The following is a 922,746-nucleotide window of genomic DNA, read 5'->3' as shown; positions in this document are numbered from 1 at the left end:
GATCCGATCGGCGAAGCGGCCCAGCCGATCCTCGATCACGGCCTCAACGCTCCGCTGAAGATCGGCGGTGCCCTGCGTCTGGTTGTCGGTGTTGACCTGGATGAGCATCGTGCATGGTCCTTCTGCTGGTGCGCCGGGCGCATGAGATGATGCAAGTCGCGAACGGCTTAGTCCTCCGTCCCCACCTCTCGCGGCACGCCTTCCAACTATGTATACAAATCCCCGCGCCTCACGATGCAGTCTCGACTGCTCAACCAGATCTCGCTCGCCCACCACCACTCAACTCTGCTGTCACCTCCACACTCCACGCGGCATCCAAGCACCGCCGCCACATCCGCCGTGCGGCACAAGGAGCCACGAATGAACGCCCAGTGCCGCCGCGCCATCCGCGCGAGCTTTGTCCTCGCGCTTCTCGCAACCACGCTCGCCCAGCCCAACGCCGCACACGCCGCACAACCAACCACCCCGACCCACCAACGCGCCGTTGACCAATACAACATCAACAAGGCGCGCCTCGCAATCGCGGGCTACGACCCCGTCTCCTACTTCCCCGAAGGCGGCTCCAAACCCGCCAAGGGCGATCCCAAACTCGAACACATCGATCGAGGCGTCACATACCGATTCGCCTCGCGCAAGAACCTCGATCTCTTCAGGTCAAACCCGGACAAGTTCATCCCCGCTCACGGCGGCTGGTGCTCATGGGCCATGGCCGAGAACGGCTCAAAGGTCGAGATCGACCCGAAGTCCTTCCTCATCGTCGATGGCCGCCTCCTTCTCTTCTACAAAGACATCCTCAACGACACGCGCGCCAAGTTCCAGAAGAACCTCGCGCCCAACATCGCCCGCGCCGACGCCGCGTGGATGCGACTCTCGGGCGAGGCGCCCTTCGATGCGAACGCCGCGCCCACGCTCCAAAGCCGCCTCGAAGACACAAAGCGCCGCTTCGACGCCCAGGCGCCCGAACAGATGAAGACCACCTTCGAAGACGGCATCTCAAGCGTCGCGACGAGCGGCATCACACAGTCCGCGCTCAACGCCGGAGCCCGCGCCCCAGACTTCACACTCAGCGACCACGCCGGCAATCCCGTCCGCCTCTCCGATCTGCTCAAACAAGGGCCCGTTGTCCTGACGTGGTACCGGGGCGGCTGGTGCCCCTACTGCAACATCCAACTCCGCGCATACCAGGATGCTCTCCCCGACATCACGTCGCTCGGAGCCCGCCTGGTCGCCATCTCGCCCGAACTCCCCGACAACTCGCTCACAACCCGCGAGAAGAACGCTCTGGAATTCACCGTCCTCAGCGACACCGGCAGCACCGTCGCCCGCGCCTACGGGCTTTCATACAAAGTCCCCGACGCCGTCGCGGACGCCTTCAAGGGCATGATCGATCTCCCATCGATCAACGGCGACGATTCGTGGGAACTCCCGCTCGCCGCGACATACGTCATCTCTCCCGATGGCACCATCGCCTACGCCTTCCTCAGCGCGGACTACCGCGAACGCGCCGAGCCGCAAGCGATCATCGACGCCCTGCGAAACACGAAGTAAGCGCGCCGCACGCCTCACGCCCTCTTCCCCTCCACCTCCGGCGCGGGCTTGATCCGTGCCCACTCCTGATACACCCCATAGAACGCGCACATCAGGAGAAACGTCCCCAGCACGCCGAAGATCGGCGCCGCCACCTCATTCGCCTTGGCTGTCGTGAACACCTCCCCCGCCCGCGCCGCCCCGCCATGCGCGCCCATCAACACCCCCAGCGCGCCGTGCAACACCGCGAACGTCCAGTTCGACCATGATGCGTACCGCCCTTGCACGAGCACCGCGCCGTACATCACCACCAACATCCCGAGCATGACGATCCCTGCGATGCGCTCGCCGCTCTGCGCAAACGACTCCGTCAGCACCACACCATCACTCACAACCCGCCCGAAGAACATCGTCTCCACGAACATCTGTGGAGCCGTGTACACAAAGAACGGAAAGACCGCCGTTGCCACCAGCGAAAGCAGCGCCAGCCCACGCGGCATCCAATCCTGCCCGCGCTTCGGTTTCCACACCATCGCCTTCGGCGAACGCCGCCTCCACCACCCGCGCACCGCAAACACAATCGCCAGCGCGCCCACCCACTTCAAGAACGCATCGCCGTTGTCCCGATCCGCGCTCGGGCTCAACGCCGACAGCAGCGAGAGCATCACCGCGCCCGACAGCGCCCAGATCAGAAAGTGGTGTGTGTCCGCCGAATCGATCAGTGCCCCGCGCTGGTGATACCGCGCCGCAACCTCCGGCGGGCTGCCGAACCCACGCAGCAACTCCATCACCATCGCTCGATCGGGCGCACGCCCCATCCCCTGCGCCTTCGCCGCCACCTCATCGCCCAGGAGCGCGCGCAGCTCGAACGCCACATCGTTCCGCTTCGCGCGAGGCAGGTACCTGGCCACATCGCGAACATACGACTCGACCAACTCATGCGTATTCATCACACCCTCCCATCCAGAAGACCACTCATCACGCGCACCTGATCCCGCCACGCCTCGGTCAACGCGGCGAGCATCCGCTCCCCCTCCGCGTTCAGCCGGTAGTAACGCCGCGGCGACTGTTCCGTGTTCCACTCGCTCGCGAGCAGACCCTGCGACTCCAGCCGCCGAAGCAGCGGGTACAGCGTCCCCTCCTCGATCGGCATGCCCCCCTCGGCGAGCGCCTGCCGCAGCGAGTACCCGTACTGCGGCGTCCGCAGACGCGAGAGCACCGCGAGCACCAACACCCCCCGCCTCAGCTCCGCCAACCCTGTGTTGTCCCGTTCACCCATATGCCACCTATTACTGTGTATGAAACAGTATATAGGCGAAGGTATTACTGTGTCAAGCACAGTATGTGGCAATAGTCGGTTCTCTCGCCCGAGCCCTGGTTTCGTATGCCGAATACGTCATATGATCGGCGATGCAAACCTCCCCAAAGAACACCATCTGCCTCTGGTTCAACAACGACGCCGAAGAAGCCGCACGCTTCTACGCCAGCACCTTCCCCGACTCTGCCATCACCGCCATCCACCGCGCACCCGCCGACTACCCCTCCGGCAAAGCGGGCGATGTCCTCACCGTCAACTTCACCGTCCTCGGCATCCCCTGCCTCGGCCTCAACGGCGGCCCCGCCTTCAAGCACTCCGAGGCCTTCTCCTTCCAGATCGCCACCGAAACCCAGGAAGAGACCGATCGCTACTGGAACGCCATCGTCAACAACGGCGGCTCCGAGTCCGCGTGCAGCTGGTGCAAAGACAAATGGGGCCTCTCCTGGCAGATCACCCCCATTGCCCTCACCAAAGCCATCGCCGACCCCGACCCCGCCGTCGCCAAGCGCGCCTTCGAAGCCATGATGACCATGGGCAAGATCGACATCGCCAAAATCGAAGCCGCACGCAAGGGATAGCTGCAAGCCGCCGCTCGCCGGCGCCCCCCTCACTCCCCGATCAACCGCTCAATCGAGCGCTCCGCGCTCTCGATCACGAACGCCGCGAACCGCTCGCATCGCCCCTCGTTCGCCTCTTCAAGAGCCACGAGATACTCCCCGCGCCGCTCGACCTCGATGATCACGAGCGGATACCCGTGCTGGAGCATGTGCATGTTCATCAACAGCCGTGCCGTCCGTCCGTTCCCATCAGCGAACGGGTGGACCGCGACCAGGTTGTAGTGCAACTCTGCCGCGATAATCGCCGGATGCACGCCGGGTCTTTCCACCAGCCCAAGCATGGCCGGCATCAACTCGCCGAACCTGTGGCTACCCGGCGGCACAAACCGCGTCCCCTTGATCAACACACGCTCGGAGCGATACCGCCCCGCCGAGGCCGGCTCGATGTCCGCGAGCACAAGCGCATGAACATCGAGGATGTCCCGCTCGGTCAACGCCACACCCGCTCCGCGCTCCTCGGCCCGAGACTCGATCATCCGCAGCGCGCGGTCATGGTTCCGCGCCTCATACACCTCGCGCAAAGACTTCCCCGTCGCGGGCACCCGCCCCTCTAAAACCAACTGCGTCTCACGCAGTGTCAACGTGCTCCCCTCGATCGCGTTCGAGTGGTACGTCATCTCCACCCGCAACGCCTCGAACGAGTTGGCGAGCACCCGCCCGGCATCGTTCAGCACGCGATATCGATCCCGCGCCGCATCAAGTCGATGAAGCAGCGAACCCACCACGCTCGCGCACTGGTCAAACGCCATCAACGGCTCTGGAACTTCAGGTGGCACGCCCATCATCGTTGCACCGCTCGATGGCCGACGCACTCACCCGGAGCAACAAGCCCCCCGCCCACTCACCCCACATGCACCGTCCGAGGAGCCGCCCGATGAGGCCGCTCGCGACGCTCATCCCCGCGCGCCCCGTCGTGCTGCACCACCTGCGCTGCGCCCGCCTCGCGACCGATGCACCGCGCCCCGGCCACGCCCACCAGCACCCGGCGAGGCACATCCGCGCCGTCCGCATCCGATGCCGCCGCCAACGTCCGCCGACGCGCCGCCTGACGCACCGCCGCCCGCCGATCCAGCGTCCAGAACCAGTACACAACCCCCGGCAACGACAGCAACCCGAAGATCGCCGCCAACGCCCCCGTCCCCACACCGCCGATCACGCCCGGACGCACAAACGTCCACGCCACCAGCAACCCAAGCAGAATCGACCCAACGCCGGCCACCACAAGCCCGATCCGGCGAACGCTCGTCACAATCTCAGCCACATCGCCTCCATGCGTCACAAACATACACAATCACCCGCACTCGCTCACCAAATCCGGGGGAACACAATGCCGGGGGTCGAAACGGTAGGTCCTTGAGGGTCAGCACGCAACCCCGCCAGATACACACACACCATCCACACAACGGCTCTCATCCGGATTCAGGCGCATCGAAACGCCCCCGCCGCCAGGCGGCCGAGCGCCACAACCCGAGACCGGGGCTTGCTTTGCATCGCTCATCAAGACTCTGGCCCGCCCGTTCCGTCTGTGCTGTGTTTGTGGGTTCGGGTCTGGATGGCTATTGTCCCCGCTCTGTGAAGATGCGCGCCGCCCGGATCTTCGGGCTCTCCATCCTGCCGATCGTCTCCGGGCTCCCCATCGCCCCGATCGCTCTGCGCGCCGATGCCCAGAACGTCGCCGCCGAACCGGGTGCCTACGACGGCCGCCCCATCCGCGAGATCCGCGTCACCCGCCCCACCATCAAAGACGGGGCCCGTGTCGAAGAAACCCTCGACGCCGACCTCGAGCGTCTCGTCCGCGCCAACATCCGCCTCCAAAGAGGCCGCCCCTACCGCCAGCAGACCGCCACCGAAGACATCTCCCGACTCAACCGCCTCGGACGTTTCCGGCGCATCGAGACCCGCGCCCAACTCATGGAAGATGGCAGCGTGATCGTCTCCTATGACGTCATCCCGCAGCCCATCGTCAAAGACGTCCAGGCCGTCGGCAACACCAAGTTCCCCGACTCCAAAATCGCCGAACAGGTCGAGGCCGTCGTCGGCACCCCGGTCGATTCGCTCGTCCTCGACCGCGCCGCACGCCGCATCGAGGACATGTACCGCAAGAAGGGCTACTACCTCGTCCAGGCCACGTGGGACGAGCGCGAACTCGAAGAACAGGGCATCGTCCTCTTCCGCATCCGAGAAGGCGAACGCGTCCGCGCCGCCGAGATCCGCTACGAAGGAAACATCTCCTTCACACCCAGCGAGCTCGGCTCCGCCGTCAAGACCCGACCCTCCTTCCCCATCTTCCGCACCGGAGCCATCGACGACGACCAGCTCGACGCCGACACCCGCGCACTCGTCGAGTTCTACCGCGACCGCGGCTATCTCGACGTCGAAGTCGCACCCAGCATCCGCATCGCCCCCAACGGCCGCGAGGCCATCGTCACCTTCGTCATCTCCGAAGGACGCCTCTACACACTCAGAAACGTCCGCGTCCTCTACGTCGAACGCTCGCGCGAATTCGATTCCGAACAGGAAGCCATCGCCGACCTCGGACCGCTCGAACGCGTCGTGCAGGATCCCTTCCGCCCCCGCGGCTGGCTCGTCACCTCCGACGGGCTCATGCCCCCCGACCAGATCATCGCCCACATGTCCGTCAAACCCGGCGACGCCTACTCCGTCCGGAAGATCAATGAGTCCGTCGACTCGATCCGCAGCGCGTACGGCCAGATGGGCTACACCGAGGCCCGCATCCGCCGCTACGACCCCCGCTCCACAGACAGCCCCGAGGTCGATCTGCTCCTCACCATCGCAGAAGGATCTCGCTACAAGACCGGCATCATCGAGATCCAGGGCAACGATCTCACCAAGGGCAACGTCGTCCTCCGCAACATGGAGATCAAGCCCGACAGGCCGCTCAACACGGTCGCCATCGATGAATCCCAGCGCCTCATCACCAACACGCGCGTGTTCGACGGACTCTCCAACCCGGTGAAGGTCACGCCCCAGCGACCCGACCGCGCCGACCCCGCCTACCGCGACGTGCTCGTCGAAGTCACCGAGACCAACACCGGAGCCCTCGGCTTCGGCGTCGTCACCAGCTCCGACTCCGGCGTCGCCGGCAGCATCTCCCTCACCCAGCGAAACTTCGATCTCTTCGACACCCCCGACACCGCCAGCGAGTTTTTCAGCGGACGCGCCTTCCGCGGCGCGGGACAGACCTTCCGCATCGAGGCCCTCCCCGGCACCGAGGTCCAGACCTACTCGATCTCGCTCTCCGACCCCGCCATCTTCGACTCCGACTACTCCGCCTCCATCTCCGCCTACTACCGCGACCGCGACTTCCGCGACTACGACGAGGAACGCTACGGAACACGCATCGGCTTCGGCCGACGCTTCGGCACGCGCTGGACCGGAAACCTCAGCATGCGCCTCGAATCCGTCGAACTCTCCGACATCGACGAAGACCAGCCCACCGAGGTCTTCGAGTTCGCCGACCAGGCATACATCAGCGGCATCGGCTTCAGTCTCACACGCTCCACCTACGACAACATCTTCAGGCCCTCCAAGGGCACGCGCATCGTCCTCTCCGCCGAACAGGTCGGCCTCCTCGGAGGCGACTACGACTTCACCAAAGTCGGAGCCGACTACACCACCTTCTTCAAGATCCACGAGGATGCACTCGGACGAAAGACCATCCTCTCGCTCAACCTCGCCGCGAACTACATCCCCCAGAGCCGCGAAGACGTCCCCGTCTACGAACGCTACTACCTCGGAGGCCGCTCCTTCCGCGGATTCGACTTCCGCACCGTCTCCCCCAAAGGCATCCGCAACGACAACGGACAACCCTCCGACGACCCCGTCGGCGGCCTCTGGTCCTTCTTCGCCGGAGCCGAGGTCAAACAGCCCATCTTCGGCGACATGATCTCCGTGGTCGGCTTCGTCGACAGCGGCACCGTCCTCATCGACCCCGGCTTCGACGACTACCGCGTCGCCGTCGGCCTCGGCGTCCGCCTCTACATCCCCCAGCTCTCACCCTTCGATCTCGCCTTCGACTTCGGCTTCCCCATCATCAAGGCCGATGGCGACGAAGAACGACTCTTCTCCTTCTCCATCGACCTGCCGTTCTGATGCGCGTTCAGACGCCGCGACTCACCCCCCATGCTCCGTCACGCACATCACCTCTAACTTCCCCTCGCGGGCACGCAGCCCCTTCACGCGCACCCGACGCCCATCCTCCAGCTTCATCACCGGCTCGACCCGCACCTCGCGCCCCCGCAGCAGGTCCTTCCACGTCTCCGCCCCGTCACCCTTCCCCAACCCCGTCCGCTCCATCACCTGCAGCAAGATCCCGCGCGAGATCGGCAGCCGCCCCACATACACCCGATCGAGCAACACCACCAGCGCGCCGCCCGGCTCGACCGACGCGCTCGCCGATGCCCAGAAGATGCGCCTCTCCCCACCACCCTGACCCCCACCCTCACCCGATCCCGCCGACGCGCCGCCGATCGAGATCCGTCCATCGCGGAACTCCACCTGAACCTCCGAGACCAGCCGAGACAACTCAAACCCCGCGTCCATCGTCTCCAGCCACTTCGGCAGCCGCGCGTTCAGCCACGCGTTCGCATCCGACGACGGAATCGACACGCCCCACGCCTCGCTCCGCCATACACCATCCGCCTCGCGTCGCCCCTCACGCGCCAGATGCAGATGCGTCCCGATCGCGTTCTCCACCTCCGTCGCGATCTCGTGCGTCCGCTGCTCCTGCAGGCGCACCTGCCTCCACCACGGCGGCGCGGCACGCAGCATCGACCCCACCACGATCCACCCCACCGTGATCGCCGCCGCCACCCCAAGACCCACACCCACCGCCCACCGCCTCAAGCGGCGCACACGCCGGGCCCTGGCGTGGAGCGACTGAGCATGGAGCGGGTCTGACATCACGGGGCGAATGGTAAGGGAGACCGGCAACACACCGACGCGACGCCCCCCGAAATGAAACGATGCCCGCGCGAGATCGCACGGGCATCGGGGTGTTCTGAAAGACACCGCTCTGGAGAGCGGTGCCACCAGGAAATCAACGCTTGGAGAACTGGAAGCGACGGCGGGCGCCGGCCAGGCCGTACTTCTTACGCTCGACCTCGCGTGCGTCGCGGGTCAGCATGCCGTGCTCGCGGAGCGCACCCTCAAGGGTGGGGTCGTAATCGCGCAGGGCGCGGGCGATCGCGAGCCGGGCCGCCTGGGCCTGGCCCATGAAGCCGCCGCCCGACATGCGAAGAACGATGTCGAACTTTCCGGTGGTCTTGGTCACCGTGAGCGGAGAGGTCGCGTCCGCGCGGTCGCGGAACTCGCAGAAGTACTCTTCGATCGCCTTGAAACGCTTGTCCGTCACCTGAACCTTGACGGTCCCCTGTCCCTCTTTCGCGGCCTTCATGCGGCAGCGGGCGATCGCCGTCTTGCGACGACCGGTCCCCCACCACCATCCGTGCTTGTCCGCGGGAACTGCGGTGCGGAGAGGACGCTCCACCGGAGCGGGCGCGGCGGGCGACGCGACAGTGCTCAGGCCCGCGATGTTCGGATTCGTGATCGTGCTCATGGACGCTTCCGTTCCTCTTCACGCCCGACAGGGCGTGCTGGTGATTCGTTCGTGTGTGACGCTCAGGCGTTCAACGCCTTCAGACCCTTGTCGGCATAGGGATGATCGGTGCCGCTGTACACCTTCAGGTTCTTCATCATGACCCGGCCAAGACGGTTCTTGGGGAGCATGCGCCGAACCGCGTCCTCGATCAGCGTCTCGGGGCGCCGCTGCATGACCGACTCGTAGGTCTCGGTCTTCAGGCCGCTGATGTAGCCGGTGTAGTGCTTGCGGACCTTCTGCTGCGCCTTCTTGCCGGTCAGGACAACCTTCGAGGCGTTGGTGACGACGACGGGATCGCCGCTGAAGACGTGGGGGGTGTACTCGGGGCGGTGCTTGCCCATGAGGACGGTGGCCACCTCAACGGCGAGCCGACCGAGCGACTGCCCCTCGGCATCGACAACACGCCAGGTGCGGGGCACCTCGCCGTTCTTTGCCATGTATGTCTGACGACGCATCATCGGATCTGCCTCCGCCGGACGCTTCCGGCGATAAACGGGTCTTGCCCACGGGCCGGGAAGGCCCTGACTCCGGGAGAGCGACGGCGGATGCCACTTCGCCCGCACGGATGGGGGTTCGGTTCGCCGCCTGCCGGGCGGGGCGGGCCGGCCTTCCATGAAGCCGGCAGACTTGTGTGCTCTTCGCCCGGGAGAAGGCCGCTGCCGGAATGCGGCCGCCTCAACCCGAACGCCCCAGAAGCCGGACTCCGTCCGACCCATGGGGAGAGAACAGTAGACCCTCGGGGAGGGGTGGTCCAATCCCGGGGTCAAACCTCGACGCCCCTCCGGTTTGCAGTACCCTGAACGCTATCCCGCGGCTGGAGCAGCACATGCGTCGGAAGTGCGGACAATCAAGGGACCTCAGGAGAGCGCGAATCATCGCCGCCACTCTGGTGTGCCTGCTCTGCGTCCTGACCGTCTGTGTGAACGTCGATTGGACCTCGCCCAATCAGCGTGTGACGGTGGTGGTCTATGCCGGACGGGTAGGTGTTTGCGTTCGCAACACTTCGATGATTTCGAGTCCGGCCTTTGAGTATGGGCCGGGTCCCGGTCTGCGCTTTGGCCTGGGGCCGTTCAGACCCAAGTTTCTTTCACCAGTCATCCATCCCGGGTTCCGTTCACCAAGCATCCATTACCCAGGTCAACTGGGAGATGGTGTCCAACTCGCGGCCTACGTCTTCGCCGCGAGCGCTGGCTATCTCATCTACTCCCTCGCGTTCACGCGCCGACGCGACCCGCACACCACCTGCGACCACTGCGGCTACTGCCTCACCGGCCTCCCCGCCGACCGCTGCCCCGAATGTGGAACGCCCTTACAACTGAGAACCGGCTCCACGTCATACCCCTGAGACCCGACGGATCTCCGTCTCGTCTTCCGCTGCGGAGCTGCGTGCTGCGGTTGCCAGAAGTCAGCGCGTCCCGCCCCCACGGTCAGGCACCGCGCAACCTCTGGAAAGCGACACCACCAGTCCTGTCTGCCCCTCCTCCTCCGGCCCAGCAGGCCGTGCTGCGGTCGCTGCCACGACTTCGTAGAGTTGACGCTCTCCCGCTGCGGAGCAGCGTGCTGCAGTTCCCAGCCGGGACTCCACGGAGTTGTCGCTCTCCCGCTGTGGAGCAGCGTGCTGCGGTTGCCCGCGGCTGTGCTGCGGTCGCTGCCACGACTTCGTAGAGTTGACGCTCTTCCGCTGCGGAGCAGCGTGCTGCGGTAGCCAGGGGTGCCGCGCAGTCCCGAAGGGACAAGCAAACCCCTGGAAAGCGACACCACCAACCACTCCTCCTCTTTTCCTCCCCGCCCCGGCAGGGGCACGCGGCCACCTCAAACGCCTCGCTCCAGTAACCACATCAGTACCGAGAACCGACTGCTTGGAAACGATCCGTAGAGATCCGAGCGCGGAGGCCTCACGTCTCCCGCTCCGGAGCAGCGTGCTGCGGTTGCCAGCGGCTGTGCTGCGGTCGCTGCCACGACTTCGTAGAGTTGGCGCTCTCCCGCTGCGGAGCAGCGTGCTGCGGTAGCCAGGGGTGCCGCGCAGTCCCGAAGGGACAAGCAAACCCCTGGAAAGCGACACCACCAACCACTCCTCCTCTTTTCCTCCTCGCCCCGGCAGGGGCACGCTGAACCCTCAAACCTCAGTCAACATACTGATCTTCAAACTCCACGCCATGCGCCTTCAGCAGCGCAACCAACTCCTCCCGGAATGACCACTTCGCATGGTGCTCCGCCTGACTCTTGATGTACGCCTTCACCACGCCCGCCTGCGACTGGCTCACCGAGAACACGCCGTACCCCACCTGCCACGCGAATGGCTTCACGCCGCGCGACTCATGCATCCATCGCGACGACCGCGTCTTCACATGGCGAACCAGAACAGAGATCGACTCCTCCGTCCCCCACCGCACCAACATGTGGATGTGATCCGGCATGCCGCCGATCGCGAGCAGCACGCCGCCCTCATCGCGCACAATCCCGCCGATAAAGCCATACAGATCATCCGCGCCCTCCGCCCCGATCCACGGCGTGCGGCTCTTGGTCGAAAAAACAATGTGCAGCAGAACCTGTGACCATGTGCTCGGCATGAGATCCTCCCGCGCCACAGCATACCCGATCCCAAGGCGCTCACCGCGTGCCCCTGCCGGGGCGATCAATGAAGAGCGAACAACTGTGAGTCGTCTCCGCTCTCCAGGGGTTGCGCTCGGGGCTTCGCCCCTCACTGACCCCTGGCTACCACAACTCGCCGCTCCGCGGCGGAACGCCTCGGCCCTGATCGCTCCACCCCTCACCCCTCCCCCACATTCCCAAAAATCTGCACCTCTCACTGACAAACGTCTGTCAGTGAGAGCCCGATTTCGCGCACGCGCCACCTTGCATCCGCTCGCGCACCGCGTATCTTCGACGCATGGTCGCTCACACCGCGACATCTCGCTCCGATCACGCCGGCCCTGCGGGCAGCCCTCCCGGTGGCGCCGTTCTCCAGAGCGGTGATGCCTGCTCTTCTCCATCGCCCATTTCCCATTCCCTCTCCGCGTCCTCTTCCTCCACTCCGTCACTCAGTCACTCCGTCACTGAGTCACTCCTCATCGCCCTCGCCGATCCCGAATGCTCCCTCAACTCCGTCGCGCGTCAGTTCAACATCTCCCTCGCCGCGCTCACCATCTGGCTCGCGCGTCCCGACATCCAGGCCCGCGTCCGCGAGATGGAGACCGGCGCAAGCACGCACACGCGCCTCGCCTCATCCCTCAACCTCTCCTCCGCCGTGCGAGTGCTCGTCCGCATCCTCGACGACTTCCACGCCCTCGCGCGCTCCAAGCCCGATCCCGCAACCCACCTCAGCGACCTCGACTACATCCGCGCTTCCGAGCGCGCCCGCAAGGCCGCGTACCACCTCTACCGCCTCTCACGCATCGTCCCCATCGACGCCGCACACCTCGCCCTCGCGCGCGTCCACTCCGTTCGGGTGCCACTGGTTCCCGGTCAGCACAGCGAACCGGAACCAGTGCTCGATGAATCGCGCTCACCTTCCCGAACCACGAACACACGTGAGCGGACCTCTTCTCCCGGTGGCACCGCTCTCCAGAGCGGTGATTCGACCTCCACCGCCGCCTCCGGAACCGCCAGCGCCAGCGATCGGACCTCCCCTTCTCCTTCTTCTTCCGCCTCTCCACTCCCAAGCCAGCCGGTTCACCCGGCGGGCGCTCTCCATGACCTCCCCACCGCATCGTCCCTCAAGGACGATGCGGACTACCGCGTAGAGACCTCCTCCTCTCCCTCTGCCCCTTCTCCCTCTTCTCCTCCGCCTTCCTCCGCGTCCTCTGCGGCCCTCCGCGTTGAGAACGCTTTCTCTTCTCCCTCTTCCCTCGACGACCTGAACGCCCACCTCGAACAACTCGCCGCCTCACGCGGCATCGACCTCTCCGACGTTGACGCAGACGCACCGCTCCCGCCGGAGTTCATGGCACTCTTCCCGCCCGAAGTCGCTGCGTTCCTTGAAGTTCCGCCGGAACCGACCGAATCACCACCCGCTCCATGCACGTCCTGAGCATGCTCGCTCGCAGGTTTTCAACGCCGCGCCCCTCGCTCATGCGAGTCTACTTTGCCTTTCCCATTGCCCATTGCCTCACTCTCTTCGCCCCTCTGATCCCTCCGCGCCCTCTGCGTTGAAGTTGACCTCGGTGGCCCACCGTGGCCCCCCGCCCATGCGGGTCTGCGATCCGTGGTGAATCCTCTTCTTCGCGATCTTCGTGCCCTCCGCGGCTCTCCGCGTTGAGACTTCTTCCTCTTCTCCCTCTGTCCCTTCGCCCCTCTGCCCCTTCTCCCTATTCCCATCTGCGTTCCCTTCGTATTCCCACGCCAGACCGGCCGATACCCTCTGCCCATGCCGAACACGTCTGACCCATTCGATCCGCGCGCGGGGAGCAAGATCGATCCGCGTGACCCTTGGTCCACACCGGGCGCGCCGCGCGTGCGCGATCCGTACGCCGCGGCGGGTTCGGGGGGGGACGCCTCCGGTGGCTCTGAGGATGCCGCGCCTCCCCCCCCGGGAGGGCGTGACACGCGCGACCCTGGCTCTGCGGGCGCGGGGCGGATCGCGTGGCTTGTCGCGATTGTGCTGTTCTGTCTCACGATCGCGATGAACCAGTGCAGCGGGCCGGCGACGCCGCCGGGAGAGGCGTCGGCCCCGAGCGCGGACAGCAACCCGCAGGTCATGGTCACCGCGATGATGATCAAGGCCGGGCGCGCGTTCAACAGCATGCAGGCCGGGAGTTCATCGGAGATGCTCCGCCATATCGATCAGGCGGCGAGCGCCGCGCCCGAGTCGATGGTCGAGCGTGTGCGGGCGGCGATCGCTTCGGCGGAGCTTGTCGGGGCAGAAGAGGCGATGAGGCGGCTCGACGCGGTTCGCGGAGAGATCGAGATCGATCGTGTATCCGGCGCGCCCGCGCTCGAACCCGAAGCGGCGGACGAGTTGGTGAGCGATATCGATCTGCTCCGCGCGATCTACGGAGGTGCGGGTGTGCCGAGCGCGGGGGCCGTGAGCGCGGACTCGCTCACGCAGGACGAGCGCGAGCGGCTCGTCACGCGCCACGGACGCCTCGGACGGATCGCGCTGACCTACGGCAAACCCGAGAGCGACCCCGAGCGGGCCCGCCTGGTCGGCGGGGGCGAGGTGCTGGTCGGCGCGCTGCTCGTCTTTGCGGGCGCGCTCGTGGTTGTGATCCCGCTCTCGTTTGTCTGCATGGTCATCGCGATCGTGCGCATGTCGAGGCCCGGCGCACGGCGCGCGTTCGCCGCGCCCATGCCCGGCGGGAGCGTCTACATCGAGATGCTCGCGGCATTCATGGTCGCGTTCCTGCTGCTCAAGGTCGGGCTGGGCATCGTCGCTTCGGCCATGGGGCCGAACGCGGACGAGGGGCTGATTCTTCAGATCGGGCTGATCGCGCAGTGGCCCGTCGCGCTCGCGGCGTTCTGGCCGCTCTTACGTGGTGTTTCGCTCAAGGAGCACGCGCAGCGTCTTGGTTGGACGCGGGGCAAGGGGATCATCCGCGAGGCGCTGGCGGGCGTGTTCTGCTATCTCGCGGGACTGCCGCTCGTGATGGCGGCGTTCGCGATCGTGTTCATCGGCGTGGTGGTGCAGTCGGCGATCAGGCAAGCGGCGGGCGAGCCCCCCGAGACGCCCCACAACCCGATCCTGGACATCGCAACATCCGGCGGGCTGGCGCCGATCCTGCTGTTCATGCTCGCGACGATCTGGGCGCCGTTCACGGAGGAGGCGATCTTCCGGGGCGGGCTCTATCGGCACCTGCGCTCGCGGGTGGGTGTGCTGGTCGCGGCGGTCTGCTCCGCGCTCTTTTTCGGGCTGATCCACGGCTATTCGCCGCTGCTGCTGCTCCCCGTGATCGCGCTGGGCTTCAACTTCGCGTTGATGCGTGAGTGGCGCGGATCGCTGATCGCGCCGATCGTCGCGCACGCGCTGCACAACGGAACGATCATGTCGGTGCTGCTCTTCTTCGTGGGCCAGGTTGCGTGAGAGCGTGGGAGACGCAGCTCGATCGTCACGGCCTGTTGCCGCACGCCAGTTCGAGCATCCGCGCGATGCGGAGCAGGCGGGGCTCGTCGAAGGCGCGGCCGATCAGTTGCATGCCGACGGGGAGCGAGACGCCCTCGACGGTCGTTGGTGTGCCGGGGAGGGTGATCGCGGGGAGCCCGGCGAGGTTGACGGTGACGGTGTAGACATCTTCGAGATACATCGCGAGCGGATCGGCCGTCTTCTCGCCGATCTTGAACGCGGGGCTCGGGCTGGAGGGCATGAGGATCGCATCGCACGCGGGTGTGCCCATGCGATCGTTCGGCGCGAACGCGGCGTCGTAGTCGCGCCGGATGAGGCGGCGGACCTTGAGGGCGGTGTTGTAGTAGGCGTCGGCGTAGCCGCTGGAGAGGGCGTGGGTGCCGAGCATGATGCGGCGCTGGACCTCGGGGCCGAACCCCTCGGAGCGCGATTTGCAGTAGAGGTCGAGCAGCCCGTCGCCCGGCTGGAGGGTGGCGCGATGGCCGTAGCGGACGCCGTCGAAGCGGGCGAGGTTGGAGCTGGCCTCGGCGGAGGCGACGAGGTAGTACGCCGCGATGCCGTGGGCGACGTGCGCGAGATCGACCTCGACGATGCGGGCACCCATCCGGACGAAGGTGTCGATGGCATCGCCTAGGGCGTTGACGACGCCGGGGTGGTTGTGGGGGTCGTGGGCCTGTTTGGGCACACCGATGACGGGTCGGTCGATGGGGTCGTTGAGCGTGGCCAGGAGCGCGGGGGCGGGCATGTCGGCGGTGGTGCCGTCGGCGGGATCGACGCCGCAGATCGTTTCAAGGAGAAGGGCACAGTCTTCGACGGTGCGCGCGAGGGGCCCGATCTGATCGAGGGAGGAGGCGTAGGCGACGAGGCCGTAGCGGCTGACGCGTCCGTAGGTTGGTTTCATGCCGACGATGCCGGAGAGGCCGGCGGGCTGGCGGATGGAGCCGCCCGTGTCGCTGCCGAGGGCGACGGGGACGATGCCCGCAGCGACGGCGGCGGCGGAGCCGGAGGAAGAGCCGCCGGGTACGCGGGCGTGGTCGTGCGGGTTCCTGGTCGGGCCGAAGAAGGAGGACTCGCCGCTGGAGCCCATAGCGAACTCGTCCATGTTCGTCTTGCCGACGATGATCGCGCCGGCATCGATGAGGCGCTGGCCGGCAGTAAGCGTGTAGGGAGAGCGGTAGTCGGCGAGCATCTTGCTGGCGCAGGTGGTGCGGCCCCACGCAAGGCACATGTTGTCCTTGAGCGCGATGGGGACGCCGGCGAGCGGGCCGAGTGGTGCTCCGTCGGCGCGGGCCTTGTCGATGGCGGCAGCGCGGGCGAGGGACTCCTCGGGGAACGTGTCGATGAAGCAGTTGAGCGCGGGCCCGAGGGCGTCGAGCTGCGCGAGCGTGTGCTGTGTGGCTGCGACGGCGGTGAGTTCGCCGGCGCGGATGCGGGCGGCGAGCGACGCGGCGGACGGGGGCGGCGGAGCGGGATCGCTCGGTGGGGGCGTCACGCGCCACCCCCATCGCCGATGACCTTGGGAACTTTGATGAACGGCCCGGTGGACTCGGGCGCGAGGGCCATGGCATCGGCGTTGGTGAGCATGGGGCCGACCTCGTCGTCGCGCATGCGGTTGAGCGTGTCACCGGCGTGCGTCAGCGGCTCGACGCCTTCGAGATCGAGCGTTCGGAGCCGCTCGATGTAGTTCAGAACGTCGGAGAGTTGGTGCTGGTAGAGCGCGACCTGATCGTCGGTGATGGCGAGGCGCGCGAGGGATGCAACCTTGCGGACGGCCGCAGCGGAGAGAGGGCCGGGGAGAGATGGGTCGGCGGGCATGTGACAGGGTATGGGCGGGCGGCGGAGGGGGCGTAAGGCGTGCGGCACCGGGCGGGATGCAGATTGGTGCCAGACCACACATCGGGATCATGTACACTTATCCCACATGCGGTGTCGCGGTTCTCGTCACCGCATCGGAGCCAAGAGATGTTCGACATCGCCATTGAAAGATTGCGCCGGATTCCGATCCGACGGAGCGATGAGGTCTGGGAAGTCGCGGCGATGCCTCTGCCGAGACTTGTGAGAGACGGGGACAAGCCCGGCGACATGTACCAGATTGCGGCGTGCGCGTGCGTGAGCAGTTGCGGCGGGGCGATGATCTCTGAGATGCAACGGGTCGACGCGTTCGAGATGGGCGCGCCGCTGGAGGCGATCGCGCGGTTTGCATCAGATCCTCACCGGGCAGATGTGCTTCCTTTGGGCTACCTGCCCGGTCGCGTGGTGATCGGACCGATGCCGGAGACAGCGCAGGAGTATGTTGCCAGCGCACTCGCTTCGCTGGGAATCGAGGTTGAGTGCACAGACGAGTATGGTCTGTCTCGCGACTTCATGGCGGGCCTGATCCAACAGATTACACAGGAGGAATTAGGCGAGGCACCACCGATACACGCGATGGCCGGCATCATGCGCCGCAAGGGGATGACGGTCGAACGGGTGCGCGCATTCGCCGAAGCGGCCAGGGCATTCTGGAGGGCGAAGCCGTGGACTTGTTGCGAGGGGGAGACAATATGGTCCATCGAGCCGCGGCCGAAAGCGAAGGAGATGCGGCATGTTTCCATCATGGGGGGCGGTGGTCAGGAGTTTGGTCTGGCGTTTCTCGACAGTCCGGACCGGGTGAGACGGATGATGGAATCAGAAGATCCACGCGCATACTTCGAGTCCATGAACATGACGCACTGGAGCGTCGGGTTTGAGTACCGTGATGACGCGCCGCTTTCGGACCTCTGGCTTTGGGAAGAGGAGCAGCTTCCCCTTGCCGGCGACGACGCGTTCCCGTTGCCGATGGGTATCACGAGAACCGGTCGCGTGTCACGCCCGACTCCCGACACCCTCGCGTTGATGGAGGGATTGCTGCGGGTGTTTGCTGGAGCGTCGAGACGAGATCTCTGTGGTGATCTGATCGCGCGAACGGTCAAGACCTTTGATGGCGATGTCTGCTTCTATCTCCAGGCGGCCCTGCGTACATGATGGCACGAGTTTATTTCCGCTCTTTTCGGTTGCTCTTCGGTCTTTGCGGCTTCTCTTTGCCCGACCGAATCCCCGTCGCGGCACCCCGGTACCATGTGCATCGCGGTCACAAGGGCATGAAGAGGACGCGTATCCCCACGGAGGGCTTGAGGCATGTCGGAGCAACCTGTCGGATCTGGAGCCCCGGCGATCGATGCCAACGCGGCGGTTGCCGAGCTTCGCTCGGTGTATGACCGTGTGCGAGCGGAGATCCACAAGGTCATTGTGGGACAGGACGAGGTTGTCGAGCAGACGCTGACGGCGATCTTCTGCCGCGGGCACGCCGTAGTGGTGGGTGTGCCGGGTCTGGCCAAAACGCTGTTGATCTCGACGATCGCCAAGACGCTGAGTCTGCAGTTCAGCCGCGTGCAGTTCACGCCGGACCTGATGCCGAGCGACATCACGGGTACGGAGGTGATCGAGGAGGACAAGGCGACGGGCTCGCGCGAGTTGCGGTTTGTGAAGGGTCCGATCTTTGCGAACGTGATACTTGCGGACGAGATCAACCGGACGCCGCCGAAGACGCAAGCGGCTTTGCTGGAGGCGATGCAGGAGCACCAGGTGACGGTGGGCGGCGTGCAGCACCCGCTGCCTCAGCCGTTCTTTGTTCTCGCGACGCAGAACCCGATCGAGCAGGAGGGCACCTATCCGTTGCCCGAGGCGCAGTTGGATCGGTTCATGTTCATGATCCAGATCGAGTATCCGCGCGAGGAGGAGGAACTGGAGATCGTGCGGCGGAGCGTGACGAAGGCCGATGTGAAGGTCAACGCCGTCGTCAGCAGCGCGGAGATCAAGCGTGCCCAGGACCTCGTCCGCCAGACACCGGTCGCGGACCACGTCATTCGCTACGCCCTTCGTCTGGTGCGCGCCACGCGCGTGAACGAGCCGATGGATGGCGGGATCGATCGGCCGGCGGTCGTCAAGGAGTATGTGGGGTGGGGCGCGGGTCCGCGGGCGAGCGAGTATTTGATCCTGGCGGCCAAGGCGCGGGCGATTCTTTCGGGCTCGCTGCACGTGACGCCGGAGCATGTTCGGGCCGCTGCGAAGCCGGTGCTTCGCCATCGCATCCTTCTCAACTTCAACGCGGAGGCCGATCAGGTCACTGCCGACAAGGTGATCGAGGGCTTGCTGGAGAAGATCCCCGTCGAGGGGGCGACAGCGGAGCAGAAGAAGCAGATGAACGCCGTGATGCGGTGAGGGCGTGACCGGTACCGCGCAGCGCATCAACACCTGCATCCCGATCCGCGTCGCCTTCAGGCGTCGCGCGGGCGAGGCGTGGGTTGTCGGCAGCGGGCGCGTGGTCAGGATTCTCGCGGACGACAGCGTCGGCAGCCGCCACCAGCGGTTCCTCATCCGGATCAAGGGCGGCATCTTCAGTCGCCCCTTTACCGTGCTTGTTGCGCACAACATCGACCTGGCGAGGCGCGTTCCGCTGAAGGTCGGGCGCAGGATTCGCTTCAAGGGCGAATATACGTGGACCGAACTCGGCGGCACGCTCCACTGGACCCACCACGACCCCGCCGGCTGGCACGATGGCGGGTGGATCAGGCGGAGGCTGAGGCGGTACCGCTGATCGCGATCGGAACGAAGACGGCACCGTCCTCGACACAACGCACCCGGATCCCAACATCTAGAGCGGTATCGCCGCGAATGAACTCGATCGAACTGCTACGACCAGGCTTCAAGCGATCGGATCGAGGAAATCTTGGAGTCCGATGTTCGGACCGTAAATCGCGAATCGAATCGGTATCGCGAATGAACGGCCTCCGGTCCGCGATGTGCCCTTGCCACCCGCCACATGCATGGCAAGCAGCGTGTCGCCGCGGCCGTTGATGACGGCACAGCCGCTGTCACCGCCAACTGTTTGGCCGCTATCGAGTCCCAGAAACTCCCAGACCACATCGTGTCTGGGCTGGAGATGGCCACGGGGAAAGTAATCGATACCGTTGAAGTCCTTGTGCGCGATCACAAATCTCGCACGAATCGGCGCTTCGTTCCTCGAGGCAACGATCAAGACCTCCTCAGGCGGTAGATCCGTTGCCGGGAGGACGTTCATCGGCCTATGCGGTCCGACTGCACGCCGGGCAACATCAAGCATATCGGGTCGGACCTCAACCAGAGCAACATCCAGCGATGCCGCGCCAGGCGGCACGATCCTTCCAATGTGTGCCGAAAGCTCACCAAAGGTGCCGGCACCAGGATCATCCACGAGACTGAAGGTCGCGGCCTGAACTGGTATTCCGAGGTAGCCATTGGACATCGCAGCAAAATGATGACAAGTGACCGCGTATGTTGGCCCACCACTTCTCGGCACAACAAGCGCCGCAAAGGACCCTCCGCAATCGGGACGCACTCCAGCGGGATCCTTGCAGGTCGATCGCCCTGCCCTGACCCCATTCTGGGGCGAGGCGGCGTGGTCCGTGCGCTCGATCACGTCAACCGGAACAGCACAGAGCCTGCGTGTCCGTGTGGTACCAGCCCCCGCGTCACAGAACGCGAGCAGATGATCGGGGATCTGCCGCGCGAGCGCAGCCCGAGACTTGGGTTTTTGCCGCCACTTCCTCGTGATCATGAAAACGACGCACGGCTCGTTTGTCACAACGCGCCGGTCCCCACCCTTCGTGGTCCACCTCCCCCGTGTGCGGTAGCCAAATCCAACACCGACGACTGCCGAGTAGGCGCGACGGATCTCGTCGGCACGGCTCTGAACTATCTCCGCCGTGAGGCGACGCTGTGATTCTCGATCGAGCGCAATCCACGTCTCCACCGCTTCCAGGAGAACGGTGTCTCGGCTTCGCTCGGCCCGTGTCTGGAGTTGCTGTGCCTTTGAGGACGCGGACTTGGTTGCCACGGTTCAGGATCCCGCTGAATTGAAATTCATCTCGATCGTCATCCCCTCTGGCACGATCGCGCTGACGTTCGACCGACCGTCGCTTGCAATGAGCGTTCGCATCTGCTTGACCAGCGCAGTCCTGACCGCATCAGTCTTCCCTGTATCGATCGGCTTGTCTGTCAGGACATCGACAACAAGCTTCGGCGGCGACGTGCCGGGGAACTCTGGCACGATCCTCTTGATAACCAACGGCGCGGTGGAGGACTCATTGGCGTCGTTCAGTGCCTTGGTCAAGGCGCCAAGGTTGAGTGGTATGTTCAGGAACTCCGAGACCTGCGCGGTTTTCGTCGGAGCCTCTGTCACGGGAAGAGGCCCGCTGTTCTGCTTCAACATCTCGCGGATCAGGTCGGCGAGGTCTGCCGCCTGCCGTTCACCGGGATCGCCCGCCGTACCAGTCTTGTCGTAGAGATCTCCATAGTCTGAACCGGCAGGTGTCAACGCTTCAATCGCGACATACCGGAATGTGTTGAAACTGATGTACTGGTACGGATACACCGGCACTGTGAAGCGCCTCTGCAACTGGTCATAGTGATCAATCGCCCGATCGACCGCCTCAGCATTGAACGAGAGCACGCGCCCAGCCGCGTCCCGATTGGCGTACAGGTCGACAAACAACTGGCTCTGAGGCGACGCTCGCAACTCGCGCGGCTTGATCACCGGATAAAGACCCTTTGCGGCGTAATGAACCACAACGATCTTGAGCGATACGGGCGTTCCCTTCGGCAACTCGACCACCTGTTGGCTTTGCGGCTTGATCCAGCCCGATGCGACCGCCGCAACCCCTGCGGGCGGGAAGAGTGCGGCAATTCCCGCGTCAGCCGCTGTCGATGCCAGTTCCGCGGCCTTGTCGATCAACGCAAAGATTCGCTTGTTCAGCTCGCTGTTGTCCGAGATCGAGTTGAACCCTTGCAGACTCCACCCCTGGCCCATATTCATCTGGAATGACGCGTTGCCCAGGTTTGCCTGGCTCGATACGACATACTGCTCGTCAAAGTCGGGCAGGTACACGATGTCCATATTGCCACGCAGCGGCGTGTAAGCGAACGCGCCGTTGCTGTTCGTGATCGTCCGCGAGCTTCTGCCAGTTTCTGCGCCATCTCTCGAGGCACCGCGCCCCCCGTCGCCGGGCTCATCCGCTTTTGCACCCTTACCCGCGCCCGCAGCGGCATCTCTCACTTCCGCAAGCGTCTTCTCCGCATTCTTCAGGGACGCATCCGCGCTTCTTGCGCGCGACTCGGACGCGGCGAGCAGCTCCTCGAGCTTCTTGATTCGGTCCTCAACCTGCGATGCGAGATCTTCCGTCGCACCGCCAGATGCTGACTGGGGTTGAACACCACCCGAAGGAGATGACGCGCCGCCTGTCGCCGTGCTGGGCCTGAAGATGTTCCCCCGCGGCACCGGCGGAAAGTTCACCGCCTCCGCCGCCGAGCCAGGGCGCGTCACATCGACCCGAGTCGACAGAGGCATCACACTTTGGATGTACACGTACTCTCCATCTGCCGACACCATCCCGTGCGCGATGTAGATGTCCGTCCCGATCGGGAAACTCTCGAAGACATTCACGAACGGACGCGGCAGATAAAACCTCAGCCCCTCCATCGCGTCTGCCTTCGCCTGCTTCGTGTCGTCCCACTTCTCATACTGCGTCGGCGTCGGCACCTTCCGCACCGTCACTCTCGCGCACGAGGCGGCGACGCACACTGCAGCGGTGCCTGCGCAAACCGCGACCAAGCGTGCTAAAAATCCCGCCACGTGAGCACACGTGCGACTCTTCATTTGTGCATCCTCACCAGAATATGTCAGCAATATCACTGAGAAACCTAACATCACTGTACTCGGGTGTCTTTCGCTCTGCAACTGCTCCAAAATGATGGTGGAGAAGCCGCCGGGCCCACTCGGACACAGCACTTAACACCATGTGGCGCAGAGTGTTGCGGTGGAGGTGGTATGCCGAGAGTGATGTGGGATGCGTTCAGGCCGAATTACGCACCGGCATTGTGCTACGCTGCATCTGACATGAGCGACGCCCCCGAGACATCACACGCCGCGCCCTCGCCTCCACCCGACGCGCCCGTCAAGGAAACCATCAGTTCGCTGTTCAAGCGTTCCGGAGCCGCGGGCCCGCTGGCGATCGTTGCCTCGGTGTTGCCGCCGCTGGGGGGCTTTGCGCTTCTGGGCACGCTCACGATTGTCGGTCCGTGGCTTCAGTCGCACGGCGTAGCCGGCGTGTTTTTGTACGCGGCGTGCTTCGCGGTGCTTGCGGGGCTTGCGTTGCTTCCCACGTATGCGCAGGCCGTGCTGGGCGGGTGGGCGTTCGGCTTCGCGGCGGGCTTTCCAGCCGCGCTCGCGGGCTTTTTCGGCGGGGCGTTGATCGGCTACGGGGTTGCGTGGGGCGCGACCGGCGACAAGGTAAAGGTGATCATCGATGAGCATCCCAAGTGGCGGGCGGTGCGTGAGGCGTTGATCGGTTCGGGCTTCTTCAAGACGCTCGGCATCGTGGCGTTGCTACGACTGCCGCCGAATTCACCATTTGCGCTGACCAACCTTGTGATGGCGGCGGCGAAGGTGCCGCGCTTTCCGTACCTGCTGGGGACGTTGATCGGCATGGCTCCGCGCACGGGGGTTGCTGTCTATATCGCTTCGCAGATCCAGGATGTGGCGACAGCCGCGGAGACGCGTCCGAAGTGGATGATCTTTGCGGGTATCGGTGTGACGCTTGTCGTCATCATCGTGATAGGCCACGTCGCGAAGAAGGCGCTGGAGCGGGTCACGGGGCAGACGCGGCCGACTGCCGAGTGAGGCCCCGGGAGTGTGTGCTCGCGCTTGGCCTGCTTCCAGTTATCCTGCGTCCATGTCTGACAACACGCCGCCACTAACCATCCTGCTCAACGACACGTTGTCGCCCGACGACCGCATCAACCAGTTGCTGCCACTGGTGTATGCGCAGTTGCGTGCTGCGGCGGCGGTCGCGTTGGCGGGAGAGTCGCCGGCGCACACGCTCCAGCCGACGGCGCTGGTGCATGAGGCGTATATGAGATTGGCGGGGCCGCGCGAGATCCCGTGGCAGAATCGGGCGCACTTCTATGCCGCGGCTGCGGAGGCGATGCGGCGGATTCTCATCGACCATGCCCGCGCGAAGCAGGCCCGCGGGGGGCGTCCTGTGGGATCGGGCGAACATCGAGCGAACGAGATTCCGGATGTGGCGTCGCTCGCGTCGTCGGATCCTGAACAGATCCTGGCAGTCGATCGCGCTCTCGCACGCTTGGAGGTTGAGGACCCGGAGTCTGCGGCGATCGTCAAGCTGCGGTTTTTCGCGGGCCTCAGCGTGGAGCATGCCGCGGAAACGATGGGGATTTCCCCGCGTTCTGCGGCCCGCCAGTGGACGTTCGCCCGGGCGCGGCTCCATCGTTTGTTGAGTGAGGGCGACGGAGGCGCATGACATGAACGAGCATGACAACAAGCCGAACCGGGATCGCGTTCGTTCGATCTTTGATGAGGTTGCGGACCTGGCGCCGACCGAGCGTGCTGCTGCGCTCGGTCGGCTGTGTGTGACGGGTGATCGGGCGGATGCGGCCCTTCGGGAGGAGGTCGAGGGGTTGCTGGCGTCGCACGACGCGGCACGGCAGGGACGGTTCATGACAAGCCCGACGGCGGCGACGACGGTGCGGAATGCCGCGATCGCGGAGACGCCGGGTATGCGTGTGGGCCCTTACAAGCTGCTGCAGGTGATCGGCGAGGGGGGATTCGGGACGGTGTTCCTGGCCGAGCAGACGGAGCCGGTGCGCCGGCGGGTTGCCCTCAAGATCATCAAGCTCGGCATGGACACCAAGCAGGTGATCGCGCGATTCGAGGCCGAGCGTCAGGCCCTTGCGCTCATGGACCACCCGCACATCGCGCGTGTGCTGGATGCCGGCGCAACACCCATCACCGAGCACGGCGGCGGCCGCCCCTACTTCGTCATGGAGTACGTCGTCGGCGATGCGATCACACAGTTCGCGGCAAACAACAACCTCGATCTACGCGCCCGGCTCGAGCTCTTCGCCCAGGTCTGCTCCGCCGTCCAGCACGCCCACACCAAGGGCATCATCCACCGCGACATCAAGCCGGGGAACGTGCTGGTGACGATGTCGGATGGGATGCCGTTCGCGCGGGTGATCGACTTCGGCATTGCGAAGGCGACGGGGGGCTCGGGCGGGCTGACTGATAAGACGCTCTTCACCGAGCACCGCCAGTTGATCGGCACGCCGGAGTACATGAGCCCCGAGCAGGCGCAGGGGTCGCCGGACATTGACACGCGGACGGATGTGTACGCGCTGGGCGTGCTGTTGTATGAGTTGCTGGCGGGCGTGACGCCGTTCGATGGGAAGCGTCTGCGTTCGGCGGCGTGGGACGAGATGCGCAGGATCATCAAGGAGGAGGAGCCGCCGACGCCGAGTGTGCGTGTGACGCAGCGGCTGAAATCTAGCGGCTCTGCATCCTCCCCCTCTGTTCCTCCGGCGCCTGTGGGGGGGTGTCCCTCCGTCCCTTCCGACTTGCGCGGCGAACTCGATTGGATCGTGATGAAGTCTCTCGACAAGGACCGGGCGCGGCGGTACGAGACGCCGAGCGCCCTCGCCGCCGACGTGCTGTGCCACTTGAAGGGCGAGGCCGTCACCGCCGCCCCTCCTTCCGCGGCGTACCGACTCAGGAAGTTTGTGCGCCGCAACAAGGGCCCCGTCATTGCGGGAACAGCCGTCGCTGCCGCACTGCTCGTCGGAATTGCGGGGACGACCATTGGAATGTGGCGGGCGTCTGTTGCGGAAGCTGAAGCCACACACCAAGCGTTTGTTGCGGGGAGACACGCCGCCGCGGCCAATATTGAGCGTCTCAAAGCCGAGACCCAGCGTGACTTTGCGGCCCGGTCCGGTAGGGCGTTGCTCGCATTGCTGAACGGCAATGAGAGCAACACCGATCTCGCCTTTGTGCGAGGGATCAACCACGCTATAGGTGAGCGCTCAGCGACCGAGGATGGACATGGCCCCTGGGATCCCGATGACGTCGCAAAGCACGTGGGACGAGATCTCAGCGGCCTGTCCGCGCTCACACTCGATACCGCCCGGAAAGTGATCGATGCGCAAGAACAGCTCCGCCGACAGACCGACGCCGCCGAATGGTCCGCCTACACCGCCAACATCTTCGCCGCCCTTTCTGACCCATACAGCAGGCGTCGTTATCTCGACGCGTGCGCGGAGAAGCTCCGGAACTGGGAATGGGATTTCCTCAACGCATCGTCAGACGTAAGTCTGCTGACGCTGCGCGTCCCGGGGCGAAGCGATGTTTCCTGGACGCGGGCCGGGTTCGTCTCGGGAGGCACGCGAGTCGTCGCCTGCGCCGGTGAATCCATCATCGCCACGTTCGACGCCAAGACCGGCGAACTCTTGTGCGCCGGCGATGGTGCGGACAAGGTGTACGACTTCACCGCATCGCAGATGAGCTCGGTCATCGCGGTCAATGGCTCGCGAAGGAGTTCGGGAACCGGTTCGTCCGAGGAGTTCAACGAGGTGTGGGATGCCGAGACGCTCCGCAAGCGGTTCGTGCTCCCGGGGCGTGGAACGGTGTCGCCGTGCGGAAGGTGGGTGCATGCGTCGGCGGTGATCTTCGACGCGAACAGTGGTGCTCGGGTTGCCGCGCTCGATCTGCACGGGCGATACGGGCCGCACAGCAGAGGGGCGGGGTTCAGCGAGGATGGAAAGCAGTTCATCACATGGGGCACGGATGCCGTCTCTGAGCGGGTCTCTCGTGTTGATGTCTGGGACGCGGAGAGCGGCCGGCTGTTGCATTCCATCGAGGAGCTGCCGAGGTTGGATCGCGCTCTCGCGGCGGGGGATGCGCTGGTAACCACGCACTCGTTCGGGTATCGCGTGTGGGACAGGCACACCATGACGCACATCCGCACATTCGAGGCGGACACCGGGACGAGCGGAGACACCCTCTCCTCCGACGGGCGATATATCTACGCCAGACCATACAACTGCGAGGGGCGGATCTACGAGGTGGCCACCGGGACGCTCGTTTCGCGTCTGACCGACGAGGCACACGGCGTGTACGAGGGGGAGTTCTCAGAGGATGCATCGCGGATCGCGGCCGCTTCGGGCCCGTTCGTCTGCGTGTGGGATGTCGCGACGGGGAAGCGGCTAGCGAAGCTTCCCGGCCACCAGGAGGGGTGGATGAGCGTTGCGCTCAGCCCGGATGGCACGTCGATCCTGAGCCGCGGCTCAGACGGCATGGCACGGCTCTGGAGCGCAACAGCATTTCACGTGACCAAGATCGCAACGCCCGAGTACCGTATCTATGACAACGAGTCGACCGCACGCCGCAAGCTCACGAACAGCACGCACGTGCTCGCGACCGACTGGGATGGCAACGCGAGTGTCATGTTGATCGATGTCGCGACCGGCACTGTTGATGTGACCATCGATGTTCCGGCCCCATCGAATACAGAGTCAACATATGCTCTCAATGATGCTTTCTTCTCAGGTGATGGGCGGCGCGTGATCACACGCCGCGGGCCCTCGGTGCGCGTGTGGAACGCTGCGGACGGCGCGCCCATTCGGGAAATCGTTCTTCCGGTGAATATCGACAATCCCGCGATCCGAACCCGGGCCGCTGGCACCCGCCACGGACACCTGCCCATTGGGGACCCCGTCTGGCTCGAGTGCGACTACCAAGGATCGAGATTGCTTGCTCTCTTCGGCAACGGACTTGCCCGAGTGTACGACGCGACGGATGGCAACATCCTTCTGGAGGCTCGCGGCGATGGATACCCCATCGGCGTCCTCAGCCCGGACGGCGTAGTTGCCGCCATTGCCTGGGAAGACCACACCATCCGACTGTTCGACATCGCGTCCGCCACGCAGATCGGCATCTTGAGCGGCCACACAGACGTAGTCTCCCAGATGGCTTTCGATCCGTCCGGCAAACGATTGGTGACAAAGTCCGAGGACCTCTCGATCCGCCTCTGGGATCTGGCGAGCGGCGCGCAGAAAGTCTTGTTCACGGGTACCGAGCGCCTTCGCGATCCCTCGTCCTGGCTGCACTCTCTCTGGTTCTTCTGCGGCATTGGATCATTTGACCATGATCGCCAGCGCCTTGCACTTCGCGTGGATGGTGGCTGCGCGATTCATGACACCATCACCGGCGAGCTTCTGATCGAGCTGAAGTGGCACGCGTGGCCCATCAACCATGCGATCTTCAGCCCGGACGGCTCGAGGATCTTCACATCCTCGCTCGACAACACCATCCGTGTGTGGGAGTCTGAAACCGGGCGTGAAGTCATGGTGCTGAGGCCGGACATGGGAAATGAGAGCGGGTTCGCCGTGTTGGATCTCAGCCCAGACGGCACACGCCTCATCGCCCGATACGCGTTTGACTCGACGTTCCACGTGTTCGACACTCTGCCCTATCAGAATCGCCACGGGGCTTCAAAGTGATTCCATCATTATGGCCGACCCTTCCGCTCTCGACGATTCCGGCCGCCCGTGGTCGGAGAACCCTGACGCACGGGCCCTGCTCAAGGAAGCCGAGGAACTCATCGGGCGCGAGGGGGAAGACGATCGCGAGTAGGTGTGTGCAGCCGAGTCCTGATGCACGCCGCACGCGAACGACAAAGGCACCGCCCGGGAGAGGTGCTTACTTCTAGAGAGTGACTGTGTCACAGAGGAGACACCGCTCTGGAGAGCGGTGCCACCGAAGAGAGAGCAAAGGCAGGGGTCATCTCGAACAAGAACGCGGGCACGTGCGACGTTGCACATGCCCGCGCATTGCGGAGGCGGATGGTTTTCGCGTTCGGACCGAGATTCCTACCGGAGTGGTTGGGAGGGGGTTTCGGTCGGTTGCCCGGGGTTGATACCCCGGTGCGGATCAGTTGCCGCGTTCGAGGCGATCGAGGAGTTTGCCGAGGCGGTCGTCGAGTTTGTCGAGGCGGGAGTTGAGTTCGTTGATCTGTGATTCGAGTTGGCCCATGCGATCGGCATCCGCGGGTGATGCGGCTCTGGGGTCGCGGAGGACCTGGAAACTGCGCTGAGAGGAGCGGCCCTGTGCCGCACCCGGCTCGGAGGGCGTGGCGGGGGGTGTGGGCGCCGAGGGGACGACGAAGAGACGGTCGAGTCCTCCTTGTCCCGCGGCTCCTTCACGGAGTGTGCTCTGTGAGCGGCGGAGTTCTTCGAGGGCCTGACGCATGCGCTCGGATGCTTCGCGCATGCTCTCTGCGCCTTGCTGGCCTCGGAGCTGGGACATGGCCTGCTCCATCGAGCGTTCGGCGAGTTCGAGGGCGCGCTGGGCCTCTTCTGAGTTGCCGGAGCGGCGGTAGAAATCGACCGTGGGGAACTCGCGGATGATGGTTGGGCTGAGACTGGCCGTGCCGGCGGCGGTGATCGGCCCGATGCCGAGTTTGGAGGCGTCGTAGCCCTCGAGCACCATGTCGAGGTTCTTCTCGCTTCCCTTGCGGAGGATGCGGACCTTGACCTTCTGTCCGGGCTCTTTGGTGTTGAGGACCTGACGGAGGGTGGTGTTGGTGACGTTCTGTCCGTCGATGGCGATGACGATGTCGCGTGCCTGGATGCCCGCGTTGGATGCGGGGAGATTCTCGATCACGCCATCGACGACGAAGCCGGCGTCTTCGCTGAGGCCGAAGTGCTCGCGGAGGGTGGCTCCGACATCTGACATGTTGATGCCGACCATGACCTTGGGGGGCTGGGCCTCGCCCTGGGCGATGGAGAACGTGGTGCTCGGTGTTGCGGTCCACTGGCCGCCACCCGCGATCGGCGGGATTGGAGGGACGGCTCGCACTGCGGGGATGACGGGCATGGCGGGGTTTGTGTCCATCGAGACGATGACGCCGCCCTGCTCGTCGAGCAGTTCGACGCGGGACTCGGAGAGGCGGATGCGATCGTCGGGGACGCGCTTGCCATTGAGCTTTGCGTCGAGGGTGTCGTTCTTGAGTTTGATCTCGTAGCGATCGCCCGAGGCGGTGGTGCCGCTCATGACGATGGTGCGGTCATCGTTCGTGCTGACGATGGTGCGCGTGGTTGACCCGCCGGAAGCGGTCTGCGCGGGGGGCGGCGTGGGGGGCGACGGGGGTTGGGTGGTCCAGGTGACCTGTGCGCCGGCGGATGATGCGGTCCCGACCGCGAGGAGGAGGGCGGAGAGTGCGGGGAGGATTGAAGTGTTTCTGCTGAGGTGTTTCATGGGTGTGCTCCGTTGCTCGCGGCGTGTGCGGGTCTGGTGCGCGGCCACGAGACTCTTCGTCTTTCGGATCGGTGCAATGGGCCGATCGGGACTCTCACACAGTGATGCGCGTGGGACGGGTTTCCGTCGCGTCGGGGCGGGTGAGTGTTGTGATTACATTCGACCCGGTGCGGTGGTGACGGGGATGAGGATGGGGCGGGCCTCGCCTCGCTCGTCGTAGCCGAGTCCGATGCCGTAGACCTGCGGGACGATGCGTCGCTCCATGATCTGTCGGACGTATCGGACCTCGTAGCCGCCCCCTTCCTGCGGGATAGTCTGGACAAGAAGGGGCTCGCCGACCTCGCCGAGGACGCGGCCATCCTGTTGGCCGGCGCGGAGATAGGCGTCGAAGTAGTCGTCGGGTTGTGAGGAGGCGGAGAGGCCGAAGGGGGAGAGCGCGGCGTGATTGACCGGAACGATCGAGTTCGGGCTTTCGGCGTGGTTCGGCGGGCGGACGATCCAGGCGAGGGCGAGCGCGGCGGCGGCGGCCCAGCCCCCCCACATACGGAGCGAGCGGGCGCGGTCGGAGATGCCGCCCGCGGCGTGGACGGGAGCGTCGACATCGTCGGCGAGGGCGACGACCTCTGTCATGGCTCCGGAGAGCTCGGCGTGGTCTTGCTGGAGGCCGGCGAGATCGCGCCAGATGGAGGGGTCTCGCTCGGCGAGGGCCTTGAGCGCGGACCAGTCCTCGGGCGAGGCCTCGCCGTCGATGACGCGTGAGATCAGGATGTCACGATCGGTGCCGGTCATGGTGTTGGCTCCGCGTTTTCGTGCGGCGTCCCTGCGTGTGGTTGTGGCGCGTGCGGGTCCTGCGTTGCGCCTTCGGGCTTGCGTTCGATGGTGTGGCTTGGCGGGTGTGTTTCTGAGGGGGCTTTCTCCGCGAGTTCGCGGAGCATGCGCCTGCCTCGGGCGATGCGGGTCTCGATGGTGGTCTCCGGAAGCCCCATGAGTTCGCCGATCATGCGGTAGCTCATGCCCTGGAGGCATCTGAGGAGGAGTGGCTCGCGGTATCCGTCGGGGAGTCGCTCTGAGAGTTCCATGAGGCGTCGGGCCTCTTCGCGTCGTCCGGTCATGAGGTCGGGCTTGGCATCGGCGGGTGCGCCGGCTCCGGTGGTGAGCCCGAGGGCTCCGGAGGCGGAGGCGGGGCGGTGCTCGGTCTCGTCGCGGCGACGGCGTTTGAGTGTGCGCCCGGACGCGTGGGCGGCGTTCACGGCGACCGTGCGGAGCCAGGGCTTGAGCGCGGCGGGGTCTCGGATCTCGTTGACACGGCGCACGAACTGCATGGCGACATCCTGCAGAAGGTCTTCGAGGTCGGCTTGTCTGGGCTTGTGGGCCATGAGAACGGCGGCGACCCAGCGGCGGTGGTCTTCCCAGACCTGGCGCTGGGCGTCGCGCTCGCCCCTGATCGCGGCGAGAACGAGCGCAGCACCCGCGCTGCTTCCGGTAGCCGCTCGGTCTTCGAGCCCGACAAGTCGCACGTGCTTGTACTCCCGCAATGACTCAGAACGAGGATGCGCACCCGTGGGGGTTCCCGTCAGAGGAATTCCGGTGTTCGGGGTTCCGGTTGCGTGTGATTGGTACAACGATCGGGAGCCAGATACCGTTCGGTCGGATTGTGCCGCGCCGGGTAGAAAGGGGTGCGGGCGAGGTTTCCCAAACAAACGCCATGCCCCAGCGAGTTTCCATGCTGAGCACGAACAAGCCGTCGGGTGATGCCATGTCGTTTGGCGATCATCTGGAGGAGTTGCGTTCGCGGCTGATCGTGGCGTTGCTGGGGTTGATCCCGATTCTGATTCTGGCGTTGTTGCTGGGTCGCAAGTTGATGGAGATTCTGATGCTGCCGGCGCGGAGTTCGCTCCGTGAGCAGGGTCTGCCGGAGACGTTTCTTTCGACATCGCCGGCGGAGTCGTTTGCGCAGTACATCAAGGTGTCGCTGCTGGCGACGGTGTTGATGGGCAGCCCGTGGCTTCTGTATCAGGCGTGGCTCTTTATCGCGCCGGGGCTGTACAGGCATGAGCGGCGGTTCATCCACATTCTGTTGCCGCTGAGCAGCGTGCTGACGGCGGCGAGCGCGTGCTTCATGTATTTCGTGCTGCTTCCGGTGATCCTGGCGTTCTTCATGCGCTTCGGGACGCACATCTCGGAACGTGGGAGCGAGGTTGTGGATGCGCAAGGGATCGTGCTTCCTTCTGCTCCGGTGCTGGGGGGTGACCCGGCGCATCCGGGCTCCGGGACGATGTGGATCAACGAGCCGCTGAGACAGCTGCGTGTGAACGTCGCGCCCGAGGGGAAGCCCCCGGAGATTTATGGGATGGCGCTGACGCGAGACACGGGGATTGTGATCCAGCCGCGGCTGACGGACTACTTCAAGTGGCTGACGGTGATGGGCATCGGGTTTGCGCTCGCGTTCCAGACGCCTGTGGTGGTGTTGCTGCTCGGGTGGGCGGGCGCGATCGATCCGAAGGTGATCGCGAAGTATCGGAAGCACGCGATTCTGGGTGCGTTCGTGATCGGGGCGGTGTTGACGCCTCCGGACCCGGTGTCGCAGCCGCTGCTGTCGATTCCGATCTACCTGTTGTATGAGCTCGGGCTTGTGCTGTTGAAGATTCTCCCTGCGAAGAAACTGTTCAAGTCAGAATCCGAGTTGATGGAGGAGCAGGGAGAGGATTGAGGTTTGCGCACGCGGCAGGGGAGAGTAACAGGAGCCGCGCATGGGACTGGGACGGGACATCCTGAGGGTCTTTGGGTTGGGTTACGGATCTCTCGCGGACGCGCCAATCGCTCGTCCGCAGACGATTCTCGATCCGGTCGATGCGCCCGGGGGAGATGGCGCGGGAGCGGATGCGGCGCGCGGTGGGGCGGGGCCGGATGCTTCGCTCGCAACCGAGACCGATGTTGCGATGATGCGTCGGGCGTTGGAGCTGGCGCGTGCGGCGGCCGACGTGGGCGAGGTACCGGTCGGCGCGGTGGTGTATGAGACGGCGACGGGGCGGGTGCTGGGTGAGGCGTTCAATCGGCGTGAGATCGACAAGGACCCGACAGCGCACGCGGAGTTGCTCGCGATGCGCGGGGCGTGTGCCGCGAAGCACGATTGGCGCCTGACGGATTGCACGGTGGTGGTGACGCTGGAGCCGTGCCCGATGTGCGCGGGGGTGATCGTGAACGCGCGTGTGGGGCGGCTGGTGTACGGCGCGGCGGATCCGAAGGCGGGTGCGTGCGGGTCGCTGATGGCGTTGACGAACGATGCGCGCCTGAACCATCGGGTGGTGCCGGTGGAAGGCGTGCTGGCGGAGGAGTGTGCCGCGCTGCTCAAGAGTTTCTTCGCGTCGCTGCGGAGACCGGATCGTCCGAAGAAGCCGGATAGTTCTGTGCCGAGGTTGTGAGCGCTTGAGCGAAACAGAAGAGAAAGGCATTCACCACAGAGAACAGGGAGGGCCACGGAGAAGAGATGTGGGCTTCATGCGAAGCACGAGAAGAAGAAGACATTGAACGCGAAGATCGCGAAGAAGACAGATCTGAATGCGGAGAGGAACTGGGCCATGAGGGCACTGTGATGCACGATTGTCGGATGCTCCGCCATGCCTGAGTTGCCGGAAGTGGAGACCGTGAAGCGGACGCTCGAGCCCTTGCTCGTGGGGCGGGATGTGGCGCGCGTCGAGTTGCGGCGAGCGGACATCGTCGAGGGTGATGGTTCGGCGGCCGCGCTGCTTGAGGGCACGACGATCGAGGCGATACGCAGGCACGGGAAGCAGATCGCGCTGATCGGCTCCGGAGCGGGTGTGCGTCGCGCGCTGGTTGTACACCTGGGGATGACGGGTCAACTGGTGCATCACGCGGCTCGCCCCGATCTTCAATCCACAACGCATGTGCACGCGCTGTGGACGATGGAGAGGGGCGCGGCCCTGAAGAGCAAGCCCGCGGGCGTTCTGGTGTTCCGTGATCCGAGGCGATTCGGCGGGTTGTGGCCGCTCTCGCTTGATGCGCTCGGGGCTCGGTGGAGCGAATTGGGTCCGGATGCGCTGGCGGCGACCGGGGAGGGGCTGGGCGAGCGTGGCGGCGCATCGGCGCGAGCGGTGAAGGGCGTGTTGCTGGATCAATCGGTGATCGCGGGGGTCGGGAACATCTACGCGGATGAGGCGCTCTTCCGGGCAGGGATCCGGCCGACGCGTGGTGCGCGGCGGGTGCGGCGTGAGGAGTGGGACGCGCTCGCAGCGGCGATCGGTGGGGTGATGCGTGCCGCGCTGGAGGCGGGAGGATCGACGCTGCGGGATTATGTCGGGGGAACCGGGGAACGAGGCCGTGCCCAGCTGGGGCACGCTGTGTATGGCCGGATGGGCGAGCCGTGTGTCGGGTGTGGGGCGACCCTCAAAGGTGGGGTTGTTGCGCAGCGGACGACGGTGTGGTGTGCGAAGTGCCAGAGGTGAATTGCGAGGCGATGGGGAGGACTATCCACAGCGATACCCACATTGTGGAGAAGCGGGCGGGTGGTTCGCGGGGGCGTGCCGAACGCCGGGGCCTCTTCTTCCTTCATCATTGAGATAGACATGATGATGGTGATAGCAGGGGCTGGCGCTTTGTGGAGTGTCGGCCGATCGGATGTCACAAGGTGTTGATCGGAAGTGGTTTACGGATCAACAAGGGGAGAGGACATCCTGTCATTTGTCGTGCAATCGCGGACGGGGCGTTGTATCTGCGGCGGGGCACCCGACCGGCGTGTGAGCGGATCGTTCAGACCCGGCGGGCATTCGTGTCGTGAAGCGCCCGGTTCTGCACCATCGTTCCACAGTCACAATCGCCAGGTAGGAGGAAGGAAACGAAGGTGAGGCACGCCTTGATCCGGGCGGGGACAAAGGCCGATCGTGTGAGCACAGGGTGGAGAGCCGGTTTAGTAGTGGCCGTTGGTGAGGCGTTCTTCCATGGAGCGGATGGCGGCGTCGAGTTTGTCGTCCTGTTCGCGCCGGGTCACGATGGCCTTGAGGGCGTGCATGACGGTGGTGTGGTCGCGTCCGCCGAAGAAGCCGCCGATCTCTTCGAGGGAGTGGCGGGTGAGTTTGCGTGCGAGGTACATGCAGATCTGGCGTGGGAGGACGACGGACTGCTGGCGTCGCTTGGATTGGAGATCGGCGAGACGGACGCCGTAGAAGGTGGTGACGGTGGTGACGATCGCCTGGATGGAGGGGATTGCGGCGGCGACGATGTCTCCGAGTGCCGCGGAGGCGAGGGAGAGGTCGATGGGTCGGCCCTCGACCTTTGCCTGGATCTGGAGCTTGATGACCGCGCCTTCGAGTTCGCGGATGTTGGCCTTGATGCGTTCGGCGATGTAGCCGGCGACTTCGTTTGGGATCTCGAAGCCGCGGATGCGGGCCTTTGCCTTGACGATCTCGACGCGTGTTTCGTAATCGGGTGGTTCGACCTTGGTGACGAGTCCCCACTTGAAGCGCGAGACGAGACGGTCTTCGAGGTCGGGGATCTCTTCGGGGGGCGCGTCGGAGGAGAGGATGATCTGCTTGTGCGCCTGGTAGAGGGCGTTGAAGGTGTGGAAGAATTCTTCCTGTGTGCGGTCGCGCTTGGCGAGGAAGTGGATGTCGTCGACGACGAGGACATCGACATCGCGGAAGCGGTGGCGGAAGTCGTTCATCTGTCCCTGCTGGACGGCCTCGATGAACTGGGTCATGAAGCCCTCGCAGGATGTGTAGTACATCGCGGCGGCGGGGCGTTCTTCGGCGATGCGGAGGCAGATGGCCTGGAGAAGGTGGCTCTTGCCCAGGCCGACGCCCCCGTGGATGAAGATCGGGTTGTACGCGCGCCCGGGCATGTCGGCGACGGCGACGGCGGCGGCGTGCGCGAGGCGGTTGCCGGGGCCGATGACGAAGTTATCGAAGGTGTAGTCGGGGTTGATGACGAGCGATTCGTGCTGGCGGGGCGAGGCCTCGCGCGAGCCGAAGGAGACGCCGCCTACTGCGCCGGATTGTCCGTTGCCGGCCAGGGTGCTCGGCGAGCCGTCGGAAGTTGATGAGACAGCGGGCTCGTGGTGGTGCTGCGGCTTGGGTTCGAGGATGGAGCCGGCGGCGCGCGGGTTGCGGGCCGGGGGGGCGACGGCCTCGTCCGGTCCGAGGAAGCGGACGGCGAGGAGTTGGCCGGAGACGCTGCGGATCGCGTCGTTGAAGTGGTCGAGGCACTGGCTTCTGAGGTAGTCGCGGTGAACGGCGGTGAGGGTTCGGACGGCCATGACGCCGCCGGAGACGCCCAGCGGCTCGAGTTCCTCGAACCACTGGCGGCAGATGGCGGGGTTGTGCGCTCGCAGATGCGAGAGCATTCCCTCCCAGATCTTGCGATCGGGGTCGGCCAACGGAGAATCCACCCTTCCTGCGCGCCCCGCACACGTCGGCAATCGCGCCAAGCAACCCGTCAGACAGACGGGGCGCACCGCGCGACCCCGCAACGCGAAACGTAATCGGAACGGGGCCTTGAGTCAACACCAATCGGTGCAGTCTCGCGGCGCGGATCGGCAACCCTCGCAGGATCAGACGCTTGCGGGGGCACGAAATCCGCGATCGTTCAGCGCCCGGCGTGTTCGGCGACCTTGGCCTGTTCCTCGTAGCGCTCTCTGTTGTTTTTGTGGTCCATCAGGAAGAGCACCTTGGAGGCGCGGTCGGCACCGACGGCCTCGACGAGGCGCTTGCGAGCGAACTGGAGGTTTGTGCGCCGGGAGATATGGATGAGGACGAGGGCCTGCGATTCGAGGACGCGGAGCCACTCGGCGACATCGGTGACGTGCATGTGCATGCCGACCTTGGCGCGTTCGCGATGGTCGGGCTCGAAGAAGGTGCACTCGCAGATGACGATCTGGGCCTTGCGGACGTCCTCGCGGACGAGGTGCGGGCCGGGCGCGGTGTCGCCGAGGTAGGCGACGAGGGGGATCTCGAGGGTTCGGGTGATCTCGACGCCTCGGTCCTTGAGCTCGCGGAGTTTCTCCTGCGGGAGGTCGATGAACTCGGTCTTGAGTTTGCTGCGTCGCTCGACGACGGCGTAGCCCATGGAGGGGCAGTTGTGCTCGGTGTGGAACCCGCGCAGGAAGATGTTGTTCTTGATCTCGATCTGCTTGTTGTGGTCGAGCGGGACGATCTTGTAGGAGGTCTCCTGCCGTTCGAGCTCGACGAAGCCGGCCATCATCTGGCGGATGGCCGTCTCGATGCGGGCATCGCAGACGATGGTGGCATCGCCCATGCCCTGGAAGCGGCGCTGGGAGCAGAAGTAGGCGAGCCCGCCGACGTGGTCCATGTGGCCGTGGGAGATCGCGGCGTATTTGGCGGGGAGCATCGCGCGGGGGCACTCGCCGAGATCGAAGACGATGTCGAGCTCGGGGATCGCGACGGACGTGGTCTCGCCGGCGACGGAGACGCCCTGGATGCGGAAGGGTGGAACGTACAGGAAACCGAGTGAGCCCTCACGAGGAGGCGGCTTGGGGAGCATCGATGAACCTCCATCGGCAGGGCGTTTGGCCCGGCCTGGACTGTTGTCGATCGATGGTAGGACGCGCCGGCACCCTTCAGACGCTTGAGACAGATTCTCATTCGACTGCGGGGTCGTGACGGCGCATCATCACGGTGCTTGAACAAGGGATCAGAGAGTTCGGCGTCTGGTGTGTTCTCGCCTCGGGGCGAGCTGCGCGGGGCGATTCTTGCGGGCGTGCTGCTGGCGATCGGGTGGGTCCTGGGCGCGGTGTCGGACGGGGTGTGGGCGTCGGCTCCTGTGTGGGCGTCGCTGGGGATCGGGCTGGTGTATGGCGGGCGTGCGGCGTTTGACGCGCTGCGTTCGGGCGCGTTCAACATCGATGTGCTGATGGTGCTCGGCGCGGTGTTCGCGGCGATCGTCGGGCATCCGGACGAGGGCGCGCTGCTGCTCTTTCTGTTTGTGCTTGCCGGCGCGCTCGAGGAGCTGGCGATGCAGCGCACCGAGCGCGAGGTGCGGGCCCTCTCGGCGTTGATGCCGACCCAGGCGATTGTGTGGCGCGGGGGCGAGTGGTTGGAGGCGGAGCCGGAGACGCTGGAGATCGGCGAGCGGGTGAAGGTGCGACCGGGTGAGCGGGTGCCCGCCGATGCGCGGGTCGTGCTCGGCTCGACGAGCATGGACCAGGCGACGCTGACGGGGGAGAGTGTGCCGCGTGAGGTCGGTGTCGGGGAGACGATCTACGCGGGGACGATCAACGTCGAGAACCCGATCGAGTGCGAGGTGGTGCGTCGTGCGTCGGAGTCGAGCGTGCAGAAGGTGCTCGACCTTGTGCTGACAGCGCGGGAGCAGCGCGAGCCGGTGCAGCGTGCGATCGACAGGATCAGCGAGCCGTACGCGGTGGGTGTGACGGTCGTGTCGGTTGTGGTGGCGGTGGTGTGGATGCTCGTGCTCGGGCGCGACTGGCGCGACGCGTCGTACACGGCGATCACGTTCCTGATCGTGTGCTCGCCGTGTGCGCTCGTGATCGCGACGCCGACGGCAACGCTCGCGGCGATTGCGCGGGGCGCGTCGAGCGGCGTGCTCTTCAAGGGGGGGCAGACGATCGAGAGGTTGGCGCGGGTGCGGGCGGTCTGCTTCGACAAGACGGGGACGCTGACGGTGGGTCGCCCCCGGCTTGAGGCGGTGATGCCGGTCGGCTGGTCGGATCCGGACGCGCTGCTCGCGGTGGCGAGCGCGCTGGAGCAGGAGAGCACGCACCCGATCGCGGCCGCGGTTCGCGACGGCGCGGCGGCGCGGGGCGTTGCGAGCGCGACGCTCGAATCGGTGACGCACGAGGCCGGGCGCGGCATGGCGGGCATGGTGGGCGGCGTGCGTGTGCGCCTCGGCAGTTATCCGCACACGGAGGAGATCATCCCCGTCTGTCTGCGGGCCAACACCCGCGAGACGCTGGAGCGGATCCGCAGCCACGGGCGCATCGGCATCGTTGTCGCGGGCGAGGGCGCGGAGGGTGTGGAGCGGACAGCGGCTCCGGAGCATGCCGGCGGCGCGGCGGTGCTCGTGCTGCGCGACGCGGTTCGGCCGGGTGCCAAGCGGCTGGTCGCGCATCTGCACGAGATGGGCGTGCGCCCCGTGAAGATGCTGACCGGCGACAATCGCACGACCGCCTCGTTCGTGGCGAAGGAGCTGGGGCTGGATGAGTTTGAGGCGGAGCTGATGCCCGCGGACAAGCTCCGGCTTGTGCACGAGATCAAGGAACGGCTGGCGCGTGAGGGGAATGAGCGAGCGGGCCGGCGAGCGGGCCGGCGCGGGGGTGTGGCGGTGATCGGGGATGGGGTGAATGACGCGCCCGCGCTCGCGGCGGCGGATGTCTCCGTGGCGATCGGATCGATCGGGTCGGACGCGGCGCTTGAGACGGCGGACATCGTGCTGTTGAACGACGATCTCTCGGCTGTGGGGTGGGCGATCGAGTTGGCGCGTCGGGCGCGCCGGACGGTTGCGGTGAATCTGGTGTTTGCGCTCTTGGTGATTGTGGCGATGGGTGTGGCGACGCTGGTGGGGTCGGCGATCGGTCGGCGTGTGCCGCTCGGGATCGGCGTCTTGGCGCACGAGGGGGGGACGCTGCTGGTTGTGGCGAACTCGCTGCGCCTGTTGATCGGTCCGGCTTTCAGGGCGGGCAGGGCTTCTGAGCCGCGGGCGGAGACGGAGTATTCGAGCACGACGGCCGCCGCCTGAATGGGGACAGAGAAGAGGAGTTTCGGGTCGCTTATGCTATCTGGCCTGAAGAGGTCGTCCATGTGGACGCGAGGGTGGGGGCGGAACGAGGGTCTTTGATGTTCTCACAGACAACCGAGTACGCGCTGCGTGCGATGGCGCTTCTGGCGTACTACCCGGACCAGTTGGTGCCGACACCGACGCTCGCGGAGGAGACCAAGGTTCCTCCCACGTATCTTGCGAAGGTGCTCCAGCAGTTGTCGGGCGCGGATCTGATCACCGGTCGGCGGGGCGTCGGGGGCGGGTACAAACTCAACAGGGCGCCCGAGCAGATCAATCTGTTGGATGTGATCAACGCGGTTGCGCCGATCAGGCGGATCACGACGTGCCCGCTCGGGCTCGCCGATCACGGATCGAATCTGTGCCCGCTGCATCGTCGGATGGACAACGCGGCGAAGGTGATCATCGAGTTGTTCGAGGGCGTGACGCTGGCGGATCTGGTGAACCAGCGTGAGGGGTCGCGTCCGCTGTGCGACAAGGCCAAGGCCGCGAAACTCACGGTTTCGATCTCGAAGAAGTGAGCGCGGATTCGACCTGAACGGCGCGGATCTTACTTGGTCGGGTCGGCCGCGCCGGGCTGTGTGGATTGGGCGTGGAGGCGTGCGGCCTCGTCGATGATGGCGTCGAGCACGACTTCGTCGCCGACGATCCAGCGCGGGACCTTGCGGCCGTTCAGGGTGATGGTGGGGAGCGACTGGACGCCGACGCGCTGCGCGCCGCGGATGTCCTGGTCGAGCGCGGCCTGGACGGAGCGGCCCCGGTATGTGTCCATGAACTTCTGGAGGTCGAAGCCGTGCTCGTCGGCGAGCGTCATGGCTTCGGCGACGATCTTCTGCTCGTTGAGATCGGACTGGTTCGCGAGGAGCCAGTCGTGCATGTGCCAGTAACCCGCTTCGCCCGCGAGTTCGCCGGCGGTTTCTGCGGCTCTGGAGGCGGCGCACGAGAAGGGGAAGGTGACCTGCTGCACGTACGGGTTGCACGTGCGATTCACGGGGTAGTGCCGGAAGGTGTACCGCAGGTCGGCGCGCGACGCGATGATCTGGCGGATCGCGGCATCGGCGCGGGCGGTGAACGGCTCTGAGTAGTCGCCCCACATCGAGAGGCGCAGGGGCGCGTCCTCGGGGCCGACCGACCAGGCGCGGTCGTCGACCGGATCGTTCATGGGGCGGACCGCGAGCCAGTCTTCAACGATCTTGCGGCGCATGCCCGGGGGCTGATCTGAGGCGGCGGTCGCGGGCGCGGGGTTGGAGGCGAGCAGGGCCTCGACGGCGCGCATCAGCGCGCCCTGGTTGATGACGCCCCGGAACTCGACACCGTTGATGAAGACCGTCGGCGTGTACTGCACGCCGAGCGCCATGCCCTCTTCCACGTCGCCGGAGACGAGCGCGGAGGTCGCGGGGTCGTTCATCGCGGCGGTGAAGCGGGCGGGATCGATGCCGAGGTTCAGCACCCTGGCCGAGAGTTCCTGGTCTGTGAAGACGCCGTTGACGGAGAAGACCCACTGGTGCATGAGCCAGAAGGCATCGTTGCCGCCCGCGATGCCGGCGGCTTCGGTGGCGCGTGCGGCGCGGCACGCGTTGGGGTGCTTGTTGTTTCCGGCGGGCATGTAGCGGTTGCAGTCGGTGCTGAAGGGGAAGTGCTTGGCCGAGAGCGAGACCTCGGGGTACTTGGCGAGGATGTCGAGCGCCTGCTTCTCCATGCCCTTGCACTCGGGGCACTGGTAATCGCTGAAGATGACGATGCGCACCGGCGCGACCTCGGGACCGAGCCGGTAGCGACCCGTGAACGCGCGGGGCGTGGGCTGAGGGGTCGGTTGCGAAGTAGGTTGGGCAGTCTCTGCGGCGGCGATCGGCTCGGGGTCGGTCTCTGGCGATGCGCCGGCGTTGGTCGCGGGATCTGTTGTCTGCTGCGGCTGTGCCTGTGAGCGGGCGATCGCTTCGCGTGTGGAGTCTCGCAGTTCCTGCTCGGCCTTGTCGCGGGCGCGCGATCTGGAATTGGCCTCGGCGAGGCCGAGCGCACCCATCAGCACGAGGAAGGTCGCGAGCGCGGAGACGAGGCCCGCGCCCTTTCGCGCGCCGGCGCGGGGCGTGGTTTCGAGGACGAGAAGGAACGCGAAGTTGGCGGCGTGCGACGCGATGCAATAGGGGCAGAGGATCTTCTCGGTGAAGGAGACCACGATGAATCCGAGCGAGGCGAGCACGCCTAGTCGGGCGATCCAGCGAGCGACGGGGCCGGGATTGGCGCGTGAGACGATGTAGCCGACGAGGACGGCGGTGAAGTAAGCGAGCCCGAGGGAAGAGGTCGGGAGGCCGAGCGGGGGGATCGATCCGAAGACGCTGCGTGCCGCGGCCCCGCATCCCCCGGCCGGACCGCATCCGGGGAGCCCGATCGAGCCGAAGTGCTCGAGCACGAGGGCGGCGGATGAGCCCGCGGCCACCAGCAGCAGCAGCGAGCCGATGATCAGTCGCGGGAGCAGAGCGCGAGCGCCGGCGTGTATCCGGGGCTCGGGCTTCTGTGCTGATTGGCTGGTGTTCAACGGTGTGCTCCGAGGCGCGGATCGTCGTGAGCCGCGTTGATTGTACGTTTGGGGCTTCCGAGGGTTGGGGGCGAAGGTCTCTGATCGGGCGTGATCGTCCGAGAACGCGCGAGAATCGTGCTTTTGTCGCGCGTCACCTTTCTGTAGGATGGGTGGGTGCGAGTCGAATCGCGGTGTGAGGACCGCATCGGCGCGCAGGATGCGGATACAGGAGCGTGAGACATGAGAATCGTGCGCACGTCTGCTTTGGCGCTGGTTTCCGGCGCGGTGGTTGGTTGCCTGGGATTTGGAGCGTACGGGCAGCAGCCGACCGAGGCGGACGCGAAGCGCCGGCCGGTGCCGGTGACGATCCACGCGCCGAAGGTCGAGTTCCGCCCGATGTCGGGGACGGGGGTTGAGGTTGAGGCGCCCGGTGATGGGATGTCCCGCAGTTGTGCCACGGTCTCGTCGCACACCGACGCGAACTTTGCCGGCGGCTCGTATGTCGTGCAGGCGGGGTTCGCGGAGATGGAGATCGCGGCTTCCGAGTATGTGATTCCCGCGAGCGCGTTCCCCATCAAGATCGATCTCTGCGAGTTCATCATCGCGCAGTCAGCGGCGATCGTGCCGACGACGACGAAATGGACGGTGATGGTGTGGCAGGGGCCGCCGAACACGGGCACGCTGGTGGCGTCGTACTCATCGGACGACATCGTGCTCCCGCATCTTCGCATGTCGGCCGGCACCAACGCGACGAACGTGCAGTTTCTGATCGATCCGGGTGATCCCGAGCAGATCATCATCAATGCGAACCCGTCGAACTCGTTCACGATCGGCTTTCGGATCGACGATCACAACAACCAGACCGCTGATCCGTGCTTCACCGCGCCACCCTCGAACCAGAACGCGTTTCCGACGACGGACGTTTCGGGGCTGGCCCAGCCGACGCGGAACTGGTTGTTCGGCGTGAACTGCGGGCCGTTCGGGTGTCCATCCAACGGCGGGTGGGCTCGGTTCAGTACGCTGGCGTCTTTCTGCCGCCCGAGCGGCGACTGGGTCATGCGCGCGACCTGGACATCGCTCTCGTGCACGCCCGGTGTCGGCGCGTGCTGTCTGCCCGATGGGTCGTGCGTGATCGCGACGACGACGGACTGCTCCAACGCCAACGGCATCTACAAGGGCGACGGCTCGACGTGCGCGACGGCGGGATGCACCGCGGCCTCGCAGGCCTGCTGCTTCCCGGCCACCGGCGGGTGCCTGAATCTCTCGCCGTCGGATTGCACCACGGCGGGCGGCGTGCCGGGGGGCGTCGGCACGGCGTGCGCCACGTTCACGTGCTTCCCCAAGGGCGCGTGCTGCCTGCCGGATGGATCGTGCATCGACAATATCTCGCCGACGGATTGCGGATCGCTCAGCGGTACGTATCAGGGGAACAACACCTCGTGCGGCTCCGTGAACTGTCCGCCGCCGACGGGCGCGTGCTGCTTCCCGAACGGCTCGTGTCTTGTGCTGACGCAGAGCGACTGCGGCACGGCGGGTGGTTCGTGGGCGGGCATCGCGACGACGTGTGCCGACGGGAACGGGAACGGAACCGCGGATGCGTGCGAGTCGGACTGCCGCGCCGACGTGAACGGGGACGGCGAGCTGGACATCCTCGACTTCCTGGATTTCTTTGATTCGTTCGGCGAGTGCAGCGGGCTGCCCGGTCCGTGCGCGGGCGGGAGCGGTGTGGATGCGGACTACAACGAGGATCAGTTTGTTGACATCCTCGACCTCTTGGACTTCATGGACGATTTCGGCAGGGGGTGCTGAGGAGTGTGATTCGGCCGCGAGGGTGGAGCATGGACGACCCCACTGCGGAGACGGATGGCGCGATGAATCGGAGTTGATCGCGCGGCGTTGCTCGTGAGCGATTGGCTTGTCAGGGGGTCGTGATGCGCGGATCGAAGTTGGCGGGTCTGCTTGCTTGTGTGCTTGGCCTGGTCTTGGGCACAGTGTTGGGCGTGCCGCCGGCGAGGGCGAGCGATGACTGCGAGCCGGGGTGGAGCGCGCTCGTGGGGCCGAGCATCGCGGGCATGGATGACACGGTGAATGTGATGACCGTCTTCGACGACGGCTCTGGTCCGGCCTTGTACGCAGCCGGCGTGTTCACGACAGCGGGGGGCGTGACGGTCAATCGCATCGCCAAGTGGAACGGCAGCGCGTGGTCCGCTCTCTCAGGCCCGAGCGACATCGGGTTCGACGGCATCGTGCGAGCGATGACCGTCTTCAATGACGGCTCCGGTCCGGCCCTGTACGTCGGCGGCTCGTTCATCACGGCGGGCGGCGTGACGGTGAACCGCATCGCCAAGTGGAACGGCAGCGTGTGGTCGGCCTTGAGTGGACCGAGCGGCGTGGGCGCCAGTTCGGACGTCTACTCCCTCACGACGTTCAATGACGGCTCCGGCTCGGCTCTGTATGCCTCGGGTTTGTTCGTGACGGCGGGGGGCGTGACGGTCAATCGAGTGGCCAAGTGGAATGGCAGCGCGTGGTCGGCCTTGAGCGGACCGGGCGGGATCGGCGCGGATCAGTTTGTCTCTGCGATCGGGGTCTTTGATGATGGATCCGGACCGGCGCTCTACGCAGGTGGCAATCTCACCTCTGCGGGCGGCGTGCCGGTCAATCGCATCGCCAAGTGGAACGGCAGCGCGTGGTCCGCCCTGCCATTTCCGGGCGATCTGGGTGTGAATGGGCAGATCCTGGCCATGACAGTGTTCAATGACGGCTCGGGTCCTGCTCTCTATGTGGGCGGCTCATTCACGACGGCGGGTGGCGTGACGGCCAATCAGATTGCGCGCTGGAACGGCAGCGCCTGGTCGGCCTTGAGTGGACCGAGCGGCGTCGGCGTCAACAACTTCGTTCGCGCGTTGGCCGTGCACGACGACGGTTCCGGTCCGGCCCTCTTCGTCGGCGGCTTCTTCAACACTGCGGGCGGCGTGACGGTGAACCGCATCGCGAAGTGGAACGGCAGCGCGTGGTCTGCGGTGTCTGCTCCGGGGGGCGTGGGCGTGAATGCCAACGTTCTGGGCATGACGGTATTCAACGATGGCTCTGGTCCGGCGTTGTTCGCCGGGGGCACGTTCGCGGCGGCGGGCGGTGTGACGGTGAACCGCGTCGCCAAGTGGGATGGCAGCGACTGGTCTGCGCTGGCGAACCAGAGCCCTGTGGGGATGAACGCCTTGGTCTTTGATATGGCCGCGTTCAACGTCGGTTCCGGTCCGGCCCTGTATGCCGGGGGCGCGTTTACCACGGCTGGCGGCGTGACGGTGAACCGCGTCGCGAGATGGAACGGCAGCGCGTGGTCGGCGTTGACAAGTCCGGGTGATGTCGGCGTGAGTGGCGCGGTCTTCAGCGTTGAAGCGTTCAACGACGGCAGCGGCCCCGGGCTGTACGCGGGCGGTTCGTTCATCACGGCCGGCGGCGTGACGGTCAATCGCATCGCCAAGTGGAACGGCAGCGCGTGGTCGGCGCTGACCGGGCCCGGCGATGTCGGCTTGAACAATTCCGTTCTCAAGATGAAAGTCTTAGACGACGGTTCGGGCCCCGCTCTCTACGTTGGCGGCTCGTTCATCACGGCGGGGGGCGTGACGGTCAATCGCATCGCCAGGTGGAACGGCAGCGCGTGGTCGGCGTTGGCCGGTCCGGGCGCAGTCGGCGTGAGCGGCCCCGTTCGAGCTATGGCGGTGTACAACGACGGATCAGGTCCGGCGTTGTATGTCGGGGGCGACTTTCTTTCTGCGGGAGGCGTGTTGGCCGACTTTATCGCGCGCTGGAACGGCAGTGCGTGGTCGCCGGTCGGAGGGGGGACCAACGCCAGAGTGAACGCGCTGGCGGTGTTCGACGACGGATCTGGCCCGGCGTTGTATGCCGCGGGAGAGTTCACCGAGGCGGGCTTCCGCTCGATCAACCGGGTTGCGCGCTGGGATGGCGTCGAGTGGACGGCTTTGGGAGGCCCGCCTTTCAATGGCGTGAACAACGCCGCAACAACTCTGCGGGTCTTTGACGATGGCACCGGACCCGCGCTGTACGTGGGCGGCGTGTTCACCACGGCGGGCGGCGTGACGGTGAACCGCATCGCCAAGTGGAACGGCAGCAGTTGGTCGCCGCTGTCCGGACCAGGTGCAGTCGGCATGAGTTTCGGGGTCTACTCGCTCTGTGAGTTTGATGATGGAGGTGGCTCGGACCTCTACGCCGGAGGCGATTTCGTTCAGTCGGGTGGCGTTGTGTCCAACGGGATCGCCAGGTGGGAGGTGTGCTCGCCTCCGCCGCCGGACTGTCCGGCCGATGTGAACGGCGATGGCGATCTGGACGTGCTGGACTTCCTCGACTTCCTCGACTCGTTCGGCACGTGCGGCGGGTTGCCCGGCCCGTGCGCGGGCGGGAGCGGCGTGGATGCGGATTACAACGGGGACACGATCGTGGATGTGCTGGACTTCCTCGACTTCCTCGATGCGTTCGGGACGGGGTGTTGAAGTCGGATAGCCCGAGATATGCAACCAGATCTTGCTGACCGGCCACGGGGACCTCCTGTGGCCGGTTGTCTCTGCGCCCTCGGTGGTGGTGGGAGGGCTGAAATTGTCAGAAAGCGATTGCCCGCGTCGCGAACCGTTCTCGCATGGAGATGTGTCGTCGGCGTCCGCGTGGGCGTCGGCGGCGGGGCCTGGCGTCCTGCACGCCCATGCCGGAGCGTCGAACCAAGCGAGGTGTGAGATGTGTGCGATGCGTGATCTTCGCGAGCGGGCATTATCGGGCGTCGGGTCGCTGAGCCGCGCGGGTGCGGTGGCGATGGCGGCGGGGCTGGCGTGGGCGGGCGGGGCGATGGCCCAGCCGGGCGGCGCGCCCATCACGTTCTGGACCACACCGACGAGCGGGAGTTGGTTCGACTTTGCGCGCTGGAGCACGGGCGTGCCGAGTTCGACGACGACCGCGCACATGAGCGGGGTCGGGGCGTATCTGGTCGAGGTTGTGAGCGCGGATGCGCACTGCCACCACCTGAGCATCGGCAACGCGGGCACGACGCTCGGGGTGCGCGCCGTGGGCGCGAACGGCTTCGTCACGGTGTATGGAACACAGATCGAGAACGCCGGAACGATCTCGATCGGCGGACCCTCCAACACGGCATCGGCGCTGCTGAGGATCGCAACCAACTGCACCGTGAACGGACCGGGCGAGATCGTGATGGATGGTGCGGCGGGCGTTGCCGAGATCAACGGGCTCTTCGGTGCGCCGTACCTGCTGGTGCAGAACGCGGGGCACATGATCCGTGGAAGCGGACGCATCACGAGCCCGTTCCAGAATGAGGGGCTGGTTCATGCTGACATGCCCGGACGGGAGCTGGCGCTCGCCTCGTGGGGAAAGACGAACAACGGACAGATGCGGGCGAGCGGCGGGGGCGCCCTTCGCATCGCGATCAACACGGGCAGCTTCACGCAGGGCCCGTCGGGCGAGATCGTCGTTGAGGACGGTTCGCGCCTCTCGCTCCAAGGCGCCGGCGATGGTCTCATCGGCGGCTCGATCCGCACCGAGGGAACCGGGTTCGTCCAGATCGAGTCCCAGGGCGTGCCGCTCAACGGCGTCGCGTTCGAGGGGGAGATGCGGTTCGTTTCCAACAACGGCGTCCACATCGGGAACGCCGGCATCACGAACAACGGACTCATCAACCTCGGTGCGCAGGGCTTCTTCGCCTCGACCGCGGGCGGCAGCGCGACGGTGCTCGGGAACGGCCGCCTGCAACTCGAGGGGGGACAGCTCGGCAGGTTCCTCGACGGATTCTCGTACACGATCGTGAACGGAGCGGACCACGCCATCGGCGGCATCGGCAACCTCCAGGCCGCCATCATCAACCACGGCACCATCAGCGCCGACCGCAACGGGCTGACGACCGGGCCGAGCGAGCTTGTCTTTCAGCAAGCCCCGAAGACCAACCACGGACTCATCGAGGCCACCGGCACCGGCGTGGCGCTGTTCAGCAGCGTCGCTCTCACACAGTCGGGCACCGGCGTTCTTCACGCGGGCGGCGGCTCGGCGGTCGCGCTCAACAACTCGACGATCACCGGCGGAACACTCACCACCGGCGGCACGGGAGTGATCGTCTCGGAGGGAACAGCCAACACCCTCGCCAACCTCGCCCTCGCGGCGGATGCGAGGGTCCTCGTTCCCTGCTCCGGCACCACCACGCTCGTCGGCTCCATCACCAACGACGGCACCATCACCATTGATAACTCGGGGTGCGGCCCCTCCTTCGCCACGCTCCGCACCACCACGGGCGCGACCGTCGGAGGCGAGGGAGAGATCTACCTCAAACGCAATCCAACGAACGCCTCGGCGACGCTCCAGGGCGGCGCGACAAGTGGTGCGGCGTTCGTGCTCAGCGGCAACCAGCGACTCACCGGCGCGGGGCGCGTCTCCGGCTTTGTCACGATCTCCGGGATCATCGATCCTGACTCGCCCCCCGGCGTCGGATCTCCCGCGGGCTCGGAGGCGGGCACACTCGAAGTCCTCGCCGGGTCGGTGCTCACCATGAGCGGCGCGACGCGGACGCGCATCGACATCCTCGGCGCATCGACATTCGATCGCATCAGCGGCGCGGGGTCGGTCGTCCTCGACGGGACTCTTCGGGTGGACCTCACGGCGTACACGCCCGCGAATCTTCAGACGTTCGATCTTGTGCTCGGGCCTTCGGTCTCCGGCGCGTTCGACGCGGTCGTCTTTGATTCGCCGTATCAGGTGGGCGGGCGCGTCGAGGTGTCGGCCAATCGGGCGCGGCTGATCATCTGCTCAGGCGATGTCACCGGAGATGGACTGGTTGACATTCTCGACTTCCTCGACTTCATGCAGGCGTTCGGCGAGTGCCAGGGGCGGCCCGCGCCGTGCGGGAGCACGCTCAACGCCGACTTCAATGGGGACACCATCGTGGACATCGTGGACTTCCTTGAGTTCATCGACGTCTTCAGTTACGGCTGCTGAACACCAACCACGAACGTTGATGCAGCGAGGGGACTTCGTACGCGTCGCCTCATGATCCTGAACATCGCGCTTGGTGGGAGCGGACCGATCCGGCTGGATCGGTCCGTTCTGCTTCCGGGTGTAGGGCCATGCACACCAAGATCAAGTCAGCGTCCGCGCGTGCCCTCGTCCTGTGTGACGGAGCGACGGTCGACATCGTGCCTGTCTCGGCAGCCGACCTCCGCGCAGACACCGCTCCGGACATTGTTGACTTCCTCATGTTCATCGATGCGCCTGGGCAAGGATGTTTGAGCGAGAGGCAACACAAGAGACACATCAGCAAGAGATCACACGCCGCAGACGGTGGCGGGAAGTGTGTGTCCGCCGCCCGTTCAGGATGCGAACAAGTGAATTGTACGGCGTTTCTGTTGCTGTGAACCACTCGTTCAGGTAGTGTGTGCGTACTCAGTGAAAGGGGAGCGACCATGAAGAACGACGGGTTTCTTGCGCTTGTCGGAGTGGCGATCGCGGCGGGGCTTGCGGGAGCGAGCGAACCCCAGACCACCTCCAACTTCCTCGACATTCCCGGGGCGTTCTTCCTCGACATCGACAACGAGAGTTCCAGTACTCCTTTCGGCCCGTTCATCGTTGTTCTGGGGTCAGAGACGGTTGTCGTCACGAGCAGCATCGGCAGCGGCGGATCTCCCGATATCTACGGCTTCTTCACCGCGCCGGTCTCGTGGGTGCTGGCGCGCGACGAGGAAGCGGACCCCGGCAACCGCAACGGTTACTACCGCACCATCACATCCAACCTCTACACCATTCTGGATTTCAGCACTCCACTCACCGGATTCGGCGCGACCTTCGCTATCCGCAGCCATGTTGGTTCGTCGCCCGCTCACCTGCCCGACACCATCTATGCCTACGACGGGCCGGGCGCCACCGGCAACATGATCGCATCGATCACGACTGCTGAAGCGTCCGAGATCCAGGCCAAGTACATCTTCGACTTCGTCGGCGTGTATGTGGATGGCCCCCCCGTGATTCGATCGGTGATCCTCGCGGGCGGTCCACTGGGAGAGGCATCCGAGATTCAGATCACAGGCATCGCGCTGGCGATCGCGACGGGCGAGCCACCGTGCGCGTCGGATGTGAACGGCGACACGGAGTCCGACATCCTCGACTTCCTCGACTACTTCGATTCCTTCGGCACGTGCGATGGCCTCCCCGCGCCGTGCTCGGGTTCGAGCGGCGTGGACGCGGATTTCAACGGGGACACGATCGTGGACATCCTTGATCTGCTGGAGTTCTTCGACGCGTTCGGGATCGGCTGCGACTGAGAGCGCTCGTGTGCTGGCGTGCTCGGCGCCATCAGTTCGCACCGAACGAGTACGAGCCCGACCCAATCTCCAGCACCGCGTGCTCGCGATCGGCGCGCATCACGCGGATGGACTCGGCTCCGTCGATGGCGAGGCCCCCCTCGCGAAGCCCGGCGATGCCGCCCGGGCCGAGGGCCACGCGGACCTCGGCGGTGGTGTTCGCGGGAATGGTCACGTCCATCGCCCATCCATCGCCGGTCTTTCGCCACGCGCACGCGATCACTCCTCGCATCGAACGATGGCTCGCGCGTGTCCACTCGATTCCTGCTGCTGCGCCCTCGCGCATCGCGGGCGCGATCACGAGCCGCGCGTGCCCGGGGAAAGCGCGATCTCGTCCGATGCCTGCCATGCGCTCGAACATCCATGACCCGCACGAGCCGAGCGCGTAGTGGTTGAACGAGTTCATTGAGATGTCCGGGTGTGGACCTGTTTCCGGCGTCCACCCGTTCCATCGCTCCCAGATGGTTGTGGCGCCGTGCTTCACGGAGAAGAGCCATGATGGAAAGGCGTCTTGCAGCAGGAGGCGATAGGCCACATCGTCGCGTCCGACGGTGGTGAGGACGTGCAGGAGGTGGCTCACGCCGACGAAGCCCGTCGAGATACGGTTGCCGCGCCGCTCGATATCCGCCACCAGCCGTTGTGCCGCGAGGGCTGTCGCGTCCTCATCCAGCAGACCGAACGCGATCGCCAGCGCGTACGCGCTCTGCGTCTGGCCGTGGATGGTGCCGTCGCTCGCGACATACTTCTCGTTGAACGCCGCGCGAATGCGGCGGAACAGGTCCTCGTGCCTCTTCGCCTCCGCGTTCCGTCCCAGCACGTGGAGCGAGCGGGCAGTGAGATCCGCGGCGTGCGCGAAGTACGCCGTGCCGATCAGGTCTTTCGGCGTGTCGGCGTCGATGGAGAGCCAGTCGCCGTAGTCGTTGCCGCGTGCTTTGTCGCGGATCAGCCCCGTGCTGTTCCGTTCGCACCATGCGACCCACGCCATCATCGAATCGATCGACCGTTCCAGCATCCGCTCGTCGCCGTAGGTCTCATACACAAGCCAGGGGACGATCGCGCCGGCATCGCCCCACGCGGGCGTTCCGTAGTTCAGCCCGAACATCACGGGCGCGACATCGGAGTGTGCCCCGTCGTCACGCTGCGCATCGATCACATCCACCATCCACTTGGTGAAGAACCCCGCCACATCGGCGTTCATCGCGGCGGTCGGCACGAAGACCTGGGTGTCGGCCATCCACCCCATGCGCTCGTCGCGTTGCGGACAATCCGTCGGGATGTCGATGTAGTTCCCCCGCATCCCCCACACGATGTTCTGCTGCAGCTTGTTCAGGCGGTCGTCCGAGCACTCGAAGGCGCCCGCGACGGGCATGTCGGAAGAGAGCACGATGCCGGTGACCATCGACGACTCGGGCGTGGTACCCGGGGCGAGGCCGGTGATCTCGACGTATCGGAAGCCGTGGAATGTGAAGGCGGGCTGGAACGTCTCGCCACCGGGAGCGCCGGAGCACGTGTAGACATCGATCGAGTCCGCGGCACGCAGGTTCGCGGTGTAGAGCGTGCCGTCGGGATTGATCATCTCGCCGTGACGGATCGTCAGACGCGTTCCGGCCGGCTGTGTGAGGCGAAGGCGCACGACGCCGACCATGTTCTGGCCGAGATCGAAGAGGAACGCGCCGGGCATGGGCTCGGCGACCGACAACGCGGGAAGCGTCTCGATGATGCGCACCGGCTCGGAGACCTGCGGCTCGAGGTTCCGAGATTCGCTACGCGTTGCAGCGTGCGTCCATGCGGAATCATCGAAACCGGCGTTCTTCCATCCGCTCACTTCGCGCCGCGCGTCGAACCATTCGCCCTTCAAGAGGTCCGCCATCAGGCGAGGGCCGGCGTGGCGCTTCCATGTCTCGTCGGTCACGATCCGCTCGACGCGCCCGTCGGCGTAGGTGATCTCCAGCTGTGCCAGAAGAGCGGGCGATGGTCCGTAGAACTGGTACGCGCCGAACAGGCCCGCGTGACCCGCGAACCACCCCGGCCCGACCTCAGCGCTGATCGCGTTCGCACCGGACTCCAGCATGTGGGTGACATCGAACACCTGGTAGCGGACGCGCTTGCGATAATCTGTCCAGCCCGGCGCGAGATGCATGTCTCCTACGCGCTCCCCGTTGATGAACGCCTCGTAGACGCCGAGGGCGGTGATATACAGTCGCGCATCCGTGATCTCACCCCGGACCTCAAACCCCTTCCGCAGCAGCGGCAGCGGCGCGCCCGGCAGGATCACGCGGGCGTTCTCGGCGATCGTCGCGACCCGCGCCTCCCCATCGCACGCGTACTCGACCCGGAGCGCCTTGCGGACGTTCCGCGCCGGATCGCCCCCGAGCACCTCGTTCGTCGCACGCATCGACGCGCCCTCGGATGCGTAGCGAGCGAGCACAACATCTGTCACGTCGCGCTCGACACGTTCGCCCGCGTGGCCGTCGATTGTGTGGTACACGGCGCGTGTAATCCGAACCCCCACCTCGTCGGGGCCCGCATCGATCCACGCCGCATGCCAGTCCGCGGGCGAGAGCAGCCCCATCGCCCATGTGCCGGGCGTGCTCCACGCGCCGGGATTGCCGTCCTTGTCCCATGAGAGCACCTTCCACCAGCATCGCTCGCGCGAGCGGAGGGGGCGTCCCCCGTACTCGATGTGTGAGGTCTGGCCTGACTCGATCTTGTCGCTGTCCCAGAGATCTCCCTCGTTGCGAGCGAGCACCTCCGGACTCGACGCGACGATCACCCGATACGCGGTCTGGCGTTCGCCCCGTCGGTCGGACTCGACGATCCACGACAGTCGGGGGGACTTCTCGCCCACGCCGAGCGGATCTGTCAGGTACTCGCAGCGCAGGTGCGCGGCGCGGAGCGTGCCGGGCTCGATGTGTGCCGCACTGACGGACTCGGCGTGCGCCGTGGTCAGCAGCAACACAGCGACGATGAGTGCCCGGCCGACGAGTGAGGCGCGGGCGTAGAACATGTTCAACATTCGATTGCTCCGCGATGGGTGGCGGCGCCGACAGAAGGACTTATGCGCGCCCGACGCTCCGCAGCGACTCGCGCATCATCACCTCGAAGGTGCCGAGCGTCGCGTCGGAATCCGGCGGATCGGATGGATCGGGTGTGCGTCTGAGGTATGAGCCATCTGCACGCAGGTCCCACGCGTTGCGTCGATCGGCGAACATGACATCCATGATGCGGATGATCCGACGACGCGCCTCGCGATCGTTGACCGGGGTCAAGGCCTCCATGCGTGCGCTGAGGTTCCGGTACATCCAGTCCGCGCTGCCGATGTACCAGTCTCCCGCGAGGGGGTCGGCGGCGGCGTTGGCGAAATGGAAGATGCGTGAGTGCTCAAGGAAGCGGCCGACGACGGAGATCACACGGATGTTCTCGCTCTTGCCGGGGACGCCCGGCTCGAGGCAGCAGAAGCCCCTGACCAGCAGCGTGATCTCGACGCCCGCCCGCGACGCCTCGTAGAGCCGCTTGGCGACGGATCTGTCCTCGAGCGCGTTCATCTTCGCCCAGATCCGCGCGGGCTTGCCGTCGCGGGCGTTCGCCGCCTCGCGGTCGATCATCTCGCAGAGGCGATCGCGCATCGTGAAGGGCGCGACGAGCAGCGCCTTGTAATCGGTGTGGAGGGAGCGCCCGGTGAGGCAATTGAACAGGTCCACGACGTCGCGCGTGATGACCGGATCGCACGTGAGCAGTGAGAGATCGGTGTAGAGGTGGGCGGTCTGCGGGTTGTAGTTGCCCGTGCCGAGGTGCGCGTAGCAGCGCAGGCCGTCCGGCTCCTTCCGCACGACCAGAGAGCACTTGCAGTGCGTCTTGAGGCCGACGACGCCGTACGCGACGTGCACGCCCGCCTTCTCGAGCTGGCGCGCGAAGCGGACGTTCTTCTGCTCGTCGAATCTGGCGCGAAGCTCGACCAGGCACGCGACCTGCTTGCCCTCTTCCGCCGCGCGCACGAGCGAGGAGACGAACGGCGAGTCGCGGCTCGTGCGATAGAGCGTCTGCTTGATCGCCAGGACGTCGGGGTCGCGTGCCGCGGCGGCGATGAAGCGTTCGACCGAGGCCTTGAACGACTCGTACGGATGGTGGAGCAGGATGTCACGCTCGCGGATCGCGGCGAAGATGTCGAGATCATCGCCCGCAAGACGCGGTGGCGTGACGGGGGACCAGGTCGGGTGCTTGAGATCCGGGCGATCCAGCTCGGCGATCGCCCAGAGCGCGGAGTAATCGATCGGCCCGGCACGCTCGTAGACATCCTCAACAGACAGTTCGAGCGCGTTGAGGACGAAGGACATCACCTCCGTCGAGGCCTGCGGCTGCACCTCGATGCGCACCGCGTCGGCGAAGCGGCGCTGGCGCAGCTCCTGCTCGACGCTCCGCAGGAGATCCTCGGTCTCTTCCTCGTCCTGACGCACGGAGACGTTCCGCGTGACGCGGAACGCGGTGACGTGGTTGATGGTCGCGCCGGGAAAGAGGTCCTGCAGGTTGCGGATCACCATCTCGCGGAGCGCGATGAACCGAACCGGGCCGGATGCCGAGCGCGCACCCTCGCCGGGCGCGTCGAAGACCCTCACGAAGAGCGGCAGATTCGAGGGGATCTTCACGCGGGCGAAGACCGGCTCGTCCGCGCCGGGCATCGTCAGGAACACGCCCAGGTTGTTCGAGAGATTCGAGATGAACGGGAATCGGTGTCCGGGGTCAACCGAGAGAGGCGTGAGCACGGGAAAGACGTTTGCGCGGTACCAGCGATCAGCGATAGCGCGATCCTCGGTCGAGAGATCTGCGTACGACAGAACGCGGATCTCTTTCTCGGCGAGAAGCGGGGTCAGATCGTCCTTGTAGCAGCGAGCCATCTGGTCCTGTTGCTCGAGCACGAGCGTGCGGACACGGGCCAGCAGCTCCTGCGGCGTCAAGCCCTCGGGCGTGCGAGCGGTCACGCCCGCTTCCACCTGACGCTTGAGCATCCCGACGCGCTTCATGAAGAACTCGTCGAGGTTCGAGTTGAAGATCGCGAGGAACTTCACACGCTCCAGAAGGGGGACGGACGCGTCGAGCGCCTGGTCGAGCACACGTCGGTTGAACTCAAGCCACGAGATGTCTCGGTTGAAAGGGGCCGACGCCCACCACTCCCCGTCGGCCCACGGGCCGGGGGTGTGTCCCGCTCCGTGCGATGGGACGGGCGTGCCGGGTCTGGAAGATCCGGTCCTGGTCATCGATCCATTCCTCTCTGCTCGTGCGGCACCGATTCGGCGACGTATGTCGCGATGCAGCCCGGCGCTTCGGTGATGCTCACCCGTGCGACAGTGCCACGTCCGTTCATGTGTCCGGCGATCAGTGTGCCGACGCCGAGCGCGATCTGACGAGCCACATGCTCGGCGGTGGGGTTCAGCCCGCGCCCGTCCGGCGCGAAGGGGGACGCATCATTCAGCGATCGATCACGCCACGGGGCGATCGTCTCGGCCAGGGCGCGCTCCACGTCGTGGAAGTCGCACAGGAGGCCATCCTCATCCAGACGATCTCCCGCGACCACAACCGAGACACGCCAGTTGTGGCCGTGGATGGGCTCGCGCACGCCCCTGATCCAGATCGCGTGTGCGGCACAGAACTCGGTCTGAACAGTCAGTTCGTACACGGCCCGGATCATAGGGGAACCGGTACGCAGCCGCCGGACGCGCGCTTCGTACTGGCCATCAGAAAGCCCGGCATCCGAAACGGGTGCCGGGCCTCAGCAGCTTGGGTTGTGACACCGTCGATAGAAAGAGGGTCGCTCAGCACGCACTCCCGAACGCATCGAAGAAGTCGAGGAAGTCGAGGATGTCAACGAAGGTGTCGCCGTTGTAGTCCGCGCTGGTGCCCGTCGAGCCCACGCACGGCGCGGGGAGGCCGTCGCAGGAACCAAAGGCGTCCAAGAAGTCGAGGAAGTCGACGATGTCCACGATGAAGTCGCCGTTGATATCCGAGGGGCAGGAGACGCCGGCGATCACGTCTTGGTTGGTGTACCCGATCTTCCAGACGAAGGGCTGAGGAAGCGCGGGGCCGACGATCCCATCGAACGCCCCCGTCACGAAGGCCGCGCCGGACCCGTCGATGATGGTGTGCTTCGCGAAGACCGCGGGCGTGTAGCCGTCGAGGAGCGAGATCTTGATGGTGCCGCCATTGATCGTGTGGCTGCCGCCGTTGATCCTGTCGAAGGAAGAGGCCGACGCGAGTTCGATATCGAGCACCGAGCCGGGCTCGTGTGTGATCATGGTTCCCGCGTCGGGGATGACGAGCGTGCCGACCGAGAAGCCCGGCGAGATCGTGCCGTGGTTGGTGATGGGGACGGCGATCTGTCCCTGGCCCCTGAGCCGGTTGTCCGGTCCCATGGTGAGTGAGCCGCCCCCGCCGTTGATGATCTGTGAGGCGGTGGTCGGGACGGTCAGGACGATGTCGCCGTCACCGGACATGCTGACCGGGCCGACGATCGAGAGCGTGGTTGTGAACGAGCCGTTGAACTGCGGGTTGACGGCGATGATGCCGTTGTTCTCGATCGCGCCGGAGAGCGTTGCTGCCGTGTTGACGTTGACATCGAAGGGGGCGTCGAGCATGAGGTTGCTGAGATTCTGGGTGCCGCTGACACCGATGAACCGACCCGTGCCCGACGCTTCGAGCGAGCCGCCGGTGAGGGTTGCGCTGGTCATGGTGACGTTGCCGCTATCGGCCAGGACGCTGCCCGAGGCGGACTGCGAGAGCGTGATGCTGTTGATCTGCAACGTGCTGGACGGCCCGGCTTCGATCCGCGCGTTGTTTGTCTTTGCCGAGGTGTTGAGCAGGAGCGACTGCGAGGCGACATTGGCGCGGATAAGGCCCTCGTTGATGAAGGGTGCGGTGATCTGGCCCCAGCCGCGCACCGTCTGGCCCGAGCCGAAGGTGATGATGCCGCCGCCGGAGCTCGTGATCTGTGCGGCACCGGCAGTCGCGTTCAGCACGATCTCGCCGACACCGTCGATCAGTGTGTTGCCGTCCGCCGCGAGCGTGGTGAAGAAGGAGGAGTTGGCCTGCGGGTTGATGGTGAGGATGCCGTTGTTGGTGAGCGATCCGGCGCCGATGATGGCCCCTGTGCTGACATTGATGTCAAACACGCCGTCCAACTCGACATCATTGAGTGTCTGGCTGCCGACGATGCCGACGAACTTGCCGGTGCCTGCTGTGACCAGGCGGCCGCCGGTGATGGTTGCGCTCGACAGGGTGAACGTGCCGTCGTCTGCCTCGCACTCGCCGAGCGCGGTCTGAGTCAGGGTGGTGGAGTTGATGTCGATGGTGCCGCCGTCCGTCGCGCGGATCAACGCGTTGTTGGTCTTGAGATGCGTGTTGAGCGTGATGCGCTGCGCGTTGACATCCGCCTGGATAAGGCCGTTGTTGACGATGGGGGCGGTGATCTGGCCATAGCCGCGGACCGTCTGGTTCGCGCCGAGCGTGAGGGGCTGGCCTCCGACGCCGGTGATCTGTGCCGCGCTGGCAATCGCGTTGAGAACGATCGTCCCCGTTCCGTCGATGTTCACAGCCCCGTCCGCTGCGAGCGTGGTCGTGAACGAGCTGTTCGCCTGCGGGTTGACGGTCACGGTTCCGTTGTTCGTGAAGGTGCCCGGTGACAGGGTCGTAGCGGTATTGACGTTGATGTGATAGTCGCCGTCCAGATCGACGTTGTTCAATGTCTGCGTGCCTGCGACGCCCACGAACAGCCCGCCGTTGGCGGTGACCAGATCGCCCCCGTTGATCGTCGCGCTGTTGAGGGTGACGGTGCCCGCATCGGCAAAGAGCGTGCCCCCGCCGCCCTGGTGGATCGGGATGCTGGAGATTGCCAGCGTCCCGCCGTCGGCGGCCTCCATCAGCGCGTTGTTGGTCTTGGCCTTATTGCCCAGCGTGAGCGTCGTACCGGGAACGTCCGCGCTCACAAGCCCGTTGTTGGTCATCTCGGCGGTGATCTGGCCGAAGCCACGGATGGTGTGGAGCGGCCCATGGGTGAGCGTCGTTCCATCCTGGTTCGTGATCTGCGCTGCGGCGTTGGGCGCGTTGAGCACGACCACGCCCGAGCCATCGATCAGCATGTTGCTGCGGGCCTGGAGGGTGGTAGCGAAGGAAGCGTTCCCCTGCGGATTGATCGTCGTGACGCCCTCGTTCGTGAACGTGGAGCCGCCGATATCGATGATCGAGCTCACGTTCGCGTGCAAATTGCCGAGATTGGTGACACCGTTGAGGATCACGCTGCTGCCGCTCACGTTCGCAACCGCCGCGGCGTCTGAATCGAGCGTGCCTCCGTTGATCGTGCAGTTCAAGAGCTGCACCGATCCACCCGTGTTCGCGTCGATGGCGCCGGTGCCGGTCTGGTTGATCGTGGTGTTGCTGATCGAGAGGACGCCGGAGCCGGTCGCCTGCATGAGGCCGCTGTTGGTCTTGGGTGCGAAGTTCAGCGCGAGCGACTGTCCGCTGACGTTCGCACTGACGGTCCCCTTGTTATCCAGCGTCGCGGAGATCTGCCCGAAGCCGCGGATCGTGTGCGTTGAACCGTTCTCGATCGTTCCGGTGATCTGTGCCGCGCTCGCGGCCGCATTGAGCACGATCGCCCCCGTGCCGGTGACGACGTAGGGACCGCCGACGATCAGCGACGTGCCGAAGCTGCCGTTCCCCTGTGGGTTGACGGTGAGAAGCCCGTTGTTCACCATCGAGCCGCTGAGTTGGAGCAGTGTAGCGACGTTGATGTTGATGTTGCCGCTGGCGTTGTTGTTGATGATGCCATTGATGACGGTGCTGATGGAGTTCACGACGGTGCCGCTGTTGGTCAGCCCGCCCGCACCTGTGAGGGTCGTCGGGCTTCCGACGAGATTGAGCGTCGCGGTCGGCGTCGTGACGTTGATTGCGCTGAGCGTCAGGCCGCCGCCCATGTTCTGCGTCACGGTGTACGTGCCGGGGACGTTCAAGCGAGCGATCTCGCCCGGCGCATCGGGGATGTTGCCGCCCGTCCATTTCGCGGCTTCATTCCAGTTCCCGTTCACCGGGTTCAGCCAGGGAATCGACTGCCCCATCGCGGGCATGGTAACAGCAAGACCGGCAAGAGCGGAGAGTGCGGCGGCGCGACGGATCAACATGACGACCTCCAGACGATCCATGGGGCTCACGCCGCACGAAACAGATGCGCGGGCGCGGGCGCGGATCCTGCGTCTCAATCTACCCCCTCACACGAAGCGGGACAATGTGAATTCCACGTCGCGGCATACGCCGATCGGCGTATGCCTACCCCCCCAGAAGCCAACCGCGCCCCCCTCTTTCTCAGCACCCGCTGCCGAACGCATCGAAGAAGTCGAGGAAATCGAGGATGTCAACGAAGGTGTCGCCGTTGTAGTCCGCGCTGATGCCCGTAGAGCCCTCGCACGGCGCGGGGAGTCCATCGCAGGAGCCGAAGGCGTCGAGGAAATCGAGGAAATCGACGATGTCCACGATGAAGTCGGAGTTGACATCCGATGGGCATGATGCGCCGACAACCACCTTGTTCCCATCAACACCGACGCGCCAGATCCACGGCTCGGGGAGCGCGGGACCATTGACGGAGGCGAATCCTCCGGCGATGCCCGAGGTCCCGTCGATGACGGCGTGCTTGGCGAAGAGCGCGGGCACATAGTCGCCCACGAGCGACACGTTCACCGTGCCGCCGTTGATGGTGTGGCTGCCTCCGTTGACCTTGTCGAACGACGAAGCAGAAGCCAGTTCGACGTCGAGAACCGAGGTCGGTTGCCAGGTCAGCGCGGTCGAAGCAACGAGCGTGCCGACAGAGAGGCCGGGGGCGATGGCGCCCTCGACAGTCACGGGCGCGACGAGTTGTCCGATGCCGCGAAGCGTCTGGCCGGGGCCGAGCGTGAGCGACCCGGATGAAGCGGACGTGATCTGTGCGCGGCTGCCGATCGCGCCGAGAATGATCTCTCCCGTGCCGCTGATTGTGTTGGCAAGTATGAGGGAGATCGTTGTTGCGGACCCTCCCGCGCTTGGGTTGACGTGGATCACGCCGTTGTTGACCATGCTGGCTTCGAGCGTGAGCAGGGTGCCGTTTCGGACCTCGATCCTTCCTTCCAGATCCACGTTATGGAGCAGGTTGCCGCCACCGACAGTCGCGAGGACACCGGTGCCCGACGTTCTGATCTTGCCCGCGATGACGCTGGCATTGCTGAGCTCGAAGTCTGAGTTGTCGGCCCTGAGCGTGCCATCGCCGAACTGCGGCATCGACATGCCGCTCGCGATGATTCTGCCCCCGTTGGCGCGGATGACGCCGTAGTTCCACTTGGCGTTGGTCTGCAGCTCGATGCTCTGCCCCGGCGTGTCGGCCACGATAGTTCCATAGTTGTTCATCGCGGCTGTGATGCGCCCGTAGCCGCGGACGGTCTGCCCGGAACCCAGCGTGAGCGCGCCCGCCGCGCTAGAGATCAGGGCGCGGGTGGACGGTGCATTGAGGACGATCTGGCCGGTGCCGCTGATCGTGAGATCCTCATCGATCCGCAGCGTCGTCGCCGATCCGCCGACCGTTGGATTGATCGTGACAACACCGTTGTTCACGAGCCCGGTTCCTGCGATGGCGAGGGTGGTGCCATTCACAACCGAGACCGACGCCTCGGACGCGACCGACTCCAGCGTAGAGGCCACGCTGGTCGACCTGACCAGCCCGCCGTTGGACGAGCGGATCGCGCCACCGATGATCCTGGAGGATGCCAGATCGACGTTGGATCCATCGGCGAGGATCTCGCCGCTCGCGCCCTGCGTGACGGTGATGCTGCTGACCAGCAACGTGCCCCCGGCCGCGGCCATCAGGTTGTTGTTTGTCTTGCCGTGCGAGTTGAGCACGAGCGTGCCGCCCGGCACGTCGGCGAGAATCTCGCCGTTGTTGATCGTGAAGAGCGAGATCTGTCCCTGCCCGCGCACGGTCTGGCCCGATCCGAGCGTGAGCGAACCGGCGACGCCGCCGACCGCGAGGATCTGTGACTGCGTTCCCGGTCGCCTCAGGATGATCTCGCCGGTTCCGTCGATCGTCATGGGTCCGTCTGTGCGGAGCGAGGTCGCGGAGCCGCCGAGGTTCCAGTTGACATCGATCACGCCGTTGTTGGTGTATGTACCCGAACCGAGCGTGAGCACCGAAGCGTTGGACATCTCGACAGATGCCTCGGACACGACTGCGTTGAAGATGCTCGCGCCGGAGCTCGCGCGGATTCTTCCGGATCCGGATGAAGTGATGAGCCCGCCGTTGATGGTCGCGGTGTTCAGGAGCACGTTCGTGCCGTCCGCCTCGATGAGCCCCGACGCGCCCTGTGTGACGGCGACGCCGATCTCCAGCGAGCCACCCGCCGATCGCATAGTCCCGTTGTTGATCTTGGCGTTCGAGCTCAGCACGAGCGAGGCGTTGTCCGCGAGAACAGTTCCGTTGTTGGTCAACGGCGTCGAGATCTGCCCCTGGCCTCTGATCGTGTGATCCGCATCATTGGTGAGCGAACCGCCGACGAGATTGAACACCTGCGCCCATGTTCCCGGCGCTCCCAGCACGATCTCCCCCGACCCGCTGACCGTGATGGGGTTGTCGATGCGAAGCGTGGTCGTCGTTCCGCCGGACATCGGGTTCAGATCGATCCTGCCATCATTGACGAAATCGGATCGAAGCCCGAGCGTCGTTCCGTTGGTGATCGTGAATCGCCCGCCCGCCAGGTTCGTGAACGGGCTGACGATCGTGTTCGTCCCGGAACTCGAGTTCACATGCCCCGCGTTGAAGAACATGCCGTCGAGCACGGTGATGGTCGTGCCCGGAAGGTTCAGGGTCGCGCTTGGATTGATGATGTCGATCGCGTCGAGCGTGAGATTCACGATGTTGAGCGTGACGGTGTACGGGCCGGAGAGCCCGAGCACCGCCGACTCGCCGAGCGCGTTGGGCACGTTCGATCCGGTCCACTTCGTCGCATCGTTCCAGTTGCCATTCACCGCGCTCAGCCACGGGATCGACTGCCCCAGGGCCGGAACCGCGATCGCCAGACCCGCAACGGAGGCAACAACGCTTGACAAACGAATACGCATCTGGACGCTCCCTGTGTGCTCGCGCCGAACAATCGTCCGGCGACCTCTCTCTACCTCTGCCGCCGGGCACGCCATGGCGCGCCCCGCAGACCGGCCACCCTCAAGCGGGCACCAGACTCGATCAACCAGAATAGAACCGACGCCCCACTCTTGAAACGCTCTATGCCGAAGATTCATCCAATACAGTGACCCCACCGGTACGCTCCCCTGGAAGCGTCCGATATTCACGCGGCAGAACGAGCCCTACCCGACACGCGCCCCTCAGCACCCGCTGCCGAACGCATCGAAGAAGTCGAGGAAGTCCAGGATGTCAACGAAGGTGTCGCCGTTGTAGTCGGCGCTCACGCCTGTAGATCCGGCGCATGGAGCGGGCGACCCGTCGCATGTGCCGAAGGCGTCGAGGAAATCGAGGAAGTCGACGATGTCCACGATGAAGTCCGCGTTCACATCTGACGGGCACGTTACGCCGACGACGACATCAGTCCCGGAGTAACCAGCCTTCCACACCCACGGCGGCGGCAAGGCCGGGCCTGTGACCGAATCAAACATGCCCGTAACGACCGAGCCCGCACCGCCGTCAATCACAGTGTGTGTGGCAAAGAGTGCGGGCGTGTAGCCGCCGACGAGCGAGACCTTGACAGTGCCGCCGTTGATGGTGTGGCTGCCTCCATTGATCTTGTCGAACGACGCCGCGGAGCCAAGCTCCACGTCGAGTGTGGAGGTCGGCTCCCACGTGATGACAATCGTATTGGGCGCAACTGTGAGCGATCCCACGGCGCTCACGCCTGGCGCCGCGACGCCCTCCAGCGTGAGCGGCATGCCCATCTGGCCGATGCCGCGGACGGTCTGACCGGGTCCGAGGACCAGCGAGCCGCCGACCCCCGCGATGATCTGGGCGCGAGAGGTCGTGCTGTTAAGCAGGATCTCTCCGGTGCCGTCGATCGTCAACGGCCCGTCGATGCGGAGCGAGGTCGTCGAGGCGCCGCCCTGGGGATTCACGGTGATCAATCCGTCGTTGGTGTACGAGCCCCCCGCGAGCGCGAGCGCCGTGCCCGAGTTGACCTCGACATCGGCCGTCGAGCTGACACCGGTGAAGACGTTGGTTCCCGCAACGGTGCGGACTCGCCCCGCGCCTGTGGAGGCGATGGAGCCGCCGATGATCGCCGAAGTATTGAGGTCCACGTTCGATTCATCGGCGACGATGTCGCCGGTGGAGCCCTGTGTCACCGTGATGCCGACGATCGCGAGGGTGCCGCCCGCGCCCTCCATCATGCCGTTGTTGGTCTTGTTCGTTCCGCTGAGGAACAAGGTCTGAGCGGCGACGTCAGCGCTCACGAGACCGTTGTTGGTCATCGGCACCGTGATCTGGCCGAGCCCGTGGACAAACTGGCCCGAGCCGATCGTGAGGTTTCCGTCCGTGCCCGCGATGATCTGGGCGCGAGAGGTCGTGCTGTTAAGCAGGATCTCTCCGGTGCCGTCGATCGTCAGCGGCCCGTCGATGCGGAGCGAGGTCGTCGAGGCGCCGCCCTGGGGATTGACGGTGAGCGAGCCGTCGTTGGTGTACGAGCCCCCCGCGAGCGCGAGCGCCGTGCCCGAGTTGACCTCGACATCGGCCGTTGAGTCCACCCCGGCGAAGACGTTGGTTCCCAGAACGGTGCGGACGCGCCCTGCGCCGATGGAGGCGATCTCGCCGCCCACGATCGTCGCGCCGTTCAGCTGGACCTCGGAGCCGTCGGCGAGCACCTCTCCGGATGCCCCCTGCGTCACCGTGATCCCGACAATCCCCAGGATGCCGCCCGCGGCCTCCATCAGCCCGTTGTTCTCCTTCGCCGCGATGTTCAGCAGCAGCTCGTTCGCCGCCACGTCCGCGCTGATGATGCCGTTGTTCGTCCCGCCGACGCTGATCTGCCCACGTCCGTGGACGAACTGGCCCGCGCCGAGCGTGAGGACGCCGTCCGTGCCCGCGATGATCTGTCCGCGGGTGGTCGTGTTGTTGAGGCGGATCGTTCCCGTCCCGTCGATCGTCACCGTCCCGTCGATCCGCAGCGAAGTTGTGGACGCGCCTCCGCTGAGATTCACCAGCAGGGTGCCGTCGTTCGTGTAGCCGCCCGAGAGCGCGAGCCCGGTTCCGGACGCGACCTCGACATCCGCGGTCGAGTCGACATTCGAAAGGACACTGGTGCCGGCCACGGTTCGGATCCTCCCGGCCCCGGTCGAGTCGATCGAGCCGCCCGAGATCGAGGACGAGCTCAGCGTCGCGAGCGTCTCCTCGCCTCGGATCACGCCGGAGGCGCCCTGCGTGATTGTGATGCTCACGATGTCGAGCGTTCCGCCCGCGCCCCTCATCAAGCCGTTGTTGGTCTTGTCCGTCAGGCTGAGGAACAAGGACTGGCCAGCGACCGTGGCGCTGACCGTACCGTTGTTGGTCATCGGGGCCGTGATCTGCCCAAAGCCGCGGATCGTGTGCGAGGCCCCGTTCGTCAGAGCGCCAGAGCCGGACGCGATGACCTGGGCTCGATTCGTGGCGTTGTTGAGCACCAGAGAGCCGGAACCGCCGATCGTGAGCGGCGCCTGAATCGTGAGCGTCGTCGTTGAGGAGCCCCCGGAGGTGTTGACGGTGAAGAGGCCGTCATTGACGAGGCTGGTGTCGATGTTGAGCGCGGTCCCGGAGTTCACGTTGATCCGACCCGTCGCGCCGTTGGAGATCAGGCCGGAGATCGTCCCCGTTCCCGTGTTGTTCACGATCGTCCCGGAGTTGGCGATCCCCGTGCCGAGCAGCGTCACGGCGCGGCCGCCCGGGTTCAGCACCGCGTCGGTGTTCGTGATGTCGATCGCGTCGAGCATCAGCCCCGCGACGTTCTGGGTCACGGTGTACGCGCCGGTCAGCCCGAGCACCGCGCTCTCGCCCGATGCGTCCGGCACGTTCCCGCCCGTCCACCTGGTCGTGTCGCTCCAGTTGCCGGCCACCGGGTTGAGCCACGGGATTGACTGCCCCAGGGCCGGGACCGCGATGGCCAGACCCGCGACGGACGTCACGACGCTCGACAAACGAATGTGCATCGGGATTCTCCCTCAGTTTTCCGCCGACCAGCCGTCCTGCGACTTCTCTCTACCTCTGCCGCCGGGATCGCCTCGGCGCGCCCTGCGGGCAGTCCACCCTTATGGGTGTACCGACTCGGTCAGGCAGAATAGAGCCGACGCCCCCCCTCTTGAAATGGGTGATGCCGCAGATTCATGCAAAAACATGTGGCCACAACGGCGCGCCGCCTGAAAAGCGTCCGATATTCATGCTACAGGACGAGCCCTCATCCCCCACGCGCCGCTCAGCACCCGCTGCCGAACGCATCGAAGAAGTCGAGGAAGTCCAGGATGTCAACAAACGTGTCGCCGTTGTAGTCGGCGCTCACGCCCGTGGATCCGGCGCATGGAGCGGGCGACCCGTCGCAAGTGCCGAACGCGTCGAGGAAATCGAGGAAATCGACGATGTCCACGATGAAGTCGGAGTTGACGTCCGAGGGGCAGGAGACGCCGACGACCACGTCGTTGCCGCTGGTGCCGACCTTCCAGACCCGCGGCGACGGCAGGGCTGGTCCCGTCGCTGAATCGAACTTTCCCGTGATGACCGAGCCCGTCACACCGTCGATGATCGTGTGCTTTGTGAAGAGCGCGGGCACATAGCCGCCCACGAGCGAGACCTTGACAGTGCCGCCGTTGATGATGTGGCTGCCACTGGTGATCTTGTCGAACGACGCCGCGGAGCCAAGCTCAACGTCGAGCGTGGAAGTCGGCTCCCACGTGATGGTTGTGGTTGGATCATCAACAGTGAGGGTGCCGACAGAGAGGCCGGGGGCGATGGTGCCGTGGTTGGTGGTGGGGACGGCGATCTGGCCGATGCCGCGGACGGTCTGACCGGGGCCGAGGATCAGTTCGCCCCCCGGACCTTCGGCGATCTGGGCCTGCGCGCCCGGCCTGCGCAGGATGATCTCGCCCGTGCCGTTGATCGTGAGGGGTCCGTCGATCCAGATCCGGCAGCTCGAGCCGGTCGCGGCGTAGTTCACGTCGACCGTCCCGAAGTTCGTGTACTCGGCGCCGAGACGGAGCGACGAGCCAGCCCGAATCTCGACGTATGCGAACGAATCGACGTTGAAGAACCGAGAGCTGGACATCAAGAGGCGATGGCGGCCGTCACCGGACGATGTGATCGTGCCGCCGACGAGCGCCGCGCCGTCGTACTGCACGAGCGAGTCCGCGGCGTCGATCACGCCCGAATCGCCCTGGGCGATGTCGGTCGTGATGTCGATTGAGCCGCCCGAGGCGCGGATGGTCCCGAAGTTGGTCTTCGGCTCGGTCCTGAGCTGGAGCACACCGCCAGGCACGTCCGCGAGCACAAGCCCGTGGTTGTTCAGCACGCCGAAGATCGATCCCTGGCCTCGGATGGTCTGCGCCTCGCCGGTCGTGAGGGATCCGCTGGCGGATGTGGTGATTCTCGCGAAGGAGCCAGGCGCGTTGAGGGTGATCTGGCCGCTGCCGCCGATGGTGATCGGGTTCCCGCAGCCGAGTATGGAAGAGCTTGGGCCGGCAGTCGGGTTGATGGCGATGGTGCCGTCGTTGGTGCCGCTCGCGAGCAGGGTGATGTTGTCGCCGCTGTCGATGTTGAAGGTGCCGAGCGTGGTGTTCGTGAAGGCGGCGTCGAGCGTGTTCGATCCGCCGGTGATGAGCACCGTGCCGCTGTTCGTCAGCCCCGCGCCGAGCAGGTTGACGGTGACGCCCTCGAGTTCGAGCGTCGCCTCGGGGTTGGTGATGGTGATCGCGTCGAGCGTGAAGGTGCCGAGCACTTGCGTCACGGTGTACGCCCCGGTCAGGCCGAGGACGGCCGATTCACCCGGTGCGTTCGGGATATTTCCCCCCGTCCACTTGGCGGCCTCGTTCCATGTGCCGCTCACGGGGCTGAACCACGAGATCGACTGGGCGTTTGCGGTCAGAGAAAGCGACGGGGCAGCGATGCACGCAACACACGAGAAACGCATCAACTTGTTCGTCATCCACGACCTCCCAGCGTTCTGAGAACCGAACGAACGCATAGACAAGATATCTCAATGTCTCGGGAAGAGCCAGCGCGAAAGTTCGAATCGATTACAGATTCACAATCTCCTGTTGAATCTGGACTTTGCACCGCAACCAGACCCCCTCAGCACCCCTGCCCGAACGCGTCGAAGAAGCCGAGCACATCCAGGATGTCCACCACAGTGTCGCCGTTGATGTCCGCGTCGAACTGCTCGCCGCACGGCGCGGGCAGATTGAGGCATCCGGCAAGGTCGTCGAAGAACTGCAGCACGTCGAGGATGTCCACCAGCGTGTCGCCGTTGTAATCCGCGAGGCAGACCCGTGGCGGGAGCGTGACCATCCACGCCTCGGTGTTCCCGCTCGGGTTGATGCCCACGCCCACCATCGTTCGACCATCGGGCGTGATCCCGCGTGCCGCGAGCAGCGTCCACGCGCCGACATCGATGCCGTGATCGTCGAGCAGCACACGCGACAACTCGCGCATCCCCGTCGGCTCTGTCCAGATGAACGCGCGCTGGGCGAGTCCCGTATTTCCCGCGGCTCCGACGACGATCGAACCATCGCCGTTCATCGCGAGCGCGGAACTTGTCTCCGGCAGTCCCGGGAGAGATCCCAACGACCGCATCCCATCCTGTACCGTCCAGCGGAAGGCCTGGAATCCGACCTCGCCCTCACCCGTCCCCACCACCACCGAACCATCGGCGCTCACCGCGCTCGGGCTCGAACTCACGGAGCCGTCGGGCAGATCGCCGATCGAGACCATTCCCGTCTCCGCCGTCCAGCGGAACGCCTCGGCCCCCGCGCTCGTGCGCCCGCGCCCGACGATCACACGACCGTCCGCGCTCACCGCCGTCGCCCCGCTTGAGAACGGCCCGCCCGGCAGATCGCCGAGCCCGACCATGCCGGTCTCCGCGGTCCACACGAAGGCCTCGTCTCCCGATGATGATCTGCCGCTCCCCACGATGACGCGCCCGTCCGCGCTCACGCCCGTCGCGCCGCTGAGCAGCGCGCTGCCCGGCAGATCGCCGAGGCCGATCACGGCGTACATCGCGTTCGTGCGGAAGGCCTCGGTGCCGCCGACCGACATCGATGATCCCACGATCACGGTTCCGTCGGCGTTGACGGCGGACGCCTTGCTGAACGGGCCGACATCGGTGGGCAGGCCACGCAGCCCCCACATCTCCCCGTCCACCCACACGAACGCCTCAAAGCCCAGGTTCGATCCGGAGATCCCGACCACGACGCGCCCGTCCGCGCTCACGGCGGTCGCGTCGCTCATCACCGTGCCCCCCGGCAGATCGCCGAGACCAATGAACGATTGGGCGCTGGCGGAGGCGGCAAGCGCCGAGGCGGACAACGCGCCGGCGATCGCGAATCGGATCGCGCCGAACGGACGGGCGGAATGTGCGGGCATGGGGCTCTCTCCTGCGCGGGTACTGGAGTCCTCCACGACACCGGGCCCGATGACACGAGTGTAGTGAAAGGACCCGGCGCAACCCAGGTGAATTGTCAGGCCCGCGCTCAGCCGCCGCGAAGAAAGGCCAGTAGCTTCTCCTTGTTGTGGCGGACGGCGCGGATATGCCCCAGCGATTGGGGGGTGATCGTGCCGCCCGGCGTCATGATCGACCACTCGGTGAGCAGCTCGATCGGGTGCTCCGCACGATCTCCCTGATTCATCCTCGCGATTCCGTGCGGCTGGTTGAGCAGCGTCGCGTCGACGGTCCGCTCGCCGACACCGTGTACCTCGAACCACATGTGCTCCCGATCGGTGTCCGAATCCGCGTCGTCCACCTTGTACCCCATCTTCATGAGCACGCCCAACCCCTGCAGGTCCGGACCGGGGTTGATAAGGTCGCGGAACTCCTCCATAAACCCGCGAAGCAGCGGCAAAGTCGCGACGGCGCGGGCCGCCATCAGTTCGGACGCCTTGGTCGAGAAGGCGAAGACCATCCCGTCGCTCTCCTTTCGCTGGAATGCGAGCGCGGGCCTCGGGCGAGAGCCGCCGAGCTTCGAGAGCATGGCGCGCACGCTCTTTCCTTCGGAGGCCGGCTCGCAGATCACAGAGCGATTCTCCGCGTGGTTCTCGCTGAGATCGCGCAGGGCGCGGTGCTCCTGCGCCGCATCGCGCATGAACTCTCCGACGGGGATGAAGCGCACCTCGCCGTCCGGATAGGCAAAGGTGTGTCGCGCAGTGTCGGGGCGCACCTCGCCCTCGATCACCGAGAACGCGAGCGCCCTTGTCGCGGTGCCCATGGCGCCCAGCATCTCTCGCGATGGAGCAAGGATGTCAAAGTCGAAGCCCCCCACCTTGTCCAACCCGTGTGTGTGCACCCAGTCGGATGTTCCCGGCTTCTTGCCCTCGACCGCGTGGATGATGAACAGGTGCTGGACATCCAGGTCCGCATCGTGGGCCATCTCGTCTCGGAGCGCGTCGAGCGACCAGAACTGCTCCGAGCCGTGGTCCGCGCCGATGGTGCCGGATACTCCGGGGGCGGCGGCGATCGTCTCCGCAATGGCATGCACGAATCGCAGCATGTTCTTGCGATCTCGCAGCACGCGCTGCGTGCTGGCAGGGCACCGGACGGTCAGCGAGCCAGTGCACGCCGCGAGCAACTCACGATCTTGCGATGTTGTGCCGGGGGTCAGGTCGATGATGTGCCTGGGCGGCAGCGCCGGCACCTGGAACATCCCCACGTCCGCGTCGCCCCACCGCGGGTGCGTCAGGTGGAGAGACCAACGAAGCTCGTGCGGCTCGCTCGCACCCGGCTTGATCCTTCCGGGCTGTATGCGCACGCCGCGCTTCTCGACGGCCCCGCAGTCGTCCATGGACAACTCGCGTCCGCGCCAGAGCACTCCCCCGACACTCGGAAACGCCTGATCGAATCCGCTCATGCAGCACCTCCCTCTCGCACCAGCCACTCGGTCTGGTTGTCCGGATACCTCTCACACCTCCGGAAGCGACACCACCCTCCGGAGCCCGTGCGATCGTCGATCGAGTGTAGCGAAACCCACCCCCGCCACTCAACACGATCGGAGAAAGCCGGGATCTCGCCCTCCCCCGGGCCGGCTCGCACATCTGGTTCAGGCGCGCCGCGTCCCGCGCCCGCATTGAGACGTGATCAACACCTTCGCCATCGCCTCCGCGGTCTTGGCCGCGCCGAGATCACCGACGCGATGGCGGGACGCGATCGCCCCGGTCACCAGCATCATGATCTGCTCGGTCAGCACGCCGGGCTCGGCCGCGCCCGCGAGCGTCGCGAGCTCCATCACCGCTGCTGCCAGATGCTCGCCGTGCTTCCGGGCGGCACGATTGATGGGATCGTTCTCGCTGGGGAACTCCGTGAGCGCGTTGAGAAAGAGGCAGCCGCGAAACTCCGGGTTCTTGAACCAGTCGTCGAGCAGCTCGAAGAGCGCTTCGAGTTGCCGACGCGCGTCGTCGCGACCCCTGATGCGGATGTACGCCATCCACTCCTCCATCTCGCGCTGATCGCGCTGGTCGAGAATGGCGACGATCAAATCGTCCTTGCTGGCAAAGTGCTTGTAGAACGCCGTCTTCGTGATGCCCACCGTCTCGAGGATCTGGTCGAGCCCCACCGCCTGGAACCCGTGCTTGTAGAAGAGGTCTCCGGCCGCGTCCAGCAGTCTCTCGCGAGTGGGAACCTGCGTCATGGGCACCTCCGCGGATGTGGCGTGGTGTACCAGGAGTCAACCCCCGGTGGACCGGAAGTGTACTTGGCTTTCCGACGCCGGAGTTTATGTTTCTCACGAGCGAGATGCATCGGCACCGTCCTCGCAGAGAACCGCCATGAGACCACAGCATACTTCGTCCGATCGACCTCTTGTTGTCCGAAACGCCGCGAAAGCGCTGCGCCTGGCCCGCTCGGGGACCGGCCCCGTCCTGGCGTTCCTCTCCGACTGGGACGCGGTGGACACGCTCCGTGCCATCGCGGCCAGATCCGGCCTGGAGACGCGTCTTGCGGTGCACCACCGCAGCGCCGCGATGCTCACCAAGCACAACACACGCGACCTGTCAACGAGCCACCACTGAGAAAGGAAGTGATATGACCACTCCATCGAACGCCCCATCAGTTTCCGGCACGCTCCATCGAGAGAGCGCGTGCCCCATGCACCGGCTCTTCTCGATCCGCGATCGCGACTCGCACAGCGCGATCGACAAGCCCTTCTCGGTCGCGGGCATCGCGCTCTTCGCGTACGGCACGCTCGCCTACGCCGCGTTCCTCGGCGCGATCCTGTACGCCATCGGGTTCGTGGGCAACTGGTTCGTCCCGAAGTCGATCGACTCCGGAGCCGGTGCCTCCTTCATGGAGGCGCTCCTGGTCAACGGCGGCATCCTCGTGCTCTTTGTCGTCCAGCACACCATCATGGCACGCAAGTGGTTCAAGGCGTGGTGGACCAGGATCATCCCGCCGTCGATCGAGCGGAGCACGTTCGTGCTCGCGGCGAGCGCGATCCTCGGCCTTCTCTTCTGGCAGTGGCGACCGCTGCCGCAGGTCATCTGGCAGGTCGAGCACGCGGCACTTGCGATCGGCCTTCAGGCCCTCTCGCTCGTCGGGTGGGCGACCGTGCTGATCGCCTCATTCATGGTGAGCCACTTCGATCTCTTCGGGCTGCGCCAGGTCTGGTTCCGTCTTGCAGGCCGACCCTATCGCCCCGTGGGCTTCCGGCTCGTCGGGCTCTACCGCATCGTCCGCCACCCGCTGATGGTCGGCTTCCTCATCGCCTTCTGGGCCACACCCGTAATGACCGCCGGGCACCTCATGTTCGCGCTGCTCACCACCGGGTACATCTTCTTCGGCGTGTGGATCGAGGAGCGCGGGCTGATGGCCGAGCATCCTGAGGAGTACGGCGCGTATCGCCGTCGCGTCCGGGGGTTCATCCCGCTCCCGGTTGCCCGGCGCGACACCACAACCTGAACAGCCACGCCCTGCCTTCCCCACTCCCCCACTCACGCCTTCGGCGGCTCAGACTTCGGCGCATCCCCGCTCTTCTCGCCGGGCCTGCTCTCGCCGGGCTTGCTCTCACCCTTGCCGACCAGCAGGCGCGTGATGATCTCCTGCACGTGCGCGCCCGACTCGTCGAACCCGTGTCGCTCAACGCCGAGCGCGGTCACCACGCCGTAGCCCATGCCGATGTGGATCAAGAGCCACGCCAGGATCTCCGCCGAGTATCGCCCCGTGACGCGATGCCCCTCCTGCGCCCGCATCACCTCTTTCACGAGGAACGCGTGCACCGACCGGATGTGGTTGCTCACCGCCGCACGGATCTGCTCGTCATCCGATTCCGTGATCGACTGAAGCAGCACGCGATACGCGATCCGCCCGCGCGCCGAGACCATCGGGTTGTCGCCGATGATCCGGCGCAGCCGCTCCCCCGGGTCGGGCGCGGTCTTCAGATCCTGGGCCCATTGCTCCAGCGTCTGCTCGCCCGTCCGCTCCACCAGCGCGATGAACAGATCCTTCTTCGAAGAGAAGTGGCGATAGATGATCGGCTCCGTCACGCCCGCGGCCTTCGCCAGCTCCGACGTCGTCGCCCGCGCGTACCCGTGCCGGGCGAACAGATCGAGTGCGGCATCCAGAAGCTGCTCACGTCGCTTTGCCGCGGGCAGTCGGCTCATCGGACCCTCCAGAATCCACCCTACCTCAGTGCTGCATGGAGTTTAGCGAGTGCTTACCAGCAGAACACACACACTTCCAAGACTTATGCCCCCAGCGACTCACCCCCAGCGACTCACCCCCGAGGCCCGCCCGCACCACGCCCCGATCCCTCCGAATGTGGCGGCACCGGGTCGTACCCACCCTTCGCAAACGGGTGACACCGCAACACCCGCCTCGCCGTCATCACCGACCCGCGCAGCGGACCGTGCTCCTGCAACGCCTCCAGCCCGTACCGGCTGCACGTCGGCTCGAACCGACACTGCCTCCCGATCAGCGGCGAGAGCGTGACCCGGTAGATCCAGATCACACCCTCCAGCGGCAGGATCGCCAGCCGCCTCATCCCGACCGTCCACGGCGGGCGATCACCCATCGCGCCCCTCCGATCGAGCGACCCGCCGGTCGATCTCAGAAACCAGCTTCGCACCCGCCTGCAACAGCAGACGCTCATACTCCACGCGATCGAGCGCGGCGTGCGGGCGCACCGCGATCACCAGGTCGAGCGCAAGCCCCGCGCGCGTCCGCGGCATCGTGTGCTGGACATGCCGGAACGCCTCTCGGAGCAGACGCTTCACCCGGTTGCGAACCACCGCGTTCCCCACCCGCCTCCCCACCGAGAGCCCGATCCGATGGCTCCCCGCCTCGCTCGCCCGCGCATACACCACCAGCGGCCCCGCCGGCTTCGAGAGCTTCCCTCGCAGAATCGCACGAAAGTCGTTCGCCTTGGACAGCCGCTGGCTCCGGCGCAACCTGAGCCCGCCGACTGGTCCGGCCGCCGAAGGGTCACGCGAAGATGGGCCGCCGGTCATGCGGCATTGTTCGACGGTCGCCGGCGCGAAGCCGCCCCGCCCCCGACAACGGGCTTGGTCTCAACCTGCGCCCGCGCCCGCCCCGAGCGGCTACCCGTGCCGGAGCCGCTCGCATCGATCTCACGCCGGGGACGCGCCGCCGGCAGCAACCCGCAGAAACACGCCAACGCCCCCCCCGCGATCAGCCACAGACGCTTCGCATCGTTCGTGGTCCATCTATAAAGGATGGAATCGGGCAGGGGCCGCTCCGCCCAGATGATCGGGGGTGGCTCCAGGGCGTTGAAGATCGTCGCGCTGTCCGCCATGCCGCGCGGCATGCCGGGCAGGGGGTCGCGATCGACGGGGATCATGTTCAGTTCCGAAGCCGCCAGCGAGAGCGCCAGGCGCGGATTCCCGCGTTCGAGCGCGTCGAGATACCTCTGGTAGTTCTCGAGCCGCTCCTGGCGTCGCCGCTCCTGCGTCAGGGCCCGCTCGCGCTGCCAGCGCGCCTCCGCCAGGTCGTCCGCAGCGGGGATCAGCATGGTCGCGCCGATGATCACCACGCCGGCAAGCAGGAAGAGCCAGCCGGGGTCGAGTATGGGCGCAACGGTGGTGGTGATGCGGAAGCGCACGTTGAGAGGATTATCGACGAAGCAGGGGGTTTCTGGCCAGAGAACCGGGCTTGACACGCCAGAGAACTCTTGATACGGTGGACGGCATCAACGGGGTCTGCTAACCCCATGGAGGACACCATGTGCAACATACGCCTGCCGCTCATCGTTCTTTTCGTCTTCGTATCGGCCTTTGCACGTTCGACCTATTCCCAGCCATCGGGAGGGGTAAGTGGGCCTGATCCTGTTCCCAGTGCAGCGCACGATTCACTGGCGTGGCTGGGAGAGTTTTACACTGAGCTGAGCGGCTCGCCCTTCCGTATGCGTCGCTCAAGCCTCGGTCTCGTTCCGCTCGGAAGCGATTCATATGATATGTTCGCATTCGATACGCGAGACTTCACCGGTACGGCGACGCCCATAGGTGCGTGCAACGTCGTGGAACGCCATGATGTGCCCGCGATCGATATCTCTGATTCAGAGGCTCAAACCTACGGACTGGTTTCCGTGCGCAACTGGTTCGGGATATTTGTGGCAACCACAAACACGAACTACTCGGGCGTTATCTTGGCTCTCGTCACCGACATAAACTACATGTCTAGCGAAGGCGCGCCGCTTTCTTGTTCTCGTTTCCTGCCATTGAGCGAGCACGACACGGTCGAGGCGGCGCAAGATTCACTGGGGTACTGGGGTGCTCCGTTTATCGAGGATTTGGGCGCTATTAGCGTTTGCAGCGGCGTTGATCCCAACACAGCATTCGGTAGGTACTGCAAGTGTACAAAGGACGCTAGGGACGATGCGTTTGAGGATGCTCTCAAGTCTGGTGGTGCTGGTCTTGGCGGACTCGCGGTCTGTCTTGGTGGGATTGCATGTGGCCCTGCAGCACCATTGTGTGTGGGTGGCTGCGGTGTCTTGGTTCTTGGTTCATTCGGATTCTACACTTACGCAAACATTCACGGCTTCAATGCGGACATGTATACATGTGCACTGAACCTGTGTATTGAAGATTCCAACTACCCGTGCCCGCCGTGACACATGAGCCACTCGCCACAACGCACAAAGCTTGATGCTTTCGCTCTACGATTGCTCAGGCGATGGTTACTTGTGTTCGTCGCGTCGTCGTATGTTGCTTGTGTGGCTGTCGGGATCTGTCTCTGGCTTGTGACTGGCGATCTGCGGACAGCGCTGTACTCCGGAGGAGGGACGCTGGCCGTCGCAGTCGCGGGATTCGGAGTAATGATCGCTCCGATATGTCGACGCGCGGCGCGGGGCGGACGTCGAGGGCGTTGCGAAACATGTGGCTACGTACTTGAGGGCTTGGGGGACAGGGCCTGCGCTTGTCCGGAGTGTGGTGAACGATTCGCGGCGGGCGATGTGGGACGAGTGGTGAACTGAGGGGCATTAGGTGATTCGTCTGCGACTCAGGCCAGTGACGCTGTCACGTGATTGCGGTCAGTTGGAGCGTTCACTTTGGCGGGGCATTGGCCAGCAGCCCGAACCCCTGTCCCGCCAGATCGATCAGCGTGTTCAGATCGACCTCCGCCTTCGGGTCGTTCCACCCCACCGACAGCACAAACCGCGCCCCATCCACCCGGTCCACCAGCCACGTCAGGTTCAGCACGCCCGGCTCCGACCCACCCTTGTACGCGATCGATCTCCAGATCGATCGGTCGAACGGGATGCCGGGATTGGCCCGCAACGCCTTCGACACCGGCTCATTCTCCGGCGACTTTGAGAGCGCATCCACCGCCACGATCGCGGCACCGCACTCCTCCGCCGTCGCGAACCATTCGAGCGTGTCGATCCACGCCGGGGCCTTCCACATCGCCGCCGCGATCAAGCTCGGCACCGCGCTCGCCACCTCTCCCCCCTCGGCGAGCATGGCCCGCCGGGTCGCGACATCCGCCGCGATATAGCGATCGGGCAGCGTGCGATCCGCGCCGAGTTTCATGGCGAACATGTCGCGCGTCGTGAGGATGGGCGTGTTCCGCGCAGGATCACCGTTCAGCCCGACCATGAACGCCTCAACGCGCTCGCGGCCGAGCAGCAGCACCAGGTGGTCGGTCGCCGTGTTGTCTGAGACCGAGATCATCTTCAGCGCATGCTCCGAGAGCGGGTGCTCCGTCCCCTCCGGGTCCAGTTGCATCACCCCGCTCGGCAGCGACTTCAAAGCATCCCGGATCGCCAGCGGCTCGTCCCATCGCCGCCGCCCGTCTCGCACCTCTTCCGCCAGCGCGCCAAGCACATACAACTTGAACGTCGAGCCGATCGCCAGACGCGCACCCGGGTTCACCGAAGCAAGCGGCGCGAACGATCCATCCGGCTCGACACGAGCCACATACAGATTCGCCGTCCCACGCAGCCCGCCCACGCGCTCAGACAGCACCTCCCACGATGCCGCGGCGTCCTTCCCGCTCCCCGGGATCACCCGGTTCGACATCAGCGTGATCAACCCCGTCTCGGGATCGACCGCCAAGCGGAATGCCAGCACCACCCCGTTCGCCTCCGACCGCAAGCGCCCGGAGATCGAGTGCGCATCCATCCCCGGACCGATCGACTCCAGCACCGTCGGCCCCCCCTCCAGGATCGACGTGGTCACCATCTGAAGCTGGCGGGCCAGAACCTCGGGCGCAATCGCCTCCTTGAACGAATCCGCAAGCCGCCCCCCCACCCCCCCCGCACTCTCCACCTCTGCGGGCGCGCCGGAGAAGACCGACAGAAGCCACCGCAACTGCTCCCCGACCGGCGTCTCCGGGATCGGCACCGCGGCTCCACCCGTATCGGCGGTCGATTCCTGCCCCCTGGCCTGTGCCGCGCCAAAGACAAACACACCGAAAGCGACCGCCCACACCACCACAGCGAATCGTAAACATCTGTGAAGCATTGATTTATGCATGCCTTGCCTCCCGGTGCGATCATCTCTTCCGTGTGACGCCCAAAGGAGATTGGGAATCCAAGCAGGCCAATGTACCGCGTGCTCGTTCGACTGGGACGAGTCCGCCGGGACTATGATCGACAGCGATCGTGATCCTCTGCGATTCACGGCGCTGGGTTCCCTTCGGTTCTACCCGTGCCCTTGCCACACAGGGCCCCTTGGACGCACCTCTTTCTGGACCACAGGCCGCGGCATGTCACGACGAGTCGTCATCACGGGAATCGGGCTGGTCACCGGTTACGGCATCGGCAAAGACGCCACATGGGCCGGCCTCTGTTCCGGCGCGACCGCCATCTCTCCGATCGACGCCTTCGACGCCGACGGGTTCTCCTGCCGCCTCGGCGCACAGGTGAAGAACTTCTCCGCCAAAGACTTCGTCCCCAAGCACTACCGCAAGGCCGTCAAGGTCATGGCCCGCGACATCGAGATCGCCGTCGGCGCCGCCCACATCGCCGTCGCCGATGCCGGGCTCATCACGCGGGCCGCACTCGGCGAGGATGCACAGAGCGGCATGACCTACCCCTCCGAGCGCATGGGGTGCCACATCGGCGCGGGGCTTATCTCCGCCGAGACCCCCGAACTCGCCGCCGCCCTCTCCACCTCCAAGAGCGCGGACGGCGAGGTGGATATCCGCCAGTGGGGCTCGACGGGAATGAACAACCTCCCCCCGCTCTGGATGCTCAAGTACCTCCCGAACATGCTCGCCTGCCACGTCACCATCCTGCACGGGTGCGAAGGGCCGAGCAACACGATCACCTGCCAGGATGCCAGCGGCCTGCTCTCGATCGGAGAATCGGCCCGCGTCATCGAGCGCGACGCCGCGGACCTCTGCTTCAGCGGCGGGGCCGAGTCCCGCATCTCCATGATGGGCATGTCGCGCATGATCGTCTCCGGACGACTCGCCGACGCGCCGCATGATGCGGACCCCCTCGCCTTCGCAAGGCCCTACGACGACGCCTCACCGGGCGGTCTCCCCGGCGAAGCGGGCGGCATCCTCATCCTCGAAGAAGAACACGCATCCGCGTCACGCGGCGTGAAGATGCACGCACGACTCCTCGGCTTCGGCGCGGCCCAGTCCGGCCCGCCCTCGGTGCCACCCCTCGCCAAAGACCAGACCATCCCGAGCGACGGGCTCCGATACGCGATCCAGGCCGCGCTCGACTCCGCACACTGCACGCCCGATGAGATCGACGCGATCTTCCCCCTCGCGGCGTGCGTCCCGTGGATGGATCGCGCCGAGGCCGAGGCGCTCCGCGAAGTCTTCGGCGATCGGCTCGCATCGATCGAACTCGCGACACTCTCCCCGCAACTCGGGCAGAATCTCGCGGGAGACGGCGCGGTCCGTGTCGGCATCGCGGCCATGTGCATCGAGCAGCAGATGCTCCCGGCACGCCTCCACACCGGAAGGGCCTCCGAAGGCCTCCACGCCGGCCCCGCGCCCACGCGGGCGGCACAACTCAGAAAGGTGCTCGTCTGCACCTCATCGAACGGCGGACAGAACGCGGCTCTCGTGTTGGGAGCCGTGTAAGGGTCACTACTCATCTCTTCGAACAGGGAGTTCACGGCATGTACGAGCAGAATCGCGGACACTCACACAGGGGCGGCGGCGGACGCCGCGACGGGGGCGGTTACGGCGGACACGGAGGCCATGGCGGGCATGGCGGCCACAGACGCGACGGTGGCGAGCGAGGCGGCGAACGCCGCGGCATGCCGCTCTCCGAGCTCGACCCCAACCTCACCGACATGAGCCGGCGCGTCATCGGCTGCGCGATCGAGGTCCACAAGGCGCTCGGCCCCGGCTTCGATGAGTCGTGCTACGTCAACGCCCTCAAGGCCGAGATGACCAAGGCCGGGCTCAAGTTCAAACTCAACCACGCCTTCGACGTCGTCTACGCCGGCGAGAAGGTCGGCTCCGCGACCGCGGACCTCTACGTCGAAGACCGCTTCGTCGTCGATCTCATGGCCCGCCCCGGCGAGATCGGCTCCTACGAGCGCAGCGCGGTCCGCGCACAGCTCCGCGCCGCCGACCTCGAACTCGGTCTCATCATCAACTTCTGCGAGCGACGGCTCAAGGACGGACTCGTCCGCGTCCTCAACCCCGACAAGCTCAACGCCATGCGAGGCGACGACGAGGAGTACGAAGACGACGACGAGGGCGACGCCCCCGACGGCAACACCGCCGACTTCGAGTGATCGAGACTCGCAACCGAGGAACAACGTCCGATGGGCCAACGCCGCATCGTCATCACCGGCATGGGATGGGTCACCCCGCTCGGCACCACGCTCGAGGGCGTCTGGTCGCGCCTCCTCAACGGAGACTCCGGCATCGGGCCCGTCACACACTTCGACGCCTCCACCTTCGTCACCAACTTCGCGGCACAAGCCCCGCCCATCAACCTCGCCGAGTATCTCGACGATGCCTCACCCTTCTCGGCGGCGGCGCGGAACTCGCGCTTCGCGCTCGCCGCCGCGTCGATGGCCCTTCGCCAGGCCTCGTTCAAGCCCCGCGACATGGCCAAGCCCTACCGCGCCGGCATGTACCTCGGTTCCGGTGAGGGCCCCCACGACTTCTCGCACTACGCCGCCATGCAGATGGCCGGCTGGAACGCCGAGACCCGCACGATCGACTCCGGCGTGTGGGCCTCGACCGCGCGACGGCGCATGGAGCCCCACCACGAGCACGAGCAGGAGCCCAACATGGCCCTCTCGCACCTCGCACACGCCTTCGGTTTCCGCGGGCCCGCGTACAACTGCATGACCGCGTGCGCCGCGAGCACGCAGGCCATCGGCGAGGCCTTCGAGATCCTCAAGCGCGGCGACGCCGACGTCATGCTCGCGGGCGGCACCCACTCCATGATCCATCCGCTCGGCATGACCGGCTTCATCCGCCTCACCGCGATGAGCAAGCGCAGCGACTCGCCCAAAACCGCCGCACGCCCCTTCGACAAGAACCGCGACGGCTTCGTCATGGGCGAGGGCGCGGGGATGCTGGTGCTTGAAGATCTCGAACACGCCAAGGCACGCGGCGCGACGCCCCTCGCCGAGATCGCCGGCTTCGGCTCATCGGCCGACGCCTTTCGCATCACCGACATCCAGCCCGACGGCAAGGGTGCCCAGGCCACCATGAGGCAGGCACTGAAGCAGGCGGGGATCGACCCGCGCGAGCCCGGCCCCGATGGTCGTCCCGGCGTTCATTACATCTCTGCGCACGGCACCGGAACGCAGGAGAACGACGCGATCGAGACCGCCGCGGTCAAGGGCGTCTTCGGCCCCATGGCCCCGAAGATCCCCTTCAGCTCCGTCAAGAGCATGCTCGGGCACCTGATCCAGGCCGCGGGCGCGGTCGAACTCATGACCTGCGTCATGGCCATCAAGACCGGCATCGTCCCCCCCACCATGAACCTCTCCGAGCCGGACCCGGAGTGCGATCTGGATTACGTGCCGAACGCGGCACGAGACCTGAACCCGCAGGGCGGCGTCGAGGTCTGCCTCTCCAACTCCTTCGGCTTCGGCGGACAGAACGACACGGCGGTGGTGAGAAGGTTCCGCGGGTAGGCGAAACGAACGTCAAGAGAAGAGAACGCAGAGGGCGCGGAGGGAAGACGCGGAGGACGCGGAGAAGGGCCTTTGGGGCGGCACCATATGCGATCGAGGTGAGATGTGGGCGCAAGCTACCGACTTGTCAATCTCACGCGGCGTGAGCGTGTCGAGGTCTCTGGTTTCGGCGTTGACAAGGCGCGCGAGATCGTTGGCTCACACGCTGTGTCGACGCTCGTGCTGTGGTACATGCTCTCCTGCCGCGGCGATCAGATCGCATTCGTCAGCGACTATGACTCGGAGGCGGGCCGCCCGGTCTTCGGACGCTCGCTGAGCGCCACGGAGATCGACGCGTTCACCGACGCGACAGAATCAGCCATTCGGCTGGCTGTCAGCGCCGGCGTGCTTGTCGATAAGGGATGGGAGGAACTCGTGGACGATCGCTCTATTCGCGTTCGTCACGTCGAGGTTGACCATCGTCCGGGCCGGCTTCCGTCCGAGGGCTTGTGAGGACGCGGGACAGATCTGCGCCTCCGGTGTGAATGGTGATCAGCGATGGCGCTGGATCACGTCGCGCGTGATGACGACGGGCCTTGGACCGCCTGCGCCGAACGTGATATCGGCATCGGTCCAGACGATGTGGCTACAGTTCTTAATGGCGGCCTCCGGCGTGGGCTCGGTCGCGAGCAGGCCGACGTTGTGGTGCATCGTTGGGGGACGGTCCATTGGCTCGCCGATGATGATGTCGGCGTGCTCGTCGACGGCGCCGGCCGCGTTTGGCTCCAGCCACACGATCGCGCCGTACCAGACGGGGTACTTTGTGCCCTCGCTCCATGATGACGCGATGATGCTCGCTTGCGCGGCGTGCGTGCCCGACATCCTGCCCACTTGAAACGACAGAAAGACCGTCGCGGCAAACGCGAGGAAGAGGCCCGACGAGAAGACGATGCGGGCCAGGCGCGACGCTGAATGCGGCCGAGGGCTGCAGTTGGACATCTGCTCACTCCGAAACATTGCGGCGGCTTAGGGGCTGAGTGAAGTGAACGCAGATCACAGACCCGCTTGGGCGGCGTGGCGTGCAACCGGACGAAATAGACGAGGTCGTAGCCGCTATTCGGGCCGATGCGCCGAGACGGCTTATTGCATCGCTTCATGGTGCTCGGCCTCGCGCTGAAACCTCCGATCCTTCCAAGCCCGACGGTTTACCCGGCGGGCGCTCTCCGGGCTCTACCACCCGCATCCGCCCTCAAGGCGGATGCGGACTACATAAGCGGCGTCTTCCCCGGCATCGGCACCTCGGGCGTTGGCAGCGGGCCCATCTCATAACTCGGCGGCGTCAGATCCAGCTTCGAGTTCAACGCCTGCTCCCACGTCACTGTCTTCCCCGTGTACGCTGCCATCCGCCCCATGATCGCCGTCAGCGTCGACTCGGCAACCTGCTTCGCCTCGTTCACCCGCTTGCCCGACTTGATCGCCTCCAGCAGATCGACGTGCTCCTGCACGTACGGATTGTTGTTCGGGCCCGCGAACTTCCATGGGTCCTCGCCACCACCGCCACCGCTCCCCGGAGCCATGCGCAGATCCGCCGCGCCTGGGCGCAGCGTGAACGATCCCCGCGTCCCACGGATCACCTCTTCCACGCGCGACGTCGTTCCGTCCTGCTGGCGGCACATCGACATGCACGTCGCGCCCGACGCGTACTCAAAGAGCACGCCGAAATGGTCATAGATATGCCCATACGCCGGGTCCGTTCGCACCTGCCGGCCCCCGACCGCCGTCGCCTTGTCCGGGTGCGTCTCGCCGCTCGATACGCTCATCGCCCAGTTCACAACATCCAGGTTGTGCACGTGCTGCTCGACGATGTGATCGCCCGACAACCACGTGAAGTAGAGCCAGTTGCGGATCTGCCACTCCATGTCGGACCACTCGGGCCTGCGCGGGTGCATCCACAGCCCGCCCTGATTCCAGTACGCCTCGCTGGTGACGATGCGCCCGATCGCCCCGTCCCTGATCCGCGCCATCGCCTCGCGATACGAGGTCTCGTGCCGGCGCTGCGTCCCCGCCACGATCGACAACCCCTTTGAGTCCGCCATCGACGACGACTCGAGCACAGAGCGGATCCCCACGGGATCGACGGCGACGGGCTTCTCGACAAAGACGTGGCACCCCTTCTCGACCGCCGCACGCAGGTGCATCGGCCTGAAGTGGGGCGTCGTCGCGAGGATCACCATGTCAAGATCGTTCTCGAGCAGCCGCTCGTAGGAATCAAACCCCGTGAGCACGCGATCGTCCGGAAGATCCACGCGATCGCGCCACGGGTTGTCGCTCGACGAGAGATACCCCCTCGCGCCGCCGATGCGATCGGTGAAGAGATCCGCCATCCCCACCAGTCGCACATCGGGCGAGGCCTCGAGCGCGTTCATCGCTGCGCCGGTGCCGCGCCCCCCGCACCCGATCACGCCCAGACGGATCGAATCCATCGAACGCCCCGAACTGGCGAACGCCATATTCGAGCCCGAGAGAGACATGAGACCCAGCGCAGAAGCGCCGGCAACAGAAGTCTTGACAAAGTCGCGGCGGGTCACGGGGTTGTCGGACATTGGATACTCCTACGGAAAGGCAAAGAGAACGCGGAGGACGCGGAGCAGAGACGCAGAGGAACGCAGAGAAGACCAAGAGTCTTTACCACCGAGATACGCGGGCACAGAGAGGGAACGGATGAGGGAGAAAGGAGACGAATACGGAGTTGATGAACAGTCTCATGTCCTCTCCATCGCTTCCCCTCTGCGCCGCTCTGATTCCTCTGCGTTCTCCGCGTTCTCTTCACGAACATCAGATGAGCTTGGTCTGGCCGGGGATCGCCACCTGCGGCATGGGCATGGGGCCCCAGGCGAGGTTCTCCGGCACCAGTGATTCCTTCGAGTTCATTGCCTGCTCCCACGACACCGTCTGCCCGGTGTACGCGCTCATCCGAGCCATGATCGCCATCAGCGTGCTGTTCGCGCCGCGCACCGCATCGTTCAGCGGCGCGCCCGCGCGGATCGACTTGAACAGCTCCTCGTGCTCGGTCTGGTACATGTCGCGATCGGCGCGACCCGTGTACTGCCACGTCCGCTTGTTGTCCAGGTCGCGCGTCTCAAACGTCGGAACCCACCCGTTCACCGTCGCCGACCCCTTCGTCCCGTAGATGTAGTCCGTGTTGTCCGCGGGGCACCCGTCGATCTGGCGGCACGTGTGGTGCGACCGCAGCCCACCCTCGTACTCATAGATCGCCGCGAAGTGATCGAACGCGTTCCCGCTCTCAGGGCCGAACCGCGCCGCACGCCCCCCCAGACAGTTCACACGCAGCGGGATCCGATCCCCCACCGCCCACGCGCCGCGATCGATCGAGTGGCACGCCTGCTCCACAATGTGATCGCCCGAGATCCACGTGAAGTGCCACCAGTTCCGCATCTGGAACTCCACGTCGCTCCACTCCGGCTTCCGCGGCCGCTTCGTCAGCGTCCCCGTGTGGTACGTCGTGTGTACCGACATGATCTGCCCGATCGCGCCCGAGTTGATCTTGTCGAACGTCGCCACCATCCCGTCGTGGAACCGCCAGCAATACCCCACAACCGTCGCCAGGTTTTTCGCCTTCGCCTGCTTCGCCGTCTCGATGAACGAACGCACGCCCGGCCCGTCCACCGCCACCGGCTTCTCCGCGAACACGTGCTTGTTCTGCTCGATCGCATACCGATAGTGCACCGGTCTGAACGCCGGATACCCCGTGATCAACACCGCATCAACACCCGCGTCGATCGCCGGCTTGTACGACTCAAACCCGACAAACCGCCGCTCGGGCGGCACCTGCACGCGCGCCGACGCCCCCTCCCCCATCGTCTCCGTGATCCCCTTGAGCGACGACTCGAGCCGCTCGCCGAACACGTCCGACATCGACCACAACACCACGCCCGGATCCGCAGAGAGCGCCTGGATCGCCGCGCCCGTGCCGCGCCCGCCGCACCCGACCAGCGCGATCCGGATCTGGTCCGACCCGCCGCGCAACCCCGAACCCAGCCCCCGTTCTTCAATCCGCGCCGCGCTCGCAGTCGAAAGACCCGGCACACCCAGCCCGAGCCCCGCAAGACCCAGCCCCCTCAGTCCCAGCCCCGCCAATCCCGCGGCAGAACCCTTGACAAACTCGCGACGGCCGCGATCAGACGACGACGTTGCAGGATCCATGCGTGCGCTCCGGTGACGTGCGAACAGAACGCCCAATGTAGCACATCGCAACCGCCCCGCGCCGGCAAACCACACGCAACCCCAGCACCACGTCCACACCCTCACCGCTGCCGAATCGTTTCCTCCACGCCCGCCGCGGCCGCGAACCGATCGTGCATCCCCCTGTATCTGGCGATCTCGGGGTGATCCTCCGGATACGCCGCCTCAGCAATCGCAATCGCTTCCTCTATATGTGCGATCGCATCGGCGTGCATGGCGCGCCGCGAGCGCAGATCGGCGAGATTCGCCAGCGCGACCGCCAGCACCGGGTGACCCGGAGGAAACGTCCGACGCACAACCCCGACACACTCAGTAAAGAGCGCGTCCGCCCCCTCAAGATCGTCCCGCTCCTTCTTCACAGAGGCGAGATTGTTAAGAGAACGGGCAAGATCCGGATGGTCGCCCTTATAGATCCGCCTCGTCATCGCCAGCACATCCGACAGCATCTCCTCCGCCGTCGCAAGATCGCCCTGGTCGCGACGCAGGAACGCGATGCTGTTCATGCACGAGGCGATCTCCGGATGATCACCCGGATAGAGCCGACGGTTCATCTCAAGGGCCTCATGGAAGATCGGCTCCGCGCGATCGAGCCGCCCGAGGTCCTTGTTCACGAACGCGATCCGGATCAGGCACTCCGCCGTCATCGCGTGATCGCCCGGGAACAGACGCCTGTTCATCGCGAGCGCGTCCTCAAGCAGCGGCTCCGCCTCCGACATCCGCCCCGCCGACATCCGAAGGTTCGCGATGTTCACCGTGTGCAGCACCACCGAAGGGTGGTCCCCCCCGTGGATGCGTGACGTCATCTCCAGCGCCTCGAGAAAGAGCGCCTCCGCCTCTGCCTGACGCCCGAGAGACTCGCGCACCGTCGCAAGGTTGTTGATGCACGCCGCAACCAGCGGGTGATCCCCCGAGAAGAGCCGCCTCGACATATCGAGCGACTGCACGAAGAGCGGCTCCGCCTCGCCCTCTCGCCCCGCCATCGACCGCTGCAGCGCGAGGTTGTTCATCGCCTCCGCCACCATCGGGTGGTCCCCCGGGTGCAGCCGCCGGATCATCTCCAGCGCCTCAACGAGCAGCGGCTCGGCGTCGTCGAACCTCCCCATGTCCCGGCGCGTGATCGCCAGATTCGTCAGCGATGTCGCCACCATCTCGTGGTCGCCGGGAAACAGACGCCTCGCCATCGCCAGCGCATCCGCGTGCATCCCCTCGGCCTCGGCCAGCCCCCCGAGCTTCGCACGCACAAACGCCAGGTTGTTCATCGAGCCCGCGACCGATGCGTCGTCCCCGGGGTGCAGCCGCCGGCGCATCTCCAGCGTGGCCGAATAGATCCCCTCCGCCTCGGCATACCTCCCCTGCGACTCCACCGCGCTCCCCAGACCGTTCATCGCCGACGCCACGCCATCCGAGTCCCCGTCAGAGATCGACCGCCGGATCGCAAGCGCCCGCGCAAACTGCGCCTCGGCCATCCCCGGTCTGGCGTTGTTCTGCAGGATCGCGCCGATCGTCTCGCGCAGCCGCGCCTCCGTCTCCGGATCGACCGACCGCGACGCGTCCAACTCCGCGATCGCGTTCTCCATCGCCTCAACAACCGTGACCGACTCCGCGCCCCCCTGGTAAGGATCCGCCTCACGCAGCGACCGCGTTACAAGATCGATCACCGCCTCCGCCCGCGCCAGCGCGAGCGACTCTCTCCCGAGCGCCTCCCGCGCCGCGTCACGCTCCTGCGATGCCACTCGCGCCTGCCACAGCGTCCCCGCAAGGCCCGCCAGCAGCACCGTCAGCAGCACACCACCCGCGGCCAGACGAACACGGTTCCGACGCACGAACTTCCGCACCCTGTACCGCGTGCTCTCCGGCGCGGCGACGATCGCCTCACCCCTCAGGTATCGCGACACATCCGCGCCGAACTCACCCGCCGAGGCGTACCGCTCCGCCGGGTCCTTCCGCATCGCCCGCATCGGGATCCACTCAAGCTCCGCCCTCAGGTCACGCTCCAGCGCATCGATCGCCGTCCGACGTCGCAGGGCCGCCTCCTTCGACGCCTCGGGCGAGAGCCCGAGCAGCCGCCGGCTCGGCGTCGGAGGGTCCACGTCGCGGATCATCCGCTGCACCTCGGCGTAACTCGCCGCACGCAACGCCCGCGAACTGAACGGCAACTCACCCACCAGCAACTCATACAGCAGCACGCCCAGCGAGTACACGTCGCTCCGCGTGTCGATGTCGCTCGCGCCCATCGACGCCTGCTCCGGACTCATGTACTCCGGCGTCCCCACCATCACGCCCGCCTCCGTGTGAGGCCCATCCGAAGCCGGCGAGTGGCCGATCGCCTTCGCAATCCCGAAATCGATCACCTTCACCAGCGGCGCGCCGTCGGCCCGCGCCACAAGAATGTTCGACGGCTTGATGTCACGATGGATCACACCCTTGAAGTGCGCGTGCTGCACCGCGTTGCACACCGAGACAAACAGACCCAGCCGCTCACGCACCGACAACGAGTGGCGATCGCAGTACGCCGTGATCGGCTCCCCCTCGACCCGCTCCATCACGAAGTACGGGCGACCGCGATCCGTCACCCCGCCGTCGAACACACGCGCGATCCCCGGGTGGTCCATCCGCGCCAACGCCTGACGCTCGTGCTCGAACCTCGCCACCACCGCCCGAGAGTCCATCCCCGGCTTGATGATCTTGAGCGCGACACGCTGCACCATCGGGTGCCGACGCTCCGCCAGCCACACCGTGCCGAATCCGCCAGAACCCAGCATCGAGATCAACTGATACGGACCGACAAGATCCCCCGGACGCTCGAACGCCGCCGGCTCCGATGGCGCCATCTCGCCCGAGATCGCTCCGGCGCTCGTCACCACCCCATCCTCTCCCGATCCGCCGGAGCGAGCCCCGTCCCGCGCCCCGCTTCCCGCGCCATCCCCGCCCGGCTCCGGACCCCGCGTGACCCCTGTGTCGTGCCCCGATGTCATGACGCGCCTCCCCTGTGGCACTCCCGCTCGTTCAGCGTATCACATCCGACTTCCCGCTTCCCGCTTGAATGCACCGAGACAAACCCCGAAGATACACCCATGCACCACGCCGCGCTGTGCGTCTCGATCATCCTTCTCGCGCCCGATCGACAGACCGCCGCCCCGACGCCCACCCTGCAATCCCTCCGCCAGGAGGCCGCGGCTCTGCTCGCGCCCTACACCGATGCCGCAGGCACCGATGCCGAGGCCACCGTCCGCGCGGTCCGCGACGCGATGCGCACGATCGAGACCGAACTCGAAGACGAAGAGAGCCAGACCAGCGTCCTCTACGAGGGCCTCATCTTCGGCTCCACCGTCTGGCAGGATGCCGAACCCGATGTCCGCCTCCGCTCCGAACAGGCCACCCGCACCGCCATCCGCTGGGCGCACGACTCCGGCATCCTCGAGCGCCTCGCATCGCTCTCAACACCCATCCAGCCACCGACACGCCCGCTCGGCAGCATCGGCGATCGCGGGGCCGCACGCGAAACCTCGCGAACCGCCGGCGCAACCCGGCGCGCCGCGCTCCTCCTCGCGGCACACAACGCAGAATCCCTCAGAGCCGGAGACCGCGCCGCTTTCGTCCGGGGCACGCGCACCCTCGCCACACTCGCGCGAGTCGTCTCCATCACCGCCGTTCAAATCGATCGGCTCGCCGCCGGCGCGATCGAGCAGCTCATGCTCGCGCAGGTCCGCTCCGCCGTCGCGTCACGCCTGCTCGACGACGCATCGCTCCGCGAACTCGACGCAATCCTCGCCGAGCCCGCGTGCATCTCGCCCGCCGTCGCCATGCGGGGTGAATCCCTCGCCACGCTCGTCCTCACGATCGAGATGGCCGAACTCGCAGCGCAGGAAGCGAACGAGGATCACGACACACCCGTCAACCTCACGCCCGGCCGGCGCATGCTCCCCACGGGCCTCTCGCTCGACGCACAGGTCTCGCTCACACGCCGCGCCTTCGCCGAATGGGCCGAACTCATCGACACCCCGCCCGGCGCAAGGGCCGCGCGACGCACCGAACAGGCCGAGATGTGGAACGCCGTCATCGCCAACGCCATGCTCGGCTCCATGTTCCGCGTCTGCGAGCGATTGACCGAAACCGCCGACATGATGGAAGCAACACGCCGCGGCACGCGCATCCTCCTCGCCCTCGAACGCCACCGCCTCGCCACCAACACCCACCCCGAAACCCTCAACGCCCTCGTCCCCGAATACCTCAGCCACCCGATCCCCGACCCCTACACCGACCGGCCCTTCGGCTACATCGGACCCGCAAAGGGCCCCCACCCGGGAGGCCGCCCCTTCGTCCTCTACGCAGCAGGATCAGACCTCACCGACAACGGCGGCGTCGCCGACTTCACCAATCGCTACAACCCCGATCGAAGCAAGTCCGGTGGCCAGGACATGCCCATCAACGTCGAAACGCCCGAGTGATGGCCCGCCGGCCCCGCGCCCTCACAACCCCTCCGCGCGCCCCTCAAAGCCGTGCCTCTCCTGGTGCGCGTTGAACGCGCCCCGCATCCCCGCCGGCAGACGCAGCGCATCCCCAGCGTTCCTGCGCTCAGGACGCACCTGCGCGATCGCGCTCTCAAGCCACACCCCGTCGCATGGCAAACCGAGGTGCGCGCACACACGCCCCACAACCTCGCGCGGGCTCGCCGTCAGTTCCGAGTACCGGATCTCGAGCATCCGATCACCCAGCCCCTCACGCCACCGCTCCGCCTCCCCCATGCTGCACAGCCACTCATACGCGCCCCGCTGCGCATCCGTCGAGAGCAACCCCACCTCATCCCCGAAATAACCCGCCCGCGCCCCGTCACGCGCCAGCGCGGCCCACTTGCACCCTTCGCGCCCCCACCACTGGTTGTAGTTCCGCTTCCCCGCGATCCGGTATGTCCCCACCGTCGCCAGACGAGCGATCGAACGCACCACGTCCAAGCCGTCACGCACGATGTGAACATACCGCGTGCGCGAAGCATCCGGCACCAACGCCTCAATGAACCCGATGCGGCACACATTGTGAGGCGTCTTCTCGATCAGCATCCGCCGCCCGGCCGCCGTCGCCTCCGACAGCATCGTGCGAACGAATCGGATGCGCGCCTCCGGCGTCGCGAACGAGGCGTCCATGAAAAACGCTGGCTCCGCCGTGGTGTGAAAGTTGGTTGCGTCACTCCTCGCGTCGATCGCCGCCCACGCGTGATACGGCTCGAACAGATAGAGCGCGTCCGGATGCCGCTCGAACAACCGCCCCAGCATCGTCGTCCCCGACCTGCCGCTCCCCACGAAGAACGCCGACGCCGGCTGGTCAGACGAGCCCTCCCCCTCGACGGGCGTCCGCGCCCGCCGAAGCGCACGCCGCCGCAGACCGTCATACTTCACCGCCCGCAGATACGGGAGCAACGCCTGCACCGGCGCGGACTGCTTGAGTGACATGATCGCACCGCTCCGTTCGTCTGGGCTCAACTCGGCGTCAGGCCGCGCTCCACACGCTTCAACTCACGAACCTTCAGACAGATCTGATACTCGTAGATCGCCTGCAGCACGCAGTACGTCAGCCCCGCACGCCCGTCCATGAACCCACGCCCCAGGATGTACATGTACAGAAACTTCAGCACCGGCCTCAGCGGCATCCGGAACGACAGATTCTTCAGCTCCAGACGGCGCGTGTTCCGGTCGCGAGAGAACAGCCGCCCCAGCGACACCGGGTTCTCCTTGAGCGCACGCATCGTCTCCCGCGCCTCATACGTCGAATACCGGTTGTGCCGCTCGAACCACTCCCCCAGCCCCTTGCTGAAGTTGTAGTGGATGAAATGATTCCGCAGATACCCGTGCTCCCCGTCGATCAAAGGAACCGGGTTCGCAAGCCGCTCGAAGCGGATCTTCGAAGGCCGAAAGAACCGCATGATGTTCCCGGGAGGCATCGCGTGACGCAGCCACCTCCCCATGAAATAGTTCCGCCTCCCGCAGTAGAACGCCACCCGCCGCTCGCTCTCGTCCGACGCGATCGCCTCGATCTCCGCACGCAACTCCGGCGTCATCTGCTCGTCCGCATCCAGATAGAACACCCACGTGTTCGGCCACGGAATGTTCTCCATCGCCCAGTTCTGGTGCGGCCCGCGTCCGTCGAACTTCCGCGCGTACCACCGACACCCGAACTCACGCGCGATCTGCTCCGTCCCGTCGGTCGAGAGCGAATCAAGCACCACGATGTCATCAAACCCGCGCACCGACTCCAGGCACGAGGGAAGATTCTTCTCCTCGTTCAGCGTCTGTATGAAAATCGTGATCGCCGGTCCGCTCATGCGTTCCCCCCGACACGCCGCACGCCCCACCCCATCACCGCAGACCACACCGCAGCCCGCGCCTCCTCCAACAACCCCAGGTCCGTCTCGCGCGACTCAACCTCCGCCCCTCGCGCCGCGCGCTCTGTCCGTGCCGTGGGCTCCGGCCGCGCACGCCCCGTGTGCGCCGCGATCTCCGCCACACCGATCACGTCGCGCCCCTCCACGCGCGCATCCACACACACCCGCGTCCCGAACGGATCCAGCGCGGGCTTCGTGTCGCGCTCGTCGATCGCGCCCGGATCGATCGCGCCCTGCTCCGGCGCGTGCGCCGAGAGCCGCCCCAGATCAACAACCAACTCTCGCGCGCCCCCGCCCCGCTCCACCCAAAGACCAAGAGCCGCAGAATCATCAGCAATCCGGCGGCACTGCATCGCGATCACCCGATCCCCGCCCTCATACACCGCCGCGTCGAACGACCCCTCCGGATGCAGAGGCGTCAACGAAAGCACACCCCCCGCCATCACTCCCGCCTCCTCGTCGTCGCGCACGATCTCGATCGCGCCCGCCCCGGTCTGAACCAGCAGCGTCGCGTCATCCATCCACGCGTGCCGCGTGATCCGCCCCTCGCACACAAGCCGCAACCCGCCCGCGCCCCTCGCGTCCGTCGTCAGAAGCCGCGTGTGAACGATCCCATCCGCGCGCTCGAAACTGTGCAGCACGGCGACGCGCCTCCCCCCAGGCGCATACGAGACATCATCCACAACGTGCACGCGCCCCTCACCCAACGCCGAGCGCCGGAACTCGGCGATCTCCGCCAGCGAGAGCAGCAGCTCGCTCGTCCCCCGCGCCAGATCGACCACATGCACGCCGCTGTGCCGCGGCGCGGGATTGGCCACGTGCGGATCGACCAGCGCGGGAATCGCGAGCGCGTGCCGAAGATCCCCCAATCGCTCGAACGGGATCGCCAGCGCGAAGGCCCCGTCCGGCGACACCGTGTGGACCGCGTGCCCGATCGCCTCTGTCCGCAGCAACCGACCCCCGCGCCCGAGCGACACGATCTGCGCATGCAACCGATCATCATCGTCGCGCGTGTTGAAGATCGCACGCTCCGCCCCGATCCACTGCAACCTCGCGCCGTCCGCGTGGCTCCACGCTGTCGTCGTCCCGAAGCAGGCGAACGCGCCGCTCTCGACATCCAGCAACCCCACCTCGCACGGCTCGATCTCGTCCGGCTCGTGCTCCAGCGTCGAGGCGCGATGCGCCAGCACGAGCGCGCCGTCCTCGCTCCACGAGCACCGCGCCCCGCGCGAACGGAACGTCCGCCAGTCACCCAGCGCGTCGGGGTTCTTCGCCGGCGAGATCACACGCAGCGGCACGCTCATGCGCCCTTATCCCCCGCTTCATCGCTCACGCCACCCGCTCCCCCACCCTCCTCGCGGATCACACGCGCACGAATCGGCTTCGCCGGACTCCCCACACACACCGTCCACTCGGGCAGATCGCCGAACACGCTCGATCGCGCCCCCACCACCGTCCCCTCGCCGATCGACACACCCGGGCCCACGAACACATCCGCCGCGATCCAGCACTGCCCGCCGATCCTGATCGGCAGCGGCACCAGCGGCCGCCTCGACCGCTCGAAATCATGCGTCGCCCCGCACAGGTAACTGTACTGGCTCACCGTCGTGTGCGCGCCGATCGTGATCCGCTCCACGCAGTAACAATCCACGCCGTCCGCCAGCGTCGCGTAGTCCGCCATCTCAAGATTCCAAGGAGCCCACACGCGGCACCCCGGATACGGCCGCGCCCGCCACGACACGCGACCCCCGAACATCCGCAGCAGCATCACCCGCCACCGATGGCACGGGCGAGGCGAGAACCGAAACAGCGTCCCCTGCACCAGGCCCCACAGCACACGCCCCGCCCGGTTCGAGAGCGAGTGAGGGCTCGGCGCGCGTGAGATATCCACGCCGCTCATGCGCCCGCTCCTGTTGCAACAGGCACGAACGCGCGCGGCTTGATCGCCCGCGCCGGCTGCCCCACCGCGATCGACCACCCCGGCACCTCTCCCTCAACCAACGCCCGCGCCCCGACCACCGTCCCCGCGCGCACCACAGCCCCGGGAAGCACCAGCGAATCCGCCGCGATCCAGCAGTCATCCTCGATCGTGATCGCCCCCTCGATCGTCCGCGACGGGTCACGCGGATCCAGCATCGTCGTCGTCACAATCGCCAACTGGCTGATCACGCACCGCTCACCGATCGACAGCCCGCGCGTCAGACGCAGCGTCGCATGATCACCGAAAATCGTCAGGTGCCCCGCGCTCAGGTTCCACGGACGATCGATCCGAACGCTCCGCCGGATCTTCACGTTCCCCCGCAGCCGCGCGCCGAACATCCGAAGAATCCGACGCCGCACGCCGTGCGCCACGTGGGGCGTCGCCCGGAAGAGATGCCGCCCGATCAGCCGCCACGCCAGCGCGCGACCGATCCGCTCGCCTCCCTCGCCCGGTTCATTCATCGCGCCCGCGTGCGCCATCGCTCACACCCCCGTCCCGGGCCGCGCCGACACGTCCTTCGCCGGATTCCCCTTCAACTCCGAACCCGCCGGGAACGAGCGATACACGCTCGCCCGAGGCCACACCACACACCCATCGCCCAGCACAACCTCAGGACCGATGTACGCATCCAGACCGATGAAGCACCCCGCCCCCACCGTGATGGGCGGCTTGATCAGCGGGAATCGCGAGTCCGTCATGTCGTGCGTCCCAGCGCACAAGTGCGCTCGGAAATCGATCACCGTCCCGCTCCCGATCTCGATCGGACCAAGCCCGTACAGAATCACACGCTCACCCACACGCACGTTGTCCCCCAGACGCACATTCCACGGAATCAGAATGTCCACCGAGCGCGCGATCACGCACCCTCTCCCCGCCCGCCCGCCGAATCGACGGATCAGCCACGGACGCGCCCCGGAACAGACAACCCACACCACACGACCCAGCGTCGCCCACACGATCCGAATCACCTTCTCACGCGTTGTCCACACCGACCGACGCGCAGGCGGCGGATGCACCCCCCCCACCTGCACCCCCACCGACCCTCCCACACTCCCACCCGCCCCATCCCCCGACGCACCCGCCGCGCCCTCGGTGCCAGCGCCCGTCGTGCTCGCCTCAGAAACTGGGGGTGAAGTCTTCATCATGCGTAAGACAGCCCGATAACAAAGGCAGGATTCTGAACGGTCCTATGGTAACGGCCCGATCCGGCCGACGTATACACGCACATTGGATCGGCGACCCTCTTGATCGGCTTTGAAGATGAGCACGACGACCACGCTCGAGAATCTTGCGCGGAAATACCTTCCCCCCTCCGGCGCGCGCCTGGCGAAGCGATTCGCCGTCTGGCCCAGATACCGCGCACAGGCAAAGGCATGCCGCGAGGGCTTCAGACTCCACGGACAGAAGTACACACAGCCCGTCCTCTTCGTCGCCGGGTTGCCCAAGAGCGGCACAACCTGGCTCGAAAAAATGATCTCCTCCTATCCCGGCTTCCATGAGCTCCTCATCCCCGAGGTCGCGGCACACGAGCTCGCCACCGGCGGCTCACACGACTACGAACTCCCCGACAACATGTTCGAGCGCTTCAAGGACATGCTCGTCCTCACCAAGATGCACGTCCACGGCTCGCCCCACAACGCCGATGTCCTCAGGCGCGCCGGCGTCCGCTACGCCATCCTCTTCCGCGATCTCCGCGACGTCGCCGTCTCCAACTACTTCTACGTGCGCAACACCCCATGGCACGGCGACCACCCCCACTACGCCGGAAAGAGCGTCGAGGACGGCCTCCTCGTCTTCGCCGAACGCACGCTCGCACCATACGCCCATTGGGTCCGCTCCTGGAACAAGAACCGCGACCCGAACGCCTCGGTCATCCTCCGATACGAGCAGATGCTCGCCGATCCGCGCAGCTCCGTCCGGCAGGTCGCCGACCTCTTCGACCTCCCGCGCGACGAACAGACCATCCAGTCACTCGTCGATCGCTTCAGTTTCAAGAACATGTCCGGCGGACGCGACAGAGGCGAGCAGAGCGCGACCCAGTTCGTCCGAAAGGGTGTCGCAGGAGACTGGGTCAACCACTTCACGCCCCGCGTCCGCGACGCCTTCAAGCAACGCGCCGGTGACTTCTTCATCGAGTTCGGCTACGAGAAGGATCTGAATTGGTGACACCCACCTCCCGGCAAGTCGAATCCGCAACCCGCCACGCGACACCCAGGCACGACGCGCACACCGAGCAGGAACGCGCCGCGGACCTCTCGCGACCCAACCTCGTCATCCTCAACCAGTACTACGTCCCAGACGTCGCCTCCACAGGACACCTCCTCCACGAACTCGCCGTCACCCTCGCACGCGAGGGCGTCGACGTCTCCGTCCTCACCGCTCGACCCTCCTACGGACCGCCGGAGACCTGGCAGCCCTGCCCCTACCGCGAAGAGATCGATCGCGTCCACATCAAACGCATGTGGACCACACGCTTCAGCAAAGACCGCATCCTCGGACGCGTCCTCAACTACGTCACCTTCACAGGCCAACTCGCCCTCCGAGTCCTCGTCGGATCGAGCCCGAAAAAGGTCTACCTCTACACCACCAACCCCCCCTTCCTCGGCACCATCGGCGGCTTCGTCTCCCTCTTCCGAAGACACACCTACGTCATGCTCCTCCACGACTCATACCCCCAGGTCGCCGTATGGGTCGGCACCATCAAGAAGGGCGGCTTGATCGAGAAGGTCTGGCACAGCGCCAACCGCCTCGCCTATCGACGCGCCGACCAGACCATCGTCCTCTGCCACGCCGCCAAAAAACTCGTCTGCGACACTTACAACATCGATCCAGAACGCGTCCACGTCATCCCCAACTGGGCCGATCGCAACAAAATACACCCAGTCCCCAAGCGCCAAACAAAGTTCGCCGCGGCCAACGGTCTCGTCGAGCCCTTCACCGCCCTCTACTCCGGAAACCTCGGACTCTACTACGAATTCGAAACCATGCTCGCCGCCGCAGAGAAACTCCTCCCCGAGCAGTTCCGCATGGTCTTCATCGGATCCGGCGGCAGAAAGCCCTGGATCGCCGACCAGATCAAGAGCCGCAGACTCACCAACTCGATCATGCTCCCCTACCAGCCCTTCGAGACACTCAACGACTCACTCAACGCCTGCGACGCGAACTTCGTCACCATCGCCAAAGGCATCGAGGGAATCAGCTTCCCATCCAAGCTCTACTCCTCACTCGCCGTCGGCAAGCCCATCCTCGCCCTCTCCGAGCCCGACTCCGAACTCCGCGATGTCGTCGAGAAGAACGGCGTCGGGCTCTGGTTCGAACTCGGCGACGCCGAAGGGCTGGCCAATGGCATCCGCTCGCTCATCGCCGATCCCGGTGCCGCGCTCGCCATGGGACGAAGAGCCCGCGAGCTCTTCGAACGCGACTACACGCGCCAGACCGCCGGCCAGAAGTACGCCGACGTCTTCCGCCTCGCCGATCCCGCCAAGCCCCGGCGCAACAAGCACCGCGCGGAAACCGCCACGAAGAACGCATGACCCGAGGCGAGTGCCGCGGCACCCCGGTCCTCCGCGATCTCTCCCGAGTACCATCCCCGCATGGCCAAGCGCCGCACAGTCAGGCCCTCGCGCGTCACCGAAGGACCGCTCACGCCCGACGACGTCGGAGACACCTCCGAGCCGCGCCGACGGCCTTCTCTCGATGAAGAACCAAGCGATGCCGACGTGATCCGCTTCAACGACGACTCCGTACGCTGCCGCCGCTGCAAGACGCTCCTCTACGACGACCTGGACTCATGCCCGCGCTGCGGCGAGGATATCGCGTCCGGCAAGAGCCGTTCCATGCCGTGGTGGGTGATCCTCGCCCTCGGGCTCGTCCTCGCCGCCATGGTCGCCCCAGCCGTCCTTCCCGTTCTGTTGCGCCTTTTCTGATCGTCGCGTGCCACGCGACTTCCACGCCGAAGGCCTCCCCGGGTTCTTCACCCTGAACGTCTACGCCCACGCCCACTCACCTTAGCCCCTCCTCGATCCGCACCGACACAAGGTGACGCGCCAAGGACGCGAATCCGCTCTCGATCGCACGCCACACCTCCACCACATCCTGATGACGCTTGAACTCGATCGTCAGAACCGGAATCCCCTGGTCCTGCCCGAAGTAACTCCCCAGCGAACCCGGCGTCGCGTACGACATCTCAGGAACGATCCGCCACCGCGGGTCGGTCGCCGCCGCACCATCCGCGAACGCCCGCGCAAACCCCAGCGCAGGACCATCAAAGTTCACGAACGGACCGTATGAGGTCGAATGAAAGATCACGATCAGATCCGGCTGATCGAACCGCACCACACTCGCGAGCAACTCCGCCTCCGGCTCCGAGAACGGCTTGTCCCCGTGACGGTCGCGCTTCTCGAAATTCCGTGCCGGAAAGTTCCGATTCAGATCCACGTTCCGAGAGTTCCCCCGACGCTCCAGCGCAGAACCATCCGGATTCAGATCGCGGATCACACGCCACGTCGCCGCGCCCGCCGCCGGCTCACGCGACAACTGCTCGGTCAGGCGCCCGATGCTCGGCAACGCCTCACGCTCATCCCCGTGGATCCCGCCCACCACCAGCACCCGCCGCGGCCCATCCCCCACCGTGATCGCCTCGATCGAACGCCCGCTCACCGAAAAACCGATCGTCCGCCACACGTCGCTGTCCGCCAGCTCCGCCGCCTTCAACTCGTCTGGCTCTCGCTTCTTCCCGGCGCAGCCGCCCACCCCCATCCCCAGCGCGATCGCGCACACCAAACCCACAACACACATCCGTCCCCGTCTACCAACACGCCCGCCCACACCCATCACACCCCTCCAACCCATCCCGCTCCCCGGCCGACACGCTGCCGACTCACCCGCTCTTGACTCACCCATTGCTCACTCCTCAATCCCCAGATCCGCCTTCGTGAACAGCGCATCGAACCGAATCCCCGCGGCTTCAACATTCTCTCTCGCGCCCTCCTGCCGGTCGATCGTCGCGATGATCCCCACAACCTCCGCGCCCGCCTCCCTCAACACGCCCACCGCCTCCAACGCCTGCCCCCCCGTCGTCGCCACATCCTCCAGCAGCACCACCCGATCCCCGCGCTCGACCCTCCCCTCCAGTTGCTTCGCCGTGCCGTACCCCTTCTTCGCGTTCCGCACGAACAGACACGGCAGCCCGCTCCGCAACGAAGCCGCCGTCACAAGAGGAATCCCTCCCAACTCCGCCCCCGCAAGCCGCACCACCGGCTCGCCGGGATACGAAGCCACCCGCTCAGAAAACAACACCCCCAGATGCACCAGAATCTCCGGACGCGTCGAGAACAAGTACTTGTCCAGGTAATACGACGACGTCCGACCCGAGCGAAGCGTGAATGTCCCCCGCAGAAGGGCGCACTCCGCGATCGCCCGTGCAAGCTGTTCCCTCGTCATGAATCGCTCCTGGGCCGCGTACGGCTCTGCCCCATACCGCTCCCGCACTCGATCGATGCGGCACATCACGACCAGCGTACCTCCCTCGCCCGATCCCGTCCCTCCTCTCCCGTCGCACCCGCGAAGATTGCGCCCACCACCGCATCCACCCCACCAAATCCCGCCACCCAGCCCCCTCCACACACTTGTGACACACCCGTGACCCTCACTTTGACCCCTTTCCAGAGGGTTCATGCATCCGTCCGCCAAAGGCGGACATAGATCCTTCCGATGGGGTGGGTTACCTATCGTTCCAGCGTTTCACCCGATGTTCGGGGGGGCCGAAGCAGTACCACCCCACCCCGCCCGAGCACCCCGTTTCACTCCGAGGTCTCACACATGAAACTCACGCGGCACACCCTCCTCATGGCGGCACTCACCACATCACCCCTCTTCGGATCCGCTCTCGCGCAGGTCGCGCCCCCGCCCCCGACAGCCCCAGAGAAGACCCCCGAGTACGTCCCCCCCGCTCCCAGCGTGCAGCCCGCTCCGCGCCCCGCCCAGCGCCAACCCGCGCGCCCCGCGGCTCAGCCCACCGGAGCACTCGGGCCCAACACCCCGCTCCCCGACATCCCCCACGAGAGTCTCGTCAAGATCGGTGACAACGGAAAGATCATCCGTCTCACCAAGCCCACCGAGTACGCCGCTGTCGCGGTCAACCCCGTCACCACAGGGCCCATCGCCACCGCCGAACTCGCGCACTTCATGCACGAGCGCCAGATGCAATTCGAGGAGATCGTCATCGAGAACCTCGACCTCGTTCTCGAGATCGAGGGCGGCTTCTTCCTCGAAATCGACTGGTCCGACCGAGCCAACTACGCCCAGGTCACCCAGCGCATCCGCCCCCTCGCCCCCGCCTCCCCCTTCGTCAAAGAGGCCCAGGCCCGCCAGATCATGACCCGCATCCAGGGACAGTTCAACGCCAAAATCGCACGCGAGTACGAGATGGCCGTCACGCGCGAGGCCCGCGCCGCCATGTCCCCCGATAATCCCGACTCAACCGGGCTCGTGATGGACACCATCATGCGCCTCAGCATCGGCGAGTCCCTCTACGCCTACGACAACCTCTGCGACGCCCTCGTCGCCAACCTCGCCGATGTCCGCGCCAAACTCAACCTGAACAGCGACGACCAGACCGCCTTCACCATCGCCGCCAAAGAGATCGACGCCGCCGCCGACCCCATCGCCAAGCGCGACCGCGCCAAGGCCCTCGTCGCCGACCTCTCGCTCGACAACGCACGCGCCGCCCTCACACTCGCACGCGAACTCCGTCCCCCCGCCGTTCTCCCCGAGATCCCCCCCTTCGAAGATCCCCGCGTCGTCATGACCAGCGATCCCGACGAGATCGCCGCCATGCGCGCCAAGCAGGCCGAGATCCAGGCAGAGATCGACGAAGAGATCGCCGCCGGCCGAGCCGCTATCGCAGGACCCGACAACAAGATGTACTTCAGAAACCCCGACGGCACCAACCGAGAGGCCACGCCCGAAGAACTCGCCCTCGCCAGAGAGCGTGCGGCAAACCGTGAAGAACGCAACCGCGGCGCAATCCGCAGAGCCGTCGAAGAAGTCCGCGCCCGCAAACTCGCCGAAAAGATCGAAGCCGAAGAAGCCAAGCAGAAAGCCGAACAGGCCGCCGGACCTAAGTAAACAGATCTTCTCCAGCTAGCACCATCGACACGGGCCGGCCCCCAAGGGCACGGCCCGTTTCTCTTTGCACACCCCCCACACACACCTGCACACCCCCCGACACACAAAACCATCACTCCCTCGACGCACCCGCATCCAAGGGCCGCATCAGCGGGAACAGCACCACATCACGGATCGTCCGCTGATTCGTCAGCAGCATCACCAGCCGATCAATCCCCAGCCCCATCCCGCCCGCGGGCGGCATCCCCACCTTCAGCGCATTGACAAAGTCCTCGTCGAACGTCCTGAACGTCGACTCCTCATCATCCAGCCCCGCCAACTGCTCCCTGAACTTCGCCGCCTGCACATCCGGATCGTTCAACTCCGTGTAGTGCGGCGCAATCTCCATCCCGCCAATAAACAGGTCCGCACGATCCGCCACCGTCGGATCCTCGCGATTCGGCCTCGTCAATGGCGAGATCGCGCTCGGATAATGCGTGATGAACGTCGGCCTCGCGTGATCCAGCGTCGGCTCCGCGAACTCCTCGAAGAGATTGTTCACGATCAGCCAGTGATCGAGCGCGACTCCCTTCTCGTCCTTCGCCTTCACACGCTTCTCCGCCGCGAGCCGCGCCACCGCGCCCCGATCACCCATCTCCACACCCAGAGCCCTCTTGAACAACTCTCCATACCTCACCCGCGCAAACGGCGATCCATAATCAATCACCATCTCACCAAACGGCAACGCAACACCCCCACCCGCACCCTCCTCCGCCGCCACCCCCTGCTCGCGCGCCGCGGCCTTCGCCGCTTCGCGCACCAACCACTCCGTCACCCCCATCACCGTCTCCATGTCCCCGAACGCGTGATACAGCTCCAGCATCGTGAACTCAGGATTGTGCCGCGCATCCAGCCCCTCGTTCCTGAAGTTCCGGTTGATCTCGTACACGCGAGGCAATCCCCCCACCAGCAACCTCTTCAGATACAGCTCCGGCGCGATCCGCATGAACAGCGAGATATCCAGCGCGTTCATGTGCGTCTTGAACGGCCGCGCTGCAGCGCCCCCCGCCAATGTCTGCAGCATCGGCGTCTCGACCTCCATGTACCCCATCCCGTCGAGCACACGCCGCACCAGCGACACGATCCGCGAGCGCAACTGGAAGACCTTCGTCGTCTCCGGGTTCGCCCACATATCCACATACCGCATCCGATACCGCAATTCCGGATCAGAGAGCCCCGCGTGCTTCTCCGGTGGCGGCAACAGACACTTCGCCCCCGGCATCACGCTCGACGCCCACACCGTCACCTCCCCCGTCCTCGTCTTCGTCAGCGGCCCCTCCGCCACCACGATGTCCCCCAGATCCATCGCCTTCGCCAGCGCAAACCCCCGCTCCCCGCAGTCCCTCTGGCTGATCGCAACCTGCAGGTCCCCCGACGCATCCCGCAGGTTGACCCACAGCAACTTCCCGTTGTCCCGCAGCAGCATCACCCGACCCGCAACCCTCACCACCGGACGCCGATCGACAAACCCCGGCTCCTTCCCCCCGGCCTTCTGCTCCGTATCCGCCTGCTCGTCATACCGCGCCGCCGCCTCCGCGAGCGACAGCAACCCATCCACCCGCTCCCCGTACGGATTCACACCCAGCCCCGACGCCACCTCGCGATTTGCGCGACGCTGCGCCTCCAGCGGATGCATCGTCTGGTCCGGATGGACAACCGCGGGATCGTTCGGATGGCCGGGCTGGTTCTCGCTCATATGCGTCTTCCTCTGGGGTGGCATTGCTCTCAGGAGCGGTGTGCCCGGCTCGTCGCCATCCATACGCCTCTTCTCGGCGCCACTATTCGTAGGTCCATTCGGGCCCCACTGTCTCGCCTGCTCCTCCTTCCTCTGTGTTCTCCGCGCCTCTGTGGTGAGTCCGTCTTCGCCCGAGGCCCCGCACCCCTTCTCAGTATCATGCGTACATGCTGACGGAGCGCCCCTCCGGGGAGGCCACGCCATGACCCCGCTCGCCATCCTCCAACACATCATCGTCTGGCTTCCCCTCGTCATCGGCGGCATCCTCCTCATCCGCGCCGGACTCCGAGGCCGACGCGTCAACGACCACCCCATCTGCCGCAGGTGCCGCTTCGATCTCGTCGGACTCGGCGCGGCATCTGTCGCCGACACGCCAGACACCGCTCTGGAGAGCGGTGCCACCAAATACCAGCCCACCAGCCACCCCGACCGCTGCCCCGAGTGCGGCACAGAACTGACCGGAAACACCCGCCGCGCACGCCGCGCCGTCATCAACGGCGAACGGCGCAAACGCTGGCGCCTCTTCGCCCTCGGTCTCGTGCTCCTCCTCTCCGGCCTGACCACCGGCTTCTGGCTTTCCTACAAACCCCTCGCCAAGTTCCCGTGGACCACCTGGATGCCCGACTGGGTGCTGGCCGCGATGATCGACTCGCCACACTCCACCCGCGGAGCCACAGTCGGACGAGAGATCATGCTCCGACTCCAGAACAACCGCTTCAGCGCATCCTCGACCGACCGCACAATCAGCTCGATCCTCGCCGCGCAGGCAGATCCGAACGTCCTTTGGTCCCCCGTGATGGGCGACATCGTCGAACGGGCCCGCGCGAACGGTGTGGTGAGCGACGATGCGATGAGCGCATACATCCAGCGTTCCTTTACCGCCACGGCCCGGGTTCGCCCGCGCGTCGGGAAAGACGAGCGTCTGGCATGGGAGACAGTGGTCATGTTCGGACGCACGGGCAACGGGCTCGGCCACGCCCGCGCCGGAAAGCCGGAGTTCGTGTTGAACCTGAAGTCCTCGAAGCACGCCCTCGTGATGCCGGGCGGCTCGTACCGCGAGCTGTCCGACGGGGGCAGCTGGTCCCGTTTCGTGTCAAACTCATCCACGTCGAACACAGGCGCATTCGAGCACGGTCTTCCGCCCGGCCGCCACGAGATCACGTTCCTCGTCCGCCTCTCCGGCCACGAGAACATGGACACGCACCTGACGAACAGCCCGCCCGCTGCGATCTACGTGCAGGATGTCGAGATCCCCATCGCCTTCGAGGTCGTCGATTCAACGCAGATCGCGGGCTCCGTCGACGAGTCCCAACGCGAAGCGGTCGAACGAGCGTTCGTCGTCTCGCTCCTCGAGATCAAGCCCGACCCGCCCGAAGCCGCTCGCGGCAACCAGGAAGGAATCGACGAACGCATCCGCCTCCACATCGATGCCCGATCCCCTCCGCTCCCCTACGCCTTCGAGGTCACGATGCGCCTCGGCGAACGAGCCATCCCTATGGGCCGCATGGTCGGCGATGCCATGAAGGGCCACATCATCCACGGCCTTTTCGACGCCGATCCGCTCATGAGCCCGATCCACGAGCCCCTTCCCCCGCTCGCGACCATCATCCTCACGCCCAATCCCGACCTGGCCAAGCATCGCGTCGACATCGCGGAAATATGGGGAGACTCGATCACGATCAAAGATGTCCCCATCACCATCATCAAACCTTCCGACACCCCCCGCGCCGACGAAGACGAGATTCCCGACGAGAACGAGTAGCTTGGTCCAACCGAGGCCTTGGCGGCACCGCTCCTGGTGGCACCCCTCTCCAGAGCGGTGTTCCCCTCACATCCCTTCTCAGTATCATGCGTACCTGCTGACGGAGCGCCGCTCCGGGGAGGCCACGCCATGACCCCGCTCGCCATCCTCCAACACATCATCGTCTGGATCCCCCTCGTCATCGGCGGCATCCTCCTCATCCGCGCCGGACTCCGAGGCCGACGCGTCAACGACCACCCCATCTGCCGCAGGTGCCGCTTCGATCTGGTTGGGCTGGCAGGATCAAACGCAGATGCCACCTCGCACCCCGACCGCTGCCCCGAGTGCGGCACAGAACTGACCGGAAACACCCGCCGCGCACGCCGCGCCGTCATCAACGGCGAACGGCGCAAACGCTGGCCCGTCCTCGCCCTCGGCCTCGCCCTCCTCCTCTCCGGCCTCACCACCGGCTTCTGGCTCTCCTACAAACCCCTCGCCAAGTTCCCGTGGACCACCTGGATGCCCGACTGGGTGCTGGCGGAGATGGTGGATTCGCCGAACGCGGCACGTAGCAAGCTAGTCGCTCAGGAGATCCTTCATCGCATTCGGTTGCGCAGGTTCGCGAGTGGGTCACACCATCGCGCAGTGCAGGCACTGCTCCATGTCAACGCTGATCCAGACGCCATGTGGACCGAGCACATGGGGGACATCATCGAAGGTGCCCGCGCCGCAGGTCAGGTCGGCGATGACGCATGGGCAACATACGCGTCAAACTCTGTCGCCCTGGTCCCGATGCCTCACGACCCCGTGGAACCCGGCGAACCGCTTCGCTGGATGGTCTCGGCCATCTTTCGTGCCGGAAGCGGGGTGCTGACACAGAAAGGCGAGCACGAGACCCGCGGCCTCACCGCCATTGTTGAGCCGCAGGTCCTCATTCTCGAGAACGGCGATCGCCTCGTTGCGCGAAGCACTCCGTTTCCTATCGCCCCGCACATGGGGCTGATGGTGCGCTTGCCGGTCGATGTTGCGATTCCGCATCTCCCGCCATCAGAGCAACGCGGCACGCTTGTCATTCGCGTGCGCTTCGGCGAGGGATTCGACAAGGCAACTTGGGACCTCGTAGAGCCCGTGTCTGTCGAACGGCTCGTGTCAGTTCCTGTCAAGTTCACCGTCGTGGCAACACGCTCGCCCCCTTCGCATGCCGCCGAATAGCCGCGGCCCCCCGTGCTCGCCACCCTATTCCCCCTCCGTGTTCCTCTCTGGCCTCCGTGGTGAATCCCCTTCTCCTGATCCCACCCCCCCCACGCAACACGCACGCCCCCCACCCGGTACCCTCAGGCGTGCCCCCCTTCCGCCTGAAGAACCCCCTCCTCTCCCGCATCGCCGCGCGATCACTTGCCGCGCCCGCGCTCGCCGCACTCATCCTCGCTTCCGCCCTCACCCCAGCATCCGCCCTCGCCCAGCCCCGAAGCTCACACATCGCCGAAATCTCACAAACGCCCTCCATCGCCGTCTGGTCCTGCTGGCTCTCGAACGGCACACGCCTCCACGCCAAGACACTCCCAGAGAACGCCGACGGAACCTTCGCCATCGCCCTCACCATCTCCGGCGGCGAATGTCTCGAACCACCCGGCAAACGCGGACTCGCCGCCGCCGCCGCCGCCGGATGGTCCCTCCCCAAGTCCCCAACCCCCGCACAGGCAGAAACCATCCGCCGCTACCTCGACTCGCAGATCCGCTTCAGCGCAGTCGCCCACACCGACGCCCTCCAGCTCTGGATCACAGGTCCCGAGACCGACCTACCCATCGGACTCGACATCGCCGCGCTCCTCATCGAACAACCAGACATCGACGCCGACGCGATGAACGCCCGCCTCCAGGCCTTCAAAGACCTCATCGCTTCCAGCGACCCCGACCGCGCCGCCGTCGACGCACTCCGCGCCGCAACCCTCCCCTCCACCATGTCCGCGGCACGCCCCCTCCTCGCCTCCGATCTCTCCGCCATCGATCCCGCCGCCGCCGCCGAATGGCTCGCCGCCGCAACCATGCAGGGCTCGATCGAAGCCGCCATCGCAAGCCGCCGCCCCGCGCCCGACACCCTCGCCCTGGCCGCCGATTCACTCGGCCCCCTCCCCGGCCGCTCGCGCATCAGCCCCACCACCCTCGGCGAACTCCGCGACGCGCCCCCGCCAGACCTCCGCACCATCACGGTCAGAGAACGCTGCAACCAGCCCCACGCCTCCCGCGCCATCGTCGCCGTTGTCGGCCCGCGCCGCGCCGAACTCTCCGAGCGCCGCGCCCTCGCGCTCGCCGCCTTCATCCTCGACGAACGCCTCGAAGCCGACCCGAACCTCTCCGGCGATGTCCGCGTCTTCCCCACCAACCCCGCCGGACGATCCCCGCGCTCCGTCATCGCCGCCATGATCGCCTCCGATGCACCCGATGCCGATCCCGCCGGCCAAGCCGACATCCTCGCGCAGCACCTCGCGCGGCTCGCCGCTCAAGAGCCCTCAGAATCCGAACTCAATGACGCACGCAACCGCATCGCCTCCATCCTCGCGCGCCAAGACCTCTCCGCCGAAGCGTGGGCCTCCAAACTCGCGACCCTCACCTACGACGGACTCTCACCCGCATCCCTCGCCCGAGCTTTCGAGGAATACCGCACCATCACCCCGGACCAGGTCACAACCGCCCTCCGCGCCAGCTGGTCACCCGCCAACACCGTGCGCATCACCATCGAACGCACACCCGCGCACAACTGACTCCCGCACCAACCTGCGCGCCCAGCGCGCTACCCCACCTGCACGTCCCGCGTCTCGTGGATCATGTTGTCACCCTTCTTCGAGCGAATCCCCAGCAGCGGACGCGACGGATCCTTCTCACCCACAACCCAACCCTCGAGCACCATCACCTCCAGCGCCTGGATCGCCTGCTGCAACTCAAAGTTCGCACGCGCAGGAGACATCCCGCGCTCACGCTGATACGACGCGATCACCATGCGGCACATCTCCGTAATGTCCGACGTCCGCTCCATCACCTTCAGCCACATCGCGTACGCACCCATCAGCGGCATCGTGAACTGCTTCCGCTTGTAGCACGGCACCCGCACGATCTTCCCCGCCCGATACACCGGATACTCCGCCCGCTCAGCCCCCTCAAGATTCGGCCGGAAGACGTTGAAGTCGTTCACCTGCCACCCCACCGCCTCCTGCGCATCCTCCGCACCGAGGAACCTCCCCGCGACCTCCTTCGCCCCCGCCACATCAAGCCCGCCGATCCCCGCCCGACCCGGGATGTCCTCCATGAACCCGCCGTTCGAGATCCACCGGAACGCCTCCTTCGGCGACAACTCGATCCCCGCGTCCTTCGCGATCCGCGTCGTCATGTCCTCCAGGTCCGTGAAGCACCCATTCCCCGCGTACCAGAAGTCCGCGAACCGGATGTGCTGGTTGATCCGCCGCCGCTGCAGCGACTCATAATGCTCGCACAACCACGCGCGATCGTGCTCCCCGCGCTCCATCGCCATGATCGCGTACGCCAGCTCCCGCGCCCCCGCGTGCGTCAGCATCATCCCCGCGGACAGAATCGGATCCGCAAACCCCGACGCCTCGCCCACCAGGTACCAGTTCTCGCCCACCATCCGCTGCGCGATGAACGACCAGTCCTTCGTCGATGTCACCTTCCCGCCCCGCCGCGCGTTCTTCGTGTGCTTCACGATCAACGGGTCCTGCTGCATCGCCCACGCGTACAGCTCCTCCGGCGACTTCCCGCACGACTTGTAATACTCCGCCGGACACACCAGCCCCACCGACACCCGCGTCGCTCGCACCGGGATGAACCACATCCACCCGATCCCGATCGACATGATGAAGATCCGCGTCGCACCCTTCCCGATCGTCACCGCCCACTCCGCATCGTCCCAGTAATCCCAGAACGCCACGTTCTTGATGTTCCCCGGATAATCACACTCAACACCCATCCCGCGCCGCAGAATCCCCGCATCTCCCGATGCATCCACATAATGCTTCGCCGTCACCACGCTCCCATCCGAGAGACGCAGCCCATCCACCCGATCGCCCGTCCGCAGGATCTCCCGCACCGAAGTCCCCTGCCGCACCTCCGCCCCCGTCTCCGCCGCATGATCCAGCAGGATCTTGTCATACGCCGACCGCTCGACCTGCAACGCCGTGAACATCCGCTGCCCCGCGTACGGCGCGGGCCGCGGATCGTCCCGGTACTGACCGAACGGAATGAACTCAAAGTCCCACAGGTCCTTCGTCGCCCCCCACCGATACGTCCCACCCAGCTTGATCGGAAACTGCTCCGCCTCCACCTTCTCCCAGCACCCCATCTCCTTCAGAATCGCACCGATCAACGGCAACTGGCTCTCACCGATGTGCTCGCGCGGAAAGACCTCCCGCTCGATCACCAGCACACGCAGCTCCGGCATGTACTTCTTCAGCAGCGTCGAACACGTCGAGCCGCCCGGCCCCCCCCCGATGATCGCCACGTCATAGTCCGCCCCACCACCACCACCAACCCCCCCACCAACACCGCTCCCCCCAACCCCATTCCCAATGGGCGCACCGTTCCCCGACGTTCCGTTCGAAACCATCGCAACACCCCTTTTCACGAAGCGATCCAACCAGCCAATCGCCTTCACGCGGCCACGAGTCGGCCGACCCCCCACCTTACCACATCACCCCCACACACCACAAGACCTTTCCCCCCCCCACCCTCAACCCACCCAAAAACAAAGCCGGCACGCCCCCGTGGACGTGCCGGCCCTACGTGCTTCTGGCTAGATCGGCTCTCCGAGCCGTGTCCCGAATTGAACAGCACCCCCTCATTCACACCCTGCGCCAAGCGCATCAAGGAACGCAAGCACATCCATGATGTCGAATACGCCGTTCTGATCGAAGTCAGCGCGGATGGCATCACATCCCGCCTCGCCCGAGTGGCAGTCCGCGTATGCCTGAAAGTAATCGAGCAGATCCACGATGTCCGCATCGCCGTCACAGTTCAAGTCCGCCTCGCACGGCAGATCAAAGGTCATGGGAAGGCCGAACACGCGCGCGGCCTCACCGATATCAACGGTTCCCAGCATCACGCATCGGCTACCCAATCGCGCGAACGAGTAATCTTCAACGCTATCATCTCGCTGCGAAAACAACCCCGTCACCTCCACCCACCTTCCTCCGTGGAGTACCGCGGCACGCTGATTCGATAGAAAGACCGCGATGCCGGTTTCGTCGCCCCCGCGAATTCGCAGATAGCCCGTGAAGGGCGGCTCCATCCGGGTCCAGTTCGATCCGTCCCAACGGGCGAGCGTCGCCCCCTCGCCGGTCTCGTTGATAGTGAAGTTGCCCGCCGCGATCAGTTGACCACGATAAGAAACCGCGCTCCCGACGCCACCCGAAAGCCCCGCGCCCAGCTCGCGCCACACCGATCCATCGAACGCGCTGATCAACGCCACCGGATCAGAATCACCCGTGGTGGAAGCCCCGGTGAGTATGAGTTCTCCGTCGTGCTCGCACAGCTCATACGATCCTGTAACGGATGTGATGCCCGTGACACGCGTCAGCACATCTTCATCAAGACGATGCAGCGACACTCCATTCTCATTCTGCCCGAGCACATAGAGCACGTTGTCCACCGTCCCGAGACGCAAACCCTTCAGCCACGCCGAATCGTACCGAGGCACGACCCACTCTCCCGACGCTTCGCGAATCGCGATCCCGTCTCTCGACTCATTCTGCATCATGAACGCGCCTGTGATCACCAGGCGATCGCCCAGCATGGTCATCCGCCGCACAGTCTCTCGGTTGTTGTCGGCGAACACAATCGGGCACGGGATCGCTTCGACGCCGCTCGCCGTGATCCTCGCGATCCCCGGAGAAGAGACGCCGCCGATAGACGTGAATGAACCGCACGCGATGATGCCGTCCCCGTCGGGCAAGAGCGACCGCACAGTTCCGTTCAACCCGTCGTCAGCCGACGTCCACATGCGCCCGGTCCATCTCGCCACACCGCCCACAGCGCGCGTCGTTGTTGCCATCATCTGCTCACCGGCCGCGATGAGATCCCCCCTATGAAACGAGAGCGAGTAGGTGGCATGTCTGAGAACGGGTGAAAGGTGCCCCTCCAGTGCCTTCCACACGCCGTCGGACAGGCGAAACACATCCATCGGCACGTTGATGTAAGGAGTGCCGAGCCCCGTGCCCACGACCACATCTCCATCGAGCGCCGCAAGCGACAACGCCGTCGCGCCGCCCAACCCCGAGCCCGCGCCCGACCACTCAGCCCCATTCCATCTGTACACGCTTGGGCCGCTTGACGATGTCGGAACAACACCCACATGCAACGCGCCCCCGGCGCTCACGATCGACTTGCCTTCAAAGGCGAGCCCCGAACCGAGCGCGTGCCATGAAACCCCGTCGTATCGGGCGACACGCGAGATCAGTCCGCCGCTCCCGCTCACGAATGACCCCGCCACATGCAACTCCCCGGCGTGGAACGCCATAGCCCATATGCCCCCTGTGGTCGGAGCGGGCAACTTGGCGGTGCGGTACATCTCGCCGTCCCATCTCACGATCGGCGACGAAGACGTCGTATCGTCGTCAGCCGAGAGCCTCTCGCTGGCGATGAAGAGCGACTCTCCGTCCGAGAGAAGCGCCTGGACATACCGAAACGGCCCCAACCCGGGACCGGGACGGTTCTCAAAGAGTCTCCAACCATCTGGTGTCAACTCGATCAGTCCACGCGCACCGATAATCTCGCTCTCGCCGACCGATCTCACAAAGTCAAAGTCGCCGCCCAGAATGAGTCTCCCCTGGTGCACAGCGAGCGCATGGACGTCCGAAGACAACACAAAGTCCACGCCGAATGATCGCCACCTCGTCCCGTCCCACGCCGCGACGTTCTCCGCGGGTACGCCATTGACCCTATCGAAGTTTCCCGCAATCACCAGCCACTCGGGTTCTGGCCCATCACCGTCAGGGTCCCAGCCCACGGACGCCCGCACGATCCCGCGCAATGTCGATCGACGCGCTCCCCGATTGAACTCCACCAGCGTCTCCGCAGGAACGAGACATTGCGCCGACACGCTCCCGATGCCAACACCCGCTCCCAGCGCGCCGCCCACACCGTGTCCCAACTCACTGAGCAACAGGCCAATACCCATCGCCGCCACCAATCGCAACACATCCACGCTCGCACGCCAATCACTCATCACGCACATCCTCTCGGTTACGCGGCTGATCCCCCGCTGCCGATCTCTACCAAAAACCACCCTCCACTCACCCTTACTACGCAGTGCCATCCCCGACTTAGCAGCAACGCAAAAATGTACTCGACCCCCACCCTCACCCCACCCCACCCTCAACCCGCCCCAAAAACAAAGCCGGCACGCCCCCGTGGACGTGCCGGCCCTTCGTGCCTGTATCCCAAATGCCCAATGCCTAATGCCTAATGCCTAATGCCCAATGCCTTCCCCATCACCCGAGCGCCGCGGCACCCGAAATAATCTCCGTCAACTCCGTCGTGATCTGCGCCTGACGCGCCCTGTTGTACGCGCGGCTCAAACGCTTCCCCATCTTCCCCGCGTTGTCCGTCGCCGCCTTCATCGCCACCATCCGCGCCACGTGCTCCGACACGATCGCATCGTTGAAGCACTGGAACAACGCCGCCTTCAACGCCGCCGGCAGCAGCGAATCCATCAACTCCTTCGGCGATGGGCTGAACTCAAACGCCATCCCCCCCGCACCCGCACCGGCCGCCGCATCCTTCTGCTCCCCCGCATCCGGCTCAAACGGCAGCAACTGCTTGATCTCCGCCGCCTGCTTCCCCGCCGAGATGAACCGCATATACACAACCCTCACCCCGGAGATCTCCCCGCGGATGAAGCGATCGATGTACGTCTGCGCCAACGCCTCGACGCTCGCATACGTCGGCGTGTCCCCGAAGTGCGTGTGGTGCGTCGCCACGTTGATCTTGTTGAACTTCAGCGTCGCCAGACCCTTCTTCCCCACCAGCTCGATCTCGCCCTCACGGGCGCCCGGCGTGTTCCGGAAGTGCTCCATCGTCCGACGCAGAATCGCGCCGTTGTAAGGCCCGCACAACCCGCGATCGCTCGTGATCACCAGCGTCAGCATCTTCGCGTCCGCACCCGGCTTCGCGTCGATCAGCGGATGGCTCACATCCCCCGCGGCACTCGCCATCTTCCCCACCAGATCGAACAACGCCGCCGTGTACGGCTTGCTCGCGACCGCGCGCTGCTGCGCCCGAGCAAACTTGCTCGTCGCGATCATCTGCATCGTCTTCGTGATCCGCCGGATGTTGCCGACGGCCTTCATACGCTTCTTGATCTCGCGTGACTTACCCATAGGGGCGGAAGCGTAGGCCTGCAGCCCATTCCACATCCCAACTCGCGACCCGACACCCCCCCACCCCCGACCCATCTGTCCCCTCACACAAGCCGAATCCGCTCGCTGACCACCCTTTCTCAAGACGGGCTCGCGAGTCCCGCCGATACCGACGCTTCCATGTCCTCCTTCGTTACCCACACGAACACACACTTTCCCTCGCTTCGCGCAGCCCAAAGCATCCCCATCTCCCGCTTCGCCTGCTCATCAGGAATCTGCTCGCCGCGCTTCCCCTTGTACTCAATTGCCGCGTACCTGCCATCATGCAGAACGGCGATGAAATCCGGATAGAACTTCTGCCGCAGCCCCGGCATCCAGAACGACTTCGGATGTCTCTCGATATTCCTGATCCAGTGCTTCGTATTGGGATGCGCATCGATCAACTGCGCACACAACCGCTCATCGTTGTTCATGTCACCGATAAACGGGAAGAAGTGCCGCGGAAATGACTTCCGGTCCGTCGTCGCTCGCAAGTCTCCCGGATAGTCCGATCGCGCGGAGTCGAGTGCAAAGATGAGCGACGGGTGAGGTGGAGTCACCGAAACAACCAGCCGCCCGAGTAGCGACTGAAACACGTGCCGCTCAATCTGCGATCGATGCTCCTCCACGCGCGCCGCGATCGCCCGCGCAAGCCTCCATCGCACGGGAGACAGCCGCTCAACCGACAGGTTCTGCGCCCGCGTCAACCACAACAGCACTCGATCGATGTACGCCCGCTTCGCATCCTGCGTAACTGTTCGATCCTCGATCGAGCGATCGAGCCACGCCGACAACTCCTCGAGTGTCCGTGGTCCGCCCTGATCCATCCATGACACCGCCGCCGCAACCTCGCCCTTGTATTGGTCCACCCACGCCCCGTCTTCATCCGGTGCGACCTCAAACTCACGCACCGTCCCCGGCGAAGCGTCGAAATGCCCCAACTCGTGCGAACATTCATCCAAGGTCCACGCCGTCTCCCGATGCTGGGCCTCAAACAGTGAGAGCCCGCCCTCCGCGTGCGGGTCTTGAATCGCCAACGCCGGAATCCTGAATAGCTCCCCAAGCTCAGACGCGCTCGTCCCCTCCCCCGCAAGCGCACGCTTGAACCGCTTCGCGGCAATCTTGTCCCGCCCCCCCTCCAGCACACTCTCCACCCGCGCCGCCGCCCGCTCATCCAGCATGTCGCCGCGATACAGGATCGTCGTTGTCCCCGCCAGCGGTGCGGGCTCGAATCTCACATCCCCAGGCACCGCCGACGCGATCGCCGTCTTCTGCTCCTCACTCAACACCGCATCAACGAACACCGGGATCTCACGGTTCCGGAACAGAGGCGCCGGCTCGTCATCCCGCCGCTCCGCGCCGCGATCCTCAATGACCGCCCCCTCCGCCTCATCGCGGCTGAATCCCGCGTCCACCAGCGCATCCTTCAGATTCGTCGCCGCATCCCCGAACGCCCCGCTCGAAGTGAAGCAGTACGCCCTGTTCAGCGACTCATCATGCTTCAGCGTGACATTCGGCATCCGCAGCACCCGCCCCAGGATCTGCTCCACCGCGATCGAGCTCGAAAGCGTCGCGATCGTGCACAGCACATACGCGAACGGACAGTCCCACCCCTCGCCCAACGCATCCACCGTGATCACATAGTTCACGGGACACTCCGGACTGAGGATGTTCGCGGGAAGGTCCTTCCGTCCACCCACATGAATCACGACCTCCTCCTCAGTCGCGTATCCCTCCTTGATCAAGTGCTCCCGCAGCACATCCACCGTCACGTTGTTGCTCCCCGTGACGTTGTCCTCCGCCTTGAACAGCACGATCGGCCGGATGTACTCCCCCGTCTTTCTCCCCTCCTCCTCCGCAGCCCGCGCCAGCTCCTTTCGTTTGGCCACCGCCAGCCGCACCGCATCCGTCCACTGCTTGGACTCCCGCAGCACAATCGGCGCCTTGATCATGTTCTCGATCTTCAGATCCCGCGCCGACTTCTCCACCACCACATTGCTCGGAACCCTGTCCTTTCCCTTCACATGGGGCGTTGCCGTGAACTCCACCACCGCACGCGGCGAGAACCGCTTCAGCGTCTCGAACGTCCGCTTCGTCCGGAACTTGTGCCCCTCATCGATGATCACGATCGGCTTGCGCAGCCGCAGCACGTTCCCCAGCGAGTACACCGGCTGGCCCGACGGTCCCCGCTCCACGACCGCAAGCGCCTTCTCGCTCGCACCGTCAAAGTGCCCCATCAGGTCACCGTTGGCCGGCTGGTACACGCGCCGCCCGTCCGTGCTGTCCACCCGCCACGACTGCACCGTTGACACGATCACCGAGCACGATCCGCTCAGCACCGCGGGCGTCACCGACAACGCCTCCTCCACATCCAAAATCGTCACCTGACCGCCAAACGCCCCCGCCAGCGCCTTCCTCGCGCGGCTGCCTCTGTCCCTCAACACCCCAAGCGTCTGTTGCACAATCGCATCCGACGGCGCAAGCCACAACACCACCTGCCGTTCCGCCAGCACATAGTCATGGCACACCCTCCCCACCGCGTGCGCCGCCAGCAACGTCTTCCCGCCCCCCGTCGGAATCCGCACGCACACATAGGGAAAGGCCTCGCTCTCTTTCCACTCGGGAATGGGTTGGTACTCGCCGCTCGGCCTCCGCTTGGCGTTGAACGCACGCGCCGCGTCCGTCGCCTGCGCTGCCCGCAGGAACTCCGAGAGCTCCTGAAGCGCCTCCTCCTGATAGATCTTCAGCCCGGTGGTCACGCTTCGCATCCTTGTGCGTCGTCACTCGGCGGCAGCGGCTTGGCCCCCTTTGTGATGGATCGCTTCTCACTCTCCACTCGGCGTTCGAGCTTCTTGATATCCTCCGCGGGCGGCAACGCCTCGGGCTGTATGCCACGCTCTCCGAGCAACTTGCGCACGTCCTTGTTGTTCTGGACGTGCTCACTCGTGATGGCCGCCTCTGTGCGCAGGTCCTTGTCCTTGATATTGAAGTTCGTGATCTCGCTCGCGAAGTCCTTGGCTTTGATCGTGATCGTGGGCAAGAAGTCCGCCAGCGCGCGCCCCTTTGGCACCCCCAGCTTCTTCTTCATGTCCTCCGTCGTCCGCCCCCCGAACAGCGCCGCGTCGCCCTTGCTACGGATCATCCCAAAGCTCTTCTCGTTCCCGACGCGCTCATAGATGATGCCGGACAACGCCTTCTCCGTGCCCGTCAGCTTCTCCCGCGCCGCGAGCCGTTCGACCTCTTCCAGCCGCTGTTCAACCAACTCCTGCTTTCGAGTCTGCAGGGCGAAGTACGTCTGTGCAAAGGCCACCTGTGTCTTGCGCGGATCTCCATTCTGGGCAATGAGATAGCACGCATAGCGCGTCAGCACGAAGTCTGGGACCTCCCGCTTCGCCCCCGAGCCGAGATCGACCATTGTGCCGACGTCGGCAAAATGGTCGTTCGGATCCTGTCCGCTGTTCGCGCAAGCGGTCTTGGCCCGCTCGACGACCTGGACAAAGTTGTCCCACTTCGTGTACCCGAGAACGTCCTGTAGTTCCCGTCCGTGCCAGTACTCCACCCCTTCTCGCTCCCGAGTGATCCCTTGAAAGACGCCGCAGTACTGCTGAACCAGTTCTCTTTTCATGGCTTACCCCACTTCAACTTGGTACGGAATCTGCCTGAACTCAATCCCCTCTCGCCGCAGCGTCGCATCACTCAGGCGGCACGCCTCGCCGAACACCACCCGTGGCCCCGGCGACCCATCTGCCAGCGTGTGCTTGGGCAACATCGCCAGCGTCTCGCGCGTCAGGACGTTCCCGCCGCTCACACTCCGGTCCCCCAGAATCCCGTTGTAGAGCAGGTAGTACGCCGTGCCTCGAAACGTTCCGATCAATGGCGACCGCTTCCCGTTCACCTGCTTCGGCAGCGGCTCCCCCGTCTGCGTGAAGAAGATGTGCGCTGCCAACTGCCCGAACGTGACCTTGTCCTCCCCCGACCGAAACCGGCCGTGCTCGTCAAACAGCGTCGGACCGAGTGTCACATAGCGGAAGCCGCCGCCAAGACCCTCCACCCGCTCCTTTTTCCTGTCGCCGCCGGGGTGATACCCCTCGATCACCCGCGTGATCCGCTCACGCGTGATCGTCTTGCAGATCGTTTCATCCATCTCGATACAGATGAACTTTCGGTTCCCGCCATCCGCCTTGTTCATCGCGAGCACGGCGTGACCAGTCGTGCCAGATCCAGCAAAGGAATCCATCACGATCGCGCCGGGGTCTGTCGCCATATCAATGAATCGCTGGAGAATGACCTCGTCCTTGGGATACTCAAACTCTCCGCTGTCAAGTATTCGTCCGAGACGTTCCGAGGCCGATCGTGTGGGCTGGTAGAAGACGCTTTGAGGGGTCACCTTGTCGGTCTCGTGGAGATATGTTCGAAGCATAATGCTCTTATCGTTGACAAACGAAATGCGGCCTTGCTTCACTCGTTCCTCAAACTCATTCTGATCAAACGCCCAGCCACGATTGGGACGCAAGGGAATCACCGTGCCCGTATGCGGATTGATCAACTGAAATCGCCGTCCGCCAGGTGCTGTGGGATCATCTTCCTTGTACGCACCCCTGGCGTCAATGAATCGAAACCGGCGTAGTCCGAAAGAAGGCGTGGCTTTCATGGCCCGAAACCAACCGGCCAGATCCGCCGAAGCCGAGTCGTAGTCTTCTCCGTGAATCGCTCTCAAGCGATCGACTTCACGCAAGACGGGCTCAACACCCTCTTTGGGAACTGCCCACTCACGAGGCAGCAAGGCCCTGTTCTTGGCGTAAACGAGAACATACTCGTGATTGACACCTATCTGTCTCGCATCATTCTTGAATGCGCCCTCCCAGATCATTTCGGCAACAAAATTACTACTGCCCAACACCTCGTCGAGCAACAGGCGAAGGAAAGCAACCTCGTTATCGTCAATCGACACAAATAACGCGCCATCCTCGCACAAGAAATCTCGTAGTAGCATTAGCCGCGGATACATCATGCACAGCCACTTGTCGTGACGGCTCAGGTCGTCTGCATCGACCTTGCGGCTTTCAAGCGTGCCTTCAAGCCACGCCCTGATCTGCGGGCTGTTCACGTTGTCGTTGTACACCCACTCCTCGTTCCCCGTGTTGTACGGCGGATCGATGTAGATGCACTTCACCTTGCCGCCGTAGTAGGGCAAGAGCGCCTTGAGCGCCTCCAGATTGTCCCCCTGCACAAGCAGATTCCCCGATGCCAGCCCGCCATCCTCACCCACCGAGAGCGACGGATCGGCCTTCAGCAGCCGATACGGCACCTTCCGATGGTGATTGACAACCGCCTCCTTGCCGATCCAGTTCAATGTCGCCATGTGTCCTCAGCACCCTCCGTGGCAAAGCCCTTCTGAGCGACCTTCGCGTTCCACGATATCCCTCTCCGCACCCCTCTGCCCCTTTCCCCTCTGCCCCTCTCCCCACTTCATCTGCCATCTGGCTATCTGCCATGTGCCATCTGGCCATCCCCCTCTGCCCCTCTCCCCACTTCATCTGCCATCTGGCTATCTGCCATGTGCCATCTGGCCATCCCCCTCTGCCCCTTTCCCCACTTCATCTGCCATCTGGCCATTTGCCATGTGCTATCTGGCCATCCCCCTCCGCCCCTCGCATCCTCCGCGTTCTCTCCGTCACTTCGTCACTCCGTCACTCCGTCACTGCGTCACTTCGTCACTCCGTCACTCCGCCCCCTCCCTCACTTCCCCCCAAACCCCACGCGCTGCATCAACCCATCGAAGTGATCGAGATCGAAGAACGCCATCTCGATCCGCCCGCGCTTCCCCGACTTATCCGTCTTGATCTTCACCCGCGTGCCCAGGTGCTCGCCCAATCGCTTCTCAAGATCCGCGATCGACGCCGAACGCTCCGCCCCAACCACTCCCCCCCCCACTCCCGCCGCGCCGCGCCCGGCCGCCACCGGCTTCCCCTTCGCGACCTTCTTCACCTCCTGCTCCAACTTGCGAACGCTCCACCCCTCGACGCTCACAAGCGTCGCCAGCGCCAGCCGCGCCCCGCTCTCACGCGGCACCGACAGCAGCGAACGCGCGTGCCCCATCGTCAGATCACCCGCACGCACCAGACGCTGGATCGACGGCTCCAACTCCGTCAACCTCACCATGTTCACGATCGTCGAGCGATCAACACCAAGACGCTCCGACAAACCCTGAGGCGACATCCCGAACCGCTCGATCATCACGCGGCACGCCTCACCCTTCTCGATCGGATCCAGATCCTCACGCTGAAGATTCTCAACCAGACCCCACGTCGCGCACGCCTCGTCATCCAACTCACGCACAATCACCGGCACACGCTCAAGACCCGCCATCGCCGCCGCTCGCCACCGACGCTCACCCGCCACCAACTCGTACCCGCTCCGGGTGTCCTCGCTCTTGGTGGCACCGCTCCTGGTGGCACCGCTCTCCAGAGCGGTGTCTTCGCTCTTCGTGTCCTCGCTCCTGGTGGCACCGCTCTCCAGAGCGGTGTCCTCGCTCTTGGTGTTCTCACTCTTCGTGTCCTCTCCCTCTGTCCCTTTGCCCCTTTGCCCCTCTGCCCCTTCCGTTCTTCTCACGATCACCGGCTGCATCAACCCGATCGAACGGATCGACTCCGCCAGCTCGCGCAGCTTCACCTCATCAAACACCTGCCGCGGCTGGAACCGGCTCGGCACAATCTCACCCACCGACACCATCAACACCCGCTCCGAATCCACACCCCCCACCACACCCCCCACACCCTCCCCGCCATTGCCCGATGCCCATTGCCTATTGCCCTCCGCCCCCCCATCGCCCATCGCCGTCGAGGGTTGCCCATGGCCCCCTTCGCCCTCCCGCGCATCGCCCCTCTTGCTCCCGTCACTGATATCTATATGAGAATATGTAATATCGCCATACTGACGTTCAGAATCTAATATCGGCGTCCCGGGCGGCACATCGACCCGCACCGGCGCAGGCCCGATCAAGCTCGACAGCCCCCGACCCAGCCGCCGCGCACCACCCTGCTTGCCCGCATCCGATCCCTTCTGGCTCATCCCTGGCCGCCTTTCCTGGCTTTGCGCCCTTCGACGATCTTCACCATCCTGCCACTTCCAACTGTGCTCCCCCATTGTGACCACATCCAACCCCTTTCGCCACTGTCACACCCCTGCCGCCCCACCACCCCCGACCCCTGTTTCACGTGAAACACCCCCCCACTCCCCACCCCCCACCTCCCTCTGCTATCCTGCGCCCATGCCCAAGACCTACCCCGAGGACGAGCCCGGCCACATCGAGTTCATCGCCCGCGGCGTCGCCATCGACCACCGCACCGGCTCCCCCCGCGTCCTCCTCTGCCGCAGCCGCAAACGCGGCTACTCCTACCTCCCGGGCGGCCATGTCGAGTTCGGCGAGACCGCCGCACAGGCCCTCGCCCGCGAGATCCTCGAAGAGACCGGGCTCTCCTGCCAGGTCGGCCCCCTGCTCCAGGTCCACGAGTGCGCCTTCCACGATGGCAAGGTCCAGCGCCACGAGGTCAACCTCCTGTTTCACGTGAAACACCTCGGCCCCGGCGCTGCCCCGTTCCCCGATCCAGTCCCATCCGCTGAGCCACACATCGCCTTCGATTGGATCCCGCTCGACCGCGTCGGCTCCATCGACCTCCGGCCCGCCCGTGCCGGCGCCTGGCTGACCGCCCACGCCGCGGCTCTCGCGGCGGGCCTGCTCCCCCCCTTCGAGTCGGTCGCCGACATCGACCAGTAGCCCCCCACCCACCCGCACACGCCCACGCGCCCCTGCCCGCCCCACGCCCCCAGCCGCCCTGATCGGGCCGCTTGCCGCGTGTTCCCGGACTCTGCCAAAGTCGCCTCTGGATCGTGCCGATCCCATCGCCGGATCGCCTGCACCCCCTTCCCGCCCCTTTCCAGGAGCGACATGGCATCGCATGGCCGCCACTCCGAGCCCACCGGCCCGCATTCGCGGGGTGATGGCCCCGCGCCGTCGCGCGGGCCTGCGGGGCGTTCCACGTGGAACAGCCGCGAGGGGGAGCGGCCTGCGGAACGGGCCGGGGAGCGGCTGATCGGTGAGATTGACCTGATTCAGGCCCGGCTCGGCGAGCTGGCCAGGGAGTCGGGTGTTGGTGGTGAGGGTGGGAGTGTTGGGGGGGGTGGGGGGAATGGGGGTGCGGTGCCTCGGGTGGAGCGGCTGGCGATGCTCGGGGAGATCTCCGGGTTCGTGGCCCACGAGTTCAACAACATCCTGACCCCCCTGCTGGCCCATGCTCAGGTCGCGCTGCGGCAGCCGCGTGATGCGGAGCGGATGGCGATTGCTCTGGAGCGGGTCGTGGCGGGCGTGAAGCGAGCGACGGGGATCGCCGGTTCGATCATGGAACTTGCGAAGCAGGACGGATCGGACGCCGCGGCGAGTGAGCGGGTCTCTGCGGAGCGGGGGGGTGTTTCACGTGAAACAGGGTCAGTGGTGCGTACGCCGTTGGCGGACATCGCTAAGTGTGCGAGACGAGCCGCGGATGATGCCTTCGGATGTGAGAGTGGGGAGGGTGCGGGTGGGTGGGAAGGGCGCGTGCGGCTGGAGATCGAGCCGGGGCTGAAGGGGGCGATGGATGAGAGTGAGTTGCTTCAGGTGTTGTTGAACCTGTTGTTGAATGCGAGGCGGGCGAACGCCGCGGCGGCGGGGAATGGCTCTAGTACGGCTTATGATAGTATATGTATACGCGGCGGGGCCCGGCGGGTTCCAGTGGAGATGTCGCAAGATTCGGATATTGATAGGTCGATGCCGGAACTCTTGCGTTGGCAGGATGTTACGGATCGGTCGGCGTGTTCGGGTGGCTTTGACGGAGGGCGCGGGGGCGATTGTAAGTCCGATAATCAGTGGTGTGTGGTTGAGGTCATGGATCGTGGTGGGGGGGTTGAGGAGGGTGTGTTGGGTGGGTTGCGTCGGCGCGGGTATCGCGTGGTGGGTGGTGGCGCGCGAGGTGTGTGTGGGGGAGTGGGGGGTGTGGGATTGGGGCTGGAAGTGAGCCGCCGGCTGGTGGAGCGGGCGGGGGGTTGGATGGAGATCGAGTCGCGGGCGGGTGTGGGAACGGCGGTGAGGGTGTGGTTGCGGCTGGGGGAGAGCAAATAGCACATAGCAAATAGCGACATGGCAGATGAAGTGGGGGAGGGCGGCATAGGGGCGGAGGGGGATGGCCAGATAGCAAATGGCAAATGGCCAGATGGCAGATGAAGTGGGGAGAGGGGCAGGGGGACAGAGGGACAGAGGGGCAGAGGGGCAGAGGGGCAGAGGGAGGATTTTGAGTCGGGGGCCTCCGCCCCGCTCCACCAAGGATGCGCTGCGCGGATGGCTTTACCGGTGGCTGGCTCGGTCGCAGGGGCGACCTCGCTGCGCCACCGGCAACGGTCGTAGCTGCTTCGCAGCGTCGGAAGTGAGCGTGTCGGTGGCCTGTTGAGCATCGTGTTGAAGAGTGGGGGCGAAGGGGGAAGGCGTGGAGGCAGATGGCCAGATAGCAAATGGCCAGATGGCAGATGAAGTGGGGAGAGGGGCAGAGGGGCGGAGGGGGTAGAAGGCGCGGGGGTGGATGAAGAGTGGGGCTGCCGCGGATCGGGAGGGCGGAAGAGAGTTCAGTCGCTCCTCGCCCTGCGGGCTCGTGCGCGACTCAGAGGCGTTCAAAGGATGCGCTGCGCGGGGGTTTGTACCAGACCCTGCGGCGACCGCCGCGTGGGGGGCGGCGTGCGCCTTGGGTGTGGCAACCGTCGCTCGCTGCTCCGCAGCGTCGGAGGTGAGGGTGTTGGTGCGGGACTATGTGATGAAGAGCGCTTCAGCGCTTGATCGAATGTGAGTGAGAGTGGGTGAGGCCGCGGTGATGCGGAGGCGCATGTATCGACCTCCGCCCCTCCGGGGCGGGTTCGCTTGGGTGTTGCTTTCCACGGGTTCCGGTCGCGAAGCGCGACCTTCACCCGCGGCTACACACCCGCGGCCCTCCGGGCCGCCCGGAGGAGTGAGTGCCTGGAGAAGAGAGCGTCCTGAGAAGGGAGTGCCTGGAGAAGAGAGTGTCCTGAGAAGGGAGTGCCTAGAGAAGAGAGTGCCTGGAGAAGAGAGTGTTCGGAGAAGAGGGGGTAGGAGTATGGATGTAGATGAGAGTCGGGGGCCTCCTTCCCGCTCCACTGAGGATGCGCTGCGCGGGGGATCTTGAACCCAGCCCTCACGGGCTGGGCTGGACTCTGTCGGCACTGCGTGCCTTTGGGGCGTCGCGTTCGGTGAGTGACACGTGGTTCGAAGGATGTGTCGTTCGGGCGGAGAAGTTGTTTGGTGAGGCAGAGATGTCGGCAGCGAGCCGCGACGAGTGGCGACTTTGGTGGCACGGGGCGTGCCGCGTTTGGCGGCAGGGCGGAGGCATGAGGTCGGCGACGAGCCCGGGGCAATGGCTCCCGGCCAGAGTGCTAACCGCAGTTATCTTTTTTTGATTCCGGGGTTACAGCAGGGCGACTCGTGTGCTGAATACGAGTGTGTCTGTCGTATATGGGATGAGGAGCGAGGAGATGGGGGTGTTGTCGCGGGTTGTGGTGTGAAAGGGCTCTGATGACGAGGGAGTGTGTTTGATGCGACGCGTTTCTGCCGCATTTGGTGTGTGTGTTGCGCTGGCCTGGTCAGTGTTCTCACAGTGTCCGGGCTGGCTCGATCTTGGTGAGCGTGCGGGGTTTGGCTCCGTGAGGGCGTTGACGACGTGGCAAACTGCCCTCGGCGAGTCGATCGTCGTGGTCGGTGAGTTTCGCGAGTACAACGGTCAGGTGTTCAACGGGGTTGGGGTGCGACGTGACGGGACTTGGCACTCGCTGGGGCAGGGTCTGAACGGGACCGTGAGCACGGCGGCGGTGTTCAACGGGGAGATAGTGGTGGGCGGGAGCTTCACGGCGTCGGGCGCGACGCCGCTTGCGCGTATTGCGCGTTGGAACGGATCGTCTTGGCAGCCGCTCGGCTCGGGCTTCAGCGGCGAAGTGCTGAGATTGGTCGTATTCAATGACCAACTGCATGCGATCGGAGTGATTGGCGGCTTTGTGTCGCGTTGGAGCGGTTCGGGGTGGGTCGCGATCGGCGGCGGGCTGAACAATGTGCCTCGAGTCGCGACGATTCACGATGGGCAGCTTGTTGTTGCGGGTGATTTCTCGCTGGTCGGATCGGTTCCCGCGCTTGGCGCTGCCTCGTGGGACGGCAGCGTGTGGTCTGCTGTCGGCAACGGGCTTCCGCTTGGCGTCACTGCGTTGGAATCGATCGGGGGGAGTCTGTACGCGTGCGGCGTGAACTCGGCGGTCGGGCGTTATGTGATGCGTCTTGAGGGATCCTCGTGGGTGCCGATGGTGGCGGGTCTGGAGATGATCCCGCGGGCGATCTTCGGCTGGAACGAGAGAGTCGCGATCGCCGGCAGTTCCTCGGGGCTTGAGTCTCGATCGATCCAGATCTGGAACGGAGATTCTTGGGAGGATGGCGCGATCGGCGAACCCATCTCGATTGCGGCCGCGCTCGTGACCGAGGAGGGTCTGTGGATCGGTGGGAGTTTTGCCGGAGGTGTCGCGACGCTGCGGGATGGGTCGTGGTTGCATGAGCGGCGTGCGTTCGATGGTGAGATCACTGCGGTCGGCGTGTATCGCGGCGACCTGATCGTGGGAGGGAGTTTCCGCCTGACTCCGGATGGGCCGACGGTTGGTATCGCGAGATTCGATGGGCACCGCTTCGAGCCCTTGGGGAACGGACTGCTGGGCACGATCGCGACGATCACAGAGGGCGGCGGGGTCTTGTACGTTGGTGGCAGCGTGCGGCATGAGACCGGGGCTGTGTTTGCTTCCAACATCGTGTCGTGGGATGGGGAGCGATGGACGACTGTATCGTCCGCGGACTCTTCGCTTGCCGGGATGACGGAGTTCCGCGGCGAGGTGTACGGTGCGGGGAGCTTCTCGTCAGGGAGCGGATTCTCCGCGGCCGCGAAGCGGACACCGACGGGCTGGGCTGTGATTCCCGGGCTTGGTTCGGTTACGTCGGGAACGGCTGTCACCGAGTGGAACGGTTTGCTGGTGGTTTCGGGCAGTTTCGTTCAGGCCGGAGGGCAGACCGTGCGCGGTGTCGCGGCTTGGGACGGGGATGGGTGGCTGACTCTTGAAGAGGGACTTGTCGGAAAGGTGCTTGATGTGGCAACGCACAACGGGGAGCTGTATGCAGCGGTGCAAACGGCGTATCTCGGTATACCTGTCGGCGTGATCATGCGTTGGGACGGTGACCAGTGGCGGCAAGACTACAGCAGTTTCGGGTGGTTGACAGAGAGCGGCGGACGCCTCATTGCGATGAGTTCGATTCGGAGCGGGCCGACGGTGTTCACATCACTTCTCGAGCGGTTCGCGGATGGTTGGCGTGAGGTCGCGCCCGGCATCGGCACACGTACGGACGTGCGGGGTGCCTTTCCGTACAGAGATGAGACCGTGATTGTGGGCGGTTTCCAGAGCTTTGGTCCGACGGGCAGCCGTCATCTCGCGCGGTGGTCGCCCAGCGGTGTGGCGGGGTTCGTGGTTCAGCCCGAGGATGTCGCGGGGTACTGCGCACGAGTTGATGCGACCTTCACGGCCCTTCCGTCTTCCGGATACGGAAGTATCGAGCTTGTGTGGCATAAGGACGGAGAGCCGCTCGAAGACGGCGCGGGTCCGGGTGGCTCGGTTGTGACCGGCTCTCGCACGCCGACGCTGACGATCGCGAACGCTGGGTTTGCGATGGCCGGCGAGTACGAGTGCAGGGTTGCGAACGAGTGCGGGGTTGTGTGGTCAGATCGAGTGTTGCTCGCGGTGTGCGCCTCGGATCACAACTGCGATGGCACAATCGACATTCTCGATGTTCTGGAGTTTATCGAGTCGTTCGGAGAGTGCGTGGGGCGGGATTCGCCGTGTGCGCCGTACGGTATCGAGATGGATCTCAATGGTGATGGCATCATCGACATACTGGATCTGCTGGACTTTATGAACGAGTATGGACTCGGATGCGGTTGAGTGAGTTGACCAGACGTCGGCGTGCATGGCAACAATTGGTCGCTGCTCCGCAGCGTCGGAGGTGAGGGTGTCGGTGGTCAGCGGCGCCTCGTGCGGAAGAGTGCTTCAGCGATTGATCGAATGTGATTGAGATGCGTGAAGTCGCGGCGGTGCGGAGACGCAGCACCCCGGGCTCGCGAGCTTTTTGCGTCATCGCTTCATTGCCTGTGTGTGTCGATCAAGGATGATGATGGCTTGGATCCATCGACGGACCCGCTCGATGCCGCGCACGTGCGGCGGGATAAGCCCCACATGGTGGGTCATTTCCAGGCGTGCAAACACACGCTCGATCACGCGCCGGAGTGACAGCAGGCCCCTGCCGAAGCCCGTCATGCTCTGCTCCAGCATGTCGATGGCTCGACGGCGGTCCGGATGCGTTCCGGACCGCCGCACGCCGCGACCCACGCGGCAGTCCTTCCGCGGAACCACCAGTTGTCCGCCCTTGCACGCGCAGAGTTCATAGAGCTTCACGCTGTCGTAGTTCGAGTCGGCCAGCACATACCCGTTCAACTCCATGTCTCGCATCATCCGCTTGGCCATCACTGCTTCATGGCAGTGCATGGGCGTGAGACGCCAGGAGACGATCGAGCCCGCGAGATCGCAGATCGCATGGAGCTTGTAGCCGCGCAGTCCCCATGCGCCGAAGGTCGCGGTCCGGTCTCCGGAGTGCGAGGCGACGCGCAGGGCCTTGCCGTCAAGAGCCAGCACCAACGCTCCCGATGCAGAGACCAGATTCTCCGCCTCCGCCGCGGCAAGTAACGCCTGGACGCTGGTGGTTCTCAGCCGCCGGCTCATCCTGCTTGGCGAGGGCAATCGACCACGCCGCCACAACGGCCATGCATCGCGTCGGCACGCCCAGGAGGTGGGTCGTCGGTGCAAGACGGCCCAGAGAAAGGTCAGCACGATGTCCGCATCGGTGAAGGTGAAGCGACCGCCACGCGGGCTCCGATCCAGCTTCCGCACGCTCGCCGCCAACACCCTCCAACTCGCGTTGTCCATGCTCGGTCTCCTGTCTGGCAGCTCCACCAGTGGGACCGAGCATGGCATGAGCCATCAGATCGCGCAAGTCTCCACAATGGAAACCCTTGGAACACATGGCGCAAAATGCTCTCGCGCCCGGGGCTCCCTTTGGGGTGTCGGTTGTTGGTTGGCGTTCTCGGGGCGGCATCGCGGCGCGTTGACCAGATGCCGGCGCGGGCGGCAACGATGGTGCGCCCTTCGGGCGGAGAAGTTGTTTGGTGGGGCAGGGATGTCAGCGTCGAAGTCGCGACGGGCGGCGACTTCGAGGGCGACGAGGGTGTGTAGAGAGTGGTGATGGGGTTGTGTTTTGACGAGCACCCCTGCGGGGTGCGGGTGTTGGGAACGCGGCGGAGCAGGATCGCGGTGCGCGTGAGGCGTTGCGAGCGTGTCGAACCGGAGCAACGAGCAGACGAGCGGAGCGAGTGCGGGCGACTCTTCAGGGTTCGTGAGTATCGCGTGACGGTTTCATGGGGGCTGGCGGGAGTGGTGACTCACTGGCTCCAACGAAAGGCCCGAAGCTGGCCGGCCGCGCTCGTAGCCTGACCGACTACCACCGAGCCGTTCGCAGAAACTGCGTGCGCGATGCACACGTTTCGGTTTGCCGCATGTCCGACTGTCGCTGAACCGTCTTTGGAACTTCCGGGCGCGGTGTTGGCGTTTGTCTCCCAGGTTCCGAGATCCTGTGCGCCCTTGGCTTCGGTCCAACGAAAGGTGCGGTTTCCAGGCGCATGCCCGATTATCACCGATCCATCAGCGGAGATCGGTATCGATGCCAAGTTGTGGCCGACGGGACCGATGTCTCGAGTTCCATCCTTCGTAGACCAGCGGAAGTAGCGATACTCGCCGGACGCATTCCGCCATGGGCCGGCCACGACGGAACCATCCGCAGAAACAGTAAGTGTTGCGGTATTCCCACTTAGGATCCCAAGTCCTGTCTGCAACTCTTCATTGCGAGTCCACCGAAACCATCCGCGTTGTTGGGCGAGCAGATCCCGAGCCACCTGATTGCCTACTACGACTGCTCCATCGGCGGAGACCGCGTATGCCGCGGAGTGCCCATCCATGTCGCCCAGCTTGCTCATTCCATCCGTTGGCGTCCAAATGAAGGCGTGCAATACTCCGTCCGCATCTATGGATTCACCGACAATGACCGATGCATCTGCGGACATCGCGCGCGCATGGGCAGCTACCCCTCCAAGCGTCCCAAGGTCCCGCATTCCGTTTCCCGTGGTCCAGAGGTAAGCGCGGATCGTCGGTATTGATTGATCGTCATAGGTGTGCACCAAGACGGCCGAACCATCGGCAGATACCGCAGTCGCAGCTGATCCACTGAACTCACTCGCAACCGTCAGTTCTGACATGCCGATGCTGGAAGTCCAGCGGAAGGCCCGTAACCGCCCTTCGCTCGTACGAGCTTCTCCAACAATTACAGTGCCATCGGCCGAGACGGCGGTCGCTTTTGAGAACCGGCCTCCAAGTGTTCCAAGGTCCGTCATGCCGCCGCTGGCCGTCCAGCGGAACGCGTGAGGATCGTTGAGGTGGGTCTGCGCCTCTCCTACTACGACGCTGCCGTCGGCGGATACTGCTCTCGCACAGGAATCGCGCCCTCCAAGTGTGCCGAGATCTTCCATGTGGCCGCCATTGTGGCTGCCGTCGCAAGATGGCTGCAAGAGGAGCGAAGAAAGCAAGCAGATCGGTATCCAGCATGCACGGCGATGGACGCTCTGACCGGACGTGATGGTACACAGATCTTTGTTGCTGGCACCCATCATGCACCTCTTCATCAAGTTTCAAATAACCTTGTCCAGGATAGTGCCAGGTATGGCGAGAGCGAATCCTCATGGAGCCGAGCGCCATCCGTAACCGGAGTGTGGCTTATGTGTTGCCAGACCAGGCGAGGGCGACGTTCATCGCGTTGAAGCAGATGTGCATGGCGATGGGGACGCCGAGTCGTTTGGTGCGTTCGTAGGCGATGCCCATGGAGAGTCCGAGGACGAAGATGGGGAGGAGTGCGTGCCAGGGGACGGGTGGTTGTCCGAGCCGGTGGACGAGGGTGAAGAGTGCGGCGGAGCCGATGATGGCGAGCCAGACTTGTCCGTTGAGGAAGCGGAGGAGCGCGGACTGGAGGAAGCCGCGGTAGAGGATCTCTTCGAGGAGTGGCGATCCGATGACGGCGGTGATGGCGAGGAGGATGGCCCACTGGCTGGACTTGTTTGCGAGGATGAGTTCGAGTGTGGGGTGTGCGATGGGTGAGGGTGATTCTTTGTAGAGCTCGCGGTAGAGGGCGACGGCGGCATCGCCTGCGAGGATGACGAAGGGGAGGGCGAGGAGGAACGCGCCGATGCCGAAGGGGATGTCTGAGAACTTGATCTTGAGTCCGGCCTTTGGCGCGGTGCGCGACATGACGAAGAGGAGAGCCATGCCGGCGATGATGCCTGCGGCGACGCCTCCGGCTTGTGTGAGCGCGCGTTCGCGGAGGTCGGAGCCGGAGTTGACCTGGGGGAGTTCTTTGAGGAACTGAGCGGCGAGGGGCGCGGCGATGAAGACGAGGATCGCGCCGAAGAGCCAGATGGGTGCGGGGAGGGGTTTGACATCGCGGCCGGCGAGCTTGGGTGTGGAGCCGGGTCCGACGATGTTGCCGATCCAGAGGAAGACGAAGACGGTCGCGGCGACGATGGCGACGACAACGACGCGGTTGTTCTCGGCGTATTCGACGGCGTCGGAGACGGTCCAGCCGGTGACATCGGGGAGTTTGAATGAATCGGAGTCGCCGGAGGGCGAGGACTGCTCTCGGGGTTGTTGCGTGGGTCGGGGTTGGGGTTGTTCGCGGGGTTGTTCGCGTGGGGGTGGCGGGGTTTCGGCGCGTGGGGCCTGCTCGGCGGGTGGAGGGGGAGCGGGGGGGAGATCCTGAGCGGAGGCGGGAGAGGGGGTGAGGGTGATGAAGAGGAGGGCAAGGAGGAGTGAGGATTGGCGGAGGGAGGGTTGGAATGTGCCGATGAGGTGTCGGAGGGGTGTGACGAGGTGACGGAGGGGGTCAAGAATCGAGCCCATGCTTTCGCAAACACTTCTGGACATCATGGAAGAGAAACGCCGCGAGATCGCGCTCGGGAAGGAGCGGGTTTCGTTTGGTGAGTTAGAGGCGATGGTGGCGCAGCAGGAGCCGCCGCGGAACTTCTTTGCATCGGTGACGCGGCACCCGAACGGTTTCCAGACTTCTGTGATTGCGGAGGTCAAGCGGAGGAGTCCTTCTGCCGGCCTGATCCGAGCGGAGTACGCGGGTGAGGGGTTTCGGCCTGAGGCGGTTGCGCTTGGATATTTCGAGAACGGCGCATCGGCGATTTCGTGTCTGACGGACGAGAAGTTCTTTGGCGGTCGTCTGGAGTTCATTCAGCGGATCAAGGATGCGGTGCCTTTGCCGGTGCTTCGGAAGGACTTCATTCTTGATCCGTGGCAGTTGTGGGAGAGCCGTGCGGCGGGCGCGGACGCGGTGTTGTTGATTGCGGAGTGTCTGACGACGAGCGAGATGCTTGATCTGATGATTCTTTCGCAGCAGTTGCAGATGACGGTGCTGCTTGAGGTTCACGATATGGAGAATCTTCTGCGTGTGAGGCCGCACGTGGGGTTCCCGCACTCGTCGTATGCGTTGCTGGGGATCAACAACCGGGACCTGAGGACGATGCGGGTTGATCTGGGTCACACGCTGCGGATGGTGGACATGGTGGAGGATCCTCGGACGCTGGTTTCGGAGAGCGGGATCCGGTCTGCGGAGGATCTGAAGCGGCTTCGGATGAGTGGTGTTCGGATTGTGCTTGTGGGTGAGCACCTGATGCGCCAGGAGGATCCTGGTGCGGCGTTGCGTGAGTTGCTTCGGGTGGAGGTGGAGTGAGTGGGGCGGGCGGGGGTGGAGCGGGGTGTGGGATGTGACGATGTCGTGACGTTGGTTGTGGGCATTTGGTGATTGGATGTGAAGCGTGTGGCGGGGACGCGGGTAGGTTGGATGTTGCTTGTGCGTGGGGTGAACTGTGGAGCGAGCGATGAAGAAGAATGAACTGGTTCGGGTTGCGAGCGTTGTGGCGGCGTGTGCGTTGGTGTGCGTGAGCGCGTCGGCGCAGGAGCGTGTGGAGCAGGTTGAGGCGCAGGTTGCGCCGGAGGGTGTGGAGCGCGGTGAGGGGCAGCGTGCGTCGTCGGGTCGTGCGGCGATTCTGGAGTGTGCCGCGGCGATCAATCGGGCGCGGAGCATCCGCTGGGACATTTCGCATCGGAAGGAGGGGAATCTTCCTGTGCCGCTGGGCGGGGCGTCTGCGCGTGTGACGATGCTGAAGCCGGAGAGCACGAAGTATCACTGGATCATGCGTGCGAAGGGTACGGGGAACATGCGTGGGGGCGATCCTCTTGTGCCGTTCGACGTGGCGTGGTTCATCGATCAGACGCAGTTTGTGGACAGCGCGGCGGGCGGCGTGGTGGTTCGGAAGGGCCGCGTGATGGACGCGGGCGTGCGTCTTGCGGAGACGGTTCGTGTGAAGGAGATGATCGGGACGAATCCGTGGCGTGACGAGATGGAGAAGGCGGACTCGGTGATCTCCGGTGAGGAGACGCTGGACGGGGTTGTGTGCACGGTGGTTGACATTACGTATCGCGCGAACCAGAGGCAGGCGCGGATGTGGATCGGTAAGGAGGACAAGTTGCCTCGGCGGTTTGCGCAGTATGTGGGTGGCGGGAACGAGGCGATGCAGTTCAGCGCGTCGTTCATCACGGACTTCCGGAATGTTGAGTTGAATCCTTCGTTGACGATGGAGGATGTTGAGATCGAGGGTCCCGAGGGTGGCGTGCGTGAACGATTTGTGATCACGACGGATCCGGTGGATCAGCCGGTGCGTGCGGCTACTTTGGCGCGGCTGGGCGGCGACGGCGGGGAGGAGGGCGCGGAGCGGGTCGAGCAGCGGCGTCAGCCGGCGCGTGAGATTCGTCCGATGGCGACGGGGTTCTCTCTGCGGAGCGCGGAGGGGGAGATAGTGTCGCTGGATTCATTGCGCGGGAGCGTGGTAGTGCTGGACTTCATGGGATCGTGGAGCATCCAGTGCCGCCAGTCTGCGCCGGAGGTGCAGGCGTTGCACGAGCGTTTCAAGGATCGGGGCGTGCGTGTGCTGGGGATGTCTGTGCGTGAACGCTCGGATGATCGCCCGATCGCGTTCTTCAAGGATCGTGGTCTCGGGTACACGCTGCTGCTGGGTGCGGATGGCGTGGCGTCGTCGTATGACGTTCGGACGTATCCGACCTTTGTGGTGATCGGTCGGGGCGGGGAGCTGCTCGGGAAGTTTGAGAAGTATGTTGCCGGCGAGACGATCGAGCAGGTTTCGGCGATGGTCGAGCGTGAGCTCGGGGGCGAGGTTGTGACGCCGCCGGGCGGCTGAGGTGGATGGGCGGTCGGGCGTGAATCTTGGTTCGGGTGTGGAATCGAAGGTCCGGCGTGTGTAAGTTTTGGTCCCAGCGCCGAAAGCTGCTTTGTGCGCGAGAGCCGAAAGTGTATCGGCCGGGGTCAAGATAAGTGAGGTTCACACATATGGCGAGGCGCGCTTCGACTGGAACACGCGGTCTTTCACGTTTGAGTGTTGACGACCTTCAGGCCGAGATTGCTCGGCGTGGGCGTACGCTGACGAAACTGAAGAAGCAGCACGCCAAGGCGATGCAGAAGGTTGAGGCGATCGAGCGCGAGATCATCGCGAACGGCGGCGGGATCGGCGGCTCTCGTCGTCTGCGTTTCGGCGGGCCGGGCGTGAACCTGGGCCGGAAGCGTCCGAAGAACGACATGAATCTGGTTGAGGCGCTTCAGAAGACGCTCAAGGGGAAGACCATGGGCGTGACCGAGGTGACGGCGGCGGTTCAGAAGAATGGGTACAAGACGTCGGCCGAGAACTTCCGGACGATTGTCAACCAGACGCTGATCAAGCACCCGAAGATCTTCAAGAAGATCGCTCGGGGGCAGTACTCGGCGTAAGTTCGCGTCCCGCCGAGCGCGGACCGCGAGGGGTAAAACGAGGAGGACGCCCAGCGGATGACCCGCCGGGCTCGGGAGAACGGGACTTCTGTTCTCCCACAAGACATTCTGAGACTGAAAGCGCGGGCGTGTCCGGATGGGCACGCCCGTTCCCTTTGTCGTGTGTGTGGCGGTGCGTCGAGACGCCGCGCCCGGGCGGATGTTGGCGCGTATGAACGACAACACGGGTGATGGCTCACCCGTGTTGCAAGAGACTTGATGATGTCTGCGCGAGTTGTGGTTGAGATCAGCGGGGCTGGGGTTCCGGGGTGAGCCGCGAGGGGCGGTCGGTGTAGAACGCGCGGCCGAGGTCCTGCCAGAACATGCGATCCATCTCGTTGAAGTAGACGGCGAGGGTGTTGTCGACATCGTCCTGGCGCTGGTAGAGCGTGGACATGCCGGGGGTCGGGTTGTTGCGGAGTTTGCCGACTCGCTTGTCCTTCGAGGACGAGCAGCCGGAAGTCGCCGCGAGGCCGGTGATGAGTGCGGCGGCAATGAGGAGGCGGGAAGCGTTACGGGCGTAGGGGGACATCGACAACTCCTTGACGAACCGTGTCGAGTGGATCGTATGCGACGACCGGGCGGGCCGTGACAAGGCCGGACCGGGACGAAGGTTGTAGCGAACACCGATGCTCCGGTCAATGCCGATGGCATCTGTGACGCGTGCGGCGGGTGCTATTCGGGAGAACCCGTGGGAAGGTTGCCGGCTGATGATGAAACGCGTCGCACACCTTGAAACCGGGGTCCATGCCCCGCGTGGGCGAGAGTTCCGCCTGCGGGAACAATGCATAAGTCTTTGTAAGGAAGATATTTGTGGACGATCACTCGACTGGAATCACGACGACATCGGCGGGGTCGGCGATGAGGGCGACGCTGGAGCCGAGTGGTTGTGCGAGTGCGGCGGGGGAGGGGTTGAGTTCGGCGATGGTGACGCGGGTCTTGTCTGGGAGTTCGATGGTGCGGTGGAGGATCTCGCCGAGGTAGGTGGTTTCGACGAGTGTGCCGCGGATGGGTGCGGGGGTGTTGGGCGGGGCGGGCCGGAGGGATTCGGGCCTGATGGAGAGGAGGACTTTGGTTCCTGCGGCGGGCTCGGGCATGGTGGTTTCGGGGGGCATCTCTGCGCGGATGGGGCCGGACGCGGCGGTGACGGAGAGATGGTCCCCCTCGCGCCCCGCGACGGTGGCGGGGATGATGTTGGTTTGTCCGAGGAACTCTGCGACGAAGCGTGTGCGCGGGCGGCGGTAGAGGTCGGTGGGTGTGCCCATCTGGACGATCTGGCCGGAGCGCATCACGGCGATGCGGTCGGCCATGGAGAGGGCTTCTTTCTGGTCGTGGGTGACGTAGATGGTGGTGATGCCGCCGGGCTGGCCTTCGGATGAACCGTAGGTCTTGCAGGTTCTGCGGATCTCGGTGCGGAGGTCGTTTCGGAGTTTGGCGTCGAGGTTTGAGAGGGGTTCGTCGAGGAGGAGGACATCGGGGCGGATGACGAGGGCGCGAGCGAGTGCGACGCGTTGCTGCTGGCCGCCGGAGAGCTGGTTGGGCTTGCGCTTGGCGTATTGGCCCATCTGGACGGCGTCGAGGGCCTCCTGGGCGCGTTGCCTGCGTTCGGGTCTCGGGACTTTGCGGACGCCGAGGCCGAAGCCCACGTTCTGTTCGACGGACATGTGCGGCCAGAGGGCGTAGGACTGGAAGACCATGCCGGTGTTGCGGGTGTTGGGCGGGGCGTGGGTGACGTTTTTGTCGTTGAAGAGGATGGTGCCGCCGGTGGGGTCGATGAAGCCGGCGATCATGCGGAGGAGTGTGGTTTTGCCGCAGCCGGAGGGTCCGAGGAGGAAGAAGAGTTCACCGGGTTGGATTTCGAGGTTGATGCCGTTGACGGCGGCGGTGGCGGCTTTGCCGCTGCCGAAGGTCTTGTGGAGGTTTCGGATGGAGATGGCGGTGGGCATGGGGGGGAAGGGGCTGAGGGAGAAGGCACGGAGGCACGAAGGCACGAGCGGGGAAGAGGGAAGAGCGGAGGCGGCAGGACGCGAAGAATAGACGATCGGACGCGGCGTGTGGGGTTGGCGGGGTGTGAAGTCCGCAAGGGGCGAGATGGTGGCGAAGAAGGTTACGAAGAAGAAGGCGGGCGAGAAGCCGGGGGAGGCCCCGGGTGGTTCGTCTTCGGGGGGCTCATCTCTGGGTCGGTCGGGGCAGAAGGGGAAGGGTGGCGGCTCGGTGGGGGCCGGGGCGACGGGGCGCGCGGCGCGAGCCGCGAAGAGGGAATCGGATCCGATGCCGGGTCCGCTTGCGTTGGATCCGACGGTGCGGGCGTTGGAGAACCTGAGGCGGTTGCGTGCGAGGCCGGAGCCGCGGCGTGAGGTGGGCGAGGCGATCGCGCCTGAGGTGGTGCGATTGAAGAGTGCGAAGGCGGCGTTGGGGGGTCTGGATGAGGAGTGGGAGCGGGTTGTGCCGCGGGAGTTACGGGAGCGTTGCTGGGCGCGTGGTGTGTCTCGCCGCGTGCTGACGGTGGCGACGGAGGACGCGTCGGCGATGTATCAGTTGTCGATGTGGCTGCGCGGTGGCGGTGAGCAGGAGTTGCGAGCGGCGACGAAGCAGCAGGTGTCGCGGGTGAAGATCGAGGTGGTGGGGGAGGCAGATCGCAGATAGCAAATGGCAAATAGCCAGATGGCAGATGAAGTGATGTGGTGGGTGGTGGGTGCGAGATGGTGATCACGCGGGTGGCGGAGCGGCGCGAGCGCGGGCATCCATGGGGTCTTCGTGACCCGGCGTGGGTGTCGGTGGTGTGGGGCTCATGGATGTGTCGTAGCCGAAGCGTCGGGCGCGATCGATGATCCATGCGATGTTGTGGAGTTTCGTTTCGGCTTCCTCTTTCTTGAGCACTTCGAGGACGGGTTTGACTCGTTCCCATTGGGCGATGGCGGGGCCATCTATGCGCGGATCGGCGGACCTGATCTGCTCGCCGATCCTGTCTCGGACTTGGTCGATGGTGGGCGTCGCGTTATCGAATGAAGCGATGGTCCGATGGATGATGCCGAAGAGGTCGGGCGCGCCGACGACGACGGCGAGGAAGAACATGGAGAGGTTGGTTTCGATATCGGAGGGCTTGTCGGTGTGCCCGCCGGGGACGACGGCTTTGAAGAGCCGGTAGCAGTTGATGAATCGTTTCACGGAGCGGGGCGAGGTGCCGACGATGGGGGCGAAGCGCTTCATCAGTTGGGCTTCGCCGCTCGTGATGGCAACGGAGCGAGCGGCGACGACGGGGGTGGTGTCTTTGTCGCGACCTTTCTCCGTGTTTGTCTGCGTATGGGCGTTGCCTGTCTGCGCGGGCGTTTCCTGGGGCTGAATCGGCGTGCCGCTGCCGGAGGAGGGATCTGTGGCGGGCGAAGGGCCTCCGGCTGCGGAACCCTTTGTCGCGGTGTGGGCAGGTTCGCCGGAGTTGGTGCCGGTCGCCGCGTCGTTCGCGTTTGATCCAGACTGGGTGTCGGGTTGCGAGGCGGGTTGCTTTGGAGAGGGGTCGGCAGCGGCGGCCACATCGGCCTTGAGGATGCCATCCATGAGGTTGTAGCAGTGGTTGATATGGAGGGGCGGGAGCCAGAAGGGGACCTGGAAGATCTTTTCGAGGTAGTTACGTGGGTCGATGTGGAACTCGTCCTGAGGTCCTTCTCCGTTCTCTTGTTTCTTGTTGCGGAGGAGCTCGCCGTAGCGATGCTTGATGCTGCGCTGGACCCAGCGCGCATCGACGCCGACGACAACGACGAAGAGGGGGAAGGCGAGGAGGAGGTGGATGGCCTGGAGGACCTCGACGACCTTGGCGGGCGCGCAGCGGTCGAGGTCGTCGATGTAGAGGACGATGCGGTTGACCTGGTACTTGTCGTCGGGTTGCGGAGCGCTCGGCGTCCCGTGCTTTGCTTCTGGCTCCTTCATCGCCTCGCGGCGCTGCTCACTCATCAGGTTTGAGAGGCGCTCGAAATCGCGGCGAATGAGGGCGAGGGTGCCGAGCCGCTTGCGGTAGTCGTCGGTGCCGGCACGGTCTTGGAGGAACTCGGTGAGGAGGCGAGTGGCGTTGACGGCGTCGATGCGTTTCTGGAGCTCTTGTTTCTGGAACTTGATATCTATCGAGTGGCGTTCTGCCTCGATCCGACGCTCGGTAAGGTCCTTGATCTTCCGTTCAGCGGCTTGAAGCTCAAGCCTTCGCGCCTCTTCCGCGACACGACGGGGCTTGTCGACGAGCTCCACGACTTCTGAGATCCTGCGGAGTATCGCGCGGCAGATCACAGCACCGCCCGACAAGGCCGAGAGTGATGCGACAACGATCTCCACGACAGCATGGGCCGGGTCTGAGAGCGCCTCGGTCAGTGTGATGATGAGGGCGGGAAGTACGACCGCCAAAGCGATGGCGATGTAAGCGTACGGGTTCTTCCACTGTGAGCGAACATACCTCAGCACATTTCCGGCCTTGGCGGCGAGTGAGCGTGCTTCCTCGGCAACTTTCTTGAGATCTTCTGCCGTCTCAATGCTCTCCGTGTCTATTCCGGCATCCTTGAGCAGATCAGTCACCTGGCCCTTGATGACTTCTCTGGTCCAGACAGATTCCCAGATATCGCGGACGGACGCAGCCGTATATTCACCCTGCGCGTCGGCAAGATGCTGCTTCGCGGCATTCAGTTCTTCACTTGCTTGCTTGACCGCGAGATCCATTGCTTGATCCCGCGCCTTTGCTGCAACGCCATCGTTGTTAAGCGACTGCATCTCGGTGAGCATGGTCTTGACGCGGCGGGCCACTTCGGAGTCGGCCTCGTTGTCGGAAAGGCGGAGGTTGGTGAAGATGTGATCGACGAGACAGGCCCAGAGGTCGCCCTCGGAGTAGTGCCAGGCGTTGAACTCGATCTGCACGACGTACTTGCAGTATTCGAGGTCTCGCTGGGGGCGAGTGTCGTCGCGGGCCTTCTTCGAGTTCTTCTCGATGTGGCTCTTCATGCGTTTCATGAAGAAGGTCTTGCCGGAGCCCCAGTCACCGAAGAGGCCGATGGCGAGGGGCGGGGTGAGGTCCCAGGATGCGGCGACGCGCGCGAAGGCGACGACGTCCGGGTCGACGCCGAGATGATCGTTCTCCGGATCCAAGTTGGATGCTGCCGAGGGATCATCGGCGCTGAGGCGTGCGGTGCCCTCGGCGGTGGACCAGGTGGTAGAGGATGGTGTGCCGCGTGCTCGGCTCGGCTGTGAGCGTGTGGGCGACTCTCCCTTCCAGAGCATCAGACTCTCAGGGTTGATATGTGTGCCCCAGTTCGGGAGTGCGGACGCGAACGCTTCTCGGATCGTCTTGGGATCAAGATCGTGATCGATGAGTGCGCTTTCGACTTCGCTTGTCCACGGCGCGTCGGCGTGGAGCACGGCGGCGAGCATGTGTGTGCCCCAGATCGATTCAGCATCTTGGTCTTCTTGTGAATACAACGCGGCCCAGGCGAGCAGGGACGCGGCGTCTGCCGATGCGAGGTGGTAGGGACTGTCTGCCGATGATCGATTCTTGTCTCTGGATCTGACTGCGGGAGATCTGTTCGTCGCTCGCGAGAGTTGACGCTGCCTTTTGGCGGATAGGTTGTTCCAGAACCATGTTGCGGAGTTTCGGGCATCGGGCGCGAGTGCGGCGATCTCCAGGAAAGCATTGATCAGCGAGGTTGGTGTGATGGCTGTGTTGAGTGGGTCGCGCGGATCGAATGCCGCGATGTCGAGGAGATTGTCGACGATCGCGGTGCGGGCAACATGGAAGCCAGATGTGTCGGTCGCCTCGGGTTTGGGACGAGAGGCGAGGAATGCCGCGATCCTGCCTGCGCTGACATCCATCTCGCGATAGCGAAAGGAAACGGCTTTGCGTGTTGCGCCCAGGAATACAACAGGCATCTCACCCGACCACTGGTCTTCACCGTCGAAGACAAGAAGGATCGTTTGGTGAACGTGGGGATTCTCGAGTACGCGTCGGGCCAGCATTGCGAGATCTCTGACAACACCGGTCAACTGGTCGGACTGGGCTCGGATTGAATAGGTGCCGGTGACGAACGAGATGAAGTAGTCACTCCGGTTGATCGCTTTGTCGTAACGATCCGACGTCGGGCCGCCTTCGTCGTCGATGAATCCCAGTGAGTCGCACTGGGCACGGATGCCGCTCTCGCGGAGCGTGTTCACGAACTGTTCGACGCGTGGCGCGTCGGCGTATGCGTAACTCACGTAGACGATCGGGCCTTCTGCCGGGATAGGAACGATGCGACGGCGGCTGACACCCTCGGGCGGGGCATCGGGCGTTGATCGGCTGGGCGCGGCGTCGGGGGTCTGTCTCAGCTCGGGCGGGGCGTCGGCGTCTGGTTCGCGCGACTGGCTGCTCTCGGTCTGCTTCGTGCGTCGAGACGCCTTGCGCGAATCGGGCGAATCAGGATTCATCGGATGTTCCTCCACGGTGCAGCATGGCGGGAGCCGCGTGTCGGCATCCCGCTGTGGAGTCTACCAGCGCGGGGCGTGCGAAGAAGGGGGTCTAGCGGGCGAGTGGATCGGCGGTGGATTCCCGCGTGTGTGCCGGTTGCTACCGTTGGCGTGATGAGTGAGCATCGGGATGAATCTGGTCCGGGGGCGCGTCCGACGCTGCGGCTGTGGCACAACCTGGCGAGGTCGGGATCGACGATGATCGGTCGGTGTCTCGGGTGCATGCGGGGTGTGTGTCTCTTGTCCGAGATCCATCCGCTGGGGGCGCGGTACATCAATCCGTTCGGGCAGGCGAACGAGTGGTTCGGGCTCTTCTCGCCGGAGGATGTGGCGCGGCTGGGCGAGTCGACGATGGGGTACGCGGAGCTGATGCTGCTGATCCGCGAGCGTGCGGAGCGGAAGGGGCTGACGCTCGTGATCCGGTCGTGGGAGCACATCGACTTCTACGGGCCGCCGTTTCTGGCGCGGGCGCCGATGCGCGCGATGAACGTCGAGCATCTTGCGCCGGTGGCGGAGCTGGTGCGGGTCGCGACGGTGCGGCATCCGATCGATCAGTGGATGAGTCTTTCGGCGCTTCCGATCATGAAGGGGTGTCTGAATCTTGAGCACTACCTGCGCGGGTATCGGGAGTTTGTCGAGAAGTGCCTCCCGGAGGTCGTGATCCGGTACGAGGATTTCACGAGGAACCCGGATGTGGAGATGGCGCGGATGTGCGCGGCATTGGGTGTGGAGTTTGATGCGACGTACAAGGAGCGGTGGGCTGATTACGCGACGATCACGGGGGATGTGGTTTCAAGCCGCGGGCTGGAGGGGAGGACGATCCGCCCGATGGGTCGTCGCGAGGTGGTTCCTTCGCTGATCGCGAAGTTTGCGAAGAACGCGGATTATCAGGTGGTGATCAAGCGGCTGGGGTATGGGCATCCGGTGTAGGGGAAGGGGCAAAGGCACGAAGGCACGAAGGCACGAAGGCACGAAGGCACAAGGCACAAGGCACGAAGTCAGGAAGGCAGCAAGGCAGCGAGGCAGGGAGTCAGGCATGGCGAGCGCGGCATCAGGCGGCATGGACAAGGCGGAAGTCATTTCTCGGCGCGAGCGGATCGCGAGGGCGCTCGATCTGAAGGATGAGATCCTGCTTGTGGGGGCGGGCGAGCCGCTGGGTATTCCGGGGGGCATGGATCAGACGTATCCGTTTCTGTCGCACGCGGAGTACTTCTATCTGGCGGATCGCGAGTGCATCGGGGGTGTGATCGCGTTTGATCCGAAGGATGGCCCGAAGGATGGGTGGCGCGACTTTGAGCCGGACGTGACGGAGAAGGAGCGTGTGTGGGAGGGGCCGCGGGAGATGGTGGGGGATTCGCTGTCGGGGCTTGCGGGTTGGCTGGCGGCGCGGCGGGGGAGGGCGGTTGTGAATCTGGGCGCGGCGATCGCGGGAGTGAGGCATGATGCGGCGCGGGCGGAGGGGGTGCGCGAGCAGTTCACGCACGCGCGCCGGCCGAAGTCGGCGGTGGAGATCGAGCGGATTCGCGCGGCGGTGAATGCGAGCGAGGCGGGATACAAGGTCCTTCAGCAGTTCCTGAAGCCGGGCGTGAGCGAGCGGCGGATGAAGATCGAGCTGGAGGCGGAGTTCTTTCGCAGCGGCGCGGACCGGACGTGTTACGGATCGATCGTGGGTGTCGGGTCGAATGCCGCGGTGTTCCACTTCACGCCGGGGGAGAAGGCGGCGAACGCGGGCGACCTGGTGCTTGTTGATGCCGGCGCGGAGCGGGCGCGGTACGGGTGCGACATCACGCGGACGTATTGTGTGGGGGCGTGGGAGGGTGTGAAGCGGGATTTGTATCTGGCGGTGTTGAACGCGGAGAAGCGGGCGTGCGATGCGTGCCGCGCGGGCGTGGAGTATCGCGATGTGCATCTGGGTGCCGCGCTCGACATGACGCGCTCGCTGGTGGAGATGGGGTTGATGAAGGGTGATGCGGATTCGCTGGTGGAGCAGGGGGCGCATCTGCTCTTCTTCCCGCACGGTGTCGGGCACTTTGTAGGGTTGGGCGTGCGCGATGCGAGCGGCAGATTGCCGGGGCGGCCGGTGCACACGGACAAACGTGTGTCGACGCTGCGGTGCGACCTGCCCTTGATGCCCGGGTATGTGCTGACGATCGAGCCGGGGCTCTACATCATTCCGGCGTTGTTGGATGATCCGGCGCGGCGCGAGAAGCACAGGGATCATGTGGCGTGGGAGAAGGTCGAGAAGTTGTATGGGATCGGCGGCGTGCGGATCGAGGACAACATTCTGGTGACGGAGGGTGAGCCGGTGAACCTGACGGCGGGGGTGCCGAAGGAGATTTGAGGGCGCGCGGGGTTTGGGTGCACGGGCGGATAAGAAAGAGTGCTGCGCGGCCCCCCACTTGCCACGCCGCATCTCCGCGAGGAGAGTTCAGTCGCCTCCGGCGACGGAAAGGCGTTTCGAGGCACACCGCTCTGGAGAGCGGTGCCACCGAAGAGGGAAGGCGTTATAAGGATGCGCTGCGCGGGGGACTGTACAAGACCCTGCGGCGACGCCGTGTGGGGGGCGCGGTGCGCCTTGGGTCTGGCAAGGAACGCTCGCTGCTCCGCAGCGTCGGAAGTGAGAGCGTCGGTGGTCAGCGGCACTTCGTGCCTTCGGCACTCACTTGCCCTGGGCTTCGGCTCTTGGCGGCCCCTTGAGCCTTGAAGGCGCGAGGCCGCGTCGCCTTCAGCGACGGAAAGGCGTTTCGAGGCACACCGCTCTGGAGAGCGGTGCCACCAAAGAGGGAAGGCGTTTTATGGATGCCGCTGCGCGGGGATGTCGCATCGCCTGTTGCTGCTCGCACTTGCTGATCACGCGCCGGGCTTTCGGTAGATGAGTGCCCACGTGCGTTCGAGCCAATCGGGAGTGTACTCGATGCGGCAGTTGGGGCAGGCGCCCGTGTCTGGTGCGGTACGGAGTGAGCGGAGGCAGCAGGGACAGCGACGGAAGCGCTGACGCGCGAGGGCTCGCCACTCGAAGACGTGGCCGCGGAGGATGTAGAGGAGGAGAGAGACGGCGGCGGCGAGAAAGGCGATCGCTAGGATCGTGCCCCCGCGCGGCAGGGTCGATGGGATCAGGAAGAATGAGCCTGGCACGGCGAGGATGGTTGCGAGTTGCCACCACTTGAGCGCACGCCACATGCGGCGTTCGCCGATGGGTGGCCAGGTCTTGGCGATGACTTGTTCGTAGGTGCCGCCCTCCCAGTGCTCCTTCAGTGATTGCGGGTTGTACTGCTTGCCGCATTCGGGGCAGAGCCCTTCGATCGACGAACCGGCGAGGTCGTAGCCGCAGGGGCAGATGCGGTACTGGTTAGTTCGTGCGTGGACCAGTCGCTGGGCGGCACAGCGTTTGGGGCGTTCCATCAGATGCCCCACGCCAAGCACCGCGGCAATGAGAAGGAGCGAGACCGCGACGCCAATCCAGCCGCCACGCACGATTGGAAGGATGATCCACGAGAGGACAAGCGGGAGTGCAAAGAACCATGCGCCCACCTTGGTGACGCGTGCGCTGAGTGATCGACGCTTCCAGAGCGTGTCGGTCCAATAGGCGTCGCGGATGGACTGCGAGTCGGTCATGGCGCATCGCCTTCTTGCCCGGGCTTTGCGTACACCTTGCGCCAGGTCTCTTCAAGCCACTTGGCGTCCCATGGAAGGCGGCAGTTGGCGCACGCACCCGAGGAGCTTCGCTTCGGGAGCGGCATGTGGCAACGGGGGCAGACGCGGAATCGCAGGCGAAGAAGGTATGCGAGGTCGTTCCGCACGAAAGACAAGAGAGCCGCGGGCGCGAGCGGGATGAGGGCGAACAGCAGGATCACAAGATCGCGATGCTCGACGAGACCGTTCCGGGAGCGGAGGATGAGCGAAGCGACACCGGCGATGAGAATGACAAGAGATGTCAGGGTCGCGGTGAAAGGGATGCGGCGGGCGCTGCGGAATCTTGAGAGTGGGCGGTAGACCTCGCCCTCGATGCGTGTGGGGACGTGTGCCGCGAGCTTCCAGGCGTGCTCGAGCGACGCGAGTTCGTATGCGGCGCCGCATTCCGGACAAATGCCTTCGTCGGCGAGGCCTGAGAGATCATGGAGGCAGCTTGTGCAGCGGCGGAAGCCCGTGGACGCTGCTTCGCGGTAGAGGCGCCGAGTTGCGCGGCGCTGGATCAAATGGAGCACGATGTATGCACCGATCAAGAGCGGGGCGAGGAGGGGAGTGATCCACGGGTGCACTGCGCGGATGTACCAGAATGCGCCGAGAGCGGCGCAGAGAGAGATGGCGCCCGCGACATTCTCGGGCGAGAGCAGGCGGCGCGCCAGCGATGGGGACGCGGTGGCATCGTGAGGTGTGGGTGGGAGGGGCTGCTGATCGGTCATTCGAGGAACATGCTACCACGCGGCGTGGGTGAGGCGTCGCGATGAGTGTCGAGGTGTATGAGGTGGGACGTGGATGCAGGATGTGTGGCACGGCCCCCCACTTGCCCCTCCGCACCCCCCCGGGGAGAGTTCAGTCGCCTCCGGCGACTCGAAGGCGTTCTAAGGATGCGCTGCGCGGGGGCTTTGTACCAGACGCAGCGGCGGGCCCTTCGGGCCGCGCCTCGCGTCTGGCAACCATCGCTCGCTGCTCCGCAGCGTCGGAAGCGAGAGCATCGGTCGTCAGCGGCACTTCGCGCGGAAGAGCGATTAGCGATCGGGTGAATGTGAGTGAGATTGGGTGAGGTAGCGGTGATGCGGAGACGCAACACCCCGGGCTCGCGAGCATTTTGCGCCATGTGTTCCAAGGGTTTCCATTGTGGAGACTTGCGCGATCTGATGGCTCATGCCATGCTCGGTCCCACTGGTGGAGCTGCCAGACAGGAGACCGAGCATGGACAACGCGAGTTGGAGGGTGTTGGCGGCGAGCGTGCGGAAGCTGGATCGGAGCCCGCGTGGCGGTCGCTTCACCTTCACCGATGCGGACATCGTGCTGACCTTTCTCTGGGCCGTCTTGCACCGACGACCCACCTCCTGGGCGTGCCGACGCGATGCATGGCCGTTGTGGCGGCGTGGTCGATTGCCCTCGCCAAGCAGGATGAGCCGGCGGCTGAGAACCACCAGCGTCCAGGCGTTACTTGCCGCGGCGGAGGCGGAGAATCTGGTCTCTGCATCGGGAGCGTTGGTGCTGGCTCTTGACGGCAAGGCCCTGCGCGTCGCCTCGCACTCCGGAGACCGGACCGCGACCTTCGGCGCATGGGGACTGCGCGGCTACAAGCTCCATGCGATCTGCGATCTCGCGGGCTCGATCGTCTCCTGGCGTCTCACGCCCATGCACTGCCATGAAGCAGTGATGGCCAAGCGGATGATGCGAGACATGGAGTTGAACGGGTATGTGCTGGCCGACTCGAACTACGACAGCGTGAAGCTCTATGAACTCTGCGCGTGCAAGGGCGGACAACTGGTGGTTCCGCGGAAGGACTGCCGCGTGGGTCGCGGCGTGCGGCGGTCCGGAACGCATCCGGACCGCCGTCGAGCCATCGACATGCTGGAGCAGAGCATGACGGGCTTCGGCAGGGGCCTGCTGTCACTCCGGCGCGTGATCGAGCGTGTGTTTGCACGCCTGGAAATGACCCACCATGTGGGGCTTATCCCGCCGCACGTGCGCGGCATCGAGCGGGTCCGTCGATGGATCCAAGCCATCATCATCCTTGATCGACACACACAGGCAATGAAGCGATGACGCAAAAAGCTCTCGCGCCCGGGGCTCCCTTTGGGGTGTCGGTGGCCAGCAGAACTTCGTGCTGAAGAGCGCGATCGGGCGAATGTGATTGAGATGCGTGAAGTCTCTGTGTAGGTGCGGTTGTACGGGGATCGCGTGTATCGTCCTCCGCCCCTCCGGGGCGGGTTGGCTTGGGTGTTGCTTTCCACGGGTTCCGGTCGCGAAGCGCGACCTTCACCCGCGGCTACACACCCGCGGCCCTCCGGGCCGCCCGGAGGAGTGAGTGCTTGGAGAAGAGAGCGTCCTGAGAAGAGGGTGCCTGGAGAAGAGAGCGTCCTGAGAAGGGGGTGCCTAGAGAAGAGGGTGTCTGGAGAAGAGAGTGCCTGGAGAAGACAGCGTCCTGAGAAGGGGGTGCCTAGAGAAGAGGGTGCCTGGAGAAGAGAGTGTCCGGAGAAGAGGGGGTGGGAGTATGGATGTAGATGAGAGTCGGGGGCGTTCGCCCCGCTCCACTGAGGATGCGCTGCGCGGGGGATCTTGAACCCAGCCCTCACGGGCTGGGCTGGATTCTGTCGGCGCTGTGTGCCTCGGGGGCATCGCGTTCGGTGAGTGACACGTGGTTCGAAGGATGTGTCGTTCGGGCGGAGAACTTGTTTGGTGAGGCAGGGATGTCAGCATCGAAGTCGCGACGAGTGGCGATTTCGATGGCACGGAGAGCGGGTTGTCGGGAGAGAGAGTTCGATATGCTGCTTGTGGGCGATGCGCGGACGGCGCGTGAGGTGTGGTGCATGGCGGAAAGGGATGTGAGCGAAGCCGAGGGCGCGGGGCCGAGGGATCGGCGCGGCGATCGCGTGCGCGAGCGGCGGGTGCTGCCGGTCTGCATGAGGTGGGGGCGTTTGCCGTGGACGGTGCTGGTGTGTGCGGGAGCCGCGGGCTTGGGTTTCACTGCCATGTTGGCGGCATTCGTCGTTGACGCCAGCCGTGTGGATTGGTTGCGGGATGATGGTCTTGCGATCGCCTTGGGTTCGCTCGTCGGTTCAGTGTTCTTGACTCTTCGAAAGATGCGGCGCGAGTACACGGAGATTGAACGAGCCGGATTCATGCGATGCCCCGCATGCCTCGCTCAGATTCCCGCGTCGGCCGCCGCATGGAATGACGAGATCGCCTGCCCCGACTGCGCGAAGCACTATGGCGCGGATGAACTTCGTCAGACGTGGCGACGTGTATACGGGAAAACCGCACAGAGGGGTGTGTGGAAGTTTGATCGGGCGTCACGACGAAGAATCGGCAGGAGGCGGGCGCTTCTTTGGGGGGCGGGATTTGTTATGGCCGCGGTGATGATCACGCTCGGAACGGTTCACCACGCCATGACTATGGTCAATCTTCACGCGGCCATGCCGCTCCTGCCGGTCTTTGGTGTCTGCATGCTTGGAGTTCCCTTGGTGTTTCTGGCGGATGCGGTCGCTTCGCTCACGCTCGATGCGGCCCGGGTGCGGCGGGTGCGGGGGCCGCTGCGTGAGGCGCGCGGGCGGCTGTGTCCGGATTGTCTGCATGACCTGCGCGGGATCGGGGATGAAGGTGCGTGCCCGGAATGCGGCGAGGCGTTTTCCAAGGAGTCTCTGGCGGACTGGTGGGGGAGGGTGGAATGACCCGAGCGAGCAACCTCTTGAGAACGCGCACACAAGAAAGGAGTCCGATGGAGATGCCGCGGGGCATGTGGCTGCGCGCGTGGGTTCCGCCGTGGGTGGTGATGCTCTCGATTGTGGTGTACGGCGCGGGGCTGGTGGTGGTGATGATTCCGGGCATGGGGTGGCGGATCGGGGGCGCGGTGAGTCTGGGCGCACTCGCGCTGGGCGCTCCGATCGCGTCGATGGTGGCGATGTATCGGATGAGGCGGGCGAGGGCTCGCGCGCACTGGTATCGGCTCTGCCCGAAGTGCCGCGGCGATCTGCGGCTGTGCGAACCCGAGGGCGGGTGTCCGGGGTGCGGCCAAGCGTACACGCCCGAGTCGCTGCTGAAGCACTGGGAGGGGACGGACGCCAAGTCTGCGGCGGCGAAGCGGTGGAGGCCGTTGAGCGCGCGGGCGGTGATCTCTCCGGCGCTCATCATGGGCGTTGCGCCGATGCTGGTTGGGTTGGTGGCGGCGTTTGTGCTGGTGAAGCTCGGGGTGCTGCCGCCGCAGTTCGCGATGCTGGTGTTCATCGCGGTGGGGCCGACGACTGGGTTGCTCGGCTCGTGGGTTGCGAAGCGCGACCGGCGCGACTTTGAGGCGATTGAGAGAGCGGGATTCATGACGTGCCCGGAGTGCGTGGCGACGCTGGCACCACCGAGCGATGCGGAGCGGGGCGAGGCGTGTTGCGGCGGGTGCGGCCAGCAGTACTCGATGCCGTGGCTGGTCCAGACGTGGACGGGGAGTTATGCGCACGTTCTCGGCTTCGGAGTGGGGAAGGATGGAAAGCCGGCGTGGAACGCGCGCCAGGGAATGGACCTTGGGTCGCGCCGACTGGCGATCGGGTTCGGTGTGGCGGCTCTGCTGTGCGTCGCCGTCATCGCGATGTTGAATCCATTTGTTGGGTTTACGTCCCTGCCGCCCGCGGCGATGATCGCGATGGCGGCGGCGATGGTCGTTGGCGTGCTGGTCTTCACGGGGATAATGGTGAAGCGGAGCGGGTACCACTACACGCGGATGATCCGGCTGCGTGCGCACGGGTACCGCTTCTGCCCGGAGTGCGGGTACGACCTGCGGGAGTCGGCGGCGGAGGGGACGTGCCCGGAGTGCGGGGTGGGGTACGACGGGGAGTCGCTGCGGACGAGGTGGGAGCGTGGGGCGAGGGTCGAGCCGCCGGCGTTATAGCGGGAGGTGTTGTGGGGTCAGGTGCCGACGGTGGTGAGCGTGTTGGGTGAGAGCGAAGCGAGCGCGTCGAGGATCGCGGGCACGAGTGGCCGGATGTCGTCGAGTGCGTTGCTCTTGGCCTTGATAATCAGGAGCGCAACCGGGAGATCTTTGATGTTCTGCTGATATGCGACGCCTGTGTCTTTGGTCAGGACGACATCGAAGCCGTTCTCAGCGGCCTTCGCGAGCAGGTGACCATTCTCAACGCCGCGCCACCCCATGAAGGCGACGGTGAAGCACTCGTGCCCTGCCATGAAGTGGCGGAGATCGTGTGGCAGGTTCTCATCGAGCAGGAGTTTCATCCCGCGACCCGTCGCGCATCGAGGGGGATGTGACGACGGGCATTGTCGAGGACGGCCTCTGCCTGGGCGCGGGTGACGGTGGGGAACTGAGCGATGAAGTAGTCGATGGTGTAGCCGCGGCGGAGGTGGTCGAAGAAGGCGTCAACGGGGACGCGTGTGCCCGCAAAGCACGGCGTGCCACCGAGTATGTTGGGGTTGGAGATGATCTCGTCCACGGCATCACTATACCGTGGGGCGAGGGTCGAGCCGCCGGCGTTGTAACGGGAGGCGTCGCGTGGTCCGGGTGCCGATGGTGGTTAGCGTCTCGGCGATGCGGGGTATATGTCGTCCGATAACCCGTTATATTGAGGCGATAGTTGTGCAAAGTGTGCAATATTGCGCACATTGTGCTAGAATGATGTCTGTTGTGTATTGAAGGGGGACATCACATGGTGCAGAACATTCCGAGCACTGAGGCCCGTCGGGCGTTTGGCGAGTTGCTCGATCACGTTCGGGAGGGGGAGAGTTTCGCGATCACTCAGAACGGGCGGGTGGTTGCGCGGCTTGTGCCGCCGGAGGATCGTCGGCCGCCGATGTCGCTGGAGGATGCGTTGCGGGGGCTTCGCGCGATCCGTCCGATCAGGCCGCTGGATCGTTCGGAGATCCGGGGACTGATCGAGGACGGGAGGCGGTTCTGATGCGGGCCCAGTTTGTGCTGGACGCGTCTGTCGCGGTGGGGTGGCTATTGGCCGAGGAGCAGGCGGCCGTGGCGCGGGCGATAGCGGATCGATTCCGGGATGAGGATGCGTTGGTGCCGCCGAACTGGTCGCTTGAGGTGTGCAACGCGGTGCGCAAGGCGGTGCGAACGGGGCGGATCACGCTGGACACGCAGACGCGTCTGCAGCAGATCATTCTTTCGTTTCCGATCCGCTTTGATCCACCCTCGATCGAGCGGGATTGGACGACGATTGTGCCGCTGGCGCATCGGTTGGAGTTGAGTACATATGACGCGGCGTATCTTGAATTGGCGATGCGGTGCGGCGTGCCGCTGGCGACACTGGATGATCAGTTGAAGCAGAGGGCGCGCGAACTGGGGATCCAAACGCTGTAGCCCGTGTCGTTGTTGGTATCAAATCCCGAACATCCGTGGGGTTTGCGCACACTTTCATGCATAGTGGTAGGTTGGGCCGCTGAGAGGCGGCTTGACTCGGGCGTTTCCTGGGGCTTCTCTCTCCACTGTGTCCAAAGCGACCCGTGCGGGATCGGAAGGTATGGCCGGGATGGCGGGTCTGTTGTTTGGTTGTGGTTTGGAACACTCGGTGTGATCGGCAGGGGTGATATGGCCAAGCGGGCCTCGAAAGCGGGCGGGACGAAGCGTGCGGCGAAGCCAAAGGGTGAGGGTGCGCCGGTTGCGGGCGCTGCGGCGGAGGGGGACGCCGCGGGAGCTGGGGCGAAGGGCGGGGGCGGTGGTGGGGGACGTGGTAGAGGTGGACGTGGGGGGGGGAGATTCGGTCCATCGCGCGGGTTGGGTCTGAAGCCGGGTGATGGGAAGAACCGGCATCTCGTGATTGTGGAGTCGCCATCGAAGGCGAAGACGATCAACAAGTATCTGGGGCCTCAGTATTTGGTGGTGGCGTCGATCGGGCATGTTCGTGATCTGCCGAGCAAGAACCCGAAGGGCGTGAAGAGCCCGGTGCCGGGTGTGGATCTTGAGCGCGGGTTCCGTCCGACGTATGAGGTGCTGTCGGGGAAGGACAAGGTGATCGCGGAGTTGAAGCGGGCGGCGAAGGAGTGCCTTGCTTCGGGGCGCGAGATCTGGTTCGCGACGGACTTGGATCGCGAGGGCGAGGCGATCGCGTGGCATCTGGCGCAGGAGCTGGGTGTTGATTCCAAGAGCGCGAAGCGGGTGGTGTTCGCGGCGATCACGAAGAGCGAGATCGAGAAGGCGTTCGGGAATCCGCATCCGATCGATGAGGATCGGGTGAATGCGCAGCAGGCGCGGCGGATCCTGGATCGCATCGTGGGGTATCAGGTGTCGCCGCTCTTGTGGAAGAAGGTGGCGCGGGGGTTGTCGGCGGGGCGTGTGCAGTCGGTGGCGGTGCGTCTGGTGGTGGAGCGTGAGCGTGAGATCCGGGCGTTCGTGCCGGACGAGTTGTGGTCGATCTCCGGCCAGTTCACGGCGGATGTTGCGGGGGCATCGGGGCTGGTGCGCGACTGGTCGGCGTTCATGGCGCGGCGTGACGACAAGGGGAACCCGCCGACGGTGAAGATGCAGAACGCGTGGCTGGGTGAGCACGGGGGGATCGGCGCGGAGCTGGTGGAGGTCGGGGGAGAGAAGGTCGGGCTGGAGGCGCGTGAGGGCGAGGATGGGGAGCGGCTGGCGGCGCGGGCGCGCGAGGTCGCGGAGCTGGCGGGGCTTCGCAATGTGCGGATCGACGTGAGGCGTGATCCGAAGGGGCGCGGGCCGGCGCAGCAGATCAGGACGATGACGGGGGAGATCGATCCCGCGACGCCCTACGAGATCTCGGGGATCGAGACCAAGCGGACATCGTCGCGCCCCGGCGCGCCGTACATCACGAGCACGCTGCAGCAGGCGGCGGCGAACCGCCTGGGCTTCGGGGCGCAGCGGACGATGAAGACGGCGCAGCAGTTGTACGAGGGCATCGATATTCCGGGTGAGGGGCCGGTCGGCCTGATCACGTACATGCGCACGGATTCGACGAACATCTCGCGGGATGCGCTGGAGATGGTGCGCTCGTACATCGAGCGGTCGTTCGGGGCGAAGTATCTGCCGGAGAAGCCGAACTTTTATTCATCGTCGAACAAGGGCGCGCAGGAGGCGCACGAGGCGATCCGTCCGACATCGCTGGAGTATCCGCCGTCGAAGGTGAAGCGGGCGTTGTCGGAGGATCAGTTCCGGCTGTACACGCTGATCTGGGAGCGGTTTGTTTCGTGCCAGATGACGCCGGCGCAATGGGATTCAACGGCCGTGACGATCCGCGGCGGGAAGGATCCGAAGCGTCCGGTGACGTTCCGGGCGACGGGGCGGACGCTGGTGTTCGACGGGTTCTACAGGGTTTCGGGCGTGCCGAAGGCGGCGGACGAGCAGATCCTGCCCTCGGTTTCGGAGAGGCAGCGGCTCGCGCCGTTCAGCGTTGAGCCGGTGCAGAAGTTCACGAGCCCGCCTCCCCGGTACACGGAGGCGTCGCTGATCAAGATGCTTGAGTCGGAGGGGATCGGGCGTCCTTCGACGTATGCGTCGATCATCAGCGTGATCCAGGATCGGAACTATGTCGAGCAGCAGGAGCGTCGTTTCTATGCGACGGACCTGGGCGAGGTGGTGACGGACAAGCTGGTGGAGGCGTTCCCGAAGATCATGGATGTCGGGTACACGCGCGAGATGGAGCAGGAACTGGACAAGGTGGAGGAGGAGCATCTGGACTGGGTCGAGATGCTCAACCGGTTCTATGGTCCGTTCACGGACGCGCTGGAGCACGCGCACGAGACGATGGGGCACGCAAAGGCGGAGTTGGTGCCTGCGCCGGACGAGTATCGGTGTCCGACGTGCGGCGCGCCGACGGTGTATCGGTTCGGGAAGAACGGGCGGTTCCTGTCGTGCTCGACGTATCCGGCGTGCAACTATGCGAGCCCGGTGGATCGGGAGGGCGTGCCGCGTCCGGCGGCGCAGACGGTGCCGATCGCGTGCATCAAGTGCGGCGCGGCGATGACGAAGCGTGTGGGGCGGTTCGGGCCGTTCCTGGGGTGTTCGCGGTATGGGGACAAGACGAATCCGTGCGATGGGATTCTGAACATCGATCGGAAGGGGAAGGTGGTTGCGCCCTCACCTCCGGCGTTGTTGACGGAGTTGCCGTGTCCGGCGTGTCAGTCGCCTTTGAATCTGCGTTCGGGCGTGCGTGGTCCGTGGCTGGGGTGCTCGCGGTTCCCGAAGTGCCGCGGGAGAGGGAAGTGGGCGGAGCTGGATGAGCCCACGCGCGCGGAGCTGTTGAAGAAGATGGAAGCGCACGAGGCGGCGAACCGTGCGCCGATCGTGAAGACGACGGATGGGAAGCCGCTGACGGACGCATCGGGCAAGCCCCTGGCGACAGCGCCGACGGTGGATGCGCTTGCGGGTGTTGCTTCGAGTGGGGGTGAGGGGTCGGGCGAGGGTGAGGAGTCGGTGGAGCCCCTGGCGGACGAGGTCGGGGTGTGAGGAGTAGACTGGTTTCATGCCTCCCTGGGTGATCGCGACGATTCTGATCACGTTGTTTGTGGTGATCGACACGATCGTGGTGTGTGCGATTCTGCGCTCGTGCGGGATGATGCTGAGGCAACTGGGGGAGGGTCATCCTGCGGTTGAGCCGGAGCCGGGGGCGGTGCGGAAGGAGTTTCAGTCTTTCAAGATCGGGATGATGAACATGGGGTATTCGATCCACGTGACGGTGGATGCGTCGTATCTGCATCTTGATCCGTCGCTGACGGCGCGGTGGATTGGGATGCCGCGGATGAGCATTCCGTGGTCGGAGGTGAGGTTGGTGCGGCGTGGGCGGTACGGGGGGACGCAGGTGAAGATCGGGCGGCAGACGGTGTACGGGCCTCGGTGGTGCCTTGAACTGGCGACGGCCTGATATGCGTCGTTTGTGCGCTGTTGTGAGGTGAATCGGGGTTGGGGCGCTTTCATTGGCTGGGTCGGCTTGGCATACTGTGGTTGGCTGCGGCGGCGGACCGTCCGGGTCGGGCGCGGCGTGAAGGGAGTTTGCATGTACCTGCGATTCCGGCGCTTGTTTGAGTATGACGACGAGTCGAACGCGAAGGCGATCTCGGCGATTCGCTCTGCGCAGCCCGGCCCCGAGCAGGAGCGGGCGATCGGGATCATGGCGCACGTGCTGGTGGCGCGGCGTGAGTGGCTGCGTCGGATCGGTGGTGCGGAGGCGGTGGGGAACTCGGCGCAGGCGAAGGACGTCTTCCCGACCGGGTTCGGGATCAACGACCTGGAGCGTCTGTTGTCGGAGGTTCGTGCGTGGTGGCAGGACTGGCTGGCGAATCTATCTGAGGCGAAGCTGCGTCAGGCGTATGACTACGCAAGCATCGACGGGAAGCGTTGGACGACGCATATCGAGGATTCGCTGACGCACGTGCTGCTGCACGGCGCGTACCACAGAGGGCAGATCGCGATGCTGGTGAAGTCCGGCGGCGGCGAGGTTGTGCCGACCGACTTCATCATCAATGCGCGGAAGCCCGTGGTGTGAGATCCGGGTGAGCGTTTCGTCGGCGCGATGTGGACGATTGGTGGAGAGTGCGCGACGCGTCGCGTCGCGGGGCGGGCGGAGGCGTGTGGGGTGAGTGGGGAGCATGAATTCCTGTCCGATCGTCGGATTTACTCTTGGCTTTGATCGTTCGATTCGTACAATCGCATCGCCATGGGGACAGGTGCAACGGGACTCGGGCGCAAGACGCGGCGCGCTGCTGGAAGCGATGAGTCGGAAGAAGCCGACACTCGCCCGGTTGTCTTTTCGACATATGCGGATGCGATCGGGCATCTCTCTCGGGCTCCGAGCGTGGAGCGGATTCGTCCGAAGGATGTCGGACCTGAGACATTCAATCTCGATCGCATGCGTGCGTTGATGGAGGGGCTGGGGAATCCCGAGCGTGAGGTTCGGTTCGTTCACGTGGCGGGGAGCAAGGGGAAGGGGAGCGTCTGCGAGATGCTGACGGCGTGCCTGGCCGAGGCCGGGTACACGACCGGGCTGTACACGAGCCCGCATCTTGTGGATGTTCGCGAGCGGATCCGGATCAACCAGGGCGTGATCGGGGAGCAGGAGTTCCGCAGCGGCCTCGGGCGGGTCGCGACTGTGGCGGCGTCGATCCGCGAGCGGTATGGAGAGACGACGTACTTCGAGTTGTTGACGGCTCTTGCGTTGAAGCACTTTCGCGACATGGCGGTGGACATCGCGGTGATCGAGGTTGGGCTGGGGGGGCGTCTGGACGCGACGAACGTGATCACGCCGGAGGTGTGCGGGCTGGTGTCGATCCAGTTGGAGCACACGCAGCTTCTGGGTGACACGCTGGAGAAGATCGCGGGGGAGAAGGCGGGGATCTTCAAGCCGGGTGTTCCTGCGATCACGGTGCCTCAGGCGCCCGGGGTGCTGGAGGTGTTCAGGGCGAAGGCGGTGGAGGCGGGTGTGCCGCTGAGCGTGCTGAAGGAGGACATCGACTTCAGTTATCGCGTGGAGGCGGGGCACGGGCTCGGCCCTCATGTGCGTGTGTCGCTGACGACGACGCAGTCGAGTTACGAGCATCTGCCCGCGCCGCTGAAGGGTGAGCACCAGGCGTTCAACTGCGGGCTTGTGCTGGCGATTCTGGATCGTCTGCGGACGCGCGGGTTCGACGCGAGCGAGGTGAAGGTCGCGGAGGGCCTGAGGAAGACGCGATCGGAAGGGCGGATGGAGATGATCTGCCGCTCGCCGCGGATCTTGATTGATGGGGCGCACAATCCTGAGAGCGTGCAGGCGCTGGTTCGTGCGGTGGGCGCGCACGTGCGGTACGACTCGATGGTGATGGTGTTCGGGTGCGCGTCGGACAAGGATGTTGGCGGGATGCTGGAGAAGGTCTCGCTGGGGGCGGACAAGGTGATCTTTACGCGGTCGGAGTCGAGCCCGCGTGCGGTGGCAGCGCGCGAGTTGCATCGGCGGTTTGTTGAGTCCAGCGGGAAGATGGCCGAGCACGCGGAGACGCTGCCTGAGGCGCTGCGGCTTGCGGCGCGGGCGGTGGGGCGTGACGATCTGATCGTCGTGACGGGTTCGTTCGTGCTCGCGGGCGAGGCGAAGCGATTCATCATGGATCTGGAGCGTCAGCGGCGCGGCGGGTCGCGGTGAGCGGCGGTCCATTCCGCGACGGCCTCGATGGGATGGCATGCTGGGGCGGCGTCGGCGGCGTAGCATCCGCGCGGATGCGGGCGGGATGAGGCCCGGGTCGTGCGCGAGAGGAGCCGCGATGGACGAGGGTGCGCCAACAAAGCCGGAGTGTGTGGCGGGTGGTGGCGGTGCGGGCGGCCCTGGGGTTGGCGCGTTTCGTCGTGTGATGGCGTGTGTGGGGGTTTCGCCGAGCGCGGGGCTGGTGGTGCGTGAGGCGGCGCGTCTGGCGCGGTCGTGCGGCGCGGAGTTGACGTTCCTGCACGCGGGTTCGGAGCGGGAGCGTGTGGTGGAGATCGTGCGTGAGGGTGCTCGGGACGAGGCGATGCTCGGCTCGGCGGAGGTGATCGGGCGCGAGGGGACGCCGGACCGGGTGATCCTGGAGGAGGCGCGCCGGATCGACGCGGACCTGGTGTTTGCGGGCGCGCTCAAGAGCGATCCGCTGTTCACGGGGATTGTGGGCTCGGTGGCGAGGCGGCTGGCGCGGAACGCGGATCGGTCGCTGTTTCTGTCGATTCACAGGTTCCCGCCGGAGGGCGTGGCGCGGACGATCGTGGCGTCGGTGATGTTCGATGATCGCTCGCGGGCGATGGTGGAAGCCGCGGCGAGATTGGCGATCGGGGCGGGGGCGCGCGAGCTGCATGTGGTGCGTGAGTATGACCCTTACTCGGCGCGGATGAGCGAGACGACGGGTGCGGCGGGGGCGGATTCGGAGCGGTGGGAGCACGTGCAGCAGACGGCGACGCGGTTCGAGTTGGCGAACTTTCTTGAGGAGTGTGCGCGGCGTCTGGGCGTGGCGGACGGTGCGGGGGCATTGGAGCGTTCTGGGGTTGCGCTGCGGACCGAGTGCATGGCGGGGCGCGGGGGTGAGGAGGCGGCGCGGTACGCGGAGCGCGTGGGTGCGGATCTTCTGGTGATGCCCGCGCCCGATCGGCGCCTGGGCGTGCTGGACAGGTTCTTCGGGCACCCGACCGAGACGCTGCTGGAGCAGTTCCCGTGCTCGGTGCTGCTGTTCAGGCGGCTGAAGAAGGGTGAGGCCGCGCCCGGAGTGGGGACATGAACGGGCTCTCTCACTCGGAGATCATCACGCTGCTGTTGGCGCTGGGTGTGCTGCTGGGGACGGCGCGGCTGCTGGGCGAGGTGGCGCGGAAGCTGAGGCAGCCAGCGGTGATCGGTGAGTTGTTCGCGGGGATTCTGCTGGGGCCGACGATCCTGGGTGCGGTGTGGCCGTCGGCGCAGGGGTCGCTCTTTCCGTCGGAGGGGCCGCTGCCTGTGTCGCTGCACGCGCTGACAACGGTGGCGATCATGCTGTTCCTGCTGGTCGCGGGGATGGAGGTTGATCTCTCGACGATCTGGCGTCGTCGGCGGGCGGCGATGTCGGTGGGTGTGGGCGGGATGGTGGTGCCGTTTGTGATGGCGTTCCCGCTGGCGTGGCTGCTGCCGGTGACGATGGACGCGGGGGTGCAGGCGAGCGAGCTGACGTTCCCGCTCTTCTTTGCGACGGCGATGGCGATCAGCGCGTTGCCGGTGGTCGCGAAGATCCTGATCGATCTGCAGATGTTCAAGTCGGACATCGGGATGACGATCATTGCGGCGGCGGTGTTCAACGACATCGTCGGGTGGCTGGTCTTTGCGTTGATCCTCGCGTTGATGGGGCGCGCGGGGGAGGGTGGGCCGGAGCTCTGGCAGACGGTGACGATGACGCTGGTCTTCGCGGGTGTGATGCTGACGCTGGGGCGGGCGGCGGTCGATCGCGCGCTGCCGTGGCTGCACGCCCACGCCAGCGTGCCGGGGAGCGTGCTGGGGTTTGCGGCGACGGGCGCGGCGTTGTGCGCTGCGTTCACGGAGTGGCTGGGGGTTCACGCGATTTTCGGGGCGTTCATCTTCGGGATCGCGCTGGGTGACTCGCGGCACCTCAGGCAGAGCACGCGGGAGACGATCGACCAGTTTGTCTCGTTCATCTTTGCGCCGCTCTTCTTCGCTTCGATCGGGCTGAGGGTGGACTTCCTGGAGAACTTCGACCTGGTGCTGGTGCTGATCGTGCTGGTGGTGGCGACGGTGGGGAAAGTGGGTGGGTGCATGCTCTTCTCGCGCTTCACGGGGTTCCAGAAGCGCGAGGCGTGGGCCGTGGCGTTCGGGCTCAACGCGCGGGGCGCGATGGAGATCATCCTGGGGCTGCTCGCGCTCGAGGCGGGATTGATCGGCGAGCGGATGTTTGTCGCGCTGGTGGTGATGGCGCTCGTGACCTCGATGACGAGCGGGTCGCTGATGCAGCGTGCGATCGGGCGGGTGAAGCCGGTGCGGTTCTGGGACTTTGCCGGTCCGCGTCAGTTTGTGCAGGCGATGAGCGCGACGGATCGCGACGGTGCGATCGCGGAGTTGGCGGCGGTGGCGTCTGGCGTGTCGAAGACGCCGCTGGACGCGGAGGTGATCGCTGCTGCGGCGCGTGCCCGCGAGCGGCTGGTGTCGAGCGGTGTCGGGCTGGGCGTTGCGGTTCCGCACGCGCGGATCGCGGGGCTGGCGCAGCCGATCGTGGTGATCGGGCGGGCGCGGCGCGGGATCGACTTTGACGCGCGGGACGGGCAGCCGGCGCGGCTGATCATCCTGCTTGTGACGCCGCTGGAGAACGCGGAATTGCAGCTGCGCCTTCTGGCGAGCGTGGCGCATGTGTGCGAGGATGAGGCGGCTGTGGAGCGGCTGCTGAGCGCGGCGAACTGGACGGAACTGCTTGCGGTGTTGAATGAGGTGGGGTAGGGGGGAAGGAAAGAGCCAAATAGCACATAGCAAAGGGCCAGACTGCGGGATGGGGCAAGGAAGGACGGTTGATGATGGAGTGAGGGGCAGAGGGGCAGAGGGCCAAAGGACCAAAGGACCAAAGGACCAAAGGACCAAAGGACCAAAGGACCAAAGGACCAAAGGACCAAAGGACCAAAGAGAGATTGTTGGTTAGGCGGGGATGAGCGCGGGTTGTGGGCTCGATGGTGTGGTTGGGACCATGGCGACAGGCGCGAGGGTGGGCGATGCGGCGTGTGCGTTCACGTGGCGATGGATGATCGCATCGACGTGGTCGAGGGTGAGGTGTCCGACATCCGCGGCGGCCTTGATCTCCGCGGTCATGACCTTGGCCTGTTCGTCGGTGAGCCGGAGCCCGAGCTGTTCGGCGCGGGCGCGGACGGCGTTCCAGCCGGTGAGCCGGTGGGCGACGTGGATGTAGCGGGAGAGCCCGAAGTCTTCGGGGCGGAGGGCCTCGTAGGCGGAGGGGTCGTTGAGCACGGCCTTGGCGTGGATGCCGGCCTTGTGTGTGAAGGCGGCGAAGCCGGTGATGCATGAGTTGAAGGGGACGTCGATGGAGCAGAGGCGGGCGACGGCGTGGTCGATATCGTGGAGGAGCGGGAGTCGGTAGCGCTGGCGGATGAGTTCTGGCTCTGAGGCGTAGAGGCGTGCGATGATGCCGCCGAGCGAGGTGATGCCGTTACGTTCGCCGATGCCGAGGACTGTGGTGTCGATGTGTGTGGCGCCGGCGTGGAGGGCGGCCCAGGCGTTTGCGACGGCGCATCCGGTGTCGTTGTGGCCGTGGAACTCGATGTCGAGCGCGGGGCCGATGGCTCCGCGGACGGCGCGGACGACCTCGGCGACGCGGAAGGGATCGGCGATGCCGACGGTGTCCGCGATGCCGACGCGATGGATGCCGAGGGGCGCGACGGCCTCGTAGACGCGGAGGATGTCGGCGATGTCGGAGCGGAAGGAGTCCTCGGTGCTGAAGCGGACCTCGACGCCGGCCTCGACGGCGATGGGGATGACATCGCGGGCGAGGGCGATGATCTCGTCGATGGACTTGCCGTGGCCAAAGCGGCGGAGCTGGGAGGAGGTGCCGATGACGATGTCGACGCCGTGGACGCCGGTCTCGATGGCGAGGCGGACATCGTCGGGGTGGCAGCGGGTGTGGGTGAGGATGCGGGCGCGGAGTCCGAGGGAGGCGATGGTTGCGCAGTCGTCGCGGGAGGCGGGGGAAGCCGCGGGACTCGAGAGTTCGAGGTAATCAACCCCGAAGGCGTCGAGCATGGTGGCGATGCGGATCTTCTGCTGCGTGGTGAAGAATGCGTTGGCGAACTGCTCGCCCTCGCGGAGGGTGGACTCGATGATGCGGAAGCGGGAGGCGGGGGAGGACATGGAAATCTCCAAATAGCAAATAGCAGATGGCCAAACATCGGGGGGTGACGCGGAGGGATGAACGCGAAGGTCGCGAAGAGCACGAAGGAAGGTGAGACAGCAGTTGAACGCGGAGGACGCGGAGAGGATGGGAGGCGGATGAGCAGAAGCGGAAGGCGAAGAGTGGAGGATTGGTCGTGACTTCGTGACTTCGTGACTCTGTTACTCACCCACCCGTTTGTCGTCGTTGGACCAGAGGTTTCGGAGGATGGCGTCGGTGAGGATTGTGGTTGAGCCCCGGCCGCGGAGGTCGGGGGTGAGGGTGGATGGGTCGGCATTGGCGAGTGTTGCACCGACCGCGCGCTCGATGCGATCGGCGACGTCGGGCTGGTTGATGTGGCGGGCGAGCATCGCGCCGGAGAGGATCGCGGCGATGGGGTTCGCGATGTTGCGTCCTGCGATGTCGGGCGCGGAGCCGTGGACCGGCTCGAAGAGGGCGTGGCGGTCGCCGATGGCGGCGGAGGGGGCGAGCCCGGGGCCGCCCGTGAGCCCAGCGGCGAGATCGGAGAAGATGTCACCGAAAAGGTTCTCGGCGACGACGACGGTGTAGCGCGTCGGATCCATGACGGCGTGCATGCACGCGGCGTCGATGTTGTCGATCTCCAGCGTGACATCGGGGAAGTCCGCGGCGACGGCGCGAGCGGCGTCGAGCATGACGGTGCCGGTGGCGCGGAGGATGTTCGGCTTCTCCAGAAGGGTCACACGGGCGGGCGTGCCGGTTTGATGCGCGCGGAGGCGTGCCTGCTGGAAGGCGATGCGGAGGATGCGGCGCGAGGCGTGCTCGGTGGTGACTCGCGCGGAGAGTGCGATGCGGCCCCGGGCGTGTTCGCGCATGGTTGCGAGACCGTGGTGGATGAGGGCGGCGTGGTCGGGCTCGAGGTTGTCGATCTCGATGCCGCAGTAGAGCCCTTCGGTGGATTCGCGGACGGTGAGGATGTCGGTGTCGGGGTGGGCGCAGGGGATTCCGCACCAGGCGCGGGCGGGGCGCAGCCCGGCGTAGAGATCGAGTTCCTTACGGAGTCGGACGATGGGTGAGCGGTAGCGGAGGCCCTGGTTGCGCAGATGCGGGGCGAGTTCGCGTGCGGCATCGGCTTCGGGTTTGCTGGTGATCGCGCCCATGAGGATGGCGTCGGCAGCGCGGGCGGCGTCGAGTGTTGCGCGCGGGAGCGGGTCCCCGTGCTCGCACCACTCACGCCAGCCGATGGGGTGTTCGTCGAAGGTGGCGTTGAGCCCGGCTTCGATGAGCACGCGGTGCGCAGCGCGGGTGACTTCGGGTCCGATGCCGTCGCCGGGGAGGAGCGTGATGTGTGGGATGGGATTCATAAGAAACCACAGAGAACACGGAGAGCGCGGAGTGACGCGGAGGGGAACGGGGTTACAACGAAGAGCGAACAGCGAACATGCTGGGAACAGGAAGGTTTGTGGGTGAGGTTTGGGCAGATGACGTGATTGGGCCGCTGCGAGCTGCGGTGGCGTGCGTGTTGTGGAGTGTGGCGCGGGCCCAGAGTTCCACGCCGCCCGAGGCGAGGAGGGATCGCATGAAGGGTGCGAGGGGTCGGAGCGCGAGCATGATGCGCGAGGCGGGTTCGTCGGCGGGTGCTGTGTGGAGCGTGAGTGTTGAGGCGTCGAGATCGAGCGTGGCGGATGGGCCGAGGCGCGGATGTGTTGGTGATGCGGGGTTCAAGAGGAGAGGAAAGATTGGTTCGAGTTCGGGAGATTCGAGTACGAGGAGGCCGTTGTTGATCGCGTTGCGGAGGTACGTGGCGTTGATGGAGACGGCGATGACGGCGGCGATGCCGGCGTGCTTGAGCGCGGTGGCGGCCTGCTCGCGCGAGCTGCCACGTCCGAAGTTGCGACCGGCGAGGATGATGTCGGCGCGTGAGATGTGCGGGGTGATTGGCGGAGTGTCGGTGGGGTCGAGGTTCTCGAAGATGACGGCGGCCATCTCGGCGGGTGTCATGTCGCTTCGGTAGGTGTGGCGCCCGGCGTAGATGGCATCGGTGGAGATGTCGGGCTCTGGGATGAGGATGGTGCGGGGGGGAGTGGAAGAAGGGGCAGAGGGGCGGAGGGGCGAAGGGACCGAGGGTTGAAAGGCGGGGGAGGGAAGAAGTTCACCACGGAGGGCCACGGAGGGCCACAGAGTGGGGGCGGGAGCAAGAGGCAATGGGGAATGAGGAGTGGACGCAGTGCTCTGAGACACCAGTTCCGCCTCACGGTGTTCAGCGGGAACTGGTGGCACCCGGCTCACATCCAGACTCGATCGTGTCATGTCTTCCGGCACTGCCCTCTCTCTCGGATCCGTCTGCTTCTCTCTACGCTCTGTGTCCTTCTCTGTGAACTCTGTGCCTCGGTGGTGAATGGTCTCTGCATCGTCGAGCAGCGCGGGCGTCGTGATGTATCCGGCGAGGGCGGAGGCGGCGACGACGGCGGGGCTTGCGAGGTAGACCTGGGCGGAGCGGTCGCCCATGCGTCCGGGGAAGTTGCGGTTGGTGGCGGAGATAGCGGTCTCACCGGGCTTGAGTGTGCCTTCGCCGAGGCCGATGCAGGGGCCGCAGCCGCTGGGGAGCGGGGTTGCGCCGGAGGCGAGCAATGTCTGCCAGATGCCATGGGCCTCGGCGTCGCGCTGGATCTCTGCGGACGCGGCGGCGATGTAGAAGCGGACACGCGGTTGGATGCGACGGTTGCGGACGACATCGGCGGCTTGCGCGAGATCGGGCAGGCGCGCGTTCACGCAGGAGAGGAGATACGCAACGTCGATCGGGATGCGGCGTGCGGCGAACGCTGAGGCGGGTGCCGCGAGATCGGTGCGGTTCGGCCCGGTGATGGTGGGCTCGATGGATGAGAGATCGAGGTCGATGGTGTGGGCGTAGCGAGCATCGCGATCGGCGCGGCGCGGGGCATCGGCCCATGTGTGCGGATGCAGCCCTCGGGCGGCGAGAGTGGAATCGACGGCGTCGTCGGGCTCCATGATGCAGGCGATCGCGCCCCACTCGGTGGTCATGTTGGCGATGGCGATGCGGTCGCTGATGGAGAGGGTGTGGAGCCCGTCGCCGGTGAACTCGACGGCGGCGTTCTCGGCATCGCGTGGGAAGCGGGCGCAGAGGGAGAGGATGATGTCCTTGCCCGTGACGCCCGGCGCGAGCGCGTTGATCAGTCGGACGTTGATGACCGGCGGGATGTGCCACCACGTGTGGCCGGTGGCCCAGATGACGGCGGCATCGGTGCGGACGACGGGCGCGCCGAGCGCGCCGAACGCGCCGTAGGCGTTGGCGTGGGAATCGGAGGCGACGACGAGCGAGCCGGGGATGACGTGGCCTCGTTCGAGCATCAACTGGTGGCCGATGCCGGAGCCGGCGCGATGGAACTCGAGGGCGTGGGCGCGGGCGAAGCGCTCGATCGTGGCGTAGCGTCCGAGGTTCTCCGGCGTGTGGTTCTGGATGTCATGGTCGAGCGCGAGCACGGGTTGCCCGGGGTCGTGGATCGCGGCGGCTTCGCGGGACTCGAAGAGCGCGTGGAACTTGGGGATGACCGCGCTGGTGTTGTCGTGCGTGAGGATGCGGCGCGGGCGGATGAGGACGAAGTCGCCCTGGCGCGCGGGGGCAGAGCCGCGGGAGAGGTGGAGGGAGACGATCTTCTCGGTGAGTGTGAGCCCGCTCATGCGCGTGGCTCCCGGGCGCGGGTGGTGAGCAGCTCCGATGCGAGCGACTCGATGGCGCGGGTGAGGATGCGGATGGCGCGGAGATACTCGGCGACGGGGAGGTGCTCGATCGGCGTGTGGTCGAGGGAGGAATCGCCGGGTCCGTAGGCGGCGATGGGGCAGTTCCAGATCGGCGCGACGACGTTGAGGTCGGCGGTGCCGGTCTTGAGTTTGGGGCGGGGCGTTGCGCCGAGCGAGCGGATCGCGGAGGAGAGGGCGCGCACGACGGGATCGTTGCGATCGACGGCGTGGGCATGCTCGTGGCCTTCGAAGCGGAGCGTGAGGCCATGGGTGTCGGCGAGGAGAGAGTCGATGCGGGATTGGAGATCGGCGGGCGCGATCCAGCGGGGCAGGCGGAAGCCGCCGACGAGCGTTGCGCGGTCGGTGAGGCCATCGGAGGAGGACGCGAGCGAGCGGAGCGAGGATTGGATGATGTCGAAGGCGCGCGGTAACGCATCACCGGCGGTGTTCGCGGCGTTGAGTGATGTGATGAGTTCGAGGATGCGTGCCCACGCGGCGTGCGCAACGTCGGGCGCGGAATCGCCGGGGCCTGCGCTGTGGTGGCAGGGTTGAGCGACATCGATGTGGACGAGGAGGCGGCCCTTGTAACCGAGGGTGACGCCGTCGGAGCCGCTCGGCTCGCCGATGATGCATGCATCGGGGCGGAAGGTGCGTGCGATGTGGCGTGCGCCGCGTGAGTGGGGCGTCTCTTCGCCGACGGCGGCGCAGACGCGGAGGGTGACGCCCGGCGGGAGGGTTGCGCGGGCGGCGGCGAAGAGCATGGCGACGAGCGGGCCCTTGGCATCGACGCTGCCTCGGCCGCGGAGGATGCGGGTGTCGGCGTGGTCGGTGCGTTCGCCCTCGATGCGGACGGGGATGTCGCCGGGGACGGTGTCGATGTGGCCGAGGAGGATGATTTCTGCGAGGGGATCGTCGCCGCGTCGGGTCGCGATGCCGGAGCCGGCCTCGTCGATCTCTGCTTCCATGCCGAGCGCGCGGGCGTGCGTGACGAAGCGTTCGACTGCGGCACGCTCGCTGTTGCTGACGCTGGGGATGGCGACGAGATCGTGGAGCGTGTCGAGCGCGTGGTCGTCGGACCATGCGGGAGAGGTGTGGGCGGGCTGCTGCGCCGCGGGCGTGTGTGTGGCGCTGCTCATGCGACACCTGCAGGCGAGGCGTGGAAGGTTGTTCCCGCGCCGGCCCGGGCCGATGCGATGGGGCTCTCGCCGTTTGCTGAGCCGATGACAACGCGCGGAACGGGGCGCCCTCCGATGCCTCGCATGGCTTCTTCCGCGGCGAGGACCTTGTTCTTCATGCGACCCGCTGCGGCGGCGCGGGCGGATTCGATGGTGGTGTCGTCAACGCGGGAGATGAGTGAGCCGGGGTCGCGCGGATCGCGGAGTACGCCGGGGACGTTGCTGAGCAGGAGGAGTTCGTCGGCGCCGAGTGCGGCGGCGGTGCGGGCGGCGGCGCGGTCGGCATCGACGTTGATGGCGATGCCGTCGTCGGTGATGGCGGGGGGCGTGAGGACGGGGAGGCGTCCGGCGTCGAGCAGGAGGTTGAGGAAGTCGGCGTCGACGCGATCGACGGTGCCGCTGAGATCGTCGCGGATGATGACGGTGCGTCCCTGTTCGATGGCGCGGATGGCGGCCTTGCGTGTGCCGCGCCAGATCGCGCTGTCGATGCCGGAGAGTCCGACGGCGTTGACGCCCTCGCGCTGGAGGTGTTCGACGATGCTCTTGTTCACGCGTCCGCAGTAGACCATGGTGAAGATGTCGAGGGTCTCTCTGTCTGTGCGTCGGCTGGTGTGGCCGCTGGGGCTGGTGATGGTGCGGGGCGGGTGGCCGAGTCTTTCAGAGAGGACGTTGGTCTCGTGCGAGCCGCCGTGGACGAGGACGACGCGAAGCGCGGGCTCGGCACGGATGAGTGAGGCGAGTTCGGTGAGGATCGGAGAGAGGGAGATGCCCTCGCCGCCGCCGATCTTGATGATGAGTGTCATGGGAGCTCCGGAGGGACGAGGGACGCAGCAAAGAGAAGACGGACTCACCACAGAGAAGATGGACTCACCACAGAGGCACAGAGGGCACAGAGTGGAGAACGTGTGAAGGGCACCAAGCTGGTGTGGGACGTTCGAGATCCCGATGCCCATTTCCACTTCCCATTGGCTTTGTCATGGTCTTTCTCTGTGTGCTCTGTGCCTCTGTGGTGAGTCTTGCTTTGTGGTGAGTCTTGCTTTGTGGTGAGTCTTGCTTTGTGGTGAGTCTTGCTTTGGCTTTGCTCAACACGGGTGCAATCCTGGGAATCCGAGCCCTGCGCGTTCGTCGAGGCCAAAGGCGATGTTCATGCACTGCACGGCGGAGCCCGCGGCACCTTTCATCAGGTTGTCGATGGCGCAGAGCGCGACGATGCGTCCGGAGCGCGGGTCGATGTCGAAGCCGACATCCGCGTAGTTGGAACCGGCGAGGATCTTGGGATCGGGGAGCCGATGCAGGCCGGACTTCTCGGCGACGAGGCGGACGAAGGGCTCCGGGTGCGTGGTGGACGCGTAGGCGGCGCGATAGGTCTTCCAGAGGTCCCTCATCTCGACGCGGCGCGTCGGGATCACGTGCGCGGTGCAGAGGACGCCACGGACCATCTCGATCGAGGTGATCGAGACGTCGAGCGGGAAGGGGCCGGAGAGGGGGCTGAGTTCTTGCGCGACTTCCGCAGCGTGGCGATGGCCGACGGGCGCGTAGGAGCGCACTGCGCCGGAGCGCTCGGGGTGGTGCGAGCCGGCGGAGGGTTCCGCGCCCGCTTCGGATGAGCCGACCTTGATGTCGCAGATGGCGCGTTCGATGAGTCCGGCGCGAGCGAGGGGGAGGAGGGCGAGGATCATCGCTGTGGCGTTGCAGCCGACGCCGCTGATGAGGCGGGCGGGTTGCGCGCCGGAGCGCATCTCGCGCCGGTGGAGTTCGGGGAGTCCGTAGACGGCGGAGGCCAGCCGCGCGGGCGCGGGGTGGTCTTCCTCGTACCACGCGCGGTAGGTTGCGGGGTCGCGGAGGCGGAAGTCGGCGGAGAGATCGATGACGGTCTGGGCCTTGTCGAGCCAGCGATCGATCTCGCGCGAGGCCTGGCCGTGGGGCATGCAGAGGAAAAGAACGTCGGAAGCGGGGACTTCTTCGGGAACGGTGAAGAGCAGATCGGAGCGGCCACGGAGGTTGGGGTGCACGCGATGGAGGGGCTGGCCCGCGAGCGAGCGCGAAGAGGCGGCGGCGAGTTCGACGCCGGGGTGGTCGAGAAGCAGGCGGAGGAGCTCGCCACCGGTGTAGCCGCTGGCGCCGACGATGGAGACACGGATGCTCATCGGGCGGCTCCGGCGAGTGCGGGCGTGCGCGAGGGGGCGCGTCCGTTTGCGATGGAGCGGGCGATTGAGAGGGCGTGGTCGGCGACGAGTCCGGGGATGTCGACGCCGCTGGTGTCGATGCTGTTGCGGAACTCCATGGAGTGGTTGAGTTCGCTGACGAGATAGCCGCGGCGCGGGCACTCGAGGATGTCGATGGCGACGACGTCGGCGTTGACGCAGCGTGAAGCGCGTCGGCAGATGTCGGCGAGGTCGGGGTCGACGGTGAGGCCCGCGGCCTTGGCGCCCCGGGCCGTGTTGGTGACCCAGTGGGCGCTCGTGCGGACGATCGCAGCGATCGGCTCGCCACCGACGACGAAGACGCGGATGTCGCGCCCGGGCTTGTCCACATGTTCCTGCACATAGAAGACGTGGTGGTTGACGGAGCCGAGCGTGGCGCGATGCTCGACGATCGCCTCGGCGGCATCGCGGTCGTTGACACGCGCGAGCAGGCGCCCCCATGAGCCGACGGTGGGCTTCAGCACGGCGGGGTAGCCGATCGCCTCAATCGCCGTCATCGCGGCGTCGGCATCGGTCGCGACGGTGACGCGGGGTGTGGGGATCCCGGCGGCGACGAGCGCCATCGACGTGCGCAACTTGTCCGAGCAGATCTCGATTGCGTCGGCGGGGTTGATGCAGCGGACGCCGAAGTGCTCCAGCACGCGATTGGTCGTGAGGGATGCGGTGAGACTGACGGTGCGGTCGAGCACCACGTCGTACTCGGGCCAGTGCTCGGGGCGTTCGATGTCGAACATGACCTGGCGGAGGTCGATGAGATCGGGCGTGACGCCCCGGGCGGTGAAGGCGTCGGCGAGGAGACGCTCTTCGGTGCGGAGACGGGTGTGGAGGATGGCGAGTCGCATGGGGGCTCCAAGAGAAGAGAACGCAGAGAGGACTGAACAGGGGAAAGAGGTTGAACGCGAAGGTCGCGAAGGGCACGAAGGAAGGCGGAAGAGAGGGGCAAAGAGAGAAGTGTTCAACGCAGAGAACGCGGAGGGCCGCGGAGAGAAGGGGTGAGCGCGAGAGGTGAAGAAGATGACGGGGCGACGGGAATGGGGCGTTGCCCTCCAAGCTCGCCGGTTCACCCGGCGAGCGATCTCCGCGCTCTACCACCCGCAATCGCCCTCAAGGCGGTTTCGGACTCTCTTACTCGCCCCAGTCTTCTTCGACTTCGGGGGCGAGGGCGAGAGTGAGGGGTGAGGTGCTGGTGACCTCGAGTTCCACGCCGCAGTCGGTGCAGCGGGCGACCTGTCCGGCGAGGGGCGGGCGATCGAAGCGGACGGGTCCTTCGCACTCGGGGCATGGTGATGCGACAGACTGATTGGTGCCGGTGTGTGTGTGGCTGGACATCTGAGTTCTCCGGACGGGTGTGGGTTGACAAGGTGGAAAAACAAGCACGGCTTCCGGAGCATCCGGAAGCCGCGTGGGTTGCGTGTTCTTGCTGGTCTCTGAGTCTGAACTCAGCCCTTGCTCACGCAGTGCGACCGCCGGACGCTCGTGGCGCCTTTGGCTTTGGTCGCTTTGCTGGTGAGGGAGCGGATCATGGGTTCGATTCGTGTGAACGAGCGGGGTGCGTGGCCTGTGGCTTTCAGTGTCGGGTGATTTGGCCCCATCGCTTGAACAAAGTCAAGGGACGTGAGTGCGAGTCAGCATGGGTCGCGGCGCGTGGCGTGAAAGAAAGAGGGCAGTGAGCGCCACTCGCGCTCACTGCCCGTGATGTGTGATGCGTGCTGAGGTGATGGATCAGCGACGACGACCCGCGGCGAGCAGCCCGAGCCCGAGCAGGGCGAGGGAGCCGGGGGTGGGAACGCCGGGGACCTTGTCGGAGCCGCCGTCAGCCAGGCCGCGGAAGCGGGCGAGGAGGCCCGGGTTGTGCGACGCGTTGACGAAGGAGTTGTCCGTGAGCATCGCGGCGTCAGAGGCGGTGATGGTCCAGACGAAGGTGCCGGAGGCGCCGACGGCGAGGCCGCCGGTGGGCATGCCGCCGCCGAGGTAGGTGCCGCCCACGCCCGCGCCACCCATGTAGGTCCCGAAGGGGGAGCCGCTGGTCTCGCCGGTGTTGGTCATGGAGGGGACGGTGCTGGAGGTGAGGAGCGTCGAGGCGGACATATCGACCGTGTCGAAGCGGAAGACGAAGGCGGTGAGAAGCCCACCAATATGGGCGGGTGTGTCGTTGGTGAGGGTGACGGTGAGTTCACCGACAGAGCCACCCAGGTGGATGTAGTTGAGCGTGCCGGAGAACGTGGCTCCGGTTCCTTCGGTGCTGGCGGCGACATCCCCGTGGATGACCGTCATGCCGAAGGTCGACGTGGTGAAAAGAGCAGCAGCCGCCCAAACGGGCACGGTGGACCGGGTACGCAACATAAGTGTCTCTCCTTATCTCTCTCTATGGAATGGGCTTAGAACACAGGCCCACCAGAGAATACGCAAGAAAAGTCGAAGACAGATGACCAAATTGGGGGAATGCCAGCAAAATGACGGTTTTTCTTGTTCTTCGGACCAAATCAGCCCGAACAGCGTTCGTAAACCGATGCTTATTCGGACTTTATGTGGCGGAAAGAAACTGGCCGGAGGTACGTCGCCGTGCGCCAGAGCCATTCGGCGGGGCCGATGGCGAAGCGTTTGAGATAGAGCGTGCTGAAGACGAGCTGGCATCCGTAGAGCCCGAGCACGAAGACGATGGGCCAGAGTCCGTTGACCTTGCCGAAGAGCCCGAAGCCGTAGAAGTAGAAGGTGGTGGTGGCGACGAGGGTCTGGGTGAGGTAGTTGGTCAGGCCGAGGCGTCCGGCGCAGGCGAAGGGGTGGAGGAGGCGGGCGAGGCCCGGTGAGGCGGGGGCACGGTTGGCGAGCAGGGCCGCGCCGCCGAGGATGGCAAAGGGGATGGCGATCGCGCCCAGCGCGTACAGGGCCTGCCACACAAAATTAAGGGGGTGGGTGACGTCGCCGGGGGTGATGAAGAGTTTGCCGGATGCGGCGAGAGCCGCGGCGGGGAGCCCGACGAGCAGCCCGACGCGGATCAGTGTGCGATGGATGCGGGTGCGGCTCTGGTTGAAGAAGTCGGAGCGGATGAGGGCGGCACCGATGAGGAAGAGTCCGAGGATGCGCGGCCCCATGAAGGGGATGACAAAGACGAACATGGCGAGCCAGGTGACGCTGCGGAAGATGGCGAGGTCGAGGTAGGGGCCTTTCTGATAGGCGATGGTCTCGGCTTCCATCCACACGGGCGATTGCGGGCCTTCGGGTGATTGCTGCATCGCGCGGAAGGGTGCCGGCATCTTGCTCTTGGCGGCGTCGGGGTCTGAGATTTGAGCGGGGGTTTGGCTGTCTGAGGATGTGGTGACCGGCTCGGACTGGGCGTCTGGATCGGTGGTTGGCTCGATCTTTGGATCGTTGTTTGGCTGATCGGGCGTGACGATCGCGCTCGGGGCTGGCTCGGCGGGCGAAGTTGGTGTGTTGGCGAAGAGCATGCCGAGCAGCAGACTGAGCATGACAAAGGTCTCGGCGACGAGGATGAGTGCCGCGCCGACGATCGCGAGGGTGCGGGCTTTCCACCTACGGACGAGGAGGAGTGCGAGCCCGCCGATGGCGTAGACGAAGAGGATGTCGCCGTACCAGAAGAGGTTGGCGTGGAGGAATCCGAGGAGTGCGAGGAAGCCGAAGCGTCGGAGGGCGATCGGGGTTGCGCTCTCGGGTCGCCGCGAGCGGGCGCGATCGGTGAGGATGATGAAGCCCATGCCGAAGAGGAGCGAGAAGAGGGTGTAGAACTTGGATTCACCGAAGGTGTAGACGATGAACCACCACGCGCTGTCGAGCGGCGGCGTGTCCGGCCCGGGGGGCAGGAACGATGCGCCAAGGGGCGAGGAGAAGAAGCGGAAGTTGACCGTGAGGATGCCGAGGAGGGCGAACCCGCGGGCGATATCCATCGCGCCGATCCGCTCGGAGAAGGGGACAGGTGAGGGTGAGGCGTTCGATGGCTGGATCGGAGTGTCCGGCGCGTTCATGCGTTGCTCCCACGGCGCGCTCCTGGATGTGGTAGGGGTGGGGGGCGCGGGCCGTCAGAGTATCTTGGGGACCTGATAGCCGCGCTTGCAGGGGATGCGCGAGCGCGCCCGACCGGGTTCACTGACAGACGTCTGTCAGTGAGCGGGCCGCGAGTGGGGGTCTCTGGGCGCGCATCCGGGTATACACCGAACAAAGTCCTTGCAATGGTGCTCCAGATGGGGAAGACTGTCGGGGGAAGGGCCTCGGGAGGCCCATCCGATGGAACCAGTATGGAGGATTCCCATGCGTGCGAGTGGAGTGAAGCGTCGGCGCCGGGTGGTGCGTCTGAGCGAGAACGCGTCGGTCGATCTGCGGCGCGTGATGGAGCGTGAGCGTGCGGCGGGGTTGCTGTCGCGCGTGATGCTGCTCGCGCCGGAGGACCAGTGGCTCTTGGATCAGCATCTTGGTCATGGGCGAGCGATCGCGGAGATCGCGCGTCAGATCGGGAGGTCGCCGAGTTCGCTGCGGGAGCGGGTGCGCCGGTTGATCGGGCGGATCGAGTCTCCGGCGTACGCGCTCGCGCTGGCCGAGGCCTCGTCGTGGGATGCGACAGCGCGGGCGTGTGTGCTTGCGTGCGTGGGGCGGGGGATCTCGATGCGTCGCGCGTCGAGAGAGCTCGGCATCGGCGAGCACGTGGTGCGAGCGCGGATGCGGGAGTTTGAGTGGACGCTCCGGTCGGTGGTCGAGAGACAGCGCGGCACGGCGGCACCGTGCGAGCGGCTCGCGAAGGGGGTGGCGGCATGAGCGCGCGTGGTGTGCAACGGCGTCCATCGACCCGCGTGCTGCACGCGCTCGCGGCGTTCGGTCTCGGGGTTCGGGATTGCGAGCGGATGCTCCGCGCTGAGCGGCGGGCGTGGCGCGAGGGCGCGGCTCGGATCGCGGCATCGGGGCGGAACGCGAGCGTGGCGGCGATTCTCGGCCCGAGCGGGAGCGGAAAGTCGTCGGTGCTGCGCGAGGTCGGGACGATGGTTGAGCGGGCCGGGTGTTACGCGCTGCGTTCGTCGGATGGGGCGTGGGCGACGGAGATGGAGGGGCGCGCGACGGTGGAGATTCCCCGGACGACGCTCGGGGAATCGATCTCGCTGCTGGCGCGGGTCGGGCTTGCGGAGCCGCGCTTGTTCGGGCTCGGGTTTGAGGCGTTGTCCGACGGGCAGCGTGCGCGTCTGCGGCTTGCGCTCCTGATGCGTGATGCGCTGGCGGCGCGAAGGGAGTCCGGTGCGCCGGTGTGGCTCCTGATCGACGAGTTCGGGAGCGGGCTGGACATCACGACCGCGCGGGGCGTCGCGAGCGCGCTGGCTCGGTTCGTGCGCCGAACAGAGGGCGTGGCGGCGGCGGTGTGCGTTCACGACGAGCGTGCCCTGGCGTGGCTCGAGCCGGAGATCACGCTGGAACTCTCGCTGGATGCGCAGGTTGGTGTGCGCGAACGCGGCGAGCGCGTGAAGGGGGTGGCGTGATGACGCGGGTTGTCGGTTGGGTGATCGAGGAGGGGACGCTCGCGGATCTCCGCGCGATGTCGCCGTTTCATTACGCGCGTTCGCTGCCCCACGCCCCGGTGCGCGTGCTGCGCGCGGTGGAGCGGAGAGCCGGGCTGGGTGGCGGGCCGGGCAGTGGATCGGGGTGTGGGCCGGGCAGTGGTCGGGGCGGGCTGGTCGGTGTGCTGGCGGTGTCGCGCCCGGTGCTGAACGCATCGTGGCGGGCGACGGCCTGGCCCGGTGTGTTCGACGGTTTTGGGAACAGCGAGCGTGCGCGCGCGATCAATGCGCATCTGAGGACGATCTCACGGGTGATCGTCGAGCCGCGGCATCGATCGATGGGTGTCGGTTCGATGCTCGTGCGGGCGTATCTTGCGTCGCGCGAGACGGTGCTGACGGAGACGATCGCGTCGATGGCGAGGTACACGTCGCTGTTTGCGCGCTGCGGGATGAGACGCGTGGAGTTTCCGAGGGCGGCGCGTGATGAGCGGCTGTTGCTGGCGCTCGGGGCGCGGGGGAGGGCTCCATATGAACTGGTTGATCCGGCGCGGGCGCGGCTGCTGATGCGGGACGCCTCGATACGCGTCGCGGTCGATCGCTGGCTGAACGCTTCGCGCGGCACGCGTGCGGCTCTGGCGATGGGGCGAGTGGACCGGGCGTCGACCGCCGGTCGCGGGCTGATCGCAAGACCCGTGGTGTATGTGCACGGGGATGAGGGCGAAGTGGCGCAGCGTGAGTCGATGGAGCGAGGGTTGCCGGGGATCACGCGGGGCATCTTGCGTCGATCGGCGTGAGTGTGTGGTGCGAGGGTGGGCTCCCGCTCGTGCGACGGATCCGATGGAGGAGCCGCGCATGGAGCACGAAGGTGTCGGAGAGTCGGGGTCGATCGAGGGCGGGGCGCGAGATGGGGGCGCTCACGGGTGCGGCGTGCGCAGGCCGCGCAATCCGATGGAACTGCGTCGATTTGTGCATGAGTGTGTGGGTGTTCAGGTGCCCTCGCGTTCGCGAGACGGGCGCGGGGGTCCGATGGAGTATCTGTGGCATGCGTTCGATGATCGGGGCGAGAGCGGGGCTGCGCGGGACGGGGTGGTGTGGGCGTGCCGCGGCGGGGGGAAGACGATGCTCGGCGCGATCGCGACGGTGGCGGACCTGGTGTTCAACGACGGGATCCAGGTGCGGATTCTGGCGGGGTCTCTGGAGCAGGGCTCGCGGATGCACGAGCATCTTCGGCGCGCGTTCACGAGGCCGGAGCTCGCGCCACTGGTGCGCGGGCGGATCACGGAGCGGAGGATCGAGCTGCGCAACGGATCGCGCGTGGAGCTGCTCGCGCAGTCGCAGGCGTCGGTGCGCGGCACGCGTGTGCATCGGCTGCGGTGCGATGAGGTGGAGCTGTTCGATGAGGAGGTGTGGGAGGCGGCCCAGTTGGTGACGCGGTCGGAGAGGTTGGAGACGGGCTTGGTGCGTGGCTCGATCGACGCGCTCTCGACGATGCACATGCCGTTCGGCCTGATGCGCCGGATCGTGGGCTCGTGCGCCGAGGGAAAGCGGACGCTGTTCAAGTGGGGGATCGCCGAGGTGCTCGCGCCGTGCGTGTGCGAGGCGGATCAGCGGGAGGGCTGCGCGGTGGGGGAGGAGTGCGCGATGCGCGGCGGGGGCGACGAGATCGCGGGGCATGTCTCGATCGAGGACGCCTCGCGTCAGAAGGGGCGCGTCTCGCGCGAGGTGTGGGAGTCGGAGATGCTCTGTCTCAGGCCGACGCGGCGCGAGACCGTCTTTCCGGAGTTTGACGAGAGCGTGCATGTTGTCGACGCGCTGCCCGACGGTGTCGAAGCGAGCGGCGTGTGGCTGGCGGGGATGGACTTCGGGTTCCGCACGAGCGTGCTGCTGTGGGCGGTGCATGACCAGCGTCAGGATCGGCTCTTCATCGTGGATGAGCGGGTGGCGCACAACGGGTTGCTGAGGGATCACGTGGAGGCGATGCGTTCGGGGGCGTGGCCGGTGCCGCGTTGGCTCGGGGTCGATCCGGCGGGGCGCGCGACGAGCGACCAGTCGGGGCGATCGAACGTTGAGTTGCTGCGTGCGAGCGGATTCCGCCCGGGGTGGAGGAGCGCGCCGACGCGGACGGGGCTGGAGATGGTGCGGGCGCGCCTGCGTCCGGCGATCGGTGAGCCCCGGCTGTTCATTCACAGGCGGTGCGCGGGGTTGATCGAGGCGCTGCGCTCGTACCACTTTGACCCGAAGGACCAGTGGAGGCAGATGCCGATCAAGGACGGGCACGACCACGCGGCGGACGCGCTGCGGTATCTGATCGTGTGCCTCGATCTCGGCTTTGAGACGAGCGTCGGGTCTTATGTGTGAGCGGGGCGAACACGGATGTTCATTCGTGGGCGTAGAGGTCGTCGTAGTAGACATCGCCCCGGACGGGAGGATCCTCGTCGCGCAGGGAGTCGAAGCGGACCTCGAACAGGACGCGGCAGAACTCGAAGTTGCTGAAGTCGACGCCCCAGTGGGCCTTGAAGTCTGTGCGCGGGTTGATCTCGAAGTGGACCCACTCGCCTTGCACGGGCTCGGGCGGGCCGCTGAGGATGAACTTGCGGTTGGAGATGGAGAGCGGGGCCTCTTCGACGCCGGCGAGGGTGTAGGCGATCTGCACGTTGCGTGCGTTGCCGATAGCGGGGACGCGTTCCTGGATGTTCCAGAGGATGACGACGACCTGGAGGTACTGCTTGGGTGTGCCGCGTTGCCAGTTCTCGACCTTGTACCACCCGCCGATGGTCTCCGGGGCGTGTGTGGTCTTGAACTCCTGGACCGCGCCGTGGATGCGTGTGCGTCCGCGGTACTTGGTGCTGTCCATTTCGAGGTGCGCGCTGCGGGTTCCTGTGCGGGCGACGGTGTCGGAGATGGCGAACTTGCCCCAGGAGGTCGTGTTCCGCTCGGCGAAACTGAACCACGGGTCCATGCCGCCTTCGAAGGATGGGTTGAGGAGGAGGTTCGGGCGCAGCGCGGCATCTTCTGCGGGTGGCTCCGGAGCCGAAGCAGGAGGCGTTGCGGCGGGTGGCGTGGGGGGGGGAGGAGGAGAGGCGGGCGGAGTCGCCGGGGGAGGGGTGAAGAGGAGGAGTGACCCGGCCACGATCAGGCATGAAGAAAGCATGAAGGGATTGTACCGAATGAGCGTGGTGAGATGATGAGAAATGATGGGCCTTGTGAGGTGGTGGATTGGTTGCGTGCCGGGTGTGGCGCGGGTAGTTTGGGCAGTGGTTCGTTCCAGGAGTGTGCGCATGATCGTCGTCAACACTGAGCTTGTGCCGGGGATGCGGGTTGTCGAGCTGAAGGGGCTGGTGCAGGGGAACACCGTGCGGGCCAAGCACTTCGGGCGTGACATCGCGGCGGGGCTGAAGAACATCGTCGGGGGTGAGCTCAAGGGGTACACCGAGTTGCTCACCGAGTCGCGCAGGCAGGCGGTCGAGCGGATGATGGCCCAGGCCCAGCAGCTCGGGGCCAACGCCATCCTGAACGTGCGCTTCAGCACCAGCAGCGTCACGACGGGTGCGGCGGAGATGTACGCCTACGGCACTGCGGCGGTCGTGCAGCCCGAGCACGCCTGAGGGGAGGGTCGCCGTGAACAACGTACCGCTTGACCTTCTCTTCGAGTTCGGCTGGGTGCTCGTCCTGCTCATCGTCGGGCTGAGCGCGGGACGCATCGCCGAGATCCGCCACCTGAAGCGTCTGCGCATCGCCGAGGCGGAGGTGCTCGCGCCGATGCTCGTCACGGACCTGCGCACGTTCCCGATGTGCGGGAGGGAGCACACGAGTGAGGCGAACGCGCCCGCGCTGGTCTCCGGAGAGTCGGTGATCTCCAGCGATTACTTCAAGACGTTCGTGTCGATGCTCAAGAAGATCATCGGCGGCGAACTGCGGACGCTCGAGACGCTGATGTCGCGTGCGCGGCGTGAGGCCGTGCTGCGCATGGCGAGGCAGGCGCGCGCTCTCGGGTACGACGCGATCTGCAACGTCCGCATCGAGAGCACCGACATCGGCGGGAGCGCAGCGACCTCGAAGCGCGTGATGACGATGGTGTGCGTGGTCGCGAGCGGCACGGCGTACAAGCGGGGCGCGTGATGCCTGGGGGGGATCAATCTCAGAGAGGTGAGCAAGGGGGAGAGTCCCTTTGGGGCGGTCGTCGCGAAAGGGCGTCGGCGCGCGACAGCGTGGCAAATGAGCCCCACATCAGATCGTCGGGGCGGGAGGTCGTCGGCGAGAAGGGGTCGGGGTGCTGGCGGTGCGGTTACAGCCGCGTGGGGATCGGGCAGGGGACGCCGTGTCCGGAGTGCGGGTCTCCGGCGATCCGGCCCGTGGATGCAGAGCCGGACGAGAGTGTGTGGGAGGAGCCGACCACGAGCGACGCGCTCTCCGGGCGCGTGCCGGACGATGCGGTGACGTACGCGCGCTGGCTCGACGCGAGGGTCGCCGAGCGGGATGTCGGGCGGTCGTGGAGCATGACGGGGCTGATCGCGCTTGGTGCGGGTCCGTTCGCGGTCGTGGGCGCGTTCGCGGGCGCGATCTGGGGCGGGGGGCAGGGGTTCTTCGGCGCGATCGTGCTGGTTGTCTTCGGCCCGATCGTTGAAGAGGTGTGCAAGGTCGCGCTGGCGACGTATGTGGTGGAGCGGAAGCCGTACCTGTTTCTGAGCCGCACGCAGATTCTGATCTGCGCCGGCGCGGCGGGGCTCGTGTTCTCGGTGATCGAGAACCTGCTGTACCTGCACGTGTACGTGCGTCTGCCCTCGGCGGAACTGGTGCTGTGGCGTTGGACGGTGTGTGTCGCGCTGCACGTGGGGTGCTCGGTGCTCGCGGGGATGGGGCTGGCGAGCGCGTGGCGCGACGGGATGCGCGACAAGCGTCGCCCGGATCTCGTGCCGGCGACGCGCTGGCTGGTCGGGGCGATCGTGCTGCACGGCGCGTACAACGCGCTGGCGATCATGCTGGAGCGAGGGGGCGTGCTCTTCTGAGAGGGGGGGGATGTGAGGACAAGCCAGGTCCGACGACTCAACGAGTAGGCGCACCCGAGCACCCGTTTACTCGAGCGTCGCAAGGAACTCTCGCGCCGTGACCACCCTGACGCCCAGCGAACCGTCTGCGGCGAACAGGTCCTTGTCACCGCTCACGATGACCGCGCAGCACGACAGTGCGCAAGAGAGGAACTTGTCGTCGTCGGGATCGCGGCACATGCCGTCGGCAATCGGGCTGTCGTCGATCAACACGGCGCGGAGCGTGATGAGATCGAGAATGTCGGCGATATCGATGCCTGAGAACCGCGCTCGGAGCTCGTGGCTTACACGCCGATACTCACCGAGGATGAGCGGAGTCGCAACCAGCTCAAACCGCCCATTCGACCACGCCGCGAGCACTCTGCCGGGCACGCCTCCGAAGAAGATGCCGGACATGAGCACGTTCGTGTCGATGACCGCTCTCAATCGCGGCTTCGCGCTCGCTTGATGGCCTTGCTTACGTCCGACTTCTTCACGCCCGCCTTGCGCGCCTGGCTCTTTGCACGCTTGAGAAGTGCATCCATGCCGCTGAGATCGGGGGCATCGATCGTCTTGAAGATCACGACACCTCGCTCGGCGACGACCACGAAGCGACTTCCCGCTTTCAACCCGAGCCGAGCTCGGATCTCCTGCGGAATGACAACCTGACCCTTGGAGGACAACTGCGTTGTGGAGACAGACACCATGTGGGGCTCCGCTTGATCTTACCAGTAAGATTATAGCACGGGTCGAGCTGTCTGCTCCTTCGTCCCGAACGCGCCCGCGAGGATGCGCGCCGGCACCACCCGCGTGATCGCGTGCGGGCCACGGCCGATGAAGCACGGGATCGTCGGCAGGGTGTTCAGGTCGGCGGCGAGCTCGGCGCGATTGGCCATGAGGTCCGCGGCGTAGATCACGCGGCCGCCGGTGACAGAGGGATCGATCAGGCGTCGGCGCTGCGGGACGTAGCGCTCGTCGGACATGAGCGCGGCGAAGGCACGATCGATGCGGTCCTTCGACTTCGGCTCGGCGACTGAGATGCGTATGACGAGGTCGAGCATGAAGTCGAAGTCGGGTTCGGGACCGTCGTCGTCGATGATGAGAACCAGTCCGGGGGCTTCGGGGATCTGGCCCTGCATGAAGAGATTGTTGAACATCAGCGGATAGGACATGCGGATACGCCCCGCGTTGATGCTCGAGGGGTTGAGGAGCGCGGCAAGCCGCCGCTTTGCGGCGTTCGAGACGAGGATGTGGCTGATGAGGAGGCCGATGCCGATGGGGGGCACGGGGATGAGGAAGAGAATGCCGAGCCAGAGACGCAGCGAGGAGGGACGTGGCGCGGCGAGGGTGGCATCGGAAGCGAGTTGACGCCGGGCAGTCTCGTCCTGAAGGAAGATCCTGCGTGCGACGGGCTCGGCCCGCTCGAACCAGTGCTGCGTGTTAGCCGGTTCAGTGTCCATTCGATGTCCTCCGGGCCCTGCAAGAGGCCGCACGGAGTGTAATCCGAAGAGGCGTTCCGTCACCTATGATCCGCCTCTTTTCCACGACATTCACACCGCACGTCCCATTCCGGAGCAGTTCGATGGCCATCAACGTTCGCGAAGTTCTCGGCGCTGAGTATGACGCCCTGATGAAGCACGAGTCCAAGACCATCGGTAAGGGTGCGCTGCACCTGCCCGGCCCGGACTTTGTCGATCGCGTCGCGAGCGCGACGGACCGGAACGTGAACGTCCTGCGGAACTTCCAGACGATCCTGAACACGGGGCGTCTGGCGGGCACGGGGTACATGAGCATCCTGCCGGTCGATCAGGGGATCGAGCACTCAGCGGGCGCGTCGTTCGCGCCGAACCCGGAGTACTTTGACCCTGAGAACATCGTGAAGCTCGCGATCGAGGGCGGCTGCAACGCGGTGGCGAGCACGGTCGGCGTGCTCGGCTCCGTGGCGCGCAAGTACGCCCACAAGATCCCGTTCCTCGTGAAGTTCAACCACAACGAGATGCTGACGTACCCCAACATCTTCAAGCAGTCGTACTTCGGGTCGATCAAGCAGTGCTTCGAGATGGGGGCGATGGCGGTCGGCGCGACTGTGTACTTCGGCTCGGAGACCTCGCGCGAGGAGATCCGCTACGTCTCCGAGATGTTCGAGGAGGCGCACGCCTATGGCATGGTCACGGTGCTCTGGTGCTACACGCGGAACAACGCCTTCAAGGTGAAGGGCGCGGACGGCAAGTCGACGGACTATCACGCATCGGCGGACCTGACGGGCCAGGCGAACCACCTCGGCGTGACGATCCAGGCGGACATCATCAAGCAGAAGCTCCCCACCAACAACGGCGGCTATGCCGCACTCAACACCGGGGGCTCCTCCTACGGCAAGTGGGACAAGCGCGTGTACACGAAGCTGGCGGGGTCGGATGAGACCGGCGCGGGCGGGCACCCCATCGACCTCTGCCGCTACCAGATCATCAACAACTACATGGGCCGCGCACCCCTCATCAACTCCGGCGGCGAGTCCAAGGGCGCGAGCGACATGCAGGAAGCCCTCTGGACCGCGGTCGTCAACAAGCGTGCAGGCGGCGCGGGGCTGATCTCAGGCCGCAAGGCCTTCCAGCGTCCCATGAAGGAAGGCGCGGGCCTGCTCCAAGCGATCCAGGACGTCTACCTCGACAAGTCCATCACGGTGGCGTGAGGTCTCTAGAGAACCGCGAGCGTGAGCGAGGGGATACCTATTCGTGATCGAACATGACAAAGGGAGCCCCGGGCGCGAGAGCATTTTGCGCCATGTGTTCCAAGGGTTTCCATTGTGGAGACTTGCGCGATCTGATGGCTCATGCCATGCTCGGTCCCACTGGTGGAGCTGCCAGACAGGAGACCGAGCATGGACAACGCGAGTTGGAGGGTGTTGGCGGCGAGCGTGCGGAAGCTGGATCGGAGCCCGCGTGGCGGTCGCTTCACCTTCACCGATGCGGACATCGTGCTGACCTTTCTCTGGGCCGTCTTGCACCGACGACCCACCTCCTGGGCGTGCCGACGCGATGCATGGCCGTTGTGGCGGCGTGGTCGATTGCCCTCGCCAAGCAGGATGAGCCGGCGGCTGAGAACCACCAGCGTCCAGGCGTTACTTGCCGCGGCGGAGGCGGAGAATCTGGTCTCTGCATCGGGAGCGTTGGTGCTGGCTCTTGACGGCAAGGCCCTGCGCGTCGCCTCGCACTCCGGAGACCGGACCGCGACCTTCGGCGCATGGGGACTGCGCGGCTACAAGCTCCATGCGATCTGCGATCTCGCGGGCTCGATCGTCTCCTGGCGTCTCACGCCCATGCACTGCCATGAAGCAGTGATGGCCAAGCGGATGATGCGAGACATGGAGTTGAACGGGTATGTGCTGGCCGACTCGAACTACGACAGCGTGAAGCTCTATGAACTCTGCGCGTGCAAGGGCGGACAACTGGTGGTTCCGCGGAAGGACTGCCGCGTGGGTCGCGGCGTGCGGCGGTCCGGAACGCATCCGGACCGCCGTCGAGCCATCGACATGCTGGAGCAGAGCATGACGGGCTTCGGCAGGGGCCTGCTGTCACTCCGGCGCGTGATCGAGCGTGTGTTTGCACGCCTGGAAATGACCCACCATGTGGGGCTTATCCCGCCGCACGTGCGCGGCATCGAGCGGGTCCGTCGATGGATCCAAGCCATCATCATCCTTGATCGACACACACAGGCAATGAAGCGATGACGCAAAAAGCTCGCAAGCCCGGGGTGCTGCGTCTCCGCACCGCCGCGGCCTCACGCATCTCACTCACATTCGATCAATCGCGCTCTTCATCACATAGTCCCGCACCAACACCCTCACCTCCGACGCTGCGGAGCAGCGAGCGATGGTTACCACACCCAAGACGCACCGCGCCCCCCACGCGGCGGTCGCCGCAGGGTCTGGTACAAACCCCCGCGCAGCGCATCCTTTGAACGCCTCTGAGTCGCGCACGAGCCCGCAGGGCGAGGAGCGACTGAAGTCTCTTCCCCTTCGGGGGTTGCAGGGGGCACCGCCCCCTGCGCCGCATCGCTCCTCCCCGCCTCCACACATCGCACACGCGGCACACACGTCAACACATCTCATCAACCCCGCGCACGCCGCCGCGTCATCATTCGCTTCTTCTCCCACCACCGCGTCACACGATCGCCGTACAGCAACGCCCCGAGCAAAGCCGCGGGCATCAAGAGACCACCCGCAAACGCCGTTGCCACGCGCACCCACGGAATCGCTCCCGTGCCCGCACCGGTCATCGCACCCGAACCCGCCGCAAACACGCCATTCAGCACACACAACACGATCAGCACCGCCACGAACATTGACCGCCGCGCCGAGCGCCCCTCCCTCGCATCAATCTCCTCCCGCACCCATCCGAGAATCCGCCGCCCCTTCACCCCAAGCCCGAGCAGCGTCACCCGCTCGCCCCCCGCAAACCACAACGTGCCGCCGAATCCCACGCGCACGCGCTCGCAGTCCGCCCAGGCATACACCCCCTCGCGCCCCTGTCCATCTGTGCACGACACACCCTCGCGCGTCATCCGAATCACCCGCGGCAACGACCCCGTCCACACTCCCCGCACATCCCACAGCAACGCCGCGAAGATCGCGAATGGCACCATCATCCCGCCCACCACTACCACCGAGATCGCGATCACCGCGGCATCCATCCATGTCGACACACCCGCCCGCACCATCTCCACCATCAGCGGCACAAACATCCATCCCGCCATCCCCACCACCAACAACACCATCATGCCCATGAACCGCATCGCCCACACATCCGACCCCGCCCCTCCGACAAACTCGCTCGTCCCCTCACGCCACCCCCGCGCGATCGCCCTCCTCCACGCCTTGCCCGCAACCCGCCGCTCGCTCGCGCTCGCCAACTCCACCACCGCCCGCTTTCCCTCAATCCGCGCGATCCGCCCCGATCCATCACGCAGCACGTACCCCCTCGCCGGGTCCCACGCCTCCCACGGGATCACATCCAACTCGCGCGCATCACGCCCCTTGCCGATGATCGGCACCAGCCCCCGAACTGTGACCCGCGCCCGCATTCAACAGCCCTCCCAGCTCTCAACTCCGCGGCCCTCCCGTGGCCCTCCGTGGTGAATGCCCCGCTCTTTCTCTAACTCCCCCCGCGCTCTCTTCACTCCGTCACTGTGTCACTCCGTCACTGCCCATCACTTCCTCCTCACCTCCACCTTCCCATCCTTCGCATCCTTGATCGCGTACCCCATCGCCGCGAGCTCATCCCGCAGCCGGTCGCTCTCCGCGAAATCCTTCCGCGCGCGCGCATCCCGCCGCTCGCGCAGTTTCGCCTCCACCTCCGGGCTTGGCTCCACACCGATGAACATCCCGATCTCGCTCACAACCGATGATGTACTGGGCGAGCTCGCATCGGTGGGCACGAAGATACATCCAAGCACGGCATCCATCAGATGGATCGCGCCCCACACTTCCTCGAACGTCTTCTTCTGCCGTCCGCTCTCCACGGCCTGCATCGCGCTCCGAGCGTCCAAGCAACTGGTTGGCAACGGATGCTTATGGAGAAACGCGCTGAGATCGTCAAAGTCCTTGATCCCAAGGCAAGCCATCGCGGCAGAACGTATGGCAGAGTGATTCGCCAACCCGTCCATCGCTGCGATCGCTCCCGCAACGTTTAGATCAAATGCGAGGCGCTCAGCAAACCGATTGACAAGCTCCGCCACGTCTGGGCGTATCCCCCAGACGGGAAGCCAGTCCCGATCTCGTGCCTCCATTACGAGCGCGGCAGTCTTCCTCCACTGCGCGATTCGTCCAGCCGATTCGGACAACCCCTGCTCCGTGAAGTTCGCGTTACTCCGATAGTGCGTCTTGATCAGCTCGAGCCGCACCGCCGCCGCCTCATGCCCCTTCGCAAACAAATCCCGCGCCGTGAAAAAGTTCCCCTTGCTCTTGCTCATCTTCTCACCCTCGACGAGCAAAAACCTCGGGTGGAACCACATCTTCGCGTACGTTGCTCCGTTCGGCTGCGCATTGAACGCGCAACAACTCTGCGCAATCTCACACTCATGATGCGGGAAGATGTTGTCCTCGCCCCCCGAGTGCAGATCAATGATCGGCTCCGCATGCGGCACCACCATCGTCGCAATGTCCTCGCCCCCCGCGTCTCCGCCCTCTGCCCCTCCGCCCCCCTTCCCCTCCGTGCCTTCGTGCCTCCGTGCCTTCGTGCCTTCCACCGACATCACACTGCACTCGATATGCCAACCCGGATACCCCTCGCCCCACGGGCTCGCCCACTTCATGATGTGCGATGGATCCTCCTTCCACAAGAGGAAGTCCGCCGGGTGACGCTTCCCCGACTGATTCTCCGCGCTCACGCGCCCGCCCGCGCCCTCGCGCAACTTATCAAGCGTGTTCCCGCTCAATCTCCCATACGCCGGGAAGTGCTGCACACTGAAGTACACAACCCGCTTCCCAACCTCACCCACCACATACGCCGCACCCCGCGCGATCAACCGCTCGATCACCTTGATCATCCCGCCCACATGCTCCGTCGCACGCGGCATCAACCCCGCATCCTTCTCCGCCTCCATCACCAGCTTCAGCCCCAACCTCCTCGCATCCTCCCTGAACCGCCCCTCGAAGTACCGCGCGATCTGCCGCGGGTCCTTCGGATCGACATCCACTCCCGCGTCCAGTTTCCCCGCTTTCTTCGCCTCCAGCAGCCGCCGCCCCGCGACCGCCATCCGATCCTCACCGTTCTCACCCCCATCCGCATCATCCGTCATGTGCCCGACATCGGTGATGTTCATCACGTGCACGACCTGTCTTGGTCCTTGGTGGCACCGCTCCTGGTGGCACCGCTCTCCAGAGCGGTGTCCGGGCTTCTCCGCCAGCACGCACATCGGGCTCTCAAGAAAACGCCGCAGCACATCCGCCGCCAGAAACGACCGGAAGTTCCCGATGTGCGCATCGTCGTACACCGTCGGCCCGCACGTGTAAAACGTCACCCGCTCCGGGTCACGCGGCTCAAACGCCTCGACCTGCCGCGTGAACGTGTTGAACAGACGCAGAACATTCGTCTCAGCCACTGGCGTTCTCCGGGATCTGGCCTTCTACCAAACGGCCCGCCCGATCCTAGCAGATGGCCCTCCTCCTCCCTCCCCCGAATGCCCAATGCCAAATGCCGAATGCCCAATGCCGCTCCCTCCACCCCTCGGCCCCCTTGCCCATTCCCCTTCTGCTCCGCCATTGCCCATTCCCCCACTTCTCTGTGCCCTCTGTGCCCCTGTGGTGAGTCCCTGCCTTGATTTGGCCCTTTGACCATTTGGCTCTTTGGCCATTTCTCCCTACCGTCTTCCCCCATGGCCATCCTCGTCAACAGCACCACACGCGTCATCTGTCAGGGCATCACCGGCGCCTTCGGCGCTGTCCACACCAAGGGATGCTTCCACTACGGCACAAAGATGGTCGGCGGCGTCACCCCCGGCAAGGGCGGCACAAAGGACCCCAACGGCCTCCCCATCTTCGACACCGTCGAACAAGCCGTAAAGGCCACCGGCGCCGACGCCACCATGATCTTCGTCCCGCCCGCATTCGCTGGCGACGCGATCCTCGAAGCCGCGGCGGCCGACCTCAAGCTCATCTGCGCCATCACCGAGGGCGTCCCCGTCCAGGACATGATCAAGGTCCGCGCCGTCCTCGACGAGATGAACAACTACGGTGGCACCGCTCCTGGTGGCACCGCTCTCCAGAGCGGTGGCCAGGAAATCGTCCTCGTCGGCCCCAACTGCCCCGGCGTCATCACGCCCGGCCCCAAAACCGGAACCGGCGACAGCGGCTCCAACCCCTACACCAACGCCGGCTGCAAGATCGGCATCATGCCCGGCTACATCCACACCCACATCAGCCAGTCCAAGCTCGGAAAGTCCGTCGGCATCGTCTCCCGCTCCGGCACCCTCACCTACGAAGCCGTCTGGCAGACCAGTAACCTCGGCTTCGCCCAGTCAACCTGCGTCGGCATCGGCGGCGATCCCGTCCGCGGCCTCAACCACATCGACTGCATCAAGCTCTTCGAGCAGGACCCCGACACCCACGGCATCCTCATGATCGGCGAGATCGGCGGCACCGACGAGATCAAGGCCGCCGAGTACATCAAGCAGCACGTCAAGAAGCCCGTCGCCGCCTTCATCGCCGGACGCACCGCACCCCCCGGCAAACGCATGGGCCACGCCGGCGCGATCATCGGCGGCAGCGACGACACCGCCGACGCCAAGATCAAGGCCCTCCAGGCCGCAGGCGTCTCCGTCGCCCTCTCCCCCGCCGACATGGGCAAGGCCATGGCCCTGGCGATGAAGATCGGGTGAGAGAGATAGGGCGAGGCAGATAGCGAAGGCGTGTCTTTCCGCTGCGGAGCAGCGAGCGATGGTTGCCAGGGGTCAGTGAGGGGCAAAGCCCCGAACGCAACCCCTGGAAAGCGATCCCACACCCCTTCCTTTCTTCCTCTTCTTCCCCCAAGCCCCGGAGGGGCGACAGATCCGCATCCATGCGGCCGCAACCCCAAGAAATCTCCCCGCGCACACTCCCCCCACCGCCCCCGCCCCCTTCCTTACTCCCCCGCCTGCAACTCTCGGGGACAGACACAACTCAAACGCTTCCTCATCCAGAACGCGCGACACAATCTGAGGCCCCCACTACCCCGGAATCTTCTCCCGCCACGCCTCCCCCTTCGCACCGTGCCCCTTGTCCGGCTCGGCCTTGTCCCACGCCTCGTACATCTCCGCAAGCGCCCGCGCACACGCGATCGTCTCCGCGTGCTCCTCACCCCGGACATTGACAAAGATCGCGTGCGCTTCCAGCAGGTTCGTCTCCGACGCCGCGAACTCGCCCAGACCCGCCCGCGCTGTGCCGAGATCCTTCAGCAGCATCGCCAGCGAACGCTGGTTCGCGCCGGTGGATGCGTTCCGCGACTCGGGCTCAGCAGCAGAGAGCACGTCCACCGCGCCCGCGTACCGCTTCTGCTCCACCATGATCGCGCCGAGCCGGCGATGCGCCGACAGCACCACCGGCTGACCCATCCCGAGCGCGGGAGCCCCCAGCGTGATGACCTCTTGATAACGCTCCTCCGCCTCGGCGAGTTTGCCCTGCTCATACGCCAGCCCCCCGAGATTGTGAACATACACGAGCGTCTCCGGGTGGGCCGGCCCCAGCACGCGCCGGCCGATCGCCGCCGCCTCGCGCCAATACGGCTCACACTCCTCGTACCGCTTCTGCCGAATCAGCACCAGCCCCATCACGTTGTTCGCGACCAGCGTCGAGGCGTGATCGGGGCCCATGACCCGCGTGCGTCGCTCCAGCGTCTCGCGGCACAGGGGCTCCGCCTCGGCGAACCGCCCCTGCCCCACAAGCAGCGCGCTCAGGTTCCCCATCGTCGTCATCGTGCTCGTGTGATCGCGCCCCAGGAGCGCCTGCTGCTTGGCCAGCGTGTCACGCATGAGGGCCTCGGCCTCGCCCGACTGCCCGTTCATATCCAGCACCGCGCCCAGACTCTGCACTGTGCTGAGCGTCGATGGATGCACCTCGCCCAGCACACGCCGCTTCTTCTCCACCGCCTCTCGAAGATAGACCAGCGCGTCCTCCAGCCGCCCCTGGTTCTGGAGCAGGATCGCCATGTCGTTGAGCGCGCTCAGCGTCGCAGGGTTCTCCTCGCCCAGCACGCGCCGACGCTTCTCGAGCATCTCGCGATAGAACGGCTCCGCCTCGGCGAACTTCCCCTGGTGCATCAGCAGGTCGCCCCAGTCGCGGATCGAGGTGATCGTGTCCGGGCTCTCATCCCCGAGCACGCGCCACCGCCGCTCCAGCGCCTCGCGCAGCACCGGTTCGGCCTCATCGAATCGGCCGGTCTGGACAAGGATGCTGCCCATATTCGCGAGATACACCAGGGTCTCAGGATCGTCCTCGCCTCGCACGCGCCGGCCTCTCTCGAGCGCCTCGCGATAATTCGCCTCCGCCTCCTTGTGCATCGCCAGCGAGGCCTGGTAGACCCCGAGGTTCCCGATCGACTTCACCGTCTCCGTGTTGTCCTCGCCCAGCAGCCGGCGCCTCGCCTCCACAACCCGCTCCTGCAACGCCACCGCCTCACCATCCAGACCAAGGTCGTGGTACCGCTCGGCGACCACGTGACGCAGCGTCGCCGCGATCTCCGGCTGGTCCTCGAACTGCGTGTCGAGTGCGGCGGCGGCCGGGCGCAGGATGGTCCGATCGATCAGCTCGAGCGCGGCATCGGTCGCGCTGATCTGGCTCCACATCCCGATGAACGCTTCCATCCGAGCCGCACGATCCTCATCGCTCAGGTTGGCCTTGGCCAGCGCGGCATCGAGCCGCCCGCTGACATCATCCGTCAGGCGCATCCCCGCGGCCATCGGATCAACCTGCGCCAGCATCTGCCCCTGGAGGTCCGCGACCCGTTGCAGGTCTTCGGCGCGCCGACGCGTCTCCGACTCCGCAGCCAGCGCGCGCGTCGCCTCCTGTCGGGCCTTGTCACGCTGATCCGCAGCGGCACGCGCCTGCCACACCGTCCCGACCAGCCCCAGCACGAGCGCAGCCCCAACCGCGCCTCCCGCGGCGACCTTCCCCTTGTTCCTTCGCGCGAACTTGCGCACCCTGTACGCCGTGCTCGGCGGAGCCGCGACAACGTTGTCCCCGCTGAGATACCGGCGGATGTCCGCGCCGAGGCCGCTGGCGGTCTCGTACCTGCGCTGACGATCCTTCTCCATCGCGCGCATCACGATCCAGTCGAGTTCGCCCCGCACCATCATGCCGAGCCGCTTGGGCTCGGTGCGCCGCGCCGCCGCGATGCCGGCGAGCGTCCCCGCGCTCTGGCTGAGGCGCGTGCTCGGCTTGGGGGGCTCGACCTCCCGGATCATGCGCTGGATCTCGGCGAACGCGGCCGAACGCAGGTCGCGCCCCGAGAAGGGCGTCGAGCCGGTGAGCAGCTCGTAGAGGACCGCGCCGAGCGAGTAGACATCCGTCCGCGTGTCGATGTCGAGCGACCCCTCGGCCTGCTCGGGGCTCATGTACTCCGGCGTGCCGATCAGCTGCTGGAACTCCGTGAAGAGCGTCTTCTCGGTGAGCTTGCTGGCCGTCGCCTTGGCGATGCCGAAGTCGATCACCTTCGCGTGCGCGCGCCCGTCCTGCGTGGAGACCAGGATGTTCGTCGGCTTGATGTCGCGGTGGATGATGCCCTTGGTGTGGGCGTGCTGCACCGCGTTGCACACCTGCGCGAACAGCTCGAGTCGCGCCTCGATGCTGAAGTTGTTCTTGTCGCAGTACTGGACGATCGGCTCGCCCTTGACCAGCTCCATCGCGAAGTAGGGGCGCCCGGCCTCGGTCGCGCCGGCGTCATAGACCCGCGCGATGTTGGGGTGGTCCATCATCGCCAGGGCCTGGCGCTCCTGCTCGAAGCGCGCGACCACCTGCCTCGTGTCCATGCCCAGCTTGATGATCTTGAGCGCGACCCTGCGCCGCACCGGCTTCTCCTGCTCGGCCATGAAGACCGAGCCGAACCCGCCCTCGCCGATCTGCTGCAGAATCTTGTACGGACCGATGATCGTCCCCGGACGCTCCGCCCCCGGCAGGATCACCGTCGCGGCATCGCCCGGATTGGCCTCGCCGGCGGATGGCGCGTCGAGCGTCGGCTCAAGATCACGCGAAGGGCTCTCGCCCGGCGGCCCCACCACGGTGCGGTCATCGTTCATGCCGCGAGTGTAATCAGGGGTTGGGAGAGCCGCTCACAGCGCGGCCGGCTCTTGATCCTCGATACCCATCGTTCCGGCGCGGCTCTGGGCCAGCCGCACCGCGTCGTCGTACAACATGCGGTCGTACGCGTTGAACTCGCAGATCGCTTTATCCGTGCCGTCGCGATCGGGGAAACTCGGTCCGTCCGACCGATTGATGTGCGGCGGGCTTTCCAGCGGGATGCGGATCATGCTCGCGAGCGTGCGATACAGCAGGCCCATCCTGTCCGTCGTACCGACGATCGCGATCGATTCCAGATGGGCTCGTGCTGCCACGTACATCCTCTCGTCCACCTGACCGAAAGGGACGTTCACATACTCCAGCGAGCTGAGCGATCTCGTCATGTAGTTGTCGAGCTCGACCGTGATCCGCTGCTCGATGCAGTCCCGCAGCGTGAGGTTGTCTCCGGTGATGCGCGAGTGGAGAAAGTGCCACTTCGAGCGGCAGACATAGTTGTAGTACGAACGAATCCGGGCTACCGGATCGCGCAGAATCGTGATGTAGACACACGGGCTCGGCACATGCTGGTGGATGCCGTAGTACATATGGCCCTCGATGAGTCGTATGGCGCGCCGACGCTCAAGAGGAAGCCGCGCGAATCGTGCCGCATCGTCGATCTGATGGATGATGCGAAACGCCGCGCCCGGCGCGCAGTGCCGCAACAGAGTCTGCCGCAGACTCAGGCCGCCGGTCTTCGGGATATGCAGAAACACGAGCGGGAAGGGCCACGGGCAGCGAGTCTCCGAATCATCCGGTTGCGGGGATCGTCGTTTCAACGATCGGGCGAGTTGAGACAGCATGAGAGCACGGTAGCATCAAGAACTCCCGCTCGCCCACGTGGGGTGAGGCGCAGGATCCGTTCAAGAACTGATCGGCCGACGCCGCCTGTGTGCCAGCACTCCGGCACCCATGAACACAAGGGTCGAGGGTGAAGGAATGGTGCCCATGGTGAGAGCATACGCGGCGGTCCCGCTCGTGCCGATCACGTCGCCGAACCCAACGATCATGCGATACTCCGAAGCCGAGACGACCTCGCCGAGACTCTCCCAACCCGCCGCACTCAGACCGCCTTCGACGAGCGAGCCGAGATCGGCGAAGCCCACGGAGACCGACCATATAAATCCGTTGCGCGACACGAGTGCGTCGCCGGCATAGAGGTCGTACTGGCCGAGCACCCAGCCGCTTGACGTGACGAACGATGGGTCTGTGTATGCATCGCCTCTCGGTGACTCGGAGAAAGTCAGTGCGTGAGTGATGTCCGTCGCATACTCGTAGAACCACCCGGATCTGCCGAGGGAGGTCGCGCCGTTGTAGCGTTCAGAGATTCCAATGACATCCCCTCCGACGTTCATCTTGTTGACGTCGCTGCTGGTTATGCCATCACCTCTCGTGTGTCGATCGTCATAGAGGCCGATCTGCACTGTGTCGCGTTCCATTGACCACGTCCACGCGGAAGTTCCATTGACCGCGTCCCCGTAGCGGAAAGACAGCCCCGCGAGATGTCCTGCCTCGTTCCGCGCATGGAGCAAGCTCACACGCCTTCCATCCGCCCCTGTGTGAAGCGCATCCGTCAAGCCCGCCCGATGAACACCCGACTCTCGGTCCCAGGCCCACACGCTTCTCCCGTTCCCGAACTGCCCCTGCTTGGAGTAGCCGACAACCTGACCACTCTCGCTGATCCCTGTGGGTGTGCTGAACTGGGTGCCTGATGCGCCCGTATGCTCGGCATCAATGAGCCCGATCCGAAGCGAGCCGCTCTCCTCTGTCCACACCCAGGCGCTTCGCCCTTTGCCCGGTGCACCAGGACGAGTGGACCATCCCGCCGTCATTCCTGCGCCATTCAAGAATTGAGCTCTGCTCTCCTGGCGTCCGTCGCGACCTGTGTGAACAGAATCTACCAGTCCGATACGAACCGGACCCGTCGCATCGCTCCAGATCCACGCTGAGTCACCCCCGCCCGGCGTCCTCCGCGAGGACCAACCGACGATCTGGCCGGCATCGTTCATCGACCTTGCGCGGCTGGTTCTCGATCCAGTCGGACTCGTGTGGTCAGCATCGGTGAAGCCCAACTCGATAGTCCCGGACTCTCGAGTCCATGTCCACGCAATCGGAGATCCGTTAGAGTCTCCCGCGAAGCGATCCGACGATCCCAAGACACGGCCATTGCCGTTGATGGTCTTTCCCCCGGTCGCAGCGCCCACTGAGCTGGATTGCAGTCCATCACTCCGTGTGTACTCAGGTCCGACAAAGCCGATTCTGATCGTGCCGAGGGATGGTTCCCACGCCCAAGCGCTCGCGCCGCTCTGGCCCGAAGCAGAATACCTCGATGATGTTCCGACCACCGTGTTTCCACGAATGGAACGTGCCTGGCTGAAGCGATGACCGTCTGTGCTCGTGTGCTCCGTGTCAACGAGCCCCAACTGAACCGCGTTCGTGGCACGGGTCCATGTCCAGGCCGATGATCCTCGCTCCGACGCCCCCGAATAACGCGTTGAGCTACCGATCACGCGCCCGTTCGGATTCACACCGACGACAAAGCTCTTGCGTTGCCCATCGCTTCGAACGTGCTCTGGACTGAACAAACCGAGTTGGGTGAGCCCTTCCGAAGGATTCCATGTCCACGCGCTCGTTCCGCCGCCCCCGCCGTAGCGCTCCGAAGTGCCTATCACAGTTGAACCCGACGTTTGCCTGACCGACGTCCTCTGCTCGCCGCCCGCGCTCGTGTGCTCCGCATCCGTGTACCCAAGCCGGTACAACTGCCAGTAGGGCGGTGTCCATTGGGCTTCCGCCGAGGCGAGGTGCGTGCAGCACCCGGCACAAGCAACAAGCAGCATGGGCACAATGGACGGGTCTTTCATTGAGGGCTCCTCCCGCGACAAGCACGTGATGCTGTCCCAAATATGCCGCGAATCCATGGCTCCGCAAGCAAACTCGCCACAAAGTGAGCGATAAGACCCGAGTTTCATCGTGTGCGGAGATCACGACGGAAGGCAGGCGGCACCGACATCGCCCCGCTCCTCACCGCTCCGTCCCCACCTCCCCGCCCTCACAACGGACCCCGCATCCACAAACCAACGCGCCGCGTCCGTCCGAACGAGCCACCCAACCCCCTCGCCTCCCGCGGCCCGGCGGGCCGCAGGTATGTAGCCACGCGGCGGAGCGACGGCGCCGACGTGAGAGGGCGGCCGAGCGGCGGTTTACGAGCCGTCCATGCCGCGCAACCGATCTGAGATCGCGACTGTCTGCTCGTGTATCCGGAAGAAGACGATCGAGCACTCGCACATGACTCGGAAGATGATCCACATGACCAAGGCGGCTCCGAGATTCAGCGCGAGATCGCGCATCTGCGGGCCGGACTTGCGCGCGTTCAGGAGCGCCTGGCGAGCGGACGCGAGGGCCTCGTCCTCGCTTTGGTTCCATCCGATGCTCGCCTCTCGCAGGGCCTGGTTCAACGCGGCCTCGCTCTTTGCTGCGCGGCTTCGCGCTTCCGCTGCGGCTTCTTTGTATCCCTGTTGCAACGAGAGTTGATCTGCCTCGGATCTGTCCTTTCGCCACTGCTCGCGGAGCGAGCGGATTCGCGGGAGGGCGGACTCGATCTGTCGGACGGCCGCGGCTTCCACGGCTCCTACCTTGCTGTACTGCTGGACGAAGACAATCGGGTACACGACGAAGAACGCGAGGAGGCAGACGCTGGCGATGATGAACGTGCAGCGAATGGTTGATGGCGTCAGCATCCAGCGGAACGACCAGAAACCCGACCAATCGGAGACGCCTTGCGTTCGGGCAGGGGCGGGTGCTCGCACGGGGTTCGGCACAACGGGTTGCGACTGAGGGAGATGGGGGGCGGCGTGCTCTGCATCGTGCACCTGAACACGGACTTCTTCGACTGCGAGGACGGATGCGCCGGTGCTCAGGATGTGTTCGACGGCTTCCTGCTCGGAATCGGCGTCGATGACCACAACGCTTCGCTGGCCTCCTCTTGAGAACATGATCCGGTATGCGGGCATGGGTTATCCTCCGGCGGGCAAGACCCTCAGAATAGCGGCGGAGGCACACCTGTGCCGAAGACTCAGCGACGAGACACGCGGATGCCAACGCCGGACCCGAGCGGACAGGGTCAGATACCGGAGGACCACGCACATTCCAGCCGAGCATTCACCTGCTGAAATGGACGCGTGCGATGGCGAGGGGTGACGAAGATGAGATGCGTGTCGCGGTGAAGCTACAACCACGGGCAACCATCTTCAGAATCTTAAATCATCGGGTCGTAGTTTCGAGTCCTTCGGAGGACACTGGAAAACGCCCTTGAGAGCATCTCAGACGCAGTTTGTTGGCAGTATCAGAGTCTCGAATCGAATGCCTGCGCTTCGGCTTCACCAATGCTACGGATCTCGGACTAGGAGCATGTCTCGTAAACTGTCTGCCATGAGAAGGGGATGGGAGTAGTCAAGCGATCGTGCGTTGAATGTCTTCCGCAGTCCAGCCCCGCGCCACGAGCCCGCGCCGGAAGTAGTCCTCTGGCGGGTGGAGGTCGGGGGAGCCGGGCATCCGCATGGTGGCCGGGATCATGTCGCGGAGGAGCTCGAGCCCATCATCTAGCCTCTGCCTGTGTAAACCCGCAAGTAGGCGTTCATTGATCGCGGTTCGTCCTCCGGGGAGCAGCCCGAGTAACCCGAAGTCATACGCACGGTGCAGGAGTGGATTGAGCGCTACCCCGTTCTTAGTCTCATCGGTGCTCGTGGGGTCTGAGACTGGAACGACGTGCGCCGCGTCCACGAGCCGGAGTGCCACCCCGGTGAGGCAGCATCGCCACCCGTAGGCCCGAAGGACTGCGGGGCGGAACCTCGCCTCACGGAACGCACGAACTACAGATGTGACTTTGTACCGACGCGATGCCGCATCCTCCGTGGTGCCGTCGTCGATGAACTCGCGTTCGTCCTCTGGCGTCGCGTCAACAAGCGCCGCGGCTTCCGTCACCTCCGGGCCGCAATCGTAAAGCCGTTCGTACTCACGAATGTACCAGAGGAGGTAGTCCGGTTGAACCGCGATAGCGATTTCCTGTCCTTCGCTCGCGTCCCGAACCTCCGTCGCCATGCCCACGGATGACGCTCGCTCCAAGGTGTCGAGAGAGATTTGGGAACTTGGCGACTTGCCCTCCGACGTGAGATGTCGGCGCACATCCCAGAAAGCGAACGTCCCCGTCTCTTCGTGCCATCCGCCCATGATTGTTCGCACGCCCGCTTTGAGCACGAACGGAGGCGCGGAGGTGCGTTGGATTCGATACTCGCGCGGACGCCCTCGCCCCTTGCCCCCTTGGGTGATTGTCCATAGGAAGACTTCAAGGCGGTACGTCGTCTCGCCCACCACCACACCCAGCACGAGCGGCCGCGCATCGGCTCCCGACACCACGAGAACCGTCGCTCCTGCTTTCTCTAACTCTGCGATGAACCTCTCAGCCAGAGAGGAGAATCGGATTCCAGGCATCCTTGCCTCACTCTCTGGTAGGTGCCCCCGTCACAGCCGCTCGCATACTCGGGTCGGTGAAGAGAGGTCCTTCAAGGAATCGCAGCATTGAGCCGCGCATGTATTTGTCCTCTTGCTCGAACGTCACCCACCGATGCCCTCGCTCCTCCGCAACGCTTCCGGTTACGTTGCTCCCGCCGAACGGATCGACGATGAGATGTGGCTTCCCATCTAAGAGGAAGTCTACGAAAAACTCAACCAACTTCGCGGGGAACCGGGCCGGGTGCGGTTTGATATCGAACTCGCGGCAGAGGCGGAGATATACGCTGTTCGATTCGGTATTGGCGATTGTGAGGAGGTTCGGTGGGATCGCGCCTCCGTTGTCGCGCCCGAACTTGTCGGAGATATCGTGTCCGCTCGGGCGCATCTTCGCTTTGTAGCCATTCTTGATGAGGGCTTTCATCGACTCGGAGTAGGGCGTGAGAACGCGCCGATTGTCCGCGGTCGGGTTCTCTGTCTTCCCAAACCACCACACGGTATTTACCGCGTCCTTCACTCGAAGCCGTCGAACCGTTACCCACTCCGCAGGTGTTGGGAGCCGGGATGGGTTGTACCAGTAGAAGTCCTGAGCGAGGCGGAACATCTTTGAGAGATGGACGGCTACCTCAAAGTGGTACATAGAACGAACGGGCGAGCCGGGAATCCACGCCCCGCCGATATCGAGAACGAATGAGCCTGTCGGCTTGAGAATGCGCTTGATCTCTTCGCAGAACGGCAGGAACCACGCGAGGTACCGCTCTATCGGTTCGTTGCCGTATTCCTTTTGGCGGGTGAGGGCGAAGGGCGGGGAGGTGAACACGAGGTCCACCGAATCCGCGGGCATCCGTTTCATGCCCGCGAGCGAGTCCCCAAGAAACGCCGCGCCCAACTTCGTGTGGTAGAAGGGCTTGGACCCGGATAGGCCCACGTCCTCCAGCCATGCGAGTTCGGTTTTCTTCGGCTTTCCAAGGGCAAGCATTGGACGTCCTCCAGATGAATGTAGAATCGTACACGATCCGGCATGTGGCACCAACTTCACTTTGCGCCTCGCAACCGTAGGTTGCCCGCTCCGTCCCCACCTCCCGCCCTCACAACCGGCTCCGCATCCACAAACCAACTCGCCGCGTCCCTCCGCTCGCGCAACGACAACTCCTTCGCGCTCCGCGGCGAGACACGCGGATTGTGACGGCGCGGCATCGTGCAGCGCCTGCGGCGGGTTGTGCGCGGTGTTCTTGGCTTGTTGACGGCGAGGGTGGGTCAATGAGCGGCGGCGAACTGGGACTCGGACCCTGACGCGCGCGGGGTTGAGAGGTGGTTTGCGGGGGGCGGGTGAGGATCGGGCGGGGCGTGTTGTGATGGGTTCGGGTGGGTCGGAAGGTCGGGAGGTTGGGGCTCATCGTGCGGGAGCGCGGCGAGATACGCCGCGACATCGGGCGGGAAGAGCGCGAGAGCTTCGGGAGGGAGCGGGCCATCGTCCGGGAGGTCGTCGAGCGTCAGCCCTTCGAGGTCGTCGGGTGTGAGGCCGAGTGAGTTCGCGAGGGCGGCGAGCGCGGTGATGACGTCTTCGTGTGAGGCGGGAGGTGAAGAAGAAGGGGCAGAGGGACTGGGCGGCTCGGGGGCGGGGGGGATGAGGTCGGAGGGTGGTACGGGGACACCGCTCTGGAGAGCGGTGCCACCAGGAGCGGCGCCATCAAGAGTGGTGCCAGCAGGGGCGGAATCGGCTCGGAGAGCTGATCCACCCAAAGGCAGAGAGGTGTGGGCGGCTTTGCGGGCGGAGGGTGTGCCGCTGCGCGAGAGTTGGTAGAGGAGCCATGCGGCTTTGCGTGCGTGGATCGACGCGCGGAGGTAGATGATGTCGTCGGGGTCTGGAGGGGTGTCGGAGTGGGAGCCGATTTCGCGGTTCGCTGAGCGAGCGGCGGCGAGGGCGCGGAAGTCGGCCATGATCTGGACGAGTGTGTGTACGGATGTGCTGAGGTTGAGGGAGGCGACGGTGCGGACGTGGGCGGAGCCGGCCTCATCCATGGCGGCGAGGCGTGCGCGGGTTTCGGGGAGGGCGAGCCAGAGGGTGAGGGCTTCGAGGGGGAGGTTGTGCTTTGCGGCGGCGGAGGTGAGTGAGTGGTTGGGGGAGAGGACGTCGTTGAGGAGGGCGTCGATGTCTGTGACGCGGTGGAGATGGGTGTGTGTGAGATCGGTCTTGGGCGTGTGCGCGTGGTTCGGAGTGGTTGAGGTGGGGGTTGGGGGGGCGTGCGCGACCATGCCTCGAAGATACGCGCGGGGCGGGGGGATGCAAGTGGGGAAGCGGGGAGAAAGTGGGCGTCACTGACAGACGTATGTCAGTGAGAGGGGCAGATTTTTCGGATTGTTGATGGGAGTGCGGGAGAGTCGGGGGCGCGAGGTGGCGCACACTGAAAACTGAAAGAAGTCTGCCCCCCCACTCCCCCACCCACCACTCCCCCCCCCACCCCGGCTCGATCTCACTCGATGCTGCGTCGTCCGGTGATGGCATCGGCGAGGACGGCCTTGTTGGCGAACTCGAGGGTGCTGCCCGCCGCGAGCCCGCGGGCGAGCCGGGTGATCCCGACGCCGGGCGCGGCTCTGCGGATCTCGTCCGCGAGGTACAACCCGGTTCCATCTCCTTCGATGGTCGGGTTCAGCCCGAGGACGACCTCGCGGACGGCGACGCCCCGGGCGTTGCGGGCCGGATCGCGCACGCGCTCGATCAGTTCCGACGCCGTGATCTCTGAGGGGCCGACGCCATCGAGCGGGGAGATGCGCCCGAGCAGGACGTGGTACACGCCCCGGTACGCGCCCGACTGCTCGAGCCAGATGAGGTCTCTGGGTTGCTCGACGACGAGCACGACGGAGCCGTCGCGCTCGGCCGAGGCGCAGATGCCGCACAGCCGGCCATCGGAGAGGTTGAAGCAGATCTGACAGTGGCTGATTGAAGTCTTTACATCTTCGATGGCGCGAGCGAGCCCGAGGGCTTCGGCGCGGTCTTCTTTCAGGATGTGGAGGGCGAGGCGTTCGGCGGCACGGCGCCCGATGCCCGGCAGCCGCGCCAGTTCGGCGATGAGGCGATCGACGGGCTCCGGGTAGACCTTTGAGGCGGGGATCCCGGCGTTCTTCGCGCGTCCTGAACTGCGTTCGCGGCCGGGGCCGCGTTCACGGGTCGGGGCGCGGGTGCCCGATTCGCGTGGCGCGTGACTGCTTCCTTCGGCTGGATCTGTTCCCTGCTCCATGAACCGGATCGTACCCGGTGCGGACATACCCTTACGCCATGGCGACCGATTCTCCGGACAGGAGCAAGCAGACAGACCGGACCAGACTGGCCCGGGCGGTCGCGCTGTGCGCGTGCATCGGTCTGGTGGTGCTCGGCGTGGTGGGCGCGTGGCCCCACATCTTCCCCAAGAACTTCGGCGTGGTCGTTCCTGACAAGATCTACCGCTCGGGGGAGCTCACTGTCTCGGCGCTCTCGCGCGTGGTGCGGACGCACAACATCCGCACGATCATCGACATGGGGGCGTATGAGGCGGGCACTCCTGAGGACCTGTTGCAGGCAAAGACCGCCGCGGCTCTCGGTGTCGATCGCTATGTGCTGCGGCTGGAGGGCGACGGGACCGGCGACCCGACGATGTACCTTGAGTCTCTGCGTCTGATGATCGACGACTCGAAGCTTCCGATGCTGATCCACTGCGGGGCGGGGTCGGAGCGAACGGGGTGTCTGGTGGTGCTCTACCGGCACCTGATCCAGGATGTCGAGATCGATCGGGCGTATGAAGAGGCGAGGCGTTACGGGCACAACCCGAGGCGAAACGCGATCCTCCGCCCGCTGATCGACTACATCGTCGAGCCGGTGCGGATCGCCTTCGAGCACGATCTGCCAATCGTCACGCTCCCGGATGAGAGCAAGGAGCGGGGCGAGACGACCTCCGGCGCACCTTCCGTCACCACTGTCTCCGGCCCAGAGTCCTGACACGCCAAGACACTACATCCCTGCTTGTCGGGCTGTTGCTGACCGTCGTGTTGGCATCGTTCGTGTATTTCTCGGGGCTGGGTCGGCACGGGCTCCGCTCGACGGAGGGGCATCGAGCGATTCCCGCGTGGACGATGGCCAAGAGCGCGGACCCGGACGACTGGCTTGTGCCGCGGCTGTTCGAGCGGCCGTATCTGCGGAAGCCCCCGGGGTTGCAGTGGGCGATCGCCTCGTGCTCTCTTGTGCTGGGTCAGACGGAGTTCGCGGCTCGTGCCGCGCTCGCCATCGCCTCGACGCTGTCGGCGGTGGTGTCGCTGGTGTTCGCGGGTCGGTGGTTCGGGTGGCGCTGGTGCATCCCCGTGGGTCCTGCGTATGTGCTTGCGCCGTTCACGTGGGCGACTGCGCGCACGGCGGAGATCGAGGCGTTGAACCATCTCGGGACGCAGCTGGCGGTGTTCGCGCTGATTGATCTTCTGCTTCGGGGGCGGCGCTCGGGGACGCGGACGCTGGTGTGTGTCGGCGCGATCGGGATTCTGATCGCGGGCATATCGAAGGGGCCCGCGTCTTTGCCGCTGCTTCCTGCGACCTTTCTTGCGTGTTGTCTCATCACGCGGTCTTGGGCGCCGCTGCGATCTGCGGGCGCGTGGGGCGCGACGGCCCTCGGCCTAGCCGGGATTGCGGGGGCGACCTGGCTGATTGCGCGGGCGGTTGCGGATCTCAATGTGCCCGCTGTGACGCAGGATGTCGGCGAGTTTCTGTGGTCATGGTCGCGGCTGTCCGAGGTCGCGGCGATGCCGCTGTTGGCGTTGCTCACGGCGATGCCGCTTCCGCTTGCGGCTCTCTTTCCGTTCGGGAAGGACGCGCACCTGGAGACGCTGCGGCACGACCCGCGTTCGACGGAGATCGGCGGGGCGCTCGCGTTGGCTTGTGTGTTTGCGCTGGTCGGGTATGCGGCGGTGGGCGTGCACAACCCGCGTTATGCGTTGCCCGCGACGTGCGTGCTCGCGCCGCTTGTGGCGTATGTGTGGCGTGGGATGGGGGTGTGTGTGCCGTGCCGCATGTCGCGGCTGCGTCGGTGCTGGGCGATGCTGTTCATGGTGGGGCACCCGGTGGTTCTGGGGTCGGGTCTGCTGATCGGGTTCGTGGTGTTCACGCGGACGGCGGAGCATGCGAAGGGGATGACGAGCGGGCGCGAGGCGGGGATCGCGATTGCGCCGCACCTTCCTGACGGGGCGACGCTGATCGTGAGGGATCTTGCGGAGGCGCGTCCGGAGACGATCTGGTATGCGCTGCGCGAGGCGGAGCGGTTGGGCGTCTCTGTCGAGGCGCGGTGGCTGCCGGAGCGGATCGCGGACCATCCGCCGGGGACGATGCTGCTTCTGAGGACCGATCGGCTGAGCCGCGAGGCGCAGGGCGTGATGGCACGGGGCTGGCCTCGGCTTGAGCCGGTGGCTTCGGTGCGGGTGCACGTGTACGAGGCGACGCTGTATCGCGTGGTTGCGAGGGAGTTTGCCGGGGGTTCAGACGGCGGAGCGACGGAAGAGCATGCGGAGGCGGGACTCGCCCTGTCGCTCGGGATCGGGAGCGAGCAGGGTCTCGCAAGCGGGGGAGAAGCCCTGGGTTCCGAAGAGGTCGGTGAGTTCGTGCTCGGTGAGCGGGTAGGGAGGGGGGCTCGCCGGATCGGGGATGGACTCTTCATCGCGGGCGAACGCGACGGCGAGGACCGCGCCGTGAGGCCTCGCGAGTGAGCAGATGCCGCCGGCGACCTGCATGCGCATGGAGAAGGGGACGGCCTGGATCGTGTAGGCCTCGACGACGAGATCGAATCGGCGCGCGAGCCGTGTGGGGAGTGTGCGGAGGTCGGCGGTCTCGAAGCGTCCGGCGTGATCGGGGAATCGGTGTCTGGCCCACTCGACGGCGGTGGGCGAGAGATCGAGGCCGAGGACGTCGTAGCCCCGATCCGCGAAGAGCGCGACATCATCGCCGAGCCCGGACCCGACGATCACGACGCGCGCGCCGGGACGGAGCGCAGCGCAGGCGTCTCGATTGAGCCACTCTTCCACGAAGGGGTTGGGGCGCATCTCGGCCCAGGGGACGCGGGCGGCGTCTCCCGATGCGTCGCGATAGATGGCCTCGAAGTCGAGCCCAGCCGGTCCGGAACTCAGGATCGACGCGCCCGTCAGCAACGAGGATTCGTTGAGCGTGGTCTGCGCCATGATGCTGCCCCTGTGTAGGCCTCGGCGAACCTCAGACACCCCTCCGGCTACGGGCGTTGGAGCGCCCGCATACATCCCCATTGTACGGGGTTGGAGGTCCTGGCCCAAGCCGAATCGTGCATGGAGCACGGAAGTTCTGAGAGGTGGCGGGCGAGGCGGGTCAGGGGGCGGTATTGGGAGTTGGTTCACGCCAGGGGATGCGGACGGACTGCTCGTGCTTGCCGCCCTGCCACTCGATGGCGGAGATCTGGAACTTGCGAGGGCCGTGCTCGTAGCCGATCGCGCCGGGGCTGGTCCAGGGGGTGGTGACGCCGAGGGCGGGGTGGTCGATGACGAAGCGTGCGTAGGAGCCGTCTTCGGTCTGGACGGTGATCTGGAGTGCCTGGCGGATGGGGGCGTCGATGAGGATCGAGCCGTCCTCGCCGGTGAGGGTGCGGGTGCGATCGAAGCGGCTGATGCTGGTGCCCTGCGTGGATCGGACGTTGACATCCGCGCCGGGTACCGCGGCCTGGGAAGCGGCATCGCGGACCATGACCATCATGGTGCGGTTGCCGGAGCACGCCCCGAGGACGAGGGCGGCGGCGACGATCACACCGGAACGCACCCAACGCTGGACGGTCGAGCCGAGTCCTGTCTTACATGCGAGCATGACGCCTCCTTCGGGAGCCGGCGGTGATGCGTGCCGGTCTTCACATTCTTAGCCGGTGGTGCCGCCGCTCGTCGGCGCTTCCCCGAGAGGTTCGGGATTCAACTGTATTCGCATCGGTTCGGGTGACGTGGAGGGGAGCGGGTGTATCTCCGGGACGCGCAAGAATTGACATGGCGCGGGGAATCGTGGATTGACATGAAGTGCGAGGGTGCCCCTCCGTTATACTGGCTCGCATCGCTGATCGCTGCTGATCCGCTGACATGCTGATGGCGTCTTTCCGGACGGATCGTGCGCGTCGTGACAGGAGGATTCACCCATGAAGATTGAGATGCTGGATGTCCTCATCGGCCTGGTGTTTGTGTATTTCGCGCTGAGCATCGTCTGTTCGGCGGTGCTTGAGGCGATCTCGGGCTGGTTCAACGTGCGAGGGAAGACGCTCTCTCGGGGCATCCACACGATGCTCGATGAAGAGGAGAAGCCGGGGGGCCTCGCTGACGAGGTCTTTGATGATCCGGTGATTCGGGGGCTTTCGGAGGGAGAGCGATACCCGTCTTACATCAAGCCGGAGGTCTTTGCCGGCGCACTGCTCCGCGCTGTTGAGGCGAAGGGAGCGCTGAGGCCGGGGCTCGCTGAGAGTGTCGCGTCCGGGCTGGAGGGTTCCGGACTTGGCGATGCGGGGAAGGTGCTGGCGCAGATCTACCGGAAGACCGGTGGAGATTCAGCGCGGGTGAGGGATGAGGTTGCGGCGTGGTATGCGATGTCGATGGAGCGCGTCAGCGGGTGGTACAAGCGGTGGACCATGAGCATGCTGCTTGCGGTCGGCGTGGTCGTCGCACTGGGGACGAACGCGGACACGATCCGGATCATCCAACTGCTCTCAACTGACAGCAAGGTGCGCGAGTCGCTTGTTGCGCTGGCGAGTGAGGCGAAACCGTACGATCCAGAGGTAGAGCCGAACTACAGCGCATGGGCTGTCGAGAACCGGGATGAGGCAAAGAAGGAACTCCTGAAGATCGGACCGGTGATCGGCTGGACAGATGGTCAGTGGAGCGACGCGTGGGGCTCGTGGAGCGCCGGGATTCAGAAAGCGCTCGGGTTGTGCATCACCGCGTTTGCGATCACGTTCGGCGCGCCGTTCTGGTTCGATGTCTTGAAGAAACTGGCGAACCTGCGGAGTTCGCTCTCGCCGGACGACAAGCGATCCGGCGGCAAGGGGGATGACGAGAAAGATGACGGCGGCGGGGATGGTGGATCACCGTCGCCAAGTGGCGGTGCACCTTCGGGAGGATCCGACCCGCGGGGGCCGGGCCTGCCCGCGTATGTGCGCGGCATGGTCGGTTTCACGCCTCGGGCTACGAAGCCGACGCCGTGGAATACGTACTGGCTCGCGCGCTGGAGCGACCTGTCGTATCGGGACGAGGCGGCGGCTGGTGCGGAGGCGATATCGCTGGGGATGAAGAGTCGCTTTCTTTCCAGCACGAAAGAGAGCAAGAAGGATGCGCAGGGATATGTCTTCTCTGACCATGAGACGGTCATCATCGCGTTCCGGGGGACGGAGCCGACCAAGCCCGCCGACTGGCTTGCAGATCTGAAGTACGAGCCCAAGAAGTGGCACGGGGTGGAGGGCCTTGTGCATCATGGGATCGCGGCGTATGTCGATTCGATATGGGAGCAGATGACGGAGCGCATCAAGGAGGTTCGCACGTCGGGACAGGCCTTGTGGCTGACGGGGCACAGTCTCGGCGGGGCGATGGCGGTGCTGGCGGCGGCGCGGCTTGCCGTGGAGCATCCCGAGATCTCGGTTCACGGGGTTGTGACGTTCGGGCAGCCGCGTGTCGGCGATGCGGGCTTTGCTGGCGCGTACAGCGGCGTGCTTGGAGAGCGCACGGTTCGGTGTGTGAACAACCGCGACATTGTGGTGAGGGTTCCGAAGCGGATCATGAAGTTCCGCGATGTCGGCTCGGTGTGGTACTTTGACGAGGGGGGGCGCTACTGCGGGGATCCGGGGTTCTTTTTCCGGTTTCTGGATACTGTCGTGGTGACTCCGGACGAGTTCAAGGGTGCCGCGAGAGAGGGGATCGCCGACCACGCGATGGCGACGTATGTTGCGCTGTGCAAGGCGCACGCGGAGGGTCAGGGATCGGCGTGATGTGGGGGGTGCGCTTGGATCATTCTCGACGCGATGATGCGGCCGCGTCGTCTTTCATTACACCCTCGGGCCGCTGGTGCCGAGTTTGGCGATGGCGTCGGCGTATTGCTCGCGGAGGGGTTCGACGACTTCCTTGATGAAGCGTTCGGTCTGCTCGACGGAGCGGCCGACGTACTTCATGGGGTCCATGACGCCCTCCCAGTCGAGCTCGGCGGCGAGAGGCCCGCCGCGGGAAGTGGACCAGAAGTTCTTGTCCGCTTGCAGGCGATCGAGGAGGTCGTTGTCGAGTCCCTCCTGCTTGACGCGCATGCCCGCGGCCTGCGCGTGCTGCCGAATCAGTTCGTGGTAGTGCTGGCGATCGCCACCGAGCTTCACGCACGCCATCAGGATGTTCTCGGTCGCCATGAAGGGCAACTCGGCCATCAGGTTCTTCCTGACCATCGCCTCGTGGACGATGAGGCCGGAGGCCACGTTGTGCATCAGGTCGAGCGCGCCATCGAGGGCGAGGAAGGCCTCGGGGAGTGAGAGGCGGCGATTGGAAGAGTCGTCGAGCGTGCGCTCCAGCCACTGCGTCGCGGCCGTGTCGTACGCGTTTCCGACCAGATTCATGACAAATCGAGTCAAGCCGCAGATCCGCTCACACCGCATCGGGTTCCGCTTGTACGGCATCGCCGATGAGCCGATCTGCTTCTCCTCAAATGGCTCGTCGATCTCCTTGCGGTTGCAGAGAAGACGGATGTCGGTGGCGATCTTGTGAAGGACCGACGCACTGGAAGCGAGCTGCGCCACAATTGCCGTATCGACCACACGCGGATACGTCTGCCCGGTGAGATCGTGGGAAAGTGCGACCGCAAGTCGAATCGCGTCACGGCGTAGTCCGTCCGTGCCGCTTCGCACGCCAAAGCGCTCAATGAACTCGCGAGGCGAGTCTCCGGCAATCTCCAAGAGTCTTGTTCGCGATTGCTCCAAGTGCTGATCATCAAACGGATGTGGCTCGCGGCCAGTCTCGATCGCGTGCAACTTGTTGATCACTCGAGCTTCGAACTCATCGACGCGTGCATGCGACCCATTGAAAAGGCTCAGAAACGATGCTTGTGTTCCTGTTGCGCCCTTCACCCCTCGAAGGCTTGGCACAGTATCCGCATAGAGCTTCTCTGCGACTCGGAACTCGTACGCCCAGCCAGCGAGCCGTCGCCCAACAGTCACTGGTTGCGCCGGCTGATAATGCGTAAACCCTAGCGTAGGAACGCGAGCATGTGCTTGAGCTTTTCCGCCAAGCGAGATGATGAGTCGCGTTTGCTTCAACGAGATCATCCCGATTGCTTGCCAGATGATCAGCAAATCCGCATTGCACACCACATCCTGGCTCGTCATGCCGAGGTGGATGATGCCCTTCGCCTTCGGACATGAGTCCCCGAGCGCATGCACGTGCGCCATCACATCGTGGCGCAGCTCGCGCTCGTACTTCTCTGCCGCCTGAATCTCGGCGTCGGTGATGCCGCCGGGGCGATTGACGACGGCGCGGAGTTCCTCGACCTGCTCCTTCGTGACCGGCAGGCCCATCTCGTGCTGGGCCTCGGCGACGGCGAGCCAGATGCGGCGCCAGGTGTTGAACTTGTGGCGGGCGGACCACAGCTTCAGCATCTCCGGGCTGGCGTTCCGCGAGGCGAGGGGGGAGGTGTATGTGTCGTAGGGGGAGGTCATGGAATCAAAATCTCCAGCCCGGCCTGGACAAAGTGATGATCGTGTGTCGCGACCTTCCGGACTCGGTGCGAACGGCAGAGGACAATCGATGTGCAGTCGATGAGCGACCACGACTTGTCCTTTCGCAAACGATACAAGTCGAACGCGGTGTCCCACGTCTTACGCGTCGCTGGGATGATGGACGTGAGCCGCGATGCATGGAGGTCGCCGATCGCGAGTATCGCAGCGGCGCGCATCGGCGGCTTCGCGGCAGCCGAGAGAAACTCGGCAAGCACCCAGTCGCTCACGATCACTCGGCAGCGGTTCTCTGCGAGTAGCCGGAGCAGGTCCGTCGCAGCCTCGTGGTGTCGATCATCGGCGTTGATCGCCGCGAGGAGCACGTGCGTGTCGAGAAAGACCCTCGACGGCCCGCTCATCGCGTGCCCCGGGGCTTGCGTTTGGGCCGCTTCGCTGCCTGCCCGTGCGCGCGGTCGTCGTGATCATCGGCCAAGGACGGGTCGCCGGTTCTCACTGCGCGCGACGCGATCTTGCCCAGAGCATCGGCGGGTACGCTCTTCGCGCGTCGAGACCCCTTGGTGGCGCGTTGAACGGCGATTTCCACGCGCGTGCCGTTCGGCAGCGATTCGCCATCGTCGAGCACCAGCCGCCCGTTCTGGATTGTGCCGCGAAGTAGCATGGGGAATCATACGGCCATTGCTCCCTTCATCTGTGCACAGACCCACACCCTCTCCGTACCATCCCCCGGTGCCAGCCCCTCGTGAACCAAGCCCGGGCGCGATGCGTGAACTCCCGAACGGGGGTGTGCCGGGGGCGGCGCGTGCGCATGGGGGCGAGGCATCGCGTGCGGATGCGGGGGGTGGTTCATCTTCTGCGGCGGGCGCACCCTCGGTCGCTGATGCGCGCGATCGCGCGCTCGTGGAGCGCGTGAAACGGGGTGAGCCGGGGGCGTGGAACGATCTGCTCCGCGTCTATCAGGACCGGATCTATGCGGTGTGCCTGCGGATGTGCTCGAACCGGGAGCTCGCGGCGGATCTGGCGCAGGAGACCATGGTCAAGCTGGTGCAGCACATTGAGAAGTATGACGGGCGCTGCCAGTTCTTCACGTGGGTGTATCGGATCACGGTCAATAGCTGCCTGTCGCGGATGAGGTCCGAGAAACTGCGGCGGATGCAATCGCTCGACAGCATGGGGCGAGGGTCGGGACGGGGGGGACAGGATGGGCAATCACCCATACAGGTTTCTGACAGACCGGGCTCGGGTGTGCGGGCGGTGGGAACCGGGCACCCTACCGGCAGATCGGGTGCGGCGGAGAGGGAACTGGATTCGTCGGCGGGGGTTGAACATGAAGAGATGCGGGGCGCGTTGCTCCGCGCGATGCAATCGCTTGCTGAGGAGCACCTGACGGTGCTGGTCTTGCGTGATGCGCAGGGTCTTGACTACCAGCAGATCGCCGATGCGCTGGAGATTTCGGTGGGGACGGTGAAGAGTCGGATCTTTCGGGCTCGTGCGGCGTTGCGTGACGCGCTTGAGCCGCCTTCTGAGTCGGACGGTTCCAGGTCTTGAGGGTTTGAAGCGTGCCTGAGCGTGTTGATCCAACTGGTGGTCCGGCGAATCCGAGCGGGGACGCGGCGCGCGTTGGCGCGGAGGGTGTGCGGGGCGCGGACCAGGTGGATGAGTTGGATCTTCTGGGGTGGGTTGAGGGGGATCTGCCCCGTGGGCGGCAGGGTGCGGTGGAGGCGTTGCTGGCGCGGGAGCCGCGGCTGAGGGAGTTGCTGGAGGCGATGTCGGCGGACCGCGAGGTGGTGCGTTCGCTCGGGCCGGTTTCGGCTCCGCCGGATCTGCTCTCGCGTGTCGAGCAGCAGCTGGAGCGTGATCTTCTGGTGGGGTTGTCGGGGCCTTCGAGCGATTCGTTGAGCATCCCGGTGTCGCGCGTGGTGGTGAAGGGTGATGGGATTCTGGCGCGTTTGTCGCGCGGTCCGGCGCTTCGGTACGGGGCGATGGCGGCGATGCTTGTGATCGCGGGGACGGTCGGGATTCTGCTGCGTCCGTCGTTGGTGTCGCGCGAGGTGTACACGTCGGGGGCGCAGGCGCCGATGCTGCATGTGCCGAATGAACTGGCGAGCGTGCTCGGGGCGGATGGGAGCGAGTCGTCGGATGCGGTGGCGGCGGGGCGGATGGCGTCGGAGCAGCCCCCATCGCTGACCGATCTTGCGATTGCGCGTGCGGATCTTGCGGAGTCGCTGGCGCCGGCGGATGAGCTTGTCACGCCGGAGCGTGCGGTTGAGTTGCTGCGTGAGGGTCGGCTGGCGATCCGGGTGCGGACGCTCGATCGGGAGCGGACGTTCGAGCGGCTGGCCTCGATTCATGCGGAGCCGCGTGCGACGTGGGCGTTGCTCGACCGTGCGGGCGAGGGGGTGGTGGCGGCGTTTGTGCCGCGTGCGGGGCCTGAGGGATCGAGGATCGATCCGCGTGTTCTTGCGAGCGAGGGTGTGAGGGCATCGGGGTCGCGCCCTGCGATCGTGATTCCTGCGGCCCCGGCTCAGGACGCGCCGGCGGTGTACATCGCGGAGGTGGACGAGACGGCCCGCGCGTTGGCGACGCTTCGGGGCGTGCTGGGAACGGGCTCGAACCAGGTGGCGGAGTTTGTGGCGCTCGAGGAGCGGGTGGCGACTCCGGCGCCGGCATCGATCGAGTCGCTGTTGTGGTGGACGCGTCCGCCGAGCGGCTGGGTGGAGCGTCGGACGCTGCCGGTTGTTGTTGAGGGTGTGCGTGGGCGCTGAGGAAGATGCCCTGCTGCGTGTGTCGCGACGCTCGCCGATCGTGCGAATCTTCATGTGAATGTAAGTTTTGCTGCGTGACCGCATGACTCGGGCTGAATCTCAGCACGCAAGGAGATTCAACGATGAGCAGCACAAGGGCGTCTTGTCCGAAGGTTATCGCATGCACGATGAGATACTCGGGAGCGATCGGGGCGCGACGATTCGAGCGGGGCGCGCGATTGCCGGCGATGCTCCTCGCGTGTGCCGGGGCGGCGCACGCGCACGCGCAGACTGTGATTGACGGCGTGGCGTTCATCGATCGCACGTTCGCGGGGGACATCGCGGCGCCGGTGCCGTCCGGGGCGGTGAGCGTGATCGACTTTGATAACGACGGGTGGCCCGATCTGATCGTCGGGGGTCGCGGCGGCGAGCCGAACAGGTTGCTGCGGAATGTTCCCGATCCGCAGGATCCGAGTGTCCGGACGCTGATCGACGTGACGATCGGCTCGGGGCTTGACGATGATCGGGGTGTGCGTGGAACCGCGACCGGGATCGTGGTCGCGGATTACAACAACGACGGGTATCAGGACGTGTTTGTGACGGGGCGCGAGATCGTGACGAACATCTCTTCGCTGCTGTACCGGAACAACGGGAACGGCACGTTCACGAACGTGTCCGTCGAGGCGGGGGTTCTGACGAGCGGCGAGAACACGTGGGCGGCGGGGTGGTCGGACTTTGATCTGGACGGCGACCTGGATCTGCTGATCGGTTCCAACGGCGGGCCTCGGGCTTTGCGTCTACTGCGGAACAGAGGCGACGGAACGTTCGAGGACGCAACGTCGATGCTGCCCCCTGTGAGCGGCGTGAACACGATCTACTCGCTCGTGTGGACGGACATTGACGACGATGGGGACCCGGATTGTCTGGTGCTGTCCGCGGGCTTCGGCGCGTTGCTGATCGAGAACGTGCTGAACGCGGACGGCTCGAGATCGCTGATCAACGCTTCTGCGGCACGCGGGTTCACGAAACTCGGCCCCGCGCCGATGGGCATCAACATCGGCGACATCGACAACGACGGAGACCGGGACATCGCGATCACGACCGGGGCTGTGGGCACGTACTACCGGAACGACGGGGGCGTGCTCACGCTGATCACCCCGTTTGAGACTTTCTGGGGTTGGGGGACGACGTATCTCGATGTCGATAATGACGGCGACCTGGACCACTACCAGTGCGGGTCTCTCGGGCAGGGTCCGAATCACGACGCGCTGATCCGCAACGACGGGGTGGGTCCGGACGGCTCGGTGGTGTGGACCGACATCTCGGAGGCGATGAACAGCACGTTCGCGACGAGCCAGCACGCTTCGCGCGTGGATCTGAACAATGACGGACGGATCGAGATCGTGAGCCAGAACCCGTCACACTACCTGGCGATCTACGAGAACATCTCGATGCCGGTCGAGGGGGCGGGGGGCGCGTCGATCACGATCAAGGCGCGGGGTGACGGCGTCTCCACCAATCGAGACGCCATCGGCGCGGTGGTGCGGGCGACGGCGACGATCCGTGGGGTGAGCGTGACGCAGACGCGTGAGATCACGAGCGGGAGCAGCACGACCTCAACGGAGGACATGCGTGCGCACTTCGGGCTGGGCGACGCGACGAGCGTTGATGCGATCACGATCACGTGGCCCCGTTTCGGGCATGTGCATGCTCGGACCGACACCTACACGGGTCCGTTTGCGCCCGAGCAGATTCTGGAGTTCGTGCCGCGCTGCGCGGCGGATGTCAACAAGGACGACTCGGTGGACATTCTGGACTTTCTGGATTATCTCGACGCGTTCGGCGGGTGCGTGGGTTCGCCAGGCCCGTGCGGTGGATCGGGTGGTGTTGAGGCCGACTTCGACGGGATCGGCACGGTGGATATCGTGGACCTGCTGAAGTTCCTTGACGGCTTCAGCACCGGGTGCTGAGGGGCGGATCGCTCTCCGTGGTCGTGCTGTACGATCTCGGCCATGAGCGGCGGTTCAGATGAGTGCGCGTTGCTCCCCGTCGTCGTCGGCCCGACGGCGGGGGGCAAGTCCGCGCTGGCGGTCGAGTTGGCGGCGCGTCTGGCGCGGGCGGGGAGACCGGCGGAGATTCTGTCGGCGGATGCGTACCAGGTGTATCGCGGGATGGACATCGGCACGGCGAAGCCGAGCGAGGCGGAGCGGGGGGGCGTTGTCCATCATCTGATCGATATCGTGGAGCCGACGGAGCGGTTCACGCTGCACGACTGGCTCGGGCGGGCGGAGGAGGCGATCGGGGCGTGCGCGGCGCGGGGGGTTGTGCCGATCGTCGTGGGCGGGACGCACCTGTATGTGAAGGCGCTGCTGGAGGGGCTCTTCGAGGGGCCGGGGGCGGACGAGGGCGTGCGGGAGTCCCTGCGCGCGATGGGTGCTGGGGCGCTGCGGGCGGAACTGGAGCGTGTTGACCCTGTTGCGGCGGCGCGGATCCATCCGAACGACGAGCGAAGGACGATCCGCGCGCTCGAGGTGTATCGCCTGACGGGGAGGCCGATCAGCGAGCACCAGCGCCAGTGGGACGAGGGCGCTCAGGTGCGTGCGGGGGCGCGGCTGATCGGGCTTGAGTGGCCGACGGAGTCGATCAATCGACGGATCAACGCGCGGGTGCGCGAGATGATGGAGCGCGGGCTGCTTGACGAGGTGCGCGGGTTGCACGAGCGTGAGGGGGGATCACGCCTGGGGCCGACGGCGCGGGAGGCGCTCGGGTACAAGCAGATCGTGGAGCATCTGGAGGGGCGCGGGACGCTGGAGGAGGCGGTGGAGCGGATCAAGATCGAGACGAGGCGGTTTGCCAAGAACCAGCGGACGTGGCTGAGGCGTCTGCGGACGACGCCGGGGTCGGTGTGGATCGACGCGGCGGGGGGTGCGGAGACAGGATCGTGGGCGGATCGCGTGATGGACGCGATTGCGGATTGAGGCGCGGGTGTGGGGGTGCGATGAGGGTCTATCTGACAGATCGGCCCAGGGATTGCTTTGAGCTTCGGTGTGGTGAGTTTCGACCGGGATTCCAACACCGCTCTGGAGAGCGGTGCCACCAAAGGCATCCGTCAGACAGAACCTAGAGCCCGAGCCGGGCGCGCCAGCGGGTCATGGTTTCGTGGCGGGTGAGGTCGTAGCGGAGGGGCGTGACGGTGATGCAGCCGCCCATGAGTTCGGCGACGTCGGTGCCGGCGTCGGTGGCGTGGAAGTCGAGCCCGTGGCCTGCGGCCCAGTAGTAGACGTTGCCGGCGGGTGAGACACGTCGCTCGTAGGCATCGACGAGTCCGTGGGTGTTCATGGGGCAGACGCGGATGGGCGGGCAGGGGCCGTCGCGTTCGGGCGTGGGGATGTTGATGCTGATGATCTCGTGCGGATCGGGGAGGCCGCCCGCGAGGAGTCTTTCGATGGTTTCGCGTCCCCAGCGTGCGGCGACATCGAAGAGGAGGGGGCCGGGACGGATGAGCATGGAGACGGCGATGGAGGGGACGCCGAGGAACGCGCCCTCGATGGCGGCGGCGACGGTGCCGGAGTAGATGACGTTGATGCCGCAGTTTGCGCCGGCGTTCATGCCGCTGATGAGGAGGTCCGGGCGTGCGTCTTTGCCGTGTCGTTCGGGCCAGAGTGAGGAGATGGCGAGTTTGACGCAGTCGGCGGGGCGGCCGTCGACGGCGATGCCTCCCATGCGGTCGTTGACCTTGACGTCCTGGACCATGAGGGGCTCGTCGAAGGTGACGCCGTGTCCGGTGGCGGATTGGACGGTGAGGGGCGCGATGGGTGTGACGAGGGAGAACTCGTGATGGGGTGATGTGCGGCGCTCGCGGGGGAGGAGGAGCGGCCCGCCGTGCTCGTTGCGGGTGTCGATGAGGGCGTCGTGGAGGGCCACGATGCCGGGGGCGCGGATGCCGTCGTCGTTGGTGAGAAGGATGCGCATGGGGCAGGAGGATAGAGAGGAGGGGGAGAGAGAGAGAAATAGCAGATGGCAAAGAGCCAAATGGCAAACAGAGTCCTATACGGCAATGGTCTTGTGGCGCGGTTTGCCATTTGGCAATGCGCCAGTTGCGATGTGGCTCGGCGGGGGAGGCGTGGTTGTGGATCGTCCGTGGTGTGGTTGAAAATCAGCCGTTTGGTGGTTGATTTTCAACCGCATGCTGACCATCGGTCATGAAATCGGCGTGTGATTGGATCAACCACCGTACTGGGTGGGGATCCGGTTTCAAAGCGACAACGCCCGGACCTTGCGGCCCGGGCGTTTGTGTGTCGAGTGGAGGCGAAGAGACTCGAACTCTCGACCTCTTCCATGCCATGGAAGCGCTCTACCAACTGAGCTACGCCCCCGACAACGGGATCTATCCCGAGTTGTGACCAGGATCGGCAGGAGCCGGTCCGGGCGTGAGGGGAATGGTACGGACCGGAGGGGGCCGGTCAAGGATGGGGGTTGCGATCGGTGCGGGGCGGGTTCTCGGGCGTGGGGACTCAGAACGCGAACGCGGATGCACGCTCGTGCATCCGCGTCGTGGGTTGGGTGGGTGAGTGGGAGGAGAGGGTGTGGGTCAGTTGCAGCCCTGGCCGAAGAAGTCGAGGAAGTCGAGGAAGTCGAGGACATCGACGGCCTCGTCGGCGTTGACGTCGGGGTTGCCGAACTCGCCGCAGGGGAGGGGGGAGTCGAAGCAGAGTCCGAAGTCGCTGAAGAAGTCGAGGAGGTCGAGGACATCGGCGGAGCCGCTGGTGTTGTAGTCGGCGGGGCAGTAGGTGCATCCGACATCGATGACGCGGAAGTCGTCGATGGCTGCCTCGACGGTTGTGAAGGCGAGGGGGTAGTCGGCGGCGACGAAGCGGACGCGCATCTGCGAGGTGAACCCGATGCGTCCTGCGAGGCGGTGCTCGGCGTAGAACCAGCCGCCGTCGTCCTGGCCTGAGGCGTTGTTGATGACTTCGAGATTTGTCCAGGTCCAGCCGCCGTCGTTGGAGATGTCGATGGTGAGGGATTCGTTGGCGGCTTCGCTGCCGATTCCGTTGACGAACCAGCGCCAGTAGGAGACTCGGGGATCGACGGCTCCGGCGAGGTTGAAGACGGGGGACATGAGTGTGGTTTTGCCTCCTCCGACGGAGTACTGCTGCGGGTTCTCACCGGCGCGTCCGTCGGTGACCCAGCAGATCTGGCCGGTGTATCCGGAGCCGGGCTGGGCGACGGTGGGGTTCGGGACCATCTTGATCCAGCGTCCGGAGGTCGCGGTGTCGGGGCTGGAGGGATCACCGAAGTTCCAGCCGTTGAAGCCGTGGGTTGAGAAGAGATCTTCGTAGACCACGGTCGCGGTGGCGGCGACGAGCACGCGGAGTTTCCCGTTCTCGGGGCGCTTGGGATGGGTGAACGTGCGATCTGTCTGGCTCTGTGCGGAGAAGTAGTAGTCGATGTGTGAGGGGCATGGCGCGGGGGGGAGCGAGGCGGTGAAGGTGCCATCGCCGTTGTCGATCGCGGGGACGATGATCTCCGGCCCGTCGTTGATGGAGGCGTGGAGCGTGACGGTGGAGGGGACGACGTCGGTGCCGTCGCCGGTGATGAGGACGGTGACGGTGTTCGATGTGTTGTCCGGGCCGACGACTTCGGGCGCGGCGAGGGGCTCGATCACGAGCTTGCGGGGATCGAACTCGACGACGATGAGGCCGCCCTCGATGTCGCTGATCAGAATGGCGTCGTCGCCGAAGAAGGGGTATGTGCTCCATGCGCCGTTGAACTTGGCTCGGTTGTCTTCGGGGTGTGTGTCGAAGGAACCGACGAGTGTCGGGGAGGTCTGGCTGGAGGAGAGATCGAAGACCTGCAGCCCCGCGCGATAGTTGGCCTGGTAGAGCTTGCCGTTGTGGACGTACTGGTTGTGGTCGATGGCCGTTGTGCCGCCGGAGAAAGAACCGACGTAGATCGGGTTTGAGAGGTTCTCGACGTTGAAGACGTGTGTGGTCGTGGTCCAGACCTTGACGCCCTCGTCGAGCTCATCGTCCATGTAAAGGTACTTGCGATCTTCGCTGAGCCAGCCCTGGTGGCAGTAGGAGCGGAAGGGGTAGTCGGTGTTCCCTCCGATGCGGACCATGCTGGACTTGTTGGTGACATCGACGATGTCGAGCCCGTAGCCGGCGGAGAAGCAGAAGGCGATCTCCTTTCCGGCGTATGGCCCGGAGGTGTACGAGACGATGAGCGCTTCGTGGACGTAGCGGGTGGTCCATGCGCCGACGATCGCGGGGCGGGCGGGGTCCGCGGTTGAAACCGCGACGAGTCCGCCGTTGCCGACGTTGGCGCCTGCGAGATAGAGAAATCCGCTGGCGGGGTTGGACATGATGGTGTGGGTCGTCGAGTGCCCCATGGTGGAGTGGTTGCGTGCGAGCGTGACGACGCCGTTGTCGATGTTTGCGAGGTTCATCACCTGGATGCCCGAGCCGCCCTCGGAGACGCCATAGGCGTAGTGGCCGAGGACCTTGACATCGTGCCAGAGCGAAGAGGGTCCGCCGATGAACCCGACGTACTGGGCGTTCCTGGGGTCGGTCACTTCAACGAACCCGAAGCCCTTCTGAAGCCCGATGATGGCGTATCTGCGGCCGGAGGGCGAGGTGTATCCCCAGCAACTGTTGCCGGAGTTGCTGCCGCCGGGGAAGGCCGAGACCGGGAACCAGGCCTGCAAGTACATGTTGTCGCCGAGGAAGCGAGGCGGCGTCGAGCGGGATGGGTCGCCCGCGGTCCAGACCTGTCCTTCTCTGGGTGGGCGTCTGTCGGCGAGTTTGCGCCAGTCTTCATCGGCGAATGACGGGAGCGTGAGCGCGGCGACGGCGGCGCCCGCGAGCAGATATCGGGCGAGAGTCAGACGGGAGGGGTCGATCGAGGTCATTCGTGGCTCCAACTGGTGATGTGCGGCTCGGCGTTGTGTTGCTGGGCACCATGGTGGCTCGCGTCGCTCCCATGCGCATCGCGAGTGCGAACGGACGTGTGCGGCGTTGCGATCGTGCGTGCCGCGGACTGAGACCGAGAGCCGGGGTGTCTGCGCCGACAACCCACCAACCCGGTCGGGATGGCCCACACGATCGGCCCAGTGTAATGAGTTTCCCCGGTGGATGGAACTCAATCTTGGACCCTCGGCCAGTCCACAGGGGGCGGGGGTGTCGGCGGATCGTGTGGATCGGGAACGAAAGCCGCCCCCTCATGCGGAGGGGGCGGCTGGTCGGTCACTTGGGTGCGGGGTGGGTGCGATCAGCAGCCGGTGCCGAAGGCGTCGAGGAAATCGAGGAAGTCGAGGACATCGACGATGGTGTCGCCGTTGAAGTCGGCATCGCTGACGGTGCCGCAGGGAGCGGGCTGGCCGGAGCAATCGCCGAAGTCATCGAAGAAGTCGAGGAGGTCGAGGACGTCGAGTTCGGTGTCGCCGTTGTAGTCGGCGAGGCAATCGATCGGATTCTGGCAGGTGATGCGTGAGGCGTAGAAGTCGTCGATGCCTGCCTCGATGTTTGAGTCGGCGGAGAGGTCGCTGGCGATGAAGCGCATGCGCATGTTGGACGTGAGGGCGATCTTGGTGGCGGGATCGAAGGATTGGGTGATCCAGCCGCCGGAGGTGCCGGGTCCAGCCGGTCCGACGACTTCGACGGTTGTCCAGGTGGAGCCGCCGTTGTTGGAGATGCCGATGTTGAAGGTGTCTGCGTTGGCGTTTGCGCCCTCGCTGTTGTTGTACCAGCGTGCGTAGGAGATGGTGTAATCGCCGGGGGTGCTGAGGTCGAAGGTAGGCGTGAGGAGGGTGGTGAGGCCGCCGTCAACGTCGGAGGAGAGGCCGGTGATGTAGGCGTAGACGCCGGGGTCGGGGGTGTTGTCCTGGGTCGGGGCTCCGAGTCCGCCGGCGGGGATCGCTCTCTCCCAGACGCCCGCGGTGGCGGCATCGCCGAAGGCGCCGACTGTCCAGCCCTGGTCGGTTTCCATGTCGTCGGCGAAGGCATGGACGAATGTTCCGACGGGGGCGACGAATGGATCTGCCGCGCCAGTGGCTGGGAGGGTGGTCGTGCCGGAGACGGTGCCTTGTGCGGAGAAGTAGAACTGGGGCGAGGTCTCGCATGGTGTGCCGGGGAGGGTGGCCTGCCAGACGCCCGCGCCGAGGTCAGTCATCGGGGCGGAGGTGAATGAGCCGGCATCGAAGCGGTAGGAGATGGTGGGTGTGCCGACGATGGTGTCGTTGTCGGGGGTGATAGTGACGTTGATTGTGGTCTCGATGCCCGGGGCGACGAGCGTGGGCGGTGTGGCTTCGAGCGTGAGCGAGCTGGGGGGCGCGGGAGGATCGATCGCGCCGGTTGCGACGACGGCGTATCCCTGCTTGCCGGAGTTGACTGCGGTGGCGCGGACGCGGACGGTCCAGGTGCCGACGGCGGGCGCGTTGATGTGGACCTGCTCGACGTTGTTGCGGACGTCGGCGGTTCCTCCGGTGGTGGAGCTTCCGCCGCTGAAGACGTTGCCCCGGTAGAGGGTGCCGCCGGGCGTGACGACTTCGAGATCGAGGTTGTTGATGGCGGCGTTTCCAGCCCCTGTGGACGCGCTGGCGGGGGGGTCGGTCCAGACGAGTGAGACCTTGAGTTTCTGTGAGCTGGAGTTGACGGTGATCTGGAACTCATCGAACTCGCCGGTGACGAAGCCGTCGGCGTTGCGCACGTCCTGAACGATCATGCGCCTGGTCTCGCCGGAGAAGTGGAGTGCTTCATCGGCGAGCGCGCGTCCCCAGCCCTCGAGGTTGCTGGGATAGCCGCTGACGCCGGTCATATCGACGGCGGAGTTGATCATGGTGGCCTTGACGAGCGCGGCGGTGGGCGTGAAGGCGTCGGTGGCGTTGGGTGCGCCGGAGGGGTAGTAGCCGCTGGTGTAGTACTGGCGCATCAGGAGGGCGAGTCCGCCGAGCGCGGGGGAGGCCATCGAGGTGCCGGTGAAGGAGACGGTTGAGCAGGAGGTGCCGGAGGAGGCGGAGGTCGAGTTGCAGCCGGGTGCGTAGACCTCTGGCTTGCGGCGTCCGTCGGCGGTGGGTCCGGTGCCGCCCGAGCAGTGGTTGCCCTGGTTGGGCGTGTCCTGCGATGCGCCGACGGCGACGAGGTTCTTGGCGTTCTCGGGATTCTTGAGGGAGCTGGTGTTGGTGACGGCGAAGAGGACGAGCGAGTCTTCGTAGTCATAGGAGAAGCGATCGACGCCTCTGGCGAGGGAGTTGTAGCTGGTGGTGCCGTCGTCGCCCCATGAGTTTGTGTGCGAGCGTGCGCCCTGGTTGTGGTGCGTTTCGAGGCGGCTGTACATCGCCGCGTCGGTGAAGGAGGGAGTGGCGTGGTAGGCGATTTTGGAGAGGTAGGCCACACCCCGGGTGTTTCCGGTGACGCCGGCATCGCCCGCTGCGGTGCCGGAGACGTGGGTGCCGTGTGAGCTGGCGCCGAAGGAGGTGTTGTACGCGATGATCTTGCGGTGGGTGGGGCCGATGGGGTTGGAGTCGGAGAAGGAGCAGTGGTTGCGATCCAGCGCGCTGTCCATGACACCGACGATCTGGTTCTCACCCCGGAGGCCGTTGGCCCAGAGCGTGGTCGAGCCGGAGACGTTGGTCTGGATGATCCAGGTCGTGGTGGCGTTGCGGTAGGTGATCTCCGGCGCCTCTTCGATCATCTGGACGGTGGGGATCTGAGCGAGCTGCGCGATCGAGCCCGAGGGCATGGTGACCATGATGTCGCGCTGCGTGCCGGTGCGCTCGACACCCGTGACGATCGCGCCGGGGATGGCGCCGATCTGGGCGAGCGCGCCTGCTTCGGTCTCGCCGTCGAAGAGCGTGACGATGAGGCGTGAGATGCCCGCGGCACGGAGCGACTGGCGCTCGGGCGTGCTGAACGGTCTGACGCCGAGTTCGGGGCTGAGTTTCCACGCGTTCTCGAAGGGCGTGGCGTAGCGGACGAAGCCGAGTCCGTTGAGCGCGGCGAGATCGACGCGGTCGAGGCGGACGATGTAGGCGTAGTTGGGCAGGTAGTCGCCGATCGAGAGGCCCGCGCTCTGGATCGCGGCACGTCTCGCGGGGGAGATGGGGCCGTCGAGCTGGATGAGGATGCGGGCGTCTTTGACGAGCGCGGTGCCGAGTGAGGTGATTGTGCGAGGAACGGATGTGTCGATGAGGCCGAGGGCGAAGGAGATCGAGTGCTGGGGGGGCTCAAGATGAGCCGCGGCGTGGGGCATGATCGTGACTGAGCGTGACTGTCCGTCGCCGGTGGTGATGTCGGCGGAGAACGCGGGCAGTCCGACGGAGAGTCCGGCGGCTGCGGCGAGAACGAGTGCTCTTCGAATCTGCATGACGAAACGCTCCCTCTGTGTCCTTCGGCGACGGATCGAGCACGAGCGTTCGATCGGCGGCGAGTGTTGGTGGTGTCACAAAACAGGCCGCGGAACCGAATCGGCCGGGTTGATGGTTCACTGAAAGACGGTGTCTGAACTCTGGGGTATGTGGGTTGGGTTATTGGGGGACGGGAAAGCACCCCAGTCGGGGACCTTCACCAATCCGCATGCAAGGGTGAGCCGGTTTCCAGAAGGTACGAGAGAAGATCATGTCGAGGTCTTGAATCAAGTCAAAGTGGTTATAGGACTTGAAAGAGGTGAGAGAAGTCCGTTTCCCTCATGCGGGGGGCTTTTCTGGCGCGATGCGATCCGTTACGCTGTTCTCCTCGTCTATCCGACTGCCCGCCGTGGGATCTGGTCGGAGCCGTTTGCTCGTGGGAGACTTTGGCCGCGGCCTCTGGCTTCGGCGTGATGCCCTGCACCCTTTTGGGAGTGTGGGGCCGTTCCGGGAGCGGCATCCCGGTGGAGCGCAGGGATGATGAAGATTGGATCGTTGATGGTGGCGGTCGCTGGCGTGTCGGTTCTGTTTGCCGATGTCGCGAGGGCGCAGACGGATCTTCTCCCGGACATCACGGTCCGTGAGGATGACCTCTATGACAACGTGATCGTGACGAACATCGTTCCCGGTCGGCGTCACATCCGGCTCTCGACGGGGACGCCGAACATCGGCGCGGGCAAGCTGTATGTGTACGGCGGCGCTGACCTTGGCAACGGCAAGCAGCAGGTGATCCAGCGGATCTACCGCTCGAACGGCACGTTCTGGGATCGGAACGCGGGGCAGTTTGTCTATCACCCGACGCACAGCCACATCCACGTCGAGGCGTGGTGCCAGTATCGGATCCGCGAGATCCTGCCTGGGGACGGGGTGGGCGACATCATCGCCGAGGGTGAGAAGACCTCTTTCTGCATCCTCGACCTCGCGGTGTACAACTCGTCGCTGCCGGGCTTCCCGCCGGGGGGTCAATTCCTCTCCTGCTCCTCGACCACACAGGGGCTCTCGGTGGGATGGATGGATATCTATTCCAAGAACCTTGACGGCCAGTGGATCGACATCACCGACATTCCCAACGGGCAGTACTGGCTGGAGGCCGAGGCGGACCCTGAGGGTCACTTCCTTGAGTCGAACGAGAACAACAACGCCTCTCGGATCAAGATCACGATCGGTTCGGGTGGCACGACGATTCTGCCGGACGCGTACGAGAGCAACAACTCGCGTGCGGAGACGCTGGCTCGCGCTGAGGGACAGCTCAACAGCCCGAACCTCGGCCCCTGCAACCCCGAGAAGGTGATCTCGAATCTGACGATCCACACCTCGACGGACCAGGACTATTTCCGCTTCTACATGCCCGCGACGGGCACGGCGTCCGACTTCGTGCGGATCGAGTTCTCGCACGGCGCGGGCGACCTTGACATGCGTCTGCAGAACTCGGGCGGGTCGATCCTCGCGAGTTCCGAGGGGACATCGAACTTCGAGCAGATCTCGCTGAGCGGGCGTGCCGCGGGGTATTACTACGTGCAGGTGTACGGCTGGTCGGGCGCGACGAGCCCGAACTACACGCTGAAGATCAATCCCTCGGCGAACGGCGCACCGAGCGTGACGGTGGTGAATCCGCCCGCGGGCAACATCGACCTGATGCACGGGCTGGACGCGTACCCGGTGACGTGGACGAGCAGCGACCCGGAGAACAACACGCGCTGGGTCTCTATCTATGTCAATGACACGCCGTCGCTCAACGGGAATGAGTTGCTCATCCCGACATCACTGAACACACCCGCGGTCGAGGGGACCACGGTGCTCAATTCCGCGTATGTCGAGCCCGGAACGTACTGGGTGTACGCGTCGATCACCGACGGCGGCACGACCACCGGCGCGTGGTCGAGCGGCACGATCACGTTCAAGTCGCCGTGCCCGGCGGATGTGAACGGCGACGGCGAGCTCGACGTGCTCGACTTCCTTGATTACCTCGACGCGTTCGGTCAGTGCGAGGGGCAGCCGGTCGGTTGCACCGCGGGCGGCGTTGATCCGAACTTCAACGGCGACGACGTGCTCGACGTGCTCGATCTGTTGGACTTCTTCGACGCGTTCGGGAGCGGCTGCACGTTCTGAGATTCGACATTCCCCAGCTGGAGGTCGTGGGTCCGGGCTTGTCCCGGGCCCATGCTCTTTTTATGAGGGGCAGGTGTGCTGTGTGTGAATCGGGGAGATGGCGATGAGCGAGCGTTCGGAGCGGATGAGTCGGGTGCGTCCTTTGCCTGAGGCGATCTGGGGCGGGGGCGCGCTGCTGGCGATCGGCCTGACGGCGGCGGTGCTGGCCTCTCCGGGCACGACGCTGGAGGACTTCCATCAGCCGGGCTCGCAGCCCTTCTCGCTGGTTGAGTATCCGCTGGTGAGCAACGCCTGCCAGTTCTGCCACGGGGGATACGACGAGCACGCGGAGCCGCACGCGCACTGGAAGGCGAGCATGATGGGGCAGGCCGCGCGGGACCCGATCTTTCATGCCGCACTGGCGATCGCGAACCAGGACGCGGCGTTCGCGGGCGAGATGTGCCTGCGTTGCCACACGCCGGGTGGGTGGATCAGCGGTCGGAGCGAGCCGCCGGACGGGACGGGGCTGATTCCGGAGGACTTCGATGGGGTGAACTGCTCGATGTGCCATCGGATGGTGGACCCTGTGTATGTTCCGGGTGTGAGCCCGATGGAGGACTGGGGGATCCTGGCGTCGCTGGCGGATGTTCCTCAGGACACGCACTCGGCGCAGTTTGTGATCGATCCGTTCGATCGTCGGCGCGGGCCGTTCCAGCTTGAGGAGATGTTCTATCACCAGTGGCTGGAGTCGCCGTTCCACACGGAGTCGCGGATGTGTGCGACGTGCCACGATGTTTCGAATCCGCTGTTCGAGCGTGCGAGCAACGGGACGTACGTGCTCGGCCCTGTGGATGCTCGCCATCCGACGGGGCTGAAGAACGACATGTTCCCTGTGGAGCGGACGTACAGCGAGTGGTCCGAGTCGGACTTTGCGCGCGGCGCGATCGACATGGGGGGTCGATTCGGCGGGAACAAGCTGGAGGTGAGCAGTTGCCAGGACTGCCACATGCCGGACGTGTCGGGGTTCGGTGCGCGCGAGGCGCTCGGGGCACGGTATCGCGACGACGTGCCGGCGCACCAGTTCGCGGGCGCGAACTCGTGGGTGCTGCGCGCGGTGCTGGCGCAGTACGGCGAGGCGAGCGGGCTGACGGAGGAGAGCGTGGACGCATCCGAGGCGCGGACGCGGAGCATGATGGAGCGTGCGGCGGATCTTGAGGTTGTGCGCCCGCTCGGCGCGTTCGACGAGGGGACGCTCCTGGTGCGGGTTGTGAATCAGTCCGGGCACAAGCTGCCGACGGGGTATCCCGAGGGGCCGCGGATGTGGGTGAACGTGAGGTTCTTCGATGGGGCGGGTGCGTTGATCGACGAGCGCGGGGCGTACGACGCGAGCGAGGCGACGCTCGACGGAGCGACGACGAAGGTGTACGAGGGGAAACTCGGGCTGGACGCCGCGATGAGCGCGCTGACGGGCAAGCCGTCGGGTCCCGGGTTCCACTTTGCGCTGAACAACGTGTGGTATTCGGACAATCGCATCCCGCCTCGCGGGTTCACGAACGCAGGGTTCGCGAGCGTGCAGGCGGCTCCGGTGGGGTACGCGTACCAGGACGGTCAGTACTGGGACGGGACGGTGTTCGCGGTGCCGCCCGGCGCGGCACGTGCGGAGGCGCGTCTGTATCACCAGACGACGACGCGCGAGTACATCGAGTTCCTGCGTGATGAGAACATCACGAACGGCGCGGGGGCGGTGGCGTACGCGTTGTGGGAGTCGCTGGGGAAGAGCGCGCCGGTGCTGATGGCGATGTCGCAGATTGATCTTGGGTCGTGCGGCGCGGACATCGACGGCTCGGGCGAGGTGGACATCCTCGACTTTCTGGAGTTCTTCGATGCGTTCGGGTCGGCGCGTCCGCGCGCGGACGTCAACGCCGACGGGTTGATAGACGTGCTCGACCGCTTGGACTTCATGGACGCGTTCGGCAGGTGCGTCGGTTGATGGGCGGGCGGCGGATTCAGTTCCTGGCCTCGGTCGGCTTGGATGCGGGTTTCTGTTCGCCCTCGGACCACATGCCGAGTTCATTGAAGAGGAACGAGTAGATGTCGGTCTGCTCTTCGATGCGGGCGTTCAGGGGAGTGCCCTGGCCGTGGCCGGTGTTGGCGCTGGTGCGGAGGAGGATGGGGTTGGCGTTGGGGACCGAGGCGATGGCGCGCTGCATGCTCGCGGTCATCTTGCGCGACTGCATGGGATCGACGCGCGGATCGTTCGCGCCGGTGAGGAAGATGACGGAGGGGTAGCGGACGCCCTCTTTCACGTGGTGGTAGGGTGAGTAGGCGAAGAGAGCGCGGAACTGCTCGGCGTTCTTGACGGTGCCGAACTCGGGGATGTTGAACGCGCCGTTGGCGGAGAGTTCAACTCTCAGCATGTCGTAGATGCCGACGCTGGAGACGACGGCACGGCAGATGTCGGGGTTCTGCGTGATGGTTGCGCCCATGAGAAGGCCGCCGTTGGAGCCCCCCATGATCGCGAGGCGATCGGTGCGGGTGTAGGCGCGGGCGACGAGGTGGCGTGCGGCGGCGGCGAAGTCGTCGAAGCAGTTCTGTTTCTTCGTGAGCATGCCCTGGCGGTGCCATTCTTCGCCGTACTCGCCGCCCCCTCGGATGTTGGTGACGGCGAAGACACCTCCGGACTCGATCCAGAGGCGCCGGACCGCGTTGAAGGCGGGTTGGATGTTGACGCCGTAGCCGCCGTAGCCCCAGAGGATGGTGGGGTTGGTTCCGTCGAGCTTGACGGACTTCTTCTTGATGATGTTGACGGGGATCTTGGTGCCGTCCTTGCTGATGGCGAACTCGCGGATGACCTCGGTGTCGGAGAAGTCGACGGGTGAGACGGCGGCGAGGGCGGTCTTGCGGGTTGTGCCGCTGGCGGAGGAGAAGTGATAGCAGGCGGGCGCGTCGATGAAGGAGCGGTTGTCGAAGATGATGTCGTCGGTGCCGGGGATGGCCTTGATGTAGTTGACGGCGGAGACGGGGAGGACGGTGGGGCTCTTCTGGGGGTTGCCGCTGTGGTCGAACGCGCGGATCTCTGAGGGGCCGCCGAGCTGGTAGGTGAGATAGAGGCGGTGGTTGGTGACGACGACGGGAGAGGGGGGCCAGAAGTCGGGAACGATGACGTCTGCGCCCTGGGCGATGATGGTCTTGGCGTTCTTGAGGTCGAGCGTCGAGGCGTTCATGCGGAGGACGCGGACGCGCGGCGAGTCTTTGGTGGTGAGGAGGATGAGGTCGCCGGCGGAGTCGCCCTTGCCGAAGACGGCCTGCACGACCTCGTCGGCGTGGTCGAGGAACTTGGTCCACTTGCCGTCGGGCTGCTTCATGTAATAAGAGAACTCGCCGCCGTCGCCGTATTGCACGCTTGCGAGCACGCGCCCGGTGGGTGCGTCGAGTTGGAGCTGGATCTCGCTGATGCGGGCGAGGTCTTTGCCCATCTCATAGGTGTCGGCGGATTCGGGCGTGCCGATGGTGTGGCGGTAGACCTGCATGTAGAAGTCGAGGTCTTCGGCGGGTCGCTCGCCGGCGCGGGGGTAGCGGGTGTAGTAGAAGCCGGAGTTGTCGGGGAGCCAGGCCATGCTGCCGCCGGCGGTGCCGCCGTTGACGCGGGCGATGGGATCTTCGACGCGCTTGCCGGTGTCGGTGTTGAAGATGTGGAGGTCGCCGGATTCGGAGCCGCCGGAGGAGAGGGAGACGGCGACGAGCGCGCCGTCGGGGGAGGGGATGAACCAGTCGATGGCGGCGTGGCCGTGCTCGTCGATGGTGTTGGGATCGACGACGACGCGTGCGGTGTCGGGGTGGTCGACGGAGTCCATGACGACGAGGAGTGGCTGCTGGAAGGCGGGGTCGCGCTTGAGCGCGAAGATGCGGAGGCCGGTGCTCTCATTGCCGGCGACGGCCCAGCCGAGATAGGCGACGCTGACGGATTTCTCGATCTCGGTGATGCGCGCGCGGATGCGTTCGACGCCGGGGAGGGTGTCGAGGTAGCCCCGGGCGTAGGCGTTCTGGGCATCGGACCAGGACTTGACCTTGGCATCGTCCCAGTTCTCCAGCCACTGGTACTCGTCGATGACCTCGACGCCGTGATGGACGCTCTTGGCGGGGACGCGGTCGGCGGCTGGCGTTGGGCCGGAGCGCGGGCCCTTGGTTTGCGGGCCGGCGGAGGGCTGTGCGTGAGAACCAAGAGCCGCACTGCATGAGAGGACGAGTGCGGCGGTTGTGCGCAGCGCGTGCGAACGATTCATGCGGAGACTCCTAGGGGCGGCGCGTGCGGCGGGGCGGAGGGAATGGCGCACGCGTGCGGCTGGAGGCGCTCCACGCCTCCCGAGCCGGGCAGGGGGATTGTACTGGTTCTGTCACATGGGGCCTTCGGTGCGTGGCTGGGGTTGACACGCCCCCCCCCCGCGTCTGGTAGGATGTGGCATCTGCGGGTCTGGGAGGATCCATGACTGACTGCGAACAACAGCACATTCGGCACGTTGGGCGGCACGTTGGGCGCCACGATGGGTGCCAGGATGGAACGGGGATTTCGAGACCCGGGGCGGTCGGGCGCGCGTTCACGCTGATCAGTCTGTGGTCATTCGGGGCGCGATGTGGCGCTCTTTCTCGGGTTCTCTCGGAACTCTTGCCACCGCTCGGGAGTGCGAGTTCTCCCTTCGCGGTGCGTCGGTGATGAGCAATTTACAGGAGGTGTTGCGATGCTGAGTCTTGCCAGACATGCGTTCGGTCTCACGCTGCTTGTAGCTACGCCTGCTGCGGCGTTGGCGGTGCCGCCCGAGGAGTTGGAAGTGCTCCGCCATCAACTCATCGGCCCTGGGGACGTGAGCGTTCGAGCGGTCTATCGAACGACCCGGACGGATGCAGCGGGCGAGTTGCACGTCGGCTACAACGGCATGACCGGTGCGTGGTACCACGTCACCCAGGGACACGCCGGCGGGCGTGGCGATGACGGGCGCCGCTTCTGGGCATCGGTCGATGATGATGGAGGGCTGTCTGACATCCGGTACTCTGACGATGCGCCGGGTTCGGACTTCGGTGTCGAGCGCTACTTCCCGACACTGATCCTGTTGGACCTTGTTCTCGCACGACCTGAGCTCATCCAATCACTGGAGAAAGGCGAGGGTGGAAACCTCGTGCTCATCGCGCCGCTCCCCGGCGGATCACGGCACACGAGTGACCCGATCTTTGGTGCAATGCCTGTGCATGATCTCTGTGTCGAGGTGGATGCGCAGGGTCGAGTCGTCAGAACATCGCTCGATCCTGAGAAGCCGGGGCTGCCGACGTTCGAGTACGAGTACTCACCCGATTCACCGCCGGGGTTTCCGGTCTCTATGCGATCTGCTCTCTCGAAGTTTGAACTGGCTTCACTTGAGGTGACGCCCGCCGCGAGAGACTTTGATGCGGAGTCCGCGATCGACTTGCACGAGCAGTCAAAGTCGAGCGTGCGGAACAGACTGGACGAGATCGCGGCGAACAGGAGGAAGTAGGCCGCAACAAAGCACAGCACACGCTGACTGCTGTCGTGGGCCTCGACATGCACACCGAGAAGATCACAAGCACCTGACTACCAGATGAACCGCACGCGTCCGGCGTCGAAGATGGGGATCTTGCCGGCGTGGGTGGCAGGCCAGTAGACGAAGAAGGCCTTGCCGATGAGCAGGCGTCGGTTGACGACGCCCTCGTCGGGGTCGAGCATGGCGATCCATGGATCGGGCGCTTCCCAGAGTCGGCCGTCGTCGGACTGGGGGGAGTTATCGCCGCAGACGAAGTATTGATCGGCCTTGAGTGAGGGGAGGCGTCTGGGGTCGGTGGCGCGTGCGGGGCGGGGGCCGGGGGAGGGGGAGGCCTGGTAGTGGATGTCGCGGTCGAGGCCGACTCTGTGGAGGGTGAACGGTGAGCCGTGGAACTGCCATGAGATGCGCGGGCGTCGGTAGATGGTGGGATCAGCCGCGGGCTCGCGTGCGCCCGTGGCGAAAAACGCGCCGGGGTCTCTGCCTGTTGCGTGCTTGAAGCGCGTGGCGGGCGACCAGTCGTACTCGGCGCGGAGGACGCGCTCTCCGTCGGCCCAGAGTTCGAGCGTCTGGTCGGTGTGCCAGAGTTCGAGATTCGTGACCTTTCCTTTCGGAAAGGTGAGCGGGGTTGAGGCCTCGGCGAGCGTGGTCCACTCGTCGCTGAGCGTGCCGGAGTCCGAGACGGGGGCCATGCGGAGCGCGGTGCGATCGGGCCCGATCTCGGCCTGGAAGCAGTGGGCGCTGGAGATCACGGTGATCCAGCAGGAGAGCCCCGGGCCGTGCGGCTGGACGCCTGCGCGGACGCGGACATCGCCGACGGGGAAGCGGGGGGAGGGGTAGTGCTCGCTGGTGTGGCCGTAGGGGTAGTAATCGGTGACGGGGCGCGAGGCCTCGTTCCACGTCAGGTCGGCGCGGCCCGCGCCGTCGAAGGTGTAGCTGGCGCGTTGATCGATGTGCCACTCGCCGGCTGGATTCGCGCTGCCATCCTGCGATGCGTCGGCGCTCTGCGTGGAACCGACCCAGGGAGAGCGGAAGGGGCGACGGCCGGAGCGATCGGCGTCGAGCGGGGTGTGCGCGCTGTCGAAGACGGTCTGCCAGAGGGTGCGCTGGATGCGCTCGGGCTTGCGCTGGATCTTCCACTCAGGGCCGGACCATGCGTCGGGGCCTTCGAGGATCGCATCGGGGGGGAGCGTGCGTGTGTCGCGCGTGAAGATGTCGCCGTCGACGATGGCGATCTGCTCGTGGGGGAGGCCGATCAGCCGCTTGATGAAGTTCTCGCGGGGATCGACGGGGTTCTTGAAGACGACCACGTCGAAGCGCGAGGGCTCGAAGATTGCATAGAGATACTTGAGGACGAAGATGCGGTCGCCCGCGCGGGTCGGGGGTTTGTCGAAGAGCAGCCGCTCGCCGGTGATCGGATCGGGCACGACGATCTCGCCCTGGATCGACGCGGGGACCTTGCGGCTTCCGTCGCTGTAGTGCCACGGGCCGATCGCCCATGTCGTGCCGGTCTCGGGCGACCTTGCCAGCACGTGGGCTCCGACGAGCGTCGGCGCCATCGAGCCGGTCGGGATGATGAAGGGCTCGACCACGAAGCCCCGGATCACGAACGCGAGGATGAACGCGATCGCGAGCGAGGTGAAGGTGTCCTTCGCGCTGAAGTGCTCGCGCGGCGGCGAGGCGCCCGCTGGATCGGCCGACGCGGGCTCCGGGTGCGTGATGGGCGAATCATCGGGCATCGTGCGGCGTGTTCATCGGTCGGCCCGACGAGTCGGGGTTGCGGGAATTGTGCGATCGGGAGCCCAAGCGATCATGCGCCTCCATCGCCGGCGGGATTGCCTCCACCGGCCCCCCCACCTGGTCCCCCAGCCGGACCTCCACCCGGCCCCCCAGCCGGACCTCCACCGGGGCGACGCTTGCGGCGGCGGCGTTTCTTGCGTGGGCCACCCTCGCCGCCTCCGGCTTGCGGCTCGCGCATGGGGCCGTCTTGCGGCCCTCGTTCCTGCGGCGGACGCTCGGGCCTTGATGCTGGACGCTGTGGGTGGCCGTCTGGTCCAGACGCGGAACTCCCTCCAGCACCGGCACCATCTCCCCCACTGCCCCCACCACCACCCCCCCCACCACCACTGCCCCCACCGCTGCCACCTCGACGACGGCGACGGCGTTTGCGACGTCCCTCACCGGATCCGCCTTCGCGGGATTCGGGGGTGTCCGGGCCTCCTGCGGGGTGTGGGCGGCTGCGACGATCGGGTCCATCACCGGCGTCGGTGGGGATGTCGTCGAAATCAACTATGCTCGGATCGGCATCGCGCGGGGCGCGGGGGCGATCGTCGCGGCGTGCTTCATGTCGGCTCGGGCGCGGAGCATCCGGTGTGCGGGCTGGGCTGCGGTCCGGATCTCGATCTGGGCCGCGTTCTGCGGCGCGTTCCGTCGGGCGGTCGGGTCGTGCGGGACGCTCCTGCGATCGCGCGGGGGGGCGATCGGCCGGGCGCGCCTCTCTCGGTGCACGAGGGGGCGGCATCGGCGGTGGTGGCGGCGCGACCGCGCTCTCCGGGGGTGTGATCTCTTCGACGGGGACGGCGACGCGCTTGTCGGAGTTGTCGAGCAGGACGAGCACGAGCTGGGTCAGGATCTGCGCATCGATGACGATGCCGTCACCCTCGGGGGTGCCGACGCGGGACTTCTTCCGGGGGAGGCGCTTGGCGAGTTCCTCGTAGGTCTGGTCCTCGTAGCGGAGGCAGCACATGAGGCGTCCGCAGCGGCCGGAGATCTTGAGCGGGTCGAGCGTGGCCTTCTGGACCTTGGCCGACTTCATGCTGACGGGCTTCAAGACCTTGAGGAAGTTCTTGCAGCAGCAGTACTGCCCGCACTTCTCGTAGTCGGCGATGAGGCGGGCCTCGTCGCGGGCGCCGACCATCTTCAGTTCGATGCGGGTGTTGGGGTGGGCCTTCTGGAGGTCCTCGTGAAGGAGGTGCACGTCGAGGCGCTCTTCTGAGTAGTAGTAGAAGGTGAGGCGCTCGCCGCCGAGGATCGGCTCGGCATCGACGATGCGGGCCTGGGACCGGAACTTCTCGGCGCGTCGGCGGGCGTCCATCTTGAGTTCGTGCTTGGACTGCTCGATGCGGGCCTGGGCGTCGAGATCTTCTTTGGTGGCGATGCGGAGGACCTTGCCGTTGTTGAAGAAGGGGTAGTCGCGCCCGCCGGAGTTCTCGATGTACTTGAGCATGTCCTGGCGGGAGACGCTCTTGGAGCATCCGGAGTTGGGGCAGGTGCTGGTGAGCATCTCGCCGAGTTCGGTGCCGCGATGGGTGCGGACGACGAGCTTGGAGCCGCAGCCGGGCTTGGCCTCGCCGTCGTAGGGGAACTCTCCGACGAGTTTCATCGCGCCGAAGCGGACGACGATGGAGGTCGGGGCCTTGAGGCGTTCGTAGGTCTTGCGGTCTTCCTCAAGAAGGTGCTCCTTGAGGTCGGTCTCGAACTGGGGGAGGGGGAAGATGGACATGGAGTTGGTTTCGATCGGGCGGCAGAGCCCCCTGACCCCCTGCGTCTCGCGCTGGCGCGACGCCGGTTCGGGCGTGCGGGGGTGCGAGAGAGGAGCGGCGCTCTGCCGGGTTGTCGTCGGGCTGAGTCTGTGAGGTCTCGCGCAAGGCCCGACGCCTGCGCGAGTTTCAAACGCGGACGGTGGCCCGTGAGGGGCCGGAGCGGAGGCGGCATGGCCCGATCAGCGATGCCGCGGGGGAGCGGGGCGGAACATGGGCATGGTATCAGGGGAGGGGGCGTGTGGCTCAGCCGGGTGAGGAGGCGCGGGCTCTTGCGAAGAGTTCGCGCAGACTCTCAGACGCGAAGAGTTCGAGCCCCTTCGCTGTCAGGCGGTAGACCATGATGCGCTCGGTGCGATTGTCGAGCACGAGGAGGGCGTCCTCCGAGCCGGAATCGGCGGTGAGCGCGACCATGTCGCCCTGGATGGTGGTGACCATCTCGGCGGAGGCGGGAGAGCCAGCAAGCCCGATGAGGCGCAGGCCGCAGCAGAAGGCCAGCGCGATCGCCGTGAGCACCAAGAGTGTCGAGGCGCGTTCCGTGGATCGGGAGGGGTGGGCATCAGAGGCGGGCGGGATGGTGTTCATGGCGTCGGTCCTTCGGGCGTGGCGTGGTGCGTGTTCACCGTCCGGGGAGGAGGGCCGAGTCGCGTGAGAAACTGCGGTAGCCGAGCCCTTCGAGCGCGCTCTTGCCGTCGTTCCAGCGGAGCGCAACGGCTTCCTGGTTGACGCTGTCGATGACGTAGATCGCGCTGCCGCTGCCTGTGCGGGGCTTGCCGGCGAGCATGGTGTATGTGCCGCGGGCGCGCGAGGCGGGAGCGCCCGAGAGCGAGGGTTGTGCGGCAACCGGCTCGGGAATCACGAACAACGCGGCGAGGACGAGCCCGAGCGCGGCATTGAGCGCGACGAGGCGGAGGAGACGACGTGAGGAGGGAGACATGGGAACTCCAAGGAAGGCGCGGAGAGACGGAGAGACGAAGTCACGGAGGCACTCAGTCGGTGAAGTGTGACGACGACAGGGGCGCGTGCTCCGGTATTCACATTCTCTGGCTGTGTCACTGAGAGACTTCGCGACTGCGTGACTTCTGCTCAGTCCTGATGGCCGCGCTTGCTGGGGATGCAGTTGGCACCGACGGCCGCAGCGACGAGCAAGGCCAGGAGGAGATACGTGCGGATGGTCGGCGGATCGTCCTGCTTGGCGGGGGAGGGGGGTCGGACGGTGGTCAGGTCGATCCCCGTGTCGCGTCGCGGCTGGGCCTCGGCGAGGGGTGCGCTAAGGGCGATGGTGCATGCCGCGAGGAGGATGGTGAGCACTCGGCGTGTCTGTCGCATAGTGGTTGGATTGTACGTCCGAAGCCGGACTTGCGTTCCATGAAAGGGGGTGGGATGAGTCTCAAGCCCCGATCGGCTCCATGGCGGCGAGGGGTGCGGGGTCGGACCGTCCGGACACCCCGGCGGCGTGCAGGAAGGGGTGGGAGATGGCCTCGAAGTCTCGTGCCGCGAGATCGACCGTGCCCCACTTGGGGCTGCGCGGACGCATGCGCGAGGCGTACTCGTCGGCCCCGACGCAGCGGAGGATGTTCTCAGTCGCTCAGGTTCGCTATCAAGCCCGTCTGCGACGATGCATCACAGCACTTGCCAAGATCACTACACATGTTGCGGGGGCAGGAATGGGTCGCATGCCGGTCACTTCGATAATCAGATCGGCGTGGTCGCCACCGTCACCGTGCCAGTCCTCCCATCCCATGATGAACGTTCCCGGCACCGGCGTTGGAAATGTCCAGACATAGTCCTGTCCCGGCCCACCGCCGTAGCTGGGCTCCGTAGGGCCATTCAGATACGGTTCGGTCACACGGATAAATGAGAAGATCGACGTATTCATGTAGAAGCCAAAGGTCGTGTTCGCGACGAGACCACTCAGATCGATTGAGGGACCTGGCGCGTATCCAAGCATTGGCCGAGCCGGAAAGAGCTGAACGCGATTACTCGCAACACCGGGATCGAGATAAAGCCCGAATCCGTTGCGTTCTGCTGTGAAAGAACCAATGAACGAGTATCGTGGCTCATCTCCGGCCTTCCAGAGGTAATCGTTTGAAATGCGAATCGCCAGAAGATCGCTGCCCGAAAGCGCCGTGCCATAGCGAGCGTTGTAGGAGCTTCTGAACTCCTCAGAGATCGGGGACAAAGCCGCAGCAGATTGCGCAGCAACACATCCAACAACTATGAACCTAAGCATCATGTCTCTCCCTAATTGAAGTGGATCCTATGAACCCTGAGATTAGGGTCGGCACTGTGTCGTGTCAAGCCCCGATCGGCTCCATGGCGGCGAGGGGTGCGGGGTCGGACCGTCCGGACACCCCGGCGGCATGCAGGAAGGGGTGGGAGATGGCCTCGAAGTCTCGTGCCGAGAGATCGACCGTGCCCCACTTGGGGCTGCGCGGACGCATGCGCGAGGCGTACTCGTCGGCCCCGACGCAGCGGAGGGCGTAGAAGCGTCCCTTGTGGCTGAAGGTCTCGTGGAAGAGGGCATCGGGGGGGTGCTCGTCGCACCAGTAGACAAAGAGGAGGGATGCCCGGAAGCCGCTCCCGAAGAGGGTCGTCCAGGTGCGGAGCGAATCGACATCGTCGCGGGTGGCCCAGCACTCCAGCCGCGGGCGAGCGCGCGCGGAGCCGGCACGCGCGATGCGTCGCCCCTTCACCTCGATCAAGAGGTTCTCCGACGCGCCGTAGACAACGAAATCAAACGCCTTGAGCGCGGGGCCTTCGGCGATGCGGAGGGGCGTGATCTGCGGGAGGATCGCGCGGCGGGCCTCATCCACTGAGATGTACGGGATGCGATGCTCCCGTAGGTAGTATTCGAGCGCGACCTCGTAGTGGTGGCGACGCTGGGCCATGTGGCGGACATCTTACATGGAATGAAGAAGGCCCGGCACAGGGCCGGGCCTTCGTGGAGACATGGAAGAGCGGTGCGATCAGCGGCGGCGACGGCCGGCGACCAGGCCGCCGAGGCCGACGAGGGCCAGCGTCGCGGGGGACGGGATGGCCAGGCCGACGGAGCCGGAGGAGTTGGCGACGGAGACGAGCATGTTGAACTGCCCGTTGTTCTTGTTGAAGTAGCCGAACTCCCACGCGCCGGAGACGACGTTCTCGATCGCGGCGTAGAGCGTGCCGGTGTTCGGGTCGATCGCGAGGTCGTTGTTGTCGAAGTCGAAGCTGTTGACGCCGACGAGCGTCGCCGAGCCGCCGATCGACCAGTTCCACAGCTTGTCCGCACCGGGGTCGGTGAGGTAGAACGAGTCGGAGGAGGCGTCGTAGGCGAGGCCGCCCGCGGCGACGGCGGCGATCGCGATGCCGGTGTCATAGGTGTTAGTCACGTTGAAGGAGGTGTCGAACTCGACGACCTCAAGGTTGGAGCCGGTGCCGCCGACGTTGCGGATGCCGTAGATCTTGCCGTTGCCGACGGTGAGGTCGGAGACGGGGCGGCTGTTGATGGTGGCGATCTGCACCAGGTTGGGAACGCCGGAGAACGCGTTGTCCACGCGGTAGACGGCCTGCGAGGTGCCGCCGGAGGTGAAGTCATCGACACCGATGACCGAGCCGAACCCGGCGTTGGCGTGGGCGAAGCCGCCGCTGGACCAGAGGGTTTCGAGGCCGCGGATCGAGTCCGACAGGCTGTGCGTCGCGCTCAGGGAGCTGGAATTGCCCTGATATCCGACGTCGAACGCGGTGCCAAAGAAGTCGACCGCGCAGGCGGAACCCGCGAGTGCGGCGACGGACAGAACGCTGATGAACTTCTTCATGCTCGACCTCCAAGAACGGAGCCGTGTACCGGCCAAGAGAGAGACGCGCCGGACCCTCCAGAGCGCGCCGATACTGTGATATACCCCACGAAGTCCCAAAAGGCCACGTCTTTCGGTGGGTTATCCGTCAATCCTCTCGGACCCGCAACAATCGCATCGCACGGATTCCTAACACAATACGGACATTGATGCCCCGTGGCCAGTCTTCGTCACGTGGGACTGTACGAGCGAGGCGGAGCGGACGATGCACTCGCGCCGGGCTTTGGTGAGGTGAATCTGAACAGCGCGCAAGGGACCGACGGAGCGCGCACGCTTTCCTACACTCTCGACCCATATGGCTCCAACCTCACCCAAGATCACCATCAACGGCGTCGTCCGCGAGTTCAAGCCGGGTCAGATGATCCTTCAGGTCGCCAACGAGGGCGGCGTGGACATCCCCCAGTATTGCTACCACGACGGGCTGTCGATCGTCGCCTCGTGCCGCATCTGTCTCGCCGAGGTGTGGGCTCCGAATCCTCGCAACAACAACGCCCTTGAGCCGCTGATGGGCGGGAAGCTGATGCCGACCTGCCAGACGCCCTGCTCCGACGGGATGGTCGTCTACACCGATTCGCCCAAGTCCGTCGCCAACCAGAAGGCGGTGATGGAGTACCTGCTGATCAACCACCCCTTGGACTGCCCGGTCTGCGACCAGGCGGGGGAGTGCACGCTGCAGGATTTCTCGTATGAGTATGGGCGGGGCGTGTCGCGCTTCGAGGAGCAGAAGGTCAAGCAGCCCAAGAAGGACCTCGGCCCGCACGTCTATCTCTACTCGGATCGCTGCATCATGTGCACGCGCTGCGTGCGCTTCACGCGCGAGGTCTCGGGGACGTCGGAGCTGCTGGTCACGGGGCGAGGCAACAAGGAAGAGATCGATGTCTTCCCCGGCATCGCGCTCGACAACGAGCTGTCGGCGAACGTGGTGGATCTCTGCCCGGTCGGCGCGCTGCTGGACAAGGACTTCCTGTTCGCGCAGCGTGTGTGGTTCCTGAAGAGCACGCCGAGCATCGACGGGATCACCGCGAGCGGCGACAACATCTTCATTGAGCACAACGAGGGGAAGGTCTATCGGATCAAGCCCCGCACCAACCCCGCCGTCAACAAGTGGTGGATCACGGACGAGGTCCGCTACGGCTGGAAGCACGTGCAGTCCGACGCCCGGCTCCGCTCACCCATGCGGCGCATGCACGGCGTGCTGACCGAGAGCGACTACAGCCGCGCGTACGACGACGCGATCGCAGGCATGGAGGGCGCCGTCCGCTCCGGCAAGCGCCTCCTCGTCATGGTCAGCCCCATGCTCTCTTGCGAGGAGGCGTACCTGCTGGGCACGCTGGCGCGGTCGATCGATCCGCAGGCCGCACTGGCCGTCGGCCCGGTGCCGATGAAGGGTGAGGACAAGACATTCCCGGCGGGCGACGCAAACGGCTTCAGGGTGTACGCCGAGAAGGCGCCCAACGCGCGGGGTGTGCGGCGTGTGCTGGAAGCGATCGCTGGCGGGGGAAGCAGCGGCGGCGTGCTGACATACGAGGAAGCCCTGCGGGCGCTCGGCCACGGCAGCGGAGCTTCCGATGTCGGCGCGGTGCTGCTCACAGGCAACTATCCGAGCGCGTGGGGGACGGATGACCTCATCAACTCGCTGGGCGGCAAGTTCGTCACGCTCATCGACACGCTCGGTTCGTCGCTCGTCGAGGCGTCGAACGTGGTTCTCCCCGGCGCGACGTGGATGGAGAAGTCCGGGTGCTTCGAGAACGCACGCCACATGCTCCAGCACTTCGACCAGGCGATCCCCGTGATCGAGATTGCCAAGAGCGAGGGGCAGATCGCGCTGGACCTGGCGGCTCATCTCCGGCACGATGGCAAGGGCGTATCGGGTCGGGGCGCGGCGCACGCGTCGGCGCGGCTGTTCAACGCCGCGGAGACTCGGCGCGCGATGGCCGACGCACACGGTGCGCTCTCGGTGTTCCTCACGGATGTCGCAGTGCCGGCGACGGGCTCGCTGGCGGAGGCGGACATGCAGGTGGTGGAGCTGTAAGGCGGGTTGAACGCGAAGCTCGCGAAGGCGCGAAGAGAAGAGAACGCAGAGGCCGCCGAGGATTCGCGGAGGACGCGGAGAAAAGGCGGCCGCACGGGATTGCGGCGGATAGTCGGCTCGCATCCTGTATGATGTCTTTGTGTCCCGCCCCGCGCACACACCCACGCTCCCATGCTCGCGATGCGGCTATGACCTCGTCGGCATCGATCAACACTTGCCCTGCCCCGAATGCTCGATCCCGAACGCAGGCATCCGCGCACAGCGCGTGCTTGCCGTCGCAGAACCCCGAAGACTCCGCGCGCTCGCGGTATCCATTCAGTCTCTCGGCTGGAGCTATATTGCCGTGGCGGTCCTCGGCTTCTGCTTGCTCCAGATCAACACGGCGATACTGGGAGTCACAGGACCGTGGCAGAACATGAAGTTCGGACTGGCATATGTCGGCACAGCGCTCGCATTGACCGCCTCGTTCCTGGCCTTTGTCGTGTCCGCTTTCCTCTTCGCCAGACGATTGCACCATCCCATCGACGGAAGGCCGCGGCTGGCATGGTGCATCATCATCGCCGTCGCGTTCGCGGCCATCGGCGTTCCTGTCCAGTTCTTGCTCGGCGGCTGGCGAGGAGGCGGACTATGGCCACAACTCAATGTCTACTCGTGGTCCATCTATGCCGGTCATGTGCTTCTCATTCTCTCGCTCCACACGGTCTTGTTGCTCGTCGCAACGGGCATCGCATCATGTGCGCGAGACGTACTGCGAGAACGATTGACGTGCGCGATCGCGTGTCTCTTCGCTTTCAAGTGCCTCGGCGTGGTGCTTTCTCTCGCTGCCGATGCTGTTGACACGACCTTCCATAACGGCACTGGCGGATCACTTGCGACGTGGGCGTATTCGATGGAAGTGCCAGCCGCGTGGGTTGCCTGGGCATGGCCGTGGTTTGATCAGCTTTGCATGCTGTTGCTCGGACTCGCCGCCCTGCTGCTCGCACGAACGCTCGCAGGGCGGTTCAGAAATGCCCTCGCAATCGCGGACACAACGCAGATGCCACACGTTCATCCTGAGACGTAGAACACACGAATGTCACGCCCCGCACACACACCCATGCTCCCCTGCTCGCGCTGCGGCTACGACCTCGCGGGTTTAGACACAGGCACACGCTGCCCCGAGTGCGATCTCGATGCCGCGAAAGCGCGCCAGCTGATGCCGCTGGCCGCGCTCTCGCCCCGCGCCCTCAAGCTCGTCGCATGGTGCGTGGCCTTGATCGGAGCCGCGTGGGTGTTCACGGGTCTCTGGTACATCAACTTCGCCGTCGAGGGTCACACGACTCGCCTCTCGTGGTGGACTGTGAACACGTTCGATTTCATTCGAACGTGGCTTCCGGGACTCGTCGCCGCGCTCGCGGCATCTGTCGCATGGCAGATCCGAAACGTGCCTTTCGTCTCTGGACACGTCATCACTCGCATCCTCTGGTGCGCGCTCGCCCTGTACGCCGCGAGCGTCATGATCGAGTGGTACATCAACGGGAGGCCGTGGCCCCGTCTCTTCGGCGCATACCGCCACAACGGCCTCTACATCCATCTCGCGCTGATCGCTCTTCCGCCTCTCTGCACGCTGGCGATCGCTCTCTATCTCCGCGCGATTGCCCTGGAAGGCCGACACCGCCGATGGGGCTGGCTCTCAATGATCGGGGCCGTACTCCTTGTATGCGGCGGGCTACGAGTTTGCGTTGGATACATCATCGAACTGAAGTATGCGCGAGCCGCTCTCTACACCCCGGCCATGCTCGATTGGGCAGACATGCTCCTCTCGTGGGCATCCGCCCCGGCGATGCTTCTGCTTGGCATTCCGGTTCTCGTATTCGCCAATCACATCTTCCGACGCATCCTGCCGGTCTCCACGCGGCTCCACCGAACGACCCCGCCCGCGCCGTAACTCTCCTCCTGACACCTGTCTGTCAGTCCCCCTCCTTGCGCGCCCAAACACCCCCACTCCTGAGTCGGGGCGTGTGCGCTTTCCGCACATTTTTCTGAGTCGTGATCGCAGGCACTTGCGCGAATCGCTCGCGGCGGGTCGGGGCGTGTGCGCGCCCGGTGCGCGACGCGGGCCGGGGTGGGTGAGGGCGAGCGGGCTCGTGAGCGGGGCCTGTGAGACTCGGGGCCTCCGCCCGCTCCCCTCTTTCGAGCCATCCACTCGTGTGTGACACACGACCAGATCGGAGCACCCCATGCCAGCATCGATCCAGAAGCGCACGAGAGCACGCGGCGTCGAGCCGCCGACCGGTTCGCCTTCGCGCGATGAGCACGCCTCGCATCACGGGCTTGATCCCGCGTTCATCGCGCATGTGATCGACGAGCACAGACGCACGACGGTGGTGCGGCTTGAGCGGCTCTGGGCCTATTACCGCAACGCGCTCGCGGCTCGCGCCGAGCCATCGCAGACCGTCGCGAACGCCGTCACGCGGGCCGGACGCTGGTACACACTCGCGCAGGAGGTCGGTCTGCCCCAGCGGATCGTCGGAACGCCGGGGCAGCTCAGCGACGATCGGGCCAGAGCCCGGCGCGAAGCAGTGATCGAGAACGACATCGCGTGGCGCATCCACCTGATGGTCGACTTCATGGCCGGGCGGCCCGTGACGATCGCGAGCACCGCGCCGGACGATGCGATGCGCACGCGTGTCGAGCGCGTGCTGAACGCGATCTGGGAGGCCTCCGGCGGCATCACGCTCATCCAGGACATGGCCCTCCTCGGCCACGTCTACGGCCATGTCGATCTCATGCTGCGGATCGACGAGGGCGCGATCCGCGAGGTCGGCAGCAGCGTGAGCAGGATCGACGAGAGTGTCTCCCTCGACCGCATCGCCCGCGCGATCCGCATCGAGCTCATCGAGCCCACGCGGGGCATCCCCATCACATCGCCCACGGACTATCGCGTGCTCGATGCGTATCTCATACATGTTGAGCATGAGGACAACGCCGTGGACTGCCGCGGGATGCTGTCGTCGTTGACTTCGCGTTCGCGTCCCGCCTCCCACGTGGCCTCACGCCGGCGCGTCACGACGCTGGAGACCATGACGCCCGGGCGGCGCATCGTCGAGCAGGACGGTCGCGTCGTGCTGGATGAGCGCTCGTTGCTTCTGCCCGATGTCGTGCCCGTGGTCCACGTGCAGAACACGTCGCAGCCGTTCCGTTACACCGGCGTGTCGGAGGTTGAGCCGCTGATCCCGCTGCAGGACGAGCTGAACACGCGCCTGTCGGATCGGGCGTGCCGCGTGACGATGCAGTCGTTCAACATGTACCTGGCCAAGGGGATCGAGGGGTTCGATCGCGTGCCGGTCGGTCCGGGGCAGGTCTGGTCCACCGACAACCCGGACGCGGAGGTCACGGCGTTCGGCGGCGACGCGTCGAGCCCGTCGGAGGATGCGCACATCGAGCAGATCCGCGAGGCGATGGACAAGACCTCCGCCGTGCCGCCACTGGCCGGGGGCGTGGTGCGGGCGCGGATCGGCAACTTGTCGAGCGCGAACGCGCTGCGCATCACGCTGATGTCGCTGCTGGCGAAGACCGCACGCAAGCGGCTCGCCTATGGGCGCGGCATCGCGGAGTTGAACACGCTGATCCTGCGTGCGCTCGACAGCGCGGGCGTGCTGCGCACGAGCGAGAGCGGCCGCGTGACAGAGGTCCGCTGGCAGGATCCGCTCGGGGAGATTGCGGGCGAGAGTGACCGAGAGACGGAGTCATGAAGTCACGAAGTCACGAAGTCACGAAGTCACGAAGTCACGAAGTCATGAAGTCACGAAGTCATGAAGTCATGAAGTCATGAAGTCACGAAGTCATGAAGTCATGAAGTCATGAAGTCACTGAGTTTCAGCACATAGCACCCTTGATTCTGGCTGTTCATCTGTTCATTCCGTCTGCCGTGTGGCCCTTTGCCATCTGGCCATTTGAAAGGACTCCCATGTCACCCGATCCGATTCCCGATCCCAACCCCATCGAGCCGCCCGCGCCGCGGCGTGCGCCTCATCTTGAAGAGATCAACTGGAAGAAGCGAGCCCTGGATGCCGAGGCCGCGCTCGAAGCGGCGAGGGCCGAGCTTGAGGCCGTGTCGGAGCGGTGCGCCACGCACGAGCGGAACATCGAGAGCATCGCCAAGGCCCAGGCGGAGTCCGAAGCGCAGGCGGCCCGGGAGCGCGGCATCGCCGATGCGCTCGCGCCGCACCACCCGATCGATGCCGCGCTGTGCGCCATCCTCGTCGAGCGCGAACTCGAACAAGAGCCACGCGAAGGAGAGCCGGCGCAGGGCGATCTCGGCGAACGGATCGCGGGCGCGGTCGAGCGGCTCACAACCGATCGCCCGTACCTCTTCCGCGCCAACGTTCGGTCGGCCTCTCACGCGGGCGCGACGATGGCCCGCCTCTCCGGCACGCCGACCCGAGACCCGATCGACGATGCGCTCGAAGAGGCACGCTCGAGCGGCAGCCGCTCGCAACTGCTCCGCTACCTGCGCCTGCGGCGCGGAGCGTGAAGAAGAGTGACGAAGGCGAGAAGTCACGAAGTCACGAAGGCACGAAGGCACGAAGGCACGAAGGCACGATGTTCTAATTCTCGCTGTGTAGTGCTCTTTCCTGTTTCCCATATGGCTCTTAGCCATCTGGCCATTTCTCAAAGGAGTCCCCATGCCATTTACCGGAAAGTCCACGTTCGCAGCCGGCGCGACGCTGCCGGAACTCGCGGAAGATGTCGCCGATATCGTTTCGATCGTCAGCCCGTTCGAGACGCCGCTGCTCGATCATCTCGGCGATGCCAAGCGATCGTCTGAGAGCACGATCCACGAGTGGATCGAGGACGCGCTCCTTCCCAACACGGACCAGATCAACCAGACGACGTTCACGCCGAGCGCAACCACGGCGACATCGATCACGGTGGACAACGGCGTTCGCTTCCAGCCGGGCGATCTCGTCCGCCCGGGCAACTCGACGGAGGTGATGCTGGTGACGGCGGTCGCGTCGAACACGCTCACGGTCGTGCGCGGCTACGGAGCCACCACGCCCCACGCGCTTGCGAACGACATGCTGCTCACGATTCTCGGCAACGCCGCGCTCGAAGGCGCGGACGCGAACGCCGCACGCTTCACGAGCCGCATCAGACGGCGCAACTACACGCAGATCTTCACCTCAACCGTCGAGGTCTCCGGCTCGATGCAGGCGGCCCGCGCCCACGGCGTGGCCGACGAGATGGACTTCCAGAAGCAGGAGCGGACGCGCGAGCTGCTGCGCGACCTTGAGAATTGCGTGATCAACGGCGTCGCGCCGGCAAGCGACCCGCAGGGCTCGACGACCGTGCGTCGGTCCATGAACGGTCTGCTCCGGATCATCCAGTCCAATCGCTTTGTGCCCGGTGTCGCCGGTTTCCCGGCGGGGGGCGGCGTCGGCGATGTGCTTAACGAGGAGGTGCTGAACGCCGCGCTCCGGCGCGTGTGGGAGCAATCCTCGGCACGGATCGACACCATCGTTGTCGGAGGGGCGCAGAAGAGGCGCATCAACGCCTTCGCGAGCGCGGCCCGCTCGTACCTGCCCGAGGAGACCCGCTTCCGCGACATGGTGAGCGTGTACGAGTCGGACTATGGCGTCTGCCGCGTGATCCTCTCGCGCTGGGTGCCCCAGGACTACGTGCTGATGCTGGATTCCTCGCGTGTGGAGGTTCTTCCGCTGAGCGGGCGTTCGTTCCACTTCAAGCCGCTCGCGGCGCGCGGAGATGCGCACGCCGGGCAGGTGATCGGCGAGTACACGCTGGAGTGCCGCAACGAGAACGCGCACGCCATCATCGCCGGACTCGCGGCCTGAGTCCCGGGGTGGCTCGGCTCTCCGAGCCGAGACGACACCGCTCAGGAGAGCGGTGCCACCAAGAGCCATCGCGGGGTGGGAGCCCCGTGCCACACGCCGCGGCCGGCAGACGGGCCGGTCGCGGCGCTTCACGCGAACCCGCGGATCGCCATCCGTGGGTTATCCAGCCAGCCGAGTCCAGAGACTCTCAGAGGAGCGCGCATGCTCACCACCGACGCCGACATCGCCCGCATCGAGACCCAAGCGTTCATCGAGGCGCAGCACGCCGGGCAGCGTCTCTCACGGGGCAGCGCGTCGATCAGCGGCTCGACGCTCACCGCGCTCGGGGTCGACGTTCCGTTCGATGCCGCGGGCATCGCGCCCGGGCACGTCTGCGTGGTTGACGGGCAGACCTACGAAGTCGTGGAGCGGACGGGCCCTTCGACGCTCGTGATCTCTCGCATCAGGCGCGGGGCACAGGACGCCCCGCAGCCGCCCTCGCCGGTGACGAACCGCCCGCTGCACATCGTCTCGTTCGTGCCACAGCGGGGGATCGCCCACGCCCAGGTGATGCGCTCGATCGGGATCGAGCCGGATCTGCCGCCCGACGCCCGCGCGGGGCTCCCGGGTGTCGAGAGCATCCTGAATCCCGGCTCGCTCGCGCGCCTGGAAGCGCTCGCTGCGCTGCGTCTGATCTGGCTGAGCGCGTCTCTGAACGCAGGGACAGATGCGGGCGTCTCGATGCGCGCCGATCGATACCGCGAGATGTACGAGCAGGAGCGCGTGGGCATCGGCGCGTTCCTTGATCTTGATGGTGATGGAATGCCCGATGCGATCCGGCGACCGGGCGTGATGCAGTTGGTACGCGGCTGAATGGGCAGTGGGCAATGGGAGTGAATCATGCTGTTGCTTTCACCACGGACAGTGAGTTTCGGCGACTCGACGTGGGCCAACGTCGCGCTCGTGACCATCGACCGCGAGGCCTCGCGTTCGGTGATCGCCTACACGGACACCGGGCCGCATCCGACCTTCGTCGATGCCCCGGAGCAGGTGACGCGGATCAAGATCGTTCAGGAACTCGCTTCTGAGGATCTCGGCGCACCCCGCCCCGGTGAGGTCGGCATGTTCGAGCTCTTCACCTCGCCCACATCGACCAATCGTCCGCGCACGCGCCTCGCGGCCGAAGCGTGCGTCGAGTCGGTCACGCACGAGGTCTCGCTGAAACGCGGCGCGGTCCGCACGATCACGCTCATCGCGCTCTCAACCGACGGCGCCACCGATCCCATCGCGACGGAGCCCTCCGACTGACTCCCTGCGCTTCGTCTCCATGCCTTTGTGCCTTTGTGCCTTCTTGGAGTACCCCCATGCCATCAACCTTCAAGTCGCTCGCGCTCTTTGCAGGCCCCCACCGCTTCGCGCTCGCCAGGCAGGGGCACCTGGTCGTCGCCGACTTTGCGCTCGGCGGCTTTGGGCCGAACTCATACCCGCTTGGCCTGGTCGAGTTGGAGGTCATCGTCACCGGGCGTCTCGTCGCGGCGAGCGAGTCGGCTCTCTGGACGCTCCGCGACGCGATGACTGCGCAACTCCTCGACCCGCCGACACCTGGCACGCTCGTGGATACCCACGGACGCACGTGGGAAGGGATGTCGTTCCACACGTACATCGAGGGTGACCGGACCGATCGCGGGCGGATGCGGTCGATCGCGTATGAGGCCCGCTTCAGACGCTTCAGCGTGCTCGCGTTCTCGCCGCCCGCTTCCTGATCTCGCGCCTTTGCGTGCTTGTGCCTGAGTGCCTTCTCCCTGTGTGCCTTCTGACTTCGCGACTCCTCCCATGGACCCCACCACGATCACATCACTCACGCCCTTCGGAGCCGCGGGGCTCATCGCGTTCCTGTGGCTGACCGAGCGGCGGGCATCGGCTGAGCGTGAGCGACAACTCACGCAGGCGCACGAGCGACTGGTAAGGCAGCGCTCCGAGCTCTCGCTGCTGGTCGGCGTTGTCCGGGAGAACACGCGTGCGCTCACCGCGCTCGAAGCCGCGCTGCGGATGCGATCCGCGGCGAGTTCGGCGCGATCGGTCGAGAACCGTCCGGAGCCGAAGCAGTCCAGGGAGGGACCGGCATCCGCCGCGTGAGAGCGCCGAGCCCGCGGGATCTCCTGTGATGACCTCGGGCAGATCGCTCCCCCGACCGATGACCGTGCCCGGACTCCGATAGACTTGACGCTCCATGACCGCCGCCCATCCATCCCTGTTCGATCTCTTACCCAGCCGGGCACGGTCAGGCGCGCGGTTCTGCGCTGCGCTGATCTCGGGGGCCGCGGCCATGGGCGTGCTCGGCTCTTGCCAGGTCGCCAACCCCATCCGCCCTGTGATCCGAGGCGATGTCGACCCCACGGGCCGGGCGTGGCCCTTCGCGCCGACCGAGCTGCGCGTCTACCCGCTGACGCGCCTCGACCGCGATGAGAGAGGCAGGCCCATCGTCGTTGTGTATCTGGAGACGGTGGACCGCTGGGGGGACTTCTCGAAGGCGATCGGGAACCTCGAACTCCGCCTGTACGCGGGCGATCGCGCCATCGGGTCGGCCGACGACACGCTCGAACTGACGTGGCCGAGCGTGCGCCTCTCGGATCTGGAAGAGAACGCCGCGTGGTACGACCCCGCATCGAAGATGTACCGCTTCACACTCGGCGGGCTCAATCGCTCGGGAACCGCGCTCGGCGCGGCGGAGGCCCTTCTCGCGCGTGGTAACCCCACGCCGCCGACCTCGCGCATCCGCATCATGGCCGTGCTGCGCACAGTCGGGCCGGATGGGCGAGATATCTTCCTGCAGGATTCCTACACCATCGAGCGGTGAGTATCAGGATCGCCGACGGCGCATCGCGATCACGCCCGCGACCCCGGCGAGCGCGAGCCCGCCCGGCGCGGGAACAAAGTCGTACGAGACCGTCACGATCCACTCCGTGCCCGTGATCGCGCCGATGTGTCCGGGCGTCGGCGGCGAGAGCAGGTTCGTGCCGCCGTCGAGCGACAGTGAGATCGAGACCGGGGCCGCGCCCGTGAAGCGATCGAACGCCGAGTCGCCCGGGAGGTAGAGCGTCGGCGGCGCCAGCACCGCGCCCGCGAGCGTCAACCCTGAGAACCACACGCTCTCCATCCCCAGATTGAATTCCTGGACCGTCGAAGTCCGGTCCACGATCGCGATGTCCGTCCCGTCGGAGAACTCAACAAGTGCGCCGAATGACTGGGTCATTGAGACGGGCACCGTGCCGCCGAATGGCGTCGCGGTGGTGAGCTGCGTCCGCGAGAAGCCCATGATGGAGATCGTGACGCTGTTCAGCGGCTGCGAGGCCGAGGGGGGCGCGAAGGGATCGACGGCGATGTCCATCACACGAAGCCCCGACGACCACGGGATCGCGAACTCCTGGGTGATGATGCCGGCGTGGCAGGTCACGGACAGCGCGCCCGCAAGCGCGAGCGATGCGACGGTGCGTTTCATTCCGAGGGCTCCCGAGGTGCGTGCGCAGCGGCGATGCGGGCCGCTGATGGGGGAATATGCAAAGCGAACCGGAGTTCGGCCACCCGTTTTCGGCGAGCGAGCCAAGATTCAGAGATTCGCTCGATGGCGGGCCATCGGCCGCGCAGGGCCTGCGCGACGGAACGACCGCACATACCACTCATATATCTAACGACAAGAACAATGACGCCGCATGCGCTATATGCGTACAAAAGCCAGACTTTCATAGTGTGACGTGCTAACAGCACCGACACCTTCTGCGAACACTCTTTGCCTCAACACCGCACGGGCGAGATTGTTGGTTCGAAGACCAGCCGACCGCCGAAGGCTCACTTGGCTCGCACTTCTCGGATGTCGTGCAGCGTCTTGCTGAGCATCACGTCGAGAGGCCGCCCTCTCCCATCGAGTTCGACTGTCACCGCGTCGACAAAGATCCACTCGCCTCGCTGAGCACGGACATAGAGCCGCAGTCGTTCTCCGTGACGGCACCAACTGTCTGGCGCATTAATCAGGATGCTCTCGGCGTTTGTCGACTCGAAGCCGTCTCGGTCGTTGTACACCCTCACTTGGCCGAACGAGAAGCCATCCAGCGTGCGGAAGTGCAGATTAAACGAGTTCGCTTGCGGAGCCACCATTGGACTCAATGCACCAGCCGCGTTGCTATCCGACGCGCTCGCGCTGCTCGCGCGGTTGCCCACACAGGTCGCGATGATGCCGACCGGCATCATCAGCGCGACGGAAAGCAGCGTGTAGCGCAGCCCCGGCCTGAGCGGGCAACGACGGCGCTTCTTGGTGATGGGCTGAGGAGGCGTGGAAGCGCTCAGAGCCAGTGGGCGTTCGCCGGGCGCGGGCGCACGGCTCGACGTGCGGATGTGCACCGGCGACACCCATGTGACTGTCAAGGACGGACTCAGCGAGCCGACGATCCTCGTCGATGTGGCCGGGGGGTTCGGGTTCGTAAGGCCAGTCGCAGAATGAGCAACGGCGGCTAGCAGCATGGTCGCGATCAGCGTGGAGACGACGATGGATTCGATTGCGGTGGTGCGGCGGCGAGGCATGATGACCTCCTGCATCCGTCGAGCACGCGATCGAGGCGGAGAACGCACACAGACCCGATCACCGCGGCGGGCCATCACGGCGATGGCGCCTCTAATTACTCCATTGAGTCCCGCATCGTGCTCGACTTCGGAACTGCCCTAGGTTGGGCTACTTTATCATAACTGTTTTGCGAGCTTACGGCAAGAATTTTTTCGAGGGCCGCATCACCCGTTCAGATACCGAATATGTGGAAAATTTGCCCATGATGCGGCCTTGGGAGATGCCCCCCCGAACAGTGAGATGCCCTACATTCTCACAAAATGTGAAAAATGCGACAATAATGGTAATGCCAGTGAACAATTTGTTGTGAATGGCGTAGAATGGCACCCTGCGTGATGAGCGTTGCATCGGACGGTTCGCACGCTGGGCGTCGTCGTGCTAACTTCAGTGGGATGGGACTGGGGCAGAGCTGTTGCGGCAGCAAGACATGTCCGGAGAACGAATCAATGGCTGAGACGAGTACGGACGCGAGCGTTTCCGGCGAGATCGTGTCACCACAAGACTTCGCCCGGGGAATCGAGACCTTGATCGCCAATGGCTGGAGCGAGCGAGAGGTAATCTCGCGACTCGGCGTCAGCGATCGCTACTTCCAATATCTCAAGAACCCCGACTACGCCCTCTGGAAGAGTTACGGTCGCAGGGGCGGCGTCAGCGACGGCGTGTCGCGCATTCCGAGAAAGGTCGCGACCCAGTTGGAGTCGCTGCTCAGAGACGGCGCGCGATTTTTCACTCGCATAGAGACCACGCCGCAGGCGGTCGAGCGGATCATCCGCGACATGCGCCAGTCCAAGCCGGGCGACAAGATCTCCGTCGTGACCGCACTCCCGCTCCACGACGCCCACAATTCCGATGTGCGCACTGAGGTTCTCGAGGCCTCGAATCGGGGCGTGAAGTTCGAGTTTCTCTATCCCGAAGTGTCATGGATCCACCGCCTGTTCACTGAGGCGAACCAGGAGGATTGCGAGCACTCATCCAATATCATTGATGTGTTGAACTGCCTTGTGCCCGAGAACCCGAGAACATCGTACCTCGAACTGATGTCTTGCCTCCTGCTCGAAGCCAGGATTCGAGATATCCAGAAGCCCTCGGGCCTGGGCCTGAGCTTTGTAGAGACGCTTCGAGAGAATGTGCGAGTCGACGAGATCACATGGTTCTTCATGCAGCCGCACGAGAAACTCTCGATCGTGAAACGCCACGGGCAGACCATCGCGTGCGTTCGAGAGGCGCTTATCCTGAGCAGCCAGGAGAATCTCGCTGCAGTGACAAGCAACAAATACTCCTGGCGCGTCACCGACGTTCTTTCCGAATCGCGGGCGCTTGAGATGTGCTTCTCCCAGCCGCGCAAGACCTGTATCCCGTGGGACGACGCGATGGAGATCGCGTTCACGCAGTACTCCAGGTCTGCGAGGGCAAAGAAGCAGGCCCCCGGAACCCGGGTCCCCCGAAAGCCAGCGTCGTCGCGGGTGTAGTCTCCCGAGCGGCCTGCACCTTCTGCCCGCACGATCTGTACTCTAGTGACCATGCCCACCCACCCCTTCCCGCCGCCTCGCGCGAGCCGCGCTGTCCGTCACCTCACACGAATCCTATCGATCGGAGTCGTATCGCTGAGTGCGACCACTGCATGCGGCGTCACGACCGCCCAGCCGACGGGCACATCGCCGCTCCTTCCCAAGCCGGAGTCGGTCCGTGATGCGCGTCCCACGCGGCACGCGATCACGAACGCGACGGTGCATGTCTCGCCGACGCAGACGCTCGAGCGCGCGACCGTTATCGTGAAAGACGGGCTGATTGATCGCGTGGTCACGGGAGATGCGGACGCGGAGGCCCTGGCGGGAAGCCGCGTGTGGGACGGGAGCGGTCTGCACGTCTATGCGGGGTTCATCGAGCCGTTCCTTGAGGTCGAGGTGCCCGCGCCCGACCGGAGCGCGCCGGGTGTGCATCAGAACCCCAACGTCGTTCCCCAGCGGAGCGCGCTCGACGGTGTGGGCATGGACGCGGAGACACGCAAGACCCTGCGCGGGCTCGGCTTCACGAGCGCGGCGATCGCGCCCCTGCGTGGGAACCTGCGCGGCGCGGCGGCGCTGGTCTCCGTCGGCGATGTCCCCACCGAGGCGAGCGCGGATCGTCCGCCCGTCTACAGGAAAGCCATCTATCAGGCGGCGTCGATCAAGTCGGGTGAGGCGGGGTTCCGCGTCTACCCGTCGAGCCAGATGGGTGCGATCGCGCTCGTGAGGCAGACGCTTCTGGACGCGGACCACCGCGCGGATCAGCTGAAGCGCGGCGTCTCGACAGACCCCTGGTCGTGTCTCGACGCGCTCGCGGACAAGAGTGTGCCGCTGGCGTTCGATGTGGAGCACGAGCTGGAGTCGCTCCGCGCAGCGAAGATCGGGCAGGAGTTCGGCAGACCGACGATCCTGATCGGATCCGGCAATGAGTACAAGCGTCTGGATGCGATCGCGGCCAACGGCAACCCGACGATCATCCCGCTTCGCTTCCCGAGAACGCCGCAGGTGGACTCGATCTCAAAGGCGGATGAGATCGACCTGCGCGACCTGATGTCGTGGGAGCAGCATCCGACGAACCCGAGGCGATTGGACGAGAAGGGGCTGCTGGTCGCGCTGACGTCGAGCGAGCTGGAGTCGCGTCGCGACTTTGCCGGCAACCTGCGCAAGGCGATCAACCACGGACTGAAAGAGGATCGCGCCTTGGCGATGCTGACGACCAACCCCGCAAAGATGCTGGGCGCCGACGCGATGCTCGGAACGGTCGAGAAGGGGAAGGTCGCGAACCTGATCGTGGCCGACGGGCCGATCTTCGCGAAGAAGTCGAAGATCCGCGACGTGTGGGTGGACGGCGTGCGTTACGAGATCACGCCGGAGACGCCCAAAGGCATCGCGGGGACGTGGGATTACACGTTCGGGATGGGGGAGTCGTTCGACGGCGCGATCATCGTCGAGGTCGGCGACGACGGGAAGGTGAGCGTCAAGAACGAGGAGAAGGCGGACGCGGAAGGAAAGAAATCGGGTGGCGAGCGTGCCCGGAACGTCGCGTACCGGAACGGTGTGCTGTCGTATGTCGTGGACATCACGGAGGGCACCGAGACATCCTCCATCGTCGTGACGGCGACGCTGATCGGCGATGGGATCGTTGGAAGAGTGATGATCCCAGGCGTCGGCACGATGCCCTTTACCGGCTCCAGACGCGCCGGCAATGCCGAGACCGCGAAGACCCCCGCTCAGAAGATCGCGGGCACATGGATGGTGACCGAAGCGGATGGAAGGCCCGTGCTCCCCGATGCGCCCGACCTGCCGCGCGCGGAGATCACCGACAAGGGCGAGATGACGATCCACATCGGCGAGGCCAGGAGCGTCGCGACCGACGTGGTCATCGAAGAGGGGAAGATCTCGTTCGCCTACGAGAACGGGCCCTTCGGCGAGCCCGGCATCGTGAGGGACACTGCGACGATCTCGAACGACGAGATGGTCGGCCGGTCGATCATGCCGGATGGGACGGTCCACACATGGAAGGCCCGCAAGAAAGCGTCGGACGATGAGGAGAAGCCCGCGGAGACGCCCGACCTTCCGGGATATCCCTTCGGGCCGTTCGCGATCAGAGAGATGCCCGCGCAGGGGAACGTCGCGATCACCAACGCGACGGTCTGGACGAGCGCGGATGCCGGGATCATCGAGAACGGCGCGGTGCTCTTCTCGGGCGGGAAGATCGTGTACGTCGGGCCGAGCGCGTCGATGCCGCGCTTCGACGACTCGTACACCGTCATCGACGCGACGGGCAAGCACGTGACGCCCGGGCTGATCGACTGCCACTCGCACACCGGGCTCTTCCGCTGGGGCGTCAACGAGTTCGCGACCAACATCACCTCGGAGTGCGCCATCGGCGACACGACCGATCCCGACACGATCAACTGGTACCGCCAGCTGGCGGGCGGGCTTGTCGCTGCGAACCAGTTGCACGGCTCGGCGAATCCGATCGGCGGCCAGAGCCAGACCCTCAAGCTCCGCTGGGGCGTGAGGCACCCGGACGACATGCACGTCGAGGATGCCAAGCCCGGCATCAAGTTCGCGCTGGGCGAGAACGTCAAGCAGTCAAACTCGGGACAGGGGAGCACCAGATACCCGCAGACGCGCATGGGCGTCGAGGCGATCCTGCGGGATCGCTTCCAACAGGCCAAGGAGTACGGCGAGGCGTGGACGAAGTGGAACGCGAGCGGCGGGTCGGACAAGCCCGGCACCGCGCCGCGCCGCGACCTCCAACTCGAGGCCCTCTGGGAGATCCTGCGCGGCGATCGCCTCGTTCACTGCCACAGCTACCGGCAGGATGAGATCCTGATGCTCTGTCGCGTCGCGAAGGACTTCGGCTTTCGTATCGGCACCTTCCAGCATGTGCTGGAAGGGTACAAGGTCGCGGAGGCGATCAAGGAGGTCGCGATCGGCGCTTCGGCATTCAGCGACTGGTGGAACTTCAAGGTCGAGGTGCAGGACGCGATCCCCTACAACGGCGCGCTCATGCACTTTGCCGGCGTGAACGTCTCGTTCAACAGCGACGACGACCAGCTCGCGACGCACATGAACATCGAGGCGGCCAAGGCCGTTCGCTACGGGAACGTGCCCCCCGCCGAGGCCCTCAAGTTCATCACCATCAACCCGGCGAAGCAACTCATGATCGACGGGCGGACCGGCTCGCTCGAGGTCGGCAAGGACGCGGATGTCGTCATCTGGTCGCGCGATCCGCTGACCGCCACGGCCCGCGCCGAGGCGACGTATGTCGACGGACGCGAGATGTTCTCGCTCGCGAGGGATGCGGAGCTGCAGCGGCACGCCGCGGCAGAGCGCACGCGGCTCATCAAGAAGATCCTCGCGCTCGACGCCAAGCCGAAGAAGCCCGACGGCGAGAGCGCGGACGCGCAGGCGGCGGGCGGGCCTCCGGGCGGCGGCAGACGGCGCGGACCCCGCCCCGAGACGATGAACGAGTACACGGCGGGCATGTGGGGCGTCGGCTCCACCGCAGGCGATTGCGGCATGATGCAGATGGACGCGCTGATCCGGTATGAGGACGGCGTTGCGGGAGGTGCGCGATGAGAACCAACACGATCATCAAGAGAACACTGGCGATCGTGGCGGGCGGGGCGATCGCCGCCGCGGCGTGCGCGCAGGACCTGGGCATCAAGGCCCCGCCCCAGAACCGCCCCATCGCGATCACCAAGGCGACGATCCATCCGGTGAGCGGCCCGTCGATCCCGAACGGCCACGTGCTGTTCGAGAAGGGCAGGATCACGTCGGTCGGACCCGGCGACGGCGTGCTGCCGCTCGGCACGCTCGTGATCGAGGCGAAGGGCAAGCACGTCTATCCCGGCCTCTTCGGCGCGTACTCGCAGATGGGTCTGTCGGAGATCGGCTCGATCCGCGCCACGGAGGACCATCGCGAGACGGGCGGCACAACGCCGGAGGTCTACGCCGCGGTCGCTGTCAATCCCGACTCGACGCTGATCCCTGTCACCCGTGCGAACGGCATCCTGCTGCAGGGCGTCTTCCCGACGGGCGGGTTGATCCCCGGGCGTGTGAGCGTGATGCAGATGGAGGGGTGGACCTACGAGGACATGACCGTCGACGCGGATGTCGGGCTGGTCGTGGGCTTCCCGCAGACGCGTCAGGGGCAGAACATCTTCGGGCGCGCGGACGAGGCCGCGCAGCGTCGCCTGGACGAGGCGTTCGACGCGCTCGAGGACCTGTTCAAGCGCAGCCGCACGTACCGTGAGCTGCGCGCGAGGGACGGAGCCGCGCCGGTGGATGCACGGCTGGAGGGTGTGCTGGGCGTGCTGCCCGAGGCGGGTGAGAGCGGCGGCACGCAGAATCCCGTCTATCTGATGGTGAACGAGGTGGAGCAGATCGAGGCCGCGGTGCGTTGGGCGGTCGAGCGGAAGCTGCGGCCCGTCATCGTCGGCGGGCGCGACGCGCACCTTGTGACCGATCTTCTCAAGAAGCATGATGTGCCGGTGATCATCGTCGCGACGCATAAGTTCCCCAAGCGCACCGACTCTCCTTATAACGAGGCGTATACGCAGCCCGCGCTGCTGGAGAAGGCGGGCGTCCGCTGGGCGATCGCCAGCGGCGAGGAGACCCCGCACGAGCGCAACCTCCCCTACCACGTCGCGCAGGCGCTGGCCCACGGCGAGCCGATGGGGCTGACGCACGACGCGGCGGTTCGCAGCGTGACGCTCACGCCGGCGCAGATCCTCGGTGTGTCGGGGCGCGTCGGCTCGTTGGAGATCGGCAAGGACGCGACGCTGATCGTGACCGATGGCGACCCGCTGGAGGTCCGCACGCACACGGAGATGGCGTTCATCCAGGGCAAGACGCTCGACATGAACACCAAGCACACCGCGCTCTACAAGAAGTACCTGGAGAAGTACCGGCAGTTGGGGTTGATCCGGAGGTAGGGAAGCGACGGAGGCACTGGGGCACCACGAGCGTGAGCGAGTGGTGTCTCGTCCTGAATGCTCCAGAGACATCGCCAATAAGAAACGCCCATTGATGGGCGTTCGTGGGAGGCCCGCAGACCTTGCCCCGCGCGGATTTCCTTACCGTGATAAGACGGAAGGGCCGCTCTGGTACACTACTGCTATATTAGTTGATGCGCTGTGTCGCAGTCAAGCGGGAGGAACGCATGAACGGGTACAAGGACAGCTTATGGGTCCTCGGCATCGACTTGGGGGTTGCGTCGATCGGTTGGTCTGTTGTCGGTCTCGACTCGACCGGCGTGCCGAAGCAGGTCGTGAGGACGGGCTCCCATCTCTTTGAGCCAGGAACCGACGGGACCGACCTCGATCGGCTTCGGGGAGCGGATCAGCCACGCAACACCGCGAGGCGTACCGCTCGACAGCAACGCAGGCAGGCCTGGCGACGGTGGCGACGCAAGCGAGCACTGATACAGGCACTGGTCAGGCACGGCTTGCTCCCGCAGCCCGACACCGAACTCCGTACGGCCGATGATGTATGCCGCTTTCTCGGCAATCTCGACCGACAGATCATGCCGCGATGGGTCGGTACTCATGATGATCAACAGCGGTGGACATACCGCATCCGCGCTGCCGCAGCGATCCGTGAGATAGATCGGCTCGACTTCGGACGCGCCATCTACCAACTCGGCCAGCGTCGTGGATTCAAGTCGAACCGGCGTGCCGATGCCCGAGCGAAAGCAGATGAGAAGAGCAAGGTGAAGGCCGCCATCGGGGACCTCGCCATCAAGATCGCGGCTCACGATCCCCCCACGCTCGGCGCCTACCTCGCATCTCTGACGCCAGACGAGGTGAGGATCCGGCATCGCTGGACCGGTCGCGAGATGTACGAGCAGGAGTTTGATGCGATCTGGCAGAAACAGCAGTCGCATCTCGGACTTTCGGAGGATGCACGCAAGGAGATCCGCCGGGCGTTGTTCTGGCAAAGGCCCCTCAAGAGCCAGAAGCACACGATCGGCAGGTGCAGTCTGATTCCGACGGAGCGTCGCGCCCCGATCGCGTCTCGTGATTTCCAATCATTTCGCATCCTTCAGGCCGTAAACAACGTCGAAGTATCAGAGAACGATGCTCCCGCGCGGTCGCTCACGCAAGATGAGCGTCGCGCTCTCATCACGATTCTTGAGCGGGCCGGTGACACGAAGGCCACACAGGCGAAGAAGGCCCTCGCTCTCGGCAAGCGAAGCAGGTTCAATATCGAAGACGATGGCGAGAAAGAGATCATCGGCAACCGCACTGATGCCAAGCTCCGCGACGTGATCGGCGAGGGCTTCGATTCCTTGCCTGAAGAGACTCGGGACGCGCTTGTCCACGACCTTCGATCACTCCGTACGCCGGAAGCATGCCAGAGGCGCATGGCCCGGCACTACGGATTCTCGCAGGAGCAGGCCGCGGCACTGAGTGCGATCGAGCTCGAAGAGGGTTACGCATCTCTCTCCCTCAAGGCCATCGCCCGTCTGATGCCACACATGCGCGAGGGTGTCACGTATGCCGAAGCGCGAAAGCGAGAGTTCCCAGAGTCATTCAGGGCTGTTGAATCTGCGGACTCACTGCCTCCGGTCACCGACGCGTTCGAGGACCTGCGCAATCCTGGCGTCATCCGCGCGCTCACGGAACTCCGCAAGCTCGTGAACGCACTGGTACGAGAGCACGGCAAGCCGGCTCGAATCAGGATCGAGCTCGCGCGAGAGCTCAAGCACGGCGCCCATCGTCGCGAACAGATCCACAGGACGAACACCGCACGCGCCAAGCATCGCGATGGCATCGCCAAACAGATCGAGAAAGAGGCCCATATCAGCCGCCCATCGCGCGAAGACATCGAGAAGGTGCTTCTCGCGGACGAATGCGGCTGGCGCTGCCCATACACAGGCAGGCAGATCGAGTGGCGCACGCTCTTCGGCGCAAGTGCCCAGTTCCACATCGAGCACATCTGGCCGCGATCCCGCTCGCTCGACGACAGCTTCCTCAACAAGACGCTCTGCTACCACGAGGAGAACATCGCGAGAAAGCACAACCGCACACCGTTTGAGGCCTATGGCGCCGACGATGGACGTTACGGCGAGATCATCGAGCGCGTCAGTGCATTCAAGGGCGACCTCCGGACCCGCAGAGCGAAACTCGAACGCTTCCTCGCACAGGAGATTCCCGAGGGGTTCACCAATCGCCACCTCAGCGACACGCGATACATCGCCAAACTCGCAGCGGACTACCTCGCCCTGCTCTACGGCGGCCGAAGCGACCTTGAGGGCAATCTACGCATACAGGCTACGAGCGGCGGACTGACCGCGTGGCTCCGCACCGGCTGGGGTCTCTCCGGACTGCTCGGCGACACACCGGATAAGAATCGTGACGACCACAGGCATCATGCGATCGACGCGATCGTCATCGGGCTTACCGATGGGCGAGCCGTTCAACTGCTCCAGCGTGCCGCGGCGAGCGCGGACGCCCGCTTCGCCCGACGTGCGTTCGACGCGGTGGATGAGCCGCTGCCCGGACTCCGCGATCAGGTTGAGCGGCTGATCTCATCCGTGATCGTCTCGAATCAGATCTCGAAGCGTGCCCGAGGCGCGTTGCACGAAGCGACGATCTACAGCAAGCCCATTGGTGCGAAGCACCGAGTCCGGAAAGAACTCCAGAAACTCACTCCAAAGGATATCGAAGAGGGGCGGCTGGTCGACAAGAGAGCGCTCGCCGCGATCCGGGCAAAGCTCACTGAACTCGGACGACCGGATCCGACACCGCAGCAACTCTCGCAGATCTTCGCCGTTCCGGAGAACGCACCGATGGTCCGAGGGTACGACGGGCGCATGGTCCCCCTTCGGCGTGTCCGCGTCGAAGTCGATGCCAAGCCGGATCGGATCGGGAAGGGATCGCAGGAGCGGTACGTCAAACTCGGCAGCAACCACCACACGGAAGTGTGGGAGGTGACAGACGAGAAGGGGCGCACACGCTGGGAGCACACGCCTGTCACGCTCATGGAAGCCCACCGCCGCAAGGCGGCGAAACAGCCGATCGTCTGCCGCGACGGCGGGGAAGGGCGAAGGTTCCTCTTCTCGCTCGCGAAGGGCGAGCACATCGAGATGGATGATCCGAGAGGCCCGGCGACGCGTCGCGTCTTTCGTGTCCTCTCCATCAGTGAGGGGGACATCGAGGTCCTGCCAACCCATGATGCAAGACCATCACCGCAGCGGCAACGCGAGCGGATTCGTATCAGGGGTTCGGGCGATTCTATGCGCAAGCTCGCTGCTAGCAAAGTACTCGTGACCTATCTCGGCGAGATCCGCCGAGCCAATGACTGAGCGGCATATGGGTTCAGGCGCCGAACGCATCCTCGACTTCTCCAACGATGGGGCGTACCTCAGCGTGCGGTACGGCCAACTCATCGTCAAGCGCGAAGGGATGCCGGACCTCTCCACGCCGCTGGCTGAGATCGCCGCGTTGATTCTCGCCAACGCGCGCGTGACATGCACGCAATCCGTGCTCTCCGGGCTGATGGCCGAGGGCGCTGCGGTGCTTGTCTGCGACGATTCGATGCTCCCCAACGGCTTGATGCTCCCGCTCTCAGCCAACACGCTCCAGACCGAGCGGATGATCGCGCAGGCCTCCGTGACGGAGCCACGAAAGAAGCGGATCTGGCAGTCCATCGTGCGGGCCAAGATCATGGCCCAGGCATCGCTGCTCCAGATTCGGATCGGCGATGACGGCGGCCTGCTCGCAATCGCGGCAGGGGTGCGATCGGGCGATGCCGGGAACGCCGAAGCGCACGCCGCACAACGCTACTGGCCGCGCCTCTTCGGAGATTCGAACTTTCGGCGCCGGCGTGATGCACCGGACCAGAACCGTCTCTTGAACTACGGCTACGCCGTGGTCCGGGCCGCGGTCGGTCGCGCGATCTGCGCCAATGGGCTTCACCCCTCGCTCGGGGTCTGCCACCACGGGCGGTCAAACCCGTACTGCCTCGCCGATGATCTCATGGAACCGTGGCGCGTGATGATCGACGATGCCGTCGCCGAGATCGTCGGTCAGCACGGACCGGGCGTGGAACTCGATGCACACACAAAGCAGCAGATCATCGGTGTGCTCCACGAACGACTCACGCACGAGGGAGAATCCAGAACGGTGATGGACTGGATCGGACGCTCCGCGGCCTCTCTCGGTCGCGCGTTCTGTAGCGATGACGATGTGTCCAAGCTCCGTGTGTTCTTTCCTGACGGGCTGGTGCGATCGTGAGAAGGAGGCGGAATCGCAGCGCGAAGCATGCTGAACCGCGCTTCACGCCAGACGATGAGTATCCGCTGTTCTCGGGGTATCGTGCGATGTGGCTCTTTGCGATGTTCGACCTTCCCGTCGTCACAAAGGCAGAGAAGAAGCGGGCGGCGCGATTCCGGCGCGACCTGCTCCTGCGCGGGTTCACGATGCTCCAGTTCTCCGTGTATGCTCGCCATTGCTCGAGCGAGGAGTTCGCCGATGGGATCAAGGCAGAAGTGCGAAGTGTGCTGCCCGATCACGGACAGGTCCGGCTCGTCGCGATCACCGATCGCCAGTTCGGAAAGATGGAGGTCTACCGCGGCAAAAGTGCGGGTCCGGCAGAGGAACCACCTCCCCAACTCATGCTTTTCTAGCCGTGACCCTGTCGTAAGTCTTGCTTGCAGAAGACATTCCGATCAGGGTAGTGTACCAGAGCGGCCCTTCGCGGCAGACCACGGCGCCGTACAGGACGGGCTCGGCACGCTCCACAGTGTACCAGAGCGGCCCTTCGCGGCAGACCACGGCGCCGCATGACCACGCTCGCCGCTCGCCCTGAGTGTACCAGAGCGGCCCTTCGCGGCAGACCACGGCCATGGCGGTCATCGCCTGCACATCGATCATAGTGTACCAGAGCGGCCCTTCGCGGCAGACCACGGCATGTTCAGCACGTCGCCGATCACGCGGGGGAGTGTACCAGAGCGGCCCTTCGCGGCAGACCACGGCAAGGTCGGACACCGGCAACGCAAGCGCACGAGTGTACCAGAGCGGCCCTTCGCGGCAGACCACGGCACGAGACGCTCGCGGCGTTGCTGCAATCGCAGTGTACCAGAGCGGCCCTTCGCGGCAGACCACGGCACAGGCGGGCTGCGGCTCCACCCACCCCGGAGTGTACCAGAGCGGCCCTTCGCGGCAGACCACGGCAACTCGGGGATGATGTCGATGCCGCAATGGAGTGTACCAGAGCGGCCCTTCGCGGCAGACCACGGCATGTTCAGCACGTCGCCGATCACGCGGGGGAGTGTACCAGAGCGGCCCTTCGCGGCAGACCACGGCGACTGGACGTACCTGCTTGCAAACCGGCAGAGTGTACCAGAGCGGCCCTTCGCGGCAGACCACGGCCCCGAGACCATCGCGGGGCTGAGTGATGCCAGTGTACCAGAGCGGCCCTTCGCGGCAGACCACGGCGTCAGCACCAAAGCACCGCGAACCGCTACCAGTGTACCAGAGCGGCCCTTCGCGGCAGACCACGGCTGGCCACCTTCATCCGCCTTCTCGACTACGAGTGTACCAGAGCGGCCCTTCGCGGCAGACCACGGCGGTGGCATCTCAATCTCGATCCTCGGGTTTAGTGTACCAGAGCGGCCCTTCGCGGCAGACCACGGCACCGACAACGGCGTGCATTCTGCATACTGCAGTGTACCAGAGCGGCCCTTCGCGGCAGACCACGGCGCTCGTAATCACCTTCCGTCCGACGCTGGCAGTGTACCAGAGCGGCCCTTCGCGGCAGACCACGGCCCAAAGCCGCTCAGGTGGCGATTCAGGCGGAGTGTACCAGAGCGGCCCTTCGCGGCAGACCACGGCGCAAACTCTGCCCCGCCCGTCCGTACATACAGTGTACCAGAGCGGCCCTTCGCGGCAGACCACGGCCTCCACGCGGTTCGTGCCGGGCGCGTTTCCAGTGTACCAGAGCGGCCCTTCGCGGCAGACCACGGCGTCATCGCTGGGGCTCAACCTTGCGGAACTAGTGTACCAGAGCGGCCCTTCGCGGCAGACCACGGCGAGTTTGCCGTCGGTATCGACCTTGACGGAAGTGTACCAGAGCGGCCCTTCGCGGCAGACCACGGCGACGGGAACGCGAGTGCATCGTGTCGGGTCAGTGTACCAGAGCGGCCCTTCGCGGCAGACCACGGCGTGATCGCCTCGCTTGTTCGACATCCATACAGTGTACCAGAGCGGCCCTTCGCGGCAGACCACGGCATTGCCCCGATGCCGTATGACTCCGTGACGAGTGTACCAGAGCGGCCCTTCGCGGCAGACCACGGCAACAGAGCCGAAACCATCATCGCGAACATGAGTGTACCAGAGCGGCCCTTCGCGGCAGACCACGGCGGGCGTTCACGCGCTTCCGCGATGATCCGGAGTGTACCAGAGCGGCCCTTCGCGGCAGACCACGGCCTCTCGACCACACCTACGCCGTAGCCGAAAAGTGTACCAGAGCGGCCCTTCGCGGCAGACCACGGCTCGTCGCCGGACACGCCGCCGAGCGAGCGGAGTGTACCAGAGCGGCCCTTCGCGGCAGACCACGGCCACTTCTTCCACCCGCCCGAACATCTCCGCAGTGTACCAGAGCGGCCCTTCGCGGCAGACCACGGCAAAAGCACTTGGCCGCGCAGGCGCAAACTCAGTGTACCAGAGCGGCCCTTCGCGGCAGACCACGGCGTTCTGGACTCAACGGTCCTGCCAGGACGCAGTGTACCAGAGCGGCCCTTCGCGGCAGACCACGGCGGAAGTACACGATCGTGGGTGCTGGCGACAAGTGTACCAGAGCGGCCCTTCGCGGCAGACCACGGCAGCGGGTCGCACGGGTATCTCTTGGACATCAGTGTACCAGAGCGGCCCTTCGCGGCAGACCACGGCCAAATTATTACGAACCGATCAACGGTGCAAAGTGTACCAGAGCGGCCCTTCGCGGCAGACCACGGCTTTCTGGGCGAACAAAAGGATTTGCTTCGAAGTGTACCAGAGCGGCCCTTCGCGGCAGACCACGGCCGCCAGATGGGGCGGCCGTGCGGCTTGTCGAGTGTACCAGAGCGGCCCTTCGCGGCAGACCACGGCCGCTGCTATCGGTTGGTGGACCTGGCGAGAAGTGTACCAGAGCGGCCCTTCGCGGCAGACCACGGCATCGCGGCCTGACATGCGAAGACTACTCGCAGTGTACCAGAGCGGCCCTTCGCGGCAGACCACGGCGATCCCCGGATCGTCGTAGGTGCCTGTAGGAGTGTACCAGAGCGGCCCTTCGCGGCAGACCACGGCCACGATCATCGATCGCCGATTCGGGCCTCTAGTGTACCAGAGCGGCCCTTCGCGGCAGACCACGGCAGCGGCGTGGCGACAAGCCGGCACCGACGAAGTGTACCAGAGCGGCCCTTCGCGGCAGACCACGGCGAACGCGCGTAGCCACTCACGCGGCACGTCAGTGTACCAGAGCGGCCCTTCGCGGCAGACCACGGCGGTACACTCTTCGCGCTTGTTGTAGATCGTAGTGTACCAGAGCGGCCCTTCGCGGCAGACCACGGCGAACGCGCGTAGCCACTCACGCGGCACGTCAGTGTACCAGAGCGGCCCTTCGCGGCAGACCACGGCACCGTTGTTGCGGCATCGCCGCGAGGCCGCAGTGTACCAGAGCGGCCCTTCGCGGCAGACCACGGCTTTCGTGAAGCAGGGCATCGAATCAGACGCAGTGTACCAGAGCGGCCCTTCGCGGCAGACCACGGCTGGGGCATGAAGTCAACACGAGGATTCGGCAGTGTACCAGAGCGGCCCTTCGCGGCAGACCACGGCGCGGAGTAGCGTCAGATGTGATCGCTGCTGAGTGTACCAGAGCGGCCCTTCGCGGCAGACCACGGCCACTCGACGCGCCCGTTGACGACCGGGCCGAGTGTACCAGAGCGGCCCTTCGCGGCAGACCACGGCGTCCGACTTTCCGAATCATGTCCGAGCGGAAGTGTACCAGAGCGGCCCTTCGCGGCAGACCACGGCCCTTCGGGGGTGGTGCGCTGCTGGCGATCGAGTGTACCAGAGCGGCCCTTCGCGGCAGACCACGGCCTCCTCGATCCGCTGCCGCACCCCCTGCATAGTGTACCAGAGCGGCCCTTCGCGGCAGACCACGGCCGGCTCGCGCGTGATCACGGACACGACGAAAGTGTACCAGAGCGGCCCTTCGCGGCAGACCACGGCATCGCCTCCAGCGACGCGCACCGTGATCCCAGTGTACCAGAGCGGCCCTTCGCGGCAGACCACGGCGGCATGATCGTTGGCGCGCCGCTGATCTCTAGTGTACCAGAGCGGCCCTTCGCGGCAGACCACGGCGGCCCGAGCGAAGGGACGTAGTCCCAAGCGAGGGCCGCCGCAAAAATCAAAAACGCTGACCGAGTCCCCTGCCCAGTCAAGTTCCGCGTCGTCCCACCCGCTCCCTAAACGACGAACGGCCGCGGGGGTGCCGCGGCCGTGTCGTGCGATAGATTGTGAAGATCGGATCAGCCGCCGTTGCGTCCCTGCGGGGGGCTGGACCCATGTTCTTCGCATCGCGCCGCGCATCCGTGGGCGGGCGAGCGGAGTCGTGTGCGGCTCAGGCGGCGCGACGACGAGCGCCGGTGTTGATCGAGCGGTTGAAGGAGAAGGTCTTGGGCGCGGTCTTGCGGGCCGTGGTCTTGCGAGCGGTCGTCTTGCGGGCCGTGCTCTTCTTCGCGCTCTTGCGAGCGGTGCTCTTCTTGGCCTTGGTCGTCTTCTTGAAAGAGTTCTTCCAGGAAGACGTGCGGGCCGTCGTCTTGCGGGCCGGGCTCTTGCGAGCGGTCGTCTTACGGGCGGTGGTCTTGCGCGATTTCGTCCGCTTGGCGGGGCTCTTGCGAGCGGTCGTCTTGCGGGCGGTACGGCGGGTACGGGTCGGCATTGGCTTGCTCCTGATCCCGGTCGGGATCAAACGTGAGGGCCGACTGGTGCGCCGGCCTCGGACTGCTGCCTTCGGGACGGGCCGGGCCACTCGGCCGACCTTCGAACGCCCCACGGCGTCGCCGCGATAACCCGCGGCAGACCTCGCCCATCGTCACCACAGCACCCCCGAGTTGAGCAGTGCACCGGAAAAGACGGAAAAATCAGAGGATTGATGCGAAACCGGGCCAAAGTTGCGCCCTTCGAGGTCACACGCGCAACCATTCTCTTGTGCGCGCTCTGACCGGCGGGCCGGGTGTCGGGCGTTGTTGCCTCACCCCGATGCGATGGAAGGTCGATTCGAGAGAACCATGACGACGCCAGTCCAACCGGGTTCGGAGAGCGCAGCCCCGGGCGCGGGCACACGCCCATGGAGCCCGGACTCGTGGCGGAGCCGCGTCGAGGCGCAGCGGATCGAGTACCCGGACGCCAACGCGGTCGAGCGCGAGGTCGCGAAGCTGGGCTCGCTCCCGCCCCTGGTCACGTCGTGGGAGATCGAGAAACTCAAGCAGGAGATCGCCGACGCCCAGGAGGGGAGGCGGTTCGTGCTGCAAGGGGGCGACTGCGCCGAGACGCTGGACGACTGCACGCCCGGCGCGATCACCAACAAGCTCAAGATCCTGATGCAGATGTCGCTCGCGCTGGTCTGGGGCGGTCGGAAGCCCGTGGTCCGGATCGGGCGATTCGCGGGCCAGTACGCCAAGCCGCGCTCCAGCGCGATCGAGACGCGCGAGATCAACGGCGCTCGGGTGTCGCTCCCGAGCTACTTCGGGGATCTCGTGAACGGCGCGCCCTTCACACCCGAGGCGCGGACGCCCAACCCGCACCTGCTCGTCCGCGCGTACCAGCACGCGGCGTTGACGCTGAACTTCATCCGCGCGCTGGTCGAGGGCGGCTTCGCCGACATCCACCACCCGGAGTACTGGGATCTCTCGTTCATGCGCCACGCCTCGCTGCCCGCGGACCTTCGGGCCCAGTACGAGCAGATGACGCGCTCGCTCGCCGACGGGCTGCGCTTCATGGAGGTGCTGGGCGAGGCCCGTGTCGAAGAGCTGACACGCGTCGAGTTCTTCACGAGCCACGAGGGGCTGAGTCTCCTGTACGAGTCGGCCCAGACGCGGCGCGTGCCGCGCCGCGAGGGACATTACAACCTCTCCACCCACCTGCCGTGGATCGGCGAGCGCACGCGTCAGATCGACGGCGCGCACGTCGAGTACTTCCGCGGCATCCAGAACCCCGTGGGGATCAAGATCGGGCCCGCGACCTCGCCCGCCGATGTGCGCGACCTCGTCCGGGTGCTGAATCCGACGGGCGAGCGCGGCAAGATCGTGCTGATCACGCGCCTCGGCGCGGGCCGTGCCGCCGAGCGCATCCCCGCGCTCGTCGAGGGTGTCCGCGGTGCCGGTTCGCCCGTGCTCTGGATCTGCGACCCGATGCACGGCAACACCGTCTCGACGGCTTCGGGGCTCAAGACTCGCTCGTTCGACGCGATCCGTGCCGAACTCGAGACGACCTACGACGCGCTCCGTGGCGCGGGGACCCACATGGGCGGCATCCACGTCGAACTGACGGGCGAGGACGTGACGGAGTGTGTCGGCGGCGCAACCGACATCACCGAGGACAACCTGCACACCAACTACGCCACGCTCTGCGACCCCCGTCTGAACTACCACCAGGCCCTCGAACTGGCCTTCGCGCTGGCGAGGCGGCTCTCACAAGACGCCGGGAAGTAAGGCGCGGAGGGCAGACGGGCCATAGAACAAATGACAAAGGGCCAGACTGCGGGATGAGCGATCAGGGCGGATTGGTGACGAAGCGAGGGGCAGAGGGCATGTACTTTCCAATGCCCAATGGCGAATGCCGAATGCCGAATGCCAGAATCCCCTTGGATCCGTCACCTGTTTCTGGTAGACTGCGCTGCAGAGAGTCTCGTGGCCGGAGGAGCGAGGGAGTTCCAGGAAGGAGCCCCAGGATGCCCACCGTTGCAGACGTGCTGACCAACAAGGCAGGCCGCGGCGTAGCCGCCATCGTGACCGTCGCGCCCGAGGACCGCGTGCTCGACGCGGTGAAGGTGATGAACGATCACCGCATCGGCAGCGTGATCGTTGTCGATCGCCAGTCGGGGAAGATGGCCGGCATCTTCACCGAGCGCGACCTCTTGACGCGCGTCGTCGCCGAGGGCAGAAACCCCGAGCAGACCACCGTCTCGGACGTGATGACCAAGCGGGTCGTCTGCTGCTCGCGCGAGACGAACGCCGACGAGCTGCGGGCCGTGATCCGCGAGAAGCACGTGCGCCATATCCCGGTTGTCGATGACGAGAAGCCCGTGGGCATGGTCTCGATCGGCGACCTCAACATGGTCCACACCCAGGAACTCGAACAGACCGTGCAGTACCTCGAGTTGTATCTGCGGAGCTGAGCGACTGGATCAAAGCAGTGCCCTCCTAGCGTTCCCGCACTCCCGCTTCGCCCGACAGGGCGCACGTTGCGAGTGGCTTCAGCCACTCGGCATGGATGCACAGCTTTCGTTCCTCAACTTCTGTCCGCGCCCCCTGGGCGCACGCTGTGTTGCGAGTGGCTTCAGCCACTCGGCGAAGAAGGCGGTCGGGTCCGTACTCACCCGAGTGCATCTTCGCGCGGGACCTGCAAGCCGTGCCGCTCAAGAATGGCCATGAACTCATCCTCGAAGCTCATGCGTGCGTGATGCTCCTTCTGTCGCCTGACATACTCGGACGCGGCGTCGAGGGATGATCGGCTCACCGTGAACCCGCCGTATCCCTCCTGCCACGCGAAATCGGCGAGCGCGGGGAATTCCTCATGGATCCATCGCGAGGAGCGGCCCTTCAGGTGCCTCACCATGTCGGCGTGTGACAGATGTGAAGGGTACCGAAGCACCATATGTACATGATCGGGCATCCCGTTGAGTGCGATCATCTGGCATCCAAGATCACGCGCGATGCCGATGAGGAACGGAAAGAGACGGCTCTCCAGATCGGGCGTGATCCATGGCTTGCGGTGCCGCGTCGAGAAAATCAGATGGTAATAGTTCTGGGTCCACGCGCGTGGCATCAGCAAACTCCCGGGCTAACGGCGAATGTCCGGCCGTGCACTAGCTGCCCGCCCGTCCGCCCACAGGGCGGAAGATACCAGGGAATGAAGCAAGCCAACAGAGACACCCGCAGCAAGTGGCTGAAGCCACTCGCAACGTAACGCTCGCCCTCACGGGCGTGAAACCTGATCCATGATGCCCGCTCTGCCATGAGCCCGCACCGCGTGGACGGACCGACCGAAAAGGCGTTCGAGCGTCAAGCCACCCGAGCGACTTCCGCTCTGCCCACTCACCCGCCCGTCGTCACAGGCGGCGGCGTGCCGCCACCATCGCCACCGTCCTGCTGGGGCGGGTTCATCTTCTCCAATTCGTCGATCGTGGGGATCGTCTCGTTCTTGGCGCCGGGATGGCTCGGCGTGTTGTCCCGTGCGGCACGCGCCTCGAACGCCTCGACATGCTCCACGCGTGCGATCTTCCCGCCCCGCACGAGCACCTGGATCACCCCGTTCCCCTTGCCCATGTCCCAGTAGTAGTTGAACTCGTCGTGCTTCGTCACTTCATGCCCGACGATCTTGTTCCCCTCTTCAAGCGTCACGCCGATCAGCGAGCCCGCGGCCACGATCTTCTCCGCCTTGGCACGGGGCCTCTCGCATCCGGGCAACGACCCGAGCGTGACCGCCGCGCAGGCGATCACACAACCAGCCACGGCAAGGCGGGAGATCATCGGACGGCGGTTCGAGGCGTTCATGCGTTCGGCTCCGGTGTCACAGGGCGTTTCGAGACTGGCTCCACACGCACGATGTCGGCATCAAACGCCTTTCGTGCGGCGACCACGAGCGGGTGCTCCTTCGCGGCTTCCATTGTAACCGATGAATCCGACCCGCCGCGTGAGTCCGGCCCCTCGGCCGGAGCGGACTCCGGCGTGAGCACCGCGCGGAGGCGACGGCCGAGCGCGCCCGAGAGCGCGCGTGAGACATCATCGATCCGGGCCCGGAAGACGGCGATCGCTCCCATCGGCCCGACCAGCTCGACCTCCGTGGCCTCGATGCGGGCCACGCGCAACTGGTCGAGCGCGGTCGATGCCATCGACGAAGGGAACGCCGCACGCAGCGCGCCGATCGGATCCGCCGCGCCGGGCGATCGGCTCGCATCGGCACGCGCCTGCTGCGATTCAACCTGTGCCGCGGGCTCGGGGGCCGAGGCGATCGGGGGCGTCTGGACCGGTGTTCGCGGCGGCGCGGAGCGAACGGGAGGCGACGCCTCACCCGCTCCGACCGCCGTCAGCGTTTTTTTGCGCCGGCCCCCGCTGGCTCCGCGGCACGCTGCGCGCCGGAGACCGACTTCGAGGCCGTGATCACCGCGGTCACATCCGCCAGCTTCTCCGTCAGCGCAAGACGCACAACCAGCGCCTCAAGCAGCGCGCGCGGAGCCGACGAACGCTTCGCGGCCTGCTGCACGTTCTCGCACAGCGCGATCATGTGGACGATCCCCGCGGCATCGAACCGCTTCGCGCGAGCCGCTTCCTCCGCGCGCGCTTCTTCGGAGAGGTCCACGAGCGTGGTCTCCGGGCCGCACGCCGCGAGAACCATCAGGTCGCGCAGGCGCTCGACAATCGCGTCGAGCATCTGGTCGATGGAGTTCCCGCGCGAGAGCAGCGCGTCCGCCGCCTTGAGGGCCTCGCCCGCGTCCCCCTCGGCGATGCGATCGATGAGTGTTCCCGTGAGCTCGCGATCGGGGAGGCCGAGCAGCTCTTCCAGCAACCTGACCGTGAGCTTCTTCTCGCCGGATGCCATCAGCCGGTCGAGCAGCGAGAGCGCGTCCCGCATGGAGCCGTTGCCGAGCTTCGCGACCGCGTGCAGCAGCTCGGGCTCGGCGGTGCGCTCCTCGCTCTTCACGACGCTGCGCAGGTGCTCGGCGATCTGCGACGCGGGGATGTTGCGGAAATCGAACCGCTGGCAGCGCGACGCGATCGTCGCCGGGACCTTGTGCGCATCGGTCGTGCACAGGATGAACTTCACGTGCTCGGGGGGCTCCTCCATGGTCTTGAGCAGCGCGTTGAACGCGTTGTTCGAGAGCATGTGGACCTCGTCGATGATGTAGATCTTCAGACGCCCGCGCAGCGGCCGGTACGCCGCGTTCGCGATCAACTCGCGGACGTTATCGACGCCGGTGTTGCTCGCGGCGTCGATCTCGATGACATCGGTGTCCTTGCCCTGCATGATGAGCGCGTCGATCTCCGGGCTGCCCCCGTTCAGGGCCTTGGCGAAGATGCGCGCCATGGAGGTCTTGCCGACGCCCCGCGTGCCGCAGAAGAGGTACGCGTGCGCAACGCGGTCGGTGTCGATGGCGTTCTTGAGCGTCCTGGCGATCGCCTCCTGCCCGACGACAGAGTCGAAATCCTGGGAGCGGTATCGGCGTGCGAGAACGGTGTAGGCCATGGTGGGCGATTGTAGGGAGAGCGGCGCCGCCCTCGGCCGGGACCACTCCCCCGCCGCTCGCTCATGGCTTCCGGGGCAGTTCCGCCCTCAGCACCGCCGACGAGTGCATCGGCGGGTACTTGATCGCCAGACGGATCGCACGGAAATCTCGCATGTCCCAACCGGCCCGCTCCATCGTGTACGCCACCATCTCGTCGTAGCGAGGGATAAGAGACGTCCCCACCACGGGTGGCACGCCCGACAGCTCCGCCGGTCTTTCGTGGACGGGGATCGTGTGCGTCTCGATGTCCCCGGGCTCGTTGCCGTGCAGGTGCCCGATGTAGTGAAGTCTCGGAGTCATCAGAAAGTCGAGATCGCGATGCGCAATCAGATCGAACTGCATCATCTCGGTCGGCATCGTCGCCTGTGAGCCGAGCTCGGCGAACGTGTCCTGTTCGGTCCGCCAGCGCGAAGCGGCGCCGCGTGCGAGCGTCCCGAAGAAGCACGTGAACGCACCAGTGTTCCCGATCGGCCCCCCCATGAGCTCGTAGACCCAGCCGCGACGCGTCTTCGAGGCGTGGACCTCCGGCATGTTGGGCGAGCAGAATGCCCCGAGCAGTTTCGGGCCGGGTGAGTCGGCGTACGCGGGGTCCAGTGCTCGCTCGCCCGGGGCGTTGGACGCGGGCGTGCCGTCATCGTTATAGAAGGATGGACGGAAGAGCGGCCACCGGATGTTGGCCCGCAATCTCCTGACATCCACAAGCCCACCCACCAGCCCGAGGTCGAGCAGGTCAGGGTTCTCGCGGTTCGGCGCGATGAACGATGTCGTGCATCGAACGCGCGCCTGCAACCCCCACACGCCGCTGTTCCCACGGAACGCCAGCTTCCGGCTGTGCTCCAGACGCTCGCCCGCTCCCGCGCTGCCCATGCTGTCCAGAATCAGGTCGAGTGTTGCGCGATCGCCGGTGTGGATCTCCACCACCTTGTCAAAGTCGCGCTGCGCCTCGCGCACGCTCTCGAGCAGCGTCTCGGCCACCCCCGCCTTCCGTGCCGCCTTCAGAAGGATCTCAATCCCCTCTGCACCCGGCAGGTGTTGGAGCGACTGATACAGATCATTCCCCCCGAGCACCTTCGACACCTTCCAGGTCAGATTGCGATTCACGCCCAGGCGCCGAGCCATCTCCTGCGGCTCCGCGGCGTCCAGCAACGCGGCATCCAGGACGCTTCCGATCGATCGACGCACACGCTGGAACGCCGTCGTCAGATGCTCCTCAAAGGCCGGAACACGCTGTGTGGATTGAAGATGCATCACGAGTCGAAATCAGACTTTCAGACACTAATATACGAACGTAATACGAACAAGTTGTCCGGCAATGGGTGTAACAATGGGCCACAGACTCAGCGTAGCAGAAAAGTCGCGAGCACGCCACGAATGTCTACGAAAATGTTTATATAAACACTTGCGAAGACGGGGCTGCTTCGGTACAGTGGTCCTCGACACCAACCGCCCGCGCGTGTTCGCCACAGGGAGGCGCCGCACCTCGGGCTTCACAACGGAGTATTGAAATGACCGTCCGCACGCTTCTCGCTCTCGCAGCAGTCACCGCTGTCTCGGGCTTCGCCCACGCCCAGTTCCACAACCTCGGTACCGGCTGGTGGCCTTCCGACGCCACCAACGGCGGGCTCGTCGTCGGTTCCGACCAGAACCCCGATGGACCCGTCTACACCTGGACCGCAGGAGCCGGTCGTGTCAACATCGGCGGGGGGATGCGCGGCGGCCAGGTCAACATCTCCCACGACGGCGCGTACATCTCCGGAACGCTCCTCAACGGCGCGTCGGGCTTCTACGAGATGGGCCGCTACAGCACCGCGTCCTCCACGTGGACCTCGCTCGGCTCGCTCGGCGCATCCTCTGATGGCTCCGCTTCCAGCGGCTGGGGGATCTCCGGCGATGGCAACACGGTTGTCGGCCTCGGTTGGATCAACGCCGGCTCGGCACACGCGATCAACTGGACCGCGGGATCGGGCGTCGCTGACATGGGCTCAACCGTTGCGGGTCGCTCGACTCGCGCCAATGCCGCGAACTATGACGGATCCGTCATCGTCGGCTGGCAGGACGCCACTGACGGCTTCCGCCAGGCGGCGGTGTGGCGCAACGGCGTCCAGACCGTCATCACAGATCAGGACGGCTTCTCTGTCAGCGAGGCGAGCGATGTGGACTCGGCCGGCACCTGGGTCGTCGGCGGCAATGGCCCCACCTCTCAGGCCTGGCGCTGGAGCGAGGCCACAGGCCTGCAGGAACTCGGCATGCTCGCTGGCGGGTTCTTTGTCAGAGGCAGCGCCACATCTATCAGCGGCGACGGCTCGACCATCGTCGGCTTCGAGCGCGGCTTCGGCTTCCCCACGGGCGGCGAGGGGTTCATCTGGCGCGAGGGCATGGGCATGGTCAACCTGACCACCTATGTCCAGTCGCTCGGCATCGACACGCAGGGGATCATCCTCTCGCTGCCGCTCGGCATCTCCGAGGATGGCAAGACCATCGTCGGCGCTGGTCGCCCCGAAGGCGGCTTCGGCATCATCGGATGGTCCGTGACGATCCCCACCCCCGGCTCGCTCGCGGTGCTCGGCCTCGGCGGCCTGCTCGCGGCTCGCCGGCGCCGCTGAACCCGCGTCTGCTCTGGCTGAACTCCTGAGCCGGCACGATCAACCTCGGCACATCGTGCCGACAACACGCGACCTCCAACGCAGCCGCCGATCCCGCAAGGGGTCGGCGGTTGTCCCTTGGGTGTGAGACGTAGTGCAGCCCCGTGTGAAGTGCCGAGTGCCGCTTGAGAGATGCCGCACCGAGCGAGTGCCCGAGTAGACTGGCAGCCGTGCAACTCTCACCCATGCTCATCTGGAACGCGGCCGCGATCGCGCTGGGCGTGATCGGGGGCGGGCTGTTCCTGTGGGCGATGTTCTGGGATCGGGCGCGTGGGCGGCTGCGGTGCCCGAAGTGCTGGTACGACATGAAGGGGGCGGTGGAGGCGAAGGCGGAGGGACCGTGGACGTGTTCGGAGTGTGGGAGGGTGAGCCGCACGGAGAGGCGGCTGAGACGCACCAAGAAGCGGAAGTTGATCGCGACGCTCGCGACCACGCTCATCATGTTGGTGCTGTATGGCTGGACAACACGCGACCGCGTGATTGCGCGAGGATGGATCGGTGCAGTACCCACAATGGTGCTCGTCTCGATACCGGCCGGGTATGACAAGTGGTCATCGCTCTATCTCAATCACCGCTTCGATGGAACGCCGCCTGTCCAATCTGGGAGCATCAAGCACGAGTGCATGAGGTGATACTTGGCCGGCGACATGCGAGTGCCGCACATGTGGGTGTGGCGACGAACGCTCCAAGCAGACTTGCGGCGTGCTGGCTGCGGCGACTTAGTCAAACAGGATCTGTCAGCTCACTCAGAGAATCGTGGAGACGACGACCCTCAATGCGGCGTGATCCAACGCTCACTCGTCCTTCGCCCCGTGCTGAGCCGAGGCGATCGCGCGAACTGGCCACAGGATCGCCTCCTCAACGAATGGCGCCTCGCGTGCGACGAGGTTGCCAAGCAGCCGCTGAGCATGAACAGTTGGGCTATCGGCTTTCCACGCGGCGATCCCTCGTCCATGTCGCTCCATATTGCCATGGCCAGCGAGTCTCTCTTTGTCGGGCCGCGTTGCGCGATGCTGCGACTCTCGCAGTTCGATGCCGCACTTCGAGTCGCTGCCACCGCACCCTCGCTCATCCCATCGCGATCAGCCCACGATCTGTCGGCCCTGCGCGAGCTTGAGGCCATTCCGTGCGACACGACCTCAGATGGGGATGTCTCGCTCGATGATGCCTCCACGAGGTTGGAGCGCCTCACCGGACGAAGCGTGCGATTCACACGCGCAAGGGATCGCCCAAGCAAAGCCGTGGACATGAGAGACGCACACCACGTGGCGGACTTCTGCGACCGCATCGCCCACGCATTGAGGCCATCTCCAGGATATGACAAGGTGCTCTGGACGATCACCGATCAGGAGATTGAGTTCTTCATGCCGCTCGAACGACCGTGTATGCTGGAACCACGTGTCTACTCCATCGAAGAGCTCCTTGACAAACGTCTCCCACTCGATAGCACGACGACGAACCGCACATCCGAGCGCGAAGCGCTTCTGCAGGCCCTTCGCACATTCTCCTTCAAACAAAGCGGTGTAGGCAGCTCAGATGATCGCGTTGTTGCCATTGGCTCATGGCTGGTTGTCAACGCCACTGCGACCACCCATGCCCGTGTCGCTCGATTCCTGATGGAGTATGCAGCGGAAGACCACGAACTAAACGCCAATGAGCAGCGCGGGCAGAACACCGGACGATAGAGCATCCAAGTTGAACGACAAGCGCCCGGCGGGCTGCCACACCGGGCAGGGTTTCATGCGCCACGCCCACTCGTCGAACGGTTCTTGCCTGCGGCGTAAGGCGAACACTCCATAAGTCTGCCCGCGGAGTCGTGGTATGCTCCGGTCATGTCCCTCAGCCCGGCCCTCATATGGAATGCAGCCGCGATCGCTCTCGGCGTGATCGGCGGCGTGCTTTTCCTATGGGCGATGTTCTGGGATCGGCCGCGTGGGCGGCTGCGGTGCCCGAAGTGCTGGTATGACATGAAGGGGGCTGTGGAAGCAGCGGCTGAGCCGCCGTGGACGTGTTCGGAGTGCGGGAGGGTGAGCCGCACGGAGAGGCGGCTGAGGAAGGCGAGGAGGCGGCCATGGACTGCGACGTTCGCGGCGGTGGCGATTCTGCTTGCGGTCTATGGCTGGAGCGCGCGTGATCGCGTGCTGGCGCGAGGGTGGATTGGGGCGGTGCCGACGACTGCGCTGGTGGTCGTTCCCGGGCTGCATGATGAGCACACACTGCCAGGGGTCTGGAGTGACTGGTCGGCGTGGCCGGCACCCATGGCACCCCCAACGTGGCGTGATAAAGTTCGAAGCGAGCGTACAGCGCGGCTCGACGCTCGCGCGATAGGTCCTATTCAGTCGCGTCTGTGGGCACGCACAATCGTCCGGGACCTCGGGCGCGTCGGAATTGTGCCGCTTGACATGTCACGCGGTGTCCCCACGAGACCAACGAGAGTCGGGGAGCGCGTAAACGCCGCGGTGCCGGTTGTTGCCTCGATCGACATCCGGACACTTGTGAAACGCACACGCAGCGTCAGCAGGGGCCGGAGTACGGAGGAGCGGCGGCTCACCATCGAAGAGCTTCTCAAGAGCGTTTCCAGCGGTGCCTCGCTTATTGCCGACTTTCGACTCGATCGCGACTCCGGGCATTTGCCTCAGCATTCGCCAAGCGCATTATGCGTCGATCTTCACAGCGTTCTGTTGTTCTTTGGTCCGCCGGACTCGGTCAGGCGTGCAAAGGTGTGTGCGGACTTGCTCTTGTCGGCGTCGAACACTCGCACCGCGGTGCCGAAGGATTCCTTGGCAGACCTGGCTGTTGCAGACTCATTCCGTAACCTGGCACTGCCGCACATGAACGCCAGTCCCACGCTTGACGAACTATGCCGCGTGATTGAGGAGGTCTCCGGGCGTCGCGTCTTCCTTGATCCGACTCTCGTAGACACTGGCGCAAGGGTGGATCTGCCGCCGCGGGCGACGGTGAGCGAGGCATGCGATGCTCTCGTCGCGGCACTGTCGGTTCCGAGCTCGCGCGACCGCATCCATTGGACGCATTCCAGTGCTGGCATCGAGGTAGGAGATCGTCGGGCACTCTTTCACTGTGTGGCACCGCGCGTGTACTCGCTGAAGCCGTTGCTCGTTGAAGACGGGAACGGCTTGACGAGAGACGATCTCGGCCGTGCGGGTGCCGTTCAGCCCACTCTTGATGAACTGATCCGGCGCGCGGCAGATGAAGGCTGGATCGACAACGGCGCAAACATCCGGGCGGTTGGTTCTCTCTTCGTGGTCAACTCGACGCCCGCGGTTCACGCCCGCGTCGCGCGGTTCCTGATGGATTACGCCGCGCCGGAGCGCGAGTCGGTCCCGCCGGCACGACCGCAGCCCGGTAGCGGGGGATGACCCGCACGCCATGGGTGACGCCTCGACGTGAGGCAGAAACGGGCGACAACATCACGCTCGATCCGCGCGTCGTGGTATGCTCCATCCGTGGCTCTCTCCCCCGCTCTCATCTGGAATGCGGTTGCGATTGCGCTCGGCGTGATGGGGGGCGTGCTGTTTCTGTGGGCGATGTTCTGGGATCGGGCGCGTGGGCGGCTGCGGTGCCCGAAGTGCTGGTATGACATGAAGGGGGCTGTGGAAGCAGCGGCTGAGCCGCCGTGGACGTGTTCGGAGTGTGGCAAGGTGAGCCGCACGGAGAGGCGGCTGAGGAAGGCGAGGAGGCGGCCATGGACGGCGACATTCGCGGCGGTGGCGATTCTGTTTGCGCTCTACGGCTGGAGTGCGCGTGATCGGGTGCTGGCGCGAGGGTGGATCGGGGCGGTGCCGACCATCGCTCTCGCGGCGTTCGCGCCGATGGATGATGTGACGTGGCAAGCAGCTTTGTTTCAGACAAGATCACCGGCCATGTTCACGTTCCCGGCCCCGCCGCCCCCGCCACCCCCGCCACCCCCGCCACCCGCATCCAATCTTGGCGAGCGCTTCATGATTGAGCTCGTTACTCGAATGAACTCGGGCGATATGTCGATGGTCGCATGGCGTATCGCAACCGAGCGCCTCGATGACAATGTCGCGGAGGAGATGCTTCACACGAGGGATGTGTGGCCGCGCGATGTCGCCGCGTGGGCATCTGCAACGATGCCCGACCGGCTTGGCGTCCTCTCGCGGACCTTCAGGGTTCGCGCACGACAGGTGGGCTCGCGAGAATGGTCGTACGCTGGCCCGACGCCCGGCTTATCAATTGGCACGCGCGGCGCACTTGGTTGGCTCGATCTCGGAAACGCGGAAGGCGATTGCGTCAACATCGAGGTCGAACTGCTGATCCAGCGGAAGGTCACAAAGAAGCGAGGCGGACAGCATATCAAGCGGGCCGTCAAGGACGGCGTCGTTTGGCGAGACAGGATCGTGATCGCGAGGGTCGTCGACACCCCGCTTGAGTCGATCATCCGCCCTTCGACGAATCAGGAGGACTGGCGGCGGCTTATGGCCACTGTGTCCGTCGCGCTTTCGTTCGATTCTGGTGGCGGCGTTGGACTGCACTTCCGTCAGATCGGCGGCCGGGCCGCGAGCGCGCAGGCGTGCGCCGTCGGCTTTCGCGTCGAGGTGCTACGGAACGGCCTGGTCGTAGCCACTGGCGCATACCTGCTCCCATACTCCAACAGCATGTGGAAATCGCCCAGCATCGCCCGTCTTCATTGGTTGGTGCTGCCTCCCACGCGCGACACGCTGTCGAGCGACCAGTGGGACGTTCGACTGACCGGAGACCCACGAGTCGCGATCTGCGACTATGAACGCGACACGTACTGGCATGGCTCATTCACGATGCCGATGAGCACCGTCGAGACCACTTCACCATTCCACATCGTGCGTCCGGCTGGCGGACCGTGACAGAAGTGCTGGTATGCTGAGGCGATGTCCCTCTCAGCCACTGTCGTCTGGATCGTTGCCGGAGAGGTCACGCGGCAGCTTCATGCCGCGATCACCTCGTCACGCACATAGTGGAGCCGGATCATCTTCGGACGCTCCGCATCGTCAAAGTGGCAGGCGACTGCGTCGCGTAGCGCCTGCTTCAGGGCATCGAGCGTCGCTGCCTGCGTTACGACCGAGTGTCCGAGCGCGGAGGCGACGAAGCCGCCCTCCGGGTCGTCCTCGACGATGAACACGATCTCGGTGCTGGTCGGCTTGCTCATGTTTCACCTCTGGGCCGCCGGAACGCGGCTTCGGACTTCACGCCCACTCCACCGTTGCCCGCCCGGCCCCCGAGCGCGAGAGCTTTTTGCGTCATCGCTTCATTGCCTGTGTGTGTCGATCAAGGATGATGATGGCTTGGATCCATCGACGGACCCGCTCGATGCCGCGCACGTGCGGCGGGATAAGCCCCACATGGTGGGTCATTTCCAGGCGTGCAAACACACGCTCGATCACGCGCCGGAGTGACAGCAGGCCCCTGCCGAAGCCCGTCATGCTCTGCTCCAGCATGTCGATGGCTCGACGGCGGTCCGGATGCGTTCCGGACCGCCGCACGCCGCGACCCACGCGGCAGTCCTTCCGCGGAACCACCAGTTGTCCGCCCTTGCACGCGCAGAGTTCATAGAGCTTCACGCTGTCGTAGTTCGAGTCGGCCAGCACATACCCGTTCAACTCCATGTCTCGCATCATCCGCTTGGCCATCACTGCTTCATGGCAGTGCATGGGCGTGAGACGCCAGGAGACGATCGAGCCCGCGAGATCGCAGATCGCATGGAGCTTGTAGCCGCGCAGTCCCCATGCGCCGAAGGTCGCGGTCCGGTCTCCGGAGTGCGAGGCGACGCGCAGGGCCTTGCCGTCAAGAGCCAGCACCAACGCTCCCGATGCAGAGACCAGATTCTCCGCCTCCGCCGCGGCAAGTAACGCCTGGACGCTGGTGGTTCTCAGCCGCCGGCTCATCCTGCTTGGCGAGGGCAATCGACCACGCCGCCACAACGGCCATGCATCGCGTCGGCACGCCCAGGAGGTGGGTCGTCGGTGCAAGACGGCCCAGAGAAAGGTCAGCACGATGTCCGCATCGGTGAAGGTGAAGCGACCGCCACGCGGGCTCCGATCCAGCTTCCGCACGCTCGCCGCCAACACCCTCCAACTCGCGTTGTCCATGCTCGGTCTCCTGTCTGGCAGCTCCACCAGTGGGACCGAGCATGGCATGAGCCATCAGATCGCGCAAGTCTCCACAATGGAAACACTTGGAACACATGGCGCAAAATGCTCTCGCGCCCGGGGCTCCCTTTGGGAGCGTCGCCTTCGGCGACTCGAAGGCGTTCAAAGGATGCGCTGCGCGGGGGACTTGTACCAGACCCTGCGGCGACGCCTTCGGCGTGCGCCTTGGGTCTGGCAACCGTCGCTCGCTGCTCCGCAGCGTCAGCATTGAGGGCAGGTGGTGGAATGCGGTCGGTGATGGCGCGAGTCAGCATCGAGTCGCGACGGGCGGCGACTTCGATGGCACGTGGGGAGTGTTGCGATTGGTGATGGGGCGGGGCGCTACTCGGTGATGAATGCGAGGAGATCAGCGTTCGTGATGTCGGCGTGGGTTGTGGCCATGCCGTGCGGGAGGCCGGGGTAGACCTTGAGGGTTGATCGTTTCAGGAGTTTGGCGGCGAGGCGTGCGGAGTTGTCGATGGGGACGATCTGGTCATCGTCGCCGTGCATGACGAGGGTCGGCACGTTGATGGATGTGAGATCGTCGGTGAAGTCGGTTTCTGAGAATGCCTTGATGCCGTCGTAGTGTGCCGCGGCGGAGCCCATCATGCCCTGTCGCCACCAGTTCTGGATGATGGCTTCTGAGGGCGTCGCGCCCGGGCGGTTGAAGCCGTAGAAGGGGCCGCTGGCGATGTCCCGGAAGAACTGTGAGCGGTTGGCGGCGAGTTGTCTGCGGAGTCCATCGAAGACTTCGATGGGGAGTCCGCCCGGGTACGCGGCGGTTCTGACCATGATCGGTGGAACGGCACCGATGAGGACGAGTTTGGCGACGCGGCCGTTGCCGTGTCTGGCGACGTATCGAGTGGCTTGGCCTCCTCCGGTTGAATGGCCGATGTGGACGGCGTTTCGGAGGTCGAGGTGTTCGACGAGTGCGGCGGTGTCGGCGGCGTAGTGGTCCATGTCGTGTCCGTCGGCGACCTGTGTGGAGCGGCCGTGGCCGCGCCGGTCGTGGGCGATGACTCGGTAGCCCTTGTGGAGGAAGTAGAGGAGTTGGGCGTCCCAGTCGTCGGCGGTGAGGGGCCAACCGTGATGGAAGACGAGAGGTTGTGCCGCCTTTGGACCCCAGTCTTTGAAGGAGATCTGGACGCCGTCTTTGGTGGTGACTGTCTGCATGAGGGGATCTCCTTCGATGGTTGTTGGATGATATCGGGCGCGATGGGTTACGCTGAGAGTGGGAATGGTGGGCGGCGCCCCCTGCAACCCACGGGGAGCGGAAGAGGAAGAAGTTTCAGTCGCTCCTCGCCCTGCTGGCTCGTGCGCGACTCAGAGGCGTTCATAAGGATGCGCTGCGCGGGGGTTTGTACCAGACCCTGCGGCGACCGCTGGCAACCATCGCTCGCTGCTCCGCAGCGTCGGAGGTGAGGGTGTCGGTGGTCGGCGGCACTTCGCGCGGATAAGTGGTTCAGCGAGTGAGCGAATGTGAGTGAGATGCGTGAAGTCGCGGCGGTGCGGAGGCGTAGCACCCCGGGCTCGCGCCCGGTGCTCCCTTTTGGGTGTCGGTGGTCAGCGGCACTTCGCGCGGAAGAGCGATTGATCGAATGTGATTGAGATGCGTGAAGTCGCGGTGAAGGTGCGGTTGTACGGGGATCGCGTGTATCGTCCTCCGCCCCTCCGGGGCGGGTTGGCTTGGGTGTTGCTTTCCACGGGTTCCGGTCGCGAAGCGCGACCTTCACCTGCGGCTACACACCCGCGGCCCTCCGGGCCGCCCGGGGCTCCCTTTTGGGTGTCGGTCGTCGCAGGGCGACCTCGCTGCGCGACCGGCAACGGTCGTGCGCCCTGCGGGCGAAGGATGGAAGGCATGAGGGCACATGTGAACACGAAGACACGCCCCGCTCTCTCCGAGGATGTCGCGATGCGGAGGCGCAACACCCCGGGCTTGCGAGCTTTTTGCGTCATCGCTTCATTGCCTGTGTGTGTCGATCAAGGATGATGATGGCTTGGATCCATCGACGGACCCGCTCGATGCCGCGCACGTGCGGCGGGATAAGCCCCACATGGTGGGTCATTTCCAGGCGTGCAAACACACGCTCGATCACGCGCCGGAGTGACAGCAGGCCCCTGCCGAAGCCCGTCATGCTCTGCTCCAGCATGTCGATGGCTCGACGGCGGTCCGGATGCGTTCCGGACCGCCGCACGCCGCGACCCACGCGGCAGTCCTTCCGCGGAACCACCAGTTGTCCGCCCTTGCACGCGCAGAGTTCATAGAGCTTCACGCTGTCGTAGTTCGAGTCGGCCAGCACATACCCGTTCAACTCCATGTCTCGCATCATCCGCTTGGCCATCACTGCTTCATGGCAGTGCATGGGCGTGAGACGCCAGGAGACGATCGAGCCCGCGAGATCGCAGATCGCATGGAGCTTGTAGCCGCGCAGTCCCCATGCGCCGAAGGTCGCGGTCCGGTCTCCGGAGTGCGAGGCGACGCGCAGGGCCTTGCCGTCAAGAGCCAGCACCAACGCTCCCGATGCAGAGACCAGATTCTCCGCCTCCGCCGCGGCAAGTAACGCCTGGACGCTGGTGGTTCTCAGCCGCCGGCTCATCCTGCTTGGCGAGGGCAATCGACCACGCCGCCACAACGGCCATGCATCGCGTCGGCACGCCCAGGAGGTGGGTCGTCGGTGCAAGACGGCCCAGAGAAAGGTCAGCACGATGTCCGCATCGGTGAAGGTGAAGCGACCGCCACGCGGGCTCCGATCCAGCTTCCGCACGCTCGCCGCCAACACCCTCCAACTCGCGTTGTCCATGCTCGGTCTCCTGTCTGGCAGCTCCACCAGTGGGACCGAGCATGGCATGAGCCATCAGATCGCGCAAGTCTCCACAATGGAAACCCTTGGAACACATGGCGCAAAATGCTCTCGCGCCCGGGGCTCCCTTTTGGGTGTCGGTCGTCGCTTGGCGTTCTCGGGGCGGCGGCTTAGATGGCTCGTGGGGAGTGGTGTGCTGCTATCCTCCGGGACTATGTCATTGATTGTCACCGGCACCATCGGCATCGACACGATCCACACACCTGGCGGGGAGGCGAGGGAGGGGGTGCTGGGCGGATCGGCGGCGTATTTCGCGGCGGCGGCATCGTTCTATCAGACTGTGCGGATGGTCGCGGTTGTGGGGGATGATCTGCCGCCCGAGCACATGCGGACGCTGGGGCTTTTTAAGGGGATCGACACGGGTGGTCTTGAGGTTCGGCGCGGGTCGCAGACGTTCCGTTGGGGGGGGAAGTACGCGGAGAACATGGATCATCGCGAGACGTTGTTCACGGAGCTCGGGGTGTTGCTGGAGGAGCCGCCGAGCGTGCCTCAGGAGTTCAAGGACTCTGCGTTCGTGTTTCTTGCGAACACGGCGCCCGCGGTGCAGATGCAGATGCTGGAGCAGTTTCCGCGTCGTGTGATGGCGGTGGCGGACACGATGGATCTGTGGATCGATACGGCGCGGAAGGATCTTGAGGAGTTGATCCGCCGGGTTGACGGGCTGGTGCTGAACTACGACGAGGCGGAGTTGTTCGCGGGGAAGAAGAACACGATCCGTGCGGCGAAGAAGATCCTGGAGCTCGGGCCGAAGTTTGTGGTGGTGAAGAAGGGTGAGCACGGTTGCCTGTTCATCCATCGCGACGGGATCGCGGCGTTGCCTGCGTATCCGGCGGAGGAGGTCGTGGACCCGACGGGCGCGGGGGACACCTTCGCGGGCGGGATGATGGGGCATATCGCGCGGGCGTCGTCGCGGGGGATCTCGCACGTGCCCTCGTCGTTTGACGTGGTGCGTCGGGCGTTGGCGCACGGGACGGTGATGGCGAGTTTCACGATCGAGAGTTTCAGTCTGGATCGGCTGGCGCGGCTGCGTCCGGAGGAGATCGATCGGCGGTTCGATGAGTTCGTGGAGATGACGAGCGTTTCGTGAGGGCGGGGTGTTGCGAGCCATGTCCGAGCGTCCCACCGATCCATCGCGCGAGGTTCCGCCGGATCTGACGGTTCCGTGGCTGGAGCCGTACAAGGAGGCGGCGGCGCGCGGGGGCGCATCGTTCGGGACGTTGCTGTGGCGGAGCGAGGAGTTTCAGCGGGCGCGGTTTCGCGTGCTGACGGAGATGCTGGATCTTTCGGGGCGGGTGGTGATCGACTGCGGGTGCGGGCGGGCGGATCTGCTGGGGTATCTGTGCGCGGCGGACGTGGCGTATCGGGCGTATGTGGGGATCGATGCGTTGCCGGTGATGGTGGAGCATTGCAGGACGCGCATCGCGAACCAGAACCTGCTGCGGGCGCGGGTGGAGCTGGGCGACTTTGCGTCGGGCGAGGGCGCGTTTCCGGGGTATATCCGTGCGTACGGCGCGGCAGCGCACGCGGTGGGCGGGGGCGGGGAGGTGTTTGTGTTCAGCGGGTCGTTGAACACGTGCGAGCAGCCGATGGCGATGGAGGTGCTGGATCGGGCGTGGCGCGCGATCTCGCCCGCGCCGGGGGCTGGGCGCCCGGGCGCGGCGGTAGCGTTCAACTTTTTGAGCGATCGGTGCGGGCGGGCGTGGGAGGGTGTCTCGACGGGACCGGCGAAGCGGTTTGATACGCGGGTGATGCTGGCGTTTGCGTTGGAGCGCACGCCGCGTGTGATGTTCAGGCAGGATTATCTGGATGGTCACGACGCGACGATCGTGATGATGGTGTAGGAAGAAGGCAGAGGGGAATTTTCTGAGCGTATGATGGGGACCTATGGCGATTCTCGTGTTTCAGCACAGTGAGCGTGGCGGGCCCGGCCGCCTGGGTGCGACTCTTCGCGATCACGGGTTCAAGCTGGACATTCGTCGGCTTGATGTTGATGGCGTGAAGGGGTTGCCGGCGGATCTTGACAATGTTCACGGGATCGTGTCGTTGGGGGGGCCGCAGAATGTGGGGGAGCCCCACGAGTGGATGGCTGGCGAGATGGAGTTGCTTCGTCAGGCGCACGCGCGGCAGTTGCCGGTGATCGGGATCTGTCTCGGCGCGCAGATGGTGGCGGCGGCTCTTGGCGGCGAGGTCGGTCCTATGGAGAGGCCGGAGTTGGGGATGCCGCTGGTGTCGCTGAATCCCGTCGGTCAGACGGAGACGATGCTGGCGGGTATTCCGTGGGATTGTCCGCAGTTCTCGACGCACGGGTTTGAGATCAAGAAGCTCCCGACGGGCGCGCAGGCGCTGGGCGGGTCGAAGCAGTGCAAGATCCAGGTGTTTCGCGCGGGGATTCGGACGTATGGGTTCCAGTATCACCCTGAGGCGGACATGGAGATGATCCGCGCGTATGCCGCGGCGGATGGGAAGTTCCAGGAGCGTGCTGGCGTGACGGCGGAGCAGGTGCTTGCGGAGGCGGAGAAGCACTACGAGATGTTTGCGCGTGCGGCGGATCGGCTGGCGGTGAACCTGGCGACGTATCTGTTTCCGTTGAGCCGCAAGCTGACGGCGTGAGGAGAAAGGCACTCAACGCGGAGGGCCGCAGAGGGCCGCGGAGATGAGGGTGACCATCCGTGTGCGCATCAAGTGCACAAAGCCGACTCGCGTCGCTCGCGCATGAGTGGGCCAACGAGATCTTGCCGCACCTTCGTTCCATCAGGCACGTGCCGACTGGCACGCTGCCCCAAAGATTTGCTGCCAACCTAGAACTGGGTGATCCCAAGAGCGACCTCGCCGCGTTCTTGTACGTTGTCGTCGACGAATCGAGGCAGTCAGACGTTGTGTTCCCGAATGCGCCGACAGAGCTCCCCGAGGGCCCGCGAGCGGATCTCGCGCGAAATCTGAAGATGCTTATCGCGAATGTGCAGACCGCCACGGCAACGCTGAGTGTGCAGAAGACGATTCATCCCGAAGACTTCATCTCTCTTGCTGACGAGATTGCGATCGGATTCAGCGAATCCCTGCAGTGGTTTCGAGTTGGGGGGTTCCTGCATGGGTTCCTCATGGAACGACAACTGAACGCGCTTTCTCGGCTGGATGAGCACTTTGATTCCTTCTCCGGTCAGAATCACGCCGAACTCTGGACGGAAGAAGCGATCGAGTCTTCTCCGACTTGGGCACGTGTTCGAGAACTCGCGCACAGCGCCTTGGTCACCCTTGGCGTACGCTAAGCCCCTCTCCTTTCTCATAGCCCTGTACGTCTGGGCGACTCTTTTCAACTCTCCGTGGCCTTCCGTGTTCTCCGTGGTGAATGTCTTGTCCTCTCCGCGGCCCTCTGCGGCCCTCCGCGTTGAGTCCTTTGAATGCCGACGCACTTCACCATTCCCGTGCCGCCCGACTACTCGCTCACGCGTGACGCGTGCTCGTACGGGTACTTCCTGCTGAGCCCGAACCATTGGGATCCGCGGACCGAGACGCTGACGCGCATCCTCGATCTGGAGGGTGGGCCGGCGCGGATCGTGATCGCCCAGCCGCGGCAGGACGGCAAGCCCATCCCCGCGCGGATCAGCAAGGCCTCCCACTTCACACGGGGCGCCGACCTCGCCTGCACCTCCGATCGCCGCCTCGCCAAGCGCGAGATCACAGAGGCATCTGGGCTTATCGCGCGCATGCTCCGCCTTGACGATGACGACGCGACCATCCGCGCGTATCACAAGGTGGATCCGCGCTTCAAGTCCCTTGGTCGCGGCCGCCTCTTCCGCTCCCCCACGCTCTTCGAGGATGTCATCAAGACCGTCACCAGTTGCAACGTGCAGTGGCCGAGCACCGTGGTTATGAACGAGCGCCTGTGCGCCGTCGTCGGCGAGGGCGGCGGCTTCCCATCGGCCCGCAAACTCGCCCGCGCCCGCGCAAGCACGCTCCGCGCCCGCTGCCGCGTCGGATATCGCGACAGACGCATCATCGAACTCTCAGAGATGTTCGCCTCGGGCGCGATCGACCCGCACTGGTGCGAGGATCCGGCAACCAGCGACGAGGACCTGCGGAAGTTTCTGATCGATCTGCCGGGGATCGGCCCCTACGCCGCGGCGAACATCATGCAGTTGCTGGGGCGGTATCACCTCTTGCCCCTCGATACCGAGAGCGTCCGGCACGGCAAGACCATCCTCGGCATGGAGGGCACGGACAAGGCGATCATGAAGATGATCGACGCCCACTTCGCGCCCTTCGGCCCGCACAAGTTCCGCTCGTACTGGTTTGAACTGTGGGAGTTCTACGAGCAGAAGCGCGGCCCGTCGTGGACGTGGGAACGGGAGACGACGGGTAAGACGTTTACTGCGTCGCAGTTCTGAGGAGAAGAGAACGCGGAGGTCACAGAGGTATCAGAGTGACGCAGAGGAAGACGGGAAGAAGAGCGTGAACGCGAAGGTCGCGAAGGGGATGAATCACGAAGGGAAGTGAACGGGTGGCATGCCTGCTCGCAGATCAGGCATGAAGGAAAGCCAAGTGCGAGCTCTTGTCGCTGCAATCGCGTTTCTTCGGACCCCTGCTTCTCCTGCCCTCTGGCCCCTCTTCTCCCACCCCCTCTACGCTCGTCATCCGGCCTTCCCTCCTTTCCTTCCCTCTGTGTTCTCGACGCTTTGAGTCCCATGCCCGACGCCCCATCCATCGCCTGGCTCTTTTCGATGATCCGTTCGGGGTCGTCGATCGCGGCGTATGCCGCGGCTTCGCCGTTCGGGGGCGTGGTTGCGGATGAGATCTTCGGTCCGTGGGTGCGGACGGGTCCGTACTACAGGTTTCCGCCGGAGCAGGGAGTGGTGACGGAGTTGTTCCGGACGAGTGCGGGTGTGATTACACCGGAGATTGCTCGCGCGGCGGGTGTGGTGTTCGAGAAGCTGGCGCGGGGGGAGGCGGGTCTGCCGGTGTGTGCGCCTGGGCGCGAGGGGTTGCTGGAGCGTGTGCCCCCGGGCGGGCGGAGGATTGTGGTGAAGATGCCTCACGATCATCCTGCGCCGGGTGAGGTGAGGAGGGTGTGGCCGGATCATCCGCACGTGTTCGTGCTGAGGAACCCGATTGATCGGTTGAGCAGCATCATTCTGCGGGGGATGCTGCCAGTGGGTTCGAGCGGGGGTACGGGGACGTGCATCACGGAGAACTGGGACCTGCCTCAGTTGCGGCAGTTCTGCGGGCGGTGGCTGGAGGCGCGGGGTGCGGGGCGGGGTCTGGTGTATGACGACATCCGGAGAGACCCTCGGGGCTTTTTCGAGGGGATGTACCGGGCGTGGGGGTGGGAGATCGAGGCAGGGGAGTTGGAGGGGGCGGCGGCGTACGCGGCTTCGAACTATCACGCGATGAGCATCCAGAGGGATTCGGGGGCGGATACCCAGAGGCCCGTGAGCAGCCAGAAGCGGGCGGCGCCTGAGGAGGCGATTCGCACGTATCTCTCGGATTCCGTGGTGGTTGCGGCGATGCGCGAGGCGGGGTGGGCGACGGAGATCGGGGCGTATCTCGGCGCGGACTCTGGTGCCGGGTGAATCTGTAGGTGCGGCAATAGCCGATCAAGTGGAGCGTTGCACGTTCATGCGGCGTGTGCTCGGATGTTGCGGTGCCGGGTGGCAGGCAGGAGGCATTATGTCAACTGATGGGGCCGTGTTGGGTGGGCGTGAGGGATGGGGAGTGCGCCGGGTGATGGGTGGGGGGGCGCGTGGGGGGGCGCGTGGGCGGGCGCGTGGGGGGGTGCGTGGGGGGTTTTCGCTGATCGAGCTGCTGGTGGTGATTTTCATTATTTCGATTCTGCTGGGGTTCATGTTGCCGGCGTTGCCTCGGGCGCGTGATGCGGCGCGGAAGGTGCGTTGCGGGGCGAACCTGCGGAGCATCGGGCAATCGGTTGAGATGTACAAGGATCGGTATCGCGAGGTGTTTCCGGTGGCGCGGTACATGCCGCCCCCGTGGATCTCGATGGATCTTGAGAAGCCGCCTTTCAATGTGGCGATGTCGGAGTTTCTGGAGGTTGAGGACCTTGCGTATCGGTGTCCTGGTGACAAGGTTGTGTGGGAGCAGCCGTGGACGCCGAACGAGGGGACGTTCTGGGTCTCTGAGGGTGACACGCGGGAACGGATCAGCGGGATGTCGTACACGTATGTGGTCGCGCTGGGCGGGAACAGGTATGAGAACACGTTCTACTACGAGTTTCTGAAGCAGGGTCCGTCGACGACGCCGGTGGCGTATGACTTTGACGGCGGGACGTTCGAGACGACGACGGGTGCGCGTCTGCCGGTGAACTTCTTCCACGACAAGCGGAACGTGCTGTTTGTCGATGGCCATGTCGGGCGTTACGGATCGTGAGATCGGATCTTTGTAGGGAGCATGAGCATGCCACAGCGGATCAATCTTGATGAAGCGGTGACGCCGGCGCGGAAGGCGATCGATGCGGACTGGTCTCCTCGGAAGAAGAAGATCGTCGGCGGTGTGTGCGTCGTGCTGGGCGTGCTGGCGGTGTCGGCGGGTGGTGTGTACGCGTGGGGGCATCGCCCCGTGTCGCTGCCGACGACGCGCGAGGAGGCGATCGCGGTGATGGGTTCCGAGCGGTATGCGCGGCTGGATGAGGATCGCAAGCGGCAGTACGCGGTGGTCGCGGCGGAACTGTTCAAGGATGTTTCGCGCGAGGAGATGCGGACGTACTTCGAGGATGAGAAGACGCGCGAGGTGCTGTTTGAGATGCGCCAGGAGCAGATGGACGAGATGATCCTGCGCGTGGCGCGGGGCGAGCCGGTGGAGGATTGGCGTACGGGGTGGAGGCCGGGGGGCATGGGCGGGCCGGGCGGACCCGGCGGGGGACGGCCGGAGGGTGATGGGCAGCGTCGCGAGTGGGCACCGGGGAGCGGGCAGGGCGGCGGGCCAGGCGGGGGACAGATGACGGATGAGCAGCGTCAGCAGCGGCGCGCGGAGATGGTCAACCGGATCAATGAGAGGATCGGGCGCGCGGTGAACGATGGGAACGCGCAGATGAACGGGCTGCGCTCGGAGTTCATGTCGCGGATGAGGGCCCAGGGAGGCGGACCGGGCGGGCAGCGTCCGGGCGGCGGTGGGGGCGGGCGCGGGCCGGGGTGAGCAGAGGGGGAAAGAGCCACATAGCAAATGGCAAATGGCCAGACTGCGGGATGGTGCGAGGATGGCCGGTTGGTGGCGGAGTAAGTGAAGAGGGGCAGGGGGGATTCTGCGCGCAGTTTGATTTTGACGACCGGCTTGGACGGTTGCGAGTGAGTGCCGTCCCTTCGGGACGTGGGGTTATGTTCAGTTGTTCTCTGCGAGCGCTTCGAGCGCGGCGAGGCGTTTCTTGTGGAGTTCGCGGTCGGGCTCGATGGCGATGAGTGCTTCGAGCTGGTGGCGTGCGGCGTTGTAGTCTTTGGCGACGATGGCGATGCGAGCGGCGGTTTCGCGGGAATCGGCGTCGAAGGGTGCGATGCGGACGACGCGGAGGGCTTTGTCGTGTGCGCGGGCGTGGTCGCCACGTTCGGCGTAGAGGCGTGCGAGTTCGGCGGCGTATGCGGGTGAGTGGACTTCGCGTGCGTCGAGCCATTCGAGGTGGGGGATGGCACGGGCTTCGATGTCTTCGGCGGGGTTGTTTGCTGTTGCGGTTGTGAGGTAGATGCGTGCGAGGGCGCGGTGGGGGGCGTCGTCCATGGGGCGAGCGGCGGCGGCGCGTTCGAGGAGATCGGTCATGGAGGGGTCGGGGATGCCGCGGCGTTCGCGGAGGGCGGCTTCGACGGCGATGGCGAGGAGTTCGGGGTGGTCGGGGTGGGCTTCGAGCGCGCGTTCGATGGCTTGTGCAGGTGAGTGTGCGGGCGAGGCGGCTTGTTCGATGAGGGATTGTGCGTCGGGCGTGCCGGGGGGGAGGCGTGCGCCCCAGGCGATGAGTTGGTCGCCGGCCCACTGCTTGAACGCGGTGAAGAAGTCTGCGCGTGAGAGGCCGAGGACGGTTCGGAAGGCGGCTTCTTCGGGCGTGCCCTTGGCGTAGTGGTCCATGAGATCGAGGGGGGCGCGGTCTCCGAAGCGTTCGACGATGTACTGGTACATCCAGTGTCCCTGGGCGTATGCCTGGGAGCGGTCGGTGGGCTTTCTGGGGCGGACGAAGGCGATGTTGATGGCGTCGAGATCGAAGAGTCGGTCGGCGGCGTAGGCGTTTGCGAGGAGCGCGACGGTGCGGGTGTCGCGGGGTGCGTCTTCGAGGTAGACGGCGGCGGCCTCTGTGAACCAGTGGGGGATGCGGTTGTTGGTCCTGGCGAGGGTGACGGTGTGGGTGTATTCGTGGCGGACGACGCGGAGCCAGTCGTAGGGGCCGACGAGGTGGCCGGGGCCGTCGGAGGGGGACTCCATGGCGATGATGGGTCCGGTGGCGGCGGCCATGGTGTGGAGCCCGGGCATGCCGGTGATGCGGACGCTGAACCACTCGTGGTTGGGCATGAGGTCGATGGTGGTTCTGACGGGGGGCTTGAAGTCGATGCCGCCGTTGTCGGGTGAGCAGACGCGGTCATGCATGGCTTCGAGGGCGGGGAGCATCTCTCGCGCGAGGATGGTGTCGCGTCCGGGCTTGCAGCGGACGATGAAGTGCTCGGACTCGAAGCGCTGGTAGGTGAGGAGTTCGGTGAGGAGTTTGATGGAGTTGTCGACGGCGACGTTGAAGGGGTCGAGGGCCTTTGCGGCGCGGAGGGTGTCGAGGGCTTCGACATCGCGTCCTGCCTGGGCGAGCATGAGGCCTCGCTCGATGAGCGGTTCTGCCCAGTGGGGCTCGCGCTCGACGGCGCGTCGGAGGAAGGCGTCGCTGAGTTCGTACTGGCGGTTGTCGCTGAGGGTTCTTCCGACCTCGTAGAGGGCGAGAGAGGAGAGGGGTGTGGCGCGGGAGAGGGCGTCGAAAGAGGCGAGGCGTGCGTCGGTGTCCGGGGCGTCGAATGAGGCGGCGCTGGCGGCGGCGCGGAGTGCGAGGAGCGAGCGCATCGTCGGGTGTGCGGCGAGGGCGGGCGTGAGGATCTCGATGGCGCCTGCGGCGTCGCGTTGGCGGAGCTGGGCACGGGCGCGGATCTCTGCGGCCCAGGGGGAGCGTGCGTTGTCTTCGGATGCGATCTTGCCGGCGAGTTCGTCGAGGCGAGCGGCGATGGACTCGGAGGTCTGGAAGTCGAACTGATCGACGGACATGTGTCCGAGGAGGCGCCACGCGGCGGCGCACGAGGGGTTGAGGCGGAGGGTTTCGATGGCGGCCTGGCGGGCTTCTCTGCGGTTGTCCTTGGTGTTCAGGAGCTCGGCCTCTGCGAGGCGCGGGGACCAGGCGAGGCGGTCGAGCTCGTCGCGGGCGCGGGCGAGGAGCGTGGTGATGGTGCGGTAGTCCTGCTGGGCGTCGCGCCAGGGGCCCTTCATGCGGGCGCGGAGGAGCAGAGCGCGGACGCCCTCGGCCATCTCGTCGGCGAGCGTGATCTGCTGATCGGCCATGAGGGAGGCGACGCGATCGAGCGAGCGGGAGGCATCGTCGGCGTTGCCGAGATCGAAGAGGGCGTGGGCGCGGAGGCGTGCGGCGCGGAGGGCGAGTGTGGAGTGTGAGGGGTGGGGGGTGTGGGGGGCGTCGAGGAGGGCGAGCGCGCCGGCGGGATCGCCGAGTTCGATGAGGGCTTCGGCGCGGTCGAGCGGATCGGCGTCGGGGGAGCGGAGGGAGTCGTCCCAGAAGCGGGCGGTGGTGAGCGCGGCGCGGGCGCGGAGGGCGGGAGAGGCGAGGTCTTCGTCGCGCCAGATGCCGTGGTGGAGGCGGAGGTCGCGGGCCTGCTCGGGCGTGAGGTAGGACTGCTCGAGGAGGCGCGTGATGGATGGGGCGAGTTCGGGGACTTCGATGGGCGCGGGCTTTCGGTCTTGGACGACCTGGGCGTGGGAGACGGGGGAGGGGATGAGGGGGGAGAGCGTGAGGAGGGCGGCGAGGAGGGTGTGAGCCGCGGGGCGAGCGTGGGGAGCGGATCGACGGCGTCTCGTTCGGGTGGGCTGCACGATGTCCTCCGGGTGGATTGGTGTGTTCCGTGTACCCGCAGGATGAGTGTACGGTTGGCGAGAAAGTCGCGAACCGTGGGCAGCGCGTCGAGAGGCCGCGTGGAGGTTGATTACGGGGGATCGATGCGGCCTCGGTAGGGCTCGATGCGGACGTTCCACCCGCGTGCGGGGGTTGCGGTGTCGAAGATGCGGTAGGGGAGGTCTTTGGGGTTTTTCTCGGGGTTGAGCATCTGGATGATGGACTCATCTCCGACGAGGTTGATGGTTTTGGCCATGCGCGGGAGGAGGTCTGACTTTCGGTACCAGACGCGGATCTCGGAGAGTTCGTCGGCATCCTGGGGGTCGGCGATGGGGACGAGCAGGAGTTGGTAGGAGCCGTCTCCGGCGTTGATGAAGGAGCGGAGCGAGTCGGCATCGACGCCCTCGTCGGGTGTGAGCATGGTGACGCGGTAGCGCTTGAGGACATCGTCTCTTCGCTGGCCGACGGGGACCGGGAAGGGTCCTTCGCCGATGCGGAGTGGATCGAATCGTTCGCCGGGGGGCACGACCTGGCGTTTGATGAACTGCTTGTCCTTTTCGAGCTTCTCGACGAGCCACTCGCCGTCGAAGATGTAGTCTTTGGGCTCTTTCTCGACGCGCTTGCCGACGCGGAGCTGGGTGAACTGGACGGCGAAGCGGCGCGACGCGGGGGTCTTGGCGTCGCCCCGGTCGATGGTCTCGTAGTAGAGGGTGCCATCGCGGATCTGCTCATCGCCGGCGAGCGCGAAGATGCGGGTGTAGCGGATGCCTGCCTTGAAGGTCTTGATCTCGAGGTCGGCGGTTTCGAGGGCGACGAGGAGATCGTCGGCGGTGAGGATCGGTTGTCCGGCCTTCCAGTCGTGGTCGGGGATGGCGGGGGCGGTTTGTGTGGGGACGGGGGATTCGGGTGTCTCCTGCGCGAGCGCGGGGAGAGAGAGGCAGGCCGCGCTGAGCAGGGCGAGCATTGAGTTTGTCAAGAGTCTTGTGCGGCGTGCCATGGGTTGCTCCCGGATCGTGTGCTGCGGTCGGCCGACACAATGTATGTGGGCAGAGAAACCGTGACGTTGCAGACGATCCGCTGTGCCCCTCGGAATCGTGACACGATCGTGACAGCACTCTGCGCGGGCTGGGAATCGCGGGCGCGGGATCAGGGGGGTCGCGATCAGGGGCGGGTCGCGAGTTGGTCGGCATCGCGGAGCCAGAGGTTGAGGCGTGCGGCCCAGTGTCGGAAGACGAGGCGGGCGTCGGAGAAGGGATCTTCTTCGATGGGCTGGGTTGCATCGCGGACGACATCGGACTCGATGGCGGCGGCGAGGCGCTCGCGTGTTGTGGAGTCGAGGATCTCGACCTCGACGGATGCGCCGCCGATCTGGGTCTGTCCGGTTGCGGGATCGACGCGTGCGCCAGCGAGGGCGGTGATGGCGGCGCGGATGACGGCGACGTTGGGGCCGGGCTCTGTGGCGATGGGGTAGAGGAGGGAGAGCGCGGAGATGGTCTCTTCGTGGAGTGCGGCGGCGAGTTCAGCGGATTCGGCGTCGGTGATGCGTGTGCCGCGGACGGTGCGTTGGGGGAGGAAGGTGATGGGTTCGACGATGAAGGTGTTGTATGAGGCGAGGCGAGCGGATTGCTCGTAGAGCGTTCCCTGGTGTCTTGGGCTCTGACGGAGGCGTGCGTAGTCGCCGAGGAAGCCGGAGTATCGGGTGGCGGGGAATGCCGCGGGCTGCTGGGCGTCTGCGGGCCTGACGGGGTCGGGCTCGGGTTGTGAAGATGTGGAGGTGGCGCATCCGGTGAGGGGGGGGGCTGCGAGGAGGGCGATGAGGAGGGCGTGGGGGAGTGTGCGCGAGAGCGTGCGGATGGCGAGTGTTGGGTTCATGATGGAGATGATCGGCATGAGGGCGGATGCGGGGCGAGGGGTTATTCCTCGTCGAATCCGCGGGCGACGAGTTCGTTGAGGGCGTCGAGGGCTTTGTCGGCGTCGTCGCCTTCGGCGGTGATATCGAGGGTTGTGCCCTGCGTGGCGGCGAGCATCATCATCTGCATGATGGACTTGCCATCGACTTCTGTGTCTTCTCGTCTGACGGTGATGGCCGACTTGAAGGTCGAGGCGAGGTCAACGAATGCCATGGCGGGCCGGGCGTGGAGCCCGAGCCGATTGACGATGGTCACCGCGATGGTCCGTCGTTCGGACACGGCGTGTGGGCTCCGGAGTGGGGGGCGTGGTGTTGGGGCGTGGTGTTGGGAGGGATCAGCCGGGGAAGCCCTGTGCGTCGGCCTCGTCGATGAGGGTGAGGACTTCGGGGACGGTGGAGGCCTGTCGGAGGAATCTTCGGAAGCGTTCCTGGGAGAGGTTCTTGAAGATGACTTCCATGGCGAGGAGGTGCTCTTCGGGTCTGTCCTCGGGTGAGAGGAGGAGGAAGACGGAGTAGACGGGCTGTCTGTCGAGTGCGTTGAAATCGACGCCTCTGGCGGAGAGTCCGATGGTGGCGCACATCTTGGAGATGGCTTTGTGCTTGACGTGCGGAACGGCGACGCCCTTTCCGAAGCCGGTGGAGCCCTTTTTCTCGCGTTCGAGGATGGCGCGGACGAGTTCGTCGCGCATGGCGGGCTTGGCGACGTTGGCGGCGATGATGGCGTCGACCATCTCTCCGATTACGTCGTCGCGTTCAACGGAGTTGAGGTTTGCGATCACCGCGTCACGGACGATGATGTCATTGAGCTTCATGCCTTCGTCGCTCCTGGCCGGTGCGGCACGGGTTCAGCGGTTGCCTTCGCGCAGCCGGTTCTTGTACTCGGTGACCTGACGCGCGGCCTTCTGCGCCACCTGGTCGATGGCGGCGTAGACGTCTTCGTGCTTCGCGTGGCAGACGAAGGGGTCGTGTTTGGGGACCTTTGAGACGATCTCGGCGTCGTACTCGCCCTTGTGGTGGTGGTCGGCCTTGGTGATGGTGACGATCGTTGAGGAGACGCCGTCGAAGAACTTTCCGATGTGCTCGACCTTTGATTCCGCGTAGGTGCGGATCGCGTCGGTGATATCCAGACCCCGCCCGATGACCTCGATGCGCATGGACGCTCCTTGCTGTTCAACATCCGTCCCGGGCGAATCCCGGAGAGGAAGAATCGTCTTCACGCGATGATAAGCAACGCACGCGGCCGGGTCAGGTGCGCGGGAGTCATTGATCGGTGCCCGTCAGGGCTGCGAAGGGGAGGGAGTTTGGGGCGTCTGGGAGGCGGGGTGGGTTCGGTCGAGCGCGGAGAGGGGCTTGTTCTGTCCTTCGGGGGTGAGGACGCCGGCGGTGATGATGAAGCGGAGTGCTTCGTCGATGGAGAGGGGGAGGTCTTTGACTTCTTCGGCGCGGACGTTGACGACGAAGCCGGTGAAGGGCGTCGGGGTCGTGGGGACGAAGACGGAGACCATGGCGCCGCCACCGGCCTCGCGAGCGGCCTGGATGGAGTTGCCTGTGACGAAGCCCATGGTCCATGCCTCGCGTCTTGGCCACTCGACGAGGACGACGCGGTTGAAGGCCATGGCCTTGTCGCCGATGATGAGATCGACGACTTGTTTGACGTGCGGGTAGACCTGTTTGAAGCCGGGGATTCGGGCGATGAGGGCTTCGATTCTTGTGTAGACCTGTCGTCCGAAGAAACCTCCGAGGAGGACGCCGGCGAGGTAGACGAGCCCCATGGCGACGAAGAGGCCGATGCCGCCGAGCCAGGGGTTTTCGTTCCAGCGTGCGCGGAAGTGTTCGAGTGATTGCTTTTTGTTTCCTTTGACGAACCAGCCGCGGTCCGGGATGGCTTTCTCGGTGTCGGTGGCGGGCTTCCCTCGGACGTATTCGGGGAGCGCGTCGGGGCCGGCGATGACGGGGGCGACTTCGACGTAGACCCACTGGACGCCTCGGTTGATGGGGCTTGCGACGGTTTTGAGGAGGAAGCTGAAGGCCTGCCAGAGGAGCCAGAGCGTGACGATGGAGGGCAGGAGGATGCCGAGCCCTCTGAAGAAGAAGCGTTTGAAATCGGTGTTGAAGGACTCTCGCTTGGCCATGTCACATCCGTTTGGCGCCGGCGCGTGTTTGGTGCGCGGCGTCTGTTTGCCTGCTTGTGGTGAGCGGGCGATTGTACGGATGGTCGGGGATCAGGCGGCTTTTCGTGCGGCGCGCTTGCTGTTTGATTTATAGACGCCGAGCGCGGGGTGGAGGTGTTCGGCGATGACGCCGGATGCGAAGATGCGTTGCCCTTGGGAGAGTTCGAGTGGGAGAACGGTGGTGTGCGCGGGCGCGGTGTCGGCGGCTCTGCCCAACGGGCCGGCGCGGGTGCCGGCTCTGGCGAGGTCTTCGGGTGTGGGATCGAGTCCGGCGAAGCGGGCGACGCGCTCGGCGACGGCCCAGGGATCGACATTGATCTCGGAGGCGTGGATGAGGAGGAAGTCGGCGTAGGACTCCTGGGCGCGGAGGATCGCGGACATGAAGTCGATGCAGGCGCGGAGCCCGAGGCGGCACTCGGGCGTGAGTGGGCCTGCGCCGGGGGGCCTGGCGCAGAGGAGGTCGTCGAGGGAGCAGCCCGTGGAGCGGCGTTCGATGCGGAGGCGGCGGTAGTTTGTGGTGATGGCGTCGCTGGGATCGGCGGCGAGGAGGGCGACGCGATGGTGGACGAGGGAGGCGGCGACTTCGGCGGGCGTGCTCATGCCGCGTTCGGGGGAGAGCCCTTCGAGCCAGCGCGGTGATTGCGGGGTGGGTGTGGTGATGGAGAGGTGGATGGAATCGACGAGTGCTCGGAGGCGGGGGAGGCCGCACCCGTTGAAGGCGACGATGCAGACGGGGTGTGCATCGTCGCGGTTGGCGGCGTGGGGCTTGGTGCTGGATGAGGGACGCGGTGTTGGCATGTCCGGCTCCGGGTCGCGAGCGCGGGGTGCGTGCGCGACGTGTGCGGTGGCGAACATGGCTATCGGAACTCGGCTCGGGGCGCGTGAGCGTCGGTGAGAGATTAGATGGGTGGGTCTCCTTTCGGGGTTTGGATGCGCTGAAACTGCGCGTTGTGGAGGCGGTGCTGGGCGTGCGCGGGATGGGGCGGATTCAGGCGGCGCGTGATCGGAGCGAGTCGCCCATGAGGATGCTGGCGGCGTGTCCTGCGTCGGCGGCGACGGGTATGCAGGCGTCAAGACGGGTGAGTTTCATGATGCGTTTGACCTCGTCGGGGAGGCCGAAGACGACGAGTGATCCGGCGTTGTGTCGGCAGCGTGTGTGGAGATCGACGAGCATGTTGAGGCATGCGGAGGAGAGGTGCTCGACGCGTTCGAAGGAGACGGCGAGGAGCCAGCCGGCGCGTCGTGCGGCATCGCTGAGTTCATCGGAGAGGAGGACGGCTTGTCGTTCGCGGACGGCGGGGCAGAGGACGCCGACGACCGCGATGGGGAAGACCGACTGCACCTCGATGAGCGGGCCTCGGTGCGAGTCGGATGCGAGAAGATCGAATTCCATACGTGGGCTCTCCCGGCTGCGGCGGCTGATGCGGGTGACGCCCCCGATGCAACCGACGCACGGGGAGAGATGCGATCAAAGGGTGGTGTTTGCCACTCGCGTCGCGGGTGGGGCGAGGTTTGCGCTTCACACCGAGCAGGATGCTCTGGTTGTGCGGGTTGGGGGCACGTACATGATGCGATCAGGGGCGGGGCTTGCGGACCTGCGCCGGGCGAGGGGTGCGGGGGGGGCGGGGGTGCGGGTTATCGGCGAGTGTGCGAGTCAGGCGTGTCATGGCCTTGATGGTGGCATCGCTGACGTGGTGCTCGATTCCCTCGGCATCGACCTCGGCCTGGGAGCGGGGGACACCGATCGCGATGAGGAAGGCGAGCACGGCGTCGTGGCGGGTGCGGGCGCGTTCGGCGAGGAGGAGGCCTTGGGGCGTGAGGGTGATGGGCTTGTATGGGGCGGTCTGGACGAGGCCTTTTTTGACGAGTCTGGTGACGATGCGGGAGACGGTGACATGGCTGACGCCCATCATGCGCGAGAGGTCGCTGACGCGGGCTTCGCCTCGTGAGCGCAGGATATCGGCGATGGCTTCGACGTAGTCCTCGGCGGTTTCGTCTTCGTGCGCGGCGCGTGTGTCCTTGAAGCGGTCGGGCGTTTGGCCTCGGCTGCGCGCGTCGGGCCTTTGTGTGTGCTTCATGCCGGGCTCCTTCATGCGATGCCGAGCGCTTGCCGGATCGTTGCGGGTGAAACGCCCTCGATGCGCAGGACTTTTTCCGGTGAGCGTGCTCCGGAGTGGAGCGTGACCTGTGATTCTCTGGCGTTGAGGGTGCGGGCGATGAGGGCGCAGATGGCGCGGTTGGCGCGCCCGTCTTCGGCGGCCTGTGCGACGCGGACTTTGAGCCGGTCTCCGAGCGGGCCTGCGATGGCGTCGCGCTTGGCGCCGGGGACGGCCTTGATGCGCAGCAGGACCGCGTCGCTCGGGTCGAGCGAGAGGACTGGGTTGGTCGGTGAGGGGGTGCTTTCTGAGGTGTTCATACGAACATGAACCAGATCTTGGGGGTGGTTTTCGGACATTTGTGATCCGGGCGGGGCGTGTGAGACGTAGATTACGTGAGAGGGGCGATGCGGGGAAATCCGGGCACAACCGACGGGCTCGGAGTGCCGAAACGAGTCGTAGGGCAAGCTTCGAGAGGGTTGCGCTTCCGGCGTTTGCGCGGCCGAGGAGAGAGATGATGCGGTCAGATGAGCGTACAGGATTGGTGGGGGGTGTTGTGCGGGCGATCGGTTTGATCGTGGGGGTGTCTGTTGTCGGTGGGATTGTCGCGAGGAGTGCGGAGGCGCAGCCCCAGTTGGTGGAGGGGCAGGTGCTGGTGGTGTATGACTCGCGGCTTCCGGACAGTCTGCTTGTGGCGGAGCATTACGCGGGATCGGCGAAGGTGGCGGGTGGTGTGGGTGGCGTGGCGGGTTCGCGTCCGGGCGTGCACGTGTTCGATCTTGCGACCGGTGGCGCGGCGGTGACGGCTCCGGGGACGACGACGTATCCGAACTTCATCACGAGGATTCGCACGCCCCTTCGGAATCATCTGGAGGCCTCGGGGCTGACGCACGAGATTCGCTGCATCGTGACGACGAAGGGCTTGCCCCATCGGGTGCGAGACACGGACAACGCCAACAGCGGCGACAGCCCGACGCAGACGGACAACGAGCACATGAATCGCGACGCGACGAACGCCTCGATGGAGGCGGAGTTGGCGTTGCTGTGGCAGGATCTGACGGCTGGAGAGATGGGCGGCGCGGCGGATTCGTTTGCGGACGGGATGATTGTGAATCCGTACTGGGGGCGGTCTGAGCCGATCTCGGCGTGGCCGACGACGCACATCACGAGCCCGAAGGCGTTTGTCGGTGCGTATGTGCCGGGCCGGTTCTGGTGGACGACGACGGCGGATCCTGCGGGGCGGCTGTCGCCGGGGGACATCTATCTTGTGTGCCGCCTGGATGGGAACACGGTGGATGACGTGCGTGCGTTGATCGATCGTTCGCGGCACATTGTTGTGGACATGCGTTCGGTTGTTGTGGTGCTTGATGAGTCGAACAGCGACGGTGTGCAGACGCCGACGCCCCCTCCGAGCAGCGAGTTCGACAACATGCACGGGATCCCGGAGGTGAACGCGGGGGATGACTACGAGTTGTGCCGCGACACGCTGCTGGCGGATGGTCGGATTCTGCCTGCGAACGTGCGTTACGACGCGCTCGCGGACGCGGCGAACTTCATGGTGGGCCCGCGGATCTCTTACGGCGGTCAGGGGATCGTGGTGACGGAGCCGGTGCTGCTGCTGGCGCATTACGGGGCGAACCATCACGGGACGAAGCCGGGTGGGAATGGTGCGAATCCGCTGGCGTCGTCGAGTTATGCCGAGTCGTTCCACTATTCGCCGGGCGCGATCATGAACACCATGGAGTCGTTCAATGCGCGTGCGTTCGGCGGGTTGACGACGTCGTTCAATCAGGAGCAGATCGCGGACTTCATCGCGGCGGGCGGGACGTTCGGGCTGGGGAACGTGTACGAGCCGTTTGCGTACACGGTGCCGGACACGATCTTCGTGGTTCGGAATTTCATTCTCGGGAACCTGACGTGGGCCGAGGCGGCGCACACGTCGATTCCGTTTTTGTCGTGGGCGCAGATCGTGATCGGGGATCCGCTGGCGCGGATCGTGCGTTCGACGGAGGATATCAACGGGGACGGGGTGGTTGATGCCGAGGATCTGTGGGCGTGGGAGCAGTCGCCGACGGACATCAACAACGACGGCGTTGCGGACGCGGCGGACAAGCGGTTGCTTGAGGGCACCGTGCGCGCGTTCGAGCGCGTGGACATGACGAACAGGCGTCGTTGAGCTGGCGGTCTGTGGGTGTGGTGTGGGTGTGGGGGGTGTGTCAGGTTGTGGGAGTGGGCGCGGGGCGTCGTTTGGGGAAGATGGCGGTGCTCATGCCGCGGACGCCGCCGGTGCGGACCATGCCCTCGCCGATGCGTGTGAACGCGCTCTTTGCGTTTGCGGGTGAGTATTCGAAGCCGATGAAGCGTCTTCCGAGGGCGTGGGCGACGACGCCGGTGGTTCCGGATCCGAGGAAGGGATCGAGGACGAGGTCGCCGGGGTTTGAGGTGCTGCGGATGACGCGTTCGAGGTAGACCTCGGGGAGTTGGTTGTCGTGGTTGGGGCGTCGTTCTTTGTTGTTGCCCTGGATGCGTCCCCAATACTGGCCGTACCAGACATCCATGGGGACGCGCATGCCGGGGGCGAGTCCGTCTTTCTTGTTCATGGTGCGTGCATCGCCGTAGATGGCGGCGCGGTCGGAGAGTTCGAGGATCTCGTCGGGGTTCCAGGTGTTGATACCGGCTTTGGTGAAGTAGAGGGCGTGGACCTTTGAGTTGATGAAGCGGCCGGTGGTGTTCTGGCCGAAGCGGTAGTGCCAGATGCACCAGTTGACCATGGAGAGGCGGCGGGATTTGAGGTGTACGACGATCTCGGCGGCCCAGTCGTCGGGGATGTTGACCCACATGCTGCCGCCGGGGCGGAGGGCGTCGATGCAGCCGTCGAGCCAGGCGTAGGTGAAGTCGAGGTATTCCTTGTCGGACATGGAGCGGTCGTCCCAAGTTTTGCCGGTTTTCTCGCGGTCGTAGTCGCGGCTCCAGTTGAAGGGCGGGTCGGCGAAGACGAGATCGACCTTGCCTGAGATGCACTCAGGGATGGAGCGGAGGAGCGTGCGCGAGTCGCCGACATAGACGCGGCACTCGGGGTCATTGCGCGTGTAGGTGGGGTTTGGGGGCGTGATGGGGTGGGCCATAGAGACAATGTAGGGCCCCAGCGGGAGGGAGCGCACATTGCTGGGCTGTGGTGCGATTCGTCTGCCCGAGGGCGCGGCGGGAGACAGGGTGGCTCCGCTTTGCAGCTTGGCGCTGTTGTGAGCTGGCTCAGGTTGATCGGAGGAGGGCGTCGGCGACGAGGAGGTCGGTGGGTGAGTCGATGTCGATGACCGCGCCCTCGGGGTTGGTGATGGCGCGTCGGTCGGCGCCGAAGAAGGCGTGGGGGCCGGGCGGGACGTCGGGGATGGCGAGCATGAGGGCGCGGAGGGTGAGGGCGATGACGCCTCCATCGGGGATGTAGGCGGGTGGGAGGTCTTGTCTTCGGAAGACGTTGTGGTTGAGGGTGTCGCCTTCCCAGGGGCGGAGGGTGCCTGAGGTTTCGTCGATGCGTGCGGTCCACCAGGGGTGGTGCTTGCCGACGGGGGCGTAGGACTGGACGGAGTCGCAGCGCGTGGAGAGGAGGCGAGTGAGGGCGCGGTCGGTGAGGTCGCCCGGCCGGACGGGGACGTTGGCGTAGAGGATGACGAGGGGTGTGGAGGGCGTGATGGTGTTGGTGCGGAGGAGGTGCTCGGCGGCGTGGCGTGCGGCGGCGTCGATGGTGGCGTGGTCGGTTGCGAGTTCGGCGGGGCGCGGGATGGGGGTCGCGCCGAGGGCGCCGGCGAGGTCGAGGAGCTCGGGGCTGTCGGAGGAGAGGGCGACGGTGGAGACTGAGCGAGAGCGAAGGGCGTGCTCGATGGTCCACTGGGCGCAGGGCTTGCCGGCGACGGGGGCGAGGTTTTTGCCGGGCACACCCTTGCTGCCGGCGCGCCCGAGGATGATGGCGGCGGCCCCTGTGCGAGCCGGTGCGGATGGGTCGGGGGCGTTGCTCATGCGGCGAGGAGGGTTCGCGTGGATGGCGCGTCGGCGGGGAGGTGTTCCTGGCGCAGACGCCAGAGCGAGCGGAAGAGATCGGTGAGCGGGGCGCAGGTGAGCCCGAGGGTGTCGGCGGCGCGCTTGGTCTGGACGATGCCGACGACGTGGCGTGCGCCGTGCTCGTGTCCGTCGAAGGGGACGCGCCCGTCGGAGAGGATCGTCATGTGCTTGCGTGCGAAGCGTCGCTGGACATGGATGGGGAGCGGGAGCGGTGCGATGCGCGAGCCCGCGACGGCTCTTGGGAGCGGATCGATGACGCACGCGCCCGCGACGGTGAGCCAGCGGTCGTAGAAGGGCTCGATCTCGGCGAGGGACTCGTCGCAGCGGGTGATGCGCGGGACGATCCAGCACGGGGGGAGCGCGCCGGGGGCGGGGAGCGCTCGGACGGACTCGATGAGCGAGGTGAGGTTGGACTCGGCACGCTCGTACTGATCGACGCCCATGATGGTGCGATAGGTCTGGCGCGTGGCGGCCATGAGGTCGACGCTGATCACGCCCGCGCCGGAATCGACGAGGTCGTGGGCTTCTTCGGTGGAGCAGAGGAGATCGGTCCTGACGTGCAGGGCGCGGCATCCGGCGGTGCGGGCGGCGCGGATGATCTCTCGCCAGGCGTGGTGGCGGAGCGGATCGCCGATTCCTGCGAGTGAGATGGCGATCGCGGGATTGGCGCGGAGGGCGGACTCGATGATCTCGGCGGCGCGTTCGGGTTCGATGGGCGGGCGTTCGGCGACGTCTTCGCGCCCTCGTGTCCAGAGCCCGCGGATGCCGGAGGTCATGCGTCCGGTGCAGAGTTCGAGCGTGAGGTGCTGGGGCGCGGCGGGTGAGGCGGTGAGGCGATCGGCGAGTGCATGGACGATCTCGGAGGTCGGGGCGTGGCGTGCGTTGTCGGCGTAGGAGGCGAGGACCGGGGCGAGGGCGGCGCGGCTGCCGGGAAGGTCCATGATGGCGCGGCCGTTGAGGTCCCGGTAGCCGGGATCGACTGGGACGCAGCAGATCTTGGCGATGGGATCGGATTGCGGACCGATCGGGATGTAGCCGAGGGAGGCGCCGATGGTTGCGAGCCATTGCGCGGAGTCCTGCGAGACGGCGAACTCGTCGAGCATGGAGCGGGCGATGAGGCAGGGGGCGAGCCCGGGGGCGGCCTGTGTGAATGTGACGCGTGTGCCGGAGGGGTGTTCGGCGTGGCGTTCGACGATCGCATCGCAGAGCGCGGGATCGACTGCGCACCAATCGGGGCCGAGGAGGAGTGCGGCGTCGGCGTCTTGTGCCGCACGGGCCATGGGCTTTGCGAGGAGGAGTTCGTCGTAGATGGTGAGCCCGGCGATGGAGCCGCGCCAACTGGAGGGGGCGAAGAGGCGGGCTTGTGCGACGGCGTCGCGTCTGGCGTCGAGGTGCTGGCGGTCGATGTGCTCGATGCGGATGCGGAGGGGTCGGAGGGCGTTCTCATCGCCGAGGAGTTCGCGGACGCGATCGGGCTCGGGCGTGAGGAGGACGGCATCGCGGATGTGGGCCGTCGAGGCGAGGCGTGCGAGGGTGAGTTGCAGGGCGTTCATGCGGCCGGCGACGGGATCGGCGAGGCGTCTTGCGATGCCGAGCGAGCCGCGGTCGGGATCGACGGGGAGGAGTGCGACGACGCGGTGGGTGCGGCGGCGGACGGCGGCGGCATCGAGAGTGAGCGAAGGATCTTCGGGTGCGACATCGCGTGTGAGTTTGCGGGCGCCCGAGAGTGCTTCGAGGGCGTGGTCGAGGAGGCGCAGCGCGGTTGAGGCGGACTCTCGTATGCGTGAGACGTTGTCGATGTCGCGCTCGATCTGGCGTTTCTGGCGTTCGATGGGGGAGAGCGTGGTGTCGAGGGCGATGGCGCGATCGGCCTTGAAGCGGTTGAGCGCGCCGACCTGGTTGACGTGCTGGACGATCGTGAAGCCGATGGGTTGGGCGTTGACCTTGGCGGTGATGGGTTCGATGCGTCGGATGAGATCGTTGACCTTGCGCTCGTCGGGGTAGGCGCGCTGCATGCGCTTGAGAAGGTCGAGCGCGTCGGCGGAGAGGCGGGCGACCTGTGAGACCTCCTGGCGCGCGACACGGAAGCGGGCTCGGGCCTCGGCGATGCGATCGCGCGCGGCGGGCGAGTGGCGCCCGGAGGTGGGCGTGGAGAGATCGAGCGGGGGGGTGAGTGGGGGGGTGAGTGGAGAGGTGGGTGGGGGGGTGGGGGGGGCGTGTCTGTCGAGCGCGTCGGCGAGGGTGATCGCGGTGGTGTTGCGTTTGGCGACGCCTCCTTCGGTGGCGTCGATGGTGCGCAGGCCTTGTTCGGCGTCGGCACCGAACATCTGCTCGAACTGCACGAGATATGCCGCCATCTGCTCGTCGGTGTAGATGGGGCGTCCGTGTGTGTCTTCGAGTCGCCGGAGGAGTCGTCGGGATCTGGCGATGCGTTCCCACTCGAACATCTCGAGCGTGCGGAAGGGATTGAGCTCGGGTCCCCAGGTGGAGTGGATGGCGGCGCCTGCGGCGTAGTACTGGCCGTCGGTGAAGCCGAGGTCTTGCCCGACCATGATGACGGGATCGCAGCCGAGGTGGCGAGCGAGCGAGTAGGCGAGGTGTGCGACGGTAGCGCCGGCGGGGAGTTTGCCCTTTTTGTCGGCGATGCCTCCGACGATCTCTTCGAGCCATTCGTCCTCGCAGCAGCGGATCGCGCCGGGGAAGGACTCGAGGATGGCGGGGTTGGCGCGGGGCTCGACGACGAGTGTGACGCCAGCGACCTGTTCGGCGGTGAGGCCCTCGTAGAAGCGGCGGCTGATCTCGTGGTGGTCGAGGGCGGTGACGAAGTGGGGGCGGATGCCTCGGGCGAGGAGCTGTTTGAGGACGGTCTGCACGGCGATGATGACGACGCGGTCGCGGACGCCGGGGCGTGCGAGGAGGTCGATGTTTCGTTCGAGGGAGGGGCCGGCGGAGACGACGACGGCGGCGCGTCCACGGGCGATGCCGGCGAGATCGGCGATTCCGGGGGTGGAGACGTACCAGTCGGTGTTCATGAGGAGGTTTCGGAGCGTCGCCTCGGACTGGACGAGGGTGGTGAGGACGGTTGTGCGGGCTGCGCGCATGACGCTGGTGAAGAGGGTGGAGAAGGCGTCGAGCGCGCCCGAGCAGCGGGCGCGGGAGGCGGGGTGCTCGAGCAGGGCGGTGCCGAGTACGAAGACGCCCTCGCTTCCTTTGACGGCCTCGCTGATGGAGGCCGAGTCGCCGTGGTCGGTGAGGAAGCCGACGTTGCAGGCGCGGATCCACTCGCTGTGGTCGATGCGTTCGAGCACGGCGCGGAGGAGGGGCACATCGGGCTCGAAGCAGAGGAGCACGCCGGAGCGGGCGATTCCGCGGGCGACGCGCTCGACGTGGTGGCCGAGGCCGAATCCGAGGGCGACGACGCCGGGCGTTGATGCGACATCGATCGATTCGGCGATGTGCCGGGCTTCTTCGAGGGGGCGGCGCGGGCTGGCGAGGGAGCGTGGGCCGCGCGGACCGGGGAGTGATGCGGTGAGTGCGCCGTCGGGTGCGAGGGTGAAGTCGATGTCCTGGCGCGCGGGGGTCTGGCGGACGCGATCGGCGACCTTCGGTGAGGCGATCGCGATCGCGCGGAGGTTGCGTTCGAGGGTCTCGGCGGAGGGACGCGCTGCGGCGTCTCTGGATGCGGTTGGTGTGTGAGCGCGGTGCGCGGTGTTCATCTCGCCTCTTCCATCCTGAGTGCCCGAGCGTGCATGCCGTTCGCGTGGGCGCGTTCGTGCGGGTTTCGATAGGTCTGAGCCGGTTCAGATCGGCCGGGCGGGGGCGGGGGCTGCAAAGATCGGGTGTCGAACCGGGTGGTGTCGGGCATCGAAGGGTGGGTGTGCGGGGCGAGGAGCGTGTGTGATGGATCATGTGATAGCGGCAGCGCACGCGGCGATGGTGGCGACGGGGTTGCCGGCTTCGATCGGGGGGCGGGTTGCGCCGTTGCCCGATGCGCCCGCGCTTGAGGTTGCGCTTTTTGAGTCGCCGCTGGCGGTGGTCTTTGCGCTGGTGGTGCTCTCGCTGGCGGCGTTCTTTGTGCTGCGATCGCGCGGGGGGGCGGCGTTTGTGGGGGCGGGGGTGGGGCTGGCGCTGGCGGCGGGTGTGTTCGTGGTGAGCGTCATTGTGACGACGCCTCGGGAGCGGATGAGCTCGGGGACGCGGGAGCTTGTGCGTGCGGCGGTGGAGGTTGATGCGGGGGCGCTGCGGGAGCTGCTTGCGCCGGATGCGCGGCTGGTCACGGGGAAGTTCAGGAGCGTGGCGGGGATGGAGTCGGTGGGCCGCGAGCAGATCATCGCGGGTGTGGAGGATGTGGTGGGACGGCGGTACGGCGTGGAGAAGTGGGCGGTGTTGAAGGTTCAGGCGACACGCGACGGGCCGAATGTGGGGCGGACGCAGGTGCAGGTGCGTGTGGAGGCGGGGGGGATGAGTTTCTCGTGGTGGAAGATCGACTGGCGGCTGGAGGATGATGGTGTGTGGCGTGTGGTGGGGATCGAGCCGCTGTTCATCAGTGGGGTGGGGGGGTGAGAATCGAGGCGCAGGGCGTCAAGGTCGGAGAACACGAACGAGATAGAGCACTGGCTGATCCCCCGAGGCAGTCGTTGGCATGGGCGAGACGGGGCGAAGAGAGAGCCGGGGCGACGCTCGTCGCTGCGCGGCCTCGCTTGCCCGGGGCTCCGGCTGGGTCGGCCCGTTGGGCCTCCGGATGAACTGGTGTGTGCGGGGGGTTACTTCATCGAATCCAGGAACCCGTCGATCGCCTTCCAGTACGCGGCCTCATCCACTGGGAAGTCGTTGTGGCCGCCGGGCATTTCGATGAGCGTGCGGGTCGCGGGGGCGTGTGTTGCGTTCGCGCCTCTTTGCGGCGCACGCTTCGCGAGACGGCGCGAGTGTTCAATCGGAATGATTGTGTCGTCGATGCCGTGGAGGAGCAGCACGGGGCCCGTGTACTCACGCAGCACGCGATCGGTGCGGAAGGGGTTCTTCACGAGGAAAGGGGGTACGCCGTAGCCCGCGGCCATGGACGCGATGCTGGTGAACGTTGATTCGAGGATCATCGCGCGGGGCGGCCTCTCCCGCGCGACCTGTGCCGCGACGGCTCCACCGAGCGACCGCCCGTGATAGACGATGCGCGAGGCATCGATCTCCGGGCGATTGAGAAGAAGGTCGATGAACTGCACGGCGTCGGCGACGATTGCTTTCTGTGAGGGCTTGCCGCTGCTTCGGCCATAGCCGCGGTATTCCGGCGTCAGGACCGCCCAGGCGCGTCCGGTGTATCGCTCGCGATACCAATCGAGACCATCGACGCACTCGGCGTTGCCGTGAAAGGCGACTACGAGCGGGAACGGGCCCTCGCCCTGCGGCAGACTGAGGAACGCCTCGACCTCGCCGCCGCGGCCCGGGCTACTCTCGATCGTGATGGCCAGACGCTCTGCGTTGGTGGGCGCACCGGTGGCCTCGGCGAACTCGCGCGGGAAGAGCATTCGATCCTGCATCGAGAAGAGCATGGTGCACCACACTCCGTAGCCGATCAGCCCGAGAGCGAGCAGGCGGGCGAGACAGCGTCTTGCCTGCGTGAAGCCGGCTGCTTTGGTGCGTGCGTCCATGCGGCACTCAGACGCCGAGCTTCTCCGCGAGGAAGTCGCCGACTTTGTCGATCGAGATGCGTGTCTGCGCGCCGGTGTCTCTGTCGCGGCAGGTGACGGTCTGGTCTTTCATGGTGTCGCCATCGATCGTGAAGCAGTACGGGCAGCCGGCTTCGTCCATGCGGGCGTAGCGCTTGCCGATGGACTGTTTCTCGTCCAACTCGATGCCGCCGAGCTTCCAGAAGCGGGCGTTGAGATCGGTCTGCAGCTTCTCCGCGACTTCGGGCATGCCGTCCTTGGCGACGAGGGGGAAGATGGCGGCCTTGATGGGGGCGATGCGGGGGTGGAACTTCATGAACTCCGGGCTTGGGCGGCTCTCGTCGCGGGTGTACGCCTCGCAGATGAGGGCGAGGACGCCCCGGTCGAGTCCGGCGGCGGGCTCGATGCAGTGGGGGATGTAGCGCTCGCCGCGCCGCCCGCCATTGGGCAGCACCTCGCCGCGTTCGGTGTCGTTGTACTCCATCTTGACGCCGGAGTGCTGCTGGTGCTGGGTGAGGTCGTAGCAGCCGCGGTGCGCGATGCCTTCGAGCTCGCCGTAGCCGGGTGCGGTGAAGGGGAAGCGGTACTCGACGTCGGATGTGCCGCTGGAGTAGTGCGAGAGCTCGTCTTTTTCGTGCTCGCGGAGGATGAGGTTCTCGCTGGTGAGGCCGATGGACTGCCACCACTGCATGCGGAAGTCGCGCCAGAACTTGTACCAGGCGACGGACTCGTCGGGGTGGCAGAAGAACTCGAGCTCGGCCTGCTCGAACTCGCGGGAGCGGAAGGTGAAGTTGCGGGGCGTGATCTCGTTGCGAAACGACGTTCCCGTGTTGCCGATGCCGAAGGGGATCTTGACGCGCGTGGTGTCCACCACGTTCTTGAACTGCACAAAGACGCCCTGCGCGGTCTCGGGACGGAGGTAGACCTTATCGTCTTCGGTCGCAGTAGCACCGGTGTAGGTGAAGAACATCAGGTTGAACTGACGCGGCTTGGTCAACGAGCCCTTTTTCTGGCTGTATGGCGATGGAATTTCTTCGTTCTGAAACGTCAACTCGTTCATGGATACAGCACGGACACCGACGGTCAACACCATATCACCCTCTTGAACAATCAAGAGCGCTGTGTTGAAGGACCCCATCTTGCCATCCAGCACGTTGAGTCCAAGGGATTTCTGTGTCTTTCGATCCGTCAAGATCGACTGGAGGGCCTCATCAGCGCTGTTCGCAATAATCGTCTTGTACGGCGGAAAGACTGTTGATGCCCCGTCGTACTGCCGCATGAGTTGTGCCGCGAGTTTCTTCGGCTCAGATTCAGGTCCAAATCTCCCGTCACGGAACACTCCCTGCAGATGATCCGCCCGGAATCTCTGCTTCGTCTCTTTGTCATCCACCATCGGGTCGTTGAAGCCGCCGACGTGGCCGCTGGCTTCCCAGACCTTGGGGTGCTGGATGATGCGTGTCTCGACGGGGACGCAGCGGACGGGTTTGCCGTTGGGGCCGTCCTTGCCCCAGCAGGGGCGCATGATCATGTCCTGCCACCAGGCGTCTCGGAGGTTCTTCTTCATCTGGGCGCCGAGGGGGCCGTAATCCCAGAAGCCGTTGATGCCGCCGTAGATCTCGGAGGCCTGGTAGATGAATCCCCTGCGCTTGCAGAGGGCCATGATGGCGTCCATGGACTTCACTGGGGATGTGGAGGGGGTGTCGGACATGGGTCGGGATCTCCGGGAGTAGGGAGCGGACGGGGAGCAATCATCGGACGGCGGCGTGGGCTGGTCACGCGCGGTATATGGAATGGACGGGGTCGGCGTGTTTGACGCGCGACTGTGGAGAAGCGTGTTTGGATGACAATAGGTACTCGTATGGGAGACGAGGGGAGCGTGTCGGGAAATGTGGATCGGCGCGAGGATTGGGGTTGCCTGAAGCGGGTTTGTCGTGCATTGTCTTGGTCTTGGATTGGGTCTCGGATTTGGTATGGCGGCGTTCGCGTTGGCGGAGCCGCGTGTGACGGGTGTTTCTTCGGATTGAAATGAGAGACGACGCGTGTGCCTTCGCTGGCGCGCGCGTTGTTTCATGTTGTGGGGTTGTGGAATCAGTCTGCGCGTGTGAACTCGCGCCAGACGTCGGTGGCGGAGAGGCGTGAGGCGCGTTCGGTGGCTTCGGCGCGGAGTTGCTCGTAGTTTTTGATCTGCGGCCTTGCGACGAGGCGGGGTTCGCTGCCGGGGTCGAGGCGAGAGAGGCCGAGGGAGCCATCGCCGGAGACGGAGACGACCCAGGTCCCCTCGGAGAGCGCTCTGTAGACGGCCTTGCCGACGGAGGCGCGTGCGCCCTCGTCGCCGGACTTGAGCGAGCCGTCGGCGTTCCACGCGATGGAGGCGATGGCGGGATCGATGACGAGCCCTTCGCCGGGGGCGGTCTTGGCGTCGAAGATGCGTCGGATCCAGAGGCGTCCGTCGATGACGACGAAGTCGACGTAGATCTCTCCCCGTGGGTCGTAGGAGGTCGGGATGAGGCGGGTCTGTCCTTCGACGGTGCGGACGCGGACGGAGAGTGTGTTGTCCTTGACGATGAGTTCGGTGACCGCGCTGCGGCGGACGGCCTCGTTGTAGACATCGACGAGTTGCTGGTAGTCGAGGGCGAGTTCTTCGAGCCGGCGCTCGTAGATTCGGGAGGCGACATCGGCGCGGACGTAGCGGTAGCCGAGCAGCGCGGCGACGGCGCAGACGCCGCCAAACGCTGCGAGCTTGAGCCCTGAGATGATCGCGGTGATCTTCATGGATGAGACTACGTCCGAGCCCGTGTGAGGATCGGGCGTGCGAGCGGATCCGGTGCAGAATCGGTGCGGGTCGGCGTCAGTCTGCTTCGCGGACGATTCGGAAGCCGACGAAGGGGCCGTCGGAGAGCCACCACTTGCTCTTGGGGATCTGCGGGTCGCTGGAGTTCCAGGCGGATGTCTGGGGGGCGCGGTGGGTTGGGGTGAGCAGTTCGGCGGGGTCGCGGTAGCTGCCGCCCTTGGTCACGGGCTTGCCGTCGGCGCCCAAGCACCATTCCTGGACGTTGCCGAGCATGTCATGAAGCCCGAACGCATTGGCTGCCTTGCTCGCGACGGGGTGGGGCTTGCCGTCGGCGTTGTCGGCGAACCACGCCGCTTCTGTCAGTGTTGCGGATGCGGGCTCTGAGCCGCACGCGAGCTCCCACTCCGCCTCCGTCGGCAGGCGATAGGTCTTTCCCGACTTTGCGCTGAGCCACTTGCAGTACATCTGTGCGCTGTGGAACGACATGCTGATGGCGGCGTATCCGTCGTGGCCGAAGCCGCGGTCGGGTGGGAGGTATGGCTTGCTCGGGCGTGTGGTGGCGTCGGAGCCGCTGGTGTCGTTGGGTTCGTCGAGTCGGTAGACGAAGGGATCGAACGCGGGCCAGGTGAGTTCGGTGGCGCTGATGTAGAAGGGCTTGATGCCTTTGGTTTCATCGCCGGGGATGGGGATGAGTGTGATGCTGAGCGCGGCGCCTGGGATCTCTTGCTCGATGGGGGCGAGTTTGGTCGAGGCGGGCGCGGCGGGCGCGGGCTGGGAGGCGTGAGTATGCTGGGCGAGTGAGAGTGGAAGCGCGAGCCCGAGGAGCGAGAGCAGGCGTGCGGATGTTCGAGAGGTCTGAGAGCGTCTGGTGGTGTCCATGGTGTCTGGTCCTGTGAGTTCGACGCGGCTCCTGGGGCTTTGGTTCCCTCGCCGGCTGGGCGTGTTGTTGGGCGTGTTGTTGGGCGTTGCGATGGGGCTGGGGCTGGGGTGTGGTGGCGCGCGGGGGCGCGATGTGGGGGCCGTGCGTGAGGAGCGGCTTGAGCGACACGAGTTTATGAGGGTGCAGATGGGGGTCCAGTCGCGGATCGTGCTGTACGCGGTGGATGCGGCGTCGGCGCGGCGTGGCGCGGCGTCGGCGTTTGATCGCATCGCGGCCCTTGAACAGGCGATGAGCGATTATCGACCCGATTCGGAGGCATCGGTTCTTGCGCGCGCGGGCGCGGGGGTGATGTCGTCGGTGAGTGATGAACTGTTCGATGTGCTGAGCGTGTCTGAGGAGGTGTCGCACGCGACCGATGGGGCGTTCGACGTGACGATCGGGCCGGTTGTGCGGCTGTGGCGTGAGGCGAGAAGAACGGGCGATGCGCCGAGTGTGGAGCGGGTGCGTGAGGCGTGGGGCAGGGTGGGGTTTGCGCGCGTCGAGCTCGATCGCGGATCGCTCGCGGGGGCGCGGCGGGTGAGGATGAGGGCGGATGGGATGGGATTGGATTTCGGGGGGATCGGCAAGGGGTTCGCAGCGCAGCGCGCGGTGGAGCACTTGAAGAAGAGCGGGTTCCCGAGGTGTTTGGTTGCGCTCGCGGGCGATGTTGTGGTCGGTGATGCGCCGCTGGATGCGGAGGGTCGACCGGCGGCGGGGTGGCGGATCGATGTCGAGACGGGGATTGAGGGGCGCGCGGCGCGTTCGCTGGTGCTGCGTGACGCGGCGGTGTCGACTTCCGGGGATTCGGTGCAGTTCTTCGAGATCGGGGGCGTGCGGTACGCGCACATCATCGATGGGCGGCTGTCACGGAGGGCCGAGGGTGTGAGTGTTGAGGACCAGCGGTTCGGTTATCGACGAGGCGTGACGGTTGTGAGCGAGAGGGGGGAGTGGGCCGATGCGCTCGGTACGGCGCTTGCGATTGTCGGCCCGGAGTGGCTGGAGCGGGGCGAGGGTGAGCGGGTTCGATCGCTGCTGGAGCGATTCGGGGGCTCGTGGGCTCTGATCGAGTGGGAGCGGGTCTCGGATGGGGGTGTGGAGTCGGTTGAGGTCGGGGCGAAGAGATAGATGCGATTTCAGAAAGGGCGCTTGGTCGGATTTGTGACGATGTTGTCGCGTCCGAGGATGAGGGTGTCGGCGGTCTCGACGGCTTCGCGGAAGGTCTCGCCGGCCTGATCGATGTTCTCTGCCCAGGGGAGGATCTTGCCCTGCTCGAGGTGCTCGATGGTGGGGATGGAATCGCCGCAGAGGATGGTGGTTGTGCTGGCGGAGGAGAGGAGGAGCCCGCAGAGTCCTGGGGAGACGCCGGGCATGGGGTAGAGATCGACACCGGGCGCGAGCCGGTCGGGCGCGACCTCGCAGCGTCGGAGCATCGCGACTTCGAGGCGGAGGTCTTCGATGCGTTCGGGGTCTTCACGTCCGTGCATCTCGGCGAGGGCCTTGGCGAGGGGGACGCCGACGGTCTCGCGCTCGATCTCACCTATCCACCACTTGGCGCTGGTGAATGCTGGGAGTGCGCGGCGGCACTCGGGGTGGAACGAGGTGAGGAAGACGTGGGTGATGTCGGAGGGCTTGAGCCCCGAGCGCTCGCGCAGGCGCGCGATGAGGGCCTGCTCGGGGAGGCCGGGATCGACGAGGATGGTGTGCCCCTGGGTGCGGATGAGTGTTGTGGTGGCGTGCCCGGTGCGGACGGGCTCGCGCTCGTTCCAGAGCGGGTGAGCGCTGAGCGCACCGATGCTGATGATGCGGACGTCCATGTGCCGGGTCTCCGGTGGATGAGGTTGGGATGTGAGAGAGGTCGGCGCGTGGAAGTTATCTGGGGATCTCGACGAGCGCGCTTGGGATCATGATCTTCTGTTTGCCGCTCGTGGTGTTGACGGTGCGTCGCTGGCCCATGCCGTTGAGCAGGTAGTGCGGGTGCTTGGCGCGTGCGGCTTTGAGCGCGGGGCTCTCGAGGCCGGGCATCTTGACGGGGTCGTGGTCGTTCGGGCCGAAGATGCCGATGGTGACCTGCGAGCCGTTGGGACCGTGGTAGAAGAAGGCCTGATCGCCGTCGCGCCGGAGCTTGGCGGCGGCTTCTTCGGCGAGCTTGCGGCACTCTGCGAGTTCTTCTTTGCTGGGTGTGCCGAGATCGGCCCTTGTGTAGAAGGCGATGGCGAGGGTGTACCGGGCCTGGTCTTCGGGGAGGGACTGGCGGACGGAGCGAAGATCGAAGGGTGAGGTGATGGGGAGTTCGTCGTTGTCCGGGGGCGCGAGCGTGGCGTTCTGGTAGGGGGTTTCGGCTCCGACTTTCATGGCGCGGATTCGTCGGAGGTCGGCTTGAGCCAGTGCGTCGGTGGCTCCGGCGTAGCGGCCGTAGCAGACACGCCAGGCGTTCTCCTCGATCTGCATGAGATAGGCATCGGGGAGCATGCCGACGTTCTGGACTTTCCAGAGGGCCATCTCGGCGGTCTGCTTCGCTTCGGGTCCGCTGACGGAGACGATGACGATGCGCCAGTATGAATCGCCGCTGCCGGTTCGGGTGGTCTTTGCGGCTTCAGGAAAGAGCGAGCGTCCTTCTTCGGCGAGCGAGCCGGGCTTGGGGGCCTGCTTGGGCGCAGGATTGGCTGGGGCCTTCTCCTGGGTCGGGGCGTTGCGCTTGCCGCGTTCCCTGGGTTCGGGTTGAGCCAAGACCTGCAAAGCCATACACATACATAACACGACGCCGACCATGAACCTACCAACCTGGAGGGGTGTGCGGCTTTCGGCAGCGATTGCGCGAGAGGAAATGTGTGTGTCCCGAGTGAGAAAAACATCGGTGGTCCGTCGGTGAGTTATCACTTGCAAACCTCGTTCTTTCATCGGGTTAGGCGACTTGAGCATAAGCCGCCAGAATCTCAAGGGTTTGTTGCCGGGGCGTCGATCTCTTGGGTGTAGGGAAAGCATGTCTCGGCGAGCGTCAAGCCGGGGCATGTGGGGCGTGCCGCGTGGTGGCGGTACGAGTCGTTTGGTCGTTCGGGTTCACCCCGAGTTGGCCATGGAGTGTATGGACATGATGAACATCTCATCAGTGAGTGGGTCTTCTGGCGTCGGCTCGGTCGGAAGGGCCGAGCCGCGTGAGATAGCCCCGGAGCGTCCTGCGGCTGCGCCCGTGCAGCGCGGCGAGGACCAGTTGGAACTCTCGGAGGCGTCGCGTCTTCTTGCGCGTCTTCGTGGGCTGCCGGAGATCCGGCAGGACCTGGTGGATCAGGTTCGTGCGCAGATCGAGGCGGGAACGTATGAGACGGACGAGAAGCTTGATGTTGCGATCGAGGCGATGCTCGACGACGTCGAGAGCGGTTTGTAAGCGGCGTGTGTCCTCCGGAGCGGCCTTGGAAGTGTGTGCCGCGTTCCGGATCAACGTCATGGATTGAGAGAGGGATAGAAACCGACGGCCGGCGAGCCGGAGAGCAAGGTACGGAGCGTTGGAGCATGTGAGCGATCACCCGGGCGTGTGCTGACCTGAGAGACCAGCCGCGATGAGGAGCCCCGCGAGGGGCAGGAGAGATCCCGGCGTTTCAGCGAGAGAGGTGCCGGAGCGAGAGGTTCGGAGAGAGAGTCGCCACTCGAGCAAGCCACGGCGAGCGGAAGCCCGCCACACAGTCCTCGGTTCTTCTTCCCAAGAACGCCCGCCGGGTTTGTCCCCGGCGGGGTTCGTTTTTGGGGTGCGTTGTTGTGTGTTGCGCGGCTGGAGGAGGGGGAGTGTGGGCCGAGTTCTCGGACGGGTCTCCTCCCAGTCCCACCTTTGGGAGTCGTGCGGGGGTGTTCGGGCTTGACGGGTGGGTTGGGTGTGCCGATCCGAGAACACGAGTTGAGTGGTCGGAGGCGGGTAGCCCCGACGCCGCACGGACGCAGAGCGTCAGATCGGGTGGCAGGTCCATGGATAAGTCCAGCGTCATCGGCAGTATTCTGGGCGTGCTCTGCTGTGGGCTGGTGGGCTACATGGCCTCGCACGGCAACTGGGGGATGTTCTACTCCGAGAAGGGCCTGATCATGGTCTTCGGGGGGACGATCTCGGTCATCTTTATGGCTTTGCCGATGGACCGGATCAAGCAGATCCCCGGGTATGTGAAGCGGTTTTTGTTTCACAAGTCGATGCCGATGTCGGAGCTTGTGATGCTGATCTCTCGTCTTTCGGAGCGTGCGCGTCGGGATGGGATTCTCGCGCTCGAGTCCGAGATGGCGAACGTGAAGGACCCCTTCATGGCGCAGGGGCTGAAGATGGCGATCGACGGGGTGGACCCGGGCAATATCGAGCAGCTGCTGCGGATGGAGATTGTGGCAATGCAGGATCGCCACAAGGCGGGCAAGAAGTTCTTTGATCTGATCAAGCTGTACGCGCCGGGATACGGGCTTGTGGCGACGCTGATCGGTCAGGTCGGCATGTTCGGCGGCCTTGCGAGCGCGGACATCGGGCAGCTTGGTTACATGCTGGCGGTGGCCGTCGTTGCGACGATGTACGGGACGATCCTTGCGAACGCGGTGGCGGGGCCGATGGGGGACAAGCTGTCGCTGCGTTCGAGCGAGGAGATCCTCAATCGCGAGATGATGCTGCAATCGATCCTGTCGATCCAGGCGGGGGACAATCCGCGCGTGACGCAGTCGAAGGTGCTGGCGTTCATCCCAGCGGCAGCACGGAGCAAGCTGAACATCGCGGCGTGATGACGCGCCGGGAGACGGGATCGCACGATGTCCGACCATGAGAAAGACAAGCACGGGCACGAGGGCGGGGGCTCCCACGGGGGTGGCTCGCACGGCGGGGGCGGGCACGGCCATGGTCCGGGCGGGGGCGGCCACGAAGAGGGGCACGAGGGTGCGCCGGAGTGGCTGATCTCGTTCGCGGACATGGTCATGCTGATCATGGGTTTCTTCGTGATTCTGCTGGCGATGAACATGGGTCCGAAGGCGACAGCGGTGCAGGGGGGCGAACCGAGCGAGAAGGACAATCACGAGGAGATGATGCAGGCGCGGCACGCGGACTTTGTGATCAGCGTGCGGGAGGGGTTCAACAACAAGATCGATCCGTTCGGGAGCGATCCGAGCGAGGCGTGGCTGCGGAAGCGGATCCGAGACAGGTTCGAGGGCTCGACGAATCAGCCGGGTCCGCATGGAGACCACCCGAATCTCCAGGCGATCCGGCCGACGGATTACAACCGCGTGACGGCGCGGGTCCCCTTTGATGACGGCTCGGCGACGATCTCGGTCGATGCGAGGGAGGTGATCGCATCTGCGGCGGTTGGCCTGCGTGACCATCGCTGGATCGTTGATGTGCGCGGGCATGTCTCGCCCTTCGAGGCGATGAGGAACACGCGTGCGGCGCGGCAGCTGGCGTTCGACCGGGCGTACGCGGTGGCGCAGGTGCTGGTTGAGAACGGCGTTTCGTGGGACAACATCCGCGTCTCGTCGCTGGGCGAGACGGACCGCGTCGTGCCGAAGACCTTTGATCGAGAGAAGGACAGGGCGAATCAGCGGGTCGAGATCGTGCAGACCGATGAGCCCCTGCCCGAGAGTCCTCACGCGCGTGCGAGCGACGACAGGTAAGAGCGCATCAGAGTCGGGCGCGGTCTGCTGCGGGCTTTGAGCGGTTCACTCCGACGTTGAGTGGCGGTGCGAGACGGGTCTTGCCCGATGCTCGAGCGCGCCGACGATGACGAAGAGGATTGCGGGGGACGTGAAGATCAGGAACCACGGACCGCCGGGGATGTTGCCTCGCGTGATGAGTGCGAGGGCGTAGAACGCGCCGAGCGCGGCGAGTGCGAAGAGGCCGCCGGACAGCGATCGGTGCCAGGCGAAGAGCATGCCGCCCATCACGCCGAAGGGGAAGAGGGCGAGCGCGGCCCATTCCAGGGGCTTTGGGTTTCCGAGCTCGCCGAGGATGAAGAGGGCGAGTGTTCCGATGCTGGCGAGTGAGGCGAGGCGTGCGGCCCATCGGAGGATGGGGAGGGCGATGGGGCGTCGGGCGAGAGTCTCGGGACGCACGGCGATGGCGTTCATGGGTTGCTCCGGTGGCAGAGAACGGGGTGGGGCGCAGGGCTCGCTCAGATCATGATACCGCTTCACTGGAGTGTTGTTAGGAATCGCTAACACACGGTTTCGTGACTGTTACCCGGGTGGATGGTGGTGCGATTGATCTTCCGGTTTGATGGAACGTGTGCTATGTTCAGGACGTGGATGGGGTGGTGTGTGGCGGGGAGGGCTCGGTGCGGCGTGTCCGTGAGCGAGTGACGCCCGGAGGGGCGCGGAGAGAGCGATGAAGCGTGCGATGGTGTTTGCGGCGATGGCCGCGTGCGTGGCGGTTCCGGCGTCCGGCCAGACTGACCTGTTCATCAGCGAGTACAAGTTCAACGACGCGCAGATGAGCGCGGTCGGGACGGATGGGACGAACGCGCGGACGCTGTTCTCGATTCCGGCTTCGTTCTGGCTGCCGATCGGGCTGGACTACGACGTGGGGACGGGGCGGTTGCTGTGGATGGACTCGGCGGGGTCGAGCAAGATCGTGGGTGCGAACGTGAACGGCACGGGGCTTTCGACGGTGGTTGGGGTGCCGGGGTTCGCGCGGACAATCTCGCGCGATGCGACGGGCCGGATCTATTTCGCGACGGACCAGACCGTCCGGCGCGTGAATGCGGATGGGAGCGGGATGGTGACGATCTTCACGGGGAACCAGCCGGGGTATCCGGCGGGGGATCCGTTTGTGGATGCGACCAACGGGCACGTGTATGTCGGGTACTACGGCGAGATCCTGCGGATGGATCTGAACGGCGGGAACTTCAAGTCGCTCTTCACGGGCGGGAGCACGGTGCGGTCGATCGGGCTGGACGTCGCCAATCGTCACCTGTATTGGCTGGACTCGAACACCAACAGCGACTTCCTGGCGCGGATCGATCTTGACGGGTCGGGCTTCACGATCATTGATGATGCGTCGCCGACGTTCGGGCAGTCGAGCGGGTTCATCGTGCTGCTTGTCGATGCGCCGAACAACTCGCTGTATTACGCGGACGATCTGGCGGACGTTGTCTTCCGCTCGGATCTTGACGGGTCGAACAGGTCGGTGATCTTCTCGTCGGTCGACGACCGCTCGCCCTCGGGGCTTGCGCTCAGCACGGGCGCGCCGGTGCAGGCGTTGAGCGACTGCAACGGGAACGGGATCGCGGACGACATCGACATCGCGAACGGTGAGCCGGATTGCGACAACAACGGTGTGCCGGATGCGTGTCAGGCGGTCGATCCGTGCGCGGCGCGGGTGGTGCTGCTGGATCAGGGGTCGAACGCGGCGAGTTCGACGGGGAGATCGCTCGGTGTGCCGGGGAGCGCGTGGGAGGTGTTCCAGCCGTTTGATGTGCCGCCGGGAGGGTGGAGGATCGGGCGGATCGAGATGGATGGCTTTACGTCTGTGAACGGGAGCGGGTTTGGGGCGCGAGTCCTGATCCACCCTGACAACGGAACGGGGACGCGTGCGGATGAGTCGATTGTGATGGGGCAAGTGGATGGCATGAACTTCCTCTTCAACACGAACCTGGAGAACTGGGTCGGTGCGCCGCTGCGAGCGAATCTGGAGCAGGGGCGGTACTGGGTGCGCGTGGTTGCGAACGAGCCGAGCGTGTACTGGGGGGCGATCAATCTCGGGTTCTCGGGGCTTCCGTCGATCTCACGCGGCGCATCCGGCACGTTCACGGCGCCCGGATCGCCGATCGCGCTGCGTCTGATTGAGGGTGTGGTGTGCGCCTCGGACTATGACGGGAATGGAGAGGTCGATATTCTCGATTTCCTCGATTTCATGGACGACTTCGGGGCGTGCAACGGACAGCCGTCGCCGTGCGGCTCGTTCGGCGAGCCCGATCTGAACGGGGACACGATCGTTGACATTGTGGACTTTCTGGATTTCATCGACGCGTTCGGCAGCGGGTGCTGAGCGCGGTACGCTGGTGGGATGAGACAACACTTCGTCCCGGTGGCGTGCGCGTCGGTCGTGTGTGCGTTGGTTTCGGTGGTCGGCGCGGCTCAGCAGAGAGAGCAGGCTGGTGTGACGCCCGAGACGGGCGGGTCGGTCCTGCGCATCGACGGCGCCATCACGCGCTGGGACGAGGGGCTGCCGATCGGGAACGGGCTGGTCGGCGCGCTGGTGTGGGGCGAGGGGCGGACGATCCGCATCTCGCTGGATCGCGCGGACCTGTGGGACACGAGATTGCCGGAGGTGTTCGCGTCGCCGGAGTGGACATACGCGAACATGATCGCGCTGAAGGAGGCGAAGAACCACACGCGGCACCAGGAGCTGTTCGATGTGCCGTATGACACGATCCCCTATCCGACGAAGCTGCCGGCGGGGCGGGTGGAGATCACGCTGCCGGAAGGTGTGAGCATCGGTGGCTTCTGGCTGACGCTTGACGACGGGGTCGCGACGGTTCGCATGATCGACTCTCGCGACCATTCGGAAACAACTCTGGACATCCTGCCCGCACGGGTCGGGTCTTGCCTGTTAGTCAACACGCTGCCAGCCGGGTCAACGTACGCGCTCCGAAGCCCCGAGGGCACGAAGTTGCTCGGGTATCCCGATGCGGTGCATGAGTCACAAGAGTTTCGTCGATGGTTCACTCAATCGACGCTTGGAGCGCTCCAATACACCGTGTTCGTAACGCCCTTGCTGGTGGGTCTGAACTCCAAGCCATCGGATGTGGATTATCCGCTCGCGATTGGCGTCGCCGCCCACGACAGCGTGATGAACGGCCACTTCGCAGGATCGTCGGAGGTCACTCAATCACAGCTGTCACAGCCGAACATGAGGGCGATGCTGGCTCTTCACCGCACGCGCAAGTTCCCGAAGCCGCGGGTCGCGATCCCGGACGCACGCCTTCAGTTGCACTACGACCTCTGCACGCACTTGTACATCGCCGGATCTCTCGGAGACCAGCCGCCGATGCCGCTGCAGGGCGTGTGGACGGCGGATGAGGGCGGGTTGCCTCCGTGGAAGGGGGATTACCACAATGACCTGAACACGCAGATGACGTACCTGGCGTACCACGCCGCGGGGCTGATCTATCAAGGATGGAGCTGGATCAACTTCAATATCGAGTTGCTTCCTGAGTATCAGAGTTTCGCGCGGTCGTTCTACGCCCTGCCGTCGCGGGACGATCGGTATGCCGATGTGCGCCACGAGCCGGCGCTGATTCCGGGTGTGATGACGATCAAGGGGCAGCCGATGGGCGGGTGGGGGCAGCACTCGCTCAGCCCGACGCACTCGGCGTGGATCGCGCAGTCGTTCTACTTGGACTGGAAGTACTCGGGAGACGAGACGCGGATGTTGAATCTGGCGTACCCATTCTGTGCGGCGATCGGGAACGGGCTTCTCGGGTTGATGTCGAAGGACGTACACGGGCACCTGAAGCTGCCTCTTTCGAGCAGCCCGGAGATCCACGACAACTCGTACCAGGCGTGGCTCGTCCCGAACTCGAACTACGACCTTTCGCTGATGCGCTGGCTCTTTGCGGCCCTGAAGGAGATGGCGGAGGTTGCGGGTGAGGCGGAGGTGGCGGCGAAGTGGGGTGATGCGCTCGGGGCGATGGAGCCCCTGCACATCGATGAGAAGACGGGATTGATGTTCGATGCGCGAGAGACGTACTCGCAGAGCCATCGGCACTTCAGCCACGCGATGGCGATCCACCCGCTCGGGACACTTTCGATCGAGGGGAGCGATGCCGATCGCGCGGCGATCAATGCCACGCTCGATCAGTTGAAGGCGATGGGGACGGACTGGTGGACGGGGTACTCGTTCTCGTGGGCGGCGTGCATGTTCGCGCGAGCGGGGCGCGCCGAGGAGGCGCTGGACTATCTGACGAAGTACCTGGCGTTCACGGGTCCCAACGGGTTTCACCTGAACGGCGATCAGACGAAGAGCGGGCTGTCGAATTTCACGTATCGGCCGTTCACACTGGAGGGGAACTTCCTCGCGATGGAGGCGATCCACCAGATGCTGCTGCAGTCGCACGGCGTGGTGGGTGTGCCCGGCTCGGAGATCGTCAGGATCTTCCCTGCGGTGAGTGAGACGTGGGGGGATGTGTCGTTCGATGGGCTGAGGGCCGAGGGAGGGTGGATTGTCTCGGCGAGGCGGAACGGGGGGAGTACGACGCGTGTTGAGGTTGTCGCGCCGAGCGGGTCCGCTGATCGCGCGACGCGTCCCGAGGAGATGGGACCTGGAGCGCGGGCGAGAACGCTGCGGCTGCGCGATCCGTTCGCGGGTCGTGAGGCGCACTGGTCGCGCGAGGTGGTGCGTGAGGGGGGGCGTGAAGGGGGCGAGATCGTGGTCGAGCTTCGTCCGGGCGAGTTTCTCGTCGGGGAGGCGCGTTGAGCGGGCGTGCCCGCGTGAGGTGCCGCGCGTTGGGGCGATGGGCGTTCTAGTATCGGCTCGCGATCATGTGAGTGAACCGGTATCGAGGAGCGACATGGGTCAGAAGGTGTTTCCAACGGTGTTCCACTTCACGCACTGGAAGGCGGGCTCGCAGTGGGTCCGGAGCGTGTTCGAGGACGCGTGCCCGGGGCGTCTGGTGGAGACGTTGCCGAAGAACGCGCACGTGCTGGAGCGTCCGTTGCAGCAGGGCGCGATCTATTCGCCGGTCTACATGAAGCGTCAGGTCTTCGAGACGTGCGAGGCGTCGAGGTCGGCGCCTCAGGTTCGTGTGGTTGTGATCCGGGATCTGCGCGATGCGCTGGTGTCGTGGTATTACAGCATGAAGGTCTCGCACCAGGACATTCCGGGGACGCGGATCGCGCAGATCCGCGAGGAGCTGCGGGCGAAGTCGATGGAGGATGGGCTGCTGTACCTGATCGCGGGCGACAGGGAGTTTGCGGGGTTGCAGGGGCACTCGTCGATCCAGCTCTCTTGGCTGGGCGCGTGCGATCTGATGGTTCGGTACGAGGAGTTGCTCGAGGACGAGATGGGTCAGTTCGATCGTCTGCTGCGGTGCTGCGGGATCGAGGTCGAGACCGAGCGATTGAAGCAGATCGTGAGCGACAGGAGCTTTCAGTCGGTGTCGGGGAGGCAGCGCGGCGAGGAGGACGTGAGCGCGCACCACCGCAAGGGCGTGCGCGGCGACTGGCGGAACCACTTCACGCCGCGGGTCGAGCGGGCGTTCAAGGAGAAGTTCGCCGACGTGCTTGTGAAGACGGGGTACGAGCGCGACGACCTTTGGTGAGCGTGTGTGCCGGGGTGAGGCGTTACTGGCGCGGGCCGGCGAGTCCTCTGGCGTGGACGAGTTCGGCCGTGAATCCGGTGATCGGGTAGTGGCGCATGAGGGCCTCGCCGAGGTGATCTGCCTGCGCGAGGACGAAGTGGCACGGTGCAGTGACGCGCCAGCCCACGAACCTCAGGGCGCGTGCGAGGTGTTCTTGTGTGGTGCAGATGCGGACCTCGCCCCGGTTGATGCCGAGGGGGAGGACCTTGAACTGCCACGCCTGCCTGCGCGAGATGAGATCAAGCGAGTTGCTCTCGACCTGTGTGCCGCGTGGATCGACGGATTCTGCGAGCATCGCGTACTGCATGGCCCAGGCCTGTTCAACGGCTTCCGGGGGCACGCCGAAGAGCGTTTCGGCGAGTTCGCCGAAGGGGCGTTTGTGCGTGGCCTGGAAGTTCAGGATCTCATCGCGTTGTGATTCGGTCAGCACGCCCTGACGCACGAGCAAGTCCCCGAGACGCATCGCCATGGTGAGGCCTCCGTGTCGCGATCGCGGGGTGTGGGACCCGCGAGGCGAGAGAAGCCATCGGCCTCGGCGTGTCGGTGCTTGGTTGCTTGATGCGTGATTGAGGGTTCGGCGGTGGGCGAGCGACGGCTGGCCGATCTCGGTCGGTCGCGTGCATCGCACGCGGCGGACGCTCTGTGCCGGTGCTCATCGAGACGGCGCGTGAGAATCCGCTTGACAATCGGCGGGGCGTATTGCAAGGGGGCGAGCGGATCGGGGTGAGAAGGGTCAGGCGGGGGCGGGCTCGATGGTGACCTTGAGTCGGCGCGAGCGGAACTGCTCTTCGAGCAGTTCGGCGCGTTCTTTATGGGTCACGCAGACGAGGGCGATGCCGCGTTTATGGGCGGTCATGGTGACCTGGACGGCCTGCTGGACGGTGAGGCGTGCGATCTCGGTGACCGAGAACACAACGTCCTCAACGGTGTTGACGTCGTCGTTATGGAGCAGCACGCGATAGGGCGGGAGGTGATCCAGGCGCGGGGGTGCGGTCTCCGGGCGGTCCTGGACCGCGGCCTGTCCCTGCGGAGCCGTGTCGGATGCGGGTGTTGACTCGATCTGATCGGGCATCCTCATCCCTCCTTCGCGAACGTGTGTGCTCACCATTCTACAAGTCGAGCCAAGGATACAAAGTCGAACAGGGCAGAATGATGGCACATACCCAAACATGCTCCGTTCACAAGCGCAAGTCACTGACAATTCATGCTCTGCGAGCACTGATTGGGGTGAACACCTCCCGGACATCTTGGGCAGATTGAGGTTTCTTGAAGAACTCTTGTTGTATCCGAGGCGTATGGAAGAGTGGCATACGGAACGACCGGAAAGGAAGCCAGGTTCAACGCAACTGAACGCGGGATTCCGATTCGGTGCAGCATCTCTCTCTCCTCCAGCGACCCGAGACGGCCCTTCCGAGGGCCGTCGGGTCGTTTTGGGACCTGTCGGTGGGTCACTTCCCGACGCAGAAGCGTGAGAAGATGAGACCGAGGACATCATCGGGGCTGAGGCGTCCGGTGATGGATCCGAGGGCGTCGAGTGCGAGGCGGAGCTGTGTGGCGATGGCCGCGTCGTCGCGGGCGGAGGTCATTGCGATCACGGATTCGAGGCGGTGGTGTGCTTCTGCGAGGGCGAGGGCGTGGCGTGCGAGCAGGATGCGTGTGCCGCCTGCGGAGGATGCGCGCGCGGAGGTGGCGATGGTCTCTGAGATGACTCGGGCGAGTTCGGCGAGGTTCCATCCATCGAGGGCGCAGACGTGGATGATGCTGTGGCCGGTGGCATCGGCACGGGGCGAGGGTCTGTCGGCCTTTGTGCGGACGCGAAGCAGGGGCGAGCTGGTTTCGGGGGATAGGCCGGGCGCAACATCGAACGCACCATCGGGATCGCACCAGAGGACGACATCGGCGGCGGCGATCGTTTCGCGGGCGCGGCGCTGCATGTCGGCGGCGATGGGGTCTGCGATGTCGGGGTCGTGGGTGTCGAGTCCGGCTGTGTCGGCGAGTTCGATCTCGGGAGAGCCGGGAGCGAGAGATGAGAGATCGGCGCGTTCGATGAGGATGTCGCGAGTCGTGCCCGCGTGCTCGGAGACGACGGAGCGCTTTCGCCCGAGCAGTGCGTTCATCAGTGTGCTCTTGCCGGCGTTGGGCCTGCCGGTGAGGACGACGAGTGGGATGTGGCGTGCGGCGGCGAGGGAGCGACGGCCGCCGGTGTTCTCTTCGATCTCGCGCGCGAGTTGCGCGGCGCGATCGCGCAGGTCCGGGGTCGAGATGGCGACGACATCCTCCTGATCGGTGAAGTCGATGCCCGCTTCGACCAGGGCGAGCAGCGTGGCTGTCTCGTTCGCCCATGATCTCCAGCGCGGGGCATCTTCGGCACGCAGGGCGCGGGCGGAGCATTCGAGCTCGGCCTCGCTCGATGCGGCGATGGAGGCGTTGACACCCTCGGCGGCTTCGATCGTCATCTTGCCGTTGAGGAACGCCCGGGCGGAGAACTCGCCGGGCTCGGCGTGGCGGACGACGGCATCGGGCGGGAGCGTGTCTGCGCGTGTGATGAGACTTGTCAGGACGCGATCGACGAGGGCGGGGTTGCCGGGGAGGAGGATCTCGAGCGTGTCTTCACCGGTGTAGGTGCGCGGGGCGGGGGCGTGGATGACGCGCACCGGGAGACGCAACGGGATCGGGTTGCGTGCAAAGGGGGCTTCGAGGTTCCAGAGCGAGAGCGTGGCGTGGCGTGCGGCGGCTCCCTCTTGTTGGAAGTGATCGATGCCCAGACGCTCGCTCGCGATCCGGCGGGTTGCCGGCCCGCTGAGGCGGATGAGCGCGAGGGGAGAGCGTCCCGGTGCGGAAGCGAGCGCGATGATGGTGTCGCCGAGGATCATTCGGCGTTCTCCGCGTGCTGCTCAGCGCCTGGGCGGACGCTGCGGGCCACGTGCGCCGGGGTTGAATCCCTGCGAGCCCTTTGCGCCCTTGGACTGTTGCTGGGCCTGCTTCTGCTCGGCGAGCATCTGGAGGCGTTGCATGAAGCCGGGCCCCTTCTTCTGCTTGCGGTACTTCTCGGGGTTGAGCAGGTCGTGCTTCTTGACGTGCTCGCGGATCCAGTGGTTCTCGACGATGGCGAGGACGGAGTTGGTCAGGAAGTAGACGAGAAGGCCCGACGGGGCGTTGTACATGAAGACGGGGAGCATGACGACGGACATGACCTTGATGATCTTCTGCTGCTGTTCCTGCTCGGGGGTCATGGTGCCGGTGGTGGGCGGGGTGAGGTACTTCTGGTGGACCCAGAAGACGGCTCCCCAGGCGAGCGGGAGGACATTCAGGCCGGTGATCGGTCCCATGAAGTCGGAGAGGAACCAGATGTGGATGCCCTTGCCGGCGAACCAGATCGCGTGGTCGGGCTCGGCGAGGTCGGCCATGAAAGCCCAGCCGCCGCCGGTGAGCGACTGGAAGATGCCGTAGAAGGCGGGTTGCTGGCGGAGTTCGAAGGCGTAGTAGAGCGTTGCGTAGAGTGCGATCCAGATCGGGGTCTGCATGAGCATGGGGAGGCAGCCGAGCATGCCGGCGGGGTTGATCCCCTCTTCGCGCCAGAGCTTGCCGGTCTCCTGCTGGAGTTTCTGCTTGTCGTTGGCGTATCGCTCCTGGAGCTTCTTCTGCTTGGGGGCGATGTCCTGCATCTGCTTGGCGAAGCGTTGCATGCGCACCTGTGACCAGCGGTTCACGGGGTGGAGCACGGTGCGGACGATGATGACGAGGATGATGATGGCGACCGCCCAGTCGGCGGTGGCGCGGTGGACGATCTCGAGCAGCCAGACCAGTGCGTCGGTCAGCACGGGGAATGTGCAGAAGGCGCACGGGCCGCCGGCGTTGTAGACGACGATCTCCTGGACTCCGGCGGCGGCGGCGCGGGGATCTGCGGTGATGGCGTCCTTTTCCATGGGTCCGGCGTAGATGCCCATGCTGAAGTCGGCGGTCGAACCGGGCGCGACGGCGACGGGCTTGCTGTCGAGTTTGACGCCGATGACAGGGGCGTAGACGGGTTGGCCCTTCTCTTCGATGTATCGGTGCAGGACGACGCGATCGATGCGATCGACCCATGAGAATGAGGCGGGGTTCGGGGCATCGCCGACGAGGCCGTGCGTGACGACGCTGAAGTAGCGGTTCGACATGCCCGCCCAGGCGAGGGTGAACTCGGCGTCGAGGGAGACGGGGTTCGGCCAGACGGTGGCGACATCGGGGAAGAGCCCGGTGGCCTTGTCGGCCTTTCCGAGGACCTTGGGGCGGAACCAGAGGAAGGCGTTGGCGAAGACGATGCGCTGCGACGGGTCGGACTGGGCCTTGAGGAGGTATCCGAAGCGCAGGCGGCGCATGTCGCGGGCCTTTGAGACCTTTGTGGAGCCGCCCGCGCTGTCGTTCTCCAGATCGACGGGGCCGTACTGGAACCAGCGGATGTTGAGCTCGCGATCGGTGAGGTTCTCGACTGTCTGGGCGAGTTCGATCTCGTAGGAGTCGGAGGTGAGTCGGAATGAGCGGACGATGCGGAGGACGGCCTCGCCGGAGGCGTTCTCGACGATCGCCTCGAATGTGCCGCTCGGCGCACCGGGGACAGGGCTCCAGACCGACGCGCTGAGGAGGTTGACGATCACGCCCTCGACCTGAACGCCGAGCGCGGAGAAGGGTGTGAGCGCGTAGGCACCCTCGCGATGGGTGCGCTGGACCTCGACGTTCGCTTCGTTCTTGATGGTCGTGAAGTAGCGTCCGAGTTTGAGGGAGCCGACGCCAACCCCGAGGGGATCGATCGTGAGGGCCTGGCGGATCGGGGCCTGGGCGTCGAGGAGGCCGAGCGTCTGCGGTTCCATCGCACCTGTGTTTCGGGCGCGGAGTCCTTCGAGTGCGGCGGGGCGTCCGGAGGGTGGGGCATCCGGCGCGGGGGCGGCGACCACTTGTTCCGGCGCGGGGCTCTGGCTCGGCTCTGGTGTCGGCGCGGGGCGTTCGGCGGGCGCGGCGGCACGCGGCTCGGGCTGTTGCGGCGTTGTGGGAGACGGCGTGGGCTTGTTCGAGGAGGAGAGAAAGAACGCCCACGAGACGCCGCCCACGACCAGAACGATCAGGAGTGTGAGCAGAAACCGAACTTTGGGATTCCCACGCTGCGCCATCGATGCTCCGCGATTGTGGGCGGCGCTGAGCCGCAGATTGCCTGGATCTTGTTGTGCGTCACGAGGCCCCGCTTGGGGTGCTCCGGCGCAGGGACAACGATAGACGGTTGTTTCGTGTGTCGCGGTCTTTCAGGAATCTTCGGGCTGAGGATGGCGTGCGTCGGCTGTTGGAGCATCACGCGCGTGCGGCCCGTGAATGGAGAGTGCCATGAGTGTGGGGAGTTTGAGACGCCTGAACACCCTCCTACCGGCGGGAACCGGCTCCGATCGTGCGTGTATCACCTTTACCTGCCCGTGTCGGGTTCAAGAACCCGCGCCGGCGTGCTTTCCGGAGTATCCTCTCGCATGATCCGTTCCATCACACCCGTTCTGGTTCTTGCTGTTGCGACCTCGGTCGTTCCTGTTGCGGCGACGGCCCAGCCCTCCGAGGGCATCGTCCGTGAAGGGGCGGGAGCGCGGCGTGCGTCTCTTGACGCCATGGAACTCAAGCCCTTCCCGGCCGACCTCTGGGGCGGTGTTGGTGCGTGGGCCAACGGCGCACCCCTGACAAGCGCGGACACGAGCGGCAAGCCCGTCATCATCGTGACGTGGTCGAACTGGTACGACGCCTCGCTGCGGGCCCTGACGGCGGCCCAGCGCGTGGCGGATCAGTACGCCTCGGATGGGCTGATCGTGGTGGGTCTGCACGACGACGAGGAGTGGGACGAGGCGGAGGGCGTGGCAAAGTCCAGGGGGATCACGTTCCGTATCGCCCACGACACCGGCAACAAGATGCGTGCGGGGCTCAGCGTCGATCAGGATCCGGATATCTATGTGATCGATCGGGCGGGACAGCTGCGGTTTGCGGACGTTGATTCATCTTCGCTGGAGCAAGCCGCGAAGATCGTCGCGAAGGAGACGATGGAGCAGGCGGGGAAGATCAATCAGACGCTTGCGGAGAAGGCGGAGGAGGAGCGGATCCGCGCGAACCGGACGGCGGCGATCAACCAGCAGGCGGATCTGGTCAACATTCCGGAGCTTCCATTCCCTGATCCGTCGCCCGAGGCGTACGTCAACGCACGGTGGCCGAAGCTGCCGACGGACTCCGGGCGTCAGGAGCAGCCGGGGTTCTTCGTGCTGCCGAGTTACGGTTGGTATCCGCCCAAGCCGCCCGCGACGAAGGGTCGCGCGGTGGTGGCGTATTTCTGGAATCCGGATGTTCCTTCGACCTCGCGCATGGTGAAGGAGATGGATCTTTTGCAGCGCGAGCGCGGGCGTGACATCGCGGTCGCGGGGATTGTTGTGCCGCGTGAGACGTTGTCGGGCGGTTCCAGTTCATTCTCTGACGAGACGAAGCGTGCGTTGGAGTTGGAGCTGCTCGGGAAGCGGACGAAGGAGTTCGCGGATTCCAGTCGCCTTGCGCATCCGGTCATGTTCGACCCGACGGGCGCGGTGATGTCCAGCGTGTCGGGTCGGTTCACGGCGACCCAGTCTCCGACGTACGCCGTGGTGGCTTCGTCGGACGGGATGGTCCGGTGGTACGGCGACTCGAAGAGCCCCTCTTTCAAGGCGGCTGTCGATGCGGTGATCGAGAACGATCCCGGCGTGAAGGCGCGTCGGGCCGCCGAGCAGGCGTGGCTGAAGGCGCGTGGCAAGTAAGCCGGGCTCAGGATTGAACCGAGAAGACGCCTCGGCGCAGAGCGCCGGGGCGTTTGTCGCTCCGCCGGCTCAACCTCTCCTGACAGCGCCGCACTTTCACGTGGTGCTGCGAGAGCCGGAGATCCCGAACAACACGGGGAACATCGGGCGGACGTGCGTGGCGACCGGGTGCAGGTTGCATCTGGTGAGGCCGCTCGGGTTTGAGTTGACGGAGAAGGCGTGTCGGCGAGCGGGGCTGGACTATTGGCCTCGGCTGGACTGGGTCGAGCACGCGGAGTGGGCGAGTTACGAGCGGTCGATGGATCCGGGGCGGACGTTCTTTCTGTCGACGAAAGCCGCACGATCGGTGTTTGATGTTGAGTTGCGTCGGGGCGACCACCTGGTGTTCGGGCGTGAGACGAGCGGGCTGCCTCGCGAGCTGCTGGAGGCATACCCGGAACGCGTGGTCTCGCTCCCGCTGGTTGAGGCGGAGCGTTCGCTGAACCTGGCGACGGCGGTGTGTGCCGTGGTGTATGAGGGGATCAGGCAGTTGCGGGCACGGGGTGAGTGCCGCGTGACGCCCGAGGGGCGGCTGAGGCCTGAATAAGCCCTCGTGCGGCTCACGGGGAGATCGAACCTAAAGTCATGCACATGGCAAAGCGGTCACGAAAGATGTCGCCGGGCGCGAAGCAGGGAAGCCGCAAGAGTGGTCCATCGGCGTCGCGCGGTCGGTCGGGCAAGAGCGGTCCTCATCGCGGGCCGGCGTCGAAGGATCGCGAGCGCCGAGAGGATGTATCGAAGGGCAAGCCCGGGGGCAGGATCCGGACGATCAGGGGTCTTGGTACAAAGCCGGAGGACCGCGCCGCGGCGCGTGATCTCAAGCCCGGCAAGGGCGTGATCAAGCTGTCGGAGAAGAACAAGCCCAAGAAGAGCGTGAAGGCCGGCGCGCCGAAGGCGCCCGCTTCTGAGGTGGTCACCGTCGGGTTTGTGTCGCTCGGGTGTCCGAAGAATCTCGTCGATTCGGAGAAGATGCTCGGCCTGCTCGCTCTGGATGGGATCATCCCGGTCGCGACGGGCGGACAGGCGGAACGGTGGGACGACTCGGCCCACACCGAGGGCGGGACCATCCACGAAGACCAGCACTCGCACCCTCACGATAACGAGCATGGAGATCTTGATGCCGCGCCGACCGGCACGCGGGCCGAGGGGTGCGCGTCATATGGCGGCGCGAGCACGCTTCCGGATGCGGATGCCATCGTGGTGAACACGTGCGGGTTCCTGGAGGCGAGCAAAGAGGAATCGCTCACTGTCATCCGCGATGCCGTGAAGGCCAAGCAGGAGGGGCGTGTGAAGCGGGTCGTCGTCGCCGGGTGTCTGGTGCAGCGGCACCGCGCGAAGATGCTGGAGTGGGAGCCGGGAATCGACGCGATGATCGGCGTCTTCGATCGCGACAAGATCGTCGAGGCCGTTCGTGGCAAGGCGCCAGAGCGCAAGGGCTTGAAAGAGTCGAGCGACGGACCGGCGTACTGGATCTCCGGCAACGCCCTCGTCGCGGCTCGCGAACGGGGCATGAAGACCGCGGGACTGACGGTCAACGGCAAGGACGGGACGGGTGTCGGGTACTTTGAGGATGATGCGACGCGACTTCGCCTTACGCCCCGGCACTACGCGTATCTCCGCATCAGCGAGGGGTGCAACCAGGCGTGCGCGTTCTGCACGATCCCGTCGATCCGGGGCAAGATGCGCTCCAAGCCGATCGATCGCATCGCGGCGGAGACCGCGGAACTGCTGAACGACGGCGCGTTCGAGTTGAACCTGATCGGACAGGACACGACGAGCTACGGCGACGACATCGGGCTGGGGTTGGATGCGGAGATCACGATCGAGGGGACTCCTGTCGGGGGTGGGCTGGCGGCGCTTCTGCGGGTGATCGATGACGTCGCCGAGGAGACGCTCGGGCCGGTGAAGAACGGCTCGCCCAACGCGTGGATCCGGCTGATGTACGCGTATCCCTCGAACTTCAGCGATCCGATCATCGAGGCGATCGCGGAGTTGGTCGCAAAGGGGCGGATGCTGCCGTACATCGACATGCCTCTGCAGCACGCGAGCGACAACATGCTCACCAGCATGCGCCGCAACGTGAGCGCGGCGCACCAGCGCGAACTCATCCATAAGCTGCGCGAGCGGATCCCGGGCATGGCGATCCGGACGACATTCATCAGCGGCTTCCCGGGCGAGACGGAGCGCGACCACGAGGAGTTGTTGGCATTCGTCCGCGACATGAGGTTCGATGCTGTCGGCGTCTTTGAGTACTCGCGCGAGCCGGGCACTCCTGCCGGGACGATGGATGAGGATCCGAAGCTCGCCGTCGATGCCGCGACGAAGACGCGCCGCAAGGGCGAGGTGATGGCGGCGCAGCAGGAGGTTGCGTTTGCGAAGGCCTCGGCGATCGCGGGTGAGTTCGATGAGTCGCGCCCGGGCCAGACCGGCCGGCGCGTGGATGTGCTGATTGATGGTGCGACGCAGAGCGCGGGGATCAAGACCAGCGGCGTCGGTGCCGGCGGGCGGCTGTATCAGGGGCGCACGTATTTCCAGGCCCCGCAGATTGACGCCATCACTTACGTCCAGTCGCGCGAGCGCCTGAGCCCCGGCGAACTGGTCCGCTGCGCAATCGTCGCCGCGGATGGCTACGACCTGATCGCGCGGCCTGTGGCTGAGCTTGAGAAGCGGACGTCGCTGAAGATTTTGTAAGCGGCGGTTGTCGGCAGTTGCGTGCTCGCGGATGTTCGGTGCGTGCTTCTGTCGGAGCGGCACGCCGAGGTCACACGCCGCGCACGTCGGTGCGGAGGGCTGTTGAATCTCTCTCGGCGACGAGCAGGGCGTCTTGTGCGATCGATGCGGGGATAAGGGCTGTCTGTCCGTGCGCGAGGGGGACACCGTGGAAGCGTCCTTCGCGGGAGCGGATCGAGCCGCGGCCGTTGAGGAGCATGAGGACCTGCGGGCGCGGTTGTGCGTCCTTGATGGCCAGGTCGAAGGGTGTGCCGGGTGCGATGCGCACCTCGTCGATATCGAAGTATCCGGTGGCGACGTGGCGGGCGATGCGATCTCCCTCGGCGATGCGGGTCGCATCTCGGGCCGGCTCGAACTGGATGCAGGCGAGTGATGCGTCCACGTGGAGCTCGCGCCCCTTGCGGCCGTATTCCTTGGCCCAGTCGTAGACGCGGAAGGTGGTGTCGCTGGGGGTCTGGACCTCGGCGACGAGGACACCCGCGCCGAGCGCGTGGACGGTGCCGCTCGGGAGGTTGTGGCACTCGCCGGGGATCGCCGGGACGCTTTCGAGGAGCGAGACGACGCTCTCGCCCTCGCCTTGCGAGAGGGCCTCGCGGAACTGGGCGGGGGTGACGCCCTGGCGCACGCCCTTGAAGATCACGCTGCCCGGCTCGGCGTCGAGGACGTACCAGCACTCGGTCTTGAGGTGTGCCTCGGGGTGGGTGCGGCAGTAGGCGGGGCTCGGATGGACCTGGACGGAGAGGTGCTCACGCGCGTCGAGGTATTTGACGAGCAAGGGGAAGGCGTTGTGCGGGGCGGGCTTGCACGCGCCGAAGAGGGCATCCTCCCACGCGGCGCAGGCGTGCGAGATGGTCTTGCCGGCGAGGGGGCCGTTGATGATGACGGATCGGGCGGCTCCGCCCCCGCCTCCTGAAGCCGAGGTGGCTCCGAGGTCGGCCAGTTCCCAGCTCTCGCCGGTGAGCGTGTCGGGCGGGATGTTTTTGCCGAGCCCTTCGAGCCGACGGCCGCCCCAGACCTTCTCCTTGAAGATCGGCTCAAAGACGAGCGGGTAGGGCGCGATCGGCTCGGTCGTGTCTTGGGTCATTCGATGGGTGTATCGGCATTCGGCGGCATGGGTTCGCGATTGTCAGGGCGTGTCGACGAGTTTCGCATCGCCGAGCGAGAGCCCGGAGAGTTTCGCCTCGAAGGCGATTCGATCTCCGACGATGCCCTGCACGTCGCTGATGAAGCGGCGCATGCTCCACTTCACGTCGCGGCAGAGGATGTGCAGCGTGTCGCCGGGCGAGACCGAGCTGCGGAAGACGCAATCGTCGATGCGCATGAAGGCCGAGAGGACGGGGGTCGGTCGGCGCACGTTGTAGGCGTAGCAGGCCAGTTGGGCCGCGGTCTCGACCATGAGCACGCCGGGGAACATGGCCTTCTCGGGGAAGTGGCCGGGAACCCAGAACTCGTCGTCGCGGACGTGCTTGACGCCGATGCAGCGCTTCTTGTCGTCGCTGACCCAGACGAGCGCATCCAGGAGCATCATGATGCCCCTGTGCGGGAGGTATCGGCCGAGGCCTGTGCGGTCGAGCGCGCAGGCGTTCAGGTCGATCCCTGAGAGATCGAAGAGGAGTTTGCTCGACACGTCGGCGGTGCCCGGTGAGGAGTCCACCGGGGGTGCCTCAGGACCCTGATCCCGCATCACGGATCTCCAGGATCTTCTGGCGGACATCCTGAGCGGCTTCCTTGATTTGCTGCATCGTCTGGCGGGCGCGGGTGCCGGCCGCCTTGTTGCCGCCTTCGGCCTTGGCGATGTCGTCCTCGGCCTCGATGATCAGCTTCTTCAGACGTTCAAATGCTTCCAACGTTCACCTCGCTTCATGCCCGAACCCGGGTGGGACGGAACTACCTATTCTCGCAGTGGATTCGGTCGGAGCAAGTGGGCACCGACCACAAATCGAACGCGCTTTGTTTGTGGGGATACGGCTCAGCAGCGGGCGAGTTGCGGGAGGACGCGGTCGAGCACCTCAAGCGCACCGTGGACATAGCGGGCGTTCCCCTCGCGGTCGAGGAGCAGGGGGACGCATGCCGCCGCGAGCACGCGTCGGATGTTGGCGATGGTGGCGTGGTCTTCGCCGTTGTCGATGCCGAGTTCTCGTCTGGCGCGGGCGAGCGTGGCGACGGGTTTGATGCCGCAGAGGGCCTGTTCGTGGCCCCAGAACTGTCTCTCGAGGTAGAGCGCGTCTTCAACCCAGTGTCCGGGGTGGACGAGTGCGAGGTCGATGAGGACGCATGTGGGGGGCTGGTCCGGGGTGGGCGCGGGCCTGAGCATGGCGTTGCCCAGGTGCAGGTCGCCGTGGCACCAGGCGTTGATGGGGCGGGCGTTCCACCTCTCCAGCAGGCGAGGGAGGAGTTTCTGGACTCGCTTCAGGGCCTCGTTCCATTTTTGTGATTCGGTGATGACGCCGTCACGCAGGTGCTCCCGTGCCTTTGCGATGTGGGTTGCCCAATCCGGGGGCGGGGGTGTGGGGCCGATGGGCCGCGCATTCGTGGCGTCGCGTTGGAATCTTGCCGCGGCGTGGAGCAGGCGTTCGAAGGCGTCGCTATCCGGGCGGGTGTTGAGGGGCTTGCCGGGGAGGCGCTCGATCACGAGCCAGGCCAGGTCGTAGCCCGCGATGGACTCGCCGCACGCGAGGACGCGGGGCGTGGGGAGTCGGCAGGTGTCGTTGTCGTCGAACCGCTCGGTTTCGACGCCCCCGAGGAGGACTGTCCAGCCGTGCTCGGCCGGCCCGACGGGGATCTTGACCATGGCATCGCGGGGTTCAGGCCCGAAGGCAGGGTCGCTCCACGTCGCGAAGCCGGTGGCGGCGCCCCCTCGTTGCCAGACGGAACGGAACCACTCGATGGGTCCGAGCTTGCCGCGGCACGCCTCGACGAGCGCGGGGGCGAGGGATTCTCCCAGCGTGTGCTGATCGCTCGTGTGCTGCGGGTGATGATCGGCGGGCACGCCCTACTCCGTCACGTGCGGAACACCTGGCACGGTCGTGTCATTCAACATACCGCGCCGAGGGCTCGCGTGTGCGGCTTGCTGGCCAGAAGCGGCCTGGAAGAGCGCAATGGCCTGTGCCACAGTGAGTTGCTCGGCACGCAGCGTCGGGCCGATCCCCTCGGGCCAGGGGATTTCCCTGCCGAGGATGGCTCCGAGCTGCTTGCGTCGCTGTGAGAAGATCCGCTGGGTGAACACGCTCAGCCCGGGGAGATCGCTCGTCAGCGGGGCGGGCAGGCGGGTCAGTGAGACCATCGCGCTCGTGACATCCGGGCGAGGCCAGAAGCACTCGCGGGGGAGTGTGGCGATGTTGCGAACGAGTGCCGCGGCTTGTGCGACGATGCTGATCTGTCCGTATTCCTTCGACCCGGGAGTCGCGAGGAGGCGATCGGCGACCTCGCGTTGGATGGTGACGAAGAGTCCTGCGCACTCGGGGTGGTGGACGAGGAGGGTGAGCATGAGGGGTGTGGCTGCGCCGTAGGGGAGATTCGCGACGAGGGTGAAGGGGCGTCCGGCGAGGGCCTCACGAACCGGCTTGGAGAGTTCTCGCTTGCTTTCGAGGCAGTCCCCTTCGATGAGCGTGAAGCGTGGGGCGTAGTCCGGGTTCGAGCCCAGGCGGTCGCGGTTGAGGGATGCGAGCCCGGTGTCGAGTTCGCAGGCGATGAGGGTGCATCCGCGCGTGAGGAGCTCTTCGGTGAGGGTGCCGGTGCCCGGCCCGATCTCGAGGACGAGCGAGCCGGGGCCGACGCCGCTGGCATCGACCAGCTTTCTGATGAGGTTGTGATCGATGAGGAAGTTCTGGCCGAGGGACTTCTTGGGGGCCAGGCCGCGGGAGTCGAGGAGATGGCGGATCTCGGTGAGTGACTGCATGGGGAGCGACGGAGAGACGGGTTGAGATTGTATTCTCGTGTCACTGTGTCACTGCTGTTTACCACTCCCCGCCCAGGACGCGCTCGATCGCGTGGGCGACGCCGTCCTCGTCGTGGCGCAGGGTGTGGCGCTTCGCGGCGGCCTTGACGCGCGGCACGGCGTTTCCCATGGCGATTCCAAGCCCGGCGCCGGTGATCATCGCCTCGTCGTTGACCTCATCGCCGATGGCGACGACTCTGCTGGTGGCGACGCCGTGCATCGACGCCAGCCACGAGAGCGAGGTCCATTTGTTGGCGTGCTTGCTGAAGACTTCGAGGATGTGGTAGCGCCGTCCCTCGCCGGTGAGGCGTGTGTGCTCGGGGGCGACAACAGCGGGGAAGTTGTGGAGGTGGATGTCGTCGCCGAGGTGTCCGACGAGGTCGGCGGTGATCGGATCGAGCGTGGAGTCGAGCCCGCAGATGCCGAAGCGGACGGTGTGCTCGGGGTGTTCGTCGTCGGTGAGGGAGGCCGCGAAGCGTGCCTTGACGTTCATCTCGCGGAACCACCAGTCGGTGACGGGGTCGATCGGGTGGTTCTGGTGGCCTCGCACGACGAGGTAGTCGTACCCGGCTTCGATCGGGTCTTTGAGCACGAGGACGGCGTGTCCGTGGCCGAGCAATCGGTCTACGGCGCGTGCGACGACGTTCTGGTCTATGGCGAAGCGGTGGATGGTGCGGCGTGTCTGCGGGCATGAGAGGATGGAGCCCCCCGCGACGATCACGGGATCGAGCTGGCCGATCTCACGCAGGAAGCGTTCGCACTCGACGAAGCCGCGCCCGGTGCAGATGGTCACACGCAAGCCCGCCTCGCGGGCGCGTTCGATGGCCCGCTTGTTGCGAGCGGAGATCGTTCCGTCGGGAGCGAGCAGCGTGCCGTCGAGGTCGAGCGCGAGCAGGTCGTATGCGAGGCCGGCGGCGGCTTCGCGTGCGGGCGCTTGGTTCGACGCTAGTGGCATGTCGGAGCGTATGCAGGGGCTGTGCGGGAGCGAGCGGGGCGTGTGGTACACTGAGGTGCATCGGCGGCTTCCCATTCATGGAGCAGGCCCGGAGGCGTGCATGTCCGATGATGCTCAAGATCCGCGGATCCGTTGCCGCTGCGGCGCGGTTGTGGCTGCTGGGCGTGTCGGTGAGAGCGGCGGCGACCCGCGGTGCGACGCGTGTGTGGAGGCGTCGCGCCGGGCCGGGACGCGGTGTTCACTTGACGAGCCCGCCGATCTGCTCGGCATCGATCCGGATGAGGCCAAGCGGCACGTTCCGGCGGCTCGGGAACACGGGCCGGTTCCGCTTGCGGATGAGTGGAAGGATGGCGGCCAGAGCGCTTCGAGCAGTACCGCGGATGTTCCGGGCCGACGCGGCAAGCGACCTCGAAGCTGCCCATCGTGCGGCAGGATCATGTCGAAGCACGCCGTGATCTGTCTGGTCTGCGGGCTTAACACGGAGACGCAGCGATTCGTCGGCACGGGGCTGCATGAGAGCAAGCCGAAGCACTGCATCAAGTGTCGGTACGACATGACCGGTGCGCCGAGCGTTGTCTGCCCGGAGTGCGGCACGGCGAACACGCGCCGGCTGAGGCGAGAGCGCGAGGCGCACAAGGGGAGCGGGCTCGGCTTCGAGCCCTATGTCCGCCCGCTTGTGTACATGGCGATCGGTGTTCCGATCACGTTCCTGATCGAGTGGCAGACCAACGGGTTCACGTCGGGGGTGGCGTATGTCGTGCTGTTCGCGCTGGCGATTCCCGTGCTGGGGGTGGCGTACTTTGTCACCAGCGTGTTCGCGACGGGGGTAGATGAGCGGGTGGTGCTCGCGACGGCGCGGCTCGCGGGGATTTATGCGCTGGCGGATGCCGCGGGGCACGCCTCGGGGTTTGTGCTCTTCGGCATGGTCTCGATGGCGGTGTGGTGTTTCATCGCGGTGGCGATGGTGATGGAGGAGCTGGTGCTCGACTTGTTCGACGCGGTGGTGATGGTGGTGGCGACGGGTGTGCCGCGATTGGGCGTTGTGATGGGCGTGTATATGCTGGGGCGACACCTGGGCTGGTTCTGATGTCGCGGGGTTTGGATGCGGGGTTTGTTGGAGGGATCAGGCGGGGAGTTTTTCGAGTTCTCGCGCGAGGCGTTCGACGAGGCGGCTGACGGTCTTGGGGCTGAAGTCGAAGGTGAGTCCTGCGGCGGCGAAGAGGTCGGGCAGCGGGCGTGAGCCGCCCAGCGACATGGCGCGGATGTACGCATCGACGGCGGCGCGTGGTCCCTTCTCGATGGAGTGGAGCCAGAGTTGCAGCGCGCCGAGCTGGGCGATGCCGTACTCGATGTAGTAGAACGGACTGCTGAAGGGGTGGGGCTGTCTGTGCCAGACGGTCGCGCGGGTCTCATCGAGCCCCTCCCACGAGATGTTGCGGCCGAATCGATCGTCGAGCGAGAGCCACGCCTCGCGTCGATCGTCATGAGAGTGTCCGGGGTTTGCGTAGACCCAGTGCTGGAACGCGTCGACGGTCGCGATCCACGGGAGGATCGAGATCACGCCCTGGAGATGCTGGCGGACGGCTCTTGCGCGGCTCTCATCGTCGGTGTAGAACGCGTCCCAGTGGGGCTGCGTGAGCAGTTCCATCGACATGCTCGCCACTTCGGCGAACTCGATCGGCGCTTCGCGGTAGCGCATCAGGGGCTCGTCGCGCGAGAGGAGCGAATGGAAGGCGTGCCCCGCTTCGTGGAGCATCGTCTCGGCGTCTCGCTGAAGGCCGGCGGCGTTCATGAAGATGAAGGGGATGCGGGAGCGGTCGCGGTTGTACTGGTATCCGCCGGGGGCCTTGCCCTTGCGGCTGTCGAGATCGAAGTTGTCGCCGCCCTCGGAGCCGCGGGCTTCGGATCCGTCGCCGAGCGACGAGAGCATGTCGGCAAGGCGTGGGTCGAGGGCGCGGAAGCACGCGACGGACTTGGCGACGAGTTCGCGGCCACCGTTGAAGGGGCGGAGCGGCTGGCGGCCTCTGGGATCGACGGCCAGATCCCACGGCCGGAGCGAGGGGAGGCCGAGCAGGGAGGCACGCTGCTCGTCGAGTTCGTCGACGAGCGGCACGACGACTTCTTCGCACGCGGCGTGGAAATCGAGGCAGTGGTCGGGCGTGTAATCGAATCGGCGCATCGCCTTGAAGGCGTATTCGGTGAACGATGCGCAGCCGGCGTTGCGGGCCATCTGGTGCCGCAGCGCAACCTGCCGGTCGAAGATCGAATCGATGGTGTCCGCATCGGTCAGTCGCCGCGCGGCGACGGCTCGCCACGCGCTCTCGCGCACGGAGCGATCCGTCGATTCCTGGTAGACGCCCATCTGGGGCAGGGTTCGCTCCTGCCCGTCGAAGACGACTGTCATGGCGCCGATGGTGGTCTGGTACTGCTGCGCGAGCTTCTCGAGTTCGGTCTGGATCGGCACGTTGGCTTCGCGGAAGATCTCGACCTCGGCGCGGGTGTCACGATCGAGCAACGCGTAGCGGGAGGCGCGGGCCGGATCGGTGCGCGGGAAGCGCCCGACGAGATCGACGTGACGCTGATCGAGGCGGAAGGCGAGGGGCTTGATCGCGGGGGGCACGGTCTCGATGTAGCGGGTGTACGCCTCGGCCTTGGCTGTGTCGGCGGTGTCGCAGGTCATGGAGATGTAGAGATTGGCGGCGGCCTCGCTGAGGGCCGCATCGAGTTCGGAGCGGTCGAGCAGCCAGCGATCGAACGCCTCTTCGGAGTCGATGGGTCGATTGAGGAGATCTTCGATGAGGGGCACGACCTGCGAGAGGTCCGCGCCGTTCAGTGACATGGGTACGAAATCGGTGGCTGCGTGTGTCTGCATCTCGTCGGTTGCCTCCGTGCGACTGGTTCCGTGATCGGGCGTGATGGTACACGATCGGGGACGCGGCTTCATGTCCTGAGCGCGGTGCAGAATGAAAGAGGGCGGAGCGCGTGTGCGTCCCGCCCTCTCTGAGTGCAAGTGAGGAGTCGATCAACGCATGAGATCGCGGAGCATCTGCTCCTGGTCGTCCACCCAGCGCTGGAACTCCTTCTCGTCGAGCGCGTTGAAGGTGAGGAGCGCGGTGTTGGGGTTGTTCTTGACGACGCGGACCATCCGACGAAGGGCGTCGCGGGCTCGTCCGACCATCGCGCCGCGCCGGGTGCGGTCCTGGTCGGAGCGTGCGGCGTTCACGGCGTTGTTGTAGGTGTCCATGTACTGGCGCAGCGCGGTCTCGTCGGTGTAGACCTGCGAGCGGTACTTCATGTTGATGTCCTCGGCCTTCGAGATCGGCCAGAGGTATCCGGTGCGGGGCGTGCCGACCCATTCGACCTCGGTGAGGCCCATGGCGCGGGCGAGTTCATCGACGTTCGCGGCGGTTCCCTTGCTGAACTTGAATCGCTCGGCATCGACGGCGTTGAACGTGAGGATGCGGTTCTCGGGGTTGACGACGTGATCGCCGTCGAGCGAGTTGTACCACTTCACGTCGCCGTTCGAGTCGATGGAGCATGTGAGGGGCTCCATGATCTGCATGGAGCGCATGATCTGGGGGTCGTAGCCGCCCCGGGCGGAGATCTTCTCCATCATGTAGAGGACCTCTTCGAGCTCGCGATCCTTGACGGCCTGCAGTGCGCCGAACCAGCCCGTGCACGCGCCGTAGTTGCCCTGGGGCATGAAGTAGATGTCCTCGATGCAGTGCGCTGTCATGGCGGCGGCGGAGATGGCGGATTCGATCCATGCGGCGACGCGGAAGCGCGGCTTGTACTCGTTGTGGATGATGTCGGAGAGGCGCTGGATCTCGAGAAGGAGCCCGCCGCCTGAGTTCACATGGAAGACGACGATGCCGATGTTCTCTTCCTCGAGCACGGGGATGAGTCGCTTGAGGATGTCGGCGGTCATGTAGACGCCGACCATGTTCTTATCGCCGCCCTCGCCGAGCGTGATGATCGCGGCCCGTTTGGAGCGATCGGTCGTGGAGATTCGTGGCTGTGTCTGAGAGGGCGTGGAGGTCGTGGGTCGGGCCACCGGGGTTCCGGCGTCGCGTTCGACGCGATCGACCTCGGCGGCGCGGAGGAACTGGCGCTGCTCGACGCCGCCGATCTTCACGAGAATCCAGACGTTGCCGTCGATCTCCTGCTCGACGGTGCCCTCGACGACGGTTCCGTTCTTGAGGTGGACCTTGTCGATGGCGGAGGCGACGTTCGTAAAGAGGGTTGCGATCGCGACGATGGCGAGAAGAAAGAGCGTTGCGAATCTGCTCATGGTGTGGTGCATGGTGGTGTTGCTCACGTGGTGTGCTGTCTCGTGCGGCGGATGTGGTCGATCACTTGCGGTCGCGGAGCTGTTCGAGCTTGATCCGCTCGCGGAGGATGCCGATGTCTCCGATGCCGGGCAGGCCGAGCTGGCCCGGGTTCAGGGCTTCCTCGTAGCGTCGGAGGACCTTCTCGAGATCGTCGAGGAGGCGGATCTGCTGGCCCCGGGCGCGCTTGCGCTCTTCGTAAGAGCCGCCCACCTGGATACGCTGGAAGTCCTCCCAGATTCTGCGGCTGTCGCGTGAGGCGCGTTGCAGTCCCTCGCTCCAGTTCTTGAAGATCTGGTCGCTCTTGCCCGGGATAACGGTGTATGTGCGGGCGATGCCGAGTTCGCGCATGAGGTCTTCGAGCGAGTCGACGGTGCCCTTGGAGACGCCGATCTTGTAGGCGATATCGGCCTTGAGCGTCAGGTTGTCGTTGCCCTCACCTCTGGCGAGTTGCTGGATGTTGTCCTCGTTCTCTCCCTCGCCGTCGTCGGTGAGGAGGATCTCGCCTCTGTCGGCGCGGGGCATGCCCTCGTGGTAGACGGGCCGGCCACCCTCAAAGCCGACGGAGAGGACATACTCGGTGCGGGCGAGGGCCCTGATGAGTCGGGGGTCGTAGCCGCCGGTGATGGCCATGCCCTCGGCGCGTCCGATGCGGAGCGAGAACTGTTTCTCGCGGACGACCTCGTCGCCGGTGGAGCCGAAGGACTTCTCCAGTCCGCCGATGCCTCCGAGTTTGGCGTCGCTGGAGAAGTAGATGTCCTTGCATACGAGGGGAAGGAACGCCGCGCCGCCCATGGCGCGCTTGACCCAGAAGACGACCTTGGGCTGCTTCTCCCACTCGCGGGGGATTTCGACGGTGAAGATCGGGTCCATGTCCTCGGCGCGCCGGAACTGATCGAAGAATCCGACCTCGTTGGGGATCTCGCCGAGGTTGCCGAACCGCTTCATGTCCCAATCGTTCTCCATGATGACGATCAGGTAATCGGCCTGATTCTGGCGAGCGTCGCGCACGGCTTCGCGCAGGGGTGTCTGCGAGATGTCTTCGCCGAACCAGCCCTTGAGATGGATGGTGTAGACCTTGGTGCCGTCTGCGACCGGGTTGACCGGTGAGGAGGAGCGGGCGGCGGGGCGAGTCTGTGTAGACGCGGGCGCGGCATCGACGCTCTCGGGCGTGATGGCGTCACGCTTGATCGAGAGGATCTCCGACTTGTCGTACTCGGTCTCGACGGACATGCCGCCGATCACGACGAGCATCTTGAGTTTCGAGTCGGTCTCGCTGAGGATCTTCCCTTCAACGATTCTTCCGGAGTTGAAGATGACCTGATCGGTCGCGGCGACTCGCTCGGGGGCTTTGGACTGGGCGAGCGCGGTCATGGGCGACACGGCGGTTCCGATGCCGATGAGCCCTGCTGCGAGGTGGCCCATCCAGGCGCGACGATTGCGTGTGTCCGGGTTCTTGCGCATCGATCTGGTTCCTTCTCTCAAGGCCCGGCCGGAGGCGGGGACTGTACAGGCAAGCGGGCATCTGCACGAACAAATTACGAATGAAGACGCGACGCGCGTCCTGCCATCACTTATAGACACCCAGACCCCGGGCAAGTTCCATGCCTTGGGCCTGCGAGACGATCACACCCTCAAGTTGGGCATCGTACACCGCATCGAGGACGCGTTTGAACGCCGGTCCGGGTGACCAGCCCGCTTCGACAAGGTCGTCGCCGGTGACGAGGGGGTTCGGGGCGAGCCCGCCGAATGTCAGGGCGAGCGCGTCGACATCGGATGCGATGGAGGATGCGCGAGGGGCATCGATCGCTCGGAGCAGCGTCATGCCCCCGGGGAACTGTGGTCCGGCTGCGAAACGCTTCCGACGCGCGATGGTGAGCCCGGTCCAGAACGCCGGGTCGCTGAGTTGCCTCAACCCGTGGAGCGCACTGTGCAGATCCTGGCGTTCTTCGTTGCTGAGGCAGAGCGCGGTGCGGCACCCTCTGATAAAGGCATCCACCGGGGCTTGCAACAGCGGGATGCCGAGATCGATCGCCCACGCGCCGAGTGCGAGCATGGGCGGGGCATGGGGCTCCAAGCGTGACAGGACCAGCCCCGGGCCGTAGCGATCCGGCGTGAGCCCGGTTGCGCCGGTGACTGCGGCATCGAGCACGGGGCGTTCGAGCCCGAGATCCCTCAGGAACACCGCTGCGCGGCTTCGTGTCGGGTGTGCGAGCATGCGGCGGATCTCATCGCCGATCCGTTCCCGGGAGACGCCCCGCAGGTGAGAGGCGTTGCGTCGGATCGCCTCGGCGGTTGCCGGTTCGATCGTGAAGCCGAGTTTGGCGGCGAGGCGGACGGCGCGAAGAGCGCGGAGGTGGTCCTCCGCGAGGCGTGTGTCCGCATCGCCGACGGCGCGGAGCGTGCGGGATTCGATGTCGGGGATGCCGCCCACCATGTCGATCACGCGCCCCCGGATCTCGCGTCCGGCGATCGTTGATGTCGAGCCGTCGGGATCGAGGTAGAGGGCGTTAACCGTGAAGTCGCGCCGTTTGGCGTCTTCGATCTGGGTGCTGAACGTGACGGCGTCCGGGCGGCGACTGTCCGAATAGGGGCCATCCGCGCGGAAGGTCGCGACCTCGACGACGACGGGGTCGCCCTCGATGCGTAGTTTCACGAGCACAACGCCGAAGCATGCTCCCACAAGGTCGCTGTGAGGGAAGATGCGGCGCACCCGGTCGGGGGTGGCATCGGTCGCGATGTCGTAGTCGCTCGGGGCAAGGCCGAGGAGCTCATCGCGCACGCACCCGCCCGCGAATGTCGCGACGTGCCCGTGGTCACGCAGGGCGAGCACGATCTGCGTCGCGGCTCTGCGGGCGTGCTCGGATGTGGGGGCGCGACCTGCCATCGGGGAGAGTGTAGTGGGATGAGAAGAAGGCACGAAGGCACTGAGGCAAGGAGGCAATGGGCGATGGGGATGAGTCGGAGTTCAGGTGGGTTTGGCCGCACGCGCTTCGTCGAGGAACTCCACGCCCCGTCGGAGGTGGGGGATGACGATCGAGCCACCCACGATGAGGGCGACATCGAACGACTCCCAGATCTCCTCATCGGTGACGCCGATCTTGACGCACTGGTCGATGTGGTAGGCGATGCAGTCGTCGCAGCGAAGGACCATCGAGGCGACCAGCCCCAGCAGTTCCTTGGTCTTGAGCGGGAGCGCGCCGTCCTGATAGGTCTGGTGGTCGAGGGAGAAGAAACGCTTGGTGACGAGTGTGGCGCCGACGCGCGGCGTGCCGCCGGGGGTGAGGCCTCGGGCGGCCTCATCCCCGGTGATGCGTGCGTTCATGCGCGTGCGATACTGCTGGAACTGTTCGTAGCGGGTCATGGCGGATGGTAGTTCCGCCCCGCGAGCTATCAGGATGACCGGCGCCGGCGTGCCAGAAGCCCCGCACTTGCCAGGAGCGAGAGTGCGCCCGGTGTGGGGACCATCTTCAGCGACATGGTGTAGACCTGGCTGTCGTCATGGAGACCCGAGGTATCGCGGATGTAGAAGTCGGCGGTCCAGACGCCGGCTGCGGCATTGAAGCCGGGGGCCGAGGGGTCGAGGTTCCAGATGATCGTGCGGTTGAAGTCTGAGCCGCCCGTTCCGATGAGGAAGGTAACGCCGGGCGTGTTCAGTTGCAGCGAGAGATCGAACGGGTCGTAGACGGAGACGCCCGCGTCGAAGCGGGTGAAGACGGCCTGGATCTTTGTTCCCTCGGCGATGGGGATGATGCCGTCGTGGTAGTGGGGGTCGTTGGGGTCTGCGATGATCTCTTCGAAGGAGAGCATGTCCTCGGAGAGGCCCGGGAGCCCGAACATCGGCATGTGCATGGTGTGGGCCATCATCCAGTCGAAGTTGATCTGGAGCATGTTCTCGTGATGGCCGCCCCCGTGCGAGTGTCCGAGTGAGATGAGGTAGCCGTGCGGGTGGGCACTGGCGGTCGTTGCGTGCATCGCCATGATGCTCGCAGTTGCGAGTGCGCCGGCCATCAGGCGGGTACAGGTGTTCGGCATCGAAAATCTCCGGTCGTTCAAGCTCCGGTCGTCCTGGGCCCTCTGGCGAGTCTCGGAGCGTTCTCGGACGTGTGAGAGCCCCTCGTTCTCTGCGGGACTCGGCGAACTACCATGCAGCACGAACCGGCGGGGTGCCACCCGTTGGCCCGCAAAAGCCGCATAAATCTCCGATTCGTTCGGGGTCAGGCACGCCCATCGGGTTGTTCAGACAGGCCACCATGCACGATTTCGCCCAGCCAACCGCGCCCGACTGCCAGAGCCCGTTCGTGACGATTCCCGAGGCGCTGGCCGATCTGCGTGCGGGACGGATGGTCATTCTGACGGATGATGAGCACCGCGAGAATGAGGGGGATCTGGTTCTGGCGGCGCAGTTCGTGACGCCCGAGGCGATCACCTTCATGCTCTCGGTCGCGCGGGGTTACTTGTGCCTGTCGATGACCGAGCAGGACTGCGACCGGCTGGAACTCCACCCTCAGTCCGCGGTGAACACGACCTTTCGCGGCACGGCGTTCACGGTCTCGATCGATGCCGCGCCGAAGCATGGGATCACGACCGGCGTTTCAGCGCGTGAGCGAGCGACGACCATCCTGCGCGCCATCGACCCCGCGTCGACGCCGACGGACTTTGTGAGACCGGGGCACATCAATCCGCTCCGCTCGCGCGACGGTGGCGTGCTCGTTCGCGTCGGCCAGACCGAGGGCTCGCTGGATCTCTGCCGTCTGGCCGGGCTCTATCCCGCGGCGTGCATCATCGAGGTGATGCGGGACGACGGGGAGATGGCGCGTCTGCCCGATCTGGTCGAACTCAGCCGCAAGCACGGCATCCGGATGTGCTCTGTCGCGCAGATCATCGAGCACCGTCTGAGCGCATCTCCGCTGGTGGAGCGGATGGAGCCGCGTGGTGGCCAGAAGATCCGGACTCCGGAGGGTGAGTTCAATCTGCTGGCGTTCCGGTCGCCCGTCGATCAGTTGCCCCATCTGGCGCTGACCGTCGGGGATGTGGGCGCTCTCGACTCGCAGGGCGTGCATGTGCTATCTCCCGAGCCGACGCTTGTGCGTGTTCACAGGCGCGACCTCTTGGGCGATATTTTCGATGATCTGGATTCGGGATCGACGGGGGGCGTCTCGACCGGCGCCACGCTGCGAGCGTCGATGCGCATGATCCAAAGGGAAGGGCGGGGCGTGATCGTGTATCTCCGCCCGTCCGGCGTCGGTGATGCTCTCTCGCAGCGGCTGACGCGTCCGTTCAATTTCGATGAGGCGGATCGGCCGCGCACGAGCATCAATCCGGCGATGCTCGAGTACGGTGTTGGATCACAGATCCTCCGAGATCTTGGGCTGACCAAGCTGCGGCTGATCACCAACAGCCAGACTGACTACCCGCAGTTGCAGGCGTTCGGCCTTGAAATTGTGGAGCGCGTTCCGGTTCCGCAGGAGACTTCCGGGCGGTAAGTCTGCGTACATGCCTGCGATGGCTCAGCTTGCGCGATCTCTTTGAATCCTTCTAAAGACCGAACGAATCTGTCCATTACCCTTGCCATGAGAGCGTGCATCGTGTATGCTAAGTTCGGTCTTTGCACGGACATCGCGAGCGAGGCCGCACACCAGCACATCAGAGCGGATGAGTGAACGCATGGACGAACAGATGCAAGAGGCGTGGATGCGCAGCGGCGCGCCAAACGAGCATCACGCACGTTTGCTCGAACTCGCGGGCGTGTGGGATGCGCGGGCGACATTCTGGATGGGTCCGAATGAGCCGCCGATCTCCAGCGATGGCGAGTGCGTGAACGAGGGGATCCTCGGTGGTCGCTGGCTGAGCATGCGCTACAGGTGTGAATTCATGGGCATGCCCTATGAGGGCACGGGCGTGATGGGGTTCGACACCATCGCGGGGGAGTATGTGTCGAACTGGATGGACTCGATGTGCACGCAGATGATGGTGCACAGGGGCAGGACGGGAGCGGACGCGCGGCGGATCGAGATGTCCGGCAGCGCGTTCGATCCGATGGGCGTCGAAGCGGCGACCCGCCACGTCACCACCATCCATTCCGCCGATCGACACACGTACGAGATGTTCAGAGCGCCTCGCGGGCAGCCCGAGTTTCGGAGCGGCATCATCGAGTACACGCGAAGAACGTGAGAGGATCATCCGGTGTTGCTCATCGCTGAGCGGCACCTTGCCAGACATTGCGGATTCGAGTTCTCAACCAGCATCGAAAGGGAAGTCTCATGGATCTCAAGCAGCTTTGTCGTGTCTCGGTCGCGCTCACGCTGATCGGCGCGGGTTCGTCAGTCGCACTCGCTCAGAACGTGGACCCGGCAAAGGACGCCAAGGTCAAGGCCAACGAAGCCGCGTCACAGGCGAAGAAGGTGGCCCAGGACGCCGAGAAGTCAGCGCAGGCGGCGATGGAGAAGGCGAAGGGTGGTGAGCCGCCCGAGATGTCCGCCGAAGAGGCGGAGATGATGGCCTTGTGGTCCGCTGCGAAGACGCCTGGTCCGCACCACAAGCACATGGAAGTGATGGCTGGGGAGTGGGAGGGCGTGAGCCGCATGTGGATGGTGCCAGGCATGCCTCCCGAGGAGTCTCCGGTCCGCACCACGGCCCGCATGGAGTTCGACGGGCTCTTCCTCATCTCGCACCACAAGGGCGAGATGATGGGCACGCCCTTCCGCGGCATGGGGACTATGGGGTACAACAACACGACCAAGGAGTATGAGGGTGCCTGGATGGACAACATGGGCAGCATGACCATGTGGATGACGGGCACCTGCTCGGACGACGGCAAGGTGTTCAAGCTTGTCTCGACCTTCGTGGACTTCATGACGGGCGAGAAGACGACCATGAAGATGGACACCACCGTCATCGACAACGACAACTACAAGTGGGAGATGTACGGCCCTGGACCCGACGGGGTTGAGTACAAGATGATGGAGATCGTGTACAAGCGGAAGAAGTGAGGCCGATTGCTCACCGGATTCCGGTCCGTTCCTGCGAGGGGCGGGCGGTGCCTTGATTCCAGTCCAGCGGCCATGATGCGACGGACCCGCACGAGGCGGGTCCGTCGCGCTGTTTCGTCCGGGCATGACGGCGCGTAGCATGACCGAATCCGGAGGCCCAGCGGCATGCAGGAAGTGGTCTGGCTCGCGTCGTATCCGAGGTCGGGGAACACGTGGCTGCGGTTCCTCTTGTACCGGTATCTTCACGGACCCATCGAATCGACGGCACGGATCAATGAGGTGATTCCCGGTCTGCACGGGCGCGGTCGGCTCGATCGGTCGCGCCCGGGACGCACGCTCGTCAAGACCCACTTCGCGTACGCGCACGGGCATCCGCTCTCCGACAGGGCGAAGGCCGTGATCCACATCCGCCGCCATCCGAAGGACGTGCTTCTTTCCGGCCTGAACTATCACTCCCTGACGGGCAACAGCGTGCCTGCGATGAAGTACGCGAACGCGTTCATCGCGCTCAAGGGCGACCCTGTCTGGAGGCAGATGGGGTTCGGCACGTGGGAATCACACATCGAATCGTGGCTCGACAATCCCGCGCTGCGGGGGATCGCCCGTCACTGGACCACCTACGAGCGGCTGAAGGCCGACACGCCGGGCGAGATGCGAGCCATTCTGGCGTTTCTCGGAGAGACGATCGACGAGGATCGCCTGGTCGCGACGGTCGCCGACTGCACGCTGGAGCGGCTTCGTGAGGTCGAGGATGAGGAGAAGTCCAAGGGTGCGCCGAGTCTGTTCCCGGGGTCCGAAGCGGCACGATCCGCCGGCAAGCGATTCATCAACAGCGGGCGCACGGGACAGAGTCTTGCGCACATCGATCCCGGGCTGGATGCGCAGTTCGATGCCGCGTTTGCACCGATCCTGGCTCGGCGCGGGTACGCGGATCCCCCTTCGTCGGAGTCAGGTCCGAGAACGTGAGGAATGCGCATCTTCTGCGTCTTCACTCGGAGCATCGCGAGATTCTGAGGCGTTCCTCAGGCATCGATCCTTCGTCGGCCGATGCGCTCGGTGACGCGTCGTTGGCGGCGCGCTCGCACGAATGTTCCGACGAAAGGACTCTCCGATGATGATCGCGTCCATGACGGCAGCCATGATGCTCTCTCTCGGGGCCGGTGTGCCTCCGCCGATCGCGGTGCCGCCGGGCGTTCCGAAGCAGGAACTTGCCACGAAGCAAGTCTGCTCGCTCGGCACACTCGCAGGCGAGTGGGAGGGCGAGGTGTGTGTGACATCGGAGCGGGGCACATCCGTCTCGCTCGTCGGGCTGAGCGCGACGCAGGATGAAGGGACCGGCGAGGTGCTGATGGGCTTCCAGGGCCTCGCGTTCGCCGCGCCGTTCGAGGGGATCGCTCGCCTGACCAGGACCATCGACGGATCGACGACGTGCGCGTGGTACGACACGCTGTGCGACGGTGCGATCGCGTTCGATGAGGCGTGTATCACCGGTGAAAGTTCGGCGGACCTGGTCTTCGATTCGCTCACGGCGACGGACCACCGGGTGCTGCGCCAGACGATGACGATCGTCAGCGAGGGGCACCTGCAGATCGAGATCACGAGCCACCGGCCGGGCGAGCGCGCTGCGCCCGTGCTCAGCATGGATCTCTACCGGCTTCCAACTGGGCAGTTATCGATGGGCTCGGGTCTGACAACGACTCCCGGGTTGCTTGCGAAGCTCGACACCGGTTCGCTCATCCCGAGCACACGATCCGCGAACATCAATCCCGACGCCGAGTGAGCCGGTCCTCGGAGGCCATCGGCACATCCTGACGCATGACGAAGCGGACGCGGCCACACCACGGGCCGCGTTCGCGTTTGTGCTTCTGTGGCCCCTCGGAGCGAACTGGTAGAATGGCGGCATGAGCGAAGGACGTGGGCCAGAGCCAGAGGCATCGCACCGCACGACCGACGGCGGATCGGGTGAGTCGCATCCGATGCTGCAGCGGGCCGGCCTGATACTCGGGCCGATCCTCGGCGCGATCGTCTACGCCGCCATGCCCGATTCGCTCGGCCACCCCCCGCGTGCGGCGGCTGCGATCGGCGTGCTCATGGCGATCTGGTGGATGACCGAGGCGGTCGCGCTGCCGGTGACGTCGCTGATCCCGGCGGCGTTGTTCCCGCTCTTCGGGGTTGTGGACGCGAGGACGGCGTGTGCTCCCTACGCGAACGAGATCATCTTCCTCTTTGCGGGCGGGCTGGTGCTCGGGCTCGCGATGCAACGCTGCGGTCTGCATGTGAGGATCGCGCTGATCACGATCGCGCTCGTCGGCACCCGTCCCAAGCGGCTGATCGCGGGTTTCATGCTCGCGACGGCGCTGATGAGCATGTGGGTCTCCAACACGGCAACGGCGGTGATGATGCTTCCCATCGGGGCATCCGTGGTCGATCTGGTCAAGAGCCATGCGCGGGGCGGCGGCGAGGAGAACGCGCGACAGGCCCGGAACTTCGCGGTCTGCCTGATGCTCGCGATCGCTTTCGGCGCGTCGATCGGCGGGATCGGCACGCTGATCGGAACGCCGCCGAATCTCGTCTTTGCGGGCTACATCAAGCAGGCGTACGGACAAGAGATCGACTTCATGCGCTGGATGCGCGTGGGTGTGCCGATGGTGGCGGTGTACCTGCCCATCGCGTGGGCCGTGCTCGTCTACATCGCGTTTCCGGTGCGCATGAAGGAGATCCCGGGGGGGCGCGAGTTGATCCTGAACGAGCTTCGAGAGCTGGGAAGGCCCGTGCGCTCGGAGTGGATCGTGCTCGGTGTGTTTCTCACTGCGGTGATGCTCTGGGTTTTCCGCTCGCGGCTTGATGACATCCACGCGCTGAGCTTTCTGGGTGACGGCGTGATTGCGATGTGCGCGGCGCTGGTGCTGTTCTTCGTGCCGCGCGGCAGGGTCGGGCCTGCGGGACAGCCGCCCGGCGCGTCCGGCGGCATGGTGATGGACTGGGCGACGGCGTCGAAGCTGCCCTGGGGGGTGTTGCTGCTGTTCGGAGGCGGGCTCTCGCTCGGGAGCGCGATGACCGCGACGAATCTCGACGGGTGGATCGGGGAGTTGTTCACGGGTATGGGCGGGCTGCATCCGGTGGTGCTCGTTGCGATCCTCGTTGTTGCGGTCGTCGGGTTGTCGGAACTGGCGAGCAACACCGCCGTTGCCACGGCGTTGATGCCCGTGCTGGGTGCCGCGGCTGTCGGGCTCGGCGTGCATCCCTATGTGCTGCTGCTCCCGGCGGTGCTCGCCTCGTCGTGCGGGCTGATGCTTCCCGTTGCAACGCCGCCGAACACCGTGGTCTTTGCGTCCGGGCACGTCGGCGTGAGGGACATGGTCAAAGCGGGCTTCCTGCTCGATGTTGTCGGCATCGTGCTGGTGATCGTGGTCGCTACGACGGTCGCGGGGCCGCTGCTCGGGGAGGATCTGTCGATCGTTCCTGAATGGGCCGGTGCGAAGTCGCCGTGAGCGAAGACGGCGTGTTGCGGGTCGCCGGTCTCGGGACGGCGTTCGAGCGTGCGTGCGACGCTCGATATGAGATCGTGTGATCGTGAATCGGCCGCGCTTTCGGCGGCGTGTTCTTCATATCATCTGAGCGGGCCGGAAGGTCGCGGCACGCGATCGGTCGGATACCCAAGACTTTCACGGACACGCGTGCGGCAGGGGATCTGCCTGCGGCGCGGTTCAGGAGGATGGAAGCATGGTGCGGACAGTCGCCAAAGTACTGCGTGGCAAGGCCACTCCCTTCCAGATTCTGATGGCGTGTGTGCTGGGCGCGATGATCGGCTTTGTGCCATCGCTGAACGCAGGTGCGGGAACGCTGGTCTCGCTCCTGCTGCTGCTGGTGATCATCAACGCGAACCTTGCGCTCGCGGCGATGGTCGCGGGCGGTGCGAAGCTGCTCTCGCTCGCGATCATGCCCGTAACGTTCCAGGTCGGGCGCGTCCTGCTCGATGGCCCGACAAGCGGGTTCTTTCGCACGGCGATCAACGCGCCGGGTTCTGCGCTGCTGGGGCTCGAGTATTACACCACGACGGGCGGCATCGCGCTCGGCTTCGCAGTCGGGCTCGTGCTCGGTCTGTTCGTTTCCGGCATCGTGAAGAAGTTCCGAAAGGTCATTGCGACCTACGAGGTGAGCTCGGACGCGTTCAAGGCGTTCACGACCAAGCCCATCAACAAGTTCATCATGTGGATCTTCTTCGGCGGCAAGGGCAAGGGCTCTTACTCGGACATGCTGAAGAAGAGGATCGGGCTGCCGATCAGGGTGAGCGGGGTCGTTCTCGCGGCTCTGGTTGTTGCGCTCGGGTTCATCGGGTACAAGTATCTCTCAGGCCCGATCGTGACCTCGTTCATGCGGGCGGGGCTGGAGCGGGCGAACGGCGCGACCGTGGATCTCGCGAGCGTCGATATCGACGCAAAGTCGGGGAAGATCACGCTGACGGGGCTTGCTGTGTGCGACGCGAGCGAGCCGAGCAAGGATCTGTTCCGGGCCGCGACGCTGTCGGGGGATGTATCCGGCAAGGATCTGCTCCGCAAGCGGATCAGCATGGACAAGATCGTCGCTGTCGATGCGATGCAGGGCGCGACGCGGAAGGTGCCTGGCGTGGTCTTCCGGCCCCCTTCGAAAGACAAGCCCGAGACGCAGCCGGGTGAGAAGTCGCTGGATGATTACATCAAGCAGGCCAAGGAATGGAAGGAGAAGCTGGCCCAGGCGCGGCGTTGGCTGGAAGAGATCAACAAGCGCAGGCCGGAGCGTGACGGCTCGGGAGCACCGGGAGAGAAGACGGAGACGCTTGAAGAGCGATTGCGCCGCTTGGTCAAGGAGCAGGGATACACACGCGTCGTCGCATCGCATCTCGTCGAGGGCGCACCGACGTTCCTCGTGCGCGAACTCGAGGCGAAGGGGGTCCGGGTTGAGGCGGCCGGAGGTGGGGCCGGTGGTGGGGCTGGTGGGGGGGTGCTGGCGGGGCAGACGCTCGACATTCGCGGCGAGAACCTCTCCACACAGCCGTGGCTGGTGCAGGGCGCGCCACGGGTGGTGGTGACGTCTTCGGGAGGCACGCTGAACGCGGATGTCTCTGCCGGCGCGGCGAGCGCATCGGGCGCGGGGCAGACGACGGTGAACCTCGCGGTCAAGGGGATGAGCGCGGATCTGATCGGGAGCCAGTTGATCGCGATCGGGGGGCAGCCGCCGATCTCGGGCGGCACGATGGATGTTGCGATCAATGCGAACCTGACCGATCTGGGCAACATCGATGTGCCTCTGAGCGTGACGCTGCGCGACACGACGCTCTCGATTGCGGGGGCTGGACAGGCGAAGGTTTCGCAGTTCACGCTGCCGATCGGGCTGAAGGGCGAGTTCGACAATCCGCGGATCGCGATCGATGGCGATGTGCTGGCGCAGTCGCTGTTGCAGGCGGGCGCGGGGGAGCTGGCCAATCGTGTGAAGGGCGAGGCGGGGAAGGTCGTTGACAAGGCGCTCGAAGATGTGAAGGACAAAGTCGGGGGGCAGATCGGCGACAAACTCGGCGGCGAGGCGGGGAAGGCGCTGGACGGGCTGCTCGGGGGTCGGAAGAAGGATGATAAGTGAGCGGGCAGATCTGGTAGAATGATCTTGAGCAGGGCAATGAGGAGGCTCCGATGGTCCAGATCGTGCGTGCTATTTACGAGGGTGGGGTGTTGAGGCCCGAGGAGCGGCTGGATCTTGCGGAGCATCAACGCGTACGAGTGACCGTCGAGCGTCTCGAATCGACATCGAGCGAGCAGCGAACCGCAGCATTGCAAGAGCCCTTCCGGTTGGCGGGTTCGATGGGCTGGCCACCATCAACCCACTTGTCGACTGATCGGCAACGCTCACGATGAGGAGCTTCCAGTGGACGCACTGTTCGAAGCATGTCGGCAGCTGATCGGAACCGTGCCGCCCTGGGTTCACTGGGGCATCATGTTCAGCTATTTCGTTGTGAGCATGGGCCTGTTCGCTCATGTTGAGGGCCTCTCCAAGGCGTATCTCGAAGAGGGTGGCTCCGAGGAAAGAAAGAGATGCCTGCGGCTGCTGTTGATCCTTTTTGGGACTGGTGCTCTGGCTCTGCCGTACACGCTGCTCATCGACCAAGAGGTGTTCCCCGAGGGTGTTTTCAAGACGCGCGGCGGACGTTCGATCGCCACGGTCTTTCCAGCTCTCTGCCTCATCGCCGCCCTGTTCTATGGCGTCAAAGTGCTGCGCCACACGCCACGGTGACTGAGCGGGTTTCCACGCTCCGACACCTGTCGCCACCCGAGCGCCGCGTGCAGAACTGTTCGCGGAAACCCAGTATTTCGTCAGGGTTGCACGAATCCCGCACCCGAACGCCCTGTCACGGCTGTGGAATCTCCAGCCCCTTCCTACCATCGATCGATATTCCCAGGGTCGTCGGAGTAGACGCACGTGCCCGGGCATCCGAACCTGGGGAAGGTTCGGCGGTTCGAGCCCTTGGGAAAGAGGGGCCAGCATGGTGTCAGAGTTTGGCGGCAGATTTCCGGCGGAGCCGTGTGAATCTCCAGTGAGCCAGGGCACGGGGGCCGGGGTCGTGCGTATTGACACGCACGTGCATTCCCGCGCGTCTGACGGTCCGGCACTTGCGGCTCTGGGGCTCATCAACTGCCCTGAGTGCTACTCCGAGCCGGAGCGGATCTACGACATGGCCAAGGTCCGGGGGATGGACCTTGTGACGATCACGGACCACGACACGATCAAGGGCGCGCTGGAGCTGCACGAGCGGGGCTTTCAGGACTTCATCATCGGCCAGGAGTTCACGGTCTACTTCCCGGAGGATCGCTGCAAGCTGCACGTGCTGATGTGGGGGCTCACGCCCGAGATCAACGAGCAGTTGCACGGGCACGGGCTTCGGGAAGACGTGTACGCGTTTTCTCGATTCCTTCGCGAACACAATATCGCCCACTCGCTGGCGCACCCGCTGTACGTTCAGAACGGGCGGCTCAGCCGATGGCACGTCGAGCGGGCGTCGCTGCTTTTCCGCTCCTTCGAGACGCTGAATGGTGCGCACTCGGCGACGCTGCGTGACCCGATCGAGTTGTTCCTGCGGACGCTGACACCTGCGCTGATGCAGGAGATCGAGCAGCGACATGGGATGGAGTCGCTGTGGTCTCGTCCGTGGCTGAAGGGGCGCACTGCGGGTTCCGACGATCACGGGTTGTTGAACATCGGGCGTTCGTGGACCGAGGTTCGATCGGAGGACAATGCGCCGATCCGTGATCCAGCCGAGTTCTTTCGGCGTGTGATGGCGGGCCAGTCGGAGGTGGGTGGGATCGCGGGGCACTCGTCGCTTTTGGCGCATCAGTTCACGACGGTCGGAGCCAACTACTACGCGAAGAACCTGCACGATCTGCCGTCGCCGACGGGCCGGCTTCTGGCTTCGAAGCTGCTGCGGTTTGCGGGGATTGAGGCGGAGGCGCCGAGCAAGCCGCGCGTCGCACTGCACGTGCTGAAGCGGAAGTTGTTCAAGCGGAAGAAGAAGACGCTGCCCATCGTGAACGCGCTGCGTGAGAGCATCGGCCCCGCGCTCGAGCAGTTCCCGGAGATTCGCGCGAAACTCAGGCCCGAGGCGTGGCGAGAGGGCGCGGCCCTCGGCGACCACGATCGCATGGCCGAGTTCATGGACACGCTCAGCGCGTCCGTCTCGCACGCGCTCTCGTCGTCGGTGGTCCGATCGGTGAAGAAGCGAGACCGCAACGCGCTGGCAGACCATCTGCTTTCTTACGGCATTCTTCAGGCGGCCCAGGCGCCCTACATCTACTCGCTCTTCCACCAGAACAAGGAGCGGAACTTCGTCGAGCGTTTCGCACACGAGATTGCCCCCCCGGGCTCCGGCGCGAGCCCCCTGGAGCGTCCTATGCGCGTCAGTCTGTTCACGGACACGCTCGGCGATGTCAACGGTGTCTGCCGCTTCATCGAGAACGTCGCCCTCCAGGCGAACAACGTGGGGCGTGACCTGCAGGTGATCACGTCGACACGGTTCACGTGCCCGGACTACCCGAACGTCTACAACTTCGAGCCGGCTGTCGCGTTCAAGATGCCCAAGTACGACAAGCTCGAGATCTGCCTGCCGCCGATCACGCGGATGCTGCGTCATCTGGACCGCCATCAGCCCGATGTGCTCCACATCTCGACGCCCGGCCCGGTCGGTATGGTCGGCTATATTGCCGCGAAGATGCTGCGCATCCCCGTGCTCGGTGTCTATCACACCGACTTCCCGGCCTATGTCGATCGCTTGTTCGATGACCACGTCTTCACCAAGGCGTGCGAGAAGTACATGCGGGCGTTCTATAAGCCGTTCTGGGCGATCTTCACGCGCTCGCAGGACTACGTGGAATCGCTCGTGAAGCTCGGGATGGATCGTGCGAAGGTCATGCCCCTCATGCCCGGCTTCGAGACCGATCAGTTCCACGTCCGGTTCAAGGACCGTTCGATCTGGCAGCGGCTGGGATGCGATGCCGACTCGCTCAAGGTTCTCTTCGTCGGGCGCGTGAGCGTCGAGAAGAACATGCCCTTCATGACGCAGATCTGGAAGCAGGTCTGCCAACGCAATCGCGAGCAGGGGATCAACGCCGAGCTGATCATCGTCGGCGATGGTCCGTACCGCGAACGGATGCAGCAGGAACTCAAGGGTCTGCCCGTGAAGTTCCTGGGCTTCAGGCGCGGCGAGGAACTCTCGACGATCTATGCCTCCAGCGACATGTTCGTCTTCCCCTCCGTGACCGACACGCTCGGGCAGGTCGTGCTCGAGTCGCAGGGATCGGGGCTTCCGGTCTTTGTCACCGATCAGGGCGGCCCGAAGGAGGTCGTGGTCGAGGGCGTGAGCGGCCACGTGCTCAGTGTCGATCGCCCCAACGATTGGGTCGAGCGCATCGTCGGCCTGCTCGCCGACGATGAACGCCGCACGCGGATGTCCCACGCGGCACACGCTTCCGTGCAGCGGTACTCCCTCGCGAATTCATTCGACGATTTCTGGGAAGTACACACCCGGGCCTGGCACACGCACCTTGCGACGCAGGGCATCACCCCGCGGACACAGCCCGTGCCGGAGCCGGCGCCAGCGCCAGAGATACGGGTGGCGAACAGAGCGCATACCCCGACAGTCTGATTCTCGGACCTTCGAGGTCCATTGGGGGTGCAATTCAAAAAGTTGTCCTTGCTCCTGCAAGGTATGGGGTTCTCGTGGCAATCCGAGGTGTCACGCGGCGCGACTTGCTCGTCTGTTCGGGCCGCACGCCGTGACGGGTTCCTCAGGAGATATCCCATGCGGCTGACCGAACGTGATTCCAGGGCATCGAGCAGTCTTGGTTTATCGGGTTGTGTCCTCGTTGCGACGGCTCTGGCGTCAGGCGAGGTCGCGGCGGCCCCGACGGTGATTCCCCCGGGCTACACCGTGCATCAGCGGGCGTCGGGCTTACCGGGTAACGCGAGCGCGATCTGTATGGATCCGGGCACCGGCGCGATCTTCTATGACGACTCCAACAACAACCGGCTGTATCGCGTCGATGTGGGCGGCGCGATCAAGCTGCTTCGTTCCTTCGGGGCGACCGGTTCGCCTCCGGACTCCGGGCCAAGTCCATCGACCGACATGGAGTTCATCGACGGACGTGTGTATCTGGCTACGAATCGACTGTGGAGCTACGACGCGACCGCGATCAATCTCTTCCCTACGGAGGTTGCGTCGGTTCCCGGCGCGGCGAGTCCATACTGGGGTTGTGGCATCGCGCCGTACTACGGCGAGTTCATTGTCTCATCCGGGCACACCGGTTCTCTTGATCGCCTTACGGTCTTCAATCTCCCGGGGAACTCCCCGAGTCTCCCCGCGTTCGCGACAGTTCCGGCCCGGCCTTCCTCGCTCGAGGTCGATGAGGTCAATGCGCGATGCTTCATCTCGACCAACGGCTCGACGATGGCAGATCGAGCCCTGGGATATGTCGATATCTTCACGGACTCGTACACACAGCTCGTGGGGCCGGGCCAGCTCGCCGGCGGCATCGTCAACTTTGACGTGGACCCCTGGGGCGATGCCGTCTATATCCGAGAGTCCAACTGGATCAGGCGAGTGAGCGTGAAGTTCGGCACGTCAACGACCTTCTGCACCGGGTTTATCAGCACATACGAGGGCGATCTCACCTTCGGGCCGTCCTCCGACTCGAGCGGCGGCGTCAGTCTCTACATTGCCGATCGGACAAGCATCTGGGAGATCCGGGGTTTCACGCAGGCGCCGTGTCCCGCTGATTACAACGGCGATACGACCGCCGATGTCATGGACTTTCTGGATTTCCTCGACGACTTCGGCACATGCGTCGGGCAGTGGGGGCCGTGCGGGTCGTGGGGCAACGCCGATTTCAACGGCGACACCGTCGTCGATGTGCTCGACTTCCTCGACTTCCTGAATGAGTTCGCGTCGGGTTGCTGATGCTCCGTGTGCTATGGAGCGAAGCCCGTCTTATTCCTTCGCCTGCACCGGCACCACGGCGATGTTGCGGAAGTGGATCTCTGTCCCCTCGGACTGCAGCGCGATCGGCCCGGCGATGCGTTCGACGCCCGTCGCCTCGTTCACGAGTTGGCCGTTGATCTTGAGCGTGATTGTGTCGCCGATGCACGAGATGACATAGCGGTTCCACTCGCCGATGGGCTTCTCAGCCGCGGCCATTTTCCTGGTGTTCCGTCCGTTGGCGCGGGCGGGATCGACGGTCATCGCCATCTCGCCGATGTTCCAGAAATCGCCGGCGTTGCCGCTGTGGAGCTGTGCCTCGACGCTGCGGGGCCAGACCTTGTCCTCGCCATTGACGCGCAGGAGCACGCCGCTGTTCCCGGCGGCTTTGGTCTCGGGGTTCCACCGCCACTCGAGTGTGAGGACAAAGTCCTCGTAGCTCTCGACCGTCTTGATGTACCCCGCGGGATTCCCGGAGCAGACGAGCACGCCGTCTTTCACCGACCAGACGGGCGATGCGCCGGGATCGGTTGATGAGAAGACGCTCCAGCCGGTGAGATCCTTGCCGTTGAAGAGCATCTCCCCTCGTCCGGCGGGTGAGAGTCCCTGCGCCCGAGGCGTGGCGTCAAGCGAGCGGATGCGGATGTTGCGGAACCAGACGTCGTCGCCGTGGTCCTGCAGCGAGATGTGGCCTCGGGGCTGGATGCCGAACCCCGGCATGCTGTTGAACTTGCTGGCGGCGATCTTCTGCTTCCACTCGTTGTTGTCGATGCGACACTCGACGATGACCTCGCCATTGAGCATGTGGGTCAACTTACCGGCTTCCAGACGGATCCGGGCCGTGTTCCATTCGCCGGGGGGGTTGACCTTCTTGTCGTCCTTCGCGGCGTACAGGGCGTACACCGCGCCGACGGAGGTCATGGTGTTCTTGCCGTCGTTGTGCTTGGCATCGTCGAGGATCTGGTACTCGGGGCCGGTCATCCAGGGCCAGTCGAAGGCCTCGGTGACGCGATACATGATGCCACTGTTGGCGCCCGGCGCAACCTTGAACTCGAGCTCAAGATCGAAATCGCCGTACTGGTCTTTCGTGATGATGTCGCCGCCGCCCCCGCCTGCGGTGACCTTCAGCATGCCATCCTCGATGATCCAGCCCTTTGCGGGGAAGGAGTCTTTCCGGTAGCTGCGCCAGTGCTCTGTGGAAGAGCCGTCGAAGAGGACGGACCAGCCGCCCGTCGCCCGATCTGTGATCGGCTGTGCGGCCTTTGTGGTGCCTGCGCCCTGTGCAAGAGCCGACATGGGGAGGGTGATCGAGCCCGCGAGCGCGAGCGTTGCGGCGACGATTCTGGTGAGAGAAGGGTTGTTCATAGACGGATGGTATCAGCGCGAGCGAGCGAACGGTTCGCCATCGCTCGCCACATTGCGGGTCCGAATGTACGCCGAATCGATCAGCGCGCAGGGGCTGGCAGAAGCGGGTACGCTCCGTCCACATGGCGAGAGCCCCACGCAGCGAACTTGAGAGCTTTGTGCTCGGTCTGATCTGGCAGCTCGGCCCGTGCAGCCCGTACGACGTGCGTTGCCACATGATGAGGTCGCCATCGACGCAATGGTCGGCGAGCGCGGGCTCGATATACCCGCTTGTGCAGCGACTGGAGCGGCAGCGTCTGCTCTCGTCGAAGGCATCGTCGAAGGGCCTTCGGGCGCGTCGCGTGTACTCCATCACGCCGTCGGGACTCCGCGCGCTTCGGGCGTGGATCGGGCCGCCCATTCGGGCCGAGGCGATCACGGTCTCACACGATCCTCTTCGCTCGCGGGTTCGATTTCTCGGGGCACTGACGCCGAGCCAGCGTGCGCGATGGGTCAAGGCGGCTTCTGAGGCGCTCGATCGTCTTGAGAGCCAGATCGCCGCGTGGGACGAGGCCCACGCCTCGCTCGATCCGTACGCCTCGCTGATGACCGTGTGCGGCAGGGCGGATGTCGCGTCTCGTCGCGCTTGGCTGGCGGCACTCGAAGGGGTGGAGAAAGCCCCGCGGCGCGTGCCGCCCGTCGAAGAGGCCGGTCCGGGTCAGCGAGCACGCTCGGGATCGGGAAAGTCGCGGTAGAGCGCGCTCTTGAAGTCTTTGACCATTGAGTAGACCGGCCGATGCAGCGTCTCGATCTCGCCAGATCTGGTCGCGACGAGGCCGAACGCGCCGTCGAGCTGCGACATGTCTCTCGTGCGGACGACAACGTGCCACTCGCCGAGCTCGGGTGGTGCGAACCCGAACTTGCGGCGCGACAGCGACCAGTCGTCGATGAGCCCCTTCCCCTTCAGGTGATCCAGATACGCGCGGACATGGCCAGCGAACTCCATGTCGCGGTGGGACTCGACAAGATTGAACCACATGTGGTACTGCTGCATCGGATGTTCCGTCTCTGGATGCGTATTCAAGCGTTCTATCGGGGCAGAAACAACAGAGCCCCGGGAATGCCCGGGGCTCTGGAAGAGACTCAGTTCTCGTGCGGGCGGCTCACTTCTTGCTCTTGTACTCGGCAAGGACCTTCTCGAGATCGGCCTTCATCTCGCCGCTCGCGAGCCCAACGGCCTTCGTCTGCAGCTCGATCGCCTTCGTGACGTCTCCCTTGACAAAGTGGACGCGGGCGAGCGTGTCGATGATGGCCGGGTTCTTGTGCTCGCTCAGGCGGTCCGCGGCTTCGGCGGCTTTCAGGGCGAGATCAAGATCGGGGTTCTTTGCGGGGGAATCGGGATCGACCATGCCCCAGGCGATCGCGTTGAGACCCTCGGAATCGCCGCTCGCGATCATCTTGTCGACGTTCTTCGCGAAGATGGCAGAAGCGCCCTTGGTGTCGCCTGCGGCCATCATCCATGCGGCCTTTGTGTCCTCGAACATATGCCCGACGGAGGGATACTCACGCTCGATCTCTTCGAACTTGGCAAGGGCTCCGGCGGGATCGCTGCGTGAGAGCCGGAACGCCTCGCCGAGCTTTCCTTCGATCGCTTCGAGCTTGCTCTGGCCGGTCGCTGCGTCCCACTTGTCTGCGACGACCTCCGCGAGCACGACGTCGAGCCACATCGGGTGGCCCATCCACTCGACCACGCCCTGCTTGCCGACCACGAACGCGGAGGGGATGCCGTTGCGTCCGGCGGCTCGCATCCACTTCTCGTCCATGTGGCGCGACGGTCCGTCGTAGGCCACGGTGTAGCCCATCACGTCGTCTTTCTGGGCCACGAACTTCTCTACCTTCGCGAGCGTGCTGTCGTCGTACTTGTTGGTCTCCCAGATGTTCGTGCCGATGATCGTGACATCGCCCGCGTACTGCTTCTGAAGTTCCGTCAGGTGCGGGAAGGCCTTGATGCAGGGGCCGCACCACGTCGCCCAGAACTCGACGACGTAGACGTGTCCCTTCTCGAACCCGGTGATCGCGTCGCCCTTGATGAACTTCTCGACCTTGAACTCCGGCGCTCGGTCACCGGCCTTGAGTACTTTCTTCTCGGTGGCCTTCGCCTCCGGCTGGAAGGTTGTCGATGCCCCGGTCGCCGCCGGCGCGGCCGTGAAGAGCGTGGCTCCGATCAAGGCCGCAATCGTGACGTTCAGCTTCCGCGATCTCATTGTGCTGCTCCTGGCGCCGGCGAGAAACTCCATCGCTCCTGCTTGGGCGCGCTTGAAAACATTCTACCTCTTCTTACAGATGACGCTCGCCTGTGTTCCGATTCCAAACCCGCACCACAGAATGACGCTGAAAATGGCAGGAATCTACCTCAGGTCTTGATGCTTGTTAGGGTGGCGATCGCTATCGGAGTGAGGATCATGGCCGGGACGAAAACGCTGACTGCCGCAGGCACCCCGGGAATCGCCGCCGCGGATCCGAGTGCGCCGCCCATGAGCGAAATGATCGCGACGGGGGCACACTTGAGGGATTGGAGGACCATGTTCCGCGGCTCACGGGTGATGAAAAAGGGCATGGTGATGGAGAGGGCCAGGAGCGTTGTCGCGATGGTGGCGAGGCGTCCCCATCGGAGGCGTTCGAGCCGCGCGAGTTGCCTCCGTGCGTCGGCGCCTCGCGAGTCGCGTGTTGCGGCCTCGAGTTCGACGAGTTGGCTCCAGGAGAGGCACTGGCTGTAGCCGCTGTATCGCCGGACGGTGATGGCGGTCGGCGTGAGATCGGTCTCGAAGCGATCGATGCGCGAGAGGCGAGATCCCTCTTCAACGGCGCGGTTCTCGACGACGCCATTCTCCAGGCGCCACGCTCCGACATCGGCCTGCCAGACGGCCCTGTCCGCGGTGATGCGTCGGTCTTTGATGCCGCTCTCACCGACAAGCCAGACGATCAGACTTGTCATGGCTCCCGCGCCGCCCTCCGCGTCGGCATCGAAGGACGAGGCCATGATGACGTTGCTCTGCCCGTCGGCCATGAGCGGCACGCTGGTCGTTGAGATCTTCCGACCGCCCGCCTCGCCCGTGTCTCTGGTGAGCAGTGGCGCGATCCGCGGGAGGACGGTCTCCTGCACAGCGAGCTGTCCTCCGCAGAGCACGCACGCAGAGAGAAGGATCGGCCTTGCGATCCTTGAGAGGGGCTGTCCGGACGCGAGGATGGCCACCATCTCGCGGTGCCTGACCATCTGCGAGCATGTGAACCCCATCGCGCCCGCCATCACGAGGCCGAGCAGATAGGTGACGAGCTGGATGAGCCGGGGCCACCAGAGGTCCGCGACGAGGAAGACCGTGACGAGCCCTGTGCGGAGCGAGGAGGGGGGCTGCCCGTTCTCGGTCGCGAGTTTCGCGGCGTTGCGGATATACCGGTCCGCGTTCACCGAGACGTCGATCGTCACGACGAAGCAGCACAGAATGATCGTCAGCATGACGACGTTCGCGACAAAGTGCCTGGCGATCGAGCGGTCGAGGATGCTCATCCGAGACGCCTCCCCCGCGATCGCCAGATGTCGCGTGCGTCACGAGACCAGCCACACCCCATCCGCGACCACACGAGCGTCGCGCAGAGGGCTCCGATCACCGCTCCCGCGTAGACATCGCTCAGCCAGTGAGCGCCCGCGATGACGCGCGATGCCGCGCACCCGATCGCCAGCAGCCAGAAGACCGGCCTCGCCCCCCGGTGCATGAAGCCGAGCAGCACGAGCGCACCGAACGCGACGGCGGCATGGCTCGACGGGATGCCCATGTTCGTGTCGTCGGTCCAGCCGCTGAGGAAGGGCTTGTAGACATACTGGAGCGACGGCTGATCGGGCAGCGGGTTCTCGGCGGTGATGATCGCCCGCTCGGGCGGGCGCTCCCTGCCGATGGTCCGCTTGAGCATCTCCGCGATGAGCCCGGCGAGCACGGGCGCGAGGATGATCATGACGGATCGCGGTCCGCGATCGGGCTCGCCGCGTCTTCGCGCGTAGAGGTCCGACAGCCCATACGCGACGCCGACGAAGATCCAGACGGGCAGGTATCCGAGTTGGCGCAGCATCTGGTACCAGTCGCGAGATTCGAGCCAGCGCTCTTCGCCGAATCGGAGCCAGCGCCACGCCGCACCGTCGAGGAGCGAGACCACGAGGAACCCGACGAGCAGCCAGATCGCGGCGCGCTCGAATCGCACGAAGCGGAGCTCCAGTTCGGCGCGCGACGCGAAGCCGACGCGGGGGCGCATGCGCCGGGCGATCCAACTCCTGAATGGTCCGACACCTGTCTTCACGCGTGCAGTCCCTCGTCGCCGCTGCGCCTACTTGTCCTGTCGGGGGCCAGTGAATCCTCGGTACGCATAGCCGAGGAACGATACGCGATCCGGCTTCGTCTCCCCGTTGAGGGCCCCGATGGGCTCGATGTGCTCGAACGCCCGCTCCCACTGGTGCTGCAACGAGCCGACGAGCACCGCCGGTCTCCCGCTCAGCTGCAGATTCACGGAGCGTTGCGAGAGATCGGTCGATGCCCACATGTCGAACTGTGTTTTGCGCCCGCCCACGTGCGGGCCGGCGCAGTACACCCGAGGCCGATCCTTCATATAGAACGCCAACTGGCTCGCTCGCCCGTAATGGCTCGCGATCACGAAGGGCTCGAGCCCGGTCTCCTCTGCGAGCATGCTCGCGTACCGATCGACATCGTGCGCTCGCAGGTCCGACTGCATGAGTCTTCCGAGCGGCACAGCCCGCCCGATCAGCGGCACCTTCGCAAGGATGTCCAGGCGCGCGAAGCAGATCGCGACAACGACACCGACAACCCAGCAGGCCAGCCACGCGGGGTATCTCCTGCCCGCCCGTTTGCCGGCGCGTTTGCGACCGGTGCCGAGGCGTGCCGCGAGCGGCACGAGCGTGACATACCCAGCGATCGCCCAGTTGCCCTCGGCATCGTTGATGAGCGAGACCACCAGATAGAACCCGATGAGAGGGAGCCCCATCCACGCCAGCGTGCGAGCCCGGGCGCGTATCGCGGCTTCGGCGGGCGAATCCTCGCGTCCTGTCTCACCCCGAGCGATCGCCCGGTACATGAGCGCGAGCGCGGGACCGATCAGGCCGATCTGCACGGCCACGAACTCGAAGAACCACTTCGGCGTCCACGGGTCGCGCGGTGTCGGCACATCGCCGCCCTTCACGCCCAGGTGCCCGAGCAGGTGGCGCACGGTGGGCCAGTCGCGTTCGGCGTTCCAGATCAAGACGGGGGCGAGCCCGGTGAGCGCGGCCAGCACACAGAACGCGGCCCAGCGTCCGAAGCGCGGATCCATCCGCAGCACGGGTCTGCCGCTGCGTTTGCTCGCCAGATGCCCGGCGATCATCGCCCCGAGAATGCCGGGCACGATCATCGCCATGGTGTACTTGAAGAGAAATCCAACGGCGATGGACGCGCCGAGCGCGATCCACGCCCAGCGGCCCCCCTTGTGCAGTGCGAGCATCGCCGCCCACGATCCGACAGCCCAGCACGCGACATATGGCATGTCGATCGTCATGAGCAACGCCGAGACCTGGTAGAAAGGGATGAGGTTGAAGAGTGCGGCGGTCGCGATGGTGGTCCGCCGATCCGCGTAGGTCGCGTGGGCCAGCCCGGCGACGCCGATGGTCGCGATCGAGCCCATGAGAGCCGCGCCCGCTCTGATGCCCAGCTCGAATACGCCGAAGATCGAGGTCATCGCTGCGATCAGCCAGGCGACCCCCGGCCCCTTGCTGTAGTACGACCAGTCGAGCGAGCGCGACCAGTCCCAGTAATGCGCCTCATCCTCCGCGAGCGTGTACGGGCAGAGCCACGCGAGGTAGCCAAGCCGCACGAGCAGAAGTGCCGCGGCGATCGCCAGGACGACCGGCCACGGAGATCGGTCCGGCCGTGCAGCGTGCGAGGCGTTCACCGGATGGTCGTTCATCAATGTCGCGCCACGTGGAAATAGGAGACGAGGGTGTACACAACCAGCAATCCCACGCCTCCCCAGAGCACGAAGAGGCCGGGCGCGCCGAGGTCGTGCGTCAGTTGCTGCCCGCTGGTGATGGTGATGACAGCGGCCAGCGCGGGGATGAACGACCAGAGGTACACGGCCAGGGGCAGCGCGTTTCCGAGCCGCATCGCGGTTGCCGCGCCCGCAAGCGTCATGACGAGGCATGCGGCGGACATCGCCCAGCGCTCGTGCACCTTGCTCAGGATCTCGCGTTCGAGTTTCGCGATGCTCTTGGCAAGGTCCGAGGCGGCTTCATCGATGAAAAGATCCGGCCGTTCGCGGTTCGTGTACGCCCGTGAAGCTTCGAGCAGTTCGGCGCACGAACGTCCGATCAGATCGTCGAGGGGGCGCGACGAGGAATAGAGAGGCCCGAGAGAGAGCTGGGCGCGATCCCCGCCGACACTCCCTCCGACGCTGCTGCCCGTGGCTGTGCCGCTGATGGTCGTGACCTCTGACAGCACGAGTCGGGCCGTGAGTTCCGACATTCCCTCCATATCGATGGTCTGCGTCACGATCTCCGCCGAGCGAGCGCCGTAGCGGGCCAGACTTCCGTCCGGCATGAAGCGATCGACCTCGATGGGGCGTCCCGGGGTGGTCGGCAGCACGGCCCACCGTCGCTCGGGAGTCAGGCGGATGTCGGAAGCGCGGAGGATCAGCGTCTGACCCGCGCTATCGATGAGGCGCACGCGCTGGGTGTTGAGCAGCGAGGCCTTGATCTCTCCCATCGTCTGGCGTTCAGCGAGTCGTTGCGCCAGGCGGGATCGCCGCTGCTCGACGCCGTGCATGAGTTCGGGGCGTTCGCGGAGCGTGTCCATCTCCGAGTTGGTGAAGAACTTCGGGTCCGTGCGGAACGAATCTGGGAGCAGCCAGGGATCGGGGGAGAGCTCGGTGAATCGGACCAGCTGCCCGCCGGAGAACCCGACCCCCTCTTCCAGTCGCATCCTCACGTACCCAACACCGGGAGAGACGCCCGGCATCGGATCAGGCCCGCCGGGAGGGAAGACCCAGAGCCAGGCCCGGCGCGCGGTCGCCTCGGATCGGATCACGCCCTTGCGGTCGAACTCCACCGCGACCACATCCGTCAGCATCATGCGCTCGGTCGCGCCGCTGGACGTGTCCGCGCCGAATCGCTTCACGCTCCCCGCGTGCAGCAGAAAGTTGTCGAAGTTCACCGATTGGCTCGACTCGATCGATGCCGAGAGGATCTTGGCGATGTCCTGTGTGATCATCCGATGCGAGGACTCGAGCATCTTGGGGATGACCTGCTGATTCAGGTAGGCGAGCCCCCCCCCGAGCCCGATCGCGGCGAGCAACGCCGGCATCAGCACCGCTCGGTGGCCGATGCCTCCGGCGTGGGCCGCCAGGATCTCCCCGTCGCTGACCATCCTGTGGTACGCCAGTGTCGCGCCGAACCCGGAAGCGAACGGCAGGGTGTAGTGCAGCATCGGCACCGCTATCACGCCCATGAAACGCAGCGCGTCGAGCGGGCTCAGCTTTCCCTCGGCCAGAAACTTGACGACCGCCGAGAACGACACCACGCACAGGAGAACGGCGGCGGTGATGAGCACCACCCGCCCGACCTCGATCGCCATGTGCCGCCAGAGCGTCCCGGGAATCCGCATGGGTGGGGATGATAGGGGCAGCCCTCGCTCGCGCACGACGACGGGTCAGGCCCATCGCGAGTCGGTACACTGCATGAACAGAAGTACGGTTCTAGACCGGATCGACTGGAGACCCCCATGTACCGCACGCTCGCCCACCGGACACTGGCCATGACCATCGCTGCCGTCGCGTCTCTCACCTCGCACGCACAGCCCGGCGAGTCGATTTCCGGCTATAAGACGCCCCCGGAAGCGATCCGGCGCGTGCTCGATACCCCGCCCACGCCTGCGGTCTCGATCAGCCCCGACGATCGCTGGATCCTTCTGCTCGAGCGTCGCAATCTCCCTGCGATCGCCGACCTTGCCGCACCCATGCTGCGTCTGGGCGGCTCTCGGCTGAACCCCAACACCAACGGGCCGCACGGCCCCCGTCCGTACACGGGCTTCGTCCTGCGTCCGATGCCCGGCGAGGGCGAGCCGGTCGGGTTGAAGGACATGCGCATCGAGACGCCCGCCGATGCCGCGCTCTCAGGGCCTTCATGGTCCGTCGATGGAAGGTACTTCACGTTTACGAACACGATCAACCCGGCGGGTGAAACCGATGCCGGCGGGAGGCCCTTGCCGAGCGGCACTGAACTCTGGGTCTGCGATACCGAGACACGCGCCGTGAAACGACTCGTCGGCCCGACGCTGAATACAGCCGCGGGCGTCGGCGTTCGATGGATGCCGGACCAGCGGAGCGTGCTGGTTTCACTGATCCCTGAAGGGCGCGGCTCGATGCCGCAGAGGCCCGCGGTGCCGAGCGGTCCGGTGATGCAGGACGCCGACGGGACCGTTGCGCCCGTGCGGACCTACCAGGACCTGCTCAACGACACCCACGATGAGGCCCTCTTTGACTGGATCATGACCGGGCAACTGGCGGTGGTGAGCATCGAGACCGGCTCTATCCGCAAGATCGGCGCGCCCGCGATCCACGCTGGCGTCTCATCCTCGCCATCGGGCGAGTATCTGCTCGTCGGCACCGTCAAGCGTCCGTACTCGTACGCGGTCCCGTGGTCGCTCTTCCCGATGACCTGGGAAGTCCTGGATCTGGCGAGTGAGAGATCCGTGCGCACCGTGGTCGAGATGCCCCTGCGAGAGAACATCCCGACCCAGGGCGTGCAGACCGGACCACGCGGCGTCAACTGGCTCGACACCCAGCCCGCCACGCTCCTCTGGACCGAGGCCCTCGACGGCGGCGACCCGCGGGCGAAGGTCGATCATCGCGATCGCTGCATGCTCCTGGCCGCTCCATTCAAGGGCGAGCCCTCCGAGTGGCTCAAACTCCAGCACCGGGCGAGCGGCATGTCCTGGCTTGAGCCGGGCGCGATGCAGGATGGACCGGCTGTCGCCCACGCGATGGTCGGCGAGTTCGAGCGCGAGCGCCGCTGGATGCGCACCTGGCTGGTTTCGCTGGATGTTGATGGTGGAAAGGTCGTGGGCGAGCCGCGCCTGGTGTTCGATCGCTCCATCAACGATCGCTACAACGATCCGGGTTCGCCGCTGTCGAAGCGGCTGTCCAATGGCGTCTCGGTTGTCCGCGTCGATGACGGATACGTCTACCTCGACGGCGACGGCGCGACGCCGGAGGGGAACCGCCCCTTCCTTGATCGCATGTCGCTGGCCGATTTCAGCAAGGAGCGGCTGTGGCGGAACGAGGGGGAGTGCTACGAGGGCGCGATCGATGTGATGGCCAAGAAGGGGCCGACGGGCGGGATCCGTGTCATCACGACGCACGAGACGCAGACCACGCCACCCAACACGTTCGTGATGGATCTGTCGAATGGTTCGAGGACTGCGCTGACGACGTTTACCGACCCCCTTCCCGAGCTCCGCAAGATCAAGCGCGAGATCATCACGTACGCGCGTGACGATGGCGCGCCGCTGTCGGCGACGATGTACCTGCCGCCCGATTACGTCGAGGGGACAAAGCTCCCTCTCTTCATCTGGGCGTATCCGAACGAGGTTTCCGACACATCGACCGCAGGCCAGGTGTCGGGCTCGCAGCACCGTTTCACGCAGATCGGCGGCAGCAGCCACCTCTTCCTGCTCCTCGCGGGCTACGCAGTGATGGACAACGCCTCGATGCCCGTGATCGGCGACCCTGAAACCGTCAACGACACCTTCGTGAAGCAGATTGTGGCCAACGCGCAGGCCGCCATCGACAAGGCGGTATCGATGGGCGTCGGTGATCCGACGCGCGTGGCGGTGGGGGGGCACTCCTACGGCGCGTTCATGACGGCGAACCTGCTTGCGCACTGTCCGCCAGGCATGTTCAAGGCCGGCATCGCACGCAGCGGCGCGTACAACCGGACGCTCACACCCTTCGGCTTCCAGTCCGAGCGTCGTTCGTTCTGGGAAGCGCAGGACGTGTACATGAACATGTCCCCGTTCACCCATGCCGACAAGATCAAGACCCCCATCCTCATGATCCACGGCCAGATCGACAACAACTCCGGCACCTTCCCCATCCAGTCCGAGCGACTCTTTCAGGCGATCAAGGGCACAGGCGGCACGGCCCGCCTCGTCATGCTTCCCTATGAGTCCCACGGCTACATGGCACGCGAAAGCGTCATGCACGTGCTTGCCGAGAGCATCGAGTGGCTCGATCGCTACGTGAAGAACGCGTCGGAGGCCTCTACGCATGGTGCGAGCGAGAGTGCGAACTGAACGCGCGATCTGTGGAACCGCAGAGAACGCAGCGAGTGCGGAGCTTCGCGGAGAAACAGTTCGACGCGAAGGATGCCAAGAGCGTTACTGCGCGTTGAAGCAGGCCGGCATTCTTCGGTTCTGAGCTCCAGTTCCTTCGCCTTCCTCCGCGTAGAACGATTTTTCTTTGCCTTTCCTGCAAGGTTCGCTGTCGTTGCGGCAACTCTGATGCCGAGCGAACGACGCCCGGCCTGACGGACCCGAATCAAGGCCCGCCAGCCGGATCCCGCAACCAAACCTGAACCAGCAACCACAGGAGTTCACCCATGAATGCTCGCATCGCTCTCGTCGCGCTCACGCTCTCCGCACTCACGACCACCGCCGCACACGCAGGGATCACCGGCGTCGCGGGGCAGACCACCTGGAACACGTCGCCCTCCGGCTCTGCCACGATCGGGGCCATGCAGGGGTTCAACGCCTTTGCGTGGGACGAGCAGCAGGGCGTCTCCATGACGGTGGCCGTCGATCAGACCAACAACGGGCCGGACTCGGGCGCGATCCCCGGCGTTCTCAGCGGCACCTTCGATAGCAGCTTCATCCACTTCGAGGCCATTCCAGGCGTCATCAACGCGAGCGGCAGCGTCACCTTCTCCACCGCGATCCTCGGCGTCATCTTCACGCCTCTGAATCTCGACAACACCGATGCCCCTCTCGGTCACTCCAACGTCGTCTACCCGACCTCTTACCCCTTCCGCGGCCTCGGCGGATTCCCGCCCTCGACCATCTTCGTCGCCGGCAACACACTTCACTTCAACTTCTTCTCGCTCGCCCCGAGCAACCACGTCGTCCAGGTTCGCGTGCTGACGGACAGCGTCCCCGCGCCCGGGGCTCTCTCGCTCCTTGGCATCAGCGGCGTGGTCGCTGCCCGCCGCCGGCGCTGATCGGTCGGCATATCTCTCCTCCGAATCTCTCTCACAGACATCCCGCAACCCCGGCGTTCGCACGAATGCCGGGGCTTGTGCGCGCGGGTGGGGACGGGCATCGCGGGCGAAACTTCTCAGACCCCGTACACCTCTGCCGCCTTCCCCTTGAGGTAGCGGAGCAGTGCGCCCGAATCGAGCTTCTTGCCCGTGACGCGTTCGCACAGTTCGCCCGCGCGATAGCGGCGACCGTGCTGGTGGATGTTGGTGCGGAGCCAGCCGAGCAGAGGCGCGAAGTCGCCCCTCGCGAAGCGTTCATCAAGATCCGGCATCGCGGCGCGTGCCGTCTCGAAGAACTGGGCCGCGTACAGGTTGCCGAGCGAGTACGTCGGGAAGTACCCGATGAGTGCGCAGGACCAGTGGACATCCTGCAGGCAGCCGCGCCGATCGTCCGGCACGCGCAGCCCGAAGAGTGTCTCGAACATCGAGTTCCACGCGCCCGGGAGCTCCGCGACCGACAGATCGCCCTTGAGCAGGGCGCGTTCAAGCGTGAATCGCAGCAGGATGTGCAGGTTGTACGTCGCCTCGTCCGCCTCCACGCGGATGTACGACGGCTTGACGACGTTCGACATGGAGTAGAGCGCATCGACCGACTGCGTGCCGAACCACGCGGACATCATCTTCGAGGCGTTGGGCTGCGCCCACATCCAGAACGCGCGAGAACGACCGACGAGGTTCTCCCACATCCGTGATTGCGACTCGTGGATTCCGAGCGAGATCGCCTCGCCCAGCGGCTCGCCGTACCGCTCCATCTTCGGCAGCCCCTGCTCGTACAGCCCGTGCCCCATCTCGTGCAACGTGCCGTACATCGCGCCGCCGAACTCATCCTCGCGGTACCGCGTGGTGAGTCGAGTGTCCCCCGGCCCGAGCCCTTCGCAGAAGGGGTGAGCGGTGGTGTCCAGGCGTCCTGAGTTCATGTCAAAGCCCATGGACGTCAGGAGAAACTGGCCGAAGGCGTGCTGCTTCGAGGCGTCGATGGATGGGGGCTTGATCGCGAGTCGTTCCGTCTTGCCCGATGCGCCGATCTTCGCGATGAGAGCGGAGAGCTCGCTCGCCAACGGCGTGAAGACCTTCTCGAGCTCGGCCGCACGGGCGCCCGGCTCATACTCCTCCAGCAGCGCGTCGTACGGCTCGCCACCTGCGGGAGTGCCGTAGCAGGCCGCCTTCTGCCGGGCCAGCTCCATCATCTTCTCGAGCCACGGGCGGAACGTCGCGAAGTCCGAATTCTGTCGCGCATCCTTCCATGCCTCCTGGGCCTTGGTCGCGGTGCTGGCGATCTCACCGACCAGCGATGCCGGCAGTTTGGTGAGCAGGTCGTAGTCGCGGCGCATCTCGCGGACATTTGCTCGCTCGGTCTCCGGGAGCGATGCGTCATGCTCGCAGGCAACGATCAGTTCGCCGACCCTCGCCGATGTCCTTCGCTCATGGACCATCGTCGCGATCATGGAGCGCTGCTCGGCCCGCGCGTCCGCGCCGCCCGAGGGCATGAACGTCTCCTGATCCCACGCCAGGAGCGCGTTGACGGATCCCAGCGTTCCCGCCTCGCGCATGAGCGTCCGCAACTGTGTGTACGACGTGTTCTCGCTGCTCATGGCCGCTCCCGGTTGATAACCAGACACCAAGCAGGCATCATCTTTCACTCTGCCCCTCTGCCCCTTCTCCACTACTTGTCTCTTCTGTGGTTCTTTCCCTTGTCGCGCTGCTTGCTCTTCTGGCTGCGTCGCTGAGAGCCCGTTTTGCCGCCGAACTTGTCGAAGCCAGCACCCGCCGCCTTGCCGATGCCGCCACCGGTCTGCCCGAGCTTGAGCGTCGGCACCTTTGCCTTGCCGGCGGCTCGGCTTGCGCCATCGGTGATCAGCAGATCCATCCGACGCTGCGCCAGGTCGACCGCCGCGATTGTGACATGCACCGTGTCCCCCATGTTGAAGGACCGCCCGGAGTTGATGTCGACGAGCGCGCCCGTGCGTGAGTCGATGCGCCAGTTCGGCTGTGCGTTGGAACGCGTGACGTCGCCGGGCAGGTCGCTCGTCTTGACCATGCCGTCGGCGAGGTACTTGTCCAGCTGCACGAAGACACCCCGGGGGGAGACGCCCGTCACCACGCCCGCGTAACTCTCGCCGACGTGATCGGCCAGCAGCTGCATCACGAGGAAGCCGCGCAGCTGTTTCTCCGCGTCCTCCGCGTTCACTTCTTTCTGCGTGCAGTGCCGTCCGACCTCCATCAGGTCCTGCACGTGCGGGCACATCGGGCTCGACATCATCCGCTTGCCGAGTTCGATCTTCTCGTTGTCGCTCTGCGGCTTGTTCCTTGCGTTGTCGGTCAGACGCAGATACTCCGCCAGAGCTCGATGCACCGTCAGGTCCGGATACCGGCGGATCGGGCTCGTGAAGTGGGCGTACGCGCTCGACGCGAGCGCGAAGTGCCCGATAAGTGCGGGCGAGTACTCCGCCTTGGTTAGCGTGCGCAGCACGGCCATGTGGACGGCCCGGGCCGCGGAGGTTCCGCGTGTCGCGTCGAGCAGCCCCTGGAGTTCCTTCCGCGTCGGGTTCTTGGGGATCTTGAACCCCGCGACCGTCGCCGTCTTCCGAAGGTCCTCGGTGTTGCCCGGCGTCGGTTCGGGGTGCACGCGCCGGAGCAGCGGCACCTGCAACCCCTCGAACAGGCGCGCGAGCACCTCGTTGGCCTCGACCATGAACATCTCGATCAGCGTGTGCGTGTACGCGCTGTCCTCGCGCTCGGCATCGATCACCCGTCCGTTCTCGTCGTAGATGAGGACGACATCGGGGAGTTCGAGCGAGATCATCCCGTTGCGGTGGCGCTTTCCCTGGATCGCGCGGGCCAGCGCGTCCATCTCCTTCAGGGTCGAGATCAGTTGCTCGGTGTAGATCGGCTCTGTCTTGGCATGCTTCTTCGCTTCGACCTCGTCGCCGTCGATCAGCGCCTGGGCTTCGAGGTACGTCAGGCGCTTCGCGCTCTTGATCAAGACGCTTCCCGCGCCCTCACGCTTCACGTTCCCGTGCTTGTCGTACACCATGAATGCCGATTTGCAGTAGCGGTGCACGCCCTCCTGCAGCGAGCAGATGCCGTTGGAGAGGATCTCCGGCAGCATCGGGATCACCAGGCGCGGCAGGTACACAGAGTTGCCGCGGTCTGCCGCCTCAACATCCAGCGGGCTCCCCGGCTCGATGAAGTGCGCCACATCGGCGATGTGGACGCCAAGCTCCCACCCCTCGGCCGTCCGCTTGATCGAGATCGCGTCGTCGTAGTCCTTCGCGTCCGGAGGGTCGATCGTGATGATGTACTCGCCCGTCAGATCCCGGCGCCCCTTCAGGGCCTTCTCCCCGTGCTTCACGTAGTCGGCGATCTCCTCGTCGAACCTCGCCGCGGCGTCGCGTGCCTGCTGCATGCACGCCTCCGGGAACTCCAGATCGGGGAGCGCAAACGCCGCGATCACGGCCTGCGTCTCGACGTCGGGGCGTCCGGCCTCGCCGAGCACGCGCGAGATGACGCCCTCGGCCAGCGCGTCCCCCTCGGGATACTCGACGATCTCCACGACGACCTTGTCGCCGGGCTTCACGTTCTTGCTCGCCGCGTCGCGCACGACGATCGGCTTGTTCATCTCGCGCCCGTCCGGCTGCACGAGCCACTGCTGGCCCTGCTTGAAGATGTTGCCGGTGAACGCGGCGCGCTTTCGCTTGAGGATCTCGACAACCTCGCCGACGAACCCTTGCTCATCCCCGCGTCGACGCTCGCGAGCGACCAGCACGCGAACGCGATCGCCCGAGAGCGCGCCCCCGGTCGCATCCGGCGGGATGAAGACATCCCCCTCTTTGTAAGAGTCCTCGGGCCTTACAAACCCGAATCCCTTCGGGTTGCCCTTGAAGATCCCCGTGATCTCGCCGCCTGAGGATGAGAGCGACGGCAGCGACACGCGCCCCGTCGCGCTCACGACGACCACGCCGTCCCGCGAGAGCTGCTTGATCGCCTGCTCAAAGTCGGCCGGGTCTTCGACCCGAAGGTCCGCCGCGAGCTCCGCGATGGTCTGCGGCGTGTATGTCTCGTGGGACAGGTGCTGCTTCAGACGTCCCTCGTATCGCAGCGTCATCCGTGCCCCTTCCCGCTCCGTGCTTCGTGCTTGATCTCAGACTCCAATCGTCGTGACTTCGTGACTCTTTCCCTGCCCCTCACACCATCTTTGCGGCGTATCCCGCCATCGTCTCACGGAATGCACGCCCCTCGAATCCCAGGTGCTGACGCGCCTTGGAACTCTCCGCGACCGAGTCGCGCATCCCCATGATCGCCATGCCGTCATCGAAGGGCAGCAGCCCATCGAGGCCGATGGCCTTCATTGCCCGCGCCTTGGCAATCGCGAGCGGTCCGGGGATGCCGACGATGGGCAGTTCCTTCTTGCCGAGCGGCACGTTGTCGCGGATGTGCGTGAGCAACTCGTCCCAGCCGAGCACCTCCGGCCCGACAAGGTTGTACACCTCGCCGATCGCCTGCTCGCGTGCGAGCGACTCGCCGACGACCCACGCCACATCGCCGACAAAGATGGGCGCGAGCTTCGCCGGCTCCGTCTTCCCCGGCACCATCGACATCGTGCCGTCCGTTCGCCTCGCAAAGTACGGCATAAACAGGTACGGCGCGGCACGCCCGGTCGCCCACCCCCGCGCCATGCTCATAAACTCGCCGTCCGCGCCATGGATCATCCCGGGACGCAGCACGGTCCACGCAAAGCCGCTCCGTCGGACGATCATCTCTCCGTCAAACTTCGAGCGCTGATACCGCGTCGCGCCGCCGGGACGAGTGTCCTCATCCGTGACGCCGAGCGCGGAGATCTGCACAAAGCGAGCCGCATCAACAGGCATGCCCCGCGTGCGGCACTCTTCTCGGAGGGCATCGACGAGCTTCTTCGGAACGTCCACGTGCGCCTGCTCGAAGGGCTGCCCACCCCGTGTCTCTCGGATGATCCCGACACAGTTCACGATCGCATCGGCTCCCTTGATGAGCGCCGCCGCGCCTGCGGACGTGTGCGCCTGACCCTCGACGATCGTGAGTTCCGGGTGCGACGCCAGCACCTTGCCGGCCTTCTTGAGGTCGCGGGCCAGCGCGCGGACGCGATGCCCTCGCGAGAGCAGCTCCGCAACCACATGCCGTCCGACAAAGCCCGTCGAACCCGCAACGGCGACAACCATCTGAGACATCGGGCAACCGTCCTTCCGACCGTGGACGCCCTCCCGCGGCATAGCGGGCCCGGCGCTCCGTGCGTGCAATCCGCCCGGGAAACGCCCGGACAGGCACCGAGTTTATGGCCGCCGACTGGGATCTCCAAACGCACCCCCCGCTCTGGTCTCTGCATCCCGACCCTCTCCGTACCATCGTGCGTGTCAATCGCGTTCACAGACCTCTGCTTCGGCTACACCCGATCCCGTCTGGTTCTTTCTGACCTTTCGGGCTCGGTCGCGTCCGGTTCGGTGACCGCCCTCGTCGGTCCCAACGGTGCGGGCAAGTCCACGTTGCTCCGACTCATGGCGGGTCTCGTGGCTCCGACCTCCGGCCTCGTCACGCTCAAGCGAGCCAGCGGAGCATCCCCTGACTTCGCCGTGGATGTCGCCCAGATCGCCCCTGCGGATCGCGCCCGCCACATCGCCTACGTCGCCCAGCGTTCCTCTGTCGCCTTTGCCTTCCCGGCCCGCGATGTCGTCGCGATGGGCCTTCACACCATCGGCCCTGATGATCACGCGGTCACCCAGGCGATCGACGCGCTGGATCTTGCGTCCGTCGCCGCACGTCCCTTCAACACGCTCTCCGCCGGCCAGCAGCAGCGGGTCTCCATCGCCCGCGCGGTTGCGCAACTGCTCGGGCGTGCGGGCAGAGCCCCCCGGAGCCCCAGGTTCCTGCTCGCCGACGAGCCCCTGGCCGCTCTCGACCCGCGACATGTCGTCCTCGCGCTCCAACTCTTCCGCCAACTCGCCTCACAGGGCATCGGCATCGTGCTGGTCCTCCACGATCTCACCATCGCCCGGCGAGTCGCGGACCACGCGATCCTCCTCGACTGCGGCGGCACCCTCTCATGCTCCGGCGACGCCCCCACCGTTCTGACTCCCGAGGTCCTCGGCCCCGCCTACGGCGTCCACTTCGAATCGGTCCGGGTGGACGATGGTCCTCCCGCCCTCATCCCCACCGGCATCCTCGAAGTAAGAGAGACTCCAAGTCGGCTCGCTCCCTCCGCCCCGCAGACCCGATAGACTTGACCCGTGAACAAGATCGAACTGATTCTGTTCCTGTTGATCATCGGCTCCTCCGCCATCGGGTGGATCGTCCGTAAGTTGAAGGAACAGGCGCAGATCCGCCAGTCTCAGCAAGCCCTCGAACGCCAGCGGCTTGACGCGCTGCGAACGGGGCGCAATCTCGAGAGCATCCAGGGAGCCCCCGGCGCCACCTCCCCCCTCGGTGTCCAAGAGCAGGCCGCCTCTCGTCCGGCTCCCCAGCGTCCTCTTACCCCTGAGCAGCGTCTCCAGGAGATCATGCTCGAGCGTCAGCGCCGCCTGGAAGAGTTGCGCCGCCGTGCCGCCGCTCAGGCCCAGGCCGGCTCCGCTCAGTCCGGTTCCCCCGCTCGCGTTCCCGTAGACGCGCGTGCCCGGGCCCAGATGCAGATCCAGGCCCAGCGCGAGGCCCAGGCCCGCGCTGCGAAGGCCCGCGCCGAGCAGCAAGCCAGAGCGGGGCAGTCACGGGGGCAACCCGCCCGCACGGCCCAGGGTCGCCCCGTCGATGCACGCGACACCGGCTACATCGACGAGCGTCAACGCCGCGAGCAGATCGCACGCTCCCGTGCGGAGGAGGAGCGTAAGGGTGCGATCGCCCGCTCGAAGCAGGATGCCGCAGAGCGCCAGCAACGCCAACAACGTGCCCGTGCGGAGCTTGAGGCCGCGGCGGTTGCCGAAGCGGCCCGCGCTGCGTCGCCCGTTCCCGCCGGTCCGCGCGTCGGGGGCTCGGGCGCGTCATCGGTGATTGCCAACGCCGCCCGCATCTCTTCGGCCGAACTCCGCCGCGCGATCGTCATGAATGAGGTCCTCGGCCCCCCACGCTCGCTCCGTGGCGATCTGTAAGGCCACTCGTCCCGCTCTATACTGGTTCGCGCATGCCCCGACGACCCCACACCACCACGCTCGCTCCGCTCCTGCTCCTCGAGCTCGGCGGGCTCCTCGCGCTCGGCGGGTGCGAGACGGCCGATTCCCTCTTCTCAGGGATCAAACCCGGCTCCGAGGGGATCCTGCAAGACCTCTTCACCGGACCGACACCCGCCGACGCAGTCGAGATGTCGGTCGATCAGTACGACGCCGATCGTCGCTACCGAGGCACCAACCTCCTCGCCAACGCGCCCTTCGCGAGCGAGCCGGTCTACCTCGATCTCTTCATCAACAACGCCTCCGATGAGGATCCCGCCGTCCGCTCCGCAGCGGTCCGCGGGCTCGCCAACCACGGCAACCCCGTTCACGTCCCTCTCCTCGTCGAACGCCTGACCGACACGGATCGCATCGTCCGTCTCGAAGCGGCCCGCGCCCTTCAGCGCATCCACAACCCGGTTGCGATCGATCCGCTCATGCAGGCGATCCGCCAGGGCGAACTCGTCGCCAAGGCCGAGCCGGATGCGCAGGTCCGCGCCGAGGCCGCCGACGCGCTCGGCCAGTACGCAGAGAACCGCGTCGTCCGCGCCCTGATCGCCGCGCTCGCCGATGAGAGCTTCCTCGTCACGAGCACCGCCCGGCGCTCGCTGCGAACGCTGACCGGGCAGGACTTCGGCGTCGATCGCAAGGCGTGGTCCGCGTGGAACGAGGGGACCCAAGACACCTTCGCGGCACGCAGCGTCTACAGGTTCCCCGGGTACGAGCGAGACCGCAAGACCATCGAGTACCTCCCCTTCGTGCCGCAGCCGCCCCGACAGGCGCCCTCGGTCCCCGTCGGCATGCCCCCGCCCGGCAGCGGCTGATGCTCAAGTGTCTGATGCTCCAGAAGGCGGTTCAACTTCTTGGACCCTGGGCTGGAGGAGGCGCTCATGGACCTTATCAGTTTGTGGGGCTGTCGTTCGCCGACAAGACGCCGGACGCGGAGACCAGGTTCGTGTGGATTCGTCCGCGACTGTGTGACGCGGGCCTGCACGAGGCGATCTCTGAGACGATGGTGCGGCACATCAAGAGCCAAGAGCTGCTGACGCGCGAGGTGACAACAATCGGGGCACCACGGGGGTGCCTGCGCCCTGACGGCACGAGCACCGACGACCAGGACGCCTCGGTCACGAGCATGCACGGCGTGCAATATCTAGCGAGGTCTGATTCTGAGTGCCGCGCAGTGGGCCACTCAGCCGAGTCCTTAACATGATGAACGAGAATCGAGGGGGCTAGCGCCGATCACCAGGAGTTCCGTGCGGCATGCAGGCAAGGTACGGGCCGACGCTGTGGTAGCATCACTTGGATGTGGGTGAGAACGTCGCGACCGTCGCGAAGGAGATCGTGCGATGACAGAGCCCGGGAATGCAGGTGCGGCAGGGGCTGGTGCGGCCGGTGGCGCAGATGGTGGGGCGATCCCTGAAGAGACGCTCAAGCGCGCGATGCATGCGTTCAAGAAGCGGATCAAGCTGACGAAGCTGGATCAGGAGTCGAAGCTCGGCGCGAGACGGCCGATGACGAGCGGGAAGAAGTCGGACGTGATGGGGATCATCCCGCCCAACGACTTCCCACGCGCGGTGTGGGCCGAACTTGCCCGGACGAAGCAACTGAAGGACATGGGCGGCGGGTTTTATTCGTTGCCGTGAGGCGAGCCATCGTCCAGCAGCCCACAGCAGCTACACTATGGTAGTTTAGTCGACGATTTGCGATCCTTTGGATCCACCAACGACAATCCAGTCGTAATGTCGTTTCGCATGGATTCTATCGCCGCTCCAACAAAGGACTGCGCCCACAAGTAATGCTCAAAGTTTACATGGCGTACCACACCCTCAATATCTGGGAACAGCGACGTGTAGCGTATGTTCATTTGGTCAAGGCTGTGGAGAGCGTCACCAGCCTGCTCACCCGGAAGAATAAAACGTCGCAGCAGAGACATTCGGTTGCGATCTCGAAGTAGCGCGATCATGTCGGTATGAGCCAGCGTCCGTATTCGTGTAAATCGACCGCCTTGAGAACGCTGTCTTTCTCCAGACGCCATGTCAACGCTGATTACTTCGAGTTCTTCAACAGGTTCTCGATCAGGAACGGAGTACTCCCAGACAGCGACTGGGCTCACTTGTTCAAAAAGATCTGGCAACCTGCCGTTGCGGATAGTCGGATTCGAGTGATTAACCGCGTCTGCATAGGCAAAGAAGGCCGCAACAAACGGGCTCTCTGTCCAGTCGAGTAAGGGTGTCGCAAGTCCGAAGTGTTGTGCTCGCGCCCACCAAGTGTTCTCGTCCCATCTGGCAGTTTGTCGAAAGTTACGAAGTCCTGATGCCAGAACCTTAAATTTCTCTAGTTTATCACACTCGTATATTGCCATATGCTTGCGATCATCTTTGTCTCGCATATTCAAATGGCGATGAATCGCAGCAGTGAGGGTCCAGGTAGTGTCGCGCTGTCCGCGGAATAGTCGCTCGTACGACTGCGTTGAGTATCGGGCGCGTCGATGAAAATCATCCCATGAGGAGCAATGAATGGTCTCGACATCGTGTGTCTCATCCGACACCATCAGTGACATCCTCCCTATATCGGACACCCACTGACGTAATCACCCCTCTAGGTACGTGTACCCCTCCATCCCCTGGTCGTAGAACTTCAGGAGGTTCTGCGATTCGGCGACGGACATGGTGCCGCCTTTGACGGCGCGTTCGACGTCCTTGCGCATGTCGCGGACGAGGTCCTCATGGTCGAACTGAACGTAGCCGAGGACTTCTTTGACGGTGTCGCCCTCGATCACCTCGTCGATGTCCCAGTTGTCTGCGCCGGGGGTGTCGTCGAAAGAGACATGGACGACGTGGGTGTCGCCGAAGAGGTTGTGGAGGTCGCCGAGGACTTCCTGGTACGCGCCCACGAGGAAGACGGCGAGGTAGTAGGGCTCGTCGTCCTTGATCTCGTGGAGCTCGAGGATCTTCTTGACGTCGCGCTTGTCGACGAAGTGGTCGATTTTCCCATCGGAGTCGCAGGTGATGTCGGCGAGGACGGCGCGGCGGGTCGGCTCTTCCTGCAGGCGATGGATCGGGCAGACGGGGAACAACTGGTCGATGGCCCAGGAGTCGGGCATGGACTGGAAGAGCGAGAAGTTGCAGTAGTAGATGTCGGAGAGGAGTTCGGGGAGGTTCTGGAGGTCTTCGGAGAGCTCGCCGAGGCGATGGCTGCGGCTGAGAACCTGGCGCCCGATGGCCCAGAAGAGGCGCTCTGCTGAGGCGCGCATCGTCAGTGACATGTAGCCGAGATTGAAGAGGGAGAGGGCCTCGTCGCGCGATTGCACGGCGTCGTGATAGACCTCGACCATGTTGCGATCTGAGAGACGCTCGAAGGCGTCCACGAGATCGGTCACGGGCTGGGGCGGCTCCTCCTCCTTCGCGAGCATCTGCTTGATCTCTTCGAGCTTGGGGTCGGAGGCGAAGCGGCTCTTGCCGACGACGTCGAAGACCAGCACGCTGGAATAGGCGACCATGGCGCGCCCGGATTCGGAGATGATGCGGGGATGGGGGACGCCGGCATCGTCGCAGGCCTGGCGGATGCGGTAGACGACGTCGGAGGCGTACTCGTTGATGGTGTAGTTGATGCTGCTGGCCCAGGCGGACTGGGAGCCGTCGTAATCGACGCCGAGCCCGCCGCCGATGTCGATGGTGTCGAGACCCGCGCCGAGCTTCTTGAGTTCGGTGTAGATGTGGGCGAGCTCGTTGACGGCGTTCTTGAGCTGCCGGATGTCGCAGACCTGTGATCCGATATGGAAGTGGATCATGCGCAGGCAGTCGGCCATGTCGTTCTGCTTGAGGTACTCGAGCGCCTGGAGGAGCTCGGAGATGAAGAGGCCGAACTTCGAGCGGATGCCGGAGGAGTCTTCCCACTTGCCCTTGCCGGGGCTGCTGGGCTTGATGCGGACGCCGATGCGCGGGCGGACGCCGTAGCGCTTGGCGTGCTTGACGATCAGTTCAAGATCGCTGAAGCGTTCGACGACGGGGATGATGTGCCGGCCGAGCTTGGTGGCGAGGATGACGGTCTCGATGAACTCGTTGTCCTTGAAGCCGTTGCAGATGATGGGCATGGCCTGGTGCTCGGGCTTGGTGGTCATGCCGAGCACGGCCCAGAGTTCGGGCTTGGAGCCGGCCTCGAGGCCGAAGTTGAGCGTCACGCCGATGTCGCGGATCTCTTCACAGACCTGGCGCTGCTGGTTGACCTTGATCGGGTAGACGCACGAGTACGTCCCTTGGTACTCGTGCTCCTTGATGGCGGCGTCGAAGGCGGTGCGCATCTCGGTCAGCCGGTGGCGGACCATATCGGTGAAGCGGATGACCACGGGGGTGTGGATCTCGCGCTCGCGGAGCCCCTGCACGAGTTCGTGGAGGTCGATCTGGCGAGCGGGGTCTTTGTCCGGGGTGACGGCGAGGGTGCCGATGGGCGTGGTGCGGACATAGCCCTTGCCCCAGTCGGGGATGCCGTAGAGAGCGGCGGAGTCGTCGACGGTCCACTTGCCGTGGAGGAATGTGTTGCGGGGCGCGGAGACGCTGGACATCGAGTGCTTTCCAGGTGGCTCCGCTCTCCAGAGCGGAGGACGTGGTGCGATGTGGCACTGGATCACCGCTCTGGAGAGCGGCGTTCCCTGGGTCTGCTCACTGCTCTGGAGAGCAGTGCCACCAGGATCGGCCACCAAGCAGAAAGCATACTCGGATTGCGAGTCGCGACAAGCCCTTGCGCGATCTTTACGGAGAATCGCGGGGGGTGGGGAAGGTGAAGGAGATTCAATGCGGAGGGCGGGAGAGGAGTGGGGGAGAGGAGTTGGAACGCGAAGGTCGCGAAGATCGCGAAGAGGAGTCGGAATCAGCAGAAGAGTTGAACGCGGAGGACGCGGAGGAACGCGGAGAAGATGGAGAACGGGCAGAGGGACTGAGGGGCAAAGGGGCAGAGGAGGAAGGGGAAGAGTTGGGGGAGGCGGGGTCGGGATCGGAGGAGTCGGGGGGCCGCGTGCCGCATTCGGGGCAGAGGGGAAGTGTGGAGCGTGAGGTGTCGTAGCCGCATGAGGCGCAGTGGCCTGTGCGAATGCGGCGGCGGCGCGTGAGCATCAGGCCGCCTGCGGCGACCAAGAGACAGGGCCATGCGGGCACGACCAACCTCATGACGCAAGGGCTCCAGTCGGGATTGACCTGGATATAGCAGTGCGGAAGCCACGTTCTGTCAGGGAACTTACTTATCCCGCGAATGGACCATTCATTGCGCGGTGGGCCGAGGATTCTGCTCAGATCGAATCCCATGGGGGTCTGCTCATACTGAATGCGTATAGCGCCGCGTTGAAGGCCGAGGTAGAAGTCGTCGCCTTGCGTGAGCACGTCTTGTACGTATCCGTGAAGCGCCCACCGTTCCGATGCCACCCAAAGCCCCGCGCTGAGCACGAGCACGATCCAGCAGCATGTTCTGAATACACGACGGATCATGGGTGTTCGTCCGTGGTGCGGGGGACCGATCCTCCGCATTCGGGGCAGAGGGGGAGTGTGGAGCGCGAGGTGTCGTAGCCACAGGCGGAACAACCAAGGCGCCGGCGTCGCCGAGTGGCGAAGGCACCCGAGAGAGAACCAATCATGGGGATCCATAGAGGAATCGAGAAGTTAACTTCGACCCGAGACCAGAAGTCGATGTTCGGTAGCCACGCTCGCTCTTTACTGCCGTGTGAGACCCAATACAACTCCGGCGAAGCGAGGGACGGCAGTGCGCCGAGCGGGCGAATCGTCGTGACCCTGTCGGCCGACCAGCAGCCGACATCGAGACTGCCGCGACTCAGGAAGACGTAGATCCTTGTGGGGCCGTTGTCGCAAAGGACGTGGGTTCTTCCGAACTCGCTCGTCATCCAAAGTCCCGCGCTGAGCACGAGCACGATCCAGCAGCATGTTCTGAATACGCGGCGGATCATGGAGGCGCCTCCGTGATGCGAGACACGGGACTGCCGCACTCGGGGCAGATCGGGTCGGGCAACGTGGCGAGCGGATACGCGCACTGAGTACACAGCCCGCGACGCGTGCGTCTGCGTCTGCGAACCGCCCGCCACGCCGGAACCGTGCCACCGAGGACGAGCGCGATGAGTAGCGTGTTGGCAACGAAGGGAATCGGCATGGCTCGACACGTCAGGAGGTACCGCCGCGCGTACATCGACGCCATGTCCGGCGACACCTGCCACCAGATGTCGGGTTTGTCACCGTTGGCCAGACATCGGAACGGAAGCCCCGTTCTTGACCACGAGTACGCCCTGCCGTTTGGGGCGAACGAACCACCAACCTCTTCGTAGGGGGTGTAGGAGTACCAGGATTTGTCGAGCCAGAGAGATCTCCGGTGAAATCCGTCAAATGCCGTGCCTGAGGGTTGGGGATTGAGTTCCACTCCCGTCGCGCGTTCCAGCGACTCCGCTGAGCCGTGAACCTGCGAACGAGCGCCGATCCCGGGGGCGGGGACCATCCACGCCACCAGCGCGAGGCAGTACGTGATCCAGCCCGAAGCGCAGAGCACTAGCAGGCACACAAAGGGCTTTCGTCTGCGCCTGAGAGCAGCGAGTACCGCCGCGGCTGGGGCGCCCAGCAGCAAAGCGTTCACGCCAAGTGCGCCCCAATGCACCCGAACTCGCGCGTCTCTCTCTGCGGCTTCGAGGGTGTGCCGGGTGGGTGCGTGATGTACAAGCTGGTCAAATCCGTGCGTGTCTCGGATCTCAAGCCACAGGAGCGGAAAGCCGCAGATGAGGGACCTCCGATCAGTGTCGTCGTTTCGGACCACAAGTCCGATCCGGGCGACAGTCGGGCCGGGTCCTGCATGCCGGGCGGGGTCGTAGGAGTACCACCATAGTTCGTTGGCATGGCCTCGGTTCTGAAGCGCGATTGCGCACGCTGCGGATGCGAGCAGGACACCGAGACCTGCGGCGATCGGAACCCACGCCACAATCGATCGCAACGTGTTCATATGGCGTGGTGACATCCTGATCTCACAGCAGCGATCGTGAAGACATTGTGTTGCCGATCTGCGTTGTGAGTCTACCAGAACGGGAGGCGTACTCCATACCATCGAACATGCCCTCTCCATCCGCCCAAACTCAGCGGCCTGTTCTTGCGATCTCCATGGGAGATCCGGGCGGCATCGGCGCGGAGGTGGTGGTGAAGGCGCTGGCGGATCCGACGCGGCGCGGGAGAGCGCGGCATCGGGTGTATGGGTCGTCGGCCGCGATGCTGGAGGCGGCGCGGGGCGCGGGGATCGAGCCGTACTGGGTGCGTGTGCCGCGTGCGAGGGCTCACGCTTTGCCGCATGTGTTGGGAACCGGCGGGCCGGACGTGGTGCTTGTGGATTCGGATGGGTTGGATGATGCGGGTCTGGAGGCCAAGCCGCCCCCCCTCACCGTGCATGAGCGGCGGTCGACGGCGGCGGGCGGTGCGCTGTCGTTCCAGTATGTGGAGGATGCGATCGCGGATGCGAAGCGGGTGCCGGGCGATCCGTTGCGGGCAGACGCCATCGTGACCACGCCGATCAGCAAGGAGGCGTGGGCCTTGGCGGGACATGGTGAGTTCCCGGGGCACACAGAGCTCTTGGCGGCGCGGCTTGGGGCGGAGCGTGCGGCGATGATGTTCGAGGCGGAGCCGCTGCGGGTGGTGCTGGTGACGACGCACATTCCGCTGTCGGAGGTGGCGCGGGCGGTGACGGCAGAGCGGGTTCTGGATGTGATCGAGATGGGGCACGAGGCGTGCGTGCGGCTCGGGATCGCGAAGCCCCGGCTGGCCGTGTGCGGGTTGAACCCACACGCGGGAGAGCACGGGCTGCTCGGGGATGATGAGCAACGGGTGATCGTGCCGGCGATGGAGCGAGCGCGGGCGAAGGGGATTGATGTTCTTGGGCCGTTTCCGGGGGACACGGTCTTCAACGCGGCGGTCAAGAGGCCCCCGCGGTACGACATGGTGGTGGCGATGTACCACGACCAGGGGTTGATTCCGGTGAAGTTGCTCGCGTTTGATCGCGCGGTGAACGTGACGCTGGGGCTGCCTACGGTCCGAACCAGTCCGGATCATGGGACGGCGTTCGATATTGCGGGGCGGAATCTCGCGGATCCCGGGAGCATGGGCGCGGCGATCGATCAGGCGGTTCGGATGGCTGGTCGGATGTCGGGCTCAGAGTGAGCGGGAAGAGGCACCGGGGCGAGGGTGGGGAACGCGGATCAAGAGGTCGTGATGGAAGGTGTGCCGACGAGTCTGGGCGGCGGGCGTGAGCGTTCGCCCTTGATGGAGATGCTGGCGATCGCCGCGCCCGTGGTGGCGACGATGACCTCGTACACGCTGATGCAGTTTGTGGATGGGCTAATGGTCTCGCGGATCGGGCCGGACCCGATCTACGTGGCGGCCCAGGGGAACGGGGGCGTCGCGGCGTTCGTTCCGATCTCGCTCGTCATGGGCCTGATCACGGTCGTGAACACATACGTGTCGCAGAACCTCGGGGCGGGGCGACCCGAGCGCGGCGCGGCGTACGCGTGGGCGGGGCTCTGGATGTGCCTGCTGGCTTGGGTCGCGCTGATGCTGCCGTTCGCGGCGGTGATCCCGTTCGCGCTCGAGCGGCTGTCGAACCACTCCGATGAGTTGCTGCGAATGGAGTCGGCGTACGCACGGATCCTGCTTACCGGCGCGATCTTCACGATCAGCGCGCGGTGCGTGGCGCAATACTTCTATGGAATGCACAAGCCGATGATCGTGCTTGTGGCGGTGCTGGCGGGGAACGCGGTCAATCTGGTTGCGAACAGCGTGCTGATCTTCGGACCCGAGCAGTCGATCACCGGGGGCGTGCTGGGCGCGTGGTTCGGCATGACGGCCGATTTCGCCGACGCGATGGGAATCCCGCGGCTGGGCGTGAACGGCGCGGCGATCTCGACGGTGCTGGGCACGATCGTTGAACTGGCGATCCCGATGGCGATCTTCCTCGGGAGACGGATGAACGCGCTATACGGCACGAGGCGGGCGTGCCGTCTCTCGATCGCCCACGTGCGCGACATCGCTCGCATCGGCTGGCCCGGCGCGCTGATGTTCGGGAATGAGATGATCTGCTGGTCGTACCTGATGGCGGTGCTGATCGGCCACTTCGGAGAGGTGCACAACACCGCGGGGTGGATCGCGCTGCGGTACATGCACCTGGCGTTCATGCCGGCGATCGGGATCTCGATCGCCGTGACCGCCCAGGTCGGGAAGTGCATGGGGATGAAGCGCCCGGACCTTGCCGTGAAACGGACGATGCTCGGGCTCGGGATGACGCTGGGTTACATGGGGGTGTGCGCGCTGGGGTTCGTGTTGTTCCGGTATCAGGCGATCGAGCTCTTTGTCGAGCCGACCATGGACGCCTCACAACGCGAGGAACTCATTGCCATCGGCTCACGCGTGATGATCGCGGCGGCAATCTTCCAGTTGTTCGATGCGCTCGGCATCACGATGATCGGCGCGCTGCGTGGAGCCGGAGACACCATCTGGCCCGGGGTGGCGACCATCATCCTCGCCTGGGTGTGCATCGTCGGGGGCGGGCATCTGGCAATCGAAGCTTTCCCGTCTCTCGGCTCGCTCGGACCCTGGATCGGAGCTTCGTCGTACATCATCCTGCTGGGCGTGGCGGTCTGCTTCAGATTCGTGCAGGGAAAGTGGAAGCGGATCGATCTCCTCCGCCGTGCGAACGGCCCGGAGACCCCGGTTGATCCGGCAAAAACTGAGAAGGCGTCGGTCCCGGTCGACCAATAACGGTCTTTGTTTGGATATGTCTGTTGTTTGGTGTGGCGTGCGGGTCGAGGCGGCACCTATAGTCCTGTTCGCGCCCGTGGGGTCGGGTCATCTTGCCAATGCTGGCGGATCGGCGACGACCGAGTCGGGTTGCGGTTTGGAGCCAGTGTCGATATGAGCAACAGCGCGATGGACATGGTCATCGGTGCGGGCAGTGCGAAGAACGCCGAGCAGGCGGTCAAGCACATCAGAGCTGCGGAGCAGCTCGCGCTTGCGGGCGACAAGGTCGGTGCGGTGGCGGAGTATCGCCGGGCCCTTGCTTCGGACGCGACGAACGTGGATGCGATGTTCCAGCTCGCGTATCTGCTCGATCAGATGGGCGAGGAAGACGAGGCGATGTCTCTGTACGAGACGGTGTGCGACAGGCCGCCGGCCGCGATCAACGCGCTCATCAATCTCGCCGTGATGTACGAGGATATGGGCGACTACGTGCGGGCCGAGCGGTGCCTGCGTCAGGTGCTCGAGACGAACCCGAACCACCCCCGGGCGCGGCTCTACATGAAGGATGTCCAGGCGGCTCGTGAGATGGTGATCGAGGAAGAGGACACCCGCGACGTGATGAAGCGTCGCGCACTCTACGACACACCCGTGACGGACTTCGAGCTCTCGGTCAGGGCGCGAACCTGCCTCAAGAAGATGAACATCCGCACGCTCGGCGATCTGCTCCGGATCACCGAGGCGGAGTTGCTGGCGTACAAGAACTTCGGCGAGTCTTCGCTCGTTGAGATCCGCAAGATGCTCCAGGCCAAGGGGCTGCGGCTCGGCCAGGGGCTTGAGGATGCCCACCGTGCGGCACGCCGCCAGATCATGGAGCAGCTCAAGGGCTCCGGGCGCGAGGCGGTCATGGCCAAGTCGGTCTCCGATCTCCAGCTCTCGGTCCGTGCCCGTAAGGCATTGCAGCTGCTGAACATCCAGACGCTCGGCGACCTCGCCAGCCACACCGAAGCGGAACTGATGGGCGTCAAGAACTTCGGCGCAACATCGCTCGTCGAGGTGAAGGAGCGTCTGGCCGAGCACGGCATGTCGCTGAGGGCATTGGACGCCTGAGGCAGATCGCAAGATTTGACGTTCTCGGATCCAGCGTTTACTTTCTCTCTCATGCGCAAGAGGAAGCTGCGGTTGGCCGCTGCATCGGCCCCACAAGACCCGAAGAACCGGTCGTTGGTTCTGGAGTGGGAGCTTGAGACCCTCCTGACGCGAGCGAGGAAGCGCCCTCGGAGTTGCAAGGCCCCCACGCACTGCGCCGCCCTGCCAAAGGGGCGCATTTTCATGACATATGCAAAGGGTCCGGTGGGGTGGTCACATGCGCCGAACGACCCTGTTGAGATCTCTGGAGCGGGCTTCTTTGACTTCATCGGGTGCCGCGATGATGTGTGGAACGATCGATCGCGCATCCGCAAGTTGTTTGTGCTTCGACACGAACTCGAGCACGAGATGCAGCGATGCTGCTCGGCGGGCTTCGCAAGCGCGGGTGCTTTGCGGATGCTTGCGTACGAGTACAGAGCGAATTCTGCTGGGTGGTGTGAGATCCTCCCGATGCTTCAGTGGTGGATTCGACCCGTGGGTATACTAAGTCCGATAGAGTCCGCATGTACGTCATTTGTTTGTATAATGGGCTGCGTTCTTGGTGCCATCTGGACGCAGATCGCTCTTTGTCTGGCTACGATTCCGACGATTTATATGCTTGCGGTGCCATTTTCACGCCATCCGAGAGTTGACGATGCACACTATTGGGGGTATTGCGTCGTCATGACGTGGTTGGTGGTGTTGCTTTTGCTTTATCTCGTGCGACGAACAGACATCTTTGCACGAAAGAATCGAGGATACACGCATGCAACCGAATGGCACTGAGATCTGGGGCGCGGGAGCAGCGGTTGCGACAGGTGCCGCACTGGCTCTCGCTGCTGTCGAAACGAATCCATACACCATCGGGGCCGCCGCGCTGTCCTGCGGCGTGTGGTCAACGCTCGCGATTCAGTATCTTCGAAACAAGCCGCGCTCCGTGAGTCCGATTGTGGCTGTTCCCAATCCTCAAATCGAGGAAGGCGAGTTGCAACTAGAGTTGCTGCCCAGCATCAAGGAGACGCACGAGAAGGCTGAGGCGCTCCAGATCGCCGCGTCGGCTCCTCTGTCAGGGATCGAGTTGGAGCACCCTGTCGTGGATACAACCATGCTTTCGGTGACCCCGATCATCCGCGGTGATGGAAGTATCCAGAGTTACGCAAAGCTCTCGGACGATTCTTCGAGTCTGGCCTTGGAATGCCGCGGATTCGTGCCCGCGGGCGCGTCGAACCACTTGATCGGCGCGCTCCGACAGGCCGGGATGGAGGTTGTGCAGGGGTCCGGCTTGTCGAGCTGTCCGGGAACAAAGGTGCTTATCAAGCATGCGCCGAACATCCGGCTCGTTGGCTTCTACTACATTGAGGGCATGGTCGCGAACTTCGACGCGATCCGTGCGTTTCTCAATCAAGCATGTCGGGATGTTGGTGCAACGGTCTACGATCTGAGTCTGAGCATCTCCCGTTTCGGTCGAGTGAGCGGGGATGGCCATGCCACGCTGGGCTTCCCGAAAGACGATGGAAGGTGGGCCGCGTACTTCGACAAGTGGTCTCCGGTTTTGAGGAGCCGAGGGTGGGAGATGGTCTCGTTTAGTGCGTGAAAACCGGCAGAGTTGCATATTTCCCGCGAGGTCCCTCGGCAAGATGATGTTCTACAATGCCCTGGCACCTCGCCGGGGAGTTTCTCGTTTGTGGGGAATGCCACCGAGATGGCGGCCATTCCATCGTGGGGCCTGATCTGGTATGCTGCCGCTGCAGGTGGTTTGGGTTGCGGCGGCGCGGGCCACCGCGACCCAGTGACCGGATTCGAAGCCCCGACGTGTCGGTTTCCGGGGGTTGCGTGCTGCCGCTCTCCCAGAAGTGACATCTCGGGACGCACGTGGACTGTGCCCGAACGCTCCGAGCGAGCGTCTCGGCGCTGGCGCGGCTGTGTGTTGTCGTGTGTTGCGCGTGAGTGTGTGTCGGCCGCGTGAGCGTGGAGCGTCGCCGGGGCCAGAGCCCGGAGGCCGTCATGCACGAGCGTCGCAACACGATCCTGACTGTTCTGTTCGCCTTTGCGCTCGTGTGGGGGGTGTTCTCATGGGTGTGTGTGGCGGCGTTCGCGTCGCTGGAGCATCTGCCGCCCTCGACGGACTTCCATCGCTACGCGTCGCTGTCGGCGGTCTTTCTCCTTGCGGCGAGTCTGGCGTATGTGCATCTGCTTGAGGACAAGATGCCCGATCGCCTGGCGCATATCGGGAGCGGTCGGTACTACGAGCAGGACGGGCTGTGCTTCATGCCGGTCTTCCGCGTGACGAGCACACGCCCGATGTCATCGTCGAGTTCGCTCTCGGGCGGGAGCCGCGTGGGCGGGTGCGTTGACACGGGCCAGCAGGCGGAGCTGTCGCTCTACTACCAGAATCGGTACGAGGGAGAGTGCGAGGCGGTGATCCACATCCGGCCGCCCGCGGGGGTCTTTTTCAGTCACAAGGGCGCGCGAGATGTTCACTTTGCGTTCCGGTGCCAGCCGGGCGCGTTCGGCGTGATCCACCAGCCTGTCGCCGTGACGCACGAGGCGCAGGGCACGCCAGTGCGCGTGGAGATCGCGTCGATGGTCCGTTGGGTGCGCCACCGTGGCGATCAGCTGCGTTCGAAGCGCGGGCTCCCTGTCGGTACGTTCCAGGTGGACTGGGCACTGGCGTACCGGCAGAGCAAGCACGAGCTCTCGGGTGAGATCGAGCTGAAGAACCCTGCCTCGCTGTCGATGATGCTGCCGGATTGTGTCGCGGAGAGGATCGAGCGGTCCGAGTCTGTCAACGAGACACTGATGGTGAAAGCGTGAGGGGTTCGGGTATCAGCATCCGCTGCCGAAGGCGTCGAGGAAGTCGAGGATATCGAGGATGTCGGTGATGCCGTCGCCGTTGAAATCGCCACGGATGCCGTTGACGGCGCACGCGCCGTTCGGCGAGCCGGAGCAGGTGCCGAAGGCGTCGATGTAGTCGAGGAAGTCCATGACATCGATGTCGCCGCTGGCGTTGACATCGGACGGGCAGTACGACGTCCACATGTTCTGCGGGACGGGCTGGAGGGGAAGCCCCGAGCCGTTGATCGCGAGGATGAGGCCCGCGCCGCCGGTCCGCTCGAAGTACTCGATGCGGATGGCATGGGCTCCGGCGGCGAGGCCGACCGAGGCGGTCTTTGTCGTCATGCCGTGGAGGCCGTCGTTATCGATGAGCAGAGTGTTGCCGAGGAAAAGCTTCGAGCCGTCATCGGAAGTGAGCGAGAGCGTGTAGAGGCCGTTGGAAGGGATGTTGACGAGGCCGTTGAAGACTGCGCCGACGTTGTCGGTGCGCCCGCTTGTGGCGAAGGGGCCGGTCGTCGAGCTGAAGTTGATCGCGGAGACGTTGTCGCGAATGTACGAGGGGACGAGAGCAAAGTTGGGAAGGACGGAGAGAGTCGGGATGACGAAATAACGCACATCGACGCCGGGAGTGGTCGTCGCGGGATTCTCGCCGGGACGAGTCGCGACAACCGTGACGGAGACCTGTGCGGTGGAGCCGCCGGTGATGGAGTATGAGAACGTGTCGGTTCCTGAGAAGTCCGCGGGCGCGGTGTAGCGGAGATAGCGGCGTGTGAGGTGCTGCGTCGGCCCGGGCGTGGGTGAGATGAGCGTGATCGTGCCACCCGCGGTGCTTGTGAGACTATACGAGACGAGTTGGAAGGTCTGGCAGCTGGCGTCCGAGTCGTTGTCGAGGACGTGGATGTCGACGGTGCCGCCCTGGATCACGGTGGCGGTGTCGTTGACGGCGACGCGATCGCCGAGCGTCGGCACGAGGCACGAGCGTGTGTCGAGATACTGCCAGATGCGCTCTTGGACGCGCGGTCCGAAGAGGAGGTCGATGTTGTTCATCCCGCCCGGGCATCCGTGGCAGTACGACATGATGGTGCCGCCGAGGGCCTGCGAGCAATCGCCGTTCCCGCAGCCGTCGATCACGGGTGTGTATGAGTCGTGGGTGTGTCCGGTACCGAAGTTGTGTCCGAGTTCGTGCGCGGTGACGAAGAGGTCCCAGTTGCCGCTGTGTCGGTTGACGATGGGCGAGGGGAACGAGCCGTTGAGCCCTGAGAGTCCGTAGCCCCAGCCCTCGCAGATGGCGTTCAGGTAGGCGACGCCGCCGCCGTAGTTGCCGGAGAAGATGTGGGCCAGATCCCGCGGCACGGAGCCCATGTTTGCGCCCCAGTGTGCCGTGAACTCGTCGAGGAGATTGCCACCCATGTGATAGGGATCGCTGTTGGACGACCAGGTGCGGACGAAGTTGGTAGCGAGACGGACATTCAGCTCGCTCTTGAAGATCTGGCTGACGCCGCCGAGAAGCGATACGGCGTAAAGGGCTGAGTTGTTGGGATTCCCTCCGAAGAACCGCTGGGTGTACTCCCAGTCGGTGTCGATCGCGATCTCAACGACGCGGCAGGGAACAGAGCGGCTTCCGAAGCGCGGCTCCTCGACGGCGTCGAGCGCCTGCGGACGAGGATTGAGTTTCGCGATGGAGGGGTGATAGCCGCAGAACGGCCCGGCGTTGTCGGCCTCTGGGAACGCGCCTGCGTGCGTGACCATGACGGGAGCATCGGCGGGGAGCGAGTCGATCGCGCCGACGGCAGGACCGGTCGAGATGGAGTACGTGCCTTCTGCGGTGTGAAGGAAGCCGTAGACGCCGGCATCGCTCAGCCCGACATACGCGACCGAGCCCGGCTCACCCTCGATCTCGCCACCGAGCAGCATTAGTGAGGATGTGTCCACAGGGGTGCGCCCCTCCGGCCCCTCGACAAAGACCATCGCGCCGGGGCGAAGCACCGTGAAACGTTCGAGAGCCAGCGTGGCCTCTCTCTGCGCGACCATGCGTCCCTCGGCGAACGGCGCGAGCGGGACACCGGTGATCCGCACCTGGGCCCCGAGGGGGAGGTCGTCGAGCGCGACACCTCGGAGGTCCGAGAACTCGATGACCGCATCGATGAGACCAATCTGCCCGTTCGGGCCAGTGGAAGCCATGGCTGCTCCCGCGAGAAGTGCGGCGGCGAGCATCGAGGCGGATCGGGCGGGCAGGGTCATGGTTTACTCCGCTGGGCGTTGAATCTGGGCAGAGATACAGCTGTGCGAGTGCCCGAGGGGGGCATGGGCATCGATACGGCCTGGGCGCGCCGGGGTTTCATTCCGGTTCAGCATCCGGTGCCGAACCAAGAGAAGAAATCGAGGAAGTCGAGGATGTCGATCTCGCCGTCGGCGTTGATATCCGCATCGACGCCGAACTTGCGGCAGGGGCTTTCGAGCCCGTCGCAATCGCCGAAGGCGTCCATGAACGCGAGGAAGTCCATGATGTCGACCGTGCCGTCCTGGTTGGCGTCGGAGGGGCAGAGGCGCGTCCACATCGAGGGCGGGATCGGTTGGTTGGAGATGCCGGGGCCGGAGATCAGGACGATCATGCCCGCGCCACCGCCCCGCTCGAAGAACTCTGCGCGGATCTTGTGCGTGCCGGCCTGGAGCCCGATGTTCCCTGAGACTGTCACCATGCCGTGGAGCCCGTCGTTGTTGACGACAAGATTGTGCCCGATCCAGAGTTTCGAGCCGTCATCGGAGTTGGTGCTCAGGGTGTAGGTGCCTGTGGTGGGCACGGTGATGTAGGCGTTGTAGACCGCGCCGACGTTGTCTGCCCTGCCGCTGGTGCTGAAGTTGCCGCCGGTCGAGGGGATGTTGATGTTCGCGAGCGTGTCCTGCGTGTACGACGGGATCCAGTCAAACGGCGGCAGGATCGAGACGTCGTTGGTCACGTAGTAGCGGGTGCGCACACCGGGGATGGTCGTCTCGGGGTTCTCGGGGACGCGCATGCCGGAGGCATCGCGGACATCGACCGAGACCTTGCCGATCGAGACATTTCCGTGCGGATCGACCACGGTGTACTCGAACGAATCGTGTCCGGCCACTGCGGATGCGGTGTAGGTGAGTTGGTCGCGTCCGCCCGGGCCTGTGCCGACCGAGCGGGTCACGGTCGCGCCGAGCGATGTGGTGGACTGGAACAAGCCGATCGTGATCGACTCCATGTTGGGATCGAGGTCGTTGGCAAGCACATCGATCGTGGTCGAGCCCATGACCGAGAGCGTCGCGACCTCATCAATGACGATGGGCGGCGACTGCGACGCGCTCGCGAGCGCGGCTTCGACAGCCCGACGCATGTTGATCCGTCCCCAGCCGTTGAGCTCGTCCTCTCCGGCCGGACCCCAATCCTGGCAGGTGCGAGAGAGCAGGTACTCGAGATGATCGGGAGAGAGCGAGGGGTTGGCGGCAAACATCATGCCGACCACGCCGTTCGCGACGGGCGTTGCCATGCTGGTGCCGCTCGCGAAGCCGTAGTTGCCGTCGCGCGTTGTGCTGAGGATGCTGACGCCGGGCGCGAAGAGATCAACGCCAAGGCCATACGAAGAGAAGTCCGCCTTGCCATCCGACTGGTTGCTCGCGCCCACGACGAGGACGTTCGGATGATCCCATGAGGAGTGGTTGGTGTTGGAGTTGTCAGCGGCGTAGAGGTAGAGCCCGCCTCGGGAGCGGATGTATGCGCCGCTGGTCTCGACGGTGGACGACTGAACGCCGGTGTAGCTGCTGCTGGCGGAGACCGCGCCGTTATCTATCGCCCAGCGTGCGCCCTGCGTGATGTCGTCGAGGAACGCACCGCCGCCCGCTGCGTTGCTGACACGGATCATCATCACGCCGAGTCCCCAGCCAGGGCCCGCGACGCCGATGCCGTTGTCGTTGGCGGGCGCGGCACAGCCGGCGACGTGTGTGCCGTGGCCGTTGACATCGTCCATCAACCCGCCGTCAACCTCCGCGAGATCGTCCACCGCGTTGAACCCCGGTACGCGGTTCGTCAGGTCGGCGTGCGTGGTGAGGATGCCGGTGTCGGTCACCGCAACAACGACAGAGGGCGAGCCGATCAGCAGATTCCACGCGGCCTGCGACTCCATCATGTGATGGTGCCACTGGGACGTGAAGAGCGGATCGGCGGGTGTCGATGCGGGATAGCAGATCCAGTTCGGCTCGACGTACTGGTAGTCGCCGGTGGACATCAGATCGGCGATGATCTGGTTCTCGGCCACGCCACGTGGTCCGTTCATTTCGGGCACGCGAACGATGTACTCATCAACTTCGGGGTAGTGCTTGAGGATCATGCCATCCAGGCGTGCGCGGGCGCCCTGGCTGCGCTCTGCGTTGAGATCCTGCCTCGGGCGAACGGTGAGCTGACCGGAGAACTCCATCTTGCCGGGTACTTCGGCGAACGCCGGACGCGCGGCAGCTCCTGCTGCGGGGCGCGCGGAGGTGATGTCGGAGGCGTTCGCGGGGAGAACTGCGGAAGTGCCGGCGACGATGAGGATGAGCGATGCGGCCGAGACGGCGCGGTGGAGACGCTGCTGCATGGAGATCCCTCTCTACTTCTCGTTCTACGGCGCACCGGAATGGCGCGGCCGCTTCCAGGATTGATCGACGCGTGCCGACCCCGCCTCGGCGTTATCGTCCGAGGACCGGCCCAGCATGACGTATCGCCCTCTCCCACGCAAGCCCAACAGAGGCCAAAGCGAGCACCCGCCACCGAAACTGGCGGGAAAGCTCGGGCGGCAAGAGTGGCAGGACGCGCGAGGATCCGGCGGTTGTCCTCAACGGAGGTGATCGAGGGAGCCGATAACTGGAGGATGCCGGCATTGCTCGAGCACCAGATTCTGCGGATTGAGGTTCCCGTCGTTGTCCGCGTCGGGGAGCGTCAAATGCGCATGGCGGAAGTGCTGGTGCTCTCGCCCGGCTCGATCATCGAGCTGAATAAACGCTCCGAGGACGAGCTGGACCTCATGATCAACAACAAGCAGATCGGGAGCGGCACGGCCGTCAAGGTCGGCGAGAACTTCGGGCTGCGCGTCACGTTCATCGGCGACATCGCTGAGCGTCTGGCCGCGATGGCTGCTGAGAGCGGCGAAGAACCCCCGGCTATCTGAGCAGGGAACGTCTTTCCAATCGTCGTTCAGAGATCGTTCGTTAAGAACGACTTTACCCGTCGTAGCGTCCGACGATGAGCGTGGTGTTGTGCCCGCCGAAGCCGAAGGTGTTGTTCATCGCGTAGCGGACCCGGCGCTCGCGGGCCTCGTGGGGCACGAGATCGATGTCGAAACCATCGTCGGGGCTCTCGAGGTTGATGGTCGGTGCGATCACGCCCTCTTTGACGGCGTGGATGCACGCGATCATCTCGACCGCGCCGGATGCGCCGAGCGCGTGGCCGTGCATGGACTTGGTCGAGGACATCATCAACTTCCCGCCGGAAGAGCGCCGGGCGTGGCTGCCGAAGACATCCAGCACGGCCGCGACCTCGGCCTTGTCGCCCAGGGGTGTCGAGGTGCCGTGGGCGTTGACATAGTCGATCGCGTCGGTGGCGAGTGAAGCGTCTTCCAGAGCCCAGCGCATGGAGCGGCCCGCGCCGCGTCCCTCGGCGTCGGGAGCTGTAATGTGGCTCGCGTCGGAGCTGTTGCCGTATCCGACGAGTTCGGCGAGGATCGTCGCGCCGCGCTTCCGCGCGTGCGCCTCGGTCTCGATCACGAACATGGCCGCGCCCTCGGCAAGGACGAAGCCGTCGCGTTCGCGATCGAAGGGGCGGCTCGCTTTGGTTGGATCGTCGGAACGACCGGAGAGGGCCTTGAGCGACTGGAACGCGCCGACGCACAAGGGCGTGACGGCGGCTTCGGTGCCGCCACACACGATGACGTCGGCCCGACCCCGCCTCAGCCACGCCATGGCATCGCCGAAGGCATGACCGGAAGAGGCGCAGGCCGTGGCGTGCGCGCCCGCAGGGCCCTGCAGCCCGTAGCGGATAGAGATGTTGCCGGTCGCGGCATTGACCATGAGGCGCGGCACGGTGAAGGGCGAGAGCCGGTCCGGTCCGCGCTGGACCATGGTGACCACGCCGTCTTCGATGGTCTTGATCCCGCCGATGCCGGAACCGACGATCACGCCGCATCGCTCGGGATCTTCCGAGCCGAAATCGACTCCGGAATTGGCGACGGCTTCGTGTGCCGCGACCATCGCAAGGAGCGTGAAGCGATCGAGTCGCTTGGCCTCACGCGGATCGACAATCGCGGTGGTATCACCGAGGGCGACCTGTCCGGCGGCGGAGACCGACCACTTCCCGGCGTATTGATCGAAATCAGGCCCACCGAGGCGGGTGATACCCGACCGACCGTTGCGCATGGCGTCCCACGTCGAGCGGGAGTCCGCGCCGAGGTTGGTGATGGCGCCGATGCCTGTGATGACGATGCGGCAGCTGGCGTTCTGCATGATGTTGACCGGGTGAGGGGCGGGGCCGGGGACCGAGTCTCGGACCACGCCCGCGACGCCCGGGATCAGGCGATCCCGTGCGCCTGCTTGATGAACTCGATGGCCTGGCCGACGGTCTTGATCTTCTCCGCCTGCTCGTCAGGAATGGAGGTCTCGAACTCGTCCTCGAACTCCATCACGAGCTCGACCGTGTCCAGCGAGTCGGCGTTCAGGTCGTCAACAAAGCGGGTGTCGCGGCTGATCTTTGCCTTATCAGCGCCCAACTGCTCCGCCACGATCTCGATCACCTTCGATTCGATTTCCTGCTCTGTCACGGCGTTGGTCTCCCAAGTGCTCGGATCGTGGACAATTCGGTTTGACTGTCGGGCCCACGAAAGCATGGATCATACCCGATCCACCCGTACCAGCCAACTCCGCACCGCGCCCCACCCGCCCGCAGGCGACAGGGCCTTCCACCCGGATAGGGCACCCCAGAAAGCCGCCACAACCCATGTATCAACAGTGATTTACGCGCGTCGGACTCGCGCAGATCGTGCGCGTTGCGTGTGGTTTGGTGGGGCTGGCGGGTCCGTGGGGATTGGCCGAGCGGGAAACTCGGCGGGATGAAGAACATGGGTGGGCCGGGGGCCGTATCGGAGACGAAGGAAGGACCCGGGCCCAGGACGGCCGGGTCGAGGCGCGAGGGGAGCGCAGCATCGATTCGGTCGGGCCGGGTTCCCGAGAGGGACACGACGCCATGGCCGGGATGCCGCTTGAGCCCAATGCGTTCGCCGAGCAGGTGGTCACGATTCTGCGTGGCAAGCAGCCGGAGTACACGGTGCTGCTGACAAGCCCGACAGAACTGATCGTGAACGGTCGGCGTCTGGATCTTGAGAACCTGTACCGGATGGTCCAGCGCGAGCCCGAGCGGGGCGTGGAGATCGTCGAGCACTACCTCGAGCAGTTGTTCGAGGGGGATGCGCTCCAGGCGGTCGATCTGCCCTTCGAGCTCGCCCGCGAGAGGATCATGCCCCGCATCCAGCCGGACTCGATCTTCCAGCACCTGAACCGCGAACTCGTCGCCCATGTGCCGTTCGTCAACAACACGGTGATCGTCTTCGTGACCGATCTCCCCAACATGACCGTCAGCATCACCACCGAACAGATGGTCCAGTGGGGGCTCACCCCAGAGGAACTCGAAGAGATCTCACGCGAGAACCTCGACGCCTACGCACCCGACCTGCACGTCCAGCTCATCCAGTCCAAGGACGGCGGAAGGGCCGCGATCCTCTCCAACCAGGACGGCTACGACGCGGCACGCCTGCTCATGAGCTCCATCTATCGCAAACTCGCGCCGCAACTCGGACGCGACTTCCTCGTCGCAACACCCAGCCGCGACATGTTCGTGGCCATGACCGCCGAGCCCAAACCCTTCCTCGATCGCCTGAAGAGCCGCGTGGAACAGGATTACCGGCGGCTGCCGTACCCGATCACGTCGAGCTTCTTCGTCGTGACACGCGACGGCGTCGCGGGCACGGAAGAGATGCACCCGCCGTCTGAGGCGGCGTGAAGAGCAGTGACTGAGTGACTGAGTGACGCAGTGACGCAGTGACAAAGGCGTCGCGTGCCCCGAGCGTCAGCGTGTCGGTCGCGTCTGTGTTGTCGCTGCCGATGGGGATCGCCATGTCGGAAGAGATCAGTTTCCCGTTGGCCCAGATCTGCGCTCCGCTGCCGCCGATGAAGCGGTAGATCAGCATCAACGGGGTTGTCGCCGCGGGGGACGTGCCGACGAGCGAGAAGCCGGCGTGAGTCGAACCATCCTTCTGCACCGCCGCCGCCTCGACGTTGCTCGACATCGCCGAGCCGTCATAGAAGAGCCGCCACTGGTGATCGGCGGCGGCGCTGTCGTTCCATCTCCCGATGATGTGGGCGGGAGCGGTCGCGCTGGTCTTGAAGACCGCGCCGAACGCGGCGGTCGCGTCGGCATCGAAATCGACTGGTGAGCGGAACATGAAGTCGGTCGATCCGTTGAACTCGACGCGGGGGATACCTCGCAAGGATGGGACGACAATGTTCGGTTCCGCGCCCGAGGACGCCTCGACATCATGAGGAGACGAGAGGGAGGAGAGATCGCCCCATTCGTCGATGGGCAAGTTGAGCGATCCCTCGGCCGATGAGATCTCCACGCGCAGTCCCTGTGCGTCGAGGTGCAGTTGAAGGTCCGAGCCGGAGTCATCGAAGCCGGGGAGCCGCCCGACGTTCTCGACGGCTCCGGTGAGGTTCAGCGGCTCGGTTGCCGGAACCAATGGGTCGTACGCGATGGCTGGGGATGACTCCTCCGTCGTGCCATCGGAGAGGATGATCAAGCCGGCAAGCAGTTCTTTGATGTAGCAGGGAGGGAATGATCCGATCCCAGGCCCTTGATTCGAGTTCAAGGCAATTAGCCCGGACGAGCGGAGCGCAATCACGACTTCGACAAGCCAGTTCGCGCCCGGCTGCTGGAGCGTGACGAGCGCGGCCGATTGGACTCGGTTCTCTAGCTGATACTCGAACCGAAGAAAGAGGCTTGGCGTCACCTGATCCGTGCGCCAACCGACAATCGCGCCAACCTTGGAAGCGACCGCCTTGGATCGCCTCAGCGTGGGCGTAAACGCTAGACCTGAGACGGTGAAGCGAAGCCCGATCCGGTTCCCCTGCCGATTGCACCACGTCGCATCTTCAAGCGTCCAGATCACAGACATCGAAATCCTCCCGCATGGAACGCATTGCCTCTACTCCACAGTCATCGCCCCCGCTTGGGCCGGATCAGCCCCGCCGCACCGAGCGCAAGCAGCGACCCAGAGCCGGGCACAGCGAATCGCTCCATGAAGAGCGGAGCACCGGAATCGTCGAACCGGTAGCCGTTCAGTTTCCATTGATACGTCGATACCCGTTCAATCTGCACGTACCCAAACATGCTCTTGTCTGACTTCGCGTAACCGATGAGCACGACATCACCGTCCTCGAAAGTCAGAAGGTCGAAGTCACCCTGACTTCCGGACTGTCCATAAGACGCGGGCTCCACGATACCCGAGTCGATCTCGTACACGGGGTCGAGCCATTGCCGAGTCTCGTCGAGCCAGGTTCCTTCTTGAAGGAGAGGATTGCCGACACCAAGGAACGATGGTGTGGCGAAGGGTGTAGGTGGAAAGAACGGCAGTTGATTTCCAGTAATGAGCCCACTCGGAGCGCCACCGAGTTCCCTGAAACCCAGCCGCATCGTGTTCTCTCGCTCCTGGCCGATTCCCCCGGGAGGCGTAAACGGCGTCACGACCAACTCGGTTGGGTTGAAGAGGTCAAAGACGAGGTCGTTGTTGGTGATGATCCGCTGCTCGGGATCGAGGACGGTGTGGACATCGGACATGGCGGTTCCTCCGGTCAGCATGAGGGCGACGAGGGCAAGTATTCTCTTGATGGCGTTTCGCATCGGCTTTCTCCTTCCACCACGATCGTGTAAGTCAGGCAGCGAACCTCGACCGGCATGACGCCGGGCGGGATTCGATGCCCGACAGGTCAACGACGACGAGAGGGCACGAGCCCCCTCTGATCGAGACCAACGACGCGAATCCCCGGCAGCATTGCCTTTGAATCAGATGGGGTTGATCTACTTGTCTGAGTTTCGACGCGCGAATGATCGGTTCGCATCGCACATCCTCCTCGCGCCGGCAACCCGCCACTCGAAGAGATGGCAGGAGCGCGCGGCGACGGCGTTGGTGCGGGCCGGGGTCGGGGGGCGTCCACAGCAGACGACCGACAGAGACCCTACCCCCCCCCCGAACATCGCCAAGAGGAGTATGCCACGGACTTGCGGACGTGCCAGTGAACTTGGAAAGAAGTGTGGACATTGAGATCAAGGCACGAAGGCACTAAAGACATGAAGGCACGAAGGCACGAAGGCGCGAAGGCATGAAGTCATGAAGGCAAAGAACCACGAGGGACTGGCTGGCCTCTCACCATGAAACGCAGGCGAGACCGCTTTGGAATGTGGCGACACCCCGGCCAGACTCGGCTCCGAGAGCCGATCTATCCAATACACCCCTCAGAGAGCGCCGCCACCGACACGGCAGAATCAGGTTGGGTTGTTGACCCAGCCGTACTTATACGGGGTTGCCCAGTAGAGGCGTCTCCACGAGGTCGGAAGGCCGCGTGGAGAGACGAAAATGTCGTTTGCCTCGAAGTCTTTGTCGCGTTCCTGCCATTCTTCTTTGACGCCTTGGGGCGCTTTGAAGAGTTCGCATGAACCGTCGATGTAGGCGATGTGCCCGGCCCGTTGGTGGCGCGTGGTGATCTGGTCCCAGTTTCCCCAGAGCCCGTCGGGGATGTCGTCGTTGTACCAGTAGGTAGATTCTTCGTAGAAGATCGGGAGCGAGCGGAAGCGTGTAAGGAGGTGCTCGTATGCCGCGTTGAGCTTGCGAAGCCCTGCGGGGCCGTCGGGTGTCATGTACGCGACGCTGATGTCGATCGAGAGGCGTGCGCCCTCAGTGAAAGGGGCCATGCAGTAATCGAAGTCGAGATGGGTTGAGCCGTAGATGCTGCCAGCGGAATCGTCGTTGTTCTTGCCGCGGCGTTTGTTGGTCGGGCACTCGGTGACTTCATCGGCGATGTTGATGAAGTCGTAGAGGAGGCCGGGTCCGTAGAGGCCGCCGGGGAGGGTCTCTCTGGCCCAGTTCGCGCTGGTCCAGATCTGTTCTTTGTGATTCTGCGCGTAAGCGATGGCGGCGGTGATGATCTGTCGGTTGTTCGCGAGGCAGACGGTCTGCTGACCGACGCCGCGTGCCTTGCCGAGCGAGGGGAGAAGGATACCGATGAGGATGGCGATGATGGCGATGACCACCAGCAACTCGATCAGCGTGAACGCTCGATGGAGCGGGCGGTGCTGGTGGGTGTGATGGGGCATCGAGTACCTCCGTGCTGGCCTGACCGGGGTGGAAACCCCACCACGATAATCGAGATTGGTTGTTGTCACAAGCAGAGTCGGGCCGGAAGAGGGCAAGAATCGATCCGATTCGGGCTGTGATAGGGCTCTGCCGCACGGTGGAGGGGCCAATGCCGCGTGTTTGGTGTGTCGGGAAGTGTGGGTGGCTCATGTGGGGGGTGGTGTGGGGGGTTGGTGTGGGGGGTTGGTGTGGGGGGTTGGTGTGGGGGGTGGCGTAGAGTCTGGGGTGAGTGAATCGCCACTGAGCCAGCAACTGCCGAGCCCGCTTTCGATGGGTTGCGATGCGTTCGTGCGTGAGGCGGCGGATCGCGTGGTGGGGCGGTCGCTCGGCGCGGAGACCTTCTATAAGGAGTGCTACCGGAGCGGGCGGAGGGAGATCGCGCTGCGCGGGGGTGGCGCGTGGGTGTTCACGCCGCCGGCTTTGGGGCGCGTGGTGGAGGATGAGAGCCCCGAGGGTGTGGTTCGGAAGTTCACGCTTCGCGTGCCCGGCCCGAGGTCGGGGGTGCTCGGCACGGACCCGCGGGCCTCGGAGGTGGAGACGGAGAGTGTGCTGATCCCGATGATCGGGCGCAAGGGGAACCGGACGTACACGCTGTGCGTTTCGAGCCAGGTGGGGTGTGCGATGGGGTGCGTCTTCTGTGAGACGGCCCAGATGGGTCTGGTGCGGTCGCTGGATGCTTCGGAGATCGTGGCGCAGTGGTGGACCGCGACGCACGTGCTTGGTCAGTCGGTCTCGAACATGGTGTTCATGGGCATGGGCGAGCCGATGGACAACCTTGAGAACGTGCTGGGGGCGATCACCTGCATCACCGACCACAAGGGCGGCTCGCTGCCGATGAGCAAGGTGACGATCTCAACCGTCGGGCGGGTGGATGGGATACGCCTGCTCTCGGAGCGTGTGCGGGAGCGGGGATGGAGGCGCCTGGGGCTTGCGCTCTCTTTGAACGCGCCGAACGACGAGATCCGATCGGAGATCATGCCGATCAATCGCAAGTGGGAGATGGCCGACCTGCAGCGGGCGTTGATCGAGTATCCGGCCCACGGCGCGGGGAAGCTCTGCGTGGAGTATGTGCTTATTCCCGGGGTGAACGACAGGCGCGAGCACGCGGCGGAGATCGCGGCGTTCTGCCGCCCGATCGATGGGGCTTACAAGGCGGAGCGAGAGGCGAACTCGCCCCGTGTGCTGCTGAACCTGATTCCGTATAACCCGAGGCGGAATTCGCCGTGGCCCGCTCCCGAAGAAGAGGCGGTCGAGGCGTTCCTGGGGTGGCTGACGGCCGAGGGCGTGTACGCGAAACGCCGGCGGACGAAGGGAAGGAAGATGATGGGCGCGTGCGGACAGCTCGGGAGCGAGGCGATCCGCGGGCGACGGGTGGTAGAGTTGAATGTGAAGGCGTAAGGAAAGGCAAGAGGGCGCAGCGCGGGGAGAGCGACGCGTGGTATGAACGAACAGAACGCCACAGGTCGAGGGTGGTGGAGGCGCCGACGCTGGTGGCTGGCGGGGTATCTCGCGCTGCTGCTGGCTTCGCACGTGGTGCAGATCGCATCGCCGAACGTGTGGATCCCGATCGCGGAGGAGCGCGGACAGAAGTTCGTGGATGTTCCGGAGACGACCGCGCTCGGGCCGGTGGATGGGGCGTTGGTGCACCTGGCGTACCTGGAATGGACGCCGGAGCCCGACGAGGCAGTTGCGAGCCGCGCCCCCGTGCTGCTGCTGCACGGATCTCCCGGGCAGAGCTTCGACTTTGAGCGACTGGGACCGGAGCTGGCGGCTGCCGGGTATCGAACGATCGCGGTGGATCTGCCGGGGTTCGGGAACTCCAAGGGGCTGGTTGAGAGTTACTCGAACCGGGCGCAGGCATACGCGATGGTCGCGATGCTGGATGCGCTGAAGATCCGGCGTGTACACGTGGTCGGCTGGTCTTACGGCGGCGGCACGGGCCTGAACATGGCCGACATCGCGCCGGACCGGCTCGCTTCGCTGACATTGATGGCCGCGACCGGGATACAGGAGACCGAGGGCTCTGGGAGTTTCTTCTTCGAGCACGCCAAGTATGCCGTGGGGTATGGCGCGCTGGTTGTCGTGCCGGAGTTCATCCCCCACTTCGGCCTTATCGGCGAGCGGAAAGTGCGGCACGCGTTCGTGAGGAGCTTCCTCGACACGGACCAGCGTCCGGTTCGCGGCATCATGGAGCGGCTGCGTGTTCCGACGATGGTCCTGCACGGGCGGGACGATGTGCTCGTGCCGCTGGCGGGTGCGGTTGAGCACCATCAGTTGATCAAGACGAGCCGCCTGGTGGTTCTGGATGCCAATCACTTCCTGCCGTTCCTCCAGACGGAGGAGACGACGGAGCATCTGGTCGAGTTCATGGGGAGGCACAACCGCCCGGGTGTGACGCCAGCATCGGAGATCGTTGATCTTTCGGAGGGGCCGACGCGGGTGGATGGGTTGCTTGAGAAGCCGGCGGGCGCGCTGCGACGCGCGCCGTGGTGGACCGAGGTTGCGCTCATCACCGCGTTGTCGCTTGCGAGTTGGCCGCTCGTGATTGCCTGCACGGCGGTGCTGGTCGCGACGATGCACCTTGACTTCGGGGTTGCGCTGGTCGGGCTTCTGATCGGGCGTGCGGCCCGCCAGAGGCCGGGCGCGTCGGCGAAGGGATGGGGGCGAGTGCTTGGAACATCGGCGGGCGCGCTGCTGGCGGCGCGGCTTGTCTCTCCGTATGTCGTCGAGCCGCTCGGGAACATCGCGGGGTGGCCGGGGATGGCTCTTGGTGTCGCGCTGGTGGCGGGCGCGGTGTGGGCGTTCCCGATGGTGTGGACGTGGCGCGGGCGGGGGGAACTGCTCGCGTCGATCGGACGGGCGCGCCACCACGAGTTCTGGCCGGCGTGGGCGTTCTATATGCCGCTGATGCCGTACCTGATGTGGCTCGGCGCGCGGCGTGGCGGGCTGCTCTCGGCAACGTGCGTGAACCCGGGCATCGGCAAGGGAGGCGGGCTGATCGGTGAGAGCAAGAGCGAGATCTTGTCTTCGATGAGCGACGATGCCGCGCTCGAGCATGTCTTGATACCCGATGGTTTCCCGGCGCGAGAGCGAGCGCGGCGCGCGATCGAGTGCATCGAGGGCGATGCAACGCTCGGCGGGTGGCCGGTGATCCTGAAGCCCGACAGCGGGCAGCGCGGATTCTCAGTGCGTCTGGCTCGCTCTGCAGCGGATGTCGAGCGGTACTTCGACCTCGTGCGCGGACCCGTGATTGTGCAGCGATACCACGCCGGGCCTCACGAATGCGGCGTGTTGTGGGTGCGTGGCCTCACCGGCCGTTCGGACCCTTCGCTCGTCGGCGGCATCTACGCCGTCACGCGCAAGGACTTTGCGATGATCGAGGGGGATGGGCGACGGACGCTCGAGCGCCTGATCCTGGACCATCCGCGGTATCGGTGTCAGTCGGGCGTCTTCCTCGCGAGATTCGCTGATGCAAGATCGTGGATCCCCGATCTCGGACAGATCGTGAAACTCGGCGAAGCGGGGAACCACTGCCAGGGAACGCTCTTCCGCGATGGGGCGGACCTCATCACGCCGGAGTTCGAGCGCCGGATCGATCGCATCGCTGCGTCGTTCGTGGGACAGAACGGACATGGCTTCGACTTCGGGCGATTCGATATCCGCTACACATCCGACGATGCCTTGCGGCGCGCCGAGGAGTTCGGGATCGTTGAGCTGAACGGCATCACCAGCGAGGCGACAAACCTCTACGACCCCTCGCGCGGACCGCTGTGGGCGTATGGCGTGCTCTTCGGGCAATGGCGAGAGCTCTATAGGATCGGCGAGGAGCGGCGGCGCTCGGGCGTGCGCCCGCTGACAGCGAGCGAGGCGATCGCGTTCGCCCGCTCCCACTTCAGAGAGCGAACGGGCAGTTCGATCGCGGATTAGTACATGTTCGTCGCGCGATCACGCGGCGTCGGATGCTCCGGGCCGGTGGTCCGCGGCGTCCTTCGGATTGGTCTCGAGATCGCCAGCCCGATCGACCCATGTGCGCATCAGTGCGTCGAGGTCGAATGCGCGGGGCGACGGGGGTTCGTAGACATCGAGCGAGACATCGGCATCCTCGGCACGGATGATGCTCAGATCGCGCCTGATGCGGAGATCGATGCGCTCGCCCGGCTCGTGAACAAGCCAGCCACGGACGCGCTTCGGGCGCAGCTCGAGGTCCTGCACCACGGGGCGACAGGGATCGAGCGGGGACCAATCGACCACGGCAACGACTCGCCCGTCGCTCATGGTCACGAGCGTGCCCGGCGCGAACGGAGGGACAACGGACATCAACCCCATGAGCGCGACGGGATCGAATCGCGATCTCCACGGCTCGCGCTGCAAAGCCGCGAGTGCGCGGACCGTGGGAACCGGTCCGCCCTCGGCGAGGTGGCGGTCGTCGATGCCGAAGCGCAGCCGATCAAAGACGTCGACGAGACCGACGATCCGCGCGAAGGCGTGGATGCGTGCCGCGGCCAAGGGCCGGGGCTCGGCACCGAAGCAGGGAACGGCAGGGAAGCCGGAGCCGTCGTATCGCTGGTGATGGTTGAGGACGATGCCCGAGGCGGTCGGCTCGATCTCGTCCTTCACCATGTCGAATCCGAGTTGGACGTGGCGTCGGAACTCAGAATCTGATTCGTCGCCGGCGTCGCTCCAGCGGTCGCGTGTCTCCTGATCAAGCATCAGCATGCCGACATCGTGGAGCAGCGCACCGACACCGAGATTGGCGATCTCACGCGCCTTCGCGGCTCCGATCTTGGAGCGATTCCGGATAAGCCATGGCTCGAGTCTCAGCCCGACGAGCATGGAGATGAAGCAGACGGCCGAGGCGTGCCTGACGGAGGCGCACCCCTGCCCGACCATCTGATCGAGGTAGACGGTGGTGCGTGGGTGGAGCGAGAGGCGTTCGAGCAAGCCGCACACCGCGCTGCGATAAGCGTTGTAATCCAGGCGGACCGACGCGCTGTGCGCGGAGGCGGCAAAGGTGGCATCGACCAGTCGGGCCATTTCTGCGCTCGCGCCTGCGACGAAGGGGCTGGCCGCGCCGGCGACATCCGCGAGCCCGGGGTAGCGGATCCAGACCTCGCGCACGCCTGTCTGCCGGAGTTTGGCGAGGATCGCCTCGTCGAGCGCAACGCCCGCTTTCAGGAGCGTGGAGCCCGGCTGCACGGGGTGCGGAATCGGCGCGGCGATCGTCATTCCCGGGACGAGGTTGGGGATGGAGATGCGGAGCACGGCGAGAGCGCTGGATCGGCGGGATCGAGCACGAACTGGATCGAGAGACGCGGGAGTGGAACGGGTGGGGTGAGTCCGTCCGGATTGGTGAAGACGGGGGATCTCACTCATACGGAAGTGGTGGCGAATGGCATGCGAACAGCGCGGCACAGGCCGCACAGACGCGACAGCCCTCTCGGTTAGCGCGTCCTGAGCGCGAGCGGCGACACGTCTTTGCGCGATCGGAACAGAGTCGTCACGTCTCCTTTGCCGGATCCTGACACAGCACATGGAGGCGAGATCTAGTCTCTCCCGCTCAACGTGGCGGAGTCTCAGTCATCATCCGCGTCGCTCGGCGCGGAGCATCGGAGCCAGTGACATGGATGCTCGCTTGTGTCGGGGCCGGGGGATTCGCGGTTTCACGCTGATCGAGGTGCTGGTGGTGATCGCCGTGATCGCGCTGCTGATCGGGATCCTGCTTCCTTCGCTTGGTGCGGCACGAGCCGAGGGGCGTGCGATCAAGTGTGCCGCGCAGTTGCGCTCGGTCGCGATCGCGGTCACGCAGTACACGATCAATGAGGACTACTTCCCACCCTCGTATGTCTACTCCGCCGACGGCGAGCCGGATGAGTGGCGGCTTGAGGATCAGTTCGGCTCGGGATCGAGGTCGGGGTACATCCACTGGTCGAACGCGCTGTTCTCCGCCGGCGGCGTGCAGGACGAGGCCTTCACGTGTCCCGCGGTGCTCAACGGTGGCGCACCACGATCGAACCCCGGAGCGAACGCGGACGATTGGGAGCCGGGGCAGGAGAACGACCTTGGCAACCCGGTCGGGGCCGCGACGCCCGAGGATCGCCAGGCACGTCGCATGGCCTTCACCGGCAATGACGCGATCTTCCCGAGGAACAAGTTCAAGAGCTCCGGGCCGCTGGAGAGGAAGAACCAGCTGGTGCGTCCGGTATGGATCGAGGCAACCGGGCGAGGCGGGGCGAACACGATCCTCGCCACAGAGTTCCTCGAGCGCAGGGACTGGCGGAGCGTCTTCTCTGCGGGAAACCCGAATCTCTCGAAGAGCCATCGCCCAGTGACGCCATTCATCGGCGGCGGCGGCGGCGTGGATGTCTACAGCGAGCCGCCCTATGGCTCAACGCCACGCTTCTTCTACCCGAGTGTCGAAACCCGCCTGAAGACGATGGCAGCGCTCGGACCCGGCATGATCGAGGATGCCGGCACGACGCTCAATGCTGTCGGGCGTCACCACCCGGGTGCCAAGAGCGAGAAGTTCGGCGGAACCGCCAACTTCGTCTTCGTAGACGGCCACGTCGAGCGTTCCAACATCGCCAAGACGATCGAAGAGCGTCGCTGGGGAGAGCGGTTCTTCAGCATCACCGGCAATAACAGGGTCGATCTGAAGCGATTCCTCGATTGATCCCGCGATGAGATGAACGTTCGCCGGCTGGACGAGAGTCCGACACGGCGGATTGTCCGAGTGAGGTGAGTGCTCGCAGGGCGTGCATGGTGCGCGCTCCACCGTTCAGGGATGGGCAACTCAAGCGACGTGCCTGAGCGGGCGCGTCAGTGAAGAGAGCGAATGGGCGTCGGTCGTTTCCGGCGCCGTGGTCGAGAGAGGCCGGCGATGCCGTTCGCGCTGTGTGTGCGCGCACGTCTCGTCGGCGAGAGATCGGGGCACCGCCCCACAGTGACTTGGAGGCACCAACGATGAAGATCGGAGACAGCAGATTGAAGATGTTTGTGGCGCTCGGGCTCGCGGGAGCCGCGGCGTCGATGGCGAGCGCGCAGGGCACCGTGATCAACATCTCGGGCGCGACGCTGCTCGAGAACTTCGTGAGAGCCCCAGCTTCCACAAACGATTATCTCGACGTGGACGGAGACGGCATCGCGGGCATCTTCCTGAACGGACCCGATCAGCTGGCCCCGTATGACACCACCCCGCCCTTCCTCTCCTCTCAGCACTGGATCGTCCATTACCGCGTCGTCGGCTCGGTCAACGGCTTCCAGGAACTGCTCGACTACGGCGCGAACTTCGTGACGAGCAACGGCGACCCGACGAGCGAACTCTCGATCGTTGAGGCGACACTGGGGTACAGCAACGGAACGCTGTACATCCAGAACGGCGCGGGCGTCGGCGACTACAACCCCGCGAACCCCGGCGGCGCTCCGAACCGCTCCGACACCACCACACTCTTGGGCACCTGGGCACCCTTCAACACGCCGGCCGTGGGCGGCATCCGCATCGATATCTCCCCGCTCGACGTTCCCACCACGTGGGCCATCACCTACCCCGGCGGCGCCCCCTTCTTCGGACGTAAGCCCGCCGACCTCGGTTACGGGCTCAACCCGATCGTGTCTCGCTCCAAGAGCGGGTCCAGCGACTTCAACCCCTCCGCCTTCACCGACGCCTCCTCGTCAGGTGGCTACTCCTCGTTCCTCGCGCAGCTGCCTCCGGGCTACGGCCTCGCCGCGGCTGGCTCGGATCCGAACAGCAACTTCTCCGTCTTCGACACGCAGTTGCTCTACGCTCCCATCGCAGTCACTGTGAACTACGGCGCGGGCCTGCAGCAGATCAAGCAGACCGAGCTCCAGCACCTCTTCGTCACCGGCCGCGCGATCACCGGCGAGAATCTGATGGTCGTCACCCGCGACGTCGGTTCCGGCACGCGCAACGCCTTCCAGAACTGCGTCGGCCTTGATCCCTCATGGGGCAACGGCGAGAACATCGGTTGGATCTCGACCCTCTCGATCAACAACAACCTCGGCGCCGCATTCAGCCCCACCAACAAGGGCGGCAACTCCGGCGTTGAGGCCACCGTCCAGAACCACCGCCTCGGCGTCGGCTATGCCGGCGCAGAGCGCGGCGTCACCGGCTCCGGCTCGGGCTCATGGCTCATCACCAATCGCGCGGACCTCCTCGCCGTTCAGAACGATCTGATCGGCGGCACCGAGTACAGCCGACCCACCATCGTTGAGGTCGTCAACAACGACGCCAACGGCTACATCATCGGCGGCCCCGCCGTCCTCGCGACCCTCGGCGATCCCCGCAACCAGAACGAGTTCGGCGGAGACGCCAGCAATACCAACGCTCGCATGCGTAACCCCCAGGCCGCGGCCTACATCAACAACGCCACACGATCGATTGAGGCGTTCGTCTCTGTCCCCGGTGGCGACCCCACCACGTTCACGCCCGGTGAACTCGCTGCCACGCAGTTCCTCCTCACCGGCGCATTGAACAACGTGCCCGGTCTGCTCGACGCGATCTCGCTCGCTCCGAATCCCGCGTTCAATGCCTCGCTCCAGACCTTCACGATCTCCAACAACCGCCTCGCGAACACGGCCTTCAACGCGTTCAACACGGCGAACAACGGGCGTGTCCCCACCCGCACCACCGGCTTCACATACTCAGACGGCGTTGCGGGCGGCTCGACCTATCGCGCCCAGGGCGGCGCATTCCCGACCTACGGCTCCAACCTGACCACCCGCAACAAGATCTCAGGCGACTTCGACGGCAACGGCCTCCGCAACATCAACGACACGGCCGAGATGCTCAAGGCGTGGCGCGACCGCAACGGCGGGCCCGCCTGGGTTGCGCCGAACGGCACGGGCGCCATCGCAGGCGCGCCGGGCACCGACGCGATCATCGAGGTTCTCGGCGACTACAACGGCGACGGCTCCTTCACGGCCCAAGATGTTCGCTACTTCGCGGACGGGCTCGCCAAGGACGCCGTGACCGGCCTGGTCAGCCGCAAGGCGGGCTTCACTCGCGTCGATACCGAGTGGCTCGCGCTCACCGGCTCCAACAACTTCTTCGGAACCACGCTGGCAACGGGCGTGTCGTACACCGCGGGCGCAAGCCGCGGCGACATCGCCGGTCCCTCCGGTCTCCAGACCCCCAACTTCGATCCTATCGGCCACGACGGAGTGGTTGATGCCTTCGACATCGATTATGTCTACGCCAACTTCGGCAACTGGACGAACCTGAACGACGCGGCGTTCATGGACTTCTCCGCCGACATCAACGGCGATCGCGTCGTGGATCAGAACGACATCATCGAACTCGTCACGGTGATCCTCGGCACCTCTCTGGGCGATGTGAACCTCGACGGCTTCTGCGACGCAACGGATGCCGCGATCATCGTCTCCAACCTCGGCAACGCCGGCGGCTGGGCCGATGGCGACCTCAACGGCGACGGGATCGTTGACGCCAACGACCTTGCGATCGCCAGCGCGTGCTCTTGCTCCGATGCGGACTACAACGGTGACACGCTCGTTGACATCCAGGACTTCCTGGACTTCTTCGGCGACTACGGCCCCTGCGAGTTCCAGACCACGCCCTGCCCCGACGCGCTCTACGACGTTGACCGCTACAACCCGGACAACTTCGTCGACATCCAGGACTTCCTCGGCTTCTTCGACATCTTCGGTCAGTGCTCCTGATCCCTTGTCCCCGCGGGACGACGCACCAACCCCTGGCCGTGCCCGCGATATCCTCGTGCCCCCGGTTCCGGAAGCGGAGCCGGGGGCGTTCTCTAGAACCCGGGGACTTCGGTCACCTGTCGGCCTTCCGGGCGAAGGGCGGCATCAAGCCCGCGACGGGGCTAGATCGCTCCGCCGAGCGCACCATCGGAGATGCCCTCGCGCCGGGCCGCGACGATCGCCCGGTGGCGACGCATGTACTCCATCACGACGATGACGAACGTCGCGTGGCTCCACGTGAGTGGCGAGACGCCGAGCGGCTCGCCGGTGTACGGGTGGTACTGCTCGGCCATCACGCCGCACAGGTCTGCGCGTTCGATCGCCCAGTCCATGTAAGGCAGCGCGTTGCGGAGTTCATCGAGCGTGCGCGCCTTGGCGATGAGCCACTGGGCATGCCAGAGGGTGCAGATGACCCACGGGTTCCCGGGCACCTCGCTGATGCGTTCGCGCTCGACCTGGTGGAAGTAATCACGCTGGTAGCGTGCGATCCCGCCGATGCCGGTCTTGACCCAGAGCATCTGGCGCGTCGCCGTCATGTCGGCCTCGACCTTGGGATCATCGGGCGCGAGCGCGCCCAGCGCGAACACGGCGTAGTTCGCCGAGTCCGGCGTCATATCAAGCCGATACGTGCCGTCGGGGAGCGGGATCGCCATGCGCGCAAAGCGCCGGTGCTCGGGGTGCCAGAGGTGACGCTTGAGCGCGCCGCGCAGTCGCTGGGCACCCTCGTGGTACGCCACCGCCCGATCGGGCTCGCCGAAGTCGGTCGCGAACGCGCTGGCCGCTTCGAGCGCGGCGATCACGCTCGCGACGGTGAACGTGTGGATGCCGCGCCGCTCTTCCCACAGATCCCACGACGGGCGGGGAAGCCCGTGGTGGTCGGTGTACGACAGCATCCACTCGGCCGGTCCTGTCACCAGGCGCTGGTAGAGCGGCTTGATGAACTCAACATCGCGGAACTGCTCGAAGTGGCGGCGCAGCGCCCAGAGCACCAGCGCGGTCTCGTCCTGCTGAATCGGCAGCACGCGCTGGTCGTCGAGCATCCACGGGTGCCACGAGCTGGCAAACTCGCCGCTCGGCGTGTACTTGTGCAGGAAGTAACCGTCGGCTTCGATGATCCTGGCGCAGAACCTGAAGAACGCGCGCGAGAGCTCCGACTGACCTGCGAGCGTCAGCGCATACGCGACGAGCGCACCATCACGAGGCCAGCAGTACGAATAATGATCGCCACCGAACTGCGTGATGTCCGAGTCGTTGGCCGCGAGGATCGCCCCGCCGTTGTCGATCTGCGTCCTCAGAATCAGTTGCGAGCGATAGAAGAAATCGCGGATCGGCTCGGGCAGGGGTGAGAGATCGAAGGGCTCTTTCCTGGCCCACAGCTTCCAGTACGCCTCGGTCCGCGTGATCATCCGATCAGGCCCGGTCTCGAGCGCCATGGTGTTGCGTCGCTTGACCTCGTTGTACGTGGTTCCCGCGGCCATCCACACGATCGCTCGCCCGATACCCCCGGCCGGGACCTGGATGTGTGCCGCGATCGTCAGATCGACCGAGCCCTGCGAGATGGCGTTGCGCCCGAGGACGCCGTCCTCCGCATCGCGCCACGTCCCCTCCGCGCCGCCGATGCGCTTGGAGCCGATGGCCCAGTGCTCGATGCCGGCCCGATGCCCGTCCCAGGCGTTGAAGAGGAAGTACGAGTCTTCCTTATAGAGGACGACGCTGCGCGTCCCGGGGTCGAAGTTGGCGGTGTTGCCGACGGGCGAGCCCCGCAGCGACGGATCCACGTGCATGAAGATCCGCACCTCGCGCGTCCGACCCGTCAGGTCGTGGACGTTGAAGGCCCGGAACCAGATCGGCTCGTTGAAGTCCACGGCGTCGTTGCAGACGATCTCCAGCCCCATCTCCTTGTGGATGAGGCGGACCTCCGTCACCATCGTGTCCGGCTTGTAGCGAAGTTCCCGATCCCACCCCTGGTCCTCGATCCACGCGAACCGGCCATCCGCCCAGACGCCGAACCGTTGGATCGTCCCCTCCGTGTGGTTGTACCGCCCGACGTTGGGATAGTACATATCCCGAACACGATACGCGTGATCGAACGTAATCAGCAGTTCGCCATTGCCGACTGGGATGGTTCTGGGCATCTCTCTCTCCGCGGCAACGCTGTGACTTCGGCGCAGGATCGCTGGCCGAACCGAACTCCAACCGTGTTATCGACTCTCCCACCGGGCCGGGTTCAGTGGCGAGGTGGAAGCAACGTGGAGAAGTCCGGTTCCCCGCTGGGGTGAATTCCTGTAGACTGCCGATTCAGGTCGAAAGACCCAGCACCGGAGAGCCAGCCATGATCACTCGTCAAGATCGCGCACGCAACTCGGTTGTCCATTGTTCATGTGTGAAGGGCTGGGGTGTTGGGGGGGGGCGTCGTGGCTTCACGCTCATCGAACTCCTGGTCGTCATCGCGATCATCGCGACACTGATCGGCATCCTGCTTCCCTCGCTCGGCGAAGCCCGTCGTGCGGCACAGCGAACCGTCTCCCTCGCAAATCTCAAGACCAACGTCGCGATCATGACCCACTACGCGGGCAACAACCGCGACGACTTCGTCAATCCGTTCCACCCCGCTGCGGCATGCTCCCATATAGAGCCCCACTGGAGGCAGCCGCCGGTCGTGCTTGTGCCGGATGATTGCGGGTGGGCGTGGGTCTACATCGCTTCGGGTGGTGAGTCGTACGGCTATCACTGGATCGCGCACACGCTCTACGGCGATGACCACACCACATCGCGCGGTGCGAACATCTACGCCCCCGGCGACATGGCGCTCCGCCGCTGGCTCAAAGAGAACAACGACAGCAACGCCGCGACGGACTCGAGCTGGATCTTCCCCTCTTCCTACTGGTATCCGCCGGTCTTCTGGCAGCAGTCGGCTCGATTCGAGCCCAACGCCCGCATCCGGGGCACCGCGGCCAACAGGTTCCTGATGCGTCGGAACAAGACGACCGATGTCTACTACCCATCGAAGAAGGTGATGATCTTCGAGAACAAGGACTACGCATCGAAGGATCAACCCCAGTGGAACAACCCTCGCGCGAGGGTCGCCGTCGCGATGGCCGACGCCTCCGGGGTCGTGGTCAACATGTCGAACGTCGTGGCCGACACGGCTCTCCCCGATGAGACCGCACCCGGCAAGCTCCCGTTCCCCTCTGGGCTGTGGGATCCCGGCGAGAGCGAGATGCACAACCGCATGCTCTATGGCCGCGAAGAAGGGTTCATCTGGGACTACACGCGCCCGGCGTACTTCTGGGCGACCCGGAAGGGAATCCGCGGGCGAGATGTGATGTAAGGGTGAGCAGAGGGGCAGAGGGGCAGAGGGGATTTTCTTCGTCACTTCGTCACTCCGTCACTCCGTCACTCCAACAAGGAGCATCCGTTGATCAAGAGTTCGGGCGGCGAGCGCAACGTGAAGCCACTCATCGCGTTCGGCGCGGTCGTCGTCATCGGCGGGGCGTTGGTCGCCTGGCGGTGGATGGGGTCGGGGGCGGAGCCGCTGGATTCTGCCGCGGCTCAGCGCGACCGCGAAATCCAGCAGGCGATCGAGCGCGGTGCCTTGAACCAGCCGGAACAGCCCGAACCCGTGATCGAAGAAGATCCCGGCCCCCCGACACGGGCTCCGATGCGATCCACAGACCCGGGCTGAATCTCGCACGGACAGACTTTGTATCGACGATAAAAAAGGTTTTTGTATGGTATTCGAGAGACTTGTGGGGTCATTTCCCTACGAAGTCTGTTTGCCTTTGCATCCGTCCGTGGTAGGATGCGAATGTGAAGCAAGCCGCCGGTGGGCGGCTCGCGTTCGCGTCGGCATTGCGGAGATGCCGGCTGAAGGGCGCGGAATGCTGCGTATTGAATCCTCGAAGCGTGCATGAGCGTTGTGCTTCAAGGAACTTGGCCGATGGTGCCGACCGACGGCCCGATTTCACCGAGGGAGTCATCATGAACCGTCTGCATCGTGCGTTCACGCTGATCGAGCTGCTGGTCGTCATCGCGATCATCGCGCTCTTGGTCGGCATCCTGCTCCCGTCGCTGGGCGAGGCGCGGCGTGCGGCCCAGAACACGGTCAGCATCGCCAATCTGAAGTCGCTGGCTCAGATCCAATCTGCCTATCAGAGCGAGCACGCTGGCAGCTTCATCAATCCTTTCTTTGAGACCGAGCCCCCTGCAATCACCAGCGACACGAAGTGGTACGATGTCTTCAATGACGATTATTCACTGCGATGGCGGTTCCAGCAGGGCACGGTCTGGCGCAGCGAGATGTACGCCTTCCACTGGTACTCCCGTATCGGAAACTGGCTCGCCCAAGGCGATTACGCATCCAAGGTGCAGTTCTCTCCCGCCGATCAGGGACCGTACCAGCGGTTCGTAGAGGAGATTATCGACAAAGGTACGCCCTTCGATTACGTCATTTGGGACACCTCCTACGTCTACTCGCCGACCTTCTGGTTCAGCCCGCAGCGATATGCCGCAAGCCCTCGCCTCCCGGCGAACAATGACGATCCCGTCGCCGCGAGGGTGAAGCGCAACCGGACTGCGGATGTACTCTACCCGAGTTCGAAGGTGATCCTCTGGGAACGCTTCGATTTCACCCAGAAGAAGCGCACGCAGCAGGTCTACGCGTTGGCGGGAACGGGCACTGGCATCGGCTCCGGGGCGAAACTCCCTCCCACTTGGAACAATCCCGGCGCAAACACCAATGTAGCCACTGTGGATGGAAGCGTCACGCGAGTTCAGATGGGAACCCAGCTGTATCCGTACCTGACGGACACCGAGATCAGCCGGAGGAACACCTACACCCCAACAGACCTGTGGAATCCAACGGATTCAATTCTCACCTACTATTCGATGGGCAATGATGGGCTTGAGAACGGCGGAACAAAGGTGCCCTCTGTCTACCCGGCGTACTTCTGGGCGACCAAGAAGGGCGTGCAGGGTCGGGATCTGGCTCGCTGATCCACCCGTGGCGGCGTTCGTAACCCGCGTATGATCACTCGTCCCTCGGGCAACCGGGGGATGTTTCTTTCCTCTGAGCAATCGCGCGTGCTTCGCACCAACGAGCCGCGCAGATGGAGCACGGCCATGGATATTCCGCGTTGGAGCGACATGGATCAGAAGCAGCGGATCTTGTCGATCGGTGGTGGTGTTCTCCTCCTCATCGCGATCGTCCTGATCGCCCGGGGCCTCTTCGGAGGTGGTGCCGCCGAGCCGGTCGATCCAGCGAATGCGCAGGGCATCCAGAGCGCGGTCAACGATGGCACGATCAAGGTGCCGCCTCCCAATCCAGAGAATGAAGAGACCGGCGAACCGGGAGGCGGAAAGCGCCCAGCTGGGGGGTAATACCGCCCATTTACCCCGCGAATGCGCGTGACTTGCAAGCACCGTACAGCAGCTCCTGCCGCAACGGGTGCTGTGCATTTGACTCTGCAGGCGGCTTTTGTATAATGCGCGGCACGCCTGCCGACTTGTACAGGCCGACAATGCTGTCGACTGCTACACAAGGTTGTTATTGGAGGATATATGCGAACTAAGGCATGTTTTCTGGGTATTCTGTCCGCATTGGCCGGTTTCCCCGCACACTCGCAAGATAATAGCGACAGAGTTACTGTTTGTTTTTACAAAGGAGTTGGAGGAAATCTTGATGTAACTCGTTCACTCATATGGCATCTATATAATGGCACGACTGTCGTCTCCGCGTCTGGCAATGCGTTTGCTGCCAATCTCGAATATGAGTTTGGTACAGGTTTTTGCTACGACGAGCCCTCGGTAACGTTCAACAGCGACTCCGATTCGGGCTCGCTTGGAAGCGTATATGCGTCTGTGCCCAATGCGAGTGTATCAATCACGCAAACGACGCATGTGACACGCACGAAAGGTTCTTTTGATTCCAGTACAGCTGTTCATCATTGGCCACCTGCTCACGTGATCTGCGAACCCGGCGGATCCGGAATCCGGGGCGCGGCTGGCTATTCAAACTCCTATTCGATACGTGAGTTCTCTGGACCTGACTGGGCGCTTATCAAGCACATTGGACCCGCTTCTATCGGGATCTTCTGGTACAACGGATATCCAGAAGCATGCCTTCTGCTTACAACGCCGACAATCACCGGAGTATGGTTCGGGGCCGATGAACTGTATGAGATAGACACGAACGACGACGAGTTTCCGTTCGTCGCTTCTCATGACATGATGGTCTTTTGGTCCGACGGGACTGTTGACCGATACGGTGATGTAGAGGATCCGGCCTTCGATCCTGTCGGCGACGATCCAATTGTGATCGAGATCGAGGACGAAGAGTTCACAATCGTTGAATCTGATTCTCAGAATGCGACTAGGGTGCGTCACAACTCCTACCAAGAGATCTTCAGCGTGATCGGAAATGTTGATCAGGATCCTGACTCCACGATCTGCTGGGCCGACCGTGTCGCCCTACTGTCCCTCCCGCAGGTCGCCATCGGGCAGTTCGGCTACCGCGCCCGAGGTGACATTGATCTTGACGGTGACATTGATGTCGATGATTACTACGCATTCAATGCATTGCCATGCAACGCCGATCTGAACTGCGACGGTATAGTCGATATCACCGATTATCTGGACTACTTCGACTATTACGGTAACGAGGATCCGATCGCGGACATGAACGGTGATAACGAGATCGATATTGTCGACATGCTTGATTTCTTGGATGCGTATGCCGTTGGTTGCTGAGATCCGATATGCGATCTTGGTCGGGGGCGACTTCGGTCGCCCCCGTTTTCGATTGGTAGTGCGTGCATGGACTTCAGCACTCAACCACGACCTTCAGCGCATCCGGCTCTGACGCGGCCCGCAGCGCGCCGACGGCCTCGTCGAGTCTGAAGCGTCTTGAGATCAGCGATCCGAGGTCGTAGCGGCGCTGTTCGAGCGCGGCGACCGCGTCGGCCAGTCGCCCGCCGCGGGCTCCGATGATCTCCAGTTCGTTCTCCACAACCGGCGCGAGATCGACGCCCGTCTGCGGCTCGGCGTTGCCACCTCCGCCACGCGCAGCTCCCACTCCCGCCACACCCCCGAGCAGCACGACCTTTCCCCTGGGTCGCACCAGCGCGGCGGCCATGTCGAGCATCGCGGGGCTCGGCGCAGCGCAGACCACCACATCCTGATCGGCGCGTCGGCCGACCTCCGAGACGTGGCGGTGCTTCACGCCCCACTTCTCCGCGATGCCGAATCGCTCCGGACGCTCCCCGAGCACGCGAACCGACGCGTTCTCGCGGGCCATCACCTGCGCGACGAGCAGCGCGTGGGGCTCATCGCCGAGGACCGTGATGTACGTCTTGCCGACGATGCGGACGATCTGCGAGGCGTGCATCGCGCACGCCAGCGGCTCGGCCAGCGACGCGATGTCGGGATCGATCGAATCGGGGATCCGCGTGAGGTTGCGGATCGGGGCCGCGACACGCTCGGCGATGCACCCCGCACGCCCGCCGATGCCGAGCATCTGGCGCGCGCGACAGTGGCGGCTGAGCCCCGCGCGGCACAGGTCGCACGCGGCGCAGACGATCTCGGGCTGGATGACGACGCGAGCCCCGACGAGCGAGCCGGCGTCACTCGGCGCGTCCGGCCCGAGCCGCTCGACGATGCCGACACACTCGTGGCCGAGCGTGCCGTCGTGGGGGACGTGGCCGCGGGCCGTCGCGAGATCCAGCGGCGATATCGCGGCGCGCAGCACGCGCACGACGGCCTCGCCGGAAGCGGGCTCCGGTTCGGGCGTTCGAGGGTCGAGATGGACCTGGCCCCGTGTGGAGCGAAGAGCGCGCACGAGGGGGTTATCGGAAAGGGAGAGAGGCGAGTGGAGGGGAAGTTGGGAAGAAGAGACGCGGGACGCGCTGGTCTGTCTTTCTTTCTCGTGTGCCAGAAGCGGCGTGGATCGGTGCGCGGCTCGTAGTTGTCAGGAGCCGGAAACCATCTCCGACGGTGCTTTCAGGAGCGGCAGAGCCGCGACAAAATCCAGCCCGGGGCGTGAGCCCCGGGTCACGAGGGGCGTCTCTTCACTTCGTGTTCTGTTCGAGCCCCGCAAGGGCGGCACGACGCCATGGGAGAGAGTCTCAGTCCCATGCGTGCGCATCGTCGATCTCGACCCCGTGGCGCCTGCATATCTCACGCAGCTCATCAATGAACCCGACGATCCGGTGGTGTTCACGTTGGGCTTGAATGTACGCGACGACGCGCGGCGCCATGGACTCGCTGACCGAGAACGCCGCGTAGCCGTTCTGCCATGCGAACGCAGCGTTTCCTTGCTCGTGCATCCATCGCGAGGAGTTCGACTTCAGATCGCACGCGAGTGAAGACCACCCAGGGCTGACGCCCTGGGCTGGATTCTCTCGGCCCTACGGGCCACATCGGCAGAAGACTTCAAAGCCAAAGGCCATGCTCGAAGACGCATCATCGCGGAGTCATGAGTCCCGCGATCGGCCGTTTCCAGTAGCCCAATCTCTATCGCCCCTTTCCAGCGTCCCGCGCAGTACATCCATCCGCTCCGACCACATCGCGCGCATCTGGTCGCACGTCTGGGCATCCGGCAGCTTATCGTGCTGCACCTGCACCACCGTCTTGACCGCGCCATCCTTCGCGCTCTTCTCTGAGATCCACGCCGACAGCGTCTTGGTCCGATCCGACCACGTCATCCGGGCACTTCCTGGCTTCGTCGGTCGCCCATCCTTCATCGGCGGGCGCGTCACCTTGTGCACCACCACGCCCTCGGGCAGCCACCGCGCCGCTTGGGCCTTGTCCTCGAACGCATCCAGCACCCGCGAGATCCCCGCTCCGATCGTCCGCGATGCGCTCGCCGAAAAACCATCTGCTTTCTGCCTCAGTTGCCGCAGCCCGCGCTTCTGCTCGTAGCCCACCGTCACCATTTGCGACCACCACTCATCCACACCATGCTCCGCGTGCAAGTGCTCCGCCGCGGCCTTGTGCCCGTGCCTCTTCACGTCGAACGCATCCAACACCGCCATCCAGTGCTCCCACCCGTGTCCCGTCTTCCTGAGAACCGCTTCATCCGAGACGCCGCCTGATTTCACGGTCTGTTTCGTCCTTACCACGGGCGTCTTGGTCGGAGACGGTTTCGAGAGGGACCATTTCATCGCGGTCGTCTTTGCGGCGGTCGTCTTGCCTCGCACCTTCTTCGCGGCCTTCTTTGTCGACTTCTTTGTCGATTTCTTGCTTACGGCTCTCTTCGTCTTTGTTTTCTTCTTCGCCATGCTCTCAGTCTCCCGACATTCCCCGGCGGGCACAAGGGCGACTTCCCCTGCGGGTTTCTCCCGAGTCCTCGCGAGAATCTCCGGGCCGCACGCATCCGATCCGCTCCGGGCGTGCAATAATCACGCATCGCCGTCCGCCACCCCCGGGCGTCCCACCACATCGCAAGAACCGGCAGGGGGGCCCGCCGGATGAACAGGTCGGACCAACCCGTGTCGCCCGCGCACCTTTCAACGGGCGTGAAGCGCGCGATCGTTTGGCCCGCCCTCTGGAGCATCCCATGACCTGGACCAAGAAAGACCTTCTCTCCAAGCCCATCCAGCACATCGACATCACCGGCTTCGACGCCCGCCCCGTCATCAACGGCTACCGCAAGATGGCCTACTCCAGCCGCACGCTCGCCAACGCGGCGGACATCTACTCGATGATGCTCAAGGACAAGGAGTGCGCCGTCATCCTGACGCTCGCCGGCTCCCTCATCAGTGCGGGCCTCAAGAAGGCCATCATCACGCTGATCGAGAACAACATGATCGACGCCATCGTCTCCACCGGCGCGAACATCGTCGATCAGGACTTCTTCGAGGGCCTGGGCTTCAAGCACTACATCGCCCCCGGCTCCCCCGAGGCGCCGCCCGTCGACGACATGACCCTCCGCAACCTCATGATCGACCGCATCTACGACACCTACATCAACGAGGACGACCTCCGCGCCTGCGACGACACCACCAAGAAGATCTTCGACTGCTTCGAGCCCGGCGCGTACTCCAGCCGCGAGTTCATCGAGGCCATGGGCGCGTACCTCGCCAACAACCCCAAGCTCGCGAAGAACGAGTCGATCGTCAAGACCTGCTACCTGAAGCGCGTCCCCATCTTCGTCCCCGCCTTCAGCGACTGCTCCGCCGGCTTCGGCATCGTCCTCCAGCAGACCGAAGCCATCGAAGAAGGCCGCGGCCAGGTCGCCTTCGACTCCGGCAAGGACTTCCGCGAACTGACCGACATCAAGCTCGCGTGCAAGGACACCGGCCTCCTCATGCTCGGCGGCGGCGTCCCCAAGAACTTCGCACAGGACATCGTCGTCGCGGCCGAACTGCTCAACGAGCGCAAGGGCGGCAAGGCCCGCGGCGACATCGGCATGCACAAGTACGCCATCCAGATGACCGTCGCCGACAGCCGCGATGGCGCGCTCTCCGGCTCCACACTCCGCGAGGCGTGCTCGTGGGGCAAGGTCGATGTCGTCCATGAGCAGATGGTCTTCGGCGAACTCTCCGCGCTCTTCCCCATCCTCGCCTCCGACGCCTACCACCGCGGCGCCTACAAGGGTCGCAAGGGCTTTAAGTTCGCTGACCTCTACGGCAAGAACCTCACGATCCCGACCTTCAAGACGAAGCCCGCACCCGCAAAGGCCGGCACGAACAAGGCTATGAAGGGCAAGAAGGTCGGCGCACGGTAAGACTGTCGGCTGCCACTCGCCATGGCGAGTGCTCTTGACCAAATGCCGCTCCTCGTGAGCGACACCACGATGTATCGAAGGCCCCGGGTGCAAGCCCGGGGTCTTTCATTTTCCGCTCTTTGCTTCGATCAAGCCACGACTCGCCGGGTCAGCTTCCGACCGGTGTCTCGCTCGTCTGCTCGTCCGAGCCCGAAGGTGCCTGCGGCACCTCAGACTCGCGCATCTTCGATTCTTCGTCGTGTATACGCGGCTGTCCGGTTCCACGCGGCGCCTCAAGACGCGGGCCGCCCCGATCGGCAAACTCCGGGAGCAGCACGCCGACGACGCCACCGACAATAAAGCCCACGATCAGCCCAGGTACAAAGTACTTGAACCCGCTCGATGATGTGGCTTGTGCCGTGTTGCCTGACTCGTTCGTGGGGTGAGACATGCGTGTCGGCTCCTCATGACGCAGAGAGCGGGTCAGCAGCAACCCCGAGGGACGGGACGATAGCCGCATCAACCCTCCGATTCATCGGCCAAGCGGGTGACGGACTCCAAACTTCACGAACGGTACATCCGAACCCCCGGCACTGGTCGCTGGGCCGGAACCGCTGACCGAAGAAGAGAACAGCGGGCAAAAGAGGGCTGTGGGTGGCTGCGGGGAGGCAGTGGGGGAGGAACGTATCCAGAACTCAGTGACACCGCATCCGCCGCACCCAGCGGCCATACTCGATCGTTGCTCGAACCAGTGCCCGCCGCTGCGGGTACCCGCGCCCGTAAGCGGTGTGCAGACGCCATTGCCAGTACGCCCCCTTGAACCGGAAGCGAGTGAGCACACCCAGCCGCGCAAGCTCGTACAGCGACCCGGGGAGCGTGACAATATCTCTCAGCATCGACATCGGCGATAGCGTAGTCGGCCCGAACGATCAGGCCTTGGCCAGCACGCGCATGTACCACGCGACGGTCTCTGTCAGGCCCTCTTCGAGCGAGATCGCCGGGGCATACCCGATCAGTTCCTTCGCCCGCTCGAGCGACGCCAGAGAGTGCTGCACATCCCCCGGCCTCGCCGGCAACTCCGCGGGCGAGAGCCCCGGCTTGTTGCACCGCTCCGCGATCATCTGCGCGACCTCGCGGATCGTGACGCGCCGCCCCGTGCCCACATTCACCACCTCGCCGCTCGTCCGCAGACGCGCAGAGCCGGCAAGCAGCGTCGCCAGCACCGCGTTCGCCACATACGTGAAGTCACGCGAGGCCGATCCGTCGCCGAACATCGTCGGCGGCTCACCCGCGATCAAGCGACGCGCAAAGCTCGGGATCACCGCGGCATACGCCGAGTCCGCCGGCTGGCGAGGCCCGAAGACATTGAAATACCGCAGCGAAACGCCGCTCAGCCCGTACGCGTGAGACCACGCGCTCACAAGATGCTCCCCTGCCAGCTTCGACGCCGCATACGGCGAGCGCGGCGCAGGAACCTGAGATTCCACCTTCGGGAGCGTCGGCGAGTCGCCATACGCCGACGACGATGCCGCATACACCACCCGCTCCAGCCCCGCCGCCTTCGCCGCCTGCAAGACGCGCATCGTTCCCGTCGCGTTCACCTGCCACGTCCGCTCCGGATCCTCGATCGAACGAGGCACCGAGCCGATCGCCGCAAGGTGGAACACCACCGACGCGCCCCGCAACGCATCGCGCAACGCGGCATCTTCAAGGATCGATCCTCGCACGAACGAGACACGCTCCGGCTCCATTGCCAGCAACTCGTCCAGATGCTCCAGCGACGAGTTTGACAGGTCGTCGATCACACACACCGAAGCCCCGAGCGAGTGCAGCGCATCCACCAGATGCCCGCCGATGAACCCTGCCCCGCCCGTCACGCACACCGCCCGTCCCTCATAGAAGGACCGCAGTCGGGAAACGGAATCGGCGGGTATGCGGATCACAGGGAGATGGAAACGAGCGTGAACAAACCGGGCGGATAACCCTTCGATGCAAACCACACGAGCGATGTGCCGACTCTTTGCCGGTCGGCAGAAACACACATATCGCATGAACAGGGCGACAGGTCAAGAGCCGTCACCCATGTACGGCGTATGAAAGGTACAGTACGCTCCTTTGTCACATGCAACACCGGCGACAATCGAGAGTGCGAGCCCTCAAGCAGCACCGCCACCCTGTTCAGGCCACCATCCGGTCACTCGTTCAGCACCCCCTGCCGAACGCATCCAGGAAGTCGAGAAGGTCGAGCACATCCACAATGGTGTCCGCGTTGAAGTCCGCATCAACGCCGCTCGACCCGGCACACGGAGCGGGCAGCCCGTCGCACGCCCCGAACGCGTCGAGGAAGTCGAGGAAGTCGAGCACATCGACCTCTCCATCCCCGTTCGCGTCCGCATCGCACGTCGAGCACGCCAGATCCGAGATCGAGAACGCGTCGACGGCCGACTCCGTGGTCGAGTTGTCCGGGTTGTCGGCAACGGAGAACCGAACGCGCACGGTGCTCGTCAGCGCGACATAGTCGGTCACGTCGAAGGAGACGACCTTCCATGAGTTGCCGTTGTTCCCGACCGAGGAAACCAGCACCCACGTCGCGCCGTTGTCGTTCGAGATCTCCGTCACAAACTGATCGTTCGGGAGGTTGTTCGTTGAGTGCCACCGCGCGAACGTCACCTTCGGATCATCAAGCCCCGAAAGGTCGTAGGCCGGCGAGATCAGCCGCGTCGGACCGCCGTCCACATCCGCATCCCCCGCGGCATTGCCCGTCACCCAGCACTGGCCGGAGCCGTCAAAGTCCGCCGCAGGATCGCGGTTGAGCCCGCCACCCGCCGGCACGCCGCGCTCCCACGCCCCGCGGATCACCGCGATGTTCTCCACCGTCCACCCGTCGTCGGTCTCGAAGTCGAGCTCAACAACCGATGCGATCCCGTACGCCGAGATCGCCGCGTAGGGCGTGCCCGACATCCCCTCGCGCGGGTTCGAGTACGTTTTCCCGTCCGTCCCGATCACGGAGAACGTGTACGCCACCGGCATGGTGCAGGGGATGGGCGGGAATGTCGCGACAAACGCCCCCGCACCGTCATCCGTCATCGGAACGTCAAAGAACCCGGACCCGATGTCGATGTGCAGCTTGCCCGAGCCGGAGACCGGGCCGATCCCGTTCACTGTCGTGATCTGCATCTCGATCGCCGTCCCGCCCGAGGGCGAGACATAGGCCGGAAACTCTCCCTGGAAGACATAGTCAGGGCCCGGGCACTCGCACACGCCCTTAGGCGATGCGAGGGCGGCCTGCAACGCCACGTGGTTCGCGCCCGTTCCCCAGTTGTTCCCGCCCGTCGAGGTACACCCGCCGTGCGTGTGGATGCCGATCGCGTTCCCCGTCGTCTCATGGATCACCGGCGAGCCGGAGTTGCCGCCCGTCGTGTCCATGCGATACCCGATCGAGGTGCCGCTGAACGTCGTATACGCGCCCGCGTGCGTCTTCTGCACTTGGTTCCACGTGGGCGAAACCGGCGACGATGTCGTTCCATACCCCGTCACACGTGCGTTCCCCGATGCCGGAGGCGGCAGCACAAGGTTGTGCGCCACGCCGTACGCCTGGTACGGCGTCAGACCCGTGTTCGAGTTCGGAAACACGCCGTAGTACGCCCAGTCATTCCCCACCCCAGCCCCGCCGTTCCCCTGAACGCTCGAAGAATCCACCGCGTACTGATCCTCCGGAGGCGGATTCCGGATCGAGCCGCTCGACGACGAGAGCGGCACATTGAACTGGATCACCGACAACCCGCCCTGGCAGTGGCCCGCCGTCAGCATGCATGTGTTGCAGTCGCTGATCGTCCAGCCCGTGCACCCGACAGGAAGAACCCGCGCCGACCGATTGTCATACGACAGCACCCGGTCGTCGGTCGTGCCGCAGATCGAACGAGGCAGTGCCTCCGGCTCGCTCGCAACCGCCCGCGACATCCGCACGCGATTGCTCCCGGTGCCTGGATACGCCACAAGCTCAACCAGCACGGCATCGCCGTTGAAGTACGCGCTCGTGAGCTTCCACTGCACGATGCTGACATGGTCCAGGATCTGTGCGTGCCCATCCGTCAGAGACGTGATGCGGAAGAAAGAGGCGTTGCCACCCTCGCGAGAGCCCGAGAGCCGCACCTCGTCGAACTCAAGCCGGATCCACGTCGAATCGTCCGCAGCCACAACCGTCGAGAAGACCACCGCCGCGCCCGGCTCCGTCCCCGGATGCGCGACATGACCCGAATCGATCTCCTCGAACGCAACCATGCGGCTCGACAAGGGAGCCGGCTGCGTGAACACATCCTGCTGCGCCAACGCCGCGGGTGCGCCGGCAAGAGTCACAAGGGCGAGAATCAGCGACAACGAAGAACGATGGACCTGCATCACGCGGCCTCCGCTATGCGCCATTGGCGCGAATGGATGTGCGGCGAACCGGCCGAAGCTCAAGCCCGCCCACGAGCGAGCAACCAGCCGGAACACCGGATGAACACACAGGTATCGCAGGAATTGCACGCCCGGTCAAGCGCGGCGATGAAAATCAGGTCTTTGATCGGGCATTCTCACGCCAATCCCGCGCATTGGCATGTCCGCCAAGCCCCACTACAGCCGCGGGTCCTCAGATCGGGATGTCCGAGGTGTCCACATCATCGAAGGGGGCCTCATCATCCGGCCCGCCACCATCGCGCCAGCGCGGGTCGTTCGCCGCGAGCGGGCCCTGCTTCTTCCCCGGGGCGAAGCCCGAACGCTGAGGCGAAGCAGCCCCATCTCCACCAGCTCCATCGTGTGGCGGCTGTGGCTCGGTTCGCGCAGGGCGCTGTGCCGGAGAGGTCGCCCTGACCACGACCTCGCGCTCGTGCGGGTTGTATCTGTCCTCGAAGCCCCCGGCGTAGTTCTTGAAGCGCGTGGTGGATGGATCCCACGCGAGCTTGACGATTCCGGTCGGTCCGTTGCGCTGCTTCGCGATGATCAGCTCGGCCAGCCCGACCTTGTCGCGGTTCGCGTCCGCCCAGTCCGCGTCCTGCGTGTGGTAATACTCCTCGCGGTGCAGGAGCGCGACCACGTCGGCATCCTGCTCGATCGAGCCCGATTCGCGAAGATCGCTCATCCGCGGGCGATTGCCGTCCCGAAGCTCCGTGCCTCGGTTCAACTGCGCCAGACAGATCACCGGCACGCTCAGCTCGCGCGCCAGCGCCTTGATCCCCCGCGAGATCGTCGAGACCTCGACCTGCCGACTCTCGCGCGCCGCGCCCGGCGCGGTCATCAGCTGCAGGTAGTCGATCATGATGCACCTGATCCCGTGCATCGCCGCCATGCGGCGCGCCCGCGCCCGCATCGCCAGCACCGTGAGGTTCGGCGTGTCATCGATGTAGATCGGCGCATCGCCCAGCTCGCCCGCCGCGTGAAAGAGACGCTTGAAGTCGTTCTCCGAGAACTGCCCTCTGCGCATCTTGTGCGAATCAACGCCCGATCTCGCAGAGAGAAGTCGCTGCGCGATCGCCGCACGCGACATCTCCAGCGAGAAGAACGCCACAGGCACCTTCGACGTCCCCCGAGACTCCGCGCCGGACGCGCCGCCCAGCGCGATCTGCTCCGCCAGGTTCAACGCGAGCGCGGTCTTGCCCATCGAGGGGCGAGCCGCCACGATCACCATCTCTCCCGGCTGCAACCCGGAGAGCATCGCATCCAGATCGTGGTACCCGGTGGCGAGACCGGAGATCCCCTTGCCATCCAGCAGTTCGAGCCGATGCAGCTCCTGCTCGAGAATGTCCGCCAGCTTCTGCGGATCGCTCGTCTCGGACTTCTCCGCGATGTTGAAGATCGCCATCTCAGCCTTGTCCAGCACCTCGCGCGTGCCGTCCGGCCCCATGTCCCCCGCGTGGTAGGCGTCGTAGATGATCTGGCCCGCCGCGCCGATCAGCTTCCGCAGCCGGGCGCGATCCGACACGATCCTCGCATAATGCGTCGCGTTCACCGCCGAAGGAACGGTCTCGGCAAGACGCAACAGATACTCGGGGCCCCCCACGGAATCCAGAGCGTTCGCACCGCGCAGCGTCTCAACGATCTGAACCAGATCGCCCGACTGGTGGCGGTCGTACACATCAACGATCACACGAAAGATCGCCCCGTGCGCTTCCGTGTAAAAATCATCGTGCGAACTCACCTGCAGCAACACCTCGCCGATCACCTTCGGTTCGAGGATCATCGAACCCAGGAGAGCCATCTCCGCCTCGGGCGAGTGGGGGGGCAGACGATCGAACAGCTTCTGAACCTCGATCGGCGCGGGGCGATACCGCCGCCCGTCCCGTCCATCCCGCCCCTGGTTGTTCCGATCGGTCTGCTCGGCCATGGCTCCCTCCATCCACGCGGAACGTAGCCGCACTCCGGGGGAGAGTCGATGAATCGACAGGTTGCCAAGACCCGAAATGAACAAGCCGCGCCCCCGTGCGGCGTGCGTTCGCCCCCACGCCGATGCACCACCCCCCCGCACCCCGCTTTCATGGGTACCGTTGGCCATGGGCAACTTCGACCAGCGTGATCTCGTCGAGCACTTCGCACCAACCGAACTCCTCCCGGAGACGCTCCCGGCAGATCCCATGCCGATCGTCGGCGCGTGGTACGAAGACGCCCACGCACGCCGAGTGCAGCCGAACCCCAACGCCATGTCGCTCGCGACGATCGACGCCGAGGGCCGCGCCCAGTGCCGCATCGTGCTCTGCAAGGGCATGAACCTCGAGCAGGGATGGCTTCTGTTCTTCACCAACTACCAGAGCCGCAAGGGCGAGGCGCTGAGCGCTCATCCGCGAGCCGCAATCGCCATGCACTGGGACACGCTCGACCGCCAGATCCGCATCGAGGGCATCGTCGAGCGTGCCGGCGAGGCCGAGAGCGATGCCTACTACGCCTCTCGACCCATCGAAAGCCGGCTCGGAGCGTGGGCAAGCGATCAGAGCAGACCCGTCGCCTCTCGTGCCGAGATGCTCGACAGGGTCCGCAAGACCGCTGCACGATTCGGCATCACACCCCAGATGATCGAGCAGAACCTCGGAGAGATCCCGCGCCCGCCCCACTGGGGCGGCTATCGGCTCTGGGCGGATCGCGTCGAATTGTGGGTCGCCGGCCCCGGTCGCGTCCACGACCGCGCCGCATGGACACGAACGCTCTCAACCCAGAACGGCAAGGTGAACACAGGGCCGTGGTCGGCCACGCGCCTGCAACCCTGATCCGGCGACAATCGTTACGGCAAGAACACTCCGACCGTGAGCATATGTGCGGGCATCAACCGCCCCGGCCGCCTCCGCCACGCCCACCACCGCCTCCGCCACCACCAGTACCACCAGGGCTCCTGCCCGGTGTACCGGTACGAGGTGTCGAAGTCGATGACTCGCTGGATGCCGAGTCCGAGTCCGACGAGCTGGAATCATCCGAAGCGTTCTGCGTGCGCGGGCGTGCCCCGCCGCTCGCCGGCGTTTCGCGGCGCACCGCGGGCATGCCCCCGGCTCCGCCTGTACGCGCCCCGCCTCCCGCGCCCATCATGGTCGCGCCCTCGGGCATCATCCCGTTCATCGCGATCCCAGCGGGGAACGCCGGAGCGATCGGCACGATCTCCCCGTTCTCTTCGCGCTTGTATCCCGCAGCGGTGAGCTGAGCATCGTCCCACGGAATGTTGAGTACCTCGCCGGGCGCGGGCTCGCGAAGCAGCACGCGCGTGCCCTCGGTGATACCCCCGGTGATCTCGGCGAATATGTCCGATCGACGCCCCACCGCGATAGGCACCTTCACATACTTGTTGCCTCTCGGGACATAGACCATCCGCACCGCGCCGTCCGTGAAGATCGCCTGCAGGGGGATGGTCAGGGCGTTCTCGACACGCCCCATCGTGATCGTCGCGTCGCAGCGCATCGCCGGCTTGAGTTCGCCGATCATGTCGCTTGGATCGAGCAACGCACGCACCGTGTACTCTCGCAGGTTGGGGTCACGGAACCCGCCGGTCTCTGCCATCACGCCGATCGACTCAACCGTCGCCGGGAGCGCCCGCCCGCCGAGCGCGTCGATTGTCACGTTCGCGCGCTGCCCGGGGCGGATACGACCCGCAAGAGACTCATGCACACGCACCGACGCCACCATGGAAGACGTGTCGGGAAGCACGATCAGCAGCATGTTGGGAAAGACCTCGCGCCCGATCTGCAGCGGACCCTCACCCCCGCCGCCCCACCGGTTGCGCTCGATGCTCGTCGCGAACACCACCAGTCCGTCCGACGGTGCCACGATCTCGCACGCAGCGAACTGCTGTTCGAGCTTCGCCAGACGCTGCTCGCGCACCGTCTTCTGGCGTCGTTTGTTCAGGCGATCCGCGTCTCTGCTGGTCAACTGGATCTCGTTCTGGCGCTTCACGCGATCGAGCTCGGCCTCCGCCTGGTCAACATCCGATTGGCGCGAACGCTGGTCCTTCGGGTGCGTGTAACTCCAGTAGATCTCGCGCTCCAGCATCGTCTTCTTTAGGTTCGCCTCTGCCTCGATCTGCGCGATCTCATCGATGTCACGCTCGTTTTTCGAGAGAAAGCCCTGCTGGAAAAGCTCCTCGCTCCGCTCGAACTTCTCACGCAAGCGCGCAAGGTCACGCTCCCCCTTCTCGATCGCAAGGTCCAGCTGCTGGCGCTGCTTCTCCACGTCGCCCTTCGTCCACTGCTCAAGCGTCAGTCTGGCAAGATCGAGCTTCAGCTGCGCCGCGCTCGTCTTGGACTCGTTCTCGCTCAACTGGATCTCGTAGCTGTTCTCCGCCGCCACCAGTTCCGCCCGAGCGGACTCCACACGCAGCATCTCCTCATCGATCTGCGTCTGGATATTGTCGCTCTTGAGCCGGATCAACAGATCGCCCTTCTTGACCAGCGAGCCCTCGTTCACCACCTCCGTGATCGTCGATTGGCTCTCGAGCTGGCTGCGGATCTCGATCTGGTTCTTCGCCTGCAACTCCCCGGAGGCCGTTGTCGTGATGTCGAACGACTGAACCCGCGCGATCGCAAGGTCGGCCGTCAACCCCTCGTCCTTCGAACCCTTCGCGCTCGTGCGGCTCGGAGAGTTCGCGCCCGCCATGATCAGGCCCGAGCCCAGAACCGCTGCGCCGCACAACCCGGCAACAACCAGCCGCCGCACGGATCTCGTCTGTTGTGTCGTACTCTTCATCGTGCAGATCCTTCGAACGCTCGGCGGCAGAAGATTCGTGCCGAGACGGTGCTCTACGATCACCCCTTCTCGGGGGCTGACCTCGGGGATGGCTGTTCGCGTCCTGACATATACCGGCCTGAGGCGTGCCGGTTCGCGAGAACGTAACCCGCTGTCCATACAAGAGGATGAACGCACGAGTCCTTTGATTATGGCGGGGTCGCGATCTCTTTCGGCCCCACGGAGCCAGATTGTGGTCGATCATCCTCCCAAGAGCCGGATTCTGGTGGTCGTCGCTTCCGAGATCGAGGCCAAGGCCGCGGCACGGGGGCTAGGGACCGAAAACTGGGGTGAACCCTGGCACGCCCACCCGATCACAAACCTCGCGGATCTGCTACTGACCGGCGTCGGAAAGTCCAACGCCGCAGGGGCCGTCGCCCGCGCCATCGATCGCTCTCGCTACGCCGCACTCCTCTCTATCGGTATCGCCGGCACTCTGGAACCAGAGACGCTCCCGCTCTGCACATCCATCGCCGTTGAGAGCGCAACACTCGCCGATGAGGGAATCGAAACCGAGAGCGGTTTCCTCACCCTGAGGGAGATGGGCTTCCCTCCCCTCCCCGGAGTGTCCGACGCCCTCCCCGCCGACCCCCGATTCTTCAGCGCACTCTCACGCATCACCAACCGAACCGCCCACCTCGCAACAGTCTCGACCTGTTCCGGCACAGACGCACGGGCCGCGCGGGTCCGTGCGCAGATCGCGGGCTCACCCCGGGCTGAGGACATGGAAACCGCCGCGATCGCCCTCGTCTGCACCCGCCTCGGTCTTCCGTGGAGCGGACTCAGGATCATCAGCAACACCACAGGCAACCGCCAGCAACAGACATGGGATCTGAAGGCCGCGCTCGATCGACTCAGCGCGATGATCGGGCCGGCCATCGACGCCGTCTCGAACGCGCTCCGATCCTCCTGATAACCGAGACAGCACACTGCCCCGGCCCCGCCGTGAGGTGGGAGGCGTGGAACGGATGCGCCGCGCTCAACGTCCCATCACGTGTGAAGCCGGGTTGACCGGCTCAACGTTGCGGCCTCGAGGGCCGATCCCACATCGTCGTGCATGGTCTTGTTCTGCGCGGCGTGCGCCGGAGTGCGCAGTGGAGAGATGCGGATGCCGTTTGGGTCCATAAAACGACTTGGATCATTGGGAGCCGTCAAGCAAAGCGGTCTCCCCATCGCCGTGGACTTCGGGGTAGGAGCCCTCAAGGTGCTCCAGATCGCCAAGGGCGATCCGCCCACGCTCGTCGCCGCTGCCAGTGTCGAGACGCCCGAGGAACTCCTCACCGACACCGGTGCTCGTCTGAGCTTCCAGGCCGACGCCCTCGGACGCCTCGTCCGCTCCGGCGGCTTCCGGGGCAAGCGAGCCGTCTGCGCCATCCCCTCCGGCATGGCCGTCTGCAAGCACGTCCGTGTCGCCAAGAGCGATCCGGTCTCCGTCAATCTCCAAGTGTCATCCACGCTCGCCCAGCAGGTCAACATGCACCCCGCTTCGCTCGTGCTCCGCACCGTCGATGTCGGCGAGGTTGAACGCGTCGGGGCAACCGGCGGCAAGCAGGCGGAAATCATCTGCATCGCCGCCGCTCGCGACGGGCTCTCCCGCCTCATGGACGCGATCAAGAGTGCGCGGCTCGAACCCGTGGGCATGCACAGCGAGTTCGCCGCAACCATCCTCGCGTTCGGCGATCTGGCCCGTGCGCCCGTCGGCGGGGTCGAGCGCACCACCCTCTACCTCGACATCGGCGCGGGCTCGACACGCGTCATGATCGCCCACGACGACAAGATGGTCTTCGCCCGCGTCATCAACATGGGCGGGATCGCGCTCGACGAAGCGATCGTCTCCTCACGCAACCTGACGCTCCCAGAGGCCCACAAGGCGCGCTACGCCTGCGCCGGCGCCATGCCCGATCGCGGCACGATCGCCGAGGCAGGCGTCGGGGCTCGCGCACGGGCGAGCGCCTCCGTCGCGGATCGCAGCGCGGACGAACCCGTCGGGCTCACAAACGAAGTCGCGTGCGCCACACTCGCGCCCTGCGGCCCGGACGACCCCGCGCTCAACGAGGCCATCGAGATCCTCACAGATGAGGTCACCATGTGCCTCCGATACCACGAGTCACTCTTCCCGAGCCGGCGCGTCAGCGGCATCGTCTTCGTCGGGGGCGAGGCGCGTCACGCCGGGCTCTGCCAGCACCTGGCCAGGGCGCTCCGACTCCCCGCTCAGATCGCAGACCCGCTCGCAAGGGTCGCCCAGACCGGCAAGGAACCCGCCACCGGCGTCAACCTGCGCGAGGCCCAGCCCGGATGGACCGTCCCACTTGGCCTCTGCCTGAGCCCCACCGACCTCTGATCGAACGACATGGATCCCACGGGCCGGGACGCACCCGGCGGAGGAAGCGATGATCAATCCGTTCGCACAAGCAAAGCAACCGGTCGCGGGTGGGAGCTTCCTCCCCGAGGACTACATCAGCCGGAAGGCCGACGGCAGAGCCAACATCCTCTGCCTCTTCCTCTTCGCCGTTGTGATGGCGGGCGTCGTCTCGGCGTTCCTCGTCACCAATCGCCAGTGGGAATCGGTGAAGGCCGAGCACAAAGCCATCAACACCGCCTACGAGCAGGAGACAAAGAAGATCGAGCAGCTCAAGGCCCTTGAGACCCAGAGAGAATCCATGATCGAGCGCGCCGAGATCACCACCGCGCTCATCGAGAAGACGCCCCGATCGCTCCTCGCAGCAGAGGTCGTCCAGCGCATGCCCGAGGGCATCACGCTGCTCACCGCCGATCTTCGCAGCAAGCGGATCGTCCAGGCCCCCGCGCTCGAGTCGAAGGCCGCCGAGGTTCGCTCGGTCAGCGGCTCCTCCAAGGCGGGCTCGAAGGCCCCGGCGAAGACATCCAGCAAGTCCAAGACCGCCAAGAACACGCCGCCCCCGGCACCGAGGCCCCAGGCGCCGCGCCTCGAATCGACACTGATCCTCACCGGTGTCGCCGGCGCAAACCAGGAGATCGCGGACTACCTGCAGGCCCTCAAGCAGTGCGACATCCTCGAATCCGTCGAACTGGCGTACATCAAGGAATCCGTGATGAGCGACCTCACGCTCAGAAAGTTCCAGATCGACGCCAAGATCCGCTCGGGGGCCCGCATCGCGTCCGCCCCGCAGCCTACGCCGACGCCCGGCGCGCCCGCCACGGCTCAGCCCCAGAACGCCGACCAGAGCACCATGACACCAGTGACCAATCCGGCCGACGCCGCCGTCGCGCAGGCCGGGAAGGAGGAGTGACCGATGCGAGTTCGTGACATGATGATGGCATTGGTGCTGGTGGCGGTCCCGCTTGCATCGTACTTCCTGGTCTTCGGGCCTCAGAACAAGCGCATCGCCAAGACGCGCTCCGAGATCCGCCACAAGCAGGAGATCCTCGACAAGCTCCGCTCCGAGACCGCACGCAACGCCGACCTCATCCGCGCCAACGAAGAGATCGGCGAGCTCATCAAGCAGACCGAGGCCAGACTCCCGGACGGCAAAGAGGTCGATTCCATCGTGCGACACATCTCAGAGCTCGCCGTCCAGTCGGGGCTCACCGCCCCCTCGATGGAGAGCGGCAAGCCCGTCGCCGCCGCCATGTACATGGAGCAGCCCATCAAGGTCACCACCGCCGGCGACTTCCGCGGGTTCTACGAGTTCCTCCTCAGTCTCGAACGCCTCCCCCGCATCACCCGCCTCCCCGACATGAACCTCGAACGCGTGCAGGACCCCGACGGCAACATCAAGGCGCAGTTCACGCTCAGCATCTACTTCACCGACGCGAGGGCCAACTGATGAGCAGCAAAGGAACGGGCGAATCGGGCGGCGGCCTCCTCTCGCTGGCAACCGGCGCACAGGCCGCAGACCAGCAGGCACCGGGCGCACCACCCGCAAAGCGCGTGTCGAGCCAGGCCGTTGTCCTCGGCGTCGTGCTCGCAGGAGCCGCGGCATTCCTCTTCGGCATGCGCCACATGGGCATGGGGCCGCAGCTCTCATTGGCCAACCTGAAGATCGAGTACGAGCGCGTCGAAGAGGGCGCCGACGGCGCGGCCCGCACCGCCCGCGTGCTCAAGGAACTCGAGTCCGCCGCGAAGCCCGTCCAGATCAAGGGCGAGGAACTCGGCCGCAACCCCTTCCGCCTCTCCCGCTCCATCGCTCCCACGGAGAACCTCAGCGATGAGGGCTGGCGCGAGCGTGCCGAGGCCGACGCGCTGGCTCGCGAGGCAGAGGCCGCCCGCAAGGCGATGGAAGCCGCCAACAACGCCCTCTCGGGGGAGTTCGCCAAGCTGCGGCTCTACAGCATCATGGGCGGACGCGTCCCCCTGGCGCGCCTGAACGACGAGACCGTCACGGTCGGCGACGTGGTCGCCAATCGCTTCACGGTGGTCTCGATCGAGGGTCGATCCGTGACGCTGGAAGCCGAGGGCAAGCAGTTCACGCTCAGTCTTGAAGACCAGCGCGAGCAGTCCGCCCGCGCAAGAGCGAAGTCCACAGCAGCGTCGCGCCGTCGGTGATCGGCGCGACGGGGTCCGACATTCGGAGACGGGCGAGCGATGGCCAAGTACAACATCGACGACATCCTGAGCGAGCTCGGCGTCCAGAAGGGGGAAGAGGGACGCCGCGCGCTCCCGCGCGATCCCCGCAAGCAGCACCGCATCGACCGCGAAGAGGCGGCGTTCAGCCCCCTGCCCGCGATGCCCGCCAACCAGAAGGTCTTCCAGACCGCCGACGAAGCCGACGAGACGATGTCGATCGACCCGGCGGTGCGCTCACGCCCCGAACTGGCCCCGAAGCCAACCGTCGGCCCCGCGCTCTCAGAGGTCTACACGCCCTCGCCCGGCGCGATCGTGCCGACCGGCACATCCGACCTCGGCCAGTTGCTCGCCGCCAAGGGTGTCATCACGCCCGAGCAGTTGATGACCGCGCAGAACGTCATCCGCCAGTCTCCGGGCCGCTCGCTCATCGAGGTCCTCCTCGAACAGGGCGTGATGGAGGCCCCCATCCAACAGGCCGTCGCGGAGATGAAGGGTCTCCCCTTCGAGCGCGTCGATGTCGAGAAGGGGCTCGACGGCGGGTTCGACGGCAAACTCCTCCAGCGGCTGACCCCGGAGTTCTGCAAGCAGCACATGGTGCTCCCGCTCAGGATGGAAGGGGCGCGGGCCGTGGTCGGCGCGGTCAACGCCGACGATGTCTTCCTGATCGACGACATCAAGGCACGCCTCGGCGTCCCAGGCGTCAAGATGGTCGTCATCACCGCCTACGACATCCGCGGCGCGATGGAGATCATCGGAGCCGGAGCCGCAGCCGAAGAGCAGGTCGATCTCGACCAGATCATGACCGACGTCGCCGAGTCGGATGTCGCCATCGAGAAAGCCGCGACCTCCGAGGTCGATCTCGAGCAGCAGGCCGGCGAAGGCCCCGTCATCCGCTACGTCAACTACATCATCCAGACCGCCCTCAAGGAGGGCGCGTCCGACATCCACATCGAGCCCTCTGAGAAAAAGGTCAAGGTCCGCTTCCGCATCGACGGTGTCCTCTTCGAGATGATGAACCCTCCCGCGGCCATGGGCCCCGCCATCACCAGCCGCCTCAAGATCATGGCCGGGCTCGACATCGCCGAGCGCCGCGTGCCGCAGGACGGGCGCATCCGCTGCACCGTCTCCGGACGCAAGCTCGACCTGCGTATGTCAACGCTCCCCAACACGTATGGCGAGAAAACCGTCATGCGTATCCTCGACACCCGCTCCATCAACGTGCAGCTCGAGGATCTCGGCTTCGAGTCTGCAACGCTCGAAATCTGGCGCAAGCTCATCGACGCCCCCCACGGCATCATCCTCGTCACCGGCCCCACCGGCTCGGGTAAGACCACCACCCTCTACTCCTCCCTCCGCCAGCTCGACAAGAACAAGATGAACATCTCCACCGTCGAGGACCCCGTCGAGTACCACCTCGACGGCATCACCCAGACCCAGACGCACGAGAAGATCGGCATGAGCTTCGCCAAGGCGCTCAAGGCCCTCCTGCGTCAGGACCCCGATGTCATCATGGTCGGCGAAATCCGAGACCTCGAGACCGCCAGCACCGCCATCCAGGCCTCCCTCACCGGCCACCTCGTCCTTTCAACCCTCCACACCAACGACGCCCCCTCCTCCATCACCCGCCTCGTCAACATCGGCGTCGAGCCCTTCCTCGTCGGCGCTGCCACCAACGGCGTCCTCGCCCAGCGACTCCTCCGTCGCCTCTGCACCAACTGCAAGGCCCAGGAAGCCCCCACCGAAGAAATGGCCGAGTTCCTCACCATGCAGGGCATGGAGTCCGACACCATCTGGGCCGCCAAGGGCTGCGACAAGTGCCGCAACATCGGCTACTCCGGACGCGTCGGCATCTATGAGCTCCTCGCCGTCGACGACCAGCTCCGCGATGTCATCGCCAGAAACCCCAACGTCTCCGAGTTCCGGCGCCTCTGCATCGAACGAGGCATGGTCGCCCTCCGCGACGACGGCTTCCGAAAGGTCGCCCGCGGCCTCACCACCGTCGAGGAAGTCCTGAGCGCGACAGAGGCATCACACTGATCGCCGCATGGGCCACTCGGCACTCCCGTGCTCTTGCTCCCGCCCCCGCGGCACGCCCTCACCGCCGCCGCCGCGCTCCGACGACCATCATGATGCCGGCAACACCCATCACCCCCGGCGCGGGTACGAGGTTCTGGACGAGGATGCCCTCGCCACTGGTATCAAAGGCGTAGCCGACAAGCTTCCAGTCGACTTCGGTCACGCGCTCAATCTGCAAATAGCCAATAATCGAGAAATCAGATGATGCATATCCGACGTATGCCATCTGGCCGGGAACAGTGAATTCTGTGAGATTAAAGTTTGATCCCGCGCCGTGTGATATCTGCGCAATATTTGTGCCCCCAGTCGTTGGGTCGTACTGTGGCTCATTGAACGCCGATGATGCGTCAATAAACTGATCCTTGATCTTCAGACCCCCCTCTGCGAGCAGCGCCGGCGTTGGAACAGGCAATGGCGGCCAATCGGGAAGAGGATTGCCAGATATGGCTCCATACAACTGAAGACTGTACCCAAAATCGATGGTGATAGTGTTTGGTTGAGGATACTGTAATGGATCATATGGATCAAGCGTCACTTCGTCTGCGAACAGATGGATGTAGTAGCCATTGCGCGAGATGATGGTGTCCCTGTCGGGTCCATCATTCAGCACGACGATCGGGCTTGCGGCGGCGATCGCGGGAGCACACGCCGCGAGAAGGGCGAACGCCAGTGTCGGTCGGGTCGGGATCATTGGGCGTTCTCCCTGCGGCGGCGCGAGCGGGTCAGGAGGGGAGCCGCGGCAAGCGCGAGAACCGCCACGCCACCCGGCGCGGGGACGAGGTTCTGAACCAGGATGCCCCCGCCGCTGGGGTCGTAGGCGTAGCCGATGAGCTTCCAGTCCACCTCGGTCACGCGCTCGATTTGCATATAGCCGAAGATGGAGAGGTCGGATGTGGCGTAGCCGATGTAGGCCATGTCGCCGGGCTGCGTGAAGTCGTTGAGGTTGAAATCTGATCCGAACCCGTGCGACAACGCGGCGCTGTTTGTCCCGCCTGATGTCGGGTCGTACTGCGGCTCAGCGAAAGACCAAGAAGTATCAACGAACTGCCCCTCGATCTTCATCCCGCCTTGCGCGAGCAGCGATGGCGTCTGTACCGGCAACGGCGGCCAGTCGGGAAGAGGGTTCCCGATAATGCCTCCGGACACCTGTCCAAAGGAGTATCCGAAGCGGATTACCAAGGTATTTGGTTCGGGATACCGCGCTCCATCAAATGGATCGAGCCTGACCTCGTTCGCGAACAAATGGATGTCGTAGCCGCCCCGTGACACGATCGTGTCGCGATGCTCACCATCATTCAGCACGACGATCGGGCTGGCTGCGGCCTCTCCTGCGAGCAGCAACGCGGACGCCACAGCCGCCGCACATGCCAGACCACACAGATCATCCATCATTCCGCTCGGCATCGGCACAGCCCTCCTCAGCGTCGGCGTGGGAAGCCGCACGCCAGCGGCGGGAGGTCGTGGGAGGTCACAGCAGGTCGTGGTCGTCTGGTGAAGACGCGCGCACGACCCACCGGCCTGCTCCAACGGCATCCCCTGAGTGAAATATGCCGCACGACCACGAGAATGCCAACAAAAACCGAGTGACCACACAAGAATCCGTCCTCTTTCAGCCCCGTCCCCTCCTCGCTCCCATCCCTTGCCCACTCCCCCCCGCGGCATTACGCTCGCACACCACCCCCCGCCCCTACCCCCCTCCGCCCTACCCCCCTCCGACCTATTCCCCAAACACACTCACACCCAAACCCCTCCCGCCTCCCCTCTCCTTCTCCACGCATCCGCCCGCCCTCCCCGGAGCCCGCCCATGTCCGACTCCATCGAGTCCGTCCTCCAGGAAAACCGCCGCTTCCCCGCTCCGGCAGCCCCCGCCGCACGGATGCCCCGCTGGCTCGTCCCCTCTCTGGATGAGTACAAGCGCGAGCACACCCGCTCCATCACGGATCCCGAGGGGTTCTGGGGCGAGGTCGCCCGTGAACTCCACTGGTTCAAGCCGTGGTCGAAGGTCCTCGACTGGAAGGTCCCCGACGCGAAGTGGTTCGTCGGCGCCACCACCAACGTCTGCTACAACTGCATCGATCGCCAGGTCGAACAGGGCCACGGCGACAAGGTCGCCATCGTCTGGGAAGGTGAGCCGGTCGGAGGAGGCAGTGGCGGGGGTGGGGGGGGACCGGAAGTCCAGCGCCTCACCTACAACGACCTCAAGCGCGATGTCTCGAAGTTCGCCAACGCCCTGAAGGCGCTCGGCGTCAAGAAGGGTGACATCGTCACCATCTATATGGGCATGGTCCCCGAGGTCGCCGTCGCCATGCTCGCCTGCGCCCGCATCGGCGCGGCACACTCCGTCATCTTCGGCGGCTTCTCCACCCAGGCCATCGTCGACCGCGTCCTCGACGCCAAGTCGCGCACCATCATCACCTGCGACGGCGCATACCGGCGTGGCTCCATCGTCCCCCTCAAAGAGTCCGTCGATGCCGCGGTCGCCCAGCTCGTCCAGGCCGGCCACGAGGTGAAGAACGTCATCGTTCACACCCGCGTCGGCAACCAGACCGCGTGGCACTCCGGCCGCGACCACTCCTTCAAAGACCTTCTCCTCGCCTCCTCCGACCAGTGCCCCTGCGAGCACATGGACTCGGAGGACATGCTCTTCCTCCTCTACACCTCCGGCTCCACTGGAAAGCCCAAGGGCATCCTCCACACCACCGGCGGCTACATGGTCCACACCTACCTCACCAGCAAACTCACCTTCAACCTCATCCCCGACGACAACCAGCTCTACTGGTGTACGGCCGATGTCGGCTGGGTCACCGGCCACTCCTACATCCTCTACGGCCTCCTCCCGAACCGCGTCCCGACGCTCATGTATGAGGGCGCGCCGAACTTCCCGAAAGAAGACCGCTTCTGGGACATCATCGAGCGTCACAAGGTCACCCAGTTCTACACCGCGCCCACCGCCATCCGCGCCTTCATGAAGTGGGGCGATCAGCACCCGAAAAAACACGACCTCTCCTCCCTCCGCGTCCTCGGCTCCGTCGGCGAGCCCATCAACCCCGAGGCCTGGATGTGGTACCACGAAACCATCGGCTCCTCGCGCTGCCCCATCGTTGACACCTGGTGGCAGACCGAAACCGGCGGCCACATGATCACGCCCCTTCCCGGCGCCATCACCACCAAGCCCGGCTCCTGCACCCTCCCCTTCTTCGGCGTGGACGCCGCGATCGTGGACGAGAGCGGCAAAGAACAGCCCCACAACACCGGCGGCCTCCTCGTCGTCCGAAAGCCCTGGCCCGGCATGCTCCGTGGCGTCTACGGCGATCGCGAGCGCTTCATCCAGACCTACTTCACCCGCGTCCCCGGCATGTACTTCACCGGCGACGGCGCACGCCGCGATGCCGACGGCTACTTCTGGATCATGGGGCGCGTCGATGATGTCATCAACGTCTCCGGGCACCGGCTCGGAACGATGGAGGTCGAGAGCGCGCTCGTCAGCCACGACGCCGTCGTCGAGGCCGCCGTCGTCGGCATGCCGCACGAGATCAAGGGCACGGGCATCGCGGCCTTCGTGACGCTCGCCCCCGGCTCCGAGCCCGCATCCCCTGCCGATGCCGACAAGCTCAAGAACGCCCTCCGCGAGCACGTCTCCAAGGAGATCGGCGCGATCGCCAAACCCGACCAGATCCGATTCACCCCCGCGCTCCCCAAGACCCGCTCCGGCAAGATCATGCGCCGTCTCCTCCGCGCCATCGCCTCGGGGGATGCCAAAATCACGCAGGACACCACGACGCTGGAGGATTACAGCGTGCTGGCGCGGCTGAAGGAGACCGAGGAGGGGTGAGCGGCTGCGGGTAGTGGGTCAGTCTGAATCCCGCTAACTTCGCTTTCGTCGGCGCGCCGCCCTACAAGCGCGGTACGATTCGGGCATGCCAAAGCGGTCAAGCAACAAGAAGCCCGCGCGTCCCGACGCCAATCAGATTGCCGCCCGCATCCTACGGGAAGCGACAGGCGAGGAACCCAAGACCGAGATTACTTCTTCGGCCGATTCTTCGAAGAATCCCGCCGCTGTCGAACTTGGCCGCCTTGGCGGGAAGAAGGGAGGGAAAGCGCGGGCCGCTTCCCTTTCGAAGAAGGAGCGTTCAGAGATCGCCCGGAAAGCCGCGCGGGCAAGATGGGCTGACTAGGCGCGGAATCGCTTAGATCGCACAGATACTCTGGTTGTCCGGGCAGGTCGTATGCGTCTAGCCCGATTCCGTTCGCGAGATTGCGACACCCCTTGTCATTTGAATACAAGGACAGAACACCGGCGGCTTTAGCGCACGCCACGATCATCGTGTCCGCCCGCAAGCACTTGCGTGCATCATCCTTGCCCATTTCGCGCTGGCTCTTGCCATCCACAAACAGGCGCGCCGCCAGCGATACGCATCGCGCGTCAAATGGATGGATTATGAACCTAGATGAGATCTCGGCTACCGCTTCGGCGTGTTTGGCCGGATCAACCCGAATCAGATATTCGGAAACCGAGACCGAAGAAACCACAATCTGCGCGTGCTCGTCGTCCAACTTTCGAAACAGCCACCCCACCCTCTTTCGCTGGTCAGCAGTGCCCTCCTGCCTGATTCCCCACACGAGGATCATGGTGTCGATGGCGACTAATGGTGCTGGTTTACGGCCTGCCACTATCCACGCAACTCCGCGATCTCGGCATCAGGATCGGCCACGTCATCCCAACCGCTTCCTCCCGCCGCATGTATTCTGCGCAGGGCGTCCATGATTGATCCCGTTTTGGGTGGCTCAACCGACTCAATCACGAATCCAACGACTTCATAGCCACGCCGAAGCCATGTCGCCCTGCCAATCAGCGAGACTTCTTGATAGATCCACTGGCCAAGATCACGAATCAGAGATTCTTGTCGAACTTGGCAAATCACCATCTTGCTCGGCTGATTGATGAGTCGAACACCACAGTGCATTGTGGTTGCGCCGCCGACACGCTCAACCGTCGCGTAGATTTTCGTGTCACCTTCGACAAAGGCCGATTGCTGAACGTTGTGGTAGGTGGAAGGCGTAATTGTCGCAAGCACGTCGCCGTGACGCCTACTCTTGTCTCCGGGCAGCACAAACTCTATTTGGCATCCGAGAGACTTCGCGACACCACTCAACTCTTCCAAAGCAGACAGCGTCGGCGAGGTCCAATCCGATTCGGCGGGGTTCTCTATCCCATTGCCGGTGTCCCGAATCAACTTCAACGCGGGTTTGACGTTACCGATGGCAATCGGGTAAGCCGCAGAACCCTTCTTCACATCCAGAAGGCGGATCGTCTTCCCATCTCCTGGTGCTTCGTTGTCGTCTTGCGTTCGCGGTTCGCCGGAGAGAACCTCGACGTACTCGCTTTGGTCTAGGAGGCGTTGAACAGCGTCAAGCACTCTGGACAACTTGCGCGTAGGCACCGCCCACGGCCTCATGTCTGGTCCGACAAGCCGAATCACAAAGGCCGGCTCGGGTTTTCGTCGAGTATCTAGTTCCACGGCGTTCCCTAACAGACTATCCATGTCTATCGACCAAAACCAGCGCAAATCCATGTTATTTCGGCAGTTGCGCGGTAAGTCATTGAGCCGCGCCAACTTACGGAGAATAGCCAACAAACCCACATTGAAACCGTTGCTTATGCATGTGCGCTCAAGTATAATGGTCAGTATGAATCGCCTCGCCACTTCCGATCGCGTCCGCATCCTCGCCTGCCTTGTGGAAGGCAACAGCGTTCGCGCCACCTGCCGCATGACCGGCTTCGCCAAGGGAACGGTCCTGAAGTTCGTGGCGGATATGGGCGAGGTGTGCGAGGAATACCACGATCGCAATGCCCGCGACCTTCAGGCGACGCGCGTCCAGTGCGATGAGATTTGGTCATTCTGCTACAGCAAGGAGAAGAACGTCCCCGATCGGATGCGCGGCACTCCGGGCGTCGGTGACGTTTGGACTTGGACCGCGCTCGACAGCACCAGCAAGTTCATGTGCGGGTGGTTCGTCGGGAACCGTGACGCGGAGTGTGCCGCCGCGTTCATGCAGGACTTGGCGGGTCGGCTGGGCAACCGCGTTCAACTGACCACCGACGGGTACAAGGTCTATGAGCGCGCCGTTCAGGACGCCTTTGGCTGGCAGGTGGACTACGCCATGCTCGTCAAGCAGTACGGCGAGCCCCGCGACGGTCAGGCCCGCTACAGCCCCGCCGAGTGCATCGGCACGCACAAGATCCCGATCAGTGGTCGCCCTATCAATGGCTATATCAGCACGAGTCACGTTGAGCGCAGCAACCTGACCATGCGGATGGGGATGCGTCGGTTTACCCGCCTGACCAACGGGTTCAGCAAGAAGTTCGCCAACCTTCGCGCGTCGGTCGCCATTCACTTCATGCACTACAACTTCTGCCGCGTTCACAAGACTCTGCGCGTCACGCCCGCGATGGAGATTGGCATTGCCGATCACGTCTGGGAACTGGAGGAACTGGTCGGCCTGCTGGACGCCAAGGAACTGGCCCCCGTCGGCACCGATTCCAACAAGCGTGGCCCGTACAAGAAGAAGGCCAAAGATTCAGACTGACCCACTACCCGGCTGCGCCAAGGAAACCGCGCCAGGACCAAACCGCATAGAATCATGACCCCAGTTCGTGCGCCGGTCGGACGGGTGTCCAGCCGCACGAAAACGAAGGGGCGGAACGAGGGTGTCGAATGAGAACGCGTGTCATTCTTTCGGCCGTGCTTGCGTGTGCGACGGTCTGCGTGGCGTCCGCGTCGGCACAGGATGGGACAACCCCACCCGCAACATCCCCCCAAACCCAGCCGGCCCCGGCACCGACCGAGGCCAAGGAGAAGATCGTGTACGTGAAGATGACCACATCGATGGGTGACATCGTGCTCGAACTCGACGGCGAGAAGGCGCCTATCTCGGTCGAGAACTTCATGAACTACGTCAACAAGGGCCACTACGACGGCACCATCTTCCATCGCGTGATCGACGGCTTCATGATCCAGGGGGGCGGCTTCACGCCCGATCTCAAGCAGAAGCCCGTTGACAATCCCATCAAGAACGAGTGGAAGAACGGCCTCAAGAACAAGGCCGGCACCATCGCGATGGCACGCACCAACGTCGCCGACTCCGCCACCAGCCAGTTCTTCATCAACGTCAATGACAACGACTTCCTCGACACGCCACGCGACGGCGCTGCCTACGCCGTCTTCGGCAAGGTCGTCTCCGGCATGGACGTCGTCAACAAGATCAAGGGCGTCCGCACCGGGATGCGCAGCGGCGGCATGAGCGATGTGCCCATCGAGCCCGTCATGATCCAGAAGACCGTCAAGATCACACGGGAAGAGGCGATCCCAGCAGGCAATGGCTAAACGCAACGCGAGCAAGCGAACCGGCGAACGCAAGGGCTCAGGCAAGACCCCTCGCGGGCAGGCCCCCATTGTCGGCGTGGTCATGGGATCACGCTCCGACTGGGAGACGATGCGCCACGCATCCGAGATACTCGACGAACTGGGCGTCCCCCACGAGTGCATGGTCGTCTCGGCCCATCGAACGCCCGACTGGCTCTTCGAGTACGCCGAAACCGCGCCCGAGCGCGGCATCCGCGTCATCATCGCCGGCGCGGGCGGCGCGGCCCATCTGCCCGGGATGATCGCGGCCAAGACCGTCCTGCCGGTGCTAGGCGTTCCCGTCCGCTCGTCCTCGCTCGCGGGCATGGACTCGCTCCTCTCGATCGTCCAGATGCCGAAGGGCGTTCCCGTCGGCACGCTCGCGATCGGCGAGGCCGGGGCCGCCAACGCCGCCTTGCTCGCTGCTTCCATCCTCGGATTGCAGGATGCCCGGCTCCAGAGCACGCTACGCGCCCAACGCGACGCACGCACCAGCGAGGTGCTGCAAGCCAGAGAGATCAAGACGACGACGCGCACCAAATCGCGCAGGAGTTGATCGGTGTCCGAACTTCGGCTCGGAGTTCTGGGGGGCGGTCAACTGGCGTTGATGCTCGCGCAGGCGGCGTCGAGTCTCGGCGTCTCCGTCAGGACTTTCGACGAATCCTCCGACGCCCCCGCAGCGCGGATCACCGATCATCGCGTCGGACGCTTCGACGATGACGAGGCCATCGCGCGGTTCGCCGATGGGTGCGACGCGGTCACGTGCGAGTTCGAGAACGTGCCCGCATCGACCCTCGAAGCCGCATCACGCCACGCGCCCGTCCGCCCGAACCCGACGGCGTTCGCGATCGCGCAGGATCGTGCACTCGAGCGAGGACTCTTCTCCTCGCTCGGCATTCCCACGACGACATGGGTCGCGGTCGGAAGCCCGGAGGATCTCGACCGCGCGATCGAGACGGTCGGCTTTCCCATGATCCTCAAGACCCGGCGCATGGGGTACGACGGCAAAGGTCAGTGTCTCGTGCGTTCGCCGGAGGAGGCGTGGACGCAAGGCGCGGCACTGCTCGCCTCCGCGCCCGGCGGGCTGATCGCCGACCGCATGGCAACGCTCCGTGCCGAGGTATCTGTCGTTGCGGTACGCTCCGCTGACGGGCAGGTCGCGAAGTATCCGCTCTGCCAGAACGAGCACCGACACGGCATCCTCTGGCGCACGCAGGCACCGGCACCGATCGGCGAGGACGCGCCGGAGATCGTCGAGAACGCCCGTGCCGCGGCCTTGCGCGTCCTGCACGCAATCGATTATGTCGGCGTGATGGCGATCGAGTTCTTCGTTGAAGGCGAGAACGGCGCGCTCTGCCTGCTGGCGAACGAGATGGCCCCGCGTGTGCACAACACCGGGCACTGGACGATCGAAGGGGCCAGCACCAGCCAGTTCGAGAACCACGTCCGCGCGGTGCTCGGGCTGCCTCTCGGGTCAACCATGATGACGACGCCCGAAGCGATCGCATCGATGTACAACATCGTGGGCCGCGTGCCCGCTCGCGGCTCGCTGCTCGCGGTGCCAGATGCGCGGGTGCATCTGTACGGAAAGCCCGCGCGACGCGCCCGAAAGCTGGGGCACGTCACACTCGTCGGGACGGATGCGCGGGAACTCTCGCGCAGGGAGACGATCGTTGAAGAACTCTGCGCGTGGGACGTCTGAACCCATGCTCAGCGTGACCACGACGCAGCGCGAACGCGCACGGAGATCAGGCATGAAACGTGTCATGGTGTGTGGTGTGGCGGCAGTCCTCGCGACAATCGCCGGTTGCGCAGCAAGCCAGAGAGCGACCGAGCGGACCGGGCTCGTCACGATGCGAGGCGCGCCGCTGACGCTCCAGGGTGTCGGTCCGGGGGCGCAGATCGGCAAGCCGGCACCGGACTTCGTCGCGATCGCGAACGACATGAGCGAGCGGTCCCTGCGAGACTACAGAGGCAAGACCGTGATCCTCGCGACAATCCCCTCGCTCGAGACCGCCGTCTGCGACGCCGAGACACGGGCCGTCAACGAGCGTGCCTCCGCGCTCGGCGAGTCGATCGCCGTCGTCACGGTGTCGATGGATCTTCCGTTCACGCAGAAGAAGTGGTGCGCCGCAGCGGGGATCGATCGCGTGGAGACGCTCTCCGACAGCCGCCTCCGACAGGTCGGCGACAACTACGCCCTGCGAATCAAAGAGAACGGGCTGCTCGCCCGCTCGGTGACGGTGATCGACGGCGCGGGGATCGTGCGGTACCAGGAGATCGTCCCCGAGCTGTCCCGCGAGCCGGATTACGACAGCGCGATCAAGGCCGCCCGTGCTGCCTCCGACGCTCGTTGAGCGAGCAACAGCCGCTCAACGCCCGACCGGCAGCCAGATCGTCGGCTTCAGCGAGCCGTGCGCCTCTTTCTCGCGCTCCGAGAGGTATCGATCAACCGGCAGCCCCGCCTCCTTCGCCGCGTCCCGTATGATCTGGTCATACTCCCGCATGCTCTCGGAGTTGTCGGAGTACCAGAAGCCGTCGATGTTGACATACGTCAGCGTGTACCCCTCGATCGGCTCGACGTTCTTCTTCTTGGACGCTGCCCCCGCGATCGACACGATCCCCCCGACAACCCCGCGCCCGCGTCGACCGCTCCGCAGCCGTGGCGAGCGCGACGACGACTCGACCTCCATCCCCATCTGCACCGTGGCCGTCTCCCCTGAGAACTTCACGCCGCACGGGTAGACGCCGAAATCGGCATCAACGCTGGCAAAGTCCTGCTCGATCATCCATACGAGCAGCGAGTCAACGCTCATCGACCTGAGCGACTGCGCATCGAGGCGGTTCCGCAGAGCCAGCACCATCTCCATCTTCGACGGTGCCAGTGCCCGGGTCTCGACCAGCGATGCGTCCAGCGCAAGCCGGAGCTCCTCCTGCAGCCACCCGACGCTCTGCGTGGACATCGTCGCCCGCCACCCCGCGCCATCCAGCGCTGCGATCGCCTCTTCCCCGCGCTTGTACTGTGCGAGCACCTGATCTTCCGCGCTCTCGGCACACCCCATTCCGAACGCAGACATCGCGATCGCCACGATACACAACAAACGATTCATATATACCTCCCAGAGCGCCTCAGCGGGCGATAGGGAGCAGCATATACAAACTGCAACCCTCGACGCAAGGGCATCTGTCGAGAAGCAATATCCCTTGTCGCAGCCACTTCCCCGGAGCGACGGGCGCCCGATGGAGAAATGGAGGAATCGCCCGGCCCCCGCAGGACTTACTTCAATCCCCGCGCGTTCTGAAGCGCAAGCAGCCCATACGCCGTGATCAGCACGGGGTTGTTCTCCATCCACCGGTCGTCCACACTCCGGAAAGACCCATCCTCATTCTGCAATGTGGCCAGTCGATCGATGAGGTCATTGGCCCAATCGCGGGTCTCGGTCCGTTCATCACCGGAGCCGCGAACCACGATGTCGATCGTCTCTTCTCCCCAGGCATGCATAGCTCGTGCAAAGGTGACGTAGTAGTAATACATCCCGTCCGTGCCGATCCCAGGGTTCTCCTCAAGGGTGTAGTTGCTCCGGAGCCACTCATACGCCGCCACCACGCGCGGATCGTCCCGCTTCAGATCCGCATAGATGTAACTCTTGAACCCCGCATACGTCATCGAGCCGTACGCACGCAGGCGGCTGATCTGCTGCCCGTTCTCGAGCGTCTCATCGATCATCCCCGCCTGCGATTGCCCCACAAGCCGATCAACGCTCTCGGCGTTCGGGCTCGTGGCATAGATAAACCCGCCCTGAGATGAGTGATCGGCGTACGGCATGTCGTTCACGCTGTCCAGCATCTGCGTGCGTGCGAGAAACACGAGCGCCCGCTCGAACGCCGGATCATCCCCGGGCACGCCGGAATCGTGCAGCGCCTGCAGCATGAGATTCAGATTGCTGTTGTCAGGACGACCATGGTTGCCATACCCGACGCCCCCATAGAACGGATGATCCCTTGTGACAACCTTTGTCTCCGTACCTGCGGGCGAGGTGGTGTCCGCCGCCTCGCTGTATTGCAACCCGCGCAGGAACGCCTGCGCACCCGGGATCACGCGCCGGGCCTCCGGCGTGCGTGCCCTTGCAAGCGCTGAAAGACAGATCGACGTGTTGTAGTTGGCGAGAATCTGGTCGTAGATGCCACCGTCTTCCTGCGCGTAAGAAAGGATGAACCGCAAAGCGCGATCGATATCCGGATCCGACGCGTCCTGCCCCGGTTCCATCAGCATCCCGTTCACCACCAGCCCGGTGATCGCGGGGTACACAGGGCCGGAAGGCGGAAGCGCCCACCCCCCCGTGCGATCGTCCTGCTGAGCACGGAGCCACTCGATCGCGCGGCTCGCCATCCGCTCCGCCTTCTCGCGTCGATCCGGGTCGATCGCTCTCGCGCTCACAACCGGCACAGCGCAGATCACAACCGAAAGGAGCAGGCGGGCGACGGGTGTGCGGCACATACGAACGGTCCTGCGTTGCATGATCTTCTCCAACTCCGATTGGTCTTCGGACTTCTTACTCTAAACGCCGTCGCTGCCCCCGAGTTGCAGAAACGTCGCGCATCCCACAACCGCAGCGGTCTCAATCCGCATGATGTGAGGCCCAAGACGCACGAACTCGATCCCCGCTGCCCTGGCCGAAGTGATCTCCGCCGGGCTCAGCCCCCCCTCCGGGCCGACCAGAAGGCGCACGCTCCGGCACGCGCTGCGAGTCGTCTCGCGAACATTGACCCCCGTCGCGTCCGCAATCAGCACACGCTCAGCACCGGGCGCGGCGAGCGCATCTCGGAACGCAATCGGCTCGCCGATCAGCATCGTCCACGCCCTGCCGCACTGCTTCGCACTCTCAACCGCGATCCGTTCAAGCCGCGCGAGCTTGCCTTCTCTGGGCTCGACGATGGTCCGCTCGCAGATCAGGGCACGCCAGAGCACACACCCGGTCTGGCTCAGTCCCTCGATCATCTCATCAAGGCGAGCCCCCTTCGGAGCCGCGCTCCAGACTTCGACACGGGGCGAGGGGGGCGGGTATGACTCGACGGCCTCGATGCGCAGGTCGAGTTGGTAGTTCTTTCGCGAACCGACGCGCTCAATGATCGCCGAAGCGATCTGGCCGGTTCCGTTCAGGACCTCGATCGCATCGCCCTGCTTGAGACGCTTGACCCGCGTCGTGTGCTGGGCCTCATCGCCGGACACGCTGATCATGACACCCGGTTCGAGCGTCTGAGCGTGGAGGAAGATGCGGTGGACCGACATGCCCGGACTGTACCGCTCTCCACATGCCGGGCGGTGAATGGGCGGAAAGTGGGGGGTGAGTGGGGGGAAAGTGGGGGGGGTAGGTTGGGGGCGGCGGGTACCGGAGACGTCCGAGAACCGGGCGTATGCCACCAGGAGCCGAGAGAATCGCGTATTCCGGCGTCGGGGTGTGGGTCGATCGTGGAGACCCCTTGAGTCTCTCCGGATCGCACCCGATGATACGAGTTGGACTTTGGCGGATTGCATGAGCGACACACCCAGCCAGGGCGAGCCGATTTCGCTCGACTCCGTCATCGACGAGTTGCTGGAGTCAGCCGCGCAGGATCAGTCGGCAACCACCGAGGAACCCGCTGAGCCCGCTGCCGTCTCAGCACCCGAGGATGGGGCGGCCGACCCGCACGCACACGATCTCGCCGCGGCGACGCACCATTCCGAACAGATCCAGGACCCGCTGAACGAGTCGTTGGCCAAGTCGCTCGATGTGCTACTGAAAGAAGCCGAAGCCCTGCAAGCGACTGTCTCCGAGGTCGCCCCCGAACTTCCGACAGACCTCGCGCCGCCCCCGGCACCCCCCCCGGCACCACCCCCCGAACCTTCCATCCAGAATCCACAAGTTGGTCCTGCCCCGGCCGGGCCAATCGAAGAGGCGGAAGACGTTGTCACCCCAACCGACTCAGGCACCGAACCACCCGAAGCCCTCGCCACGGCTGAGCCGGCGGATTCGAATGCCGGCACAATCCAGTCACTGGATGCCGAACTCGCGGCACTGACCGACGATCTTCTCGCTGGAGACTTTGAGGCGCCTCCGCCTCCCGAGCCCGAGCAAGCACCAGAGACACCCCACGCCCAAGAGGCCGCGGCACCGCATTCCGCCGCACACGCCGCGCCCGTGGTCGGGGCAACCGCAGCAGTCGCGGGCGCAGCCCGTGAGCCGACATCACAAACCCCCGCGCAGCCATCGGTGAGCGACCAGCCCGTTACATCGGCCGGCGTCGCGCTGTCGTCACGGGCGATCGCCCTGCTCAAGCGCGGCGCGATCGGCGCGAGCGAGCCAGCACGGATCGCGCTCGGGCTTGTCTCCGCTCCGCTCGCCGGGAAGCGTTCGTTGCAGCAATCGATCGGGTGGCTTGCGGCGTACACGCTCTTCGTGGCCGCGGGGCTGTGGGTCTATCTGATCGCGTTCCACACACCCCAGGGCCCCCAGGCGACGAGCGCGCCCTCTTCGCTCCACGGCGGCGCACACGCAGACGATGCGCACGCGAAGGACACCCACGCCGACGATCACGATTCCGATCACGACAAGAAGGACGGCGGAAAGCCCAAGTCGTCCGGCGCATCGGACCACGGCACCAAGAGCGATGGCCACGGATCACCGAAGGCGGATTCGGGCCACGGTGCGAAAGATGCGCACGGTGCCAAGGACAGCCATGGCGCAAAGAAGGGCGACAGCCACGGGGCACCAACCCAGACCACACGCGTCGTGAACGGCTACGCCGTCTCGAAGCACGCACCCGCAGGCGCGGCAAAGAAGGACGCGGGCGGCACGAAGGACAGCCACGGCGCGAAGAAGGACGAGAAGAAGAAGTCCGGCGGGCACTAGGCCCTGTCTGACGGATGCCTTTGGTGGCACCGCTCTCCAGAGCGGTGATGAAATCGCCGCATCAATCGGCCACTTCCTGCACAAGAGAATCCCCAGCATGCTGGGGCTCTCACATCTCACTCGATCCGAGTCGGCCGACCACGAAGATCGGCCGGCAGTGTTCGCTTCCAGCCCGAGCGTCGCCCTCGTTGGCGCCATCACCACAGCGCACGCACGCGGATCGTGTCCGGCACGGTCCGCAGACGATCGTCGAGCGATGGAGCATCGGAAGGGTCCACGTCGAGCACGACATAGCCGATCTGCTCATTGGTGCGGAGATACTGGGCGTTGACATTGACGCCCAGCTCCGCCGTGATCGCGTTGATGTGCCCGAGAACGCCCGGCACATTCCTGTGAAAGTGCAGGATGCGGTGGGTCCGGTGCTCGATCTGTCCGTCGGTGCGCACCTGCTCGGGCAGATCGACCTCGGGGACGTTCACCGCGCCGGTCGTCGAGCCGTTGTTCACAAAGCGGGCGAGCTTGCCGACGACATCAACGGCGATGCTCTCCTGCGCCTCCTCGGTGCTGCCGCCGATGTGGGGCGTCAGGATGACGTTCTTCAGCCCCTGAACCGGCGACACAAACGCGTCGCCCTTGCCCGCGGGCTCAACCGGGAAGACATCGAGCGCCGCTCCCGCGATGCGCCCCGATCGCAACCCATCGGCGAGCGCGTCGAGATCAACGACTGTGCCCCGGGCGTTGTTGATCAGGAACGCGCCCGATCGCATCTGCGCGATCTGTCCTCGGCCGATCAGGTTGTCGGTGCTCGACGTCGCGGGTACATGCAGCGTGACAGTGTCCGACTCTGCAAGCAACTCGCCCAGCGTGCGAACCTGCTTCGCGTTGCCCAGCGCGAGCTTCGGCGCAATGTCATAGAACAGCACACGCATCCCCATCGCCTCGGCGAGCACCGAAACCTGCGAACCGATGTGCCCATACCCGACAATCCCCAGCGTCCGCCCGCGGATCTCGTGGGCCCCGGTCGCGGACTTGTCCCAATCACCCCTGTGCAGACCCACGGACTTATCCACCAGCGAGCGATTGAGCGAGATGACCTCCGCGATCGTGAGCTCGGCGACCGAACGCGTGTTGCTGAAGGGGCTATTGAAGACCGGAATCCCCCGGTCGCACGCCTCACGCGTGCCGACCTGATTGGTGCCGATGCAGAAGCAGCCGATCGTCAGCAAACGCGGAGCCGCCGCGAGAACCTCCGGCGTGATCGTGGTCTTGGAGCGAATCCCGATCACGTGCGCATCCGACGCCGCCTTCAGCAGCGCATCCCCCTCCAGCGCCTTCGCGTGACACTCAACATGGAACCCCTCGGCACGCAGGATGTCCGCCCCGCGCGGGTGGACACCCTCCAGCAGCAGGATCTTGATCCGATCCTTCGGGAATGAGGTCGGAAGCGGAGTGGATTGGGTGGCACCGCTCTCCAGAGCGGTGGTACTTGGGCTTGAAGTTGTGGGTGATGGCACCATGCGTGTTTGTTCCATCGAGAGTAAAGAGAGCGACGCATGAATCGGACACCGCTCTGGAGAGCAGTGCCGCCTCGGACTAGAACTTCACGATATCCGCCAGCACCAGGGCCCCGAGAACCACGCCCAGAATGATCCGATAGACGCCGAACGGCGTCAGCCCGTGCTTGTTCAGAAACCCCACAAGCCACTTCACCGCGAACGCCGCAGAAACCGCGGCAACCACGATCCCCAGCACCACCGGCGTGTACCCGAGCTGCTCGAACAGGTTCGCCTCACCCGTCTCGGAGGCGTGCTTCAGGTTTTTCAACAGCTTGTAGCAGCACGCCCCGCCCAGCGTCGGCAACCCCAGCAAGAAACTGAACTCCGCCGCTTTCGCCGGCCGAAGCCCGGCCATCACGCCCGCCGTGATCGTCATCATCGAGCGGCTCGTCCCCGGCCACATCGCGATGCACTGCACAACACCGATGATGAGCGCCTTCGTTGGCGTGAGGTCATTGATGTCGAGCCCCGGCTGCGGTGCATCGGCAGCGACTGCCGGGTACTTCTTCTTCCGCCAGATGTCGAGAGCGATCATGTACACGCCCCCAACGATGAGAGCTGCGATCACCGGCCCCGGAGAGAAGAGCTTGGAGCTGATCCAGTTGTCCAGCAGCACACCCAGCACCGCGGCCGGCAGAAACGCGATCAGGATATTGATCGCCAGCCGCAGGCCATCCCTGTCCTTCCCGATCAGGCCCCGCAGCATCGAGAGAACCCGCGGGAAGTAGAGCCCGAGCACGGCAAGGATCGCCCCTCCCTGGATCACGATGTTGAACGCATCAACAGACGACTTGACGGATGGGTCGTCGAGCTTCAGGAACGCCGCCGCGAGGATCAGGTGTCCCGTGGAACTCACCGGGAGATACTCGGTGATTCCTTCGACGAGTCCGAGGATGATGGCTTGCAGTGGAGTCATGAGAACGTCACAAAGTCACCGTCACACAATGCCAGGCATGCGGACAATAGCGCGAAGGGTGTTATCGTCTAGATACGACGATGCCCACGGTCATTCCCATCACTTCCCTCGCCGACGACCCGAGATTGCTCCCCTACGCCAACCAGCGGGACGCGTATCTCCGGGCCGCCCACCTCCGCGATATCGACAAGTCCGCCCCGGATTCCGCTCAAGTCGAGGCAGATGCCGGCGATTCAGGGCTCTTCGTCGCCGAGGGTGAACTGGTTGTCCGGACCCTCCTGCACTCGGCCTACGAGGTCCGCTCCCTCCTCGTCCGCGAGGGGCACCTCGCCAAGTTCGAACGCGATCTTCACGATCTCGAGAGAAGAACCGGCAAGCCCCTCCCTGCCTTCGTCGCCTCCCAGCACGTCATGGACGAGATCGTCGGCTTCCACATCCATAGGGGCGTGCTCGCGTGCGGCTGCCGAAAGACCGGTTCCCAAGCAGCCACAACGCAACCCGCAGCAGCCGACGCACGTCCCGCCTCGTCCGCATGGTCAGAAGAGGACCTCATCGCCAACGCCCGGACGCTCGTCCTGCTCGAAGACCTCTCGAATCACGACAACGTCGGCGGCATCTTCCGGAACATCGGGTGTCTCTGCCCGGTGGAACGCACCGCCGCACTCCTCTCCCCCCGGTGCTGCGATCCCCTTTATCGCAAGTCCCTCCGCGTCTCCATGGGGCACGCGCTCCGCGTGCCGTTCGCACAGGCCGAGGAATGGAGCGCCACGCTCGACCGCATCGAACAAGCCGGTTTCACGATCGTGGCGATGGAGACGAGTGAAGCCGCGGTCCCGATTGCTGAGGTGGTCTGGCCGGAGCGGGTCGCGCTGGTCCTGGGAGCAGAGGGGCCGGGGCTGCGCCGAGAGACCATCGCGCGGGCCGGGCTACGCGTCAGGATCCCGATGGCGCCCGGTGCCGATTCGCTGAACGTCGCGACGGCAGCGGGGATCGCCCTCTCGTGGATGCGCCTCGTGTGAGGGATGCGTTCGCCGCAACCCGGTCTGTACCGCCCATCGAGGCAAGATGCGGGAAGCGTCTCTATACTCGGACTCGCTGTCGCACCAGGACAACCGCTTCGTTATGAGACTTCATCCACATCTCGTGCCGACCCGATCCCGACTCGCCCGCCGCTTGTGGGTCGGCACCAGCGCGGCGATCCTCGCCGGGCTCGCGGCTGTGGGGAACGGGTGCAGAACCAAGCCCCTGCTCTCGCCTGACTACGAGCGTTCGCAGTTCGATCGATACGACCGCGTGCGCGACGAGTACGCCGCCCAGTACGTCTTCGATGAGTTCGGACGCAGGCGCCCGAATCTTTCAGGACGTCTGATGCCCCGCGATTGAGCCCGAGCCCGTGAAAGTGTGAGGGATCGGGTGAATCTGCAACGATTTTGCGGGATTGCGCGAGCAAACTCACGGGAATTGGAAAGAATGATGGTGTCCGTGTCCGATTCTTCTGTGCGCGGCGCGAGCGGAGCTTGCTCGCCGCTCTCTTGAGAGTCGGAACGCAACGTATCGGACGAAGCGGACAAGAGGTCCGTGCCGTCCGGCTGATGGGGTAAGTTCATGGCGCGCAGGAAGAGCACCAGCAACAGGAAGGGTCAGGGCCGTTCGGCTCCGGCTCTCTCAACGCGGACGCGGGTTGTCTGGGGCTCACTCGTCGCTTCCATGACCGTCGTCAGCGGTCTGCTCTGGGTGATGGACGGCGCCAAGGCCCCCCGCGTCGACGGCTGGTCGATGCCCGCATTGGCACAGGCCTCCGCTCCCTCGTCGATCGAGTCGGTCTTCGCCACACGGGCCGCCATGGAACGGGGTCGTTGGACCTCCATCGTCATCCACCACAGCGGCTCCACCGTCGGCTCCGCCCAGACCATCGAGGCCCAGCACCTCGCGATGAACCTCAAGGGGCTCGGCCACCACTTCGTCATCGGCAACGGGCGCGGCGCGCCCGATGGCCAGATCCACGTCGGCTTCCGCTGGCTCGACCAGTTGCCCGGTGCCCACGTCGGTGGCCCCAACGCCGAGACGCTCAATCGCGAGTCCATCGGCATCTGCCTCGTCGGCAACGGCGACCGCTCACCCTTCACGCAGGCACAGGTCCAGCGTCTGGTCGAACTGGTCAACGCCCTCGCCACCGAACTCGCGATCCCCGCCGATCGCATCTACCTCCACTCCGATGTCGCCAGAACCAGCGACCCCGGGCGGCTCTTCCCCGCCGCCGCGTTCCGCGAGCAGGTCGCGCACCTGCGATGATCCTCCCTCGCCAAAGCCCGAAACCCACCATCTGATCTAGAGCGGTTGAAGTTCAGGCGTAGCGGCTGGAGCGTCGGCGAGACAAGCGTGGCGCGGAGGCCGAAGCAGGCGTATCCCCAGTGATACGCCGATACAGGCCGACAAAGCCACGCAAAGTCGCAGCCAGCTCCGGACGTTACGAATGGACTGAAACTGCTCTAAATCCCCGACGGTCTCCGCACCCGCGCGCAGAAACCCCCCAGACCGGAACAACCTGGGCCTCACATCAGACGCCTCCATTCGCTCAGGGCACGATCCTGACCACGCTCACGCCCTCGACCAGTAACTCGTACATCTGCGCGATGTCGTCCGAGTGCATGCGGACACACCCCATCGAGCGTTGCCTGCCGATGCTGTCCGGCTCGATGGTGCCGTGCAGGCCGTACCCGACATACGGGGCCGAATCGCCGACCCCCTCGATGCCGATCCAGTGCTCGCCGATCGGGTTCTTCGGGTCATCCGCCGCGAACTTCTCGCCCGTGCGCGGGTTCACCCAGTACGGGTTGACCAGCTTGCTGTTCTTCTTGACGACAAAGTTCCCCGTCGGGGTGCCGTTGTCCTCGCCGAGCCCGACCGTGTAAGAGCGAACAAAGACCCACGACGACGGCTCATCCGGCGAGCCCATGTACAGATCGAGCCGGTACGCGCTCTTGGTCACGACGGCATGGAACGGCCCGCGCACGAGCTTGAGCTTCTGGCCCACGCTGATCCGGTTCGGGTTCGAAAGACGGTTGACGCGCTGGATGAGACGCCAATCCGTCGCCAGGTCGCGCTTGCTCGCGATCTTCGCGAGCGCATCGCCGGACTGGACGGTGTACGTCTCAACAAACGTATCCCCGGGATAGACCTTCGGGGAGAACACCAGATCGTCGTTCACTGCCCCGAGCCGCTGACGCAGCGGGGCACGCTCCGTCTCGGTCTTCGCACTCGCCAGAGCCCGCGAGAGAATCTGACGCGCCGCAACCAGATCACCCGCCTTGATCTTCTCTTCCGCGCTCCGCACGCTCCGCTCAAGCTCGCTCACAGGTGTCGCGATCGGATCCGCGGCGGGCACGCTCGTACCGGGTGCCGGGTTCGTCTCGCTCTGCGCCGGATTCGTCCCCCCAGGCGGATTGGTCAGACCCGTGCCAGAAGTGGGATTGGTCGTGGGGGTGGTTGCGTGGGGGGGCGTGGTGGTAGAAGTGGGGGGGGTAGAGGGGGGTGGTGTCAGCGCCGTGATGACATTCGGATCAGTCGGCGTCGGTCCGGTGCCGCGCTCGCTGAGTGCCCGCCCGAGCGGGCCCGCGCTCTCGGTTTCAACAGGACGCGCGCCGCCCGATCCCTGCTCGATCACCAGCGGCCGATCGGCCTCCTTCTCCTTGGGCGGCGGGAGCATCGCCATCGATCCGCTCTCGCGCGGTGCGGGCTTGGACGATTCCGTCTGTGTCGGCGTCTGCGTCGGCGTCTGTGTCGCCGGTTGGCGAGCGAGCGTGCTCCCGCCCTTCGGCGTTCCCGCGTTCGCCGCAGACGGGCCCGGCAGCCGCAGCCCACGATCCTCCGGCACCGGCTCGCTCCGGACGCTCGTATCGACCGGCTCGTTCTTCGGCCCGTCGTTCTTCTTCCCAAGACCGCCCAGCCCCCAAGAGGCAAGCGCGACCACAACCACGCCACCGACCACAGCCAGCGCGATCAACTGCGGCGTCAGACGGATCTTGAACGGACGCCGAGAGGTATACACGCGGCCGCTGCCGCCGGCTCGCGCAGTCTGTGAGGGCAAGGTCATCGTCAAGGTCCCTTCCATGAGCGGCATCGATCCCAACCGCGCTCCGACGCGGCACGGAGAAAGCGATGCATCCATGCGTCCGGATCATAGAAGCCGGATTCCACGCACCAAACCACGATTATCGACCAGAACCCCTGCCGGAGGCCTACTTTGCGGCTCGTTCCCAGATCCGTCCCCCTTCGGTCCAGATCTCGTCCATCGGCTCGTCGGTCGCTTCTCTGGGCACCCGATCCACAACCTGGATCCCAAAGCACACCCCGATGATCCGCGACTGGCCCGGATGCTCGCGCCTGAGCGACGCGACGAAACGGTCATAGAACCCCGCACCCCGCCCAAGCCGACCACCCTCGCGATCAAAGGCCAATCCCGGCGCAATCACGACCTCAGGCGGCTTCGTCGGCTTGGCGCACGTCGCCGCCGGCTCTGAGACCCCGAATCGCCCCACAACCAGGTCAACAGGCGGCTGGCGCACGATCCGTGGCTCGACAATCCCTCGATCCCAGTCCGTCCGAGGCAGCGTCACCTCGGCTCCCATGCCGATCAACGAAGAGATCAACGCCCGAAGATCGACTTCCGCAACCGGCGCGCCCCGCACAGCGATCCCCAGGGGCCAATAGAGCATCACACGCCGATTCCCGGAAAGACGCGGGTACAACAAAGAAGCGGTCGTCCCCGACCAGATCCGCGAGACCTCGGGAACGAGCGAGGCGATCCGTGCCCGCATCGCGGCACGCATCGCCCGTTTCGAGGCCCCGATGTCACCCGACTCCGTCATCACAACGCGTCCCGGCGAACACCCCCGGAGCATCACGCCCCGCGGGGTGTCTCACCAGAATGTACCACATACGGGGGACGATTGCAGCCGTATCCGCAGCCGCCCGCGCGTGGGAACGTTGCTTGCTTGAGGATCTCAAACGCCGGTTGCCATCACGCCCGATACGCCGAAGCGACCTTGTTCAACGCCTCACGAACCACCCGGAAGTGCTCCTCAGTCAGATCGTGGTGCATCGGCAGCGCGAAGACCCGCGACGACAGCGAATCCGCGACGGGGCAGTCGTTCTTGTTCCACTTGGCCAGCGCGGGCTGCTTGGGCAGCGACCGCGGATAGTGGACAGCCGTCGGCACACCCTCGGCCATCAGCGCCTTGCAGAACTCGTCTCGCGTACAGCGGAACTTCGAGAGATCCATCTTCACGACATACAAGTGGTACACGGCCTCCGCGCCGGGCGTGGTAGTGGGGGGGATCAGCCCGTCGATCTCCGACAGGATCGCGTCGAACTTCGCCGCGTTCTTCTGGCGGGTCTTGGTCTGGTCCGGCAGGCGATCAAGCCGCGAGCAGCCGATCGCGCCCGTGATGTCGTTCATCCGGTAGTTGTACCCGATGTGCTCGTGCAGGTACTTGTCCGTCTCACCGTGCGAGCGCAGCAGCTTGATGCTCTTCGCCAGCCCATCGTCGTTGCACGAGATGCTTCCGCCCTCCCCCGTGCCCAGGTTCTTCGTCGCGTAGAACGAGTACGTCACCGCGTCCCCGAACGCGCCGATCCCCTTCCCCTTGTACGTCGCAAGGTGCGACTGGGCCGCGTCGTACACAACCTTCAGGCCGTGCTTCTGCGCCAGCGCCTGCACCGCGTCGATATCCACCGGGCAGCCATACAGGTGGGTCGCCGCGATGCCCCTGGTCTTCGCGGTCACCTTCTTCGCCGCATCGTTCATATCAATCTGAAAGGTCTCGGGGATCGCATCAACGAACACCGGGGTGCAGCCCCGCGCCACGATCATCGATACGGTCGCGATGTACGACCACGCCGGGACCAGAACCTCATCACCCGGCTGGAAGAGGGGCTCATACGCCAGTTGCAGCGCGCAAGTCCCGTTCGCACAGGTCATCATGTGTTTCGCGCCCGAGATCTGCGCGAACCGCGTCTCGAGCTCCTCACACTTCTTCGCCGCACGCAACATGCCGGACTTCAACACCGCCGTCGCAGCGTCCACGTCGGCCGGGCTCAACCCGGTCGACATGAAGGGGATCGGGGTCTTTGAGACTGGGGCACCGCCCAAAAGGGCAAGATCCGAGGTGCTGCCGACGGCGGATGAGACTGGCGAGGCGGTTGTCGTGCTCAAGTCGGACTCCTTTCCGGCGCGTCCCGGAACCGGTACGATAGGACTGCGTAGCCCCATCGGACGGCGACGCAATCGGTCAGGCGTATGCCCGATCGGGATGCGTTCGGAACTCGGCCCTTGCCGCGTTCAGCCGGAAACACACACGCACGGGCGAGGGCTCTCGGGAGCCGCCCGCTGCGAGTCCGCAGCGGACGCCGGCACCCCGGCGACCGACGGACACTGACGTGAGATGAAGCATGAATCGCGATCGTTCTGACGCCACGGGCCAGACCCGCGGCACGTGGACAAGGAGCTTGCTCGTGAGGCGACTCATCGCTTGTGCAGCGTGCGCAGGACTTGCCCTCCTACTCGCCTCGCCGGATGGCGCGGGCGCGTCGGCGCACACCACCCACACACAGCCCGCGACCGACGACTCCGTCGCCGGGTTCGGAGGCGAGAAGGCATTCACCCGACCCAAGCAGGACGCCGTCATGGGGCTGAGTCTCCCGACGACCATCCGAGAGGTCCTCGTCAAGGGTGGGGATCGGGTCAAGAAGGGGCAGGTGCTGGTGCGGGGCGACGACGCCGAAGAACTCGCCCTCCTCAAGGCGCAGCAACTGCGGGCCGGATCCTCCTTGCCCGTCGATCGCGCTGAGAAGGCCGTCGAACTCCAGCGGTTCGAGTACGACCAGTTGCTCAACCTCCAGCGTGAAGGAGGGGGCTCTCCGCAGGAACTCGAACGCGCCCGACTCTCGCTCGAAGCCGCGAAAATCGACTACGAGACCGCCAAGTTCAACCAGGAGCAAGAGCAGATCCAGGTCGATCGCGTGATCGCGCGCGTCGATCGCTACAGAATCCTCGCACCCTTCGACGGCGAGGTGGACACCGTCTTCATGGACGCCGGCCAGAGCGTCACCGACAACGACAAAGTCCTCCGCGTCGTTGAGATCGATCCCCTCGAGATCGACGTCGCCCCGCCCATCGCCGTCACCCTCGCCGACCCCTCCACCGGCAGAGAAGCCGTCCGCGTCGGACAACAGGCCTGGGTGCTCATGGAACTCCCGGGCGAACCCCGAGTCCACGTCGGCAAAGTCACGGAAGTCAGCCCCGTCGCCGATCCACGCAGCGGCACTCGCCGCGTCCGCGTCGAAGTCGCCAATCCCGAAGGGATCGTCGCCGGACTCACCGCTTGGGTCCGCTTCACAGAGCCGCAGGGTATCTGGAAAGAACGCATCGTCGGCAGACAGATCACAAACTCACTCGACGTAGATCCCGCAGAACCCGCGAGCCACGAGGTCGCGTCACAAGGGGGCCGGCGGTGATCGACCTCTCGAACCTCAAGTCTCCGGCATGGCAACGGGTCGTCGCTGAACTCACAGCGCCCGCCGCCGACGACCGCACATTCCTCCTCCGCGTCGTCGGCGTGCTCGGCCACGTCGCCGGTGCGAGACAGGCAGTTCTCTACACGATGCCGCGCGCCGCAGAAGGCGCGATCGAAGGAGAGGACGCGGGTGCTGCCCCGCCAAGGCCCATCCTCGTCTGGCCCCCGCAGACATCCGCCGCCTCGGGCACACAAAGGCAGGATCCATTCGCCGACGACCCCGCTTCCCAGGTCACCAACCCCGCCGACATGGCCTCCGCCGCCCGCCTCGCCATCGATGGAGGACAGGCACAGGTCTTCGGGTTCGAGAAAGACGAGATGTTCTACGACGGCGGAGCCGGCGGGCACGTCATCTCCGTGCCCCTGGCGGTCGGCTCGCCCGACTCACCCGCACCCGTTGCCTACGCCGTCTCGATGCTCGTCGAGGGGCGCTCACGTCCCGCCCTCCAGACCACGATCGCACTCGTCGAACTCGTCGCCGGATACGCGCACGCACACCGCACCGGACAAGCGCTCAAACGCCTCCGGGTCTCGAGCGCGGCCCTCGACCTCGCGGCCCGACTCATCGCCGCAGTCAACGCCGCGCCAAGCTTCAAGGGCGCGGTCCTGCAACTCGCAAACGACCTGGTCCGCCAGCTCCACGCCGAGCGTGTCTCGATCGGCTGGGCCAAGGGTGTCGGCCGAAAGGGCGAGGGCGAGTCGGTTCACGCCGTCGCCATCAGCGACACCGAGCACCTCGACCGGCGCATGGCCATGGTCCAGAAACTCGAAGGCGCCATGAACGAGTGCTTCGACCAGGAGCAGCCCGTCATGTTCCCCCCCGCGCCCGAAAAGGGTCCGGGTGCAGACATCGTCCTCGCCACAGCGATCACGCACGCACACCGCGAACTCGCCGCCGGGAACGCCGCGGCCCGCGTCATCTCGCTCCCGCTCCGCGTCGAAGAGCGTCTGATCGGCGTCGTGACCGTCGAAACAGCCGGAGGCCCCGAAGGCGGCTCGATCGATGTGCAGACGATCGAACTGCTCCAGGCCGTGCTCGACCTGCTCTCGCCCGTGCTCCGCATCCGGCGCAGCGACGACAGGGTCCTGCCCCTCCGCGCGTGGGACGACGCGCTCAAGGCCGGCGCATGGCTCGTCGGCACCACGCACACCGTCTGGAAAATCGCGGGCGCAGCACTGATCGCGCTCATGCTCGTCCTGACGCTGGTGGATGTGCCGTATCGCGTCGAAGCCCCGGCGGAGCTGCGCCCCCGCGAGCAGCGCGTCGTCAGCGCACCCTTCGACGGCCTGATCGCCTCGCTCGCGCCCGGCATCGAGCCCGGATCCCGCGTCGAACCCGGCCAGACCCTCGCGCTCATGGACACCAGCGAACTCCGCCTCCAGGCGATCAACGCCCAGGGTGAGATTCTCCGCGCCTCCAAGCAGGCCGACAGCGAGCTCGCCTCGGGCAAACTCTCCGAGGCGCAGCAATCCCGCGCCAAGGCCCAGCAGGCCCAGGCCGAACTCGACCTGCTCAACACCCGCATCTCGCAGGCGACCCTCACGGCTCCGATCGCAGGAACCATCATCGCCGGCGACCTCCGCGAGCGCGTCGGCTCATCCGTCAAGCTCGGCGACGCCCTCTTCCAGATCGCGCCCCTCGAAGACATGCTCGTCGTCGCGAAGGTCGGGGATCGCGACATCTCGCTCGTCGAGGTCGGCGCCACCGGCAGCGTCGCGACCAAGGCATACCCCGCCCAACGCCACGCATTCGCCGTCGAACGTGTCGTCCCACTCTCGCAGGCAGAAGAGGGCAAAAACGCCTTCGAGGTCCGCGCACGGCTCGAATCCCCCGCCGGGTGGATGAGGCCCGGCATGGAAGGGTTCGCAAAGTTCGACGCTGGCGAGCACTCCCTCATCTGGATCGGCACACGACGCATCCGAGACACACTCCGACTCTGGTTGTGGTGGTGAAGACATGAACGACCGCCCCACCTTCAGCCCCTTCTGGCACCGCGTCCGCGCCATGCGCCCGCGCCTCAGGCCCCACACACAGATCACCCGCCAGCACTACCGAGGCCGACGCTGGCACGTCGTGCAGGACCCCGCCACAAACCAGTACTACCGGCTCAACCCCATCGCCTACCAGTTCGTCTCCCTCCTCGACGGCGCACGCACCATCGAAGACGCATGGAAACTCTCCCTCGGTGAGCACGGCGATGCCGCCCCCACGCAGAACGAGGTCATCACACTCATCTCACAGCTCTACAACGCCAACCTCCTCGCCGTCGAGACAACGCCCGAGACCGATCAGCTCCTCCGACGCGGCCGCGAACGCTTCAAGAAAAAGGCCATGTCCCAGGCCATCGGCCTCATGTACTTCAAGATGCGCCTCTTCAATCCCGACCCGCTCCTCACCAGGATCGAGCCGGTGCTCAGGCCGCTCCTCAACAAATGGGGCTTCCTCTTCTGGCTCGCCTTCGTCATCTTCGCCGCATTCCGCCTCGCGCCGGAGTGGGCCCAGCTCCGCAGCGGCGTCGAATCAGCCGTCGCGCCCGCAAACTGGGGGTGGATGGCCCTCGTCTTCGTCGTCACCAAGGCGATCCACGAGATCGGCCACGGCGTCATCTGCAAACGCTTCGGCGGACAGGTCCCCGAGTTCGGCGCGATGCTCCTCGTCCTCGTTCCCGCACCATACGTCGACGCCTCCGCATGCTGGGCATTCGCCAGCAAGTGGAAGCGCATCGCCGTCGGCGCAGGCGGCATGATCTTCGAGCTCTTCATCGCCGCCATCGCCGCCCACGTCTGGCTCGCCACCCCGCAGGGCGAACTGCTCCATCAGATCGCCTACAACGCGATGCTCACCGCCGGCATCTCGACCGTCCTCTTCAACGCCAACCCCCTCATGCGCTTCGACGGCTACTACATCCTGAGCGACCTGCTCGAGGTGCCGAACCTCATGCAACGCTCGACCTCCATGCTCACCCACCTCTGCCAGAAGCACATCTACCGGCTTAAGGACGCCACACCCCCGACCACACTCCCCGGCGAGCGACGCATCCTCCTCACCTACGGCGTGCTCGCCCTCGCCTATCGCATCTTCCTCTTCATCTCGATCACGCTCTACGTCATGGGCAAGCTCTTCGCCATCGGGCTCGTGCTGGCGATCTGGACCGGCGTCATGTGGTTCGTCCTCCCCCTCGGCAAACTCTCGCACTGGCTCGCCGCTCATCCGCCCCTCGCCGAGCATCGTTTCCGCGCCGTCGCCACCACGCTCGGGCTCTTCCTCGCCGCCATGCTCGCCGTCGGCGCCATCCCAGCCCCCGATCGCCGGCGCGCAACCGGCGTGGTCGAAAGCGAGGCACGCACCGGCATCTTCGCCGGCGCAAACGGCTTCGTGCGAGTCGCCCACGTCCGCGCCGGTGACCGCGTCCGCGCAGGCGATCCGATCGTGACGTGCAACAGCCCCGAGCTCGAACGGGCCCTCGAAGCCGCCCGAGCAATGCTCGAAGGCGCGCTCAGCCAGGAGCGCGAGGCAACCGTCCAGGATCCCGCCCTCGCGCTCGTCGCTCGCGAACGCGTCGCCGCCATCAACGCACAGATCGCCTTCATCGAAGATCGCCTCTCGCGCCTCATCGTCCGTGCCCCGCACGACGGCACCGTCGTCGGCAGCGACCCGGCCCAGCTCGTCGGCGCGTTCGCGCGAGAAGGAGACGGCATCTGCGAGATCGTCGATGAGTCCCGCGTCCGCGTCGCCGCTCTGCTCCCCCAGAAAGAAGCCGCGTGGCACTTCGAACTCGGCACAGAGGGATACGCCGTCCGTATGAGGTCGTTCTCACGACCCGGGCACGAGATCGAGGGCGCCAACGTCCGCGTCATCGACGCCGGACAGGTCCGACTGCCGCACGCCGCACTCGGCTTCGCCGGAGGTGGCGTCGTCGAGACGCAGCAATCCGACAAACAGGGAAGAATGGCCAAGAAGCCCCAGTTCGTCCTCTACGTCGAGCCACCGGCAGGGAGCGCACCCGCGATCGGCGCGCCCGGCGAACGCGTCGCCCTCCGATTCCACCTCCCCTGGAGGCCGCTCATGGCCCAGTGGGTCGATCGTTTGCAGAAACTCGTTCAGGGAAGGGTGGACGTGTGAGCGGCACCGCCCCGCCGGGAACGACCAACGCGGTCACGCGCTACCAGGCGCTCTGGGAGAGCGTGCGCAGCCGCCGCACCAAGCCGCTTGTCGCCAAGGGGCTCGACAAGATCTCGACACGCCTCTCGGCCCGCCTGCGCAACCGCCGCACCGCGCTCCGGTTCCTCCTCGCCGAGGCCGAGCGCATCGACCGGCTCGCGCCCGAACTCCGCAACCACTCCGAAGCCGCACTCGACGAGTCCGTCCGTGAGATCCGCGAAGCCGTCGTCCGCGGCACAAGCGACGACGCAACCCTCCGACGCGCCGTCGCACTCCTCCGAGAGGTCGCCCGCAGACAGACAGGCGAAGAGGCATACGTCGTGCAGGTCGCCGGCGCGCTCGGACTCATCCACGGACGCATCGTCGAGATGAAAACCGGCGAGGGAAAGACCCTCACCGGCTCCGTCGCAGCCCCCATCATCGCCTGGCAGCGCAGACGCCTCCACGTCTTCACCGTCAACGACTACCTCGCCAAACGCGACGCACACTCGCGTGAAGGCATCTACCGCCGCTGTGGCGTCAGCGTCGGCGCCATCGTCCAGGAGATGAACCCATCCGAACGCGCAGAGGTCTACGCGCGCAGCATCGTCTACGGCACCCCCAAGCAGATCACCGCAGACTGGTTACGCGATCAGATCCGCATGGGGCCCGTCACCTCCGCATGGGAAGGACGCACAATCACCGGGCTGGCCGAGGCCGGCTCAGCGGGCGGGCTCCTGATCCCGGGGCTCCGCGCCGCGCTGGTGGACGAGGCCGACGCCGTCCTGATCGACGAGGGCGTGGTGCCCCTGATCATCGCGCGCTCACGCCACGAAGACGAGATGTCCCCGATCTACAAACAGGCCGACGCCCTCGCCTCGAAACTCGACGAAGGACCGGACTACAAGATCGACCACCTCCGGCGCAAGGCCGAACTCCGCCGCCGAGGAGAGCACCGCCTCGAAGAGATGTTCAAGCAGATCGACGATCCCATCTGGCGGGCCACGCGCCGCGCCAAGGAACTCGTGCGCACCGCCCTCGTCGCCCGCCACTGCTACATCTCCGGCCAGCAGTACCAGATCGTCGACGGACGCGTCGTCATCGTCGACGAATTCACCGGACGATTCCTCGCCGATCGCTCCTGGGAACACGGGCTGCACCAGGCCGTCGAGGCCAAAGAAGGGCTCGAGATCACCGCCGATCGCGAGACGCTCGCCCGCATGTCCTTCCAGCGATTCTTCAGGAGCTACCCCTTCCTCGCAGGCATGACCGGCACCGCCGCCGACGCCACCGCCGAGATCGAACAGGTCTACGCCCGTCCGGTCACCATCGTGCCCACCAACCGACCCGTGATCCGGCACGAGTGGCCCATGCGCATCTTCAGAACCTCCGAAGCCAAGTGGTCCGAGATCGCACGATCGATCGAGCAGGTCCACGCCGAGGGACGCCCCGTCCTCGTCGGCACCAGATCCATCGCCGCATCCGAGCACATCTCGAAGCGCCTCGAAGCCCGCGCCCTCGAACACCGCGTCCTCAACGCAAACTTCGACAAAGAAGAAGCAACACTCATCGCGCAGGCAGGACGCGCGGGCGCGATCACCGTCGCAACCAACATGGCCGGCCGCGGCACCGACATCCTCCTCGACGATCGAGCCCGACAAGCCGGCGGCCTCCACGTCATCCTCACCGAGGTCCACGGAGCCCGCCGCGTCGATCTCCAGTTCATCGGACGATCCGGCCGACAGGGCGACCCCGGCTCCGCACAGATCTTCTGCTCGCTCGAAGACGAACTCATCGTGCAGCACGCGCCCAACCTCTCGCGCGGACTCCGCGTCTCGGGCGCGAGCGAAGAGATCGGATCCAACCCCGTCGCGCAACGCCTCGTCCGACTCTCCCAGGCCCGGGCCGAACGCCGCGCACGCATCATGCGCGCCGGCGTGCTCCGCCAGGACGACTGGGTCGAGAAGCACCTGCCGGGAATGTAAACCCGCATCGACGACCCGTCCCAACGATCGTCTCCCGGTGGACAACCGGTGGATACGCCCCGCAACGTCCAGACATTCTGCGATACTGCGCACCGCTCGAAGCAGGATGTGTCTTGCTCCGTGCGACCGGAATGCTCTGCTCGTTCGGGAGGTCCAACATGAGTCTGAAGATGCGATGCGTGTCGAACGCGCGAGAAGCGCGTGGCAGTTCGACAACACACGCCCTGCTCGGCCTGCTCCTCGCCGGCGCGTTCGCGCTCCCCACGCTCGCACAGCCCCTCAAGGTCTACTTCGGCAATCTCCATGCCCACACCAGTTACAGCGACGGCTCCGGCACGCCCGCGATGGCCTTCGATCACGCGCGGCTCAACGGCCTCGACTTCATGGCCATCACCGAGCACAACCACGCCCAGGCCGAACGCAACGCGGGCGATCGACGCGACGGCATCCTCATCGCCACCGACCACTCCCTCTACCGAGGCACGCCCGCCAACGGCGAACGCTCCCTCGTCGATGCCGCACTCGAAGCATCCGCCTCCGGTCTCTTCGTCGCCCTCTACGGCCAGGAGTTCAGCACGATCTCCAGCGGCAACCACGCCAACGTCTACGAGGTCCAGGACGTCATCCCCAGCACAAGCGGCCGATACGACCAGCTCGTCCACTGGCTCGCATCCAACCCCGACTCGACCGGCAAGCCCGCCTTCATCCAGCTCAACCACCCGAGCTCGGAATACCGCCGCACCACCGAGTACGGACGCGACGACTTCGGGGGCGACGACAACTGGATCCGAGAGATGGGCCGCCACGCCGCGCTCATCGAGATCATCAGCGGACCCGCCCTCTCAACCGGCTCCCGGCTCTCGGTGCCGCGCGACAAAGAGTTCGACTACGTCCACTACCTCAACCTCGGCTTCCGCGTCGCGCCCACCGCCAACCAGGACAACCACTACTTCAACTGGGGCGACCTCACCACCGCACGCACAGGCGTCATCGCTCACGAACTCTCACGCAACGCAATCATCGAAGCCATCCGCGCACGCCACGTCTACGCAACCACCGACCACAACCTCCGCGTCATCGCCCGCGTCAACGGGCGTCTGTGCGGCTCCGCCATCCCCGTCCCCCCGACCGGCAGCGAACTCGCCATCACCATCGAGATCCACGACGACGACGAGCCCGACGCCGAGTACCGCATCGAGGTCTTCAGCGACGATGCGCCCGGAGGCCCGCTCGCGTCGAGCATCGAGTTCATGGATCTCGGTGTCGGCAACGGCACACACACCGTCGAAGGCATCGCCGCGACGGGTCCGGATCAATACGTCTTCTTCCGCATCTACCAGCGCATCACCGAGAGCGACGGCGAAGACGCACGGGGCGACAGCGTCTGGACCGCCCCCGTCTGGATGGACCCGCGTGTCACCGACGATCAAGCACCCGCGCCGACACCCTCCGTCGTCGCCTCGAAGAACTCAAAGATCTACCACGTCGATCCCTCGTGCAGCGGAGCCCGCGCCATCAAGCCCGCCAACAAACTCTTCGGCGACGATGCCATGCAGGGCCGCACGCCCCACGACGGCTGCCCCAGATAGTGTCCGCAGATCAGTCACCGCTCAAAGCAGTTGCCCCGTCAGGATCAACACCGCCACGAGCAGATAGATAAGCGTCCCCGATGCGTCCATCAGCGTCGCCACCAGCGGCGTAGAAGCGATCGCGGGATCAACCCCGAATCGCTTCAGCGCGAGCGGCAGCAGCGACCCCAGCGTCGTCCCCCACGCCACCACCGCCATGATCGCGACCGCAACAGTGATCGCCAGAGGCAGACGAAACGCCGTGTGCGGGTGCCCCGCCGCCGTGAAGCCGAACACAACCAGCGTCCCCAGTAGCCCGAGCGAACCGCTCAGCATCAGCCCCGTCGCAAGCTCCTTCTTCACGATCGCCAGCCAGTCCGACGGAGCCACCTCCCCCAGCGAGAGCGCGCGCGTCAGCAGCGTCGCCGCCTGCGAGCCCGAGTTCCCCCCGCACGAGATCACCAGCGGCAGAAAGAACACCAGCACCGTCGCCTTATCCAGCTGATCCTGGAACGAGCCCAGCACCACGATGGTGACCGTCTGCCCCACAAACAGCACCGCCAGCCAGATCGCACGCTTGCGGTACATCTCGAAATGACCGGTATCGATGTACGCGTCTTCGAGCGCGGCAACCGCGCCCATCATCTGCATATCTTCCGTCGCCTCGGCCTGCGCCACGTCGGCCACGTCGTCGTGCGTCACGATCCCCAGCAGCTTCCCGCGAGAATCCAGCACCGGGAGCGCGATCCTGTCATACCGCGACATCAGTCGCACCGCCTCTTCTTGATCCTGATCCGCCGTGAGCGCAACGAAGTTGCTGTCGCCGATCGAACCGAGCGTCGCCTGCGGATCCGCAAGAATCAACTGCCGGATGCGGATGTCGTCAACCAGCCGCCCCCCGTCATCCGTGATGTAGACGACATTGATCGTCTCGGCGTCTCTCCCGTGCTTCCGGAGGTGCGCGAGCGCCTGCTCAACCGTCCAATCCGCGCGCACCGCAACATAATCCGTCGTCATCAGACGCCCGACCGACTCCTGCGGATACCCCAGGATCGCCAGCGTCGCCTGACGCTCCGCCGGGTCGAGCGACTGGATAATCCGCTGCGCCACCGTGTACGGAAGCTCATCGAGCAGACGCACGCGATCGTCCGTGCTCATCGCCTCGATCACGCGCCGAGAACCCTCGTCGCCGAGCTTCGATATCAGCCGCTCCTGATCCTCCGGCTCCAGATACGAGAACACCTCGCCCGCATCGTCCCGATACAGAAACCGGAACGCCACCGCCGCGTCCGCGCCGTCCAACTCGCTGAACACCTCCGCCACGTCCGCGGGCGGCAACTGGTGCAGCGTCTCGCGCAGCTCACCAAACTGACCCGCGCGGATCATCTCCTCGATCTCGGGCTGGATCAGTGCCGCCAGACTCTTCACGCCAAGATCCTACCTCGCTCACGCTCCCGGCCCATCCCGAGAAGATCAACTCCCCGTCACGTTCACAACGCCCGCCAGCGAGCCAAGCCCGATCGGCTCCCTCGTAAAGAACGGCTCGCCCACCCCGACACCGATCCGCGAGCCGAAGTACACGCCCGCCGCACGCACCCACTCGACCACCCGCCGATTCTTCTCGGGCACGACAAACTGCGAGCGATACGCCGTGATCGACTCGATCTTCCGCTCCGCGAACGGCGAGATGTCCATGATGAACGAGGGGTCCGCCACGCGCCGCAGATGCGACGCGTAGTAATAGAACAGCCACGGGGGATAGATCGGGGGACGCCCCTCATCGCCCGGCATCTCGAGCTTTGTCAGCTTCGCGTCGAACCTCGCGTCCTCAACGATCCGCGTCACCGCCACATGGTCGGGGTGCGCATCCTCCGGGTGCGGGCAGAAGACGATCTCCGCCTGGTGTGCCCGGATCGCGCCCGCTACGAGATGCCGCGCCTCGATCGTGTGCTCCACGAACCGATTCCGAAGCCCGAGCAACCGCCTCCGCACGGGCGCTCCCCCCTCGCTCAGGATCTCCGCCGCGCGCGCCGCCTCTTTCGCGCGCGTCTCACGATCGCCGTGGGGCGTCGGTTCCCCATCGGTCATGTCCAGAAGCAGGACGTCGTGCCCCTGCGAAGCGAGCAGCGCGATCGTCCCGCCCATGCCGATCTCCTGGTCATCAGGGTGTGGGCCGACCACCAGCACATTCGCCATCGCTCACTCCTCGCGCCAGCGCCTCAGGACCAGAATCACTTGATGACCGGCTCGCCCCGCGTCACCACCAGCGGGTACATCGTTCCGTCGTGCTCGATCTGAGCCAGAACCATGCGCTCCGGCTTCTTCGTCGCGAAGAAACCGCCCCCGCGGAACGACTCACCGTGCTCATTCCTGAAGTCCTTGAGCGGCAGCGTGAGCGACTGCCCGACAGCCAGCCCCTCCAGCGGTCGCGAGAAATACGCGTTCACCCACAGCGTGCACGGCCCGAAGACGCGCGACGTTGTGTTCGTCAGTGTCAGCGTCGTCTCTCCCCGCACCACCTGGATGTCGAGGGACTCACCCTGCACAGCCGTCTGCGGGTACGCACGAGCCGCGCCAACCCGTGAACTCCTGCCGGAGCAGCCGATCATCCCTGAACAGACGACCGCAAGAAGCGCGAACAGGCAGATCGATCGAGCCGCCACAATGGTCCGAGTGTGTCTCATGCTCCGTATAGTCCCTCCGATGGGGTGCCAGAGCAACAACGCCACGCCCCCCGGACCCGCAATCGCACCCGGAGCCGAATCCCTCGACGCGATGCACATCGCCGAGAGCATCGGCTCCGGACGCCACCGGGACTGGTCCGGGGCGGCAAACCCGAGAGTCACACAGGCCGTCCCCGGCTTCGACGCCCCATTTTTCCAGGCGGGCCTCGCGGGATACTCCGATGCCGCCATGCGCATCGTCGCCCGCCGCCACGGCTGCCCCTACTGCGTCACAGAGGCCCTCCTCGATCGCACCCTCCTCGCCGGCGGGCGAGGATTCGTCAAGGCCGATCTCGGCGAGCTCCACGACAACGTCCCCGGAGGCGCAGAAGACCACCCCCTCGCCGTCCAGATCATGGGCTCTGACCCAAACGAGATGGCCGCCGCCGCCATCAAGGCCATCGAGCAAGGCAAAAGGACCGACAAGGCCTACCGCGCCCTCGCCTACAGCCACCTCACCCACGACCCCAGCGGCGCACTCGTCAAGTTCAAGCCCGACGACCTCGACCACGAGCCCGAGTACGAAGAGATCACCTGCGGCGAAGACGAGGAAGAAGCCACGCAGTCACAAAGTCACGAAGTCACGAAGTCTGTCTCTCACACCCCTTCGCCCCTCTGCCCCTCTGCCCCTTTGTCCCCACTCACATTCTCCACGGTCGACGTGAATCTGGCTTGCCCTGTCAAAAAGATCAAATCCAAAGCCCGAGGCGGGCACTGGCTCGCCGAGCCCGAGGGCGCGATCAAGATCCTCGAAGCGGTCCGCGAAGCCGTGCCCGCCCACATTCCCTGCACCGTCAAACTCCGCCGCTCATTCGACGACACTCCCGAAATGGTCGAGGCCTTCTACCGCATCTACGACGCCTCCTACGACATGGGATACGCCTGGGCCACCGTCCACGCCCGCACGGTCGAGCAGAAATACGTCGGACCCTCGCGCTGGGATCTCCTCAGAGAGATCGTCAACCGAACGCCCGATCGCGTCGTCTTCGGTTCCGGCGACATCTGGAACGTCCACGACATCTTCCGCATGCTCGCCTACACCGGCGTCAGCGCAGTCGCCGTCGCGCGTGGGTGCATCGGCAACCCCTGGATCTTCAGGCAGGCCCGCATGATGCTCGCCGGCACCGAGCCCACACGACCCACAATCCCCGAGCAGCGAGAGGTCCTCGAGCAGCACTACCGGCTCGCCCTCGCCGCCAACCGGCGCATGCGACACCCCGACGACTACACCTCAAAGAACATGCGCAAGTTCGGCATCCGCTTCGCCGAGCACCACCCCGACAGCGAACAGGTCCGCCTCCGCTTCATCGCCGTCAAGGGGATCGAAGACTGGCGACGCGTCCTCGAAGACCACTACGCCCAGCCATAACCCGGCCCCCGCACGCCCCTCACGCTTCCTTCTTCATGATGAACAGGTAGTTGAATCCCCGCAGAAAGAAATTCCCCTCTTCCGCGGCTTTGTGCCAGTTCCCCCGCCCCAGCTTCACGTTCTGTCGCGTCACGCAGATGATGTCCACCGGCTTGAAACGCTCGCGCATGATCGAGAACAACTCAAACCCGATCGGCATGAACACGCCCCCCGGCTTCCCCTTCTTCTTGCGGAACGAATCAGAGACATACAGCCCCATGTAGCGCCGGTCCTTCAGCACCCGATGGATCTCCCCGATCACCTGACGCATCGCGCTGTAGTACGCCCTCCCCCCATCCTCGCCCGAAGCGTCCAGCTTCCCGATGCACGCCGGATCGTCCGAATAGTCAACGTGCGTCGAGTACGGAGGATCGACGAACACAAAGTCCGCCGACGCATCCGCCAGCGGAATCTGCCGCGCATCCGCACGCACAATGTCCGGTCGCGACGGCGCAAGATCAAACCCGCGCCACGCACGCCCGAGATCAGCGCACACGTCGATCGTCGTCCCGCTCCCGCACATCGGGTCCACAACCACGTCCCCCTCACGCGTGTAGCGGCTCAGCAACTGCCAGATCACCCAAGAAGGCGTCGCCCCCACATAGTCCTTGTCCCCCTGCATCAACGAGCCCGATGCCCCGTCATAGTGCTGGCTCGGATACTCCCACAGCGTGCTCGTCATGATCCGCAGCGGCGGACGCTTCCCGGGACGCACCGGTCTCGCCCCGGATCCGCGCCCACCCGCGCCCCGGCCGCTCCCGCCACCACCGCCCATTCCGCCGGATCCCTTCATGTGAGCAACGCCTCCAGCACGCGGCTGCGCGTCTGCTCAAGCGTCAACGTCATCCGCGCCCCCGATGCCCGCGCGTGCCCGCCCCCGCCCAGCTTCCCGCACACCTCGTTCACATCCACCGCGTTCGGGCCTTCCTTGCTCCGCATCGAGATCTTCGTCAGTGGGGGAGAGCCCGCCTTCACCGACTGCTCGGTAATCACCGCGCTGACGCGCACGCTCTGGATCACGAGCGCCATGTCCGCCAGGCCCCCGGTGTCGCCGTGCGATGCCCCCGCCTGCTCAAAGTCCGAGAGCGAGAGCCGCATGATCGCGATGCGATCGTTGTCGAACAGTTCGAGAGACCCGAGAGCCCGCGCGACCAGACGCAGCCGCCCGACCGTGTCCGACTGCTCCACCATCGCGTACAAACGCGAGTGGTTCGCCCCAGCGCCGATCAGATCCGCCGCCAGCCGAAGCGTCTCCGGCTTCGTGTTCGAATGGCGGAACCAACCCGTGTCCGTCGCCAGCCCGAGAAACAGCGGCTCGGCAATCTCAACAGGCAGCTCCGCGCACGAACGCAGCCCCAGCAGAATGCGGCACAGCTCCGCCGCCGGCTGCGCTGCCGCCGCCGCGTTCTTGTCGATGAACCTCCGATCCGCGATCACCGCGTCGCCCTGCAGGTGGTGATCGATGATCACAACGCTCGAGCCCCGCCCCGTCAGCGCGGGCGTCAACTGCTCCAACTGCGACCACGACCCCGTGTCCAGAATCAACCAGACCGACGGTTCCGGGTCGGGCAGCCCGTCCTCCTCGAACGTGCTGCGCTCCGCCCGTGTCGCGAGCGTCTCGATCCAGCGAGGCGGGCCGCCCATGTAGAGCAGCGTCACACGCTTCCCGACCGCCCGCAGAGCCCGCGTGACGGCGAGCGTCGAACCGATCGCGTCCCCGTCCGGCTTCATGTGCGTACCGATGCCGATCGTCCCCCCCGCATCAACGCCCCGAAGAAACGCGCCGATCTCTTCCAGAGACGACGTCGTGCTGTACTGCTCAACCCGGCTCGAACTCATGCCACCTCCTCCGCAACCCGCTCCGCGCCACGCAGCATCTCGCGGATCCGATCGCAATCACGAGCCATCTGGCCGAGCAGCGGCTCCAGCCCGTGGAATCGCACCTGCTCGCGAACCCAGCCGACAATATCCAGCGACAAGGCCCACCCGTACTCATCAAGCCCCTCGATCCGCGGATCACCCTGCGTTGCCCGAGGCGCATCCAGAAAGAACGCCTCGCACGCCCGCGAAGGCGCATCCGTGAACGTCGGCTTGGTTCCCACCGAAAGCGCGGCCCCGAACACCCGCCCATCCGCGAGCTGCGCACGCGCCGCGTACACGCCGTCCGCAGGCAGCATCAACTCGCTGTCGAGGTTCGCCGTCGGATACCCGATCGTCCGCCCGCGCCGATCCCCACGCACAACCTTCCCCATCAGCCGATACGGGCGCCCGAGCACCCGGGCCGCGTCACTCGCCCTCCCCGACAGAAGCAGACGCCTCACCCCGGTGCTCGAAGCGCGAGCGATCGACGCATCGCCAAGCGCAACCTCAACAGGTGCCACAACCACCGTCTCAAACCCCGATTGCTCCCCCAGCCGGCGCAGCACATCGACATCACCCGTTCGACCCTTCCCGAACCGAAAGTCATCTCCCTCAACGATCGCGATCGGCGCGTAACGCGACACAATCTGCGACACAAACGCCTCCGGCGTCAGTTCCAGCAGCCCGTCGAACGGATTCAGTCGCACAACCTCATCAGCACCCGCCTCCCGCAGCAGCGCCTCCCGCCACCCGAACGTGGTGAGGCGTGCAGGGGCCGATGCCGGACGCAGCCGCGTCATCGGGTGCGGATCGAACGCGAGCGCAACCACCCGAGCCCCGGCACCCCTCGCGATCTCCCCGGCCCGTTCAATCAGGGCGCGATGCCCCATATGAACGCCGTCGAAGGTTCCGATCGTCAGCACGCTCCGGGCCGCCACGCACGCTCCTTGACTGCCCAGGGTCCCGGGCCACACACCAACTCCCGACGAACGCTAGGCGCAGACCCTCGGATCTGAGAGGGCCTCACCCACTCTACACTCCATGTTCCGCGCCCTGTGCAGAGCCCTGTGCCGATCGACTTCGCCACCCCGACATCGCCATTCCAAGGAACTGACCCATGGGTCTTTTCTCCCGCAAAGCCAAGCCCCAGCACACCACCCAGGCCCCCGCGCCCACACGCCCGGCACACCCTCCCGTCTCGACCAACAGCGACGCCGACGAGGCCCGCATCCTCGCCCTCGGCGAAGAGATGCTCACCAAGGCCCGCGACCACAAGTCCGGCATCCTCTCAGCCAAGTTCTACAGCGACAAGCTCATGAACTGGTCCATGAGCGACCCCAACTTCAAAGTCCAGATGTTCCGCTTCGTCGACTGCTACCCAGCCCTCACAACCCCCGAGATGATCCACGACCATCTCACCGACTACCTCACGCAGCCCGGCGTCAAACTCCCGCCAGGATTCGATCTCGGCCTCAAGGCCGGCGGCCTCGCCAAAGGGCTCATGTCCTCAACCATCTCCTCGCAGATCAAGGGCATGGCCTCCAAGTTCATCGCCGGCACCGATGCCGCCAGCGCGCTCCCCGGCCTTCGATCCCTCTGGGACGACGGCATCGCCTTCAGCGTCGATCTCCTCGGCGAGGCGTGCGTCTCCGAGCAGGAAGCCGACGAGTACGCCAAAAAGTACCTCGACCTCATCACCTCCCTCCCCGGCACCGTCGCAAACTGGAAGCCCCAGGAACGACTCGAAAAAGACCACCTCGGCGCCATCCCGCGCGTCAACGTCTCCATCAAGGTCTCCTCCCTCTCCTCGCGCGTCGATCCCATCGACACCGAGGGCTCCATCAACGGTCTTATGAAGCGTCTCATCCCGCTCCTCGAAGCCGCCCACTCCCGGGGCGTCTTCGTCAACTTCGACATGGAGCAGGAGAAGTTCAAGGACATGACCCTCGAACTCTTCATGCGCTGCTGCGAGAAAGTCCCCTTCCAGGCCGGGCTCGCCATGCAGGCCTACCTCAAGTCCGGCGTCGAGGATGCGCGACTCATCAGCGACTGGGCCAGACGCACCGGACGCATCGTCTCCGTCCGCCTCGTCAAGGGCGCGTACTGGGACGCCGAAACCATCCTCGCCGAACAGCACGGCTGGCCCTGCCCCGTCTGGGCCGAAAAATGGCAGACCGACGCCTGCTTCGAACGCATGGCCGAGGTCTTCCTCGACGCATGCCCGCGCACAACCAGCGAAGGCGGCGTCAAACTCGCCCTCGGCTCACACAACGTCCGCTCCATCGCAGCCACACTCACCGCACTCGAGAAACGCGGCCTCCCCCGAAACGCCATCGAGCTCCAGATGCTCCACGGCATGGCCGATCAGCTCAAGCACGCCGGCGCGGACATGGGCCTCCGCATCCGCGAGTACGTCCCCGTCGGCGAGATGATTCCAGGCATGGCCTACCTCGTCCGCCGCCTGCTCGAGAACACCTCCAACGAGTCCTGGCTCAAGGCCGGCTTCCTCGACAACGCCGACTCCCACGTCCTCCTGCGCAAGCCCGCCCCCGCCGACCCGGCCAACCACACGCCCAAGCCCGACCTCGCCTCCGTCGCTCCCGAACGCCACCTCCTCACGCCCGCCGTCAAGGGCGTCTCCGACGAGCGCCCCTTCTACACCGAGCCGATGCGCGACTTCTCCAAGCGCGCCCAGCGCGAGGCCTTCGCCCGCGCCGTCTCCGGCGCCACCGTCCCGAAGATCGCCAACGACAAGACACCCGACGACGCGAAGCGCATGGTCGACAAGGCCCACGCCGCCTTCGCCCAGTGGCGCGACACCGATCCCCGCGCCCGCGCCGCCGTCCTCGTCAGCGTCGCCCGGCGCATGCGCCAGCAACGCGACGGCCTCGCCGGCGTCATGGTCAAGGAATCAGGAAAGACCTGGCGCGAGGCAGACGCCGACGTCTGCGAAGCCATCGACTTCTGCGAGTACTACGCACGCCTCGCAGTCCCCATGTTCGAACGCGAACGCCTCGGAAAGTTCATCGGCGAGCTCGACGAGCAGTGGTACCAGCCCCGAGGCGTCACCGTCGTCATCAGCCCCTGGAACTTCCCCCTCGCCATCTGCACCGGCATGACCGTCGCCGCACTCGTCACCGGAAACCCCACCATCGTCAAGCCCGCCGAGCAGACACCCGGCATCGCCAAGATCATGTTCGACATCATCCAGGATGCCCTCCGCGAAGCCGGCGCACCCTCCGATGTCCTCCACTTCTGCCCCGCCCCCGGCGAGACCACCGGCGCTTCGCTCGTCCGCGACCCCCGCGTCGCCCTCATCGCCTTCACCGGCTCGCGCGATGTCGGGCTCGACATCCTCACCGCCGCCGCACCCGGCTCACCCTTCGACGCGCCACGCGGGTCCTTCGTCGCCCCGTCGCACGTCAAGAAGGTCGTCTGCGAGATGGGCGGCAAAAACGCCGTCATCGTCGACACCTCCGCCGATCTCGACGAGGCCGTCATCGGCATCCGCCACTCCGCCTTCGGCTTCCAGGGACAGAAGTGCTCCGCCTGCTCCCGCATCATCGTCGTCGATCCCGAAGGCGAGGACGGCCCGCACATGCAGACCTTCCTCCGCCGCTTCGTCGAAGCGTCCCGCGCCCTCGTCGTTGGTGATCCCGCCGATGGAGGCACCGACATCGGCCCCGTCATCGACGCCGAAGCCAAGCAGAAGATCGAGCACTACATCGCCGTCGGCAAGCAGCAGTCGCGCCACGAACTCACGCTCGAAGTCCCCGCCGGGCTCGAACAGAAGACCGCCCGCCACTACGTCGGCCCCACCATCTTCTCCCGCGTGAAGCCCCAGCACACCATCGCCCAGGAAGAGATCTTCGGCCCCGTCGTCGCCGTCATGCACGCGAAGGACTTCAACGAAGCCCTCGCCATCGCGAACAACTCGCCGTACAAGCTCACCGGCGGCGTCTTCAGCCGCAAGCCCGAGCATCTCGAACAAGCCAAGCGCGAGTTCCGCGTCGGCAACCTCTACATCAACCGAGGAAACACCGGAGCCCTCGTCGGCCGCCAGCCCTTCGGCGGCTTCGGCATGTCCGGCGTCGGCTCCAAAGCCGGCGGCAAGGACTACCTCTACCAGTTCGTCGAGCCACGCGCCTGCTGCGAAAACACCATGCGCCGCGGCTTCGCCCCGGAATTGTAAGTAAAACGTTCGGATTGATGGATAAATCTGAGCTTTATCGATCAATAATCATTGCTTTCTGATCGATAAACCCCGATCTTATCCATCATGCGCTGGAACTGGGAAAAACCAGACTGGCCAGATCTCCGCTGGGATGCCGCTCGCCTCCATCAAGCCGAGGCCAGGTTCATGCTTGGCGCGGGTGAACTGCTCGGGGTTGTCCGCCACGTCCCCGAATCCGATCGCCAGGCCCTCACCATCGCGACCATGAGCGACGAGGCCATGACGACCTCGGAGATCGAGGGCGAGATCCTCGAACGACGGAGCGTCCAGTCCTCCATCCGGCGCAACCTGGGTCTCGAAGCAGAGCGCGTGCCCACGCGCCCCGCCGAGGCCGGCATCGGTGAGCTCGTCGTGGACCTCTACAAGAACTGGGCAGCACCCCTCACCGACGAGTCACTCCACGCCTGGCACGCCATGGTCTGCAAGGGCCGACTCGACCTCCGCGACCTCGGCCGCTACCGCACGCACGAAGAGCCGATGCAGATCGTCTCCGGCGCGATCTACGCCCCGCGCGTCCACTTCGTCGCCCCGCCCTCAGATCGCGTGCCAGCGGAGATGGCACGATTCATCAACTGGTTCAACAGCGCCGCGCCCGGTGCGGATTCGCCTCTCGCGCCGCTCGCTCGCTCCGGCGCGGCACACCTGGCCTTCGAATCCATCCATCCGTACGAAGACGGCAACGGCCGCATCGGCAGAGCGATCTCCGAGAAGGCCCTCGCGCAGGGGCTCGGACGCCCCTCCCTGATCGCCCTCGCATCCACCATCCTCACACACCGCGCCGCCTACTACCGCGAACTCGAACGCGCCAACACTTCAAATGAGATCACGAACTGGCTGGCGTGGTTCGCCGCGATCGCGATCGAGGCACAGCACCGCACGCTCGCGAACGTCGAGTTCACCATCGAGAAATCGCGGCTGTTCGAGAGCCACCGTGAGCGGCTCAATTCCCGCCAGACCGCCGTGATGCTCCGCGTTCTCCGCGAGGGACCAGACGGATTCAAAGGCGGCCTGAGCGCAAGCAATTACATGGCCATCGCCAAGACGTCCGCCCCGACAGCGACACGCGATCTCGGTGATCTGGTTGATCTCGGCATCCTCTCACGAACCGGAGAACGCAAGAGCACGCGCTACCACATCGCCATGCCCACTCGCCGCATCCCGCGCGTCTCGATCGATGCCGACGGCAACGTCATCGAGACCCTGCCGGATCCGATCTGATCACCACCACGTGATCACTTCGCCGGCTCCTCACCCTTCACAACCATGCTCGGATACGTCTGCGACCACTCCTTCATACCCCCCGCATACATCCGCGTCGTCTTTTTGTGACCCAGCGACATGATCCGCTTCGCCATGCCCCGTGCCGGCGCAGACGCGGGGTCATTCCCGTACACCACGACATGTGAGTACCGATCGAACGGCGGGTTCCTCGGCGACTTCTCACCCACCACACGGTCGATCGTGATGTGCTCAGCACCGACGATGTGCCCTTCGGCATACTCCCTCGCCGACCTCGGATCGATCAGCAATAGATGGTCCGCGCGCCCGCCGTCCCGCGTCTGGATCATCTGCCGCAGCTCCCCCGAACTGATGAACCGGATGTCGCTCTCATCCACCTTGGTGGTGCAGCCGCTCAACGCCGCCCCAAGCACACAAATCCCCGCACACGCTGTAACAGATCTGATGGTCATGCGTCAAACCCTCTGCATCTCCCGCTCCCGCCGCACACCCGCGGCCATACGGAAAGATATCGGCTCAGACTGAACGATTCCCATACCGATTCGAGCCCTCTAGGGTTCGTGATTCTCGCAAGCATCAAACCAAGGTTCGACATCTGCTCGGGTGAACATGGCACCCTCCACCTCGTACTCAGGGAAGCGATCTCGCCACTCGACACCCCGGCGGCTGTAGAAACCCGGGGCACTGGCCAAAGAGTCACACCCAGCATGACCGACGCCAAACGCTCAATCCTCGCTCGCTGTGCCCCCCTTCTCGCCGCTGCCGCCGCGCTCCAATCGGCCCATGCCCAGCTCATCCCCGGCGATCCGAACTCCCCCGCCGCCAAGATCCGCCTCCTCTCCGACACCGCGACCCTCGCCCCCGGACAGAGCGCGTGGCTCGCCATCGAGTTCGACATCGCGCCCAAGTGGCACATCTACTGGCCCGGCCAGAACGACTCCGGTTACGCACCGAGCGTCGACTGGACGCACCCCGAAGAGATCACCATCGGCCCCATCAACTGGCCCGGTCCGCGTCGCTACGTCATGCCCGGCCCCATCCTCGACCACACCTACGAGGGCCGCGTCCTCCTTCTCACCCAACTCACCGCCTCCCCGGATCTGAAGCCCGGAACCGACATCACGCTCCACGCCCGCCTCGAGTGGCTCGAGTGCGAGGACGGCTGCGTCCCCCGCGATGGCGAACTCTCACTCCGGCTCCCCGTCGTCCCCGATTCACCCACCCCCTCGGCCGACGCGCCGAGCATCGCCGCCGCACGCGCCGCCCTCCCCACGGACCCAGGCGATGCGCTCCGCGTCCAATGGACCTCGAGCACCGAGGTCGCCCTCACGCCGACGCCTCCCGGACACCCATCCATCGCACGCATCGCCTTCTACCCGCACGAATCCGGCATCGAGATCATCAATCCCCTCAAGCACGCCGAAGCCCGGGCCGCATCCCTCATACTCCCCCTCGCCGAACCCGATGCCGACAAGCCCCATCTCAAGGGCATCCTCGAGTGCTGGGACGACACGGGCAAGACCGTCGCGCTCTGGATCGTGGATATCCCCAGGGCCCGCAACTGAACCATCCCCGACCCAAACCCGGGATTACAATCCCGCAGAGACACGTCGATCACTCGCAACAAGGAGATTCACGCATGAAGACTCGCAAAGCATCTGCCCTTCTCTCCGCACTCGCAGCCGGCCTCCTCGCCGTCGGAGCTGTCGCCGTCGCCCACGCTGCCGAGACCGGATCCGCCGTCGTCGAGACCGCCCAGGACGGCATCAAGGTCGGCGACAAGGCCCCCGACTTCACGCTCACCGACACCGACGGCAAGACCCACAACCTCAGCGACTACACCAAGCAGGGCAAGATCGTCGTCCTCGAGTGGTTCAACCCCGGATGCCCCTGGGTCGTCCGCGTGCATGAGAAGTCCGACGCCCTCGCCAAGACCGCCGAGTCCCACAAGGACAAGGTCGTCTGGCTCGCCGTCAACTCCGGCGCAGCCGGCAAGCAGGGCCACGGCAAGGAACTCAACGCCGAGTTCAAGAAGAAGTGGAACATCAACTACCCGATCCTCCTCGATGAGTCCGGCAAGGTCGGCAAGTCCTTCGGCGCCAAGGTCACGCCCCACATGTTCGTGATCGCCGCCGACGGCACACTCGCCTACGAGGGCGCGTTCGACGACTCCAAGAAGGACGAGATCGGCACGCCCAACTACGTCGCCGACGCCATCACCGCCGTCGCCGCCGGTGAGACCCTCAAGGTCACCAACAAGAAGCCCCAGGGCTGCTCCGTCAAGTACGCCGACTGAGCGTCCGACGTCTCCATCATCCCACGCGATCCACGCGGCCCGGCCCTCCTGCCGGGCCGCTTCCTTTCACCCACCTCCCGCACCCACCTCCCGCCTCGACGCAAGCCCCACCCTTCCGATCGCCGACTCTACGATCAATCACACCGCCCGAAGCCCGCAACACCCACCACGCGGAAACCCACGTGCTCACCACGATCCTCGATCTCACGCTCGTCATCATCGCCTTCGGGCTCATCATCTTCTTCCACGAACTCGGCCACTTCCTCGCCGCACGCTGGGCCGGCATCCGCGTCCTCGCCTTCGCACTCGGCTTCGGACCCGCCGCTGTCTCCTGGCGCAAGGGACTCGGGCTCCGCAGGGGCTCCTCACAGTCCGAGTACGACCAACGCGCCGCACGCGTAGACGCCCACGGGCTCAGCCCCACCGAGTACCGGCTCAACTACCTCCCCTTCGGCGGCTACGTGAAGATGCTCGGCCAGGACGACATGGACCCCACACGCACCTCCACCGCACGCGACTCCTACCAGTCCTGCAAGCCCTGGAAGCGCATGATCGTCATCAGCGCGGGCGTCGTCGCCAACCTCATCATCGCCGCCATCCTCTTCATGATCGTCTTCAAGGTCGGCCTCCCCACCGAGCCCGCCCGTGTCGGTTCGATCGCGCCCGGCTCCGCCGCCGGCAAGGCCATCGCCTCAAACGCCTCCCTCCTCGGCGTCACCGAGCGCGGGCTCCTCCCGGGAGACCGCGTCGTCTCCATCAACGGTGGACGCGCCGCCTCCTTCCAGGATCTCGTCCTCGCCTCCGCCATGGCACGCCCCGGCAAGCCCATCGAACTCGTCGTCGAACGCCCCGGGCTCCCCGCGAACCTCACGTTCTCCATCACCCCCGAAACCAGCCCGATCAGCGGCATGCTCGAACTCGGCATCGGCCCCGCCGTCTCGACCCGCCTCCAATCCATCCCCGACAGCGCGCAACCCGAATGGGCCGCCGCAACCACCCGCGCCGGACTCACCGGCGTCACACCCGGCATGCGCCTCGCCTCGCTCGGCCCGTCCCGCGACGAACTCCACCCCGTCGAATCGGCCCAGTCCATCGCCGACGCACTCCGCGCTGCCGACGGCGCGCCGATCGCGCTCGCCTTCTCCGACACCGGCTTCAGGCACATCCACCACGTCGAGCTCGCGCCCCGCCCCGGCCTCGAGCGTGCCGATCTCAACCCCGATCCGAAGACACTGACGATCCTCGACCACATCGCAGGGCTCGCTCCGGTCATGCGCGTCGCCTCGGTTCCGAGCGGCGCCCGCCACGGCCTGCTCCCGGGCGATGTCTTCGTCCGCCTCGGAGCCGCTGAATACCCCTCGATCGCCGAGGGCATCATGGAGATCCAGGCCCACCGTAAGCGCACCATCCCCGTTGTCGTCGAGAGAACCGACGCCCAGGGCAACACCACCCGCGTCTCGCTCACGCCGAGCGTCGACAAGAACGGCCGCATCGGCTTCGGCGTCGACGACACGCGCAACGACTCCACGCTCGTCGCCCGCCCCCCCGAGCGCATACGCCCCCTCGACGCCTCGGGCGATGCCCTCGCCACACCCCCCGCCCGCTCCGCGATCACGCGCCCGGGCACGCGCATCCTCACCGTCGAGGGCACACCCGTCGCCGACTTCGACGACGTGCGCAACGCCATCGTCCGCGCCTGCCGGGACTCGCTCGCAGGCGCAACCGAGCCCCAGCCGCGCCCCGTCTCGATCACACTGACAATCGCCCCGCCCCTTCCCGTCGAGCCAGGCACGCCCGCACCGACCGAGACCGTCACGCTCCTCCTCGGCCCGGACGATGCGCAGCGCATCGCCGCGCTCCCGTGGGAAGTCCCCTTCACGCTCGGCGCGTTCTTCGAACTCGAACAGACCACGCTCAAGGCCGACAACCCGCTCCACGCCGTCCGCATGGGCATCGCCGAAACCCACCGCTGGATGATGATGACCTACGCCACCTTCGTCCGCCTCTTCCAGGGCACGGTCAAGGTCGAGCACCTCAAAGGACCCGTCGGCATCGCGCACATCGGCACCATCGTCGCCAGCCAGGGAACACTCAAACTGCTCTTCTTCCTCGCGCTCGTCAGCGTCAACCTCGCCGTCGTGAACTTCCTCCCACTCCCCATCGTCGACGGCGGCCAGTTCCTCTTCCTCGTCTACGAACAGATCAAGGGAAAGCCCGTTCCCGAAGCGATCCAGGGCTTCGCCACCCTCGCGGGACTCGTCCTCATCGGCTGCATGTTCCTGATCGTCACCTTCAACGACATCAGAGGACTCTTCTGAAGAAGTCACGGAGTCACGAAGTCATAAAGTCACGATATTCATATGTTGCCTCTTCATTGAATCCCGCGCCTGCCTTCCTGCCTTCCTGCCTTCCTGCCTTCCTGCCTACGTGACTTTGTGCCTTTGTGCCTTTGTGCCTTTGTGCCTTCGTGCCTTCGTGCCTTTCTGCCCCCCGTGCCTTCCTGCCCCCCATGCCCGACCTCCTCCCCCTCCTCGTCCTCGGACTCGCCCTCTCGATCCTCTGGTTGATCGCCTTCACCATGCGCTCGCTCGCCCGCCCGCCTCGGCGCACCGAGGCATGGGCCATCGCCCGCTCGCGCCCGAGCGATCCCTCGGAACTCGCGCACCCGCGCTCGTTCGAATCCATCCGCATCGCCCACAACGCCCCCGAGTCCGCCCCCGCATGGATCATCGCCGGCGACAACCCCGCCGGGCCCGTCCTCATCTTCTGCCACGGCTGGGGCGAGTCGAAGATGGACATCCTCCAGCGTCTCGACGCAGTCGCGCCACTCTGCTCAAAGATGATCTCGTGGGACATGCCCGGCCACGGCGAAGCACCCAGGGGCTCCACCCCCCTCGGCGCCAGCGAATGGATGATCCTCGAAGACCTCATCCACCTCGCTCAAGGCGAAGATCTCGAAGCACGCACTCGCCAGACCGAAGAACTCGAAGCGACACTCGAAGACGACGCCGACTGGGACACCCACTTCGACACGCCCCCGAAGCCCGGCGCGCCCAAGGTTGTCCTCTGGGGCTACTCACTCGGCGCCGGCATCGCCATCGATCTGGCCGCCAATCGCACGCGCCGCGTCAGCGCGATCATCGCCGAATCCCCATACCGCCTCCCCCACACCCCCGCACGCAACATGCTCGCCTTGAAACGCCTCCCCTGGCGCATCAACCTCGCCCCGGCGATGTTCCTCCTCGGCCTCTCACGCAGCCGCGGCCCGCGCTGGACCGGCTTCGACCGTGCCGCACTCGCACGCGATATCACCTGCCCCCTCCTTGTCATCCACGGCGACATGGACGAGATCAGCCCACCCGAAGACGCCCGCGACATCGCCCGCGCCGCGCCCAACGCCACCCTCATCACACTGTCTGGCGCAAACCACTTCGACCTCTGGACCGATCCCAAACAAGCCGACGCCCGCGAACGCGCAACCCGCGCAATCGCCGACTTCATCCGCTTCGTCGCCGCGTCGTGAAACGCTTGCTCTACCCTCGCCTCAGCGAGTTCAACTTCTTTCTCTCCGCGATCTCTGCGGCATTCCGCGTTGCCTATGCCGCTTGCTTCAGTCCCGTCTCTGTTCTTCTCTGTGTTCTCTGTGCCTCTGTGGTGAGTCTTCTTCTTCTTCTTCTTCTTCTTCTTCAGTAATCGACACCCCGCACGCCATTCACCGTGTTGTGCAGCTTGATCCGAGACCCGAAGTTCATCGGGTTCGGCGCCGTCTCCTTCGCCTCCGTCGGCTTCTTCGCCGCCCCGTGCCCGTCCGCAAACAGCATCGGCGTCGCCCAGTCGTAGTGATCATCCACGATCCGCGGCTCCTTCGGCACATACGTGATGTCCGCGTCCCACGCCACCACCTTCGACGAAGGAAAGAGCACCTCGTGGGGCTGGATCGCCCGCAGCATCCGCCCCTCCGCCACAGATCCCTCCCGCCACAACTGCGGCGCACCAATGAACGAGTTCGAGTACCTCCACGACACCGTGCCGAACGGCTCGCGATCCGGCTCATCATCCGAGAACGGATCCGGCGCAACCGGCAACGACTTGTCCCGACCCGGAGAGACCCACGTCGCGAAATACTCCGGCCACGGCGCAACCTCCGACAGCAGCCCCGGCCACAAGTGCGCAAACGCCCACACCGAACTCGTCGCGATGATCGTCCCCCGAGGCCACCACCTCACCGCGACCAGATCCCCCGGCAGCGGCGGCCCCTCTCCCGAATCATCCACCGGCGTCCCCGGTGAACGAAACGGATACGCCCCGAACCGATCGCAATACGCCTGGAACGACATCCCCAGCGTCCGCGCGTTCGCGAGCGCGACCGTCTCACGCGCCGCGGCTCTCGCATTCGCCAAAGACGGCAACGCCAACGCCAGCAAGATCCCGATCACCCCGATCGACACCAGCAACTCCACCAGCGAGAACCCACGCCGCCCGCTCACTCTGGAATCGCCGACGATGCTCCGATTGCTTTCCATGACTCAGTCCCTCACATGTTCCATTGCCCATCCGCTCACTTCCCCTCGCCCCCGACATTCCGCGGCAGAAACCCTCTCCCAACATCCCCGTTCCGCACGAACATCCGGTAGTCCGCCGGCTGCCACACCTGATCCCGCGCGTGCCACACCATCACAAGCGAGAGATCCATGTCACCCTGCTTCTCCGAAGATCCCTTCGTGCGCAAAGGCACCCGAACCTCCACCGCGCGCTTCTTGCTCCCCATGAACTCCGACGCATCCGGGAACATCGCGTCCGTTCCGTACGACACGATGCTCAACCGATTCTCCTCGCCGTCGCCCGCCGTCCTGATCGACATCATCGAGATCCCGCCCCGCCTCGGAATCGGGCTCGTCCCGCTCGTCTCAATCTCCATCACACGCAGCGCCCCCAGATCCATCGAACTCTCAGACAGCGTCGGGCTCAGCCGCTCGTGAAGCCGCGCCGACTCCGATGGATCACCCTCGTCCCTCCCCCGGAGAGCCGCCACCGAAGCCGCCATCTCCGCCGCGCTCCCCGCCAGCAGCGGCGTCACCGCAAGCCGCACCGCCTCAACCAGACGCTCACGCTGCGTCAGCGCCATCCACGCGAATCCCTCATCGTTCGCAACCGCCGACGAGACCCCATCCCCCAACGCCTCCGCGTGCGCCCGCGCCTGCGACGCATCACGGATCCGCTCGAATGTGTACCGCTCCGCCGCCGGCAGCGGCTGCATGTGCGAGGGCATTCCCCCGAACCGAAGCCCCGCCGGCGCGCCTCCCTCACCACCCGCTCCCCGCGGCCCGCCGATGGTCACGCGATTCCCCTCCGCGCCCACCCCGCTCGGCATACCCGTCGATGTCCCACCCCCGGCCGCATCCGCCGACCTCTCCATCACGATCCGAGGCCTCCGATCCGGACGCTGCAAAGACTTGATCGACCACGCCAAGGCGCCCACACCGATCAACGCCACCACGCCCCCGATCAACACCTTCGGGCTCACGCTCCCCATCCGCGCCCGCGCTCCTATCGACCCACCCCGACCCCCCGATCGTGACTCCGTCCCCACATCGCCCAAGTCGAAGCGCTGCATCTGAGACCTCCAGTGCCGACGCGGCCACACCATCCCACCAATCGGGATGCGCGCTAAAGCCCGACCCGTCATCGGGCAGAACGAATTCTCAGAATCATCCGTTTCGCACCATCAGGCCCGCCCGCTCACGCGACCGGCGTCCCCTCGCGCGCCGTGAGCTCGCCGAACAGCCCGCTCAGCCGCGCCGTCATCGCTCCCGGCTTCCCATCGCCGATCGTGCGCCCGTCGGCCCTCGTCACCGGCGCAAGCTCACCCATCGTCCCCGTGCAGAACGCCTCATCAGCTCGGTACAACTCCGCCAGCGAGATGTCCCGCTCGGCGTGCATGATCCCGTTCGTCTCGCACAACTCCAGCACCGTCGCCCGCGTGATCCCCTCCGGGCACGCCACGCACCGAGGCGTCTCCACCAGCGGGCCCCGCTTCGTGTTCGTCACGATGAACAGGTGCGTCGCGTTCGTCTCCGCGATGAACCCGCGCGGGTCGAGCATGATCGCATCGTCCGCACCCGCCGCGGTTGCCTCGATCTTCGCCAAGATCGACTGGATCAGATTGCAGTGGTGGATCTTCGGGTCCATCATGTCCGGGGCAAACCGCCTGATCGACGCCGTCGCCAGCGTCAACCCACCCTTGTCATACACCGGTGCCTTGTGCTCCGCGAGGATGATCAGCGTCGGGCCGGATTGATTCAGACGCGGGTCCATCCCGCTCGTGACCTTCACGCCCCGCGTCAGCGTCAAGCGGATGTGAACCGCATCGGTCATGTGGTTGGCCCGCAGCGTCTTCCTGATCTCCTCGGTGATCCGCTCGTGTGAGGGGATCTCGGCAAACGCCAGCGCGAGCGCAGAGTGCCGCAGGCGATCCAGGTGCTCGGTCAATTTGAAGACACGCCCGCCATAGACGCGCAGCCCCTCCCACACGGCATCACCGCCCTGCACCGCCGAATCAAACGGCGAGATCCCCGCCTGATCGCGATGAATCAGCGAGCCGTTGATGTTGACCAGAATGTCCTTGTTCTTCGGATTGAACTTCTGCTGCATGTCGTGCCCTCGCCCCCAACCCGCGCCACAATCTCGTCGTGCCTTCGTGCCTTCGTGCCTTCGTGCCTTCGTGCCTTCGTGCCTTCGTGCCTTCGTGCCTTCGTGCCTTCGTGCCTTCGTGCCTTCGTGCCTTCGTGCCTTCGTGCTCTACTCCGTCACTCCGTCACTTTGTCACTTTGTCACTTTGCCCAACTCCCCCCACACATCTCGCACCACCCAGCTCATGTTCTCCTTCGCGCGCCGCGTCCCGCTCGCCAGGTGCGCCGAAAGATGCACGTTCTTCAGCCCCAGCAGCGGATACGCCGCGCCGAACGGCTCCGGCTCATGCACATCGATCAGCGCCATCGCCCGCTCGTGCCCGCGCATGAATGCCGCCAGCGCGCCCGCATCCACGATGAACCCCCGCGACGTGTTGATGAAGATCACCGTCTCCCGCATCGCGGAGAACGCCTCTGCATCCACCAGCCCCCGGTTCTCCGGCCTCCCATCCACGTGCACCGTCAGCACATCCGCCCTAAGCAGCAACTCCTCGCGCGAGACCGGTCTCGCCCCATGCCGCTCATGTTCCGGTATCTCGCGGATGTCGTGATAGATCGTCTCCATCTCCATCGCCGCCGCGACCCGCGCCACTCCCGAACCGATCCTGCCGAACCCATAGATCCCCATCACCATCTCGTTCAGTTCGCGCTCGCCCACCAGCTCGCGCCGCATCGCGTTCCAAGACTTCGCATCCATCGCGCGATCCAGAAACACCCGAGGCCGCGTCGCATCCGCCAGCAGCGCGAACACATACTCAACCACCGCCCGCGTGTTCGCATCCGGCGTGCTCACGACCTTCACGCCCCGCGCTGCGCACGCCGGCAGATCAAAGTTGTCCAGCCCCACCCCCGCCCGACCCACAACCCTCAGCCGCGGCGCCCGCGCCAACAACGCCTCATTCACGATCGTGTACGTTCGCACCACCAGCGCATCGGCCCGCGCCAGCAACACCCCGAACCCCTGCTCATCCACGCCACACCGCACCACCTCGCACCGCTCGGCCAGCCACGCCTCCGGCGCAGGGTCCAGATCCTCGGTAATCACCACAAGCGGCCGCTCATTGCCCATGCCGAACGGTATCCGCGTGGCAACCCGCACTTCCTCGTGACAAGCGATCTCGATACAATCTCTCACATGCAGTTGCACGGCGTCAACTTCCCGGAGCCAGCGATCGAAGCGTTCTGCGCCCGCCACGGCGTCCGCCGCCTCTCCCTCTTCGGCAGCATTCTCCGTCCAGACTTCGCCCCCGAGAGCGATGTGGACATGCTCGTCGAGTTCGAGCCCGGCAAGACCCCGGGCATGATCGGATTCGGGGCCATGATCCTGGAGCTCGAACAGCTCGTCGGGCGAAAGGTCGATCTGCGCACCCCGAACGACCTCTCGCCATACTTCCGACCCACGGTCCTGAGCGAGGCACGCCCCCTCCATGCCGCGTGAACGCAATCGAGGGCCATTTGATGATCGCGTGCGTATCGAGCACATGCTCCACGCCGCACGCGACGCCGCGACGTTCGTCCGTGGCCGTGCCCGCGCCGACCTGAACTCAGATGCCATGCTCCTCCGCGCCGTCTGGCACGCCGTTCAGCAGATCGGCGAGGCCGCTGCTCACGTCTCCGATGCAGGACGTGACCGCGTGCCAGGCATCCCGTGGGGACAGATCGTCGCCATGCGCCACGTCCTCGTTCATGTCTACTGGGGCATCGATCTTGATCGACTCTGGAGAACCGCGACCGACGATCTGCCCGTGCTGATCGCCGCCCTCGAAGCCGCCTGCGTCACTTGGCCCCTCCCGCCGCCCCCGGAATCGCCGTCGCCTTGAGACGCTCGTTCCGCACCACCCCGCGCCGCTCAGCCGACCTTTGACGCCACGTCGAAGGTCGGTGCCCATCCCTCCCGCGGCCCACGCATCCATGGCATCATCGACAAGGTAACCATCTGATAGACTCGCGCCCCATCCCCCAATGCTCGTGAGAAAGGGACATTATGCGTAGGTCCTCAACCGCACGACTGCTCGCATCATGCCTCCTCCTCACCGTCCCGCTCCCCGCCCTCGCGCAACCGGCAAACCCCGCCGCCGCGGCCACTACCCCCGACCCCGCGCGGCTCGCATGGCTCCGCGCCAACGCCCATCCCTTCGCAACGCCCGAACCCTCCGACTCGGTCGCCGACCTCGCCTTCCTGAAGGACATCGTCGGCGATGCCCGCATCGTCGCGCTCGGCGAAGCCACCCACGGCACGCGCGAGTTCTTCCAGATGAAGCACCGCATCACCCAGTACCTCGCCGAAGAAATGGGCTTCACCATCTTCGCCATCGAGGCCAGCACACCCGAAGCCGCAAAGGTCAGTGAATACACCCTCCGCAACATGGGCGACTCCCCCAACGACCTCATCCGAGGCATGTACTTCTGGACCTGGTCCACCGACGAGGTCGCCGACATGACACGCTGGATGCGAGCATTCAACTCCGGCGGCCCCGGCAACGAGACCAAGACGAAACACATCGCCTTCACCGGCTTCGACATGCAGACCCCCGACGTCGCCCAGGAGATCGCCGCCGCCTTCCTCGACGCCCACGATCCCGAACTCGCCGCACGCGCCCGCGTTGTCTACACCGAATCACTCACCGCCACCCGCGGCTCTACCGGCCAGCCCTCCTTCGCCGCCGCCACCGCATCACTCCCCGGCCACGTCGTCGCCGGCAGAAAGATCCGCTACACCGGCTTCATCAAGACCGAACGCCTCAAAGGAGGCCAAGCCAACCTCTGGTTCCGCTGCGACAGCAAGCAAGGCCAACTCGCCTTCGACAACACCTCCGAAGCCGCACGCACCGGCACCGCCGACTGGACACCCGTCGAGATCACCATGGACTGCCCGCCCGAGACCGAAGCCGCCATCTTCGGTGCCACCATGTCCGGCGAGGGGCAGGCATGGTTCGACGGCCTCACCATCGAGATCGACGGCAAACTAACCGAGTTCCAAGGCCTCGACCTCTCCTTCGAAGGAAACCCACACAATCCCGACGACCCCGACACCATCGACGGCTTCTACCTCGGCGGCTACGGCTACGAAGTCTCTCTCGATCGCACCACCGTCAAGCAAGGCACCGGCTCGCTCACCATGAAGGGCAAGCCCATCACCGCACCCGCCATCGGCGGCCCCGCTTTCATCGAGGCCGCCACCCGCACCACAGAGATCAAAGACGCCTTCGCCGCCAAGCTCGCCGACTTGAAGGCCCTCCCCGGTGTCGATCCCGCCGCCGCCGACTGGGCCTTGCACAACGCCGACATCGTCTCGCAGTTCTACCGCATGTCCGCGGGCCAGATCTCCCGCGACGAGTGCATGGCCCTGAACACCAAGTGGATCCTCGACCACGCCCCCGAAGGAACCAAGATCGTCCTCTGGGCCCACAACGGACACATCCACCGGCGCATGGGCGCACAAGGCCTGCACCTCCACACCTCCTACGGCGACGACTACCGCGTCATCTCCTTCACCACCTCCGAGGGCCGCTACTCCGCCGTCGCCAGCGAGAAGACCCGCAACCGCTTCCCCGACGGCGGCTGGCTCCGCGACCACGCTCTCGCCAAACCCCCCGCCGGCTCCCTCGAATGGCACCTCGCCGCCCTCGCCACCGGCGCCGACTGCAAACCCGCCATCCCCAACTTCGTCCTCGACGTCCGCGACGCCTCCCCCGACAACCCGGGCTCCGCCTGGCTCACCGGCACCGACGGCATCGTCGCCATGCGCTCCATCGGCGCACTCGAACAAGACCGCCAGTTCTGGCCCGAGTCCGCCACGCCGGCCTTCGACGCCCTCGTCTACATCCACAAGACCACCCCCGCCCGCCAGCTCAAGCACTGACACACGCCGCCCCGATCCCTGACCCTGCCGCCCTCCCTCCCTACCATCCGCTTCTACCAGCGGAGCCCCCTTCACCATGTGGCAGCCCAAGATCACCGCACCCATCCTCACCAAACGCATCCCCACGCCCCCCTACGGCAACATGCGCGACCGCCACGTCGTCTCCTACGACGAATACATCAAGACCGGCGGCTACGTCGGACTCCGCAAAGCACTCTCCATGAAGCCCGACGACGTCACCGAAGAGGTGAAAAAGTCCCAGCTCCGCGGCCGCGGCGGCGCGGGCTTCCCCACCGGCCTCAAGTGGACCTTCCTCCCCAAGGTCGAAGAGGGCAAAGACCCCGGCATGCGCTACCTCGCGATCAACGCCGACGAGTCCGAGCCAGGCACCTTCAAAGACCGCCTCCTCATGGACTTCGATCCCCACCTCATGCTCGAGGGGATCGCCATCGCCTGCTACGCCTGCCGCCTCAAAAAGGCCTACATCTTCATCCGAGGCGAGTACCACCACCAGGCCAAGGTCCTCGAGAACGCCCTCAAAGAGGCCTACGAGCACGGCATCTTCGGCAATAAAGGCCTCCTGAACGGTGCCTCCAACTGGTCGGTCGACTGCTACGTCCACCGCGGCGCCGGCGCCTACATCTGCGGCGAGGAAACCGCCCTCCTCGAAGGCCTCGAAGGCAAGCGCGGCTGGCCCCGCATCAAGCCCCCATTCCCCGCCCTGAAGGGCCTCTTCGGCAAGCCCACCATCATCAACAACGTCGAGACCCTCGCCCACCTCCCCAGCATCATCGAAAACGGCTGGGAGTGGTTCAGCAAGCAGGGGTGCAACTCCACCATCGGCGGCCCCCCCTCATGGGGCACCAAGCTCATGGGCATGTCCGGGCACGTCAACCAGCCCGGCTGCTACGAGTTCGACCTCGGCATCCCCCTCCGCACCTTCGTCGAGCAATACTGCGGCGGCATGCGCAACGGCAAGAAGTTCAAGGCCGCCATCCCCGGCGGCGTCTCCATGGGCATCCTCGGCACCGACCAGTACGACGCCGAACTCGACTTCGACATCGGCCGCAAGCACAACGTCCTCGGCCTCGGCACCGCCTGCCCCACCGTCTTCGATGAAGACACCGACATGGTCGCCGTCGCCCGCAACATCGCCCGCTTCTTCAAGCACGAGTCCTGCGGCCAGTGCACGCCCTGCCGCGAGGGCTCGGGCTGGCTCTACCAGCTCCTCGGCCGCATCGAAGAGGGCAACGCCAAGACCAAGGACCTGGACCTCGCGCTGGAGATCGCGACCAGCATGGGCTCCATGCCCGGCACCACGATCTGCGGCCTGGCCGACGGCAACAACTGGGCCGTCCGCACCATCATGAACAAGTTCCGCCCCGAGTTCGAGGCCCGCGTCCGCCCGACCTTCGTGCCCGTCAGGGTCACAGTGGGGGCAGGGGCGAAGGGGTAAGACGAACGCGGATCGACTCCCTGTTCCGGGCGTGTACGTGTACAATCTGAAGCCGTGACACTCGGACCTGCACAGCACGCGGCTCTCGTCGCCTTTTGCTCCAAGTGGGGCATCGAAGAGCTGTCGCTCTTCGGTTCGGTGGCACGCGGCGATGCGCGACCCGACAGCGATGCGGACATTCTCGTTCGTTTCGCGCCGAACTCCGCGACATCCACATGGGACTGGCCGGGCATGGTGGATGAACTCGAAGCAATCTTCGGGCGGCGCGTGGATCTGCTGACCGATGCGGTCCTCCGCAACCCATACCGCCGCGCGTCGATCATGGCCGACCGCAGGGTGCTGTATGCGGCCTGAGGGCGCAGACCCTGCAAAGTTGTGGGACATGCTCGACGCCTGCGACCGCATCGCACGCTTCATCAGCGGCCGCTCACAAGCCGATTTCCGCACCGACGACCTCCTGCGTTCCGCGGTCGAGCGCCAGATCGAGATCGTCGGCGAAGCCGCGCGAGCTGCGATTCATTTCTGGCGTCAATTTGATGCGCCCATTGTGTTGAGGAACTTTTGTAGCCGCTTTTCGAGCCGATCGATATCTCCCGTCTGACATTCCCACACTACGAGCACTCGCCAACCCATCCGGCGCAGAGCACGAATTGATCGCTTGTCGCGTTGAACATTGGTCGCGAACTTCGCACGCCAGAACTCGGGCCGGGTTGTTGGTTCGACGCGTCCGTATCGACATTGATGACGATGCCAGAAGCACCCGTGAACAAATACAGCCACCCGTCTCCGGGGTAGCACGATATCAGGGCACCCGGGTAGGTCACGACGATGAAGTCTGAAGCGGTAGCCAAGAGCGTGGAGTACGCGCCGCACAGTCAACTCCGGCGCAGTGTTGCTCGCCTTGATCGCCCGCATGTTGCGGGAACGCTGCTCGGGGCTCAGCACGTCGGGCACGGGTCACGTCACAATCGTCTTCGCGTACTTCAGGAAATCAGCCACGTCGTAAATCTGAAGTTTCCGATCAGGCGGATAGTCCTTGTGGAGCCGCTTCGGAACGATCAAGGACACGCCAGCCTTCCGCATTTCTTCCATCTGGTTCGATGAGATTCCCGGCTGGATGGTCAGAATGTGCCTTCGCGTCATCCGCTGGGCTTCATTCAGCACCTGTCGCCACCGATCTTTGCACGTCGTCTTCACGCCAATCATGCAGAGACGATCCAGCGGATACTTCGGATTGAGGTATGCTTCAACGCTCGGGATCAGAATGTCCGGCTCGCCTTCCACTACGGATGGCTTTGATGCGAACGGGATGCCTTCTTCCCGCAGCAGATGTTCGACATGATGTTCAAGAGACTTCCCTGCACGCGACTTCCTGCGGTTCAGAATGCTGGATGCGGTGGAGAGAAAGTCGTCCACCGACTTGAACAGCCGTTGAATGTCGTTTTGGCAGAGTTGGCGTTCGACGTGCTGAAATAGCCGGTACTCCACGTCCATGCATGCCATGAGCCGATCATCGGGAGAGTGCTTGGCAAACTCTTTCACGCAATCCAGAAGGGCTTGGCGCGCCGCGTTGGAGAACTGGATGGTGGGCGGGAACGCTTCGAGGTTGGTCTGAAACTCTCGAAAGTGACGTTCGATGCAGGATTCGGGCGTCTCAGGCGGAGCAGCAGCGGCACTGTCGAAGATGCCCCACGTCCGGCGTGATCCGAACTCAATCTCCACGCCCAATGCTGATTGAACATCCGCTATGTCGTCGTCGGTGTCGAGAACGTATGCGATGAACTCATCGTGAGACTTCGGGATCAGGACCAGTAGGTTTCCAACGGTGTCGTCCGAAAGAAACGGGAACTCTTTGCCGAATCGTGTTAGGCGATATTCGCTGCGCGTGCCAGAGCCGTACCACGTCACGCACGATTCGGTGACACGACCATCCTGCCACAGCACCTTGGGCCATGACTTCTGGTTCTCGCCAGTCTCCGGCGGATGCGGTGTGAATAGCTGCCACACGTCTTTGGGCAGGTAGAAGCCGCACTGATGACTTCCCGTGATGCCAACGTCATTGGGCGAAATGAACTTCAGCAGCGCACGTCCAACGGCTGTGGCGTCGGCAATGGCTCTTTCAGCAACCGGGGATGCCATGCAATGCTTCCTTGTTTATGCCTTCGCGGTCTTCCCCTTGAACAAACAGCCGTTCGTATGATGCTTTGCAAGCTGCCACGATAGAGTCTTCACGACCTGCTTGCTCACTGCTTCTGCGACCGGGGGGCACACGGCGTTGCCGAACTGTTTGTACGCCTGCATATCCGAAACCACGATGGGCCGGTGATCCTCAAAACCCATGAGCCGGGCGCACTCCCGAGGGGTGAGGCGGCGGGGGTTCTTTCCCGGCTGGGGAATCAGAATCTCCGATCCATCCTTGTAGTATCGTGCGCTCAATGTCCGGGTCACCCCGTCGAGCTTGGCCATCCCGAAGCCGAAACCGTTGCCCGCCGCCTTGTGTTTGGCGGCGTAGTCCTGAAGGTACTTCCAGAGGTGATCGGTGAGCGTGTATTTTGCTGGCGGGTTCGGCTCCAGAATGTCCCGAAGCTTGGGCTCCTTGCCGGAAGGCGGCTCGGCGAACTCGAATGGAACTGAATCCCCGAAGACACGACGATCAAAGCCGACGATGAACACCCGCTCCCGATGCTGGGGCACCCATGCCGCCGCGTCGATGACCTTCGTGAAGATGACGTATTTCATGTCCTCAAGGGTGGAACGGATGACCTGCCACGTCCGGCCCTTGTCATGCGACTTAAGGTTCTTTACGTTCTCCAGGATCAATACGGGCGGGCGCTTCGCTTCGATGATCGTGGCGAGGTGAAAGAACAACGTACCTTGTGTCGCATCCTTGAAGCCGTGCGGACGCCCAAGACTGTTCTTTTTCGACACGCCCGCAATTGAAAACGGTTGGCACGGGAACCCCGCAGCAAGGATGTCGTGGTCGGGAATGTCTCTCGGCCTCACTTCACGAATGTCCCCGTCCGGGACTTCACCATGCCATGCCTTGTAGGTCTTCTGGGCATTCTTGTCCCACTCACACGAGTAGATGCACCGGCCTCCGTTCTTCTCCAGTCCGATCCGAAGTCCGCCGATTCCGGCAAACAGGTCGATGAAGGTGAATGGCAAACCCTCCGGCACTGGCGGCGGTGGTGCTTTGGGAGTGTCGTCAAACAATGATGGCCCGGATCCGTTCCGATAGACCTTGGCGAGAACCGAAATGACGAACTCCCGCTGGCTCATCATCCGGGCTTCCCGCTCCGTGTCGATCCAGCCACGAATGTCCGGTGGCACGTCTCTGATGAGCATCGATCCGGTCATGTGCGGTTCCTCTGGGTCAAGTTGATAGCACGATAGCAGTTTGTCCCAGTACCGGCAAGCCAGTTGTTAGGGTTTTGGCTACTTTAGCGAACAAAGCGATGTGTCGCCAGCTTCGAGTCCGGAACGACAAACGGCAACCACCCCCGCGCCGCATCCTTCCCCGCTTCGCCCCGCGGCTTGTCGGGAGGGCCCAAAGACAGCCCAAGCCGCCCTCCCTCCGCGCCGCGACGCCATCCCCACACTCGCCCTCGCCCCCACCCCCACTCCAGCCCCAGCCCCTGAAAGCCACCCCGCCATCCGCGGCATTCCCTCGTCCAAAGGACGCATCCTTCGTGGAGGGTCCCCAACGGAGACCCGGCTCTCTCTTCGCTTGGTCACTTTCAAGTCTTCTTGCATGCGGCTCTCCCCCCGCGCAGCGGGAACTCGGCGCCCGAAGGGCGCTTCTGTGGTGGAGCGGGGCGGATGCCCCCGGCTCTGTGTTGTGTGTCTGAGTCGTGTGCATGACGTCAGGGGTCTGGCGTCAGGGGTCTGGCGTCAGGGGTCTGGCGTCATGTGCCTGTTGATGGGTGGGGTCACGCGGCGGGTCGGTCGCGGGCGTGGCGGGTGTAGTGGGATTCTGAAGAGGGCTCAACGCGGATCGAAGACTCGCCAGGGCGAGGAGCCGCGGAGGAATGCTGAGAAGAGGGCAATGGGGAATGTGCAATCGGCAATGGGGATGAAGAGGATTCGGTCGGTTCTGAGGATTCGGTGTCGCTGGCACCAGTGGTGGCGTTGAACGCGGAGGGGTCGTCGGGGAAGGAAGAGGAGAGTCGGGGTCGTCCGGCCTGCTCCACCACGGATGCGCGATTCGGGCGTGGGGAAGCCGCGGCGGGGGGGCTCATTCCAGGTGCTGGCTTGCCGCCCCCCCCACATTGCGCGGCTGCGCTGGGCACCTTGGCAACGGCCGCACGCTGATCCGCAGGGTCGGATGTGGGAGTGGGTGAGTCGGGGGCGGAGGGGGAAGGGGCGGTGGGAGAAGGGGCGGGGTTTGATGGCGCGGGTGGCTGGTTCTTTGGGGTGTTGTCGGGTTTGGTGTTGTCGGGGCTGGTGTGCTTGGGGCCGGAGTTGTTGGGGGGAGGTGATGGGCGTGTGTGGCGTGTGAGGGCGTTGATGGCGCGGATGGCGAGGTCGGCGTGTCGGCACCAGGCGCGGGATTCGGCTTCGGGTGTCATGCCGGTGTTGTGGGGGAGTGGGGCATCGACGATGGTGATGAGTTTGCTGATGGAGCGGGGGCCGGCGGAGAGGGCGAGGAGGCGGGCGCGGGTCTGGGTGAGGTCGTTGAGGGCGTTGGTTTCGGCCTGGACCTGTGGTGAGTTGATCAGTTCGGCGAGGGCGGTGAAGGAGACGCCGATGTGTGCCGCGAGGGCGCGGAAATCGAGGCCGGGCTTGAGCATGTCCACGACGAGGTGGTGGGGCCAGTCGTGGGGGAAGTGCGCGGGGATTGGCAGGGCGTTGTCGGCGAGTGTGGTGCGGGCCGGGTCGGTGTCGGTGGGAGAGGCGATCATGCCCGGAATGTACGACAGGGATTCTGCGATGCAAGCGCGGGGTGGGTCTGTCACTGACATACGTCTGTCAGTGTCTGTTGGAACAGATATTGTAAGTCATTGGAGGAGAGGGGGATAGGGAATTTGAGGAAAAGGGGCAGAGGGGCAGAGGGTGGAGAAGAAGTGAGTCGGGGCCGTCCGGCCCGCTCCACCAAGGATGCGCCCTTCGGGCGGGGGGCTCATTCCAGGGGCTGGCTTGCCGCCCCCCCCACATTGCGCGGCTGCGCTGCGCACCCTGGCAACCGCCGCTCGCTGCTCCGCAGCGTGAAGGCATGGAGGCACGAAGGCACGGAGGCACGGAGGCACGGAGGCATGAAGGCACGAAGGCAAGAAGGCGCGGAGGCATGGAGGCGAGCAGGCATGCCACCCGACCTTCCACTCTGCGTTCTCTTCGCCTCTTCGCCTCTTCGCGACCTCGCGACTTCATGACTTCATGACTTCATGACTTCATGACTTCGTGACTTCGTGACTTCGTGACTTGATGACTTCGTGACCTGATGACTTCGTCACTACGTCACTCTGTCACTTCTTCTCACCCATTCACGTTCATCACGACCTTGATTCCTTCGCCGCTCATCATGGTCTCGAACGCCTGCTCGAACTTCTCGATCGGGAACTCGTGGGTGATGATCTCATCGAGTTCCAACTTGCCCGAGAGGAGCAGTTCTTCCATCTGGTACCAGGTCTCGAACATCTTTCGTCCGTTGATGCCCAGGACGGTCGCGCCCTTGAAGACGACGTGCTCGGTGATGTTCCACGTGATCGGCTTGGAGGGGATCCCGAGGATCGCTGCTGTTCCCCCGTTCCGCATCGAGCGGAAGCCCTCGTCGAACGCCGAGGGCGCGCCCGACATCTCGAGCAGCACATCGACGCCCTCGCCGCGGCATGCCTTGCGGATCTCATCGACGTACCCCGTCCCCTGGCGGACATCGAACGCCTCGACCGCGCCGAGCTTCTTCGCGAGTTTCAGGCGTTCGGGGTTGACATCGGTCGCGAAGATCCGTCCTGCGCCCGCGGCTTTGGCGACGGTGACGGCCATCAGCCCGATGATGCCGACGCCGGAGATGAGGACGCTCTTGGCCGACACGTTCGCGGCCATGACGGTGTGGACGGCGTTGCCGAGCGGGTCGAGCACCGCCGCGACTTTGTCGGGGATCTTGGCGTGCACGGGCCAGACGTTCTCTTCGGGGACGACGACGTAGTCGGCGAAGCATCCGTCGCGGTCGATGCCGATGATGCGGGTGTCGGAGGCGATGTGGGCGTTGCCGGTGCGGCTGTTGAAGTCCATCCACTGGGTGATGTGGCCCTCGGCAGAGACGCGCAGGCCCGGCTTGTACTTGGTAACGGCCGAGCCGACCTCTTCGATGACGCCCACGAACTCATGGCCGGTGACGATGCCGACGGGGATGCGCCCGGCGGCCCACTGGTCCCACTCCCAGATGTGGCGGTCGGTGCCGCAGATCCCGACCTTTGAGACGCGGATGAGGACATCGCGCGGGCCGCAGGCGGGCTTCTGGCGTTCGGGGTCGAACTTGAGTGCGCTTCCGGCGTGGTGCTTGAAGAGTGCGCGCATGGTGCGGGTTGGCTCCTGGGACGGGTGCTCCCTGAGGTGTGGGGAGCAGGGGGTGTCACGGGGGCGCAACAGGCGCCGTGCCGGGCCGATATTGTCCGCGTACGGAGAGAGCCGATCAATGCTCGGGCCGGTATCTAGAGGGAGAACCGCGTCTTGACCTGCGAATGTTGCCCGGGCTTGCTCCCGGTTGCCGCTTCTGTATGTAGGATCACACCGTGAGCCGGGCACAAGCCAAACCGAACGCCTTCCTGTTTCTTGCGGCGACCAGCCACGGCGGGCGGCGCTTCGGCCTAAGGCAGGCACAGGGCGAGCGTGCCCTGGCGGAGTCTCTGCGGCGCGAGCGGCTGGTGCTGATGCGGACGTGGGTCTTGCCGGCGTGGGCGGCACCCGACCTGAAGCTGAGACTGAAGGACTTTGAGGCGTTGAACGGGCAACTGGCGCAGTTGCTGTCGAGGGGTGTGCCGCTGGTCGAGGCGTTGGAGGTGACGGCGACGGTGGTTCATCCTTCGTGCCGCCCGATTGTGGTGCGGATGAAGGAGCTGGTCGCGGCGGGTACGAGTTACGGGGATGCGTGTGCGCAGGTCGGTGTGTTCGACACGGTGTCGATCGCGGTGTACAGGGCCGCGGAGCGCACGGGGGACCTTGCGGGCGCGTGCAAGCAGTTGGCGATCTCGGCGAAGCGTCAGTTGGCGGTGTCGGGGAAGGCGGCGACGTTGCTGATCTATCCGGCGATCGTGATGACGATCAGCATCGGCGTGACGGTGATGATGCTGACGGTGATCGTGCCGAAGGTGGGGAACGCCCTGGTGAGCGGCGGGATCGAGCTTCCGTGGTTCACGAAGATGCTGATGGCTCTGGGCACGTTCCTGAGAGAGCAGTGGCTGATGATCCTGCTTGTGCTGCTCGGGGTGGTCGCGGGTATGGTCTTCCTGAGAAAGCAGCTCGGCGCGGTGCTGATGCGGGCCATGCGTCGCACGCCGCTGGTGAAGGGTGTGGTGCTGACGCAGGAGTCTGCGCGTTTCTTCAGCGTGATGGCGGCGATGACCCGGGCGGGTATTCCGCTTGCTGATTCGCTGGGCGTGGGTGTGAACGCGATCGGGCACCCCCGACTGAAGAGCGAACTGGCGACGCTGCGGACGAAGCTGATCGAGGGCGGGCTGCTGCGGGTGCTGATTGAGCGGGTGGAGTCGCTGCCGCTTGCGACGCGCCGGCTGTTGATCGCGGCGGAGCGGTCTGGTGACCTTGAACAGGCGTTTGATGGTCTTGCGGCGGACCTTGCGGACGAGGTGGATAAGCAGTCTTCGCGAACGCTTGCGATGCTGGAGCCACTGCTGATCGTGCTGATGTTCGCGCTGATCGGCTCGCTGCTGCTGGCGATCATGATCCCGCTGATGAACGCGACCAGCGCGAACCTGTGAGCCGATAAGGTGGGGGCGTGTTCGGCCGTGTGCCGCCGGGCGTAACCGGCGCGTCACCGGGCCTTAGAATCCCGCACCCGGGCGTGTCTCGGGGCAGTACGTTGATACACGGGCAGAGAGCCCGATCGTGCCAGGAGGCGACAGATGCAGACTCGATCGACAACCAGGGCGTGCGGCGGGCGACGGATCGGCGTGGCCCGTGCCCGAAGGGCCTTCTCGCTGCTCGAGATCACCCTCGTGCTCGCGATCATCGGCGTGCTCATGGCCGTCGCGGCGGTGAACGTGATCGGCGGCGCGGAGCGTGCCAAGATCCGTGCCACCAAGGCGAGCATGCAGACGGTCGTCGGCCAGTTGAAGACCTATCACCTCGACAACAGCAAGTACCCCGAGTCGCTCGCGCTGCTCGTGACGGCCAAGCCCGCGTATCTTGAGAAGCTTCCTGTTGACGGGTGGGGGAATGATTTTTACTTCAAGGTGCCCGGGAAGAACGGGCGTCCGTATGACCTGATGTCCTCCGGCCCGGACGGGGAGTTCTCCAGCGAGGACGACATCGACGTCTGGCTGATCGACCAGCAATAACCCCAGCGGGAGCGGCGAGGTTGTTGCCGCAATCTCCGGCTGGGTGAGGCGTTGAGCGGAGCGTGCCCGTGACAAGCGACCAGACCAACCGGCGACCTCGGGCGGCAGGCCCATCCGGGCGCCGGGGCATGACCCTGCTTGAGGTCGTGCTGGCGATCGCGACGGTGGCGCTGCTGGCGAGCACGGTGCTCGGCGCGGTCACGTATATGCACCAGGTGGAGATCCGTCAGACCCACCAGTTGGCGACGGCCGAGCTGGCGAACCGCATGATGCTCCAGTATCTCGACGACAAGTCGGCGATGCCGAGCCCTATCACCCCCCTTGAGTACGGACCCCATCGATACCGCTGGTCGCTCTCGGAGTCTCCGGTCGGGTTCGAGGCGATCGAGGTGCAGGACAACTCGCCCGCGCAGGGCGGGCGCACGCCCCGCAACGCCATTCCGCCCGAGCGTCGCTACAAGCTGGTCACCGTCCGCGTCTGGCTCAGCGAAGAGTCGGGCGGTTCGATGCAGGCGACAGAGGGTGTGGTGCAGGCCCAGATCGGGCGGCTGATCGATCTGCTCGCGTTCCGAAACCCCGACTCGGCCGAGAACCTGTTGAAGCAGCCGGGAGGCATGCAGCAACTGCTTGAGGCGATCGGCGCGGGACCGATGCAGCCGAGCCAGCAGGGTGGGCGTGGATCGACCCAACCGACTGGACAGCCAAGTGGTCAACCGACGGGCCAGCCGACGGGTCGAGGGGGTGGACGATGACCGCTCCCCTCCGGCGATCCTTCACGCTGATCGAGACGATGCTCGCGGCATCGCTGGGTGCGCTCGTGCTGGTGGGGATTCTGGGTATCGCGGCCCTTGTTGATCGATCCGAGACGGGATCATCGACGCGTCTGGCGCGCACCAGTGAGCTCGAACAGGCCCAGACGGTGATCCGACGGGCTCTGGGTTCTCTGGCGATGGCGGGCGGGAGCGCGCCGATGCAGCAGCAGGGTCGTCAGGGCTCGCAGAACTCGACCGCGCCGGCAGCCGCGGCACCCACCTACACGCCCACGCCGCGGCTTGTGCTGGCGCCGATGGATATCGACCCGATCGCGGCGGCGGCGATGGGGGAGGAGATCAGCGGGCTTCGGGCCGGTCCTCAGCGGGTGCAGTTTGCGCTGACGACGCTGCCGCTTCCGGAGCGGGCGTTTGTCGCGCCGGCGGGTCTGATGTCAAGAGGACAGGGCGTGAGCGCGGGGGTCCGCACGGAGCCGTCGTCGAGCTCCGCTTCGGAGCGAGAGGAAGAGCCGGCGCTTGAGGACGAGTCCGGGGCGAGCGAATCGACCGAGAGTTCGGAGATGGTCCCGATCTTCTGGGGTGCGCTGGAATTGACGCCCCCGGATCTTCTTTCTGAGCGTCCGGACCAGGAAGGGTGGACGCTGTGGTGGAGGCAGATTGCCCAGCCCCCGAATCCGACTGCGGGGCTTGAGACGTTCGCGGCCCAGCCCCCACGGATCGCGGATCCGCGGATGGATCCTGCGGCGGTGGCGCTGGTTCGCGGGATCGCTTCTTGCAAGTGGTCTGTGTACAAGGGGCGAGAGTTGCTGCCGGCGCACGCCGCGACGTACTCGTCTGAACTGCCGGCGTATATGCAGCTTGAGATCCGAACCGTTGCGGGTGTGTATGCCAACTGGATGTTTGAGTTGGGATGGGCGACGGTGCAGGAGCCGAGCCAGGTCGCGGCGGCCAGAGAAGCTGCACGACTTCGCGAAGCACAGGGCCCGGGTGGGGGCGGGGCAGGTGAAGGGCGAGGAGGGCCGGGCGGCCAGGGTGGCGGCGGGCTCGCACGGCCGGCGCGCCCTCGTGGGGAGCGTGGTCCTGGTGGGGGGCCGGGTGGGGGGCCGGTGGGGCCGGGCGGGGGCGGCCCGAGAATGGAGCGTGGGCCGGCCCAGACCATCCGCGACGGCGGAGGGGGGCCATCATGAGGCGTGTGCTGTATCGGTTCACTTCTTCCAGGCGCGCGTACGCGCTGATGCTCGCGGTGCTCGCGGCGGCGGGGATCACCAGCATGCTCGGCCTGATGCTTGAGCGTCAGTTGACCCAGCGCTTGTCGGTCGCGCGACAGGTTGAGGCGTACCAGCGTCACCACGCCGCGAAGGGGTATCAGGAGATCGTGGACTCCTGGATCAGGTCTCTCGCGGGTCGTTCGCTTGCGCCGTTGATCGCTGATGGTGAGCGTGTGCTCACGCTCGACCTCGGCGATGGATTGCGTGCTGAGGTGACGTTCGCCGACGCCCAGGGGTCGGTGCTTTCCTCACCGGCGGGGCTGACGGGGCGTGACTTCGAGCGGGTGCGTCTGATGCGTGCCTCGCTGCCTCAGGGGTCACGAGATCGGAACGCGCCTGCGCTGACGCGCGATGTCGGGCCGGTTGCGGTGAGCATGAGATCCGCGCCTGCCGAGGTGATCCAGGCGGCGTTTGCGTCGGTCGCGGATCAGAGCGGCGGCGTTGAGTTCGCGCAGCGGCTGCTTGCGATCCGTGCCGAGCAGCCGATCCAGCAATCGGATGTCGCGAAGACCGCCATCGCCCTCGGTGTCACCCCGGAGATCCGTGCCCGCCTGAACGAGGTTCTTGTTGCGGAGCCGTCGCTCTGGTTTGTGACGGTGGAGTTACGCCGGGGAAGCGCGGGAACGGTGGTTGCGCGAGAGGGAGGCCATATCGTTGTAGCGCCGCGTCGTGCCGGTCGTGGGGCGACGAGCGGCATCTGGGAGAAGAGCAGCGCGTTCCTCACATGGCAGAAACTGCCGATCCAGTAGGGATCGGACCGACACTGGTGTCAGACTTCACACGGACGGCGGAACGACATGGGACAGACGGCGATCAATCGAGAACGAGCGCAGGCCCTTGCACATGGCGCAAGGTTTGCTGCCATTGCAATGGCACTCTGCTGCGGTGCGGTCGTGGTCTTCGGCGTGCCCGGTGCGGGGACGCGTCTCTCAGAGCCGTCGGCGACGCCGACGCCGGACGCGGTTCCCGCGGATCCACAGCCCATAGCGCGGGCTGCTGCACGCGTGGATGCCGGCGGCATCGCGACGCGGCTCGCGAGCGTCTCGAACGCGCCGAAGCCGGTCGTCACTGCGCGCGAGGTCGAACCAGAGGACTTTGGTGAGCTGGCGTATGAGCATGAAACGGTGACGGTGAACGACGAGGTCGGGTTCCTCGGGCTGATCCGCGAGCCGGGGCGAGTGCTCGCGTTGATGCGGATCGGTGGGCGTCAGGCCATCATGTGGCCGGGGCGCGAAGTCGATGGGGTGAGCATCGCGGAGATCGGCGATGACCATGTGCAGGTTGAGCGGGGCGGCACGCGGTGGCGCGTTGATCGCTCGCAGCGCAAGCAGTCGACGGTGAGCCGCATTGATGTGCCGCTGCTTCCGCCGACGCCGGTGTCGGACATGAGCGTAAGCGATCATCAGTCGCGTGAGGCCGCGATCAACGCGCTGCGTCAGAACCGGATGCAGGGGCGAGACCGGGCCCGACCCATCAACGTGGCGCCCGGGCAACAGGGCTTTCGCATGAATGACCCCGGCCGTCAGTGGCGAGAGGATTGATGAGCAGCCCGCGTGTGTGCTATGTCGAGCGGATGGATCGGGGAGTCCGGGTCAGAAGGGCCCGGCTTGTCGGCTTCCGCGCGGATGACGAGTGGACACCCGCGCCGGGCGTGCCCGGGGCGGACACCGTGGCCGAGGCGGCGGGCAGGGCGACGCAGTTGGCATCATGGATCAGGGATCGCCTGGCCGGATCGAAGTCGTCCTCGCTGGACGTGCTGTGCATCGACGCGGACGCATCGGCGTGCACGTGGATCGCCGCGCCCTCTTACGAGACGCCGGTGGTCGAGGCCGTGCTCCGCCAGCGTGTTGCTTCGGGCGGCGAGTTGGACGGATCGCAGCCGAGCGCGATCTCGACGCTTGCCTCTGTGCTGGGTGATCGGGCCGAGGTCTCGGTGCAGCCGATCGCCGAGGCAGCGCGGGTCCGTCGTCGCTCCACGTTCGCGGGCATCAAGGGCGGGGGCGTGCCGAACGGATCGCCCGCGAGCGTTCGCGTGCCGGTGATGGCGGTGCCGGATGCGTCTGTTCGCCTTCTGACGGACGAGTTGGATCGCCTGGGTGTGACGGTTGAGACGGCGATGTCGATCTGGCACGCGGCTGCGCTGGCCTGGGACGCGGGTTGGAGTCGGGTCGAGCGTGAGGGTGCGTCGGAAGATCGCGTCGTTTCGGAGAGTGTCGCGACGCAGGCGACGATCCTTGTCGACGGGGATTCGGGCCGTTTGCTTTGGGTCTGGTCGCGGGGCGGGCTGCTGGTTGCGGCGGGCTCGATGCTCGTGCCGACGGTGAGCGACGGCGATCGAGCTGTTCCGATTCTGGTTCCTGAGCATGCGTCGCGTCTGGCGACAGAGTTTCTCTCATGGGGCGTGCAGACGGGCGCATCGCCCGCGCGGACGATCGTTGTGACGCCCGAGTCGGAGACGGTTTCGGCGTTCGGTCACGCGCTGACGCGCGCGATGCCGGGAACGACGGTGGATGTTGCTGTCGATGCCGATCCGATCGGCGCGACGATGCGTCGGGTTGCGGAGCGTGTGGACGGTCGTGAGCCGGACGCGATGGACCCGCGGAGCGCGTTGGTTTCGCTCGGGGCGAGGCCGTCGCGGTCTCACCGCTCGATGTATCGATGGGCGGCGGGCGCGGTCTTCCTTCTGGCTGCGTGCGTGGGCGCGGCGGGCTGGCGGGTGCGTGAGGGCGCGGCGGATCTTCGCGACGCGACGCGTCGGGTTCGGGCGTCGGCGAGCGAGGCGGTGGCGCGGGTGAGGCCGGCGATCTCCGGGAGTCCGTTCATGGCGGCGGAGTTGGAGACGGAGCTCGTCGGGGCGCGTCGGCGGAGCATGCCTCCGGATGCGTTCCAGCCGGCGCGTCCGATCCTGAGCGAGCTGGATGGTCTGTCGTTCCTGCTGTCGCTTCCGACGCTGACGCTGGATGACATCGAGTTGTCTCCTGCGAATGGGCGGGTGACGTTCTTCGTGCCGGACACGGCGATGGCGCAGGAGATCGAGGCGGCGTGCCGCGAGATCGACGGGCTTTCGATCTCGTGGAAGGCGGAGATCCGGACGATTACCGAGGGTCCGTCCGAGCGTCGTGTGCGTTGCACGCTGACAGGGGTGTGGCCTGCGCGTGCGTCATCGGCCGGGGGTGGCTCATGAGTTCGCCAGGCCCTTCGCGGATCGATCCGACGGCGCGTGTGTCGCTCGATGACCGGTTCGCCATCGCGTCTTCCGCTTCGGCGACGGAGCGTCTGAATCGTCCTCGCCATCTGGTGCTTTTCTCGCTGCTTGTGCTGGTGGTCGCGTTCTTCTACCTGGGCTCCGGGATCAGCGATCGTGCTGCGGCGGTGCGCGGGTTGAAGCGTCAGCAGCGCGATGCGGAGAAGGTGATCGCGACGGCGAACGAGCTGGCGGTGCTGGATGAGCGTGCCGCAGCGGACCCGACGAGCGGGTTCGGCGCGCCGATGCCGGATGTTCTGGTGCGTCTGGAGCGATTTGCGAGCGAGTCGGGTCTGGCGCAGGGGCTGAGCCACCGGCGCGGTCCGGGCGAGGTGAAGGGAGGCGCGACGATGTACCGGTATCCGTATGAGATCCGAGATCCGAATCTTGAGAACGTGATGCTGTGGCTTCAGCGGAGCGTGGACGGGATTCCGGGGCTCGAGGTGCAGTCGCTTCGGATCAGGCCTGAGCCGCAGTCGTGGTATGTGAGTGTGACCCTTTCAAGGTGGGAGCGGAGCCAGTGAGAGGCAAGCTGAACAAGGCGGTTCGGGCGGGCGTTTTCGTGGCGGGGGCTGCGGGTGCGTGGGCCGGGTTGCCGGGGTGCGCTTCCACTCAGAAGCAGGACCCTGGTGCGATGGCTGATGCGGTGGCGCAGAACCAGTCGAGGGGCCTGCAACTGGCGCGTGATGCGCAGCGACAGGCGGATCGGGGCGAGACCGAGCGCGCGATCGAGACCTACAAGCAGGCGGTCGCCTCGTGGCGCGAGATGCCCGCGGCGTGGAACAACCTCGGCGTGCTGCTGATGCAGGAGCAGAACTACGCGGACGCGGTGAGCGCGTTCAAGGTCGCGGCGGATCTGTCGCCGACCGATCCGAGGCCGCTGGAGAACATCGCGGTCTGTTATGTGAGGAGCGGCTGGGCGAGCGACGCGCTGCGTTACTACGGGATGTCGCTGGAGCGTGACCCGAACCGGCTTGAGTCGCTGCGGGGGGCGGTGCGTGCGGCGGAGATGGTGCGGGTGCGTGATGAGGCGACGCTGGAGCGGATCCGGCGGGCGTTGCTGGTCGAGACCGATGAGCGGTATCGCGAGTATTTCGAGCGTCAGCAGCAGCTTGTGAGCGCGGCGATCGCGAGCGGGTTGCCGTAAGGGGAGGTCGCGGCATGGCCGGGAGCTCTTCTGTCTCCGCGGAATTGTCCGTGAAGATCGGGCGATGAGCCGTTAGAATCACGGTATGAACCGCGAGGAACTGCTCTCACGCATATCGATCGATCCGAACATCTGCTTCGGGAAGCCGTGCGTCCGCGGGCATCGGATCTGGGTTTCGCTGGTGCTCGATCTGTTGGCGAGCGGCTCGACGCATGAGGATCTGCTTCGCGAGTACCCTGGACTGGTCGAGGATGACATCCTTGCGTGCATCGCGTATGGGGCTGAGATGAGCCGCGAGCGGTATGTGGAACTCCCGACACGAAAGCCGGCGTGATGTTCAAACTTGACGAGAACATCGGTCGCGGGGCGCACGCTGGTTGCCCATCTGGAGCGTGCGAGCCCGAGCGGGAAGCTCTGGATCGTCGAGGGGAGCAGGGTCCGAGAGTACCAGCCGCCGGACTGAGCGAGACTCAGAGGCGTGACGCGGCGAGACTGGCCAGTTCGGAGCGTTCGCTCTTGGCGAGCATGACGTGCCCGACGAGGCCGAGCCCCTTCATTTTCTCGACGGTGTACGAGAGGCCGTTGGATGAGGAGTCGAGGTAGGGGTTGTCGATCTGACCGATGTCGCCGGTGAGGACGAGCTTGGTGCCTTCGCCGACGCGGCTGACGATGGTCTTGACCTCGTGGGGCGTGAGGTTCTGGGCCTCGTCGACGATCATGAACTGGTGCGGGATCGAGCGGCCGCGGATGTAGGTGAGGGGTTCGAGGACGAGGCGTCCATCGGCGATGAGTTTCTCGATGCGTTGCTCGCTGGAGTGTGAGTCGGGGGTCTGGAGCTGGGCCCCGCGCGTGGAGAGGAGGTATTCGAGGTTGTCGAAGATCGGCTGCATCCAGGCGGTGAGTTTCTCGTCTTTGTCGCCGGGGAGATAGCCGATGTCGCGTCCCATGGGCATGATGGGGCGGGCGACGAGGAGCTTGTCGTAGCGTTCCTCGGCGAAGACCTTGGCCATGCCTGCGGCGATCGCGAGGAGGGTCTTGCCGGTGCCCGCGCCGCCGAGAAGCGTGACGAGGCGGATCTCGTCGTCCATCAGGAGGTCGAAGGCCATGGTCTGCTGCACGTTGCGGGCCATGAGGCCGTAGACGGGCTTGCGGGGACCTGTGACGGGGATGACGTGGTCTGTGTCGGCGAGGCGTCGGCAGAGGCCGGTGTGGTCGGGGTCGTCTTTGCTTTTGAGGACTGCGAACTGGTTGGCGGTGATCTCGCGTGTGTAGGAGCCCCGCTCGGGATCGGAGAAGGTGAGCGCGTGCGCGAGGCGATCGACGGCGAGGAGGCGGTCTTTGTAGAGGGAGTCGATGAGCTCGTCCTCGACCTCGATGGTGATGAAGCCGGTGTAGAGGCGGTCGAGGTCGATCTTCTGGTTCTCGAAGTCTTCGGTGGTGATGCCGAGTGCGTCGGACTTGATGCGCGCGGAGAGGTCTTTGGAGACGAAGACGGTGCGGACGCCGCTCTTCTGAAGGGAGTAGGCAACCGCGATGATGCGGTTGTCGGGCATCTCTTCGCGGATGGCATCGGGTCGCTCGTGGTCGCCGACGTCGATGCGGATGGTGCCGTTGAGTCCGTCCGGGCTGACGGAGGCGGCAGCGCCGACGCGCGGGCTGTGCTCGCCCCATCGGACGCCGTCGGTGAGGCGTCCCTGTGTGCGGAGCCGGTCGAGGTGGCGGATGGTCTCGCGGGCGTTGCGTCCGAGGTCGTCTTCTTTGCGTTTGAGCTTGTCGAGTTCCTCGATGACGGTGAAGGGGATGATGACGTTATGCTCCTTGAACACGAACAGGGCGTTCGGGTTGTGGAGCAGGATGTTCGTGTCGAGGACGAAGTTCTTGACACCGTTGACGGTGTCGGAGGCGTCCTTGACGTTCTTGCCTTGCTTGGTCTGGCTCACCGGTGCCTTTGGCATCCAGCGGTACTCCCTTCCTTCGGTCGGTCCGGCCGGCGGCTCCGCCCCGGCGTTGGGAGAGCATATCGGATCGCGGCGATCCGGGTTGCCTGTGGGGCGGGGTGTCGGGTCAAGGAATTGCTCAGATCACGGCGTCGATGAGGATCGCGATGCCGACGGCTCCGGCGATGGCCGTCTTGACGATGAGCGCGAGGGCTCTGCCCTTGGCGGCACCGGATGCGCTGGCGAGGGACTGTCGCCAATTTTTTTCGGCGATGCCGCGTTCGGCGGAGAGCGCGCCGATGGCCGCGCCGCCGACGGCCCCGATGATGGTGCCGATGATGGGGAGGACGATGCTTCCGAGGATGGCGCCGATGATGCTGCCGATGGTGGCGCCCCATGCGGCGGGTCTGCCTCCACCTGACTTTGCGGCACCGTGCGCGGCTCCGAAGAACTCAACGGCTTCGCCTGCGAGGCAGAGGAGAGCGCACGCGCCGATGGTCCACCATGAGAAGGTATCCGGGAAGGAGATCTCCCAGAGGATTGCGCCGACGATGGGGAGCCAGAGCCCGGGGAGGGTGATGGCGGTGAGTGCGACGCCGAGCAGGGCGACCAGCGCGAAGGTGGAAGCTGCGGCGATCGTCATCCACACGGGCGGACTCCGGAGTGCGATCGAGCCATTGTTGGGATCGGGGGTCGCGGACTGTCGCCGGGGGAGGGCTTCAGGCGGTCTGCGACTGCTCGTTGTCCGGCTTGGTTGTTGGATCTGCTTCCGCTGCAGCGGAGAGTGGGGCGTCGGTGGTGGGCGCGGGCTTGGCGGATTCGGGGAAGGCGATGGCTTCCATGGCGAGGATCCACTGTTCGACCTTGGCGTGGCGGAGGAGATCGACCTTGATGGACTTTCCTCCGAGCGTGGCGTGCTGGGGTTTGAAGTTGAGGAAGACGATGAACTTGTGCCACTTGCGCTTGTCGATCTCGGCGAGGTCGTCGGGTGTGAGGGTGTGTCCGCCGGGGAGGGTGAGCGTGTTGGTTGCGGGGTCGAAGGTGTACTTGAGGCGCGAGACCTTGATGACCATCACGAGGACGAGGAGCCCGATGACGGTGCAGGTGACCATGATGAGGTACTGCGTAGGGATGTCGAGCGCGGAGAGGGGCTTGGGGCTTTTCTTGGAGCCCCATGAGGTCTGGAGTTCCGAGAGCCGCTTGGCGGGATCGGCGAAGGTGGTGTGCTCTTCGGAGAGGCGTCCGACGATGCTGAGGGCGTCGAGCCAGCGGAAGAGGATCGCGTCGAGTTCGTTGGTTGCTCCGGTGCGGAGGACGGCGTGGGTGCGGACGGGCTCAGGGACGCTCGCGTTCATGAGGCGGCCCTGGTCGTCGGCCTTGGCGAGGTATTCTTTTTCCATGAACTCGGCGGCCTTGATCCCTCGTTCTGGATAGGCGATGGTTGCGTCGTACCAACCCCAGACACCGAAGCCGAGGAAGACGATGATGATGATCCCCATGCGGATCAGCCAGGAGCGGTTGAGCGATGAGGTCTCGATCATGGGACGGGGTCTCCGATCGTGAAGTGGCGGTCCGTGCGGGACTTGGCCGGGCGCGGGAGCATAGGGCGACCTGGTGCCTGGGTCGTGTGATCTGTTCTCATCGGCATTCGGGGTGAATGTCTGGCCTCCGGAATCGCTCAAGTCGCTGGGCGGGTGCTGCTTGCCGTACAGTCCGAGCATGAGCGGACGAGCCCCACGGAGCGATGCGGATCCTGCGCTGGCCCGGGTTGTCGCGCAGCACGCGCGGACGTCATCCTTGCTTGGTGTGGACTTTGTGCCGGCGTATCGGTCGCCTGTTCCTGCATCGCAGGGTGGTGGGGCGATGATCGAGCCGAAGCCCACGCCGGTGGGTGTGTCGGGTGGGTCGGGTGCGGAGCGGCAGCGTCGGCTCGATGATCTGAGGGCGCGGTACGAGCGGGATGCACCGCATGCGCCGTTCATTTCGAGTTATACGAACATCGTGTTCGGCGAGGGTGATCCGTGTGCGCGGCTGATGTTCATCGGCGAGGCGCCGGGTGAGCAGGAGGATCTGACGGGGCGTCCGTTTGTGGGGCGGGCCGGTGACTTGTTGCAACGGATGATCGTGGCGATGGGACTGGAGCGGGAGCGCGTCTACATCGCGAACGTGCTGAAGGTGAGGCCTCCGAACAACGCGACCCCGACGCTGGAGGAGACGCGTGCGAGCGCACCGTATCTGTTCGAGCAGATCGAGATCGTTGCGCCGGAGGTGATCGTGACGCTGGGGCTTCCTGCGACGCGCACGATCCTGGAGACTGAGGAGTCGATGGGGCGCTTGCGAGGGTTGTGGTCGGTGTTCCGGAGACCATCGGGGCTTGAGGTGCCGGTGATGCCGACGTATCACCCCGCGTATCTGCTGCGTGCGTACACGACCGAGAACCGCGCGAAGGTGTGGTCCGATTTGTTGAAGGTCGTGGAGCGGCTTGGGCTTACGCCTCGGCGTGGCGAGGGGCAGTGAGCTGACGAGCGAGTCGATTAAGGGAAAATCCGTAAAACGATCTGAGGGGCGATTTCCTCAGAGATGGGCGGAACCTCGGCCCGGAACCGATCGAAGAGACCTTTGTCGGGTGCGGTTGACGTTCCCGACGCGAGGCGATTGTCCTCTTTCTCCAGACCCCCACGAGACCCGGCGCTTGGCCTCTGGCTGAGTGCCGGGTTTTTCTTTTTCACCGGATGTCGGCGGGGGTGTGGCGCGGAGCGGGCGCGTGAGAGCGGTCTGCGATCCTGGTCATGTTGAATGGGATCGGATGTGCGGGCGGCGGCTATGAGGTCCCGTTTCAGGGGGACTCGGTTGTGGGCGCGTCTGCCGGTTCGGCTTCGGATTCGCGTGGCGTGGACTTCTTGCCGAAGGTGAGTTCGGTTTCGGGGGGGAGTTTGGAGATGGAGTCGATGACCCATCTCGGCCTGCGCGATGTCTCGGCGCCTGACCAGGTGTTGGTGAATGAGAACTCGATCTTGTCGCCGACGGCGAGGCCTTCGAGTGTGACGCCTTGAGCGAGATCTGGGAAGGGCATGATCATGGCGTTCATGCCGATGAGTTTGCCTGCGCCATCGACGAAGTCGTTGATTGCTTCGTGGCGGATCTGGAGTTCTGCGGTGGGCTTGCTGCGATCGGGGAGGGATTCGATGATGCCGCGGGTCTGGTAGGTGTGAGTGATGGGCGCGGGATCCTGTGCGCCGTTGGCGGCGCCGGGCTTGACGTCTGCGGCGCGGTCGCAGGCGGAGCAGAGCAAGAAAGAAGCCGTTGCGAGTGCAACGGCTTTGAGAGCGGTCTTCATCGATGGGCTCCTGCTCAGTTGAAAGCGGGAGATGCGAGCACCGGCGTGAGTTGCGGAGACTCAGGCGGCTTCGATCTTGATGAACGCGGAGACGGCGGCGATGTCGTGGGCCATGTCGAGGGTGTAGGGCATGGACCAGGTTGCGCCTTGGGTGACGCGGACGACCTTGCCGCACTTCTCGCGCTTGTACCAGTCGCGGTTGCCGCGGTTATAGACGACCATTTCCTGCTGGCGTCGGCGGTGTCCCTTCTTGAGTGCGCGCTTTGCGCCGGCATCTCGGCGCATGAGGCGCTCGATGGTGGAGGTCTGGTCGTCGGTGGCTGGGAGGGCGGTCACGGTGCACTTGACCTGCTGACCGGGCTTGAACGTCGTCATAGGGGACCTCACGATCGTGCGATGCCTCGGGGCGCGACACCCCGAGCAGGGCCAAGAGTCTAGCGCGCAGCCGCACGGGGTCTACGGGTGGTTGCTTGATACATGGTGGTCTGCTCGGAAGTGGCGTGCGCGCATCCTACCATTGGATCGAATGAGCACTCCCGAGCCACAGCCGAACCAAGTTGCCCCTTTCAATGCGTCGTTTGAGCACCATCTGAAACCGAAGTTGCGTCCTGTCCGGGGCTTTCCGGCCCAGATGGGTGAGCAGCAGGTGCTTGGTCTTGCGGATGCACGCCAGATCTCGCAGAAGGTGGTGTTCACGATGCCAGCGGCACAGTTGATTCTGCCGTTGATGGACGGGAATCGTTCGGTCGACGAGATTGTGACGCAGGTGGGGAAGGGTTTGACCCGTCCGATCCTGGAGCAGTTGGTGGCGCAGTTGGATGATGCTGGTCTTTTGTTTGGTCCGACGTTCGAGGGGATGATGGAGAAGATGCGCGAGGAGTTCGATTCCTCGCCGACGCTGCCTCCGGCCTCGACGGCGGCGTTTGCGGATGCGTTGGTGAATCAGGAGCTGGGTGAGGAGGCGACGGAGGAGCAGCGAGCGGAACTGGGGCCTGCCAAGTTGCGGGCGATCATGGACCAGTGGATCGCGAAGGCGTTGGAGAGCGCGGCGAATCCTTCGTTTGATGCGTTGCCGGCGGCGATCGTTGCCCCGCACGTGGATTACGCGCGGGGGTGGGTGAACTACGCGAGCGTGTGGGGGCGGATGCGGGTGGTTGATCGTCCGGACCGGGTGGTGATCCTGGGGACGAACCACTTCGGGCTGGGGACTGGTATCACGGCGTGTGACAAGGGGTTCCAGAGCCCGCTGGGGACGTGCGAGGTCGATGAGCAGATCGTCGCGGGGCTGCGTAAGCGTCTTGGTGACAAGGTCTTCGAGAATCGTTTCGACCACGAGCGCGAGCACTCGATCGAGTTGCAGATCCCGTGGATTCAGCACTGCCTGGGGCCGGATGAGAGCGGGCGGTTCTGCAAGGTGGTCGGGGTGCTGGTGCACGACCCGAGTGTGAACAACGGTGAATCGTACGATGGGAAGGGTGTTGCGCTGGCTCCGTTTGTGGAGGCGATGCGTGAGATCCTGGCCGAGATCCCGGGGAAGACCCTGGTGGTGAGTTCGGCTGATCTGAGCCATGTCGGTCCGGCGTTTGGGGACCAGCAGAAACTGGGCGGGGATGAGTCAGAGGCGGTCGCGTTCAGGAACCGGATTTTCCAGCACGACCGGGAGATGCTGGAACTGGTTCGTCAGAACAAGCCGGAGGATCTGGTGGCGGCGATGGCCTGGCAGCAGAACCCGACGAGGTGGTGCTCGACGGGGAACCTGGTGGCTACGCTGCAAATCGTTGCGCCGCAGACAGTTGAGATTCTGCATTATGCCGCGGCGATGGATCCTCAGGGCGTCGGGATGGTTTCTTCCGTCTCGATGTCGATGGCGTGATCCATGGGCGTGGTGTTGATGGTGTGCGGGGGGGTGATGGCGTCGTTTGGGGCGGTGCTGATCGCTCGGGGTCGATCCGGGATCACGCGGAGCGAGGGTGCGAAGCCGGGCGCGTGGACGCGGCTTGGGTGTGGGCTGGGGGCGTTTGTGCTGGGGTATCACATGTTTGGTTGGGGTTCTCCTGCATCGTGGGTGCCGCTGAAGGCACCGGCGGAGATGTGGTGGGTGGTGGTTGCGGGGTGCGCGGTGGTGGTCCTCGGGAGTTGGGGGATGGACCGGAAGGATCGTGTGTTGTCGCAGGGTGCGTGATGGGTGTGGTGGTGGGGTGCCGGGGGTCACTGGTGTGTCACGGCGGGCAGGATGGGGTGATCGCCGGGCATCCTTGGGGCGTATGGGTTCGTATGGAAGGTTCATCGATCGCGTTCGCGATTCAGTCGGCGTGATGGTTGTGAGCAGGTTGGGTGCTTTGTGGATAATGGGCGTGTGGTGTACCATCGCCACCCCGTATTCGGCCGGGACGGTGACGGCGACGGGACGTGGTCAAAGGAAGGTCGGATGATTCGTGCCGCTGTCGGTGCGGATCGGAGGTTCGGACATGCCATCGTCGAATGTGTGCTGGGGAATCGAGGTCGGGGCGGGCGCTATCAAGGCGATCAAGCTTGAGAGCGATGGCGAGGGCGTGCGTGTCGTGGACTTTGCGATCGTTCCACACGCGAAGGTGCTCTCGACGCCTGACCTGGACCAGAACGACGCGTTGCGTGTGGCGCTCGGCGCGTTGGCGAGCCAGTATGACCTGTCGGGGGCGACGATCGCGGTGAGCGTGCCGGGGCATGCGGGGTTTGCGCGGTTTGCGAAGCTTCCTCCGGTGGAGCCGAAGAAGGTTCCGGACATCGTGAAGTTCGAGGCGGTGCAGCAGATCCCGTTCCCTCTTGAGGAGGTTGAGTGGGACTATCAGACGTTTGTGAGCCCGGACTCGCCGGATGTGGAGGTGGGGATCTTTGCGATCACGAAGGATCGGATCCGCGAGCGTCTGGACATGCTGGCGGACGTTGGGATTGTGCCGCAGATCGTGACGCTCGGGCCTGTGGCGGCGTACAACGCGTTGGCGTTCGATCTGTCGTTCACGGAGCAGACGGCGGGGACGATTCTGCTAGATATCGGCACGACGTCGACGGATCTGGTGATCGCGGAGTCTGGGCGTGTGTGGATCAGGACGTTTCCGATCGGCGGTCACCAGTTCACGAATGCGTTGGTTGAGGCGTTCAAGCTGACGTATCCGAAGGCGGAGAAGGTGAAGCGAGAGGCGGACACGAGCAAGGCGGCGCGTCAGATCATGCAGGCGATGCGTCCGGTGTTCCAGGATCTTGTGCAGGATGTGCAGCGTTCGGTGGGGTATTACCAGTCGCTGCATCGCGAGGCGAAGCTGACGCGGCTGATCGGTCTTGGCTCGACGTTCAATCTTCCGGGGCTTCGGAAGTTTTTGAAGCAGCAGTTGCAGCTCGACGTGTACCGCATGGAGGAGTTCAAGCGGCTGAAGGCGGAGGGGGATCGGGCGTCGGGGTTCAATGACAACGTGCTGACGCTGGCGACGGCGTATGGGTGCGCGATCCAGGGCCTCGGGATGAACGCGATCAATGCGAACCTGATGCCGACGGCGATCCTTCGTACGACGATGTGGAAGAACAAGCAGAAGTGGTTCGCGACGGCGGCGGGTCTTGCGGTGGCGGCGACGGGCGCGATGTTCATCCGTCCGATGCTGGATTCGAGCGCGGTGGCGGGTGCGCCGAGGCCCCGCGCGATTGATGATGCGGTGAGCGCGTTCAAGCGTGCGCAGTCGGAGGCGACTGCGGCGGGTGTTGTCGGTGCGGCGGGAACGAACCTGACGGCGGCGAACATCATCACGCTGATGAAGGATCGGGAGGTGTATCCGCACCTGGCGAACGATCTTGCGTTGATGGTGCGGAGCGCGGATGCGCGGGCGACGACCGGGTCGCGTCCTGCGCTTCGGATGGTCTCTTACAAGACGAACTATCTCGGGGTGGTGACGCCTCGGGGCGAATCGGGCTCTGACCCTTACGAAGATCGCGGGGGCGGGCGTGGACGGGGGCGCGAGGAGGAACTCCGTGATGGCGACGCTCCGGCGGGCCCGACGATCGAGGTTGAGATCGTGTTCGCGACGCCTGAGCCGCAGGTGCAGCAGTTCTACCGCGCGACGATCGGTGACTGGCTGGACCGGAACCGTGCGAGGGCGGGCGTGCCTTATGTGATCGTGCCCCCCGAGATTCGAGAGGTTGTGTTCGCGGAGGCGAAGCCGAGCACGCCGACGCGTCCGGCGGAGACGCTGACGTTCAACGAGGGTGGGCGCGAGACGGCTTCTGAGGGCGAGGGGCGTCGGTTTATCTCTGGTCCGCAGACGCCTGCGCGTCCGGTGGTGCAGATTGTGGGCGAGGGCGGTCCTGCGGCGTCGATGGTGGAGGAGACGGCGTTCAGGGCGGCGAACGAGGCGGTGGAGGTGTTGGCGCCGATCGTGCCGGATTCGCCTCCCGGGTATCCGGATGAGGCACGGATCACGGTGAAGTATCGGGTTGTGGTGAAGCCGACGCAGGCGGCGGAATCGGAGGACGGGCTGTGAAGAACATCCTCGGCTGGGTCAAGTCGAATCTCGTTGTCGTGATCTCTCTGGTTGTGATCCTCGTGTCGCTGCCGACGGGGTATGTGTTCGCGAACGGGTGGAACAAGAAGATCCGCACGGCGCGTGAGGCGGAAGCGAAGAAGGCGCTCGCGGACGTGAGTTCGACGACGGTGACGTACGCGTTGCCTGCGGCGATGCCCGGGGATCGTCCGCTGGACATGAGGGCGGTTCCGACGGCGGAGTTGACCGAGTGGTTCAAGGAGCAGCGTGCCCGTGTCGAGGCGGAGGTCAGCGGCGTGGTCTCCGAGGCGACGGAGTTCAATCGCAAGGGGCGGAAGCCGCTGGTGGAGGGGATCTTCCCGCGTGCTTCGAATCGTCGCGATGAGGAGCAGCGGATTTTCGCGTTCATCGCGGCGTTGTGCGGGGATCCGGAGCGGAACCAGCCGTCGGCGTATCAGCGTCTGATCACGCGGTTCGGGGCGGGGGATCGCGCGGAGGCGTCGAAGGTCGCGGCTGCGTTGAAGGATCTGAACGATCGGTTGCGTGCCGCGAACGGGAATCGCGCGCTGACGGTTGACGAGACCACGGCGTTGACGAAGCAGTTGACGGATCGTCGGATCGGGGAGTTGCGTCGGCGTGCGCAGGAGATCAGTTTCTACGCGACGCCGGGCTCGTTCAGCGTGGACACGAACCAGCAGAAGGCGGGATGGTCGAACGTTCCGGTGACGAAGCCGGGCGGCGTGCCGACGCTGGATGAGTGCTTCGTGTACCAGTGGGACTATTGGGTGATCGAGGACGTGATGGCGGCGCTCGCGAAGGCGAACACGGACGCGACGGGCGATCAGATGATGGTCGAGCGTGCGCCGGTGAAGCGTCTGGTCTCGGTGCTGATCAAGGATCCGCCGATCTACACGATGGGTTCGACGGACAGTTCCTCGCGTGACTCGTTCGGCAGGAACGAGCCGGAGCCGACGTTCGCGTTTGCGGGCGGCGTGCCGCTGGATCTTTCGGTCTCGATCAGCGGCCGGAAGACCGACGCGGAGCGGAACAAGGTGTATGACGTTCGATTCGCCGAGGTGACGGTGATCGTGGCGAGCGATCGCCTGCAGGATGTGCTGTCGGCGTTCTCTCAGACGAACTTCATGACGGTGATCGACCTTGATCTTGCGGATGTTGATCCGTGGGCCGAGCTGAAGGACGGGTATTACTACGGATCGGATCATGTGGTGAAGGCGACGATCGGGATTGAGTCGGTGTGGCTGCGGAGTTGGCTGGGTCCGCTGATGACGCCGACGATCTCGAACAACCTCGGTGTAGAGGCATTCAACGAGAACGACTGAGTCGTTCTCTGCCGGTGTGTGAGGATTCTGACGGTCGGCGGCGCGTCGTGAGACCCGTTGCCGTGCAGGCCAGGAGCATGCGATGAAACTCAAAGGCATCAATCCGATCGAGCAGCACGTTGAGAAGGTGGTTATCGCGGGCGCGTCCGCGGTGGCCCTGCTCGTGATCGCGATGCAGTTCACGACCCAGCCGAACATGGTGCAGCCCGATTCCAAGGGGCGGAAGCTGCCTCCGGCGAAGGCGTTTGAGCCGGCGGAGGCCGCGGCGACCCAGCTCACTGCGCAGCTTCGCACGAAGCCGACGCTGCCCGAGCCGCCCGCGCTCACGCTGCTCAGCGATTTCAAGGCGGCGTCTGAGCGTCCGCTGATCCAGACGGATGCGAGGGTCGCGCTGGGTGTGCCGGCGAAGATCGGGGGCGGCGTGATCGCGCCAGCGTCGGACGGCCGGTACGCGGCGGTGGTCGTGCCCGCGCCCGTGTCGCCGATCGCGGCGGTCTTCGAGGGTGCGATCGATCCATCGACGGTTGTGCAGTATCCGGAGTTGAAATCGCGTGAACTGGTTCCGATGGAGCAGCCGTACGACAAGGCGTCGGTGAGCGTCGAGGCGACGTTCAGCGGGACGGCGTTGCGTGCGGCTCTGGAGGCGGATCCTGACGGTGAGGCGGGGGAGCTGCGCCCGATTCCGATCCAGTGGTGGCGCGATGGTGTTGAGATCCTGGGTGTGCAGCTCGAGCGTGCGCAGTTGCGTCCTGATGGGACGTGGGGCGAGCCGGTGCTGGTGGGTTCGCTGCCGGGTCGTGTCGATCTTGTCTCGGAACTGGCCGGGGCGAGCCGCGTGACGGTGTCGCTGGTGCGGAGTGTGATCGAGCAGGCGCGGATCGCGCCGGAATCGGTGCAGCGTCCGGAGTACTTTGCGTATATCGCGGGCGAGGAGTGGATCCCTCCGAGCGATGCGGTTCGGCGTCAGGCGCTGGATGAGCGTCGTGCGAAGGTCGAGCGCGTGACGCAGCAGATCGAGGAGCTCGAGGCGAGACTTGCGACGCTGGAATCGGAGCTTGCATCGGCCCCGACGTCGCTGACCCAGACGCAGCCCCAGACCGATCCGGGTGGTGGCGGCGGCGGCGGCGCGGGCGGCAAGGGGACTGGGGGCGGCGGGGGCGGGCGCGATCCGGGGAGGACGACGAGCCAGCCGGAGCCGCGGCGGATGACGAAGGCGCAGGTCCAGCGTCAGATCGATCTTGTGAAGCGTGATCGTGACGCAAAGCAGGCGGAGCTTGTGGCGCTGGGCGGTGAGCCGGCGGACATGAGCGGGCTTGCTTCGGGTGGTGCGCAGCGGAGCGGGTTGTTGCCGACGCTGTTCGAGACGCCCTCGTTGAAGGTCTGGGGGCATGACATCACGGTGGCGCGGGGTGAGTCGTACCGGTATCGCCTGCGTGTGGTGCTGAACAACCCGGCGTTCGGGAATGCGTTGTCGCTTTCCGAGGATCAGCGTGCTCTTGCGGAATCGCCGACGCTGACGAGCGCGTGGACCGAGTGGACTGCGCCGGTCGGGGTTGACCCTGCCCGTACGTATTTCGTGACGAACGCCAGCGTCTCGGACGCTGTGGGCGGGATGCGGGCGACGGCGTCGGTGTATGAGTTCTATTACGGGTTCTGGCGGGTTGGGAACGCGAGTCTGACGCCGGGCGATCCGATCGAGGCGCGTCTGCGGCTTCCTTCGCCGGACCTGATGCCGATCTTTGAAGAGTCAGCGCTGGCTGCGGCTCCTGCTCAGCGGCCGGGCTTCCGGGAGACTGAGTTCGTTGCTCCGGGTGGGGGCAAGGGCGGGCCGATTGGTGGTGGTCCTGCTTCGGAGGCCTCGCAGGCGGCGCAACCCCAGCTGCCGCTGAACAGCAAGCCCGGGCCTCGGGAGCGGTCGGTTTCGATCGACTCTGTGTACCTGTCTACGGCGACGATGCCTGTGACGGCCGATGCGACGCCCTTGGGCGTTGCGGCGGGTGCGCGGCACTTGGTGTACTTGCGTGAGGGACAGGGACAGGTGATTGCACGCCTTCCTGATACCGAACGTGGATCTGAAGTGTTCAGGCGTCTGGAGCGATCTGCGAAGCTGGGAGAGCGTCAGGGGATGCCTGTTCCGAAGCCGGAGCAACCGAAACCGGTGCAGCAGCAGCGTGAGCGTCCGGGTACGGTTCGTGAACCGACTGGTGGTGGGGGGGGCGGCGGCGGTTGATGGGGGTTGGTTGTGGGAAAAACTGCTTGAAGAATGGCTTCATGTTGGCTTGACATCGCGGGGACTGCACCTAGAGTCCCCTCGCCACTTTTCCGAGTGGCAAAGAAGGGCCGGAAAGCCGCAAGGCAGACGGACTTTCGGGATCTGTGACAACCGGATATGGATGAAGTGTCGCGTCGTTCGAGCGGCGGCATTCGCGTAAGCGGGTGTGCACCGTGTCGAACGATGAATTGCAAGCAAGTAGACACCGAAAGATCTCTTGAGCAAAGAAGGCGAGGGGTCGGATCCAGCCGGCGTTATGCGGGTAGCCGCGGCGTCAGGTTGGTGCGACCCATAAGGGCACACGGTGGATGACTTGGCGTCGAGAGGCGATGAAGGACGTTGGAACCTGCGATAAGCCCAGGGGAGTTGGTAACCGAACTGTGATCCTGGGATTTCCGAATGGGGCAACCCACCCGCAAGGGTACTTCACTCTGAATGCATAGGGGTGAAGAGCGAACCTGGAGAACTGAAACATCTAAGTATCCAGAGGAAAGGAAAGCAAACGCGACTCCGTGAGTAGCGGCGAGCGAAAGCGGATCAACCAGTGGAAGAGCGAACGGGCTGGAAAGCCCGACCGAAGAAGGTGAAAGTCCTGTAACCGGAAGCTGGTCAGCCCATGGAGTAAACTCGGTCTCGTGGAACCCGGGTTGAAGATGGGGGGTCCACCCTCCAAGGCTAAGTACTCCTCGACGACCGATAGCGAATCAGTAAGGCGACTGAATGTTGAAAAGATCCGCGATGAGCGGAGTGAAAGAGTACCTGAAACCGTGTGCTTACAAGCGGTCGGAGCCCTTCGGGGTGACGGCGTGCTTTTTGCATAATGAGCCCGCGAGTTAGTCTGTACGGCGAGCCTAAGGCCCAACGGGCCGGAGGCGGAGCGAAAGCGAGTCTGAATAGGGCGCTAAGTCGTACGGGCTAGACGCGAAACCTTGTGATCTACCGTTGGTCAGACTGAAGGGCGGGTAAAGCCGCCTGGAGGGTCGAACGCGTGACCGTTGAAAAGGTCTGCGATGAACTGACGGGAGGACTCAAAGTGTAATCAAACTGGGAGATAGCTCGTTCTCTCCGAAATAACTTTAGGGTTAGCCTCGGTATGCAACTGCTGGGGGTAGAGCGACTGAATGGCTGTAGGGGCCTACCCGGCTACCTCGGCCAATCAAACTCCGAATACCAGCAGCCAAGTTCCGGGAGATAGACCGGGAGTGACAATATCCTCGGTCAAAAGGAGAACAATCCTGATCGCCAGCTAAGGCCCCTGATCTCAGCTTAGTTCGAAAGGAAGTCAGATTGCAGTGACAACCAGGATGTTGGCTTAGAAGCAGCCATCATTTAAAGAGTGCGTAATAGCTCACTGGTCGAGGAATCTGGCGCCGATAATTATCGGGAATAAGCGGAGAGCCGAAGCTGCGGGCACGTAAGTGCGGTAGGAGAGCGTTCCTGTCGGCGTTGAAGGGTAAGCGTAAGCGAGCCTGGAGCGTCAGGAAGTGAATATGCGGGCTTAAGTAACGATAAAGCAGGTGAGAATCCTGCTCGCCGTAAACCCAAGGATTCCTGGGGAAGGGAAATCCGCCCAGGGTGAGCCGGGACCTAAGGCGAGGCCGAAAGGCGTAGTCGATGGACATCAGGTGAATATTCCTGAGCTCTCGCGGAGATCGAACCATCGTGCGGATTCTCGAGGTTGGCGGGACTGACAGACGTCCAGGCCCTTGTGGCCGATGCCAGCGGAGAGAGTCTCTAGAAAAGCGATGGGGGCAAAGCGAGACCCGTACCAAAACTGACACAGGTGGGTGAGGCGAATAGCCTCAGGCGCTCGAGAGAACGGTCGTGAAGGAACTAGGCAACTTAACCCCGTAAGTTCGCGATAAGGGGGCCCTACCCGCAAGGGAGGGCGCAGAGAAAAGGCTCTGGGAACTGTTTATCAAAAACACAGCTCTGTGCAAACACGCAAGTGGATGTATACAGAGTGACGCTTGCCCAATGCCGGAATGTCACGGAAGGAGGTCAGCGCAAGCGAAGCTTCCGACCCAAGCACCGGTCAATGGCGGCCGTAACTATGACGGTCCTAAGGTAGCGAAGTTCCTTGTCGGGTAAGTTCCGACGCGCATGAATAGCGTAATCACTGGAGCACTGTCTCCACGACCGACTCGGTGAAATAGTAGTGGCGGTGAAGATGCCGCCTACCCGCAGCAAGACGGAAAGACCCTATGGACCTTTACTGCAAGCTCGTATTGGTCACGAGCATGAATTGCGTAGGATAGGTGGGAGGCTTTGAAGTCTGGGTTTCGGCCCGGATGGAGCCAATGGTGAAATACCACCCTGTTCACGTTTGTGGCCTAACCCCGATTCCCGTCATCCGGGCGGGGGACCGTGCGTGCCGGGCAGTTTGACTGGGGCGGTCTCCTCCAAAAAGGTAACGGAGGAGTGCAAAGGTCGGCTCAGCGCGGATGGAAACCGCGTGTCGAGTGCAAGAGCACAAGCCGGCTTTACTGCGAGTCCGACGGGACGAGCAGTCTCGAAAGAGGGCTCTAGTGATCCTACGATCCCGTGTGGAAGGGTCGTAGCTCATCGGATAAAAGGTACCCTAGGGATAACAGGCTGATCGCTCCCGAGCGTCCATAGCGGCGGAGCGGTTTGGCACCTCGATGTCGGCTCATCACATCCTGGGACTGAAGGCGGCCCCAAGGGTTCGGCTGTTCGCCGATTAAAGTGGTACGCGAGCTGGGTTCAGACCGGCGTGAGCCAGGTCGGTCCCTATCTGCTGTGGGCGTTGCAGGCTTGCGAGGAGTCAACCTTAGTACGAGAGGACTGGGTTGGACGAACCCCTGGTGATCCAGTTGCACTGCTAAGTGCACCGCTGGGTAGCTACGTTCGGCAGGGATAAACGCTGAAAGCATCTAAGCGTGAAGCCCCCCTCAAGAAAAGGCCTGCTTGCGTAAGCGAAAGACCCCTGGAAGACCACCAGGTTGATCGGCCGCAGGTGTAAGGGCAGAGATGCCTTCAGCTGAGCGGTACGAACGGTCGAAGGGTCGCACCAACCAGCCGCCGTGGTTCACTCGAATCACGTTGGTTGGAACCGTGCTCCTCAACTTTGATGTTCAATTGATCTTCGGTCTACTGACATTGCACATCGCGGCTCGCTTCGGCGAGCCGCGCGACACCCATCCATCCGGCACAACCACCGGCACGCCGACGAGAGTCGGCATGTCGATTTGTCGGTGACTACAGGCAATGGGCAACACCTGTTCCCATCCCGAACACAGCAGTTAAGCCATTGCCGCCGATGATACTGCATCGCGGGAAAGTAGGTCATCGCCGACGCTTGACCCCCTTCAGGTAAACCTGGAGGGGGTCTTTCATTTTTGCCCCGCGCATTCCATTCCTGCGGCTTCGCTCTCTTCACCCCTCTCCCCCCTCTCCCCCCTCCCTCGTCGCCCTCACCCGAGCATCACCACCGCCCGTATCGGGTAGCATGGCAAGCATGGAAGGCCCGAGGCAGACCCGTTCATCCTCCTCGCCCCTCTCTTCGGGCCCCTCGGCGGGCGCCTCATCGTGGCACTCCTCGCCCTCCTCCTCTCGATCCCCCGCTCCTCCGCCCACGCCGACGGCAAAGTCTTCGCCCGCGAGGGCGTCGTCGCCACGATTCCCGATCAGCGCGCCCTGATCCACTTCGCAGACGGTGTCCAGACGCTTGTCATTGAGACCCGCTTTGAATCGAGCGGCTCGCCAGCCGGCGGTCAGGAGTCGAGCGGTGAGTCGGCCGAGGTGCCCGCTGGCGGAGGGGACTTCGCGTGGGTCGTGCCCGTGCCGTCCGTGCCGGAGTTGATCGAGGTGACGCCGGGTCTGATGCCGACGGTCGCGGCGATCTTCCAGCCCTCAGTAAAGGTCATTCCGTCTGGGGGGCCGTTTGTGTTTGCTGCGCTTCTGGTCTTGGCCGCGGCGTTTGCTGCGGTCAGCGGACGTGGGTTTTTCCGAGCGCTTGCGGCGACGGTGCTCGTGCTTCTGTTGGTCACGCTGATTCTGCTGCCGGGTCTCGGCATCACCCGGTCATCCATGGGGAGCGGTGAGGGGGCGGAGGTGAGCGTTCATGATCGCCGATTGATCGGTCACCTGGATGTCGTCACGATCTCGGGCTCCGACGGAGGGTTGCTCGTCTCGTGGCTCAACGACCATGGGTTTGCGGTCGCATCCGATTCGGCCTCAGTGATTGATGAATACGCGTCCGAGGGCTGGGTGTTCTGTGCGGCACGCCTTGCGACGGGTCGCGAGATAGGCGCGGATCTGAGTGCATCGACACCGTTTCCGCTCGGGCTCCGATTCCGAACGGAGAAGCCGATCTACCCGATGCGGCTGACTTCGACGGGGAGCAGGTCACTCGCTGTTGATCTCTATGTCTTTGGTCCTGCCATGGCGAGCGCGCCGAACTTCCGCGTCATTCGCTGCGGGGCGCCCCGCGAGTGGGACGAGCAACTGAATTACTACAGCCCCGGCCACGACGACGCGATTCGTGTCGGGCATGAGGGGCTGCTGGCGCTGACGCGCGGCTCACGGGTTGCGACGAAGGTCTCGGCGACGCTTTCGCCCGAGCAGATGCGTCGGGACGTGGTGATTGAGTGGGTCAAGCCGCGTTATAAGGGAGACACGGTCTACAGCCGCGCGGCGGCGTTGAACCGCGCCGTGATTCTCGGCTCGTCGATCGTGATCGCGGGATCGCTGGCGGTGCTCATGCTCACGCCACTCCTCCGTCTCTCGACAGCGACCGCTGCGCGCGCACTTACTGCCTCCATCCCGTTCGCCGCTACGGTCTTCCTGATCGCATGGCTCGCAACCCCGATCGTGTCCACGACACCGGGTGAACGCTACCGGCGTTATCCTCTCATCCATCGCCTGGTGGAGCCCCATGTGTGGGCAGAGATGGACTACGACTCCGGTGATCCGTACAGGAATGCAACGGTTGAGGGGGTGCGCCCGATTCTGAGGTCGGCGGCCGCGAAAGCGAGCGAGCACTGGTCGTTGAAGAGCGAGGTGCGTGAGGAGGACTCTCCCTTCAACTACTCGATTGGTATTGAGGAGGGCTTCATCACATACATCGGGTACGACCAATGGGGTCGGGGGGCGACCATATTCAAGATTCTTGAGATGGAGCCGCCTCTGGAGGTGCCTGCTGGATCCGCCGAACAGGGTGCATCACGGGATCGCGCCAAGGGGAAATCCTGAGTTCCGGCTCATCCCTCGAACGCCACAACCTGAGTGGTCGTAGACTCTGATGGTGCGCATGAGTGAGGCGCTCCCGCGTTGAAGGAGGTCCCATGCCTGATTCCCCACGCCTCTACGACGGCGATGCCGACCATCTGATGCGGTCGGAGAACGCGCCCGATCGGCTCACGCTTCTCCCCGGCGCATCGGGCAAGATCCGCCCTGGCCAGCGGCTTCGGATCATGTGGGGGCAGGACATGCTCCGCGATATTCTCGACGGGCGGTACCGCACGATCGTGTGCGGCGTGAACGACGAGGACAACTCGCACGGCATCATCGCGCAGTTGTGTGAGCTTGTGGCCACCAGCCAGTGGGCATCGAAGAGCGTGACGAGTTACGCGAAGCTCTTCCATGATTCGGTGGGTGTGCATGCGGCGCACGATCGCGAGCCGTATGTGCTGAAGTTTGATCTGGATTCGATCCTGATTCTGGCGTTGCTGCGGCCGCGGGGGAGGGATCACTTCACGATCGACGATCTTTCGCGCGGTTTCATGACCGTCGGCAAGATGCTGAACGAGCGGCGCGAGCGGCTGCCTGTCGCGGCGGTGTCGTTCCTGAATGCGAGGGCGAATCGCCTGGTCGATGCCGGTGGGCGCGAGCCATCCTTCGAGTCGGTGCTGAAGACGATGTACCACGCGGGGTTCCGGGGCGATGTGTACCCTGCGCCCGCGATGTGGAACGTCGGGCAGATCGGCGTCTTCCCGAGTTATCCGTTTCCCGAGGGGCTGGATCGGATGAGGCAGGGGAGCAGTTGAGGGAAGTGACGGAGTTAGGAAGGCACGAAGGCACGGAGGCACGAAGTCAAGAAGGCACGGAGGCAAGGGGATCAGGCGTGGAGGCGGCGATGAACCTGGGCGCGTTGATCGAGCGGATAGCGCGGTATCCGGCGGTGCTGCGAGCGTCGGCGTTGTCGGTCTCGGCGGATGAAGCTCGCTGGAAGCCGGGTCCGGAGCATTGGTCGATTCTCGAGGTCTGCTGCCACATGCTGGATGAGGAGCGTGAGGACTTTCGGGTGCGCCTGCGATCGACGCTTGAGGATGCGTCACGTGCGTGGGCGCCGCTTGATCTGAAGGATGTCGCGACGCTGAGGAACTACAACGCGGGTGATCTGGGGCGCACGCTCGACGAGTTCGAGCAGGAGCGTGGAGATTCCGTCGCGTGGCTGCGGTCGCTGCGGGGTGTCGATTGGTCGATCGCGTATGTGCATCCGAAGGTCGGCCCGATCCGGGTGGGCGAGTTGCTTGCCAGTTGGGCGGCGCATGATGCGTTGCATCTGCGGCAGATCAGCAGGCGGCTGTACCAGTTGGCGGGACGGGACGCGCCGGGGATGAGCACGGTGTACGCCGGCGAGTGGTGAGCCCCTACGCTTGGTCCCGATGTACGCCGTTTCACTTCCACGCAAGCAGAAGCCGCTCTTCCCGCCCCGGTGCGTGATCTCCGGCGGTCTTGCGGATGGGGATGCGTTGATCGGCGCGATCGGGATGTGCAAGTTCGGGGGGTTCACGTTCTCGATGCCGCTGATGTCGAAGTTGGTGCGGGTTCCGGTGCGTCGGCGGCTGGTCTTTGACTTTCGAGCGATGTCGTTCTTCCGGCATGCGGGCCGTCTGGTCGGCTTCTTCGGGTTGATCTTTGCGATCGTGTTTTTCAGTGTGGCGTCGGGGGTTCGCACGCCTCTGTGGCTCGTGATTCTTGCGGCGCTGTTGTTCAACGGGATCTACGGGTACCTGGACACGAGGGCGTTTCCGCCGCCCTTTCGCGTGTTCGCGACGCAGAGCGATGTGGTGTACCACTTCCGCGACATGCGGTATGCGCAGGAGTTCGCGGCGTTGAACGGTGAGTTGGGTGACGAGGCGATCGACGCGTTGGAGCGGATGTACGGGCTTGCGTCCGAGGGCGGCGATAGCGGGGAGGGGGCGGGGCGAGATCCGACCGGGTTCAGCCACGGGGCCAACGCTGGGCGATAGGCCAGCGTCTGCCGGAACCGAACGCGACACTGGTGACCTTGAGCCCGACGGCGGCCTGCTTGCGCTTGTACTCGGAGAGGTCGATGAGTCGCACGATGCGTGCGACGAGGGCGGGGTCGAGCCCGGTCTCTGTCGTGATGCGGTCGGGGGTCTGGTGGCGCTCGATGTATCGCTCGATGATGGCGTCGAGGTCGTCGTAGGGTGGGAGCGAGTCTTGGTCGGTCTGGTCGGGGCGGAGTTCCGCGCTCGGGGGCTTGGTGATGCTGGACTCGGGGATGGGCGGGCGATCGAAGCGGCCCCACGGGGCGAGCGAGGCGTGGTTGTTGTTGATGTGACGGGCCAGCGCGTAGACGAGTTTCTTGGTGACGTCGGAGAGGACGGCGAGTCCGCCGTTCATGTCGCCGTAGAGCGTGCAATAGCCGACGGCCATCTCGCTCTTGTTGCCGGTGGTGAGGACGATCGCGCCGGTGCGGTTGGAGAGGGCCATGATCATGGTGCCGCGGAGGCGGGACTGGAGGTTCTCTTCGGTGAGATCCGGGAGTGTCGCACCGAGTTCGGGTGCGTTGATCTGATCGAAGGTGTCGTTGAGGGTTGCGGCGGAGGCGTGGAAGGCGGGGCCGATGGGGAGGGTGAGCATCTCGATGCCGAGTCGGGCGCAGAGGTCGCGGGCATCGGCGAGCGCGTGGTCCGATGAGTAGGGGCCGGGCATGGCGACGCCTCGGACGTTCTCCGGGCCGAGGGCAAGGACGGCGAGGGTTGCGACGAGGGCGGAGTCGATGCCTCCTGAGACGCCGAGGATGGCGGCGTTGAAGCCGGTCTTTGAGCAGTAATCGCGGATGCCGAGGACGAGTGCGTCGAGGAGGAGGGACTCGCGTGGGCGGGCGGGCTCGGAGAGCGCGGGTGCATCGGGGCGCACATCGCAGAGGAGGAGGTTTGTCTGAAAACCGGGTGCGGCGGCGATGAGTTCGCCCCGCGGGGAGAGGAGGGCGGAGTGTCCGTCGAAGATGAGGTCGTCGTTTCCTCCGACCTGGTTGATGCTGGCGACGAAGAGGGCGTGAGCGGTGGCGTGTCGGGCGAGGATCTGTCGATGTCGTTCGCCCTTGCCCAGGACGAAGGGGCTGGCGGAGGGGACGATGAGGATGTGTGCTCCGGCGCGGGCGAGATCTTCCACGGGGTCGGCGACGTTCGCGTATCTGCTGCTGAAGCCGGCGTCTTGTCCTTTCCAGAGATCCTCGCAGATGGCGAGCCCGACGCGCTGGGTGGGTCCTGCGCGGGTTGGAACGTCGATCACGATCGGGCGCGTGCCGGGCTCGAAGTAGCGGTCTTCGTCGAAGACGTCGTAGGTGGGGAGGAGGCGTTTGTCGTACTCGGCGATGCACGCGCCGTCGCGGAACGCGAGGAGCGAGTTTGCGATCGCGCCGTCGGGGCGGCAGAGGGGCGTGCCGATGATGAGCGTGAGGCCCTGGGAGTGGGCAGTGCAGATGGAGCGTGCGGCGCGTTCGCATGAGGCGACAAAGCCCTCCATCATGAGGAGGTCTTTGGGTGGGTAGCCAGAGATGGCGAGTTCGGGTGTGGCGAGGAGGTCTGCGTCTGCAGCGCGGGCGCGTGCGATCGCGTCGGTGATGCGTGCGGCGTTGCCGGCGATGTCACCGATGGTCGGGTTGAGTTGTGCCAGAGCCAGGCGCATCGGCAGAGGGTAGTGGGGCGGGAGCGGGTGCGGAGGGGGGTGTCGGCACGGCTTCTTCGCTGGCGATGCGAGCGACTTCCTTCACCATGAGGCGCATGGGTCGGAGGTAGATCGCGCCGGCGGTGGCGAGGATGATCGTGACGAGCGCCTCGGTCGCGCTGACGAGGAGCACGACGGCGGCGATGGCGCCGGCGTTCGGGATGCTGAGCGCGTCGGCAAGCCCTGCGGCTCCGGCTTCGCGGGTGCCGAGCATGCCGAAGGGGCTGACGATGCCGATGCCGAAGTAGGTGGCGGCGAGCAGGAAGGCCTTGTCGAACTGGAGCGTGATGCCGAGGATGCCCGCGGCGACGACGAACCGGGCGGACTGGGCGACGACATCCGCGAGGCGGAGCCCGACGCCCGCGCCGACGGCGATGGGGCTGGACATCATGCGGAGGCCGTCGAGGATGTGTGGCTCCATCGAGGAGGCGAGGAAGCGTCTGCCGAGGGCGGTACGCATCGTGAGCGAGCGCGAGATGCGCCGCACGGGGGAGGTGAGCCCGAGCCGCGCACCGAGGATGACGGCGCCCGCTGCGAGGACCATCGAGCCCGAGACGAGTGCGAGCCATGTCCCGTCGACGGTGGGGCGATGGAGCGAGATGGCGACCATGGGGCCGAGTGTTGCGGCGAGGATGATGACAACCGTGCCGAGCCAGCCGCCGATGGTGAGGAGCGGGACGCCGTCGCGTCGATTGTGGATGAGGATGCGCGAGAGCATGCTGAGTTTGAAGGGGACGTAGTTGAGCGCGGTGGCGATGGCATTGGTGGCGAGGACGCTGCCGATGGGGACGCGCTGCACGGGTCGGACGGCGGTCCAGAAGATGAGGCCGTTGAGCACGATCGAGAGGATCGAGAGCCCGCAGAGCAGGGCGATGGAGAGGGGGCTGGCGTCGGCCAGGCGTGTGAGTTGCTCGCGGTTCTCAGGTGAGAGAGCGCGGGAGACGCACCAGATAAGCAGGGCGATGCCCGCGGCGTATCCGACGAGCTGGATCACGACGCGGCGCGGCGACATGCGACGATCGGTGGCTGTCGGTTCCGGCGCGGGGCTTGTGTCGTTCACGCGCCGGCTCCTGGGCGCGGCGCGGGGGGGCGGAGCAGGTAGAGCCCCTGGCCGGAGGCGGGCCACGCGCGGAGGAGATCGGCGTGGGAGTCGAGGAATGACTTGGCGGCCTCGGGCGTCACGCGGGGATCGTACCAGCCGGAGCGATTGCGGAGGCGATCGAGTTCGGCGACGTTGAGGAGGACGTATCGGATGCCCATGCCCCAGAGGGTTCGCGCCCACTCGTCGGGATTGTTCGGGTAGATGGCCATCAACTCGCCGAGCGGCGAGGCGTCGTATGTCGTGTGGTAGAGCAGGGGCGTCGGGAAGTAGAGGGGTGTGGAGTCGCCGAGCAGGTAGAGCACGCGGGGCGCGAGGCGATCGTCTGAGGGAATTGCGAGGTTGATGAAGCCGGCGGGTGAGAGGTTGTCGTCGATCGTCAGGGTGTCCTTGGCTCGCTCGCGTTCGAGTCGGAAGGCCTCGCCGGTGAGATGGGCGGGTGTGACCAGGAGGAGCGCGTTGGGATTGCCTCGCCCCTGCTGGGCGAAGAGGAGGAGGAGCCACGCCGCCTGTATGAGGAGCCCCGCGTTGATCGAGGCCATCAGGGCGCGTCGGCGGATGCGGATCGATCGGCGTCGTGTGGCGGCCTCGCCAGTCGGGGGTGCGGCGGAGAGGATGGTGTGCTCGCTGACGGCCATGGCCATCGCAAGACCGACGAGCGGCACGCCGGTCAGGAGAAGGGGGACGAGGAAGCGCGACTGGAGGTGTGTCACGCTGAGCCACGCGATGAGCTGCAGCATCGCGCCGATGGAGAAGAGGATGAGGGGTTTGAGGAGGCGGCGTCTCCATCGAGAGAGGATCATGCCGGCGCAGGCGAGCAGTACGAGCGGGAGAAACGCGAAGAACTGCTCGTGGAGCAGACCTCGCTGCACGGGGGCTGTGGGGCGGGCGGGGTCGCCGGTCTGGGGCCAGACGAGGAGCGAGAGGCGATCGGCGAGCGGGAGATCGGTGTGGTGTGCGCCGAGGTAGCGGGCGAACTGCTCGGTGTTCCAGTGGGCATTGCCGAAGAGCGCGTGCATGTGCGGGAAGACGGGGTTCCCGCCGTGCAGCCAGTTTCTGACGAGGAAGGGGGCGAGCGTGAGAGAGCCGACGAGAAGCCCGGGGAGGATCGCGCGTGTCCATGAGCGCGCGGGTGTGAGAGCGGCGAGCATGAGCGCAGCCACGGGGCCGACCATGAAGAGCGCTGTCGGCTTGCAGCAGCATGCCATGCCGACGAAGAAGGCGCAGATCGCCGAGCGGCGGGGGACCGAGAGGGTGGTGCGTGTGGAGATGAGGATTGCGCCGGCTCCGAAGGCCAGCACGCCCATCTCGTTGTACGCGAGGGAGCCGACCACGATGGTCCAGGGGGTGACGAGTGTGAGGGCCCAGCCGGTCATGCGTGCGGCGGCGCGGGCGCGGTCGTCGAGAGCGGCCATGCGTGCCGCGGCGTCGCAGCAGCGACCGATGAGGCCTGCGGCGAGCACCGTGATGGCGGCGTGGAGGAGTTGGGAGGCGATGAGGGGCGCGCCGGAGCCGGCGAGCATGCCCCTTCGGAGTGCGCCGAGGTGCGTGTATGCGCTCTCGATGGCGGAGGGGAGGTATGAGTAGACGTTGTGAGTGAGCGGGGTGAGTCTGCCTCGTTCGAGCCACTCGCGGGGGAGTTGGAGGTGGTAGGAGAGGGCGTCGAAGCCGCCGAACTCGCTGTCCCAGAGGAGGCCGGGTGTGCTGCACGAGGCGACGATGAGGACCGCGATACCGGCGCACGAGCAGAGCGTGGAGATGCGGAGGCGCGGGATGGTGGGTGCGGGGGCTTGGCGGGTCATCGAGTCGCGGAGTTCGCGCAGTGTGAGAAGCAGGAACGCGAGGATGCCGATGCCGATGGGCGCGAGCGTTGCGGCTCTGCCTGCGGCTCCGCGCCAGCCCACGAGCCAGCCGAGCAGGTGGCTGAGGGTGAGCATGGTTCCGAGCCCGAGGAGGAGCGTGAGCCATCGGCGTTCGGGATCGGGTTCGCCCGGGGTGTATCGGCCGAGCAGGAGCGGCGCGAGGAGCATGCCCCATCCCGCGGATGCGAGGGTGTATGCAGCGGCGAGCGGGCCGGCATCGATGAGCGTGAGGGCGACGGCCGCGGCTCCGACGAATGGTCCGTGGTCGGGTCCGATGCCGGCGATGAGGGCGACACCGAGGAGGAGGGCGGGCGCGACGAGAGCCCAGCGCGGCAGGGCGCGCCGGGGTGGTCGGGGTGTGTCGGTCGTGGGCCGGTCCATGTTGAAGCCGGTTTGATGCGGCTGAGCGTCTTATGGTGTTCTGGTGTGGGGGGGTAGGGCGTGGTGGGTCGGGTGTGGGGGGGGTTCGTCGGCTCTATTGAACGCATGCCCACGCTACCATTCCCGCGCATGCCTCTGAAACCCATGCCAAAGTCCGTCGGAACCGGCGAGTCGGGCTCGAGCGGTGCGCCTCGGCTTGAGATCATCGAGCCGCTCTGCGCTGTCTTTCGGCGCACGCTGAAGGGTGAGGGGCTGAAGTACACGCCGGAGCGTGCGCGTGTGCTGGACACGATCATCGGGTTCGACGGGATCTTTGAGGCGGATCGGCTGATTGAGCGGCTGAGGTCGGGCGGGCATCGTGTCTCGAAGGCGACGGTGTACCGGACGCTCAAGTTGATGCTCGAGGCGGGGATCATCCAGCGGGTGCCGATCGATTCTGACCAGGCGCATTACCAGTTGGTGTACGGGCGCGAGCCGACGGAGATGATCATCTGCGTGGACTCGAACCGCGTGGAGACGATCTCGATCCCGGAGATTGCGGCGATTCGAGATCGGATCTGCGCCGAGCGCGGGCTGCGTCCCGAGGGCCATCGATTCACGATCTTCGCGACGGGCAGGGCGTGAGGGCGTGTGTATCGTGCGGGTGGGGGTGTTATCGCGCGTAGGTCCTGTATGTGCGACGGTCCGCATCGCGCCGGAAGTAGACCACGGTCTCGGGCTGGCGTCCGACGTGGATGCGGCGCGTGTTGGAGAGCGATGGACGCTCCGAAGAGGGCCATGAGTCTCTGAGGGCGTCGGCGACGGGTTCCGAGCGGATGGCGAGCGCGGAATCGCGTCGGGCGTAGAGCGGATCGCCGGGGATGATCTCGTCTTCGGGGTAGGCCTCGGGGCTGGGGAGGACGGCGTGCCATGAGTCGCCTGATCCGGATGGGGCGAGCGAGGCCCGTCGCGTGGGGACGGACGTGCCGCATCCGAGGAGGGATGAGAGGAGCGCGAGCAGCGCAAGGTGTGCGCACGCGTGCAGGCGGCGTTCTGGGGTGGATACGAGCATGCCGGCCCTCTCGCGGTGGCGAACCAGTCAAGTCTTGGGGCCAGCCGTGGCGGGAGTCTCCGACCCTGTCCGTGGGTCTGGACCGTATCAGAGGATGACACAGGGATTCGGGTTTGCCAGCGGAATCTGGGGTTGGGTCAGGAGTTTGGACGACTCTTTCTCGGGATGGGAGTTCTCGGAGCGATCAGGACCGAGATGTCCGAATAAAGAGCGAACACAGGTGCGTCGTACTCGTAGGGTTTTGGTATAAACTCTGTGGTGCGGGCAGAGCGATGCCCGCCTTCTTTCAGGGAGGCCTTCCGATGTTGAGATCGAGCAGTCCGGCAATGAAGCCCTTCGAGCAGCCCATGACGTGGGAGCAGTTGGGTGTGATGAAGCAGGAAGCCGCGGCCCATATGACGGTCGCGGGGACGGTGAGCAAGACGTTCATCAACCTGGCGTTCGCGTGTACGGGCGCGTTGGTGGCGTGGTCGCTGATGTCGCGTGGGATCCTGCCCCAGGGGCTGAGCATCCCGATCGGGCTGGGATTGATCGCGCTGTCGTGGATCGGCTCGATGATCATCAACTCGAAGCCGGAGGTGGCGAGGTTCATCGGTCCGGTTCTGTCGATGGGGAGCGGGGCGTGGGCGGCGTTCATCTCGTTCGCGATCGCGATTGCGGTCGGCGCGAAGCTGGCGCAGAACCCCGGGGTTCTGGGCGCGACCGGGACGTTGACGACGGCCGAGGCGATCCGGCTCGGTTCGGGGCTGATCTTTCAGGCGATGCTGCTGACGTTCGGCGTGGTCGGCGCGATCGCGCTGGCGACGGGCACGGGAGTTCTGCGGATCGGCGGCACGGCGGCGAAGGTGATCACCGGCATCACAGGCGGGATCATGTTCGTGTATCTGGCCGGGTGGATCCTGCGGATCTTCGGGATCGGCATCCCGTTCATTCACGGGTACGGGATGATCGGGATCGGGTTCTCGATCTTCGTGGTGGTGGTCGCGTCGTTGAATGTCGCGATGGTGTTCAGCAGCGTCTTGGATGGCGTTGAGAACAAGCTGCCGAAGCACTACGAGTGGGTTGCGGGGCACGCGATCATCGCGACGGTGATCTGGCTCTACATCGAGATCGTGATCCTGCTCTACAAGCTGTTTGCCAGCAGAGAGTGATCGCCGGTGAGGTGAGCGACGATTGCGTTGTTGATTCGGGGGCGTGTCCGGTGCGGGCACGCCCCTTGTTCGTTCGTGTCGATCTCGTCAGGACTTTGCGCCCGTGACCCTCGCGATGTGGAGCGTGTCGGCGTATTGCTGGAATCGAACGGCGTCGCCCCGGACAAGATGCGACGTGTTCTTGAGCAAGGTTCGAGTAGGTCCGATAGCGTCAAGTATGGTGAGATATCAGCGCCATGCGACGTAGAGAATCGTTGTATCTGAGATGCGACGTTGTATACTCGGCACCAAGAGTCTGCGTGGGGAGATAGGGAGAGCGATGTTATACCGAGCGATGCTGCTTTCGGGTGTTGTTGCTACGACCGCAGCCGGTGCTCATGGGCAGACCTTCGGCCCGGACTTTGAGTGCGCGTATCGCTACGCGGATCTGGGGAGTCCGCCTGGTGTTCCTTCGCCGCTCGGAGGACTGGTGTTCAAACTGGGCGATCCGGACACGTTGTTGATCGGCGGATCAGCGAATCAACCCGGCGCGCAGATCTATGCGGTGCCGGTGCTGCGCGATGGGAGCGGCAAGATCACCGGGTTCGGCGCTGCTTCGACGGTTCATGCGGCGGCCCCGAACATCGACGGGGGTCTGTTCTACGGCCCGGACGGCGTGCTGTTCTTCACGCGCTACAGCATGAACAGCATCGGACAGATCATGCCCGGCTCAAATTCCCCGGATAAGGATGTGTCGTTGTCGCCGCTGGGATTCACGGCCTCCGTGGGCGCGGCGACATTGGTGCCGTCGGGCTTTGCCGGCGAGGGACGGCTGAAGGTCTTCCCATACAATTCGAGCGTCTGGCACGACGCAACGATTGCTGCCGATGGTCTGGGCACCTTTGATATTTCCGCACCAACAAACGCGATCTCACTCAGCGGCGGGCCTGAGGGCATTGTCTACGTCGAGGCGGACGCGACCCTCTTCGGTGCAGATAGCATCCTCGTGAGTCTTTGGGCTGCGGGAGTTGTGGTTGCTTACGAGGCGGACGGGAACGGAGATCCGATCCCATCGTCGGCGAGGGTCTTCATGAGCGGGCTGTCGGGGGCCGAGGGCGGGACTCGTGACCCGGTGACGGGTGACTTCCTGTTCTCAACGTTTGGCGGCGGAGATCGTGTCCTGGCGGTGCGCGGGTTCAATCCGGAGTGCAGTGCAAACTACAACCGGGACTGTCTCGTTGACATCCTGGATTTCCTGGACTTTTTCGACGATTTCGCGGCGTGCATGAACCAGGCGGGGCCGTGCGGCCAGATCGGCAACGCCGACTTCAACGGCGACACGTTCGTCGACATCCTTGACTTCCTGGACTTCTTTGATGCGTTCGGGCAGGGGTGTTGAGGCGACGTAGGCCGCACTCGTCCTGTCGACGCTCCGGACATTGCCACAGGGGCTCGACCGCTGTTCACTTCAGGAGACAGTGCCCGTGACCCTCGCGACGTGGAGCGTGTCGGCGTGCTGCTGGAATCGAACGGCCTTGCCTCCGGCGATGCGCCAGATGTGGGCCATCTGCGTGTTCTGCTCGGTGCCGGTGGCCTTGTAGCGGCCCTTGTAGCGGCCGGTGACGACGATCGTGTCGCCGGCATCGATGATTTCTTCGACGACGACGGCGAAGCCGTCCCACTCGCTGCCGCAGCGGGCGAAGACGCCCGAAGCGACGGCCTGTGGCCCGATGTACGGGTTTCTGTCCGCGTAGGGGAAGTTCTCGGCCTCGTTCCAGACGATGTCGGGGCTCATGCGACCGAGGACATCGGCGATGTCCCCGCGTGAGAAGGCGTCGTAGATGCCGCGGATGAGGGCGACGTTGGCTGACATGGGTGAGGTCCCTGGTGCGTGAGAGCGCGTGTTGGTGTGGGCGTCAGACGTTGAACAGGAAGTGGCAGACATCCCCGTCCTGCATCACGTATTCCTTGCCCTCGATGCGGAGTTTGCCGGCGTCCTTGATGGCTTTCTCGTTCTTGTGCTTCACGAGGTCATCGACGGAGTAGACCTCGACGCGGATGAAGCCGCGTTCGAAGTCGGAGTGGATGACGCCCGCGGCCTGCGGGGCCTTGCACCCGACGGGGACGGTCCAGGCGCGGATCTCTTTCGGTCCGGCGGTGTAGTAGGACTGGAGGTGGAGGAGGGTGTAGGCGGCGCGGGCGACGGCGTTGAGGGCGGGCTCTTCGAGCCCGAGCGACTGGAGCATCTCCAGTTTGTCTTCGGGCGAGAGCTCGGACAGTTCCGATTCGATTTTGGCGCAGACCGGGACGACCTCGGCGCCGACGTTCTTCGCGTGCTCCCGGACCTTCTGGGCGAGCGGGCCTGTGCCGTGGAGATCGTTCTCGTCGACGTTTGCGATGTAGAGGATGCGTTTGGCGGAGATGAGGCCGAGGGTCTTGACGGCCTTCTGGAGCTCGGGTTTATTGAACTCGACGGTCCGAGCGGGCTTTCCCTGGTTGAGGACGGGCTGGAGCGCCGTGAGCACTTCGACGCGTGCGATCGCTTCGGGGTCCTTGCTCTTTGCGGCACGCTCGGCCTTGGGGAGGGCGCCGGCGACGGTTTCGAGGTCGGCGAGGATGAGTTCGGTCTCGATGGTCTCGATGTCGCGGATGGGATCGACGGTGCCTTCGACGTGGGTGATCTCTTCGCCGCCGGGCGCCTTCTCGAAGCAGCGGACGACCTGAACGATGGCGTCGACCTCGCGGATGTGGCTGAGGAACTTATTGCCGAGTCCCTCGCCCTTGCTTGCGCCGCGGACGATGCCGGCGATGTCCACCAGGCGGAGCATGGCGGGGACGACTTTCTGGCTTTCGATGTGGGATCGGATGATGTCCAGGCGCGGATCGGGGATGGGTACAACCCCCACATTCGGCTCGATGGTGGCGAAGGGGTAGTTCGCCGCGAGAGCGCCCGCGGCGGTGAGTGCGTTGAAGAGTGTGGACTTGCCGACGTTCGGCAGCCCGACGATGCCTGCTTCCATTCTCGATTGCTCCAGCGTCGTTGGCTGAAAGGGGTGTGTATGGGGAGAGGAGTGTAGGTTGGGAACGCCGCGGGGCAGACCGGGCACATAGGATTCGGCGTGAGCGAGACCGGCGGGGAACTTGGTGGTTTGGGGCTCGCTTGTGGCAGGGGCGGTCGCCACTCTCGCTTTCTTTATCAGCATGCGGCCTGGGCGTCGTGGGTCTGGGCGGTGGTCCTTTGCGCGATCCTGGGTGGTGTGGCCCGAGCGGCGGCGGACACGGCGGGGAGATGGGTCTCTGCGGGCTTGCCCGAGATCCCGGAGCTGATCGATTGCGGCGTACCGGGTGGGCGTTCTGCGGTTCTTCGGTCGGAGGCGATGCGCGGACCTGTCGGTTTGTGCGAGCGTCGCGGGGATGGCCAGCCGAGCCATGCGGACCCGAAACCGAGCGGCCCGTTCGCTCGTTCAGAAGACGATGGCGATGGAGTCGTCTTCGGCGGCATTGTGGCGCTGTGCGATTCGCGGTTCGTGCGGATCCGCGTGATCGATCTGCCGACGGTGCGTGGCCCGCCATGCGCGCAGGTCGAGTGATCTCCTGAGCAACGAGTGAGTGTGCGTTGCGTCCGCCTGCGGGACGCTGCGTGATGCGTCCGTTCGGGCGCGTTTCTGTCGCGTGCGCCTTTCATCGGCGAAGCGGCACAAGCCAGGTTTCCGCGCGCTCGTGAGCGGGCGTGCGTTGGGTGCAAGATCCATGGATACACAGAGTTCGGGCGAGGCGGGTGTTCAGGGTGCGAGTCCCCCCGGGACTACGGAGGGTGCGAGATACGAGACAGGGAAGGGGTGTTTGCTTATGGCGATTGGCTTGATCGTGTGCGCGATCGCGATTCTGGTGGTGATGCTGTTTGCGGACTTTCGGGCATCGATCCCGGGCGGATGACGGGTGTCGAGGAAAGAACGACGCCCGGGACCTTTCGAGGTCCCGGGCGCCGGCGATGTCACAAGCCGTGGTTCGTTCGCGTGCCGGCTCGCCTTGTGGAGGCGTCGCGCTTGGCGACCGGCACGCGTGGTGTCTGCGGGACGTGCGGTGGTTCGTCCCGTGCGCGGCGGGTGCCGCGCGACACGCCTGATTCAGTCGTAGAGAGCCGTCACGGTGGGCTGCTCGAGGTTCCTGAGGACGATGGAGGTGTCGATGCGGAAGTTGGACTGTGTGCGGTGTCGTTCGGCGAAGAAGAAGTTGAGCTTGTAGACGCGTCCGTTCTCGAGCCATGTGAGGCGGTCGAGTTCGATGGTCTGGCTGATGGCGGAGTGGACGCCGCCGATGTCGATGACGAGCTTGCCGTCGATGAAGACCCAGACGTCGTCGTCGCCGGTGAAGGTGAAGACCTGTCCGGAGCCCTGCTGGTAGACGAACTGGGTGCCGAGTTCGAAGGTGAAGTGGAAGTTCTTGTTGTTGCCGGCGGAGTTGCCGAAGAGTTCGCCGTTGATGGGGAAGAATCCGCCCATGCCTGCGTAGGTGGCATCGGACTTGTCGTCGAAGGTGTAGACGTTGGAGTTGGGCTGGCGCTTGAGGGTGATCTGGAGTGGCTTGGAGGCGTTGACGCCCTCGACATCGCGGAACCACTGGGAGAAGTTCTGCTGATCTGTCAGTGCGCCGCCCAGGGTGCTGGAGAGCGATCCGTTGACATCGCCTGACTTGGAGGCGATGTAGTCCTTGTTGCTGATGCGGTGGCGGCCTGCGGAATCCTTGAACGCGCTGGAGACCTTGTAGCCGGTGGAGCTGAAGACGGGCTTGCCGTCGGCGTCGAGCTGATCGCCGACCATTCTCATGTAGTGGCCGAAGCCGGCGGTTGGCTTACGCTCGAAGTCGGGGTGGCCACCGGAGACAGTGCGTTCCTTGAAGTCTCGGACCGTGCCGGTGAGGACGATCGAGCCGGCGAGGTGTGAGTAGGGGTCGTTGGCGAGGGCGGGCGAGGCGATGGTCGCCAGGGCGACGCCTGCGAGTGACGCGATGGTGAGCGTCCTGGTGAAGTTCGGGCGAGCGGTTCGTGCGGCTTTCATGTGACCCTCCGACGGCTTGTTCCTGGCGAGTCGCGGCTTCGCGTGCCGCTTGGGTCTCGCCACCTGCCAGAGATGTGCAATTCCTTCCGCGGCGCGGCAATGCGATGCGGGCATGAAAGGGGGCAGGGGCGGCGGCCTGGCGCGTCTGGGAGGGTTATCCGAGGGGTGGATAGGGGCAGAGAGTTCGGTGATCGCTTTCGAGCGCGGGAAGGACCGTTCGCCGATGTATGATCGGACGCGGGCCGACGAGGTCGGGGACCGCTTCCTTGCCACGTTCGGACCACACGGAGGACGGATGGATACCTTCCTGATTGAGGGCGGCAGGCGTCTGAGCGGGACGCTGCGGGTGCATGGGTCGAAGAACGCGGCTCTGCCCTTGTTGACGGCGGCGTTGCTCACCGACGAGGCGATGACGCTCCGAGATGTGCCCGATCTGGCGGACATCCGGAACATGGTGCGTCTTCTGGGGGAGCTGGGGTGCGAGCGGATCGCGGGTCCGCAGCCGACGACACTGACGCTGAAAGTTCACGACGCCAGCCAGAGTCACGCGCGGTACGACATCGTGCGGACGATGCGGGCGAGCATCTCGGCACTCGGTCCGCTGGTTGCCAAGCGCGGGTATGCGAGGGTTTCGATGCCGGGGGGGTGCGCGATCGGTGAGCGCCCGGTGGACCTTCACCTGAGGGGGCTGAGGGCTCTTGGCGCGGAGATCGTGCTGAATGGCGGCGATATCGTGGCGCGGGCGCCGCGCGGGCGGCTCCAGGGCGCGAAGTTGTTTCTCGGCGGGCAGTTCGGCTCGACGGTGCTCGGCACGGCGAACGTCATGAGCGCGGCGACGCTGGCGGTCGGCACCACGGTGATCGAGTCCGCGGCGTGCGAGCCCGAGATCGTGGATCTGGCGAATCTCCTGAACTCGATGGGCGCGAGGATCACGGGTGCGGGGTCGCCGAGGGTGACGATCCAGGGTGTGGAGGCGCTCAAGGGGGCGGACCACACGGTGATTCCGGACAGGATCGAGGCGGGCACGCTGATGTGTGCCGCGGCGATCACGAACGGGGATCTGGTGCTCGAGAACTGTCCGCTGGATGCGTTGATGGCGGCGCGCGAGGTGTTGAGCGCGGCGGGTGTGCATGTGACGGAGGCGGGTGGGCCTTCGGCGGATCCGATGCGTGCGGTGTGCCGCGTGACGTGCGAGCGTGTGCTGCGTCCGGCGGAGTTCACGACGCAGCCGCACCCTGGGTTTCCGACGGATCTTCAGGCCCAGTTCATGACGCTGCTGACGCTTGCGGATGGGAACAGCATCGTGACGGAGCGTGTGTTCCCTGAGCGGTTCCTGCACGTGGCGGAGTTGTCACGGATGGGTGCGCGGCTGCTGCGTCAGGGCGCGACGGTTGTGGTGCAGGGTGTGCGTCAGCTTGTGGGCGCGCCGGTCATGGCGAGTGATCTGCGTGCCTCTGCGGGGCTGGTGCTGGCGGGGATGGCGGCGCAGGGGACGACGATTGTGCATCGCGTCTATCACCTGGACCGAGGGTACGAGCGGCTTGAGGAGCGCTTGTGCGGCGTGGGCGCGAAGATTACGCGGGTGGACGACAAGGAGATCGGCGGCCCCGCGACAGAGGCGTGAGTTGGGTGCGAGTCGGGCTGGATCTCTCAGTCGCTCTCGTCGGGCGGGCTCGGACTCGCGGGGGAGATCGTGGAGAGAAAGTCGCGGAGGATCGCGGCGGCGGCGAGCGCATCGCGACGCTGCTTCTTCTCGCCTCTGGTCATGCCTGAGCCGGCCATCTCCCAGTCGGCGGCGGCGCTGGTGAGCCGTTCGTCCTGGAAGTGGACCGGGTGTCCGGAGCGGCCGCCCAGTTTGGTGGCGAGTTCGCGGACGCGTTTGGCCTGAGGGCCTTCGGTGCCGTCCATGTTGAAGGGGAGCCCTACGACAAGGGCGTCGCGGACGCCGATGTGGTCGTGGATTCGTCGGGTGATCTCTCGCAGCCAGACCTGTCCGTCTTCGTGCTGGGTGGAGACTTCGATGACGTCGAGCGGTGTGACGAGCCCGGTGATGGGGTCTCCGATCGCCAGTCCGGTTCGCTTCTCGCCTATGTCGAGACACAGATATCGCATGGGGGCGAGTGTACCGGGAGTTTCACTGGATCGGGGCGGGGGTGCGGGCCTATCGCAGTTCCGGCCGGACCTTGGCGTGGAGGTCTTTGAGTTCCTGAGCCTTGTCGCGGGGCATGATGAGGGTGGCGTCTTCCGTGTGGATGACGATCAGGTTCTCGCACCCGAGGATGGCGAGCGTGTGGCGGTTGCCGGAGGGGGGGCCATCGGAGACGACGAGGTTGTTTTTGCCGTGGAGGATGATGGCTTCGGCGGGGCCTGAGACCCTGTTGCCCGACTTGTCGGGGGTGAGGGTTTCGGCGTATGAGGGCCAGGAGCCGACGTCGAGCCATTCGAGATCCATCTTGACGAGGGCGATGGAGACCGAGGGGTCGCGGCTTGCGGGTTCCATGATGGCGTAGTCGACGCTGATCTTCGGGAGGTTGGGATAGATCTCGTTGATCGTGTCGCGTTGGCGCGGGGTGCCCCATGCTTCCTGGATCTTGACGAGGCCTTCGTGGCTCTCGGGCTTGAAGCGTTTCAAGCAGTCCATGAAGGTCGAGGCGCGGAAGACGAACATCCCGGCGTTCCAGTAGAAATGGCCGCTCTGGACGTAGGCGGTGGCGCGCGGCAGGTCGGGCTTCTCGACGAAGCGTTCGACCATGTGCGAGAGGTGCGCGCCGCCATCGCTGATGGGGGCTCCGCACTCGACGTAGCCGAAGCCCGTGGCCGGATAGGTGGGCTTGATCGCGAAGGTGACGAAGCGGTTGGGATCCTGCTCGACGAGGCGAAACCCGACATCGACGCACTTCTGGAAGGTGGAGTCCGGCTCGATGAGGTGGTCGGCGGTCAATACCGCGAAGATGGCGTCGGGATCGAGTTTCTCGAAGACGGCGGCGGCGAAGCCGACCGCGTTGACGGTGTCTCGGCCGATGGGCTCGCCGAGGATGCGGTCGTCGGAGAACTCAGGGAGGGTGCGACGGATCGCGTCTCGGTATTGCTCTCCGGTGCAGATGTAGCGGCGTTCGGGCGGGACGACACCTTCGAGGCGTCTTGCCGCGAGCTCGAGGAGGGAGCGACGGACGCCGGGTTCGGCGGGTCGCTCGATGAATTCGAGGAGTTGCTTGGGGTTGTGGGCGCGGCTCATGGGCCAGAGGCGAGTTCCCGCACCACCGGCCATGATCATCGCATAACGCATGGGAGACTTTACTCGCGAGGGTTGGGGCTGGTTCGCGCTGCCTAGAGGGGCTTCACATCGGCCGGATCGGGTAGCGGCGTGAGCACCCCGGGATTGGTTGGGTGTTGCTTCGGGAGATGATTCGATCCGGGGGGAGGTGATTCAGTCGGGGATCCGCCCCTCGGCGAGGCGTTTCTCGACTTCGGCCTCGCTGAGGAGTTCGCCCTCGGTCTTGGCGACGACGGCGGCGGCGGCGGCGTCGCCGGTGACGTTGACGACGGTGCGGCACATGTCGAGGAGCCGATCGACGCCGAGGATGACGGCGATGCCGTCCGGGGGGACGCCGACGGACTCGAGGACGATGACAAGCATGACGACGCCCGCGCCGGGGATGCCGGGTGTGCCGATGCCGGCGAGGGTTGCGGTGAGGACGATGACGGCGAGCTGGCCGACGGTGAGGTCCATGCCGTACATCTGGGCGATGAAGACCGTGGCGACACCCTGGTACATGGCGGTGCCGGCCATGTTGATGGTTGCGCCGAGGGGGCAGGCGAAGGAGGCGATGCGCTCCGAGACGCCCAGCCGATTGATGGCGCAGGAGATGGTGACGGGAAGCGTTGCGTTGGAGGAGGAGGAGCTGAAGGCGGTGAGCATGGCGGGGGAGAGCGCGCGGAAGAACCTGACGAAGCCAACGCCGGCGACGAAGCGCAGCACGAGCGGGTAGACGATGAGCATGATGGTCGCGAGGCCGACGATGACGACGAGGCAGTAGACGCCGACGGCCTTCAGGACGTCGAGCCCCATGATGACGATCGCCGGCGCGACGAGCGTGAAGACCGCGATGGGTGCCAGGCGCATGATCGTGTTGACGAGCATGACGATCGCGTCGGTCAGGGCGTCGAAGATCGCGATGACGGGCCCGGACTTGGAGGAGGGGATCATGGTGAGAGCCGCACCGAGGGCCATGGCGGCGACGATGACCTGGAGCATCTGGGCCGTGGCGAGTGCCTGGAACGGGTTCGGTGGGACGAGGTCGAGGCCCTGCTGCCAGAAGCTGGGGACCTCGCTGGTGCGCCCGCGGCTTGCCTCGACGTTGGACTGGTACTTGGCGGTCATCTCGGCGCGGGCGGCGGGATCGATGCGTTCGCCGGGGGATGCGATGTCCGCGATGGTGAGTCCGACGGCGATCGAGATCGCGGTTGTGAAGACGAAGAAGCCGACGGTCTTGCCTCCGATCCGACCGAGCCGCTTGAGGTCGCCGAGACTCGCGACGCCGATCGTGAGCGAGCAGATGACGATGGGGACGGCGATGAAGCGGAGGGATCGGAAGAAGAGCTGGCCTATGAGCGTGTTGGTGTTGACGAGAAAGCGGACCGCGCCGGCGACGAACCCTGCTGACGCGTTGGCTTCGGATGCGACTCCTGAGGCGAAGTTCTCGTTCCCGCGGCCGGCCATGAAGGCGCTCGGGTCGTTGACGCCGATCGCGGCCCACGTCTGGCCTGTCCAGAGCCGGTCGATCGCGATGCCGACGATGACGCCGAGCACGAGCCCGATCACAATCTTCCAGTGCAGCGCGAGGCGGCGACGCTTCTCCATGATCGTGCTCCCATCGTGCGAGTGGCGGGGTTCGCACACACCCTACGCCAGGTGACAACTCGGCACAAGTCCGAACGCGGCGTGCTGTCAGGTCTACGATCGGTGTTCGCTGCGTGATGGAGCGTGATGCCTAGCGGGTGGATGAGCGAGGGGCTGATGACGAAGGGGTCGAGCCGACGGAGATACAGGGCGTATCGCGACGGGCTGAGGCGTCGCGAGGTGGAGGCGAAGCGTGATCCCTCGGCGGCGGGCGTGAATCCGAAGCGGAAGAAGCCCCGGAGCTTCGTTGCGCTCTTCGCGGCGTTCTGGGCGTTGCTGCGTGGGCGGCGGCGCATCCTCGCGCTCGGGCTCGCGACGCTGAGCATCTCGACGGTGCTCGCGCTGGCCGTGCCGTCGTCGACGAAGGTGGTGATCGACTATGTGCTGACGGACAATCCGGGGCCGTCGGGTCTGCCGGATTGGTCGTGGCTGCCTCGTGATCGCGGAGCGCTGCTGTTCCTGATCGCGATGGCGATGGTCGGGGTGACGGCGGTCTCGATCGTGATCGGGATGGTGGGCCGGTGGCAGGTGACGCGTCTGACCAAGATCCTGCAATTGTCGCTGCGGCGTCGGGCGTTCGAGCACGCTGTGCGTCTGCCGCTTCATCGCATCCAGCAGATCAAGTCCGGCGGTCTTGCGAGCATCATCCGCGAGGATGCCGGTGGCGCGGCGGAGCTGCTTTTCAGTCTGATCTACAACCCGTGGCGTGCCGTGGTGCAACTAACCGGGACGCTGCTCATTCTCGCGTGGGTTGATTGGAAGCTGCTGGTGGGATCGCTGCTGCTTATCCCCACGGTCTGGATCAGTCACAAGACGTGGATCGCGCGGATCCGTCCGGTGTATCTCGACATCAGGAAGGGTCGGTCGGCGATCGACGCGCACGCGACGGAGGCGTTCGGCGGGATACGCATCGTGCGGGGCTTTGCGAGGCAGCACGGAGAGGCGGCGCGCTTTGCGCGCGGCAACCACCTGATGGCGCGCCAGGAGATCCTGGCGTGGTGGTGGTCGCGGGCGGTTGACGTGGCGTGGCAGATCCTGATTCCCGGGGCCTCGGCGGGGCTGCTGATGTACGGGGGCTCGCGGGTCATCGGCCAGACGCTGACGATCGGCGACCTGATGATGTTCTCGACGTATCTGTTGATGCTGCTCTCGCCGCTCGAGGCGATCGTGTCGAGCGCGACGAATGTGCAGAGCCAGCTCGCCGGGCTTGAGCGGACGCTGGATCTGTTCGAGGAGAAGCGCGAGTTCGAGGATGGCGACGCGGCGGGGCTGATCCAGGTGATGCGCGGATCGACGCGGGGCGGGATCACGCTGTGCGATGTCTCGTTCGCGTATCCGGGCCAGAGCCAGCGCGTGATCGATCGGGTTTCGATGGAGATCGCACCGGGCGAGACGCTCGCGCTGGTCGGCGCGAGCGGCTCGGGCAAGACGACGCTGACGAATCTGATCGCGCGATTCTTCGATCCGTCGGAGGGCTCTGTGCTGCTGGACGGCGTGGATCTTCGCGAGATCGATGTCGCGTCGTATCGTCGGCTGCTCGGCATCGTCGAGCAGGAGGTGTTCCTGTTCGACGGCACGATCGCCGAGAACATCGCCTACGCGGAGCGCGGGGCATCGCAGGAGCGGATCGTTCGTGCGGCCCGCATCGCGAACGCGCACGACTTCATCGTCGCGCTGGAGAAGGGATACGAGACGCTGATCGGAGAGCGGGGCGTGCGCCTCTCGGGCGGTCAGAAGCAGCGGATCGCGTTGGCGCGAGCCGTGCTCTCGGACCCGCGGATCCTCATCCTCGACGAGGCGACGAGCAATCTCGATTCGGAATCCGAGCACGCGATCCAGCGGTCGCTCGGCGAGGTGCTGAAGGGACGAACGACGATCGTGATCGCGCATCGACTCTCGACGATCAGAAACGCCACGCGGATCGCCGTGCTGGAGAAGGGAAGAATCGTGGAACTCGGGACGCACGCGACGCTCGCCGATTCCGGGGGGCGGTACGCGGACCTGCTTCGGATGCAGAGTCTTGGTGATGATCGGAGCGGCAGTTCGAGTTCGGTTGTCGATGCGGATGCGTGGGGGCGTACCGATTGAATGTGGCAGCGCGTGGTGGTTCACGTCACGCGAAGCTGCTCAGATCACCGAACCTTTGTTCGCATCGATGTGTGGCGCATCGCCCATTTCCAGTGATTGTCCGTGCGTGCCACGAGATATAGGACGATGCTGGTGTGTGGCATTGGAAAGTCCACTCAGATCCGGCGAACAGCGTGGCGTGTGCATCCGTGCGCTGGCAGTTGCCGTTGATCGCTTGTATAATGAACCGCCTCGATTGGAGTGCTTTGCTTCCGAGCGCGACCCAGATCCTCCCAGGACGCAGTTTCGCCATGGGTATCAGCAGCCCCCTGGCGAGGCCCGTGTGGGCCATGCGTCCTCAGCAGCCAGCCCCGTCGCAAGGCGGGGCTGGTTTTTGCGCACGCGTGTGATGTGAATTCGTCGCGGATTCGTGCTCAATGAACGCCTGTGGATCCGAAGCCCGCGCTGCCGCGTTCGGTCTGGTCGAGCTCATCGGACTCAGTGATGCGCACGCGGACGACCGGCGCGATGACGAGTTGCGCGATGCGCATGCCGTGCTCGATGATGAACGGCTCGCGTCCGAGATTGATGAGCGGGACCTGCACCTCGCCCCGATAGTCCGAATCGATCGTTCCCGGGGTGTTGGGGAGTGTGACGCCGTGGTTGGAAGCGAGTCCCGAGCGGGGGCGCACCTGACCTTCGTAGCCGCTCTCGATGGCGATGGCGATTCCGGTCGGGACGCGCGCGATGGAGCCGGCGGGGATGGTGAGCGGTCCTTCGGGGAGGCACGCGGCGAGGTCCATTCCGGCGGCACCCTCGGACTTGTACTGCGGCAGGACCGCTTCGTGCGACAACTTGCGGACACGCATGGTTGGAGAGTCGGTTGTGTCGGTCGGTCGGGACGTGCCGTGCTGGTTCATGCCGACGAAGGTAGGTGCGGCACGAACGGTTTGCCGGGGAGTGCTGGCGCGTGGGGAACCTTCCGGGCGGGGCTCGGGCGCTTGCCGCTCGCTCAGGCGGTTGTCACAGTGACACGCGCGGAGGCGTGCATGGACGGGTCGGCTGGCGGAGCGAGGAGCGCGAGATCCTCATCGCAGAGGTTGGCTTTCAGTTCGCCGAGCACACGGTCATAGGTCTCGATGAGCCGCCGGGTGGAGGCGATGGCGTTGTCCATCGCGGACTTGCCGGTGACGGCTTTGAGGTGGTCCGGCTGGCCGATCTCCGCGAGGTGCTTCTCGGAGCGCACCTTGGCGTCTTCGAGGGCGCGGAGAAAGTGGTGGGCCTCGTCTCGGGCCGTGACGGTCTCAAGGAGCATTCGTTGGCGTTCAGTGCTGATCATGGGTTGGGTCTCACCTCCCCATTCTTCGGAATTCGATCGCCGGGTGCCGCACTCCCACGAGGAAGCCGACTCCAAGACGTGATTGTCCGGCCCGCACAGACGCAATCAAGTTACCCGATTGGTCTGCGTGAAGTTATCCACAAGAATGGATGTTGTCCCGATAAACTGAGGCCTTATGTTCGGTTCATTTCCGGAACGAGCCGCCTGATCGTGGAGATCGCCGCATCAGGGGATTCGGCGTGGCGGGCATGAGAGAGGTCTGCGACGAGCGAGGGGATGGAGTTGGTGCAGGGAGTACCGGCCCAGGCGTCGATGCCCTCGTAGGGGGTTGGTCTGAGGTTCTCTGCGGCGTAGGCGAGCTCCTCGTGCAGCTTTTCGCCGGGGCGGATGCCGCTGATCAGGATATCGATGCGCTGGGCGATGCGCCCTGTCTCGTCGGGGGCGTCGGGGTCGAGGACGAGGTTTCCATCGCGATCGACGAGTCTGGCGGCGTAGCCGTGTGCGTCGAGGAAGCGCCGAGCCAGATCGAGGATACGGATCGGATCGCCCATGTCGAGGACATAGACGGGGGCGGTGGGAGAGGGGTCGTCGATCGACGCGGCCTGGATGACGAGCCCAGCGGCTTCGTGGATGGTCATGAAGTAGCGTGTCATGCGGGTGTCGGTGACGGTGAGGGGCCCGCCATCCACGAGCTGGGCGGACCAGATCGGCACCACGCTGCACGAAGAGCCGAGGACGTTTCCGAACCGGACCATGGAGAATCGTGTGCGAGGGGTGGATGCCGGTGTTGCGCGCGAGTCTCGGTGGAGGGCCTGGACGTAGATCTCGGCGAGGCGCTTGGTCGCGCCCATGACCGAGGTTGGGTTCACGGCCTTGTCGGAGGAGATGAGGACGAAGCGCTCCGCGCCGGCGGCGAGGGAGGCGTCGGCGATGGACTTGGTGCCGAAGAAGTTATTGGTGACGGCGTGTGCGGGGTGGTCTTCCATCAGCGGGACGTGCTTGTGTGCCGCGGCGTGGAAGACGACATCGGGCCTGAGTTCTCTGACAAGTTTGAGTGTTCGTTCCGCATCGACGACATCGTGGAGCACGGCGCGGCGGGGGACTGAGCGGAAGGACGAGCCGAGTTGTCGATCGATCTCGAAGAGGGCGTTTTCTGATCGCTCCATGAGGGCGATGCATGAGGGCTCGAAGGACGCGGCGATGCGAGCGAGTTCTGAGCCGATCGAGCCGCCTGCGCCCGTGATCAGGACGCGTCTTCCCTTGAGGAGACCAGAGACGGCGGCGCGATCGATGGGGCGCGGCTCGCGGTTGATGAGCGATGCGAGGTCGATTCTGGCGGAGGACCACGCGGAGCCGGGGGCGACGTAGACGCGCGAGCCGTCGGCGGTGCCGTGGCGGGCGGGCGCGAATGGGAGCAGGGACCGTAGCGGCGCGGTGGTAGCGACCGGGACGGCGTGTTGCACGAGGAGGCGGACCGCTTCGGCGAATCTGTGCGTCTCGTCCGGCTCGCAGGTCAGGATCGCGCCATCGGGCTTCATCTCGGCGAGCGTCTGGGCGAGTCGCGGCAGCTCTGATTCACCAAGCCCTGTGGGTTGGGGGAGGTCGCTCAGGGCGATCATCTGGGCGCAGAGTTCCGAGACGGCTTGGTCGGTGCCGATGATGAGCGGACGAGCGACTTCGCCGGCGACCGCGGGGGTCAGGCGGAGGCGTGAGGCGGGTCTGGCGGGCTCGGGATGGGATGAGAGCGTGGACATCGTGGCCTCCGGCAGGGCGGCCGGGGGGTGGGGCCGCATCCGGAGTTATCGGCACACGCCCGCCTGGGACTGAGCCGAGAGCCCAATTCCCTGCGATCGGCGAGAGGACGCTATGCTCGCAGCATGATCAGGAAGATCAGCGGTCGCTTGGAGGCGGTGGAAGGGTTGAGCGTACTTGTTGCGCTCCCCGGGATCGGGTTGACCTACGAGGTGCTGGTGCCGGCGTTTCTGTCGGAACGGCTCGGCGCGTCGGTCGGGCGTGAGATCGAATTGGTGACGCTGGAGTATCTGGAGGGCCAGGGTCAGGGGGCGTCGTTTGTGCCGCGGGTTGTGGGGTTTGCCACGATCCACGACCGTCGGTTCTATGAGCTTCTGACGACGGTGAAGGGGATGGGGAATCGCAAGGCGTTGAAGGCATTGGCTATCGAGCCGGGTGCGTTCGCGCGGTCGATCGCGGAGCGGGACGCCAAGGCGCTTCAGGCGTTGCCTGAGATCGGGAAGCGCATGGCGGAGACCGTGATCGCGGAGCTGTCGGGGAAGGTGGATGGGTTCGTGAGTTACGAGGGGGTTGAGATCAAGCCCCGTGCGGCGGCTCCTGCATCTGGCCCTGTTGCTGAGGCGATCGCGACGCTGGTTGCGCTGGGAGAATCCAGGGCGGATGCCGAGCGCATGGTCGACCGGGCGACGGGGCGTGATTCCACGCTTCAGACGGCGGAGCAGATCGTGGCGGCGGCGTTCGCTGCGCGTTGAACCAGTTTCGGGTTGAATCGTGTGCGAGAGCGATCGAAGTTCTGAGCCGGGTGCCGTCGTGCGCAAAACGAAAGGCCTCCGTCCGGAGGGGACGGAGGCCTGGAGTAGACCTTTGTTGACTGCGCGGCTGGATCAGCGGCGACGACGGGCGATGAGGCCCAGACCGCCGAGGAGCGCGAGTGAGGCCGGCGCGGGGACGATGATCTCGGTGAAGCCCGTGAGGACGATCACATCGCCATCGCCGGAGGCGGCGAAGTCGAGGTACATGGTCAGCGTGCCGTAGCCGGAGAGGTCCGGGCCAACGACGGGGCCGGTGGCGACGGGGCCGTAGGTGTAGTTCGAGCCGGCGAGGCCGGGGCCGTAGGACTGATCGCCTCCGACGTCGACGCCGAGGTTGAAGTCGGGCATGCTGACGTGGGAGCGCTGGAGGGTGGCGTTGCCGCCGGTGGTGAAGACGCCGACGCCGTTGCCGGTGAAGTCGGTCATGCCGCCAACGATGGAGGAGCTGATCGATGTTGCACCGGGATCAAGCGTGATCGGCATTGAGAAGGAGAAGGAGAAGGAGGAGGGTGCGCCGAAGTCGGTCACGGCGATGCCATAGGCCATCGAAGCCGACACGTCACGAGGGGTCTCGAGCGCTTCGACGGTGGTGGATCCGAAGGTGTAGACGGCCGGAACAAGACGGAACTGCCCATCGACCATGAAGGATGCCATCTCGTATGACTGACCCTCGATGATGACGGTGGCGACGGTTCCTGCGGTGGCGGTGCCGCCGAACATTGCGGCAGCGGAAAGCACTGCACCTGTACAGATAGAACGCATTGAACAAACCTCCTACGTCTGAACAACTCTCTCAATCAGCGAAGCGGGCGATTACGCCACCCGCTCGATTGGAACGCCGCTCTCTCTTTCGGCGACCAACCTTCATCTCTCTCTTCATGTCTCTGGTTGTCTGACTGTCACTCTCTCTATGACTCGGAGCGTCGGGTGTCTCACGCCCGACAGGTGAAGCATATCAGGCGCAAGGCCCGCCGCAAGAAAAATATTGCCCGAAAGTGGGCGGTTTTGATTTCATTATTCTGTTAGGTACACCGATCGCCAATCGAGGCCTCAGGTGGCCAGAGTTGGGACATCGAGTGTGAAAGCGGCACCTGGGTGCGTGGCTTTCTCGATGACGAGTTCTCCGCCGTGCTGGCGGGCGATCGTGCGAGCAAGGGAAAGCCCTAGTCCGAGGCCCTGGGCCGCGCTGGTTTCATGTTGCTTCCCGCGAGCGAAGGCGTTGAAGATCCGTCGGCGTTCGGCAGGGGGGACACCCGGGCCGCGATCAGCGACAGTGAGGAGGAGTCGAGCGCCTGCCCTTTGGGCCGAGAGCGTGATGCGTTTGTCGTCGGCATCGGAGGCGTATTTGCAGGCGTTATCGACGAGGTTGACGAGGACACGGGCGGCGGCGTCGCTGGAGATCGCGGCGGTTGTGCTTAGGACCTCGTCCTTGATCTCCAGTTCGAGGGTCATGCCCGACTGCTCGACGCGTTGTCTGAGTGTCGGCAGGACATGGTCGAGGATCTGCTGCAGGGTCGTTGAGGGTGTATGTGTCGAGGCGTTTGCGCGAGCGCGGCCGAGGCGAGCAAAGTCGAGGACGTTCTCGACGATGCGCTGGAGGCGGGTGGATTCGTGCTTGAGGGTCTGGAGGTACTCGGCGCGAGAGGCGTCATCGGTGACCATGCCGTCGGCGAGCATCTGGCTGTAGAGGCAGAAGGTGGTGAGGGGTGTGCGGAGTTCGTGGGTGACGGCGGAGACGAATCTGCCGCGGCGTTCGCCGAGCGAGATTGATGCACGGAGCGAGAGCCCGACGGTTGCGATGGCGCCGAGTGTTGCGAGCCAGGCGAGCCCGAGCGTGACGTGAGGGGGCGTGATGAGGGGGATGGGGGGCGGCTGCGTCGGAGGCGGGACGAGCATGGCGGGGATCGTGGCGAGGAGTCTCGAGGAGATCTCGCCCCTTGAAGCGCGGGTGTCCGTGACTGGTTCGAGCATGGCTCCGGGGAGCACATCCTCGATCCGTGTGAGGAGGTGATCGCGGAGCGCGGGCCAATCGATCCAGAAGCCCTGGACGGTGAAGGCGTGATCGGCGCGGACGGTGCGCCAGAAGATCAATTCGGGCTCGCCGGTCGCGGGGTTGGTTCGCCAGCGGGGGACGAAGCGAGACTGGGTGAGAGCGGCTCGGACGCCGGGCGTGGCGCGGCTGGTGCGCGGTGGGGAGATGATCGAGGCGGGCGCGGTGAGCTTGATGTTCTCAAGATCGGGCTCGGCAAGCCCGGCAAAGAGATCATCGTCGTCGGCGGGGGGCGGGTTTCTTGATTCGCTGCGGGGCGGGGCGCGGGCGATCTGAGGGGTGACGGCGGCGGTTGAGGACGCGATGTCCGCGGCGTCCTTTCGATAGGCGTATTCGCGCTCGGCGAGTTCGGATGAGGCCTGCTCCTGCCTTGCCTGGGGTGTGGAGGCATTGTCGCGGAGTGCGCGCTGGTTTGCCTCGGTTGCGGTTGCGGCTGTTTCTGCGGAGTCCGCGTCGATGGGGGTTTGTTGATCGGGAGGATCGAGGGACGCGAAGCGCCCGAGGCGAGCGAGCAGTTTCTCGTAGCGTTCGATCCGCTCCGGGCCGCCCGGCTCTGACTCGGCGAGGTCACGATCGTTGCCTTGCGGGACCTGCGGCGAGTAGACCGCGCCCATCGGGCCGAGCTGGAAGTGCAGAAGGACGAAGGGGGGTGTGCCTTCGACGAGCGGAGAGGGGACGATGACCTCGCCGGGGAGCACGGGCTCCCAGACTCTTGTGAAGGCGCGCTGTTCCGGGTAGTAGGAGAGATAGTGGAAGTAGGGGCGTGCGGCTTCCTGGGCGATGATGGGGGAGAGCACGGAGTCCATGCGCCAGAGGGCGAGGCGGAGGTCTTCCTGGCGTCGTGCATCGAACTTGGCGTGCAGTTCCTGTCGCTCAAGGTCGAGCATGCGGGCGGTGACGTATCCGAGCAGGGCGAGGACAGCCGCGACGCTCGCGAGAAAGACGAGAAGGGTGATGCGTGAGGCGTTGCTCACTGCGCCGTTGCTCCGGGGCTTGTCGGCGTTGCGGGCTGGTCTTCGGCGAGCGCGAGCATGTATCCCTTGGCGCGGACGGTGGCGATGACGCGCGGGTTGTTGGGATCGTCGCCGAGTTGTTCGCGGAGGCGGGCGACGGCCATGTCGACGGTGCGGGTGTGCATGCCGCGCGGGTCGAGTTTCCAGACGCGCTGGAGGAGTTCGTCGCGTGAGATGGCGCGGCCGGGATTCTGTGCGAGGTATTCGAGGACCTCGGCTTCTTTCTGGGCGAGGAGGACGCGGGTGCCGTCGGTGAGGGTGGCTTCTCGGCGGCGGAAGTCGATGGTTCGCCCGGCGATGGTGAGCGTTGACACGGATTTGGGGCGTTCTGCGGAGCGTCGGAGAACGGCCTCGACGCGTGCGATGAGTTCGGAGGCGGAGAAGGGCTTGACGACGTAGTCGTCGGCGCCGAGGCGGAGGCCCTTGATGCGGTCCTGCTCCTCGCCCCGCGCGGTGAGAAAGATCACGGGGATCGAGGGCTTCACTTCGCGGAGCCGCGAGAGCACCGTCAGCCCGTCCATCTTCGGCATGAGGATGTCGAGCAGAACGATGTCGTAGTCGCGTGAGGTCGCGGCGCGGAGGCCGGCCTCACCGTCGGGGGCGTCGTCGGCTGCGTAGCCGGCGAAGCGGAGCGCGTCGCACAGTCCGCGGCGGATCGCGGGATCATCCTCAACGACGAGCACCGAAGCGAGGGGCATGGGTGTTCCTTGCGCCTGCGGCGCACTGGTTCATCGGTCGTGCGGGGTCACCACGTGTAGCGGACCTTGTACCTGACGACGGCTTCCTGGTCGGCCTTGAGCGTGATGGGGATGTGGATGGTGCGGGAGTCCTGTTTCTCGAACGGGAGGGATGATTCGGTGATGTCCCACTGTGTCCAGCGGTACATGGACTCTCTGATGATGACCTTGACGGGCTCTTGCTTGCGGTTGCGGAGCTTGATCTCGATGGTTTCGTCCATCCACTTCTGGGAGAGATCGACGCGGAAATCCATGCTGCGGCGTTCGCCGACGACGTCGAAGGAGTTGCCGAGCTTGAGCAGGATCGTTTCGTCCTTGGCGGTGTGGTCGATGACATCCTCGCCGATGAACTCGAGCGAGCCGTCGTCGGGGTCGGTCTTGGAGACGCGGACGCGCCCGGAAGGCAGGGGCATTCCCATGCCGTTGTCTTTGGTGTTTTTGAACGTGAGGTAGACATCGACCTTTGTGTTCGAGGGGATGCCGAGGTCGCGGTCGATCGCGGGGGCGGACCAGTAGGGCCGCCACGACTGATCGACGCCGTAGTAGACGAGGACCTTCTCGCACGGGACGTTCCGCGGCGCGTCGAAGAGCTCGATCTGCTTGGTGGAGGCCTGGGGGATCGTGGTGGGGCGGCCGAGCGTGTAGAGGTGGTACTCGAAGAAGGATTTCTCGGCGAAACCTGCGGGGGCGGCATCGGCCATGGCGAGTTCGCGTCGGCTCATCATCGGAACGGGCACGCCGCCCCCCTGCGGGGCGCGATGGACATCGCCGGCGACGAGCTTGAGTGAGGCGTTCTGGTAGTCGGCACCGGACTGGTTGAGGATGCTGACCCAGGCGTTGATGTCGAGTTCGCCCTGGTTCATCGCTCCGGTTTCTCTGTAGACGACGTTGTAATCGGCCCACCACGTGATGCCCTCGGTCTGGTAGGAGACGCGGGTGCGATGGTCGCCGGGCTTTGTGGTGTAGATGTCCCAGATCAGCGTGGGCTGCGTGATCAGGCCGTCGGCCACGCCGGGGAACGAGATCGCGCCGTAGCCGTTCTGCCAGCGGACGGAGCCGTCGGCGTCTTTGACGAGGATGCCTCCTCCGGTGTTGGCGGAGAGAAGCGTGACCTCTTTGCCGTCGAGGACGACGGGCTTGCCCGTGAAGCGTTCGAGCATTTTCTGTGTGCTGACGAGGTCGAACTGGTAGTTCTGCTCGACGACCTTGGTGTCCGCAGGGTGGGTGAGGGAGGTGAAGGTGACGGTGGTCGGATCCAGGAGTGCCGCGACGTCGTTGAAAGAGGTGATGGAGCGTCCTTCGGCGAGGTTGATGGTGCGATCCTGACGCACGACGGCGTAGCCGGGGAGGCCCTGCTGGCCGTAGTAGCGACCGCTCGGGCTGCCTGAGAAGAACTGGAGTGATTCGGGCACCGGGCGGTACATCGAGGCGGGGATCGCGCCCGGGACCGCGGTGCTGTAGATCGTGAGCGAGGTTGTCGGGGCTTCATCCTGCTGCGCGTGTGCGGCTGGAGCGAGTCCTGACAGCAGCACGAGCGCAAGGGGCGTCGTGCGGGCGAGGCGTGTGCGAGTCCGATGCGACGTGCGTGCCATGTGTATCCCCTCGTGGCGCGGCTTGTGCTGGGAGCCGCGCGTGTTGGCTGATTGTTGGACCCAAAGCGACCGCCGACGTTTCCGCGGGCGGGCGCGTCCCCGGTCGGTGTCGCGGGTTACTTCTTGTCGTAGGTGATGCCCTTGCGCTGTGCCTGCTCGCGGAGGCAGTCGGTCACTTTGGCGTCGAAACTGTCCTTCGACTCTGCGCCGAGCCGGGCCAGCTCCTGCTTGAGGTATTCATCACGCTGCTGCGAGAGTTCGGTGATGCGCTGCTGGAGCTTCTCGCGCTCCGCGGCGATCCGGTCGATCTTCTCTTGTTGCTGGGCGAGCGTCAGTCCTTTGAACGCTTCGGGGAGTTGTTCGCTCGGGATCTCGTCGAGTCTTACTCGTCCGGATCTCACGTCGTCGACGAGTTCCTGCTCGCCGAGGGCGGAGGTCTTTCCGGCGGCGGAGACGAAGTACGCGGCGCGGGCGGCCTGGGCCGCTGCGGGCGCGACGGCGGCGATGTCGCGCCCGGCTTCCGTCTTCTCTGCGGCGCGCATCTGGGCGTCCTCGTCTCCCCAGCCGCATGCGGTGGCGGCGAGATTCGCGCCCAATGCTGCGAGTTCGGCGTCGAAGGGTGTGGCAACGACGGTGACGCCTCCATCCTGCTGGATGGCGAAGTACTCGCCCTCTGAGAGGCGTGCGATCTCCTGCCAGTAGGGGGTGGTCTCGGACCAGGAGCCGCACTGGATGGTGTTGATGATGATGCCCTTGGCTGCGGCGGTGGAGCAGGATTCGGCGTACTTGGTGTCTTGCTCATAGTCCATGTGGGGTGGTGCGTCGCCGACGAGGTAGATGAGTTTGAGGGCGTTGTGATCGTCGGACCAGGGTTGGAGCATCACGCCCTCGTGGAGCGCCTGGTTGACGGACTCGGGGCCATCGCCCCCTCCTGCGGCGACGAACTTCATGAGATCGGCGTAGACGGTGTCGAGGTCTTCGGTGAGGGGCGTGAGCTTGGTGATGTACTCATCGCCCCGGTCGCGGTAGGCGACGAGTCCCATGCGGATGACGGGGCGGGGCTGGGCGGTTGCGATGGTGTTGGCGATCGACCAGATCTTCTGCTTGGCGCCCTCGATGAGGCCGGACATCGAGCCGGTGGTGTCGAGCACGAAGACGACGTCGATGATGGATTCTTTGGCGACATCCTGCGGCGCGGCGGGATCGGCGGTGATCGCGCCGATTGCGGGCGGGGTGGTGGGAGTGGTGTGGCGTGCCGAGGCGGCTCCGATCGAGAGGGTGGAGCCGGCGAGCAGTGCGACGAGCCATGAGGGTGTGCGATTCATCAGCGGTGCCATGGTGTGTTCCCTGTGTGAGTGGAGACTGGTGTGTGAGGGGAGGGGTGTGCAAGGACTGAGGGGCTTGGTGATGAGTGAGGGTGAGCGGCGGGGGTTATGTGCCGGGGCCTTTGACGAGGAGGAGTTCGGCATCGACCATGAGGAGGCAGTCGGCGCGTTCGGCGAGCATCCCCTGGCGGCCCTCCTTTGCGAGGCGCAAGACCAGTGTGAAGTACTCGTCACTGGCGAACTCGATGGTGCGGGAGGTCTTGGTCTCGGCGATGTTGTAGATGCGAGCGTCCATCCAGACACCGTCCTTGCAGTAGAGGGTCTGGTCGGCGACCTGCTTGATGGAGGCGGTCTGCACGGCGTTGAGGTCGGCATCGACCCATTCGTTGCGGACGTTGACCCGCGCCTGCTGCACCTGTCTGCCGAGGTTGATGGACTGGTTGACGCCGCCAGCGCCGGCGCGGTCGCCCGCGGCGCGCTTCTCGAGAGACTCGGCGGCCTGCAGTTCAAGGTTGTACCTGTACTGGATAGAAGCGCCTGGTGTCAGGCGAAAGCCATCGCCATCGGCCATGTAGAAGCCGCTCGTATCATTTCCCGCCGCCATTGCGCCGCTCTCTGCGGCGAGGAAGGCGGTGTACTCGGTGAGGATGCCGAACTCGGTGGAGAGACGGACGATCTCGTCCACGAGTTCCTTCATCTTCGGATCGCTCGCGATGACGCTGCTGTTGCTTGTGGTGAGGCCCGAATCGGCGGTGGCCTGGCGGATCGAGTCGATGAGGACGGCGATCTTGCGGCTGGCCCAGAGCCGGGGGACGAAGCCGTTGGCGGTGGTTGCGTGGTCGAAGGTGAATGAGAACTCGAAGCGGCGGGGCTTTCCGAGGTAGTTCCCCTCGATCGCGAGGCGCAGGGGCTTGGTGGAGGTGTACTGGCTGAGGAGAACGAGTTGGTCGCCCTCGAAGAGATCGGGGAGCACGGAGGGGAGGATGTCGCGGAGTGCGCCGGCCGGAGCGCTCGTGCCGTCCTCGCCCATGACGATGAGTTTCGGCTCTGCGAGCACGGGGCCGGAGAGGCGCTTGAAGACCTGGCCGACCTTCACTTCGACGTCCTCGTTGGGGAGGACGAAGGTGCTGGTGGCGCGGGAGTTCTGAGCGAGAACGGAGAGGAGCGGGGCGTTGACATCGACGCCGACGCCGAAGGTGAAGATGCGGCGCTTGTGCGCGTTGGCCTTGACGGCGGCCTCGCGGATTGCGACCTCGCGGCGTTCGCCGACGGTGGGGAGCCCGTCGGTGAGGAAGAGGACGAGCGGGATCGTTGTTGTTGCATCGCCGACGGGCTGCTGGCGCAGGGCTTCGACGAGCGCGTCGTGGATGTTGGTGCCGCCCATGGCGCGGATGTTCCCGATGTACTCGCGGATCTTGGCGATGGTCTCGGGGCTCTTGACGACCGGCGTGGCGGAGAAGGAGGCGATGGTGTCGGAGTAGTCGATGATGTTGAAGGCCTCGCCATCGTCCAGCGCCTCGATGACCTGCAGCGCGGCGGCCTTGGCCTGGTCCATCTTCTCGCCCCGCATGGAACCGGAGCGATCGATGACGACGGTGACTTCACGCTTGAGTGTGGGTCGGTCGGCGGGGAGTTCGGGTACGCCTGCGATGAGGAGCATGTAGCCCCCCTGCTCGGCGACCTTCGGATCCGGATATGCCATCAGCGATGCGCTGATGCCGTTGCCGGGTGATTTCTCGGTGATGTAGGAGAGCCGGAAACTGCCGGGATCCGCGGCGGTCGTGACGGCGATGGTTGCGGCTCCCGGGGCCTTGCGTTCCACCACGAGTTCATGGCTCGGCGAATAGAACGCGGCGATGGGCGACTTCGACGCGACATCGACCTTGATCGACCATGAGATGCCGCTGCGTTCGAGCGACTCGGTGCGAGGGAGGACATAGTCCACGCGGTTGCCGTCGGCGGAGAGGACCTGCTCGTAGGTGAGGCGGATTTTTTGTGTGCCGCCTGCTGCGATGGGGAAGACGCTGGTCTTGATGAGGTTCAGCCCGGCGAACTCGACGAGGCCGGGGTCGCGCATGGAGCGGACGATGTCTTCGTATATGCGCCGGGCCTCGTCGCGAGCGAGGATCTGGGCCTGCCCTTCGTTGGGCATTCCCTCCATCTCGAACGAGCGGACGGTTGAGCCGTCGGGGACGGGCAGGATGATCTGGGCTTCCTGGGGAGAGCCCGAAGCATTCGCGAGGATGATGGTGAGCGTGGTGGAGGCGACCTGCTCTCTGATGGAGACGTTCGCGCCGACCTCGCGGATGGAGACGGGCTGGGTGTGGCCGGGGCGGACGAGCACGCGCGACTGGGGCACGACGATGTTGACGTGGTCGGGCGCGGCGTGCGCGACCTGGGCGAGGGCGGGGAGAGTGGCGCACGTGCCGAGAGCGGCCGCGCACACGATGACCCATGCTCGCATGGATCCGGTGCGTCGAGCGAGCGTGCGGGTCGGTGCTGTGTGGGTGGGCATGGTGAGACTCCCGGGGTGCGGCTCGCCCTGAGTGGGCGATCCTGACACCATGGTGATACTCACCCGTCGGCGTTTGGGGCGTCACGGTTCCGTAACCGTTGGCGGGAGGAGATGCGATCTTTATTCGGCTCGTGGCGAGAGCAGGGGCGTGCCGGGCGTTGGATCGGCGGGCTGTGCGCCGGCACCTGGGGGTGCGTCGTCAGGGACTCTCAGCCAGAGGGCTAGACCGCTGGAGGCGGCGGTGAGTGCCGCGACGATCAGGCAGGCCTCGAGGAATCCGAACCGGGTGACTACGACCTGTGTGAGCGGCGGGCCGACGGCGGCGAGAGTCCATGCGCCTCCGAGCATGAGCCCGCTGGCGAGGGATGTGTGATCGGTGAGCAGCCGCTGGGCGATGCCGATGGTCATGGGAACGAGCGCGCCGGTGCCGACACCCACGACGACGCAGACGATTCCCGCCGCGATGAGCGCGGCATTGTCAGAGCCCAGGCCGAGGGTGAAGGGGAATGCCGCGATGGCAGCGGCTCCGAGCACCGGGCAGATGAGGAGTGAGAGGCGTTCGTGTCGGTGCGCGATGAACGCGCCGGCGATCATGGCGGCTGCGCCGGCGCCGAGCTGCATGGATGCCTGCAGCGGTCCGTTGCGGATCGAGGCCTGTCCGCGGAGCGCGTCGCTCAGGTCGATGGCATTCGCGCGTGTGACGGCTTCCATCTCGGTCCAGCGGGCGACAAGCAGCATCATGGAGGCGTTCACGGTGAATCGGATCGCGTTGCCGGCGTAGAGGAGCCAGACGGATCGCCAGCGGTGGGGGATTCTGGGGTGCGGGATCTCGCCATGGGCTCGCTGGTTGCGGTGGTCGAGGCGACCGATCGCCATCTGGAGCACGACCGTGAAGACGACCGCTGCGATCATGGCCCACGCGAGCGAGCGGAGTCCGACGCCGGAATCGCCCTGGCCCACGCTCTGCACCCAGACCGGGAACATGACGTTTCCGGACATGCCGCCCAGCATGCCGGCCATGTAGAAGCCGGAGAGGGCGAGTGATCTTCGCGAGCCGCCGAGCTTTCCGGTTGCGGCGGCGGCAACGGGGTGGAAAGCGCCGACGCCGCTGGCCGCGATCACCTGCAGCAGGAGCAATTGCTCGAAGGTCTGAACGTGTCCGACGAGGAGCGCGGCGAATCCTGCGCAGAGGAGCCCAAGCACACCGGGGAGGCGTGTGTTGAATCGATCGCAGATCCACGCGGTTGTCGGCTGGATCAAGCCCGAGCAAATCGAGCCGAGCGCGATGACCATCGCGCCCTGCTCGTGGGTCATGCGCAAGTGTCCCTCGATAACCGTGATGAGTGGGACAAAGAGGAAGGAGAAGAGATCGACGATGGCATGGCAGACGATCACGGCACCGAGGCGCAGTGAGACCCGCGTGGTTGCTGGTGCGGCAGGGATTACGACGTGTGCTGGTGTGGTGGTCATGAAAGAGGCGCGAGCGGGGAGTCGCAAAGCCGGGGTTGCCGGCGAGGTGGAGGCAAGCCCGAGCGGGCGCACGTGTAGATCGTTCGCCTGGTGTCGTTCGGATGCTGTCGCGTGCCGGGTGGATCCACGGAAATCGAGCTAAGCGGTTGAGCGGGCGCAGGACACGGGTGTGCCGGCGAGGTTGCGCGGAGAATGCGCGTTGTGAGTCCAATAACCGTGAGCGGATCGTGGATCGTCGCATGTCAGATGGCCACCAGGTGCCGAGCGGTGGGGTCATGTTCGCATGTGTGGGTGTGTGAAGTATGTTTTCTCGGACTATTCCTCGTTTTTTGGGGGTTCTCGGCTATGTTGTGTGGTGGAGTGGCCTGAGATCGCGCCGGGAGGACCCTTGCGCGTGATGACAAAGACGGAGCGTTGACCCACGAAACCGCCGGACGTTCGGCGCGGAGGTCATCCAGCCGAACGCCCGGAATCGGGCGTTGTCGCTGCGCTCACGACGCGCCCCACCTGTTCCGAGCGCGCAAGAGGCAAGGTGCATCATGAGAAAGTGGTTCTGTGCCGGCGCTGTTGTCGCTGCGGCGGGGTTGGCGACCTCTGCCGGTGGCGTGAACGGCGACATCGTCTTCACCAATCAGTCGGACGACAGCATCAAGGTGCTGTCGGGTGGATCCTTGACGACGCTTGTCACGTTCGCGGATCCGACGACTCGGCTCGCGGGGATCACCCGCGCGGGGAACGGGAAGTGGTACGTCGCGAACGGTCCGATTCCGCCGACGGAGTCCAGCGCGTCGATCTTCGAGATCGACGACATCTTCGCGGCATCACCGAGCGTCTCCGCGCTTGCTTCGGGCAATCCCTCGCAGAATCCGATCCATCTGCGTTGGGACAAGGCGCGCGGCGTGCTGATGTCGATCAACAACCCCGGGCGTCACCCGATCGATCCCGCGCTCGACGGTGTGCTCGCGTACCATCTGAACGGCACGACCACGACCGTGTGGAGCGAGCCCGACCCCGCCTCGCGTCCGTTCTATTACGACGGCGTGTGGATGACGAAGATCGCCGACGGCACGGATGACTATCTCGTGGTCGCCGGGAACGGCGGTGCGTTCGGTGGTCCCGGGAACCTGTACTCGGCGACGATGTGGCGGCTGTCGATCGACGGCGCGCTCAATGGAACGATGTCCCTGCTTGCTGACCTCGGCGATGCGGGCTCGCTCGGGCTGGCGGAGGGGATCTTCGATGCGCGTGGTCTGACCACGACCAACACCGGTCGGATCTTCATGACCAGCAAGGACAACGGCAAGGTGTACGAGATCGATCTCTCGGGCGGCTTCGGCATCACGGAGATTGCCAGCGGGATCGACTACGCGACCCGCATCGAGTACAACCGCTACACGAACCGGCTTGTGCTGGTGCAGCAGCACGTCCCGGCGGACGTCGGTCTGATCAGCGAGATCCGCCTCGACGGCACGGGGTACACGGTTCTGACGGCGGATCCGATTGTCTCACCGCGCGACCTCTACATCGTGCCTGCGCCCGGAGCGTTCGCGCTCCTGGCTCTCGGGGGGATGCTGTCTGTGCGTCGCCGGCGTGCGGTCGGTTGAGAGCTTGGTTTGTCGGACATGGGGGTCGCCGCCGCGGGGTGGCGACCCTTCTTTATTGGAGTCAAAGGCCGTGCGGGCTATGATCTGAGACTGAGTCTCAACTGTGGATGGAATGACTTACGGAGCGACCATGACAACGTTCACGCCCGGCGCGGCTTCTTCTGTGGCAACTTCTATCGGTGACCGCTTGAAGGTGGAGACGGCGGATCTTCACACGCGGGCGGAGAAGTCTCCTCTGCAGGCGGCGCTTGTTCAGGGGCGTCTGTCGCGGGAGGCGTACGCCGGATTCCTCGGGCAGATGCTGCTGGTTCACGAGGCGCTGGAGCGTGCGGTCGCCGGGGCGGCGCGTTCGCATCCGGCTGTGGCGGCGATCTGGAACGATGAGCAGAGGAAGGCGCCGCTCGTTCGCGAGGATCTCGCGTTCTACGGCGTTGATCCGTCCTCGTTGGCACCTCTGGCGGAGACCCGGTCCGTGATCGATCTGATCGGCTCGCGCACGGCCGCGGATCCGGTGGCATCGATCGGCATGCACTATGTGCTCGAGGGCGCGAACAACGGTAACCAGTTCATTGCGCGCGTCATCAGAAAGGTGTACGCGTTGGACGGGGCGGAAGGAACGAAGTCTCTTGATCCCTACGGCACGCGTCAGCGTGAGGCGTGGGCATCGTGGAAGGCCTCGCTCAACGCACAGGTGTTCACCGCCGTCGAGCAGGATCGCATCGTCGAGGGCGCGGCCTCGATGTTCCAGGCCATTATCGACGTGAGCGACGCTGTCTGGAGGTCGGTGGGAAAGGAAGTCTGATGCCTCTCACCAGAGAGCAGATGATCGATCTGCTGAACTCTGACCTCGCCTCGGAGTATTCGGCGGTCATCCAGTATCTGACGTATGCCGCGAAGGTCACGGGGCCGAATCGCGGGGAACTCTCGGAGTTCTTTCGCGACGAGATCGCGGGCGAGACCGAGCACGCGAGGTTTCTCGCCGACAAGATCGTCGCGCTGGGTGGCGTGCCGGTGACGGTTGCTGCCCCGGTTCCAGAGGTGTCGGAGAACAAGGCGATGCTCGAAGCGGTGCTCGCGGCTGAGAAGGCGGCGGTGGCTCGCTACACCGAGCGAGCGGCCCAGGCCGAGGCGATGGGGCAGAAGGGGCTTCAGGTGCAGCTCGAGGACATGGTCGCAGATGAGACCTCGCACATGGAGCAGGTCGAGCGCATCCTGCGCGGCTGGCGATCCTGATCCGGCTACACGGGCATCAACCATTCCGGCAGCGCGCCGATTCGTCCCTCGCGATCGACGCACGCGAGCGTTGTGTTCGCTCCCGCGGCATCGATGGAGAGCGCGGTGTTGTTGCGCTCGACGATGTGGATCTCATAGGCGTGCTCGATTTTGACGCGTCCTCCACCCGACACGCGGCAACGGACCTCGATCACGTCGTCGTACAGGATCGGTCGGCGATAGGCGACTGAGAGTTTGGCGACGACGAGGAAGATGCCTGCTCCTTCGAGCTGGGCGTATGAAACGCCGCTGGAGCGCAGTAACTCGGTGCGGGCCATCTCGAGCCAGGGGATGTAGGAGCCGTGATGGGCGACGCCCATCGGGTCGCACTCGCAGTATCGGACGCGGACCCGCAGCGAGCCCTCGGTGCTCGGGGCTCGTTCAGGGAGAGGGTTGGCAGCAAGGGCTGATCGCAGGTCGCGCATGCGGGATGCTACCCCCAGATTCGGATATCGGGCGTGTCTGGATGGCAAAGCGGTATACGCGAACGGATTCGGTTATCGGACGGTTTGTGTGTGTAGCGGTATCGGGCTTGAGGGGTCATTGGTGTTGCCAGAATCGGTGTGTCTGGCGTGCAGAATCGATGAGTTCTGCCTGTGCGCCTTGAAAGAGTGAGGATTGGTGATACGTTCTTCGTTGGAGAGAGTGGGTCGGCGTGGGAACGCCGCCCACAGGGGTCGTCGCACGCTGGACGACTCGATGAAGGGAGATCGTCTGATGCCTCGCAGAAGGGCCTTTGTCGCGCTGGCGGCCAGCAGCGCGGTACTCGTGACGGTTGTCGGGCTTGGTACCGCGCTCGGTGCCGCGGATCCCCTTGCCCCGCAGGTTGTGGAGGATCAGATGCGAGCCCACACGCCCGCGTCGAGTGATTGGATGCTTTCTCCGGGCTCAATGGCCTTGCTTGCGGCGTCAGGAATTGCTCTACTAAAGGCCCGGCGCGAGTGAGCGTCGGCGTTTGACATTCAGGTCCACTTCCGTCGCTGACTGGAGGAGCGACGGTTGTTTCGCCGGGCCCGCGCGACGGGCCCGGCTGCTTTTTGGGCTTGTGAGCGGAAGCGCATCGCAGTGAAACCGAACTACGATAATGCATGAGACGGGTTCACGCGGGCCAACGTGCGACCTCGCCCGATGCGCTGATCACGCTCTGGGGCGTGCTGGCGCTGATGGTTTCGTTCGCGCTGTTTGTTCTGCTGCTGCCGGTGGCGATCGGCCTGGCGATCGCGTGCGTTGTGCTGGTCGGCATCGTGTGGTGCGTGGCGTGGGTCAGGGTGAAGTGGGCGCGGGCGAAGCGACCGAACGGCATGCTCGACGGGCGCAGGAACGTGCGCGTGCGGATGCCGGGACAAGACTTTCATTCTCACGAGCGGTGATCGATTCCGGGCCGCGATCATTCGGATGTGTGAGCGAGTTTCGCGTCCGCGACGATCGTGAAGGGGATGGTTGTCTCTGCGACGCTGTTGCTGGTCAGGTCGCGCATGGTGATCTTCATGCGGTACTTTCCGACCGTGAGGGTTGAGGGGAGTTCGATCGCGTTTGTGATGAAGAAGTCGCGACGCTTGGTGCGGGAAGACTCGGAGATGCTCTGAGCCGGGCGTTTCCAGCAGTGTGCGCCGTCTGAGTCGTGGTAGACGTCGATTTCCTGCGAGAGTTCGACCGTGCGGCGTACGCCCGGGCCGGGCCTGCTCGCGAAGCGATCGACCTCGGTGTAAACGATCACGCGGGCGGGGCGACCGGCGAGGAACGAGTTCACGTTGAGTTCGTTGTAGTCGCCGAACCCGTTGACGCGGGTGCAGAGGCGAGCTTCTGTGATGCGCAGCGGCAGGCCCTCTGAGGCGCGATCCGCCGCGGCTCGAAGTGCGTCGGCGTGATCGATCGATGCAGAGCCCTCTGAGTCGGATGTGGCGATCGATTGGTGGATCGAACGTATTGCATCGAGGACTGCGCGTTCTGTGGGCGCAATGGTGCCGACATTCGGGGTCGGGCGGCCCTGGCTTCCCGCGATTGCGGCGGCGAGCGCGAGATCACCCATGGGGGCGGGGCTCTGTGCCGCTCGCGCGATCAGCAGATCGGAGAACTCGGCGGCGGCACCTTCGACGGAGTGCTCCGAAGTCTCTGCTCCGGCGATCGCAGCTAGCCCGGTACTGGCTTGTGAACCGGCGGCGGCGCCTCCCGGACCGCCGCCGGCTGATTGCGGGTTTCTCTCAACGGAGACCAGCCCGACGGAGACGCCTTGCCCGTCGGTCGATTGGATGACCGGCTCGGGCTGGGCCGCGGGCGACGATGTGCGTGCGGCTGCGGTGGGGGTCGTTTGTGCTGCGTCGCGTGTCGCGGCGTCTGCGAGGACCCGTTCGAGGTCGAGGGCGGATCGCGCGGCCAGGTCCTCGACCGATCCCGGTTCGGGCTGCTGGTAGGGGTCGGGTGTCGTGCCTCGGATTGCCGGCGATTCACCGCGTTCGAGGGCAGCTAGGCCGACGGTGACCGGCTGGTCGCGATCGTTCTGTGTGCGCGTGGTTCTGGTGCTCTGCCCGCACGATGTCAGCATCGCGAGGGCGAGGAGTGCGGGCACAGTGGAAACATGGGATCGGTGTCGCACGGTTCGCCTCCTGCGGCCTGGTGCGAGGTCATGGAGTCTGCCGCGTCCATCCTGAACGCGATCACGGAACGGTTGGGGTTCCTGTCAGGAGTGATCGGCCGGATGCGCCGCGAACCTTGCGAATCTGATGGCCAGTGCTTCCAAGGACCGGATGGGATCGCTGCCTCGCTTCGAGGCCGCGTCGGCACGGACGCACGCCTGGAAGAGATCGGCGGCTGCCTCTGCCGACGCCCGACGCGAGAGGTCGTAGATCGGCTCGGCTCCTGCTCCGTAGATCTTGGCGGCACTGCCTGCTGCGCGGACGTTCCCCCCTTGGCGCGCGACAGCGGTCACGGCGTGGATCTTTCTCGCCAGGTCTGTCAGGGCCCACTGGATCTTGAGAGCGGGTTCCCGTGAGGTTTCGAGGAGTGTGCGGAGATTCTCGAGCCCGATCCGAGGGTCCGGATTGAGGAACTCCGACTGGATCTGCCAGAGGTCGGCTTCGCGCTCATCACCGACATGGGCCGCCACCAGATCGGCCGTGATGGTTGCCTTGCCGTCAGGGCCCGCACCGGCCGCTGCGAGCTTGGCGAGTTCCGTGTCGATGCGGGTCATGTGTCCGTCGAGGAGTGAGACGAGCATGCGTGCGGCGTCTGGCTGCACGGTGGCGTTGTGGCGTTTCGCGGCGCGGCGGGCGGTCCATGCGGCGAGCTTTGCGAAGTCGAGTGGGCCGCAGTAATGGACGACGCCGTGTCGGATGATCAGTTCGTCCAGTTTCCCGCCTCGCCAGATCGTGCCGCGGAGTACGAGGGTTGTACCATCGTTCGGCGATTCGGCGTAGCGCTCGAAGAGGGGCCTCGCGTCTTCTTTGACGAGATCGGCGGCGTTCTCGACAATGACCACTTTGTGCGAAGACATTAGTCCGAACGAGCGGCATTCGTCGAGCACTTCCGCGGGTGAGGCGGTGAGGCCGTCGAACGAGAAGACATCGATGCCCCCGTGGTGCTGTTCGAGCGACTCGCGCAGATGGGTCGTGAACTCAAGCCGGAGGAAGTCGTTCTCGCCATACAGGACGATGATCCTGCGCGAGGGATCAAAGGTGCTGAGGTCACCACCCTTGGAGCCGGTGTCGGACTTTGTGCCGGGCTTTTTGGCCATGCTCCAGCATAGGGCGAGGGTGGGGGAGGGTCGGGCGAGTAGCTTGTGCCTGTCTGAGCGGGCGGGCGTGGATCTGGGAGGCGGGTGAGGCGGGTGCTTGGGACGGTTGGGAGTATGCGGGGTGTCGGACCCTACGATCCCCGTTCAGCACCCTGGAGCATGTGGCGCATGGTCTACCGAGTCTGCAAGATCTTCGAGGTTGAGTCTGGTCACATGCTGTCGAAGCACCCGGATCGGTGCCGCTTCCCGCACGGACACACGAGGCGGATCGAGGTTGTGGTCTCGGCGAACGCGCTAGACAGCAACGACATGGTGTGCGACTTCAAGGCGTTGAAGGTTGCGATTGCGGAGTTCATCGATTCGTTCGACCATGCGATGGCGATCAACAGCGAGGATCCCGCGCTTCGGGCGATGCGTGAGATAGGAGATCGTTTGGTGGTCTTCGAGGGGCTGGATCCGACGACGGAAGTGCTCGCGAAGCACATCTTCGACTTTGTGAAGGACAGGATCGGCTCAGGGCGGACCTTTACCGACCGCAGCGGTATCACCTATGCGTTCCCGGTCGGACTCAGACTCGAGCGTGTTCGGGTTGGAGAGACGAGTTCGACCTGGGCGGAGTATGCAGAATCGTGAGGTCGGGCTCGCTCTGCGCGGTTTGCCCGAGTCACGCGGCAATGGAGCAACCAGCATGATCCGGGCAGGTCTCAGTCGATTTCGTCTTGCGGGTGCCGCGGTGCTTCTCGGCGCGGCGATTGTCACGAGCACTGCATCGGCGATGACACTCCAGCCCCCGGGCGCGACGCCGGATGAGAAGGCGGATATCGCGGCGGCACGTTCGCTCTCACGGGCGTTCCAGCATGTGGCGAAGCGAGCAGAGCCGTCGGTGGTACACATCACGTCGCTCCAGCAGGTGTACACGAGGCGGTCGCTCTTTGACGCGCCACGGGCGGAACTCGCGCCGGGCGGGCTGGGCTCGGGCGTCATCGTGACCGAGGATGGATACATCCTCACGAACAACCACGTCGTCGCGGGCGCGGACCAGTTGCGGGTGCGTCTTGCGGACGGGCGTGAGCTCGAGTGCCAGTTGGTTGGGGCTGATCCGGCGACGGATCTTGCGGTGCTGAAGGTTGACGCGACCGGGCTTCCGATACTTGCGTTCGGTGACTCTGACGCGCTCGAGGTCGGCGAGTGGGTCGTCGCGATCGGATCTCCGTTCGGGTTCGATTCCTCCGTGACTGCGGGGATCGTGAGCGCGAAGGGGCGGAGCGGGATCGTCGGGCGCAGATCCGCCGAGGGGTTGTACGAGGAGTTCATACAGACGGACGCCGCGATCAACCCTGGGAACTCGGGCGGGCCGTTGCTCGATCTGGACGGCCGGGTGGTGGGCATCAACACGGCGATCATCACGCGGTCGGGTGGATCGATCGGGCTGGGGTTCGCGATTCCCGCGAAGATGGCGCGGAGCGTGATGGAGAACATCATCGCGAGCGGGCGTCCGCAGCGGGGGTTTCTGGGCGCGGTGTGGGGCGATATCGACGTGTCGCGTGCGGCGCGTCTGGGCCTTGCGGCACCAAGCGGGGCGATCATCGAGGGCGTGATGCCCGAGAGCCCCGCGGATCGCGCCGGGCTTCGCGTGGGAGATGTTGTCGTCGCGTTCGATGGAAAGCCGGTGGACTCGTTCAATCGGCTGCGCAACGCCATCGCGTTCACGCCGCCGGGGCAGACGATTTCTGTCGAGGTGCTTCGCGATGGGGATCGACGTGTGATCGAGGCCCAGATCGCTGATCGCGAGGAGTGGCTGGCGGCGGCTCGTCGGGAGGAGTCGATCGAGTCGCTGGGCATCACGGTGATCAACGCGGTGCGGCTCGGCGCGTCGGGATTCGGCGATGCGGACGCGGGGGGCGTGCAGATCGCGTCTGTGGCTCCGGGCGGGCTTGCGCGGCGCGAGGGGCTTGAGCCGGGCGATCTGATCTATGCGATCAACGGGCGGATGATCGCCAACGTTGCGGAGCTGCGTCAGGCGTTGCAGAGCGCGTCGTGGAGGCAGGGCGTTCGCATCGACGTCGAGCGCGGGAACCGGCGCGGCTATGTGATCATCCGGCGTTGATGTCGGTCGGTTTGGAGCCCCAGAGCTTTGCGAGGAGGGTGCGTACATCGCCGCACGCGCCGATGATGCACGGCAGCGCGATGAGGATCATCGCGGTGGCGGACATGAGGCCGAAGCTGATGGTGATGGCCATGGGGATGAGGAACCTGGCCTGGAATGACTGTTCGAGCATGATGGGAGCGAGGCCGGCGACGGTTGTGATGGTCGTCAGCAGGATGGCGCGGATGCGGTTTCGCCCGGCGTGGACGAGGGCGTCGATCGTCGGGACACCGTTGCGCCTGGCGTGGTTGAAGAACTCGATGAAGACCAGCGAGTCGTTGACGACAACGCCGGAGAGCGCGACGAAGCCGATGAGCGACAGGAACGTCATGCTGAAGCCGAGGATGAGGTGGCCCCAGATCACGCCGATCAGACTGAAGGGGATGGCGGTCATGACGACGATCGGCTGGATGTGATTGCCGAAGAGCCACGCGAGGACGAAGTAGATCAGGCCCAGCGATGTGAGCATGCCGAGCGGGAGACGCTGGAACGACTCGGCCATGTCCTTCTGGCGTCCGCGTTCCATGATCCGGACGCCAGGAAACTCTGCTTCGAGCGAGCGGAGCAGCGGGCGCAGGGCGGCGGTGATCTGCTCGGTGTTCGCGACGGCGTTGTCCACGTCCGCGCTGACCGTGATGGCTCGGTTGCCGTTCAGGCGTCTGACGGTCGCGTATCCCTCTGTCTCGTCGAGCGTGCAGATCTCTGCAAGCGGCACGCTGCGCCCGCCGGGGGAGAGCAGGCGCAGCGACTCGATGGTTGCGATGCTGCGTCGCGCCGATTCGGGGAGGGTGACGCGAACATCGACATCTTCGAGGCGTCCCGGGAAGGTGTGTGCCTCAAGCCCGAAGACCGAGGCGCGGATCTGCCTCGCGACGTTCTCGGTGGTGAATCCGAGCTCGCTGGCGCCGGGACGCAGGCGGATGCGGAGTTCTCGCTGCCCGCGATCGGCATCGTTCGCGATGTCGTAGACGCCATCGAAGTCGGCGAGCGCGTCCTCGATTCTGGCGGCGACCGGCGCGAGCAGCGCGGGATCGGCTCCGGTTGCCGTGAGCGTGATGTCGGTGCCCTCCGGGCCGCCAACCATCCCCTGGATCCGCAGCGACTTGACGCCGGGGATCTGCCCGAGCGACTTGCGTATCGCGACGATCACCTCGTCGCTGGTGCGCTCGCGCTGTTCGACGGGGGCGAGTTCCATGATGAGCTGCGCGAGGTGGGTCTGCTGCGATCCTCCGCCGTCGCCGGAGAGCGAGGAGATGGATCCCACGAGGGCGTAGACCGAGACGACCTCGGGCTGGTCGAGTGCGGCTCGCTCGATCTTGCGCGCGATGCGATCGGTTTCGATGAGCGGGGTGCCGACGGGCATGCGGAGTTCGGCGGTCACGGTTTCGGCATCGCTGGAGTCGAGGAAGACGAACTTGAGGCGGCCGCCCGCGAGCATGCCAAGCGAGGCGATCAGGGCGGCGACAAAGAGTGTGAGGGTCATCCAGCGCCGGCGGAGGCACCATGTGAGCAGGCGCGCGTATGCGGGAATCAGCCGCTCGTGGAGGAACGCTTCGCGGGCGCGGTCGAAGCCGGATTCGAGGCGGCCGACCAGCGTCTGGCGGCCGCTCCTGGCGGCTCTGTCTTGTGCGCGGAGCGCGTGCGACATGTGCCTCGGGAGGATGAAGAGCGATTCCAGGAGCGACACCGCCAGCGCGCAGGCGGCGACCATCGGGAGCTGTGAGAGCAGCTCGCCGGTCTGGCCGTCGAGGAACGTGAGGGGTAGGAAAGCACAGATCGTCGTAAGGACCGTGCCGACGACCGGCCATGCGACCTGTTCCGCTCCGGCGATCGCGGCTTCGTCGGGCGCGGCTCCTGCCTCGTGCTTGGCGGTGATGTTCTCTGCAACGACGATCGCGTCGTCCACGAGCAGGCCGACCACGATGATCAATCCGAACATCGACAGCAGGTTGAGCGAGATCCCGGCGAATCGCATGACGGCGAGCGTTCCGATGATCGAGATCGCCATGCCGCCCGTGACCCAGAGCGAGACACGCAGGTTGAGGAAAAGCATCAGCGTGAGAAAGACCAGACACCCGCCCGTGATCGCGTTGCGTGTCAGGAGATCGAGACGGCCGACGATGAACCGTGCGAGGTCTGTCGTGAGAGCCACATCGCCGGGAAGCGGCGTGCGAATCGCACGGGAGGAGCCGAGTTCCCACGCGCGCTGGCGGTCCGAGACGGGATCGGTCGAGCCGGGCCGACGGAGGAGCATGCGGAAGGACTCGCCGCGTGTGGCCTCGAACGGATCGCCCCGCAGTCCCGCGGCGTAGGCCTTGACGATCTCCGCGAGGCGAACGGCGTCCTGGCGGCCGATCTTGAGGATGGTGACGGACACCGAGGGCTTGCCGTTCAGTCGCTCGGCGAGATCGACATCGGCGAAGCCCTCCGTCACGGTCGCGATGTCGCCGAGCCGCAGCACGAAGCCCCCGTCGGTCGCTTTGATCGGGATCTCTCGGACGGCGTCGGCGCGTTCCTCCGCTCCGAGGGTCCGCACGGCGATGGTGGTGGTGCTCGAACGGACGGAGCCGCCGGGGAGTTCGAGCATCGACTGACGGACGCGATCGGCGACCTGCGCGATGGAGAGGTCGTGGCGGACGAGTTCGGTGGGCTCGACCTCGACGCGGATCTCGTTGGTTCGGATGCCTGAGATCAGCACGTCGCCCATGCGCGGAAGGGAGCGAAGGTCGTCTCTGACTTCAAGGATCGCGTGCTTCAGTTCTGCTTCGGGCGCGTCGCCGAAAATCGAGAGAACGATCACGGGCAGATTCGGCTCGAGCTCTCGCACGGTGATGCGTTCGGCCTCGGCGGGGAAGTCCTGCAGAGCGTCGATCTCCCGCTTGACTTCCGCCACGGCTTCTTTGACTCGGACGCGATCCTCGAACTCGACCACGACCGACGCGCCGCCCTCGACGACGGTGCTGGTGATCTCTTTCACGTTGTCGAGTGACGTCAGCGCGTCCTCGATCTTCTTGGCGATGGAGTTCTCGACCTCGTCCGGCGATGCGCCCGGATACGGGGCAGAGACCTGGACACGGTTCGGGCGGGTCTCGGGGAAGAACTCGCGCGTGAGCTGGGATCCGAAGATGATGCCCGCCGCGATCACGGCCCACATCACGAGATCTGCCACGACGGGTCTCTTCACGCCGAACGAGGAGAGACTCACGATCCACCCCCGGTATGGCTGGGCGAGCCGCGCACTGCGTGAGGGGTGTTCCGATCAGGCGAGGCTGGATCGCGAGCGGCAGAATCTGAGGTGTCTCGGCCCTGCGCGGTGCGCACGCGAGTTCCGGGTGTGATCGCGTCGAGGTTAGACACAATCACAATGTCGCCGGGCGCGACCTCGCCCTCTACGACGGACCACTGGGTCTCAAGCGGGTCGAGGGCGGGGAAGGACGCGTCGAGGTGGTACAGCGTGCGTATCTCGCGAGAGCGTGCCCGCATGATGCCGGGTGTCTCCGCGTCTTCGATCGCGACCATCACGCGATCGCCGTCGATGGCTCGGCGCGGCACTACAAGGCGACGCGACCGGATTCCTGACTGCACACGCGACACGAGAAACTGGCCGGGACGGAGGAGCTGGGTCGTGTCGCCCGATGTGTCCTGCTCGATCTCGGCGTAGAGCGTGATCGTGCGGCTCAGCGCGTCCGCCTCTGGAGAGATCCGCGCGATACGACCCTGCCACGTGGGTGATGAGGGAGAGTCGGATGCCGCTTCGACCTTGTCGCCGACACGCAAGTCGGATGCCGCGGACATGGGGGCAAGCAGAGGGGCTTCGATGACGCTCAGATCCACGACGCGCGCCACGCTCTGGCCGGCGGAGACATACTCGCCCGGGCGTGGATCGACGCGTTGGAGCACGCCCGCGATCGGGCTGCGGATCTGTGTTCGTTCGAGCTCGCGACGAGCGATGCCGAGCGCCGCCTCCTGGTCGAGCAATTGAGACCTCAAGGACGCACGCTGGAAGGGCACATCGTCGAGCTGCTGGGCGATTGCCGCGGCCTCGCGCTCGAGGCGCCGGGCGACCAGCAGGCGGGCGTCGATCTCCGCGGCGTTGGCGGCGTCCCTGGCTCGCGCGTCGAGGTAGCGTGCCAGTTCCGCCTGGACGATCTCGATCTCGTTCTCGATCACGCGCGACTGCTCAACCCAACGACGCTCGCTGGAGTCCAGGCCGTCGATCTGAGCTCGCAGCGCGGCCACGCGTGCTTCCGCAGACGCGACTCGTTTCTCGAAATCTCCTCGTTCCAGCGAGAGAATGGTTGCACCGGCTTCGATCGGCATGCCGGGTTCGATGGATTTGTCACGCCCGACAACCTGCGCGCTGACTTCGGCACTGATCTCGGCAACACGCATCGCCTTTGCTGTGCCGTAGCCCACCCAGACGCGTGGCGCCTCAACCTCGGCCAGCGTCACGGTCCGCACGGTGAGGACGGGGGGCTCGCGATCCAATCTGGCTGGACGGGGCTTTGTCGCGACCAGCACGCCGAAGAGCGCGATGGCGCACACGATCGCGCCCAGCGCCACGAATAATCGAAACCAGATGCTTCCGCGTCCCGTGGACGCACGCCCGGCCATACACCCTCGCAGTCCCCTGTGCCGCGTATCCACGCGCCAGTCGGGTCACAAGGGTACGCCATCGGAAACGAGACACGGTGGTCGGTGGCTGAGGTGTTCACCCCGAAGATGTGCGGGAACGAATCGATGGGGAAGGAAGAGGGTGTTCAATGCCCCCCGCCGCTCCGCCTTCCCATCATCGAGACAATCACCGCGAGCAGGATGAGGCCCATCGCGATGTAGTCGTGCATGCGCGGCTTCTCGCGGAGCACGAGGAGCGTGAAGGCGGTGAAGACGATCAATGTGATCGCTTCCTGGATGATCTTGAGTTGCGGTGCCGTGAACGCGCCGCCGTTGGAGACATGCCCCATGCGATTGGCGGGAACCTGAAGGCAGTACTCAAAGAGGGCGATCCCCCACGAGAAGCCGATCGCCACCAGGAGCGGCCACGTCTTGACCTTGAGGTGGTAGTACCACGCATAGGTCATAAAGACGTTGGAGCCGATCAGGAGCAGCACGGGGACGAGCCAGCGCGAGACCGGCGACGTGAGGAGTGTCTGGATCATGCGGAGTCAAGCGTATCTGATCGACCACGCGCTCGGCGCGCCGATTGCATCAGAGGGAGGGGACTGCCGGGGAGCGACGGGTGGGTGGGGGGCTCATGGAGCGAGGTAGTGCAGCGTTCTCAAGGCCTCGCGTCTTTGCTGTGGGGACCAAGACCTGTGCTCGACGATGCTGCCGCCGAACCAGAGCATCGGGGAGCAACGCACGTCCATGCCGATGCCGTCGATTCCAGAGCCGTCGTCGAACCGGATCTGCCTGACGGGGCGTGTGAGCGCGGGTGTGTTCTGGGTGTTTGGAGCAAGGGCCATGTCGCGGGCGGGCATGCCGCATCCGGCAACGGTGATGCCGAGGGGAGCGTCCGGGCTGATCTGCGAGACCGAGACCTGCAGCGACGATCCGCGAGTCCAGACCATTTCGTTGAGTGTGTAGGTGGCGACGATGTGGTTATCGCGGATGATCCGTGCTTCGAGTGTGTGGTTGACGGAATCGGCAACAAAGACGAGTCGTTCTCTGTCCGAGCACCAGAGCGAGAAGAGCGGCCAGATCAGACCTTCTCTGCTCAGGAGGGCGAGGTCCCAGCCATCGTCGGGCAAACGCCCCGCGATCGTGACGGTCCATCTTTCCGCGAGATCGAAGCCGGAGATCCATGCACGCTCGTCGGGCATGGCCGTGCCCATTCCATCCAGAGACGTGTCGGGGCCTGCGGGGTATCCGGCGTAGCCGCGCCCCTCGGCGAAGGCATCGAGAGCCAGATAGAAGGATTGTGCCGTACCGACTCCGCTGCCGGATCTGATTCTGAGCACTGGCGTCTGGCCGGCGGGGATCGGCAACTCGCCCACGATGGTGGTCGCCTGCCACTCTTGCTCCACGACGCTGTTCAGTGTGCGGATGTAGAGGGGCGGGCTCGCGTTCGGCTTCAGCTCGAAACGGGTTGTGGTGGATCGATCGCTCTGGATGCCCATGGTCCAGAAGCGCATCGCGACCCGCTGCACGCCGACCGTCTGCCCGAACGTGGCGCTGCCGATGAGCGAGATGTCACCGATGCGGGTGTCGGTCGTCCCGGCGATGCCGGTCGCCTTCCAGACCGGGCCGACGCAGGGCGGCTGAGGATCGATGGCCACACCCTCGTCCATCCACAGCCCTTCGGCGTTCCGAGTCAGTGCGACAAGCGTCCCGCCGCCACCGCTTGTGTGTGTCGGCGATTGCCTGAGCCGCTGCATCATGCCGGACGAGACATCGAGCGGCGCGGCGGTGTGCATTCGCGGGAGTGTGGCGCGGCGCAGGCGCGTGCCGGAGGACAACTCTCCATCGATGTAGACGTGATCCCCGTGGATCGACGCGGTCCAGGATGTTGTCGCGCCCGGGGCGAGCATGTGTGCCCAGCGCAGCCCATCTTCGGAATAGAGGAGGCGCCTGGCGTGGGGCGGGAAGAGGGTGCTGTTCTGCTGTGGGTCGTATGTCGCGCAATATGGCCCGCGGACTTCCGGGCGTGGCGAACGGATCATGAAGACCTGCGAGGTGATGCCGTTGGACCATGTTCCGCCGAAGAGACGCATGTGCCGCGGCGAGTCGCCGGTTGGATCCATGAGCATGATCTGCTCATCCGCGAGATCGCTTCCGAGTATGACCAAGCCCGTCGCACCGAGCGGCGCGCACCCGACAAACTGGTTCCCCGGGGTTCCCTCGGAGCCGTGGAAACTCTCCTGGCTCTCCCACGGGCTCACGGTTCCTGTCAGCGACGAGGGAGTGAGTCTGACGACACGGTTGAGGGCCTGCCCATCGCCGATCGACACGATCGCGATCGGGCCATCTGGTCCGGGCACGACCGCTGCGGCGTGGGCGTGCTGCCCAGTGATCGGGGCGGGTGTCTGGTAGATGCGTGTGCCGGTGTCGAGCGTCCAGAGATCGTCCGCCGACTGTCGGGTGGCGCGGAGGAAGTATGCGGCACCCCCTTCGCAGAAGGGCTTGAACCGATAATCGGTCGCGATGAACCACGCTTCGGTGGGTCGGGATTCGGGGCCGCTCGGGCACCAGTTCTGCATCGACCATGCGCGGACTCGGGCGAGCCCGTGCTGGCTCGGCTCGTCCTCGTAGAGGAGCGTCCACGTTGCGCCTCTGTCCTGTGAGACAACGATCGCGGTCGAAGCGACGGGCCAGACGCCGATCGTGAAATCCTGGTAGACCGAGACGCTGCAGACCAGCACGATGAGCCCGTGGCACACGGCCCCCGATTTCGGCTCATACCGCTTCAGCGGCGATGCGCCGCCGAGGATATCGATCGGCCAGACGCTCGCCAGATTCGTGCGGGTTCGACCGACGCCCGTCTGCTCGGCGAGCAGCAGATCGTCATTCGCGCACCAGAAGACATCGACGACCTGCTGCGAGGAGTCCCGCACGACCAGCATCGGGGTGACACCATCGGCATCGACGCCGCTCGCGAGGATGATCGTCGAGGTGCTGGTCTGGCGGACGTTCTCGACGCGGACATCCGACGCGATGGTGATCGGCGGTGCAAAGCGTGGCTGGTGCGGCGCGATGGGCGAGCCATCCGCCGCGACGCTCGGCACGCCCCGAGTGAATCCGAACTCGAGTCCGGGCGCGAGTTCGACGCCGGCATCGAATCTGAAGGTGCGTTCCCGCGCCTCCGCACCGACCGCATAGGACTGATTGACGCCCGATGATTTCGACACCACCGGGACCGGCTGGGCAGAAGCGAGCGTCCAGCAGACAAGTCCGAGAGGCGCGCACGAGCAAACGACGCGCAAGACACGCACCGCGAGCATTGAGCAGCACTCCAAGGCGGTTGTGTCTCATCCCCACGACGGACCGCAACCACGGTTTGAGTGTACTGAAACGCATCCACGCACACAACTGATGCGCCTCGGTTTGCGCAGTTCAATAAGGCATCATCTGGCCTGGCATGGCCGGTGTGAAGGGGCCGGAAACGTCGGCGGATCAGTTCTCGGGCACGTCCGGGGAGGTGACGATCTGGCGGAATCGCTGACGCAGCCGATTGGTGATGGGGCCTTCGCCCTGGGAGATTCGGGTCGTCTTGGTGATCGCCTTGCCGTCGTGCTGGTCGACCTGAGTGACCGAGATGATCTCGGCGGCGGACCCTGTGAGGAAAATCTCATCGGCCTTCAGGAGTTCATCGAGTTTGAAGGACTTCTCAATGACCTTCATGCCGCAGTCCGGAGCAAGACGCTCCATGACGAATCTGCGGGTGATTCCCTCGAGGAGTCCGACGCCTGAGGGAGGCGTGAAGATCTCACCGTTCTTGATGATGAAGATGTTGTCGCCCGAGCCCTCGGTGACATCGCCGTTGAGGTTCAGCATGATCACCTCGTGGCAGCCATAGTCGATGGCCTCGCACTTGGCGAGGATGTTGTTCAGATAGTTGAGACTCTTGATCCGCGGATCGAGGCACTCAACCGGCGTCTTCGGGCGGTTGGCGACGACAACGCGCATTCCCTCGTCGTACATCTGCGAGGGGAAGAGGGAGATCTGGTCGGCGATGCAGATGATCCCGGGGACTGGGCACCGCCTCGGGTCGAGCCCGAGCGTGCCGACGCCCCTGGTGACGATCAGGCGGATGTACCCGTCCACGATCCCGTTTGCCTCGATGCACTTCCGCATGATCGAGACCATCTCGTCCTTCGAAACGGGGATTGTCATGCGGATGTCGGAAGCGCACTTCCAGAGGCGTTCGATGTGCTGCTTGCAGAGGAAGATCCTGCCCTGATAGACCCTGATCCCCTCGAAGATGCCGTCGCCGTACAGCAGTCCGTGGTCGTACACGTTCACCATGGCCTGGCTCTTGGGCTTCAACTCGCCGTTCACCCAGATCAAAGGGCGGTCAGTAGATGGCACGGCTGATGCTCCTGTGGCTGGGCGTGTGGAAACGGTCGTCATCGATGCTGCTCCTTCCGTGCCGCGAGGATCTGTCCAGTTGCGAATCGGCTCATGCCGAGTGCCCGGATCGGGGTGGGAAAGGCCACCTCCCTATCGGTGCCAATCCTATTCGCGAGACCGTAAAAGGACGCACCCACGAGTCAAAATGTTCGCACCGATCTGTTTCCGTTCACCGACCGTACTTCTGCGGGCCAGCCGCTCAGGCGCGGAGTTCCGCGTTGAGTTCAGACTTTGCCTCCGCGATGACGCGTGCGACCTGCGGATCGACCTCTTCATGGCGAAGTGTCCGGTCGGCGGCTCGGAATCGCATGCGGAGCGTCACGCTCTTCTTCCCCTTGCCGGCCTGCTCGCCCCGGTAGACACCGACGAATCGCGACGACTCCAGGAGCGCCATCTCGCGTTCCTTGCCGATGCGTGCGAGCAACGCCTCGAACCTTGCCCATGGGACGTTCTCGGCGACGACCAGCGAGAGATCGCGCTCGATGGAAGGGAAGGCGGGGAGCGGCTCGATCGCGCTGCCGCCGGGATATGCCGCGAGGAGGGGCTCGATCTCCAGTTCGGCGCAGGCGACAGGGTGCTCGAGTTCGAAGAGGTCGAGCGTCTGCTTCGACATGAGACCAAGTGTGCCGATGGCTCGGCGGCCCTTCTCGGTCTCCATCCAGACCGTTCCGGACGCGCCGGATTCCCAAGCGGGGATCCCCGTCTCCTTCGGCTCTATCGACACGCGGGCACGCGGCCCGGCCATCGCCAGCACCACCGCTTCGACCGCGCCGCGTGCCAGGCGCACCGCGGTCTGTCGGTCGTCGTGTGTCGCTCGCTTCCCGGAAAGGGGCGCGTCGAGCAGCATCCCGAGGCGTCGCGCTTCCAGAGAGTCGCCCTTCGAATCCTGACCGAATGTTGCCGAGATCTCGAAGAGCCGCACGCCTCCCGGCTGCTCCACCTGGGCCATTCGGTTCGAGCGCCGGCAGAGCAGCAGGCCCGGCAGCACGCTCGGCCTCAGTGTGCCATCCGCGCCGCGACGCTCATCATCGACTTTCACAAGACCGACGCCCGGCCCCGCGAATGGTGCGGCCTGAGCCGGAGTCACGAACGTGAACGTGACGGCCTCGTAAAACCCCATGCCCGTCAGCACGCCCGTCAACTCGCGGGCGGCACGCTCGGTCGGTTGCGGCGGGCGGATCGCGATCGGCAGACGCTCGGAGACTTCGATGGTGTCCAGGCCGCGGATCCTCGCGACCTCTTCGATCAGATCGATCTCACGCTCAAGATCGATGCGCCACGCGGGGATCTCGCAGGCCAGTGTGTCCTCGTCGCGCTGTGAGACATCGATGTCGAGCCGCCGGAGCATGGCGATGATGTCTCCGGCGGGGATCGCTTGCCCGATGATCGCGGCACACCGCGACGGGCGCAGCTCGACGATCTGCGGCTTGGGAACGGGCTTGCCCTCGCTCAGGATCCCCTCGGCGAGCTCGCCGCCCGCGACCTGCACGATGAGTTCCGCGGCCCGGCGCGCGGCATCGTCCAGGGTTGCGGGGTGGACGCCGCGCTCGAACCTGTATCCCGCGTCGGTGCGGATGCCCAGGCGCCGAGCGGCCCTGCGGATCGTGGCCGGATCCCACGTAGCCATCTCAAGCACGACGTTGACGGTCGAGGCGGAGACCTCCGAGTCTGCGCCGCCGATGACGCCTGCAAGGGACTGGGCCCGGATTGTGTCGGCGACAACGAGATCGGTCTCGACCAGCGTGCGCTGCTTGCCGTCAAGGGTCTTGAGGGGCTCGCCCTTTCTCGCGTAGCGCACGCGAAGGGCGCGTCCCTCCAGCTTGTCGAGATCGAAGACGTGGCAGGGGTTGCCGAGTTCGAGCGTGATGAAGTTCGTGACATCGACGATGTTGCTGATCGAACGCTGCCCGACCGCTTCGAGCGCGTCTCTGATCCATGCCGGGCTCGGTCCGACCTTGACGTTGCGGACGACCTGCGCGGTGAATCTCGGGCAGGCATCGGGCGTCTCGTTGGTCAGCGTCAGGACATCGCCGACGCGCCCCGCTCGCTTCGGCGGGGGGGCACTGGGCATGACGAGCGTGCGCCCGGTCTTGGCGGCGATCTCCCGCGCCACGCCCAGGTGGGACAGGCAATCCCCCCGGTTTGATGTCACCTCGACATCCATCAGCCAGTCCCCAGGCCCCTTCTCGACCGATGATTCGAGCGGGAATCCGACGTGCGTCAGGATCTCCTCGGCCTCGGGCGCGGTGACGGGCTCGGAGAGGTAGCGGTTCAGCCACTGGAGGGAGATATTCATGGGCACAAAGCGTAGTCGTCGCGGCAGGCGGCGCGCGATCCGTCCGAACCTCGACCGCTCTAGACTTTGACATGCTCCCCATCCCGCGGCTTGTGCCCGTGATCTGCGTTCTTCTCGCCAGCGTGCTGCTCGCCGGGTGTGCATCCCAGACGAAGCCCACACACGTGCCGGTTCGGGGTACGGACTATCCGACGGACTTTGCGCTTTCGGTGACGGTCATGACGCCTGGTCGCGAGACGGACGAGCGCGGACGTGATCTTGCATTCGGTAAGGATCTTGCAGAGCGCCCCGCTCGCTACATCGTGGAGCCGGACGGGCTGTTCCGGTCCGCCGTCGGGGCCGGCGCAACGACACGCGTCTATCCCCCTCGGACCAAGTACCTGACGGATCTCCAGATGGCGGATCTCTGGCGTCGGCTCTCGTGGATCCGTCCCGAGCTGCAGATCGGCGACCCTGGTGAGGACACCGTGATCCGCACGAGTTCCACGTCGGCGATCATCCATATCTCGGCCGATGGACGCCGGACCACGCGCGTCGTGAATCTTGAGGAAGATGAGTGGGCCAAGTCGCTCGTGCGCACACTCGGCGAGCACGCGTGGCTCTCGACCGGCTGGTCTTGGTGAAGCCCATCGCAGAATCTACCGAGCGACACGCCATGTCCAGCACCGAAGCTGCGAAACCGAACCAGGACGTGATCGTCGGCATCGATCTCGGCACGACGAACTCCCTCGTCGCGATCGCCGATGAGCGAGGTCCTCGGGTGCTTGTTCCGCCGGGTGAGCGGGCGATTCTGCCGAGTGCTGTGCGCTACGAGGGCTCGGCCGACAAGCCGACGACGGTGGTGGGGGACGATGCGAAGGATCGAGCCGTTGAGTTTCCGAGCACCACGATCACGAGTGTGAAGCGGCTCATGGGCAGGTCGATCGCCGACGCCGCGCCGGACTTGGCGTATCTCCCTTACACGGTCGTCGAGGGTGAGCACGCGACCGCCCGCGTGCTGCTTCCGTTGGCTGGAGGCAGCAGGGTGGTCTCTCCCCAGGAAGTCTCGGGTGCGGTGCTCGGTGCGCTCAAGCGTCGCGCGGAGGCCGTCCTCGGGCACGCTGTTTCCAGGGCTGTCGTGACTGTGCCTGCGTACTTCGACGATGCCCAGCGCCAGGCGACACGCGACGCGGGCCGTTTGGCGGGGCTCGAGGTTGTTCGCATCGTGAACGAACCGACCGCCGCGGCACTTGCCTACGGCATCGGCCTCGATCGGGACGCCTCCCGCAATCGCAAGCAGGACTCTGTTGTCGCCGTGTTCGATCTCGGTGGCGGCACCTTTGACGTCTCCATCCTCCGTCTCACGCCGGCGCAGGTCGAGGGCGAGACGTCCTTCTTCCAGGTCATCTCGACCGCCGGCGACACCCGCCTCGGCGGGGACGACATCGACCACGCGCTCGTCGCGCTCTTCACGCGCGAGCTGAGGGAGCGTGGCTGGTTGGACCGAGGCGCCGACCCTTCGCCCGAAGTCAGGCGCGCGCTCAAGCAGTTTGCCGAGGAGATCAAGCACCGGCTCAGTGCGCAGGAGGAGGCCCGCATCCGCATCGACGTGGGCGACGGGTCTGGATCGCGGATCTACGAGCGGAGACTCACACGCGCCGAGCTGGAGGCGATGTCCGGCGGGCTCATCGATCGCGCGATGCGTGCGTGCGTGACCGCCCTTCGCGACGCGTCGAGGGAGCTGGGCGCGCGGACGCCGGAGGACGCGCGGCGGATGATCGACGCCGTCGTGCTCGTCGGCGGCGCAACACGGATGCCGCTCGTTCGCAGAAGAGTTGCCGAGTTCTTCGGGCTCGAGCCGTACACCGCAATCGACCCGGATCAGGTTGTCGCGCTGGGAGCGGCGGTGCAGGCCTCGCTGCTCTCGGGCGCATCCCGGGGGTCCCTCCTGCTCGATGTCGTCCCACTTTCGCTGGGGATCGAGACCGTCGGCGGCGCGGTGGCGAAGCTCGTCATGCGGAACGCGCCCGTCCCCGCCCGAGCGGTCGAGATGTTCTCCACGAGCGTTGACGGACAGACTTCGATCAAACTCGCTGTGTATCAGGGCGAGAGGGAGATGGCCTCGGACTGCCGGTTGCTTGGTGAGTTCCACCTCGGCGGGCTTGCGCCGATGCCCGCGGGAATCCCGCAGGTCGAGGTCGAGTTCCTGGTCGACGCGAACGGCGTGCTCCGCGTGGGCGCGATGGAGCGCAGGACCGGCCGCCGCGCCTCGATCCAGGTCATCCCCAACCACGGCCTCACGCGTGAAGAGGTGGATCGCATGGAGCGTGAGTCCATCGCGCACGCGCGCGAGGACATGACGCGCCATCGCGTGACAGACCTTATCGTGAACGCCCGATTGGATATCAGGTGGATCGAGGATCGTCTCGCTCGTCTTGGGGAGCGCATCGAGCCCGGGTATCGCGATGAGCTCCGAGGGCATGTCTCCAGACTCCGCGATCTGGTCGAGCGTGCCGCGAGCGATTGGCAGTCGGTGAATCCCGACGAGATCCATCGTGCCAAGGAGACGCTCGATCGATCGAGCGTGCGCCTGCAGGAGCTCTCGATCGTTGAGTCTCTGCGCGGCCATGAGACATGAGATTCTCGGACCTCTGATCGCGATTCTGCCCTGATGACGCCGCTTTTCTTCCCGCGCCGAAAGCACACCTGCGAGCGGCCGATATCTCCGTGAGAGCGTCATTGTCTCGCATCAGGGGAACGGCCATGTTTCACACACGTCTTCGCGGCCTTGTCTTGCTGGTCCTTGTGTCGATGGTCGGCCTCTCGGCGCGTGCAACCGACTACTTCGTCTCGACAGCGGGCAAGGACACGAACAGCGGCACGAGCGTTGCCGCGCCGTTCAAGACAATCACAAAGGCGCTCTCGCTCGCCGGCGCTGGCGACACGATCTACATCCGTCCCGGCACGTACCAGGCGGCCCATGTCGTGTCGCGATCCGGCGCGCCCGGGAAGCCGCTCCGCATCGTCGGCGACATCGCCGGAGAGGTGTTCGGTACCAAGGGCACGGTCATCATCAGGAACCCACCCGGCACCGCCTTGACGATCAAGGGGATGGACCATGTCGAGATCTCGAACGTTCGGGTCGCAAGAGCGAAGGTCGGCATCGAGTGGACGAAGTCGAGTGGTGGCAAGCTGGTTGCCTGCGACCTTGCCAACGCGACATCAACCAATCTCGTCGCTGCCGCTTCAGAGATCGAGATCAGAGACTCCATCGTTCGAGGTTCGAAGGGCGTCGGCATCAGCGCGGAGACCGGCACGGAGCTGCGCGTCGTGAACACGCGGATCTACGGCAACCATGACGACGGCATCGCGGCCGAGGCGGGCTCGGACGTGGAGTGCTGGAACTGCGAGGTCTACTCCAACAGGAAGGACGGGATCGACACGCGGGGGGGCAAGGTTGTGGTTGTGAACTCTCTGCTGCGAAACAACACGGGCGCGGGCCTCGCGGCATCGAAGGGGTCAGATGCCGAGCTCACGGTCTGGCACTGCACCATCGCACGGAACAAGGGCGACGGCGTGAGCGCCGACGCCGGCGTCACCCGGATCTACAACACGATCCTCGCGCACAACACAGGGTTCGGATTCGATCTCAGCGGCGCGAAGGCGGAGACCGACTTCAATCTCTACTTCTCAAACCTGGCCGGGAACAAGCGCGGCCTTGCTCTGGCGAAGAACGAAACAACCGCTGACCCGCTCTTCCTGTCCTCGTCTGTCTACTCCTTGAAGGCAGGGTCACCTGCTATCAACAAAGGTCAGAATCCTGAGCCGAGTGTGACGGACGATCTTGCGGGTTCGGTCCGGCCCGAGGGTGGTCGCTACGACATCGGTGCGTATGAGGGTGTCGCCTCGCTGCTCTTCACGGATGTCACCTCCGATGTCGGCTTCGGCGTGCCGGCCTCATCCGACTCGCTCGATGGCGGCGGAATGACGTGGCTCGACGTGGATGGGGATGGAGACCTCGACTGCATCATCACCGGATCCCGCGCCAAACTTCTCATCAACAAGGGGGGCAAGTTTGTCGCGCAGTCGATCGGCATCGCGACTCGTCAGGCCGCCATCGGCGACTACGACGGTGATGGTCTTGCAGATCTGCTGAGCATCGGCACCCCCGACACCAACTCGGAAACACTCTTTCTGAACCAGAGCGGCTGGATGACGGAGTTCGGCGACGCGGGGATCGTTGATCCGAAGACGAACTTCGCCGCGGTTGCCTCCGACATCGACGGCGACGGTCGGCTCGACGCCCTCATTCTCGCCGGGACGAGTCTCTGGCACGCCGTTCGTGCGACGGGTTCTACACCCGCCTTCACGACTGCGGTCGGGCTCACGCTCCGAGGCGAGACGCTCGGGTACGTCGCATCGGCCGACATCAACAACGACGGCTTCCTCGACCTCTTCAACGCGGGTTCCGGCAGGGTCTTCCTGTCGAGTGAAGCCGGTGCGCACAAGTCGATCATCACGCTCGGCACGGATGCGACCTCACGCGCGCCCGTCGGGGCAACATGGGGTGACTTTGACAACGACGGCGACTTCGATCTCTACGTTGCGGGATCGGCCAAGACGGTCGGCCGTCTCTACGAGGCCGACGGCCTCACCTTTGAAGAGATCGCCGAGGAGATCGGACTGGATAATCCTGAAGAGGTTGCGATGCGAGGGTGCGCCTGGGGCGACTTCGACAACGATGGCGATGTCGATCTCTATGTCTGCACTGCCTCAGGGGGCAATCTCCTCTTCCGCAACGATGCCGGAACGTTCGTGCTGGTCTGGATCGGCGCTGAGGCCCCGGGCGACAACCTCGACTGCGCGTTTGTCGACTTCGACAACGACGGCGATCTCGACATCGCGATCACGCGTGCGAACGGAAGCTCGGTCCTGTTGAAGAACAACCTGGATGATGAGCGCGGGTTCCATGTGCGACTCGTCGGCGCGGGGCCTGGCGCGACGAACACCTCCGCCGTGGGCGTCGTCGTTGAGTTGTACGACGAATCGGGATCGCGCCTCATTGGCAAGCGGACGATCGGCGGAGCTCGCGGGCTGGGTGGCTCGGATCCTCACTGGGCACACTTCGGCGGCGTTGAGCCGAAATCAAACTACCTCGTGCGCGCCCACTTCCGCTCTGGCATCATCGAGGCCATCGCGATGCCGGGGGATGTCTCCAGCGAATTCGGCGGCGTCTCAGTGCCCCGCGTGCTCACAATCACGGAACCGTCGCCACGGGGGGGCTCGCTCAGGGTCGTCCGCTGGCGTGAGATCGGTACGCAGGAATAATGCCCACGCAAGAGCGTGCGCGGATCCCGCACGATTCATGCAGAGAATCAGCGGATCATCCCTCGACCAACGCCATAGCGACGCGCTCCGCGCCGTTTGCAGGTCCGAGTGTTGCGAGTGCGGCTCGCATCGTCGCACGCTTCGACGAGTCTCTGAGCAGCCCGACAATCGTCGCGCCGGCAGATTCCATGTTTGGCGTCGCGTCGATTCGATCTTGGACGACGATCGCCCCCCCGGATCGTTCGAGCACCCGAGCGTTGAGCCGCTGGTGCTGGTCTTTGTGGTATGGATACGGCATGAGCACGGAGGGCACGCGATTCGCCCACACCTCGGCGACACTTCCCGCGCCTGCGCGGCTCACGGTGAGATCCGCCGCGCCCCACACAACGCCCATCGTCGCGATGAACGATTCGACTCGTGCGGGAACGCAAGCTGTGCGATAGGCATCGCGAGTCTGTTCCACTTCGTCCTGCCCGGTCTGATGGAAGACCTGCCAGCCGCGCAGCGCATCCGGCTCCTTCGTCAGGATCTCTCCCATCAGGCGGTTGATCGATCGAGCCCCCTGGCTCGCGCCGGTCACGACAAGCGTCGGGAGGAGCGGGTCGAGCCCGAGAGCCGTGCGGCACGACTCCGCATCGCCGGGTGCGATCGCCTCCGATCGCACGATCGGTGGGATTTGTGTCCAGGGACGGCGTCCGTGCGCGATCGGATCTTCTACCTCGGCGCTCGTGAAGACCTCTGAGACCCTCCTTGAGATCCACCTGTTCGCAAGGCCGGGCGCCGCGTCCAGATTCAGCATTGTCACAGGCGAACGCTCTACCCGAGCGCCCCGGACAGCCGGTGCTGCGACGAACCCGCCGAGCGCGACAACGCGGACATCGCGCCCCTCGGCCCTCAGTGCGCGGATCGTCTCACGCGTCTGGCGAATCGTGCGACCCCAGCCCGCAGCGAACTTCGCGATCCCGCGCGGCGTGACCACAAACGGTGCGGCACTCGTGGGCTCAAAGCGAACCGGCTGCCCTCCGAGGCGCGCCTCGCCGAGGATCCTGCGGTCGATCGCGCGATCTGAGGATAGAAAGACGCACGCGGGCGCGGGCCGTCCAGCCGCGGCCTCAAGCTTGAAGACATGTTCGGCCACGGCCAGCCCCGGGAAGAGGTGCCCGCCCGTGCCGCCGCCGGCAAAGAGGTACGCGCGATGCTCGATGGTCATGCCGTCGCCGCCGATGGATATCCGTCGACATCGGGATCCTCTTGCCCGCGATTGATCGAGACAAGGAGCCCGAGCGAGAAGGCCGTGAGGATCCAGCCGGTGCCGCCCGACGAGACGAGTGGCAGCGCGATCCCCTTTGTCGGTCCGAGGCCGGTGACGACAAAGAGGTTGATGATCGCTTGCAGCCCGACGGTGGCCGTGACGGAGAGCGCGAGCAGCTTGAGCATCGGCTCACGCTCTTTTACGGCGATCGCCATGCCGGTCAGCGTGAGCACGATGAAGAGTCCGATGACGATTGCGGCACCGGCGATGCCGAGTTCCTCGCAGATGATCGCGAAGAGGAAGTCGGTCTGGTCCTCCGGCAGGTATCCGAACTTCTGGAGTCCATGGCCGAGTCCGCGTCCGAAGCCGCCGCCGCCGGCGACAGCCGTCATGGACTGGATCATGTGATACCCGGCGCCCTGCGGGTCTTCGTAGGGGTTGATGAAGGTCATGATGCGTTTGACGCGATAGGGGCTTGTGGCGATTGCCGCGAGCAGTCCCATGGCCGCGAGCGGCACCATGGTCATGAAGTGCCAGAGCTTCGCGCCGGCCGCGATCAGCACGAGGCAGGCGACAGCGCCGACCAGGACGCCCGTTCCGAGGTCTTCGATGATGATGAACCCGGCGACGAGGCCGGTGACGGCGAGGGCGGGCACCAGCCCGGTGATGAATGAGCCGAGCGAGGTCGTGCGTCTCGCGCCGTACCACGCCACGAGGAGGCACATCCCCCATTTGGCGATCTCGGAGGGTTGGAACGAGAAGCCGCCCATGCCCGGCACGGCTATCCACCGTTGTGCGCCGTTGACGCTCTTGCCGACACCCGGTAGGTAGACCATCGCCATGACGGCCACGAGCGCCATTCCTCCGGCACAGAGCACCATCGCGTCGGGCTTCCAGTCCCCTCGTGTCATGGGTTCCGGGCGTGCGAATCGCTCCGCGAACGATCGCACGGGGAGGATCGATCCGGCGATGAGGGCCGCGAGGGCGAGCAGCATGTAGACCGTCGAGCGGGAGAGCAGGATCGACTCCGGCGTCACCCCCTCTTCGGTCCACCCCTCGGCTCCGATGGGCGCGACGGACATCCCTGCCGAGTTCACCATGACCACACCGAGCGTGAGGAGCGCGATCACGGCGAGCGCGATGAAATGGCCGAGGCGGAGCATGGACCACAGTATCGGCCTCTCGCCCCGATCGCCTGCACGAGCGGCACTGTCGCGCGCTTACCCTTGTGAATGCCCACGATCGCGCTCCGCGCACCGGCCAAGGTCAATCTCGCACTCTCGGTCGGCCCGGCCGAGCCACCGGACTCTCCACGCCCGGGGTGGCACCCGATCGCCTCCTGGATCGCCCCCGTCGATCTCTGTGATGAGGTACACGCGGAGACGCTGAGTCAGGATTCCCCATCCGTGTTCGTGGTCCGGCATGCCGACGATGCGCCCCGGCCGACGCGGATTGACTGGCCTGTCGAGCGGGATCTTGCGTTCCGCGCTCTTCGAGCCCTGGAATCACACGTCGGGCGCACGTTACCGACGCGACTGACCCTGACCAAACGCATCCCCATCGGCGCGGGCCTCGGGGGGGGCTCGTCCGACGCCGCGTCAGCACTCATGGCCCTGAACACGCTGCACGGGCTCTCGATTCCCGTGGAAACCCTCACTGATATCGCCCAAACGCTGGGGAGCGATGTCCCTTTCTTCATGCATGCCGACCCTCACACCCTCCCGCATCCCTCGCTGGTGAGCCGCTTCGGCGAGGTGATTGAACGCCTCTCCCCGGTGCATGCCGAGATCCTTCTGATTGTTCCCGGGTTCTCGTGCGCAACGCCCGAGGTCTATGCCGCGTTCGATCGGCTTCCTCCGCGCCCCCTCCGCGAGGCGGAGGTTCGTCAACTGGCGGCTTCGCACACACTCGATCCCGATCGGCTGTTCAACGATCTCGCCCCCGCTGCGTGCGCGGTGAGGCCCGAGCTTGCCCGGCTGCTGGCGCACGCGTCGGAAGCATCCGGATTTCCTGCCCACCTGACCGGGTCGGGATCGGCCATGTTCGTCATCACGCCCCCGGAGCGTGCGCGCGCGCTTGCCTCTCATCTGGCCGGAGACCCCCTCCTCGCCGATTGTGCCCTGGTCGCGACCCACCTCAGCGACCGCCCGGGCTGAAGCGTTGCGCCGGGCTTCACCCTCGCCCGAAGAGTGCCGATAACCTCAGTGATAAGACCGGCCTGACCCACGGCCCAGCACCAGCGATCTCCTTCAAGGAAGAGTCCATGCCCTTCACCAGCCCCATCATCGGCATCGATCTCGGAGGCACGAACATCCAGATCGGTGTCGTCTCGCCGGAACGGACCATCCTCGGCGCATCCAAACTCAAGACCAAGGCCGACCAGGGGTATGAGGCCGTGCTCGATCGCATCGCCGGCGGCATCGCCGATGCATGCACACAGGCCAAAGTCTCCATCGCGGACATCGGGGCGGTCGGCATCGGGGCTCCTGGCCCGATCGATCCGAACACCGGTGTAGTTCTCGAAGCCGTCAATCTCCGCTGGACCAACGCGCCGCTGGCAAAGGATCTCGGCAAGCGCCTCGGCAAGGCCGTCATCGTTGACAACGACGTCAACGTCGCTGTCTACGGCGAGAACGCGATGGGAGCGGGCGCCAAGTCCCGGTTCCTGCTCGGCGTCTGGCTCGGCACAGGCGTGGGCGGGGGGCTCATTCTGGACGGCAAGCTGTACTACGGGCACTTCCTCACCGCCGGTGAGATCGGTCACACCACGCTGCTGCCGGGAAGCCCGCCGGGCTCGCGCTCGCTTGAGAACAACTGCTCGCGCTCCGCTGTTGCCGACCGGATCGCGCGGCTCATCCGTGCCAATCGCCCCTCGATCGTCTCGACACTGACGGAGGGCAATCTCGACAACATCAAGTCGAAGGTCATCGCCCAGGCCTATGAGGCCGAGGACGAACTCGTGCGCGAGGTGATCGACGATGTGTGCGAGCGCGTCGGCGTTGCGATCGCGTCGGCGGTCACGCTTCTCTCGCTTGAGCGAGTCGTTCTCGGTGGCGGGCTCTCCGAAGCGATGGGCAAGCCGTTCGTGAAGAAGATCGCCCAGTCGGTGAAGCGCCACGCGTTCCCCGCCAGATGCCGCGATGTGGATATCGTGGGCTCCGCGCTCGAGGACAACGCGGGCGTGTTCGGGGCTGCACTGCTCGCGAGCGAGCGGTTGTGAAAGGGCCAAAGGGCCAACTTCCAAAGCGCCGAACTCCAGATACACGCTCAGAATGATGTGGCAGGTACGCGCGCCGGATCACTGCCCGTGGAATGTGCCGTGATGCTGTATCGTCACTTGATGGCGGACCTGCGTGTTCGGGTGAGGATCGCTCCGAAGATGCGCTTGAGTTCTGCGGTCTCGGCCGCGATTTCTGAGAGCTGAGCCGATGTGGCCCAGGACCTCCGCTCGACGATCGCGATCCAGAAGCGGCACTCGTTGAGTTCCTTGATCACGATGCCGACGCACTTCGCGAAGTCGGCTCGACTTAGGGCCTCGTCGGCCTCGTATGTGTTTGCACCAACCGAAGTACCAGCCACGATGATCTGATCGACTACGCGGCGAGATCGTCCGTCGTCCGCGAGCTTCTCGGCGAGTCGAACCGATCGATCCGCGAAAGAGACGACGCGGTCGAGCAACTCCGGTTGAAGTCGTCCCACCGCGTCGTCTTTCTGGTCTTATGTGGCGTTCTGGACCTTTGGATCTTTGGCCACTTCGCTGAAGCGTCTACTCAGCCGATGATGCCCTTGCTCTTGAGCAGCTCCATGCACTTGGCAACGGACTGGTCCACCGAGAGTTCGGCCGTCTTCAGCACCAGCTCAGGGGCGTTCGGTGCCTCGTAGGGATCATCGATACCGGTGAAGCCCTTGATCTCGCCGGCGCGGGCCTTCTTGTACAGACCCTTCGGGTCGCGGCTCTCGCAGACATCGAGCGGCGTATCAACGTAGATCTCGATGAATGGCAGCGCGGAGGGCTTCGCCTCGTTGTGCAGCTGGCGGCACAGATCGCGGTCCTTCCGGTACGGGCTGATGAAGCTCGTCAACGCGACGCAGCCGGCGTCAGCGAAGAGCTTGGCAACCTCGCCGATGCGACGGATGTTCTCCGCGCGGTCCTCGGCGGAGAAACCGATGCCGAACCGCTTCGCCGCGGCCTCGGGGAAGCCCTTGCCCATCAGCGACTTGGGATCGGTGTTGAGACCGAAACGGATGTTGTCGCCGTCGAGGCGGTAGGTGAAGATCTTGTTGTTGGCGAGCGTCTGCTCCAGCGCGCTGGCGATGGTGGACTTGCCGGAGCCCGAGAGCCCCGTGAACCAGAGGGTCGCGCCCTTGCAGCCGAGGGCCTTCCAGCGCTCCTCGCGGGTGATGTCGCCCTCGTGCCAGTGGATGTTCGTCGTGGTGTTGACCTGAGCCATGGAATCTCGCCTCCGGCGGGCCTGAAAGGCCGCATGCGATGTGAAAGTGGGCAATCCCCGATTGCCTCCAACGGGACGCGGGGGGCGGGACTGTAGAGAGATCGCGAACGAGTGGCAACATTCGGCCAGACCGCATGTTGCGGCACACTCTGCGGCGCGTCGGATGTCGAACTGAAGCGTGCGTCGTGTGGTCAGACTCAGAATGGCGCGCTACCCTCCTGTCCCCCTTGTCCCGGTGCTCAAGCGAGCACGGGAAAGCCGTCATAAGTCCATCACCCAACGGAGGTTCCGATGTCCGGTCTTATCCAGCCGCACGGCGGCAAGCTTGTGAATCGTGTCGTTGATGCCGGCCGCGCTGCGGAGTTGACGAAGGAGGCCGCAACGCTTCCCCGCATCAACCTCACCGCCAAGCAGTCGTGCGACCTCGAGCTCATCGCCAACGGCGGCTACTCGCCGCTCGAGGGCTTCATGGGATCGGACGACTTCCGCTCCGTCTGCACCTCGATGAAGCTGGCGAACGGGCAGGTCTGGTCGATCCCGATCCTTCTCTCCGTCGCCAAGGAGCAGGTCCCGGCGATCGGCTCTCGCGTCGCGCTGTACGCCCCGAACGGCGTGCTCCAGGGCGTGATGACCGTGAAGGAGTCGTTCCTTCACGACAAGAAGCTCGAGATCCCCAATGTCTTCCGCACCGAAGACTCGGCGCACCCCGGCGTTGCCCAGGTCCAGGCCGAGGGCGACCACTGCCTCGCGGGTCCCGTTGATGCCCTGACCCTCTGTGTCGATCCCAACGGCCCCGAGGCGTTCATGACCCAGCGTCTCACACCAGCCCAGGTCCGCGCCGAGTTCGAGAAACGCGGCTGGAAGACGGTCGTCGCGTTCCAGACACGCAACCCGATCCACCGTGCCCATGAGTATGTCTGCAAGTGCGCCCAGGAACTCTGCGACGGCCTTCTCATCCACCCGCTCGTCGGCGAGACAAAGAAGGGCGACATCACGGCTTCCGTCCGCATGCAGGCGATCGATGCTCTCGTCCAGAAGTACTTCAACCCCGCGACCACGATGGTCTCTGTCCTCCCCGCGGCCATGCGTTACGCAGGCCCGCGTGAGGCGATCCATCACGCCGTGATGCGGAAGAACTACGGCTGCTCCCACTTCATCGTCGGGCGCGACCACGCCGGCGTAGGCACCTACTACGGCACCTATGACGCGCAGAAGATCTTCGACGAGATCGACCTGATCGGCTTCGGCATGGGGATCATGAAGTTCGAGCACACCGGCTACAGCAAGTCGTACGGCGGCATGGTCTCCGGTAAGTCCTTCCCGAAGATCGAGGGCGACATCATCAACCTGTCGGGCACCGCAGTGCGCGACCTGCTCTTCAAGGGCGAGCGTCCCCCGGCGGAGTTCAGCCGCCCCGAGGTCGCCGATGTGCTCATCGCCGCCGCGAAGCGTGGCGATCTCTTCGTCGGCTGATCGCTGTATCTTCTTCGTCTGATAATCGATGCAGACCCCGGCACACCCGGGGTCTGTTTCATTTTGCGTTTCAAGAAGCAATCGACCAAGGTCGCCGATCAGCGAATGCGTCAAGGAGGGTGCGGTATCGCCGCACGAACGCGGATCCGAGCGGACCCGCCCATACACGAACACCTCACGGAGAGATTCACCATGCTTCGCGCCGTACTCGCCCTTGCCTGCTCGACACTCACCATGCCCGCACTCGCCGCAGACCTGTTCTCAAGCGAATCCCTGGGCGGCATGGTGCAGTCAATCGCGTTCTCGTTTGACCTTGACACAACCAGCTCTGACGCCGATGGTCTCACGGCAACGCTCTTCGCAGAGATGCCTCTGGCTGTCTCGTCACTCGCCGACACCACCGCCGGCACCGGCTCCGGGTCGGCCACGCTCCAGAGCTTTCGTTCGATGAACTCCGTCGAAGCTCACGGCTCCGCACTCGCCAGCGCGTTCAGCACAAGCGACGGCGGTGCGGGCTCTGACGCCATCGTCCAGTTCTCCTTCGCCTTTGTTCTCACAGCTGGCGCGGATTACGCGCTCGATTGGGATCTCGCCTCCGGCGGCATGCTTGTGCCCGGCACCGCGATGATCACCCTCTCCGGTCCGGGTGGACTCGTCTTCTCGCAGCCCATGGACACTTTCGGTTCCATGAGCGGCACCGCTTCAGGTGCGCTCCCCTCGGGCGCATACACCTTGTACGCCATGGCACAGGCCAGTGCCAGCGCGGGTGCCTCTGGCGCAGATGGCAACGATGCATCCTTCGGGCTTGTGTTCTCGGTCGTTCCCGCACCGGGCGCCCTCGGGCTCCTCTCTCTGTCGATGCTCGCTGCCCCGCGCCGCCGTCGCTGAGCGGCATCTCCAGTGCATATTGGATCAGTGAGACCACCGGGTTCTGCCCGGTGGTTTGCCATTGGCACCAGATCTCAGCATTCGTTGCAACCCGCGGGGGGGCATGGGCGAACAAGGGGTCAATCAGAGGTCTGGGGGATTCACCCCGGCCTGTCTCGTTTTTCATCTCGTGGGGCTCTACTGCGGCGACGCAAGGTGCTGTGCCGTGCGCGGTAGTCGGAAAGGATGGCCGAGATGAGCTCACCGATCACGTGGATCGCGTCATACCCGAAATCGGGAAATACCTGGGTCAGATTTCTCCTCCACCAGTACTTCTTCGGTCAGATCTCCACCAGCGCGGACATCGACGCATCAATACCGGATGTACACGTTCGAGCGACCACGTTCGAGGGCGAGCGTATCGGCGACATGATGCTCGCCAAGACGCACCACCGGCTCACTTCCACGATGCCGTACAGGGATCGCACCGTCGGCGCCATCTACATCGTCCGTCATCCGTGCGATGTGATCTGGTCTGCGCTCAATTACACGCGGCTCATCTCAACCTCTGAGGTCGCGGAGCGCATCAGCCCGGAGGGCTACATGCGAAACTTCATCCGGCTCGGGGGTGATCCGTTGTACCTCCAGTTCGGCTTCGGCTCTCTGCTGGAACACGCCGGCTCCTGGTGCTCTCATCCGACACTCCGAGTTCATGTCGTCCGATACGAAGACCTCCGCCTTGATGCCGGGCAAGAGCTCGCATCCATGCTTGAGTTTCTCGGCCACACGCCGGATCCCGAGCGCGTCAGTGCCGCGGTCGATGCCTCTTCCTTCGACCGCCTGCGCTCTCTCGAGTGCCAGGAGAAGGTCTCCGGCGTCTCTTCCACCGTCTTCGCGGGCGGCGCATCCAGCGTTCGCACGGGTCGGCTCTTCATGAACGCCGCGACGCTCGGCAGGTCGCTGGACGAGATCGCTCCCGGGCTCGATGAGCTCGCCGAGGAGCGATTCAGTTGGCTCCTCAACAAGTTCGGGTATGAACCACGCGCCGATCTGCGTCGGCAGCGCTCGAACGCGAGCTGAGCTCTCGTGACGGCACTGTGCACGACGCGTTGCAAAGCAAGAAACAAGGGACCGTGTCGAGTGATCGGCACGGTCCCTTGCACTTTGGGAGGCAGTGTGTGGTTTCTCAGTCCAGTGGCTCACACGCGACGGCGACGTGCGCCGAGCAGGCCCGCAGCGCCAAGGACAGCGAGTGATCCGGGCGCGGGCACTCGGTCGATCCGGATGTTGTCGAATCCGACCTCCCAGAAGTTGAACCCGTAGAAGTACCCGGGCACGAAGGTCGTGATGCGCACATCGTCAACCGACGCGAGAACATCGGCATAGGTGCGCCCGTCCGGCAGGCGAAGCTCGCCGGTCTCGGAATCCTCATACCCCGTGCCGGCCCACCCCGGGGGCAGGAACGCGGAAGTCGGATCGGGGATCGTGAACGTCCTGGTCTGCCACCCGGCGCCCTCGGTCGGCAGACTGCCGCCGATGAGGTAGACACTCACATCATCCTCGAAGTCATTCGGATCGCCAATGTCGGTGAGCTGGAGCACGAGCGGGAAGTACGAGGGAGAGATTCGGTTCCCGAAGAAGTTGCGGAGCGCGAAGGTACGGACATCGACCTGCACACGCAGCGCGCCGCCGTGCCGCGAGACGTCGCCGATCAGCGGATTCGATGCGTCGGTGTTCGAGAGGTGTGCGCCCCAGAACGTGTCGAAGGGGATGCCCATGTAGCGGCCGGTCTCGAGGCCGGAGAAGATCATGTCGTTCCCGTTGACAAGCCACCCTTGGTAATCCGCACCCTCGAAGTTCTCGGTGTGCAGGACAGGTCCGGCAAGTGCCAAAGCCGGGAACGTCCCAACCGCCGCCAACGTCGCCATCAATCTCAGATTCATGCGCGTAACTCCTTCAGGAATGTGGTCTTCCGCGATATGTGTGTGCGATCGGAATCCCATCCGATCCGCGTGGCCGCGCCCTTCGAGAGCGCGGTTTTGTACGTCCTTCCGAGAAAGTACACCAAGTGTTGCAGTTTTCAAGGAAGTTTCCCAGAAACTTTTGAAAGACGTTGCTTTCTGCTCGGTTCGCTGTGATACTGGGTGCTGGAAGGCCTTCTGACCAGCAATGTGATCAGATTATCCAAATAATGTCCAATCAAAATCCTATCAATGCCCAAGAACATGAGCCCGAGCCACAGGCGCTCGAAGCTCGTATCACTTTGGTGGGAAAGGACATCCTCGCTTCGATCGGGCGCGTGATCGAGTCCGTACCCCGGGGGAAGCCCGGGCCACAGGCACTTGCGGATCAGCTCGGGCTCGACAAGGTTCTCGCTAGTCGTGTGCTCAAGGCCACGCGCAGCCGCGACCCGATCACCGCGACCCACCGGATGCCCGGTCCCGAGCCGCTGAGGCGGCTCGTCAGGGCGGCGGAGGCCCAGGGCGTCGGGGCATCGATCATCTCCGATGCCCACCGCGCGATCGATGCGTTCGAGCATCTGATCCGCCAGGGCGCAGGCGATCGCAGCACCCTCGACGCGATCGTGTCGGCGTGGGTCCCCGAGGCACGCCGCGAGTTCGAGCTTCGCCGCAAGCAGGCCGCGTTCAAGGCCATGAGCCAGTTGAAGGGTGTCCAGAGCGAGGCCATTGTCGCGACGGTGATCCTGTGGCCGAGCCATGACGCCGCACGCATGGATGTCGTTTGGCTCAACGGGCTCGTCGGCGTGCATCGCGTGAGGCCGAACGCGCCGGTCAAGCTCTCGACCCGCAAACTGAGCGGCGGGCCCGATGCGCGCCTCCCCGTCTCGCTCGACAGCATCGCTGTCGAGAACGCCGAGGGCCTGCTGCTTCCGGCATTCTGTTCTGAGCCCCTGCCGCGGATGACTGCGACACGGGCCGGCAACGCCGTTCATTACGCGCTCTGCGATGACGGCTTCGGGCCGTCGACCGCGGCGGATCTGTTTTTCGCAGAGGTGAATCGAGCCGAGTTGCCACGCGCCGTTCCGGCGGGCTCGGGTCGAAAGCGATACTTCTTCGCCGAAGCGTCGATGCCGGCGAAGGCGATGCAGTTCGACGTGCTGATCCATGAGTCTCTTGATACGTCGCGCCCGTGGCTCCGCCTGTACGACACGGCTTTCGAGGGTGTCGCCAACGTCAACGATCCTGCGCGCGATGCGGACATCCTCGACATGGCCGAGACGATCGAGCCCCTCGGGGCCGGCGTCTCGCGGTTCCGATCGTCCGACGCGCCGGCCTACATCGAGCTCCTCAGGCACGCATGTACCCGCCTCGGGTACGACGGAGCCGCCCTCCGCGGCTATCGCTGCCGCGTTGACTTTCCCGTGTACGGCTCGCAGATCACCATGGTCTTCGATCCCCCGGTCGAGAACCCGCCCCGAGAGTCCCTCTGACCATGGGGTAAGTTCCCCGGAGAGAGCTCTCATTCATCTGATCAGGACTTTCGGCATTCGCGTTCCCGGCAACCGCTGGTATCCTCGCACGAATGGGCGGGATCATCGGAGGATGCCGGATGAGCACGATCGCACGGGCTTGGCTCTGTTTCTTGGTGGTCACGCAGATCACGTGTGCCACCGTCGCGCAGATCCCGACGACGATCCCGTGGCACCCCGGAACGTTCGAGGAAGCCGCGGCGGAGGCGCGTCAGAAGCGGCGCCTGCTTGTGGTCTTCATGCGCGGTCCCGATCGCGCCGGTGAGGACGCATTCGACAAAGTCGAGAACCACACGCTGATGAATCGCTCTCTCCAACAGTGGATCCAGTGGCACGCCGTGCTCACGCAGGTGCGATACGAAGAAGACCCGGGATTCTTCGACGCGCTGGAGTCACGGGTCGGCACCCCGGCGGGCCCGGCGAAGAACGTCAGCGGCCAGTTCGACATGCGCCGGGATCCATACTTCATCGTCTTCCGCGATGGGAAGTACGAAGAGGCGTTCCCTCGACCGTACCTGCTGATGAACATCGCTCTCACGCCGCGGGACAGACGCTCGACCGTGCCGGACAAGTACGATCAGGACATGCGCGACCCGCTCCGTGGCCGGTATCACTGGATCCGCGGGATCCAGGGACTCTCGCCGCCTCTCGAGCCGCTGTCAGACGGCGCGTACATCAAGCCGATGGAACTGTTGCTGCAATTAGACATCTACCTTGATCGGCTTCGCGCCAGAGAACCCGTGTGGGTCGGACACCACGACCGACTGAACCCGCCGCCCCCCGCACCGAACCAGGCTCTTTTCTCCAAGGTCTCGGACCCGGACGGGGACGCGTGGCCACCTGCGGGCAGCGATCCGGGGCTCTGGTCGTCTCTGATACAGGCCAGGGAAGAGGCGAGAACGGGTGACCAGCGTCTGGCGACGGGTATCTACACGTGGCTCTGGGAGTCGGGCACACGATCCTCGCCATGGCTCGCCCCGCTGCGCCGCACCATCGTGGCGTCGGAGATGCGAGATCTTGGGCTGGCGCGGGCCGGCTCGCGATCTCGGTTCGAGCGCATGCACATTCACGCCGGGGAGCGCTACGCATGGGCGGACTTCATCGAACGCTGGGACTGGATCATTCTCGGAGAGATCAACGACAATGTCTTCGACCTGATCACAGAGCTTGACTACTCGCTCAACGATCCGGATGAGGGGTCCGTTGCGTCCACCACCGAGCAGTCCGGCCTCCGTCTGCTCGGACAACGCTCTCCCTGGCTCGACGTCTGGAGCGTCAACCCGGACGATGTGAAGCGACTCGACGCCATCCGTGCGCTGGAACGACAGAAGCGGGCGCCGCGCGCCACGGCCGAAGAATGGGATGCCCTCGTCGAGTTCCGGCGCGCCGTTCTGCTCTCCGAGGCCTGTCGTATACACGTCGCGTTGCTTCGCAAACGCGATGATGCACAGGCGATGCGCATCGCCAACGATCTCATCAAAGCCGATGCCGACGGCACGGCGCGGCTCGCCCTTGCTTCCATGGCGTGGGCCGCGGGCCTCGCAGACACCCGCCACGTCACATGGGTGAACGAGGCAGTCGCACTCGGAGCCGACGACCATGGTCTAAGAGCGTTTATCGTGGTGCCGACCGGGGGCCCTGGCTCAGTGCCGACAGGAAACCGATGATGCGATCCGTCGCCATCTTCTGCTCCATCGCGGTTCTTCTCCTCGCGGCTTGTACGCAAGCACTCGCACAGCCGTCCATACCCGATCCGTTCTTCAAGGGTTCCTTCGCCGATGCAGACCAGCTCGCACGCGAACAGAAGCGTCTGCACCTCGTCTACCTCGATGCCGAAATCGGTGCGTTGAAGAAGGCGGAGGAGCGGCTCTGGGGCAACCGAACGCTCGGACACTGGATCCAGTGGCACGCCGTGCTCAGCCGCGTGTCTGCGAGCGAGAATCCCGAACTCTTCAGCATCTTCGAGAGCGGCCTGCGATCGCGCGGCAGAAGCTCACGCGAGGAGTTGATCGTCATCGTGCTGCGAGACGGGGAGACCGAGGCGGTCATACCGCAGTTCAAGCCGCTCAGGATGCGGATGCCCGATCCCGATGAGGGTCGCTTGAGCACAAAGCCAACGGAGGTGCTGTTTCAGGCAAACTTCGTGCTCGAGAAGCTCGCATCGACCAACCCGGTCTGGCACATGTGGCACGAGACAAAGAACCCGCCCCCGCCCGCACCGTCACGCGTCTGGTTCTCTCGTCTGGAGGACGCGAACGCCTCAATCTGTGACGGGCCCGCAGAGGGCCAGAGTGTTCTCTCCATGCTTGTCGAGGCCCGCGCCCAGGTCGCCCGAGACGAACTCCACGAGGCGACCGGCACGTACACATGGCTCTGGGAGAATCTGGACGTGGGTCGCCCCTGGCTCATGCCGCTCCGTCGCACCATCATCGCTGCGGAGATGGCGAAACTCACGCCCAGACGCGCGGGAAGCCGCGCCCGTTTCGTCGCGATGCGCGACGACCTTGTCGCACGCGATGCGTGGGCCGATCTTCCGGATCAGCTCGATCGATACATCATGGACGAGGTCGTCGGCGAGGTCGAGCAGTCCTTGATGGAGATCGACTACTCGATCAATGATCCCGACGAGGGCTCGCTGATCCCCATGCACCAGAAACGCGGGCTAGAACTCATCTCCGTTTCCATCCCCATCACCGATCTGCGAAAGGTCGGCGCGGAGCAGAGAAGCCGTGTCGCGCGGCTCCCCGGGCTGATGGGGCAGCGTGTGCAGGGGCAGGCCACCGCAGAAGAGTGGGGGACGCTCATCGAACTCCGCCGGCAGATCCTTCTCATTGAGGTCTGTCGTGTGCATCTCGCCGCACTCCGCGATGGAAACCAGAGCGAGGCCGCGAGCATCGCGACGGGCATGATCAAGACGGACGCCGACGGCTCGGTGCGGCTCGCCCTTGCTTCCATGGCATGGGCCGCGGGCCTCGCCGACGCCCGCCACATCGCCTGGACCAAAGAGGCGATCGCTCTGGGCGCAGACGATGCCGGGCTCTTGCACCTGCTCGAGCCGCCGCCCCCCTCGCATCCCAGCCCTTGATGCGACTCGGTCGGTACTCACCGGGTGTCAGTTGGCAAGCAGCGCGAACGCGATCCCGATGCAGGCGTGCAGCGTGAACACTCCGCCGAGGCACATCAGAGCCCACCGCCATTGGATCCGGCGTGTCTGGAACGCCCACCTCCGACGCAATCGCACGATGCGCAGCACGCACGCCAGACTCGCGATCGCGAGCGTCATGAACATGCCCACCACCGCGTATGGCAGCCAGATCGGGGGCGGATTCGCGATCATCACCACTGTGAGAACCGTGGCCACCACACCGTCGAAACCAGCCGCCATCGCGAACGACACGATCGCCAGCACCCAGGGACCGATGCTCAGGTTCTCAGATGTCACACCAAGCGACAGCGGCGCGTTGCACTCCGGACACGCCTGATGCAACAGCCCGCGCAGGTTGTAGCCGCACACCGGGCACGCGGCATCGTTCGACGCGAGAAACTCGCGGAGCATCCGTGCCCGTCCGGCGTCTGTAGCCCCGTCGGATTGTCCCCTCCCTGCGTCGCCCATCACATCGCTGGCGCGAGCCGCGGCGACTGGTACATCCACGTCCGGAGTGTCTTCGATCGATCTGCCCACGCAAGCACCCTACGGCCCCGTCGAATCCCGGGTTCGGACTTCCTCTCGCAGCTCCGATCACGCGTTCAATGCCACAACCACCGATATCGGCATGTGCGAGCGGGTTGTATTCGGCCCTCGCCCGGAACTCAACCCCCAGAATCGCCGAATCTATGTCCGCTCGCTTGAACCGGCATCGAGGTGCCAGGTACCGCTTTGCGAGCGTCCACGATCGGAGCATCCAGCCGCGATGGCAAGCAGTGCCGCATCACGACCAGCAACGAGCCGCGCGGGCTTTACGCTCATCGAACTCCTGGTCGTCATCGCGATCCTCGCGATCCTGATCGGGATTCTGATCCCCTCTCTCGGCAGCGCGCGCCAGACCTCTCGCTCCCTCCTCTGCCTTTCGAATCTCCGCCAGCTCTCCCTCGGCTGGAGCATGTACGCTGATGACAACCGAGATGTCATGGTCCCGGGCCGCGCGCCGAACCTCCCGGGCGGTGCGGCCAATCCGGCGAATGTCTACGACATCGGGAACGGACAGAAGTTCCGGCCGACATGGATCGCCCGAATCGGCGGCTATGTCGGTGTCTACGCCTTCGCCGATCCCTCTCCCGAGGACGGGCGCCAGGACTTCGACAACCCCGTCTACGTCTGCCCGGTTACTCCTGAGTGGCGGGACGAGCGGAACGGTTCCTACGGGTACAACTACCAGTTCCTCGGCAACTCGCGCGTCACCGCCGAACGCTACCACAACTTCCCGGTGCCGCGCTCGTTGATTCAGGACTTCTCACAAACGGTGATGGCTGCGGACTGCCTCGGCACCGCCGCGGGATACGCCGCCGTTGAGCGCATGGCCTATGACAACGACGGACGAGAAGAACGCGCGGTTGGGAACGAGGGCTTCAACCTCGATCCTCCCCGCCTGACCGACAGGAGCGACAAGACCTCGACGCATCGTTCCGCCGTTGATCCACGCCATATGCGCCGCACCAATGTTGTGTTTCTGGACACCCATGCGAGAACGATCGATCTCACAGAGCTCGGGTACGCGGCACACGGCGACGGCCGATTCGTGGATCAGGCCGAGGGCTCTCTGGTTCCCGACAACCGGTACTTCAGCGGCCGCGTGAGCGACAAAGATCCGCCCGACCTGCCGACGGGTGGGTGAACGCAGCGTCCGTGATTGACAAATACCGGGCCTTCGGCTCGAATACACCCATGCTGAAATACCTTGCTGTGTGGGTGCTGCTGCTGGTTTCTGGCTGTGCTGCTCCTCCGCCTGTAGCTGTTCAAGAATGGCCTTTGACGAAGCTTCCGGAACAGCAAGCGGGGCCGATGACAGGTCGTATCGTGCGGCTGGGAATATCGAGGAACATCGATTTCACAAAGCAGTCGCTTGAGGGAAGACTTCACGTAGTCGGCGAGTTGGAGACGGAACGGGTGTCAGTCTTCACATTCGACGACGCGATCGCGATCGACGATGTGCTGGATCAAAGCGGCAGATCGATGCTGATCGAGGGGTCAAAGGCGCGATCGAAGATGACGATCGATACTCCGGGCACGCGCCTGCAGTTTGAAACCGGTCTCTACCGAAAGGCCCCCAACGGATCTGTGGCATCTATGGGAGGGCACGCCATGATCGATCCGGACCCGAACCGCCGGGTGGCGACGATCCGGCTTCGAATGGGTGCGACGCGGGCGAAACGGATGGAGTCTTTCGATGTTCCGCTTGCCGAAGGCGCCGCCTCGGGCGAATACCGCCAACTGACACCAGAGGCTCATCTGGCTGTGTTCAAGGCGGAACTGGACAAGCACCAGAATCTGAAGACTGATCTTTGCCTGTGGCTTCACAACTCGATCGACATTCGTACGGTCTATCCGCTTGTTACGGCGGCAGAGCCATCCCCGAAGCCGCAGGGCAGCCCGCCTCGGGAGGGATTGGGAGAGCCCAAACCCAACGGAAATGACTCGTACCTGCCTCCCTTTCTTTACGCGATCGAGACACTCGACGAACATGGTCGCGTGCTCGACTACAAGACGCAACTCCCGCCCCAGACAGACCACTGGACCGGCGACTACATTCGCGTACAGCACACGTTCAAGCCGCTCGCGGGCGCCGGGCCTCCGGTCATGCTGCGTGTTCGCCTCATCACCGAGATTGAGTACCTTGAGGTTCCCTTCGTCTTCGAAGGTCTCTTGGAGGGTGGGCAGAAACCGTAACTCGAATCGTTACGTCGCCCGATTCCCCCTATACCACTCAATCGTCCGCTTCAGCCCTTCCTCGAACGGCATCTGGGCCCGCCACCCCATCAACGCGAACGCTCGCTCGGTATCCAGGCACCTGCGCGGCTGGCCGTCCGGCTTCGTCGGGTCCCACCGCAGCTCACCCTTGAACCCCGTCAGCTTCGCGATCAGCTCCACCAGGTTCTTGATCGTGATCTCGAAGTTCGTCCCCAGGTTGATCGGCGTCGGGTCGTCCATCTTCTCCGCAGCCGTCACGATCCCGCTCGCGGCATCGTCCACATACAAGAACTCGCGCGAGGCCGATCCAGTCCCCCAACAGTCGATATGCCCCGCCTTGCTGTCGATCGCCTCGACCTGCTTCCTGATGAGCGCGGGGATCACGTGGCTTGAGTTCAGGTCAAAGTTGTCGTGAGGCCCGTACAGGTTCACCGGCAAGACAAACGTCGACTTCATCCCGTACTGCAGCTTGTACGCGTCCAGCATCTGCCACGCCGCCTTCTTCGCGACGCCGTACGGCGCGTTCGTCACCTCCGGATACCCGTTCCACAGGTTCTCTTCCTTGAACGGGATCGGCGTCAGGTTCGGGTACGCGCAGATCGTTCCCGTCTGCACGAACTTCCCACCCCGCTCGATCAACCCATCCAGCCGCGCCTGCTCGATCAGATGCAGTGCCATCGCCATGTTGGCGTAGAAGTACCGCCCCGGGTTGGCCCGATTGGCCCCGATCCCGCCGACCTCCGCAGCCAAGTGGATCACCATGTCCGCCTTCGCGCCCCGGAACGCCTCGCGGTACAGCCGTTGGCAGTCGGCCTGCTCCGTCAGGTCAAAGTCCTTCCGACGCGGCACAAAGATGTTCTGGTCCGGAACGCCCCTGGCCTTCAGCTGTCCGAGCACATGGCGCCCGAGAAACCCGGCTCCTCCCGTGACGATAACCTTGGTGCTCTGCCAGTTGACCATGTGTCTCTCTCCGGTCCGATGTTGAGCTGCGTGCCTCGTGTGTCGCGACTGAAAGCCCGTCCATCGGTAGGGTTTCGGTCGATCAGATTCGTCAGGTGAGGAGAATAGGCCTGAAGCTCGATCGCGCCATCCAGCACTGGATCTCCCGGCTCAGCATCCTCATCGCCCTCGCGGCATGCTCCATTGTCGTTGCATGGGCTATCGGCCGGACGGTCAGCGACCGCTACCTCTGGACCCAGTATCTCGCGTGGATCCCGACGGTCCTAGCGCTCCCCGCGTCGTTTGTCACGCTCGTTCTCTCGAGCGCGGTCTCGCTTCTGGACGAGGGGGCCGACCGGCTCACGCCGTACGCGTTGGACAGGCGCCGACGAAAGCGCAGGATCGCGGCCTTCGTCCGTGCCGCCGGCTGGCTCGGCGTCGCCTGCATGGCCTGGACGCTGCTGATGCACGATCTCAACCTCGGCGCACGTCGCACGCGCACAGCCGCGCCGGTCGGGAATGTCGATCGCTTCACAGCCGTCTACTGGAATCTGGCGAACTGGCCCTCCGAACGCGCGGTCGATCTTGTGCGAGTCCACAAGCCGACGCTGGCTCTGCTCGCGAACGCGGGGTACGACCTCGATCGCGAGGAGCTCCGCGCACGCATCGGATCTGGTGCTGAGTTGCTCGAAGCGGGTCCGTTCGTCGTCGTCTCAACGCCCACCATTGCCGCATGGGGGATCACCTCGCTCGGCTTCAAGGGCGTGCGTCTTCGCTCAGAGGGTCAGCCGGAAGACGTGCGCATCGATCCCGGCCGCGCGATGTGGATCGCCCTCGACATCGGCCTGACTGTTGACGACGCACCGAAGCCCTTCATCGTCTGGATTCTGGACCTTCCCTCCGACATCCGGCTCTCACGACGCATGGTCGCGGAGAGCACGCGCCGGCAGCTTCTCACTTGGCAGGGCACGGTCTTTCGAAGGGTGTCGGCAGAGTCGGACTCGACGCAGACGCGTTCACCGAGCAACGGCTATCGCGCGGACACCTCACTGGCCATACAGGGATTCCCGGATCCCGATCTCATCATTGGAGACTTCAACATCCCGCGTGGCAGCCGCTCGCTCGACACGCTCACCAACGGCCCGGGTTGGCAGACTCGCGATGCGTTCAGACAAGCCGGGATCGGCTACGCCGCGACATGGCCGCTCAGCACGCCGCTCTGGCATATCGATCAGGCGTTCCTCGCGCCGTGGCTCCGCGCTACGTCGTATCGCGTGATCAACCCTCGCAAGGGGCTTCACTGGATGCAGGTGGTCGAGTTCGGCGCGGGTGGCTAGACGTGGCCGCAACCTCACACCTCTGGCCGATCATCAGACCAGTAGCCGCCAGTTGTCGGCCAGTTGAAGGAGCGAGTGCCAGGGAGCGATACGCAATCCGCAGATTATCTCAGGGATTCCTCGCATCACGTCCGACATTGTGCATAATGCCTGCTCGATCTGCGCAGGGCTTGCTGAGCCCGCGCGGCCGCGGAAGGGGACGATTGATGCCTTGTGTTCATTCCTTCGGTGGATCGCGCTGTCTCCCGATCATCAGCGCGGCGGTCATTGCAAGCATGACAGCCCAGGCGCAGGAACTCGCTCCTGCACTCTGCACGCCGCTCCCCTGTTTGCGTGTAGCAGTCGGGCCGTTCACGATTCCCGCAGACTGGACGTTTATACCCGATCGTCGGCCTGTCGCGGTCATCACCCTCTCGAACGGGAACTACGAGTTCAACAGCGAGGGGATGGCGACATGGTGGCACGCAGGCAACACGCCGAAGGACGACGGCATCCAGGGCGGCATCGCGAACAACAGTGTGCCGGATGCATTCGATGAACTCCTGCGTCGAATGAACGATCTGTACAATCTCGGCTTCCGGCGCATCCAACTCCGACTCCCCGCAGGGAATGTCAGCGAGGCGTCCGGCTTCGCCGATTCTTCTCAGTACTGGCCGATGGCCGGCTGGCGCCGCGACGGATTCCGCGACTATGTCGGGACGTGGATCAAGTCCAAAGCCGCCATTGGTGACCCTGTCAACCTGAGCATCTACGCCGGATACAAGGTGACCGATCCCTGCACGCTCGGCATGAAGGATTCGTACCTCCCCGATTTCTCACGCGCAGGAGACGTCTGCGCGTACTACCAGAACATCAAGCCGTGGATGGACCTGGGCATCGCGGAATACTGGTTCGACAACAGCAGCCCGTACTGGCCGATGTACATCACGCTCCAGCAAAGCCCCGATTACCTGACTCGAGAAGGCACGCCCCGGATCATCCTCGGCGGAGAGGCCGTGCCGGCGACCACGGGCAATTGCGCGACAGGCCCCGACAAACTCAAAGTCCCTCATCCCACCGCGCTCGCCGCGGGTCCGTGGGTCGCTGCCTATCGCTTCGCACGCTCTCGCTATTCATACGACGACGCCTTCGTCTCGTTCGATCCTCTGACGACCGAGGTCGGGCTCATGCTCAACAACCTGCGCACGCCCGCGGGTTGCGGCCCCGCGCCCCAGAACAGCCCTCAGGGCAAGCTCTGGGACTTCGCGGATGCCCGCAGGTTCCATGAGAACGGCTGGGTTCTCTGGGGCTTCCTCACCTACGGAACCTCGACCTTCGGCAATCCCAATGATTCTGATGCCTACACCTTCGATTACACCATGCCCAACGGGCGTTCCATCGAAGCGATCCAAAGGATCTACGACTTCGGACGCATCACCGCTGTCGCGGATTTCGATTGCGACGGTCGGATCGAAGTCGGTATCGGGGGTAAAGACAAGGCCGCATTTCTGGAGGCCTGGAGCGCGAACCTCTTCACCTCTGACCCACACCCCACGTATCTCATGGGGGACATCAACGGAGACGACCACGTCGATTTCGAGGACCTGCAGGACTTCTCCGCCGCCGCAGACAACTGGCAGCTCTGGCGTATCGTCGATCCCGCAGACCTCGGCGTACCGCACTGGCGACCCTGATCGCAGGCACCTCGGATCACGCAGCGGTCGTCGCGGTTCTCACGACCTTTGAACGGTTGAGCTCAACGCCCCTCGTACAGACGATCCGCCAGCCAGTCGTGCAGCGTCGGCACCGCCTTGATCTTCCGCGCTGTCGCGTCCACGTCGTACTCAACGCGAACAAACTCCGCGCGATCAGGGTGCAGGATCGTGTAGCAAGCCCGCGGATCGTGGTCCCGCGGCTGTCCGACCGAGCCCACGTTGATGATCGCCTTCTCGTCTTCCGAGAACTTGTAACTCGACTCGCCGAGCTCGTTCGGGGGGTAGAAATCCGGCTCGTTCGTGAACACACCGGGCACGTGCGTGTGCCCGACAATGCACAACCGCTCGACACGCCCGAAGATCGACTCGATCTTGTCCGGAGAGTTCATCACATCATCCGGAAAGATGTACTCGTTGATCGGCCGACGGGGCGAGCCATGCACGGCCAGCACCGGGAAACCCATCCCGTTCAGCGTCTCGAAGACACGCACACGAAGCTTCCCGAGAAACTCGTACCGCTTCGCACGCAGGCCCGCGTCCGGCTCCGCATCGAACTGCTCCCGCGTCCAGTACGCCGCGGCTTCCGCGCCCGGGTTGAAATTGGTCGGCTCGTAGAGCACGCCGAAGTCATGGTTCCCCATCAGCGACCACATGCACCGCTCGCGCACGATGTCGACGCACGCGAGGGGCTCCGGGCCGTAGCCGACGATGTCCCCGAGACAGATGATCCGGTCAATGCTGCGGGAATCGATGTCGCGCATCACAGCGCGCAACGCCTCGGCATTTCCGTGGATGTCGCTGATGATCGCGATCGACACAAGCACTCCTCGCTTCAACCGGACACCGCCGACCAGATACTGCGATACGCACGCCCCGTTCGTCCCGGGTTGCCGACGACCCGCCAACCAGATCGCCCCTCCTCGGGGTGCCGATCCTAGTGAATCCCGCAAAGTCAGGCAATCGCAACGAAAGGAAGCGCGCCGTCATCAAAGAGAGGCGACAAAGCCCCTCACAGACCGCAACCTCGCCCCCAGATTCCCCCAGCGTTCACCTCAAACCCCTCAATCGCCGATGAACCGACCGTTCACCGATTCACTCTCCGACACCGACAGATAAGATCACTTGGTCTCACGCCTCACGCAAGCCAAACCGCGCCTTCCTGAGGCCCTCCACGTCCGGTAACGTATCGCCCGACCAATCAGAACACCACGGCACACACGAGGAACGACATGCCAGCCGCAAGCGTCACCTACCAGCGGACCCGCGAGATGACCATCGACGAGCTGTTGCTCGAGAATCGCATCTGCTTCCTCGCGCAGGACATCAACAACGTCTCCGCCACGCGCGTCATGATGCAGCTCCACTATCTGGAGAACCAGAAGCGAGGCCAGGAGATCTCCCTCTACATCAAGTCGCCCGGCGGCTCCGTCGACGACACCCTCGCCATCTACGACACCATGCGCCTCATCTCATCCCCCGTCGCCACCTACTGCATCGGCTACGCCTACTCCGGCGCTGCCGTCCTGCTCGCCGCGGGCGCCAAGGGCAAGCGCTTCATCCTCCCCCACGCCAAGGTCATGATCCACCAGCCCTACGGCGGCGTGACCGGTCAGGCCGAGGACATCAAGATCCAGGCCGAGCAGATCATCAAGATGAAGGCCGAGCTCAACCGCATCCTCAGCCACCACACCGGCCAGGCCGTCGAGACCATCCAGCGCGATGCCGAGCGCGACAAGTACTTCACCGCCGAAGAGGCCAAGGCCTACGGCATCGTCGACGAGATCCTGAACGAAGCCCAGGCCCAGGCCGGCGTCATCCCTGGCGTCCGCTGACGCACGACCCGCATCGGAGCTCTCACCAGCCCCCACACTCCAGCATTTGGCCCTTTGGCCCTTTGCCATTTGGAACTTTCCCATGTCCGGCTACCTCGTCCCCATCGTCATCGAAAAATCCTCACGCGGCGAGCGCTCCTACGACATCTACAGCCGCCTCCTCAAAGACCGCATCATCTTCCTCGGAAGCCCCATCGGCGATGAGATCGCCTCCCTCGTCGTCGCGCAGCTCCTCTTCCTCGCCAACGAGGACCCCAAGCAGGACATCCACCTCTACATCAACTCCCCCGGAGGCAGCGTCACCGCGGGGCTCGGCATCCTTGACACCATGAACTTCATCCAGCCCGATGTCTGCACCTACATCATCGGGCAGGCCGCCTCCATGGGCTCCCTCCTCGCCTGCTCCGGCGCCAAGGGCAAACGATTCGCCCTCACCAACGCCCGCAACCTGATGCACCAGCCCCTGCTCTCCGGCGTCATGGAGGGTCAGGCCACCGACATCGAGATCGAGGCCCGCGAGATGCTCCGCCTCCGCGACCGCCTCTACCAGGTCTACGCCTCCAATACCGGCAAGTCGATCGACCAGATCGCCCGCGACTGCGACCGCAACAAATGGCTCGACGACAAGGAGATGATCGAGTACGGCCTCATCGACAAGGTCCTCACGAGCATGCCCCAGTCCACGCGCACGCACAAGGACGGCGACGATATCTGAGCCGTCCTCTGAACAGACTGGCCGACACTTTTCAATGAGTCCCGCCCGACCCTGCGCAGGGCGTCAGAGCCGCGCGCAGACCTACAGTGGCACATGCCACGAGCATTGGTCATCCGCGCCCAGGGGACGAACTGCGACAAGGAACTCTGCCGCGCGTTCGAGAGCGCCGGAGCCGCCCCATCGCTCCGCCACCTCGATGCCCTGATCCGCGACCCCTCGCAGATCGATGAGTTCGACCTCATTGGCTTCCCCGGCGGGTTCTCCTACGGCGACGACATCGCCTCCGGGCGCATCATGGCCGCACTCGTGCGCGAACGCCTCTACGTCCCGCTCCGCGATGCCGTGCGGCGCGGCTGCCCGATCATCGGTATCTGCAACGGCTTCCAGGTGCTCGTCCAGGTCGGTCTCCTCCCCGGTCCGCTCGACGGCGTCTGGCCGACCGACCGCGCGCCGAAACAGACTTGCGCGCTGACGGAGAACGCCGGCGCACGCTTCATCGATCGCTGGGTCGAGATCGCCCCCGTCCCCTCCTCCCGTTGCGTCTGGACCGCGGGCATCGATTCGGTCCACGCCGATCACGCCGATCGCGCGCACGGGATGCGCCTCCCCATCGCCCACGGAGAGGGGCGATTCGTCACAGACTCCCCCGCGACGCTCGAACGGCTCGAGAAAGATGGTCTCGTCGCACTTCGCTACGCAACCGATGTCAACGGCTCTGAGAACGCCATCGCAGGCATCTGCGATACCAGCGGGAGAGTCTTCGGCCTGATGCCCCACCCGGAGCGATACCTGGAGTGGAACCGGCACCCATACTTCACCCGACTCGACAGCCGGCTCAGGTCCCAGGAAACCCTCGGGCGACGGATCTTCCAGAATGCCGTCGCCGCCGCTTCGACATCCGCCCGGCCCTCCGGCCGCCCGCAGATGGTCTGAACCGCACGCGATCAGCCCCCCGAGCCCATCCGACATCTCGATACACTCACATCGCATGACGGCCACGCGACTCCAGCGATCCGCACGCGCCGGCATCGGCCTGAACGCCATCGATACCGATCGTCCCTGCACATCATGCGGCTACAACCTCAAAGGTCTGACCCCGGGCGGGCCGTGTCCCGAGTGCGGCACCGTGATCCGCCCGCGCGCCGGAGCGAACGAGATCGCCGCGCCGCTCCTCGACGCTCCCCGTTCCCTTGTCACGGCGATCGGCTACGGATGCCTCGGGCTGGCGATGATCAAGGCGGCTCAGATTGTCATCACGATCACCCTTGCCTGGGGTGGCGCGTCGGCCCTGTGGATCCATGCCATCTCGCTCTGCTTCGGCATCGCGTGGGCCTCCTTCGCCTGGCTCGCAACGCTCCCGCGCCCGGGCGCATCACAGTCAACACCCGGCGCACTCGCCGAAGGAGCGATCCGCTGGGCCGCACGCCTCTCAGCACTCCTGATTCCCGCGGCATCGCTCGCGTTCCTCGCCGCCACGGTCATCGCCAATCGTGGACTACCGAACACGCAACTGGAGGTCGCCGGCTCGTGGATCCACATGGGAGGCCAGATCTCTCCGATCTTCCTCGCCCTCACGGTCGCAACTCTCGCGCTCTCGGGCGCGGAAGAAGGAATCGCCTGGCGGACGCGAGCCGCCGCCGCTGCGATGGTGGTCTCGTTCGTCGTGAGCATCTTCGCCTGGTGGCTCGCGTCGAAGGGCGCGACCGGCGTGGGCGCGGGGATCTTCGTGGTCATCGCCGCCGCCGTTCTGCTCGGCGCGTGGACACTGCTGATGATCGGTCTCGTCCAGGTCGGCATGATGATGCTCTGGGCCGTGAGATACGCGGACGAGTCCGCCGACCGCGAGCAGCGTCGTCTCGAACGTGAGGCCCGCGAGCGCGAGCGATTCAAGGTGCCCGCATCGAGCCCCATCGGCCCATACATGGGCACGCTGCCGAGAAAGAACAAGCGACCGACCGACCCGGCGTGAGCGAATCGTGCACGCATCGGCAAGCACCCCGAATCGACGGCCGATGCTCTACGATTCGGCATGACCCGGGCGCGTGACAAAGTACTGCTCGCCATGTCCGGCGGCGTGGATTCCTCCGTCGCCGCCGCGCTGCTCCTCCGCACGGGCTACGACGTGGTCGGCTGCTTCATGCGCCTCGGCTCCCCGGGCGAAACCCTGGAGACCATGACGAGGGATGAGGGCGGGGCGTGTGCAAGAGGTACTGGTGGTGTCAGTGGGGCGAGTGGTGGGGGGGTAAAGGTCGGGCATCAGGGGTGCTGCTCGATCAACGACGCCGCGGATGCGCGTCAAGTTGCAGCAGAACTCGGCATCCCGTTCTACGTCGTGAACTTCAAGCGCGACTTCGGGCGTGTGATCTCGTACTTCGTGGACGAGTACGTCAGGGGCCGCACACCGAATCCCTGCGTGCGTTGCAACGACTGGCTCAAGTTCGGAAAGCTCCACGACTACGCGGTCCAGATCGGCGCGACGCACGTCGCCTCGGGACATTATGCGAGAATCGATCGCGAAGGCCCCTCCCCGCGGCTGATGCGTGGCGTCGATCACGGCAAGGACCAGAGCTACGTTCTCTTCGGCGCGCCGCGCGAGCGGTTGGCCTCGATGCTGCTCCCGATCGGCGAGATGGAGAAGCCGCGCGTGCGCGACCTCGCGCGCGAACTCGGGCTGCCCGTCTTCGACAAGCCGGATTCACAGGAGATCTGCTTCGTCCCTGACAACGACTACGCCGGCTTGGTCGAGCGGGTCGCGCCGGAGCAGGCAAGGCCCGGTCCGATCGTGAACGAGCGGGGCGAAGTGGTCGGCACCCACGCCGGGCAGCACAGGTTTACCGTCGGGCAGCGCCGAGGCGTGAAGCTCGCGCTGGGGACGCCCGCTTATGTGCTGGAGCGAGACGCATCGACGAACACGGTGCGGATCGGCCCGCCCGAAGCCCTCGACATCGGCTCGCTCATCGCGTCCGAGGCGAACTGGCTCACCGATCCACCCGCCCCCGGCCAGACGCGAGTCTGCCTGGCCCGGTATCGCTCCAACGGTCGTGCGGTTCCCGCCAGCGTGCGAACGCTCGCCCCGCTCGGCGCCGATCAGCCATCCCCCTCCGGACGCCATGAACGGTTCGAGGTCGTGTTTGAAGAGCCGCAGCGCGCCGTCGCGCCTGGCCAGGCGGTCGTGCTCTACGACTCTTCGGAGCCCGACTGGGTGATCGGCGGCGGCTGGATCGCCTCCGTTGGCTGAGCCGCGAGGTGTTGCTCCGCCTGAGCGATCGCTTCCGCAGTGATGATCGCCCTGGTCAGCTCGGATCGAAGCCGGCCGAGCAGCCCGAAATACTGGAAGAGCCAGACGAGCAGGGCGATGCCGGCGCATGCCGCAAAGAAGACGGCGCCCGCGATCAGCCACCCGACGAAACGTCCCCCGATGCCGCACGCAACAACAAGCACCAGCAGCGTGATGATCAAGCCGAGCGTTGCGTACGCGTTCGACGAGGCGTTCCGCAGCTTGAGACTCGGAAACCGCATCGAGATCACATGGATGTACCGGAGCCCGCAGTAGATCACGATCGCGTGAACGAACCGTGAGATCCACGAGAGCATCTCGGCATATGAGAACGACATCATTGCCCCGCCGGACCCGATCGCCACGGTCCCTGACAGCACGCCCCGGAACACCGACCCCGCAACCGCGTTGAACAGAATCACGGCCGAGGCAAAGGGCAGGAGCACGCGCAGGCGCACCCGCCAGTCCCGCGCGCTGTCAACGCCCACAAAGGCCGGGTCAGGCGTCGAAAGCATCCACCACCCGAAGAGCATCGTCGCAAGCGTCGCGATGTCGAAGAACGCGTCCATGACGCTCATCGACCCGATCTGGAGAGCCGCGAACATCATCGCGAGCGGGATCTTCGGGACCCAATCGAAGATGTAGATCAGAGACGCGACCAGCGCGAGCGTCGCACCCCCGCGCAGGGTCCGCACATACCCGGGCGATGCGTAGCGAAAGAGATTTCCGCGCAGCGACCTCGCGATCGGCGTGCCGCACTCCGGGCAGTGGCCCGATTCAGGAAGCCCGGCCAGGTCATACCCGCAGGAGAGGCAGCGGAGCGATGGGATGGAGGGGGGTGTGCTCATGTCGTCGGTCTTGGTGCATGTTCTCGGATGAGTTTCTTTCGGATTGTGCGCAAGCGATTGAGCGCGCCGCGGGTATTGAAGCACACGAGAAAAAGGGCGATGCAGCAGGCGATGCAGCCGGCCATGCCGATGGCGAAAAGATGACTGCCAAGAAGACCGCCGTATGGATCCAGCACCCGCTGCATAGGCGCAATGAGAACGAGCGATGAGGGGATCGAGCAGAGCAGGAGCGCTCTGGCCGAGTCACGCAGGCGTTTGCTCTCCAAGCGTCGGGCCAGATCCAGCGACGTGAGCATCTGGGAGACAATGAGACCTTCCGCAGCGACAAGCACCAGCAGCCATGCAGGGTTGACGCCCGGGGCGTGCGGCAGCGGGAGCAGCGCGCCCAGGTGCGGCCTGTAGCGGAGCAGCAGCACCCCGACCGAGAAGCCCAGAGCCATGAGAGCAACAGCCGCGATACGAACACGCGAAGGGGCCTGGGGATCCGCTCCCGCTCCCGACGGACTGCGAACGCATTCGAGCGAGACAACACCGCTCGCCCAGACGATCAGCGACAGCGGCATCAGATGAGAAAACGTCGAGAGGATCGGGTATGTCAATCCCGGAAGAGCTGCGGCATTCATCAAGCTGACCGCGAAAGCGCACAGAGCAGTGCATGGCGGTGCGAGCGTGAGCCAGACGCAGATCGCCAGGGCGCGCAGGTATGCCGCGGGCAATCGTCGGGCTTCGGCGCGGGAGATGTGAACCGGGAAGGTACACTCCGGACAGATGCTGTCCGACGCAAGACCCCGCAGGTCGTAGGAACAGGCGAGGCAGGGGATGTGTCCAAGCGAGTCTGCGTCGGGCTCGCGCGGCACACCATAGCCAGTCATCATGCATCAGAATGTACCGAGTGGGCTGCCCGATCGCCCTCTACATCGACTACGCTTGGCGCGGCTCTATGAAGGCCCACTGCCAGCTCGCGGGCTCCAGAGCCAGTCCCGGCATCGGGCCCAAGGGGATCGCACGTGGCGACGAAGCACATCGGAATCGTGGCCGTCAGTCCGGAAGGCGCCGCTCTGGCCGTGCGAGCCATCTCGCGCCAGGCCTCAAAGCTTCTCCCGCCCCACGATCACCCCCGCGTCTCGATGCACAATGAACCCCTCGCTCATTACATCGACGCTATCCGCGCCGATGATTGGCATTCGGTAGGGTATCTCCTCAGGCGTTCGGCGGATGTTCTTGCTGGATGTGGTGCGCAGTTCGTGCTCACCCCGGACAACGCTGTCCAGCACGGCGTACACCTCGCCGAGGTCGGGTCGCGGATCCCATGGATCACGATGACCGACCTGGTCGCCCGCAACGTCGAGCGGGACGGGCGCAAAAAGGTCGGGCTGATCGGGACCAAGATGGTGACCTATGGCTCGACATACCAGACACATCTGGCGATTCGAGGGATCCAGGTCCTCCCGCCCGAACCCAACGAATCGGATCTTCTGGATGAGATCATTTTCGGTGAACTCATCTACGGCAAGTTCCGTTTGGAATCGCAGCGTGCCGTGCTCGGGATCATCGGCCACCTCGCCGAGCGTGGCTGCGAGGGCGTCATCCTCGGGTGCAGCGAGGCCCCCTTGCTGGTGACGCCTGAGAACGCAGGACTCCCCGTCTACGACGCCGCGGACATCCTCGCCGAGGGCGCGGTGCGATACGCGATGTCGGGGTGAATGCCCGGATTTTGTGCGACCGAGCAACCTCCGAAAGTCTCGGGCCGAATCTCTCCGCGTCCGCAGTTCGCGCCCTCCGTACCAGGTCCGGGTCCTCGATACTCCCCATCATCGGAACGAGTGAGGAACTTTGGATGGGAAATGGGGTCGGGAACGGCTGGACGCCGGGGCATGGGGTGTGTTATGCTGGGGGGGTCCGCTGGCGGCAGGGTCAGCGGCGTGGCCTCCGGAGCTGGCTCTCGCAACGGGAGCCACGCAGGAGCTTTGGAGAGCCGGGCACGACGCAACGTGTGGTCACTGGGGGCGTAGGACCGCGCAGTGTGTCGCTTCCTTCGGGCAGGGCGTGCGGGTCGCCGCGAGGCAGATGGAGCCGGGCATGAGCGTTCGCAGAATCCGGTCGGTTCTTGGTCTTCGCTCCTCAGAGAAGAAGCGGCGGTCCACCGCGCACGAGCTCACCGCACGCGCGGGAACCGCATCCTTCTTTGACACCCTCGAACGTCGCCAACTCCTTGCCTTCCCGGACACCACGTCCGCGATCGCGCTGACGTTCGGTGCGGGCGGCGTCGCCAACGAAGTGGACACCATCGACACCACCTCCGACGAAGGGTGGTACAGCTTCACCACCCCGACCTCCGACTTCATCACCGTTCTCGCAGACGCCGCGACATCCGTCGGCAGCACGCTGAACACACGCATCGACCTCTACATCGAGAGCAGCGCGACCCCGGGCTTCGCGGTCCCCGCTCGCGGTGCCAACGACGTGATCCTCTCGGCGACAGGCAACGGCACGACCAGCTCCGGCACGCCGACCGATGCTTGGATCGGCTTCGTCTCCGAGCCCGGCCAGACATACTTCGTCCGTGTCCGCCAGGAGGGCTCGACCACCGGTGCGTACACCCTGCGCGTCGATCGCGAGTCCGGCTCCATCACGCCCAACGCCGCCGGCAACATCGTCACCACCGCGGGCTCGCTCCCGCGTCGCGGCGCCGACTTCATCTACCGGGTCTCGAACGGCTCGAACAACGCGTTCAACGCCTTGACCTTCATCGGAGCCGAGGCGGATCCGACAATCCTCGACACACGCGTTGAGATCTACAACGCGCAGGGAACGCTCATCACCGCCGACAGCAACTCCGGCGTCGACAGCAACGCTGCGGCGTGGTTCAAGGCCAATCCCAACCAGACGTACTTCATCCGCGTCCGCAGCGACGAGTTCCTCTCCGGCCGCCCGGCCTCCGGCGCGTACAGCGTGCGCCTCCAGTCCAGCCCGGTGAACATCCCGATCGACCCGGTCACCAGAACCGGCACGGTCGCCGCCCCACTCGTCGCACAGGCACGGGTCTACTCGTTCACGCCCGCCGCATCCGGCCTCGGTATCGTCCAGGGACTCGGCGTCGGACTTAATCGCGTCGACGATCCCGCGATCCGCCTCTTTGATAGCGCGGGCAACCTGCTCGCGTTCAACGATAACTTCGCGGGGCTCAACTCGCAGATCACCTTCAACCTCTCCAGCTCCCAGCAGTACTTCGTCCTCTTCGATGGCTTCTCGTCAACTCCCCCTGTGGCCGGCAAGACATATCGCGTGATTGTCGCCGCGAACGCGACGGTGCAGCCCGTGGATGGTGTCGACGACCACGCCAACATCGGCGACTGGGCCAACGCCACGCCCCTCCGTTTCGGCGCACCCGCAGAGGTGCTGCCCACGATCGACTGGAAGGTCACCGCCGTCGGCGGCGGGCGCATCGCGACCGCCGGCGACACCGATGTCTTCGTCTTCGTCCCGCCCAAGAGCATGCTCGGCATCTACCCGGGAGAGGTCGATCCCGATGATCCCACGATCTGGTTCGCGGGCGAGGATTCTGCGGGCAATCCGATCGAACTCCGCCCTTCGTCGCGTCTCACGCTATTCGCCAGCCCCGGTCTCGGCTTCCTCAACACATCGATCGAGGTCTATCGCTTCAATCCCGCTGCCGTCGATCCCGGCCAAGGCAACGACGGCTTCGAACTGGTCTACGCGAACAACAACGCGACCATCCCGGATCAGGGCGTTTCGGGCATGTACGACCCCGCGCAGGCCGATCCGGGCGCGATCGACTTTCTCTCCGGCTTGCTCGGCGAGAATGTCACAGGCATTCCCGTCTGGGCCGGTCAGCCGTATTACATCGTCGTCTCGGGCAACGGTGTCGGCGCGTACTCGCTGGTCGTCCAGGTCGATGCCCACGTCGAGACACCCAGGCAGTACGACTACAGCACGTTCCCGGACCCCCTCGCACCCGTCACCCCGGTCTATCCCTTCACACGCGACTTCGAGTTCGGCGACGAAGAAGAGTTCGGCGGCACCGTCTTTGTGCCCCCCAACAACGGCACCGGAGATGTGCGTTTCCTGAACGCCGTGCTCAACGCGTTTCCCTTCGTGGTCGCCTCAGAACTGAGTCTCTACCAGGATCGCATCGTCGCCTCCGACGACCTCGAAGACGTCTTCTGGATCACGGAATACCGCCAGACACGCCTCCCCTCGCTGCACGACTTCGACGATGTGGACATCTACGAGTTCACCGCGCCGTACACGGGCACCTTCGAGATCCGCATCAACACCACCTCGCTCGCAAATTCCCACTACGTCGAGTGGACCGACTGGTACTCGGAAGAGTTCTTCCCCGATCCCGCCGATCCCCCCACAGACGTCAATGGCGAGCTCTTCTTCGAGTTCTACAACAGTCTCCTCGACAGCGCGCTCCGCATCTTCAACAACGATTTCGAGCAGATCGCCTACAACGACGACAACGTCGCCGTCAACGGCGAGTTCGATCCCAACGTCCCCAACGTCGGCACACTGACACCCCTCGCCGGCGATGGCGACAATCCATTCGCCAACTTCACGTTCCACAGGCGCGACGCACGCGTTGTCTTCAACGTCATCGCGGGCGAGACCTACTACATCCAGGTCGAGAACGGACAGAAGTACAAGAACGGTGCCCCCCAGAGCATCGCCGACCGTGTCCTTGCTCCCGAGTCCGAGATCGACTGGCGGAGCGTTGCGGGCACCTACGAACTCCTGATCAACGGCGTCGGCAATCCGCAGAACCTCCCCGGTATCTTCTCATCAATTACCGACGACCACCCCAACGCGCTCGCGGGCGGGCTCCCGGTGTACAGCACCGTCATCGACATCAATCCCACCACCGGCTCCGGCACGATCGGCGGCGTCATCGAGACCGCCAACGATGCCGATCTCTTCGTCTTCCGCGCCACCAGCACAGGGCTGGCCACAGTCACGGTCGCCAGAACCAGTGCCATCGGCAACAACGTCGTGCCTCGCGTCGAGGTCTACGGGCCTGACGGGCTCCTCCTCGTCGAGGGACGCGCCACCAGCACGGGTGTGATCACCGTGACGCTCCCCGTCAGCAACGGCGAGCAGTACGACGTCCGCGTCTTCCAGGACAGCAGCGGCACCGGCGCGTACACCGTCACCGTCTCCAACATCCAGTACATCGACGATCACGCCGATCGCCCCGACTTCGCCAACGCTACGCCCTTCCCGCTCCAGGACTTCCTCGGTGGCGGGTCGCTCAACGGCTCCATCAACGTCCCCGGCGATACCGATATCTTCCGCTTCGAGGCGTTCACGAGCCAGGACTTCACCTTCCGCGTGACCGCGCTCAACTTCACACTCGACCCCGTGCTCGAGGTCTACGAGATCGCCGAGGATCCGGTCGGCAACCCCTACCTCGCAAGGATCGGCTTCAACGACAACGCACCCGGCTTGGGCACAACCGCCCAGCTCACCATCGGCGTGAACAACCCGCGCACGAGCGGCGCGTCCGGCAACACCTACAACACATACTTCCTCGTCGTACGCGGCGCCAGCCCCGCGCTCGACTTCGGCGCCTACCGCGTCGATATCCAGTTCCCGCCCTCCGACGACCACGCCGATGCCGGCGAGTTCGGTCTCGCCACGCTCATCATCGCCGATGCCGCGACCGGCGCCGGCTCTGAGTCCGGCACCATCGAGCTCGCGGGCGACTCCGATCTCTTCGTCTTCACCGCGCCCGCAAGCGGGGTGTCAACCGTCAACATCACCGTCCCGCTCTCCAGCACGCTCCTCCAGAGAGTCAGGATCTTCGACTCCTCGTTCACGCAGGTCGCCTCCAATCAGGATCTCAATCCCACCGACGTCGATTTCGACGTTGTCCGCGGCCAGGTCTACTACATCCTCGTCGATGCCTCGCCCAGCGCAGGGCCGAACGCCACGACCGGCACCTACACCGTCGATCTCCTCGCGCCCGCGATCGACGATCACCCCAACATCGGCGAGTTCGATCTCGCAACGCTCATCACGCTCGTTGCCTCTACCGGCGACGGCGGCATCGGGGGCCTCTCCTTCGGCGATTCCTCAAACCCGAGGATCTCACCCGCCAACGACACCGATCTCTTCACATTCGTTACCCTCGCCTCAGGGAACGTGCAGGTCACGGTCACGCCGTACAGCTCATCCGTCGTCGGCATCGGGCCTCGCGTCCGCATCTTCGATTCCGCAGGCGTGCTCGTCACCGGCCTGGACGTCTCGGCCTCGACCGGCATGGAAGCCGTATCGCTCGCCATACCCGCAGGAGCCGCGGGCGAGCGCTACTACATCCTCGTCTCCGCGATCACGCCCACCGATTTCTTCACCGTCTCGACCGGCGAGTACGCCGTCGCACTCGACGGACCTCCCGGCGTCGCGCCGCCCCCGCCCGATCCGAGCATCATCGATTTCTCGAATCCCAACGTCGCAACGCTTGACAGCCGGGGCGATGCCACCATCACGTCATCGATCTCCGTCGCCAACGAGCGCGACCTCTACACGTTCATCGCACCGGCCAAGGGCGACATCTACATCCAGCTCATCACGCCCACCGGCTCACGCCTCTCCCTCTCGCTCACGGTGCTCAACGCCGCGAACGAGAACCCATCATCTATCGTCGCCTTCGACGCCAGCGGTCTCCCCGGCGTCGCCTCGAACATCACGATCCCCCGTGCACAGGTCACCGCAGGCCAGCAGTTCTGGGTCATCGTGGACGGCATCGGCGTCGGCACAGGGACCTACACCCTCAAGATCGACACCGCGCCCGAAACCTACTACCTCTACTACCCCGAGGGCTTCTCCAGCGCGAAGATCCGCGAGGTCGTCTCGATCTCAAACGGCGGCAACGAGGCCGTCACCTACTCCGTCACGCTCCGCTACAACGACGGCACAGAGACGGTCGTCCGCTCCGGCTCGATCGATGCCGGCCGCCGAGGCGGCGTGACCATCAGCAACGGCGCGGTCACCGCCCCGGGCGTCCGCAGAGGCGTTCCCTACTCGATCGTCATCGAATCCAGCGGGCCGCTCGGCGCCACCCTCGCGCACTACGACTTCGACCAGAGCACCGGCGATTCCTTCACCGACGCCCCGAATGCCACGTGGTCCTTCGCCAGGGTCGAGCGAAACCCCGGCAACGTCGCCGACGCCCTCACCATCTACAACCCCAATCCCTTCGATGTCGTCGTCACCCTGACAGCCCACACCGCCGGCGGCCCGGTCGTTCTCACACGCACCATCGCCGCCGACCGCCGAGGCGGGTGGAACATCAGTGCCACAGACGCCCTCCCCGTGGGCATCTTCGGCGTCACACTCACCTCGGCACCCGCGGACAGCGCGAATCAGGCCGCCTTCGTCGGCATCGTCGCCGGGCTCACCCACTACGACATCGCGCGAGGCGGCGCGTACGCCATCCTCGGTCAGCCGGGTGGCGGCGCAAACGCCGGAGCCATCCCCTCCCTCACGCAGGGCGCGGGTGTCTCCTCCGAGATCGCCTTCTACAACCCCAGCTTCCTCCCCACGACCATCGTCATCACGGGCCGCTACATCAACGCCTCGCTCCCCAGTCTCAACCGCACGATCGACCTCCCGGCCTTCGGCACGGTGGTCCTCTCCGGCGAGACATTCGGCCTCGTCGCCGACCAGCCCATCGGGCTCACCTACCGCTCGAATCAGCCGGTCGTCGTCATGGCCGCCGAATACCAGCGAGGCGAGGCCAACGCCACCGCCGCGATCACCGAGGTCGGCACACGCTACTTCTTCGGCGATGCGTTCATCAACCGTGCCTCCGCGGGCGTCAATTACTTCGAGACCCTCTCGATGTTCAACCCCGCGGGCGCGTCCACGAACGTGACCGTCCGCCTGATCTTCACGACCGGCGAGATCTCACAGTTCATCGTCCCGCTCAGCGCGGGCGGGTTCGCGTCCATCAATCTCCACGAGCGCCCCGAGATCCTCAACCGTCCCACCAACGCCAACTTCTTCTCGATCGAGCTCTCCGCACCCACCCAGTTCGGCGTCGAGCTCACCCACTACGACCTCTTCCTCGGCGGCGGCTACACCCAGTCGGGCGCGCCCCTCGGCCTGCTCACGCCGCTCTCACGCATCTCGTAACAGTTCCCACCAGTTCGCAACCCACGGGGCGGGCCGCAAGGTCCGCCCCGTTTCGTTTCTCGATCCAACGCCGCCTCGACCCCTCTCGCCGGTACCCTTGGACATGGCCGCGCGTGGCTTCACACTCATCGAGACCCTGGTCGTCGTCGCGATCCTGGCGATCCTCATCGGCATCCTCGTCCCCACGCTCAGTGCCGCGCGTGAGGCCGGTCGTGCCGCGGTCTGTCTCTCGAATCTCCGCCAGGCATCCGCCATCTGCCGCGTCTACGCCGACGAGAACCGAGGGCTCTCTCCAGCGATCGGCGTGCCCTACGCCTCGATCCCGAACTGGGCACTCGTCGCCTTGGAGGGCTCTGGACGCGCAGGCACCGGCTCAGAGATGTACGGCGGTCCGACAATTCTCGTCTGTCCTTCGAGCCGCGCACGTCTCGGCCAGGAGATGACCCGCACCTACGCGATCAACGCGACAGGCCACGCCAGAGACGCCTCAGATCCGCTCCGCGCCGCCGACCCGGATCACTACGACACCGAGCAGGCCCACATTCGGCTCGATCTTGCCGATCCGGCACGGTCCGGTCCGCTGCTCTTCGACTCAGGCATCGCGCCGCCGGAGCCCGGCTCTCCCCCGCCCACGCGCACCGCCAGCATGATCGACTTCAGGCAGCCGTTGCACGTGCAGCAGCGGCTTGCGCCGGTGCACGCGACCGGGTCCATGAACCACAGCAATCTCGACGGTTCGGTCCAGACAACAAAGGCCAAGGGCACGCCTCTGCCTCAGGCATGGCGACGCCCGCTGCCGTGAGCCGCGCTCACTTCGTCAGCGTGAGCCCATCATCCCAGAGCTTGAGGTCTTTCACATCTGTCGCCGTCACCGTAGAGGCGTGCCCGTCGAAGAACAGGGCGTTGCACCCCGTGCCGTGCCGGCGGGGTTCCATGCGACGGACCAGCGGGCCTCCATTCACGTGCCCGGCAAGCCACAGGTCATACCACTGCGCGATCTGCATGTCCGTCGGCGCTGAACCGACGTAGATCGACGCGGCGTGATACCCGTTCGGATCGTCGAAATAATCGGTCAGATACACCACGCCCGATGGGTTGATCACTCGATCGATCATCGTCGGACCGCGACGCTTCCGCCAGTTGATCGCCGCAGTCGCATCCGGCACACGCTCCGTTCCGACCTTGCGGAACGGAATCGCGTTCGTCACATAGTGGATGACGTGCGCATCGGGCTTGCGGCTCGGGTCCCGGAAAAACGGCGCGCCCGCAAAGCGGTCGTTCGGCTCCTCGTCGGGAGAGATGTTCGAATCGATGTACGGACGAAGCGCGACAGCCCACGGCGGACGCTCGCGCGTCACGTTGTCAACACCCTCGCGAGGCACGAATCCGTTGTTCGAGTTCGCGTACAGGTTCATCGCGACCCCGAGCTGACGCTGATTCGAGAGGCACATCGCCGCCCGGCCGGCATCTCGGGCCTTGCTCAACGCGGGGATCATGATCGAGATCAAAAGCGCAATAATCGAGATGGCGACCAGCACCTCGATGAGACTGAAACCGCGCCCGGCGGCGGATAGCTTCCGACGCTCATGCATACAAACAGCATACCACGGGCCAGGCCCGGCAGACGCGGCTTTCAGCGATTGTCAGGCAGATCAATCGGCGCAGGGTCCGATCCCGCCGGGGCGGGGGCCGGCTCTGGGGCCGCAGCCGGAGCCGGAGCCGGGGCAGGAGCAGACTCGATGGGTGCTGGCTGCCTGGCCTCTGCCATCGGTGGCATCTCGCCCGGGGCGCGGAGCGTCACATCCAGCCGGCGGCTGTGCGAAGCCGGTACAAACACACGGTTGTTGAGCGTGCCGCCTCGCTGCCCGCTCGGCATCATCGCCCAGTCAAGCCGATCGGGGTTGACCGGGTCGGCATCGTTCTTGTCAGCGTAAAACCGCATGACAAGCTGCTGGCCGACCGGAACGTCCTTCGACCACACCGCGTGCCCGGTACGCGTATCCACGAGCGTAATCGTCTGGGGGATGTCCGTGGTGGACTGGTACACATACTTGTCGATCGAGGCCATAGAGCCGCCCGGGAAGTGTCCCGGCATGCCCTCGCAGCCCATGCCACCGACCATGATTCCCAGGGCGCCAACAATGCTGCAGACCATCCGACACTGGCTCATCGAGATTCTCCGCTCGCGTTCAGGAATCGTCCGGCACAGCCGGCATGGAGGGTAGGGCCGCCCATCGGTTATCGGTAGACTCATGCAGGTGCCTGAAGCCACGCCTCCCAACCCACGTACGTTCGGACCCCATGTTGGGGTTCGGATCGGTCATGGGTATGACCTGCACCGTCTCGAACCGCTCGGCAAGGCCGGGGCCAGGGACCGGCTGATCCTCGGCGGCATCCAGATCGAGTCCGACCGGGTCCCCGTCGCCCATTCCGACGGAGACGCCCTCCTCCACGCCATCACCGACGCCATCCTCGGAGCCCTGGCGATGCCCGACATCGGGCAACTCTTCCCCGATACCGATCCCCGCCACGCCGGTGAGGACTCCTCTGTCTATCTGCGTGAGGCCGTCCGTCGCGCCGCCTCTGCCGGCTGGAGCATCGCCAACCTCGACGCCACAGTCGTGCTCGAACGCCCCAAGATCGGGCCCTACAAGGAAGCCATGCGCACACGCATCGCCGAACTGCTCGGCATCGCTGTCGATTGCGTCAACGTCAAGGGTAAGACCCACGAGCGTGTGGACGCCGTCGGAGAGGGCCGCGCCGTCGAAGTCCACGTCGCCGCGCTCCTCACACAGCACTGACGCTCACTTCCGCATGTGCGAGCGCATGTACCGCGCCACGCCCCAGTCCGCGAGTCCCGGAAACGCCGTCGCCAGTCCCAGCGCGATCCGCGTGGGCGTGCTCGTCCACACCTCGCCCCGCGGCTTCCTCAGGCACGCCACCACCGCCCGAGCCACACGCTCCGGCGGCTGGAGCGACGTGTTCGAGCTCGAAAGCCCCTGAGAACGCGGCGAGTTCCTCTCCAACTCATCGAAGAACTCCGTGCTCGTGCCGATCGGATGCACGCTCGAGACGTCGATCCGCTCACCCGCCAACTCGTGCCTCAAGGCGCGGGCGAGATGGTCCTGGCACGCCTTGCTCGCCGAGTACGCCGCGTGGTACGGAGCCCCGATCTTCGACAGGCAACTCGAGCAGACGAGCACATGTCCGCGAGTCTCCCCCGTCGGCGGCTCGGGCCCCTCACGCATCCGGGCAACCGCCGCCCTCACGATCCAGAGCGTCCCCCAGAAGTTTGTCCGCAGCATCGCCTCCCACTCGCCGTCGGTCATGGCGAGCGAGGGCGTCTCGACCCCGTACCCGGCGTTCGCGAAAACGCCATGAAGCGGGCCGATCTCCGCCGATGCACGCTCGATGAACGCGAAGCAGTCCGACTCACGCGACACATCACACGCGAGAGCAACCGCCGTCCCGCCGATCGCGCGGATCCTCTCCGCCACCGCTTCGAGCCGCTCGGTCCTTCGCGCGCTGATCGCGATGCGCATCCCGGCCCGCGCGCACTCGACAGCCGTCGCCGCGCCGATCCCGCTGCTCGCTCCCGTGATCGCGATCGCACGGCCCCGAAGATCAACACGAGACATGGATGGACCTCACCGCCGAACCCGGCGCGTCAGTCGTTGATCGCCTTCTGGGTCTTCTCGCCCGCGGCCTCGATGTCGCGCCCCACGCCCTTCACCGTGTTGCAACCGGTCATCGCAATCGCCGCCGCGAGCGCCGCGAGCAGAGAGATCCGAGTCATCGCCTTCTTCATCGAGCTGTCACTCCTTCTGAGTCCGTTCACGCCGGAACGACCGACCGACGCACTCGGCAGATGCTAGCCGGATCACGACGCCGATGTCCGCTCCCGATGCAGCAGCCACCAAAGTTCCGGGGCCCGCATCGCCAGCGAGAGCGCGAGATAACTCCCGCCGCCGGCAGCCGTGAGCACGATCAGCGCGACGAACTGCCCGCTCCACGACGCGCCTCGCGGCAAGACCTCACCCAAGCCCCACACCGCCCCCATCATCCCGAGCGTCATCGCCAAGATCCGCCCGAACGCCATGGTGGTCGAGCGATCCATCGGGTTCACGCCCGTCAGCCGCTTCGATAGCATCGCCAGAATCACGCACTGCACGATCGCGCAGATGCTGGTGGACCACGCAAGACCGGCCTCACGGAACGGCCAGATCAGCACCAGATTCAGCACAAGGTTCACCAACACCATGCACATCGCAACGTTCATCGGCGCCCGCACTCGCCCCGCGGCATAGAACGCCCGCGTCCACACCTGATTGATCGAGAACGCCCAGATCGCCGGTGCATACCCGAGGAGCACCGCCGCGGCTCGCGCCACCCCATCCGAAGAAAATCCCCTCCCGCCGCCGGAATACACCACGAACGTCAGCGGGTCACGAACAAGGATCAGCCCCGCGCTCGCCGGCAGGCCGATGAAAAGCGAGAGCCGCAGGCCCCGACGGAGCGTCGTCGCGAACTCGCCCGTGCTGTTCGTCACGCGAGCCAGCATCGGGAAAATCGCCGTCGCGACCGCAACACCGAAGACACCGAGCGGAAACTGATACAGACGCTGCGAGTATCCAAGGATCCCGTTCGATCGTTCATCGAGCGGGTACTCAAACCCGAGAATCGTCGGGCCGACCCAGTTCGGCCACATCGCGATCAACATGTCAAAGAACGAGTTGATCTGCAGCGTCCCCATCCCGATCACCACGGGGACAAATCGGCGCAGCATCGTCCGCACCGTCTCCGCCACCCCCTCCGACGACGCCTTCAACGCAAACCGCGGACCCAGCGCCCGCACGCCCCACGCGACCTGCGCCACGCCGGAAACCAGGATGGCGATGCCGATCACATACGCCGCGCCGACCCGGTCCGGGTTCGCCATCAGCGCATACGGAAGTGCGGCCGCGATCGTGATGAGATTCAGCAGGATCGGCATCCCCGCCGAAGGGCCGAACCGCCCGTGCGTCTGCAGCATCCCCCCCAGGATCGCCGCGATACACACCATGGGCATGAACGGGAACATGACCATGATCAACTTCACCGAGAACGCCCGCTCCGCGTCGCGCCCGTCCAGAAAGAGCACGGCAAGCAACGCCAGCTCCACCAGAACAGTGATGATCCCCGTCAGGATCGCGAGTCTGCGAACGACCAGCGCGCCGAACCGCCGGGCCGCGTCCGGATCGTCACGGTCCAGTTGCGTGTAGAGCGGAATGAACGCCGCCGTGAGCGCGCCCTCACCGAGCAGCCGCCTGAAGAAGTTCGGGATCGCGAACGCCGCCATGAACGCCGAGCCGATGGCGGTGTCGCCGAAGACGCGAGCCGTGGCAATGTCGCGCCCGAGCCCCGCGATGCGTGAGACCAGCGTCAGCGACGAGAAGACACGAACCGCCCGCCCCATGGCGCTGTCGCCGGTTCTGCTCCGGTCGGGAGCGGTGGGTGGGGGGGGGCCGGGCTCGTCGGGTGGAGGCATGGGTGAGGGTGCGTCCTGCACGGATGCAAGATTATCACGTCCGACGCTAGGCGAGCGCCCGCTTCCCGGAACGCCGCCGAATCAGCCAGATCACGACAAGGCCGAGCCCCACACCCACGACATTCGCCAACAGGTCCCACCACGAGCACGTCCGGCCCAGCGCGGGTATCGCCTGAAGCCCCTCGTCGAGTGCCGCATACCCGCACGCGATCAACCCGAGCGTCCGCAATCTCGGCCGACGATGCCGCACCGCCGCCGCCAGGAGCAGCGTCCACACAAAGAACACCCCGACGTGGATGATCTTGTCCGTCCCGCAGATGGGCGAATCGATCGCCAGCCGGGGCCAGTGGGTCGCGATGAACAACGCGAGCGCGTACACCCCGAACCCAACCAGATAGACCGCACGCGGCACCGCGATCACACCCCGGTCCCGGAGGAAACCGGTGCGATCTCCGCAGCCCTCGTCACGATCTCCACGGGCGCGTCGCCCGTGGCCTGAGTGCCCACCTCTGGCTGTCTGACTGGACCGGACCCGGGCTTCGTCTCGGGTTTCGTCTCGGCGCGGCGCTCCAGCATCGCGTCCCATTCTCGCAGCATCCCTTCGGCGAGCGCCTTGTAATCGGCCGCCCCGGGAGCGGTGGGGGCGTACTCAAAGATCGTCTGCCCGAACGAGGGACACTCCGCGAGCTTGATGTTCCGCCGGATCGCCGGGCGCAGCACGCGCGCGTGCTTCCACGGCACGTCGAGCGCCCGCTGCTCGGCAAGGAACGCCTCAAGATCAGCGACAACTTCCTGCGTGTGCGTGCTCGATGTGTCGTGCATGCACAGCACCACGCCCGTCACGCGCAATTTGGGGTTGACCGACTGGGTCACAAGCCGCACCGTCTCCAGCAACTTCCCGACGCCCTGCAGCGCAAGGAAGTGCGCCTGCATCGGGATGATCACCTCACGCGCCGCCACCAGGCCGTTCAGCGTCAGCAGCCCCAGCGACGGGGGACAATCAAACAGCACAAACTCGTACTTGCCCGATGCCGCCGCCAGAGCGTCCGACAGGCGTCGGTTCCGATCCGGCGCCTGAGAGATCTCCACCTCGGCCGCCGCCAGATCCGTCTGCGCGGGCAGAAGGTCCAGATTCGGTGCGATCGCGTGCACACGCCCCTCGAGCCCGGACGCGGGATCCAGCAGCACGTCGTAGACAGACGCCTCGATCGCTGCCGGATCGACCCCGAGATGCAGCGTCGCGTGCGCCTGGGGATCAAGATCGACGACCAGCGTGGAGCGTCCGGCCCTGGCATACGCCGCGGCCAGCGTAACGGTGGTCGTGGTCTTCCCCACGCCCCCCTTCTGATTCATGAGGGCGATCAGACGCGTGGGTTTCGGGCGGGCTCCATCCATGGTGCCGGAGTATAGGAACGGCAGGATTTTCCCGCGAAACCGCGCCCACCCGGCCGTTCTCCCGCTGCCTCACGGCGTCGGCGACTCACCCTGCGGCAATGCCGCGTCTCCCGCCGGCACTGGCTGACGCAGCGACGCTCCCGAGCGTTCCGCCTCGACCCTCTGAATCTGCTCTTCGATGATCCGCTTCCGCGCGATCTTGATCGCAATCACAGCGATGAAGCAGGCGTAGATGAACGCGAGCAGATACGTCGCCCGGGCCCGCCAGAGCGACATCCCGATCCCGATCAACGCGAATGACGTGCCGATTCCGTACAGCGTCAAGACCGCCCCCTTCACGCCGAGCGACCGCTTCAGCATGTGGTGCAGGTGGTCCGAATCGGGGTCGGACATTCGTTTCTTGGCCAGCTTGCGTCTCACAATCGCCAGCGAGGTATCGATGATCGGGATGGAGTAGATCACCAGACCCGCGAACACGAGGTTCGTCTTGCCCGTGTCGCCCAGCGTCAGGATCACCACGATCGTCGCGAAGCCCAGCAGGAGCGAGCCGCAGTCCCCCAGAAAAATCGTCGCCGGGTTGAAGTTGTGAGGCAGGAAGCCGAGACACGCCCCGATAATCGCCATGCAGATGACCAGGCGCTGCGCATCGCGCGGGCCGTCGTCCATCACCGCCATGCTCAGGGCCACGATCAGCAGGCCGACGTTCGCGATCGCCGTCACCCCCGAGAGCAACCCATCCAAGCCGTCGATCAGGTTCGACGCGTTGCACGCGCCCAGCACGAACAACGCGATGATCGCTGTCCCCGCCCAGTACACAAGGTCGATGTGGATCGAGCCCGTCCCGAAGAGCTCGACAGGCATCGGGATCCTCAGCAGGACCGTCTCGATCGAAGTCCCGTCGATTGTGGCCGTCGGGATGCCCACCGCCTTCGCAAGAGGCACCAGCACACCCTTGGCTACCCGCACGCCCACGTCATCGATCGCCAACGCAGCCGCCGCAAGCAACTGCCCCGCTACCTTGACCTGCGGGCTGATGTGCACGATGTCGTCGAAAAGCCCGACAAGCATGATGACCGTCAGCCCGAGCAGGATCGACGTCGGCACCGGGAACGGCGAAGACCCCTCCAGATGGTTCGTCTCGTGGAAGTTGACCAGACCCGGCACGGCCACAGCGATGTACGAGAGCAGAATCCCCGCCATGATGCCCAGGTAAACCGCCGCGCCGCCGAGATACGCCGTCGGGGCCCGGTGGATCTTCCTCGCCTCGTTCGGTCGATCAACGATCCCGTACCGCACCGCCATGCGACGCATCAGGGGTGTCGCGAGCAGCGTCACGATGAACGCGATGCCAAGCACCGCGATGTAGCCGTGGAAGATGTCCAGACGAGAGGGCGCCTCAGGAGAGATCCCCGCCGCCGCCGCCAGATCACGCTGCTCCTGCGCAAGGCGACCGATCTGAACCCCGAGCTGGTCGATGCGCGCAACCACGCCGGGAGGGAGATTCTCGGCCCGGATCGGATCGAGTTTGGCGGCTGTAGGAATCACGCGTTGGCCTCCGCCACCCCCGTCGAACGCATGGACTGGGCGATGTCTCGGATGGTGGCTTCGAGCGGAATGGTCGGCTCAAAGCCGATGGACTCGCGAATGCGGGCAAGATCGGGACGACGCTGACGCAGATCTTCGAAGCCGTCAGGATACGCCTCAGCGTACGGCCTGAGTTGGATCGTCGAGCGCGAAGAAAGCACACGGATCACGGTCTCCGCCAGTTCAAGGATCGAGATCGGCCGATCCGACCCGACATTGAACACCCGCCCGTAGCACCGCGCCGTGCCCAGCAGCCGGGGCAATGCAGCCGCTGTGTCGCGCACGTCGCAGAAGCAGCGGGTCTGCCCACCGTCACCGAAGACGTGCAGCGGCTCGCCCCTCAGCGCAGCGCCGACAAACCGCGGAAGCACCATCCCGTAGTCACCAACCTGCCGCGGCCCGACCGTGTTGAAGAACCTCGCGACCACCGCCGGCAGCCCGTGCATCCGATGGTGCGCGATCGCCAGATACTCATCGATCGCCTTCGTGCACGCGTACGACCACCGGGAAACCGTCGTCGGACCGTACAGAACGTCGTCCTCCTCAGAGAACGGCGACTTCGCGGCCTTTCCGTACACCTCGGAACTCGAAGCCACCAGCGTCGGCACCGGCCCGCCGTCAGGCCCGCGGTTCGCCGCAAACCTCAACAACGCCGCCGTCTGCTCGACATTCGTCTCGATCGCAAGGATCGGATCCTCAAGCACCCGCGTCACGCCGACCGCCGCCGCGAGGTGATAGATCTCGTCGAACGTCTCGCCCGGGCCCAGCACGCGCAGCGCCTCGCGCAGGTCTGCCTCGATGAACCGAATCGACGGGTGCTCCTCGGGCAGGTTCCCGCGCCTGCCGGTCGAGAGATTATCAACCACGGTGACGTGGTCGCCTCGCTCAAGCAGCAAGGGCACAAGGTGCGAGCCGATGAAACCGCTGCCGCCGCTGACGAGGGCGCGTCTCCGCCGGCGCGAGCCGGTGATCTCGGCTTTGGTTCCTGTCTGCGCCACGTCTGCCCTTGTCGGATCGGTTGCCGGCTTGATGTACCAAAGGTTGAACGGGTTCTACGTCTCTCAGGTGTTCGTCTGGGGCTTCTGGTAGTCCGCCGTGGCGCGGATGTTGCGTCGGAAGTAGCCGCCCGCGGACGAGCGCACGCCGTTGATGATCACACCGAGGAACTCGGCACGCGTGTCCGACAACTCGTTCCGGAGCCGCGCGACAAGGCCCCGCTTCTCGGAGAGTGCCTTGACCACGAGGATCGAGGCGTCCGCGCGGTTGGCGATGGCCAGACCGTCGCCCGAGACGACCGCCGGCGCGGTGTCGATGATCACCATGTCATACACCGCGGAGGCCTGCTCGAGAACATCCGACATCGCCTTCGCGCCCAGACGCTCGAAGATGCGGTTCGCCGGCGTGCCCACCGAAAGCAGGTCCGGCTCGCCCGGCTTGGATGCCGGCTGCACCGCAGTCTCAAAGGGCGTCGATCTGGCGAGCACATCCGCCAGCCCCGGCCCCTCGCTCTTCCCGAGGATCTTGTGGAGCGACGGACGCCTGAAGTTGGCGTCAACGACAAGCACCTTGATCTCGGCGCCGGAGAACGCGAACGCCATGTTCGTCACGACCGAGGTCGCCCCCGAGCCCGGCATCCCGCCGATCACGACCAGCGACTTGTGCCCCGACGCGTGCAGACGCTTTGTGAGCGGCGCACGCAACTGGCGGAAGTTCTCCGTCAGCACCGACGTCGGCTGATCTCGCACGACGGTCTCGACCGCCTTGACCCCGGAAGGATCCTCGCTCGTCGCCGCGATCATGCCGAGGAGCTTCGCCCGGGGGATGAGCGCGATGTCGCTCGGGCCCTTGATGCGCTGATCAAGAATCTCGCGAACAAGAATCCAGAGCCCGACCATGCCCACGACCGCGATATAGCCGAGGGGGACCGTGATGTAGATCAACGGGAACGCAACCTGATCCGGCACGGTCTCGGTCTGATAGGTCACAACACGTGTGTTCGTCTCGAGGCGGTCAACGGCCTGAAGGTTGCTCAGCTCGTCCTGACGTGCCGAGCGAGACGTGATCACACGCTCGATCTGCTGATCAAGATCCCGGATCTGCGCCTGGATGTTCGTGATCTCGACCAGGCGCGCCTGGAACTGCTGCACCTGCGTGTCAGAGTCGAGCTGCTGCGCCTCGAGACTCGCCTTCGCGCGTCGTGCGCCGTCGATGATCGCCGCGAAGCGATCCGCCAGGATCGACTGACGCAACTGCTCGATCTGCGCCTTCTGCCCGTCGATCTGGGCGCGGAGCAGCGTCACCTCGCGGTGCATCGGGCCGTACCCGTTCTGCTGGAGGGCCTTCAACTGGCTCTCCATGTTGTTCAGCACGGACCGCGCGTTGTTCATCACCGGGTCCATATCAACCTGCGCACGCAGCTCGTCCGGATAGTTCGGGCCGGCCGGCGAGTTCAGTTCCTGCTCGTAGTTTGCGAGCGTCGTGCGGATCGACTCAAGGTCGAGGCGGACCTGCACGGCCTTCGTTTGCAACTGCTGCAGGGCGTTCTGTGTCTCGTTGAACCGCTGGTCGAGAGAATCGATCCGGCTGTCCGCGATCAGCTGGCGCTTGCTGCCCTGGAGACGGGTCAGCTCGCGGTCCAGATCCTGGATCGTGCGGACCAGCGAGTCCTTCTTCTTCGTCGATTCCGAGCCGGTCTGCGTCCGCAGCACCTCGAGATACGACTGACGCATCAAGCCGACGACCGCCGCCACGTCCTCACGCTTCCGCCACCCCATCGACATCTCGATGAACTGCGAGCCGGAGACCGCGCGAACCTTCAGCGTCTTCTTGATGCTCTCGATCGCCAGCGACGGGTTGTAACGCCCGTTCTCGTAGAACGTCCGTGTCCAGTTCGGTGCCTCACGCTCCAGACGCGGGTCGTTGGCGAACCGCTGCAGCACAACGTCGGACTTGATCACCAGCGCCTGCGTCGCCATGAAACGCTCGAACTCATCGCGGTCGGCCCGGATCGCACCCTCGACAGAGCCCGCGCTCACCTGTGGCGCATAGCACTGGAAGATCGCCGTCGCACGGAACGTCGGGTAATACCGCAACATCCCCACGTGCAGCACGATCCCCACGCCGATCCCGACGAAGCTCGCGATCAGCAGGATCCACTGGTACTTCCTGAACAGCTTGATCGGGTCCAGCGTCGGAATGGCCATCCCCTGCTGCGGGGCAGGCGCGGGACGCGGGGGCGCAGGAACGGGCGGGCGAGGAGCGGGAGCGGTGCTCATGGTTCACATCTCTTCTGAAGAAGCCGGCCCGTTGGCAGGCCCGTGGTCAGTCTGGTCCTGTGTCGTCGTCTGTATCGGCCGGGTCGAGACCCGGCGTGAGCGTGAGTTATTGGACAAGCCGAAGCAACGCATCAACCTCCGCACGGATCGAGGGGTTCTCCGTCGGCATGGCCCGGAGCAGGTCATCCGCCGACTTCGCACGCGTCCGGGCGCTCTCCATGTTCCCCATCGCATGGTCAAGCACCCCCTGGTGCACCATGATCGTGATCTGAGACTCAGACGCTGCACGGGAGAGCGACATCGCCTTCTGCAAGGCCGCATCGGCCTTGTCGAACTGCTTGGTCATCGTGTACGCGACGCCCAGCGTGTCCTGGATCTCGGCGACGTTCGGGTTCATCCGGGCCGCGTGCTCGGCAAACGGCACCGCCTCGGCCGCACGCCCGAGCTTCTTAGCCAGAACAAACCCCAGGTTGTTGTTCATCTCCCAGTCGTCCGCGTACTTCTGGATCCCGCGCTTCCACGCCTCGACCGCCTCCTCGTACCGATCAAGAGCGTAGTAAGAGCCGCCCTCGCTGCGGAACGCGTTCACGCCCAGCGCAACGTTGTTGGTCCCCTGCACCCGACGCAGCAGCTCAACGCCCTGCGACAGCGTCGCGCTGCTCTCGGCCAGCGTCCGACCACGCAGGTACGTCACCCACGGATCCGGAATCTCACGCTCAAGCAACTCCAGATACGAGGCCAGCTCGCCGGGACGCGTCAGAATCCGCCGAGCCGCGGCGTACCACGCCATGATCTGGCGCGGCTCGTTCCTCACGTTCGTGTACGACGCGGTCAACTCGCGACGCGCATCGTCCAGCCGGTTCCGCTTCGCCAGGATCTCCGCCCTCGCCAGAATCAGCGAAGGGTCGTTCGCGACACGCTCACCCATGCGGTTGAGCACGTTCGTCGCCTCGGTCAGGTCCGGGGGCGTCATGTTCAGCAGCGATTCGACATACAACTGCGCCGTCGCCACGTCCTGCGCCTGCATCCACGCGCGCCGGTAGAAGACCGCCGCCCGAGGCCATTGCCCGCGCTCCGCGAAAATCTGACCAGTACCGAGCATCAGCATCAGATCGCCCGGCCGCTGAGAAAGCCCCTGCTCGGCGACTTCCGCCGCGTCCGTCGAACGCCCACGATTGAGCAGCTCGAGCATCAGACCGTATCGAAGCTCATTCAAGGCGGGATTCGCGGTCACGGCCGAGCGCAGATCCGCCAACGCGCCCTCGATGTCGCCCTGCTGGGCTCGGATCGCGGCGCGAATCCGGAGCGCCTGCCACAGCGACGGACGCAGCTGCAGAGCACGGTCAAGGTCCTGCATCGCCTGCCCGACAAGCAGCGGGTCCTGTGCACGCGCCTGCGCACGCTCCACATACACCAGCGCATCCTCGGGCGCGACGGCCACCGCCCTGTCAAGGATCTCGCGGCAGCGACGCATATCGCCCCGGCCCTTCGCGATGTCCGCACGAAGCATCAGCACCACCGGATCGTTCTCGACCCGATCGCCGAATCCCGCTACCAGAGATTCCGCGCTGTCCCACTGCTGCAGGCGAAGCAGCGTCTCGATGTAACGCAGCCGGTACAACTGTTCCGGCGAATCCGCGTTCGCATCCAGCACCCCCTTGTAGAGCGCCGACGCATCAGCGAACTGCTGGAGCCGGAAGAGAGAGTCCGCAAGCTCCTTGTCCGCCTCCATCACCTTCGGATCCTGCCGGGTCCTCGCCTGGTTCAGTGCCGCAATCCCTACGTCGTTCAGACGCCGGTTCAGCATGAACCGCCCGAACACGATGTACGGCTCCGATGTCAGCGTCGCCGGATCCTGCTCCGTGATGTAGCCGACGAACACGCCACGCGCGCCGTCAACATCGTTCTGATCGGCGTGCCACTTCGCATCCAGCTCCACGAGCTGCAGCGAATCACCCGTCGAGCGAAGATCGTCGATCACCTTCCGTGCCTCGGCCCAGCGGGCTGTCTCGATGAGGATCGCCGCCAGCGCGACGCGATTCTCGCGATTCTCGGGGTCCAGCTCGACCATCCGCATCCGGCGGCTCAGCGCAAGGGCCTTATCACCCACCGCGGCCTCAAGGTCCATCCAGAGATTCTGGAAGGTCCGATCCGTGCGCGCATACTTCTCAGAGTCGCGAGCGACCGCCAGCGCCTCCTGCAGCCGATTCGAGCGAACCAGAACTGCGATCAATTCGTTGATCGTCTGCACATCGTCCGGGCGCATCTCAAGTGCGCGACGGTATGAGGCGAAGCCCTCCTGCTCACGCCCGAGGTTCACCAGCTGGCGGCCCAGCAACCTGTGGATACCGACCGACGGCGCGCCCGCGTTGATCGCCTGCTGCAGCGTCCGCGCGGACTCCGCAGTCTTGCCCTCGAGCATCTCGACACGCGCCCGATAGGTCAGTCCTCCCACACGATCGGTATCCAATCGTGTCGCACGCTCAACGATCGACTTGGCACGCTCGACGTCGCGAGACTCGAGCGCGTCGTTGAACGCAATCTCGATCACGCCGGCATCATCCGGTGCAAGCCGCTGCGCCGCAGCGATCGCACGCGTGGCATCCGCCGTCCGCCCGCGAGAGCGATACAGCCGGTACTTGCTCAACTCCTTCGTCGCCGGCGCCAGATCTGACGAATCGATCAGATCGATAGCGGCCTCGACCGGATCGCCCTTGGAGAGCGCGTTCTGAAGGCGCGTCAACGAGTCATGCTGTGGGTGGCGTGCCGACGCCTGGGACACCAGCTGTCTCGCCTTCGCGACCTCTTCGCGGTCCAGATAGAGACGCACGAGTTCCGACACCAGACGCAGGTCCAGGTCGTGCTCAACCACGCCTCGCTCCAGCATCGCGACCGCGCCCGCAGGATCGCCCGGATTCTCCATCGTTCCCGCCTCGGTCCGCCGGGCGTCGATGATGATCTGAATCACAGGATCGTCCGAAGACTTCTGGTTCGTTGCGATCAGCGACGTGTCCAGCCCGCGCTGCGCCTGCTCATTCCCGGGGTTGATCGCCAGCGCCTGACGGTACAACTCGATCGCCCGCGTATGGTTCTGAAGCTGCGACTCCATGCTCGCCAGCGCGATCATCGCCGCGGCGTTGCCCGGCTGCATCTGGAGCACGCGCTCGAACTGCCGCCGCGCGATCCCCGGTTGCGTCCGCATCGTCACCTGCCCGAGCAGCCACACGCCCTGCACGTCGTTGCTCAGCGTGCGCTCGTTGTACGTGAACAAGAGACGCTGCGCATCAGACTCACGCCCGGAGGCGATCGCGATCTTTGCATCGAGCAGGAGCAGCGCAGGTGCGTCCGTCGGCAACTCGGCCGCCAGCGCCTGGCGATACTTGTTCGCCCGCTCCACCAGCGCGGTCCGCTCCTCGGCGCCGGTGGTCTGCTCCCACATGCCGAGCACCGACTCGGCCTGCTGCGAGATCGCCTCCACCCGCCTCAGGTACCGACGCATCCCCTCAAGACTCACCGGGCGCGGCTTCAGATCCGCGACCGCCTGGTACTCGTCGATCGCCCGCGCGAACTGCCTCAGATCGAAGCTCAGACGCGCGTTCATCGCTAGCAGATCCGGGTCCGTCGGGTTCGCAGCGATCGCCCGCGCAAGAATCTCGCGCGTCGACTCACTGCCCGACTCCGGATCCAGCAAAGACTCAAGCAGACGGAATCGCGCGATCGTCAGGATGTCCAGCTTCGCCGGATCATCCGCCATCATCGCCTCACGCACCGCGTCAAGACGCGGACGCAGCGACGCGAGCAACGCCCGCCGCGCGCTCTCCTGAGACCCCGCGCCCGACAGCGCGACCTCGGTATCGATCGTCAGAAGCCCGAGAAGCCCCGTCGTATTGGTCCTGTTCTGCTCAACGAAGGAACGGAGCGTGCCCACGGCCTCACGCTCGATCTCCGCAGCACGCGCCGCCTCACCGAGTGCCGCGACGCGCTTCGACTCGGCTCGCCCCCAACGGGCGAGCGCGACCGCCGCCGTCGCGTTCGTCGGCTCCACTTTCAGTGCCGACAACAGGTCCGCCCGCGCCTGCTCGCGCTGCTGCTCGGTCAACTCAAGATTCGAATCCATGATCTCAACCAACGCCCGACCGCGATACCGACGCAACGCATCGCCCGCATCGTTCTCAAAGTACTGCAACGCGGCCGCGGTCTCCGAGATCAGATAATCAAGACTCTGACGCGAGAGCTCTCCAAGCAGGATCTGCCGCTCCAGCGTCCCGAGATAGTCGTGGTACGCCTCGAGATTGGTGCGAAGCAGAATCGCCCTCTGACGCTTGATCGCCATCGACCGCTCGAACGCCGAGCGATACGCAGTCTGCGTGTCGGGCGTCCATCGAGAGAGCGCTGTCGCCCAGCGATCCAGGAACTCGACGTTCGATCGGTCCTTCGCCACGGCCTTCGAGTACAGGAACGCAGACGCGCCGTACGCCTCCTGCGCCAGGGCGTTGTTCCCCGCGCTCTCGGCGCTCTCCGCCTCCTTGAGCTTCGCGTCTCCCATTCGCACCAGGTCATCACCCGACTTGAGCACGATCGAGATGCCCACATACGCCACCACGCCGCACACAAGCGTGAGTGCCGCAGAGAGGATGACGACAAACTTGACGTTAACGCGCGAAGCCATGTTTCGATCCTCGAGGGAATGCGTGCGTCGTCAGGAACGACCGCCCGCCGCCTGGTTTCTCTTGGGGTTGTCTGCGGGATAGCGCCCGGTCTGCACGTCCACCCAGTCGGGCACGCAGAGCATGATCTCGCCGATCAGCTCGGAGAGAAGCTCCGACGACATCGCCGCCAGATCCTCCGCCGAAGAGGCCGTGGAACTCGTGCACTGCACCTTCATGTAATACGCATAATCATCTGTCAGATTGAACGCCAGCAGGCGGACATCCTGCGCCGTCGGCACATGCCCGCCGTTCGCGATGAAGAAGTACCCCGCATAAATGCGAGGCCCGCCCGGAATGTCGAACCCCATGATCCGCATCCGCATCGCGTCGGGCTCGCGAGGCAGCCGCACAGACTGCCCGGGACGAGACGTGAATCTCGAATCATCCGCGAGCCGTGCCCGCCAGATCGTGCCCCGCATCTCCTCGGGAACATCCGGATCCTGGAACCACCTCGATCGATCCATCCGCAGGGGCAGCACCTGTGCGTTCGTTCCCTGCGTCATCCCACCGCCGATGAAGCAGCGGTCCGGCACGTGCGGCACCGTGTCGATCATCCCCGTGTAGTACGCCAGATGCAGCTCAACCACACGCGGACGCGTCGGATCCGCCGGGTTCTTCTCGATATAGGTCCTCGAGAGATAGTTGTCAGTCCCCAGCGTCGCCACGATATCCGCCGACTCGATGCGATCGTTCCCGAGCTTGATCCAATTCGCTGTCTCGGGAGGCAGACTGTTGAGCGTCCTCCCGTCCGGCGCCTCGATCGGCAGCTTCGACAGGTAGATCCCGTACGCCCGGATCCCCGCGCTGATCCCGATCGACGACAGGCCCAGCAACGCAACCGCCGCGATGAACTGGGGCATGAGGAAGGGGTTCTTGGCCATCACTCACCCCCGCCCGCGCCGCTGCGCACGATCCGATTGAGAATCCACACCACGCCCATGTACAAGCCGAGGGCAGGAATCAGCAGCAACGTCCCGATCAGCGTGTGCGCCTCGCCCGCCGCCAGATCCGGGTTCACCAGGGTCAGCAGCCCGAGCACCGTCACACGCACCGCGTTCATCAGCAACGCCACCGGCACCGCAAGCAGCACCAGCGCGATCCGCTGCCACCACTCGCGGCACGCCACCAACGCCACAGCCACGCCCAGCGCGAGAAACGCGATCAGCATCCGCAGGCCCGCACACGCCTCGGCGATCGTCAGCGGGTGCGACTTCCCGTTCGCGGTGATCAACTCGATCGAGTTCCCCTCCGCCTGCACGGAGAATCCGAACAGCGGCGCGAGCACCCCGAGCGTCACCTCCGACATCTGCGACGCCACAAGCTGCAGACGGAACGTGATGTTGTTCATGATCGCCTCGGAGATCGTGATCCCGAAGGCGAGATACCCGATGGGCACAAACAGCAGCCGCGCGATCGCAGGCCCCAGCAGCAGCAACGCCGCACCGTACACCGTCAGCACCAGCGAGAACCCCTGCAGCATGTGGTTCTTCACCGCCACCATGCAGTAGAAGTAGGACATGACCCCCAGCAGCATCGGCACCATCCCAGGCCAGAACGGCGCGGGCTTCAGACGAGCAAGATCCTTCTCACGCATCCGGATCAGATACAGACAGATCAGCGGGATGATGTACGCGTGCCCCCAGTCCTCGATCGACTTCGAGCTGTGCCGATTCTGCACGAGGAACCACCGGAAGAACAACGCAACAAACGCCGCCGCAACGACCAGCAGCATCGCGGCACCCGTGGGCGTAAGAATCCCGAGGATCCGACGATCCGAGTTCAGGGCCGGCGCGACTTTGGCCTGGAGTGTTGACATACCGCGCTCATGCTGCCGAACAGAACCGGCACCGACCTCCTACGCTCGCACGCTCGCCGGGTTCGTCCGGCCCGACGCGCAAGCTTCTGTATAAACCTCCGGCGACCCTCCGTGGAAGACCTTTGTCAGGCGATCAGAACCCTCTGCCGCTCGTGGGAGGGGGGCCGAAAACATCGTTGCCGAAGTTGCGATCGAGCAGGAAACCAAAGCCGTACGTGACTCGGAAACCGCCCCGTGCAACCGCCAGCGGGAAGGCCCAGAAGTTCGTGCCGACGTTCACTCGGTCGTCAGCACGAAGGAACACATCCGGCTGCGTCCCCTCCGCGATCGCACGCAGGTTCAGTCTGATCGTCGCCTGACGGTCCTGGCCAACCATTCGCGTCAGATCGACACGGTCCGGAATCGCCAGTGCGCCAAGCCCGCCCGCCGCGTCGATCAGACGCGTCAGCGTCAATCGCCCCGCATCAGGAAGCTGATACACACCCGGACGGGCAACCTGCCCCGCGGCATACACGATCCCCGTGTCAGGAGAAGGCACACGCAGAATGTCGCCGGGGCGGATCACGATGTTGTACCGCGCATCACCCGCAAGCAGCGGCTTGACCGGCACACGAATCACACGCTGCGTCACAAGACGCGGCACACTCTCGCCCTGGAGGCCGCCCTCCGGCTGCAACGCCTGCACCTGCACCCAGCGATCATTCAGATACACCCAGTTACCGCCCGTTCCCGTCGGGGGCGGAGTCGTCGCGGGCGAGCCGCCGGTCGGTTGCGATGCCCTCGCATCCACAAGGTCGATCGGAGGCGCATCCTCGCCGGCCGAAACCGGCTGACGCGGAGCGGCAACGCTCCCTGAAGGAACGTCAGCGCCCGCCAGATCATCGATCACACGCAGCAGATCCTCACCAGTCTGAAAGGTGGGCGTGCTCGTCCGCATCGGAGCGTTGGAAGATCCCGCCCGAGCGCCCGCGCTCGCCGATGCCGAGAGCGGCACCTGGCGGATCACATACACATAAGGCGTCGTCTCAGGGAAGCCGCCCGCCGCCGTCAACGCCTCGAGCACGCGATAGTCACGCGATGGCATGAAGTACGGAGCAGGGTTCCGAACCGCCCCGATCACGTTGAAGGTCATCTGCCTCGGGTTCGCGACGTTCACCATCGCGAGCGGGTTCCCGACGAACGGACGCATCCGCTCCTGGATCGCCTGCACGACCTCGTCGGCAGTCATCCCGTTCACGCTGATCGAGCCCAACTGCGGCAGGTCAATATTCCCGCGCGAATCCACGATCCGCTGATACCCGTCCGGCTGACGAGGCACGATCATGTCATAGATCACAAGATCCAACGCATCGCCAGGGCCGACCCGGTAGTCCTCGGCGTCGACACGCAGGTCGTCCCCCGTCGGCTCCGTGTACTCGACCAACTCCGTGCGCGGGTCCTCGATCGCGGCGATCCGCTCAAGGATCGGCACCGTCGTCGGCGTGTGCTCCCACCGACCCACAACACTCGGGTCAATGAAAGAATCTGTCTCACACCCGGACATGCCACCGAGCAGCACAACTCCGCCTGCCGCCGCAATCACGCAGCGCAACAGAGAGGAATGGGCTCTCGAACTGTCGGATTCGCGTCCACGGAGTCGGCTCACGCCCTGGCTCCTTCAAAGAAAGTACTGGTCCTGTCCGTGCGGCACGCCCCGAGACGCACCATCCCCTCGGACCGGGCGGTCGCGACGGAGCGGGATGCGGTCGGCAGACCCCTCCATGGGGCAAGCGCGAAGGACCATGAACGTAGCAGGCGCCTGCAACGTGTCAAACGTCCGGAATCGGGGTGTTGTTCGGACATAGTCACAATCCTCACCCAATCCTGAGCCCATCGAGATCGTCTCTCTCGGACCTGCCTGTTTACCCGGACTTCCCAGATTGAACCCAACGGCATAATCCGCACCTTTCAACACCACAGAAAAGCGCAAAGAACGACACCGTCCGCACTGGCTCGCATTGGCCAGCGCAAAAACTGCGTCGATGATCCGCGCCACTTCGAACCTAGCATCACACCGTGGACCACACACCCACACCACCCTCGCAAACAACCGCCCCGCACGCCGCACGCCACACAAGGCCCCTCGGCGGCGACCCGCTCCGCACTGTTGACCCTCCCGTTCTAAGTCTGACCGGTATGGTGCTCAACAACAGAGCAGGCACCCCGGAACAGCTCGCTCTCAAGAAAAAGCCCTCCTGGCTCAAGGCCAAGGTCCCCGGTGGTCCCGGCTACCAGCGGCTCCGCCAGATCATGGACGACAATCGGCTCCACACCGTCTGCGAAGAGGCCGGATGCCCCAACATGGGCGAGTGCTGGTCCCGCGGCGTCGCCACCATCATGATCCTCGGCGACACCTGCACCCGCGCGTGCGGCTTCTGCAACGTCAAAACCGGACGCCCCAACACCCTCGACAAAGACGAACCCCGGCGCGTCGCCGACTCACTCGCCCTCATGGGGCTCAAGCACGTCGTCATCACCAGCGTCAATCGCGACGAACTGGCCGACGGCGGCGCGGGCATCTGGGCCGAGACGATCATCCGCACCCGCGAGTCCTGTCCCGAGATGTCGATCGAGGTCCTGATCCCGGACTTCGAGGGCAACTGGCCCGCGCTGCAGATGGTCATCGACGCCAAGCCCCACATCATCAACCACAACCTCGAGACGATCCGGCGCATGTACCCCGCCGTCCGCCCGAGCGCGAAGTTCGACCGCTCGCTCGAACTCCTCCGGCGCGTGAAGGAGCAGGGGGGGGTCGCCAAGACCGGCATCATGGTCGGCATCGGCGAGCGCGATGATGAAGTCCTCGCGCTCATCGACGATGTGCTCGCCAAGACCCGCGTCACCCGCGCCGACGGCTCGACCGACGCCTGTGACATCCTCACCATCGGGCAGTATCTCCAGCCCACACGCAACCACCTCCCCATCGATCGCTGGGTCACCCCCGACCAGTTCGCCATGTTCAAAGCCGAGGGGCTCCGCCGAGGACTCAAAGTCGTCGAGTCCGGCCCGCTCGTCCGCTCCAGTTACCACGCAGACCATCAGGCCGACGTCCTGAGCGACATCCAGTCGATGCGTGGGTGAGAGTCACCCCAATCTCGAAGGTTCATATTGACCGACTTCGCGGGTTCCGCTACGCTGCCCTCGTTGTCGGTGCCCTCGCGTCACACACGTGCCGCACGGGTGAAAATGGGAAGTGTGGTGAGATTCCACCGCGGACGCGCCGCCGTAATGGGCATGATCCTCGGGTCCACCGCTCCGGACAGCCATCCGGAGCAGCCACTGGCGGAAACGCCGGGAAGGCAGGACCAGAGCAAGCCCCGAGCCGGAAGACCTGCCGACGACTGTTTGTCGTGTGGCCCTCGCGACTGGGGCCTCGGCGGTCATCGGCGTTCGCTCCCGCGCCGATATTCCCGTTGAGAACCGGTCCCCCGCGAGACGCCACGGGTTGTCCCCGTCGGGAGTCACGGTGCGCGAATCACCGTGCAAACGCGCCGCTGGCGCAGGACCGGTCACGCAATGAATCGTCGTCTCACCATCGTCTCATCCATCGTCGCGCTCTCCGCACTCACAGGGTCGGCACACGCCTCCTCTCCATACGCCACCCAATGGCTCACCTACAACGCCGGATCGAATCCCGCGCTCAACTACACAGACCCCGCCTCCGCGCTCGGACGCCCCTCTCGCTTCACAGGAGACAACGCCGAGTTCCTCTACCCATCCGCAGTCACCGCCTTCAACGGCGCGTTCAACTACGACCAGGTCGTCTCCATCGGCACGGGCGGCCACATCGTCCTCGGCTTCGACACGCCCGTCCGCGACAACCCGAACAACCCCTTCGGCATCGACATCCTCATCTTCGGCAACACATCCTTCATCGATGCCGATTACCCCAACGGCATCGTCGGTGGAATCTTCTCCGAGGGCGGCGTTGTCGAACTCAGCGCCGACGGTCTCCACTGGGTCACCGCCACAGGAGTCGTCCCCGATGGCACGATCCCGACCATCGGATACAGCGATCTCACCGACCCCTTCGCCCTCACACGCGGCTCAGTCCCCTCCAACTTCCGCCTCCCCGTCGATCCATCCATCGACTTCACCGGAATGAACTACACACAGGTCCTCGACGCGTACAACGGCTCCGGAGGAGGCACCGGCATCGATATCGGCGCGTACGGCCTCTCTGTCGTCAACTACGTCCGCATCAGCAACCCCTTCGGCACCTCCGCCATCGAGATCGACGCCCTCTCACGCGTCGCCGCAATCCCCGCGCCAGGTTCGCTCACGCTCATCCTCGCCGCATCATTCGTCGCGCCGCGGAGACGCCGCTCGTGAATCCCTCGTCCGGAAGAGTCTTGGCAACTCGCCGCCGCGCCGCACGCGCGTGCGCCTTGTTGCTCGCGCTCCACGCGCCCGTCGCGTCAGCGCAGACGTTCTGGACACACTACGCGAGGAGCGAGGCCCGCCCGGGCCTCGTTGGAGAGTGGGGCGTGGCAGCGGTAAACGTTGCCGCGCCCCTTTGGATCGCTTCCGTCGATGAGGCCGATCGACCCATCACCTTCAACGGCCAGTCCGGCCCGGTCGTCGATCGCCAGCGTCTCTACGCACTCGGCCGCTCAGGCGGCATCAGCCGTCTCTTCGCATTTCGTCGCGCCGACGGCGCATGCCTCTGGAGTTCCCCCGTCCCCAACCCCGTGACCGACTCATGGTCTTCGCCCGCGATCGACGAGGGGTCGAACAACATCATCGTCGCCGCCGGAAACCGCGTGCTCTCGTTCGATGCCGATTCCGGCACGCAGAACTGGTCCGCCACGCTCTCTCGGAACATCGTCAACGCCTCTCCTCTGCTCACCCCCGAAGCCCCGCGCCGCATCTTCATCACCGACGCCGACGGCTTCGGCATGTCCGGCCGTCTCTACTGCATCAACGCCGACCCCTTCGACGCCGCACGCAACCCCCACGCACCCGGACAGATCCTCTGGTCAACGGTCATCGGGGGCACATCCGGCAACTCACCCGCATACGCGGGCGGCAGAATCTTCGTCGCCACTGTCGGCGAGTTCGGATTCTCCGCCGGCTCCATCCTCGCCTTCGACGCCCGCGCGACCGCTCCACACGCGCCGCTCTGGGTATACCAGAACACCGAGCCGTTCGGCTTCTTCGGCGGTCTCTCGATCAAAGAAGGCAACGCCTTTGCCGCCTCCTACGCCTTCGGCGGCGGGCAGAACGCCGCCAACCTCGTCAAACTCGACGCCGCTTCCGGCTCGCTCCTCTGGAGCGTGCCTTGCAACCGCACCGACGCGATCCCCATCATCCTCGACAACGGTCGCATCATCCTCTCCGGCGGCATCGCCGGCTTCGGCGCATCACCCTCCATCCAACTCTTCCAGGACAACGGCTCCGACGCAACCCAACTCTGGGACAGCGCAATCGCCACATGGATCGACGCAAACTCGAACGGGCTCCGAGATACCGGCGAGTACCTCTCGGTCGGCGGCTGGACCCATCAGCCAGTCGCCATCACCACCACGACCTCCGCACACCTCCTCGTCGGCACGCTTCCGACGGGCACCGGCACCGCAGCGCCCTGCACCAACCTCCGCCTCATCGATCTCTCCGTCGCACCCAGCTCCCCTTCGTTCATTGTGCAGACGTTCATCGGCGCGGGCAGCACACCCGCGCTCGTCGGAGCATCCGTCTACACCATCGGCGCCGGAGGGCTCCACGCCTTCGGGCCGGATCTGGATGTCAACCGCGACGGATGGATCGACGCCGAAGACCTCCACGCCTGGGAAGCGTCCGGTCCTGTCCCCGGCACGCGCGATATCGATCGCAACGGCATCACCAACGATGCCGATCGACGCCTGCTCATCGAAGAGATCAGACGCGATGAGCATCGCGACATGGCCGGCCCGCTCGGCGTCAGGGGACACCGATGAACCGACGCCCCGTACCGCGCCTCACCATCCGCCCGCGCGCATTCACGCTCGTCGAGGCGCTCGTCTCCGTCGCCGTGATCGCGCTCCTCCTCGGCATCATCCTCCCCGGCCTCGGCTCCTCCAGAGAAGCCGCGCGAACCGTCGTCTGCCTCTCCAATCAGCGACAGCTCGGCCTCGCCTGGATGATGTACGCGCACGACCATCGCGAGCACGCGATGCCACTCGCATACACCGACGAACGCGATGTCGGCAGCGGAGACGGCATCTTCTGGTGGGGAACCGACGGCGCATCAACCGGCACGATCGACCACGCCGCCGGACTGATCTCCCCCTATCTCGCCGGATGGCTCGGAGAACGCTCCGTCTTCGAGTGCCCCTCGCAGCCGATCGGCACCTACATCCCCCAGGGAAGCTCGTCCATTCCCGAAGTCGAACGCATCACGAGCACCTACGGCTACAACGGCTACTACCTCACGCCCGACAAGACCCCCGGCTGGTCCGGCACGATCTGCCGGCAGCCCTGGAAGCGACTCCACGACATCGAACGCCCCGCAGACCTGCTCGTCTTCGCCGACACACTCCTCGTCACAAACGCCACAAGACCCGGCCGAAGCACCGCGCTCCTCGATCCTCCCATGCTCTACAGGGGCTCCGGGCTCTGGGAGCCGAATCCACACCCGACGACGGCCTTCCGCCACGGCGTCGCCGCCGGAGCCCGCCCCGGCTACACCGGGAACGCCGCCACCGCAATGGCGGACGGCTCGGCCCGAACGCACAACGCCCAGCCCGACTGGATCATCCAACCCTCGCACCGCGTCGGCTCGGTCGGCGCGGCCAACGACCCCGCCTACATCCCGGACTGGAAGCGCTGGCGATAATGCGTCCGATCACCCCATTGGCACGAATCCACCCGAAGAGTTCGCCCCGGCACCAAGCACCACACGGCCCGTTCGCGTCTCTGTCAGGAACGAACAGGAGCAACACGCGATGCCCGTCACACGCTGCGTCTGCCACGACGTGACCTTCGCCGAACTCAAAGACCTCGCCCAGCAGGTCGGGCCGGATCTCGACACGCTCTCCAAGCGCACCGGCTGCGGCACGGGCTGCGGCACCTGCGTCCCCTACATCCAACTCATGCTCAAAACCGGACGCACCGAGTTCCCCGTCCTCACCGGGGCCCAGTTCGCCGCCCTTCTCAACACCCAGCCCGCTCCGCGCGCACAAGCGGCCCGGCTCACCTGAACCGGGCCGCCACTCACGCGATCACTTCTGAGGGCATACGCCCGATCAATCAGTTGATGGCGATCCGCTTCGGCGTCTTCTCCGCGACACGCGGGATCTGAACCGTCAGCACGCCATCCTTCAACTCCGCAGTCGCCTCTCCCTCTCGCACCGGACTCGGCAACGCGACCGAGCGGCTCATCGAGCCGAATCGCCGCTCACGCCGGTAGAACTTCTCGTTCTTCTCTTCCTTCTCCTCGCTGCGCTCCGCCCTGATCGAGAGCACGCTGTCATGCACCTCGATGCTCACGTCCTCCTTCGCAAAGCCCGGCAGCGACGCGCGCACAAAGACGTGCTGTTCGTCCTCCGACACGTCGATCGCCAGTGTCCCCTCGTCGTCCGTGATCGTCGCCACGCCGCCGAAGAAGGGATCGCTGAACACATGGTTCAGCAGCGAAGAGAACTGGGGAACCTCAACAGGGGTGCGTCGAATCAGGGTTCGCATGGTCATGCCTCCTTATCGAATGTGCTGGTGATGCTCTGACTGGTCGGTCGCCACACCTTCATCTCCACGCTCGGACCCGTGCCCGAACCGGGTGGCTCACTTCACACACCCACTCTTGCAACCGATGTGCCACACCCCGCGGCCGCCAATAACGCCGCCGGACCAACGAAACTCCCGCCGATCCGCTGCAACTCTTGCGACGCCCCGCACACGGGGATGCCACGTTGGCAGACCGCATAAACTCGTCAGTCCATACCCGGATCCGCCGAACATCCGTTCGTCCGAACGCCCATTCGCATCCATCTCCCCACACACGAGCCATCCATGAGCACCCACGCCGACCGCCCCATCGACATGCGCTCCGACACCGTCACCCGCCCCACCAAGGCGATGCGTCAGGCCATGGCAGATGCCGAGGTCGGCGACGATGTGCTCGGCGACGACCCCACCGTGATCAAACTCCAAGAGCGCATCGCCGCCATGATGGGCAAGGAAGCCGCCGTCTTCGTCCCCAGCGGCACCATGGCCAACCAAACCGCCATCCGCGCCCACTGCGAATCCGGCGACGAGGTCATCTGCCACGAGAACGGGCACATCATCCACTACGAGACCGGCTCACCCGCGGCGCTCTCCGGCGTCATGGTCAAGGGACTCAGCGGCCGCCACGGCCTCTTCACCGCCCACGACGTCGAGGCCGCCTTCCGCCCCCGCAGCCACCACTTCTCATGGTCCAAGCTCGTCATCGTGGAGAACACCAACAACCGGGGCGGCGGCACCATCTGGCCCCTCGCGCAGGCCGAAGCCGTCGCCAAGAAGACGCACGAACTTGGCATGAGGGCCCACCTCGACGGCGCACGCATCTGGAACGCCTCCGTCGCCACAGGCATCCCCGTCGGAACCTGGGCACGCTCCTTCGACACCATCTCATGCTGCTTCAGCAAGGGACTCGGCGCGCCCGTCGGCTCCGCCGTCGCCGGAAGCAAGGAACTCATCACCCGCGTCCATCGCTTCCGCAAGATGTTCGGAGGCACCATGCGCCAGTCCGGCATCCTCGCCGCCGCCGCGCTCCACGCTCTCGATCATCACGTCGACCGCCTCGCCGAAGACCACGCCGCAGCCAGAAAGCTCGCCGCGGCCCTTGCCAACACCCCCGGACTCTCGGTCGACATGGAGGCCGTGCAGACCAACATGGTCTTCTTCGACGTCGATCCCTCGCTCGGAACCGCTGCGCAGTTCTGCGACCGGCTCAAAGCAGCAGGCCTCCTGGTCCTTGCCAACGGCCCCCAACGCATCCGCGCCGTGCTCCACCTCGACGTCGCAAAGACAGACGTCGATCACGCCATCTCCATCATCACCGGCTGCGCCAAGACCGCATCCGCCGCCGCCTAAGCAGCGGCATCATCCCCGCCCATTGCCCATTGCCTACATCCCAATCCTCCGCGCCACAGCGATCCCGCTCTCCAGCGCGCCCTCCATATACCCCACGAATCCCGGGCAGCAATGCTCGCCCGCAAAGTGCAGCCGCCCAATCCCGGTCGCGAGCGTTCGCCCGGAATGTGTCAACTGCCCGAGCCCCGGGAACGAGTAACTGCCCCCCGTGAGCGCATCACCGGGCCAGTCCATATCCCGAGAGAGCAACGCCGCGCGTCCCGCCCCCGGGTAGACGCGCTCAAGATGATCAAGAATCGCCCGTTCCCGCGCCGATCGCTCCATCCCCCGCAGCGCATCCGTCGCGGATCCTCCCGCGAACGACGTCATCACCACGCGCCGCTCATCAGCGGAATCCTGATTGTCCGTCTCGTGCCACGTCAGTTGCACGTGCCCATCAGACAATGAGTCCGGCCCGCGTCCACTCTCGCGCCACACCGGCCCCGACAGCACGGTCAGGTGCTTCGTGTTCCTCCCCATCTGCACGCGAAGCGCGTCCGGCAGCGGGGGATCAAACGCTATCCCGTCCCACACGCTCGGCGTCGTCGCAAGCACCACGTCGTCCGCCTCGATCACCTCTTCACCAACCATCACGCGCACGCCCGCCTCTCCCCGCTCCACACGCGCAACCGCCGCCTTCAGTCGGATCCGTTCCGCACCGACCGCTCCCGCAAGTCGGTGCGCAAGCGTCTGGTTCCCCTCCGCACACCGATACACCTCCGAGTCCGTCCAGAAACTCTCGAACCCGCCCGCCGCGATCATCGCGAGATTCGCGAGCATGCTCTGCTCCTGCGAATCGACGCCGTTGTCCGCCGTGATCAGCGCGTGCAGCGCGCTCCTGCACTCCGCTCCGCACCCACACCCGTCGATCCACTCGCCGATCGAACGCGCATCCAGCCCCTCGGCATCCGGGCTCTCCCACGGACGCACGGGATCAACCGCCCGCGCCGCGTCATTCAGAGCCGAGAGCACGCCATCCATCTCCTCCCACAACGCCTCCGCTTCACGGGCGTCAAGCATCCGCCCGCCCAGCACAATCGGGAACTCTCCATCCTCCTCCGTGACATCCCGCATCGTCAGCCCGAACCTCTTCGCATACCCCAGCCACGCGGGATGGTTCGCGCCGATCAACTCACCGCCCCCCTCAACGATCTTGCCCGGCACCATGTCGCGGAACGTCAGCACACGCCCGCCCACACGCGCCCGCGCCTCCAGAACCGTCACCTCGTGCCCCGCGCTCAACAACTCGTGCGCCGCCGCGAGCCCCGCGAATCCCGCCCCGATCACGACCACGCGCCGACCCGCCGACCGCCCGCCGATCGACCCGCGCGCAATACCCGCCCCCAGCAACACCGCCGATGCCGCCGCGACCGAGTCGCGCAGCACCTCGCGCCGACTCATCACCCGCTCGCGGTCAAAGCGCAACGCCAGCCGTGCAAGCAGCGAGGTAGCCATGCACGTCAGCATAACGACCCCCGCCCCGTCCGTCTGCGCCGCCCGCATCGCCCGCGACGGTCCGATCACGCCTCTCGACCCCTCCTCCCCCTCCTCCGGCTGGCAACCGCCCCGTCGTGTGGCACTCTTCTCCAGCACACGAGACACACCGCACACACGCTCGAAGGAGAATCAAAGATGCGCTCCACCCACACGCTCGCCTGCCTTGTCGGAGCCCTGGCCTCCGTCTCCGCCTCCGCCGACATCATCAATCCCGCCCAGCTCATCACAAGCCCCGATGGCCCCAACGCCAACCTCCAGCAACTCATCTACGACGCCGGCTACACCAGCAGCGTCGGCTTCCTCGAGTCCGCCGGCGATCAGACCTCCGACGAATGGTTCAAGATGTGCAGAGGCGCCGAGTCCATGCACTGGGAAGTCTCCTGGCAGCGCGCCGGCCACGCGCCCCACCACAAACTCGGATACTTCATGCCCGACAACCCCGCCGACATCACCTGGGTCATCGGCGGCTCCAGCTCAGGCCTCCCGAACGCCGCCGACCTCTCCATCAGCGGACTCTTCGGGCTCGCCTTCTACTCCGGCGACAACGGCGGCGTGAACAGCACCGTCTACCGCAGCGTCACCAGCATGAACCCCGATGGCAAAGACCACATGGTCTCACTCATGATCCGCGATGAGAACGGCACCCTGCGTTCCTGCGGCAGAATCCTCTCCTGGGAAGACCTCTGGAACCTCGGCGACAAGGACTACAACGACTTCGGCGTCGTCGCCATGACCGGCATGGTCCCCACACCCGGCGCACTCGCCGCCCTCGGCCTCGCCGGCGTCATCGCGGGACGCCGCCGCCGCTGAGCCCCACCAAACGCGACCTCCTTCTGTGCGAACGGGCTCCGGTATGTTCCGGAGCCCGTTTCTCATCCTTTGCTTTGGTGGCACGGCTCTCCAGAGCCGTGGCCTGTTTGATCTGCTCTTCCATGGCACCGCTCTTGGTGGAGCCCCACTCAAGACCACATGGTCGAACGCGTCTAACTCAGCCGTGAACGCAGATCCCCGATCCGATGAAGCACCTCGTCCGCTTCCTGGAGCGCCGCCGCCGGACACGTGTGGCACACACCGATCACCCGCATCCCCGCGCCCTTCGCCGCTTCGATCCCCGTCGGCGTGTCCTCGATCGCAAGGCACCCCGCCGGCTCAACACCAACACGACTCGCCGCGAGCAGATACCCGTCCGGCGCCGGCTTCGCCCGCGTCACATCATCCGCCGTCACAACGTGTCGGAAGTGGGGGGCCAGCCCCGTCGCATCCAGCATCCCGCACACCACCGAAGCCCGAGACCCCGAGCAGACCGCCAACGGATACCGCTCCGCCGCGAGCGCAACGATCTCCGCCGCGCCCTCCTGCACCTCGTACCGCCCCGCCGCAATTCCCTCCCCCATCAGCGCACGCTTCCGCGCCAGCAACGCCGCCGCACGCTCCTGCGTCAGGTCGCCCCCGTTCCACCCCGCGATCGTCACGAACGCCCGCTCATCCCCGCGCCCCACGATCCCCTCCACGAACTGCTCGTGCGAGAACGCCCACCCGAGCTCCGAGACCGCCTCCCGGATCGCCCACTCGTGCAGCGGCTCGGAATCCACGAGCACGCCGTCAAAGTCGAAAATGATCGCCTCGATCCGTTCCATGCGCAGCAAACATACGCAGGTACACTCCCGCCATGCCGCACGATCCACGCCCGCCCGTCCGCATCGCCATGTGGTCCGGCCCGCGCAACATCTCGACCGCCATGATGCGCTCCTTCGAGAACCGCTCCGACTGCGCCGTCATCGACGAGCCCCTCTACGCCCACTACCTCCGCGCCACCGGCGTCGATCACCCCGGCCGCGACGAGATCATCGCCACCCACGAGCCCGACTGGACCAGGGTCGTCTCCTCGCTCCTCGGCCCCATCCCCGGAGCCCACCCCATCTGGTACCAGAAGCACATGGCCCACCATCTCCTCCCCACCATGGGGCGCGAGTGGGTCGCCGGGCTCACCAACTGCTTCCTCATCCGCGATCCCGCCGAGGTCATCACCAGTTTCATCAAGATCGTGCCCAACCCCACCGCGCACGACCTCGGTCTCCCCCAGCAGGTCGAACTCTTCGAGGCCGAACGCAGACGAACCGGCCGCACACCCCCCGTCATCGACGGCGCGGACGTCCTCCGAAATCCCCGCGCCGCGCTCGCCGCGCTCTGCGATGCCCTCTCCATCCCCTTCACCGATCGCATGCTCACGTGGCCCGCGGGCCCCCGCGCCAGCGACGGCATGTGGGCCAAGCACTGGTACGCCAGCGTCGAGAGGTCCACCGGCTTCGAGCCCTACAAGCCCAAGAACGAGCCCGTCCCCGACCACCTCGCCGGCGTCCACGCCCAGTGCCGCACGCTCTACGACGCGCTCGCCGCGCACCGCATCCGAGTCTGATCGCGCCCCTCACTCCGCCTCAAACAGCGGTGCGCACGGATGAACCCGTGTCTCCCCGTCGCTCGTCGTCACCGCGAAAGATCCCCCGGGATAGATGCACGCCCCGCCGTACGCCCCGTCCTTCCGCAGCGCATACACCGACGCGTTGAAGTTCGGCCTCCCCTTCGAGTTGAGCAGCCGCTTCTCGCGCGTGCGATCCACGATCCGCTTCAGCGTCGCGAGGCACGCATCAGTCGGCGTCAATCCCGCCGCCATGTACTGCACGATCGAGAACGAGCCGCAGTTCACGATCAACGACTCACCCCGCCCCGTCGATCCCGCCGCGCCCACCTCGTTCTCGCAGTACATCCCCGCCCCAACGATCGGCGAATCACCCACCCGCCCCGGGATCTTCCACGAAAGCCCGCTCGTCGTCGTGCACGAGCCCACATCCCCGTCCCTGTTCACCGCCGAACAATGGATCGTCCCCCACGTGAACGGGATCGGCCCCGCGTCACGACCGCGCGACTGCTTCGCCTCCTCCGCAAGAAACTCCTCCAGCGTCTTCTTCCCCGGCCGCGGCCAATCCCGCTCCTCCGGATTCAACCAGTCGTCCGCGCCCATCGCCTCCCGCCACCGAAGCCACGCCGCGTGCGACTCCGGCGTCAGCAGGTTCTCCTCCTTGAACCCGTGCGCCCGCGCAAACCGCAGCGCGCCCTCCCCCACGAGCAGCACATGATCCGTCCGCTGCAGAACCTTCAACGCGACCGCCGCCGGGTTCTTGATGTTCCGAAGGCCCGCCACCGCCCCCGCCTTGTGCGTCGGACCATGCATCACCGACGCATCCAGTTCCACCACACCCTCCTCGTTGGGTAATCCCCCGTACCCAACCGAGTTGTCCTTGGGATCATCCTCCACCAGCTTCACGCCCGCCACCACCGCCTCGGCGGGATCAACGCCCGCCGACATCACCTTGAACGCACGCTCCGTCGCGTTCGGTCCGTTCCCGCTCGCGATCACGCACGGCCCGCGGTGCGAATCGCCCACCGATGCCGCACGCCTCGCCGCCGGCTCCTCAGGCGAGACCGGGGGCTGACGCGATCCCGCGCGTGCCTCTCCTCGCACCGACAACAACCCCGCCGCCGCAAGCCCCGACCCCGCAAGAAAGCGACGCCGACCAATCCCGTTTCTGTGTGTTCCCATGCCTCCAGTCTCGCACAACCACGCCGACTTGTCACCTCGACCCACATCCCCCACGCACCACCCCCCCGAACCCCCTCACATACCCCTCCCTGACAACACATCTACACACGGCCGACTCCCCCTGAGAAGGCGGGCTGGAGGGGCAATGTGGGCGATCTCGAAACTTTTCCCATCCTCGCGCGCTCGGTGCTCGACCCGACATCTTTCTTAAGTGAACCGAGATTGTCGTCGCGTGCATCGCCCAGCGATTCCGCGTCGTTCTCGTGCGAGGACTCGTTTGAGGGTTGGCACCGCCGTCCACGCCTGCGGGTGTGGATGTCCCAGCGGGGGACAGGAGCCGGAGGGGTCCTGTCCCCCAGTGCATCGCGAACGCCGCATCACGCGGCAACGATCCGCATCGGCCCTCTGAGTGGCGGGCCGACGGATCGCGCGCATCCGCGCCTTCGCTTCCGCCACCTCGCACTCATCGCGCTGAGGGCGGCGAAAGCCCATCCGCAATCCACAACGTCGCCAGCGGACCCCGCAGCCGAGGCGGCAGCACCAGCCGCACATACAACCGTGCAAGCGGTCGCCCCGAGATCATCCCGAAAAACAGCGGGATCCCCGCCAATCCCGCCGACAGCGCCAGAGGAAGCACGCCCAGCATCCGCGTGGCAACATCCGACGTCAACTCCATCTGTGTCGCCCCCATGATCGTGGTACTCATCCCGCCCCCCGCACGCTGGATCGCCGCAAACACCGCCGCAATCGCCAGAATCACCACGCACACCAACGCCATCCGCTTCGCCCGCGCGTGCAACATCACAACCCCCCACAAGACGCCCAGCGCGAACACGATGATCGCGAGCAGTGTCCACAACGAGAACGCCGTCGCGAGGTGCTTCGATCCCTCGGCACGCGCCCTCGCGATCAGATCGCCCGTGTCCTGCTGATCGAGCCAGACAACCGACACCCAGCTCGTGTCGTAATACGTCTGCCACTGCACCTGCTGATCGATCGTCGCCTGGACGTTCACCAGACGCTGCTCCGCCTGGCTCGTCGCATGCACCGAAGCATCCGCTCTCGCCCGCAGCGTCTCCGAATCCGGCGCGGCCTCCGCAGCCAGAATTGCCTCCACCTCCTCCGCCTTCGCGACTGCAAGCGCCTCCCTCGCCTTCTCCACCTGTTGCACATTCTGCGTCTCACGCGACGCCTTCGCCCACGCGCTGTGCTCCTTCGCGATCAGATCCGTCAGCGGCTTCGATGCAACCCGCGACACCGCATACGACATCCCGAAGATCGTCCCCGCGGTCCCGAGCGCCAGCAGCAACGTCACAAGGATCATCACAGCCGCCAGCACACCCCCCCAGCGATTCGCCCACTTCCCAAGCACCGGATACTCCTGCAGCGAAGCAGCCGTCGCACACTCCGGGCAACGCACGATGAGCATCCTGTAATGCGGCTCGCGCACCACCGTCTGCCCCGCCAGGTTGAACCCGCACGACACACACAGCCGATCTCCGACAAGCACCGACACCCGCTCGTCAACGCCAGCCCCGCCCCCCGATATGCCGCCCGACGCCCCGGCCCGCGCATCGCGCTCACTCGCCACATCGCTCATCTGGACTCCCGTCTGCGCCGCAGCCAGCGCCTCCGCTTGATCCACCTCCGCCGCGCGTTCTTCGCCGAGAGCCGCCTCGCAAGCGCCCCCCCGAGCATCCCGAACGCGAACGGCGCGACCGAATACAACGACGCCGCCGCAAGGTCAAACGTCGCCGTGAAGTCCGGCCCGCTCCCCCGCGGCACATACACCGGACCCGCGCCGAGAACCCACGCCCACACACGCTCGACCAGCACGACGCTCCTATGCGTCACCAGCGGCATGAACACGACCACATTCCACAACCCCACCCACGCCGGAATCAGCATCCACCTCTTCCAATGCGTCAGCCCTGCCGAGAGCACCACCCCGCCCAGCACCGAGAACATCACCAGCATGATCGGGCTGAACGGCTCCCCCGATCCCTGCATCCACTCCGGCGCGCGCCACTGCGAGACCCGCCCCGTCAACACATCGCTGTGCAGCCGCGTCCATCTCGTACCGATCGCACGAAAGTAATCCTGCGTCAGCGCCGCGCCGCCGATCGAACCGGCCAGCATCGCCGCTGTCCCGATCGTCAGAAAGACCATCTGACGGATCGCCCTCTGCACCGCCCGCCACCGCCGCCACCCCGACTGCAACGGATGACGCCGCCTCACGCAAGGCGTCCCGCACGCCGGGCACACCACCAGCGGCAGTCCATAATGCGGATCCCGCAGCGCGCGCACGCGGCTGAGAGAATTCCCGCAGGTGATGCACGCGTGCGCAACGGGCATAAAGACCAGTCTACCCGGAACCGACCCACCCGAGCGCGGGGCGTTTACCCGGGGTGTCAACCGCGCTTGGTGGCACGGCCCTCCTGAGCCGCAGGGGACATAAGTCGCCAGTTCTTGGGAGCCGCTCACACACAATTCCGCCGCACATGGTCCGATTCGAGTGACTCCACGCCCGCCCCCGGCGTCGAACTACAGTTGCCGCTTCCTCGCAGCCCGTGAGCGACCGCAGTCGCAGACGCTCCGGCGCGAGACAAGCAGAAGACCACCGCGGGCAAAGCGAGAGAGCGAGCAGGAGCGATGTCGTCAGGTTCGGGCGCGACGGGGATGAAGGCCGATGGTCTCGCCACCATCGTCCTCACACTGGCCTCGTGGACCGCCGTCCCACTCATGCTCCGACACTTCGCCACCTCCGACGGCGGCAACCCCCTCATCGACGGATGGACCGCCAACGGCTGGCGCTACGGCTTCTCCGCGCTCATCTGGCTCCCCGCCATCATCCTCGGACTCAGCCGCAGACGCCTCCCACGCGGCATCTGGAAAATGGCCCTCATCCCCGCCGCCTTCAACACCGCCGCACAGGTCTGCTTCGGCCTCGCGCCGTACTACATAGACCCAGGGCTCATGACCTTCTCCCTCCGCCTCCAGATCGTCTTCGTCACCATCGGCGCGCTCCTCATGTTCCCCGCCGAACGAAGAGTCATCAAATCCGGCGGCTACCTCACCGGCATCGGACTCGTCGTCGTCGGAACCTGCATCACGCTCCTCGCCAACCCCAACGGCCTCGGTGGCGGCACCGCCACCGGCGTCGCCCTCGCCATCGGCGCGGGACTCCTCTACGGCGCATACGCCCTCTCCGTCCGCAAGTGCCTCCACGGCGTCAACCCCATCACCGCGTTCGCCGCCATCTCCATCTACACCGCCATCGGCATGGTCGCACTCATGCTCCCCTTCGGCACACGATCCGGCGGCGTCGTCCTCGACCTCGACACCAGATCGATCGTCCTCCTCGCCCTCTCCTCCCTCATCGGCATCGGGCTCGGCCACACGCTCTACTTCTACTCGATCGGCCGCCTCGGTCTTGCCGTCTCAACCGGCGTCGTGCAGCTCCAACCCATCACCGTCTCCATCGCCTCCCTCTTCGTCTTCGGCGAGAGACTCACTCCCATCCAATGGGCCTCCGGCATCGTCGCCATCACCGGCGCGGGCATCATGCTCTACACCCAGCACCGCATGATGTCACGCGCCTCGCGCGCGGCGCTCGCAGGCGGCTCGCTCGCTCATGCTCCCGCCGCCCACACCCCGGTCGATCCCATCGACGAGTTCGACGATCTCCCCGTAGACCCCGCCGTCGCACTGATCGCCCAATCGAATGAATCCGCCCCGCGCCATTCGACGAGTCCGTGACGCGCCCGAGACCCACACACGCCGGCCCCATGAAACGCAGACACGACACCCCGCGCCAGGAAAAGCACTGCCCCGTCTGCAAACGCCCCTTCCAATGGCGAAAGAAGTGGGAAAGAGACTGGCCGCACGTCCTCTACTGCTCCGATCGCTGCCGGCGTGAAGCCGCACGCAGACCCGACGCGTCCAATCGTCCGACGTAACCCAAGACCCGGTCGCAAGATGCTCCGCGAGACCATCGCCGCGATCGACAGCGAGGTCTCCAGGTTCGGCACCGGCTCGCCCCAGGGCGACGACATGACAATGGTCGTGCTGCGCCGCGTCTGAAACCCCGCCACACCGCCCCGCCGATGGTCGCTCGCCCACATCACGCCGCACCCCGGAGGGGTGCAAGTCTCATCCGCTGCTCACGAAGGGGTTTGACTTCACCCGCGAGATCGCGCCGCATCCACGGCCAGAACCAAGATGGCCGTGACAGCACCTGCGCACACGAACAACACGACAATCGAATAACCCTGAGTGAACTTGGCGAGACTCTCGCCGAGCGATCCAAGCGACTCGCGGTCCGTGAGTGTTGGGAGCACAAGGCCTATGCCCGCAAACGACCCAACAATCGCACCAGCGATCAGAAGCCGCTTGAGCAGCCGCATCGCATAGCCGTCTCTCGCGGGCTGGACATTGCCGCAAGCAGAGCACTCAAACCTCGTCCGCTGTCCCCAGTACAGCAGATTGCCGAGCAGCGTAAATCCGTCGAGTTCCTGCAAAGCGGTCCGCGGCGCACGGGGCAATCGCCTGATCTCCGCGTTGCACTTGTCGCAGTTTGGCATCGACACCCTCTAAGGCTCATCACGAAAGTCTATCAGACGCCAGATCGCGGGCCAAGCAACTCCGACATAACCGAGTATGATTCCAAGAGAGTCTGTTGCGACCGGGAGGTGTGTTGTGTCTCAGCGCTTTCAAGTAGATTTACGCGGCATCATCGATCTCCTCGCGCACCACTTGTACGAATCACCCGAGGTGTTCATACGAGAGCTGGTGCAGAACGGGGCCGATGCGATCACCGCGCGCCGCGCGCTGGAACCCGAGCACCGCGGAACGGTCCGTATCGAGCTGCACCGTTCGGAGGACACCCCTGCCACGCTCATCATTGAAGACGACGGCATCGGCCTGACACCCGACGAGATGCACGCGTTCATGTCGACCATCGGAGCATCAACCAAGCGTGACCAGATCGAAGAAGTCGGACGGGGCGACTTCATCGGACGCTTCGGAATCGGGTTGCTCTCGTGCTTCATGGTGAGCGACGAGATCGTGGCCATCTCGCGCTCCGCCCGGCCGGGGAGCCCGGCGGTCGAGTGGCGCGGGCACGCCGACGGCCGCTACGAGGTCCGGGAGCTTGATGCCAGCAGTATCACCGTGGGAACCCGGATCTATGTGAAGGCCAACGAGCAGGGCGAGTACTACTTCGATCACGAGAGGATCGACGAGCTCGCCAAGCGATACTGCGAGATGCTCCCGATCAGGGTCCAAGTCGTTCTCGGCGGTGATGAGCGAGACGTGAATCGCGAGTGGACCCCGTGGGATGAATGCACCGGCGAGACGGTCTCGATCGATCACGATCGCGCCGTGGATCTCTGCCAGGACGCTCTCGGCTTCCGACCGATCGGCATCATCCCTATCCGAACAACAGCAGGAGGAGTCTCTGGACACGCGTTCATCAAGCCCGAGAGCGGTCACCCCAGCGATTCCAGCGGGCATCGAGTGTATCTGCGCCGTATGTTCCTCTCGGAACAAGCCCATGGTCTCGTGCCGCGATGGGCCTTTTTCGTCAAGTGCATCTTCAATGCCGAGTCCCTGAATCCCACGGCGTCGCGCGAGTCGCTCTACCACGACGAGCAACTCTCGCAGGCCTCCGAGGAGATCGGTGCGCAGCTCCGCGCCGCACTGGTCCGAATGGCTCGCGAGGATCCCGAGCAACTCGAAGCCGTCCTCGCCGTGCATGACACCGCCCTCCGGGCTCTCGCACGAGAGGACGACGAGTTCTTCGACCTAATCGCCGACTTCCTCTCATTCGAAACCACCTTCGGCACCATGCAGTTCGGCCGATTTCGCCAAGAGAACGAGATCGTTCGCGTATCGCCGACGTCCGATCAGTTCCAACGTATCCGCGATGTCGCTGCGGGCGAGGGAATCTGCGTCTTCAATGGGGGTTATACACATCACGAGGAACTGCTCAAGAAGGCGGCCTCGACCTTCGGCCAGCTCGCTCTGCAGTCCTTTGACTCCATAGACCTCATCGCTTCGCTCGCCGAGCCCGTCGACACGCACACGTTCCGGACCTTGGCCGAGCGCGCGTCACACGCGATCGCCGATTTCGGATGCGACGCGATCGTGCGTGAATTCGCTCCACCGGAGATCCCCGCCCTGTACGGGCTGGCAAGCGACGAGGCGTTCAAACGCTCCATAGAGCGAGCGAAGAATCTCTCCTCACCATTCTGGGTGCAAGCCCTACAGGCCGTGGAAGAGACCGTCGCGTCCACGCGTCCGGTGCTGTGCCTGAACGCCCGCCACCCCGTCATCCGACGACTGGCCGCAACCGCCAGCGACGAGATCCTCCGCGAAGTCGTCCGTCTTCTCTACGTGCAGTCCCTCATCAGCGGCTCTCATCCGCTCTCCACCGTCGAGTCTGGCGCACTCGCCGACGGGCTCCTCGCGCTGATCGGTCGTGCAATCTCCGGCTCGGAGTCGCTATGAGGCAGCGACCCATCGATCCACGTCTTGATTCGCTCCTGAAAGCCGCCCAACGGGCGCCCGCCGGAAGAGAGCGTGTCGCCCTCCTGGAGCAGGCCGCGGATATCGCCGACTCGATCGGCGACTTGGATTCTGGGTGGCAGGCTCGCCTGTCACTCTTCTCCACCAGCGAGTTCGCCACACCCGTGCCGCGCCTCTTCCCGGCACTCGCCTGGTGCCTGGCGATGCACGACCGAGAGCCCATCAGGTTCCCGTCGTTCTCGATCCTCTGGTACATGAAGTGGATCGTCAGTTCCGCACCTCTCTTTGCCTCACTCCCGGCACCCGCTATCGATGGGCTCCTCAACGATCTCGAGTCGAGATTCGTCCGCGCAGGCATGAGCCGGCGCGGCTACGTTCAGCAACGGCTGGGCGTTGACACCTCGATGGGACGGCTCGATCACATCCGCGCGGGGCTCGATGAACTCCAGCGCCAGACACGAGGCCTCGGCGACGACTGCCGCGCCTGCGAACAGGATCGAAAGGTGGAAGCGCTGCTGCGCCTCGGCGATGTCGATCAAGCCCTTTTCGAAGCAAGAGCGATCATCGCCGGACGTCTCAGCTGCATGGGTGTCCCCGCCTCCACGTTCGCCGCGCTTCTCGTGCACCTGCGTTCCCGTGGGGAGACCGATCTCGCCGCCCGCCTGTACCGAGAAGGACACTCGAAGCTCCGAGACGAGGTCGGCCAGCTGTCATCTTTGTCCAGGTACATGATCCACGCGACCGTCACGGGCGACATTGATCGTGCCACGCGCTGGTGGAAACGATGGAGACTGGACGCCGACGAGCACGCGACCGATACCGCCCGCATGGAGTTCCATGCCGCGTCCGCCGTGCTCCTCACCCGCCTGGCGCAGACGGGCCTCGATCATGTGGCCGCGCCCAGCGCGACCTCCCGAGCGGGACTGAGTCTTGAAGACCCCCTCGCACTCGCCTCACACTACGCCGCGTCAGCGCGGGTTGACGCCAGGCGCTTCGATCTGCGCAACGGCAATCACGCTATCTCCACCGACATCGAGAGCTGGCTCTCTCACGCCACGCACATGGAGTGACTTCTCGGAAGCTCCATCAACCAACACGCCCCCGGCACTCGTCCGGGGGCGTGAGTCAATCTCAAAGGTTGTGCGGATTCTGAGGCGAGCGGCTGTCGGCGCTCTCCAAAGCCCCCGCTTACTCCTTCACCTTGAACTCCGCATCGATCACATCGTCATCCTTGCCCGAACCCTGACCACTCTCCGCGCCCGCCGTCGCGCCGGCCGTCTGCGCTGCCGACTCGTACACCGCCTTGCCAAGCTCCATCGACGCGCTCTCGAGTTCCTTCATCGCGCGCTCGATCGGCTCCTTCTCCTCGCCCTTGATCGCCGTCTCCAGACCAGAGATCGCGTTCTCGACCTTCGACCGACCCTCGGGCGAGATCTTCCCGCCGTGCTCCTCCAGCGCCTTCTTCGTCTGAAGCACCATCGCGTCCGCACGGTTCTTCAGGTCCACCACCTCGCGACGCTTCTTGTCTTCCGCGGCATGCGCCTCCGCATCCCGCTTCATCCGCTCGATCTCCGCCTTGTCAAGCCCGCCCGAGTTCGTGATCTTGATGTCCGCCTTCTTCCCCGCCTTCGTGTCCGTCGCGGTCACCGTCAGGATGCCGTTGGCATCGATCGCGAATTCGACCTCGATCTGCGGCGTGCCCCGCGGAGCCGCCGCGATCCCCGACAACTCGAACTGGCCGAGCGTCCGGTTGTCCCTCGCGAACTCACGCTCCCCCTGCAGCACATGGATCTGCACGCTCGTCTGCCCGTCCGCCGCGGTCGAGAAGGTCTCCTTCTTCGACGTCGGAATCGTCGTGTTCCGCTCGATCAGCTTCGTCATCACGCCGCCCAGCGTCTCAACGCCCAGCGACAGCGGCGTCACATCGAGCAGCAGCACGTCCTTCACATCGCCGACCAAGACGCCCCCCTGGATCGCCGCGCCGATCGCCACCACCTCGTCGGGATTGACCGACCGGTTCGGCTCCTTCCCGAAAACTTCCTTGGCGATCTGCTGCGCCTTGGGCATGCGCGTCGAGCCGCCCACCAGCACGACCTCGTCGATCTTGCTCGTGTCCAGCTTGGCGTCCTTGAGCGCTTTCACGCACGGCTCGCGCAGACGCTGGAACAGATCGTCCGTCAGCGACTCGAACTTCGCACGCGTGATCGAGACCTGCAGGTGCTTCGGACCGTTCTGATCCGCCGTGATGAACGGCAGGTTCACGGTCGTCTCCTGCATCGTCGAGAGCTCGATCTTCGCCTTCTCCGCCGCCTCCTTCAGACGCTGAAGGGCCATCGCGTCCTTGCGCAGGTCGATCCCCTCCTTCTTCCGGAACTCCTCCGCGATGAAGTCGATCAGCTTCTGGTCCCAGTCGTCGCCGCCCAGGTGCGTGTCGCCGTTCGTGCTCAGCACCTCAAAGACGCCATCCCCGATGTCCAGGATCGACACGTCGAACGTGCCGCCGCCCAGGTCAAAGACCGCGATCTTCTGGTTCTTCTTCTTGTCCATGCCATACGCGAGCGCGGCCGCGGTCGGCTCGTTGATGATGCGCTCCACCTTCAGCCCCGCGATCTCGCCCGCGTCCTTCGTCGCCTGACGCTGCGCATCGTTGAAGTACGCGGGAACCGTGATCACCGCGCGATCCACCTTCTCACCGAGATAGTCCTCGGCCGTCTTCTTCAGGTCCTGCAGAATGAACGCCGAAACCTGCTGGGGCGTGAACTCACCCTGGTTCACCTTCACACTCACGAACGCGTCCCCGTTCCCCATGACCGTGTAAGGAACCAGCTTCTCCTCGGACTCAACCTCCGAGTGACGACGACCCATGAAACGCTTGATCGAGAAGATCGTGTTCTTCGGGTTCGTCACCTGCTGGTGCTTCGCCGGCTGACCGACCAGCCGCTCACCCTTATCCGTAAAGCCCACCACCGACGGCGTGATGCGGCTGCCCGAAGAGTTGATCAGCACCTTCGGGCTACCGCCCTCCATGATCGCCACGCATGAGTTCGTCGTGCCAAGGTCGATTCCGATGATCTTCGACATGTTCATCTCCCGTCTGGCCGGCACTCTCCGGCCCTGACGTTCTGTGTTCGTTTGGAAACCCACTTCCCTGCAACACACCAATTGCAACCCGTGTGCCAGTCAGCGATCGCTCGCCGACGCGCCCGAAGCCCTCCCGACACCCCACAAAGGCGCACACCACGCCCCGCACACGCTCTGGGCTGCCAAAGTGGCAGCACGCATCACAGCCCCGGCGGCTTCACCTGCACCCGCGAAGCAAACCGATACGCCGTCAGCATCCCCAGCGTCATGTAGATCCAGGTCGTCGGATCATCGAATGACTGCGCCACGTTCCGCCAGAAATCCCGACCGCGCCACCCGAACGCCAGGATCGCGTTGGGACCCGCCACGCCGAACATGATCAACAGCGTCAGCACCGCGCACAGAATCCCCAGACCCCGCGAACCGATCCCCGCCGTCTTGATCGTCACCCACCCGATCACCGCGCCGACCGGCCAGATCGCGTTATCAAACTTCTTCCCCACCAGCCACGCCGAGAGCATCCACAACCCCGCGATCGTCGCCGTCGTGATCGGCGCGACATACCACGCCAGCCGCCTCCGCCGGTCCGACGTGCCCAGGTCCTTCGGATCCTGAGGCAACACCCGCGCACACGTCGGCGCCCGGTGTCCGAACCGCTCCGCCATCGCATCCAGCCGCGGGTCCGGCTCCTCGCGCGTCTCCGCCTTCGGTGCCTTCTGCGATGCCGTCCGATACGCGCGCACGCGATACAGGTACGAACGCATCGACTCCAGCGCACCCTCGTCCAGCGTCATGCCGAACTGCCCGTAGATCCTCCGCACCGTCCCCTCGGGGTCCGCGATCAGATCCTGATACCTGATCCTGCACAGCCGATCGGGCGGCAGATCCGCCGACTCCTCCAGGAACTTCTCCTCCGTCCGCAGATACTCCCGCACGATCGCCTCGCGCGATTCCTCGATCGGCGGCCCATCCTGCAGGTGATAGATCGAGAGCCGCTCGTACATCGACACGTTCGAACGCACCACGTCCGCCGGCTCGCGCGTGATGTGGATGAACCTCACGTTCTCACCCAGCATCGCACGCAACTCCGCCACGCGGGCCGTGTGGCTCGGGCTCTTGAGCAGCAGCACCTGCCGAGGCCTCAGCCGCGTGATCTTCCAGAGCAGCGACGCCTGCGCCCGCCTCCACCGCACCAGCTCCCGCTCCGTCAAGCCCTCCAGCGCGTGAAAGCGCGAGTAGTGCCCGTGCTGCTGCGGAAGCATGAAACGCCCCGGCATCGCCGAGCACAACGACATGTTCGACACGCCGAAGTCGTCCTCCGCCGGCCACGCCGGACCCAGCGCAACATCATCCTGCGGGCGACTGTTCGTGATGAACGGCGTCAGCACGAACCGCGCCACAATCCATGACAACCCCCACCCGTGAGGCAGGATCGACTGCGCCCACACCGGCGTCTTGAACCGCCGATCACACGACAGAAGATACTGAAGATGCGTCGTCCCGGATCGGAAATACCCCAGAACCACAACCGTCCCCGGACCGTGATCCACACGAGGCGTCTTCGATCGGAACTTGAAGAACAACACCGGCCACAGCAGCAGACGCTCCGGCAACGCCACGATCGTCCCGAAGTACGACGTCGCCAGATTCAGCGCAAGCCGCGCCAGATACGCGGGCTCCACCCCCGGACGCCTCGAAACCAACAACCGCGCCCACACGTCCAGCGATGCCAGCGCCATGTAGTGAGGCACCGGAATCATCTTCCGCAACAGCGACCCGCCAGAACCACGCGACCTCGGACCTCCGTCCCCCCCCGACACACCCCTCCGCGCCGAAGGTGATGCCGACGAGGACGCCGCGGATGTCGTGGAATGGGCGGTGGGGGTGGATGACAAAGGCCAAGTGCTCCGGTCCGGACTCGAAGTGACTAGGGTACGCGCCCGAACAACCCGCGGGCTTCTCCGCCACACGCTCCCCCGCACCACACACACACTCAGCATCCACGGAACCCGGATGAACCGCACACCCTCCTCGCCCCGGCACGCCTCCACACTCCGCCGCGAGGTCGCACGCTCCGTCGATGCACCGGCCTCCCTCCTTCCCGTCTTCAATCTCCTCTTCAAAGACATGCCCAGTCTCGGCAGCAGCCCCCGCATCGTCGTCAACATGCTCCAGCGTGCCGGCATCGGGCCCCGCTCGCGCATCCTCGATCTCGCGTGCGGCAAGGGCACCAACGCCATCTCCGCCGCCCGTCGCCTCCGCTGCTCCGTCGTCGCAGTCGATGCCTGCGAGGCGTTCATCCACGAAGCCCTCGCCGCCGCAGCCCGCGCCAACCTCACAACCCGTGCCACGTTCATCCACGACGATGCCCGCGCGTTCGCCCACCACTCCAATCGAAAGCACCGCCCCTTCGATGCCGCGCTCATGCTCGGTCTCTGGGGCATCGTCGAAGCCCGCAGTGCACTCCGCCCCCTCGTGAAGCCCGGAGGGATCTACATCATCGACGACGCCTTCCGCGATGAACGCCTGACCCGCCGCGCGCCGGAGTTCCACGAGATCCCCACCCGGGACGAATCGCGCGCACTCCTCGAACAGCGCGGCGATCGCGTCCTCGAACTCCACATCCCCACGCCATCGCACACCCGCGCCCTCAACGCCGCGCTCTACCGCAAACTCGCCGCCAACGCCTCCGCCATCGCCCGCGACCGACCCTCGCTCCGACCCGCACTCTCCACGTTCCTCGACAACCAGCGCCACGCCAACCGCCTCCTCGGGAAGCAACTCCGGCCCGCCATCTGGGTCGTGCAACGGGCAGGTTTCAAGAAATATTGAAAGTTCGCCCCCGCCCCCGTAGCATCCAACATGACGACCATGCTGGAGAGCATGCCCGGCCCCGCCCGCTCCACGATGCGCGATCCGCGCTTCGATCACATCCGCGCCAAGGTCGAACGGGGCGAACGCCTCTCGCTCGACGATGGCGACCTTCTCTTCACCACACGCGACATCTGGTCCGTCTGCGAACTGGCCGACCTGGTCCGCCGCCGGCTCCACGGCGATGTCGCCTACTACAACATCAACCGCCACCTCAACTACTCCAACGTCTGCGCCCTCTCCTGCAAGTTCTGCGAGTTCTACGCCAAGGCCGGCGATGCCAAGGCCTACACCCGCGACATGGACTACGTCCGCGAGGAAGTCCGCAAGGCCGTCGAGTCCGGCGCGACCGAGATGCACTCCGTCGGTGGGCTCCACCCACAACTCCCGTTCAGTTACTACACCGATCTCGTCTCCACCATCCGCGACGAAGCAAAGAACCAGGGCTCCGACCTGCACGTCAAGGCCTTCACCGCCGTCGAAGTCGTCCACCTCGCCCGCATCGCAAAGATGTACAAGGGCGCGAGTGCGCCCGGCGAAGAGGGCCGCGCCGCGCGGCGTGAAGGCATCCGCTGGGTCCTCACCGAACTCAAGAACGCGGGCCTCGGCTCCCTCCCCGGAGGCGGCGCAGAGGTCTTCGACGATCGCGTCCACGACGAGGCGTACAAGGGCAAGATCCGCTCCGATGTCTGGCTCGATGTGCATCGCGTCGCCCACGAGATCGGGCTCAATACCAACGCGACGCTCCTCTATGGCCACATCGAGCAGCGCCGCGAGCGCCTTGTTCACATGGACATGCTCCGCCGCGCACAGGATGAGGCGCTGGGCAGAATGGGGTACGAAGGCACGGAGCAAGAAAGTCACGGAGTCACGAAGTCACATAGTCACGAAGCGACCGAATCCGGCCACCTCGGATACCACGGCGCTTCCGAAACCGACGCGCCGATCGTGACGCTGACCCGTCCCGGCACACCCCTCCCCGAACACGTCGCCTTCGGCTCTCCCTCTTCCTCTTTGTCTTCGCCTTCGTGCCTTCGTGCCTCCGTGCCTTCGTGCCTTCCCCACGGCTACTACCAAACCATCATCCCCCTCCCCTTCTTCCCCGACGGCTGCGAGCTTGAGCATCTCCCCGGTCCCACCGGGCTCGAGAACCTGCGCACGCTCGCCATCGCGCGTCTCATGCTCGACAACTTCCCGCACGTGAAGGCCTTCTGGATCATGCAGACGCTCCCCATGGCCCAGCTCATGCTCCAGAACGGCGCGGACGACATCGACGGCACCGTGGTCTGGTACGACATCACGCACGTCGGCGGCAGCAACACCCACCAGGAAGTCAACGTCGGCACGCTCCAGAAGGCCTGCCGCGAAGCCGGCTTCATGCCCGTCGAACGCGACACGCTGTATCGGCCCGTCGTGCGCGATGGGAAGAAGTGGACAATCGCCGGTTCTTCAGCCGGTGGTGCATGACTCACTGTGCCAGTGCCGCGTACTCCCCTCAAACGCCACTCGTTCCCGTTGAACACCTCAACTCGAATGCCGCAAAAGGGAGCCCCGGGCGCGAGCCCGGGGTGCTTCGTCCCCGCACGATCACACGCGCACACTTCTTTGCACATGTTCGATAATCTCACGCCGCGCGGCATGAAGTCCTGTCCGCGCGCTTCAGCACGAAGTGCTGACGGTTGAGAGCCGGTGGCGCAGCGTCGTCGCGCAATGTGTGTGTGGGGGGGGGGCGACAAGCCAGCCAGCGGCAGGTGCCGCGTACTCCCCTCAAACGCCACTCGTTCCCGTTGAATACCTCAACTCGAATGCCGCAAAAGGGAGCCCCGGGCGCGAGAGCTTTTTGCGTCATCGCTTCATTGCCTGTGTGTGTCGATCAAGGATGATGATGGCTTGGATCCATCGACGGACCCGCTCGATGCCGCGCACGTGCGGCGGGATAAGCCCCACATGGTGGGTCATTTCCAGGCGTGCAAACACACGCTCGATCACGCGCCGGAGTGACAGCAGGCCCCTGCCGAAGCCCGTCATGCTCTGCTCCAGCATGTCGATGGCTCGACGGCGGTCCGGATGCGTTCCGGACCGCCGCACGCCGCGACCCACGCGGCAGTCCTTCCGCGGAACCACCAGTTGTCCGCCCTTGCACGCGCAGAGTTCATAGAGCTTCACGCTGTCGTAGTTCGAGTCGGCCAGCACATACCCGTTCAACTCCATGTCTCGCATCATCCGCTTGGCCATCACTGCTTCATGGCAGTGCATGGGCGTGAGACGCCAGGAGACGATCGAGCCCGCGAGATCGCAGATCGCATGGAGCTTGTAGCCGCGCAGTCCCCATGCGCCGAAGGTCGCGGTCCGGTCTCCGGAGTGCGAGGCGACGCGCAGGGCCTTGCCGTCAAGAGCCAGCACCAACGCTCCCGATGCAGAGACCAGATTCTCCGCCTCCGCCGCGGCAAGTAACGCCTGGACGCTGGTGGTTCTCAGCCGCCGGCTCATCCTGCTTGGCGAGGGCAATCGACCACGCCGCCACAACGGCCATGCATCGCGTCGGCACGCCCAGGAGGTGGGTCGTCGGTGCAAGACGGCCCAGAGAAAGGTCAGCACGATGTCCGCATCGGTGAAGGTGAAGCGACCGCCACGCGGGCTCCGATCCAGCTTCCGCACGCTCGCCGCCAACACCCTCCAACTCGCGTTGTCCATGCTCGGTCTCCTGTCTGGCAGCTCCACCAGTGGGACCGAGCATGGCATGAGCCATCAGATCGCGCAAGTCTCCACAATGGAAACACTTGGAACACATGGCGCAAAATGCTCGCGAGCCCGGGGTGCGTCGTCGCCGCACGGTTGCACGCGCGTGCTTCGGTGCGCTCAGCATCGCAATCACCCACCGCGATCCTCCAGAGGCACGCAGTGCCGACAGAATCCAGCCCAGCCCGTGAGGGCTGGGTTCAAGTCCCCGCGCCGCGGCTTCCTCAGCGGAGGGTCCCCAACGGAGACCCGAATCTCTCCCCGCATCGCTCAACACTCACGCACAACACCAACACACTCAGCAGCCCCTACAGGGCTCATCACCACATCACTGCACACCCGCCCACTCCTCCCTCTGTCTGCCATCTGGCCATTTGCGATCTGCCATTTTCCCCCTTGACTCCACCTCACTGACATGCTGTTGTCAGTGACACCGCGCGCAGTCACGCCATCTGCGCGCCCAAACACCCACACTCCGAGATTTCTTCGCAACACGCTCTTGCATCGCGCTCGCCGCGCTGTATCGTCGTCGCATGGTCGCCCACGCCGCGGCAACTCTTGATGACTCCTCTCTTGGTGGCACCGCTCTCCAGAGCGGTGGCTCTGCACCTCCTCGTGCCACTCGCCCGATGGCGAGTGCTCCACCTCCCTCTGCCCCTCCGTCCCTTTGCCCCTCTGCATCTTCTCCTCTGCCCTCTCCTCCGCGGCACTCCGCGGCCCTCCGCGTTGAGTCCTCCTCTTCCGACGACTCCCTCATCCCCGCCCACCTCCACAGCCCCATCCTCTCCGCCCTCTGCCACCCCGGCTCATCGCTCTGTTCCGTCGCGCGCGACTTCCGCATCGCCGTCGACATCCTTGCGATGTGGCTCACCGAGCCCGACACGCGCGAAAAGATGCTTTCCATCGAGAAAAGCGGCTGCGCCCACACGCGCATGGCCGCCTCCGTCTCTCTCGCCTCAACCGTCGGCGTCCTGCAAACCATCATCGACGACTACACCGAGGCCCGCGCCCACGCCCGCGAACTCCGCGCTCAGCACGAACACCTCGCGCCCGGCGCGTCCCGCCACGACCCGCTCCCACCCTCGCACCTCAACGCCGCGCCCCACCGCGCCTTCCTCCCCGGTGAAGCGATCCTCGCCGACACATCGCTGCAAGCCCAGCGCCTCGAACTCCGCAGAGCCGAGGGCGCACGCCGCGCCTGCCACCACCTCTACCGCCTCTCACGCATCGTCCCGATCGACGATTCCACACTCGCCCTCGCACACGCAAACTCTGTTCGGGTGCCACTGGTTCCCGCAAAGCGCAGCGAGACGGAACCAGTGCCCAGCGAGACGGTACCAGTGCTCCAGGCCGAGGCATCCGACTCGAAACGAGCCGCTAGCGTCAGCGAGCGGACCCCAGCCCCTCAGTCCCTTTGCCCCTGTGCCCCTTCCCCATCCCCCTCTGCCCCTTCCCCTCCGCGTCACTCCGCGCTCTCCGCGGCCTCTGTGGTTCCGCCGCCTTCTCCAGAGCAACGCGCCCGCGATCCAGCCGCGTGATGTCGCGTCCACTTATCTCCTGCGTTCGAAGAGCGCACGCATCCGCGCGGCCATGAGTGTCGCCGCCGCGCCGCGATGGCTGCGCGCGTCCTTGTCGGCGGGCGCGAGTTCCGCGCTGGTGCGTGTGTCGGGTGCGGGGAGAAGGAAGATGGGGTCGTAGCCGAAGCCGTGCGAGCCGCGGGGGACGGGGGCTCCGAACGTGCCGCTGACATCGGCGTTGTTCGGATCGCGGCATTCGGCATGGGGGCCGGTGGCCGCCGGGAATCCGATGCGGCCTTCGAATGTGCCGCGGACGCGGATGAGTGTCTCGCCCCGTGCGGCCAGGGCCATGACGCAGACGAACCGCGCGGTGCGGGCGAGCGCTGGGACGCCGGTCAGTTCTGCAAGGACGCGTTCGATGTTGCGCTGGTCGCGTTCGGGGCGGGACATGCCGCGTTCCTCGCCATCGGTGCAGTAGTGGCTGCTAATGACGCCGGGGCGTCCGTCGAGTGCGTCGATCTCCAAGCCGGAGTCATCGGCGAGGCACAGCATGTTCGTCGCTGAGGCATACGCCAGCGCCTTGATGGTGGCGTTCTGCTCGAAGGTCGTGCCGGACTCGGTCGGTTCGGGGAAGGGCGCGCCGGGGAGATCGGCAAGACCAACGAACTCGATCGCGAGGGGCGCGAGCCCGAGCGCGGGATCGGCGAAGATGCGGCGCATCTCGTCGACTTTGTGCGGGTTGCCGGTGGCGATGACAATGCGCATGCGGGAAGCATAAAGGCCCTGACCCCGGAAGGCACCCAGCACCGAGAACCCGGCGTTCGGCATTCGCCACGTGGCATTCGTAAACCAACGACCGACAATCGCTCCGCCTCCGCGAATGCCGAATCACCAATCGCGAATGCCGCCGCTGAGGCACTCAGAAGTTGAAGAGACCTTCCAGAGCGCGGGGGATGAGGCCCTTCTTGCCGGCCTTGGTGACCTGTCCCTCGGTGGACATCGTGACGGTGAGCGCGGCCAGTTGCGACGAGAGAACAGTGTTCTGGGCGGTAACGTCGTCGCGCCGGCACGTGCCGCTCAGGATGATGGTCTGGACCTCGCCGTCCTTGTCGATGCGCTTGCGTGCTTCGAGGACAACGGTGCCGTTGGGCTTGACGTCGATGACGGTAGCTGTGATGCGGGCGACGAACCTGTCGGTGCGCTCGTAGTCGCCATCGCCCTTGTACTTGTTCTTGTAGTTCAGGCCGATCTGGGCGGGATCCTGCTTGTCGTTCTGGACCTGGAGCTCGAGCAGGTGACGGAGGGAGATGAAGTCCGTCAGCGCGCCGTTCATGTCGTACTTCTTCTCGGTCTCGAGCGTCTGGGACGCCTCGGACTTGGTCGTCTCCTCGATGATGATGGTGACGAGGTCGTGGATGGCGAACTCGCGCGGCTTGGGCGGCTCGATGAACATGAGACTCGCGCCGCGGAGGTGCGCGCCGGGGTCGGGCTCGCCCTTGGCGTCGATCGGCACGTTCACCTGCGTCACGAAGAGAGACTGGGCCAGAGCCGGCGTTGCCAGCGTGCCCGCAAGGAAGATCGTTGCGGCGAGGCGCGTAGTTTGCATGGATCGGTCGCTCATGGAGTCGGCTCCTGGTCTGCTTGCGAGTGGTCGTCGGCGGCGATCGCGATGCCGGGCCGCTCGACGCGGGCGAGGATGGTGCGGCCCTTGCGTCCGTCGAGCGGGGAGAAGGGGATCGTCTGCCCGATGCGGGCATCGGTCGTGGCGCGGGCGCGGAGCTTCATGACGAAGTCGCCGCTGATGCAGTGGATGACGACGGGGTCGCCTCGCTTGACGGCGATCGCGCCCTGCACGCTCTGCTCGGTGAGGATCCTGCCGGGCGGGATCTTGGAGCGCGCGACGGCGTCTGCCAGAGCGTCGGGATCGGCGGGGCGTTCGCTGAGCGGGAGCCACTCGGGGCGGCGATCGACGAGGGTCTCGTCGATGGGCGCGCCGCGCTCGATCTCCACGCGAGAGACCGCGACCTCGCGGAGGACCTCGACGCGGGCTCGCACGCTCGCACGCGCGACGATGGCGCCGCGTTCGTAGACCGTGATGGCGATGGGCGCGGTGTCGGAGCGTCCGATGGGTCGGATCTCGACGGTGCGGCCGCGCGTCGGCATGGTGAGGATCGTGTCGGCGGCATCGGCGCTGTCGAACGTGAGACGCAGGCGACGCTCATCGATGCCGAGCGACTGCGCGAGGCGGGGTGCGATGAGGTCGCGGACGATGGGCTCGCTCGTGTGATCGGGGCGGGGCGAGGCGTCGGGCTCTGGTGCCCGGTCGTGGACGGGACCGGGCGGCGTGTCGAGCCGCACGATGCGGCAGTCTGCGCCCGAGAGGGCGATGCGTCCCCAGTTGACGTTTCCCGCGGCTTCGATGGCGTCGCGGACCTCGTGGACCGAGACGCGTCCGTCGCGGAGGGACGATGGGTGAAGGACGACGTGAGCGAGCGTGTCGGGGAGAGAGCCCCGGAGGTCGGCGATGTCGGTGATGCGGACCGGGGCGTCGGCTTGCAGGCGTGCGACGGGGCGGAGCGTGATGGACCCGTCGGCGAGGGCGGTCGTGGCGATCGCGGCGGCGAGCGCGACTGAGACGGCCCGGCGCGTGAGCCGCCTTGCGCGTCGTTGTCTCGGGATGGCCGGGCGCGAGATCATGGTTGGTGTGGGGATCAGCCGCGGCGGAGCTGGGCGACCTGCTGGAGGACGTCGTCTGCGGCTCTGATGGACTGGCTGTTCATCTCGAAGGCGCGTTGGGTGCGGATGAGTTCGACGAGTTCTCTGGTGGGATCGACGTTCGAGGATTCGAGCAGTCCCTGTCGGATGGAGCCGAGGTTGTCATCGCCCGGGTTGCCGACGATGGGGTCTCCTGAGGCCTCGGTCTGGACGTAGAGGTTCTCGCCGATCTGCTTGAGCCCCTGCGGGTTGACGAAGGCGGCGATCTGGATCTGTCCGACCTCGGTGGGCTCGACCTCTCCGGGCTGGAGGACGAGGACTCTTCCGTCGTTGGTGACCTGGATGTCGGTGGCGTCTTCGGGGATGGTGATGCTGGGTTCGAGGCGTCGGCCGACGTCGTTGGCGAGGACGAGCTCGCCGTCGGAGTTGATGGCGAAGTTGCCTGCGCGGGTGTAGCCGATGCCTCCGAGGGCGTCTTCGACGGTGACCTGGAAGAAGCCGATGCCCTCGATCATGAGGTCCTTCTTCTCGTTGGTGGTGAGCGGCGCGCCTTGCTCGAAGTTGAGTTGGGTGCCGCTGACACGGACGCCGAGGCCGACGTAGAGACCTGTGGGTCGCTGGTCGCCGAGGGCGTTCTCGACGCCTGGCTGCATGCGTTCGACGTAGATGAGGTCCTGGAAGTTTGCGCGGCTGGACTTGAAGCCGACGGTGTTGACGTTGGCGAGGTTGTTCGCGATCACGTCGAGCTGGGTGTTGAGTGCGGAGAGGCCGGAGGATGCGGACTGAAGGGCGAGGATGGCCATGTATCACTCCAAGACGAGTTCGCGGGGCCGAATTCGCGGGGAAGGCGTGTCAGGAGACGCGTCCGAGGACGTTGATCGCTCGATCCATGAATCGATCCTGGTACTGGATCATGCCGAGGTTTGCGGAGACTTCTCTGGCGGCGGACGTGACCTTGGTGAGGGCGTCGATCTCGTCAACGGTTGACGCTTCAAGGGCGCGCTGGCGGATGCGTCCGGCGGCGGCGGTGCGTCCTGCGATGGACGCGGCATCGGGGACATAGAGGCCGTCTCCGGACTTGTGGAGGGCTCTTCGATCGGGGACATCGACGAGGGCGATGCGTCCGCGTTCTTCGCCATTCTGGGTGACGAGGCCCTGATCGTCGATCTGGACGGGTCCGTCGCCGAGGGAGATGGTGCGGTTGGTCGTGTCGAGGACGGGCAAACCTGTCGCGGCCTGCACGAGGAGGCCGGATGCGCTGCGGGCGAGTCGGCCGTCACGGGTGAGGCGGACACGATCGGAGGATGCGTCGGAGGCATCGCGAACGACGAGGAAGCCATCGCCCTCGATGGCGATGTCGAGGTCGTTGCCGGTGGGCATGACCGAGCCCTGTTTGTGGCTGGTCATGGTGGGGGCGAGCATGACGCCTGCGCCGAGACGCTCGATGAGGGAGTCGGAGGGCATGGAGCCGAGTCCGTCTTCGATGCGGACGGCGGCGCGCTGGCGAGTGAGGGCGATCTCGGTCTTGAAGCCGACGGTGTTGAGGTTCGCGAGGTTGTTGGTGGCGACGTCCTGCTTGTGGAGCGAGGTGAGGACGCCGCTGAGTGAGAGCTGGGTTCCGTAGTTCATGCGCAGTGTCCCTGGGCGCGGGGCGCCGTCCGGCGTACCACAAAGGGCGTGCCAGTCAGAGGGCAGGGAGCGGATGGCGCGTGGTCTGATCGCAAGTTGTGCGATTCAGAGTGGAGATGGGCGTTGTGGCGGGTGGCGGTGCCACGAGGTCAGCGCAGGGTGTGCGTGTGTGGCGCGGAGTGTGCGCGGCGGAGGGGCGTGGAGTGCGGCGCGGGATCAGTTGCCTGAGCCGCACGCGCCACGGTTCTTGCCGCACGGGCAGCAAGGGGCCGCGCTTGCTTGTGTGCCGGCGGCGGCGGCTCCGGTGGCGAAGGTTGAGTGGCGTCGGGTGAAGGTCCTGCCCTTGCCTTCGGGGTCCTTGACGGGATCGTCGGCCTGTGAGATCGGGCGGAGGAGTTCGATGACGGCTCCGTCGGACTGGCTGACGTATTCGTAGAGGGGCATAGTGAAATTGTCGGCCGGTCAGATCGGGAAGTGAAGTGGAGTGGCGGTGGGGCGGGATGCCTGAACAGGGGATTTGATGCGCTGCAACGGCCATGTGAGGAGGTTTGGGTGATGCGGCGGGCGGAGAGGTGGCTTGTGTGGTACACTTACTCAAGTTGCTTACCTTGAATCGGGGATTTCAATGGGCGACCGAGATCCACGAGACGGTGATGCTGGCGGGGGGGCCTTCCCGCCGGGCTGCGTCATGAGGTGACGCGGCTGCTTCAGGACATGGCGGATGCTTCGGATACCTCGGCGAGGGAGTTGGCAAGCCAGCTCCTTCCTTTGGTATATGACGATCTGCGTCGGCTGGCACAGGCGAAGATGAACCGGGAGCCGGGGATGATCTCCCTGGAGCCGACGGCACTGGCCCATGAGACGTTTATGCGTCTGGTGGACCAGTCACGGGTGGATTGGCGGGGGAAGAGCCACTTCATGGCGGTGGCGGCGCAGGCGATGCGTCGGATTCTGGTGGATCATGCGCGGGCTCGGAAGCGGCTGAAGCGTGGGGGAGCGCGGCAGCGTGTGGATCTCTCGTCGGGGATCGCTGCGACGGGTCCTTCCGAGGTTGATCTGCTCGCGCTCGACGATGCGATGGAGAAGCTGGCCCAGATCGACGAGCGTCAGGCGCGGGTGGTGGAGCTACGGTTCTTCGGCGGGTTGAATGTCGACGAGGTGGCCGAGGCGTTGGGCGTCTCCAAGCGAACGGTTGAGGGGGACTGGACGATCGCTCGGGCCTGGCTTCGTCGGGAACTTGCTGAAGGAGCCGAGCCATAGCCGGTGAGCGGCGCGACACGGTGAGAGACCTCTTTCTGCGAGCTGCGGTGTTGCCGCGCGCGCAGCGCCAGGCGTTTCTCGAGCGTGTGTGCGGGTCGGACAAGGCGTTGCTGAAGGAAGTGCTGGATCTTCTGCGGTATCACCCGGAGGAGCCCGCGCCGTCGGGCAAGTTGGATGTGCGATTGAAGGAGGGTGGAGCTCTTGCGGCGGCTGCGGCGGATCTGGATCTGCTCGATCGAGGGAGCGGTGTGGCGTCGGGCGGTTCGGGTGCTCCTGGTGTTGGTGCATCTGAGACCGTCGGTGTGGGGATTGGCGGCTCTGATGGTGCGGGGCGAGGTTCTTCATCTTCGGGCTTGAAGGAGCCGTCGAAGTTGCCGATGCCGAGTCGGTCGCCCGCGGATGAGGGGGTCGGAGGGGGCGGCGGAGGGGGTGGCGGCGGGGTGCCCGTGACGGAGGCGAAGTACGGCGCGATGCCGGCGACGATCGATCACGGGCCGTTTCCGCCGGGGCATCTGATCCAGGGGCGTTACAGGATTGTGGAGCGGATCGGTCGCGGCGGGATGGGGGTTGTGTATCGAGCGGATGACCTGACGCTGAACCAGCCGGTCGCGCTGAAGTTTCTGCCGGAGGCGTTCGCGGAGCATCCGTCGCGGAAGGCGCGGTTTCTGAACGAGGCGCGGGTTTCGTTGCAGATCACGCATCCGAATGTGTGCCGCGTGCATGACATCGTCGAGGTTGAGGGCAGGCAGTTCCTGTCGATGGAGTATGTGGGGGGCGAGGATCTTGGTTCGCTGTTGAAGCGTGTGGGGCGTCCGCACGTTGAGCGTGCGATCGGGTTGGCGCAGCAGATGTGCCGCGGGCTGCATGCGGCGCACGAGAAGGGCGTGCTGCACCGTGATCTGAAGCCGGCGAACGTGATGGTGGACGACGACGGGAACGCGAAGATCCTGGATTTCGGTCTTGCGGGGATGGCGGCGGGAATCAGCGGGATCGAGGTGAAGGCGGGTACGCCGACGTACATGGCACCGGAGCAGTTGCGTGGCGAGGCGGTGACGGTTCGGAGCGATGTGTACGGCTTGGGGTTGTTGTTGTATGAGTTGTTCACGGGGAAGAAGGCGTGGGAGGCGTCGAGCATTCCCGAGTTGATGCACATGCATCGGAAGCAGTTGCCGCCTGATCCGCGGGAGTTGGTTCCGGGGCTTGATGAGCGGATCGCGCGGACGATCATGGCGTGTCTTGCGCGGGATCCGGAGGAGCGTCCGAAGTCGGCGATGGCGGTTGCGGCGATGCTGCCGGGGGGCGATCCGCTGGCTGCGGCATTGGCGGCGGGTGAGACGCCATCGCCTCAGTTGGTGGCGCAGGCGGGTGGGCGTGGGGTGTTGCGTCCTGCGCATGGGGTTGTGTTGATGGGTTCTGTTCTAGGGCTGCTGGCGGTGGTGGCGTGGCTCGCGCCATACGTGGCGATGCAGGACAAGGCGTATTTGAACAAGGGGCCGGCGGTGCTGGCGAGCATCGCGGAGAACTGCTTTGCGCGTCTCGGGTATTCGTTGCAGGGACAGCACACGGCGTCTGCGCTCGATTACTACGAGGAGTTGGTGAGCGAGATCGAGCGGAACGACAAGGGGCCTGATCGATGGGATCGGCTGGGGAGGCCACGTCCGGCGGCGATTGATTTCTGGTATCGGGCGAGCCCGATGCCGCTGCGGCCTCAGAACTCGCTCGGCAAGGTGTCGATGACTGATCCTGCTCCGACGGAGCCGGGGATGATCTCGCTGCGTCTCTCGCCTGCGGGGCAGTTGCGCGAGTTGTACGTGCGCTATCGGGATGCGGACGACATAACGACGCCTGATGGGTGGCGTCCGCCTTCGGTTCCGACGGATCTGGAGCGGACGTGGCGTTTGCTGTTCGAGTTGGCGGATCTGCCTTACGACGACTTTGTGTCGGTTGAGCCGATGCGTGTGCCGCCGGTGTTCGCGGATACGCGTGCGGCGTGGGAGGGTGTGTATCCGGAGAGCCCTGAGATTGAGGTCCGTGTGGAGGCGGCGACGTATCGAGGGCAGGCGGTGGCGTTTCGATTGATCGAGAAGCGTTGGCCGAAGGCGAGCCAGGTGGGTGTGCCGGAGGAGCTGTTTCGGCATGGCCCGGGCCTTTGGGCGACGACGATGATGACGGGTCTGCTTGTGATCGCGTCGCTGGTGTTGGTGCCGGGGAATGTGTTCGGGCGGCGCGTGGATTACATGGGCGCGTTCAAGGTTGGACTGGGTGGTACGGGTCTCTGGGCTGTCGGGTGGTGGCTGCGGGCGAGCCATGTGTGGACGCTGCAGGGGGAGACGGATCTGCTTGGTCGTGCGGCGGGGCAGTCGCTGCTGGTTGGTGCCGCGCTGGTTGTGTTCTACATGGCGATGGAGCCCTACGTGCGTCGGCAGTGGCCTCAGATGCTTATCTCGTGGGAGCGGTTGCTTTCGGGGCGGGTGAGGGATGCGTTGGTCGGGAAGCACGCCTTGGTGGGTGTGCTGCTGGGCGTAGCGTCCGCGGCGGCGTTCTATGCGACGCTGCTGATTCCGTCGATGGTGGGGAAGCCGCCTCCTGCGCCGTTTATGGACGGCCGATACGGGATGGACGCAATGATGAGCGCGAGATCGGGCTTCGGCGCGGTGCTGCACATGGCGGTGGCGTCGGTGCGCGAGGGGATGGCGCTGGTGTTGGTGCTGGTGATCGTGCGGTTCATGGTGAAGCGGACGTGGATGGCGGCGGGTGTGTTCGCGATCCTGACCGCGTTGTTCTGGGGGCTGTTGTCCGGGTCGGGAACGATGGCGACGTGGCCACTGTTGGGTGTGGTCGCGGGCGCGCTGGCGGTGGTCGTGGTTCGGTACGGGCTGCTCTCGGCGACGATCGCGGCGATGGTGTATCACCTTCTCGTGGCGTTTCCGCTGACGATCGATCCTTCGATGTGGTACTTCGATGCGACGATCTTCGCGCACTCGTTCGTGGTGGTGTCGGCTCTGATCGGTGTGCTGCTGGCGACGGGCGTGGTGAGAGCGACGCCGGACGGGGTTGCCCCGGTGCTGAGCGCGTCGCGGTACTGAGTGGAAGGTTCAGCCGTTCCAGACGTGGGGGGTCGGGGTGAGGGCGCGTTCGACGGCGTCTTTGTGTTTCTGGTAGCCGGCGCGGCCCATGAGCCCGAATGTCGCGACCTTGCCGGTCTCGACGGCGGGCTGGTCGTATGCGTCGATGCCGAGCATGAGGCCCGCGTAGGCCGTGACCATCTCCCAGAGGTAGATGAATTGTCCGACGTGGCGTGCGTCGATTTTCGGGAAGGTGATGGTGAAGTTGGGGCGCTGGGATTCGAGGAGCGCGTACTCGGTGGCGCGTTTCTCGGCGTTGAGGAGGGCGGTCATGGACTTGCCTTCGAGGTACGAGATTGCTTCGACGCCGAGGCCGCTGGGGATGGTGAGATCGCCGGGGACAGCGGGGTTTGATGAGTCGAAGGACTCGACCTCGATGAGTGCGAAGGCCTTGTCGTTTGGTCCTTCTCTGTAGAGCTGGACCTGGGAGTGCTGGTCGGTGGTGCCGAGGGCTTTGATGGGTGTGAAGCCGGCGTAGACGGTGTTGCCGGAGGTGTCGAACTTCTTTCCGAGGGATTCGGCCCAGAGTTGGCGGTACCAATCGGCGAGGAGGTAGAGGGCGTTTGCGTAGGGCATCATGACGTGGTTGGTCTTGCCCTTACGGGTGCCGAGCGTGACGAGCAGGGTGGCGATGAGTGAGGCGGGATTCTGGTGGAGTTCGGGCCTTGAGCAGAGCGTGTCCATGTCGGCCGCGCCGCTGAGGAGTTCGTCGATGTCGATGCCGCACATGGAGGCGGAGAAGAGACCGACGGGCGAGAGGACGGAGAATCTTCCACCGACGCCGTCGGGGACCGGGAGCGTTGTGAATCCCTCTGCGTCGCAGATCTGACGCATGGTTCCCTTTGCGGGATCGGTGATGGCGACGATGTTGGACTTGTAGCCGGCTCCGAGGGCTTTCTTGAGGATGTCGCGGATGACCATGAACTGCGAGGCGGTCTCGGCGGTTTCGCCGGACTTCGAGATGACGTTGAAGAGGGTTCGTTTGAGGCCGCCTTCGGAGGACTCGCAGTATCGGAGGACGGCGCCGAAGCATGAGGGATCGACGTTGTCGACGACGAACATGCGGGGTCCGGGGCGGAGGCCGCGGGGGAGGAGGTTGTAGGTGGGCGGGTTGAGGGCGGCCTGGAGGGCGATGTTTCCGAGTGCGGAGCCGCCGATGCCGAGGACGACGAGGTTGTCGAACTCGCCTCTGCAGCGCGAGGCGACGCTTTCGACGGCGTCTGTGTGTGCGGCGCGGGCGGGATTCTCGTGGAGGAGGCGCCATCGCTCCCAGCCGGTGCCTTTGGTGGCGGCGAGTTTGCGTGTGAGCGCGGCGGCGGCGGCGTGGAGTTCGGAGCCGGGGACGAGGAGGTCCGGTTCGAGCCCGTGGTCGCCGACGCGGGAGGAGAGACAGTTTGCAAAGTCGATGCGGAGCATGGGCGTAAGATAGCGTCGACGCGTCGCGAGGGCGAAGCGGGCCGGAAGAAGTCCGTCGATGGGATCCAGATGCGCCTGTTCCGCGTGATTGTGCCTGTGGGAGACATCGAGGCGGCGGCGTCGTTCTATGGGCGGGTTCTGGGGCGGGGTGGGGAGCGGGTTTCGCGGGGGCGGCACTACTTTGACTGCGAGGGGACGATTCTGGCGTGCTACGACGCGATGAGGGATGGGGATGGGGAGCCGGTGGGGCCGAACCGGGGGCATGTGTACCTGGCGACGGATGATCTTTCGGGGGTGTGGCGCCGGCTGTGCGCGGAGCTTGGGGCGCGGGGGGTGAGCGCGATCGAGGATCAGCCGTGGGGTGAGCGGACGGTGTATGCGTCTGACCCGTGGGGGAACCGATTGTGCTTTGTGGATCGGGGGACGATGTTTGTCGGGCGTGCCGGCGCGGGCGGGGGCGTGAGCGGGGGGCTTTGAGCGAGAGCGAGGTCTGGATCGATGGTTCATCCGTGGCATGAAGTGGCACCGGTTGCGGAGTACGGGGAGCTTCCGTCGCATTTCCGCGCGGTGATCGAGATTCCGAAGGGATCGAGCAACAAGTACGAGCTGGACAAGCTGACGGGTCTCTTGAAGCTCGATCGAGTGCTGTCGAGCGCGGTGTATTACCCGGCGAACTACGGGTTCATCCCGAAGACGCTTGCGGAGGATGATGACCCGCTGGACGTGCTGGTGTATTCGACGGAGGAGATTCCGCCGATGTGCCTGTGCGATGCGCGGGCGGTCGGGATGATGACGATGATCGACAACGGGCAGCCGGACCACAAGATCATCTCGGTGCTGACGAGCGATCCGATCTACTCGGAGTTCGAGAAGGCGAGCGACTTTCCGAAGCACATCTTCAAGATGCTGATGCGGTTCTTCACGGATTACAAGCTGCTGGAGAACAAGGAAGTGGAGGTTGACGACATTCTGCCCGCGGAGGCGGCGCAGGCGATCGTTGAGGATTCGCTGGCGCGGTACGGGCGTGCGTGCGCTGAGGGAGCGATGAAGGGGTTGAGAGGGTGAGGGGAGCCGCGGTTTGCGGCGGTGGAGGACCTGGATGATGCTCGACATCGAACGCACGCTGATCGGACGGGACGCGATAGCGGCGCGGGTGCGCGAGCTTGGGCGTCGGATTGCTTCGGACCTTGAGCGTGATCTTTCGGCGGAGGGCTCGGGCGCGGATGAGAGCGGGCGGGTCGCGATCATCGCGGTGATGACGGGCGCGTTGATCTTCACGGCGGATCTGGTGCGCGAGATGCCGATGAAGCTGAGTCTTGAGTTGGTGACGGTGTCGAGTTATCCGGGCGCGTCGACGATGAGCAAGGGGGCGGCGATGCGGAGCGTGCTGCCGAAGGACCTCTTGGGCAAGCATGTGCTGATCGTGGATGACATCCTTGATTCGGGGCAGACGCTGGATCTTGTGAAGCGTCTGGTGGAGGAGCAGGGGCCGGCGAGCGTGCGGATCTGCGTGCTGCTGCGGAAGCTCGTGGAGCGGGTTGTAGAGGTGGAGGCGGATTACATCGGGTTCGATATCCCGAACGAGTTTGTGGTGGGGTATGGGCTGGACTATGACGGGCACTATCGGAATCACCCGGAGATCGCGGTGCTGCGTGCGCCGGGGGGCGGTTCGGGAGCGGGGGCGTGAGCGCGGGGCTGCCTCGGGGGGCGGTGTTGTGGGGCGCGGCGAGGTTTGTGCCCCGTAATGAGCGGGTTGTGCGTGCGCTGCGTCCGAGCGTGTGGTTTGTTGTGTTGCACGCCGCGGGGGTGCTCGGGTTGTGTGTTGTGCTGATCGGACTGGGTGTGGTGTGGGCGGAGTTCGGGCCGGGGGAGCGTGGGATCGGGGTTGTGCTGGCGAGGATGGGCGGGGTCGGTGTGGGGGTGTATCTGGCGGCGGGTGCGCTTCGGTGGTGGTCTCGGTTGTATGTGATCACGGAGCGGCGGGTGGTGATTGTGGCGGGCCCGCTGAGCCAGGCGGCCGCGGATCTGGGGCTGGATCGCGTGCAGCACGTGACGGTGACGAAGTCGCTGGTTGAGCGGGTGCTCGGGCTCGGAACGGTGGGGATCGCGACGGCGGGGTCGGATGGTCCTGCGATCAGGATGCTGATGGTGCGGGGCGCGAGCGAGATTGTGGAGTTGATCCGAGGGTCGCGGGGGCGCGGCGAGGGGCGCGGCGAGGGGGGCGGCGCGGGGGGCGGTCGTGTGGCGGGCGCGGGGCGTGATGCGGGGAGGGGCGTGATCGTGCTCGGGCTCGCGGGCGGGATCGGCGCGGGAAAGTCGGAGGTTGCGCGACTGCTTGGTGAGATGGGGTGCCTTGTGGTGGATTCGGATGTCGAGGCAAGGGCGGCGATGGAGAGCCCTGAGGTGCGTCGGACGCTGATTGGGTGGTGGGGCGAGGGCGTGATCGGCGCGGATGGTCGGATCGATCGGAAGCGGATCGCGGAGATCGTGTTCAAGGATGAGGGGGAGCGGGCGCGGCTTGAGGGGCTTGTGCACCCGCTTGTGCGTTCGAGGCGGGCGGATGTGATCGCGCGCGCGAGAGAGGCGGGGCGGCGCGCGGTGGTGCTGGATGCGCCGTTGTTGTTTGAGGCGGGGGTCGATTCGGAGTGTGATGCGGTGATATGGGTGGAGGCGTCGCGAGCGACGCGGCTGGCGCGTGTGGCGAAGAACCGGGGATGGTCTGAGTTTGAGCTGGAGAGAAGAGAGAAAGCGCAGTGGCCGATTGAGCGCAAGCGCGCGAAGTGCCGATACGAGATCCTGAATGATTCGGATGGGGACCTTCGGTCGGCCGTCGAATCGGTGCTTTCGCGTGCTCTTTCGGGGTTCGGGGGTGCTTCGGTGGGTTCGGGCGACGGGGTTGGGGGGTGAGGCAACCCTGTGGCCTCGGCGTCCGTAGGTTCCTATACTTGCGGGTGGGGATGAGCAGTGATTCGTCTCTTCACCGGCCTCGGGCCGTTCGACCCGTTTCTGACTCGCTGATCAGACTGGCATGTGGCCTCGGTCACTCGTCGGGATCGGGTGTTCTCTAGGGATCATTAAACAGCGGTTCGAGGATTCGCCCCTCGGGGGCGTCACTCTGGACCACATCTCAGCAGTCACATTGAGTTGCTTGCATCTTGCCGCGTGTCTGCGGCGGGTGTTCGTGCATAGGACAGGACGGCCATGGCCAAATCGACGAACGTGATCGACACGGATGCTTCCGAGACCGGCGCAGCGAAGGCGTCGAAGCGAAAGGGAGCAAAGTCTTCTGAGGGTTCTGCTGTCCGGGAGGAGTCGAAGCCCTCGAAGGCGGTGGAGGCCCGTTCGGAGCCACGGCCGACGCCGAAGCCAGAGCCGGAGTCTCGTGCCGAGGGGCGCGGGCAGGAGCGCGGGGGAGATCGCCCGAGTGGGGAGAGCCGCCCGAGCGGGCAGGCGCGACCTGAGCAGGCACGCCCGGAGCACGCCCGTCCGGAACAGGCCCGTTCGGAGCAGGCCCGTCCGGAGCATCAGCAGCATCAGCAGCGTGGGCATGACCAGCAGCGCGGGGAGCAGAGGCAGGATGGGCAGCGCGACCAGCGTCAAGGGTCGCAGGGTTCTGGCCATCAGGGTTCTGGCCATCAGGGTTCTGGACAACATGGTGGGGGCCAACAGGGTGGTGGGCAGGGCGGCGGTGGGGGAGGTGGTGGGGGAGGTGGCCAGCAGTCGTACGGATCCGGTCAGCAGTACGGGTACGGATTCGACGGCGGCCGGAACCGTCGGAAGCGGAAGAAGCGCAAGGGTGGCGGGATGTACGGGCCCGGCGGCGGTGGGAGTGGCGGCGGCGGGGGCGGCGGTGGGATGCACAGCGGGCATCACTTCGATCACTCGCTTCCGAGCGACGAGGAGCTTGAGCGCGAACTGGCGGAACTCGAGCGGACGCTCGCGAACGCGAAGCCGGAGGATCTGAAGGACGCGATCTCGATCGGCCAGCTCCAACGGATGGAGCTTGACGAGTTGTTCAAGGTCGCGACCAAGGAGGGGCTGGCGGACTTCCAGTCGACGCCGAAGCAGGATCTTGTTTTCAAGATTCTGAAGGCGCGTGCGGCCAAGCAGGGTCTGATGTTCGGTGAGGGGACGCTCGAGGTGATGTCCGACGGGTTTGGATTCCTTCGCGCCGCGGAGCAGAGTTACCTGCCGGGACCGGATGACATCTATGTGAGCCCGTCGCAGATCCGTCGGTTCGGGCTGCGTCGCGGGATGGTGGTGCGGGGCGCGATCCGTCCGCCGAAGGAGAGCGAGCGTTACTTCGCGTTGCTGCGTGTTGACAAGGTGAACGGGCGTGAGCCGTCGAAGATCCACTCGCTGGTGAACTTCGAGGATCTGACCCCGCTGCATCCAGAGCGGCGCTTCATCCTTGAGACGTCGCCCGACGAGATTGAGTGCCGCATCGTGGACCTTGTGACGCCGATCGGCTTCGGTCAGCGGATGCTGATCGTTGCGCCGCCCCGCACGGGCAAGACGGTGTTGTTGCAGAAGATCACGAAGGCGATCAGCACGAACAACCCCGACGTGAAGATCATCGTGCTGCTCGTGGATGAGCGTCCCGAGGAGGTGACGGACTTCCGCAGGCACGTCGCGCAGAATGTTGAGGTTGTGGCGAGCACGTTCGACGAGCAGTCTTCGCGTCACGTCGCGGTGGCGGAGGTTGTGATCGAGAAGGCGAAGCGGATGGTCGAGTTCGGGGATGACGTGGTGATTCTGCTGGACTCGATCACGCGTCTGGCGCGTGCGTACAACTCGGAGCAGCCGCACTCGGGCAAGATCATGTCGGGCGGTCTGGACTCGAACGCGTTGCAGCGTCCGAAGAAGTTCTTCGGTGCGGCCCGCGCGATCGAGCGGGGCGGCTCGCTGACGATCATCGGAACCGCGCTGGTGGACACTGGCTCGAAGATGGACGAAGTGATCTTCGAGGAGTTCAAGGGGACCGGCAACGCCGAGTTGCACCTTGACCGGAAGCTGATGGACAAGCGCATCTATCCGTGCATCGACATCCCGGCCTCGGGCACCCGTCGCGAGGAGTTGCTGCTCGACCGGAAGGAGCTGGAGCTGGTGCACCGTCTGCGGAAGGTGCTGAGCGACATGAACGTTGTCGAGGGGATGGAGTTGATCAAGACCCGTCTGAAGAAGGTGAAGACCAACGCCGAGTTCCTGATGACGATGGCGATGGGATGATCGTTGATTCGTCCGCGGGCGCGAACATCTTGTCCTGAGTTGAGGTATCCTGTGGGGGGTCGCCCGTTCGGGCGGCGGCCCTCTTGGAATGCCCCGGCGTGAGACTGGCTCGCAGGTACACCCTGGTTCTCCTGGCGGCGTCTGCGACGCCGTGGGGGTTGCTGCTCTCCGTGGGCGGATTATGGCTGTTGCTGATCGGCTCAGAGGCGTGGGCGGGGGTGCGCGATGCGTGCCGCGCCGGGGGTATCGCGTCGATCGCGGCGGGACAACTGGTTTTTTGCTGCCTTGTGGCCGATAAGTGGTTTCCTGGTGCGAATCGGCGTCTGGTCGGCTGGATCGAGATCCTGACGTGCGCCGTGATGCTCGGAGCAACGGCGGTGCTGTCGGGGCGGATCCTGATGGCGATGATGGGAGTTGCGACTTGAGGTCTCACCTGCGTTGGGCGATCGTGCGTTCGACACTGGCGCGTGCGTTGGCGGCGGTGGTGCTTGGTGCGTGGGCTTTTGTTCCGCTCGTGGCGATGGCGCAGGGTGAGCGGGAGATCGGCCCGAGACTTGTCGCGGACGCGATCTGGCGGACATCGGTGCTGGATCTTCGCCTGCGGCACGAGCCATTGGAGCGTGATTACCGGCTTGTGGGTTTGTTGCTTGATCGTGCGCAGGGGTTTGCGCCGCACGACACCGAGTTGGCGCGTGAGCGTGTGGAGGCGTGGTTTCAGGCGGGTGAGTTGGATCGGGTGATCGATGCGTGCCGCCAGATTCTGGTGAACGATCCCGGCGACACGGTGGCGCAGCTTCGTCTGATCACGTCGCAGATATCGCGTCAGCAGACGGTGGGTGAGCGACTTGCGATCTATGCGCGTTTCCTTGGTCCCGGGGGTGCCGGGCTGGATCCCTCGGTGCGGAGCCGGCTTGCGCTCGACGCGGCCCTGCTGCATCGTGAGCGTGGGGATCTGGACGGGTTCATTGACTATCTCTCGATGGCGACGGGACTTGATCCGACGAACAAGGAGGCGGCGGCGCTTGCGGAGGCGTTCTACGCGTCGAAGATGTCGGACGCTCCCGGGCGTCTGGAGATGCTGTGCAATCTGTTGTACGCGGATCCGCTGGATGTGGAGGTTCATCGTTCGATTGCGCTGCTGCTGGGGCGCGTGGGGGCGTACTCGCAGTCTCGGCGTTTTTATGTGAACGCCGTGGCGATCATGTACGCGAGCGGGATGTCGCCGGAGACATCTGTTGGTGTTGACCAGCTGGTGTTGAGGTGGCAGGAGGAGGGGCCCGAGGCGGTTGTGAAGGAGCTGAACACCGCGATTCTCTCTCAGCGGGACACGGCGAGGCGGACGATCCAGGAGCTGGATCGCCAGGGGATTCCATCGACGGGTGTGACGCCCCCGGCGGAGTTGCGGCTTCCGATTGCGCTCGAGCAGGTGCGTCTGTTGGCTGCGGATGCGGCGGGGGACCTTGAGACTCGGGCGGCTTCGGCGATTGATCTGAGCGCGAGCGTCGACAAGCTGGTTGCCACGGTTTCGGCGCAGGGATCGGCGGGATTGATCGGTGTTGGCTTTGCGATGGAGGCGGCGGCCACGGCGATTTCTGAGTACCTGGTGGTGACGGCGATCTCGAACGAGCAGAACGAGCAGATTCGGACGGCGATGAGGGCGTTTCTCTCGCGCGACGATGTTGATATCGAGTATCGCGAGCAGCTGACGCCGTGGGTTGAGCTCAGATCGGGGAGCGCGTCGAGTGCGCGGGACAAGTTCCTCGCGCTGGGCGCGGACAATCCGACTATGCGCATGGGCGTTGCCATGTGCGAGGAGGAGCTGGGCAACCATGCCGAGGCGAAGCGTTTGCTGGAGGAGATCGCATCGGTCTCTCGCTCGACGGTGCTCGGCGCCTGGGCGCGGGCCAAGGCGATGGGTACGGACGGGGTGTGGGGAGATGCGCGGACGGATGAGGCGATTGAGTGCCGCGAGATCGCGGCGAGTGTGCCCAAGTGGGTTGATGAGATGATCACGCAGCCGCGTTCTTACATGAGTCTGACGGCGGACGCTTCTGCGGTGGCGGGAAGGAACACGCTGCGCGTGACGATCCGGAATCTCTCTCCGCTGCCTCTTGCGGTTGGTCCGGAGCGTCCGATCAACAGCCGCCTGCTGATTTCTCCGAAGGTCGATGTAGGGATTCAGAAGACGAGTCTTGATGCGTTGCCGGAGGTTGTGCTGGCGGAGCGTCGGATCCGTCTGCTGCAGGGCGAGGCGGTGGAGATCGAGATCTGGCCGGACATCGGGTATGCGGGCTGGCTGATGGAGACGCAGTCGCTGCAGACGGTGCGTGCGCGTTGGGGCGTGATCCAGGGTTTCCAGTCGGGCGTGAATCAGACGTATGTGCCTGGTCCGTTGTGCCTGATGACACAGTCTGAGCAGGTGGTGCGAGGGCCGGTGATGTCTGACGCGACGCACGATGGGCTGGTCGCGTGGTTCGGTTCTATGGGCGGGCAGGACGGGCGTGATGTGAACGATGTGCATCGGGCGACGATGCGTCTTCGTGCCGCGGTGTTCTTGGCGGCGAGCGAGGGCGGATCGTCTGAGGGTGAGTTGCGTGCGTATGCCGCGGCCTTGGGGGCGCGGTACGCGTCGCTGTCGGCTGAGTCTCGGATTGTGTTGATCGCGGGCGCGCCGCACGCCGGGCAGCACGGCGCGATGGAGCCGTTAGACCGAGCGATCGAGCTTGAGCGTGATCCCGAGGTTCTGGGGATGGCGATGCTGGCGCGGGCACGGGAGTCTTCATCGCCGCTGCTGGCGACGGCGCGGGAGTCGGGCGTGGCCGATCTGGTGCGGATCGCTTCGCTGCTTGCTGAGCGGTTTGATGATGGCGATGTGTCGTTTGGAACTGTCGGTCCGGGGATTCGAGCGCTCGCGGGCCCCGGGCTTGGCGCGGGAGGTGGCATGGCGCCTGCTCCCCAGTCGCGATAGCGAGGGGCAGCATGGAGCCGGCGAACCCTGATGGAACAACGCCTCGCGGCGGGCGCGCGACGCGGGCGATTGTCGGCTCGATCGTGGGGGGCGCGCTGCTGGTCGCGGCGGTGTGGACGGCATCGTTACAGGGCGGTTCGCTGGCGGACGGGTTGCGGGCGATGCGGTCGGCGGAGTGGTGGCTGGTCGCGATGGCGATCGTGCTACCGATCGCGAATCTGTTTGTCGTGAGCGTGGCGTTCTGGCTGCTGAACAACCGACACGGGAGTGTGCGGCTGGATGAGATGGCGGGGCTGATCGCGAGCGCGTGGCTGCTGAACTATCTGCCGCTGAGGCCTGGGATGTTCGGCCGGATCGCGTACCACAAGAAGTACAACGGGATCGGGATCAAGGCGTCTGCGCGGGTGCTCGCGGAGACGGTGGCGATGGCGGGGATCGCGATGGCGATGCTGTCGTCGATCGTGCTGGGGATGGACTGGATCGGTGTTGGTGGCGGTCCGGTGTGGTGGGCGGTTGCGTCGGCTCCGTTGGTTGGGGGGATCGCGGTGTGGCGCGGATCGTCTGATCGGACGGTGCGCGCGTATGCCGGCGCGATGGCGATGAAATATGCGGATGTGGCTCTCTGGGCGTTTCGCTACTGGGCGGTGTTCGCGCTGATCGGTCGTGAGATCGGGGCGCGCGAGGCGGTGGCGGTGGCGGTTGTGAGCCAGGTTGCGTTGCTGATTCCGCTGGCGGGGAATGGGCTAGGTCTGCGTGAGTGGGCGGTGGGGCTGCTGGCGGCGGCACTGCCCGGGTGGTACGCGATGGGGGAGGATTCGGGCGCGGGGATCGGGTTGACTGCGGATCTTGTGAACCGCGCGGCGGAGGTGATGGTGGCGATCCCGCTCGGGGTGCTTGGGATCGTGGGGATTGCTCGGCTGGTGCGGGGGCGATCGGTACGTGTTCGTGCTTCTGAGGGTGCGGCGTCGGCGTGAATCGAATGGCATTCGTTCGAGGGTTCGATCCGGCCGATGAAGTGTCTCGTATCGGTTGATGAGGTTGGCGGCGCACGGTTGCGGACCGCCTGGGTGTGTGGCGTGTCGGGGGGGTGGGTGAGCACGATGCTCAGCAAGATCGAACAAGACCATCAGCGTTTCAGGCAGATCGTGCGTGGTCGGATCCGGCGTGATCTGAAGAAGTTTCTGTCTCGCGGCGAGTTGATCGGGCGCGAGGGGAAGCGGTTTGTCTCGATCCCAGTGCATGACATCGATATTCCGACGTTTCGCTACGGCGACAACTCGTCGGGAGTGGGGATGGGGGAGGGCGATGAGGGTGATTCGGTCGGACAGGGCGGCAAGCCGGGGCAGGGCGGCGAGCAGGAGGGGAAGCACATCCTTGAGGTGGATGTGAGCATGGAGGAGTTGGCGGACATTCTGGCGGAGGAGCTGAAACTGCCGCGGATCAAGCCGCGCGGCGAGCATCGGATCACGACGGTTCGCGACAAGTTCACGGGGATCCGTCCGATCGGCCCGGCGAGTCTGCGTCACTTCAAGCGGACATATCGCGAGGCGTTGAAGCGTCAGGTTTCTCTGGGGACGTATGACCCTGACAACCCGGTGATCATTCCGATCAAGCGTGACCTTCGGTTCCGATCGTGGAACGAGGTGAAGAAGCCGCAGTCGAACGCGGTGATCGTGTACATGATGGACGTGTCGGGCTCGATGGGCGATGAGCAGAAGGAGCTGGTGAGGTTGGAGGCGTTCTGGATCGACACGTGGCTGAGGCGGAATTACGAGGGGATTGAGAGCCGCTACATCGTTCATGATGTGCGGGCGTCGGAGGTTGACAAGAAGACGTTTTTCTCGGTGCGTGAGGACGGCGGGACGAAGATATCGAGTGCGTTGCAGTGCGCGAGGTCGATCCTTGAGGGACATTACGACCCGTCGGACTGGAACATCTACCTGTTCCATTTTTCGGATGGTGACAACTCGAGCGATTCGGACAATCGCGAGTGCGTGAAGATCCTGGATCAGCACCTGCTGCCCGTGTCGAACATGTTCGGCTACTGCCAGGTCGCGTCTTCGTATGGTTCAGGATCGTTCATCAACGTGCTGCATGAGGCGTTTCCCAACGGGGCGGATATCGGGGATGGTCCACGGCTGGTGACGAGCAGGGTGAACGGGAAGGACGACATCTACGAGTCGCTGCGGACGTTCTTCAAGCAGGGGCGATGAACGATCGCCGGGGCCGTTTCGGGGGGGAATGTGCGGAAGGGCTCGACGCGGGGGGACGGACCTGCGAAACTGAGGGGGCGTGCGCGGCGAATCGTGACGCAGAGGGCCGAGCGTTGATTCCGTTCTTCACGGGTTATGCGGTGATCGTGTGGTGGCTCGCGGGGAGGCACCGGCGGACGCTGCTCGGATTTGTGTGGGTGGGGCTCGGCGCGGCGTTCATGGCGATGGTGATTCTGGGGCACTACACGCTGGGCGTGGTGACGCAGGGTCGGATCTACATGGAGGTGTTGCAGCCGATTCTGTATGGGTATGGGCTGGTGGTGACGGGGATGGGGGTGTATATCGCGTGTCTGCCGCGGCGTGTCGAGCATGGGCCACGGTGCTACGCGTGCGGGTATGACGTTCGGGCGATTCGATCGACCTTGTGTCCGGAGTGCGGGACGGCGATTCCGGCGCGGGATGTGGGTGCTGGGGCTGGGGTTGGGGCGCGGGTTGGGCGTTTATCTGCGGATGAGCCACGCGGCGGCACCGATGAGCAGGATCGCGCCGGGCATGCCGAGCGCGAGCGCAAGGCGGATGATGCGGAGTCGATCGGGATCGATGGGGCGGATCACGGGGGTCGATCCGGCCTCGGGGCTTCGGGCGATGAGCTCGTCGAGTTCGGCGAGGTAGGCGATCGACGCGTCGAGGAGTTCGGTGTTGCCCGGGTGGGTTCTGACGGCTCGGCCGTCGATTGAGGTCTGCTCGTGGGTGATGCCGTCGGCGAACCAGCCGAACTGGCCGTAGCTGTGTGTGCCGACGATGACCAGACGCTGCACGGACATCGGGTTGTCCGGCGGGCGTCGCTCGACCGCCCATGCGAGCGTGAACTCGTTGTTCGCGGGTGGGGGGAGATCGCGTGCATCGCGCGAGGGGGGAGCGGGGAGTGTTGACTGCGATTCGAGCCCGATCTGCCAGAGGGTGATCCACTGCGACTCGCCCCAGGTGGCGTCGCTGAGGAGATTGAGGAGCGGCTCGGCGCGGACGCCGGGGAGAGGATCGCCGGATCGAGCGATGTGGATCGGCCAGGCCATGAAGAGGGGGAGGCCGCTGATCGCGCCGGCGATGGGATGATCGCTTGCGGCGGTGATGCGGTCCGCGCCGGTGAGGGGAGTGGTGACGATGCGGGCGGTGGGGGTGGTGCGCTCGCGGACGAGGGGGCGCGCGGTCTCGGCGGTGAGGCCGAGTTCGAGCAGGAAGTCGGAGGTCGGATCGGGCGAGCCGGTTGAGGGGAATATGGATGGGCTGAGGGAGATCAGCAGGGGCTCGCCTCGTTGGTGGAGGTCGCGGAGTGCGGCCCCGAGACGCTGGGCTCTCTCAATGCCGGTGGGCTGGCCGGGTCCCGGGCTGCGGCTGCTGGAATCGGTTGAGAGGGCGATGTAGACGACGCGGCGGAGACCGTCCGGGTTGAGTTCGCGCAGTGACGGTGGCTCCGCGCTTGAGAGGAGCGACCAGAGAACGGTGTCGATGCCTCGTGAGGAGAGGCGTTCGATGAGTTTCTGATAGAGGTTCGCGCGGGCGAGGACGAGCGGATTCTCGGCGTGGAGCAGGACGACGATCGGGGGTCTGGAGGCGAGCAGGGTGCCGAGCGCGGTGGCGAAGAGCGATTCGACGCGTGCCCTTGCCTCGGCGGTGGAGGATGCGGCCGCTTCGATGAGCGCGTCTGGATCGATGGCGACGATGCCCGGCCCTGTGTCTCCGACCACGATGGCGGCGCGATCGGCCTCGATCAGGCGCGCGACGCGGATGACCGCCGGTGCCTTTGCGACGCGGGCGGCATCGATGGCGCGGGCGAGCGGGGCTCTGAGGTTTGCGACTCTGCCTGCGAGGCCGCGTGCCAGATCGCGGGCCTCGGGCGTTCCGAGGGCGGAGCGGGCGTACTCGCCGAGTTCGCGGGCGAGCGCGTCGAGCTGTGCATCGAGGTTCTCACCGGGGGAGCGGATGCGCTGCCAGGATTCGTCGAGAAGGGGAGGGCCGGGTGCGTCGTCGGGCTCAGATGTGCGTGAGTCCCACTCGTGGATCGGGGCGAAGGCGGCGCTCGCGATCGCGATGGCGTCTCTGGAGAGGACGCGGAAGAGTGCGGCACGCTCGTCGAAGGCGCGACGGCCGGGATCGTCGGGGCCGAGGGCGTCGCGGATGCTTTCGAGTTGGGAGACGAGGGCGGGATCGATCGATTGTGCCGCGGTCTGGAGGGATTCGGCGGCCTGACGGATGATGGTTGCGTAGGAGTCGATAGAGGCCTGCTGCTCGGTGGTGAGTGCGTTGAGCGTTCGTGCGAAGGTGAGGCGACCGGTCTGGCCTGAGGTGTCGATCCAATCGGCCTGGATGCGTGTGCCGGATCGGTTGAAGGTTGAGATTGCGTCTTCGAGCGTCTGGCGTGCGCCCGGCTCGATGGTGCGTTTGTCGAGTGCGAGGATGATGCGCGCGCCGGCGGGGAGCGCCTCGGCGATCTGGTGCGTTCGGGGTGAGAGGCGGTGCTCGCCGGTCGCGGTCGCGTCGAAGCGGATGGCGGTTGAGTTGCCGATGCGGACGAGCGAGAGAGAGCAGACCGTGGCGGAGAGGAGGATCGCGGCGGCGAGGGCGGCGAATCTGGCGCGGCGTGACCGGGTTGGCGGTGTGGAAGGGCCTGATGTCTCTCTGGTCATCGCCATCTCCTTGATTGGAGGGCGAGTGTGGAGAGCACGAGCAGCCAGCCCGTGAGCGCGACGAACCAGGCGATGTGGCGCGTGTCGATGACCCCTCTGGCGAAGTCGCTCATGCGCGGGGTAAGGGAGACGAACTCGATGGCGCGCTGCGCGGGGATCGGGAGTGTGTGGGCGGGGAAGGAGGGGATGAGGAGCATGCCGAGCAACACGAAGAGGGCGGCGAGGAATGAGAGGGTCTGGCTGGAGGTGCAGGCGGAAGCGAGGGTGCCGATCGCGAGGTTGAGCATGCCGAGGAGGGCGAGCGAGAAGTAGCCGGCGAGGATCGGCCCGAGATCTGGGGCGGGGTCGGAGAGTGACCAGAGCGTGATCGGGTAGGCGAGCGTCGGGAGGAACATCGCGAGGAGGAAGAGGGTTGCGCCGAGGAACTTTCCGACGACGAGCGAGCCGTCGCGGATCGGGGATGTGAGGAGGGGCTCGATCGTCCCGGTTCGTATCTCGTCGCTGAAGAGGCGCATCGAGATGGCCGGTACGACGGGGAGGAGGAGCCACCCGGCGATCGCGAAGAAGGGCCTGAGGGTGGCGGGCTGTCCGGGCGCGAGGATGGCGGTTGCGAAGACGGCGCCTGTCAGGAGGAGGAAGAGCGCGATGACGATCCACCCGACGGGGAGCCGGAAGAACGATCGGAACTCGCGTCCGGCGATCGCGGCGATGACGCTCATGGCGTGCCCTCTCGGCCGTGGGCGAGAGCGAGGAAGACATCCTCGACGGTGGCGGTTGTGAGTCGGAGTTCGCGGACGGGCGTGCCGGATGCTGCGAAGGCGTGGGCGATGCGTTCGCGGGGATCGGGTTCGTGCGGCGCGCACGGCGATTCGATGCGGGTCCAGCCCTCGGAGAGTTCGGTGAGCCGGGGGCTCTGCTGAGGGAGCCCGAGGATCAGCCCGGCTTTCTCGGGTGTGCAGCGGGCTTCGACGATGAGGCGCGAAGGGCCGCCGTGCTTGGCGATGAGTTCGGCGGGCGTGCCGTCGGCCTTGAGTTCGCCGGAGGCGACGATGAGGATGCGCGAGCAGATCTGCTCGATCTCGGGGAGGATGTGGGAGGAGATGAGCATGGTGCGGTCGGAGCCGAGTTCGCGGACGAGCGTGCGCATCTGGGCGATCTGGGTGGGGTCGAGTCCGTTGGTGGGCTCGTCGAGGATGAGGACCTCGGGATCGTGCAGGATCGCCGCGGCGAGGCCGACGCGTTGCCTGTAGCCCTTGCTGAGGTGTCCGATGCGGCGGGTTCGGACATCGCGGAGCCAGCAGCGTTCGATGGCTCTGTCGATGGCGGCGGGGCGTCTGGATCTGTCGAGGGGGTAGAGCCGGGCTCGGAAGGCGAGGTAGTCTGCCACGCGCATTTCAGGATAAAGAGGGGCGGATTCGGGGAGATATCCCAGTTTGGCGCGTGCGGCGAGGGATTGGTTGAGGGTGTCGAGGGCGCGGATGCTGGCGTGTCCGGCGTCCGGGGGGATCATGCCGGTGAGGATTCGGATGGTGGTGGACTTGCCTGCGCCGTTGGGTCCGAGCAGTCCGGCGACCTGCCCCGGGTGGAGTTCGAAGGAGACGCCACGAAGGGCGTGCACGCGTCCGTACCATTTATGCACGCGATCAAGAGCAACCATGCCGATGATGAGGGTACCGTGCGGCGGGCGTTCTGTCGCGTCGGGCAGAACTCGGCCCCGCCGTCACCCCGGGCCGGATAGACTCATCTGAGTGAGTGAAGGTGAACGTGGGAGCGGAGGAAACCGGGGCGTGACCGAACGGACCGACGAGGCGCTTGATGCGACGCTGATCCTTGCGGCGTTGGACGTTGCCGTTTGCGTTGTCGACTTTCAGGGTGTGACGACGTGGAGCAACGCGAAGTTCCAGACGCTGGACGAGGGGGCTCGGACCCGGATCGCGTCGGAGTGCCGCGCGTTTCTGGATAAGCGTGCGTCGTGTGCGGGGCGTCGTGTGCTGGGTCCTGAGGATCAGCCGCCGGCGTCGTGGGGTCCGATCGAGATTTCGAGCAACGACCAAACTGTGTGGTATGAGCTGACGGCGACGGTTGATCCCGGGGTTGTGAGGACGGGTCCGGGCAGCCGCGCGGTGGCTGTGGCACGGGATATCACGGCGGCGCGTCGGGTTCGCATGCAGCGGGAGACGCTGGCACGGGCTGGCGAGGAGTTGGTGCGTCTGGATCGTGAGGCGATCCGGAAGATGAACGCGCACGAGCGTTTGAAGCTGCTTGAGTCGAAGATCATCGGGTACAACCGGGATTTGCTGCACTTTGACCACTTTGTGATCCGTCTGCTCAACGAGAAGTCGGGGAAGCTCGAGATCGTGTTCTCGGTTGGTCTGCCGTCGGAGATCGAGGATCTGGACATCTTTCCGGAGCCGGAGAACAACGGGATCAGCGGTTGGGTGGCGGCGACGGGGCAGAGCTATATCTGCCGCGATGTGGGCTCGGACGAGAAGTTTCTCCCGGGCTTGTCTGGCGCGAAGAGTTCGTTGACGGTTCCGCTGCGTCTGCACGACAGGGTGCTTGGGATCATGGATGTGGAGTCCTGCACTCCTGCGGCGTTCAGCGAGGAGGATCGGCAGTCGGCGGAGATCTTTGCGAGGCATATCGCGATCGCGCTGCACATGCTCGACCTGCTTGTGGCGGAGCGTTCGACGACGAACGAGGCGGTGAGCCGGCGTGTGGACAGCGAGGTTGCGGAGCCGCTTCAGGACATTCTGCGTGAGGCGGAGTGGCTGGACAAGATTGTGTCGACGGACCCTGAGGTGCGGAACCACATCGACCGGATCAAGACGGACTGCGATGCGATCCGCAGGCGGATGCAGGACGTGACGAGCGGACCGCAGACGCTGCTGGGCGTGGAGGAGGCGCTGGCGCACAGGGCACCGGATCCGTTGCTGGTGGACAGATGGATTCTGATCGCGGACGACGAGCCGAAGATCCGGCGGGTGATCGGCGATGTGCTGCGGAATCGCGGGGCGAAGGTTGTGGTTGTGGATAACGGCGGCGCGGCGATCGAGTATCTGGAGGCGTGCCATCGGGGCGAGTATCCGCCGTTTGAGCTGGTGATCAGCGATATCAAGATGCCTGACCGGAACGGGTATGAGGTGTTCAGCGCGGCGCGTCGGTGCCTCGGGGCGGTGCCGGTGATTTTGATGACGGGGTTCGGGTATGACCCGCACCACTCGATCGTTCGTGCTTCGCAGGAGGGGCAGCGGGCGGTGCTGTTCAAGCCGTTCCAGATCGAGAAGCTGCTGGAAGAGGTGCGGGCTTCGCTGCCGCAGCGGGGCGGCGGCTCAGACCCAGCTCCGCCGGCTCAGGCCTGATCTGCTCGGCGCGCGACGATCACCCGAGCGAGGCCCTCGTGATCGTGGATGATGCGGGCATCGGCCAGCAGCGGATGCGCCTTGGCCATCGTCAACACGTCCGGCGCGGTGCACGCGGCTATTTCAACCAGGATCTGCCCGCCGGGAGCCAGGAGTGCGGGGCCTTCGGCGAGCACGCGCTTGACGAAGTCCATGCCGTCGGCGCCGCCCCGCAGCGCGCCGTGCGGCTCATGGTTCTTCACGTTCGGCTCCACCGTCTCCCACTCGTGATCCGGGATATAGGGCGGATTCGACACGAGGTAGTTGAGCGAGCCCTTCGCCCCCGCCACCGGATGCGCGAGCACCGGCGTCAACAGGTCGCCCTGGGCGAAGTCCACGCGATCGGCAACTCCGTGCTTCTCCGCGTTGGCCTTCGCCACATCGAGCGCATCGGCCGAAATGTCGGTCGCGACGACCCGCGCGCCGGGCAGACGCTTGGCGAGTGCGATGGCGATGCATCCCGAGCCGGTGCAGACGTCTGCGATCAATAGAGGGATGGAGGAAGCGCTGCTGCGAATTCGCGCAGCCGAGAGATAGTCGGCATGCGTTGCGAGCGGAGGGATGCTTATGCCGTGTGTTGCACGCGCGTGCTGCAGGACCTCTTCGACGATTGTTTCAGTGGATGGACGTGGGATCAGCACACGCTTGTCAACGTCTATCGGAAGTCCGAAAAACATGACCATGCCCACCAAGTACTGTACGGGCTCGTGATTCATCGCGCGAATAACGAGATCACGGAGCCGGGCTCGCTCTTCGGCGCTCGCAGGTCGGTCGTGATCAAGGTACAACTTAACACGCTCGCAGCCCAATACATGCATCATCAACATGTCCGCGAACTGATCGGGAGAATCTAAGCCCTTCCTGGCGAAGGTATCACGCATCCACCGTATGAGGTTTCGTGTGGTCCACGTCTGTTCGGACGATGGTTGCATAGGTGTGGTCATGCCGTGGATTATTGCACTGTAAAGCGGAAATCCCGTTCGAAGCAGTGCCCTTACTCTAGATCCATGGGCTTCTCGTGATCCTTGAAGACCCATTCGCCCCCGACCATCGTCATCAGCACGCGGGTCGAGGGAATGTCCGACGCGCGGCATGTCAGTACATCGCGGTCCAGCACGATCAGGTCCGCGAACTTTCCGGGAGAGAGCGAGCCGCGCGAGGTCTCGTGGAAGGAGGCGTATGCGGCGTCGATGGTCATGGAGCGGAGTGCGTCTGTGCGGCTGAGGCGTTCGCGAGGATACCAGCCGCCGGCGGGCTCGCCTTCGAGGTTCTGGCGTGTGATGGCGGCGTAGATGCCGAGGAAGGGGTTGTGGCTTTCGACGGGGAAGTCGCTTCCTCCGGCGATGCGTGCGCCCGATCGCTGGAGGGACTTCCAGGCATAGGCGCCCTTCGAGCGTTCCGGGCCGACGCGATCTTCGACCCAGCGCATGTCGCTTGTGCAGTGCGTCGGCTGCATGGAGGCGATGATGCCGAGTCTGGCGAAGCGCGGGATGTCGGCTGGATGCAGGAGCTGGGCGTGCTCGATGCGGAAGCGGGCCTCGGTGAGGAAGCGGATGCTGCCGAGTTCGCCGAGTTCGGAGACGCTGGTTGGGGCGCGGTTGTGTGCCGCCCGCTCGTAGGCGTTCAGGACTTCGCGGTTGGCGCGGTCGCCGATGGCGTGGGTGGCGACCTGGAACCCGCGTTCGAGGGCGAGTTTCGCGACGGCCTCGATGAAGTCGGGATCGCTGACGGCGAGGCCGATGTATGGCTCGCCGTCGGGTCCGAGGGGGCGATCGGCGTAGGGCGCGAGGAGCCATGCGCCGCGCGAGCCCATCGCGCCGTCCATGTAGAGCTTGCAGCCGCGGACGGTGACGACGGGGTGGTCGATCGGTGCGTGTTCTGACATGTACCGGAGCGCGTAGTTGGCGGGGATCATGGCGCTGATGCGGAGCTTGAGTTCACCGGCATCGGCCATCTGGCGGTACATGCGGGCGGTTTCGGGGTGGACGCCCATGTCGTGGACGCCGGTGAGTCCGACCTCGAAGCAGCGTTGCTGGGCTTCGAGGATGATGGCGCGGGGATCGCCGGAGACGGAGGGTGGGATCACGCGCTCGATGAGGGTCTCGGCGTTATCGATGAAGACGCCGGTGGGGCGGCCTTGTGCATCGCGGATGATCTCGCCGCCTGCGGGGTTCGAGATGTGGTCGTCGATCCCGGCGAGATCCATCGCGGCTTTGTTGGCGAGGGCGGCGTGGCCGTCGACGCGCGAGAGCCAGACGGGGTTGTCGGGCGAGATCGCGGAGAGCGCGTCGTGGGTCGGCAGCAGGCGGTCGGGCCAGGACTCGTGGTCCCATCCCCGCCCGATGATCCACGCGCCGGGCTGGGATTCCTTGATGCGTGCCCCGACGCGGTCGAGAACTTCCTGATAGGTCTTTGTGCCCGCGAGATCGATGACGCCGAGCGACAACTGGCCGAGCCCGGCCAGGTGGCCGTGGGCATCGATCAGGCCGGGGATGACGGTGCGCGCGCCGAGATCGAAGACCTGGGTCTCGGGACCCGCGAGGGGGAGGATGTCGGTCTCGGTGCCGAGTGCGGCGATCTTGCCATCGGTGATCGCGACGGCCCGCGCGATCGGCGCCTTCTCATCCAGCGTGTGGAAGGTGGCGTTGCGGAGGATGGTGTCGGGAGGGGAGGCGGAGGTGGAGACAGCGAATCCGATGAGTGAAAGGACGATCGCGAGCGGCTTCTTCATATGTCCCTCGGGCCTCGGATGCTCGGTGCCAAGATATTCACGATTCACCACGCCGGACCTCGCTGCACTCGGGGCAAGCGGAATCGGGCGCCAAGCCGCATAGATCGTACCCGCACCGCCCGCAGTGCCCGTGGGGGAAGCGGGTGTCTCGCAGGTGACGGATGAAGTCGAGGGAAAGCGAGCCCACGCAGATGAGCAAGGCCGTCGCTGCGAGGGCGGACACGGCATTGTGGAGGTAACCTGCCCATCTTGGCCGACTGCCCGTGCCGCCGGTCGCGATGAGCTCGTCGTACTTCTCAAGGAGCCATGGTTGGTACGTGGAGGCGATGAAGCCCCGAATCGGCTCGCGCAGCTCGGTGGGCGGGATGATCTGAATATTGAAGTTACCCGTGGTGTATGAGAATGTCCCACGAACGCATTCTCTTCGTGTCGGAGCCCAGAAGCCGGACGGTGGGAGTGGTGGCCAGAGCGTGAAGGTGGCAGATGGAGTTCGTGTATCCGCATTCGAGAATGGCACTCTTCCGGTTGAGATCTGCGGACCGTCTGTTGTGCTCTCGATCCACGCGTCAACCCATGGGTGAGTGCCCGCATGCCGGTTCTCCCACCCGAGTACATCCGCAACAGCGTGGCCGACACGTGAGTTCTGTGGATACTCCGATGCGAGCCAGAGCACATCAACGATGAGAAAGATGGCGCAGCAGACGACGATCACCAAGCGCACAGGCAACGCTCTTGTGTCGAGCGGGGTGCATGTGTCGCGCTCGCCCATCACTTCCCCTCGAACCAGTTCTCCGACAGCGACGCATCCGCGACAAGTGGTACAGACAGGGTCATCGCTGATTCCATTCGCTGCTTGATGCATGCGCGGGCACGCTCGCCCTCTTCACGCGGCACCTCGAAGACCAGTTCGTCGTGGATCTGGAGGAGCATGAGCGTGCCGGGCACTTCCGGTGGCTTGCCGCCTCGCAGGTGCGAGGCGTGGGGGCTGAGCCGCGCGTGCAAGTCGACCATCGCGAGCTTGATGAGGTCCGCCGCGGAGCCCTGCACGACGGAGTTGATCGCCGTCCGCTCCGCGAAGGCCTTTCGCGAAGGGTTGGTGGAGTCGATGTCGGGGATGGGGCGGCGGCGCTTCATCATCGTCTCGACATATCCGTGCGTGCGTGCCTGGGCGATGCACTCTTCGAGGAATGTCGTGATCCCCGCGAAGCGCCGCTTGTACCCGTCGATGATCTGGGCGGCTTCCGTGTTGCCGATGTTCAGGCGGCGGGCCAGCCCGAACGCCGTGATGCCGTAGACGATGCCGAAGTTGACCATCTTCGCGCCGGAGCGCTGGTCCTTGGTGACATCCTTGATCGGGATGTTGTGGATCTGGGCCGCGACCTGCGTGTGGATGTCCTCGCCGCGTGTGAAGGCCTCGATCAGGCCGGGATCCTGTGAGAGGTGTGCGAGGAGGCGGAGCTCGATCTGCGAGTAGTCCGCGGTGAGGAGGAGACGTCCCGGCGGGGCGACGAAGGCCTTGCGGATCTCGCGGCCGACATCGGTGCGGATCGGGATGTTCTGAAGGTTCGGATCGCTGGAGGCCAGCCGCCCCGTCGCGGCGACCGTCTGGTGGAAACTCGCGTGGACGCGCCCTGTTTCCGGCAAGATCGCCTCCTTGAGCGCGACGAGATACGTGCTTACCAGCTTCGTGAGTTGGCGATACTCGACGATGAGGGAGGGGATCGTTGTTGTGATGTCGGGATCGGCCGCGAGCTTCTCCAGCACCTCGATGTCGGTGGATGCGCCGGTCTTGGTGCGCTTCACCACCTTCAGGCCCAGTCCCGGCTCTTCATCGTCCGGCTTGTTGAAGAGGACACCGGCGAGCTGCTTGGGTGAGTCGGGGTTGAAGCCTCGGCCGATGGTGTCCATTGCGGCTTTCTGGATCGCCTTGGCGAGTTCATCGATGCGTGTCTGGAGGCGGCCGCGCTGGCGCTCAAGCTCGTTGCCATCCACCGTGATTCCGTTCCACTCCAGTTCGGCGAGGACTTCGACGAGCGGCAACTCCAGCTTCTGCATCAGGTCCGTCAGACCCATCGCCTTCAACTGCGGCTGCATGGTGTGGGCGAGGCGAAGGGAAACGTCCGCATCTTCCGCGGCGTACTCCGTCGCCAGATCCACCGGTACCGTGTCAAACGTCCGCTGATCTTTCCCCGTGCCAATCAACTCGCTGATCGAGATGTTCGTGTGATTAAGAAGGGCGAGCGACAGCGCATCGAGTGAGTGCGACGATCGCGATGCATCGATCAGATAACTCGCGACCATCGAATCACACGATCCGGGATGTGTCAGGCCGCGGAGTTCGACACCCGCCGCTCGCAGCACAAGCAGGTCGTACTTCAGGTTGTGGCCGAGCTTCGGCTTCGATGGATCTTCGAGGATGGGGCGGAGCGCGGCGAGGACGGTTGCCTCGTCGAGATGATCCGATGGTGTCGGCGAGCGGACGGGGATGTACCACGCCGCGCCCGGCTCGATGGCGATGGAGATGCCGCAGAGCTTGGCTTGGCGAGGGGAGAGCGAGGTGGTTTCGGTGTCGATCGCGAAGATGGGCGCGGCTTGGAGTGCTTTGACAACTGCGTCCAGGTCTTTCTTGGTGCGGACGCACGCGTAGCCGGCGGTGGGGGGGCGGGAGAGTGTGGGGGCGGCGGCGGGGAAGTCGAAGAGGCCGCCGACAGGGGGCGGGGCATCGGCCGCGGCTTTCGAGGGTGCCTTTGTCTGCTTTGGTGCGTCGTCCGGCGTTGATGGGGTGCCACCGAAGAGGCCGCCACCATCGTCCTGCTTCGTCTGCTTGGGGGCAATGCGATCTGTTGCGGGGTTCGGGACATCCGGTGAGGGGATCATGATGGGCGGCGGGACGCCCATGAGGTTTGCGAGGTCGGTCTGGTAGCGGTTGAAGCCGAGTTCTTTGAGGATGGGGTTGAGGTTGGCCAGGCGCAGGGTCTGGCTTCGTGCCGCGTTGAGATCGAGGTCAGCCGGTGCATCGGTGCGCAGTGTGACGAGTTGCTTGGAGAGGGGGAGCATCGGGATCGCGGCGCGGATGTTCTCGCCGCGTTTGCCTTTGATGTTGGCGGCATCGGCGATGAGCGCGTCGAGGGTGCCGTACTGGGCGATGAGTTGTGCTGCGGTCTTGGGGCCGACGCCGTCAACGCCTGGCACGTTGTCGACCGTGTCGCCCATGAGCGTGAGCATGTCGATGACCTGCTCGGGGGTGATGCCGGTCTCGGCCTTGAGCGATGAAGCGGTGATGGCAAGGTCTGTGTGGACGTCGTAGAGCTCGACGCCCGGCTCGTTCGGCCCTGCGTCGCGGAGGAGCTGCTTGAGGTCTTTGTCCTTGGAGATGATGCGGATCTTGAGGTCGGGGTGGGCTTTCCTGAGTTTGGCGACGAGGGTCGCGATGACATCGTCGGCCTCGAACTCGGGCGCGCCGATGATCGGCATGCCGATCGCTTCGAGCAGCGCCAGGCAGCGGTCCACCTGCGGAAAGAGGTCTTCGGGCGGATCCGGGCGATGGGCTTTGTAGTCGGGATAGAGCTGTGAGCGGAAGGTGCCTCGGTCGCCGGAGACGTCGAGGGTGAGCGCGATGTAGTCGGGTGTGCCGCCGAGATTGCCCTCACCCCGCAGCAGCCTGAAGAGCATGCCGATGAAGCCGAACGTCATGTTCGTGGGCTCTTTGGTGACGGGGCTGGTCATGGGCGTGCGGATGGCGTGGTAGGCGCGGAAGAACTGGGCGTAGCCGTCGATGAGGTAGAGGGTTTTCATGCGTCGATCCAAAGAGCATTCACCACGGAGGGCCACGGAGTGCCACGGAGGAGATTGGATACGGGGACAGGATCAGCGTACACGGCGTTTGATACCCGTGTGGAGCGCAAGAACGTTGAAGTTGATGAGCAGTCCGACGCGAAGGCCGGACAGCCGCATGTAAGTCATGAGTTGTGCCTCGTGGATGGGTTCGATTTTCTCAACGGATTTCAACTCCAATAGCACGCTCTCCTCGACAACCAGATCGAGTCGATAGCCAGCCTCCAGTACCATGCCCTTGTACTCGAGTGGCAATGGCTTCTGTCGTGTGAATGAGAGTCCCATTGCAACCAACTCGTGTGCAAGGCACGCTTCGTACGCCGATTCGAGCAGCCCCGGCCCCAGGTTCTTATGCACCTCTATGGCCGCTCCGATGATCTTCTCTGTCAGGGCTTCATGTAGCAGCACGAGTGGTTCCTCCGTTGACTGACGAGTCTAACGCGCTCCCCTCCGTGGCTCTCCGTGGCCCTCAGTGGTGATCTCTTCGAGTCGTCTTGCGTATGTTTCCGACGGTGCTGCTTTTCGCCTTGACATTGCCGCCTTCGCTACATCCATGAACTTGTCGAAGCGATAGGGGCGTTCGCCCGCGTCGGTGGCCCAGGTGAAGGGGGGGATAGTGCCGCTGATTGGTTTGGTGGCGGCCCACATGGTGCCGGTGCCGATGATCGCGCCGGTCATGATGCGTGTGCAGATCGCTGCTTTGACATGGTCGCCGATGATCGCGCCCAGGAAGGTCTCGCCGGTGCGTTCGTTGGACGCGCCGGGCGTGGGCTTGGCGATGACTTCGCCGTAGGTGTTGAGGAGGTTGGAGTTGGTCGTGCCCGCGCCGAGGTTGACCCACTCGCCGAGCCACGAATCGCCGAGGTGCCCATCGTGGGCTTTGTTTGAGAATCCCTGGATGATGGTGCCGCCCACTTCGCCGGCGACTTTGCAGTGTGGTCCGATGGCGGTCTGTCCCTTGATGAGCGCGCGGTCGAGCAAGGTCGAATGCTCGCCGATGGCGCACGGGCCGATGAGGATGGAGCCGGGGCGGACAACGGCATGCGGACCGATCCAGATGGGGCCGTGCTCGGCATCGAGAACAACGGTCGGATAGACGCGGGCGGAGGGATCGATGTGGATCGGGTGGGCACCGATGGGTGTGACGCCGGCGGGGATGGCGGTCGGGGAGCCGGCGAGGATGCTGAGATCCGCGGCGATGCAGGCGTCGCGGAGGGTTCGGACGTGCCACGGCCTCGTGAGAAGGACTCGCTTTTCGACAAGGCCGACGGCGTCGGGACTGATGGTGTGGTTGCTCGCGACGGCGCGGGCCTTGTCGATGGTGGTGCGCCACGCGATGAGGTGTCCCGTTGCGAGCTCGACGATGGCGGTGCCCGGGGCGAGATGCGTCGCCTCGGAGATGGGGAGTGGGCATCGGGCGCTGAGGAGGAGGATGTCGTCGGGGGAGCCATGAGGCAGCGCGAATCCGGTGTTGACGGGGAACGCGTGGCGCTCGCGCGTGAGGGGTGCGATGGGTTCCGGGACGATCGCGCCGGCGATGTGGAGGGATGTGGAGAGGCGTTCCAGCGTCGTGAGCGCGCCGGTGCGCACGTCGAAGGCGGCGCGAAGGTCGGTAAGGGGAGAGAGGATCGCCGGTCCCGCGAAGGGCACGGGTGAGCCGTCGGTCGTGAGGTCGAGATCGAAGAGGATGGCGTGTCTCATCGTGCGTGAGTGTACGGGATTCGGGCTCTGCGCTGCCGCTACGCTTGGATGTGATCCACCCCCATGCTCTCAGGGCCGTGATCTTTGACTTTGACGGGACGCTCGTTGATTCCGAGCCGATCCACGGGTTTGCCACGCGCGAGGGGCTGGCGGCGGCGGGGATCGATCTTCCCGTGGAGGAGTTTCTTGCCAGGTGGGTGGGTTTGCCGGATGTTGACTGTTATGTGCAGGTCGCGGCGGACCGGGGTGTGGTGCTCGATGGGGATGCGCTCGAGCGTGTGCGGCGCACGAAGAACGAGGTGTATGAGCGGCTGGCGCTTGCGGGCGAGGTTCCCCTTGTGGCGGGGGCGGTGACGCTCATTCATCGGCTGTGCGGCGTGGTGCCGCTGGCGGTGTGCAGCGCGGCGCGGCGTGTCGAGATCGAGGCGGCGCTTGCGAAGCACGACTTGTTGCAGCGGGTTCGGACGATCGTTGCGGTGGAGGATGTGGCGCGATCGAAGCCGGATCCTGAGGGGTATCTGCTTACGGCTGCGCGGCTGGGGGTTGAGCCGGCGGGTTGCGTGGCGATCGAGGACACGCCCCGAGGGGTTGAGGCGGCGATCGGCGCGGGGATGGCCGTGATCGGGGTGGCGCAGACGGTGAGCGCTGTGCGGCTTGCGAGAGCGACGGTTGTTGTGCCGCGGCTGCGGGATGTGGATGAGGAGTTGTTGAGGTCGGTTCTCCGGCGCGAGACGGAGATGCGCTGACCCACGGCGGTTGAGTGCTGCGCCGGAAGCGTCAGTATCGGTATGCGGGTTGTACGGAAACGGGTGGCGAGCGGGCCGTCGGCCGGTCAGCCACGTTTGACGTATCGGCGTGTTCCTGGCGTCTGGAGCCCCATGAAGGGCGCGACGAAGAGCAAGACGGGTGCGAGCACGAGGCCGATGACACCGGTGTAGAGCGCGGAGGAGAGGCGAGCGAGGAGCTGCTGGGGCGCGCTCCACTCGATGGGTTCGGTGTAGAACGCGGTGTGCAGGGTGATGATGGCGACGACCACGACGTTGGCGACGGCGGCGGCGCATGCGGAGAGGAACGCGACGCTGAGCGGGTTTCGGCGCATCATGATGCCGCGGAGCGTGAGGACGAGTTGTCCTGCGAGCAGGTATCCGAGTGCGTATGGGCCGATCATGGTGGCGGTGCCGTAGTCGGTGCGGGGGATTTTCCAGGTGAGATCGACCATGAGCCCGAGGAGGAGGCATGCCCAGAGGGATGCTGACGAGGACGCGAACATGGCGATGACGACGGCGAGGGGGAGAACGAAGCTTGGTGCGATGGGTGTGGGTCCGAGTTGGAGGGCGGGCTTCAGGCCTGTTTCAAGCCCGAGCATGACCCACGCGACCAGGACGAACATGAGCCATCTCATGGGGTGTCCTCCCCGCCGGGAGAGGTTCTGAGCACGATCTCGCCGACGCGATCGAGTCGCAGGGTCGGGCGGACGGTCACGACGGTTCTGAGGGGTTGGTTGGGCGCGGGCTCGGCGGATTCGACGACGCCGATGAGCAGCATCTGAGCGGCTCTCGGCCAGGTGGGATCCTGCAGGAGGATCCGCATGCCGGGTTCGATCCCGCGGCGCGGCGCGATGCCCGTCATGTCCTCGACGGGTCCTGAGAGCGTTCCCGTGCCGGTGGGTTTGAGAAGGCAGGTGGGGCCGGCGCTGGTTGCGTCAAGAAGGATCATGCCGGTGATCGGGCCGGCACCGGCGTCGGTGATGGGGACGATGTCGCAGATGCGTTCGGAGACGCTTTGTACTCGCCCGACGAGTTGCACGCCGGCGGTGGTGGCGACGCTGCCGCGATCGACGCCGGAGGATCGCCCCGCGCGGACGCGGATGACGGTGCTGGAGCGATCGCTCGATGAGGCGATGACCGGTGCGAGGATTTGCCTGACCTTGGCTTCGGGGTAGAGCGCGGCGCCTGCCTGGAGGTCGGCGATGAGGGTTCTGAGCCGGGTGACTTCTTCGCGTTCGAGGCGGTAGAGCCGGAGGAGTTCCTCGCGTTCGCGTTCGAGGAGGCGGATCTGCTCTGGCTGCGCGGTGCGCGGGGCGGCGGGTGAGAGCCAGCGTGAGATGCGTGCGGCGGGGTCGCTGACCGGGGCGGTGAGTGTTGTGAGGAGGTCGCCGAACCAGCCGGCCCATGCGGTGAGACGGATGGGGAGGAGGCCCATGACGAGCAGGACCAGGATCGACCCGGCGAGCAGGCGCCTCGACGGTTTGGTCTGGTGCGTCATGTGCGCCATGCGGATGAGTGGGTTGGGAGGTGGGCGTGGGGTATCGGTGTGAGGTTAGATTGAGACGTCGTTTTCGAGAGTGTCCTTCCACTCCTCGAAGTTTTCGAGGAAGATGCATGTGCCGCGAGCGACGCATGTAAGCGGGTCGTCGGCGAGTCGTACACCGAGGCCTGTGGCCTTTGAGAGGACCTTGTCGAGCCCGCGGAGGAGCGCGCCGCCTCCGGCGAGGGCGATGCCGTTCTCGACGAGGTCTGCGGCGAGTTCGGGCTCGGCCCGTTCGAGTGTGCGTGTGACGGCTTCGGTGATTGCGGCGACGGGTTCGCTGAGGGCTTCGCGGACTTCGTCGGAGGTGATGACGGTTTTGCGCGGGAGGCCGGAGATCATGTCGCGGCCGCGGACTTCCATGGAGGCGGGCTCGCCTGCCGGTGCGGCGGAGCCGATCTCGATCTTGATGCGTTCGGCGGACTGCTCGCCGATCATCATGTTGTACGCGCGTTTCATGTGGTTGATGATGGCCTCGTCGAGGTCGTCGCCGGCGACGCGTACGGACTCGCAGACGGCGATGTCGGCGAGCGAGAGGATGGCGACCTCGGTGGTGCCTCCCCCGATATCGACGATCATGGAGGCGGTGGCTTCGGCGACTGGGAGCGCGGCCCCGATGGCGGCGGCGAGGGGCTCTTCGATGAGGTATGTCATTCGGGCGCCGGCGCGCATGGAGGAATCGAAGACGGCGCGTTTCTCGACGGCTGTGATACCGGAGGGGATGGAGATGACGACGCGTGGTCCGAAGATGCGCGACTTTCCGTTGACCTTGTTGATGAAGTACTTGAGCATCGCCTCGGTGATCTCGAAGTCGGAGATCACGCCGTCTTTCAGGGGACGGATGGCGGTGATGGAGCCGGGGGTCTTGCCCAGCATCTCCTTGGCCATCCAGCCGACGGCCTGGCCGTCCTTGAGCACCTGGTTGGTGCCCTTCTTGACGGCGACGACGGAGGGTTCATTGAGAACGATGCCCTGTCCCCTGACGGAGACGAGCGTGTTGCACGTGCCCAGGTCGATGCCCATATCGACACTGAACAGTCCCATGATTCGGTCCATCCACATGGGCTGATCTTCCAGTCGCCGGAGCATCGTCCGGAGCAAAGTCCTACCGAACGGCCGGGCAGCCGTCCTGCCGCCCGATCCCGCTGGCCCTCAGATTATCGGCCATTCGGGCGTTTGGCCACATATCCCTTCCATATCCCGACAACTGTATTGGGGTGCGGGTCGCTGGGAAAGACAAAGCCGCACGTGCCATCGGGGTGGCACGTGCGGCAAGCGGAGGTTGTTCCGCGGCCTTCAGGTTGAGGCCCGGGACGGCCCATTCAGTCTCTGCGGGCGATCTGGTTGGAATCGACCTTGGGCTGGTTTGAGGGCTCGGGACGGATCTCGAGCACCGGGGGCTGGATCTCGATCCGGCTGGGCTGGAGGAGTCCCGGGCGCGAGGCCTCAACGTCGAGCTGGTGCTTGGCGCGCTGCTCGTAGCTGGTGGTGCCGGAGCGGAGAGAGAGCGACTGGAGCTCGGCTTCCTGACGGGCGCGGATGTCGGCGACCTTGACATTGAACTGGTCGAGCGAGGCGACCTCGTATCGGCTGATCTTGTCGAGGGTCTGCTGGCGCTTGGACATGAGCTCGATCATGCGGTCGTTGCGTGCGATCGCGTCGACCTGACGGTCGAGCGACCAGAGCTGGGACTGGAAGTCGGCACGCTCGGTTTCGAGCTGTGAGAGGAACGAGGTGAGGCGGTCGCGCTGCTGAGAGAGGTAGCCGAGGTCACGCTCGATATCAGCGGCTCGCGCGGCGTATGCCGAGCGGGACTGGCTGATGGCGTTGGCTTTGGCATAGGCCTGCTCGAGGTCGAGCGACTCGTGCTCCATGCGGACACGGATGACGTGGCCGACGTTCTGGGCGCGTGCCTCTTCGGCGCGGGCGAGGAGCCCTTGGACCTTGACGAGATCGTCGTCGGCGAGGGCGACGACCCGCTGGCTCACGGCCAGTTCTCTGGTGAGTTGGGAGAGCTGGGCGTCGACTTCGGCGAGGTCGCCTCGGACATCGGCGATCCGCTGGGGATACTTGCCCTCGAGGTCGCGGAGTTGGGCGCGGAGGGCGACGGGGTCTGCGATGTGCTGATCGATGCTCGAGTTGATCTTCTGCTTGGTCTGCTGGAAAGCCGCGGCGACCCGCTGCGGACCGGCAACGGCGACTGCCGCGCCGCCCACGAGCGTGAGAACGAGAGCACTACGAACGATGCAACGAGTGATGCAAGGCATGGCTGGGCCTCCAATGGGAATCCGCCCTTGGCAGGACGGGAGTGCGGTGTGTGGCCTGACGGGATGGGTGATTGGGAGTGGGCTTCGAGTTCTTTCGCGCCTGTGTGGGCGGGGGCCCATATCCTTCATTTGCGTGTGCGGGACGGCTTCCGAGTGTGCAACGAGGGCGAAATGAGAGGGATCGTCTCCCGAATGATGGCGTCGGTCGCGCGTCGATTCGGGGACGCTGTTCGTGCGCGATCGCGGAGGTGATCGGAGATGCTCAGTTCGCTGACAACCGGATTTGTGGCGCGCCTGCGTGCGAACGACCAGGCGGCGTGGTTCGAGTTGTGGCAGACCTTCGGGCCGGTGATCCGTGCCCAGCTCTCCAAGTGGGGGAAGGGGCAGATCGGTTCGCAGACGGTGCAGGACCTCTCGCAGGAGACGCTTGCGGCGCTTTCGGACTCGATCGATCGATTCGATCCGACGCGCGGGGCGAGGTTCTCAACCTGGCTGCTCGCGATCGCGAAGCACGTGCTCGGCGACGAGATGGACCGGCGGAACGCGCAGAAGCGGGGCGGGAATCGGCGCGCGACCGAGATCGATGAGCGTTGGATGGCGGGCCGTTTCGAGGGCGTGGACGAGGCGTATGAGGCGGCGGTCTTTCGCGCCAAGGTCGAGGCGGCGATCCGGATGGTCGAAAGAGAGTCGGATTTCACCGACTTTGCGATCTACAGGATGCGTGTGCTTGACGGCACGAGCGGCAAGGACGTTGCGAGTTCGCTCGGGCTTTCTGAGCCGACGATCAGCCGCCGGCTGGCCAAAATCCGGGACATGCTTCGTCGGCGTCTGTCGCAGGTCGTGGCCATGTATTCCTTCACGCAGGACGAGGCGTCGGAGGCGGAGCGAAACGGACTGGACCTCAATCCGACTAAGGCCGACGACGCCCTCTTCGATGAGAGCATCGCCGAGATCTATCACCGGCAGATGGAGTTGCGGCGTCGTGACGAGGAGGCCGCCCGTCTGGGCGGCTGAGTGCGGGAGGGCGCGGCAGCATGCACGCGCGTCCGACCTGGAGCATGACTCATGACCAGCGCCGTGGGATTCATATTGGTGACTCTGGGGGTGCTCGTCGGCGTGGTGGTCGCGGCGGCGGTGGTGATGTATCTGATTGTGCCGCTGTTCAAGGCGATCGGGTGGGTGTTCGCGAGGATCTTTGGTTTCATCGGCGGCGAGATCGCTGACGTTGCGCGTCTGATCGGCTCTCTCATCACCACGCTGGTGTTTGTGCCGATCATTCTGGGCACGGTCGTGGTCGGGCGCTGGTCGGCGTCTGCGCATTTCGGGCGGGCGATGCAGCGCGAGACGGCGACGATCGGCGGTTGCCTCTACCGGATCTTTCTCGGGCATCCCGCGCGGCTGTTCGGGCTGACGCCGCTGACGGAGGGTTTCGAGCATCGAATTCCCGAGGTTGTGCGGGCCGCGCCCGGCGCGGACAAGCCGTCGGGACGGACGGCGCAGTTCGAGGGGTACAAGATCCTTGGATCGCTGATGGGCGGGGGCTCGGGCGCGAAGTTGTACATCGCCGAGCCGGATGCGATCAAGCGGGCGACGTTCGAGCGACAGGGCTTCGGCAACGTCGGGCGTGTGGTGATCAAGTCGTTCTCGATCCGTGACGGGAGCACGCTTCCTCAGATCGTTCGCGAGAGCCGCGCACTCGACGCGGCGCGCCGGCTCGGGTTCGTGCTGGACCACGATCTGACGGCGGAGCGATTCTTCTATATCACGCGGTACGTGCCGGGCGAGTCGCTCGGGCTTGTGACGCAGCAGCTGCACGCCTCGAGCGGGGCCGGCCTCTCGGGCAAGGAGCTGTCGAAGGGGATGAAGTATGTCGCCGATCTTCTGGCGACGCTGGACTCTTACCACCGGGGCGGGCTGTGGCACAAGGACGTGAAGCCCGACAACATCATCGTGCACGATGACACGGCGCACCTGGTGGATCTCGGGCTGGTGACGCCGCTCCGCTCGGCGATGACCCTGACGACGCACGGCACGGAGTATTTCCGTGATCCGGAGATGGTGCGGATGGCGTTGAAGGGCGCGAAGGTGCACCAGGTGGACGGTGCGAGGTTCGATGTGTTCGCGGTCGGCGCGGTGCTGTATTCGGTGATCGAGAACTCGTTCCCCGCGCACGGCGGGCTGAGCCAGATCACCAAGCGTTGCCCGGAGGCGCTGCGATGGATCGTGCGCCGTGCGATGGCTGACTATGACAAGCGATACGCGACGGCGGCGGACATGCTGGCCGATCTCGCGGCTGTTCGTGCTGCGGCCGATCCCTTCTCGCTGCGTCCGGCTGATCTGCCGAGCGTTCGAGGGGGCGACTCGCACGAGCCGGAGTTGCCTCACCATGATGCCGCGCCGTTCGTCGATGCCGCGCGTGTGGCGCACGCGGGCGCGGCGGTGCCGCCGAGAGACGATGCGGGTGCCGCGAGGGGTCCGGACGTCCGGGTGCCCGCGGGTGAGCGGCTGCGTCAGCGTCCGAGACTGTTGATCACGAACTGGTGGAGAGGGAGTTACCGGGTGGCGGGCGAGGATTCGGTGGTGGCAAAGGCGTCAGGTGCGTCTGGCGCGAGCGCGCGGGCTGCGGCAGCGGCGGCGATGGCGAATGCAGCGAACGCGATGAATCGAGCTGCGGAGCGGTTCGGTTCGCCACGCCAGGGGCCTGTCCCTGCTGGCTCGCCGGCTCCGGATCGCGGGGACGCGCCGGCGGCGCGTCAGGCGGTTCGGAACGAGCGTGTGCGTGCGATTCCTGATCCCGCGCGTCGTTCGGCGCAGGAGCAACTGCGAGCGGCCCGCGATCGCGCGGCGGCGGCTCGTGAGCGTGCGCACGCACGGATGTCCGGTCGGCATCGTCGAGCGACACGAACGGACGGCGTCTCCGGTGTGAACGCCGGCGTCGTGGCCGCGGTCTTCGGGTTCATCGGGATCGCGGTGCTGCTCGGGGGCGGCGTTGTCGGCTACTCGCTGATGAACACGAGGTCCGGTGCCGAATCGGGGCCGCGTGTGGTTGTTGCCGATCCCGGGCCGGGTCTGATTCTCGTGCCTGATGCGGCGCAGGTTTCCGGCACGTCTGCGCAGGGGGTGTCGGCAGTGAATGCGGTTGCGCGCCCGAATGAGATCGTGAACGCACGCATCGCGGAGGCGATGCAGACCGCATCGACGCGGATCGTTGAGATGCAGGAGATGTTCCGCGAGGCGAGCGAGCTGGCGAGCGCGGCGGCGCAGTCCCCGGGCGGCTCGGTGCTGATCGTGACGGATGTTCTGCCTCCGATGTCGCGCGGGGCGCGGGCCGCGATCGAGGGTGCCTCGGCGCGCATGATGGCGTTCGGCTTCAGATTGCTCGGCAATGTGCCGGGGATCGATGTCGAGGGTGACGAGGTGGACAGGCAGAATGATCTGCTGGCGCGGCTGCGGGCGATGCGGGGGCAGATCCCACTGGGCTCTGCCGACGCGACGCGCACGATCCAGCAGTTCCTCGCTTCGAATCCGGAAGCAGGTGATGCGGTTGTATGGGTCGCCCCGGGTGATGACAGAGACGAGCCGACCTTCTACCTGGTTGTTCGGGGCGATGAGTCCGGATCGACGGTTCGGGCCGAGCGGATCCGCCAGGCGCTCCGGACGGCGATCGAGCATCGCGGGTCGCAGTTCTGATCTGGAGCGGTTTCAGTCCGTTCGTCGCGTCCGGAACTGGCTGCGACTTCGCGTGGCGTTGTCGGCCTGCATCGGCGTATCGCTGGGGATACGCCTGCTTCGGCCTCCTCGCCACACTTGTCTCGCCGACGCTTCGGACGCTACGCCCGAACTTCAACCGCTCTCGTCATGCCTCGTGCGAGACGCGTGCGAGCGCGTCGAGCGTTCTTGCGGCATCGCCGGCGTCGATCGCTCGGAGCGCGAGTGAGACGCCTTCTTTGAGTGATGGTGCGAGGCGCGCGACGAGGAGCGCGGCCGCAGCGTTGAGTGCGACCGCGTTCCGGGGCCCGCCCGTGCGTCCTTCGAGAACGCCTCTGAACATGGCGCCTGCTTCGTCGAGCGATGCGGCACGGATCTCGTCGATGGGACTGCGTTCGAGGCCGGCGTCTTCAGGTGTGATCGTGATCTCTGTGATGCTGGCGCCGTCGACGAGGGCTGCTCTTGTAGGTGCACTGGGTGAGATCTCATCGAGTCCGTCGTCTGAATGAACCACGAGCGCGCGAGCCGAACCGAGGCGTGCGAGGGTTTCGCCGATCGGGCGGACGAGTTCGGAGCGATAGACGCCCATCAACTGGTGCGTCGCGCCTGCGGGATTGGTCAGCGGACCGAGCAGATTGAAGATCGTCGGCACACCGAGGGAGGCGCGAGGACCGGCGGCGTGTTTCATCGCCGGGTGGTGGTGGATGGCGAAGCAGAAGCAGACGCCCACCCGGTGGAGACATGCCGCTTGAGTCGCCGGGCTGGCGTCGACATTCACGCCGAGGTGGGCGAGTGCTTCGGCGGACCCTCTGCCGGAGCGGCTGCGGTTGCCGTGCTTGGCGATGGCGAGCCGGCCGGGGCTTGCTGACGCCGCGACGATCGCGGCGCAGGTCGAGATGTTGAAGGTCTTGGCCGCGCCGCCTGTGCCGCAGGTGTCGAGGACCACGGTGCCGGGTTGCAGCCCATCGACCGGAACGCGGGAGACGTGCCTTCTCATGGCGCGTGCAGCGCCGACAATCTCGTCGACGGTTGCGCCGCGAGATTGGATGATGGCGAGGATCGCGCCGAGCTGAGCGGCATCGGTGTCGCCCCTGAGGATCTGCTCAAAGAGCGTGTCCGATTCGTGCTCGGAGAGGGTTTCACCTCCAATCAAGCGGCTGATCGTCGCGCGAGTGTCCATGGGCTCACGATAGCGGCTCTACGGGCTGGATGGCGTGGGAAGGGTGGCGGGCCGGATCGCTTCGTATGATTGGGGCGTGGCGTCGAGAGACATTCCAGAAACCCGTCGGCTCGTCTCGCGAGTCAGGTCGCGAGCGGCGATCGCTCTGTGCCTGAGAGCGACGGGGCTCGCGTTGGCCATCGGGGGTGGTGTCGCATTGGGCGGGACGCTACTGGGCAAGTACATGGCGTGGCCGCTGCTTGTGTCGCTCGCTGGGGCTTGGCCCGTCTTCGTTGCGATCGTGGGTATCGCGTGGGTCGTCGGGATCGTGTTCGGCATGGCGAGGATGCCCAGCGTGCTTGCGGCGGCGTCCATGGCGGACAGGACGCTCGGCAGGAGCGATCACATCAGATCCGCGCTCGAGCTTGCGCCGCGCGAGGGGAGTGATGCCTTTGTCGCGATCCTGCTCCGCGATGCTGAGAGGGCGGCGAGCGAGAGTGGGCCGGCGCGAGTGGTGCCAATCACGCTCGGGCGATCGTGGGCCGTGGGCGGCATGCTGATGGTGGCGGCGTGCTGCGCGGTTCTCTGGCTGCCCGCGAGGTCGATCGATCGCGATCGAACGGTGGCACGGGCGGATCCTGCGGCGGCCAGGGTTGCTTCTGAGGTGGCGCGTGCCGCACAGGAGGTGCGGGCGGTCTCTGAGGCGACGGGTCCTGCCATCTCGAAGCGCGATGCCGAGCGTCTTGCGGATATTGAGCGTGAGCTGCGCGAGGGGGGAATGCGCAGCGAGGATGCGCGCGCGGAGGCGGCCTCGACGACCGCATCGCTCGCCGAGCGAGCCGAGCGTGAGGCGGATCAGAACCGTGTTGCGTCGGAGCGGCTGCGGGATCTTGCATCGGCGGCGTCTCGCGCCGCGCTCGACGCGGGGCGGGAGTCTGAACAGGGGGACGAGGCCGAAGCGGACGCGCAGATGCGGGAGGCACTTGATCCGCGGCTTGATGCTCTGCTGCGTTCGCTCGCGGAGGGAGATGTCGGTAGGGCGGCTGACCTTGCGCGCGAACTCGCGGAGCATGCTGAGTCGTTGTCGCCGGAGGAGCGTTCTCGCATGGCGGAGCAACTCGATGCGCTGGCCAAGGCGATCGAGTCTGAGGCGGCACGTTCGGCGCAGGCGATGGGCGAGAACGCTGATGCCGAGCGTGGGACCGAGGCATCCGCGCGAGAGCAGGAGGCACAGTCCGGAGATGAGCCGGGCCAGACGAATCCTGATCGGGGTGTTGAGGAAGCAGATCCGATCGATGCCGCGGCTGATGCGTCGGAGCTGGAGCAGCGGGCGCGTGAGCGGGAAGTAGAGGAAGAAGGGAGCCGGGCTGCGGAGCGTGACGCGAAGTCGATCGCCGAGGCCGCGAGACAGGCAGCGGATGAGTTGCGCAAGCCCGCGTCTGAGGATGCGAGGACGCAGGAGCAGCGTGAAGCGGGCGAGCGTTCACCGGAGAGTGAGCGAAAGCCCGAGCGCGGTTCGGAACAGGATGCGAGGAGTGGGGCGGAGAAGAAGGCCTCTGATGCGCAGGGCGATTCGCGGTCGCAATCAGGAGCACGGGAGGATCAGGGGAAGGGTCAGCGAGACCAGGCAGCGGAGAAGAAGGAAGGCGGCGCGGAGGGGGAGGCGCAGCGCTCTGCCGGGGAACAAGCGAGAGAGCGCGAGAGTGGTGCCGGAGAGAGCGGCGAGCAGCAGAAAGGCCGCGATCAGGCGGCAGGGCGCGAGGAGCAAGGCGCGCAGGAGCAGGGCCAGACCGAGCAGGGTGGTCAAGAGCAGGGTGGTCAAGAGCAGGGTGGTCAAGAGCAGGGTGGTCAAGAAAAGGGTGGCCAAGAGCAGGGGGTGCAGGGTAGTGACGAGCGGGCGCGGCAGGGCAATCAGCAGACCGGATCGCGCGAGCAGGGTAGTGAGCAGGATGGTGAGCAGTCGGAGCGGCCGGGCCAGGGATCTGGGAATCAGGGGCGGAGTGAACAACGGGAACGCGGCGAAGAGGGGCAGCGTCAACAGGGCGCGGAGGGTGCCGCACGTGAAGGTGAGCAGAGTGAGCAGGGTGAGGAGGGCGAGCAGGATCAGAGTGGGGAGCAAGATCAGCGGGGGGAACAGGGTGAGCAGGGCGAGCGCTCTCCGCAGCAATCGGATCGACATGGTGATGAGCAGGGGGATCCTTCTCGGGGAGCACCGTCGGGGCTTGAGCGCTTTCAGCAGGCGTTGCGGAATGCCGCGGAGCGGAAAGCCGATGCCCGCCGGCAGCAGGAGGCGGCAGAGCGTCTGCGGGAGGTATCGGAGCGTCTTGCAAGCGGTGGTGAACCGGAGCAGGGCGAGCGTGGGGCATCACGCCGCGGGGAGAGAGAGGAGCCGCGTGCGGGATCGGGGCTTGAGCAGTTCGCTGGTGAGGGGCGGGAGGGGCCGCCGGGCGTGCCTCAACGGCCCGGCTCGGGTCCGACATCGATAGAAGAGGTGCAGGGGCCGCGTGATGATGTTTCCAACAGGGGTGGGCGCGTTGCGGGGGAGCGTCCGTCGGAGTTGTCGGGTCCGCGCGAGATCGCGCCGATCACGCCGGGCGCTCTGCGCGAGGCGGCTTCGGGGATCGAGCGAGCGATCGAGCAGCAGTCGGTTCCTGACCGACGGAGCGACCTTGTGAGAAGAGTGTTTCAGCGTTATCGCGATCGTGCGGAGACGCAGCCCGGAGTTGTTCCCTCGTCGGATCGCCAATGACATCGCCAGAGTTTGCGAATCCGCGCTGGACGCCTCCCCTTCATTTCGAGGAGCCGATGTGGCTCGTGCTTCTGGCGCTGGCGATACCGATCGCGTGGACGGGGCTGAGGTGGCTCTCGACGATGAGCCCGGCGCGGCGCGTCTCTGCGGTTCTGGCGCGGTGTGCGCTGTTGCTGCTGGTTGTGCTCGCGTTGTCGGGCGCGAGCGTGGTCGGGAAGTCGGATCGGCTTGCCGTTGTGTTTGCGGTGGATGTCTCCGGCTCGGTGGTCTCTCGTTCGGAGGATCCCGGGGTCGCGGTTGCATCGATCCGCGCGGCGATCGAGCGGTTGGATCGCTCGCGCGGGCCGGATGATCTGCTCGGCGTGGTGCTGTTTGACGGTCGTGCGGCCGCGCTCGCGACGCCGACGCTGGGGAAGATCGGTGAGCGGTCGTGGGATCTGTTGCCGACGGACGGCACGGGCATTGAGTCGGCGATCCGACTGGCGGGCGCGATCATTCCGCCGGATGCCGACGGGCGTGTCGTCCTCGTGACCGACGGGCACCAGACAGTGGGCGATGCGCTCGCGGCGGCGGCGGATCTGGGTGCGCGGTCGATTCCCGTGGACGTGGTCGCGATCGCGCCGCCGACGGGTGGCGAGACGTTTGTCGAGCGTGTGGATGTTCCGCCTCGTGCGGCAGCGGGCGGGACTGTCGCGGCCCGCATTCATCTCTATTCGACCGAGGGCTCGCGCGGGACGCTGCGGGTTCTTCTCAATGGGCAGGCCGTGCGGATCGACGCGGACGGCACGGGGTCGCGTGTGATCGAGACGCCGCGCGGCCGGTCCATCCATCTGGTCGAGTTCCCGCTTGGCGAGGGGCGAGTTCACTCTGTGCAAGCGATCTTCGAGCCCGATCGGAGCGAGGCGGGTGAGCTTGTGGGCGATTCGATACTCGTCAACAACATCGGTCTGGCGGAGATTCTGAGCCCGGGTACGGGCGAGATCCTGATCGTTGATGGAGTGGGCAACGCGGATCCCGCTTCGGCGGGCTATGCGCTTGTGGGGCCGCTCGCGCGATCGGGGCTGGGTGTGCGGGTGGTCGTGCCGGAGGCCTTGCCGACGGATCTGATCGGCTTCGAGCCGTTCGATCTGGTGATCCTTCAGAATGTGCCGGCTTCGGCGGTGGCAGAGGAGTCGCAACGGGCGTTGGTGTCGTATGTTCGCGACCTCGGGGGCGGGCTTGCGATGATCGGCGGGCACGCGTCGTTCGGTGCGGGCGGGTGGAAGGGGAGTGAGCTTGAGCCGATCCTGCCGGTGCTGCTCGATCTGCCCGATCGGATCGTTGTGCCGGAGGTCGCGATCGTCTTTGTGCTCGACTGCTCGGGATCGATGCGTCGTCCTGTGCTCGGTTCTTCCAGGACTCAGCAGCAGGTCGCCAACGAGTCTGTTGCGGTTGCGATCCGCTCGCTTGATCGCACGGATCTTGTCGGCGTGGTGCGGTTCAGCAACAACGCCGAGGTGGTGGTGCCGCTCGGCCCGAATTCCGATCCGGATCTGTCGGTCGGGCGGGTGCTCGGGATCCGGCCCGATGGCGGCACGGATGCGAGGGCGGGGTTGATCGCTGCGGCGCAGGAGTTACGCGGCGTTGAGGCGAAGGTGAAGCATGTCGTCTTGCTCTCGGACGGCCGGAGCATCAGGGCTGAGGATCTGCCGCCGATGGCGGCGGGACTTGCTGCGGAAGGTGTAAAGGTCACGACGATCGCTGTCGGCGATGATGCCGACGTGCAGACGATGCGTGCGATGGCGGATCTCGGGGAGGGTGTGTTCCACAACGTGATCAATCCGACGCGTCTTCCCCGCGTGTTCCTGAAGATCATCGAGGTTGTGCGCAGCCCGATGGTGCGTGAGGGGCGGTTCTCGCCGCGTGTGCTGGCGACGGGATCGCCGATCGTGCAGGATCTTCCTTCGCCGCCCGATCTGTTCGGTTATGTGATGACTCGCGCGAAGGAGGATCCCTTGGTGACGCTGGCGATGGTCGCGCCCGAGGGAGAGCCGCTGCTGGCGCATTGGCCGGTTGATCTGGGGCGTGTGCTGGCGTTCACGTCGGACGCGCACGACTGGGCCTCGGAGTGGCTGGAGTGGGAGGGGTACGCGCCGTTCTGGACGCGGGTTGCGCGTGTGATCGGTCGGTCTCTCTCGTCGGGTCCGCTCGAGCTTGCTGCCCGAGTCGAGGGGTCGCGTGTCCGGCTTGTTCTGGAGGCGGTGTCGCCCGAGGGAGATCCGCTTGATGGGATTGATGCGCGGGTGATGCTCTATCGGCGGGACTCGGGCGAGGAGCCGAGCGAGATCGCGCTGAAGCAGATCGGGCCGGGTCGGTACGAGGGGCAGGCACCGGTTGTGGTCGGCGCGTCGTATGTGGCGCTGGCGAGGGCTCGTCAGACGAGCATCGGCGAGGGTGGGGAGCCCGTGGAGCGGACGCTTCCCTCTGCGCTTGCCGTCGCGGTCTCGCCGCCCGGTGTCGAGTTCACGCCGGGTGAGGATCCGATGCCGCTCCTCGCTCGGATTGTTGAGGTGTCGGGGGGTGTGATGCGGAGCGAGGCCTCGCTCTCGACGCGGGAGGTGTTCGATCGCTCGACGCTTGTGCCGCGTCGGGTGCTGCGCCCGCTGTGGCGGGACCTTCTTCCGTGGATCATGGCGGTGCTGCTGATGGACATCGCGACGCGTCGCATCGCGTGGGATCGTCTGGTAAGCGATCGATTCGGCGATGGTCTCGGGTCTCGCGCGAGGGACGCGACGCGTCATCGTGGCTCGGAATCGGCATCGACGCTCGGTGCGCTTCGCGCGTCTCGCCCGACGATGGGGCGCGAGCAATCGGGGACGCTCAGTGATGCGGATGCGCAGCGCATCCGGCAGCAGCAGGCCTCCGACCGGCTTGCATCGCGCATCGCCGACGCCCGCGCCCGGATCGCGGCGCCCAGCCGCGGCGTCGGTCAGGGATCAGAGCCCGGCACGCCCGGTGCAGGCACATCAACTCCGCCCCGATCGGAACCGGATCGGGCACTATCTGAGTCGGGTGAGTCCTCGCTCATGGCGGCGAAGCGCCGCGCCAGAGAGCGCATGGAGCGAGATGGAAGGTCTGAAGGGTGACGCGTGCGACGCCGGAGGCGGCTGACAGTACACTCGGTGCCTGGCATCGATGCTCACCCGATCGGAGACTCATGAGATGAGACACACCTCGTCACTCACTCTTCCCCGCGTGCTGGGCATGGCGGGCGTGGTGTTCGCTTCCCTTGTGCTTGCCTCATGCAGTGCATCGCGCACCACGGATGCGCGCCCGGCAGCGGCGCAGGACGTCCGGTGGCCCACGCTCGAGCCGGTTGATCCTGCGAAGAAGCACGCGCTGCGCGTCGAGTATGGCGTCTGGATTCCGATGCGGGACGGCGTGCGGCTGTCGGCGGATGTGTACCGACCCGAGGGTGAGGGTCGGTATCCCGTCATCCTCTCGCGAACGCCTTACAACAAGGCGGGGGCGGGGAAGGCGTCGATCGATCGCTATCGCATGTACGTCGAGCGCGGCTACGTCGTGGTGGTGCAGGACGTGCGGGGGCGAGGCGACTCCGAGGGGCAGTTCACGCCGTTTCTCCAAGAGGGCGACGACGGATACGACACGATCGAATGGTGCGGCACACAGCCGTGGTCGAGCGGCAAGGTGGGGATGATCGGCGGGTCGTACGGGGGATATGTCCAGTGGGTGGCGGCGATCCGGCAGCCGCGCCATCTTGCTGCGATTGCGCCGACGGTGGCGTGTCCCGATCCGTTTGTTGACGGGCTGATCAACGGTCCGACGGGTCTGCCCTCGCCGATCTGCGTGAGTTGGTATTTCTACACGTCGGGCCGCCTGAATCAGCAGTCGCACGCCGTCGAGTGGGCGCGGGTGTTCGAGCATCTGCCGATCATCGAACTGGATGATCGAGCGGGAAGGGCGATGCCGATCTGGGACGAGTTCGTGCGTAACAGCCGGCTCGGTCCTTATTGGGAGCCGGCTCGCTATCAGCACCGGCTTGGCGAGGTCACGATTCCGACGCTGAACATCTCCGGGTGGTACGACGACGAGCAGATCAGCACGATCACCAACTTCGCGGGCGTGATCGCCGACGGGAACCCTGGCACTGATGGTGCGCACCACGCGCTGCTCATGGGGCCGTGGCCCCATAGCGTGAACAGCGGAACGAAGGTGGGGGAGATCGAGTTCGGCCCGAGCGCCAAGATCGACATGGATGCGTATGTGCTGCGTTGGTTCGATCGCTGGCTGAAGGGGATCGAGAACGGTGTGGAGCACGAGCCGCCCGTGCGTCACTTTGTCATGGGCGAGAATGTGTGGAAGGACGCGGCGACCTGGCCCATCCCCGGCACCACGTTCACGCCGTACTACCTGCGGAGCGAGGGGAACGCCAACTCTCGATTGGGTGACGGGTATCTTTCGACGGAGATGCCGGCGTCGGGGGAGACGCCGGATTCGTATGTGTATGACCCCGGGGATGCCACGCCGTTCCTGACCGATCCGATGTTCAGCCAGATCGGAGGGCCGGATGATTACTCGGGGATAGAGCTTCGCGGCGACTTGCTCGTCTTCACGACGCCGATGCTGACTGCGCCGATCGAGATCTGTGGGCCGATCAAGGCGACACTCTGGGCCTCATCGGACGCGCCCGATACGGATTTCATGGTTCGCGTTCTCACCGTTCACCCGAGCGGGTTCTCGCAGCGACTCTCGGATGGTGTCGTCCGGGCCCGCTTCCGTGAGGGGATGGACAAACCGTCGCTGATCACACCGGGGCAGGTCTATCAGTACGAGATAGACGTCTGGACGACCTGCCAGACGATTCTTCCGGGGCACGCGATACGGGTGGAAGTGATGTCGGCGAGCTTTCCGCAGTGGGATCGTAACCCGAATACTGGAAGCGACTTAGGGATGGATACCGAGTTCCGCCCTGCTCGGCAGACGATCTACCACGACGCGGCGCGGCCGTCGCATGTGGTGCTTCCGGTTGTTCGGCGTTGAGGCAGGATGGGTGGGGAGGGCGCGTCCTACGTGCCGCGGTTTGAGGGCTCGCAGTTGAAGTTCGGGCGTCTTGTCGCCATCATGCAGACGCACACTGCCGGTTCCGGCCCCCTGAGACGGGTGGCGCACAACAAGGAGTTCGCACCGAATGGACAGTTTCTGGCACTTCATGGACCAGTTGAACGGGGTGCTCTGGCACGACTACGTTCTCTATGTTCTCCTCCTCGTCGGCCTCCTCTTCACAGTCTGGAGCGGTTTCAGCCAGTACCGGGCGCTCACGCACGGTCTCGCGGTTGTCAGGGGCAAGTTCGACGAGCGTGACGATCCGGGCGCGATCAACCACTTCCAGGCCCTTTCGACGGCCCTCTCGGGAACGGTCGGGCTCGGCAACATCGCGGGCGTCGCGGTCGCGGTGTCGCTCGGTGGCCCGGGGGCGGTGCTGTGGATGTGGGTTGTCGGCTTCGTCGGCATGGCTCTCAAGCTGACGGAAGTGACGCAGGCGATGCTCTTCCGCAACACCGAGGATCCGGACAATCCGCACGGCGGCGCGATGTGGGTCTGCAAGAAGGGCTTTGCCAAGATCCACCCTGCGCTCGCGCCGGTCGGGATCGTTGTCGGCGGTATTTTCTGCATCACCGTGCTCATCTCGGCGATCACGGGCGGCAACATGTTCCAGGCCTGGAACGTCGCCAAGATCACGACTGCCTACTTCCCCAGCATCAATCCGCTTGTCGCGGGCGTCGTGATGTCGGTGGTCGTCGGCCTCACGATCATCGGTGGTATCAAGCGCATCGGTGCGGTGACGGGGCGGCTGGTGCCCTTTATGTGTCTGCTGTATCTGCTTGGTGCGATCGTCGTGCTGGCGATGAACATCGGGGCCGTGCCGTCGATGCTGCGGCTGATTGTCGTCTCCGGTCTGCCTCCCTTCCTCGGGGGCGAGAACGCCAATCCGACCGGGGCTTTCCTTGGGGGCACATTCGGGTACGCGTTCCTCTGGGGCATGAAGCGAGCTCTGTTCTCGAACGAGGCGGGGCAGGGGTCGGCACCGATGGCACACGCCGCGGCGAAGACGAAGGAGCCGGTCCGCGAGGGCGTGGTCGCCGGTCTTGAGCCGTTCATCGATACGCTGGTGGTCTGCACGCTGACCGCGCTTGTGGTGCTCTCGAGCGGGGCGTGGAATCGCGGTGCGGCGGCGACCTATGACGCCACACCCGGCATCGTTGCGGCGACGGATAGTTCGGGGAACCCGATCTCGGGCCAGTGGGTGCCCGATCGGATTGATCTGCCCGCCAAGCCCGAGGCCGAGCGGAAGATCAGCAACGTCTGGCGTGTGAACGACGAGCTGTTCATCATCGTGAAGGCGGAGACGGACAGCAAGACTGGACGCGATCTCCACCGCCTCAGAGGACGCGTGATCAGCGGCGAGTCGGCGACCGATCTGAAGGTTTCCTGGTTCCCGTACGCGGCATCGACGGCGCCGACAGCCCACGAGGGGGGCATCTATCTCGATCTGGTCGGTTCCTCGCTGACTGGTTATGCCTTCGACAGAACAGTCCCCGGAATGGGGATGTGGATCGTGACGCTCGCGGCCTGGCTGTTTGCGATCTCGACCATGATCTCATGGTCGTATTACGGCGAGCAGGCGACGGTCTTCCTGCTCGGAAAGTGGGCGATCCTGCCCTACAAGCTGCTCTACTGCGTCGCCATCCTGATTGCGTCGGCACCGAACCTGATCAAGAGCGACGTGCAGTTGGATGCGCTCACAGCCCTCGGCACAGGTGTGATGCTCTGGGCGAACATCCCCATCATGCTGATCTTCGGCCCGATGGCGATGCGCGCGTACCACCAGTACATGAAGCAGCTCAAGAGCGGCGAGTTCAAGGGCCATGCCTACCCGAGCATCACCGATGTGGCGGAGGGCAAGGACGTTCAGTAAGCGTGCGGACCTCCGACGGACGCACACACACATCTTGCACAACAGTGACGAGGCGGGCACTCACATGGTGCCCGCCTCGTTGTTCTTGCCGGACAGCATCCATTCTCACAATGCGGAATCAGGACGAACAACGCTGTTGCGTAGCGCCCGCCTATCCAGCGTGCCTCATCCGGAATTGTTGAGGCGAACGTGCGAATCGAACGATGTGTGGTATGCTGGCGCGAGGTGAACTCATGGGTGAGTATCTGAGTCGTGATGTTGAGACCGACGCAAGGTGCTTTGTTCGCACGCTTGTCGAGCCGACGCCGGGGGAATCCCGAGTAGCCGGTAAGCCGGCGGTCGTCGCGATCGCATCGTCTGATTCGGATGAAGTCTCTGCGATCGAGGCGGCATGTACCGGATCGGGCGTCGTGTTGCGCGCGGCCTCGGACCTCGGCCATGCGGCACGCATGGCGGGTGAGAGCGAGTCCGCGGCGTGCCTGGTTGTCTGCCGCAGGTCGGCGGACGGCGCGATTGTGCCTGAATTAGCGGCACTTCGTGAGAGCGGTTTCCAGCGTCCGATGATCGTGGTCGCCGAGCGAGCGGACGCTGAGACCGTGATTGCGTGTATATCCGCAACCGGGGTGGCGTTCTTGATCGGACCGGACGCGATCAGGCGTCTTCCAGCGCAGATTCGTGCGGCACACCGGAAGGACGCGGAACAGCGTCAGAAGGCGGCGTTGTCCGAGGATGCTCGGAACTCGATACGCAAGCTCACGCCGCGCGAGCACGAGGTGCTGGCGCTGATGCTTCGTGGGAACTGCAACAAGCAGATCGCGGCGGAACTCGGGCTGAGCGTCAAGACGGTTGAGACGCATCGCTCACGAGTTCTCCACAAGCTCGGCGTCGACAGCATCGCTGAGTTCGCTCATTTGCTGCTGACAATGCTGACGTAAACGTTCACGTGGTCGTCTCTATAACAATCATTATGACTGATTCAGAACCATCATCACCTGAAATGGTGGATGCTCTGTTGCTATGAGTTCGACCCGCAAAATCGCGTGCCCGCGTTGACGCTCGCAGCAGTGGCCAGAGATAGCCATCCGGGCGCGGCGTTGAACGATTCGATCTGGAAACGTTCACAACATCCGGTATCGTACGCATGTCGGATCCCCCGGCCGGGGTCGATGGATTCGTTCGTCGCGGCCGAGCGCGCGGTGCGTGTTGGTCAGACAGGCGTCCGTGGAGGTATCCATCATGTTGAAGTGGTTCAACTCGCTCGGCCTCGGCACACGCATCCTCGGGATGTGCATCGCGATTCTTCTGATCATCGTGGCGGCCAACAACGTGGTCTTCGTGAAGGGCTTCCGACAGACTTCGCTGGCTTCGCTGGTGGAGAAGGCGGGCGCGTTCACCGCTGTGGCGGATGAGGCGAAGAACCACGCCGCGGAGCTGAACAAGCGAGAGGCCTTCGATACGGAGACTCTCCTGGAGGACCTTCGCAAGGACCGCGAGCAGGGGAGGCACTACACGCAGTCGCGGATCTTCGGCACGATCCCCGTGGTCGCGGGGTGGCAGTCCGCGCAGAAGGCGGCGGAGCGCGAGAACATCAACTTCCACGTGAGCGCGTTTGAGGCGCGAAACCCGAAGAACGAGCCGGACAAGGGCTCGTTCTCTGAGGGCCTGCTGCAGCAACTGACGACGCAGGTCAAGGCGGGCGGATCGGAAATCATCCACGGCGTGGACACGAAGACCAACGTGCTGCACTACATGCGGGCGATCAAGCTGACGAACGACTGCCTGATGTGCCATGGAAACAAGGGGAACGAGTGGGACACCGACAAGGACGGGCGTGACCCGCTGGGCTTTGAGATGGAGGGCTGGACGGTCGGGTACATGCACGGCGCGTACCACGTCGAGATGCCCCTTGCTCCGATGGACAAGCAGGTTGCCGGTTTCGTGTCGGGCGGCCTGATGTGGACCGCTCCGATGGTCGTCGGCGCGGGCATCTTCTTTGTGTGGGTTCTCCGACGCATGTTCCAGCGTCCTGTCAACGCGCTGATCGAGCGCATCAAGGACATCGCCCAGGGCGAGGGCGACCTCACGCAGCGCGTCGAGGTGAAGAGCGAGGACGAGATCGGACAGCTCGGGCGCTGGTTCAACGCCTTCGTCGAGAAGATCCACGACGTCATCTATGAGGTGTCGAGCGCGACGCGTGACGTCGCCGGTGCAGCGACGGAGATCGCGGCCTCCAGCGAGCAGATGGCCGGCGGCATGAAGCAGCAGACGCAGCAGGTGACGCAGATCTCGTCTGCGATCGAGGAGATGAGCGCGTCGGTCGTCGAGGTCGCCCGCAAGAGCGGTGAGGCCGCGGCGTCCGCCAGCGAGTCCGGCACCATCGCCGAAGATGGCGGGCGAGTTGTGCAGCAGACGATCGGTGATATGGAGTCGATCAGCGAGGCCGTCTCGGCGGGTGCGTCGAGCGTGCAGGAGCTCGGCAAGCGCGGCGAGCAGATCGGGCAGATCATCGAGGTGATCAACGACATCGCGGATCAGACGAATCTGCTGGCGTTGAACGCCGCGATCGAGGCGGCTCGTGCGGGCGAGCATGGGCGCGGGTTCGCGGTGGTTGCGGACGAGGTGCGCAAGCTCGCGGATCGCACGACCAAGGCGACCGAGGAGATCGCGCAGTCGATCACGGCGATCCAGTCTGAGACCACGGACGCGGTCTCGCGCATGAAGACCGGCACCGACCAGGTGACTGCGGGCGTCGCTCGCGCCACCGAGGCGGGCAACAGTCTTCAGAAGATCGTCTCCAGCGCCCGCGAGGTCGCCACGATGATCCAGTCGATCGCGGCGGCTGCGGAGCAGCAGTCCGCGGCCGGTGCGGAAGTGAGCCGCAACGTCGAGGCGATCACGAGCGTGACGCGCCAGACGAGTGAGGGCGCTGCCCAGGCCTCGGCCGCGGCATCGCAGCTCTCGTCGAAGGCCGAGCAGTTGCAGGCGCTTGTCGGGAAGTTCAAGCTCGCTCGAAACGAGCGGTGATGCAATCGCCAGCCCCGTGCCCGGGTGATCCGGGCACGGGCTCACGTTCACGGATCACGCCATGTCGAGCGCATGGAAGGAGCTTCACGCTTGGTCTGGCGTTTCGTATCACGGTCTCGATCGACGTGGTTTGAAGTGAAGGTTATTGGGATGGTGGACGGTACCCAAATGAGCGTGTCACAGCACCCAGCCCACGTCACGGCTCATACCGCCCCGCCGAGTCGTCGATGGACTCGCCCGCTCGGGTGATCGGGGACAGATGAACCTGACGCCGAGCGAGACCGAGGGCATCTCGACCGGAGCACCGCAACGCCTGACGCCTGAGGAGATGGATGATGAGCGTACCAGCAAGCACAACCGAGCAGACAGCCATCGCGAGCGATGATCTCCGTGCCAACGAGGGGTCGGACCAGTTGCAGCTCGTGACGTTCGAGGTCGGGGCCGAGCACTTCGCGGTTGACATCCTGACGGTTCAGGAGATCAACCGGATGATGCAGATCACGCGTGTGCCGCACAGCCCGGATTCGCTTGAGGGCGTGATCAATCTGCGTGGCCGGATCATCCCTGTGATCGATCTGCGGAAGCGTTTCGGGATCGCGCCCTCGCAGGATGCGGAGGAGTCGCGGATCGTGGTCGTGGAGGTTCACAAGCGGACGCTCGGCTTCATTGTTGATCGTGTGAACGAGGTGCTTCGCGTGGACACCGCGGTTGTCGATCCGACCCCCGCGCTGGCCAAAGGCGTCGAGAGCGATTTCGTCAGGGGTGTCGCAAAGCTTGATGCGCGCCTTGTCATGTTGCTGGACCTGGACCGGCTCTTCTCCGTCGCGGCGATCGAGGACCTTGCCGCCGTCGCTTGAGCACGTGTGTTTGAAGGGAGTTGGCGATGACTGTCGGCGTGAAGACCCTTACCGAATCGCAGTACGAGCGGCTTTCCAAGATCATCTACGAGCGCAGCGGGATCCACTTTCCGTCCAACAAGAAGTATGTCCTCGAGAGCCGGCTCGGGCGTCGGCTCGATGAGCTCTCTCTCGAGGACTTCGACCAGTACGTCACCTTTCTCACCGTCGGCCCGTACCGCGACGATGAGTTCCAGGAGATGTTCAACAGGATCACCATCAACGAGACCTCGTTCTTCAGGAACGAGCCGCAGCTCAAGCACTTCGAGACCGTGACGCTTGCCGCGCTCCTCGAAGCGAGGGCGGCGACGAAGCGGCTGCGGATCTGGTCCGCGGCGTGCTCGACGGGCGAGGAGCCCTACACGCTTGCGATGCAGGTGCATCGATCTCTGGGCATCCGGCTCGCCGACTGGCGGGTCGAGATCCTCGCGACGGACATCTCCGAGAAGGTGCTCGAGGTGGCGCAGGCGGGTCGGTACAACACATTTGCGACAAGGTCGCTGCCGCCGCTGATCCTCACCAGGTACTTCAAGCCGGTCGGAAGTGAGCAGCAAGTCGACCCGACCATCCAGTCGATGGTGCGTTTCGAGCACCTCAACCTGAAAGACACGATGGGGGCGAAGCGGTTCGGCACGTTCGACGTGATCTTCTGTCGCAACGTGATGATCTACTTCGACGACACGATGAAGTCGAGGTGTCTGCAGATGTTCAGCGATCAGCTCGCCGGCGACGGGACGCTGTTCGTCGGGCACAGCGAGTCGTTCCAGAACCTGCCCCCGTCGTTCGAGAGCGTGCCGATTCCGTACGCGTTCGCCTTCACCAAGCGCGGTGGGAGGTAATCCATGTCGGGCGGCATCGATCCGAGTCTGCTTAACGACTTTCTGACGGAGACGAGCGAGCTCATCGAGGGGCTCGACTCTGATCTCGTGCGGCTTGAGTCAGCGTCTGGCGATCAGTCGCGGGACCTGCTGAACGGCATCTTTCGCGCGCTCCATACCGTGAAAGGGGCAGCGGGCTTTCTGAATCTCGACGAACTGACGCGGTTCGCGCATGCCGCGGAGGATGCGCTCAACAAGCTCCGGACCGGCGAGGCGGAGGTGACGGCGACGACGCTCGACGTGCTGCTCAAGAGCGTCGATGTGCTACGAGAGATGCACGGCGCGCTGGGTGAGGGACGCGATCCCGAGCCCTGCCCGCAGGATGTGCTCGACGGGCTGCATTGTGTGGCGGGCGCAGACGAGCACAGCGACGCCCCGGCCCCGACGGGTGCTGTTGCAGCTCCGACGGCTGGGGAGAGCCCGATCGTGCTCTCGCCTGCAAAGGAGGGCCTGCTCGACCTGATGGCATCGGATCTCAGCGAAACGGTGGAGCAGGCGCGTCGGATCACGAGCGGGTTGTCTGATCCTGACGCACGGGCCGCGTCGCTCGCTCAGATGGAGGAGTTGCTGAGCGGGCTGGTGCGGACGCTGGAGTTCTTCGAGCTTCCAGAGGCGGTCGCGACAGCGACCGCTGCGTCTGAGGCGGTGTCGCGACTTGCCGATGGTGACGAGACATCATTGACTCCGATGGTTGCGGCAATTGCGCAGGCGTGGGACGCATTCGGTCGTCTGGCCGAGGCACTCTCGCGTCGTTCGGTGGTCGATCCGGGCTGGGCTCGTGTGCGGGCACGGCTCGTGTCCTCTTCTGACGAGGATGAAGCGTCCGGAGCGGATGCGGGCACGGCGGATCAGGCAGTGGTCGAGAGCGTTGCTGCATCTCAGAATGAGGCATCGAACGCCCGCGTGCCAGCGAAGGGTGCGGCTCCGAAGGAGTCTGCACCGAAAGAGGATGCGGGCATCGCCGGGCAGACCATCAGGGTTGAGGTTGGGCGACTTGAGTCGCTGATGAACCTGGTCGGGCAGCTTGTGCTGACGAAGAACAGGTTCCTTGCGCTCAGCAGACGGCTGCGCGAGCACGAACTGCCGGCCCAACTGAACTCGGACACACTGGCTGCGGCGGGTGAGTTGGATCGCATCACGGGGCAGTTGCAGATGGGCGTGATGCGCACGCGGATGCAGCCGCTCTCGAAGCTGTTTGACCGGTATCCTCGCGTTATTCGCGACATCGCGCGTTCGACAGGGAAGCAGATCCGGCTTGAGATCACCGGGCGTGAGACGGAGGTTGACAAGAGCGTGCTTGAGCTGCTCGGGGATCCGCTCGTGCACATGCTGCGAAACAGCGCGGATCACGGCATCGAGTCCGCGGCGACGCGCCGCGCCGCGGGGAAGCCCGAAGAGGGCACCATCCATGTCGAAGCCGAGCACTGCGGCAGCCACGTGCGTGTGATTGTTCGCGACGACGGCAAGGGCATCGATCCGAGGGTGATCGGCCCGAAGGCGGTGGAGAAGGGCATCATCACTGAGGCGGAGCTTGCCACGATGCCCGACGACCAGATCATCCAGATGATCTTTGCGCCCGGCTTCAGCACGGCCGAGAAGATCACGGATCTCTCGGGGCGCGGGGTCGGCATGGACGTTGTGCGCACCAGCGTCGCGAGGATGGGCGGCGCGGTGAACGTCTCGTCGGTCGTCGGACAGGGCTCGCGTGTTGAGATCATCATCCCGCTGACGGTTGCCATCATGCCCGCGATGGTCGTGGGCGTGCAGCGTCACTATTTCTGCATCCCGCTCCAGACGATTGTTGAGATCGTCCGTCCGCAGCAGGATGTGTCGCACAGTCTTGTCGGGCAGGCGGTCATGAAGCTGCGCGACGAGGTGCTGCCGCTGATTGATCTTGGCCACACGCTGGGAGACTGCGACACTCCGTCGCAGAGGCGTTTCGCGGTTGTCATCGACGCCGCGGGGAGACGCGCCGGGCTTCTCGTGGACAAGCTCGTGGGCCAGCAGGAGATCGTTATCCGCCCGCTCGACGACGAGTGCGTCCAGGGCGGGCCCTTCGCAGGCGCCACGATCCGCGAAGAGGGAGATGTGAGTCTGATCGTGGATGTGAGCGAAGTTCTGCGGCGTTGGCAGGCAGGCGCCGCGTCCGCACAGGACCGAAGGGTCGCCTGAGTACAAGGGAGAGTCCGATGCTTGATGAGTTGTCACTTCCGTTTGTGTCCTCGGCCGAGAACGTGTTCTCGACCATGCTGAACCTGCAGGTGCAGGTCGGCCAGCCCGCAGAGGTGCCGGTGGTCCGTGAATCGGCCCACGATGTGTCCGGCATCATCGCCATGTCCGGCGACATCGAGGGAACAGTCGCGCTGCGGTTCCCGGCGGACACGGCGGTCCGCGTGGCGAGTCTCTTTGCGGGCATTGAGATCGACACCTCGACACCCGACTTTGCCGACGCAGTCGGCGAGCTTGCCAACATGGTCGTTGGCGGCGCGAAGGCGAAGTTCAAGGGAAAGAACATCTCGATCTCGTGCCCGTCGATCATCGTCGGCCAGAACCATCTTGTGGTCGGCTCTCGGGACGCGGTCTGTGTCAGCATCCCGTGCGAGTGCGAGTGCGGCTCCTTCGCCGTCGACGTCCTCCTCAACGAGCGGAGCGCGCAGCAATTCGGACTCCGTCCACGCATCGCCGCCTGAACTACCACGCCACACACAGGAGGAATGATCAATGAAGATTCTACTCGTCGATGATTCACGAACGATCCGCAACGTGCAGAAGGGCGTGCTCGGCCAGCTCGGCTACACGGATATTGAAGAGGCATGCGACGGACTCGATGCGCTGACCAAGGTCGGCAGCGTCAATCCCGATCTCATGCTTGTCGACTGGAACATGCCCAACATGGACGGGCTGTCATTCGTGAAAAAGTACCGAGCCCAGGGCGGCAAGGCCCCCATCATGATGGTCACCACGGAAGCGGAGAAGAACCGCGTGATCGAGGCCATCAAGGCGGGTGTCAACAACTACCTGATCAAGCCGTTCTCTCCGGATCTGCTCTCGCAGCGGATCAAGGAGACGCTCGAGAAGACCAAGGCCGCCTGAGCGAAGTTGTCGTGTGTTGCGGGTCGCCCGCGCCGAAGGAGCACAGCATGGGACGTGAGAACGAGCCACGCATCGTGATAGCGGATGCACGCATGCGCGCCGATCTCAGCGTGCCCGCGTCGTGCGACCCCGAGGCCCTGAGCAAGCCCGCGTTGCTCGCCATCATCTCGGACGCAAAGGTCGAGTTGACGCGTGATGTCCACGCCCGGATCGACGGTCTCGATCCCACCGTGCTGGCGAAGGGTGGTGAGTTCGTTCTTGCCATTGGGACGCCTCCGATCAACGGCGAGGACGCACGAGTCGAGTGGCTTGCCAGAGATGAAGCGCAGGACAACCACGATACGCTCCATCTGCGCACCAAGGGGCTCATCCGGGTCTCTGCGGGGGATGTTCTGGCGAGGATACACCAGGAGACCCAAGGTGAGGACGGGCGTGATGTGCTGGGTGGACGTGTGGCCGCACGCGGGGGCAAGCCGCTGTGCCTGCGCCTGCTCGACGGTGTGCAGGCCGGCTCCGACGGCGTGATCCGCGCGGTATGCGATGGCATTCTGCGGAATGACGACGGCGCGGTCTCCGTGCGACCGTACCTCGAGATCGCTGAAAGGATCGATCCCGCTGCGCGTCTTATCGACTTTGATGGTGGCGTGCGCGTCGTTGTGCAGCCACATGCGGGTCTGCAGTTCCGTGTGACCGGCGATCTTGAGATCGTCCCGATGGTCGACTCGTGCAGCATCGAGTGTGCGGGTTCGCTCCACGCTCAATCAGGCATCGTCGCGCGGGAGTCGCAGCGGTTGATGGTCGGCGGTTCATTGAACGCCAAGTACCTCGACGGTGTGAGCGGCGCGATCGCGGGTGATGTCTCGGTGGATCGAGAGATCATCAACTGCACGCTGACCATCGGCGGCTCGCTGCTCGCTCCGAGTGCATCGCTCGTGGGTGGCGTGACCACCGTGACCGGCGTGGTACGCCTCAAAGACCTCGGGAACGAGGCAGAGCGTCGTACCGCTATCGTGCTCGGATCTGTGCCGCTCGGGCAGGCCGAGCTGGAGCAGGCGAGAGCGGCGTTTGCCGGCGCGAACGCGAGCGCACGGAAACTCGTTGATGAGCATGCCTCCCTGACCACGTTCGGCAAGGGGCTCACTCCTCAGCAGAAGGAGCGGCTGACGGAGTTGATGTTCGAGATCGCGGAGGCGCGGGCCGAGGCGATGAAGGCACAGTCTGTCGTGAGCCAGCTCGAAGAGAAGCTCAGTGTGCAGCGGACGGTCGATGTCAGCGTGAGCCGCATGATCTACCCGCGCTGCGTGATTGTTCTCGACGGCAAGAAGTACGAACTGACCCGGGGCATCCGCGGCCCGGTCACGCTCACCATCGATCAGGCGGGCCTGCCGATCATCAAGAGCGGTGAGACGTCCTGTCTGCTTGAGTCCTTTCTTCGTGCCGCACGCGCGGCCTGAGCATGACTGCTGGAGACCCACCACGTGATCCGTGTTCTTGTTGTTGATGACTCTGCCTTTATGCGTATGGCGATCTCACGGGCCCTCTCGTCAGAGAAGGACATCGAGGTGGTCGCCACAGGTCGCAACGGTCTTGATGCCGTTGAGCTCAATGAGCGGCATGCCCCTGATGTCGTGACCCTTGACGTTGAGATGCCGAGTCTCGACGGTCTCGGTGCGCTCGAACGGATCATGAAGAGCAAGCCCACACGGGTGCTGATGATCTCTTCGCTGACGTCCTCCGGCTCGGATGCTGCGATCCGTGCGCTCTCGCTCGGCGCGGCGGATGTCATGCCGAAGGACGATCTCTCTGCGCCCGGGCTGCTGCTCGCGAAGGTGCGAGCGCTCGCGGGGTCCAGGTACCGACCGGGCCCAACCAAGAGTGCCTCTGCTGGTCAGAGTGTTGCCCCGGATCAGACGGCCAAGCGGCTCTCGCGCTCAACAGAGATCATCTGCATCGGTTCGAGCACGGGAGGACCTGCCGTGCTCGAGTCCATCCTCAAGTCGATTCCCGCGGGATTCCGTCCGAGCGTTGTGGTCGCGCAGCACATGCCCGCCATGTTCACGGCCTCCATGGCCCAGCGGCTTGGCGAGGTGTGCTCTCTGCCTGTTCTCCACGTCGATCGATCGGCAATCATCGCGCCCGGCACGATCTACATCGCCAAGGGCGGCAGCCACATGCAGGTCCGTCAGTTGCCGTCACGCCGTGCGGAGGCATATGCCACCGAGGAGCCGGCCGACGCGCTCTATCGTCCGAGCGCGGACGCGCTCGTGGCCTCGGTTTCTGCGATCTATCGGTCGCGGGCCGCTGCGATCATTCTGAGCGGTATCGGTGCCGACGGGCTCGAAGGGTGCCGCGCGTTGCACGCAGCCGGCGGGCTCGTGCTCGCGCAGAACGAGGAAACCTGCGTCGTTTACGGCATGCCGAAGTCGGTAGTGAGCGCGGGCATCGCCAATGCCCATCATCCGGTGGCGATTGCACAGATGCTCAAGACGCTCCATGCTGATCAGACGCGTGCCGCGGCCTGAGTCGGTTTCAATCGATCACTCGCATGACGATGAGTGTCCTGTCGTCGGTTGCCGGCTCGCCCCGTGAGAACGCGCGTGTCGTGTTCACGATGCTCTCGGCGATCTCTGTTGCGGTTCTGTGGCGGGACTCGATCAGCAGACGATCGAGACGGCCCTCGCCGAACAGCGAGCGAGAACCCGCGGCATCCGTCGGAGCCATGGACTCCGTGATTCCGTCGGTGTACATGACGAGCACGTCTCCCCTTTCGAGTGTCACGGCTCCATCCTGGAATGTCGCATCGTGCATGATGCCGAGCGGGATTGAGGCGTTCTCGTCGAGGGCGAGCACTCGGTCGCCACGGACGAGCCGGGGCGGGTTGTGGCCCGCGTTCGAGTAAGACACGCGGCGGGTCTGCGGGTCGATCGCGGCGTAGAACGCGGTCACGAACGTGCCCGATGTCGTGTATGACCTGGCCAGATGGTGGTTAATGTGAGCGAGGACCTCGCAAGGGGGCTGGGCGGAGCCCGGCCTGGTGTGGGCGATCGCGTGCGTGACCGCCATCAGCACCGCTGCGGGTGTTCCGTGGCCGGAGACATCCGCGATGAAGACACCCCATCCGCGCTCGCCGAGAGGGAAGAAGTCGTAGTAATCACCGCCCGCGCGGGCACTCGTTTCGTAAGACGTCGCGATCTCGAATCCCGGAATGCTCGGAAGTTCAACGGGGAGCAGCGAGCGTTGAATCTGGGCGACGGTCTGCAGCTCACGATCGAGAGCCGCGAGCGCGTCGGTCAGTTGGTTTCGGAGCACGAGATTCTGCGTGCCTCGCCCGAAGAGGGACGACTGCCAGTGCATCATGGGAACCATGGCTCGGTCGTACTCGACGCCCGGCTTGAAGAGCATCATGCCGACGTTCAACGATTGCTCGTTCTCGTAGTTGGGGAGCGCGATCAGAGACTGGAATCCTTCGAGGAAGAAGTGTGCGGGATCGTCGGGCCTGAGTCGGTCGGGAAGATCATCGATGACGATCGGCCGATTCGCGTAGGCGATCTCGCCCAGCAGCCCGCCTTCGAGGCGCGGGAGCCGGTGGCGTTGCTTCCACGGGTTCAGGTGCTCTTCGAAGCGCGAGGAGCGTGTGACGAGATATCCCGGGGGCTCGACGCCCCGGCGAGAGATCGCAAGAAAGTCCTCGATGGGGAAGAGATCGTGGACTCCGTCCCAGTAGACGCTGACCATCTCTTCAGGGTCGGTGATGTCTGAGACGCTCCGCATGAGCCGATCGACGATCTCCAGTTCCTCGGTCCAGTGTCTGCGTGACGCGGTCATAGCTGGCCTCCTCCTCGGTGCGGGGCTCAGGAGCGTATCGCGTCGCTTGCCTGTCCGCGCCGGGCAACGCTCGCGACTATTCTTCCGTGCGCTACGTAAACGACGAGAGAGTGCCCTTCGCTCGCATTGGAGCCCCGATCATGCCCCTGAGCAGAGACCAGATCACGATCCGTGCCGCCCGAGAGTTGAAGGACGGCTATGTCGTTAACCTCGGAATCGGCATGCCCACGCTGGTCGCCAACCACATTCCTCCGGGCATGGATGTCTGGCTTCAGTCTGAGAACGGATTGCTCGGCATCGGCCCCTTTCCCACCGAGGCGGATGTCGATCCGGACCTCATCAACGCCGGAAAGCAGACCATCACGGCGCGGCTCGGGGCATCGTACTTCTCGTCTTCGGATTCCTTCGCGATGATCCGCGGCGGCCACATCGATATGTGCATCCTCGGAGCGATGCAGGTCTCCGAGGAGGGCGATATCGCCAACTGGATGATTCCCGGCAAGATGGTCAAGGGCATGGGCGGCGCGATGGATCTCGTTGCGGGCGTCAAGCGGGTTGTCGTGACGATGGAGCACAACGCCAAGGACGGAGCAGCGAAGCTTGTCCGTAAGTGCTCGCTGCCTCTCACGGGGCAGGCCTGCATCGACATGGTCATCACCGATCTCTGCGTGCTGGAGATGGACCATGCGAGACGGCGGTTTGTGCTGAAAGAGGTTGCTCCGGGCGTAACCCCTCAGGACGTGCGCGCGAAGACAGAGGCCGAGATCATCATCCCGGACTCTGTGCCGACGGTTTCGTGCTGATCCAGTTTCCTTGCGTTCCGGCAGGAATGAACGAGCGAGGAATTGTTTGCTTGGCGGAGGAACTACTTCTTCGCGATCTTCCGGAAGATGTGGATCACCCGCTCTTTGATCGTGAAATCGGCCAGGTCCTGCAACTCGCCTCTGTCGAGCAGGATCCCGCTGCATTTCCCGCAGGTGTGCATCTCGACGTGCTGCTGCTGAGGATCCACCACATGGATCAGCGGCGATTTGTCCCTCGGGCAGCAGAGTTCGCCGGTCACCCACGTCTGGCGTCCAGGTGTGTCGACCTTTCGATCCACGACGTCGACCGCGCCCTCGATCTTGACGACCCGCTCCATCTCATGGGCGTCGAACCACATGCTGCCGCACGCGGCGCAGCGATCGACGTACAGGTTGCCCTGCAGGCAGATCTTCTCCATGACCTGCCCGTCGTGGGGACAGTTCAGTTTGGGATCGTCGGTTCCCCCATGATGTGAAGCCACGCGCACACCTCTTATTCCTGCTCCGGGCTTCTCTCACCCGGCGTCGGTTGCCTTGCTCGATTCATCCGAGCATCGATCGAATCCGCTCAACGAGCGTGAACTCCGCCAGATCACGCAGCTCTCCCGCGTCAAGGAAGACGCCTCCACAGACCGTGCACTTCTCGTACGAAACGTGGGGCTGGCGCACGTCGCTCATCGCGACCATCGGGCTCTTGTCACGCGGACACGAGATGCTCTGGCGTGTATCGGCTCTGTGCTGTCTCGCGCTGGAGTCCCTGTCGAACTCGCTCGCCTCTGCCGGTGCATCCAGCAGACGCTCGAGCTCGAGCGCGTCCAGCCAGAGACCGGCGCAGGTGGGGCATCGATCGACGCTGATGCCGCCGTGCGTGTACCGAGCCATGCGAGAGGCGCACTTCGGGCACTCGACCATCTGCCCTTTGATGTCGTCGTCGTGCTGGTCCATGCGCCCAGTATACAAACCGGCGGCCTCGTCCCGCACCCTGTACCATCAAGGTATGGCGATCTGGTTCGATGCCCATCTTGACCTTGCCTGCCTCGCGGAGTGCGGGAGGGACCTTTCCAAACCGCCACTCGAAGGAGGCGGCCCCTTCCAGCCCGCCGCCCTGTCGTGGCCCACGATGATCTCCGGTGGCGTGCGAGCGTGTCTTGGCACCATCTTCACTGAGTCGGGCGGCACGGACGAGGTCGGGTATCCTGCTGCAGACGCCGAGGCGGCGCACCGGCGCGGGGTTACCCAGCTCGAGAGATATCACGCCTGGCACAGGGAGGGCGTCTTCACGCTCGCCGACATGAGGCCGGATCGTGCCCGAAGCGGTGTTCGGAGGATGAACCTGCCGATCGCCACAGATCGGGACCCGGCAACGGTCTCGTCGCTCTCGCTCGGGATTCTGATGGAGTGTGCCGACCCGATCCGATCACCCGACGAGCTGGGCTGGTGGGTCGAGCGGGGTGTGTCGGTCATCGGCATGGCCTGGGGGCGGGGCTCGCGTTACACGGCCGGGAACGCCGAGCGCGGACCGACCGATGCGCCGGGGCTCGCACCAGCGGGACGAGACCTCGCTCTGGCGATGGACGCGGAGGGTGTTGTTCACGATCTCTCGCACCTTTCGTGGCGCGCCATGGACGACCTCTTCGAGCTGACAGAGTCGCTCGTCATCGCCTCGCATTCCAACTGCTCGGCTCTGCTCGAGTGGCCCGCACACGGCACGATACAGGGTGCCGCTCCGAATCAGCGCCACCTTCTCGACGCGCACATCAAGGAGATCGGACGCCGCGGCGGTGTCGTGGGCCTTAATCTCGTACGATCTTTCATCCGCTCCGGCCTTCGTCGAGACGACCCGAACGATCGTCCCTCGATCGACGAAGCGGCCGATCACATCGAGCACGTCTGCGCCATCATGGGCCATCGGCGAGGCGTGGGTCTCGGTTCTGACCTCGACGGCGGCATTACTCGCAACGAGATCCCGGCGGGGCTCAGCAGCCACGAGGAGATGACGCTTATCAGCGATGCGTTGCGGCGTCGGGGTTGGAGCGATGCCGAAGTGAGGGGCTTCGAGTGGGGTAACTGGGCGCGGGTGTTCGCGATCACGCCGGCCTGAATGCAGCATCGGCCAGCGGCGATACGACAGGACGCGGCGAGTCTCACGGTCCCACACCCGGCTCCGGCATCGTCCCCGCGCAATGGGCGCACCACGACGCGCTGTCATGCAAGGCGTCAGGGGTCAGCATCAGTCGCCCACCTGGTGCCCTCGGCGCGAGTCGCGAGACCGCAGCGATCCGCTGGTTCAATGCCGCGGCCGCGAGCCGGGCCTCGCTCTCGGATTGCTGCGTCCGAGCAGACCTCAGTTTCGCCATCGGTTCAAGGAACTCGGTTCTGTATCGATCCGCAAAGAGCCCGTAGTCGGGATTGTTCTGGGTGTACGCGTACTCGCCGGCGAGCATCTTGTTGATGGCGGCGATACGCGACTCCGGATATGGGTGGGTCAGGAGAAACTCGGGCTGGCTCGCCTTGCCGCCCTCTCGGGCGAGCACCTCTTGCACCATGCGTGCGCCGAGCGGGTCGTACCCGCACCTGACCATGTACCTCACGCCGAGGGCGTCGGCTTCGAGCTCTTGCGTCCGGTTGAACTTGAGGAGATAGCCCCCGCCTCCGGCACCGACCAAGAGCGGCACACCGATCTTCACGAGATCGCTGTCAGATTGTCCCGCAGCTACACCTGCACCGATCACAATCCCGCTGACGACCATGCTCTGGCTGACGCGTTGGCCGGAGTGGCGAGCCGTGACATGCCCGACCTCGTGCCCGAGCACCGCCGCGAGTTCCGCCTCGGTGGTGAACTTCTCCGCGAGCCCGCGCGACATGAAGACCTTGCCGCCGGGGAGGGCGAAGGCGTTGATGACATCCGAATCGAGGAGCGTGAACTCCCAGGGCAGGTTGGGATAATCGCCCTCGGTCTGGGCCGCGAGGGCGCGCCCGATCCCCGACATGTAGGCGTTGAGCCGGGGGTCCTTGATCGAGCCGCCGTACTCATCCGTGAGGGAGGCCTTGGCGCTCTCACCGAGCGAGATTTCTTCCTGCATCGAGAGCATGTTGAACTGGCTTCGGCCGGTGGTGGGGTTCACCGAGCATCCGCCGAGGGCGAGGGCCGCCCAGACGAGAGTGCCGGCGATCGCTCCCCGAAGCGTCCGACTCGATCGTTTCTCAAGACGTTCCATCGAATCCCTCCGGAAACGGAATCCGCACGGGTCGACATACCATGCTGCACACATGCCCGCGACCAAAGGCGAAGACGCGCTCGGACAAAACAGTATCAGCCCGACCGCCCCCGCGATGCAACAAGGCACGGAGGCATGGGGAGATCGTGAACTTATCGACCCTCACGCTCGCGCGGACAAGCCGGAGCGAGTTCGGCGCATGTTCGCGGCCATTGCCGGTTCGTACGACCTCAACAACCGGCTCCACTCCTTCGGAATCGATCAGGCCTGGCGCCGCAGGGCAGTCCGGCTTGCCGGCGTCAAGGCGGGTGATCATGTGCTCGACATGGCGTGCGGCACAGGCGATCTCACCGCGCTCTTTGCCCGAACAGCCGCCTCGCGGGTGGTGGGAGGGGACTTCACGCCCGAGATGCTCGATATCGCCCGTACCAAGCAGGTCGGCATCGGTTCCGGTGCGGCAAAGGTGACCTACGTCGAGGCGGACGCGATGTCCCTGCCCTTTGCCGATGCCTCTTTCGACGTTCTTTCCATCGCGTTCGGCATCCGGAACGTCGCGTCTCCGGGCGTTGCCCTGGCGGAGTTCCGGAGGGTGCTCCGTCCGGGTGGGCGTCTGATCGTGCTTGAGTTTGATCGCCCCCGGAACGTCCTGGTTCGTGCGTTGAACGACTTCTACACCAATCAGATCATGCCTCGAACCGCGACGCTTATCTCCCGCGATCGCTCCGGCGCGTACCGCTACCTGCCGCGGTCGGTCGGAACATTCATGCGGCGCGAAGAGATGATCGATGGGATCCGTGCCGCCGGGTTCTCGGACGTGAGTGCCACACCTCTGACATTCGGCGTTGCTGTTTGTTATCGGGGCTATGTGCCGGGGTCTGACCCGTCGCGAGGGTGAGTTCAGCGCAAGAAGTTCCTTGGCAAAGGTTGGCTGAGGGGTGTTTTGTACCCAAGCGGCAAGCAAGAACGCCCGAGAACCACATCGGGGTCTTGTTCTTTATCGGACGCGCTGCGGATCGCGCAACCTTCGCCATGCCATGTGTCCTTGTGTCTGCCGACTGGTTGGAATCGCTCATGGCTCTCGATAGACAGCGTGCGTGTTGCGTGCCACGCCGTGTCCGGGGACCGGGCCGAACCTCTCCAAACCCACTGGGGTGCATCCGGGCGGGAGTCCCGGGCGCGCCGGAGCAGACGAGCCATGAACAATCAGGAAGTTCTCATCGAACGGTTCTTCGAGTGCCTCATCAGCGGCGATCGACCCACGGCGCGTGCGATCGTCGCGGAGGCCGGCAAGGGCGGAGCGACCGCCCAGACGCTGATCACGGATCTCTTCTGGCCGACCTATGAGATGATCGAGCGTCTGCATCGCAACGATCAGCTCACGAAACTCTCGTACCACTTCGCGACCCGCCTTCTCAGGGTCCTCACAGATCAGACCTCTCAGAAGCTCCGGCTCGTTGGCAATGGGAACGGGCGCACGGTCCTCGCGCTCAGCGGCCCTTCGGATGCCGACGACCTCGGTGCGCAGATGGCCGTTGATCTCCTGGAAGCCGCGGGGTTCCAGATCACCTTCGCGGGGGGCGGCGTGCCCACAGACGAGGTGATGTCGTACGTCAACAACAACCAGCCCGATGTGCTCCTGATGTTCGCCAGCGCACCGAGCGACCTGCCCGAGATCCGCGCCGTCATCGATGCGCTCGACGAGATCGGGGCCGCTCGGAAGACGCAGCTCGTCGTGGGTGGTGGAGTCTTTAATCGTGCCGATGGCCTGGCTGAAGAGATCGGTGCCGACCTCTGGGCGTCGAACCCCCTCGATCTGGTTGACTCCTTGATCCATGATGCGGATCGCAGGGCAATTCCCGAACAGCGCACGGTCGGTCAGAAGAAGAAACTGCGGGACGCTGCGTAACCGATCGGAACCTGCACTCTCGTCTCACACTCTCTCACGGGCCGATGGCGCAAGTGCTTGCGCCATCGGCTCTTCCGTTTCTTGTGCGGAGAGAGCGGCTGAGGGGAGTGCGTGTAAGGACTCTGATCGGAATGTCAATGGTGTGTCACTTCGTGAACCCTCAAGCAACGATTCTCCGAATGACCATGTAGACTCTCACGCGGAAGGACACTCGCATGACACGATCCGAGGAACTGCGCCTGATCCAGCTCGCCGCCGCAGGCGACCGCGATGCTGCCGGTGTGTTCATCAAGGCCCATCAGCCCGCGTTGTTCGCCTATCTCCTGCGCATGTCGGGGCGGCCCGATGTTGCCGAGGACATCGTGCAGGAGGCGTTCGTCCGTGTGCTGGCCAATCTCGACCGCTTCGACAGCCGCTTCCGATTCTCGACGTGGCTGTTCACGATCGCGCGGCGTCTGTACCTGAACGCCTGCATGAAGCACAAGCCGACGTACGACACCGAGATCGTCGGCGCGATCCATGCCGAGCGTCAGCGCCCCGAGGCGTCTGTAATCGAGGACGAGGTCCACAACAACGCGAAGGATGCGCTGCAGGTCGCTCTTCTCGAACTGACTCCTGAGCAGCGCGAGGTGCTCGTGCTGTTCCATCAGTTGGACTGGCCCATCTCCATCATCGCTCAGCACCTTCGCATGCCCGAGGGCACCGTGAAGAGCCACCTCCACAGAGGGCGTCGGCGCATGCGTGAGCTTCTTGAGGGAACAGAGCAAGGGCGTCAGACCGTGTCGGAGGTGTGGGTTTCGTGATTCCCAGCGACGAATCCAATCCGCTCAACCCCGAGATACCGGAGGGGCCGATCCCCGAGGAACTGGTCGATCGCTTCTTTGATCGCGAACTCGATGGCGAGGATCGCACGGGCTTCATCCGCCGGCTCGACGCCGACCCGAAGGCGTGTGAGCATGTCGCCAAGACCAATCGGTTCCTTACGCTCCTTCGGCGCGGCGTGCGCACGCCCGATCTTAGCGAGTCCATCCTGGAACGTGTGGATTCCGTCCGTGGCTTCGTACCCCCCGCCGAGCGTCGCCTGATCCGCTTCGGACGACTTGCGGTCGCAGCGATGCTCTTCGGTGTGATTGCCGGCGCGGTGGTTGTGCAGCGTCGTGCTCCCCAGGTGGTCGAACTCGCAGGCCCGCCGACTCCCGTTCGCGACATCGCCCGTGCCGCCCAGCGTGACGCAGATGGGCTTGCGCGGCTCACGGCCCCCGTTCGGATCGTCAATCGCGAGGTTCTCGCGGATCTTGCTGCGGAACGAGCGATGTGGGGGCCGCGCACGCTCGATGCGGAGTCTCAGTCTGTCGTCACCTGGTCGTTGCCACACGGTGCGTCGCGGGTCGAGGACGACTCCATGCCGCGCCACGCGTTGCTGCTTGTGGGCGGGCGGATTGTGCACATCGGCGACACATCCGACTTTGAGCCGCCCCGGGCGATGCTCGCGCCCGTGACGTTCCGCGCACGCGTGCAGCTGCCGAGCGTTCGATCCAGCACGCTCCGCGATCTGCCGTGATGCGTTGTATGTCGATCACGTCGCTCCGAGCCAGAGAGTTCCTGGTGTGTCGCGTGTGCATTGTCGTGAGTTTGCTTGCGATCTGCTCTGCTCTGGCTCCACGGGTCATGGCGGGGGGCGTCTGTTCGCCGGTGCCGCCCGAGGACGCGGCGTTGATGGCGCCCGAGGCCGCGGACGTTGTGATCGTGATTGACGGCGTCGCCGAGATCGCGCAGACCCCTCGTGGGCGCGGTGCCATCGCGATCCTGCAGGAACTCGGTCTCTTCGCAGACACCGCGATCGCATGGACCGAGTTGGCGACGACGCTCGGCATGCGTCCGGAAGAGGCGATCCGCGCGGTCGCCGGCCGGCGGGTCATGCTCGTTGCCACGACGCAGACGTCTCAGCAGCCGGCGTCATGGGCGTTGCTCACGCACGTCGAGCCGCGCACGGAGCGGCTGATCCGTGAGCGGCTCAAGCCCGTTCCCAGGCGTATCGCGAACGGACAACCGGTCCTGATGCTTGAGAACGGTCGCTTCCTGATGGCAACACGAGCCCCGAAGGGGGCGAGGGACAAGTCGCAGGATGCCGCGCTGCTGATCGCGCCCGCCCATGCCTCTGAGCTCTTTGACGCGACCCTGCCGCTTCTCTCCGAGAGGCCGGCGGGCACGCCCATCTCTGCGGATCGGCGCGCCGCGCTCGCGAGCAAGACGCAGCACCCGCGAGGTCAGGCCCTGCCCACCGATGCATTCATCCTGTATCGGCCTCGCACCGGCGAGGAGCACAACGCGCCTCGCACGCTTCTGGCCCTTGCGGCATCCCCCGCGCCTCAGCCCGCTATCGGATGGGTCGCGACCGTCGCGTGTGATCCTGCGTTCCTCGGCGACGCCTCAACCGGCATCGGTGTGCCTGAGCCGTTGTTCCGGGCTGCCTCTGAGCACGCAATCCTCGCGTTCGCTGCGCCGGTCTCGAACTCCCGTGATTCCGGCTCGGGCTTCTCCCGGATCCTGTATCGATTCATGTCCGATGTGGCGCCGCTCTTCGACGGGAACGCGTTGGTCTCCTTTCGAGAGCGTCCGACGGGGGCGGGCGATCGTGCGGCCGAGATCATCGTCGGATCCGCGCTCGTGCCCGCACCGGATGCGCCGGCCCGTTTCGACGCGGGCATGGCGACGCTGATCAACCGCCTCTCGCGTGTCGAGCCGCTCGCCGACGAGGCGCAAGACTTCCGAGGGCTCTTCCCCGGATCGGTGCGTGAGGCCGATCTCTCGCCCCGGGCGCTCTCGATTCTCGCGCCGGTGATCGGCGCATCGCCTGTCGCGCGGTGGTGCTTTGTCCCTGATGCCCCGGAATCCCCTTGGTGGCTGGCACAGATCGCTGCCCGCACGCCGAACGCCGACGGCTCGGTGCTTCGCACTGTCGCGGCCTCCCTCGCCCCTGAGCCGGACGCTCCGGCCATCTCGCACCTCGCCACCGCAGGCGTGATCCGTCCCGATGCTCTCTATCGCACGCTCCCTCCTGTGATGAGAGCGCTCACGCCGCTGCTTGCACCCTTCCGTTTCACGCGGGCGATCGAGTGGCGTGGGACGATTCACCCCGATGGGCTGATGCGTGGGCAGGCGTCGATCGAGTTCCTTTCCGAAGCCGACCAACACGAGCAGACGCCCGCCCGCATAGACTCGCGCTGATGCCGCTCCTCGGAATCGATGTCGGGACCTCATCGCTCAAGGTGATCATCGCCTCAGAGTCGGGCGAGATTCTCGGTGAGGGTGCGTCGGAGTATCCCGTCTCACGCCCTCGCCCTGGCTGGTCGGAGCAGGATCCGGAGCTGTGGTGGGGGGCTCTTCTTCTCGCGCTGCCCCAGGCGATCGCCGCGGCTTCGGTGCGTGCTTCTGACATCCGCGCCGTCGGTCTCAGCGGGCAGATGCACGGATCGGTGCTGCTGAGTCGCGAGACCGTTGAATCCCGGGGCGTGCATGGGGCAGCGATCAGGCCCGCGCTGCTCTGGAACGATCAGCGCACGGCGTCGCAGTGCGAGCGCATCGAATCCCTCGTCGGTGGTCGGCGCGCGCTGGTCGATCTGGTCGGCAACGCGGCTCTCACCGGTTTCACGCTCCCCAAACTCCTCTGGGTGCGGGAGCACGAGCCCGAGACGGCATCGCGCATCGCATCGTTCATGCTGCCGAAGGACTACATCGGTTTCCGGCTCACGGGCGTGTGCGCGACGGATGTCGGCGATGCTTCCGGCACACTCCTGCTCGATCCTGAGGCCCGGGCGTGGAGCGATCGTGTGCTCGGGCTCTTCGGTGTGGACCGTGAGATGCTCCCCACGCTCCATGAGTCCGCTCAGGTCATCGGCGGTGTCACCCGCTGGGCGGCGGAGCAGCTCGGCCTCAATCAGGACACGCCAGTGATCGCTGGTTCGGGCGACAATCAGGCCGGCGCTCTCGGCGCGGGAATCGTCGGAACGGGGCAGGTTCTGGCAACCCTCGGAACCAGCGGCGTGATCTATGCCCACGCCGATCATCCACGGCGAGACGCGGGTGAGACGCCAGCATCGACAGGTCGCCTGCACACCATGTGTGCCGCGGACGGCACGAAGTCGCAGCGGGGCAACTGGTCTCTCACCGGTTGCATGCTCTCTGCTGCGGGTTCGCTCCAGTGGGCGCGGGACACGATTGCGCCTGGTGTTCCATTCGACAGACTGATTGAAGAGGCGTCGAGTGTCGAGCCGGGTTCGAGAGGATTGCTCTTCATGCCCCACCTCGCGGGCGAGCGATGTCCGTATCCGGACCCTGCCGCGCGGGGCGCGTGGATCGGGCTGACGGCTCGCCACACACGCGCACACCTGATCCGTGCTGTGATCGAGGGGATCACCATGACCATGGCACAGATCCTCGACATCGTGAGAGGTGCGGGGGTTGAGGTCCGATCGGTCCGGCTCGGCGGTGGGGGGGCTCGCTCGCGATTCTGGCGGGAGTTACAGGCCGATCTCTACGGCGTGCCCGTCGCAACGACCAACACCGAGCAAGGCCCCGCATTCGGTGCGGCGATGCTCGCCGGGGTGGGCATCGGCGTCTGGCCCGATGTGGCGTCGGCCGCGTCGGTCTGCGTGCATGAGAGCGAGCGCATCGAACCCGAATCTGCTCGAGCGCAAAGATACAGCCCGGCGCGGGAGGCGTTCGCCGGGCTGCACGCGGGATTGCAGGAAACGTTCAGGTCACTCGGTGACATCGATCGCGACTCGCAGGCCTGAACGTCGCACGAATGAAGTATGCGATCCACCTCGTGGATGTACCAGTGATGGAGGCCTTAGAGGCGAGGAGCCCGACGCTCTGTGAGGATCGCAACGCTCGTGACGCGCAAGATCGCGCGGGAGCCCTCCCGCATTGCGAGGGCTCCCGGCGCGGGGACAAGGGGCAGATGGAGTGTCAGATCAGCGGCGGCGGCGACCGGCGATCACGAGCCCGCCGAAGGCGAGTGCGAGAGGACCCGGTGCCGGGACGAGCGTGGTCGTCACGCGCACGTTGTCGATGCCCCACGATTCGTCGTGCATCGGCTGGAGGTTCACGCCCACGAAGTCGAACCACATCCAGCGTGTGCCGCTCGGAAGCGTGAAGTCGATCGAGATGTTCCGGTAGATCGCGTCCTTCCATGAGGGTGAGAACCCGAGGTGGACCGGTCCGATATCCGCGGGCCGGAACGACTGGGTAAGTCCATCGCCGGTCGCGAACGTCTCGTTGAGCTTGAGCGCGTCGTTCACATAGACCCGGAAGAAATCGGGTCCTTGCGGGCCGTTGTTGCCGTCCCAGGAATCGATCGTGTAGAGGTCGAACGTCAGCGTGTAGATGCGGTATGTCGCTCCGCCACCTCCGCCACCTCCGCCGCCACCTCCGCCGCCACCACCACCGCCTCCACCGCCTCCACCATCAGAGCCCCCACCGGAGCCGCCACCGTCGTTGTCATCGCTGCTCGATCCGCTTGTGCTCCTGAACTCAGGCGGAATCCTGAGGGTAAGTCGGACGGGCTCATTCGTCTTTCGCCCCATGAACTTCGTGAAGGTCGTGTTTGTGGCGTCGATCCTCGCGCTCGCCGACCACTCGGTGCCGAGCGTGCCGCTCTCGAAGTTGTTCGAATAGATCAGGTCCGCGTGAGCCACAGAGCCAAGAAGCAGGGGCGCAGCCATCGCCGACGCCCAGACGCGAAGTCGACCGGACATACATCACCTCTTGCGTTGTCGTTGGGCCAGCGTCCTCGCGGCGGATATCGCCGGGGCCCTCTCTCGTGTGGCTCCGCTCCGGAGCGTCGAGCATTCGCCCGACTGGGTACAACATGCCACGCATTCGCGGGCAGGCCAGTGAGAGGGCCCGCGCTCAGTGAGTCGTTCGCCGAATGGAACAGTCGGGCAATCTGGTCAAGCTGGACGCGCGTCCCCGGCGTGGTTACCGGTCTATTCGCATCTGCTTCGTCTTGACGTTGAGAGAGGCGGGCCGTCGATCGCTCACACAACCTCGCCCCGGAGGACGAGCTTGTCCGCGCTCGACACGCGCACGGGCAAGATGCGTCCGATCATCGCCGGGGCTGTCTCGCTCCGGGTCTCGACGAACACGATCAGATCGCCATCCGTGCGTCCGGCCAGTTGCACCGTCTCATCGTGGGATCCGATGCCCGATTCCGCATCGGAAGCGCCGTGGACGTGGCGGCATCCGCTGCCGCACCCGGAATCAGGATCGTCCGGATTCATTCCTTTGCCGCCGACCGTGAGCATGACGGCGTTGTTCTTTCGGATCTGGCCGTGCGTAGCGCCGCGACGCTTCTGTTCCTGCTTGCTCACGCCTTCGATCATCAGGTCGAACGTGCGTCCGACCTGCTCTCTGGCGATCTCGTCGCTGATGCGGGCCTGCACCGCGAGAAGCGTGTTGTTCCGTCGGCGCTTCACATCCTCGGGCACATCGTCCGGGATCTTGTCGAACGCCACCGTGCCCGGACGCGGAGAGTACTTGAAGATGAACGAGTTCTTGTACCTCACCCGCTCGACCAGTTGGATCGTCCGCTCGAAGTCTTCTTCGGTCTCGGTCGGGAAGCCGACGATGAAATCGCCCGAGATCATGAGGGGGCGGCCGATCTCCGGCTGATCGAGGGCGCTTCTCGCCCGATCGATGAACTCCAGGTACTCGGACGACTCGTACCCGCGGTTCATCATCTTCAGCATCCGGTCCGAGCCCGATTGTGCCGGCACGTGCAGGTAGCGGCAGATGCGCGGATGATCGCGGATCACATGAAGCACATCGTCGCCGAAGTCTCTCGGGTAGCTCGTCACGAACCGGAGCCGCTTGATCCCCGGCACCTCGTCGTGGATCCGCGCGAGAAGGTCCGCGAACGTCGTGACGCCCGCGCCCCTGAAGGGGTCGGCGCGGTGCCCGCCCGTGTAGGCGCGGCCCTTCTGGGGCTGAACGACGCCGCCCAGCGTGACCGCCGCTCCGTGCTCGAAACGATAGTGGTTCACCGTCTGCCCGAGCAGCGTGACCTCGATCACGCCCGCATCCGCAAGCCGCTTGCACTCATCGATGATGTGCTCGGGAGGCCTGTGGATCTCAGCCCCGCGCGTGAACGGCACCACGCAGTACGTGCAGAACTTGTTGCACCCGCGCGTGATCCGCACATACGCCGTGCCACCGTGGTCAGTGGGGGAGACAGACCGAGAAAGATCCAGGAGCTCCAGCGAGTCCTCCGCCGCCGCGAGAGTCGCCGACCTGCGGCTGGTATTCCCCTGCAGCGCAACCTGCTTCGCCGACACCGGCTCCTTCTTCTTCCCTGTCTCCGTCTCCGTGCCTTCGAGCTTGGTTCTCACCGCGTTGTCCAGGAGCGATGGCAACTTGTCCAGCTCGCCGGGGCCGCACATGACATCCACGACCGGCATTCGTTTGATCAGATCGGTGCCGTCCCGCTCCGCGAGGCACCCGAGCACCCCGACCACCAGCCCCGGCTGCTCCTGCTTGCGGCTCTTGAGTTCGCCCAGGCGGCTCCACACCTTCTGCTCCGCCTGCTCACGCACCGAGCAGGTGTTGTACAGCACCACATCCGCGCCCGCGGCATCTGTCGTGAACGCGTACCCCAGTGCGCGCAACTGCCCCGCCACCAGCTCCGAGTCGAGCTCGTTCATCTGGCAGCCGAAGGTCTCGAGATAGACGGTGCGCTGGGCCACGGAGCAAGTCTATGCCGCGGCGTTCCCTTTCCCGACTCAGAGTCCGCTGGGGTAGTACGTGATGGTGATGTCGGCGCCGCGGAGCGTGCCGCCGCCGCTGCCGCCGCCGCCGCTGTGCCTGACGCGGACCTTGAATGAGCGGGTGCCCGCGTTGACGGGGATGACGTGGTTGATCACCTGCGACGATTCGATGGCCGCGTCGGGTCCGGACAGCGGCGGGCTCAGGCGGAGCGGCGACTCCCGCAGCAAGACCTCCGTGCCGCCGGTGGTCTCTTTGAGCTCAAGGAAGACCGTGGAAGCCGTGGGCGTCGTGGTGTAGACGTTGAGGACCGAATGGCAGTGGATGTGCAGGAAGCCGGAGGCGGGGATCGTCACGGTGATGTTCTCGATCAGCGTTCGCGAGTCGTTGGTGATGACGCCCAGGAACTCCGAGCCCGAGAAGTGCTTGATGCGGGGCGTGTTGTTCGCGGCGATATTCCCCGCGAAGCTCGCGTTGCCGCTCCCATCGTCGATGGTGTTGCGCCACGTGGGCGAGCCGGAGGTGTTGGTGAGTGTGCCGACGCGTCCGGTGTTCTGCATGCCGAACATCGACCGCTGCACGCCCGCAGGGATGACGCCCCACGTGCTCGCGGTCGGGTTGTAGAGGCCGAGCTGGAGCGTGCTGAAGGTGTTCAGCACGAAACCGCCGCCGACATCGTTCGTGTTGCGGACTCGCATCGTGACGTCCGCCTGCGCGATCTCGAAGAGCGATGAGGGGGAGGTCGTGCCGATGCCGACGCGGCCCGTTGAATCGATGGCCATGCGTACCGCGTTGCTGGACTGATCGCGGATCATGAGTCTGCCGGGCCCCTCGCCGTTGGTGGTGCCCGTGGCGATCATGTTCCACGTCCGCCCGCCGCCCGTGTTCTGGAGGTTGACCCACGTCCCCCCCGTGTTCGATCCGACCAGTGTGAGGGGCGTCTGGGCTGACACACTGACAACCTGGGTGTCAGAGAAGACATTGGTGATACCGACCCGCGGGATCGAGGATGGGATCCGGGCGTCTGCAAGGGTGCCGCTGACGATGGCGCCGGCGTCGTGGGCGTGCGATGCCGCGGCGAACGCGCCGCTGTCCAGCCCGTCCAGCAGGTCGGCATTCAGGTTCGTGACCTTGGTGCTGCTGGTCACGCTGAAGGGCGAGCCCGCCGCCGTGAAGGATGGAGAGGTGGAGAACGACTTCGCGCCGCTGAAGGTCTGCGTGCCGCTGAGCGTCGTCACGTTGGAGCTCAGCCGCGCATCGGGGAGCGTCCCCGCCGTGAGGTTGGTGGCGTTGGTGTAGAAACTGGCGGGCTGGCCGTTCAGGTTGGTGGAGTTGCCCGCGCTCAGCGCCGTCGTCGCGCTCGCGGCGCTGGTGGCGGTGGTCGCGCTCGCGGCGGTCAGCGCGTACGCGGCGTAGGGCGTCGTCGCGATCCGCTGGCGTGGGGCGAGGGTGACGAACCCCGTGCCGCTTCCACAACCGAGGCCGGTGTCCTGCCTGACATCGATCTCGAGGTAGCGTGTGGATCCGGCGAAGACGGTGCCGAAGTCGAGCTCGACGGTGAACTTGCCGTCGGCGATGGGGACGTTGTCGACGCAGAGCGAGGGTCCGACCTGGGCGCCGCTTGCGAGCGCGTCGTAGAGACGGAAGCGAAGGTCGTAAGTGCCGTTGGCGACGATGCCGGCGTTGCGGAGCTCGCCTTGGTAGGTAAAGCCGTTGCCGACCGGCTGTGCCGCGGCGTTGGAGATGATGAGCGCGGATGCCAGTGAGAACAGGCAGAGTGAACGGAATCGACGAAGCATGGATGTCTCCCGCACGTGGTGGGTCTGGCCAGCACTGTAATGCAAGATGGGCGGCCGTCAAAGCGAAATGAGGGGGTGGTTAAGTATATTGGACGCTGTCAAGGATCATTGGCATGGAAGAGGCCTTTCTTACTCCGGCAGCCCCAGATCTCGAAGCAGACCCTCGATCGCCTCCAGCCGGGCCTCAAGTGATGCGTGGTCCTCGCGGAGCCGCTGGTTCTCGGCCTGTAGCGCCTTGATGGCCTCAACCAGGAGGGGCGAGACCATCGAGTAGTCCATGCCGATCGCGTCTACGCCATTCTGTTCATACTGAACGATCTCGGGGAGCACCTCGCCCATCTCCTCCGCGATGAAGCCGACGTCACGCTTGCCGCCGTGCGCCTCGTCCCACGTGTAGTACACGCCCCGCAAGCGGGAGATCTTCTCAAGGGGATCGCCGATCGGTGTGATATCGGACTTCCACCTGCGGGATGATGCCGAGCCGTAGTTCAGCCCTGCGCCCGCGGCGTAGAAGTCGAAACCTGCGGCGCTGTTGCTCGCGCCGTACACGCCGAAGTTGGTACCAGTGGAGCGGAACGCGATGCCGTAAACCCCTCGTCCTGTAGCGCCGTCGGTGTAGCCGCGCACTCCGATCGCGTCGCCGGTCTCGGAGGTGTTCACCCCTTCAACGCCTCGTCCTTCCGGACTGGTCGATTGACCTCGAACCCCATACGTTGTACCGCTGGTCGCGCTCGCGTAGCCAAAAACTCCAGTTCCGCCAGTGCTTGCTGATTCACCCCAGGTCCCTGTGGTCGCGCCGCTTGTCGAGTTGGCGTAGCCGGCCACGCCTTTACCAGACACGCTGTCGCTGACTCCATAGATACCTGTTGTGCCACCGCTCGACGAAGTGGCCCGCCCGTAGACCGCGCGGCCCTGAAAGCTCGAGGTTTGCCCGTACACGCCGTAGGTCACTCCCGAGGTAGCTGTGGCCTCGCCCCGGATGCCGGTTCCTGACGTGCTGGCGCTCCGCCCGAGCACGCCAGCGGCTGATGTTCCGGTGAGAGCTGACGAATCAGCAAACATCACCGGCCCGCTCTGGTCGCTGACAGCATGGACCAACGCAGAAGGCGAGGTCGTCCCGATGCCGACGCTCCCATGCACGTACAACCCATCCGCAGGGACCGAAGCCGGGTTTGAGCCGATCGAGGCACCGCCGTTGGCATAGAGACGGAACTTGGTTGATCCGTCCACGCGCACCCGCAGAGGATCATCGCCCGCCGGACCACGCACATCGAGGCGAGCATCCGGCGCACTCGTTCCGATCCCCACGCGATCGGTTGTTCCGTTGATCGCCAGAATGTCGGTGAAACTCGATCCGTCGCTTCTTGAGATAAAGAGAATCGGGGCCGTGTTCACCCCGAGGTTGAACCCCTGTGCCGCGTCATTCCGCTTGATCAGCAAGTCGGCGTTCCCAGAGACGTTCGCGACATGAAGGTCTGCCAGCGGTGAGGCCGCGGCAACACCCACGACCCCCTGAAAGACCTGTGCTCCGCTGAATGTGTTGCTCTCGTTCCTCCGTGCGATGTTCGCGCTGATTCTCGCGTCCGAGAGCGTGCCGCTCGCGATCGCGGAGGCATCATGCAGATGTCCGACCATTGAAAAGGCCGAACTATCGAGGTTGTCGAGGAGGTCGGCATTGAGATTGGCTACGCGAGCCGAAGACGAGACCGCGAAGGGTGCTCCACCCGCGTTGAACAGTGGTGTTGCAGAGAAGGTCTTCACGCCGCTGAAGGTCTGTGTGCCGCTGAGCGTCGTCACGTTGGAGCTCAGGCGCGTATCGGGGAGCGTCCCCGCCGTGAGGTTGGTCGCGTTGGTGTAGAAACTGGCGGGCTGGCCGTTCAGGTTGGTGGAGTTGCCCGCGCTCAGCGCCGTCGTCGCGCTCGCGGCGCTGGTGGCGGTGGTCGCGCTCGCGGCGGTCAGCGCGTACGCGGCGTAGGGCGTCGTCGCGATCCGCTGGCGTGGGGCGAGGGTGACGAACCCCGTGCCGCTTCCACAACCGAGGCCGGTGTCCTGCCTGACATCGATCTCGAGGTAACGGGTGGAACCGGCGAAGACGGTGCCGAAGTCGAGCTCGACGGTGAACTTGCCGTCGGCGATGGGGACGTTGTCGACGCAGAGCGAGGGTCCGACCTGGGCACCGCTTGCGAGCGCGTCGTAGAGACGGAAGCGAAGGTCGTAAGTGCCGTTGGCGACGATGCCGGCGTTGCGGAGCTCGCCTTGGTAGGTAAAGCCGTTGCCGACCGGCTGTGCCGCGGCGTTGGAGATGATGAGCGCGGATGCCAGCGAGCATGCCATCAGGCCTGCTCCAACCCGAGATCGAACGCAGGGAATCCAACGAGAGAGCGACATTGACCGGAAGATGCACAACCGGCTCGAAGCAGAAAACATCCGAAACATACCCACACTCCTTCATGCCACAGAATGCGGCCGTCTGCCCAGTGTACAGACTGAGCATCGCGTTCCAAAGCCATTCTCGGTCATTCCACGCCGTGGAGGCCCTCGGGTTTGCCTCCGTCCGCCCCCCATAGACTCCCGCCATGTGGCGAGGCATCTCTCTAGCCAACAAGTGCCTTCTCATGTTCGGCGGAGCGATCGTTCTCATCGTCGTGATGGCGCTCGCAGTGCCGTTTCTTCGTATGCACGCGCTGGTCCGGCAGGGTGAGATCGAGATCGCCCGCCTCACCGTCGATGCCTACGAGCGGCTGCACGCCGCGGGGCGGAGCGGTGCCGCGGACGTTGCGCGCCTGGGCGTGAGACGGATTGCTCCTGAGGATGCCTCGCGTCTGGCCTTGACGGACCCGTTCATCGCCGAAGCGATCCGGCGCCTCTCGGTAGATGCCGACGAGCAGGAGCACTGGACATCTGCGTGGGACGGCGGCACACGTGTGCTCCGCTTCGCCCGCGCCGAGCGGACGCCGGAACCGAATGACCCACCCGAGACCCTTGCCGCACTCTACACGCTTCAGAGGCGCTCCGATGGAGCGGCGTGGCTCATCATCATCAACAGCGTGTACCTTCTTTCCGCCGGCTTTCTCGTTCTCGGGCTCGCGGTGCTCGTCTTCTATCTGATCACGCACAAGATCATCCTCGGGCCGGTGCGTGCGTTGAAGGAGACCGCCGAGCACGTCCGAGACGGGGATCTCTCAGTGCGATCGGATATCTCGACCGGCGACGAGTTCGAGGATCTGGCCGAGACGTTCAACCTGATGGTCGGAGAGGTCCAGCGATCGCAGGAGCAGCTCCGCTCGATCAACGCCGCGCTCGATCTCAAGCTCAACGAACTGGCCGCGAGCAACTCCGCGCTCTTTGAGGCCGCGCGCGTGAAGGGCGAGTTCCTCGCAAGCGTGAGCCATGAGCTCCGCACGCCGCTCAACTCCATCATCGGGTTCACCGAGCTGTTGCTCGACATCGCGCGATCAGAGTCCGAGACTGCTTCACGCGATGGGCGCAGCGATCCGAGCGTCTCGAAGCGGCTTCGCTACCTGGAGAACATCCATTCCAGCGGTCGGAACCTGCTGGAGATGATCAACACCCTGCTCGAGATGGCCAAGATCGAGGCGGGGAAGACGGATCTGCGGGTCGAGCCGTTGCTGCTCGGGCCGACCTGCGATGCGCTGCTCGGGCTGGTCTCTCCATTGGCGGACAAGAAGGGCATCACGCTCAGACTCGATCTCGGGGCGGATGTCCCGGCGATCGAGACCGACGGCAAGAAGCTTCACCAGATCATCTTCAACTTCCTCTCGAATGCCGTGAAGTTCATCGAGCCGGAATCACGAACCGGCAGACCCGGACTGATCGTGCTCCGCGTTGAGCGACTCCCCGCGACCGATTCTCACTCCGATTCCCGCGCGCAAGACCGTGTCCGGATCAGCGTGATCGACAACGGACCCGGCATCCCTCGCGAGGATCAGGAACGCATCTTCGACAAGTTCGTCCAGCTCGACGGCAGCCACACGCGGGGACACACCGGCACCGGGCTCGGGCTGGCGATCTGCAAGGAACTCGCCGACCTGCTCCAGGGCGAGGTCCACGTTGACAGCGAGGTCGGACGCGGGTCGATGTTCAGCATCATCCTCCCGCTCGCGATCGACCAGTCCCACGCCGCAGAGCAGAAGCTCGAGGCCGCTCTCCGCGGCACACTCGCCGGGCGTCGCGAGTGGTCCTGAACAGTCACGTGCGCCGAGCGGAGAGGCGCACCAAGCCCTCATGGTGTCGGGTCTGGACCTGAGCATTCATCTCGTCGCCGACGCGTTCGACAGCGACCACGTCGACACGCACCTGGCGGTCCCACCACCCGTTCGAGCCGCGCAGGCCTCGGGCGATCCGACGCAGACGCGCCGACTTTGAGCGATCCACCGATCGCTCGGGGCGATGGTGGATTCCCTCGCCGCGCACAACCCGCGACTTGACCTCGACGATCACCATCGTGCGACCATCGGGATCGCGGCAGACCAGATCCGCCTCGCCGTGTGGCGTGACCACGTTCCGCCCGATGATCGCGTACCCCTTCTGGCGCAGCATCTTCTCTGCCTCGCGCTCGCCCCAGGCACCGATGTTCGCGGCATGCCCCGCGCGACGCGAAGGACCACCGAGGTTCGTCCGTTTCAGCCCGAGACGTTCCAGCAGCGAGTTGATCCACGCACCCGGCATTCAACGCTCAGGGAGATAGCGCTGGGCAGCAATGACCAGCAGCCGATTTGTCATGTCTTCCACGCTGGTAAAGCTCGCTCGTTCGGCCAGTCGGTTGATGTAGCGCTCTCGCTCGCGCCGCGACCTCTGCTGCTGCAGCGCGTTGTAGATCACGAGCTGGTTGTCTGCCAGTGTGCGCTGCTCGATGACGAGCGATTCCAGGCCGACCCAGTAGAGACTGGATGCCGAGGCGCCCTCGATGCGGATCGGTCCGGTCCATGACCCCGGGCGCAGCGTGTGGGCCGCATCGTTCAGCGGGTCAAGATCGAAAAACCTCGCATCGGAGAACGCGCCGCGGAAGTCGCGACGCTCACGCCCCCCCTCGGGGAGGACGGTGAGGTCATTCGCGGGATCGGCCGCGACCTCGGCGAATGGAGTGCCCGATGCCAGCAGTGTCCGGATCTTCTCGGCGGCTTGCTCGTCTCTGGCGCTCACGCTGATCAGTTGAAAGACGGCCCGGGATGGAGGGTCGTAGAGATCGGGTCGGCGCTCGAACTCCAGCTCGATATCGCGGGGGCTGATCACAACCCGGTTCTCGATGCTCGCCAGCTCTCGCCGGATCAAGAGCGTCTGCTCCTGCTCGCGCTTGTAGTCGGACACGCTCCTGCCGCCGAGGGTTTCTTCGGCCAGCGAGCGGCTGCCGCGATTCGCGCTGATCAGATCGCGCTGCAACGAGTCCACAAAGAATCGCAGACCTTGACGCTGCTCCTCGGTCAGCTTCGACCTCGCCTCGGCCTCCAGAAGCTCGTCCACGACAAAGCCCTGCAACGCCTGAGAGATCTGGCCCCGCGCGAACGCGAGCCACTCCGCGCGCCCGAGCGACCTCGCCTCCGCCGAGAGGCGAGGGCCAAGCGGCGGAGATGTCGGTGTGCCGCGATCGAAGAACGCCGAAGCGAATACCGGCCTGCCGTTCACGTCGCCGATTTTGGCATCGATGAACGCCGGTGCCGAGACGGGCTGTGCCGATGGGGCGAGCACCGGTTCATCCGGTGATGTCACAATGTCAAAGCCCTGCATCGCGGAGACCGGCCCCGTCACCGTGGCTCGAGAGAGCAGCGGATCGGGCCTTGCCGAGGCCGTGGGCAAGGGCACGCCGGGCCGCGCAAAGTCCTCGGGCTCAATGGTCTTCCGTGCGGAGACGCTGGCGTCTCTGGTCTGGCTCTTGCACCCGCTCTGCGTGGAGAGAAGCAGGCCGCAAGATGCCAAGACCGCCGCACTCGTCAGGACCTTGTTCATCAGTTGAACCTCGCGTGCTGGAGACCCGAACCCATCCGCCACAGACCTAGACTACACCGAACGACAGGAGAACCACATGGCGGACGAGCAGCCCAAGATTATCGTGGATAGTGACTGGAAGGCGCAAGCCCAGGCCGAGAAGGAGCGACTCGCCGCCAAAGAGGCCGCGGCGAAGCCCGCTGCCGCCTCTCCGGGTGGCTCCCCCGGCTCACCACCGGCCGCCGCCGAAGAGGCCGAGCCCACGCTCTTCGAGGAGCTTCTCCGCATGCTCGCGACACAGGCCCTGCTCTATATGGGGGCCTTTCCTGACCCTTCGACCGGCCAGGCCGTGCTCTCCCCTGAAATGGCGAAACTGCACATCGACATGCTGGGCGAACTCGAAGCCAAGACCAAGGGGAACCTGAGCGAACACGAATCAAAGACACTCACGTCATACCTGTACGAGTTGCGCATGCAGTACGTAGAGGTCAGCCGCGAGATCGCTCGGCTGATCAAAGAAGGGAAGATCCGCCCCGGGAGCGGCCAAGGCGGCGTGAGCGTCGCAGGCCCGGGTGGGATCCCGCAAAATCCATCCATGATGTGACGATTCGAGCAGGTTTCCGGCGTGACCGGACCCCATGCTGTCTGACGAGAATCCAACCCCGCTCTCGCTACGATTCACAGAACGTCCGATTGTTCACCAGTCCCGAACCGCCTCTCGGTTCAGGACCCGCGCATGGAGCCGGACACGTGGCCTCGACATCACTCTTTGAGCGTCATCACTTTCTGCTCAGGCGGCTGCACTCTCTGACCGGCGTCGCCCCGATCGGGGTCTTTCTGTGTGTGCACCTGCTTACCAACGCCTCCATCGTGTGGGGTTTGCTCAACAAGAGCAAGGCGGAACACGGCCACGCCGGCGTGGCAACGTTCCTGCATGAGGTGGACTTCATCCACTCCTTGCCCTTCCTCATCATCATCGAGGTCTTCGGGCTTTGGCTCCCGATCGCGTTCCACTCGATCCTCGGGATCTACTACGCGAGAACCGGTCGCTCCAACACCTCCAGCTACGCCTATCAGGGCAACTGGCGGTACACGCTCCAGCGAATCAGCGGGTACGTCGGCGTCCTCTTTGTCTTCTATCACGTCGCCACACTTCGCTGGGGATGGACGTTCCTCGTCCCGGGAGGAACAAAGTGGAGCGCCGAAGCCGCTGCTTCCACCATGGCCATGGTTCTGCAAGGTGGCGACTCCGGTTTGACCGCTGCCGGCATCGTCGTCTCTCTGGCGTACATGGTCGGCGTGTCGCTGCTGGTCTTCCATCTGGCGAATGGGCTCTGGACCGCGGCAATCACCTGGGGCATCACACTCTCCGCTCCGGCCCAGAGGCGTTGGGGACAGGTGTGCGCCGGGCTGGGCGTGGGACTCATGCTCCTGGCGTGGAGCGCGGTCATCGGCTTTGCCACGCTCAATGTCAAAGAAGCGCGTGCTACCGAGCAATCCATTCGGAGCGGGCACGCGGCGCCGCCCCAGATCGCGGAGAGCGCTCCGACCGCAAGCACCTCAATCGGCGGGGGGCACTGAAATATGTCACAGCATCGCGTCATCGTCGTCGGTGGTGGTCTTGCGGGTCTCGCGGCGAGCGTCCGAGTGGCCGAGGCCGGGCTGCCGGTTGATCTCTTCTCGCTCGTGCCCGTGAAGCGGTCCCACAGCGTCTGTGCCCAGGGCGGCATCAACGCCTGCAACGAGGTCGCCCGCCAGCAGGGATACTCCGAGTACGAGCACTTCGACGAGACCATCTACGGAGGCGACTTCCTCGCCGATCAGCACCCCGTGCTTGAGATGGCCAACTGGGCACCGAAGATCATCGATCTGCTCGACCGCATGGGCGTCCCCTTCAATCGCACGGCCGAGGGCATGCGCGATCTGCGCCTCTTCGGCGGCTCGCTCTTCAAGCGCACGCACTTCGCGGGCGCGACAACCGGCCAGCAGTTGATCTACGCCCTCGACGAGCAGACCCGGCGATACGAGTCCGAGGGGAAGGTCACCAAGTACGAGTACTGGGAGTTCCTCTGGCCGATCATCGAGGATGGCCGCTGCGTCGGCATCGTCGCGCAGGACATGCGGACGATGCAGGTCCGCGCGTTCCGTGCCGATGCCGTCATCATGGCCACAGGCGGGTGCGGACTGGTCTTCGGCAAGAGTACGAACTCGATCATCTGCAACGGAGCCGCCGCGGCACGCTGCTATCAGGCAGGCGTCTGGTACGGCAATCCCGAGATGATCCAGGTCCATCCGACCGCGATCCCCGGAGCGGACAAGCTCCGACTGATGTCCGAGTCCGCTCGAGGCGAGGGCGGTCGTGTCTGGGTGCCTCGGAAGCCCGGCGACACGCGGAGCCCCAAGGACATCCCCGAGACCGAGCGGTTCTACTTCCTCGAAGAGAAGTATCCCGCCTACGGCAACATCGTGCCGCGCGATATCGCCACGCGCGAGATCTTCGACATCTGCGTCAATCAGGGGATGGGCGTCTCCGGCGAGAATCAGGTCTATCTCGACCTGACGCACAAGGACCCCGACTACCTGACCAAGAAACTCGGCGGCATCCTGGAGATCTATGAGAAGTTCGTCGGCGTTGATCCACGCCACGAGCCCATGAAGATCTTTCCCGCAGTCCACTACAGCATGGGCGGCCTCTGGACACAGTTCACGAAGGGCTCGTACAACCCCGCGCAGCCGCGCCCGAAGCACAAGTCCGGCTCCCCCGCGCCGCTCGGTGCCGAGGTCGGCCTGGGTATGCAGCTCGGCGCAATCAACAACATGATGACCAACGTGAAGGGGCTCTACGCCTTCGGCGAGGTCAACTTCGCGTACCACGGTGCGAATCGTCTCGGTGCCAACGCGCTGCTGTCGTGTATCTTCGACGGGCTGTTCTGCGGCGTCTCCGTCGTGAACTATGTACGCGAGGATGCACCAGCGAAGAACCCCGCATCGGACATGCCGGCGTCGGCATTCGATCGCGTCGTCGAGCAGGAGAATCAGAAAGCCAAGCAGCTTCTCGCCACCGTCGGCCAGGGAAGCGCGGATGCCGCGACGAATCCCTACCTCATCGGCAAGGAACTCGGCGACGAGATGACCGCGGCCTGCACGGTTGTCCGCACGGAGCCGCGCCTGGAACAGTGCCTGAAGAAGCTCGCCGAACTCAAGGGCCGCTACGCTCGCGTGCGTCTGCCGGACGATGCGCCCTGGAGCAACCAGTCGTTCACATACGCGAGAGCAGTGGGGGACATGCTCGCGATCGCCGACGCGGTGGCCCTCGGCGCGAAGGGACGCAAAGAGTCGCGCGGAGCCCACTATCGCACGGACTTCCCCGAACGCGACGACCCCAACTTCATGAAGTCCAGCGTCGCCCGGTTCGACGCCGCGTCGAACTCCACCACCGTCACGTTCGAGCCGATCGACGCCTCACTGATCCTGCCCACGGCACGCACGTACGGCAAGAAGGACGTTGATTCCGGCACCAAGAAGCCCGCGATGGCGGGAGCCGCTTCCTGATCGCATGAGCTATGGCATCACCGCGCTCCAAACCCGAGCACCCGCGCTCCCGAGGCAAGCCGCTCGGCGAGGATCAACTGCTCCCGCTTGCTCGGCGCGTCAGCCGCGCAGCGGACTCGCCGATCGTGGGCGGCGTTGCGGTCATGCTCCACGGTGGCGGACGGAACACCAGCGACATCGACGTTTACTCCGATGATTTCTGGGAGACGCACCAGCGTCTCGAAGCCGCGGGCATCATGTGGGATGCCTCGTCACGAGAGCACCGCGTGGATGGCGTTGCGGTACGCATGGTCGGGCCGGAGTCTCTCGGCGGCCCGCCGAAGCGTGCGAGCACGATCAAAGGCGTCAGCGTGATCGGGCTCGCCGACCTTGTTCGGGGCAAACTGATCGTCGGGCTGAAGGACATCAAGCGATCAAAGGACATCGCGCACGTGATCGACCTCATCGAAGCCGTACCCCTCGACAAGTCGTTCGCAGCAAAGCTCCCGACCCCGCTCAGAGCGCCCTTCAAGACGCTCGTCGATCAGGTCCATGAGCCGCGTCGCACATCGATCCCACCCGCCGCGTTCCGAAAGAGATACGCATCATGACGACCACACTCCCGAAGCACGCCGCCGAAGCCGCCCGCATCGCCGCCGCGAATCGCGCACGAGCCGTTCCAGGCCGGAAGGTCTACGTAAAGGTGAACCGTTGCGACGGGCCCGGCAAGCCCTCACGCTGGGAGACATTCCAGGTTACGGTCGAGCGCGGCTCGAACGTGATCTCGATTCTTCAGCAGATCGCCGCCAATCCTGTCACTGCCGACGGCAAGAAGACCACCCCGGTCGTCTGGGACTCCGGCTGTCTCGAAGAAGTCTGCGGCGCGTGCACGATGGTCATCAACGGCAAGGCACGCCAATCATGCTCCTGCCTGATCGACGACTACGCGCCGGGCGAGGGCGACACGATCACGCTCGAACCGATGAGCAAGTTCCCCGTGGTCCGCGACCTCTGGGTCGATCGCTCCCGCCTCTTCCACAACCTCAAGCGCGTGAAGGCCTGGGTCCCTATCGACGGCACCTACTCACTCGGATCAGGACCGACCGAGTCGCCCGAGTGCCAGGAGCAGCGATATGTCATGTCCACCTGCATGTCGTGCGGCTGCTGCCTCGAGGCCTGCCCCCAGTTCAATCTCGAGCCCGATGAATCGGCTTGGGACACCTCGTTCATCGGGGCCCACGCCATCAATCAGGCACGCCTCTTCAACGAGCACGAGACAGGCAAGCGGCTCAAGTCTGATCGTCTCGACGCGCTCGCCGCGGCGGGCGGCGTCAGCGACTGCGGCAACGCCCAGAACTGCGTGAAGGTCTGCCCCAAGCTGATTCCCCTCACCGAATCCATCGCCGTGATCGGCAGGGCCGTCACGATCCACGCCTTCTCACGGTGGTTCTCCGGTCGTTGAAGCCGCGTGCACACTGACGTCCGCCATCCGGCCCGATAACTTCTGCCGACGGCACGGCTCGATGAATGGTCGAGCGGGCTTGCATGACCCGCTCAACGGAGCGGCCTCGCTCGCCGATCGATATCCGACGATGCCACAGCACCCAGATCAGTCGGGCGATCCCCGCGCCCGGTTCCCAGGTAGTTCTGCCGAGCCGTCCGCGGTGCCGCTGCTCATCGGCGCGTGCGCGCTCGTCGCCACGGCGTACCTGCTCGGCGCGACGTGGCTCACGCAGCCGACGCTCGGTGTGCCCCTTGGGCTCTGGCTCATCGTCGTCGCGGTCGGCATCTTCAGACTCGACGCCAGACGTGCCGCACGCCGTTTCACAGGTGTCTCAGAGTCATCAGAACCGCGCGCGTTCGTCTGGGTTGTGAGCGGAGCCGCCTGCCGCGCGTTCGAGGCAGCGACACGCCTCGCGCGGCCTCTGCAGGATCGCTTCGAGATACTCAGCGGCTCTGGAGAACGAGCCGCCAGCAGGTTGTCCGCGTGGCACGACCGGATCGCCTGGCCTGAGCGTCCCCTGCGGGTTGGTCTGGCCGTCGGCCCGGAGGTCAGCGACACGCTCCGAGCCGCGCCCGGCTCGTCCGCCGTGAGGTGGGTGCAACTCGCCGGAGGCGTGACACCGCTCAACGCCTGCAAGTCCATGGCGCTCGACGCCGTGCTGCACACCGAGCCCGGCGAGGGGCTGAGGGTCACAACCCTGGAGCGCTCCGGACGCGATGCCGCATGGCACGACTGGTCCTCGCCTCGCCCCCTGACCTACGCCTCGGTCTTCCCGTTCCTCGTCGATCCGACCCACGCGACGCTCGGCATCAGGTCTGTTGCTTCCGGCCCCGAGGCGGAGCTCGCGCGTGCGCTCATCGAAGCCGCTTCAGCCCTCTCTCGCGCCACGCATCGCATCGGTCTGGCCGATCGACTGATCGGGCGCAGGCCGACCGATGGCGCTCGCCTCAGCGACGGCGAGATCGCCCGAATCGATCGATCGATCGATGCTCCGGCTGGCTCGCGCCTTCGAACAAGCCGCGGAACGTGCCGATTCATCCCTCGCCCGCGTCTGCGCCCGCGTGCTGAGCGCGGATCTCTGCGCGGGTGCCGGCCGCTCATGGGCGACGACCGACCTGTGGGATCTCATCGCTCGGGTCGCGGGCGACGAGCCCGAAGTCGCCCTGCGTGAGGCCGCGTCGAGGTTCGTTCTTCTGGACGACGCCGGCGGACACGCCGCCCTCATCCGGGCCGATGCCTCCCTCCGTCTCAGGGACAACCCGGAGCAGATCGACCACACCGCCCTTCTCGAATGGGAGATCGAGCACGGCGAATCGAGCGATCAGGCCATCGGGCGTCTCGCTGCGGGCGTCTGCCTCGCGTGCGCGACACGAGATGCACACGGCATCGCGTGCATGCGCGACGACCTCATCGACGACATGCGCCACAACGCTTGGCTCGTCGATCGCGAGCAGGACCAGGCACTCATTCTCGATGTGTTCAGGAACATCGAACGCCTGCGCCGGAGCCAGGAACTCGGTCTCGCTGCCGCAGCTTGATTCCCGGCGCCTGCGCTCACCCGCGCAGATCGATCGAAGGGGCCGCGTCCTCACGCCGCCCATGTCCGGTCGCGTCGTAGGCGTGCGCGGTTCGTGGATCTCGTGAACCGCGTTCCCCGGGCTGCTCTCGCCGCTCCTGGTCGTGCTGGCTCTCCACGGCATCCACCGTCTCGACCTCTGTCACGTGCCGCTCGAACTCGTCTTTGCCGGTACGGCAAGCGCGGGGGCGTTGCTCCTTGGCCTTCTCCGCATCCCGCGCAGCCACCCGCTCCGCCTGGGCGGATCCGGCCACGGACTGGGCAATGCTGGAGCCGAGGATGCTCATAGAACCTGCGTCGGCATGTTCGGTGCCGGGGGCTTGAGAAAGTTCACGCACTTTGCTGTGGTTATCCCCGGCGGGTGCTGTGAAAGCCACGCGGCACCCGCCATACCGCTTATCCGGACGCGAGTTCCGCCCAGAGTCACACCCCGATCGTGCTCACGCCGCAGTCGACGTAGATGGTCTCGCCGGTCACGCCCGCTGAGAGGTCGCTGGCGAGGTAGACCGCAGTGTTGCCCACGTCCGCGCCATCGACCGCACGCCGGAGCGGCGAACGCTGTGCCGAACGCTCCTCCATGCTGTCGGTGCCGCCGACGGCAGAGGAGGCAAGGGTGCGGAGATAGCCGCCGGAGATGGAGTTGACGCGGATGTTGTCCGAGCCCATCTCAAGGGCCATGTAGCGGGCCGTGCACTCAAGGGCGGCCTTGGCGACGCCCATGACGTTGTAGCCGGGGACGACCTTCTCCGCGCCGTAGTAGGACATGCACATGATGCTCCCGCCGCCCGACTTGGCCATCAGGGGCTTGGCGCGCCGGCCCATGGCGAGCAGGGTGTACGCAGAGATATCGATGGCGGAGAGGTAGGCCTGTCGGGGCGTGTCGCAGAACTTGCCCACCTGCAGCCAGTCGCGGTCGGCGAAGGCGATGGAGTGGACAAGGAAGTGCATCTTGTCATAAGACTCGGCGTACTGGGCGAAGACGGCGTCGATGTCCTCATCCTTGCCGGCGTCGAGGGGGCGGAGCCAGGGGTTGGTGAGACCGAGGGCCTCAACGGCCTTCCGCGTGCGCCGCTCGTTCTTCTCGCCGGGAAGATGGGTAAAGACGCAGGTGCCGCCGTGCTCGATGATCGACTTGGCGATGTGCCACGCGTAGGAGCGGTCGTTGGCGATGCCGACGATGAGGCCGATCTTGCCTGTCATGATGCCCATAGGGGAGTATCTCCGGGTGCGCGGCGGGACGCCGCGCAAGTGCCTGCGAGTTTAGCCCGGGAGCGGAAGCCGACCGGGGCGGATCCTGAGATGCTTCGTGCGGCGGGTACGATGCGGTGATGGCAGAGACCCGGCCCGGTGGGCTCAAAGCTACGGAGGTCAACGCGTTGGGGGATCTCAACGCCTTGGCGCTGCACGAGCTCTCGGATGTCTTGTGCGATACGGGGCTGGTGGAGCGGTTGCTCGATCTGGCGCTCGACGAGGATCTCGGTGGCGCCGGGCGCACGGACATCACGAGCGTTGTGTCGATCCCGGCGGAGCATCGCTCCCGATTCCACGTGGTCGCGCGGAAGGCGGGCGTCGCGGCGGGCCTGATTCCACTCTACGAGTTGACGAATCGGTGGCCGGAGATCGCGTATGCGCCGACGGTGCGAGATGGGGACGCGGTCGCGGCGGGACAGACGGTGGCGCGGATCGCGGGGCCGACGCGGGAGATTCTCGGCATCGAGCGGGTGTACCTGAATCTCCTCGGGCGGCTCTCGGGGATCGCGACGCGCACGAGGCAGTTCGTCGAGGCGATGGGGACGGGGCATCGGGCCCATCTGTATGACACACGGAAGACCACGCCGGGCTTGCGCGTGCTGGAGAAGTACGCGGTACGCTGCGGCGGCGGGCGGTGCCACCGGTTCGGTCTGCACGATGCGGTGCTGCTCAAGGACAACCACATCGCGCACGTGCCGCTCGGGGAGCTGGGGGCGTTTGTTGCGGAGGCGTCGCGGAAGGCCCGCGCGATATGGGCGAGTGGGCCGACGCCGCTGCTTCGGCCGTTTGTTGAGGTTGAGGTGGACACGCTGGAGCAGTTTGCGGAGATCCTGAGCGTTGAGCCGGGCTTGGTGGACATTGTGCTGCTGGACAACATGGGGACGGAGAAACTGGAGCGGGCCGTTGCGATGCGCGACGGAGCGGGATCGCGGATTGAGCTTGAGGCGTCGGGCGGCGTGACGCTGGAGACGATCCGTGCGATCGCCTTGACGGGTGTGGAGCGGATCAGCGTCGGTTCCATCACGCACGGGGCAACGGTACTTGATTTCGGGCTGGATGCGTTGTGACCATGGGACGCGAGAGAGAGGCCGATATTCGCCACGATCGAGCCGCCGGAGCGGATGGCGATGCGCCCCTGCACACCTGGGCAACCCGCATCGAGGCGATGATCGCTTCTCGCAAGATTGCGCTGATCGATCGCGTGCAGGTGCTCGCCAGCACCGCTTCGACGCAGGACGCCGCACGCCAGTACGCGTCAGGTCCGACGCATCTCGGACCGGGTGTCTGCGTGCTCGCGGGCGTGCAAACCGCCGGACGAGGGCGGCTTGGCCGCACCTGGTCAGATGAGCACGGCCTCGGTCTGGCCATGACTCTCGCCATCGACCCGGCTTGGTTGCCCGGCAGCGCGAGCGAGACCCTCCCGCTCGCCGTCGGTCTGGCCGCGTGCCGCGCCTGCGAAACGCTCATCGGCCGCAAGCACGCGCTGGGACTCCGCTGGCCGAACGATGTCGTCGAGCGAGGCCGTGCCGCCAATGGTGGGGGCGGGAGGAAAGTCGCTGGTGTGCTCATTGAGCGAGAATCCCGGCCCGGCGGAAGCGAGGTCCTGCTGGTTGGCATCGGCATCAATGTCGCTCAGACACGCGCCGACTTCCCTCTCGCGTTGCGCGATCACGCCGCATCGCTGCGGATGCTCACGCCCGAAGGAGCCGAGCCCGTCTCACGACTCGATGCCGCGTGCACGCTGCTCCAAGAGGTGGAGCGATCGTTGTTGCTCTCGACCGCTGATCTCCGAAGCGCGTGGACCAAGCGTGATGTGCTCCTCGGAACCCGTCGCACGTTTGTCCACAACGGCCGCTCTGTGACCGGCACAGTCGAAGGGATCGACCCGATGAGCCGCATCCTTGTGCGCACAAATCTCGGGAATGTCGTCTCGCTCCCCGTGCTGACCACTTCGATGGTCCACGAGTGAGCGAAGCCCCGCGTAGTCCCCACACGCGCGGGTCGCTGCACACCTGATCAGGTGCCGGTATCCGCGCATCCCCTTACGGAGTCTCACCGGCTCTGGATCAACTCAAGGGTTGTGTCTGTCGATCCCATTCCTGCTGATTCCCTCGCGGAGCAGACGAATGGGCCTCGGTCGCACACACACTCGCGCGGGATCGGCAGTCGTCCTCTTCCTGTCCGGATTACCCGCGGCACTGGCACCTGCCGAGCCGCCGGGTGTCGCGCTCGCCGGCGCGGAGGAACGGTTCAACGAGGGCGAGGTCTCGCTCGCGCCGCCGGAACTCACGCAAAGGCCCGAAGCCGCGGCGCGACGCATCGATGATGCGACCGACACACCCTCCGGCGAAGAACCCGAGACGCCCCGCTCATGGTTCGGGCATCGCCCGTGGTGGGCGTGGGATAGAGCCACCGGCGACTGGGGCGGCGCACGCGCCGCTCTCGAAACACGCGGCATCTCCATCGAGGGGTTCCACCTCTTCGAATGGTCCGGCGTCTGGGATGGCGGGCTCAGCCGACGTGCATCATCGCGCATGCTGACCGACATCAATGTCACGCTCTCATTCGATCCGCTTCTCGGCTGGAAGGGCGCGACGGCTTTCATGGATGCATACTGGTACGGCGGGCGCGACCCATCGGAGGATGTCGGCGACTACCAGGGCGTCAGCAACATCGCTTCCGACCGTTCGCTTGATCAGATCGGCGAACTCTGGTTCCAGCAGATGCTCCTCGACGACACGCTCCGTCTGAAGTTCGGAAAGATCGAGGCCAACGCCGAGTTCGGCTTTCTTGTTTCCGCCTCCGACTTCGTCAACACATCTGTCGCGCTCAGCCCCACCGTCTTCGCGCTCCCGTCGTACCCGGATCCCGCCATGGGATTCATCATCGAAGTCGCCCCGAGCCAGCACATCGCCATCCGTGCGGCACTCTTCGATGGCGCATCCGCCGCCGATGGCGTGCGCACCGGCGCGAACGGTCCCGCGTCGTTCTTCAGCGACCGGCAATCGGACGATCTCTTCCTCATCTTCGAACTCGATCTTCGCGGCACACCCATCGCCGGTCTGCCCGGACGCGCCGCCGCCGGAATCTGGCGGCACACAGGCGACTTCGAGACCCTCGACGAAACCGGAACATCCGGTGCCCAAGGGGCCTACCTCATGCTTGAGCAGCGACTCTCAGGGGATGGAGCCGACGACGAGGGGCGCGGATGGCGAGCGTTCATACGGGCCGGATGGGCCGACGACGATGTGTCGGAAGTCCAGTGGCACGTCGCGGCCGGTGCCTCTCACGTCGGCTCTTTCGCGGGACGCGACGACGACGCCTTCGGCATCCAGGCCACGTGGGTCGATCTGGTCCAACGCGCCGGTTACGACGATGATGAGACCGCGATCGAGTGCTTCTACAAGGCCCAGCTCACACCATTCCTGAGCGTGAAACCAGGCCTGCAATTCATCGTCAATCCGGGGGGCGACAGCCAGATCAACGATGCCGTCGTGGGGCTCCTGCGCGTGCAGGTCGATTTCTGAACAGCCAGACACTTCGCAGCACGCACATTCGGCGGGGTTTATTTGTTAGGGCTATGATTGGTTTGCGACCATGGCCCTCACCACACTCTATCTCGACCTCAACAGCTACTTCGCTTCTGTCGAGCAGCAGGAGCGGCCCGACCTGCGGAGTCGCCCGATCGGCGTCGTCGCCGTCCTCACCGATACCACATCCCTCCTCGCGGCGAGTGTCGAGGCCAAACGGCTAGGCATCAAGACCGGCACCTCCGTCCGCGATGCCAGGCGCATCTGCCCATCCATGATCTTCGTCGAGTCGCGTCCGCGTCTCTATGTCGAGTACCACCACCGCATCATCGAGGCGATCGAGCGCTGCATCCCCATCCGCGGCGTCCATTCGATCGACGAGGTGTCGTGCCGCCTGCAGCCGAGCGAACGCAACGAGCCCGCCGCCCGCGAACTGGCGCTCTCCATCAAGCAATCCATCCGCGAGCGCATCGGCAATGTTGTCCGCTGCTCCATCGGCATCGCCCCCAATCGCTTTCTCGGCAAAGTTGCCTCGGACATGATGAAGCCCGATGGGCTCGTCATCATCGACACCCACGAGCTCCCCCAGCGTCTCTTCTCGCTGGAGCTGATCGACCTCCCCGGCATCGGACGCAGGATGCGAGAGCGTCTCGACCGCAAGGGCATCCGAACGATCGAAGAGCTCTGCACCCTCAGCGAACGCGAGATGGAAGCCGCGTGGGAGAGCATCATCGGACGCACCTGGTGGCACTGGGTCCGGGGCCACGACGTCCCCGAGCCCCCGACCCGTCGCCGAAGCATCGGCCATCAGCACGTTCTCCCTCCGAAGGACCGCACCGACGATCGCGCCCGCGCCATCCTCGTGCGCCTGCTCAACAAGGCCGGCTCGCGCCTCCGACACATCGGGTACGGTGCCGCGAAACTCAGTGTCTGGCTCCGCTACATGGATCCCGATCGCGCCTATCGCCCTTCCGCCGATCGCGAACGCGCTTCCGGCGATGGCTTCCGACCAACCCACCGCACGATGCCGACCCTTGATCAGAATGCTCGATCGGCCGGCCCCCTCGGCGCCTCACTCAGCGGGCCACGCCGGCGCAACGCCTGGGCAAACGACATCTCCCTGCCCCCCGGCTCCGCCGACACGCTCACGCTGCTCGAAGCATTCGCTCGCGTCTGGGAGACGCGCCCGCGCGACGGGCGCACGCCCCTGTGCGTCGGCGTCACCCTCCACGAACTCGCGCCCCAGGCCGACATCGCCGCCGCGCTCTTCCAGGGAGAGCAACGCCGCATGGCTCTCGCGAAGGCCGTCGATCGGCTCGACGCCAAGTACGGACGCCACACCGTCTACCCTGCTTCGATGCACGACGCCCGTACCAGCGGCAAGGGCGGCATCGCCTTCCAATCCGTGCCCGACCTCGCGATACCCGACACGCTCAACGAGCCGGACGATGCCGACGACGAGAGCGAATAGCCGCCCAGACGAAGAGATCCAAGACGCAACCAAGCCGCTCGCACACCACTATCCTCATCACCGAATGCAAGATGCTGCAACATATTCTTTGCCTCACTCGCACCGCGTTCTCTCCGTGGCCCCCTCGCGCGCCTTCACCCTCATCGAACTCCTCGTCGTCATCGCGATCATCGCGCTCCTCATCGGCATCCTTCTCCCCACCCTCGGCTCCGCGCGCAGGCAGGCACGGATCACCGTCTGCGGCGCCCGCCTGCAGCAGCTCTCCGTCGGGCTCACCCTCTATCAGAACGATTTCCCAGCTCACCTTCCGCAGGCCCTCGGGCCTCTCCCGGGAGGGGGCGAGTCTGTCATCGGCTCCCTCTTCGGCGGCAAGAAGGGCACGCTCCCCTTCTACGGCATCAACACCATCGGTGCCGAGCGACGCCCGCTCAATCGCTACGTCACATCGCAGGACATCCCCCCCGACGAGCCCCACGATCCTGCAGCAACCCCCTTCGAGCTTGAGCAGTTCCGCTCACCCATCGATCGAGGCCTCGACAACACCGGGCTCCCCATCCCGGGCCTCGAACGCGCCGAACGCATGTACGACTTCCTCGGCGCGTCGTACGTCCTGAACGATCACGCGCCCGATGCCAATCCCTACGGCGATGAGTTCCCCACACTCGTCCCCTCGGGCGGCGGGCGCATGCCCTACATCGAGCAACCCACGAAGACCTGGGTCATCGGAACGCACACCATCTACAACTACGACGACGGTGGCAATCGCAAACAAGACTGGTTCGGATCGAACGAGATCCGCGCCAACCTCGTCTTCATCGATGGCCACGTCCGACTCGGCATCCGCGTCGCCCCCGGTCAGACACACACCACCGACGACTACACCTTTCTCCCCTCAACCAGATGGCTCGATCGCTTCTGAGGTGCGAGCCGCCACACGCGTCACAACCGATGCCCTCGCTCCCGCTCAGTTCCTTCGCGGCTGGCCGCCCCGGCGCGACGGGCTCGTCACATCGAGCGTCAGCCACTGCTCCGCACGCTCCGGAAGCGTCGGCATCACGATCCAACCCCAGAACCCCGGCGTCCCGTAGTACCGAACCGTCGTCGGCGGCTGCAGCTGGAACGCGAACGGCACCAGCATCTGCAGGTCCTCGTTGTTCCCGAAATAGTCCCACGGCTTCTTGAGGTCCGGCATCCGTGAGCTCTTCTTCCGCTGCGCCACCACATCGACAGGAACCCACGTCAGGATGTCCCGTTGCTCGTCGTACAACGCAAACTCGGCCCAGCACCGGATCTCATCCGTCGAGCCGCGCTTCACCTTCAGAAACGTCCGCTCTTCCTTGTCCTGCGCCACGTCGTACCCGACAACCATCCGCGTCGGAATCCCCGCCTCACGCAGGCACGCGACAAGCAGGGTCGTCGCGTCAAACTGCGACCCGCGCCGATCCAGAGCCGTCTGCGGCGCGCCCTTCCCGTCCACACCCTGGATCTTCCCCGTTCGCGAGTACCCATACCCGGAACCCGAGACCTGCACGAGCTCTGCGACCTGACCCGTGATCCACTTCGCCGTCACGACGGGGGGCTGGCTCTGCGGCTTCCCGTTCGTCCACTTCGCCACCAGGTCTTTCACCGGAGACATGTCCAGCACCTCGCCGGAAGGTGAGCGATCAATGTACGCCTCCGGCTTCGTCGCGTTCAGCGCCTCCGCGGGCCACGTCGTCGGCCAGCCGAGCTTCATCGCTTCCTGCTCATTGAACTGAACCTTGTATCCCGTTCCCGAGACCTTCACGTTCAGGTTCATGTGCTTGCCCTGATAGCCGCCCTGCTCGAGCGTCCACTTCGCAAGCTTCGTCCCCGAGGGATACCCCTCCAGAACCTCGAACGTCTCCACACGCACACGGTCGTTGAACGTCACTGAGCCCAGAAACCCGTCACGCTCGAGCGGGGTCCATCCCGACGTTGGCGGCAGAATCGGGAACACGATCACCGCGGAATCAAACTTCCACATCTCCTGCGTCGGGAACTGCCCCTGAGGCGAGTACAACACCTCCTGCGAACTCGCCACATCCACGCGAATATCCAGCACCCACTCCTTCGGGTCGTAACGCCTCAGATACGGGTTCGTATCCGGCCCGGATGGCTGTCCACCCCCGCGAGCCGCCCCGCTTTGCCCGCTCGCCGGGCCCGCGCTCCACACGCCCACGCTCAATCCCATGATCAAGCCGGCCGTCGCAGCAATGCCGACTCCGTTCCGCCAGCCGCCGTTCACGCGATTCCGCATGTGAATCCCTTTCCCGTTCTGCCCCACATCGCTTCCGAGACACACTGCCCCGTCACAATCCTACGCCCCCGCCAAACCGCGCCATCGCTCTTCACTCTTCGCTGTACGGTGTACGTTGTCCGCTTTCCCCTCGTCCCCTCCCTCTGTTTGCCATCTGGCCCTTTGCCATGTGGCGATTTCTTCCGCCCCTCTGCCCCTTTCCCTCCTCTTCTACCATTCCTCCCCCACAGGAGTTCCCCCTATGCCCGCCCCCATCACCACCCCATCCGCACCCGCCCCCGTCTTCCGCACCGAGAAGGACACCATGGGCGCGATGGAAGTCCCCGCCGACGTCCTCTACGGCGCATCCACCCAGCGCGCCGTCCTCAACTTCCCCATGTCCGGACGCCCCGTTCCGGAGCAGATCATCAAGGCCTACGCCATCCTCAAGGCCGCCTGCGCCACCGTCAACCACTCCCTGAGCCGCCTCGACAGCGATCGCACCAAGTCCATCATCGAGGCCTGCCACGAGATCAAAGACGGCCTCCCCGCCCTCGGAGGCATCGCCAAGCACTTCCCCGTCGACATCTTCCAGACCGGCTCCGGCACCTCCACCAACATGAACGTCAACGAGGTGATCGCCAACATCATCTGCCTCCGAAAGCACAAGCCCATCGGCTCCTCAAAGGACGCCTCCTACCTCTCCTCCGGCGGCGTGCACCCCAACGACCACGTCAACATGGGCCAGTCCTCCAACGACACCTTCCCCACCGCGATGCACCTCGCCGCCGCCATCGAGATCGAGCACACGCTCCTCCCCGCCATCAAGACCATCGCCTCCGCGCTCGAATCCAAAGCCGCCAAGTGGGACACCCTCGTCAAGATCGGACGCACCCACCTTCAAGACGCGACGCCCATCCGCCTCGGCCAGGAGTTCAGCGGCTACACCTCCCAGATGCGCCACGCCGAGGAACGCCTCCACCGCGCCCTCCACACCCTCTCCGAACTCGCCATCGGAGGAACCGCCGTCGGCACCGGCATCAACACCCACGAACAGTTCGGCTCACTCGTCGCCGCGGAACTCACCAAGCAGACCGGCGTCCACTTCCGCGAAGCCGCCAACCACTTCGAGGCCCAGCACGCCAAGGACGCCATCGTCGAGACCAGCGGCCACCTCCGCACCATCGCCGTCAGCATCAGCAAGATCGCCGGCGACATCCGCCTCCTCGGCATGGGCCCGCGCTGCGGCATCGGCGAACTCAAACTCCCCGCCGTCCAGCCCGGCTCCTCCATCATGCCCGGCAAGGTCAACCCCGTCATCTGCGAGGCCGCCATCATGGCCTGCTGCCAGGTCATCGGCAACGACCACGCCGTCACCATGGGCGGCTTGGGCGGCGTCGGCTCCATGCTCGACCTCAACGTCGCCATGCCCATGATGGCCGCGAACGTGCTTGACTCCATCCACCTCCTCGCACGCACCTGCCACGTCATGACGGAGAACCTGCTCAACGGCCCCGGCGAGGGACTCATCCCCGACACCGACCGCTGCAAGGAACTCATCGAGGGCTCGCTCGCGATGTGTACTTCGCTGGTGCCCGTGATCGGCTACGACAAGTCGGCCGCGCTCGCGAAGAACGCGTACGCCCAGGGCAAGACCGTCCGCCAGCTCGCCCTCGAAACCGTCGTGGGCCAACCCGCCAACACCGGCCCCGATGGCAAGTCCTTCGGCTCCGGCCCCGGCGGCACACTCACCGCCGCCGACCTCGACAAGTACCTTGACCCGTGGTCGATGACGCTGCCCGGTGGCGAGGGAAGCGCGGGGGGGTGAATCGCTCCGCCACCACCAATGGGCACAAACGTTGAACAGCATTTCGTACCTCAGCAGCTCATTCGGCGTTTCGCGAATGAGCATGGTCGCTTATATTGCTTGCGCAAAGACACGCTCGAGATTACGAATCGTGATCACGGCAACTTGCCGCATGACATATTAAAGCGAAAGCATTATTATAAAGGCCTATCAAGAGATGCGGATGACATTTGGCTTAAGCCTATAGAGACAGCATTTGGTAAGGCGTATCGGACATATGCAGATATGGACGCAACCTCGCTCAACAAGGAAATCTCCCGCGACAGCACTCTGCTACGAGATTGGGCCTTGTCTCTGTACTGCCGCACCGAGCAAGTACCGGCTATTACTATCGCATCTCTAGATACAATGGAAGACATAGATCGAGATATTTATGCCATCGATCGCACCGGCTTCATAAACGAAGTCAGATACAGACTATACCAACGATACAGACATATTTGCAGCGGGAGACGATGGCGATGGCAGTGCGTTGATATTTCACGCAAGCACGATAATTGCTTCGTACTGACCGACCATCCGGTGTGTGCCACGGGACACGAAACCGAATGGGGCTTCCTGCTGTTTGTTCCCATCACAAAACGACGGCTTATTGTTGGCGGCGATGACGAAGGTCTAATAGCACTGTCGTGTGATTTTAGTGTTAGTGTCATGAATTCATTCTCAGCAGCTTGTGCGAATAGACTAATATACTCTTCGACGACAGCAGAACTTGAAGATATAGCAAGCACGCTTATGGGCAAGAAGACGCCAAAGGGATACTCGTTAATCGATGCTTCACGGCAGCCATTCTTTGGCGCTAATCGCATAACAGAGTACACACAACATGCAGTTCGCACCCGTGATATATTTAGTGAGATGGCTTCTCGCTATTGGCAGTAGGAATAGAGGTGTCGCCCCCGTACCGACCTTCGCGTGAGATTCGCGCACCGACGTGCCACCGCATCGCCCCCACCACCCAAGAATCCCGCATGTCCCCAAAGCCAAAGAAGCCCAAGCCGCACGAGTCCGTTGACATCATGGAGGTCTTCCGCGACAGGCGTGCGATCGAGGCCGCCGTCGCCCGTGCCACGCGCGCCGCCTCCGAATCCCACACCCCGCGCCCCTGTCCCACCTGCGGCACACCGCAAACGCCCAATCCACCTGCCGTCCGCGCCGCGCTTCGCGCCTCTTCAGCCCGCAGGGCTGGAAGTTGATAGCCGGGGCGTGGAGCGACATCGCGAAGCGATGAGCGACACCCCCGGTAAACCCGCCGCGCAGCGGCTTCCTCAGTTGGAGCGGCCCGGACGCCCCCGACTCTGCCTTGCTCTCCGCCGCCCGACGGTTCACCCGCCGGGCGCCCTCCCGCTTCTACCCCTCGCGATCGCCTCGACGCGATCGCGAACGCTCAGCGGGGCGGACGCCCCCGACTCCGTTTGCCATTTCTCCCTTTGCCCTTTGGCCATTTCTCCCCCTCACCTCCCCCCTCCAAACTACTGCACGCCTCCGAGTCCCACACCCCGCGCCCCTGCCCCTTCCGCGGCACACTCCACCCGCGCGACCTCACTTCCAGAGAACATCCACCGCTGCCGAGTACAGCGGGATCCCCGCAAGAATGTTGAACGGGAACGTCACCCCGAGAGACATCGAAACGTAGAGGCCCGGATCCGCCCCCGGCACCGCCAGGCGCAGCGCGGCCGGCGCCGCGATGTACGAGGCCGATGCCGCCAGAACCGCGAGCAGCACCGCATCACCCGATGAGACTCCCAGCATCCTCGCGGACCCGATCGCCAGTGCCGCAAAGAACACCGGCGCCACGATCGCAAAGACCGGCACCGCCAAAGGCGTGCGCCGGATCGCCGGCAGTCGCCTCGCCGCCAGCACGCCAAGGTCGAGCAGGAAGAACGCCAGCACCCCGGGAAACACGTCGGTGCACAGCGGCTTGAACACGCCGTAGCCGCGCTCGCCCGTGACGATGCCGATCACCAGACTTCCCAGCAGAACCACCACCGGCCCGTTGAGCAACGCCTCATGCAGCACCGTCTTCCATCCGCCCGGCCCGCGACCCGCGCCCGCCGCCTCTCTGGCCCGCCGGTCGAAACGCAGCAGCACGAGCGCCACGACGATCCCCGGCGCCTCCATCAGCGCCATCGCCGCGACCATGTGCCCGCCGTACGCCGTGCCGCGCTGATCAAGCACCGAGCAGGCCGTCAGAAATGTCACCACGCTCACCGATCCGTAGCACGCCGCAAGCGCCGCGGCATTCAATGAGCTCACGAGTCGCCGACACACCACGTACGACAGCACCGGCGTAAGGAGCGACAGTGCCAGGGCGAGGCCGATGGCGCGCCCGCCCTCGACGGTCAGCCCCGATGCCGCCAGTTCCACCCCGCCCTTGAACCCGATCGCCCACAGCAGATAGATCGAGAGCATCTTCGTGACCGCGCGGGGAATCGAGATCCTCGAGCCCGCGAGCGTTGCGATTGCCCCGAGAAAGAAGAACAGCACGGGCGGGCTGATCGTGAGCCACGAGGGAGCAGCGGACGGAGTGGGATCAGCGAAACCGAGGAGCAGGTCCATGCGCCGACAGCATACCGAGTCGACTGCCAAGTCGTGTTCGCGCGCACCAATCGCAAAAAGGCCGGCGGCATCAGGCACGATGCGCCCCGCTCCACGACGAATGTCTCCGATCGGCGCAAGGGCGAATCCGTCACCCGCCGATTTCGCTCTCTCGGCTCCGAAGGAGCCGGGGTGTGTAGCCGCGGGTGGAGGGAGCGAGACGCGCGAGCGTCGAGTGACCGAAACCCGTGGAAGGCGTGCCCCAATCCTCCCGCGCCTCGGCGGGGCGCAGGATGTCTCAGGGCGAGACCAATCAACGCGAGGCCAAATCAGCGCGAGTCCGCAAAGGCGTCTGTCGCCCCTCCGGGGCTCGGGAGGAAGGAAGAAGAGGGGTTGTGTGTGTCCGACTTCCACGGGTTCCGCTTGCCCGAAGCGGGTGGCGCTCCACCCGTGGCTACACACGCGCGGCCCGCCGGGCCACCCAGAAACAGGAGAGAAGCAGGAGAGCAGAGTCGGGGGCGTCCGCCCCGCTCCGCCAAGGAAGCCGCTGCGTGGCCTGGCTTCCACGGGTTCCGCTTGTTGCCTCCCACACGGCGACCGCAGCGTACCCGCGGCTCCACGCGTGCGGCCCGCTGGGCTGCGCTGTGGAGGAGGGATGCGGCCTTTGACGGACGGAGAATTCAATGACGAGACTTGTGCCACCTTCTGGATCTGGTATGCTTCCACGAGAGATTCGAGGCACTGGTTTGGCAACGAATGGGAGGAGTTCAGATGCGTCTGCTTGCAATAACTGTTCTTTCAGGGTGCTGCTGCGCGTTGAGCGCTCAGGCATCCATCAACCTCGTGGTAAACGGCAGCTTTGAGCTTGGCGACTACAACAACACCGATGCTGACCCGCGCCCGAATTACATGATCGTCTCGACCGGCATGACGAACATCACCGGCTGGAGTGTCGTGGGTGACAAGGGCGTTCATTGGCAGTTGCTGCCGCCGGGAACAACGACGGACGGGATCTACGCGGTCGATCTGATCGGCGAGAATCCGCCCGGCCTATTCCCAACACTGTCGCAATCAATCCCCACGGTCCCGGGACTCACGTACGAGTTGTCGTTCGACGCATTCGCTGGCGACTTGCCGAACGTTGCGCATGTGTCCATCGGAACACTGGTAAATCAACACTTCACAGGCGGCTGGCCGGGCACGTTAGAGCCAGCGTCGTTTGACCGGCTCACATACATATTCGTTGCAACCGGCCCGGTATCTACGCTCGAATTTCAAGTGCTCGATTCTGATGGGTACGGACCCGTGATCGACAACGTCTCGATCGTGCTCGTTCCCACTCCTGCTTCTCCCGCTCTCGTGGCCTTGGGACTCGGCATCGGAATGCGTCGCAGGCGCGGGTTGGCTGAGAATTGAACCGAGGCGCGGGCGTCCGCCCAGCACCACGACGAACGCGTCCTTCGGGCGGCGGGGATGTCGCTGCGCGGCGGGTTTACCGGGGGTCGCGGTCGCACCTTCGGTGCTCCTTTGACCCCGGCTGTCAACTGTCAGCCCTGTCGGGCTGAAGAGTACCGAGGATGCCGCGAAGCCGACGTGCGAGGTGGCATGAGGGAGGCCGCGAGATATCTTGATCTCTTCTGCCTACATGCCGAGTGAGGTTATCGGCGGGACGCCAGTTCACCAACTCGCGTCCAAACATAATCAAGAAAGGCGGGGTGAGCCGCGAGCGGCCTCAGTACTTGATGCCGTGCACAGAAATCCACTAGGCACGCCACGAATTCTTCGTGAGGCGCCATACGCCACTTAGCCCAGGCAGCACCTACAACCCCTGCCATGCTCTTCTGAACTACCGGAAATGAAAGTGTATCGTCGATATCCGCCACCATTGCCCGCAGGATCTGTTCCGATGGCCGTCCACTCAGGACTGGACGCCTAAGTGACGACAAATCATACTGCACAATATACATGGATCGATCGTGCCGAACATTGACGCATTCGTAGCTGCAAGCATTAACTTGAACATACTCAACGATTGACGAATTCGTTTCAGGTATGGTCAGTTTATCCATGCGCGAGCTGGCTGTACGAATAATTCGTCCCGTGGCGCCGCAGAGTGCCACAAATGCATCAGTCGGCAGCAGTCGTCCCATGGCGTACGCCTGAACGTCGTATGACACAAGACATCGTGATGTTTGATCCAATAGCGCTGCAAACGAGAGCGACCCCATCTTTTCAGCTAGCCAATCACTCGGCATAAGCAGCTCTGATGCGAATCGATTGGCTTCGGCCTCTTGTCGTCGATACGGGTCGTTATACTCCGATACATACTCAAGGGACTGTCGATGTGTATGAATTCGTTCGCCAATGTGCCAGGGTATTAGGAGATGTCCAAGCTCATGGGCCAGAGTGAATCTACGACGCTCTGCATTCGACATTCGTTGAAGAATAATCAATGGCCTGCGACGATGTTCAGGAAAGTATAGAAGTCCGTCGCATTGTATCGGAATATCGTCAATGATAACGTCTGCATATTCCGCCGCCAAACGCTCCAGTTCTATCGGAACGATACTTGACGCGCGAAGTCGCACTAGTCTGGCTAGCCGCTCTTCCGACCTCAGTTCAATATCGATCGGCTTATAATCTATTCGTCCTCTTGAGCCATTCTTCAAGTGTATGTACCTCAGCAGGCTGCAGCCCCCGCGCGGCGAGCTTGTTCAACACCGAGCGAGCATCTGTCTTGTAGTCATCGAATGCTATGCGTTTCATCCGTGCAAATAGAATTGATCGCAGTACTTCAGAGTTCTCAATCCAAGCAGTGTACTCGTCGAAGCTCATTCCTAGATACTCCGCGAGCGTGCTTGACGAGTCCGATGCGTGCCATTCGTTAACGTAATGATCAATGTCCGTAAGTAAGGCATCGCCACTGAGACATTTCTCAATAAAAGAGTTATGATCAGACATCGATGACCCTGCCTTTCACGGCGTGCTTGATAGACTTGCCAGAGGAGTCGAGAACACCGAGGTGGCGGCCATTCGCATTGTACATTTCGACATGGCCGTGACGCCGATCCCATTCGTAGAGCCGTCCATCGGGGCCGCGCCAGCGTTGGCGACCATGAACCTTGTCGAATCCCATAATGAAGCAGTCTCGCGGCATCGCGATGTATTGCTGAGCGACATCACGAGGAGTCGTCACGATTAATCCTCACTCGTATCCAGCACCGCCATGAACGCCTCCTGCGGGATGTTCACGGAGCCCACGTTCTTCATCCGCTTCTTGCCTTCCTTCTGCTTCTCGAGCAGCTTGCGCTTACGAGAGACGTCGCCGCCGTAGCACTTGGCGGTGACGTCCTTGCGGAAGGCCTTGATGGTCTCGCGGGCGATGATCTTGCCGCCGATCGCGGCCTGGAGCGGGATCTCGAACTGGTGGCGGGGGATCTGGCCCCGGAGCTTTGAGAGGATCTGGCGGCCGCGCTGCTCGGACTTGTCCTTGTGCGTGATCAGCGCGAGGGCCTGCACCGGGTCGCCGTTGATGAGGATGTCGACCTTGACGAGGCGATCGGGCTCATAGCCGATGATCTCGTAGTCCATGGTGCCGTAGCCGCTGGTGATGCCCTTCAGCTTGTCGTAGAAGTCGTAGATGATCTCAGCGAGCGGGATGTGGAACGACAGCATCTCGCGCGTGTCGGAGACGAAGGTCTGCGACTTGTAGATGCCCCGCCGTTCCATGCAGAGCTTCATGATGTCGCCGATCTTGTCCTTCGGCAGAATCAAATCCACGCGGCAGATCGGCTCCTTGATCTCCTCGATCACGCCCGCATCCGGCAGGTCCGCCGGGTTGTGGATCTCCTGCTCGACCAGCTCGCCGCCCTTGCCCTTCGTGGTGACGAGGTACGACACGGTCGGCGCGGTCTGGACGACCTGCACGCCGCCCTCGCGCTCGAGGCGCTCCTGCACGATGTCCATGTGCAGCAGCCCAAGGAAGCCGCAGCGGAATCCGAAGCCGAGGGCCTCGGAGTGGACGGCCTGGAAGGTGAAGGCCGAGTCGTTGAGGGAGAGTTTCTCGATGGCTTCGCGGAGTTCCTCGAAGGAGTTGCCGCGTTGTTCTTCGTCGGTGGCGGGGTAGAAGTCGCAGAAGACCATCTGGCGCGGCGGCTGGTACCCCTCCAGCGGCTCCGTCGCCGGGTGCAGATCGAGCGTCACGGTGTCGCCGACGCGGACATCGGCGAGCGTGCGGATCGCGGCGACCATGTACCCGGTCTCGCCCGCGCTGAGCGACGGCACACGGTTGGGCTTGGGCGTGTACTTGCCGAGGTCGGTGATCTGGAACGTGCGGCCGAGGCCCATCATGCGGATCTTGTCGCCGACCTTGATGGAGCCGTCGAACATCCGGATATAGACGATGACGCCCCGGTAGTCGTCGTAGACGGCATCGAAGATGAGGCCGCGGGCCTGCTGCATCGTGCTCGGGCGCGGCGCGGGGAGTTTGTCGCAGATCGTGGCGAGGAGTTCGGGCAAACCCTGTCCGGTCTTCGCGGAGACGTAGATGCACTCTTCGGCGGGGAAGCCGAGGACTTGCTCGAGTTCCTGCGCGACCTTGTCCGGTTGCGCCGAGGGGAGGTCGATCTTGTTGATGACGGGGATGATCGTGAGGTTCTCGTTGATCGCAAGGTAGGCGTTGACGACGGTCTGGGCCTGCACGCCCTGCGTCGAGTCAACGACGAGCAGCGCGCCCTCGCACGCCTTGAGGGCGCGAGAGACCTCATAGGTGAAGTCGACGTGGCCGGGCGTATCGATGAAGTTGAGCATGTAGAGCTCGCCGTGCGAGTCAGCTTTGTCGGCGGCGTTCTTGGCCTTGTGGGTGCCGGCCTCATCGACGGGGGCCTCGTAGTCGGTCTCCAGCTCGTCGCTGGTCGCGCCGGGCTTGTGGCGATGCATGACGGTGACGGCGGAGGCCTTGATGGTGATGCCGCGTTCGCGTTCGAGATCCATGGAGTCCAGGAGCTGCTCTCTGGCCTCACGCGCGGAGACGGCGTTTGTCGCCTGGAGGAGGCGGTCGGCGAGCGTGGACTTGCCGTGGTCGATGTGGGCGATGATGGAGAAGTTGCGGATGTTCATGGGTGGCTGAGGAGGGGGTGGTCGGCGATCGGGCGTAAGTATCTGTGGGGTCGCGGCTTGGCTCACGGGATGTGCGCACGGAGAGCGTGCTCCAGCCGCGGGGGTGGGATGGTATGCGGGGGAGCAAGGGAACACGGCTTTGGCGAGTGTTGCTGCCAGAGCCAGAATCGGTCGGCTGAGCCGGACTAGCCGGGAGACTTCTCGGCGATCACATCAAAGACGGGCGGCAGGAGCATGAAGGCGTTGGGGTCGTTCGAGGCCTCGGTCCAGCAGGCGAAGAAGTCGTCCGCGTCGCCCTGGGTGATCTCGTTCATCTGGACGAGGCGCGGGACGAATGACTTCCAGAACGTCGTCGGCCAGTTCCAGATGGTGGAGCCCGGGCGGGCGAGGCGGTTGTGAGAATCGAGGTGGGTGACGGTGAGGCCCGCGCGGGACATGATGCCGGGGAGGTTGCCGACGAGGTCGGGGTTGCCGCCTCGGGCGCGCCAGGAGCGGGCGACGGCGTCGATGATCTTGGAGAACTCGGGACGCTTGGGGGCGAGGGTCATGTGCTCATAGTCGAAGTAGTCCTGCACGACGAAGCGGCCGCCGGGCTTGAGCAGGCGGGCCACGGCTCGGACGACGGCCTCGGGATCTTTCACGAAGCAGAGGACCCAGCGCGCGTAGGCGAGGTCGAAGGAGGCGATGGGGCTGGGCTGGCTTGCTGCCGCGGCGGCGCGGCAGAGGACCTCGTCGATGTGTTGGACATCGCCGACATGCGCGGTGATGGTGGGGACGTGGCGGGCCTGTGCCGCGGCGTTGAGGTGGGCGATGAAGGGCGCGGACTCATCGACGCCGACGACACGCCCGCCCGGCCCGGCGATGTGGGCGAGGTCGAAGGCCGCGTAACCGGGGCCGCAGCCGACATCGAGGATCGACTGGCCGGGCGCGATGCGGGCTTTGGCCCATGCCTCGTGGGCCGCGGCGGACCAGAGCCGGTGCTGGAAACCGAGGCGCCAGAGTTCCGCAGCGTCGGTGCCGAGGATGTATTCGGGTGTGGTCGTGGTAGACATGGAGGAGGAGGGTAGCGGCAAGGAAAGGGCCAAATTGCCAAAGGGCCAAAGAGCCAAAGAAGAGCGGAGGAATAAGGGCTTGTCCGGGGTGATCGGGGCGTCAACGCTTGGACGTGGCGACAACTGGCACGGATGACACGGACGGGGATGGGTTGGCGGCACGGACGCCGATGCGTCTGGTGGCGCGGGCGCTGGGGTCGTTTCATCCACGGACGATGCCGCGGATGGCGCGGGCGAACTACAGGCGAGAGATCGCGGCGACGTCGATGCTTCCGTTCGTGCTCGCGCCGGTTGAGGGCGGGATCGCGGGGGTGCTGGTGCGGACGGGGTTCGAGGGGCTGGTGACCGAGGGGAAGATCTCGGAGGGGATGCTCAACTACATCGTGGCGGTGGTGACTGCGTCGGCGGCGTTCGCGAACATCACAAGTTTCGTGTGGGTGCGGGCGAGCCACGGGCGGGACAAGATCCAGTTTCTCGTCGGCGCGCTGGTGACGATGGCTGTGCTCGTCATCATGATCGGGCTGATGCCGCGGAGCGTGATGGGGTTGTATCTGACGGCGGGGGCGACGGTGCTGGCGCGGGTCTGCTGGGCGGGGTTCCTGACGATGCGCTCGACGGTGTGGGGGAGGAACTATCCGAGGGCCGAGCGCGGGCGATTGACGGGGAAGCTCTCGACGGTGCAGGTCTCGATCGTTGCGCTGCTGGGGCTGGGGCTGGGCGCGATGATGGAGTGGAGCCCGGATGCGCGGCATGTGATGCTGCCGCTCGGCGCGGTGATCGGGTGCGGCGGGATCTATATGTGGTCGCGGGTTCGTGTGCGCGGGCGCGAGGCGTTCAAGCGCGTGGAGCGGATGGACACGGGGAAGGACCGCCCGAGTTTCAACCCGATGAGCATCGTGGAGGTGCTGCGCACGGACCGGAAGTTCGCGTGGTTCATGCTCTGTATGTTCCTCCTGGGGATCGGGAACCTGATGGTGGATGCGCCGCTGGTGATCGCGGTGCGCGAGGAGTTCGGGGGCGGGTACGCTGCGGGGATTCTGGTGATGGCGACCTTGCCCCAGGCGATGATGCCGCTGGCGATCCCGTTTTGGGCGAGATTGCTTGACAAGGGGCATGTGGTGAAGTTCCGCGCGATCCACGCGTGGTTCTTTGTGGCGGCGACGTTGTGTCTGGTGGTCGCGTTCCGGTTTCATTTGTGGCCGCTGGTGATCGTGGGCGTGCTGATCGAGGGGATCGCCTTCGGCGGTGGCGTGCTTGCTTGGAACCTCGGGCATTTGGACTTCGCGCCGGCCCACAAGGTCTCGCAGTACATGGGCGTGCACGTGACGCTGACGGGCGTGCGCGGGATCATCGGGCCGTTCGCCGCGGTGTGGCTGTACGAGACCTTCAAGGGATGGCTCGGTGTAGGCGGCGGTTCGTGGGTATTCGTCGTGTGCCTGGTGTTTGCGATCGCGGGGTCGATCGGATTCGTGCGGCTGGCACGTCTGATGGGTGGGGACACGGTGGTGCGCGAGGGTCCGATCGAGGCGACGCCCCCGAGCAAGGCGAGGGAGTAGGGCCTCGGGGCGATCTGCTGCGAGGATGGAGTGCGTTCGATTACTTCGCGGTGAGCGAGGTTGTGGGCGCGAGGTGGATTGCGCTGACGTAGCGGCCGCCGCCGATGACGTTCTCGTGGTCTCGCCCGATGGTGATGCCCGTGACTTCGAGTTCGAGTGTGACTGCCCTGCCGAGCCGGAGATCGGCAACGGCTTGGGAATCGGCGGGGAGTCGGATCGATGTGTCGACGGTGCGTGCCTTTTTCAGCGTGGACTCGCGGAGCGTTGCGGAACGCTCGCGGGCGCTTGCGAGAGATGCGCGGGCGGAGTCGATGGAGCGTTGGCCCTCGGCGATGATGTTACCGAGCGTCTGCTGGTAGTTTGCATCGGTTTTGGGCTTGAACCGCTTCTGGCAGCCGGGGTGGACCCACATGACGGTGGGCTCGCCGGACTTGTTGCTCTTGATGGTGCGGGTCCACTTTGATTTGAAGTCGCGGACACGTTTGTTAGCGGCGGCTTCGGTGCTGCCGAGTTGACGGGATTTCTCGCGGATCTCGCGTTCGCTCGCTGAGTTGTTGAAGGAGACGTTGCGATTGACAAAGGTCGCCGACAGTGCGTTGAGGGAGCCATCGGGATTCTCGGCGAAGGTGACGCCGCTGAGTTTGAGTCTGATCGGGCTCTGCATCGCGGCGAGGACATCGCTCTCGTGGATGGGTGCGTCGCCGGCGCGTCGGATCGTGCCGTTTGCACGGGTGATGATGGTCTGGAGTGTTTCGACTCGCGGCGCGGCCTTCGGCAGCGGGGACTGGTCGATCGTCTCATCGGGCGCGATGGCAGCGGCCTCGATCTCGACGGGCGGATCGGCGAGCGATGGATTGATCGGGATGAGGATTGCCGCGGCGATCAGGAGATTGAGGCGTGCGGTGTTGAACGATGACTTCATGACCAGCCCTCCCGGGGTTGTTCGTCGAAGCGATCCCGGCAGGATAGGCAGGTTGGCGTGCTCGTTCTACCCGGAATCGGTGGATAGTCTGGCGAGTCTGGGCAGTATTGTGACGCGGCGGAGTGGGGTGGAGGAGGATGCCGCGCGGATGAGGTCTGCGGGACGGATGGATCGGGAAGAGAACGCAGAGGACGCGGAGGGATCAGAGGAACGCGGAGGGGAGGGAGAAGGGTCAGAGGGACGGAGGGGCAAAGGGGCAGGGGGAGAGGAGGAGGTCTCTACGCGGGAGTCCGCATCTTCCTTGAGGGACGATGCGGTGGGGAGGTCATGGAGAGCGCCCGCCGGGTGAACCGGCTGGCTTGGGAGTTGGGAACCGGGCGTAGAGGCGGTCCGCTCACGTGTGTTCGTGGTTCGGGAAGGTGAGCGCGATTCATCGAGCACTGGTTCCGGTTCGCTGTGCTGACCGGGAACCAGTGGCACCCGAACGAAGTGGACGCGCGCGAGGGCGAGGTGAGCGGCGTCGATGGGGACGATGCGTGAGAGTCGGTAGAGGTGGTACGCGGCCTTGCGGGCGCGCTCGGAGGCGCGGATGTAGTCGAGGTCGCTCAGGTGGGTTGTGGGATCGGGCTTGGAGCGCGCGAGGGCGTGGAAGTCGTCGAGGATGCGGACAAGCACGCGCACGGCGGAGGAGAGGTTGAGGGATGAGGCGAGGCGCGTGTGCGTGCTTGCGCCGGTCTCCATCTCGCGGACGCGGGCCTGGATCTCCGGGCGCGCGAGCCAGATCGTGAGCGCGGCGAGGGAGATGTTGAACTGACGCGCGACGGAGTTCAAGGAGGCGTCGGGATCGGCGAGGGCGATGAGGAGTGACTCAGTGACGGAGTGACTGAGTGACGGAGTGGAGGAAGAGGACGCGGAGAGGGAATGGGAAATGGGCGATGGAGAAGAGCAGGCATCACCGCTCTGGAGAACGGCGCCACCGGGAGGGCTGCCCGCAGGGCCGGCGTGATCGGAGCGAGATATCGCGGTGTGAGCGACCATGCGTCGAAGATACGCGGTGCGCGAGCGGATGCAAGGTGGCGCGTGCGCGAAATCGGGCTCTCACTGACAGACGTTTGTCAGTGAGAGGTGCAGATTTTTGGGAATGTGGGAGGGGTGAGGGGTGGAGCGATCAAGGCGGAGGCGTTCCGCCGCGGAGCGGCGAGTTGTGGTAGCCAGGGGTCAGTGAGGGGCGAAGCCCCGAGCGCAACCCCTGGAGAGCGGAGACGACTCACAGTTGTTCGCTCTTCATTGATCGCCCCGGCAGGGGCACGCGGTGAGCGCCTTGGGATCGGGTATGCTGTGGCGCGGGAGGATCTCATGCCGAGCACATGGTCACAGGTTCTGCTGCACATTGTTTTTTCGACCAAGAGCCGCACGCCGTGGATCGGGGCGGAGGGCGCGGATGATCTGTATGGCTTTATCGGCGGGATTGTGCGTGATGAGGGCGGCACGCTGCTCGCGATCGGCGGCATGCCGGATCACATCCACATGTTGGTGCGGTGGGGGACGGAGGAGTCGATCTCTGTTCTGGTTCGCCATGTGAAGACGCGGTCGTCGCGTTGGATGCATGAGTCGCGCGGCGTGAAGCCGTTTGCGTGGCAGGTGGGGTACGGCGTGTTCTCGGTGAGCCAGTCGCAGGCGGGCGTGGTGAAGGCGTACATCAAGAGTCAGGCGGAGCACCATGCGAAGTGGTCATTCCGGGAGGAGCTGGTTGCGCTGCTGAAGGCGCATGGCGTGGAGTTTGAAGAGCAGTATGTTGACTGCGGTTTGAGGGTTCAGCGTGCCCCTGCCGGGGCGAGGAGAAGAAGGAAGAGGGGTGTGTGATGGGTCGCTTTCCAGAGGTTGCGCGGTGCCTTCGGGACTGCGCGGCACCCCTGGCTACCGCAGCACGCTGCTCCGCAGCGGGAGAGCGCCAACTCTACGAAGTCGTGGCAGCGACCGCAGCACAGCCGCTGGCAACCGCGGCACGCTGCTCCGCAGCGGAAGAGCGTCAACTCCGTGGAGTCCCGGCTGGGAACTGCCGCACACTGCTCCGCAGCGGAAGAGCGACAACTCCGTGGAGTTCCGGCTGGGAACTGCCGCACACTGCTCCGCAGCGGAAGAGCGACAACTCCGTGGAGTTCCGGCTGGGAACTGCCGCACACTGCTCCGCAGCGGAAGAGCGACAACTCCGTGGAGTTCCGGCTGGGAACTGCCGCACACTGGCAACCGCGGCACGGCCCGCTGGCAACCGCCGCACACTGCTCCGCAGCGGGAGAGCGACAACTCCGTGGAGTTCCGGCTGGGAACTGCCGCACACTGGCAACCGCGGCACAGCCCGCTGGCAACCGCCGCACGCTGCTTCGCAGCGAAGAGCGACAACTCCATGAAGTCGCGGCAGCGACCGCGGCGCAGCCCGCGGGGCCGTCAAGCGAGGAAGACAGGACGAAGGAAGTGATGGAAAGAGTCGAGCAGGTAGGGTGCCGAACAGCAAACGCCGGCCGCCTGCTCACCCGTTGCTTGCTTTGTGCGGGCCTCGGCACTGCTCAGACGAGTGACTTGCTGAGGATGACACTGCGGTAGTTGGTGTAGGGCCACTGCCAGTGCTGGATGAAGCGGTAGGCGCGGTGGGCGTAGAAGCCGGCGAGTTTGGTGTCGGGCTCGGCGTAGGAGAGCGCGATCTCGGTCTTTGCGAGTTCGACGGCGCGCTGCTCGACGGCGCGGAGGAGCATGCCGCCTATGCCTCGGCCCTGATGGAGGGGATCGACGCCGAAGAGGGAGAAGTGGGCGACTTCGGGGCGGAGGAACCACTCGGGGAAGGCGGCGGATTCTCTCTCCTGGAAGAGGATGGTGCCGACGAGGGGGCCGCCTTCTCCGAGCGTGGCGACGTAGTTCTCGCCGGTGGCGGAGCGGGCGCGGGTGACATCGACGGTCTGGCGTCCTGCCAGCGGCTTGAGCCCCATGGCGACCTGCTCGGCGTAGGCGCGGTGCAGGAGCGAGGTCAGCTCTTCCATGGAATCGGAGGAGCGAACCCGGCGGACGACGATGGGGAGGGCGGGGGCTTCAAGCATCTTTATTCATCACAAGCATAGCTATGCGAGCGTGCGCGGGCCAGTCTATGGCTGGGCCGGGCGGAACGGGGATTGTTGGCGCGCAGTGGGGCCGGGACGAGGGGGCGCGGGTTCCTCGGGGAGAGGCGACGGCAGAGCAGAGAGGCATTCACCACAGAGAACACGGAGGGCACGGAGAAGAGAGTTGGGGCAGATGGGCAGAGGGGGGAAAGAAAGAGGGACGCGCGTCAAGGAGGAGCACGGCGAAGTGCGCGGAGGAAGTGGTCGGAGTGCTTTGTCCCGAGAGGAAGGAGTGGTCCCAGTGTCATTCCGCGTCGGTGCCGATGGATTTCCGCAGGAAATCGACCATGCGTTGCGAGAAGATGAGGCGGTTGGAGAGTTTGGCGAAGCCGTGTCCTTCGTCGGGGAAGTAGATCTGCTCGGGTTCGTAGCCGCGTTGCATGAGTCCGACGGCGAGCTGCATGGCTTCGCCGACGGGGACGCGCGGGTCGTTGAGTCCGTGGGCGATGAGCATGGGGACTCTGATCTTGTCGATGTGGTTGATCGGTGAGACGGACTCGAGGAACTCTGAATCGGAGAGCGGGCCGTACTCGACCTCGCGGAGTTTCTGGCGGTAGCCGCTGGTCTGCTCGAGGAAGGTCTTCATGTTGACGATGCCGACGACGTTGATGCCTGCGCCGAAGAGGGGTTCTTTCTGCTGTCCTCTTTCGACGCGCATGCCGTCTTCGACGAGTGTGGCGACGGACATGAAGCCGCCGTAGGAGCCGCCGTAGGTGGCGATGCGTCCGGGCCTGGCGAGGTTGTTGTCAACGAGCCACTGTGCGGCGTCGACGCCGTCGCTGACGGACATCCATCGGCCTTTGTAATCGTCCATCATGTGGAAGGCGCGTCCGTAGCCGGTGCTGCCTCGGACGTTTGGCTGGATGATGCCGAAGCCCTGAGCGAGGAGGTACTGGTTCTGGGCGCTGAAGACCGGGCGGAACTGGCTTTCTGGGCCGCCGTGGTAGTTGGCGATGAAGGGGATTCGTGTGCCTTCGACGTAGCCGGGCGGGAGGAAGAGGAAGGCGGGGATGTCGAGCCCGTCGACGGCCTTGTAGCGGATGAGTTTCGGGAGGGTGAATCGAGCGAGGTCGATGCCCTGGGTGTCGGCGAGGGTGACCTGGCGGATTTTGTCGGCGGCGCGGCCGATGGGCGGGACGTTCCAGGTGTAAGCGAGCCCGGGGGTGCGGGCGTTGGAGACGGACCAGGTGATGCGGTCGGCCTTGAGTTCGTTGAGGGAGATGACGCCCTCTTCGATGGGTGGGAGCGTGACCTTGTCGTAGCCGGGGAGGCGGTAGAGCTGGAGCGCGCCGTATCCGTCGCGGTTGGTGACGACGGCCAGGAGCGTGCGTTCGGTGTTCATGGAGGCGGAGTCGATCTCGTAGTCGTTGATCTCGGAGATCGGCTTTGAGGTTGCGCCGGTGGCGAGATCTTTCTGGTAGAGCTTGCGCATGCCGTCTTCGATGTCGGCGACGATGAGGACGCTCTTTTCGCCGGGGAGGTAGCCGACGAGGCCCTGCGAGACGGTGGAGCCGTCGGGGCTTGTGAGGCCGAGGTCTTTGAGTGATCCGTCGGAGAGCGTGAGTTCGTAGATGGAGGTGTCGGAGATGGAGCGATACTCGGAGACGAGGGCGCGGGACTTGTCGGCGGTGATGTCGGAAGAGCTCCATGAACCGGGGCGGTTGAGGATGCGGGTGCTCTTGCCTGTGGCGAAGTCGAAGAGGTAGAGGTAGAAGTCGCGGGGGCTTTCGGCGTTGCCGCTGTAGAGGAAGCCGGATGAATCGGCGAGCCACTTGTTCGCGGCGAACTGGACTTTGGGATCGCTGACGATGGGCTTGATGGCGTTGGGATCGCCGGGCGCGGCCTTGGGATCGAGGAGTGAGATCTGGGTGTTCTCGTTGCCGCCCACGGCGTGGAGGAGGAGGATCCTGGATCCGTCGGGGGAGATGGAGTATCCGGAGAGTCCGTCGGCGTAGTTGGTGAGCTTGGTCATTTTGGAGTCGGGACCGGCGGCGTTGCCCTGGACGCGGTAGAGCTGCCAGATGCCATCGGGCCAGTCGCGGACGTAGAGGGTGCCGTCGGGCGCGATCTGGGGTGAGCCGGGGGCGCGGATCTTGAGGAAGCGTTCGAGGGAGATGGAGGCGAGGGGCTCGGTGGTGGAGATCGAGGCGGCGGCGGCCGTGCCGGCGAGCGGCACTGGTGCGCCGGCGTGCTGCGCGAGGGCGAGTGGGGTTGAGAGAGAGAGGGCGAGGAGGACAGCCGCGTGATGGACGGGCGTTGTGCTCGGCATGTGAGGATCTCCTTTGGGGCTTACAGGATACCGGGCTGGGGGCGTTTGGTTCTGGCGGTTTTTGGGGATGAGCCAGTCATCGGCGGGGGTCATCGCCGATCGTGGACACGTTGCCACTGTGCGGGCGTGACGCGGATGACGGAACCGTGGCGGGTGAGGGGTGGGAAGGACATGAGGTTCTGGACATCTTCCCACTTGAAGAGATCGGCGGAGCGGATCGCGCCGTAGCGTCCTTCGCGGTATTCGTCGTAGTAGATGACGAGGTTGCCGTCGATGATCTGTGCGCTTGGGGCTTCGACCCAGTGGATGGTGAGGGAGGCGGAGGGAGTGCCGAAGGGGCCGACTGGTGTGAGCCCTCGGACGGCGCGGATCTGTTTTTTCTCAGGCCATTGGCGCTCGTCTTTGTAGAGCAGGAGCCAGCGTCCGGGGTCGCTGGGTGTGGCGGGTCCGGCGGCGGGGGCGTCGAAGATGCTCTCGGAGTCGGCGGGGCGGGTGAGGCCTTTGGGGATCCAATCTGGCGGGAGTTCGATCCACGCGGGGTCGATGGAGGGGTAGCCGGGATCGAAGAGCGATTGGTAGGGCGAGAGGGTGCGGAAGTCGCGCGTAGTGGAGTAGTACATCCGGTGGTTCCACTCGGCCTGCTTCTCGGTCGCGGGATTGAGGCCCTCGATCGCGCACGACCAGGCGAGGACCCAGTGGGTTGAGGCGGAATCCCAGATGATTTCGGGCGCCCAGCAGTAATCGATGCTGACGGTGTCGGGCATGACCTTGAGTGAGCGGATGTCGGTCCATGTGATGAGATCGGTGGAGCGTGCGTAGCCGATGCTGCGTCGGTCGCCGGTTTCCCAGGTCCAGACACAGTGGAAGACGCCGTCGGGGCCTTGTGCGATGCATGGGTCGCGCATGCCGCTTGAGACGCCGACGCGCGGCACGAAGAGCGGTCGGTCGAGGTTCGCGGGTTGCCAGGTGTATCCATCGCGCGAGGTGGCGAGATAGAGGCCGAACTCGCCCGCTTTGTTGAACTTCGGGTCTCTGAAGTATGCGAGGATGTACCAGTCGGTCTCGCCGGGCGCGGTGGTGCGGGCGGCACGCATGGACTCGGGGAGGCGGCGTTGGATCTTCTGGACCTGGGAATGGCGTTCGTCGGCGTCAAGGGCGGAGCAGCCGACGAGCAAGGAGGGCGCGAGGAGGAGCGAGAGGGCGATGGGTGTGGCGTTGCGCATGGTTGTCCTCCGTCGGTGTGTGGCGTGAGGTGCCCCAGCGAGGCCCTGATGATTGCCGAACCATATGCGAAGTACGGGGCGGCGCGGCCTGGGAGCCGTGTTCCTTCGGGGAGAAGAAACTCTTACACTTGTGACAACTGGAGGGTTCGGCGTTGCACTCTGACGATGAACGGACGAATCCGGGCGGCGCGGGTCCTGATGAGAGGGGTGGAGGCGGCGCGCCTGAGCCGAGCATGATCGGTTCGAGGCATATGGGTGAGACGCCCTCGGGGATCTCACAGCCACGCAGGCCCGCGCCGGAGACGATCGGGCCGTATCGGGTGCGGGGCGTGTTGGGCGAGGGCGGGTTCGGCGTTGTCTATCTTGCGGATCAGGAGAAGCCGGTGCGCCGGCAGGTGGCGATCAAGCTGCTGCGTGCGGGGCGTGAGAACGACCAGGTCATCGCGAGGTTCCAGCGCGAGCGGCAATCGCTGGTGCGGATGGAGCATCCTGGGATTGCGCGTGTGTTCGAGACGGCTGAGCTGCCGGACGGGCGCCCGTACATCGTGATGGAGTTGGTGAGGGGGCTGCCGATCACGACGTTCTGCGATGAGGGGAAGCTGACGCTGCGTGAGCGGCTGGAGCTGGTGGGGCAGGTGTGCCGCGCGGTGCAGCACGCGCACACGAAGGGGATGATCCACCGGGATCTGAAGCCGTCGAACGTGCTTGTGACGGTGTCGGACGGGAAGGCGGTGGTGAAGATCATCGACTTCGGGATTGCCAAGCCGGTGGAGCATCATGAGGGCGAGCAGACGGTGTACACGCAGTTGCACCAGATCGTGGGGACGCCGGGTTACATGTCTCCGGAGCAGGTGCGTGGGCTGCTGGACATTGACACGCGGACGGATGTGTACTCGATCGGCGTGATGCTGTACGAGCTTTTGGCGGGGGCGATGCCGCTCGATCCGGCGTTGTTCAAGTACAAGACGGCTGCGGAGACGGAGCGGATCATCTCGGAATCGGAGCCGGCGCGGCCGTCGATGCGTGTGTCGCGTTCCGGGGTGTTCCGTGATCGTCTGGCGATGGTTCGCGGGACGGACGGGATGGGTCTGGCGCGGGAGTTGAAGGGCGAGTTGGACTGGGTGGTGATGAAGTGCCTGGAGAAGGAGCCGTCGCGTCGTTACCAGTCGCCGGCGGAGCTGGAGCAGGACATTCAGCGGTATCTGTCGGGTGAGGCGGTGGAGGCGGTGCCTCCGACGCTTGGGTACAGGGCCAGAAAGTATGTGAGGCGTCACCGTGCGCTGGTTGTGTCGGCGACGGCGATTGTGCTGGCGTTGGTGGGCGGGCTTGCGAGCGCGGGGTACGGGCTGTATCAGGCGACTTTGGCGAACAATGAGTTGACGAGGACGAACACGAGGTTGAGCGAGGCGATCGAAGAGACGAGGCGCCAGGAGAAGAAGGCGACGCGTGAGGCGGCGCGTTCGGGGGCGTTCTCGAAGTTGTTTGTTGAAGACGTGCTGGGATCAGCGAATGTTCGCAAGTCAGAGGGAAAGGATCTCACTGTCGCGGAGGTGCTGGATGGGCTCGTTCAACAATTGGACCAGATAGAGGATGGTTCGGTTCGGGCGGCCGTCGAGCAGCAGATCGGAGAGATTTATCGCGCGCTCGGGCGTAGCGGCGCGGCGTACGACCATTTCACGAGCGCGATATCGCTGATGCGTGATGATCCGGAAACGCCTCGGACGCGACTGGCCGAAGTATTAGTGAATCTGACCATTGTGTGCCGCTTTCGTCCTGAGGATTCCTTCGGGCTCTCTTACGCGAGCGAGGCATACCAGATCCTGACCCAGGAACTGGGCGCGGATCATCATCGCACGCTGTATGCCGCGCAGCTTCTGTCCGGCGTGCTTGCGCAGAACAAGAGGTCGCCGGAGAGCGTCGCTCTGATCGAGGACGCGGAACGCCGGGCTCAAGAAGCCATGGCCCTGAAACAAGAGACATTGGAACATCTTGTGGTCATGACGACGTATGCAACGCAGGTTCTTGCGCCGCAGGGCCGCAGGCAAGAGCGATATGACCTGATGACTCGGGTGATAGAGTCTGCGGATCGACTTGACATTCCGGAGCTTGATAAGGCGAGGTATCTTGGTTGGTACGGGGAAGCCGCGAGCCAGGTCGGCCGACACGACGAGGCGTTTGCGGCGATTGAAAGAGCGATCGAGATTGAGACACGGATCCGAGGGTCGGATACGGTGGACATCGCGGTGCTGTTCACGGCACTCTCCACGTCGTATCGGAGCATCGGCCGTTTCGTAGAGGCCGAGGATGCGGCGAGGCGAGCTCTTGAGATCTATGAAGATCGAACGGGGCCGAACAGCGAGACGAGTGCGGCGACGCTTTCGATCTTGGCCGCGGCGGTTCGACAGCAGGGTCGGCACGCGGAAGCTCTCGGGTTGCTTGAGCGCGTCATCGCGATTTACGAGGCGCTTCTTGGATCGGAATCGTGGCGCACGTTGAACGTTCATTCGATGCATGCGGAGATTCTTGTTGACCTCAAGCGGTTTGAGGAAGCGGAGATCGAGTTGCTTGAGGCCGAACGGGGCTTGCGTGAGAGCAAGCTCGCGGTGCGGCCCCTTGAGCTGACGCATGGGCGTCTTATCAAGCTCTACGAGGCAACAGGGAACACGGTCGAGCGCGATCGGTGGATCGCGGAGCGTGACAGGCGCCGTTCAGCGTCTGAGAGTCCAAAGGACTAGAATGAGGTTGTTGAGAGCGGCCTTCGGCTGCGGCGTTCGCGTGTCTGGTCCGCTCACATTCGCGGGAGGTCCTTATGAAAGCTGAAAGCACTGTCAAGGCCGTGGAAGTGTCCCAGCCGATTCCTTATACCAATGCCATCGCGCTCAAGCGAACGTTGCGCCGTCTGGTGAAGACGCTGCTGGATATGAACCCAGCGCCGCCGACCGGGACGATGAAGGCGTCGGCCCGCGACTGGCTTGGCGCTTCCAGCGGCAGCATGCCATCGGCTGTCAACACGTGGATGCGCCGGACGTTCACCGAGGACGCGATGGGTTCGCAGGTGGTGACACTGACGCCGACGAACGCGATTGCGTACGCGAACGCGCTGGATGCGATGGTTGACACCTTTGCGCAGGGGTCTCAGCCGAGCGACCCGGTCATGGCCGCGGCGTGGACGTGGGTCGTAGCGGATGCGAGCGATCCCGCGGATCCGGTGCCCTCCGAGGTGCTCGAGTTTGTGGATAGTTCTCTCCCCACAACCGTCTGATTTCGGGCAGAGGAGACGAGCGATTTCACGCCGCGCGACGATCGCTCTCGCGGCGGTGCTGTCCACTGGTTGAGGACTTGGCGCGTTCGGCATCGACCTTGCCGTTCTCGTTCCAGCGTGGTGCGCGGACGTTGGAGGGCGTGAGGGGTGATTCTCGCCAGTCTTCGGCGTTGCGGAGGTTGAGTTCGCTGGGCATGGTCTTGCGGTAGCCGAGGAGGCGGACGACTTCGAGCACGTCGCACCAGGTGGGGAACATGCGGTCGTTGGAGCGCTTGAAGGCCTCGATGGCCATGACGAAGAGGAACTGCTCGCTGGTGAGTTCTCCTTCTTCGGCTGAGCGGGTGAAGTCGGAGAGGCGGCGGCCCGGGCCTCGGCGGCGTTCGAGGCCTGTGGGGGGTGTGTTGGTCTGTGTTGGCGGTGAGTCTTGATCGCCGGGTTCTTCGGCGGCGTTGAGCCGACGGGCTCTTTCGAGAGCGGCGGCGATCTCGCGCCGGTCGAGCCCTGAGCGGCGATCGACCACGGAACCGTAGCCGGGCGTTCCGGGTTGCTGTCCGGTGTGCGGCTCTGGTGGCGTGGACGGATCGGAGTTCTCGGACTTTGCTTGGCGCGTGCGGCTCGGCATGGCGGGTCTTCCTTCTGCCCGCCGGCTCGCGAGAACGAGTCAGACGGACGACTCAGAGGTCGTCGTCATCGTCAAAGTCGGACTCCTCCTCGAACTCCTCCTCGTCTTCTTCGAGGAAATCGTCGTCGTCCTCGAACTCATCAACGTCACCACCCTCATCTTCGTCGTCGGCGAAGGGGTCTTCCTCGTCCTCGTCCTCCTCATCGGCGGCGAGAACGGTCCATGGGGCTGCGGGCGCGGTGAGATCGTTCTTCCAGATCTCGTCGGCGGAGTAGCCGGTGGCGCGGTCGTCAGAGAAAGCAGTCGCGGGCGGCATGAGCAGTGTGTCCAGAGGCATCGCGAGCGTCCTTGTTCGGTTTCCTTCGATGGGGACCAGAGTTCCTTGCCAGCGCGGGCGATTGCGCTGCACTCTCCGAGCGTTCGATTCGGGCAGAGCCCGTAACCCGGACGCTCCCCGTTGCGACGATTCTTATGCCCGAAGGACGCGGCTTGCCAGCCGGTCTCCGGAACGGCGGTACAGTACCCTGATCGCGCAACCTGTCAAACCGGGGGCCGGAGGTTCCGGCGCTTCTCTGTCCGGCGTATCGGGTGTGCCTTGCCGAGAGGTCAGTCTGCGACCAGTGTCCACCGCCGATCCACAACACGCGCAGCCGCCTCGGAACACCCCGAAGGTGGACTTTCTTGGTGGTGTTCTAGCCATTTTGCTGCCCGGGTTTGGTCACTGGATCCGGGGCGAGCGGCGACGGGGGAGGTTGATCTGCGGGGGTGTTCTCGGGCTGTTCGCGATGGGGGTGTTCGTGGGTGGGATCGACGTGGTCGATCGGCGGGAGAGTCCTGTGTGGTTCTTCGCCCAGGCGGGGACGGGGCCGGTCGCGTTTGGCGTGGATTGGATCCACCAGAACGGATTCAAGGGGGTGGATCGAACGACCGGAGTTCGTCGGAGCGCGCTGCCGGATGAACGAGTAGGACCCGGGGGGTGGATTGAGCCGGGGAATGGAGACGGGCGGCCACCGAAGGTGAGAAGTGTCGCGAAGGTGAATGAACTCGGGATGTTGTTCTGTGCCGTGGCGGGGATGCTGAATCTGATCGCGGTGCTGGATGCCCTCTTTCCTTCGGATCGGGGTGTACGCCCGAGTGGGAGTGGTCGCCGCGAGGGTGTGGGAGCAGAGCACGGTGCCGAGCGGGGAGGGGGCGCGTGATGCTGATCGAGCGGGCGATCGCGCTCGCGTATATTCCCTTCGTTGACCCGATCGATGCGCATCGGTGGTGGTTTCTGCTGCTGATTCCGATGGCGTTCGGCGTTTCGGTCGTGTACAAGGCCGTACGCATGCGATCGCTCGATCGGTACTGGCGGCACGTGCTGGGCATGAGCGCGTCGATCGTGCTGGGGATCATCCTGATGGGTGCGGCGATCTATGTGCTGATCGAGTGGGTGGTGCCGCGGATCGCCCCGATGCCGGGGTGATTCGGACGGGTTGGACGTGGAGGGACTAGCATCCGCCGTGATCCTGCTCATCGACAACTACGACAGTTTCACATGGAACCTGGTGCAGCGCCTCGGGGAGCTTGATCCCACGCTGGAGCCGGATCGCGACCTGGTGGTGGTGCGGAACGATCGGATCACGCCGGATGAGGCGGCGGCGTTGGATGGCGGGCGTGGTCCGAGCCATGTGATTATTTCTCCGGGTCCGTGTACGCCGCGTGAGGCGGGCGTTTCGAGCGAGGTGATGAGGCGGTTTGCGGGGCGTGTGCCGGTGTTGGGTGTGTGCCTCGGGCATCAGTGCATGGGTGACATGCACGGGATGACGGTGGCGAGGCACCGGATTCAGATGCACGGGAAGACGAGCCCGATCTGGCACGATGGGAAGGGTGTGTACGAGGGGTTGCCGAATCCGTTTACGGCGACGCGGTATCACTCGCTGGTGATTGTGCCGGAGACGATGCCTCGGGAGCCCTGGCTTGATGAGAACGGCGAGCCGGGCGAAGATGGATGGAAGGTTTCGGCGTGGACGTATGACGGTGAGGAGAGGGCGGAGAATCGGGTGATCATGGGTATTCGGCGGGTGTGGAAGGATGCGGGGAGGCAGAACTGGGAGGGTGTGCAGTACCACCCGGAGAGCTTTCTGACGGATGCGGGGCCGCAGTTGCTGGCGAACTTCCTCAAGATGGGCGATCGCCCGCGGAGGCCGAAATCGCCTACGCTGGTCGCATGATTCACCCTTCTCCGACGACTCCTGTTGCGATCGATACAGCCCGCGGCACGCTGGAGCAGGTCGTTGCTCCGACGGCGACCAAGCCGGGGTACATCGTGGTCTCGTTTCCGAACACGTCGTACCAGACGCACCTGATTCCGACCGGGCCGGTGACGGCGCAGGTCGGGAAGCGGATCGTGGGGGTGGTGCGTGGGAGCACGAGGCGGGTGGATTCGGTCCAGACTGGCGGGCGGTATGTGGAGCCGGTGTTCGGACGGCCGCGCAGGGTGCAGGGGACGGTGGTGGCGACTGACGCGCGAGCGAACACGATCACGGTGAACGCGGGGTTCCCGCTGGTGTGCGAGATCGGTGATCATCGGCAGCGGGCCGAGGACTTTGCGGTGGGTGAGATGGTGACGTTTGATATGCCTGAGCACGCGAGGTTTGAGGAGCGATGAAGTAGGGGCAGAGGCGGCAAAGGGAAGGGGGCATTGGGCATTCGGCATTGGGCATTCGTGAGCGGCGCGAGGCACTGAGGCCGGAGGATGCTCGTGGGGACGGGTGGTGCGGCGAGTAGGGTGGGGTATGCGCGGCTGCTGATGGCGCTGTTCAGCATCGGGTTTCTGGCGGTGTGCCTGGTGTTTGTCGCGCTGTACGCGCGGGGGTGGCGGCTCCGTGAGCGGCTGGGGCTGGATGAGATCGAGCGGATGGTGGTGTGGGACGAGGTTGTGAACTGGGCGGCGCTGGGCGGGATCCCGGTGGTGTCGCTGGGGTTGCTCGCGACGAATGTGCCGGGACTGATTGCCGCGGGGGGATGGTGCTATGGGCTCATCGGACTGGTGAAGCTTGTGACGGGGTACCGGCACGGGCGGAGGTTGAAGAGGGCGATCGGGCGGGTGGACGAGAAGAGCATCAGTTCCGTCGCGAGACGCGACGGGAACTGATGGCACCCTCGAGATGGCAGCCTCGACATGGCATGAGCGCGAAGTCACGCGGTGGTCATGAGATCCGCGGATCGACCCAGCGGTAGAGGACATCGACAGCGAGGTTGAAGAGGATGAGCATCGTCGAGAAGACGACGACGATGCCCATGATGAGGAAGAGGTCCTTGTTCTGGACCGCGCTCACGAAGTGCTGGCCGAGGCCGGGGACGGTGAAGACGCGCTCGACGACGAAGGAGCCGGTCATGGCGAGCGCGGTCGCGGGGCCGAGGTAGGAGAGGACGGGGAGGAAGGCGTTCTTCAGGGCGTGCTTGAGGATGACGGTGCGCTCGGGGAGCCCTTTGGCGCGGGCGGTGCGGATGTAGTCGGAGGAGAGGGCCTCGATCATGCCGACGCGTGAGAGGCGGGCGATGTACGCCGCGAAGGGGAGGGAGAGCGTGATGGCCGGGAGGATGATGTCGCGCGGAGAGCCCCAGGAGGCGACGGGGAAGATGGGGATGAGGACAGAGAAGAGCAGGAGGAGAAGAGTGCCCGCGACGAAGGTGGGTGTGGAGATGCCGATGAGGGCGAGCGTCAGAGTGGCGACATCGGCGGGTGAGTTCGGTCTGATCGCGCCGATGACGCCGGCGGCGAGGCCGATGACGAGAGCGATGAGGATGGCCGCGAGGCCGAGGGTGGCGGAGACGGGGAGTGAGGAGCCGATGATTTCGTTGACGGTGCGGTCGCGGTATTGGAGTGAGGGGCCGAGATCGAAGACGTAGCGATCGGGTGGGGCGAGTCCTGCGGCGATGGCCTCGGCATCGCGGCGTTCGTGCTCGCCTGAGAGGCGGGCGCGGAGCCAGCGGGCACCGGTGGCGCGATCGACGTAGGAGGTGGCGAAGGACCAGAAGGAGTCCATGTTGTACTGGGCCTTCATGGCTTCGGCGATCTCGGGAGGTGGGCGGCGTCCCTCGGGGTTCTCAAGGGGGTTGCCCGGGATGCCCCATGCGAGGGCGAGGGTGATGAGGAAGACGGCGCCGACGATGATCGGGAGTTGGATGAGGCGACGGAGGATCACGCCGGTCATTTGGCGTCTCCGTTGCGACGGGGCGGGGTGGAGCGAGGCGTGTCGGGGCCTTTGCCATCGCCGAGGATGTCGATGAGGTAGACGTTCTGGGTCTGGCGCGGGTGGGCGTTGATGCCGCTGACCTTGTGGGCGTTGAAGAGGAAGATGTTGCAGTAGTGGAAGAGTGGGACGAAGGGGAGTTCGACTTCGACGAGCATGGCTTCGGCTCTCTGGAGGAGATCGAGGCGGGCACGCGGATCCGGCTCGAGGGAGGCACGCCGCAGGAGATCGTCGTAGGCGGGGTTCTGGTAGTTGCGGTCGTTGTTCTCGTCGCCGATGCGGTTGATGTCGAGGAAGGTCGTGGCGTCGCCGTAGTCGCCGTACCAGCCGGCGCGGGCGACCATGTAGTTTTTGTTCTTGAGGTCTTCGCGGAAGATCTTGAGTTCTTTCTGATCGATGTTGACGGGGATGCCGAGGTGGCGTTGCCAATCGGAGGCGATGGACTGGCCGATGAGGTCGTGCCCCCCGTCCTTGTTGAAGAGGATGGAGATGGCCGGCATTTTCGAGGGATCGGGGAACCCGGCTTCTGCGAGGAGGGAGCGGGCCTGAGCGATGAGAGTGTCGCGATCGGCCTGCGTGTGCATGTCGGAGATGCAGGGGAGTCCGGCGGGTGCGGTGTATCCGGCGAGAGAGTCGGGGGGAATGAGCGTGCGTGCGACGGGCTCGCCGACGCGACGGACACCCTCGGCGATGGCACGCTTGTCGATCATCATGGCCAGGGCGCGGCGCACGCGGGCGTCGGCGAGGGGGTTGGGACGGCCGTCGGCCAGGCGCGGGGAGCAGTTGAAGTTGTAGAAATAGGTGCCGAAGACGGGGAGGACGTGGAGGTGGTTGCGCGGATCGTCGGGGAGGCGCCGGGCGATCTCGATCTCGTCGAGGCCCTGTGACTTGAGCGCGTCGTACTCGGCCTGATGCTCGCGGATGAACGCGAGTTTCTGCTGGTACATATCACCCCGGTACGGGGCGACGACGTCAGTCACCCAGTCGGCGGCTCCGGAGCGATAGGCGAGCACCATGGCGTTGGCATCGTCGACGGTTGGGATCGCGATGGTGCGGATGGCGAGCGTGTCATAGAGCCGGTGGAGGGGGTTGGCTCGGAGGCGCATGTCGCGTTTGAAACGCCATGTCTTCAGGAGGAAGGGGCCGTTGGTGACGATGTGGCCTGGCTTGGTCCAGCCGGACTCGATGATCAGACGGCCGGTGATGGGATCGACGCGCTCGTATTGCGAGACGAGCGGCGGGTAGACGGGGAAGAAGGGGGGCATCGCGAGCAGGTCGAGGAAGTAGGGGGCGGGGTGATCGAGCGTGACGATGAGCGTGCGATCGTCGGGGGCGCGGGCGTGGACGAGTTCGTCGAACTTTGCGAGTGTGTCGGCCCAGAGTTCGGATCCGGTGGGACCATCTCCCCGGGCGGCTTGCGCGAGGGCTTCGAGCCGCCAGTTCGTGAAGTCTTCTGCGCCGCGGATGAGTTGGAGTTGGCGGACGTAGTCGCCGCCGGTGTCAGGGAGAAGGAGGCGTCGCCACGCGAAGAGGAAATCTGAGGCGCGGACGGGCTTGCCGTTGGACCATTTGAGGTTGTCGCGGAGATGGAAGGTGTAGACGAGGCCGTCTTCGGTGACGCGCCAGGACTCGGCGGCGGCGGGGATGATCGCGTAGTCGGGATCGAAGACGTCCTGCTGGACGAGCCCTTCGAAGAGCAGTCGTCCGACGCGGAGGTCCTGCATCCAGGACATGCGTTGCAGGTCGAGGGTGTTGACCTCACCCCTGTTGATGAACGTGAAGTCGGCGCGTGGCGTGGGGCGGTCGCCCGCGAGGGAGATCGCCAGCGCAACGATCAGGAGGAGGATGGGTACGAAGGCCCGGAGCATCGTGCTCCAAAGGGTACCGGCGGGCGGCTCTTCTGGTTGGCGATCTGGCGTCGGATCTGGCGGGACCGGCGTTGCCGCAGCGGATTACTTGATGAATCGATCTGCGGGGAATGAGAGCGGCCTCGCGACGAGCGTGTCTCTGATGAATGTCTCGGCCTGCTGGATGAACTGGGCATCGGTCTGGGCGTTGCCATCCTGCAGCACGGAAGAGACAGACGTGGGATCTCGCGAGACGTCGAGAGCGAGCAGCGCGTAGAAGACGTTCGCTTCGCCGGTGGATGCGAGCTGTTCGAGCGCGGAGCGGAGCATGCCGGAGCCGGGCGCGGGCATGTGCCCGGCCTTGAGTCGGGTGCGTACATAGGCGACGAGATCGCCTCCGAAGGCGGCGAGTTCGCGGTTGAGCGATGCGCTGAGCTTCGTGCGCCCGATCAGCCCGTCGCGTGCGGCGACGCCCGCGCGGAGCATGGTGGCGAGGGTTGCCTCGTCGAGCGAATCTGTGGGGAGTGCCTGGATGCGTGCGGACATGGAGCGGGCGATCTGCTGGAACGCGCCCTCGCGGACTTCGGTGTAGTTCGCGATATCGACCTTCGAGGCGTCGACGAGGGCGGTGACCGCGCTGTCAACGACTGTGGGGTCCTTCTCGGAGGTTGCGAGTGAGGCAAGACGGTTGACAAGTCGGACGGCCTCGCCGGAGGGGAGCGCGGGGCTGGAGCTCGCAAGAGCGCGGAAGGTCGTGCCTGCGGCCTGGCATGCCATGAACCGAATGGCGGGGGAGGCGTCGGTGAGCAGGGGCTCGATCGCGGCGGCGGACTGAGCGGTAGCGATCGCGCCGAGGAGGCGGATCGCGTTGAGGCGGGTCAGGTCGGACTGGTCGCGGCCGGCGAGGGTCGAGAGGGTGGGGACGAGTTCGCGGGCGTACTCGAGGCGGAAGGCGACGGAGACGGATGAGGCGGTCTGGGAGTCTTCGAGGGGGCGGAGGAGTTGGTCGCGGCCGCGCCGGGCCTCGGACCATTGTGCGCTCCTCAGAAGGGCGAGCCCCGACTGGGCGTAGCGTGCGGCTTCCTGGCGTTGTGCGTCGTTGAGCGTTGTGGACTGGACGACAGCGGCCGGGAGTTCGTTCTGTGCTCTGGCCCACGGGGAGATGAAGAGCGCGAGCGTGAGAGCCAGCAAGAGGGCCAGCGATCGGGCGCGTGTGTTGGGTGTGAGAATCGCCAAGTGGGTGCTCCGATTCGTCCGGGTCGGACGTGGACCTTCACAGAATGGCCGGATGCGGCTTTGGGGGGACGCGAACCGGGCCTCAACAATAGGACCGGGGCTTGGCTCGAACGGGCCTCAGTAGACCTCTGTAAAGATGCGGCGAGTGGGGCGGACTTGCTTGTGGATCATGCGACGCTCCCACGTGTCGATGGAGGATCGGGCCTCGGGATCGAGCTTGAGGTAGGTGTCGAGGTGCTGGGGCGGGAGGATGCGGGCGAGTTGCTGGAAGATGCCGATTTCCATGCCCGCGAGGCCGCAGATGTAGATCAGGCCTCGGTCTGAGCAGAGCCCGGGCTCGAGGATCTCGCGATGGGTGGAGAGGCGTTGCTGGACGTAAGCGGGGGGAGAGCCGTCGGGCTGACGCTCGCGGCTGAGGGTGGGGATGTAGGTAAAGTTCGGATGTCGTGCGGCGAGGTTGGTCAGGTCGTCGTGGTAGAGGAGGTCGTTGGCATTCGGAACGCCCATCACGAGGGTGACCTTGGAGTGTGCGCCGGATTCGAGCAGATCGATGATCATGCCTCTGAAGGGGGCGATGCCGGTGCCTGTTGCGAAGAAGGTGAAGTCGTGGGAGGAGGGGTCTTTGGGGAGGACGAAGCGCTTGCCGTTCGGCCCGGTGAGCGAGACCTTGTCGCCGATCTGGAGGTCGCAGAGGTAGTTTGAGGCGACACCGAGGAAGAGTCGGTGCGATTCCCAGTGCTCGTCGATGGTGCGTTTGACCGTGGTGGCGATGACGTTGCCTGCGCCATCCTCGCCACGCGAGGGTGAGGCGATGGAGTAGAGCCGGAGCTTGTGGGGGCGTCCTTTCTCGTCGGTTCCGGGCGGGATGATTCCGAAGGACTGTCCGGGGCGGATGACGCCTGCGAGAGAAGTTCCTGAGACGTCGATCGAGATATGGCGAACGAAGGCGTGGGATTTGGGGCGGGTGCAGCGTTGGGAGCCGACGACGGTGCCGACGGCAGGGGAAGCGGGTGTGTGGAGGTGCATGGAGACATCGAGAAGAGGTGGGCCGTCTTCTCTGCGATGCTCTGCGATTGATTCGGGTGCGGTCATCGGGCGAATTGGTAGGGGTTCAGCCGCCGCCGGGGGGCTGCATGGAGCCCATGATCTGGAGCATGATGGGCATCATTTTCTGCTGCTGTGCGATGTAGACGGCCTGGGTGGAGACGTATGCGCCGGCCTGTGTTTCGGCGATGAGTTCGTCGGTGATGGATGCGATGGCGGGGAAGATGGGGGCGAGCTGGTCGAGCATGGGGACGACCATCGCGAGTTCTTCGGGGAGTGAGTTCTTCGACAGGTCGAGCTTCCAGCCGTCGTTGAACATGCGGAAACGGAGTGTGGTGCCGTCTTCGAGTGTGAGTTCGGCCCGATCGCCGACGGTCTGTATGTCGAGGTCTTGCGCGGAGAACGAGCCGAGATCCGGCAGCCCGGAGACGCCGGGCATTCCCTGTGCCTGTGACGAGGCGAACTCGGTGAGGGACTGTCCGAAGCGTTCGGTGCAGAGCGCGTCGAGTCGCTGGCCCTTGACGATGAGATCGCCCATCGAGGACATCATGGCATTGAGCGCGGGGATGTCGGAATAGACGATGCTTGAGATGAAGGCACCGTCGCCGGCGTTCAGGCGATCGAGCCACCCCTGGATCGTCGAGGCGAGGTCGGGCGTTTCGCCGGAGAGCGAGCCCGAAGACTCGTCGAACGATTCGCTCATCGGGGCGGGAGCGCGACCGGCAGCGGCCCAGTCGACTTCCTGGCCCTGGGTGGCCTGGATGATGAGATCGAGCATGCGGCCGACGCGTTCGAGGCGCGTGCTGGTTTCGCCCTTCGCGCCGGCGGAGGTGAGGGCGTTCTTGGCCTGCTCATAGGCCTCGGCGGCGCGGAGCAGGGCCTCGGAGCGAGCGGTCGAGGCGGAGGCGGCGATGCCGGCGTACGCGCCGCTGCGCGGGAGGTCGGGAGAAGCGGAGGCGAGCGAGGACATCAGGGCGTGGTGCTCGGCGAGGCCGTGTGCCTGCTGCCAGAGAAGGTCGCCGGAGATCTGGAGTGCGGTGCCCTCGGCGAGCTTGGCGCCGGTGCGGTTGTCGTTCGCGGCCTTGCGTGCGGCCGCGGAGGATGTCGAGAGTGAACGGAGCGCCTGCTCATAGGCCCTTGTGAGATCGCCTTCGCGAAGAGAGACGAGTTCGTTGACGGCGGTGTCGAGACGCTGTGCGGCGGCGGATGCGAGGGCGCGGGCCTCTGCGGCTTCGGTCTTGGCGTCTTTGCCTCGTTGGAGGGCGGCGGCCTGGGCGGCGCGGAGCGAGTTCGTCTGGTTGTTGAGGCCGGCGATATTGAGGTCGATCTCTTCGATCTGCGGAACGATCGGGGATGCCTCGGCGAGGATCTCGGAGGCGCGGCGTTCGAGGGCGTCGGCGTTTCGGCTCTGTTCGCGGATGCGCTCGGAGATGGCCGCGGCTTCGGTGGCGGTGACGGTTGTTGAGCGGATTCGGAGTTCGCCGATGGCGTTTCGGATCGTGCCTGCCTGGGCGTTGAGATCGGATGCCTCGGATGTGAGGGCCGCGTGGCGAGCGGAGACCTGCTCGCGAGCCCTGGTGAGCCCGGCGATGGCGTCGGCGATCTGCTTGATCTGTGAATCGAGTTGGGCGATCTCGCCGGAGGGGTCGTATCGCTCTGCGGCCTGGGCGATGGCGGACATTTCGAGCCACTGGGCGAGGTCGGCGCGGATGACGCGCGAGCGATTCAGAGAATCAGACTCGATGGATGCGGCGGTGGCCGCGGGTGTCTCGGCAAGGCCGGCGTGGGCCTTGGCGAGGAGGATGTTCGCGGAAGCGGCGTATGCGGCGCGATCGGAGCCGGCGGCGGCTGTGAGCGAGGTCGTGACGCTGGTGTAGACCTTGTCGCGTGTCGCGGCGGTCGGAGAGCTGCCGAGGCCGGAGTTGAGCGTCGCGAGTTGGACGTTCGCGGCGTCGATGGCCTTGCGTGCTTCGGCATCGCGGTCGCATCCGGATGCGAGCCCCGCGAGGAGCACGGTCAGGACGATGGCCGCGCGGTGGTTTGTGATGGCTTTGTTGGGTCTTGTGTGACGCATGTGTGGGTGGCTCTCGGGAGTAGATGCTGGGGTGGCTTTGGGGCCAGAGAGGGCCCGGGCGACCCCGTGGGAGACTTTAGCACAATCCGCATCGCTCATCGTGGCGGTTCGATTGAAGGGGTCTCATCGGGGAGTTCCTGTGGGTCGGGCTCGGGCGGATCGGCGTCCCGCGGCTGGTCGGCAGCCCGGCGGAGCAGTGTCTCACCGGTGGGGGGGACGAACGTGATGGGATATTCAGGACGTGGACGGTACATGGTTCTGATCCAGTCGAGCGCGTCCTCGAAGCGGCGGTCTCGCTGGGAGGTGAAGACGGGTTTCCAGGCGCGTGCGGCGAGGGTTTCGGGGTGGGGGAAGAGGGATCGCTCCCTGGGGAGTGCCATGTGAAGGAGGGGCGAGCGCTGGGGCTGGTCGTAGTTGATCAGGGGCGTTCCATCGGTGAGCGTGGAGCGATCGAGGATGAGGAAGTTGGTGTAGACCGCGGCTTCGGCGTTTCGCGAGCGGTTGTAGAGGACGAGTCTGCCTGCGTCGGTTCCGCCGTGGCAACGGTCGGTGGCGCAGGAGTTCATGATCCAGGTGGAGTGGACCTTGTCGCGGAAGGCCTTGAGCGATTCGGGCTGGTCGAGGACCTGGACACGGGAGTAGAACTCTCTGGCGCGGAGTCGGAACATGAGGTCGAGGATGCGGTCGGGGCTCTGTCGGAGGAGCGCGTCTCGCCCCTCTCTGGAGGTTGGGATCAGATCGGAGTGGGGGTAGGCCCGGATGAGGTCTTCGATGGTCTGGCGATCGACGCGCATCCTCGGGGGCTTGGCGAGGTCGATCTCGTAGACCTTGATGAGGTTGATCTCGTCGGCGTTCAGGAGTGGGAACTCGGGACGGTTGGTCCTGGGAGCACGAGGCGTTGCGGTGGCCGCTGCGGGATCGGCAGGTGGGGCCGGATTCTGCTGGAGGACCAGGTGCTGCTCGATGAGTGTCTTGATTTGCCGGGCGCGGATGTTTCCGGGTTCGATCCTGAGGATGTGATCGAGCTCTGCGACTGCTTCGGCGTATTGGTCGCGCGAGCGGAGCCAGTCGACGAGCACCATGAGGGAGGGGACATCGGAGTCGTCGATGGCCGCCCGCATGGAGCGGTAGCGATCGAGGACCGGGGGGAGGATCTCGAGTCGATCGACTTCTGATCGCTTGTAGGTGGTGGGGATGGGTCCGACGCGTACGACGATTTCGGCGTCTGATCGTGAGATCAGGCGTGCCTGGAGTTGCCTCCCGCCGACGAGGTGGAGGATGCACTCGGGCTCTGCGTCGCGCGAGGGCGCGGTGATGGTGTTGGATGCGGGCTGGTCGGCGATAGCGACGCTGATGATGCAGAGCGTGCCGCTCAGGAGGAGCGTGCGAGCGGTCCCCACGAGAGACATCGAACGGCGTCTGGGTTTCATCGCGCTTGCATTGTGATGGAACCGGACGGATGTGTCCAGCGACAAAGGGCTTGCGAGGGAAAGACCCTATGCGGGGGAGCGCAGGGGTCGGAGCGACGTATGCGCAGCGGACGCCTTTGCGTCCGAGCAGAAATGCCCAGAAGAGGACTCGAACCTCCACCCTGTTGCCAGGACTACCACCTCAAGGTAGCGCGTCTGCCAGTTCCGCCATCTGGGCGTGATGGCCTGGTCGCTGAACGACCGGCGAGCATTGAGAATAGGCCAGAGGAATCTGGGTGTCGAGTTGCGTGTGTTGAGAGAGGGTGTTGAGGGGGATTCTGAGATCGGAGGGGCCTATCGTGTGGCCCGATTCGGCATGGAGTCTTGGAACAGGCCGCCGCGAGCGATTCGTTCGTGGAAGCCCCGGTATCGGTGTTTGGTCGTGGTGTGGTGATGGTGATCTTGGGTAACAGTCGGAGTATGGCGTGAACGGAGCGGTATCACATTCCGGGCTGCTGGGCGGGGTGTTGGCTCGTGCGACGGGTGCGGGCGTCTTCGGACGTGTTTCGATCGAGGGTGCGGCGCGTCTGGAGTGTGAGGCGAAAGGTGCGGCGGCGCCTGCGTCGTATCGCGTTGAGGTCGATGGCGATGTGGTGAGCGTGTCGCTGGTGATGGCCGATCGCTGGTTGAGCCACTCGATCGAGGCGGATCTCTTGAACACAGGGGACAAGATTTCGGAGTTGCTGGACGACGAACTCGCGGATCTCGGGGTCCGTATCGGCGGTCGCGATGCCTCGGGTCTTGCGGTTGAGCACTATCGATCTGAGGACAAGCTGTTCACGTTTCGGACGCGGCTGCCCGGGCGGGCGTCTGAGCGCAACGCGGATGAGGTCTCGGGGGTTCTGCTCGCGTACGAGGCCTGCTTCCGCAATCTCGGTGATATGGAAGCGGATGGGGACGAGTGAGTGCAGCGCCGGTGTGCGGCGTGCTCCGGGTGTGTGCGGGTCGGATTCGAATGAAGGGATCGCGTGAGCGATGGCGGAGCGTCCGATGCGGATCCTGATGCTGGGCTGGGAGTTTCCGCCGTTTATTGCGGGCGGGCTCGGTGTGGCTTGCTACGGGTTGACGCGCGCGCTGGATCGGCAGGGTCACCAGGTCATTTTCGTGTTGCCTCGCCCGATCGCGGACACGCATCGCACGCATGTGCGATTGCTCAGCCCCGCGAGCGTTGCGTCGCTGGCGGCAACCGCGAGCGGCGCGGCGGCTCATCAGTCTGATGCGGGCATCGGGGGTGGTCCTGCGGGGGCTTCTGCGGGCCGGCAGGGTGCGCTGACCGCACCGGATGGCCGCCCGATCGAGATGACGGGGTCGAGCGTTCACGCGGTCGAATCGACGTTTGTGAGCCCGTATCCCCGTGCGCCGCACGCGGTCGATCGGATGATGGACGCGATGCGTTCGATGGGTTCGATGACGAGCGCGTCGGACGCGATGGCGTGGTTCGGCGGGAGCGTCGGGGGCGGCGTCGGTGCGGCGGCGATCGGTGCCGCGATCGCGGCGATGAAGCCGATGCAGCAGGGTGATTCTCAGTATGGGGGCGATCTGGTCGCGGATGCCGAGCGCTATTCAAGGATGGTCGTCGCGCTCGGGTACCGCGAGAGTTTCGATGTCATCCACGCGCACGACTGGCTGACCTATCCGGCGGGGATCGCCTTGTCGTATGTGACGGGTAAGCCGCTGGTGGTGCACGTGCATGCGACGGAGTTTGATCGCTCGGGCGAGCATGTGAATCAGCGTGTGTACGACATCGAGCGCGAGGGGATGCACGCGGCGGCGAAGGTGATCGCCGTGTCGATGCTGACCAAGGGGATCTGCACGAGGCGGTACGGGGTTCCGGCGGAGAAGATCGAGGTCGTGTACAACGGCGTCGATCAGGAGTCGGGGCAGCCCGTCCCTCAGCAGACGATCGAGGCGCGGGACAAGATCGTGCTGTTCCTCGGCCGGATCACCATGCAGAAGGGGCCGGAGTATTTCATCGCGGCGGCGAAGCGGGTGCTTGAGAAGGTGGACAACGTGAAGTTCGTGGTGGCCGGGTCGGGTGACATGGCGCTGCGGATGATCGAGCTGGCCGCGGGGATGGGGATCGGGAACAAGGTGTTGTTCACGGGCTTCCTGCGCGGCGCGGATGTGGAGCGTGTGTTCAAGATGGCGGATTGCTACGTGATGCCGAGCGTGTCGGAGCCGTTCGGCATTGCTCCCCTGGAGGCGATGAGCCACGACACGCCGGTGATCATCTCGAAGCAGTCGGGCGTGTCGGAGGTGCTGACGCACGCGCTGAAGGTTGATTTCTGGGATATCGACGAGATGGCCAACAAGATCGTGGCCGTGCTGAAGTACCCGCCGCTGAGCCAGACGCTGCGCGAGCACGGACGGTTCGAGGTGCGGCGTCTTACGTGGGATGGCGCGGCCGAGCGTTGCACACAGATCTACAAGTCTGTGGCCGCTCCGAATTGAGCGAGATGGCTCTCTGCATGTTGAGTTCGGAAGGGCTGAACTCCGGGGCGGCGTGCGGCTAGAGCAGTTTCAGTCCATTCGTAGCGTCCGGAGCTGGCTGCGACTTCGCGTGGCATTGTCGGCCTGTATCGGCGTATCACTGGGGATACGCCTGCTTCGGCCTCCGCGCCACGCTTGTCTCGCCGACGCTCCAGCCGCTACGCCTGAACTTCAACCGCTCTAACAAACGCAGCCGCACGTGGCGGCTGCTCGGGTGCATGGAATGGGTGTGATGGTGAGCGATTCGGACAGGGCTTTTATGCGCCACCGATCTGGACGTTCTTGTTGAGTTCGAGGAACTTCTTTTCCTCGGCCTTACGCTCTTCCTCGATCTGCTGGGCTTGTGCCTCGGGGATTGCCGGGCCGTATTGATTCGGCTCAAAGACGCCGAGACTGCGGAGGATGAGGAAGACGCCGGCGACGAGTGCGACGCCGCCGATTGCGAGCTTCACCATTCCGGCACCGTCGAGGCCGCCGCCAGATCCCTTGGGGGCCTTGCCACCCTTTGAGGAAGCGGACTCTTCCAATCCTGTGCCTGAGAGAAGTGAGGACCTGCCCTGCGACATGCGTAAACCCCTGTTGATGCGCGCCGAGGCGCTTGTAGCAGAGTGGATTATACCAGACTGAGGGCGGATTCGACAACTATTCCACACAGGGCGGGGAATGCGGTGGAGGTTGGGTTATCCGACGTCTCGACGCTGGAAGAGCAGCGTTGCGAGGGCCAGCATGGTGCCGATCTGCGTCAGGGAATACAAGGCGATGAGCCCGACATGACGCGCGGGGATCTTGTGGTTCTGGGTGATGGCATCCAGAAGCCAGAATGAGTGCATGTTCGGGACGACGGCCCAAGCGGCGACGGCAACCGGGTTGGTTTCGGTGGGCTTGAGGAAGATGAAATCGTTGACTCGTGGGGGCCTGTCCACCCGCAATGGGGTTCGTCCCGCGTGGCGGATGGTCATGATGCTGTTCTCGACAGAGACCAGGATGATGCCGGGGTTGGCGCGGGGGCTGGTGGCGTCGGCTCGCGAAGTGGGGTCGCCTTCGAAGGGTTGCGAGACGCCAACAGCGAGCCGGAAGCCGTTGGGGTTGTCGCCGTAATAGATGGAATCGCCGGGCTTGATCTGGCGTATAGGTGGCGTGTCGAGCGTGAGGTTGTAGGTGTCGCCGGGCTTGGTGAAGTCATCTTCTGAGGGGGTCGCCGAGAATGCGGATGCGATGCGGGCGACGGGTTCGTTCCTGAAGGCGTGGCGGCCGATCAGGTGGTTGGCGAGAAGACCGAAGAGAAAGACGCTGGCGCAGGCGGCGATGGTCATGACTTGTCCGAGCCGTGTGGATGCTGCGACTGCGACCGAGGTGAGCACGAGCACCGCGAAGAGCATGGCGGCACAGGCGAGGGTGACCTGAGGTTTGAAGTCCTTTGTGGGGGGCTGGAACTCCCATGTCTTGCTGACGAAGAGCACGGCGATGTACGCCACAACGAGTGCGGGGGTCAGGACCAGGAAAGAGGTTTGGGGGAAGGACCACCCGTAGAGGAAGTTGCAGATCGCACCGATCGCGAGGGACAGGAAGACCGCGCTGAGCGTGAATGTGAGGACGGGTTGATCGAGTTTTTCGGCCACGGTTGACATCACACCGTGCCGCACGCAGAGCAGCAGGAAGATGACCATGCAGGCGGTCGCGAGCGTGATGGCAGCGGCAACGCCGAGGAACTTGCCGATGATGACGGAGACCCTCGGGACCGGCTTGCTGACGACCGTGAGGACGGTTTTGGCGTCGATTTCCTTCGAGATGACAGCGGTTGCCGTGAACGCGGCGAGGAGCATGCCGGCGACAAAGATCGTGGAGAGGCCGATGTCGAGCATGACCTTGTTGTCGCCGGAGACCTCGGCGGTATCGGAATAGCCCATGGAATAGGCCGCACTCCAGACGTTGAGCATCTCGAGGATGCCGACGCCGAGCACGATGATGAGGAAGATCGGTTGGCGGATGCTCTCGACGAAGGCGTTCCGCGCGATGATGGGGACTGAGGCGATCATGGTGTTCGGTATTCGTCAGAACTCGCGGGGTCTGGCTGCTGGGTGGTTGATTTGGGCTGGCGGGGTCTTCCGAGATTGTCTGCGAGGGGAGTCGAACATAGGGAATCGAGCGTCGTACTTCAAACCGTGCACGCGGGTTCGCGCCATTGTGCCCCTGGAGGGGGATGCCAAGCGCAGAAGGTGCGCGCCGTGGTCTCGGTCCGGACTGAGACGGCCAAGAAGCGGCACCAAGTTCGAGCTCGGGGATGGATTGGGGTGGACACCCCGTGTGCGTACTGCCAGAATAGACCCCCTTCCAGAGGGCGTCGGAGCGTTGTCGGGCGGATGATGTCGTCCTCGCTCCCCGCTTTCTCTGTCATTGTGAGGCGTCCATGAGCAGAGCGGATTACCTCTCTTATCGCAAGGCAAGGAACGTCAGTGTCTTAGGCATTGTGCTTCAGACATTCATGGCGGTGACTCTTGCGGTCTACGGCGGGTTGTCGGGCAACCACTTCGGCTTGTCTGCGGCTCTGCTTGTCGCGCTCGGCATCCCGGTCTGGCTTTTCCTGATCGTGGTCTATGACCAGCACGTTCGGGAGCGGATCGAGGCGATCGAGGCCGAGCAGTTCGAGCAATCTGGTGCTGGAGCGTCGAGCGTTTTCCAGGAGTCTGCGGCGGACCTTCGCGTCGCGTCGAAGCGTCTGGCGATGGTGCTCCGGGTTGTGATGCCGGCGTGGTGTTTGATCATCGCGCTGTTGCTGGTCGGCCTCGGGTTGTGGAGATTCGCGGGCATCGACAGCTTCATGGAGAGGGTCGCGAGAGTTGCAGATCCTGCGGCTTCTCCTCTGTCGAAGCTGGCGGGCTGGGGCACGGCGATCGGGCTCGGCGTGGCGTTTGTGGGGTTCATCTTTGCGCGATTCGTCTCGGGCATGGCGAAGCAGCCGGCCTGGGCCTACTTGAGGGCGGGTGCGGCGTACGCGGTGTGTGCCGCACTCTCGGGTCTTGCGATCGCGATCGGGTTGTTTGTGGACAAGGCGGGTCCTGACACGGGTCTGCGTCTTCTGGTTCTGGCGTTTCCGATCGCGATGATTTTCTTCGGGGCCGAGGCGGGTGTGTCGTTCCTGCTCGAGTTGTATAGGCCGAGGCGTGCGGGAGAGCCGCCCCGGCTTGCGCTCGACTCGCTGACGCTTCGCTTTGTGGCGGCTCCTGATCGCGTGGTGCGATCGATCGGTGAGGCGCTCGATTATCAGCTTGGTTTCAACGTTCAGCGCGGCTGGTTCTACCAGCTGCTGAGCCGCTCGTTCTGGCGTTTGATCGTGCTGACGGCGTTGATCGTGTGGGGCTTGTCGGCTGTTGTGGTGCTGCAGCCCCATCAGCGCGGGATGGTGCTCCGTTTCGGGAGTGTCGCGAGGGCGGACGTCGGGCCGGGGATCCACTTCAAGTTGCCGTGGCCGATCGATCGGGTTGAGATTCCGATCTATGAGGAGCGTGGACCCGACGGCAAGGTGATCGCGCGGGGGCGTACGACAACCGGCACGCGAGTGATCAATCTCGGCACGCCTCCTCCTGGCGGAGAGGGTCCGATCCTTTGGACCAACGACCACGCGGTTGAAGAGATTTACACGATCGTGCAGGCCTCGCCCCGCGCCGGGGCCTCGGAGAGCCGGGATGTGGCGATCATCGCGGCCGAGATGCCCATGCATTACGTGATCTCCGACGTAGAGAAGTTCGACCGCTTTGCGACCCCCGAGACCCGTGAGCAGCTGCTCAAGGCGGTCGGTCAGCGTGAGGCGATGAGGTATCTGGCGGGGATGGCGCTCGAGGATTTGCTCGGACCGCGCAGGGTGGAGATTTCTGAGTCGCTTCGTGTTGAGATCATGGACGCGTTCAAGGCGATGGATGCGGGGGTCGAGGTGACGTTCGTCGGTATCGAGGGTGTGCACCCGCCTCGGCGTGTGGCGGCGAACTACGAGGGCGTCGTCAAGGCCGAGCAGCGGATGCTGACGCGTATGGATTCTGCGCGTGCGGAGGCGATCCAGGTGCTGACGCAGGTTGTCGGCGGGGTTGAGCTTGCCGACGCGATCACTGCGGCTCTCGACCAGCTTGATCGCATGAGGCGTGCAGGAGCCAAGCCCGAGGAGATTGCGCTGCAGGAAGCGGAGATCGAGCGGCTGCTCGATCGTGCCGGCGGGAGCGCGGCCGCCTCGATCCACGAGGCAAGGGCCGCACGCTGGACGAAGCACATGGCCGAGCGTGGGCGTGCGGCGCGGTACACGGGGCAGTCGGTGGCGTATGCCGCTGCTCCGTCGATTTATCAGGCGGGTTTGTACTTTGATGCGTTGAAGCGTGCGATGCTGGACGCACGGACGTACATCACGTCTCCGGACGTTGTTGCGAGGATGCAGTTGGAGGACAAGGACACGGGTGTTGACGTGTTCGATCCTCGTGACAGGGCGGACTCTGAGGATTGATCGTGGCGGGAGTGTGTTGAACGATTCGCGGCGTCGGACGAGGTCGGCCGGCGCGGCAGACAGGAGCCGAAGGTGAAGGTTCAGTTGATGATCGTCGTTGCGGCTGTCGTCTTGGTCGCGCTTGTGTCGCGGATGGTGACGTATTCGCTGCGTTTCACGGAGGTGGCGGTTGTGACCACCTTCGGCGAGGCGGGCGAGAACTCTACGATCACGAGTCCGGGGCTTCACTTCAAGGCGCCGTACCCGATCCAGTCCGTGACGAAGTATGACACGCGCGTGCGGTTCATGCAGACGCGGAGCGAGACGCAGCAGACGGCCGACGACCGGCAGATCGTGGTCGAGGCGTTCGTGACGTGGAGGGTCCGTGATCCTCTGGCGTTCTTCCAGAGATTCTCGAACGCGGGCGAGCGTGAGGCGGACCACTACCGGCGCGCCGAGGAGATCCTGCGTTCGGCCCTGCGGAGCGGGCTGTCGGAGACGAGCCGCTACCGGATGGAGGAGTTGTTCACGAGCGAGGGGCGCTCGAAGCTTCCCGAGCTTGAGTCGCGCGTGCTGGCGACGATGACGGGGACGGGATCGGGCGGTCAGTCGCTGGCGAGCGCCGGCATCTCGGTCGAGGCGGTCGGCATCAATCGCGTGGTGCTCCCTGAGGAGACCACGACGGCGGTCTTTGATCGCATGGCGGCGGACCGGGATCGTCTGGTGAAGGAGATCGAGGCGCAGGGCTTCAGCTCTGCGGAGGCGATTCGCAGCTCGGCGCGGGCCCAGGCGGAAACCATCCGCGCGTTCGCGAGCGCGCGAGCCGAGGAGATCCGCACGCAGGGCGATATCGAGGGCGCTCGGTATCTCGGGATGATGAGCCAGTACCCGGAGCTTGCGACATTCCTTCGGAACATGGAGTTCATGGCGACGGTGATGAGCCGGCGCATCACGCTTGTGTTCCCGACCACGATGCCGGGGTTCGATGTCTTCCGTCCTGACCTCTTCAACGGCCTCAAGCGGGGCGAGATTCCTTCGTCCGGATTCAGCCCCGAGTGGCTGAGGGCCGTGGTCGAGGAGCAGGCCTCCGAGCCGGTGAGCTCAGCGGGAGAGTCACGATGAGCGATCAGCTTCCAGAGGGCCTCGGGCCGGTTTCGGATGCTGGTGTGCCGACATCCTCGCGGCGGGCGGCATCCGTCACGCTGCGTCGCGATGGTGAGGATGGGGCCGCATCGACGAACGCGCTGATGGATCCGGCGAATCAATCGCTGGCCGAGGCGCTGCGCATCACGTTCCATCTGTTGCAGGGCGCGATGGTGGTGATTGCCGCGTTGTTCCTGCTGTCGGGGTTCCGGTCTGTGCGTGAGGGCGAGGTGGGGATCCGCCTGCTCTTCGGGCGGGCATCCGGCGGAGAATTGCCGCCGGGCTTCCAGCCGAGCGCGCCGTATCCGTTCGGCGACATGGTGAAGGTGCAGCGAGCGGGGAGGCCGATGCTCCTTGACTCGGAGTTCTGGCCTTATGTGCAGGAGAAGAGCCGCGATCTTCCGATCGATCGGCTGCCGGCGACGAACGTGCTGAGGCCGGGGATCGATGGCTCGTTGATCACGGGTGACAGCAATATCGCCCACACGAGGTGGCGGGCGACGTATCGGCGCGCCGATGCGCTGAAGTGGGCGGAGAACGTCCACCCGGAGCAGGAAGATCGGATGCTGCGTTCGATCATCTCGCGAGGGGTGATCCATGCGGTTGCGCAGACGCCGATCGAGCGTCTGCTGAAGCAGTCTTCCGACGATCAGGGCTCGGTCGCATCGATGGCGAAGGAGCTCGCGCAGTCGATGATCGACGATATGGGGCTGGGGATCGAGATCGAGCGGCTGTATCTCGATGACAAGGTGCCGCCGCTGCGTGTCAGGCCGAACTTCATCGAGGTTGAGTCGGCGGCGTCGAAGTCCGCCAAGGAGCGAGCGGACGCTGAAGGGCAGGCCTCGGAGACGCTGAGCGCGATGGCGGGTGAGGCGGCGGTGCCCCTGCTCGGGATGATCACGTCTTACGAGGTGGCGCTCAGCACGGGCGACGCTGCGGAGGCGGATCGGATTCTCTCGAAGATCCACGCCGTGCTCGACGGCGAGCCGGTCGAGGTTGACGGCGAGATGCGTCAGTATCGGATCGCGGGCGAGGTGAGCGCGATCATGAGCGAGGCGCGTCTGTACGCGTCGCGCGAGGTCAGCGCGCGTCGCGCGGAGTACTCGATGTTCAAGGCGCGGGCCGACCAGTTTGCGCAGAATCCGGATCTGACGCTGCGTCAGGCGTGGCTGGACGCTTACACGAGTCTGCAGTCGCGGGACATGGTGCAGACGCTGGTTCTGCCGTCGGGCGCGCGGGGCGTGGAGCTCATCATCAACCAGGACCCGCAGATCATCAAGGACCTGGACCGCGCGTACAAGCGTACCTCGACGGAGCGAGCGGCGGAGCAGCGCAGGTTGCAGCAGCAGCGCGACAAGTATCGCACGGAGACCGGTGTTCGTCCGACGACGTGACGGATTGGAAGCGGGCGTTCGGGTCCGTTGTGGAGCGAAGCATGGCGATCGGCACGGCCATTGGGGCTGAAGCGGGCGGCGCGAGAGCCGGCGGGCGGGGCGAGAACGCTCCCGTTGTCGTCGCGTGCCAGGGCCTGACGAAGATCTTCAAGGACTTCTGGATGCGGGATCGTGCCCGCGCGGTGGACTCGATCTCATTCGAGATCCGGCCGCACGAGATCTTCGGGCTTCTGGGTCCGAACGGTTCGGGGAAGAGCACGACGATCAAACTGATGCTGGGGCTGCTGCGCCCCACCTCGGGTCGGCTCGCGGTGCTCGGCCGGCCGCCGACCGATGTCGAGACCAAGCGCCGGATCGGCTACCTGCCGGAAGAGTCGTACCTCTATCCGTTCCTGAACGCGCGGGAGACGCTCGATTACTACGGGCGGCTGTTCAGCATCGAGCGCAGGGCGCGGGTGCGGCGCATCGACGAGTTGCTGGACATGGTCGGCCTCTCGGGCGCGCAGTTCCGCCAGGTGCGTGAGTATTCGAAGGGCATGCAGCGCCGTATCGGCATCGCGCAGGCCCTGATCAACGACCCCGACTTTCTCATCCTTGACGAGCCGACGACCGGGCTTGATCCGATCGGAACGAGGCAGGTCAAGGATTTGATCATCGAGCTGGGAAGGCGCGGCAAGACCGTGCTGCTCTCCAGCCATCTTCTGGCCGATGTCGAGGACTGTGTGGACCGGATGGTGATCCTGTACGGCGGGAAGATCCGTGCCGAGGGCACCTGCGACTCGCTGCTCTCGGCGACGGATCGGATGACGATCGAGTCAGAGCCGCTGGATGACGCGACGGTCTCCGAGATCGACACGATGCTGCGTCGGCGTTCGGGCAGCGGGGTGATCAGAGTCGCGAAGCCGCGCCAGCGACTCGAGGAGCTCTTCCTCGACATCGTCGCGCGTGCGCAGCAGGAGCGATTGGGCACGAGCGGCGCGACGCACGGCGGACAGACCGCGGCGTTCCTGCGCGGCGATGATGATGGCGGGCTCATTGATCGGCTGGTCTCCGGCGCGGGCGATGAGCAGCCCGCGGCCTCGATCGTGGAGGAGCCGGCCCGGGGTGTCGCGACGGGCCAAGAGCACGGCCCGGATGGGGGCGTGATCGAGCAACTGGTCAGCCGGCACGGCGCGAAGCCGCCGGAGGGGTCTGAGCCGGCGGTCGAGCCGGTGGTTCGTGACGCCCGCGCAGAGGCACCTGCCCCTGACGCGAACGTGGACAGTTCGGTGATCGATTCGCTGCTCTCGGCGTATGACGAGGATGACGACGAGAATCGGAGGCGGTCAACGTGAGCATCCGCGACTTCTTGAGGCGTGCGGACACGCTGCAGAAATCCCGGGTGTTCAAGGTGGTCGCGTCGTTGTGCGTGGTCGGGGTCGCGGTCGCGCTCTTCGTGACGTACATGATCGCGCGGAACGCGCCCGGCTCGGAGATCGCCGAGCAGATCGCGATGCTGGAGCAGCGGGCTTCGGAGCAGAGGGGCGCGGATCCGGACGGGCCGCGCGGCGATGCGAGCGTGGTAGACACGGGGCTGCGCGCGGTTGAGCGCGTGCTCCGGGGCGGATCGGTGGTGACGGGTGTCGCGGTCGGGGCGGCGTCGGCGACAGGGCTTGCGATCGTGATCATCTGGCTCGGGCTCGGGCTGACGTACCTCGGGCTGGGAGCGGCGGCGGTTCTGATCGCATGGCCGTTGCAGCGATTCCTGGGGATGCCCGATCTGGCGCAGCTGACGATCGGGTTGACGGTTCTGGCCGCGAGCTTCACGGCGTTGATGCAGGGCGCGCGGATCGTGCTCTCGGGTCCGGGCCCGGTGCTGGCGATCGCGAGGAACGTGCTGGCCGAAGCGGTGAGGATGAAGGTCTCGCTGATCTTCATCGTGCTGCTCTTGCTGCTGCTGGCCACGCTGCCGCTGTTGTTGAATGAGAACCAGCCGCTGCGGTACCGCGTCCAGGCGTTTCTTCAGTACGCGACGGGCGGATCGTTCTGGGTTGTGGCGTTGCTGACGCTCTTCTTCTCGGCATCGACGGTGACCGGGGAGCAGCGCGACAAGGTGATCTGGCAGACGGTGACGAAGCCGGTCGCGGCGTGGCAGTACATCCTCGGGAAGTGGCTGGGCGTCGTGACGCTGGGCGTGGTGCTGATGTCCGTGTGCGGCACAACGATCTTTCTGTTCACCGAGTATCTTCGCTCTCAGCCCGCGCGAGGCGAGGATGCGCCCTATGTGGCATCCGGCGGTGATGTGATCAGCGAGGACCGGCTGGTGCTGGAGACCCAGGTTCTTGCGGCGAGGATCGCGATCGGTCCGACGATGCCGGTGAGCAGGTCCGATCCGGACTTCCAGCGGGCGGTGCAGACCTATATCGACAACGAGCGAGTGCGCGAGCCGGACTTTGCGAAAGATCCCGAGCGTCGCGATCAGGTTGAGAGCGATCTCTACAAGAGTCTTCTCGACGCGTATCGCGCGATCGAGCCGGGGCGTTGGGAGACGTATAGGTTCGAGGGGCTGGACCGCGCTCGGTCGCGTGGCGCGGCGCTGACGCTCCGGTACCGCGTCGACATGGGATCGAACCGACCCGATCAGACGGCGCGCATCACGTTCGTCGTCAACCAGACGGGGCAGATCGTGAGAGAGTCCGGGCTGGGGACGTGGCACACTGTCTCGCTTACTTCGAACGCGATCACGCCGGACGGGACGCTGGAACTCATCGTGCTCAACGCCGATGGTGAGACCGGGTATATGAACCCGAACACGATCAGCTTCCCGCGGGACGGCCTGGAGATCTCGTACTCTGTCGGGAGCTATCGCTCGAACTTCGTGCGCGTGATGCTCGTGCTGATGGTGAAGATCGCGTTTCTGTCGATGCTGACGATCTGCGCGTCGACGTTCGTGAGTTTCCCGGTGGCGTGCATCGTCGCGATGGGAACGTTCTTCATGGCCGAGGGTGCCGGATACCTGAAGGAAGCGCTCGACAGCTACGGGACGACGGACGTGAAGGGGAACACGCTCTACCTCCAGACGGTCGCGACGTGGATCGCGACGGGCGTCCAGCGGGTCTTTGCGATCTACGCGGAGCTCAAGCCGACGACGCGCCTCGTGGATGGCCGGTTGCTCTCGTTCACTTCGATGATCGGCGGGGTGTTCGTGCTCACCGTCTGGACGCTCGCGCTGTACGGGATCTCCGTGCTGATCTTCAGGCGGCGCGAACTCGCGACGTACTCGGGCCAGTAAGTGGTGGGCGGCGTCGGTGGCCAGACGCATGATCGAGGAGTTCCGGGATGTCAAGAGATCGAATCATCCAGTGCATCGCGGCGGGGGTGATGCTGGTCTGTCTTGTCGTTTCCGGCGCGCTGTCGATGGAGCTGACGGCCTCTGTCGGTCGTAACCAGTTGGCGTACACCGAGCGAGCCGAAGATGGTGACCCGCCCGAGGTCGCGCTCGGCATCGCGATGGGTGCCTTCCGCGGGTTGTTCGTGAACATGCTGTGGATCCGCGCGAACTCGCTCAAGGAGGCGGGACGTTACTACGAGGCGATCGAACTCTCGGGCGCGATCACGCGGCTTCAGCCACGTTTCCCGGCGGTGTGGGCGTTCCATGCCTGGAACATGGCGTACAACATCTCGGTGACGACGAGCACGGCCGACGAGCGTTGGCAGTGGGTGCAGGCCGGGATCCAGCTCCTGCGCGACAAGGGGATTCCAGCGAATCCGAACGCGATGCTCCTCCACAAGGAGCTGGGTTGGATCTACCTGCACAAGATCCAGGGATACACCGACGACGCGAACAACCACTACAAGCGGGCACTCGCCGCGGAGTGGACCGCGGTGCTCGGCGAGCCCCCACGGGCGGATCCTTCGGATCGCTCGCGCGAGGCGGCTATTGCGAAGTATGTCGAGTGGCTTCGTCCGATCGTCGAGGCGCCCGATTCGCTTGATGTGCTCGTGAAGAGCGATCCTGCGGTGGCATCGCTGGTCCAGGCGGTGCAGGCGCACGTCGCCGGGGCGTGGACGGACGCCGAGTTGCTCCGTCGATACGCGCTGCACCAGGCGCTCGAGCGATCCGGGCAGCGCGAGATCATCCGGAGCCAGATGGGTGCTCGGAGTGCGGCATTCGCGGACCTTCTCTCCGACACCAGCCGGGCGGAGGCGTGGCAGAAGTACGTCGCGCAGCTGCGCCGACGCGTGCTCATCGACGTCTACAAGATGGAGCCGGACCGGATGGTCCGGTTCACGCAGAAGTACGGACCGATCGACTGGCGGCACCCTTGCGCGCACGGTCTGTACTGGTCCGCACGCGGGGTAGAGCAGGGGCTGAGCCGCGCAACCGAGGAGACGATGCGGGACTACGACTTCATCAACACGGACCGCGTGGTGATGCAGTCCCTGCAGGAGCTCTACCGCACGGGCGAGCTGTACTTTGATTATCTGGAGTGGGAGGCGGGCCAGTTCGCGACGTACATCTCCGTGCCGAATCCGCACTTCATCGAGCCGTACCACCAGTTGGTGACGAGCGGGGAGTTGCTGGATCGCAATCCGTATGAGAGGACGGCGAAGCGGCCGTATCGCGTGATCGCGGCGGGGTACGAGAATTTCCTCAAGGACGCGGTCTGCTTCTTCTATCGGCGCGGGCAGCGTCGCGAGGCGGAGAAGTGGTATCGGATCGCGGCGAACTGGGAGGGTGCGAACATGCACGATCCCGAGCGAATCGAGCTGTTCTCGATGCCATTGGACGAGTTTGTCGAGAAGGAGCTGACCGATCGTTTCAAGTCGCCGAGTGTTGCGATTGCCGAGGTGTACGGCGCGCTGGACGGCGCGTACACGAGCGGGCTTCTGGCGGGCGACGGCGAGCTCTTCCGCTCACAGTTCGAGTATGCGAAGCGGTTCCACAGGTACTTCCTGCAAGAGCAGTTGCGTATGACGCCGACGGGGAATGTCTACGGACGCCTTGAGATGCTCGACCGCGACTTCGGGATCGTTGCCGGTCTGCGATTTGCGAATCTCGTCGGGCAGCTCTCGCTCGACGACGCGGAGACGGTCTACGACAACGCGCCCGAGGACCTGCGTCGCTACGCGTATGACGCCTTCACGAGGCGATTCCGAGAGGCCCTTGACGCCGAGGTCCGCAACGGCGGGCGTGCGTTCGACAGCATCTTCCCCGAGCCGTCGAACATGGCATCGTTCCGCACGACGCTGGCGCGGGAACTCGAGGAGCGCCGGCGCACGGCCGAGAGGAACGTCTCTCCGAAGTAAGCGGATCTGTTCGAGGTGCGGTTTGAGCTTTGTCGTTCAGCCGAGAAGCCGGTCACGGGCCTCGCGGTACCGTTCGAGCGTGCCTTCGACGATCTCGGGCGGGAGTGCGGGGCCGGGTGCCTGCTTGTTCCACGAGCCGGAGGCGACGAGCGTCTCGAGATACTCGCGGACGAACTGCTTGTCGAAACTCGGCTGCGGGCGGCCCGGTTCGTAGCGGTCGGCGGGCCAGAACCGCGAGCTGTCGGGGGTCAGGGCCTCGTCGATCACGATCGGTTCGCGCCCGATGTCGTTCCCGTGTTCGTCGATCGGGATGCCGAACTCGAACTTGGTATCCGCGATGATGATGCCGCGTGAGAGTGCGTGGGCGGATGCCGCGGCGTAGATCGCGAGCGACGTTTCGCGGAGGCGTTCCATCATGACGTGACCGACAATCATCGAGGCCTGCTCGAAGGAGATGTTCTCGTCGTGTTTGCCCTGCTCTTCCTTGGTTGCGGGGGTGAAGATCGGCGAGGGGAGTCGCTCGCACTGGCGGAGCCCCGGCGGGAGGTTGATGCCACAGATCGCACCAGTTGCCTGATAGTCCTTCAGGCCGGAGCCCTCGATGTAGCCGCGGACGACGCACTCGACGGGTATGACGCGGCACAACCTCCCGATGGTGATGCGCCCGGCCAGTTGGTCTCTCTGGGTTGTATCAGAGCCGAACGCCTCATCGGGAATGTCGGCCGGATCGGTGGAGAGAAGGTGGGTTCTTGCCAGGCCTTTGGACTCGATGAAGCGGAGCCAGAAGCCGGCCATCTCAGACAAGAGTCGCCCCTTGCCGGGGATGGGCGTCGGCAGGACGACATCGAACGCCGAGAGGCGGTCCGAGGCGACCATCAGCACGCGCGCCGGGTCTCGCCCGGACCCGGGGATGCGATAGACGTCACGCACCTTTCCCTGGCGTCGGGAAGCGAGTCTCAGGCGAGATTCAAAGAGGGGCTGCTCGTTTCCCAACGATCTTTCTGAGGTCGGCATGGGCCGGGATCGTAAGCGTGACAATCGAGGTCGGAAGCCGATCGGCACGCATCGCGGACGCTACGATGCCCGGAACGGTGGGGGGAGGCCGGGCCGCGTGGAGCGCCGGTTGAGTGGCTCCCGGGTGTCCGGGTGTCGAGGCAGAGTCGGCAGAGGGCCGACCGGAGGTTGGAAGGGCCGATGCTGACGTTCGCAGTCTTTGAGGGCGATGCGCCGGCCAGTACGTGGGCGCTGAAGCACGTCTGCCTCTTCCTGGCGGGCGATGTTCCCTGCAATGGTGACATTCGATTCGAGGATGGGCGGATTGTCGCGGAGCGGCAGACGCCGGAGTCGTGCGGGCTGATGATCCAGTTCCCGGTGGAGTTGCCTGGGGAATCGGGGCCTCGCCCCTTGGGGATGCTCACGCTTGAGACGTGCCTGCTCAGGCCGCGGAAGGATCCGTATCTGCTCTCGTTGGAGCTTGCGCGCCGGCAGATCATGCAGTTTCTGAACCGGCTTGAAGACTGGGGGATGTTCGACCTTGCGTCGACCGATCCGATCCTGCAGCAGTTTGAGGCGGCACGTCGGAGGTTCACGGCCGCGCTTGTGGCGCAGAAGCATGACGATCCATCCGACCGGACGAAGGTGACGATGTCTGCCGAGGCGGACCGGCTTTCTCGAGAGGCCCTGGGGCTCGCGGTGGATGCTTCGGAGCGTCTGGCGCTCGCGCACGCCGAACGCGAGTTGCCCAAACGAGTGACGGGTGAGCGTTACGCGCAGGCGGTCGACGTCTACAAGGCCGTACATCAGGAGACGCCCCCCGCGAGCGCGTCGATCCTGATGCCGGGTACGCTGGGTGTGACGCTGCCGACGAGGCCGATGCTGGGCGTGGCGGTGGACCCCTCGCAGTTCTCGGAGTCGCTCCAGAAGACGACGCAGGCGGTTGCGGACTTTATGGTCATGCCGATGCGGTGGATCGACATGGAGCCGGAGGAGGGGGAGTACGCGTTCGCAGCGACCGATCGATGGATCGAGTGGGCGATCCGCGCGGCGAAGATGCCGGTCGTCGGCGGGCCGCTCATCGATTTCCGCCCCGGGATCGTGCCCGAGTGGCTGTACATCTGGGAGAATGACTACGAGACGCTGCGCGACCTCGTGGCCGAGCATGTCAGGCAGATCGTGACTCGGTATCGTCGCACTGTGACGCGGTGGACTGTCGTCTCCGGTTTGCACATCAACCGCCACTTCCCCATGACGCTCGAGCAGATGCTCGAACTCACGCGGATCTGTGTGCTTGTGACGCGGAAGCTGCATCCCGCGGCGAAGGTCGTTGTCGAGATCAATCAGCCCTTCGGGGAGTATCTCGCGTACAGCCGCAGGGCGGTGCCGCCGCTGGCGTATATCGAGTTGCTGAACCAGGCGGGCGTGGCGATCGACGGCGTTGGTCTTCGCGTGCAGGTGGGGCAGCCGGGCGTGGGCGGTTCCGCCCGGGACCTGATGGCATTGGCGCTGATGCTCGATCGTTATGCGATGCTCGAGAGGCCCGTGTTCGTGACGGCGACGGGCGCGCCGAGCCAGCCGCTGACGGACGAGTCACGGGAGGAGCAGTTCCGCGATGCGGGGTGGTGGAGGGCGCCGTGGTCCCCGACAACTCAGGCGGACTTTGCCAGGAAGTTCGCGACGATCGCGCTGTCGCGCCCGTTTGTGCACAGTGTGGCGTGGCAGGATCTGGCCGACGGGACGCGGAAGGCCCGCGAGATGCCTTACGGTGGGTTGGTGAACTCTGCGGGTGAGCCAAAGCCCGCGGCTCGGGCTCTGATGGAGACTCGGCGGTCGCTCCGCGATGGCAGAGTGGCGCCGGGTTCTATGTCGTTTGACTGAGGATGAGACGAGATGGAATCGGCCCAACGCTCGGAACAGACCGGGTGCTGGACAACCGGGGCGGCCCGGATCTTCGGCGCATCGGTGCTGCTCTTTCTGGTTGGATTTGCATCGTGGCAGGCCTGGCGCCAGAGCCGCGGCACCTCGGCGTGGGCCGGTGTTGGGCAGGCGGTCTCTGTGCTCGAATCTGATGGTGTTGGGGAGCGGATCGCGCGGGGTGCTGCCTCGGGACCGATCGTCGACGGGCGTCTTGACTTGAATCGAGCCGACCTCGCCCAACTGGAGTTGTTGCCGGGCGTTGGACTCGCGACTGCGGCTCGGATCGTCGCATACCGAGAGCAGATCGGCGGATTCCGCACGGTCGATGAGCTCTCGGGCGTGCGTGGGATCGGGCCTCGGACGATGGAGCGGCTGCGCGAGCGGGTGGTGGTCACACCGGGACCCACGGACCAACGTCCGCCGGGCGACTGATCATCTCGAACCTCGACACGTCACCCCCCTCCGAGCGGGCCGATACGATGCAGCAAGCTTGCAAGGTTGACCACGGGCGCACGTTGCGTCCGCGGGGCGAATCCATGCGCGGAGCGGTCGTGGCCGAACGGACACTCATCGAGGCGTTTGCGTCTCTCGACTCGGTTCGGGGGTTGGCGCACGCGCTCGGCGGCGGGCGGCGTTCGGTGGCGATCGGCAGCGCGGGGTCATCGACCGCGTATGTTGCGGGCGCGATCGCGGGGCTGCTCTCACGCCCGGTTGTGCTTGTGGTGGCGCATGCCGACGACGCCGATGAAGCGGCGGACGAGCTGGCGGAGGCCGGTGTTGAGGCGATGCGGCTTGTGCCGCTCCAGGCCCTGCCCGGTGAGTCGGGCGCGGCGATCGACCTGCTCGCGGATCGGCTGAGCGTGGTGCGCGAGATCGTGAATGCTCCTGCGTTCGGCGAGCGTGGGTGCGTTGTTGTGTGCCCGATCCAGGGCCTGATGCAGGCGGTGCCGACACCCGAGTCTCTGCCCGGTCTTATCCGTCAGGTGTCGCGGGGGGATCGTGTCGGACCTCACGCGCTTGCGAACTGGCTCGAGGGCGCGGGGTACTCGCGCGTCGACGCGATCGAGGAGCCGGGTGATTACGCGGTCAGGGGCGGGATTGTTGACGTCTTCGTGCCCGCGCTCGGCGCACGCGGGAGTGGCATTGGGGGTGGGGGGAGCGCGACAGGGGGGGGCGTCAGGTTCGATTTCTTCGGAGATGAGTTGGAGCGGATTACAGAGGTCGATCTGGAGACCATGGGCTCGGATCGGTCGATCGAGTCGGTCGAGCTTGTGTGTGCGTCGATGGATGCGCTCCGGTCCGACGAGGGGACTATGCAGTTCCTCGATCTGCTCCCCGAGCGGTGTGTCGCGATCATCGCTGAGACGCTGGAGGTGGTCGAGCAGGGGCGTGGGTACTTCGAGCGCGTGACGGATTCCAAGGGCATCTTCGGGCCGCCCGCCGTGTTGAAATCGCTGGAGCGCCGGTTCGCGGTCGCGGAAGTGAACCAGTTCTCGGCCGGCGCGGCCTCTGCGGACGCGCGGGTCGAGCTGCCGATCTCGCCACTCCAGACCTTGGCGCGCGAGGTCGATCAGGGGCTGGCGGAACTGGCGGGCATGTCGCGGGATGGAACGCGCGTGCTCGTCGCGTGTCAGAACGAGGGAGAGCTGTCGCGACTCGGAGAGTTGATCGAGCAGCACGCACCCGGAGCGGCGATACGGCCTCATTCCGGATACGTCCATCGCGGATTTGTCGTAGATGATCCGGGCGTTCGTCTGGCTGTGGTTCCTTACCACGAGCTGCTCCATCGGTTCGGCGTGAGGCGAGGGTCCGGCGGGCGAGTGCGCTCGACGCGCGCGATGGACACGTTCCTGGATTTCGCGCCCGGCGACTTCGTGGTGCATGCCGAGCACGGCATCGCCCGCTACGCGGGATTGAAATTGATGAAGCCCCGGGCACTGCCGGGGCGGGATGTCTTTCAGCCGACAGAGCACGAGGAGTATCTGACGCTGGAGTTCGCCGGCTCGGCGAAGCTGCACGTGCCGGCGACGCAGATCGATCTGGTGCAGCGATACATCGGCGGGTTCGGCGGGAAGCCGAAGCTCTCGACGCTCGGAGGCAGCCGCTGGAAGGCCCAGAAGGAGCGGGTTGCGGAGTCCGTGAAGGACCTGGCGGCGGAGTTGCTGCGTGTGCGTGCGGCACGGGAGCACATGCCGGGCATCGCGTATCCGGCGGACACGCAGTGGCAGCATGAGTTCGAGGAGGAGTTCCCGTACGAGGAGACGGAGGATCAGTTGGCCGCGCTGGCGGGGATCAAACGCGACATGCAGTCCGAGCGTCCGATGGATCGTCTTGTGTGCGGCGACGTGGGATTTGGGAAGACCGAGCTGGCGATCCGCGCGGCGTTCAAGGCGTGTGAGTTCGGCAAGCAGGTGGCGATCCTCGTGCCGACGACGGTGTTGGCCGAGCAGCACGAGCGGACGTTCAAGTCGAGGTTCGCGGGGTATCCCTTCCGCGTGGAGTCGTTGTCGCGGTTCAAGACCGATGCTGAGCAGAAGATAACGCTTGATGCGCTGCGGAAGGGGCAGGTCGATGTCATCATCGGCACGCATCGGCTGCTCTCCAAGGACGTTGCGTTCTCGGATCTGGGGCTGGTTGTTGTCGATGAGGAGCAGCGGTTCGGCGTGGAGCACAAGGAGGGGCTGCTGCGTCTGCGCCTGACGGCCGATGTGCTTTCGCTCTCGGCAACACCGATCCCGCGAACGCTGCACATGGCGATGCTCGGGATCCGTGATATCTCCAGTCTGACGACGCCCCCGGCGGATCGAAGGGCGATCGTGACCGAGGTCATTCCGTACAACGAGCGTCGTATCACGCAGGCGATCGCGAGGGAACTGGGGCGTGAGGGCCAGGTCTACATCGTGCACAATCGGGTGCACAACATCCGGTCGGTCGCGGACGACATCCGGCGGCTGGTGCCTGAGGCGAGGATCGTGGTGGGGCACGGGCAGATGCAGCCCCACGAGCTGGAAGAGGTGATGCTCACCTTCATGCGCCGCGAGGCGGACATCCTGGTGAGCACGACGATCATCGAGTCGGGCATCGATATCCCGACCGCAAACACGATGGTCATCCTCGATGCGGATCGCTTCGGGCTCGCGGATCTTCACCAGTTGCGAGGGCGCGTCGGCCGGTACAAGCACAGGGCGTACTGCTATCTGATGCTGCCGGTCGATCGTCCGGTGAAGGAAAAGGCCCAGAAGCGGCTTCGGGCGATCGAGCAGTACTCGATGCTCGGGGCCGGGTTCAAGATCGCGATGCGGGACCTCGAGATCCGCGGCGCGGGCAACCTGCTGGGGCCGGAGCAGTCGGGCCACATCGCGGCGGTGGGGTATGACACATACTGCCGCCTGCTGGACGAGGCCGTGAAGCGTCTCAAGAACGAGAAGGTGCCGGAGCCGGTGAGTGCGACCTCGATCGAGATCGGCATCGCTGGTGTGATCCCCAAGCCGTATGTGCCCTCCGACCAGAGGCGGCTTGAGATCTATCGACGCGTTGCGACCGTCGCGACACACGCGGAACTCACCAAGGTGCGGGGCGATCTGGTCACGGCATATGGCGAGCCGCCCAGGGCTGTCGAGCGGCTTCTCGATCTTGCATCGCTGCGCCTCGCCCTCGCTGGGCTTGGCGTGCGCACGCTCACGATCAGGGATAAGGATGTGATCTTCAGGACGCCGGAGCCGGGCACGCTCGCGCTACGTCTCCAAGGGATTCAAGGGACTGTGACGCCCCTGCCCCCGAAGTCCACCGATTCGCTCGCCGAGGTGTATTACCGGCCGCCACCCGCGTATATGGAGCCGGAGACGCTGCTTGCCGTGCTTCGTAAGCGCTTGTGTCCGGCACCGGCCGGAGAGACCACGCAGGCAGCGAGTGATGATGCTGCGGCGGGGCTGCCTGCGAAGCCGCCCGTCAAGGTGAAGGGGTTTGCGGCGGTTTCCAAGCCCAAGGCACCTGTGCGGGGCTCGCTCAGGAAGCCGAAGTAGACGAGCCCGCCCCGATCGGCGTGTGTACGACCGCAGGGATCACTTCTGAGCCCCATCGCTTGGGTTGACGCCGCGGGCCATCGGCGTGGTCGCGGACGAGCAATGCCCGGCATTCGGCCTCGGCTTTCGGGTGCGAGGCGTTCTCCTTTGAGATCCGCATCTTGACGGTCGTGAAACCCGCGGCAGCGACGCAGTCCTTCAGCCGCTGCTCGCTGAAGGGGTTTGGGTGCATCTCGTCGCGATACTCCATGAGATCGACAAGCAGCCAGACGAGGCCGCCGGGGCGCAGCAATCGGTGCAGCTCGCGGAGCACGGCGTCGGGGTCGTCCACGTGGTCGAGGCAGTTCTCGATGACGACGAGGTCGCAGCAGGCGTCCGCCAGGGGCACGTGCTCACCCGTCGCGGGGATCATGACGACGTGGGCGCACTCTGTGGGCACCAGCCCCTCGGCTTGGTAGCCGTTTGCGAGGGGATCGACGGCCGCGGCCCATTTCCAGCGATTCCGCCCGAGGAAGGGGTAGGGTCCGGAGCCGATCTCGACCGCCCGCGTGGACTGGCACCACGAGGCGTAGGCGTCGGGGGTCATGTCGAGCCACGAGGCGAGCTCGTCGTTGCGATCCTGCTGCCAGCCGCCGTAGACGTGGGGGAATGTGCCTGTCCAACTGGGGAACTGCTCGGGATCGCGTGCGATGCGAACCCAGAAGCGGAGCTCTTCGAGGTACTTTCGGCTCAGCGAGGGCGAGGGAGAGCCGTCGGGCAGCTCGGCCCGGCCGGAAAGGCCCCCCTTCCAGATCGCCGGGCCGGTGGGGAGCGATGGTGGGGGAGGCCCATGCTCGACGCTCAGGTCCTTCCGCAGGTCGTTGAGTGCCGCGGTCTGTCGCTCGATCGCTTCGGTGGTCGCCGCGAGTGCGGGACGCGAGAGTCGAACGATGATGTTCCTGATGAGCTGCTTCATGGTGCGGAGGCGAGGCCGTCTGGGAGCCCTTCGGGGTGGAGAGTGCACCAGAATGATAGATCGTGGCGATGAATCTCTATGAACCTTCGGTAAAGTCTGGGGACCGTGCCGTCGGTGCCTGGCGATGGGAGTGATCTTTGCGCTACCATCACGATTCGGGCTTGATCCTGGCGCGTGCGGGGTCAGGCACTTTGCATCGGAGCGTCGCATGAAGTTTGAAGCCAGTCTTCCCGAGCCGGGCGGCCACAACCCGCGAACGGATTTCGACAGCCAGATCGAGCGGATCCGTCGGCGACTGGTCCGAGAGGCGGTCGTTGCTGTCGGGATGCTCGAACGGGCCATCGACGCGCTCTGGACGCTCGACCGCGAGGAGGCCGCGATTGTCCGATCGAAGGACACGCGCGTCGATCGTGAGGAAGTGGCGATCGAGTCGGACTGCTATCGGCTGCTGACGATGCAGCACCCGGTGGCGAAGGACTTCCGCATGATCGCGTTTGTGCTCAAGGTGAACCAGGACATCGAGCGGGTCGCGGACCATGCCAGTTCGATCGCCAAGAGCATCCTGGCCTTCCGTGGCGATAGTCCGCCTCGCTGGCCGACGGCGCTTGAGGAGCTGGCCCATCGCGTGCCGGCCCAGTGCCATGTGCTGCTCAGGGCGGTTGTGGACGAGGACACCGACAAGGCGAAGGAGATCGTTGCCGGGGACAAGATCCTCGACGAGATCCACAGGCGGCTCTTCGATGAGATCGTCGAGACGATGGACGGCTCCTCGGACTCGTCGGCGAACGGGCTTCTGGTCTATCGGATCGGTCGTGAACTCGAGCGTGTGGGCGACCTGATGGCCGCGATCGCCGAGGATGTTGTGTATCTGAGAACGGGCCAGATCATTCGCCACGCGAAGCGTCTGAAGCCAGCGGGGCCGACGCCGTGACGTCACCTTGAGGGGACGCCACCCTGCGGGTCGGGGTGCTTCGTTGGATCGGCAGGACGGTACGTTGTGAGATGGTTGTGAATCGACGCGGCGAATGACTGCGGCGTGCATTGCCGCGCCTGCGGAGTGTCCGTGCGGCACGTGCGCATACTCCGGTGGGTGTGGAATGGAAAAAATGACAACACCCGGACACGAGTGCCCGGGTGTTGCGTGTGCGTGTCAGTCGGTCGATCTTGTTCGCACGTCACCGTGCGGATATTCGCCAGAGGCGAACGAGAGTGTGCTGACTTGTCCTGCTGAAGATTGCTCTTCGATCCCGCCGCTCTTTGAGCGAGGGGCAAGGCAGGTCCAAGGAAATCCCTTAGAAAGGAGGTGATCCAGCCGCAGGTTCTCCTACGGCTACCTTGTTACGACTTCGTCCCAGTCACCAGTCTTGCCGTAGACACCACTGAAATATGGCGGCTTCGGGCACTCCCGGCTCCCATGACGTGACGGGCGGTGTGTACAAGGCTCAGGAACTCATTCACCGGAGCGTAGCTGATCTCCGATTACTAGCGATTCCGACTTCATGCAGGCGAGTTGCAGCCTGCAATCCGAACTGGGGCGCGCTTTTTGCGATTTGCTCCGCCTTGCGGCCTTGCTTCGCTCTGTACGCGCCATTGTAGCACGTTTGCATCCCTGGATGTAAGGGCCATGAGGACTTGACGTCATCCCCACCTTCCTCCGGTTTGACACCGGCAGTCTCGCTAGAGTGCTCGGCATTACCCGTGAGCAACTAACGACAGGGGTTGCGCTCGTTAGAGGACTTAACCCGACACTTCACAGCACGAGCTGACGACAGCCATGCAGCACCTGTGCATGTTCCACCCAGAGGGTGTGGCTCCTGTTTCCAGGAGTTAATCCATGCATGTCAAACCCAGGTAAGGTTCTTCGCGTTGCCTCGAATTAAGCAACATGCTCCACCGCTTGTGTGAGCCCCCGTCAATTCATTTGAGTTTTAGCCTTGCGACCGTACTCCCCAGGCGGCACACTTAATGTTTTTACGTCGACCAGAGGCGCGTCAGAGCGACTCCGATCTAGTGTGCATCGTTTACGGCGTGGACTACCAGGGTATCTAATCCTGTTTGCTCCCCACGCTTTCGTGCCTGAGCGTCAGAACAGGCCCAGTCGACTGCCTTCGCCATTGGCGTTCCCATGGATATCTACGCATTTCACCGCTCCACCCATGGTTCCATCGACCCCTACCTGTCTCAAGATCGGTAGTATGCCCTGCTGTTCCCCGGTTGAGCCGAGGGATTTCACAAAGCACTATCCGATCCGCCTGCGCACCCTTTAAGCCCAGTGATTCCGATTAACGCTCGGGGCCTCTGTATTACCGCGACTGCTGGCACAGAGTTAGTCGCCCCTTCCTCTGGAAGCGATCAGTGTTTCTGCTTCCTGACAGCGGTTTACACGGCGAAGCCGCTTCATCCCGCACGCGGCATTGCTCCGTCAGGCTTTCGCCCATTGCGGAAGATTCGTTACTGCAGCCTCCCGTAGGAGTCCGGGCAGTGTCTCAGTCCCGATGTCGCAGGTCGTGCTCTCACACCTGCTACCCGTCTTCGGCTTGGTGAGCCGTTACCTCACCAACTACCTGATAGGACGATCGCCGCTCCCAAGGCGCCTTGCGGCTTTCCTCCGTAGATCACATGGAGTATTACGCACAGTTTCCCATGCCTATCCTCCACCTCGGGGTACGTTCGATCGTATTACTGACCCTTTCGCCACTCACCATTGCTGGTTCGTGCGACTTGCATGTTTTAGCCATGCCGCCAGCGTTCAATCTGAGCCATGATCAAACTCTTCACTTGAATGCCATTGAACTCACCCGAGGGCGAGTTGACTTCAGTAGAAGCTGATCCGAAACAACCATCACTTGCGTGATGGCCGGTCTTGAAATGGTCCGAAGACCATTCCAACGTCAACGCGGCAAACGTCAACGATTTCTTGCAGACATTCCTTTGCTAGCTTTATTAGGGCTATCGCACGAGAATGTCATGCGTCGAAGGGCTGTGAGGACCTTCGACAGCAAGGATCCGGCGTCGTGTTGGCCTGCCAGGCCTACCCGCGTGCATGGGTATACGACGCCGCACATTCTCGCGATCGACCGACTGTTCACTTGTCAAGGATGTCGGAACTAGCCGTTTGACCGGATTCGTCCCGTGCCGGCTCTCAGCGAATCGGCGAGGGGGATAGTAGGGCATACTCCGATGTGGTCAAGCGTCCAAGGCGCTTTTCAAACGCAATCTTTGACGGAATTCTCAAGGTGCCGCACGCGATGACGACGTCCGATCAGAGACCGCCAGCGACATCCCCCAGAGATCAGGGCGACGACGGCCACCCAGTGTATTCCGGGACAGAGACTTACGGATCGTGCGGCAGGCTGAGACCAGTGTGGCCCCCGATGTCCGCACGTCGTCCATGACCACGAGCACCTGCGGCAGATCGCCACGCAATCCCCGTTTCCGAACTCGAAAGACACCCCTGACGTTCCCCGCACGCTCGCTCGGCACCACTGCAAGCTGCGTTGGACCGTGTGCTCTGGCCAGCAGGCGGACGCATGTGGCTCCAGACACAGCCGCGGCACCCAGTGCGATCGCCCGTGTATGGTCGATCCCGCGTTCAAGGTACCGGAGCCGACTCATAGGTATTGGAACGATCCACACAGCGTTTGGATCCAGTTTGGATTCGTCCATCGCTTGTCGCAACTGCTCCCCGAGCAGACGCCCAGCAGCCACACCGAGCGATCGGAACCGGTTGAATTTGATGTCTCTGGCGATCTCGCCAAGCACGCCGTGGTAGGTGCCGAGTCGCACGAATCGCTGCCATGGAAGGCGTGCATCTTGGCATTCCGAGCAGCTTTCAGTTGTGGCGGTGTTCGGCCCTCGGCTTGCGCCGCAGCGGCTGCATGCCGCGGAGAGTGGCTCGGGACTCCACCCCGCGTCGCGCAGGCGGACTGACAGTGGGGGAGAGGAGAATCCGAGCCACGTTCGCTCGATCTCAAGGAGCGCGGTGCCGATGCGGTTACGGGCATTGGGCGGGTCGGCGGCCATGTTCCGGCTCAGGTTCGATAGGGTGCGAGCGCGGTTCGGACCAGATCTGCTCGCGCGCCACGTCTGTGCTCTTGGTCCATCGGGCGGCCGGTGGCTCGTTGCAGATGGCCGGGTTGTACGAGGAGGAGCAGGGCATGGGCGATGCGTTCCGGGACGCCTTCGACGAGGCCGAGCACGATGCCGAGTCGGAGCGTGCTGAGCAGGTCCATGGCTTCTTCGGCGGCGAGAAGGCGGGCGTGGGTGAGGATGCCCAGAGCCCTATGGACCCGATCTCGGAGTACGGGCCCGCCCCGCGTGACGAGCATTCGCCGGCTGGCGCGTTCGTACTCGATCACCTGCGGGATGATCTCGTTCTGCAGTTCGTGCAAGAGCATCTGTTCAGACTTTCCGAGCGTTGTCTGATTCGAGATCTGGTACAGGTCGCCGACGGCGTTTGATCCCTCTCCGTAGAAGCCGCGGACGGCGAGCGACATCGCGGCGGCGGCGCGTTTGACTTTCTCGAGCTCGTTTCTCAGCCGGAGTCCCGGAAGATGGAGCATGACGGAGAAGCGGATTCCCGTGCCGACATTGGTGGGGCAGGCGGTCAGGTATCCGAACCGGCGATCGAAGGCGTAATCGAGTGATCGCTCCAACGCATCGTCGATCTCGTTCGCGAGTGTCAGCGCCTCGGTGAGAGACAATCCGCATCGGAGCGATTGGATCCGAAGGTGGTCCTCTTCGTTGACCATGATGGCCAGTTGCTCGGATTGCTGGGCGATGGCGACGCCGCGCGGCTCTTCGATGCCCCCCTGCCCGCTGTTGAGCTTGCCACGTGCGTGCTGCTTTGAGATGAGGTGTCTTTCGACGAGGATGGTGCGTTGTTCAGTTGAGGCGGTGTGGAGGTCGACCCAGACGATTCGTTCCTGGGTGGGGATCTCGACGATTCTGCGTCGGCAGACGTCGAGGATCTGGCGTCGATCGGCGCGGCTTGCCTTGGGCATGAAGGGGAACCCGGCAAGGTTTCGCGCTAGTCGCACCCGCGACGAAAGCACTACATCGCACGCCTGTCCGGTGGCACGCAGCCACTCGGTGTTGGCCTCGTGGAACGGGATCTCGCCCCCTCGCCCCGCGCTCATGGCTTCTGCTCCCGGCTGGCGGGCCGTGAGTCTGTGGCCTTGGCGATCTCATCGCGGATCATCGCGGCACGCTCGTACTGCTCGGCGTGGACGGCCTCTTCCAACTGTTGCCGGAGGAGCCCGAGCCGGGCGGCACGCTCGACGGCGTCGCCCAGCAAAGACTCGCCCGCCGATGTGCCCGAAGTGGATTGGAGCAGTCGCAGGGGCACTTTGCCGACATGGTGGGTGCCCCCTTCGTGGGCTCGCTCCAGCAGCGGAGTGAGTTGGGTCTCGAATCGTCGATAGCACGCGGGGCAGCCGAGCAGACCGGTGTGGCGGAACTCAGAGATGGAAGTGCCGCACGCCTCGCAGGTCGGGCCCTGGACGACCGTGACCTTCGCGACGACCGGCGTTGCGGGCGTGCCGACATCCATGCCCGCCTGACGTGCGCAGACTTCACACAGGTGTCGCTCCACCTTACGACCTGCTTTGATCACGACCTCGTGGATCGTGGCTTCGCGCTCGCCACACTGACACAGCATGGAACGGCCCTCGCTCGGTTCAGTCTAGCGCGCGTGAACGGGCCGCAATGAGAAGCGGGCCGACGCTCGCGTCGGCCCGCACAGATGGTTCATGAGGATGAAGACTCGCACTCAGGCGTGCGTGCCCTGCTTCTGCTGGCGGGTGTAGCCGTACTTGCGCTTGAGCGCCTTGACGACAAGCCCGGTGCGGATGGCCTTGGCGGACACGGTGATCCGCTGGCGACGACCATCGACGATGGCGTCAACGGCCTGAAGATTCGGACGGAACTTGCGGCGTGTGATGCCGGTCGGCTTGAGACCGAAGCCGCCCTTCTTGATGGCCTGACCGCGCCAGGCGCGCTTCATTCCGAAGGAGACTTTCTTACCGGTAAAGTGGCATTTGGCGGGCATGGGATCACCTCTTACGTAGGGCCAAGACGATAGGCCGATGCTCTGCGTGCGGCAATCCAGAGGCGTGAAGCGCCCGATGCGATGCCGCGAAAGGGTTCCGGTCGGGTGGGCTCACTCGTCGCTCACGGCGTCCGGACGCAGGGTCAGGATGTCGCGGAGCTGGTCGGTGGAGAGCTCGGTGAGCCAGCGCTCGCCGGAGCCGATGATGTTCGAGGCGAGTTCGGTCTTCTGTTCGATCATCTCGTCGATGCGGTCTTCGAGGGTGCCGGCGACAACGAACTTGTGAACGTGGACGGTCCTGGTCTGTCCGATGCGATACGCGCGGTCGGTCGCCTGGTTCTCGACTGCGGGGTTCCACCAGCGGTCGAAGTGGAAGACGTGGGTCGCGGCTGTGAGGTTGAGGCCGACGCCGCCCGCTTTGAGGGACAGGATGAGGATCGGATGCTGACCGTCGGCACGCTGGAAGGTGTCGATGATGCGTTGACGCTCGGTCTGGGGTGTGCCGCCGTGCAGGAAGAGGACGGGCCTGTTGATCTCGTGCTGGATCATCAATTGCAGGAGATGGCCCATCTGGCGGAACTGCGTGAAGATGAGGGACTGGTCTCCCTCTGCGAGGATCTCGTCGAGCATTTCGAGCAGACGCGTGGTCTTGCCGGATCGGGCCGGGTCCGCGGGGCGGACTCCTTCTGTGTCCTTGAGCAACTGTGAGGGGTGGTTGCAGATCTGCTTGAGCTTGATGAGTGCCGCGAGGACCAGCCCTCTGCGCTGCATCCCTTCGGCGCGATCGACCTCGCCGAGGACACGCTTGACGCAGGCGTCGTACAGCTGCGCCTGCTCTGCGGTGAGGTGGCTGTACTCCTTGGTCTCCAGCTTGGGGGGGAGGTCGGCGACGACGGTCGGATCGGTCTTAAGCCGGCGGAGCACGAAGGGCTGGACGAGCCGCCGGAGCTGGTCGGTCCGGACGCGGTCGCGGTAGCGTTCGACTGGTACGGCGAACCTTCTTCGGAATGAGGGGGCGGAGCCGAGCAGCCCGGGGTTCAGGAAGTCCATGATCGACCACAACTCGCTGAGGCGGTTCTCGACCGGGGTGCCTGTGAGGGCAGTGCGGCGATCGGCGATCATCGCACGGACGGCTTGCGCCTGCTTCGCGACCGGGTTCTTGATGCACTGGGCCTCGTCGAGAACGATTCGGCCCCAGTGGACGCGTTCGAGCGTCCCGAGATCCCTGTGGATCAGGGCGTAGGTTGTGATGACGAGATCGGACTGCTCAACCGCGAGCAGGAAGTCTTCGCCGGTCTTTCGCTCGACGCCGTGATGGATGAGCACGCGGAGCTCGGGCGCGAAACGCTTGCTCTCGCGCATCCAGTTGCTGACAACGGACATCGGGACGACCAGGAGTGTCGGACCGGGCTTTGCTCCGTTCAAGCGTTCATGCAGGAGCAGGGCGAGCATCTGGATCGTCTTGCCGAGTCCCATGTCATCGGCGAGGCACATGCCGAATCCGAATCGCTCGAGGAACGACATCCACGCGAGGCCTCGGGCCTGATAGGGCCGCAGGGTGCCTCGGAACGAGGGTGGGGCTTCGATCGTCGGCACCTGCTCGGTGGCTCCGCCGAGCGCGGATTTGATCCAGCCGTCGAGTTCCATGCCGACAACAGGGACACCGGTCTCTCCCGGATCTGTGCCGTACGCGACGCGGAGCGCCTCGGCGACGGTCATGGTGCCGGAGGTGTTCTCTTTGATGAACTTCATCGCGGCCTGCACGTCTTCGGGCCGGACCTCGACCCATCGCCCGTTGACGCGGATGAGGGGGCTCTTGCGAGCCGCGAGCTGCTCGAACTCTTCGATCGAGAGTGTGGTGTCGCCGAGCGCGATCTCCCACTTGTAGTTGACGAGTGCGGCCATGCCGAGGCGTGGCGAGTTGGGCGTGACTGCGCCCGAAGCGTCGCCGGACTCGACCGATTCGGGCGTGGAGACCTTGAGTCTGGCGCCGATGCGCGCGCTCGGAGAATCCCACCAGTCGGGCACGATCGAGCCGAAGCCCTGCTCACGGAGGACGGGCTGGATCTCACGCAGGTATTGGTACGCCTGGCGCGTGGAGAGTGACATCTCCGCGGGCTCGGAGTCGTCGAGGGCCTTCTCAAGCCGGTCGTAGATGCGGGACGCACGCCCGAGTTCGGCCAGCAGAAGCTCTTGCGGAGACTCGAGTCTCAGCCCCTCAATCGAGACACTCTCGCTCGAGAGCATCCAGATGTCCTCTGCATCGACCATGATGTCGGGACGATCAACGGACTGGAGGTGGAATGAGAGTGTCCAGGCCAGGTCGTCGGGCGGAGCCGCGAGGTCCGCGAGCTTCGCGCTCGTGCTCGGCTCGTTGAGTCGAAGGCAGAGGCGCCACGCGGCGGACATGCCCCGCTCGTCGAGTCGTCCGATCCAGGTCCGCACGCGCCGGACCATCTCCTGACGCTGGGCCGGCGTGCCGGGGACATCTCGCTGGGTGCTGAGCAGGCCCCGGAGCCAGCCGACGTGCGGGTCCACCGCATCGCGTCCCTCGATCGTGTCGGACATCGTCTCTCGGATCAGCGCGTTGCGTGCCCCGGAGTCGACAACCGCAACGACGAACGACTCGAGCGTCTTCCACGGATCGTGGATGAGGGCGTCAACACCCGCCCTGGCGATCGGCGGCATGGCGCGGAGCACGGACTCGCAGCGCACGACAGTTGCCTCATCGGCCATCCAGGGGAGCCAGAGCGCGGTCAGGTCGCCCTGCGCGTTCTGGGCGAGCATCGGAACCACGCGCTGCTGGGCGAGCAGGTGCCTCGCAAGACGATCGGCGAGCAGCCAGAACTCGACACTGCGCCCGGGGAAGATGGGCCTGGAGAGCCCCATGGCGTTCACGCCCGTCGACGCGCTCTCGCCCGCGTCGAGAAGTCCTTCGAGTGCGAGGCGGACGGAGCCGGGTGCGATCGAGAGGCACGAGGCGTGGAACTCACCGAGTCCTTCCGGCTCGTGCTCCGGGGATGCGATCTCGTGCGCGAAGCGAGGGCTCGGCACCGGGAGTGAGTCGGTGCCCGGAACAAGGGGCAGTCGCAATCTGAGCGTGCCGGGCGTCGGCTCGATCGCCGCGCGCTGGAGGATCGGTCCCAGGGCTGCATGGAGGTCCTGCACGCTTGCGCAGAACGGGTGCTCAGCGATTTCGCCGGTGGTTTCGCGAGTGGCCACTGGCCAGCGAGAGACGTCCTCGGCCCACAAGCGGATCTCACCATCGCAGAAGGTCGCATGCAGGACCAGCATCGGCACCATCCATTGCTCCGATCGGCAGGGCCGACGATCCGCACGCGAGACGGGCATCGCTGCCGCCGTCCGGACCGTGCCTGTTGAATGGGAGCGCAGGGACTCGAACCCTGGACCTACGGCTTAAAAGGCCGCTGCTCTACCGACTGAGCTACACTCCCGCGCTTCGCGCAGAGCGAAGTTTAGGTGGCCACCCGCCGCTCTGTCCCGCCGACATTCTCAGGCGATGAACCGACCCGGCGAGGAGCATTCGATTCCCCTCCGCGACGGGATTCGCCGTCAAAGAGCGAGAGCAGCAACGAGGCGTGTCTCGCGCTCGAACCCTGGTTGGATCGGATCGCGATTCTCCCCAGATTCGCGAGTGCGGTCCGTGCTTCGGTGTCCGTCAGCAGGCGTTGCAGGGTCTGGCCGAGCGATTCACGCGACGCGCGGACGAGCCCCCCCGCCGATTCCAGTTCATGGACGACCCGTGCGAAGTCGCTGACTGCCGGGCCGATGACTGTCGCCTTGCCGAGCGCGACGGGCTCGATCGGATCGGAGCCGTGCAGGTCGCCGAAGGAGCGCCCCACCACCACAACATCCGCCAGGGAGTAGGCCATACGCAGCTCGCCGATCGAGTCGAGCAGGAAGCGATCGGCCCCGGGCCTTGCACGCTTGTCGGAGCGTCGCACGCATCCGGGCATGGCTCGGGCCGCTTCGTCAAATCGCTCGGTCCGGCGCGGCGCGCACAGGAGCTGCGCGCCAGGGGGGCACACACTGTGGAGCAGAGACTCCTCGTCGGGTCCCGTGCTTCCCGCGACGATCAGTGGACGAGCGCGGTCGATGCCCATCTCCGCAGCGAGCGTGTCCGCGCCGGCGACGGAGTCCTCGATCCGCGCCGAATCCCACTTCATCGATCCGGTGATCAGGCATCGCCCGGGATGGACGCCCATAGCCTCGAATCTCAGGGCGTAGTCGGTGTCTTGGACAGCCGCGAAGTCGAGCGTTGAAAACGAACGCCCGATGAACCGCTTGATCTTTCGGTATCCCTTGAACGAACGCTCGGAGAGGCGTCCGTTGATGACGCCGATCGGGATTCCCCTTGTGCGGCACGCACCGACGAAGTTCGGCCAGAGCTCGAGTTCGACGAGCGCGACTGCATCGGGCCTCGTCGCATCCAGGAAACGTCGGACCGCCCAGCTCGCGTCAAGGGGGTAGCGCCTGACATCGCACGTCGACGAATAGAGCGCGGTCGCCCGCTTCAGCCCGGTGTCGGTCGATGCGGTGATGAGGACGTCGCAGTGTGGCGTCAGGAGCGGCACAAGATGGCGAAGGGCGTTCACCTCGCCGACCGAGACCGCGTGGAGCATCAGTCGCTTGCGGGCGCCGTCTCGGAGCGGCTCGATCTTCCCGAATCGCTCAGGCCAGCCGCCCCGCGCCTTTCTCGCCCACCACGGCGCGGTGATGGCGGCCACGATGAGATAGATCGGATCGAGAAGATTGGGCATCGGAGTCCACTGTCGGACGTTGAATCGGAGTCTGCCTGGCCACCGAGGAGAATGGGCGGGCAGGGACTCGAACCCTGGACCCTTCGCGTGTAAGGCGAATGCTCTGGCCAACTGAGCTACCCGCCCCATTATCCGATTGCGTTACAGTATCTACTCTCTGGGCGGCGTGCGGGCCGTCGCCACGCGGTTTGCCAAGATCCTGAAGCACGATCCGGAAGGATGGAGCGGCGCATGCACCCCCCGAGCCCTCACCCCGTGCCCGTTCCGAGCGTCGGCTCTGGTCCAGCAAGCACGACGATTGAGTTGCTCCGTGAGACCATGTCGGATGCCGACTTCACTCACGACGTGGTGGCTGCGCGACTCGACATCCCGAGCATCGTAGCGATCGGGACGAAGTCGCTGGAAGAGCTCATGGCTCGCACCGCGAGCGGTTCGAGCATCGACACGCTGACTCGGCTCTTCTGTATGAACGCTCCGTTCTCGGCTGGTGCCCTCGATGCGATCCTGGGCTCTGAGCTTTGTGCCGGTCTTCGGGCGATGGGGATGGTACGGACCGGCCCGAGCGGCGAGCGATCGACGGTGTGTATCAACCCGGTTCGTGGGCTCTGGATCGCGAGCGACATCCCTCGGGCGGGCGAGACCCGCGCGTCGGACTTCGTGATGGGGATCGGCTCGAGCACGCTGACGCTCGAATCGCTCACGGTCAGGCGATCGGTGGGGCGAGTGCTCGATCTCGGGACCGGGTGCGGTTTCCACGCCCTGCTCGCACGTTCGCACGCGCCATTCGTCGTCGGAACCGACATCAACGAGCGTGCGATCGCGATGGCCCGCCTGAACGCCGCGCTCAATGCACAGCCCGACATCGAGTGGCGTATCGGGAGCTTCTTTGAGCCGGTCGCGGGTGAGTCGTTCGATCTCATCGTGAGCAACCCGCCGTTTGTGATCTCTCCTGAGCAGGACCATGTTTATCGCAGCGCGGGGATGCCCGGCGATGGCGTCACGGAGCACGTCGTCAGGGGTGCCGCCGGGTTCCTCGCCCGAGGAGGCATCGCCCAGTTTCTCTGCAACTGGGCCCACATGCGGGGCATCGACTGGCGAGAGCGGCTCGCTACGTGGGTCGAAGGGAGCGGGTGCGACATGCTGGTGCTCCGATCCGAGACGCTCGATGCCTCGGACTACGCGGAGTACTGGGTGGGTCACACGAGAGAGGAATCGACTGAGCCGGTCGCGGCAAGAGCCGCGCGATGGCGTTCCTCTTACGAGCAGCAGGGGATCGAGGCAGCGAGCATCGGCATGATCCTCCTCCATCGGCCGAGCGATCGTGATCAGACGTGGACATCGTTCGACGATGCCCCTCGCAAGATGCTCGGGGGTGCGGGGCATGATGTGCTCCGTCGGATCGATGCCGAAACGTGGCTGGCGCGTGTTCGCAACGAGGAACTGCTCGATGCGCGTCTGCGTGTTGCTACCGCCGTGAGAATCGACCACACGCTCCGACCCGACGAGCGGGACTGGGCCATGGAACAGGCGTCGGCCCGTCTTATACAGGGCATGGCGTACGAGACAACGATCGACGAGGCGGGCGCGAGGATTCTGATGCGGTCTGACGGCTCGACGACGCTGCGTTCGATCGTGGCGGAGATCGCCTCGGGGCTTGGACGTCCGCTCTCAGAGGTCGCGCCGGTCGCAGTGGGAATCGTGCGGGCCATGATCCGGCGCGGATACCTCGAACGATCGACGGACAACAAGGCGTGAGCGCGGCTCGCGTATCCGTGATGCTCACGGGCGTACCCTAGCGTACCCATGCAACGAGTATGCACTGTTCGAGATGTTCGGATCGGGCACGGAGAGTCTCTTGCGATCATCGCGGGGCCGTGTGTCCTTGAGTCCCTTGAGATGGGAATGGCCATCGCGGAATTGCTCTCCAACGCGTGCGAAGAGGTGGGGCTTCCCTACATCTTCAAGGCGTCGTTCGACAAGGCGAATCGTTCGAACGTCAACTCGCCTCGCGGGCCAGGGCTGTCCAAGGGACTTGAGTGGCTCGCGAAGATCGCGGCAGATGCCGACGTCCCCGTCACGACGGATATCCACCTCCCCGAGCACGCAGAGCCCGCGGCGATGGCGGTCGACCTCATCCAGATTCCGGCGTTTCTCTGCCGCCAGACGGATCTGATCGCCGCTGCGGGCGAGGCGGCGGCTCGTCACGGGCGAGGTGTCAACGTCAAGAAGGGGCAGTTCCTCTCTCCAGCGGAGATGCGAGGCCCGGTCAAAAAGCTCGCGGAGAGCGGCTGCGACAACGTCATGCTGACCGATCGCGGCACCTTCTTCGGCTATCACCGGCTCGTCAACGACTTCATCGGATTGGGCGACATGATGCGGCTTGACACGCCGGGGGGGTCGCCGCCCGTCTGCTTCGATTGCACGCACTCAACCCAGCTTCCTGGACTCGGCGAGCAATCCGGAGGAAGGCGTGAGCACTCGCCGATGCTCGCGCGGGCCGCGGTCGCGGCGGGCGTCGACGCGTTGTTCATCGAGTGCCACCCGGAACCGTCGCGATCGCTGAGCGATGCTGCGACAGTGCTCTCGCTGTCAGAGATTCCGGAGTTGCTCGCCGGCGTTGCTCGAATCCGCGATGCGTTGACCGTGGGTGAATGAGGTCTCTCGACATGGAATCGCCAAACAGAAACACCGGACGAAGCCGAAGGGCTCAATCCGGTGCTGGATGGTGTTTCAATTGTCAAACCGTGAGCGACCGAGTCGGCTAATCGACGTGCGGAATCAGTTGGCTGAGGCCTTCAGATAAGCAGGCCGAGGCGTGGATTCGTCGAGCGGATTGACGTGGACCGTGCGTCCGCGGAACGTGACCGTGCCCAGGCCGACGGAGTACAGGGTGTCGTCCGATCCCTTGCGAACAAGGAAACCGGGCTTGATCGGCGTGCCACGTTGACGCACGATGATGGCGCCGGGCTTCGCGATCTCACCGCCGTACAACTTCACGCCCAGGTACTGGGGGTTCGAGTCGCGGCCGTTCTTGGTCGAGCCCTGGCCCTTTTTGTGCGCCATGGCGGAACTCCTGGTAAAGCAATCACTCGGAAATGAGCCGCCGGCCTCGACCGGCGGATAACACGTCCCGGCACGATCTGCCGGGCCGAAACGTTAGGCACCGCATCTCCCGTCGTCTAGATAGCCGCCTCCCGGCATCCCCGGGCGAGGAGGGCCACCGCTCAGCGCATGATCCACTCGTCGCTCTGGAGTTGGATCGCGATGCTCGGGTCGAGGACCAGGTTCCCGGGGGTGGCGAAACGGAACGCACGGACCTTCCGGAGCGTCTTCCTGACCCGCTCGCCCGTTGCCGGATCGTTCACCATCACGGGCTTGCTCTCGCCGCTGAAACCCGCGGCGTAGACGGTCAGCCGGTCGGTCAGGAGATCGGGGAGAGGCCAGATCACCACCCCGTCCTTCGCGTTCTCCGGGCCCTGCTGCAGTGTGCCGAGGATGCCGATCTGGTCCTCGATGAACTCGTTGTTGAGCAAGGCGAGGACGTGTGCTGTGACCGTGGCCGGGACGTTCTGTCCGGAGCGGAGCACAAGACCCTCGTCCGTCGCGAGATCGAACGCGGGGACGAACGGGAGATCCTGCCCCGTGTTGTTGGTGACCCGGTAGGTCATGAACGCGTACGCTCGGGGATCCCCAGGGGTCGCGGCCACAGAGACCAGACGGAGCGAGCCGGGTCGAAGATCGAGCTGCCACCGGGTCGGAATCGGGTCCGGCTCGGGTGCGAAGCCCACCAGAGCCGCGAGCGTGGTGGCGAGCAGGATCGTGCAAAGGACGCGGAAAGCGTGATTCATCATCGGCGACGCTCCAGGGCTGAGGGCGGTTAGTCTAGTGTACGACGGCGGAGCGTCAATCGGATCCTGCAAGTCCGCCGAGAACAGGTTCGGAGAGCTGCGTGGCGAGTGAGAGTCAGAGTCCACACCCGACGTTTCGTGGTCCGGAGCGGTTGGAAGGGCACCATCGGGTCGATGGGGCCGCACGCCTCGCCGGTGTTCCCCCTCGGGAGCGGGCCGGGGATCGTCGAACGCTCGACGCGTTCAGCCGACTCGGCATCCCGCTTGATCTGATGTGGGGAACATACGACACGCCCGGACACGGCCGCGTCCGGGTGCGGCACGCGTGTCTGATTGTCCCCGGTTCCGGGCGTACAGCGATGGTCTTTCTGAGCACTCCCGAGGAGTCCGGCATCTTGGGAGACCACGACGGCCAGGTGCGTGAGCTCGGGGCCTGTGTCAAGATCGCATGCGACACGGTTGCTGGCGAGCAGGGCCAGCGAATCCAACTGATCCAGGCATTGCCGTTCCCCGACGACGACTGGGCGATTGAGGCGTGCCGCATGTCGGGGTTTACGCTGCTCGGCGAGCTGCTCTATCTCGGTGCAGATGTTGATGATCGCGCCGAGCCGCACGCGATCGAGCCGAGCCCGGGCATCGAGTTCCGATCGATCAGCGATGCCCCCGGCTCGTGGGAGAGCGAGCGCGAGCTCCTCATCGAACTGCTCGACAGGACCTACGAGCAGACGCTTGACTGCCCCGAACTCTGCGGCATGCGTGAGACATCGGATGTGCTCGAGTCGCATCGCCTTGCCGGAGAGTTCGATCCCTCCCTCTGGTTCATCGCGATGGAGCGAGGCAGGGCCGTAGCGTGCGGGCTCTACTCGCTCGCGAAGGGGAAGGACAGCATGGAGTTGATCTATCTCGGAGTCGCTCAGGAAGCCAGAAACCGCGGGCTCGGGCGTGCCCTCATGCAAATGGGATTCAGCGCGGCCAGAAAGCGCAGAATCAAGGAGCTGACCTGCGCGGTTGACGTACGAAACGAGCCGGCGCTCGCGCTGTATGCGCGGTTCGGGATGCGTGAGACAGGCAGGCGCGTCGCGCTCGTCCGATCAACGCGATCGCAGCACGCACCGGCCTCGATGGGAAGTTGAGTGTTGGCGAGAACTTGAGCGCATGTGTGAAGGTTTTGCACAGGTTGTGTAAAGCCGGAGTGCTCGGGAGTGGACAACTTTTTCGATTCGCGCAAGTCACGCCGCGTGAAGCGCGAACGCGAGTCCGAGCGATTTCGACGTGCGATGATGCCTTGCTGACGAGCGTGATTCGCACTATCTTTCGCCCCGCCGGTCACGGACTCGATCGGCATCCACACCGCATGTGAGGCGGGCAGTTACGGCTCACCGGCAAGCCAATGGGCAAGCCGGGCGCGGTCTCTCTCGCAACGCACGGGGTGGAGGTTCTCGGGGGCATGGATCGCCGCGGTGCGTCGAGGGTCCCGGATGCATGTCGGATCGTCCGCGAGGATACGCGGCGACCGGTGTCTGCCGGATTCATGCGTGGCCTGATCAGGGGCGTGTTCGCGCTCAGGGATGAGGTGTGAGAGTGGAGACTGCTCACGCTGCCGGCACGGAGAGAGACAGGGCAGGAACGCGCCGTGGTGCGGCGCGAGACGGCGTTGCCACCGTTGAGCGGATCCTCGGTCGCATGGGACGCGATCACGGCGAGCGCGACATCGGACGCTACTTCGCCGATCAGACGCGGATCGTTGCCGACGACGCGGGCGTTGAGGTCACGGTCCCGACCGAGTTTGCAGCGGGCTATCTCGACAAGCGATTCGGCAGTTCGCTCCGCGAGGCGGTGCGAGAGACCCTGGGCGACGAGACGGCCGGCGGCGTTCGCTTCAGAGTTGATCAGAGCGTCTTCTCCGGCTCTTCGGACGCCTCGCTGCCGAGCGTTGCCGGATCGGTGCCCGGTCGCCGTCAGGCGGAGTCCGAGTCCGGTTCGAGCCACGCAGCAGCTCCGACCAGGCAGGTCACGACGCGTCGCGAATCCCCTCGTGGCGAGGATCGACGCGACGGCTATCGCTTCGAGACGTTCCTGGTCTCTGAGAGCAATCGAGTGGCTCACGGCGCTGCCTCGCACCTCGTCGAATCGACGGAGAGACGCCACGCACCGCTCTTCCTGCACGGACCGTGCGGGGTGGGCAAGACCCATCTTCTGCACGGCGTCTCTCACCAGTTCCGGCGTCTGAATCCCGGTGCAAAGGTCTGCCTCACGACCGGAGAGGCATTCACACAGTCTTTCATCTCTGCGTTGCGAGGCGGCACCATCGACCAGTTCCGGCGTGCCCACCGGGGTCTGCATCTGCTCTGCATCGACGATGTGCATCTCATCGCCGGAAAGAGCGCGACGCAGACAGAGTTGCTGCACACATTCGACACGCTCAATCTCGAGGGCGCGAGGATCATCCTCGCCTCGGACTGCCACCCAAGGCAGACCGCGTCGCTCGGGCAGGCGCTGGCGTCGAGGTTCATGGCCGGCGCGGTGATCCGGATCGATCCGCCGGACGCCGAACTCTGTGCACGGCTCGTCACCCTGCACGCGTCCAGGCGCGGATTGGCGATCGAGCCCGCAGCATCCGAGGCCATCGCGTCCCGCATCGCAGCAACGCCCGGAAGATCGGCCAGAGACATTGAGGGTGTCATGGCCCACATCGAGGCGGTGTGGCGCACCATGCCGGAGATCCGATCCCCGATCGGAGGCGTCGGGATGCTCATAGTCGATCGCGCTCTCGGTGCGGGAGGGGTCGGTCCCAGGTTCGCATCACGCCGCGCCGTCACGCCGGATCGTGTCGTCGGCGCGGTGTGCGATCTGCTCGACGTGACGGCTTCGCAGATGGCCTCGAAGGGGAGGCACCCGCGAGTCGTCTTCGCCAGGGCGGTCGCGGCGTATCTCTCGCGAGAACTCACGACCGCGAGCTATCCGGAGATCGCTCGAGCCATCGGCCGCCCGACCCATTCGACGATCGTGGCAGCGGACAAAAAACTCCGGTCGCGGCTCGATGCGCCGCATGGTCTGTCGCTCAGAGACGATCTCGGCGGGCTCTCTGTTCGAGCCGTCTGCGCACGCGTGGCCGACGACCTGGTCCGTTCAGGCGCAGCATCCCAACCGAAGCGTGCCTGATCGGCAGAGGGTCGCTGCGCGGCGGTGGTTTCGGCTGCGGCGTACGCTCTGGGCTCTCACGCAGATCGAACGATGAGGAGCGGCGATGTCAGACCAGGAGATCCCACTCAGTCGCCCGGACATCACCGAACTCGAAGAGCAACTCGTGCTCTCGGTGCTCAGGTCAGAGCGGCTGTCGATCGGACCGATGCTCGAGCAGTTCGAGTCGCTGGTTGCCGAGACGTGCGGCACGCAGTTCGCCGTCGGTGTCTCCTCGGGAACCACCGGGCTCCACCTGGTACTGCAGGCCCTGGGCGTAAAGCCCGGGGACGAGGTCATCACGACGCCCTTCTCGTTCATCGCGTCCGCGAATTGCATTCTCTACGTCGGCGCGACCCCGGTCTTTGTTGACATCGATCCGCGTTCGCTCAACATGGATCCCGCGCTGGTGGAGCGTGCGATCACGCCTCGGACGCGCGCGATCCTTGCGGTCGAGACTTTCGGCAATCCATCGATGATGGACCAGTACGCTTCGATCGCGGCACGACACGAGATCCCGCTGATCGAGGATTGCTGCGAGGCGCTGGGGTGCTCGCTGCGCGGGCGTCCGGCCGGATCATTCGGGCGTGTGGGCGTCTTCGGGTTCTACCCGAACAAGCAGATTACTACCGGCGAAGGTGGGATGATCGTCACCGACGATGAGCGTCTGGCCGATCTCTGCCGCTCGCTTCGCAACCAGGGGCGTCCGACGGGGCGCGCGGATGGCGCTGTGCACGGATCGGCCGGTTCGTGGCTGAGGCATCAGCGGCTCGGGTACAACGCCCGGATGAGTGAGATCCAGGCGGCCCTCGGTGTTGCCCAGATGAAGCGTTTCGGAGAGATCGTCCGTCAGCGCAATCGGGTCGCGGATCTCTACATGCGACGGCTGGCGGGGAATCCGGAACTCATCATGCCGACCATCGACCCGGATGTCGCGATGTCGTGGTTCGTCTTTGTGGTCCGCCTCTCGGCCGGCTACACCATGGAAGAGAGAGACCGGCTCATCCGCTCCATGCGGAACCACGATGTCGGTGCTGCCGATTACTTCCCTTGCATCCATCTGCAGCCCTTCTATCGCGAGCGATTCGGCTTCCAGCCCGGCGCGTTCCCGATCGCGGAGTCTGTCAGCCAGCGCACGATCGCCCTTCCGTTCCACAACCGGCTCACCGAGCGAGAGATCGATCTCGTCGCACAGACGCTCGAACTCATGCTCACGCGAGAAGGGCTCCAACGGGGCTGATCCCACCTTCCCCGCGACCAGAATCGGCCGTCGTCCTACCCTTTGGGTCCGACTGAAAGGGAATGACGGACGATGCGATTGCCCGGTAGACCAGAGCCCCAGCCCACCAAGAACCCACGCAAAGTTCGCGGGGGCGTGCGCCTCGCGCGCGAGCGTGCCGCAGAAGCGTGGGCCTCTTTGCGTTGGCTGCGTGTCAAAGAGCAGAACGCGTCGCAGGAGGCCCAGTTGGAGGGCGTCGAGTACGCACGCCTCGGCCAGACCCGCCGGCTCGACATTTTCACCGGCTACGTCGAGGGGCTTGTACAAGGGCGCATGCCCCGTGCGTACCAGGCGCGTCTGACCGTCAGCACGTTCTCCGATGATGAGATCAACAGCGTCGTCGCTGCGATGGCTGATTCGGCCGTGTACGCCGCGAAACTCCTCTCAAGGGAATTGCCGCCCACGATCGAGGACGCCTTCGGCCCCTTGGGCCTGAAGCTCTTTCCGGTTCTGCCAGAGGACATCCGTGTCACCTGCACCTGCGGCCATTCCGGGTGGTGCAAGCACGCGTGTTGCGTCGCTGAACTGATGGCCGATCGGCTTGCCGGCGACCCCACACTGATGCTCACTCTGCGCGGCGTTCCGATGGATGAGCTGGTCGAGCGGCTTCGGCAGCTCCGTGCCCGGCCCGACTCGGTCCACGCCGCGCCGCTTCCGGTGTACAACCCGAGCGCGCCTCGTGCCGCTGCGGATACCGGTGGTCCGCTGCACGAGTCGCTCCGCACCTTCTGGGATGGGCAGTCTGAGCCGGGTCTTCTGGATCTGCCGATCGAGCCCCCTGCGGTCTCTCACCCTCTGCTGCGTCGACTCGGCCCGAGCCCCTTCCAGGGGGCTTCATTTCCGCTGGTCGGCCTGTTGGCGACATGCTGCGAGGTCATCTCGCACGAAGCTGTGAATCAGAACGCCATTCCAGAGGCCCAAGACGCGGATTCTCTTGGTCAGAACCAGGGTTTTGAACTCCCCCCAGGGGGTGAGCAGAACGACCCGCCGACCGTTTGACCCGACAGGCAGGGTTTCTACCATTGACGGTTCGGAGCCGGATACGACGGACGCGGCCATTCCCGCCGAGGCGTATCCATGTGCTCCCCATCGCGGCGATGGGGGGTGCAGCTTCCGCCCGGCCCCGCTGGGCACTCAATGCCGCGGCCGCTTCTTCGCCCCGGGATGTGACCGGGGGACTGCGGACCGCGATCTCGGTCCACCGTCCGGTGCCGCGAGTTCTTCGCGTCACAGCGATCAGAAGGAGTCCGCGGCGAGCGACAACCGGGGCATCGTGAATACCCGGTGGTGTAATCGGCAGCACAGCAGATTTTGGTTCTGTTAGTCCTGGTTCGAGTCCAGGCCGGGTAGTTCCCCTCGATTACACACCGTAGAGCCCAGACGAGCACCGCTCGTTGTCGTTCGACCGCCTTCCATGGCGGCAACCCCAACCACACATCCCGTTCGGCACGCCCCGGCGGCGATCATCCTCGCAGCCGGCAAGGGCACGCGGATGAGATCCGACTTGCCGAAAGTGGTGCATCCCGTCGGCGGGCGGGCGATGGTGTGCGCGGTTGTCGACGCCTGTCTCGAGGCCGGTTGCGAGCGAGTGGTTGTGATCGTGGGCTACAAGCAGGAACTCGTCCGGGAGTCGCTCGCGTCGTACACCGGGATCGAGTTCGCCGTGCAGACCGAGCAGCTCGGCACCGGACACGCGGTCCGTGCGTCTGAGCATCTGTTCAGCCGCGAGAAGCTTGAGCCCGGCCACGATGCGTTCGTCCTCTGTGGCGATGGTCCTCTGATCCGCGCGTCGACGCTCCGCACGGTTCTCTCCAGACATCGCACGACCGGCGCGTCGGCGACCCTGGCGACGTCGGTGATCGATGACCCGAGCGGCTATGGTCGCATCGTCCGCGATGCCAGCGGGCGATTCGTCGCGATCGTTGAGCAGAAGAACGCGACGAGCGACCAGCTCGCCATCCGCGAGGTCAACCCGAGTTACTACTGCTTCGACGTTCAGTCACTCTTCGGCGCTCTCGCCCGCGTCGAACGGAACGAACTCACCGGCGAGTACTACATCACCGACACGCCATCGCTGCTGATGGCCGACGGCAGGCGTGTCGAGGTCATCGACGCCGTGCCCCCATCGGACGTTCTCTCGATCAACACGCTCGAAGATCTGGCCAACGTTGACTCGATCTTCCGCGCCAGGAGCGGCGCGACGAACACAAGCGGAGCCCGCGCATGAGCAAGAGCGACGCGAACAATCTGAAGGTCTTCGCGGGGCGCAACAGCCGCGATCTCACCGAACAGATCTGCGCCCATCTGGACCTTCCGATCGGCGCGGTCCGCACGAGCATCTTCCCCGACGGGGAGCTGTTCGTGAAGCTCGACGAGGACGTGCGCGGGCGAGACTGCTTCGTCGTGATCTCGACGTGCTCGCCGGTCAACGAGAACCTCGTTGAACTCCTGATCTTTCTCGACTGCCTCCGGCGTGCGAGCGCGAAGCGCGTCACCGTCGTCATGCCTTACTTCGGCTACGGGCGCCAGGATCGCAAGGACGAGGGACGCGTCCCCATCACCGCCAAGCTCGTGGCGAACATGATCACCGCGGCCCACGCCGACCGCATCCTTGCCGTCGATCTGCACGCCGCGCAGATCCAGGGCTTCTTCGACATCCCCTTCGACCACCTCTCCGCAACGCCGGTCTTCCTTGAGCACTTCCTGAAGCGCCGGGACGAGCTCGGCGACCTCTGCCTTGTCAGCCCCGATGTCGGCAACGTGAAGGTCGCCGAGGGCATGGCCAATCTCCTCTCCGCGGATCTTGCGATCATCCACAAGCAGCGCATCAGCGGCAGCCAAGTGACCGTCGGCAACCTCATCGGCACGGTGAAGGACAAGACCGTGCTGATGTTCGACGACATGATCTCGACGGCCGGCACGGTCTGCGAGGCGGCCAGACTGGTCATGGACAAGGGGGCTCGCCGGATCATCTCGGCAGCGACGCACCCCGTGCTTGTCGGGATGGCGATGCAGCGCCTCCGCGAGAGCCCGATCTCGCAGGTCGTCGTGACCAACACGATCCCGCTCGGTCCGCGCGTCGATCCGATCCGCGACAAGCTCGTCGAGCTCTGCGTCGGCCCACTGATCGGTGAGGCCATCCACAGAATCCACCACGACAGGTCCATCAGCGAGCTCTTCCGGACGAGCGCGGGACCCAAGCGTTAGCCGGAATAGCACGAACACCGTCAGCACCCATCGAGTCAAACCCGAGCACACAGCTCACGTCTAGAAAAGGTCCAAGACATGCACGAGAACGCACCAGTCCTTCAGGCAACGTCACGCCCCAAGATCGGCTCACGCTACGCCAAGCGCATGCGCGACGGCGGCAAGCTCCCGGCCATTCTCTACGGCCACGGGCAGCAGCCCCTTCCGATCCTCCTTGAGACCAAGGCCACCCTTGAGCACATCCACAAGGGCGAGAAGGTCTACACCCTCAAGATCGAGGGCCAGGCCAAGGACCAGACCGTCCTGCTGAAGGACGTGCAGTTCGACTATCTCGGCACGCGCATCATCCACGCCGACTTTGCCCGCGTCGATCTGACCGAGCGCGTCCGCACCCGCGTCCACGTCCGCTTCGTGGGCGATGCGATCGGCCTCAAGACCGTCGGCGCGGTCCTCATCCACCCGACCACCGAGCTCGAGATCGAGTGCATGGTCAGCGAACTGCCCGAGCACATCGACCTCGACATCACGGGCCTTGAAGTCGGTGCGGAGATCACGGCCGGACAGGTCAAGCTGCCGACGGCGTCCATGAAGCTCCTGACCGATTCGCACGCATCGGTTGCCCACATCGTCCTCCAGAAGGAGGAGGTCGTTGCGGCCACGGCCGAGGCCGGAGCCGCGACCGCTGCTGCGCAGCCCGAGGTTCTCACCGCCAAGAAGCCCGGCGAGGGCGACGCCGCGAAGGGAGCCGCAAAGCCCGCGCCGAAGAAGTGATCCCCGTCTCGTCACGCTCGCTGCGTGGCGAGCCCGTGTCGGCTCGAACAGGAACGGAAGAAGTGAAAGTGATCGTCGGTCTCGGCAATCCCGGCATGCAATACGAGAGGACGCGCCACAACGCGGGCTTCATGGCGATCGACCGCCTTGCGCACGTGTGCGCCAAGGGTTCGATCGCCAAGGCCCGCTTCAACGGCGCGTGCCTCGATGCCGAGATCGCCGGAGAGAAGTGCATTCTTCTCAAGCCCACGACCTACATGAACCTCTCCGGCCGAGCCGTCGCGGAAGCGGTCCGCTTCTACAAGCTCCAGCCCGCTTCCGATCTGCTCGTACTCGTCGATGATGTCGCTCTTCCAGTCGGGGCGATCCGTCTCCGGGCCGATGGCTCGGCGGGCGGCCACAACGGCCTTGCGGATATCGAGCGTGCCCTTGGCACATCGGTCTATCCGCGCTGCCGCATCGGCGTCGGCTCGAAGCCCCCTCAGATGATCCAGTCCGACTGGGTTCTGAGCCGCTTCCTGCCCGAGGAGCAGCCCCTGCTCGACAAGGCGGTTGAGCAGGCATCGCTCGCTGCGATCCATTTCGCGGAGCGCGGCATTGAGTCGGCGATGAATCGCTTCAATGTCCGTATCAGCGAACCCGCTGCGCAGCCCAAGCAGGTTTCGCAGCCCCGGCCCGGGCAGGAGCCCAGCCCGTCACCCACTGTCTCGGAGGCCCCCGCTCCGAATCCGCCCACACCACCGAGAGTCTGATTCACAACACCCACGGCCGACGAACAGTCGGCGCACACACAGAGGCAACCACATGTCCCAGACAACCGCACCCGCCAAGATCTATGCCTACGAGGCGATGTTCATGATCTCCCAAGCCGTCGCCGCCGATTTCTCCGGCGCGATCGCCCATATCAACGAGATCCTCTCACGCGGCCACGCCGAGCTGATCTCCATGAAGAAGTGGGACGAGCGTCGCCTCGCCTACGAGATCAAGGGACAGAAGCGAGCGATCTTCATCCTTGCCTACTTCAAGGCCACCGGCGAGGGCTTCGCCCACATCGAGCGCGACTGCAATCTCTCGGAAAAGATTATGCGGGCCCTCATCGTCCGCTGCGATCACCTGACGATCGAGGAGATGCAGGCCGCCGACGGGCGCAAAGACCTTGAGATCGAGGCGAAGCTCCGTGCCGAGCGGGCCGTCGCCCCCGTCGAGCAGGAGATCCCCGAGCCCGCCGGCGCGGCAATCGACGACATGGACGAAGAGTGATCGGGCCATCTGGCACGATTTTCTGGGTTGCCACTGACAGACGTCTGTCAGTGGCCAAGGCACCTCAGAACGCATCGCGGCCTCAGGCCGGTTAGCATTCTGCTGTCGGCGTGGCGTATGCCCCGCCGCTTGGACTCTCGCATCGCCCCCGGAACCGGAGTACGCCATGGCCAACTTCAACCGCGTGTTTCTGATGGGCAATCTCACCCGTGATATCGAGCTCCGCCACACCAACTCGAACCAGGCGGTTGCCACCATCGGCCTGGCCGTGAATCGGCGTTGGCGCACCCCAGACGGCGAGGACCGCGAAGAGGTCACCTTCGTCGATTGCGAGGCATGGGGGAAGACCGCCGAGACCATGAGCCGCTTCCTTGCAAAGGGCCGCCCGGTCTTCATCGAGGGCCGCCTCAAGCTCGACCAGTGGGAGAAAGAGGGCCAGAAGTTCTCAAAATTGAAGGTTGTTGTCGAGAACTTCCAGTTCATCGACTCCAAGCCCGGTGGCGGCGAGGGTGGTGGCGGCGGCGGCGGGGGATACAGCCGCTCGTCAACGGGAGGGGGCCGCTCCGGAGGGGCCCCCGCGGGTGCCCGTTCCGCACCGCAGCAGGATCACGACCCGATCGGCGACGACATCCCGTTCTGATCCGTTCCTCCGGCCAACAGCATCCGGGCGTCGAAGAAGTCGCCTAGCATCCACACTCCCTTGTCGGGGGCTCCCGCGGCGGGGAAACGCCGAGACATACGTTGGGGCCGGTCACGCGTGCCGAATGCACGCGACACGGCTCCTCAACTTTCGCACACGAAAGGACAGCGACCCATGGCCAAGAACATTCAGCTTCTGCTCACAGAGAACGTCGACAACCTCGGCATCGTCGGGGATGTGGTGAACGTTCGTCTCGGATACGCACGCAACTACCTGCTCCCCCGCGAGATGGCGACCACGCCATCCGAGGAACTCATCAAGTCTCTGGCCGCCAAGCGTGCAGAGGCCCAGAAGCATCTCGCAGAGGTTCGCAAGCAGCGCGAAGCGATGATCGGCAAGATGTCCGGACTTGAGATCACGCTCGAGAAGCCCTGCAACGATCAGGGTATTCTGTACGGCTCAATCACGCAGAACGACCTCGCCGTGGCCTTCAAGAAGCTCGGCTACGACGTCAAGCCGCGCGAGGTCCGCATCGGCCAGACCATCAAGCGGATCGACAGCTACGACATCCACGTCAAGCTCGCTTCTGACCTTGAATCGTCCGTCCGTCTGCACGTCAAGGCCGATCGCCACATCGAGGAAGATGCGAAGGAAGAGATGGACTTTGACAACGAGGGCAACCTCATCGAGAAGGGCAAGGAACCCCGGGGCGAGCGAGGCGGACGAGGCCGCAGACAGGCGGCAGAGGCCGCTCCCGCTGCTGAGCCCGAAGCAGAGGCGAAGCCCGAGAAGAAGAAGGCGGGCAAGAAGGCCACCGCGAAGGAGTGAGAGCGGTAAGCCGGAAACGCTGCCGGCAACGCAGCCAAAGAGGCGGCCCGGTTCAGCGAAGCGCAGTTACATGAAGCCCAGTTACACGAGAACCCCGGGTGAAGCACCCGGGGTTCTTTGCTTGCTATCTGCATGATGTGGTCAGGAGTGGGGGGTGTATCGCCGGATCAGCGCCGTCTCTGTGACTGCACAACGAATGGGCCGAACTCCGTCACCGTCTCCTCGCCGAGCATGAACTTCGCAACACTCACGCCCGCGTTGACACGGAAGATCAGCGTGCACTTCTGATCGGTGCGGCTGCGGCTCAGGCGGGTCGGCAGCTCCGTCAGGCCTCGGATGGGGCGTCCCGGTGTGAACCGGATCACCACGATGTCGCGGTCCTCGTACACGAAGCCGACCGCCTCGTAACGCGTTCCATTGGTATCCACAATAAACGGCGGCACCACGCTCTCGGCCAGCGCACGCGTCATGCCGAGGATGCTCGACGCCGAACTCGCGCCCACGTCGATCTTCACGATTGCCGTGTCCTGGGTCGTCATGAAGGTATCAACGCGGAGCTCGCGGGCGATCTCACCGCTGCGTCTCATCTCGTTCGGAGCGAACTTCGCCTCGCCGTCGATGATCACCAGCCCGTCGAGCTGGAGCCCTCGCTCCCCGCCCTTCTGGATCGTGTGTCCGAGGGTGTTGTTCAACTGGATGCCGAAATCCTGTGGTGTCTGCGTCGGCTGGCCGATGGTCGGAATAGTCGGCCTTGCGACCAATGCGGGCTGCACCTCTGTGCCGAAGACCGAGCCGTTCTGGACTGCCATGTCACGCTCTTCCGGAGACTTGAACGACTGAACGATCGGCGTCGGCTTCACGCGAGCGTTCTTCACGTACAGCGCGAGCGGCTCATACCCCGAGGGGATCACAAACTCGAAGGCCATGCGGGTGTCGGCGCCCGCGCCGGATGGAGCGATGAAGACCTGGGAGTCCAGGCGGAAGCGCCCGAAGAGCAGCTCGTTCGCCGCGGCACGAGTCGCGACCGCGATCGGATACAGCGTCTTGTGCTTCACATCATCGGGATTGCGTGCATCCTCGACCAGCAGGCGGACCTGCGCGTTGCCGACGACGATCTGCCCGTGCTTCTCTCTCGCGCCTGCGGAGAGCTGGATCACGAACCCTTCGATGTGGGAATCGCCATCAAAAGTAGCTCCGCTTGGGTCAGATACCATCTGTACTGATCCGGGGTTCCACGCGTCACGCAGCAGGTCGGTGAGCGAGCCGCCCTGACGCTCCTTGCCGAGCGCGTAGCGCGAATAGACCGTCACGTCCTTCGGTGACAGGGTGTTGCGATCCTTGCCGTCGCCGTTGCTCATACGCATCGAAGCAGGCACGTCGGCAAGGTCGGGGTACCACTTCGTGAGCGGCTCGGGCGTCGAAAGCGTGGTTTCGGAGAGTTTGCCGTACATACCGGCAACGAAACGATCGACGGGGACGATCAGCTTGACGCCAGTTACGATCGACCCACGGTCGCCCACTTTCACGGACTGGTATCCCCAGAGATTCGAGTCCATGCGGAGCATGCCGAGCCCGAGCACGACGATCCCGGCCGTGATGCCGCCGGAGATCACGCCGCAGAAACCGCCTCCGAGATAGTTGACGATCGACTCTGTCTGTGCGTTGAGGGGGAGTGTCTTGTCAACGGCGGCACGCAGCAGCGCGAGCGAGGCCGCGAAGGGAACGATCAGACCGATACCCCACGCCGAATCCCGGAGGAACGACAGGAAGCCGGACTGCGGCGACTTCTCAAGGATGAGCAGTGAGAGCGGCTCCCAGAAGGCGAACGCGATCGCACCCGCAACGAGTGTGCACGCCATGTGCAGCATCGCGGAGAAGAACCCGCGAGTCATCCACAGGTACGCGATACCGGCGATCACGAGGATGGCCAAAATGTTCATCATGATGCGTCTCTCCGGGCGATCGGGGGCTTCTGTACCGCCCCGGCCGGTGTCGTTCGGGATCAGGACTGCTGGGGCGCGGGCTCTTGCTTCTTCTGTGCCGGTTGTGCCGGACGCTGCTCGGCCGTTACTCGCATGACCTCCTCGATGCTCGTGGTGCCATCAACGGCCTTACGCAGGGCGGCCTGTTGCAGCGTCGGCAGCTCCCGCTTGCGGAGTTCCGCCTTCACGCCGTTCCAGTCCTGGGCTGCAATCCGCGAGCGCACGCCCGCATCGAGCACGTAGACCTCGAAGATGCCTTCAAGGCCGTGATATCCGACGCCGTTGCACACCGGGCAGACCTCGGGCTTGTTCTTGATCAGCACCTGGCCACCCTTCTTGAACAACTGCGTCACCTTGTCCGGGGGAAGTCCGAGTTTCTTCAGCAGGTCCGCGGGCGGCTGGTACGCAACGCGGCAGTTGAGGCACAACTTCCGGATCACCTTGCCGACAACTACGCCCTTCAGCAGAGGACCGGCGGCAGATGCGTCGCCGGTGGCCTTTACGAACGTCATCAATGCGCCAAGCGCGCTGTCGGACTTGAGCGCCACATAAATCCGCGTGCGCTCGGTGTCCGCCTTAATGACCTCTTGAGCTGTCGCTGCATCAGGCAGTTCGGCGGAGCCGACTACGCTGGGATCGCGACGCAGGATGGATCGCAATGTCGTGCTGAACTCGGCACCGTCCTTCGTCGCCTCGAAGACATTCTGACGCACACCCTCCAACGCATCCTGGACTTCCAACTCAAGTGTCTGGACGTTCGAGGTGTACGCGTCGTGCCCGCGCATCGTCGTGTAGAACAGCGTCGTGCGTCCCTGGCCGGGAGGTGTCGCGAGGATCACGATCCCGGATGTGTCTCCGACGATGCGATCGAATTCCTCGATCTGAGGGGTGAGGAAGCCCATCTCATTCTTCTTGCGCCGAACCGCAAGGTCCGCATCGAAGGTGCCCTGCAAACGCATCCCACCCTGCACGCCCGTCGCGGTGAGACGGACCTTCTTCTTGTCGCTTTCTTTCTCGATGGCGATGTCCGCCATCTGGCGACGCCGCCGATCCTGGATATCCATCTTCGCCGATGACTTCCAGAAATCGATGATCTGGATCGCCTCGGGGCCTGCGATGCTCTCCGCAGGCACGGGCAAGGAATCGACCGTGTGGACTACGCGATATGCGTTGTCCTTGCCGGAGGGCGCGAGTTCGAAACGGCTCGCTCGCGCCGCCATGGCACGCAGCACGACCTGTTCCGCAGCGAGCCGCAGAGCAAACTCGGGCGTCTCCCTGTTGGGGGGCTGGATCGCGACTTTGTCCGGGCCACGGATGAGCAACTCGGAAGAACCCAGTTGCTTGGCCTCCGCCTTTGCCTTCTTCTTCTCGGTGAAGGCGGAGAAATCGATCTTGACCTTGTGCCCCTCGGGAACGCGTTCGTCCTTATTGGCGATCATCGGGTAGATGGCAAGGTCGATCCCGAGCACGAGGAGCATCGCCGCGAATCCGACCAGGAACCCTGCGATCCCGGGGAGCGGCATCAGGAAGCCGAGCAGGAACGCGCCGACGCCGAGCGCGATGTGCAGGATGTTCCATCGCTCGCGATTGAGGTGGAATCGAGCGGCGTGCTTGTCGTAGATCCGCGTGATGATCGCGGCCCATCCGACCAGGGGCAGCAGATAGAGAATCGCCTTCCACCACGAGACCATGACGAACGCTTCGGCGAACGTCAGGGTCGGCAGGCCAGCGCCGGGAATCAGAAAGATCGTGTCGGCCATCATGCTCACGGGTCGATCACCTCGGAGAAGCGGTGCGGGACGCGGGCCTCGCAACGCGGGACAGATTCGGCACTCGCCGCGGATCAGCCAAGCTTCTTCAGCTTCATATTCAGTTCGTCAACGTTGGGAGAGGAGTCCATCGCGACGCGGACGTGAATGTACTCCTTCTCGACCAGTTCCACAAGCGACTGGTTGAAGTCGACCATACCGCGCTGGCGGGCCTCGATCGAGTTGAGGTACGACCGCAACTCGCCCTCTCGCCCGTCGAGGATGTGCTTCTGCACCACGGCGTCGTTGATCAGGATCTCAAGGGCAGGGATGCGGTGGATGTTCTTGTGAAGGGTGGGGAGGAGCTTCTGGTAGACGAACGCGCGCATCTGGTAGCCCAGGATCTTCCGCACCTGCTCGATCTCTTCCTGCTCGAAAAGGCCGTAGATACGGCTGAAGGTCTGCGTCGTGCTCGAGGCGTGGATGGTTCCGTACACCAGGTGGCCGGTCTCGGCGGCCTGGAGCGCGGTCTCGAAGGTCTCGGCGTCGCGCATCTCGCCGATGAGCACGATGTCCGGGTTCTCGCGGACGAGCGCACGCATCGCGGTCTTGAAATCGAGGCAGTCGATGCCGATCTCGCGCTGGTTGATCGTTGCCTTCTTGTCCTCGAAGATGTACTCGATCGGGTCCTCGATCGTGACGATGTGGACCGGCTTCTGTGCGTTCACATAGTCGAGCATCGACGCGATGGTCGTTGACTTGCCGGATCCAGTCACGCCGCAGAGGAGCACGATGCCCTGCGGCTGGAGAGCGATCTGTCCCATGACCTCGGGAAGGTGCAGCCCCTCGAACGGGAGGATGTTGCTGGTGATGCGCCGGGCTGCGACCGAGAGCTTGCCTCGTGCCTGGAAGAGGTTGACGCGGAAGCGGCACCGCTCGTCGTAGTCGTACGCGAAGTCGACAGAGCCGAACTTGGCCAGATCCGCCAGTTGCTCCTCGGAGAGAATGGTCTCCGCGATCTTCCAGAACTCATCAATCCCGACCGGCGGGGTGTCGAGCGGCTTGAGCGAGCCACGGATGCGGAGTTTCGGTGCCTGCTCGGACTTCATGATCAGGTCAGAGGCCTCGAACTTGATCGTGGCCTTCAGGAAGTCGCCCCAGCGCGTCGCGTGGGGGTCGGTCGCCTTCTTCCGTGTGAGCGAAACGTGGCCAGTGATCGACTCGCCGGTTTGACTGTCTGACCCGATCGACATCCTCAACGCTCACTTTCTCGACTGAGAACGCACACTAGACCCGGAGTGCCCGACACCCGCAGATGGGGCGTCGGCGCAGCAACAACACCGCCCTCCCGAACCAATTCAGGAGGGTCAGTAGGGTACGCACCAGAGTCCGAACGGATCAGGCAGAGCGTCCTCTAGTGGCTAAGAAAGACAGAGCCCGGACGACGCTGTCCGGGCTCTGACGGGTTCAACTCGATGATTCGGCCGGGCTTTCCCGGAACTCAGTTCAGTGCAACGAGACCCTGCGGGGTCTGCGTTGATCCGGTCTCTGAGCCCGACTGTCCTCCCTGCTCAGTCTCGCCCTCTTCCTCCTCCTTTGTACCGAGGAAGGAGGCCTCGAGCGTCAGGCGGATCTTCTCCATCGCCTTGTTCTGGATCTGGCGAACACGCTCCTTCGTCACGCCGATGATCTGACCCACCTGCTCAAGTGTCATCGGCTTCTCGTTGTCGCCTGACTCAAGCCCGAAGCGGTGCTCGATCACAGTGCGCTCGACATCCGTCAGGTCTGCACGGTTGTCCAGCACGATCCGCTTCACCTCTTCCGCGGCGTCCTTCTCGAACGTCGCTCGCTTGGTCTCCAGGAAGTCCGAACGCTCCAGCTTCGGATCGAAGTCCGTCGGGAAGCGCTGGCGATACTTGGAGAGCTTCATCCCCTGGCGGCTGAACGCCTTGAGGATCGCGCGACACGCGTAGGTCGAGAACTTGTAGCCGCGCCCCGCGTCGAACTTATCGACAGCGCGAAGCAGAGCCATGTTGCCTTCGCTGACCAGATCGGCGAAGTCCACCTCGCTCATGCGGGTCCGCTTGGCCATGGCCAGGACGAGAGCGAGGTTCGTCTCGGCGATCTGCTCGCGGATCCGCTCGGAGAGGCGGTACCAGCGCAGGATCTCCTCCGCCTGTGACGGATTGGGCTGACGTGCAGGCGATGCCCAGACATCTTTCTGGAGCGAGTACACGCGGAAACGTGCGTAATTGAACTGGTGGAAGAGGACCTTCTCCTCCGCGCCGGTCAGGATGACCTGCTGCGCAGACTTCACGGTGCGACCGCGAGCCGCGGAGAGATCGTCCATCACCGGGTGATACCACGAGGTATCCGGCTTGGCGATATCCGGGGCCTGGTCGTAGATCTGCTTCTCCGCTCCGGGCTCGTAAAAGACCGGAGAGTCGATGAAGTCCTGCTCAGACTCAAGGATCTGGTTCAGAAGGCGCTCATCCTCTGCCGAAAGCCGCTTCCGCGCGGCCTTCGAATCGGAAGCGCCCGCCGACTCGACAATGTCAACCCGGTGGCGACGGCGCACCTGCTCCAGAGGCGACGGGTTTCGTTTGCTGATGATCTGTCTCATGACCGTTCCAACCCTTCGTGTCTAGGGCGCGAGTCATTCGCGCCCGTTTCAACACCATCACGCTCTCGCGCCCACGTCTTCATTCAGACGAGGGCCGTGCCGAACCGTGCCACACCCAGGATCAAGGGTGGCGGAGGACCAGTTCGACGTGATGTGTTCCCTTTCCCTTGCCCTGCCGACATGCCACTCCGCACGCGGCGATCCTGTTCTCCATCTTACGGTTTTTGGTCCAACTTTGTTTCACTACTTGAGAACTTCTCTTAGAAACCCCGGCGTCCACCCCAGCAACCCGCAGCCGAACTTCGTGACCGACCGGCAAACGGATCCAAACCACTCAATTCAGATGCAGACATTCGTCCGGGGTCTCCCGGCCGTCTGCCATCTGGGTCGCTTCCGGGAAGTTCTCTCCCGGATTTGACCACGCCATTCAACGTCCAATAATCCCCACGGAGCGGTACTCGAAGCGGCATCCTTGCCGTCCGCTGAATTCCGGGTTGCCAGAATACACTGGCTTCGCAAAACGGCAAGTTGTATCCATGGCTTTTCCACCGCTTGTTCGAAGCGGGGCTCTGTTTCGCTCATAAATTCGTATTTTGTTTGGTATCAACGAGACACCTTTCTCTTTGCTCGCACATCAAAGAGCGACAGTCAGGCACTTTCTCCGCAATTGAGGAGTACATCGAATGCCCTTTACGCTCCCGGCACTTCCTTATGCAACAAACACACTCGTCCCTGCGATCGACGCTGCGACGATGGAGATCCACCACGGCAAGCACCACAAGGCGTATGTCGACAACGCGAACAAGGCACTCGAAGGAACACCCTGGGCAGACATGGACCCGGTTGAGGTGATCAAGTCTCTTAAAGATCTTCCGGACGAGAAACGCGGCCCCGTTCGCAACAACGCCGGCGGGCACGTCAATCACTCCATGTTCTGGTCGATCCTTGCAGCCCCCGGCACGGGCGGCACGCCCACCGGCCCTCTCGCCGAAGCGATCAACGCCTCTTTCGGGTCACTCGATGCCATGAAAGAGAAGTTCGCCGCCGCCGCGATGGGGCGATTTGGCTCCGGCTGGGCCTGGCTGTGCGTGAAGAATGGCAAGCTTGAGATCTGCTCGACCGCCAACCAGGACAACCCGCTGATGGGCGAGTCCGTGGCGGGTTGTGGCGGTACGCCGATCCTCGGTCTCGATGTCTGGGAGCACGCCTACTACCTGAACTACCAGAACCGACGCGCCGACTATGTGGCTTCGTTCTGGACGATCGTGAACTGGGCGAAGGTCCAAGAGAACTTCGCCAAAGCGAAGTGAACGCCTCGCGGATCAGAGCACCGTTGTGATCCGTGTGTCGTGAACGAGAATCTCGTTGGTCACAAAGAAGCACATCCTGCTGACCGCGTGGCTGATACTTCCCCTCGCGGTTGTCGTCTTCCTGTGTGTCTGGATCGCCAGATCCCTCCAGCACGGGCCGATCGCGATGCCAGCCCCGAGAGGCCAGGGCGCGGGGCAGACCGGTGGTGCAAACGCCATCGGCGAACGCTTGGCGGGTCGTCGCGCCGACGGATCGAGCCGCGAGAGCGATGCGACTCAACTCTGGGAGATCAGCGTCGATGATCGGTCCGGCCTCGGCACGGCGGATCAGCCGCTGTACCTCACGAGCACGCTCGTGAATTGGGATCCCGCGCATCCCGGCGCGATGATGACAGAGGGGGAGTCGGGCATCTGGTACTGGCGAGCCGAGATCCCCGAGGGCGCGGCGTTCGAGTTCTCGATCACACGCGGCACACCCTTCTCGTTCGAGAGCAATCCCGAGCGTCCGGGCGTCGCGATGCCGCGGCGAACGCTCCCGGTCGATGCCGCGCCAGACGCTGACGGTGCCCGTCGTGCGCGCGTGATCGTGCGGTCATTTGTCGACCAGCCGTGAGACGCGAACACGACACCTCATTGTCATGCCTTCTTGAACAGCACCGCCGGACGGAACGATCGATCGAGCACCTTCTCGGGCTCGGTCTGCATCCAGTCTTTGAGGATTCCCGCGTACACCGATCGGAAATCCAGCCCGTGCTTCAGATCCCCGTTGTCCAGGTCCGTGAGCGATGGGTGGTTTCCGATCAGGCCCGGCCTGACCATGGGCCCCGCAAGGAACATCGGTGCTGCTGTGCCGTGGTCGGTGCCGCCTGATGCGTTCTGGGCGGCTCTGCGTCCGAACTCCGAGAAGCACATGGTGAGCACGCGCCGGTCATTCTCCTGTGCCTTAAGATCGGCGTAGAACGCCTTGAGCGCATCGCCGAATTGCCTGAGCAGATTCGCGTGCGAGCCCTGTGCGCCGCCCTGGCCGGCGTGCGTATCGAACCCGCCGAAAGAGACGTAGTACACACGGGTCGGCAGCTCGGCCCTGATCATCGAAGCGACCATCGAAAGATCGCGGGCCAACCCCGTCCTCGGATACTCGACAAGCGCTCGGGCCGAGACGGCCTTTCGGATGCGGTCGCTCGACACTCTGGCGTCGAGCGCGGTCCGCATGAGAAACGCGGCGTTGCTCGCCGGATCGACCTCGTCGGTGACGCCTCTCTCTACGATCGCGTCGTATGGCTGCGCCAGAGACTTGCTCGCATCCTGCCCGACCCAGCGGAACAAGTCTGCTGACTCGAACGACACCGGAACCACCTTCCGCGCCTGAAGCGCCAGCGGCGCGGTCCGCCCGATCGCGATCGGCGGCTCGGTCGCAGGGCCGGCAGACTCCGGCGTGCCGCTCTCGCCCTTGCCCTCACCGCAGCACTGTGAGTCGACGTACTTGCCCAGCCAGCCGTCGCCCGTGGCGTTCGTGTCCGCCGTGTGCCAGATGTCCATGGACTTGAAGTGTGAGCGATTGGGGTTCGGGTACCCGACACCCTGCACGATCGAGAGCAGTCCGTTCTCGTGCAGATCGTGGAGCCCCGTCATCGCGGGATGCAAGCCCACACCATCCGCCTTCGACAAACGAAGGGCCTGATTCGCGCTGACGCCGATGCCGGGGCGCATCCTGTAGTAGGCGTCGAATCCGTATGGAACGACGGTGTTCAGCCCGTCGTTGCCGCCCGACAGCTGCACGACGACGAGAATGCGGCCCTGATCCACGCCCGGTATCGACGTGAGCGATCGTGTGGGCTGCCCCACTGCAAACGCCGACCGCTGCAGGAACGACGGGACCGTCAGCGACGCGCTGGCGAACGTGAGAGATGTCGTGAGGAACTCTCGCCTGGTGAATGGTGATCGGTTCTCGTTGCTCATGGCGCGTTCCTCTACTAGTCCTACACGATGCCGATCAGTTCAGTTGGTACTCGGGTGCCGCGGTCAGCAGAAGCAGCACGCCTGTCAGCACTCGCGGGTCTGTCGGCGCGGCTCCACCGGAAGTCGCGCCCGCGACGTATGCACGCAGCGGCGCGATGAGAGATTCGCTGTCGCGTCCCACGACGAACCGCGCCATGGCCCGGAGCATTGCCTCCACATCGGTGCGGATCGCGGGGTCACGCTCGGCGATCTCAGCCACTAGGCGGCTCGGTTCATACTGCTCAATGGAAGCGCCGGCGTCTCTGCCGCGGGGTTTGCGTCCCGTCAGGAGGAACGTCAGCACGTTCTGTCTCACGTACATCGTGGACGTGTTGATCCAAGACCGCCCGCCATCCCAGCCCTTCACGCTCGGCGGGAAGAAGATCGACTGCCCCATCAGGTCCATCGCGTCGAGCAGCGTCCCGAGATCTCGTACCGGGGTTCTGAGCGAGCGAACCGCGCCGACGACCAGTTGCACCGGGCTCTTGATCTGCTGCCCCATCACTTCGCTCTCGTAGAACCGGCGCGAGAGAAAGAGCTGACGGAGCACGGGCTTCAACTCGTACCGACGCGATGCGAGCGTGCTCGCAATCCCGTCGACGTACCGCTTCGTCGCCGGATCCATGTCCTTCTCTCTCTCGGGGAGGTCGGCGACGAAGTAGCGGTAGAGCTTGCGGGCCATGAACCGCGATGTCGCTCGCTTCTCAAGGATCGCGGTCACGAAGCCGTCCCCATCGAGAGTCCCCGATCGACCGAGGATGTTCTTCCGTCCGTTGTCATGGTCCTGACGCCGAAAGACGAACTCATTTTCATTGAAGGTGTACCCGGTCAGTGCGCGAGCCCCCTCGCGGATGTCATTCTCCGTGTAGTTGCCCACGCCGAGAGAGAAGAGCTCCATCAACTCGCGTGCCAGGTTCTCATTCGGACGCCCCTTGCGCGAGTCGTTGTTGTCCAGATACGCGAGCATCGCCGGGTCGCGGATGATCTCGTACATCAGCTTGCCGTAGTTCCCGAGCGCGTTCGCCCGGAAGAGCTGGTTCTGACGGAACATGTGGTACGAGTTCTCGATCGTGCGGTAACTCGTCGCAAAGTGGCCGTGCCAGAACAGCGTCATCTTCTCCTCAAGCGGACGGGGTGTCTGGATCATCCGAGACAGCCACCACTCCTGCACCTCGCGAATCTGCAGCCGATCCGCTCGTTCTGCCTGCTGACGCATCACTCGGAACCGCGCCAACGACTCTTCGTCCTGAGACCGAGCCGCCACTCGAGCCGCGGCACGCTCCTCGGCTGTCGGCGCACGCATGATGTCGTTCTTGAACAAGTCGGTGACCACCCCGTCGAACGGGATGTCGCCGACGTTCAGCAGATAATCGACCGAGCGCGTCGGCCCCCATGCCGCGAGCGTCTGGATCTGCTCGGGCGTGCCCCCGAACCCGGATCGCCAGAGCAGATGCCGGGCGTGCTCGGGCGTGAAATCAGCATCAGGAATCGGCGAGGATGGATCGATCCTTGGTTTCGGACCTCGTGGCCTCTCTTCGGCCCGCTCCGGCTCAACATGAAGATCCGCAGGGGGGCCATCTGGAGCCGCCACCGGGGGCTCGTCAGAGCCCGGCGGCGGATCGCTGATCTGTCTGGATCGGAGCATCGCTTCGACCTCTCGATTCACTCGCACCGGGGCGCGATCACGGACGACTCTGCTACGCACTCGCCAAACGCCGGGCCCGATCCTTCATTGCCCAAACTTCGACGAAACAGACCTGCCGCTCGGGCTCTGTCGACCCGTGCGCCAGAATACCGAATCCGGACCTTGATCTCTATCGGAATGAACGTCCCGCACTTCAAGAAGTTTGGCGTGTGGCATCAGGCCGAGGGTGCAGGGCCGGAAGTCGCCTTCCACGCCCGCCTCGACAGGAGCCAGACCACCACCAGCGAGCCCAGAAGGAGGGCGCCATTCGCCTGATGGGCGGTTGTGATGGTCGCGGTTGACACTGCGGGATTCGTCAGGACGCCTTTATCGTGCATGACGGCGAAGAACGCGCCCCATCCCAGCAGGAACTGGATCGACACCGTTGCGCCCAGGATCGTGGTCCAACGCTTGATCGGCCTCCCGAGCGGGCCGGCCACGCCCGCCGCACTGCTCCCGACAATCACCGCGATGATCGAGGCAACGAATACCACGAACGCGAGTGCGGCATGGGTGTAGAGGATGTGCGAAACGCCCTTCGAGCCCCCGTACTTCATGTGCCTGTACATCGCCCCTAAGAGGTGCTGCAGCAGGCACGAATGCAGAGAAATGGTCGAGAAGAGCTTCAACCGTCGAAGAAGCGGATCGCGCTGCAATATCCCAACTGGAGCCCACGCGCCCGAGACTGCGACCGAGAAACCCACAAGACTGCCGAAGAAGACCTGGGCCGCGAATCCATGCACGAATCGCAGTGACATGCTGTCTTCCGTGACCCGAACCGCGCCCATCAGCCCCTGAACACAGACCGCAACGAAGAGAATCGCAGCGGCGATCCGGAATCCCCTCGCCCGCTCCGTTGCGAACGTGAAAATGGCCAGGGAGAGCACCGTGAGGCCGACAAACGCGCCGAACAACCGGTGCGTGTGCTCGAAGTACCGGTCAGGACGGGCCATCAGCGAGAGCGGGTACAAGAACATGTTCGCGCCGTCGGATGTCGGCCAATCAGGGAACGCCATGCCCGCATCCGTTGTCGTCACGATCCCGCCGATGGCGATCAGCGGGAGCGTGGCGACGCAAGCAACCGCAGCAAAGCGCGACAGCCACGCCCGCCCGGGCCTGGTCGGCGCGCCGGATACTCTCGATCCGACGAATGTCCCGATGAAGCCAACAGCGATCGCGACCGCCATGAAGCCGCCCGCACGCATCGCCGCGTTCGACGCAAGGCCACTTGTTCCGGGGAGTGGGATATCGCCCTCCGGGGTTTCCACCAGCGCCGACCCGAGGGGAATCAGGATGAGCAGCGAAGTCGTCACACCTGCCACGAGACCCGCGAGAGCCGCCTGGCCCCGAGCCACGCCTCGGCCCATGACCAGCGCGCCCAGCAACCACGAAACGAGAATCGCCGGACCGGCGAGTCGCGCCTCAAGATCAAGCACCGGGAGATGCGTGACCCACGCCGCGACATAAAAAACTGTTGCCGTCGCAAACCCACAGGTGATCCCGGGAGCAAACGAGCCCATACTCTGGCCAGCGTTCATCGGGCCTCCTTGTACGGTCAAAGATAGGCACTCGAGTCGAGTCGAGCGAAACAGCCGGATTCGATTGAGACTCTGTCTCAGTTAGGTATGTACCAGTGTCTTTGCTTGACAAGATACGGTAGGGCGGCACAAATTGCTGTCTCGCAGAAAACAGAGCCGATTGGACAACAGTTGAGGATCTGATAACTTCGTTCCGAGTGAGCCGTTGGAACTCTTCCCGTCGCGGGTGCGCGGGAAGTGGGGCGGTTCATCCTCACGCGACGCTCCTCGCTCCGGCGATTCGCCTCGCGGCTTGTGGAGTCTCTTGGATGGCCACGATCTTTCCGAAGTGGTTGAACATGGTTCCGACGCTGCTCGCCATGGGCGGCGGCGGCGCGACGATGGCTGTCGTTGTCGGCACGTGGTACTGGGCGACGCCCGATTACTTCGAGGTCGGCTACATGCCCACCCAGCCCGGCAGCGGCTTCAATCACCAGATTCACGCCGGCAAGCTCGGCATGGATTGCCGCTATTGCCACACCAAAGTTGAAGAATCAAACGAGGCGAACATCCCCGCTGTCGCCACGTGCATCGGGTGCCATGCCGAGGAACGTCTCGCTACGGCGTTTGATCCCGGTGAGAAAGTCGCGTTTATCCGCGAGGCCTACGCCAAGGACCACAGCGTCGAGTGGCGCAGGGTCCACAAGCTTCCTGACTACGTGCGAAACTTCCCCCACGCCGCGCACATCAACGCAGGCGTCTCCTGCTACTCGTGCCACGGCCAGATCACCGCGATGCCTGTGGTCTTTCAGGCCGAGGGGCTCGGCATGGGCTGGTGCCTCGACTGCCACCGGGGCGTCGAGAAGACCCCTGAGAAGTACCTCGTTCCGCCGGACAAGGTGACAAATCTCTTCTGGGTTGAGCAGCATCTGGCCACAGTCAAGAAGGGCGATGCGCAGGCACGCAAACTCCAAGAGCAACTTCGAGAGAGCCCGCCCCAGCACTGCGGCGCGTGCCACTACTGACCCCTCCCGCATCATCGTCCAGAGCGTTCTGTCATTGAAGTTCGAACACACGGCAAGTTGGAACGTCGAGCATGAGCCACGACCAGTGCCCATCCACCAAGGGAAAGTTGACTCCCGATGCAAACCGTCGCGAGCCGGACCGCGTCAACGCGGGGCTCGCAGGCGGCGCCAAGTACTGGCGTAGCGTCGAGGAGTTCGCCGACAGCGGCGAGTACCGCGACTTCCTTGAAAGAGAGTTTCCCGCCGGCGCGTCGGAACTCGACGCAGCATCGCGGCGCGACTTCATCAAGGTGATGGGCGCGTCGTTCGCCCTCGCGGGAGCCGCCACGATCCCCGGTTGCCGCCGTCCCGATCACAAGATCCTCGCCTATTCGCGCGAAGTGCCGGAAGATGTCATCCCCGGCAAGCCGCTCTATTACGCGACGAGCATGCCCCTCCCCGGCGGCGGAGCCGAGGGCCTCGTCGTCGAGACGCACGAGGGACGCCCGACGAAGATCGAGGGCAATCCGCTCCATCCGATCAACCGCGGCAAGGCCTCTGTCTGGTCGCTCGCGAGCATCTTGGGCCTCTACGACCCCGATCGCCTGAAGCAGCCCGCCTATCAGAATCCTGCACGAGGCCGTCTTCCCGCCTCGTGGGACGACTTCGCGACGTGGTCGAAGGACCATTTTGCAACCTATGCCTCGAACGGTGGCGAGGGGCTCGTCTTCCTCGCTGACAAGAAGTCCAGCCCGACACGCGACGCGATGCGCGACGCCGTCCTCAAGAAGTTCCCGAAGGCCGTCTGGTCCGCGTACGACGCGGGCGAGGCCGAGGGCTCATCGCGCGGCTCCGAGATCGCCTTCGGCAAGCCCGGGCGTGAGATCTTCACTCTCTCAAAGGCAAGGGTGATCCTCTCACTCGATCGCGATTTCGTCGAGCAGGAACCCGCCTCCCTTGTTCACGCACGCGAACTCGCGGCGACTCGCGCTGTCATGACGACCCACGATGAGATGAGCCGCGTCTACATGGTCGAGAGCGGCTTCTCCCACACCGGCTCCAACGCGGACCATCGACTCCGCGTCTCTCCCGCGCGAATCGGCGCGTACGCCATCGCGATCGCGAGGGCCGTCTGCCAGCGTCTGGGCCCCAGCGCCTCCGCGCTGGGCGCCGCCGTTGCGATGGCCACCTTCGAGCCCGGTCCCGATATCGATCAGAAGTTCATCGACGCAGTCGCGGACGACTTGGTGGATGGCGCAAACCGCGGCCGCTCCGCGATCATGGCCGGCGCGGCTCAGTCTCCCGCCGTCCACGCCATCGTGCACGGCCTCAACGCGCTGCTCGGGAACGTCGGCAACACCGTCGCCTACAGCCAGATGTCCGCGGAGGAGGCCTCCAGCTCGACCGCCTCTGTCGCGGCCGTCGCCGAGATGCTCGCGACCGGTCGTGCGACGACGCTTGTCATGCTCAACGTGAACCCGGCGTACGACGCGCCGGCCGATCTCGACTTCGCGGCCCGCATGGCGAAGGCGACGACGATCACGCTCTCCGTCGATGCCAACGAGACCGAGTCGATCTCCACGTGGTCGCTCAACGGAACGCACTACCTCGAATCATGGGGAGACACGATCGCCGCCGACGGCACGCTCTCACCCGTTCAGCCGATGATCGCGCCGCTCTACGCTCCGGCGCACTCGGACATCGAACTTCTCGCCATGATCGCGGGCCACTCGACGACAGACGGGTTCGAGATTGTGCGTGCCACGTGGAAGGGCGTGATGCCCGGTGACTTTGAGAAGTCATGGCGCCGCTCGCTCCATGACGGTGTCGCCCCGGTCTCGCCACGCAGCCCCGTAGCATGGGCCGCCAACATGGGCGCGATCGCTGAGGCCGCTCGCACGCTGGCCGTCGGCCCCGCGCCGACGAAGGACTCGCTCGACCTCGCGTTCACGACGTGCCGCATCTACGACGGCCGCTTCGCCAATCACGCGTGGCTCCAGGAACTGCCGGATGTCGGCACACGCGTCGTGTGGGACAATCCCGCACTTGTCAGCCCGGCGACCGCTCGTGCTCTCGGCGTTGAGCCCGTCGGCTACTCCGACAAAGACCCCTCACGCATCTACACCAAGCCCAAGTACCCGCACGCACAGATGGCGACTCTCGCCGTCGGCGGTCGCTCCATGCAGGTTCCCGTCTGGATTCTGCCGGGCATGGCCGACAACACCGTGCTCTTCCCGCTCGGCTACGGCCGGCGCGTGTGCGGCCACGTGGGCGGCAACGAGTCCGATCCTGTCGGCTTCGATGCCAACAAGGTCCGTGAGAGCAAGTCCGGACGCATCGTCCGCAATGTGCGCCTGACCAAATCAAGCGGCACACATCTCATCGCCAGCACGCAGAACCACTGGTCCATGGAGGGTCGCACCGCGATCGTCCGCAGCGTCGATCTGCCAGCTTGGAAGAAGTTCGGCGATCAGCCCCCGGTCTCCGAGCCCGATCACATCTACGCGGGCAAAGTGAAGGAGCTCTCTTTCGCGGAGAAGCTCGGTGAACTCAGCCACACCCCTCCGAACATCGGCATCTACGCCAACCCCTTCAATGATTCGCTTGTCGATCCCAAGCCAGGTGCTCGCTACTCGCGCGGGCCGCAGTGGGGCATGACGATCGACCTCTCCTCCTGCACCGGGTGCGGCGCGTGTACGATCGCGTGCCAGAGCGAGAACAACATCCCCGTCGTCGGCAAGAAAGAGACCGCCAAGGGCCGCGAGATGACGTGGATCCGCGTCGATCGCTACTTCATCGGCGACGACATCAACAGCCCCGAGGCGATGTACCACCAGCCCGTGGCCTGCGTCCACTGCGAGAACGCCCCCTGTGAGACAGTCTGCCCCGTGAACGCCACCGCGCACGGCACCGAGGGCACCAACGACATGGCCTACAACCGCTGCATCGGCACGCGGTACTGCGCCAACAACTGCCCCTACAAGGTCCGCCGCTTCAATTTCTTCGACTATGCCGTCACCAAGTTCAACGGCTCTTACTACGGCAAAGACCTCATGCCGGGCGGCGGTCCCAAGAACGTCAACCTCATCCCGCCTCGTCTCCGCCAGAAGCTCGACGAGATCTCTCGGATGAAGATGAACCCCGACGTCACGGTCCGCAGCCGCGGCGTCATGGAGAAGTGCTCCTACTGCATGCAGCGCATCAACGCCGCGCGCGTCGAGACGAAGCTCCAGGGCCTGCCGGGTATTCCGGACGGCTTCTTCCAGGTCGCCTGCCAGCAGGCATGCCCCTCGAACGCGATCACGTTCGGTGACATCCTCGACGAGTCGAGCAAGGTGAGCAAGGCGCGTCAGAACCAGCGTTCCTACATGCTGCTCGGATACCTCAACACACGCCCGCGCACCAGCCACATGGTCCGCGTCAGCAACCCCAACCCCAAGCTCCGCAAGCCCGTCGAGGATCCGTTCCACCACGGTCACGGTGATCACGGCCACGGCGACCATGGACACGATCACGACGGACACGCCGATGCCCATGGCAACGGACACGCCTTCTTCGATTCCCGCAAACGCAGCACCGATGACGGATACGCGCTCTCGCTCCGAGTCCTTGGCGCGAGTGCTGGAGTTCATGCATGACCACCCTGCACCCTGACGAAGCCAACGCCAGGCGACTCGCCGGTCTCAAGGCCGGCGCACTCATCGGCAATCCCGATACCGGTGACGGCACGCTGATCGATGACCCCGCAGTGCGAGCTCCACTCGTCCTCGGCGGCATGTCCTTCAACGATGTCACCGAGACGGTCTGCGGCTACGCCGAGAAGGGACCAGGCAAGTGGTGGCTCCCCGCCACACTCATGGCCGCGAGCGTCGCATCGCTCATCGGTCTGATGGTCGGCTACCTGATCATCACGGGCGTGGGCGTCTGGGGACTCACGAACCAGGTCGACTGGGCGTGGGACATCACCAACTTCGTCTTCTGGATCGGTATCGGCCACGCCGGCACCCTGATCTCCGCCATTCTCTGCCTGCTGAAGCAGAAGTGGCGCACCGCGGTGAATCGCTCCGCCGAGGCGATGACGATCTTCGCGGTGATCTGTGCGGGCATCTTCCCCGGCATCCACGTCGGTCGCGTGTGGATGGCGTGGATGCTCTTCCCGATCCCGAACTACAACTACATCTGGCCCAACTTCCGATCACCGCTCCTCTGGGACGTCTTCGCCGTCTCGACCTACGCCACAGTCTCGGCCCTCTTCTGGTACATGGGCATGATTCCCGACCTCGCCACGCTCCGCGATCGTGCGGATCGTCGCCTGCGTGAGGCGAAGGCCGGCGGTCCCGCTGCCCTCAAGGGCGACGGCATCCGCGCGTTCGTTTACGGGCTGCTCTCGATCGGATGGCGATTCAGCGGACGCCACTGGCACCGCTACGAGGCCGCGTACCTCATCCTCGCCGGCATCTCAACGCCACTGGTCCTCTCGGTCCACTCGATCGTCTCCTTCGACTTTGCCACCTCCATCCTCCCCGGATGGCACACCACCATCTTCCCGCCCTACTTCGTCGCGGGCGCGATCTTCGGCGGCTTTGCGATGGTCCTCTTCCTCCTCATCCCCGCGCGTGAGCTCTTCCCAGGGATGAAGAACCTCCTCACGCTCCGTCACCTCGAGAACATGGCCAAGATCCTCCTCCTCACCGGCTCCATGGTCGGCTTCGCCTACGCGATGGAGTTCTTCATCGCCTGGTACGGCGCAAACGACTACGAGAAGGAGGTCTTTATCAACCGCGCCACCGGCCCCTACTGGTGGGCCTACTGGACGATGATCTCCTGCAACGTCATCAGTCCCCAGCTCTTCTGGTTCCGAAGGTTCCGACAGAGCCCGCTCGTGATCTTCATCGTCTCCGTCTTCGTCACGATCGGCATGTGGTTCGAGCGATTCGTCATCATCGTCTCCTCGCTCCACCGCGCCTTCCTCCCCGGTGAGTGGCACATGTTCCACCCCACGCTCGTCGACATCCTCACCTTCGTGGGCTCGTGCGGCCTCTTCCTCACGCTCTTCCTCCTCTTCACACGCTTCCTCCCCATGTTCGCCATCGCCGAGCTCAAGGCCGTGATGCCCGAAGCCAGCCCTCACCACCACGGCGACTCACACGGAAAGGGAGCCCACTGAGATGAACCTGTCCCTTCCCTTTACGCTCAACGACATCGCGGACTACTTCCCGTTCCTGAAGCGCAAGCCCGGACGCTTCGTCACCCCCAGCGGTGCCGAGGTTCACGCGATCATCGCGCAGTTCGCGACACCCGCCGACGTCTACCACGCCGCCGAGAAGGTCCGCGACGCCGGTTACAAGCGGTGGGATGTCCACACCCCGTTCCCGATCCACGGTCTTGAAGAGGCGATGGGCATCAAACGCACCATCCTCCCGCTGATCGCCGGCTCTGTCGGCCTCGGCGGTGCTGCGGTCGGCTTCCTCCTCCAGCTCTTCATCAGCGTCGACTACAAGATTGTCGTCCAGGGCAAGCCGTTCACCGCGTGGGAACCCTTCACCCCCGTCACCTTCGAGCTCGGCATTCTGCACTGCGCCTTCGCGACGCTCATCGGTATGCTCGCGCTCAACGGGCTCCCCCGTTGGCACCACCCCATTTTCAACAGCAAACGCTTCCTCAAGTCCAGCGATGATGGTTTCTTCATCGCCATTGAGGCATCCGATGCCAAGTTCGAGCCCAATGCCGTCAAGACGCTCCTCGAGTCCGCGGGCGGCACGGGCATCGAACTCGTTGAGTCCTGATCGATCCATTCCCTCGCACGACCACGGCGAACACGCATGACCACGACACAACACACCACCCTCCGGCGCCCGCTCAGAGCGATCTCGCTCGGGCTCGCGCTCGCCATGGGAACGATCGCCCCCCTCAGCGGATGCCGGGGAGAGCGAAGCGACAACACGCCGCGCCAGTTCTTCCCAGATCTGGACGACCAGATGAAGTGGAAGCCCCAGGGCAAGAGCGAGTTCTTCGCCGACGGAAGGACCATGCGCCTCCCCGTTCCCGGAACCGTTGCCTTCGGCAGGACCTCTCAGGTCTCCGACCAGCCCTGGGCCGAGACATACATGACGCAGCGGGCCGCACTTCTCCGCGAGGACGACGCCTTCTTCCGCGGCGTCGACGAGAGCGGTGCTTACCTCGCCCGCATCCCGGTTGCTCCCTCGCGCGCCATGATCGAACGAGGGATGGAACGCTTCAATATCTACTGCTCTGCCTGCCACGGGTACGAGGGCGATGCCAAAGGAACCGTCGGCGCCCGCTGGTCCTACCCGGTTGCCAATTTCCACGATCCCAAGTACCGCGATGCCGCAGAGAACACCGGTAAAGACGGCTACCTCTTCCACGTCGTTCGCAACGGCGTCATAGGCGGCGATGGCAAGCAGAAGATGCCCGGATACGCCCATGCCCTGAACGAGCAGGACGCGTGGGCCGTTGTTGCCTATCTCCGTGCTCTCCAGAACGCCCGACTCGCCACGCTCGACGATGTTCCGACAACCGAGCGTGAGATCCTTCAACGCCAGCGTGCAAGCGCAGGGCAGACAGCCACAACCGCCGACGCGACCAGCCACTCGGCGACCAACGGAGGTGCCAAGTGAGCCACGCCGCCGTCGCCGGTCACGGCGACCATCATGGCCATGACGCCCATCACGGACCCGACCCCAAGGTCCTCCTCTCGCGTGAGAACATCTATCTCCCCGAGGGCGCGGGCAAGGGCGTCTCAACGATCCTCCTCGGTGTCGGCGCGGTCTGCATCGCGCTCACCGTCGCGGGAGCGGTTGTCCACGGACCCAAGCACGCCCTCGCGTCCTATCTCGTGGGTGTGATGGCGGTCATGGCGATGTCGCTCGGCGCGATGTTCTTCGTGATGTCCCAGCACCTGATCAACGCCGGCTGGTCGGTCACGATCCGTCGCCAGGCAGAGAACATCATGTCTCTGCTCCCCTTCGCCGTCGCGTTGCTCATCCCCTACCTGATCGCTCAGCTCGTCCTCCCCGACGACATGAAGCTGATCCAGTGGATGAGATCAGACATAAAGGGCGATTACCTGCTCCAGAAGAAGGCGGCGTACCTCAACGAGCCGTTCTTCGTCATCCGTTCGCTGCTCTACATCGGGATCTGGCTCTTCCTCTGCCAGCGTCTCTGGTCTCACAGTGTCGCACAGGATCGCACCGGCGACCGGACCGAGACCGTCAAGGCCCGTCGCATGTGCACGTGGGGCATGTTCGCCTTCGCGCTCTCCGTTGCGTTCGCCTCGTTCGACTGGCTGATGTCGCTCGACTTCCGCTTCTTCAGCACCATGTGGCCGGTCTACATCTTCGCCGGCTGCGCGTTCAGCTCCGTCGCCCTCATGGCCATCGTCATCGCCGTGCTCCGCACCATGGGCCGCCTCACCGGCGTCGTCACGCAGGAGCACTCGCACGACCTCGGCAAGCTCATGTTCTCGTTCTCCGTCTTCTGGGCGTACATCGCCTTCAGCCAGTACTTCCTCATCTGGTACAGCAACATCCCCGAGGAAACCGCCTACTACCTGCACCGTCGCGAGGGCGGCTGGGAAGTTCTCTCCGCGCTCCTCTGCTTCGGACACTTCGTTGTCCCCTTCCTCATCTTGATGCTCCGCAAGGTCAAGCAGTCTTCTCTCGCGCTCGCGGGCGTCGGCCTCTGGATGCTCCTGATGCACGTCCTCGACGTCTTCTGGATCGTCCGCCCCATGGTCTACGCGAACGCTCCGGCCGATACCTCCGCCAGCGGCGTCGCCGTCTGGCTCGACATCGTCGCCATTTCCGGCATCGTCGCCATCTACGCCGGGCTTCTGGTCAGAAAGGTCGCCTCGGGTGTTCTCATCCCGCTGAACGATCCCCGCCAGGACGAGGCCCTCGCGCACAAGAACTACGTCTGACGATTCAGATCCAAAGGACCTGCACGCCATGTCTCACGACAAGCCACAGCAACTCCCGCACGAGCACGCGAAGCCCGACGAGTGGCACACCCACACCGTGGCCGAGGGCGCGCCCCAGCGCGAGCACGGCGCGAAGGCCAATCCCGCGATCCTCGCCATCGTCACCGGTGGCTTCGTCATCACGGTCGTTCTGACCGTTCTTCTGAGCGCGCTCTACTTCTTCTCCTACATGACCCACCAACGCCAGATCAAGAAAGAGACCACAGTCCTCTCCGAGGAGTACCGGGCCTATCGGGCCCAGTCCGAGGCCTCGCTCAGCGGCTACGGGTGGTCCGATCCCGCCGCGGGGGCCGTCCGCATCCCGATCACAAAGGCCATCGATCAGGTCGTTCAGGACTACGCCGCGAATCGCAACTGATCCGTCACGTTCCCAGCACGCTCTCTCGAATCGCAATCCGTCGTCGCATCGAACTCAAGCATCGAATGAACCGCCCCCATGCACATCTCCGACGCCTGAGCCGAGCCGCGTGGCTCGTCTCTGCTGTCGTCGCGTGCCTCGTCGGGGCCGGTCGCGTCCACGCTCAGCTGCTTCTGCCCGAGGAGCCGGAGGTCGCGCAGGGTGCGGGCGTGATCGAGAAACTCGGCGAAACGATCTCGATGGAGCACGTTCTCGACGGCTGGGACGGCAAGCCCCACCAGATCAGCAAGTATTTCAACCAGGGTCACAAGCCCGTTGTTCTCGCGCTGATCTACTTCGATTGCCCGATCGTCTGCTCGCTCGTGATGAATCGGCTCGCCGACGCGATCGACGCGCTCGACGACTACACCGTCGGGTCCGATTTCAACGTCATGGTCGTCTCCTTCGATCCGACCGAGGGGCCGGCCGATGCCGCCAAGTGGCGATCAACGGCGCTTGTCGGCTATGACCGTGGCGTCACGCCCGAGGTCGAGGCCGGTTGGGGCTTCTTCACCGGTTCTTCGGCACAGGTCCGTCCACTCGCCGATTCCGTGGGCTTCCACTACAGCCGCATGCCCAACGGCGAGTTCGCGCATCCTACGGTCTTCATGGTGCTGACTGCAGACGGGCGCGTCGCCCGCTACATCCATGGATTCAACTACACGCCGCGGGACCTTAAGCTCGCCCTCCTCGAAGCCAGCGAGGGCAAGATCGCCAAGACTCTCGGCGACTGGATGATCCACAAGTGTTACCGCTACGACCCCTCTGCAGGGGCGTACACCCTTCAGGCCATGGCCCTCATGCGCATCGGTGGCGGCTTGTCCGTCCTCGCGGTGGGGGGGCTGGTGGCAGGTCTGTTCGTTCATGAGCGCCTGCGTCGGCGCCGCGCCACGGTCAATCGATCGGGCGATGCCGCAGCTCAGCCCTCTCGCGCGTCAATCGCTGGAGCGTCACGATGAATCCGATCACAACTACGCTCGCCGATGGTTTCTGGCACTGGCTCTGGTTCGGGTCTCCCGCCAAGAGCTCCAGCGCCGTCGCCCGAATCGGTGACGAGCTGTTCATGTACACCTTCTGGCTCTCCGTGGCGTGGTTCGTCTTCCTGATGGGACTGACGTTCTACTTCGTCGTGAAGTACCAGCGTCGGCCCGGCAAGAAGCTGACGCGCAGCCCCGCCCACAACACGCCTCTCGAGATCGCATGGACTGTCGTGCCGACTGTCTTCCTCGTCTATATCTTCTTCAAGGGCTTTTGGGGCTATGCCGACGCCATCGTCGCGCCCGCCAACGCCGAGGTCATCAACCTCAAGGCCCAGAAGTGGGCGTGGCGCATGACCTACCCCAACGGCGCAGAAAGCCCTGAGTCCATGCGATTCGTCTACACGGATGCCCAGGGGAATCAGGTCACATCCGCCCAGGAAGCACCCATCTTCGTCGTCCCCGCGGGCAAGCCCGTCCAGCTCCGCATGAGCAGCATGGACGTCATCCATTCCTTCTGGGTCCCCGACTTCCGTTCCAAGTTCGATATCTTCCCGAACCGTTACACCTCATACTGGTTCCAGGCGGATGAGCCCGGCGACCACGTCGTCTACTGCGCCGAGTACTGCGGCGACCTCCACTCTGAGATGTACGCGATCATCCGCGTCCTCCCTGAGCCCGAGTACCGCGCCAAGATCAACAGCTGGGCGATCCCCTGGGGAGATGGGCTCGCCGCTGTCGGCAAGGTCCTCTACACAACCAAGGGCTGCAGCGCGTGCCACTCCGTCGACGGCTCGCGCAACACCGGCCCAACCTGGAAGGGCATCTGGGGCAAAGAGCACGAGATGGAAGGCGGCGGGAAGGCCGTCGTCGATCCGAACTACATCAGAGAATCCATCCTCGTCCCCGGCGCGAAGATCGTCAAGGGCTACCCCAACCAGATGGTCTCCTACCAGGGCCAGTTGAACGACCGCGAACTCGATGCCCTCATCGCATACATCGAATCCCTCGGCGACAACCCGCCAGGACCCGGAGCCGGGTACGGGGAATCTGCCGAATCGAACTGATCCTCTCCCACACATCCATGACTTTGATCGATCCATGAACACAGACGCCCCGGCATCATCCGAGGCGAGCCAGCAGAGGCGAAAGCCATGACCACACTCCACGGCGAAATTCCAGGCGCACACGGCTCCCACGGCGGGCACGACCACCATGACGGGAGTTACCTCGACCGCAAGGGCGGCATGGTCTCCACGATCATCGATTGGGCGACCACCATCGACCACAAGAAGATCGGCGTCATGTACCTCGTCGCGGTCCTGACGATGTTCTTCATCGGCGGCATCGCCGCCATGCTGATCCGCTACGAACTCTTCCAGCCCGTGCGCATCCAGACCGTCGGCGAGATGGCCGGAAAGGCAACCGGCACCGACTTGGCCACGCTCTTCGGTCAGAAGGACATGAGCGTCGCTCAGGCCGACAACATCTACAACCGCGTCATGACCCTGCACGGCGCGGTCATGGTCTTCATGTTCATCGTCCCCGGCATCCCCGCCTCGCTCGGCAACTTCCTCCTCCCGCTCATGCTCGGTGCCAAGGACGTCGCCTTCCCGCGATTGAACCTCGCCTCGTGGTACGTCTACGTCTTTGGCTCGATATTCGGCATCCTCGCGATCGTGATGGGAGGCGTCGACACCGGCTGGACCTTCTACACGCCCTATTCATCCTCGCACGCCGACCCAGGTCACTGGCGCGTGGTCTTCATGATCCTCGCGGCGTTCATCCTCGGCTTCTCCTCCATCTTCACCGGCCTGAACTTCATCGTCACCGTCCACAAGCTCCGCGCCCCGGGGCTTGGCTGGTTCGACCTGCCCCTCTTCGTCTGGGCCATGTACTCAACCTCCATCATCCAGGTCCTCGCGACACCCGTCATCGGCATCACGCTCCTGCTTCTGGTCTTTGAGCGGCTCTTCCACGTCGGCATCTTCGACCCAGCCCTCGGCGGCGATCCCGTCCTCTTCCAGCACTTCTTCTGGTTCTACTCCCACCCCGTTGTCTATGTGATGATCCTCCCGGGCATGGGCATCATCTCCGAGTGCATCGCGGTCCACAGCCGCAAGCAGATCTTCGGCTACAAGGCCATCGCTTTCTCCTCTCTCTCCATCGCCGCGATCTCCTTCCTCGTCTGGGGCCATCACCTCTTCACGTCCGAGGGTGAACTGGCCGCGACGATCTTCTCGGCTCTCACCTTCCTCGTCGCGATCCCCACCGCCGTCAAGGTCTTCAACTGGATCGGCACGCTCTACAAGGGATCCATCCAGATCAACACGCCGATGCTCTACACGCTCTTCTTCCTCTTCACCTTCTCGATCGGCGGCCTGACAGGGCTCCCCCTCGGCGCCCTCGCCACCGACCTCCACCTCCACGACTCTTACTTCGTCGTAGCCCACTTCCACTACGTCATGATGGGCGGCACGGTCATCGCCTTCCTCGCCGGCATCCACCACTGGTGGCCCAAGATGTTCGGACGCATGTACAACGAACGCTGGTCCATGTTCGCCTGCGTCCTCGTCTTCATCGGCTTCAACACGACGTTCTTCACCCAGTTCTTCCTCGGCACACGCGGCATGCCCCGTCGGTATGCCTCATACCCCGACGAGTTCCAGACCCTCCACCAGATCTCCTCGATCGGTGCCGCGATCCTGCTGATCGGCTTCCTCGTCCACCTCGCCGTGCTGGTCGGCTCGCTCTTCGCCGGCAAGAAGGCGCCCGCCAATCCATGGGGCGGCCTCACCTTCGAGTGGGAGGCCGACAGTCCGCCCACAACCCACAACTTCCACCACGAGCCGATCGCCAAGCATGGTCCCTACGCCTTTGACGACGTGGTGCCCCCGCACTGCGATCCGAAGGACTATCCCCTCGCCGATCCGCTTCCCCCTGGCGCCAAAGCACACTGACCCCGAGAACCCACGGATTCAATCCGTGGGTTTCTGACTCGCCCATCACCCGGAGCCCCGCCACAAGGCCTGCCCCCGGAGTTCAACCAGATGACCACACTCGACATCAACAGCGGTGGAAGCGGCGCAGACGGACGCCCATACCACGAGACCTACAAGCCCGCCTCGCACTTCCGCTCGAAGGATGAGGAGTTCGACGCCGTCAAGATCGGCATGTGGCTCTTCCTTGCCACCGAAGTCCTCCTCTTCGCGGGGCTCTTCGTCGGTTACGCCATCTTCCGAATGATGCACCCCGAGGCGTTCCGCAACGGATCGCACTACCTCGACTGGAAGTGGGGCTGCCTCAACACCATCGTGCTCCTCTTCTCATCCTGGACGATCGCGACCGCCATCGGCAACGCCCAGCGCAACGAGCAGAAGGCCCTCCGAAGGAACCTCCTCCTCACCATCGCCTGCGCCCTCCTCTTTGTCGGCATCAAGTTCACCTTCGAGTACACGCCCAAGTGGTCCGGATGGTTCTTCAAGTTCGATCCCGCACTCTCGCACTATGAAGCGAGCGGACAGACCGCTCTCGGCGGCATGTTCGAGTACGTCGAGGGCTACGGCGGCAAGCGTCCCGGCTCCCTCTTCGACTATCCCTTCGCGGACAACCCCTACGAGCCCATGTGGTGGAGCATTTATTACTGCGCCACCGGCATCCACGCCACCCACGTCTTGATCGGTGTCGGCCTCATCTTCTGGCTCTACCTCCGGGCTCGCAAGCTCCACTTCGGCCCGGGCCACTACAACGCCGTCGAGATCGTCGGCCTCTACTGGCACATCGTCGATCTCATCTGGATCTTCCTCTTCCCACTCCTCTACCTCGTCCACTAACGCCCGCGACCTTCCGCCGCCCGTCGTCCGCCCGATCAATCGCCCTCGATCAGGACCAGCACCATGTCTTACGGACACGCACCCCACGCCGAACGCTCCGACGGACTCGCCTTCGATCCCACGGATCCCCACGGCGCAACCCATCACGAGCACGTCATCATCCCCAAGCGCACGCTCATGAACGTGCTGCTCGCCCTGCTCTTCTTCACCGTTCTCACGGTCGGGCTCTCCCGCGCCGAGGTCTGGGCCGCAGACTACTTCAAGGTCGAGATTCCTCAGTGGGTCAACGTCGCCGTCGCCATGAGCATCGCAACGATCAAGGGGCTCCTCGTCCTCCTCTTCTTCATGCAGCTCAAGTACGACAACAAACTCAACGCCATCATCTTCGCGAACTGCCTCTTCGCCGTCGGCCTCTTTCTCTTCTTCTCCATGATCGATCTTGGCAGTCGCGGCGTCGTCTACGATTGGAAAAAGGGTGAGATCGCCGTCGGCGGCACCGGAGGCGTCAGCCGAGGCAGCGGCGACGCGAAAGAGACCGTCACCGGCGGCGTCGTGAAGTTCGCCAAAGAGAAGTACCTCGCCGAGTGGGGCCCCGAGAAGTACGAGCGCATCAAGGCCTCGGTCAAGCACAAGCACGACCACCACGCCGATGCCAGCACCCCGAACGCAAGTCGCACCGTAAAGGGTCACACCGGTGCGCTCTCGACCTCCGCTCCCGCAAAGGGCGACCACCACGGTCACGACAAGCCAGGCGGCCACTGATCTCCCGCCCTGCCCGCTCAGACGCGACCAGACACATGGCGCCGATCTCTCAAACCAGCATCCGCCACATCGCTCGCACGGGCGGTGCCATCTCCGCCGTGCTGCTCGCGGTCTCATGCTGGTTCATGGCTGCAAAGGTCAACAACGCAGTCTCCGGCAAGATTCGCCCGGTCTTCATGCCCGTGAAGGATCAGTCCTTCTACTTCGCCGATCGTGATGTCGCATTCGAGTTCCAGCCCGATCCGACCGTGGATAATGAACCGAGCGGTCCCGGCTCCATCGTCGTTACATATGGCGATCAGTCTCTCCCCTTGAGGGTGCTGATACCTCCCAGCGAAGCGATGAGCCAGATCCCTTTGATGCGTGCCCACGCCGACTGGATGCAGGTGCTCCGTTTCACAGAGGGCACCGCCGCCGAACTCCAACGAGTCAACAACGAGATCGCCAAGGGCAATCTTCCGGATCGACTCGTGATCGTCACACGCATCCCGCCGCAGGGCGTCGACCCGCGAACGTGGGGGCAGGTCTGGCGGAAAGAGTGGGCCTTTGCCTTCTATGAGTTCCTGCCCGAGGGGGGCTTCCGCAAGGAGCAACTCGCCTTCCCCACCTCCAAACGTTACCAACCCAACAAGGCCGGAGAGCTCGTCGAGGGCACGTGGCAGTTCGGCGCGGCACTCATGGTCATGCCCAAGGGCACCGTTCCCTCACCGCGCTTCGCCGACGATGGCCTTCGCGCCATGGGATGGACTCTCCCCGGCGCGACCATCGGTGCCTCTGGACTCACGCTGAGCATCATCGCTCTCGCCGCCTCCCGCGTTCGCCGCCGACCCGCGGCGTAGGTCGGCTCTCCGAGGATTCGTGGCCTCCGGGTGCCCTCTCCTCGACGATGCAACTCCCATCCGCGCAAGAAAGAGGTCCGCCCCGTATGGAGCGGACCTCGTTGCATTCATGCCTTGACGCCTTGGTGCCTCACTTGGTCGGATCCAACTGGCGCGTCGGAACCGGGTCGCGATCAGGCGACGCGCTCCCGCCGGAAGGCGAAGCCGACGAGCTGATCCCCGCCGTGCTGTTCCGCAGATAAATCTCCACGCGCCGGTTCGCAGGGGTGTTGCCGTTCGCGGCATTCGGTACCGCAGGACGGAACTCGCCCCAGCCGGAAACCTTCAGGCGATCCGCCGGCACGCCCATGCTCCCGAGCACCGCACGCACCGAAATCGCCCGATGCGCGGAAAGGTGCATGTTCGTCGGGTGACGAGATGCCGTCGATGCGCTGATCCGCTGCGAATCCGTGTGCCCGAGGATCTCCGCCTCGTAATTCAGAGCAGAGCTCGAATTCAACACCCGGGCGAACGCATCCAGGGCCTGCCGCGCGCTGTCCTTCACAACGTCCGAACCCGAATCAAACGTCAGGTCCGCGTTGAACCGGATCATGCCAAGGGCAGGGTCGTACGACATCAGGTTCGGGTACTGCGCCACCAGCGCCTGCAACGCCGCGTCCGTCGTCGGGTCGAGCGCGATCCCGCTCAAACCCTGCAGGCGGCTGCCGAACCGGTTCAACTCGTCCTGCTGCTGCTTCGTCAAAGCCGCAAGGTCGCCGTTCGCCGCACGCAACGCCGCAAGCGCCGCATCCAGACTCTGACGCTCGTTCGTCAGCATCCGGTTCGTGGCCTCGAGCTCGCTCGCCCGACGCGCCAACTCCGCGTTCCTGTTCTCGAGCGAGACATTCGTCTGGCGAAGCTCGTCATACGCCTGCTGGCTGACGCACCCTGAAAGGCCGGCGCCCGCGAGCGAGACCAGAGCAAGTGCGTAGATCCGATTGCGTCGATTCGTCATGGTTCGATCCCTCGGGCCAAAGGCCTATCCGTGCAGTGATTCAGGTGCCGCAACCGACGCCACCAGCGTCCGCGCGGCCTCGCGCAATGCAACCGAGCCGCGCCATGCGCGTCGGTACACATCTATCGTACACCCCGGGTTTCCGCCATGAATCCCCCCGCGTCGCGAGAGCACGCCCAACCCCTGATCATCATCGCCCGTGCCGCCGCCGATGCGCGCGGGCACTGGTCCCATCGCACCGGTCCCATCGCGCTCCTCCTCGACCATACCCGAGGCAGAGTCCTGAGCATCACCCCCGCCTCCGAACTCCCCCCGGAACTCTGTCGCAGTAACATCCCGACTATCGAACGCAGCGACGCCGTTCTCCTTCCCGGCCTCGTGAACGCTCACACCCACCTCGATCTGACGGACATCGGCCCGCGCCCCCATGATCCGGCCAACGGCTTCATGCCCTGGATCGACATGGTCCGGCGCGAACGACCCACGGACGATGCCGCCATCGCCGCCGCAGTCCGTCGCGGCATCTCCCTCTCCCTCGCCGGCGGAACCGCGGCAGTGGGGGACATCGCCGGTGCGCCACGCGCCACGCCCTCCACAATCCCCTTCCAAACCCTCGCCGAATCGTCAATCGCGTCCGTCTCCTATATCGAGTTCTTCGCGATCGGCAATGGGCTTCAACGCGGCATGGAGGCAATGACCAATACCGCGCTACCCGCCCTCGGACGCTCTGTCGCTGCGCGGTACGAACGCGGCGAAGCCGCCGTGTCGGCCCGCTTCGGGCTCCAACCCCACGCGCCGAACACCGTCGCCCTCGCTGGGTATCAGCACGCACTCGAAATGGCCGGGCCCCCACGCAACTTCCCTGTCTGCACGCACCTTGCAGAGTCACCCGAAGAGCGTGAGTTCATCGCCCGAGCCCGCGGCCCGCAACGCGACCTCCTCGAATCGCTCGGCCTCTGGAACGACGCCGTCGCCGCCGAGATAGGCCGAGGCCTCTCACCCATCGAGTACCTCTCACCGGTCCTCGAATCGGCGCGCCGCCAGTGGACCCCCTTCACCGTCGTCCACTGCAACGACGTCACCGATGCCGACCTCGACATCCTCGCCCGCACTGGCACGCGCGTTGTCTACTGCCCGCGGGCTTCTGACTACTTCGGGGCTCCCGCCCGTCTCGGACCTCACCGCTATCGCGACATGCTCGCCCGCGGCATTCCGGTCGCGCTCGGCACAGATTCCATCATCAATCTCCCGGCCCACACCGCGGACCCCCAATCCGGATCGATTTCCATCCTCGACGAGATGCGCTACATCCACAGACGCGACGCGACCGAACCCGCAACACTCCTCACCATGGCCACTCTCCACGGCGCATCCGCCCTGGACGCATCTCCCACCGACTTCCTCCTGACCCCCGGCTCGACGCCGCTCGGCATCATCGCTGTCGATGTATCCAGGCCACAATCCACGTCGAATGCCGATGATCCCCTGTCGTGGGTCCTCTCTGCCGATTCATGCCCAAATTGGCTTTGGACAAGAAAAAATACGGTCTGACAAGAATAAGATCGACTCGTTCTCATGCCCCGCTTCATACACGTGCGAAGGCGACGAGGGCCATGCAGGAGATCCGATGAGCCAGAAGTGGCGTCGAAGTCAACAGTGGGACAAAGAGCACTTCCCGGGTTGGGCACAGCCCGTCCGCTGGCTCCTGCACGCGTTCAGCACCATCACGTTGGCGGTCTGTCTCCTTGTCTTCGTCGTCATCTACGCCATTCTCGCCAGCGTCCCCATCGGGCTCCTCGCGCAGATCCCGACGTACCTCATCTACGCCCTTACGCTCCTTCTCACGATCGCCGGCATCTCTCTCTTCACACTCTTTCTCCCGCGGCTTCTGCTCCGTCGGGCCGGGATCCCCCGTGCCGCACGGTTCGCGATCGGCGTCGTCGGCATCATCGCCTCGATCGTCCTCGGCTCGTGGCTCTGGGTTGTCGCGGCGTGGCCCGCCCTTCATTACGACCCGGTCACCGGGCGCGGGCTCATGCTCTTTGCAGACTTCGTGCGCCAGTACAACTCAACAACGCTCCGGCGCCTCCCCGGCGTCGAGATGTCGGAGCTTGAGTTCTACTCGTGGTGGCCGCTCCGCGTCGTGCTCCTCGCCTTCGTCGCCAACATGGTCACCGCCACTGTGCGCCGCATCGAGTTCAAGTTTGAGAACATCGGTGTGCTCACCGTCCACACCGGCATCGTCGTCATCGCCCTCGGCAGCGTTTACTACACCGGACTCAAGAAAGAGGGAGACACGATCCTCTTCGCAGGCAATCCGACCCCGGGCGGCGACACCACGATCGGCCCCCCCGCGGCAGTCTTTTACGACAACACGCGAGTTGCCCTCTTCATAGACCAGTTCAAAGGGTGGGAGCAGCGTCCGCTCAGCGGCATCCCCCGGTACAACGACTACGCGCTGACGCCCGATCATCCCCGCACGCTCAGCCGGAGCGTCATGCCCTCGCGCACCTCGCTCGTCGATGCCGACATCAAGCTCCGCGTCGTAGGCTACGCCTCCTACGCAGACATCGGCTCCGAGCCGGTTAAGGCCTCTGAGAGAGATGCCGATCTCGCCGCCGCACAGGGAAGAGACCGCCCCGTTCGCTTCGTCGACCTGCTCAGTTGGATCCCCGACTCCCGTGGAAGGGTCCCCGAAGGGCCAGTCCACCGGTACCGCTTCGAGCCGAGATCACCCGCCGCCCGAGCATCGACAGAGAACATGCTCAGCGTCGAGTACACCATGGGCATGCCCGAGGCGCGCTGGCGCGACCTCGCCGAGCCGCTCCCCGTCGGCGTTCGCAACGCGCTCGCGATCGAGTTCCCTGGTACCGATCAACGCTTCGTTCTGCCGGTCGCTCGAGGGCAGAAGCTCGAGGTCGGACAGACCGGCTACACGATCGAAGTCGAGGATCTCGCCCCTGAGCCCCCGTTCCCCATCATCACGAAGGGGTTCGAGGGCGCAACCAGCAGTGTCGCCATCGTCCGCGTGACCTCACCCGCCGGCGAGTGGTTCACGCGATGGATCTACAGCCGTTTCCCCGAGATCAACCAGGACATGCTCGACACCGTGAACGCGCAGGGCATGCCCGCACGGCGCGATGCCGATCCTTCCATCCGCATCGGATACATCGACGCCAATCTCCTCGCAGTGAACCTCGACGAGCGTCCGGACGGCTCCACCCGCGCCATCGTGCGTCTCCCCAGCGGCGAGGTCCGTGTGACAGAAAGCGTCGGCGCGACACTCGACCTTGTCCCCGATCGCATCGCGCTCACCGTCACCGAACGATGGCGCCACATCACAACGATCGAGCGGCCGATCCCCGTGCCCTCGATCAATCAGGACAAGCGATTCGTAGGAACCCACGACCGCGCTGCGCTCGCAGTCGAGATCACCGTCGATCTCGGCCCCACCGCGCCCGACCGTAGCTGGTCCACGGTCGTCTGGCTCCCGTTCATTAAGTATCTCGAGATCGCCGACGACCTCGTCCGCACCGTCGCGCTCCCGGATGGACGCACGCTGCGGCTCGGCTTCGGGCGTCTCAGGCATCCCCTCCCCGGCTTCGATATCCGCCTCGTTGACTTCCAGATGATCGCCTACGACCATCGCGGCGCACCCAGAGACTATCAATCCTCCGTGCTTGTCTCTCCCGCGATGACTGGCCCGAGAACCACACCCTTCGAGGCCTACACCCACATCACCAAGCTCAACGCGCCGCTCACGGCTCCGCACCGCTGGGACGAGAGCAGGAGCCCGATCGCCAACACCCTCTCCCGTCTTGTCTCAGGACTCAGCCCAAACCAGTACAAGTTCAGCCAGGCCGGATGGGACGCCGAGATGTGGAAGCAGACCCAGCAGATGGCCGACGCGGGCCAGATCCAACGCCCCTATGTCCGGTACACGATCCTGGGTGTCGGCAACAACCCCGGCATCCACGTCATCGCGCTCGGATCCATCCTGATGGGTCTCGGCATCCCCTGGGCCTTCTACGTCAAGCCGCTCATCGTCCAACGCAAGAAGAAGCGGATCCAGCAGCAGATCAAGGACGGCACCTACATCGCCCCATCACGCAAGGCCCGCGCAACATCCGCAGCCGAACCCGTCGTTGTCTCGCTTATGCCCGAAGAGGTCAAGCCATGATCAAGCTCAGGATCAACACCGGCATCCTCGCGATCTTCCTCGTGGCGATCACGTGGCTCCCCGCAGCGCGTTCACTCGCGCAATACGCGCCCGATGGCAACGCCCACCCAGAGTCCCACGCCGTCAGCGAGCAGGGGGCTTCCCTCCCCAGCCCGTTCGGCGAGGTGCCGGTTCCATCCCCGTTCGACACCGCGCGCAAGCTCGATCTCGCAGCAAAGGTTGATCTCGAGCCGCTGCGCGGGCTTGCGGTCTTCCACAACGGCCGCGTGAAGATCCTCGACACGCTCGCGCGAGAAACCGTCAGCGCAGTCGCTGGCCGCAAGAACTACTTCGACACCATCTACGCAACCGATGCCGACTCCGCCTCAAAGAGCAAGCCCGCGAACAAGTCATACGACCCGCTCTTCACCTGGCTCGATCTTGTCATCGATCCCGCGTACTACCTCGATCGCCCGCTGATCCACATCAACTACCTGCCCCTGCGCCGAGCCTTCCTCGAAGCCGCGTTTCCCGACGACGCCCGCAAGCAGGAACGCTGGATGAAGCTCACGCGCATCACACCCGTGATGGCGCAGAGCTACGGCGAGATGCTCGAAGAGGCGCACGCCTTCGAAGATCCCTACCGCGATGCATTCGGACGCGTCCGCCGCGCCATGTCGCTCGTGGTCGAGAGCCGCGCCAACTGGTACGTCATCGCCCCCGATGCCCCCGACCTCCCCTGGCACCACCTCTCGGAACTCCCGACTACCCACCCTGCCCGCGTCGCCGCCTCATCGCTCGGTGCCGCGTGGCGAGCCGGCGATGCCGATGGCGTCAACGCCGCAGCCCGCACGCTTGCCGCCGAACTTCCCAAGGTCAACCAGCCGCTCTATCCGACAGGTCGTGCCGGACTCGAACTCGCCTACAACCGGACAAACGCGTTCGAGTGGGGCTACTGGATCTACATGCTCAGCTTCGTCTCGCTGATCCTCGCCTTCGGCACGGGCCGCAAGTGGCTCATCGCCCTCGGCGTCGGCGCGCTCATCGCCGCCGTCTCGCTCCACGCCTACGGCTTCGTTCTGCGCTGCATGATCGCGGAGCGTTTCGCCATCCAGAACCAGTTTGAGTCCATGACGGGTTTGAGTCTCTTCGCCACCGTCGTCGGACTCGCGATCATGCTCTTTCGTCGTCAGTGGCTCTTCGGCGCCGCAGCTGCGGGTGTCGGTTTCCTCGTGCTCATCACCGCGACTCAGACCGGCATCCCCGGCAAGCACATCGAGCGCGAGGCCGCGATCCTCAACACCTCCGTGCTGCTGAAGTACCACGTCACCACCGTGCTCGTCTCCTACGGGCTGATCTCCCTCGGTTGCATCATCAGTTGCTTCTATCTCGGCGTTCACTACGCCCGCTCGATCGGCGCGGGGCTCGCACCGACGGGACCGGAGGACTTCACCGTCGTCGCCGCAGCGGCACTCAACGAAGCAGACCTCTCGGCAAACGAGCCGAAGACGGCCCGCGAGCGCACCCTCAAGGACCTCGACACCGCCCAGATGACCGTCCTGCAACTCGCGTTCTGGACCCTCGGCGTCGGCATCCTCCTCGGTGGCTGGTGGGCCGACCACTCCTGGGGCCGCTGGTGGGCCTTCGATCCCAAAGAGACCTGGGCCCTTGTCACCTGGATCGTCTACCTCATCGTGATCCACCTGAGGTTCACAACCGGTCGCAACCGCGGGCTCGTGACCGCGTGGCTCTCGCTGATCGGCTTCATCATCATGCTCTGGACGTACTTCGGCGTGAATCTGCTCCTGCCCGGCCTCCACGCCTACGCCTGAACGCTCGATCGATCTCTCAGCCGCGCGAGCCCCGCATCAGGTCAACGAGCACATCCAGCCCTCGCTCCAGTTGCGTCCTCGTCGTCGCAAAGCTCAGACGGAAGTGTGTGTCCCGCGTCGAGAACGCCGACCCGGGAATCACCAGTGTGTTCCTCTCGATGCAGCGCTCGACAAACTGCGTCGCGCTGATCCCGAGCCGCTCCGGCACCCTCGGGAACGCGTAGAAAGCCCCTCCCGGCAGCGCGACCTCCGTCACCTCGCTCAGACGCGACACCACGAGATCCCGCCTCGCCTGGTAGTCTCGCACCACGCCGCTCATGTCCTGGTCCAACGCCTCGACACATCCCCACTGTGCCGGCGATGGCGCACAGACATACGAGTACTGCTGCATCTTCGCGATCTGATCCACGATCGCACGCGGCCCCGCGACATACCCCATCCGCCATCCCGTTACGCCGTACGTCTTGCCGAACCCGCGTACCACCAGCACATGCTCCCACGCGCCGGGCGCACGCGCCGCGCTCGGGCAACGGGCCTTCCCCGCCACGTCACGCTCCGTCCGAGACTCGTCGAAACAGAACAGGTCATAGATCTCATCGCTGATGAGCAGCACGTCGCGCGAGCGGCACAACTCCAGCAGCTCACGCTGCTCCTCCGAACTCATCACCACGCCCGTCGGATTTCCGGGCGAGCACACCAGCACGATCTTCGTCCGCGCCGTGATCAGCGGCGCGACCCGCGCTGCCGTCATCTTGAAGTCCGGATACGTGTCGCACTTCACCGCCGTCGCGCCGCACATCGTCGCCAGGTGCGGATACGCCACAAAGTATGGGTCGGGGACGATCACCTCGTCGCCGGGTTCGAGCAGCGACAGAAACGCGAGCATCAAACCGCCCGAGGTGCCGCTCGTCACCAGCATCGCCGCGTGATCGCCCGTCCCGGCCACCGGTCCGGAGACATCCCACCCGAGGTCCGACGCCAACTCGGCCGTGATCCGCGCGCGAAGCTCGGGTATCCCGCCCGTCTGCGTGTACCCGTTCCGATCACTCATGATCGCACGAACCGCGGCATCCTTCACGCTCTCAGGCACCGGAAAGTCCGGCTGCCCGATCGATAGGTTGTTGGGGTCCTTCAACTTCGCGCCAAGGTCGAACACACGCCGGATACCCGACGCGTCGATCTTCCTCGCGCGCGACGCGATATGCCGATCAACACCCATGGCGCGATCTCCAACGCGACGGACCCAATCGCCCGCGCACGTGCTCTAAATTGTACGAGAATCCAGCCGGGCCGATCAGGCCTTCGGAACCAGCGTCTTCGGGATGCCCAGAACGCGGTCCTTCGCCGGATCGAACTTGCGATCGGTCATCATCTTCGCGACGCGCTCCGTGCGCTTCATGACGCTCCGCTTGCTCGAAAGCTTGCCGCCGGTTTTCAGAGAACGATCAAGACTCATGGCCATCTCCAGCCCGATCGGGCAAACTTCAAGTCGTCGCTCAGTCTCCCGATCGACGCATCGCGCCGTCAGGGGTTGTACTTCATCCACAAGGGCTTGGCAAAGTCAGTCGAGCCCTTGGCTTCTCGCCGATACCGCTCGCCGATGCGCGCGACCTTCGCTTCAAGCTCGGTCCGTACAGGTCGGTTGTTCCTGTACTCCTCGCCCGTGATCCCGACGGTCGCAAACACCTCGTAGCGGGAAGGATTCTTCCCCGCACCCGCACCGGGATCAACCACAGGCACACCAATCGCCTCCACACCCCCTGATCCCAGGTACGCGATCGCGTGCTCCGCGTCTGCTCGGCTCAGCACAGCCAACTTCAGGTAGTTCTGCCCCGGCTGCCTCGGATCCGATGGCAGCACACCCGCAGACGACAGAATCCCAGCTCTTGCCATGTTCGCAAGGCCCGAAGAGAGGCCTCCGGTCGTCGGGTTCGATTGTCTTTGTGTGGTGTTTGTTCTTTCTTGGCGGCCCTGCGGCGGTGTAGTCGTCTCCGACCCTTTCCCGCCCGCGATCGGATCGATCAACGGGTCCGCCCCGATGTTCCCGGCTCGGCTTGCCAGGATCTCCGCCTGCCACTCTCGCTCGCCCGCCGCCGCTCCGCGGCCGTACGCGATCGTCCACGTCACAACCAGAAGCGTGACCGCAACCGCAGCACCCACATAAACGCCGACCATCGGAATCGTAACGTGTCCCTGTGAGCCGAAACGGCTTGGCCTGGGTCCGGTTGCAGACTCACGCCCGCTCGGCTGACCCGCAGCAGGAGCGGGGGGGGGAGGTACATGTGAGAGAGACGGTGCTGGCGACCCGCCGGCAACGGATGGACCACCCGCTACCTGACCGACACTCGGCGGTCCCCCTTGCGAAGGCCCGCCCGCCGTTTGTCCCGCCTCTTCCGCTCCAGGGATGAACGCCTTTGCTCGGCGCGTGAGCGAATCCGACTGGCCCTTGGCCAGCAGCTCGAAGAGAGGTTGAGGTGACTTCCCGCCCGGCATGCTTGCATTGTATCGGTGAGATCGCCGCAGAACCTTCTCCACCGTGCCGCCACATTCGACACCTTGCCCATGCCCCTCGCTATGATCCCGCCCCATGGCCATCCGCGACGAAGACATCGTGCACGTCTCGAACCCACCGCTCAACCGCGTAGAGAGCATCTACATCCCCGAGATCGTCAAGGGCTTCGGGACCACGATGCGGCACTTTTTCACCTCATTCGGCCAGGGAAAGACCAGCCGAACCATCCAGTATCCAGAGCAACGCCGCGAGCACTACAAGCCCGAAGACGGCGGCCAGGAACCCAGCAACTTCCGAGGCGTCCACCGCCTCAATCGCGATGAGCAGGGACGCGTCAAGTGCGTCGCCTGCATGATGTGCCCCACGATCTGCCCCGCACGCTGCATCCACATCGTCGCCGCGGAAAGCCCGTGGGACGACCGCGAGAAGTACCCTGCCAAGTTCGAGATCGACGAGCTCCGCTGCATCTTCTGCGGCATGTGCGAAGAGGCCTGCCCCGTCGACGCCATCGAACTCACCCCCGAGTACGACGTCGTCGGCCTCTCCCGCCAGGAGATGGTCTTCGACAAGGAAAAGCTCCTGAGCATCTTCGACGCCACCGTCGGCAAGAAGCCCATGTGAGCAACCCCCGTCGGATGTGTGGTTCCTGAGTGGACCCGAATCGCGGCGTCGCCCTAACAAATTACTTTCTTGCGACAGTGCTCGGTCCGTAGGTCCGAGATTGTTCATCGCGAGCACTGAACAAGCCCTGTTTAGGGTATTTGCATAGCCCGATAAATTGCGTTGCGGCCGGTTTCAGGTCTTCCGGCTGGGAGGTTCGCGCCGGCTGTGACAGAAAGTCGGGTATTTCGTTCCACTTTGCTGGCATTCTCGCGGTTGTAGCGCATTTTCACTTCTGGACGTTTGTGGAGCGGGCGGCCCCCCTCAGGGCCTACCCGTGGATGTGTTCTTAACACCAGAGAGTGATGTCCTGAGGAGGGCTCAAATGATGAAGAAGGTTTCCACTGTTCTTGCCGCTGGCCTCTTGGCGACTGCCGCGAACGCGGGCGTCGTTGCGACCTACGGCTTCACTGATCTCGCCGGTTCGTACGACTCGGCCACGGGCATCTTCCGTGCCGTCGCGACGGACAACGCGAACTACGCCACGTCCGGGGATGTGACCAAGATCGGCGCCCCCACGGCCACGGCTGAATACGCGTTCGGCTTCACCAGCCGTTCCGGCTTCGCCAACGCGGTCTTCGAGATCGCCGTGACGATGAACAATGGCCTCACCGCCATGGGCTCCGGCTCGTTCACCATCACCGACGATGACGGCGACACCATCACCGGCCTCATCTCAGGTATGTGGATCAACGGCGGCTCCGGATACGTTTACTTCAACGGCTCCATGAGCGGCGTCACCTTCAACGACAACGGCGCGGCCGACTCGTCCTTCGACGGTCCCGACGGTGGCGGCTTCTCCTTCCCCCTCACCCAGCTCAACAATGAAGTCGGCGCCATCGTCGGCCTCTTCATCAAGCCCGGCACGTTCTTCGGCGGCTCCTTCCGTGACCGTCCGACCCAGATCGATGGCCAGATCCTCCCGACCCCCGGCTCTCTCGCCCTCGTCGGCATCAGCGGTCTCGCCCTGGCTCGTCGTCGTCGCTGATCTCATCTGATTCGAAATCTCAGATTCGTCCGATCGGGGCTCACCTCAGGGTGGGCCCCGATTCTTTCATTGTCGTGTCAAGCGAATTTCGGTAGATCAGACATCGGTCGTGACCAGGGTCAACCGGACTGACAATCGTCAGTCCCTCGTGATCGATCCGATCTCGCTGGCGAGCCGTTCTGCCGCGTGCCGAACATTCGATTTCCAATCGCCGCTGCCCATCCCGTCACCGTCAACCTCGGAAACCGCCGGGTAGATCACGCTCCGACTCGCCGTCACGAGCACGCCCGATTCCCCGGCTCCGAGCAGTCCCGACCTGAGCAAAGCCCTGACATCGGCTGCCGTGCCCCCTTGCGCCCCATATCCAGGCACGAGGAAGACCTGGTCCGGCATGCGTTCACGCAGCATCCGGCCATCAGCGGCCTTGGTCGCACCGACCACAGCCCCGACCGAACTCAGGGTCCCGCGCTCTCCCTTCCAGCCGGCACCGATCCCCGCCACCATCTCTCCCATCATCCCAGCAACACTCCGACCATCACCCAGTTCCACCCCCTGCACCACATCGCTGTCCGGATTGCTCGTCCGCACCAGCACAAAGACGCCGAGTCCAGCCCGCAGGTACGGCTCGATCGTCGAAGGCCCGAGATACCCGCTGACGGTGATCGCGTTCGCGTGCAGGCCGACTGCGGCCTGCGCGTAGTGCTCGGCACTGATCCCGATATCCCCGCGTTTCGCGTCGAGAAGAACGAGCATCCCGCGCGATCTGGCGTGCGCTGCCACATGCTCAAGCACACGCACCCCGGCCGCCCCGTACCGCTCGTAACACGCCGATTGCAGCTTGACAACCGGCGCGATCCCTGCCACCGCATCAATCACGCCCGTCGAGAAGGCCTCGATCGCCGCCGCCGGCTCCCAGTGCTCCGCCCGCACCCGCTCAGGCAGTTTCTCAAGAACAGGATCGAGCCCGACGCAGATCGGTGATCCCGCACTGTCCACACCCTCAACGAGCAGATCGATAAACGGCCGCCGATTCGGACTGGTCTGTGCGCCCATAGCCGCGAAGATATGCCGATGCCCCCCCCCACGTCGAACCCCAACTCGAACTCCAGCCCCAATCCCGCATCGAACACCCCGACGCGGATCGACCTCAAGAAAGACCGCGGTCTCACCCTCGAATGGCCCGATGGCACCACCGCCTACTACTCCATCGCCTACCTCCGTCGCATGTCCCCCTCCGCGGACATGAAGCACCTCAGGGACGAAATGGCCAAGAACCCTCTCACTGTGCTCCCCGCGGCACGCTCCGCTGGCCCGCTCGTCGCGCTCGACGCCGAACTCGTCGGCAACTACGCCATCCGCATCCGCTTCTCCGACGGCCACTCCACCGGCATCTACTCATGGGACTACCTCCGCCGCATCGATCCCGCCCAGCAGCCCGGCTCATCTCCCCCGCCCGAAGCCCCGCGCTCTACGTGAGCCCGCCGGTTATCCTCATTCCCGAGATGGAGCCCGCGCCCCCAATCGACCTCAGGACACACCTCTCGAAGGTGCCCGGTCTGAACAAGCGCGATCTCGACTCCCTCGCGCTCCTTGGCCTCACCAACGTCGGCCGACTCATCGCGCATCTCCCGCTCCGTCATGAGTCGCTCGAGAGCGAGTCCGCCATCTCCTCCCTCGAAGCCGATCGGCTCTGCGCCACACGAGGGGAGATCGCCGCGACGCGCGTCGCGCGGGCCCGAGGCCGTTCCCCCGCGCGATTCGAGGCCGCGCTCACCGACGACACCGGCCGACTCGATCTCGTCTGGTTCAATCAGCCATACCTCGCCAATCGCCTCCATCCCGGCGCACGCATCCGTGTACAGGGCAAGACCAAGCGCCGGGGACTCGGGCTCCAGATGGTCAATCCCATCTACGAGCTCATCGCCGAATCAGGAGGCGAGCCCGCGCTCCGCGAGGCCCGCGTGCGCCCCGTCTATCCGCTCGCCGAGGGTGTCCATCAACGCCACATCGAGAAGGCCCTCGATCTCACGCTCGACGCCGCACTCCCGCTCATCGAGGATCATCTCCCCTCGTCCTACCGCGCCGAACGCGAACTCCCAACGCTCGCCGACGCCTATCGCATGATCCACCGCCCGGCCACCGACGCCGACGTCGCGGCCGCACATCGCCGCCTCGCCTACGACGAGCTCCTGCTCCTCCAGCTCGGCGTGCAGATGCGCCGCGCTCGCCTCCGCGAGGGGCTTATCGCCCCCTCGCTCCGTGCCGACGCGAAGGTGGACGAGCACATCCGCCGGCGCATCCCCTTCACACTCACCGATGCGCAGAACCGCGTCGTCGCAGAGATCGTCTCCGATCTCGCACGCCCGATCCCTACCAACCGACTCATCCAGGGCGATGTCGGCTCCGGCAAGACCGTGATCGCGGCATACGCCATGCTGATGGCCGTCGCCAGCGGCCACCAGGCCGCGATGATGGTCCCGACTGAGATCCTCGCCGAGCAGCACTTCGACTCACTCTCACGCATGCTCGCCGGCTCGAAGGTCTCGATCGCGATGCTCACCGGGAGCACGCCCACCTCCGAGCGTGCCGCCATACTTGACGCGCTCGCCTCAGGCACGATCGATCTCCTCGTCGGCACGCACGCGCTCCTGACCGACACCGTCCGCTTCAAGTCCCTCGCCGTGGCGATCATCGACGAGCAGCACCGCTTCGGCGTCCACCAGCGAGCCCGGATGCGTGCCAAGGCCGAGGACGCGACCTCGACACCCCACGTTCTCGTGATGACCGCGACGCCCATCCCGCGCACCCTCGCCATCACGATCTTCGGCGACCTCGACGTCTCCACCATCGACGCACTCCCGCCCGGACGCAAGCCCGTCAAGACAGCCCTCTTCGGCCGTGCCCAGCGGTCACTCGTCTACGAGCAGGTCAAGCGTCGCATCGATCGGGGCGAGCAGGCATTCATCGTCGTCCCCGCCATCGGTGACACCTCCGGCGAGGAGCCCGAATCCGGCGCGACCACCGCTCACGCCCTCACGCAGGAACTCTCTCTCCCCGAAAGCCCTCTCGCCGGCGTCACCCTCGCGACCCTCCACGGGCGACTCCCGCATGCCGAGCGCGAGCGCATCATGGAGGCCTTCCGCGCCGGCTCCATCCAGGCGCTCGTCGCCACCACCGTCATCGAGGTCGGCGTCGACATCCCCAACGCCACCATCATCGCGATCGAAGACGCCGACCGCTTCGGCCTCGCTCAGTTGCACCAGCTCCGCGGGCGCGTCGGACGTGGCAGAAAACCCAGCGTCTGCATGCTCATCGCCGACCCGGTCACACCCGAAGGCGCAGAACGCCTCAAGGCGCTCACCTCAACCACCGACGGCTTCAAACTCGCCGAGACCGACTTCCTCCTCCGCGGCCCCGGCGAACTCTTCGGCGCCAGGCAGTCCGGCTCCATGCCCCTCAAGGTCGCCGACCTCACGCGAGACCTCGATCTGCTCTCTCTCGCTCGCCACGACGCCGCATCGTGGATCAAACGCTCTCCGACACTCTCCCAGCCCGGCGAGGCACTGCTGGTCCGGCGCCTCAAACTCGCCTTCGGCGATGAGCTCGGCCTCGCCGATGTTGGCTAGAACACGAAACGTCCCAACGCAGCCGCCACAGAACCCGCCGCGCGCAGGACCACACAAGTGAAAGAGGGCGGCCGCACGCGCGACCGCCCTCCGCACGATCACTTCGAACATTCAGCGACGACGGCGTCCAGCGAGCAAGCCCGCGACCCCGAGCAACGCCGCCGCGCCCGGTGTCGGAACCGCACCGAAAGCGACCTCGGCAAGGCCCGTGTAATTGTTCGAGCCGTTGTTCGCCAGAATCGTGAACTTCACGCTCGACACGTTGTTTGTCACAGGCAGGAAGTACGACTGGGCGACGCTCACGTGCGGCTGCGCCATCGCGTTCGCGAGGGTGTACAGCACGTTGTCATTCGAATCGAGCAGCTCGAGGTTGAACAACGTCACCGCGTACCCCGAATCCGCTGCCACCCCGTTCGAAAGGTGGTTCCACATGTGGAACACGCCGATCCGCACCGGCTCATCGAAGAAGAACTGAGCCCACGCACGCCCCAGACCCAGAGCACCCGCCTGTGTCGTCCAGTGGTTGTTGGCGACATAGGTCGCATGCACCGAGTCGGGCGTAAACCCGGCTGGCAGGCCCGATCCATCGATCGTGTTCCCGATGTCGTACAACGAACTGAACTCGCTGCCGGCGATCGCGGACGTCGGCTGAAAGATCTGCCCCTGCGCCGTAGTCGCGAGAGCCGCGACGAGCATGAACGGCAAAGAACGCATCATGTCGAAACCTCCTGGCTGTGTACAGATAACGTAAGCACGCGGCGACACCGCCGCCTCCCGCGCTTACGCAGAATCACACGTTACAGAATGACACCAAACTCGGTGATGACCAGTGAAATCGGCCGCTCATTCGCGTCCGATAGTTCAGCCCACCCCCGATTCAAGACGTTGGAGAGGGGCGCCGGAAGAGATCCGGTAAAAACCCGGGGTAGGCAGCGCATGTCTTCAACCATCACAAGAGAGCCGAACGCGCCGACGCTCGCAACGGCCGCCCCCCCAGAGGGGCATCTCCAGCCCCAGACCCTCGCGCTCTATCCCGGCTTCGACTTATTCCCGAAAGTCAGGCACCAGCCACGCAGCGAGCGTCGCAAGGTCCGGCGCCTCGAAGTCAGGCCGTACATCTCCATCGACCCGAGGCGTCGCGCCCCATCGCCCCCGTTGGCGATTGATCCACACCGTGGTGTAGCCAAGCGATCTCGCCGGTCCGATGTCGTGATACAGAGACTGGGCCACGTGCAGGATCCGTGATCGATCGATCCCCAGCACGGCGGGTGCCCGTTCAAAGTGGCCGGAAGCCGGCTTATACGACCCCACATCCTCGGCGGTCACAACCGCATCCACCTCGACGCCGAGCCGAGCACGCGACCCCTCGAACAGATCGCGGTCGATGTTCGAGCAGACACATAATTTGAACCGCGACTTCAGCGCACGCATCGCGCCGACAGTGTCGGAGAACGCCGGCCAGTCGCCGATCGACCGTGAGATCGCATCCGCCTCATCACGCGTGATCGCGATGCCCAGCTCCGCGCACACTCCTTCCATCGCGATGCGCGTGACCTCCTTGTACTGCCTGAACTCCCCTCGTTCTGCGGCCGCCTCGTGCCGCGCATACGTCGTCAATAGCATCTGATCATCGATCGGCGCGGATGCCCTGGCTGCAAAGGGTCGAATCGCGTCAAGAAGCCCACGCTCCCAATCGATCAGCGTCCCGTAACAATCGAATGTCAACGCATCGAACCGGTCCGGATCAAGTCGCATCGCAGGCACCTCTCACCCCGCATTATCCTTGGCCGCGAACCCGTGCCGCGACTTCCCGAATCAACTGGAGTCCGTCGCGATCATCTGGTAAACTGCGACCGTCGGGGGCCGCGTCTGACCGGGGCGGCGGCTCACGATACAACGCGGCCCCGGAACGGGAGACCGACGCATGGAGACGCCAACGGAACTCATGTTCGCCGCCAGCGGGCGGGTCGTTACCGCGCTCGACCGCTACTCAGGCCGGCCCGCTTGGCGCATCAAACTCCCACGCCTCTTCGGCGGCTCAATCGTCACACTCATCGCCTCGGGCAACGAGGTCTTTGTCGGCCGGGGCGGCTACGTCTACTGCCTCGACCGCACCAGCGGCGGCGTTCTCTGGGAAAGGGGCGTCGGCTCTTCCGGGGGTGTCGTCATGATGGCCACCGACCGCGCATCCACCGATGACGCCGCTGCTCAGATGATCCAGGCGGCACAGGCCGCCGCAGCCGGTGCAGCAGCAGCAGCAGCGGGGGCCGCGGCAGCCGCCAGTTGAATCACCGCGTCAACTTCGCCCGTCTCACTCCCCGGTCTTCTCGCGCTTCACACGCCGCACCTCGTCGGCGATGCTCGCCATCGACCGGGCGAGTGTGCGCCTTCGCCATCTCGCGAGCATGGCATCGCACACGGCCGTGAAGATCCCGAAGATCAGCAGCACCGCGCCCGCAAGCCCGAACGGCCTGTGGATCCCCTGACCCTGTGCGATGCCGAGCGCAATCCCGATCACACCCGATGGCGAGGCGTCGGGTTCCGGCCCGCTCAGATCCGCGAACCGTTCCCCGGCCGCGACATAGGTCCGAACGACCACGATGCCCAGGGCACAGATCATGAGCGCGATCCCCCCGACAGCCAGAGAGAGCGACCCATAGAACCCCAAGCCCCGCCTGCGAACGCGCTCGGCCTCGAAGCCCATCAGATCGATCTCACTATGGCTCATAGGGCTCATGGATCGCTCCCCTCCCTGCGGCTCAGCCCGCGCGGGTTGTTCGTTGCTCGATCCGCTTCTCCGAGACCGTGCGCACGATCCGATCGACGTAGTTCCCGGGCGTGTGGACCTGGTCCGGCTCGATCCCACCGACCGGAACAAGATCCTCGACCTCGGCGATCACGAACGAAGCCGCGGCAGCCATCATCGCATTGAAGTTCCGCGCCGTCTTTCTGAAGACCAGATTCCCGAAGTGATCCGCCTTGTAGGCCTTGACCAGCGCGAGGTCGGCATACAGCCCCGTCTCCAGCACATACGTCCGCTTCCGCGCCCCCTCCGCGCGAACCGCGCCCTTCAACTCGCGATTCATCGCCCTCGTATCCTCATTCGGCCTGTAGAACTCGCGTGTCTCCTTCCCCTCGGCCGCCGGCGTGCCCACACCCGTCGCCGTGTAGAACGCCGGGATCCCCGCCCCGCCGGCGCGGATGCGTTCGGCGAGGGTGCCCTGAGGGTTGAACTCGACCTCGAGCTCGCCGCTGATGAACTGCTTCTCGAAGGTGGCGTTCTCGCCGACGTAGGAGGAGACCATTTTCTTGATCTGGCGTGTCTGGAGGAGGAGGCCGAGGCCGAAGTCGTCGACGCCGGCGTTGTTGGAGATACAGGTGAGGTCGCGGACGCCCGAGTCCCGAAGCGCAACGATCAGCCGCTCGGGGATGCCGCACAGGCCGAAGCCGCCGACCATGACGGTCATGCCGTCGCGGATGATGCCGCGATCACGCAGATCGCCGATGGTGGACTCTGGTGTGGCAAAGACCTTCTGGATCATGGCTCGCTCCTGGCAGGGCATCCGAGATGCCGCAAGATACCCGACATCTATGAGAAGATAGGCGAGCGAACCGAGCGAAGGCCCGCCGCATCACGCCCTGAAAATCGCGCCCAGCTTCTTGCCCAGCAGCATCGACGCCGCGAGCAGCGTCGTCGTCAGCAGCGCCATCCCCCACACACCCATCGCGCTGGCCACATACGGGCCATCGCCAAGACGCTCCGTGAACGCCACGATCGCCTTCGTAAATGGATAGTGCTTCTGCTGCTGCGCCAGAATCAGCGAGTCCGACACCTCGAGCATCGAGAACGAGAAGACCAGAATCCCCCCTGCGATCAGGTTCGCCATGATCAGAGGCAGGATCACCTTCCGGACCGCCGTCGTGCGGCTCGCCCCCAGGTTCACCGCCGCCTCCTCCAACTCTCCCGACGTCTGCTGCAGCCCCGCGACCGTCGAACGCACGACATAAGGCAGTCGCCGCACCGCATACGCGATCACAAGCAACGGGAACGGGTTCGGATCGGTCCCCAGCACCGCGAGATCAAACCACGTGCCGTCCAAAGGGGCGTGCGAGATCGAGACCACCCAACGCTCCGGCAGCACAACCGAGAGCACTCGCTCGAGCCCCTCGGGCAGGCGCCCGTCGAACGGCCAGCGCAGCGTCATCGCCACATACCCGAACGCCATCACCAGCCCCGGCACCGCGATCGGCATCATGCAGAGCGCATCCAGCACCCCGCGCCCCTTGGCCCGTGTCCGGACGATCACGTACGCCACGAACACCCCGATCACCAGGTTCAGGCCCATCGCCAGCGTCGCCAGCATCAGACTGTTCGTGATCCCGCTCGACGCCGTGTCGTACGTCAACGCGTTCACGTAGTTGTCACCCGTCAGAGCAGTCGGGAGCACCGTCCGATACCACTGCCCCGGAAGCGTGATCGAGGTCAGAATCACCCCGAGATGCGGAAGCACCGCCACCAGCGACACGAACGCAAAGGCACCCGCCGCCAGATACCCGCGAACGCCCGTGAGGGGCTTCTCCGCCGACGCCCGCGACGCCTTCGCGTACATCGCGTGGGCCTTCCCCCCGAACAGGATCTTCCCCACGGTGTACATCAGCACCGCCGCCGTCAGCAACACCAGCGTCAGGGCGTAAGGACGAGGCGACGCGTTCTCCACTTCCTTCAGCCCGTAGAAAATACGGACGGGCGTGACACGGTCAAAGTCGAACATCAGCGGGGTGCCGAGCTCGGTGAACGACCAGATCAGCACGATCGTCGCGCCCGCGAAGATCCCCGGACGCACCAGCGGCAGCACAATGCGGAAGAGCCGACGCCACGGCCCCGCCCCGAGATTCTCCGCCGCCTCATCCAGCGCGGGATCGAGGTTCGCAAGTGCCGCCGTCGCGTTCAGATAGATGATCGGGAACAGGTACAACGCCTGCACCACCATGATCCCGATCATCTTTCCGTCACCCAGAAAGTCGAACTCAGTCCCCAGCAGCGCGTTCAACGCGCCCTGGCGACCGAGCATCGCCTTCACGCCGATCGCCCCCACGAAAGGCGGCATGATCATGGGCACAAGCACCGTCGCGTTGAACACACCCTTCAACGGAAACCGATACCGCGCCGACAGAATCGCCAGCGGCAGCGCGATGCAGCACGCCAGCGTCGTCGTGCCCAGAGCGATCTTCAGGGAGTTGAAGAGCGCCCGACGCTCGTTCGAGTCCTCAAAGACCGCGACCACATGCCTCAGCGTCCACCCGTCCTGAGACCGAAGATCGGGAGCGAGCCCCCCCCGCACCGTCAACGCGATCGGGTAGAGCAGGAACGCTCCGAGCAGCAGGAACAGCGCGATCATCACCCCGTACTGACCGATGAACCGGGCCGCTCGGGCTCCGATCGGGACTTTCTCGCCGGTGCTGGCTTCGTGAAGCGTGGACATGGGGGGCAGAGTCTATCGGGAACAGAAGCCGCAGGAAGCGCCCCGCTAGCTCCGCTCACACACCTTTATATAGAGAGACGCGCACCACACATGCCCCAGCTCCGGGCACACCCCGCCCGGGCACTCATGAGGGCGGCGTAAGTGCTTTCGGTCCAAGGGTCTGGATCGTGAATGCCCCGTTCTGACGTGCAGCCAGATACCCATTCACATCATCCAGCGTCACCCGGTCGATCTCCGCCGCGATCTCGCCCAGGGATCGGGCGTGTCCGCGCCGGTAGTAGTCCGACGCGATCGCCGCCGCACGTGCTCCCGTCGACTCGCCCGAGAACACCACCCCGGACTTCATCCCCACGATCGCACGCCGGAACTCGTCTTCGCTGACACGCCCCTCTGCGCTCCGGATCCGCCCCAGCTCCGCGCTCAGCACATCCAGAGACTCCTGCGCCCGCTCCGGAGTCGTTCCGACATACGCGACCAGGGTCCCGTACCGCTTGTCCGCGGCATACGACGCCGAGACCGAGTAACACAAGCCCCGCTTCTCTCGCACCTCGGTGAACAACCGACCCGACATCCCGCCCGAGAGAACGCTCGCCGCGATGCGCTCCAGCAGTGAGTTGCTGTCCGGATCGGCCGGTCCTTCCGTCATCAGAAGGATCTGGACCTGCGAAGCGGTGTCATCCTGCTCATGGTGGTACACCCGCGCCGGCGTCGGGCCGAGCGCGGGCTCCTGGCGAGATCCACGCCAGCCGCTCGTCAGTCGCTCGAGGGCATCGACCGTTCGATCGACATCAACCGCGCCCGCGATCCCGAGCAACGACCCCTCGGGGACCGCTCGCGTTGCCCACCCATCAACGACATCCGATTGCGTGATCGCCCCCAGACCCTCGACAGTCCCGAGCACGCTCCGGTTGAGCGGCGCGGGATGGTGGCGTGTCCTGGCCAGCAGCGAGCAGCGCTCCTGGGGCTCGTCCTTCAACGCCTCGATCCCCATCAACGCCAGCTCACGTGCCGGCTCCAGAGAGTCCGGATCAAACCGGGGACGACGCACCATGTCCGCCAGAAGCGGAAGCCCGTCGAGGAGCCGATCCCCCAGCATTGTGGCCGAAATACGCAGAAAAAGCGGCCCACACTCCGCCGAGCGGGACATCCCGATCGCGTCGCACGCGTCCGCATGAGCGCGCGAATCAAGGCCCCCAGCCCCGCGCATCAGCAGCTCCGCCCACAGCGCCGAGAGACCCAGCCGATCCTCCGGATCGTGCGCCGCGCCCGCAGGCAGTAGCCACGTCAGCGCGCACGACCTCACCCCGGCCATCGGCTCGATGACCACCGTCATGCCGCACGTGAGTGTTCGAGTCGCGATGCGTGTCACACGTTTCTCCTTCGGGGTTCCTGAGTCTAGCGTGCGCCGGCCGCGCCGACGCTCCGCCATCTCTCGACGCGCCGCCGATCGATTCAGTTCACGCGCCTTTCGATCGATCGCGACGATCACCGAGACCTCGCCTCGGTGGAGAACTCGCGCCACGATCTCCACAATCGGACGATCGACTTGACAACACACCCATCACTCTGTGAGTATGTGCGCATCGACGGGGGACGCGCGTGTGCGTGTCGTCGTCGAGATCGAACGCGACGGGGCGTTCGGGTGCTCTGGAGAGTCGGACACATCACACGCTCAAGGACGGCGGCCGGTGTGTCCGATACAGAGTTCGAACGGTTCGTCAAGCGCGCGGCGCTCCGAAGCGCGCAACATCTTTCGGTCATCGGAAAAGAACCGAGGAGATCGCATCATGGCAAAGAAGAAAGCAAAGAAGGCAGCGAAGAAGACCACCAAGAAGAAGGCCAAGAAGAAGGCCGCGAAGAAGTAATCCGAACCCTCTGAACTAGGCCCGAAGGACTCGGGCCGCAACCGTTTTTCTCTCAATCGTGTCGGATCGTGTTGGTCCGACCTCATCGGAGCGCCGCTGATAGGAAGGCCGGGGAAACCCGGCCTTCCCTCTTTTTTCACCCCCAGAAACGCCCCGCCCCCTTCCCGAAACCGCCCATTCATGGCACAATCGGGGCGTGCCACCCATACCCCCGAACCCCGCCTCGACCCACGTCGTCTCCATGCTCCGTGCCCATAGGTCCGGCGTGCTCCTCACTGCCGATGGCCCCCGTCCCTGTCCGACCGCCATCGATCCCATCGGGGGCTCGCTCATCGCGCCACTCGCCGATCCCGAGACCGAGCTCGAAAGCGCGACCCTCTTCATCCCCGAAGAGTCCAACGACGCCCTCCAGGTCCTCATCCTCCCAGCACTCTCCGCGCCCGCAGGCGACACAGACTCCGACAGATACCGTGCGGCTCACGGCGCGCCCGATCCCATCCGCCTCTTCCGCCTCAAGATCGACGGCGCTCGCCTCGGCTCGCGCGTCGTCGATGGTCCGGATATCGACCTGAGAGACCCCTTCGCCTCCGAGTCCGCCTCCCTCCGACGCGCCATGAACGCCGATCGCCCCGCGCTCGGCAAGGCCGTCTCATACCTCGGCCTCTCCCTCGGGCTCCGGCCCGGCGAGAATCCCGTTGTCATCGCCGTCGATCCAGAGGGTGTCGATCTCCGTGGTCCCCTCGGCGTCGCTCGCTTTACCTTCGAACGATGTGCCTCTTCCGCCGAAGAGCTCCGGCGGTTCGCGAGCGTCCTTCTTCCCTTCGATCCGGAACAAACCCAGGTCTGAACGGGAAGATCGCGATGGCCGCACCTCTGAGTGATTCACATCCCCCGCGCCTCCGCGAGGCCCACTGCCATCTCCACGCGCACGGACAAGCCGCCGCGATGGTCAACCTCGATCACTGCCGCTCGCTCGGCGAGTGCCTCGACACCATCCGCAGCGCGAGAGACCAACGCCTCTCTCCCCGCGGCTGGCTCCTCGCTCGCAGCGCCCGGCCCGAATCCTGGCCCGAGCATCGCTGGCCCACACGCCCCGAACTCGATCAGGCATGCCCCGATCTTCCCCTTGTCATCTGGTGCTTCGACCATCACGCCCTCTGCGCAAACAGCCGGGCGCTAGCCATCGCCGGGGTGGTCCGCGCTACGCCCGACCCCGAGGGAGGCGTCATCGAGCGCGACGCCACCGGAGAGCCGACAGGCCTCATGCTCGAAGCCGCGACACGCCTGGTCTGGTCGAAAGTCCCAGAGCCCACGCACGAGCAACGCAAGGCCCACGTGCTCCTCGCGCTGCTAGACCTTGCCGCCAAGGGCTTCATCGAGGCCCACGACATGCTGAGTCACGACTGGCTCGGCCCCATTCTCGCCGAACTCCGGCGCGAGGCCGGCTCGGACGGTCTCCCCTGCGCCGTCCACCTCTACCCACTCGTCGAAGACCTCGAACGCATCGCATCCACCCGTGCCGCGTGGGAATCCGCCGAGGTGCGCCTCGCCGGAGGCAAGGTCTTCACCGACGGCACCATCAACAGCCGCACCGCGTGGATGCTGGAACCCTTCGCCGATCCCATCCCCTCGCACCCACGCGGCACGCCCTTGATGAGCGTCGAGCAGATCGCCGGGGCGATCCGCACCTGTACTGACCATGGCCTCCACCTCGCGGCACACGCCATCGGCGACGGCGCGGTCCGCGCCTGTCTCGATGCCGCCGAACTGGGCCAATCTACCCCTACGGGTCCTCCCTCCGTCACTCCCTCTCTTCATCTCTCCGCCACTCCCCTCCGCATCGAGCACGCCGAATTGATCGACGAGGCCGACGTCCCCCGCTTCGCCAAACTCGGCGTCGTTGCCAGCGTCCAGCCCTGCCACCTGCTCGCCGACATCGAGGCCCTGCGCCGCCTTCTGCCGCACCGGCTCTCGAGGGTCTTTCCCCTCCGTGAGCTCATCGACGCCGGGTGCAGGCCCGGCGAACTTCTCTGGTTCGGCTCAGACACGCCGATCGTCCGGCCGGACGCTGATGACAGCATCCAGGCGGCGGTGCATCGCCGTCGAGCCGACATGCCGGCGGACGAAGCCATCGCACCCGAGCAGGCGGTCGCTGAGCCCGAAGCGTGGGGCGCTTTCGTGGTGCCCTGACGTGATGTGGGCGTCAGGTTCTTCGCGAAAGGCAACAGGAATGGCCACGAGGGTGTGCGGCCAACGAGGACATCAGCCGAAGATCGCCCATAACAGGATCACGCCGCCGAAGAGCAGGACCACGATCCCCAAGCCGAAGAGCACGGCCTGGAACCGCTCAGAACGCGACGTGCGCATAGACCGGTTCGCGTGGCGTTGTTGCTCTCGTCTGCTTGTCTGAGCGTCGTTCTGAGCGAGGGCCGCGCCGAAATTGGCATACGGGTCGCCGGACTTGCCGCTGTACTTCCTATACATCATCGGGTCGATGGCCATGTGAAACCTCCCGCAGGCAGATTGCTCCGCTGGTGGCAGCATACCCACAAGCGACTTGGACACCAAAGCGGATCTGACTCCGTGGCGTTGGCCACCGCTCCCTGTGCCACCGGCAACTGTCCAACTCCGATGCTTCCTCCAACCGGGTGTGATTCAGGGAAGGAACTCGAGCCGGCAACTGTCGGGGTATGACATTTTTTTTGATTTTGAACGCCCGTCGCGGCTTCGGACTCCGCTGTGGGTCTCGGATGGCGAGCGGCCAGCTCGCCAGCACGAACCACACTCAAAAGGAGCCGACCGATGAAGATCACCCTGACCACAACCCTGTTTCTTGCCGCGTCGTCCGGGCTTGCCCTGCCCGCACTCGCTGGCGATCTTCCCTGGTACAAGAAGATCCGTATGGACGAGGTCCGAACGAACACCGGACTCACGGGCAACGGCATCAGGATCGGCCAGACCGAATCCGGCGTGCCACTTCAGACGCATGTCGCTTTGGAAGGACAGGTCGCCGCGGTTCGCGCATTTGGCACCGTCACTGATCACGGCACCCACACCGGCTCGATCCTTGTCGGAAAGAAGACCGAAGCAGGCGGCGACTTCCGCGGTGTCGCTCCCGGCGCGAAACTCTACTCGGGCTGGACGTCCCGCTCGAACAACGCCGCCACACAGACGCAACGCTTCAAGGATTCCGCCGACTGGCACCTCGCGCGGGGCGTCAACCTTGTGAACGTGAGTTGGGGCCGAGACTGGTTCGAGCCCGTCGCGATGCGTGAGGGCATCACACGAGTTGCCGATCTCATGACCTTCAGGCACGATGTGCTCTACGTGACGGCAGCTGGTAATGAGGGCGACGAGGTGGGCACGGCGGGCGGCGGCTTCGGGACCATCACGAATCCCGGATACGCATACAACTCGTTGACAGTCGGGGCGACCAGCCGAGCGAGCGGGTATCAGCGACTGGTGGATTTCTCAAGCCGCGCAGCGCCGAACGCTCGCGTGAAGCCCGATCTCGTCGCGCCCGGCGGGCGCATCCTCGGTGCAGCCGCCACAAGCAACACCACGTTTCGCGAGAGCTCTGGCACAAGCTACGCGACGCCGATGGTCGCTGGGACCGTCGCACTCCTTCAGGAGCATGGCTTGAGCAAGGGGTTCTCGACAAACCCGCTCGTGATGCGATCTGTCGTCATGAACTCCACCAACAAGAGCGTCGAAGACCTCGGTGGCGTCCGCTGGGACCGTAACCCCAACCTCGGCAGGGGTGCCTTCTCCATGAGTAACCAGACCGGCACCGGTCAACTCGATGCCATGCAGGCCTACCTCCAGTACGACACTGGCCGGTACGCGCCAACCTATGTTGGTGACACCCTCGTAGGTGCCAGCGTTCCGCTGGTTGGGTGGGATACCGGGTTTATGCTCGGTGCCACCGGTGTCGGCAACTCCAGCGATTACCTCACCGAGAAACCCCTTCGCAAAGGGTCTTACCTCACCTCGACGCTCACATGGAACCGAAGTGTTAACACCCGCCCCGGCGGCGGCACGACGGACGAAAGCCCCGACAAGTGGGTCTACAACGCCCTCAATAATTTCGACCTCGGCGTCTCCGAACTCGGAAGCGTCGGAACGATCAGGCAGAAGAGCGACTCGAACGACAGCACCGCCGAGCACCTTCTCTACAAGGTCCAGAACGCAAAGCAGCACTACATCCGCGCGTGGGCGCAAGCCAGGCCCGACGACGGGTTCTTCGCCAGCCAGTACGGTCTTGCATGGAACTCATGGGCCGCGCCGACAGAGGTCCGTTCATTCAACGGGGACTTCAAAGGCGACCGCCTGTCTCTTCTCGACAACGGTTGGTTCGATTCCTCCGGTATCGGCGGCTCATCCGACGTCACCGACCCGGCCTTCCGTCCCATCGGCCCCAATCGCTGGGCAATGACTCTCTCGCCCACCGTTGCTCTCCTCGGCCGCGCTGCGATGTCCCAGGAGATGGTCACTCCGAGCAACGGCCTCTCCCTCTCCTTTGACATCGGCTTCGATTACGACTTCTCCGGCTCCGTCTGGGTTGAACTCGCAGGCATGAACCTCCTCGACCTCGCCGGCCTCGGCGTCTCGATCACACCGGTGACCGGTGACAATGTCGAACGCTATCAGAGAATCACCCTCAACCTCGGTGCAGACCATTTCGCGGCACTTGGCGGCGACTTCCAGGACCTCCGCTTCGTTGCCTCCTCCGCCTTTGGCAGCTTCGGTAACGCCTATATCGACAACGTCCGCTACGTCCCGACCCCAGGCACTATGGCACTCGCACTCGGCTCCATCGTCGGTCTGGCAAGACGCCGTCGCGTCTGACCCGAGCCACCCGCGAGAGTGGTGGACCAAAGCAGGGAGAAGGGGCGGTGTTCGCCGCCCCTTTCCCTTGCGCCCTCCGCGTCCCCCCGGTATCCGAACGCTGGTCCACGGGCGATACAATGACCTGACGTATCCCGCATCACACGCCACGCCGCACGGAGCAGCGCCATGCGTCAGAACATCCGCTACAACAACATCATCGACTCGGACGAGGCCCGCACGGCGCAGGCCGCTGCGGATGCCGCGGCGACGCTTCCGGCCGATCAGATCAATGCCGACCGCTTCTACATCACCCAGAACTACCACAAGTACACACAGGACAATCACGAGGTCTGGCGGGACCTCTACAACCGGCGCTGGACCGTGCTGGAGCAGCAGGTCTCTCGCCAGTTCATCGAGGGGATGCGGATCCTTCGTCTGACGCCCGATCGCATCCCGCTGCTCGACGATGTGACGCTCGACCAGGACATCACCATCGCCGGGGGTGAGGTGCTGAAGAAGGGCGCACGCCTCGACGGCATCAACAAGTTCCTCAAGGCCCAGTCCAGTTGGGCGAGTTACGGCGTGCCGGGCTATCTCCCGGCCAAGAGCTTCTTCGCGTGCCTTGCCCAGCGCGAGTTCCCGACCACGGTCCTCATCCGCCCACGCGAGGTGATGGACTATCTCCCCGAGCCGGACATCTTCCACGATGTCTTCGGGCACGTGCCGCTGCACGCCCTCCGCGTCTTCGCGGATTTCCTGCAGACCTACGGCAAGGCCGCGCTCATGTGTGATGATGAGCAGTCGGTCAAGGAACTCGGGCGCCTCTTCTGGTTCACCGTCGAGTTCGGGCTGATCAAGGAGGATGGCAAGGTCAAGGTGTACGGCAGCGGCCTGGTCTCAAGCCACTCCGAGAGCGAGTACGCGCTGAAGGGCGCGTGGGAGAAGCAGGGTCAGAGCGCGGAGGATTGCAAGGAGCGTCCCGTCGCCGAGTGGCGCCCCTTCGATATGCGCCGCATCTGCAACACCGATTTCGAGATCGACCATTTCCAGCCGATCTACTACGTGCTTGAGTCCTTCGAGCAACTCCGCGATGCGATGAACGAGTACGCGGCAGAGGTGCTCAGCCGTCGCGCCACGCCGCAACTCGCCGGCACGCGGTGATCGGTTCACGTGCACCGGGGCTTTGCGGGCGCGGTCTCTTGATTGTCGTGTGGGTCCCGCCAACGCGGGCTTTGAATCCGCGTGTCGGAGATCGGTGAGAGGCGTCGTGCGAGTCGTTCACACGCGCCGGCGGCGTGCGCCCAGCAGCCCGGCGATGCCGATCGCCGCGAGCGCGCCCGGAGTCGGCACGATCTTCATCGTGACCGCGTCCAGCGCAGGACCGGCCGCAGCGCCGCCGCTGGTGGCCTTGAACGTGAGGCGATCGCTGCCGGTGCCGGTCACGACAAACGTGTAGACCGTCCAGCCCATGTCGGCGCCGGAATGCCCGGCGGTGTTGTGGCTGTAAGAACCCTGGACCGCGCCGTTCCAGAGGGCATCCATGGTCATGATCCGCCCGCCGCTGAAGGGGTTGCCGGCGAACGCGAAGGAGATCTCGTACTTGGTGCCGGGAACGGTAACGACGTCATGGAAGATGCTGCTGGGGGAGCCAGTGCCGACGAGGTCGATCCAGTACGAGCCCTCGTAGGCGGAGAACTCGAGGCCGGGGAGCGTCGGACGAACCTCGGCCTTCACGAACTCGATGTTCGACGGCCCGCCGTTGGTCCAGCTGCCGTAGGTTTCGCCCGAGTTGACGGTGCGGAAGCCGAGGCCGGGATCCTCGAAACCGCCGTTCACGAGTTGGGCAGTAGCAGGAAGAGCGATCAGAGCAGGAACAACGAAAGCGAGGGCGCGTAGGTTCATCGGTGACATCCAGAATGTGGGGGGTAACATGCCGCACGTCTGAGAATGCCGGCCAAATCATGTCCTGGGTCCAAAATGTGCGAGGGGGGCGATTGGAAACTCGTTCGGGTATCCGTACTTCGCCCTACTTCTCGGACCTTCATGCGGGTGCCGAACCCGTGTGTCCGGTCTTCGCGCGCTCTGATTCAACCGAGGTGGGCCGTGATTCGTACCGTCTCTTACGACGGCGCACGAATCGCCCGATGCGATGCGGATGCGTGGGATCGGCGTTGGAGGGATGGCGTGCTGAACAACGTCCGAATGCGACAGTTGACCGAGGCCACGATCCGTCTGCATCAGGCGTCGGATGTGCGTGAACTCGGCCAGATCGCGGCGGAGTCGCTGAGGCATTTGATCCCGTGTGATTGGCCGCTCGTCACGCTGACGACCACGCACTTCCCGCAATCGCGACATTGCTTCTCGACCGAGAGCGCGGATTGGCAGGGGTACGCCGATCGCGTGCTCCTTCACGCCCATGAGGACCCCGTGTACACGGGGCGCCTGCGCCTGCTGCTTGATCGTCCCGCATCACCGACAGAGTTCGTCGAGCGTAATGGGCTTGAGAAGACCGAGATCTACGCGGATGTGTGGCGTCCGCTCGGCGCGCGGAGCATCATGCGATGCCTGACGCCGGGCCTGTACAACTACCGGCTTGAGATCGGTCGGAGCGGATCGGCTGCGTTCGATGATTCGGACGCGATGGTGATGCAGGCGCTGGCGGACCACCTCGATGCCGCGACGGACGCGCTCGTGACGCGGCACGCTCAGCGTGCGCCGATGGGTGATGGCGAGGTTCCGGTGCAGCGTTTCTGCTGGCTGGTCTGCGATGATTCGGGGAAGATCCTGCGCACGACGGAGCGTGCGAGTCGGCTCATGCGTCTGTGCCTGGGGGAGCGTGCGTCGGCACGCGAGATCCCCGCGGAGTGGCTGGCGGAGCTGCGCCGGCGCGTGCGGGGGCATCCGCCTTCGCCGCTCTTCTACACGTGCGAGGGGTGCCCGGTCAGCGTTCACATCGCGCCGATCCGGCCGACCCCGAACGAGTACTCGGTCGGCTTTCTCGAGCGGCCGGAGCCGGCTGATGCAACGGCGCGGCTCGTGACGCTCGGCCTGACGCGACGCGAGGCCGAGGTGATGCGCTGGATGGCCGAAGGAAAGTCCAACGCGGCGATCGGGATGATCCTGGGGATCAGCGCGCTGACCGTGAAGAAGCACGCCGAGAACATCTGCCGCAAGATCGGCGCAGACAACCGGACAACCGCCGTGGTGATCGCGCTCGAGGCGATGCGAGCGGGGTGAGGCGGGGGATGAGCGGGTGCGGATGCATCATCGCCGCGGAGCGGCGGGCAGTGGTAGCCAGGGGTCAGTGAGGGGCGAAGCCCCGAGCGCAACCCCTGGTGAGCGGACCATCGGTCTCAACTTCTTGTCATCGCCATGCGCCGCAGCGGGGGCGCGTGGGTGTGCGGCTGGATGGCCTTCAAGCGGCGGCGGGCGCGGACACGGGGTTGAGCGCTCGGCCGGAGACGAGCCGGGGGCGTCCGCCCCGCTCCACCAAGGAACGCCCTGCGGGCGTGGGGGATGTCGCTGCGCGACGCTGTGACCACGGGTTCCGCTTGGCCGAAGCGGCCTTCGCTACACCCGCGGCTACACACCTGCGGCCCGCTGGGCCGCTCAGCGGGGAAGAAGGGCACCGAGCTTGGTCCGCAAAGCGACTAACCTCGGTGACACCGTCGGGGAAGTTCTGTTCCACTCGCAAGTGGTGAAGAAGAGATGCGCCGGCTCTCGTACACTTCGGGAGTGACAAGCGGTACGCATCAACCCCCGGACTGGGCGGACGCACGAGCAACGAGAATCGTTGCGCTGCTGACGCAACTGCACGAGTGCAACGACCACGTTTTGGCTATTGTCACTGGTGCCTTTGTAGACGAACAGATTGAAGACCTTCTCCGACATGCGATGAGAAGTGGGAAGCAAACAGACGAATTGCTTGAAGACAGTCGTGCTTTGGGCAGCATGTCTGTACGAATCACTCTGTCGTATTCGCTGAAGCTGATTTCCGACGACATATTTAGAATGCTGAATAGAATTCGCAAGATAAGAAATGCTGCTGCACATACGTCTTTGGAGTTCCGTTTTTCGGATCCACCAGCCAGTCACCAGATTGCGAGTTCGGGAATCGGTCTTGGCGCAGACCCGCGAAAAGTGTATTGCTCGATGGTCCTAGTTGTTGTGTGCTACTTGGAGATATGCATATCCCAAGCTGCGGCAATCGCGACAGCACAGATTGTTGTCGATCAAGACGAGGTAAAACGCAGAGCAAGTAACTTGATTGATATGGTCCGAGGCAAGGGTGATAGAAATGGTTGAGTGGGGAGAGATTCAAGTTGATCGGCTCGCGGCCTCACGGCCAGTTCAATCTCCTTGCTCTCGATCTCCTGCCTGATGCGTGAGACGAAGGTGGTACGGTGCAGGGAAGATGAAGCCACGTGCCGGAAACGCGTTACTTGATTTCAGAAGGGCTCATGGCAAGCAGCAGGCTTATCTTGCCCATTTGCTGCTTCGTCAATCCCGCGGTTCGGATGATCTCATGCAGCATTTCCTGACGTTCGAACTCACTCTTTCCGTCAAACCTGCGTGATACCACCAGAACATGCACATTTCCCTTGTAACCATCAGAAATGTCCACGAGATCGTTGCTGAACGTCTCGCGGAGCGATGTCTCGAGCTTGCGTTTCAGATCGAACGCGCCCTTTGCTGGCGAGCGCTGACGCGTAGTCACTTTCTTCGCTGCTTTCTTGGATGCCTTCTTCGTGTTCTTCTTGCGTGCCGACTTGTTCATACATTTTTCTCCAACCAGTTCCATACCTCGTCAACCGCGTCCAAAAAGTTCAGCGCTGCTTCGCGGCTTGGGTTGTCCTGGCGGTACCGCCATTGCGGCGACCAAAGGTTCACTTGCGAGGTGAAAGCGCGCCAAGCAGATCCAGCACGCAATCTCTTGCTCACATCATTCGGCAGAAGGTTCACGATTAGCGATTCAAGCCCATGTATGAATACCTGGTCTTCAGACAGTTCGCGCTTTGCACGAAGTTCGCTGAGCGAACGGCACTTGTAGATCTCCATTGACTTTGCTTTGATTTTGCATTCGATTGCATAGCCGCCGATATACATCGCGCCACGCGTGTGATTCGCACCGTCATCAAACAGTGCTCTCGAATCGCGTTTGCGATGGAACGCGGCTTTCGCTTGCTCTGTGATGCCTTGGTGCCTCAATGCCAATCGCAGCCCCTTTCTT

Annotated in this window: 748 protein-coding genes, 5 tRNA genes, 3 rRNA genes, 3 pseudogenes, 1 CRISPR repeat array and 1 riboswitch (1 of these 761 only partly in view); of the genes and pseudogenes, 386 read left to right on the top strand and 373 right to left on the bottom strand. The window is 65.1% G+C overall.

The window, feature by feature from the left end; translation table 11 throughout:
* On the bottom strand, nt 1-108 hold the 5' end (the start) of the coding sequence (locus KF838_13150) for an HPF/RaiA family ribosome-associated protein (protein ID QYK47726.1). Its footprint begins 210 nt before the window's first position; 108 of the gene's 318 nt are visible here — the first part of the coding sequence; it begins with the start codon at nt 106-108; its stop codon lies off the left edge, out of view.
* A 252-nt stretch (nt 109-360) separates the two neighbouring features.
* Between KF838_13150 and KF838_13145 the strand changes: the two genes are divergently transcribed.
* Complete coding sequence (locus KF838_13145) at nt 361-1,548, top strand: redoxin domain-containing protein (GenBank protein QYK47725.1); 1,188 nt, start codon at nt 361-363, stop codon at nt 1,546-1,548.
* 14 nt (nt 1,549-1,562) lie between these two features.
* On the opposite strand, the gene KF838_13140 is transcribed toward KF838_13145, so the two are convergent.
* Nucleotides 1,563-2,477, bottom strand: a complete 915-nt coding sequence (locus KF838_13140) for a hypothetical protein (protein ID QYK47724.1) — start codon at nt 2,475-2,477, stop codon at nt 1,563-1,565.
* Nucleotides 2,477-2,806, bottom strand: a complete 330-nt coding sequence (locus KF838_13135) for a helix-turn-helix transcriptional regulator (protein ID QYK47723.1) — start codon at nt 2,804-2,806, stop codon at nt 2,477-2,479. Before KF838_13135 ends, KF838_13140 begins: the two co-directional genes overlap by 1 nt.
* Nucleotides 2,807-2,937: 131 nt before the next feature.
* On the opposite strand from KF838_13135, the gene KF838_13130 reads away from it, so the two are divergent.
* Complete coding sequence (locus tag KF838_13130) at nt 2,938-3,423, top strand: VOC family protein (GenBank protein QYK47722.1); 486 nt, start codon at nt 2,938-2,940, stop codon at nt 3,421-3,423.
* A gap of 29 nt (nt 3,424-3,452) precedes the next feature.
* Here the strand turns inward: KF838_13130 and KF838_13125 are convergent, their stop codons facing one another.
* Complete coding sequence (locus tag KF838_13125) at nt 3,453-4,238, bottom strand: Fic family protein (protein QYK47721.1); 786 nt, start codon at nt 4,236-4,238, stop codon at nt 3,453-3,455.
* A gap of 65 nt (nt 4,239-4,303) precedes the next feature.
* On the bottom strand, nt 4,304-4,723 hold the full coding sequence (locus KF838_13120) for a hypothetical protein (protein ID QYK47720.1): 420 nt from the start codon (nt 4,721-4,723) through the stop codon (nt 4,304-4,306).
* Nucleotides 4,724-5,040: 317 nt separating this feature from the next.
* On the opposite strand from KF838_13120, the gene KF838_13115 reads away from it, so the two are divergent.
* Complete coding sequence (locus KF838_13115) at nt 5,041-7,575, top strand: BamA/TamA family outer membrane protein (protein ID QYK47719.1); 2,535 nt, start codon at nt 5,041-5,043, stop codon at nt 7,573-7,575.
* A gap of 21 nt (nt 7,576-7,596) precedes the next feature.
* Here the strand turns inward: KF838_13115 and KF838_13110 are convergent, their stop codons facing one another.
* From KF838_13110 to rplM, 3 genes are all read right to left on the bottom strand, one after another.
* Nucleotides 7,597-8,385 carry a hypothetical protein gene (locus KF838_13110; GenBank protein ID QYK47718.1) on the bottom strand — a complete coding sequence of 263 codons (789 nt, stop codon included), beginning with the start codon at nt 8,383-8,385 and terminating at the stop codon, nt 7,597-7,599.
* Nucleotides 8,386-8,521: 136 nt separating this feature from the next.
* Entirely contained in the window at nt 8,522-9,040 is a 519-nt protein-coding gene (gene rpsI / locus KF838_13105) for a 30S ribosomal protein S9 (protein QYK47717.1), read from the bottom strand.
* A gap of 62 nt (nt 9,041-9,102) precedes the next feature.
* Nucleotides 9,103-9,537 carry a 50S ribosomal protein L13 gene (gene rplM / locus KF838_13100; GenBank protein QYK49839.1) on the bottom strand — a complete coding sequence of 145 codons (435 nt, stop codon included), beginning with the start codon at nt 9,535-9,537 and terminating at the stop codon, nt 9,103-9,105.
* A 371-nt stretch (nt 9,538-9,908) separates the two neighbouring features.
* Here rplM and KF838_13095 point away from each other — a divergent pair, with 371 nt between their 5' ends.
* Nucleotides 9,909-10,427 (top strand): hypothetical protein, encoded by a 519-nt coding sequence (locus KF838_13095; protein QYK47716.1) that lies wholly within the window; start codon nt 9,909-9,911, stop codon nt 10,425-10,427.
* A 778-nt stretch (nt 10,428-11,205) separates the two neighbouring features.
* Here KF838_13095 and tnpA (KF838_13090) read toward each other — a convergent pair.
* Nucleotides 11,206-11,652, bottom strand: a complete 447-nt coding sequence (tnpA, locus tag KF838_13090; protein ID QYK47715.1) for an IS200/IS605 family transposase — start codon at nt 11,650-11,652, stop codon at nt 11,206-11,208.
* A 320-nt stretch (nt 11,653-11,972) separates the two neighbouring features.
* Here tnpA (KF838_13090) and KF838_13085 point away from each other — a divergent pair, with 320 nt between their 5' ends.
* Both KF838_13085 and KF838_13080 read left to right on the top strand, forming a co-directional pair.
* The gene (locus tag KF838_13085; GenBank protein ID QYK47714.1) at nt 11,973-13,112 is read left to right on the top strand and encodes a hypothetical protein; all 1,140 of its coding nucleotides are present in this window, start codon (nt 11,973-11,975) and stop codon (nt 13,110-13,112) included.
* Between the two features lie 336 nt (nt 13,113-13,448).
* Entirely contained in the window at nt 13,449-15,101 is a 1,653-nt protein-coding gene (locus KF838_13080) for a CPBP family intramembrane metalloprotease (GenBank protein ID QYK47713.1), read from the top strand.
* Between the two features lie 25 nt (nt 15,102-15,126).
* Here KF838_13080 and gatA read toward each other — a convergent pair whose 3' ends face one another.
* Both gatA and gatC read right to left on the bottom strand, forming a co-directional pair.
* The gene (gene gatA / locus KF838_13075; protein QYK47712.1) at nt 15,127-16,632 is read right to left on the bottom strand and encodes an Asp-tRNA(Asn)/Glu-tRNA(Gln) amidotransferase subunit GatA; all 1,506 of its coding nucleotides are present in this window, start codon (nt 16,630-16,632) and stop codon (nt 15,127-15,129) included.
* A complete protein-coding gene (gatC, locus tag KF838_13070; GenBank protein ID QYK47711.1) occupies nt 16,629-16,955 on the bottom strand; it encodes an Asp-tRNA(Asn)/Glu-tRNA(Gln) amidotransferase subunit GatC in 327 nt (108 codons plus the stop codon). Before gatC ends, gatA begins: the two co-directional genes overlap by 4 nt.
* 147 nt (nt 16,956-17,102) lie before the next feature.
* Here gatC and KF838_13065 point away from each other — a divergent pair, with 147 nt between their 5' ends.
* The 3 genes from KF838_13065 to KF838_13055 all read left to right on the top strand — a co-directional run bounded on the left by KF838_13065 (nt 17,103) and on the right by KF838_13055 (nt 19,755).
* Nucleotides 17,103-18,143: a hypothetical protein gene (locus KF838_13065; GenBank protein QYK47710.1), complete on the top strand. Its 1,041-nt coding sequence runs from the start codon at nt 17,103-17,105 to the stop codon at nt 18,141-18,143.
* Nucleotides 18,144-18,296: 153 nt separating this feature from the next.
* Nucleotides 18,297-19,379, top strand: coding sequence for a MoxR family ATPase (locus tag KF838_13060; protein QYK47709.1), 1,083 nt, complete (start codon nt 18,297-18,299; stop codon nt 19,377-19,379).
* Between the two features lie 4 nt (nt 19,380-19,383).
* The gene (locus KF838_13055) at nt 19,384-19,755 is read left to right on the top strand and encodes a DUF3465 domain-containing protein (protein ID QYK47708.1); all 372 of its coding nucleotides are present in this window, start codon (nt 19,384-19,386) and stop codon (nt 19,753-19,755) included.
* Nucleotides 19,756-19,863: 108 nt separating this feature from the next.
* Here the strand turns inward: KF838_13055 and KF838_13050 are convergent, their stop codons facing one another.
* Both KF838_13050 and KF838_13045 read right to left on the bottom strand, forming a co-directional pair.
* Complete coding sequence (locus tag KF838_13050; GenBank protein ID QYK47707.1) at nt 19,864-20,442, bottom strand: hypothetical protein; 579 nt, start codon at nt 20,440-20,442, stop codon at nt 19,864-19,866.
* A gap of 594 nt (nt 20,443-21,036) precedes the next feature.
* Nucleotides 21,037-22,851, bottom strand: coding sequence for a hypothetical protein (locus KF838_13045; GenBank protein ID QYK47706.1), 1,815 nt, complete (start codon nt 22,849-22,851; stop codon nt 21,037-21,039).
* 240 nt (nt 22,852-23,091) lie between these two features.
* Between KF838_13045 and KF838_13040 the strand changes: the two genes are divergently transcribed.
* The 3 genes from KF838_13040 to KF838_13030 are packed head-to-tail and all read left to right on the top strand — an operon-like array spanning nt 23,092 to nt 28,544.
* Nucleotides 23,092-23,874 (top strand): TVP38/TMEM64 family protein, encoded by a 783-nt coding sequence (locus KF838_13040; GenBank protein QYK47705.1) that lies wholly within the window; start codon nt 23,092-23,094, stop codon nt 23,872-23,874.
* 52 nt (nt 23,875-23,926) lie between these two features.
* On the top strand, nt 23,927-24,514 hold the full coding sequence (locus tag KF838_13035; protein QYK47704.1) for a sigma-70 family RNA polymerase sigma factor: 588 nt from the start codon (nt 23,927-23,929) through the stop codon (nt 24,512-24,514).
* Between the two features lies 1 nt (nt 24,515).
* Complete coding sequence (locus tag KF838_13030; GenBank protein QYK47703.1) at nt 24,516-28,544, top strand: protein kinase; 4,029 nt, start codon at nt 24,516-24,518, stop codon at nt 28,542-28,544.
* Between the two features lie 430 nt (nt 28,545-28,974).
* On the opposite strand, the gene KF838_13025 is transcribed toward KF838_13030, so the two are convergent.
* The 3 genes from KF838_13025 to KF838_13015 form a co-directional block, all read right to left on the bottom strand.
* Nucleotides 28,975-30,300 carry a PDZ domain-containing protein gene (locus KF838_13025; GenBank protein ID QYK47702.1) on the bottom strand — a complete coding sequence of 442 codons (1,326 nt, stop codon included), beginning with the start codon at nt 30,298-30,300 and terminating at the stop codon, nt 28,975-28,977.
* A gap of 153 nt (nt 30,301-30,453) precedes the next feature.
* Complete coding sequence (locus KF838_13020) at nt 30,454-31,089, bottom strand: hypothetical protein (protein ID QYK47701.1); 636 nt, start codon at nt 31,087-31,089, stop codon at nt 30,454-30,456.
* A complete protein-coding gene (locus KF838_13015) occupies nt 31,086-31,817 on the bottom strand; it encodes a sigma-70 family RNA polymerase sigma factor (GenBank protein QYK47700.1) in 732 nt (243 codons plus the stop codon). The genes KF838_13020 and KF838_13015 overlap by 4 nt, the downstream gene beginning before the upstream one ends.
* 188 nt (nt 31,818-32,005) lie before the next feature.
* Here KF838_13015 and KF838_13010 point away from each other — a divergent pair, with 188 nt between their 5' ends.
* The 3 genes from KF838_13010 to mutM all read left to right on the top strand — a co-directional run bounded on the left by KF838_13010 (nt 32,006) and on the right by mutM (nt 34,763).
* Nucleotides 32,006-33,010, top strand: a complete 1,005-nt coding sequence (locus KF838_13010) for a twin-arginine translocase subunit TatC (protein QYK47699.1) — start codon at nt 32,006-32,008, stop codon at nt 33,008-33,010.
* 40 nt (nt 33,011-33,050) lie between these two features.
* Nucleotides 33,051-33,722 carry a tRNA adenosine(34) deaminase TadA gene (gene tadA / locus KF838_13005; GenBank protein ID QYK47698.1) on the top strand — a complete coding sequence of 224 codons (672 nt, stop codon included), beginning with the start codon at nt 33,051-33,053 and terminating at the stop codon, nt 33,720-33,722.
* 195 nt (nt 33,723-33,917) lie between these two features.
* Nucleotides 33,918-34,763, top strand: a complete 846-nt coding sequence (gene mutM / locus KF838_13000) for a bifunctional DNA-formamidopyrimidine glycosylase/DNA-(apurinic or apyrimidinic site) lyase (GenBank protein QYK47697.1) — start codon at nt 33,918-33,920, stop codon at nt 34,761-34,763.
* 461 nt (nt 34,764-35,224) lie between these two features.
* On the opposite strand, the gene dnaA is transcribed toward mutM, so the two are convergent.
* The gene (dnaA, locus tag KF838_12995) at nt 35,225-36,688 is read right to left on the bottom strand and encodes a chromosomal replication initiator protein DnaA (GenBank protein ID QYK47696.1); all 1,464 of its coding nucleotides are present in this window, start codon (nt 36,686-36,688) and stop codon (nt 35,225-35,227) included.
* A gap of 209 nt (nt 36,689-36,897) precedes the next feature.
* Nucleotides 36,898-37,812, bottom strand: coding sequence for an MBL fold metallo-hydrolase (locus KF838_12990; protein ID QYK47695.1), 915 nt, complete (start codon nt 37,810-37,812; stop codon nt 36,898-36,900).
* A 138-nt stretch (nt 37,813-37,950) separates the two neighbouring features.
* On the opposite strand from KF838_12990, the gene KF838_12985 reads away from it, so the two are divergent.
* Both KF838_12985 and KF838_12980 read left to right on the top strand, forming a co-directional pair.
* Entirely contained in the window at nt 37,951-40,023 is a 2,073-nt protein-coding gene (locus KF838_12985; GenBank protein QYK47694.1) for a cation-translocating P-type ATPase, read from the top strand.
* 98 nt (nt 40,024-40,121) lie between these two features.
* On the top strand, nt 40,122-40,583 hold the full coding sequence (locus KF838_12980; protein QYK47693.1) for an Rrf2 family transcriptional regulator: 462 nt from the start codon (nt 40,122-40,124) through the stop codon (nt 40,581-40,583).
* A gap of 29 nt (nt 40,584-40,612) precedes the next feature.
* Here the strand turns inward: KF838_12980 and KF838_12975 are convergent, their stop codons facing one another.
* The gene (locus tag KF838_12975; GenBank protein QYK47692.1) at nt 40,613-42,598 is read right to left on the bottom strand and encodes a thioredoxin domain-containing protein; all 1,986 of its coding nucleotides are present in this window, start codon (nt 42,596-42,598) and stop codon (nt 40,613-40,615) included.
* 222 nt (nt 42,599-42,820) lie between these two features.
* On the opposite strand from KF838_12975, the gene KF838_12970 reads away from it, so the two are divergent.
* From KF838_12970 to KF838_12955, 4 genes are all read left to right on the top strand, one after another.
* A complete protein-coding gene (locus KF838_12970; protein ID QYK47691.1) occupies nt 42,821-44,389 on the top strand; it encodes a hypothetical protein in 1,569 nt (522 codons plus the stop codon).
* Nucleotides 44,390-44,511: 122 nt separating this feature from the next.
* Nucleotides 44,512-47,088: a hypothetical protein gene (locus tag KF838_12965; GenBank protein ID QYK47690.1), complete on the top strand. Its 2,577-nt coding sequence runs from the start codon at nt 44,512-44,514 to the stop codon at nt 47,086-47,088.
* 247 nt (nt 47,089-47,335) lie between these two features.
* Nucleotides 47,336-49,582, top strand: coding sequence for a hypothetical protein (locus KF838_12960; protein ID QYK47689.1), 2,247 nt, complete (start codon nt 47,336-47,338; stop codon nt 49,580-49,582).
* Nucleotides 49,583-50,046: 464 nt separating this feature from the next.
* Entirely contained in the window at nt 50,047-50,901 is an 855-nt protein-coding gene (locus KF838_12955; GenBank protein QYK47688.1) for a hypothetical protein, read from the top strand.
* Between the two features lie 31 nt (nt 50,902-50,932).
* Here the strand turns inward: KF838_12955 and KF838_12950 are convergent, their stop codons facing one another.
* The 10 genes from KF838_12950 to KF838_12905 all read right to left on the bottom strand — a co-directional run bounded on the left by KF838_12950 (nt 50,933) and on the right by KF838_12905 (nt 71,793).
* Nucleotides 50,933-53,956: a family 78 glycoside hydrolase catalytic domain gene (locus tag KF838_12950; GenBank protein ID QYK47687.1), complete on the bottom strand. Its 3,024-nt coding sequence runs from the start codon at nt 53,954-53,956 to the stop codon at nt 50,933-50,935.
* 40 nt (nt 53,957-53,996) lie between these two features.
* A complete protein-coding gene (gene ppk1, locus KF838_12945; GenBank protein ID QYK47686.1) occupies nt 53,997-56,192 on the bottom strand; it encodes a polyphosphate kinase 1 in 2,196 nt (731 codons plus the stop codon).
* Nucleotides 56,189-56,611, bottom strand: a complete 423-nt coding sequence (locus KF838_12940; protein QYK47685.1) for a 6-carboxytetrahydropterin synthase — start codon at nt 56,609-56,611, stop codon at nt 56,189-56,191. Before KF838_12940 ends, ppk1 begins: the two co-directional genes overlap by 4 nt.
* Before the next feature lie 136 nt (nt 56,612-56,747).
* Nucleotides 56,748-60,104 (bottom strand): hypothetical protein, encoded by a 3,357-nt coding sequence (locus KF838_12935; protein ID QYK47684.1) that lies wholly within the window; start codon nt 60,102-60,104, stop codon nt 56,748-56,750.
* 181 nt (nt 60,105-60,285) lie between these two features.
* Nucleotides 60,286-63,060, bottom strand: a complete 2,775-nt coding sequence (locus KF838_12930; protein ID QYK47683.1) for a hypothetical protein — start codon at nt 63,058-63,060, stop codon at nt 60,286-60,288.
* Between the two features lie 261 nt (nt 63,061-63,321).
* Nucleotides 63,322-66,120, bottom strand: a complete 2,799-nt coding sequence (locus KF838_12925; protein QYK47682.1) for a hypothetical protein — start codon at nt 66,118-66,120, stop codon at nt 63,322-63,324.
* Nucleotides 66,121-66,383: 263 nt separating this feature from the next.
* The gene (locus KF838_12920) at nt 66,384-68,102 is read right to left on the bottom strand and encodes a hypothetical protein (protein QYK47681.1); all 1,719 of its coding nucleotides are present in this window, start codon (nt 68,100-68,102) and stop codon (nt 66,384-66,386) included.
* A gap of 146 nt (nt 68,103-68,248) precedes the next feature.
* Nucleotides 68,249-69,538, bottom strand: a complete 1,290-nt coding sequence (locus KF838_12915) for a hypothetical protein (protein ID QYK47680.1) — start codon at nt 69,536-69,538, stop codon at nt 68,249-68,251.
* A gap of 107 nt (nt 69,539-69,645) precedes the next feature.
* Entirely contained in the window at nt 69,646-71,016 is a 1,371-nt protein-coding gene (locus KF838_12910; GenBank protein ID QYK47679.1) for a DUF4026 domain-containing protein, read from the bottom strand.
* A 189-nt stretch (nt 71,017-71,205) separates the two neighbouring features.
* Entirely contained in the window at nt 71,206-71,793 is a 588-nt protein-coding gene (locus tag KF838_12905; protein QYK47678.1) for a TetR/AcrR family transcriptional regulator, read from the bottom strand.
* 136 nt (nt 71,794-71,929) lie between these two features.
* On the opposite strand from KF838_12905, the gene KF838_12900 reads away from it, so the two are divergent.
* Together KF838_12900 and KF838_12895 are read left to right on the top strand one after the other, a co-directional pair.
* Nucleotides 71,930-72,172, top strand: a complete 243-nt coding sequence (locus KF838_12900) for a hypothetical protein (GenBank protein QYK47677.1) — start codon at nt 71,930-71,932, stop codon at nt 72,170-72,172.
* Nucleotides 72,173-72,185: 13 nt separating this feature from the next.
* The gene (locus tag KF838_12895) at nt 72,186-73,058 is read left to right on the top strand and encodes an isoprenylcysteine carboxylmethyltransferase family protein (protein ID QYK47676.1); all 873 of its coding nucleotides are present in this window, start codon (nt 72,186-72,188) and stop codon (nt 73,056-73,058) included.
* A gap of 32 nt (nt 73,059-73,090) precedes the next feature.
* Here the strand turns inward: KF838_12895 and KF838_12890 are convergent, their stop codons facing one another.
* The 4 genes from KF838_12890 to KF838_12875 all read right to left on the bottom strand — a co-directional run bounded on the left by KF838_12890 (nt 73,091) and on the right by KF838_12875 (nt 75,273).
* The gene (locus KF838_12890; protein ID QYK47675.1) at nt 73,091-73,759 is read right to left on the bottom strand and encodes a TetR/AcrR family transcriptional regulator; all 669 of its coding nucleotides are present in this window, start codon (nt 73,757-73,759) and stop codon (nt 73,091-73,093) included.
* Nucleotides 73,760-73,872: 113 nt separating this feature from the next.
* Nucleotides 73,873-74,139: a membrane protein insertion efficiency factor YidD gene (gene yidD / locus KF838_12885; GenBank protein ID QYK49838.1), complete on the bottom strand. Its 267-nt coding sequence runs from the start codon at nt 74,137-74,139 to the stop codon at nt 73,873-73,875.
* Nucleotides 74,140-74,161: 22 nt separating this feature from the next.
* On the bottom strand, nt 74,162-74,605 hold the full coding sequence (rnpA, locus tag KF838_12880; protein QYK47674.1) for a ribonuclease P protein component: 444 nt from the start codon (nt 74,603-74,605) through the stop codon (nt 74,162-74,164).
* Nucleotides 74,602-75,273: a hypothetical protein gene (locus KF838_12875; protein QYK47673.1), complete on the bottom strand. Its 672-nt coding sequence runs from the start codon at nt 75,271-75,273 to the stop codon at nt 74,602-74,604. Before KF838_12875 ends, rnpA begins: the two co-directional genes overlap by 4 nt.
* Nucleotides 75,274-75,336: 63 nt before the next feature.
* Here KF838_12875 and KF838_12870 point away from each other — a divergent pair, with 63 nt between their 5' ends.
* Nucleotides 75,337-76,224, top strand: a complete 888-nt coding sequence (locus KF838_12870) for a hypothetical protein (protein QYK47672.1) — start codon at nt 75,337-75,339, stop codon at nt 76,222-76,224.
* Between the two features lie 433 nt (nt 76,225-76,657).
* Here KF838_12870 and KF838_12865 read toward each other — a convergent pair whose 3' ends face one another.
* Nucleotides 76,658-78,046 carry a serine hydrolase gene (locus KF838_12865; protein ID QYK47671.1) on the bottom strand — a complete coding sequence of 463 codons (1,389 nt, stop codon included), beginning with the start codon at nt 78,044-78,046 and terminating at the stop codon, nt 76,658-76,660.
* Between the two features lie 274 nt (nt 78,047-78,320).
* Between KF838_12865 and KF838_12860 the strand changes: the two genes are divergently transcribed.
* From KF838_12860 to KF838_12845, 4 genes are all read left to right on the top strand, one after another.
* Nucleotides 78,321-79,655 carry a hypothetical protein gene (locus tag KF838_12860; protein ID QYK47670.1) on the top strand — a complete coding sequence of 445 codons (1,335 nt, stop codon included), beginning with the start codon at nt 78,321-78,323 and terminating at the stop codon, nt 79,653-79,655.
* Between the two features lie 38 nt (nt 79,656-79,693).
* Nucleotides 79,694-80,320 carry a GxxExxY protein gene (locus tag KF838_12855; protein ID QYK47669.1) on the top strand — a complete coding sequence of 209 codons (627 nt, stop codon included), beginning with the start codon at nt 79,694-79,696 and terminating at the stop codon, nt 80,318-80,320.
* A gap of 30 nt (nt 80,321-80,350) precedes the next feature.
* Nucleotides 80,351-81,682 carry a beta-ketoacyl-[acyl-carrier-protein] synthase family protein gene (locus KF838_12850; protein QYK47668.1) on the top strand — a complete coding sequence of 444 codons (1,332 nt, stop codon included), beginning with the start codon at nt 80,351-80,353 and terminating at the stop codon, nt 81,680-81,682.
* Between the two features lie 105 nt (nt 81,683-81,787).
* The gene (locus tag KF838_12845) at nt 81,788-82,174 is read left to right on the top strand and encodes a hypothetical protein (protein QYK47667.1); all 387 of its coding nucleotides are present in this window, start codon (nt 81,788-81,790) and stop codon (nt 82,172-82,174) included.
* A 39-nt stretch (nt 82,175-82,213) separates the two neighbouring features.
* Here KF838_12845 and KF838_12840 read toward each other — a convergent pair whose 3' ends face one another.
* The 4 genes from KF838_12840 to KF838_12825 all read right to left on the bottom strand — a co-directional run bounded on the left by KF838_12840 (nt 82,214) and on the right by KF838_12825 (nt 88,899).
* Nucleotides 82,214-82,660, bottom strand: coding sequence for a hypothetical protein (locus tag KF838_12840; GenBank protein ID QYK47666.1), 447 nt, complete (start codon nt 82,658-82,660; stop codon nt 82,214-82,216).
* 266 nt (nt 82,661-82,926) lie between these two features.
* Nucleotides 82,927-84,264, bottom strand: coding sequence for a Gfo/Idh/MocA family oxidoreductase (locus tag KF838_12835; protein QYK47665.1), 1,338 nt, complete (start codon nt 84,262-84,264; stop codon nt 82,927-82,929).
* 232 nt (nt 84,265-84,496) lie between these two features.
* Nucleotides 84,497-85,885 (bottom strand): Gfo/Idh/MocA family oxidoreductase, encoded by a 1,389-nt coding sequence (locus tag KF838_12830; protein ID QYK47664.1) that lies wholly within the window; start codon nt 85,883-85,885, stop codon nt 84,497-84,499.
* 101 nt (nt 85,886-85,986) lie between these two features.
* Nucleotides 85,987-88,899 (bottom strand): serine/threonine protein kinase, encoded by a 2,913-nt coding sequence (locus KF838_12825; GenBank protein ID QYK47663.1) that lies wholly within the window; start codon nt 88,897-88,899, stop codon nt 85,987-85,989.
* A 99-nt stretch (nt 88,900-88,998) separates the two neighbouring features.
* Between KF838_12825 and KF838_12820 the strand changes: the two genes are divergently transcribed.
* The gene (locus KF838_12820) at nt 88,999-90,372 is read left to right on the top strand and encodes a hypothetical protein (GenBank protein ID QYK47662.1); all 1,374 of its coding nucleotides are present in this window, start codon (nt 88,999-89,001) and stop codon (nt 90,370-90,372) included.
* Nucleotides 90,373-90,393: 21 nt separating this feature from the next.
* Here KF838_12820 and KF838_12815 read toward each other — a convergent pair whose 3' ends face one another.
* From KF838_12815 to KF838_12790, 6 genes are read right to left on the bottom strand one after another with little or no spacing between them, the layout of a single operon-like run.
* Nucleotides 90,394-91,371: a sulfotransferase gene (locus tag KF838_12815; protein ID QYK47661.1), complete on the bottom strand. Its 978-nt coding sequence runs from the start codon at nt 91,369-91,371 to the stop codon at nt 90,394-90,396.
* Between the two features lie 26 nt (nt 91,372-91,397).
* Nucleotides 91,398-92,240 (bottom strand): glycosyltransferase family 2 protein, encoded by an 843-nt coding sequence (locus KF838_12810; GenBank protein QYK47660.1) that lies wholly within the window; start codon nt 92,238-92,240, stop codon nt 91,398-91,400.
* Nucleotides 92,237-93,604 (bottom strand): hypothetical protein, encoded by a 1,368-nt coding sequence (locus KF838_12805; GenBank protein QYK47659.1) that lies wholly within the window; start codon nt 93,602-93,604, stop codon nt 92,237-92,239. Before KF838_12805 ends, KF838_12810 begins: the two co-directional genes overlap by 4 nt.
* Complete coding sequence (locus KF838_12800) at nt 93,601-94,200, bottom strand: hypothetical protein (GenBank protein ID QYK47658.1); 600 nt, start codon at nt 94,198-94,200, stop codon at nt 93,601-93,603. The genes KF838_12805 and KF838_12800 overlap by 4 nt, the downstream gene beginning before the upstream one ends.
* Entirely contained in the window at nt 94,197-94,760 is a 564-nt protein-coding gene (locus KF838_12795) for a hypothetical protein (GenBank protein QYK47657.1), read from the bottom strand. Before KF838_12795 ends, KF838_12800 begins: the two co-directional genes overlap by 4 nt.
* A gap of 3 nt (nt 94,761-94,763) precedes the next feature.
* Nucleotides 94,764-95,426 (bottom strand): hypothetical protein, encoded by a 663-nt coding sequence (locus KF838_12790; GenBank protein ID QYK47656.1) that lies wholly within the window; start codon nt 95,424-95,426, stop codon nt 94,764-94,766.
* 115 nt (nt 95,427-95,541) lie between these two features.
* Between KF838_12790 and KF838_12785 the strand changes: the two genes are divergently transcribed.
* Genes KF838_12785 through KF838_12775 form a run of 3 tightly spaced genes read left to right on the top strand, consistent with a single transcriptional unit; the run spans nt 95,542 to nt 98,207 of the window.
* On the top strand, nt 95,542-96,447 hold the full coding sequence (locus KF838_12785) for a sulfotransferase domain-containing protein (GenBank protein QYK47655.1): 906 nt from the start codon (nt 95,542-95,544) through the stop codon (nt 96,445-96,447).
* On the top strand, nt 96,444-97,814 hold the full coding sequence (locus KF838_12780) for a glycosyltransferase family 4 protein (GenBank protein QYK47654.1): 1,371 nt from the start codon (nt 96,444-96,446) through the stop codon (nt 97,812-97,814). The genes KF838_12785 and KF838_12780 overlap by 4 nt, the downstream gene beginning before the upstream one ends.
* 60 nt (nt 97,815-97,874) lie before the next feature.
* Nucleotides 97,875-98,207, top strand: a complete 333-nt coding sequence (locus tag KF838_12775; GenBank protein QYK47653.1) for a hypothetical protein — start codon at nt 97,875-97,877, stop codon at nt 98,205-98,207.
* A gap of 76 nt (nt 98,208-98,283) precedes the next feature.
* Here the strand turns inward: KF838_12775 and KF838_12770 are convergent, their stop codons facing one another.
* Both KF838_12770 and pyrE read right to left on the bottom strand, forming a co-directional pair.
* On the bottom strand, nt 98,284-99,183 hold the full coding sequence (locus KF838_12770; protein ID QYK47652.1) for a DUF2817 domain-containing protein: 900 nt from the start codon (nt 99,181-99,183) through the stop codon (nt 98,284-98,286).
* 3 nt (nt 99,184-99,186) lie between these two features.
* Nucleotides 99,187-99,723: an orotate phosphoribosyltransferase gene (gene pyrE, locus KF838_12765; GenBank protein QYK47651.1), complete on the bottom strand. Its 537-nt coding sequence runs from the start codon at nt 99,721-99,723 to the stop codon at nt 99,187-99,189.
* Nucleotides 99,724-100,101: 378 nt separating this feature from the next.
* Between pyrE and KF838_12760 the strand changes: the two genes are divergently transcribed.
* Nucleotides 100,102-101,409: a hypothetical protein gene (locus KF838_12760; GenBank protein ID QYK47650.1), complete on the top strand. Its 1,308-nt coding sequence runs from the start codon at nt 100,102-100,104 to the stop codon at nt 101,407-101,409.
* Between the two features lie 112 nt (nt 101,410-101,521).
* On the opposite strand, the gene lysS (KF838_12755) is transcribed toward KF838_12760, so the two are convergent.
* A complete protein-coding gene (gene lysS / locus KF838_12755) occupies nt 101,522-103,144 on the bottom strand; it encodes a lysine--tRNA ligase (protein ID QYK47649.1) in 1,623 nt (540 codons plus the stop codon).
* A 241-nt stretch (nt 103,145-103,385) separates the two neighbouring features.
* Here lysS (KF838_12755) and KF838_12750 point away from each other — a divergent pair, with 241 nt between their 5' ends.
* The 3 genes from KF838_12750 (at nt 103,386) to KF838_12740 (ending at nt 107,686) form a co-directional block, all read left to right on the top strand.
* Nucleotides 103,386-104,945 (top strand): hypothetical protein, encoded by a 1,560-nt coding sequence (locus KF838_12750; protein ID QYK47648.1) that lies wholly within the window; start codon nt 103,386-103,388, stop codon nt 104,943-104,945.
* A 129-nt stretch (nt 104,946-105,074) separates the two neighbouring features.
* Nucleotides 105,075-106,136, top strand: coding sequence for a hypothetical protein (locus KF838_12745; protein ID QYK47647.1), 1,062 nt, complete (start codon nt 105,075-105,077; stop codon nt 106,134-106,136).
* Nucleotides 106,137-106,264: 128 nt separating this feature from the next.
* Entirely contained in the window at nt 106,265-107,686 is a 1,422-nt protein-coding gene (locus KF838_12740) for a hypothetical protein (GenBank protein ID QYK47646.1), read from the top strand.
* A 29-nt stretch (nt 107,687-107,715) separates the two neighbouring features.
* Here the strand turns inward: KF838_12740 and KF838_12735 are convergent, their stop codons facing one another.
* From KF838_12735 to KF838_12705, 7 genes are all read right to left on the bottom strand, one after another.
* On the bottom strand, nt 107,716-109,434 hold the full coding sequence (locus KF838_12735) for a tryptophan 7-halogenase (protein QYK47645.1): 1,719 nt from the start codon (nt 109,432-109,434) through the stop codon (nt 107,716-107,718).
* Nucleotides 109,435-109,770: 336 nt separating this feature from the next.
* Complete coding sequence (locus KF838_12730) at nt 109,771-112,155, bottom strand: hypothetical protein (protein ID QYK47644.1); 2,385 nt, start codon at nt 112,153-112,155, stop codon at nt 109,771-109,773.
* Between the two features lie 265 nt (nt 112,156-112,420).
* Nucleotides 112,421-113,308: an ATP synthase F1 subunit gamma gene (atpG, locus tag KF838_12725; protein ID QYK47643.1), complete on the bottom strand. Its 888-nt coding sequence runs from the start codon at nt 113,306-113,308 to the stop codon at nt 112,421-112,423.
* 119 nt (nt 113,309-113,427) lie between these two features.
* Entirely contained in the window at nt 113,428-116,085 is a 2,658-nt protein-coding gene (locus KF838_12720) for a DEAD/DEAH box helicase family protein (GenBank protein QYK47642.1), read from the bottom strand.
* On the bottom strand, nt 116,082-116,951 hold the full coding sequence (gene dinD / locus KF838_12715; GenBank protein ID QYK47641.1) for a DNA damage-inducible protein D: 870 nt from the start codon (nt 116,949-116,951) through the stop codon (nt 116,082-116,084). The genes KF838_12720 and dinD overlap by 4 nt, the downstream gene beginning before the upstream one ends.
* A 3-nt stretch (nt 116,952-116,954) precedes the next feature.
* Nucleotides 116,955-118,688, bottom strand: a complete 1,734-nt coding sequence (locus KF838_12710; protein ID QYK47640.1) for a site-specific DNA-methyltransferase — start codon at nt 118,686-118,688, stop codon at nt 116,955-116,957.
* Nucleotides 118,689-119,065: 377 nt separating this feature from the next.
* Nucleotides 119,066-120,397 carry a ParB/RepB/Spo0J family partition protein gene (locus tag KF838_12705; GenBank protein QYK47639.1) on the bottom strand — a complete coding sequence of 444 codons (1,332 nt, stop codon included), beginning with the start codon at nt 120,395-120,397 and terminating at the stop codon, nt 119,066-119,068.
* Between the two features lie 199 nt (nt 120,398-120,596).
* Here KF838_12705 and KF838_12700 point away from each other — a divergent pair, with 199 nt between their 5' ends.
* The 3 genes from KF838_12700 to KF838_12690 all read left to right on the top strand — a co-directional run bounded on the left by KF838_12700 (nt 120,597) and on the right by KF838_12690 (nt 126,382).
* The gene (locus KF838_12700) at nt 120,597-121,103 is read left to right on the top strand and encodes an NUDIX domain-containing protein (GenBank protein QYK47638.1); all 507 of its coding nucleotides are present in this window, start codon (nt 120,597-120,599) and stop codon (nt 121,101-121,103) included.
* Between the two features lie 171 nt (nt 121,104-121,274).
* A complete protein-coding gene (locus tag KF838_12695) occupies nt 121,275-122,480 on the top strand; it encodes a sensor histidine kinase (protein QYK47637.1) in 1,206 nt (401 codons plus the stop codon).
* A 1,475-nt stretch (nt 122,481-123,955) separates the two neighbouring features.
* The gene (locus KF838_12690; protein QYK47636.1) at nt 123,956-126,382 is read left to right on the top strand and encodes a hypothetical protein; all 2,427 of its coding nucleotides are present in this window, start codon (nt 123,956-123,958) and stop codon (nt 126,380-126,382) included.
* Between the two features lie 189 nt (nt 126,383-126,571).
* Here the strand turns inward: KF838_12690 and KF838_12685 are convergent, their stop codons facing one another.
* The 3 genes from KF838_12685 to KF838_12675 all read right to left on the bottom strand — a co-directional run bounded on the left by KF838_12685 (nt 126,572) and on the right by KF838_12675 (nt 130,492).
* Nucleotides 126,572-127,420, bottom strand: a complete 849-nt coding sequence (locus tag KF838_12685; GenBank protein ID QYK47635.1) for a transposase — start codon at nt 127,418-127,420, stop codon at nt 126,572-126,574.
* Nucleotides 127,421-127,932: 512 nt separating this feature from the next.
* Entirely contained in the window at nt 127,933-129,072 is a 1,140-nt protein-coding gene (locus tag KF838_12680) for a hypothetical protein (GenBank protein ID QYK47634.1), read from the bottom strand.
* A 244-nt stretch (nt 129,073-129,316) separates the two neighbouring features.
* Entirely contained in the window at nt 129,317-130,492 is a 1,176-nt protein-coding gene (locus KF838_12675; GenBank protein QYK47633.1) for a CPBP family intramembrane metalloprotease, read from the bottom strand.
* Here KF838_12675 and KF838_12670 point away from each other — a divergent pair.
* The 3 genes from KF838_12670 (at nt 130,491) to KF838_12660 (ending at nt 133,436) form a co-directional block, all read left to right on the top strand.
* Nucleotides 130,491-131,327, top strand: a complete 837-nt coding sequence (locus KF838_12670) for an indole-3-glycerol-phosphate synthase (GenBank protein QYK47632.1) — start codon at nt 130,491-130,493, stop codon at nt 131,325-131,327. The two genes, KF838_12675 and KF838_12670, sit on opposite strands and share 2 nt — an antisense overlap.
* Before the next feature lie 148 nt (nt 131,328-131,475).
* Nucleotides 131,476-132,852: a redoxin domain-containing protein gene (locus tag KF838_12665; protein QYK47631.1), complete on the top strand. Its 1,377-nt coding sequence runs from the start codon at nt 131,476-131,478 to the stop codon at nt 132,850-132,852.
* Between the two features lie 149 nt (nt 132,853-133,001).
* Complete coding sequence (locus tag KF838_12660) at nt 133,002-133,436, top strand: hypothetical protein (protein ID QYK47630.1); 435 nt, start codon at nt 133,002-133,004, stop codon at nt 133,434-133,436.
* 286 nt (nt 133,437-133,722) lie between these two features.
* Here KF838_12660 and KF838_12655 read toward each other — a convergent pair whose 3' ends face one another.
* Both KF838_12655 and KF838_12650 read right to left on the bottom strand, forming a co-directional pair.
* A complete protein-coding gene (locus tag KF838_12655) occupies nt 133,723-134,007 on the bottom strand; it encodes a hypothetical protein (GenBank protein QYK47629.1) in 285 nt (94 codons plus the stop codon).
* Between the two features lie 289 nt (nt 134,008-134,296).
* On the bottom strand, nt 134,297-135,421 hold the full coding sequence (locus KF838_12650) for an ABC transporter ATP-binding protein (GenBank protein QYK47628.1): 1,125 nt from the start codon (nt 135,419-135,421) through the stop codon (nt 134,297-134,299).
* A gap of 148 nt (nt 135,422-135,569) precedes the next feature.
* Between KF838_12650 and KF838_12645 the strand changes: the two genes are divergently transcribed.
* A complete protein-coding gene (locus tag KF838_12645) occupies nt 135,570-136,121 on the top strand; it encodes a DUF721 domain-containing protein (GenBank protein ID QYK47627.1) in 552 nt (183 codons plus the stop codon).
* 63 nt (nt 136,122-136,184) lie between these two features.
* Here KF838_12645 and KF838_12640 read toward each other — a convergent pair whose 3' ends face one another.
* Complete coding sequence (locus KF838_12640) at nt 136,185-139,907, bottom strand: hypothetical protein (protein ID QYK47626.1); 3,723 nt, start codon at nt 139,905-139,907, stop codon at nt 136,185-136,187.
* Nucleotides 139,908-140,060: 153 nt separating this feature from the next.
* On the opposite strand from KF838_12640, the gene KF838_12635 reads away from it, so the two are divergent.
* Nucleotides 140,061-140,876: a sulfotransferase gene (locus KF838_12635; protein QYK47625.1), complete on the top strand. Its 816-nt coding sequence runs from the start codon at nt 140,061-140,063 to the stop codon at nt 140,874-140,876.
* 106 nt (nt 140,877-140,982) lie between these two features.
* The gene (locus tag KF838_12630; protein QYK47624.1) at nt 140,983-142,287 is read left to right on the top strand and encodes a M24 family metallopeptidase; all 1,305 of its coding nucleotides are present in this window, start codon (nt 140,983-140,985) and stop codon (nt 142,285-142,287) included.
* A 509-nt stretch (nt 142,288-142,796) separates the two neighbouring features.
* Here the strand turns inward: KF838_12630 and KF838_12625 are convergent.
* Together KF838_12625 and KF838_12620 are read right to left on the bottom strand one after the other, a co-directional pair.
* A complete protein-coding gene (locus tag KF838_12625) occupies nt 142,797-143,561 on the bottom strand; it encodes a hypothetical protein (GenBank protein ID QYK47623.1) in 765 nt (254 codons plus the stop codon).
* Entirely contained in the window at nt 143,558-144,349 is a 792-nt protein-coding gene (locus KF838_12620) for a hypothetical protein (protein ID QYK47622.1), read from the bottom strand. Before KF838_12620 ends, KF838_12625 begins: the two co-directional genes overlap by 4 nt.
* Nucleotides 144,350-144,839: 490 nt before the next feature.
* On the opposite strand from KF838_12620, the gene KF838_12615 reads away from it, so the two are divergent.
* Entirely contained in the window at nt 144,840-145,688 is an 849-nt protein-coding gene (locus tag KF838_12615; protein ID QYK47621.1) for a transposase, read from the top strand.
* A 526-nt stretch (nt 145,689-146,214) separates the two neighbouring features.
* On the opposite strand, the gene KF838_12610 is transcribed toward KF838_12615, so the two are convergent.
* Nucleotides 146,215-146,616 carry a hypothetical protein gene (locus KF838_12610; GenBank protein ID QYK47620.1) on the bottom strand — a complete coding sequence of 134 codons (402 nt, stop codon included), beginning with the start codon at nt 146,614-146,616 and terminating at the stop codon, nt 146,215-146,217.
* A gap of 373 nt (nt 146,617-146,989) precedes the next feature.
* Between KF838_12610 and KF838_12605 the strand changes: the two genes are divergently transcribed.
* Both KF838_12605 and KF838_12600 read left to right on the top strand, forming a co-directional pair.
* Nucleotides 146,990-147,313 (top strand): hypothetical protein, encoded by a 324-nt coding sequence (locus KF838_12605; GenBank protein ID QYK47619.1) that lies wholly within the window; start codon nt 146,990-146,992, stop codon nt 147,311-147,313.
* A gap of 53 nt (nt 147,314-147,366) precedes the next feature.
* The gene (locus tag KF838_12600; GenBank protein ID QYK47618.1) at nt 147,367-148,518 is read left to right on the top strand and encodes a hypothetical protein; all 1,152 of its coding nucleotides are present in this window, start codon (nt 147,367-147,369) and stop codon (nt 148,516-148,518) included.
* A gap of 17 nt (nt 148,519-148,535) precedes the next feature.
* Here the strand turns inward: KF838_12600 and KF838_12595 are convergent, their stop codons facing one another.
* Together KF838_12595 and KF838_12590 are read right to left on the bottom strand one after the other, a co-directional pair.
* Nucleotides 148,536-148,859 carry a DUF5615 family PIN-like protein gene (locus KF838_12595; GenBank protein QYK47617.1) on the bottom strand — a complete coding sequence of 108 codons (324 nt, stop codon included), beginning with the start codon at nt 148,857-148,859 and terminating at the stop codon, nt 148,536-148,538.
* Nucleotides 148,856-149,074 carry a DUF433 domain-containing protein gene (locus KF838_12590; GenBank protein ID QYK47616.1) on the bottom strand — a complete coding sequence of 73 codons (219 nt, stop codon included), beginning with the start codon at nt 149,072-149,074 and terminating at the stop codon, nt 148,856-148,858. Before KF838_12590 ends, KF838_12595 begins: the two co-directional genes overlap by 4 nt.
* A 213-nt stretch (nt 149,075-149,287) precedes the next feature.
* Here KF838_12590 and KF838_12585 point away from each other — a divergent pair, with 213 nt between their 5' ends.
* The 8 genes from KF838_12585 to KF838_12550 all read left to right on the top strand — a co-directional run bounded on the left by KF838_12585 (nt 149,288) and on the right by KF838_12550 (nt 158,500).
* Nucleotides 149,288-149,536, top strand: coding sequence for a type II toxin-antitoxin system prevent-host-death family antitoxin (locus KF838_12585; GenBank protein QYK47615.1), 249 nt, complete (start codon nt 149,288-149,290; stop codon nt 149,534-149,536).
* On the top strand, nt 149,536-149,949 hold the full coding sequence (locus tag KF838_12580) for a type II toxin-antitoxin system VapC family toxin (GenBank protein ID QYK47614.1): 414 nt from the start codon (nt 149,536-149,538) through the stop codon (nt 149,947-149,949). Before KF838_12585 ends, KF838_12580 begins: the two co-directional genes overlap by 1 nt.
* 228 nt (nt 149,950-150,177) lie before the next feature.
* A complete protein-coding gene (gene topA, locus KF838_12575) occupies nt 150,178-153,048 on the top strand; it encodes a type I DNA topoisomerase (GenBank protein ID QYK47613.1) in 2,871 nt (956 codons plus the stop codon).
* Between the two features lie 16 nt (nt 153,049-153,064).
* On the top strand, nt 153,065-153,463 hold the full coding sequence (locus KF838_12570) for a hypothetical protein (GenBank protein ID QYK47612.1): 399 nt from the start codon (nt 153,065-153,067) through the stop codon (nt 153,461-153,463).
* A gap of 132 nt (nt 153,464-153,595) precedes the next feature.
* Nucleotides 153,596-154,084 (top strand): DinB family protein, encoded by a 489-nt coding sequence (locus tag KF838_12565; protein QYK47611.1) that lies wholly within the window; start codon nt 153,596-153,598, stop codon nt 154,082-154,084.
* A 171-nt stretch (nt 154,085-154,255) separates the two neighbouring features.
* The gene (locus tag KF838_12560; protein QYK47610.1) at nt 154,256-155,710 is read left to right on the top strand and encodes a bifunctional folylpolyglutamate synthase/dihydrofolate synthase; all 1,455 of its coding nucleotides are present in this window, start codon (nt 154,256-154,258) and stop codon (nt 155,708-155,710) included.
* Between the two features lie 118 nt (nt 155,711-155,828).
* Nucleotides 155,829-156,806: a universal stress protein gene (locus KF838_12555; protein QYK47609.1), complete on the top strand. Its 978-nt coding sequence runs from the start codon at nt 155,829-155,831 to the stop codon at nt 156,804-156,806.
* The gene (locus KF838_12550) at nt 156,803-158,500 is read left to right on the top strand and encodes a cation:proton antiporter (protein ID QYK47608.1); all 1,698 of its coding nucleotides are present in this window, start codon (nt 156,803-156,805) and stop codon (nt 158,498-158,500) included. The genes KF838_12555 and KF838_12550 overlap by 4 nt, the downstream gene beginning before the upstream one ends.
* A 192-nt stretch (nt 158,501-158,692) precedes the next feature.
* Here KF838_12550 and lysS (KF838_12545) read toward each other — a convergent pair whose 3' ends face one another.
* From lysS (KF838_12545) to KF838_12500, 10 genes are all read right to left on the bottom strand, one after another.
* Nucleotides 158,693-159,916, bottom strand: a complete 1,224-nt coding sequence (gene lysS / locus KF838_12545; protein ID QYK47607.1) for a homocitrate synthase — start codon at nt 159,914-159,916, stop codon at nt 158,693-158,695.
* Nucleotides 159,917-160,117: 201 nt separating this feature from the next.
* On the bottom strand, nt 160,118-161,278 hold the full coding sequence (locus KF838_12540) for an isocitrate/isopropylmalate dehydrogenase family protein (GenBank protein QYK47606.1): 1,161 nt from the start codon (nt 161,276-161,278) through the stop codon (nt 160,118-160,120).
* A gap of 52 nt (nt 161,279-161,330) precedes the next feature.
* On the bottom strand, nt 161,331-163,613 hold the full coding sequence (locus tag KF838_12535) for a hypothetical protein (protein QYK47605.1): 2,283 nt from the start codon (nt 163,611-163,613) through the stop codon (nt 161,331-161,333).
* Nucleotides 163,610-164,809 (bottom strand): [LysW]-lysine hydrolase, encoded by a 1,200-nt coding sequence (locus KF838_12530; protein QYK47604.1) that lies wholly within the window; start codon nt 164,807-164,809, stop codon nt 163,610-163,612. Before KF838_12530 ends, KF838_12535 begins: the two co-directional genes overlap by 4 nt.
* On the bottom strand, nt 164,806-165,651 hold the full coding sequence (locus KF838_12525; GenBank protein QYK47603.1) for a [LysW]-aminoadipate kinase: 846 nt from the start codon (nt 165,649-165,651) through the stop codon (nt 164,806-164,808). The genes KF838_12530 and KF838_12525 overlap by 4 nt, the downstream gene beginning before the upstream one ends.
* 279 nt (nt 165,652-165,930) lie before the next feature.
* Nucleotides 165,931-166,995, bottom strand: a complete 1,065-nt coding sequence (gene argC / locus KF838_12520) for an N-acetyl-gamma-glutamyl-phosphate reductase (GenBank protein QYK47602.1) — start codon at nt 166,993-166,995, stop codon at nt 165,931-165,933.
* Nucleotides 166,992-167,894: a lysine biosynthesis protein LysX gene (gene lysX, locus KF838_12515; protein QYK47601.1), complete on the bottom strand. Its 903-nt coding sequence runs from the start codon at nt 167,892-167,894 to the stop codon at nt 166,992-166,994. Before lysX ends, argC begins: the two co-directional genes overlap by 4 nt.
* Nucleotides 167,895-168,177: 283 nt before the next feature.
* The gene (gene lysW / locus KF838_12510; protein ID QYK47600.1) at nt 168,178-168,381 is read right to left on the bottom strand and encodes a lysine biosynthesis protein LysW; all 204 of its coding nucleotides are present in this window, start codon (nt 168,379-168,381) and stop codon (nt 168,178-168,180) included.
* 393 nt (nt 168,382-168,774) lie between these two features.
* Nucleotides 168,775-169,395, bottom strand: coding sequence for a hypothetical protein (locus KF838_12505; protein ID QYK47599.1), 621 nt, complete (start codon nt 169,393-169,395; stop codon nt 168,775-168,777).
* A gap of 170 nt (nt 169,396-169,565) precedes the next feature.
* The gene (locus KF838_12500; GenBank protein ID QYK47598.1) at nt 169,566-171,032 is read right to left on the bottom strand and encodes a DUF418 domain-containing protein; all 1,467 of its coding nucleotides are present in this window, start codon (nt 171,030-171,032) and stop codon (nt 169,566-169,568) included.
* A gap of 283 nt (nt 171,033-171,315) precedes the next feature.
* On the opposite strand from KF838_12500, the gene KF838_12495 reads away from it, so the two are divergent.
* Genes KF838_12495 through KF838_12480 form a run of 4 tightly spaced genes read left to right on the top strand, consistent with a single transcriptional unit; the run spans nt 171,316 to nt 174,902 of the window.
* Nucleotides 171,316-171,816 carry a hypothetical protein gene (locus tag KF838_12495; protein ID QYK47597.1) on the top strand — a complete coding sequence of 167 codons (501 nt, stop codon included), beginning with the start codon at nt 171,316-171,318 and terminating at the stop codon, nt 171,814-171,816.
* Complete coding sequence (locus KF838_12490; protein QYK47596.1) at nt 171,813-172,526, top strand: hypothetical protein; 714 nt, start codon at nt 171,813-171,815, stop codon at nt 172,524-172,526. The genes KF838_12495 and KF838_12490 overlap by 4 nt, the downstream gene beginning before the upstream one ends.
* Complete coding sequence (locus KF838_12485; GenBank protein QYK47595.1) at nt 172,526-173,338, top strand: hypothetical protein; 813 nt, start codon at nt 172,526-172,528, stop codon at nt 173,336-173,338. Before KF838_12490 ends, KF838_12485 begins: the two co-directional genes overlap by 1 nt.
* A 58-nt stretch (nt 173,339-173,396) precedes the next feature.
* Nucleotides 173,397-174,902, top strand: coding sequence for a hypothetical protein (locus tag KF838_12480; GenBank protein QYK47594.1), 1,506 nt, complete (start codon nt 173,397-173,399; stop codon nt 174,900-174,902).
* Nucleotides 174,903-174,921: 19 nt separating this feature from the next.
* Here KF838_12480 and KF838_12475 read toward each other — a convergent pair whose 3' ends face one another.
* The gene (locus tag KF838_12475) at nt 174,922-175,695 is read right to left on the bottom strand and encodes a hypothetical protein (GenBank protein QYK47593.1); all 774 of its coding nucleotides are present in this window, start codon (nt 175,693-175,695) and stop codon (nt 174,922-174,924) included.
* Between the two features lie 127 nt (nt 175,696-175,822).
* Between KF838_12475 and KF838_12470 the strand changes: the two genes are divergently transcribed.
* From KF838_12470 to KF838_12460, 3 genes are all read left to right on the top strand, one after another.
* The gene (locus tag KF838_12470; GenBank protein ID QYK47592.1) at nt 175,823-176,149 is read left to right on the top strand and encodes a YbjQ family protein; all 327 of its coding nucleotides are present in this window, start codon (nt 175,823-175,825) and stop codon (nt 176,147-176,149) included.
* A gap of 13 nt (nt 176,150-176,162) precedes the next feature.
* Nucleotides 176,163-176,663, top strand: a complete 501-nt coding sequence (locus KF838_12465; GenBank protein ID QYK47591.1) for a heavy metal-binding domain-containing protein — start codon at nt 176,163-176,165, stop codon at nt 176,661-176,663.
* An 89-nt stretch (nt 176,664-176,752) separates the two neighbouring features.
* Nucleotides 176,753-177,550 carry a PrsW family intramembrane metalloprotease gene (locus KF838_12460; protein QYK47590.1) on the top strand — a complete coding sequence of 266 codons (798 nt, stop codon included), beginning with the start codon at nt 176,753-176,755 and terminating at the stop codon, nt 177,548-177,550.
* Between the two features lie 66 nt (nt 177,551-177,616).
* Here the strand turns inward: KF838_12460 and KF838_12455 are convergent, their stop codons facing one another.
* The 3 genes from KF838_12455 to KF838_12445 are packed head-to-tail and all read right to left on the bottom strand — an operon-like array spanning nt 177,617 to nt 179,028.
* Complete coding sequence (locus KF838_12455; protein QYK47589.1) at nt 177,617-178,015, bottom strand: putative toxin-antitoxin system toxin component, PIN family; 399 nt, start codon at nt 178,013-178,015, stop codon at nt 177,617-177,619.
* Nucleotides 178,012-178,275, bottom strand: a complete 264-nt coding sequence (locus KF838_12450; protein ID QYK47588.1) for an AbrB/MazE/SpoVT family DNA-binding domain-containing protein — start codon at nt 178,273-178,275, stop codon at nt 178,012-178,014. The genes KF838_12455 and KF838_12450 overlap by 4 nt, the downstream gene beginning before the upstream one ends.
* 30 nt (nt 178,276-178,305) lie before the next feature.
* Nucleotides 178,306-179,028, bottom strand: coding sequence for a hypothetical protein (locus KF838_12445; protein QYK47587.1), 723 nt, complete (start codon nt 179,026-179,028; stop codon nt 178,306-178,308).
* A gap of 122 nt (nt 179,029-179,150) precedes the next feature.
* On the opposite strand from KF838_12445, the gene KF838_12440 reads away from it, so the two are divergent.
* Both KF838_12440 and KF838_12435 read left to right on the top strand, forming a co-directional pair.
* Entirely contained in the window at nt 179,151-180,257 is a 1,107-nt protein-coding gene (locus KF838_12440; protein ID QYK47586.1) for a class I fructose-bisphosphate aldolase, read from the top strand.
* A 189-nt stretch (nt 180,258-180,446) separates the two neighbouring features.
* A complete protein-coding gene (locus KF838_12435; GenBank protein ID QYK47585.1) occupies nt 180,447-181,295 on the top strand; it encodes a transposase in 849 nt (282 codons plus the stop codon).
* A gap of 380 nt (nt 181,296-181,675) precedes the next feature.
* Here the strand turns inward: KF838_12435 and KF838_12430 are convergent, their stop codons facing one another.
* Nucleotides 181,676-182,647 carry a hypothetical protein gene (locus KF838_12430; protein ID QYK47584.1) on the bottom strand — a complete coding sequence of 324 codons (972 nt, stop codon included), beginning with the start codon at nt 182,645-182,647 and terminating at the stop codon, nt 181,676-181,678.
* Nucleotides 182,648-182,773: 126 nt separating this feature from the next.
* Nucleotides 182,774-184,666, bottom strand: coding sequence for a hypothetical protein (locus KF838_12425; GenBank protein QYK47583.1), 1,893 nt, complete (start codon nt 184,664-184,666; stop codon nt 182,774-182,776).
* A gap of 273 nt (nt 184,667-184,939) precedes the next feature.
* On the opposite strand from KF838_12425, the gene sucD reads away from it, so the two are divergent.
* A complete protein-coding gene (gene sucD / locus KF838_12420) occupies nt 184,940-185,941 on the top strand; it encodes a succinate--CoA ligase subunit alpha (GenBank protein QYK47582.1) in 1,002 nt (333 codons plus the stop codon).
* Between the two features lie 327 nt (nt 185,942-186,268).
* Here sucD and KF838_12415 read toward each other — a convergent pair whose 3' ends face one another.
* The 8 genes from KF838_12415 to recR form a co-directional block, all read right to left on the bottom strand.
* Complete coding sequence (locus KF838_12415) at nt 186,269-189,331, bottom strand: serine/threonine protein kinase (protein ID QYK47581.1); 3,063 nt, start codon at nt 189,329-189,331, stop codon at nt 186,269-186,271.
* A gap of 33 nt (nt 189,332-189,364) precedes the next feature.
* Complete coding sequence (locus KF838_12410) at nt 189,365-190,171, bottom strand: sulfotransferase family 2 domain-containing protein (protein QYK47580.1); 807 nt, start codon at nt 190,169-190,171, stop codon at nt 189,365-189,367.
* A 60-nt stretch (nt 190,172-190,231) separates the two neighbouring features.
* On the bottom strand, nt 190,232-192,229 hold the full coding sequence (locus KF838_12405) for a hypothetical protein (protein QYK47579.1): 1,998 nt from the start codon (nt 192,227-192,229) through the stop codon (nt 190,232-190,234).
* A gap of 339 nt (nt 192,230-192,568) precedes the next feature.
* Nucleotides 192,569-193,378 carry a hypothetical protein gene (locus tag KF838_12400; GenBank protein ID QYK47578.1) on the bottom strand — a complete coding sequence of 270 codons (810 nt, stop codon included), beginning with the start codon at nt 193,376-193,378 and terminating at the stop codon, nt 192,569-192,571.
* A 439-nt stretch (nt 193,379-193,817) separates the two neighbouring features.
* Complete coding sequence (locus tag KF838_12395; protein QYK47577.1) at nt 193,818-194,855, bottom strand: HNH endonuclease; 1,038 nt, start codon at nt 194,853-194,855, stop codon at nt 193,818-193,820.
* Nucleotides 194,856-194,862: 7 nt separating this feature from the next.
* The gene (locus KF838_12390; GenBank protein ID QYK47576.1) at nt 194,863-195,912 is read right to left on the bottom strand and encodes a site-specific DNA-methyltransferase; all 1,050 of its coding nucleotides are present in this window, start codon (nt 195,910-195,912) and stop codon (nt 194,863-194,865) included.
* 218 nt (nt 195,913-196,130) lie between these two features.
* Nucleotides 196,131-197,129, bottom strand: a complete 999-nt coding sequence (locus KF838_12385) for a hypothetical protein (protein ID QYK47575.1) — start codon at nt 197,127-197,129, stop codon at nt 196,131-196,133.
* A gap of 218 nt (nt 197,130-197,347) precedes the next feature.
* A complete protein-coding gene (gene recR, locus KF838_12380) occupies nt 197,348-198,112 on the bottom strand; it encodes a recombination mediator RecR (GenBank protein QYK47574.1) in 765 nt (254 codons plus the stop codon).
* Between the two features lie 38 nt (nt 198,113-198,150).
* Here recR and KF838_12375 point away from each other — a divergent pair, with 38 nt between their 5' ends.
* On the top strand, nt 198,151-198,846 hold the full coding sequence (locus KF838_12375) for a tyrosine-protein phosphatase (GenBank protein ID QYK47573.1): 696 nt from the start codon (nt 198,151-198,153) through the stop codon (nt 198,844-198,846).
* 1,520 nt (nt 198,847-200,366) lie between these two features.
* Here the strand turns inward: KF838_12375 and KF838_12370 are convergent.
* Both KF838_12370 and KF838_12365 read right to left on the bottom strand, forming a co-directional pair.
* Entirely contained in the window at nt 200,367-201,062 is a 696-nt protein-coding gene (locus tag KF838_12370; GenBank protein ID QYK47572.1) for a class I SAM-dependent methyltransferase, read from the bottom strand.
* A gap of 160 nt (nt 201,063-201,222) precedes the next feature.
* Complete coding sequence (locus tag KF838_12365; GenBank protein QYK47571.1) at nt 201,223-201,711, bottom strand: hypothetical protein; 489 nt, start codon at nt 201,709-201,711, stop codon at nt 201,223-201,225.
* Nucleotides 201,712-202,027: 316 nt separating this feature from the next.
* On the opposite strand from KF838_12365, the gene KF838_12360 reads away from it, so the two are divergent.
* The gene (locus KF838_12360) at nt 202,028-203,860 is read left to right on the top strand and encodes a lipase family protein (protein QYK47570.1); all 1,833 of its coding nucleotides are present in this window, start codon (nt 202,028-202,030) and stop codon (nt 203,858-203,860) included.
* Between the two features lie 57 nt (nt 203,861-203,917).
* On the opposite strand, the gene KF838_12355 is transcribed toward KF838_12360, so the two are convergent.
* The 3 genes from KF838_12355 to KF838_12345 all read right to left on the bottom strand — a co-directional run bounded on the left by KF838_12355 (nt 203,918) and on the right by KF838_12345 (nt 206,240).
* Nucleotides 203,918-204,994 carry a hypothetical protein gene (locus KF838_12355; GenBank protein QYK49837.1) on the bottom strand — a complete coding sequence of 359 codons (1,077 nt, stop codon included), beginning with the start codon at nt 204,992-204,994 and terminating at the stop codon, nt 203,918-203,920.
* Between the two features lie 566 nt (nt 204,995-205,560).
* A complete protein-coding gene (locus KF838_12350; protein QYK47569.1) occupies nt 205,561-205,980 on the bottom strand; it encodes a type II toxin-antitoxin system VapC family toxin in 420 nt (139 codons plus the stop codon).
* Nucleotides 205,977-206,240 carry a hypothetical protein gene (locus KF838_12345; GenBank protein QYK47568.1) on the bottom strand — a complete coding sequence of 88 codons (264 nt, stop codon included), beginning with the start codon at nt 206,238-206,240 and terminating at the stop codon, nt 205,977-205,979. The genes KF838_12350 and KF838_12345 overlap by 4 nt, the downstream gene beginning before the upstream one ends.
* A gap of 68 nt (nt 206,241-206,308) precedes the next feature.
* Between KF838_12345 and KF838_12340 the strand changes: the two genes are divergently transcribed.
* The 4 genes from KF838_12340 to miaA all read left to right on the top strand — a co-directional run bounded on the left by KF838_12340 (nt 206,309) and on the right by miaA (nt 211,301).
* Nucleotides 206,309-207,127: a sigma-70 family RNA polymerase sigma factor gene (locus KF838_12340; protein ID QYK47567.1), complete on the top strand. Its 819-nt coding sequence runs from the start codon at nt 206,309-206,311 to the stop codon at nt 207,125-207,127.
* A gap of 11 nt (nt 207,128-207,138) precedes the next feature.
* A complete protein-coding gene (locus KF838_12335) occupies nt 207,139-208,344 on the top strand; it encodes a hypothetical protein (GenBank protein ID QYK47566.1) in 1,206 nt (401 codons plus the stop codon).
* Between the two features lie 122 nt (nt 208,345-208,466).
* Nucleotides 208,467-210,293, top strand: coding sequence for a CRTAC1 family protein (locus tag KF838_12330; protein ID QYK47565.1), 1,827 nt, complete (start codon nt 208,467-208,469; stop codon nt 210,291-210,293).
* A 42-nt stretch (nt 210,294-210,335) separates the two neighbouring features.
* Complete coding sequence (miaA, locus tag KF838_12325) at nt 210,336-211,301, top strand: tRNA (adenosine(37)-N6)-dimethylallyltransferase MiaA (GenBank protein ID QYK47564.1); 966 nt, start codon at nt 210,336-210,338, stop codon at nt 211,299-211,301.
* A 142-nt stretch (nt 211,302-211,443) separates the two neighbouring features.
* On the opposite strand, the gene surE is transcribed toward miaA, so the two are convergent.
* The 4 genes from surE to KF838_12305 form a co-directional block, all read right to left on the bottom strand.
* Nucleotides 211,444-212,295: a 5'/3'-nucleotidase SurE gene (surE, locus tag KF838_12320; protein ID QYK47563.1), complete on the bottom strand. Its 852-nt coding sequence runs from the start codon at nt 212,293-212,295 to the stop codon at nt 211,444-211,446.
* A gap of 331 nt (nt 212,296-212,626) precedes the next feature.
* Nucleotides 212,627-212,699 (bottom strand) — tRNA-Ala (locus tag KF838_12315).
* A gap of 215 nt (nt 212,700-212,914) precedes the next feature.
* Nucleotides 212,915-215,236 carry a choice-of-anchor B family protein gene (locus KF838_12310; protein QYK47562.1) on the bottom strand — a complete coding sequence of 774 codons (2,322 nt, stop codon included), beginning with the start codon at nt 215,234-215,236 and terminating at the stop codon, nt 212,915-212,917.
* Nucleotides 215,237-215,595: 359 nt separating this feature from the next.
* Nucleotides 215,596-218,688 carry a S8 family serine peptidase gene (locus tag KF838_12305; GenBank protein ID QYK47561.1) on the bottom strand — a complete coding sequence of 1,031 codons (3,093 nt, stop codon included), beginning with the start codon at nt 218,686-218,688 and terminating at the stop codon, nt 215,596-215,598.
* Between the two features lie 517 nt (nt 218,689-219,205).
* Between KF838_12305 and KF838_12300 the strand changes: the two genes are divergently transcribed.
* Both KF838_12300 and KF838_12295 read left to right on the top strand, forming a co-directional pair.
* Nucleotides 219,206-220,837, top strand: a complete 1,632-nt coding sequence (locus tag KF838_12300) for a pre-peptidase C-terminal domain-containing protein (GenBank protein QYK47560.1) — start codon at nt 219,206-219,208, stop codon at nt 220,835-220,837.
* A gap of 103 nt (nt 220,838-220,940) precedes the next feature.
* Nucleotides 220,941-222,806 (top strand): hypothetical protein, encoded by a 1,866-nt coding sequence (locus KF838_12295; protein ID QYK47559.1) that lies wholly within the window; start codon nt 220,941-220,943, stop codon nt 222,804-222,806.
* A 16-nt stretch (nt 222,807-222,822) separates the two neighbouring features.
* Here KF838_12295 and KF838_12290 read toward each other — a convergent pair whose 3' ends face one another.
* Nucleotides 222,823-225,099 (bottom strand): S9 family peptidase, encoded by a 2,277-nt coding sequence (locus KF838_12290; protein ID QYK47558.1) that lies wholly within the window; start codon nt 225,097-225,099, stop codon nt 222,823-222,825.
* A gap of 453 nt (nt 225,100-225,552) precedes the next feature.
* Between KF838_12290 and KF838_12285 the strand changes: the two genes are divergently transcribed.
* On the top strand, nt 225,553-226,341 hold the full coding sequence (locus KF838_12285; protein QYK47557.1) for a hypothetical protein: 789 nt from the start codon (nt 225,553-225,555) through the stop codon (nt 226,339-226,341).
* Between the two features lie 77 nt (nt 226,342-226,418).
* On the opposite strand, the gene KF838_12280 is transcribed toward KF838_12285, so the two are convergent.
* The 9 genes from KF838_12280 to KF838_12240 all read right to left on the bottom strand — a co-directional run bounded on the left by KF838_12280 (nt 226,419) and on the right by KF838_12240 (nt 233,701).
* Nucleotides 226,419-228,104 carry a hypothetical protein gene (locus KF838_12280; protein ID QYK47556.1) on the bottom strand — a complete coding sequence of 562 codons (1,686 nt, stop codon included), beginning with the start codon at nt 228,102-228,104 and terminating at the stop codon, nt 226,419-226,421.
* A gap of 71 nt (nt 228,105-228,175) precedes the next feature.
* Nucleotides 228,176-229,867, bottom strand: coding sequence for a hypothetical protein (locus tag KF838_12275; protein ID QYK47555.1), 1,692 nt, complete (start codon nt 229,865-229,867; stop codon nt 228,176-228,178).
* 283 nt (nt 229,868-230,150) lie between these two features.
* Nucleotides 230,151-230,489, bottom strand: a complete 339-nt coding sequence (locus KF838_12270; GenBank protein QYK47554.1) for a hypothetical protein — start codon at nt 230,487-230,489, stop codon at nt 230,151-230,153.
* Nucleotides 230,490-230,523: 34 nt separating this feature from the next.
* Nucleotides 230,524-230,841 carry a hypothetical protein gene (locus tag KF838_12265; protein ID QYK47553.1) on the bottom strand — a complete coding sequence of 106 codons (318 nt, stop codon included), beginning with the start codon at nt 230,839-230,841 and terminating at the stop codon, nt 230,524-230,526.
* A gap of 149 nt (nt 230,842-230,990) precedes the next feature.
* Nucleotides 230,991-231,233: a hypothetical protein gene (locus KF838_12260; GenBank protein ID QYK47552.1), complete on the bottom strand. Its 243-nt coding sequence runs from the start codon at nt 231,231-231,233 to the stop codon at nt 230,991-230,993.
* A 61-nt stretch (nt 231,234-231,294) separates the two neighbouring features.
* A complete protein-coding gene (locus tag KF838_12255) occupies nt 231,295-231,441 on the bottom strand; it encodes a hypothetical protein (protein QYK47551.1) in 147 nt (48 codons plus the stop codon).
* Between the two features lie 63 nt (nt 231,442-231,504).
* A complete protein-coding gene (locus KF838_12250; GenBank protein QYK47550.1) occupies nt 231,505-232,140 on the bottom strand; it encodes a hypothetical protein in 636 nt (211 codons plus the stop codon).
* A 61-nt stretch (nt 232,141-232,201) separates the two neighbouring features.
* Complete coding sequence (locus KF838_12245; protein ID QYK47549.1) at nt 232,202-232,795, bottom strand: HYExAFE family protein; 594 nt, start codon at nt 232,793-232,795, stop codon at nt 232,202-232,204.
* A 78-nt stretch (nt 232,796-232,873) separates the two neighbouring features.
* A complete protein-coding gene (locus KF838_12240) occupies nt 232,874-233,701 on the bottom strand; it encodes a PEP-CTERM sorting domain-containing protein (protein QYK47548.1) in 828 nt (275 codons plus the stop codon).
* 334 nt (nt 233,702-234,035) lie between these two features.
* Here KF838_12240 and KF838_12235 point away from each other — a divergent pair, with 334 nt between their 5' ends.
* The 11 genes from KF838_12235 (at nt 234,036) to KF838_12185 (ending at nt 244,442) form a co-directional block, all read left to right on the top strand.
* On the top strand, nt 234,036-235,772 hold the full coding sequence (locus tag KF838_12235; GenBank protein QYK47547.1) for a (2Fe-2S)-binding protein: 1,737 nt from the start codon (nt 234,036-234,038) through the stop codon (nt 235,770-235,772).
* 343 nt (nt 235,773-236,115) lie between these two features.
* Complete coding sequence (locus tag KF838_12230) at nt 236,116-236,835, top strand: hypothetical protein (protein QYK47546.1); 720 nt, start codon at nt 236,116-236,118, stop codon at nt 236,833-236,835.
* Between the two features lie 9 nt (nt 236,836-236,844).
* Nucleotides 236,845-237,699, top strand: coding sequence for a hypothetical protein (locus tag KF838_12225; protein ID QYK47545.1), 855 nt, complete (start codon nt 236,845-236,847; stop codon nt 237,697-237,699).
* Between the two features lie 292 nt (nt 237,700-237,991).
* Nucleotides 237,992-239,506, top strand: a complete 1,515-nt coding sequence (locus KF838_12220; protein QYK47544.1) for a phage portal protein — start codon at nt 237,992-237,994, stop codon at nt 239,504-239,506.
* Between the two features lie 215 nt (nt 239,507-239,721).
* A complete protein-coding gene (locus KF838_12215; GenBank protein QYK47543.1) occupies nt 239,722-240,288 on the top strand; it encodes a hypothetical protein in 567 nt (188 codons plus the stop codon).
* A 151-nt stretch (nt 240,289-240,439) separates the two neighbouring features.
* Nucleotides 240,440-241,606: a DUF5309 family protein gene (locus KF838_12210; GenBank protein QYK47542.1), complete on the top strand. Its 1,167-nt coding sequence runs from the start codon at nt 240,440-240,442 to the stop codon at nt 241,604-241,606.
* Between the two features lie 201 nt (nt 241,607-241,807).
* Nucleotides 241,808-242,458 carry a hypothetical protein gene (locus KF838_12205; GenBank protein ID QYK47541.1) on the top strand — a complete coding sequence of 217 codons (651 nt, stop codon included), beginning with the start codon at nt 241,808-241,810 and terminating at the stop codon, nt 242,456-242,458.
* A gap of 27 nt (nt 242,459-242,485) precedes the next feature.
* Complete coding sequence (locus tag KF838_12200; GenBank protein ID QYK47540.1) at nt 242,486-242,893, top strand: hypothetical protein; 408 nt, start codon at nt 242,486-242,488, stop codon at nt 242,891-242,893.
* 56 nt (nt 242,894-242,949) lie between these two features.
* Nucleotides 242,950-243,348 (top strand): hypothetical protein, encoded by a 399-nt coding sequence (locus KF838_12195; protein QYK47539.1) that lies wholly within the window; start codon nt 242,950-242,952, stop codon nt 243,346-243,348.
* Between the two features lie 70 nt (nt 243,349-243,418).
* Complete coding sequence (locus tag KF838_12190; protein QYK47538.1) at nt 243,419-243,721, top strand: hypothetical protein; 303 nt, start codon at nt 243,419-243,421, stop codon at nt 243,719-243,721.
* Between the two features lie 94 nt (nt 243,722-243,815).
* Nucleotides 243,816-244,442 carry a hypothetical protein gene (locus KF838_12185; protein QYK47537.1) on the top strand — a complete coding sequence of 209 codons (627 nt, stop codon included), beginning with the start codon at nt 243,816-243,818 and terminating at the stop codon, nt 244,440-244,442.
* A gap of 3 nt (nt 244,443-244,445) precedes the next feature.
* Here the strand turns inward: KF838_12185 and KF838_12180 are convergent, their stop codons facing one another.
* Nucleotides 244,446-245,084: a hypothetical protein gene (locus KF838_12180; protein QYK47536.1), complete on the bottom strand. Its 639-nt coding sequence runs from the start codon at nt 245,082-245,084 to the stop codon at nt 244,446-244,448.
* A 347-nt stretch (nt 245,085-245,431) separates the two neighbouring features.
* Nucleotides 245,432-246,160, bottom strand: coding sequence for a hypothetical protein (locus KF838_12175; protein QYK47535.1), 729 nt, complete (start codon nt 246,158-246,160; stop codon nt 245,432-245,434).
* A 486-nt stretch (nt 246,161-246,646) separates the two neighbouring features.
* Here KF838_12175 and KF838_12170 point away from each other — a divergent pair, with 486 nt between their 5' ends.
* The 6 genes from KF838_12170 (at nt 246,647) to cas2 (ending at nt 257,351) form a co-directional block, all read left to right on the top strand.
* Nucleotides 246,647-247,669 (top strand): hypothetical protein, encoded by a 1,023-nt coding sequence (locus KF838_12170; protein ID QYK47534.1) that lies wholly within the window; start codon nt 246,647-246,649, stop codon nt 247,667-247,669.
* A gap of 51 nt (nt 247,670-247,720) precedes the next feature.
* Nucleotides 247,721-251,296 (top strand): amidohydrolase family protein, encoded by a 3,576-nt coding sequence (locus tag KF838_12165; protein ID QYK47533.1) that lies wholly within the window; start codon nt 247,721-247,723, stop codon nt 251,294-251,296.
* Nucleotides 251,293-252,654, top strand: coding sequence for an amidohydrolase family protein (locus KF838_12160; protein ID QYK47532.1), 1,362 nt, complete (start codon nt 251,293-251,295; stop codon nt 252,652-252,654). The genes KF838_12165 and KF838_12160 overlap by 4 nt, the downstream gene beginning before the upstream one ends.
* A gap of 227 nt (nt 252,655-252,881) precedes the next feature.
* On the top strand, nt 252,882-256,028 hold the full coding sequence (gene cas9, locus KF838_12155; GenBank protein ID QYK47531.1) for a type II CRISPR RNA-guided endonuclease Cas9: 3,147 nt from the start codon (nt 252,882-252,884) through the stop codon (nt 256,026-256,028).
* A gap of 7 nt (nt 256,029-256,035) precedes the next feature.
* A complete protein-coding gene (cas1, locus tag KF838_12150) occupies nt 256,036-256,959 on the top strand; it encodes a type II CRISPR-associated endonuclease Cas1 (protein QYK47530.1) in 924 nt (307 codons plus the stop codon).
* A complete protein-coding gene (gene cas2 / locus KF838_12145; GenBank protein QYK47529.1) occupies nt 256,956-257,351 on the top strand; it encodes a CRISPR-associated endonuclease Cas2 in 396 nt (131 codons plus the stop codon). The genes cas1 and cas2 overlap by 4 nt, the downstream gene beginning before the upstream one ends.
* Before the next feature lie 49 nt (nt 257,352-257,400).
* A CRISPR array of direct repeats spans nt 257,401-261,066; the repeat unit is 36 nt; unit sequence AGTGTACCAGAGCGGCCCTTCGCGGCAGACCACGGC.
* Between the two features lie 259 nt (nt 261,067-261,325).
* Here the strand turns inward: cas2 and KF838_12140 are convergent.
* Nucleotides 261,326-261,646, bottom strand: coding sequence for a histone H1-like repetitive region-containing protein (locus KF838_12140; GenBank protein ID QYK47528.1), 321 nt, complete (start codon nt 261,644-261,646; stop codon nt 261,326-261,328).
* A gap of 349 nt (nt 261,647-261,995) precedes the next feature.
* On the opposite strand from KF838_12140, the gene KF838_12135 reads away from it, so the two are divergent.
* Both KF838_12135 and KF838_12130 read left to right on the top strand, forming a co-directional pair.
* The gene (locus KF838_12135) at nt 261,996-263,417 is read left to right on the top strand and encodes a 3-deoxy-7-phosphoheptulonate synthase (GenBank protein ID QYK47527.1); all 1,422 of its coding nucleotides are present in this window, start codon (nt 261,996-261,998) and stop codon (nt 263,415-263,417) included.
* Nucleotides 263,418-263,656: 239 nt separating this feature from the next.
* On the top strand, nt 263,657-264,103 hold the full coding sequence (locus tag KF838_12130; GenBank protein QYK47526.1) for a CBS domain-containing protein: 447 nt from the start codon (nt 263,657-263,659) through the stop codon (nt 264,101-264,103).
* 197 nt (nt 264,104-264,300) lie between these two features.
* On the opposite strand, the gene tnpA (KF838_12125) is transcribed toward KF838_12130, so the two are convergent.
* The 5 genes from tnpA (KF838_12125) to KF838_12105 all read right to left on the bottom strand — a co-directional run bounded on the left by tnpA (KF838_12125) (nt 264,301) and on the right by KF838_12105 (nt 268,462).
* Nucleotides 264,301-264,753 (bottom strand): IS200/IS605 family transposase, encoded by a 453-nt coding sequence (gene tnpA / locus KF838_12125; protein QYK47525.1) that lies wholly within the window; start codon nt 264,751-264,753, stop codon nt 264,301-264,303.
* A 269-nt stretch (nt 264,754-265,022) separates the two neighbouring features.
* Nucleotides 265,023-265,481 carry a hypothetical protein gene (locus KF838_12120; GenBank protein QYK47524.1) on the bottom strand — a complete coding sequence of 153 codons (459 nt, stop codon included), beginning with the start codon at nt 265,479-265,481 and terminating at the stop codon, nt 265,023-265,025.
* Nucleotides 265,478-265,819: a hypothetical protein gene (locus KF838_12115; GenBank protein ID QYK47523.1), complete on the bottom strand. Its 342-nt coding sequence runs from the start codon at nt 265,817-265,819 to the stop codon at nt 265,478-265,480. The genes KF838_12120 and KF838_12115 overlap by 4 nt, the downstream gene beginning before the upstream one ends.
* 194 nt (nt 265,820-266,013) lie before the next feature.
* Nucleotides 266,014-267,171, bottom strand: a complete 1,158-nt coding sequence (gene dnaX / locus KF838_12110) for a DNA polymerase III subunit gamma/tau (protein ID QYK47522.1) — start codon at nt 267,169-267,171, stop codon at nt 266,014-266,016.
* 61 nt (nt 267,172-267,232) lie between these two features.
* Nucleotides 267,233-268,462 (bottom strand): hypothetical protein, encoded by a 1,230-nt coding sequence (locus KF838_12105; GenBank protein ID QYK47521.1) that lies wholly within the window; start codon nt 268,460-268,462, stop codon nt 267,233-267,235.
* Between the two features lie 254 nt (nt 268,463-268,716).
* Between KF838_12105 and KF838_12100 the strand changes: the two genes are divergently transcribed.
* The 3 genes from KF838_12100 (at nt 268,717) to KF838_12090 (ending at nt 271,538) form a co-directional block, all read left to right on the top strand.
* Nucleotides 268,717-269,814 carry a hypothetical protein gene (locus KF838_12100; protein QYK47520.1) on the top strand — a complete coding sequence of 366 codons (1,098 nt, stop codon included), beginning with the start codon at nt 268,717-268,719 and terminating at the stop codon, nt 269,812-269,814.
* Nucleotides 269,815-270,023: 209 nt separating this feature from the next.
* Nucleotides 270,024-270,485: a hypothetical protein gene (locus tag KF838_12095; protein ID QYK47519.1), complete on the top strand. Its 462-nt coding sequence runs from the start codon at nt 270,024-270,026 to the stop codon at nt 270,483-270,485.
* 150 nt (nt 270,486-270,635) lie between these two features.
* Entirely contained in the window at nt 270,636-271,538 is a 903-nt protein-coding gene (locus KF838_12090; protein QYK47518.1) for a hypothetical protein, read from the top strand.
* 983 nt (nt 271,539-272,521) lie between these two features.
* Here KF838_12090 and KF838_12085 read toward each other — a convergent pair.
* A complete protein-coding gene (locus KF838_12085) occupies nt 272,522-272,686 on the bottom strand; it encodes a hypothetical protein (protein ID QYK47517.1) in 165 nt (54 codons plus the stop codon).
* Here KF838_12085 and KF838_12080 point away from each other — a divergent pair.
* Together KF838_12080 and KF838_12075 are read left to right on the top strand one after the other, a co-directional pair.
* The gene (locus KF838_12080) at nt 272,685-273,230 is read left to right on the top strand and encodes a hypothetical protein (protein ID QYK47516.1); all 546 of its coding nucleotides are present in this window, start codon (nt 272,685-272,687) and stop codon (nt 273,228-273,230) included. The genes KF838_12085 and KF838_12080 overlap by 2 nt on opposite strands.
* An 87-nt stretch (nt 273,231-273,317) precedes the next feature.
* Nucleotides 273,318-274,715, top strand: a complete 1,398-nt coding sequence (locus KF838_12075) for a hypothetical protein (GenBank protein ID QYK47515.1) — start codon at nt 273,318-273,320, stop codon at nt 274,713-274,715.
* 80 nt (nt 274,716-274,795) lie between these two features.
* On the opposite strand, the gene KF838_12070 is transcribed toward KF838_12075, so the two are convergent.
* Together KF838_12070 and KF838_12065 are read right to left on the bottom strand one after the other, a co-directional pair.
* Nucleotides 274,796-275,017, bottom strand: a complete 222-nt coding sequence (locus tag KF838_12070; GenBank protein ID QYK47514.1) for a hypothetical protein — start codon at nt 275,015-275,017, stop codon at nt 274,796-274,798.
* A 91-nt stretch (nt 275,018-275,108) separates the two neighbouring features.
* Nucleotides 275,109-275,957: a transposase gene (locus KF838_12065; GenBank protein ID QYK47513.1), complete on the bottom strand. Its 849-nt coding sequence runs from the start codon at nt 275,955-275,957 to the stop codon at nt 275,109-275,111.
* A 95-nt stretch (nt 275,958-276,052) separates the two neighbouring features.
* On the opposite strand from KF838_12065, the gene KF838_12060 reads away from it, so the two are divergent.
* Entirely contained in the window at nt 276,053-276,349 is a 297-nt protein-coding gene (locus KF838_12060) for a hypothetical protein (GenBank protein QYK47512.1), read from the top strand.
* Here KF838_12060 and KF838_12055 read toward each other — a convergent pair.
* Both KF838_12055 and KF838_12050 read right to left on the bottom strand, forming a co-directional pair.
* Nucleotides 276,339-277,169: an alpha/beta hydrolase gene (locus KF838_12055; GenBank protein QYK47511.1), complete on the bottom strand. Its 831-nt coding sequence runs from the start codon at nt 277,167-277,169 to the stop codon at nt 276,339-276,341. The two genes, KF838_12060 and KF838_12055, sit on opposite strands and share 11 nt — an antisense overlap.
* A 779-nt stretch (nt 277,170-277,948) precedes the next feature.
* Nucleotides 277,949-278,797: a transposase gene (locus KF838_12050; protein QYK47510.1), complete on the bottom strand. Its 849-nt coding sequence runs from the start codon at nt 278,795-278,797 to the stop codon at nt 277,949-277,951.
* Between the two features lie 214 nt (nt 278,798-279,011).
* Between KF838_12050 and KF838_12045 the strand changes: the two genes are divergently transcribed.
* The 8 genes from KF838_12045 (at nt 279,012) to KF838_12010 (ending at nt 286,000) form a co-directional block, all read left to right on the top strand.
* The gene (locus KF838_12045; protein ID QYK47509.1) at nt 279,012-279,944 is read left to right on the top strand and encodes a sugar kinase; all 933 of its coding nucleotides are present in this window, start codon (nt 279,012-279,014) and stop codon (nt 279,942-279,944) included.
* A 19-nt stretch (nt 279,945-279,963) separates the two neighbouring features.
* Nucleotides 279,964-280,698 (top strand): class I SAM-dependent methyltransferase, encoded by a 735-nt coding sequence (locus KF838_12040; GenBank protein QYK47508.1) that lies wholly within the window; start codon nt 279,964-279,966, stop codon nt 280,696-280,698.
* A gap of 43 nt (nt 280,699-280,741) precedes the next feature.
* Nucleotides 280,742-281,467 carry a type 1 glutamine amidotransferase gene (locus tag KF838_12035; GenBank protein QYK47507.1) on the top strand — a complete coding sequence of 242 codons (726 nt, stop codon included), beginning with the start codon at nt 280,742-280,744 and terminating at the stop codon, nt 281,465-281,467.
* 149 nt (nt 281,468-281,616) lie between these two features.
* A complete protein-coding gene (locus tag KF838_12030; GenBank protein ID QYK47506.1) occupies nt 281,617-282,123 on the top strand; it encodes a hypothetical protein in 507 nt (168 codons plus the stop codon).
* 132 nt (nt 282,124-282,255) lie between these two features.
* Nucleotides 282,256-283,242, top strand: a complete 987-nt coding sequence (locus KF838_12025) for a hypothetical protein (protein ID QYK47505.1) — start codon at nt 282,256-282,258, stop codon at nt 283,240-283,242.
* Nucleotides 283,243-283,539: 297 nt separating this feature from the next.
* A complete protein-coding gene (locus KF838_12020; protein QYK47504.1) occupies nt 283,540-284,424 on the top strand; it encodes a hypothetical protein in 885 nt (294 codons plus the stop codon).
* Nucleotides 284,425-284,521: 97 nt separating this feature from the next.
* Nucleotides 284,522-285,235: a type II secretion system protein gene (locus KF838_12015; protein QYK47503.1), complete on the top strand. Its 714-nt coding sequence runs from the start codon at nt 284,522-284,524 to the stop codon at nt 285,233-285,235.
* A gap of 27 nt (nt 285,236-285,262) precedes the next feature.
* A complete protein-coding gene (locus tag KF838_12010) occupies nt 285,263-286,000 on the top strand; it encodes a hypothetical protein (GenBank protein ID QYK47502.1) in 738 nt (245 codons plus the stop codon).
* Between the two features lie 183 nt (nt 286,001-286,183).
* On the opposite strand, the gene KF838_12005 is transcribed toward KF838_12010, so the two are convergent.
* The 11 genes from KF838_12005 to KF838_11955 all read right to left on the bottom strand — a co-directional run bounded on the left by KF838_12005 (nt 286,184) and on the right by KF838_11955 (nt 295,431).
* Entirely contained in the window at nt 286,184-288,916 is a 2,733-nt protein-coding gene (locus KF838_12005) for a hypothetical protein (protein ID QYK47501.1), read from the bottom strand.
* A gap of 110 nt (nt 288,917-289,026) precedes the next feature.
* On the bottom strand, nt 289,027-289,932 hold the full coding sequence (locus KF838_12000; protein QYK47500.1) for a hypothetical protein: 906 nt from the start codon (nt 289,930-289,932) through the stop codon (nt 289,027-289,029).
* Nucleotides 289,933-290,096: 164 nt separating this feature from the next.
* Nucleotides 290,097-290,807 carry a DUF3313 domain-containing protein gene (locus tag KF838_11995; protein QYK47499.1) on the bottom strand — a complete coding sequence of 237 codons (711 nt, stop codon included), beginning with the start codon at nt 290,805-290,807 and terminating at the stop codon, nt 290,097-290,099.
* Nucleotides 290,808-290,848: 41 nt separating this feature from the next.
* Nucleotides 290,849-291,124 (bottom strand): HPr family phosphocarrier protein, encoded by a 276-nt coding sequence (locus KF838_11990; protein ID QYK47498.1) that lies wholly within the window; start codon nt 291,122-291,124, stop codon nt 290,849-290,851.
* Nucleotides 291,125-291,179: 55 nt separating this feature from the next.
* Nucleotides 291,180-291,656, bottom strand: coding sequence for a PTS sugar transporter subunit IIA (locus KF838_11985; protein QYK47497.1), 477 nt, complete (start codon nt 291,654-291,656; stop codon nt 291,180-291,182).
* A 33-nt stretch (nt 291,657-291,689) separates the two neighbouring features.
* Nucleotides 291,690-291,998 (bottom strand): ribosome-associated translation inhibitor RaiA, encoded by a 309-nt coding sequence (gene raiA, locus KF838_11980; GenBank protein QYK47496.1) that lies wholly within the window; start codon nt 291,996-291,998, stop codon nt 291,690-291,692.
* 123 nt (nt 291,999-292,121) lie between these two features.
* A complete protein-coding gene (locus tag KF838_11975) occupies nt 292,122-292,976 on the bottom strand; it encodes a DUF502 domain-containing protein (protein QYK47495.1) in 855 nt (284 codons plus the stop codon).
* Nucleotides 292,977-293,066: 90 nt separating this feature from the next.
* Entirely contained in the window at nt 293,067-293,813 is a 747-nt protein-coding gene (locus tag KF838_11970) for a hypothetical protein (protein QYK47494.1), read from the bottom strand.
* Between the two features lie 190 nt (nt 293,814-294,003).
* Nucleotides 294,004-294,408 (bottom strand): STAS domain-containing protein, encoded by a 405-nt coding sequence (locus KF838_11965; protein QYK47493.1) that lies wholly within the window; start codon nt 294,406-294,408, stop codon nt 294,004-294,006.
* A gap of 181 nt (nt 294,409-294,589) precedes the next feature.
* A complete protein-coding gene (gene mntR / locus KF838_11960) occupies nt 294,590-295,093 on the bottom strand; it encodes a manganese-binding transcriptional regulator MntR (protein ID QYK47492.1) in 504 nt (167 codons plus the stop codon).
* A gap of 11 nt (nt 295,094-295,104) precedes the next feature.
* Nucleotides 295,105-295,431, bottom strand: coding sequence for a DUF167 domain-containing protein (locus KF838_11955; GenBank protein QYK47491.1), 327 nt, complete (start codon nt 295,429-295,431; stop codon nt 295,105-295,107).
* A 194-nt stretch (nt 295,432-295,625) separates the two neighbouring features.
* Between KF838_11955 and KF838_11950 the strand changes: the two genes are divergently transcribed.
* Nucleotides 295,626-297,287: a hypothetical protein gene (locus tag KF838_11950; protein QYK47490.1), complete on the top strand. Its 1,662-nt coding sequence runs from the start codon at nt 295,626-295,628 to the stop codon at nt 297,285-297,287.
* Nucleotides 297,288-297,327: 40 nt separating this feature from the next.
* Here KF838_11950 and KF838_11945 read toward each other — a convergent pair whose 3' ends face one another.
* The 3 genes from KF838_11945 to KF838_11935 form a co-directional block, all read right to left on the bottom strand.
* Entirely contained in the window at nt 297,328-298,236 is a 909-nt protein-coding gene (locus KF838_11945; protein QYK47489.1) for a site-specific DNA-methyltransferase, read from the bottom strand.
* Nucleotides 298,237-298,363: 127 nt separating this feature from the next.
* Nucleotides 298,364-299,125: an acylneuraminate cytidylyltransferase family protein gene (locus KF838_11940; GenBank protein ID QYK47488.1), complete on the bottom strand. Its 762-nt coding sequence runs from the start codon at nt 299,123-299,125 to the stop codon at nt 298,364-298,366.
* Nucleotides 299,122-302,883 (bottom strand): DUF115 domain-containing protein, encoded by a 3,762-nt coding sequence (locus tag KF838_11935; GenBank protein ID QYK47487.1) that lies wholly within the window; start codon nt 302,881-302,883, stop codon nt 299,122-299,124. Before KF838_11935 ends, KF838_11940 begins: the two co-directional genes overlap by 4 nt.
* Nucleotides 302,884-303,067: 184 nt before the next feature.
* Here KF838_11935 and KF838_11930 point away from each other — a divergent pair, with 184 nt between their 5' ends.
* Nucleotides 303,068-303,730, top strand: coding sequence for a hypothetical protein (locus tag KF838_11930; GenBank protein QYK47486.1), 663 nt, complete (start codon nt 303,068-303,070; stop codon nt 303,728-303,730).
* A 200-nt stretch (nt 303,731-303,930) separates the two neighbouring features.
* Here the strand turns inward: KF838_11930 and KF838_11925 are convergent, their stop codons facing one another.
* The 4 genes from KF838_11925 to KF838_11910 all read right to left on the bottom strand — a co-directional run bounded on the left by KF838_11925 (nt 303,931) and on the right by KF838_11910 (nt 308,497).
* On the bottom strand, nt 303,931-304,809 hold the full coding sequence (locus KF838_11925) for an alpha/beta fold hydrolase (GenBank protein ID QYK47485.1): 879 nt from the start codon (nt 304,807-304,809) through the stop codon (nt 303,931-303,933).
* 7 nt (nt 304,810-304,816) lie between these two features.
* Complete coding sequence (locus KF838_11920; GenBank protein QYK47484.1) at nt 304,817-306,535, bottom strand: glycine--tRNA ligase; 1,719 nt, start codon at nt 306,533-306,535, stop codon at nt 304,817-304,819.
* A 380-nt stretch (nt 306,536-306,915) separates the two neighbouring features.
* Nucleotides 306,916-307,599, bottom strand: coding sequence for a hypothetical protein (locus KF838_11915; GenBank protein ID QYK47483.1), 684 nt, complete (start codon nt 307,597-307,599; stop codon nt 306,916-306,918).
* A 76-nt stretch (nt 307,600-307,675) separates the two neighbouring features.
* Complete coding sequence (locus tag KF838_11910) at nt 307,676-308,497, bottom strand: SUMF1/EgtB/PvdO family nonheme iron enzyme (GenBank protein ID QYK47482.1); 822 nt, start codon at nt 308,495-308,497, stop codon at nt 307,676-307,678.
* Here KF838_11910 and KF838_11905 point away from each other — a divergent pair.
* Nucleotides 308,496-309,662 (top strand): FAD:protein FMN transferase, encoded by a 1,167-nt coding sequence (locus KF838_11905; GenBank protein ID QYK47481.1) that lies wholly within the window; start codon nt 308,496-308,498, stop codon nt 309,660-309,662. The two genes, KF838_11910 and KF838_11905, sit on opposite strands and share 2 nt — an antisense overlap.
* Before the next feature lie 8 nt (nt 309,663-309,670).
* Here KF838_11905 and KF838_11900 read toward each other — a convergent pair whose 3' ends face one another.
* Together KF838_11900 and KF838_11895 are read right to left on the bottom strand one after the other, a co-directional pair.
* The gene (locus tag KF838_11900) at nt 309,671-310,351 is read right to left on the bottom strand and encodes an MBL fold metallo-hydrolase (GenBank protein QYK47480.1); all 681 of its coding nucleotides are present in this window, start codon (nt 310,349-310,351) and stop codon (nt 309,671-309,673) included.
* A 55-nt stretch (nt 310,352-310,406) separates the two neighbouring features.
* On the bottom strand, nt 310,407-311,279 hold the full coding sequence (locus KF838_11895) for a hypothetical protein (protein ID QYK47479.1): 873 nt from the start codon (nt 311,277-311,279) through the stop codon (nt 310,407-310,409).
* A 346-nt stretch (nt 311,280-311,625) separates the two neighbouring features.
* On the opposite strand from KF838_11895, the gene KF838_11890 reads away from it, so the two are divergent.
* From KF838_11890 to KF838_11880, 3 genes are all read left to right on the top strand, one after another.
* Nucleotides 311,626-311,919 (top strand): flagellar biosynthesis anti-sigma factor FlgM, encoded by a 294-nt coding sequence (locus tag KF838_11890; GenBank protein QYK47478.1) that lies wholly within the window; start codon nt 311,626-311,628, stop codon nt 311,917-311,919.
* A gap of 572 nt (nt 311,920-312,491) precedes the next feature.
* Nucleotides 312,492-313,274: a MotA/TolQ/ExbB proton channel family protein gene (locus KF838_11885; GenBank protein QYK47477.1), complete on the top strand. Its 783-nt coding sequence runs from the start codon at nt 312,492-312,494 to the stop codon at nt 313,272-313,274.
* A 27-nt stretch (nt 313,275-313,301) separates the two neighbouring features.
* The gene (locus tag KF838_11880; GenBank protein ID QYK47476.1) at nt 313,302-314,153 is read left to right on the top strand and encodes an OmpA family protein; all 852 of its coding nucleotides are present in this window, start codon (nt 313,302-313,304) and stop codon (nt 314,151-314,153) included.
* A 45-nt stretch (nt 314,154-314,198) separates the two neighbouring features.
* Here the strand turns inward: KF838_11880 and KF838_11875 are convergent, their stop codons facing one another.
* The gene (locus KF838_11875; protein QYK47475.1) at nt 314,199-314,606 is read right to left on the bottom strand and encodes a hypothetical protein; all 408 of its coding nucleotides are present in this window, start codon (nt 314,604-314,606) and stop codon (nt 314,199-314,201) included.
* A 256-nt stretch (nt 314,607-314,862) separates the two neighbouring features.
* Here KF838_11875 and KF838_11870 point away from each other — a divergent pair, with 256 nt between their 5' ends.
* From KF838_11870 to KF838_11860, 3 genes are all read left to right on the top strand, one after another.
* Nucleotides 314,863-316,524: a hypothetical protein gene (locus KF838_11870; protein QYK47474.1), complete on the top strand. Its 1,662-nt coding sequence runs from the start codon at nt 314,863-314,865 to the stop codon at nt 316,522-316,524.
* An 18-nt stretch (nt 316,525-316,542) separates the two neighbouring features.
* The gene (locus KF838_11865) at nt 316,543-318,954 is read left to right on the top strand and encodes a glycoside hydrolase N-terminal domain-containing protein (protein ID QYK47473.1); all 2,412 of its coding nucleotides are present in this window, start codon (nt 316,543-316,545) and stop codon (nt 318,952-318,954) included.
* 94 nt (nt 318,955-319,048) lie between these two features.
* Nucleotides 319,049-319,798: a sulfotransferase domain-containing protein gene (locus KF838_11860; protein ID QYK47472.1), complete on the top strand. Its 750-nt coding sequence runs from the start codon at nt 319,049-319,051 to the stop codon at nt 319,796-319,798.
* Between the two features lie 22 nt (nt 319,799-319,820).
* Here the strand turns inward: KF838_11860 and KF838_11855 are convergent, their stop codons facing one another.
* The 4 genes from KF838_11855 to yidC form a co-directional block, all read right to left on the bottom strand.
* Nucleotides 319,821-320,306 (bottom strand): hypothetical protein, encoded by a 486-nt coding sequence (locus KF838_11855; GenBank protein ID QYK47471.1) that lies wholly within the window; start codon nt 320,304-320,306, stop codon nt 319,821-319,823.
* A 264-nt stretch (nt 320,307-320,570) separates the two neighbouring features.
* The gene (locus tag KF838_11850; GenBank protein QYK47470.1) at nt 320,571-320,909 is read right to left on the bottom strand and encodes an ATP-dependent Clp protease adaptor ClpS; all 339 of its coding nucleotides are present in this window, start codon (nt 320,907-320,909) and stop codon (nt 320,571-320,573) included.
* Between the two features lie 376 nt (nt 320,910-321,285).
* Nucleotides 321,286-322,710 carry a 50S ribosome-binding GTPase gene (locus KF838_11845; GenBank protein ID QYK47469.1) on the bottom strand — a complete coding sequence of 475 codons (1,425 nt, stop codon included), beginning with the start codon at nt 322,708-322,710 and terminating at the stop codon, nt 321,286-321,288.
* Between the two features lie 21 nt (nt 322,711-322,731).
* On the bottom strand, nt 322,732-324,981 hold the full coding sequence (yidC, locus tag KF838_11840; GenBank protein ID QYK47468.1) for a membrane protein insertase YidC: 2,250 nt from the start codon (nt 324,979-324,981) through the stop codon (nt 322,732-322,734).
* Nucleotides 324,982-325,326: 345 nt separating this feature from the next.
* Here yidC and KF838_11835 point away from each other — a divergent pair, with 345 nt between their 5' ends.
* The 3 genes from KF838_11835 to rimO all read left to right on the top strand — a co-directional run bounded on the left by KF838_11835 (nt 325,327) and on the right by rimO (nt 329,349).
* On the top strand, nt 325,327-326,619 hold the full coding sequence (locus tag KF838_11835) for a TlpA family protein disulfide reductase (protein QYK47467.1): 1,293 nt from the start codon (nt 325,327-325,329) through the stop codon (nt 326,617-326,619).
* Between the two features lie 100 nt (nt 326,620-326,719).
* Nucleotides 326,720-327,205, top strand: a complete 486-nt coding sequence (locus KF838_11830) for a tRNA (cytidine(34)-2'-O)-methyltransferase (protein ID QYK47466.1) — start codon at nt 326,720-326,722, stop codon at nt 327,203-327,205.
* A gap of 44 nt (nt 327,206-327,249) precedes the next feature.
* Nucleotides 327,250-329,349: a 30S ribosomal protein S12 methylthiotransferase RimO gene (rimO, locus tag KF838_11825; protein ID QYK47465.1), complete on the top strand. Its 2,100-nt coding sequence runs from the start codon at nt 327,250-327,252 to the stop codon at nt 329,347-329,349.
* Between the two features lie 70 nt (nt 329,350-329,419).
* Here rimO and KF838_11820 read toward each other — a convergent pair whose 3' ends face one another.
* From KF838_11820 to KF838_11795, 6 genes are all read right to left on the bottom strand, one after another.
* Nucleotides 329,420-330,472: a class I mannose-6-phosphate isomerase gene (locus tag KF838_11820; GenBank protein ID QYK47464.1), complete on the bottom strand. Its 1,053-nt coding sequence runs from the start codon at nt 330,470-330,472 to the stop codon at nt 329,420-329,422.
* 42 nt (nt 330,473-330,514) lie between these two features.
* Nucleotides 330,515-331,072 carry a hypothetical protein gene (locus KF838_11815; protein QYK47463.1) on the bottom strand — a complete coding sequence of 186 codons (558 nt, stop codon included), beginning with the start codon at nt 331,070-331,072 and terminating at the stop codon, nt 330,515-330,517.
* Entirely contained in the window at nt 331,053-331,235 is a 183-nt protein-coding gene (locus KF838_11810; GenBank protein ID QYK47462.1) for a hypothetical protein, read from the bottom strand. The genes KF838_11815 and KF838_11810 overlap by 20 nt, the downstream gene beginning before the upstream one ends.
* 122 nt (nt 331,236-331,357) lie before the next feature.
* Nucleotides 331,358-332,377 carry an aminoglycoside phosphotransferase family protein gene (locus KF838_11805; GenBank protein QYK47461.1) on the bottom strand — a complete coding sequence of 340 codons (1,020 nt, stop codon included), beginning with the start codon at nt 332,375-332,377 and terminating at the stop codon, nt 331,358-331,360.
* A 3-nt stretch (nt 332,378-332,380) separates the two neighbouring features.
* Nucleotides 332,381-333,286 (bottom strand): ribosomal RNA small subunit methyltransferase A, encoded by a 906-nt coding sequence (rsmA, locus tag KF838_11800; protein QYK47460.1) that lies wholly within the window; start codon nt 333,284-333,286, stop codon nt 332,381-332,383.
* Between the two features lie 58 nt (nt 333,287-333,344).
* Nucleotides 333,345-334,280 (bottom strand): HAD hydrolase family protein, encoded by a 936-nt coding sequence (locus KF838_11795; GenBank protein ID QYK47459.1) that lies wholly within the window; start codon nt 334,278-334,280, stop codon nt 333,345-333,347.
* A gap of 100 nt (nt 334,281-334,380) precedes the next feature.
* On the opposite strand from KF838_11795, the gene KF838_11790 reads away from it, so the two are divergent.
* A complete protein-coding gene (locus KF838_11790) occupies nt 334,381-335,367 on the top strand; it encodes a hypothetical protein (GenBank protein ID QYK47458.1) in 987 nt (328 codons plus the stop codon).
* Between the two features lie 36 nt (nt 335,368-335,403).
* Here the strand turns inward: KF838_11790 and KF838_11785 are convergent, their stop codons facing one another.
* The 6 genes from KF838_11785 to KF838_11760 form a co-directional block, all read right to left on the bottom strand.
* Nucleotides 335,404-337,152, bottom strand: a complete 1,749-nt coding sequence (locus KF838_11785) for a M3 family oligoendopeptidase (GenBank protein ID QYK47457.1) — start codon at nt 337,150-337,152, stop codon at nt 335,404-335,406.
* Nucleotides 337,153-337,302: 150 nt separating this feature from the next.
* Nucleotides 337,303-338,571: a hypothetical protein gene (locus tag KF838_11780; protein QYK47456.1), complete on the bottom strand. Its 1,269-nt coding sequence runs from the start codon at nt 338,569-338,571 to the stop codon at nt 337,303-337,305.
* A gap of 61 nt (nt 338,572-338,632) precedes the next feature.
* A complete protein-coding gene (locus KF838_11775; protein QYK47455.1) occupies nt 338,633-340,072 on the bottom strand; it encodes a hypothetical protein in 1,440 nt (479 codons plus the stop codon).
* A gap of 106 nt (nt 340,073-340,178) precedes the next feature.
* Entirely contained in the window at nt 340,179-341,495 is a 1,317-nt protein-coding gene (locus KF838_11770) for a CCA tRNA nucleotidyltransferase (protein QYK47454.1), read from the bottom strand.
* A gap of 81 nt (nt 341,496-341,576) precedes the next feature.
* Entirely contained in the window at nt 341,577-341,972 is a 396-nt protein-coding gene (locus KF838_11765) for a carboxymuconolactone decarboxylase family protein (protein QYK47453.1), read from the bottom strand.
* A gap of 29 nt (nt 341,973-342,001) precedes the next feature.
* Entirely contained in the window at nt 342,002-342,643 is a 642-nt protein-coding gene (locus KF838_11760; GenBank protein QYK47452.1) for a hypothetical protein, read from the bottom strand.
* Nucleotides 342,644-342,861: 218 nt separating this feature from the next.
* On the opposite strand from KF838_11760, the gene ribB reads away from it, so the two are divergent.
* From ribB to KF838_11705, 11 genes are all read left to right on the top strand, one after another.
* On the top strand, nt 342,862-344,094 hold the full coding sequence (gene ribB / locus KF838_11755; protein QYK47451.1) for a 3,4-dihydroxy-2-butanone-4-phosphate synthase: 1,233 nt from the start codon (nt 342,862-342,864) through the stop codon (nt 344,092-344,094).
* Nucleotides 344,095-344,275: 181 nt separating this feature from the next.
* On the top strand, nt 344,276-344,782 hold the full coding sequence (locus tag KF838_11750; protein ID QYK47450.1) for a DUF1579 domain-containing protein: 507 nt from the start codon (nt 344,276-344,278) through the stop codon (nt 344,780-344,782).
* An 89-nt stretch (nt 344,783-344,871) separates the two neighbouring features.
* A complete protein-coding gene (locus tag KF838_11745) occupies nt 344,872-345,600 on the top strand; it encodes a DUF1579 family protein (protein ID QYK47449.1) in 729 nt (242 codons plus the stop codon).
* A gap of 165 nt (nt 345,601-345,765) precedes the next feature.
* Complete coding sequence (locus KF838_11740; protein ID QYK47448.1) at nt 345,766-346,566, top strand: sulfotransferase domain-containing protein; 801 nt, start codon at nt 345,766-345,768, stop codon at nt 346,564-346,566.
* Nucleotides 346,567-346,711: 145 nt separating this feature from the next.
* Entirely contained in the window at nt 346,712-347,380 is a 669-nt protein-coding gene (locus tag KF838_11735; protein ID QYK47447.1) for a hypothetical protein, read from the top strand.
* Between the two features lie 121 nt (nt 347,381-347,501).
* Nucleotides 347,502-349,091: an SLC13/DASS family transporter gene (locus KF838_11730; GenBank protein ID QYK47446.1), complete on the top strand. Its 1,590-nt coding sequence runs from the start codon at nt 347,502-347,504 to the stop codon at nt 349,089-349,091.
* A gap of 232 nt (nt 349,092-349,323) precedes the next feature.
* Nucleotides 349,324-351,213: a hypothetical protein gene (locus tag KF838_11725; protein QYK47445.1), complete on the top strand. Its 1,890-nt coding sequence runs from the start codon at nt 349,324-349,326 to the stop codon at nt 351,211-351,213.
* A 50-nt stretch (nt 351,214-351,263) separates the two neighbouring features.
* Nucleotides 351,264-351,485, top strand: a complete 222-nt coding sequence (locus KF838_11720) for an antitoxin family protein (protein ID QYK47444.1) — start codon at nt 351,264-351,266, stop codon at nt 351,483-351,485.
* Nucleotides 351,486-351,495: 10 nt separating this feature from the next.
* The gene (locus tag KF838_11715; GenBank protein ID QYK47443.1) at nt 351,496-351,861 is read left to right on the top strand and encodes a hypothetical protein; all 366 of its coding nucleotides are present in this window, start codon (nt 351,496-351,498) and stop codon (nt 351,859-351,861) included.
* A gap of 328 nt (nt 351,862-352,189) precedes the next feature.
* The gene (locus KF838_11710) at nt 352,190-354,763 is read left to right on the top strand and encodes a glycosyltransferase (GenBank protein ID QYK47442.1); all 2,574 of its coding nucleotides are present in this window, start codon (nt 352,190-352,192) and stop codon (nt 354,761-354,763) included.
* 156 nt (nt 354,764-354,919) lie between these two features.
* On the top strand, nt 354,920-356,074 hold the full coding sequence (locus tag KF838_11705; protein QYK47441.1) for a hypothetical protein: 1,155 nt from the start codon (nt 354,920-354,922) through the stop codon (nt 356,072-356,074).
* A gap of 30 nt (nt 356,075-356,104) precedes the next feature.
* Here the strand turns inward: KF838_11705 and KF838_11700 are convergent, their stop codons facing one another.
* Nucleotides 356,105-357,457 (bottom strand): DUF1080 domain-containing protein, encoded by a 1,353-nt coding sequence (locus tag KF838_11700; protein ID QYK47440.1) that lies wholly within the window; start codon nt 357,455-357,457, stop codon nt 356,105-356,107.
* 122 nt (nt 357,458-357,579) lie between these two features.
* Between KF838_11700 and KF838_11695 the strand changes: the two genes are divergently transcribed.
* A complete protein-coding gene (locus KF838_11695; GenBank protein ID QYK47439.1) occupies nt 357,580-358,191 on the top strand; it encodes a PadR family transcriptional regulator in 612 nt (203 codons plus the stop codon).
* Here the strand turns inward: KF838_11695 and KF838_11690 are convergent.
* The 6 genes from KF838_11690 to KF838_11665 all read right to left on the bottom strand — a co-directional run bounded on the left by KF838_11690 (nt 358,155) and on the right by KF838_11665 (nt 365,127).
* Nucleotides 358,155-358,490, bottom strand: a complete 336-nt coding sequence (locus tag KF838_11690) for a hypothetical protein (GenBank protein QYK47438.1) — start codon at nt 358,488-358,490, stop codon at nt 358,155-358,157. The two genes, KF838_11695 and KF838_11690, sit on opposite strands and share 37 nt — an antisense overlap.
* A gap of 109 nt (nt 358,491-358,599) precedes the next feature.
* Entirely contained in the window at nt 358,600-359,700 is a 1,101-nt protein-coding gene (locus KF838_11685) for a redoxin family protein (GenBank protein ID QYK47437.1), read from the bottom strand.
* A 149-nt stretch (nt 359,701-359,849) separates the two neighbouring features.
* Entirely contained in the window at nt 359,850-361,001 is a 1,152-nt protein-coding gene (locus KF838_11680) for an LptF/LptG family permease (GenBank protein QYK47436.1), read from the bottom strand.
* Entirely contained in the window at nt 360,998-361,783 is a 786-nt protein-coding gene (locus KF838_11675; protein QYK47435.1) for a phosphatase PAP2 family protein, read from the bottom strand. The genes KF838_11680 and KF838_11675 overlap by 4 nt, the downstream gene beginning before the upstream one ends.
* Nucleotides 361,784-361,810: 27 nt before the next feature.
* A complete protein-coding gene (locus KF838_11670) occupies nt 361,811-363,436 on the bottom strand; it encodes a glycosyltransferase family 39 protein (protein ID QYK47434.1) in 1,626 nt (541 codons plus the stop codon).
* Entirely contained in the window at nt 363,436-365,127 is a 1,692-nt protein-coding gene (locus KF838_11665) for an LptF/LptG family permease (protein ID QYK47433.1), read from the bottom strand. Before KF838_11665 ends, KF838_11670 begins: the two co-directional genes overlap by 1 nt.
* 117 nt (nt 365,128-365,244) lie before the next feature.
* Here KF838_11665 and KF838_11660 point away from each other — a divergent pair, with 117 nt between their 5' ends.
* Both KF838_11660 and KF838_11655 read left to right on the top strand, forming a co-directional pair.
* The gene (locus KF838_11660; protein QYK47432.1) at nt 365,245-367,815 is read left to right on the top strand and encodes a S9 family peptidase; all 2,571 of its coding nucleotides are present in this window, start codon (nt 365,245-365,247) and stop codon (nt 367,813-367,815) included.
* Nucleotides 367,816-368,120: 305 nt separating this feature from the next.
* Nucleotides 368,121-368,735 carry a hypothetical protein gene (locus tag KF838_11655; protein QYK47431.1) on the top strand — a complete coding sequence of 205 codons (615 nt, stop codon included), beginning with the start codon at nt 368,121-368,123 and terminating at the stop codon, nt 368,733-368,735.
* A gap of 116 nt (nt 368,736-368,851) precedes the next feature.
* Here KF838_11655 and KF838_11650 read toward each other — a convergent pair whose 3' ends face one another.
* From KF838_11650 to KF838_11640, 3 genes are all read right to left on the bottom strand, one after another.
* The gene (locus KF838_11650; protein ID QYK47430.1) at nt 368,852-370,366 is read right to left on the bottom strand and encodes a carboxypeptidase M32; all 1,515 of its coding nucleotides are present in this window, start codon (nt 370,364-370,366) and stop codon (nt 368,852-368,854) included.
* Between the two features lie 71 nt (nt 370,367-370,437).
* Nucleotides 370,438-372,879, bottom strand: coding sequence for a VacB/RNase II family 3'-5' exoribonuclease (locus KF838_11645; GenBank protein QYK47429.1), 2,442 nt, complete (start codon nt 372,877-372,879; stop codon nt 370,438-370,440).
* 79 nt (nt 372,880-372,958) lie between these two features.
* The gene (locus KF838_11640; protein QYK47428.1) at nt 372,959-373,978 is read right to left on the bottom strand and encodes an NAD(P)H-binding protein; all 1,020 of its coding nucleotides are present in this window, start codon (nt 373,976-373,978) and stop codon (nt 372,959-372,961) included.
* Between the two features lie 180 nt (nt 373,979-374,158).
* Between KF838_11640 and KF838_11635 the strand changes: the two genes are divergently transcribed.
* The 4 genes from KF838_11635 (at nt 374,159) to KF838_11620 (ending at nt 377,586) form a co-directional block, all read left to right on the top strand.
* Entirely contained in the window at nt 374,159-375,022 is an 864-nt protein-coding gene (locus KF838_11635; GenBank protein ID QYK47427.1) for an ABC transporter ATP-binding protein, read from the top strand.
* Nucleotides 375,023-375,031: 9 nt separating this feature from the next.
* The gene (locus tag KF838_11630; protein QYK47426.1) at nt 375,032-375,883 is read left to right on the top strand and encodes a hypothetical protein; all 852 of its coding nucleotides are present in this window, start codon (nt 375,032-375,034) and stop codon (nt 375,881-375,883) included.
* A 32-nt stretch (nt 375,884-375,915) separates the two neighbouring features.
* A complete protein-coding gene (locus KF838_11625; protein ID QYK47425.1) occupies nt 375,916-376,764 on the top strand; it encodes a HEAT repeat domain-containing protein in 849 nt (282 codons plus the stop codon).
* Nucleotides 376,765-377,289: 525 nt separating this feature from the next.
* On the top strand, nt 377,290-377,586 hold the full coding sequence (locus KF838_11620; GenBank protein ID QYK47424.1) for a hypothetical protein: 297 nt from the start codon (nt 377,290-377,292) through the stop codon (nt 377,584-377,586).
* Between the two features lie 35 nt (nt 377,587-377,621).
* Here KF838_11620 and KF838_11615 read toward each other — a convergent pair whose 3' ends face one another.
* The 3 genes from KF838_11615 to KF838_11605 all read right to left on the bottom strand — a co-directional run bounded on the left by KF838_11615 (nt 377,622) and on the right by KF838_11605 (nt 382,942).
* Nucleotides 377,622-378,503 (bottom strand): FRG domain-containing protein, encoded by an 882-nt coding sequence (locus KF838_11615; GenBank protein ID QYK47423.1) that lies wholly within the window; start codon nt 378,501-378,503, stop codon nt 377,622-377,624.
* 30 nt (nt 378,504-378,533) lie between these two features.
* Nucleotides 378,534-380,504, bottom strand: coding sequence for a biosynthetic arginine decarboxylase (gene speA, locus KF838_11610; protein QYK47422.1), 1,971 nt, complete (start codon nt 380,502-380,504; stop codon nt 378,534-378,536).
* Between the two features lie 1,385 nt (nt 380,505-381,889).
* The gene (locus tag KF838_11605) at nt 381,890-382,942 is read right to left on the bottom strand and encodes a hypothetical protein (GenBank protein ID QYK47421.1); all 1,053 of its coding nucleotides are present in this window, start codon (nt 382,940-382,942) and stop codon (nt 381,890-381,892) included.
* A gap of 92 nt (nt 382,943-383,034) precedes the next feature.
* Here KF838_11605 and pdxA point away from each other — a divergent pair, with 92 nt between their 5' ends.
* The 5 genes from pdxA (at nt 383,035) to KF838_11580 (ending at nt 389,640) form a co-directional block, all read left to right on the top strand.
* On the top strand, nt 383,035-384,129 hold the full coding sequence (gene pdxA / locus KF838_11600) for a 4-hydroxythreonine-4-phosphate dehydrogenase PdxA (protein ID QYK47420.1): 1,095 nt from the start codon (nt 383,035-383,037) through the stop codon (nt 384,127-384,129).
* Between the two features lie 51 nt (nt 384,130-384,180).
* The gene (locus tag KF838_11595; GenBank protein ID QYK47419.1) at nt 384,181-385,722 is read left to right on the top strand and encodes an MATE family efflux transporter; all 1,542 of its coding nucleotides are present in this window, start codon (nt 384,181-384,183) and stop codon (nt 385,720-385,722) included.
* 153 nt (nt 385,723-385,875) lie between these two features.
* Nucleotides 385,876-386,808, top strand: a complete 933-nt coding sequence (locus KF838_11590) for a tetratricopeptide repeat protein (GenBank protein QYK47418.1) — start codon at nt 385,876-385,878, stop codon at nt 386,806-386,808.
* A 784-nt stretch (nt 386,809-387,592) separates the two neighbouring features.
* Complete coding sequence (locus KF838_11585; protein QYK47417.1) at nt 387,593-388,420, top strand: hypothetical protein; 828 nt, start codon at nt 387,593-387,595, stop codon at nt 388,418-388,420.
* A gap of 410 nt (nt 388,421-388,830) precedes the next feature.
* Entirely contained in the window at nt 388,831-389,640 is an 810-nt protein-coding gene (locus KF838_11580) for a hypothetical protein (GenBank protein ID QYK47416.1), read from the top strand.
* Between the two features lie 12 nt (nt 389,641-389,652).
* Here KF838_11580 and KF838_11575 read toward each other — a convergent pair whose 3' ends face one another.
* The gene (locus tag KF838_11575; protein ID QYK47415.1) at nt 389,653-391,902 is read right to left on the bottom strand and encodes a hypothetical protein; all 2,250 of its coding nucleotides are present in this window, start codon (nt 391,900-391,902) and stop codon (nt 389,653-389,655) included.
* Between the two features lie 107 nt (nt 391,903-392,009).
* Nucleotides 392,010-394,256 (bottom strand): S8 family serine peptidase, encoded by a 2,247-nt coding sequence (locus KF838_11570; GenBank protein QYK47414.1) that lies wholly within the window; start codon nt 394,254-394,256, stop codon nt 392,010-392,012.
* Nucleotides 394,257-394,529: 273 nt separating this feature from the next.
* Between KF838_11570 and KF838_11565 the strand changes: the two genes are divergently transcribed.
* Nucleotides 394,530-394,826: a FliM/FliN family flagellar motor switch protein gene (locus KF838_11565; protein ID QYK47413.1), complete on the top strand. Its 297-nt coding sequence runs from the start codon at nt 394,530-394,532 to the stop codon at nt 394,824-394,826.
* Nucleotides 394,827-394,878: 52 nt separating this feature from the next.
* Here KF838_11565 and fabF read toward each other — a convergent pair whose 3' ends face one another.
* Entirely contained in the window at nt 394,879-396,156 is a 1,278-nt protein-coding gene (gene fabF / locus KF838_11560; protein QYK47412.1) for a beta-ketoacyl-ACP synthase II, read from the bottom strand.
* A gap of 65 nt (nt 396,157-396,221) precedes the next feature.
* Nucleotides 396,222-396,536 (bottom strand): acyl carrier protein, encoded by a 315-nt coding sequence (gene acpP / locus KF838_11555; GenBank protein QYK47411.1) that lies wholly within the window; start codon nt 396,534-396,536, stop codon nt 396,222-396,224.
* A gap of 356 nt (nt 396,537-396,892) precedes the next feature.
* On the opposite strand from acpP, the gene KF838_11550 reads away from it, so the two are divergent.
* Nucleotides 396,893-397,705, top strand: coding sequence for a DUF1444 family protein (locus KF838_11550; protein QYK47410.1), 813 nt, complete (start codon nt 396,893-396,895; stop codon nt 397,703-397,705).
* Here KF838_11550 and KF838_11545 read toward each other — a convergent pair.
* The 3 genes and pseudogenes from KF838_11545 to KF838_11535 all read right to left on the bottom strand — a co-directional run bounded on the left by KF838_11545 (nt 397,626) and on the right by KF838_11535 (nt 401,071).
* Complete coding sequence (locus KF838_11545) at nt 397,626-398,876, bottom strand: hypothetical protein (protein QYK47409.1); 1,251 nt, start codon at nt 398,874-398,876, stop codon at nt 397,626-397,628. The genes KF838_11550 and KF838_11545 overlap by 80 nt on opposite strands.
* Before the next feature lie 41 nt (nt 398,877-398,917).
* Entirely contained in the window at nt 398,918-399,601 is a 684-nt protein-coding gene (locus KF838_11540) for a hypothetical protein (GenBank protein ID QYK47408.1), read from the bottom strand.
* A gap of 1,344 nt (nt 399,602-400,945) precedes the next feature.
* Nucleotides 400,946-401,071: pseudogene (locus tag KF838_11535) on the bottom strand (prepilin-type N-terminal cleavage/methylation domain-containing protein).
* A 265-nt stretch (nt 401,072-401,336) separates the two neighbouring features.
* Between KF838_11535 and KF838_11530 the strand changes: the two are divergent.
* Both KF838_11530 and KF838_11525 read left to right on the top strand, forming a co-directional pair.
* Nucleotides 401,337-402,509 carry a 23S rRNA (adenine(2503)-C(2))-methyltransferase RlmN gene (locus KF838_11530; protein QYK47407.1) on the top strand — a complete coding sequence of 391 codons (1,173 nt, stop codon included), beginning with the start codon at nt 401,337-401,339 and terminating at the stop codon, nt 402,507-402,509.
* Nucleotides 402,510-402,551: 42 nt separating this feature from the next.
* A complete protein-coding gene (locus KF838_11525; GenBank protein QYK47406.1) occupies nt 402,552-405,038 on the top strand; it encodes an alpha/beta fold hydrolase in 2,487 nt (828 codons plus the stop codon).
* Between the two features lie 18 nt (nt 405,039-405,056).
* Here KF838_11525 and KF838_11520 read toward each other — a convergent pair whose 3' ends face one another.
* Nucleotides 405,057-406,373, bottom strand: a complete 1,317-nt coding sequence (locus KF838_11520; protein QYK47405.1) for an HD domain-containing protein — start codon at nt 406,371-406,373, stop codon at nt 405,057-405,059.
* Between the two features lie 358 nt (nt 406,374-406,731).
* On the opposite strand from KF838_11520, the gene KF838_11515 reads away from it, so the two are divergent.
* Nucleotides 406,732-407,781 carry a prepilin-type N-terminal cleavage/methylation domain-containing protein gene (locus KF838_11515; protein QYK47404.1) on the top strand — a complete coding sequence of 350 codons (1,050 nt, stop codon included), beginning with the start codon at nt 406,732-406,734 and terminating at the stop codon, nt 407,779-407,781.
* Nucleotides 407,782-408,071: 290 nt separating this feature from the next.
* Nucleotides 408,072-410,804, top strand: coding sequence for a hypothetical protein (locus KF838_11510; protein QYK47403.1), 2,733 nt, complete (start codon nt 408,072-408,074; stop codon nt 410,802-410,804).
* A gap of 161 nt (nt 410,805-410,965) precedes the next feature.
* On the opposite strand, the gene KF838_11505 is transcribed toward KF838_11510, so the two are convergent.
* Complete coding sequence (locus KF838_11505; protein ID QYK47402.1) at nt 410,966-412,978, bottom strand: glycoside hydrolase family 15 protein; 2,013 nt, start codon at nt 412,976-412,978, stop codon at nt 410,966-410,968.
* 197 nt (nt 412,979-413,175) lie between these two features.
* Here KF838_11505 and KF838_11500 point away from each other — a divergent pair, with 197 nt between their 5' ends.
* The 5 genes and pseudogenes from KF838_11500 to KF838_11480 all read left to right on the top strand — a co-directional run bounded on the left by KF838_11500 (nt 413,176) and on the right by KF838_11480 (nt 417,590).
* A complete protein-coding gene (locus KF838_11500) occupies nt 413,176-414,174 on the top strand; it encodes a type II secretion system protein (GenBank protein QYK47401.1) in 999 nt (332 codons plus the stop codon).
* 87 nt (nt 414,175-414,261) lie between these two features.
* A complete protein-coding gene (locus tag KF838_11495) occupies nt 414,262-414,528 on the top strand; it encodes a hypothetical protein (protein ID QYK47400.1) in 267 nt (88 codons plus the stop codon).
* Between the two features lie 296 nt (nt 414,529-414,824).
* Nucleotides 414,825-414,941: pseudogene (locus KF838_11490) on the top strand (prepilin-type N-terminal cleavage/methylation domain-containing protein).
* Between the two features lie 1,023 nt (nt 414,942-415,964).
* Nucleotides 415,965-416,222: a hypothetical protein gene (locus tag KF838_11485; protein QYK47399.1), complete on the top strand. Its 258-nt coding sequence runs from the start codon at nt 415,965-415,967 to the stop codon at nt 416,220-416,222.
* Nucleotides 416,223-416,402: 180 nt separating this feature from the next.
* The gene (locus tag KF838_11480) at nt 416,403-417,590 is read left to right on the top strand and encodes a hypothetical protein (protein QYK47398.1); all 1,188 of its coding nucleotides are present in this window, start codon (nt 416,403-416,405) and stop codon (nt 417,588-417,590) included.
* 73 nt (nt 417,591-417,663) lie between these two features.
* Here KF838_11480 and KF838_11475 read toward each other — a convergent pair whose 3' ends face one another.
* From KF838_11475 to KF838_11465, 3 genes are all read right to left on the bottom strand, one after another.
* Nucleotides 417,664-418,677 (bottom strand): alcohol dehydrogenase catalytic domain-containing protein, encoded by a 1,014-nt coding sequence (locus KF838_11475; protein QYK47397.1) that lies wholly within the window; start codon nt 418,675-418,677, stop codon nt 417,664-417,666.
* A gap of 286 nt (nt 418,678-418,963) precedes the next feature.
* Nucleotides 418,964-419,164: a hypothetical protein gene (locus KF838_11470; protein ID QYK49836.1), complete on the bottom strand. Its 201-nt coding sequence runs from the start codon at nt 419,162-419,164 to the stop codon at nt 418,964-418,966.
* Between the two features lie 147 nt (nt 419,165-419,311).
* Nucleotides 419,312-420,118, bottom strand: a complete 807-nt coding sequence (locus tag KF838_11465; GenBank protein ID QYK47396.1) for a hypothetical protein — start codon at nt 420,116-420,118, stop codon at nt 419,312-419,314.
* A 278-nt stretch (nt 420,119-420,396) separates the two neighbouring features.
* Between KF838_11465 and KF838_11460 the strand changes: the two genes are divergently transcribed.
* The gene (locus KF838_11460; GenBank protein QYK47395.1) at nt 420,397-421,566 is read left to right on the top strand and encodes a deoxyhypusine synthase; all 1,170 of its coding nucleotides are present in this window, start codon (nt 420,397-420,399) and stop codon (nt 421,564-421,566) included.
* 148 nt (nt 421,567-421,714) lie between these two features.
* Here the strand turns inward: KF838_11460 and KF838_11455 are convergent, their stop codons facing one another.
* The 5 genes from KF838_11455 to dnaB all read right to left on the bottom strand — a co-directional run bounded on the left by KF838_11455 (nt 421,715) and on the right by dnaB (nt 427,906).
* Nucleotides 421,715-421,996 (bottom strand): hypothetical protein, encoded by a 282-nt coding sequence (locus tag KF838_11455; protein ID QYK47394.1) that lies wholly within the window; start codon nt 421,994-421,996, stop codon nt 421,715-421,717.
* Nucleotides 421,997-422,240: 244 nt separating this feature from the next.
* Nucleotides 422,241-422,447 (bottom strand): hypothetical protein, encoded by a 207-nt coding sequence (locus KF838_11450; protein QYK47393.1) that lies wholly within the window; start codon nt 422,445-422,447, stop codon nt 422,241-422,243.
* 27 nt (nt 422,448-422,474) lie between these two features.
* Complete coding sequence (locus KF838_11445) at nt 422,475-423,488, bottom strand: SDR family NAD(P)-dependent oxidoreductase (GenBank protein QYK47392.1); 1,014 nt, start codon at nt 423,486-423,488, stop codon at nt 422,475-422,477.
* Nucleotides 423,489-423,747: 259 nt separating this feature from the next.
* The gene (locus KF838_11440) at nt 423,748-425,943 is read right to left on the bottom strand and encodes a hypothetical protein (protein ID QYK47391.1); all 2,196 of its coding nucleotides are present in this window, start codon (nt 425,941-425,943) and stop codon (nt 423,748-423,750) included.
* Nucleotides 425,944-426,175: 232 nt separating this feature from the next.
* Nucleotides 426,176-427,906 carry a replicative DNA helicase gene (gene dnaB, locus KF838_11435; GenBank protein ID QYK47390.1) on the bottom strand — a complete coding sequence of 577 codons (1,731 nt, stop codon included), beginning with the start codon at nt 427,904-427,906 and terminating at the stop codon, nt 426,176-426,178.
* Between the two features lie 166 nt (nt 427,907-428,072).
* On the opposite strand from dnaB, the gene pdxH reads away from it, so the two are divergent.
* A complete protein-coding gene (gene pdxH / locus KF838_11430; GenBank protein ID QYK47389.1) occupies nt 428,073-428,780 on the top strand; it encodes a pyridoxamine 5'-phosphate oxidase in 708 nt (235 codons plus the stop codon).
* Between the two features lie 55 nt (nt 428,781-428,835).
* On the opposite strand, the gene KF838_11425 is transcribed toward pdxH, so the two are convergent.
* A complete protein-coding gene (locus KF838_11425) occupies nt 428,836-430,740 on the bottom strand; it encodes an HlyD family efflux transporter periplasmic adaptor subunit (protein ID QYK47388.1) in 1,905 nt (634 codons plus the stop codon).
* A 232-nt stretch (nt 430,741-430,972) separates the two neighbouring features.
* Between KF838_11425 and mqnB the strand changes: the two genes are divergently transcribed.
* The 6 genes from mqnB (at nt 430,973) to tadA (KF838_11395) (ending at nt 437,362) form a co-directional block, all read left to right on the top strand.
* Nucleotides 430,973-431,692: a futalosine hydrolase gene (gene mqnB, locus KF838_11420; GenBank protein QYK47387.1), complete on the top strand. Its 720-nt coding sequence runs from the start codon at nt 430,973-430,975 to the stop codon at nt 431,690-431,692.
* Between the two features lie 291 nt (nt 431,693-431,983).
* Nucleotides 431,984-433,120: a pilus assembly protein PilM gene (pilM, locus tag KF838_11415; protein QYK47386.1), complete on the top strand. Its 1,137-nt coding sequence runs from the start codon at nt 431,984-431,986 to the stop codon at nt 433,118-433,120.
* 49 nt (nt 433,121-433,169) lie between these two features.
* The gene (locus KF838_11410; GenBank protein ID QYK47385.1) at nt 433,170-434,048 is read left to right on the top strand and encodes a PilN domain-containing protein; all 879 of its coding nucleotides are present in this window, start codon (nt 433,170-433,172) and stop codon (nt 434,046-434,048) included.
* Between the two features lie 3 nt (nt 434,049-434,051).
* Nucleotides 434,052-434,585, top strand: a complete 534-nt coding sequence (gene pilO, locus KF838_11405; protein ID QYK47384.1) for a type 4a pilus biogenesis protein PilO — start codon at nt 434,052-434,054, stop codon at nt 434,583-434,585.
* Nucleotides 434,585-435,304: a hypothetical protein gene (locus tag KF838_11400; protein QYK47383.1), complete on the top strand. Its 720-nt coding sequence runs from the start codon at nt 434,585-434,587 to the stop codon at nt 435,302-435,304. Before pilO ends, KF838_11400 begins: the two co-directional genes overlap by 1 nt.
* Before the next feature lie 39 nt (nt 435,305-435,343).
* A complete protein-coding gene (tadA, locus tag KF838_11395; protein ID QYK47382.1) occupies nt 435,344-437,362 on the top strand; it encodes a Flp pilus assembly complex ATPase component TadA in 2,019 nt (672 codons plus the stop codon).
* Nucleotides 437,363-437,420: 58 nt separating this feature from the next.
* On the opposite strand, the gene KF838_11390 is transcribed toward tadA (KF838_11395), so the two are convergent.
* Nucleotides 437,421-438,092 carry a hypothetical protein gene (locus tag KF838_11390; GenBank protein QYK47381.1) on the bottom strand — a complete coding sequence of 224 codons (672 nt, stop codon included), beginning with the start codon at nt 438,090-438,092 and terminating at the stop codon, nt 437,421-437,423.
* Nucleotides 438,089-438,805, bottom strand: coding sequence for a hypothetical protein (locus KF838_11385; GenBank protein QYK47380.1), 717 nt, complete (start codon nt 438,803-438,805; stop codon nt 438,089-438,091). Before KF838_11385 ends, KF838_11390 begins: the two co-directional genes overlap by 4 nt.
* A gap of 400 nt (nt 438,806-439,205) precedes the next feature.
* Between KF838_11385 and acs the strand changes: the two genes are divergently transcribed.
* A complete protein-coding gene (gene acs, locus KF838_11380; protein QYK47379.1) occupies nt 439,206-441,233 on the top strand; it encodes an acetate--CoA ligase in 2,028 nt (675 codons plus the stop codon).
* Nucleotides 441,234-441,421: 188 nt separating this feature from the next.
* Here acs and KF838_11375 read toward each other — a convergent pair whose 3' ends face one another.
* Both KF838_11375 and KF838_11370 read right to left on the bottom strand, forming a co-directional pair.
* Entirely contained in the window at nt 441,422-442,030 is a 609-nt protein-coding gene (locus tag KF838_11375; GenBank protein ID QYK47378.1) for a PIN domain-containing protein, read from the bottom strand.
* A gap of 41 nt (nt 442,031-442,071) precedes the next feature.
* Nucleotides 442,072-443,034 carry a hypothetical protein gene (locus tag KF838_11370; GenBank protein ID QYK47377.1) on the bottom strand — a complete coding sequence of 321 codons (963 nt, stop codon included), beginning with the start codon at nt 443,032-443,034 and terminating at the stop codon, nt 442,072-442,074.
* 55 nt (nt 443,035-443,089) lie between these two features.
* Between KF838_11370 and KF838_11365 the strand changes: the two genes are divergently transcribed.
* The 5 genes from KF838_11365 (at nt 443,090) to tpx (ending at nt 447,161) form a co-directional block, all read left to right on the top strand.
* Entirely contained in the window at nt 443,090-443,989 is a 900-nt protein-coding gene (locus KF838_11365) for a DDE-type integrase/transposase/recombinase (GenBank protein ID QYK47376.1), read from the top strand.
* A 128-nt stretch (nt 443,990-444,117) separates the two neighbouring features.
* A complete protein-coding gene (locus KF838_11360) occupies nt 444,118-444,786 on the top strand; it encodes a peptidyl-prolyl cis-trans isomerase (protein ID QYK47375.1) in 669 nt (222 codons plus the stop codon).
* Nucleotides 444,779-445,360, top strand: coding sequence for a 5-(carboxyamino)imidazole ribonucleotide mutase (purE, locus tag KF838_11355; protein ID QYK47374.1), 582 nt, complete (start codon nt 444,779-444,781; stop codon nt 445,358-445,360). The genes KF838_11360 and purE overlap by 8 nt, the downstream gene beginning before the upstream one ends.
* Nucleotides 445,361-445,363: 3 nt before the next feature.
* Nucleotides 445,364-446,506, top strand: a complete 1,143-nt coding sequence (locus KF838_11350) for a 5-(carboxyamino)imidazole ribonucleotide synthase (GenBank protein ID QYK47373.1) — start codon at nt 445,364-445,366, stop codon at nt 446,504-446,506.
* Nucleotides 446,507-446,558: 52 nt separating this feature from the next.
* Complete coding sequence (gene tpx, locus KF838_11345; protein ID QYK47372.1) at nt 446,559-447,161, top strand: thiol peroxidase; 603 nt, start codon at nt 446,559-446,561, stop codon at nt 447,159-447,161.
* Between the two features lie 15 nt (nt 447,162-447,176).
* On the opposite strand, the gene KF838_11340 is transcribed toward tpx, so the two are convergent.
* The 3 genes from KF838_11340 to KF838_11330 all read right to left on the bottom strand — a co-directional run bounded on the left by KF838_11340 (nt 447,177) and on the right by KF838_11330 (nt 450,094).
* On the bottom strand, nt 447,177-447,914 hold the full coding sequence (locus tag KF838_11340; GenBank protein ID QYK47371.1) for a hypothetical protein: 738 nt from the start codon (nt 447,912-447,914) through the stop codon (nt 447,177-447,179).
* A 167-nt stretch (nt 447,915-448,081) separates the two neighbouring features.
* The gene (locus KF838_11335; protein ID QYK47370.1) at nt 448,082-449,323 is read right to left on the bottom strand and encodes a terpene cyclase/mutase family protein; all 1,242 of its coding nucleotides are present in this window, start codon (nt 449,321-449,323) and stop codon (nt 448,082-448,084) included.
* A 39-nt stretch (nt 449,324-449,362) separates the two neighbouring features.
* Nucleotides 449,363-450,094, bottom strand: coding sequence for a 16S rRNA (uracil(1498)-N(3))-methyltransferase (locus tag KF838_11330; protein ID QYK47369.1), 732 nt, complete (start codon nt 450,092-450,094; stop codon nt 449,363-449,365).
* 244 nt (nt 450,095-450,338) lie between these two features.
* On the opposite strand from KF838_11330, the gene KF838_11325 reads away from it, so the two are divergent.
* Complete coding sequence (locus KF838_11325) at nt 450,339-451,694, top strand: hypothetical protein (protein ID QYK47368.1); 1,356 nt, start codon at nt 450,339-450,341, stop codon at nt 451,692-451,694.
* Between the two features lie 197 nt (nt 451,695-451,891).
* Here the strand turns inward: KF838_11325 and serA are convergent, their stop codons facing one another.
* Nucleotides 451,892-453,211: a phosphoglycerate dehydrogenase gene (gene serA / locus KF838_11320; protein ID QYK47367.1), complete on the bottom strand. Its 1,320-nt coding sequence runs from the start codon at nt 453,209-453,211 to the stop codon at nt 451,892-451,894.
* A gap of 76 nt (nt 453,212-453,287) precedes the next feature.
* Complete coding sequence (locus KF838_11315) at nt 453,288-454,166, bottom strand: undecaprenyl-diphosphate phosphatase (protein ID QYK47366.1); 879 nt, start codon at nt 454,164-454,166, stop codon at nt 453,288-453,290.
* Between the two features lie 80 nt (nt 454,167-454,246).
* On the opposite strand from KF838_11315, the gene KF838_11310 reads away from it, so the two are divergent.
* The 3 genes from KF838_11310 (at nt 454,247) to KF838_11300 (ending at nt 456,458) form a co-directional block, all read left to right on the top strand.
* Nucleotides 454,247-455,185: an RNA methyltransferase gene (locus KF838_11310; protein QYK47365.1), complete on the top strand. Its 939-nt coding sequence runs from the start codon at nt 454,247-454,249 to the stop codon at nt 455,183-455,185.
* A 124-nt stretch (nt 455,186-455,309) separates the two neighbouring features.
* Entirely contained in the window at nt 455,310-455,549 is a 240-nt protein-coding gene (locus KF838_11305; GenBank protein ID QYK47364.1) for a hypothetical protein, read from the top strand.
* A 222-nt stretch (nt 455,550-455,771) separates the two neighbouring features.
* The gene (locus KF838_11300; protein ID QYK47363.1) at nt 455,772-456,458 is read left to right on the top strand and encodes an N-acetylmuramoyl-L-alanine amidase; all 687 of its coding nucleotides are present in this window, start codon (nt 455,772-455,774) and stop codon (nt 456,456-456,458) included.
* Between the two features lie 283 nt (nt 456,459-456,741).
* Here KF838_11300 and KF838_11295 read toward each other — a convergent pair whose 3' ends face one another.
* The 3 genes from KF838_11295 to KF838_11285 all read right to left on the bottom strand — a co-directional run bounded on the left by KF838_11295 (nt 456,742) and on the right by KF838_11285 (nt 460,380).
* Nucleotides 456,742-458,259 (bottom strand): L,D-transpeptidase family protein, encoded by a 1,518-nt coding sequence (locus tag KF838_11295; protein ID QYK47362.1) that lies wholly within the window; start codon nt 458,257-458,259, stop codon nt 456,742-456,744.
* A gap of 145 nt (nt 458,260-458,404) precedes the next feature.
* The gene (locus KF838_11290) at nt 458,405-459,034 is read right to left on the bottom strand and encodes a 5-formyltetrahydrofolate cyclo-ligase (GenBank protein QYK47361.1); all 630 of its coding nucleotides are present in this window, start codon (nt 459,032-459,034) and stop codon (nt 458,405-458,407) included.
* A gap of 152 nt (nt 459,035-459,186) precedes the next feature.
* Nucleotides 459,187-460,380: a DegT/DnrJ/EryC1/StrS family aminotransferase gene (locus KF838_11285; GenBank protein ID QYK47360.1), complete on the bottom strand. Its 1,194-nt coding sequence runs from the start codon at nt 460,378-460,380 to the stop codon at nt 459,187-459,189.
* Nucleotides 460,381-460,679: 299 nt separating this feature from the next.
* Here KF838_11285 and KF838_11280 point away from each other — a divergent pair, with 299 nt between their 5' ends.
* The 5 genes from KF838_11280 to KF838_11260 all read left to right on the top strand — a co-directional run bounded on the left by KF838_11280 (nt 460,680) and on the right by KF838_11260 (nt 469,455).
* Nucleotides 460,680-461,681 carry an efflux RND transporter periplasmic adaptor subunit gene (locus tag KF838_11280; protein QYK47359.1) on the top strand — a complete coding sequence of 334 codons (1,002 nt, stop codon included), beginning with the start codon at nt 460,680-460,682 and terminating at the stop codon, nt 461,679-461,681.
* Entirely contained in the window at nt 461,678-463,693 is a 2,016-nt protein-coding gene (locus KF838_11275) for an efflux RND transporter periplasmic adaptor subunit (protein ID QYK47358.1), read from the top strand. The genes KF838_11280 and KF838_11275 overlap by 4 nt, the downstream gene beginning before the upstream one ends.
* A 4-nt stretch (nt 463,694-463,697) precedes the next feature.
* Nucleotides 463,698-465,863 carry a PqqD family peptide modification chaperone gene (locus tag KF838_11270; protein ID QYK47357.1) on the top strand — a complete coding sequence of 722 codons (2,166 nt, stop codon included), beginning with the start codon at nt 463,698-463,700 and terminating at the stop codon, nt 465,861-465,863.
* Entirely contained in the window at nt 465,860-467,866 is a 2,007-nt protein-coding gene (locus tag KF838_11265) for a hypothetical protein (GenBank protein QYK47356.1), read from the top strand. Before KF838_11270 ends, KF838_11265 begins: the two co-directional genes overlap by 4 nt.
* 158 nt (nt 467,867-468,024) lie before the next feature.
* The gene (locus KF838_11260) at nt 468,025-469,455 is read left to right on the top strand and encodes a CehA/McbA family metallohydrolase (protein ID QYK47355.1); all 1,431 of its coding nucleotides are present in this window, start codon (nt 468,025-468,027) and stop codon (nt 469,453-469,455) included.
* Nucleotides 469,456-469,476: 21 nt separating this feature from the next.
* Here KF838_11260 and mgtE read toward each other — a convergent pair whose 3' ends face one another.
* From mgtE to KF838_11245, 3 genes are read right to left on the bottom strand one after another with little or no spacing between them, the layout of a single operon-like run.
* Nucleotides 469,477-470,862, bottom strand: a complete 1,386-nt coding sequence (gene mgtE / locus KF838_11255) for a magnesium transporter (GenBank protein QYK47354.1) — start codon at nt 470,860-470,862, stop codon at nt 469,477-469,479.
* A gap of 45 nt (nt 470,863-470,907) precedes the next feature.
* Complete coding sequence (locus KF838_11250) at nt 470,908-471,630, bottom strand: PIG-L family deacetylase (protein QYK47353.1); 723 nt, start codon at nt 471,628-471,630, stop codon at nt 470,908-470,910.
* Nucleotides 471,631-471,665: 35 nt separating this feature from the next.
* Nucleotides 471,666-472,118, bottom strand: a complete 453-nt coding sequence (locus KF838_11245; protein ID QYK47352.1) for a hypothetical protein — start codon at nt 472,116-472,118, stop codon at nt 471,666-471,668.
* Here KF838_11245 and KF838_11240 point away from each other — a divergent pair.
* Nucleotides 472,117-473,526, top strand: coding sequence for a tRNA-dihydrouridine synthase family protein (locus KF838_11240; GenBank protein QYK47351.1), 1,410 nt, complete (start codon nt 472,117-472,119; stop codon nt 473,524-473,526). The genes KF838_11245 and KF838_11240 overlap by 2 nt on opposite strands.
* Before the next feature lie 19 nt (nt 473,527-473,545).
* Here KF838_11240 and KF838_11235 read toward each other — a convergent pair whose 3' ends face one another.
* From KF838_11235 to KF838_11225, 3 genes are read right to left on the bottom strand one after another with little or no spacing between them, the layout of a single operon-like run.
* Nucleotides 473,546-474,358 (bottom strand): hypothetical protein, encoded by an 813-nt coding sequence (locus tag KF838_11235; protein QYK47350.1) that lies wholly within the window; start codon nt 474,356-474,358, stop codon nt 473,546-473,548.
* Nucleotides 474,355-475,404 carry a DHH family phosphoesterase gene (locus tag KF838_11230; protein QYK47349.1) on the bottom strand — a complete coding sequence of 350 codons (1,050 nt, stop codon included), beginning with the start codon at nt 475,402-475,404 and terminating at the stop codon, nt 474,355-474,357. Before KF838_11230 ends, KF838_11235 begins: the two co-directional genes overlap by 4 nt.
* Nucleotides 475,401-476,363 carry a bifunctional riboflavin kinase/FMN adenylyltransferase gene (locus KF838_11225; protein ID QYK47348.1) on the bottom strand — a complete coding sequence of 321 codons (963 nt, stop codon included), beginning with the start codon at nt 476,361-476,363 and terminating at the stop codon, nt 475,401-475,403. Before KF838_11225 ends, KF838_11230 begins: the two co-directional genes overlap by 4 nt.
* Before the next feature lie 179 nt (nt 476,364-476,542).
* Between KF838_11225 and KF838_11220 the strand changes: the two genes are divergently transcribed.
* Together KF838_11220 and KF838_11215 are read left to right on the top strand one after the other, a co-directional pair.
* A complete protein-coding gene (locus KF838_11220; GenBank protein QYK47347.1) occupies nt 476,543-479,617 on the top strand; it encodes a proline dehydrogenase family protein in 3,075 nt (1,024 codons plus the stop codon).
* Nucleotides 479,618-479,704: 87 nt separating this feature from the next.
* Nucleotides 479,705-480,877: a Fic family protein gene (locus tag KF838_11215; GenBank protein ID QYK47346.1), complete on the top strand. Its 1,173-nt coding sequence runs from the start codon at nt 479,705-479,707 to the stop codon at nt 480,875-480,877.
* Nucleotides 480,878-480,891: 14 nt separating this feature from the next.
* Here the strand turns inward: KF838_11215 and KF838_11210 are convergent, their stop codons facing one another.
* Entirely contained in the window at nt 480,892-481,350 is a 459-nt protein-coding gene (locus tag KF838_11210; GenBank protein QYK47345.1) for a rhodanese-like domain-containing protein, read from the bottom strand.
* Between the two features lie 255 nt (nt 481,351-481,605).
* Here KF838_11210 and KF838_11205 point away from each other — a divergent pair, with 255 nt between their 5' ends.
* From KF838_11205 to KF838_11190, 4 genes are all read left to right on the top strand, one after another.
* Complete coding sequence (locus tag KF838_11205) at nt 481,606-482,463, top strand: hypothetical protein (GenBank protein ID QYK47344.1); 858 nt, start codon at nt 481,606-481,608, stop codon at nt 482,461-482,463.
* Nucleotides 482,464-482,537: 74 nt separating this feature from the next.
* Entirely contained in the window at nt 482,538-483,194 is a 657-nt protein-coding gene (locus tag KF838_11200) for a thioredoxin family protein (GenBank protein QYK47343.1), read from the top strand.
* Between the two features lie 182 nt (nt 483,195-483,376).
* Nucleotides 483,377-485,512, top strand: a complete 2,136-nt coding sequence (locus KF838_11195; protein ID QYK47342.1) for a site-2 protease family protein — start codon at nt 483,377-483,379, stop codon at nt 485,510-485,512.
* A 191-nt stretch (nt 485,513-485,703) separates the two neighbouring features.
* Nucleotides 485,704-486,717: an alpha/beta fold hydrolase gene (locus KF838_11190; GenBank protein ID QYK47341.1), complete on the top strand. Its 1,014-nt coding sequence runs from the start codon at nt 485,704-485,706 to the stop codon at nt 486,715-486,717.
* 163 nt (nt 486,718-486,880) lie between these two features.
* Here the strand turns inward: KF838_11190 and KF838_11185 are convergent, their stop codons facing one another.
* The 4 genes from KF838_11185 to KF838_11170 form a co-directional block, all read right to left on the bottom strand.
* Nucleotides 486,881-487,717, bottom strand: a complete 837-nt coding sequence (locus KF838_11185) for a prepilin-type N-terminal cleavage/methylation domain-containing protein (GenBank protein QYK47340.1) — start codon at nt 487,715-487,717, stop codon at nt 486,881-486,883.
* A 35-nt stretch (nt 487,718-487,752) separates the two neighbouring features.
* Complete coding sequence (locus tag KF838_11180; GenBank protein ID QYK47339.1) at nt 487,753-488,808, bottom strand: hypothetical protein; 1,056 nt, start codon at nt 488,806-488,808, stop codon at nt 487,753-487,755.
* Nucleotides 488,809-488,933: 125 nt separating this feature from the next.
* Nucleotides 488,934-489,845: an aminotransferase class IV gene (locus KF838_11175; protein ID QYK47338.1), complete on the bottom strand. Its 912-nt coding sequence runs from the start codon at nt 489,843-489,845 to the stop codon at nt 488,934-488,936.
* A 171-nt stretch (nt 489,846-490,016) separates the two neighbouring features.
* Nucleotides 490,017-490,952 (bottom strand): hypothetical protein, encoded by a 936-nt coding sequence (locus KF838_11170; protein ID QYK47337.1) that lies wholly within the window; start codon nt 490,950-490,952, stop codon nt 490,017-490,019.
* A 66-nt stretch (nt 490,953-491,018) separates the two neighbouring features.
* Between KF838_11170 and KF838_11165 the strand changes: the two genes are divergently transcribed.
* From KF838_11165 to KF838_11140, 6 genes are all read left to right on the top strand, one after another.
* Nucleotides 491,019-491,321 (top strand): nucleotidyltransferase family protein, encoded by a 303-nt coding sequence (locus KF838_11165; GenBank protein ID QYK47336.1) that lies wholly within the window; start codon nt 491,019-491,021, stop codon nt 491,319-491,321.
* Nucleotides 491,322-491,349: 28 nt separating this feature from the next.
* On the top strand, nt 491,350-491,703 hold the full coding sequence (locus KF838_11160) for a DUF86 domain-containing protein (protein QYK47335.1): 354 nt from the start codon (nt 491,350-491,352) through the stop codon (nt 491,701-491,703).
* Nucleotides 491,704-491,867: 164 nt separating this feature from the next.
* Nucleotides 491,868-493,745 (top strand): erythromycin esterase family protein, encoded by a 1,878-nt coding sequence (locus KF838_11155; protein QYK47334.1) that lies wholly within the window; start codon nt 491,868-491,870, stop codon nt 493,743-493,745.
* Between the two features lie 76 nt (nt 493,746-493,821).
* Nucleotides 493,822-495,201 (top strand): NADH-quinone oxidoreductase subunit NuoF, encoded by a 1,380-nt coding sequence (gene nuoF / locus KF838_11150; GenBank protein ID QYK47333.1) that lies wholly within the window; start codon nt 493,822-493,824, stop codon nt 495,199-495,201.
* A gap of 54 nt (nt 495,202-495,255) precedes the next feature.
* The gene (locus tag KF838_11145) at nt 495,256-495,555 is read left to right on the top strand and encodes a nucleotidyltransferase family protein (protein QYK47332.1); all 300 of its coding nucleotides are present in this window, start codon (nt 495,256-495,258) and stop codon (nt 495,553-495,555) included.
* Between the two features lie 28 nt (nt 495,556-495,583).
* On the top strand, nt 495,584-495,802 hold the full coding sequence (locus KF838_11140; GenBank protein QYK49850.1) for a DUF86 domain-containing protein: 219 nt from the start codon (nt 495,584-495,586) through the stop codon (nt 495,800-495,802).
* Here the strand turns inward: KF838_11140 and vsr are convergent.
* From vsr to tdh, 5 genes are all read right to left on the bottom strand, one after another.
* Entirely contained in the window at nt 495,730-496,155 is a 426-nt protein-coding gene (gene vsr, locus KF838_11135) for a DNA mismatch endonuclease Vsr (protein QYK47331.1), read from the bottom strand. The two genes, KF838_11140 and vsr, sit on opposite strands and share 73 nt — an antisense overlap.
* A 3-nt stretch (nt 496,156-496,158) precedes the next feature.
* Complete coding sequence (locus KF838_11130; GenBank protein QYK47330.1) at nt 496,159-497,340, bottom strand: hypothetical protein; 1,182 nt, start codon at nt 497,338-497,340, stop codon at nt 496,159-496,161.
* Nucleotides 497,341-497,355: 15 nt separating this feature from the next.
* On the bottom strand, nt 497,356-498,558 hold the full coding sequence (gene dcm / locus KF838_11125) for a DNA (cytosine-5-)-methyltransferase (protein QYK47329.1): 1,203 nt from the start codon (nt 498,556-498,558) through the stop codon (nt 497,356-497,358).
* Nucleotides 498,559-499,130: 572 nt separating this feature from the next.
* On the bottom strand, nt 499,131-500,102 hold the full coding sequence (locus KF838_11120; protein ID QYK47328.1) for a hypothetical protein: 972 nt from the start codon (nt 500,100-500,102) through the stop codon (nt 499,131-499,133).
* A gap of 571 nt (nt 500,103-500,673) precedes the next feature.
* Nucleotides 500,674-501,714, bottom strand: a complete 1,041-nt coding sequence (gene tdh / locus KF838_11115) for an L-threonine 3-dehydrogenase (GenBank protein ID QYK47327.1) — start codon at nt 501,712-501,714, stop codon at nt 500,674-500,676.
* A 215-nt stretch (nt 501,715-501,929) separates the two neighbouring features.
* On the opposite strand from tdh, the gene KF838_11110 reads away from it, so the two are divergent.
* From KF838_11110 to KF838_11065, 10 genes are all read left to right on the top strand, one after another.
* Nucleotides 501,930-503,132 carry a type II secretion system F family protein gene (locus KF838_11110; protein ID QYK47326.1) on the top strand — a complete coding sequence of 401 codons (1,203 nt, stop codon included), beginning with the start codon at nt 501,930-501,932 and terminating at the stop codon, nt 503,130-503,132.
* Between the two features lie 144 nt (nt 503,133-503,276).
* The gene (locus tag KF838_11105; GenBank protein QYK47325.1) at nt 503,277-503,711 is read left to right on the top strand and encodes a type II secretion system protein GspG; all 435 of its coding nucleotides are present in this window, start codon (nt 503,277-503,279) and stop codon (nt 503,709-503,711) included.
* A 68-nt stretch (nt 503,712-503,779) separates the two neighbouring features.
* The gene (locus KF838_11100) at nt 503,780-504,463 is read left to right on the top strand and encodes a type II secretion system protein (protein QYK47324.1); all 684 of its coding nucleotides are present in this window, start codon (nt 503,780-503,782) and stop codon (nt 504,461-504,463) included.
* Nucleotides 504,460-505,668 carry a hypothetical protein gene (locus KF838_11095; protein ID QYK47323.1) on the top strand — a complete coding sequence of 403 codons (1,209 nt, stop codon included), beginning with the start codon at nt 504,460-504,462 and terminating at the stop codon, nt 505,666-505,668. The genes KF838_11100 and KF838_11095 overlap by 4 nt, the downstream gene beginning before the upstream one ends.
* The gene (locus KF838_11090) at nt 505,665-506,498 is read left to right on the top strand and encodes a hypothetical protein (protein QYK47322.1); all 834 of its coding nucleotides are present in this window, start codon (nt 505,665-505,667) and stop codon (nt 506,496-506,498) included. The genes KF838_11095 and KF838_11090 overlap by 4 nt, the downstream gene beginning before the upstream one ends.
* A gap of 120 nt (nt 506,499-506,618) precedes the next feature.
* The gene (locus tag KF838_11085) at nt 506,619-507,290 is read left to right on the top strand and encodes a hypothetical protein (protein ID QYK47321.1); all 672 of its coding nucleotides are present in this window, start codon (nt 506,619-506,621) and stop codon (nt 507,288-507,290) included.
* Nucleotides 507,290-508,933, top strand: coding sequence for a hypothetical protein (locus tag KF838_11080; GenBank protein QYK47320.1), 1,644 nt, complete (start codon nt 507,290-507,292; stop codon nt 508,931-508,933). The genes KF838_11085 and KF838_11080 overlap by 1 nt, the downstream gene beginning before the upstream one ends.
* The gene (locus KF838_11075; protein ID QYK47319.1) at nt 508,930-509,517 is read left to right on the top strand and encodes a hypothetical protein; all 588 of its coding nucleotides are present in this window, start codon (nt 508,930-508,932) and stop codon (nt 509,515-509,517) included. The genes KF838_11080 and KF838_11075 overlap by 4 nt, the downstream gene beginning before the upstream one ends.
* Complete coding sequence (locus KF838_11070; GenBank protein QYK47318.1) at nt 509,514-510,140, top strand: tetratricopeptide repeat protein; 627 nt, start codon at nt 509,514-509,516, stop codon at nt 510,138-510,140. Before KF838_11075 ends, KF838_11070 begins: the two co-directional genes overlap by 4 nt.
* Before the next feature lie 85 nt (nt 510,141-510,225).
* Nucleotides 510,226-510,474 (top strand): DUF433 domain-containing protein, encoded by a 249-nt coding sequence (locus tag KF838_11065; protein ID QYK47317.1) that lies wholly within the window; start codon nt 510,226-510,228, stop codon nt 510,472-510,474.
* 136 nt (nt 510,475-510,610) lie between these two features.
* Here the strand turns inward: KF838_11065 and KF838_11060 are convergent, their stop codons facing one another.
* From KF838_11060 to KF838_11050, 3 genes are all read right to left on the bottom strand, one after another.
* Nucleotides 510,611-512,095 carry a PhoH family protein gene (locus KF838_11060; protein QYK47316.1) on the bottom strand — a complete coding sequence of 495 codons (1,485 nt, stop codon included), beginning with the start codon at nt 512,093-512,095 and terminating at the stop codon, nt 510,611-510,613.
* A 121-nt stretch (nt 512,096-512,216) separates the two neighbouring features.
* On the bottom strand, nt 512,217-512,720 hold the full coding sequence (locus tag KF838_11055) for a DUF456 domain-containing protein (GenBank protein QYK47315.1): 504 nt from the start codon (nt 512,718-512,720) through the stop codon (nt 512,217-512,219).
* Between the two features lie 76 nt (nt 512,721-512,796).
* A complete protein-coding gene (locus KF838_11050; protein ID QYK47314.1) occupies nt 512,797-513,618 on the bottom strand; it encodes a hypothetical protein in 822 nt (273 codons plus the stop codon).
* Nucleotides 513,619-513,796: 178 nt separating this feature from the next.
* Here KF838_11050 and KF838_11045 point away from each other — a divergent pair, with 178 nt between their 5' ends.
* Nucleotides 513,797-514,594: a uracil-DNA glycosylase gene (locus tag KF838_11045; protein QYK47313.1), complete on the top strand. Its 798-nt coding sequence runs from the start codon at nt 513,797-513,799 to the stop codon at nt 514,592-514,594.
* Between the two features lie 319 nt (nt 514,595-514,913).
* Here the strand turns inward: KF838_11045 and KF838_11040 are convergent, their stop codons facing one another.
* Together KF838_11040 and KF838_11035 are read right to left on the bottom strand one after the other, a co-directional pair.
* Nucleotides 514,914-515,414, bottom strand: coding sequence for a copper-binding protein (locus tag KF838_11040; protein ID QYK47312.1), 501 nt, complete (start codon nt 515,412-515,414; stop codon nt 514,914-514,916).
* Between the two features lie 60 nt (nt 515,415-515,474).
* The gene (locus KF838_11035) at nt 515,475-515,789 is read right to left on the bottom strand and encodes a hypothetical protein (protein ID QYK47311.1); all 315 of its coding nucleotides are present in this window, start codon (nt 515,787-515,789) and stop codon (nt 515,475-515,477) included.
* Between the two features lie 151 nt (nt 515,790-515,940).
* On the opposite strand from KF838_11035, the gene amrB reads away from it, so the two are divergent.
* The 11 genes from amrB (at nt 515,941) to KF838_10980 (ending at nt 530,748) form a co-directional block, all read left to right on the top strand.
* Nucleotides 515,941-517,287 carry an AmmeMemoRadiSam system protein B gene (gene amrB / locus KF838_11030; GenBank protein ID QYK47310.1) on the top strand — a complete coding sequence of 449 codons (1,347 nt, stop codon included), beginning with the start codon at nt 515,941-515,943 and terminating at the stop codon, nt 517,285-517,287.
* 3 nt (nt 517,288-517,290) lie between these two features.
* The gene (locus KF838_11025; protein ID QYK47309.1) at nt 517,291-517,596 is read left to right on the top strand and encodes a hypothetical protein; all 306 of its coding nucleotides are present in this window, start codon (nt 517,291-517,293) and stop codon (nt 517,594-517,596) included.
* Nucleotides 517,597-517,882: 286 nt separating this feature from the next.
* Nucleotides 517,883-519,919, top strand: coding sequence for a type IV pilus assembly protein PilM (gene pilM, locus KF838_11020; GenBank protein ID QYK47308.1), 2,037 nt, complete (start codon nt 517,883-517,885; stop codon nt 519,917-519,919).
* Nucleotides 519,916-521,259, top strand: coding sequence for a hypothetical protein (locus tag KF838_11015; GenBank protein ID QYK47307.1), 1,344 nt, complete (start codon nt 519,916-519,918; stop codon nt 521,257-521,259). Before pilM (KF838_11020) ends, KF838_11015 begins: the two co-directional genes overlap by 4 nt.
* Before the next feature lie 82 nt (nt 521,260-521,341).
* A complete protein-coding gene (locus KF838_11010; protein QYK47306.1) occupies nt 521,342-523,489 on the top strand; it encodes a hypothetical protein in 2,148 nt (715 codons plus the stop codon).
* A 323-nt stretch (nt 523,490-523,812) separates the two neighbouring features.
* Nucleotides 523,813-526,566 (top strand): 23S ribosomal RNA (locus KF838_11005).
* A 176-nt stretch (nt 526,567-526,742) separates the two neighbouring features.
* A 5S ribosomal RNA gene (gene rrf, locus KF838_11000) occupies nt 526,743-526,849 on the top strand.
* Nucleotides 526,850-527,080: 231 nt separating this feature from the next.
* The gene (locus tag KF838_10995) at nt 527,081-528,745 is read left to right on the top strand and encodes a DUF2330 domain-containing protein (protein ID QYK47305.1); all 1,665 of its coding nucleotides are present in this window, start codon (nt 527,081-527,083) and stop codon (nt 528,743-528,745) included.
* Between the two features lie 92 nt (nt 528,746-528,837).
* The gene (locus KF838_10990; protein QYK47304.1) at nt 528,838-529,539 is read left to right on the top strand and encodes a hypothetical protein; all 702 of its coding nucleotides are present in this window, start codon (nt 528,838-528,840) and stop codon (nt 529,537-529,539) included.
* Nucleotides 529,540-529,628: 89 nt separating this feature from the next.
* The gene (locus KF838_10985; GenBank protein QYK47303.1) at nt 529,629-530,141 is read left to right on the top strand and encodes a DinB family protein; all 513 of its coding nucleotides are present in this window, start codon (nt 529,629-529,631) and stop codon (nt 530,139-530,141) included.
* A 19-nt stretch (nt 530,142-530,160) separates the two neighbouring features.
* A complete protein-coding gene (locus tag KF838_10980) occupies nt 530,161-530,748 on the top strand; it encodes a hypothetical protein (protein QYK47302.1) in 588 nt (195 codons plus the stop codon).
* On the opposite strand, the gene KF838_10975 is transcribed toward KF838_10980, so the two are convergent.
* The 3 genes from KF838_10975 to KF838_10965 are packed head-to-tail and all read right to left on the bottom strand — an operon-like array spanning nt 530,720 to nt 535,816.
* Nucleotides 530,720-532,435: an NAD+ synthase gene (locus KF838_10975; protein ID QYK47301.1), complete on the bottom strand. Its 1,716-nt coding sequence runs from the start codon at nt 532,433-532,435 to the stop codon at nt 530,720-530,722. The genes KF838_10980 and KF838_10975 overlap by 29 nt on opposite strands.
* Entirely contained in the window at nt 532,395-533,534 is a 1,140-nt protein-coding gene (locus KF838_10970) for a flippase-like domain-containing protein (protein ID QYK47300.1), read from the bottom strand. The genes KF838_10975 and KF838_10970 overlap by 41 nt, the downstream gene beginning before the upstream one ends.
* Nucleotides 533,531-535,816 (bottom strand): hypothetical protein, encoded by a 2,286-nt coding sequence (locus KF838_10965; GenBank protein QYK47299.1) that lies wholly within the window; start codon nt 535,814-535,816, stop codon nt 533,531-533,533. The genes KF838_10970 and KF838_10965 overlap by 4 nt, the downstream gene beginning before the upstream one ends.
* 129 nt (nt 535,817-535,945) lie before the next feature.
* On the opposite strand from KF838_10965, the gene KF838_10960 reads away from it, so the two are divergent.
* Nucleotides 535,946-536,440, top strand: a complete 495-nt coding sequence (locus KF838_10960; GenBank protein QYK47298.1) for a transcriptional repressor — start codon at nt 535,946-535,948, stop codon at nt 536,438-536,440.
* A 28-nt stretch (nt 536,441-536,468) separates the two neighbouring features.
* Here KF838_10960 and KF838_10955 read toward each other — a convergent pair whose 3' ends face one another.
* The gene (locus tag KF838_10955) at nt 536,469-536,867 is read right to left on the bottom strand and encodes a hypothetical protein (GenBank protein ID QYK47297.1); all 399 of its coding nucleotides are present in this window, start codon (nt 536,865-536,867) and stop codon (nt 536,469-536,471) included.
* Between the two features lie 302 nt (nt 536,868-537,169).
* Between KF838_10955 and KF838_10950 the strand changes: the two genes are divergently transcribed.
* Entirely contained in the window at nt 537,170-538,018 is an 849-nt protein-coding gene (locus KF838_10950) for a Bax inhibitor-1/YccA family protein (GenBank protein QYK47296.1), read from the top strand.
* Between the two features lie 319 nt (nt 538,019-538,337).
* Nucleotides 538,338-539,396 carry a hypothetical protein gene (locus KF838_10945; protein ID QYK47295.1) on the top strand — a complete coding sequence of 353 codons (1,059 nt, stop codon included), beginning with the start codon at nt 538,338-538,340 and terminating at the stop codon, nt 539,394-539,396.
* Between the two features lie 69 nt (nt 539,397-539,465).
* On the opposite strand, the gene KF838_10940 is transcribed toward KF838_10945, so the two are convergent.
* Together KF838_10940 and ychF are read right to left on the bottom strand one after the other, a co-directional pair.
* Entirely contained in the window at nt 539,466-539,870 is a 405-nt protein-coding gene (locus tag KF838_10940) for a nuclear transport factor 2 family protein (GenBank protein ID QYK47294.1), read from the bottom strand.
* A gap of 43 nt (nt 539,871-539,913) precedes the next feature.
* A complete protein-coding gene (ychF, locus tag KF838_10935; protein QYK47293.1) occupies nt 539,914-541,017 on the bottom strand; it encodes a redox-regulated ATPase YchF in 1,104 nt (367 codons plus the stop codon).
* Between the two features lie 237 nt (nt 541,018-541,254).
* Here ychF and KF838_10930 point away from each other — a divergent pair, with 237 nt between their 5' ends.
* The gene (locus KF838_10930; protein ID QYK47292.1) at nt 541,255-541,587 is read left to right on the top strand and encodes a hypothetical protein; all 333 of its coding nucleotides are present in this window, start codon (nt 541,255-541,257) and stop codon (nt 541,585-541,587) included.
* Between the two features lie 160 nt (nt 541,588-541,747).
* A complete protein-coding gene (locus KF838_10925; GenBank protein QYK47291.1) occupies nt 541,748-541,933 on the top strand; it encodes a hypothetical protein in 186 nt (61 codons plus the stop codon).
* A gap of 191 nt (nt 541,934-542,124) precedes the next feature.
* Here KF838_10925 and KF838_10920 read toward each other — a convergent pair whose 3' ends face one another.
* Nucleotides 542,125-543,054 (bottom strand): fibro-slime domain-containing protein, encoded by a 930-nt coding sequence (locus KF838_10920; protein ID QYK47290.1) that lies wholly within the window; start codon nt 543,052-543,054, stop codon nt 542,125-542,127.
* A gap of 295 nt (nt 543,055-543,349) precedes the next feature.
* Here KF838_10920 and murA point away from each other — a divergent pair, with 295 nt between their 5' ends.
* Nucleotides 543,350-544,678 carry a UDP-N-acetylglucosamine 1-carboxyvinyltransferase gene (murA, locus tag KF838_10915; GenBank protein ID QYK47289.1) on the top strand — a complete coding sequence of 443 codons (1,329 nt, stop codon included), beginning with the start codon at nt 543,350-543,352 and terminating at the stop codon, nt 544,676-544,678.
* A 26-nt stretch (nt 544,679-544,704) separates the two neighbouring features.
* Here the strand turns inward: murA and ruvX are convergent, their stop codons facing one another.
* From ruvX to KF838_10900, 3 genes are all read right to left on the bottom strand, one after another.
* The gene (gene ruvX, locus KF838_10910) at nt 544,705-545,166 is read right to left on the bottom strand and encodes a Holliday junction resolvase RuvX (GenBank protein QYK47288.1); all 462 of its coding nucleotides are present in this window, start codon (nt 545,164-545,166) and stop codon (nt 544,705-544,707) included.
* 49 nt (nt 545,167-545,215) lie between these two features.
* On the bottom strand, nt 545,216-546,340 hold the full coding sequence (locus KF838_10905) for a hypothetical protein (GenBank protein QYK47287.1): 1,125 nt from the start codon (nt 546,338-546,340) through the stop codon (nt 545,216-545,218).
* Between the two features lie 141 nt (nt 546,341-546,481).
* A complete protein-coding gene (locus tag KF838_10900; GenBank protein QYK47286.1) occupies nt 546,482-547,915 on the bottom strand; it encodes a dicarboxylate/amino acid:cation symporter in 1,434 nt (477 codons plus the stop codon).
* A 126-nt stretch (nt 547,916-548,041) separates the two neighbouring features.
* On the opposite strand from KF838_10900, the gene KF838_10895 reads away from it, so the two are divergent.
* Nucleotides 548,042-550,042 (top strand): ABC transporter ATP-binding protein, encoded by a 2,001-nt coding sequence (locus KF838_10895; protein QYK47285.1) that lies wholly within the window; start codon nt 548,042-548,044, stop codon nt 550,040-550,042.
* 413 nt (nt 550,043-550,455) lie between these two features.
* On the opposite strand, the gene dut is transcribed toward KF838_10895, so the two are convergent.
* From dut to KF838_10880, 3 genes are all read right to left on the bottom strand, one after another.
* Complete coding sequence (gene dut / locus KF838_10890) at nt 550,456-550,890, bottom strand: dUTP diphosphatase (GenBank protein QYK49835.1); 435 nt, start codon at nt 550,888-550,890, stop codon at nt 550,456-550,458.
* Nucleotides 550,891-551,033: 143 nt separating this feature from the next.
* Nucleotides 551,034-551,360, bottom strand: a complete 327-nt coding sequence (locus KF838_10885; GenBank protein ID QYK47284.1) for a hypothetical protein — start codon at nt 551,358-551,360, stop codon at nt 551,034-551,036.
* Nucleotides 551,361-551,533: 173 nt separating this feature from the next.
* Nucleotides 551,534-553,114, bottom strand: coding sequence for a polysaccharide biosynthesis protein (locus tag KF838_10880; protein ID QYK47283.1), 1,581 nt, complete (start codon nt 553,112-553,114; stop codon nt 551,534-551,536).
* A 123-nt stretch (nt 553,115-553,237) separates the two neighbouring features.
* On the opposite strand from KF838_10880, the gene KF838_10875 reads away from it, so the two are divergent.
* Nucleotides 553,238-553,864 carry a hypothetical protein gene (locus tag KF838_10875; protein QYK47282.1) on the top strand — a complete coding sequence of 209 codons (627 nt, stop codon included), beginning with the start codon at nt 553,238-553,240 and terminating at the stop codon, nt 553,862-553,864.
* A 132-nt stretch (nt 553,865-553,996) separates the two neighbouring features.
* On the opposite strand, the gene KF838_10870 is transcribed toward KF838_10875, so the two are convergent.
* The 7 genes from KF838_10870 to KF838_10840 form a co-directional block, all read right to left on the bottom strand.
* Nucleotides 553,997-554,686, bottom strand: a complete 690-nt coding sequence (locus KF838_10870; GenBank protein QYK47281.1) for a hypothetical protein — start codon at nt 554,684-554,686, stop codon at nt 553,997-553,999.
* Between the two features lie 288 nt (nt 554,687-554,974).
* A complete protein-coding gene (locus KF838_10865) occupies nt 554,975-556,948 on the bottom strand; it encodes a HAMP domain-containing histidine kinase (GenBank protein ID QYK47280.1) in 1,974 nt (657 codons plus the stop codon).
* Entirely contained in the window at nt 556,945-557,685 is a 741-nt protein-coding gene (locus tag KF838_10860) for a response regulator transcription factor (protein QYK47279.1), read from the bottom strand. Before KF838_10860 ends, KF838_10865 begins: the two co-directional genes overlap by 4 nt.
* Before the next feature lie 47 nt (nt 557,686-557,732).
* A complete protein-coding gene (locus KF838_10855) occupies nt 557,733-559,316 on the bottom strand; it encodes a DUF4139 domain-containing protein (GenBank protein ID QYK47278.1) in 1,584 nt (527 codons plus the stop codon).
* A 116-nt stretch (nt 559,317-559,432) separates the two neighbouring features.
* Nucleotides 559,433-560,641, bottom strand: coding sequence for a hypothetical protein (locus tag KF838_10850; GenBank protein QYK47277.1), 1,209 nt, complete (start codon nt 560,639-560,641; stop codon nt 559,433-559,435).
* 106 nt (nt 560,642-560,747) lie between these two features.
* A complete protein-coding gene (locus KF838_10845) occupies nt 560,748-563,156 on the bottom strand; it encodes a VWA domain-containing protein (protein QYK47276.1) in 2,409 nt (802 codons plus the stop codon).
* Nucleotides 563,157-563,276: 120 nt separating this feature from the next.
* Nucleotides 563,277-564,626 carry an MFS transporter gene (locus KF838_10840; protein ID QYK47275.1) on the bottom strand — a complete coding sequence of 450 codons (1,350 nt, stop codon included), beginning with the start codon at nt 564,624-564,626 and terminating at the stop codon, nt 563,277-563,279.
* Between the two features lie 539 nt (nt 564,627-565,165).
* Here KF838_10840 and KF838_10835 point away from each other — a divergent pair.
* The 3 genes from KF838_10835 to KF838_10825 all read left to right on the top strand — a co-directional run bounded on the left by KF838_10835 (nt 565,166) and on the right by KF838_10825 (nt 567,463).
* On the top strand, nt 565,166-566,230 hold the full coding sequence (locus tag KF838_10835; protein ID QYK47274.1) for a hypothetical protein: 1,065 nt from the start codon (nt 565,166-565,168) through the stop codon (nt 566,228-566,230).
* 130 nt (nt 566,231-566,360) lie between these two features.
* The gene (locus KF838_10830; GenBank protein ID QYK47273.1) at nt 566,361-567,032 is read left to right on the top strand and encodes a biliverdin-producing heme oxygenase; all 672 of its coding nucleotides are present in this window, start codon (nt 566,361-566,363) and stop codon (nt 567,030-567,032) included.
* On the top strand, nt 567,032-567,463 hold the full coding sequence (locus KF838_10825) for a ferritin-like domain-containing protein (GenBank protein QYK47272.1): 432 nt from the start codon (nt 567,032-567,034) through the stop codon (nt 567,461-567,463). The genes KF838_10830 and KF838_10825 overlap by 1 nt, the downstream gene beginning before the upstream one ends.
* 5 nt (nt 567,464-567,468) lie before the next feature.
* Here the strand turns inward: KF838_10825 and KF838_10820 are convergent, their stop codons facing one another.
* A complete protein-coding gene (locus KF838_10820; protein ID QYK47271.1) occupies nt 567,469-567,927 on the bottom strand; it encodes an acyl-CoA thioesterase in 459 nt (152 codons plus the stop codon).
* A gap of 292 nt (nt 567,928-568,219) precedes the next feature.
* On the opposite strand from KF838_10820, the gene KF838_10815 reads away from it, so the two are divergent.
* Together KF838_10815 and KF838_10810 are read left to right on the top strand one after the other, a co-directional pair.
* A complete protein-coding gene (locus KF838_10815) occupies nt 568,220-568,447 on the top strand; it encodes a hypothetical protein (protein QYK47270.1) in 228 nt (75 codons plus the stop codon).
* Nucleotides 568,448-568,590: 143 nt separating this feature from the next.
* Nucleotides 568,591-568,872 (top strand): hypothetical protein, encoded by a 282-nt coding sequence (locus KF838_10810; GenBank protein QYK47269.1) that lies wholly within the window; start codon nt 568,591-568,593, stop codon nt 568,870-568,872.
* Between the two features lie 17 nt (nt 568,873-568,889).
* Here KF838_10810 and KF838_10805 read toward each other — a convergent pair whose 3' ends face one another.
* Together KF838_10805 and holA are read right to left on the bottom strand one after the other, a co-directional pair.
* Entirely contained in the window at nt 568,890-570,095 is a 1,206-nt protein-coding gene (locus KF838_10805; GenBank protein QYK47268.1) for a hypothetical protein, read from the bottom strand.
* Between the two features lie 84 nt (nt 570,096-570,179).
* On the bottom strand, nt 570,180-571,232 hold the full coding sequence (gene holA, locus KF838_10800) for a DNA polymerase III subunit delta (GenBank protein ID QYK47267.1): 1,053 nt from the start codon (nt 571,230-571,232) through the stop codon (nt 570,180-570,182).
* Between the two features lie 168 nt (nt 571,233-571,400).
* Between holA and KF838_10795 the strand changes: the two genes are divergently transcribed.
* Together KF838_10795 and KF838_10790 are read left to right on the top strand one after the other, a co-directional pair.
* Nucleotides 571,401-571,865: a 6-carboxytetrahydropterin synthase gene (locus tag KF838_10795; GenBank protein QYK47266.1), complete on the top strand. Its 465-nt coding sequence runs from the start codon at nt 571,401-571,403 to the stop codon at nt 571,863-571,865.
* Nucleotides 571,866-571,920: 55 nt separating this feature from the next.
* Nucleotides 571,921-573,339: a Do family serine endopeptidase gene (locus tag KF838_10790; GenBank protein ID QYK47265.1), complete on the top strand. Its 1,419-nt coding sequence runs from the start codon at nt 571,921-571,923 to the stop codon at nt 573,337-573,339.
* Here KF838_10790 and KF838_10785 read toward each other — a convergent pair.
* The 6 genes from KF838_10785 to pheT all read right to left on the bottom strand — a co-directional run bounded on the left by KF838_10785 (nt 573,326) and on the right by pheT (nt 584,743).
* Nucleotides 573,326-576,547, bottom strand: a complete 3,222-nt coding sequence (locus tag KF838_10785) for an efflux RND transporter permease subunit (GenBank protein ID QYK47264.1) — start codon at nt 576,545-576,547, stop codon at nt 573,326-573,328. The two genes, KF838_10790 and KF838_10785, sit on opposite strands and share 14 nt — an antisense overlap.
* A gap of 32 nt (nt 576,548-576,579) precedes the next feature.
* On the bottom strand, nt 576,580-577,941 hold the full coding sequence (locus KF838_10780; protein ID QYK47263.1) for an efflux RND transporter periplasmic adaptor subunit: 1,362 nt from the start codon (nt 577,939-577,941) through the stop codon (nt 576,580-576,582).
* A 197-nt stretch (nt 577,942-578,138) separates the two neighbouring features.
* Nucleotides 578,139-578,537 carry a DMT family protein gene (locus KF838_10775; GenBank protein QYK47262.1) on the bottom strand — a complete coding sequence of 133 codons (399 nt, stop codon included), beginning with the start codon at nt 578,535-578,537 and terminating at the stop codon, nt 578,139-578,141.
* A 93-nt stretch (nt 578,538-578,630) separates the two neighbouring features.
* The gene (locus KF838_10770) at nt 578,631-581,318 is read right to left on the bottom strand and encodes a hypothetical protein (protein QYK47261.1); all 2,688 of its coding nucleotides are present in this window, start codon (nt 581,316-581,318) and stop codon (nt 578,631-578,633) included.
* Between the two features lie 172 nt (nt 581,319-581,490).
* Nucleotides 581,491-582,405, bottom strand: a complete 915-nt coding sequence (gene ilvE / locus KF838_10765) for a branched-chain-amino-acid transaminase (protein ID QYK47260.1) — start codon at nt 582,403-582,405, stop codon at nt 581,491-581,493.
* Nucleotides 582,406-582,646: 241 nt separating this feature from the next.
* A complete protein-coding gene (pheT, locus tag KF838_10760; protein ID QYK47259.1) occupies nt 582,647-584,743 on the bottom strand; it encodes a phenylalanine--tRNA ligase subunit beta in 2,097 nt (698 codons plus the stop codon).
* 71 nt (nt 584,744-584,814) lie between these two features.
* Between pheT and KF838_10755 the strand changes: the two genes are divergently transcribed.
* The 3 genes from KF838_10755 (at nt 584,815) to KF838_10745 (ending at nt 590,050) form a co-directional block, all read left to right on the top strand.
* Nucleotides 584,815-585,366: a hypothetical protein gene (locus tag KF838_10755; protein QYK47258.1), complete on the top strand. Its 552-nt coding sequence runs from the start codon at nt 584,815-584,817 to the stop codon at nt 585,364-585,366.
* Nucleotides 585,367-585,398: 32 nt separating this feature from the next.
* Nucleotides 585,399-587,360 carry an Hsp70 family protein gene (locus KF838_10750; protein QYK47257.1) on the top strand — a complete coding sequence of 654 codons (1,962 nt, stop codon included), beginning with the start codon at nt 585,399-585,401 and terminating at the stop codon, nt 587,358-587,360.
* Between the two features lie 125 nt (nt 587,361-587,485).
* Nucleotides 587,486-590,050, top strand: coding sequence for a VCBS repeat-containing protein (locus KF838_10745; GenBank protein QYK47256.1), 2,565 nt, complete (start codon nt 587,486-587,488; stop codon nt 590,048-590,050).
* 55 nt (nt 590,051-590,105) lie between these two features.
* On the opposite strand, the gene KF838_10740 is transcribed toward KF838_10745, so the two are convergent.
* Both KF838_10740 and KF838_10735 read right to left on the bottom strand, forming a co-directional pair.
* Nucleotides 590,106-591,260 (bottom strand): UDP-N-acetylglucosamine--N-acetylmuramyl-(pentapeptide) pyrophosphoryl-undecaprenol N-acetylglucosamine transferase, encoded by a 1,155-nt coding sequence (locus KF838_10740; protein ID QYK47255.1) that lies wholly within the window; start codon nt 591,258-591,260, stop codon nt 590,106-590,108.
* Nucleotides 591,257-592,465: an FtsW/RodA/SpoVE family cell cycle protein gene (locus KF838_10735; protein QYK47254.1), complete on the bottom strand. Its 1,209-nt coding sequence runs from the start codon at nt 592,463-592,465 to the stop codon at nt 591,257-591,259. Before KF838_10735 ends, KF838_10740 begins: the two co-directional genes overlap by 4 nt.
* A 69-nt stretch (nt 592,466-592,534) precedes the next feature.
* Here KF838_10735 and KF838_10730 point away from each other — a divergent pair, with 69 nt between their 5' ends.
* Both KF838_10730 and KF838_10725 read left to right on the top strand, forming a co-directional pair.
* Nucleotides 592,535-593,458, top strand: a complete 924-nt coding sequence (locus tag KF838_10730) for a hypothetical protein (protein QYK47253.1) — start codon at nt 592,535-592,537, stop codon at nt 593,456-593,458.
* Nucleotides 593,459-593,565: 107 nt separating this feature from the next.
* On the top strand, nt 593,566-594,522 hold the full coding sequence (locus KF838_10725; protein ID QYK47252.1) for an ROK family protein: 957 nt from the start codon (nt 593,566-593,568) through the stop codon (nt 594,520-594,522).
* 113 nt (nt 594,523-594,635) lie between these two features.
* On the opposite strand, the gene KF838_10720 is transcribed toward KF838_10725, so the two are convergent.
* Nucleotides 594,636-595,001, bottom strand: a complete 366-nt coding sequence (locus KF838_10720) for a four helix bundle protein (protein QYK47251.1) — start codon at nt 594,999-595,001, stop codon at nt 594,636-594,638.
* Between the two features lie 71 nt (nt 595,002-595,072).
* Nucleotides 595,073-595,753, bottom strand: coding sequence for an adenylyl-sulfate kinase (gene cysC, locus KF838_10715; GenBank protein QYK47250.1), 681 nt, complete (start codon nt 595,751-595,753; stop codon nt 595,073-595,075).
* A 291-nt stretch (nt 595,754-596,044) separates the two neighbouring features.
* Between cysC and sat the strand changes: the two genes are divergently transcribed.
* The 3 genes from sat (at nt 596,045) to KF838_10700 (ending at nt 599,173) form a co-directional block, all read left to right on the top strand.
* Nucleotides 596,045-597,226 carry a sulfate adenylyltransferase gene (gene sat, locus KF838_10710; GenBank protein ID QYK47249.1) on the top strand — a complete coding sequence of 394 codons (1,182 nt, stop codon included), beginning with the start codon at nt 596,045-596,047 and terminating at the stop codon, nt 597,224-597,226.
* 192 nt (nt 597,227-597,418) lie between these two features.
* Nucleotides 597,419-598,114 carry a hypothetical protein gene (locus KF838_10705; GenBank protein ID QYK47248.1) on the top strand — a complete coding sequence of 232 codons (696 nt, stop codon included), beginning with the start codon at nt 597,419-597,421 and terminating at the stop codon, nt 598,112-598,114.
* 234 nt (nt 598,115-598,348) lie between these two features.
* Nucleotides 598,349-599,173: a sulfotransferase domain-containing protein gene (locus KF838_10700; protein QYK47247.1), complete on the top strand. Its 825-nt coding sequence runs from the start codon at nt 598,349-598,351 to the stop codon at nt 599,171-599,173.
* Nucleotides 599,174-599,292: 119 nt separating this feature from the next.
* Here the strand turns inward: KF838_10700 and KF838_10695 are convergent, their stop codons facing one another.
* Entirely contained in the window at nt 599,293-600,036 is a 744-nt protein-coding gene (locus KF838_10695) for a hypothetical protein (GenBank protein ID QYK47246.1), read from the bottom strand.
* A 323-nt stretch (nt 600,037-600,359) separates the two neighbouring features.
* Between KF838_10695 and KF838_10690 the strand changes: the two genes are divergently transcribed.
* From KF838_10690 to KF838_10680, 3 genes are all read left to right on the top strand, one after another.
* Nucleotides 600,360-601,544: a hypothetical protein gene (locus tag KF838_10690; protein QYK47245.1), complete on the top strand. Its 1,185-nt coding sequence runs from the start codon at nt 600,360-600,362 to the stop codon at nt 601,542-601,544.
* A 119-nt stretch (nt 601,545-601,663) separates the two neighbouring features.
* Nucleotides 601,664-603,250, top strand: a complete 1,587-nt coding sequence (locus KF838_10685; GenBank protein ID QYK47244.1) for a hypothetical protein — start codon at nt 601,664-601,666, stop codon at nt 603,248-603,250.
* Nucleotides 603,247-604,668 (top strand): hypothetical protein, encoded by a 1,422-nt coding sequence (locus KF838_10680; protein ID QYK47243.1) that lies wholly within the window; start codon nt 603,247-603,249, stop codon nt 604,666-604,668. Before KF838_10685 ends, KF838_10680 begins: the two co-directional genes overlap by 4 nt.
* 27 nt (nt 604,669-604,695) lie before the next feature.
* Here KF838_10680 and KF838_10675 read toward each other — a convergent pair whose 3' ends face one another.
* Nucleotides 604,696-605,235, bottom strand: coding sequence for a hypothetical protein (locus KF838_10675; GenBank protein QYK47242.1), 540 nt, complete (start codon nt 605,233-605,235; stop codon nt 604,696-604,698).
* A 259-nt stretch (nt 605,236-605,494) separates the two neighbouring features.
* Here KF838_10675 and KF838_10670 point away from each other — a divergent pair, with 259 nt between their 5' ends.
* Nucleotides 605,495-606,415: a prepilin-type N-terminal cleavage/methylation domain-containing protein gene (locus KF838_10670; protein ID QYK47241.1), complete on the top strand. Its 921-nt coding sequence runs from the start codon at nt 605,495-605,497 to the stop codon at nt 606,413-606,415.
* A gap of 272 nt (nt 606,416-606,687) precedes the next feature.
* The gene (locus tag KF838_10665) at nt 606,688-607,467 is read left to right on the top strand and encodes a hypothetical protein (GenBank protein QYK47240.1); all 780 of its coding nucleotides are present in this window, start codon (nt 606,688-606,690) and stop codon (nt 607,465-607,467) included.
* A gap of 9 nt (nt 607,468-607,476) precedes the next feature.
* Here KF838_10665 and KF838_10660 read toward each other — a convergent pair whose 3' ends face one another.
* Entirely contained in the window at nt 607,477-608,448 is a 972-nt protein-coding gene (locus tag KF838_10660; protein QYK47239.1) for a GDP-L-fucose synthase, read from the bottom strand.
* 95 nt (nt 608,449-608,543) lie between these two features.
* On the opposite strand from KF838_10660, the gene KF838_10655 reads away from it, so the two are divergent.
* Both KF838_10655 and KF838_10650 read left to right on the top strand, forming a co-directional pair.
* Nucleotides 608,544-609,764: a hypothetical protein gene (locus KF838_10655; protein QYK47238.1), complete on the top strand. Its 1,221-nt coding sequence runs from the start codon at nt 608,544-608,546 to the stop codon at nt 609,762-609,764.
* Nucleotides 609,765-610,039: 275 nt separating this feature from the next.
* Nucleotides 610,040-611,437 (top strand): hypothetical protein, encoded by a 1,398-nt coding sequence (locus KF838_10650; GenBank protein QYK47237.1) that lies wholly within the window; start codon nt 610,040-610,042, stop codon nt 611,435-611,437.
* Nucleotides 611,438-611,499: 62 nt separating this feature from the next.
* Here the strand turns inward: KF838_10650 and KF838_10645 are convergent, their stop codons facing one another.
* A complete protein-coding gene (locus tag KF838_10645; protein ID QYK47236.1) occupies nt 611,500-612,276 on the bottom strand; it encodes a metallophosphoesterase family protein in 777 nt (258 codons plus the stop codon).
* A 411-nt stretch (nt 612,277-612,687) separates the two neighbouring features.
* On the opposite strand from KF838_10645, the gene KF838_10640 reads away from it, so the two are divergent.
* From KF838_10640 to mnmA, 5 genes are all read left to right on the top strand, one after another.
* The gene (locus tag KF838_10640; protein QYK47235.1) at nt 612,688-613,290 is read left to right on the top strand and encodes an ATP-dependent Clp protease proteolytic subunit; all 603 of its coding nucleotides are present in this window, start codon (nt 612,688-612,690) and stop codon (nt 613,288-613,290) included.
* An 82-nt stretch (nt 613,291-613,372) separates the two neighbouring features.
* Nucleotides 613,373-614,005 carry an ATP-dependent Clp protease proteolytic subunit gene (locus tag KF838_10635; GenBank protein ID QYK47234.1) on the top strand — a complete coding sequence of 211 codons (633 nt, stop codon included), beginning with the start codon at nt 613,373-613,375 and terminating at the stop codon, nt 614,003-614,005.
* Nucleotides 614,006-614,098: 93 nt separating this feature from the next.
* On the top strand, nt 614,099-614,938 hold the full coding sequence (locus KF838_10630) for a phosphoribosylformylglycinamidine synthase subunit PurQ (GenBank protein QYK47233.1): 840 nt from the start codon (nt 614,099-614,101) through the stop codon (nt 614,936-614,938).
* Nucleotides 614,939-614,993: 55 nt separating this feature from the next.
* Entirely contained in the window at nt 614,994-615,974 is a 981-nt protein-coding gene (locus KF838_10625) for a hypothetical protein (protein QYK47232.1), read from the top strand.
* Nucleotides 615,975-616,034: 60 nt separating this feature from the next.
* Nucleotides 616,035-617,243, top strand: a complete 1,209-nt coding sequence (gene mnmA / locus KF838_10620; GenBank protein QYK47231.1) for a tRNA 2-thiouridine(34) synthase MnmA — start codon at nt 616,035-616,037, stop codon at nt 617,241-617,243.
* Here the strand turns inward: mnmA and KF838_10615 are convergent.
* The gene (locus KF838_10615; protein QYK47230.1) at nt 617,183-618,130 is read right to left on the bottom strand and encodes a hypothetical protein; all 948 of its coding nucleotides are present in this window, start codon (nt 618,128-618,130) and stop codon (nt 617,183-617,185) included. The genes mnmA and KF838_10615 overlap by 61 nt on opposite strands.
* The gene (locus tag KF838_10610; protein ID QYK47229.1) at nt 618,127-619,005 is read right to left on the bottom strand and encodes a hypothetical protein; all 879 of its coding nucleotides are present in this window, start codon (nt 619,003-619,005) and stop codon (nt 618,127-618,129) included. The genes KF838_10615 and KF838_10610 overlap by 4 nt, the downstream gene beginning before the upstream one ends.
* A 132-nt stretch (nt 619,006-619,137) precedes the next feature.
* Here KF838_10610 and KF838_10605 point away from each other — a divergent pair, with 132 nt between their 5' ends.
* The 3 genes from KF838_10605 to KF838_10595 all read left to right on the top strand — a co-directional run bounded on the left by KF838_10605 (nt 619,138) and on the right by KF838_10595 (nt 627,089).
* Nucleotides 619,138-619,833, top strand: a complete 696-nt coding sequence (locus tag KF838_10605) for an amino acid racemase (GenBank protein ID QYK47228.1) — start codon at nt 619,138-619,140, stop codon at nt 619,831-619,833.
* Between the two features lie 376 nt (nt 619,834-620,209).
* On the top strand, nt 620,210-626,287 hold the full coding sequence (locus tag KF838_10600; GenBank protein ID QYK47227.1) for a hypothetical protein: 6,078 nt from the start codon (nt 620,210-620,212) through the stop codon (nt 626,285-626,287).
* 103 nt (nt 626,288-626,390) lie between these two features.
* Nucleotides 626,391-627,089, top strand: coding sequence for a type II secretion system protein (locus KF838_10595; GenBank protein QYK47226.1), 699 nt, complete (start codon nt 626,391-626,393; stop codon nt 627,087-627,089).
* Nucleotides 627,090-627,096: 7 nt separating this feature from the next.
* Here the strand turns inward: KF838_10595 and KF838_10590 are convergent, their stop codons facing one another.
* Nucleotides 627,097-627,879, bottom strand: coding sequence for a DUF1559 domain-containing protein (locus tag KF838_10590; protein QYK47225.1), 783 nt, complete (start codon nt 627,877-627,879; stop codon nt 627,097-627,099).
* Nucleotides 627,880-627,920: 41 nt separating this feature from the next.
* A complete protein-coding gene (locus KF838_10585) occupies nt 627,921-628,457 on the bottom strand; it encodes a hypothetical protein (GenBank protein QYK47224.1) in 537 nt (178 codons plus the stop codon).
* A gap of 82 nt (nt 628,458-628,539) precedes the next feature.
* Here KF838_10585 and ispF point away from each other — a divergent pair, with 82 nt between their 5' ends.
* Nucleotides 628,540-629,088, top strand: a complete 549-nt coding sequence (ispF, locus tag KF838_10580; GenBank protein QYK47223.1) for a 2-C-methyl-D-erythritol 2,4-cyclodiphosphate synthase — start codon at nt 628,540-628,542, stop codon at nt 629,086-629,088.
* 3 nt (nt 629,089-629,091) lie between these two features.
* Here ispF and KF838_10575 read toward each other — a convergent pair whose 3' ends face one another.
* The 12 genes from KF838_10575 to KF838_10520 all read right to left on the bottom strand — a co-directional run bounded on the left by KF838_10575 (nt 629,092) and on the right by KF838_10520 (nt 646,238).
* Nucleotides 629,092-629,925, bottom strand: a complete 834-nt coding sequence (locus KF838_10575) for an SDR family oxidoreductase (GenBank protein ID QYK47222.1) — start codon at nt 629,923-629,925, stop codon at nt 629,092-629,094.
* A 29-nt stretch (nt 629,926-629,954) separates the two neighbouring features.
* Nucleotides 629,955-630,083: an entericidin A/B family lipoprotein gene (locus KF838_10570; protein ID QYK49834.1), complete on the bottom strand. Its 129-nt coding sequence runs from the start codon at nt 630,081-630,083 to the stop codon at nt 629,955-629,957.
* An 84-nt stretch (nt 630,084-630,167) separates the two neighbouring features.
* Complete coding sequence (gene murJ / locus KF838_10565) at nt 630,168-631,814, bottom strand: murein biosynthesis integral membrane protein MurJ (GenBank protein ID QYK47221.1); 1,647 nt, start codon at nt 631,812-631,814, stop codon at nt 630,168-630,170.
* A gap of 46 nt (nt 631,815-631,860) precedes the next feature.
* Nucleotides 631,861-632,235 carry a VanZ family protein gene (locus KF838_10560; GenBank protein ID QYK47220.1) on the bottom strand — a complete coding sequence of 125 codons (375 nt, stop codon included), beginning with the start codon at nt 632,233-632,235 and terminating at the stop codon, nt 631,861-631,863.
* The gene (locus tag KF838_10555) at nt 632,232-633,209 is read right to left on the bottom strand and encodes an AAA family ATPase (protein QYK47219.1); all 978 of its coding nucleotides are present in this window, start codon (nt 633,207-633,209) and stop codon (nt 632,232-632,234) included. The genes KF838_10560 and KF838_10555 overlap by 4 nt, the downstream gene beginning before the upstream one ends.
* 69 nt (nt 633,210-633,278) lie before the next feature.
* Entirely contained in the window at nt 633,279-634,754 is a 1,476-nt protein-coding gene (locus tag KF838_10550; protein QYK47218.1) for a glycosyltransferase family 4 protein, read from the bottom strand.
* Nucleotides 634,751-635,791: a GDP-mannose 4,6-dehydratase gene (locus tag KF838_10545; protein QYK47217.1), complete on the bottom strand. Its 1,041-nt coding sequence runs from the start codon at nt 635,789-635,791 to the stop codon at nt 634,751-634,753. The genes KF838_10550 and KF838_10545 overlap by 4 nt, the downstream gene beginning before the upstream one ends.
* Before the next feature lie 63 nt (nt 635,792-635,854).
* On the bottom strand, nt 635,855-638,068 hold the full coding sequence (locus KF838_10540) for a hypothetical protein (GenBank protein QYK47216.1): 2,214 nt from the start codon (nt 638,066-638,068) through the stop codon (nt 635,855-635,857).
* A gap of 106 nt (nt 638,069-638,174) precedes the next feature.
* Entirely contained in the window at nt 638,175-642,737 is a 4,563-nt protein-coding gene (locus tag KF838_10535) for a tetratricopeptide repeat protein (GenBank protein QYK47215.1), read from the bottom strand.
* Nucleotides 642,738-642,767: 30 nt separating this feature from the next.
* Nucleotides 642,768-643,658, bottom strand: coding sequence for an exosortase-associated EpsI family protein (locus KF838_10530; GenBank protein QYK47214.1), 891 nt, complete (start codon nt 643,656-643,658; stop codon nt 642,768-642,770).
* Nucleotides 643,658-644,593 carry an exosortase gene (gene xrt, locus KF838_10525; GenBank protein QYK47213.1) on the bottom strand — a complete coding sequence of 312 codons (936 nt, stop codon included), beginning with the start codon at nt 644,591-644,593 and terminating at the stop codon, nt 643,658-643,660. The genes KF838_10530 and xrt overlap by 1 nt, the downstream gene beginning before the upstream one ends.
* Before the next feature lie 133 nt (nt 644,594-644,726).
* On the bottom strand, nt 644,727-646,238 hold the full coding sequence (locus KF838_10520) for a polysaccharide biosynthesis/export family protein (GenBank protein QYK47212.1): 1,512 nt from the start codon (nt 646,236-646,238) through the stop codon (nt 644,727-644,729).
* Between the two features lie 410 nt (nt 646,239-646,648).
* On the opposite strand from KF838_10520, the gene lipA reads away from it, so the two are divergent.
* The 5 genes from lipA to KF838_10495 all read left to right on the top strand — a co-directional run bounded on the left by lipA (nt 646,649) and on the right by KF838_10495 (nt 651,810).
* The gene (gene lipA, locus KF838_10515) at nt 646,649-647,713 is read left to right on the top strand and encodes a lipoyl synthase (GenBank protein QYK47211.1); all 1,065 of its coding nucleotides are present in this window, start codon (nt 646,649-646,651) and stop codon (nt 647,711-647,713) included.
* Nucleotides 647,714-647,763: 50 nt separating this feature from the next.
* A riboswitch (cobalamin riboswitch) is annotated at nt 647,764-647,986 on the top strand.
* A 162-nt stretch (nt 647,987-648,148) separates the two neighbouring features.
* Entirely contained in the window at nt 648,149-648,964 is an 816-nt protein-coding gene (locus tag KF838_10510) for a hypothetical protein (protein QYK47210.1), read from the top strand.
* A gap of 20 nt (nt 648,965-648,984) precedes the next feature.
* On the top strand, nt 648,985-650,568 hold the full coding sequence (locus tag KF838_10505; protein QYK47209.1) for a PQQ-binding-like beta-propeller repeat protein: 1,584 nt from the start codon (nt 648,985-648,987) through the stop codon (nt 650,566-650,568).
* Nucleotides 650,565-651,446, top strand: coding sequence for a DUF1559 domain-containing protein (locus KF838_10500; GenBank protein QYK49833.1), 882 nt, complete (start codon nt 650,565-650,567; stop codon nt 651,444-651,446). Before KF838_10505 ends, KF838_10500 begins: the two co-directional genes overlap by 4 nt.
* 109 nt (nt 651,447-651,555) lie before the next feature.
* Entirely contained in the window at nt 651,556-651,810 is a 255-nt protein-coding gene (locus KF838_10495; GenBank protein QYK47208.1) for a (2Fe-2S)-binding protein, read from the top strand.
* Between the two features lie 49 nt (nt 651,811-651,859).
* Here KF838_10495 and KF838_10490 read toward each other — a convergent pair whose 3' ends face one another.
* Nucleotides 651,860-652,294, bottom strand: a complete 435-nt coding sequence (locus KF838_10490) for an Hsp20/alpha crystallin family protein (GenBank protein QYK47207.1) — start codon at nt 652,292-652,294, stop codon at nt 651,860-651,862.
* Nucleotides 652,295-652,618: 324 nt separating this feature from the next.
* Here KF838_10490 and KF838_10485 point away from each other — a divergent pair, with 324 nt between their 5' ends.
* Nucleotides 652,619-653,683: a DegT/DnrJ/EryC1/StrS family aminotransferase gene (locus KF838_10485; protein QYK47206.1), complete on the top strand. Its 1,065-nt coding sequence runs from the start codon at nt 652,619-652,621 to the stop codon at nt 653,681-653,683.
* Nucleotides 653,684-653,716: 33 nt separating this feature from the next.
* On the opposite strand, the gene KF838_10480 is transcribed toward KF838_10485, so the two are convergent.
* Complete coding sequence (locus KF838_10480; protein ID QYK47205.1) at nt 653,717-655,177, bottom strand: FAD-dependent oxidoreductase; 1,461 nt, start codon at nt 655,175-655,177, stop codon at nt 653,717-653,719.
* A 177-nt stretch (nt 655,178-655,354) separates the two neighbouring features.
* On the opposite strand from KF838_10480, the gene KF838_10475 reads away from it, so the two are divergent.
* The gene (locus KF838_10475; protein ID QYK47204.1) at nt 655,355-656,029 is read left to right on the top strand and encodes a DUF4114 domain-containing protein; all 675 of its coding nucleotides are present in this window, start codon (nt 655,355-655,357) and stop codon (nt 656,027-656,029) included.
* A gap of 173 nt (nt 656,030-656,202) precedes the next feature.
* Here KF838_10475 and KF838_10470 read toward each other — a convergent pair whose 3' ends face one another.
* Complete coding sequence (locus tag KF838_10470) at nt 656,203-656,856, bottom strand: HAD family phosphatase (GenBank protein QYK47203.1); 654 nt, start codon at nt 656,854-656,856, stop codon at nt 656,203-656,205.
* A 32-nt stretch (nt 656,857-656,888) separates the two neighbouring features.
* Between KF838_10470 and KF838_10465 the strand changes: the two genes are divergently transcribed.
* Entirely contained in the window at nt 656,889-657,635 is a 747-nt protein-coding gene (locus KF838_10465; protein QYK47202.1) for a hypothetical protein, read from the top strand.
* Nucleotides 657,636-657,644: 9 nt separating this feature from the next.
* Here the strand turns inward: KF838_10465 and KF838_10460 are convergent, their stop codons facing one another.
* The 3 genes from KF838_10460 to KF838_10450 form a co-directional block, all read right to left on the bottom strand.
* Complete coding sequence (locus KF838_10460; protein ID QYK47201.1) at nt 657,645-658,817, bottom strand: N(4)-(beta-N-acetylglucosaminyl)-L-asparaginase; 1,173 nt, start codon at nt 658,815-658,817, stop codon at nt 657,645-657,647.
* 463 nt (nt 658,818-659,280) lie between these two features.
* Entirely contained in the window at nt 659,281-660,417 is a 1,137-nt protein-coding gene (locus tag KF838_10455) for a hypothetical protein (protein ID QYK47200.1), read from the bottom strand.
* On the bottom strand, nt 660,414-661,172 hold the full coding sequence (locus tag KF838_10450; GenBank protein ID QYK47199.1) for a hypothetical protein: 759 nt from the start codon (nt 661,170-661,172) through the stop codon (nt 660,414-660,416). Before KF838_10450 ends, KF838_10455 begins: the two co-directional genes overlap by 4 nt.
* 297 nt (nt 661,173-661,469) lie before the next feature.
* On the opposite strand from KF838_10450, the gene KF838_10445 reads away from it, so the two are divergent.
* Genes KF838_10445 through KF838_10435 form a run of 3 tightly spaced genes read left to right on the top strand, consistent with a single transcriptional unit; the run spans nt 661,470 to nt 662,900 of the window.
* The gene (locus tag KF838_10445; protein QYK47198.1) at nt 661,470-662,576 is read left to right on the top strand and encodes a DMT family transporter; all 1,107 of its coding nucleotides are present in this window, start codon (nt 661,470-661,472) and stop codon (nt 662,574-662,576) included.
* A gap of 29 nt (nt 662,577-662,605) precedes the next feature.
* Complete coding sequence (locus tag KF838_10440; protein ID QYK47197.1) at nt 662,606-662,776, top strand: DUF2256 domain-containing protein; 171 nt, start codon at nt 662,606-662,608, stop codon at nt 662,774-662,776.
* A complete protein-coding gene (locus KF838_10435) occupies nt 662,733-662,900 on the top strand; it encodes a hypothetical protein (GenBank protein ID QYK49849.1) in 168 nt (55 codons plus the stop codon). Before KF838_10440 ends, KF838_10435 begins: the two co-directional genes overlap by 44 nt.
* Before the next feature lie 98 nt (nt 662,901-662,998).
* Here the strand turns inward: KF838_10435 and KF838_10430 are convergent, their stop codons facing one another.
* Entirely contained in the window at nt 662,999-663,400 is a 402-nt protein-coding gene (locus KF838_10430) for a hypothetical protein (GenBank protein ID QYK47196.1), read from the bottom strand.
* Between the two features lie 115 nt (nt 663,401-663,515).
* Here KF838_10430 and KF838_10425 point away from each other — a divergent pair, with 115 nt between their 5' ends.
* The gene (locus tag KF838_10425) at nt 663,516-665,327 is read left to right on the top strand and encodes an HSP90 family protein (protein ID QYK47195.1); all 1,812 of its coding nucleotides are present in this window, start codon (nt 663,516-663,518) and stop codon (nt 665,325-665,327) included.
* A complete protein-coding gene (locus KF838_10420; protein QYK47194.1) occupies nt 665,324-666,415 on the top strand; it encodes a hypothetical protein in 1,092 nt (363 codons plus the stop codon). Before KF838_10425 ends, KF838_10420 begins: the two co-directional genes overlap by 4 nt.
* Before the next feature lie 118 nt (nt 666,416-666,533).
* Here KF838_10420 and dnaK read toward each other — a convergent pair whose 3' ends face one another.
* Nucleotides 666,534-668,426 (bottom strand): molecular chaperone DnaK, encoded by a 1,893-nt coding sequence (gene dnaK, locus KF838_10415; GenBank protein ID QYK47193.1) that lies wholly within the window; start codon nt 668,424-668,426, stop codon nt 666,534-666,536.
* A 200-nt stretch (nt 668,427-668,626) separates the two neighbouring features.
* On the bottom strand, nt 668,627-670,177 hold the full coding sequence (locus tag KF838_10410) for a sulfotransferase (GenBank protein QYK47192.1): 1,551 nt from the start codon (nt 670,175-670,177) through the stop codon (nt 668,627-668,629).
* Nucleotides 670,178-670,439: 262 nt separating this feature from the next.
* Here KF838_10410 and KF838_10405 point away from each other — a divergent pair, with 262 nt between their 5' ends.
* Together KF838_10405 and KF838_10400 are read left to right on the top strand one after the other, a co-directional pair.
* Nucleotides 670,440-671,258 carry a class I SAM-dependent methyltransferase gene (locus KF838_10405; protein ID QYK47191.1) on the top strand — a complete coding sequence of 273 codons (819 nt, stop codon included), beginning with the start codon at nt 670,440-670,442 and terminating at the stop codon, nt 671,256-671,258.
* A gap of 30 nt (nt 671,259-671,288) precedes the next feature.
* Nucleotides 671,289-672,764, top strand: coding sequence for a radical SAM protein (locus tag KF838_10400; protein ID QYK47190.1), 1,476 nt, complete (start codon nt 671,289-671,291; stop codon nt 672,762-672,764).
* Between the two features lie 378 nt (nt 672,765-673,142).
* Here the strand turns inward: KF838_10400 and KF838_10395 are convergent, their stop codons facing one another.
* The gene (locus tag KF838_10395) at nt 673,143-673,991 is read right to left on the bottom strand and encodes a transposase (GenBank protein ID QYK47189.1); all 849 of its coding nucleotides are present in this window, start codon (nt 673,989-673,991) and stop codon (nt 673,143-673,145) included.
* Nucleotides 673,992-674,665: 674 nt separating this feature from the next.
* Here KF838_10395 and KF838_10390 point away from each other — a divergent pair.
* Nucleotides 674,666-675,574 (top strand): hypothetical protein, encoded by a 909-nt coding sequence (locus KF838_10390; GenBank protein QYK47188.1) that lies wholly within the window; start codon nt 674,666-674,668, stop codon nt 675,572-675,574.
* Between the two features lie 12 nt (nt 675,575-675,586).
* Here KF838_10390 and KF838_10385 read toward each other — a convergent pair whose 3' ends face one another.
* From KF838_10385 to KF838_10360, 6 genes are all read right to left on the bottom strand, one after another.
* Entirely contained in the window at nt 675,587-676,318 is a 732-nt protein-coding gene (locus KF838_10385; protein QYK47187.1) for a hypothetical protein, read from the bottom strand.
* Between the two features lie 154 nt (nt 676,319-676,472).
* Nucleotides 676,473-677,174 (bottom strand): flagellar basal body L-ring protein FlgH, encoded by a 702-nt coding sequence (locus KF838_10380; GenBank protein ID QYK47186.1) that lies wholly within the window; start codon nt 677,172-677,174, stop codon nt 676,473-676,475.
* Complete coding sequence (flgA, locus tag KF838_10375; protein ID QYK47185.1) at nt 677,171-678,250, bottom strand: flagellar basal body P-ring formation protein FlgA; 1,080 nt, start codon at nt 678,248-678,250, stop codon at nt 677,171-677,173. Before flgA ends, KF838_10380 begins: the two co-directional genes overlap by 4 nt.
* A gap of 14 nt (nt 678,251-678,264) precedes the next feature.
* The gene (gene flgG / locus KF838_10370) at nt 678,265-679,071 is read right to left on the bottom strand and encodes a flagellar basal-body rod protein FlgG (GenBank protein ID QYK47184.1); all 807 of its coding nucleotides are present in this window, start codon (nt 679,069-679,071) and stop codon (nt 678,265-678,267) included.
* Nucleotides 679,072-679,120: 49 nt separating this feature from the next.
* On the bottom strand, nt 679,121-679,897 hold the full coding sequence (locus KF838_10365) for a flagellar hook basal-body protein (protein ID QYK47183.1): 777 nt from the start codon (nt 679,895-679,897) through the stop codon (nt 679,121-679,123).
* Nucleotides 679,898-680,113: 216 nt separating this feature from the next.
* Nucleotides 680,114-680,341: a hypothetical protein gene (locus KF838_10360; protein ID QYK47182.1), complete on the bottom strand. Its 228-nt coding sequence runs from the start codon at nt 680,339-680,341 to the stop codon at nt 680,114-680,116.
* A gap of 270 nt (nt 680,342-680,611) precedes the next feature.
* On the opposite strand from KF838_10360, the gene KF838_10355 reads away from it, so the two are divergent.
* Together KF838_10355 and KF838_10350 are read left to right on the top strand one after the other, a co-directional pair.
* Nucleotides 680,612-681,157 carry a sigma-70 family RNA polymerase sigma factor gene (locus tag KF838_10355; protein QYK47181.1) on the top strand — a complete coding sequence of 182 codons (546 nt, stop codon included), beginning with the start codon at nt 680,612-680,614 and terminating at the stop codon, nt 681,155-681,157.
* Nucleotides 681,158-681,207: 50 nt separating this feature from the next.
* Nucleotides 681,208-684,243, top strand: a complete 3,036-nt coding sequence (locus tag KF838_10350; GenBank protein QYK47180.1) for a serine/threonine protein kinase — start codon at nt 681,208-681,210, stop codon at nt 684,241-684,243.
* A 9-nt stretch (nt 684,244-684,252) separates the two neighbouring features.
* Here KF838_10350 and KF838_10345 read toward each other — a convergent pair whose 3' ends face one another.
* Entirely contained in the window at nt 684,253-685,698 is a 1,446-nt protein-coding gene (locus KF838_10345) for a glucose-6-phosphate isomerase (protein QYK47179.1), read from the bottom strand.
* 69 nt (nt 685,699-685,767) lie between these two features.
* Between KF838_10345 and KF838_10340 the strand changes: the two genes are divergently transcribed.
* The 9 genes from KF838_10340 to KF838_10300 all read left to right on the top strand — a co-directional run bounded on the left by KF838_10340 (nt 685,768) and on the right by KF838_10300 (nt 696,108).
* Nucleotides 685,768-686,175 (top strand): VOC family protein, encoded by a 408-nt coding sequence (locus KF838_10340; protein QYK47178.1) that lies wholly within the window; start codon nt 685,768-685,770, stop codon nt 686,173-686,175.
* Nucleotides 686,176-686,265: 90 nt separating this feature from the next.
* Nucleotides 686,266-686,763, top strand: coding sequence for an inorganic diphosphatase (locus tag KF838_10335; GenBank protein ID QYK47177.1), 498 nt, complete (start codon nt 686,266-686,268; stop codon nt 686,761-686,763).
* Nucleotides 686,764-686,797: 34 nt separating this feature from the next.
* The gene (gene hpt, locus KF838_10330) at nt 686,798-687,385 is read left to right on the top strand and encodes a hypoxanthine phosphoribosyltransferase (GenBank protein ID QYK47176.1); all 588 of its coding nucleotides are present in this window, start codon (nt 686,798-686,800) and stop codon (nt 687,383-687,385) included.
* Nucleotides 687,382-688,605 carry a dephospho-CoA kinase gene (gene coaE / locus KF838_10325; protein ID QYK47175.1) on the top strand — a complete coding sequence of 408 codons (1,224 nt, stop codon included), beginning with the start codon at nt 687,382-687,384 and terminating at the stop codon, nt 688,603-688,605. The genes hpt and coaE overlap by 4 nt, the downstream gene beginning before the upstream one ends.
* Before the next feature lie 1,065 nt (nt 688,606-689,670).
* Nucleotides 689,671-690,927 carry a transcription termination factor Rho gene (gene rho, locus KF838_10320; GenBank protein ID QYK49832.1) on the top strand — a complete coding sequence of 419 codons (1,257 nt, stop codon included), beginning with the start codon at nt 689,671-689,673 and terminating at the stop codon, nt 690,925-690,927.
* Between the two features lie 98 nt (nt 690,928-691,025).
* Complete coding sequence (locus KF838_10315; GenBank protein ID QYK47174.1) at nt 691,026-691,352, top strand: hypothetical protein; 327 nt, start codon at nt 691,026-691,028, stop codon at nt 691,350-691,352.
* Nucleotides 691,349-693,895 (top strand): hypothetical protein, encoded by a 2,547-nt coding sequence (locus KF838_10310; GenBank protein QYK47173.1) that lies wholly within the window; start codon nt 691,349-691,351, stop codon nt 693,893-693,895. The genes KF838_10315 and KF838_10310 overlap by 4 nt, the downstream gene beginning before the upstream one ends.
* An 11-nt stretch (nt 693,896-693,906) precedes the next feature.
* Nucleotides 693,907-694,869 (top strand): hypothetical protein, encoded by a 963-nt coding sequence (locus KF838_10305; GenBank protein ID QYK47172.1) that lies wholly within the window; start codon nt 693,907-693,909, stop codon nt 694,867-694,869.
* Between the two features lie 126 nt (nt 694,870-694,995).
* A complete protein-coding gene (locus KF838_10300; protein QYK47171.1) occupies nt 694,996-696,108 on the top strand; it encodes a DUF444 family protein in 1,113 nt (370 codons plus the stop codon).
* Nucleotides 696,109-696,608: 500 nt separating this feature from the next.
* Here the strand turns inward: KF838_10300 and KF838_10295 are convergent, their stop codons facing one another.
* Genes KF838_10295 through KF838_10285 form a run of 3 tightly spaced genes read right to left on the bottom strand, consistent with a single transcriptional unit; the run spans nt 696,609 to nt 700,449 of the window.
* A complete protein-coding gene (locus tag KF838_10295; protein QYK47170.1) occupies nt 696,609-698,792 on the bottom strand; it encodes a hypothetical protein in 2,184 nt (727 codons plus the stop codon).
* Entirely contained in the window at nt 698,789-699,511 is a 723-nt protein-coding gene (locus KF838_10290) for an ABC transporter permease subunit (protein ID QYK47169.1), read from the bottom strand. The genes KF838_10295 and KF838_10290 overlap by 4 nt, the downstream gene beginning before the upstream one ends.
* Nucleotides 699,508-700,449 (bottom strand): ABC transporter ATP-binding protein, encoded by a 942-nt coding sequence (locus tag KF838_10285; protein QYK47168.1) that lies wholly within the window; start codon nt 700,447-700,449, stop codon nt 699,508-699,510. The genes KF838_10290 and KF838_10285 overlap by 4 nt, the downstream gene beginning before the upstream one ends.
* A 130-nt stretch (nt 700,450-700,579) precedes the next feature.
* On the opposite strand from KF838_10285, the gene KF838_10280 reads away from it, so the two are divergent.
* The gene (locus KF838_10280) at nt 700,580-702,154 is read left to right on the top strand and encodes a response regulator (protein QYK47167.1); all 1,575 of its coding nucleotides are present in this window, start codon (nt 700,580-700,582) and stop codon (nt 702,152-702,154) included.
* Here the strand turns inward: KF838_10280 and prmC are convergent.
* From prmC to KF838_10255, 5 genes are all read right to left on the bottom strand, one after another.
* Entirely contained in the window at nt 702,145-703,137 is a 993-nt protein-coding gene (gene prmC / locus KF838_10275; protein ID QYK47166.1) for a peptide chain release factor N(5)-glutamine methyltransferase, read from the bottom strand. The genes KF838_10280 and prmC overlap by 10 nt on opposite strands.
* Nucleotides 703,138-703,187: 50 nt before the next feature.
* Complete coding sequence (locus tag KF838_10270; protein QYK47165.1) at nt 703,188-704,975, bottom strand: amidohydrolase; 1,788 nt, start codon at nt 704,973-704,975, stop codon at nt 703,188-703,190.
* A gap of 717 nt (nt 704,976-705,692) precedes the next feature.
* Complete coding sequence (gene polA / locus KF838_10265; GenBank protein QYK47164.1) at nt 705,693-708,719, bottom strand: DNA polymerase I; 3,027 nt, start codon at nt 708,717-708,719, stop codon at nt 705,693-705,695.
* A gap of 72 nt (nt 708,720-708,791) precedes the next feature.
* Nucleotides 708,792-709,163 carry a GxxExxY protein gene (locus KF838_10260; GenBank protein QYK49831.1) on the bottom strand — a complete coding sequence of 124 codons (372 nt, stop codon included), beginning with the start codon at nt 709,161-709,163 and terminating at the stop codon, nt 708,792-708,794.
* Between the two features lie 30 nt (nt 709,164-709,193).
* A complete protein-coding gene (locus tag KF838_10255) occupies nt 709,194-710,459 on the bottom strand; it encodes a hypothetical protein (protein QYK47163.1) in 1,266 nt (421 codons plus the stop codon).
* A 50-nt stretch (nt 710,460-710,509) separates the two neighbouring features.
* Here KF838_10255 and KF838_10250 point away from each other — a divergent pair, with 50 nt between their 5' ends.
* A complete protein-coding gene (locus KF838_10250; protein QYK47162.1) occupies nt 710,510-711,205 on the top strand; it encodes an HAD family phosphatase in 696 nt (231 codons plus the stop codon).
* Nucleotides 711,206-711,291: 86 nt separating this feature from the next.
* Here KF838_10250 and KF838_10245 read toward each other — a convergent pair whose 3' ends face one another.
* The 4 genes from KF838_10245 to KF838_10230 all read right to left on the bottom strand — a co-directional run bounded on the left by KF838_10245 (nt 711,292) and on the right by KF838_10230 (nt 715,033).
* Nucleotides 711,292-711,861, bottom strand: coding sequence for a hypothetical protein (locus KF838_10245; GenBank protein ID QYK47161.1), 570 nt, complete (start codon nt 711,859-711,861; stop codon nt 711,292-711,294).
* Nucleotides 711,858-712,724: a hypothetical protein gene (locus tag KF838_10240; GenBank protein ID QYK47160.1), complete on the bottom strand. Its 867-nt coding sequence runs from the start codon at nt 712,722-712,724 to the stop codon at nt 711,858-711,860. The genes KF838_10245 and KF838_10240 overlap by 4 nt, the downstream gene beginning before the upstream one ends.
* 54 nt (nt 712,725-712,778) lie before the next feature.
* A complete protein-coding gene (locus tag KF838_10235) occupies nt 712,779-713,828 on the bottom strand; it encodes a rod shape-determining protein (protein QYK49830.1) in 1,050 nt (349 codons plus the stop codon).
* A gap of 260 nt (nt 713,829-714,088) precedes the next feature.
* Nucleotides 714,089-715,033 carry a hypothetical protein gene (locus tag KF838_10230; GenBank protein ID QYK47159.1) on the bottom strand — a complete coding sequence of 315 codons (945 nt, stop codon included), beginning with the start codon at nt 715,031-715,033 and terminating at the stop codon, nt 714,089-714,091.
* A 258-nt stretch (nt 715,034-715,291) separates the two neighbouring features.
* On the opposite strand from KF838_10230, the gene KF838_10225 reads away from it, so the two are divergent.
* Nucleotides 715,292-716,047: a sigma-70 family RNA polymerase sigma factor gene (locus KF838_10225; protein ID QYK47158.1), complete on the top strand. Its 756-nt coding sequence runs from the start codon at nt 715,292-715,294 to the stop codon at nt 716,045-716,047.
* A 51-nt stretch (nt 716,048-716,098) separates the two neighbouring features.
* Nucleotides 716,099-718,723 (top strand): hypothetical protein, encoded by a 2,625-nt coding sequence (locus tag KF838_10220; protein ID QYK47157.1) that lies wholly within the window; start codon nt 716,099-716,101, stop codon nt 718,721-718,723.
* 166 nt (nt 718,724-718,889) lie between these two features.
* Here the strand turns inward: KF838_10220 and trpD are convergent, their stop codons facing one another.
* On the bottom strand, nt 718,890-719,921 hold the full coding sequence (gene trpD / locus KF838_10215) for an anthranilate phosphoribosyltransferase (protein ID QYK47156.1): 1,032 nt from the start codon (nt 719,919-719,921) through the stop codon (nt 718,890-718,892).
* Between the two features lie 76 nt (nt 719,922-719,997).
* Between trpD and KF838_10210 the strand changes: the two genes are divergently transcribed.
* From KF838_10210 to cheB, 13 genes are all read left to right on the top strand, one after another.
* On the top strand, nt 719,998-722,649 hold the full coding sequence (locus KF838_10210; GenBank protein QYK47155.1) for a hypothetical protein: 2,652 nt from the start codon (nt 719,998-720,000) through the stop codon (nt 722,647-722,649).
* Nucleotides 722,646-725,774 carry a VWA domain-containing protein gene (locus tag KF838_10205; GenBank protein QYK47154.1) on the top strand — a complete coding sequence of 1,043 codons (3,129 nt, stop codon included), beginning with the start codon at nt 722,646-722,648 and terminating at the stop codon, nt 725,772-725,774. The genes KF838_10210 and KF838_10205 overlap by 4 nt, the downstream gene beginning before the upstream one ends.
* Nucleotides 725,775-725,850: 76 nt before the next feature.
* The gene (locus tag KF838_10200) at nt 725,851-727,689 is read left to right on the top strand and encodes a CocE/NonD family hydrolase (protein QYK47153.1); all 1,839 of its coding nucleotides are present in this window, start codon (nt 725,851-725,853) and stop codon (nt 727,687-727,689) included.
* Between the two features lie 148 nt (nt 727,690-727,837).
* Nucleotides 727,838-729,625 carry an amino acid carrier protein gene (locus KF838_10195; protein ID QYK47152.1) on the top strand — a complete coding sequence of 596 codons (1,788 nt, stop codon included), beginning with the start codon at nt 727,838-727,840 and terminating at the stop codon, nt 729,623-729,625.
* A 212-nt stretch (nt 729,626-729,837) separates the two neighbouring features.
* Entirely contained in the window at nt 729,838-730,560 is a 723-nt protein-coding gene (locus tag KF838_10190; GenBank protein QYK47151.1) for a hypothetical protein, read from the top strand.
* Between the two features lie 301 nt (nt 730,561-730,861).
* Nucleotides 730,862-732,649 (top strand): methyl-accepting chemotaxis protein, encoded by a 1,788-nt coding sequence (locus tag KF838_10185; GenBank protein QYK47150.1) that lies wholly within the window; start codon nt 730,862-730,864, stop codon nt 732,647-732,649.
* 335 nt (nt 732,650-732,984) lie between these two features.
* Nucleotides 732,985-733,506 carry a chemotaxis protein CheW gene (locus KF838_10180; GenBank protein QYK47149.1) on the top strand — a complete coding sequence of 174 codons (522 nt, stop codon included), beginning with the start codon at nt 732,985-732,987 and terminating at the stop codon, nt 733,504-733,506.
* A 26-nt stretch (nt 733,507-733,532) separates the two neighbouring features.
* Nucleotides 733,533-734,384 (top strand): hypothetical protein, encoded by an 852-nt coding sequence (locus tag KF838_10175; GenBank protein ID QYK47148.1) that lies wholly within the window; start codon nt 733,533-733,535, stop codon nt 734,382-734,384.
* A gap of 3 nt (nt 734,385-734,387) precedes the next feature.
* The gene (locus KF838_10170; protein QYK47147.1) at nt 734,388-736,595 is read left to right on the top strand and encodes a chemotaxis protein CheA; all 2,208 of its coding nucleotides are present in this window, start codon (nt 734,388-734,390) and stop codon (nt 736,593-736,595) included.
* Between the two features lie 17 nt (nt 736,596-736,612).
* On the top strand, nt 736,613-737,113 hold the full coding sequence (locus KF838_10165) for a chemotaxis protein CheX (GenBank protein ID QYK47146.1): 501 nt from the start codon (nt 736,613-736,615) through the stop codon (nt 737,111-737,113).
* A 31-nt stretch (nt 737,114-737,144) separates the two neighbouring features.
* On the top strand, nt 737,145-737,516 hold the full coding sequence (locus KF838_10160) for a response regulator (GenBank protein QYK47145.1): 372 nt from the start codon (nt 737,145-737,147) through the stop codon (nt 737,514-737,516).
* A gap of 47 nt (nt 737,517-737,563) precedes the next feature.
* Complete coding sequence (locus tag KF838_10155) at nt 737,564-738,970, top strand: DUF342 domain-containing protein (protein ID QYK47144.1); 1,407 nt, start codon at nt 737,564-737,566, stop codon at nt 738,968-738,970.
* Nucleotides 738,971-738,994: 24 nt separating this feature from the next.
* Entirely contained in the window at nt 738,995-740,038 is a 1,044-nt protein-coding gene (gene cheB / locus KF838_10150; protein ID QYK47143.1) for a chemotaxis-specific protein-glutamate methyltransferase CheB, read from the top strand.
* A gap of 7 nt (nt 740,039-740,045) precedes the next feature.
* Here the strand turns inward: cheB and KF838_10145 are convergent, their stop codons facing one another.
* Nucleotides 740,046-741,341 (bottom strand): PP2C family protein-serine/threonine phosphatase, encoded by a 1,296-nt coding sequence (locus KF838_10145; protein QYK47142.1) that lies wholly within the window; start codon nt 741,339-741,341, stop codon nt 740,046-740,048.
* A gap of 140 nt (nt 741,342-741,481) precedes the next feature.
* On the opposite strand from KF838_10145, the gene KF838_10140 reads away from it, so the two are divergent.
* Nucleotides 741,482-742,144 carry a CoA transferase subunit B gene (locus KF838_10140; GenBank protein ID QYK47141.1) on the top strand — a complete coding sequence of 221 codons (663 nt, stop codon included), beginning with the start codon at nt 741,482-741,484 and terminating at the stop codon, nt 742,142-742,144.
* A gap of 62 nt (nt 742,145-742,206) precedes the next feature.
* On the opposite strand, the gene KF838_10135 is transcribed toward KF838_10140, so the two are convergent.
* Together KF838_10135 and KF838_10130 are read right to left on the bottom strand one after the other, a co-directional pair.
* Complete coding sequence (locus tag KF838_10135; GenBank protein QYK47140.1) at nt 742,207-742,626, bottom strand: zf-TFIIB domain-containing protein; 420 nt, start codon at nt 742,624-742,626, stop codon at nt 742,207-742,209.
* A 61-nt stretch (nt 742,627-742,687) separates the two neighbouring features.
* Nucleotides 742,688-743,089: a zf-TFIIB domain-containing protein gene (locus KF838_10130; GenBank protein QYK47139.1), complete on the bottom strand. Its 402-nt coding sequence runs from the start codon at nt 743,087-743,089 to the stop codon at nt 742,688-742,690.
* A 52-nt stretch (nt 743,090-743,141) separates the two neighbouring features.
* Here KF838_10130 and KF838_10125 point away from each other — a divergent pair, with 52 nt between their 5' ends.
* Nucleotides 743,142-744,245, top strand: a complete 1,104-nt coding sequence (locus KF838_10125; protein ID QYK47138.1) for a dipeptidase — start codon at nt 743,142-743,144, stop codon at nt 744,243-744,245.
* Nucleotides 744,246-744,288: 43 nt separating this feature from the next.
* Here KF838_10125 and KF838_10120 read toward each other — a convergent pair whose 3' ends face one another.
* Nucleotides 744,289-745,362: a M48 family metallopeptidase gene (locus KF838_10120; GenBank protein QYK47137.1), complete on the bottom strand. Its 1,074-nt coding sequence runs from the start codon at nt 745,360-745,362 to the stop codon at nt 744,289-744,291.
* 52 nt (nt 745,363-745,414) lie between these two features.
* Here KF838_10120 and ubiE point away from each other — a divergent pair, with 52 nt between their 5' ends.
* The 6 genes from ubiE to xylB all read left to right on the top strand — a co-directional run bounded on the left by ubiE (nt 745,415) and on the right by xylB (nt 752,064).
* Nucleotides 745,415-746,257 (top strand): bifunctional demethylmenaquinone methyltransferase/2-methoxy-6-polyprenyl-1,4-benzoquinol methylase UbiE, encoded by an 843-nt coding sequence (gene ubiE, locus KF838_10115; GenBank protein ID QYK47136.1) that lies wholly within the window; start codon nt 745,415-745,417, stop codon nt 746,255-746,257.
* 300 nt (nt 746,258-746,557) lie between these two features.
* A complete protein-coding gene (locus tag KF838_10110) occupies nt 746,558-747,268 on the top strand; it encodes a cobalamin-dependent protein (protein QYK47135.1) in 711 nt (236 codons plus the stop codon).
* Nucleotides 747,269-747,483: 215 nt separating this feature from the next.
* Nucleotides 747,484-748,071 (top strand): RNA polymerase sigma factor, encoded by a 588-nt coding sequence (locus KF838_10105; protein ID QYK47134.1) that lies wholly within the window; start codon nt 747,484-747,486, stop codon nt 748,069-748,071.
* Nucleotides 748,068-748,829, top strand: coding sequence for a hypothetical protein (locus KF838_10100; GenBank protein QYK47133.1), 762 nt, complete (start codon nt 748,068-748,070; stop codon nt 748,827-748,829). The genes KF838_10105 and KF838_10100 overlap by 4 nt, the downstream gene beginning before the upstream one ends.
* An 8-nt stretch (nt 748,830-748,837) precedes the next feature.
* Complete coding sequence (locus KF838_10095) at nt 748,838-750,496, top strand: hypothetical protein (GenBank protein ID QYK47132.1); 1,659 nt, start codon at nt 748,838-748,840, stop codon at nt 750,494-750,496.
* Nucleotides 750,496-752,064, top strand: coding sequence for a xylulokinase (gene xylB, locus KF838_10090; GenBank protein ID QYK47131.1), 1,569 nt, complete (start codon nt 750,496-750,498; stop codon nt 752,062-752,064). Before KF838_10095 ends, xylB begins: the two co-directional genes overlap by 1 nt.
* Before the next feature lie 180 nt (nt 752,065-752,244).
* On the opposite strand, the gene KF838_10085 is transcribed toward xylB, so the two are convergent.
* From KF838_10085 to KF838_10070, 4 genes are all read right to left on the bottom strand, one after another.
* On the bottom strand, nt 752,245-753,027 hold the full coding sequence (locus tag KF838_10085; GenBank protein QYK47130.1) for a hypothetical protein: 783 nt from the start codon (nt 753,025-753,027) through the stop codon (nt 752,245-752,247).
* Between the two features lie 282 nt (nt 753,028-753,309).
* Complete coding sequence (locus tag KF838_10080) at nt 753,310-755,013, bottom strand: MiaB/RimO family radical SAM methylthiotransferase (GenBank protein ID QYK47129.1); 1,704 nt, start codon at nt 755,011-755,013, stop codon at nt 753,310-753,312.
* Nucleotides 755,014-755,049: 36 nt separating this feature from the next.
* A complete protein-coding gene (locus tag KF838_10075) occupies nt 755,050-756,831 on the bottom strand; it encodes a hypothetical protein (protein QYK47128.1) in 1,782 nt (593 codons plus the stop codon).
* A gap of 129 nt (nt 756,832-756,960) precedes the next feature.
* Entirely contained in the window at nt 756,961-759,165 is a 2,205-nt protein-coding gene (locus tag KF838_10070) for a tail fiber domain-containing protein (GenBank protein ID QYK47127.1), read from the bottom strand.
* 242 nt (nt 759,166-759,407) lie between these two features.
* Between KF838_10070 and KF838_10065 the strand changes: the two genes are divergently transcribed.
* A complete protein-coding gene (locus KF838_10065; GenBank protein QYK47126.1) occupies nt 759,408-761,036 on the top strand; it encodes a HAMP domain-containing histidine kinase in 1,629 nt (542 codons plus the stop codon).
* A gap of 4 nt (nt 761,037-761,040) precedes the next feature.
* On the opposite strand, the gene KF838_10060 is transcribed toward KF838_10065, so the two are convergent.
* Nucleotides 761,041-761,520 carry a YraN family protein gene (locus KF838_10060; protein QYK47125.1) on the bottom strand — a complete coding sequence of 160 codons (480 nt, stop codon included), beginning with the start codon at nt 761,518-761,520 and terminating at the stop codon, nt 761,041-761,043.
* Entirely contained in the window at nt 761,521-762,795 is a 1,275-nt protein-coding gene (locus tag KF838_10055) for a peptidyl-prolyl cis-trans isomerase (GenBank protein ID QYK47124.1), read from the bottom strand.
* A gap of 76 nt (nt 762,796-762,871) precedes the next feature.
* Between KF838_10055 and KF838_10050 the strand changes: the two genes are divergently transcribed.
* From KF838_10050 to KF838_10020, 7 genes are all read left to right on the top strand, one after another.
* Entirely contained in the window at nt 762,872-763,378 is a 507-nt protein-coding gene (locus KF838_10050; protein QYK47123.1) for a DUF1844 domain-containing protein, read from the top strand.
* A 146-nt stretch (nt 763,379-763,524) separates the two neighbouring features.
* Nucleotides 763,525-764,355, top strand: a complete 831-nt coding sequence (locus KF838_10045; GenBank protein QYK47122.1) for a hypothetical protein — start codon at nt 763,525-763,527, stop codon at nt 764,353-764,355.
* A 3-nt stretch (nt 764,356-764,358) separates the two neighbouring features.
* Nucleotides 764,359-766,326 (top strand): succinate dehydrogenase flavoprotein subunit, encoded by a 1,968-nt coding sequence (sdhA, locus tag KF838_10040; protein ID QYK47121.1) that lies wholly within the window; start codon nt 764,359-764,361, stop codon nt 766,324-766,326.
* Nucleotides 766,327-766,337: 11 nt separating this feature from the next.
* Complete coding sequence (locus KF838_10035; GenBank protein QYK47120.1) at nt 766,338-766,916, top strand: hypothetical protein; 579 nt, start codon at nt 766,338-766,340, stop codon at nt 766,914-766,916.
* The gene (gene sdhB / locus KF838_10030) at nt 766,913-767,767 is read left to right on the top strand and encodes a succinate dehydrogenase iron-sulfur subunit (protein ID QYK47119.1); all 855 of its coding nucleotides are present in this window, start codon (nt 766,913-766,915) and stop codon (nt 767,765-767,767) included. Before KF838_10035 ends, sdhB begins: the two co-directional genes overlap by 4 nt.
* A gap of 130 nt (nt 767,768-767,897) precedes the next feature.
* Nucleotides 767,898-768,980: a hypothetical protein gene (locus tag KF838_10025; protein ID QYK47118.1), complete on the top strand. Its 1,083-nt coding sequence runs from the start codon at nt 767,898-767,900 to the stop codon at nt 768,978-768,980.
* Nucleotides 768,871-769,347, top strand: a complete 477-nt coding sequence (locus KF838_10020) for a hypothetical protein (protein QYK47117.1) — start codon at nt 768,871-768,873, stop codon at nt 769,345-769,347. The genes KF838_10025 and KF838_10020 overlap by 110 nt, the downstream gene beginning before the upstream one ends.
* A gap of 16 nt (nt 769,348-769,363) precedes the next feature.
* On the opposite strand, the gene KF838_10015 is transcribed toward KF838_10020, so the two are convergent.
* Together KF838_10015 and KF838_10010 are read right to left on the bottom strand one after the other, a co-directional pair.
* Entirely contained in the window at nt 769,364-769,672 is a 309-nt protein-coding gene (locus tag KF838_10015; GenBank protein QYK47116.1) for a hypothetical protein, read from the bottom strand.
* A gap of 136 nt (nt 769,673-769,808) precedes the next feature.
* Nucleotides 769,809-770,594: an enoyl-ACP reductase gene (locus KF838_10010; GenBank protein ID QYK47115.1), complete on the bottom strand. Its 786-nt coding sequence runs from the start codon at nt 770,592-770,594 to the stop codon at nt 769,809-769,811.
* A 119-nt stretch (nt 770,595-770,713) separates the two neighbouring features.
* Between KF838_10010 and nadC the strand changes: the two genes are divergently transcribed.
* The 5 genes and pseudogenes from nadC to KF838_09985 all read left to right on the top strand — a co-directional run bounded on the left by nadC (nt 770,714) and on the right by KF838_09985 (nt 775,866).
* A complete protein-coding gene (gene nadC / locus KF838_10005; GenBank protein ID QYK47114.1) occupies nt 770,714-771,703 on the top strand; it encodes a carboxylating nicotinate-nucleotide diphosphorylase in 990 nt (329 codons plus the stop codon).
* 2 nt (nt 771,704-771,705) lie between these two features.
* On the top strand, nt 771,706-772,605 hold the full coding sequence (locus KF838_10000) for a biotin--[acetyl-CoA-carboxylase] ligase (protein QYK47113.1): 900 nt from the start codon (nt 771,706-771,708) through the stop codon (nt 772,603-772,605).
* A 157-nt stretch (nt 772,606-772,762) separates the two neighbouring features.
* Entirely contained in the window at nt 772,763-774,163 is a 1,401-nt protein-coding gene (locus KF838_09995) for a carbohydrate porin (GenBank protein QYK47112.1), read from the top strand.
* Between the two features lie 70 nt (nt 774,164-774,233).
* Complete coding sequence (locus KF838_09990; protein QYK47111.1) at nt 774,234-775,637, top strand: hypothetical protein; 1,404 nt, start codon at nt 774,234-774,236, stop codon at nt 775,635-775,637.
* 64 nt (nt 775,638-775,701) lie between these two features.
* A pseudogene (locus KF838_09985) lies at nt 775,702-775,866 on the top strand (prepilin-type N-terminal cleavage/methylation domain-containing protein).
* A 735-nt stretch (nt 775,867-776,601) separates the two neighbouring features.
* Here KF838_09985 and KF838_09980 read toward each other — a convergent pair.
* Nucleotides 776,602-777,915: a transglutaminase domain-containing protein gene (locus KF838_09980; GenBank protein ID QYK47110.1), complete on the bottom strand. Its 1,314-nt coding sequence runs from the start codon at nt 777,913-777,915 to the stop codon at nt 776,602-776,604.
* A gap of 241 nt (nt 777,916-778,156) precedes the next feature.
* Here KF838_09980 and KF838_09975 point away from each other — a divergent pair, with 241 nt between their 5' ends.
* The 3 genes from KF838_09975 to KF838_09965 all read left to right on the top strand — a co-directional run bounded on the left by KF838_09975 (nt 778,157) and on the right by KF838_09965 (nt 780,957).
* A complete protein-coding gene (locus KF838_09975) occupies nt 778,157-779,722 on the top strand; it encodes a class II fumarate hydratase (protein QYK47109.1) in 1,566 nt (521 codons plus the stop codon).
* A gap of 18 nt (nt 779,723-779,740) precedes the next feature.
* On the top strand, nt 779,741-780,643 hold the full coding sequence (locus KF838_09970) for a DUF4238 domain-containing protein (GenBank protein QYK47108.1): 903 nt from the start codon (nt 779,741-779,743) through the stop codon (nt 780,641-780,643).
* An 89-nt stretch (nt 780,644-780,732) separates the two neighbouring features.
* Nucleotides 780,733-780,957 carry a hypothetical protein gene (locus KF838_09965; protein QYK47107.1) on the top strand — a complete coding sequence of 75 codons (225 nt, stop codon included), beginning with the start codon at nt 780,733-780,735 and terminating at the stop codon, nt 780,955-780,957.
* Nucleotides 780,958-781,303: 346 nt separating this feature from the next.
* On the opposite strand, the gene KF838_09960 is transcribed toward KF838_09965, so the two are convergent.
* Nucleotides 781,304-782,320, bottom strand: coding sequence for a sodium-dependent bicarbonate transport family permease (locus KF838_09960; protein ID QYK47106.1), 1,017 nt, complete (start codon nt 782,318-782,320; stop codon nt 781,304-781,306).
* Nucleotides 782,321-783,070: 750 nt separating this feature from the next.
* Between KF838_09960 and KF838_09955 the strand changes: the two genes are divergently transcribed.
* Nucleotides 783,071-783,715 carry a DUF642 domain-containing protein gene (locus tag KF838_09955; GenBank protein ID QYK47105.1) on the top strand — a complete coding sequence of 215 codons (645 nt, stop codon included), beginning with the start codon at nt 783,071-783,073 and terminating at the stop codon, nt 783,713-783,715.
* A 242-nt stretch (nt 783,716-783,957) separates the two neighbouring features.
* On the opposite strand, the gene KF838_09950 is transcribed toward KF838_09955, so the two are convergent.
* From KF838_09950 to KF838_09935, 4 genes are all read right to left on the bottom strand, one after another.
* Nucleotides 783,958-784,968, bottom strand: coding sequence for an ImmA/IrrE family metallo-endopeptidase (locus tag KF838_09950; protein QYK47104.1), 1,011 nt, complete (start codon nt 784,966-784,968; stop codon nt 783,958-783,960).
* A gap of 284 nt (nt 784,969-785,252) precedes the next feature.
* Entirely contained in the window at nt 785,253-785,435 is a 183-nt protein-coding gene (locus KF838_09945; protein QYK47103.1) for a hypothetical protein, read from the bottom strand.
* Between the two features lie 62 nt (nt 785,436-785,497).
* Nucleotides 785,498-787,417, bottom strand: a complete 1,920-nt coding sequence (gene lepA / locus KF838_09940) for a translation elongation factor 4 (protein QYK47102.1) — start codon at nt 787,415-787,417, stop codon at nt 785,498-785,500.
* A 185-nt stretch (nt 787,418-787,602) separates the two neighbouring features.
* The gene (locus tag KF838_09935) at nt 787,603-788,469 is read right to left on the bottom strand and encodes a methyltransferase domain-containing protein (protein ID QYK47101.1); all 867 of its coding nucleotides are present in this window, start codon (nt 788,467-788,469) and stop codon (nt 787,603-787,605) included.
* A 113-nt stretch (nt 788,470-788,582) separates the two neighbouring features.
* Between KF838_09935 and KF838_09930 the strand changes: the two genes are divergently transcribed.
* The gene (locus KF838_09930; GenBank protein ID QYK47100.1) at nt 788,583-790,025 is read left to right on the top strand and encodes an MFS transporter; all 1,443 of its coding nucleotides are present in this window, start codon (nt 788,583-788,585) and stop codon (nt 790,023-790,025) included.
* 40 nt (nt 790,026-790,065) lie between these two features.
* Here the strand turns inward: KF838_09930 and KF838_09925 are convergent, their stop codons facing one another.
* Together KF838_09925 and KF838_09920 are read right to left on the bottom strand one after the other, a co-directional pair.
* The gene (locus KF838_09925; protein QYK47099.1) at nt 790,066-790,947 is read right to left on the bottom strand and encodes a hypothetical protein; all 882 of its coding nucleotides are present in this window, start codon (nt 790,945-790,947) and stop codon (nt 790,066-790,068) included.
* A 66-nt stretch (nt 790,948-791,013) separates the two neighbouring features.
* Complete coding sequence (locus tag KF838_09920; protein QYK47098.1) at nt 791,014-791,985, bottom strand: hypothetical protein; 972 nt, start codon at nt 791,983-791,985, stop codon at nt 791,014-791,016.
* Nucleotides 791,986-792,303: 318 nt separating this feature from the next.
* Here KF838_09920 and tnpA (KF838_09915) point away from each other — a divergent pair, with 318 nt between their 5' ends.
* Nucleotides 792,304-792,810 (top strand): IS200/IS605 family transposase, encoded by a 507-nt coding sequence (gene tnpA / locus KF838_09915; protein ID QYK47097.1) that lies wholly within the window; start codon nt 792,304-792,306, stop codon nt 792,808-792,810.
* Nucleotides 792,811-793,511: 701 nt separating this feature from the next.
* Here the strand turns inward: tnpA (KF838_09915) and KF838_09910 are convergent.
* The 3 genes from KF838_09910 to KF838_09900 form a co-directional block, all read right to left on the bottom strand.
* A complete protein-coding gene (locus KF838_09910) occupies nt 793,512-794,036 on the bottom strand; it encodes a GNAT family N-acetyltransferase (GenBank protein ID QYK47096.1) in 525 nt (174 codons plus the stop codon).
* A gap of 304 nt (nt 794,037-794,340) precedes the next feature.
* Nucleotides 794,341-796,365: a S9 family peptidase gene (locus KF838_09905; GenBank protein ID QYK47095.1), complete on the bottom strand. Its 2,025-nt coding sequence runs from the start codon at nt 796,363-796,365 to the stop codon at nt 794,341-794,343.
* 89 nt (nt 796,366-796,454) lie between these two features.
* Nucleotides 796,455-797,588 carry a glycoside hydrolase family 43 protein gene (locus tag KF838_09900; GenBank protein QYK47094.1) on the bottom strand — a complete coding sequence of 378 codons (1,134 nt, stop codon included), beginning with the start codon at nt 797,586-797,588 and terminating at the stop codon, nt 796,455-796,457.
* Between the two features lie 152 nt (nt 797,589-797,740).
* On the opposite strand from KF838_09900, the gene KF838_09895 reads away from it, so the two are divergent.
* Both KF838_09895 and KF838_09890 read left to right on the top strand, forming a co-directional pair.
* On the top strand, nt 797,741-800,323 hold the full coding sequence (locus KF838_09895; protein QYK47093.1) for a serine/threonine protein kinase: 2,583 nt from the start codon (nt 797,741-797,743) through the stop codon (nt 800,321-800,323).
* A gap of 74 nt (nt 800,324-800,397) precedes the next feature.
* Nucleotides 800,398-800,850 carry a hypothetical protein gene (locus tag KF838_09890; GenBank protein QYK47092.1) on the top strand — a complete coding sequence of 151 codons (453 nt, stop codon included), beginning with the start codon at nt 800,398-800,400 and terminating at the stop codon, nt 800,848-800,850.
* Between the two features lie 25 nt (nt 800,851-800,875).
* On the opposite strand, the gene KF838_09885 is transcribed toward KF838_09890, so the two are convergent.
* Nucleotides 800,876-801,472: a hypothetical protein gene (locus KF838_09885; GenBank protein ID QYK47091.1), complete on the bottom strand. Its 597-nt coding sequence runs from the start codon at nt 801,470-801,472 to the stop codon at nt 800,876-800,878.
* 52 nt (nt 801,473-801,524) lie between these two features.
* Nucleotides 801,525-801,809, bottom strand: coding sequence for a hypothetical protein (locus KF838_09880; protein ID QYK47090.1), 285 nt, complete (start codon nt 801,807-801,809; stop codon nt 801,525-801,527).
* Between the two features lie 460 nt (nt 801,810-802,269).
* Between KF838_09880 and KF838_09875 the strand changes: the two genes are divergently transcribed.
* The 5 genes from KF838_09875 to KF838_09855 all read left to right on the top strand — a co-directional run bounded on the left by KF838_09875 (nt 802,270) and on the right by KF838_09855 (nt 804,608).
* Complete coding sequence (locus KF838_09875) at nt 802,270-802,671, top strand: hypothetical protein (GenBank protein ID QYK47089.1); 402 nt, start codon at nt 802,270-802,272, stop codon at nt 802,669-802,671.
* Nucleotides 802,668-802,937 (top strand): hypothetical protein, encoded by a 270-nt coding sequence (locus KF838_09870; GenBank protein QYK47088.1) that lies wholly within the window; start codon nt 802,668-802,670, stop codon nt 802,935-802,937. Before KF838_09875 ends, KF838_09870 begins: the two co-directional genes overlap by 4 nt.
* A gap of 37 nt (nt 802,938-802,974) precedes the next feature.
* Nucleotides 802,975-803,685, top strand: coding sequence for an aminodeoxychorismate/anthranilate synthase component II (locus KF838_09865; protein QYK47087.1), 711 nt, complete (start codon nt 802,975-802,977; stop codon nt 803,683-803,685).
* Nucleotides 803,682-804,122 (top strand): hypothetical protein, encoded by a 441-nt coding sequence (locus KF838_09860; GenBank protein QYK47086.1) that lies wholly within the window; start codon nt 803,682-803,684, stop codon nt 804,120-804,122. The genes KF838_09865 and KF838_09860 overlap by 4 nt, the downstream gene beginning before the upstream one ends.
* 87 nt (nt 804,123-804,209) lie before the next feature.
* Nucleotides 804,210-804,608: a hypothetical protein gene (locus KF838_09855; GenBank protein QYK47085.1), complete on the top strand. Its 399-nt coding sequence runs from the start codon at nt 804,210-804,212 to the stop codon at nt 804,606-804,608.
* 55 nt (nt 804,609-804,663) lie between these two features.
* Here the strand turns inward: KF838_09855 and KF838_09850 are convergent, their stop codons facing one another.
* The 7 genes from KF838_09850 to KF838_09820 form a co-directional block, all read right to left on the bottom strand.
* Complete coding sequence (locus KF838_09850) at nt 804,664-805,671, bottom strand: ABC transporter permease (protein QYK47084.1); 1,008 nt, start codon at nt 805,669-805,671, stop codon at nt 804,664-804,666.
* Nucleotides 805,668-807,578 carry a peptide ABC transporter substrate-binding protein gene (locus KF838_09845; protein QYK47083.1) on the bottom strand — a complete coding sequence of 637 codons (1,911 nt, stop codon included), beginning with the start codon at nt 807,576-807,578 and terminating at the stop codon, nt 805,668-805,670. Before KF838_09845 ends, KF838_09850 begins: the two co-directional genes overlap by 4 nt.
* Before the next feature lie 84 nt (nt 807,579-807,662).
* Nucleotides 807,663-808,793, bottom strand: a complete 1,131-nt coding sequence (locus KF838_09840; GenBank protein QYK47082.1) for a HEAT repeat domain-containing protein — start codon at nt 808,791-808,793, stop codon at nt 807,663-807,665.
* A 117-nt stretch (nt 808,794-808,910) separates the two neighbouring features.
* The gene (locus tag KF838_09835) at nt 808,911-809,885 is read right to left on the bottom strand and encodes a hypothetical protein (GenBank protein QYK47081.1); all 975 of its coding nucleotides are present in this window, start codon (nt 809,883-809,885) and stop codon (nt 808,911-808,913) included.
* 19 nt (nt 809,886-809,904) lie between these two features.
* Nucleotides 809,905-811,911 carry a hypothetical protein gene (locus tag KF838_09830; protein QYK47080.1) on the bottom strand — a complete coding sequence of 669 codons (2,007 nt, stop codon included), beginning with the start codon at nt 811,909-811,911 and terminating at the stop codon, nt 809,905-809,907.
* A gap of 95 nt (nt 811,912-812,006) precedes the next feature.
* The gene (locus tag KF838_09825; protein ID QYK47079.1) at nt 812,007-813,341 is read right to left on the bottom strand and encodes a hypothetical protein; all 1,335 of its coding nucleotides are present in this window, start codon (nt 813,339-813,341) and stop codon (nt 812,007-812,009) included.
* Between the two features lie 133 nt (nt 813,342-813,474).
* Nucleotides 813,475-813,558 (bottom strand) — tRNA-Leu (locus KF838_09820).
* A gap of 247 nt (nt 813,559-813,805) precedes the next feature.
* On the opposite strand from KF838_09820, the gene KF838_09815 reads away from it, so the two are divergent.
* Together KF838_09815 and KF838_09810 are read left to right on the top strand one after the other, a co-directional pair.
* On the top strand, nt 813,806-814,285 hold the full coding sequence (locus KF838_09815) for a hypothetical protein (protein QYK47078.1): 480 nt from the start codon (nt 813,806-813,808) through the stop codon (nt 814,283-814,285).
* Between the two features lie 85 nt (nt 814,286-814,370).
* Nucleotides 814,371-815,831 (top strand): glycosyltransferase, encoded by a 1,461-nt coding sequence (locus KF838_09810; protein QYK47077.1) that lies wholly within the window; start codon nt 814,371-814,373, stop codon nt 815,829-815,831.
* Between the two features lie 296 nt (nt 815,832-816,127).
* On the opposite strand, the gene KF838_09805 is transcribed toward KF838_09810, so the two are convergent.
* Together KF838_09805 and KF838_09800 are read right to left on the bottom strand one after the other, a co-directional pair.
* Nucleotides 816,128-816,436, bottom strand: a complete 309-nt coding sequence (locus KF838_09805; GenBank protein ID QYK47076.1) for a hypothetical protein — start codon at nt 816,434-816,436, stop codon at nt 816,128-816,130.
* 114 nt (nt 816,437-816,550) lie between these two features.
* Nucleotides 816,551-817,906 carry an ABC transporter permease subunit gene (locus KF838_09800; protein ID QYK47075.1) on the bottom strand — a complete coding sequence of 452 codons (1,356 nt, stop codon included), beginning with the start codon at nt 817,904-817,906 and terminating at the stop codon, nt 816,551-816,553.
* A 371-nt stretch (nt 817,907-818,277) separates the two neighbouring features.
* On the opposite strand from KF838_09800, the gene KF838_09795 reads away from it, so the two are divergent.
* From KF838_09795 to KF838_09770, 6 genes are all read left to right on the top strand, one after another.
* Entirely contained in the window at nt 818,278-820,356 is a 2,079-nt protein-coding gene (locus tag KF838_09795) for a hypothetical protein (GenBank protein ID QYK47074.1), read from the top strand.
* Between the two features lie 72 nt (nt 820,357-820,428).
* Entirely contained in the window at nt 820,429-821,457 is a 1,029-nt protein-coding gene (locus tag KF838_09790) for a hypothetical protein (GenBank protein QYK47073.1), read from the top strand.
* Nucleotides 821,454-822,872, top strand: coding sequence for a hypothetical protein (locus tag KF838_09785; protein QYK47072.1), 1,419 nt, complete (start codon nt 821,454-821,456; stop codon nt 822,870-822,872). The genes KF838_09790 and KF838_09785 overlap by 4 nt, the downstream gene beginning before the upstream one ends.
* 41 nt (nt 822,873-822,913) lie before the next feature.
* On the top strand, nt 822,914-824,206 hold the full coding sequence (locus tag KF838_09780; GenBank protein QYK47071.1) for an ABC transporter ATP-binding protein: 1,293 nt from the start codon (nt 822,914-822,916) through the stop codon (nt 824,204-824,206).
* On the top strand, nt 824,203-826,143 hold the full coding sequence (locus KF838_09775) for a hypothetical protein (GenBank protein ID QYK47070.1): 1,941 nt from the start codon (nt 824,203-824,205) through the stop codon (nt 826,141-826,143). The genes KF838_09780 and KF838_09775 overlap by 4 nt, the downstream gene beginning before the upstream one ends.
* A 47-nt stretch (nt 826,144-826,190) precedes the next feature.
* Nucleotides 826,191-828,161: a hypothetical protein gene (locus KF838_09770; protein ID QYK47069.1), complete on the top strand. Its 1,971-nt coding sequence runs from the start codon at nt 826,191-826,193 to the stop codon at nt 828,159-828,161.
* Between the two features lie 36 nt (nt 828,162-828,197).
* Here the strand turns inward: KF838_09770 and KF838_09765 are convergent, their stop codons facing one another.
* Entirely contained in the window at nt 828,198-829,175 is a 978-nt protein-coding gene (locus KF838_09765; GenBank protein ID QYK47068.1) for a phosphoribosylaminoimidazolesuccinocarboxamide synthase, read from the bottom strand.
* A gap of 180 nt (nt 829,176-829,355) precedes the next feature.
* Here KF838_09765 and KF838_09760 point away from each other — a divergent pair, with 180 nt between their 5' ends.
* The 3 genes from KF838_09760 to mfd all read left to right on the top strand — a co-directional run bounded on the left by KF838_09760 (nt 829,356) and on the right by mfd (nt 835,096).
* Nucleotides 829,356-831,035 carry an endo-1,4-beta-xylanase gene (locus KF838_09760; GenBank protein ID QYK47067.1) on the top strand — a complete coding sequence of 560 codons (1,680 nt, stop codon included), beginning with the start codon at nt 829,356-829,358 and terminating at the stop codon, nt 831,033-831,035.
* Nucleotides 831,036-831,047: 12 nt separating this feature from the next.
* Nucleotides 831,048-831,506, top strand: a complete 459-nt coding sequence (locus tag KF838_09755; GenBank protein QYK47066.1) for a helix-hairpin-helix domain-containing protein — start codon at nt 831,048-831,050, stop codon at nt 831,504-831,506.
* Nucleotides 831,507-831,625: 119 nt separating this feature from the next.
* Nucleotides 831,626-835,096 carry a transcription-repair coupling factor gene (mfd, locus tag KF838_09750; GenBank protein ID QYK47065.1) on the top strand — a complete coding sequence of 1,157 codons (3,471 nt, stop codon included), beginning with the start codon at nt 831,626-831,628 and terminating at the stop codon, nt 835,094-835,096.
* Here the strand turns inward: mfd and KF838_09745 are convergent.
* Entirely contained in the window at nt 835,080-836,051 is a 972-nt protein-coding gene (locus KF838_09745; GenBank protein ID QYK47064.1) for a methyltransferase domain-containing protein, read from the bottom strand. The genes mfd and KF838_09745 overlap by 17 nt on opposite strands.
* A 208-nt stretch (nt 836,052-836,259) precedes the next feature.
* On the opposite strand from KF838_09745, the gene phoU reads away from it, so the two are divergent.
* Entirely contained in the window at nt 836,260-836,982 is a 723-nt protein-coding gene (phoU, locus tag KF838_09740; protein QYK47063.1) for a phosphate signaling complex protein PhoU, read from the top strand.
* Nucleotides 836,983-837,347: 365 nt separating this feature from the next.
* Here the strand turns inward: phoU and KF838_09735 are convergent.
* The 8 genes from KF838_09735 to KF838_09700 form a co-directional block, all read right to left on the bottom strand.
* Nucleotides 837,348-838,832: ribosomal RNA gene (locus KF838_09735) — 16S ribosomal RNA — on the bottom strand.
* A 1,250-nt stretch (nt 838,833-840,082) separates the two neighbouring features.
* Nucleotides 840,083-841,189 (bottom strand): protein arginine kinase, encoded by a 1,107-nt coding sequence (locus tag KF838_09730; protein QYK47062.1) that lies wholly within the window; start codon nt 841,187-841,189, stop codon nt 840,083-840,085.
* Entirely contained in the window at nt 841,186-841,710 is a 525-nt protein-coding gene (locus tag KF838_09725; GenBank protein ID QYK47061.1) for a UvrB/UvrC motif-containing protein, read from the bottom strand. Before KF838_09725 ends, KF838_09730 begins: the two co-directional genes overlap by 4 nt.
* Nucleotides 841,711-841,821: 111 nt before the next feature.
* A complete protein-coding gene (gene rpmB, locus KF838_09720; GenBank protein QYK47060.1) occupies nt 841,822-842,100 on the bottom strand; it encodes a 50S ribosomal protein L28 in 279 nt (92 codons plus the stop codon).
* 111 nt (nt 842,101-842,211) lie between these two features.
* The gene (locus tag KF838_09715; protein ID QYK47059.1) at nt 842,212-845,394 is read right to left on the bottom strand and encodes a DEAD/DEAH box helicase; all 3,183 of its coding nucleotides are present in this window, start codon (nt 845,392-845,394) and stop codon (nt 842,212-842,214) included.
* Nucleotides 845,395-845,482: 88 nt separating this feature from the next.
* Nucleotides 845,483-845,555 (bottom strand) — tRNA-Lys (locus tag KF838_09710).
* Between the two features lie 21 nt (nt 845,556-845,576).
* Nucleotides 845,577-846,881, bottom strand: a complete 1,305-nt coding sequence (locus tag KF838_09705) for a hypothetical protein (protein QYK47058.1) — start codon at nt 846,879-846,881, stop codon at nt 845,577-845,579.
* 52 nt (nt 846,882-846,933) lie between these two features.
* Nucleotides 846,934-847,007 (bottom strand) — tRNA-Val (locus tag KF838_09700).
* 105 nt (nt 847,008-847,112) lie between these two features.
* On the opposite strand from KF838_09700, the gene KF838_09695 reads away from it, so the two are divergent.
* Together KF838_09695 and kdsA are read left to right on the top strand one after the other, a co-directional pair.
* Entirely contained in the window at nt 847,113-848,636 is a 1,524-nt protein-coding gene (locus KF838_09695; GenBank protein ID QYK47057.1) for a methyltransferase, read from the top strand.
* 48 nt (nt 848,637-848,684) lie between these two features.
* Nucleotides 848,685-849,536 (top strand): 3-deoxy-8-phosphooctulonate synthase, encoded by an 852-nt coding sequence (kdsA, locus tag KF838_09690; GenBank protein ID QYK47056.1) that lies wholly within the window; start codon nt 848,685-848,687, stop codon nt 849,534-849,536.
* Nucleotides 849,537-849,659: 123 nt separating this feature from the next.
* Here kdsA and KF838_09685 read toward each other — a convergent pair whose 3' ends face one another.
* A complete protein-coding gene (locus tag KF838_09685; protein ID QYK47055.1) occupies nt 849,660-849,944 on the bottom strand; it encodes a 50S ribosomal protein L27 in 285 nt (94 codons plus the stop codon).
* Nucleotides 849,945-850,105: 161 nt separating this feature from the next.
* Nucleotides 850,106-850,732 (bottom strand): hypothetical protein, encoded by a 627-nt coding sequence (locus KF838_09680; protein ID QYK47054.1) that lies wholly within the window; start codon nt 850,730-850,732, stop codon nt 850,106-850,108.
* 98 nt (nt 850,733-850,830) lie between these two features.
* On the opposite strand from KF838_09680, the gene KF838_09675 reads away from it, so the two are divergent.
* The 12 genes from KF838_09675 (at nt 850,831) to rplI (ending at nt 861,894) form a co-directional block, all read left to right on the top strand.
* Nucleotides 850,831-851,862, top strand: a complete 1,032-nt coding sequence (locus KF838_09675) for a GNAT family N-acetyltransferase (protein QYK47053.1) — start codon at nt 850,831-850,833, stop codon at nt 851,860-851,862.
* Nucleotides 851,863-852,412: 550 nt separating this feature from the next.
* Entirely contained in the window at nt 852,413-853,891 is a 1,479-nt protein-coding gene (locus tag KF838_09670; protein ID QYK47052.1) for an AAA family ATPase, read from the top strand.
* Between the two features lie 85 nt (nt 853,892-853,976).
* Entirely contained in the window at nt 853,977-855,149 is a 1,173-nt protein-coding gene (locus KF838_09665) for a DegT/DnrJ/EryC1/StrS family aminotransferase (protein QYK47051.1), read from the top strand.
* A gap of 78 nt (nt 855,150-855,227) precedes the next feature.
* Nucleotides 855,228-856,187 carry a hypothetical protein gene (locus KF838_09660; protein QYK47050.1) on the top strand — a complete coding sequence of 320 codons (960 nt, stop codon included), beginning with the start codon at nt 855,228-855,230 and terminating at the stop codon, nt 856,185-856,187.
* Nucleotides 856,188-856,466: 279 nt separating this feature from the next.
* Nucleotides 856,467-856,538, top strand: a tRNA-Gln gene (locus KF838_09655).
* 64 nt (nt 856,539-856,602) lie between these two features.
* Nucleotides 856,603-857,415, top strand: a complete 813-nt coding sequence (locus KF838_09650; protein ID QYK47049.1) for an NTP transferase domain-containing protein — start codon at nt 856,603-856,605, stop codon at nt 857,413-857,415.
* The gene (locus KF838_09645) at nt 857,412-858,395 is read left to right on the top strand and encodes a ribose-phosphate pyrophosphokinase (protein QYK47048.1); all 984 of its coding nucleotides are present in this window, start codon (nt 857,412-857,414) and stop codon (nt 858,393-858,395) included. The genes KF838_09650 and KF838_09645 overlap by 4 nt, the downstream gene beginning before the upstream one ends.
* Before the next feature lie 78 nt (nt 858,396-858,473).
* Nucleotides 858,474-859,166, top strand: a complete 693-nt coding sequence (locus KF838_09640; protein QYK47047.1) for a 50S ribosomal protein L25 — start codon at nt 858,474-858,476, stop codon at nt 859,164-859,166.
* A 62-nt stretch (nt 859,167-859,228) separates the two neighbouring features.
* Nucleotides 859,229-859,918, top strand: coding sequence for an aminoacyl-tRNA hydrolase (gene pth, locus KF838_09635; GenBank protein ID QYK47046.1), 690 nt, complete (start codon nt 859,229-859,231; stop codon nt 859,916-859,918).
* Nucleotides 859,919-859,970: 52 nt separating this feature from the next.
* Nucleotides 859,971-860,426: a 30S ribosomal protein S6 gene (gene rpsF / locus KF838_09630; protein ID QYK47045.1), complete on the top strand. Its 456-nt coding sequence runs from the start codon at nt 859,971-859,973 to the stop codon at nt 860,424-860,426.
* Nucleotides 860,427-860,592: 166 nt separating this feature from the next.
* Nucleotides 860,593-861,066, top strand: coding sequence for a single-stranded DNA-binding protein (ssb, locus tag KF838_09625; protein QYK47044.1), 474 nt, complete (start codon nt 860,593-860,595; stop codon nt 861,064-861,066).
* A gap of 174 nt (nt 861,067-861,240) precedes the next feature.
* A complete protein-coding gene (rplI, locus tag KF838_09620; protein QYK47043.1) occupies nt 861,241-861,894 on the top strand; it encodes a 50S ribosomal protein L9 in 654 nt (217 codons plus the stop codon).
* Nucleotides 861,895-862,061: 167 nt separating this feature from the next.
* Here rplI and KF838_09615 read toward each other — a convergent pair whose 3' ends face one another.
* The 4 genes from KF838_09615 to KF838_09600 all read right to left on the bottom strand — a co-directional run bounded on the left by KF838_09615 (nt 862,062) and on the right by KF838_09600 (nt 868,247).
* On the bottom strand, nt 862,062-863,837 hold the full coding sequence (locus KF838_09615; protein ID QYK47042.1) for a hypothetical protein: 1,776 nt from the start codon (nt 863,835-863,837) through the stop codon (nt 862,062-862,064).
* 59 nt (nt 863,838-863,896) lie between these two features.
* Nucleotides 863,897-865,645: a Flp pilus assembly complex ATPase component TadA gene (gene tadA / locus KF838_09610; protein ID QYK47041.1), complete on the bottom strand. Its 1,749-nt coding sequence runs from the start codon at nt 865,643-865,645 to the stop codon at nt 863,897-863,899.
* A 74-nt stretch (nt 865,646-865,719) separates the two neighbouring features.
* Nucleotides 865,720-866,877: a PilT/PilU family type 4a pilus ATPase gene (locus KF838_09605; GenBank protein QYK47040.1), complete on the bottom strand. Its 1,158-nt coding sequence runs from the start codon at nt 866,875-866,877 to the stop codon at nt 865,720-865,722.
* Nucleotides 866,878-867,125: 248 nt separating this feature from the next.
* Complete coding sequence (locus tag KF838_09600) at nt 867,126-868,247, bottom strand: sigma-70 family RNA polymerase sigma factor (GenBank protein ID QYK47039.1); 1,122 nt, start codon at nt 868,245-868,247, stop codon at nt 867,126-867,128.
* A gap of 683 nt (nt 868,248-868,930) precedes the next feature.
* Between KF838_09600 and KF838_09595 the strand changes: the two genes are divergently transcribed.
* A complete protein-coding gene (locus KF838_09595) occupies nt 868,931-869,557 on the top strand; it encodes a superoxide dismutase (protein ID QYK47038.1) in 627 nt (208 codons plus the stop codon).
* Between the two features lie 55 nt (nt 869,558-869,612).
* Nucleotides 869,613-870,170 (top strand): hypothetical protein, encoded by a 558-nt coding sequence (locus KF838_09590; GenBank protein ID QYK47037.1) that lies wholly within the window; start codon nt 869,613-869,615, stop codon nt 870,168-870,170.
* Nucleotides 870,171-870,193: 23 nt separating this feature from the next.
* Here KF838_09590 and KF838_09585 read toward each other — a convergent pair whose 3' ends face one another.
* The 3 genes from KF838_09585 to KF838_09575 form a co-directional block, all read right to left on the bottom strand.
* Nucleotides 870,194-871,516, bottom strand: coding sequence for a DUF1501 domain-containing protein (locus tag KF838_09585; protein ID QYK47036.1), 1,323 nt, complete (start codon nt 871,514-871,516; stop codon nt 870,194-870,196).
* 34 nt (nt 871,517-871,550) lie between these two features.
* Complete coding sequence (locus KF838_09580) at nt 871,551-873,200, bottom strand: DUF1800 domain-containing protein (protein QYK47035.1); 1,650 nt, start codon at nt 873,198-873,200, stop codon at nt 871,551-871,553.
* 215 nt (nt 873,201-873,415) lie between these two features.
* A complete protein-coding gene (locus tag KF838_09575; GenBank protein QYK47034.1) occupies nt 873,416-874,777 on the bottom strand; it encodes a COX15/CtaA family protein in 1,362 nt (453 codons plus the stop codon).
* Nucleotides 874,778-875,085: 308 nt separating this feature from the next.
* Here KF838_09575 and KF838_09570 point away from each other — a divergent pair, with 308 nt between their 5' ends.
* The 13 genes from KF838_09570 to KF838_09510 all read left to right on the top strand — a co-directional run bounded on the left by KF838_09570 (nt 875,086) and on the right by KF838_09510 (nt 890,567).
* Nucleotides 875,086-875,781: a cytochrome c3 family protein gene (locus tag KF838_09570; protein ID QYK47033.1), complete on the top strand. Its 696-nt coding sequence runs from the start codon at nt 875,086-875,088 to the stop codon at nt 875,779-875,781.
* 71 nt (nt 875,782-875,852) lie between these two features.
* A complete protein-coding gene (locus KF838_09565; GenBank protein ID QYK47032.1) occupies nt 875,853-879,398 on the top strand; it encodes a TAT-variant-translocated molybdopterin oxidoreductase in 3,546 nt (1,181 codons plus the stop codon).
* On the top strand, nt 879,395-880,927 hold the full coding sequence (gene nrfD / locus KF838_09560; protein ID QYK47031.1) for a polysulfide reductase NrfD: 1,533 nt from the start codon (nt 879,395-879,397) through the stop codon (nt 880,925-880,927). Before KF838_09565 ends, nrfD begins: the two co-directional genes overlap by 4 nt.
* A gap of 1 nt (nt 880,928) precedes the next feature.
* The gene (locus tag KF838_09555) at nt 880,929-881,546 is read left to right on the top strand and encodes a DUF3341 domain-containing protein (protein ID QYK47030.1); all 618 of its coding nucleotides are present in this window, start codon (nt 880,929-880,931) and stop codon (nt 881,544-881,546) included.
* A 36-nt stretch (nt 881,547-881,582) separates the two neighbouring features.
* Nucleotides 881,583-882,398 (top strand): cytochrome c, encoded by an 816-nt coding sequence (locus KF838_09550; protein ID QYK47029.1) that lies wholly within the window; start codon nt 881,583-881,585, stop codon nt 882,396-882,398.
* A complete protein-coding gene (locus KF838_09545; GenBank protein ID QYK47028.1) occupies nt 882,395-883,699 on the top strand; it encodes a hypothetical protein in 1,305 nt (434 codons plus the stop codon). The genes KF838_09550 and KF838_09545 overlap by 4 nt, the downstream gene beginning before the upstream one ends.
* 28 nt (nt 883,700-883,727) lie before the next feature.
* A complete protein-coding gene (locus KF838_09540; protein ID QYK47027.1) occupies nt 883,728-884,117 on the top strand; it encodes a hypothetical protein in 390 nt (129 codons plus the stop codon).
* A gap of 65 nt (nt 884,118-884,182) precedes the next feature.
* Nucleotides 884,183-885,115 carry an SCO family protein gene (locus KF838_09535; GenBank protein QYK47026.1) on the top strand — a complete coding sequence of 311 codons (933 nt, stop codon included), beginning with the start codon at nt 884,183-884,185 and terminating at the stop codon, nt 885,113-885,115.
* Nucleotides 885,112-886,200 carry a cytochrome c oxidase subunit II gene (locus KF838_09530; GenBank protein ID QYK47025.1) on the top strand — a complete coding sequence of 363 codons (1,089 nt, stop codon included), beginning with the start codon at nt 885,112-885,114 and terminating at the stop codon, nt 886,198-886,200. Before KF838_09535 ends, KF838_09530 begins: the two co-directional genes overlap by 4 nt.
* Before the next feature lie 87 nt (nt 886,201-886,287).
* Nucleotides 886,288-888,093 carry a cbb3-type cytochrome c oxidase subunit I gene (locus tag KF838_09525; GenBank protein QYK47024.1) on the top strand — a complete coding sequence of 602 codons (1,806 nt, stop codon included), beginning with the start codon at nt 886,288-886,290 and terminating at the stop codon, nt 888,091-888,093.
* Nucleotides 888,094-888,183: 90 nt separating this feature from the next.
* Complete coding sequence (locus KF838_09520) at nt 888,184-888,966, top strand: cytochrome c oxidase subunit 3 family protein (protein QYK47023.1); 783 nt, start codon at nt 888,184-888,186, stop codon at nt 888,964-888,966.
* 63 nt (nt 888,967-889,029) lie between these two features.
* On the top strand, nt 889,030-889,728 hold the full coding sequence (locus KF838_09515) for a cytochrome C oxidase subunit IV family protein (GenBank protein QYK47022.1): 699 nt from the start codon (nt 889,030-889,032) through the stop codon (nt 889,726-889,728).
* Between the two features lie 35 nt (nt 889,729-889,763).
* A complete protein-coding gene (locus KF838_09510; protein ID QYK47021.1) occupies nt 889,764-890,567 on the top strand; it encodes a hypothetical protein in 804 nt (267 codons plus the stop codon).
* A gap of 130 nt (nt 890,568-890,697) precedes the next feature.
* Here the strand turns inward: KF838_09510 and KF838_09505 are convergent, their stop codons facing one another.
* Nucleotides 890,698-891,561 carry an OmpA family protein gene (locus tag KF838_09505; protein ID QYK47020.1) on the bottom strand — a complete coding sequence of 288 codons (864 nt, stop codon included), beginning with the start codon at nt 891,559-891,561 and terminating at the stop codon, nt 890,698-890,700.
* A gap of 147 nt (nt 891,562-891,708) precedes the next feature.
* On the opposite strand from KF838_09505, the gene KF838_09500 reads away from it, so the two are divergent.
* The 3 genes from KF838_09500 to ccsA all read left to right on the top strand — a co-directional run bounded on the left by KF838_09500 (nt 891,709) and on the right by ccsA (nt 897,552).
* Nucleotides 891,709-893,112, top strand: coding sequence for an amidohydrolase family protein (locus KF838_09500; protein ID QYK47019.1), 1,404 nt, complete (start codon nt 891,709-891,711; stop codon nt 893,110-893,112).
* Nucleotides 893,113-893,188: 76 nt separating this feature from the next.
* Complete coding sequence (locus tag KF838_09495; GenBank protein ID QYK47018.1) at nt 893,189-895,741, top strand: hypothetical protein; 2,553 nt, start codon at nt 893,189-893,191, stop codon at nt 895,739-895,741.
* On the top strand, nt 895,738-897,552 hold the full coding sequence (gene ccsA, locus KF838_09490; GenBank protein QYK47017.1) for a cytochrome c biogenesis protein CcsA: 1,815 nt from the start codon (nt 895,738-895,740) through the stop codon (nt 897,550-897,552). The genes KF838_09495 and ccsA overlap by 4 nt, the downstream gene beginning before the upstream one ends.
* 16 nt (nt 897,553-897,568) lie before the next feature.
* On the opposite strand, the gene KF838_09485 is transcribed toward ccsA, so the two are convergent.
* The 3 genes from KF838_09485 to KF838_09475 all read right to left on the bottom strand — a co-directional run bounded on the left by KF838_09485 (nt 897,569) and on the right by KF838_09475 (nt 899,727).
* Complete coding sequence (locus KF838_09485; GenBank protein ID QYK47016.1) at nt 897,569-898,771, bottom strand: aminotransferase class I/II-fold pyridoxal phosphate-dependent enzyme; 1,203 nt, start codon at nt 898,769-898,771, stop codon at nt 897,569-897,571.
* A 75-nt stretch (nt 898,772-898,846) separates the two neighbouring features.
* Complete coding sequence (locus KF838_09480; protein ID QYK47015.1) at nt 898,847-899,008, bottom strand: small basic protein; 162 nt, start codon at nt 899,006-899,008, stop codon at nt 898,847-898,849.
* Between the two features lie 68 nt (nt 899,009-899,076).
* On the bottom strand, nt 899,077-899,727 hold the full coding sequence (locus KF838_09475; protein QYK47014.1) for a hypothetical protein: 651 nt from the start codon (nt 899,725-899,727) through the stop codon (nt 899,077-899,079).
* 412 nt (nt 899,728-900,139) lie between these two features.
* On the opposite strand from KF838_09475, the gene KF838_09470 reads away from it, so the two are divergent.
* Together KF838_09470 and KF838_09465 are read left to right on the top strand one after the other, a co-directional pair.
* Nucleotides 900,140-900,685 carry an NADH-quinone oxidoreductase subunit I gene (locus KF838_09470; protein ID QYK47013.1) on the top strand — a complete coding sequence of 182 codons (546 nt, stop codon included), beginning with the start codon at nt 900,140-900,142 and terminating at the stop codon, nt 900,683-900,685.
* Between the two features lie 364 nt (nt 900,686-901,049).
* Nucleotides 901,050-901,712, top strand: coding sequence for a hypothetical protein (locus KF838_09465; GenBank protein QYK47012.1), 663 nt, complete (start codon nt 901,050-901,052; stop codon nt 901,710-901,712).
* A gap of 138 nt (nt 901,713-901,850) precedes the next feature.
* Here the strand turns inward: KF838_09465 and pyrF are convergent, their stop codons facing one another.
* Nucleotides 901,851-902,765 (bottom strand): orotidine-5'-phosphate decarboxylase, encoded by a 915-nt coding sequence (pyrF, locus tag KF838_09460; protein QYK47011.1) that lies wholly within the window; start codon nt 902,763-902,765, stop codon nt 901,851-901,853.
* A gap of 18 nt (nt 902,766-902,783) precedes the next feature.
* Between pyrF and KF838_09455 the strand changes: the two genes are divergently transcribed.
* Both KF838_09455 and recG read left to right on the top strand, forming a co-directional pair.
* Complete coding sequence (locus tag KF838_09455; protein ID QYK47010.1) at nt 902,784-903,188, top strand: DUF971 domain-containing protein; 405 nt, start codon at nt 902,784-902,786, stop codon at nt 903,186-903,188.
* 26 nt (nt 903,189-903,214) lie between these two features.
* Nucleotides 903,215-905,338, top strand: a complete 2,124-nt coding sequence (gene recG, locus KF838_09450; protein ID QYK47009.1) for an ATP-dependent DNA helicase RecG — start codon at nt 903,215-903,217, stop codon at nt 905,336-905,338.
* A gap of 111 nt (nt 905,339-905,449) precedes the next feature.
* Here recG and KF838_09445 read toward each other — a convergent pair whose 3' ends face one another.
* Nucleotides 905,450-906,055: a hypothetical protein gene (locus tag KF838_09445; protein QYK47008.1), complete on the bottom strand. Its 606-nt coding sequence runs from the start codon at nt 906,053-906,055 to the stop codon at nt 905,450-905,452.
* 327 nt (nt 906,056-906,382) lie between these two features.
* Nucleotides 906,383-907,093, bottom strand: a complete 711-nt coding sequence (locus KF838_09440; protein ID QYK47007.1) for a haloacid dehalogenase type II — start codon at nt 907,091-907,093, stop codon at nt 906,383-906,385.
* A 169-nt stretch (nt 907,094-907,262) separates the two neighbouring features.
* Here KF838_09440 and KF838_09435 point away from each other — a divergent pair, with 169 nt between their 5' ends.
* Nucleotides 907,263-907,625: a PQQ-binding-like beta-propeller repeat protein gene (locus KF838_09435; protein QYK47006.1), complete on the top strand. Its 363-nt coding sequence runs from the start codon at nt 907,263-907,265 to the stop codon at nt 907,623-907,625.
* A 24-nt stretch (nt 907,626-907,649) separates the two neighbouring features.
* On the opposite strand, the gene KF838_09430 is transcribed toward KF838_09435, so the two are convergent.
* The 4 genes from KF838_09430 to KF838_09415 all read right to left on the bottom strand — a co-directional run bounded on the left by KF838_09430 (nt 907,650) and on the right by KF838_09415 (nt 912,343).
* A complete protein-coding gene (locus KF838_09430) occupies nt 907,650-908,075 on the bottom strand; it encodes a hypothetical protein (protein QYK47005.1) in 426 nt (141 codons plus the stop codon).
* A 22-nt stretch (nt 908,076-908,097) separates the two neighbouring features.
* Nucleotides 908,098-908,880, bottom strand: coding sequence for a CoA transferase subunit A (locus tag KF838_09425; protein QYK47004.1), 783 nt, complete (start codon nt 908,878-908,880; stop codon nt 908,098-908,100).
* Nucleotides 908,881-908,970: 90 nt separating this feature from the next.
* A complete protein-coding gene (locus KF838_09420) occupies nt 908,971-910,821 on the bottom strand; it encodes an iron ABC transporter permease (protein ID QYK47003.1) in 1,851 nt (616 codons plus the stop codon).
* 124 nt (nt 910,822-910,945) lie between these two features.
* Nucleotides 910,946-912,343 (bottom strand): insulinase family protein, encoded by a 1,398-nt coding sequence (locus KF838_09415; protein QYK47002.1) that lies wholly within the window; start codon nt 912,341-912,343, stop codon nt 910,946-910,948.
* Between the two features lie 168 nt (nt 912,344-912,511).
* On the opposite strand from KF838_09415, the gene KF838_09410 reads away from it, so the two are divergent.
* The 3 genes from KF838_09410 (at nt 912,512) to KF838_09400 (ending at nt 914,876) form a co-directional block, all read left to right on the top strand.
* Nucleotides 912,512-912,700, top strand: a complete 189-nt coding sequence (locus KF838_09410; GenBank protein ID QYK47001.1) for a hypothetical protein — start codon at nt 912,512-912,514, stop codon at nt 912,698-912,700.
* A 182-nt stretch (nt 912,701-912,882) separates the two neighbouring features.
* Entirely contained in the window at nt 912,883-913,533 is a 651-nt protein-coding gene (locus KF838_09405) for a hypothetical protein (GenBank protein QYK47000.1), read from the top strand.
* Between the two features lie 14 nt (nt 913,534-913,547).
* On the top strand, nt 913,548-914,876 hold the full coding sequence (locus KF838_09400) for an amidohydrolase family protein (protein QYK46999.1): 1,329 nt from the start codon (nt 913,548-913,550) through the stop codon (nt 914,874-914,876).
* 72 nt (nt 914,877-914,948) lie between these two features.
* On the opposite strand, the gene KF838_09395 is transcribed toward KF838_09400, so the two are convergent.
* Nucleotides 914,949-915,188, bottom strand: coding sequence for a hypothetical protein (locus tag KF838_09395; protein ID QYK46998.1), 240 nt, complete (start codon nt 915,186-915,188; stop codon nt 914,949-914,951).
* A gap of 300 nt (nt 915,189-915,488) precedes the next feature.
* On the opposite strand from KF838_09395, the gene KF838_09390 reads away from it, so the two are divergent.
* Both KF838_09390 and KF838_09385 read left to right on the top strand, forming a co-directional pair.
* Entirely contained in the window at nt 915,489-917,534 is a 2,046-nt protein-coding gene (locus tag KF838_09390; protein QYK46997.1) for a S8 family serine peptidase, read from the top strand.
* Between the two features lie 168 nt (nt 917,535-917,702).
* Nucleotides 917,703-918,677, top strand: coding sequence for a hypothetical protein (locus tag KF838_09385; protein ID QYK46996.1), 975 nt, complete (start codon nt 917,703-917,705; stop codon nt 918,675-918,677).
* A gap of 117 nt (nt 918,678-918,794) precedes the next feature.
* On the opposite strand, the gene KF838_09380 is transcribed toward KF838_09385, so the two are convergent.
* Entirely contained in the window at nt 918,795-919,418 is a 624-nt protein-coding gene (locus tag KF838_09380) for a DUF642 domain-containing protein (GenBank protein QYK46995.1), read from the bottom strand.
* Nucleotides 919,419-919,619: 201 nt separating this feature from the next.
* Here KF838_09380 and KF838_09375 point away from each other — a divergent pair, with 201 nt between their 5' ends.
* On the top strand, nt 919,620-920,753 hold the full coding sequence (locus KF838_09375) for a helix-turn-helix transcriptional regulator (protein QYK46994.1): 1,134 nt from the start codon (nt 919,620-919,622) through the stop codon (nt 920,751-920,753).
* Between the two features lie 498 nt (nt 920,754-921,251).
* Nucleotides 921,252-921,821, top strand: a complete 570-nt coding sequence (locus KF838_09370; GenBank protein QYK46993.1) for a hypothetical protein — start codon at nt 921,252-921,254, stop codon at nt 921,819-921,821.
* A 133-nt stretch (nt 921,822-921,954) separates the two neighbouring features.
* Here KF838_09370 and KF838_09365 read toward each other — a convergent pair whose 3' ends face one another.
* Nucleotides 921,955-922,293, bottom strand: coding sequence for a hypothetical protein (locus KF838_09365; GenBank protein QYK46992.1), 339 nt, complete (start codon nt 922,291-922,293; stop codon nt 921,955-921,957).
* Nucleotides 922,290-922,730 (bottom strand): hypothetical protein, encoded by a 441-nt coding sequence (locus KF838_09360; GenBank protein QYK46991.1) that lies wholly within the window; start codon nt 922,728-922,730, stop codon nt 922,290-922,292. The genes KF838_09365 and KF838_09360 overlap by 4 nt, the downstream gene beginning before the upstream one ends.
* Between the last annotated feature and the right edge of the window lie 16 nt (nt 922,731-922,746).

It is taken from the genome of Phycisphaeraceae bacterium, assembly GCA_019454185.1.
In the GTDB taxonomy this organism is placed as follows: domain Bacteria; phylum Planctomycetota; class Phycisphaerae; order Phycisphaerales; family UBA1924; genus JAHBWV01.
This window is presented reverse-complemented; position numbering and strand designations above follow the sequence as displayed.

Bases quoted from the DNA above. Each gene is read 5' to 3' on its own strand.
- KF838_12965 (QYK47690.1), top strand. From the start codon at position 44,512: ATGCGCGGATCGAAGTTGGCGGGTCTGCTTGCTTGTGTGCTTGGCCTG.
- KF838_09925 (QYK47099.1), bottom strand. From the start codon at position 790,947: ATGAAGTCATCGTTCAACACCGCACGCCTCAATCTCCTGATCGCCGCG.
- KF838_10950 (QYK47296.1), top strand. From the start codon at position 537,170: ATGTTGAGATCGAGCAGTCCGGCAATGAAGCCCTTCGAGCAGCCCATG.
- KF838_11455 (QYK47394.1), bottom strand. From the start codon at position 421,996: ATGTCTCACCCCACGAACGAGTCAGGCAACACGGCACAAGCCACATCA.
- KF838_10195 (QYK47152.1), top strand. From the start codon at position 727,838: ATGGACAGTTTCTGGCACTTCATGGACCAGTTGAACGGGGTGCTCTGG.
- KF838_09835 (QYK47081.1), bottom strand. From the start codon at position 809,885: ATGACCGCACCCGAATCAATCGCAGAGCATCGCAGAGAAGACGGCCCA.
- KF838_09435 (QYK47006.1), top strand. From the start codon at position 907,263: ATGGAGACGCCAACGGAACTCATGTTCGCCGCCAGCGGGCGGGTCGTT.
- KF838_12500 (QYK47598.1), bottom strand. From the start codon at position 171,032: ATGAACGCGCCGGACACTCCGATCCAGCCATCGAACGCCTCACCCTCA.
- KF838_11870 (QYK47474.1), top strand. From the start codon at position 314,863: ATGAAGCGTGCGATGGTGTTTGCGGCGATGGCCGCGTGCGTGGCGGTT.
- KF838_10810 (QYK47269.1), top strand. From the start codon at position 568,591: ATGAGACGGGTTCACGCGGGCCAACGTGCGACCTCGCCCGATGCGCTG.
- KF838_11880 (QYK47476.1), top strand. From the start codon at position 313,302: ATGTCCGACCATGAGAAAGACAAGCACGGGCACGAGGGCGGGGGCTCC.
- KF838_12225 (QYK47545.1), top strand. From the start codon at position 236,845: ATGTCACGCCCCGCACACACACCCATGCTCCCCTGCTCGCGCTGCGGC.
- KF838_13040 (QYK47705.1), top strand. From the start codon at position 23,092: ATGAGCGACGCCCCCGAGACATCACACGCCGCGCCCTCGCCTCCACCC.
- KF838_11640 (QYK47428.1), bottom strand. From the start codon at position 373,978: ATGTCTCAGATGGTTGTCGCCGTTGCGGGTTCGACGGGCTTTGTCGGA.
- KF838_09615 (QYK47042.1), bottom strand. From the start codon at position 863,837: ATGATGAACATTTTGGCCATCCTCGTGATCGCCGGTATCGCGTACCTG.
- KF838_09780 (QYK47071.1), top strand. From the start codon at position 822,914: ATGGCGATCGGCACGGCCATTGGGGCTGAAGCGGGCGGCGCGAGAGCC.
- KF838_12405 (QYK47579.1), bottom strand. From the start codon at position 192,229: ATGAAAGACCCGTCCATTGTGCCCATGCTGCTTGTTGCTTGTGCCGGG.
- lysW (QYK47600.1), bottom strand. From the start codon at position 168,381: ATGTCCAGCCACACACACACCGGCACCAATCAGTCTGTCGCATCACCA.
- KF838_09810 (QYK47077.1), top strand. From the start codon at position 814,371: ATGCGGATCCTGATGCTGGGCTGGGAGTTTCCGCCGTTTATTGCGGGC.
- KF838_12195 (QYK47539.1), top strand. From the start codon at position 242,950: ATGCCATCAACCTTCAAGTCGCTCGCGCTCTTTGCAGGCCCCCACCGC.
- KF838_10285 (QYK47168.1), bottom strand. From the start codon at position 700,449: ATGGTTGCTCTTGATCGCGTGCATAAATGGTACGGACGCGTGCACGCC.
- KF838_12060 (QYK47512.1), top strand. From the start codon at position 276,053: ATGGCGCAAAATGCTCTCGCGCCCGGGGCTCCCTTTGGGAGCGTCGCC.
- KF838_12550 (QYK47608.1), top strand. From the start codon at position 156,803: ATGAACGGGCTCTCTCACTCGGAGATCATCACGCTGCTGTTGGCGCTG.
- KF838_12565 (QYK47611.1), top strand. From the start codon at position 153,596: ATGTACCTGCGATTCCGGCGCTTGTTTGAGTATGACGACGAGTCGAAC.
- KF838_10900 (QYK47286.1), bottom strand. From the start codon at position 547,915: ATGGAGAAGCGTCGCCGCCTCGCGCTGCACTGGAAGATTGTGATCGGG.
- KF838_10355 (QYK47181.1), top strand. From the start codon at position 680,612: ATGGCGGATGCTTCGGATACCTCGGCGAGGGAGTTGGCAAGCCAGCTC.
- KF838_09525 (QYK47024.1), top strand. From the start codon at position 886,288: ATGACCACACTCCACGGCGAAATTCCAGGCGCACACGGCTCCCACGGC.
- KF838_10170 (QYK47147.1), top strand. From the start codon at position 734,388: ATGTCGGGCGGCATCGATCCGAGTCTGCTTAACGACTTTCTGACGGAG.
- KF838_11970 (QYK47494.1), bottom strand. From the start codon at position 293,813: ATGCCAACACCGCGTCCCTCATCCAGCACCAAGCCCCACGCCGCCAAC.
- KF838_11155 (QYK47334.1), top strand. From the start codon at position 491,868: ATGCGTAGGTCCTCAACCGCACGACTGCTCGCATCATGCCTCCTCCTC.
- KF838_12610 (QYK47620.1), bottom strand. From the start codon at position 146,616: ATGGCAGTGAAACCCAAGCCCGCGGCTCCCGCACACACCAGCACCGTC.
- KF838_12245 (QYK47549.1), bottom strand. From the start codon at position 232,795: ATGGCCCAGCGTCGCCACCACTACGAGGTCGCGCTCGAATACTACCTA.
- KF838_12665 (QYK47631.1), top strand. From the start codon at position 131,476: ATGAAGAAGAATGAACTGGTTCGGGTTGCGAGCGTTGTGGCGGCGTGT.
- KF838_13130 (QYK47722.1), top strand. From the start codon at position 2,938: ATGCAAACCTCCCCAAAGAACACCATCTGCCTCTGGTTCAACAACGAC.
- KF838_10700 (QYK47247.1), top strand. From the start codon at position 598,349: ATGAGCTCACCGATCACGTGGATCGCGTCATACCCGAAATCGGGAAAT.
- KF838_12170 (QYK47534.1), top strand. From the start codon at position 246,647: ATGGCTGAGACGAGTACGGACGCGAGCGTTTCCGGCGAGATCGTGTCA.
- KF838_11130 (QYK47330.1), bottom strand. From the start codon at position 497,340: ATGGCATCCCCGGTTGCTGAAAGAGCCATTGCCGACGCCACAGCCGTT.
- KF838_11480 (QYK47398.1), top strand. From the start codon at position 416,403: ATGCGAACTAAGGCATGTTTTCTGGGTATTCTGTCCGCATTGGCCGGT.
- KF838_10490 (QYK47207.1), bottom strand. From the start codon at position 652,294: ATGCGAACCCTGATTCGACGCACCCCTGTTGAGGTTCCCCAGTTCTCT.
- KF838_12140 (QYK47528.1), bottom strand. From the start codon at position 261,646: ATGCCGACCCGTACCCGCCGTACCGCCCGCAAGACGACCGCTCGCAAG.
- KF838_12070 (QYK47514.1), bottom strand. From the start codon at position 275,017: ATGAGCAAGCCGACCAGCACCGAGATCGTGTTCATCGTCGAGGACGAC.
- KF838_11165 (QYK47336.1), top strand. From the start codon at position 491,019: ATGCAGTTGCACGGCGTCAACTTCCCGGAGCCAGCGATCGAAGCGTTC.
- KF838_11895 (QYK47479.1), bottom strand. From the start codon at position 311,279: ATGGCTTTGCAGGTCTTGGCTCAACCCGAACCCAGGGAACGCGGCAAG.
- KF838_11170 (QYK47337.1), bottom strand. From the start codon at position 490,952: ATGGGCAATGAGCGGCCGCTTGTGGTGATTACCGAGGATCTGGACCCT.
- KF838_12470 (QYK47592.1), top strand. From the start codon at position 175,823: ATGATCGTCGTCAACACTGAGCTTGTGCCGGGGATGCGGGTTGTCGAG.
- KF838_10850 (QYK47277.1), bottom strand. From the start codon at position 560,641: ATGAATCGCACACCCTCATGGCTCGTCGCACTGCTCGCCGGCTCCACC.
- KF838_10130 (QYK47139.1), bottom strand. From the start codon at position 743,089: ATGGACCAGCACGACGACGACATCAAAGGGCAGATGGTCGAGTGCCCG.
- tadA (QYK47382.1), top strand. From the start codon at position 435,344: ATGGCCAAGTACAACATCGACGACATCCTGAGCGAGCTCGGCGTCCAG.
- KF838_12165 (QYK47533.1), top strand. From the start codon at position 247,721: ATGCCCACCCACCCCTTCCCGCCGCCTCGCGCGAGCCGCGCTGTCCGT.
- fabF (QYK47412.1), bottom strand. From the start codon at position 396,156: ATGCAGAACGCCAGCTGCCGCATCGTCATCACAGGCATCGGCGCCATC.
- KF838_11105 (QYK47325.1), top strand. From the start codon at position 503,277: ATGCAGACTCGATCGACAACCAGGGCGTGCGGCGGGCGACGGATCGGC.
- KF838_10695 (QYK47246.1), bottom strand. From the start codon at position 600,036: ATGAATCTGAGATTGATGGCGACGTTGGCGGCGGTTGGGACGTTCCCG.
- KF838_12485 (QYK47595.1), top strand. From the start codon at position 172,526: ATGACGCGGGTTGTCGGTTGGGTGATCGAGGAGGGGACGCTCGCGGAT.
- KF838_11885 (QYK47477.1), top strand. From the start codon at position 312,492: ATGGATAAGTCCAGCGTCATCGGCAGTATTCTGGGCGTGCTCTGCTGT.
- KF838_12445 (QYK47587.1), bottom strand. From the start codon at position 179,028: ATGGACACTGAACCGGCTAACACGCAGCACTGGTTCGAGCGGGCCGAG.
- KF838_11250 (QYK47353.1), bottom strand. From the start codon at position 471,630: ATGGCGAATGTGCTGGTGGTCGGCCCACACCCTGATGACCAGGAGATC.
- KF838_11190 (QYK47341.1), top strand. From the start codon at position 485,704: ATGCCCGACCTCCTCCCCCTCCTCGTCCTCGGACTCGCCCTCTCGATC.
- cysC (QYK47250.1), bottom strand. From the start codon at position 595,753: ATGGCTCAGGTCAACACCACGACGAACATCCACTGGCACGAGGGCGAC.
- KF838_11290 (QYK47361.1), bottom strand. From the start codon at position 459,034: ATGACGGAGTCGGGTGACATCGGGGCCTCGAAACGGGCGATGCGTGCC.
- KF838_10945 (QYK47295.1), top strand. From the start codon at position 538,338: ATGTTATACCGAGCGATGCTGCTTTCGGGTGTTGTTGCTACGACCGCA.
- KF838_10870 (QYK47281.1), bottom strand. From the start codon at position 554,686: ATGCGTTCTATCTGTACAGGTGCAGTGCTTTCCGCTGCCGCAATGTTC.
- KF838_12250 (QYK47550.1), bottom strand. From the start codon at position 232,140: ATGATGCTTAGGTTCATAGTTGTTGGATGTGTTGCTGCGCAATCTGCT.
- KF838_12015 (QYK47503.1), top strand. From the start codon at position 284,522: ATGTCAACTGATGGGGCCGTGTTGGGTGGGCGTGAGGGATGGGGAGTG.
- KF838_10625 (QYK47232.1), top strand. From the start codon at position 614,994: ATGACGGCCACGCGACTCCAGCGATCCGCACGCGCCGGCATCGGCCTG.
- KF838_11085 (QYK47321.1), top strand. From the start codon at position 506,619: ATGGCACTCTGCTGCGGTGCGGTCGTGGTCTTCGGCGTGCCCGGTGCG.
- gatC (QYK47711.1), bottom strand. From the start codon at position 16,955: ATGCCCGCCGACCCATCTCTCCCCGGCCCTCTCTCCGCTGCGGCCGTC.
- KF838_09825 (QYK47079.1), bottom strand. From the start codon at position 813,341: ATGAAACCCAGACGCCGTTCGATGTCTCTCGTGGGGACCGCTCGCACG.
- KF838_11510 (QYK47403.1), top strand. From the start codon at position 408,072: ATGAAGATCGGAGACAGCAGATTGAAGATGTTTGTGGCGCTCGGGCTC.
- KF838_10990 (QYK47304.1), top strand. From the start codon at position 528,838: ATGCCTGATTCCCCACGCCTCTACGACGGCGATGCCGACCATCTGATG.
- KF838_09480 (QYK47015.1), bottom strand. From the start codon at position 899,008: ATGAGTCTTGATCGTTCTCTGAAAACCGGCGGCAAGCTTTCGAGCAAG.
- KF838_09845 (QYK47083.1), bottom strand. From the start codon at position 807,578: ATGCTCCGGGCCTTCGTACCCATCCTCCTCCTGATCGTTGCGCTGGCG.
- KF838_12045 (QYK47509.1), top strand. From the start codon at position 279,012: ATGTCATTGATTGTCACCGGCACCATCGGCATCGACACGATCCACACA.
- KF838_10585 (QYK47224.1), bottom strand. From the start codon at position 628,457: ATGAGCCAGTGTCGGATGGTCTGCAGCATTGTTGGCGCCCTGGGAATC.
- KF838_09960 (QYK47106.1), bottom strand. From the start codon at position 782,320: ATGGACCTGCTCCTCGGTTTCGCTGATCCCACTCCGTCCGCTGCTCCC.
- KF838_12675 (QYK47633.1), bottom strand. From the start codon at position 130,492: ATGGGCTCGATTCTTGACCCCCTCCGTCACCTCGTCACACCCCTCCGA.
- KF838_11270 (QYK47357.1), top strand. From the start codon at position 463,698: ATGAACGACCGCCCCACCTTCAGCCCCTTCTGGCACCGCGTCCGCGCC.
- KF838_11540 (QYK47408.1), bottom strand. From the start codon at position 399,601: ATGCGAAACGCCATCAAGAGAATACTTGCCCTCGTCGCCCTCATGCTG.
- KF838_12950 (QYK47687.1), bottom strand. From the start codon at position 53,956: ATGTTGAACATGTTCTACGCCCGCGCCTCACTCGTCGGCCGGGCACTC.
- KF838_13050 (QYK47707.1), bottom strand. From the start codon at position 20,442: ATGTCCAATGGCTACCTCGGAATACCAGTTCAGGCCGCGACCTTCAGT.
- KF838_11310 (QYK47365.1), top strand. From the start codon at position 454,247: ATGCCCACGGTCATTCCCATCACTTCCCTCGCCGACGACCCGAGATTG.
- KF838_10685 (QYK47244.1), top strand. From the start codon at position 601,664: ATGAGCACGATCGCACGGGCTTGGCTCTGTTTCTTGGTGGTCACGCAG.
- KF838_09640 (QYK47047.1), top strand. From the start codon at position 858,474: ATGCACGAGAACGCACCAGTCCTTCAGGCAACGTCACGCCCCAAGATC.
- KF838_10840 (QYK47275.1), bottom strand. From the start codon at position 564,626: ATGACCACCACACCAGCACACGTCGTAATCCCTGCCGCACCAGCAACC.
- KF838_12415 (QYK47581.1), bottom strand. From the start codon at position 189,331: ATGAACGATGACCGCACCGTGGTGGGGCCGCCGGGCGAGAGCCCTTCG.
- KF838_11025 (QYK47309.1), top strand. From the start codon at position 517,291: ATGGGCGTGGTGTTGATGGTGTGCGGGGGGGTGATGGCGTCGTTTGGG.
- KF838_11785 (QYK47457.1), bottom strand. From the start codon at position 337,152: ATGCAGACACACGCAGCCACCGATTTCGTACCCATGTCACTGAACGGC.
- KF838_11815 (QYK47463.1), bottom strand. From the start codon at position 331,072: ATGCGGGATCAGGGTCCTGAGGCACCCCCGGTGGACTCCTCACCGGGC.
- KF838_11820 (QYK47464.1), bottom strand. From the start codon at position 330,472: ATGACCCAAGACACGACCGAGCCGATCGCGCCCTACCCGCTCGTCTTT.
- tadA (QYK47698.1), top strand. From the start codon at position 33,051: ATGGGACTGGGACGGGACATCCTGAGGGTCTTTGGGTTGGGTTACGGA.
- KF838_09975 (QYK47109.1), top strand. From the start codon at position 778,157: ATGCCCGCCCCCATCACCACCCCATCCGCACCCGCCCCCGTCTTCCGC.
- dinD (QYK47641.1), bottom strand. From the start codon at position 116,951: ATGAAAAGAGAACTGGTTCAGCAGTACTGCGGCGTCTTTCAAGGGATC.
- KF838_11955 (QYK47491.1), bottom strand. From the start codon at position 295,431: ATGAACACCTCAGAAAGCACCCCCTCACCGACCAACCCAGTCCTCTCG.
- KF838_13085 (QYK47714.1), top strand. From the start codon at position 11,973: ATGGTCGCTCACACCGCGACATCTCGCTCCGATCACGCCGGCCCTGCG.
- KF838_09535 (QYK47026.1), top strand. From the start codon at position 884,183: ATGAACCGCCCCCATGCACATCTCCGACGCCTGAGCCGAGCCGCGTGG.
- KF838_11570 (QYK47414.1), bottom strand. From the start codon at position 394,256: ATGCAGCAGCGTCTCCACCGCGCCGTCTCGGCCGCATCGCTCATCCTC.
- tdh (QYK47327.1), bottom strand. From the start codon at position 501,714: ATGCGCGCACTCTTCAAGCACCACGCCGGAAGCGCACTCAAGTTCGAC.
- rpsF (QYK47045.1), top strand. From the start codon at position 859,971: ATGTCCCAGACAACCGCACCCGCCAAGATCTATGCCTACGAGGCGATG.
- KF838_11315 (QYK47366.1), bottom strand. From the start codon at position 454,166: ATGACTCCACTGCAAGCCATCATCCTCGGACTCGTCGAAGGAATCACC.
- KF838_11750 (QYK47450.1), top strand. From the start codon at position 344,276: ATGGACGAACAGATGCAAGAGGCGTGGATGCGCAGCGGCGCGCCAAAC.
- KF838_11835 (QYK47467.1), top strand. From the start codon at position 325,327: ATGATCCGTTCCATCACACCCGTTCTGGTTCTTGCTGTTGCGACCTCG.
- tnpA (QYK47097.1), top strand. From the start codon at position 792,304: ATGCCGAGCACATGGTCACAGGTTCTGCTGCACATTGTTTTTTCGACC.
- murJ (QYK47221.1), bottom strand. From the start codon at position 631,814: ATGCCTCCACCCGACGAGCCCGGCCCCCCCCCACCCACCGCTCCCGAC.
- lepA (QYK47102.1), bottom strand. From the start codon at position 787,417: ATGAACATCCGCAACTTCTCCATCATCGCCCACATCGACCACGGCAAG.
- prmC (QYK47166.1), bottom strand. From the start codon at position 703,137: ATGACCACACCTATGCAACCATCGTCCGAACAGACGTGGACCACACGA.
- KF838_09850 (QYK47084.1), bottom strand. From the start codon at position 805,671: ATGACCGGCGTGATCCTCCGTCGCCTCATCCAACTCCCGATCATCGTC.
- KF838_13025 (QYK47702.1), bottom strand. From the start codon at position 30,300: ATGAAACACCTCAGCAGAAACACTTCAATCCTCCCCGCACTCTCCGCC.
- ribB (QYK47451.1), top strand. From the start codon at position 342,862: ATGCACGATTTCGCCCAGCCAACCGCGCCCGACTGCCAGAGCCCGTTC.
- KF838_09805 (QYK47076.1), bottom strand. From the start codon at position 816,436: ATGTCGCAGGGCAGGTCCTCACTTCTCTCAGGCACAGGATTGGAAGAG.
- KF838_10575 (QYK47222.1), bottom strand. From the start codon at position 629,925: ATGTCTCGTGTTGATCTTCGGGGCCGTGCGATCGCGATCACGGGAGCG.
- KF838_09420 (QYK47003.1), bottom strand. From the start codon at position 910,821: ATGTCCACGCTTCACGAAGCCAGCACCGGCGAGAAAGTCCCGATCGGA.
- KF838_10235 (QYK49830.1), bottom strand. From the start codon at position 713,828: ATGTGGATGGACCGAATCATGGGACTGTTCAGTGTCGATATGGGCATC.
- KF838_10960 (QYK47298.1), top strand. From the start codon at position 535,946: ATGCCTCTGAAACCCATGCCAAAGTCCGTCGGAACCGGCGAGTCGGGC.
- KF838_11515 (QYK47404.1), top strand. From the start codon at position 406,732: ATGGATGCTCGCTTGTGTCGGGGCCGGGGGATTCGCGGTTTCACGCTG.
- holA (QYK47267.1), bottom strand. From the start codon at position 571,232: ATGGCCAAAAAGCCCGGCACAAAGTCCGACACCGGCTCCAAGGGTGGT.
- KF838_10075 (QYK47128.1), bottom strand. From the start codon at position 756,831: ATGCTTCGTCGATTCCGTTCACTCTGCCTGTTCTCACTGGCATCCGCG.
- KF838_09645 (QYK47048.1), top strand. From the start codon at position 857,412: ATGAGCAAGAGCGACGCGAACAATCTGAAGGTCTTCGCGGGGCGCAAC.
- KF838_11175 (QYK47338.1), bottom strand. From the start codon at position 489,845: ATGCAGCAGAAGTTCAATCCGAAGAACAAGGACATTCTGGTCAACATC.
- ssb (QYK47044.1), top strand. From the start codon at position 860,593: ATGGCCAACTTCAACCGCGTGTTTCTGATGGGCAATCTCACCCGTGAT.
- KF838_12410 (QYK47580.1), bottom strand. From the start codon at position 190,171: ATGCTGTCTCAACTCGCCCGATCGTTGAAACGACGATCCCCGCAACCG.
- miaA (QYK47564.1), top strand. From the start codon at position 210,336: ATGAGCGGCGGTTCAGATGAGTGCGCGTTGCTCCCCGTCGTCGTCGGC.
- KF838_10630 (QYK47233.1), top strand. From the start codon at position 614,099: ATGCCACGAGCATTGGTCATCCGCGCCCAGGGGACGAACTGCGACAAG.
- argC (QYK47602.1), bottom strand. From the start codon at position 166,995: ATGAGCATCCGTGTCTCCATCGTCGGCGCCAGCGGCTACACCGGTGGC.
- KF838_12710 (QYK47640.1), bottom strand. From the start codon at position 118,688: ATGGCGACATTGAACTGGATCGGCAAGGAGGCGGTTGTCAATCACCAT.
- KF838_12135 (QYK47527.1), top strand. From the start codon at position 261,996: ATGACGACGCCAGTCCAACCGGGTTCGGAGAGCGCAGCCCCGGGCGCG.
- KF838_12430 (QYK47584.1), bottom strand. From the start codon at position 182,647: ATGCGGGCGCGGGTCACAGTTCGGGGGCTGGTGCCGATCATCGGCAAG.
- KF838_09530 (QYK47025.1), top strand. From the start codon at position 885,112: ATGAATCCGATCACAACTACGCTCGCCGATGGTTTCTGGCACTGGCTC.
- KF838_11460 (QYK47395.1), top strand. From the start codon at position 420,397: ATGACCTGGACCAAGAAAGACCTTCTCTCCAAGCCCATCCAGCACATC.
- KF838_09970 (QYK47108.1), top strand. From the start codon at position 779,741: ATGGGCACAAACGTTGAACAGCATTTCGTACCTCAGCAGCTCATTCGG.
- KF838_11385 (QYK47380.1), bottom strand. From the start codon at position 438,805: ATGCCGAGCGGAATGATGGATGATCTGTGTGGTCTGGCATGTGCGGCG.
- KF838_09670 (QYK47052.1), top strand. From the start codon at position 852,413: ATGGGACGCGATCACGGCGAGCGCGACATCGGACGCTACTTCGCCGAT.
- KF838_12830 (QYK47664.1), bottom strand. From the start codon at position 85,885: ATGGATCCTGCAACGTCGTCGTCTGATCGCGGCCGTCGCGAGTTTGTC.
- KF838_10830 (QYK47273.1), top strand. From the start codon at position 566,361: ATGACAACGTTCACGCCCGGCGCGGCTTCTTCTGTGGCAACTTCTATC.
- KF838_12850 (QYK47668.1), top strand. From the start codon at position 80,351: ATGGGCCAACGCCGCATCGTCATCACCGGCATGGGATGGGTCACCCCG.
- KF838_11930 (QYK47486.1), top strand. From the start codon at position 303,068: ATGGATCATGTGATAGCGGCAGCGCACGCGGCGATGGTGGCGACGGGG.
- KF838_10855 (QYK47278.1), bottom strand. From the start codon at position 559,316: ATGGCACGCACGTCGCATCGGACTCGCACACGCCTCGCCCGCACGACG.
- KF838_10000 (QYK47113.1), top strand. From the start codon at position 771,706: ATGGGACGCGAGAGAGAGGCCGATATTCGCCACGATCGAGCCGCCGGA.
- sucD (QYK47582.1), top strand. From the start codon at position 184,940: ATGGCCATCCTCGTCAACAGCACCACACGCGTCATCTGTCAGGGCATC.
- KF838_12350 (QYK47569.1), bottom strand. From the start codon at position 205,980: ATGAGCGGGCCGTCGAGGGTCTTTCTCGACACGCACGTGCTCCTCGCG.
- KF838_10055 (QYK47124.1), bottom strand. From the start codon at position 762,795: ATGAACAAGGTCCTGACGAGTGCGGCGGTCTTGGCATCTTGCGGCCTG.
- KF838_11470 (QYK49836.1), bottom strand. From the start codon at position 419,164: ATGCACGAGCAAGGAAACGCTGCGTTCGCATGGCAGAACGGCTACGCG.
- KF838_11585 (QYK47417.1), top strand. From the start codon at position 387,593: ATGCAACCGAATGGCACTGAGATCTGGGGCGCGGGAGCAGCGGTTGCG.
- KF838_12930 (QYK47683.1), bottom strand. From the start codon at position 63,060: ATGCGTATTCGTTTGTCAAGCGTTGTTGCCTCCGTTGCGGGTCTGGCG.
- KF838_10470 (QYK47203.1), bottom strand. From the start codon at position 656,856: ATGGAACGGATCGAGGCGATCATTTTCGACTTTGACGGCGTGCTCGTG.
- KF838_09445 (QYK47008.1), bottom strand. From the start codon at position 906,055: ATGATGCGTTCTTTGCCGTTCATGCTCGTCGCGGCTCTCGCGACTACG.
- murA (QYK47289.1), top strand. From the start codon at position 543,350: ATGGATACCTTCCTGATTGAGGGCGGCAGGCGTCTGAGCGGGACGCTG.
- KF838_09565 (QYK47032.1), top strand. From the start codon at position 875,853: ATGAGCCACGACCAGTGCCCATCCACCAAGGGAAAGTTGACTCCCGAT.
- KF838_12680 (QYK47634.1), bottom strand. From the start codon at position 129,072: ATGGAAGATCTCGGCACACTTGGAGGGCGCGATTCCTGTGCGAGAGCA.
- KF838_11730 (QYK47446.1), top strand. From the start codon at position 347,502: ATGAGCGAAGGACGTGGGCCAGAGCCAGAGGCATCGCACCGCACGACC.
- KF838_10770 (QYK47261.1), bottom strand. From the start codon at position 581,318: ATGCTCGCGGTGCGTGTCTTGCGCGTCGTTTGCTCGTGCGCGCCTCTC.
- KF838_10940 (QYK47294.1), bottom strand. From the start codon at position 539,870: ATGTCAGCCAACGTCGCCCTCATCCGCGGCATCTACGACGCCTTCTCA.
- KF838_10670 (QYK47241.1), top strand. From the start codon at position 605,495: ATGGCAAGCAGTGCCGCATCACGACCAGCAACGAGCCGCGCGGGCTTT.
- KF838_10440 (QYK47197.1), top strand. From the start codon at position 662,606: ATGAAACGCAGACACGACACCCCGCGCCAGGAAAAGCACTGCCCCGTC.
- KF838_11655 (QYK47431.1), top strand. From the start codon at position 368,121: ATGAATGCTCGCATCGCTCTCGTCGCGCTCACGCTCTCCGCACTCACG.
- KF838_11300 (QYK47363.1), top strand. From the start codon at position 455,772: ATGGCGCGCAGGAAGAGCACCAGCAACAGGAAGGGTCAGGGCCGTTCG.
- KF838_10510 (QYK47210.1), top strand. From the start codon at position 648,149: ATGAATCGTCGTCTCACCATCGTCTCATCCATCGTCGCGCTCTCCGCA.
- KF838_11565 (QYK47413.1), top strand. From the start codon at position 394,530: ATGCCGGCATTGCTCGAGCACCAGATTCTGCGGATTGAGGTTCCCGTC.
- KF838_12010 (QYK47502.1), top strand. From the start codon at position 285,263: ATGCCACAGCGGATCAATCTTGATGAAGCGGTGACGCCGGCGCGGAAG.
- KF838_12540 (QYK47606.1), bottom strand. From the start codon at position 161,278: ATGAATCCCATCCCACACATCACGCTCCTCCCCGGCGACGGCATCGGA.
- xylB (QYK47131.1), top strand. From the start codon at position 750,496: ATGCCGCTCCTCGGAATCGATGTCGGGACCTCATCGCTCAAGGTGATC.
- KF838_10455 (QYK47200.1), bottom strand. From the start codon at position 660,417: ATGAGCGATGTGGCGAGTGAGCGCGATGCGCGGGCCGGGGCGTCGGGC.
- KF838_10640 (QYK47235.1), top strand. From the start codon at position 612,688: ATGCCAGCCGCAAGCGTCACCTACCAGCGGACCCGCGAGATGACCATC.
- pilM (QYK47308.1), top strand. From the start codon at position 517,883: ATGCCATCGTCGAATGTGTGCTGGGGAATCGAGGTCGGGGCGGGCGCT.
- KF838_09485 (QYK47016.1), bottom strand. From the start codon at position 898,771: ATGGGTGTTGATCGGCATATCGCGTCGCGCGCGAGGAAGATCGACGCG.
- KF838_11010 (QYK47306.1), top strand. From the start codon at position 521,342: ATGAAACTCAAAGGCATCAATCCGATCGAGCAGCACGTTGAGAAGGTG.
- KF838_12065 (QYK47513.1), bottom strand. From the start codon at position 275,957: ATGGACAACGCGAGTTGGAGGGTGTTGGCGGCGAGCGTGCGGAAGCTG.
- trpD (QYK47156.1), bottom strand. From the start codon at position 719,921: ATGGACACTCGCGCGACGATCAGCCGCTTGATTGGAGGTGAAACCCTC.
- KF838_11760 (QYK47452.1), bottom strand. From the start codon at position 342,643: ATGCCGAACACCTGTACCCGCCTGATGGCCGGCGCACTCGCAACTGCG.
- KF838_11910 (QYK47482.1), bottom strand. From the start codon at position 308,497: ATGGACACCACCAGACGCTCTCAGACCTCTCGAACATCCGCACGCCTG.
- KF838_11645 (QYK47429.1), bottom strand. From the start codon at position 372,879: ATGACGCTGCGATACGAGGGACGTCTGAAGCAGCACCTGTCCCACGAG.
- KF838_12560 (QYK47610.1), top strand. From the start codon at position 154,256: ATGGGGACAGGTGCAACGGGACTCGGGCGCAAGACGCGGCGCGCTGCT.
- KF838_12910 (QYK47679.1), bottom strand. From the start codon at position 71,016: ATGAGCGGATTCGATCAGGCGTTTCCGAGTGTCGGGGGAGTGCTCTGG.
- KF838_10835 (QYK47274.1), top strand. From the start codon at position 565,166: ATGAGAAAGTGGTTCTGTGCCGGCGCTGTTGTCGCTGCGGCGGGGTTG.
- KF838_10795 (QYK47266.1), top strand. From the start codon at position 571,401: ATGGTCTACCGAGTCTGCAAGATCTTCGAGGTTGAGTCTGGTCACATG.
- KF838_09800 (QYK47075.1), bottom strand. From the start codon at position 817,906: ATGATCGCCTCAGTCCCCATCATCGCGCGGAACGCCTTCGTCGAGAGC.
- KF838_10015 (QYK47116.1), bottom strand. From the start codon at position 769,672: ATGAGCATCCTCGGCTCCAGCATTGCCCAGTCCGTGGCCGGATCCGCC.
- KF838_12595 (QYK47617.1), bottom strand. From the start codon at position 148,859: ATGAAACTCCTGCTCGATGAGAACCTGCCACACGATCTCCGCCACTTC.
- KF838_10105 (QYK47134.1), top strand. From the start codon at position 747,484: ATGACACGATCCGAGGAACTGCGCCTGATCCAGCTCGCCGCCGCAGGC.
- KF838_11365 (QYK47376.1), top strand. From the start codon at position 443,090: ATGAATCGCCTCGCCACTTCCGATCGCGTCCGCATCCTCGCCTGCCTT.
- raiA (QYK47496.1), bottom strand. From the start codon at position 291,998: ATGCGCATCGAGGTCATCGGGCGGGGTCTGGATATCACCGACGCGATC.
- KF838_10190 (QYK47151.1), top strand. From the start codon at position 729,838: ATGCTGGCGCGAGGTGAACTCATGGGTGAGTATCTGAGTCGTGATGTT.
- KF838_12305 (QYK47561.1), bottom strand. From the start codon at position 218,688: ATGCAGATTCGAAGAGCACTCGTTCTCGCCGCAGCCGCCGGACTCTCC.
- flgG (QYK47184.1), bottom strand. From the start codon at position 679,071: ATGGCCATCCTCGCCCTTCAGTCCGCATCCTCCGGCCTCTCCGCACTC.
- KF838_09795 (QYK47074.1), top strand. From the start codon at position 818,278: ATGAGCAGAGCGGATTACCTCTCTTATCGCAAGGCAAGGAACGTCAGT.
- KF838_11245 (QYK47352.1), bottom strand. From the start codon at position 472,118: ATGAGACACACTCGGACCATTGTGGCGGCTCGATCGATCTGCCTGTTC.
- tpx (QYK47372.1), top strand. From the start codon at position 446,559: ATGAAACGTGTCATGGTGTGTGGTGTGGCGGCAGTCCTCGCGACAATC.
- KF838_11745 (QYK47449.1), top strand. From the start codon at position 344,872: ATGGATCTCAAGCAGCTTTGTCGTGTCTCGGTCGCGCTCACGCTGATC.
- KF838_12625 (QYK47623.1), bottom strand. From the start codon at position 143,561: ATGACCGACTCGCAGTCCATCCGCGACGCCTATTGGACCGACACGCTC.
- KF838_11580 (QYK47416.1), top strand. From the start codon at position 388,831: ATGCACGAGCGTCGCAACACGATCCTGACTGTTCTGTTCGCCTTTGCG.
- KF838_10920 (QYK47290.1), bottom strand. From the start codon at position 543,054: ATGAAAGCCGCACGAACCGCTCGCCCGAACTTCACCAGGACGCTCACC.
- KF838_12760 (QYK47650.1), top strand. From the start codon at position 100,102: ATGAAACTCACGCGGCACACCCTCCTCATGGCGGCACTCACCACATCA.
- KF838_12435 (QYK47585.1), top strand. From the start codon at position 180,447: ATGGACAACGCGAGTTGGAGGGTGTTGGCGGCGAGCGTGCGGAAGCTG.
- KF838_13010 (QYK47699.1), top strand. From the start codon at position 32,006: ATGCCCCAGCGAGTTTCCATGCTGAGCACGAACAAGCCGTCGGGTGAT.
- KF838_12025 (QYK47505.1), top strand. From the start codon at position 282,256: ATGCCGACGCACTTCACCATTCCCGTGCCGCCCGACTACTCGCTCACG.
- KF838_13020 (QYK47701.1), bottom strand. From the start codon at position 31,089: ATGACCGGCACCGATCGTGACATCCTGATCTCACGCGTCATCGACGGC.
- KF838_10165 (QYK47146.1), top strand. From the start codon at position 736,613: ATGCTTGATGAGTTGTCACTTCCGTTTGTGTCCTCGGCCGAGAACGTG.
- KF838_13115 (QYK47719.1), top strand. From the start codon at position 5,041: ATGCGCGCCGCCCGGATCTTCGGGCTCTCCATCCTGCCGATCGTCTCC.
- KF838_12190 (QYK47538.1), top strand. From the start codon at position 243,419: ATGGACCCCACCACGATCACATCACTCACGCCCTTCGGAGCCGCGGGG.
- KF838_12400 (QYK47578.1), bottom strand. From the start codon at position 193,378: ATGCCCGCATACCGGATCATGTTCTCAAGAGGAGGCCAGCGAAGCGTT.
- KF838_10845 (QYK47276.1), bottom strand. From the start codon at position 563,156: ATGCCCACCCACACAGCACCGACCCGCACGCTCGCTCGACGCACCGGA.
- KF838_11450 (QYK47393.1), bottom strand. From the start codon at position 422,447: ATGTCGATGCTGAGAGATATTGTCACGCTCCCCGGGTCGCTGTACGAG.
- KF838_11920 (QYK47484.1), bottom strand. From the start codon at position 306,535: ATGTCCGACACCCCCTCCACATCCCCAGTGAAGTCCATGGACGCCATC.
- KF838_12635 (QYK47625.1), top strand. From the start codon at position 140,061: ATGAGTGAGCATCGGGATGAATCTGGTCCGGGGGCGCGTCCGACGCTG.
- KF838_12855 (QYK47669.1), top strand. From the start codon at position 79,694: ATGTACGAGCAGAATCGCGGACACTCACACAGGGGCGGCGGCGGACGC.
- KF838_12840 (QYK47666.1), bottom strand. From the start codon at position 82,660: ATGTCCAACTGCAGCCCTCGGCCGCATTCAGCGTCGCGCCTGGCCCGC.
- KF838_12820 (QYK47662.1), top strand. From the start codon at position 88,999: ATGCACCACGCCGCGCTGTGCGTCTCGATCATCCTTCTCGCGCCCGAT.
- KF838_10445 (QYK47198.1), top strand. From the start codon at position 661,470: ATGTCGTCAGGTTCGGGCGCGACGGGGATGAAGGCCGATGGTCTCGCC.
- rplI (QYK47043.1), top strand. From the start codon at position 861,241: ATGGCCAAGAACATTCAGCTTCTGCTCACAGAGAACGTCGACAACCTC.
- KF838_10185 (QYK47150.1), top strand. From the start codon at position 730,862: ATGTTGAAGTGGTTCAACTCGCTCGGCCTCGGCACACGCATCCTCGGG.
- KF838_12810 (QYK47660.1), bottom strand. From the start codon at position 92,240: ATGAGCGGACCGGCGATCACGATTTTCATACAGACGCTGAACGAGGAG.
- KF838_10635 (QYK47234.1), top strand. From the start codon at position 613,373: ATGTCCGGCTACCTCGTCCCCATCGTCATCGAAAAATCCTCACGCGGC.
- KF838_12495 (QYK47597.1), top strand. From the start codon at position 171,316: ATGCGTGCGAGTGGAGTGAAGCGTCGGCGCCGGGTGGTGCGTCTGAGC.
- KF838_12385 (QYK47575.1), bottom strand. From the start codon at position 197,129: ATGGTCGCGCACGCCCCCCCAACCCCCACCTCAACCACTCCGAACCAC.
- mnmA (QYK47231.1), top strand. From the start codon at position 616,035: ATGACCCGGGCGCGTGACAAAGTACTGCTCGCCATGTCCGGCGGCGTG.
- KF838_10860 (QYK47279.1), bottom strand. From the start codon at position 557,685: ATGCCCCTCGCTTCGGTGCTCGTCGTTGAGGATGATCCCGCGATCCGC.
- KF838_10495 (QYK47208.1), top strand. From the start codon at position 651,556: ATGCCCGTCACACGCTGCGTCTGCCACGACGTGACCTTCGCCGAACTC.
- KF838_10595 (QYK47226.1), top strand. From the start codon at position 626,391: ATGGCCGCGCGTGGCTTCACACTCATCGAGACCCTGGTCGTCGTCGCG.
- KF838_12615 (QYK47621.1), top strand. From the start codon at position 144,840: ATGGACAACGCGAGTTGGAGGGTGTTGGCGGCGAGCGTGCGGAAGCTG.
- KF838_12960 (QYK47689.1), top strand. From the start codon at position 47,336: ATGCGTGATCTTCGCGAGCGGGCATTATCGGGCGTCGGGTCGCTGAGC.
- KF838_12915 (QYK47680.1), bottom strand. From the start codon at position 69,538: ATGCCCGCACATTCCGCCCGTCCGTTCGGCGCGATCCGATTCGCGATC.
- KF838_12800 (QYK47658.1), bottom strand. From the start codon at position 94,200: ATGAGCGGCGTGGATATCTCACGCGCGCCGAGCCCTCACTCGCTCTCG.
- KF838_10975 (QYK47301.1), bottom strand. From the start codon at position 532,435: ATGCGCCTGGCTCTGGCACAACTCAACCCGACCATCGGTGACATCGCC.
- KF838_12040 (QYK47508.1), top strand. From the start codon at position 279,964: ATGTCCGAGCGTCCCACCGATCCATCGCGCGAGGTTCCGCCGGATCTG.
- KF838_11485 (QYK47399.1), top strand. From the start codon at position 415,965: ATGGATATTCCGCGTTGGAGCGACATGGATCAGAAGCAGCGGATCTTG.
- KF838_12785 (QYK47655.1), top strand. From the start codon at position 95,542: ATGAGCACGACGACCACGCTCGAGAATCTTGCGCGGAAATACCTTCCC.
- KF838_12210 (QYK47542.1), top strand. From the start codon at position 240,440: ATGCCATTTACCGGAAAGTCCACGTTCGCAGCCGGCGCGACGCTGCCG.
- KF838_12955 (QYK47688.1), top strand. From the start codon at position 50,047: ATGAAGAACGACGGGTTTCTTGCGCTTGTCGGAGTGGCGATCGCGGCG.
- KF838_10010 (QYK47115.1), bottom strand. From the start codon at position 770,594: ATGGGCATCATGACAGGCAAGATCGGCCTCATCGTCGGCATCGCCAAC.
- tnpA (QYK47525.1), bottom strand. From the start codon at position 264,753: ATGCCACGCGCGTGGACCCAGAACTATTACCATCTGATTTTCTCGACG.
- KF838_11915 (QYK47483.1), bottom strand. From the start codon at position 307,599: ATGAAGATCACCGCGATCATCTCAGGGCTCAAGCTCGCAGCGTTTGGC.
- KF838_09785 (QYK47072.1), top strand. From the start codon at position 821,454: ATGAGCGATCAGCTTCCAGAGGGCCTCGGGCCGGTTTCGGATGCTGGT.
- KF838_11035 (QYK47311.1), bottom strand. From the start codon at position 515,789: ATGACGACGTTCAAGCCCGGTCAGCAGGTCAAGTGCACCGTGACCGCC.
- ychF (QYK47293.1), bottom strand. From the start codon at position 541,017: ATGGAAGCAGGCATCGTCGGGCTGCCGAACGTCGGCAAGTCCACACTC.
- KF838_12120 (QYK47524.1), bottom strand. From the start codon at position 265,481: ATGAACGCCTCGAACCGCCGTCCGATGATCTCCCGCCTTGCCGTGGCT.
- KF838_11905 (QYK47481.1), top strand. From the start codon at position 308,496: ATGGTGTCTGGTCCTGTGAGTTCGACGCGGCTCCTGGGGCTTTGGTTC.
- KF838_10450 (QYK47199.1), bottom strand. From the start codon at position 661,172: ATGCCCGTTGCGCACGCGTGCATCACCTGCGGGAATTCTCTCAGCCGC.
- kdsA (QYK47056.1), top strand. From the start codon at position 848,685: ATGCAACGAGTATGCACTGTTCGAGATGTTCGGATCGGGCACGGAGAG.
- acs (QYK47379.1), top strand. From the start codon at position 439,206: ATGTCCGACTCCATCGAGTCCGTCCTCCAGGAAAACCGCCGCTTCCCC.
- KF838_11975 (QYK47495.1), bottom strand. From the start codon at position 292,976: ATGGCCAAGCGAGAGTCCTTCAACACCGATTTCAAACGCTTCTTCTTC.
- cas9 (QYK47531.1), top strand. From the start codon at position 252,882: ATGAACGGGTACAAGGACAGCTTATGGGTCCTCGGCATCGACTTGGGG.
- KF838_11595 (QYK47419.1), top strand. From the start codon at position 384,181: ATGGAAGGTGTGCCGACGAGTCTGGGCGGCGGGCGTGAGCGTTCGCCC.
- rimO (QYK47465.1), top strand. From the start codon at position 327,250: ATGGCAAAGCGGTCACGAAAGATGTCGCCGGGCGCGAAGCAGGGAAGC.
- KF838_09380 (QYK46995.1), bottom strand. From the start codon at position 919,418: ATGAACCTACGCGCCCTCGCTTTCGTTGTTCCTGCTCTGATCGCTCTT.
- KF838_11950 (QYK47490.1), top strand. From the start codon at position 295,626: ATGATGCGGTCAGATGAGCGTACAGGATTGGTGGGGGGTGTTGTGCGG.
- KF838_12280 (QYK47556.1), bottom strand. From the start codon at position 228,104: ATGCCCGATGATTCGCCCATCACGCACCCGGAGCCCGCGTCGGCCGAT.
- KF838_10660 (QYK47239.1), bottom strand. From the start codon at position 608,448: ATGGTCAACTGGCAGAGCACCAAGGTTATCGTCACGGGAGGAGCCGGG.
- KF838_11325 (QYK47368.1), top strand. From the start codon at position 450,339: ATGAGCGACACACCCAGCCAGGGCGAGCCGATTTCGCTCGACTCCGTC.
- KF838_10955 (QYK47297.1), bottom strand. From the start codon at position 536,867: ATGCTCGTATCCACCCCAGAACGCCGCCTGCACGCGTGCGCACACCTT.
- yidD (QYK49838.1), bottom strand. From the start codon at position 74,139: ATGAGGCGGCTGGCGATCCTGCCGCTGGAGGGTGTGATCTGGATCTAC.
- speA (QYK47422.1), bottom strand. From the start codon at position 380,504: ATGTCCAGCGTCTCCGCGCCCCGCAACACATTCCTCCACGGCAAGTGG.
- KF838_13035 (QYK47704.1), top strand. From the start codon at position 23,927: ATGTCTGACAACACGCCGCCACTAACCATCCTGCTCAACGACACGTTG.
- KF838_12290 (QYK47558.1), bottom strand. From the start codon at position 225,099: ATGAATCGTTCGCACGCGCTGCGCACAACCGCCGCACTCGTCCTCTCA.
- KF838_10650 (QYK47237.1), top strand. From the start codon at position 610,040: ATGACAGCCCAGGCGCAGGAACTCGCTCCTGCACTCTGCACGCCGCTC.
- KF838_09600 (QYK47039.1), bottom strand. From the start codon at position 868,247: ATGAGACAGATCATCAGCAAACGAAACCCGTCGCCTCTGGAGCAGGTG.
- yidC (QYK47468.1), bottom strand. From the start codon at position 324,981: ATGGCGCAGCGTGGGAATCCCAAAGTTCGGTTTCTGCTCACACTCCTG.
- KF838_11095 (QYK47323.1), top strand. From the start codon at position 504,460: ATGACCGCTCCCCTCCGGCGATCCTTCACGCTGATCGAGACGATGCTC.
- KF838_09425 (QYK47004.1), bottom strand. From the start codon at position 908,880: ATGATCCAGAAGGTCTTTGCCACACCAGAGTCCACCATCGGCGATCTG.
- KF838_11230 (QYK47349.1), bottom strand. From the start codon at position 475,404: ATGAGTTCGAGCCGGGTTGAGCAGTACAGCACGACGTCGTCTCTGGAA.
- KF838_09520 (QYK47023.1), top strand. From the start codon at position 888,184: ATGACCACACTCGACATCAACAGCGGTGGAAGCGGCGCAGACGGACGC.
- nuoF (QYK47333.1), top strand. From the start codon at position 493,822: ATGTGGCAGCCCAAGATCACCGCACCCATCCTCACCAAACGCATCCCC.
- rpsI (QYK47717.1), bottom strand. From the start codon at position 9,040: ATGAGCACGATCACGAATCCGAACATCGCGGGCCTGAGCACTGTCGCG.
- KF838_10775 (QYK47262.1), bottom strand. From the start codon at position 578,537: ATGATCCAGACACTCCTCACGTCGCCGGTCTCGCGCTGGCTCGTCCCC.
- KF838_09765 (QYK47068.1), bottom strand. From the start codon at position 829,175: ATGCCGACCTCAGAAAGATCGTTGGGAAACGAGCAGCCCCTCTTTGAA.
- KF838_11860 (QYK47472.1), top strand. From the start codon at position 319,049: ATGGGTCAGAAGGTGTTTCCAACGGTGTTCCACTTCACGCACTGGAAG.
- polA (QYK47164.1), bottom strand. From the start codon at position 708,719: ATGAAAACCCTCTACCTCATCGACGGCTACGCCCAGTTCTTCCGCGCC.
- KF838_10140 (QYK47141.1), top strand. From the start codon at position 741,482: ATGCCCCTGAGCAGAGACCAGATCACGATCCGTGCCGCCCGAGAGTTG.
- KF838_11215 (QYK47346.1), top strand. From the start codon at position 479,705: ATGCGCTGGAACTGGGAAAAACCAGACTGGCCAGATCTCCGCTGGGAT.
- KF838_10360 (QYK47182.1), bottom strand. From the start codon at position 680,341: ATGCCCCTCTACGAATACGTCAGCCAGTCCGACGGAGCCGTCATCGAA.
- KF838_10465 (QYK47202.1), top strand. From the start codon at position 656,889: ATGCCGCACGATCCACGCCCGCCCGTCCGCATCGCCATGTGGTCCGGC.
- KF838_10380 (QYK47186.1), bottom strand. From the start codon at position 677,174: ATGAGCGACCGATCCATGCAAACTACGCGCCTCGCCGCAACGATCTTC.
- KF838_11390 (QYK47381.1), bottom strand. From the start codon at position 438,092: ATGATCCCGACCCGACCGACACTGGCGTTCGCCCTTCTCGCGGCGTGT.
- KF838_11575 (QYK47415.1), bottom strand. From the start codon at position 391,902: ATGACCCTGCCCGCCCGATCCGCCTCGATGCTCGCCGCCGCACTTCTC.
- KF838_11075 (QYK47319.1), top strand. From the start codon at position 508,930: ATGAGTTCGCCAGGCCCTTCGCGGATCGATCCGACGGCGCGTGTGTCG.
- KF838_12805 (QYK47659.1), bottom strand. From the start codon at position 93,604: ATGAGCGTGCCGCTGCGTGTGATCTCGCCGGCGAAGAACCCCGACGCG.
- KF838_09880 (QYK47090.1), bottom strand. From the start codon at position 801,809: ATGCCTCTGGACACACTGCTCATGCCGCCCGCGACTGCTTTCTCTGAC.
- KF838_11360 (QYK47375.1), top strand. From the start codon at position 444,118: ATGAGAACGCGTGTCATTCTTTCGGCCGTGCTTGCGTGTGCGACGGTC.
- KF838_11330 (QYK47369.1), bottom strand. From the start codon at position 450,094: ATGTCGGTCCACCGCATCTTCCTCCACGCTCAGACGCTCGAACCGGGT.
- ubiE (QYK47136.1), top strand. From the start codon at position 745,415: ATGCCCGCGACCAAAGGCGAAGACGCGCTCGGACAAAACAGTATCAGC.
- xrt (QYK47213.1), bottom strand. From the start codon at position 644,593: ATGTCAACACTCCAGGCCAAAGTCGCGCCGGCCCTGAACTCGGATCGT.
- KF838_11770 (QYK47454.1), bottom strand. From the start codon at position 341,495: ATGGCAGGTCGCGCCCCCACATCCGAGCACGCCCGCAGAGCCGCGACG.
- rplM (QYK49839.1), bottom strand. From the start codon at position 9,537: ATGCGTCGTCAGACATACATGGCAAAGAACGGCGAGGTGCCCCGCACC.
- rsmA (QYK47460.1), bottom strand. From the start codon at position 333,286: ATGCAGTCACTCACCGAGATCCGCCATCTCCTCGACTCCCGCGGCCTG.
- KF838_10925 (QYK47291.1), top strand. From the start codon at position 541,748: ATGGATACACAGAGTTCGGGCGAGGCGGGTGTTCAGGGTGCGAGTCCC.
- KF838_12775 (QYK47653.1), top strand. From the start codon at position 97,875: ATGGCCAAGCGCCGCACAGTCAGGCCCTCGCGCGTCACCGAAGGACCG.
- KF838_12020 (QYK47504.1), top strand. From the start codon at position 283,540: ATGCCCGACGCCCCATCCATCGCCTGGCTCTTTTCGATGATCCGTTCG.
- KF838_10965 (QYK47299.1), bottom strand. From the start codon at position 535,816: ATGGACCGGCCCACGACCGACACACCCCGACCACCCCGGCGCGCCCTG.
- KF838_12360 (QYK47570.1), top strand. From the start codon at position 202,028: ATGAAGATTGAGATGCTGGATGTCCTCATCGGCCTGGTGTTTGTGTAT.
- KF838_12300 (QYK47560.1), top strand. From the start codon at position 219,206: ATGATGAAGATTGGATCGTTGATGGTGGCGGTCGCTGGCGTGTCGGTT.
- KF838_11185 (QYK47340.1), bottom strand. From the start codon at position 487,717: ATGGAAAGCAATCGGAGCATCGTCGGCGATTCCAGAGTGAGCGGGCGG.
- lysS (QYK47649.1), bottom strand. From the start codon at position 103,144: ATGAGCGAGAACCAGCCCGGCCATCCGAACGATCCCGCGGTTGTCCAT.
- KF838_10095 (QYK47132.1), top strand. From the start codon at position 748,838: ATGTCGATCACGTCGCTCCGAGCCAGAGAGTTCCTGGTGTGTCGCGTG.
- KF838_12395 (QYK47577.1), bottom strand. From the start codon at position 194,855: ATGCCTGGAATCCGATTCTCCTCTCTGGCTGAGAGGTTCATCGCAGAG.
- KF838_09995 (QYK47112.1), top strand. From the start codon at position 772,763: ATGGGCCTCGGTCGCACACACACTCGCGCGGGATCGGCAGTCGTCCTC.
- KF838_09665 (QYK47051.1), top strand. From the start codon at position 853,977: ATGTCAGACCAGGAGATCCCACTCAGTCGCCCGGACATCACCGAACTC.
- KF838_10590 (QYK47225.1), bottom strand. From the start codon at position 627,879: ATGCATGAGCGTCGGAAGCTATCCGCCGCCGGGCGCGGTTTCAGTCTC.
- KF838_12580 (QYK47614.1), top strand. From the start codon at position 149,536: ATGCGGGCCCAGTTTGTGCTGGACGCGTCTGTCGCGGTGGGGTGGCTA.
- KF838_10740 (QYK47255.1), bottom strand. From the start codon at position 591,260: ATGACCATCGAGCATCGCGCGTACCTCTTTGCCGGCGGCGGCACGGGC.
- KF838_11120 (QYK47328.1), bottom strand. From the start codon at position 500,102: ATGATCGCCTCTCCCACCGACACCGACCCGGCCCGCACCACACTCGCC.
- KF838_09860 (QYK47086.1), top strand. From the start codon at position 803,682: ATGATTCACCCTTCTCCGACGACTCCTGTTGCGATCGATACAGCCCGC.
- KF838_12260 (QYK47552.1), bottom strand. From the start codon at position 231,233: ATGCGACAGACACGCCGAGTGCTCACCATCCTCCTCGCGGCATGCACC.
- tnpA (QYK47715.1), bottom strand. From the start codon at position 11,652: ATGCCGAGCACATGGTCACAGGTTCTGCTGCACATTGTTTTTTCGACC.
- KF838_10880 (QYK47283.1), bottom strand. From the start codon at position 553,114: ATGTCCACGCTCTCATCCCATCCCGAGCCCGCCAGACCCGCCTCACGC.
- KF838_10610 (QYK47229.1), bottom strand. From the start codon at position 619,005: ATGATGACTGGCTATGGTGTGCCGCGCGAGCCCGACGCAGACTCGCTT.
- KF838_10825 (QYK47272.1), top strand. From the start codon at position 567,032: ATGCCTCTCACCAGAGAGCAGATGATCGATCTGCTGAACTCTGACCTC.
- KF838_12440 (QYK47586.1), top strand. From the start codon at position 179,151: ATGGCCATCAACGTTCGCGAAGTTCTCGGCGCTGAGTATGACGCCCTG.
- KF838_09830 (QYK47080.1), bottom strand. From the start codon at position 811,911: ATGCGTCACACAAGACCCAACAAAGCCATCACAAACCACCGCGCGGCC.
- KF838_11060 (QYK47316.1), bottom strand. From the start codon at position 512,095: ATGCCAAAGGCACCGGTGAGCCAGACCAAGCAAGGCAAGAACGTCAAG.
- KF838_11440 (QYK47391.1), bottom strand. From the start codon at position 425,943: ATGCAGGTCCATCGTTCTTCGTTGTCGCTGATTCTCGCCCTTGTGACT.
- dnaX (QYK47522.1), bottom strand. From the start codon at position 267,171: ATGGCCTACACCGTTCTCGCACGCCGATACCGCTCCCAGGATTTCGAC.
- topA (QYK47613.1), top strand. From the start codon at position 150,178: ATGGCCAAGCGGGCCTCGAAAGCGGGCGGGACGAAGCGTGCGGCGAAG.
- KF838_11680 (QYK47436.1), bottom strand. From the start codon at position 361,001: ATGAGCATCCTCGACCGCTCGATCGCCAGGCACTTTGTCGCGAACGTC.
- KF838_11700 (QYK47440.1), bottom strand. From the start codon at position 357,457: ATGAACAACCCTTCTCTCACCAGAATCGTCGCCGCAACGCTCGCGCTC.
- KF838_13030 (QYK47703.1), top strand. From the start codon at position 24,516: ATGAACGAGCATGACAACAAGCCGAACCGGGATCGCGTTCGTTCGATC.
- KF838_10395 (QYK47189.1), bottom strand. From the start codon at position 673,991: ATGGACAACGCGAGTTGGAGGGTGTTGGCGGCGAGCGTGCGGAAGCTG.
- KF838_11590 (QYK47418.1), top strand. From the start codon at position 385,876: ATGAGCAACAGCGCGATGGACATGGTCATCGGTGCGGGCAGTGCGAAG.
- ruvX (QYK47288.1), bottom strand. From the start codon at position 545,166: ATGCGATATCTGTGTCTCGACATAGGCGAGAAGCGAACCGGACTGGCG.
- KF838_13095 (QYK47716.1), top strand. From the start codon at position 9,909: ATGCGTCGGAAGTGCGGACAATCAAGGGACCTCAGGAGAGCGCGAATC.
- KF838_12835 (QYK47665.1), bottom strand. From the start codon at position 84,264: ATGTCCGACAACCCCGTGACCCGCCGCGACTTTGTCAAGACTTCTGTT.
- surE (QYK47563.1), bottom strand. From the start codon at position 212,295: ATGCGCATCCTTCTCACCAACGACGACGGCATCCGCGCCCCCGGCATC.
- sat (QYK47249.1), top strand. From the start codon at position 596,045: ATGTCCGGTCTTATCCAGCCGCACGGCGGCAAGCTTGTGAATCGTGTC.
- KF838_11735 (QYK47447.1), top strand. From the start codon at position 346,712: ATGATGATCGCGTCCATGACGGCAGCCATGATGCTCTCTCTCGGGGCC.
- KF838_09855 (QYK47085.1), top strand. From the start codon at position 804,210: ATGCTCGTGGGGACGGGTGGTGCGGCGAGTAGGGTGGGGTATGCGCGG.
- KF838_09695 (QYK47057.1), top strand. From the start codon at position 847,113: ATGCACCCCCCGAGCCCTCACCCCGTGCCCGTTCCGAGCGTCGGCTCT.
- KF838_12330 (QYK47565.1), top strand. From the start codon at position 208,467: ATGAGCAGCACAAGGGCGTCTTGTCCGAAGGTTATCGCATGCACGATG.
- KF838_12270 (QYK47554.1), bottom strand. From the start codon at position 230,489: ATGAACACCATCCCGCCCGCCTCTGATGCCCACCCCTCCCGATCCACG.
- KF838_11725 (QYK47445.1), top strand. From the start codon at position 349,324: ATGGTGCGGACAGTCGCCAAAGTACTGCGTGGCAAGGCCACTCCCTTC.
- KF838_11140 (QYK49850.1), top strand. From the start codon at position 495,584: ATGCTCGACGCCTGCGACCGCATCGCACGCTTCATCAGCGGCCGCTCA.
- KF838_11335 (QYK47370.1), bottom strand. From the start codon at position 449,323: ATGCAACGCAGGACCGTTCGTATGTGCCGCACACCCGTCGCCCGCCTG.
- KF838_10255 (QYK47163.1), bottom strand. From the start codon at position 710,459: ATGAGACACGCCATCCTCTTCGATCTCGACCTCACGACCGACGGCTCA.
- KF838_13140 (QYK47724.1), bottom strand. From the start codon at position 2,477: ATGAATACGCATGAGTTGGTCGAGTCGTATGTTCGCGATGTGGCCAGG.
- KF838_12585 (QYK47615.1), top strand. From the start codon at position 149,288: ATGGTGCAGAACATTCCGAGCACTGAGGCCCGTCGGGCGTTTGGCGAG.
- KF838_10985 (QYK47303.1), top strand. From the start codon at position 529,629: ATGAACCTGGGCGCGTTGATCGAGCGGATAGCGCGGTATCCGGCGGTG.
- KF838_12295 (QYK47559.1), top strand. From the start codon at position 220,941: ATGAGCGAGCGTTCGGAGCGGATGAGTCGGGTGCGTCCTTTGCCTGAG.
- KF838_11605 (QYK47421.1), bottom strand. From the start codon at position 382,942: ATGTCACCACGCCATATGAACACGTTGCGATCGATTGTGGCGTGGGTT.
- KF838_12220 (QYK47544.1), top strand. From the start codon at position 237,992: ATGCCAGCATCGATCCAGAAGCGCACGAGAGCACGCGGCGTCGAGCCG.
- KF838_10295 (QYK47170.1), bottom strand. From the start codon at position 698,792: ATGACCAGAGAGACATCAGGCCCTTCCACACCGCCAACCCGGTCACGC.
- KF838_11080 (QYK47320.1), top strand. From the start codon at position 507,290: ATGAGCAGCCCGCGTGTGTGCTATGTCGAGCGGATGGATCGGGGAGTC.
- KF838_09475 (QYK47014.1), bottom strand. From the start codon at position 899,727: ATGGTCGGCGTTTATGTGGGTGCTGCGGTTGCGGTCACGCTTCTGGTT.
- KF838_11780 (QYK47456.1), bottom strand. From the start codon at position 338,571: ATGAGCAGATTCGCAACGCTCTTTCTTCTCGCCATCGTCGCGATCGCA.
- KF838_09910 (QYK47096.1), bottom strand. From the start codon at position 794,036: ATGCTTGAAGCCCCCGCCCTCCCCATCGTCGTCCGCCGGGTTCGCTCC.
- KF838_12180 (QYK47536.1), bottom strand. From the start codon at position 245,084: ATGAAACGCACCGTCGCATCGCTCGCGCTTGCGGGCGCGCTGTCCGTG.
- dnaB (QYK47390.1), bottom strand. From the start codon at position 427,906: ATGGCCGAGCAGACCGATCGGAACAACCAGGGGCGGGATGGACGGGAC.
- KF838_12685 (QYK47635.1), bottom strand. From the start codon at position 127,420: ATGGACAACGCGAGTTGGAGGGTGTTGGCGGCGAGCGTGCGGAAGCTG.
- KF838_11865 (QYK47473.1), top strand. From the start codon at position 316,543: ATGAGACAACACTTCGTCCCGGTGGCGTGCGCGTCGGTCGTGTGTGCG.
- KF838_12475 (QYK47593.1), bottom strand. From the start codon at position 175,695: ATGCTTTCTTCATGCCTGATCGTGGCCGGGTCACTCCTCCTCTTCACC.
- KF838_10400 (QYK47190.1), top strand. From the start codon at position 671,289: ATGACGACCATGCTGGAGAGCATGCCCGGCCCCGCCCGCTCCACGATG.
- KF838_12990 (QYK47695.1), bottom strand. From the start codon at position 37,812: ATGCTCCCCAAGCCGCCTCCTCGTGAGGGCTCACTCGGTTTCCTGTAC.
- KF838_09900 (QYK47094.1), bottom strand. From the start codon at position 797,588: ATGCGCAACGCCACACCCATCGCCCTCTCGCTCCTCCTCGCGCCCTCC.
- KF838_09885 (QYK47091.1), bottom strand. From the start codon at position 801,472: ATGCCGAGCCGCACGCGCCAAGCAAAGTCCGAGAACTCCGATCCGTCC.
- KF838_11875 (QYK47475.1), bottom strand. From the start codon at position 314,606: ATGAACGCCATCGCCGTGCGTCCCGAGACTCTCGCCCGACGCCCCATC.
- KF838_10300 (QYK47171.1), top strand. From the start codon at position 694,996: ATGCTCAGCAAGATCGAACAAGACCATCAGCGTTTCAGGCAGATCGTG.
- pyrF (QYK47011.1), bottom strand. From the start codon at position 902,765: ATGGGCGCACAGACCAGTCCGAATCGGCGGCCGTTTATCGATCTGCTC.
- KF838_10110 (QYK47135.1), top strand. From the start codon at position 746,558: ATGAACAATCAGGAAGTTCTCATCGAACGGTTCTTCGAGTGCCTCATC.
- dcm (QYK47329.1), bottom strand. From the start codon at position 498,558: ATGACCGGATCGATGCTCATCAGAGACGTGCCACCGGACATTCGTGGC.
- hpt (QYK47176.1), top strand. From the start codon at position 686,798: ATGATGCTCGACATCGAACGCACGCTGATCGGACGGGACGCGATAGCG.
- sdhB (QYK47119.1), top strand. From the start codon at position 766,913: ATGACGACCACACTCCCGAAGCACGCCGCCGAAGCCGCCCGCATCGCC.
- KF838_12695 (QYK47637.1), top strand. From the start codon at position 121,275: ATGGCATCGCATGGCCGCCACTCCGAGCCCACCGGCCCGCATTCGCGG.
- KF838_11775 (QYK47455.1), bottom strand. From the start codon at position 340,072: ATGCGCAAGAACCCGGACACACGCAATCGTCGCGCCTGGATGGGCCAC.
- KF838_10225 (QYK47158.1), top strand. From the start codon at position 715,292: ATGCTCAGTTCGCTGACAACCGGATTTGTGGCGCGCCTGCGTGCGAAC.
- KF838_12825 (QYK47663.1), bottom strand. From the start codon at position 88,899: ATGACATCGGGGCACGACACAGGGGTCACGCGGGGTCCGGAGCCGGGC.
- KF838_12370 (QYK47572.1), bottom strand. From the start codon at position 201,062: ATGGCGCAGACCACGCTCAACGAATCCTCGTTGCTGACGGGCGCGTCG.
- KF838_09500 (QYK47019.1), top strand. From the start codon at position 891,709: ATGAATCCCCCCGCGTCGCGAGAGCACGCCCAACCCCTGATCATCATC.
- KF838_13145 (QYK47725.1), top strand. From the start codon at position 361: ATGAACGCCCAGTGCCGCCGCGCCATCCGCGCGAGCTTTGTCCTCGCG.
- KF838_09455 (QYK47010.1), top strand. From the start codon at position 902,784: ATGCCCCCCCCCACGTCGAACCCCAACTCGAACTCCAGCCCCAATCCC.
- KF838_13065 (QYK47710.1), top strand. From the start codon at position 17,103: ATGTTCGACATCGCCATTGAAAGATTGCGCCGGATTCCGATCCGACGG.
- KF838_10480 (QYK47205.1), bottom strand. From the start codon at position 655,177: ATGGCTACCTCGCTGCTTGCACGGCTGGCGTTGCGCTTTGACCGCGAG.
- pdxH (QYK47389.1), top strand. From the start codon at position 428,073: ATGGGCAACTTCGACCAGCGTGATCTCGTCGAGCACTTCGCACCAACC.
- KF838_11625 (QYK47425.1), top strand. From the start codon at position 375,916: ATGCCCCGACGACCCCACACCACCACGCTCGCTCCGCTCCTGCTCCTC.
- KF838_10290 (QYK47169.1), bottom strand. From the start codon at position 699,511: ATGAGCGTCATCGCCGCGATCGCCGGACGCGAGTTCCGATCGTTCTTC.
- KF838_10420 (QYK47194.1), top strand. From the start codon at position 665,324: ATGAGGCAGCGACCCATCGATCCACGTCTTGATTCGCTCCTGAAAGCC.
- KF838_09470 (QYK47013.1), top strand. From the start codon at position 900,140: ATGGCCATCCGCGACGAAGACATCGTGCACGTCTCGAACCCACCGCTC.
- KF838_10365 (QYK47183.1), bottom strand. From the start codon at position 679,897: ATGAACTACGGAACCCAGCTCTCACTCAGCGGCGTCCTCACCTCGCTC.
- KF838_12525 (QYK47603.1), bottom strand. From the start codon at position 165,651: ATGACACTCATCATCAAGATCGGCGGCGGCGAGGGCATCTCCCTCTCT.
- KF838_12375 (QYK47573.1), top strand. From the start codon at position 198,151: ATGGCGACCGATTCTCCGGACAGGAGCAAGCAGACAGACCGGACCAGA.
- pheT (QYK47259.1), bottom strand. From the start codon at position 584,743: ATGAATATCTCCCTCCAGTGGCTGAACCGCTACCTCTCCGAGCCCGTC.
- KF838_09495 (QYK47018.1), top strand. From the start codon at position 893,189: ATGAGCCAGAAGTGGCGTCGAAGTCAACAGTGGGACAAAGAGCACTTC.
- pilO (QYK47384.1), top strand. From the start codon at position 434,052: ATGCGAGTTCGTGACATGATGATGGCATTGGTGCTGGTGGCGGTCCCG.
- KF838_12215 (QYK47543.1), top strand. From the start codon at position 239,722: ATGTCACCCGATCCGATTCCCGATCCCAACCCCATCGAGCCGCCCGCG.
- KF838_12490 (QYK47596.1), top strand. From the start codon at position 171,813: ATGAGCGCGCGTGGTGTGCAACGGCGTCCATCGACCCGCGTGCTGCAC.
- KF838_12570 (QYK47612.1), top strand. From the start codon at position 153,065: ATGCCTCCCTGGGTGATCGCGACGATTCTGATCACGTTGTTTGTGGTG.
- KF838_10730 (QYK47253.1), top strand. From the start codon at position 592,535: ATGCCCACGATCGCGCTCCGCGCACCGGCCAAGGTCAATCTCGCACTC.
- KF838_10705 (QYK47248.1), top strand. From the start codon at position 597,419: ATGCTTCGCGCCGTACTCGCCCTTGCCTGCTCGACACTCACCATGCCC.
- KF838_11925 (QYK47485.1), bottom strand. From the start codon at position 304,809: ATGGACGCACGCACCAAAGCAGCCGGCTTCACGCAGGCAAGACGCTGT.
- KF838_10145 (QYK47142.1), bottom strand. From the start codon at position 741,341: ATGACCGCGTCACGCAGACACTGGACCGAGGAACTGGAGATCGTCGAT.
- KF838_12890 (QYK47675.1), bottom strand. From the start codon at position 73,759: ATGAGCCGACTGCCCGCGGCAAAGCGACGTGAGCAGCTTCTGGATGCC.
- KF838_09510 (QYK47021.1), top strand. From the start codon at position 889,764: ATGGCGCCGATCTCTCAAACCAGCATCCGCCACATCGCTCGCACGGGC.
- KF838_09605 (QYK47040.1), bottom strand. From the start codon at position 866,877: ATGTCGATCGGGTCAGACAGTCAAACCGGCGAGTCGATCACTGGCCAC.
- KF838_10980 (QYK47302.1), top strand. From the start codon at position 530,161: ATGTACGCCGTTTCACTTCCACGCAAGCAGAAGCCGCTCTTCCCGCCC.
- KF838_11550 (QYK47410.1), top strand. From the start codon at position 396,893: ATGGCCGGGATGCCGCTTGAGCCCAATGCGTTCGCCGAGCAGGTGGTC.
- KF838_11055 (QYK47315.1), bottom strand. From the start codon at position 512,720: ATGACGATCGCCGCAGCTTCCACCTTCGCGCTGGTCGCCCTGCTCGGC.
- KF838_12365 (QYK47571.1), bottom strand. From the start codon at position 201,711: ATGCTCGCATGTAAGACAGGACTCGGCTCGACCGTCCAGCGTTGGGTG.
- KF838_09440 (QYK47007.1), bottom strand. From the start codon at position 907,093: ATGCGACTTGATCCGGACCGGTTCGATGCGTTGACATTCGATTGTTAC.
- KF838_11180 (QYK47339.1), bottom strand. From the start codon at position 488,808: ATGCAGCGCTTCGACTTGGGCGATGTGGGGACGGAGTCACGATCGGGG.
- KF838_10060 (QYK47125.1), bottom strand. From the start codon at position 761,520: ATGCCGGGTGCGTGGATCAACTCGCTGCTGGAACGTCTCGGGCTGAAA.
- KF838_09390 (QYK46997.1), top strand. From the start codon at position 915,489: ATGAAGATCACCCTGACCACAACCCTGTTTCTTGCCGCGTCGTCCGGG.
- KF838_11790 (QYK47458.1), top strand. From the start codon at position 334,381: ATGTCCGATGATGCTCAAGATCCGCGGATCCGTTGCCGCTGCGGCGCG.
- KF838_11340 (QYK47371.1), bottom strand. From the start codon at position 447,914: ATGAATCGTTTGTTGTGTATCGTGGCGATCGCGATGTCTGCGTTCGGA.
- KF838_12130 (QYK47526.1), top strand. From the start codon at position 263,657: ATGCCCACCGTTGCAGACGTGCTGACCAACAAGGCAGGCCGCGGCGTA.
- KF838_11505 (QYK47402.1), bottom strand. From the start codon at position 412,978: ATGCCCAGAACCATCCCAGTCGGCAATGGCGAACTGCTGATTACGTTC.
- rnpA (QYK47674.1), bottom strand. From the start codon at position 74,605: ATGACCGGCGGCCCATCTTCGCGTGACCCTTCGGCGGCCGGACCAGTC.
- KF838_10750 (QYK47257.1), top strand. From the start codon at position 585,399: ATGTCCAGCACCGAAGCTGCGAAACCGAACCAGGACGTGATCGTCGGC.
- KF838_11935 (QYK47487.1), bottom strand. From the start codon at position 302,883: ATGAACACCGCGCACCGCGCTCACACACCAACCGCATCCAGAGACGCC.
- KF838_12175 (QYK47535.1), bottom strand. From the start codon at position 246,160: ATGCCTCGCCGCCGCACCACCGCAATCGAATCCATCGTCGTCTCCACG.
- KF838_09770 (QYK47069.1), top strand. From the start codon at position 826,191: ATGTCAAGAGATCGAATCATCCAGTGCATCGCGGCGGGGGTGATGCTG.
- KF838_10085 (QYK47130.1), bottom strand. From the start codon at position 753,027: ATGTCCGGTCGACTTCGCGTCTGGGCGTCGGCGATGGCTGCGCCCCTG.
- KF838_12660 (QYK47630.1), top strand. From the start codon at position 133,002: ATGGCGAGGCGCGCTTCGACTGGAACACGCGGTCTTTCACGTTTGAGT.
- KF838_12160 (QYK47532.1), top strand. From the start codon at position 251,293: ATGAGAACCAACACGATCATCAAGAGAACACTGGCGATCGTGGCGGGC.
- KF838_12670 (QYK47632.1), top strand. From the start codon at position 130,491: ATGCTTTCGCAAACACTTCTGGACATCATGGAAGAGAAACGCCGCGAG.
- KF838_10535 (QYK47215.1), bottom strand. From the start codon at position 642,737: ATGGCTTCGCGCGTTAACGTCAAGTTTGTCGTCATCCTCTCTGCGGCA.
- KF838_12620 (QYK47622.1), bottom strand. From the start codon at position 144,349: ATGACCGATCAGCAGCCCCTCCCACCCACACCTCACGATGCCACCGCG.
- nrfD (QYK47031.1), top strand. From the start codon at position 879,395: ATGACCACCCTGCACCCTGACGAAGCCAACGCCAGGCGACTCGCCGGT.
- ppk1 (QYK47686.1), bottom strand. From the start codon at position 56,192: ATGACCAGGACCGGATCTTCCAGACCCGGCACGCCCGTCCCATCGCAC.
- KF838_11940 (QYK47488.1), bottom strand. From the start codon at position 299,125: ATGAGCAACGCCCCCGACCCATCCGCACCGGCTCGCACAGGGGCCGCC.
- ccsA (QYK47017.1), top strand. From the start codon at position 895,738: ATGATCAAGCTCAGGATCAACACCGGCATCCTCGCGATCTTCCTCGTG.
- dnaK (QYK47193.1), bottom strand. From the start codon at position 668,426: ATGTCGAAGATCATCGGAATCGACCTTGGCACGACGAACTCATGCGTG.
- KF838_12640 (QYK47626.1), bottom strand. From the start codon at position 139,907: ATGAATCCTGATTCGCCCGATTCGCGCAAGGCGTCTCGACGCACGAAG.
- flgA (QYK47185.1), bottom strand. From the start codon at position 678,250: ATGATCTCGCGCCCGGCCATCCCGAGACAACGACGCGCAAGGCGGCTC.
- KF838_12450 (QYK47588.1), bottom strand. From the start codon at position 178,275: ATGGTGTCTGTCTCCACAACGCAGTTGTCCTCCAAGGGTCAGGTTGTC.
- KF838_11065 (QYK47317.1), top strand. From the start codon at position 510,226: ATGAACCGCGAGGAACTGCTCTCACGCATATCGATCGATCCGAACATC.
- KF838_11890 (QYK47478.1), top strand. From the start codon at position 311,626: ATGATGAACATCTCATCAGTGAGTGGGTCTTCTGGCGTCGGCTCGGTC.
- KF838_09570 (QYK47033.1), top strand. From the start codon at position 875,086: ATGGCCACGATCTTTCCGAAGTGGTTGAACATGGTTCCGACGCTGCTC.
- KF838_12905 (QYK47678.1), bottom strand. From the start codon at position 71,793: ATGACGCAGGTTCCCACTCGCGAGAGACTGCTGGACGCGGCCGGAGAC.
- KF838_10120 (QYK47137.1), bottom strand. From the start codon at position 745,362: ATGGAACGTCTTGAGAAACGATCGAGTCGGACGCTTCGGGGAGCGATC.
- KF838_12790 (QYK47656.1), bottom strand. From the start codon at position 95,426: ATGATGAAGACTTCACCCCCAGTTTCTGAGGCGAGCACGACGGGCGCT.
- KF838_09705 (QYK47058.1), bottom strand. From the start codon at position 846,881: ATGCCCAATCTTCTCGATCCGATCTATCTCATCGTGGCCGCCATCACC.
- KF838_09935 (QYK47101.1), bottom strand. From the start codon at position 788,469: ATGTCTACCACGACCACACCCGAATACATCCTCGGCACCGACGCTGCG.
- KF838_09575 (QYK47034.1), bottom strand. From the start codon at position 874,777: ATGAACGCTGGCCAGAGTATGGGCTCGTTTGCTCCCGGGATCACCTGT.
- KF838_11210 (QYK47345.1), bottom strand. From the start codon at position 481,350: ATGACCATCAGATCTGTTACAGCGTGTGCGGGGATTTGTGTGCTTGGG.
- mutM (QYK47697.1), top strand. From the start codon at position 33,918: ATGCCTGAGTTGCCGGAAGTGGAGACCGTGAAGCGGACGCTCGAGCCC.
- KF838_10895 (QYK47285.1), top strand. From the start codon at position 548,042: ATGCCTAGCGGGTGGATGAGCGAGGGGCTGATGACGAAGGGGTCGAGC.
- KF838_11205 (QYK47344.1), top strand. From the start codon at position 481,606: ATGACCGACGCCAAACGCTCAATCCTCGCTCGCTGTGCCCCCCTTCTC.
- KF838_10155 (QYK47144.1), top strand. From the start codon at position 737,564: ATGGGACGTGAGAACGAGCCACGCATCGTGATAGCGGATGCACGCATG.
- mntR (QYK47492.1), bottom strand. From the start codon at position 295,093: ATGAAGCACACACAAAGGCCCGACGCGCGCAGCCGAGGCCAAACGCCC.
- KF838_10735 (QYK47254.1), bottom strand. From the start codon at position 592,465: ATGCTCCGCCTCGGCCATTTCATCGCGCTCGCCGTGATCGCGCTCCTC.
- KF838_10530 (QYK47214.1), bottom strand. From the start codon at position 643,658: ATGGCCAAGAACCCCTTCCTCATGCCCCAGTTCATCGCGGCGGTTGCG.
- lysS (QYK47607.1), bottom strand. From the start codon at position 159,916: ATGTCCTCCCCCGCCTCCCGCTTCCGCATCATCGAGTCCACCCTCCGC.
- KF838_11945 (QYK47489.1), bottom strand. From the start codon at position 298,236: ATGGCCCACCCCATCACGCCCCCAAACCCCACCTACACGCGCAATGAC.
- KF838_09755 (QYK47066.1), top strand. From the start codon at position 831,048: ATGGAATCGGCCCAACGCTCGGAACAGACCGGGTGCTGGACAACCGGG.
- KF838_09920 (QYK47098.1), bottom strand. From the start codon at position 791,985: ATGGTCGCTCACACCGCGATATCTCGCTCCGATCACGCCGGCCCTGCG.
- KF838_12035 (QYK47507.1), top strand. From the start codon at position 280,742: ATGGCGATTCTCGTGTTTCAGCACAGTGAGCGTGGCGGGCCCGGCCGC.
- KF838_12815 (QYK47661.1), bottom strand. From the start codon at position 91,371: ATGTCACTCAAGCAGTCCGCGCCGGTGCAGGCGTTGCTCCCGTATCTG.
- KF838_09980 (QYK47110.1), bottom strand. From the start codon at position 777,915: ATGCGGAATCGCGTGAACGGCGGCTGGCGGAACGGAGTCGGCATTGCT.
- sdhA (QYK47121.1), top strand. From the start codon at position 764,359: ATGTCACAGCATCGCGTCATCGTCGTCGGTGGTGGTCTTGCGGGTCTC.
- KF838_12935 (QYK47684.1), bottom strand. From the start codon at position 60,104: ATGTTGATCCGTCGCGCCGCCGCACTCTCCGCTCTTGCCGGTCTTGCT.
- KF838_11660 (QYK47432.1), top strand. From the start codon at position 365,245: ATGTACCGCACGCTCGCCCACCGGACACTGGCCATGACCATCGCTGCC.
- KF838_12730 (QYK47644.1), bottom strand. From the start codon at position 112,155: ATGAGTGATTGGCGTGCGAGCGTGGATGTGTTGCGATTGGTGGCGGCG.
- KF838_11995 (QYK47499.1), bottom strand. From the start codon at position 290,807: ATGAACCCAACACTCGCCATCCGCACGCTCTCGCGCACACTCCCCCAC.
- KF838_12870 (QYK47672.1), top strand. From the start codon at position 75,337: ATGTGCAACATACGCCTGCCGCTCATCGTTCTTTTCGTCTTCGTATCG.
- KF838_10385 (QYK47187.1), bottom strand. From the start codon at position 676,318: ATGCGCATTGTCATCGCCACCGGCAACCCGCACAAAGTCGACGAGATG.
- KF838_09540 (QYK47027.1), top strand. From the start codon at position 883,728: ATGTCTCACGACAAGCCACAGCAACTCCCGCACGAGCACGCGAAGCCC.
- KF838_12750 (QYK47648.1), top strand. From the start codon at position 103,386: ATGACCCCGCTCGCCATCCTCCAACACATCATCGTCTGGCTTCCCCTC.
- KF838_11855 (QYK47471.1), bottom strand. From the start codon at position 320,306: ATGGCGATGCGTCTCGGGGACTTGCTCGTGCGTCAGGGCGTGCTGACC.
- KF838_09965 (QYK47107.1), top strand. From the start codon at position 780,733: ATGTCCCCAAAGCCAAAGAAGCCCAAGCCGCACGAGTCCGTTGACATC.
- KF838_10570 (QYK49834.1), bottom strand. From the start codon at position 630,083: ATGACTCGGATCTCTCTGCTCGCGGCGCTCGCGGCGGCGATTGCGATG.
- KF838_11220 (QYK47347.1), top strand. From the start codon at position 476,543: ATGGGTCTTTTCTCCCGCAAAGCCAAGCCCCAGCACACCACCCAGGCC.
- KF838_12085 (QYK47517.1), bottom strand. From the start codon at position 272,686: ATGTGCGGCAGTGCCAGGTTACGGAATGAGTCTGCAACAGCCAGGTCT.
- KF838_11545 (QYK47409.1), bottom strand. From the start codon at position 398,876: ATGTCTGTGATCTGGACGCTTGAAGATGCGACGTGGTGCAATCGGCAG.
- KF838_10050 (QYK47123.1), top strand. From the start codon at position 762,872: ATGGCGGACGAGCAGCCCAAGATTATCGTGGATAGTGACTGGAAGGCG.
- KF838_11705 (QYK47441.1), top strand. From the start codon at position 354,920: ATGCGGCTGACCGAACGTGATTCCAGGGCATCGAGCAGTCTTGGTTTA.
- KF838_09365 (QYK46992.1), bottom strand. From the start codon at position 922,293: ATGAACAAGTCGGCACGCAAGAAGAACACGAAGAAGGCATCCAAGAAA.
- KF838_11985 (QYK47497.1), bottom strand. From the start codon at position 291,656: ATGAAGCTCAATGACATCATCGTCCGTGACGCGGTGATCGCAAACCTC.
- KF838_13060 (QYK47709.1), top strand. From the start codon at position 18,297: ATGTCGGAGCAACCTGTCGGATCTGGAGCCCCGGCGATCGATGCCAAC.
- KF838_12205 (QYK47541.1), top strand. From the start codon at position 241,808: ATGCTCACCACCGACGCCGACATCGCCCGCATCGAGACCCAAGCGTTC.
- KF838_10460 (QYK47201.1), bottom strand. From the start codon at position 658,817: ATGGGAACACACAGAAACGGGATTGGTCGGCGTCGCTTTCTTGCGGGG.
- KF838_09515 (QYK47022.1), top strand. From the start codon at position 889,030: ATGTCTTACGGACACGCACCCCACGCCGAACGCTCCGACGGACTCGCC.
- KF838_11765 (QYK47453.1), bottom strand. From the start codon at position 341,972: ATGACCCGCTACGAACAGTTCCAGCAGTATCGCACGCGCATGAACGCA.
- KF838_10065 (QYK47126.1), top strand. From the start codon at position 759,408: ATGTGGCGAGGCATCTCTCTAGCCAACAAGTGCCTTCTCATGTTCGGC.
- KF838_09945 (QYK47103.1), bottom strand. From the start codon at position 785,435: ATGGGATTCGACAAGGTTCATGGTCGCCAACGCTGGCGCGGCCCCGAT.
- KF838_10555 (QYK47219.1), bottom strand. From the start codon at position 633,209: ATGGATGGAGCCCGCCCGAAACCCACGCGTCTGATCGCCCTCATGAAT.
- KF838_09760 (QYK47067.1), top strand. From the start codon at position 829,356: ATGCTGACGTTCGCAGTCTTTGAGGGCGATGCGCCGGCCAGTACGTGG.
- KF838_12100 (QYK47520.1), top strand. From the start codon at position 268,717: ATGACCGTCCGCACGCTTCTCGCTCTCGCAGCAGTCACCGCTGTCTCG.
- KF838_10220 (QYK47157.1), top strand. From the start codon at position 716,099: ATGACCAGCGCCGTGGGATTCATATTGGTGACTCTGGGGGTGCTCGTC.
- KF838_10905 (QYK47287.1), bottom strand. From the start codon at position 546,340: ATGCGTTATGCGATGATCATGGCCGGTGGTGCGGGAACTCGCCTCTGG.
- KF838_12000 (QYK47500.1), bottom strand. From the start codon at position 289,932: ATGGCACGCCGCACAAGACTCTTGACAAACTCAATGCTCGCCCTGCTC.
- atpG (QYK47643.1), bottom strand. From the start codon at position 113,308: ATGGGTAAGTCACGCGAGATCAAGAAGCGTATGAAGGCCGTCGGCAAC.
- KF838_12770 (QYK47652.1), bottom strand. From the start codon at position 99,183: ATGGGTGAGTCAAGAGCGGGTGAGTCGGCAGCGTGTCGGCCGGGGAGC.
- KF838_10025 (QYK47118.1), top strand. From the start codon at position 767,898: ATGCCACAGCACCCAGATCAGTCGGGCGATCCCCGCGCCCGGTTCCCA.
- KF838_13045 (QYK47706.1), bottom strand. From the start codon at position 22,851: ATGAAGAGTCGCACGTGTGCTCACGTGGCGGGATTTTTAGCACGCTTG.
- KF838_10035 (QYK47120.1), top strand. From the start codon at position 766,338: ATGGCATCACCGCGCTCCAAACCCGAGCACCCGCGCTCCCGAGGCAAG.
- KF838_11525 (QYK47406.1), top strand. From the start codon at position 402,552: ATGAACGAACAGAACGCCACAGGTCGAGGGTGGTGGAGGCGCCGACGC.
- KF838_09745 (QYK47064.1), bottom strand. From the start codon at position 836,051: ATGAAGCAGCTCATCAGGAACATCATCGTTCGACTCTCGCGTCCCGCA.
- KF838_13080 (QYK47713.1), top strand. From the start codon at position 13,449: ATGCCGAACACGTCTGACCCATTCGATCCGCGCGCGGGGAGCAAGATC.
- ispF (QYK47223.1), top strand. From the start codon at position 628,540: ATGCAGGTGCCTGAAGCCACGCCTCCCAACCCACGTACGTTCGGACCC.
- KF838_12795 (QYK47657.1), bottom strand. From the start codon at position 94,760: ATGGCGCACGCGGGCGCGATGAATGAACCGGGCGAGGGAGGCGAGCGG.
- KF838_12705 (QYK47639.1), bottom strand. From the start codon at position 120,397: ATGAGCCAGAAGGGATCGGATGCGGGCAAGCAGGGTGGTGCGCGGCGG.
- KF838_12185 (QYK47537.1), top strand. From the start codon at position 243,816: ATGACCGCCGCCCATCCATCCCTGTTCGATCTCTTACCCAGCCGGGCA.
- KF838_10680 (QYK47243.1), top strand. From the start codon at position 603,247: ATGATGCGATCCGTCGCCATCTTCTGCTCCATCGCGGTTCTTCTCCTC.
- KF838_09715 (QYK47059.1), bottom strand. From the start codon at position 845,394: ATGCTGGTCCTGCATGCGACCTTCTGCGATGGTGAGATCCGCTTGTGG.
- recR (QYK47574.1), bottom strand. From the start codon at position 198,112: ATGGAGCAGGGAACAGATCCAGCCGAAGGAAGCAGTCACGCGCCACGC.
- KF838_09990 (QYK47111.1), top strand. From the start codon at position 774,234: ATGGCCCTCACCACACTCTATCTCGACCTCAACAGCTACTTCGCTTCT.
- KF838_10345 (QYK47179.1), bottom strand. From the start codon at position 685,698: ATGCTCCGCATCGACTTTGCAAACTGTCTCTCCTCCCGCGTCGGCGAC.
- KF838_11425 (QYK47388.1), bottom strand. From the start codon at position 430,740: ATGAAGAGTACGACACAACAGACGAGATCCGTGCGGCGGCTGGTTGTT.
- KF838_11665 (QYK47433.1), bottom strand. From the start codon at position 365,127: ATGCGGATTCCCGGGACGCTCTGGCGGCACATGGCGATCGAGGTCGGG.
- KF838_12650 (QYK47628.1), bottom strand. From the start codon at position 135,421: ATGCCCACCGCCATCTCCATCCGAAACCTCCACAAGACCTTCGGCAGC.
- KF838_11845 (QYK47469.1), bottom strand. From the start codon at position 322,710: ATGATCCTCGGCGACACCATCATCGCGCTCGCTTCCGCACCGGGACGC.
- KF838_11200 (QYK47343.1), top strand. From the start codon at position 482,538: ATGAAGACTCGCAAAGCATCTGCCCTTCTCTCCGCACTCGCAGCCGGC.
- KF838_10405 (QYK47191.1), top strand. From the start codon at position 670,440: ATGAACCGCACACCCTCCTCGCCCCGGCACGCCTCCACACTCCGCCGC.
- rpmB (QYK47060.1), bottom strand. From the start codon at position 842,100: ATGCCCGCCAAATGCCACTTTACCGGTAAGAAAGTCTCCTTCGGAATG.
- KF838_11670 (QYK47434.1), bottom strand. From the start codon at position 363,436: ATGAACGACCATCCGGTGAACGCCTCGCACGCTGCACGGCCGGACCGA.
- KF838_13110 (QYK47718.1), bottom strand. From the start codon at position 8,385: ATGTCAGACCCGCTCCATGCTCAGTCGCTCCACGCCAGGGCCCGGCGT.
- KF838_10240 (QYK47160.1), bottom strand. From the start codon at position 712,724: ATGACGCACCAGACCAAACCGTCGAGGCGCCTGCTCGCCGGGTCGATC.
- KF838_11235 (QYK47350.1), bottom strand. From the start codon at position 474,358: ATGAAGGGATCCGGCGGAATGGGCGGTGGTGGCGGGAGCGGCCGGGGC.
- KF838_11720 (QYK47444.1), top strand. From the start codon at position 351,264: ATGGTCCAGATCGTGCGTGCTATTTACGAGGGTGGGGTGTTGAGGCCC.
- KF838_12310 (QYK47562.1), bottom strand. From the start codon at position 215,236: ATGACCTCGATCGACCCCTCCCGTCTGACTCTCGCCCGATATCTGCTC.
- KF838_09585 (QYK47036.1), bottom strand. From the start codon at position 871,516: ATGAGCAACGAGAACCGATCACCATTCACCAGGCGAGAGTTCCTCACG.
- KF838_11090 (QYK47322.1), top strand. From the start codon at position 505,665: ATGAGGCGTGTGCTGTATCGGTTCACTTCTTCCAGGCGCGCGTACGCG.
- KF838_12050 (QYK47510.1), bottom strand. From the start codon at position 278,797: ATGGACAACGCGAGTTGGAGGGTGTTGGCGGCGAGCGTGCGGAAGCTG.
- KF838_11400 (QYK47383.1), top strand. From the start codon at position 434,585: ATGAGCAGCAAAGGAACGGGCGAATCGGGCGGCGGCCTCCTCTCGCTG.
- KF838_10725 (QYK47252.1), top strand. From the start codon at position 593,566: ATGCCCTTCACCAGCCCCATCATCGGCATCGATCTCGGAGGCACGAAC.
- KF838_09550 (QYK47029.1), top strand. From the start codon at position 881,583: ATGACCACGACACAACACACCACCCTCCGGCGCCCGCTCAGAGCGATC.
- KF838_12275 (QYK47555.1), bottom strand. From the start codon at position 229,867: ATGTCCATCTTCCCCCTCCCCCAGTTCGAGACCGACCTCAAGGAGCAC.
- KF838_11295 (QYK47362.1), bottom strand. From the start codon at position 458,259: ATGACCTTGCCCTCACAGACTGCGCGAGCCGGCGGCAGCGGCCGCGTG.
- KF838_11695 (QYK47439.1), top strand. From the start codon at position 357,580: ATGGCGAGAGCCCCACGCAGCGAACTTGAGAGCTTTGTGCTCGGTCTG.
- KF838_12480 (QYK47594.1), top strand. From the start codon at position 173,397: ATGGAGCACGAAGGTGTCGGAGAGTCGGGGTCGATCGAGGGCGGGGCG.
- KF838_13135 (QYK47723.1), bottom strand. From the start codon at position 2,806: ATGGGTGAACGGGACAACACAGGGTTGGCGGAGCTGAGGCGGGGGGTG.
- dut (QYK49835.1), bottom strand. From the start codon at position 550,890: ATGCGTGTCCGCAAGTTGTCGCACGAAGCGGTCCTGCCGCAGTACAAG.
- KF838_12080 (QYK47516.1), top strand. From the start codon at position 272,685: ATGAACGCCAGTCCCACGCTTGACGAACTATGCCGCGTGATTGAGGAG.
- KF838_10205 (QYK47154.1), top strand. From the start codon at position 722,646: ATGACATCGCCAGAGTTTGCGAATCCGCGCTGGACGCCTCCCCTTCAT.
- KF838_12600 (QYK47618.1), top strand. From the start codon at position 147,367: ATGCCGCGGGGCATGTGGCTGCGCGCGTGGGTTCCGCCGTGGGTGGTG.
- KF838_11650 (QYK47430.1), bottom strand. From the start codon at position 370,366: ATGAGCAGCGAGAACACGTCGTACACACAGTTGCGGACGCTCATGCGC.
- KF838_09505 (QYK47020.1), bottom strand. From the start codon at position 891,561: ATGACGAATCGACGCAATCGGATCTACGCACTTGCTCTGGTCTCGCTC.
- KF838_12920 (QYK47681.1), bottom strand. From the start codon at position 68,102: ATGACGAACAAGTTGATGCGTTTCTCGTGTGTTGCGTGCATCGCTGCC.
- KF838_12900 (QYK47677.1), top strand. From the start codon at position 71,930: ATGAGACCACAGCATACTTCGTCCGATCGACCTCTTGTTGTCCGAAAC.
- KF838_12970 (QYK47691.1), top strand. From the start codon at position 42,821: ATGAGAATCGTGCGCACGTCTGCTTTGGCGCTGGTTTCCGGCGCGGTG.
- KF838_12200 (QYK47540.1), top strand. From the start codon at position 242,486: ATGCTGTTGCTTTCACCACGGACAGTGAGTTTCGGCGACTCGACGTGG.
- KF838_12655 (QYK47629.1), bottom strand. From the start codon at position 134,007: ATGTCCCCCTACGCCCGTAACGCTTCCCGCCTCCTCATTGCCGCCGCA.
- KF838_12980 (QYK47693.1), top strand. From the start codon at position 40,122: ATGTTCTCACAGACAACCGAGTACGCGCTGCGTGCGATGGCGCTTCTG.
- KF838_11620 (QYK47424.1), top strand. From the start codon at position 377,290: ATGACAGAGCCCGGGAATGCAGGTGCGGCAGGGGCTGGTGCGGCCGGT.
- phoU (QYK47063.1), top strand. From the start codon at position 836,260: ATGAAGTTTGAAGCCAGTCTTCCCGAGCCGGGCGGCCACAACCCGCGA.
- KF838_10615 (QYK47230.1), bottom strand. From the start codon at position 618,130: ATGAGCACACCCCCCTCCATCCCATCGCTCCGCTGCCTCTCCTGCGGG.
- KF838_12925 (QYK47682.1), bottom strand. From the start codon at position 66,120: ATGCACATTCGTTTGTCGAGCGTCGTGACGTCCGTCGCGGGTCTGGCC.
- KF838_09680 (QYK47054.1), bottom strand. From the start codon at position 850,732: ATGATGAATCACGCTTTCCGCGTCCTTTGCACGATCCTGCTCGCCACC.
- KF838_11040 (QYK47312.1), bottom strand. From the start codon at position 515,414: ATGAAGACCGCTCTCAAAGCCGTTGCACTCGCAACGGCTTCTTTCTTG.
- KF838_12255 (QYK47551.1), bottom strand. From the start codon at position 231,441: ATGCGTCCGCGCAGCCCCAAGTGGGGCACGGTCGATCTCGCGGCACGA.
- KF838_09905 (QYK47095.1), bottom strand. From the start codon at position 796,365: ATGCCGAGCACAACGCCCGTCCATCACGCGGCTGTCCTCCTCGCCCTC.
- KF838_10430 (QYK47196.1), bottom strand. From the start codon at position 663,400: ATGCCAAACTGCGACAAGTGCAACGCGGAGATCAGGCGATTGCCCCGT.
- KF838_09580 (QYK47035.1), bottom strand. From the start codon at position 873,200: ATGCTCCGATCCAGACAGATCAGCGATCCGCCGCCGGGCTCTGACGAG.
- KF838_11465 (QYK47396.1), bottom strand. From the start codon at position 420,118: ATGGCGAAGAAGAAAACAAAGACGAAGAGAGCCGTAAGCAAGAAATCG.
- KF838_11965 (QYK47493.1), bottom strand. From the start codon at position 294,408: ATGGAATTCGATCTTCTCGCATCCGACTCGCACCGAGGCCCGCTCATC.
- KF838_10305 (QYK47172.1), top strand. From the start codon at position 693,907: ATGGAGCCGGCGAACCCTGATGGAACAACGCCTCGCGGCGGGCGCGCG.
- KF838_12505 (QYK47599.1), bottom strand. From the start codon at position 169,395: ATGTTGCGTACCCGGTCCACCGTGCCCGTTTGGGCGGCTGCTGCTCTT.
- KF838_11900 (QYK47480.1), bottom strand. From the start codon at position 310,351: ATGGACGTCCGCATCATCAGCATCGGTGCGCTCAGCGCTCACCCGCTC.
- KF838_10180 (QYK47149.1), top strand. From the start codon at position 732,985: ATGAGCGTACCAGCAAGCACAACCGAGCAGACAGCCATCGCGAGCGAT.
- KF838_11260 (QYK47355.1), top strand. From the start codon at position 468,025: ATGAGTCTGAAGATGCGATGCGTGTCGAACGCGCGAGAAGCGCGTGGC.
- KF838_12630 (QYK47624.1), top strand. From the start codon at position 140,983: ATGGCGAGCGCGGCATCAGGCGGCATGGACAAGGCGGAAGTCATTTCT.
- KF838_11685 (QYK47437.1), bottom strand. From the start codon at position 359,700: ATGAGATCGCGGAAGCTGAACGTCACGATTGCGGCCTTGATCGGAGCC.
- KF838_09430 (QYK47005.1), bottom strand. From the start codon at position 908,075: ATGAGCCCTATGAGCCATAGTGAGATCGATCTGATGGGCTTCGAGGCC.
- amrB (QYK47310.1), top strand. From the start codon at position 515,941: ATGAGCACTCCCGAGCCACAGCCGAACCAAGTTGCCCCTTTCAATGCG.
- KF838_10475 (QYK47204.1), top strand. From the start codon at position 655,355: ATGCGCTCCACCCACACGCTCGCCTGCCTTGTCGGAGCCCTGGCCTCC.
- KF838_09725 (QYK47061.1), bottom strand. From the start codon at position 841,710: ATGCTGTGTCAGTGTGGCGAGCGCGAAGCCACGATCCACGAGGTCGTG.
- KF838_09650 (QYK47049.1), top strand. From the start codon at position 856,603: ATGGCGGCAACCCCAACCACACATCCCGTTCGGCACGCCCCGGCGGCG.
- KF838_12115 (QYK47523.1), bottom strand. From the start codon at position 265,819: ATGGCATCGACCGCGCTCGACCAGTTGCGCGTGGCCCGCATCGAGGCC.
- KF838_09955 (QYK47105.1), top strand. From the start codon at position 783,071: ATGCGTCTGCTTGCAATAACTGTTCTTTCAGGGTGCTGCTGCGCGTTG.
- KF838_12345 (QYK47568.1), bottom strand. From the start codon at position 206,240: ATGCTACTTCGCGGCACAATCCAGAACGGGCGGCTGGTGCTCGACGAT.
- KF838_10885 (QYK47284.1), bottom strand. From the start codon at position 551,360: ATGATCAGCACTGAACGCCAACGAATGCTCCTTGAGACCGTCACGGCC.
- KF838_10200 (QYK47153.1), top strand. From the start codon at position 725,851: ATGAGACACACCTCGTCACTCACTCTTCCCCGCGTGCTGGGCATGGCG.
- KF838_09555 (QYK47030.1), top strand. From the start codon at position 880,929: ATGAACCTGTCCCTTCCCTTTACGCTCAACGACATCGCGGACTACTTC.
- KF838_12895 (QYK47676.1), top strand. From the start codon at position 72,186: ATGACCACTCCATCGAACGCCCCATCAGTTTCCGGCACGCTCCATCGA.
- KF838_12265 (QYK47553.1), bottom strand. From the start codon at position 230,841: ATGTCTCCCTCCTCACGTCGTCTCCTCCGCCTCGTCGCGCTCAATGCC.
- cas1 (QYK47530.1), top strand. From the start codon at position 256,036: ATGGGTTCAGGCGCCGAACGCATCCTCGACTTCTCCAACGATGGGGCG.
- nadC (QYK47114.1), top strand. From the start codon at position 770,714: ATGGCAGAGACCCGGCCCGGTGGGCTCAAAGCTACGGAGGTCAACGCG.
- purE (QYK47374.1), top strand. From the start codon at position 444,779: ATGGCTAAACGCAACGCGAGCAAGCGAACCGGCGAACGCAAGGGCTCA.
- KF838_12240 (QYK47548.1), bottom strand. From the start codon at position 233,701: ATGAAGAAGTTCATCAGCGTTCTGTCCGTCGCCGCACTCGCGGGTTCC.
- KF838_11615 (QYK47423.1), bottom strand. From the start codon at position 378,503: ATGTCACTGATGGTGTCGGATGAGACACACGATGTCGAGACCATTCAT.
- KF838_10600 (QYK47227.1), top strand. From the start codon at position 620,210: ATGAGCGTTCGCAGAATCCGGTCGGTTCTTGGTCTTCGCTCCTCAGAG.
- KF838_10745 (QYK47256.1), top strand. From the start codon at position 587,486: ATGTTTCACACACGTCTTCGCGGCCTTGTCTTGCTGGTCCTTGTGTCG.
- recG (QYK47009.1), top strand. From the start codon at position 903,215: ATGGAGCCCGCGCCCCCAATCGACCTCAGGACACACCTCTCGAAGGTG.
- KF838_12535 (QYK47605.1), bottom strand. From the start codon at position 163,613: ATGAGCGGGCTCACACTCACCGAGAAGATCGTCTCCCTCCACCTCTCC.
- KF838_12530 (QYK47604.1), bottom strand. From the start codon at position 164,809: ATGAGCAGCGCCACACACACGCCCGCGGCGCAGCAGCCCGCCCACACC.
- KF838_10070 (QYK47127.1), bottom strand. From the start codon at position 759,165: ATGGCATGCTCGCTGGCATCCGCGCTCATCATCTCCAACGCCGCGGCA.
- KF838_09385 (QYK46996.1), top strand. From the start codon at position 917,703: ATGCGTCAGAACATCCGCTACAACAACATCATCGACTCGGACGAGGCC.
- KF838_10815 (QYK47270.1), top strand. From the start codon at position 568,220: ATGCCTCGCAGAAGGGCCTTTGTCGCGCTGGCGGCCAGCAGCGCGGTA.
- KF838_10875 (QYK47282.1), top strand. From the start codon at position 553,238: ATGATCAGGAAGATCAGCGGTCGCTTGGAGGCGGTGGAAGGGTTGAGC.
- KF838_10540 (QYK47216.1), bottom strand. From the start codon at position 638,068: ATGAGCACCGCTCCCGCTCCTCGCCCGCCCGTTCCTGCGCCCCCGCGT.
- KF838_09890 (QYK47092.1), top strand. From the start codon at position 800,398: ATGAAAGCTGAAAGCACTGTCAAGGCCGTGGAAGTGTCCCAGCCGATT.
- KF838_11045 (QYK47313.1), top strand. From the start codon at position 513,797: ATGAGCGGACGAGCCCCACGGAGCGATGCGGATCCTGCGCTGGCCCGG.
- KF838_09395 (QYK46998.1), bottom strand. From the start codon at position 915,188: ATGGCCATCGACCCGATGATGTATAGGAAGTACAGCGGCAAGTCCGGC.
- KF838_10230 (QYK47159.1), bottom strand. From the start codon at position 715,033: ATGCCTTGCATCACTCGTTGCATCGTTCGTAGTGCTCTCGTTCTCACG.
- KF838_10485 (QYK47206.1), top strand. From the start codon at position 652,619: ATGAGCACCCACGCCGACCGCCCCATCGACATGCGCTCCGACACCGTC.
- KF838_12860 (QYK47670.1), top strand. From the start codon at position 78,321: ATGTCACGACGAGTCGTCATCACGGGAATCGGGCTGGTCACCGGTTAC.
- KF838_12555 (QYK47609.1), top strand. From the start codon at position 155,829: ATGGACGAGGGTGCGCCAACAAAGCCGGAGTGTGTGGCGGGTGGTGGC.
- KF838_11795 (QYK47459.1), bottom strand. From the start codon at position 334,280: ATGCCACTAGCGTCGAACCAAGCGCCCGCACGCGAAGCCGCCGCCGGC.
- KF838_12700 (QYK47638.1), top strand. From the start codon at position 120,597: ATGCCCAAGACCTACCCCGAGGACGAGCCCGGCCACATCGAGTTCATC.
- KF838_11740 (QYK47448.1), top strand. From the start codon at position 345,766: ATGCAGGAAGTGGTCTGGCTCGCGTCGTATCCGAGGTCGGGGAACACG.
- acpP (QYK47411.1), bottom strand. From the start codon at position 396,536: ATGCTTTCGTGGGCCCGACAGTCAAACCGAATTGTCCACGATCCGAGC.
- KF838_11690 (QYK47438.1), bottom strand. From the start codon at position 358,490: ATGCAGCAGTACCACATGTGGTTCAATCTTGTCGAGTCCCACCGCGAC.
- KF838_10820 (QYK47271.1), bottom strand. From the start codon at position 567,927: ATGCGCGACCTGCGATCAGCCCTTGCTGCCAACCCTCTCCCTGAACGA.
- KF838_12055 (QYK47511.1), bottom strand. From the start codon at position 277,169: ATGCAGACAGTCACCACCAAAGACGGCGTCCAGATCTCCTTCAAAGAC.
- KF838_11850 (QYK47470.1), bottom strand. From the start codon at position 320,909: ATGCCCGATCAGATCGAGTCAACACCCGCATCCGACACGGCTCCGCAG.
- KF838_10790 (QYK47265.1), top strand. From the start codon at position 571,921: ATGATCCGGGCAGGTCTCAGTCGATTTCGTCTTGCGGGTGCCGCGGTG.
- pyrE (QYK47651.1), bottom strand. From the start codon at position 99,723: ATGACGAGGGAACAGCTTGCACGGGCGATCGCGGAGTGCGCCCTTCTG.
- KF838_10160 (QYK47145.1), top strand. From the start codon at position 737,145: ATGAAGATTCTACTCGTCGATGATTCACGAACGATCCGCAACGTGCAG.
- KF838_12285 (QYK47557.1), top strand. From the start codon at position 225,553: ATGCTGAGTCTTGCCAGACATGCGTTCGGTCTCACGCTGCTTGTAGCT.
- KF838_09400 (QYK46999.1), top strand. From the start codon at position 913,548: ATGGCCGCACCTCTGAGTGATTCACATCCCCCGCGCCTCCGCGAGGCC.
- serA (QYK47367.1), bottom strand. From the start codon at position 453,211: ATGGTGCCATCACCCACAACTTCAAGCCCAAGTACCACCGCTCTGGAG.
- KF838_12745 (QYK47647.1), top strand. From the start codon at position 105,075: ATGACCCCGCTCGCCATCCTCCAACACATCATCGTCTGGATCCCCCTC.
- KF838_10755 (QYK47258.1), top strand. From the start codon at position 584,815: ATGCTCCCCATCCCGCGGCTTGTGCCCGTGATCTGCGTTCTTCTCGCC.
- lysX (QYK47601.1), bottom strand. From the start codon at position 167,894: ATGCGACTCGCCATCCTCCACACCCGTCTCCGCACCGAAGAGCGTCTC.
- KF838_11500 (QYK47401.1), top strand. From the start codon at position 413,176: ATGATCACTCGTCAAGATCGCGCACGCAACTCGGTTGTCCATTGTTCA.
- KF838_09730 (QYK47062.1), bottom strand. From the start codon at position 841,189: ATGAGCGCGGGGCGAGGGGGCGAGATCCCGTTCCACGAGGCCAACACC.
- KF838_11410 (QYK47385.1), top strand. From the start codon at position 433,170: ATGATCAATCCGTTCGCACAAGCAAAGCAACCGGTCGCGGGTGGGAGC.
- KF838_12690 (QYK47636.1), top strand. From the start codon at position 123,956: ATGCGACGCGTTTCTGCCGCATTTGGTGTGTGTGTTGCGCTGGCCTGG.
- KF838_12605 (QYK47619.1), top strand. From the start codon at position 146,990: ATGGCCGCGGTGATGATCACGCTCGGAACGGTTCACCACGCCATGACT.
- KF838_09595 (QYK47038.1), top strand. From the start codon at position 868,931: ATGCCCTTTACGCTCCCGGCACTTCCTTATGCAACAAACACACTCGTC.
- KF838_10340 (QYK47178.1), top strand. From the start codon at position 685,768: ATGCGCCTGTTCCGCGTGATTGTGCCTGTGGGAGACATCGAGGCGGCG.
- KF838_10390 (QYK47188.1), top strand. From the start codon at position 674,666: ATGGCGAGTGCTCCACCTCCCTCTGCCCCTCCGTCCCTTTGCCCCTCT.
- KF838_12235 (QYK47547.1), top strand. From the start codon at position 234,036: ATGGCTCCAACCTCACCCAAGATCACCATCAACGGCGTCGTCCGCGAG.
- KF838_09685 (QYK47055.1), bottom strand. From the start codon at position 849,944: ATGGCGCACAAAAAGGGCCAGGGCTCGACCAAGAACGGCCGCGACTCG.
- KF838_10125 (QYK47138.1), top strand. From the start codon at position 743,142: ATGGCGATCTGGTTCGATGCCCATCTTGACCTTGCCTGCCTCGCGGAG.
- KF838_11240 (QYK47351.1), top strand. From the start codon at position 472,117: ATGCTCCGTATAGTCCCTCCGATGGGGTGCCAGAGCAACAACGCCACG.
- KF838_10245 (QYK47161.1), bottom strand. From the start codon at position 711,861: ATGAGATGGCTCATGTTCGTCCTGGTCGCGTGGGTCATGCTCGGGCTT.
- KF838_09465 (QYK47012.1), top strand. From the start codon at position 901,050: ATGATGAAGAAGGTTTCCACTGTTCTTGCCGCTGGCCTCTTGGCGACT.
- KF838_10175 (QYK47148.1), top strand. From the start codon at position 733,533: ATGACTGTCGGCGTGAAGACCCTTACCGAATCGCAGTACGAGCGGCTT.
- KF838_11050 (QYK47314.1), bottom strand. From the start codon at position 513,618: ATGATCGAGACCTCATCGCTCAACCGCTCCTGGCTGATCCGCATGGGG.
- KF838_10500 (QYK49833.1), top strand. From the start codon at position 650,565: ATGAACCGACGCCCCGTACCGCGCCTCACCATCCGCCCGCGCGCATTC.
- KF838_11375 (QYK47378.1), bottom strand. From the start codon at position 442,030: ATGATCCTCGTGTGGGGAATCAGGCAGGAGGGCACTGCTGACCAGCGA.
- pdxA (QYK47420.1), top strand. From the start codon at position 383,035: ATGCCCTCTCCATCCGCCCAAACTCAGCGGCCTGTTCTTGCGATCTCC.